Below are 922,746 nucleotides of genomic sequence, written 5' to 3'. Positions count from 1 at the left end.
GCAAGATGATCTTGACGGAAGAAAAATGTCTCCTAAATATACCTTCTATATCGGTGGAATGGCTGAGTACAAATTCAATGATAACTTTGCTGTTCAGGGAGAGGTTTTGTATTCACCGCTTGGAGCTAAAGAAAAGATTGACGGAGTAAACGCTGGAGGAATGTATTTTGGGGAGTCTACTAAAGTAACTTTCGGGACTCTTTTAGTTCCTGTTTCTGCAAAATACTTTATTACAGAAGGTTTCTCTGTAGCTGCAGGTGTTAATGTAGGGATCATTCTTACCGCTAAACAAAAGACTGTCATCGGTTCAGATTTCCTTGATGTAGAAATGGAAGGTGAAGGCGGTGATGTAGATATTAAAAAAGATATCAAATCATTGAACCTTGCTCCGTTCTTAGGTGTTGAATATATGCTGGAAAACGGACTTTTCTTTGATGCAAGATACAGTTTAGGAGTATCCAACCTATCCAATGACAACAGCGGAGGATCTGTAAAAAACAGCTTTGCTCAGGTGGGTGTAGGTTTCAAATTCGGAGGAAACTAATTCTGAAATTTTAGAACCAATTAATAATATAAAGCAGGACAAATTTTGTTCTGCTTTTCCTGTTATAGGGCAGTTTATTCTGATGATAAAAATAATTAGTACTTTTGCACAGTAATTCAAAGCTACTAAAAAAATGAAAAAACTATTATTACTAGGTGCTTTTGCACTTTTAGGAGGTGCTGCTCAGGCGCAGGAAGGTTTTAAAATCGGTGGACATATTGGTGTTCCTGTATCAGATGCAAGTGATGTATCTTCGTTTACATTAGGAGTAGATGCAGCTTATATGTGGAATATTGCTAAAGGTCTTGACCTTGGGGTAACCACAGGATATTCTCATTTCTTCGGAAAAGATCACTTTGATGATTTCGGATTTGTTCCTGTAGCTGTTTCCGGGAAATATAGATTTAAAGGAGCTCCAATCTTTGTAGGGTTAGATCTTGGATATGGTATTTCTACAAAGGATGGAGTAGATGGCGGTTTCTATGCACAGCCTAAATTTGGATATCAAATGTCTAAAGGGGAGTTGTACATCGGTTACCAATCTATCAGCAATAAGCGTGACCTACCGGGATGGGGAAGCTATAGCTGGAATGTAGGAGCTGTTAACATTGGTTATAATTTCTTCTTGAAATAAGAAAAAGCAATTGCATATGAAAACTCCGGCCTTTGGCCGGAGTTTTTTGATTACTTATATATAGACTATACGGATTTCTGATCAGAAATTTTTAATAGAGTGGATGTATAACGATTAGAAATATGTGAAAATAGTCTTAAATAATAAACGATTGTTTAAATTTTAAGAGTTAATAACTTTAAAATTAGTAATTTAGGTTAATTAATTTTATCATTTTTCCAGGATTCATGAGGTTTTAGAAAAAATCAGAAAATTTAAAAAAGTAAATATATTTGAGTGTTGTTGAAAAAAAATAATTTTTTTATTCATAATATTGTGAAAAACTCAATAACATCTCTTAACTAGGATTTATTTTTACAAAACCCTAAATTTTAACAATGATATTAATCACATTAACAAATTTTAATATTAGTGGTGACCACTGTAAATTTGCCCTCAGAAAGTATTAAAATTTTTTAAAATGAAAAAAATATTATTAGCGGGTGCTGTTGCACTTTTCGGTTTGTCAAACGCTCAGATTGCTAAAGGAACTACATATTTATCAGGATCTGTTGGTTATTCTCAAGTAGAAACTAACAACGGTAACCTTAAAACTGAAAACTTCAACGTATTACCTACAGTTGGATATTTCGTTAACACTAACTTAGCAATCGGATTAAGTGTAGGATACCAAACTGAAAAAACTACAACTACTACGACTACAACTATCGGAAACGCTACAACTGTAAGCGAAAATGTAATTAAGCAACCAGCTTTCGTTGTTGCTCCATTCGTAAGAAAATACTGGACTTTGTCTGACAAGTTGTATATCTTCGGACAATTAGCTGTTCCAATGCAGTTTGGAAAAACTGAAAATGAAAACAGCTCTGTAACTACAGCTGGAAACACTACAATTTCTAACTCTACTTCTACTGAAGCTAAATACACTCAAATCGGTGTAACTGTTAAGCCAGGTTTAGATTATTTCTTAAACAAAAACTGGTCTATCGAAGCTACTATCGGTGAGTTCGGTTATAGCAACTACAAGCCAAAAGATGGTGATGCTACAAACAACTACAACTTCGGATTGAATTTATCTTCTGTAACTTTCGGAGTTAAATATGTATTTGCAAAATAATAAACAAAGCATATAACAATAGGGCCCTGAGATTTTCTCGGGGTTTTTTTGTATTTTTGGAAACATTTTTTTTATATAATAACCATGAAAAAACTATTATTAGCAGGTGCAGTGGCACTTTTCGGGCTTTCTAATGCTCAAATGACTAAAGGGGACTGGGTGATCAGTGGGAACACTGGGATGGGTTTTAACAACACTACAACTACGGTAAAAGTAGGAGGAAACTCTGTTGACGGACCTAAAGTAAACTCATTTTCAATTACACCTTCTGTAGGGTATTTTGTTATTGATAAATTAGCAGTTGGTATCAACTTAGGGTACTTTAATACTACTACTAAATATCAAGGTGTTAAATCTACAAATTCTACGTTCTCTGTAATGCCTACAGCTACTTATTATTTTACCAATTCCAGCAAGCTTGTGCCGTTTTTAGGGGCAGGTATTGGATATGCATCCAATAAGACGAAATATTCTTTTTATAATAGTAATATCAATAATGAAGGGGTTGATCCTTTATTAATGCAGGATACAGAGAATACTACGGACGGTTTGGCGTGGGGAGTAAAAGGAGGGGTAACTTATATGGCGACTCAGTCTTTAGGAATCAATTTGGGTATTTCCTATGATCAGTTTTCAAATAAAGAAACTATTATGAATACTGATGTTAAAACGAATATTAAAACTTTCGGGGTTAACGTTGGTTTCTCTTATTTTATCAAAGGAAAGGCTCAGAAATCTGATAAATAATCAGCTTATTTAAAGATAAGAAAAACAAAAATCCGACTCTAATTTTGAGTCGGATTTTATATTTTGAATATGTTCTTTTGTTATTTTCCAAACATTCCACCCATTCCAGGCATATTCGGCATTTTGCTCATCATCTGCATCATTTGCTTTCCTTGAGGTCCCTGCATCATCTTCATCATTTTACCCATCTGATCGAACTGTTTCATCAATTGGTTCACATCTTCGATTTTTCTTCCGGAACCTTTAGCAATTCTTCCTTTTCTCTGTGTATTGATGATAGAAGGTCTTCTTCTTTCTTCAGGAGTCATAGAGTAGATGATGGCTTCAATATGCTTGAATGCATCATCACTGATTTCTACGTCTTTAATCGCTTTTCCAACTCCAGGAATCATTCCCATCAAATCCTTCATGTTACCCATTTTCTTGATTTGATTGATCTGCTTAAGGAAATCGTCAAAACCGAACTCGTTTTTAGCAATTTTTTTATGAAGTTTTTTAGCTTCTTCTTCGTCAAACTGCTCCTGAGCTCTTTCTACTAAGGAAACAACGTCTCCCATTCCCAGGATTCTGTCCGCCATTCTTTCCGGATAGAAAAGATCCAAAGCTTCCATTTTTTCTCCTGTAGAGATAAACTTGATTGGTTTTTCAACAACAGAACGGATCGTTAAAGCCGCTCCACCACGAGTATCACCATCTAGTTTCGTTAAAACAACTCCGTCAAAGTTCAAAGCATCGTTGAATGCCTTTGCTGTATTCACAGCATCCTGACCTGTCATGGAGTCTACTACGAAAAGAGTCTCCTGAGGTTTGATGAAATAATGTACGGATTTGATCTCGTTCATCATCTGCTCATCAATAGCTAAACGACCTGCTGTATCCACGATCACAACATCATGACCGTTTGATTTTGCGAAATTGATCGCGTTTTCAGCAATAGTAGATGGATTGGTAGCGCCTTCTTCGGTATAAACAGGAACTTTGATCTGTCCACCCAATACTTTCAGCTGGTCAATTGCTGCAGGACGATATACGTCACATGCTACCAATAATGGTTTTTTATTTCTTTTTGTCTGTAAATAATTAGCAAGCTTTCCTGAGAAAGTCGTCTTACCAGATCCCTGAAGACCGGCAATAAGGATTACAGTAGGTTTTCCTGAAAGATTGATTCCTTCCTGAGAACCTCCCATTAGGTCTACCAGTTCATCATGAACAATTTTCGTCATCAGCTGTCCCGGAGTGAGGGAAGTAAGAACGTTTTCTCCTAATGCTTTATCCTGAACTCTCTTTGTAAGATCTTTCGCAACTTTATAGTTAACGTCGGCATCTACCAATGCTCTACGGATCTCCTTTACGGTTTCCGCCACATTGATTTCAGTAATTTTTCCTCTTCCGGAAATATTGTGTAATGCCTTGTCTAATTTATCCTGTAAACTATTAAACATATTTATTGTAAATTATAGGTTTGCAAAAATAAGGAATTTTTAGGATATCCAAAGTGTTTGAACACGTAATATTATATATATACGTAATATTATTACAAAGAAGAAAAAATGATAAATATCAAATCATAGTATAATACGATAGAAAAAGTCTATTTTTGCGATCAATTAAAATATAGAATGAAAATTAATCCCAATATTCTTGTTGTCGTTTTATTCTTTCTGACCTTCCTGGTGCATTTTTCCCTATGGAAATTTGTTTTTCACCTGGATGAGATAGTGATCATTAAATTTTACCTTTTTTTAAGTGTCATGTTTATGATGATGATCACCCTTATTATCTTAATCAATAGAGTAGCACCGGAATTTTTAGGATTGTCTGTTATTGGTTTGATCCTTTTAAAATTCGGTTTGATGTACTTAATCAGAAAAAAACTGAACTTTGAAGTGATTCCCGGCTACAAATTCCATTTTATCATGCCTTATTTTATCCTGACAGCACTGCTTACGTACTATGCCATCAAGCTGATTAATCATGATAAAAAACAGTAAAATTATTTATTGAAACTAGAAAAAATATCATATTTTTGCACAACGAAAAAAACCTATCAATGTTTAAGAAATTCGCAGTTTTATTCTACAGTATTTTTGTATTAAACTTAGTGTCTGCACAGCATGGTGAAGCTACTGCTGGGGCAGCTCCTGCTCAAGAGCTTTCAGAGAAAGACAAAGTAAGCAAAGAAAACAAGGAGTTCATCGATCATCACTTATTAGATGCACATGATTTCACATTGATGGTTGATAAAGATGGTCACCACATCGGTTTCCCTCTTCCTGTTATTATCTATGATAACGGTTTTCACTCTTTCATGAGTAACAAAGAAGGGTTTATGCATGGTGAGCCTACTGAAGTGGATGGTTCTTTTTATGTGTTGCACCATGAGAAAATCTATAAGACTGATGCAGCTGGAACTTTAACACTTGGTGAAGACGGTCATCCAACTAACGTGAAACCTTTAGATCTTTCTATTACAAAAAGTGTATTGATTATTTTATTAGTGTCAATCTTTATGTTTGTGTTATTTGTTGGAATGGCTAAATCTTATAAGAAGTCAGCAGTTCCTACAGGCGCAGCAAGATTCTTAGAACCATTAATTATCTTTGTAAGAGACGAAGTTGCTATTCCTAATATCGGACATAAGTATAAGAGATTCATGGGGTATTTATTAACAGTGTTTTTCTTTATTCTTTTCCTTAACGTTCTTGGATTAATGCCTTTCGGAATTAATGTTACAGGTAATATTACAATGACATTCTTCCTGGCTATTCTTACGTATTTGATTACGACATTCTCAGCGAACAAAGATTACTGGAAACATATCTTCTGGATGCCAGGAGTACCGGTTCCGATGAAGTTGATCATGCTTCCAATCGAATTATTAGGAACAATCACTAAGCCATTCGCATTGATGATCCGACTTTTCGCCAACATGACAGCAGGACACATCGTAGTAATGAGTTTGATCGGATTGATTTACGTATTCAAGAATTTTATCGCAGGTGTTGCATTCCCATTCTTAACATTAGTAATTTATTTACTGGAAGTATTGGTAGCATTCCTACAGGCTTATATCTTTACTATGTTATCTGCGCTGTTCATTGGAATGGCAGTAGAAGAGCACGAGCACGAACATCATGCAGCTCACTAATTGAAATTATAAATTAAAGTAAAACAAATTTTTTAAAATTATATATTATGGAAATCCCTAAAATTGTAGGTGCTGGTATCGTAGTACTAGGTGTAGGTATCGGTCTTGGTAAAATCGGAGCTGCTGCTCTTGAAGCTATCGCTAGACAACCTGAGCAATCTGGAAAAATCCAAACAGCTATGCTTATCGCAGCTGCACTTGTAGAAGGTGTTGCGTTTGCTGCTCTATTTGCAGTAAACTAATTAAAATCAGACCATTATCTGTGACGGTTGGTTACAGGTAATGGTTCTTTAAAAAAAGTAATAATTATTTATACATTTATATAATGGAATTAATTCATCAGTTTTCATCAGGATTATTTATTATCCAGTCTGTTATTTTTCTAGCATTATTATTTTTGTTAGGTAAATTCGCTTGGAAACCTATTTTAAAGTCTATCAATGACAGAGAAACATCTATTGTTGACGCTCTTAATCAAGCTAAATTAGCTAGAAAAGAAATGGAAACTTTAAAAGAGGATAACGAAAGAATCATTCGTGAAGCTAAAATCGAAAGAGATGCGATCCTTAAAGAAGCCAGAGAGATTAAAGACAGAATCGTAGGGGAAGCTAAAGATGTTGCTAAAGCTGAAGGAGACAAAATGATCGAAGCTGCTAAACAGACTATCAACGCTGAGAAAAATGCTGCAATGGCAGACATCAAAACTCAAATCGGTACTTTATCTGTAAACATTGCTGAGTCTATCTTGAAGCAAAAGCTGGACAATAGCGAAGCTCAAAACGAATTAGTTCAAAATTATTTAAACAAATCAAACCTTAACTAAGAATGCTTACATCTAAAGTAGCTAAAAGATACGCACAAGGTTTACTTGACTTCACCAACGAATCAGGTCAAACGGCTACTGTATTTTCTGAAATGAAAGATGTAGTAAAGATCATGAAAGAGTCTGCGGACTTAAATAAATTTTTCATGACTCCTTATATCGATTCTAAAAAGAAAATAGAAGTAGCAAACGAAATTTTCAAAGGTTTATCTGTTTCTTCTCAGAACCTGATCAGATTGGTTATTAAGCACGGACGTGAAAACCAATTGAAAAATATCGCTCAGGAATTCATCAACAAAGTTGAAGACCTTAGTGGTATACAGAGAGTGACACTTACAACAGCAACTCCGCTTTCAAAAGAAAACCTTGACCAGATTTTAAGATCTACCCATCTTGTAAATGCTGATTCAAACTTTGATCTGAAAGTAAATGTGAAGCCTGAAATTCTTGGAGGATATGTTCTGAGAGTAGGTGACCAGCAGATAGATGCATCTGTGAAGACAAAATTGAACCAAGTTAAAAAAGATTTCCAATTAAATTAAGAAAAACAACCATACAATGGCAGAAATAAATCCGGCAGAAGTATCTGCGATCTTAAAACAGCAATTGGCCAACTTCGATACTCAATCCAACGTTGAGGAAGTAGGTACAGTTTTAACCATCGGTGATGGTATTGCTCGTGTATACGGGTTAGAAAACGTACAATACGGAGAGTTGGTGAAATTTTCTAGTGATGTAGAAGGTATTGTACTTAACCTTGAAGAAGACAACGTGGGAGTTGCTCTACTTGGTGAAAGTAAATTAGTAAAAGAAGGTGATACAGTAAGAAGAACAAACAGAATCTCTTCTATCAAAGTAGGAGAAGGTATGTTAGGAAGAGTAGTAGATACTCTTGGTAACCCAATCGATGGTAAAGGTCCTATTACTGGGGATTTATACGAAATGCCATTGGAAAGAAAGGCTCCTGGAGTTATCTTCAGACAGCCGGTAACTGAGCCTTTACAGTCTGGTATCGTGGCAATTGATGCGATGATTCCTGTAGGAAGAGGTCAGAGAGAGCTTATCATTGGTGACAGACAAACAGGTAAAACTACTGTTGCTATCGATACGATCATCAACCAAAAAGAATTCTTTGATGCTGGTAAACCAGTATATTGTATATATGTTGCTATCGGTCAGAAAGCTTCTACTGTAGCACAAATCGTTAAAACACTTTCTGATAAAGGAGCTTTAGCTTATACGGTAATCGTTGCAGCTAACGCATCAGATCCGGTTCCAATGCAGGTATACTCTGCAATGGCAGGAGCTTCTATCGGTGAGTTCTTCAGAGACACTGGTAGACCGGCACTTATCGTTTATGATGATTTATCTAAACAAGCTGTTGCTTACCGTGAGCTTTCTCTACTATTGAGAAGACCACCGGGCCGTGAAGCTTACCCTGGAGACGTTTTCTACCTTCACTCAAGACTATTGGAAAGAGCTGCAAAAGTAATCGCTGATGACGAAATTGCTAAGCAAATGAACGATTTGCCAGAATCTCTTAAGCCAATTGTAAAAGGTGGTGGTTCATTAACAGCCCTTCCAATTATCGAAACTCAGGCTGGTGACGTTTCTGCATATATCCCTACAAACGTAATCTCTATTACTGACGGACAGATCTTCTTGGAGTCTGATCTATTCAACTCAGGGGTTCGTCCTGCAATCAACGTAGGTATCTCTGTATCAAGGGTAGGAGGTAATGCTCAGATTAAATCAATGAAGAAAGTATCTGGTACACTGAAGCTTGACCAGGCTCAATATAAAGAACTAGAAGCGTTTGCTAAATTCGGTTCTGACCTTGATGCTTCTACTTTAGCAGTAATCTCTAAAGGAGAAAGAAACGTAGAAATCCTTAAGCAACCGGTAAACGCACCACTTCCTGTAGAAAGTCAGGTAGCGATCGTATACGCCGGAACAGAAAACTTAATGAGAAACGTTCCATTGAACAAGATTAAAGAATTCCAACACGAATATATCGAGTTCCTTAAGTCTAAGCACCCAGATACGATGGCTGCGCTTAAGGCTGGAAAAATCGATAACGATATTACAGGTGTTCTTAAGCAGGCGGCTAACGATTTAGCTTCTAAATACAACTAAAAAATTCAATGTTTAAGGTTTGAAATATAGTGTTTTAAACCTTAAACTTTAGACCTTAAACTTTGAACCCAAATTAATGGCAAACTTAAAAGAAATACGAGGCAGAATTACGTCAATTTCATCTACGATGCAGATTACACGTGCTATGAAGATGGTTTCCGCAGCGAAACTTAAAAAAGCACAGGACGCAATCGTAATGTTAAGACCTTATTCTGAAAAATTACAGGAGCTTATCCAGAATGTAAATTCTAGCTCTGATCCTGATCAGATTTCTGTATATGCTCAGAAAAGAGAGGTTAAAAGAGTATTATTCATCGCTGTTACTTCAAACAGAGGTCTTGCGGGAGCTTTTAACTCTTCTATCGTAAAAGAGCTTAACCTTCAGTTTCAGAACAACGCCCAGTACGAGGTTGAAGTTCTTCCTGTAGGTAAAAAAGTATATGATGCTGTAAGAAAAAGCCGTACGGTATATACTAACGGAAGTACTGTATATGATAATCTGAACTTTGATGCTGTTGCTCATATCACTGAAGGAGTAATGACAAGCTTCAAAGAAGGTAAATTTGACGAAGTTTATGTTATCTATAACAAATTCGTGAATGCAGCTACTCAGGAAGTAACTACAGAACAGCTTCTTCCAATCTCAATGCCGGAAAACACTGAGCAACAGGTTGAAACAGATTATATCTTTGAACCTAACAGAGCTGAAATCCTGGACAATTTGATTCCAAAGTCTATCAAAACTCAGGTTTTCAAAGCCATCTTAGATTCAGTAGCATCTGAGCACGGAGCGAGAATGACGGCAATGCACAAAGCAACAGACAACGCTCAGGCTTTAAAGAATGATCTAGTGATCTTCTACAACAAAGCAAGACAGGCTGCAATTACCAACGAAATCCTGGAAATTGTTTCCGGAGCAGAAGCTTTGAAAAATTCATAAAGAATTATTTTATCATACAATTAAAAGCACCGATCATTTCGGTGCTTTTGTGTTTATAAAGGGCTGAAACAGCCATTGACTATTCAAAAATCCCATTTTTATCAGAAAATGAGTAGATGTTCCAATTATTTTTTTTATTTAAAAATAGCTATATTATATCAAGCCATATTTTCTTAAGAAAATTCCTTCATCGAAATAATCAATCCCAGATTCAGGCAGGTTATTTTTATTTTACATATCTTTGTAGCTAATAAAATTTATACAACCTCTAAATGGACTCGGACATAGTCAGGCTTTTGCTGGCCTTATTTCTTGTTTTACTAAATGGCTTCTTCGTAGCCGCAGAATTTTCAATTGTTAAAGTTCGTTATTCACAAATTCAGTTAAAAGCTGCAGAAGGAAACTCTATGGCTAAGCAGGCAGAACATATCATCAAGCATCTTGATGAATATCTTTCCGCTACACAATTAGGAATTACATTGGCATCCCTTGCCCTTGGTTGGGTAGGAGAAAGTGCCCTGCATCATATTGTCGAAAATATTTTCACGTCTTTAAGCATTAATCTTACTCAGACAACCATTACTACCATTTCGGTAGTGACAAGTTTTGTATTGATTACCATCATGCATATTGTGTTTGGTGAGCTTATACCAAAATCAATCGCTATCAGAAAATCTGAATCAACGACAATGGCAACAGCAGTTCCGTTGAGAGTTTTCTATACGATTTTTAAACCGTTTATCTGGTTAATGAACTCCATGTCAAATGGTTTCTTAAGACTCGTAAAAATTCATCCCGCTTCCGAACAGGAAATTCACTCTACGGAAGAACTTCAGCTTCTGGTAAAACAAAGTGCAGACAGTGGTGAGATTGAAGAAGAGAACTATGAGATCATTAAAAATGCATTTGATTTTACAGATCACTCTGCCAAGCAGATCATGGTTCCAAGACAGAATATTACTTCCATAGACTTTGAGGAAGATGTCAATGATATTATCAACAAAATAATGGACAGCGGTTACTCACGAATTCCCGTTTATATTGATTCCATTGACAATGTGATCGGAATTTTCTACACAAAAGAAATTATAAGAGAATTTGTGAAGAGAAAAGGGGATCTGGATCATGAAGACCTTAAAGATTTAATGCGTGATGCTTTCTTCGTGGTGGAAAGTAAAAAAGTTTCAGACTTACTGAAGACTTTCCAGCTTAAAAAACAACATATTGCTATTGTTATCGACGAATTTGGTGGAACAGAAGGAATTATTACACTCGAAGATATTCTGGAAGAACTTGTGGGAGAAATTCAGGATGAAGAAGATGATGAAGAAAAAATTGTTGATAAAATAGCGGACAATACCTATTGGGTACAGGCTACTCAGCCTTTGGACGAAATCAACGAATTCCTTCCTAAAAAACTTCCTCTTTCCGAAGAAAGCGAGTATAACTCACTAGCAGGATTTATTCTTTATGAGCTTGAAGAAATTCCTGAAGAAAACCAGGAGTTTGATCTTGAAGATTATCACTTCAAAATTCTTAAAATGAATAACAAGAGTGTGGAACTTGTGGAACTGATTTATCAGGAACCTAATGCTATAGATAATCTGGCAGACAAAATAGGAGAAGTTTAAAAGAATGAGAATGAATTTTTATAACAGCATAAAAGATTACGAAAACCCGAAACGTCAGTACGAAGAAGAAGTTCTCGTTTTAGATGATACGGATGAAGTTTATAAACTGGTACTGCATAACGATGATATTCATACTTTTGATTATGTAATAGACTGTCTGATCGAAATATGCAAACATACCCTGGAACAGGCTGAACAATGTACAATCCTTGTTCATTATAAAGGCAAGTGTACCGTAAAAACCGGCTCAATGGACGTTTTGAAGCCTATGCACGAAAAATTAATTTCGCGTGAATTAACAAGCGAAATCGTATAAAATAAAATCCGACAATTACTTTGTCGGATTTTTTTATTAAATCAAGAGCGTAAATTTGAGTAATAACAATAAATCATAAAGACTGACAGCTTTCCCGAAAATATTTTAATATTTAAATGCTTTAATCTTTTAATTTCTCAATACTCTTACATTGTCACATTTTATCTAAAATAGTATATTTGTACCAACTATAAAGAAACAAAAAAACAATGCTTGTAATAGGAATTGCCGGTGGTACAGGATCCGGCAAAACTACAGTTGTTGATAAGATACTTCAGCAGCTTGATATTGAGGGAATGAATATCCTCTCTCAGGATAATTATTATCACGACAACCAAGGTCTTACATTGACGGAAAGAGAAGCTCTTAACTATGACCATCCAAAATCAATAGACTTTGACTTACTGATAAAACATGTAAAAGCTTTAAAAAACAATGAGCCGATTGAACAGCCGATTTACAGCTTTGTTACACATTCCAGAACAGGAGATCATGTCACTGTAGAACCTAAAAACGTATTGGTAGTAGAAGGAATTCTTGTTTTGACCAACAAAGAATTACTGAAAGAATTTGATCTGAAGGTATTTGTTCATGCAGATTCTGACGAAAGACTGATCAGGAGGATCAGGAGAGATACCCAGGAAAGGGGAAGAGATCTGAGCGAAGTATTGCACCGTTATCAGACCACATTGAAACCAATGCACCAGGAATTCATCGAGCCGTCTAAAAATGAGGCCGATCTTATTATCCCCAATATGAAACAGAATTCCGTAGCCATTGATTTTTTAACTACTGTTATTAAAAACTCGTTGAAAAAACATTAAAAAATGGAAGAAAACAACCTTATCAAAGACATTCAGCCGAAATCTGAAACATTCAAACTTATCCAGAAATATGTTTTGAACAAGTATACCATTACGATCTGTCTGTTTTTGGTATGGATGATTTTTTTCGATAAAACTTCATTTCTTGTTATTAATGAACTGAATGGTGAGATTCATAAATATGAAGATCAGCTGGATTATTACAAAAAAGAATACGAGAAAAACGATGCTTTTTATAAAAAACTGATGAATAACAAGTCAGAAAAAGAAAAGTATGCGAGAGAAAATTATTTTATGAAAAAACCGAATGAAGAGATCTTTATTCTGGTAGTAGACAGCACAAAAGTAGCTAAAAAGTAATAAAAGTTGAATAGAATGACGTTAATGATGAAAAGAATTTTTAAAATTAAAATTCACTTGAGAAGCAGAATTCACCATTGACCATTCACAAATAAAAAACTAATGTCAAATACAGATATACTTTCAAACTGGGAAAATCTAGTTAAAAAACAGCTTAAAACAGAGGATATTTACCTTGTTCTAGAGAAACAAAATCTGGAAGGAATAGAGGTGAAGCCTTTTTACACAGAGGTTCAGAAACCTCTGGTCAACCTGCCAAGAGTTGAAGAAAGCACCCATTTGGTAGCGAGATATCATGAAAGTCTGGAAGAAGAAGTATTTGCATTTATTTTAGATCAGAATGTAGAAAACCTTGATCAGAAAACTCTTTTTGTAAATAATAAAGATCTTGCAGGGCATATCAGCCCTAAAGAAGAAGATCAGTATTTTTCGCTGATTGATGTCTTTAATGAAAAAGAAGGAACTATTGATGATCAGCTGGTAAAAGAATTGCTGGCCAAAGAATTTAAAAGAAATATTTGTGTAGATATTTCCTTCCATCAGAATGCAGGGGCTGCTATCTATCAACAGCTTGGAATTGCCCTTGCAAAAGCTAAGGAATTAGCAGAAGTTTATGGAGCTGAAATTTTAAATAAACTGATTTTCAGAATAGCTGTTGGAGGAAGTTATTTCTTTGAAATGGCTAAGCTGAGAGCTTTTAAGATTATTTTTAACCAGCTTTCAAAAGAATACGGACTGGATGAAGTTCCTTATATCTTTGCTGAAACTTCGTTACGAAATAAAGCCGTTTCAGATAATGAAAATAACCTGATCCGTTCTACGTTGGAGCTTGCTTCTGCCATGATTGGCGGAGCAGACGCTGTTTTCTCAAACAATTATCTTGTAGACAGAAGTACGGATAACTCGGAAGAAATTTCTTTCAAACAACAGATAGTTCTGGCGTATGAAAGTATCATCAATGTATTTGAAGATGCTTCTAACGGAAGTTATTATATTGAAGATATCACCCGGCAGTTCGCAGAAAAAGCATGGACTTTATTTGTTGAGATTGAAGAAGCAGGAGGATATCTTGAGCTGTTGAAACAGGGAGTTATTCAGAAAAAAATCTATGATCATGCGATTGAAGAGCAGCAATGGATTGAAGAAGGGAAAATAAAGCTGATCGGAGTGAATTTGTACCCTAAATTAGACGTTAAAAAGTCTATTGGAGATCTTTACAATGAAAAAGAAATAAAAGCCGTTCGTTGGGCTGAAATGTTTGAATAGAACATCCATAACACCATGAAAAAAAGTTTCTTAATTTTCCTTTTATTGTTTTTCGGATTATGTTTTTCTCAAACTGAGAAAGATTTGTATGGAAGATGGGTAGGAACAGATGCGGGGAGCGCTGGCTCATTTACATTTTTTCAGACGGTTTTGTAAAAGTAGAACTTGATGGATTGAATATTGACGGTAGAAATCATATAATTCCTGACGGACCCAATAAAGGTAAAGTTGCACAGGTAAAATATGCTGCGGATTTTTCAAAAAAAATTATAAAATTTAGTTTAATTGCATCGTACAATGATTTTAATAATAAACTTGAAGAAAGTAAATTTTTAAACGGACTTATTAAATTTGTTAATGTGAATGAATTTCTAATATTTTTCGACTTTGAAAATAAAAACCCTACAGATATTGATATTACATCTCCAAATGTGTTGACGCTATATAAAGAAAAAAGCTTATAGTTTTTAGTAATGAAAGAAAAACTGATAGATTTATTTGAATATACCTATCATTTCAACGCTGAGATGATTAAAGCTATTTCTGAAAACAGAGAGCTTATTGACGATAAAACGATCAGTTTGATCAATCATACCCTTAATGCGCAACAGATCTGGAATGCCCGGATATTAGGAGAGGAAACCTTTGAAGTATGGCAGATCAATCCCTTTGAATCTTTGGTAGAAACCAATCAAAAGAACTTTCTTAAAAGCATTGATATTATTAACAATTTTGATGTGGACACAAAGATAGAATATCAGAATTCAAGAGGAACAAAGTTTGAAAATACCATTTTTGAAATGCTTTTTCATGCAGTAAATCATTCTACCTATCATAGAGGGCAAATCAATTCTTTGCTTAAACAGAAAGGTATAACACCGGTATTGACTGACTATATTTTTTATAAAAGATAATTTTAAGATAGTAATACTTTGACTCCGCTTAGTATGACACGGTTAATTATACTGTCTTAATCTCTCAATAGTAAATTAGGCATTTAGCATTAGCATTGTCATGCTGAGCGGAGTCGAAGTATTTTAAACACATGAATATAAGAAGTGGCAGAATCTGTGGGAAATAAACTGTTAAACAAAGACGTTCAAAACTATATCAATGCAAATCTAAAAACAGATCTGCACTCATTATTACTAAAAAAATCCCCTTTTCCTGAGGTTTCCATGCATGAAATTGTACAACAGATCAAAGGAAAACAGGTGGCAGAGAGAAAATTTCCGTTTCTCTTAAAAGAGGGTATTCTCTTCCCACCACAGCTTAATCTTGAACAGTCTTCATCAGAAAAAACAGCGCTTTATAAATCTGAAATACTAAAAGGGAAAACATTTATTGACCTTACAAGCGGTTTTGGGATTGATGCCTTTTATCTGTCTCAAAATTTTGAGAATGTCACTTTAATAGAGCAGAATACAGAGCTTTTAGAGATTGTTGAAAATAACTGGGGCATTTTACATCGTAAGGCGAAATTTATCAATCTTAAGCTTGAAGATTTTCTGAATGAGAATCAGGAACACTTTGATGTCATTTATCTTGACCCAGCCAGAAGGGATGAGAAAAAAAACAAAGTTTTTCTTTTGGAAGATCTGTCTCCTGATATTCTTGAAATTCAGGAAAAGTTATGTTCAATATCCGATCTTGTGGTGATAAAGCTTTCCCCGTTGATTGATCTTAAATACCTTGTTTCAGTATTGTCGGATATTTCAAGAATGGATATTATTGCTCTGAAAAATGACGTGAAAGAGGTTGTCGTATTTCTTTCCAACGAAAATAGGGATAAGATCATCTGTAATTGTGTGAACCTTGAAAGCAATGACTCTGTCTTTAGCTTTACATTTGGGGAAGAAGAAACTGCGCAATCCGAATATTCTGAACCAGAAAGATACATTTACATCCCCAATCATTCCATTCTGAAGGCTGGAGTCTTTAATCTGATCTCTCAGAAATTCGGGTTAAAAAAGCTTCATCCCAATAGCCATATTTACACTTCCAGCGAAAGAATTGAAAACTTCCCAGGAAGAATTTTAGAAATGGAATCTGTTGATTCTAAAAGCATTAAAAAGAAAGAACAGTTCAATATTATTACAAAAAATTATCCTCAAAAACCTGAAGAAATCAAAAAGAAATATGGTTTAAAAGACGGAGGGGACCGGTATCTTATTTTTACCCAATCCAAAAAAGGGAAAATAATATTAAAATCAGTATAAAAATGTTGCCGAAAAAAGCAGGATTTCTTACTTTTGGGCAATCAAAAATTAAAGCATGAAATCGTTTGCTGTTTGGAGATCAAATAAGTTAAAATAGTGCGGTTTCATTTTACCTTTTAAAAAAAATAATTTTACATATGAAAAAATTAGTTATATGTTTAGCGATTGCAACGGTAGCGGTAAGCTGTAAGAAAGTTCCACAAGGAGGAAACAGAGGTACTTTGAAACTTGAAGAAGGAGTAGAAAGATATTCTGACGACCCTCAGGGAGAAGCTCACGGACATGAAGCCGGAGCTGCAGAACATAAAGAAGAGGCTCATGCAACACCAGAAGCAGCTGCTCCAAAAGCTGACAGTACTGCGGCTGCAAAACCTGCTGAAGCTGATAAAGCGCCAAAAGCTGAACACTAATTAGAAGTACAAAATATATAAGTGCCCTGTTTCTGCAGGGCATTTTTTTATTAAAAAAGAGGACTATAAGGTTCATTAACACGAGGTTGGGAAAATCCTTTCTTTTTGTTTGTTCCTGCCGGGCATTTTTTTTAATTTTAACAAAATAAATTTTTACAATGCAAGAGACATTAAATTACATTAACGAAAACAAACAGCGTTTCGTGGATGAATTATTTGAGTTATTGAGAATTCCTTCTATTTCTGCAGATCCGGCGTATAAAGATGACGTTTTGAAATGTGCAGATGTAGTGGCAGCACACCTTAAAAATGCAGGCGCTGATAATGTGGAAGTTTGCAACACAAAAGGATATCCAATTGTTTTCGGGGAAAAGATTTTAGATAAAAATTTACCTACAGTTTTGGTATACGGACACTATGATGTTCAGCCGGCAGATCCATTGGAATTATGGACAAAGCCACCTTTTGAACCTTATATTGAAAAAACTGAATTACACCCTGAAGGAGCTATCTTCGCAAGAGGTTCTGCTGATGATAAAGGACAGTTCTTCATGCATTTGAAAGCTTTTGAAGCGATGATGAAGACCAATGCTCTTCCTTGCAATGTTAAATTTATCTTAGAAGGAGAAGAAGAAGTAGGATCAGTAAGCTTAGGCGACTGGGTCAATGAAAATAAAGAGAAATTAGCTTGTGACTGTATCTTAATTTCCGATACTCACATTTATAGTAACGAACAGCCGACTGTAACAACAGGTTTAAGAGGTTTAAGCTACGTAGAAGTAGAAGTGGAAGGCCCGAACAGAGACTTACACTCAGGCCTTTACGGCGGAGCAGTTCCGAACCCTATCCACGTTCTTTCAAGAATGATCGCGAATCTGATTGATGAAAACGGGCATATCACCATTGACGGATTCTACGACAATGTTGAAACTGTTTCAGATGCGGAAAGAGCTGAAATGAACAAATTGAAAGACAATCCGGAAGAATTCAAAAAATCAATCGGATTGGGTAATATCGAAGGGGAAAAAGGATATACAACTTTAGAAAGAACATCTATTCGTCCTACTTTAGACTGCAACGGAATCTGGGGCGGCTATACAGGAGAAGGAGCAAAAACAGTAATTCCTTCAAAAGCTTTTGCTAAAATTTCAATGCGTTTGGTACCTTATCAGACACCACAGGAAATTACGGAGAAGTTTACAAAATATTTTGAAAAGATTGCTCCGGATACAGTAAAAGTTAAAGTTACTCCTCACCACGGAGGTATGCCTTACGTTTTACCAACAGATACCAAAGAATTTGTGGCAGCAAAACAGGCTATGGAATCAGCATTCGGAAAAGAAGTTCTTCCTTACAGAGGAGGAGGAAGTATTCCGATTACAGCAATGTTTGAGCAGGTTTTAGGAGCTAAGTCTGTATTGATGGGCTTTGGGTTGGATTCTGATGCGATTCACTCTCCAAACGAACATTATGGATTATTCAATTTCTATAAAGGGATTGAAAGTATTCCGTTGTTCTTTGAGAATTATTCAAAATAATTAATCGAAAACACGATATGATAAGGTATTTCTGCAAAGAAATACCTTATTTTTTTGTTCTTTTATCAATTTTTAGCGAAGTATTTTCAAGGTTTTGAAAATTAAATTCACTGAAAATAAATGGGTTAATTTTTTATTTGCAATAAGTTATTTCACTATTCATTGAAAGTTTATATTTTTAATACAAAACTTGATTTGCTATGAAAAAATACTACTCAATTGCATTTTTGCTATCATCATTCTGTGTTTTAGCCCAACAAGCCATATCCTTTGAACCTATTGAGGGGTTCAACGTTGGAGATGTCAATGGACAGGCAGGCTGGATCAGTACTCCCACAGGAGGTGTACCGGAAAATGTTACCCATCAAACTATCAGTTTAGATAAAGCAAGTGATGGAAGCCGTTCTCTGAGAATTGTTAAAGAAAATACGTATGGAACGCAGGCTGAGCCAATCATCGGAGGTTTTTATAATCTGTCCGTTCCCCTTGCTCACAATAATTTTTCTGTATCATTCGATATCAATATGTCACAACTCAACGGTTCTGATTTTGGTTTTCAGGCTGTAAACAGTATTGATGACCAGTTTGTCGTAAGGGTGGATTTTGGAAAAACCGGGTCAGTAAAGATCCTGGATATGTTATCTGGTATACAGAACCTTATTGTTGCACCTTCCATCTGGCTGTCAAATACCTGGTATCGGTTAAAAGTAGTGGGAAGCGCTACGGATGTCCGGTATTATCTTAATGATTTGCTGATCTATACGGGTGCAGCAGCAAGTTCATTGAATATAAACCAGCTTCGCTTTGTTCATAATAATTCTTTGGGGTCAGCTTATATTGATCATATTAAAATTAATAGCGAGCTGGGAACAATGGGTGTTCAGGATTCCAATGCAAATATTAAAAAAATATCTCTTTATCCTAATCCTGCAACGGATTTCATCCATATTAATGCTGCTGCCAAAGTAAAAAGTATAGAACTCTACGACGAAACTGGTAAGCTGATAAAGACTGAAATAAACCATAATAAAATAGAGGTAAAAGGTTTACCCAAAGGAATATATATGGTTAATATAAAAACTGAAGAAAGAAATTTTACTGAAAAAGTGATCATCAGATAAATTATTTCAACCTCTGAAAACATGTGCTCTTTTTAGCGTTTTGGTGTATTTGTGGATGATTTTTCGGAATTATTGTTTCTTCTTGGATTTAATATCTTTATTATTTTTAGTTAAAAATATTATGTTAATTTTATAATATACGTAAAATATTCATATATTTTGCTTTTTAGATTTAAAACGTATATATTTGCTTGAAACTAAAAAAATATCATGAAGAAACTTTACATTTTCGCAATTTCGTTGATCTCGATATCATCTTTTGCTCAACAAACTATTTCTTTTGAAGCCAGTGAGGGATATACTGCAGGAAACATTAACGGGCAGCAGGGCTGGGTTACTACTAATAATGGAGCTACACCGCCAGTATATCTGACAAGTCAATTGGTATCCGCTGAAATGGCAAGCCAGGGGTCAAACAGTTTTAAAATAACAACAGACGCAGCTTACGGACCACAGCAGAGCCCTGTAATGGGTGGTTTCTATACCTTCACTACACCATTAACATACAATAGCTTTACCCAATCATTTGATGTGAGACTTACCCAAAAAAGTACATCAAGTTCAGATTTCGTTTTTAGAACAGTAAATACCGTAGGAACAGGAGGAATTGTTACTTATATTGATTTTTCTTATGATGGAAGCATTCTGATCGCAACAGCGGGTTCAAATAATTTAGTAGATACCAATCAAACCTGGAATGCCAATACATGGTACAGGGTAAAAATAGTTTCTACGGCTACAGGAATCCAATATTACCTGAATGATGCTCTAATTTATACAGGACAACCATTCAGCAATAACAATATTAACAGAATGGATTTTGTACATGATAATTATGGAGGTTCTGCCTATATCGATAATATCAAAATTAATAATGAAGCAGCCTTGTCTACAAAAGACGCCGTTAAAAATGACGTAAAACTTTCTATTTATCCAAACCCGGCTACGGATGTTATAAAAATCACAACGCCTAACAAAATCAAACATGTTGAAGCATATGATATGTCTGGCAAGAGAGTAGATGTAACATTGAACGGAGATCAGGTAAATGTTAGAAATCTGTCTGCCGGAGCTTATTTGCTGAATATAGAAACAGAAGGAAGAAACTTCACAGAGAAGTTCATCAAAAAATAATTACTGATAAATCTTAGGATCAGCAAAACGCTCCAATTGGAGCGTTTTTGTTATTTTAGAGAATTAAAATTTCAACCATATGTCAGATCATAAAACAGCTTATATAACAGGAGGAACCAAAGGAATAGGTTTCGGGATTGCAAAAATTTTACTGGAAAATGGCATTTCTGTGGCATTTTCAGGAAGAAAAAGAGAAGATGTAATGAGGGCAGAAGAAGAACTTAAGCAATATTCAGAAAATGTTTTGGGGATTGTTTCTGATGTAAGAAGTCTGGAAAGCGAACGGGAAGCTGTAAAATATACCGTTGAAAAGTTCGGTAGACTGGATTATATTATTGCCAATGCAGGATTGGGTATTTTTAAGCCCGTAGATGAACTGACGGCAGAGGAGTGGAATGATATGATAGAAACGAATCTTACAGGTGTTTTTTATACCTTAAAGGCCTCTGTGGAAGAACTTAAAAAGACAGAAGGGTACTATATTACCATTTCCAGTCTTGCCGGAGCGAATTTCTTTGAAAATGGTACAGGATACAACGCTTCAAAATTTGGAGTGGTAGGTTTCACACAGGCTGCAATGATCGATTTAAGAAAATACAATATTAAATCTACGGTGATCATGCCAGGGTCTGTGGCCACTCATTTTAACGGAAATATTCCGTCTGAAAAGGACAGTTGGAAGATCCAGCCCGAAGATATGGGGAATCTTATATTGGATATTTTAAAGATGAATCCAAGAGTTTTGCCAAGTAAAATAGAGTTTAGGGCAACGAAACCAGCTAAGTAACTACATCTAATGTATTGAATAATAATTTAATAAGTATTATGCATGCATAATATATTTTTTATTTATATTAGCAAAAATTAATTCAAACAAAATCTCTGCATAAACTGTCATGATTTTATGCGCCAAAAGGGAAAAAATAAAATAGTACACATGAAAATATTAGTTTGTATTAGTAGTGTTCCGGATACTACTTCCAAAATTAACTTTACAGCAGACAAATCTGCTTTCGACAAAAACGGAATTCAGTGGGTAATTAATCCTCTAGACGAATTTGCGTTGACAAAAGCGGTTAAACTTCAGGAATCTCAGGGAGCAACAGTAACCGTAATCAACGTAGGTGATGCTGCTACAGAACCTGTAATCAGAAAAGCTTTGGCAATTGGTGCTAACGATGCAGTAAGAGTAAATCTTGATCCAAAAGACAGCTATTCTACAGCAAAAGAAATTGCAGCTGTAGCTCAAAACGGAGGATATGATCTTATCCTTTGCGGAAAAGAATCTATCGATTATAACGGAGGTTCGGTTCCTGGAATGGTAGCTCAGCTATTAAACCAACCTTTCGTAAACGCTTCAGTAGGATTAGACGTTAACGGAAGCGAAGCTACTGCAGTAAGAGAAATTGAAGGAGGAAAAGAAACTATTTCTGTAAAATTACCGGCAATTATTGCAGGTCAGAAAGGATTAGTAGATGAGAAAGATCTTATCATCCCGAATATGAGAGGAATTATGTCTGCAAGAACAAAACCTTTGCAGGTAGTAGAACCTTCTTCTTCAGAAGTAAAAGTCCAGGGAGTATCTTATGACAGCGTTCCGCCAAGAGCTGCTGTGAAAATGGTTTCTCCGGATAACCTTGATGAATTGGTAAGATTACTTCACGAAGAAGCTAAAGTAATCTAATCTTTAAATTTTTCAATCTTTAAATTTTAAATGTAAAACAATGGCAGTATTCGTATACGCAGAAAATATAAACGGAGTTTACAAAAAAGCAGCTTTTGAAGCAGTTTCTTATGCTAAAGCTATCGCTGATAAAGCAGGAGATACCGTTACGGCAATCTCTGTAAACCCAACAGATTCTTCAGATTTATTGTACAAATATGGAGCATCAAACGTAATCAATATCAAAGACGAAGGTCTTAAAAATTTCTCAGCAAAAGCTTTTGCACAGGCTGTAAGTGAAGTAGCAAACGGAAATATTATAGTTTTCCCTCACACTACTGACGCTTCTTCCATTGCTCCTATGCTTGCGGTAATGAAGAACTATTCTTTAATTACCAATGCATTGGAAGCTCCTGAAAGCCTTTCTCCTTTCCAGGTAAAAAGAAGAGCATTCTCAGGAAAAGGTTTCATGCATGCAAAAGCAGAAGGGAACGGAGTAATCGTTACTGTTTCTCAAAACGCTTTCGGTGTTAAAGAAAACGCAGTATCAGGTTCAGAAGAAGTGAAAAACTTATCGGTAGCGAATGAAGATACTAAAGTGATCTCTCACGAGCAGAGCTCAGGTAAATTAGACCTTAAAGAAGCTGAAATTGTTGTTTCTGCAGGTAGAGGGATGAAAGGACCTGAAAACTGGGGAATGATCGAAGATTTGGCAAACGTTTTAGGAGCAGCTACAGCATGTTCTAAACCAGTTTCTGATATCGGATGGAGACCTCACACAGAACACGTAGGACAAACAGGTAAAGCAATTTCTCCGAATCTTTACATTGCTGTAGGGATTTCAGGAGCGATTCAGCACCTTGCAGGGGTTAACTCTTCAAAAACTATCGTAGTAATTAACAGTGATCCTGAAGCACCGTTCTTCAAGTCTGCTGACTACGGAGTAGTAGGAGATGCTTTCCAGATTATTCCTGCACTGACAGAGAAAATTAAAGCAATTAAAGGATAAGAAAGTGAATTGTGAATAGTCAATTCTCGCTTTGCTCGTCGATTTTTAATTAAATAAATCACTTGCGAAACAAAATTCACTATTGACGTTTGACAATCATCAACTATACAGATAAAAGCTCGGCTTTCCGGGCTTTTATTTTTGCGTAAAAAAGTGAAAACACAATAAAAAATTAATCTATATTTGTAGCTATGGATTATAAGCAGCTAATTATTCGCGGAATATCGTACAGCCAGACCCAGTCGGGGGCTTATGCATTGTTATTGGAACATGAAGAAACACACATAAAATTACCTGTTGTTATAGGAAATTTCGAAGCCCAGTCTATCTCTCTCGGATTGGAAAAAGATATTCATCCACCGCGTCCTCTTACTCATGATTTATTTACAAAATTTATAGTTTCTGCCAATTATGAGTTAATTTCTGTCATCATCTATCAGATTGTAGACGGAGTTTTCTTTTCAAATATTAACTTTAAAAATAAAGTAACAGAAGAAGAACTGATCCTAGATGCCAGAACTTCAGATGCTGTTGCCATGGCCGTAAGATTTGATGCACCTATATTTACAACGCAGCAGGTTTTAAACGAAGCAGGAATTCTACTGGAACTGGAAGACGTTTCAAAAGAAGAACAATCATTCTCAGAAACTGTACAGACAGAAGATAACTTAAAATCTCTTTCTATGGAAGAACTTCAGAAACTATTGGATGAAGCCGTTAAAGAAGAAGACTATGATACCGCTCTTGAAATCCAGGAAGAAATCAAGAGGAGGAAAAAGAAAATTGACTAAAGAGATACTTTTTATATAAACTATGAATTTAAAATTACGACTGACCATCCTCAGTTTTCTCCAATTTTTCGTTTGGGGAGCGTGGCTGATTACGATGGCAAACTTCTGGTTTGGCACAAAACATTGGGATGGAACTCAGTTTGGAGCTGTGTTCGGAACAATGGGAATTGCTTCTATCTTTATGCCAACCATTACTGGAATTATCGCTGACCGCTGGGTAAATGCGGAGCGTATATTTTCAGTATTACACATTCTTTATGGGGTTATTCTTTTTATACTGCCTCATTCTGCAGATCCGAATTCCTTCTTTTCGGTAATGCTTGTGGCCATGTGTTTCTACATGCCTACCATCGCATTGGCCAATTCAATTTCTTATACAATCCTGAAAAATAACAATCTGGATGTAGTGAAAGACTTTCCACCGATTCGTGTGTGGGGAACTATTGGTTTTATTGTTGCCATGTGGATCACCAACCTTAGTGGAAATAAAGCAACAGAAGGTCAGTTTTATATCGGAGGTGTTGTAGCCATTTTCTTAGGAATTTATGCCCTTACACTTCCAAAATGTCCACCTCAAAAACTGATTGACAAAAATTCGCCGTTATCCGAGCAATTAGGCTTAAATGCATTTAAGCTTTTTGGAAACTACAAAATGGCATTATTCTTTATGTTTTCAATGCTTTTGGGAGCTGCTCTTCAGCTTACCAATGCCTATGGTGACGTATTTTTAAGTGAATTTGCTAATTTCCCTAAATATGCAGACTCATTCGTAGTACAGAGATCTACCATTATCATGTCAATTTCTCAGGTTTCAGAAACACTGTTTATTTTGGCAATTCCTTTCTTCCTGAAGAAATTTGGAATTAAAAAAGTAATGCTGATGTCTATGCTGGCCTGGGTGTTAAGATTCGGATTCTTTGCTTATGGTGTTCCGGACGGATTTGGACTTTCATTAATCATTCTTTCATGTATTGTGTACGGAATGGCTTTCGATTTCTTTAATATCTCAGGATCCCTTTTCGTGGAAACAACTACTGATAAAAAGATACGTTCTTCGGCTCAGGGATTATTTATGATGATGACCAACGGTTTTGGAGCGGTTTTCGGAAGTTATGCCGCAGGATGGGCTATTGATAAGTTCTTTACCCACAAGTTTTCTACGGCTTCAGATCTTTCTGCTTACCTGCAGACAACCGCTGATAATCCTACTTTCCTGAACATTTTAAAGAAAAGCTTCAATGCAGCTGTCAATTCAGATGGAACACTTTCCTGTGTGGTGATGGTAAAAGACTGGCAGCAGATATGGCTTTCTTTTGCAATTTATGCGTTAATACTGGCGGTTTTCTTTGCCGTACTGTTTAAACATAAACATAACCCGGAAGATGTTTCATCAGTGAAACACTAATTGAAACTTATATTTATTAAGATATTAAATTGCATTTTTGAAAAAAAATGCAATTTTTTTATTTTCAGATATCCTTTTATGCGATAAAGCTTTGCAGAAGAAAAATATGGAGTTCTATCGTGATATAAACTGCAAGTGATTATTTTTAATTTGATAATAAATTTTGTTTTTATTTGTAAAATAGTTAAAAATACTGAATCTTTTTTGTAGCTAACAAGTGTTCGGGTACGGAATTTCTATTTTTAAAACACACTCTTTAAAAGTGTGTTTTTTTTTTGTATTTTGGCACTTTAGTAAATATGAAAAATATTCAGTTATTAGGATTACTGTTAGTAATTATAGGTAGTTTTCTACCCTTGGTACATGTGCCTGTAATAGGGAACTGGAACTATTGGAAGCTTGATCATTATCTGGCTATAGCATGCTGGATTTTTTCTGCTTGTGCCGTTTTTGGAATTGTAAATAACAGTTCCAAAATCGTAAGGTTTTTTGGTATTCTGCTTATTCTTTTATTCGGATTTACCTTGGTTGCTGTAAAAATGCAGTCGCTGCAATATTTTAGTTTTTTACCATTCAAATCCTGGCAGGAAACTTTTGCCGGAATTGTTAAACTGAAATGGGGTTGGGCTGTAGAATTTTTAGGCGCTTTTCTGATGGTTTTTGCAGGAGGAAATAAAAAAGTTAACAACAGAACACAAATATAAACATGAACTTCTTAACACTTTTTTCAGCAGGAATTTTGTTGACAGCAGCTACACAGATTCAAGCTCAGGCAACGGGACAGAAAAAACCGGATAATCCGCCTAAATGTACAAATATAAAAGAAGGAACGTTTGTAAGGCCCAATTACCCGGAAGCAATATGGTATATGACCATTAAAGATAATGTTCAAACCGAATATTTCAATAATGGAAAAGACTTTATCAAATCGACATTGGTTTTTGTGGATGACTGCAATTATAAAGCAATCGTATTGGAGAAATCCGATAAAAATGACCCCGCACAGATAGGAGATGTCTTCAATAATAAAATAGTAGCTACTCAGGATAATATTCTGAAAGTGAATACCAAAATTGAAGGAACTCAATTTGATATAGTATACGTAAAAGTAAAATAAATTCTAACTATAAAAACGGAATCTTTATTCCGTTTCAGCTAAATAAAAATTATATACATGAAAGAAGTATTCATTGTTTCCGCAGTAAGAACGCCTATGGGGAGTTTTATGGGAAGCTTATCAACAGTTCCGGCTACAAAACTGGGAGCAACTGCTGTAAAAGGAGCATTAGATAAAATCGGTTTAGATCCTAATCAAGTTCAGGAAATCTATATGGGAAATGTTCTTCAGGCAGGGGAAGGCCAGGCGCCGGCTCGTCAGGTTGCTTTAGGAGCAGGTCTTTCAATCAATACACCTTCTACTACAGTCAATAAAGTTTGTGCTTCAGGAATGAAGGCTGTAACAATGGCGGCTCAGGCTATTAAAGCTGGTGATGCAGAAGTAATTGTTGCAGGAGGTATGGAAAACATGTCTTTAGTTCCTCATTATTACAATGCAAGAGTTGCTACAAAATTAGGCGATATCAAAATGCTTGACGGAATGGTACTTGACGGACTTACAGACGTGTACAACAAAGTACATATGGGAGTATGCGCAGAAAAATGTGCTACAGACTATAATATTACAAGAGAAGATCAGGATAACTTCGCTGTAGAATCTTACAAAAGGTCCGCAAAAGCTTGGAGCGAAGGTAAATTCAACGAAGAAATTGTACCGGTTTCTATTCCTCAGAGAAAAGGAGAGCCAGTAATCTTTGCGGAAGATGAAGAATACAAAGCAGTAAACTTTGATAGAATTTCAACACTTCCTACGGTATTCAAAAAAGAAGAAGGAACTGTAACAGCAGCAAACGCATCTACTCTGAACGATGGTGCTTCTGCGTTGATCCTTGTTTCCAAAGAAAAAATGGAAGAACTTGGATTGAAGCCTCTAGCAAAAATCGTTTCTTATGCTGATGCAGCACAGGAGCCTGAAAACTTTACAACAGCTCCGGCAAAAGCTCTACCTATTGCTCTTAAAAAAGCAGGATTAGAAGTTTCAGATATCGATTTCTTCGAATTCAACGAAGCTTTCTCAGTAGTAGGATTAGCTAACAACAAAATCTTAGGATTAGATGCTGCTAAAGTAAACGTAAACGGAGGTGCTGTAGCATTAGGACACCCACTGGGAAGTTCAGGTTCAAGAATCATCGTTACATTGATCAATGTATTGAAGCAAAATAATGCGAAATACGGAGCTGCTGCTATCTGTAATGGTGGTGGTGGTGCTTCTGCTATCGTGATTGAAAACTTATAATTGAGACATACAAACACATGTTGTGTTTAAGATATAAAAATCGGGGTCTCTATACCCCGATTTTTTCGTTACAAAATAGACTGATACTATCTTTCGATCATTATTCAGACTCATCAATACATCATTTTTCAATATAGACGGAGGAGTTTCGGACCCCATAAAGTATACAGTAAGATTAAAACTTTGCTGAATGATTTCAATACCCTACAATTATTATTATCAAAATAATAGTAAAAACCGTAGAATATTCAGTAGTTTTTCTATTTTTGTGCTACTAATATATATTTGAAATGTCTGAAACTGAGAATCGACAGCCTAAAAACATAAAGAATAATCCGAAAATTATGAAAGCCTGGGCTGTATATGACTGGGCAAATTCTGTTTATTCCCTGGTGATTACCTCTACCATTTTCCCCATTTATTACTCTATCCTAACCACCGCTTACGAGAAAAAAGAATATGTAGCGGAAACAAAAACATGGATTGATGTTCCGGTGAGGCATATGATCAAAATTTTTGGCGAAGAATATCAGCCGGATGCGGTGTATGGGTATTCCCTTACCATATCATTCTTTATCGTAGTATTGCTGTCTCCATTTTTATCTTCATTAGCGGATACCATAGGAAACAAAAAGTCTTTCCTGCAGTTTTTCTGCTATCTTGGTGCAACATCTTGTATGGGATTGGCCATGTTTACGGGAATGCATAATGTATTTCTGGGACTTTTATTCAGCATTACAGCCAGTGTCGGTTTCTGGGGAAGTTTAGTTTTTTATAACTCTTTCCTCCCGGATATTGCAACACCGGACAGACAGGACGCGCTTTCTGCAAGAGGGTATGTTTACGGATATATCGGCTCGGTAGTTTTAGTAGTCATCTGTTTGGTATTGATTCAGGTTTTTGCCAAAGGAGCAGCCCAGCAGCTACTGTTTACAAGAATCAGTTTCCTTTTAACAGGAGCATGGTGGTTCGGGTTTTCTCAATATACATTCAAACATCTTCCTCAATTTGGGGATGTGAAAGATAAACTTCCTAAAGATTTAGTACTCCTGAACTATAAGAATATCTTCAAAAAACATGAAGAGCAGGGTGGTTTCTTTGAGGTATTTAAAGATAACCTGAGCTTCTATAAAGATATTGCAAAAGAAAGTTTTCACGAACTGTTTAAAGTAGGCGGAGAGCTTTTCAAAGATCGAAATCTGAAATTCTTCCTTTCGAGTTTCTTCTTTTACAGTGTAGGAATGCAGACTATTTTCCTTATGGCTACATTATTTGGAAAGAGTGAAATTAACCTTGCTCAGGATAAACTGATCGGAACTCTTTTGGTGATTCAGATTGAAGCAATCATTGGAGCGGTTATTTTCTCACGGTTATCAAAGAGAATTGGTAACAGAAATGTTATTTCAATTGCGATCATCCTTTGGATTGTAGCTTGTCTCTGGGCTTATTTCCTGAACAAAGAAAATCCTACAGTGGAATATCAGTTTTATGGAGTAGCCGCAGTAGTAGGGTTGGTAATGGGTGGCCTTCAGGCAATGTCCAGATCCACCTATTCAAAATTACTTCCTGAAAACTCGATGGAAAACACTACGTATTTCAGTTTCTATGATGTTTTGGAGAAAATTGCCATCATTATCGGAACATTTATCTTTGCAACATTGATTGAACATTTCAATAATATGCGTATTGCAGCCTTATCAATGACCATATTTTTTGGAGCAGGATTAATTTTAATACGATTCCTGAACGTTAAAATGAGAAAAGACAGAGAAACATTATAATTTTAAAAGACGTTATTTTTAACGTCTTTTTTTTGTCAAGGTAATTCCTTGAATTTTATCTATGAAATTATATTTTTTTACCATATTTTTTTCGTATTTTTAATAGAAGAACTGAAGAAAGTAAAATAGGAGACAATTCGGCCTGAATTTTGCTTATATTCAGCGGAATAATTTTTAACTTTGCAAAAGATTTATTGTCAATATGACCAACCCTTTATTTTATGCAAAAATAATCCTGTTTGGAGAATATGGAATGATTGAAGATTCCCAGGGGCTTGTAGTACCCTACAGCTTCTATAAAGGAACTTTGAAATTTTCAGATTTGAGTTCTGAATTTGAACTTAATTCCAACAGACATCTGCAGAAATATTCTGAATTTCTTACAGCACTCGATCTTTCTGACGATTTTAAGTTGGATATTGAGAGCTTCAAAAATGATATTTCAAACGGACTTTTCTTTGATTCCAATATTCCTCAGGGATATGGAGTGGGAAGTTCCGGGGCTTTGGTAGCTGCTATTTTTGAAAAATATTCAGCCAGCAAACTGAACCCTGAAAACATTTCAAAAGATAATCTTAAAAAATTAAAAGCTGTTTTCGGTGAAATGGAAAGCTATTTCCATGGAAAAAGTTCAGGAATGGATCCACTGATCTGTTATATGAATCTGCCGATCCTTATCGAAAATAAAGAAAATTTAGACAGGGTAGATATTCCGGAAGGTGAAGAAGGAAAGGGAGCCATTTTCCTGATTGATTCCGGAATGACAGGAGAAACAGGTCCTATGATCCAGATTTTCTTCGAAAAAATGAAAACAGAAGGTTTCCGTAAAACCCTGAAAGAAGAGTTTATCCGTTATAACAACGCATGTATCGAATCTTTCCTTAAAAAAGACATGAACCCTTTCTTCAGAAATCTTAAAAAGCTTTCTCACTGGGCTTATGAACATTTCCGTCCTATGATCCCTGAAAGTATTTTTAATATCTGGAAAAAAGGTCTGGATTCTAACGCTTATTATCTGAAACTGTGCGGTAGCGGTGGAGGCGGCTATATCTTAGGATTTACCAAAGATTATGCAAAAGCAGAAAAAATGCTTGATGGCTTCCAAAAAGAAGTGATTTACAGATTTTAAATAGATTGGAATGAATTCTGAAAAAGAACCTTTCCAATCTAAAAATTATCTCTCAAAATCTCTATTTTACAGATTTTCACAATTCGTGGGCTTTCTCCTCGGAGCACGTTTTTTTGTAGCCGCTCTTTTGACGTTTGCGCTTTATGTTTCTACTTTTTTCCTGTTCAATCAGGATGAATCTTTCAGAAAATTTGTCTTTGATTTTAAAGTTCACGGTATTATTTTTTGTACCGTCCTTACGATTCTGGCAGGCGGTATTATCAATCAATTCTATGACCTGGAGAAAGATCATTTGGTAAAACCTTTCAGAACAAGGTTACAGAGGTTCATCAAACAGAAATATTTTCTCTATGCATACCTGGCTCTCAGTGCTATTTCTTTAGGGGTAGCCTGGATGATTTCTCATAATGTATTTGCCTTTTTTGTGGTATATCAGTTCTTTATGTGGTTTTACAGTCATAAACTGAGCAGAATACTGATACTGAACAATCTCACTTTTGTCAGTCTCACCCTGTATCCGTTCTTTGGAATGATGGTGTATTACGAAACCTTTTCCAAAAAGGTTTTCCTGATGGCTGTCTTTCTGTTTCTTATCCTTCTCTGTATTGATATTGTGAAAGATACTCTTACCAGAAGTGTGGATAAAACATTCGGATACACTACCATTCCCAATTATTTTAAAAGCAGAAATACAAAAATTATTCTGACTTCCTTACTCATTATTACCATGGTAGTTTCAATGAAGATTATTACAAAAACCGGTATTACCGGGTTTATGGCCTATTATTTTGCCGGAGGGCTTTTTGTTATGATCGTATGCATTTATCTCCTGTTAAATGCTTCCCGAAGAAGTAACTTATTTACATTGAATATATTACGTTTCTGGGTTTTTATTGGAATCATCGCCATGCTTTTAAATGGAATAGAGCATAAATTGTAAAAAAATTCTTTAAATAAACTGAGGTTATTATTACCTTTGCATAACTAAATTTAATAAATAGGAATGCCCATTTTTAATGATACTAAAATTGCATTTGCAGACAAGTCTGATGCACAATTGAGAAAGGCTTACTGGATGTTTAAAATGATTGAACAGCCCGCTCTTACAAGCCTTGGAACATCTGTTCTGAATTTCACAGTACACAATAACTTTCCTTTCGTAACCGGAATTGTAAAAAATACCTTATTTGCACAGTTCTGTGGTGGTGAAACCCGTGAAGAAAGTATGAAAGTGGTGAAGCAGCTGTTCAAAAGAGGAGTTGGAAGTATTTTTGATTATTCCATTGAAGGGAAAGAAGATGAGGAAACCTTTGATGCGGTTTGCAAAGAAATTAAGGACATTGTAAGATTCTCAGTAGGAAATCCGGCGATTCCTTTTATTGTATTTAAACCTACCGCATTCGGAAGAATTGATCTTTATGAAGCTGTTGGAAAAGGCGCTGAGCTTACTACCAGCCAGAAAGAAGAATGGGAAAGAGTGGTAAAAAGATTTGATGAAGTATGCAGTCTTTGCCATGAACATGATAAAAAAGTAATGGTGGATGCTGAAGAAACCTGGATGCAGGATGCAGCAGACCATCTTTGCGAAGAGATGATGGAGAAATATAACCAGCAGAAGCCTATCGTTTGGAATACCATCCAGATGTACAGAACCGGAAGACTGGAGTATATGGAAGCCAACCTTCAAAGAGCAAGAGAGAAAAATTACTTCATTGGCTACAAGATCGTACGTGGCGCTTATATGGAAAAAGAAAGAGCCAGAGCAGCAGAAAAAGGGTATGCAGATCCGATTCAACCAACTAAAGAGGCTTCAGATAAAAATTATAATGCAGGAATTGACTTCGTGATGGATCATCTGGATAAGGTTTCAGCGTTCTTTGGAACCCATAACGAAATCTCTTCTGAGCTGATTATGGATAAAATGAAAGCAAAATCTCTGGAAAACGGTAATCCACACGTTTATTTCGGACAGCTTTATGGAATGAGTGATAATATTACCTTCTATTTGTCTGATAAAGGCTATAATGTGGCTAAATATCTTCCATACGGACCTGTAAAGGATGTTGTGCCATATTTGACGAGAAGAGCCCAGGAAAATACGTCTGTAGCCGGACAAACAGGAAGAGAGCTTGGACTGATCAAAAAAGAATTGGAAAGAAGAAAGAAATAATAATATTGTCCACAATATATATTAGGCCTGCAGTTTTGTGGGTCTTTTTTATTGAAATTAAGCGACTGGGAAAATATAGAAATTAATAATAATCGAAAAAATTGTCTGTTGTTATGATTATATAGTAAAATAATTTTATTTTTATTGCTGATTTGATTTTAAATAATTATATTTGATAGAGCCATAAAACGAATGCAAAAAAAATAATTTCAATTACTGTTATAATTCTGTTTTAGAATAGAATGTCAACCATATAATAATCCAATACTATTACCCTTTTAAATAGCCCAAATTGTAAAAACTATAATTATAGGAACAGATGATCATAAAAAAGAAAAACCCTATCAACTGTATCCTGTAAAAATTTTAAAATAAAATAAAGCAATAGCTTTAGTTTTCTTCTTCAAATATTTTTTAACCTGATCATCTTCTTTGATCAGGTTTTTTAAGGCTCAAAACTTTCGAATTTTCCGTTTTCGTAGAAGAGAACGATACGTTTTATTTTACTTTGCTGATTACCAAATAGTTGACCTAAAATATGATTGTCGGAATTTTCTAATCGCTGAGAATCCGATATTTTTTCCGCAGCTTTATCCTGGGCTGGTATAAACGATTCTCCAGGACTTGACGCTGGAGCTTCTGCTTCCGTTTCATCACTTCCAAATTCATCATCGTCATTCATCATGGTGAAAAGGTCGGGTAGTGGAGTTGTTTTTATTTTTTCCTCTTCAGTATTTCCTTCGCTAGTTTCTGATTCGGGAAGTTGAGATTTCAGCATCTCACCTTCACCGGTAACAAGCCAGTCCCAAAGAAGTTCCGGGAAACGGGATTTTATTTTTATGATAAATTCAAGAGACGGTTTGTTTCTTCCTGATGTGATATGAGAAATAGACGAACGCTGTACATCAATCTCATCTGCAAACTCAGAAGGAGTAAGACGAGAATACTCTATAATTTTGGAAATTCTTTCATTTAAACTCATAAAAATAAGCTATTAATTATTTTACAAATGTAACGCATAAAATTTACAAATGCAAAATACAAATGTAAATAAAGTAAAATTTTTTATATACATTTGTAACATGATTTTAATTATTTTAAAATCAGATAATTATACATAAATTACAAATGTATTTACTTATTATCCAATCTATTATTACAACGCTCTACAGGTTATTTATATCTATTAAAAGACTGATATTTTTCCAAAATACTGGTTTAAAAATGTAATTTTTATCCATTGATGGAGTTATTTTGTCTATTAAATATCCTTAAAATAGAATATACATTATTAAACTACTTAAATCATTTCCGGAAACAGAATTATAGATAAATACCCTTTGTAAAGCATATAAAAGTACTTTTGGTATAATTACATTAGTAAATTACTGATGTAAACATACTATTTTAAGTTTATATTAGGCGAAGTTGAAAGAAAAACAATAGTCCTGTTAAACAACAAATTTTAAAGCTCTTAAAAAAAGTGTTATTTGAGTCATTTTCAGAAATCTGTTTGGTTGTTTACTGATTTTACATATGTATACAACGATAAACAACAAGGTTATCCACAATTTAAATGTTTAATAAAATAACTCTTAAATGATGAATTAAAGCCTTTTAACCACTTAAAGTGATGTTATAAAAACAATTGAGATAGATTTTATAAATGACTGATTTTTAATATTTTAAATATATTGAATTAAATTATTCGCAATCCACAATTTTATCCACAGACAATTTGTCTTTCGCTGTTGTTTAATAAGGTTACAATTGTTAACCTGTATTCATAACTCAAAAAATGTCTAATTTAAACCTTGTAAACAATTTTAAAACCAGATGGCAAATGTAAATTTGTAAATTTTACTATCATTTACAAATGTTAATTTAAGTTTTTGACTAAAAATGGCTAAATTTGATTCTTGTAAACTATTCCTACAATGAATTTTGAACAGATCTATTCACAAAACCCCGATTTCTCAAATCGCTATATTTCCCCTGAAAAATTATTTTCTTATCTACAGGACAATCTCAGTGATTATATTCAGGAAATCGGAACATCCTATTTAGATAAACCTATTTATCAGTTAAGCATCGGAACCGGAAACATTCAGGTATTGGCCTGGTCACAAATGCACGGAAATGAATCCAATGCAACCCATGCTATGCTTGACCTTTTGATAAGTCTTGATAAAGCTCCCGAAATGAAAGAAGATTTGTTCAGTAAAATAAAACTTGATTTTATATTCATGCTGAATCCGGACGGATCTGAAAGATGGACCAGATTAAATGCAGCCGATATTGATCTGAACAGAGATTTTCATAATGAAGCAAGTAAAGAGATTAAATTCCTGAAGAAAGCAGCTGCTTCCAAAAAATACGATTATGCTTTAAACCTTCATGAGCAGAGAACCATTTTTACTACTGATGGAATTCATCCTGCTACGCTTTCATTTTTGGCTCCTTCTGAAAATGTAGAACGGACGGTTACCGAAAACAGAAAAAAATGTATGGCAGTCATTGGAAGCGTGTACAATCATTTAAAAGAAATGATTCCCAACCAGATCGGAAGATATTCTGATGAATTTTATCCGACTTCTACCGGAGATAACTTTATCAAAGCAGGAATGCCAACCATCTTATTTGAAGGCGGGCACTTTGTTGAAGATTATACCCGGAAAGGAACAAGAAAATACTATACAATTGCTCTTTATTATGCATTAAAAGCAATCAGTGAACTGAACTCTGATACTACAGGCTGGGAAACTTACCTTGAAATTCCCGAGAACCAGGAAACGCATTATGATGTTATTTACAGAAATGTAAAGCTGAATACAGAGCATGAATGTATTTTGGATATTGCCGTTCAGTACAGGGAGATCAAAGAAGAAGGAAAGAATGAAATTTCTTTTATTCCTTTTGTAATGGAAGCAGGTGATGTAAAACAAAAGAAGGGCTGGCTGGAAATAGACTGTACCGGAAAGAAATTTATTTCTGCAACTAAATATCCTAAACTGGATGCTGTGGTAGAATTTAAAATTGAAGATTAAAACAATGGTATAAAGATAATCTCCGTTACTAAATTAATTAATAAGGATTATTATGATGAAAAATTTTCTGACCTTAATTTTATTGATAAGTATGGGATTGCCTTTGATGGCACAAAATCAATCTGCCATTCCCTATAAAGCAAATGATAGTGTAATGGTGACCGTAATCCTCCGCCACATGCAGGAAAATCCTGTGGACTCAATCCAGGCAAGAGTGATGAAGCAAAAATTTTATCAGAAGCTCAATAAAAGTCACACCCGTATTGTATCCTGGAATGTTGTGATGGGAATAGGACAGATTATTACTTTAAGATTTAAACCTGAATACACAAGAGAAGTGAATCAGGTTTTTGAAAGCGGAGCTTGGGGTGGATTCAAGACAGAGTTTTATCCATCGTATGATTTTCTACCTGTTTATCCGGTAATGTTAGAAAAAGAAAAGAAACTGAGTAAATAATAAGATCAGTTAATATCATCTTATAAAAAATTCGGCAGGCCTTTAGGCCTGCCGAATTTGTATTTTTATATCTGATTTCAGAATTTGACTAGTAAATAAAATTTATATTCAATAGAAATGGGCTTTATCCTATAGAATGTTAAAAAATATTCATCCGGTTTTAGCCAAAATCTAATTTTATAAATTTTATTCAATAATTAAACTTACTTAACCACTTTAATTCCATTCGCCACAAATCTGATCTCTTCTTTAGGTTGAGTAATGGCATCAATTTCAGACTGTGGCTGTTTAGCATCTTCTGCATAATGTTTCTGCTCATTTACAGAAATTACTTTTCTTTCTGCATTACCATCCAATACTACATTTTTTCCTTTTAAAGCTGTAGGTACGAAGAAAGCATAGTCTTTCATTTTTACAAAAAACTTAGAATTATCTTCTGTCTGGATTGTAAGCCAGCAACCTTTTTTGTCACATACGTCAGTTACTTTTCCTTTAATAGATACATTCTCAACTTTTTTGTTGTCTTTTTTAAGCTGCTTATTCAATTTATCTACGCTGATCGCTTTGGATACAGCAGATGAAGTTACCTGGCTTCCATAAGTATCACCTACCAAAGCTTTCCCTTCTGGTGGTCCGGATTGAGCAAATGCTAATGAAGAGCCTGTAAAAGCGGCAGCAAATAATAAAACTTTAAATTTCATGTTTAATATTTTTTTCAAAAATACTAATTAAAATTGAATCATAAAGGAATAAAAAATGACAAAAAACAGGTGTTTTGATGAATTTTCAACAAAATTGAAAATCAAAGACAGATTTGATTATATTTGACTCCTATACTTGACTATGCAAAAAAAACTGAAACTATGGGATGCCATCATGCTTGTGATGGGATCTATGATCGGAAGCGGGATCTTTATTGTAAGTGCTGATATGATGCGAAACCTGGGATCAGGATATTGGCTCATTGTGGTGTGGGTGATCACAGGAATAATGACAGTAGCCGCAGCCATAAGTTATGGAGAACTGTCCGCACTGTTTCCGAAAGCCGGAGGGCAATATACTTACCTGAAAGAAATCTTTGGTAAAAGAATGGGATTCCTTTACGGATGGGGATTGTTTACCGTAATACAGACCGGAACAATTGCAGCCGTAGCAATGGCTTTTGGTAAATTTACAGCGTATTTGATTCCTTCATTAAACGATGCTGCCCCTATTTTCCAGAGTGGTGAATTTAAAATTACCTGGATACAGATTCTGGCAATTGCTGTGATTCTGTTGCTTACGTACATCAATACCAGAGGTGTAGAAAGTGGGAAAATTCTTCAGAATATCTTTACCGGTTCCAAAATTATTGCATTACTGGGACTGATTGCCGCCGGTTTTATATTGGTAGACATTTCTCATTTAGCAGAAAACTTCAGCTGGGGAACAGATTCTTTTAATAACCTTAAAAAAGATTTGAGCGGAAATTTCCTTAAAGAAGGCTGGGAACCGATTGGAGGAATGACTCTTTTAGGAGGAATTGCTGCTGCCATGGTAGGATCTGTTTTCAGTTCCGTTGCGTGGGAAAGTGTAACATTTGTTTCCGGAGAAATTGAAAACCCTAAAAAAAATGTAGTAAAATCAATGATTTATGGTACTTCTGCTGTAATGATCCTTTACATCGCGGTGAACTATGTCTACTTAAATGCTCTGGACAGAGATGGAATTGCATTTGCTGCCAATGATAGAGTAGCGGTAGCGGCATCCCAGAATATTTTCGGAAGTGCAGGAACGATCATCATTGCTTTATTAGTTATGATTTCTACATTTGGATGTAATAACGGATTGATTCTGGCGGGAGCAAGAGTTTTCCAGACGATGGCAAAAGACGGAATGTTCTTTAAATCGGCAGAAAAAAATAATAAAAATGAAGTTCCTGAAAATGCCTTATGGATGCAGGGAATCTGGGCATCAATTCTATGTCTGAGCGGGCAGTACGGAAATTTATTGGATATGATTTCTTTCGTGATCGTTCTGTTTTACATGATTACAGTTTTTGGGGTTATTTATTTAAGAATGAAACAGCCGGAACTGGAAAGACCTTATAAGACATGGCTGTATCCTGTAACCCCTGTTATTTACCTTGTCATCGGAACTTGTTTCTGTATCCTGTTGCTTATTTATAAGCAGCAATATACATGGCCTGGTTTTGTTTTGGTATTGCTGGGACTTCCTGTGTACTATTTTATCAACCGAAAAAAAGCAAATGCTTAAAATAAAATAAAAATGTAACAGATTAAAGGGCTTTCAATTCAATTTGAAGGCCCTTATTTTTGAATAATATTTAAAGTATTGTCATCATTATTTGCCGAAAATGTGTAATTTGGTATTTCGTTTTTAAAAACAGGACCATGAAGTAAAAACAATAAGTTATGGATACACCAAATTACAGAATGCCTTTCGTACCGTCTACTTTAATGACCGAAGGCGGAAGTATCGATACCTGCGATATGGGGGAAAGTATTGCCCACAATATTATGCTGCTGATCACCACTAAAAAAGGGGAGAACAGATACGATGAAAACTATGGAAATGATGTTTGGAAACTTGAATTCGATAATGGAGTTACAAGTGCCATCTGGGAAAGCGTTTTTATCAAAAGCTTAAGGAGACAGATTCAGGAATATGAGCCAAGAATTGTCAACCCGCAGATTGATGCTCACATACAGTTTGTAGAGCACAGCTACGATACTAAAGAACACACCGAAATTAAAAAGAAAGTAAGAATTGCCATCAATGCAAAAATGGAGGAAACAGGAGAACGTTTCAGCTTCTCAACAGAGTTGTTTCTAAGCCCGATGTCTATTGATTAATATTTTTAACAGCGAAAGAAAATTATGAATTTAGATCAGAATATTTATTCCAAAGAATCTGTAAAAGCAAGAATGCTGCAGAATGCAACAAAGGTATGGGGATTGAGAAGTCCACAGTCTTTAGATCCTTTTGTGAAACTGTTGATAGATGCATTCAGTACAGAAATTTTCAAAGCGAATAATGAAATACAGACGGTGAATGCCCGTATATTGGAAAAACTGGCAAAACTTCTTACTCCGTCCATCTATACACATCCTATTCCGGCTCATTCTGTAGCTTTTACACAACCTTACGAGTCTTCTGAGATTTTATTGGAACACACGGAATTCTTCTTCCGTAAACAGATGACTTCCACGGTGAAATCAGAATCAGACAAGCAGCTGAACATTCCTTTTACGCCGGTAGGAAATGTAAGAATCAATAAAGTTCACACTTCCATCATGTTTGTAGGAAATACCTGCTACAGCATCGATGACAGATTCAATAAAATTCCTATTGCAAGATTTCAGGGAAGACCTGAAGATTACAGAAAAATTACAATTGGAGTAGATGTAAGCAAATATGTAAGTGAAAACTTTCCGAAATATCTGAGCATATTCTGCTCCAATCCTGCTTTTGAACACCTTGATTTTGTATACAAATTATTGCCATATATCACGGTTTCAAGCAATGGTAACCCTCTGTTTGTAAGAGAAGGACTAAGCTATCTTACAGAAAGTCAGAATGATGGTTACGAGCAGATGTTCAAAGAGCAATCCATTAGAAATAAATTGATTGAGGATATAAAAAGTATCTACCGCCATAAATTTATTGAAGTAACAGGAATTTCTCAAAGTCTGTTTTCAGAACCTGGACAGCTTCCACAGAACCTTGATTTCCTGACTGGAAAAGAAGAAATTACTAAATTTCTGGATAATAAAAGTTATCTGTGGCTTACGTTTGAGTTTCCACCACAGTTTTCAGCAGAAATCCTGGATAATTTCTCATTTGTACTGAATGCTTTTCCTATCTACAACAGAGGTTGGAAAAAAACAGAATACAGCCTTGATATCATGGGAAATAATATTCCTTTGGTAACAGACGAAGGCGAGCATTTTCTTTATGTGGATGAGGTACAGGATGGTGACGGCAGAAGATATACCGAAATTCCTTTCACCCCGGCCGATGATCTTAAAAAAGGGTTGTATACCGTAAGAAAAGGAGGAATGGAGCGTTTTACCAGCCGAAATGCAGTAGATATGATTGCCAATGTTCTGGAACTGACAAGAGATGAAATTGCTGCATTTTCCCTTTTGAACAGAGATAATGTAAAAGGAGTCTTAAGTGAAATGTCTGACAAAATGAAATCCATGGTGCAGAAAGTAAATAATGCCAAAAGGAATATCAGACAGGAGCTGAATTACGTAATCATGGAACCGGTGGAAAAAACCGATCATACCTATGCTTCTTTTTGGGTAACACACTGTACGCTGGCCAATCATATGCGTCCGGGAACTGAACTTTCCAACCAGTTGAAATCCCAGACTGTGGTACTGCTTACCGAAACATTAGGTGGAGCTGAGGAACAAAAAGGAACGGATAGTATTCAGGCGTATAAATATGCCCTGACAACCAGAGATAAGATCATTTCTTTGGAAGACGTTAAAAACTATTGCCGTATGATTCTGAAAGATGAAGTAAGAGAAGTAAGGGTAAGAAGAGGAACGATGATCAGCAACAAGCCAAAAGAAGGTTTTGTAAGAACTGTTGAGGTAGAAATCATTCCGCAGAACTATTCTTTCTACGGAAGAGCCTATTGGGAAAATATGGCCAATATTATAAGAAATCAGATTATTGCCAAAGCCATTGATGGAATCGAATATATCGTAAGGATTACCAATGAAGATGTTGATTTTCAGGATATGTAGTTCTTATAAAATAAGTTGAAAAAATAAATGCCGTACCCGCTACGGCATTTTTAATGTAATGTTCAGAATAAGATCAGAATTCAATGAAAAAAATATCACTTTTAATACTTCTCCTCCTCTTTGGTGCTCATTTAAAAAGCCAGACTATTAAAGATCTGAAAAATAAAATTAATCAGATAATCTCTACAAAAAATGCAACTGTTGGAATATCTTTAAAAGGAATAGAAGATAAAGATACACTGAGCATCAACGGAAATAAAGAAACTCCAATGTTGAGTGTTTTCAAATTTCACATTGCCTTAGCTGTTTTAAACCGGGTTGACGAAGGTATATTAAAACTGGATCAAAAGTTTTTCATCAAAAAAGAAGATCTGCTACCCGAAACCTGGAGTCCGATCCGGGAAGAATATCCTCAGGGGAATATGTATCTTACCTTAGATCAGTTATTAAGATATACCGTTTCCCACAGTGATAATAATGGTTGTGATATTTTATTGAACATCATTGGCGGAACGGAGACAGTACAGAAATTTATTAATAAGCAGGGGATTAAAGATTTTACCATAAAAGTAAATGAGAAGGAAATGTCCTCGTTTGAAAAATGTTATCTGAATACAACAACGCCTTTGGCAACCACAGAACTTTTAGAAAAATTCTATAAAGGAAAAGTGTTGAAAAAAGAAACTACAAAATACCTGTATCAGGTGATGGTAGAAACTTCAAGAGGGCTTACCTGGATGAAAGCGGGACTGCCTGTAGGTACAGAATTGGCCCACCGAACAGGAATTTCCGGAAGAAATGAAAATAATCTACGCGCTGCAATGAATGATGTAGGAATTATAAAACTTCCAAATGGAAAACATGTGATTTTATCCATTTATCTTAAAAATATTAAAGAAGAAATGGCAGATACGGAAAAAATCATCTCAGATATCAGTCACGCTGTCTGGGAATACTATACGTGCAAATGAAAATTTGTAATTATGATTATACCTTTTTTAATCTCAATATATTTTATCATATCAATAGGAACGGGCTTTAGCCCGTTTTTTAATAAATGAGCTTCCATTGGCTTCAGCCCAAAGATAATGATCTGAAAAATATAAAATCATTCCGGAAAAATTCAATAACATCGGGTTCAGTGTCTTAACAAAACCTAAGAATTTTTTATGAAACTTTTATCCCATTTATATTCAAAAAAAGTCTATAAAATTTCGTATTTTTGCACGTTGTGATTTTCAGGCAAAGTCACTCCAAATTATGAGCAAATCAACAGAATATATAGAAGTTTACGGAGCACGTGAACACAACCTGAAAAATATTAATGTAAAAATTCCACGCAACGAATTGGTCGTGATTACCGGCCTTTCCGGAAGTGGAAAATCGTCATTGGCTTTCGATACTATTTTTGCGGAAGGCCAGCGTCGTTATATCGAAACATTCTCTGCCTATGCTCGTCAGTTTTTAGGTGGATTGGAGCGTCCGGATGTAGATAAAATTGAAGGACTTTCTCCGGTTATTGCTATCGAGCAGAAAACAACCAATAAAAATCCGCGTTCTACTGTCGGAACCGTTACTGAACTGTATGACTTTCTACGTCTTTTGTATGCAAGAGTTTCAGATGCGTACTCTTTGTCTACAGGGCAGAAGTTGGTAAGCTATACCGAAGATCAGATCCTTGAAACCATCAAAGAAAATTATAAAAAAGAGAAAATCATGCTTTTGGCGCCAGTGGTACGTTCCAGAAAAGGACATTATCATGAGCTCTTTGTTCAGATGGCCAAAAAAGGTTACGGGCAGGCAAGAATTGATGGTGAACTGCAGGATATTGAATATGATTTAAAACTTGACCGTTATAAAACCCACGACATCGACATTGTGATCGACCGTTGGATTATCGGGGAGAATGCTTCAGAAGGAAGAATGGAGAAATCATTGCGTACAGCAATGGAAATGGGAGAAGGAATTATCGGAATTCAGAAATTGGGAAGTACAGATATCGAATATTTTTCCAAAAACCTGATGGATGCTGAAACCGGACATTCTCTGGCGCTGCCGGAACCCAATACCTTCTCATTCAACTCTCCAAAAGGAAGCTGCCCGAATTGTAAAGGCTTGGGAACCATTAAAAAGATCAATACCGATTACTTTATAGACAATCCGAAACTATCTATCAATCAGGGAGGATTACTGCCGTTGGAAGATATCAAGTCCAACAAATGGATTCTGTCACAGATCAAAAACATTCTTGAGATCTTTGGATTAGGATTAACAACGCCATTGCAGGATATTCCTGAAGAAGCATTGGATTATATCTATAACGGATGTCATAAAGAGTTTAATAAAGACCTGAAATACGCCGGAATTACTAAAAAAATAAAAATTGGTTTCGATGGTCTGATTGCTTTCATGGAGGAGATTATTGATGATAGAGACTCATATGAAGCTGTTTTATTGGAAAGACATTTTACTACAGAAGAAATATGCCCTGAATGTCATGGTACCCGCCTTCAGCCTTCAAGCTTAAGTTTTAAAATTGATGGAAAGAACATTGCCGAGGTTAATGGATTAAGCTTAGCAGATTTAAAAGACTGGTTAGCTGATGTTAAAGATAAATTCTCCGAAAAAAATAAAATCATTGCACACGAGATCTTAAAAGAAATTGAAACCAGACTTCAGTTTTTGCTGGATGTAGGATTGGATTATTTAAGTTTGAGCAGAAGTTCAAAAACACTTTCCGGAGGAGAATCGCAGAGAATCCGCCTGGCAACACAGATCGGATCTCAGTTGGTAAATGTGCTGTATATTCTTGATGAACCAAGTATCGGGCTTCACCAGAGAGATAATGAAAGACTCATCCATTCCCTGAAAAACCTGAGAGATATTGGAAACTCCGTATTGGTGGTAGAACATGATAAAGACATGATTCTTGAAGCTGATGAGGTGCTGGATATTGGTCCGAGAGCAGGAAAATTCGGTGGAGAAATTCTTTGGCAGGGGAAACCAAAAGATTTATTGAAAGCCGATACCATCACTGCTCAATACATCAATGGAAAAAGAAAAATAGAAATTCCGGCAGACAGAAGAGCTGGAAGCGGTAAAAATATTGTTTTAAAAGGCGCTACAGGGAACAATCTTAAAAACGTAACCCTGGATATTCCTCTTGGTAAACTGGTTGTAGTAACCGGAATTTCAGGTAGCGGAAAATCTTCTCTGATTAACGGAACATTGTATCCGATCCTTAACAAGCACTTCTACAGAGCGGTTCAGGAACCGTTACCATACAAGAAAATTGAAGGGTTAGAAAATATTGATAAAATTGTAGACGTAGACCAGACACCAATCGGAAGAACGCCACGTTCGAATCCTGCAACCTACACCGGAATGTTTACCGATATCAGAAACCTTTTTGCAGAGCTGCCAGAAAGCAAAATTCGTGGGTATAAGCCTGGAAGATTCTCTTTCAACGTAAAAGGCGGAAGATGCGAAACCTGTCAGGGTGGAGGATTAAAAGTGATCGAAATGAATTTCCTTCCGGATGTATACGTACACTGCGAAACCTGCAACGGAAAACGTTTCAACAGAGAAACCTTAGAAGTTCGTTACAAAGGAAAATCAATCTCTGACGTATTGGATATGACGATTGATGAAGCGGTAGATTTCTTCCAGCCGATTCCTAAGATTTTTGCAAAAGTAAAAACATTACAGGATGTAGGTTTAGGGTATATTACCCTTGGACAGCAGTCAACAACCCTTTCAGGAGGTGAAGCACAACGTATCAAGCTTGCTACTGAATTGGCAAAAAGACAAACCGGAAATACCCTTTATATTCTTGATGAACCAACTACAGGACTTCATTTTGAAGACGTAAAAATCCTGATGGATGCCATCAACCAATTGGTAGAACTTGGAAACTCATTCATCATCATCGAACATAATATGGATGTCATCAAATTAGCAGACCATATTATTGACGTAGGACCAGAAGGAGGAAAACATGGCGGACAGATCGTTGCACAGGGAACTCCTGAAGAAATTGTAAAGTCTAAGAAGAGCTTGACTGGAAAGTTCCTGAAGAGGGAACTGGAGTAAGTATTCATAAAATTTATAGAGCATTTTTAAAATAAGAAAATCGAGATAATAATTGGCTAAACTCATAAGGTTTAGCCTTTTTTATGCTTAAAATACCTTTCCAATATTAAATTTTCAATTATTTTTAAAATTTATCACACTGATAATCAATTAATTAATCTTTAATGTTAACTCAATATTAACTCAATGTAAAATTAATATGAATTATTTTTAATAACTTTGGTTAAGAGATACAAAAATAGGTTAGTATAACATTTAAAACCAGTTAGTTATGAAAAATAGAATTCAAATAGTAATGGCTTCACTTTTCGTTTGCGGATTTGCTGCTGTTTTGAACACTGCTAAAGCTCAGACTACAGATCATAATACCATTCAGGAAATTCAGTTGAACAGGAGTGAAACATTTAATGATATTAGAAATAAACTAGAAGCTAATTTTGACCTTACGAATCCTGATTACAAACAGGGAACCGTAAACTCTGTGGTGAAATTTGATATCGCAAAAAACGGAAAAATTGTAAACGTTCACTCCAGTGGAGACTGTAAAACCGTAAGTAAAGAAATTGAAACCGTGTTAAGTGATCTCGACTACAGGGTAGATCGCAAAAAACTAACTGATAATATGGTTGCCTATACTTACGTAATGCCAGTGACAGTAGAGATCCACAGCAGATAGTATTCATAGCATATTATTCAATAATATGTGAATAATGAAAACTTATCAGATTAAGTTGTAATAAACAAAATAGTATAAGATTTTAATTTTGGGCTACCATAAAATTAAAACTATATGAAAAATTTAAAAAAGCTGACAAAATCAGAGTTGAAGTCAGTGAACGGAGGAGAGCCTGTAAAATACTGTACGTTTTGCGAGTGGGCAAATAAAGTAATCTGCAGCGATATTCCAATCGTTCAATGTCCGTAAAAAATAAAGCCGCTTTTTGTAAGCGGCTTTTCTATTGTTGTGTACTCTGAACAAACTGTTTTAATCTTGCTTTAAGATCTTTAGAATTCCCTATTGTATCAAAAGTAACATTATCTATTCTCCATCCTTTCTCTGTCTTGATCAGATGCACGGTGTCCATCCAGGTTTCTTTGGGGGAAGCTGCATTATATTCGAAGGCTACCAATGCTTCAGCAGTCTTATCCTGTATCTTAACAGACTTGATTTTATAATCTGTAAATCCTTCATACAGACTGGAAAAAATAGCCCCTTCGAATATTAAAGGTTTCTCATCAGGATGATCACTATTTTTTACCTTTTCAATATCAGCCTTTGATGCATTGATGGCCTCGTCTAAAACTTTTTTTAAGTCCTGAGAAAATAAAGTATCCGTAATCGGCTGGTTGTAAATAGCCTCGTTGGATTTACCGTATTGAGTATACAGTTCATTAACTTTTTCAATAATGACTGTTTCTGAAGACTGAGTAGGTTGAGACTCATTCTTTTTGCAGGATACAAAAAACAGGAATATTCCTAAACAGAGAAGTAATTTTTTCATTGGTATTATTTTGTAGTATTATTTGAATTTCAGGCTCAAAATGTATACCAAAATCTGCCTATAAAATATTTCTTAAGAATCACAAAAATCAATACATTTGAGTAGATAAAAAAAAATTGTGGATCCAATTCTTAATGTTGCTGTCCGTTCCCTCTGCGTTTACCTTTTCATGGTAATTGCTATCCGTTTATTCGGCAAAAATCAGCTTTCCCAGCTCAATGCAGGAGATGTTGTATTATTGTTGTTAATTTCAAATGCTGTTCAGAATGCCATGGTAGGTCCTGATACCTCTCTTCAGGGAGGAATCGTGGCGGCATTGGTTTTGTTTGTTGCTAATTTCATTCTGAAGAGACTCATGTTTTCCAGCCGTTCCTTTCAGACTTTTATGGAAGATGAACCGGTTATTCTGATCAGGGATGGAATTGCCGATCAGGCAGCCCTGAATCGGGTAAAGATTACAGAAAGCGAATTGGAAGAAGCGATAAGAGAACACGGAATTGAAAACATAAACAATGTAAAGCTTTCCGTTCTGGAAGTGGATGGAAATATCAGTGTTGTTTCTCAGGATGAAAAAAGCAAGCAGACACACTATTCAAGAATTAAAAGAAAAATCAAAAGAAAATACCATTAAATACGATGAATTACGAATTAAGAGAAATGCTTCCCAGTGACGAAGCCAGGGTTCTTGAAATTTTCCGCCAGGGAATAGACGGTGGGATTTCCACTTTTGAAACAGAAGTTCCAACTGCTGAAGCCTGGAGCATGGGCTATTTTAACGACTGCCGCTGGGTACTGGAAAATGAAAAAAATGAAGTAGTAGGATGGTGTGCCTTAAAACCGGTCAGCAAAAGAGAATGCTATAAAGGAGTTGCAGAGGTAAGCATTTATTTTGATAACGAATATCAGGGAAAGGGATTGGGTTCCGTATTGCTTAAAAAATTGATTTTGGATAGCGAGGATCACGGATTCTGGACATTACAGACCAATATCTTCTCCGAAAATGAAACTTCTATCAAATTTCATCAGAAAAACGGTTTCAGAATCGTAGGCGTCCGTAAAAAAATCGGAAAACTCAACGGAGAGTGGAAAGATATTATCCTGATGGAAAAAAGAAGTGAAATCGTCTAGAGAGCTATAATTTATAATTGATAATTGATGATTGATGATTGATGATTGATGATTGATGATTGATGATTGATGATTGATGATTGATGATTGATGATTGATGATTGATGATTGATGATTGATGATTGATGATTGATGATTGATGATTGATGATTTTGTTTGGTAAGCATATGATTCTCCATAACAAAATTCACCATTGACCTGCGAAGCAAAATTGACCATTGACAATAATCATTGAAATTCAACCTTAATCCTTGAACCTTAAACATTAATCCTCTAACTTTAACTTTTTTAACCTTTGGCACTACCATTGTTATATTACATAAAGTTGAAAAATAGAAATAATGAAAAATTTGATTAAAATCACAGGAGTTCTTATCGTAGCGTTAATGTTATCATCATGTGTGGTGCATGACAATGGACGCCGGGTGAAAACAGTTCCGCCAGGACAGGCTAAAAAAGTGTTTGGAGGAAGTGCAAAAGACTATGCTCCTGGGCAGGTAAAAAAAAGAAGCGGCTACTAGGAAGTACAGAAAATAAAAATTAGCAGTAAGTTTTAACATATATTAGCTTAATTTCAATTTCTTTTGGCATTAACCTTGATATATTTCGCTATCGAAATTGAAAAAGTGAAAATAATGAAAAGTATGTTGAAAATTGCTGGGGTAGCAGTGGTTGTTTTAATGCTGTCCTCTTGCGTGGTACATGAGCATCATGGAAGAAGAATGCCACCCGGGCATGCCAAAAGGTATTATGGCGGAAGTGCAAGGTACTATGCACCCGGCCAGGTAAAGAAAGTATATATTTATGACGATCGTGGTCATCATCACAAAGGCCGCGGTCATGGACATCACAGATAAAAAAGAAAAGCACTGAATTTTTTCAGTGCTTTTTTATGATCTATTATAATCTCGATTTTTTCGGATTAAGGAAAGTGTTGAAAACCATTACTTCCTGTCCGAACTTTTTCTCAATTCTTTCAGAAATATTTAAAAGTTCACTTTTAATAAAATCTTCCCTCAGTTCATCATTATCAAAAATTAACAGGAGATTATAATTTTTGCCTTCCTCGATAAAGTCACTGTGTACCTCAGAAAGAATATATTTGTTGACATCCATCAGGTTTTCAGTCATTAAAACCAGTGTTTCATCAATATAATTTTCCCATTCTTCCAGGTTATCTTTTGTGCAGTGGAAAGTTATACTTAATACGCTCATATTTTTATGAATTTTTAAGATTTTTTTGGATAAATTCTACAGCAAAAATCGGCATTTTTTTCGTAAATTAGCCCGTTAATAAAAATTGGAAATAAATAATTTTCAGACTTACAGCTAAGAGTTTGAATATCATTACAATAAAATTTGTTTATGCAAAAAGAAGGAGAAAGACTGATTCCTATCAACATTGTTGATGAAATGAAGTCGTCTTATATCGATTATTCGATGTCCGTTATCGTTTCAAGAGCGTTACCGGATGTAAGAGACGGCTTGAAACCCGTTCATAGAAGAGTACTTTATGGTATGTATGGATTAGGGGTATTTTCTAACAGAAAATATTTAAAATCTGCGAGAATTGTTGGGGATGTATTAGGTAAATATCACCCACATGGAGATTCCTCTGTATACGACGCTATGGTAAGAATGGCACAGGATTGGAGCTTACGTTATCCTCAGGTAGACGGACAGGGTAACTTCGGTTCTATGGATGGTGACCCGCCTGCAGCAATGCGTTATACCGAGGCAAGATTGAAAAAAATCTCTGATGAGGTTCTTTCAGACCTGGACAAAGAAACAGTTGATTTTCAGAATAACTTCGACGACAGTTTACAGGAACCGACCGTAATGCCTACTAAAATTCCGAATCTTTTGGTAAATGGTACTTCAGGTATCGCCGTAGGTATGGCAACGAATATGGCGCCTCATAACCTTTCAGAATCTGTAGATGCAATCTGTGCTTATATCGATAATAAAGAAATTACGATTGACGAACTGATGCAGCACATCATTGCGCCGGATTTCCCTACAGGTGGTATCATCTATGGATATGACGGAGTAAGAGATGCTTTCCATACAGGAAGAGGTAGAGTAGTTTTAAGAGCTAAAGTGAACTTTGATGAAATCGGAAACAGAAACGCGATTATTGTTACCGAAATCCCTTATCAGGTAAACAAAGCGGAAATGATCGCCAGAACAGCAGAGCTTGTTAAAGACGAAAAAATCCCGGGAATCCACGAAATCAGAGATGAGTCGGATAGAAAAGGACTTCGTATTGTATATGAATTGAAAAACGATGCAATACCGAATGTCGTTCTTAACCTATTATATAAATATACAGCACTTCAGACATCTTTCAGTGTAAACAATATTGCATTGGTACACGGAAGACCAGAGCAGCTGAACCTTAAAGATATCATCCATCACTTTGTAGAGCACAGACATGAAGTAATCGTAAGAAGGACTCAGTTTGAGCTTAAAAAAGCAAAGGAAAGAGCTCATATCCTTGAAGGATTCATGAAAGTGATCGGAACCCAGGATGCTTTAGACAGAGCAATTTCTATTATCCGTCACAGTGCCAACCCTCAGGCTGCGAAAGAAGGCTTGATTGAGGCGTTTGAACTTTCAGACATTCAGGCTCAGGCAATTCTGGATCTTAGATTGGCTCGTCTTACAGGAATGGAGCTTGATAAGATCCGTGATGAATACGATGCGATCATGAAAGAAATTGCTAATTTGGAAGACATCTTAGCTAATGAGCCAAGAAGATTCCAGATCATCAAAGATGAGCTGATCGAAATCAAAGAAAAATACGGAGACGAAAGAAGAACTGAAATTGATTATTCGGGAGGAGAAATGTCTATCGAAGATATTATCCCGAATGAATCTGTAGTTCTTACGATCTCTCATGCAGGATACATCAAGAGAACTTCGCTTTCAGAATATAAAATTCAAAGTAGAGGTGGTGTAGGTAATAAAGCAGCAACGACAAGAGATTCTGACTTCCTTGAGTATATTGTTTCTGCAACTAACCACCAGTACATGTTATTCTTTACAGAAAAAGGAAGATGTTATTGGCTAAGAGTATTTGAAATTCCTGAAGGTTCCAAAACAGCAAAAGGAAGAGCTGTACAAAACCTTATCAACATTGAACCGGATGATAAGATTAAAGCCTATATCAGAACGAACAACCTTAAGGATTCTGAATATGTAAATCAAATGAGTGTTGTGATGGTAACCAAAAACGGTACAATCAAGAAAACATCATTGGAAGCGTATTCAAGACCAAGAGTAAATGGAGTAAATGCTATCGAGATCAGAGATAACGACCAGTTATTAGGAGCTTATCTTACCAATGGAACATCTCAGATTATGATTGCTACTAAGAATGGTAAATGTATCCGTTTCCCTGAGGAGAAAGTAAGAGAAGTAGGTAGAGGGTCTATCGGAGTAAGAGGTATCTTGCTTGAAGATGGTGACGAAGCTATTGGTATGATTGTTGTGAACGATGTAGAGAATGAAACAGTACTTGTAGTATCTGAGAAAGGATACGGAAAGAGAACTGCAGTAGAAGACTACCGAATTACCAACAGAGGAGGAAAAGGAGTTATTACCCTTAACATTACTGAAAAAACAGGAAACCTTATCGCTATTCAAAATGTAACGGACGAAGACGGATTGATGATTATTAACAAATCCGGTGTTGCGATTAGAATGGGAATGGATGAAATGAGAGTAATGGGTAGAAATACTCAGGGAGTAAAACTGATCAACCTTAAGAAAAATGACGAAATTGCAGCCATTGCAAAAGTAGAAATGGATAAAGATGTAGAAGAAGATTCTGAAGAATTTGGAGAAACAGAAGAAGGAGTTGTAGGATCGCTATTTGATAACCAGGAAAATGACAATGTAACACCTCAGGCTGGAGATGAAAACCCGGCAGAGGAGAATGAGAATTCTGATTCTAAAGAATAAATTGTACAATTAAATATAGAATAGTTATTATGAAGAAACTAATTTTAGGAATGGCTATCGTAGCATCTGCTTTTGCTTTTGGGCAGAAAAAAGATGCGGCAGCTTTAAATGCTCAGCTTCAGGAAGCTAATAAAGTGGCTATGGATGCATATAATGCAAAAAACTATGCTGCTGCAGCGCCTAAGTTTATAGAAGTCTACGACTTGTTAAAGGCTAACGGGCAGGATAATAAAATATATATGTATTATGCCGGATTGAGCCACGCGTTAGCTAATAACACTGATCAGTCTATCAAAATATATACAGACCTTATCAATTCCGGATTTACAGGAGTAGAAACTACATACACTGCAAAAGAGAAGAAGACAGGTCAGGTTGTAAATCTTGATAAAGCGACGTGGGAACTGATGAAAAAGAACCCTGATTACAGTGATTTCAAAACAGAACAGACTAAAAGTATAGAGTCTGATTTGTATGAAACTTTGTCTTCATTGCTTTTGAATGCTAAAAAACCAACTGAGGCTCTTACGATTGTCGAAAAAGGTTTGGTTAAATTCCCAAACAATGCTAAGCTTAAAGAAGCTCAGACTACAGCATACCTTCAGTCTGGAAATACAGACAAATTCGTTTCAGGATTGAAAGAACAATTGGCTAAAAACCCTAACGATGCTACAAACTGGTATAACCTTGGGGTAATGCAGGCTAAAAACCCGGCTACTGTTAACGATGCTTTGGAAGCGTTCAAAAAAGCTGTTGAGCTGAAGCCTGATTTCTCTGATGCATATCAGAATTTAGTATATACGACTATTGGTGATGATGCTAAAGTAGTAGGAGAGATCAATGCCTTAAGAAAAGACAAGCCGGATGAAGCTTCTAAGCTGATTGATGCAAGAAGAGAAAGATTTGGAAAAGCACTACCATTTGCAGAAGGATGGTATAAAGCAAATCCAAAGAGTATTGATGCAGTTACTGCCCTAAAAGAAATTTATGTCGTAACTAAAAATATTGAAAAAGTTAAAGAAATGAAAGCTAAAGAAGCTGAGCTAAGCGCAGCTGCAAAGTAATCATTTTTTACAATAACAGATATGAAAACCGGAACAGAAATGTTCCGGTTTTTTCTATTGTAAGCAGAAAGTGTTGACTGAGCTTCTTATCGTGATTTTTTTTTTGCAGGAGTTTTTAGATCTGTTATGACTTATAAGCCTAACAGGTTTAATTTATTCGATCCCGCTGTGTAGTTTCTGTTGAAAATTCTTCATGCCGAATTCATGCATTCAAAATTTCTGGTTTTTATACTGATGAACCTTAAATTTCAACCTGAGAATTTCTCTGTAATTCCGTATCTTTGAGAAAAATTTTTATAAGATGATCGAGTGGAAAACCGCCAAGGAATACGAAGATATTACCTATAAAAAATCTAACGGAGTAGCAAGAATTGCTTTCAACAGACCTGAGGTGCGTAATGCCTTCAGACCTAAAACAACTTCAGAATTATACGATGCTTTTTATGATGCCTATGAAGATCCTTCCATAGGGGTTGTATTGCTTTCAGGAGAAGGACCTAGCCCTAAAGATGGTGGCTGGGCATTTTGTAGTGGAGGTGATCAAAAAGCCAGAGGACATCAGGGATATGTAGGAGAAGATGGAAGACACCGTCTGAATATTCTTGAGGTTCAGCGTCTGATCCGTTTCATGCCGAAAGTAGTGATCGCGGTGGTTCCGGGATGGGCAGTTGGTGGAGGACACTCTCTTCACGTAGTATGTGACCTTACTTTAGCAAGTGAAGAACATGCTATTTTTAAGCAGACAGATGCTGATGTTACCAGTTTTGATGGTGGCTACGGTTCTGCTTATCTTGCTAAAATGGTAGGACAGAAAAAAGCCCGTGAAATTTTCTTTTTAGGAAGAAATTATTCCGCTCAGGAAGCTTTCGAAATGGGAATGGTCAATAAAGTAGTTCCTCATGCAGAATTAGAAGATACTGCTTATGAATGGGCTCAGGAAATATTGGCTAAATCTCCAACTTCTATCAGAATGCTGAAATTTGCCATGAACCTTACAGACGATGGGATGGTAGGGCAGCAGGTTTTTGCAGGAGAAGCAACCCGTCTTGCGTATATGACAGAAGAAGCTCAGGAAGGAAGAAATGCCTTTCTTGAAAAAAGAAAACCTAACTTCGGAGAAGATCAATGGATATCCTAAAAATATAACTGATAATTGATAGATGATGATTCATGTATCATTTATCAATTATCGCTTATCAATTATAATTATATGACTGATTGGATAAAAGCCGCAAGGCTAAGAACTTTACCGCTTTCTCTAAGCGGGATTATTATGGGGGCTTTCATTGCAAAATGGAGACTTTACGGAGAAGGAGGAATCTGGGACTGGAAAATCCTTGCGCTTGCTCTTTTGGTTACACTTTTATACCAGATTTTATCAAATTATGCCAATGATTATGGGGATGGAGTAAAAGGAACCGACGCTAAAAGAATCAATGAAGCAGAAGCAAGAGCTGTCGCATCGGGGAAAATTACTGCAAAACAAATGAAGAATGCGGTAATCCTTTTCGCAGCATTATCTTTCATTGCCACTATTGCTTTGCTATACGTAGCCTTCATTCCAAACTATATGAATGAATTCTATATCTTCATAGGATTGGGAGTAGCATGTATTCTTGCAGCAATTGGATATACAGTAGGTAAAAAACCATATGGTTATATGGGCTTGGGAGATATCTTCGTGTTTATCTTTTTTGGATTGGTTTCTGTATGTGGAAGCTATTTCTTATTCACAAAAACTTTCAGCTGGGATATATTATTACCCGGAACAGCGGTTGGAATGATGAGTATGGCTGTTCTTAACCTGAATAATATGAGAGATATAGAAAGTGACAGATTATCTGGAAAAAATAGCTTTGCATTGAGAATCGGATTCAAAAATGCAATGATCTATGAAATGATCCTGTTACAGTTACCATTGGTGCTTATCCTTATCTTTTTAGGGGTAAACGGGTTTATACAGCAGCAAAACTACTATGTGTTTATTGTAATGATCCTGTTATTCCCATTAGCCAAGCTGAGAAGAAACATCATGTCGGTGAAAGAACCAAAAGAATTAGACCAGTACTTAAAACAGGTAGGAATCATGACTTTTGTAATGGCTATTCTTACAGCAGCTGGACTTAATTTATTTAACTAATCCAAAATAGTATATCATGAGTTCTAATGTCTATGTTGAAGCTCAAATGCTTATCAGAAAACCGATTGAAGATGTTTTTGAAGCATTCATCAATCCGGAACTAACCACTCATTTCTGGTTTACCAAATCCACCGGAAAATTGGAAGAAGGTAAAACCATTATCTGGGAGTGGGAAATGTATGGCGTGAAATCCGAAGTGAAGGTTCTTCAGATCATTCCAAACCAGCTCATCAGAACAGAGTGGGGAGAGCCTTCAGCGAACGTAGATTATGAATTCAAAACCATGGAAAAAGGAACCTTAGTGATCATTAAAAGCTATGGATTCAGCCAAACGGATGAAGATCTGCTAAAAGTAATTAATGACAATACAGGAGGTTTTACGACAGTTTTAGATGGATGTAAAGCTTATCTGGAACATGGGATTAATTTAAGATTGATTGAGGATAAATTCCCATCAAAATAACAAATTAAAGAAAACACAGATGGCACGAATGCTTTCACAAATGTCACTAATCTCATGGTGTTCTTTGTGAAATGATTTGAGTCATTTGTGTTTAATAATAATTGAAATTAAATTTAAAATGAAAATACAATTCTTAGGACAAAATTGTTTCCTGTTCACCTACAAGGACAAAACAATTCTGAGTGACCCTTTTTACAACTACAAAAAAGCAGAATCAGGTTTTGATATTGCTGCTCAAAAAATCGACTACATCCTGCTGACCCATGCACATGGTGATCATATTGCTGATGTGGCAGAAGTGTTACAGCATTATCCGGAAGCTACCATCATTGGGGTTCCAGAAGTATGCGGTTACTTCCAGCAAGCAAAAAATAAAGACGATGTGAACTTAGGAGGATCGGCAAAAATCGACGATCTTAAAATTTCCATGGTTCCGGCTCATCATACAAGTTCTTTCCCGGATGGAAGCTATGGAGGCGTTCCTGTAGGGTATATTTTCAGGCTTCCTGAAGGTAAGAACATCTATCTGGCAGGTGATACAGGAGTAATGGCTGATATGGAGCTGTTCCCGAGATTATACGGAAACATCGACCTTTCTATCCTTCCGATCGGAAGCCACTACACTATGTGCCCTAGAAAAGCTTCTTTTGCAGCAGCAGAGCTATTAAAAACACCGAAAGTAATCGGATGTCACTTTGATACTTTTCCTGCCATCGAAATCAATCATGAAAGTGCATTAAAGCATTTCGAAGATAAAAATGTAGAATTGGTTTTACCAAAATTAGGTGAGACTTTCGAATTTTAATCAATAACCGAACCGGAGGTAATCTGAAAATTGGAAAAATGAAAATGATGCGTAAGGTATTAAAAACAAAAAAAGATAATTATCAAATTACCTCTCTTCTTACTTTAAATCAAAAAAAAATGGCAAGCTACCTAAATCACACCGCTACGACCGATTACCTTTGCTGCGTTCCCACCCTGGAGGATTCTCAGGAGCTGGTTGTTTAGGACTTGCCGTTGCAAAGGTAGGAATATTTTATAAACTTCAAAAATTTATCAAAGAAAATTAGTTGAAAAAATGCAGTGGTAAAGCTAAACGCCTGACATTTAGAGGGAAAAATTTTCAACTTTTTTTAAAAATTTAAATATGACTAAAAGTCCATCAACACTAGGAATTATACTTTTTATCGCTACAATGATCGTTTTTTTTGTAGTATATACTTTTTTCTCAGGAATCAATTATTTTGATATCTCTTTGAAAGCCAATGCTTTTGTTTTGCCTCTTTTATATGCCGGAGCTGCTTTCTGGTCTGTAAAATCTTACTGGAACAACCATAGAGTGGTGAAATTTAAAGATGCTTTCAAAAGAGCATTCGTTCCGATGTTCATCGGAGGAATTCTTTCTATTTTTAGTATTTATGCTTTTTTAACTTTTGTAGATCCTGCAGCTAAAAGCCTGTTGAACTATCAATATGTTCAAAGACAAAAATCAGAACTGGATACAGAATATACTTCAGCAAGAAAAATTCTGAAGCATCAGAAAGATATTGATGAGCTGGATCAGAAATACAAAGAAAGATTGCAAAGCTTCACGCCAGAGGCCGTTAAAGGAAAAGATATGCTTACCGCAAGTCATTTTTCAGGATATTTTGCGGCAATTCTTATATTTTACGTAGTTTTGTCGGTATTTTTCGGAGCGTTTTTCAGAACAAGAACGATACATCAACCCGAAGAAACAAATCAAGCCTAATTCTTATTAAAATTTAAATGAATTTATCTATAGTTATTCCGTTACTGAACGAAGAAGACTCTCTGGAAGAGCTTTTTTCAAGAATCGACAAAGTATGCACAACCAGCAATTTATCTTATGAGATCTGGTTTGTAGACGATGGAAGTACGGATTTGTCGTGGAGTATTATTGAGAATATGAAAGTTCAGTATCCTCAGATTCACGCTATTAAATTTTCCAGAAATTATGGAAAATCACAAGCGCTTCATGCCGCTTTTGAAAGAACAAACGGTGATGTAGTGATTACCATGGATGCTGATTTACAGGATTTTCCAGAAGAAATTCCGGAATTGTATAATATGGTGATTCATGATAATTATGATATCGTTTCCGGTTGGAAAAAGAAGCGTTTTGATAATGTGATGACGAAAAATATTCCGTCAAAATTATTCAATGCAGCGGCTAGAAAAGTTTCAGGAGTTTATCTTCACGACTTCAACTGTGGTTTGAAAGCATACAAAAAACAGGTGGTAAAATCTGTGGATGTTTACGGAGATATGCATCGTTATATTCCGGTATTGGCTGCCAATGCAGGTTTCAGAAGAATCACGGAAAAAGAAGTACAGCATCAGGCAAGACCTTACGGAACTTCAAAATTCGGAACTGAGAGATTTATCAGAGGATTTCTGGATTTGATAACGCTTTGGTTTGTAAGCCGTTTCGGAGGAAGACCAATGCATTTCTTCGGAGCTGTGGGTACTTTAATGTTTATTGTTGGTTTTCTTTCAGCACTTTGGTTAGGAATTTCTAAACTGATTGATGTAGCAAGAGGAATCTACGGACACTTAATCACCAATAATCCATGGTTCTTTATCGCATTAACCATGATGATTATGGGAAGCTTGCTGTTTGTGGCAGGATTCTTAGGAGAAATGATCATCAGAACCAACCGTGAGCATAAGAATTATAATATTGATGAAGTGATATAATGGAAGAAAAGCTGCCGAAAATTTATTCTAAGAAAGCCATTTTAGGATTTTCTATTTTTCTTTCCGCACTTTTCGGAGGTGTTTTGTTATACCAGAATTTAATAGAGGTCAACAAAAAGAAAGAAGCATACACTGTACTGGCAATTTCGGTTCTTTTAACAATTATCACAGGAGTTATTGTCAATATTCCGGAAGAGCCTAAAAGTTCACTTGCTTATATTTGCGGCCTTGGAGGGGGAAGTTTGCTTTCCTATTATTTTATGCCGAAATATTTTCCAGATGAAGAAAAGTATCCGAAAAAAGCAATATGGAAACCCTTAATTATTGGGGTCGCGATTGTTGCAATTCTTTTGACTTTAATCATTTATGGTGCTTCTGTTGAAAATAGTTAAACATAGAAGAGCTGTAATAAATTATCAATTCTTACAGATTTAAGAATAAATATAACGAAAAGCACTCTGTCAGCAGGGTGCTTTTTGTAATTTTATAAAAACTTTTAATCCGGATGTTTAAAATCAAATCTATTCTTTTTTACTTTCTTTTACTTTTCGCAGTCTCATGTTCATCAAATAAACTTTCCGGTTCTTGGGAGTTTATTGATATTTATGATGGAGAAATTTCTAATACGGATACGTTGAAAAATAAAACAAACAATTCCAGATATGGAACAGGAGTTCTGACCTTTTATCAGGATAAAACTTTCAGTTCAATGGGAAACAATGGAATTTATCAGATAGAAAATAATCTATTGAAAATGAAGTATAATGACGATGAAAATATAACCACAATGAAAATCTCCAGTGTAAGTAAAAATTATCTTCTTTTATTTTCAATGGCTGGCAGTCCTAAAACATGGTTTTATAAAAAAGTAAAAAGAATTGAGAATAAGAAATAGGCTCTTCTGAAAAGCAAAAAATTGAAAACTATCAGGTATTTTATTGTCAAAAGACAAAGTTTTTTAGAAATTTTAATCCTATTTTTGTTCAAAATAATATTGAAAGTCCCGTGAGGCCTGAGAAAAGCTTTCAGAGATTTTCAGTAAAGATCGTTGCGATTATAATATAGAATATTTAAAATTAAATATGAAAAAAGTTGTATACACATTGATGCTGATGGCAGTAGTTTCCTGCGGAAAAGTTTCTCCAAAAGGGAATATTGAAAAGAAAGATGTGGATGTTTCGGAATTCGTCAACCTTGATCTGGAAGGTAAATTCCGTGTATTTTATGCCAGAGGTCCGAAAAATTTTGTAGAAATAGAAACCTATCCAAATGTAGCAAGCAATCTGGATGTGGATGTAAAAGATAAAACCCTTTTCATTAAAGAAAAAAGAGGTACAAAAGGAGTCGATTTTTATAATGTAACGATATATTCCAAATATAATCTTGAAAAAGTAGCTGTTTCAGATTCTGTGGAAGTGAATATTTCAAGCGAAATCAAAACAGATAATTTCAGACTTAACATGAAAAATAATGCAAGTTTCATGGGATCTGTCAACACAAGAAGAGCAGAAGTGGAAATGCATAACAGAAGCCGCGCCAACTTTTTGGGATTATCTAAAGATGCAGTGATAAAGATTTCAGATACAGCAAGTTTAATTGCACCTTACTGGAAAATCACTAATCTGAATATTGATTCTAAAAACGGTAATTATGCAGAAGTAAATGTAAAAGATTCTTTAAAAGGACATATTCAGAACACTGCAAAATTTATCTATTATAACGATCCTATCAGAGCGTTTAAAATTGATAAAACAACGAAAGTCGAAAACAAAAAGCTGGATTAAAAAACAGCATTATTTAAACTAGAAACTAGGAACTTTACAAATTATAAAAGAACAACATTACAAATATGAATACACTAGAAAAAGCGAAACTTTGGTTAAGTGATACCTTCGATAAAGAAACAAGAGATGCTGTACAGACGTTGATCGACAGCAATTCCCCTGATCTGGAAGATTCTTTCTACAGAGAACTGGAATTCGGAACAGGAGGTATGCGTGGGATAATGGGAGTAGGAACCAATCGCTTGAATAAATATACATTAGGACAAGCGACTCAAGGATTGGCTAATTATATGCTTCAGCAGTTCAAAGGAGAAGAGATTAAAGTGGCTATCGCTTATGATGTTCGTAATAACTCAAAAGAATTCGGAAAACTGGTAGCAGATGTTTTAACAGCCAACGGAATTAAAGTTTTACTTTTCAAAGATCACAGACCGACTCCTGAATTGTCTTTCACGGTACGTGATAAAAAATGTAACGGAGGAATCGTATTAACGGCTTCTCACAACCCACCAGAATACAACGGTTACAAAGTATACTGGAATGACGGCGCACAGATTGTTCCGCCTAATGATGAAGCCATTATTAATGAAGTGTATTCTGTGAAATTTGAAGAAATTAAATTCAACGGAAATGATGATCTGATCGAATGGATCGGAGAGGAGCAGGACGATGTGTATATCGATGCATGTATTGAAAACTCTACATATCAGAACGTTGGAAAAGAAAATTTAAATATTGTTTTCACCTCTATCCATGGAACAACCTATACAACTGTTCCCAAAGCCCTTGAAAAAGCAGGCTTCAAAAAAGTAGATCTTGTAAGAGAACAGATGATCCCAAGCGGAAATTTCCCAACAGTAGAGTCTCCAAACCCGGAAGAGCCTGCAGCATTGGAAATGGCAATGGATCTGGCAAGAATTACCAATGCAGATATCGTGATCGGAACAGACCCGGATGGGGACAGATTAGGAATCGCCGTAAGAAATCTTGATGGTGAAATGCAATTATTGAACGGAAACCAAACCAATACCATCCTTACGTATTACATTCTGAATGAGTGGAGAAAACAAGGGAAAATTACCGGAAAAGAGTTCATTGGTTCTACCATCGTAACTTCCGATATCTTCTTTGATATTGCACAGAAATTCGGTGTAGAATGCAAAGTAGGTCTTACTGGATTCAAATGGATTGGAAAAATGATCCGTGAAGCAGAAGGAACTCAGAAATTTGTATGTGGTGGTGAGGAAAGTTTCGGATTTATGACCGGAGACTTCGTTCGTGATAAAGACTCTTGCGGAAGTATTCTTCTAGCCTGCGAAATTGCAGCTTGGTGCAAAGCCAACGGAAAAACAATGTATCAGTACATGATTGAGATCTATGAGGATCTTGGAATGTATTATGAAGGATTAATCAATATCGTTAGAAAAGGGAAAGAAGGAGCTGAAGAAATTCAGAATATGATGAAAGATTTCCGTGAAAATCCTCCAAAGGAACTGGCTGGTTCATTAGTGGAAGAAGTGAAAGACTTTAAAGAGCAGACAAGTCTTACCATTTCTACGAATGAGAAAAAAGTGATGAATGATATTCCGAAGTCTAACGTTTTGATCTATTACACACAGGATGGAACAAAAGTATGTGTAAGACCTTCAGGAACAGAGCCAAAAATCAAGTTCTATGTTTCAGTGAAGGATTCCATTACTTCAGAAGCAGATTTCAGAGACAAATTAAAATCATTGGAAGCTAAAATAGGAGCCGTTAAAACAGATCTTAAACTGGATTAATGCGCTGAAAACAGCAGATGATAAAAAGAATTATAGCAATATACATACTTTCTGCAGCCGTAGTTTCCTGTAAAAAGGAAACTGCAGTTTCAGAAGTAAAACAGGTAAACGATTCGATTACCAAAACTGAATCCAAAGAAGATCAGTATAAACCCATAGACACAGCTTGTTCATCGGCTAACAAAACGGAAGATTATATCACATCTCTTCAGTGGTATCGCACCAAAATTGAAAAAGAGATGGCTGGAAACAGGCCGGAACAGAATGACCAAGTATACGAAGATTATTTAAAAATAAGAGGAAAGTATACCGAATGTCTGATGAGTCTTCATACTGGTGTTCTGGATAAATATGTGAATTATTATAACTATGAGAAGGATCAGTACAATTTTCCGGATAACGTTAAAAAAATAGCTTCAGAACTGAATAAAGCAGGTCTTGAATTCAGAGAAGTAGGAGAAGGAATGACCGAAATATGGACCATTCCGGGATATTATTCTTCTCTTTTTAAAAATAAACTGACTCCGGATTATGAAGCTTATGTTTCACAAACAGATAAAGAAAGTGAAACCAATTATGCCGCAGATGCTGGATTAATAATCAGCTGGGAGCAACTAGGCAACAGATTGATTTTCTGGGAGAATTTCATGAATAAATATCCTGAAAGCAAGCTGATAAAGACAGTAAAACAAGACTATAATTACTATTTGTCCGATTATCTTTTAGGAATGGATAATACGCCCACCTACGAAAGAGACCAGGATAAAGGAACCGGAAAACTAAACGATGAAAACAGAGCGGAATTCAACAGGATGATCAAAAAATATCCGAATTCCCATACGGCCAAAAAAGTAAAAGAGATTATGATTCTTTTTGATACACAAACACCGGTAGATCAAATAGATGAGAAGATTCATGGAGAACGATAATATAAATTTAAAATAAGAAAAAGTGAAAGTTTCAAAATTAGCAGCGAACCTGATCGGTTCTGAAATTGTAAAAATTGGTAACGAAGTAAATGATCTAAAAGCAAAAGGAGCGGAAATTGCCAATCTTACTATTGGTGATCTGAATTCTAATATCTATCCTATTCCGGCATTGCTGAAGGAAGAGATTCAGAAAGCATATCAGAATAATCTGACAAACTATCCGCCTGCCAACGGACTTTTATCTTTAAGAAAAGAAGTTTCCAAAGACCTGAAAAAAAGATGGAATCTTGATTATTCTCCAGAAGACATCCTGATTACTGCAGGATCAAGACCATTGATCTATGCCGTTTACAAAACAATCGTAGACGAAGGAGATAAAGTAGTTTATCCTACACCATCATGGAACAACAATCACTATGCTTATCTTACTTCAGCCAACGCTGTAGAAGTGAAAACAAAACCTGAAACCAATTTCCTTCCGACTGCTGATGATTTAAGACCTCACTTAGATGGAGCCGTTTTATTAGCTTTGTGTTCTCCATTGAACCCTACAGGAACCATGTTTACAAAAGAACAACTTTCTGAGATCTGTGAACTGGTCATTGCTGAAAACAAAAAAAGAGGTGAAGATCAGAAACCGTTATACTTAATGTATGACCAGATCTACTCTTGCCTTACATTCGGTGCTGAGCACGTAGATCCTGTTTCTCTTTTCCCGGAAATGAGAGATTACACCATCTATATCGACGGTATTTCAAAATGCCTTGCAGCAACCGGAGTACGTGTAGGATGGGGATTCGGACCTGCTCATATTCTTGATAAAATGAAGGCACTTCTTACTCACGTTGGAGCATGGGCTCCAAAACCAGAGCAGGAAGCAACGGCTAAATTCTATGAAAATTCAGAGAATGTAGATACTTTCGTGAATGATTTTAAAGCTAAACTTGAAAACAGCTTAAAAGTACTTCACAACGGAGTTCAGGATTTAAAAGGAAAAGGACTGGCTGTTGACAGTATTGAACCAATGGGAGCTCTTTATCTTACTATTAAATTAGATTATATAGGGAAAACAAAACCAGACGGAACTGTACTTGAAAATTCTTCAGACCTGGTATTCTACCTAATTAATGAAGCAGGAGTGGCTTTAGTACCATTCTCAGCTTTCGGAGAAGAAAAATCAGAACCTTGGTTCCGTGCTTCTGTAGGAGGATTAGCTGTAGATGAGATCAAGGTAATGCTTCCCAAACTGGAAAACGCTTTGAACAAATTAAAGTAATTTTCTAATAAAATTATAAGCTTCGACTCTGCCCGGCATGACATCGTTAAAATATATCTTTTAGGATTAGCAATGTCACGCTGAGCGGAGTCGAAGCGTTTTTTACACATTCTATAAAACCATGAAACTTCCGCAGAAATCCTTTCTTGAAACAAAATATGTGTTTTTTTCAACGCTGGTGATCATTACAGTAGTACTCTTAAGTGTTTGGCTTTCAGGAAAAACAGATCATCGTTCTCTGTTTCAGAATTCAATCTTATCAACCTCTGTTTTAGCTGGAGCATTTTTTCTGTTTATCAGTATAGGACTCTATTCTGGTTTAAAATTAAAAGATAATGTAGGAAATATTTTAAACAAAGAAAGAATACAAAGATATGCAGATAAAACACCAAAATTTGATGGTTTTGAGTTTGATCCACCAGCAATTGGTGATGGAATAGGAGGTGTTATTTTATCAGTTCTTTTATGGATTGTAATTTCAATTCTACTTATTTTTCTTTCGTATTTTTTCGGTCTTTTCTTTTGGTCTGCTGTATTATTATTAGGAGCTATTCTGTATTGGATTTTTTTCAGAGCTTTGAGATTGGTTTTCAAAAACTCCGGAAAATGTAAGGGGGATTTGCTAAAAAGTTTCGGATTCGGATTTTTCTATTCTTTTCTCTACATCTCCTGGATGTATGGAATTATTTTTTTGATCAAATATTTGAATTGAAATCTGTATTTTTTGATCAAAAAATTAAATAAATATTAAAAGTTAAACAACAACTTTGCACGATACTCAACAAGGGATTATCTTTGAAACTTTTACACACCCGAATATAAAAGTTGAAAATTACACGATGAAAAAACTGAGATTTCTACTCTTACCAGTTTCAATATTGGTATGCTCACAAGAGGTTGATACACTGAAGGTAAAAGAGCTTCCCAAGGAAACCGAATTGCCCAAAGTACAAACCTACACTTTAAAAGACGGATCTGTCCGCACTTATCCGAAACCTAAATTATTGGATTTTGTAACCAAATTACCCAGAAACTTTATCAATACCAATAAAGATTTCGTAGCCAAAGATCATGCTTATTATCTGGGAGGAGCTGTTGCCGCTACGTTAATACTCCTGCCGTTTGACCAGAAACTGATTGATAATTCAAGAGAACTGGCTGAACAATGGGGAATGGATAAAGATAATAACTACCATAAAGTGGGAGGTGTATTTAAAATTCCGAAAGATGTCGGATCTGCACTGTACCTTATAGGAAATGGCTCTACATTAGTATTATTAGGAATTGGTTTCGGAACCTATGGATTGATAAAAAATGACTACAGAGCCCAGGCTACCGCCAGTGGTTTAATGGAAAGTTTAATTCTTTCCGGAGTTTTCACCCAAACCCTTAAAAGAATTACAGGAAGAGAAAGCCCGTTTATTGCCGAAGAATACGGACACAAAGGAGGCGCATGGAATCCGTTTCCCAGTTTCTCCGCATTCAGTAAAAATACCTCGAATTACGATGCCATGCCGTCGGGACATTTAACCACCTTCATGGCTGGAATCACTGTGATTGCAGATAACTATCCGGATGCCAAATGGATCAAGCCTGTAGGGTATACACTGGCAGGAGCATTATGCTTTCAAATGATGCAAAGTAAAGTTCACTGGGCCTCAGACTATCCATTAGCCCTATTAATGGGATATTTTATAGGAAAAACCATATCAAAAAGCAGATACACTTCTTCAGAAGGAACAATCGGAAAGACAAAATATAGTCTCAACTTCACTGCATCCCGCCAATGGGAATACAATATGGTAGGCGTAAAACTCTCTTTTTAAACTCTGAAATCTTTGTTTTGTTTAGGAAATAAGATACTTTTCACTACATTTGGTCTCAGGATAAAAGGTGTATCCGGACTTTTATAAGTGTTGGGATGAAACCTCCTGATTTAAAAAGAATTACTTAATATTGTATTGAATGAAAATAATCGCTGTTATCCCTGCACGTTACGAAGCAAGCCGTTTTCCAGGGAAATTAATGCAGATTTTAGGAGAAAAAACCGTGATTACTACAACCTATCAGAATGTAGTGGAAACCGGACTGTTTGATGAAGTATTTGTCGCCACAGACTCTGAAATTATTCTTGATGAAATCGTAAAAAACGGAGGAAAAGCCGTCATGACGGGACAACATGAGACTGGAAGCGACCGTATTGCTGAAGCAGTACAGAATATAGAGTGTGATATTGTCATCAATGTTCAGGGAGATGAGCCTTTCCTTAAGTTAGAACCTTTACGTCAGCTGATTGAAGTTTTCAGAAATGATAATCAACAGGAAATATCTTTAGCTTCTTTAAAAATACAGCTGCGCGAAAAAGAAGAAATTGAAAATCCGAATAACGTAAAAGTAATTACTGATAACAATGGTTTTGCTTTATATTTCAGTCGTTCTGTAATTCCTTTTCACAGAGAAGTTTCCTTTGATGTAAGCTATTTTAAACATATTGGAGTATATGCTTTCAGAAAAGAAGCGCTGTTGCAGTTTTCAAAACTGGCTATGAAACCATTGGAAATATCAGAAAAGATTGAATGCATCCGTTATCTTGAATACGGAATGAAAATCAAAATGATAGAAACCAATTTCGTTGGAGTAGGCATTGATACGCCGGAAGATCTGGAAAAAGCCCGAAAATTAATTTAAAATCAGAAGAATCAGCAAAACAAATCGGCTTTTTAGTTGTTTTGCGTTTTTGCAATTTTACATAAATCCCCCTATATTTGAATTTATAAATAAAATTAATGAAGAAGTTATTATTAGTATTTGGACTGATATTTTCGCATGTGATATTCGGACAGACCGCAAAGGAAATTATTGACAAAAACATTGAATTATCCGGAGGGTTAACCAATTGGAAATTATTAAACTCGGTATTGCTTCAGGGAAAAGTAATCCTGGGAATTAAAGATGAATATCCGATAAGAATTTTTCAGCAACGTCCAAATCTTACTAAAACATTGATTACGACCGGAGGAAAAGAAACTGCAATTGAAGGTTTTGATGGTACCAAAGGGTATGCAATGAATTATGCTGCCAATAAACTTCAGGAATATCCTGAATATGTGCCGGAAAGTTTCGATAATGATTTCATTGATTGGGAAAATAAAGGATTTGATGCCAAATACCTTGGAAAAGAAAAAGTAGGAGAGATCTATTGTCATAAGGTAGAACTTACCAAGAATGTGAATAAGAATATGTATTATTTTGATACAAAAACTTATATGCTGATCAAAGAAGTGAAAAAAGATGAAACATTGATCTATTCTGATTTTAAAAAAGTTGGAAACCTAATCATGCCTTTCAGAATTGAATCTTCAAGTGCTAAAAAAGACGGAGATTATGTGATGTTATTAAACAGAATAGACATCAATAAAGTTTTTCCGGCTAATATTTTTAAATTTTAATTCAATTGCAGTTCTCTGCATAAAATTATAAGACATGAAAAAGATTTTCTTACTGCTGCTTTCTTTCATGGCATTTCTGCAAAGCTGCACCAACCAAAAAAGTGAAATTTCTAAAGCTAAAACCACAGAACTTATGGGAAAAACAATATATGACTTCAAAGTAGAAGGTCTTGATGGCAAAGAAATCAATTTTGCAGATTTTAAAGGAAAAAAAATCCTGATTGTCAATACGGCTTCAGAATGTGGATTTACTCCACAGTACGCAGATCTTGAAAAGGTATATGAACAATATAAAGATAAATTGGTAGTGATAGGGTTTCCTGCTAATAATTTTGGAGGACAGGAACCTGGAACCAACACTGAAATTGGGGCTTTCTGCCAGAAAAATTACGGAGTAACATTCCCGATGGCTGCTAAAGTTTCTGTAAAAGGCGATGATACAGCACCTATCTTTAAATTTTTAACAGAGAAGGAACTTAACGGAGTAAAGAATACAAGCATCCTTTGGAATTTCACGAAATTTCTTGTAGATGAAAACGGAAAATTGATTGACACCTTTGTAAGCACTACAAATCCCACGGATGTGGCTATTACAAAGTATCTGAAATAATAAATTACTATATGGATTTTCCGGATCGGTTTGAAGCTTGCATTGTTAGTGGAGCAATTGGAGATGCGTGGGGAAGCAGCTATGAAAATGAAGTTGAAACCGATGATTCACAGATTTATTATTTAGGAAAAAAGAATATAAAGCAAAGAGTTTGGAGTATTACGGATGATACACAAATGACTTTGGCAACTTGTGAAGCTTTGTCTGAAGGTAATTTTACTCCTGAAAATCTTATCAATAAATTTGTAGAATATTACAGAAGCCGTAAATTAACAGGAATTGGCGCTTCTACACTTAAGGCAATTTTAGATACAGAAGCCGGTATTCATTGGAGTCAGGCTGGCAGAATTGGAGAGTTTGCCGCAGGAAACGGAGGAGCGATGAGAATTGCTCCTTTTGCTTTTTTCTCAGATATTACAAGGCAAAACATTCACGATGCTTGTAAGGTAACACACAGAAATGATGAAGCCTTTTCTGGAGCTTTGGCTGTTTTCCTTTCTATAAAAGCAATCCTCAATTCTGATTGGAATGGAAAAAATAATCTTTTTGATATTATTATTCCAGAAATTCCTGATACCAATGTAAGAGATAGATTAATTGAAATTAATTCAACAGGAAATAATTTTTCAATTTCAGAAATATCAAAATTGGGCAATAATGGCTATGTTGTTAATTCAGTTCCTTTCGCTATTTACTGTTCAACCAAAATTATTGAGTTAGGTCTGGAAGAAATGTTGAAACAAATTATCAGTTCGGGAGGAGATACAGATACCAATGCTTCAATTGCCGGACAGATTGCCGGAGCATTGATCGGAACTGAAAATATTCCCCATGAATTAATTTTGAAACTTAAAAAACTACCGGATTATAAATGGATCAAGCCAATTATTGATGCAACAAAACAAAAAATAAGTTAAAGCATTATCCATTGCTTTTCTCCGCAAAACAGAAAATATTTCCCAGCTTGATACTGGAATAGCCGTTACTTTTTATTTTCGAAGAATTAATCATAGCTTTTGCCAGAATATCGGTTGGCAGGGGCTTCTGACTTTCTAATAGCCCTAATTTATTAGCAAATTTAATGATGCGGCTTCCCAATACTTCTCCGGTTCTTTCAGAATCTTTGCGTTCCAGCATTCCCGGTTTAAAAATAGTGATCTTATTGAAATGCAGTTGTTTTACAGCTTCTTCCAGTTCCCCCTTCATTTTAGAATAGAAAATTTTAGACTGTGGGTTCGCTCCGTAAGCCGATACCAGAATATAATCTTCCACTTCATTCTCTTTTGCAGCTTTCGCAAATTCATACTGATAATCAAAGTCTACTTTCTTCTGGGCTTCTTTGCTTCCGGCATCTTTTAAAGTAGTTCCCAGACATGAAAACGCCACATCTCCCTTCACCATCTCTTTCCATTCCTCCGGTTTTTCAAAATTCACCACATGAACTTTCAGCTTATCATTCTGAATATCGACAGGTTTTCTAACGAAAATATCCACTTCATCAAACTCTTTGTCATTCAATAACTGATTGACAAGATCTTTTCCTGTGGCACCTGTAGCACCTATTACAAGAGCTTTCATAATAATTGCGGTTTTGTAAGATTATTTCTTTCTTAAATTTACTAAATTTGAATTAAAGATTAAAGAATTAATTTGATCATTACCTATTACTTATCACTTATTACTTATATTGAACATGGATGCCAACGAAATTTTAGATTACTGCCTGGCCAAAAAAGGAGTTACAGAAAGCTTTCCGTTTGATAACGAAACTCTCGTGATGAAAGTAGACACCAAAATGTTTTTACTAATGGGGCTTGAGAGACAGCCGTTGGCCATTAATGTAAAAACAGATCCTGAATGGAGCGCAGAGCTTCGTGAGCAATATCCGCAGATCACGGGGGCCTATCACATGAACAAAACCCACTGGAATTCCGTAGCAGTAGATGGATTGAAAAGAGATCTGATCTTTAAACTCATTGATCAATCCTACGAGCTGGTTTTCAAATCCCTGACTAAAAAAGCGCAGAATGAAGTCAATTCATTATAGTACATCAAATAAATTGAGGTACGGGATTTGTTATCTATTACTGGTGAAATAATATATTTGACATTAATAAAATAAATTACAAATGAGAAATCACCTTTTATTATTCGCAGCAGCCGGAACATTGATGCTGTCAGGCTGCACCAAGCCGGTAAATAAGAACACTACCGAAAAAAACACTTCTGCTGTATCAGCCTCTGAAAAATATCCCGAAACTCTTAAATTAGAATTTTCAGGAACAGACGCATTTACCATTAAAAATGCAAGGCTCAAAGTGAGTTTATATGGAATGGACGAAAAACTGGCTGATGCTCCAGCTACTTTAATTGCAGAACAGGAATATGAACAGAAATCAATACCCTTCACCATCAATCTGCCAATACCTGAAGATGCCGGAAGCAAGATCAATCCAAAACCTGCCGGTCCTGCAAAATATTATGTAACCATAAGCTGGGATTCTGATGGAAACGGAAAAGCAGATCAAAAAGGAGATATCTTTATTGATTACGACAAACAGTTCCCGAATGTGAAACTGAATAATGAAACCCAGAAAATCTACTTAAAAGTATTAAAATAAACAAAAAGGCTATTCCCACCGAATAGCCTTTCTCTATATTTAAAAATCAAATTTTTCTGTTATTCTTTTATCCTCATCCAGTCTTTCAATCAATTTGTCCAGACCTTCAAATTTGATTTCATCATGAAGAAAATCCCTGAAACTTACCATAATCTTTTCATCATAAATGTCATCATCAAAATCAAGGATATAAACTTCCACAGTTAGTTTTTCTCCATTTACCGTCGGATTGGTTCCGATGCTCAGCATTCCTTTGTACTGATTACCCTTTACGAATACTTCCACAATATAAGCTCCTTTTTTAGGTAACAACTTGATTGATTCAGTATCAATATTTGCTGTCGGATATCCGATTGTTCTTCCAATCTTTTTCCCATGAACTACAGTTCCGGAAACAGAGTAGGAGTATCCCAGCATTTCGTTAGCTTCCTTAACATTACCTGTTAATAGAGCATTACGTACTTTAGTGGAACTGATATTATTTTCATGAATATTAATTGCTTCCATCTGTTCTACCTCAAAATCAAGTTCTTTTGATAATTTCTGGAGAAGCTCAAAATTTCCGCTTTTATTTTTTCCGAAGGAATGATCGTATCCTATAATAAGGTACTTTACATTAAGTTTGTCAATTAAAATCTGACGTACAAACTCTTCTCCGGTCAGATTTCTGAATTCTTCATCAAATTCTTTTAGGAACAAATTATCAATGCCATATTTTTCAACCAGCTGTTTCTTTTCTTCCAGTGTATTGAGAAGCTTTAAATCTTCATTAGGATTAAAAACAAATCTTGGATGAGGCCAGAACGTAAGAATTGCTGTTTCCAGATTATTTTCTGTACCTATTTTAGTCAGCTCATCGATAATACTCTTGTGCCCTAGATGTACCCCGTCAAACATTCCTAAAGACAATGCTAAAGGCTTCTGTGAGGAGTAATCTGTAAAATTCTTGAAAACTTTCAAAACGGAAAAATTTTGATTGCAAATATAAAACCTTTATTTTTAATGTAACGGAGGGAATCTGAAAATTTGAAAATGAAAAATTTTGAAAAAAATCCTACATTATATAATACTATAATAATAACAATTTAGTGAATTGCCAATTTGCTGTTAAATATAATGATAAATATTGAATTTTACATAGTAAATGACAAACTCATCCATCTCTTCAAAAGCATGATAAAAATCTTTTTTTTACCAATTGCGGGTTTATGAAGAATCACTATATTTGCACCAAGAAAAAATTTAGCAATGGCAAACCAAATTAAAGGTAAAATTTCTCAAATTATTGGTCCGGTAATCGACGTTGTCTTCACAGATGTGGAAGCTGTTCCAGCAATCTATGACGCGTTAGAAATTACAAAAGAAAACGGTGAAAAAGTAGTTTTAGAGGTAGAACAACATATTGGCGAAGATACAGTAAGATGTATCGCAATGGACGCTACTGACGGTCTTAAAAGAGGGCAAGACGTAATTGGATACGGAAATCCTATTATGATGCCTATCGGAGAGGCAGTAAACGGAAGACTATTCAACGTTGTTGGTGATGCTATCGATGGACTTCAAGATATTTCTAAGGATGGTGGTCTTCCAATTCACAGACCAGCTCCAAAATTTGATCAATTATCAACTTCAGCAGAAGTTTTATTTACAGGTATTAAAGTAATCGACCTAGTTGAGCCTTATGCAAAAGGAGGTAAAATTGGATTGTTCGGTGGTGCCGGTGTAGGTAAAACAGTATTGATTCAGGAGTTGATTAACAATATTGCAAAAGGACACGGAGGTCTTTCTGTTTTCGCCGGAGTAGGTGAAAGAACGAGAGAAGGAAATGACCTTTTGAGAGAGATGTTGGAATCAGGTATTATCAAGTATGGTGATGATTTCATGCACTCTATGGAAAACGGAGGTTGGGATCTTTCTAAAGTAGACTTAGAAGCTATGAAAGATTCAAAAGCAGCATTCGTTTTCGGACAGATGAACGAGCCGCCAGGTGCAAGAGCGAGAGTAGCACTTTCTGGTCTTACATTGGCTGAGTACTACAGAGACGGTGGAGAAAGCGGACAAGGTAGAGACGTACTTTTCTTCGTAGACAACATCTTCCGTTTTACACAGGCTGGTTCTGAGGTATCTGCACTTCTTGGTCGTATGCCATCAGCAGTAGGTTACCAACCAACGCTAGCTTCTGAAATGGGTGCGATGCAGGAAAGAATTACTTCAACGAAAAATGGTTCAATTACTTCAGTACAAGCGGTATACGTACCTGCGGATGACTTAACTGACCCGGCTCCTGCAACTACGTTTGCTCACTTGGATGCAACTACGGTACTTGACAGAAAGATTGCTTCATTAGGTATCTATCCGGCGGTAGATCCACTTGCTTCTACTTCAAGAATCCTTGCTCCTGAAGTTATCGGTCACGATCACTACAACTGTGCTCAAAGAGTAAAAGAAATCCTTCAAAGATATAAAGCACTTCAGGATATCATCGCGATCCTTGGTATGGAAGAACTTTCTGAAGAAGATAAAGCTGTTGTATACCGTGCAAGAAAAGTTCAGAGATTCTTATCTCAACCTTTCCACGTAGCAGAGCAGTTTACAGGTATCCCAGGATCATTGGTAGACATCAAAGATACGATCAAAGGATTCAACATGATTATGGATGGTGAGTTAGATCACTTACCAGAAGCAGCTTTCAACTTGAAAGGAACCATCGAAGAAGCTATCGAAGCAGGACAAAAAATGTTAGCTGAAAACGCTTAATAATTAGACATAAAGATTACAGATACAAGACATGAGACTTTAAGGTTGTCTGAAATCTGAAATCTGAAATCTTCAAATCTAAATTAAAATGAATATAAAAATTTTAACACCAGAATACGTAGTTTTTGAAGGAGAAGTAGACTCAGTATTGTTGCCTGGAAAAAATGGTGAATTTCACATCATGAAAAACCACGCAGGAATTGTTTCTTCTTTAATCGGAGGTGATGTAAAGCTTTTTGCTAATTCTATTGATGAGGCTTATGCTAAAAATTTCACTAAAGAAGCCGGAAAAGACTCTGTTTTTGCTTATGCTATCAAAAGCGGTGTTGTAGAATTTAATCATAATAAAGGAATTATCCTTTGTGAATAATTAAATGAAAAGCTAAATATATTTTCAAGAAAGTGTAACTTTGTGTTACACTTTTTTTATTTGTAAAAGTCTGATTGTATGAAGAGAGGCATAATCATATTATTTACAGTTCTGGGTATTTTCCTCCATGCCCAGAATATCAAAACCAAAAGAGGAATTATTAATCTTGACGGTATTCCGGTAGCTAAGCTCTCCAACAAATCCAGCGAATATACGTTTATGGATCTTAAAGAGACCCCGATGTATACGATTAAATTCATTGATAAAAGCATCGTGGATTCTGTTCGCGACAGTTATATCATTGTCAACAGAGTATATAACAGGGACAAAACCATCGAAATTGATTACTCGTCACCTTCTGCATTTTCCGGAGAAGAAAAATCTGCAGTCTTTACATCGGTCAAAGATCTTAAAATCATTGATAACAAAGGGATCAATGTTAAAAATCTTGATGAGCTTTTTTCAAATGTCCCGAAAAGGAAGCTGGACGCTAAAACAAAAGATGCTTATGCGATCAGAAAGAAAATAGACAAGATGAATATTGAGGTCAATAAAGTGGGAGAGATCCTTAGTAATGGTGTTCCGGTGGGGTATTTTACCAATCTGCCGGTAAGTTTTGGTTCGGAAGATACCATTATGGACAAAACACCTATTGATATTGAAATTTATGATGCTAAAAGTAAACTTATCGGAAGGTATATCACCACAACAAAACAGCTGAAAACAGCGGGAGGAAAGTCTTTTACGATCTATAGAGAAATGTCCGGAAGGGCTTCAATCCTGAAATTTCCGACCTATAAAGCACTGGCTGAGCGCATGGCAATTATGGATCCCAATTTTATCAAAATACAGGAAAAAGTAAACGTAGGTACTGTTTCAAAAGAGACTCCTAATTAATTGATGTGATACAGATTTTATCAATAGGAACGGGCTTTAGCCCGTTTTTTTATTATGGATCAAATTCATCCGGCTTTAGCTAAAACTTTAAACCACCCCGTCAAAAATTCTTTGAATGTTTTGCCACCCCTCCGGAGGAGGGGAATATTTTGCCGGTTTATTTATGGCAGCTAGAAATTTGGATTAATCTCTTCTGAATGTGAAAATGGAATGTCTTATCCTTTCAAATCCAAATCAGCGAGAGATGATCATTCAATAGAAAAAGGTTTTATTCATATAGAAAATTAACAATTCATAGAAAATTGTGTCTTTTTAAAAAATCCCTGACAAAAAAGTGGAAATTTTTATAAACTTAAAATCACCCCATTTTCCTTCAATTGTTGTATCGGTTTTGAGAACCAGAATAACTCAAAATCATCAAAATTTTCTTCAAATTGATTTTTAAGTTGTTGAATTGTAGGTTTTTTAGAATTTTCAATAGCATTCTCTTCCAATACATTCATCAGCCATTTTGCTTTTTCCTGTTCCAGTTCAACCTTCACAATATTGGTTTTTAAATGGAATGTAAGAAGCGTATACGTACCAGAATATTTCTTTTTATTTTTTACGCGATTCTCAGCGATTACATTTTTGGTCAAAAAGACAACTTTTGAATTTGCTTTCAGACTGAACTGCCCATCTTCCAAAAGACAGTCATGAATATAATCCGGGTGAATGGTAGTCCTTGGAATTTTAAAATCAAACCAATCCTGAAGCGGCAGTTCGAAATTGACTCCATGCATATAATTGAACAGAGACTTTTTTAATCCGAAGCTGAACTTATTGTGATCGATTCCGGTTTTATCTTTAAAGTCAATATCATTATTAGCAAACAAAATTTCCTGTTTTACCGGAACTACTCCAAAATCTTCCGGGCTCATTCCAACGGGTGAGTGAGCAGTCATTGCGAACTGATGCCAGAATCCACTTTGAAGAATTCCCATCTCAAACATCTGCCGAATCATTTCCAGAGAATCTACCGTTTCCTGAACTGTTTGGGTAGGATAGCCATACATCAGATATGCATGAACCATAATTCCTGCTTCTGTAAAATTTCTTGTTACATTAGCAACCTGTTCTACAGAAACTCCTTTATCAATTAATTTCAATAATCGGTCGCTGGCTACTTCAAGCCCACCGGAAACAGCCACGCATCCTGAAAGTTTCAGAAGATAGCAGAGATCCCGGGTAAAGCTTTTTTCAAAACGGATATTGGTCCACCAGGTAACTACCAGATTTCTTCTGAGGATTTCCAGAGCTACTTCTCTCATTAAGGCAGGCGGTGCGGCTTCATCCACAAAATGGAATCCTGTCTCACCGGTTGTACGGATCAGTTCTTCAATCCGGTCTACCAGAATTTTAGCAGAAATAGGTTCGTAGATTTTAATATAGTCTAAAGAAATATCACAGAATGTACATTTTCCCCAGTAGCATCCGTGTGCCATCGTCAGTTTGTTCCATCGTCCGTCGCTCCATAAACTGTGCATCGGATTGGCGATTTCGATAACGGAAATATATTGATCCAGTTTTAAATCTGTATAATCAGGAGTACCTATTTCAGACTGTTTGAAGTCGTGTCTTCTAGAATTATTCTTGTAAACAACTTCATTATTTTCTAGAAGAAAAGTTCTTTTAAATTCACCTTCCCCGGCGGTAATTTCTAAATTTTGGTGAAGAAGTTCCAATGGAAGCTCACCATCATCTAAAGTAATAAAATCAAAAAATTCGAATACTCTCTGATCTTTGACTTCTCTTAATTCCGTATTGGGAAATCCTCCTCCCATAGCAATTTTAATGTGAGGATAATGCTTTTTGATCCATTGGGCACATTTGAATGCTGAATACAAATTACCAGGAAACGGAATGGAAAAACAAACAAGCTTTGGCTGAACAGTTTCAATTTTTTCCTTAAGAATTTTTAAAGTAAACTCATCGATAAATGTAGGTTCACCAGATAATTTCGAATATAATTCATCAAAAGAATTGGCACTTTTTCCAAGGCGTTCTGCATATCTGCTGAAACCAAAATCGGAATCGATATTTTCCACAATATAGTCGGAAATATCTTCCAGGTATAGAGTTGCCAGATGTTTGGCCTTATCCTGAAGTCCCATATTTCCAAAAGCAAATTCCATATCATCCAGCTGGTTGAAACGGGAAGCTTCGGGAAGAAAGTTCATGCTACAGATCTGTCTTGCTAATGTAGGAGTTTTATCCTGTAAAAAAGTAATGACCTGATCTATTGTTTTTAAATATTCTTCTCTTAAGGCATAGATTCTCTGAGAATTTTCAGAGGTGCTATGAAGGTCAATTTCTTTACTGAAAACCTTCTGAATTCCATCCTTTGAAAATAATTCCAAAATAACATCAATCCCCAAATCTACCTGATAGCTTGAAATATTCTTGGTATTTAAAAACCCTTTTATATAAGCTGTTGCAGGATAAGGAGTATTAAGTTGGGTAAACGGCGGAGTAATAAGAAGCAGGTCTTTCAACAGAAATTTTTTGCAAAGTTATTCCAAAGTTATTTTAGAAAAAAATTTTTTCCCCTGATTATAAACAGTGACGAAAAGTCTTTAGAGATATTGTATTTATTACTATTCGATTTTCTTGATTCTTCTTATTTCCAATCCATGGAAGCAGCAAAGCATTTTAGAATAAATTAGAAGGTTTATTAAACAAAGCATCCGGAGAATTGCTGTCAATAAATGTTAAGAAAGCATCTTCGTCAAAATATCCGTCTACATCAAGAATTTCAGCTTTCAGCAATCCGATTTCGCCAGGTTTTTCAAGGCTTATATTTTCAATAAACTTTCCGGTCTTGCCTGTTATTTCATTATGGAAACTGATTAAGTATCTGGAATAAATATTACCTTCAGCCACCGTGTAATGTCCGTTTTCTGCAATGAGAGAAGTCATAATGCTTCCTCCGATGTATGTTTCATTATCATTCCCCGAAGCACCAAACAATACTTTTGAGGTCACATTTCCGGAGCAATATAATGAACCGTTGATGATAATATTTTCCGCCTGTATATTACCGGTAACAATAAGGACAATATAATCCTCCACAAAAAGTTTCTCCGACAAGTGAAGATCACTATCGATAAGAATGATTTTATACCCTTCATCTTCTGAAGTAATCAGTTCCAGAGAAGTGTTGCTTTCATTTTGTATAAGAACAATTTCAGGAGCATCGTTTTCATTATTGATGTACAGGGAAGCGTCCTTTAACTTTTCTGCTGTTTCATCGTCCAGCATTTCGAAAAATTCAGTAAGGCTTTCTTCATCTATGCCACTTTCATTGAAGAAATTGTTTTCCAGGGCTTCGTGAGCAATGCTGTATAGGTTTTCTGATTTTTCTTTGAGTTGTTTGTATAATTGGTCTTTGGTAAGTTTTTGCAATTCTTTCATCGGTTTTTAAAAGTATATACATTATCTATTCGGTGGGGGAAACACCTGTTAATAGACTGATGCAATATAGTCAGATAAATTATGTTACGCCAGAAAGAGATGTATTTTTTCAAATATTTTTTTATCGATGATTTCCTGAGCTGATAGATCAGATTATTTCATACAAAAACCGAACTCATAAAGAAGTCCGGCTTTTGTATAATAATTTATGAGGGTTAAACATGGCCTATTTTCTTTTGATCCCCAATTACATTCAAGGTAACTCCGAAAAGAATTAGAGTAATCCCGATGAGTAAATTAGGAGTAAATTTTTCATGAAATATCAGGACACTGATCAATACAGCGACTACAGGTTCCAAAGCTCCTAAAATAGCAACCGGAGTAGAACCTATATATTTAATAGCAAATACCAAACATAAGCTGGAAATAACTGTAGTCAAAAATGCAAAAATAAGAAAGTTAATAAAAATTTCTGTTGAAGGAATAGCAAAAGATTCATTAGCCATCAAAGCTTTGGTCATAAAGAACATTGAGGTGAAAAGCATAGAATAAAACGTAAGCTTAAATCCTGAAACCTTGATATTCGATTTGTTGACAATGACCATATATAATGCATAGAATAGTGAGCTGAGCATTACAATTCCCAATCCTGCAAAATTAATTTCCAGTCCGTTTCCTTTTAAACATAAAACAATGACTCCAGCGAAAGCAAGAAGTAATGATGCTCCCGATAGTCTGGTTAATCTCTCTTTGTAAAAGAAAAGCATGATGAGTGCTACAATAATCGGGTAAATAAATAAAACGGTAGAGGCAATTCCTGGCGTGAGGAAATCATATCCTAAAAACAGAAACTCCGAAGAAAGGGCATAGCAGATTCCAAGGATGGCCAGAATTAGGGCTTCTTTTTTATTGATTTTAAAACTTTCTTTGGAATACAGCAAATATCCTCCCACCATTAAAGCTGAAAAGAAAAATCTGTAAAACAGCGTGATATCCATTGAAAAGTGTGCCTGCTTAACAGGCAGGATAAAAATAGGAATCATACCATATGAAACGGCTGATAAAATTCCCAGCGTGTAACCTCTAAGTTTCATTTGCTTTTATAGTGTAACGTCCTGAAAAACTGATACAGGATTAAACAAATAAAAAATATTTATTGAGCAGTGCAGATACTTTTATTTGCACTGCTTTTCTTTTTATAAGATTTTGGTATTAGAACCTGCTGCTGATGCATCTGTGTAGGTGTTAAATAATGATTTGATAAGTGAGGTCTTAGCTCATTATAAATTTTAACTACCTGTTCAACCAAAATCTTTTGGGTATTCAAATCTACATTAAATTTATCAATATCATACTCTTGTTTTAAAATTCCGTTGACCCTTTCCGCTATGGCATTCTCATAAGGGTCAGATTCCTGGGTCATGCTGCAAAGGATCTTACTTTTGTTCAGTATCTTTTGATAATCATTAGAGCAATACTGTAAACCTCTGTCTGAATGATGGATAAGCTTTGTTGGTTTTTCTTTTCTTAAAGCCGTTTTCAAGGCTCTCAAAGCAGATTCTGTTGCCAGAGAATCTGATACATCATAACCGACAATTTTTCTGGAATAAGCATCGGTTATCAGACTTAAATACGATGGGTTTTCCCTATTTCCCAGGTAAGTAATGTCTGATACCCATACCTCATTTGGCTTTTGAATGCTGTATTCTTTGATCAGATTTTTGTGCTTTTTAAAACGGTGATACGAATTGGTAGTCTTATGATAACTTCTTTTAGGAATGACCAACAAATGATTGGCCCTTAATATATCAAAGAATTTATCTCTGCCTATTCTCAGATTCTCAAGCTTGTTTCTTAAAAGAAAATACAGTTTTTTGCCACCCATTTTGGGGTGAATCATTCGTAATTGCTCTACCCAAAAGACAATGTCCTGTGCCATTTGCCTTCGGCTGTTTTTGCGTTTAACATTGCGGTAATAAACCTGTCGGTCCACCCCGAACAACTGACAGGCGAAACTTATGGTTTCTTTTTGTTGTTTCCGGAAAGATTCGATAGTTCGGGTGGTGAGTTTTTTCTTATGTCAATATGGTATTCCTGCTCGGCAAGTTCAATCATCATATCGAAGATGATGGCCTTCTTATCGGCTATATAAGATTGTTTCTCAAGTAGTGTTTTCTGTTTTTCCAAAAGCTTTACTTTCGCTTCCAGCTCCATGACTTTTTGTTCCGGTGATTTTGGCATATTCGATGGTGTTTGGTTTTCCCAATCAAAGTTACCAAATTTTCTGAGCCAGTTTACAACCGTGCTCCTTGACTGAATGCCATATTTGCGACAGACCATAACAGTCGAAACTTCACCTGACTCAATTTCCCTTACAACGCCAAGCTTAAATGACATACTGTAATCGCATTGAGTACGTTTTACATAATTTGGTTTTTCTTCCATAATAACGATTCTTTTTTTTGTATCGCTATTTCAGGACATGACATAGTTATTAAACAAAAAAGCCACTGAATCAATCAGTGGCTTTTTTTATTTTTATGAATTAAATCGGTTTAAAACTTAATCCTTGTTCCTGCAGTAATTTTTGTTCCTGCTCTTTGTAGTAGCCACCTACTAACTTATCATGAATTGCTTCAAACGCTGCCAGAGTTTCATTGATCTCTGCATCGGTATGAGAAGCGGTAGGAATAAGCCTTAAAAGAATCATTCCCTTCGGAATGACCGGATATACCACCACAGAGGTGAAGATACCATAATTCTCTCTTAAATCTTTTACCAATAAAGTAGCCTCTACAGGAGTTCCCTGCATCATTACCGGAGTTACACAAGTATTCGTGTCTCCAATATTGAATCCTCTTTCTGTAAGTCCGTTCTGTAGTTTGTAAACATTCTCCCAAAGTTTAGCTTTGATTTCAGGTCTTGATCTCAATAGCTCCAGTCTTTTTAATCCTCCGATTACCATTGGCATCGTAAGAGATTTTGCAAAGATTTGTGATCTTAAGTTGAATTTCAGATATCTGATGATTTCTTTGTCACCCGCAAGGAATGCTCCGAAACCAGCCATTGATTTTGCAAATGTAGAGAAATAGACATCGATCTGATCGTTACAGTCCTGCTCTTCACCTACACCGGCACCTGTTTTACCAAGAGTTCCGAAACCGTGGGCATCATCTACTAAAAGTCTGAACTGGTATTTAGATTTAAGATCACAGATCTCTTTGATTTTACCTTGTTGTCCTCTCATCCCGAAAACACCTTCTGTAATCACAAGAATACCTCCTCCTGTTTCTTCAGCTACCTTGGTTGCTCTTTGAAGGTTTTTCTCAAGACTTACCATATCATTATGCTTGTAGGTAAATCTTTTACCGGAATGAAGTCTTACTCCATCCACGATGCAGGCATGAGAATCCATATCATAAACAATCACATCATTTCTGCTTACCAAAGCATCAATGGTAGAAACCATTCCCTGGTAACCGAAATTCAATAAATATGCTGATTCTTTTTTTACGAAGTCTGCCAATTCTCTTTCCAGCTGAAGGTGCTGGTCTGTTTCTCCGGACATTGCTCTTGCTCCCATTGGATAGAACATTCCATATTCTGCAGCCGCTTTCGCATCCGCTTCTATTACTTCAGGGTGATTACACAGCCCTAAATAGTCATTGGCACTCCAGAAAATTACTTCTCTCCCCTGAAATTGCATTCTCGGGCCGATAGGTCCCTCTAATCTTGGGAAAATAAAATACCCTTCACCATAATCTGCAAATTGTCCAAGTGGTCCTGGATTTTCTTTTATTCTTTCAAAAATATCCAACATTGTATCGTAATTTTTAAGTAATAAAGCCTTTTTTGTCTGAATACGCAAAAGGCTTTATTTATTTGTATCGTGATTTTATTCGTTCTTATTTGATAAACTCGGTTTTGAAAACTTCGTCATAGTTGTGAACACAGTTGTTAACAAATCCTTGTTCTGCCATCCATTTGTCACTGTATACTTTAGTGATGTATCGGGAACCGTGGTCAGGATAAATCAAAACAACTACGTCATTTTCTGTAAGTTCATGAGACTGGGCATACTGCATCAATCCCTGGGTTACAGCTCCGGTAGTATAACCTCCCATAATAGCTTCTTTCAAAGCAATTTCACGGGTTCTGTACGCCGACATTTCATCATTTACCCTTACAAACTCATCTACCTTGTCAAAAAGCAGGGCAGAAGGGATCAGGTTTTTACCCATTCCTTCAATCTGATAAGGATGTACATCTTCTTTGTGGATTTCTCCTGTCTCGTGATAGCTCTTTAGAATAGAACCATCAGCATCAACACCAATAATTTTGATATCAGGATTTTTTTCCTTCAAGAATTTGGCAGAGCCGGATAGCGTACCACCAGTTCCTGTACAAGCGAAAAGGTGAGTGATCTTACCTTCTGTCTGTTCCCAAATCTCGGGACCTGTTGTCTGATAGTGTGCATCAATATTAAGTTCGTTAAAATATTGATTGATGTAAATAGAATTAGGAGTTTCCTGAGCGATTCTTTTAGCTACTTCATAATATGATCTCGGATCATCTGCCGGTACATTGGCCGGGCATATATATACCGTGGCTCCCAATGCTTTCAGATAAGCAATTTTTTCAGGTTTTGTTTTATCACTTACTGCAAGAATACATTTATATCCCTTAATGATACACACCATCGCAATAGAAAACCCGGTGTTACCGGAAGTAGTTTCAACAACTACAGAATCTTCCTTTAAAAGGCCTTTTTTCTCTGCGTTTTCTATAATATGAAGTGCGATTCGGTCTTTGGTGGAATGTCCAGGATTATATGATTCTAACTTGGCATAAATGGTTGCTGGAATATCTTTTGTCACAGTATTTAGCTTCACCATCGGAGTGTGTCCTATCAGGCCAAGAATATTATCGTAAACATTACTCATTATTTGTTATTTTCAATAAAAATCTGACTGCAAAAATACAAAAAAATAAATAATTACTAAACTTTTGTTTGATTTCTAGGGCATAGTTTGTAAAAAAATATTTTAGTATTTTCAGTTTTGACACGAGTATAATCGCAAATACTGCGCCAAAATTTTTAAATTTTGTTAAAACCCGCATAAAATAAGATAAAAGCCTTATTTTCGCATAATTGATTTAATACTATGAAAAATTGGACTTTTAGGCAATGGAACACCGTTTCAGGATGGGTGATTTTCGTTATTGCTTTCTTCACGTACTTGTCCACCATAGAACCCAATTTCAGTTTTTGGGATTGTGGCGAGTACATTTCTTCTGCAGTAAAACTTGAAGTAACGCACGCTCCCGGAGCGGCTTTATTCCAGATAGTGGGTGCCGTGGCAGCCATTTTTGCATTAGGGAAAGGCGAAAACTATTCTATCGTGATCAACGCGATGTCTGCATTGTTCAGTGCGCTGACTATTTTATTTTTGTTTTGGACGATTACTCATTTTGTGAGAAGACTTTTAAACAAAGATTTTGAAGAAATTACAAAACATCAGGAAATCTCTATTTTATTTGCCGGAGCGGTAGGAGCACTTTGCTTTACGTTCTCAGATACATTCTGGTTTTCGGCAGTCGAGGGAGAGGTTTACTCTATGGCTTCTATGTTCATTGCGCTTTTGGTCTGGTTAATTACCAAATGGGAGAATGAGTATCAGGCGGGAGACAGTGAAAGATGGATTGTTCTTATTTTCTTCGTTCTAGGACTTTCTGTGGGAGTACACATGATGTGTATGCTTGCAATTCCTGCCGTATGTCTGGTATACTATGCAAGAAATTACAAGTTTACCTGGAAAAACTTTATCTGGGCAAACCTAATTACACTGGGAATTTTGATTATCGTTTTCAAAATTATCTTCCCTTTAATTATGACAATGTTCGGAAGACTTGAGATTTTCTTTGTGAATGGTCTTGGACTTCCTTTCCACTCCGGAACAATTGCAGCATTTGTTTTAATGGTAGCGATCTGCTATTTCTTAATCAAATATGCAAAAAAAGCAAAAAGAAATATCTATCAGACGGCTGCATTATCTGTAGTTTTCATGATGATCGGATTCTCCTGCTGGATGGTTATTCCTATCAGAGCTAATGCGAATCCGCCAATGAACCTTAATGATCCGGATACGGCAATCGGGATGTTGGATTATTATAACAGAGAGCAGTATGGTGACTGGCCAACAATCTACGGACAAAACTATACAGCATTTCTGGATGCTAACGGAATTGAGAAAAACGAAGACGGAAGCTTTAAGACACAAAAAACCGGGGAAATCTACGAAAAAGACGAAAAAACCGGAACCTACAGAAAAACCGGAGACCGTTTCAATTATGTATTCAACAAGTCTCAGGTGAGCTTAATGCCAAGAATGTTTAATGAGGATAAGGATGTAATGGCCAACTATATTTCTATGTATGGTGCTCCTGATTTTACATTCAACTATGCGAATGAAGATGTGGCAGACAATCCACAGGCAAAACAGATTTTTGATGAACTGAGAGCGAAATATGAAGACAAATCCATTACTGCTTCAGATTATCTGAAAGTAAAACCTTATAACCTGATCAATGTTCAGAAGCCTTCATTCCTTCAGAATATGGATTATTTTATTACGTTCCAGAACGGATATTATTTTGTAAGATACCTAATGTGGAACTTTGTAGGAAGACAAAATGATCTTGAAGGAAACATGGAAAGCACAAAAGGAAACTGGATTTCCGGTATTCCTTTCATTGATAATGCTACTGTAGGAAATCAGGATAAAATGCCTGCTAAATTCAAGAATGAAAGTACAGTAAAATTCTTCTTCCTTCCATTAATTCTAGGATTGATTGGGTTCTTTTTCCAGTTGAACAGAGACTTTGGAAGATTCTATGCACTGTTATCTTTATTTATTTTAACAAGTGTAGGGATTGTTTTCTATACAGGGGTAAAACCTTTTGAACCGAGAGAAAGAGATTATGCGATGGTAGGTTCTTTCTATGCATTTGCGATCTGGATCGGTTTGGGTGCCGGAGCTATTCTTTGGTTCTTACAATCTAAAATAAAATCAAACGGGGCTAATGTTGCTCTGGGAGTGATTTTATTAGGAGTACCATTCATGATGGGCTTCCAGAACTATAATGTTCATGACAGAAGCAACAGATATACTGCATACGACTATGCGTATTCAGTGTTGAAATCATTACCGAAAAACGATATCCTTTTCGTTTACGGAGATAACGATACTTACCCGGTTTGGGCTATTCAGGAGACGGAACAGTTCAGGGATGATGTGAAGGTAGTTAACTTTACCCTTGCTTCAACTCCATGGAATCTGGATCAGATCAAAAGAAGAACGTACAATGCAATGGGAATCCCTAGCCAGCTGACACACGACGACTATAGAGATGGGGTAAACGACCAGATCTATATGATGAAGAAGGAAGATTGGGAAGGTGTTTTCTCTATGTTGAAAGAACAGGGAGCTCCGGAAACAGAATTCCAGTCTTTCAGAAAATATCTTACTCAGGATTCTTTAACTTTGAAACAGGCGATTGAATTCATTAAATTCAAATCTCCTGAAAAAGACGAATTGTTGAAAATGTATTTCGGGGAAGAGAAATTTGAAAAATACAATATCCTTCCGGTAAACAAATTCATCCTTCCTGTGAATAAAGAAAATGCTTTAAAAGCAGGCATCATCAACAAAGAAGATCTTCCAAACGTAGCCAATCAGATTATGATTACTTACAAAGGAAATACGCTTTATAAGAACAACCTGATTTTGATGGATCTTTTAGCGAACTTCAACTGGAAGCGTCCGATCAACTTCTCGTCAGGAGGTATTTACGACAGTGAGAATATTTTCTATCTGAACGATTATCTTCAGTTTGACGGATTCAGCTACAGATTAATTCCTATCCAGACACCTCCGAGCGCTGATGGAGATATGGGACGAGTAGATGCCAATTCTCTTTATAATGTAGTGAAAAGCTTCAGATGGGGGAACTTCAAAAACTTAAATGCTCACTTTGATGAAACGGCAACTTCAAATATCATCAGCTACAGAATGTCAGCAAGCAGAGCGGCGGCAGCCCTTGCGTTAAGCGGACAGAAAGCTAAAGCATTAGAAATTCTCGATCTTGCAGCGAAAGAAATTCCAGCAGAGAAATATAATGATCCTCGTTCTTTAAGTTCAATTGTTTCAGGATACATCATTGCAGGTCAGGAGCAGAAAGGTCTTCAGCTTGCTGAGGTACTTAAGAAAGGAATCTTTGAAGAGTATGATTATTATTTAAGTCTTTCCAAAGCAGATCAAAGCTATTTGAGAAGACAGATGAGAACAAAACCCATGGAATATTCTCTTGTGGTTTCTGCGGTAACAGATGCTTATACCAAGATCGGACAGAAGGAAAAAGCATATGCTTATCTGGTAAAATCCATAGAGCCGATTGACAAGAAGTTCAATGTATTTATCAAAGATCTTCAGGAAATGGGAAGAGATAAGGCGATGAAAGAGTCTGAAAATGTTCAGCAGATCACACCATTCTATCAGTACTTATTTGATGTCATGGAACCTTATGATTCTACGTATTCAAAAGAAAAGGAAAGCCAGATTACCAACGCGATTATCAAAGCGACAAAATAAAAATACTTTAAAACGGAACTTCGGTTCCGTTTTTTTATTATTGGCAATCATGAATATTAAGGTTATATTTGTGAAAGTAAAAATACATAATGTCCGAAACACAAAATAGCAAATTCCCAATCTATGCCGTCATTGCTACGGTTCTTTTTAAGCTTCTTTTTTTATTAACGCACTATATTCAGGAAGATGCATTTATTACCTGGAGGGTTGCCCAGAATCTGTTGGATTACGGAGTCATTGGCTTCAATGGAGATACCAGGATTTCTGCTTCTACCACACATCTGTATGTATTTGTATCCTATATTTTCAATCTTATTTTTGGAAAAGAAAATTTTATTGAGCCCCTTTTGATTTTTAATTCTCTACTGTTTACTGTAGGAACGTTATGGCTGTCTCATTTGGTTTTAAAAAATCCATGGCATAAGGCAATCTTTATATTTCTGATCGGGATTTTGCCGCCATCCATTAAAATTTCAATCCTTGGAATGGAGTATGGAATCCTGTTTTTTCTGGAGATGGCATTGCTGTATTATGGTTTCCATAAAGGGAAAAAATGGGTGGTGACCCTTCTTCCTGTTTTAATTATGTTTACAAGAATTGATACAGTAATCTTCCTGGGAATTATATTTCTTGTGGATCTGTTCTGGAACAGAAAAATCAGGTGGAATTATATTTTTGGAGGAGCTTTTGGAGTTTTATCAACCGTTGCTTTCAACTGGTTTTACTTTGGCGAACTGGTGAACAATACCATTACTGCAAAAAAATTACTTTACAGTGAAAATTTTACGATTCAGCAGCATATCGGATATTTCTTTAAAAGTTTCGGAAACTTCTGGGGAATGCTGAAAGTTCCGGGAGATTTCAATCCTTTGACTATCGTAGTTTTGATTTTTGAATTGCTTTGCTTTATTTATCTGATCAGACAAAGGGAAAAAAGAAACTACTTTTTGTGGATGATTTTTCTTTTCGGATGGGCAAAACAAATCATTTTCATTTCTCAAAAGAGCTTGTTTGACTGGTATTATTGGGTGCCACAACTTTTGCTTTTCGTTCCCGTTCTTATTTTTGTACTGGAACAGAAAGAGAGGAGAAACCTTTGGCTGTCATTGCTTGTTATATTCTATATCTTCCCAATGCTTGTCTTCCAGACGGTTCATTGTATTGCGACAGGAAACGGGGAATGGAATTACCGCAGAACAATTGGTACATTTTTAAATCAATATGAGAAGGATAAAAACCAGTGGATCTTATTGGAACCCGCAGGTTATGTACCTTATTTCTCAGGATTAAAAACGATTGATGAGGTTGGATTGGTTGATAAACAGATTCAGGAGGAAATTAAAAAAGATAAGGTCAATTACTGGATCAACACGGTAAAAAACAGAAAACCGAAATATCTTCTTTCTTATCAGAATTTATACGAAGAAAAGAATGCCAATTCAGAGTACTATAAAACTCATTATAAGCTTCTGAAAGAATTCCGTGTGAAAGATCATCTGAAAAGTGATCATAAAATTCTGGAAAAAATTTACCATCTGAAACCTTCCGGAACAGACTATAATTTGTACATTAGGGTTGATTAAAAGATTGAAATATTTAAAAATTGAAAGAATTCAGAAAAAAGTTTTATAATAACTCTTTCACACTAATACTCTCAAAACCTCCGACCCAACAATCACTGCAACCTAATATCTAAAACCTAAAACCTGAAAAAAATGAAATACTGTGCTTTTCTTCGTGGCGTCAACGTAAAAGGAACCAATATGAAAATGGCGGATGTATGCCAGGTTTTTAAAGATGCAGGAATGAAGGAGGTAAGTTCCATACTGGCTTCCGGAAATATTGTTTTTTCGTCAGATAAAAATACGACAGAATTAAAAACTATTCTGGAAAAAGCGATGTCGCAACATTTTTCTTATGAAGCTTTTTTGTTTGTGAAATCTCAGAAAGAAACTGAGGTTTTCTGGAACAGTATTCCTTTTGAAAAAAAAGACGAGCTTCATATTTATGGGTTTGTCGGAATTCCCGGAGTGGAAAAGATTTTAATGGAAGAGTTTCAGAAAGCAGGTCAGGTAGAAAATGAAAAGGCAGCAATCGTTAATGATATATTTTACTGGCAGGTTCCGAAAGGAAATACCTTAGATTCTACCTTCGGGAAAGTATTAGGTAAAAAGAGCCTTAAAGATCAGTTTACCAGCAGAAATGTGAATACGTTTGAGAAGATTTTGAAAAAATTCTAAATATATCATTGCAGATGCTTCGACAAGCTCAGCATGACACCGCTAAAAAATAACGTTAATATGATGTGGCTTCGACTTAGGTTTTTGTACATTGATTGTTTATACTTTGTATTATAATTTTCACATTAATAAAACAGCTAGTATTAGGGTTGTCATGCTGAGCTTGTCGAAGCATCCATCAATTATAACTTATCCAGTGCCGATTAACAGTTAGTATTAGAGCTGTCATGCTGAGCTTGTCGAAGCATTTATCACTTATCAATTATCCAGTGCCGATTAAAAGCTAGTATCAGAGCTGTCATGCTGAGCCTGTCGAAGCATCTATCAATAAATAATAAGAAATCCAAAAGCCAAAAACTATTGCAGCCATAGCCTGTTAAAGCAATCAAATAATTTCCATTTGTGAAACTTTCTCAGTATTTTTACTGAACTTTTTAATTACAACAAAATGATTCAGTATTTAGATAATATTTCGCACAAAGATTCAAAAAACTTTTTCCTTATTGCCGGACCTTGTATTATTGAAGGGGAAGATATGGCATTAAGAATTGCTGAAAAAGTAATCAGCATCACTGATAAATACAATATTCCTTATATTTTCAAAGGAAGTTTCAAAAAGGCTAACAGAAGCCGTGTAGATTCGTTCACAACCATTGGTGAAGAGAAATCTCTTGAAATCCTTAAAAAAGTAGGAGAGACTTTCAATATTCCTACCACAACAGATATCCATGAAAATGAGCATGCAGCATTAGCCGCACAGTATGTAGATGTTTTACAGATTCCTGCGTTCCTGGTGCGCCAGACTGATTTATTGGTGGCTGCTGCTAAAACAGGAAAATGTGTTACCCTTAAAAAAGGTCAGTTCCTTTCTCCGGAAGCGATGAAGTTTGCGGTTCAGAAAATTACAGATTCCAATAACGAGAAAGTAGCCATTATTGAAAGAGGAAATTCTTTCGGATATACAGATCTGATTGTAGATTACAGAGGAATTCCTACGATGAGAGAATACGCTCCAGTGATTTTGGATGTTACTCACTCTTTACAACAACCTAATCAAAGCTCAGGCGTTACAGGAGGAAGACCGGATCTTATTGAAACCGTTGCCAAGGCAGGAATTGCAGTAGGAGCAGACGGAATTTTCATCGAAACGCATCCTACACCGGAAACCGCATTATCTGATGGTGCTAACATGTTAAGATTAGATTTATTAGAAGATTTGTTACAAAAATTGTCAAGAATTAGAGAATCGATTTTGTAATTGTTAAAAAAACATTAATTTTAGAAATTCTAAAACATTTCTTTTGAAAAAACTAGTTTTACCGCTAAGCCTTATGGTCCCTGTACTGTTTTTCTCCCAACAAAGGAAAAAAGATACAGCGACTACTAAAGTAACCGATATAGAGGAAGTTGTCTTCCAGAAAAAAGCAACAGGAAGAACCAATGACCTTACCAATGTAAGAATTTCAGCGAAAGAAGCGAAATCAGTAGCTTCGATTAATGGAGGAATTGAAGGATTGCTTAAAACATTACCTTCCGTAAACTCCAACACAGAGCTGTCTTCACAATATATGGTTCGTGGTGGAAACTATGATGAAAACCTTATCTACATTAATGATATTGAAATCTACAGACCTTTCCTGATCAGAAACTCTCAGCAGGAAGGGATGAGTATCATTAACCCGGATATGGTTTCCACAGTGAATTTCTCTGCAGGAGGATTTGAAGCCAAATATGGTGATAAAATGTCTTCCGCTTTAAATATCTACTACCGAGAGCCAGAAAAATTTGAAGTTTCAGGTGAGGCCAGTTTAATTGGAGGAAGGCTGACAACTGGTTTGGCTTCCAAAAATAAAAAATTTACCGCCTTATTTTCCGGAAGATACAGAAATACTAATCTTGTTCTTAATACCTTAAAAGAAGATACCGATTTTAATCCAACATATTGGGATTTCCAGTCTTATCTGAATTATCATGTCAGTGATAAATTTACGATGTCATTCATCGGATATTATTCCAAGAATGATTATGAGATGATCCCAAGGGCAAAAAGTGTTACTTTCGGAAGTCTTCAGCAGCCTATTACCGTTAATATTGGATATGGAGGTCAGGAAAATGACCAGTATAAAAACATGATGGGAACATTCTCTATGAACTATAAGCCGGCAGATAAGTGGAAGCTTACTCTGGATGCCTTTGCTTATCAGAACAGAGAAAGAGAATATTACACGATACAGTCAGCATACGAGCTTCAGACCTTTGATCCTGTGACGCAGCAGCCTGTCACATCTTTCGATGTTGGAGGGCAGATAGAACATGCAAGAAATGATTTGTTTGTAAGAACATACGGAACACAGTTCAGAGCAAAATTCTCTCCCAATGTCAATACAGACTTTGAGGTCGGATTTAAATATGAAAAAGAAAATCTGAAAGATCTTACCAATGAATGGAAATTGGTAGATTCTGCAGGATACAGTATTCCAAGACCGGAAGTCATTGATCCTAGAACCGGAACTACAGGAGATCTCAAGCTTGCTTATTATATTGCCGGACAAAATAATATCGAACCGACAAGACTTTCTGCCTATGCACAGTATTCTCAGAAATTCTATTGGGGAGCCAGTAAAGTATTTGTGAATGCAGGAGTACGTGTGGCCAACTGGAGTTTCAATAAAGAAACCATATTCTCACCAAGAGCTCAGTTTGCGATCAAACCGGATTGGGACAGTGATATGTTGTTTAAAATTTCAGGAGGAATCTACTATCAGGCTCCTTTCTATAAAGAAATCAAGGATTTAGATGGTAATTTTAACTCTAATATAAAATCACAACGCTCTATTCAGGTCATTCTTGCCAATGATTACGAGTTCGAGATGTACGACAGACCATTCAAACTGACAACGGAACTTTATTATAAAAAGATGGATAACCTGATTCCTTATTATATGGATAATGTAAGGATTCGTTATTCCGGGCAAAATAATTCAAAAGGATATGCTTATGGTATCGATACCAGACTATTCGGAGAATTTGTTCCGGGTGTGGATTCATGGTTGTCTGCAAGTTATGCCAGAGTGTATGAAAATATTGATGGAAGAGGAGATATTCCAAGACCTACAGATCAGAGGCTGAGGTTTGCGATGTTCTATCAAGATTATATGCCAAGCTTCCCGTCTATGCGTGTGAACCTTACTTTAGTATATGCTATGGGATTACCTACGGGAGCTCCCGTAATGTTTAACAGCAACGGACAACCGGATTTTGGTTCAGCTTATAATTATCAGCAGACGCTGCCTTCTTATAAAAGAGTAGACTTAGGATTGACAAAGGTATTTATTGATCCGAAAGAAAAAAATAAGAGATCGGGTTTCTGGGGTAATTTTGAGGAACTTACATTAGGTGTTCAGGTTTTCAATGCATTTAACATTAACAATACTGTTGCGAACCAATGGATCACAGACTATAACAGTAATTATATGTATCCTGTTCCGGTACGTCTTACGGTACGTTTCTTTAATGTGAAGCTGGAGTTCAAACTATAGAATTACTATCAAAAATAAAAATAGCAGAAAGCTTCCGAAAATCCGGAAGCTTTTTTGTTTACCCGAATTTTATAACAACATTACCAAATTCTATAACAACGGTTTCAGAGATATTTTTATCTTTGTCTTACCAATGAAAAAGATTCTTGCCATATTGTTTTCTATTTTCTACTTCGGGTTTTCTTCCGGAGCAGCTTTTAGCATTCATTATTGTATGAAAGAATTGGTTTCTGTAAGTCAGAAAGCGGATGATATCTGTGCAAAATGTGGTGTTAAGGAAAAAAAAGGATGCTGTAAAACAGAGATCAAAATCGTAAAAGTAGACGATTCCCAGAAATCTGATTATCTGAACGTTGATTTCTTAAGTGCAGTTTCAGAGATACCGGTGAAACATCAGTTTTCCGCTATTGATAAGTCTTTTTCTGCCACCAAATTTACTCAGATCCAGATCAATGCACCGCCTGAAAGCCGGCCGGTACCTATTTACATCAATCATTGTAATTTTAGAATTTAGAATTTGTCAGTCGTTTCTGGTATAATATATACTGTTATGAGCGACATGCTCTGACGCATTTACTGATGCGTAATCCATTATTCTTTATTAAAAATTAATTCTAAAATTTAAAACAATGAAAAAATATATCATCACAGCAGCTTTATCATTATTCTCAATCGTTTCATTATCTGCACAATCTAAAAAGGATGCTCAGGTTTCTAAGCTCTACCAAAATTATATTGCTATCAAATCAGCGTTAGCTTCAGATGATGTGGACAAAACTTCAAAAGCTGCAACAGAATTTATTAAAACAGCTTCTGTTATTGATTATAAAGTAGTTTCAGAAGGAAACCTTAATATTCTCAGAAAAGATGCTTCTGCCATTTCGGATGCAAGAACTATTGCTACACAAAGAGAAACTTTTTTAAACCTTTCAGACAATATGATTGCTCTGACCAAGGAGTTTAAACTTTCTGAAAAACCAGTTTACGTTCAATATTGCCCAATGGCAGACGGAAGCTGGCTAAGCGATGAAAAACAGATCGTTAACCCATACTATGGGAAATCTATGCTTTCTTGTGGTAGCGTAAAGTCGGAAATTAACTAATTGTTGTATTGTTGTTAAAAACAATAAGTTGCATGGCTTAAATTAGAATTAACTTTAATCCATGCAGCTTCTAAAAAGTTCGAAATATTATGAAAAAACTGATAATGTTTCTGATGCTTTTATTCTCTGTGTTTACTTTCGCACAAACTACAAAAACGTATTATACCTGTCCCATGCACCCGGAAGTGGTGTCATCAAAACCCGGAGACTGCCCGAAATGCGGAATGACTCTCATGAAAAAAACAGTGGTTATAAAACCCAAAGTAGCAGCAAAACCGGAAGTAAAGCCTACCCCTAAAACAGAGGCTAAAGCAAAACCTGCAGAAACTAAAATAAATAAAGCAAAAGTTGCTGATAAAACGAATGTCATAAAATCTTCTGTTCAACCAGAGAATAAAGTCTTAACTCAAGCTCAAACAACTTATACATGCCCTATGCATCCGGAAGTAGTTTCAGACAAGCCTGGAAAATGTCCTAAATGCGGGATGGAACTGGTAGAAAAAGAAGATCATTCCCATACACAGGCTGAAAATCCTAAAGAAGAAAAATCTGTTTTAAAACGTAATTCAGAAAATGGAAAGATTACTTTTGGAGGAAAAACAGTTCGTTACGATCTCTATGTAAAAGATACGATTGTCAATTTTACAGGAAAAAACAGAAGAGCAATTGCAATCAATGGTAAACTTCAGGCTCCGACTTTATATTTTACAGAAGGAGATACTGCAGAGATCTACCTGCACAATATGCTTAAGGAAAATACAGGGCTGCATTGGCACGGCGTGATTCTTCCCAATGAACATGATGGTGTTCCATACCTTACCACAAAACCTGTAAAACCTGGGGAAACTCATTTATACAAATTCAGAATTTCTCAGAACGGAACGTACTGGTATCATTCGCATGAAGCCCTTCAGGAACAGATTGGGATGAATGGTATTCTGGTATTTAAAAAAAGAGAAGGTGAGCCAAAAACAACATACAATGCTGAAATTCCGGTATTACTTGGAGATTGGAGTGATGATGATCCGATGCAGATTGCAAGAAGGCTTCATATGGCCAATACAGACTGGTATGCGGTAAAGAAAAATGCCGTACAGAGTTACTGGGAAGCTATCAAATCGGGAAATTTTGGGACAAAAGTACTGAATGAGTGGAAAAGAATGGAAGCCATGGATGTAAGTGATGTTTATTACGATAAATTCTTAATCAATGGCGCACCAAGTTCAGATTATTCTAATGTAAAAGCGGGTGATAAAGTAAGACTGAGAGTTGCCAATGGAGGTTCCTCTACCTATTTCTGGTTAAATTATGGCGGAGGAAAGATAAAAGTAGTGGGAAATGACGGGAATGACGTGGTACCTGTAGAGGTTGACCGTCTGATTGTAGGAGTGTCGGAAACCTATGATATTGAAGTGACCATTCCTGAAAACAAAAGCTTTGAATTCAGAGCGACTTCTGAAGACAGAATAGGACACGCTTCTCTTTGGCTGGGTGCAGGAGAAAAGGTTGAAGCTCCCAATCTTCCAAGGCTGATGCTTTTTGAAGGCATGAAAATGATGAACGGCATGATGGAGATGAGCGGAAATATGAAACCGATGAATATGACGATGGGAAATCAGATGATGGATATGAACGAAGTGATGTACCCTGAATTATCCGAAAGCCAGAGAAAGACTACAGCGAAGCACATCAATGAAATGATGGGTGTGAAGACGAAGGAAGATCAGAAAGAGGATCATTCTCAACATGCCGGAATGGATATGAAGGAAGAGAAAACAATCAAAAGACTGTCTTACAATATTTTGAAATCTCCTGAGAAAACCATTCTTCCCTCAGACAGCATTCGTGAAATGAAATTTACGCTGGAAGGGAATATGAATCATTATCTGTGGACACTGGATAATAAAACCGTAACAGAGACAGATAAAATTCTGATCAAAAAAGGAGAGGTTCTTAGAATCAAGATGTATAATAATTCTATGATGCGTCACCCGATGCACCTTCACGGTCATGATTTCAGATTGATCAATTCAAAAGGAGAATATTCTCCACTGAAAAATGTTGTAGATATCATGCCAATGGAAACCGTAACGATAGAATTTGCTGCGAATCAGGATGGAAACTGGTTTTTCCACTGTCACATTTTATACCATATGATGGCAGGAATGGGAAGAATCTTCAGTTATGAAAACTCAAAGCCGAATCCACAGCTTCCCAACAGAAAATTAGCCTGGAAAAATTTTATACAGGATAATAAAATGACAAGCTCTATGGCGATGCTGGATGTAGCTAGCAATAGAATCCATGCAGAAACGATGACGATGTTCGGGCCTAGATGGGCTAACCTGAATGAGTTTCATTCCAACTGGAACTTTGATCATTTCGAAGGAAGTGCGAAAGTGGGACGTTTTTTAGGTAAATTCCAGTGGGCGCTTCCTTATGCCGGAATCAGAGTTCAAAAGAATCATGAGATCATGGAAAGACAGATGGCAGAAGATATGGGAACGGATTTTCACGGTAAAAAGACCTGGTTCGGGCAGCAGAAAGCCTCTAAGAATAAGTTTACATTCATGGTGGGTATGCAGTATGTGCTGCCAATGCTCATCACTGCTGACGCAAGTGTTGATCAAAACGGAAAAGTGTTATTGGAACTTAGCCGTGAAGATATACCGCTTTCCAGAAGGCTGAGAGGAAATTTTAGCATCAATTCAGATGGAGAATTTTCTACAGGACTTCGGTACATTGTTCAGAAATGGTTATCCCTTTCCGGAAACTATGATAAAGAAATAGGCTGGGGTGCAGGTGTTACTTTAACTTATTAAATTTAACTAAATTATATTAAAAAAAGCTGTCTCATTGAGGCAGTTTTTTTGGTTAGGTAAATGCTTGTATAAAGAATTTTTTTGTAAAGAATATATGATTCTACAAATGATATGAGTTTATGTAAAGACAAAAGCCACCTCATTTTCACGAGATGGCTTTATATAATGTATAAGATGCTTTTATTTAGAAGCTCCTACTGCTTTTTCAGTCTTTGCTGGTGTATAAGTAACTTTTGAAATATCAACCGTCATTTCCTTCAGACGTTTTGCCACATTTTCAGGCATTTCTTTCTGATATCTTCCTCCGATAACTTCAGCAAGGAATTTTTCGGTTTCAGCATACATCGCCATGCTGTTTACAGGTTTACGGAATCCATGACCTTCATCATCAGCAAGAATGTAGTTTACCTTTTTACCTTTATCACGAAGAGCAATGACAATCTGATCTGCTTCAGCCTGCTTTACTCTTGGATCATTAGCTCCCTGAACAATCAATAATGGTTTATTGATTTTATCTACACTGAATAGTGGGCTTGCATCATGCATACGTTTTTTACCTTCCTCCGTTTTTGGATCACCTACCATCCCATAAAGGAATGCACGGGCAGATTCCCAATAAGCAGGAACAGAATCCAGTAATGTAAATAAGTTACTTGGTCCTACGATATCTACTCCCGCAGCATATACATCCGGAGTGAAAGCCAGCCCGGCCAGCGTTGCATAGCCACCGTAGCTTCCTCCCATGATCACCACTTTGTTTTTATCTGCAATTCCCTGATCGATCAGATATTTTACGCCCCAGGTAATGTCATCCTGCATCAGCTTTCCCCACTGAAGATCTCCGCCATTCTGGAACTTTTTACCATATCCGCCACTTGCTCTGAAGTTAGGCTGAAGCACAGCATATCCTCTGTTGGCTAAAAACTGTACCGTTGAGTTATATCCCCAATAATCTCTTGGACCTTTCGGGCCTCCGTGTACTAAAACCACAACAGGAACATTCTTTCCAGAAGAACCTACAGGTAAAGTCAGGTAAGCCGGAATTTCAAGTCCGTCACTGCTTTTATAGCTGATAGGAGTCATGGCAGCCAGGTATTTTTCAACTTTTTTCAGTTCTGTTCTTGGCGTATACTGGAATATCAGCTGTTTTGTCTTGGCATCGAAGAAATAGGCTTCTGAAGCATATTTATCTCCTCCTACGGAAACAAGGAACTTAGAATAATCATTGGTAGAACTTGCAAAACCAACTTCTCTTCCAGGGAATTTACTTTGCAGGAATTTGTAGTTAGCTTCCCAGGCTTTATCTTTCCAGTAATATTCTGTTTTATCTCCGGTATAAGAAGTGTAGATCATTTTTCTTGTATTTCTGTCTAAAAACAGTCCTCCGAAGTCCACCTTATCTTTAGGATCACTTTCTATTTTTGTAATCTGTTTTGTTTTAGGATCCATCAGGAATAGTGCAGATTTATCGAGATCTCCTTTATTGGTTACCAGATAAAACTTAGAATTGTCTTCGTTCCAGTTGGAGATATAAGCACTTTCTGTAACCAGTGTTTCGTAAATAGGAGTCAGTTTATCACCTTCTTTATAAAAAAACTGTGTCGTTCCTTTATCATCCGTTTTGGAAAGAACCCTTAATTTTTCATCCCAGTCAAATTCATAGCTGGTGATGCGGTCTTTATTTTCGTAAATCTTTTTCAGTTCTCCTGTAGAAATTTTCACCGAATACAGATCATGCCATGCTTTATCGCGGTTATTCAATCCAATCATCAGCAAATCGGGATCTTTTCTGCTTGCCATGTAGATACTTGCAGTAACGTCTTTAAGCGGTGTAATATTTCTTGATTCCGGAACTCCTTTTGTTACTTTTGCCATAGGATCTACTGCAAAAATATTCATGTTTTCATCCCCGTTATTATCTTTTACATACAGAATATATTTTCCGTCTTCTGTCCAGAAATATCCATTCAACGGGCGTTTGCTGTTTGTTAAAGGACGTGCTTTTTCAAAAGGCTCATCAATTTTTTTTACCCAGATATTCATAATCCCTTCATATTCTTTTGTAAAGGAAATCCATTTCCCATCGGGACTCAGTTGTCCTCCGGAAATTTCCGGGTTACCAAAGAATAAAGCTCTGTCCAGTACCGGGACTTCCTGAGCTTGTGCCGTATGAACTCCTATGAGCAGGAGCAATACATAAAAAAAATTTTTCATGTTGTTAATTTTTAGTTGTTATTAATAAATTGTTGATGATTTTTTAATTTTTTCCTTTAAACCTAATTTATCGAATATCTGCATTGCATTGACGGCCATCATAATTCCTGCTCCTACCGGTTTTATTTCAGGCGCAGATTCATAGATCGTGAAATCATACTGATGCTGTTTCAGTACATTTCCGAGGATAAGTCCTCCGATTCCGGCTCCGATAATAGAAATGGTGCTCATAAGTTAGGACCTGAATTTTAATTTATAAACTTAAAATATAACTCTCCGACACTTTTTTGAAACCGTACTTACTGAAAAAGTTGTGAGCGCCATGATTGTTGACTCCACTTTCTAATAAGATAAAACTGATATTCCAGCTTTTAGATTCATGAATAGCTTTCTCCAGCAGTTTACTTCCAAGAGACTGGCCTCTCACTGACTGATCCAGAAGCATATCCTCCAGAATGGCATACTTTTTAAATGGACTGTTGATGAGGTTGAAAACCATCATACCGACAATTTCTCCATTTTCATTTTCTGCAACCAGAATATTCAGTTTGGAACTGCCATCGGAATTAAAATCGGTGATCAGCTGTTCTGTCAGGATCAGTTCAAGATCAGGATTCCAGTGGTGTGAGTCTATGGCTCTGCCGGACATCATTTCGCCATGAGAAATATAAGCATCTGTTTTATGCGTAATGAAAAAGTCTACAAGTTCTTTCACGCGGCTTTTATCGGTAAGCCATTGGGTCGTATATTTCATAAGGTGTTATAATTTTATTTCAGATTTTTCAGCTCTTCCAGCAGTTTATTCTGTTTATTGATGAATTGATTGAGACTGTCTGTTTTCAGAGGATGGGCCTTTTGATATTTTTCAATTTCAGGAAGTGTTTTTCTGATTTTGAATACAAGGTATTGATCATGAAGTGTGGTCCTGTTTGCTTTTATTTTGGCGATGAGGTCTCTGATCGTCTGTGTTTTTACATCATATTTTTCAGCGCTTGCTTTTATCTCTTTTTCAATTTGTTTCTTGGTAATGGAATCTGTAATGGAACCGGATAATACAGTCGCATCATTATAGTATGTTTCCGATTTTTGAATAACATCATCATATTCCGAAATGGAGGTTTCCGTTTCCTTTTGAATATTTTCTATTCTTAAGTCAAGATCCTGTAAATTTTTATCATTTTTTATCAGCTCCTGATAAATTTCATGAACAAGGTTTCCTTCACGTGAGGAGTATCTGGTATTTTTTTTAATAGCTCCTGAAACTGAAGATTCAGCATTGTCAACTGCGTTTTCTACCACAGGAGCCTGCTTCGATTGGTTTTCTCTGCAGGAAAGTAGAGATAAAGCCAGAATAGAGGCGAAAAGTATTTTTTTCATAGTATGTTTTGTTTTGGTTGAAATCAACATCATATCCAAAGCAACTAAAATTAATCATTTCAATGGTAACACAAGGGACTAAAGGATATGATTTTAATTAGTTGAACAAACCCTGAAAAATGTTACATGAATAAAAAAACGGAGCCTGAAAACAGACTCCGCCTATAAAATTTTTTACGCTAAAATTATTTACCCAGATAAGATTTAAGAATCTTGCTTCTGGTATTGTGTTTTAGTCTCTTAATTGCTTTTTCTTTGATCTGACGAACTCTCTCTCTTGTAAGATCGAAAGTTTCACCAATTTCCTCTAAAGTCATTGGGTGTTTTCCGTTCAGTCCGAAGTACAATCTTACCAGATCAGCCTCTCTTGGCGTCAAAGTATTCAATGCTCTTTCAATCTCGATTTGCAGAGATTCAAGCATCAGATCTTTATCAGGACTTGGAGATTCTCCTGAACGTAATACATCATAAAGATTAGAATCTTCACCTTCTACTAAAGGCGCATCCATAGACAGGTGTCTTCCGGAGTTTTTCATAGATTCTTTGATATCTTCCTCGCTCATGTCAAGAACTTCAGCCAATTCTTCCGGAGAAGGTGGTCTTTCATTTTCCTGCTCAAGGTGAGCGTATGCTTTATTGATTTTGTTGATAGACCCAATCTTGTTCAATGGTAGTCTTACAATTCTTGACTGTTCAGCCAATGCCTGTAAAATTGATTGACGAATCCACCATACTGCATAAGAGATAAATTTGAAACCTCTAGTTTCATCGTACCTTTTTGCCGCTTTCATTAATCCTAAGTTACCTTCATTGATCAAATCGGGTAAAGAAAGACCTTGATTTTGGTATTGTTTAGATACAGATACTACGAAACGAAGGTTGGCTTTGATTAATTTCTCAAGTGCGGCTCTGTCGCCTGCACGTATTCTTTGTGCCAATTCTACTTCCTCGTCCGCAGTGATCAGTTCCACTTTACCAATTTCCTGCAAATACTTGTCTAATGAAGCAGTTTCCCTGTTGGTAACCTGCTTAGTGATTTTTAATTGTCTCATTTATTTTATCCTCAAAAAAGAGTTACTATAATATATACGTATGAAAAGGTAAAAAGGTTACACAGGATTTAATATTTTTGTGCAAAGTATACTATAAAATGTATTAATGATTTTTTAATAACAGATTAAATAACTGATAACTAAATTGTTGTGTGTTTTGGTTTATCATTTAAAAAAATAAATATAAATTCTAAAAGAGGTAAGTTCATTTACAAACTTTATAATTTCCCCAAATCCTAAATCCTAAATCCTAAACCCTAAACCTTAAACCTTAAACAAAAAAAACGAAACCGAAGTCCCGTTTTTATCTCTAAGAGTTATATTTTAAATTGTTTTGGGTTAAATAACCCGAGCTTGCAACCCGAAATTCTACTTAGAAAAGTTCATTCAATACTTTTGCCAGTCTCAATCCTCCGTACAACAATTGTCTTTCCATCGTTTCATTGAACTTGTACTGATAGTCGTAAGATAGCTTAGAATCGTTTGGAGTCTGTGCATAGATCTTGTTGGCGATTTTATGAGAATCATACAACCAGTCTTCCAGTGTTCCGGATTGAATCTGTGCTACTTCTTCTTTAGATTTGATATCTAAAAGCTTGGAATATTCAGTGTAGCTGTATTTTTGAGAATCTACTAATTTCCCATCCCATACAGAGTGTAAATTGGTTTTTTCCCCGAAATAGGTAACGTTGATTTTGTTTCCTCCTAAATCTTCCGCTCTACCTACGTGAAGTGGCTGTGCAAGATCTCCCATAATGTGGATGAGGAAGATTAAAGCAATTTTTCTGTCTTTTTCAGAAGTGTTTTTGTCTTTGATCTGGCTTGACAATGTATTTACCTGAGTGTAAAGACTTGGTCCTGCCTGTGCTTTTAAATTTTGTTCAAAAGCTTTAAAATCAGTCATCGGATCAATGTTTACATAATGCCATGATGAAGCCTGCTTCCATGCACCTGTAGTATCAGATTTAATGAAATCCGGCCAGTTTGCCCAGTAAGCCAGACGCTCTTTTCCCATGATCTTTTTAATCTCTCTTCTTGCTTTGCGGGAAAGGTGGTTTTGTGCAATATCTGCAATCACTCTGTGTCCCGTTAATCCCCACGCATAAGAATAAAGTGAAGAGGCCATGAATGCTAAAATCAGAATTTTAGAATAAATACTTTTCATTTTTTAATAACAATTTTCAGTCTGCAAAGATACGGCCCACTTTCGGAATGAGCATGCTTTATCCTGAATTTATTCCATATGATGATGTTAATAAAATTTAATTTAAATAAAAGAAGCAATTACAGTAGGTTTGACGCTTGGATTTTTCCGGTAATAAAGGTAACAGGATAGAACAATACGGATTACAGTTTAAAATCTGAATCACAATCTTACACTTTAAATTTTAAACCTTGAACTTTAAACTATAAATTAAAACCCTTTAATCGATTGATTCTGAATAGTTAATTTTAAATAATAAAAAACAAATAAATAGGGTATTTACCGTATTTTCACGGAATTTGTAGAAAATTATTCCTATTACTGTCAATAAATTACTACTTTTAGAATAAAATTGTTGTAAAAATATTTTTTCAAACTTATGAGATATATTATCTTTACAAGTCATAATCAGAGGAAACACTATGTATGAGAATAATATTGTAGATATGCATTACAATAAGCTGCAGACAGACTTTAAGGCTGAAGCTGTAGCTGTAAACCTCTTGAAATACCACCGTGCGGTAAGTAATATATTCATTGAGCGTGTCGGTGTGAACGACCGTGCTTACCTAAAAGACATCAAAAGTATTTCAAGCAGTTATTTAGGATTTGATGAGGAAGTTTTTACGATAGAGAGCTACAGAGAAGGTATTTACGACTATCTTCCGGAAGGCTTATTCCATCCACCGTCTCTGGGAGCTTCCAGAAAGAATGTAGATACGGTGGTAAGGGAAATCAGGAAGCAGAAAAGGGTAGAAGATGATGCCCGTAAGTTTTTCCGGCCTTTTGAGCTGGAAGTATTCTTTACGGAAATCAGTGCTTTGCTTAAAGAATCAGAATTTGATATTACAAGCAGCACCGATTCTTTACTGGACACAGTAAGTGAACTTTGGCCCATGATCAAAATGCTGGATAAGCAGAGTGCCTATATTTTTATGCACATTTTACCTTTTTTCCATCAGATCAGAGGAGATAAAAGATGGTTTGAAAGATGTTTGACTGCTTTTCTGCAGGTACCGGTACAGGTTACTTTTTCACCTAATATTATTGACGGAATCGAGAAAAATGATGATTCCATGTTACTGGGAAATTCAAGATTGGGAGTCACCTATATTCCAAGCGGACCTCATATGGACGGGCAACGAAACTGGGTGGTGAACATTGGACCAATTCCTTATGGGGATATGAAGAAGTATATTCCGGGAAGTCCGTTCAGAAATGTACTTCAGTCATTGTATGACTATTTTCTTCCTGTAACAGTGGATGTGGAAGAGAATTTTGTCACAGAAAAAGAGGAATATTCATTCAGTCTTGAAGACGATGAAAGAAATGCCAGCCGCCTTGGATACTCTACATTCCTCTAAATTATTTTATTATATTTACAGCTACCAACAAAGTATAAATTCGAAAAGAAACAAATGGAAATTTCTTCAGTAAAAGGTATTTTTTTAAGGTATATCTTAATGCCTTTAATCGCAATTATTATGATGGTTATACTCGGTGTAATCAGGAGAAATAAACCTGCGATCAAAATTAAGGTGATCATTATATATGTACTCCTTTGCAGTTTGTGTCTGGCTATCCCGGGCGTTTTTGGATTTGCAGGGAACCTTTTTAATCCGTACTGGTATCTTATTGCACAGGTGATCTATCTTATTTTTGGGATTATTCACGTGAACTTACTGCATAAATATTTCAAAAAGTACATCGATTCTCTGGCAATGAGTATTCTGTTTGAGTCTATCCTTTCATTAACGTGTATCGCTTTGGGCGGATATCTTTTCACCCTGATCTTCAACTGGATGAGTAAAGGTACAGGATATGCTGTGATGGCAGCAACAAGTATGGTGATCTTTGTGGTTCCGATGGTGTTTTATTACTGCTATATTCAGTTTATCAGTATTCCTTTTGATATTTATAAAACATGGAGATATTCACCGGAGCAGAAGCTTCCTGATTTTGAAGGGGCAGATTTTGACAGATTAATGGTCCTGAATGTTGAACTGAGCAAAAAACTGGAAGATACCAACCGTTTCAGAATTAAAGCGAAAACACTTCCTACAGGGGTTACTTTCGGAGATTGGTTCTATAGAGTAGTAGATGATTACAACCACAAAAATCCAGGTTCCATTATTCATCTTTCAGACGAAGGAAATGAACCTTATTACTGGATCTTCTACACTAAAAAATCGTTTTTCAGCTTTAGAAAATATATAGATTTCGACCACGACATTACGACAAACAACATTTCTGAAAATGAAGTGGTGATTTGTAAGCGAGTTATTCAGCATGAAGAGGAGGGAGTCAAAAGAAAATCATAAACACAAAAAATTAAAAAGTATTAAACATGATACAGCCTATTAAACATTTTGCAATCAATTGGGTGGACGGGATGAAGGTTTCCCAGAGACACCTTAATGATCAGGATAATTTCTTAATTGATACCATCAGAGATTCCAATTCCCTTGGAATTACTACATATAACTACGGGCTTTTACCTATTTCGAACGAATTTACAGACCGTACCATTTTTGACGTTCACAACACGGCAACCAATGATGTACAGCTTGTAATTAAGCGTTGCAGCGCTGTGACAATGGCAGGATACCGTATTGAACTCACAGACAGAAGGATCAGCGTGAAATCATTGGCGAAATCAATGAATGAAGAACAGGCTGATGGTGAATATTATATTCTGATCTCTGTAAATCCTTTTGATAAAGTACCTTTTGGAGATATTGATCCTGAGGAAATTCCGCCACGCCACCCGAATGCACAGCCGAATCACCATATTGAACTGCTTCCCGTAACGTCTTTGAACAGCAGCTATTCTGGAGGAAATTATCTTATCATCGGTAAGGTAGATTTAAAAGGAAATATTGCTCAGGTGGATTCTAACTTTATTCCGCCTTGTACTTCTGTACAGAGTCACCCGGCTTTGGTGGATTATTACAGCAGCTATGCTAAGTCTATCGGAAATCTTCAGCAGTATGCTTTTAAAATTATTCAGAAAGCATCCCATAAAAATCAGAATACAGCATTGGCACAAAACGTTAAGTTCTTGTGTACTACCATGGTGAATACTTTTGGAGATATGTATTTCCAGTTCAGAAATGTTACCCCTTGGCAGCCGCCTGTATTTTTAATTGAGTCTTTTGCAAGACTGGCGCTTCATTTATACAATTCAACCCAGCTTCTTGTTCCTGCAGAACTGGAGGAAATGCTGAACTACAGTTTGGAATGGAGTGAGATTGCCCCTCATACCTTATTGAACCAGCTTTCTATTGTAGCAGAAACGAATTACGATCACCATAATTGTGGTGAACCATTGCTTTACATTCAACAGATGTTGAGAAGCCTTGAAATTATCTTCTCTAAACTGAGCGAGCTTGATTATATCGGTCAGAGAAAAGAAAATATCATTGTTAATGAGCAGGAAGTTTCCACAAACACGAATCCAAAAAGAGGTTGGAGTGTTTTAGATTAAAATTATTGAGTAAAAATAGAGTCCCGGATGAAAATTCGGGATTTTTTATAGGCCTATTTAGAAAAAATTAAAAGTAAATTTGTTGTAAGGATTGATAAAAATGAATTTAGAGGTTATAAGACAGGATACTCCGGGATGTTCGGATAAGATATTTTTAAACAGTGCAGGGGCTTCATTAATGCCTAAATCTGTTGTGGAGACTACCATTAAGTTTTTATATGAGGAACAGGAATCGGGAGGGTATGCAGCAGCGGTACGAAACCCGGGTATCATCAATCAGTTTTACGAAGAGACTGCAAAATTGATTAATACAAAACCTTCCCATATTGCATTTGTAAGCAGTTCTACAGATGGATATGCAAAAGCTTTATCCAGTATTGATTTTAAAGAAGGAGATTGTATCATTACTACTAATGATGATTATATATCCAATCAGATTGCTTTTATTTCTTTACAGAAAAGGTATCATATTGAAATTGTAAGGGTTGCCAATCTTCCTGACCATGAATTGGATCTTGAAGATTTTGAAAATCTGATCAAAAAGCATAATCCCAAATTAATTGCTGTTACTCACATTCCTACCAATTCCGGTTTAATTCAGAATGTGGAAGGAGTGGGGAAGTTATGTAAACAGTATGATGTCCTGTATCTTGTGGACGCCTGCCAGTCTGTAGGGCAGATCGTGGTGGATGTAGAAAAAATCCATTGTGATTTTCTGACGGCAACCGGAAGGAAATTTATGCGAGGGCCCAGGGGAACTGGATTTTTATACGTTTCAGATAAAGTATTAAACCAGAAAATGTATCCTCTGTTTTTAGATAGTTTTGGTGCTCAATGGACAGCATTTGATGATTTTCAGCTCCATGACACTGCTAAAAGATTTGAACTTTTTGAAAGACCTTATGCTGCTTTAGCTGGATTTGCAGAGGCTTTACGTTATGCCAATGCAATAGGAATGGATCAAATTGAGAATTATAACCGGAAGTTGACCGATACTTTAAGAATTAATCTGCAGAATAATGGTTTCAGAGTTCTGGATAAAGGGAACAGATTAAGCAGTATTGTGACTTTTTGCCAGGCAGATGGAAAGGTTGAAAAGATTCATAAAGCTTTGAGTGATCATAATGTGTTTTTTAAGGAAAACCGCAGACAGGATGCATTAATTGATTTTACGTTTAAAAATATAGACCATGCGATCAGATTATCCCCTCATTACTTCAATACCATGGAAGAAATTGAAAAAGTATCGCAACTTTTAGAAAATAGTAATCATTAATATGATGGTTTAAAAATCGAAGCGCCCTGGCATTAGCCAGGGCGCTTCAAATTTATTTTTTATTCAGAAGATCAAGTGTATGTTCTACGTGCCCGCCTCCTTTCCATTCATCGTGTCCGGGGATAATCAAAGTTGCCTGTGAGTATTTGTTTTTCAGTTTTGTCATGGTTTGAGGCCATTGGGCAACATTGGCTTCTCCCGTATACCCAAGATCAACAGCTGCTTTGCTCTTGACAAGACATCCTCCGTCCAGTATTTTATATTTGGGAAACCATACCACTACATTATCGGCAGTATGTCCTTCCCCAAGAAAGTCTACTATAAATTCTTCTCCACCAATACGATAAGGTTTTCCTGTTTTAATAAGTTCAGTAGAAGTTGCTTTTCCATCCTTCTTCAAAAGCTCATTGGTTTTAGCTGTAGCGTAGGTTTTGATGCCTTTCTTATTATAAAAGCTTAAATCTCCGGCTCTGTCTTCATGTGAATGAGTAGCAAATACCGCAATAACAGGAAGGTTATGTCTTTTCTGAATAGTATCCAAAAGACTTTGATACTGTGTTTTCTGCCAAGGGACATCGAATAAGACAATCCCTTTTTTGGTCACCAGATAAACAGCATTGGTAGAATATTCTTTTCCTCCGAATACTCCGAAAGTTTTATAAATATAAAAATTGGGCTGAATCTGTGGTTCAATGACAAAATCTCTTACCTGAGTGGTTTGAGCCGTTGCCAATGGACTGAATAACATCGAAATAATAAAAAACGGAATGCTTTTTTTCATAATTTTTTTAAGTAATAATTAAAGGTTGGGTATTTGTCGGAAAGACAAAGTCTATAGAAAGTTTTGCAAACCTAGGTAAAAATAAATTTTCGGGTATTTAGGAAAGGAGAGTTTAACCGTTTTTTAACAGTTTGAGGAATAGAGTAAAAGTAGATTTATATGAATATCAAACCTAACAGGTTTTTAAAACCTGTTAGGTTTATTTGGGATATAACATTAAGTAAAGTTTCGCTGTAAGCTTAAAATCAGAATGATACGTCTTAACTATACTTTTCTCCTTAAATTTCTTAATCGTTTAAATTTTTAAAAGCCTAATTTTTTTAATGAAGATCTGTTCAGTTTATTTTTTCAGGGGTAATGGTTTATTTCTTAACAAGTATTTTCTCAGTAGCTTTTTTGCTTAGAATTTCTGTTTTGCCCTCAATTTCTATCGTCATGGATTTATCAAAACTTTCTATTTTTATAATTTTCACTTTTGTATCGAGCAGCAATTTTCTGTCGTTCAGATATGTCAGAAAAGCATCATCAGAAAGGGTAACAGAAGCAAAAGTTACATTTTCTCCTGGTTCACAACTGCTTAATTTTTGTAAATCCTGAGCGATAATATTACCATCTTTATCAGGAATAGGTTCTCCATGAGGATCGAATTTAGGATGATCCAGAATTTCGTCCATTTTATCAAAGAAGATTTGAGAATGCACATGCTCAAGCTGTTCTGCTATCTCATGAACGTTTTCCCAGCCGAAATTCATTTTCTTAACCAGGAACATTTCGGTAAGCCGGTGTTTACGAACCACCAGGGCAGCTTCACGTCTTCCACTTTCTGTAACGATTAAGGGTTTGTAGGTTTCATAAATGACCCACTTTTTTTCCGCAAATTTCTTCATCATATTATTGACACTCGGCATTTTTACATTTAAAAATTTGCTGAGCTCATTAATCGTAACCTTTCCTTCATTGTCAACTAAATGAAACAAAGCTTTCAGGTAATTCTCCTCTGTTAGGGTTGTTTTCAAAATGTTAGATGATTTTCAGTACAAATCTAACAAAATAAAATGAAAAGTTGACTCTTGTTATTTTAACTTTTTTTACTTTTACTCTATGAAATTTTCATTCAAAAACGATTATTCTGAAGGCTGCCATCCTAATATTTTACAGGCCCTTTCGCAGTATAATCTTGTACAGCAGGCTGGCTATGGAGAAGATGAGTATTCATTAAAAGCGAAAGCATTAATTAAAAAAAAAATCAGCAATCCGGATTCAGAAGTTTTTTTAGTTTCTGGAGGAACGCAGGCTAACTTAATTGTTATTTCTGCAATTCTAAAACCTTATCAGTGTGTAATATCTGCTGCTCCCGGGCATATCCTGAATAATGAAACAGGAGCTATTGAAGCTACAGGTCATAAAGTACTTAGCATTGAAACGGCAGATGGAAAAATAAAACCTTCAGATATTGTTCCAATTTTAGAAGGACACAGTAATGTGCCACATCAGGTGATGCCTAAACTGGTTTATATTTCCAATTCTACAGAGCTGGGAACAATCTATCAGGCAAAAGAACTGGAAGAACTTTCTGCATTTTGTAAGGAAAATAAATTATACCTGTTTATGGATGGGGCAAGGCTTGGTCATGGACTGACAGCAGAAATCAGTGATCTTACCCTGGAAAAAGTAGCTGCTCTTACCGATATTTTCTATCTTGGAGGAACTAAAAATGGAGCTTTGATAGGAGAGGCAATTGTGATAAATAATCCTGTGCTACAGGAAGATTTTGCTTTTAATATCAAACAAAAAGGAGCGTTATTGGCAAAAGGAAGACTGTTGGGAATTCAATTTATGGAACTCATGAAAGACAATCTGTATTTTGAGCTGGCACAACATGCCAATCAGCAGGCGATGAAAATTAAAAAAGCGTTGCAGGAAAAAGGAACGGCTTTTCTTTCCGATACCTATACCAACCAGATTTTTCCTATTCTCAGTAACCAACTTATAGAGGTATTATCTGAAAAATTTGAATTCTATGTCTGGAAGAAAGTAGATGAAAATTTTTCAGCCATTCGTCTTATTACTTCATGGAGCACAGAAGATGAAGCTGTGAACCGTTTTATTGAAATTATTGAACAGAATTAAGATAGAATGAAAAGGCTGTCTCAAAAGTCCACTAGTGGATTTTTGTCATTCTGACGAAGGAAGAATCTCTATGACAAACAACTACATGAGATTCTTCACTACATTTTATTTCGTTCAGAATGACACTTTTGAGACAGCCTTTTTTTATTTTATAATGAATTATTTTTTCAAAGCTTCGTTGACTATTTTACAGTCTGCAGGTGTTAGCTTCTGTCCGTCTTTATAACTTATCTTTTTCTCATCAGCATATTTAGATTGTCCGTCTTCTTCTTTATGATCACCAATACCTTCCGTCAAAACATTATCCTTTTGAAGGAAGTAGATATCTCTTTTACTCTTTTTACCTTCAGAGCTGAATTCATAAGTTAGTTTCAGGGTATCTCCGGATTTGAAACCCGTTAGATCTCCTTTTGAACTATCTTTTTCACTGTTTTTATAAGATAATTTTCCGGTGATTGTTCCTAAATTGTCATCAATAGAAGCAAAAACACTGTCTTTCCCTGTTGTTCCGATATAACAGAACGATTTTGGTCCAAGAGTATCTATTACAGGTTCTTCCACAGCAATGGTATCTGCTTCTACTTTGGGAGCCGGAACTTCAGTTTTCTTATTACAATTGATTAAAAAAGCTGATACAGCGCCCAATAAGATTAATTTTTTCATATCCTTAATTGTTAAAAATCAAATTTCTATTCTGCTAAAATAATAATAGTATTTGTATATTAAAAATAGGATATGAAGAGATAATGATTTTTTGGTGAAAATTAATATTTAATAAAATGGATTTTAAGGAAAAATATTAATTAAAAAAATACATTGAAATTACTAATACTTACGGCATGTTAATTATGCTTTATCTAAGTGCACAAAAATGTTTAAAAATATTGCTCATCATGAAATACTATTTTAATGCTCCTAAAAATGTCTGATGTTTTTAGGCATGAAAAATGATTTACTCTTTAAAATTGATTGTAATGAAAAAGAGTGCTAAAGTGCTGGGCTTAGGATTATTTATTTTAGGTGTATGTTTTGTCGGGGGACAGACTCCTCAGAATTATATTTATACCTCCTCGGGAGATCTGCATGGAATTGAAAAACTGATTACCCGTAAAGATATCGGCGGAGTACAGATTGTCTATAACTGGAAAGCTTTGGAAACATCAAAAGATGTATATGATTTTTCTGTTATTGAGAAAGATCTGAATTATCTGACAAGTCTTAACAAAAAGCTATTTATCCAGCTTCAGGACAGATTTTTTGAACCACAGGCAAAATATATTCCGGAGTATGTGTTGAAAGATAAAGAGTATACAGGAGGATTGATTCCTCAGTATGATAATCCGGGTGAAAATAAACCAGTTGGAAACGGTTGGGCTACCCAGCAATGAAATCCAGCGGTCCGAATGAGATTTCAGAAGCTGATAGGTGAGCTGGCAAAGCAATTTGACGGAAAAATACAGGGGATTAATCTTCCGGAAACAGCGATAGATATTGATATGAAAAAAGATAAAACAGGATTTAGCTGCGACCGTTATTTTCAGGCTGAATTGGAAAATTTACAATTTGCAAGAACCGCTTTCCATCAGTCTTACGTATTGCAATATGTTAATTTCTTTCCGTGTGAATGGGAAAATGATCACCAATATATGTCCAGACTGTTCGATTTTGCGTATAAAAATAATATCGGATTGGGTGGACCAGATATTGTTCCTGATAAAAAAGCACAAATGAAAAACTCTTATCCTTTTTTTAATCAGTATAAAGGAAAGCTTTCTCTTGTAGCCATGGCCGTTCAGGAGCCGACGCTGACGTATAAAAACCCGAAAACGAAAAAACCTTTTACCAAAGAAGAATTTACAGAATATGCTGAAAACTATCTTGGCGTTAATATTATTTTCTGGAGTGTGGAATCTCCCTGGTTGAGAGATCCCAGCTAAGAATTCTCCTTTACACTTTTAATAAACCTCGAAATCCTCTTGCGGCATAATAAGAATCTGCACCGTTGTGATAAGTAAATACAGTATTGTACCGTCTGTCACAGAAAATAGCACCTCCAAGTTCACGGATCTGTGGTGGTGTTTTGATCCAGCTTGAAGTCTTTTGGTCAAATTTTCCCAATTCCTGAAGTTGACGATATTTTTCCTCTGTCAAAAGTTCAATGCCCATTTCAGAAGCGGTATCAATGACATTGCTTTCCGGTTTGTTGGCTTTTCTGGCATCCCAGGCAGGATAATCATAGCATAAGCTTCGGCGTTTTGGACTTTCGGGGGAGCAGTCAACGAAAGAGTATTCATCTGTTTTTTTATTATAATCTACCACGTCGGGTTCACCTTCTGTAGTTTCCATTTCGTATAAAGAACGGACCTTTTCGGGATGGGCTTCTAGTTTTTGTTGGATTTTTTCCCATTTCAGATCTTTATGACGGTTCATATTTTTTTCAAAACGGGCTTTTAGTGTTTTCAAAAGCTCGTTGATTTGTTCCTGGGTTAGTTTCTTTTTCATGTCAAATTTTATTTTGTTATGTTGATTGGTGTTGTTGGAAATCGCGAAGACGCAAATTTTATTAATAATGGTTTGTTTAAAGACGAAAGGATTTTACCTGTGATAAAATTTCTGAATCTCTAAAATTATTAATCAGTAATCGTAATTTTTCTTTCTGCAGGTCTGAAGTACCAGGAAATAATGACCAGTACCAATAATAATACCGCAGGAAAAGTTCTGCCGGCCGTATCACCAACGATAAGATGGGAAATTACAGCGCCTGACATGACAAAGAAAAATCCTGCATAGGCCCATTCTTTTAAAAGCAGGCGCTTAGGAATTAAGATGGCCATAACGCCCAGAATTTTCCAGACTCCGATGATGGTCATCAGATAAGAAGGATAGCCGAGATTAGTAAAATTGGCCAGTTCATCTTTGTTTTTCATCAGTTGGACAATGGCTGTTGAAACCATTCCCAAAGCCATCCAAAGGGTGAATATCCAATAGATGATTTTTGTTCTTTTTTGTGAGGGTTGTGGTGTGTTCATGATTGTTTTTTTATATAATTAGTCGTTTAATCCTATTCCGTCCATGATTTGCGGGATGCATTTTTCAATGCGGGCTTCACGGGTTTTAGATTGCTTTGCAGAGGAGAAGTGGAGAAGATAAGCTCTTTGTCTTCCGGGAGTTAATGCTTTAAAAGCTTCCTGTAATGCAGGATCTTGATCCAGCTTCTCCTGAAATTCTTCAGCCATTTCAAACTCTTTTGTTTTCTTCATTTCTACTTTAGCACCCGATTCTTCTATTTCAACGGCTTGAAACATATAAGAGCGAAGAACTTCCTCCAAATCATTAATTTGTGCTACTTCGGTAAAACGAATCTGCCTTGCGGCCTGTACATTTTTAGACTGCTGAATCAAAATATGATCAGGATCTTTCATCAAAGCTCCCTTAAAGAAGAGAAGCGCACAATATTCTTTAAAACCATGGATCAGGAAAATATTTTTCCCTTCATAGGTATAACAGGGACAGCCCCATTTTAAATCTTCTACAAGCTCAGTACTAAGGGCAATAGCTCTTAATTTTTCAAATTCTTCCTGCCATTGTCCGGCATTTTCGAAGAAAAAATTAACTTTTGGATTCATGAGTTCTGGGTTTATGGGTTTGAGGGTTTGAGAGTGGGAGAGTTTTGGGTTACTGGATGTGGGATTCGGGTTATTTTGGGGTGTGATTTGAGTTATTCAGGTTTGAGGGTATTAGAGTGGGAGAGTTTCGGGTTTCGGGATTCGAGTTATTCAGGGTAGTTTATAAACCTCGCACCCCGCACCTCGAAACCCGTATCCCATATCGTCTATTATCTCTTCCTCTCACCACCCAACAATTCCTGCAGACGATTATGCGCCATATTAATACCCTGTGCAAAAGGCATTTTCAGGTGCTGGTCTCTAAAGTCTACAGATTTATAAATGGTTTGGATCGTGATTTTGCTGGTGGTGTCCGTTAACTTTTCAAATTCTAAAAATTCCATCTGAGCCGGAAATGGGGTGTTTTCCATCTGGAAAGTTCTTATAATTTTTTCATTCTGAACAATGTCATGAATAGTTCCATTGGCACTGAAAACCACATCGCCCTGAGGATTTGATGTTTCAAAGCGGTAACTTCCATGTTGTTTGTTTTCGAAATGGGTTACTTTCGTTCCCATCCATTGTTCGAACAATTCAGTTTCTGTATACGCCTTGAAAAGAAGTTCTACGGGAAGGTCAAATTCTCTGATGATGAAGATTTCCTGTTTGCCGCCTTCTGCCTGGATTTTTGTTTTAAGTTCCATATTTTGGGTTTTGGTTTTGAGTTTCGGGATGCGAGATCCGGGTTATTTTGCATTAGAATAGGAGAGTTCAAGGGTTCGGGATGCGACATCCGGGGTTTTGTGTTTACGAGGTTCGAGGTATTTTAAATTGCAATTCATTTATCCAATCAATCTTGAAACTTTGTAACCCGAAACACGTATCTCGCACCTCGCATCACGCTTCTTTATTCTGATACGCTTTCATCACACTTTCCAACTTGTTGAATTTCTCGTCCCACATGTTGCGGAAGGGTTCTATAAAATCGGCTATTTCTTTCATTTTATTGGGATTTAGGTGATAGATAATTTCTCTGCCGTTTTGTTCAGATCGCAGCAGTTCACATTCTGTAAGGATCTGGAGATGTTTTGAAACAGTGGGCCTTGCCGTATCAAAATTGGAGGCAATGGCTCCTGCTGTCATCGAGTGTGTCGCTACTAACATCAATATAGATCGTCTTGTAGGATCTGCTATCGCCTGAAATACATCTCTTCTTAAATTCATCGTGTAGTTATTTGACTACAAATATATGTGTAGTTATTTAGCTACGCAAATATTTTGTAATAAATTTTTGATTATAATGAAAAAAGCTCAACAATATAAGGTAATACATTGTTGAGCTTTGAATTTTTATATGAGAATAGGGAAGTATGCTTAAGATCTTACTTCCAGATCTTCAACGATATTTATGGCTTCCTGCAGGTAGAGGTCTTTTTGCAGATTTTTAATCCATACCTCCGATTTATTTTTGAATGCGGCGTCATTTTTCTCTCTTTCAATATCTTTTGGATACATGGTAAATGTAAGACCACTTTCTAATGTTTTTAATACTTTGAACTTATCATCCTGAGTTTTTCTCTGCTTCATCAGGTCGCTGTATTTTTGTATGCTCAAAGGCACTGTTTTTTCCTTACCCAGATTTTCTTTCCATTGAGCGTATTCAAGTAATAGCTTATAATTATCGTTTTTAGCAATTCTCTCTGCACTTACTTTCTGCAAAGCCTGAATATTGAGAAAGTTTTGTTTATTGAAGCTAGTCCCCTGTATTTTATCCCAGGCTAATGCATAGTCATCATATTTTTCACCGATGTCTGCATAAGAAAAGATATCTTTCATCTGGATATCTGAGCTTACACCTTTTCTCTGGGTAGACTCTCCGGTGATTCTGTAATATTTCTGAATGGTTAGTTTTATGGAACCAAAATCTTCCTCCGTATTTAAAAACCTGTTCAAATCTACAAATACCTGTACCGTTCCTTTTCCATACGAAACAGGAGAACCCATGATAACTGCTCTTCCGTAATCCTGCATCACACCGGCTAAAATTTCTGCTGCGGAAGCAGACAATTCATTCTGCAGAATCACCAGTGGGCCGTTCCAGATGGGAACTTCATTTTTATTTTTTAATGTGGTAATCTTTCCATTTCCATCTTTTACCTGTACATAAGGGCCTGCATCCATGAAAAGTCCCATAATATCACCAACTTCCGTTAAAGAACCGCCAGAGTTCCCTCTAAGATCCAAAACAATTCCCTGGATATTTTGTTCTTTAAGTTTGAGGATTTCTTTTTTAATATCATCAGAAGCATTTCTGCCGTCTTTATCTTCAAAATCCGCATTGAACTTAGGTAGATTAATAAGCCCGTATTTTTTATCGGATGCATTGATGATAATACTTTTAGCAAAAGTATCTTCAATCGATATTTCTTCACGGATAATGGTCACATCCTGAATCGTTCCGTCCTTTTTCTGTACGGTTAAAGTGATTGGCGTTCCTTTTTCACCTCTGATTAATTTAATGGCTTCGCTGGAAAGCATATCCACAACGTTTACAGGATCAGTATCGGGAGTAGATTTTATTTTTAAGATCTTATCACCTTCAGTCAGCTGCTTGGTCTTCCATGCCGGAGCTCCAATGGATAATGTACCGATATACAGGTTTCCTTTCTTTTCCTGAATTACGGCTCCTATCCCGATGATCTTTCCTTTGAAGTCCATATCAAAATCTTTCTTTCCCTGCGGCGAATAATAATTGGTATGCGGATCAAAAATATGGGTATACGCATTGATGTATACGGTAAACCAATCCATTTTTTGCCTTTTCCTGAATCTGATAAATTTCTCTTCCAGAAGATCTTTCACATTTTCTGTCGCTTTTTTTATCTTTTCATCCTGGCTTAGTACTTCGGGCTTACTGTTGTTTCCTTTATTGTTAGAATCTTCCTTCTTCTTTTCTTCGCTTTTCCTATTCATGGATTCTATCTCCTGCAGAATATTGTATTTCACATACTTCCTCCATTCATTGTACTGCTGCTGATTATTGACAGGTGCATTTTTCAGTTTAGGTTCCAAAGTCAGTATTTCATCTTCTTCCAGATTGATGGGTTTACTGAAGATATCCTTCGTCATTTTATCAATTTCATCAATCCTTTGATACAATTTATCGACTGTCAGTTTATAAAAAGTCAAATCTCCCGTGTTTAGATAATCATCCAGTTTGGTTTCATATTTACGAAACTCATCCATATCAGATTGCAGGAAATAGGTTTTTGTAGGATCTATAGATTCAAAATACTGTTTATACACTTCTTTTGAATACGCATCATTAATAGGTTTGGGGCTGTAATGCAGATAAGACAAAATATTCTTTGTATTGACCATAATGATCTGCATCTTTTCTTCTTCATTGAGAGGAGGACGGAAACCGAACACGAAAAATGTAAGCGGAAGAAGAAGTAATAAACGAACGGCTCTAAAATTTTTCAACATATCTATGATTGTGCTTTTAATTGAAAACCATGCTTTTTTATTGCTATTAATTGATGTATTTTCCAATTTAATGATTGAAAATAGTAGTAAATAAGAGTTTTCAATATACTTTTATAAAATCACGTGAATGTATGAAAAATATTTATAATAAGTAGTTGTGGAGTGGGATTTTAAGATAAGTTTAAGGTTTCGGTGATTAGACTTCTTAAAATATTGTATAGCTATTATTTATATAATTTATCTGAAGAAATATTAAATAATTAGTCTCGTGTAAGAACATTAGGCTGATTATTTAAATTATTATAGAATTAAATGAGATCTGTATTTCCTTTTTCTTGTAAGAAATGCACCTTTACCTCCTTCAACTATTTCTGCAATATGCGATATCTGCGTGATCTGCGGGAGATTTTTAGATTGTTTATTTTATAAAAATACCGATATACTTTCCATTGTATTCTACTACAGTCGTTTCGATGTTTTTTTTAATACAAAAATCCTGATAAGCGGAATTGTCGCCAATATCATCGCTAATAAAGACTGCGCCAGGCTTCAATCTTTTATAAATCTGATGGTAAGCCCACATTCTTCCGTGGTAACTTTTGTCAGAATCATAGTGGAAAACATCAAAAGAAGAAACCTTTTTAAAAATTTTAGGTAATGATTCTCTGTCTGCAAAACGGAATAACTGCCAATACTTTTTAAGGTTTTCAGGAACAACATATCCTACATATTGATCACCATCCTGAGCAAGATAAGGCATATCTGAGCTGTAGAGTGTACCATTTCTTTGTTGAAGGGAAAGCAATATGGCCAAAGAAGACCATCCATACGCCACACCTGTTTCCAGAACGTTTTGTGCTTTGGTAAATTCACAGGCGTAATAAATAAGCTCCAGAGCACCAGGTCCACCCATGGTAATAGGACATTCTTGTTCTTTTAAACTGGCTTTTTCCAGAATATCAGCAAAGGTAGATCTGAATTGATCAGTATTCATAGAGAAAAGTCGGGAAACCGCTTCTTTTTGGGAAACTGCTATGGAGGCAGCCCAGGAATTTGTTTTTGCTTTTCCTTTGAACGGACTTCTTCTGCTTACCGTATTTTTAATGATTTTTCTGCCCAGTTCAGGATAAAGAGCAGGTCTTTTAAGATAAGCTACAAATGTTTTGAGAACTGTTGACATTTCATTGATTGTATTAAAGTTACAAGACAAATGTATCCTATTAAAAACCATATTGCATTGAGGCAATATTAATTTTGAGAGTAAATCTGTTTAAGATTTTTTAATAAACAGAGTCCGGTAATCAATCAGTGAAAGATCTTATTTTGATGTGAATGTTAAGCTTTAAAGCATTGATTTTCTTTGTTTTAAAAAAAACAAGGATGATTACTAAACGTGCTGGGAGCTTCGTTAGCAGATTTTGGTGATTAGGCAGATGTTTATACAATAATTTGCGGGATCTGTTTGATTCGCAAAAGATCATATTCTTTGATTTCAGCTGTTTAAAGGAGAAATCATTTCTTTATACTTTGGGAAGAGTTTTTGTTTTTTTCTTTACAAAAATGTCTGTCCAAAAATATATGGAGTACGGTCATAAAAATGGCGATACTATTCTGCTTTTTCACTTGGTAGGTATTTGGTTTTCGTTAACACACTAAAAAGTGTGTTGTTTGCAAATGTATAAAATAATTGGATAAACAGAAAGAAAAATGAGACGAAATTATTCTGATCATTTTTAATAGTCTAATGCTGTGGAAAATGATACTCAGGAAATTGCCTTATCTTTGAGGTTTCTATGCCTTCCGGCATTAATCAATAGTATTCGAAAATGAAATTTTTATTAGACCTTTTATTCCGTGTTGTTCAGCTTTTTACAGAACCTTATTTCTTAGTATTTCTTGCGGTAGTCATCATTGCTCTGCTCAAAAGAAAAAACAAACGCAAAAATCTGAGAATAGGAGTTGGCTTTTTTGCCGTTTTAATGATCATTTTCATAGGAAATGGCTTTCTGGGAAAACTGACTTCCGGATATCTGCAGAAAAATTATGTGGGTACAATTGTGACTAAAAATAAACCTCCTCAAAACCCTGTTATTGTTGTATTGGGAGGTGGAATTGTAGATTTTGAACACACAGAAAAGCTGCATACCATGTCTTATTCCAGAATGGTAACGGCTTATCAGTTGTATCATGAATACAAGACCAATAATCTGCCTTGTAAAATACTGATTTCCGGAAAGGGAAGAGGGCACAAAAGTGAAGCAGAATTATTCAGTGAAAATTTTAAAAAGATGGGAGTATCAGATGCTGATATCATAAAAGAAGATAAAAGCATGAACACATATGAAAATGCAAAATATTCCAGCAAGATCTTACAGCAGATGGCTCCTTCTGATGTATACCTGGTTACTTCCGGGTTTCATATGAAAAGGTCTATGGCTTTGTTTCAGACATTTGGATTAAACCCGGTTCCTCAAGCTTCAGATTTTATAGATACTGAAATTACTGTATTTCCTAACAGTTATAATGCAGCATTTACTTTTGTGATGCTCAAAGAAGTGTTGGGAATATGGCAGGTGCAGCTGTATAACAGCCTGGGATTGAATGGATAGTTATTTAAAACTATGATATAAAAACCGGACACTTAAACTAACTTAGGTGTCCGGTTTTGGTTTAAAAAGCTTTGATTTTTATTTTGTTTTCTTAATAGAAATTACCGTCTGCAAAACCACAGAAGCAATAATAAAGACCAATCCTATATAAAACGAAAGATTCACTTCTTTGCTTTCTCCGAAAAATAAGAACGCCATAATAATAGCATACACAGGCTCCAGATTGTATGTTAAGTTAACGGTAAATGCCGGAATTTTCTTCAAAACCTCTGCAAACATTACATATAAGCCAACAGTACAAAAAAGCGATAAAACGCCCAAATAAGCCGTGTTTTTTAAGTCAGGAACTATGCTATCTGACTGAAAATAGAGGAGATATACGGGCAAAAACGCTCCCCAGCATAAAGTACCGGCAATCATCTGATAATAGTTGATAATTTTGGTATCAAAATGACTCACCAGACGTTTGTTATAAATCGTATACAAAGCCCCGAATGCCGATGAAAAGACGCCTAATATAATCCCAAGGTGATAGGAAGTATCAAAGTGAAATATTAAACTGATTCCTACAATCGTTAACGTACTGAGAAGTAATTCTGAAAGCTTGAATTTCTCCCTATCAAGAACAGGTTTGAATAAAGCTGTGAAAAAACTTGTCAGGCAGTAGCACACCACACCAATGGATATATTGGCATATTTTATACTGGCATAGAAAAGAAGCCAATGGAGCGTAAGCAGTAAGCCGGCTTTTGAAATCTGAATTTTTCCCCGGAAAGGAATATCCGTTGGAATTTTCAAGAGCTTTACAATAAAGAACAAAATAATAGAGGAGAAGAGGAGTCTGTACCAGACCAGTAAACCTTCGTTAAGAGTGATCAATTTCCCGAATACACCTGTAAATCCGGCCAGAATTACGGCCAGATGTAATAATAAATATGATTTTTTCATTTGAGAATGAACTGTAAAATTGGAATTAATATTTTTGTTAGAATGTGAAGCATGATAAAACCGATCGTTAATACGTTAACGACATGAGTATGCTTCAAATTAAATTGAAAATATTAAGGTGCCGGAGGAGGCAGACAGTTCGAGCGGTTCATATTGATCTGTTGAATGTCAAATATAGGGAAAAATATTTTGAAAGTTTACATAAAAAATACATTGAACTTGTGTCCATCCGGATCGGCAAATACAAAACCGTAGTAATTTTCTCCAAATCTCTCAGGCTCTGAAACAATGGTTCCACCAGCATTTTTTACTTCTTCAGCCCATTCATCCACCTGACTTTTGCTTTCTGCAGAAAGGGTGAATATAATTTCGTTGGAGCTTTGAGGATCTCCAAATTTCATGCTTTTCAGGTTGTTTTCTATGATATTTTTTAAGAAAAAGTGAACAACCAATTCATTTCCAGCCATAAAAAAACTTACCAGCTCATTGGAACTGTGTGGGCTATTAGGTCTGAATCCCAGTTCAGTATAGAATTTCTGTGTGCGTTCGAGGTCGGTTACAGCCAGATTGGCCCAGATCATTTTAGGTTTCATACTATTTTATTTTTTGGTTAGGATAAAGGTATTCTGTTTTTACAGAAGAAAACCTGCCATGTGGCAAGATTTTGTATTTTTAAGATCAGTATGAGACTTTGAATGGTTTCAATTTAACATAATGTAATAATGAATTATAGTGCATGAATAAGAGTATTGTAGATAAAATTAAGCAGTTAGGAGGAAATACAGAGGGTTTGCGTGCTGATAAAAGTTTTGTTGAAAACTGGAAGAGTATTAGTTTCAGTCATCATCTTTATGACAAAGATTGGGATGTTTATGGGATCGATCAGTATTATGAGCAGTACAAAGATTTGTATATAGAGGATCAGAAAATTTTTTATAAGAACTTACTGGAACATTATTTTTCTAACCATGAATTGCCGTACGGTCAATATTTTTTCAAAGATTGGATTTTCACGCCCTTTAAAGAAAATATAGAGGATTATGAAGAACTGGATGGACTTGTAGATGAATATGAATTAAAAAAAATCGTACAAGGCAAAGAGATGGATTTTATCTGTATATTTTATTCTTATGGATATCCTGATCATTTTTTTGTTTGTGCAACAGATCCTGACCAGAATAATCCAACAGTCTACGGAACGGATCATGAAATGTATTTTCAGGAAATTGAGAATGAAGGAAAACTGGAAGAGTTTCTGGATCGTTTTATGACCCAGAAAGAGTTCTTAGAAACGGTTAAAGAATATTTGGCCAGGAAAATGACAGAATAAGAGATTCTCAGGCGGTTAGTTACTCTACTTCTAGGTTGTAATAAAAATCCTATAATTTATATTATGTTAAATTGTGTATTGTTTGGCTTTCAAAGATTCACAGAACATGTTATTATATTTCATGATTTTATACTTTCGGCCATTGCATCAGATTTTCAAGTATAATAAACTCTATCTTCCGCAACTGCTTATATTTTCAGATAAATCATCTTAAATCCAGAAAGTTTTTAATCCCTTACGTTTCTTATAAAATAAATGGCAGATTAAGGAATCTTTTAATTGAGCCTTAATCCGCCACTTGTGCCAACTGCTGTAATCAGATGGTTTTCTATTTATTTAATTTTTCTAATTCGGGTAATTCTCTTTTATATTTTTCAACGTCCCAAACCAAATTCCAATTTTTAACATAGTTAGAGATTGGATCTAAGCCAACTTCTGTTCTTCTTTTATCTACATTGTCAGGATCAGTTAAAGGTAAAATATAGTAAGTATTATTACTTTGATTGATTCCTATTTGGCTTCCGTAGATTTGTTTTCTGCCTTCGCGAATTTCTATTCTGTCAATTAACAAAGCTAAAGAACCTGGACTTGCATTTCCTTTTTTTACCGCTTCTTTCATCATGGGTAAATATTTTTTTTGCGTTTCCAGATCTGAATGTTGAATGACAAGAAATAATGCACTATTGGCTTGCGCGCCTACTTTGTCTTTACCCACCCAGCCTTTTTCATCTAATATTTTTTTTACTTTTATTAAGTTAATGGAGTCTTTCTGATTGGTTATTTTCCAAAGGTCATTTATTTCTTTAGAATTTGGGCCAAATTTTTTTTGAGTTTCACTCATTTGTACTCTATATTTCTGGTCTTCATCAAGAATTGCCAATAACTCAGCCTGCAGGGGTTTGTCATAATTTGCTTCTATGGCTGCTAATTTTTTTTCTAACTTTTCAATGGTTTTCCCCCACTCTTTTTTTGAATGCAAATTTTCTAAATCAGTATCAGAATTTAAGTGCTTTAGGTTGGTCCAGCCTTTTTCTATTGATAAGTTCAGCCATTTAAATGCTTGTTTTGTATTTCCCGCTAAAGAAGATGAACATGCACCATTATATAAGTGACTTGGATTTTCGCTTTCGATTTTAAAAGCTTTATCATATAAATCTGCAGACATTTTATACTCTTTTGATTCATATAATTGATTAGCTTCACTTATTAATTTTGAATATTCCTGAGCATTAACGCCTGAGAATAAAAATAGTAATAACAAAGTATAAATAGTATTTCTCATGTTTTCTGTATTTAATTCTTAAATCTTAGATGGTTATTATTCTACTAATATAAAATTTATTTTGATTATTGAATTGTTAAGAGATCATAAAAAAGAATTTATACTAGGTTTTCGTAGGATTGATGAATTTTTTGTTTTTTAATTAAATAATCATATTGAATACCTATTTGTAAGAATTTTCTTCATGAATAAAACGATCTCTTCAAGTTCTTTCTCATTCTTTGAAGCAAAACCTAATCGAAAAGCATTCTCTTCTTCATCTATTCGTTTGATTTGCAATTGTAAAGGAGTTTTCAATGTATTAACGCTGTAGGGATGTTTGAGCTGTATCCAAACCGACAGGCCGCCGTCTGGTAAGGTAAAAGAGATATAAGGGCTCAGATGCTGCTGCAAAAGTATATTCAGATAATCTCTGCGTTGATGGTAAGACTTTTTGGCTTTCTTCAGATACCTTCCCAAATCACCACTTTTAATCAATTCTGCTAATGCATTCTGCATATATCCATCCCCTCCTACATCAATTGCTTTTCGTAAAACAACAGCTTCCTGAATGAAATTTTTAGGAGCTACCATAAAACCAATACGAATGGAAGAACCCAATATTTTTGAAAATGAACCAATGTAAATGACATTCCCCTTATGAGCTCCACTTGCCAAAGGTAAATATGGTGAGGAGGAATAATGATAATCATAATCGTAATCATCCTCAATAATAGCAAACGAATATTGATTGGAAAGCTCCAACAGTTTCATTCTCCTTTCAACGCTCAAAGTGACTGTTGTAGGATAATGATGATGAGGAATGAGGTATACAGCGGTTATTTTTTTCTTTTTACACATTTTTTCGAGAGCATTAATGTCCAGTCCGTTTTCGTCTACAGGAACCTCTATTACAGATGCTTTTGTTTTCTCAAATGCACTGTTCGCAATAGGATATCCTGGTTTTCCGGAAACAATAATGTCTCCATCCTGTAAAAGCAACTGAGCCGCCAGATAAATGCTCATTTGTGCGCCATGGGTAATCAATAGGTTATCAGCGGAAATATTCAGCCCTCTTGTTGCAGATAGATATCTCGATAGCTCTTCTCTTAGTTTTAATGTACCTTGAGTTGTCCCAACAACTGCTTTTTTAATGCTAAAGCTTCTTGATGTATAGCTGCGGTAAATTTTCAACAGTTCATCTATAGGAGAAAGGCGAATATCGGGATGCCCATCATCAATGAAAATCTCAGGAAGAACAGTCAGCTCCTGCTGTGACGGATCTTTCTTTGATAGATGAATCGGAAGGTCGAAATTATTTTCATAGGATAAAGATGAATTTTGAGCGTTCCACTTTTGAGGTTGTAGAGTTGGAATACGCTCAGATACTCTGACCTGTTTCCGGGGAATAATCAGGATCCAATCCTGGGCATTGAGCTCTTCATATGCAGCGATTACCGTCTTACGGTGCACACCCAGTGTTTTTGCAAGTTCTCTGGTACCGGGAAGAGCCATTCCGGCCTTTACATTACCGTTTCTTATTGCATTAATAATAGAGATGGCTATCTGTCTGTAAACAGGAAGCTTTTTTTCTTTATCAATAGTGATGATATGTTCAAACGGAAACATTCTGGACTGCTCTATATGTTTAATCTGGTATACAAATGTAGTCCAAATTACCTATAATTTTGTCCTGTAAATCAAATAATTTTTAATTAAAAGTATGATAGCTGTAATATTTGAAGTCGCTCCTGAAGAAGGAAAAAAAGATGAATATCTGGATATAGCGAGATCCCTAAAGTCAGAACTGGAAGTGATTCCTGGATTTATTTCGATTGAACGGTTTCAAAGTCTCGTAGATTCCCGAAAAATCCTTTCCCTGTCCTTTTGGAAAGATGAAGATGGTATAAAAGAATGGCGCAACAGAACCACTCACAGGAAAGCACAACAGGCAGGACGGAATTCTGTGTTTGAAGATTACAGATTGCGTGTAGCTTCCGTGATACGCGATTATGGGATGTCTGAAAGACAGGAAGCCCCTGCGGATAATATCTTTTGAAATAACAGTAAAAAAATAAAAATGATTACGTATCAAATTGAAGAAAAAATTGGAATAGAAGAATTTACCCAGGTGCTCGTAAACTCTACATTAGGAGAAAGACGTCCGGTAAACGAACCGGAAAGAATAACAGAGATGCTGCAGCATGCCAATCTTATTGCAACTGCCCGGGATAATGGTAAATTGATTGGAATATCAAGATCATTAACTGATTTTGCATTCTGCACTTATCTTTCAGATCTGGCGGTTGATGAGAATTATCAAAAGAAAGGCATTGGAAAAGAATTAATCCGATTGACAAAAGAACATACTCCAAAAGCTACATTGATTCTATTGGCCGCACCCAAAGCTGTGGGCTACTACCCTAAAATCGGGATGAAACAGTGGGAACAGTGCTATATACTGAACAATGTGGAGGATTTGAAATAATGAAATACCCCGGAAAATAAGAAGACATGTACTAAAACTACATGTCTTCTTTAAGTAAAATCACTTATTTATATTGTTTCCCGCTAAGCTATATATCTGTTACCTGTTAAACGGATACTCATTAATCCAATGAAAACTCCTCTTGTTTAAAAGATAATCTTCTTTTTTCTTTCTTATTGTTTTTATTTTTACAGAATCACGACCCTTATTTCCTGTAAAAATGATACTATCTTTTTGACTGTTGTAATGCAGGTAAGCATATAGGTCCTGATGATCTATTTTACGAAGCATAAGTGTTTTATTTTCAGTATCTAAAACGCTCTGGAATGTTTTAGTACTGTCATTGTTCAGGATTACTTTTGTCCGGCTTGGAGAAGTTATCAATATTTTTTTCCAGCCAATGGAATCGTTGCATGATATTTCCTGGTTGTTTATGATAAATTTATCTACAATATATGCACCCTCCATCGGAGCGGCCGGAGGTGTATAGAATAGTGCTGATGAAGAGCTTAATATGAAAAAAGCTATTACAAGCCATTTGAATACAATAACTGTAATACTCTTCCACTTTTTGTCGAATGTTCTTTTTTGAAAACGTAACTGCGATGGCTGATGCAAGATAAAAAAACGATATAATGCCATTGCATCACCGCTTACAATAAAAATACAGAACAAAACAATATGACTGGAAAATATTTTAACCGGCACATCATAGAAAAAATTCAACAGAGCTACATTGATCATCACCGTCATGGAAAAAAGTGCACCAAAGGTTTTGGTTCTCCTGAAAAGAAGCAAAAGTCCACCAATAACTTCCAACAATCCGGAAACAAATGTATAACCAGTGGAAGCTCCCATCATAGCCCATACCATCCCCATTGGTGACATGTCTCCAACTTTTTCTTCCAACCTGCCAATTGAATTAGGAGGAAACTGCCCGTCGTGTAGTTTTGCAAAACCGTATGAAAGCATTATCATAGCTACATAATAGCGTGCCACTACTACCGTAAACCAATGAAGATCTTTAAATGTCCGCTGTTTTTTATCTGCAAGAAGTATAACGAGTGCAGCCACTACCGCTAAGCCAATATTTACAAGCACTACCCAATAATCTAATGTGGTATCGCCGCTGCCAGTCATTGTAATATATTCTACCTGCGTTTGCTGAAAAACATTTTTACACAACCACAAGACTCCACTCTTATGTATTCCTGCTAAAGGCGAAAACTGAGAGGTAAAAATAAAAAGATACACATAAGAAATAACAAACAAATGCAGAAAACGTAGTACAGCATTATGCTTTCTCTGATTGGGAAAAGTGATGGGTTTTGTATTCATATTAACAATATTTATTTAAGATAAGAAAGCTTGTATTCATCATATAAATTTTTAGATATAGTTTGAGTGAAATTTAAAAGTTCTATTATTTATTTCTCTGCATCAAATCCAAGTTTCTTTCTAAATTCAAGAGTAAGCTTGTAACTTTCTTCAATTTGAACTTTCTTTTTTGATCCTTTACTCATATCCTTACCTTGTTCTGTCCATAAGTAAGGAAAAAAACTGAATACCTGGTCGCCTTTAAGTTTTGCTACATCTTTTTTCCAATTTACCCATCTGTATTCTTTATAAAATTCATCAAGATTTTTATTAAAGCAAAAATTCAGAAATTCAGTGTAAGTAATGTCAAGAGGTTCATATTCCAAATTATCAGGTGCCAAATAATATACTTTTCCTAAATCGTTTCCAAGTCCGCCACCATTAAGAATGAAAATACCTCCTATTGCATCGTCAGCAATTAAAAGATATGGAATTGGCTGTCCATAATCCTCAAATGTTTTTCCTCTATTCCATTCCGGCAATGACCTGCTTAGCTTATCACTACCTGAGCCAAGAATTCTTATCCAGCCATTATCAACCAAAAGGCCCCCTGTCATGTATACAATTGAACCCATTGGAGATTTGGTTGTAACTTGGGTTTTGTATAAAGCATCCCTTGCTTGGTTGCTATCTACGGGTAATATTTCCACTTTATTTTTTGCGGTGTCTATCCATTCTTTTACAAAAATCCAACCTTGATCTTTATCGTTTATTAATTCATCAATAGAGCGCATTTTTGTTTGTCCATAAGTTGTTAATGAGAAGAAGGATAATATAATAATTGTCAAACATTTTATCATGCTGATTAGTTTTCTAAAATGATAATTAATTGTATACATTTTTCTGTCATTATTTTACCTCAATTTTATGATAAGCAATCCATCGTTTGAGATTGCCCACCATTCTTTTTAAATGATCTTCATTCAGGAAAATATTGGTCCAATATTCAAATCTGTCGCACTGAACACTTATATAATAGGTCATAATAGCCAGACATGCGTAAGGTAAAAACTTTTTTTCTTCATCATTAATTTTAGTGACAGTTTCATAGCCTCTTATGAAATTATCTGCTTTTGCCTCATACTCCTCTTCGTTTAAATGGGTTGTAAATAGCTGAAATAGAAAATAAGAAATATCAAAGCATAAATAACCGTTGCCACAAAAATCAAAGTCAAAAAATGTGATTTCTTTTTCGTTATCAATATGTAAATTATCAAACCAAACGTCAAGATGAACCGCTCCATATCTCATTTTCTGCAGGTCTGTATTTTCCATTTTTAGCGTTAAAAAACCGGAAAGACTTTCTAAAAATTGAATTTCGGTCGTGTTTTTACTATAGAAATTTTTTGTCCTTACAACAGGGTTCTTGAGCAGGTTTTGAGCATTGTAAGACATTCTCATCAGTTCTACATGTTCTGTTGATTGATGAACTTTAGCTAATGCCTGCCCAATCAGAAAGCTGGTTTCCGGTGAGAATTTTGCTGTTTTTATACCCTTAGCATATGAAAATAAAACACCGAATCTTGTTCCTTCCGGAGCTTCAATTTTCTGAATAAAATTGTTTGATTGATCTGCTATGGGAAAAGCAACTTGTCGGTCTCCTTCTTTCAGGTGATTGAGAAGTCTTAATTCTTCTTGAATTTCTAATTCGGTTCGCCAATCATGAGTGTACACTCTAAAAACGTATTTGTTTTCGCCATCATGAACGATGTATAAATGGTTCATTGCAAGCCGGAAGATCCTGCATTCTGTGTTTTCGGTTAGTCCATATTTTTCTTGAATAAGTTGACCAAGTCTATCAGGTGAAAGGGTGCTGTTTATTGTCGGAAATTTCTCTGTCATGTAATTCTCGTGCATAGCTGGTTATATAGTTTGCGCAATTTCGTTAACATTTTTCGATTTTACACCTATTACATTTATTTATTTAACTATTTCATGCAATTCAATTTCTAAATCCTTCTTTTCCTTTTCTTTATAAAATTCAGAATTTGCTAATGAAATATTGAATTCTTTAACAGTTGCAGAGTAATCCTGTTTTAGTAAGATTTTAGCCTTTATAATATTTAAATAAGCCTCTGAAAAATTTGGATAAGAATCTATAAGGATTTTCCAGGCCTGAATAGCTTTATCATATTGCTTTTCATTATAAAATGCCCACCCTTTTCCATTTAAAATACCCAATGAAAAATTTAGATTAACACCGTAATTGGAGCGTATTTCTTTATCCAATGATGATTTAATGCTCAAGTCTGTTTGCTTATTTGATATATACTTTGACTGAATGGCAGACCAATCTTCAAATATCTCGTAAAGAGCTGTATTAATAAGTAAGCCTGGCGTTGCATTATGATCTGCTTTTTTAAACTCATATCCTTTCATATCCAGAAAGGGATTGTTAATTTTCTTAATGATGGAATCCATTTTCAGGAAATCTTCGGGATAGTCGTTTCCGATTCCATAGCGATAATATTTTTTTGTATGAAAAGAGCACTTACTGAATTGATTTATAGAATCTGTTAGGTCAACATTTTTCTGAGTAAAAAATGGGCTCATAGAAATAATTGCATTCAAGTCATTTATTCTGGAATTCAATAATGATGTTGTAAAATATCCATATCTGGAATGACCAATTAACACTCTAAAAGAAGAGGCTTTGTACTCTCTCTCAGCTAATGGGATGAGTTGTTCAAAAATAAATTTTTCATTCTCCTGTGCAAGGCCATTGGGATCTGAAATTTTATACTGTGTTTCCAGATAGCGGTATCTTTGTTCTGATTCAACGCTTATTACGATAGAGGAAGGGATCTGTTCATTACTCGTTAAATAGTCAATAGTATTGAGAATATAATGATTACTTCTTTTATTTTGCCGATCAAATACAATAATTAATGGGAATTTGTTCCCGGACTTCTTTTGCCATTCTATGGGAACTATTACAGAAATCTTTTTCTCAAATCCCAGACTTGTTGATTGTAATATTGTGTCTTTTAGTATTTTATATCTTTCATAGTTCTGGGCAAGCAGTGAAGACGTTGCTGAAGTGAAAACTAAAAGAAAGAGTAAGTACTTTTTTATCATGGATATCAGTTATGACTCAAATTTACGGATTGTGTTCATATAAAATTTGCAATGATGGTAATGTTGTTCGATTTTTTCCATAAAAAGCTCCAAAATCTAAGATTTTGGAGCTGACTTTAAACAGACAGCCTTTCAGCTGATTAATTATTGCTTGGTGATTTTATTAAAAAAATTATCACCTTTAAAGATATAGTCTCCTGAAGGATACTCAGTAAGATCGATGGTGTTTTTCCCTTTTCTAAACAATATATTTTTAATGAGGTTACCGTTATTATCATATAAATAAACATTTTCATCTACTGAGGATTCCACGTTGATCACTCCTGTCGTTGGATTAGGATACACGGAAGTTTTCGTTTTTGGGGAAACTTCTCTTGATGACAGATAACAACCGGAAATATAGGAATCTCCACTAATATTAAAGCCTTTGTTGATGAGTTGGGCTCTGGCAAGCATCGCTTGCGGTGTAGAATAAACCAATCCTGTTGCATCTATAACTCCGGACGTTATTGTCGAATTCGCCCAGGTAGGATTATTATTCAAAGCGATGAGAAAATTGCTGTAATTTGTACATGATAAGCCGACATTTTTAAATCCAAAATAGATTGAATTCCAGCTGAAGTTCTGAAGCTTGATATTCCATGAAGAAATATCCTGGTCAAAATGTGAAGCACCTGCAAACATATTAAATCCAGCAAAATAATCAATCTTACTTACATCCCAGTTTCCGATGGGCTGATTGAATGATACAGCATTTTCAAACATATGCTCAAAATCTGTCACTTTACCTGTAATCCAGTTATCAAGTGGCTGATTAAATGCTGCTGCATTATAGAATGTATAGCGGAAATTAGTCGCATTTTCTGTATTCCATGAATTTAATGGCTGGTTGAAAGCTGTGGCATCTGCAAACATGGAGGAAAAATCAGTTCCGGATATCGTATTCCAGGCAGAAATATCCTGATTGAAAGAAGATGCAGAAGAAAACATGCTGCTGAAATTGGTTACTTTTGCCGTATCCCAGTTTCCGATATTCTGATTAAACAGCGTCGCTCCGCTGAACATACCGCTCATGTCCGTAATACGGAATGGATTCCAGTAAGAAAATGAAGTATGGCCTGTCAAAGATGAACAGTTAAGGAACATTTGTGATAAACTGGTTATCTGTGTCAAATCAGGAGTATCTGCAGCCGTTACGTTAAGATTGGGACAGTTGGCGAATGCTCTGTCGAATTGCTGAAGCCATGTCGTATTTCCCCACTGGCTAAGTTCTATAAGTTCCTGATTTCCACCCGGAGGTATGATTTCGGTATTGGCCCTGAATCCGTAAAATGATCCGTTACCGCTTGATACTTTTAATTCGTAAGTGGCCTGCAGAGGATCTGGATGGAATGATGGCCCAAAATATATGAGTAAAGGCTCATTGCTGCTGGAGTTTACATAATCAAACATCCCGTTATGCTCAGGATATCCTACCTCTTCCCAGTGAATGGTGTAATCGGTTCCTGTGCCGCCGAATCTTATGGAATGATCAATGACGCCGTTGGCATTGGGTTTCCAGATGGTGGTAAATTCATTCTGCGCATAGGAAATGCAAAATAAAAGGAGAAAAATGATTATTAGTTGTTTTTTACACATAAATTAAAAGAGGTTTTTGTTAGGTTAAAAATTGGGTTTAGTAAGACAATTAATTTCCCGGGATTCTTTATCTTATCTCTAATACAAAGGTACTTACGCGCAGCGACAGAACTCGTCGTATTAAAAGTTATAACCTCTTTTTTTTAGTTTTTTTTGATTAATTTTTGTATAAATAAACAGAGTAAAAACAGCCAGAAATTGTTTGCATTCTAAGAAGGATTTTGAATGGACAACAAAAAAATCTGCAGCTATTAATTCATAATAACTGCAGAAATGAGATTGATTTATATTGTTATTTTTACACCGGCTGAAATATTAATTCCGGGAAGCGGGCTGAGAAACTTTAACTGAGAGTTCTGAAGCCTGGCCTCAATGTTCAACAGATTATTTCCTATAATATAATACTCCAGATCACCTATGCCTAAACTGTTGTCTTTATAGGCTAAACGTACATTTAGCAATGAAAATGCTGGCATAGGAAGCTCAGGATTGATATTCTTTCCTAAATATTTTTGTTTTAAATAATGGTCTAAACTTACATTTATACTAAAGTTCTGTACATTTCCTTCAAGAGAGAATCCGAAACGGCTTGTTGGCATATTGGGCATATAATCACCATCACTCCACTTTCTTATGGAGCTGTCCGCAACGCTTATATTTCTTACCAAATCATAATAACCGCCTATCTCCCACTTTCCTATTTTTCCAAGATCTGTTTTATAAGTAGCTTCAGCTTCAATTCCATTGATTTCTGTGTCATCAGAACGCCATTCTTTTACAATAAAAGTATTTCTGGAAATTCCGGTATGGGCAAGGTAAATATAATTTTTAAAAGAAGTATTGTACCAGCTGGCGGAGACTCTTAGGTTTTTCAGATTAACTCCAGCCCCGATTTCAATGGTGTTGGCTGTTTCCTTATCCAGCTTGTCATCACCATTTTCTTCTGTCAGGATCGCAAAATGATTGTTTCCTGAATACAGTTCATTCACTTCGGGAGCTCTTTCTGAATGGTTGTACTGTACTTTCAGATATCCTTTTTTAAAAATATTCCATTGTGCGGAACTATGAAATTGGTGAAGCGTGAAATCTCTGTCGCTGAGTTTTCCGCCCGAAAGCCCTCGGCTTCTGACATACTTATTATCTGCTTCCGCTCTACGTTGCACATGATCATTTCTATACCCAAGATCAAACTGAATGATATTAAAATCAAGATGCTGCATCGTAAAGATCCCAATTTCACGGCTTACAGTATTAGGCAGATATCTTTGGCCTCCGGTTCCTTTCATATCTCTGTATTGTACCTCCAGACCTGTACTTCCTGTGAGAAATTTCAATTTCTGCTGTGTGATTTCCAGACGTCCATTGTGTTGGTTTACAGCAAACTGATTGGCACGGTAACGATCCAGAAGTTCTGCGTTTTTCGAAAATACGCCCATATAATTCAGTTTGATACTTGAAATCGGAGAATGGGTAAACTTGTAACCGGATTCAAACATAGCTTTATGAGATAAGCTTCTGATATTGATGGGACTATATTCTATTTTGGGTTGTGGTTTTCCATGGCTATGTTGGGGAATTTTAGGGATGGCATACCCGGGAACTCCAAAATAGGAATAAGAATTCTGATAAGCTCCTCCGACATACAATGATTTTCCAATATAACTGGTTCCTACATAAAATGAATTGCTTTCCGAATGACTGTTGGGTATCACTCCATCTTTTGTTTCCACATAATCCTTGATTCCGTTTACTTCACTTTTATAACGGTCTTTCACGGCATCCTGACCAGGAACATACAGATCATTCTTTGGATTGGGATAATGTTTACCATCAGCAGGATTGTAATACGTAGAACTGAAGGTGTAAAGATCATCTTCAGAGAGTTCATATTCGATCATGTGATCCTTGGCAAACTGGCTGATGTAAGGAAAAAGACTTTTATTGAGTACGCGTCTTGAATTTACATCGATCTGGCACAACGACTGTAAGATACTGTTGAAACCGACAAGATCCGGATCATAGCATCTGCTGTCTTTTGATTTTCCGGGAATTCTGACCATTTCCTGCTTCTGATTGGATGCTCCTACCGTCCAGACCCAGTTTTTAGCAATAACTCCTTTCGCTGAAAAAGCTTGTCTTTGTCCACTGTTGCTTCCGCCTTCAAGAAGACCTTTTATATTGATCTTTTTAGCCGGCAATTGTCTTGCGATATAATCCGTTTCAATATCTATGGCTCCTCCAATAGCCTTTCCTCCATATAAAACTGATGCAGAGTTTTTATAAACAGTGATACTCTGAACATTGTTCATCTCTATATCCGTATTAAAATCAGGGCTTATCCCGGAAAGATCATTCACTGCTGTTCCGTTTTCCAGTATTTTTACCCGGTTTCCGCTTAGGCTTCGGATCACGGGAGCACCGGAATTCGGTCCGTATCCCGAATTTTGAATTCCTGGAATTTTACTCAATGTTTCTCCCAGGGTATTGGATTGAATAAAATCCAGTTTTTTTCTTGAAATATTTACGGTGTTATAATTAGATTTTCCCTGTACTTGTACAGACTCTATGTCTTTTACAATTTTTTTTTCAGGGGTACTTTTCTGAGCTTTCAGAATGGATGGTGAATACATAAGTGTGCCACCCACCAAAAAATAAACAGTCCTTTTCATGTGCATATACTTTAATGATCCGGCAAAGCTAGAACATTAAATTCATTAATGCAACAATGTTGCTTTATTGGTTTTTATTGAAAGCGCTGAAAATAAATTTAATTATTTGATAATAAATGTGTTATGAGATATTTTGCGGTCTATAAGGATATAGAAAAACCGCTCTGAAAAGAGCGGTCTGATTTTTTACTGTGAATTTGCTTACTGATTAGCAAGTAGAACCGCACTCAAGTAATTTGATGTGGACTACACCATTAACAACACATTGTGTTTGGCATAAAGCGTTAGTTACAACAGTGCTTACACCGCCTACTACTCCACCTACTGTAGATCCTACGCCAGATACAACACCTCCAACGATAGTACCTACACCGCCTACTACTCCACCAACTACACCTCCTAGTCCACCTAGAAGACCGCCGATTGGATCTAGTAATCCGTTACCTGAAATAGCTTTTAATTCGTTTCTGTCCAATTTTTTTAAGTTTTTCATAACTATAATTTTATATGATTATTACATCACGAATATATGAATAATAACTTTACAATTGCAAATTATTTTGAATAAATTAATTATAAGTTTTTATTATTTAATATTTCATTAATATAAGTGTATTTTAATAAGGATATAATTTTCACTTATATGTGATTGATTTTCTAAAAGTTAAAAATGATAACTCAATTTGTGGAATTTAGAGTTATTATTTTTGCATTAAATGCTCTTTATTGGTATTTATTTTTCAATGGCTATAAAGCCTCTGTAATTTGCCTATAAACAGGCTTCAGATAAGGTGAAAGTTGATCGTTTGAAGTCTTCAGATAGAGTAATTTTTTTAAAAAAGATAAAAGGAAGATAAAATTTGTGTTCTTCTTGTGGTAAAAACCATTCTGTTCATTGATAACGGAATCAAATTTTGTATTTTTGCTGACATACTTATATCAATGTCAGTTTTTTCAAATAATATACGCTTTTTAAGAGCCAGGAGAAAGCTCTCCCAACAGAATGTAGCCGATGAATTATTGATTTCAAGAGTCCGGTATTCAAAATATGAAAACGGAATTTCTGAACCTCCTATCGAGTTGTTGGTAAAAATCTCAAAATATTTCCACGTAAGTATTGACCTTATGCTGTCTGTAGATATTGAGAAGCATCCGATAGATGAAATGCTAAAGCTTCCGGATAACAGAATTGTTCTTCCGGTTGCGGTAGATAATCATGGAAATGATACGATAGAAATTATTCCTCAGAAAGCTTCAATGGGATATCTGGAAGGTTATAGCGATATAGACTACATCGAAAGTCTTCAGCGTATTGCTCTTCCTTTTCTTACCAATGGAAAATACAGAGCTTTTCCTGCAGATGGGGATTCTATGCCCCCGTTCAGAAATGGGTCTTATATTGTAGGAAAATATGTAGAGGGAATCAATGAGTTGAAACAAGGCAAAACCTATGTTTTCGTTACCTTAAATGACGGAATTACCTATAAGCGTTTTAAAGAAAGAAAAGAAAATGCCATCTGTGTAAGTGCTGACAATTCGTTTTATGAACCTTATGATATTCCTTTTGAAGAAGTAGTGGAAATATGGCAGTATGCTTCAGGAATTTTCCCTGAAGATTTTGAACCGGGAGATTATGAAAGCTACAATTTTAAAGAAATGTTCCGTGAACTGAGACAGGATATCAGGAATCTTGACAAAAAGGTTTCTGGCCGTCGTCGTAAACAATCTTAATACTTATAATATTTATTAATATACTCCCGGTTTTTACTCCGGGAGTACATTATATATGAACTTCTCTAATTACAAACGATCTGATAGTTCAACCCACACGGGAGCATGATCACTGCTTTTTTCCCACCCCCGTACATGACTGTCTACTCCACCGGAAGTCAGTCTAGGCTGAAGATATGGACTTAATAGAATGTGATCTAATCTCATTCCTGCATTGCGGTCGTAGGCTTTATACAAATAATCCCAGAAGGTATAGACTTTTTCGTCGGGGTAAAGACTTCGTACAGAATCAAGCCACCCTTTTTTCTGAAGATCTTTAAATGCTTTTCTCACTTCCGTTCTGTATAGCGCATCATTTTCCCAACGTTCAGGTTTATAAACATCCATAGGTTCGGGAATGATATTAAAATCGCCGATAAGGATAGCAGGAAGTTCCATTTTGATGAGCTGGTTGGTTCGTCGCTTAAAACGTTTAATCCAGGATAATTTATAATCAAATTTAGGTCCGGGATAAGGATTTCCATTGGGAAGATACAAACAGCAGATGACCATTTGATCAATAATAGCTTCTATATAACGGCTTTGTACATCGTCTGTGTCACCCGGTAAAGCTCTTTGTACCTCGGTGATTTCTTTGTTTTTTGCCAGTATGGCTACTCCGTTCCAGCTTTTCTGCCCTTTCCATATCGCCTGATATCCGGCTTTATTGATTTCCTGTACAGGGAAACGTTCCTGTGGGGCCTTTAGCTCCTGAAGGCAGACGATGTCTGGTGAAGCTTCCTTCAGCCATTTGAGTAAAACAGGAAGCCTGCCGTTGATTCCGTTTACGTTATACGTTGCTATTTTCATGATGAAGCTTTTTTAAAAAATCAATTCTTTTTTAATTACGACAATAATTATTCCATCATAAATATCTATTATTTGATGTTTTGTGGAATAATAATCTCAAAAAAGTAAGTTTTAATAAATAATCTCTGGGTTGAGAGATAAAAGTTCAATATATTTGTAATAAAGATGTAGCTCATTAATAATAAACCTCGATGAAAAGATATCCGACCTTTTTATTAGCTTTACTTTTTCCAATTACGCTATACAGCCAGCAGAATCTTACTGCTGATGAATTATTTGTTAAAGCCCGTACCACTGCTTTTGAGCAGAAAGACTATGCTACATCTATTGCCCTGGCAAAAGAGGCTTTGGAAAAAGCTCCCAATTATACTGATATTTCGGTTTTTTTGGGAAGGCTATATACCTGGAACAAAGATCTGGCTGCAGCAAGAGCTGTGTTTGAAGATCTCGGAAAAAGAGAGGTCCGGGATGAAGACTATTTTCTGGCGTATGCTTCATTGGAATATTGGAATGATCAGAATACAAAGGCTATCGAAATTATAGATAAAGGACTTTCTTATCATTCAAAATCTGAGGCATTACTGTTGTTGAAAGCAAAAATATATTTTGGAATGGATCATTATGAGGAAGCTGATAAAGCGATAACCACTCTATTATCTATCAATCCAAAAAATACAGAGGCAAGGGCTCTTGCAGTAAGAATCAAGGATCTGTCTTCTAAAAATGCTGTCGGAATTATTTACAACTATTCCCATTTTGACAAGCAGTTTGATGACGACTGGCATATCGTGGGCGTAAGTTACAAAAGAATTACACCTATTGGTTCTGTGATCCTTCGTGGAAATTATGCGAACAAATTTGCACAAGGCGGTACACAGATTGAGTTGGAAGCCTATCCGAGACTTTCCAAAATGTTCTACCTTTATGTAGGCGGAGGATATTCTGATGATGTAGGTCTGTTTCCGAAATACCGTACCGGAGTTTCCTTGAATGCCAATCTTCCTCACAGTTTTGAGGCGGAACTGGGCTACCGCCAGCTTCATTTCAGCAACAGCATCTGGATGTATACTGCGGCTGTAGGAAAATACTATAAAAATTTCTGGTTCAATCTTCGTACTTATATAACGCCTGACAGCAAAAACATTTCCCATTCTTATACAGGAACGGTACGTTATTATACCAAAGGAGCTCAGGACTATTTTGCTTTTCAGATCGGAACAGGAATAAGTCCGGAAGAATACCGAAATAACCTTTTGGAAAATGAGACCTTTAAGCTTAAAACCTTTAAAATAGGTGCAGAGTATAATTTCTCTTACCGCTCCGTCAATCTTTTTTCTGTAGGAACGATGTATTATAACCAGGAATTCCGTCCGGGTGAGAAAGGGAATCAGTTTGATATTACTTTAGGCTATACCCGAAAGTTTTAAAACTTTGACTTTGTTTTTTTCTTAAAGTTGACCATTACCGAATCCGGCATCAGTTTTTTCGTGGAATAAAACTGAGCATTCATGCTTTTATACTGATTGAACCTGCCGTTGATTTTACCCATGGCTGCAGCGTCATTGGAAGCATCTTCTTCCATATCCTTAAGTGTGAAAAGCTGTCCGTCATGGATATAATATTTTTCAGAAACAAAATCTATAAGCTGGTTTTTACTCTGCATCATAGGAACTCCGGCCTTGCTGATTTCAGAATCTGCAGAAAAGCCACGTCCTACCCATGTAACTGTAGAAGGGGTATTGATTTGATAATTATTTCTGTAGTACGCCAGAATGGAAGGCGCGATATCAAAATGACTTACTGTTTTATAGAATCGCTTTGATTCTTTTAATAAGGGTGAATAGATTAATAAAGGCACATGGAATCTGTCAATTTTAGATTCTAAGGTTATTTCAGGCATACTATGATCTCCTGTAATGACAAAAATTGTGTTTTTGAAATCAGGGCGTTTGCTGTAATTTTCAAAGAAACCTTTCATCGCATCATCAGCATTCAATACGGAGATGAGCTGATTTTTGTGAGCGGCTGCCCATTTTTTCTGTTCTTTGGTTAAAATCCCTGAGTTAAGTCTTTGGTTGTACAACTTTTCATAATAATCCTTATTGTTGATTAAAAAAGGATTATGGGTTGAAAGCGTAAGTATCATATTGAAATACGGTTGATTCTGTGGTTTCTGCTGCTGTTGCATTTTACTTAAAACAGCCTGATCTTCATATCCCCAGCTCTCCCCGTTGTTGGCAGGAAGTTTACGGTAAGGACTGCTGAATGAGGCTTCATCTACGATATGATCTACTCCACTGTACTCCAGAAATTCACGGTAGCGGTCAAATGATATATGGCCTCCGTAATAGAATCCTGTTTCGAATCCGTTCGCTTTAAGGATATTATAAAGATTGAAATTCTCTGGTGTTTTTTCTATTTCAAGGAACCCGTTTTTTCCAAAAGGAAGAGACCCCGTCAATGATGGTAATGCTCCGAATGTTCTTCCTGCTGAGCTTAAACTGTTTTCCCAATACAACCCTTTACTGGATAAAGAATCAAGATAAGGGGTGAAGTTACCGATATATCCCTTCGGCGATGTATACGCATGTCCGAAGCCTTCCATCACAAGAAAAACAAGATTAGGAACTTTCTCGGATTTGTGCATATAGGATCCTAAGAAATCCGGGGTGTTTTCTTTTCTCCAGAACGGAAAGTTTTTGTCGATCATTTCTGCATTGGCAGTAAAATCTTCATTATCGCTCAACAATTCTGTGAGTTCCGGATGATCGCTGATGAAATTATCTTGGTTGGATTTAAAGAAATAAGCCCATTTACTTTTTGCTGCATTTTGGTTAAACTCAGTATCAGAATTCAAAACTTTTGCTCCTGCTAGATTGGAGGGAATAAAGAATGCTGCTAACCCGAAAACCAATAGTATCATTCCCGGATAGATTGATTTTAAAGCGGTTTTACCTGCAATCCATAAAGGAACAAGGGAAGCTGTTATCAAAATTCCCAGTAATGCAAAGTTTTTGAAGTTGAGCATTCCGCTTGCCTGTAAAATCTGCTTCATCTCTTCTTTGCTGTAGTATAAAAGGTCTGCACCCAATACATTACGGCTTTCAGAAAAATATAGGAATAAGATATATTGTGTAACGGTTACAACAACCAGGGTTAGTACCCCAAGGATTCTTGCCCAGCCTTCTTTGATAAAATTAATAATCAGATATATAACTCCGACACAGAATGTCAGTTGCAGTGCAAATAAAATATTTTCAAAGAAAAGAGGCCCAATAATGGCTGATGTTTCAAATTTGGGAAAGGTATATTTGTACCATAGAGATTCTGCGGTTACTCCTATTAAAAATAATGCAAAGAAAACCAACGCCAGCATTCTCCATTTTTTGAGTCCTGCCTGAAGAATAGCATATATCCTTTCTTTCAGAGGTAAATGCTGTGTGCTTTGGTTGAAACCTTGTCTTGTCATTTCGCCCCATCCATGAGATTTTTTGAAATAATCTATAAATCCGTTAACTCCTGCTTTTACTACAATGGGATGAAAATAAAAAGGTTCGGAAAAAGCAGTGAAAATTAATCTAAAGAAGTCTTTTCTTTTGGTGTAAACCTGATGGCTTACGAGATCTACCAGTATCGCATAGATGGAATATAAAAATCCCATTGAAATCACAAGGGCGAACAGAACGATAAAGAACGGCCAGTTGATAATTCCCAGCAATAAAAAGATGATAAAGATAATATAACCTGAAAATTCGATGAGCGGACCGAGAAATTCAAAGAAGAACCAATAAGGAAGGCTGATCATCCCCAGCTTTTTATACTTTGGATTGAACATCATTTTTCGGTGTTTCCACAGGGTTTCCATGGTGCCGCGCATCCATCTGTTTCTTTGTTTTCTAAGAATATCTTTGGATTCAGGAACTTCTGTCCAGCATAGTGGATCCGGAATAGTAAGTACTTCGTAAGGCTCATTTTTTTCCTCCATGTACTTTCTCATTCTTACCACCAGCTCCATGTCCTCTCCCACTGTATTTTTGTCATAACCACCGCACGCCAGTACAATTTTTCGGTCAAAGACCCCAAAAGCACCGGAGATCAAAATCAGTCCTGATGCTCTGGACCATGCCATACGTCCAAGTACAAAAGCTCGAATGTACTCCAATGCCTGTGTTCTTCCCAGAAGAGATTTCGGCATATTGACACTTACTACTTTTCCGTTTTCAATAACGCAGTTGTTGGCCAGGCGAATCACTCCACCGCAGGCAATGAACTTTTTATCAGTTTGCTCCAGCATTGGTTTTGCGAGCTTTAAAATCGAATCCTGCTCCAGAATACAGTCAACATCAATGCAGACCAGATATTCACCGGAGGAAATATTGACGCCAACATTTAAAGCATCCGCTTTTCCTCCGTTTTCTTTATCAACAACAATCAGTTTTTTGAAGGCCGGATTTTTACTTTTATACACTCCTGTTACCGCATTGGTTTCTATTTTTCCCTGAATAAAATAAGCTACAGACTCAAGTTCGTAAGCTTCGATCAGCTTTTGAATGGAATCATCCTTACTTCCGTCATTTACAATGATAATTTCAAGATTATGATAGTAAAGAGATAAGAGGGAACGTACATTTTCCACAATGGTCATCCCTTCATTATATGCCGGAGCAATAACGCTGAATACCGGAGCGTTGGGATTGGCCGCAATAATACTGTAATCTGTGAATGTATTTTCTTTTTTATAACGCAATACAGCACCAAGCGCATAAATTCCTATCCAGCCATAGATAAGGGTTACTGCTGTTCCGTAAATCAAAAACAGCCAAATAACAACTTCATAGATGATGTGTGAGAATTCTAACATACTTTTTCCTGTAATGCGTATTTAATAATTTGAATGAGTTCTTCTGAAGAGGTTTCTTTTTGGGATATTTCTGCCAGGTATTCCTGTTGCTCCAAAGCACATAAAGCTTCTGCTGCATGCACTTTTATTCCTGAGTCTTGGTTATTTAATAATTGATCTTTCAGAAAATCTGTACTGTATTGGTCTTTCGACTTTTTCATGACTTTCAGAATCTCTTTCTGTACTTCAACCGGCTGATCGGGATATATTTCCATAAGATGAGCTATGGTGGAAGAATTTTCCAGTGACAATAAAGTTTGTACGGTCTGTATTCGTACATCAACAGAAGAATGATCCAGGAGATCAATTACTGTAGAATAGAGTGATAATATCTGAAATTTCCTTAAGACTTTAAGGGTGAAAATGACTACGGATTCATTAGAACTTTTCATCCAGTTTTTAATATCATCCCCTGAGTTCTCGGGAATGTTGTTGATCGAAATAAGCAAACGAAGCTGCTGCCATTCTGATATTATGGAGGAAATGCTGTTCAGGAAATGAAGACCTTCGAATCCTTTAAGGTTAACCATCGCATATTGAGCCTCCTGATACACCTGAGTTGAAGGATGGGTTAAAAATGTAGAAATTTTTGGCAATGCTTCTTCCACGTGCATCGCTGTAAGTTCCTGTATTCCTCCTGCAATGATATGTTCTTTCTTTTGATTCAGCTTTTTCAATGCTTCTTCCTGAAGTCCATATTCACGGAATAAGTCTTTGATTTTATTTTGTGCTGCTCCGGAAAATTTTTTCTCAGATTCTGCCAGTTTCTGAAGGAACAGATTTCTGAATGAAGGACTGCCGGAAGTTACTGAAAAGGTAGTGTCTGCAGGCATTTCCTCTTCACCATATACAATCACTTCTGAGATTTTTTTATTGATCACTTCAGACCATCTGAATGACTGAACAGATTCTCTGTACTGATAAAAGCTGTAAATCAGTACAACGATGATCAGTAAGAGTACTAAAGACAGCATTCCCAGAAAAACAAGAAAAAGAAAATGCACAGAAGTGGTGAGAAACATGGTTGTAGTTTATTTTAAAGAAAATCTTTTTATTCTTAATGTTAATTCATTGGGACTGAATGGTTTCACAATAAAATCAACAGCTCCGAGGTCAAAGGCATTCAGTACTACTTCTTCCTGCCCCATACTGGAAAGCATGATCACCGGTATCTGCTTGCCCATTGTTTTAATAGCCGAAAGTATTTCAATTCCTGAGGCAAACGGCATCATAATATCTGTGATGGCCAGATCTACATCTTTGGTTTTAAAGGTTTCAATAGCGTCTTTCCCGTTTCTGGTCAGGATCACTTCATGTCCTTCTTTTAGTAATTTGTGTTCAATCGTTTTTAGAATCAGTTCGTCGTCTTCGGCGATTAGAATCAGCATAATTTTAGTTTTTTTATTGTATTAGATTTTTAATTAATTGTAATCCTGTTGTTATCTCCCGGATAATTTCTTCTTCCATGGAGATAAAATCCATGTCAGGATCTGCTTTATTTTCCCAGCTGGCAGTACGTTCTGTAAGTTTTATCAATCCTGCTGTTCCTGCTGTTCCTTTAAGCTTGTGAAGAATCAGTTTCAGATTGGCACTGTCTTTTTCTGCTGTGCTTTTTTTGATATTCTCTTCAGCCTGAGTAAGCTGATCTACTACAAGATCTAGGAATATTTTTCTGAAATCCTCATCATCATCGCCTATCTGTTCATTCAGGATATTTATATCGAGGTAATTTTCCTGATGGGAAGAATCTTCAGCAGGGCTATTATTTTCGTTAATGATATACTTTTTAAGCATTTCCAGCAGATCTGCCTGTCTTAAAGGTTTAGGTAAGAAGTCATTCATCCCGGAATCCAGACATTTTTCTTTCTCTCCCAGCACATTCCCTGCTGTTACTCCAATAATCGGAACATTGGAATATTCCGGGAGTAAGCGGATTTGTTTGGTAGCTTCAATGCCATCCATTACCGGCATCTGAACATCCATTAAAATGATATTGAATACCTTTTCTTTACACTGCAAAACCGCCTGAAGTCCATCCGTAGCTTCTGTAAGCTCTGCATCCGGAATCAATGAACGCATCATTTTGTGGTTAAGAACCATATTGACAGGGTTGTCATCTACCAGTAAAACCTGCGGTGCCTGCATCAGTATGGAGGTTTCTGTTTCCGGTTGTGGAATGCTGGTTACCTCTTTTTCAGTATTTTTTACAGCTCGTCTCAATGTTTTATAGAGTTCTTCAGACTTGATAGGCTTCAGCAGGAAGAATGAATTGTTTTCCTGACGGAAAGAATTGATCACATCATGTTCCTCGGAAGACGTGTGGAGAATAATCAAAGGAGAAGATTCATTTTGTTTGCTGAACAGTTCTTTGATTTTTTCTATCGTTTCCAGTCCGGAAATAATAGGCATATGGTAGTCCATCAGAATAACATCAAAACGCTCTCCTGCAAGTAATATCTGAAGAGCTTCCATTCCATTGGCTGCAAGCTTCGAATCTATATTTTTATAAGCAAGCATGTGCTGAATGATAATTCTGTTGGCTTCATTATCATCTACAATAAGTACTTTGTTTATTTTCAGATCTTCGTCTTCATGACGATCAGATATCTCATAAGGAACTTCTAAGTCAAAATAGAAAACAGATCCTTTTTGGGGTTCACTCACCAATGATAGTTTACTTCCCATATATTTCAGAATATTATTGGAAATGGTCAATCCGAGACCCGTTCCTCCATACGTTTTACTGATAGAGCTGTTTTCCTGCGTAAAGGCATTGAAAATATGGTGTTGCTTTTCCTTAGGAATACCAATTCCGGTATCTCTTACAGAAAATCTAAGTTTGATATTCTTGCTGTCCAGATTTAGTTTTTCTACTTTAAGCTCTATTTCTCCCTGTGCTGTAAATTTCACGGCATTTCCAAGAAGGTTGATCAAAATTTGTTTCAACCTTGATTCATCCAGCCAGATGGTCTCAGGAAGTCCCTGTTCTATATTGAGGAGTAATTCTATATTTTTTTTCTGTGACTGGTAAAGGATTACATTGATCACTTGGCTTACCATGTCATAAATATTGGATTTTTCAATGATAAGATCCATTTTTCCGGATTCTACCTTGGAGAAATCAAGAATATCGTTGATGATATTCAATAAATTCTCTCCTGATTCATTGATGTAATTGAGGTATTGAGTCTGTATATCGTTCAACGGTGTTTTTAAAAGAAGGTCGGAAAAGCCAATAACACCATTCAGCGGAGTCCGGATTTCATGGCTCATATTGGCTAAGAATTCAGACTTTGCTTTGCTGGCAATATCTGCCATTTTCTTGGCATTTTTCAGTTCACTATTGATTCTTACGGAGGGTGTAATATTCTGTGCAGAAACAATAATTCCTCCTATAACATTATTGGAAAGATACCATGGTGTCACTTCTACACTGTAATGCTGAATGATTCCTTTACCCGGAACTTCTATGGCCATGTCTTCATTTTTATAGGCCTTTCCTGCCAGTGCATCCAGATATATTTTTAATCTCTCATCCGGTACATTGGGTGAGATTTTAAACATGTTCTCTCCAATAAGTCTGATGTCATTCATCTGAAACTCATCTTTCCAGCTTCTGCTTACGGAAACATAATTGAGATCTTTATCAAACATGGCTACTGTAGAAGGTACGTATTTTACAAAAGACTGCAGCATAGCTTCTTTTCTGGCCAGTTCAAGGTAGATATTTTTGAAGGTATCAATATTCTGAATGATTCCGTAGACTCTCGTACATACTCCATCTTCAAATTCCGGTATACCTTTTACCCTTACCCAGATCATCACGCCGTCATTTTGTATAAGCTGTAATTCTTCATCGTAGGGAACGCCTTCTTTTACAGCCTTTTCGAATAAGGATTCCAGCTTTTCGCGGCTTTTTTCACTGTAAAAACCCAGTGCATTTTCAAAATCAGGCTGAAAATTTTTATCTATTTTATGAATTTCCCGGGTGGACTGCGACCAAAAAACCGTGTTGTTTTTCAGGTTGACTTCCCATCCTCCCACCTGGGCAACAGCACTGGTTTGTTCCAACATCTTTTTGGTATGAACAAGATCTTTTTCCAAACTTACTCTTTCCGTAACATTCAGTGCAGTGCTCACCACATAAGGTTTTCCTTCTTTGTTGATTTCCACAAGATTATGGTACATCCAGATCATTTCCTCACCTTCTTTTGCTTTCAGGATCATAGTCCCGAAATCTTCATGGTTCTTATTAATTCTTTCGAGATATTGCTCCAGAAGAGGCCAGTTTTTTTTAGGAACAAGATCTTTTAAATTTAACATTTCTACCTCTTCAGCAGAATATTGAAGGGTTTCTCTTCCTTTTTCGTTGACCGCAATGATATTTCCTTCCATATCATGCATACTCATCAAGCCTATAGCGTTTTCAAAGAAGCTTCTGAAGCGGCGTTCAGAGCTTTCAAGTTTAAGCTTTTCTTCGATGCGTTGGGTGATATTAATTCCAAAACAAAAAATCTCTGAATGATTTTGATTGAGCTTTAAAGACCATTCAATAATGATCGTTTGGGTATCATCTATTTTTGTTGAAGTTGTAAATGTTACTTCTTCATCCGTATTGGGAAGGTTTTTGGAAAGTAATTGGAGCTGAGAATTATGATTCCCTATCAGATCAAGAAAATTCTGGCCGAGAATCTGACCTTTATCCATTTGAAAAGTCTTTTCAAAAGCCGGATTACTCTCTTTCAGTGAAAAGTCTTTATCCAGAACACAGATCAGGTTATTGGAAATGGTAAAAGTCTGTTGAAAATATTCAGCCTGAATATTTTTCCTTTTACCCGTCAGAATTTTTGTGATTGCGTCTCCTATTTTTTTCAGAGTAGATATCTGGTCTTTTGTGATGGTTTTAGGTTTATAGTCGATAACGCAGATTGTCCCCAATACAAAACCTTCATCGTCAATCAACGGAACTCCTGCATAAAACCGGATTCCACCCGCCAGAATAAGTGGATTTTCTGATGATCTTTCATCCAATAATGTATCATTGATGACCAGAATTTCTCCACTTGCTATTGAATATTGGCAGACCGTATTTTTTCTGTCTACAAAATCAAGAGCCATTCCCACGCAACTCTGAATGGTCTGGGTTTCGCTTTCCATCATAGCAATAAGCGCTGCAGGACAGTCTGTCACCAGACATGCTGTTTCTGCAAAAATGTCTAACTGGGGATCTTTTTCAAGGTTCAAAAGATCAAAATACTCCAGTTTCTTCATTCTCCCTTCTTCATTCGCAGGAATTGGATATTTCTTCATATATTATGTCAACAATTAGAGACTTTTCTTTTTTGATTATTAAAAAATGATAATCAAGGCATTAAAGTTTATATTTTAAATATTTTTAAGTACTTTAAATTATTATTTTAATAAGTAAACCAAATTACGAAATTATTTCGTATTCCGTTACAGTAAATTTGATAATAAAGCTATATGTGTATTTATTTAAAATTTGCCGGCAAAAGTTTTAAGTAAAGAAGTACCATCTATTATGAAGATAAAAGTACCTTGTCTGATCGTAAAATCTGTTGTATAATACACTTTAAATGTGAATATTTTTGAAGGGAGAACATTCATTATTACAAAAAAAGTCCATTCCCGGAAAATTCGGAAATGGACTCACCACTTATCATCATCCAAATCACAACTAAACTATGAACAATGAAGCAATAGCCTGTGCATCGCTGCCACTTAAAATTTCATCATAAGCTGCAGAACCTGCCGCAGCCCCAAATAGAGTTGCTGTATTGTAGCCTGCCTGATTGGTATTGTCTTCTCCTGCATACACAGGATTGGTGGCTGAAGGCATACTTCCACCGTTAGCAAGCTCAATCCACCCTTTGTTAGCTCTCATTCTTCTTACTTGTGAAGCATGTCTTGCTTCAACGGAATGAATCTGTAATGCTGCCTGAAGCACTACTTTGTTGGACATCACATTTCCTGCCTGTCCTTTATAAGCTCTTACTCCGGTATCTTCAAAGGCCTGAGCAAGGATAAGAAATTGGTTATAATCTGTAAAAGGCATGAAATTTCCGCCTGCTGTAAAATCAAACGTAGGCTTATTTCCGGGAGTTGTTCCTAAAGAAGTCAGTGTGCTTTTCAGGAAGCTTACATGGGCGGATTCATGTTTTGAAATCTGCATGAAAACGGTTCTGTCTCCATTAGGGATTAATCCTGGTGTTGATAATCCTATGCTGTAGTACTCATTTTCCAGATATTCCAGTACCAATGCCAGTTGTAAAGCATCTGTGAGTGTACTTTTTAAAGCCATACCTGTTAACCCTGTTTTTGGAGCTTCTGCTTTGGCTGGAGTAGCCATCATCGCTCCTAATCCAAGAGGCACAGCTGCTGTAGCTGCTTTTTTTCCGAATAAAGAAATATTCGTGATGGTTTCCAGTCTTGAAGCTTCTGAAGTGAAAAATTTATCATCAGAAAGCTTATCCAGTAATCTAAGAATATTCATAATGTGAGTTTTTAAGGTGAATGATTAGTTGATTCCTCTTTCTTTCCAGGTAAAAGGTGTTTTGATAAATGTTCCGGCAGCCATTACAATGTCTTTTGGCTCTTTGGCGAGATCAAGTCCATTGGCATCTATCACATCGTCTCCCGAAAAATCTGCTGAGCCGGGATTGATTAGATTTCTGATGGCAGAGGCATGTCTGGCTTCCACAGAAACTATTTTACCTGCAATCACAAGATAGGCAGGATTGGAAATGTATTTTCCTGCTCCATTGTAAGCTGCTACGCCGGTATCTTCCAATGCTTTTGCGGTAGCCAATACTGAATTTCTGTCATTAAAATTCACATTAGGATACTGGAATTCAAGCTTAGGTAGCACATGATCTGTAGCACCGCTAATCGCAACTTTGAAGAAATCACGGTGAATCACCTCGTGATGATAGAGATCTGTAAAAACCTCTTTTTCAATACTGGAAATCCCCGTATAAAAATTGTTGACCACTTTCGTGTAAAAATCGGCTTCAAGCTGTTCTAAAGCATAGGCATAATTGAGTACACCTACATCTCCTGTTCCAAGATCATACTTGGATTCTTCTATAATCTGGAAGTCATCATCGTCATTACATCCGATAATGGTAAGGCCTGCGATGGCTAATCCTACTCCACCTAATTTTAAAAAGTTTCTTCTGCTGGTATTAAGGGTGGCACCCTGATTAGAAACCTGAATTACTTTTTTCATACTATTAATTTTTTTAGTGTTAGATATAAAAGAAACAAAAACAGCATATTGGATATGCTGTCTGAAATCTTAGAATTTATTATGGCATCAATACAGTATCTATTACATGAATCACTCCATTAGATTGGTTCACATCAGCAATTGTTACTTTGGCACTGTTTCCTTTTGCATCTTTTATGTAAAGATCTTTACCTTTTGTCCAGAAAGTAAGGTTTTCACCCTGTACAGTTTTCATCATACTTTTTCCGTTTCCTGCTTTTACGGCTGCCCAAATTTCTTTAGCACTGTATCTTCCTGGAAGAACATGATAGGTTAAGATCGAAGTAAGTGTGGCTTTATTTTCAGGTTTTACAAGATTTTCTACTGTTCCTTTTGGTAGTTTTGCAAAGGCAGCATCTGTAGGTGCCAATACGGTAAAAGGTCCTGCTCCCTGTAATGTTTCTACCAGACCAGCAGCTTTTACGGCAGCTACAAGAGTTTTATGATCCTTGGAGTTGACCGCATTTTCAATAATGTTTTTGGAAGGATACATAGGAGCACCTCCTACCATTACTGTTTTTTCTTTCATCGTTTGTGCAGTTACCTTTCCGCTGAAAGCAAATGATAAAACTACCATTGCTAAAACTGTGATTTTTGAATGTGTGTTCATTGCGTTGATTTTTAGTTAATTATATTGAATGTGTTTTTAAAGTCATTTACGAGGCTGGTTTTGTTTTAGATTGAAAAAAAAACAAATAAATTATAACTGTCTGATTTGTAGTATATTATTTTTAAAGAAAAATAAAATCAACTCATGAAATACGATTTTTGTATTGAATATTTTTTAATAATTTTCAGGAAAACATGTACGAAATAAAAGATGTGTTGAATTTTGTTGCCCATATGTTTTATTTTATTACATTTGAACAGAAAAATAAATATTATTAAAACAACCTATTCTGAAGAGGAACTTATCGTTTTATTAAGAGAAAAAAACGAAAACGGTTTTCATTATCTGTATGACCACTATTCGGGTGCGTTGTACGGGATCATTCTTCGAATCGTTCAGTCTAAAGAATATACCGAAGAAGTTAGTCAGGATGTTTTTGTCAAAATATGGAACTCCATTCATCAGTACGACTCCTCCAAAGGACGGTTTTATACATGGATGATCAATATAGCCCGGAATACGGCTATCGACTATCTAAAGTCTAAAGGATTCCAGAATGAGCTTAAAAACCAATCACTTCCTGATTTCGTATATAATACTGCAGAGCTTTCAACTACCAATAATTCTTCTGATTATATCGGATTTAATAACGTGCTGGAAGGTCTGGAAGCAGACAAGCAGGAGCTTATAAATCTTGCTTATTATCAGGGATATACCCAACATGAAATATCTGAAAAACTGAAGATACCGCTGGGAACGGTAAAAACGAAAATGCGGAATGCACTGATGAAATTAAAAGATTTGCTAAAAGATTACCAATAAATTGAACACTAAAGAATACATATCATCCGGAATTATAGAATCTTATATTCTAGGTCATGCTTCTCCCGAGGAAGCAGGGATTTTGGAGTGTGTGATGAAGAATAATGCTGAAGTGAAAGCGGCTTTTGAAGAAGCACAGAAAATTTTGGAACAACTTGCTACAGCTCAGGCTGTAACACCTCCAGGTGATTTGAAATCTAAGATCTGGAATAAAATTCAGCAGGAACAGATTGTTGAAGAAGTAACTCCTACTCTTTCAACAGATATCTCTGAAGTAAAAACTCACAGGGAAATCACTCAACAGGAGAGAACTCAAACTACGACTCCCTGGAAAACTTATGCAGTGGCGGCTTCGGCATTGTTTCTTGTAAGTGTTGCCGGAAATTTATTCTGGATGAACAGCCAATCTGCCAGTAAGAAAGAAATATCATTACTGATAGCAGATAAAAAACGTCAGGATAAGACGATGGAGAAGATGAATCAGAAGCTTGATATGTTCTCTAATCCCGATATGCAGATGGTTATGCTGAAAGGTGTAGAAAAACACACAGAAGCCAAAGCAATGGTTTTCTGGGATAAGAAAACAAAAGAAGTTTACCTGAATGCTGAAAAACTTCCTAAAGCTCCCGAAGGAATGCAATATCAGCTTTGGGCTATAGAAGATGGAAAACCGGTAAATGCAGGTATGTACACTGAAGATAAAGACAGTAGGATTGCCTTGGCCAATATACCAAAAGCCCAGGCTTTTGCGATTACTCTTGAAAAAGAAGGCGGAAGCAAAGTCCCTACAATGGAAAATATGTTTGTAATGGGTGGAATTTAAGTTTCACCCATTTCATTTATATAAAACAGGATCATTTGACAGAATACTTAATGTGAAATAAGTGAAAAACTTATCCTTTAATTTTTATGGAAGTCTTTTTTGCATAAAAAAACAAGGCGGACACAATCAATCCGCCTCGTATCTCCCAAATAATTAAATATGAAAAAATATGAATGTCTATACCAGACAGGCCTTCAGCATTAGATCATGAAGGTCTGTATTTTTAATAAACGGCTGTAAAAGCTCGTTTCCAGGACCATAAGCCGCTACTTCCACATAATCTCCGGAATGATCCATGCTGATCCACCCCACAGAATTCCTGCTTTTCTGAATTTCTGAATACAATTTAAAAGGCAGTTTCTTATAATTATAAAGCCCTTCTTCTTTTTCAAGTCCGTTGTAAAAACTTAGCAGATGCTTGGCTTCATCATCGGTCAATGTGATTTTGTTACCTTCATAAATCCAGTCTCTAATATCTTTTACCGAATAATCTTTGTGAATCCTATTGAGAATGTATTCATTGGTGTATTTGTAATCGGAAATGCTGTTAAATTGCCTGGTTGCATCCGCTCCGTAAATAGTGCCCGGATTAGCGTTTCCATGGTCTGTAGTGATGATGACTAAAGTATTTCCGTCTTTTTCGGCAAAATCCATTACCGTTTTCACCGCTTCATCAAATGCCAGCTGATCATGGATGAGTGCCGCTACGTCATTGGCATGGGCAGACCAGTCTACTTTTCCGGCCTCGATCTGAAGGACAAAACCTTCAGGATGATCTTTCATCTGATGAATAGCAGTATTGGCCATTTCAGCAAGAGTCGGTGTATTTTTGTACTCAGTAAGGTGCGTTTTGTCAATGGTATACGGTAATGCTCCTGTACTGAAGATTCCTAATAATTTTTCTCCTCTTTTGATTTCTTTCAGATCGCTTTGTGTTTTTAGAATCCGGTACCCTTTTTTACTGTAAACAGAATAGAGGTCTTTTTTGTCTTCTCTTTTGGAGGGATTGAAAAACTCGTCTCCGCCTCCTAACAGCACATCGAATTCCAGCTCTGCATACATTTCTGCAATTTGAGGTTCAGCATTTCTTTTGGAAGAATTTATACAGAATCCGGCTGGAGTCGCATGAGTAATGGTTACCGTAGTCACGCAGCCTGCTTTTTTTCCTGCTTTTTTATATTGCTGCCATATCGGAAGATGTTTCTCTCCGTTAGCTCCGATGTTTAAAACTCCGTTTTTCACTCTGATCCCTCCTCCAAAGGCTGAACTTGCGGCAGCAGAAGCGGTGACAACAGAACTTGCAGAAGCGGTGTCCATCAAAGCACGGGTCACCTTTTTATCATGATACAGATTAAGCCAGTTACTTCCTTTTCCTAAAATGTTCCGTGAATACAAGTCTGCCATTGAAAGTGTTCCCAGGCTCATCCCGTCACTTACCATGAAAATGATATTCTTCGCTTTTCCTTTCTGGTGCAGTTCCGTATTTTTCCCGAAGCTCCATAAATCAGATGGTGATAAGGTCAATAACCCTGAAAGTAATGCAGATCCTTTTAGAAATTTTCTTCTGTCCATATTGTTTTTGAAATAATGCTGTAAGTTATTGTATTTAAATTTTTATCGTAACATTGTTGCATTAATTAAAAGTTAATTTTAAATGTTCTTTGGAAACGGATCTTCAAAACTTTGTTTTTTGTCAAATAGTTCCTTTTCCCTTTCATTAATAAGACAATGTTGAAGGTCTGATAACATTTGATCTTTATCCAGATTCTGCCCGATAAATACCAATTCATTAATCCTGTCCCCCCAGTTTTTATCCCATCTGTTTTCTATAAATGTTTGGTTTTCTACAAATGAAGAATACTGAACCCTATGATTCATAGGCATACTACTCCACCAAACTCCTGCTTTTTCAAGCCTGAATGAACCTCCTGCCTGAGAAAAATTCAATGCATCATCAGGTCTTGAAGCTAACCAGAACAACCCTTTAGCTCTTATGGTTCCTTCCGGATAATGATGATTCAGATATTCCCAAAGCCTTATGGGATGAAAGGGCTTTCTATCTCTAAAAACAAGTGAACTTATCCCGTATTCTTCAGTTTCCGGGGTATGATGATCAGATTGTAGCTCTTTTTGCCAGCCTGCGGATGACTGTGCCTTATCAAAATCGAAAAGCTTAGTATGTAAAATCTTTTGGGGATCAATTTTTCCAAACTCAGCGTGTAAAAGATCTGCGTCGGGATTCAGTTTTCGGATTGCTGCTTTTAAAAAGCCAAGTGTTTCAGTATTGATAAGATCTGTTTTGTTTAAAATAATCACATTGGCAAATTCAATCTGGTCGGTCAGAAGATTAACAATCGTTCTGTAGTCGCCCTCCATATCAGTAAGATCGCGGTCCAGCAACATTTCATTAGAGCCAAAATCTTTCATGAAATTAAAACAATCTACCACCGTTACCATTGTATCAACATAACTGAAACGGGACAGATCTATTCCACTCTCTTCATCAATATAAGTAAAGGTTTGAGCAACAGGAATAGGTTCACTGATACCTGTACTTTCAATAAGGAGATAATCAAAACGGTTTTCATTCGCCAAACGTTCTACCTCTACCATAAGATCTTCACGAAGTGTACAGCAAATGCACCCATTACTCATTTCAACAAGCTTTTCTTCTGTTCTTGAAAGGGTATTTTGATTTTCAACCAGGCGGGCATCAATATTAATTTCGCTCATATCGTTCACTATTACAGCTACTTTTAATCCTTGTTTATTGTGAAGAATATGATTCAGTAGTGTCGTTTTTCCAGCTCCCAGAAAGCCGCTGAGTACCGTTACAGGAAGTTTTTTAGTCATGATTTAATGTTTATGATTTTTAAAATTGATGATATGACATGTAATCAAACCGATAGCTCCGATATAGATCAGAGGAAGATGAACTTCAAACAGAAAATCTGTCAATATAGAAATGAAAATAAGGCTTAATGATATCCAGAACAGAAACTTCAGCCACCGGTTTTCCATTTTTTTTGTTATTCTGAATACCACAACGGCTCCTATGAAAAGGAAAACCAGATCAATATAAGGATCATGGGAGATTCCCAATGGAACAATTAATAGCAGTGGAAAGACAATACAATGAATCAGGCATAAAACAGCAGCGGAGATTCCTACAGCATCAAGAATTTTTGATTTCATAATAGTATGGATTAATTTTCTTATCGTAACTTTGTTGCAAAAGTAGAAATAAAAATTTAAATAACGCAACTTTGTTGCATTAAAATATGAAACAGGTCAGAAATACGCATGCCAAAACGGAAATTTTAAACCTTATTAATAGTTCGGATGTAGCCCTTACCCACTCTGATATTCAGAAGAAACTGGGAGATCTGTGCAACAGAGTAACCATTTACAGGGTTTTGGAAAGGCTTGAAAACGAAGGTGCGATACACAAGATTGTCAATATTGATGGTGTGGTGAATTTTGCAAAGTGCAGTGGAAAATGTACCCATGAACAGCATTTTCATAATCATGTACATTTTAACTGTAAGGAATGTCATTCCGTTACGTGCATTGAAAATGCTATTCCGGAAATCAGTTTACCGGAACATTTCATCGCACACGAATATAATTTTATCATCAGCGGGATATGCCCGAAATGTGCTCATTTACAGGGTTTTGGAAAGGCTTGAAAACGAAGGTGCGATACACAAGATTGTCAATATTGATGGTGTGGTGAATTTTGCAAAGTGCAGTGGAAAATGTACCCATGAACAGCATTTTCATAATCATGTACATTTTAACTGTAAGGAATGTCATTCCGTTACGTGCATTGAAAATGCTATTCCGGAAATCAGTTTACCGGAACATTTCATCGCACACGAATATAATTTTATCATCAGCGGGATATGCCCGAAATGTGCTGATGCTTAAAAAATAAAAAGGCAGAAAAGCGAATATGCTGATCTGCCTTTTGTTGTACTGAAATATAAATTCTGTTATAAAGAAGAAATATAGACTTCTATCTTGGTACCATCATAATTGAAGGTTCCGTCAGAATTCTTTTTGCCCAATACCCATTTCATATCCACAGGTACTGTCCATGCCGATCCTAATGAAAATCCGTTCACAGATCTGATTTCATTTCCGTTTCCTGTAGTAATTGCTGAGTGAAAGAATGTTTTATCAATAAGCCTGTAAAAACCAATGGCCTTCCCTGCCGGAATGGGTGTGTATCCGTCCCATTTTTCTCCAGCAGGATAATTGAATAAGGTTAACCATTTTTGTCCTGCAGATTCGGCAAGCTGAGTAGGACTTATCCTGGCACCACGCATATACAATGCATAGGCAACTACATCATGACATACTCCACTGTTGTATTTCGAAATATTCTCTTCCCCAGAGAGAATGGAATGAGCAACGGGTGCCCTTTCAGATAGGGATAGCTGAGCCTTCCTGGCTCCTTCAGGTGTTATAAATGACATATTGTAATATTTTGTTTGGTGACGTAAAGATACGGCTTTAAAATTTAATCACTTATGTTAGAAAATATTTTAAGTTTCGGCTAAAGCCAATGGAAGAATACTTTATAAAATAGGCGTGCTAAAGCCCACCTCTATTGATATATAAATGTGGTATTATAGCAGAAACAAATGTAAATATTCAATAGGAACAGGCTTTAGCCCGTTTTAACAATTAAAAACAGATATATTGGCTTCAGCCAAAACTTAATATTGGCTAAGTTCAGGCTGAAACCTTTGAAAAATAAATAATAAAATGTGCGGGTTAAAACCCGCCTCTATTGATCAATATAATTAACAATTCATTTAACAATAATACATGCATTCATAGCTGAAAAGCTTCCCCTCTTTAAAAGTAAAAATAAAGAGCCCGGCATCTCCATTCTGAATGTAATATTCGTGCGGAGAAGAAATCCAGCGTGTTGAGAGCAGATCTCCAAAACGGCTAACAAAATCCTTTTCATTATAATTAGAATCCATACGTTCCTTTCCCAGAATCACAGCTTCACCGCTATTAAAAGACATTTTGTAGATACTTCCGGAAACTTTTCCTTTATATTCTTCAAAGGCTACAATCATATCAGATGTTCTGTAAAAATATTGAGGTTCCCAGCCGCATTCAGGGGTATTGGGAATGTCTTTTACCTTCTGCATCTCCAGCTGTTTCACCTGTGTTTCTGTAATTTTTCCGTCAAAAAGCTGGGTCTCTTTCCACACAAAATGCATATTTAAGGCTTTCAACTTTTTTTCATAAGCTTCAGTTTCTGGTTTTTTTGCCAGTTGATCCGCCAGAAGAAGTTCAAAATCGATATCTATCTTTGGATTTTCTATGCCTGAATAAGATTCTTGCCAATAAAGTAATGCTTGTTTAAGATTTTTATCTTCCAGCCATGCAATTTCGCGCAATCTACCAACCTGAGTCAGTTCTTTTTCCTTGTTCTTTCCTTTTGCAGCCAGATAATCTTTCAAAATTTTGTCGTATGTAAGTTCTGTTCCCAGGTATTTCATCTGGATATATTCCGGATTTTCGTGGAAATGGTCGCCAATATATACCCAGCCATCCTGATACAGGGGTACATAATCAATGCAAATCAGTTCGTTTAAAGCCAATTTTCGTGTTGCCGTACTTTCCGTTGTAGGGCCTTTTCGTACACGTAATTCTGATCCCTGCACATAAAAATGGGGACATTGATATCCCTCTTTTCCTCTATAGAAATATTGTAGTGGTTCACCCGCTGATTTTTTCCCACGCATAGACTTTTGGAGTGGCTGGCGGTCTATAAAACCAATATCACCGTTGCTTACCTGTACTTTGTATTGCGTTTGGGTAGAATCCAGGAGGTAAACTGGTGCTTCAGTAGAAAAGATTCCCAAAACGTCCTTATTTTTTCCATTTTCACGATAAAGGTGACCCCATTCGGAGGTATAGGCCGGGCGTGCTCCGGCACTCTGAGCCTGGATATTGTAAAAGCAGCATTGAATGATTCCGGCTGCCAATAGTATCTTATTCAATATATTGTAATTTATATCTGCAAAAGTTTCCACGTCTTTTACAGAGGTGTTCATAATGGTTTCTATGGTTATTGTTTCAAAAATAATGAAAAATAAGAGTTTGTCCCAAAGTTATTGTTATTCAGAATGGGTATAAATTCCATCCTATTCATCTGTTTCCATTGGGTAGCGTAAATAAAAATACTATTTTTATCGCCCAAAAAAGTAAAGACTAAATATGCCGACTGATGCTTCTCTTAAGCTGATTCCGATGACAACTTTCGTGCTGGAGTATTATTCCCACGAAGGATATGCTGATCTTCAGATTTTGAATCTGATGAATAATTATGCCAATTTCTTAAAGAAGCGTTTGACTCTTGGAATGTTTGTTCCTGTAGACCGTAAAGGAAATATTCTAAAAGAACCGAAAAATTATACCGCATGGAAATCTTTGGATCATAACGATGGAAGAAGAACGGATATTGTAGGTTTCGAAGAATATGCAGAGTATCAGAAGGCCGAGCAGAACTGCATGTTTGAAGGATTTAAAGTAGATTATAATGGATACTCAAAAGTGAGAATCATTGCTTCATACGACCCTTCTATCGAATTGTCTTTTAATAAAAATGATCTGATCCCTACAGGCTTCAATGATGTAGAATCACTGACGGTATTTGATGATATCTTTTTAACATCCAGTGCATTAAAAGCAATTGGGATAAAACGATAAATAATAGTTGTACTATATAAAAAACCTTTATCAGCACTGATAAAGGTTTTTTGTTTTCTTGTTCTATCTGACACATTCTCCCGAATGGCAGTGGTAGCCTGATGGACAAAGCCCGTTGATGCAGGGGCCTGCAGCATCAGGATAGCACCTTTCATCTGCACGGCAATGAGAGTGAGGAGGACAAAGGGAAAGCAGATTGCCAAGGCAAACGCCTACAGGAAGCGGAAGATTCAGCTCTATTCCAATGGCTCCGATCATGTTTTTTAATGTTTTTCTGTTTAATTTTTTCATGGCTTTTGTTGTTAGGTGTTAGTAATTTTTTAATATACTTTCAAGTTCTGTGATGAGATCTTTCTGTGCCGGATTGATCCGTTTTTGTGCTTCTTCTGAAGCAAACCATTCCCATTGGTCCACTTCGGGAATTTCAATTATTTTGCCGGATTTGGGTGGCCATTCTAATGGAAAGCTATTGCTGTAAAGACCTGAAGTATCAATATCTCCTTCCAGGGCCCATGCATAAACTGTTTTTCCTCCTTTTTGTCTGATGGGTGATAATTCTATGAATTGGCCTTCTGCTGCTTTACCTGTTTCTTCTTTAAATTCCGTTAATGCCCTCACCAATGGGTCTTCATCGGGAAGAATTTCTCCTTTGGGGATAGACCATGCGCCAGAATCTTTATTTCTCCAGAAAGGGCCGCCGGGATGAACCAGAAAGTAATACAGACTGTCCTTTTCTTTTTTAAAGAGCAGAATCCCGGAACTTGTTTTCATGGGTTTAAAGATTTGATTATTAAAGATATAAAAAAATATAATCAGATGATCAATAAGATCAGCCTTTCTTTTTAAACTGAGAGGGTGGCATTTGTTTGTACGTTTTGAATATTTTATTAAAGTGGCTGGCATCATTGAAACCCAGCCTGTCGGCAATTTCACTGATATTATAATGGCTTTGCAGTAAAAGCTTTTCAGCAGTCTTCAGCTTATGCTGTATGATATGCTGTTGTATGGAGAAACCTGTCTGTTTTTTAATATAAATGCTGATGTAATTGGGAGAAAGCATAAATTCTTCAGCCAGGTTTTCAATTTTCATTTTATCAGCATCCAGAGCATTGACATTGATATAATACAGTATCTTTTCAATTCTGTTTAGATTTTGAGTGAGCCGGTTTTTTGCAGTAGCATTTTGCATCGTATTCCGGATAAGAATAGTCATGATACCCGAAAACAGATCAGTAGTTATCTCTTTGTTATAGGTGTTTTTATGGCTGAATTCATACAGAAGAATCCGGGCAAGCTGTAAAAGATGTTCCCTGTCTGTTTTGCTCTTAATCGCTGATTCATATACAAAGGAATGATCTTCCATCAGGAGCTGTACAGCCTTTTTAAGTTCATTGTTTTTGTTGGGCAGTAAGTTTTCCCAGATATACTGTTCTGTGAATTTTATATAAATGAATTTCGTTTTGTTTTTAATTGAAAATTCGTGGCCGTCACTTGGTCTGAGTAGAAATACATCCCCTTTTTTATACGGGAAAGTAATGCTGTTGAGGTGATGAAATCCTTTTCCGTTTTCTATAATGATCAGTTCATAAAAATTATGATTGTGATATTCAACATCCCAGTTTTCCTTTTCAATACTGAAAACATTGAAAGAGCTGAAATTAACGATTCGTTTCATAGAAGAATGGATTTTTACAAATTTACCATTAATTTTTACAATATATGCCAATGGATTATTGATGAATTTTGCCTTATCAATACATTCAAAATGAAATATATAAAACAATCAGTATTGCTGCTTGCCTCTGCAATTGTTCTGATGTCCTTTTCTGATCATGAAAAGGGTAAAACAGAAAAAAAGCAGCAGTATGAAAAACAGGCCCGAACAAAAAAATACTGGCCCAATGGTGCTCAATTGGTTATTTCTGTCTCCATGCAGTTTGAAACAGGTGGACAACCGGAAGGCGCTGAAAGTCCTTTCAGTGGAACGCCTCTTCCCAAGGGACAGCCGGATCTTCCCGCAGAAAGCTGGTACCGCTACGGAGGAAATGAAGGAATTTACCGTATGCTGGATTTATGGAAAAAATATGATATTAAAGTTACCTCTCATGTAGTAGGAAGTGCTGCTGAAAAGTATCCAGAAGTCGCTAAAGCTATTGCAAACGGAGGTCATGAAATTGCAGCTCATGGTTTTACCTGGGATAATCAGTGGAATAAAAATTATGCTGACGAACTGAATTTCGTAAAGAAAGGTGTGGATGTTGTTGAAAAAATTACAGGGCAGAAAGCTGTTGGTTATAATGCCAACTGGTTGAGAAGAAGCCCGAATACACTTAAAGTATTACAGGAACTGGGTTTTCTGTATCATATTGATGATCTAAGCCATGATGAACCTTTTATAACTAAAGTAAAAGGAAAAAGATTTGTAGTCGTTCCTTATACGCTTCGTAACAATGATATTGTCAATATTGAAGAGAAACACTGGAGCCCGGAGCAGTTTTTGGCCCAGCTGAAATTTGAATTTGACCGGTTGTATGAAGAAGGAGCTTCCAAAAGGAGAATGATGAGTATCAGTTTTCATGACAGAATAGGTGGAACTCCTGCAATGGTACATGCCATGGAGGAATTTATAAAATATGCCAAAGAAAAGCATGGCGTAGTCTTTATGAGAAAAGATGATATTGCCAAAATGGTGATGAACGATCCGTATACTCCGGTTGATAATAGTGAAGAAAAGTTTAATAAGTAAGGAAGCTGGAAGCTGGAGGAAGGAAGTTATCGAAGTCTGTAAAAACAAATTAGAGATAATTGAAATGATGATAAACACATTGAAAGTGAATCCCAACAGATTTATATCTTCCAGCATTCCGCTTCCATGCTAAAAAAATACCTTTATGAACAATACAAAAACAGCCTATTTTTTCCTTCGTGTATCGATGGGAATCAACTTTTTGGGACACGGATTGGTTCGTCTCGTGAAATTGCAGGACTTTGCATCAGGAATGGTGAAGGGTTTTGAAACAAGCTGGCTTCCGCAGCCATTGGTGCACCTGTTTGGTGTCACTCTCCCCTTTCTCGAATTTACAATCGGCCTTCTGCTGATCATTGGTTTTAAAACCCGAATTGCGGCGATGGCCGGAGCTTCTCTCATAATCCTGCTCCTTTTTGGAAGCAGTACTGTTGAAAACTGGGAAGCAATGGGAATTCAGATGATTTATGCAGGTTTGTTCTACATTCTGATTAGCAGAATTGAGGATAATTACCTGGCATTGGACAGGAAATGATAAAAGCAAAAGCTGGTACAACTGGGAAAATTAAGGAAGTAAAAGGATAAAGAAGAAAGAGATTATTCGGAAACTTTTGCCTTTACTTTCCCGGTTTTTTTCATGATCTGAGATTATGTTACAACTTCCTTAGATTCAGTTACTCTGTTGTTATAGTTAAAGCTCGCCTTTTCAATCGGATCTTTATTCAATAAAAATGCAAAAGAATTACAGGAATTGCTTTCCAGATATCAATATGATAACCTGTTTGATGATTCAAAATTCAGAAAGAAATTTTCGGAGTTTCCTGTAACGACCTACAGACAGGTAATCGAACAAATTAAAAAAGAACAGCAATCTGTAAAATAAAAAGTGCTTATAAAAAACGCAAAGTTTTAATGGTTTCAGATTTTTACTAAAAATGAGTAATGGTAGTGTCAATACACTGCATCATTAATTTTCCCCCTGATGCCTCAAAATAAAGTAAACATTAAAATCTCTGCGTTTAATACTTTCTGATTTATATTTGTTCTTATGAGAAGATCGATTTTGTTATCGTAATAAGGCTCATGGCAATAACCACCATTCCTACCACCACAAACATTTTCTTTGTGGGAAGTTTTGCCGTAAGCATCGCAGAAAACGGAGCCGTAAAAACACCTCCCAGCAAAAGCCCCAAAACAATATTCCAGTGGTGGATACCTATTGTAAAAATAAAGGTAATGGCACTGGTAATGGTTAGTAAAAACTTTGCAACAGTGGAACTTCCCACTACATAGCGGGGAATTCTTCCCTCTTTAATTAATGTTCCGGTAACCAATGGTCCCCAGCCACCTCCTGCAAAGGAATCAATAAAACCACCTACAAGTCCCAAAACTCTAAGATTGGTTCTTCGTTTGGTTTTAACTTGTCCTGATTTTTTATCTTTGAATGCATTTCTTAAGATATTGATTCCAAGATAGAGCGTGTAGCAGGCAATAATTGGTTTTACGATGTGAGCATAATGTTCACCATAATGAGACAGTGTTAAAGCACCGATAACAGAACCCACAATAGCCAATGGAAACAGCACCCATACCATTTTTTTATTGACATTTCCCAGTTTATAATGGCTGAAACTCCCGGCTGCTGTGGTAAAAGATTCCGCAGAGTGAATGCTTGCACTTACAACCGGCGGTGGAACATTCAGTAATAAAAGAATCGTAGTACATATCACTCCATAGCCCATTCCCATAGATCCGGCGACAATTTCTGCCATAAAGCCAGCAAACAGCATCCAGTAAAAAATATGGCCATCTTTATTCAGAAAATGCTGAATATCATCAGATAAATTAAACTGATACACGACAAGCCCAAATAACCCGAAAAGAAGTAAAACTCCTATGATGCCCAGATAAATATTGGCTTTTCTCTGGGCTGTTTTGGTGATACTGATCAGCTTTTGAATTTCCATATCCGGTTTTGCAGCAACTTTTCCTTCGGACAGATATTCTGTTGTAATCTTATTAAGTTCTTTTAGTTTATAATCGAAATCGCCTGTCAGTTGATTACGGATATACTGCATATTGTCCAATACATGATCCATTTCGTCAGGAATCACTTCGGTAAAGGTTTCTCTTAATCTTTTAGCGATGGTTGGAGATTTTCCGTTGGTGGAAATAGCTATTTTAAGACTTCCCTTTTTAACAATAGATCCTAAATAAAAATCACACAAATCAGGTTTATCCGCAATATTGACCAGTACACTTTTTTGCTGGGCTTTTTCTTTGATTTCCCCGGCCAGTTCAACATCATTTACCGCAATAATGGCCAGATCAGTATCGTTAAAATCATGATCGTCATATGCTCTCTCATGAAGTGTTATATTGGAAAACTGGTTTTGTAAAGTTCTGACCTCCGGAATGATTTCTTTGGCTACCAGTTTGATGGATGTTTCCGGTGAATTGCCCAGAACAGATTCCAGTTTTTCAAGGGCAACCTTGCCGCCGCCAATGATCAGAAGCGACAGGTTTTCAAGTTTTAAAAATATGGGATATAAAGAATTGCTCATCCTGATTACAGTTTTAAGTCATACGTAAAAGCGAGATAATACAGTCCTCCGATTTCAGGACCTGCTGCATACTGGAAGTAACGGCGGTTCAGCAGATTGGTAGCACCTATTTTAATATTTGCACGGATTTCAGGAAGCTTCCATGTTGCCTGTGCATCAATGGTGTAATAAGCGGGAATTTCTCCGGATGCTAAAGGACTTTCCCACATAAAACCGCTCTGCCATCTGGCTACAAGAGTAAATCCTATATTTTTAACAATCTCTCTGTTTCCCACGCTTACATTTACCATCCACTTCGGAGTGTTGAAAGCTGTAATAAACAGATCTGAGTTATTATTGGAAGCCAGATCATTATAGGAAACATTGGTGTTGATATTGTAATTTCCTGTGATATTATATCGGATTCCTAAAGATGTTCCGTAGCTTTTGTAGGTACTGTTGCTGTTGGTATAAACCCTGTATCGGTCCTGTTTACTTCTGTCGAGCATGGCAAGAACAGCGGTATTGCTTCCTACCTGGCTGTTTTTAGGAACAGCCACTTCTACCTGACCAAGGAATCCTTCGTAGATATTGTAATAAAAATCCCAGTCCAGCACCAGTTTATTATTGAAAAAAGTAGACTTATACCCTACTTCAAACGAATTGATTTTCTCCGGCTGTAATTTCTGAAGATTCGCTACCGTTAAAAGCTGTTTGTTATCCTGAGCTGCCTGAGCCTGGGTTTTTCCTGCGTCAACATCAGCGTTTACTGCTGAGGTAAATTTATCGATGGATGCCAGCGTATAAGAGTTTTCCAGATAGCCTAATCCATCATTCACTTTTGAAAGTCCGCCTACTCTTCTTACATTTCCGTTATTCACGAATGAAAGGGCTTCAAATAAAGATGGAAAACGATAGCCGTTTTGAAAAGAGGCCCGGAAATTATGCTGTTTTACTGGGGAATACACTACACTTATTCTTGGATTTAGTTTGGCTTCAAATTCCGGGTTTCTGTCGATCCGTAAAGCGGCATTAATTTTTACTTTATCATCGAAGAAAAGCTTGGTAATCTGTGCAAAAGCCCCATATTTCTGATAGATAACATCTTTCCCGAAAGTACCATTGGCTAAAGGAATGTTTCTTTCATTGACCGGACGGTTGAAATCAACAAAGTTATTTCCATCCGGAGTAATGCTGTACAAACGGTAATCTACTCCTGCAAGAAGGTTGAATATCTTCACAAACCTGCTGAAATCATAGGTCAGTTCCCCCTGATAAAAGCGGGATTTCTGTTCAAGCTTGGCTCCTCCTGTTGCCGGAGCTCCTGCTACGCCTCCATTGGCCGAATCCCAGTTATTAATTCCGATAATGGTATTTTTTAGCTGTTCAAAGGCTGCGGTTCCCGGTACAACCCTGTTTTTATCAGCTTCCTGACGGGCGAGAGTAAATGCTTCATTAAGATTGGTTCCGGCATTCAGGCTGTTCTGAAGTGCGGTCTGGAATATATTTTTCCAGTTGGTATTGGAAAGATTAGTCAGATCAAGATTATCTGCCAAAGGTTTGAGATTATAAGAATCTCCTGTATTTTCTATGGAAACATAAGCTCTGAAGGTTAATTCTTTTCCTGTGAGTTCTACTTTATGATTCTGAACTGTGGCATTCTGCAAACGGATTTTATTCCCTCTCTGGAAAGTTCCGTCCAGCAAACCATAACGATACACATAAGATGTTCTCCACTGATCTCCGAAACGATAATATAAACCTGCATCGAACTTAATATTTTTCACGTCAGGGCTTACCAGATCTTTTTCCAGATATCCGGTTCTCGAAACGTTGAATGTGGTTGGTTTTCCGTTGTAATCTACTTTTACAGCTACACGGTTGTTTCTTTCATCACCGTATTTATTCCAAAGATCTTCAGCCGGATTGTTAGCCAAAGCAAAGTTAGGATTGGCTGTTACCAATGAACCTGGATTCTGATCTGTCAGATTATTGGAAATCCAGTCGGTTCCACTGAAGTAAGAGGCATTAACTTTAACAGCAAAGTTCTTATTGATCACCTTTGCAAAACGAATGGCACTTTCTCCCAGAGAACTTATTTTATGATTGACATTGTCTACATGATTTACTCCGCCACGGAAATAAACACTTATCCCTTCAGAGGTAAACGGATCTTTGGTCTGTAAACTTGCCAGTCCGTTGATGGCATTCATTCCGTACAATGCAGAAGCCGCTCCCGGAGTCACTTCCATAGATTGAATATCCAGTTCTGTAGGTCCTATCGCATTTCCCAGCGGCACTCCCAAGGTTGCCGACTGTACATCTACTCCATCTACCAGCTGCATGAACCGGAAATTATTGGGCGAATTAAAACCTCTTGAATTAGGAATTTTCAACGTAAGGCTTGAGGTTAAAAGCTGTAGTCCTTTTACATTTTCCAGGGTTTCATAAAACGAAGCAGCCGGACTTTCCCTGATGGTTTTGATATCAATTTTTTCAATAGCGATCGGAGATCTTAATATTTTTTCCGGAACTCTGGAGGCAGAAATTACCACATCATCAATAATGGTATTCTGAGGGTTTAAGCCTATCGTTATTTTGTTGGAAGGCGAAAGGATTTCAACAGTTTGACTGCTAAAACCATCTTTCTGAACAACCACCCGAAATGGAATGGTAACTCTTGTTCTGATTTTGAAGTTACCCAACTGATCCGTGAATGCGTTATCCTGTGTATTTTCGATCTGTACTTTTACGGAGTCAAGACCTTTTCGTGTATCTGTATTTTTGATGCTTCCGCTAAGCTCTATAAGCTGCTGCTGAGCTTCTGCCAGGTTAAAAAATAGAAATGTAAATGCAATAATGCCTGCTTTTGGTAGAAAATTTCCCTGCTTTTTGTTTTTCATTTTTGCTTCATTTTTTAGGTTGAGAATGAAGCTGCCTGAAATTTTTAAATAAAACATAAAGTTTTTAAACCATTAAGAGTTGATAAGATTTTAAGGTATTTAAGAATGCTTCGCACTAAAGAACAGGTCTTAAAAAATCATATGATTTTACCTTAACTTTACTAAATAACTTTAATTCCTTAATGGTTTGATTTATTAAGTGGTGAACTAAGATGCCTTACTATTTCAAACAGCTTTGTTTGTATTGTTATTTGAGAATCAACAACACATACACATTCGTCCGCTTAAATGAAGAGGTTGAGTTTTTTTGTTTTTTTTCAGATCATAATGAAAATTAGTCATATAATTAATTTAAGGTATGTAAGTAACGGTATGAAAAATCACCAAATGTTTCCTCTGCAAGTCTTTTCTGTACGTAAATCGCGAAAAGTTCATCCAGAGTGGTCAGAATTTCTTCTTCACCAATATTTTCTTTAAATTTTGTATTCAGTCGCATTCCTAAGCGGTCTCCCCCAATGTGAAGATTATATTTCCCATAAGCTGTACCTACAAATCCGATTTCAGCATTGGGAGATCTTCCACAGCCATTGGGACAACCTGTCATACGGATCGTGATATCTTCTTCCAACAAACCATATTTTTCAAGGATAGGTTCTATTTTGGTGACCAGGGAAGGCAGATAACGTTGGGCCTCCGCCAGAGCCAGTGAACAGGTGTTCAAGGCTACGCATGCAACAGAGTTTTTACGTAAAGCACTTGCTCTGTCGGTATATTCTGAAATTCCGTGCTCTTTTAAAATACCTTCGATTTCAGGCTTATCTTCTTCATCAATATCAGCAAGAATAAGGTTTTGGTTGCAGGTAAAACGGAAATTGGCTTTCCCTGTCTGTGCAATTTTTAATAGTCCCGATTTTAAAGGATATCCTTCAATATCAAGGATTCTTCCATGCTCTACAAATACGGTGTAAAACCACTTTCCTTCATGATTCTGTATCCAGCCGTAACGGTCTTTTCTTTGTGTAAACTTAAATTCGCGGGCCGGCTCAAAACTGAAGCCTACTCTCTTTTCTACTTCAGCTCTGTATTGATCGATACCTAATTTATCAATAGTGTATTTTAATCTTGATAATTTCCGGTCGCTTCTGTTACCAAAGTCTCTTTGTACCGTGATAATTTCGTACACGGCTTTCAATACTTTTTCCTCGGTATCCACAAATCCAAGGATAGAAGCAAGACGGGCATACGTGGCTTCATTTCCGTGGGTGGCACCTAATCCCCCTCCGGCAGCAATATTGTAACCTACGATTTTATTATTTTCGATAATCGCGATTAAAGCAATATCATTGATGAATACATCCACATCGTTATTGGGAGGAACGGCTATTCCAATTTTCAGTTTTCTTGGAAGATATCTGTCCTGATACAAAGGATCTTCCTCTGCTTTACGGTCTACCAGAAGTTCATCATCAATCCAGATATCATAATAAGCTTTGGTTTTCGGAAGACACATTTCGCTGATTTTTCCTGCCAGTTCGTAAGCTTCCTGCTGTAAAGGGGATTCCGAAGGATTGGCTGTACAGGTTACGTTTCTGTTGACATCTCCACAAGCGGCAATTGAATCCAGATGCTGAAGATTGAAACTTTGAATGGTAGGTCTTAAATGAGATTTTAAAATACCATGCAGCTGAATAGTTTGCCTGGTAGTCACTTTTATCGTTCCCGTAGAATGATCTTCAGCCGTTTCATTCAATCCTATCCATTGCTCCGGAGTTAAAAAACCACCGGGAAGTCTTAACCTGATCATATAAGAATACAGCCATTCCAGTTTTTTGGAGACACGCTCTTCCCTGCGGTCTCTGTCATCCTGCTGGTACATTCCATGAAATTTGATCACAGTCTGGTCATCTTCTCTGATGGCTCCGGTGAAGTTATCTGCAAGACTTTCCTTTAAAGTTCCTCTGAGTCCGTTACTGCCGGTTTTAATTTTTTCTACCGGTGAAAGGTTCTCTTTATTGTTGTTCATAATTGTTTCCTTTAATTTTTACGACTACTTTTTAATACACATCTTTAGCATATCTGCCGCTCAGTTCCATTTCTTCCAGGTAGGTTACAGCATCTTCTTTGCTGCGTTTTCCTTCAGTCTGGATAATGGTGAGAAGCGTTTGTTCTACATCACGGGCCATTGGTTCTTTAGCACCGCATACATACACCGATGCTCCGCCTTCAAGCCAGTAAAAAACTTCCTGGGCTTTTTGTTCCAACCTGTGCTGAACATATACTTTTTCAGCTGTATCTCTTGAAAAAGCGAGGTCTAAATGGGTCAGACTGCCTGTTTTGAGAAAATCCTGCAGCTCTGCCTGGTAAAGGAAATCGGATACAAAATTCCTGTCTCCGAAAAACAGCCAGTTTCTTCCTTCTGCACCTGTGGCATCACGCTCCCAAAGGAATGACCTGAAGGGCGCAATCCCTGTTCCCGGACCAATCATGATGATATCTTTATCCGCTTCCGGTAATTTGAAATGACCTGCTTCCTGAATATAAAATTCCAACTCTTCTCCTTCTTTAAATTCACTCAGAAAGCCACTGCATAACCCATTATGTTTCTGATGGTCAATAAAGAATTCTGATTTAGCAACCGTAATATGAATTTCCGTATCACCATGAGCTTCCACAGAGGAAGAAATGGAATACAGACGTGGTGCCTGAGCGGTTAATATCTGTAAGATTTCTTCAAATTCGTCTGCATTTTTTACAGGATAAATTCTAAGAAGATCAAGAAGACTTAATCTGACTTCCGGAATGGAATGCCCTGTTATTTTTGCATATTGAGCCACTACAGATTTAAGTAAATAGCTGATGTTAAGATGCTTGAGTAGAAGTTCTTCCACAGTGTCTGTAACTTTTGCTGTTTCAACCTGTTTTTTAGGATTAATTCCTGTGAGTGTAATAATCTCATCTACAACCTCTTTTGAATTGAAAGGGATCACTCCCAAAGCTGCACCTGGTTGATAACTAAGCGCTTCTTCTGTTTCAATTTCAATATGATAGGTTTCTTTTTCTGAGGTAATATCGTTCAGATTGATAATGGCTGAAACTTTCCCCTGATATCTTTTTCTTCCGGCGGAAACTTTTGGGGCTGAAATATTTTTTGTACTCTGCCCCGCATTTTTATTAACTGTTTCAAATACATGCTCTATCCAGTGGGAAGCTTCCTGTTCGTAATCAATGTCACACTTTTTCAATGGAATAATACGCTGGGCACCTAATATTTCAAAGCGTGAATCCACATCTTCTCCAGTCTGGCAGAACAGAGGGTAACTACTGTCTCCCAATGCCAGAACTCCGTATTTAAGTCCGTTGAGATCAATTTCATTTTCATAGATATAATCGTAGAATTTTTTAGCAAGAGCAGGCGGTTCACCTTCTCCCTGAGTACTGATGACGACAAAAAAGAACTCTTCTTTGGCAAGATCTTTAGGCTTGTATTGGGAAAGGTCAGCCAGCTTTACCTGAAGCCCTTTTTTCTTTACGATGCCTGCCAGTGCAGTGGCCAGTTTTTTGCTGTTTCCGGTTTCTGTACCGTAAGCCAGCGTTATTTTCTTTACAGGATTCTGTGTAGTAGTATTCGTTTCCAGTGGTGGCAGAACGGCTGTAATTGATGACCCTCCGGCAATACCCGCAAGATATCCGCTTGCCCAGATGGCTTCGTCTCTGGATAAGTCTCCGGAGATTTGTTTTAATACATTTAATTTAGATTCAGACAGCATATTCAAAGAAATTTTGAGTAGTAGGGATTAGACTTCCGTTTTCTACTGATTTAAAATAAAGACCTTCCTGCTCGGCATTTTCAAGCCATGAAAATTCTTCATGCAGATTGACGATTTTGCCAACCACAACCAAAGAAGGGGAAGCAAAGTTTTTGTCTCCGAATTTTTTGTTAAAATCATCAAATGATGACGTGTACACCTTCTGAAAAGGCGTTGTTGCCTGTTCAATGACTGCAATTTTTTTATCACCTGAAATCTGAAGTGCTTTCAGCTTTTCCACAAGAGGAGTAAGATTTCCTTTAGACATATAGAAAACAAGGGTATCATTGGTGAGAGCAAGTTCTTTCCAATACTCTTCACTTACAATCTCTGATTTATAGTATGTCAGAAAACGAACGGATGTGGAATATCCTCTGGCCGTTAAAGGCATCCCTGCAAATGCTACCGCACCTAAAGCGGCTGTAATTCCCGGAATGATTTCGTAAGGAATATGATTTTCTTTTAAAGCCTGTAACTCATCAAGAATATTCGAGAATATGGAAACATCCCCTCCTTTTAGTCTTGCGATGGTTTTATTCTGGCGGGCATATTCCACCATTAAAGTATTGATATGAGACTGAGGGGTGGAAGCATTTTTGCTGCATTCTTTCCCTACATAAATAATTTCTGTGTCTTTATTGACGTAGGTTTCCAGAATCTCAGGACTTACAAGACGATCGCATAAAACAACGTCTGCTTCTGCGATTGCTTTTACAGCTTTTACAGTGATCAGTTCAGGGTTGCCGGGCCCTGCACCGATAAGGAAGACCTTTGGTGATTTTATATTTGTTTTCATTGAAGTAGTTGTTAATTAAGGAATTAGAAAAGTCCTTCTACCGACAGATATCTCTCTCCGGTATCGTAATTAATTGTCAGGATTTTAGCGTTAGGTGGTATTTCCGGTAAATGTTTGGCGATGGCTGCTAAAGCGGCTCCTGTGGAAACTCCGACAAAAAGACCTTCTTTTTTAGCTGCGTTAAGGGCATATTCATAAGCTTCTTCTTTGCCTACTGTAATCACTCCATCTAAAAGGGTAATATCCAGAATGGAAGGAACAAAACCTGCTCCCAATCCCTGCAATGGATGTGGTGCCGGGTTTCCTCCGCTTAAAACAGGAGATAATTCCGGTTCTACGGCGAAAACTTTTACGTTTGGATATTTTTTTTTGACCACTTTTGCAATTCCGGTGATATGACCTCCGGTTCCTACTCCGGTAATGATATAGTCCAGACCATCCGGGAAATCTTTTAAAATTTCCTGAGCAGTCGTCTCAACATGAACTTTTACATTGGCAGGATTGTCAAACTGTCTGGGAATCCATGAGTTGGGCGTTTCTTCAGCAAGCTCATTTGCTTTTTCGATAGCCCCTTTCATTCCCTTTTCTCTTGGGGTAAGCACAAATTCTGCTCCGTACGCTTCCATGATTTTACGGCGTTCTATACTCATGCTTTCAGGCATAACAAGGATTAGTTTGTATCCTTTCACGGCAGCAGCCAAAGCGAGTCCTATCCCTGTATTTCCGCTGGTAGGCTCTATGATAACGCTGTCTTTATTTAAAAATCCTTTGGCTTCTGCATCTTCAATCATCGCCAGTCCGATTCTGTCTTTAATGCTTCCGCCAGGATTGTTTTTTTCAAGTTTGATCCAGACTTCATGATCTGAACCGAAGAGTTTGTTGATTTTCACGACGGGTGTATTCCCAATCGTTTCTAATGCATTCTGAAATTTCATATCAATGTACTTTTTATTTTTGTTTTTTTAGATCACAAAGGTTAATGATTCCGGTAATGAAGAATTATCCTTTATTTTTATTTCACTTTTGTGGTAGACCAGAGAGTTGGCAGGAACATCCTGTGTAACCCAGACATTTCCTCCGATAATACTTTCTCTGCCTATTGTAGTTTCGCCTCCCAGAATAGTAGCTCCCGAATAGATAATCACATCATCTTCAATATTGGGGTGTCTTTTCTGATGGGCTTTTTCTTTGGAAACATTCAAAGCTCCGAGGGTTACTCCCTGATAGATTTTGACATTATTTCCGATAACCGTTGTTTCTCCGATCACAATTCCCGTTCCGTGATCAATAAAAAAAGACTTTCCAATGGTAGCTCCCGGATGAATATCAATTCCGGTTTTGCTGTGGGCATATTCTGAGATGACCCTTGGTAAAATTTTCACTTTCTGACTCCAGAGCTGATGCGAGATACGATAGACATACGTGGCAAAAAAGCCGGGATATGCCAGGTATACTTCTTCCAGTGAGTCAGCAGCAGGATCAAATTCCAGAATGGATTTTGCATCCAGCACCAGCTGATCATAAATTTCTGGTAAAGCTTCAAAAAACCGATTAACCTGTTTTTCAGTAAGGGTTTTATCTCCTGTTACCGTATTGATAAGTTCTGAAAGTGTTTCCTGCAGTGCCTCAAAATTTCTTTTCAGCTCATCTTCAGTATTGTCATGCTGAGGAAGGAAAAGTGTTTCATGCAAATCCTTCACCCACTTTTTAGTCTTTATTTTATCAAAGAATCCATGAATACTGTTTTGCTTAGTCTGATGAATTCTCTCTGTTAATTGATCGGAAATTGCCATTTTTTCTATTGAATTATACAGGCTGCTACCGTTGAATTGGACGTTTCATCCACCAGAATGGCAGAGCCCGTTGTTTTGTTATTGGTAAAGCTGTCATAGACCAAAGGCTGTGCCGTTCGCAGGGTAACTTTCACAATTTCATTCAGTTTAATCTCTCCATCGGCCTGTTCCCTGATAAGAGTATTCACATTGATCTTGTAATCAACCTCTTTTACTACTGCTTTTATCAGTCTGCTGTTTTGCTGCAAAAGGTATTTGTTTCCTGGCTGCAGCGGTTTCTGATCCAGCCAGCATAAAAGAATTTCAAGATCTTTTTCAACGGCCGGAATATGTTCTTCCGTGGCAAAAATATCTCCACGGCTGATATCAACGTCATGAGCAAGATGAATAACGGCTGGCTGGCCTTCAAAGGCTTCTTCTTTTTCAATGCCATTGATCTCAATTTTGGTGATTTCAGTGGCCAGGCTTGCAGGAAGTATATGGATTTTGTCTCCTTTGGTGAACTTTCCGCTTAATATTTGTCCGGCATATCCTCTGTAATCATGCAATTCTTCAGTCTGAGGACGAATCACGTACTGAACCTGAAAACGGCTTCCGTTATTTTTTTCTTCATTGATCGTTACTTCTTCAAGATATTCCAGTAAAGAATTTCCTTCATACCAGTCTGTTCTGGAAGATTTTGAAACAATATTATCTCCTTTTAATGCAGAGATCGGGAAATAACTTACATCATTCAGTCCAAGATTTTCAGCAATTTTCGAATATTCTGATTTTATGTTTTCAAAAACTTCTTCGGAATAATCCACCATATCCATTTTATTGATGGCTACAGCAACTTTCTTTAATTGTAATAAAGAGGCGATGATGGAATGCCTTCTGGTTTGTTCAATCACGCCTTTTCGTGCATCAATCAGAATAACCATCAGATCTGAGTTGGATGCTCCGGTGATCATATTCCGGGTATATTGTACATGACCGGGAGCATCGGCGATGATAAATTTTCTTTTTGCCGTTGAAAAATAGCGGTAGGCAACATCAATGGTGATTCCCTGTTCTCTTTCTGCACGCAGACCATCTGTTAAAAGAGCAAGGTCTACTCCGTCTTCATTTTTGTTTTTAGAATGTTTTTCAAGGACTTCCAACTGGTCCTGCAAAATACTTTTGCTATCGTAAAGCAGTCTGCCGATAAGGGTACTTTTACCGTCATCCACGCTTCCTGCTGTTATAAATCTTAATATATCCATCCGATTGTAATTATAAATGATAAGTGATAAATTATGAATGATAATTGATGAAAATACTTTGTGTAATCATTAATCAATTATCTTTTATCATTGACTAAAAATAGCCTCCTTTTTTTCTGTCCTCCATAGCGGCTTCTGTTACCCTGTCATCAATTCTGGTTTCGCCACGCTCTGAGATTCTTGTAGCTACGATTTCTTCGATAACGGCATCTATCGTAACAGCATTAGATTCCACAGCTGCAGTACAGGTCATATCTCCTACGGTGCGGTAACGGATTTTCTTAGTAGTAATGACGTCTTCCGGTTCTAAAACCACATGGGAAGAATTGGCCAGCCACTGTCCGTTGAAATCGATTACTTCTCTTTCATGCGAAAAATAGATGGAAGGAAGTGCAATTTTTTCTCTTCGGATATAATTCCAGATGTCAAGCTCTGTCCAGTTGCTGATAGGGAAAACCCTTACATTTTCTCCTTTGTGAATCTTTCCGTTAAAAATGTTCCAAAGTTCAGGACGCTGAAGTTTAGGATCCCACTGCCCAAATTCATCACGAACGGAGAAGATCCTTTCTTTGGCCCGGGCTTTTTCCTCATCTCTTCTGGCTCCTCCTATGCAGGCATCGAATTCAAATTCTTCAATAGTATCAAGAAGAGTGTAGGTTTGCAGCCAGTTTCTGCTCGGGAATTTACCTTTAGCCTCAGTCAGTTTTTTACTTTTTATCGTGTCTTCCACTTTCCTAACGACCAGATTCACATCTAGCTGTTCCACCAGCTGATCACGGAAATCCAAAACCTCCTGAAAGTTGTGCCCCGTATCTACATGAACAAATGTAAACGGAATTTTTCCGTGGAAGAAGGCCTTTCTTGCCAGATGCGCCAGTACGATACTGTCTTTTCCTCCACTGAATAACAACGCCGGACGTTCAAACTGGCCTGCGACTTCTCTTAATATATAAATAGATTCGGCTTCTAACTGATCTAAATAATTTAAACGATGTATTGACATTTTTTTCTTTTTTTATTGATGAATATGCAGACCGCATTCTTTTTTGTTGGCATCTTCCCACCACCAACGGCCTGCTCTGAAATCTTCTCCTTCTTTGATCGCTCTGGTACAGGGCTCACATCCTATGCTCACAAATCCTTTTTTATGAAGATGATTGTAAGGTAAATGATGATCTTTTACATACGTTGTCACCTGTTCTGTCGTCCAGTGAAGGATGGGATGAAATTTTATGATTCTGTTATCCGGATCCCATTCCAGCTGAGGCATATTCTGTCTGTTGGGAGAATGTTCGGATCTCAGACCTGTGATCCAGACTTCGTAGCCTTCCAGTGCTTTTCTTAAAGGATGAACCTTTCGGATGGTACAGCATGCTTTCCTTTTTTCTACAGATTGATAGAAGGAATCAGGGCCGTTTTCTGTGACAAATTCTCTGAGCTCTTCCGTATCCGGATAATAAGCTTTGATGTTCTTTTTAAAGAAAGCCTTGGTGGAAGTCCAGGTTTCATAAGTCTGTTCAAAAAGTCTTCCCGTATCCAGGGTGAAAATTTCAATATTTAAATCTTTAATCAGATGAGTGATGACCTGATCCTCGTAACTGAAACTGGTTGAAAAGATCACTTTACCCGGGAATCTTTCAGTCAGTATTTGCAGTGCATTAGTTTGAAAAGAAGCTTCATCAGCCTCTTTCACAAGATTTTCGAATTCATTTTTTAGACTGTTTTCCATTTTGAATTGAGATTTAAGTCTTGCAAATATATATAAAATTATATAACTCCTATCAAGATAGTAGAATTTAAATAAAAAAAATTTTATTCTTTATTGATGAACTTGGTTAAGGTAGCTTCCATCATGCTTTTTCTGGTCTTTTCACGAACGATCATAAGTTCTTTCCTCAGATAGCATACTGCTTCGTCTACACAATCATCACATGCTTCGTAAAAATTTAAAGAAACGCATGGTGTAAGAGCGATCGGGCCGTCAAAGATTCGGTAAATGTCTGCTAATGAGACCTCATCGGGTGATTTTAAAAGATAATACCCGCCTACTTTGCCTTGCTTGCTGTTAACGAGTTTGGCTCTTTTTAGTTCGAGAAGAATCTGTTCCAGAAATTTCTTGGGAATGTTTTCGTCCTGTGCAATAACGGAAGTTGGCAGAAAGCCCTGGTTATAATTCCTTGCTAATCTGACCATTGCTTTAAGCGCATATTTGCAACGTTTCGACATCATAATTTCTGCAAGTTATGATAAATTATCTGATAAATGAAATGTTTTTATAGCTGAAAACTTTGTATTTTAGCCACAAAAGATAAAAACACTTAAGTTGATTTTAAGTACAGATAAACTGCTGAGAAGTTCACTTAAGTTTAAAAATCGAAGATTTCATAATACACAAACATCTGTGTAAATCCGTGAAATCTGTGGGAAAAGCTAACCACCCCGTCAAAAATTCTTTGAGTTTTTGCCACCCCTCCACAAGAAGGGAATTCTAAGCCCTCCGTTTGTAATATGAGCCATAAGTTTACTCTTTCTGTAAAACAAAGTACGCCAGTTCCCTATCCTCCCGTTTTAGATTTTCAACTCTTTTAAAGCCGCTTTTCAAAAGTACTTTTTGGGACCCGATATTATCAAGATCAGTTACTGCTACGATATCTTTCTGATGATTTATTGATAAACAGTGGTCAACAAGTGTTTTACAGACTTCCGTTCCGAGACCTTTATCCCAGTATTTTTCATCTAAAGTATAGCCTATTTCCATCTGATCTGGATTGTCGAGAAAGATTCTGGCAAGGCACATTCCAACAAAATCATTGTTCTGGGCTTGGAAAATTCCCCATCTGCTGAATGGTCCCTTTTCATAATCTGCCAATGCTTTGTCAAACATTTCTTTATATTCTTCCGGGGTTTTGTAGGGCAGATATCGGGTTACATTTTCATTTTCAAAAAGAGTGGAAAATAATGAAAATTCTTCAGGGGTAAATTCACGGATAATGATCCTGTCGTTTTTATAATGCATTGAATATTGTTATCAAAGAATAAAATTACATAAATAAATGAAGAACTGCTCATAAACAGGATAAAAAATTGGGCTTACAATGAAGCCCAATCAACTGTATATGAATAGTAATACTATTTTTTAATGAATTTCTGAGAAGTTTTCCCTAAAGAGGTTTCAATATCAATCAAATAAGTTCCGCTTAGGAAGTGTTTAACGTCAACCTTATCACCAATAACTTTAGCATTCATTTTTCTTCCAAACATGTCGTAGACAGAAATTGATTTGATTTCCCCCTTTGTTTTAATTGTCAAAACATCAGAAACCGGATTTGGATAGATAGATGTTTCTGTGTTTGTTGTATCAACATCTGCAGTGGATAATAGTGTACAAGGTGTTGTAATACTTCCATTTGGTTGTGTATTATATGCAAACTCAGTGACAGAATAATTTGAACCATTTGCCCCCACAATCACTTTGAAATAACCGTTAATGCTGTAGCCATCGAATTGATTTCTAAAACCAACATAAGCTGTTTTTCCGGACCAGGTAGTATAGGTAGGAGTATACACATCCAGTTGTCCGGGAGTCCAAGTTGGATACCCTATATTATTTGCATTCGTTATGGTGGTGCAAGCCGGAATTAAACTGATATTTCGTGTTCCTGTTTCACAAACCAATCCTTTCCAATAGGTTTCCAACTTTAATTGATTGGCAGCATAGTACCAAGCGCCATATCCCGCATCATCACTAAGTTCCGGGTTAATGATAAAATATTTCCAAGGTGCTCCGGGGTTGGTTGTTACTGTTGTTGCTGTTGGGTTGGCATAGCTTTCTAATGGAGTCCCGGTAACTATTTTATAAGGATCTTTATAAGAAAAAGTTAATGCTAAAGCTGTGGTTGATCCTAGTGAAGTTGTGCCTCCTGTTATAGCTGGATTCAGGAATGTAATTGAAGAATTCAGGACCTGACTTTTGGGATGACTGGTTGCAGCACCATTTATGGTAAGTGCAGCAGTTGTTGGGCTTGTAACTACTATAGTTGCTGCTAGTCCTGCTGGTAATGAAGAAGTGAAATGTGTTCCTGCTGTAAGAGTTGTTCCATTTGGTACGGCAAATGTTGCTGAATTTAATGTAATTGTTGATGTAGGAGCAGAGGCTACTGTTCCATCTAATGATACCCTACCGTTATTGTCTAAGTTCTCTGTAAATGTACTGTTGCTAAGGGTCAGCCTAGGTGGCGTATTAGCAACTCCGGTTGCAGCTAAGTTGGCAGGCTGCCATAAATTTATTCTTGAAGGATGGTTTAATGCTGCCAGCATTCTGTTAACCTGTCCATTGGTAAACATTTTATAACAGCCGGCAGAACCATTGTATCCCATATAGTTTTCAACGTTTACTTTTTGTCCAAGACAATTGTTACCAGAGTTACATCCCAATCCGGAAGAAGTATTTTCTACAGGGGTGTCTGCAACTCCATCCCCATCATTACCTGGATTTGCAGTTGAACACAGAACATTGAAGGTGTGCTGAAGATTTAGCCAATGCCCGAATTCATGAGTGAATGTATCAGAAAACTCGTTTGAAGCTACTGTTCCTGCAGCATTAAATATATAACGTCCATTATAAACAACTCTGGCTGTATTTACTGAAGTCATGTATGAATCCGGATACCAGGCAACTCCTGATTGATATAAATCCTTATTGGCATATAGGTCATTTTGGATATACACATTCATATACTTTGTATTATCCCAAGCATCGGAGCCAATTTCTGCATCATATCCGCCTCCATTGCCATATCCGCCTTTGAAAGGGTGAAACACCACTCCACTTGTTGCTTTTCCGGTTGGATCAATTTTAGCTAATCGAAATTCAATACTTAATGCTCCTCTGATAGATTGGAAATCAGGATCAACGGTATTTGAATCCGTGTTGATTCCATTGAAATTTAAGTTGATTTGTTGCAGTAAGTCAACTACTTTTTGGTAATTTACTTTTACATTACTTTGAGATTCTCCATACACATGAAAAACCACAGGGATGATGTAGGTTGGATTGCTGGCCCTATTATTCAATGAATTTTTGTCTGATCCCATTTTTTTTACGAAATCTTGAGTGTATTTCTCAAAATTTTCATATTCAGCCTTAGATTCAGGGTGCAGTTCAAAATGTTTTTTCATCATTTCATCTGCTTTACACTCACGAGGTCTGTTTTCCTGAGCAAAACCTATTACTGGAAATAGGGAAACAATTAGTAGTAATTTAAATTTTTTCATAAATTTTGGATTTGGTTGTTAATAAATTATTTAAGTAATCAAATTGTTTTAGCTTTAATTTGGTGTGTTATGTGATGTTTTTTAACTAAATCTATCAGGGTTGAATATTTCTATATCAACCGTTGGCTTTTCGTCATTGGCAAGTTCTGAAACTGTTTTTCCAAAAATGGGTCCTAGGCTTAGTCCCATCATACCGCCGCCGCCTGCGATAATCAGGTTCTTCAATTGGGAAGACTGTCCTAAATACGGAAGGCCATCCGGGGCGCAGGGTCTGTATCCAAACCAGATTTCGGATTCTTTAGGGGATTCAACCTTAAAATCGGGTAAATATTTGGGGATGGATTGGATGATTCCTTCTACCCTTTTCATATTAATTTTATCCTGATGGGAAGCCAGCTCCATCGTTCCGCCGAAACGGATCTGTCCATTCATTGGAGTCACTGCTACTCTAGCTTCGAGTAATAAAGCGGCATGCTCTAATGTATTATGCGGATTTTCCGGTTGATGCATCAACGAATAACCTTTCCCGGGCATTAATTGTATTTTAATACCTGCTTTTTGTGCAAGTTCAGGTAAAAATGAACCTCCTGTCATGATAAACTGGTCAGCTGTAAATTCTTTACCATTGGCAATGACCGTTTTAATCGTATTTCCAAAAGTTTTAAAGCCCGTTACTTGATGATGAGTATGAAAAACGACACCTTTATTTTTAAGATAAGAGATCATTTGTTTCATCAGTTTCATGGGATTCATATGGCCGTCGCACTTATAATTAACCCCACCGGTTACATCCAGCCGGACATTGGGCTCCAGCTCCTGAATTTCTGATTGATCCAGAATATCAACAGATAATCCCATATTGATAGCTTTGTAAGCCAACTCTGTCTCTTCTTCTGCCACTTTCTCTGTTTTATAGAGCATTAGAATACCATTTTGATTCAGTTCAAAATCAAATCCGTCTTTTTGGGCAATTTCATCATACAATTTGCTGCTTGCCAGATTAAGATCCCGGATTGCAGCAGCAGAGTAATCAACATGTTTCTGGTTGGAATGTTTCAAAAACTTCAATCCCCAGGAAACCAGCCTGGAATTGAGTGAAGGTTTTACATAAAACGGACTTTTACTGTCAAACATCCAGCGTATTCCCTGAGCAACTACACCCGGTGCGGCCAACGGGGTAAAATGACTGGGCACAATCATTCCTGCATTTCCATAAGAACAGTTGTTGGTAAGGTCATTCTGTTCCAGAATTTCCACCTGCCATCCTTTCTGTAAAAGATAGTACGCTGAGCTTAATCCTGCTATTCCTGCACCGATAATCAGTGCTTTTCCTTTATTCTGTGTCATATGCTAGTTTACATCACCTGAAAACCCTGCCAATAAGGATCTTCATCATCAATAATAATATGATTATATCCGGTAATTCTTGCCCAGCCTTCTACTGACGGAATAATGGCTGGTCTCCCATCTAAAGTAGCAGTCTCTTCAATTCTCCCGATAAACTGGGAACCGATATAGCTTTCATGAATAAATTCTTCCCCTTGCTTCAGTTTTCCCTTAGCATACCATTGGGCCATTCTTGCTGAAGTTCCCGTACCACATGGCGAACGGTCTAAAGCATTTTCACCCACCAATACTGCATTTCTTCCGCTGGCTTTAGGATCTTTAGGTTTCCCCGTCCACTGAATGTGGCTTAATCCTGTAATATGTTCAATTTCCGGATGGATGAATTCATATTTTTCATTGAGCAATTTTCTGATAATTTTTCCATAATGGATGAGCTGACTGGCCGTAAAATCAGAGATATCTCTGAAATTTTCCTGAGGATCTATAATAGCATAAAAGTTTCCGCCATAAGCGACATCAGCACTTATTAAGCCAAGATCCGGACATTCTACTTCCAGGTTTTCAGCGTAGAGGAAAGATTTTATATTCGTCAGCTTTACAGACTTTACTTTTTTCCCTTCCTGCATATAATCGATGAGAATAAGCCCTGCAGGGGTTTCAAGACGTAATTTTCCCGGAATTTTAGGTACAACAAGTCCTTCCTCAATAGCAATGGTAACTGTTCCAATGGTACCGTGTCCGCACATGGGAAGACATCCGCTGGTTTCAATATATAAAACTCCGATATCGTTATTTTCATCGACAGGAGGATACAGCATACTTCCGCTCATCATATCATGACCACGGGGTTCAAACATCAATCCTTTTCTTATCCAGTCATATTCTTTCATGAAGTGAAGCCTGCGTTCCATCATGGAATTTCCTTTTAAAATAGGTGCACCTCCTGCAACAAGACGTACAGGACATCCACAGGTGTGAGAATCTATACAAAAAAAAGTTCTGTTCATGTGGTCTGTAATTTTAAAGATTCTGAATTCATTACTCCATCCACCATTCTGCTGATTTGTAATGGATTGCCATTTTTAAGCTCATCGGGTAGAAATTCATCCGGCCAGTTCTGGAAAGAAACAGGACGAACGAACCGCTTTACAGCATCCGGCCCCACAGAGGTAAAACGGGAATCAGTAGTAGATGGAAACGGACCACCATGCTGCATGGCATATACAACTTCTACTCCTGTAGGCATTCCATTGAATAGTAGCCTTCCACATTTATCTTTGAGAATATTGATCAGTATTGGATTACTACGTACATCTTCATCGGTGGCTGCAATGGTAATGGTTAACTGTCCTTTTAGCTGCTGGGCAATCTTCATGATCTCTTCATCTGTTTCACACGCTACAACAATACCAAACGGGCCAAAGACTTCTTCACTCAAGACGGGATTATTCAGGAATGTTTTAGCATTTGTCTTTATCACTGAAGCACTTCCCTGATCATTTTCTGCGTCTGTATTTGATGAAGCAATTATTTCAATATCTGTCTGCTCTGTTGCAATATTTCTATTTTTTTCAAAACTTTCCAATATCCCCTTGTGAAGCATTGTAGCGGGAGCCACATTTTGAATTTCCTCTTTTAGAGCATTGATAAAGCGGTCAAGTGCCTTTCCTTTCAAAGCAATAAATACTCCAGGATTGGTGCAAAACTGTCCTGCTCCTAACGTTAAAGAAGTACTATATTCTTTTGCCAATGATTCTGCTTTGTTTTCAAGCAAGTTTTGAAAAGCAAATACAGGATTGATGCTTCCCATTTCTGCAAATACAGGAATAGGATTTTCACGGCTGTTAGCAATATCAAACAAAGCCTTCCCTCCATTGAAGGAACCGGTAAACGCAACTGCCCTGATGTCTTTATGCTGAGTTAAATAACCTCCGATCTCATAGGATGTTCCGGTAATATGACTAAAAACTCCTTCAGGCCATCCAAAGGCTTTAACAACGGCTGTTATAGCATCAGCCATCATTTGTGAAGTCTGAGGATGTGCCGGATGTGCTTTTATAATGACAGGACAACCCGCACCAATAGCACTGGCAGTATCTCCTCCTGCAGTAGAAAATGCAAAAGGAAAATTACTGGCTCCGAAAACAACGACAGGTCCGATGCCTACATTATATTTTCTGAGATCTCCTTTTTGTTTTTCAGGCTGGGCAAGATCAATTCGGGCTTCTGTATATATCCCGGAAGCAACAGCTTTTGCATAGCTTCTCCATTGTCCTACTGTTCTGGCTTTTTCGCCAATAAGTCTGGCTAATGGCAATGAAGTTTCCTGATGAGTAACTTCCAGAAGCTCAACTCCTAATACTTCGATTTGATCAGCGACAGCATTCATAAATTCAGCCCGTTCTATGACTGTAGTGTTTTTAAGAAACTGAAAGGCTTCAGCAGCCTTTTGGATTCTTCTATCAATATTTTGTGTTGATGTTTCTTCCATCATATTTGTTGTTCTGGAATTAATAATACGGGACGATTCGCTCTGCCTTCTTCAATGATTTTTTGAATTCTTTCAGCTTCCTCTCCATGAAGTTCAAGACGTGGGGCTCTCACATAAGGATTGCTTATCCCTTCTGCTGTTGCAGCCAGTTTAATATACTGAATAAGTTTAGGGTGAATATCGAGCTCCAGCAATGGCATAAACCATCTGTAAATTGCTACAGCTTTATCATATTCATTGGCTTTCACATAGTTGTACATTGCCATGGTTTCATTAGGAAACGCATCTACAAGACCTGCCACAAGACCGTCTGCTCCAAGCATCAGGGTTTCCAGACAAATCGTATCTACCCCGCCAAGAATTTTGATCCTTTTTCCAAAACGGTTGATCATTCTGGTTACGTTCGCCAGATCTCTTGTCGATTCTTTTACAGCCTGAATGGTCGGATATTCAATAAGCTCTTCAAACATTTCAAGGGTTACATATATACCATAATCAACAGGATTGTTATAAATAAGAATAGGAAGATCTGTAGCGGAAGCCACTGCTTTAAAGTATTCAACAACTTCATGGTTATCGGCTTTGTAGCGCATAGGTGGAAGCAACATAAGACCGTCTGCTCCTAGTTCTTTTGCTTTCTTGGCGAAGTTGATTGCATTTCTGGTAGTATTTTCGGAAAGATTAAGAATAACAGGAATTCTTCCCTGAGTTATCTTTTTGGCATATTTCAGCAGTTCAAATTTTTCTTCTGTTTCCAAAGCACTGGCTTCTCCTAATGTTCCTGCAAGGATAATCCCGTGAACTCCTGCTTCAATCTGGGCTTCTGTATTGGTGGCAAACATGTCAAAGTCTATCTCACCTTCTTTTGTAAAAGGCGTTAATACAGCGGGATAAATACCTTCCCAGTTTAGTTTTGTACTCATATCAAATAATATTTATCCAAAACTAGCAGAATTTTAAAACGGTAAATGTTAATATTTTAATAGGTTCTCACCGTATTTTAACATGTTGTTTTTTATTGCTCTATGGTGGCTTCTTTGTAGTGCTTCAGGTATTCTTTAGGAGAATATTTCATAATGGATTTGAAAACCCTGTTAAAATTGGTAAGGCTATTGAATCCACTATTAAATGCAACGGAAGAAATACTATACATATTACTGGCTGTCAATAGTCTGCAGGCCCGTTGTACACGAAGTTCATTTAGGTATTCAACATAAGTGATGCGGGTACGTTTTTTAAAAGACCGGCAAAATGCCTGAGGTGTCATACAGGCTTCTTTGGCAATAAGATCAAGGGTTAGTTTATGTTGGGCAAAATTTTTCTTGATAAAAGTCTGTGCATTTATAATTCTTTGATCTGTATCAGAAACAGGATTAGGCAGATTTTTTTCTGAGGATAAAGGAATATGCAAATGCCTGTTTTGCATAAGGTGGTTTAAAATCCTTATAAAATCAATAATTTGATCTACACCATTTGTTTTTTGCAGTGCAGCAATATCTCCTGCGATATTTTCTTTAAGTTTGGCTGCTACCTGGAAACCCACTTCTGAATGATTGATGAAGTTTTTAAGTTCTTCAAATTCCGGTAAGTCAAAAAATGCAGCAATCTTTTTATGAGGATCAAAGAAAATAGAAATAGCATGAACTTTCTGCTTTTCGTTTTTCTCAAAACTACCCCTGAAAACATGGGATTGATTAGCTCCGAGATAGAAAATATCACCCGCCTCGAAATTAAAGAGATTCTGTTCTATGGCCAGTGTTCCATGCCCTCTAAGAATCCACATGATCTGTGTTTCTGTATGACGATGGAAATAAGGATAGAAATTAGGCATTATATCTTCCTGAATGCGGATACTTTTATTGGTATCGGCAGGAACAGAAAACTGGAGACTCTTCATCATAATATGAAAGCTTTATCGGGTTATTAGATTAGCAAGGTTAAAATATTGCTGAAGTTAAGCAAAATATGAACATTAAATATCATATTAAAATCCAAATTTTACATATTCTTATTTTTAATGAATAAAGTACTATAAATAGTACAAAATCGTAACTTTAAACTTTTAAAATAAAAAGTATTCATAATATATGTTTTCAGCACAAACTTATCAAGACAGAAGGTCAGTATTACAAAGAAGTGTCTCTAACGGAATCTTATTATTTCTTGGAAATATAGAGAATCCTGTGAACTTTGAACATAATCCTTATTATTTCCGTCAGGACAGTACCTATTTATACTATTTTGGAATTCAGGAACCCCGCATTGCGGCTATTATCGATATTGATGAAAATAAGACCATTGTTTTCGGAGATGAACTAAGTATCGATGATATTGTATGGATGGGCAGGCAGGAAACCTTGAAAGAAAAAAGCCTGAAGTCCGGAGTACAGGAAACTTTACCTTATGCAGATCTTTTTCAATATATTGTAAAAGCAAAAGCTTCAGGAAGAAAAGTACATTATCTTCCTCCCTATCAGTCTTCCAATAAAATTGTACTGGGAGACCTTCTTGGGATTAAAATTGCAGAACTGCAACCATCTGTGGAAATGATTAAAGCCATTGTAAAACAGCGTTCCATCAAAGAGCCTCAGGAAATTATACAGATTGAACAGGCCGTGAATGTATCCAATGAAATGCATTTGCTGGCAATGCTTGCAACGAAGCCGGGAATGAAAGAATATGAAATTGCCAACGCGATCCAGTATCTTGCAGCGAATAAAGAATGTCAGATGTCTTATCCTCCTATTGTGACCATCAACGGAGGAATTCTGCATAACCATTATCGTCTTAATACCATGAAAGAAGGCGATCTTTTCCTGAATGATTCCGGAGCAGAAACCGCAATGGGATATGCGGGTGATCTTACCAGAACCTTTCCTGTAGGGAAAACTTTTACAACGAAGCAAAAGGAAATGTACGAAGTGGTTTTGAACGCTTTTAATCATGCTCAAAACCTTTTGAAACCGGGAATACGATTTAAAGATATTCACCTCAAAGCGGCACAACACCTGGTAGAAGGGCTTATCGATCTTGGATTGATGAAAGGAAACCCTGAAGATGCTGTAAAGAATCATGCTCATACCCTATTCTTTCAGTGTGGACTCGGGCATATGATGGGACTTGATGTACATGATATGGAAGATCTTGGAGAACAGTATATCGGTTATACAGAAGAAGAACCAAAAGATACCAAAACATTCGGACTGAAATCTTTACGCTTAGGGAAAGCTTTGGAATCCGGTTTTGTTGTAACTGTTGAACCAGGTATTTATATGATTCCGGAACTGATTGACATTTGGCAGGCTGAAAATAAAAACGTAGACTTTATTAATTATGATAAAGTAAATGAATACCGGAATTTCGGAGGAATCCGTGTGGAAGATGATTTCCTGATTACAGATAACGGATACAGACTTTTAGGTAACGGATTAATTAAAACCGTTGAAGAAATTGAAAATTACAGAGCTGAACATTGAGTTTAATTCAAATACGATCTATGAAGAATATAAAAAAACTAACAGCTATTGCCTTGTATTTCCTGTGCTTGTCACCATTCGCGGCACAGAAGACACAATGGACTCCAGATGGCAACGCTTATTATTCATTTACTAAAAAAGGAGTGGAAATTGTTGATCTATTGCATCCCGGAAAAGATCAGACGCTTTTAAACAGTAGTGAACTGATTCCTGCCGGAAGTTCTGAAGCCTTACAGGTACAGAGTTTTCAGGTATCTCCTGATGATAAAAGTTTATTGCTTTTTGCCAATACAAAGAAAGTATGGAGAGATAATACCCGAGGAGATTACTGGATTTTCGACAAAAATACCAAAAAGCTTACCCAATTGGGAAAAGGATTACCTGCTTCCTCACTGATGTTTGCAAAGTATTCTCCTGATGGCAAAAAAGTAGCTTATGTATCTAAGCATAATATTTATGTGGAAGATCTTGCCAGCAATAAGCAGACTAAAATCACTACAGATGGTACAGACGGAATGATCAATGGAACTTTTGACTGGGTATATGAAGAGGAATTCGGAACCCAGGATGGTTTCAGATGGTCCCCGGACGGCAGAAAAATTGCTTACTGGAAGCTGGATGCACGTGGTACGAAAAACTTTCTGATGATCAATAATACAGACAGTCTGTATTCTTTTACCGTTCCGGTAGAATATCCAAAGGTGGGAGAAGATCCTTCCGGATGCAGTATCTGGTTTTATGATCTTGCTTCCCAATCTTCAAAGAAAGCCGATATTGCAGGGGATGAGAAGCAAAACTATATTCCAAGAATGGAATGGGTGCTGGATTCTAAATCCATTATTCTGCAGCAACTGAACAGAAAGCAGAATCAAAGTAAAATTATCGTAGCAGATGCCAATTCCGGAAGCTGTAAGGTCATTCACACAGAAACCGATGCGGCATGGATTGATATAAAAACCCGATGGAATGACAACGATCCAAAAGGTTGGGACTGGATTGATAATGGTAAAGAATTTTTATGGCTTTCTGAGAAGGACGGATGGAGACATATTTATAAAATAGATATGAACGGTAAAGAGACCTTAATTACAAAAGATGCTTACGATGTAATTAAGCCAGAATTCTTTGATGTTAAGAACAACCAGATTTACTTTTTAGCTTCCCCGAATAATGCCACTCAGAAATACCTGTACAAAGTAACTATGAAAGGAGGAAAAGCCCAAAAAGTAACCCCTGAATCCTATACAGGCTCTAATACTTATACGATATCACCCAATGGAAAAATTGCCATGTTTACCAATAACAGTATCAATGCATTTTCCGCAGATGCAGTGATATCACTTCCGGAACATAAAGAATTGGTTGCTGCCAAGAGGTCTGCAAAAGCAGATCCTGCAAAATCTAAAACTGAATTTTTCCAGATTACTACCCAGGACGGTATTACATTAGATGGTTGGGTAGTAAAGCCTAAAAACTTTAATCCTAATAAAAAATACCCAATCGTTTTCTATGTATATGGGGAGCCTGCTCTGCAAACAGTCACAGATGATTTTTATACCGGCTGGAATTGGTTATATGCAGGAGATATGGCTGAAGACGGTTATTTATATGTTTCTCTTGAAAATCGGGGAACACCTTCTCCGAGAGGACGTGAGTGGAGAAAATCTGTCTATCGTAAAATAGGTCAGATGAATATCCGTGATCAGGCGATGGGAGCAAAAGCTTTATTTGCAAAATGGCCTTATATTGACACTTCAAGAGTTGCCGTATGGGGCTGGAGCGGCGGAGGCTCTTCTACCCTGAACCTTTTGGGGCAGTATCCTGACATTTACCAAACTGGAATCGCTATTGCACCGGTTGCCAACCAGTTATTCTATGACAATATCTATCAGGAACGTTATATGGGACTTCCACAGGAAAACAGAGAAGACTTTGTGAAAGGCTCACCATTGTTTTATGCTAAAAACTTAAAAGGAAATCTTCTGTTGGTTCATGGAACAGGTGATGACAATGTACATTACCAAAATACGGAAGTTTATATTAACGAACTGGTAAAATACAACAAACAATTTCAGCTGATGTCTTATCCTAACCGTAGCCACGCTATTAATGAAGGTGAAGGAACCTTGCTGCATCTGACAACTATGTTTACCAAGTATTTAAAAGAACACTGCCCTCCGGGAGCAAGATAAAAATATACAAAAACCTGCAATATTGCAGGTTTTTGTATTTAAAGAGTATTTGTTATTAAACCTGGTATTGTAAACTACGATTTAGTAATGATGATATAGTAACTTGTGTCACCACCAGTTGGTATATTGAGAAAACATTCATCGTGGGTTAACTGATTGGGTTCTCCACTGACATATTGAAGGAAAAGTGCCACTTTCTGATTGGGTACTATTGTTTGTAATGTATGCATTAAGATCTGAGCATTTGAAAATGAATAAGCTGTATTTGTTGCATTTCCAGAATCATCCCTGCCTGCGGTAATAATTCCTCTTGAAACAGAATTAGAAGTATAAGTACTGCCGGATGCTGTGGCAAAAACGGTATTTATATTGATCTGTCCGGAGAAACTATAATTTTGAGTGTTATTATATCTGTTGCAACGTACTGATCCCCAGGATTCAAAAGAATATACGCCAGGCTCAGGAATTACAATATATTTAACATTACTTACCGACTGACCATTCACTGTTGCTGAAGTATCTGTACCAAAAGTAAATCCTGCGCTATTGCCTTTTAGTCCGGCATCATTAATAATAGGAATATTGATATATTGATTGGGGTCATATAGCGAAAATCCTCCGGTGTTGTTAGAAAGTGAATAGGTGGCAGGATATTTAGAAAGTTGCTGATAATACAAATATTTAACAGTAACTGGCATTATTGCACTATTTCCGGAGGCATCCACGCCTAATTTATTGAAAGGAGGAGTATAAGCCGGTGATGAAAGTCCAGGTAAATTTTCATGCCTTATATTAAGTACTCCGGCAGAGTTTACATGTAATAGGGCTGTGGGCGTGGATGTCCCTATATTAATTCCCACATTTCCGGTATTGATTACTTTCATAAGTTCTGAAGATGAGGAGTCATTAATTTCCAAAGCTTTAGTTGTGCTAGTATTGTTTTTAGATACAACATCAAGAGTGGCGCTCGGTGTAGCTGTATTGAATCCTATATTTCTGCTTTGAGCAAATAAAAAGAAGGAAACAAATGTAAAGGGTATAAAGAATATTTTGTTCATTACCGTTTTATTTGCAGTTATAACTTAGAAATAATGAATGTTACTTTTTTATCAGCAGCCCCTGAAAGAGAACATGCATTTGTGTTGAACTGATCACCTGTTCCCCAGTTAGTAAATAAAGCAACTTTCTGATTGGCTGTTGTAGTTGCTATAATAGAAAATATGCTATTTTGTGAGGGATAATCATATTGCCCTGGGCTGCTTAAATTACCTGTACTGTCACGTAGAGGAAATAGATTGGAGCGTATACTGGTCTGTTCGTTATAAGTAGTACTTCCTGCAGATGCCAGATAAATGCTGCTGGCTACACCTATAAAATTGTTCCCTCCACTACTACCGGAAATAGCACCTGTACAATTTATATAATACTTTAAATTTAGCTTGTACACGCCAGGATCAGGAATGGTAATGTAAATTACATTGGTTGCCGGATTACTTCCTCCGGAGATCCTGTTTAGCGTTGCAGATGTATCAGTCCCCAATGTTACATTTAGTGAATTACTGGCAATACCGGTAGCCTGGAAAGGTAGACTATAGAAAATACTATTATTGTAAAGAGAAAATGCTGAAGTAGTCTGAGAGTTATCGATAGTAATGTATGAATAAAGTACAGCAGGTACATAGGTACCTACATATCCATTGGCATCTACTGCAATAGGGGTTACACCGGATGCTAATTGGGGAAGATTTTCGTAGCGGATACTTCCTTTGGTATGCAGCTTTGCAGTAGGAATAGGTGCGTTTATTCCCACATTTCCATTATCAAGAACTGTCATCATTTCCGTTCCTGTGGAATTGCTTATTTCTAATGCTTTTGTAGTATTGGTATTGCCTTTTGAGACAATATCCAGTGCTGCAGATGGGGATGGCTGATTAATGCCTACCTGGGAATGGCTTAATGCAAAAGTAAGCACAAAAGCCTGTAATAATATTTTTTTCATCGTGTGTTATTTGATGACAAATCTGCATCAAAAATCAAAATATATCAAATAAATATATACAACATAAATACATCACGTATACAGCGCAAATTTCGCATTTAAATTTAAACAATTCATTTTCAGTTATTTAATTATTTTATTGCTACATCAAAATAGATTTGTTTACTTTTATTTAGATATTGAAAACGTGAGCTTTAAAAATTATTATCATACATATTACGTATGAATACTCTTCTTTTAACAATATAAATATTAAAAACAAAAGCGTATTGAAAAATTACTGCGCTTTACATATTTATTATTTATTAAAATAAACTCATCTTCCTGAATTTCATTTAAGATAAATTATCATTATTTTTGAATTGATAATTCTAATATCACGGATTTGAAACTACCACGCTCCTATTACTCCAATCAAGATGTTCTTTTTCTGGCTCAGGATCTTTTGGGAAAAGTACTTTTTACCAAAATCAATGGTTAAACAACAGCCGGAATTATTGTAGAAACAGAAGCCTACTTTGGCGTTAAGGATAAAGCTTCCCATGCCTATGGAGGCAGACGTACAGACCGTACAGAAACATTATACAGTCATGGCGGTGTATCTTATGTGTATCTATGTTATGGGATTCATCATCTTTTCAATGTGGTGACTTCAGTGCAGGATGATCCTCATGCCGTTCTTGTGAGGGCTATAGAACCTTTAATTGGAAAAGAAATTATGGAACTCAGAAGGAATATGTCAGCTTCTAAACCTTCTATTTCTGCAGGTCCGGGATCAGCAGCGAAAGCATTAGGAATTGACCGGACATTCAATAAAAAAGATCTGGATGGACATGAGATCTGGATTGAAGACCATGGGATTTCATATCCTCAGTCTGAAATCATTGCAGGTCCTCGTATTGGTGTTGCCTATGCACAGGAAGATGCGCTTTTACCCTGGCGTTTTTTTGTGAAAGGAAATAAATATGTGAGCAAACCCAATAAAGTATAAATATCAGGATTCATGAACCGAATGATAAAACTCTTTATAATACATCACCAGACTGTCAAGAGAGAACCCCCGGTTCAGCCCACTTGTATTGGGCAAAACCCAGACTTTTGCCCCACAAAAATCTTCTGACTGCTCTCCCCAAAGAATTTCTTTTTTCTTAGAAAATGCCTTGTAAGCTGCTTTACCGAGAAAAGCAATATATTTCGGCTGGTACTTTGTTATTTTCAGTTTAAAACTTTCAAGAGATTCATCAAATTCCTCCTTTGAAAGTTCATCTGCACGAGAGGTTGCTCTGGCCACAGCTGTGGTTAGTCCATATCCAAAATCAAGAAGAGAAGTATCATTCACCGCTTCTATTTCATAGGATGTAAACCCTGCCTGATGCAGTACTTTCCAAAAACGATTACTCCTTCCTGAAAAATGGTGACCGTCATTGGATGATTTTAAGCCAGGATTAATTCCACAAAAAATAATGTTGAGATGCGTTGAAATAATGTCTGTCAGCATAATGATATTAAGTTACTTCGAGGTATAAAGGTATCACTTATTTGTGTTATCCAATTCCATTATATTATATGAAACGGTTCATCTTCGGTAAAATACATTCTATCTCTGTTTTTTACCGGATCACATAGTTTGTAGGGCTGACTATAAATTGGTAATGATAATTTTGTACCATAAAAGCAATGAATTTTCTTTAAAAGATTTTCATTCTCAATATCATTTCATTAAAACAGAAATAGTATGAACTGGATTGCATTAATTATCGCAGGAATTTTTGAAATCGGATGGCCATTAGGGCTTAAACTATCCCAACAGCCGGAAAATAATAAATGGAGCTGGATCATTTTTTCGATTCTATGTATGACTGTCAGTGGTGGATTTCTTTGGTATGCTCAAAAAAGTATTCCTATAGGAACGGCATATGCAGTCTGGACAGGAATTGGTGCAGTAGGAACTTTATTGGTGGGTATTCTTTTTTTTCAGGATTCAGCCAGTATCTTAAGGTTATTGTCTGCATTACTGATTGTTGTAGGGATTATTGGTCTTAAGTTATTTTAAACAAAAAATTGGCTTAGGATGATTAAACATCTTAAGCCAAAGCAGTATTCAACATTCAAATCATAAACTATCTCTATTTATATTGGTCGCCCTTTGAATTGAAAGACTTAAAATTTTCCTCCCTTTGACGGGGTGGTTTTGAACAGGATTTCACTTCTCAATCCTAAAGCTCTATCAATGGCTTATACGTTCTTCCCACGGGAAGTTGTTTTCCATTGATCTGAATAATATTGGCAGATTTTACTTCTATTTTTGATCTTGATATGATATAAGATTTATGAATGCGGGCAAACATTTTGGGATTTAGAATTTCCTCCATTTTACTAATGGGCATTTTAAAAGTGAAAGTCTCTGTCTTTGTATGAATATGAATGTATTCTCTTAAACTTTCAATATAAAAAATATCCTGGAGAATAATTTTAACCTTCTTTTTACCACTGTTCATGAAAATAAAATCACGTTCGTAAACTTCGAGTAAAGCATCATCTGCTTCCATCAAATGCTTGAATTTTCCAATAGCAGTCAAAAAACGCTGATAAGGGATGGGTTTCATCAGATAATCTGCAATATCAAGCTCATAGCCTTCTACCGCATACTGATGATAAGCAGTTGTAACAATCACAAAAGGAGGATTTTTTACATTTCTGAGAAAATCAAAGCCCTTTACTACCGGAAGATGGAGATCAAGAAACATTAAATCTACATCATGAATACTTAAAAGACTGCTGGCATATACTGCATCTGCACATTTTCCTACGAGATTCAGTTCCGGATCTCTGGAAATGAAATTTTCCAGGATATCTGCAGCAATAGGTTCATCTTCTACAATAATACAGTTGTATCTTTTAGTGGCTGGTTGTATCATAGAAATCAATGGTTAAAGTTACACTATAACGGTTATTCTTATCTTCTACAGAAAGCGAATGGTTGGGATAAAGCAATTCTAGCTGTCTGCGTATATTTTTCAGACCTATTTTTGTAGAATGCTCATGGGGCTGTTTCTGCTTGGAGTTTTCTATGAAATAAGTAAGGATTCCGTTTTTTAATCGGATATCTACGGTAATGAATGCTTCTCCCAGACTTTCGGAAACACCATGTTTAAAGGCATTTTCTACAAACTGTATCAATATCAGAGGTGAAATTTTCTGAAAAGGATTATCAATATCTTCTATAAAACTAACGGTAAGCTGATGGTAACGAATCTTCTGAATCTGGATGAAATCTTTAATATTTTCAATATCCTTGGTTAGAGAAATCGTTTTTTCTGCAGCTTCATAAATATTATACCGCATTACTTTGGAAAGCTGAAGAATAACATCTGGAGTTTCATCTGCTTTTTTCAGAGCCATTCCGTAAATGTTATTAAGCGTATTGAAAAGAAAATGAGGGTTGATCTGTGCCTTCAGCATGGTAAGCTCCTGATCCAGTTTTTCAGCTTTTAATTGAGAGATCTGTTCTTTAAGTACATTCTTTTGCCGTGTAATTTCAACCCCAAAAATAAGGCCTATCATAAAAATCAGATCCATAAAAGAATTAAAAACCACATAGCCATTGATAAATCCTGAAGTATGCTTTCCGTCCAATGTCTCTGTAACGCCATAGATATACGGATATATGATATAATGGGTTAAAAACCGGTGACCCAAAACAGATGCTGTTACAATGAAAATACAGAAAATATATTTAAAAATAAGTTTAAGATCCACCTTTTCATATACATACAGCAAAGCATACGCTAATGGAATTTTCACAAAAAGATATCCGAGCTCCAGCATAAATGTATTCTGAAGTCTTATCTGCCATTTGAAATCCGGAAACTGATATCTGGACCAATAAAAGTCAAGGTAAACCTCCAGAATATAATACAATATCCAAAAAAACAAATGAATCCGCCATTTGGATTGACTGTCTGATTTCAAGCTTATTATGATTTAAAAGTACAAAGTACTATTTGTTCTCTCAAATATAAAAAATAAGTCTATCAAATGGACGTAACCATCTATAAACTATCAGTTTTGATTATGAGCGGTAATAATGTTGGAGGAAAAACAGATGATTTATGAAGGTCTAACTCTTCTTTTTACTCATAAAATGCAAAGAAACTTTGGGGTACATAAGATTCAAAAAGCAGAAGATCAGTAATACATTGAATTCAATACCATTCGTTCCTCCACCTACCACAAACCATCCATTTTGCCAATGGACATAATAGATTCCCAAAATGAAAATCAGAATATTACAAACAGCTATTGGTTTGATGTATCTATCAATCCAGATTAATGGTACTGATAAAAGATGAATCAGTTTTACTATCCATGCTATATAAATTCCTACAGGATTGAAACCTAATCCATTCAGGTAGATCTGTCCAAAATCATTCACATCCCCACTGAAAATGGAAATCACACTATGCATAAGTAAGATCACTGAAAGCGCAAAACGAAGGTAGAAACTCTTTTTCACAGAAACAAAATTAGAATACAAAAACAAGGATTCAATATTTTGTATATCAACAACTTTGAAATCAGTATAAAAGTTTTGTTTCGTAGTAATAATAACCTTTATTATTGAACGCTATTTTAATGAGATATTAAATTTTACACATATTTCAATATAAAGTGATTTAATTGGTAAATTTTATTATATTTACGTCCAGATACAATGATGAGTTCCCTCATGATCATTACTATATCTTTACAGATATTTTAAATGATTAAGGCAAGATTCTAATACACAAATACTTCTATCTTTTTCAATTAAAAAAGAGTGGTAAAATAACTTACCACTCTTTGTCTTATATCCGGAAAAAAACTTTCTTAATTCTATGTCAGGCTTTTCTTAATGAAATCTTCAAGTTCTTTACCATGAAGGTTTTTAGCTACAATAGTTCCCTGCCCGTCAATAATGACATTAAAAGGCAGTTCTTCGATTTCATAAAGCTTTGCTACAGGGCTTTTCCAGAATTTTAAATCACTGATCTGTATCCACGTAATCTGAAATCTGTCAATGGCTTTCTGCCAGCTTTCTTTATTCTTGTCCAAAGAAACACCTACTATTTCAAACTGATTATTTTTTATCTGTTCGGAGTAGGTATTGTACATTGTTTTCAACTGAGGTTGTTCCTCTACACATGGAGCACACCATGTTGCCCAGAAGTCGATCAGAACCAGTTTTCCTTTTAATGCTGAAAGAGAAAATGAAGTTCCATCTGCATTTGTCATTGTTATTTCAGGAGCTTTCTTCCCTACTTCTATGGTGTTCTGGGCAGAAATATATCCTGAAAACAGTATGAAAAATAATATTGTTAAAGAGTTCTTCATATTAATCATTTGTAGGATAATTTTTATCCAGCCAATCTGTTTTGATGTTTTTCGGAAGATTTAAAAGCTTTGCATTTGTGAAGCCCAATTCCATTAACAATGCAAATGCAGGACGGATATTAGGACATTTTACAAAAGGACAGCAACCGCAATAGATCACAATTTCTCTGTTCTTAGGAATATCTTTAAGATAATTTCTCAGTTTTTCCAGATTTTCAGGTTCATGAGTCGGTCCGATGTCTACAGAACCTTTCACAATAGCTTCAGGTCCTACCGAAATGATGACCAGATCTTTTGTTTTTTGATTTTCAATTCTGGAAGCCAGTAATGCCGGATCCATCAGCTGGCTGTCTTTCCATGGATCCTGTTTTTGCTGTGCCTGACTGAATATTGAACAAACCAGGCAGGCAATGATAAACAAATACTTCATTCTTCTATTTTTCACAAAGATAAGTTGAAAAGTTCAGAGTTCAGGGCTGATTACTCAAAGCAGGTTTATTTAAATTTTTAATATTAAATCCGATTCCGAATAATTTTATACATTTATCTAACATATTGTTGAATCAAAACACGCTTAACAATGGAAGAAAAATTCCAGCCCGATGCAATTATTATCGGAACCGGACTGGCAGGGCTTACCGCGGCGATGGAAATTACCAATGCCGGAAAAAAAGTATTGCTTCTGGATCAGGAAACAGAGCAGAATATCGGCGGACAGGCATTCTGGTCATTTGGAGGATTATTTTTGATTAATTCTCCCCAGCAAAGAAGAATGGGAATCAAAGATTCTTATGAGCTGGCATTGCAGGACTGGAAAGGTACCGCTGGTTTTGACCGTCCGGAAGATTACTGGCCCCGCCAGTGGGCTGAAGCTTATCTGAAATTTGCTGCCGGTGAAAAGTACGATTATATTTCCAAACTGGGAATCAGGCTGATGTTTATGGTGGGCTGGGCAGAGCGTGGTGATGGATCGGCAACGGGTCATGGAAATTCCGTACCCCGTTTTCATGTGAGTTGGGGAACAGGCACAGGCGTGGTAAAACCCTTTGTAGAAAAAGCTTACAAAGCTCAGGAAAAAGGACTGCTTCAGATGAAATTCAGACATCGGGTAACTGAATTGATAGAGGAAAACGGCAAAATGAAAGGCCTTAAAGGAGATATTCTGGAAAATGATACCCAGGAAAGAGGTGCTGCAACGAACAGGAATGTCATCTCTGTATTTGAGTATACAGCTCCAAATATTATTATTGCTTCAGGAGGAATTGGTGCCAATCATGAGCTGGTAAGAAAAAACTGGCCGGAAAGATTGGGAAAAGCACCTGAAAATATGGTTTGTGGTGTTCCGGCCTATGTGGATGGTAAAATGATAGGCATTGCAGAAAATGCAGGTGCTCATATTATCAATCCGGACAGAATGTGGCATTACACCGAAGGCTTACAAAACTGGAATCCAATCTGGCCCAACCACGGAATCCGCATATTGCCGGGGCCATCATCGCTATGGTTTGATGCTAAAGGAGAACGTCTCCCCGCTCCTTTTCTTCCGGGATTTGATACGCTGGGGACTTTACAGTATATCCAGAAAACAGGGTTTTCCTATTCATGGTTTATCCTTACACAGAAAATTATCAAAAAAGAATTTGCTCTTTCAGGTTCGGAGCAGAATCCGGATATCACCAATAAAGATTATGCTCTTTTTCTGAAAAGGATTTTTGGGAAAAAGGCACCCTCACCTGTAGAAGCTTTTAAAGAACACGGTAAAGACTTTATTGTTTCAGATAACCTGGAAGATCTGGTTAAAAGAATGAATCAACTGGCAGGAAATAACCTGTTGAAATATGAAAAGATAAAATCACAGATTGAAGCCAGAGACCGCGAACTCAACAATAAATTTTCAAAAGACACCCAGATAAATTATATCCGGAACACCCGAAATTATTTAGGAGATAAACTGGGACGTGTAGCGGCACCACACAAAATTTTAGATCCGGAAAACGGACCTTTGATTGCAGTACGTCTTAATATTTTAACCCGAAAAACGTTGGGCGGAATAAAAACCAATCTGAATGGTCAGGTATTGAGAGAGGATGAAAGCATCATTGAAGGATTGTATGCTGCAGGAGAAGCTGCGGGCTTTGGCGGTGGCGGAATGCATGGTTACAGAGCTCTGGAAGGAACATTTTTGGGAGGTTGCATCTTTTCAGGAATGAAAGCCGGACAATATATTGCCCGACTTTAAAATTAAATACTAATGAATATGAGTAATTATTTTAATCATAAAGTCATTTGGATTACAGGTGCATCATCAGGCATTGGAGAAGCTTTAGTGAAAGAGCTTTGCAGGAACAGCAATGCAAAAATTATTCTTTCTTCCAGAAAAGAAGAACAGCTTCATTCCGTTGCTGAGAAAGCTTGTTTGAGCAGAGACAGATATGCGGTCATCCCTTTAGATCTTAAAAATTATAAAGAAATGCCTTCCATTGTAGCAAAAGCAAAAGAAAAATTTGGAAGGATTGATATTCTGATCAATAATGCCGGAATGTCACAGAGGTCGTTAGCCATGGAAACCGATATTGAAGTAGATAAACAGCTTATCGATATTGATTATATAGGAACAGTAGCTCTTACAAAGGCTGTTTTGCCTTATATGATCCGAAATAAAGGAGGACAGATTGCCGTTGTATCAAGTCTAATGGGAATTTTCGGTGCTCCTATGCGAAGCGGATATGCCGGTGCAAAACATGCTTTACATGGATTTTTTGATGCCTTGAGGGCAGAATTATTCAGCCAGAATATTAAGATTACGGTGATCTGTCCGGGTTTTATTCAGACTGATATTTCTATTAATGCTGTTACCGGGGACGGTTCATTACAGGGCACGATGGATGATGCTACGAAGAATGGCATGCCCGTAGATATCTTCGCAAAAAAAATGCTTTATGCCATAGAGAAACAGAAAAGACAACAAGCGATAGGCGGTAAAGAAGTGATGGCTGTTTACCTGAAACGATTTTTTCCAGGCTTATTAGCGAAAATAATCCGTAAAGCTAAGGTGGTGTAAAGAAAAAGCATCATTCAAGAAGAAATGATGCTTTTAATAAATATAATGAAGAATTTGTTTTAAAAGGTCTTTACCAGGCCTATACCCACTATTTTATTCTGATAAAATGGCATTACCATGGTGGATGAAAACGAAGTCTTAACTTTATTTTTTCCTCGTAATAAATTATCAATTTTTGGAAACAGCCAATATGCCAGTTCTGTAGAAAGAATTCCAAATCCGGCTCCTGCTATGACATCTCCCAGCCAATGTTTATCATTCAGCATTCTGTAAACTCCGGTGAAAATTGCAAACGGATATCCTGAGATACTGAGCCAGAAATTGGTGTCTTTATATTCCCGGAACATAAATTGTGCTGAAGAAAATGCGGTGGCAGCATGCCCTGAAGGAAAAGACAACGTATTAGAACCGTCCGGTCTTTCCTCTTTGACCAGATACTTTAAAGGCATAGTAAAGGCAGCCGCAATCAGTTGTGACGAAGCGTAAATAATGGTTCGGTCTCTCAGATTATGTTTTCCTTTTATCCCGATTGCATTAAGTCCATATACCATTACTGCCGGAGCATATTGGGTATAATTATCCAGTTGTATCTGTTTAGGCTGATGTTCGTTGATTTCAACCTTTGTGGATAGATTAAGCTGCTTCAGATTCTTGATGGAAAGACCTGCTACTCCGTAGGTAATAAATGCGCCAGGAATGATCAGGCTTTTATAGTTAAGTGTGTTTTTTTGAACTTCTTTTGTGCCAATGCTATCGTCTACATATTGTTGAACACGTATCGTGTCATTGGTGTTCTGAGCATTGATCCGGCTTACCACTGAGCTCAAAATCATTACGTAAACCAGCGTTTTTTGAAACTGTTTTTTCATTTTAAATTCCATTTAAAATTATCCGATTCTTTGTTAAAATTTATAGCTGTATCCCAAACGAACCACCTGGGTTTCGTAGTAATCATTGCTGGTATAAGCAAATCCGTTGCCTTGTACAGACTTCTTGATCACCATTGTATTAAGCAGATCTGAAGCATTTAAAAAGAGTTCCCCTTTCCCTTTCTGAATGGCTTTTTTCACGCCTGCATCCACTGAGAATCTTGATTGTATTCTTCCCTGAGGAATAATATCCGGAGCCAGATACACCAACGTAAACTGCATATCTAACCCTTTTGAGCAGTGAAAAACATTGTTCATCTTAACATTCCCCGAGATAGCGGTTTGCTGGTCTGCGGAGAATGTATTAGGCTGGGGATACAGATTTTGTACAGTAAATGCATTAATCTGATTACGGTATATATTTCCGTTGACATTCAGGGAATAAACATCCGATACTTTTTGGTTCCAAATTGTTTCAAACCCTGTATTATAGCTCTTTCCTGCATTTTGAAAGATGGCATAAATAAGGGTGCTGCCCGGAACAATACTGGAAATCCTGGTGATCGTTCCGTTGGCAAAACGGTGGTATAGTGCAGAATATAAATATCCGCTATTCCAATTGTGCTTATATCCGAGTTCAACAGAATTCGTAAACTGAGGACGTAACGCCGGATTTCCAACCTTAATGATCTCCGCATCATCATATTTTGGAAAAATTCTGATATCTACTTCATTGGGACGGTCTACCCTTCTGTTATAGAAAACAGAAAACTTATTACGGTCATCAAGCTTATATGCCAGCCTGAAATTCGGGAATGGTTGGGTGTAGTTGTATCCGTCACTTTTATAGGTAGGATGATTAGGATTTACATCATACTGAATTTTCACATATTCTAATCTAAGTCCCAATTCTGCTTCCCATTTTTCATTTTCAAAAATATAATTTCCATAGACGGCAGGAATAAATTCTTTATAATCAGCCTTTCCACCCGCAGAAACATCCAGAACAGAATTGGTTCCCGGAATAAAATTCATATTGGTAGGAATGCTTCTGTTTCTCAACTTAATTCCTGTTTCTATTCGCCCATATTTCAATGGTTTTACATAATCTATATTGAAATCGTATACCTGTTCATCTGATAATAGTTTAAACGCATCAGTTCCTGTAGAAGACGGCAGATAATTATCATAGAAATATTTTTCATCCTCTCTATGGAACGTATAGTTGAATCCCACGTTCAACATATGTCCGGCTTCTTTGAATTTATGCTGATAAGAAGCTGTTCCCATCACGGTTGTTTTCAGCTCATCCTCCAAAAACTGCCACAGACGCAGGCGTTGAGACTTATCTCCATTGAAAAATGGCTGATCTCCTCTGTCGATAATTTTTTCACTTCCGTACATTCCTGAAATGGTTAAGGTATTTTGAGAATCAATATTCCAGTCTATTCCGGCCTTAGTGGTGAAGAAATTGGTGTTTCTGTTTCTTTTCAGCTGGGAATTAATAATTGTTCCGTCATCATAAGTACGGGTTACAAATTCATTCTTGTTAAGGGTTTCTGTATAAAGATTATCTGCCTGTAAGAATATATTGACCTTGTTTTTTCTGTAATTCACAGACAGTGATGGATTAATTTTAGGCGTAAGAGTATATTGTGGTCTTATAGTGGGAAGATTTTCCATTCTCACCCAAAGTGAGCCTAAACCTGCGGTGAATCCTACTTTTCCGTTCCATCCGTTCTGTTTATTTTTTTTCATGATAATATTGATGATTCCGGCATTTCCATTCGCATCGTATTTCGAGGAAGGATTGTTGATGATTTCAATTTTATCAATCGCAGAAGCAGGAATATTATCCAATCCGGTCTGGCTTCCAAAACCGGTGAGAGCTGTCTGTTTGCCATCAATCAGAACGGTTATTTTATCATTACCTCTAAGCTGTACTTTGCCATCCTGTACTGTAATTCCGGGAAGATTCTGCATGCTTTGTAATACAGAACCACCACTTTGGCTGATGTTATCTGCTACAGAATAGGTTTTCTTATCCAGACGGCTGTCTATTTCATTCTTTTTGGAAGCTGTAATGGCAATCGCCTCTATTTTGTTTTCTGTTTCCTGTTGCGGAACTAGCTCAATGGCAGGAATTTCCAGAAACTCAGAAAGACTTCCTATAAAAACGGGCTGTACTTGCGTATGATATCCTGTGAGTGAGGTTTCCAGAAGATAATGATCTGGTTTTATTCCGGTAAGAGAAAATCTTCCTTCTTCATTGGTAATTGTTCCGGCTGTAAAAGTGCTGTCTTTTTCTTTCTTTAAAATAATATGAGCATAGGGTAATGCCGTTTTGTCGATACCTGTGATCCTTCCTGAAGCGGTTACAGAAGCGGTCTGGGCAGAAACAAGAGAAGAAACCATCATACAGGTTGGAAAAAATAACAGGGCTGTCTTATTCATTCTTCTAGTTTTATTTTCTTTAAAATATTTTTTATTATAACAGGTGTTGGATTATTCGTTTTGAAGGGGTAATTCCCGGCTGTGTTTTCTTTGTGAAATGATGATCATCAATACCATCAGAGCAAGAGATATGAGAGATGCATTGAGAGTTCCCATATCCAGTCCTCCCTTCGCTAAAGGTTTGGTTAAAAGATCTCCGAAAGTAGCACCAAATGGTCTGGTAAAAACAAAAGCAATCCAGAACAGCAACACATGATTGATCTTCGTGAAATAATGAATCAATACGACTATTAAAATAATGAGTCCTGTAATCAAAGCTCCGGTCATATATCCCAGTCCTAAATTATCACTCAGAAAATCTCCGAAAGCAGTTCCCAGGCTGTTGGAAAATAAAATGGCAGTCCAGTAATACAGTTCTTTATTCTTTTCAAAAATGGGATAAACCTCAAGATTTCCATATTTTTTGTACCATAAAAACAAAGAAAGCAAGAGCCCCGAAAGTAGAATTAAACTACCAGTCAGATAGCCGGTTTTCAGAGTTCTGTCGATGCAGTCAGAGATTTCCGTTCCTAAAGTGGTTGTTCCTATAATCACCATCCAATAGACGGCTGGTATATATTTTTTCACACCAAGCTGCACGGATAAAATGATGACAAAGAACACCAAGGTAATCAGACTACCTGCTACGTAGCCCAGATGAAGCGTCATAGAAATAAAATCTCCTAAAGTCTCTCCTAATGTGGTGGCAACAATTTTCATGAGCCAGAATAGAAGGGTTACGGATGCAACTTTGTTTACAGTTTTCATTTTCTAAATACAATTTATACCTCAGTATGTTTTCAATACAAAGGTGCAAACCGATTTAGAAGAAATTTAGAATTATGGGAAACCGGGATTTTTTTAACTATAATTTAACAGAGAAAATATGGTGTTGATTTTCAAACCTGTAATTAACAGACCTCTTATGAAACCTGCAGATTTCCTGAATGATAGATAAGCCTAGCCCGCTTCCGCTATTATCTGTTGAAAGTTTTGAAAATCTTTTGAATAAGAAATCTGTATTCAGTTTCTCAGTCCCTGAATTGGAAACCTCAAAAACAGAATGGGTAAGCTGTACGGAAATGCTGCCTCCTACAGCTGTATGACGAATGGCATTGATTAAAAGATTGTTGATTAATATTTCTGCCAGAATATTGTTTCCTCTTACCTGTACCTCATTTGTGATGTGTTCTGTAACTGAAATATTTTTTTGCTCAAAATGTTCTCTGAGAATATCAATGCTTTGGTGAAGCAAAAGATCCAGCGAAATAATTTCCGAGCTGTCGAACTGGTTATTATCAATTTTAGCAAGCAGCAAAAGGTTTTTATTGATACGGGAACTTCTTGTAAGCGCCCTGTTCATATCTTCTGCAATGCGGTATTGCTTTTCAGTAAGGTTTTGATCCTGAAGCAAAATGTCCAGTTTGTTTTTAATAATAGCTAGTGGAGTCTGCAGTTCATGGGAAGCATTTTCGGTGAATTCTTTCTGGGTTTTGTAAGTAGAAACATTTCGTTCTATGAGTTTGTAAAGAGACTGATTGAGTTCTTCAAATTCAGCAGTATCAGAAGCTGGAAATTCTATCGTACTCTGGCTGTTAAGATTGAAAGTTTTCAGCTGATCCAGTGTACTTCTGAACGGCTTCCAGACAGACGATGAAAGTTTTCTGTTAAGATATAAAAGTCCAAGAACAATCACTACGAAAAAAAAGATGGTAATTAGGGCAATAACGGCTATGGTTTCATGAGATTCCTCAATATTGGTTTGTATAGTAAAAAGATAAGGTTTGCCATGAATATAAATTACTTTTTTAAGACATCTGTAACGCTCTTTTTTCTGTTCCGAAATAAAAGGCAGATGCTTTTCGTAAGTATAAATACTGTCCTGTTTTACCTGACTGGGAGAAATTCTTTCAATACTGGTTTCGGGCTGAATATGATTCCATAATTCAAGGCTTTTGTTCAATGCTTCTTCAGAAAGTTGTAACTGATTGAATTCATAAGCCGTTTTCTCTACAATAATCTGATTATGCTCATCCAGCTCATTTTTCCAGATCGTATCCACCACAAAATAATAGACAGGAATACTGATCATCAGTACAATAAGTACGTAGATCAAAAAGGGTTTGGTAGTTTTGGTGAGTAGAGGCTTCACAATAATGATGAATTATAAATTATGAGTTATGATTTATTTTTTGTTGTAATGATGATGCTTCGGATTATTTTTAATATTTCTGTAGTTTCATTATTGATGCTTTCATATTCTGTGGATGATAAATAATCTGTCTGAAACAAAAGCTCAATCCAGTAAATAGATTCATCACATTCTTTTTGAGCAACAGCCAGTTTATGAATAAAATCTGCTTTACTTTCAGCATTTTGTGATTCTCTTACTAAGGCTCCTACTGCTGTTCCGCTTCTTAAGAGCTGTTTACTCAGAACATATTCATTCTTAGTGGCTGTAAGATATTTATAAAGATTAATAATCCTTATAGCAAAACCAAAACTTTTATCTTTCAGCACATTTTTCTTTTCACTCATAATAATTCATCATTTATAACTCATCATTCATAATTACTCTAGCTTTCCCACTTATACCCCGTTCCATACACCGTTTTAAGATAATGCCCGCATCCTGCATCATAGAGCTTTTTCTTAAGATTTTTTACATGAGCATAAACAAAATCATGATTGTCCAGCATATCTGCGAAATCCCCGGAAAGATGTTCCGCAAGGGTACTTTTGGAGATGACTTTATTTTTGTTACCAATAAAATAAATTAAAAGATCAAATTCTTTCTTTGTCAGAGAAATCACTTCATCATTCACTGCCACAGTTTTGGCCCATAAATCGATTTGAAGCTCATTTTGTTTTACCACATTGGAACTACTGAACTGTTTTCGACGGATAATAGAATATACTCTGGCCATAAGTTCAGAAAGATGAAATGGCTTAGTAAGATAATCGTCAGCGCCCAGTTTTAGTCCTTCAATTTTATCATCAAGGGCATTTTTAGCGGAAATAATAATTACTCCGTCCTGTTTCTGTTGCTTTTTTAATTCTTCCAAAATGACAAGTCCATTTCCGTCCGGCAGCATAATGTCCAGTAAAATACAGTCATAGTCGAATGTTTCTATTTTGCTCATAGCTTCACCAAATGTGCTTGCAGATTCACAGAGGTAATTTTCTCCGGACATATATTCGGAAATACTTTGAGCAAGTGCTGCTTCGTCTTCAATGATAAGAATTTTCATGCGATAAAACTATCATTAAATTTAGAAGAAATTTTGAATTTAAATCATTTAAAGAATAAAAAATGAAAATATGTTATCTCTCCGGAATCTGCGCCTTCTCATAGATCAGTCCTTCATTTTTCAATTCTTTCCAGAATTCAGAAGGAATAGTAGTGTTAAGAGCCTGCAGATTGTCTTTCACCTGCTCAGGCCGGCTGGCTCCAGGAATAATAGAAGCAAATTCGTCGGCTGCCAGTACAAAATGAAGGGCGGCATCAATAAGGCTTATATTGTATTTTTCAGCAAGAGAACTCATTTTTTTCCGCTTTTCATACATTCCTTTTGGAATTACATCTTTATAATTATAACGTTCTTTTCCTGCTATATATCCTGAATTATACCCTGCTCCCGAAACCAGTTTTACCCCAGCATTTTTAACAGTCGGAAGAAGGCGGTCCACAGCATCTTCATGTTCAAGAATAGAATATTGTGTGGCCGAAAGACAGATATCCGGATCAGCAGATTCGATACAGTCTAAAATAGGTTCTATCTTATTAACACCCATTCCCCAGGCTTTTATTACTCCTTGATCACGAAGCTCAGAAAGTATCTTAAAAGCACCGTTTCTCGCCTGCTTCAGAAAATAAGGATAACGATCTCCTACCTGATCTTCAGAAAGGTCATGGACATAAACAATATCAATATGACTCAATCCGGTTCTTTGAAGGCTGTCTTCAATAGATTTCTGTACGGCGTCGGCTGTATAATCATGCAAGAAGTCGTAATCAAGAGGTTTTTTCCACATGGTTGGAGGAACATCAGATTCAGGAACCTGATGAAAAAGCCTTCCTACTTTGGTTGAGAAAATAAAGTCATCCCTGTCTTTATCTTTAAGGAAATTTCCAAATCTCCGTTCACTTTTGGTCAATCCGTACCATGGAGAAGTATCATAATACCGGATTCCGATATCCCAGGCTGCCTGCAGTATTTCATGAGCCTGTTCATCTGTAATATTTTCAAAAGCTGTTCCTATTGCTACACCCCCTATTCCCAGTTGGTGCTTTTCTGTTAAAATGTGTGATTTCATATATGAAATATTTAAAGTGTTGGATGATCAGTAAAGTACAAACATCGTGCTGGCAGTGAATGAAACGTTAAAAAGAAAATACCTGTTGAAACCTGAAATTCTTAATGAGAGCTGATATTAAGGCTGTTTTGGCAATTTATAGATTATGTTAAATATTTGTTTTGTCGTTCTTTTGGTCTTGTTATTGAATGAAATTCAGTACACCATTTGAAATAATCACATACTATGAAAAAGCACATTCTAATCGTAGGAGGAGGATTTGCGGGTATTAATCTTATCAAGTCTCTTCAGAATGATAAAAGGTTCAGAATAACGCTGGTTGATAAAAACAATTATCATTTTTTTCCTCCGCTTATCTATCAGGTAGCTACTTCGTTTATAGAAGCTTCCAATATCAGTTATCCTTTCAGAAAACTGTTTTCAAATAATAAAAATGTGAAATTTCACATGGGAAGCCTGATGAGAGTACATCCGGAAAATAACACAATAGAAACAGATACCGGAAATCTCAGCTATGATTATCTGGTGCTGGCATTGGGCACAGAGTCTAATTTTTTCGGAATGGAAAATGTAAAAAAGTGTGCTCTTCCGATGAAAAATATAGAAGAAGCACTCTATTTGAGGAATCATATTCTGCTGACTCTGGAAGAAGCGGCCAGAAATAAAAATATTAAAGAAGCCGAAAAACTTCAGAATATCGTGATTGCCGGAGGCGGACCTACTGGAGTAGAACTGGCAGGTATGCTTGCGGAGATGGGAAAATATATTGCCCAGAAAGAATATCCGGAAATCAAGCTCGGACTTTCTAATCTCTATCTTATTGATGCCTTACCTACTTTACTTTCGCCCATGAGCCAGCTGGCTCAGAAAACGGCTTATGATAAGTTGAAAGAATTAGGAGTGAAAATCCTTTTGAATGTCTCTGTAAAGGATTATACGGATAATAAAGTCATCTTAAGTGACGGAAGCTCTATTGAAACGGAAACCCTGATCTGGACTTCAGGAGTTATTGGAAAAGAAATCCCAGGATTACCGGAAGAAACTATTGGAAAAGGCAGAAGAATACTGGTGGACGACTATAATAAAGTAACCGGAACTACCAATATTTATGCGTTGGGAGATATTTGTCTGATGCTTTCAGAAGAAAAATATCCTAAAGGACATCCTCAACTTGCTCAGGTCGCCATTCAGCAAAGTAAAAACCTCGCTGCCAATTTTAAACGGATAGAAGATGGAAAAGTGCTGGAGCAATTCAGGTATAATGACAAAGGCAGTATGGCCATTATTTCTAAATACAATGCGGTAGTAGATCTTCCGAAAAATTCCTTTAACGGTTTTATAGCATGGCTTACCTGGCTTTTCATCCACATCATTCCGCTGGTAGGGTTTAAAAATAAACTTCAACTTGCGATGGACTGGTTCAGGTTATTTATTACCAATAATCCATCCATCAGGCTTATACTTTTTCCAAAAAGAAATACAGAAAACGGATCATGATAAAAAAATAAGAACACTTAAATCCATCATATTATGAAAAATCAAAGAAGACCACCATTTTTTGGAGAAACAGTCGTTATCACAGGTGCTTCAAGCGGAATTGGTAAGGCTACGGCAGAGGCATTTGCAGAACAAGGAGCTGATCTCGTGCTGGCAGCAAGAGGAGAAAAAGCGCTTACAGAGACTGCAGAATTATGCAGAAAACTGGGAGCAACAGTGCTTGCTGTTCCTACAGATACTTCTGTTGCAGAAGATGTTCAGAACCTTGTCAAGGAAACCCTTGAATTCACCGGAAAAATTGATTATTGGGTCAATAATGCGGGAGTGTTGGCATTTGGTAAATTTGAGGAAATTCCAGTTGATGTCAGTGATCAGATTGTTAAAACAAACCTTTTGGGATATATGCATTCGGCACATGCAGTGCTTCCAGTTTTCAAAAAACAGAAAAAAGGAGTCTTACTGAATAATATTTCTATTGGCGGATGGATGCCGGCACCTTATGGAACAGCATATACAGCCTCGAAATTTGGTGTGCGCGGAATGGTAGAAACTTTGCAGGGTGAAGTTTCAGACTTTCCTGATATACATATCTGTGCGCTTTATCCCGGTTTTCAGAAATCATCAGGAATAGAACATGCTGCCAATTATTCAGGGATAAAACTCAGCACACCACCTCCATCGTTTGATCCTCGTAAACTGGCAGCTTCAATTGTAAAAACAGCCAAAAATCCAATTGAAGCTTCTTATCCGGACTGGTCTGCTGTTGTGTTTAAAAATTTATATGAAATGTTTCCGGGAATCATCCGTTATGTATCTTCTGCAGGAATGAGAATGATAATGAAGAAAGCCAATAAGACAGAAAATACAGGTGGAAATGTCCGCCAATCTTCCTCAGGAAATATGGGAATTGATGGGAAAACACTATTATCTGTTTCTAAAAAACCTTTGATCTTGGCAGGTGCAGGAATCATTGGAGCATTGGCTGTTGGGCTTATTTTTTCAGGAAAAACGAAAGAAATAAGGGAAGATTAATAGAAATAAACAGTCATCGCTATAGTTTGAAAAAGGCTCATTACTATATTTTTTGTGATATATTTCATAAATTTACAGAACTGTATCAATCTGATGATAGTGTAAAATATTTCGACGGTGAAAATTCACAACAAAAAAAAGTACCTCAGTTTCCTTAAATTTAAAAGAGATTTCCAGAAATACGGACTGGAAAAAGCACGAAGTTATGAGCTTATCCTGCATTGGCTGAACAACAGGCTGAGCAGAAATCAGTTTCTTGTTCTTTCCGGAATTCTGGTGGGCTGCACGGCTGGTCTTGCGGGAGTTATCCTGAAAACACTGGTGCACAATATCCATTATTTCATTACCAATAAAGTTCATTTTGAATATCAGATTTTATTCTATATTGTTTTTCCTTTCTTAGGAATCGTTCTGACAACGATGATTGTTCTTACCTTGTTTAAAGGTCAGGATCGTAAAGGTATTGGAGCTATTTTATACGAAATTGCACAGAATTCCAGTATCGTAGCTTCCGTTAAAATGTATTCCCAGGTGATACAAAGTGCTGTTACCGTAGGATTGGGAGGTTCTGCAGGATTGGAAAGTCCTATTGCCGTTACCGGAGCCGCTATTGGTTCAAACTATGCCCAAACGTACAGACTGAGCTATAAAGAACGTACTTTATTGCTTGCTGCAGGAGCTACTGCCGGGATTGCGTCTGCTTTCAATGCTCCTATTGCGGGGATTATGTTTGCCTTTGAAATTCTTTTAACCGGAGTGGTTTTTACCGATTTCATTCCGTTGGTCGTTGCTGCGGTCTGCGGAAGTCTTTTATCAAGGATTTTGCTTCAGGAAGATGTTCTTTTCAGATTTTATACCAGAGACCCTTTCAACTATAAAAATGTTCCGTATTATCTTATTTTAGGGATTGTTACAGGATTGTATGCCCGCTATTTTGTGATTATTTCTCAGAAAGTAGAACATTTTATAAAAGGTCTTCAGCTTTCAAGAATGCGTAAGGCGATGTTCGGAGGAGCTGTACTTTCCCTGTTATGCGTACTTTTTCCTCCTTTGTTCGGGGAAGGATATGAAACGGTAAAAGCTTTCACCAATGGAAATACCTACTCTATTATTGAAAATAGTTTTTTCAGGTATTTTGAGATCGGAGACTGGACCATTATCATATTTTTGGTTCTGGTATTGCTTTTAAAGGCCTTTGCCACCTCATTTACGATATTCAGTGGTGGAAATGGAGGTAACTTTGCTCCTTCTCTTTTTGCAGGAGGAACTTTAGGCTACTTATTTGCATTAATTTGTCAGCATATTGGTTTTACAGATGTTCCGATGACTAATCTTGTCCTCGTGGGTATGGCTGGTGCTATGAGTGGAGTTCTGTATGCTCCTCTTACCGCTATTTTTCTGATCGCAGAATCAAGTTTCGGATATGATTTGTTTATTCCTCTGATGATAGTTTCCATCATATCCTATCTCATTGCAAAATGGTTTTCCCCGATTTCTCCTGAACTGAAATCATTGGCAGATGAAGGAAAAATATTCACAAATAAACATGACAAAAACCTTCTTTTTGCTTTAAGAACTGAAGACTTTATTGATAAATATTCGCAAACAATCAATCAGAATGCCTCTGTTACAGAACTGTTTGAAATGGTAAAGAACGGTAATAAAAATATTTTCGCTGTAGTGGATGAGAACAGAAAGCTCAAAGGAGTTTTGACGCTGGATGACATAAGACCTTATCTTTTTAACAAAGACATTGAAACTTCCCAGACGGTTACCCAGATCATGAAAGCGCCGCCTGCCGTTCTTCACCGTGAAAATAAACCCCTGGATATTCTTCAGACCTTTGATGATACAGGTGTATGGAATCTCCCTGTAGTAAGTGATACCAATGATTTCATCGGTTTTATCTCAAAATCCTCAATATTAATGAGCTACAGACAGCTTCTGAAGGAATATTCCGATTAATATTGAGAGAAGAATATCACAACTGAAGAACTCCATTCCCCTCCTCCGGAAGGGTGGCGAAAATTCAAAGATTTTTTGACGGGGTGGTTTTCGCCATTGAATCATAAAAAATCCGTTCAGCAATGAACGGATTTAATTTTTAATCTGTAATGAAAGTTGAAAAATTTAGTTGCTCGCCTTATTCAGCAGCTCAATATCTTCCTGATCCAGAACAAGTTTTGGTGCATTGAAGACCGTTTCAAGCTGGGAAGCACTGGTAGCACTTACAATGGGTGCTGTAATCAGAGGATTAGATAACAGCCATGCCAGAGAAACGGTTCCCTGCGTTGTATTATGCTTTGCACTTACCTGATCCAGCGCTTTTAATACTTCAAGTCCTTTCGGATTTAAATACTTTCTTACGCCCTCTCCTCTAGCACTTTTTGCCAGATCTGCTTCATCACGGTATTTACCCGTTAAAAAACCTGCTGCCAAAGACCAATAAGGGAATACACTTAAATCAAACTGCTCTGCCAGAGGAGCATAATTTTGCTCAAATCCTTCTCTTTCCATTAAATTGTAATGAGGCTGTAACGCAACATATTTAGGAAGGCTATTCTTTTCTGCAGCTTCAAATGATGCTTTCAAACGTTCCGGAGATAGGTTGGAAGCCGCAATATAACGTACTTTTCCAGCCTTAATGATCTCATCATAAGCAGAAAGAGTTTCTTCTACAGGAGTAGTATTGTCATCAAAGTGTGTATAATAGAGATCAATATGATCCGTCTGAAGTCTTTGCAGAGACTCATCTACAGATTTAAGAATATGTTTTTTGCTGATATCATAGCCATGTTCTTTCGTTTCTGAGCCTACTTTCGTAGCTAAAACGATATCATTACGGTTAGATCTGCTCTTCATCCATTTTCCGATGATCTCTTCAGACTGTCCGCCTTTTCCATTCACCCACCATGAATAGGTATCTGCAGTATCTATAAAATTGAATCCTGCTTCAGCAAAGCGGTCCAGTATATCAAAAGACTGTTTCTCGTCCAATGTCCATCCAAAAACATTTCCTCCGAAGTTGATGGGTGCAATCGTTAAATCGGTGTTTTTGATTTTTCTTTTTTCCATAAAAATAATTTTACTAAGTGACCTCTAAGGTAGGGAATATTAAGCCCGGAAAATATTCAAAATGACCATTCCAGCCATAGTTATTATAAATGGGAATGCTTATGTTTCCTAAGTTTTTTTATTACTTGAATGTGTTGGAAAAGCGCAAAAGCGCAAATAATTTAAAAGCTAACTGCTTTAAGATACAAAGATTTTATCTCCGATACAATTGAATACTATTTATTTTTATATCTCTTTCTGAAAATCTTATATTGATTAAAGTTGAAATGTTCTTAGACCTTTGCCGCTTCTAACAGAAATACATGTGATTTCATTAGTAACAGAAAAAATAAAAACAGCCATGTAAAAGCTGTTTTTATTATCTATCAATTAAAAATACGGTTATTTTTCAACCTGAGGAATTTCAATAGCGATAAGCTGAAGTTTATATTCCTGTAACTGATGATTAATGGTTGACAAACCGTTGCTGAAGAATGGTGATGCTTTAAAAAGCTCATGATAATATTCGATACCCTCAAGAACATTTTTCCTGAAAGCATTCCATTTTTTTGTGTGCGAATGGGTAATTTGTGCAGTAGATTCGGTGATTTCCTTTCTCAGATAATCCACATACATTTTCAATTCATTGATGAACATATTCGGACGTTGGTTATCTGAAAGGATATTGGTATTTCCGTAGATATGTTTTACCATTTCCGAAAGAGAAACTTCCTTATCAAAAAAGGCAATATTAGGTCCCGGACATATCACAACGCCTTGCTTTTCACCTTTGATTTCAAGGTTCTGTTCCATGTATGCCGCATTCACAAGTCCTACACAAAGGCAGGCTTTATCGGTAATTTCGGATTTTCTTTTATTGAATTCTTTTTCAGTGAATGCATCTTTATTTTCGTAAAGCTCTTTCAGTTTGATATCCTGAAACTTTCTGGAAGCGGTACAGGTTCCTTCCGGAGAAAATTCTTTGCTTAGTGCGAGAAGTTTTTTAGGACAAGAACTTCCATATTTCCCTTTTGCTTCTTTTTCAAACTTCAATACTTCATTAGATGTACCTTTTACAGTATTGAAAGGTACTCCCAATGGCGAAATATTACTCAGATAGAAATCCTGCTCTTTTGATTGTACAAGTAAATTTCTGGTTTCTGTATCTACAGATGTGGCTTCGGGTACCAGTAAAAACGGTGAACCCCATCCAACACTGTCTACGCTATAATTAGCCAATAAAAACTCATGTTCTTCAGAAGTTCCTACTCCACCCTGAACGGTAATTTTCATTTCTAAAGGTTCGGAAACTACATGCTTTCCTTTTTGTTCCAAAGCAGCTGTCATTAATGCGTGAGCTGATTGGATCAGATCGTTTTTTTTCTGTTTGAATTCCTCCATGATAGGCCCGAGAAGCATTCCTTCAGTAGCAAATGCATGGCCTCCACAATTCAGTCCGGATTCTATTCTGTATTCTGAAACCCATAATCCTTTTTTAGCCAGAAAATTTCCCTGAATCATAGCCGAACGGAAATCGCTTACTTTAAGGATAATTTTCTTTTTGATGTTTCCGTTTTCGTCCGGGAAAAAATCTTCAAACTCTTCCATGTAGCTGTACAAACGGGGATTCATGCCTGCAGAAAGAACCATTGATGATGATAGCTTACTTTTGGCAAATCCACGCAGTGAAGCATGCGCATCGTTATACATTACAGGAAGCTGTTCATTATTCTGATAGTTGTCTTTATCTACTTTCGTCATGATATTGACATCAATACTTCCCGGTTTTAAATTCGATTCGATGAAGTTTTTGATATTGGAACTCCAGTTATCTTTTTGATTGACAAGGTTTTGAAGGCTGTTTTTTAGATCTGAAGTATTCGGAAGCATAGCCATGAATTCCTTCAAAGCTTCCTTGTTTTTGCTGATTTCCTGTTTGAAAGATTCAAATTTTTCATTCACGATATCATCTACCATATCCAGATAAGCGGTAACTCTTTTTGCTCTGTAATCTTCTGTTTTTGCTGAGATCCCGAAATAGTTGAGATTGAACTTTTTATTGTAAAAGTTCTTCATTTTTTCCAGGATTTCATCATCAATAATAGAGATGACGGAAGAAATTCCATACTGGGCAACACGAATCGGGCTGTCTATGGTGTAAGCCAGTCCCATTACCGGAATATGGAAATTGTGCAAAGGTTTTTGTGTCATAAAGTTTTGATAAAAGTTTTTTATTGTTCATCTAAAAATCTTTACAACTATTCACTTCTTAAAAATATTATTTTAAAATGAATTATGCGTCAAATAGTATTTTAATTATTGAAAACATGTCAAATGTCATTTTTTTGAATTGTTTAAAATAAAAAAAGATCAGCTGAATAACTGATCTTTTCTTCTTGTCTGTTTTATTCTAACCGCAAAAGTCACAAAAGCTTTTGTGACTTTTATGATTTCACTTTAATTATTCTGCTTTGTTTTTAAGCATCATCAGAAGGCTGTAGGCTCCTTTCTGTACAATTTTCTTATCCTTTAAAGCATCTGCTTTTACAATCTCCGTAAACTGATCGTCAGCAATTCCGGTGACCACTGGAATCATTTTGTAATTGGATTTTCCAAGATCTTCAAAAACATAATTTTTATTTTCAAAAGACACTACAGCCTCGTTAGGAAGTCCCATTGTATAACGACTGCTGATATTCACTTTGGCATTCATGTACATTCCTTTTACAAATTCATTATTCACAGAAGATAATCTGGCAATTGCCGTTGCAGAACCTCCGTTTTCAATACTGGGAACTACGCTGACAATTTTAGCATTGGATTTCACATCCGGATTCTGATTGTTGTACACGAGAATTTCCTGCCCCACCTTTACATCATTCACATCATTTTCAAAAACCTTTAATTCTAAAAGTAATCCAGCTGGATTAATCAGCTCAAATAATGTATCTGCCGGGTTGATATACTGCCCGTTATTCACAAGAATTTTACTTACAAAACCTGTAAAAGGAGCATAAATGTTGATTTTACTTCTGATATTTCCGGTAGTCAGACCTTTGGCATTAATTCCGATGATTCTCAGTTTTTCCTCAAGTCCTTTTAAAGTAGCATTCAAAGTAGAATAATCTGCCTGAGCAGTCTGTAGGGTTTTGTCACTGCTGGCTTTGCTTGTATTCAGATCTTTCTGACGGTTGAAATTCAGTCTTGCCGCTTCGAGCTGAGCTTTGGTCACCAGATAATCCTGCTGCAATTGTATAAACTGAGGGTCTTCCACTACTGCAAGCACTTGTCCTTTGCTGAAATGACTTCCATTAATGATATTGATCGATTTAATATGTCCACCCATAATACTGGAAACTAAACTGATATGCGATGGTGCAATTTCTGCCCTTCCGTTTAATCTCACCAGTTTTTCCATATTCCTGTTCTGAATACTGGTTGTAGTTAATCCTACAGACTGAATCTGTTTTTCTGTAAGATGAACAGAATTTTTGTCATTCTTGGAAAATTTGGTGTTTTCGTAAACCGTTTTTTCTTCTTCTTTTTTACCGGAACATGAAGATAAAGTAAGGATGAAAGCCACGCTGTATAGGGATATATTCTTGAAATGCATGTTGATATTATTTTGAAATTAAGAATTGAAGTTCAGCTCCGATCTGATTCAGTTTTTCAAGCTGATCAATATAATCTGCTTTGGTTTTTACGGCCTGATTCACCAGGATTACCCAGTCCAGATAATCTATTTCTCCTACCTCCATCTGTTTCTGAGCCGTTTTTAGAATAGTTTCGGATTTTGGAAGCTGTTTTTGTTCATAATTTTCAATGATCTGCTGTTGGTTCATATAGGTAGTCAACTGTTGTTTCAATCTGTTTTTAAGTTCAATTTCTTTTCTCTGGTACTGATTTTCGGAGATGGCTATTTTTGCCTGTGCTGCCTTTGCCAAAGCTCTCTGTCCTTTGGTGAACAGTGGAATTCCTACTCCTACCTGAACCGAATTGAACCGATTATTATTGATGTTTTTCATACTTTGATTGGTGTATCCTATAAGAAGATCCGGAAGCAGCCTGCTTTTTTCAAGCTGTACTTCTGCCTCTCCTACTTTGATCTGCTGCTGCAGATATTGAAGCTCAGGGTGCTGTTGTACCATTTCTTCTGAAATCTGTAGACCAATATTCATCGTGGGCTGATCAGCAATAGGTTGATAAGGTGTTGTAGATTGTAGCAATAATTGGAGTTGAAGCTTTGCGATATTCAGATCATTTTCAAGGGTATTCAGTTGTACTTTTATCTGTTCTTTCTGAATTTCAGCGGTGGATTCCTCCAGAATATTGGCTTCCCCTTTTTTTAATCTTAATCCGGCTTTATCTGCAAAATTATTATAAAGCTGGCTGATGTATTCCAGCACTTTTTTCTTCTCCTGAAGCACCAGTATCCTGTAGAAAACACTTGTTACTTCTTTGGTAAGCTGTGCCCTGGTCAGATTCTGATTGATGACACTGGCAGACCATTCGGCATCCAGCATTTGTTTTCTTTTTGAATACACCGTTGGAAAACTGAATCTTTGAGTGATTCCGAATGAATTATCCGTTTCCTCGCCCTGAATCTGGCCAAATCCTCCGGTAATTTCCGTCTGGGGAATATCCAGATAACTGGCTTTCAGTTTTTCCTGATAATCTGAGAGTAATTTTGAATTTTTAAGAGTACCATTCTGCTGGTATGCTTTTTCCAAAGCCTGATCATAGGTAATATTTTCCTGAGCCTGATAGCTTCCAAAGGAGATCATCAGTAAGAAAACAGACAGTTTTTTATAGTTGGTTTTTTTTGAGAATTTCATTTTATCTTTATTAATATGTTCAAAGAGGACGTATAAAATTGGAAGGACAAACAAGGTTAAAAGAGTGGCAAGCATTAATCCTCCGATCACCACCGTTGCCAGAGGTCTCTGTACTTCTGCTCCTGCACCGTTGCTAATGGCCATGGGAAGAAACCCCAGAGAAGCTACAAACGCAGTCATTAGAACCGGGCGAAGCCTGATTTTTGTTCCTATCAGTACAATTCTGCTGGTATTGGTTATTCCATTCTTTTTCAATCGGTTAAATTCTGATATCAAAACAATTCCATTAAGTACGGCAACTCCAAATAATGCAATGAATCCTACACCTGCACTGATGCTGAAAGGCATTCCTCTCAATGCCAGAAAATACACCCCTCCTATCGCAGATAATGGAATAGCAGTATAGATTAACAAGCTGTGTTTTACAGAACCGAAAGCAAAGAATAAGAGCAGGAAAATCATTACTAACGAAATAGGAACTGCGATTCCCAGTCTGGCTTTGGCTTCATTTAAGTTTTCAAAAGCACCTCCATAAGAAACAGTGTATCCTGGTGATAGTTTCAGGTTTTTATCTGCTTTTTGCTGAAGTTCTTCAACAATACTCTGGACATCTCTTCCTCTCACATTAAAACCTACAATAATCCTTCTTTTAGTATCTTCCCGCTGAATCTGGTTCGGACTGTTTTTAAGCTCTACTTTAGCCAATTGTGACAAAGGAATCTGTTCTCCTGAAGAAGTTGGAACCAAAAGATTCTGAATGCTGGTAATATCTTTTTTATGTTCATTATCCATGCGGACAACGATATCAAACTTTTTCTCGCCTTCATACAAAGCACCTGCGGTCTGCCCTGCAAAAGCCATATTAATTACCCTGTTGATGTCCGCCACTGAAATATTGTATCGGGAAAGTTCCGAACGGTTATAATCAATCACAACCTGCGGAGCACCTACTACTGGTTCGATATATAGATCCTGAGCACCTTTTACGGTGTTGATGATGCTTCCCATCTTTTTTGCATAGGCGGCAAGGCTGTCCAGGTCTTCACCATAAATCTTGCAGACTACATCCTGCCTTGCTCCGGTCATCAGCTCATTGAAACGCATCTGTACAGGAAATTGAAAACTGGTTGTCAGCCCCGGAATAATGCTTAAAGCTTTGCTCATTTTGTCAGAAAGCTCAGAAAATGTCGTTGCAGAGGTCCATTCCTTTTTAGGCTTTAAAACGACGATCATATCTCCGGAATCCATTGCCATTGGTTCCGTGGGAATTTCTGCACTTCCAATTTTCATGACTACTTTTTCTACTTCAGGAAACTGTGTTAAAAGAATATGCGCCGCCTGTGTAGTGGCTTTCTTGGTTTCATTGATATTACTTCCCTGAAGAATTCTCATTTCGACAGCAAAGTCGCCTTCCTCCAAAGATGGTATAAATTCTCCACCCATTCTGGAAAGGATAAAAACAGCACCTGCAAACAGGATTAGCACACCAATAATGATAGTTTTTCTGAATTTAAGAGCTTTCATCAGTAATTGCTGATGTCCGGTTTCCACTTTACCCATGACGCGGTCCGAGATGTTCTCTTTTTCTTTTTTCTTTCTGCTTAATACCAGAGAACTCATCATCGGAATATAAGTCAGGGAAAGAATAAATGCTCCGATCAGGGCAAAGGCAACAGTTTGAGCCATAGGCTTAAACATTTTTCCTTCAATTCCCTGCAGGGTAAAAATCGGAAGATATACAATTAAGATAATAATCTGTCCGAAAACTGCACTGTTAACCATTTTGGTCGCAGAGCCTGAAACCTGATCATCCATTTCTTTTTTGGTGAGCATATTGTCTTTCCCAAAGTACTTTTTATGAGCAAGCTGATGCAGCACGGCTTCCACAATAATGACAGCACCATCTACAATAAGACCGAAATCCAGCGCTCCAAGACTCATCAGATTTCCTCCAACCCCGAAAATATTCATCATGATAATGGCGAAAAGCATGGCCAAAGGAATAACGGAAGCCACCAGTAATCCTGCTCTGAAATTTCCTAAAAATAATACCAGAATGAAAACAACGATCAAAGCCCCTTCCATCAGGTTTGTTTTTACAGTACTGATGGTATTGTTCACCATTTTAGCGCGATCAAGGAAAGGCTCAATCACCACTCCTTCCGGTAAGGACTCCTGAATTTTTTCCAGTCTTTGTTTGATATTTCCAATCACGACATTGGCATTTTCTCCTTTCAGCATCAGAACAATTGCTCCGGATACTTCTCCGGTGTCATTATAGGTCATCGCGCCATACCTTGTCGCATAACCGATCTTGACAGACGCTACATCTTTAATATGCACAGGAATTCCTTCTTTAGTTTCCGCTACCTGAATGCTTCCAATATCTTCCGTACTTCCCACAAGTCCTTCGCTGCGGATAAACAGAACGGTTTCTTTCTTTTCAATATATGCACCTCCGGTATTCTGGTTATTCTTTTCCAGTGCTGCAAAAACATCATTGATGTTGATGTTAAATGCCTGTAATTTATTAGGATTAATGGCAATTTCATACTGTTTCAGTTTTCCTCCGAAACTGCTTACATCTGCCACACCTTTTGTTCCCAAAAGCTGTCTTCTGACCACCCAATCCTGAATGGTTCTCAGTTCTGTTTCGTCATATACATTTTCGTATCCTTTTTTGGCTCTTACCACATATTGGAAAATCTCTCCCAACCCTGTTGAAATAGGCCCTAATTCCGGCTTACCGATTCCTGCCGGTATATTGTCCTGAACAAGCTGCAGCCGTTCCTGAACCTGTTGACGCGCCCAATACACATCCGTCTTATCATCAAAAACTACCGTCACTAATGAAAGTCCGAAACGGGAGAAACTTCTCAGCTCTGTAATTCCGCTGATATTGCTGGTAGCCTGTTCGATAGGAAACGTAACAAGACGTTCTATATCTGCTGCACCATATGAAGGAGCAGTAGTAATGATCTGAACCTGATTATTGGTGATGTCCGGCTGGGCATCAATAGGAAGTTTAGTGGTTTCATAGACTCCAAAGAGGATGAGAGCCACAGTAAACAGAGCAATGATGAGTTTATTCTTTACAGAAAACTCAATAATTTTATTTAACATGGAAAAAAGATTAATGGTAATCCGGAATGCTTTATAAAAGCTGAAATGCTCCCAAAACTTAAAGTATCAAAACATGCATTTGTAACTTCTTTGGTTAAGGCTTAAGCATCAATACAATGCATTACGAATTAATTGATATGTAACAAAAATTCACTGCTTTAGATAAGAATATAAAGCATTAATTTTCAATGTGAAGTCGATTAAGAAAGCCGCGGTGGCTGGAAAATCTGAGAAAGGTATTGGTTGGAAAAGTCTTTTTCCTTGTAAATACTGCTTTTCTTTGAAACAGTAATTTCCTTAGGTTTTTTTATTTCAAATGAAAGTTCCGGAAGCTGTGCGTGTACGGTAAGTACGATAGGAGGATTGATAAAAGGCAGTTTCTGATCGGTATCCCAGTCTGAATCCTCTTTGTGGTTATCATAGTGCTCCATTACAAATTCTGAAAAGCTTCCATGGTATTCCATGAAATGTTCCACAAACATAGGCACTTTCAGTACTTCCCCCGCATTGGTGGTAGCCAGCACATACATCATTGAACATAATATGGAGAACCATTTTAACATGAGTGCAAATATAGGGCTTAAATTTTTTCTGAATGGGCTTTAGTATTAATTTTTTGAGAATTTTAGCCAGTTTAAAAGCAGTTTAAATAAATAATAACTCTTCGTAAAAATGTTAGGTTTATCAAACAAAAAATCAAAGCCTTGACTTCAGTCTGCTCAGTGTCTCCTGTGAGATATTAAGATAGGAAGCCACCAGTTTGTTGGAAAGCCGGCGTACAATAATCGGATTTTCTTCCAGTAACTGTTTGTATTTTTCAAGAGCATCCTGCACCATAAAAGACATCAGCCTTTTAGTGTTGGCAATACAGGCAATTTCAATATAAATTCTGTAAAATTTTTCCCATTGAGGAATAATGTCCAATAAATGATAAAAATCCTGATGGGTAATATAATAGACCTCTGAATCTTCTACTGCCTGAAGAAGTTCATCAGAAGGTTCCGAAGTAATAAAGGTATGAAGTGCTGTAGCGAACTGATTTTCAAAAGCAAAATATCTTGTAGAATCCTGCCCTTCCTTATTAATGTAAAATATCCGTAAACAGCCTTTTACAACAAAGAATGTTTTTTTGGGAGAATGAACATTGGTAACGAGAAGCTCGTTCTTTTTTAATTTGACAGGTTTGAAATAAGAAAGAATAACTTTCAATTCTTCATCTGTTATTGATATTTTGCTTTTAATATATGAAACTAATAAGTCTTCCATTTATTTAAATCAGTCACCGCAAATGTAGCAATAAATATGTTAAAAACTTATTGCTGTTCCTGCTTCTTAAGTGCTTTCAGAAGTTTTTCCTTCCGGTTGCCCTGCTCTCCAATAGGAACAGGCGTATAGGGCTTGGGTGTCCCATTTCAGGTTTGTTTTAAAATAGGTGCGAAGCTCATGTACAGTAGTATATTCTGCAGCGATGTAAACATATTCTTTCAATACACCTGATGGAAACTGAACAGATTTCACCACTTCGGCAAGCATGCTTCCCTGCTCAGGATGAAGATTGTACAGCCATTCAATTGAAATATCTGCTGCAGAACAAAGCATAAGTTCATCCTCTTTACCTGCCACTTCCAATATTATTTTTGCTCTTACGTAGGAAGGAAACTGTTCTGCGATGGCACAAATCACAGGCAGAGCCGTTGCGTCTCCTGCCATCAGATAAAAATCAGCATCCGGAATTAAAGGCTTTGTGCTTTCTTTCATTCCTATTTCCAATACATCACCTGGATTGGCCTTCAATGCCCATGCAGAAGCCGGACCGTTATCACCATGAGCTACAAAATCAATGCTCAGTTCCTTTTCTTCAAGGTCAATTTTTCTGTTGGTATACGTTCTGATGAGAGCTATGTTTTCTTCTTCAGCGGGTATAAATATTTTATTATTAGATCCTGACTTAACGTTAGCCAATAGTTCAGTCTGGTTTTCATCAATATTAAATATGACACGGATTAAATGCGGTGTAATAAAGAGTTTCTTTTTAACGGTAAATACAGAACGTATTTTTTTTGTTTCTTTTACTTGAGATATTAGGGAATGTTCCATTTTTATTTTTTGTTAAATAGTAAAATAATCATTGCAATCACACAGCTGGTGCCTCCGAACAGGTATACAGTCTGATAATCAAACCACCCGGCAATTAATCCTGCTATAGGACCTGCCAATCCTAATGAAAGGTCAACAAATGCGACATAGGCTCCTAGTGCTGTTCCTCTCATCTGTGGCTTTACTTGTTGAATGGCAAGAACTCCCAATGCAGGAAAGACCAATGAAAATCCTACTCCCGTCAATCCACATCCGATAATAGTCAATGTTTTGGAGGCAGAGGTCCAGATCAGCATTTGTCCTGCCACTTCGATAATCAGAGAGATCAAGGCTATTGTAAATCCTCCGTATTTATCCGGAAAAGAAGCAAATAAAATTCTGGTCAGCACATAACATGCTCCGAAGATTATAAAGGCAAGAGAAGCATCACCCCAATTTTTTTGAGAGAAAAACAAGGCAATAAAAGAAGCAATACATCCAAAAGCCATTGATGAAAAAGCAAGGCTCAGACCCTGACCCAATATGGTACCAATTACTTTGTAGAAAGGCATTCTTACATGATCTTTATCTACGGGAATAGAAGGAAGTTTTGTCGTGGAAAGCCAGCTTACCAGCGGAAATAAGGCAATAAGAAGAAAAGCAGGAAAAATATTGTATTCTTTACTTAACCAGATACTGATGGGAGCTCCGATTGCAATTCCCGCATACATGGCAATACCATTCCAGGTCATTACTTTTCCCGAACTGGAATGTCCTGCAAGACCTATTCCCCACGTTAATGCTCCTGTAACGAGAAAACTTTCACCAATCCCATGAATAATTCTTGCCAATAAGAGAAAAGCAAGTGCCAGAATCGGTTGAGTCTGAAATGATACCGCCAGGACATAAGCAATTCCTGCAATAACAGCCAGTATTACGCCGGACATTTTACTTTTCTTAGCACCTCTGGTATCTGTGATTTTTCCGGAATAGGCAAGGGTTAAAAGTGTTGACAATGATTGCAGACCAATCACAAGTCCTACAATAATGCTGTCAAAACCCAACGTGTTCTGAACAAACCTGGGAAGTACTCCCAACGCAATTCCTATGGTAAGGTAAACTGCAAATACCGAAATGATAATAGGAGCCGTTGCCTGATAGAAATTAATAGTCTGTCCTTTTTCTAATGTTGTACTCATAAATTTTGTTTAAAATATTCGGGTGCAAAGGTCCCGGTACAACAGATAAAAAACTTTGACTTAGATCAAAAAAGGAAGAATGGCATTAATCAAAATCCAGAAAACTATCCGTAAGTTGTTTCCACTGTATTTTTGCAATTCCCAGCATTCCGCCTAAAGCAGTAGCAAGATTTCTGATGACATCCGGAAGCTTTGCGTTCCAGTTGGGTCTTTCATTTCGTCCGTATACGGCTGCTTTTAAATAAGCTATATTGCGGGATATCATAAAAGTTGAGCTGGCTGCAGAACTATAAAAATGGGCAATATGACGACTTTTTTTATTTTGAGGATTTATCGAAGGTCTGCATGTGATTGATATACTTTCAGAAAAACTGTCCTGATAGAAGCAGATATCTGTTATTTTTACCCAATCGTACCCTTTAGCCTCAGGTTCTCCCGGACCAGGAATATCAATCCTGATAAAATCTCCTTTTTGAGGTTCTCGGTCTGCAGGATTCCCATCAAAATCATATAATTTAAATGCAGCGAAAGCTTTTCCGGTATAATTTTCCCAATTATTAACTGAAAAGAATCTTTCTTTTAATAGGTTAAACTTTTCTGGAATCAGATCCTGGTCAAATACTTTTCTGCTTTCCGTATCATGGAAGCCACCGAACTTTTGTGCAGGAACTCCTTTAAATATCTTTGGACTCATATGACAGGTTTTTATCCAAAGTAGTACAAAAAACTTTCAGAATTTATGAGTAGGATCACAAAAGAGTTAAGCGTGTGTTTAATTATTATCTTTATAAAGTCGTATTCTGATAATAATTCACTTTTTGAGATTTCTTTATTTTGCTTAAAAAACATGCGTACAATTCTTCAAATGGCGAATTATATTTATCAGGAGAGGTTTTTACATTGCTTATTTCGGAATCTCAAAGAAAACAAGGAAGATTTAGGAAATAATTACTTTTAGGAAAAATCAATAATTTTTAAAAAAAATAAACTTATACTGTTTTGCATAACATGATTTTTGTTTATATTTGTGAATCGAAATAATTTTTTTTCATCATTTGTGTTTTTTTAAGGTCTCCATCCGTGGAGACCTTTTTATTTTCAATAATATCATAATTGAATATTGACTAATGAAGTGGAAAAACGGGCGAAATGTGAAATATTTTCTTATTTAATTCAGTTGATTGCTTTTCTTTAAAGGAATGTACGAAGTTTTATAATGTTAATAACTCCCCTTTTTTAATAATTTCAAACTGTTTTCATAAAGATTAAAAAAACTATTGAATGGTTTTAATAAAATCAGTGGGCCTGAATTTCATCACAGAATAAAAACTTCTGGTATAAGCCTGAACACTCTTGTACCCTACTTCATAAGCTGTTTCTGAAATGGTAAGATTTCCGGAACTCAAATATTCCAGACTCTTGATGATACGAAGCATTTGCTGATATTTGCTTAAAGTAAGACCTGTTTCTTTTTTGAAAATACGCTCCAGAGTACGGAAAGATAAAAGCGCTGTATCACTCAGGTCTTCCATTCTGATCTCATTTCGGTAATGACTGTGGAGATACTCTATGACTTTAGCAAGGCGTTTATCTTTGGGAAGACTGATATGAAGAGTCAGGGAATGTTCTACAAACCGTGGAAGTTCGTTGAACAATGCTTTCAGAAACAAGCTTTCATGATGATCCGGAGTCATCAGCTTAGACCATTTCTCTGCATATTTTATCATTTCCTTTAAAACCGGAGGAACAGAAAATACCTTCACTTCTTGATAAAAAGATTCTTGGATACTGATCTCCGCAAACATGATCATCAGTTTGATCTTTTCAGAATGGGAATTGGTTTTATGGACTGCATTTGGTGGGATCCATACGGCATGATTTTGAGGGAGGAGATAGATTTTTTCTTCGATAGTAATATACTGGAAACCACTCTCTACATACACGAGCTGCCCTTTCTGATGGTGATGCAGAACATTATCATGCACCCAGTTTTCTTCAAACCATACAAAATAAGGCTTTTTCAGTTCATCTATTTTTATACTGTCATTAGCATTCATGTCGTTTTAGGTTAAAACTTTGGCAAAATTAAACAAAATTACTGTGCTAATTTTGTACAAAAGTTTTTATTATGATGAAGAATGAAGTAAAAAAGAATGCTTCGTATGTTTTATTAATTATTAATGTTCTGGTAGTTATACTTATTTCCAGCAATCTCCGTTCACCGATTGTGGCGGTTGCTCCTGTACTTGGAGAAGTAAGGGAGGCTTTGAAACTGGATAATTTTCAGGTGAGTCTGCTTACTTCTATTCCCCTGTTTATGTTTGCCGCCTGTTCTGTACTGGTGAGCAGATTTTCCAATAAGTTTGGAATCAGTAAACTGCTTATGTATTCTCTGATTATTCTAAGTTTTGGATTATTCTTGCGAATCAGTGGATCTCTATGGCTTTTGTTTTTAGGATCTCTATTCATTGGTTTAGGAATATGCATTGGAAATGTAGTCACTCCGGGATATGTTAAGAATAATTTTCCGAAGCAGATAGGTCTTATGACAGGAATTTTTGCTGTATCGATGAATCTTACCGCAGCTTTAGCTTCAGGATTCAGCGTGAAAATAGGAGAACTGACAGGTTTTGGATGGAAAGGCTCTCTGGGAATATGGCTGGTGATTGCCGCATTGGGTTTCCTTGTTTTATCATTGGAATTTATATTTAACAAAAGAAATCCGGCTCCACCTAAAACGGCACTTAGTACTTCAGATTTTAATATGTTCAAATCTTCCCAGGCATGGAATATCAGTATTTTTATGGGACTGCAGTCTTTATTTTATTATTGCCTGGTAGCATGGCTTCCTTCATTTCTTGCTGACTTTCATATGCAGGGAGAAAGTTCGGGCTGGGTATTTTTTGTCATTCAGATTACCATGATTCCTGTGACGTTTTGCTGTCCGATTATTGCCAGTAAAATGAAAGACCAAAGACTTATGATCCTTTTTATATGTACCCTGATGTTTGGAAGTACTCTGATGTTTGTCTTCCTGAAATCTCAGTGGATTTATGGGAATGCGGTGATAATTGGTATTTCTAATGGGTTATCTTTCAGTTTGTCAATTCTTTTCTTTTCTACAAGAACGAAAAGCAGTATCAATGCCGTTAAGATATCAGGAATGGCTCAGTCTGTAGGATATCTGATTGCAGCGTTCGGGCCTCCATTGTTTGGAAAACTGCATGATTGGGATACTTCCTGGAACAGTTCATTCTATCTGTTAAGCTGTGCTGTACTGCTGATGCTGTATTTTGGATTGAAAGCAGCGAGAAATAAATATGTTGAGGATTAGGATAGTCAAAGGTCAGGTGACACGTCTTTTATTGCTGGATGCTACCCATTCTTCTTTTTGGCATTTCGGGCAGCGTCCGGCATTACCCTCTCTTTTATGTTCAGTATACCCACAGAATATACAAGAGTAATGTCTTTCCTCACGAATATATCGTAACGGATTATGTAATGAGCCTGGCATAATAGGAAGTCCATACCTTACAAATTCATCTTCTAAAAAAAATACACTGATTTCTCCTGATATTTCTTCTATAGCCATTTCAATTTGGCCAAGTTGCGAAATTCCCTTTAGTCTCAGCTCTGCAAAGAATTCGTCACTCCCAAGGTTTTCTTTTTGAAAGTTTTTAATGGAGAATTCTCCATTTTCTACCAGGCAGATGGATTTTCCTTCCACCAGATTTTCAAAACTTTTACTTTTTCCGATAAAATGCGTCACAATAGAATATAGAAGAATAATAACAATAAAAACAATAAGGGACGAAATAATTCCAACATCTTTATTAAACATAGGATCTCCTGCTGCCGATCCCAGGCCAATAATGACTACCAATTCAAAGATTGAGAGTTGTTTTACCCCTCTTTTTCCTAAAATTCTAAGTCCGATGATGATGGCAAGGAACATAATCATGGTACGAAGAATGATCTCCAAAAGAAAAGACCATTCTTCGTGTCCCAATAATAATTCTTTCCAATCAAGATTTAAGAGAAAAACTGACAGCATATAAATTATTTATCAGGAAATATTCAAAAAATAAGCCATAACTCCTGTTATTTATTCACATCTGTTTCAAACTCACCTCTTCTCCGTCTTTCAATATGAAACATTGATTTTCGAGTCCTTTTTCTGTTATTTTTCCCTGAATAAATTTCCGGTCTTCTCTGCAATGGCTTACCGCTTCCAGATGGGTTACCCAAACAGTAGAATCCGGTGCATATTCACAGACCTTTACAATGTCTTCACTGGTCATAATAATAGGATCTCCCACAGAGAAAGTGGCGGCTCCTCCGGCAACAATAATGTGCTGTGGTTGGTGTTTGTCAATTTCTGATGCAATTTCATCATACCAAATCGTGTCTCCTGCTATGTAAACGGATTCATTTTCTTTTTTAAAAACAAAACCATTTACGACACCCATTTTTTCTCCTATTTCTCCGGTTCCATGTTGTCCTTTCGTGGCAGATATCTCAATATTTTTCCACTGAATCTTATTATTCACAGCAATAATATTGGTAAATCCCTGTGCAGCAATGTGGTCTGCAATAATATCCGAACAGATGATCGGAATATTTTTATCAAGAAGTCCGACGGCTGCAGGATCCCAATGATCAGGATGAAGATGGGTGACGACAACAGCATCAATTTCTTTTAATCTTTTATTTAATTCTTCTTTATTAAAAGGCAGATCTGTAAGTGGGTTCAGTAATTCACTGTCCGTCATAGGCATTTTCCCCATAGAGTCTTTTTCACCCAGCATAGGATCTACAAGGACGGAAATTCCATCAATATTTAATAGCAATGTTGCATTGCGCCATAATTGTAATTTCATTTTGAGTATGTTTGTAGAACAAAGCTATTACCCGATGAGGGTAAAACAATCGAAGGTTACCAAAAGGTTAACCACAAATATTCAACTGTGTTATGAATTTCGAAGAATTTAAAAACTGTGGATTAAGAAGAAGCCTGAATATTCTTTCAGGGAAATGGAAGCCTCTGATCCTGCACAATCTTTTTGAAGAAGATCGGGTACGTTTTGTAGAACTTTGGCGGAATATGCCCCGGGTTTCCAAGAAAGTATTGGCAGAACAGCTGAAACAGTTGGAAGAAGACCTTATTATTGAAAGGATTGAAGTTTATAATTTTCCACCGGAAGTCTATTATAAATTAACAGAGAAAGGACAAAAACTGGGACCTATTCTTTCCGAACTTCATTCATGGGGAAATGAATTGGGATAAAATTATTTTTAAATATTTTATATATTGTTGAAAAAAAACTAATAACAATTTTTACAAATGAAAAGAATCATTATTTTGATCTCCTGCGCAATAGGCACAGGGGTAACTGCACAGATAGTGCCACCACCAACGATTCAAAGATCCAACACAACATCCCGCGGCCTAACTGTCAATTCAAGAAAAGGAACATTAATTGAAAAGAAAATCATCAATTTAGGTAAATTTAAAAACCTGAATATTCAAAAAATTGTAACGAAAGATATTTCTGACAATTCATCAGATACTTTTCTTGGAATTATGTATGAATATGAAACCTTTGATGAAATCTTCAAAAAGACACTCACTATTGACAAAAATGAATTGGGAAAACTGATTCAGGCTCTTCAGATGGTAGAACAGAAAGAAAATGAAAAGGCTGGCCAGGAAACCAGATATAAGTTTGTAACGATGAGTAATATTGAATTCGGAAGTGTTTATCGTGAAAAACTTTCTTCATGGGTGAATTATATCAAAATTCCATCCAATCATTTTAATCAGAACTTGCTGGAATTCAATAAAGATGAATTAAAAGAATTGATTGCTATTTTGAAGAAATCAGAACAGGATATTTAAAAAATACCGGCACTGGCATTCAACATAAAAACCTTATAGGTCCTGGAAACCTATAAGGTATATTAAAAAAATTAAAAATAATTATTACCGGACCGGATCTTTTATTCTCTAAACTGATCCAGTACCTCCGTAATATTCTGATAGACAAAATCCAATTCTTCCGATGTAATACAATAAGGAGGAACCAGATAGATTACATTTCCCAACGGCCTCATAATAATCCCTCTCTGTAAGAATTCATTGTAAAGCTTCTTCCCTATTTCATTGAAATAAGAAGTATCATTCCCGGTTTTAAAATCGAACGCTAAAATAGTTCCGATCTGACGAACCTTTTCTACATGAGGATGCAAAGCAAGTACTTTCACAAACTCTGAATGTTGATGAGTGATGCGGTTAATATTCATTTGAGTTTCATTTGTCAATAGTAATTCCATACTGGCAAGAGCCGCGGTACAGGCTAGAGGATTAGCTGTAAACGAATGCCCGTGAAATAAGGTTTTATAACGGTCTTCAGAAAGGAAAGCCTCATAAATTTCATTGGAGCAGGTTGTAATTCCCATAGGCATCGTTCCTCCTGTCAATCCTTTTGAAAAACACATAATATCCGGCTTTTCGGTAAGATAATCTGCTGCGAAAAGTTTACCTGTTCTTCCAAACCCTGTAAAAACTTCATCCTGGATCATGAGAACGCCTTCTTCTCTACAGAATTTCATTAGCTGGCTAAGATCTTCTGCTTTATACATCAGCATTCCGGCAGCACCCTGAACTAATGGCTCATAGATAAAGCAGGCTACTTCAGCAGCAAGTTCTTTAATCTGCAACCGCAGGCTTTCTATATTTTCTGCATTAGGTGTGTCTATAAAAACAACTTCAAACAGCATGCTTTCAAAAGGTCTTGTCCAAAAGCTTTTTCCACTTACAGACATAGCCCCGAAAGTATCTCCGTGATACGCATTTTTAAAAGCTAAAATCTTTGTCTTCTTTTTCTCTTTATTGTATGCATATTGAATACACATTTTTAAAGCAACTTCTACTGCGGTAGAGCCATTATCCGAATAAAAGACCTTTTCCTGGCTATCAGGCAGAAGTCTCAGTAAATTTTCTGAAAGCTGTACTGCCGGCTCATGGGTAAATCCTGCGAAAATCACCTGTTCCAGTGTATTCAACTGTTCAAAAACACGTTGGGCAATATATGGATGAGAATGGCCGTGCAATGTTACCCACCATGATGAAACGACATCCAGATATTTTTTTCCTTCGGTATCATAAAGATAAATTCCTTTTCCTTTTACAATAGGAATGGCATCATCAGCTGTTTTCATCTGCGTGTACGGATGCCAGTTCACCGCTTTATCTCTCTCCTGCAGACTGATTTCTTTGGTTAATGTATTCATATATTGATCTAAAAAGTAATAAGTGATGGAGATGGATTTAACAATAATTTAGTTGAATATGTTGGCGTAAATGTTGTATTAATCGCAAAGACGCAAAGTTTTATCATAGATTGCGTGGGATATTTAAGGACGCAAGAAAATATTGCTTACTAAGCTTTTGCGCCTTTGCGTTTTCCAACTTGTAGAGCAGTTTATAAAAGTTCAAAAACCAGTTTTATAATAAGCACTATAATACCAATAATCCAGCTCATCACTCATTATTTATCGTTTATAATTTACTAGCAGCATGTTTCTTTTTTCATCATAGGTTTCAATCCTAAGGTCTGCAGCATCTGCATATCTTCAGAAACTCCTGGATTAGGCGTTACCAATAAGGTTTCTCTTTCTCCCGTGAAAATGGAATTGGCTCCTGCCATAAAGCACCATGCCTGTTCTGTTTCAGACATTTCTATACGACCTGCACTCAATCTTACCATAGAAGATGGCATTACGATTCTTGCTGTGGCAATCATTCTTACCATTTCCCACGTATCTACTTTTTCATTATCTGCTAATGGTGTTCCCGCTACCCTTGCTAATGCATTAATTGGAACGGATTCCGGATGTTTTGGCATTGTTGCCAATGTTAAAAGCATTGAAATTCTGTCTCTATGCGTTTCACCAAGTCCGATAATTCCTCCGGAACATACTGTGATTCCAGCTTTTCTTACATTGTTGATCGTATTGATTCTGTTGTCAAAAGTTCTGGTAGAGATGATCTCCTCATAATACTGTTCAGAAGTATCAAGGTTGTGGTTGTACGCATATAATCCGGCTTCCTGAAGTCTGATCGCCTGTTCTTCGGTAAGCATTCCCAATGTACAGCAAACTTCAAGGCCAAGATCATTGACTCCTTTTACCATATCAATCACCCTGTCAAAATCACGGTTATTACGAACTTCACGCCATGCTGCTGCCATACAGAATCTTGAAGATCCTGAATCTTTCGCTTTTTGGGCGTGAGCAATTACAGTTTCTGTAGGTAATAAAGCCTGTACTTTGATATCCGTGTGATAACGGGCTGCCTGCCCACAATAGGAGCAGTCTTCAGGACATCCGCCGGTTTTGATAGATAATAATGTTGAAATCTGTACTTCGGAAGGATCATGCCATTCGCGGTGTACTGTGGCTGCTTTATAGATCAGTTCCATTAGAGGAAGGTGATAAATTTCCTCGATCTCTTCTTTAGTCCAGTTATTTCTCAATGTTGTTTTTGTATCCATTATCCTATTTTTGTTATTGTTAATTGCTTTGCAGCATGTTGTATAGATTCCTTATCCGTACTGTTGATTTCGGGAATCTTTATAATTTTTGTTTCTTTTTCAATAAAACTGCAGATCACTCTTTCTGTATCTTCGGGGAAATCTCCGTTAAGAATTAAATATTCCAACTTAATTCCTCTCTGTTGTAAAGCTAAAATTGAGAGCAGGCTATGATTGATGCAGCCTAAATAATTTCTGACTACCAATGCTGTCGGAATGTTTAATTCTTCAATAAGATCTATCATGAAAGTAGTATCTGATATGGGTACCATAAGCCCTCCTGCTCCTTCTACAATCAGAGGATTTGCTGTATTGGGGAGTTGAAAATCATTCAGATTGATGGTTATATTTTCTTCTCTTGCAGATTGATGTGGTGATGCAGCCAGTTGTAAACGGTAAGTTTCCGGATGGCAAAAGTTGGTGTCTGTCCATTCTTCAATTTTATGACTGTCTGTATAGTCCAGATCTCCTGATTGTATGGGTTTCCAGTATTCTGTTTTAAAATGCTGAACCAAAACAGCTGAACATACTGTTTTTCCTATTTCGGTTCCTATTCCTGTTATAAATAATTTCATGTTTTGAGATTCGGGGTTCGGGATTCGTGTTACGGGTTTTGAATCTTTTTTGCTTTAAATAAACTCTTTAATAATTCCCGTCAGTTTCATAATTTCTTCTTCTGTATTAAAGCTATGAAGGCATATTCTCAACCTTTCGCTTCCTTCTTTTACTGTAGGACTGTATATAGCATAGGTTAAAAATCCTTCTTCAGATAAAATGTACTGTAATTCTTTCAGTTTGTGATTATCCGGAATTAGAATAGCCTGAACCGGACTGGTTTCTGCTGACGGAGACTGTAAATTTCTACCTCGGAAAACTTTGATGTTATTATGAAGTTTTTCAGCCAGTTCATGATGTTGATCTAAAAATTCATATCCTGTTTTGATGCTCATCCATTGAAAATCCTGTGCTGATGTGGTATAGATGAACGGACTTGCAAAATTAATCAGATAAGATTTCACTGTTTCATTACAAAGAATTGCTGCTCCATGGCTTCCAAGAGCTTTACCGTAGGTGATAACCGCTGCCGAAACATGATTATGTAAGCGGTATTTTTCAATCAATCCATATCCAAAAACGCCAAAGGCGTGGGCTTCATCAACAATCAAAGAAGATTTATACTTACTGGCAAGGGCAGCGATTTCCTGAACAGGAGCAAAATCTCCCTCCATCGAGTACAAGCTTTCTATGGCAATATAGCAATGACCTTCCTGCCTTTTCAATGTATTTTCAAGATTTTCAGGATCATTATGTCTGAATTTCAGTTTTTTAGCATTCGAAAGTTGACAGGCATCATGTACTGACCGATGAATCTGTTCGTCCACAATAATGACATCATGACGGCTGGGAAGCGTTGAAAACAAAGCAAGGTTGGCATTATATCCGGATGGGAAGAGCAATGCCGATTCAAAATGATGTTTCTGCGCAATCTCATTTTCCACGGAAACTGCGATATCACTGTTTCCGCTAATTAACCTTGAACCTGTGCTTCCCGAAAGCAGTTGAGGGTTATCCATAATCTTTTGCAGCAGTAATTGTTGAAGGTCTTTACTTTTTGCAAACCCCAGATAATCATTGGAATAAAAATCAATTCCATCGGATAGAAGCCTTAAACTTCTTAAGGTTCCTTTGTCTCTTCGTTTATCAAGGGATTCCTGAAAACGTAAAGTATTGCTAAGCATAATTTAATTGAGCTACTTCTTCTGTAATCGCATTAATCCACTCTTTATGCAGTTCTTTTTCTATGTCCAGAATATGATCTGCATGGTGTTTCCAGTCTGGTGAGAATTCATTGAGCTGATGAATCATTTCTTCCAGATGTCCTTCTTCTTCAAGGATAATAGATTTTACCATAATTTTAGAAGAAGCTTCGGTAAGTGCCTGCTGATAAACAGGGTAAAGTTCATCCGCCCGAACCTCAATAGCATAGGTTACGAAAAGATAGGCAGCATATTTGATATCTGTTTTATTAAGTTGGAAAGCTTCCTGAAGATAACGACAGGCTTTAATATCTAATGAGTGAAGATATTGGCTTGTTGCGATAGGAGCCAGAAGTTCTATGCTTTCATAGGTTTTGCATAATTCAGGGTTTATTTTCCCAATCTGCTTTTTTAAATAATAGGCGTGGCGGTGCTCTTCAGCAGCATGTTTCAGCTGGATTTGAGAAACTAATGTTGGATGTTCACATTTTGATATTTTTCTTGCACCGGCATTTTCCATAAATGAAAGCGTGTTCAGCCATTTGGCGTGAATACTTCCTTCCTGTACAATTTTTTTTAACAGATGATGAAATTCCATAGATTTTTATTTTGATGTCAAAAGTAGTATATTGCCGGATGGTTATACTGTGCCAGTTTTGATATTATGGATAGTCCGGTTAAGATTCCTTACGAAAGTTTTATAAAAATTGATAGAAAATCAGAAACATCTATCTATATGCAGATTGCCAACCAGCTGATCAATGCAATTCAGCGGGGATTTTTGCCTTTCGGAACCAAGCTTCCGGGGACAAGAACTTTCAGTGAAATGCTGGAAATCCATAGAAATACGGCCGTTGCAGTATATGATGAATTATCAGCCCAGGGCTGGACAGAGAGTTTTCCCAACAAAGGAACTTTTGTTATTGGAAAAGATCAGGAAAAACCCGTTAAATTGAATGATTTTAAGCAAAATAACCTTCAGAACTACCCTGTTTCGACTGGTTTTTCATTTAAAACGTCCAATATTTTAGATAATCCTTTCGAGCATTCCAATTGTGAATATGTCTTTAACGATGGGGTTCCGGATATTCGTTTGACGCAGATAGGGCAGCATTCAAGATTTTACAGTTCTATTTTAAAGCGCAAATCTAACCAAAAAACGTTGGGACATTATAATCATGACGGAAGTGAATTTTTTAAAGAACATTTATCCCAATACCTGAATCTTTCCCGTGGACTTCCTATTTCTAAGAACAATCTTCTCATTACCAGAAGCACGGAAATGAGTATTTATATTGTTTCTGAGATTCTTCTTTCCAAAGGTGACACAGTATTGGTGGGAGCTTTGAGCTACTTTTCAGTCAATATGATATTTATGAAAGCTGGTGTTGACATTGTTTCAATTCCGATTGATGAAGAAGGAATTATAGTAGAAAGCGTACGGGAAGCCTGTAAAAAGCAGAAAATCCGGATGCTTTATCTGACACCGCACCACCACTATCCTACTACGGTTGCTTTGAGCGCTCAAAGACGTTTCGAGTTGCTGGAACTAGCCAATGAGTATGGATTTATTATTCTTGAAGATGATTACGATTATGAATTTCATTACGATAAAAGTCCTATTCTTCCTCTTGCCAGTGCTGATACCAACGGAATGGTGATCTATATCGGTTCTTTCGGGAAATCTCTGGCACCGGGATTCAGGACAGGATTTATTGTGGCTCCTGAGAATCTGATGACAGAAATGCGTAAATACCTGGGAATTATAGACCGTCAAGGCGATATTCTGATGGAAAGAGCACTTGGAGAAATGATTGCAGAAGGAGAAATCAACCGTTATCTGAAGAAATCTTTGAAAGTTTATCAGGAAAGGCGTGATTATTTTTCCGGATTGCTGGAAGAGAATCTGGGTGAGTTTATCTCTTTTGAAAAACCCTCCGGTGGACTGGCTATATGGCTGGAATGGAATATTCCGCTGAACCTGATGCAGCTGAGTAGAAATTGTGCGAAGGACAATCTTTTTATTCCTAAAACATTGTTATATCAGAATAAAGGGCTTACGGCTATTCGTTTAGGTTTCGGAGATCTGAATGTTGAAGAGATGAATAAAGGAATTGAGGTGTTTTCAAAAAATGTGAAGGGATTGATTGGGTGATGAGATCTCTCGCCGATTGAATAAATTACGGCTTCACTTACTGAAAATCTTTGATTTTCTTGCGTCTTAAAAATGCATTAATATTAAAAAACTTGCGCCTTTGCGACTTTCCAAAAAAAAGATTATCTTATTTTTGAACGCGAAGGCGCAAATAATGACCAAAACAATGTGTTTTAAGGCGCGAGGATTTTATCTGCGATAAAATTGATTGAGAATATTTAAAATAGAAATTGTATAATCTTCTATATTAATTGTTTTTAACCACAAAAGGCACAAAAGTTTTGATCACTTACGTTTTAAGTGCCTGCTTTACGTTTAATAAGTACACCTGAGTTTTAGAAAATCTTTGATTTTCATCTTATGTGAGCTTTTCTGTAACATCATTATTAAACTTACTTAAGTGAACTCATGTGTTTTTTAAATAAAAGCTTTTGTGACTTTTGTGGTTTAAAAAAGAGTAAAAGCCCCTTTCCATAGGCTTTTATTAATGGTGAGAAGGAAAAACTACTTTGTTTTTCTTATGTTTGGGTTTCTTCTTTTTCTTATTCAAATAGATGATAAAACCGGTAATCGGGAGTGATAGCGCGATAAAAGCTGCCAGAAAATAAATAATTCTGGTGGCCAATCCCAGGATGCTTCCGGTGTGAAGATCGTAATTTCTTTCCCTTAATGCGGTTCCATATCCGGTATTTTTGTTTTTATACGATTGAGATTTTAAAACTTCTCCTGAATACTGATCAAAATTAAACTGTTCATTCCTGTATTGTCTTGCGTCATAGGTCAACTCTGCATAATAAGTTCCTTCTTCCGATCTCGGAAAATTGACAAGTGCTGATTTTTTGTCTTTCATCCCTTTTTCCATGGTATTTCCAATGAGATTGAGAATGTTTTTTCGGTTTGAAAATTCTTCGGAAGGAATTGTACTTTTGGCTTTCTTTTCTGTTGGAATGTTTCCGTTCAGTGTATTCTTTACCCATTTATCTACATCTTCAAAGCTCCATATCAATGCAGAATAAGATATTAAAAGTAAAGGAATGATGGCATAGAATCCTAAGACATTATGAGCGTCATAATTGATTCTTTTCCAGTTGGCCGATATTTTAATGAAAAACATTCCTTTCAGCATGGCTTTACTCATTTTTCGGGGATACCATATCACAAGCCCTGATAGAAGTATCACAGCAAATATCAATGTGGAATAACCGGTAATTGCTTTTCCGATTTTCTCACCTAGAAGAAGTCTTCGGTGAAGATCCAGCACAATTTCAAAGAAGTCCTTTTTGGCATTTTCTACTTCCTGTACTTTTCCGGTATAAGGATCCACATAAATCCGGTAATAATAAAGATAGGTTCCCCAATACGTCCATGCTTCATTGTCCATTTTTAAGGTACGAAATACATACGTTCGTGAGGGATCGGAAGGCATGACTACTCTTTTGACCTTCAACCCTTCGGGAAGTACTTTTTCTGCTTTTTCCGTAAGTTCAGCCAATGAAAGTTTGTTTCTTCCAATGTTTTCAACATAATATCGGTTGGGGTGAACAATATGTTTTAATTCTTCTTCAAAAGCCAGGATACATCCTGTAGCAGCCATGATAACAACTATAAGCCCGGACGTTAGTCCGAGCCATAGATGTAACTGATAGGCAATTTTTCTGAATTTCAGCTTCATTCTTAAAATTTAAAGCTTACCTCAGCAACAAAATTCCGAGGCATCTGAGCGACTACCACTCCCTGCCCTGCAAAATATTGTGCATTCCCCAGGTTGTTCATTTTAAATCCTAATCTGTATCTTTCTTTTTCAAGAGAAATGGAAGCATTCACTAAAGTATAGGCAGGAAATACAAATTGTCCGGTAACCACTTTATTTCCGGTAATCTGTTTTCCAACACGGTTTACTCCAAAACCTATTCCTAGTCCCTGAAGTCCTTTGATCGGAAGAATATAACTGATCCATGAATTGAATACATTGGCAGGACCTGCAGATTCCGGACGGCGCCTATCTACAGCGGGATCAGCCTTTTCATATCTGCTGTGATTGTAGCTATATCCGGCCATGATATTTAATCCCTGAACAGGGTTCATGATGGTTTCGATTTCAATCCCTTTGCTTCTTTGCTTTCCATCCTGAACAACAATATTGTATTCTTTTCCGTCACGGATCACTCCGGTTCCTCTCTGGATATTATCAACAAGGATATCATAGTATCCAACCGTGAAATTCACTTTATTCCTCCAAAGATTTCCCTTGATTCCTACTTCCCACTGATTCGCCATCTGAGGTTTCATCTCACCGCTAATGTCCGGAAGCTGCTGGGCAACAGGGGCTGTATAGCTGAAACCATTCATATAGTTACCATAGGCAGATAACTGGTCTTTAACGATCTGATATACAATTCCTACTTTTGGAGACCATGCAGTCTGACTGAAATCACCGGTACGTTTGTTATCATTCAGATTAAGCTGTCCTTTACTTTCGTAATGATCCATACGCAAGCTTAAAAGCGTAATCAAACGGTCCGTAATATAAGTGACGTTTGAAATATAGGCTCCATAAAGGTTGGATGCGGAATTATTTCTCACTAAAGGTGTTTTGCCTGCCTGAATGGCTGCCTGTGTAAATGCCTGGATTTTTTGAAGGGCAAGATCTTTAGAAATATTCGGGTATCCTTCTAAGCTTTGTCCGTTGACATTATCAAAGACTACAATTGGAGAATGGTTATTATTGATTGTCTGATTCAGATAATCCAATCCGATCAATACTTTATTTTTAATTTTCCCGATATTAAATTGTCCATTGAAGTTCTGCTGAACACTTGTAGAAGAAGCTTCAGAGTTCTGCCACTGTACATTACGTTCCAGCAGGGCATCACTGGTTGTCCCTCTGATAAACTGGTATTGATATAATCCTTCCGTTTTTCTGAAGTTTCTTGAAAGCAAGGTTTGCGAAGTCCAGTGATCCGAAATTTTGTAATTAGCCTCTGCTTTTACATTAATAGACGGAGCTTTTAAGGTCATATCATTGTTGGAATATGATCTTTTCCAGTCAAAGCCTAGTTCATCAGGATTATGGGCAAAATATTGCCTTGTTCTCGGAAGGAAAATAATCGGAGTATTAGTTCCTTCATAATTATAAATCTGAGCTCCCAGGTTAAATTTCAATCTTTCATTAACCTGGTAGCTTACAGTTGGGGCTACAAAGAATGATTTTCTGAATTCGGAATCTCTGAAACCATTCTGATACTGATAGGCTGCATTCAAACGAAATAACATATTTCTGGATTCTGTAATCGGGCCGTAAACATCAGCGGTAACACGGTTCAGATTGTAGCTTCCCATCAGATAAGAAGCTTCTCCTCCGAAATAATCTTTCGGTTTTTTGGTTACTGCGTTAATCAAACCTCCAAAGGAAGTTACAGAACCTCCATACAACGTTCCTGAAGGTCCTTTGATGACTTCAAGACGTTCAATATCGGAAGGATCAATCTCACCATTGGTATTGGCTGGTACACCATCTACCATCGATACTTTGGTAGGAAAACCTCTGAGGCTGTAGTAAAAACTTCCGTCTCCGGAACCTCTTCCCGGGCTTCCCTGCATTTTTACCATACCCGGAACATTTTTCAATACTTCCGAAATATCGTAAGTAAGCTGTTCTTTCATGATCTGCTGGTTGATGCTTGTATAAGCCTGTGGATTTTCAAGAACTTTCAAAGGCATTTTGGCCACTGAAGTACTGTCTTTATCCAGAAATTTATTTCTGCTTACTGCATATACGGTAATTCCCTCAATTACATTATTGTGTAACGAGGCATAGATTGCAGGGATTTCATAGACATCTTTCTGGATGTGGATGGGTTCCCTCATCAGTTCAATGTCATTTAAAACCACCTGAAGCGTATATTCTCCAGGTGGCACATTTTCAAAGTAATATTCTCCTAAATTATTGGTTTTTGCCTGATAAGACGTATTGACAAGTCTTAAAACAGCATTTTTTACCGGTGCTTTTTCAGACAGCATGATTTTGCCATGAACTCTGTCGCCCTGCTGTGCAGAAAGCGAATTGGAAGATAAAGCAAGACCAAGAAGTAATATAAGGGTTTTAGATGTTTTCATGCTGTAATTTTTGTAACAGGGGATAGTTTATTTTACCGTTTTGTGATAAAGGGAATGATTCTATACGTTCTGTGCGTACATATTGTGGATTAATACGCAGTTTATTTTTAATGGTTTCGGTGATGATCTGAGGATCTATTTCCGGATTGTCATACAATACCACAATTTTTTTATCATTGGCATTCAGACATACGAAAGTATTGCCCTGCATTTCATTTTTAAGGATAAATTCTACCTCATCCAGATTAAGACGTATTCCGAAAAGCTTCATGATACGTTTTATTCTTCCTGTGATATAATACATCCCGTTTTCACCTTTTCTGGCGGTATCTCCGGTATGCAGTACAGAAGGCTGCTCGTACGTTGTCAAATCGTCCAGCTTATTGGCGTAGCCTCCGAAAATACTGATGTGTGAAAAGAGAAGTTCATCGGTTTCAGGATCAATTCTGAAACTTCCGTTGTGTACGGGCGTTCCGATAGAGGTTTCTCCCTCCAGCAATCCTTCTGTAGTAAGATAAGCCATTCTTCCTCCAGCCTCAGTCTGGCCATATTGTGCAAAGAATTCTTTTTTAAATTCATGACAATAAGAGAAAATGGTTTTTCTCAATTCAGCGTTAATTACTCCGCCGGTATGGGTAAAATACCTCAGACCTGGAGAATCTTTTCTGAAGAATCCTATTCTGTTTAGATTTTCATAAAGAAAGGGAACTCCACCCAAAGTACTGTAACCGTACTCCTCCATTTCATCCCAGAATGCTTTCTGCATAATGTCTTTATCGGTACAGACAATTCTTTCGGCACGCGTGCAGTTGGTGGTGAAAATAGAGAATCCGTACACAAAGTTGATCGGAACGTTTAAAGGAACTACATCCGTTTTCTGAATCGGCATATACTGAAGGATGCTTAATGCGTTCTGATAAAGACTTTCATCAGATAATTTAACCAGTTTTGGAACACCTGTTGTCCCTGAAGTACTCAAAAGGATTTTGATGTCAGGGTGAATGGTAACTTCACTCTTATAATCATCCTTTGCGAAGATGCTGATGTTGTCTGAGAATGCTTTCAGAGTATATCCTTCAATAGCTTCTCTTTGTGGATCAAAGATGTATTTCGGACGGTATTCTGCCTCAATACGTTCTTTGAATTCTTCATGCAGTTTCTGTCCCAGTACCGCAATCGTGTGCGCTGTTCCATAAAAATTGAGAAGCACCTCAATGCTTGGCAGCTGATTGTCGTTGTACAAAAAGAGCAGTCCTTTTTCTACGGGGTTTAAGCCTAAAGACCGGTACAGTGTTCCCACCGGTATTGTTGTACCGGTGGAAGCATCTGTAAACGCCAGGTTCTTATTGGCAATTACATTTTCTAAAATTTTCATAGGCTTAGTTTTCTACGAATACATCGTATTTTTTCATTTTTTCACGAATCTTGCCGACGGTTCCCATCTCCAGAATATCGTTAAAATCAAACTTGATCTGATAAAACTGTTCAAGGGCTTCTACGATCAGAAGATGAGACATAGAATCCCATTCCGGGATTTCCTGATACGTAAGCTTTTCATCTACCAGTTCTTTTTTTATAGCGATGGCAGAGGCGATAATTTCATAAAATTCTTCTGTAGTGTTCATTTTAAATTTTTATAGTTTTCCATTTTCCATTTTTAAAAATCATTAGGAATAGCACAGCTAAAACAATCTCCGAAGAAACGATAGCGGTAAATATTCCTCTCAGTTCCCACTGAAATCTTACGCCTAAGAGATAAGCCAGCGGAAGCTGAATGACATAAAACATGACGAGGTACAACAATGTTACCTGTAATATGTTTCCGGCCGCATTCAGTGCGCGGCTGATCACCATGGTGAATCCTAACAGCAGATAAGCCATTGATACCACGTGGATGTACTGTACCGCATATCCTGCAACTTCAGGTTCTGTAGTGAAAAATTTCACCACATATTCCGCAGCAATCTGCCAGAATAAGGCTACAAGTACCAAATAAGTCATGTTGATGGTTCCGGCTCTCCATACTGTTTTTTCAGCACGTTCCGGTTCTCCGGCACCGAGATTCTGTCCTGTAAGCACTCCTGCTGCGTTTCCTATTCCCCAGGCAGGCATTGTTGCCACCGAAGCAATACGCTGGGCAATAATATATCCTGCAAGCGCTGTAGTTCCGAAAGTGGAGATGATCTTCACCATGATCAGCCAGCTGGATGTTGGGATAATATACTGAACCAATCCTCCAAAGGCGAGTTTCAGAATCTTCTGCAGCAATGGAATATCAAGCTGTAAAGGAACTCTGATGCTGATGCTGGTTTTTCCTGTGGCAAATACAAAAGCCTGGTATAAAACGCCTAAAAGCCTTGATAAAACTGTAGCATATGCCAATCCCATCAATCCGAAAGCAGGAATAAATCCTAATCCGAAAACAAGGATCACTGCAAAAATGATATTGGAAATATGGCAAATCCAAAGTGATTTCATCGCAATATCGGCATCACCGGCACCTCTGAAGAGGCCATTCACAGACAAGCGGAGAATCACCAGTCCGATACTCAGGAAGACCAGTCTCGAGAAAGAAACTCCTTCGGTTACCGTACTGGCATTGATTCCCAGAAAATCAACAATTTCTGATGCAAAAAAGCAGGAAACACCACCAATAAGCACTGCAAAAAACAGGGCCAGCAAGATGATGTATTGGGCTGTTCTGCCCATTCCTTCTTTATCTTTTTCACCCGCTCTTCTGGCGGTAAGGGTTGCTGCTGCAATTCCCAAACCTACTGCAATGGCATAGGCGAAGTTGATGTAGTTATCAGTAATTCCCACAAGCCCAAGAACCTTGTCGCCTAATTTTGCAATAATCAATAGATTGACACTCACAAAAACAGATTCCATGACAAGTTCCATCACCATGGGAATGGCAAGACTAAAGATGGAACGGTTGATACTTCCGGAAGTCAATTCAACTTTCTTTCCGGCTATGGCTCCATACGTAAAAACCGCTCCTTCTTTTAGTATATGCAGGAATTTCCTCATACTGCTGCTACTGAATTTTTATTGGCAATCTGATACAGCGGATTAGGCAGCGCTCCGTCTTTTCTCGGAATGGCAAATGCCTTGTTTTCACTGTAACCGTTATTTTTCAGACGCAGACTGTTAATATAGAATCTTTTGAATACCGGCACATACAGGTCATATTTTTCGTATCGTTCCTGAAGGTGGGTATTCTCAGCTTTATAATTTTCTACACAGTTGTGAACCAGTTCCCAGAATGTTTCTTCATTAAAGTTGGAATACGTATGCAATGCATTCGACAGATATCTGAAGAAAGCATCAAAAACGCCAAGCAAAATAAACAACGGGATATTTTCTTTGTTGGAAGACTGGATCAAACCATCTGCAAGGTGTGCAGGAAGTTTTTCTCTGGCTTCTGTAGTAAGTACAATATCATCCACAAAGTCTTTGATGACGATTCTCTTCGGAACTCCGTTCTTCAGAACCACCATAATATTTTCCCCGTGTGGCGTTACACATAATGAATGCGTGTAATAGATATGTAGCAAAGGAGTAAGATAGGCATCAAGGTAGCTTTCAATCCATTCTTTGATACTCACTCCTGCTTTTTCTGCAAATGCCTGGACCAATGGAACTCCACTTTCGTCTACGTACAGTAAAGAAGTCATGGTTACCATTTGTTCATCCTCTTTCAGATAGTTCTCAGCACTTTCTCTCCATAATGCGCCAAGGAATTCATTATACTGGTAGGGTACGCTGGCAATAGATCCGTATTGAGGGTGCAGATAAGTAATAGCAGCCTCTTCTCCCAGGAAAATAGTTTCTTTATTTTCCAGATAGGCGTCATCTTTTATTAAACCTTTTACCCAATCTGTAATGGCTGGAGCAATTTTCATCTGCTTGGGTGATAATCCTCTGATATTCCCTGTGCTCAGAATAGAAACCGCCGTTTTAAGGTATCTCTTTTTAGGATGATCTACATTGAATAAAGTACGGATACTCTGCTGCGGACTGTAGGTGTCACTACCCTCACCCAATTGTATTAAAAGTCCGGAAGCAATATCTCCAGCAAAATGTATCTGAAGCTTATGCTCCCACTGCCATGGATGTACAGGGATAAAGTGATAATCTTCAACAATTTTTCCTTCGCTGATCAGTTGCTGCTGAAAATCATTATACAGCATGTCTCCTATTTCAGAACGATAAAACTCATCTCTGTTGATATGTTCCAAAGCCTGGAATGAAGATCTGCTTTTATGGGAAGCCAGCCAGATCACTTTTAGATTCTCATCGGCTTCAGGGGTAAATGTTTTAAGATCTCTTGGAGAAAAACCCAATCGGCTTTTGTTCACAATTACCCATGGATGTCCGGTCATATTGTGCTCTACGGTCTGATAATCTGCATCCGCAAGATCTTTTGAAGACATCACTCCTCTTGATAAGATTAAAGCATCACAATACAAAGTATGCAGTAATTCTTCTGTATATCTTGCAATGGTATAAGGGTCTAAGTCAAAAACTGATTGCATTTCCAGAAAGAAGGCCGCTACATCCACAGAAGACAAATCTTCACCGTTTTCTGTTTTTGTAATGCTGTGTTTATCAATATGCCAGTAATCCATCATTCTTTCCTGTCCGCGGAAGCTGTATGAAATATTTTCAAATCCTGTTTCGAGCTTGAAAACTGTATATCCGTCCTGATCTTCAAAGGTCACGACAGGTTTCAGAAGCTCTTCGTGCATCAGTTCTGAGATGGTTTTGGCCATTAGGTTTCTGTTGGCCTGATTCCAGTTTTCCTGGCTTATTGTATTTTTTAAGTTGGTGTTCATCTTTAATTAAATTTTGGCAGTTGGTAAGTCAGCATATTTTTCGACATCAAAATCCTGGAAAGCAATTTTCTTTTCAATTTTATAATATTCTCTTCCCAGAATATCATTGATGATGTAGGAATTACGGTAAGCAGCCATTCCCAGATCGGTAGAAATATAGCTGTGGGTATGAACTTCGGCATGAAGAACATAAATTTCGCCCCCGTTATGGTCTATTGAATAATTCCTGTTGACATCAAACAATCCACTGGAATCTCTCTTAATTCTATCCTGAATATTCTTTATGAATGCAGGTTCGTTATAACGGTATCCTGTTCCCAGAATCAGATAATCAGCTTCCTGATCATAAGGTACTTCCTGTTCCAGTTGGGTAAACTCAAGATTGATGAAATCCGGATTGCTGTTGTCTACTCTGTTCAGCTGGCTGTTAGGAATAATTGTAAGATTAGGATCCGCATTATCGATATTCAGATCATAGATGAAATCGTAGATATCATTGATCAGATCGTAATTGATTCCTTTAAACTGAGCCTGCTGCTTGCTTAAAATGGTTTTTCTTGCAGATTCGCTTCTGTTGTAGAAATAGTCTACATAATCAGGTGAAGTAAGCTCCAGTGTCAGCTTAGAATATTCCATAGGGAAAAATCTGTCCGGACGGGAATACCAACCCAGATGTGTTTCTTCGTTCCTGTTTTGAAGCAGGTCATAAAAAACTTCTGCTGAACTCTGTCCGGATCCGATAATGGCAATTTTCTTTCCTTGAGATAACAATTCCTCTTTTCTATACAGATAAGAACTGGTATGAATAACACGGGAATCATCCTTCGGAATGAAAGAAGGAATATGAGGTTGTGTTCCTGTTCCTAAAAACAATCTTTCCGTTTTAAAAATAGTCGTTTCTTTGGTTTTGGTATGAATAGTCGTTACATGATATAAACCGTCTTCATACGTAATATCCACTACCTGAGTAGAAAAACGGCATTGCGGAAGCTGTTCAATCACCCATTGGCAGTAACGGTTGTACTCTTTTCTCGGAATGAAAAAATCTTCTCTGATAAAAAACTTATACAGTCTTCCGGTTTCCTTCAGATAGTTCAAAAGGCTTAAAGGATTCGTAGGATCCGCCATGGATACGCAGTCGCATAAAAATGGAGTCTGCAGGGTTACATGGTCGATCATTAATCCCGGATGCCAGTCGAAACCATCTCTCTGGTCCAGGAAAAGGGTTTTCAGTTCCGGAATCGGATTGGATAATGCGGCAAGTCCCAGATTGAAAGGGCCAATCCCGATGCCTATTACATTGTATACGGCTTCGTTAGTCATTTTTTGTGATGTTTGTGGTGATTTGTACCTCTTTATTCTGTGGAAATTTTTCCCAGTACCATTCTCTGTAGCAGAAGTTCAGATTGGCTTTTTTATGAGGCATTTCAATTACTTTTTCTACTTTGAAGCCTACGTGGGCTTTGTTCATCATAGAAGCAAGCGAGTCTACAGATCCTTCGCCTACCATTTTTCCTACCTGTGGCTGTGCAAAAACATAGTCAACCATAGATTGTGTAGATGGAGAAACGAATTTTTTCTTTGGATCAGTCGGTGCAATAAACTGGTGCGTTCCGTAATCTGTTGGTAATACTTCGTAATAATCGCCTACCATATCTCTGCATGCCCAATAGATCTCGATATTACAGGAAGGCTCATCGTTTCCGGCAATAATATAGCTATGGGCTTCATCACCTGGAAGCATCAGTCTGTAATAGGTTTCCAATTCGTCAATGGGCCAGTTCATCTGCCAGATTTTAACGGCGTGTTCACGGTTGAACCACTCGTGAAGCATTTCAAGGTCATTTTCAAGATCAATAGGACGCATACTCATCGTCACATCCTCTTTCTGGAAGTACCTTTTAAAGAAAGCCTCTGTTCCCTGCGGATGGATAAGCTGGTCTGAGAAAAAATGTTTGTGAAGAAGGTTAGGAACCTTCGCATAAGCAATTGAAGAAGCATTCACGCCTCCATCTACATCAGCAACCGCCGACTGAAGATTTGATTTTACAGCCCAATATCTTTGATTCAAAGCATAATCCGTTAAAGATGATGGCTCAGACTCATGAAGATTTTCAAATTCCCTGTACAGAATATGGATTAATCTTCTTTCTTTAACAAGTCCCGTCTTACCTATTGAAGCAATCAGTGCACTCAGGTTGCTTACCAAAAGATGGTGAGAAACAATATCCAGCAGACGCTCATCTCTGATGAAAAGATCTTCCACTTCAGGATAGTCTTTGATCAGAGATTCATACTTTCCTTTGAAGGTTTCTTTGATTAAATAACCTTGTCCGTCTCTCACATAAATAGATTGAGGAAGCAATTGATTATCCAGCTGAACAAGGAGATTCTGCTGATGAACTTCAGGAGCCATGCCTAATTGATTGTACAATCTGTTTAAAGGAGAAAGCAAAAGATTTACATATTTTTCAAACCAGATAATAGCTGCTTTTTCTGCATCTACACCTAATTGATTGGCAGCATTCTTAAAGAAATGCGCCGTAAAATTGAAACCATCTGTAGATTCATCCTGACATAGCCTTGCCAATAGAATCACTTTATCTTCATTGGAAAAAGGATTTTCACGGAGCAGTATATTCAGACTGTCCATATTTTTTCCCTCATAATGAACGCTTAACGTGGATGGTTCCAGTAATAATTTAAAATTTGGGAAGCTTTGTTCAAATGAAGCTTTTTGATGCTGCCACCATATTGCGGAAGCATAACCTCTGTTGAGATCTTTTAAACTGTTTGTTCTCACAGAGCCTGTCATTAAAACATGCAGAGAAAATTTCAACATCCAGCTGAAATCAGGATTATACACCGTTCTTATGGAAGATGTTGCATAAAAATCCTCACCCAATGGCCCAATGTGAATGATTTTCCCGGAACCGAGCATTTCAGGATATTCTTCTGTAGATAAAAGATATTGTGCCTCCCATGGATGGCATGGAACGATGTAAAAATCATTGATGTTTTCAAAATCGTAGCTTTCCGGTAAAGAAGTCCATTTTTCGAAGATTTCTTTTGCTGAAATCCCCGGAAGAGATTTTTCTGTAATACAGTCTTTATGGATCAGGAAGTAATCCAGCTGAAATCCTTTCCCGAATTCAGGGCCGTATAACAACTGTTCTTCCTCAGAAAATCCCATTCTTGATTTGGTGAAAGGATGCAGATTGTGGCCTGCGGGAAGCATTTGCTCAGATTCAAGGAAAGAATAGGTCAACAACTGATCATCCTGCAGGCAGGCTTCTGTTGTCAGTTCCAGATTTCTTAAGCTGCTTTGAATTCTTTCCATAAAGTTTCTAAAACTCGTTTCGTTGGTAGTTTCAGAAAGTTCTTTGTAAACCAGTTCAGTAAGCTTTTGATCATTCACTTCAAAAACTTCTTGGTTTTGATGATCTACCGCCCACAAAACAGGTCCGTATTCATGAAAAAGAGTTTCGGAACGATAGGAAACCGGAGCAAATAAAAACAGTCCGCTTTTTTTCATTTCAAATCTCATAAACAATGAATAATCACTGTTCTGAAGAGCCTTTGCTGTAAGAAGATCATATTTCGGAACGCCCTGATAGAATTTTCCGTTTCCCAGTTCTCTCAGCATTCCGTTCAACAGAATTCTGAAAGTAATTTCCCGGGCTTTTTCTCCTGTTCTATTTTTCTGAATTAAAGTCTTTTCCATGATTTTTGATTGTGGTGAGAATTTGATGAATGTCCTCCGTAGTCGTAATCGGGTTCAGGAAGGTAAACTTCAGATAGAAGTTCCCATCCACTTTTGTACTGGCTACAAGGATTTCTCCGCTATAGAACAATTTCATCTTGATGTATTGATTCAAGGCATTCAGATCACTGATTTCCGGATTTACATACCTGAAAACAAGAACACTCAAGTCGGAATCTGAAAGGAGTTCAAAATCAGCATCTTCAGAGATCATCGCTGCAGCATCTTTGGTAAGATCGATCACGGTATCTGTATATTCTGCCAATTGTTCTTTCCCCATCATTCTTAGGGTAAACCAAAGTTTTAACGCATCAAATCTTCTTGTACTCTGGGTAATGGATTTATTGATCTGTGCCGGAATTTCTTCTTCATCCATTTCCTTAGGATTCAGATAATCTGCGTGGTGTTTAAGAATCAACAGTTCTTTTTTGTTTTTCACAATAAAAGCACTGCTGCTGATAGGCTGGAAGAATGATTTGTGATAATCAATCGTTACAGAGTCGGCTCTTTCAATGCCATTGATAAGATCACGGTATTTTTCGCTTAATAATAAAGCACAACCGTAAGCGGCATCTACATGCATCCAGATGTTATAGTGTTCTGCAATATTGGCAATATCTTCGAGTGGATCAATATTTCCAAAGTCTGTAGTTCCGGCTGTCGCTACGATTCCGATAGGAATATTTCCTAATTGCTCTTCCCTCTTAATGTATTTCTTTAAAAGAGAAATATCCATACGGAAACGGTCATCGGTCGGAACTTTAACAATACTTTTCTCACCCAATCCCATAATGGATGCATTTTTCAGATTGCTGAAGTGAGATTTATCGGAAACAAATATCCTGAAACGGCTTGCCTCCGCTGGCAGACCATCCATTTTAATATTGTGGTTATATTTTTTCTGAGAAAAACAGTCACGCATCATCACCAATCCCATTAGGTTGCTCTGTGAGCCTCCTGCTGTGAAAACGCCATCGCTTTCGTTCGGATTATATCCGATCTGACCGGCAGTCCAGTCGATCAGTTTTCTTTCCATAAAGGTTCCTCCCGCACTCTGATCATAAGTATCCTGAGAAGAATTGATAGCACTTACAAGGATTTCTCCTGCCAATGCCGGAATGACTACAGGGCAGTTAAGATGCGCTACATATTGTGGTAAGTGAAAAGCGGTGGCATGTTTCACATAGATTTCATCTACTTCAGCCAGCAGCTCATTATAGTTGGATAGTTTTTGGTTAAGATCAATCTGTTGTACCATTCCTTTCATTGTTCTGGCTTCGATACCACTGAAAGGTTTGTTGTTTCTGTGAAGAAATTCCTGAACCAGGTCTAAAGTACTGTTGACAGCATTACGATAATGCTCATAATTGTCAGGATGAAAAATATTCCCAAAATTCCCCGAAATGTGGGGTGAAGTTGTGCTTGTGAGCGCTTCAAGGGATATTAAATTGTTGTTCATAAAAGTTTTGTAATGTGATTTTTTTAATCTGTGAGTTGTTGTGGTTTTTTCGATATATGGTTATATATATCTAATAGTCAGGTTTTTAAATTTTACATTTTTTATTATATTTTATTTGGTGATTACATAATTATTACTAAATTTGACTTAGCTATTGTTATTTAGAATAATTAAAAACAAAGATAAAAATTATTACTTAACACCAAATTTTTTTTAATGAATTCTACAGAAATTTTAGATAAAGACTGTTTAACAGCTGTAAAACTGCTTCCTATGGTCATAGAAGTCACCTCTCAGGAAAGAAGAATGATAAAAGATGCGGCATTGCATCTTCAGAAAAAGTATGACACTTATGAAAACCGTGATTTTATAAAACATGTACATCAACTGGCCTCTTATTTTCTTCCGGAAAGGATTCTAAATATAGCAGCTGATTTTGCGAGTGACTTTTCTGAAAATCAGTATGGCGCGCTGGTTTTTACAGGATTGATGGATATAGATCAGGAGGAAATAGGTTCTACTCCACCCAACTGGCAATCGGCAGATTATTCAAAGTTTAATTTATATGGTTTTGCGTGTGCGCTTATTCATGGGGCACTTCCCTCAAAGCCTGTACAATATTATTCACAGCGTAAAGGCGGCGGATTGATCCATGCCATCATTCCTGATGAAAAAATGAAGGAAACGCAAACCGGATCAGGATCTTCTACAGATTTATATGTCCATACGGAAGACGCTTTTCTGAAACATCAGGCTGATTTTTTAAGCTTTATGTATGTGAGAAACGAAGAGCAGGTTCCTTCAACGCTATATTCCATCCGTTCTCATGAGTCTATCGGGGAAAAGTACAGAGCACTTTTTGATCCTATTTATAAAATTCCGAAAGACGCCAACCTGGAAACTGGAAACAGTGAAGAAGATACCCTGGATTCTGTGTTGTATGGGAATTATAGCCTTCCTTTCATGAGATTCGATGCTGCTGAACAGCTTTTCAATTCCAGCATCAGACAGTCTGATGAAGCGCAGCATACACTGCATGAATTCTGGGAAGAAGCCCGACATTTGATTTATTCAGGATTTACTCCTCAGGCTGGTGATGTTATTCTTGTTAATAATCACTTATGTGCTCATGGAAGATCGGCCTTCCGTGCGGGAATAAGAAATATTGATGGTGTAGAACAGCCATGTGAAAGAAGGATTATGCTTCGTATGATGAGCAAAGTAAGTCTTATTGATATGAGAGCACACACTCTTACGGAAGATCCGTTCTTTGTGATTGAGGAACATCTGGGGAAAAATTTTCAACATTTTTAATAGAATGCCTGGTTAGTTGGTATTTTTGAACATTCAATCAGTCGAAAACCTTTTTGGGCATTGCCCGAAAAGGTTTTTTTTCTGGTTAGCCCTTTTAAAAGGTTAATAAAGTAAGTTTTGGCTAAAGCCAATGGATTTATTATCTATTTATTTAAACGGGCTAAAGCCCGTTCCTATTGAATATTGATTAGTTTTTATATCAATAGAAGCGGATTTTAGTCGAAACTTAAAAAAGGGTTCATTGTTTAAAAAACCTGTCAAACAAAGACAACTGTTCAGATAATGATCTGCTCCAGTATTCCGGAACGTGCCCGCCTAAAGATTCTGTGTAGAGATGCTGGATCTTCATTTCAGTCAGCTTTTTATGAAAATTCCTGTTCATATTAATCATTTGGGTATCATCCGTTCCACAGTCGAAAATATATTGCTGATCTGCTGCGGCCATCAGTTTTATTCTGTTGTCCGTAAGGAAATTCGGATTGATAGACTCCAATGGTCCCAGCACTTTATTCACCATATATTTCTGATATCCTTCCCCGAACGAATTGAAGTCCAGTGCTCCACATGAACTTCCAACGATTCCAAATGTCTTGTTATACGTAACCCCGATGTTGGTAGCTCCATAGCCTCCCATACTCCATCCTAAAATCCCGCGGAATTTCTTCTCAGCTTTCACAGGATAGTTTTTATCAATAAATTCTACCAGTTCTTTTCCAATAAAAGTCTGATATTGCGAATCCTTAACAACCGGGCTGTCTACATACCAGGAACTGTAATTCCCATCCGGAAGCACATAGATTGTTTTCAATTGCTGAGCTTTTTTAACCAGATCAGGAATATCCTGCTTGATAATCCTGTCCGGATTACCGCTGAAGCCGTGAAGAATATAAACGGACGGATATTTCGTATTACGCTGAAGATTGGGGGTAATAATTACTGTTTTGATTTTCTTATTCATTTTCGGACTGAAAACTTCCTGATGAATAATTTTTTGTGCGGATGACTGTACAAAGGCAGTCATTACAAATACAATGTTGATAAGCTTCTTCATGCTGAAATAAATTTTAATTAATGATAATCACTGGTATAGTATTTTTTAAAACATATTGTGTACCAATGCATCTTTGACAGAGCAAAATTGTAGCATAAAAAAGATAAAAGCTTCAACATATGTTGAGGCTTTTATCTTTTTATTTTGTTTTAATACCGTGGGATCCATGCAAAATGGTGATCATCAGTATTTCCAAAGCATTAATCCTGCCTGATAACCTGTTCCCAAGGTCCATATAAGAATATAATCTCCTTTTTTCAATGATTTTACTTCTTTTTGATATTGGTCTAAAGCTAAAAATGGACTGGATGCTCCGGTATACCCAAGCTCTTTAGAGTAAAAAGGAATTTTTTCCTCCGGCAGCTGAAAGTAATCGCGGATCATATTGATATTCCTGATAGAAAACTGTGAAAATAAAAACAAATCAATCTGCTCAAGGCTTATCTGATTGCGCTTTAAGAACAGAGGAATATTTTCCAGTGCAAAATTAACACTTCCCATGCCGTCAAAAATACGATCCCAGGTTGTCAGATCGCCATGATCATGACGTGAATTTCCTTTAGGTGGGTAGAGTACGGTATTACAAAAACTGCTGTCTGTATGATATAATACATCTAATAACCCTGAGGTGTTGTCCCCATCATTTTCTACGATGAAAGCAAAAGCAGAATCTGAAAGACAAAAAGCGGTAATCGGATTGTCAGGATCTAATATCCTTGAAAATTTTTCGGCACAAACTACCAAGGCTTTTGTTCCGGACCGGGTTCCTTTTAAATATTTTGATACCTGATCCAGCGCTATAAACGCTCCAATACAGTTGGCGTTCATATCATAACATAGGGTATTCGGTTTTCCGTTAAGCGCATGATGGATCTGGATGGCGTCACAGGGAATATGATGTTCGGGAGAACTGCTTACAAAAATAATAATATCTATATCGAGGATAGAAATATTACTTTCTTTAAGAACTCCTCTTGCAGCTTCAATTCCCATAGAAAGTGTAGTTTCAAAAGAATTCTCGGGAACAATAAAACGTTCTGCCCTGCCTAAAGCATTCTGGATTTTTTGCATTGAAATTTCCTGCCTTTCAAAGTGTTCAATAACGGCTGTATTATTTTCTACAAAATCAGGATGATAGAAATACGTGTGGTGTAACTTCATGTCTGGTTAATATTTTAATTATATCTCTTATTTGTGATATAATGTAAATTTAACATAATATTGAGATATATCCCAGAAACATGAAATAAATCATTAATACTGATTATTATAAATACGGGTAAAATTTAATGGTATTTATCTCCCTGAACTTCTTTTTTGATCCGGCTGAGCTGTGTAGGTGTAATTCCCAGATAAGAAGCAATGTGATGCTGTTTTAATCTGTTATAAAGAGTGGTGTTTTCAAGCAACTGCAAATACCGTTTTTTAGCTGTTTCGTATTTGAGGGAAACTTCCAAAGGTTCTTTTTTAACTACCCAGTTTTTTTCCAGATAATACATATGAAAAAGAGCAAGGTCATGATGTTTTTCAAGCAATCCCCGATAGGCTTTTGCAGGATATTGTATTACAGCACAATCTTCAAGTGCAACGATATTAAAATCGCTGGGTTCATTTTTTATAATAGCAGCTGTAGAAGCAACAAAGCTGTTTTCTTCAAAAAAGATTTTGTAAATGTTATTCCCCTGTTCATCTACTGTGTAATATCCTATCAGTCCTGACTTTAAAAAGTAATAATATCTGGCCATAGAACCGGATTCCTGCAGAAGATTGTTTTTGCGGTAGTACTCTTCTGTACAGATATCCAATAATCTTTAATGGTTTCCTCAGATAAAGGATAATAGTGATTAATATGTTTTACAAATTCTAAATGCTTCATTTTGGTATTTGGAAAGTATAAAGGATTGTATTACACAATCATCTGTGAAACCCTGTGTAATCAGTGGTTACATACAATCTTTCTGTTTTGCAGAAAATTAATCCAATACTTTTTTCATCATCAGATCGGTCTGTTCTTCTTCCCCAAGCCTGAAAATATGCTTATCAAACTCAACGAATCCATTTTTTCTGTAAAATTGTAAAGCTCTCAGGTTTTTTTCCCAAACCCCAAGCCATAAGTATGATTTACCAAGCTGCTCAGCTGTTTCCAAAGCCTGGTTATAAAGAAGCTGGCCCACTTTTTTACCGTGATGGCTTTTCTTTACATAGATTCTTTCAATTTCAAGGGCGGTATCATCCTGAAGTTCGGTCTGTGCCTCTCCGGAATTGACTTTCAGATAGCCTACAGGATTGTCTTCTTCCCAGGCAATATAGAAAAATGAATCAGGATTATTCAACTCTGATTTTATTTTTTCTGTATTAAAACTTTCTTCCAGATACTTTTTCATGGCCTCTTCCGTATTATCTTCTGCAAAAGTTTCAGAAAACGTCTGTATTCCTAAACTTTGTACAATTTCTACGTTTTCAGCCGAGGCTTTATAAATGATAATTGAACTCATAATGATAAGAATAAATGTTATGAAAAAAGGATTTTCTTAAATGCTTCGGAAGCCAGATGTACCTGTACACTCCAGTCATCAGCGGCATCGCTTCCTGCATCGTCAGAAATATATTTCAGACATAAAAACGGAATGTTTTCCTGTTGGGCAATCAATGCCAGCGGATAGGCTTCCATGTCTACAATATTGTAATCTGTCTCAGAGTGGTTCATTTCAAAACTGTCTCCGCTTCCACAGATTCCCTCTTTCAAAGTATCCATTTTAAGACCGTATTCCAATACAGGTGGTACTCCGGATAATGGTGTTTCATACAATTGAAACCCTAATCCTCTTACGTCCATGTCTCTCTGGATGAACTTTGTACAGCATACCACTTCTCCTTTGTGAAATCCTTTACTTCCTGCAGAACCTAAATTCACGATCAGTTTAGGTTTTCTTGTATGAATTTCTTTGGTTAATTCAATCGCTGCATTTACTTTTCCGATGCCGGTAATTAATTTGTTTTTATCGTCAAAAACGGTTCCTGCTTCGGAATCTAATGCAAAAACAAAAAGGGTATCATCTATTGAATAATGACTTTCGTTGTTAATTTTTATCATTGAGAAATCAGATTTATACAGCTATTGACACTGTATTACAAAGATACAACAGGTTTTCCTTTTTTTGCATTAAGAACGATAAATATTAAATAACATACAATAAACAGAAACAAAGGAATCTTGAATGCAAAATAATTAAACTTTTCTATGGGAGTTTGCACTATCCTGCCCATAATGGGTGAAAGCATCATCATAAAACTTAAAATTGTTATGAGTACTTTATTTTTCCATCTTGTAACATTAAGTATAGCACCTAAAAGCCCTAATATAGCAAAAATTTGCTCTATATTCCAGAAATCAAAAGCAGTAAATAGAAGCCAAAAAATAAATGGTAATCCTATCATTTGTCCCATTAAGATAATGAACAGGTAAGAAATAATTGAGGTATATCTAAAAATGTTAATGTTCATTTTCTTAAATCTTAGCGGATTTCATTGAAGTCTTTCAAATATATAAATATTCAATTATATACCTAATTAAAAACCCCAAAATAAAACTATTTTGGGGTTCTCATATCTTAGATGCTGCATCCGTCTGCATCACAGGAAGCTCCGTTTTCACCGGAAAGATCCTTAAACGGGCTCACGGTTTCTTTATACGTCTGCTGAAGGGCATTTTCAAATACCTCTGCAGGCTGCGCGCCGGAAACGGCATATTTACCATTCAAAACGAAGAAAGGAACTCCGGAAATTCCATTGTTTCTCGCCTCCTGAATATCCTGGTTGACTTCATAATCCAGTTGATCTGTAGTAACGGCCTGTCTTGCTTCTTCTTTATCAATTCCTAAACTTTCAGCAAGATCAACCAGAACTTCTATATCTCCCACGTTTTTACCATCAATAAAATGGGCGATAAATAATGCTTCTTCCATTTCATTGGATTTATTGTGTTTTTTAGCCAAATGAAGCAGTTTGTGGGCACTGAAGGTATTGGTGATCAAAGTTTTCCCAAAATTAAAATCAATTCCGGCTCCTTTTCCCATTTGAGTAACCTGCCCCAGCATCTGAGCAGCCTGAGGCTCAGCAACTCCTTTTTTCTCCCTGAAATATTGTATTGTATCCTGAGTTTTATTGGGGTCTAGAGTTGGATCCAGTTGAAAACTCTTCCACTCTACTTCTACTTCATCTTTAAAAGGAAGCTTATTCAAAGCATGTTCAAAATTATTTTTTCCGATATAACAAAACGGACACATCACGTCCGACCAGATTTCTATTTTCATTGTCTTTAATTTTAAATCAAGAAACTGTTTAAACTTATCAAAAAATATTCAATCTCTATTAAAACCGTTAAGAAGCATTTAAAAGATAAAGCGTAGTTAGATGAGTCATTCAGATTTTTAATCGTAAAGCGAAGCCCATCTTAATACTCTTAAACTCTTATTAAATCTTAATGGTTCAAAAATAAAAGCTTAATCAATTTCAAATTAATAGTACAAAGATACTGTATTTTATTTAATGTAACAAAAATTATTACAGTTTAATTCTGACAGGCGGAAAGTACCTGTCTGCGCTTCCCTACGATTACTTTTAGAATCATCATTGCAAAGGCAAGAAGTCCAAAAACAAGACCTATCCAGGGAATATACTCTACTCCTTTAGTAACGATTACCCATCCACCGATGGTAGTTCCCACCGTCACCCCCAGATTTCCGAATGAGGTAGCAAGGCTGTTGGCAAACTCCAGTGACTCCGGTGCTGAAGAGATCATATAAGTGGATGCATTCAAAAAGCTCGGTGAATAAAGGAATCCCCAGATTCCAATAACAGCAATCGTTGCCCATAGGTTTCCGTCAGAAAAATAGAGAAAAACAGGCACTACAATCGTTCCGGAAAGAAAAATAGCGGTGGTACCTGCGACATTTTTATTAAGCATTTTTCCGGCTACTCCATTGGCGAATACTCCGATAATTCCAAACAACAGGAGCATATAGCTTACCATTGAAGTATCCATTCCTTTGGCTTTGTTCAGATAATCTGCAAAATAACTGTAAGTAGAAAACCACGCAGTAATCATGAAAAAATTAGTCAGTGTACTCAGTACAAATGGAGGTTGCTTCAATATTCTGATCTGATTTCCATAAGATTTTTTCTCTTTCACAGGCATTGAAGGAAGCATAAAATAAACGACCATCAGAGCAATCAGACTCACCACAGTCTGTATCATAAATGAATATTGAAAGGCCCAAAGCCCGGCAATCCAGGTGGCAAACGGTACTGTTGTTACCATGGCAATGGCTACTCCATTAAAAACAATTCCCATTAATCCATTCTTTTTCCGGTCATCTGCCTGAGATACCGCCACAGATAATGCAGTCGCGATATATACCGGCTGAAGGAATGCAGGTAAAATTCTCACCAACATCAGCAGCCAGAAAGGAGGTGAAAAAGAAGATACAAATCCTGTAATCAGAAACATGAAAATCGCAGTAAGCATTATTTTCTTACGGTCAAAACCTGATGTCAGTAAAGTCATAAAAGGTCCTGTAAGCGCAATAATTAAAGCAAAAGCACTCAAGAGATACCCAGCCTTGTCTATGCTGATCTTATAATGTTCTGCAATCTGTGGAAGAATTCCGATCACCCCAAATTCTGTTGTAATAACCGCTATAAATCCCAGACATCCAATGTATGCATATTTCTTCATGATACTTATTCGCCGGATTTTAAGTTTTGATGGGCAAACTCAGCCATTTCATTCACTGCTGACTGTACTTCTTCCAGTAGTTCTCCCATATGCATAAATCCATGGACCATATCTTTGTAGAGGCTTGTTTTAAGCTTAATTCCCGCATTTTCCATATTGGCAGAAAGCTGTTTTCCATCATCCAGTAAAGGATCATGTTCTGCCAGAATAATTAAGGTAGGTGGTGTCTCTTTAAAATCTCTGATTAAAACAGGAATTGCCAGAGGATTATCTTTCTCATCTTCCGGAAGATATCCTGCCCATGCTTCTATCCCACCCTGTTTATTGAGAACCGGACCGTTTTCATAGGTTTCCCAGGTTTTTGAATTCAACTGATTATCTACTGCAGGATAAATCAATACCTGAAATTTCAGATGTTTTCCCAGCTGGGTAGAAACTGCCGTTGATAAAGCCGCTCCGGCACTGTCCCCTATGATTCCTACTTTATCAGTATCGATTCCTAAAGATTCTGCATTTTCAAATACCCATTTTACACCATCGATACAATCATTTAGACCAGCCGGAAAAGGATGTTCGGGAGCAAGACGGTAATCTATAAAAATAACTACAGCTCCTGTTTTATTAGCCAACTTGCGGACTACAGCATCATGGGTCTCATACCCACCGGCAATAAACCATCCTCCATGAATATAAATAATAGCTGGTGATTGTTGAACATCTCTTCCTTTAGGACGGTAAATACGGATAGGAATCTGATGAGTTTCCTGTAGAATATGCAGCTCTTCAATCATGGTTACTGATTCTTTCTTCCCGCTAAGCTGAAGAGACATGGTTTCAAGAAATTTTCTTGCTCCGTCTAAAGAATCCTGAGGATTGAAGGGTTGCATACTTTCTAAATGATTTAAAATCTGTTTTATCTTAGGCGTTAATTGCATTTTTATTTTGATTTAAGTTGTTGCTACTGCGGAAAACATGAGCGCTATTGTCCTTCCTCTTGCAGTTATTTTCTGTTTTGATGAACAAAATTAAATCTCAAACCTTACATTTGCATTGTATACAGCTAAATGTATGGTACTAACAAATTTGTAAGTAATGGGCAAAATAAAAGAAAACTCAACGAATAATATCAACAAAAAGTATATCCAGGGATGTGATCTGAGCTATGCAGTATGCAAAATCGGAGGACGTTGGAAACTGATTATTTTAAATAAGTTAAAAGACGGAAAATTACGTTTCAGTGAACTTAGAAACTCTATTTCAGGAATAACGGAAAGAATGCTAACCCTTCAGCTGAGAGAACTTGAAAAAGAAAGTCTGGTAAAAAGAACTGTCCATGCTGAAGTTCCGCCAAGAGTAGATTATGAACTTACAGCTATTGCCAGAGAGTTGATTCCGATCTGGAAACAGCTTGATGAATGGGGAGGAAAACATAGGGAAATGATGCAGACCCAGGAAACAATTGAAGAGTAAAGATTAGAATCTGCAGATTTGAAAATAAAAGAAGCGTGATTTTATCTTAATAAAATCACGCTTCTTCAGCAAGTCAAAATATAAAAAATCACATCTCTGTGTTTGCTTTATTTACTCTTTTTGAAAACAATATATGAGCGATCAGAGCCAATACACCAAATACAGTTCCTACAAAGCATACACCTGTCCATTGAGCCTTTTGCCAGGCGATAGAAGCCAGCCAGGTTCCCAGTGATCCTCCGATAAAATAAGATACCATGTACACCGTATTCAGTCGGTTCACTGCATTGGATTTAATCAGGAAATAATTGGTCTGGTTCATAATATGGCTCGACTGTACTCCCAGATCAACAAGAATCACCCCTACAATTAATCCCCAATAGGTTTCTCCTGCAAAATAGGTAAAGCCCCAGCTTCCTATCACAATCAATAAAGAGTACAATATAATCCGGTTAATATCCAGATACTTTTGAAGTTTCCCCACCTTAGCTGCAGCTAAAGCTCCTACAGCTCCTGCTAATCCAAAGCTTCCCACTACAGACGATCCGGCATTAAAAGGAGGTTTCTCCATGTGAAAAACCAATGTGGTAAACAAAGCACACATCGACCCGAATGCCATAGCTCCACGGAATGATGCCAGTTGAAGAATCGGTTGTGTTTTGGCAAGTTGGACAACAGAACGCATCAGTTCTTTATAACTTCCTTTAAAATTAGGAGACAGCTCCGGAAGCATTTTATAGACAGCTAACCAGACAAGAATCATTAATCCTGCTGCAATTCCAAACATGGCTCTCCACCCCCAGACTTCTCCTACAATTCCACCCACAAAACGGGACAGAAGAATTCCGAGCAATAACCCGGACATAACCAACCCTATATTGGAGGATTTTTCTTTATCAGATGAAAGCTCAGCTGCAATAGGGACAAATAATTGCGGAATTACTGATGTAGCTCCAATCAGTAAACTGGCTGCATACAGCATCCACAACTGAGTAGCAAAAGTCATCCATAAAAGTGAACCAAAAACCAGACACAAATCAATTAAAATTAATTTCTTGCGGAAAAACTTATCTCCCAAAGGAACAATCAGCAGCAATCCTAATGCATAGCCAATCTGTGTAAGGACAGAAATTTTACTCGCAGCACTTTCAGAAACCTGAAGTTCTTCAGAGATGAGTGCCAATAAAGGCTGATTATAATAATTGTTGGCGACTACAAGCCCGGAAATAACGGCCATAAGCCAGATGACAGTCCGGGAAATACCCTGGGAAGAACTCTCCTGCATTGCGTATAAAGTTTTTATTTGAATTGAAAGTCATCTGACAGCAGATCGTCAGATTTTTAAGAGATCAAAGATAATCATAAAAAAAAGAAATTTTACGGTCTCATCTTTTACATCTTTATGAATAATCCGTAATGTTGCGATAAGTAGAATAATCTCAGCATTCTGTATCTATGATTGTTTTTATTGATCATATATATCGATGAAAAACCTTTTGAATATTAGAAATATTAAGGAAATTTGCAACATGAGAATAATTCCACTTAAAGAAGGCAATTTTTCAGCGAGCAAAACCAAAGATTTTACGCTTTTAACAGAAGAAAATTTTGATACCATCGGAGGAATCAAAATGTCTGTGCAGCCTTTTCTTATTATTACTGAAAATGATTATATCCTTTTGGATGCAGGAATTGGCTGGAAAAATGAGTCCGGAACAACGGTGGCTTCAGAAATTCTTAAAAAAGAAAATATTCGTCCTGAACAGATCACAAAGTTATTGCTTTCCCATCTCCATAAAGATCATATTGAAGGAGCTGTAAAGCTTACGGAAAACGGTTTTGAAGCTGCTTTTCCAAATGCTCAGATGTATATCCAGAAACGCGAACTGGATTTTGCAATGGAAAAGAAAGGAAATCCTTCTTTTGACTTTGATATCCTGGAAAAATTGATTCAACTTCCGAACATTATCTGGATGAATGAAAACCAGGGACAGATCACAGACGAAATTACATATGAAGTAGTCGGCGGACATACTCCTTTTATGCAGGTTTTCTGGATCAGGGAAAATGATGAAACGGCTTTCTACGGAGCCGATGATCTTCCTCAGGCTTCTTATTTAAAATACCATTTGGCCTATAAAAGCGATTTCGATGGCAGAAAAGCAATGGAGCTAAGGCTTAAATGGGAAAAAGAAGCAAGAGAAAATAACTGGAAAATTCTTTTATATCATGATCTGGATAAAGCCATAGTAGAAGTATAAATGCAGAAAAAATGGTTTAAATTTCATTAAACCATTTATAAATATCAAATTCAGAAGGAATATTCAATTTTTTTCTGATTCTGTTTTTCCTGTTCTGTATTGCTTTTGGAGTCACAAAAATACAGGTTGCAATTTCTTTGGTGGTCATATTGAGCTTAAGGTAAATACAAAAGATCAGTTCAGAATTTTTAAGGGAAGGCTGTATATCAGATAACTTTTTAAAAAAATCGGGATAAACCAATCTGAATTTATTCAAGAGACGAGGAGAATTTGCTTTAGCCAATGCCATTATTTCGTCTTGTACAAGAATCTTTTGGGTTAAATCCTCTAAGTTAGTTTCAGGTTTTCTATTTTTCATAATACTTTTTCATCTCTTATTTCAGATACCACATCTCTTGTGTATCTGTACAAAGTCTTTTTTCACTGTTCAATTTGTGTTTTACAGAATCAATACCGGGAATAAAATAATTTTTACATATTCAAAATCCTATAAGTTTTAATTAATATTATGCAATATTTCATGGTTTATAGCTTGCAATTATTGAAATATTTTGTTAAAAAAAATAACACCTATGAATTTCTTTCCATTTTTACACAGGCAAAGAAAGAAAAAAATGATTAAAATTTTATTAAATACGTGTACCACATACATACCACGTTATATTTTGAGTCAAAATATCATAACTGCTTTTATCAGCCTGTTTCCCATTATTTGCGTCTTATTTTAACAGGAAGTAAATGTAGTGGGTTATTGCATTAACTTTTTATGATCTCGATCAATGTTTTCAGCGTATTTACCACAGAAGTGAATAATGATGTATCCATAAAAAGCCGGATTTATTGTAAATCCGGCTTTCTTATAAATTATGTATTATTTTTAGTCTTGATCCAACCCTTTCTGAAACGCTTCCAGATATCTAGAAAGATGAATTCCATCTGCCAATCCGTGATGAGCTTCAATAGAAACCGGAAGGTATTTTCTTCCTTCACGAATATTGAACCGTCCAAAGGCGATTTTAGGAACCGATTCTGTGGTATTAAAATCAGTAGGATGTAATATCGCACTGAACGAGTTCCACGGGATGGTGGTGTGTCTGATGTGGTCCTTCCCCAGCCTTTCATTACTTAACCTAATGCCTGTACTTGTATGAACACCTTTTATCTCCTCCTGCAAAGCGGCATTGAATGTTTCGAAATCTTCTGAAAAAGGAGTGAATGAAAAACCGAAAGTACCATCCGGTCTGCCAATCGTACTGCCAGCGTGAACGGTATCAAACTGTATCACCTGATCATCGATGATTCTGAGCTTTAGCTCATCCACAGTATTAATTGCCACCATAGATTTGTGGAAATAATAGGCAAAAAATGAATAGCCTTTTTCTTTTGCAATATCATATGCTTTTGTACAATCTACCTCGGTTGTAAATCCAAAATAAGGGCTTGCCATACCAGAAAAAAATTCAAAATGTTCTTTTCTGTTCCAGTTCTCTATATCTACGATCTTCATTGATTCTTATTTGCTGCAAATTTCTGAAAGTTTATCCGGTTTTAAAAGTTTATGCTGAAAAATATAATTAAAACTTAATTTTGTAAAGTACCCATTTGGTCGATATTTTGCTGCAAAACAATTATATTTTATACTTTCATTGATTTACTTTTCAACTAACTCCTTTTCATCCAGGAGATTGAAAACATACAACCTTAATTAATAACAAAATAAAAGATAGGATAATGGAAAAAATCGGATTTATCGGATTAGGAAATATGGGCCACCCTATGGCAAAGAATATTGAAAAAGCAGGTTTTCCACTTTCGGTTTACAACAGATCATTGGAAAAAACCAAAGGTTTTCAGGAAAAATCTACCGTTTATACCGAAATTAAAGACCTTGTACAAAACAGTGATATTATATTCACCATGCTGACCAACGACAGTGCTGTAAAAGCAGTATATAAAGAGATTCTTCCTTTAGATATTCAGGAAAAACTCTTTGTGGATATGAGTACTATTTCTTCGGAAACGTCCACAGAAACCGCTGCCGCTCTCAAAATAAAAGAAGCATCTTTTATCGATGCTCCTGTAGCAGGAAGTACTTTACCGGCAAAAGAAGGAACACTGATCATTATGGCAGGAGGTGAGGAAAACGATATCCAGCGCGCTATGCCTTATCTTTTGAAAATGGGAAAATCTGTAAAACATTTGGGTGAAAACGGAAAAGGAATCGCAGGGAAACTATCGATCAATTATTTTTTGTCCACTATCTATCAGGGACTGGCGGAAACTGTTTTACTCTCAGAAAAATTAGGAATTGAACGATCAGATATGCTGGAAATTATTAACGAAAGTGCCAGCGGAAGCGGTGCAACCAAAGTAAAAACACCATTGTTGATTGAAGATCAGTACGCTCCGGCATTTGCCCTTGATCTGATGCTGAAAGACATTCTTCTCGCTAAAAATGCAGGAGCAGATTATCCTCTTTCCGAAGCTTTGATTCAAACCTATCAAAATGCGCATGACAAAGGTTTTGGTGAAGATGATGTGATTGGAATCATCAATTATTTGAAAACAATAAGATAAATACAGAGATTATGAATTACAAAGGAAACCGTTGGTCTGCCAGAAAAACAGATCAGATTTACCTCTTGAGTCTTGATAATCATTCCTATATTATAGAAACTTTAACGGATTTTATTCAGGATCAAAATATCCAGGCAGGAGAAGTAACCGGAATTGGAGCTGTAAGTGAAGCTACCCTTCGCTTCTTTAATCCCGCAACCAAAAAATATGTGGACAAGACTTTCAAAGAACAGATGGAAGTCACCAATATTTCCGGAAATGTGTCTGAAATAGAAGGGAAACTGACACTTCACCTTCATATAACGCTGGGAAGAGAAGATTATACCGCTTTGGCTGGGCATCTTCTGGAGGCAAAAATTCAGGGAGCGGCAGAATTTATTTTCTATCCATTGAATACAAGGGCTGTCAAAATCAAAAATGAAGAAATAGGCATCAACCTCTATGATTTCGAAAAATAGGGTTTCAATTGCTGTTGAAAAATAGTAATTTTAATGAAATATTTATTGGATGTTTGAAGTACTGCTTTCCCATATCGAAAACAAGGTTGATATCACGGACGAACAGAAGAACCTGATTCAGTCCTATTTTACCCTTAAAAAACTTCGCAGAAAACAGTATCTTCTTATGGAAGGAAATGTCTGCAAATCGTTGTCTTTTGTAAGCAAGGGGCTGCTGAAGTCTTATTTTCTGGATGAAAAAGGAAATGAGCACATCAATATGTTCGCCTTTGAGGGCTGGTGGATTTCAGATTTCAACAGTTTTATCAATCAGGAAAAATCTGTCCTGAATATTGATGCTATTGAAGAAACAGAAGTCCTGATGATTACCCTGGAAAACTATGAAAAAATGATGCTGGAAATTCCTGTGATGGACCGCTATTTCAGAATTTTATATCAAAACAGCCTTGTGACAAAAGATTACAGACTCATTGTTTCCAATAGCTATACGGCTGAAGAAAAATATCTTCAACTGGTACAAAAGAATCCTGAAATGATCAAAAGAGTGCCACACAACCTTATTGCTTCTTATCTTGGTCTTGCTCCTGAAACCGTAAGCAGAATCCGTAAAAAGAATTTTATGAATAATCCTTGATCCAGATCAACCCAAATGCATGATCCACATCAAGGGTAAAAGCCTTCTGTCAGCCATAATTTTGTACAGGAAATTTTACAATACTTATGGAAAATATTGCATTGGTAGTTGGCGCTACCGGAATTACAGGAAGTAACCTTGCTGAAGAATTGATTGCACAAGGCTGGACAACATACGGATTATCCAGAAACCCGAACACTCCTATTGATGGTCTTCGTCCTATTAAAGCAGACCTGATGAATGAGCAGAACCTTGCAGAAGCACTGAAAGAGATCTCTCCCACTCATATCTACTTTACCACATGGATGCGCTGCGACACAGAAGAAGAAAATATCCGTGTCAACAGCCTATTGGTGAGAAATCTGCTAAACGTTTTATCCCATAAAAAATCGGTTCAGCATGTGGCTTTGGTTACAGGGCTTAAACATTATCTGGGGCCATTTGAAGCTTATGCTAAAGAAAGAGTTTTACCGGAAACACCTGTCAGAGAAGAACATCCAAGACTTCCCCTTCCCAACTTTTATTACGCGCAGGAAGACGAAGTATATAAAGCTTCTGAAAGAGATGGTTTTACCTGGAGCATTCACAGGCCTCACACCGTAGTTGGATATGCCATAGGAAATCTTATGAATATCGGAACTACATTGGCTGTATACGCCAGCATCTGCAAAGAAACCGGAAGAAAGTTCATCTGGCCGGGTTCAGAGGCTCAATGGAACGGTGTTTCAGATGTGACTGATGCCAAAATACTGGCTAAACAATTGGTTTGGGCATCATCTACAGAATCTGCAAAAAACCAGTCTTTTAATATTGTTAACGGAGATGTTTTCCGATGGAAATGGCTTTGGAAAAAACTGGCGGTCTGGTTTGGTGTAGAAGCTGAAGTTTTCAACGGAACTATAAGACCTCTTGAAAAAGAACTTGAAAACGATCACGAAACCTGGACAGCCATTGCAGAAAAATATAACCTCAAAGAAAGCAATCTTAACCGGCTTTCGTCTGCATGGCATACTGATCTGGATCTGGGAAGACCATTGGAAGTGATGTGTGACATGTCTAACAGCAGAAAACTCGGCTTTACTGCTTATACAACTACAGAAGATTCTTTTATTAATGTCTTTGAAAGACTGAGAGCAGAAAATATGATCCCTTAATAACAGTAGGAAAACGCAAAGACGCAATAATATAATATTTTGAAATATTCAGAATTAAATTTGATTAGAGATAAAATCCTTGCGACTTTGCGTTTTTCCAACAGTTAAATTATAGTGTAATTATGTTTTTTAGTAGTTAAAAGTTAGATCTCCGTAGTCGTTACCCCGAATTTCTTTTTGAAGGAAGAATAAAAGTGAGATAAATTCTCAAAACCCAGATCAAGATAAATATCTGAAGGCTTTTTATCTCTGTTCTTAATTAAATAGTACGCTTCTTTTAATCTTTTCTCTTTCAGCCATTGCTTGGGTGTCATTTCAAAAGTTTTGCTGAAATCTCTTTTAAATCCCGAAAGACTGCGTCCTGTAAGTCTTGCAAAAGCATCTACAGATACATTGAACATAAAGTTTTTGTTCATAAATTCTTTAAGATCAATCTTATGAGGTTCAGAAAAATCAAAAAGAAGATTTTTAACATCCGGATTACTCAGCAAAAGTAATTCAATAGCTTCCTTCACCTTTAATGCTGCTAACTTTGAGGGAATTTTCTTTGTTTTATTAATGTAAGGAATAAGAGAAGCAAAATAGCTCTTAAAAAAATCATCAGGTTCAAAAAATAACCGCTCATTACCACTAAAACCTGTATTTACGGTTATTTTATTTTCTGTAGCATACTGTCTCAGCGTTTCATCATCCAATGTAATGGAAACAAACTGATACTTTTCATGGCTCGAAGGATATTTGATCGTTCTGATCAGTTGGTTTTTTCTCACCAGAACTACGGTATCTTCTTTAATCACCGTTTTACCATGCTCATGAAAAGCATGAGTCTCTCCGGATATCTGAAATCCCAGAAAATGATCCGGAATAAACTCTTCATGGCCTCTGTAAGATTCAAAGGCGCATGAATAAACCAGTTTGTCAAATATGATCTCAGAAGTATTTTCCATCATGCAAATATCTGAAATTTAAGCAATAGCCTGTGCTCCAGCTTCTGCAATTTCCTTATCCTGCTCCGGGCTTCCTCCTGAAGAACCTATAGCACCAATAATTTTTCCTTCTGCATTTTGAAGAACAACACCACCTGCAATAGTCAAAAGTCCTTCATTTGAATTCAGCATACCATATCCATGGATGCCTGTTTCTGAGATAATACTTCCCATCATTTCAGTATTTACACCAAACATAGCGGCAGTTCTTGCTTTTTTAACGGCAAAATCAATCACTCCATAAACACTATCCAGTCTTGCTAATGCGATAAGGTGTCCGCCCATATCTACCACAGCAATAGTTACAGGAATATTTAGAGATAATGCTTTTTCCTTGGCTGTTTGCAAAGCCTTTTCGGCTGTTTTATAATTCAACTCCATGATATTAGCTTTTTGCGGTCCATGCCTCTGCCTGAAGCTGTTTTACAAACTCTTCGGTTTCCTTCGGATGAACATTTCTGAAGTTGCTGTTGTCATCTAAAGCTACATTTACAATCACTTCGGCCATAGACTGAGGATCAAGCTGATGTGCTAAAGATTCTGCTGCTCCGTCAAACGCTGATTCAGGAGTAAAGTTGCTTTTCGGATCATACCAATGGAAAATAGAATCTACGCCTCTATCATTGAAACCTGTTCCAAATACACCTGGATTACAAGTTGCAATTTTGATATTGAACGGAGCTAACTCAGTTCTCAATCCTTCTGCAATAGACTCCAAAGCATGTTTTGAAGAGCAATAAGCAGCAACATAAGGAACGGTCCATAAACCTCCCATCGAAGACGTGAAAATAATCTTTCCACTTTTCTTTTCTACAAACCTTTTGATAAAACCTTGTGCAAGGTTCAATGCACCAAATACATTCACTTCAAACATAGAACGGATAATGTCTACGGGCTGTTCAGCAATCGGACCGCCTTCCATAATTCCGGCATTGCTGATGAGAATGTCAATATCACCATATTTCTTTACAATATAGTCTACATCTCTTTGGCTTGTTACATCCAGTTTGTCGACAGTCAGATCAACTCCCTGTTCTTTAGCTTCACGGATTAAATCACTCATTTGAGGATAGACCTGAGCTGTAGCGATTATTTTGTGTCCTTTTTTAGCAAGATCAAAAGCTACTATCTTTCCAAATCCACTTGCTGCCCCTGTAATTAAAATTGTTTTACTCATTGTATTCTTTTTTAATGATGTACAAATTTCAAAGATTTTAAGAAGGTCAATATTGCCTGAAAGTTCATTTTCATATTGCTGAAAAGCTCAAAAAGTGCATCGTAAAGATTTTTTTTAGAAAAATTCTCTTTTTTGCATCATAAAAAATTAGGATTATCGTTAGGTTTGTAAGCTTTACAACACAACTAATAACTAATATATGCTTAAAATTAAAACACTTTTTTTAATTTTTATCACATCTACTTCTTTTAGCTTTGCTCAAAACTGCAATTGTGAAAGTAATTATCAGTGGGTAAAAAAGACTTTTGAAGAAAATGATGCCGGATATCAGTATGTGATTGATAAAAAAGGTCTTCCCGCTTATCAGGCTCATAATGATAACTTTCTGAAAAGAATCAAAAATGCAAAATCCAATACAGAATGTTATCAGACAATATATGACTGGCTTAAATTCTTCAGATCCGGTCATTTTTCAGTTTCAAAAATAGAAAATAAAGCTACCGAAGCCCCGCCAGCAGCTAGTGAAAATACCAAAACAGAATTGGTGAAAATAGATCTTGAAAAGTTCAAAAAAGAAGCTGCATCTAAAAATGATTCAGATATTGAAGGAATCTGGGAAGTTGAGCCCTATACAATAGGTATTAAAAAGTTTGGGGAAGTCTATAAAGGTTTTATCATACAATCCGGAGCCGAAAACTGGAAACCTAATGAATTAAAGCTGACTTTCAACAACGATAAAACCAAAGGAACCTATTATCTGAGAAATAAAACCGGACAGGAAATTCACGATATGAGACTTGTAGGAAAAAACTATCTTGAAATCAATGACTTTACCCTGAAAAGAGTTTTCCCGAAATTTGAAAAAGAAGAAGGAATTGAAACGTATTATGAGGCTATTATGGCACAAGAACCGTTCCTGAAGCAGCTTAATAAGACTACACTGCTTTTGAGAATCCCTTCATTTAATGGTGCTTTGAAAAAAGATATTGACAGCGTTATTACAGCCAATAAATCAAAAATTGAAAGTACAGAAAACCTAATTATTGATATCAGATATAATGGTGGTGGAAGTGATAACAGTTTTGCCAAAATTATTCCTTATCTCTACACAAACCCTATCCGAAGTGTAAGAACACAGCTTTATTCTACAAAACTGAATAATCAGAGAATGCTTGATTTCTATGACAACTATGAGAAATATGGTATGCAGGCAGATGAAAGAGAATATCTGAAGAAAGCTTATGACAAGCTCAGCAAGAACTTAGGCAAATTTGTAAGCCTTCAGGATGATGGAAAAATTGTAGGAATCACCAAAATGGATAAAATTTCACCATATCCAAAGAATGTAGGAATCATCATTAACAACGGAAACGGAAGCACTGCGGAAGAATTTTTACTGGCTGCTAAACAAAGTAAAAAAGTAAAGCTTTTCGGAACCACTACTGCCGGAGTTCTGGATATCTCCAATATGTATTTTGTAAATTCACCTTGTAACGAGTTTAAACTGGGTTATGCACTCTCCAAAAGCTTTCGTATTCCTGATATGGCCATTGACGAAAAAGGTATTCAACCCGATTATTTCATAGACAAAACTATTCCGGATTATCAATGGATTGACTTCGTAAATGACGTGTTGAATGAAAAATAATCGATAGAAGCTGTTTCAATTGGGAACAGCTTTTTTTATGCTTTTAATCTTTCCTGTATCATTTTCCATCAATAGAAATGGACCATTATCCTGGGCGTAGTCGGAGAAAGCCTGTTTAATAAAAGAAATTTCATTACCGGCTTTGGCCTGAATTTATTATGAATGATCATTCAAACATAATAGATCCTGTTATGAGATTTTATACCACAAAAATTAAAAAATAAACACTTTATTGTAAATTGGTTAAGTTTTTGAAGCTAATTGTATAAACCAATTACACCATTGAAATTAATCACATTTACAAAAAAAGGCATTTACTGTCCTCAGGGAAAATTTTATATAGATCCCTGGAGACCCGTCGAGATGGCTGTTATCACCCATGGTCATGCTGATCATGCCCGCTGGGGAATGAAAAAATACCTTTGTCACCATTTTACCAAACCTATTCTGTACCAGAGAATTGGACCAGATATCGAATGCCAGAGCGTAGAATATGGAGAAGTGATTACCATCAATGGAGTAAAACTTTCACTTCACCCTGCCGGACATATCATTGGTTCTGCTCAGATAAAGCTTGAATATAAAGGCTATGTAACTGTCATTTCAGGAGATTATAAAGTTCAGGATGATGGGTTAAGTACTCCTTTCGAACTGGTAAAATGCAATGAATTTGTGACAGAAAGCACCTTTGGACTGCCTATTTACAACTGGCTGGAAGTTCCGGACTTAAATAAAAAACTCCAGAACTGGGTTCTGAAAAATAAAGAAAACAATAAAACTTCTGTATTCATAGGGTATTCTTTAGGAAAAGCCCAGCGTATCATGAAAGCAGTGGAAGATTTAGGGAAAATATATGTTCATTATTCTATCGGAAAGCTTAATGAAGCCTTTGAAACAGTAGGAATTGAACTTCCTGAATATACCATTGCGGATTTCAGAGAACGTCCGAAAGAAATGGAGCACGAAATTGTGATTGTACCACCTGCTTTGCTCGACAGTAATATCATCAAAAAGATTCCAGATCCGGCCACGGCCATATGTTCCGGCTGGATGCAGGTACGTGGTGCCAGAAGATGGCGAAGCGCGGACGCAGGATTTGCGATGAGTGATCATGCAGACTGGAAAGGGCTGTTACAAACGGTAAAAGCAACTGAAGCAGAGCTGGTTCATGTTACTCATGGACAGACAGAAGTTTTTTCAAAATATCTTAATGAAACAGAAATTAAAGCAGATGTTGTAGAAACACTTTACGGTGAAGATGAAGAAGAATCTGAAAAAGAAATCTCACAAAATCCGGAATCATGAGACATTTTGCAGACCTTATCAACGCGTTGGAAACAACCAATAAAACCAATGCTAAAATTGATGCTATCATTGACTATCTTGAGCGTGCTCCTGATGAAGATAAAGTATGGTTTATCGCTTTATTTACCGGCAAAAGACCTAAGAGAAATGTCAATACCAATTACATGAAAGAATGGGCCCTGGAAATCACAAAACTTCCTTATTGGCTGTTTCAGGAATCCTATTCTTCGGTAGGAGATCTTGGAGAAACTCTATCATTAATTCTTCCGCCTCCAGAGGAAAAAATTGAACGTTCATTATCAGAATGGATGAATGATATCGTGAGTCTGAAAGGCAAAACAGATGCAGAAAAAAAAGAATTTGTACTGCAGTCCTGGAATGGGCTGGATTATACCGAGCGATTGATTTTCAATAAATTAATTGGTGGAAGCTTCCGGATTGGAGTTTCAGATAAAACATTAATCAATGCACTGACAAAATTTTCAGGGCAGGAACCGAGTGCTTTGATGCACAGTTTAATGGGAAAATGGCAGCCGGAAAAAGTTTCCTTCAAAGAACTTATTGATGCCGAAAATGTAAACCCTGACAACTCAAAACCATACCCTTTCTGCCTTGCCTATCCTTTGGAAAAAGAGACTAAAGAACTGGGAAGTCCTGATGAATGGCTGGTAGAATACAAATGGGACGGAATACGCGGGCAAATCATCAGGAGAAACGATGAAGTGTTCATCTGGTCAAGAGGTGAAGAACTCGTCACAGAACAATTTCCGGAAATTACAGATGCCATAAAAGCCATGAAAGGTAACTTTGTACTGGATGGAGAAATACTTGCAGTAAACGATGGTAAAGTTTTAAATTTTAATGAATTACAAAAGAGATTAAACAGGAAAACTTTAACTAAAAAAATGCTCTCAGAAATACCTATAGAAGTCTTTGTCTATGACTTACTGGAACTGGAAGACAACGATCTGAGAGAAAAACCCATCTCCGCAAGAAGAGCTTTACTTGAAGAATTATTACTGAATGAGAACCCTGAACGCATCAGCATTTCCAAAAGTCTGGATTTTGAAAAATGGGAAGAACTGAATTTGCTTCGTGAAAATTCAAGAGATGTAAACAGTGAAGGTTTGATGTTAAAACAAAAAAATTCACCTTACCATTCCGGACGGAAAAAAGGTGACTGGTGGAAGTGGAAAATCAATCCTTTTACCATTGATGCCGTTCTGATCTATGCCCAGAAAGGAAGCGGCAGGCGAAGTGCTTATTACACAGATTATAGTTTTGCTGTGAAAAACGGAGATAGCCTGGTGACCATTGCCAAAGCCTACTCAGGATTAACAGATAAAGAAATCATGGAGGTGAGCCGATTTGTTACCAAAAATGCCATCGAGAAATTCGGTCCTGTAAGAACGGTAAAAGCAGAACTGGTCTTTGAAATTGCTTTTGAAGGTATAGGTTTCAGCAATCGTCATAAAAGTGGTGTAGCTCTACGATTTCCAAGAATTGTAAGATGGAGGAAAGACAAAACCGTAGACGAAATTGATGATTTGGAAGAAATAAAAAAATTAATACAATAGATTTTAAAACAATGTCGCAAGATATTTTTATTAATACTATTTTCGTTCGCAAAGACAACTACGTTCAGCGATAGTAAGAATTGTCTTTACTGAGTGAAACGTCCTTGCGATCGAAAATTAAACAATATCACATAAATTCTTAGCCCCTTTTGCGTTAAAACAAAATAAAAAATAAAATTGGCAGCTTTCGAACATACCAACGGACTAAAGATCATTCAGCAATGGATGACGGATAAAGGTATTGCCCCTTTCAGATTTCAGCTGGAAACCTGGAAAAAATTTGGAAACGGATACAGCGGAATGGTGGTTGCTCCTACGGGTTTTGGAAAAACTTTTTCTGTTTTTTTAGCCTTAATTTCAGATTTTCTGAATCATCCTGAACAATATAAAAAAGGATTAAAAATGATCTGGATCACGCCACTCCGATCTTTGTCCAAAGATATTGCAAAAGCGATGCAGGAAGCCATTGATGAAATCGGGCTTGATTGGGCTGTAGGCGTAAGAAACGGAGATACGGATCCGAAAGTTAGACAACAGCAGGTAAAAAAGATGCCTGAAATTCTTGTTGTAACTCCTGAAAGCCTTCATCTGCTTCTGGCACAAAAAAATAATGAAACATTTTTCCGGGATATGAAATGTGTAGCAGTGGATGAATGGCATGAATTATTGGGTTCAAAGCGTGGTGTCATGGTAGAACTTGGTATCTCTCAGCTTAAAAAATATGTTCCGAAGATCAAAATATGGGGAATCACTGCAACCATCGGAAATCTGGATGAAGCCATGGAAGTGCTTATTCCGTATGATATTAAAAAGACAAAAATTACAGCCAAAGAACATAAGAAAATAGATATTCTGCCGGTGTTCCCGGATGAAATCGAGATATTGCCATGGGCAGGACATCTGGGAAACAAACTTGCAGATAAAGTTGTTCCTATTATTCTGGAATCAAAATCTACCATTGTATTTACGAATACCAGAAGTCAGAGTGAAATGTGGTACCAGCTTTTACTCGATGCTTATCCTGATTTTGCAGGTCAGATCGCTATCCATCACAGTTCCATTGATGCTCATTTAAGAATCTGGATTGAAGAAAATTTAAGTTCAGGAAAATTAAAAGCTGTGGTTTCCACATCATCTTTAGACCTCGGAATTGATTTTAAACCTGTAGACACAGTTATTCAAATTGGTTCTGCCAAAGGCGTTGCACGCTTTCTTCAAAGAGCCGGACGTAGTGGCCACTCTCCTTTTGAAACTTCAAAAATCTATTGTGTTCCCACCCATTCTTTGGAACTGATCGAGGTTTCAGCTCTAAAAGAAGCTGTAAAACAGAAAGTGGTTGAGCCCAGAGAGCCACAGGTTTTATGTTTCGATGTGCTGGTTCAGTTTCTGATGACATTGGCGGTTGGAGACGGCTTTTATCCTGATGAACTGTACCCAAGAATTAAAAAAGTATATGCCTTTCAGGAAATGCTGGATGAAGAATGGAAAAGCATCCTGGAATTTCTTACGATTGGCGGCAGTGTGTTGAAAAGCTATGAAGAGTTTCATAAAATCGTCATTATGGAAGATGGTCTTTATAAAGTAACTTCAAGAAAAATCGCTATGCTCCACCGGATGAATATGGGTGTGATTGTGAGTGATGCCATGTTGAAGGTAAAATTTATTTCCGGTGGCTATATCGGAATGATTGAAGAATATTTTATTTCAAAATTAAAAAAAGAAGAAAAATTTATTCTGGCCGGACGTACACTGGAAGTTGTTATCATTAAAGATATGACGGTATATGTAAGAGCAGCTAAAGGAAGAGCCCTGGTTCCGAGCTATCTTGGCGGAAGGCTCCCTTTGAGCTCCAATCTGGGGCATTTTCTTAGAGAAAAACTGTCACATGCCTTAAATCCGAAAGCTTGGGAAAAAGAGCTTAAATTTTTACACCCACTTTTAAAGAACCAGGAAAAAAACTCCCATATTCCCAAAGAAGATGAGTTTCTGGTGGAATTGATCAAAAACCGTGAAGGATATCATTTGTTTATGTATCCTTTTGAAGGACGTCTGGTTCATGAAGTAATGGCAGCTCTGATTGCCTATCGGATCTCGAAACTGGCTCCAATATCCTTTTCTATGGCGATGAATGATTATGGATTTGAACTGTTCAGTGATAAAGAAATTCCTTTAAATGAAGACAATCTTCAACAGATTTTAAGCAGAGAGAATCTGATGAATGATGTGATCGCAAGTATCAATTCTGCGGAAATGGCAAGGAGAAAATTTCGTGATATTGCAGTGATTTCAGGAATGGTAATTCAAAATTATGCCGGGCAACAACGTTCTAACAAATCATTACAGAGTTCTGCCGGACTGATTTTTAAAGTATTGGAAGACCATGATTCCAATCATTTTTTAATAAAACAGGCGTATACAGAAGTTTTTAATATGCAACTTCAGGAACAGCGGCTTGTAGAAGCTTTTAAAAGAATTGAAAAATCTGAAATTATTTTAAAATATTCCCGATCATTTACTCCGTTAAGTTTTCCTATTAAAGTGGACAGTTTACGACAAACGCTTTCAAGTGAAGGACTGGATGCGAGAATTAAAAGAATGCTGAAACTGTCTGATATAAGTGATATTTGATGATTAATTCAATATTTTTCTCAAGAAATCCACGCTATTTTAAATCTTATTCATTACCTAATATTCTACGTTAATTTTCTTGATAAGTTTAAATAATCATCGTAACTTAGAGTATACCTTCTTAGAAGTTGAAATAAAATTTAAAAATGGAAAAATTGTTCTTAGTCCGTCACGGACAGTCACTCTGGAATCTGGAAAACAGATTTACAGGGTGGAAAGATATCGATATAACTGAAACCGGTATTGAAGAAGCAAAAAAAGCAGGTATTGCGCTGAGAGGAGAAAGAATAGATATAGCATTCACTTCTGCCCTGATCAGAGCCCAGCATACCCTCTCTGTCATTCTGGATGAAATAGGAAATCCGGATATTCCTGTCGTTAAAGATAAAGCATTAAATGAACGTTCTTACGGAAATCTGGAAGGGCTCAACAAAGCAGAAACGGCTCTGAAATATGGTGATGAACAGGTTCATACCTGGCGCAGATCATTTGATGTAGTTCCACCAGGTGGAGAAAGCCTTAAAGATACTTACAACAGAGTAATCCCTTATTTTGAAAGCCAGATAAGGCCGTTGCTGAAACAGGGGGAAAATGTATTAATTGTAGCGCATGGCAACAGTCTACGAGCGCTTATCATGTATCTGGAACATCTTTCTCCTGAAGAAATTTTAGAAAGAGAAATTGCTACTGGTTTTCCACTGACTTATATTTTTGATGAGAAATTTCATGTAAGCAGGAAAGTTAGCTGATCTGGTTTAAATAGATTAACTTTAAACCTTCAATTTTCAATTTATTAAGTGTTGATAGCAACTAAAAATATTTCCATCCAAAACGAAAGTTTCATTCTCACCAACCAGCGGGCAGCATTCTGGCAAAAAGAAAAAGCCTTGATTCTATCTGATCTGCATATTGGAAAAACAGCTCATTTTCGTAAAAACGGCATTGCACTGGCCAATCATATTATGAAAAGTGATATGGAAAGATTGTCAGCGCTGATTGCATATTTTCAGCCTGAAAAATTTATTGTAGTCGGAGATCTACTTCATGCCGGAGACAATTCTGATGTAGATGAATTCTGCAGGTGGAAAAATCAGTATCCAGATATAAAGTTTTATCTTATTGAGGGAAATCATGACCGGATCTCAAAACCTCTGGAAGAAAAGTTATGCTTTAATTATAAATCTGAATTACTTGAAATAGAAGGCATCACTTTTATTCATGATTTTGATGCAACAGCATCCGGATTCCAGATTACCGGACATATCCACCCAGGAATTGTGCTGAATTCTGCTGTTAAAAACATCAGACTTCCATGTTTTGCTCTCAGCAACAATCAATTATTATTACCTGCTTTCAGCGAATTCACAGGACTAGATACAAAAAACCTGCCTAAGAAAAGTACATTTTTTGTATTTACAGATGAAGAAATTTATGAAATATGATCACTTAAGGTGTTAACTCCAGTGGATTTTCATATTTCTTATTCTCTTTTCTTTCTTTTTCTCTTTTCTTCAGTATTTCCTGTCCTTTTATAATGGTAGTTCCATAACTAGCAAGTACACCTGCTGCATTCGTTTCAGCATTACTTTGTGCCTGTTTTAATTTTGTCTGTGTGGTTTCTGCAGCTCCGGTGTATCTGCTTTTCTTCATATTGATTCGTTTATTTTTTAATTGAGAGTTAGACATGGATTTTACCAATTCAAAATCATAATCTCCTTTTTCATCGGTGATTTTTATGATTAAACCAGGTAATCCACTGAATTTCATTGGCCCGTACGGAAACGGAATTTCAGGAGCATACCATGCAATCCAGTTTCTTCCTTTAAAGGTAACTTCCGCTTTTTTACAATTAATCGTATTGATTACTTTAGTTTCATTTATAAGCTTCCAGTTCTTTATCACGGGTTCTTTATAGGTGAACAATGACATGAAAACTGAATCAAAATATTGTATGTTTTCATGAGTTTGTATAATGGTAAAGTTAAAGTCTGTTTTTGGAATTACCGTTCCTTTTTTCCAACCCAGTGTTATACTTCCATCTGGATTATTTGTTGTTGTTCCTGAGTTTGCCATTACTGAATCTCCTTTAAGTGATACTGCATTTGCAAAAAATGCACAATTATCACCTATTTGTAACAAAAATTGGTCTTCATATTTGTTATCTGTTCGCGTATCAAATTTGGCTCTTAACATATATGTGAACTCACCACGTAAAGTATCTTGTTTGTATGATTGGGTATAGGATAAAACACTATACAACAGAATGAATAGTTGAAGTAACTTTTTATGGCAATCCATAGGCGAGGTTTTCATTTTTAAATAGCACTTATAATCAAATATCTTCTACTATAAGTGCTTCAATTTACATTAATTAAGGCTAGCTGCAAGATGTTTAGGATCAGAGCCGGAAAAGATAGGTGTTTTACAGTTAATAGCTTCAACCCTTTCACGCCATTCTGCTTGTTGTGGTGTCCAGTCCTGAGTCGTCGTAGCTGTTATACCGCAAGAAGTTTCGGCAATCCAAACTTGACCTGCTTTTACCGCTTTAAGTTCGTTTCGGGATAATTTTTTAAAATTTTTCATTATTTGTGTTTTTAAATTTGAATATAAATGTACACAATAATTCATCTCAGAAACGAATTATTATTTTATGTTAAACAATTGATTTTCAATAATTTCAATTAATACAATTTAAATAACGAAGTCTATTCTATAATCAGAAAATTGTAATTTTATACATGCTACATAATCAGAATTAAAGAGATTTTTTTAAACTGAAAATATTTTAAAAAAAAATAAAAGGCAGATAAAAACCTGCCTTTATAAAACCATCATTTACATGCCTCTAACATCCTGGTTTGTAGTTTTCGCTATGAAGCATAGCTTAGAAATTATTATAAAAACGATTCGTGAAATCTTAATTTTTCTTGCTTAAACGAATACTGTAGACTGTAATCAATACCGTAACCAACAGAAATAAAGCACCTATCCATGGCGTACTTGCCAAACCTAAGGAAGAGGTAACAATCATTCCTCCAGCATAAGATCCGATTGCAATACCGATATTAAAAGCCGCAATATTGATCCCTGAAGCTACATCCTCAGTTCCCGGGACTTCTTTTTCAGCAATCTGTACCACCAATAACTGAAGTCCGGGAACAGAAGCAAATGATAAAGCTCCTAAAAGAAAAAGGGTAATGACGCTTAAAACCGGACTGCTTACTGTAAAATAAAACGCAAGCAATACCAATCCCTGTGCCGCAAACATCCATAAAAGAGCTTTCAGAGGATTTTTATTCGCAACTTTCCCACCAATGAGGTTTCCTAAAGCAATGGCAATTCCATAAATCAAAAGGATAAAAGTGACCGTAGATTCCTGAAATCCCGTAATTTTCTGTAAAATAGGTGACAGATAGGTAAATACTACAAACGTACCTCCATACCCCATCGCAGTCATTAAAAAAGCAAAAATCAAACGTCTGTTTCCTAATACTTTAAACTGACTCTTTAAAGATGCGGTTTTCCCATTTTTAAGGTTATTTGGAACTAATAGCAAACTGGCTACCAACCCTATAATTCCAAGGATTGAAACCCCTATGAAAGTTGCTCTCCATCCGAAATGCTGTCCTATAAATGTTCCCAGTGGAACTCCTGTTACAATCGCAAGAGTAAGTCCGGCAAACATAATAGAAATGGCTGTGGCTCTCTTCTCTTCAGAGACGAGCGAAGCTGCAATGGTAGAACCTATGGAAAAATAAACTCCATGGGCCAACCCCGTAAGTATTCTTGCCAGAATTAATGTTATAAAGCTGGGAGCTATAGACGCCAGTCCGTTTCCAATAACAAATAGCATCATAATGGAAACCAGAAGCATTTTGCGTGGTACTTTCCCTGTTAATGCCGTTAATATCGGTGCTCCGATAGCTACTCCTATCGCGTAAAGACTTACCAGTAGCCCTGCAGAAGGAATAGTAATTCCAAGGTCAGAAGCTACTGTGGGAAGCAGGCCTACAATAACAAATTCTGTAGTCCCAATTCCAAAGGCACTTATCGTTAATGCCCAAAGCGCTGCAGGAAGACCTTTTTTAACAGTCTTTGATGCGGTATTGATCTGTATTTCTTTTTGAAAGTTCATTGTCTTGTAATTTGTTGAGATTGACAAGGCAAAGTTCCGACGAATATCTATATTATAAAAATTATTTAAATTGTATCAAAGTATCAGAATAATGATAGTTTTATTTTACATTTAAAATGTGTTCCTTTGTAAAATATTATCATCAGTTTTAATGAAGAAATCAGAAGCAACCCGTCTTACTATTCTCCAGAAAGCGTTCGAATTGATCTATGTGAAAGGTTTTCAGACTACAAGCATTGATGAAATTATCGCAACGACTCAGGTGACGAAGGGTGCTTTTTATTATCATTTTAAAACCAAGGATGATATGGGACTCGCTATTATTACGGATCTGATGAAGCCCAATTTCAGAAAGATTTTCATAAACTCTCTTCAAAACAGTCAGAATCCTTTAGACAGTATTTATGATATCATGTTCCATTTACTGATTGAAAACGACTTTTTAAAAGTGGAATATGGCTGCCCTACTTCAAATTTCGTACAGCAAATGGCACCATGGCATCATGCTTTTACACAGGCTTTGCATGAACTTTCAAAAGAATGGGAACAGGCTCTTGCAGAAAGTATTGAGAAAGGTAAAGAAGCAGGAATCATCAACAAAGAAGTAAATGCAAAAGAAGTAAGTGTTTTTGTTATTTCAGGCTATTGGGGAATAAGAAATCTGGGTAAGTTAGAAAATTCAAAAGAAGTATATCTTATTTATTTAAAAGGACTTAGATCTTATTTCAACACGCTTCAATAATTTTTTCTCAAAAAACATACTAATTAGTATGTTTTTATTTTACCTTTGTTGTGTTCAAAAAAAAACGATGTATCAAACCCTTACTTTTTTACATTCCCTCACCCGATGGTTGGTCTTAATAAGCTTGATTTATGCAATTTATCGTTCTTTCAAAGGATATTCTTCCAACAGAAAATTTACAGGAGCAGATAACAAGGTAAGGCACTGGTCTGCAACGATAGCTCATATTCAGCTGGCCATAGGAATGATATTTTATTTTAAAAGCCCGGTGATCCAATACTTCTGGAAAAATTTTAACGAAGCCAAAGACTCTTTGGAACATGTATTTTTCGGACTAATCCATATTTCGCTGATGATTACAGCCATTATTATCATCACGATCGGCTCTGCATTAGCCAAAAGAAAATTGTCGGATAAAGAACAATTCAAGACAATGGGACTCTGGTTTTCTATCGCATTGATTATTATTTTGATTGCCATTCCGTGGCCTTTTTCTCCTTTTGCAAACAGACCTTATTTCAGATAATTATGATCAATTTATTTAAAACAAAAATCGGCCGGCTTAGGATTCTGGCTATTTTGGAAGGAATTTCCTTACTGATTCTGATATTTATTGCAGTCCCTATGAAATACTGGATGGACAATCCTTTATGGGTAAGACTCATTGGCCCTGTGCACGGAACATTATTCCTACTCTTCCTGTTCAATACACTGAGCGTGGGCGTAGAGCAGAACTGGAAATTTGAAGAAATAACATGGAAGGTAATTTTGGCCTGCTTTATTCCGTTTGGTACTTTTTATATTGACAAAAAAATTCTGAGCAAGCTATGAAAATTCTTTTTATATTCTGTGGAATAGCTCTTATTTTGTATGTTGTCTACAAAGTATACAGATTCCAGACTTTAGATAACGGTTTGCCGGAACTCCTTAAAAAAGGAGTTGTTATTTTGGATGTAAGAACGGAAAAGGAATATGAAACAGGGCATATACAAGGCTCTGTGAATATTTCTTTAGGAACAATCAGAGAACGCTATACTGAATTAGATCCCCAAAAAACATATATCACAGTGTGTTCTCACGGACTCAGAAGTGTAAAAGCGGAGAATATCCTGAAAGAAAGAGGCTTTAAACATATCTACAACGGAGGTGCCTGGACCGATCTCCAGCAAACGATTCATCCATAAGCAATGAATCTCTTCCGCACATTATTGACAGAAGAGATTCAATTTTTTAAAGAGTTTTATCAGTAAGCCAAACTACTTTTTGTTCTGACGAATGTTCCTGCCCAATGATATCCCTGTATAATTCTGGTCTTCTTGCTTTGGTGTAACGATATCCTCCCGCCTGAGTAAGTTTTTCAGGAGTAATGACAGCTGATTCAAAACCGTCTTCCCATGAACGGCATTCTGCAATCACATCCCCGAAGGGATCTATAATCATGGAACATCCGTTTTTAAGCTGGTCATCATCCATACCAATCGGGTTTGAAAAAACAATATAAGCTCCGTTATCATAAGCTCTGGACGGAAGCCATTTAATCAGCCAGTCCCTGCCCTTCATTCCATTAAATTCCAGACGTAAAGAGGTAGGATCTGCTACCCTGTTTTTCCAAAGCTGAGGATCCACAAAACCTGCTCCGGGCCTTGTAGAGGGCGTACACATCGTAACATGTGGCATAAAAATAATCTTTGCACCCAAAAGTCTTGTAGCTCTTACATTTTCAATAATGTTGTTATCATAACAGATGAGAATTCCACATTTCCATCCCATAATATCAAAAACACAATATTCATTGCCTGGTGTAAGATGCGGATTGATGAAAGGATGCAGTTTCCGGTATTTAGCCTTCAGTCCTGTTTTATCTACACAAACATAAGCCTTGAAGAGTTTATCATGTTCATCTTTCTCAAACAATCCGGCCAATATGGTGATATTATATTGAGTAGAAATCTCCTGTAGTCTTTTAATACTCTCACCGTCCGGAATAAGTTCTGCAATATCAAGAAGCTGTTCTCTCGAAAGCTTTCGGGCAAAAGTATAGCCTGTAATCGAACATTCATGGAAGGCAATTACATGAGAACCTTTGGATGCTGCCTCTCCAGCTAATTTTTCTATAACGGATAGATTATAAGTTTTATCACCACTTTTGTTTTCAAATTGTGCCGTCGAAATTTTAATATTCATATTTTTTTAAGCAAAACTAGGTTGTGTTACTTATTAAAAATTGTATAAAACCGTCATACCGGCTTAAAGCTCAATAAAATTAACCGCCATTTTATTTTCTGTATTCAGATATTGCTTGGGAGTAAGCCCGATATTTCTTTTAAACTCCCTGATCAGATGAGACTGATCAGAATATCCCGCTTCGTAAGAAAGTGTGGTCATATTGTTATCATCAATCCCATTATTCATAAGGCTTAAAAAGTAATGAAGACGGATAATATTTCCGTATTTTTTGGGAGACATTCCCATATGATATTCAAACTTTCGCTCTAAATGACGCTCTGAATAACCGGTAAAATGCTGCAAATCTTTGGAAGATACTGAACCTTTATTGTGAAGAAGATATTGCTGTGTAGCTGTTATTAAATGATAATCTGTACTCATTCGTTCGGATAGAAAACGGGTAAAAAAGATATTCAGATCATTGATTGTGGCTAAAGGATTCTCTTTATTAAACAATTTCTCCTGAAACATTTCAAGCTTATTTTTCAAAACATCTTCCACGGAAATTATCTGATTGCGAATTTCTTTGGCGGAAGTTTTGAAAAGAATATTCAAAAAATATGGTTGAAATACTATGGCCATAAGAGAGAATTTACCTTTTGAAAAGAAATCCCTGTAACCGTTTAATGTACCATAGAAAAAGGAAAGTGGCATCCGGTCCTCAGAAATACCGGAATACAGATTCATGTCTCCGGATAGTATCAATCCGGAACTTCCGTCTGTAAAGAGCCTTAAACTTTTTATATCCTCCCGGGAATTTTCCAAAAAGATATAATGTCTGATATAAGAAGCCAGGTGTTTGGGAGGCGAAATCTGCATTCATCAAATTTACAGAAAACTTATGGGCAGAAAAAGACAATATCTGAATTCAAGAGATGTAAAATCAAACATTTAATTCTCTTGCAGATTTTAATTATGCAGATATATACAATCATCTGCGAAATCTGTATGATCTGCAAAAGATAGAAATTGATGAAATGCTTGCATCTTATATAGTATTAAAAATTATTCTGCTTCTTTGCGATTTCAAAAAAAACTAAAAGAAATCCATGTAAGATACCACATTTTATACTCTTTTGGTCAGGTATTTGAATCTTATACTACTTACCAATCACTAAAATATAAGAATATGTCAACAGAAAACCTTACCCATCTGGAAGCGATCAAAAAGATCAAAGAATTGTCAGAAAATGCAAGAATATGTATGTTCTGTACAGAACTGGAAACCACTCCCATCAATTCAAGACCCATGACCCTGCAGGAAACAGACGACAGCGGAAATCTATGGTTCATAAGCAGTGGTACCAGTAACAAAAATTTTGAGATAAAAGAAGACCGTAGAGTACAACTGTTTTTTATGAACAACAGCGATTCCCAATATCTTTCCGTTTACGGAAAAGCTTCTGTTTATAAAGATAAAGCAACGATCGAAGATAAATGGTCTCCTCTGGCTAAAGCCTGGTTTGACGGAAAAGATGACCCCAATGTAACCATCATCCGCGTAGAAACTAAAGAAACCTATTATTGGGATACCAAAGCAGGAAAACTGGTAAGCCTTTTTAGTTTTGTAGCTTCTGCCATAACCGGAAACAAAACCAATAATTCTGACGGTGTTGAGGGAAATGCAACGATTTAAAAAGTCCGGACTAAAAAAATCTCTCGCAGATGTTGCAAATTAAGCAGATTTCTATGTAATTATCTGCGTAATCTGTATAATCTGCGAGATAAAAAACGGCTCAAGAAATTGAGCCGTTTATACCAGATTAATGAAATTCTAATTTTTCACATCCTCCAGAGACGCTCCAAAATTAATATGAAGAACATTCTCGTTGGGAGTTACTAAAGCTGGTACAGATTTTACACCCGCTTTTTCAGCATCTTCAATTTTGCTTTTGTCATCACCTAAATGGATAATCTCAACATTTTCCGAACCTATAAGGCTAACAATATCATGTTCTGCACTGATACATACAGGGCATCCTGCATGATAAAAAATGGACTTTTTCATAGGATTGTACTAATTAATAAGCGTTGCAATAATATTTTTTAATTCTTCGGTTTCTTTTTCGTGTAAAGGTTTTAAAGGACTTCTCAAATTTCCGCCATCTTCACCCAGAATATTGAGACCCGATTTCACCGCTCTTGGCAATCCTTTGTTCACAATAAATTTTAAAAGATCAAACTGCTGATAGAAAATTATTTTTGCTTTCTCAAGATCACCTTCCTCCACTGCATTATAAAGACTGATATTCAATTCAGGAATGAGATTGGGAGCTGCAGTGCACCAGCCTCTCGCTCCCGCAGAAAATGCAGCCAGAGCCAAAGGATTTGAACCGTTATAGAATGCAACCTCTTCTCCAAGTTCCCGCCTTAGATAATGCATTCTCTGGATGTCTCCCGTACTTTCTTTGATCATCGTTACATTGGGAATTTCAAGCAGCCTTTTCAGCAAAGCCGGAGACATGTCTACTCCACTTGTTGCCGGATTATTGTACGCCATAATCGGAATGGAAATCTTACGGGCTACGGCATCATAATGCGCTACAATTTCATCATCCGTCAGCTTCCAGTAACTCATCGGGATAATCATTACCGCATCTGCTCCAGCTTTTTCTGCGAACTGGGCATGGCGAATTGTTTTTTCTGTTGTAAGATTAGAAACCCCTACCAATGTCGGAATTCTACCTTTTACCTGCTGTAAAGTAGCTTCAGTAACTTCTTCTTTTTCTTCGTCAGACAGATAAGGCATGACTCCTGTACTTCCCAATGGAGCAATACCATGGCTTCCGGAAGTGATCAGCCTTTCTACCAAATGCTTGAAAAGCGGAATATCTACTTTTTCGTTTTTATCAAAAGGGGTTATAGGATAGGCTATAATCCCTTTGAACGGTACATTTTTCATGTTTTTTGTTTAAAAGTTTAAAATATTGATATTAGAGGTCTCTTCCTTCTTCCTCTCTCAAAGCGACTCCTAAGTTCTGCAGCTGAGGAGCATTTTCACAGGCGATATATTTAGCAGGTTCGGTATCGCTCAGATTCTGGTGTTTATGCCAGGCCCAGGTAGGAATATATACAGCATCGCCAGCTTCCCAATATACTCTCTCATCCTCTACTTCTGTCCAACCTTTTCCTTCAATTACAAATAATACGGTTTCATAAGTATGGCGGTGTCTGTTGGTTTGCTGCCCGGGAGTTAAACCTCCAATCGTCATACTGACATTCTTACTCGGAAGATCTACAAAGAAAACAGGATGCTTTCTTTCTGTTGAAAACTGATTATGCTCTCCAGCATTTTCTACATTTTTATGAATCAAATGGCTTGGTTTTACATACTTAGGTCTTGCAAAAGTTTCGTGGAAATCTTTAGAACTGAATTGTTTCTTATCCATGATTTTAAAATTATTATGGTTTTGTGCTTTATTGCATGACAAAATTATTCTATATTTGGACTGTTTAAATGATTCAGTTTTTACATAAATAGATAGTCCAGATGTTACGGCCTTGGAAATTGGAATTAGAAATTGATAAAAAGCTTGATAAAGCAGTTTATCTACAGATTGCGGATACTATTATCACTGATATTCGTACAGGAAGATTAAAAGCAGGGGATGCCCTTCCCGGAAGCCGAAACCTTGCCCAAACGTTAAAAATAAACAGAAACACTGTTGTAGAAGCCTATCAGGTGTTGATCAATGAAGAATGGGTAATTTCAAAGGAAAGAAAAGGTATTTTCGTGTCAGAAAAGCTTCCTGTCTTACATGAAAAAAATGCAAATGCATTGCAGGATTCTAAAAATCTACAGGTCTTGCCTAATGGAATTTTAATTAATTTCGATGACGGGCATCCCGATAGTAAAATTGCACCTGTAACAGAATTGGCAAGAGCTTATAGGCAAATTTTCAGTATTAAAGCCAAATGGCAGATGATGGGTTACGGAGATGAACATGGAGATTTGGATTTTAGAAAAATGATCTCTCAGATGCTTAATCATCAGCGCGGAATGCATATTCTTGAAAACGAAATTTCTATCACCCGAGGCAGTCAGATGGGTATGTTCCTTACTGCTCAGAGTCTTTTAAGTCCTGGTGATATGGTTGTTGTGGAAGATCCCGGCTATCAGCCTGCATGGCAAGCGTTTCAGTATGCGGGAGCACAGCTTTTGTCTGTACCTGTAGATCATGAAGGAATCAGTGTCGAGGCTGTTGAAAAGCTTTTAAAACAACATCGAAATATAAAAGCATTATACATTACTCCTCACAGGCAATATCCTACTACCGTTACGCTAAGCCTTTCAAGAAGATTAAAACTGATTGAGTTATCAAATCAGTACAATATGACCATCATTGAAGATGATTATGATAATGAGTTTCACTTCGGATATCGTCCTATTCTCCCGATTTCAAGTTTTCCCGAACTGCACAATTATGTGTATATCGGAACTTTAAGTAAGGTGGTAGCTCCCGCTTTGAGGATTGGTTATCTGACCACTAAAAATCAGGAACTGCTGAAAAGAATTGGTGATCTGAGAAAGATTATTGATGTGCATGGAGATGTGATCATGGAACAGGCAGTTCTTCAGCTCATTAAAGAAGGTGCTATAAAAAAGCACATCAGAAAAGCAACCGTTCATTATAAGAACAAAAGAGATTTTGTTTTTGAATTGTTGAAGAAAAACATGAAAGATATTGCTGATTTTACACTACCCGAAGGTGGTCTGGCTTTTTGGATAGTTCCTAAAGTACAATTGGATTGGGATGTGGTAACAACTTTATTACTGGAAAAAAATATTAAGATTATTCATCCTAAACAATATAGTCAAAATAATGTAAATGGATTCAGATTAAGCTATGGAGCGCTTTCCGAAGAACAGCTGAAACAAAGTATTCCTTTGATTGCTGAGATTTTTTCAAGGTTTATGATCAAAGATAACGTTGAATTATAATGGAAAATAATTATACCCCGGTTTTTATCCCTCGCAGATTTTACAGATTACACAGATTTTTATGCTCGGTGTAATCTGTCAGATCTGTCAGATTTTTATGCAAAAAACATTAAATGATTATGAAAACCTACTCTACTTCAAAAACTGCCTGAATCTCTACTGAAGAACCTACAGGGATAGAAGAAGCCCCTAAAGTTGCTCTTGCATGTTTTCCTTTTTCCCCGAAGACTTCAACCGCAAGATCGGAAGCAATATTCATCAGATCTGCATGTTTTGTATAATCATCCTTGGTATTGAAGATTCCTGTAAGCTGAACACATTGTTTTACTTTGCTCAAATCTCCTCCAACCGCTTCATTTAACACTGAGATCACGTTCAGCATGGTTACTTTTGTAGCATCTTTCACCTGTTGCTCATTTACTTCAACACCTAATTTTCCCGGATTGAAAATTTTCCCGTCTTTTAAAGCAACCTGATTGATAAATACCAGATTTCCGGAACGTACAAACGGCTGATAATTTCCTGCCGGTTTTGGAACCTGTGGAAGTGTAATATTTTTCTGCTTCAATATTTCATTGAAATTCTGGTGATTTTCAGCAGCAGCTATTGTTTTCTTAGGATGAGTATCCTTTAACGCCAGTGCTATTTTTGCGAAATTTCTTCCCTGAAGTTCAGCAATATTTCGTTCTCCTTTCGTTGGTCTTTCCACATCTTTTAATGAAGCCATGCTGGTAACTCCCAAAACCGTATTCCCCTGTGGAATAGATTTGTTCAGCTCTTCTGTTCCACGAATTCCATTAGATACCAATACCATCCCGTGCACAGCAAGACTGTTCCAAAAGGCCTGAAGAGCAAGCTCTTTTCCTGCTCCGCTTCCCGCTGACATAAAAACAGTGGCAGGAACTCCTTCCAAAGCGTGATTAGTCCACAACGGAACGGTTTTCGATAAAAACTCACTCATCCCCGTACTGATATTCCCGAAATAAACCGGTGAACCAAAAGCAATTCCATCATACGAGGTTAGTTCATCTACAGTTGCTACAGGAAGATTTTTCAGGGTTGGATTTTGTGAGGCTTTGACTAATTTGATATACGGAACTGCATTATTTTCAATTTCCATTCCTTTGGCTATTTCTTTAGCCAGTTCGTAAGTTCCACCATTATCGGAATGGATAAGAACCAATATTTTAGCTTTATTTTGTGCCATGATGTAAGTGTTATTAGATAATAAAATTAAAATAAATAAAAGACATAGTTTTTTCATTCTGAATAAGATATAAATTATATTTTGGATTAATTATGTAGCTATTACATTGATAATACAAAATTACTACTGTCGTTTTTATTAAATTTGCCAAAATATACATACAAAACGACATATGAAATGTGGACTGATTGAAAAAACGGAAAGCCAGTTTGTAGATTCTATAGAAAAAGAAGCTTATGTGTGGTGCGAAAAAAACTGGAAACATGATGATTATGAACACAGGCATACCCGTGCCCAGCTTACATTTGTGGAAGAAGGTTATCAGTATTTTCATATTGACAGGAAAATTTATCTTGTCCCACAATATCATGTCATCTGGATTCCTTCAGGAAGGGCCCACAAAATTACCTCAGAGGCACAAACCGTTAATCTGATGGTATTTCTTTTCAAATCTGTTTTTGAAGATGAATTTTATCAGAATGTTCAGGTATTTGCTGTTCCACCTGTTTTGAAAGAAATGCTTTTGTATGCCTCAAAATGGAACCAATCTCTGAATGAAAATGAAGAACAGGATATCTTCTTTAGAGCTATTTTAAAAAGTCTTCCTAATTTCTGCAGGGAAAGCAGCGGTCTAGAAATCCCTGTACCAACTGACACCAGACTGATTCCCGTGTGCAATGATATTAATTCCAATTTTAAATATAATCTGGATATTGTTTCTTTAGCCGAAAAAGCACAAATGTCTGTGAGAAGTCTCCAGAGAATTTTTAAAAATGAAACAGGAATTACGTTACAGAAATACCTCCAGCTAACCCGAATTTTAAAAAGCATTGAGTTAATTGATACCCAACAATATACTTTGAGTGAAGTAGCTTATAAAGTAGGTTACCAAAGCCTGTCAGCATTCACAGCATCATATTTTGCGATTATGCAGACAAAGCCAAAGATGAATAAAAATCAAGGGGTTTCATCATGAGCCATATCAACGGGTTTTGATTCCGGAGAACCTTTTTCGCGGAGCCATATAGAGAGAAGAACAAGAGAAGCTACTGCCAGGAATTCACTCTGCCAGTTTTGAAAAGATTCAAACCAGAATCTTGATTCTGAAATATATTGAATGGCCGTTATAGCAGCATTTCCTTTTATCATCTGTTCATCATTGAAATCCTTAAGACTTCCATAAAAATGTAAAATAAAACTTGCCAGAAAGAGAATGGCAAAAGCGAGTGATAAAGAGTGTTTGTAGAGTTTCAGCCATATGCCTCCTTTTTTAACAGGCCACGGTGCTTTTGGGTGTGGTACGGGTTCTTTATCAACATCTTCGTCCTCTGTCATAGATTTTGATTCACTAGAGCCTTTTTGCCTCAGGGAAATCGTTAATAAAACATACAGCATCATCTGTAGGAATTCGCTTTCCCAATTTTCAAAAGTTGCCTGTATAAAATGCCCGCTATGGATGTATTCACCAATCTTTAAAGCAGGCTGTCCGTTTTCAATAAGTTCTTTATTTTCTGTTTTCCAGCCCATAAATAACTGTCCTGCAAGAAAAATAATCATCAGGATAATGAGAACAATACTTAAGCTGTTGCGATACAGGAAGCTGTTGCGTGACATATTTCGGAGTTTAAAGGTTAGAGTTCAGGGTTCAAAGTTTAAGGTTTAACGTTTATAAATCACGTTTTTGGTAAGGAAATACCTTTGGCAGGTTCTTTGTGGTAGGCCCGGTAAGGATTTTTCCGTTAACATTAAACTGAGATCCGTGACATGGGCAGTCCCAGCTCAGTTCAGCACTATTCCACCGCACTTCACATCCTGCATGTGGACAGGTACTTCTCAGAAGATGCAACGTGCCATCATTTTCTTTGTACAGTGCATAAGATTCGGATTTGTATTTGATCACTTTTGCTTCACCTTCTCCAACTTCTGAAAAGGATTCAATTTTATCCTTGAAAATTTTATCTTTCACAAAATCAAATGCCACAGTTGCTGCTTCCTTCACAAAATCAGAAAATCCGGCAATAGGTTTGATTCTTGAAGGATTAAATAAGTCTCCATATTTACTTTTTCCGGTAATGATTAAATCATGTATTATTTGTGAGGAAAGTGTCCCGAATATCATTCCGTTACCTCTGAAGCCTGTTGCCACAAAAATTCTTTCCTTAGTTCCTGGTAATTTCCCAATGTATGGAAGCCCATCTACTGGTTCGTAATATTGGCTGGACCAGCTGTAGAATACGGTTTCCACATCAAAGTATTTCCGTACATAATTTTCAAGCCTTGAGAAGCATGCTCCGGTGTCATCAGCATGTCCTGTTTTGTGGTCTTCACCGCCTGCAATCAATAAGTTTTCACCATCGATATTCTGAATACGGTAATAATGATAAGGTTCACAGAGATCATAACCTAACTCCCGCGGATATTTATCATTTTTCAGAGTAAATGCCATCACATAGCTTCTATAAGGCGCGTTAGTAAAATGAAGCAGATTCACTCCCGGCGGAATATGAGTCGCATATACTACATGTTTTGCTTGTATTTCTCCCTGGGAGGTTTTTAAAATAACATTGTCTTTCTGCTCATCATGTTCTTCAACAAGACAATTTTCCAGAATAGAACCGCCCAGTTTTATAAAAGCCCCGCAAAGTCCTTTAATATATTTTATCGGATGAAAATGCCCCTGACCAGGAATAAGCACCGCTTCTCTGAACGGGATAGGAAAAGGAATTTCATTTACATAACTCATTTCGTGGCCTACTTTAGCTGCTCCTTCTACAATGTCTTTTAACTGCTCTTCCTGTTTTTCATCCAGGGCAAAAAGGTAAGCTGATTTTCTTGTGAAATCACAGCTGATCTGATATTTCTGAATATTATCTTCAATAATACTGATGGCATCAGTTCCGGACTGTGCATACAGTTGTGCATTGTCCAGTCCAAAATCACGGATAGCCTGATTAAAGGTTGTATCAAAAAAATCGTTTAAATGGGCCGTTGTACCGCCGGTAGTTCCGAATCCTATATTGGCTGCTTCCAGAATAATACATTTTTTTCCGGATTCCTGAAGTTTCAGTGCTGTTGAAACTCCTGTAATTCCACCTCCTACAATGGCAACGTCAAATAATAAGCTGAGATCCGTTTCTGTAGAAAATTTTCTGATCTCTTCCTGCCAAATACTTTTTCTTGCACCGTCTCTGTACATCATCAGAATTTTTTATAGTTAATTTATCTGATACTCAGGGTATCACTTTCGGGCAGACCGGATTTATCGGTATTGGACGAACTGCTTTTCTGATCCCTTTTCTTGTTTTCGTCTTCATCAATATTACATCGGCAGGAAGTAAAAGCAAACAGGCTGATAACGCCTAAAATAAGTGCTGTAGTTTTCATATTTTAAATATTTTGATGTTTTATACTTTAATATACTTTATCCGTTTACTATCAGTCCTCCATTGGGATGAAGTACCTGTCCTGTCATTTGTGAGGCATCCGGGCTTGCCAGAAAAAGAAAGCTGAAGGCTATTTCTTCAGGCGTTGCATTTCTTTCCAACGGTGGTTTGTTGGGATTTTCTTCTTTTTCATTAAAAGTTTCTTCAGTAAGCGGTGTAGCCACAGGTCCGGGAGCAACAGCATTGATGCGTATTCCTTTTGGTTTGGCCTGCAGTGCCAATGAGCGGGTGAAAGAAACAATAGCGCCTTTTGTTGCAGAATAGTCAAGGAGCTCAGGATGTCCCTGATAAGCGGAAACGGAAGTGGTATTGATTACGCAGCTTCCTTGTTTCAGGTAAGGAAATACGACTTTCGTTAATAAAATCATTCCTACAATATTGGAATCAAAGGTCTGTCTGATGTTTTTCTCTTCAAGCTGTTCAATACTGTCAGCAGGAAATTGAACTCCGGCATTATTAATGACGATATCAATTTTTCCGAATGATGAATTAACTTCTTTTACTGTTTTTTCACAAAATTCATAATCATTGATATCTCCTTGAAAAATGATGCATTTTCTATTCAGGTTTTCAATTTCTCTTTTTGTTTTTTCAGCATCACTATCACTTGAATGATAAATAATAGCAATGTCTGCTCCTTCGAAAGCAAAAAGAAGAGCCACTGCCTTACCGATTCCGCTGTCGGCTCCGGTAATCAAAACAGATTTGTTATCTAATTTTCCCATTTCATAATCTTTTTATTTCTGCTCTATTCTATTGGTTTCTGCATTTCTGCCATTCTATGCGCGGCCATACTATCACTTGTAAGATTCGCCATCGCTACGGACAGTTTATTTTTCAAACCCGAAATTATTTTATCTTCATTATTCATCAGAGCGTTATAGCCGTCAATTGCCACTTCTTCCGGAGAGGCCAGACTATCTTTATCTTCCAGTATTTTACTGCGGTTCATATCTGCTTTATTAAAAAAGTCAGTATCTGTAGGGCCGGGTAAAAGAGCCGTCACTGTAATTCCGGAGTCTTTCAGCTCTTCACGAATGGCTTCAGACCACGACAAAACAAATGCTTTGGTAGCATGGTATACCGAATGCCATGGGCCAGGAGCTTTACTGGCCACAGAAGCCAGATTCAGAATTTTTCCTGATCCTTTTGGAAGCCTGTCCTTAATAAAAAGCTTTGTAAGGATGAGAACTGAAATAATATTTAAATGAACAATATCTATTTCCCTATGAATATCCGTATCCTGAAATTTCCCATACACTCCCTGTCCTGCGGCATTAACTAATATTTCAGGACTTATTGCATTCATTTTCAATTCAGAATAAAGAGAATACGCTTCTTCTTCTAAAAACAGATTTTTAGAGATACTGATCACGTTTACTCCATGGTTTTTAAATTCTTCGGCTTTTCTTACCAGTTCTTCATGGTCTCTGGCTACAATGACAAGATCGTAGCCGTTCATGGCAAACTGTTTCGCGAGTTCATAACCAATACCACTGGTAGCACCTGTAATAAGTACAAATTGATTCTTGCGTTGCATAAATTTTATTTTAAGATTAAAAGCCTGTTAAGCTCACTTTTAAAACAGCCCAGAATAAATTCCGTGTAATACAGCTGGGCATTTAGAGCTTGTGTTTTCGGATGTAATTCCAGTTTTTTAGTCAGGACAATCTCACCTTTGTAAGAGAATGAGAAATAGGCAAAAATTTTATATCCTGAATTCCGGATTGGCGTACAGTAGCCGGTAGTGGCAATAGACCAGTCGGATTCGTAAAGTCTTGCTACATTTAAAGCCATCGTCTCTGCAATATTCTCTGAAACGCAGTCACATTCTTCGGCTTCCTGTCTGTCAACCTTTAGTAATTTTACTTTTTCTGACAAAGAATAGGCTGTCATTCCTCCTTTGTAGAACATTGACGCATTAGGCATCTGTGAAAAAGCCAGTTGCAAGCATCCTGACGTAACACTTTCTGCAATTGAAATGGTTTCATCGGTGGTCATCAGTGACTGACTTATATATTCTAAAAGATTTTTCTGAAAATCCATAATAATATAATTTTTAATGAGGTTAAAAAAAAGAAAGCTAAAAAAAGCTGCTGAATAAATAGACAGCAGCTTTGCTTTCACATAAAAATATTCAAGTTGCTTGGTGTGGTGTGAAGGGTGTTTATCATTTAAGCGTTTCTCTCCTTTTCAAGATCCCAGACTCTGTGCTGAGCAACAGCCTGGATGAATTTATCTGATGGATCACTGTCTTCCCATGTAATGATTGCAGGATCCTCATGTTGTTTAGCGGCTACATTGGAATTGTGGTAAAGCACCTCCGTATCTTTTCCAAAGTAAATTGCTTTACAGTGTTTATAAGCTTCATTGATGAAATGCAGAACCAGATGTTTGTTTTCAGCAATCATCAATTCTTTTACGGAATCTTCTCCCGGACAGATGGTAAGAGCATCAAAACAGACACTTGCCGTACTGGTAAGAGAATGTTTGGGAGTCAGTTCGGAACCGTCATTGAGTTTTACCGGAGCAACACTTGTTGCAATCAGTTCCACTCTGGCACCTTCTGCTTCAAGTTTTGTTTTAAGATCATTGACAGCTCCTCCATCTGCACCGTTAGCCAGAATAAAGCCTATTTTTCGGCTTTTAATCGTGTTTTTAACGGTATTCATCATGCTTAAAGCATCAGAAAACTGTGTATGTGGTTCTCTTTCTTCGCTTTGAAGTTCTATAATGTTACTATCCGCAGGCAGACTTTGATTGGGCCATTCCAGTTTTTTAACTTCCACTCCTAATTTTTCTGCTACTTTCCATGCAAGATCTGTATCGATATAGGCAAGTTGCCCTACCAGTCTTTCTCTGATCTCAGGACGGGTTACCTTTGACAATTCAAAGATCAACGCATTCTGAAGGTGTGTTTTCTCCGGTGCAGACTGGCTGTTATAGAATAATTTCGCCTGTGAATAATGATCTACAAAGCTTTTACTCCTTTCTCTGATCTTCACTCCTGAAACTCTTTCCTGCTGGGAGGTAAAGCCGCCTTCAGACATCATGGCCTGAAAAGGACATCCACCGCCTATGGAATTCGGTTCATAGCTGCTTTTTCCTTTCACGATCTGCTGTCTCATATGGCCATCTCTTTGGTTGTTATGAACCGTATTGATGGATCTGTTGATCGGTATTTCATGGAAATTAGGCGACCCCAGTCTTGAAAGCTGTGTATCGGTATATGAAAATAATCTTCCCTGCAGCAGCGGATCATTGGTGAAATCAATCCCAGGAATAATATGTCCCGGGTGAAAAGCAATCTGCTCGGTTTCTGCAAAGAAATTATCCGGATTTCTGTTAAGCGTTAAAGTTCCAACAATTTCTACAGGAACTTCTTCTTCGGGAACTATTTTTGTAGGGTCAAGAAGATCAAAATCAAATTTATGTTCATCTTCTTCAGGAATAAGCTGTACCCCGAAATCCCATTCCGGATAATCACCATTTTCAATGGCTTCCCATAGATCGCGTTTATGGAAGTCAGAATCTACTCCGGAAATCATCTGAGCTTCACTCCAGGCTACGGAATGCACGCCTAATCTGGGCTTAAAGTGGAATTTTACAAAATGTACTTTTCCTGCCTCATTGATGAATTTAAAAGAATGTACGCCAAAGCCCTCCATCATTCTCAGACTTCTCGGGATCGCTCTATCGCTCATTAGCCACATAATCATGTGCATACTTTCGGGCATTAGTGAAATAAAATCCCAAAATGTATCATGAGCAGATGCAGCCTGCGGAATTTCATTGTCTGGTTCCGGTTTTACGGCATGCACAAGATCAGGAAACTTGATCGCATCCTGAATAAAAAATACCGGCATATTATTGGCCACCAGGTCATAATTTCCTTCTTCAGTATAGAATTTCACCGCAAATCCACGGACATCCCTTGCAAGATCTGTACTTCCTTTACTCCCTGCTACAGTTGAAAACCGTACAAATACAGGTGTTTCTTTTCCCAGTTCTGTTAAAAATTTTGCTTTGGTATACTCTGCAAGGCTTTTAGTAAGTTTAAAAATGCCATGCGCGCCGGAACCTCTGGCGTGAACTACTCTTTCAGGGATTCTTTCATGATCAAAATGGGTAATCTTTTCCCTCAGAATGAAATCTTCCAGTAATGAAGGGCCGCGCTCTCCGGCTTTTAAAGAATCCTGATTGTTATTGATCTTTAAGCCCTGATTGGTAGTCAGTTTTTCATTATCATTGGAAGTACTGTGTACATCCAGTTGTTCTGCTTTCTTGTTGTGTTCGTTGGTGTTCATATTCATAATCTTTTTGTGGTTGGTGTATTTTCTTTCAAAAGCAGTAGATCATGGGACACAGAAATTAATCTGTCTTATTTCCCAGAATTTCAAGAATCCTGTTGATATATTCTTCTTCCTTTAGAACTTTATAATAAGCTGTTTTGGCATATAAAGTAAATGCGGGAGATTCATATCTTATTTCAGCATCCATATCCGTAGTTTTCGTTGTGTTATTAGAGTGGAACTCCTGGATATTGAGGATATATTCTTCGAGATAAGTATCTATAACTCCTTTCAGAACTTCACAGGTAGCATTGTTCTTAATCTTTTCCAGAGACTTGATCAGAAAAGCTGTCACTCCGTAAGAATTCATAACAGACGGAAATAAAGACTCATTCTCTATTGCATTATTTTTGTTGTTCAATTCGGACTGTTGCAAAGTGTCGTTTTCAAATGTCATATTCAAAAAATGGTATTAGTTATTGGAAACTTTCAAATACTGTTCAAAATAATGAAGGTCATTTTTATCTTTTATGGATAAATAAAACATGATCTGCTCCGGTTCTTTTAAGCCTATACTGCCTAAACAGTCGAAATGAGCAATTAACGCCTGGATATTTTCAATATCAATATCTTTCAGAATGATAAATAGCAGGAAGATATTTTCTCTGATCTCTTTAGCATAAATTGCAGCTCCATCTTCGAAACACGTCCCTGTATGGGAGACTTTTACAAAATCTTTGTGTTTCAGTGTTTTTATGATTTTCTGACAGTCCATATATTTTGATTTCATGATTAAAATAAGCCATATGGAACAAGCTATATGGCTTATTGCATAGTTTAGTCTTCTTGTTCTGCATCGAAATTGATGGATGTCTCCGCAATATCTGTAAGATACGAATCCGTATCTTCTTCTTCCTGAAGGGTTCTTTCAAGAAGGTCTGCAGCCTTATCATGTCCCATGGTTATGGCTAGCTGGGCCAGCCCGCCGTAAGTGGCAATTTCGTAATGTTCTACTTTCTGTGCAGCAATAATTAGTGCTACATCTCTTGTTGCAGAACCATCTTCTGTGGATTTGATGACTTCTTCGCCTTCTTCGATGATTCCTTTAATAGCTTTACATTCTTTTTTTTCGGGCTTTTCTTCAATAAGCTGGAATACTTTTTCCAGTCGCTTAACGTGTTTTTGGGTCTGAAGATGATGATCTTCAAACGCATCCTTCAGTTCTTCCGTTGTTGCGGCTTCCTGCATCTTTTCCAGCGCTTCAAGAATGGCATTTTCAGCAAAATAAATATCTTTAAGAGCACTTACAAAAAACTTATGCAGCGGAGAACTTTTCATTTCATCCTTGTTGACTGTTTCTTTATCTGCCGTATCTTTCTTGGTAGCAGGAACTGCACTTTCAGTTTCTAATATTTTATTGGGCATGGTGTAAATGGTGTTTGTTATTAAAGGATTACCTCTTTATATAAGTCTAAAGAGGCAATCCTGGAAAAAGAATTATGAATTACGTCTGCCTCCGAATCCGGAACGACCTGAAGATCTTCCGCCTCCGTGGGATGCCTGGCCTCCCATTCTGGCTATTCTTGTACGCTCAGATTTACTCATCGCAGCAAATCCTCTTCTTGAATTTCCTGAGTTTGAGTTTGAGTTTGAGTTTGAACCTCCTCTTCCTGAGCTATTACTATTGTTTCCTGATCTCGATGAACCTCCTCTTCCTGAGCCGGAACCTGAGTTCGAAGATCTGCCTCCACCATGTGAAGCCTGACCTCCCATTCTGGCTATTCTCGTACGTTCAGCTTTGCTCATGGAAGCGAAACCTCTTCTTGAAGTACCATCTCCCGATGATGACCTGCCTCTGCCTCCTGATCGGGAGCCGGAACCAGAATTCGAACGTCCTCGGGAACTACCACCGGAGTTTCCTCCACGAGAACCGCCTCTACCGGAAGTAAATCTTCCTTGGCTGTCTCTCTGCTGGTTGCCGTTTCCGCCTCTGGAACTGCTTCTTCCTCCTCTACGACCCCTCTGATCATCATCGTCTTCTTCGTCATCATCATAATCGTCGTCGTATTCATCATAATCATCTTCATCGTAATCATCATCATCATAATCGTCATTTTCATTATCAAAATAATTTTCATATTCTGAAAAATCATCGTCATAATCTTCATCTCTTGTTGCATCATTAAAACCATGATCATATCCTAATTGATATACTTCTTCAAGGTTTTCTGGCGAATGCGAACGCCCTCTTGTGCTGCTGCTTCTCGAATTTATAGTGTTCATAACTGAATTTTTTTATTAATATTTAGTGATGTCTATTGCAGTCCGTGACTAGTATTAGACGGCAACAATTGGGTGTCGGTAATTTTAAATAATAATAAAAGCGAAATGCTTTTTGCTTGCCTTTTACTAAGGGCTTAAGAATAGTGTTGAAGAACTATGCCAAATGTACAATAGAATAACTCACGTTTTTATGATCTGAGTCATTAAAATCATATTTAATATAAAATTTTACGATCTTTTAAAGAAAGTATACCTTCTTTTTCCATCTTTTTTAGGTTTCTAATCACTGTTTCTACACGCAGACCTGTAAGATTGGCGATCTGTTGGCGTGTAAATGCGATGTGAAAACACTGATGACAATCTTCATGATGAAAGCTTTTAAGATAATCCATTAATCCTTTTAGTCTATGCATGGGATTTAGTGAAGCCAGGCTCTGCATCATTTTTAGTTTATAATAAATTTCCTGGGAAAAACAGGCATTCATTTCAAGAGAAAGATGGGGGTGCTGATCGATCATTTCCAGAAAATTATTTTTGGGAAGTCTTATAATTCTGGATGCCTCAAGACAAACTGCATTCACCGGATAATCCTGACTAAGAAAAAGCATGGCTTCCCCAAAGCTTTGATTTTTACCTAAAATATTATGAATAAACTCTTTTCCCTCTTCACTATAATTATTAAGCTTCACCTTTCCGCTACCTATCTGAAAATAATAAAGCGCATGATCTTCTTCTTTAAAAACAACTTCTTTTTTTTTATATATCCTGTCTTCTGCGCCATAGGAGTACAAAAGATTTTCATCAATATTCATACAGCTTATTGTTTTCATAATTTCAATGGATTTTTTTAATGAAAAACAAATAATATGCCTGAAATAAGGTTAGTATAGAATTTTACGATTTTCAATTCTCACAATTTTATCTCTTTCCATATGTTTAATCGTTCTTATTGCAGTTTCCACGCAAAGCCCTGTAAGACTCGCCATTTGCTGCCTGGTTAAGGGAACTAAAAAAGAATAGGGACTCAGGTCTTTTTGAGAACTTTTAAGATAGTCCATTAATCCTCTAAGCCGTATAGAAGGGTTTTGAGAAGAGAGACTCTGCATCATAATGAATTTATAATAAAGGCGTTCAGAAAGAAAACTGTTTACCTCCATATATAATTCAGGAGATTGACTCAACAGATTGAAAAAAGCAGATTTATGAAGTCTCAGAATACTGCATTCTGTAATAGCTTCCGCATTCACAGGATATGGCTTTTCTATAAAAAGAATAGATTCTCCACAACTTTCCCCGTCGGATAAAATATTTTGAATAAACTCTTTGCCTTCCTCATTATAATTGTTGAGTTTTACTTCTCCTTTTACAATCTGGTAATAATAATTAGGAATGTCTCCTTCAAAGAATATCATTTCTGAAGGGGTATAACGTCTCGTTTCTGCTCCCGCTGAAATCAAAATGTTTTCGTCGATAACCATAATAGTTTTTTTTGGAATTGTTTTCTTCTTCCTATCCTCCTAGTCTTAGTAAAAATATTATTGATAATCGATACTGAAATGAATGCAAAAACCACACCTTACCTATTGTCATTAAAGTTAAAAAATGTTAAAAATTTCAACAACTTTAAGTCTTTTTGTATTTATTGATTGAATATCATTACTAAAAATGCAATTAAATTACTTTTTTGATATTGTATTTTTAAAAACATAGTTTCATCAATATGTAAAAACGCCAAACAATAAACCCCGATTCTCTTGATTAGAACGGGGTTTTCAATGTAATAACAGGAAAATTTGTTATTTTTTTTGTATTCTATTGTTACGGCTTCTTGTAATATATGTACATTTTTTTGAAAAAACCGTAGATCCTATATTGTACCGGAAGGGATTGGATTTGTATTGGAAAACCTGTAAGATTCTTGTGTTAATAAAGTCAAAATAAGATTATGATTGGTTAATTCTTTTATAAGTCATGAATGCTTTATATTTAATTATTTCGCAAACTTCTTAGTTCCTGCAACACATAAGATCACCCCTACTATCACCCCTAGCATTCCTACACTTACCTGCTCATGAAGAAGCCATGCAGCCAATGCCAGCCCAAAGAAAGGTTGAAGTAACTGCAGCTGGCCAACAGTAGCTATTCCTCCCTGTGCTAATCCTTTATACCAGAATATAAATCCAATAAACATACTGAAAAGAGAAATATAAGCCATTCCAAACCATCCCTGAAAACTGACATTTTGAATATCAGCCGGAAAATAAATAAAAAATAAAGGAATCATTACAGGCAGCGCCAATACCAAAGCCCACGAAATCACCTGCCATCCGCCTAATGTCTTGGATAATTTAGCTCCTTCAGCATAACCCATACCACATAAAATAACGGCAAGCAGCATCAGAATATCTCCAATAGGTGATGCAGATATTCCTTGTGAAACAGCATAGCCAATCACCAAAAGGCTTCCTACAATCGAAAAAAGCCAAAATATTGGATGAGGTCTTTCACCACCACGCATCACACCAAATACAGCAGTAGCCAAAGGTAACATTCCCAGAAATACAATAGAATGCGCTGAAGTAAGATATTGAAGCGCTAATGCTGAAAGAAGAGGAAATCCTACCACACAGCCAAGAGAAACCAATAATAATGGAATCAAATCTTTTTTGACAGGACGTTTTTCTTTCCCAAACCATAATACGGTAAGCGCCAGGACTCCGGCAACAGCTGCACGAACAATCGTTACAAAAGTAGGACTCATTTCCATTACAGCTAATTTAGTGGCCGGCAACCCCCCGCTAAATAAAACTACACCTATAAATCCATTGATCCAGCCACTTATATTTTCATCTTTTGATAGTCGCTTTGTCATCATTTTATTCAAGCTTTTAATTAATATTCAAAATTAGAAAGGATAATTAAATAAACACAGTATCAGTTTTTTATATTTGCATGAGCACAGTTTAACAATATGAGTAAAGAATTTTTATATACGGAAATTGCAGACGGAATTGCAGGACAGATCAGAAATGGGATTCTAAAGACAGGAGACAAGCTTCCTTCTGTAAGAATGCTATGCCAGGAACATCAGGTGAGTATGAATACTGCCAAGCGTGTTTTTCTGGAACTGGAATCACAGTCTTTAGTAGAATCTAAACCACAGTCTGGGTATTTTGTAAGCCAGCTGCTCTCTGTAAAACTTCCTTTACCTGAGGTAAGTCGCCCATCATTGATCGCCAATAATGATGAACCGGATGAGCTGATCAGTAAGGTATATGAAAATATGGGTAAAAAGGATCTTACCTTTTTCTCTATAGGAATTCCATCAGGAGCTCTCTTACCTCAGGCTAAACTTAAGAAAGAAATTGTAAACGCCACAAGGGAATTAAAAGACGGTGGTACAGAATATGAAGAACTTCAGGGAAATCTGAAATTAAGAAGAATGATTGCTGTACGTTCTTTGCAATGGGGAGGAAATCTGAGCGAAAATGACCTGATTACCACCAATGGCGGAATGAATGCTCTTTCTTTTTGTTTAATGGCTTTAGGAAAACCAGGAGACACCGTTGCTATTGAAAGCCCTTGTTATCCCGGAATTCTTCAGCTTGCCAATGGTTTGGGTTTAAAAGTCTTGGAACTTCCTACCCATCCCACTACCGGAATAGAAATTGAGGCTTTAAAAAAATTAATGCCTAAAATAGATCTGTGCTTGTTGATTCCCAATTTTAATTCACCTTTGGGAAGCTGTATGCCTGATGAAAATAAAAAGGAAATTGTAAAAATACTTTCTGAAAATAATATTCCGTTGATAGAAGATGACGTCTATGGAGACCTTTATTTTGGTTCCAGCCGTCCAAAATGTTGTAAATCTTTCGATAAGGACGGAAACGTACTGTATTGCAGCTCTATTTCAAAAACTTTGGCTCCCGGATATCGTGTAGGCTGGATTGCTCCGGGGAAATATAAAGATAAAATTCTTAAGCTTAAACTGCTGCATTCTACATCTTCTATTTCCATTGTGAATGAAGCTGTTGCCAATTTTCTGAAATCCGGAAAATACGAAAAGCACCTTCAGCAGCTTCGCAGAACATTACAGTTCAATTATCAGAACTATGTACAGACCATTGCGGAATCTTTTCCTGAAGGCACAAAAACCAGTCGTCCACAGGGAGGCTTGTCTTTATGGGTAGAATTTGATCAAAAGATTCGAACAACAGAATTATACGATCTGGCCATTAAACAGAATATCAGTATCGCTCCCGGAAGAATGTTTACCTTTCAGGAACAGTTTGAAAACTGCATGAGGCTCTGCATAGGGCTTCCATGGTCGGAAGATACACAGACAAAACTCAGACAGGTTGGACAGCTTGCCAAAAAGATTTATTTAAAGTAAGGAAGATGGAGGCTAAAATAGTTTTAAAAATAATTTACCTCAATTCTTATTGATAATGTAAAGGAAATCTTATAACTCTTGAAGTTTTTTTATATTTACCAGAACTTCAAGCCTCCATCTCCCAGCCTTTCTTATTTGTTATCCGGGATGAAATTTTTTCTCGCCAGCTCCTTTCTTACACGGCTCAGGCTCTCAGGAGTAATTCCGAGGTAAGAAGCAATCATCCATTGTGGAACTCTCAGGAGTAAATCCGGATACATTTTGATGAATTTCATATACCTTTCTTCTGCAGTCTCTCCCAATAAAGAATTGATCCTGTTTTGAAGACTTCTGATATGTTTCTGAAGAAGAAAATCACTTCTTTCGATGCTGTTCGGAAATTGTTCTACCAGTTTGTTGAAGAAATCTGGATGAAGAAACAAAACTTCAGAATCTTCCACTGCTTCTATATAATAAATGGATTTTTCATTGAAATAAAGGCTGCTTCGGTCAGAAATCAGCCAGCTTTCCGGAGCAAACTGTATAATATGTTCCTTTCCGTTTTTATCAATGGAATACATCTTTATCAGGCCTTTTTCTACAAAGAAAATATGTCGGCAGATTTCACCATACTGAAGAAGGAACTGGTTTTTAGGAATTTTCTTTACTTCATAGTGAAGACTACACGTATTCACATTCTGAAGCGGAACATTTAAAACTTTGGCTAAATAATTATTTATATTCTTCATGATACAATCTGGCTTAAAGAAATATCCTGGTGTGAAGCACTGTTAACAGGTTTTCCGTTCTCTATGACAATCAGCTGCGGACTTTCATGTCTGATCTCAAAATCTGCTGCTATTTTGTTAGAAACAGGCCGGTGTGCCAATAAATCCAGATAGTATACACTCACCGGTTGGTCTGAATTTTCTATTTCTTTTTCAAAGTTTTTCAAAACTGTCCTGCTTATGAAACAGCTTGTAGAATGTTTAAATATCGCTATCCTATTCTGAAAAGAGTCTTCCATTGCTTTGGCAAGGTCTTCTTCAGATTCTATCTTTTTCCAGAATGTTTTTTGGTCAGGGGTTTCGTTTTTACCACCGAATATTTTATCAAAAAAACTCATACATTAAATTGTTTTAGATGATGATCAAGATGTTTGTATTCTAAAAATGTCCAGTCTTTTTCAGTCATTGTACCGAATAATCTGTGGCGGTCCGGCAGGTTGTTTTTTTCACAAACTTCCCGGAATTCTTCCAGCGTTTTCAGCAGATTGGTTTTTGAAACATCGAAATCACACTCAAAATTAACGATTAGTTTTTGAAAAGTAGGCATGTTTCTGGGAATTCCATTATTGAAAATATGCATTTCTATTTTAGTAAAAATCCCTACTGCCTCAAAAATGACATTAATACGGGGAAGTTCGAACTTTCCCAAAGCCACCTGAAGAACTAAATCACAATGCTTTAGCATTTGACACACGTTCATCTTCCCCCATTTTCCAATAGAGTTTTTAGATAACATAGAAATCCTGTTAACGATTTCCTGATAATATATAGGATTATTAAGACGTTTTCTTACCAACCTTTTTCTATCTTCAGATTTTCAATATGAGCAAAATGATGATTGCAATGCCACACATATAAAGCAAGGCTTTCTCTTAAATTATAATTTTTATTGTGCTCAGGATGATGGAAGGTTCTTTCAAACTGTTTATTGGTAAGACTTTTAAGAAGAGCTACCCATCTTTGGTGTGTTCCCTTCAACATTCTCATTGCCGGTTTTACGGGCATATGAAAACTGTCCTGAAGCTCTGCCCATTTCGCTTCATCATAAGGCTTTATAGTAGGATTTTCTTCTGTCAGTGCCAGTTTGAAACGGATAAAACTGTTCATATGACTGTCAGAAAGATGATTCACAAGTTGCCTTACTGTCCAGCCTCCTTCTCTGTAAGGAGTATCCAATTGATCGTCTGTAAAATGTTCAATAAGATTCTTTAGCCTTCCAGGAAAATCTTTGATTACTTTGATATAAGTATCCAATGTAATATCACAAATATTTTCAGGCACTTCAAACGGGCCTATTGGAAACTTTTTTTTCTCTAAATCAATCATTGTTCAGGTTTTAATTTTTTAATTATTGCCGATTGGTATTACTATTATTGATGAGAATAATTGACAAATACCAGCTTGCGCGAATTTATCAAAAATTCAAGAATATAAAGTGAATAAAGCATTAATTATACCGATAATGTTTTTTGTGGTACCGATTTTTTATTAAAAAAGGCTTCAATTGTATAAACTGAAACCTTTCTTGATTATAATAAAGTATTAATATCCGTGTAAATCAATACCTTCTGTTCTTTGCAGGGTTACTTTTCGACCCATTTTCTTTTGAATTACTCTGAAATGCTGCAATTCATCATCCGTCAAAATGCTGATTGCAGTTCCTTTTTCATTGGCACGCCCTGTTCTACCAATACGGTGAATATAATCCAGCGGTGAACGCGGCAACTCGTAATTGATAACACATGGCAGGGATTCAATATGGATTCCTCGCCCAATTAAGTCTGTAGCCACCAAAATCTGAGCACCGTTTACTTTAAATTCTTCCAGATTATTTCTTCTCGCTCCCTGTGACTTCTGGCTATGAATGGCCATAGCTTTTATTTTATTCTTTTTAAGTTTCTCTACCAGATTATCTGCAGATCTTGTAGACGAAACAAAAATCAAAGCCTTTTCAACTTTTTTTTCTTTGATCAGATATCGTAAAAAAGGTCCTTTATTTTCCGGAGCAACATGATAAGCAAGCTGTTCGATATTATCAATTTCAACTTCTTCTTTTTTAATCTCAATAATTGTAGGATTGATAGAAAGACGTTCTTTCATTTCAGCAACTTTATCATTCAAGGTAGCTGAAAATAAAGTAGTTTGTTTCGCTACAGGCATCATGGCAAAAAGCTTATTCATTTCTTCACCAAACCCTAGCTGAAACATTTTATCTGCTTCATCAATCACCAAATGTTTAATTCCTGAAATACTTAATGCATTATGATCAATTAAATCCAGCAGACGTCCCGGAGTAGCAATCAAAACTTCCACTCCAAACATTCCCTTCATCTGTGGATTGATAGAAACACCTCCATAAACAGCCATCGTACGGACTTCTCTCTTTAGATTTTCTGTGAATGCCCTGAAAACTTCATCGATCTGAATAGCTAATTCCCTGGTAGGAACCAATATCAAAACCTGAACATTACGGTTTTTTTTAACTTCCGCATTCTGTAATTTTTCTAGAATCGGCATCACAAAACACGCTGTTTTACCAGAACCTGTCTGAGCAATTCCCATCAGATCTTTCCCTTCCAAAATAACAGGAACAGCCTGCTCTTGTATAGGGAACGGTTTTAAATATCCTAATTTTTTGACAGAACGAATAATATTGTGTGATAATCCTAACGATTCAAATGACATAAAAATACTTATTTCCTGCAAAGATACGCTATTGATATTTGGTGTAAGCCTCAAAATACAATAGGCTGCAGATAAACTTCAATTATTTAAAATTTTATGCCTTTCATTCAAAAACATTGAAAATTTATATTGCCGATTTGTCCTAAAATTCAGGTTTGGACAAATTTTTGAAGATTAGTTTTGTAAATTTATCAAAAATTCGAGAAATCAAAATATGAAAAAAGCGTTAATAATAGTCGATGTACAGAATGATTTTTGTGAAGGCGGAGCACTTGCAGTTCCTGGAGCGAGCGAAATTATTCCATACATCAATCTCCTGATGGAGGAAAATGAATATGATCAGGTGGTTCTTACACAAGACTGGCATCCTGCAGGTCATAAAAGTTTTGCAAGCAGCAATGGAAGAAAGGTAGGAGAAAGTATTATTTTAAATGGTGTTCCACAGTTTATGTGGCCGGATCACTGTATTCAGGGAACTTTTGGGGCAGAATTTCACAAAGATCTGAACAGAGATAAAGTAACCCACATTGTACAGAAAGGTAAAAATATTGAAATTGACAGCTACAGCGGTTTCCAGGATAACAACCATTTTATGAAAACAGGTTTGGATGATTTCCTGAAATACCATGATATCCAACTGGTAGAAATTGTAGGTCTGGCATTAGACTATTGTGTTAAATTTACAGCACAGGATGCAGTAGCTAACGGATATGTAACGTGCCTTCATTTCAATGGAACACGTGCAGTAAACGTAAAACCTGACAACGGCAGAGATGCCATCTATGAAATGATTGAAAAAGGAGTAACGGTGTTGGGTTAATTCTTTTAAGTGATGAATGATGAGTTATAAATTTTGCAATTCACCACTTACAACAATAAAAAAGCGCAGAAAATAATTCTGCGCTTTTTGTTTTTTATCCTAAAGATACTTTTGAGAGAATGAAGTAAATTACAAATCTGAATCTGTTATTCATCATTTATAACTCATCATTTATCATTGTTTTAAAGCATTTTAAGGTTGTTCACTTCCAGTTCTGTAAGGATTCTCCAGTGTCCTCTCTTGATATTCTTCTTCGTTAATCCTGCAAACATTACTCTGTCTAAAGATTCTACCTCGTATCCTAATCTCTGGAAAATTCTTCTGATCACACGGTTCCATCCGATGTGGATCTCAATTCCAATTTCATTCTTAGGTTTCCCTTCAATATATGAAATCTGATCAACCACAGCTAATCCTTCATCAAGACGGATTCCTTCTGCAATAAGACGTAAATCTTCACCAGTAAGTTTTTTATCCAATGTTACATGATAAATCTTCTTAGCATCAAAAGATGGATGCGTCAGTTTTTTGGTCATGTGTCCGTCATTGGTCAGTAAGATAACTCCTGTTGTAGAACGATCCAGTCTTCCCACCGGGAAAAGTCTGTACGGAGAAGCATTCGCTACAAGATCCATTACAGTTTTTCTTGCTTTATCGTCTTTTGTAGTAGAAATATAACCTTTTGGCTTATTCAAAAGTACATATACAGGTTTTTCAGGAGTAATGCTTTGTCCGTCAAAAACTACTCTGTCTGTTTTCTGTACCTGATATCCCATTTCAGTTACCACCTTTCCGTTGACTTCTACCAATCCCTGAGTAATCAGTTCATCAGCTTCTCTTCTGCTGCAGATTCCGGAATTAGCGATATACTTGTTAAGACGGATGCTGTCTTTATGAACATCTTTTTCAATTTTATTCAACCTTCTTTTCTGTACAAAAGATCTTGTTTTGTCATCATTTCTGTCTTCACCATTAGATGGTCTTCTTCCGTATTTCAGGCTGCCTCTTTCATACTTATCTCTTGTATCGAAATTCTTTCCTCCTCTCTTCGGTTTTCCAAAAGATTTTTTCTCATAGCTCTCACTTTTGTTCGTGATATAAGGTTTTCTTTCAGATTTTGAACCTGAATCTTCGTTAGAATTTTCGAAACTGTCGGTATTTCTTTTAAAAGGTTTCTTTTCAAATCTTGAGTTGGATCCCTGATGTTCTGGTCCTTTTCTTCCTCCGTCTTTAGAAAACGGTTTCTTGAAAGGTTTTGATCCTGAAGAATTTCCAGATCTGGAAGCACGAGAATCATCAGAACTTTTCTTGGTTGAAATTCTTGGTCTCTTTGGTCTATCTGAATTATTATTATCTCTGCTCATTCTAAAAATTTATGCAAAGATAGTAATTTAGTTACGAGTTAAAAATTAAGAATCATAACTTTGCACTATAGTTTACATTTTAACTTTACATAAAATAGAAGATGATAACAATATTAAACGATAATTTTTCACAGCTCAACGAGTTTCTTCACGAAAAAACTTTCAGTAAAATTTTCATTCTTGTAGATGAAAATACCCATGAATACTGCCTTCCTGTTCTTTTAGGAAATATGGAAACGGATCTTGGCTTTGAAATTTTAGAGATTGAAGCGGGAGAAGAAATGAAAAATATCCAGACAGCCAATCAACTTTGGGAAATTCTTACAGAAATGCAGGCGGACAGAAAAGCGCTGGTTATCAACCTTGGCGGTGGTGTAATAACCGATATGGGCGGATTTGTGGCATCTACTTATAAAAGAGGAATACAGTTTATCAATATTCCTACTACCCTTCTATCGATGTGTGATGCTTCCATAGGGGGAAAAACCGGGATTGATCTGATGCACTATAAAAATATGGTGGGAACTTTTGCTTTCCCTGAGCAAATCTTTATTTTTCCCAAATTCTTAGAAACACTACCTTTTAAAGAATTAAGAAGCGGATTTGCTGAAATGCTGAAACATGGGTTAATTGCTGATAAAAATCATTGGGACCAGCTAACACAGATCCGTAAACTGGAAGTAGAAACGGTAATCCCACATATTCAAACGTCTATGAATATTAAACAGAATGTTGTAGATCAGGATTTCCATGAGCAGAACATTAGAAAAACACTTAATTTCGGGCATACCATAGGACATGCGGTAGAAAGTTTATGTCTGCAGCAGGAAAACCCGATCCTTCACGGTGAAGCTGTGGCTATGGGAATGATTGCTGAAGCTCATCTGGCTTATCTTGAAAACCTTATTTCTGAAGAAGATTCAAAAATAATCATTGAAAACATTCAGAGATATTATCCATACCTTGATATCAGCGATTTTAAAGATGAAGATATTACTGCTTTACTACTGAATGACAAGAAGAATACCGACAGCAAAATCAATTTCTCTCTGCTTTCTGGAATAGGTTGTTGCATCTATGATCATCAGTGCAGCAAGGAAAATATCCTTGAATCTTTATCTTTTTATAGAAAATTGAACGATGCTTAACGTGTTTTTCAAAAATAAATTTATTTTAAAACGTGTTTTTGACAAAATTGTCAATTTAGACCACGTCTAAACAAACATTTATTTAAAATTACAAATAATTAACAATCAATACTTTATTTAAAAAATCACTTAAACACTAAGTGATTTTTTTTATTGATTTTACTCATAAAAAAAATTTTGGCAAGCAATTTGAAAGATACTCTCCGTTCAACTGAAAAGCTGGACAAGTAGTAAAATTTAAAATTAAGAAAGAGTAAAATTAAAAAAATTAAAGTTATGAAAAAGTTAATTTTAGGATTAGCGTTAACTGCAGGAACATTCGCATTCGCTCAACAGACAGGAAACACATCTTCTAATCCGGTAACATTTGGGGTAAAAGGAGGTATGAACGTTTCGTCCCTTTCAAAAGATAGTGGTCTTGATGATCAAAAATCTAAAATAGGATTCAACGCAGGTGTATTTGCCAACATTCCATTAGCCGCTTCATTCAGCGTTCAGCCAGAGGTTCAGTATTCACAATATGGTAATAAATCAGATTATACGTTAGCAGGAACTAAATATTCAGCTTCTACTAAACTAGATTATATTACAGTACCGGTAATGTTCCAGTACAACCTGATTCCAAATCTTTATGTGGAAGCAGGACCTGAATTTGGTTTTATGGTAAGTGCTAAAAACAAGTTCAAAAATGAATCAAACGGGCAGTCAAGTACTACAGACAACTACAAAGACAATTTAAATACATTTAACTTTGGTATTGGTCTTGGAGCTGGATATTATTTCACTCCGAACTTAGGACTTACCGCAAGATATGTTGCAGGTTTAACAGATGTAGCGAAAAACAGACCTAGTGGATCTGATGCTACAAGAAACAACCTATTCCAGGTAGGATTAGCTTATAAATTTAAGTAAGCTACATATTCACTAACAAATTTTATATTCAATAAAAAAGAACAGATTAATTTTTTAATCTGTTCTTTTTTTATGTTAAAATAACAAAGTGTCGACAAAATAACAAAAATATATCCCAATTTGATGATTTATGGATTTGTTAAAAACCCATAAAGTCTTTATACAAGGGGTTTACCGGCATATTGTTTGTTGCTTCTCGGACGTTAAACAACGTAAAAATTAAACTAATCTATGAAAAAGATTTTTCTGGGCCTGGCGCTTATCGCAGGTACTTTTGCTTTTGCTCAAAGCACTTCAACTTCTACAGAGGCTACTACTCCATCCACATCTTCACCCAAAATCAAATTCGGTTTGAAGGCGGGATTAAATGTTTCCAACTTTCTAATATGGATATGAATTCAAAAGCCGGATTCTATGGTGGTGTTTTTGTGAATATTCCTGTCGCTAAGGATTTTTCTGTTCAGCCGGAAGTATTATATAATGCTGTGGGAGCTAAAGAGAAAGGAGGCAGCAATGCAAAACTTAATTTAGAATATCTTTCCGTACCTGTAATGTTCCAATATAAAGCACTTCCCAATCTATATGTGGAAGCAGGACCACAATTTAGCTTTTTAATTGATGCAAGATTAAAGAAAAGCGCTTCTACTGGTGCTTTAAAAAATGCAACTCAATCGTTCGACTTTGGAATCGGGTTGGGAGCCGGTTACAATTTAACCAAAAACATTGGCGTGAATGTAAGATACACTGCAGGATTATCTGATATTGTAAAAACAAAATACCAATACGGATATGACAGAGAAGGATCTGTTAGAAATGGTGTATTCCAGGTAGGAGTAAACTACAAATTCTAAAGCTTTATTAAGCTTTTTTCATTAAATTTTTATAATTAAAGTGGAGTCGGATTAAAATTAATCCGACTTTTTTAATGCGATAGAAAAATTATTCTTCAAAAACCACAATAAATGGTACATTCACAGTACATTTACACTTTGGCATACAGTTTGTTTCTTAATGAAAAGTTAAATAAAACTTAAAAACTATTAAAATAAAAAACTTATGAAAAAGATTTTTTTAGGCCTTGCCCTAGTAGCAGGTACTTTTGCTTTCTCTCAGAAAACTTCAACAGCTTCCGCTTCGCCAGTTAGATTTGGTGTAAAAGCAGGTCTTAATATCTCTACTCTTTCTGATAATGACTTCAACTCTAAAGCCGGATTTTACGGAGGAGTATTCGCTAATATTCCTGTAGCTCAGGACTTCTCTTTCCAACCGGAAGTAATGTACAGCGGAATGGGAGCAAAATTTAAAGCAGACAGCGATGCTAAAGCAAACCTAGATTACATCTCTGTTCCTTTAATGCTTCAGTACAATGCTCTTCCTAATCTATACCTGGAGGCTGGACCACAGTTTAGTTTCCTTGTGAATTCAAAATTAAAATATAAATCAAACTCTGCAGATGCCAAAGATATTTTCAAATCATTTGATTTCGGAATTGGTCTTGGAGCAGGATACTATTTCACACAAAATATCGGAGTTACTGCAAGATATGTTGCAGGTTTAACAGATGTAGCGAAAAACAGACCTGATTTATCTGAAGATAAAGCGAAAAACGGAGTATTCCAATTTGGTTTAGCTTACAAATTCTAAAAACAAACTTTCTATTCAATACAAAGCCGGATTATAGTAAATCCGGCTTTTTTATTGTTTGAATATTTTTTGGCAAGAAATTTGCGTACAGAATAGTAATTGTACTCTATTCCGGAATTTCCAATTTTACAGTTCCTGTTTTACAATGAATAGGTATTGATTCAATTGTGTATTCAATTGAAATTCAAAACTAACTCTAACTATTACCATTAATTTTTAACGAGAACTGCAAGAGATAGCTGGACATTAGAGTGCACAACAGAATACTGAAAAGTGTTTTGTTTTATTTAAAATACATTTTGATTTCAATAGAAAAAGTCAGGTTTATTAGTTTAATCCTGACTTTTTCGCATACCATATGATTTTTATCACTTCTTATCTTTATGGCAGATATTTTGCCACAAAAAAAACAGAAAATAAAACTTATAATCATGAAAAAAATTTTTCTAGGACTTACACTTGTTGGCTCTTTTTTAATGAATGCTCAGGAAAAAGAAAAGTCTCCTACCCAACCATCTTCAGTAAAATTTGGGATTAAAGCTGGTTTCAATGGTTCTACTTTCAGCAGAGGGGAAAGAAACGAAGTTGATAATAACGAAAAAATCAAAGCCGGTTCACATATCGGAATATTTGCCAATATTCCTGTTGCTGAAAAATTCAGTATACAACCCGAGCTTCTTTTCAGCCAGCTAGGATCAAAAACGGAAGATCTCTTTATTCATGATTCCGGAGATTATTTTACGAAGCAGGAATATGAGTACAAAACTAATCTAAACTACCTTACTCTTCCTATTATGGTTCAATACAATATTCTTCCTCAATTGTATGTGGAAGCAGGACCTGAATTCGGATTACTTCTGGGAGGAAAAATAGAAGGAGACGGAAGAAACGAAATAAGATACGATAATACAACGACTGTTAATTCTGAGAATTTCTCTAATAAAATTTCAATGAAATTATATAATAAATTCAATTTTGGAATTGGAATTGGCGCAGGATATTATTTTACACAAAATTTTGGAGTGACTGCAAGATTCACAGCAGGTATAACAGGAATTTTCAAGAATGATTACGGTAGTAAAGTCAAAAACAATGCGCTTCAGCTTGGAGTGGCTTATCGCTTTAAATAGAGATATTTATTATTTTCAAAACGGATGCCGGGCTTTTAAGAGTCCGGTATTTTTATTTTTTATTCTTAAAAAGAGTCCGGAAGAGTTATTAATCCCTGAAAAAGTCAATTCCAGTTTAAAATTTCTCATGATTTCAATTATCAATAATAAAGCGTATTGAGCATTCAACTATTTTCACAAAACATTCAGTTTACAAAACATTTATTCATCAAAAAGGGATAAATGGTTTAAATTAAACTTTTCAAAAACCATTTGAAAAGCCCTTTAAACAGGCATTTTTCGACTTTGGCAAGCAATTTGCAAAATACTTGGAGTCTGATTGAGAGATATCCGACACACAAATAGTAAAATTAAAAAATAAAATTATGAAGAAGTTATTTTTAGGATTAGCATTAACTGCTGGTACACTAGCTTTCGCTCAGGAGACAGAAACAAAGACGGAAACGAAAACAGTCAATGCATCACCACTAAAAAAAGATGTTCAGCCTATTAGATTCGGGATCAAAGCAGGGGGAAACTCAGCGTATTTCAGCCAGCAGAAATTTGGAATCAACACACAACAACTAGGTTTCCACGCAGGTGCATTCGTTAATATTCCACTTTCAAAACATTTCAGCTTACAGCCAGAGGTATTATACAACCAAATGGGGGCAAAAGATGTAATGTATTCTACAGAAACTGACAATGGAGTAACGAATGTAAAAACTAAAGTACAGAGCAGAGTAAAAATGGATTACATTTCAGTTCCATTAATGGTTCAGATGAGACCTACTGACAAATTTTATATTGAAGCAGGACCTGAATTCAGTTATTTCATTAACGGGAAAAATAAAGGAGAATCTACTGTAGCAAGTACTACTGGAGGTGTTACAACAACTACTTCAAGTTCTCACTCTACAGATATCGACAAAGATATGATCAACAAATTCAACTTTGGTTTAGGCCTTGGTTTAGGATATGATATCACTTCCAATATCGGTATCAATGCAAGATATGTAAACAGCTTAACAAAGATTGATAAGAGCATGTCTGCCGCTGAAAACAACAACAGAGTATTTCAGTTAGGTCTTAACTACAAATTCTAATTAAGAACCAATTTTTTAACCGAAGTGCATTAACCTTGCACGCATAAAATAGCCGGAAGATTTTCTTCCGGCTATTTATATCAAAAGTTTTATTCAAATATTCTCGGATCATCACTGATCGCCCCATCTATTCCCATTTCTTTTAATTCCTTTAATCTTTCTCTGGTATTCACAGTCCATGGGATTACTTTCATGCCTAATGAGTGGCATTCCTGTACTAATTGAGACGTTACAAGATTGTGTTCCGGACTGTAAATCGTAGGAGTGAAACTCAGGAACTTCATATCTCCGGCTACTCCACTCAGATGATCTGGATACATTTTGAACTTTTCCACAGGAATATTTTTAAAATAAGCCTGCTGCTGGGCCAGTTTTTTATCATCTACCTTTTCCACAAGTAAAGCGGTCATGATTTTAGGATATTCTTTATGAAGAATTTCCAGTGTCCGTGGATCAAAAGATTGAATGATTACCCTGTCCTGAATATTTTTTTCTACAATAATCTTCATCATCAGATCTACAAATTCTTTCGGTTCAGGATGAAATATGTTATCAGAAAAGGGACGTGTTTTCGTTTCTATATTGTAAAAAGGCAGTGGTCTTTTCAATTCTCTGGCATAAGCCTCAGATGCATCAATGACGTCTGAAAAGAGCGGTTTCTGAGCCTTCATTTTCTTTTGATCAGGATAATTATTCAGTTTTTTTAATCCTACGTCAAATGTTTTGATCTTTGCGTAAGGCATTTCATATATTTTGTAATAAAAGCCTGAATCTTTGGGAATGTAAGTTCCATCCGGTTTTGTAACCAGTTCCGGTGAAAGAAAAGCATCATGCGAAAGAATCACTTTTTTATCCCTGGTGATGGCCAAATCCATTTCCAGAGTTGTCACATTCATTTTAAGGGCATTCTTCATTGCCGGGATCGTATTTTCGGGGTAAAGAGATTTTCCTCCGCGGTGTGCCTGCTTGTCAAAAGACTGCGAAGAATACAATTGGGTAAATACCAGAAAAATACCCGTAAAAAGTGCGTTTTTCATATCCTGAAGTTTTAATCTGACAAAATTAAAACTCCATTATATACTCTATAATACAGGAATATTAAGCTTTTGCTACATTTAAACAACAAAAGAGCCGGATTACAAATCCAGCTCTTCTATTTTGATATATTTCAGATAAAGAGATTAATTGAATAAATCTATCTCTTCTCCTTTTCCAACAGGATATTCTTCTGTAAAGCATCCGAAACAGTGATTAGCTGATCCTAAAATGTCTTTCAGGTTGTCTATACTTAAAAACTCTAAGGAATCTACTCCCAGATAATTTTTAAGTTCTTCCGTAGTCATATTCGCTGAGATAAGATCATCTTTAGACGGAGTATCAATTCCCAGATAACAAGGAGCAATAATGGGTGGAGAAACACTTCTGAAGTGAATCTCTTTTACACCTGCATCTTTTAAAATTTTAACCAGTCTTTTAGATGTTGTTCCACGAACAATAGAATCGTCAATAATGACTACTCTCTTGTCTTTCATCTCAGAGATGATCGGGTTCAGCTTAAGGTTTACTACCCTTTCTCTCATTTCCTGTGTAGGAACGATGAAACTTCTTCCGATATATCTGTTTTTGATCAAAACCGGACGGAAAGGTATTCCTGAAGCTTTAGAGAAACCAATAGCAGCCGGAACTCCGGAATCCGGAACTCCAATTACCAAATCAGCTTCTATAGGAGCCTGTTCCCAGATTTTCTCTCCGGATTTTTCTCTGATCTCGTAAACATTGATATTTTCTAAAGTAGAGTCAGGTCTTGCGAAATAAATATATTCGAAAGAACAGATTCTCTGCTTACCCTTCGCTTCATCCATCATATAAGAATGAAGTTTTCCAGGTTCGTTTTCGTTGGTATAAATGATCTCACCAGGAAGGATATCACGTACATACTGAGCACCCACAGCATCCAATGCTACAGATTCTGAAGCTACTACATAAGATTTTTCATCAATAGCCCCCAATACTAACGGACGGATACCGTTGAAGTCTCTGAATGCAAAGAATTTGTTTCGGGTCATCCCTACTACAGAATAAGCTCCTTCAATCTTTTCCATGGTTGCTTTAATCGCTCCACGAAGACCTAAATCAAGGTTTTTCTGAATCAGTCTCAGGATAACTTCAGAATCGGAAGTCGCTCTGAAAACTACGCCTTCAGCTTCTAATTCTGCTTTTAATTCTTTGGCATTGGTAAGGTTACCATTGTGTGCTATAGAAAGTATAATCTGGTCATATTCGTTTTTCGCGAAAAATGGCTGAAAATTATATTTCTTCTTATCTCCTGCAGTGGTATAACGGGTATGCCCAATTGCAGAATTTCCCATAAAAGTTTCAGGTTCCTGAATTTCTTTATAAACATCCAAAACCAGTCCTTCGTCTTTCATGTTTGTGATTCTTCCATCCTTTAAAACGGAAATACCACAAGCCTCCTGACCTCTGTGCTGTAATGCAAAAAGGCCAAACTGTGAAAGAGAGAAAGTATCCAGATCATTATCTGAATACATTCCGAAGATCCCACATTCTTCATTAGGGGCATCCAGTCTTTCCTCTTCCTGAGTTCTGAAAAGATTCCTTCCGTAAGTCTGGGTTTCAAACTGTTTTAAATATTCACTTTTATGAATGTCTAAACTTTTCATTTCTATTTTTTCTAAATTAAAAGATTAAAAAATTTAATGATTAAAAAGATTACAGCCTGTTTAATTTTTAAATGGTTTAATCTTCAAATAAATTAAATCTTATTTCTGTAAAAGATTTTTAAGACGGTTGTAGATTTCAACATAAGCCTCAGTAACTTCTCCTAAGTCTCTTCTGAATCTGTCTTTGTCTAATTTCTTCATGGTATCTTTATCCCAAAGTCTGCAAGTATCAGGAGAGATTTCGTCTGCTAAGATGATTTCACCGTCTGAAGTTTTACCTAATTCGATTTTGAAATCTACCAGGATGATATTGATTTTGTCAAACAGGTCGATAAGGATATCATTGATATCTGAAGATAACTCATACATTTCGTCAAGTTCTTCGTAAGTAGCTGCTCCTAAGAAAACGGCATGGTGATCATTGATAAGCGGATCTCCCAATTCATCTTTTTTATAACAGATATCGAAGATCGTTACCGGAGATTTAATTCCTTCTTCCACTCCTAATCTTTGCGCCATGCTTCCTGCAGAGTAGTTTCTTACTACCATTTCCAAAGGAATGATAGATACTTTTCTTACCAGCTGCTCTCTTTCGTCTAATTTTTGGATGAAATGAGTTTTGATCCCTTTTTCATTTAAATATTCAAAAATAAGAGTTGTGATGGCGTTGTTCATTTCTCCTTTAAGGTCTACCTGACCTCTTTTTTGAGCATTAAATGCTGTAGCATCGTCTTTGAAACGTACTACTACTTCATCAGGATTATCGGTTGCAAATACTTGTTTTGCTTTCCCCTCGTACAACATTTCTTTCTTTTGACTCATAATTTTACTTTCTAAATTGTAGTTAGATTTATTAATTTATTTTATTATTATTCCTGTTAAGACAGCCAGTCCAAAACTCAGCAGTGTACCAATTAATACATATTCTGTAAGCTTTCTCTGTTTTGCCTGTGCAAGGTCGCTGAATCTGAAAACAGATTTGGCAGCCACCATGAAACCTACGCCTTCCCAGTGATTCACCATAATAAAAGTGAAAACCAGCAGGCGTTCTAAAATTCCGATATATTTTCCGGCACTTGATAAAGATTCGGTTTGAATAGTATTGGGGCCATCCGGAGCGGGCGTCCATGATGACAATAAGATTTTTATAAAAATAGAAGCCGGTGTTGTTAAAAACAGTGCCACCATAATTACCTTTAAAAATTCCTGATTCTGTAAAAATCCAAAGCTGAATTCCTGGAAATAAAAAGAAACTCCGCCAATCACCAGAATATGCAGCAGCTGATCTATGAAAAACCATCTTTTCTTAGTCTTTACATTCTGGAAACTAAGCTTGGCTGCATCAATAATAAAGTGAGTTATTCCCACTAATACAGCAACCCACCAAAGCTGAAGATCCCAAATAAAAATCAGACTTAAAACAATGTGAATCAGAACATGAATGTATAAAAACTTACTTTTCAGTTTATAGTTTTCCTTATCTGCAACCCATGAATTTGGCTGAAGTATAAAATCTCCGAGTAGATGTGCCAATATGAGTTTGATGAAGATCATGCCTATAATTCTGAGATTTTCTTTCTGAAATACTGATTGGTTTCCACGATGAGCTCATAGTTGGCTCGTTTCAGTCTCTGGCTTACCGAAGACTGTGAAATAGCAAATCTCTTAGCAAGATCCTCCTGTGTGATATCCTGATTCATGATCATTTCATGAATAATCTCTGCCGTAGCCATCGTCCAGTTATCAAAATCCTTGGACGACCATTTCAACAGGATATTAAGATCCCTGTCCACCGGATCACTGGAGGTTTTAATAGCAACCGTATGACCGTCACTTTTAAGATCATTAAGCAGTCTTCCTGAATTAACATAAGCTGTACCATTAGATTCAGTGATCTTCTCAGAAGAGAAACTTTCCTCACCAATACCTATGGCCATTCTTACATCCAGATTTTCGACACTTTTAATAAGAGATTTTATGGCTAGAAAACGCCAGAAAACGTCATCAATTTTGCACTTGAACTGAAACTCATCTCCCCTGTAGATTTCCCATGTGTGAGGAGCGCTTCCCCATTTTTCGAGAAGATGTTTAAGTCTGGTAATCCAAACTTCAGTGTCCGCATGCTGTGAATTTATAATATCACCGGTAATGACCGCTATCATACTGCAAATATAAGCATAATTACTTATATATAAAAAATATAAGCAGAAACACTTATAGATATTCATTATTAGCGAATCAGCTTATATCAATGATGTAGTAAACATAAGGTTTTTAAGGCTTTATGCCAACCATAAAATTACGGAAAAGCAAAAAAACATTCAATCATCCTGTTGTTATATTTACTTTAACTCTACTTTTTTATACTTTTTTTATAATAAGAAGCTGTTCCTGCTATCCGCTCATACTCCTCGCGCCTTCGTATTCCAACTCCCTAACCCTACAACTCTCCCACTTCTACTGCGGGGTAACCGCTGCTATCAGGGCTAGGACAGTCAGTGCGAGCAAGGCGAAGCAATCTCCTGAATTATTTCTACACCATATAAAAATAGAACTAACAGGTTTTAAAAACCTGTTAGGTTTAGCTGATAGTATTTAAATCTGATGTTATTTACTTTTTAATAAACTGATGTACCTTTTCATCAAGCTTCAGGAAATAAGTTCCCGTTGGAACATCTTGTACAGAAATATGTTTCTTATATCTGAAAGGATCTTTTTCGGTATAAATCACTTTTCCCGAAAGATCTATGATTTGGGCTATTTTTACTTTGTCAACCGCTCCTTTCACATAAAGATAATCATCAGCCGGATTGGGATAGATAATAAATTCATTATTGTCAGCAATCAATTCTGCTGTAGACAATGTGCCACCAAGGTTCTGACAGTAATTGGACGGATAAGAATCCCATTCACTGATAGTAAAAGTATTATTAGGCTGATTGATGGTGTTCTTTCTGTATAAAGATACGTTCCCGTTATTATTGGTCGTGTATTTTACCCCGATAGCATCTACTGTAACCGTTTTATTATAAGCAAGTTCCACATAATTTCCTCCCGCAAACATCATAGGATCAGAAGCTGTTACAAATCTCGCCTGGCCAGCGATATAACATGACAGAGTACCTTTGGGGTTCAGAATAACAAAAGTTTCGTTATTCCCTACTTTACCTTCCAGTTCATAAGTATCTCCATTATATATAGCTCCTGAGGAATTATTTTTAAACTGAATATTAATCCTGTAATTATTTAAATTAACTTCATGGCCTGTTTTATTAACGATTTCCAGAGCATTATTCTTTATAAATTCCGTATTCGTTCCCGATATATATTTCGTAATCATAAGATCCTGAGCATATGAATCAGCAGCAATCGTTGAAGCTGTCAATGTATTACTGAACGGAGACTCCAGATATGCTTTATCAAAAGCTTTCACCGTAAAAGTATAGATGGTTGACGGGCTCAGATGATCGATGCTGATGGAAGTCCCTTTTGTAACCGCAACAGGTGTCGCTGATCCATTCATATAAACTCTGTAGCCTAAAACATCATTATCAGGAGAAGCCGTCCAGCTCAGATTCACAAAATAAGCATTCTGCTGGGTTGAAACCAGTGATCCGGGAGCTGCGGGAGCAATATTATCAGGCGTTTCGGACCAGATCATATCAATCCACTCAGGATGATCTATAAATGGATTTCTATTTTTTTGTATAGTATAAACAGCATTGTTCCGGTCAATTTCTCTTTGTGAAACAGGATCTGCTGCACTCCATTGTTTCAGCATTGCAATATAAGCAAGATCAACCGCTCTTTCTTCCGTTCCATCCAATGGACACTGATCAGTAGCCGGAGTAAGATTGGCCGAAGTAGTATAAGCTGTATTAAATGAACCTAATTTTCCTTCATACCGTACTGCAAAATACAACAAACTCCTGGCAATATCACCTTTGAATTCATTAATAGGTTCATACACTCTTCCGGTATAAGGATAATTGGGAATAGCTGCATTGGATATTCTCGAAGTGTTGGAAAAAATATAATGGTTGGTATTATTTCCTATTCCATAAGGATAATTGCTCCTGCGCTGGTTGATCCATCCATCAACAGGAATTATAAAATTCAGATCCGAATACATAGGATAATCACTGATAGATGAGCTTGTACTGAATGTACTCTGCGGCATCATGTGTTCTCTGTTATATCCCTGGCCTTCCATGCCGACACCTGCTACCAGCTGATCCGCAGTATATTCATAAGAATCAGGTCCTGAAGGAATTTCAGAATAGATATCCAGCAGATACTGAGTATTGGAAGCATCATGATCATAATATTTATCCAGATCAGTCTGTCCATACAACACCTTAAGATCGTCATAATGCCAGTTGACCATCTTTTCAGAAATAATATCATGAAGTTTTGATTTCAGAGCATATCCCGTCAATCCGGCAGTTCCGTCGTAATATCCGGCAGGAACCTGCGCAGAAATATAAGAGGAAATTAAAATGATAGGAAGTAGAAATTTTTTCATGCTTTAAAAATTGGGGAACTAAAATAGTGAAATAAAAAACGGAAAGGACTGAATATTTTATTAATAAAGTATTAATTCTGAAAATATAAAAATTTGAAAACTAAAGGGATTACCCTTTAGATATTACGATTGAAATAATTTATTTTAGCATTCCATCAATTTGGTTATCTTTGGGAACTAACTATTATTATATGAATACAGAGACTATTGACAACATCAAAATGATAGCGGAAACCGCTAGAGAATTCGCAGAAAAGAACATCAGACCGAATATTATGGAATGGGATGAAAGCCAAACGTTTCCAAAAGAGTTATTCCACCAATTGGGTGAGATGGGTTTTATGGGAATTGTAGTTCCTGAACAATATGGAGGTTCCGGCTTAGGTTATCATGAGTATGTTACTATTCTGGACGAAATTTCTCAGGTTGACCCATCTATTGGTCTTTCTGTAGCAGCACACAACTCACTTTGCACCAATCATATTTATGAATTTGGAAATGAAGAACAAAGACACAAATGGCTTCCTCAGCTGGCTTCCGGAAAAGTAATCGGAGCTTGGGGACTTACAGAGCACAACACAGGTTCTGATTCAGGAGGCATGTCTACTACAGCTGTAAAAGATGGTGATGAATGGATCATCAACGGAGCTAAAAATTTCATTACTCACGCTATTTCAGGAGATATTGCCGTAGTAATGACAAGAACAGGAGAAATAGGTGCTAAGAACAACTCTACTGCTTTTGTTTTAGAAAAAGGAATGCCTGGTTTTACTTCCGGAAAAAAAGAAAATAAACTGGGAATGCGTGCTTCTGAAACAGCAGAATTAATTTTTGATAACGTACGTGTACCGGATTCTCACCGTTTAGGAGAGGTAGGTGAAGGCTTCAAGCAGGCTATGAAAGTTTTGGACGGAGGTAGAATTTCTATTGCTGCATTAAGTTTAGGTACTGCAAGAGGAGCTTACAAAGCTGCTTTGAAATATGCAAAAGAAAGACATCAGTTCGGAAAACCTATTGCAGATTTCCAGGCAATCAACTTCATGTTAGCAGATATGGCTACAGAAATTGATGCCGCTGAACTTCTTATCCAAAGAGCTTCTACACTTAAAAATGCAAAACAAAAAATGACAAAAGAAGGAGCTATGGCTAAATTATATGCTTCTGAGGCTTGTGTAAGAATCTCAAACAATGCAGTTCAGATCTTCGGTGGATACGGATATACAAAGGACTTCCCTGCTGAAAAGTTCTATAGAGACTCTAAGCTTTGTACGATTGGAGAAGGAACTTCTGAAATCCAGAGACTGGTCATCGGAAGAGATATCACGAAATAACATTTTAAAATCCCAATACAAATGATTAAACAGGCACTTTTAGGTGAATTTCTGCATGAAGCTGAAAACACCAAAAAAATTTTACAGGCAATCCCCGACAGCGCACTAGACTGGAAACCGTCCGAAAAAAACTGGACAACCGGTCAGCTTGCCTCTCACATTGCTGAAGTATACAATTGGTACGAATCCACTTTCAATAAGGATATTTTTGATATGGGTACGTATAAGTATGACAAAGGAGATATTTCCAAAGCGGAGAATATCCTTGCAAAATTCGAAGAAAATGTTGCCAACGCACAGAAAGCTCTTGAAAACTCGGATGAGAACACTTATTTCAATGAATGGAAAATGGAAATGGATGGAAATGTACTTTTCCCTCCTATGCCAAAGGTTCAGGTGGTAAGAGCTTTTCTTTATAATCATTTGTACCATCACAGAGGTGAGCTTGTGGTTTACCTAAGATCAACCGGAAATAAAGTTCCGGGACTTTATGGCCCCACTGCTGATGATAAAATGTAATTAAGGATTACATGCATTAAATATAGTAAGCTGTTTCATTCTGGAACAGCTTTTTTTGTCTACTGAATACGGAATAGCATAATAATTTTAATAAATTCAATTTACTAACATTGTTCACGTATCTTTAAATAATTATCAATTTATATTGTCTCATTTTAATTAAATAACAAACAAAATATCAATATATTATTTTTTTTTCAAAATCAACGCATTCTTCATTACTTTCACTTTTCTGTATTAATGAGCCTTTTCAATTATATATAATGTATTGCATAATATATTATGTATAAACTCCAAATGTTCCTTAAAAAATTTTGTTTTTCGTAATATATTTTTTATTAGATTTGACATTCCACAATCAAATTTAATATTTAATATGAAAAAACAATTAACGCTGATTGGAATGCTCCTTATTTCGGGTATTTCTTTCGCACAGACTGACCGTCTTTGGTCTGAAGGTTCAAAAAGAACTTCATCAGAAATCTTTGCAAACAAAACCGGCATCAGCAATCCTAAGGTATACAACCTGGATATCAACGGATTGAAAAACATGCTGGCAAAAGCTCCCAAGAGACTGGCTGCAGGCGAAAAATCAGAACTCATCATCTCTTTTCCGAATTCTGAAGGCAGAATGGAAAATTTTAAAGTGAGGGAGAATTCCAATTTTGCCCCTGAGTTGGCAGCAAAATATCCGGATATCAAATCCTATGTAGGACAAGGTCTGGATGATCCTAATTCCACAGTCTATTTCAGTGTTTCTCCACTAGGACTGTCATCTATGGAAATTTATGGTGACAAATCGGCTGTTTTCATCGAGCCTTACACCAAAGATCTTTCTTCGTATGTAGTGTACAGAAAATCTGACAAAAAAGATGATCTTAACAAATTTGAATGTACCGTGGTGGATGCCGCACAGAAAGGAGTTTCCAATTCTGCTCTTGCAGCAAGACCTAACGCTGACGATGCCAAACTGAGAACATTCAGACTGGCATTATCGTGCACAGGAGAATACACCACTTATTTCGGAGGTACAAAAGCTCAGGCTTTAGCAGCAATGAACACCACAATGACCCGTGTAAACGGTGTTTTTGAAAAAGATTTCGCTGCAAGAATGGTTCTGATTGCCAACAATGATGCTGTCATCTACACCAATGCGTCTACAGACCCCTATTCTGCTGCTTCAGGAATGAGCAACTGGAATTCACAACTGCAAAGCACTTTAACATCTGTAATTGGCGAAGCTAATTATGACATCGGACACTTGTTCGGAGCTTCAGGAGGTGGAGGAAATGCAGGATGTATCGGCTGTATCTGTACAAACGGATCAAAAGGAAGTGGTTATACTTCTCCGGCAGATGCCATTCCTTCAGGAGATAATTTCGATATCGACTATGTAGCTCATGAAATGGGACATCAGTTCGGTGGAAACCACACCTTCTCCATGAATAATGAAGGAACAGGTGCCAATATGGAACCAGGTTCAGGATCAACCATTATGGGATATGCAGGAATTACCAGCCAGGATATCCAGCCGCATTCTGACGCGTTTTTCCATGCAATCAGTATCCAACAAATCACCAATAATATTAAAGCTAAAACCTGCTCTGTTAATACCAATACAGGAAATTCAATTCCTACAGCCAATGCAGGATTAGATTATACTATTCCAAAAGGAACTCCATTCGTACTGACAGGAACAGGAACGGATGCTGACGGAGATTCTTTAACCTACATCTGGGAACAAATGGACAACGCTTCTTCTTCTCAGACAGGAGCAAGTTCCGCCGCAAGTGCTACAAAAGCCTCAGGACCTAATTTCAGATCATGGACTCCTACTACTGCACCTGTAAGATATTTTCCAAGAATGGCTTCGATTTTAACCGGAGCAACTACTACAGCTGGTTCTGAAATCACAGTTGAGGCTCTTTCTTCAGTTGCCAGAACATTAAACTTCAGATTTACCGTTCGCGACAACAAGGCGGGAGGTTCTGGAAATAATTCTGACGATGCAGTAATCACAGTAAATTCAACAGCAGGACCATTCCTGGTAACTTCGCAAAACTCTGCAACGACTTATGCTGGAGGAAGTTCTCAAACCATTACATGGGATGTAGCAGGAACTACAGCAAATAATGTGAATACTGCCAATGTAGATATCCTTTGGTCTACAGACAGTGGAAATACATGGACAACTCTATTAGCAGGAACACCTAATGATGGTTCACAATCTGTAACCATTCCTAATGCTACGACAACTACAGGAAGAATTATGGTAAAAGGATCAAACCACATTTTCTTTGATGTCAACAATGCCAACATCTCTGTCAATGCTGGTTCAGTAACTCCTGACACCGTTGCTCCTACCGCGCCTACCCTTGCAGCTTCAGGAACTACAGCTACAACCACTAACCTTTCATGGTCTGGAGCTACAGATAATGTTGGCGTTACCGGATACGATGTATACCAAGGAGCTTCATTAATTGGTTCTACAGCATCTACTACATACACAGTAACGGGGCTTTCACCTGCAACTACGTATTCTTTCTCTGTGAAAGCAAAAGATGCAGCTGGGAATGCTTCAGTATCTAGCAACACCGTAAGCGTTACGACTCTTTCTGGAGGAACAGTTACTTATTGTTCTTCTTCGGCCTCAAACACAGCAGATGAAAGAATAGGAAATGTAACCTTTGGATCTATCAATAATACGTCTACAGGAACTGCAGGATATGAAAACTTCACTTCAGTTTCCACGAATGTTACAAGAGGAAGCGCTTACACAATTTCCATTACTCCGGTTTGGACTTCCACAAAATACAGCGAAGCTTACGCGGTTTATATTGATTACAACGGAGACGGAGACTTTACAGACAGCGGAGAACTGGCATGGACAAAAGCAGGTTCTACAACAAGTCCGGTTACAGGATCTATTACAATCCCGGCTACTGCTACTGTTGGTTCTACAAGAATGAGAGTAATGATGAAATACAGTTCAATCCCTACTTCTTCGTGTGAAGCTTTCACTTACGGACAGGTAGAAGATTATACCCTTAATATTGTTTCTTCCGGAAAAGGAGATCTTCATAGTACGAAAGATCTGATCACCGATGTGAAACTTTATCCAAACCCTGCAAGAGATATACTTTATATTTCAAATACAACTTCTGAAGATTATAAAATCTTCGATATGGGTGGAAAACTAATAGACTCAGGAAAACTACAAAGAGGATCCGTGAACGTAAGTAACCTTATCAAAGGTGCTTATATGATTCAAATCGGAGAATCTTCTAAGAGATTTGTTAAAAACTAATCCTTTACAATTAAACGATGTAAAAACTGCTCCTTATGGGGCAGTTTTATTTTTTTAAAGTAAAATATCATCACGATAAACAATTATAAATGAAATTAATTACATAAAAACATTTTATTTAAAACAAAATAACTATAATTTGAGTTTTTTAATTTAAATTTATCGCATAACAATATTTTATTGTGCCGTTTACCCAGATTGTATTTAAGGGAGCTCCAAAGCCGTTTTTGATGTCTCATGCAGCTGCTGTTTTTGACTCTATTTTGGAGTAAATTGATATTTCTACACTTTACTGTCAGAAAAGTGTATTATTAAAACAAATTCCAGCCTCAAAAATTTCTCTTACTGAACAGAAAATCATTACTAATCCTCATTTCAGTAATTCATTTAAAATCTTTGTAAATAATATGATGTTTCAAAAAGGTAATTCCCTCTAATACCACATTATTTTAAGATAATTTAAATTTTTTTTATATGAAACATTTATTTAAGTACATCTTTTTTTTAGCCATCACTTCTTTCTCGGTTGCCTGTAGTTCTGATGATGATGAAGTAATAGACATCTATCCGGATGTGACCACTGTATTCTACAAAAATGCGGATGAATTGGCAGTAACCTATGATCCCGGTAATTCGGTAAGTCAAGCCATAAAAAATCAAGCTTATGACCTATACAAAAGGGGAAAATGGAGTGAATTGGAATCACTTTTTAAAGCTAATAATTTAAATGGTGGATGGCCGCCTGCCAACGGAGGTTATAATATTGTTGATGATGTTCCTTTACAGGTTGGACAAAAATTCGACAGATACAGCGGAGCAGTGGGCAACTATACCGGTACCGGAGTTCCTACATTAGGAGGAAGTTTTACAAGTCCTATTATCAATGGTTACACTTATACTTTTACCCAAAGAGCATTAAATCAACCTGAAGACAAGTATGATTTTTACTATGAAATCGATGTTTTGAATAGTTCCATGCAGTTTAAAACCCAAACCGCAGACATCATTCCTTGGTTTAACCAGGCAGGGAAAGGAAAACAAACCATGTGGAAAATCCCTAGCGACATCAACACGGGTTACCAGAAAACATGGAATAAGCTGGCTGAAGAAGGTTATATAAAAGTTACCATTAAGAAAAGCCCAAGCGGAAAATACACTAATTTAGTAGGCACAGTTATTCAGCCATAAATCAACCCAGATGTATTCAATATCAGAAAAAATAAACCTAACCGAAAAAGCTACTGTTGAAAAAAGCACCTTCATCAACGATGAAGCTCTTCCATCAGCAATAACCACTTTCACCTGCTGTCATTGCGGCAACAAAAATACTGTTGCAATAGTACCTTATGAATCAGGATTTCCTGTTCTGCAGCTGTATCATGAAGATAAAGTAGTATCTAAAGATGAATTGTTAAAGCACAAAATTGTCAACGGAACTTCTCAAAGAATGTTGCATTTCGGAGAATTAACAGTTAATGATTTACCTACTTTATATTTTGGTATCGATTGCACTTCCTGTCATTCAAAATATATAGGCGTTTTCAGCTATGGGGAAAAGCAGCCAGGATTGATGATATTGACTATCTCCGGAATCTGGAAATATGAGTAATTGAAATCTTATCTATATCCTATTAAAAGTCCACAAGTTTCAGATTGTGGACTTTTTCTTACTTTAGTGAAGAAATTAATAACATTATTGATAACCAGGAAAACACATTAATTCATGAAAAAGATTACTTTACTTCTTTTCATGCTGTTCTTTGAGCCAGCATATTCACAAAAAACACTTGCCCAGTATCCTGATAACCAGTTTCCATACCAAGGAGGTTCTATCCAATTGTTCTCAGATGTGCAGGACTATTTCCTGAAAAGCGGCTCAAAACCATGTGATCAAAATGAGATGTATTTTGTAAGCCTAAAGATTGATGAGAATGGTAAACCTGCTTTAGTAAAGAAAAAGAGCGATGATCCTATTATAGAAAAGAACAAATGTGCTTTTACTCTTGCTGTCAAATCCTTAGGGAGCTTAAAAAACTGGCAGCCTGCAGAACAAAACGGACAGAAAGTTGCCGCTTATTTCGATTTTCTATTTCAACCCAAAGATTTTTTTGAAAATTACAAACCCGATTACGATATTGTTAAATCATATCAATCCGCTGCCATGCCCGGAGGGATGAAAGCATTTAGAAAAGAAGTTGTTGAAAGCTTAAATAATTATTTGGATTGGGAAACTTACAACCCAAAAGGAACATTTCTTATATCCTTTTCAATAGATGAAAATGGAGACATCACCAATGTAGATATTGAGCCCAAAGTAGAAAACAATAAAATTCTTCTTGAGGATGTAAAATTTGCTCTGAAAAAAATAAAAGGGAAGTGGAGTCCGGCAAAAAAGAATGGAACACCAGTAAAATCATGGTTTAGAATGCCTATTAACTTTAATTCGCGGGAATAAAATAAAAACAATAGACAGCCTGCGCTTTTGAGTCTCATATTTTACTCGTGTACATTTCACATTTTACAAATCCTTTTCTATCTTTGTGGGAAATAAAAAAATTCATGGATAAAATTGATAGTCTGAACCAAGTAGCAGAATTCCATACTACTTTCAAAGCCCCTATTTTAGATACCCCACAAATTCCTTCTCCGGAAAGATGCAATCTGAGAGTAGAACTTTTACAGGAAGAATTAAACGAACTGAAGCAGGCAATTGCTGACAATAATATTGTAGAAATTGCTGATGCATTGTGTGATCTTCAGTATGTTTTGAGTGGTGCTGTACTGGAATTCGGACTTGGCAACAAATTTGTAGAGCTATTCAACGAAGTTCAGCGCTCCAATATGTCGAAAGCATGTGATAATGAAGAACAGGCGAAGGAAACTGTTGAATTTTACAAAGAGAAGGAAGTAGAATCTTTTTATGAAAAGTCCGGAGAAAAATTCAATGTTTACAGACAGGCAGATCATAAAGTATTGAAAAACAAATACTACTCTCCTGCTGATTTAAAATCAATTATCGAAAAATAAAATATGAAAAAATTTATTACCAATATTGTTGCCTTTTCAACCTTGTTTTTGGCTTCACAACAGCTTACTGCACAAAAAGTAGTGGTAAACCGTGAAGTTGAAACCCAGAATGACGGCAAAATGCTTTTGGGAAACCAGTTGAAAGAGCAGTTTTTAAAAGCTCCTTATGCAGATTGGTATGTGAAAGAACATGATGAGTATGTTCTTGATCAAAAAGCAGTCAGTGAATTAAAAAAAGAGAGAATCGGAACCTATGATATTATTGTTTTCATGGGAACCTGGTGTGAAGACAGCCACAGAGATTTTCCAAGACTGATGAAAATATTGGAAGCCGTAGGTTATCCGGAAAATAAATTGAATATTATTGCTGTTAACCGTAAGAAAGAATCTCCTACCGGAGACGAAAGTCTTTACAATCTTCAGAAAGTTCCTACCATTATTCTGAAAAGATATGGAAAAGAAGTAGGTAGAATTATAGAAATGCCTACTACAGGATATATTGAAAGGGATTTGGTTCAAATTCTTAAAAAGAACGATTCATCTGTCATCAAAGAAATTTTTAAATAGATTTTGAGAAATTATAGAACAATATTATCCTTTGTAGCCGGTGCCGGTGCGATGGTGCTGCTGTTTTTTGGTCTGAAATCCTGCCTGAACCCTGGAAATAAAACTGAAAAATCGGATTATTATATCCTGACCAATCAGATTTCCAAGATGAATAAGATGGTGGTCATGGAGCAAAATACTTCCAGTATGCAGAAAACCAAAATGGGTTATGAAGTTTTTGGGAAAGAAATTTCCAGCAACAGCATTATTACGTATACCAAAACCAATGCACAGGTTTCTTATGATCTTAACAAAATGAAGATCGAAGTAGATTCCATCAATAAAAAGCTTATTATTACCGAGCTTCCTGATGCTGAGATCAGAATAACTCCAAGTGTTGAAATTCAATCTTTAGACGATTCTTTTATTAACAGGATCTCGGAAAAAGACATTAAAAATGTTACAGCTAAAGCTAAAGAAACGGCAGAAAAATCAATTGATCAGAATCAGTTGAGAACCGAAGGCCGTAAGCAGCTCATGGAAAACCTGAATAATATTTTTGTACTGGCTAAGGCTTTGAATTATGAAATAGAAGACAAGACCGGAAAAATTGGTATTCTGGGACTTTAGAAAAAAAAATTCTGTTTGGCAAACCCTTTGAATGATAATATCCATATTGTTTACATTTAAAATTCAAACTCATGGATACAAAAGGAAAAACCACCAGGAAAGAATCTGCCAATACCGCAGAAACCCAAAAGCAAAATCAGGATTTCCAGAATATTCCTGCAGCATCAAAAAAGACCAATCCACCTGATATTGACAAAGAAGATGTTCAGAAGTCTTCCAAAAACAAATCAGGAAAAATGGATAACACAAAAAAATAAAAGAGCTTTTAAGGCTTTATATAAGGAAAAACGAAAAGTTCCGTCTCATACGAGGCGGAACTTTTCTTTCTAACTATCTAACTGAACTTTTGTTTCTATACAATGGTCGATTTTCCGATCTTAATATTTTCAAAATTGTAATAAGACTTTTCAGAATATCTGATATGATCGGCAATAAAGCTTCCCACTTCACTTGTGGAGTAATACTGTTTGCTATTAAGATCGATTGTGACATACTTATTCTCAATAGCATGCTCTACCGACTGTCTTAATTTTTCGGCTGCGGTCTTTAAACCAAGATGATCCAGCATCATCGCCACACTTAAAATAGAAGCAACAGGATTGGCAATTCCTTTCCCTTTCGCCTGTGGATAAGATCCGTGAATAGGCTCAAACAAAGCATTCTTCTCTCCTACTGAAGCAGATGGTAATAATCCGATGGATCCTCCGATCACACTTGCTTCATCGGAAATAATATCACCAAACATATTTTCCGTTACAATGACATCAAAATGCTTAGGATTAAGGATCAGCTGCATGGCTGCGTTGTCCACAAACATATAATCAAGCTCTACATCCGGATATTCCGGTGCAATTTCCTGACACGTCTTTCTCCACAATCTTGACGTATCCAAAACATTGGCTTTATCGATAAGCGTAAGCTTTTTCTTTCTTTTCTGTGCTTCCTGAAACGCCATGTGCGCAATCGGAATAATATCTTCACGGCTGTATTTGCAGACATCATAAGCGTAAGCACCTTCCGGATCTGTAAATTTTTCACCAAAATAGATTCCGCTTACCAGTTCTCTGAAAATCTGAATATCAGCACCTTCAATAATTTCTCTTTTCAATGGGCTTTTATCAATCAGAGAGGCATAGGTTTTTAAAGGACGGATATTGGCAAACAATCCTAACTCCTTGCGAAGTTTCAATAATCCCTGTTCAGGTCTTACTTTCGCTTCCGGATTGTTATCAAAAATCGGATCACCAATAGCTCCGAACAGTACAGCATCAGACTCTTTACAGATTTTCAGCGTTTCTTCGGGCAAAGGATTTCCAGTTTTAAAAATAGCCTCTGCACCGATTAATCCATATTCAAAATGGAATTTACATTGAAAAGCTTCAGCAATAGCATCTAATATTTTAATGCTTTCACCGATGATTTCCGGGCCAATCCCATCTCCGGGAAGAACCGCGATTTTAAAATAATTGTCGCTCATTTGCTTTTTGTGTTTTTAATTCAAATTCTGTGATCGTCTGCTTTCTGCTGATTAAAAAATCAATATCGTCATAGCCATTCAGCAGGCATATTTTTTTATAGGAATCAAGCTCAAAGGTTTCTGTGGTATCTTTAAAGCTGATGGACTGTAGTTCTACATCAATAGCGATTTCATTATCAGGATTTTCATTGATACCCTCTAAAATTTCTTTTAAAAATTCTTCGGAAACTTTTACAGGAAGAAGGCCGTTATTCAAAGCATTTCCTTTAAAGATATCCGCGAAATAACTTGAAACAATGACCTTGAATCCATAATCCGTTAAAGACCAGGCAGCATGTTCACGACTGCTCCCACAACCGAAATTATTTCCTGCAACAAGAATCTCACCACCGAATTTGGGATTGTTTAAAACAAAGTCCGGATTAGGTTCCCCAGTATGAATATTGAACCTCCAGTCTCTGAACAGATTCTCTCCGAACCCTTTTCTGTCTATACTTTTCAGGAATCTTGCCGGAATAATCTGGTCTGTATCTATATTTTCTGCCGGCAGTGGAACTGCACGGGATTTTAAAACAACTAATTTTTGCATTTACTTTTAATCTGTTTAGTTTAAACTTTCAAAAGCTGATATTTTACCTTCTATGGCTGCTTTTGCTGCAGTAAGCGGGCTGGCAAGAATTGTCCTTGAGCCTTGTCCCTGTCTGCCCTCAAAGTTTCTGTTGGAAGTGGAAACACAATATTCTCCTTCCGGGATTTTATCGTCATTCATCGCCAGACATGCCGAACACCCCGGCTGACGAATCTGAAATCCTGCATCACTGAATATTTTATCCAAACCTTCCTCATAAATCTGTTTAACCACCTGCTGAGATCCGGGAACAATCAGTGCTTTTACAGCCTCAGATTTGCTTTTCCCTTTAATATACTGGGCTGCAGAACGGAAATCTTCTATTCTTGCATTGGTACAGCTTCCTATGAACACATAATTAACTTTGATACTGTTAACTGCCTGTCCGGCTTCCAGTCCCATATATTGTAAAGCTTTCTCTTCAGATTCATTTTGCGGTGCCGGAATCACTTCGCGGATTGAAATCCCCATTCCCGGATTAGTACCGTAGGTAATCATAGGATAAATATCCGAAGCATCAAAGCTGAGTTCCTGATCAAAAACAGCGCCTTCATCTGTTTTCAAGGTTCTCCAATAGGCTACTTTTTCATTCCAGTCTTCTCCTTCCGGGGCGAATTTTCTTCCCTTTACGTATTCAAAAGTAGTTTCATCCGGAGCAATCATTCCGCCTCTCGCACCCATTTCAATACTCATGTTGCAGACCGTCATTCTTCCTTCCATTGACATTTCTTCGAAGACATTACCTGCATATTCGCAGAAATATCCTGTTCCGCCGTCTGTTCCTATTTTTGAAATGATATAAAGAATCACATCTTTAGGCTGAACATTTTCGTTTAATTTGCCATTGACGGTAATTCTCATTGATTTCGGCTTGTTCAGCAATAAACACTGGCTGGCAAATACCTGAGCTACCTGGCTGGTCCCAATCCCAAAGGCAATTGATCCAAATGCCCCATGGGTAGAGGTATGGCTGTCACCACACACAATACTCATGCCCGGCTGGGTAATCCCTAATTCCGGAGCGATGATATGAACAATCCCCTGATATTGATGTCCCAATCCGAAAAGTTCAATATTATTTTTTTTACAGTTTTCTGTAAGCTGTTCTACCTGATTTCTTGAAAGATCATCTTTAATAGGCTGATCCTGATGCAAGGTAGGTACATTGTGATCCGCAGTCGCAACAATCTGTTCAGGTCTGAAGATTTCCAGATTTCTGGATTCAAGTTCTGCGAAAGCCTGAGGGCTTGTTACCTCATGAATAAGATGTTTGTCTATATAAATGATCTGAGGTCCGTCAGGAATGGTTTCTACCACATGAGCGTCCCATACTTTATCAAAAAGTGTCTTTTTACTGTTGTTCATTGTTTACTTTATCTTGATTTAAATCAAACCTATCCTATTTTTCTGGCGAAAGAATCCATCATAACACTCAGATCATCGTTGTCTATTTCTTTTTTAAGGTCAGCGATTTTCAAAAATTCCTGATACAGATAATCAAGTTCATTTTTGGTAACCTCATAACCGATATGCTTGAAACGGTAAGCCAATGCTGAACGTCCGCTTCTGGCAGTAAGAATGATTGAAGAGGCATTCACGCCTACTTCTGCAGGATCTATGATTTCATATGTTTCCCTGTTTTTAATGACTCCGTCCTGATGAATTCCTGAGCTGTGAGCAAAGGCATTAGCTCCTACAATAGCTTTGTTGGGTTGTACAGACATTCCCATCAGATCAGATACCATTGCGCTCATTTCATTCAGCATTCTGGAATTCACATCAGTATGCAGATTCAGATTTTTATGCTGTTTTAAAATCATGACGACTTCTTCCAGCGCTGTATTACCCGCTCTTTCTCCCAATCCGTTGATCGTACATTCAATCTGGCGGGCTCCATTAATTGCTCCGGCAATAGAATTAGCAGTAGCCAGTCCCAGATCGTTATGGCAATGACATGAAAGCACTGCTTTTTCAATTCCCTTTACGTTTTCTTTCAGATATTTTATTTTCTGACCATACTCTTCCGGCAGGCAATATCCCGTGGTATCAGGAATATTCAGGACAGTTGCTCCTGCTTTGATCACGGCTTCACACACTCGCGCCAGATATTCATTATCCGTTCTTCCTGCATCTTCAGCATAAAATTCAACGTCTTCAACATATGTTTTCGCGTATCTTACTGCATCAGCTGCTCTTTCAATAATATCCTCTCTCGTTGAGTTGAATTTGTATTTAATATGAGAATCTGAAGTCCCGATTCCTGTGTGGATTCTTGGTTTCTTTGCCAACTTCAGCGCTTCTGCTGCTACATCAATATCTTTTTTGTTCGCTCTTGTGAGTCCGCATACCTTTGCATTTTTCACCAGTTTTGAAATTTCTGAAACTGATTCAAAATCTCCCGGGCTGGAAATCGGGAATCCTGCTTCAATGATATCAATTCCTAATTCGTCAAGCCTTTCAGCAATAATCAGCTTCTGTTCCGTATTCAGTTTACATCCCGGAACCTGCTCTCCATCTCTCAGTGTCGTATCAAATATTTCGATTTTTTCGGAATTCATAAGTGAAGTTTTTTACTTAATTTTGGCTCAAAACTACAGCTTGCGATATTTTTTTATTTTCACTTTTCCTGAAAATTACAATATTCAACAGCTCAAAAAACAATTGTATTTATTTATTAATCAATAATTTAATTCCTTAAAATTTACAATGGCAGAATTGCAGAAAGATTTTTTGTTTGTATTGGTAAAGTCATTGACGACCTCTGAAAAAAGACAGTTTAAGCTCTACGTAAACCGACTCGGAATTAACGTAGATGCCAAATTCCTATTGTTATTTTCTGAGATGGACAAGATGAAAGAATATGACGAAAGTATTATTATTGAGAAAAAAATATCTACAAAACAACAGCTTTCTAACCTTAAAGCCCATCTTTACAAACAAATCCTGGTGAGTCTCCGCATGAACCCGAGTCATCAGAACTATAGAATCCAGCTTCGTGAACAGTTGGATTTTGCCAATATCCTGTATCAGAAAGGACTTTATAAACAGGCTTTAAAGATATTGGACAAGACCAAACAGACAGCTTTGGAACTGGATGAAAAAAGTATTGCCTCAGAAATCATAGACCTTGAAAAAGTAATTGAATCACAATTCATTACACGAAGTATTGAAGGTCGTGCCGAAGAGCTTATCAAGCAGTCTCAGGAGATCAGTAAACAAAACCGTTATACAACAAAATTATCCAATCTTTCGTTGAAATTATATAGCGAAATGCTGACCCATGGTTATGTTAAAAACGATGCAGACCGGCAGGAAGTCATGGACGTTTTTAACTCCGAGATTGAAAACATTAATCCTGAGAAATTGAATTTCACAGAGAAATTATGGTATTACAAAGCCCATGTCTGGAAAAACCAGCTTTTACAGGACTATAAATATACCTTGAAATATGCTTATCAATGGGTCGATCTTTTTCACAAGAAACCTGAAATGATCTATAGCCATCCTGTCTGGTATATCAAAGGGAATACGTATTTGCTGAAAATTTTGTTTTTATACGGAAATATTGATATTCTGGAGGAACATTTCCAGAACTTCAATACAATGGTTCATTCGGAGAATTTTGTTCAGAATGAGAACCTTCAGTCTCTTATTTTTCTTACTCAGTACAATACGCTGATGAATATTCACTTTGTAAAAGGAGAATTCTTCACAGGAACCAAACTTATTCCTGAAGTGGAATTAAAAATGGAAAAGCTCAGAGAGAGGATTGATGAGCACCATTTTATGATTCTTTACCTTAAAATGGCCGCCATGTTCTTCGGAAGTAAAATGTTTGAAAAGTCCATTGAATATTCTATGAGGGTTATAGAATCCAAAGGAAATGTACAGGAAGACCTCTTGTTCCATACAAGAATTCTGATCTTAATGGCAAAATATGAGTCTGGCAATGATGAAGATTATGATGAATTTATTGCTTCTACTTTGAAATTTGCGAAGAAAATGAAAAAACCGGAAGAATTCCATTTTGAAAGCATTCAGTTTTTTAAGAACCTGAATAATCAAATCCCGGATCAGAGACAAAAAGCTTTTGAAAGCTTTGATAAAAAGCTGGAAGAATATTCCAATAATGAATATTATAGACGTTCATTATTCTATATTGATATTCATGGATGGATTAAATCCAAAGTTCAGAATGTGGATGTTATTGAGATTATCAAGCAGAAAGTAAAGTATAAAAGAAAGCATTAAATAAGAATATATAAAAATATATTTTTCAATAATTTACAATGTTTTATTTCATGTAAAATAAAACATCAAAAAACATTTTTTAATATAATCTTTTATAGATTTAGGTATTAAGAGGTCGCTCCTCCGGAGCTCTAGTTTTAAATCCCCATACATCCTATTAACTGTTAGCTCCTATGGAGCTGGTTTTGATGAAGTCCCATAAAAATAAAGCTCCAGAGGAGCGACCTGTTAATTATACCTTAATTTAATTCGATAAGAATGATTTTATTTATACATATTCTCTATGAAATCCAATGCATTTTTGTGACTAATCTTTTCTAACAATTCGGAAGAAAAACGTTTTTCAATTTCTTTATTGATTGCATTAAAAGCAGATGCATCGTCATAGCCCTCAAAGAAAATAGGATATCGGGATTTATCCGGATGGTTTTTCCAAAAGAAAAAATCTGCTCCATAGGCAATTGCATCTTCTGCTCCTAAATCAAGGCCGTACTGAATATGTTCATATAACATTTCCGGATTTGTATCATCGACACAATTGCGGATAAAATTGAGTCCGATCAGCCCTTTTCTTTTAATCACTTCTTTCGCCAGTTCATCGGGAAGATTTCTCTTTTTATCATGTACCTGTCTGTAGTTGGAATGGCTTGCGATAATAGGAATTTTGTAGTTTCTCTGATCAATATAATTAAGAATTCCATAGGCAAGCTGATCACTGGTGTGGGCAAGATCAATAGCAATGTTTTTTTCTGAGAAATAGTCAAGCAAGACTTTTCCGTCATCTTTCAACCCTACATCGGAATTATTCCCTCCTCCAAAGCGGTTTTCAGTATGATGGGTTATTCCAAGGTAAAGAATTCGTTGTGTTTTTTCAATAATCGCTTCCAGATTTTTAAAACCCGTTTCCAAAGTGTCATCTTCGCCACAGAAGCCGGATGCATTTTCAATAGAAGCGATAACTCCTACTTTGCCTATATTTTCAGGATTTTTATAATTGTTACCATCGAATAAGAAAAAACTTTCATTTTGCAGGAGATCTGAAAATATTTCGCTCTGTTTTACTCCGTAAGCAGTACTATTTTGCCCTGTCGCGGAGTATATAGCCATCACCTGAAGCTTTACATTTCCTTCTTTTAAATAAGGAAGTGAGCATCCAAGTTCTTTGTCGTTAATTAATGAACCCGGCTCCAGCAAATAGCATAATAAATCGCAGTGAAGGTCAACATTTATAGCATTCATATTAATTGTAATTAATTTGTTTTTAAAGACTTACAAATAGACTAAGTATCTTAATATTGGTGTTATCTTGAATAAAAAATCAAAGGTATTTTTCTATGAAAAACGAAATATGGAATTCAGTGAGACTAAAACCATCTGCATCTTTTACATTTTTAATATTAATTCTCATTCTAAATATATGCTAATATAGTATTTTATCTAAAAATTCCGTATTTTTGCATCTTAAAATTTCTTAGTAAACAATGATAAAAATTACACTTCCAGACAATAGTGTCAAAGAATTCGAGGGAGCAGTGACTCCCCTTGATGTGGCAAAATCTATAAGCGAGGGATTGGCTAGAAACACCATTTCCGCAATTGTTAATGACAAACAAGTAGAAACGACCACACCTATAACCACGGATTCTACGGTACAGCTTTTGACCTGGAATGATGATCTTGGAAAGAAGGCTTTCTGGCACTCTTCTGCCCACCTTCTGGCGCAGGCAATCCTTGAGTTTTATCCTGATGCTAAGTTGACCATCGGTCCTGCTATCGAAAGCGGATTCTACTATGATGTAGATTTCGGGGATGAAAGTCTATCTGAAAAAGATTTTGAGAAGATTGAGAAAAAGATCCTGGAAAATGCAAAGAAAGGTTCTACTTTCTCTTTATATCCGGTTTCTAAAGAAGAAGCTTTGAAGACGTATGCAGATAACCCTTACAAAGTGGAATTGATCTCTAATCTTAATGATGGGGAAATCACTTTTGTAACCCACGATAACTTCACAGATTTATGTCGTGGTGGTCACATTCCGAATACAGGAATCGTAAAAGCGGTTAAAATATTAAATGCAGCAGGAGCTTACTGGAGAGGTAATGAAAAGAACCCACAATTAACAAGAGTATATGGTATTTCTTTCCCTAAGCAGAAAGATCTGACAGAATATCTAGAAAGATTGGAAGAAGCTAAAAGAAGAGATCACAGAAAATTAGGTAAAGAACTTGGAATCTTCGCATTCTCTGAAAAAGTAGGTGCAGGTTTACCACTTTGGCTGCCAAAAGGTACTGCTTTAAGAAGAAAACTGGAGAATTTCCTTTCTGATGCTCAGAAAAAAGGAGGTTATGAATTCGTTATGTCTCCACATATTGGAGCCAAAGAATTGTATGTAACTTCAGGACACTGGGATAAATATGGTGAAGACAGCTTCCAGCCGATTAAAACGCCGAACGAAGGAGAAGAATTTTTGCTGAAGCCGATGAACTGTCCTCACCACTGTGAAATTTACAAAACTTCACAATGGAGCTACAGAGATTTACCAAAAAGATATGCAGAATTCGGTACGGTATACAGATATGAGCAAAGTGGAGAGCTTCACGGTTTAACGAGAGTTCGTGGATTTACTCAGGATGATGCTCACTTATTCTGTACTCCGGATCAGCTTTCTGAAGAATTTGAAAAAGTAATTGATCTTACGTTGTATGTATTCAAATCTTTAGGGTTTGAAGATTTTGTAACTCAGGTTTCATTAAGAGATCCTGAAAACAAACAAAAGTATATCGGTTCTGATGAAAACTGGGAGAAAGCAGAAAGTGCGATCATCAATGCAGCTCAAAAGAAAGGTTTAAAAACAGTTGTAGAATACGGCGAAGCGGCATTCTACGGTCCGAAGCTTGACTTCATGGTGAAAGATGCTTTAGGAAGAAAATGGCAGCTTGGAACGATTCAGGTAGACTATAACTTACCGGAAAGATTTGATCTTCACTATATCGGAAATGATAATGAAAAGCACAGACCGGTGATGATCCACAGAGCACCTTTCGGTTCTATGGAGCGTTTTATCGCTATTCTGCTGGAAAACACTGCAGGTGATTTCCCGTTATGGCTAAGCCCGGATCAGTTTATTATTCTACCAATCAGTGAAAAATATGTAGATTATTCAAAAAAAGTTTCACAATTTTTGGAAAATCACGATATTAGCGGTCAGATTGATGAAAGAAATGAGAAGACAGGTAAAAAGATCCGTGATGCTGAATTGAAGAAAATTCCTTTCATGCTTGTTGTAGGAGAAAATGAAGAGAAAGAAGGCACGATTTCTGTAAGAAGACGTGGAGAAGGTGATCTTGGAGTGATGAAGCTGGAGGATTTCGTTGCTTACTTCAAAAAAGAAGCAGCCATATAACTTTTAAATTAAAAGATTGAAGGATTCAAAAATTTAAATAATTAACTGGAATCTTTCAATTTTAAATATTTAAATCAATTAAATTAAGTAATTAACCAATAAAATTATAATACAATAGCACAAAGATTTAACAACAGGGGCCCACAGAGACGTCCGGTACAAGAGGACGCTCACTTGATCAACGATAAAATTCGTGTGAGAGAGCTTCGTTTAGTGGGCGATAACGTAGAGCCAGGAATTTACCCAATTGACAAAGCAAGACAAATTGCGGCGGAACAAGAATTGGATTTAGTAGTAATTTCTGACAAGGCAGAACCATTTATTGCAAGAGTATTGGAATACAAGAAATTCTTATACGAGCAAAAGAAAAAACAGAAGGAACTTAAAGCCAAGCAGGTAAAAGTGGTAGTAAAAGAGATCCGTTTCGGACCTCAGACTGATGATCACGATTACGAATTCAAAAAGAAGCATGCTGAAAAATTCCTTGAAGAAGGTTCTAAATTAAAAACCTACGTATTTTTTAAAGGACGTTCGATTATCTTTAAGGACCAGGGAGAAATTTTGCTTTTAAAACTTGCTCAGGAACTTGAGCATGTGGGTAAAGTAGACCAACTTCCTAAACTTGAAGGAAAAAGGATGATTATGATGATGAGTCCTAAAAAACCAGCAAAATAATTAAGTCATTATTTTATATAAAGAAACCTCAAATTACTTTGAGGTTTTTTTATGCTTATATTTTAAAACAAGACTTTCCCGGGCTACTCTACGGCTTATCCCTCAAAATCTCCACAGTCATGTTCTGTGAAAAGCGGCAAAGCTTTTTTGGTGGTAAAATATTTTGATATTCTTTTGTTCTTTAACTCCAGTTTTTTGCCTTCTATCACAAGTTCGTAAACGGGTGCTTTATCTATTTGAGTTAAAATATAGGTTCTTTCCGGTGTTTTAAAGATCGTTTTGTTTTCTTCAGTAGTGTATGAAAAATCATCAATTTCAAAAGTGTCTTTTTCATCACAGACGTTGGTCCATCTGATCTGCTTCTTCGTTATAGAAAGACTGGCCAAATCGCATGAGTAACAGTTCCCGGAGAATTCTATACCATATTTATCATGCACATTGGGGCTTTTACTATTCAATACGTCAATAGGAACCAATGTTGAAAAATCAGCTGGAATTTCTACTGGTTCCGGATCATTCTTCACTGGTTCCGGTTGAGATGATGCCACTTCTTTTTGAGTATCCGGAGATGTATTTGTTTCTGTTTTTTTGTCTGAAGAAGGTGAACAGGACGCCAATAAAGCAGTCACCATTGAAAGGCTGATTATTAAGTTTTTCATTTTTAAAAAGTAAATTACAATATTGAGGTTTTCATTTTGTAAAATTCTCCAAAATCCATCGTTCAAAATATCCCTGTTTTCGGCCATTTATTCCCTATATCAGGTGGTTTTGTTGGCTGCTGGTCTTAATACTGATACATTTGCGCAAAAATATAAAAATGAAAGTCATCAATCAATTCTTTATATCATCCATGGTGATTCTTGCAGGATGTAACCAAAAGGATAAAACATCAGAAACACATAATGTAAAAACTGAAGTAAAGCAGAAAACGGTAACATTTGCCGATTTCAAAAAAATACAAGGCGTGGACAATGTTCAGGAGGTACCGTTTCAATTATTTACTAAACTGGATTCTGTACAGTTTTTTACCGCGCCGAATACAGATGCTCCCTATTTGAAAATGCCTTACAATAAACTCGATAATTATTATGGATTTGAAGAGTTTGAGGACTTCTATTCTATTCATTACAGCATTAATAATAACATTTCGAACAGTATTGAAGCGTTGGTCCTGAAGTCGGAATTCACACCGGCATACGAACTTACGTTAAAAGGGGTTGACCTTTATGAGATCAGAAGCAGCACTTTTAGAGAATCTAGTGATTCTAAGAATAAATCTTTTAAGAAGTTCGGGACCATTGTGGAGATTTCTGAACAGGAATTTAAAGCCAGTTCAAAAAAACAAATTGGTGAAAAGCTGGTAAAAAATCCCAATATACAACTGCAGGCAGATAACTGGGTTTACAAAGAAAACGGCAGAGAAGACGTCATTACACAACATGAAAGTATCTCTACCGAGACCGGACCGCTTGCCAATGAATATGTAGGAAGGTCACCCTATTTAAACCTGGAAGTATTCAAAGAAAATTCTGATGAAGCTGCAGATTCCTACTATTCTTTTTACAGTTTAAAAAATGCAGTTATGTTTGAACTGAGTACAGAAGGTTATCCGCAAATCCTTCCAACTAAAGGCTGGGTTACCTTCGTTTCATCCAATCATGATGTGGGGAGTAATTTTGTTATTTCTAAATACTTTCCTCAAACTAAGAAACAGGACAACCTTTTATATGTGAATTTCACCAACTTTAAAATAGCAGATGATAAAAAGGCTTTCTGGACCGATAATGACACTTTCTATGCAGAAGTCTACCCTCTTAACTCTGCTTCGGCTAATGGTAAAAAACATAAAACGGCTTATATAAAAATCCAGCTGAAGACTGACCTGCTTTAATTTGATGAAATAAAAACCCCTGAAATCAGCGAGTGCACAGGGAAATAAAGTCTAATATCTTTGCTGCAATTATTTAAAGAGATACAATGAAAAAATTAAGTTTGACCCTTCTTTTTTGTTTATTAAGCTTTATGACTTTTGCACAATCGTTAAAAGTCGTTATTAAACAGGATGGAAAAGTAATTGAACCCGTGAATGATGTTTATGAACTGAAAAAATCTCCTTTTTTATTTGAAATCACGTCTTCCAATCTGGAAGGATTTTTAGTGGGTGCCACAACAAATAAAGATATCTATGCAGGAGCTTTGGGCGTTTTGAATACTGAAGTTCCATGGTTCCAGAATACAGGTATGGCCGAAGAGCTCTATAACAAGGATAAAGAAATGTTTCTGATGGATTCCGCGCCTTCATACTGGTATTATACAGATGCAAAAGATCACAGATTTGATAAAAACCCAAAAGGCAATGCAAAGCAATGGACTGCTACCCGTACAATTACAAGATTTTATGATATCATGGTAGATCAGCCCATCAGTTTAAAAGATTTTGACGGCAGCGTTTTCATCCTGATGTACCAGCCGGTTTACAATGACGAATACGATTTAGTAGACAAAAAGAATCTGTTTCAGGCTGCGTTGAAATTTAAAGATTAACCGTACACACCCAAATTATTTGATTATATAAGAAAAAGGCTGCTCACATGATGTGAGCAGCCTTTTTTCGGGATGATTATTTTATTCGATAATCAAGCCGTATTCTATAGCTAATTTTATAGCTGAACTCAGGTTGGAGGTCTGAAATTTTTCGATAAGATTTTTGCGGTGGCTTTCTACTGTGTGCGGACTTATAAAAAGCTTTTCCGCCATTTGATTGGTAGTAAGCCCTTTTGCTGCTTCACCCAGAATTTCTTTTTCTCTTCTGGTTAGTTTCGGAACCTGACTTAATCCGTCTGTTGATTTTTTCTCCAGAACAGCTTTGGTTTGAGAGCATAAAAACCTGTTACCGCTATATACAGCATTAATTCCTTCGATAATTTCGGAAACTGAAGCATTTTTTTGAATATATCCTAAAGCACCTTCCGCCAGAGTACTGTTGATGACGGGCAGTTCGTTATGAACACTAAGGATAATAATCTGAAGGCTGCTGTACTTTTTCTTTAAAGGTTTGATGAGTTCAATGCTGTTGGTATCATCCAGATTAATGTCGAGCAGCAGAATGTCAACCGCCTGTTTTGCAAGGCCTGCATTCATTTCGGAGACACTTTTGAAACATTCTACGACATCTATTGTTCCGCTGTTGCCTAAAATATTTTTCAGACCTTCCAATAGAAGCGGATGATCGTCTGTTATGGCTACTTTTATCATGTTTAATGAATAGGGATTTGAAGTTCTATACTGGTGCCAATATTTAATTCGGAGGTGATATTCATGGTTCCTTTTAAAAACTGGACTCTCAATTCTATATTGTGAAAACCTGCCGTTTTTCTAACGTCTAAATTGGTATGATCGAAACCTTTACCGTTATCCTCTACTGTAAGATTTATTAGGTTTTCTTCTTCGCTTATCTGAACAATAATTTCGGAAGTATCGGCATGTTTTATCGCATTATTGACCAGTTCCTGAATAATCCTGTAAATGATCAATTGCTTTTCTTTCGATATGGAATTGCTGTAATTGATAAACTCTGTATGGATTTCCAGAGCATGATTGGAAATTCGTGAAGCAAACTCCTGAATAGCCACTTCCAGACCGTATTTTGTTAATAAATCAGGCATTAGATTATGTGCCACCCTTCTCAGTTCTTCCACAGCACCATCGATCTGTTCAATTGATTTTGAAATTCCTTCTTCAATATTTTCGGATTGATGAGGATTTAAATAAGAAAGTTGATGCTTAGTTCCGGACAGCAAACCTCCCAGTCCGTCATGGAGATCACGGGCCAGACGGCCACGCTCCTGCTCCTGCCCTTCAAGCAATGCAGTAAGGGTAGATATTTTCGAGTTTTGCTTTTCCTGTTCCATGGCTAAAGCATGCAGTTCGTCTCTTCGTTTAATAGACCTGGCACGCTGCTTATAGGCATACAGCAACAAGAGGATCAAAATGATGAAAAAAATAATAAAAAAAATGTAGTACGTATTGATCTTTTCCTTGAACGCCAGGAGTTTTTTAAAGGTATTAATATCGTTATTCTTCTGTTGGGTTTCCAGTTTTGCCAAACGAAGCTGCTGTTCTTTTTTCTCGGATTCAAGTTCTGAGAATTTCAGTCTTTCACGCTGGTTTTCTTCTACCAATTTTAGGTTGTTATAAACCTGTTCACGCTGTGCACGCAAAATATTAATAAGTTTGATTTCCTGTGCTTTCTTGTCGCTTTCGAGCTGTAGCTTGATGTACTTTTGCTCCTGTCGCTCTTTATCAAACTGTGATTCTAATCTTTTGGTGATATCCAGTTTTTCCTGATCGTAAATGCTCTTGTATTGATCAACATAGCTTTTATAATAAGTCAGTGCTTCTTTATAATTGCCCTGCTCTTCACTAATTCTGGATAGAGATTCAAGGATAGACAATTCTATCATATGATTTCTTACCGGGCTTTTCCCAATTTCCATGGAGGCTTTCAGAAAATAAGATTTGGCTAAATCATAATTTTTATCCTGCAATGCCAATTCTGCCAGAATTCCAAAGGAAGAAGCAATGTGAATAGCATCACCAATCTCCAGGCTCACTTTATTGGCTAACTGTGCATACTGCATAGCTTTATTACTGTCAAACCCAGTATATAAATTAGCTAAATTGATGGCAGCATATGAGAGGCTGTTTCTGCTAAGCATCGCATCTTTATTTTTATTAAAAGTCGCAATAGCCTGTAAATAATACTGTTCCGTTTTATTTCGAAACATTGTATTGGATGGCTCCTGTGTATATTTTTGTTCATATACGTACCCCATCCGCATGTAAGCATCAAAGATAAGATTGGGGTCATTTTGCTTGGAAGCTAACAATAGAAATTGTTTGCTGTATTTTTCTTCCAGCTGATATTCATTCAGGTCAGAATAAATGGCAGATAATTCCTTGGCTGCATTACCCAATCTTCCATATAGTGTGGAAGTAGTTGGTGAGTTTTCATAATATTCGATCGCTTTCAGGTAAGCAGCGACAGCATCGGTCGTTTTATTATTGCGTACCAGAATCCAGCCTTTTGCATATTGTACATAACCCTTTGCTTCATTACTATTCGTTTTTAAGCTGTAGGCCTTTGCCATATCGAGGCTTTTTGAAGACTCCGCGGCTTTATTATCCAGCCGGTAATTCATGGCCTGTACCGCATATAAAATTGTGGCATACTTTCCATCCGCCTCTTTTGCAGCAAGGGAAATATTAGTATCTAAAATCTGGTAAGATTTGGGCTTAAGATTATGAAAGAATAATGCTGTAGCGTACCTGGGAGCCAGGTTAAGCTGTTCTGCCGTATTGTTTGAGGCATGGCTGTATTCTCTTTCTAATTTGCTTAAAACATCCTGTGCCTGAGCAAAAAACGGACAAGTAAGTAAAGTAAATATAAATAATAACCTGTGCATCAAACCCTTATCTTTATTAAATTGCATTCCATTAAGGAAAGTAAATATAGGCAAATCCCTGCTAATCTGTTTCGAAACCATGCTTTTCAGCAAAAGCACTCCACTTCAGGTATTTCTTTTCATTTTTAAAGGCCGGATCTTCACCATAATAATACATCAAACGTTGTGTTGCATATTCGTAGGCACTGTAAGTATTGGCCTGTTCATAATACTTAATGGCTTTCTTCAGATCCGTTTTTACTCCCATACCGTGTTCGTAGATAATACCATAATAAACCCCGGAATAAGATTGATCATAGTCTTTTTTTAAGTATACCAAGAGGTTTTTATAGTCTCTTAACTGGTAATAGATTTCTGAGATTTTATCGTAATTGTAGGTATATTTTTTCTCAGCTTTCTGATAAAAATCCAAAGCTTTACTGTAATCCTGCTTCACGTGTTGTCCAAAATAATACAGATCACCCAGGTTGACAAGTGCCATTTCGTCACCAAGCTCGGCACTCTTTTCATAGGCCTCAATTGCTTTTTTGATATTAAAAGAATACCCTATTCCGTTGTGGTATAAAGCCCCGATATTATTCCAGGCTATAGGATGGTTTCGTTGTGCTGCTTTTTCGTAATATGCAATGCCTCTTTGCGGATCAAATAATGATTCTATTTCAGGGTCGGTAAGCAGTAATCCTATTTCTACCAGGCTATCCATGTCACCCTTTTGGGCAGATAAATCAAAAAGACGAAGTGATTCGTGGTAATTCTGGTTTTCCTTTTCGTCAAAAGCCATTTTTTTAATCGTTCCAACCTCCATGAATTGTTCGGCGTTCTTACCCGTCTGGCTTTTCCAACGGTTATAAAAGGAAGTAAAGTATTCCAGATCTTTTCCCCGGAATGAATACCGGTCCAGATAAACGGCACCATATTCGGAAGCCTCTACCCGGTGAATGCTTTTGTCTTCATGCATGCTCAACATATTTTCACCCTGATACAGAAACAACAAACCTTCTTCTGTTCTGTAATTCAAAGGATTGGAAATATAATCATACAATTGGGCTGACAGACCATTCTCAAAATCGAACAATTGATACCCTTCATTTTTTTGAACCGATAAAAATCCATTTTCCAGATAGTGAATCTGCTTAATTTCCGGTTGGGGAGTGATTAACCAATTTCCATTACCTGCATCAAAAAGTCCTGATCCTGCATTGGTTTCCAGGATAAAGATATTTTTATATCCGGCATTGGACTGTGCTTTTATTTTACTAACAGATTCATTTTCCAGCAGAAACTGATGTTTTAAAGCATGATAAACCTTCCAGCTTTTGTCTTTACGAACAGCAAGAGTTTCATAATTATCAATTAAGATCATCTGATCTGCTTCGTCTATAATGAGGCGGCCTCTTTCATCAATCAATCTGCCCTTCTTGTCAAATTTGTTCGGTTTGATCCAGAAACAGGTACTTGCTTTTGAGATGCTGCCTTCTAAAAAGTCTCCGAGATAGTTTCCTTCTTTTGTATAATATTTTCGTTTTCCGGTACCTTTTTGTCTGGTGAAAAATAATTCAGGGAAATAATCATATTCATATGGATTTTCGCTTTCAATAGGGATAATCAGTATGTTTTCATCGTTGTAAACTCCGAATTTTCCATCTTTTTCTACCAAAAGAAATCCATAGGCTGCTCTTTCAATGGCATCGTATTCCGCAGGAATCATCCAGGTGTTTGAATAGATTTTTAAAATCCCTGATTTGCCATTCACCTTTACTTCACCTAAAGGTTCCTGTCCAAAATCGAATACGTCAAAAGCATCTTCATATACCGGAGAAACCCATTCTTTTCCATCACTTTGCAGGTAACCGAAAAAAGCCCCTTTTTGAATTACCGATATATTGTAGCAATCATCTGCTTCAAAAATATCATCATAAACTGCCGGAGCTAAAATACCCCCTTTTGCATCTTTGAGGCCAAACTTTCCGTTCTCTTCAAATACAGAAGATGCCGCTTTTTTATAGGCAAGCTCTTCAAAATATCCCAATCCGTAATTAATCCAGTCGGTTTGTAAAATTTCAAGAAATGAGGAATATCCTGTCAGTGAAAACAAGGGATCCAGTAGCGAAAGGTTACGGGCTTTAACAGCCTTTTTATACAGCTTGCTTTTCTGCTGAATTTCTACCAGCCATTCCTTTGCCTGTACCGTATGTTCTTCTTCGTTCATATTGAAAACATCTGTTGCATTCAATACAAAAGTGTCGTAAGGTAAAGCTTCCAGAAACTCGAACATTTTATTAACGGGTTCGTAATAAGCCTTCTTGTAATGCAGCTGATAAGAATCTGCCAGCAGATTAAAAAAATAACGCAACTGAACAATTCCCTGATTTTTATCTGAGAAAAATTCAACGCCTTCCACTTTGATGTCTTCTGCGAACAGAGGATACAGCAGTAATGGAATTTCATAGTTCCACTCGCCAAGATAGGTATCGAATGTCTGATTTAATTTCTGATCGTAGTTGTATAAATAAATCCGGTGAGCCATTCGTCAAATTTTATAATGTCGGAAAGCATTACAGCATTCCCTGTTACCTGAAGTTACCTCCAGAGTAGCTGCATAATTCCAAGATACGCATCAATATTACTTTTACAGCTTCTTCCTCACTCCATTGTATTTGGCTAGTGTTTTTACCCATAGTTTTTTAGTGTTTATTCGAAATAAGAATTTATCGTTGAATCGGGTGTGAAAAAGAAAGCTATAAAAGTTATAAATTATTGTTTATTCGGGAGAGATTTTAACCGTTTTATCTTTATTAGATTTTTAGGTCAAAGATAAAAATAGAGACAGTATAAAAACATCCCTGATATCAGTGGTTTTTAGTTTAGTCTGTTTCATAATATAATGCATCACATCTTCTTACGGCCTATAGGTTTCGGCCTGTTCAAACAGGATCATGTAACAATAAAATGCAGTTAAAACTACTCCGATAAGGCCGGAAATAAGAAATATAAGAAGGTAATACACCACTTTTTTATCTTTCTTTTGTATAAAATTGATAATGAAAGTAATCAGCGTACACAGGAATCCTGCTCCAAAAAATATAATTAAGACAGCAAAAAATAAAGCTCTTTCCAGGTGTAGGTCTGCGGATGAAAGCATAACAGTTTAAATTTACAGGTTAACAATAAGTTCAGCAGGTTTGACTGAAAATAGTAATGATCAAGCCTACCTGAATTGTATGTTTCATATTCATCGTCAATATTAGAGAGAACCGTCAAATACTGCAATCCCGATTATCAGGTATATTTTGTGCTGCCTTACTTTTTTGAGTATTTTCTTCGTAACAAAAACATTTTCAATCTATTTACTCTTTAAAGAGTATTACCTATACATTATTATTGTTAACAAATTTTTAAACAATTATTATCTTAGATCAAGATATTCTAAAGATTTTCTATCTAAATTTGTGATATAAAAAATCAAACACACTATTTATTAATATTAAAAAAAGAAACAATGAGCACACTTACATTAAAAGACGGAACAGAAATTTATTACAAAGATTGGGGGAAAGGACAGCCGGTTTTCTTTCACCACGGATGGCCATTATCGAGTGATGACTGGGATGCCCAAATGTTCTTCTTTCTGGAACAGGGTTATAGAGTAATTGCTCATGACAGAAGAGGACACGGAAGATCTGAACAGACACCTTACGGACATGATATGGATACTTATGCATCTGACGTAGCAGAAATTGTTAAAGCTTTGGATTTGAAGGATGTAATCCACGTAGGACATTCTACAGGCGGTGGTGAAGTAATCCGATATGTAGCAAAGCATGGTAACGGAAGAGTGGCAAAAGCCGTTCTGGTAAGTGCAGTGACACCTATTATGGTTCAGAATGAGAATAACCCGAATGGAGTTCCTATTTCCGTTTTTGATGATATCCGAAACAATACCGCAAAACACAGACAGCAATTCTTCATCGATATTACCTTCCCTTTTTATGGGTACAACAGAGAAGGAGCCAAAGTTTCAGAAGGAATCCAGAGAAACTGGTGGAGACAAGGTATGAATGGTTCTATCAAAGCACATTATGACTGTGTGAAAGCATTCTCTGAGACAGATTTCACCGAGGATCTTAAAAGTGTAGATGTTCCTGTATTGGTAATGCACGGTGAAGATGATCAGATTGTACCTTTTGAAACAACAGGTAAGATTGCTGCTACTCTACTTAAAAACGGAAAACTGATTTCTTATCCTGGATTCCCGCACGGAATGCCAACTACAGAGGCTGAAACCATTAACAGAGATCTTCTGGAGTTTTTTAAATCCTAAATTTTTATAGATACCATATCAATTCTGGTAAAAAAATCATTAATAAAAGGCAGACCTGTTGTTATGCAGGTTTGCCTTTAAAATTTAAGGTATCCTGCTTTCTATGATGTAGATTAAAAAAACTTTCACGGATCACTTTTTTTTCGTAATTTTGCACACTATTATTCCTAATGTCTTAGGAGTAGCCAAAACAGATATTGATAACAAAAACAATAAAAAAGCAAAACAATGCCAAAATTAAAAACGAAATCAGGTGCTAAGAAACGTTTTGCTCTTACCGGAACAGGTAAGATCAAAAGAAAAAACGCTTACAAAAGCCACATCTTAACTAAGAAAGAAACTAAGCAGAAGAGAAATCTTACGTCTACTTCTTACGTAGCTAAAGTGGATGAGAAAAGCGTTCAACGTCAATTAGCAATTAAGTAGTTTTTATAAATCTATATTCGGTTTATAAGAATTCAAACAAATTCACAATTTTAACCCTGAAACGGTGCAAATAAGAGCAATAACACTGCCGCCCTTTTCAAAAAAACAATTTAAATTATGCCAAGATCAGTAAATGCCGTAGCTTCAAGAGCTCGCAGAAAGAAAATTTTTAAGCACGCTAAAGGTTATTTCGGAAGAAGAAAGAACGTTTGGACTGTAGCTAAAAACGCGGTAGAAAAAGCAATGCAATATGCTTACCGTGGTAGAAAAGAGAAAAAGAGAAATTTCAGAGCACTTTGGATCACTCGTATCAACGCGGGAACTAGAGAGCACGGAATGTCTTACTCTCAATTTATGGGAGCTCTTAAAAAGAACAACATCGAACTTAACAGAAAAGTTTTAGCAGATTTAGCAATGAATCACCCTGAAGCTTTCAAAGCTGTTGTAGATCAAGTAAAATAATGTAGAATAGATTTTGTTATCAATATAAGTCCCGGGTTTTCCCGGGATTTTTTTGTTATATACTTTTCAATTTCTTATATGGTAAATTCCATTCTAATTGCTATAACAACAGTAAACTTTATGAGTTAGAATTCACAAAAGATGAATTTATCATTAAACATATTCAAGAATAAAGAAAAATTTACCTAAATTTTATTTATTTAGCGAATTTTAACCTAACACAATAATAAATTTAATAAAAAGATAAATTATTATTGATAAATCAAACAAATCAACACTATTCCAGTTAATAATCAACAATAAATGATGATTTATTGCTATATTAGCAATCTCTAAAGAAAGTATCAAAAATGAAAAAAGTTGCAGCTTTTTTGCTCACATCCATTGCACTGCAGAATATAAGTGCACAAAGTTTTATTCAAGCTTATAAGGACAGAGCAGATATGGTTACCCAAACCAATATTAGTACAAACCTTCAGGAATTTGCAGGTTTTGGAATTAAAAAAACTGGCACAACAGCCAATAACAATGCTTTTGACTGGCTTAAAAACAAATATCTGTCCTACGGATATACAGCAACTAACATGTCCGAAGATTCTTTTACTTACGGAAGCAACACTTCAAAAAATTTAATTATTACCAAAACGGGAACAGTCTACCCTAACAAATATGTTATTATCTGTGGACATTATGATACAATTGTAGGCCCTGGAGTAAGTGACAACGGAAGCGGAACTTCCATTATTCTTGAAGCAGCAAGAATATTGAAAAATGTTCCAACAGAATACTCTATCAAGTTTATTCATTTTTCCGGGGAAGAACAGGGGCTTGTGGGAAGTAACCATTATGTAAATAATGTAGCTTATCAGAATGGCAGTCAGGTTTTGGATATAAAACTGGTTTTAAATATTGACCAGGTAGGTGGGCTTATTGGAAATAATAACAATACGATTACCTGCGAAAGAGATACTGGTGGAGTGTCTTCCAACAATGCAGCCTCTACTGCTGTAACACAGGAACTGATGAACTGTACTACCCTTTACTCTCCTCTTCAGACGAATCTTTCGTATGCTTACAGCTCCGATTATATGCCTTTTGAGGCGAAAGGATACACCATTACCGGGTTCTACGAATATCTGAGAAGTGAAAACGAACATACGGTAAGTGATACTTTTGCCAACCTGGATCCTGTATATGTCTTCAATGTAGGAAAAGCAGCTGTGGGAGCTTTACAGCACTTTGCCGTTGCCTCTACAACCAGCAATCTTTTAAGCACTAAAGATACAGCACAACACTCAACAGAAGCCATCAGGTTTTATCCTAATCCGGCTAAAGATCTTGTGACTGTGGAATTTCAGGAAAAAGTAAAACAATTCAAAGTTGAAGTCAACGACATGTCAGGAAATACTGTGTTATCGCTTGAAAACCAGGACAAAATAAATACTTCAGGATTAACAAACGGAGTCTACACCTTTACCATTAAAACCGATAAAGGAAATACTACAAAAAAAATAATCATTAATAAATAATGTCAGGTGGAATATTCTGAATCTGTTTTACATTTAGGAATATTCAGCATTACTTTCATAGAATGAAGAAAATCACTACTTTTTTATTGGCTTCTGTTGCTTTTCAAAGTATTGGAGCCCAAAGTTTTATTCAGGCTTACCAAGACAGGGCGGATATGGTAACCCAAACCAATATTACCACTTACCTTCAGGAATTTGCTAATTTAGGTGTAAAGACTACAGGCTCAGCAGCTAATGCCAATGCGCTGACATGGCTCAAAAACAAATATCTTTCTTACGGATATACAGCCAGCCAGATAGCAGAAGATCCTTTCACTGCAGGAAGTTATAATTCTAAAAACCTGGTTATTACCAAAACAGGTACGGTATATCCCAATAAATATGTAATCATCTGCGGACATTTCGACAGTATTACCGGCCTGGGAATCAATGATAACGGAAGCGGAACGTCTATCATTCTTGAAGCAGCAAGGATTCTGAAAGATGTTCCGACTGAATATTCTATAAAATTCATTCATTTTTCCGGGGAAGAGCAAGGACTTCTGGGAAGTAAGCATTATGTCAACAATGTGGCTTACCAAAGTGGTGTTCGTGTCCTGGATATTAAACTTGTTTTTAATCTGGATCAGGTAGGCGGTGTGATGGGAAATAACAACAATACTGTTTACTGTGATGAAGATCAAGGCGGACTTTCTTCCAATAATGCAGCTTGGGCTGCTGTAACTCAGGAACTGAGAAACTGCACAGCACTCTACTCTCCTCTTCTGACTGCTGTAGATCCCGCTGCTGATACGGATTACATCCCTTTTGAACAGAAAGGCGAAGTGATTACAGGTTTCTTTGAAAGAATAAGAAGCACCTATCCGCATACAGTGAATGATACTTTTGCCAATACAGATCCTGTATACATTTACAAGATAGGAAAAGCGTCTGTGGGAGCACTGCAGCATTTCGCCGTTGCTACCGGAACATTGGGAACGCATGAAACCGCTGTAAAAAACACACTGGAAAGTGTAAAAATCTATCCAAATCCTGCCAAAGATGTCATCAATATTGAACTTCCGGATTCCAGGGTTAAAAACTTCACTTTTGAAATCACTGATTTCCAAGGACGTTCTATTTTCAAGAGAAACAATGAAACCAAAATTAACGCGTCCTCACTTGAAAACGGAGCTTATATCGGAATTTTAAAAATTGGGGATCAAAAGGTTGTCAGAAAAGTGATGATTGAAAGATAATACAATATGCAAGCCTCTATTTGTAAATAAAACCTTTGAATAGTTTCAAAGGTTTTTATTTTTATACCAGATCCACATTACAGTATTTACAAAACATTCGCAATAATCAATATGATATTCATAGTAAATATTCTTTTATTTTAAAATATTAAACACTTTATTGTGATTTATTTACTACATTCGTGTTACCAAAATAATATTATTTATATGAAAAAAATCACAACACTTTTATGCTCTGCATTGATGATGCAGAGTGTTGCGGCTCAAACTTTTATTCAGGCTTACAAAGACAGAGCTGACCTGGTAACACAAACCAACATCACCAACAATCTCCAGGAATTCAGTAATTTAGGTGTAAAAACCACAGGTTCAGTAGCGAATACGAATACCCTGAACTGGATTAAAAACAAGTATCTTTCTTACGGCTATACTGCGAGCCAGATAGAAGAAAGTCCTTTTACCTTTGGAAGTACCAGTTCCAAAAATTTAATCATCACCAAAACAGGAACGCTGTATCCTAACAAGTATGTCATTATATGTGGGCATTTCGATACCATTTATGGCCCTGGAGTGAATGATAACGGCAGCGGAACGTCTATTATTCTTGAAGCAGCAAGGATTCTGAAAAACGTTCCTACTGAATATTCTATAAAGTTCATCCATTTTTCAGGTGAAGAACAGGGATTAAAAGGAAGCAGCCATTATGTGAACAACGTAGTATATCAGGGAGGTGTCCGCAAATTGGATATCAAACTGGTCTTCAATCTGGATCAGGTAGGCGGAGTGAAAGGAAATAACAATACAACCGTATATTGTGATGAAGACCAGGGAGGTGTTTCCAGTAACAATGCAGCTTCTGCTGCTGTCACTCAACAACTAAGAAATTGTACAGCACTCTACTCTCCTCTTCTGACTGCTGTAGATCCGGCAGCTGATACGGATTATATTCCTTTCGAACAGAAAGGTGAAGTGATTACCGGATTTTTTGAAAGGATAAGAAGCACTTACCCTCACAGCTCTAAGGATACTTTCACCAATATGGATCCTGTTTATGTATACAAGATCGGAAAAGCAACCGTGGGTGCCTTACAGCATTTTGCAGCAGCATCAACTACCATGAGCAAACCTGCTTCAAAAAATTCACTGGAAGCTGTAAAGATCTACCCTAATCCAGCCAATAATATGATTAATATTGACTTACCGGATTCTAAGGGAGTGGATTTCAGCTTTGAAATCAGCAATTCTTTGGGAAGGTCACTTTTGAAAGTCAATAACGAAAGAAAGGTTAATGTTTCATCTCTTCAGAACGGAGTCTATATTGGAGTTTTGAAAGTGGGCGAAGAAACCCTTGTTAAGAATATTATGATTGAAAGATAAAAAATCAATTCATTGATAATAAAAAAACAGCAGGGGTATTCTATTCCTGCTGTTTTGTTTTAGAAGAGCGTGTTTAAATATTTTTATTTCAAACAGTTATTTTTTAATGCGAGTCCTTTTATTTTAGAAATAATAGCTTGTTCATTAATAAAACCATTTTTGATATCTGCTAATAATTCTTCCAGGGTTATTTTATATACATCCGCTTCATTAAATGACAAAAACCGTATAATTTCTTCTAAGGCTTTATCAAAATCTTTAAGTCCACAATAGGACAGATATTTTATCTGAGATGCTAATTCATTGTGCTTGTCTCTTTGTAATAAATTATCCGCAATATCAATAGCCCATTGATATTCTCCTAGTTTATACCAGCAGTTTGACATGAATAATAGTCTGTAGCTTTCAGATTTTGTAGATAACTTGCTGATATTCTGTAAAATTTCTACAGCGGGCATATATTGCCCGTTATCCATTAAATTCTTAGCTTTCTGTAACCCATCAATCATATCTGAAAGTTTATTTTCTATGATCTTAAAATAACGCTTTTCATTTACCGAAAGAATTCTTGTCTCACAATCAAAAAGCGAGTCAATTTTATTGATCTCTGCCTTTAAGAATCTCTTCAATCTCCTCCATTGAAAATCCTTTGGCTTTCAATAAAATTAAAAAGTGATACAACAGATCTGCAGCTTCATTTTTAAAGAGATCATCATTACTGTCTTTTGCTTCTATAACTAGTTCTACGGCTTCCTCGCCTACTTTTTGAGCCATTTTATTGATTCCTCTCTGATATAATGAGTAAGTATATGAGTCTTCAGCCTTCGTATCTATTCTCTGAGATATTTTTTCTTCCAGTTCATACAGAAATCCTTTAGTACTCTTTTCCCCGAAACAACTAAAACTGCCTGTATGGCAAACCACATTTTTCGGAACGGCTTTAATTAAAATGGTGTCCTGATCGCAGTCGATATCAATACTTTTTACAGTTAAAAAATTACCCGATTCCTCACCTTTTGTCCAGAGTCTGTTTTTGGAACGGCTGAAAAAAGTAACAATTCCTTCTTTTTTTGTTTTCTCAAAAGCTTCCTCATTCATGTAGCCCAACATCAAAACCTGCAGCGTTCTGTTATCCTGAATCACTACTGGAACAAGCCCGTTATCTTTACTAAAATCTATTTTCATCGTACTTCAATTTTTTGAGTTTTTAACTGTTGTTTCAAATCCTGAATTCCTATTTCATTAAAGTGGAAAATACTGGCTGCCAATCCTCCTGTAGCTTTTGTTTCATTAAATACTTTAACAAAATGATCTACAGCACCAGCTCCTCCAGAAGCAATCACGGGAATGGTAATACTATCTGAAACCAGTTTTGTAATGCGAAGATCAAAGCCATTTTTTGTACCATCTCCATCCATTGAAGTTAGCAGAATTTCTCCTGCTCCAAGGGATTCTGCTTGTTTTGCCCATTCCAGTGTAGAAAGTTCAGTAGCTTCTCTTCCTCCTTTGATATGCACCAGATCTTTATCGCCTACTTGCCTTGTATCAATAGCAACCACTATACACTGGCTCCCAAATTCTTTAGCCAGATCAGAGATAAGGGACGGATTTTTAACCGCGGAAGAATTGATACTGATTTTGTCTGCCCCGGCTTCCAAAAGCTTTCTTACATCTTCCACAGACGAAATTCCGCCTCCCACCGTAAACGGAATACTGAGCTCTTTGGCAATTTCTTTTACAAGTTCTACAAAAGTCTTCCTGTTTTCAATAGTTGCCGTAATATCCAGGAAAACAAGCTCATCAGCTCCTTCCTGCTCATATTTTTTGGCAAGTTTTACAGGATCCCCTGCATTTTTAAGATCTTCAAAGTTGACTCCCTTTACAGTTGCTCCATCTTTGATATCCAGACATGGAATAATTCTTTTCTTAAGCATTTTCAATAAAATTTTGAAGTTGTTGTAAACTTATTTTTCCTTCATAAATTGCTTTTCCAATGATTGTTCCCGAACAGCCGACATCCTTCATCTTATAGACATCAGCAATACTTGAAATACCGCCGCTTGCTACCAGCTGAACAGATGTTTTATATAAAATTTCAATATAAAGACCTGTTGAAGGACCTTCCAGCATACCGTCTTTTGCAATATCAGTACAAATAGTGGTCTGTATTCCTTTTTCCTGGTACTGAAGGATGAAATCGATGATATCATTGTCACTTTCTTCGAGCCATCCCGAGGTTTTAATCTTTCTGTTATCACAGTCTGCTCCCAGAATAATTTTCTCACCATACTTTTGAATCATTTCATAGCAGAATTCAGGATTTTGCACTGCAATACTTCCTAAAGTGATCTGTTTTGCACCGGAATTAAAGGCTGTTTCAATATCCTCCTGAGTCTTTAATCCTCCTCCAAAGTCGATATGCAACGAAGTGGCATGAGCAATATTTTCCAGAACCTTCTGATTCACGATATGCTTTGATTTTGCCCCGTCAAGATCTACCAGGTGAAGAAACTGAATACCAAAACTTTCAAACTCTTTGGCCACTTCTACAGGGTCTTCATTGTATATTTTCTTTGTATTGTAATCTCCTTTTGATAAACGGACACATTTACCGTCGATAATATCAATAGCCGGAATTATCTTCATCATTATAAATTTATAAAGTTCTTAACGATCTGATTCCCTACCATTCCCGATTTTTCCGGGTGAAACTGTACTGCATAGAAATTGTCTTTCTGCAATGAAGCACTGAATGGCAGGATATAATCACAAACCGATGTTGTATAGTCTGACAGTTCACAATAATAGCTGTGAACAAAATACACATCACTACTCTTTTCTATTCCTGAAAACAGTGGCGAAGTCTGCCCGGAAACGGTATTCCAGCCCATATGCGGAACAATATCCTTTGCTGGAAACTTTCTGACATTGATATCAAAAATCCCCATTCCTTCGGTATGTCCTTCTTCATTTCCTTTACACATCAGCTGCATTCCAAGACATATTCCTAAAACCGGCTGTATAAGACCAGGAATCAACAGATCAAGCTCTTTTTCCTTCAGCAGTTTCATGGTTGATGAAGCTTCTCCCACGCCCGGAAAGATCACTTTGTCAGCTTTTAAAATCTGTTCGGGATCATCGGTGACCACGGAATCAACATTCAGTCTGTTGAGGGCATTCTGAACGGAATTTACATTTCCTCCGTTGTATTTTATTATAGCGATCATATTTATAAACTTCCTTTTGTAGAAGGTAAACTGTAGTTAGCATCCGATTGGTTCACTGCCATTTTAACGGCTTTTGCAAATGCTTTAAAAATGGATTCAATTTTGTGGTGTTCGTTATCTCCTTCTGCTTTGATATTCAGATTGGACTTTGAAGCATCGGTGAAGGATTTAAAGAAGTGAAAAAACATTTCCGTAGGCATGTCTCCAATTTTTTCTCTTTTAAACGGAGCATCCCATACCAGCCACGGTCTTCCGCCGAAATCGATAGCCACCTGAGAAAGACAGTCATCCATCGGAAGCAGAAAACCATATCGCTCAATACCTTTTTTCTTTCCTAAGGCTTTTAAAATAGCTTCTCCCAGCACAATTCCGGTATCTTCTATCGTGTGGTGTTCATCTACGGCAAGATCACCGTTCACTTTAATCGTAAGATCCATATTTCCGTGTCTGGCAATCTGGTCCAGCATGTGATCAAAAAATTTAAGCCCGGTTGAAATATCTGATTTTCCGTTTCCATCAAGATTGACCGTAATTTCTATGTCTGTTTCATTGGTTTTTCTGGATACTTTAGCCTTTCTCATTCCTGATTTTAAGAACTGATAGATCTCCGACCATTTTAAAGTAGATAGCTCCGCTTCGCTATTTAAGTTTTTGTTAAGATAAATAGCTTTAGTACCTAGATTTTTAGCAAGTTGAACATCGGTATTTCGATCACCAATTACATAGGAATTTTCAAGGTCGTAATTCCCATAAATATATTTTCCGAGCATTCCAACTCCGGGTTTTCTGGTGGGAAGATTTTGGGATTCAAAGCTCCTGTCAATCAAAATATCACTGAAAGTTATCCCTTCATTTTCAAATGCCTGCAACATTTTCTCATGAGGTTTTATGAAATCGTCTTCAGGAAAACTCTCAGTTCCCAATCCATCCTGATTGGTGACCATTACCAATTCATAATCTAATTCATTGACAATTTTTGCAAGATTTTGAAAAACTCCCGGATAAAACTCAAGCTTTTCCAGAGAATCAACCTGAAAATCTGCAGGCGGTTCGATAATAAGCGTTCCGTCGCGGTCTATAAAGAGTACTTTTTTCATTGTTAGATACTTTTTAAAAGATTAATTAATTTTTCATTTTCGGCACGGTTTCCCACATTAATCCTGATACATCCCGGAATGGCCGGATCTCTTCTGCTGGTTAAAACTTCCTCTTCCAGCATTTTTGCATAGACATTATCAACATTTTCCATTCTGATCAGAAAGAAATTGGCATCTGTTGAAAAGACTTCGGAAATACATTGAATTCCTTCAAACTGCTGTTTCAGCCATGTTCTTTCTTCCAGAATACGACTTACGTTCTCCTGAAGTCTGTTTTCTTCCGCCAGAGTCTTTAAAATCAATTCCTGGCTCAAAACATTCACATTATAAGGTGCTTTTACCATATTAATAAGACTGATAATTTCTTCAGATGCATATGCCATACCTACTCTTGCTCCGGCAATTCCCCATGCTTTAGAGAAGGTTTGCAGCACAATCAGGTTAGAATATTTTTCCAACAACTCAAGACTTGATTTTTTACCAGAGAATTCGATATACGCTTCATCTACCACTACAATTCCGCTGAAATTCTGAATATAAAATTCAATATCATCCACACTGTTTCCGGTAGGGTTATTAGGAGAACATAAAAAGAAAATTTTCAGTGAAGAATCATCTACCACCTTTAAGAAATTATCTTTTACGATTTCAAAGTTTTCATCCAGATCCAGTTTCAGAATTTCATTTTCATTGATGGCTGCATAGAAACCGTACATCGCAAAGGACGGATTCATCATCAGAATGGCATCTTTTTTAGGCTCGCAAAAAATTTTAATGATAAGATCTATCAGCTCATCACTTCCGTTTCCTATGGCAATCTGTGAAGGTGCAACTTTTTTAATCCCTGCAAGCTTGCTTTTAAGCTTTTTCTGGGTAGAATCAGGGTAACGATTGCATTCTCCAAAAGGGCTTTCATTCGCATCCAGCATTACCGGAGTATTAAATTCATTGTGATCCCTGAAACTGATGTATGGCTGTAATTGTAATATATTTTCTCTTACGAGTGTCTTGATACTGTTATTTTTCATTGTATTTTATCTAAATCTATTTTAAACCGTTAAGTCCAGGACTTTTATTTTCAAATGGTTTTATGGTTTTGGATTTTTCAACATTTATCATTTTAATCTTATTGATACTGCATTTTTGTGAGCAAACAAACCTTCTGCTTCTGCCATGAGTTCTATGGTTTTTCCCAAATTCTGAAGTCCTTCTTTTGAAAGTTGCTGGAATGTTATTTTCTTCAAAAAGCTATCCAGGGATACTCCGCTGTAGTTTTTTGCATAACCATTGGTAGGAAGCGTGTGGTTGGTTCCACTGGCGTAGTCGCCCGCGCTCTCGCAAGAGTAGTTTCCAAGAAAAACCGAACCTGCATTCTCAATCAGCGGAATGTATTTTTCAAAATCAACGATAGCCAAAATAAGGTGTTCAGGAGCATAAAGGTTGCTGAACTCAAGAGCCTCTTTCAGCGTATTGATCAAAATAAAAGAGCTGTTTTCCAAAGCCTGAGCCGCAAATTCATTTCTCGGCAAGTCTATGATCTGCTGCCCAATAGCCTTAACCGTCTCTTCAAATACTTTAAGATCTGTAGAGATAAAAACCACCTGACTGTCACTGCCGTGTTCTGCCTGTGAAAGAAGATCGGCAGCGCAAAAATCAGGAACAGCCTGCTCATCAGCTATGACAAGAACTTCACTCGGACCGGCTGGCATATCAATGGCAACTCCATACCGTTGTGCATATTCTTTTGCCGCTACCACGAACTGATTTCCAGGACCAAAAATTTTATTAACTGCAGGAATAGTCTCTGTCCCAAAAGTCATCGCTGCAACAGCCTGCGCCCCACCTGTTTTAAAGATTTTCGAAACTCCGCAAAGTTTTGCGGCATACAAAATTGCGGGATTGATATTTCCGTTTTTATCCGGTGGTGTGCAAAGAACAATCTCTTTACAACCTGCAAGATTGGCAGGAACCGCAAGCATCAATACGGTAGAAAATAACGGAGCTGTTCCTCCCGGAATATAAATCCCTACTTTTTCTACTGCACGATTTTCACGCCAGCAAACCACTCCTTTCACTGTCTCAACTTTCTGAATTTCCTGCTTTTGAGAAGCGTGAAATTTAGAAATATTTTCTTTAGCCTGTTGGATAGCCTGTTTCAGTTCATTACTAATCTGTTTTTCTGCGTTTTCAATTTCTTCTTCGGTCACAGAAATGCTTTGAGTGTCTGCTTTATCAAATTTTTTATTGAATTCTCTTAAAGCTTTATCTCCGTTTTTTTCAACTTCTGCAAAAATGTCTGTGATAAGTCCTGAGATTTCTTTCTGTTCCAAAACAGGACGTTTTACTAAGTCTTTCCAGCTGTCTTTTATGGGATATCTATATATTTTCATTGTATTATTTTTAATTGTTTTTTACGCAAAGGCGCAAAGTTTTTAATTCATATATCTTTTTTAAGACGCAAGAAAATCTTAGATTTTCAGCAAGTATGTGAGTATTAAATAGTATTCAATTTTATCGCAGATAAAATCTTTGCGTCTTAAAACAGTCCTAATTTTTATTCTATTGCGTCTTTGCGTCGGCCAACATTAACCATTCTTATTTTTTTAAATAACCATTTTATCAATTGGAATGATTAAGATATCCTGAGCACCATTTTCTTTCAGTTCATCAATCACTTCCCAGAAACGCTCTTCATCAATCACAGAATGAATACTGCTCCAGCCTTCTTCTGCAAGCGGAATCACCGTAGGACTTTTCAATACGGGAAGAACGCCGGCAACTTTCTGTATTTTTTCGTTGGGAACATTCAACAGAATGTATTTTGAATTTTTTGCTTTTAAAACTGCTTTGATTCTGAATACAAATTTTTCAAGAATGGCTTCTTTTTCAGCTGATAATTGAGGCGTTTGAGCCAAAACTGCCTCCGATTTCAGCAAAGTAACCGTTTCTCTTAATCCGTTTTTGAATAAGGTGCTTCCTGAGCTTACAATATCGCATATTCCGTCTGCCAGACCGATATTAGGTGCTATTTCTACAGAACCGGAAATCACGTGAATATCTGATACAATTCCCTGGTTTTCTAAAAAGTTTTTCAGAGTGTTAGGATAAGAGGTAGCAATTTTTTTACCCTGGAAATAAGAGATTTCATCGCTTTCTACTTCTTTGGGAACAGCTAATGAAACACGGCATTTTGAAAAGCCAAGTTGCTGGATCGTTTTAATGTTTTTACCTTTTTCAACCAGAAGATTTTCGCCAAGAATGGCTACATCCACCACTCCGTCTTCGAGGTATTGCGGGATGTCTGAGTTCCGGAGATACATGATTTCCATCGGAAAGTTATCTACTGAAACTTTGAGTTGGTCTTTACCGTTGTTGACGAAGATTCCGCAGTCTTTGAGAAGCTGAAGAGATTCTTCGTAAAGCCGGCCGCTTTTTTGGATTGCAATTTTTAATTTACTCATTTTGCCTTTTTTGGGTCCGAGCAAATAAAAACTGATCTGTTGAAATTTCTGATGAGAATTCAGGAAACAAAAAAACCGTCTATTTACTCAGACGGTTTTAATTATTTTTGATTTTAGCACATACTTATATCAATCAATTCCGTCTAGCAGAGATGATGATGATAATGATGTAATGCTGAAAATGTTGGTTTCATTGTATTGAATTATGATGCAAATGTAGGATTTATTTTTAAAATGCAAAGTTTTTTCAAATAATTTTTTGATAAAAACTCATCAACTCTTTTGCAATGGATTCGTCATTAAACTTCTGAACAAACTCGAAACCCTTTTCCTCACGGCGTTTTCGCTCGGATTCATTTTCCCAGAGAAATTTTAATTTGGCTCGGATATCAAGATCGTTCTCAGGATTCACATACACAGAGTCTTTTCCACCTGCTTCAGGCAGACAACTGGTATTGCTGGTAACAACAACAGTTTTCGAGAAAAGTGCCTCAATGACAGGGATTCCAAAGCCTTCAAAGAAGCTAGGATAAACAAAAATATCTGCCAGTTTATAGAGACAGGCCAGCTCATCCATAGAAACGCCTTCAAGGAAAAGCACCTGTTTTTCCATTTTGTTTCTTTTCAGAAAGCGTTCTATTTTCTGATAGTATCCGGTTTTTCGTCCCACCACAACCAATGGAATTTCTGTACCGCTGATCGCTTTTACAACATTCAAAAGGTTTTTACGGTCTTCGATAGTGCCTACATTCAGTACAAATCTTTCGGGAAGCTTAAATTTTTCTTTGACAGCCTTCATTAATTCCGGAGACTGCTGTTCTTTAAAAGCATGATGACATCCCTGATAAATAACTTCAATCTTAGTCTCAGGAACTTTTAAATACTGAATAATATCTTTTTTGGTCTGTTCTGAAATCGCAATGATTTTGTCAGCCGTATCAGCGGCTTTTTTGAATTTCCAGAAATGAATTTTCCTGTCAAAAAAAGAATAATACTGCGGATATCTTACAAAAATCAGATCATGGATGGTAACCACCTTTTTAATAGGCTTTGGATCCCATTTGAGTGGAAGTTCGCCTGATAATCCATGAAAAATATCTGCGCCCTGCTTCTGGGCATCTTTACCCATTTTCAGCTGACGTGAAAAGTTTCCTTTTGAGGTTTCAATAAAGTGAACATTCGGGCGTTCCAGAATATCTTTCCCTCTCTCGGACTTATTTTTGTTCAATAACAGATATTCATTCTCCGGTTCATATTCGGAAAGGATTCTTACAAGATCTCTCGAATAGTTTCCCAGGCCGGATGTATTGTGGAAAAACCGTTTGGCATCAAAGGCAATCTTCATCGTTGGATCTGTTTTTGAAATTCCTGAAATGTTCCGAATGTATGTCCTTTTTCTTTCAACCATCCTACAAACGAGTCAAATCTTTCCACCATATCTTTTCCTGAGTTTTTTACCGTAAATCCAGGAAGTTTAAAGGTATCATCTTTAATTTCTGCAAATTCCCAAGGATGGAAATAAATATTCAGATAATTATCCTTTTTCAAGGTGTCCGAAGCCAGTTTTTTGTAGAAAAACAAAGGGAAATTGTGAAAGCTTAGCCAAAACAAAGGAATTCTGAAGTTAGGAGAAACCGAAGCCGGAATCTGCGTTACATTTCCTTCTTTGAAATACGTTCTTGATACTTTTAAATTATTATATCTTCCCGGCAAAAATGTAGGGTTGATGGAGGAATTGTATGCATATCCTGCTTCTTCCACTGCTTTTTCATCTACCGGCATCATTCTCGGCATTCTTAATCCGGTCACTTTTGTGGAAAATAATTCTTCCAGTTTCTCTCTAGATTCCTTCAGGTGCTTGTCTTCAAATTCCGAATGAAACCAGGTGTGAGAAGCCAGTTCATGCCCCTCATTCAATAACCTTTCGATAAGGTGTTTGCTATTTTCTGCAAAAACTACTGTGGAAAAAAAAGTAGCTTTAGCATTATGTTTTTTAAGAATATCGAGAATTCTCTCTAATCCTGTCTGTGAAATTGAAATCTGCTTTTCAAAGGGAATTTCACCCTTATATTCTAATGGCATATCAAATTCTTCAATGTCAAAACTCAATAAAACCATTCTAAAAATTTTTGTTTTTAATAATATAATTTGGTCTGTCTTTCACCTGTTTGAATATTTTACCTAAATAAATTCCCATGATTCCGAGGATGATCAACTGAAGTCCTCCAAAGAAAACAATGGTCATAATCAAAGATGCCCAACCGGAAATCTCTGTTTTGGCAATAAATGAATGAATTACGTAGGCTCCATATCCGATTACTGAAAGCGCTGAGAATAAAAAGCCCAGATATGCTGCCAGATAAAGGGGTTTTACACTGAAAGCAGTGATTCCCGTAAAGGCAAAAGTAAACATCTTTTTAAGATTGTAACTGCTTTTCCCTGATAGTCTTTCTGCTGCAGTAAAGTCGATTCCTGTTTGCTTGAAACCCATCCAACTTGTTAATCCTCTAAGGAAGAGATCGTCTTCATTAAAGTTTCTCATGACTTCAACAGCACTCGCATCCAACAATCTGAAATCTGAGCCTCCGCCTTTTGTTAAGTTAACATCTGATAAACTTGATAAAAGCTTGTAAAATAGGTCTGATGTTTTTCTTTTAAAAAATGAAATCTCTTTGGGATAAGTTCTAAAGGTAAAAACGACGTCATAACCTTCTTCCCATTTCTGAATCATTTCAGGAATAAGAGCCGGAGGATGCTGAAGATCCCCATCCATAGAAATGACTGCATTTCCGTGGGCATTGTCCATACCTGCCTTTACAGCGGGCTGGTGTCCAAAATTACGGGAAAATTCGATAAATTTTACTTCATCATACTGACTGGAAAGTTCTTCTAATTTTTGTTGAGTATTGTCCCTGCTGCCATCATTCACAAATATGATTTCAAAGTCATAATTGTTCAAACCATCAAAAACTTCTTTAATTTTCTGATGGATCATGGCCACGTTTCCTTCTTCGTTATAAGCGGGAATTACAATTGAAATTTTCTTCATATGTATTAATTCAGGCTGTAATTTGTCTCAAAATCTTTAGTCAGAAGTTCATAAGTCACTCTCAACCAGATTACAATACAAGGTACGGCTTTTAACGAATATTTGATAATATAATTCTCTTTTACAAATTTCGGGAAAAGATCCGAAGTTGAGAAACAGGTAAAAATAATAACAAAAACCAACAATCCAATGATCAATGGTGTTCTTTCTTTCTGAAGGAAAAACCAGATCAGTACTCCTACCACCGCAATAATATACGTAGGAGATTCTGAACTTGAACTGAATAATACCAAAAATAGTAATGTTGAAGCCAGAATCATCAATTGAAAAGCATAATGCTTATATTGCTTTATTCTGATGTAAGGTAAAGCAAAGAGAGGCAATCCGCCTGCTAAAAACACAAGGTTTGAAATGGATGCATCTCCTAAAATTCTTCTCACAAAGCCCATTAAAGAGATATCCTGCATATTTCCAAGAACCTGATTTTCGCTATTCTTTTCTACAATAGACTGAAACCAGTCCGAGTAACACTGAATGACAAACTGCGGACTTGAATAGGCCATCGGAAGTACGAAAAATAATATAGCAATGCCAATTCCTGAAAGTATAAATTTAGTTTTGCTTTTAATAAAGAAAAACTGAGTTAATCCTACAATTCCGTAGATTTTTACAAATATTCCTATTAAAATTGCAGTTACGGATTTTACTTCTTTTCTTTCGTAAATATACACTGCAGACAACAACAAAAGACCGGTCAGCGCCACATTGAACTGCAGACTTAAAGCTGCTGTGATGTATTCCTGAAGGCAAAGCAATCCGAAAATGGCTTTCTTACTGTCTGAAAAAGGCAGTTTATAAATTCCGTAGATAAAGATGAAAGTATTGGCAATATTCCAAAGTGAGATTCCCAGCCAATCCGGCATCATGGCAAACGGCGCAATCAAAGCACTGAAAAATACACCATAATGGTTCAGATCAAAATAGAGATCGGGATAATGGATAAATAAGTTTTTCTGATGAATGGTATTAAAGAATACGTTTTTAAAAATCAGATAGTTATTGATCGCATAATCTCCTCTTAGATATTTGGAAATTGCAGTAACAACGGATATAATAAGATAAACCCCAAATATATATTTAGGGTTTAATAGTATTTTAAGAAATTTTTCTTTCAAGATTGTGGTATTAGATTAAAATATTAATCTTAAACGGCTACATTATTCTCTCTCAATGCATCATTCAGAGATGTTTTCTTGTCTGTAGATTCTTTTCTCTGACCGATGATCAGTGCACATGGAACCTGATATTCTCCTGCAGGATACTGTTTTGTATAGCTTCCAGGGATTACTACTGAACGTGCAGGAACTCTTCCTTTGATTTCAATAGGTGTATCTCCAGTAACATCGATAATTTTTGTAGAAGCAGTCAATACCACGTTAGCACCCAGTACAGCTTCTTTTTCTACGTGAACTCCTTCTACAACGATACATCTTGAACCGATAAAGCAGTCATCTTCAATGATTACGGGAGCAGCTTGTAATGGTTCCAATACCCCACCGATACCAACGCCACCGCTCAAGTGAACGTTTTTACCAATCTGTGCACAACTTCCTACTGTTGCCCAGGTATCTACCATTGTTCCGGAATCTACATAAGCACCAATGTTAACGTAAGATGGCATCATAATAACTCCTGGAGCAATGTAAGCTCCTTCTCTCGCTACTGCATGTGGAACAACTCTCACCCCTTTTTCAGCATAACCTTTCTTCAAAGGCATTTTGTCATGAAATTCAAACGGGCCTACTTCAATAGTTTCCATTTTCTGGATCGGAAAATACATTACTACAGCTTTTTTCACCCATTCATTTACCTGCCATCCGTTTTCTGTAGGTTCTGCAGTACGAAGTTCCCCTTTATCAACTAAAGAAATGACTTCTCTGATCGCCTTCTGGCTGTCTTCATTCTGCAATAATTCTCTGTTGTCCCAGATATTTTCAATAGTTTGTTGTAACGACATGTTTCTTATTTAAAATTATACCGCCCAAAGATACAAAAAAGTTCAGCAAAACAGGTTGTAACATCATGCATTTAATAAAGACTCAACATGCGCCTCACCTTCTTTTTGTAGGCGATGTAAATTTCTCCATGTTCTTTTAAGAGATACTCTTCTTCAAGCCTGATCTGGATCTGCATCAACATACTTCCCGTCAGTAGAAGAGCAAAAGTAATTACGGTAGGGAAAGCAAGGAAAAATCCAATAAGGCTTATGGTCATTCCCAGAAATATAGGATTTCTTGAAAACCTGAATAATCCGTGAGTTATCAGTTCTGTTTTTGCTGAGTTATCAATTCCAATCCTCCATGAGTTTTTCATTTGTAACTGGGCAATAACAACCCAAATCAATGCCATCATCATTAAACCCAACCCTGTGTATTGAATGAGATCATATTCCAGCACATTGATTTTAAAAGCAAGGAAAATGTCTTTCGGAAAAAATAAAAGAAGTATTGTATAGATAAACAAAGCAAATAAAACCAGCTTAAAATACAATCCCACAAGTCCATATGCAGAATCATCTTTGGGAAGAACATTAGGATTTTTGCCAATCTGTCTGGCTACTTTATAACTAATTCCAACAAAGGAAATGATAAAGAAGAGTATGAAATATAAAGGAATAAAGAATCTGATGAAATCTGCCATATGATAATAGTTTTGGACAAATTTCATAGGTTTTGGGATGCAATGCTATTGCAATGAAAAGAATATTATTGATTTGCAGAAATGCGCAATTGTAAAACCTGGCAATTCCCCTCCACCGGAGGGGTGGCAAAAATTCAGAGAATTTTTGACGGGGTGGTTAAAGAAGAAGATTATGTAAGTTTTGGCTAAAGCCCATTTCTATTGATAGAATATTTACAACACTCTTTGAGCATGAAGATAGGCCTTATTCCAGTATTTTTCATTCAGGGATGAAATGATTACGCCTTTTGAGGTAGAAGCATGAATGAATTTCACTTCTCCATCAGGGCCAATATCATGAACAATTCCCACATGGGATACTCTGCTTCCTCCGGCTGTCGCAAAAAACAACAGATCACCCGGTTTTACGTCTTTGATATCAATATTCTTTCCGGCATCGGCCTGATCAGAAGATCTTCTGGGAAGATTAAAATTATTTTCTTCAAATACTTTTACCGTAAATCCCGAACAGTCAAATCCTGAAGAAGTATTTCCTCCAAATTTATATGGTGTTCCGATATACTTTTCTGCATCTTTCAAAATATCATTGATGGACCTGGAAACACTGCCATTAAATTTTGAATCCAGTTTTCTGAGATTTTCAGCCTTCGCTACGGCTTTTGTATTTGACTTTTTGCTCGCAGAAGCACTTTTCGAGGATCCACAGGAAACCATAAAAACAGCAGCTGCCAGGGTAACCACCAACTGCTTTACTTTTATTTTTTGTTGAAATAATTCCGCTCCCATATTCTTCTGATTTATAATTAATTAACAAAATTTACCACAAATATACATTTTATAATTTAATTGTAGTATAACTATACTACAACTATATTATAAATATATGTTAAAATTTTGATTTTCATTATTTATTTGTATATTTGATTTCTATTTTAAAGATATGGCAACCTATGAAAGTGTAATCAAGATCACAGGAGCAGTGGGCGATTTGGTATTTTATACTCTGAATGGCAAAAATGTGGTTCGGAAGAAAAGCGGGTTCAATAAATCTGCATTTAAAAAAAATCCATCCTATGAGAAAGTAAGACAGAACAGTTCTGAATTCGGACACTGTTCCAAAATGGGGAAAATGATCCGGAAAAGTCTGGAAGTATATGTTAAAGAAACAGGTGATCCTCTACTCTACCAGAAATTTGCAAAGGTGATGACTGCTATCAAAGATTTAGATAACACTTCTGAAAGAGGAAAAAGAACGGTTGAAAACGGCTTAAAGACTGAAGAAGGAAGAAAACTCCTGAGAGATTTTCAATGGGGAACGGTCAGGAAGGTTTCAGATTGTGTAAGAATGGAAGATCAGGTTCTGTATAAAAATGACCATTGTACATCAGAATATACCGTGATTATGACGATGAAATTAGATTCTGAAAATTATAATATAGAAAGCAATGAAGAAATAATCAGCTGGAACACACAACAGAATCCATCTTTTAAAAAGTATTTTTCTGAGGATGGTCTTCTCTATTTTATAGCATTAAAGGATGAAAACGATAAAATTACCCATATGGGATTTGTTTAAATAAAAAAGTCTGCAGTATATTCTGCAGACTTCTTGTTTTATTTCTTTTCTCCTTTCCAGCTTCCTGATACGGCAGGTGTTGGAAGTGAGTTGGACCAGTTTCCGTTTCCTTTTTTTTCTGTGGTTAACGTTCCTTTGAAATCTCCTTGTGAAGGAAGCCCCACTCTGGCGTTAAGATCTCCTGTCTCACTTAAATTTCCGGTAATGCTGTAGTTTTCATTATTAACATCAGAATGCATTGTTCCTACCACTTTACCACTTTCATCTACCACAAAGTTCCAAACTCCTTTGTCTGCTCCTTCATAAGAACCAGACCATGTTCCTACATAATCATAAATAGTATCATCATCAGAGCTGCAACCGATAAATAAAAACGCCGTTAATAAAAGTAAAAAAAGTTTCTTCATAGTTTCAGTAGTTTTATAACCTAAAATCCTGTTATTCTTCTGTACTTTCCTTCTAGAGACCCAGTCAGAGAGAATATTGCTTAATATTTATTATTTTTTTGTTTCGTGCAAATCTACTAATTTTTTCATTCAAATTATCTGAATTTTAATTAGCACCCAATATGTTTATTAAAAAACGACATATTTCGGCTAAAATACAAATATTTTTCAAACAAATAGAGTGTCTATAAATTTTGAGTTATTTTAAAATTTATACGTTAAACTTAATATTAATATGTTTAATATCCATTTACAATTAGTTTATATTAGATTTCATGTCGTTTGCATTCTATTTTAAAGATATTTCTTACCTTAGTGAAAAATTTAACCTTTTTCAAAAAATAACATGAAAACAAAAACATTATTTTTGGCAGCACTTGCTATTTGTGGAAGTTCAACAGCGCAGGTTGGGATCAATACCGCCACTCCAAGTCATACTTTGGATGTGAATGGTCTGGTAAGAGTAAGAGGACTTTCAAATGCTGAAAAAAAGATTGTTGCGGCAGATGCACAAGGAGTTTTAACGCTTATTTCTCCAGAAGAAATTTTTGCGCCAAAGGCTATACTGAACACATCTACCTCTTCCAGTGAACAAAGATCGACTGTATACGAAGGAAAATGCTTCCAACCTGGCGACAATGCTTCTTCCTGTACCGTTTCTGTAAACCATTACTCTTCTTGTGCGGGATTCAGTAATCCTGTTGACACTCAAATTATTGTAGGACAGGGAATTAATACAGGAAACGGACAATTTCTAGGAACATGGACAGCCCGATATGTTGATAATAAAGGGTTTGCCAATGCAACTGCTGTGGCTAATCAGACAGCACCTGACTATCCCAGAATCTCTTATCCAAGTACCAATACAGTGAACTATTTAGGAAGTGGAAATTTTGCGGGTCAATGTAATACAGATTTGGTTACTACCATCAATCAGGCCACCGGAGATATAAAAGTAGAGTCTGTAAAGCGAAGCATGTACGCACACCTTGTGTACCTTATTAATATTGCCCGCTCCAGATCTTTATAATAGTTGATATTTGATTTCAAAAAGGCAGCCACAATATTTTCATTGTGGCTGTTTTTGTTAAATGAAAAACCCTCTGAAAAGAGGGCTTTGATTTATCTTGGAAAAGGAAGCGTTACCGGATAGCAACCACAAAGACAGTCCCATTGATCAAAATCTTCTGAACAAACACCAATGGCTTCACATCTCCATAAAGCACCTGAAGGACATTGTGGAACATTAGGTCCTGCTCCTTTAACTGTTTTTAATTCTTCTCTCGAGATTTTCTTTAAATTTTTCATGGTTTAAAATGTTTTAGTTCATTTAAAATATAAGAATATTCATTAAACGGTAATTTAATTTGTGAAAAATTTAACTTTTCAAACAAAAAGCCTCTAAAAAGAGGCTAAAAACTATTATTGAATGAATGAAAAACTTATCCCAAATGTATGAAATATCCATCCCGGCTTTTATGAGTACAGTCATAAATCAGCTGTTTTCCATAATTCCTAATTAATAATTTCTTCTTGACTGTTGTCCAGTTTTTCACGGAATTTCTGAAGATCTTCCGGACTGGGCCTACTCCACTCTGTAATTTCTCCGATAATTTTCAAAGGCATTTCGGAGCGATAAGATCGGGTTGGATTTCCCGGAAACTTCTTATCTGTTACATTGGGATCATTTTCGAAATTCCCTGTGGGTTCTACAATATAAACACGCTCTGCTCCATTGCCTTTTGCCAGTGCAGCAGCAAGCCCTGCTCCATTGATTAAAGCAGTGAAATAAATATGATTCATTTTGAATTCTGATTTGTAATTAGAATTTCCTCCCGCTGTCAACAGTTCTCCGATCTGTAAGTCGGCTTTTGTTCCGTGGTAAAAAGGACCTTTATCAGACGGATGATTTTGAAGTAACTCTGACAATTCAGCATTGTTTTTTGATTTTTCATGATCTCCTAACTCATTATAGCATCTGGAAATATTCAGGTAAAGAGAAGGTAGTGCACTTTTAACAGTATCATCATTTATTTTTAAGGCAAACTTTAAGGAAGTTTCAAACCATTTCAACTGATCAGCGGTGGTTTTCTGGTGATGTGACAGATAATAAGCTGCCAGAAACTTTTCATGATCGTCTGCTGCATCTTCCCAGGCTTTTAAAAATAATTGAGCTGCTTCTTCAGGCATTCCCTTGTCTTCAAAGCTCATCCCTTGCAGACAAACCTTGATCACAGGATTAAAAGGAGAAAATTCCATGTTTTATTTTTTTTTTCCAAATCTAGTTTATTCTATTGGAATTCTTTATTTAAAAATGTATAGTTGGAAAATTGAGAAAATAAAAGATCCTTTTTGCAGTTTAAACACATGCCTAAGAACAGGAATAATTTGAGAATGCCTAGTATAAGTTTACCTAGAATCTTTGAGATGGATATGACTAGAAGTTTCCTGCAAATATAACAAAAAAGCCCTCTCAAAGAGAAGGCTTCTACTATATAAAAGTTTTTATTAAGATCCTATTGGAACGCAAGAGCAAACACAATCATAAATACCCTAGTCTGGATCACAAACATAGATCGATTCGCATTTAAGATAGTATTTTGCAGGACATGTAATTGGAGTCCCTGCTCCCTGAACATTTTTCATTTGATCTCTTATAATTTTCTTTAGATTTTTCATAGTTATTTATTAATGTATTAGTTTTTAGTACCTTCAAATATAACTAAATAAAATTAATCACAAAACAATTGAAAATTTTTCTTTACGATTCTTTATCAATAAGAAATAGGCCTTGCTGATCCAAAGTTAAAATCTTTCTTCTGTGTTAACCGTTATTGTTTTTGATAAAGATTAATACAATTACCAAAAAGGCTGAATATATAAAAAACCTTTATAAAAAGGGCTTTATTGTCGTGGATAATACCGGATTAGAACTCCCTATTGTAAACCTGCATTTAAAAGATTTTAATTAACCCGAAATACAAATCGCCACGATTTCTTGAGAAACAGGAAATCTAAATTATATAGCCGGAAATTACTTTCACATCCTATTAAATATTTTTAATTTTAAGTCTTAACTGGCCAGGCAGAAATGAAAAATTATATACAATTTTTGAAATTCATAGAATAAACGTTTAACCAAAATTAATAATTACCATAAGATAATTTAACAAATGGTTAATATTACAATAGTCAACAAAATGTAAACAATTGTAAATCAATGTTTTAATCAGAATGATAAAATTTGCAAAATTACACTATTTTTTTTAACTACCAAATAAATTACACTATTGTTTTTTTACTATTTTATGAAATATTTTTGCCTATTAAAAAAATAAAATGAAAAGGTCTTCTATAAAAGATATTGCTAAACTGGCAGGAGTTTCCGTAGCCACAGTATCTTATGTTCTCAACAGAAAGGAAGGGCAACGTATCAGCGAGGAGACCCGTAAAAAAATTTTTGAAATTGCTGAAACGATTAACTATACTCCCAATAAGATTGCAAAAAGTCTTAAAACGAATAAGACCAAGCTGCTGGGGCTCATCGTTGCAGACATTTCCAATGACTTCTATTCTCATATAGCAAGGAATCTGGAAGATAAAGCTTTACAATTAGGTTATACCCTGATTATTGGTAGTTCTGACGAAAATGCAGAAAAATTTGAAAAACTTACCCAGCTTTTTTCACAACAGCAGGTAGATGGAATGATCGTTGCTCCTGTAGCAGGATCAGAAAAGACGCTTGAAAATCTTATTCAGCTTAAATATCCTGTTGTAACGATCGACAGGTATCTTAAAGGTGTTTCTGTTCCGGGAATTACCATTGATAATCAGGAGATAGCCGAGAGAACAACCAGCCTGCTTCTTAATAAGGGTTTTGATAAAATGATCTACATTGGTTACGAAACTGAACTTCCGCATCTGCTGGACCGACAGCATGGTTTTGAAAAGGCAATAAGCTCTTCCAGCAAAACAGCTGATATACAATATCTTCTGGTGGGATTAGAAAATATAGCACAAGAGGTACGTGCTCAGCTTGAAAATAGCCTGGGAAAACAACCTGAAAATACCGCGTTATATTTTTCCAGTAATAAACTTGCGGTAGCAGGACTTTCCTATCTCGTTAAAAACGATATAAAAGTTCCGGAACAGGTCTCTGTAATCGCATTTGATGAAACCGATGCTTATGACCTCTTCCCTACCGAAATCACCTACATCCAACAGCCGATTGAAGAAATGGCAGAAGAAGCAATTAAGCTTCTGGACGGGCAAATCAATGATTATACAGCTACCGGAAAGAGAATAACCTTATCCGCAAAGCTGGTTGCTAAAGCCTCTTTAAAATAATTAATCTGATATAAAACATTTTTTTTAAACAATAACTTAAACGTTTAACCTAATATGATAACAAATAAATTCAACGATGTCGTTTGCTTTGGAGAAGTTCTGTGGGACATCTTTCCTACAGGGTCCAGAGCTGGTGGTGCACCATTTAATGTTGCTTATAATCTTTTCAAAATGGGAATCGATACCAAGATGCTAAGCCGTATAGGAAATGATGAATTAGGACACCGTCTTCTTAATCAGATTCAGGATTGGGGAATAACCACAGATTTTATACAGGTAGACCAGGAAAAAGCCACAGGAACGGTCATTGCTGATTTTGATGAGCATGGAGAGGCTGCATATGATATTGTACAGGATGTTGCCTGGGATTACATCCAGCCTTTTCCGGAGCATAAAGAACTGATACAAAACTCAGAAGCATTTGTTTTTGGAAGTCTGATCACAAGAAATGAAACATCCCGGAATACTCTGCTGGAACTTTTGGAATATTCAAAATTCAAAGTTTTTGATGTTAACTTCCGACCTCCTTTTATTGATTTTGAATTCATTAAAAAATTATTGCATAAAGCTGATCTTGTTAAAATGAATAAGGCAGAACTCAGAACCATTCTTGAATATCTAGGTGAAGAGTATATTGACGAAGATACAAGCATCAGACATCTACAGGCTTATTTTAATTTAAATGAAATTGTCCTTACCAAAGGAAGTAAGGGTGCCAGATACTTTGTGGGGAATATTGCGTATGATTTCCCGGCAGTTCATATTGAAATTGCAGATACTGTGGGCAGTGGAGATTCTTTTCTGGCCGGGTTCCTGTCTAAAAGAATTCAGCGAAGATCTCCGGAAGAGATCATGAAACAGGCCACATCACTGGGTGCTTTTATCACTTCGAAATCGGGGGCATGCCCTGATTACACCTATGAAGAATTCAAGGCATTCAGAGAAAAAAACAGCTGTAAAACCTCTTAAAAACATACGATATGAATACTCCAAAATTTACAGATAAGAAATATTACATCATCCTGTCATTTGTTACGTCCTTATTCTTCTTCTGGGCCATTGCGCTTACCATGGGTGATGTACTGAATAAGCATTTTCAGAATGTCCTCCATATTTCGAAATCCAAATCTCGCTTGGTACAGCTTTCCATCTTCGGGGCTTATGCACTCATGGGAATTCCGGCGGGTCTTTTTATGCATTCTCGCGATTACCATAATTTTCAGCTTTATAAGAGTACCGGACCTTAAAGACCCTCATGCTGAAGATATCATCACTTCAGACAATGAAAAAGGAGAAGACCAGTCTGTATCAGATCCGCACGCACCGCTCTACAAGCAGAGACATTTTATATTTGCCGTTATTGCCCAGTTCTTTAATATTGCCGCACAGGGCGGGACATGGGCCTATTTTATCAATTACGGGGTAGAAAAAATGCACCTTCCGGAGATACAGGCTTCCTATTATTTTTCTTTAAGTATGGCGATGATGATGATCGGAAGATTTATCGGGACTTTCCTGATGAGATTCATTGCACCCAACAAACTGTTGGCTATTTTTACCGCATGTAACATCATTCTGTGCCTTATTATTTCCCAAAGTTTCGGATGGGTATCATTTATAAGCCTTATTTTGCTCAACCTGTTCCTGAGTGTAATGTATCCTACTATTTTCAGTCTTGGACTTAAAAGATTAGGGTCAAAAGTTCAGCAGGCTTCCTCATTTCTGGTTATGGCGATGTTTGGAGGTGCTGTTTTCCCTCCGATTATGGGTAGAATTGCAGAAAAAGACATTGCCCATGCCTATCTCCTTCCTATTCTCTGCTATGTCGTTATTTTATTATTTGCATTAAAATTCTACAAGCCCAAAACACTTAAATAATCCCTATGAAAACAAAGCTTTTATTAGCCTGGGGCATTTTACTTATATGCGCCGGAAGGGGAATTAATGCCCAGATCACAATAACCAACAAAAAATTTTCCTTTGGGACAACAGGAAGAATCGGAGCTGGTTATTCTCCAAATGCTGATGGCAAAACCGTGAGACAACTGAATCTGAACAATCAGGGATCTTTAGGAGGCAGAATGGATCAGGGAGATTACGTAGATTTCTTACCAGCCTTCCATTTTAGCCCTGTGGTGAACGGTGACAGTACAAAAAGTACAAAGATCGATATGCAGGCAAGACTGAGCTTTTATTCAGGAGGAACTTTTCTGGGAAATGTAGACTCAAAATCCAATCAGGGGATGATTATTGCCTTGCCGGAAGCCTTTGTAGAAGCCAGAAATATTATGGGAAGTGACTGGGATGTCTGGGCAGGATCAAGATGGCTGAGATATGATGATATTCATATTGTAGATTATTTTTATTTTGATGACCATTCGGCAACCGGTTGGGGTGTAAGGCACAAAAACACACGATTTTCCATGTTTTTCCCGGCGGCTATTGATACCGCGGCCAGCAACTCCACTCCTTATTCTTACACCAATGTGATCAGCGGATCAAAAAACCTGATCTACAGACAAAGAGAAGTTTTTGTCCTTGAGCAGACGCTGCCATTTAAAAATACAAAACACAAGCTGAAACTGATGGCGGAATTTCATCATGTAGAAAAATCAGGAGAAAATTCTGTAGAGCAATACCCATCGGATCAGGGCTGGGTTTTTGGAGCTAAATTAAATACAGATATTGCAACGACAATTCCGGGTTCATTCAATCAGTTTTCTGTAAGATACGGGACCGGAATTGCCAATGGAGGTGATAATGGTAATACACAGACCTGGCGAACCTACGGAGCTCCTAATGAGGTCGCAAAAACGTATAAAGGAGCTTACTCTTTTACGGTTGTTGAACATTTCCTCTGGAATATCTCAAACCGCTGGTCACTTAATCCCTATGCAGTTTTCACCAAAAGTAAAGGAGGATCAACCAGTACTGATAAAGCGATGGACTATTATAACCGTGAAATTTTCAACAAAAAAACAGAGTTTAATACCGGTATAAGAGCGACCTATTATTTCAACAACTGGTTTCATATCCTTTCTGAGTTCCATTATGCCACCCGAAAAAACGGAACGCAGGATGCTGCATCAATGATGAAACTGGTTTTGGCTCCTACTATTGTCCCTACCGCTGAAAGAAGTGTCTGGGCAAGACCGCACATCCGGTTGATTGCAGAAGTTTCAAGATACAATAACCAGGCAATGAGTACGCTATACTCACCATTTTTACAACAGTCCGGGGCAAAAAGATTCGGGACTTATTTCGGAATACGGACAGAATGGTGGATTTTTTAAATTAAATAAAAAAAAATAATGAATATAAAATTAGGGGCTTCCCTACTCTCCTGGATTACTCCGTTATGGAATGCAGAATCAGGAAAATATGCAATAGAAAAAACCGCTCAGGCCGGGTTTGATCTGATTGAAATACTGTTGCCGAATTCAATGGACTTTGATGCCGGTACAGTAAAAAAACAATTGAAAGACAATCATCTGGAAGCAGTATGTTCGCTGAATCTTCCCAAAGATGCTCATATTGCGTTTGAGCCTGAAGCTGCGGAAAAGCTTATCAAAAAAGCCATCGATAAAGTATATGAGTTGGAAACCCATCTTCTGGCTGGTGTCCTGCATGGCGGAATCGGTGTTTTTACCGGAAAACCACTCACAGAAAACGAAAAAGAAATCATTGCTGATGTGTGGTGCAATGTGGCGGATTACGCCCAGGCCAAAAGTATAGATATCGCCATAGAACCTATTAACCGCTATGAATCCTATGTCTGCAATACAGCAGAAAATGTACTTGAACTTATTAAGAAAACGGGCCGAAATAATCTCTTCCTTCACCTTGATACCTTCCATATGAATATCGAAGAAAATAATTTTTATGACCCGATTATCAAATCCGGAAAAATACTGAAGCACATTCATGTTACAGAGTCTCACCGGGGAATGCTTGGAGAGGGAACCATCAATTGGGAAGAATTTTTCTCTGCATTGAAAAAAATCAATTTTGAAGGGAATCTGGTTCTTGAAAATTTCAGTTCCTCAATTCCGGAAATGCAGGAAAAGGTTTCATTATGGCAGAAATCACCTTATGATGCTCAAACATTGGCAGAAGGAAGTCTTGCCTTTTTAAAGAAGCATCTCAGCTGATAAAATTATCTGTTATATTATTCTGAAACTTATGGAAAGCGGAGATTGTCCGCTTTTCACCGATTGATTCTGCCCGTTCGCCGAAAATACCGATCGTTTTATAGGATTATGACTGACCTTTACATCAGAAAAAGGCAATAATGCTCAACTAAAATCTTATTATTATGAAAACAAAAATCGGAATTACAGAAAAAAACACAGAAGCTGTTGCAGAACAATTAGCAAAACTATTAGCAGATGAAACACTGCTTTACATCAAAACAAGAAATGCCCACTGGAACGTAACCGGAGATAACTTCCATGCCAATCACATTTTCTTTGAAGAACAATACAAACAACTGGATGAACTTATTGACAGCGTTGCAGAACGCATGCGTAAAATCGGCCATTATGCACCGGCCACGATGAAAATCTATCTGGAACTGACTCATTTAACAGAATACAGTGAAAGAACAAACGATGGTCTGGGATACATGAAGGATTTATTGAGTGATCATGAAAGCATTATCTAATTTCTCCGCGGAAACATCACCCCATTTGCAGAAAAGTATAAAGATTACGGTACCAGCGATTTTATTACAGGTCTGATGGAAACCCATGAAGAAATGGCATGGATGATCCGTTCCTATTTCAGATAACACAAAATAAAAAAGTTATAATTATCTTTGTGTAAACCATAAATAACTATACCTATGAAAGCCTTAATCGTGGATGATAATGATATTGCAAGAACAACATTAGCACACCTCGCCAAACAGGTTCCGGATCTTTCCATCGTCAGCGAGTTTTCCAATGCTATAGAAGCTTATCATTATCTTCAGTCCAATTCCGTCGATCTGATATTTCTCGATATAGAAATGCCGGAAATGACAGGGATTGAGCTCACGAAAACGCTTTCGGGTAAAGAAACCATCATTATTTTCACGACCTCAAAAAAAGAATATGCACTGGAAGCGTTTGAACTTAATATTGCAGATTACCTTCTGAAACCTATTATGCCGGTAAGATTTCTGCAGGCTGTAAGCAAGGCACAGACGATTCTTGAAAGCAGAAAAGAAAATGTGGAAATCACAAGGGATGAGTTTCTTTTTGTAAGGGATTCCAATATTACAAGGCGCCTAAAGCTGGATGATATTTTCTATGCAGAAGCTATGGGTGATTATGTAAAATTTTACACCAAGGAAAAGATGTTTGCCATTCACGGCAAAATGAAAACAGCTGAAGAACGTCTTCCCAAGGATCATTTTATAAGAGTTCACCGTTCCTATATTGTTTCAGTAGGCAAAATTGACACCCTGCAGGACGGTGGTATTATGATCAATGGCAAATTCATTCCTGTGGCAGACGCATACAGAAAAGCTCTCAATACACGAATGAATGTCTTTTAGCCGTTACAGGCAATCAAACATTTAAATTCGGCTTGATTTAAGCCCGTGAACAGTTCCGGGTCCATCTTGACTTTTTACCGGTATTTTATCTTAAAATCAGACCGTTAATTATGAAAAACATATCTTCAGTAATGGATAACAAACGATTCAGCTATTTTATTATCCTGACATTTATTGCGGGCTCACTCCTATTGATAGCTGTTCAGCTCAATTCTGCAGGAAATACCAAAGCGCTGATTCAGAATAACAATACCTTGCTGAGCGAATTGCGTTCAAGCAATCATTTACGGGAGATTGACCGTGATATTCTTGGAGTGGAAAGCAGAATCAGGGCGTCTATTGCAACGAATGATACCACCCATCTTGAAGGCATTGACCAAAAAATCAGTCAGATTGAAAATTTCCTGGATTCTCTTTCCAAGGACAATGTAAATGCTGAGGAAGAAAAGCTGATTCACAGATTAAGCGTTCTTGCCATGGAAAAGAAAACAACCAAAGATAAACTCCTGCACCGTTATCTTTCTGTTGGAAACATGGACGATAATACCTCCATTGCCAATCCGCGTGCAAGAAAAATTTCTAATGAAATCACCAGCATCACGGCTAAAATATATGAAAGCAGAAAGCTGAATATGGTTGAACTCAGCCAGAAAAGTGAAGAAATGGGGCGAAAAGCAAGATTCTATGATATTTCTTTACTGATCTTACTGATTTTGAGCGGTTCTGTCGTTGGATATCACATTCTCAGACAGTTCAAACGCCAGAGGTTACTTATAAGCGAACTTGATATTGCCGAGAAAAAAGCGTTGGTAGCAGCACAGACCAAAGAAAATTTCCTTGCCAATATGAGCCACGAAATCAGAACTCCTTTAAGCGGAATTCTCGGGTTTACCAATCTGCTGCAAAAACGTCCGCTGGATGAAACTTCAGCAGAATTTGTCTCTTCAATACAGCGTTCCGGAGAAAACTTGATGGCCATCATCAATGACATCCTTGATTTATCCAAAATAGAAGCAGGAATGATGCGCATTACCCCTGGAATTTTCAGCATTAACGGTCTCGTTAATTCCGTAGAAACATTTTTTACAGAACGGGCCAAAGAAAAAGGACTTACCATTTCAAGTACGATTGATCCTTCAATTCCTGACACATTGGTGGGAGATGCCACAAGACTGACGCAGATTTTAGTGAACCTGATCGGAAATGCCATAAAATTTACTCATCAGGGAAATATTTCTGTTGAAATCTACAGTAAACAGCAAACAGAGAACGAAGCTGTTCTGGGAGTTAAAATTTCAGATACGGGAATAGGAATTGACAAAGAAAAGCTTACTGAAATATTCGAAAGATTCAATCAGGGAGAAGATTCAACGACAAGAAATTACGGTGGAACAGGATTAGGTTTATCCATAGTGAAAAGCCTAATTGTACTGCAAAACGGAAACATCGAAGTAAGCAGTGAACAGGGCAAAGGAACTACATTTCATTTCTATATTCCTTACGGAATTGCTGAGGAACAGCTTACTGTCATTCCAGCTGTTGATCCCCACTATTTTAAAGATAAGTCCAATACGCCCCTTAAAGTATTGGTGGTTGATGATAATGTGATCAATCAAAGCCTGATGAAACACCTGCTCTCCCAGTGGAATATTGATTTTCATATTGCATCGAATGGTCTTGAAGGAGTAAGCTATCTCAAAAGCAATGCATGCGATCTGGTTTTAATGGATATACAGATGCCGCAGATGGACGGCTATGCTGCCACCCAGAAAATACGGGAAGAACTCAGACTGGATATTCCGATCATCGCAATGACCGCCCATGCGCTGGCAGGAGAAAGAGAAAGATGCCTGAGCCGTGGGATGAACGAATATATTCCTAAGCCTGTCAATGAAGAAGAGTTGTTTATGCTTATTTCGAAACTCGGGTTTAAAGAAAATAATAAAAACGAAAAGAAAACCGAAAATCCATCATCTGACTATCAGTATATTGATCTCACTTATATGCACACGGTGAGCGGCGGCGATAAAAGCTTCGAACAAATGGTCACTCAACAGTTTATTGAGAATATTCCCAATCATCTACAGAAATTGACAACAGCTTATGAAAACCGGGATTTTTCAGGGATGAAACTGTGGGCTCATGATCTGAAATCCAGCATTGCCATCATGGGATTACATCCTCTGTTAAAGGAAAGACTTGATATTCTTGAAACAGCATCAGCAGAAAATACTGATCAGCAAAAAATACTGGCAGAAGTACAGAAGGTTTTGTTGAAAGCTGTTTCTGAAGCTGAAGCATTTTCAAAAACAATTTAAAAATAAGAAAAAATGAATTTATTTTCACCCATACACATTCGCAGTCTTACCTTAAAGAACAGGATTGCACTATCTCCTATGCAGCAATACAGCGCTAAAAACGGAGTTCCCGGCAACTGGCATCTCGTTCACCTTGGAAGCAGGGCTGTTGGCGGTGCAGGATTGATTCTTACCGAATGTACAGCCGTTTCAGAAGAAGGTCTGGCTACACTATCCGATGTAGGGATCTGGAACGATGAACAGAAAAATGCCTGGAAAAACATCGTAAATTTTGTGCATGAACAGAATGCCAAAATAGGAATTCAACTATGGCATGCAGGAGGAAAAGGCAGCCTGAAACATCCCAATGAAAGAATGAAACCTCTCACTCCGGAAGAAGGAGGCTGGAGGGTAAAATCATCTTCTGCCCAGGAATTCAACGGAGTTTTTGCTGAAGAACTCACCATTGATGAGATTCAGGAACTGAAGACTAAATTTGTTAAAGCAGCCCTTCATGCTCTTGAAGCAGGCTTTGATACCATTGAACTGCATGCAGCGCATGGTTACCTGTTCCATCAGTTTTATTCCGCAGTGATCAACAAAAGAAAGGATGAATATGGCGGAAGTTTTGAAAACAGGATCCGTTTCCTTGTAGAAACCGTTCAGGAAATCAGAAAAGCTATTCCTGCTGAGATGCCTCTTTTCGTAAGAATTTCTTCAGTTGACTATATAGAATCGGAGGAAGCCTGGACTCTGGAAGACAGCATTAAACTTTCAGAGATCCTTAAAGAAAATGGTGTAGATTTCATTACTGCTTCCGGCGGTGGATTTACCAATGTAAGCAAGGATAAGGTATTTCCCGGATATCAGGTTCCTTTTGCAAAAGCGATTAAAGAACAGACCGGGATTTTAACAGGAGCTGTTGGAATGATTACGGAAGCAGAACAGGCTAATGATATTATTGTCAATGGAGATGCAGATCTGGTAATCATTGCCCGGGAACATCTGAGAGATCCTTATTTTGCTATTCATTCTGCCAAGATATTAGGTATTGAAACAGAAATTCCGTGGCAGTATAAAAGAGCGTATTAAATTAACCCATAAAAAATCAGTTATGGAAAATCAGGGTGCTTCAGTAGTCATTACCCATCATATTCTGGATGGAAAACAATCACAGTATGAAAAATGGCTACACGAAATTGTGCCTGTCACCAAACATTCTGAAGGCTTTATTGATCTGCAGATTATTCGTCCTATTCCTGATCTGACTTTTGTGTATACCGTCATTATCCGTTTTGATACGATTAATCATCTTAAAAGCTGGATGGAGTCGGATAACCGGAAAAAACTCATTGAGAAAGCCAATCCGCTGTTCAGGAAAAACGACCATTACCAGATCAGATCCGGGCTGGATTTTCTTTTTACGACAGAAAATGAAGGGAATAAAGTTCCGGTACGCTGGAAACAGTTTCTGGCAACCTGGTCCGCCATTTATCCGCTGTCTGTTCTTATTCCTGCTTTGATCATTCCTTTTTTAAGATTTTTATATATTCCACCCAATCATTATTCTGATGGATTCATCAATTCGGGTATCATTGTTTTTCTGATGGTATTTGTCGTCATGCCCAATTATACGAGACTGATCAAAAAATGGCTGTATAAATAACCACATTTAAAAACTATCCTTTATCAATCACTGTAACCTACAGTGATTTTTTTGTTTCAGGAGCGTTCCCTGTTATCGTTTGAACATCATCAGCTTATTCAACGATTGTTTTCGCCTGTTGAGCGAACAGCCGGCAAAATTAAAACAACCGGTTTGTAGCTTTACATCATCAATAACATAACAATCAAAATCAACAACTATGGAAATCTTACAAACTCCCGAAAACGCACTATCTCATTCAAGCGTAAGTGCCATCATTAATGCCCCCATTGAAAAAGTGAATATCGCAGACTGGCTGCTTAATCTGCCGGACGCCGAATACCAACGCTGCTCTACCCAGCATATCGGAGCTGCTATTTCAGTTACCTTTGATGGTAAGCCGGTATCTTTAAATGTAGAAACCATTGGGGATGCTCTGATGGTTCAGCATTATGTTGCAGATGTTCACCGTCCTGACTATTGCCGCATGCTTTCAATCTCTGATTCAATTACAAAAAACGGACGTACAAAAGTTCAGGTCTTATGGGAACTGAAAGTGACAAAGATTGATGAAAACACCTGTCTTTATACCAACGAAATTCATGCGACAGCCACACCCGAAATGTTTGAATATCTGAAAGAACACGGGATCAACCTTGCAGATGCCGCCGCATCCAGACAGGCTGCTTCTGACGCCCACAATCATGAAGAAACACCAAACTTTGCAAAAAGCATTGAAAATAAAGCACTGACAGGTCAATATAACCAGCCTTTTTAAAAAAGTAGCAACCCTCTATATCCTCAACGACTCATTTTGCCTTTTCACCGAATGACATCAAGAAAAAGTAAAATTCAGAAGTAGCTTTACAATAGCAAAAACAAAGAGCATTAATCACAAAAAAATAATACTATGAATCCATCATCATTAAGTTTCAGATACGAATTAGAAAAAAAGGAACCGCGTACCAGTGACGGTGGTACAACAAGAGGTGCTTCCGTAAAAGAATTCCCTGCTTCTGTAGGTATTGCCGGAGTTTCCATGAGATTACAGCCCGGAAGCATGAGAGAGCTTCACTGGCATGCCAATGCTGCAGAATGGGCGTATGTAATTTCAGGAACGGTACGTACAACAATTATACATCCGGACGGACGAAGTTATACTGATAATTTTGAACCCGGTGACGTATGGTATTTCCCGAAAGGCTACGGACATTCCATCCAGGCTACCGGAACAGAGGAATGTCATTTCATTCTGATTTTTGACAACGGTAATTTTTCCGAAGACCATACCTTCAGCGTTACAGATTTTCTGTCAAGTGTGCCACCTGAAATCGTTGCACAGAATTTAGGACTAAGCCTTGAAGAAGTAGCAGAACTTCCACAGAAAGAGGTTTACTTCGCAGCGGGAGTCGTTCCGGATGAACTGTCCGTGAATGCCACAGCCCGTCCTGAGGAATCAGACATTGAACTGACAAGCCTGCACCGATATCCTCTACATTCCCAGCAGCCAAGAATCATTCCCGGCGGTGGTCTCCAAAGATTGGTTACGAGTAAGGAATTTCCGATCAGCACCACAATGGCCGGTTCTGTACTGGAGCTGCAGCCCGGTGCTTTAAGAGAAATGCACTGGCATCCTAATGCAGATGAGTGGCAGTATTTTATATCCGGACAGGCAGAAATGTCGGTATTCCTGGCGGAAGGAGTTTCTGTCACAGAACAGTTCAATGCCGGTGATGTAGGCTATGTACCTATGGGAGCCGGGCACTATATCAAAAATACCGGAGATACCGTCTGTAAGGTATTGATCGGATTTAATAGCGGCACCTATGAATCCATTGATATCAGCGAATGGCTGGCAGGAAACCCTAAAGATGTGGTCATCACCAATTTCGGACTGAAGGAAGGAGAAATAGAGAAATTTCCGGAAAAGAAAGTATTCATCAAACCTGGAAAATAGCGCCTGTGCTTCCGGAAACAAAAATCCTGCTCCCTGACAAGACCGTCAGAACGCAGGAGAAACTGGCAGTATTCCTGGCTTTTATCGCAGGATATACAGATGCCACAGGACTGATACAATGGAAAACCTACGTTTCTTTTATGAGCGGCAATACGACCCAGTTAGGTGCAGCAGTTTTCAGTGAAAAATATGGTGTTATCATCAGTTCTGTTATAGTGATCAGCTTTTTTCTGGCAGGAATTTACACAGGAACGTGTCTATCATTATCAAAGAAGTTCAGAAGCACAAAGATGATCTTCTACACAGTTTCCGGAATCATGATCCTTTACAGTATCACTGATTATTATGAGCATATTGCCAATGAAGTGTCTATAGCTGTTATCGGTTTCTCAATGGGTCTTATGAATACCATTGTCACATCGGTAGGTAACCAAAAGATCAACACCGATTTTGTGACAGGAACTTTAAACAGTCTGGCAAAAACAGCTGCTCTTTTTGTCATGAGTAATCAGGCAGAGGAGCGGAAGGAATACAGAGTGAATATTTTTCATTTGTTATTCTTATGGGTGGGTTTCCTCTCGGGTGCTTTAGTTGCTCCTTTCCTGCTCTCCTGTTTAGGAAACTGGACACTGATTTTTCCCGCGGCCTTACTGCTCATCTGCGCGTTAACAATACCAATTCCAACGATTAAAAACTAATCCTATGCTAGAAAAAAATACAGTTGCCCCTGATTTTACATTATTTGCAACCCCGGATCAGAAGATTACCTTATCCGAATTCAGAGGACGAAATGTCATTATTGCATTTTACCCGGCAGACTGGAGCCCGGTGTGCAGTGACCAGATGGCATTATACAACGAAATGCTGAAGTATTTCAAAAAATATGATGCGGAGATTTTCGGAATTTCCGTAGACAGCAAATGGTGCCACCTGGCATTTTCACAATCCAGAAACCTGCACTTTCCACTGCTTGCAGACTTTGAAGCCAAGGGAGAAACAGCCAGGAAATATGGTGTTTACAATGACGAAGAAGGAGAATGCAACAGAGCCCTTTTTGTCATCAATAAAGACGGCATCATCGAATGGAGCTACCTCTCTCCCACCACCATCAATCCTGGGGCAGACGGAATTTTAGAAGCATTAGAAAACCTTAACACAAAATAATTATGTCACTTAAACCATCAGTCAGCAATGCTGACCACACGCAGGGCAGCTCAGATGCCAGCTTAGTCATTGTAGAATACGGGGATTATCAGTGTCCTTACTGCGGAGCAGCCTATCCGGTTCTTAAAGAGTTAATGAAAGAATTTGGAGATCAGATCAGATTTGTATTCAGAAATTTTCCTCTGTCAGAAATGCATCAGTATGCAAGAACGGCAGCGCTGGCAGCAGAAGCGGCAGCTTTGCAGGGAAAATTCTGGGAAATGCATGATGCTATTTATGAAAACCAGGAATATCTGAATGCTGATCTTCCGTTAAAGCTTGCAGAAAAACTGGGATTAAATATTCCCCAATTCAAAGCTGATATTCATAAGAAGGAATTGGCAGAAAAGGTAGATACAGACTTTGAAAGCGGCATCATCAGCGGAGTGAACGGAACTCCTTCTTTTTTCATTAACGGAAATAAATTCAATGGCGGTGCAGAAGATCTTTTCCAGTTGGTACGTGAAAACACAGCCTATTAATCAGAAAATATTTAAACAAAATCAATTCATAACATTAAAAATAAACAACATGAGCACATTAACATTAAAAGACGGAACAGAAATTTTTTACAAAGATCAGGGAGAAGGACCTGTACTGATGTTTCACCACGGTTGGCCTTTATCATCTGATGACTGGGATGCACAGGTAATTTTCTTTTTACAGAGAGGATACAGGGTGGTTACCCACGACAGAAGAGGTCACGGGCGTTCCAGCCAGAATATCTATAATCACACTATTGAACAATACGCTTCTGATGCCGCTGAGCTGGTTGAATTTTTAGATCTGAAAGATGTTGTACACATCGGGCACTCAACTGGTGGTGGTGAAGTAATCCGCTATGTGAATAAATACTCGAATGGAAGAGCTAAGAAAGCGGTTCTGATCAGTGCCATTCCACCGGTAATGGTGAAGAGTGAGAATAATCCTGACGGCGTTCCGATGGAAGTCTTCGACAACATTAGAGAACAGACGATGAATAACAGAAACCAGTTTTATTATGATCTGACTTTTCCTTTCTACGGCTATAACAGAGAAGGTGCCAATATAAAAGACGGTGTTCAGAGAAACTGGTGGAGACAGGGATTAATGGGTGGAATTGTAGCCCATTATGACGGAATTAAAGCCTTTTCGGAAACAGATTTAACCGAAGATTTAAAAGCAGTGGATATTCCTGTTTTGGTAATGCATGGCGAAGATGACCAGATCGTTCCTATTGCCAATGCTGCATTAAAATCAATTAAATTGTTAAAGAACGGAAAACTGATCACGTATCCGGGATTCCCTCACGGAATGCCGACTACGGAACATCAAACCATTAATAAAGACCTTTTGGAATTTATCAGATCATAAGTACCAATACTTTTCTAAACAACAAAGATGAACCTTTCAAGGGTTCATCTTTTTATTATTCAAGACAATAGAACACATTGAAACGCAAAACTTTATAGTTTCACTATTTTTTACTTTTTATTCACCCTTTATTTTTGAAAGGTCAATCCCGAGTTTTGTAAATTCTTCTGTTCCTTTATCTGTAATGTAATATTGCCGTTCGGCAGGATTATCCTTGGCAATCCAGCCCTTCTCTACAAATTGTTCCAGCAGAAGCTGCCCTAATTTTCCTCCAATATGCTCATAGCAGGGTTTGGCGGGTTTTCTTGCGCTTGGTTTGTTCATATCCTTATATTTAATAATGTTTCTGGTAGTATAGTTTTAGGAAATATCAATTCACATGCAGATAATCTTTAATTGTTTTCAGAACCCCGAAGCTGTCATTGGTACATGCTTCAAAATTAGCGATCTGCTTTACATTGGGATGCGCATTTTTCATGGCGTAAGAGTATTTGGCATTCTTCAGCATTTCTATATCGTTCATATAATCCCCGAAAGCCATTGTATTTTCAGGAGAAATACCCAAAGATTTCTGTAAGATTTTCAGAGCATTCCCTTTATTGATATCCTTATTCATAACATCCAGCCAATGCGCTCCTGAAATAACTACCTCAAGACCGAATTCTTCAAATTTTTTAAGAGCCGGATACAGGTGTTTTTCTGAACCATCAGGATGATAGACTGCTATTTTAAAAGCTGTATCATCAATTTTTTCCGTAAGATCATCCGTTTTCATATTTTCGGTATAATACTTTGAGAAAAAATCTACAAACTGCTGATCTTCGGTCTCATAATAAGCCATTTTTTTAGCAGACAATACAGCTTTGGCGCCTGGTATTTCACGAACAGCTTTGATGATCTCAACAATATATTTGTATTCCAGTGTATCGGCAAAAAGCTCCTGATCTTTATAGATAACATACCCTCCGTTCTCAGCAATAAAACCAATCTCACTTTCTATTTCTACGAAGTAATGGGTAATTCCCGGCATCTGTCTTCCGCTTGCGGGTACAAATACAATATTTCTTTTTTTCAGTTCTTTATAAACTTCTGCAAACTCAGGGCTCATTTCATGGCTGGAATTGAGAAACGTCCCATCCATGTCCGTCACAATTAATTTAATCTGTTCCATAATTTTATTTAAAAACAATATTCTGTTTGCAACAGAATCGTCATTTGCTTATTCTTTTCAAAGATATTGATTTATTATTTTTTCTTGCAATGAATGGTGGGAAGGTTTCTTAATATAGCTGCACTTTGTTCCGAAGTAATGTCCCGCTGAGACTTTGCCAGCATTTTCGTATAAAACTATTGGATAAAGTAATTAAATTCTTTCCGGTATTGAGAAGGGCTTTTTTGGATGTAATCTTTAAAAGTCCTGTTAAAATAGCTGAAGTTATTAAACCCTGATTCAAAGCAAACTTCTGTGATACTCAATGGCTGTTCCGCCAGAAGCTTAAGGGCATGGGTAATTCTGTATTCGTTAACAAACTGCGTAAAGGTTTTATTGGTAATTTTTTTAAAATAACGGCAGAAAGACGGCACTTTCATATTGGCAAGATCAGCCATTTCTTCGAGGGTTATAGCTTCTTTAAAATGATCTTTAACGTAATTGAAAATAAGATTGATTCTTTCATTGTCTTCAACCTGCGTCTGAAGGTAATATTTTCCTGCATTTAAAATCCTGTAATCCTGAGTCACAGACAGTTCATCCAAAATTTTCAGAAACCTGCACAGCTTGTCCAGTGAAGAAGTTTCATGCATCTCCGTAATCTCTTTCCCGATTGTTTTCTTCACCTCTTCCCCGAATACGATTCCTGCCTTTGACTTTTCCAGCAGAGCCGAAATCCTTTGCATCTCCGGTATATCCCAAACAGGTTCTCCCAGAAAGTCAGGCTTAAACTGGATGACCATTTCATACTCATTATGCGTACTTTCATTGGTCAGTCCACAATGTGGAAGATTGCTTCCGATCAATACAAGATCTCCTTCTGAAAAATAAGTGATACTGCTTCCGATCTGTCTCTTCCCGGAGCCTTTGCATACAAAAATAAGCTCAACCTCAGGATGGTAATGCCAGACATGAGATTTTATATTCTCATTAGTCAGAAATTTAAGACTGGTAAAACTGCTTCCTATAGTAGGTCTTACGGCCTCAAAAGAAGGATTTACATGTTTCATAAGACAAATACAAATAATTTCATATGCAAAATTAACAAATAATACATTAATATCATTAAACAAGGTTAATATAGTACATCAATATGAAAATTTAATTATAGCGTGAGAATTATTGCTGCAATAGCTTTGCAGTATTAATCCTAAAAGCCTTAACCCATGAGCACATTATTAAAAGCCGTATTTTTTGCAGGAGCCTTATTGTTCTCAGCAAACGTAATGAGTAAGGATAGAGATTTTTCCCTTTCCTTTGGAAATGTACAAGACAAAACCCTGAACTTTGAGCTTTCAAATGCTAAAAGTGTTTCTGTTTTTGTTTATAACACTGCACATGATGAACTATTTTCCGAAAATCTTAAAGATGGAGATCATGTGATGAAGACTTATGATTTTCAAAACTTTACACCGGGAACATATTATCTGGTAGCAGAATCAGAAGCCAAGATAGAGAAATACAAGATAAAAATTAATGCTGATAATGTAATGGAGGTGGAAAAAACACCTGTAAGCGCTGTGAATAAGCCTGAATATACAATTTCCGGGCATATGGCCAAGCTTCACATGTCTGATGTAAAAGGTACTGTAAGCATTTCAGTATATGACCTTTCCAATACAACGTACTATACTTCGAATAAAAAATATGCTGACGGCAAGGTGGATATCACTTTTGATCTTGATCCTAAAACTGCTGATCAGTATATCATCCAGGTAGAAGAAAACGGAAATGTTTTTAATAAAATAATTTCTCTCCGATAAAACGGAATATACAGATAGATTGACCTATCGATCATTCCAATTATTTTGGATTAAAATTTTACTTACAGTTTATTGTTTTGAGGCAGCTCCATTTCCTAACAGAAAAAGAGCTGCCTCATTTTTTAATTGTGATGGCCCATGTTCAGTTTAATCTTTTTCAGATCTTCCAGTTCATGAACAGGACGTTCTGTGTCGTAAGGAATCGGCTTTTTGGAAAAAGTCTGGAAATACAGCAGGCAGGCATCTTTCCACCATACCGCATCCTTAGATTGAATTTTAAGCTTTGACTGAACATCAGCAAATCTCTGTTTATCAATATAAGGTTCCATTCTATCCCAGGTTTTCTGATAATCCCTTACCTTCTTCACCCCGGAATCATAGGTATAGCACAGCTCATCCCACAAAGATTTTCCATCTTTCATTGTATAATCCCACGGAACATGATGAAACCACAGGATAAGATTTTCCGGGCAGGTTGAGATATTTCCGTATCTTTCATTCAGTGGTGTAAAATACTGTGAAACCGCATTACTTCCTGTTTTTGTTCTGTCAAAACCTAACCCTTTAGCATCAGCCTGATGGTAATAGACAGGTGACCAGTCCGGTCTTCCGCCTTTATAATCTCCCCACGGTTCAGGGCCGTAGTGATGGCCTCCTGCAAAGATATGGTGTAATCCTAACGGCATCATATAATCCACAGCAGTTTCTCTTGAAGAAAGCATCATTTCTTTTACCGGATTCAGAAAGTTCTGATCATCTGTGAAGGTCATTTTAATCCATTCCTCCGCAATCTGCTCTGAAGTCAGCTGATGATTCCATGCTAATCTGCCGAATGCATACCAGTTGGCCTGTGCAAAATGATGTCCGGTCCAGTTCGTGTCTTCCCCAATATTGGCAACGGCTGAAATGGCTGTCAATTTTGCAGGTCTTAATGTGCCGTCTGTAATTTTTGCAATCGTGGATCCCTGTCCGTCAGAATAAGTATCGCTGTCCAATGTTTCCTTGAATAATGGAGCCAGGAAAACGAGATGGTTTGAAAAGCCCAGATATTCCTGGGTAATCTGAAATTCTACCATTTCAGAAGTTTTTCTTAAAGCTCCGAAGAGTGGATTGAACGCTTCGCGAGGCTGGAAATCAATCGGTCCGTTTTTGATCTGAATAATCACATTATCCCTGAATTTACCGTCCAGAGGTACAAATTCCAGATAAGCTTGTTTGGCTCTGTCGTCTTTGCTTGGACTGTATACAAAGGCTCTCCACATTACGATTCCATTGTAAGGTTTTAAGGCATCAGCCATCATATTGGCTCCGTCTGCATGGGTTCTTCCGTAATCCTGAGGACCAGGCTGGCCTTCGGAATTGGCTTTCACCAAAAATCCGCCGAAATCGGGAATCAACTTGTAAATTTCAGCCGCTTTATCTTTCCACCATTTCTGTACGTCTTTATTCAATGGATCTGAGTTCTGTAATCCGCCCAGCGCTTTAGGTGAAGAAAAATTGACGGAAAGATATACCTTGATGCCATAAGGCCTGAAAATATCAGCCAGAACCCTTACTTTTTTAAGATAATCTTCCCTAAGCATATTGGGCGATGCATTCACATTATTCAAAACAACGGAATTGATTCCTACGGAAGCATTTGCTCTTGCATATTCTTCGTAGCGCGGAGAAATTTTATCCGGTAAATCTTCCCATTTCCAGAGTGATCTTCCGGCATATCCTCTTTCAATGCTTCCGTCCAGATTATCCCAATGATTCAGAATCCTTACGTCATATGAAGGTTTTTCAATCGTATTTAAATGGGACAGATCGGCTTTTATCTGCTGTAATCGCAAAATATGATAGACTCCGTACAACAATCCTATTTCTTTTCCTGCAGAAATAACAATTTTTTCAGGCGTGGAAACAATTTTGTAGCCGTCTTTCAGGTTTTTCTCTTTGTTTTCTGTACGAAGTTCCACCACCTGTCCCTGCCAGTGGCCGCTCAGCTCTTTTCTGGCAATGTTCAGCGTGGGACTGTTCCCTTTGGAAATAATTTTATCTGCCGATATTCCGTTTTTTGCAGGAAACCGAAGCCAGAGCTGACTTCCGTCCTCCGCAGAAACCAGTAACGGAAATATCAGAAAAAATAGAATGTTGAGTCTCAGATATCGCATTGAAAAATTTTAAATTATTAAAGATGACTATGACTGGTCTTCCAGACCTTCAATCGTCTTGATTTTACCTTCCTGATCGTATTCCAGCTCAATTACTTTCATACTTCTCAGCCATGTTTTACCGCCACTCGGAACAGAATCATGGAAAAACAGGTACCATTTTCCTTTAAACTCAACGATGCTGTGATGGGTTGTCCAACCTACTACCGGAGTAAGAATTTCACCCTGAAAAGTAAACGGTCCATAAGGAGTATCCCCGGTTGCATAGCAAATCAGGTGAGTGTCTCCTGTAGAATAAGAGAAATAATATGTATCATTGTACTGATGCATCCATGACGCTTCAAAAAAGCGGTGCTTATCACCATGAAGCAGTGGTTTTCCGTTTTCATCGATGATAACGACGTCTTTAGGAGCTTCCGCAAATTCAAGCATATCATCACTTAACAAAGCTACCTTTGAGTGGATTGCAGGTTCATTATTTTCGGGAATTACAGCAGATTCAAGTGCTTTATTATCTCTGTAGCGCTGCAATTGTCCGCCCCAGATTCCTCCGAAATACATATAATATTTTCCTTTATCTTCAAAAATGCAGGGATCGATGCTGTAACTGCCCATCATCGGATGTTTTTCAGGAATGAAAGGACCGTAAGGTTTGTCGCTCACGGCAACACCGATTCTGAAGATATCATTCTGATCTTTCAGGGGAAAGTACATATAATACTTCCCGTCTTTGAAGGCTACATCGCAATCCCAAAGCTGTCTTCCCGCCCATGGAATATCTTTTACCGAAAGGACTACGCCATGGTCTTTAATTTCTCCGCTGTCTACATCATCCATTGAGAAAACATGGTAATCATTCATGTCAAAATGATCTCCGTTATCATTTTCTTCAATTCCGCTTTCGCGGTCGTGAGAAGGATAGATATAAATTTTATCTTCAAAAACATGAACGGAAGGATCTGCCATATAATCTTCCGGGAATAAATATTTTGATTTTTTCATTAAGTAAAAATTCTATTGATTTTAATTTTTCTCTGCCAATTTTATTATTTTTTGTACTACAGGTTTTTCCTGATCTTTCCTGTCAAACAGTAGTGGGTAATCTGTTCTTCCTTTCACAGGAAAATCGTTTTTCCAGGACTGCTTATCAGTAACTCCCCATAAGGTCACCCTTCTTATTTTATCTTTATGTTTCAAAAACAAACCAAAGAAATCAAGGTAACGCTTTTCCCATTTCGTTTCTACTTCCCTGGGAAGTCCTTTGGTGTAAGGATTCATTTCTTTCTGATAGGCAACGGTATCTGAAACATTGGCGGAGCTTCCCCACGGAGAAGGCAGCGCACTGATTTCAAGTTCTGTGATATTTACCTTAACTCCAGCATTGGAATAATCTACAATTGCTTTTTCATACTCATCCATAGAAGGGTTATCCATTCCGACGTGGGACTGCATTCCTACTCCATCAATACGGATTCCTCTTGATTTAAGCTTTTCAACCATTGCAATGACTGTTTTTACCTTTTCAGGATACCATTCATTATAATCGTTGTAATATAATTCTGCATTGGGATCAGCCTCCTGTGCATACTGAAATGCCAAAGGAATAAAATCTTCACCCAGGATTTCGTAAAATTTACTTTTTCTGTAGGTTCCGTCTTCAAGAATGGCTTCATTCACCACATCCCATCCTTTTACTTTTCCTTTGTAACGGGAAACTACGGTTGTAATGTGGTTTTTCATGCGTTGTTTCAACACTTCCGGAGAAACATCTTTTCCGTTACTGTCTAAAAAGAACCATTTTGGAAGCTGTGAATGCCAGATTAATGTATGCCCGATGATGAACATATTGTTTTTCAGTCCGAAATCAACAAATTTATCGGCATCATCAAAGAAGAACTTTCCTTCCTGAGGCTGCAGGAACATAGATTTCATACAGTTTTCCGCAACAACAGAGCTGAATTGTTTTTTGATAATCGCTGCGGCCTTCTGATCTGTCCCGTCAATCTGGGGAAGGCTCATGGCAGTTCCGATATAGAATTTATCCTGAAATGCTTTTTTTAAAGTACCGTCAGACTTCTGCGCCGACAGCCCGGAAGCGGTAAGAGCCGCCAAACCAATTAAAATACGTTTCATAGTAATTTTTTTATTTTCTTCTTTCAGCCAGATCTTTTTCAATCTGAACTTCCATTTTTTTATTGATTTTGTAAAATAAAAGCAGTCCGCAGGCAATGAAAAACGGAATGGACGGGAATATGCTCACAAGCATCTTCGCTCCTGCGGCCACTGTTTCAGGCTGAATCACCTGCTCGCTCCCGTGTACTGAAATGTATCCGTATTTTCCAATAATCAAAGCTACCAGAGAGCTTCCGATGCTTAGACCTACTTTCAATCCTACCATCATGGCAGAAAAGATAATAGCCGTTGCCCTGCGGTTGTTTTTCCATTCCGAATAATCTGCCACATCAGCAATCATTGCCCACAAAAGCGGTGTGCTGATTCCATAAAAGAATCCGTGTAAAATCTGTGACAGGAACATCATTCCCACTGCTTTCGGAGGATAAAATATAAAAGCGAGGATGAATAATGTAGAAATGAATAATGAAGCAATAAAAGTATCTCTTTTTCCAAACCGGTCTGCCAATTTTTTAGAGAAGGTAATGCCGACGATCATCATCAAAATTCCTCCTGCATTAAATAATCCGAACCCTGCAGATTTCGGGTCTTCCCCAAAGAAATTCATCCCTGCAGAATTAAAAAATGCTGTAATGGGTGAGATAAAACTTTTGAGAGCATTTTCATCCACATAGTTGTTAAAATAATAGACATAAGATCCTCCTTTCATGGCCAATGTGATAAATATAAATGCAGTCACGGTAAGCATAATAATCCATGGCCTGTTCTGGAACAAATCTTTTAAATCCTCTTTCAGGCTTGATTTCTGCTCCGGCTTGGGAATGATTCTTTCTTTGGTCGTAAAGAAGGTAATCAAAAGCATGATGGATCCGATCACTGCCAGCCAAGTCATAACGGTCTCAATTCCCTGCGCTTTATCTCCGTGTCCTACATATAAAATGATAGGAAGCATAAATACCTGTACAAAGAACTGGGCAAACATTACAGCTACAAAACGGTATGAAGAAATACTGTTCCTTTCCCCCATATCTCCTGTGATAACGCCACTCAGAGCGGCATATGGCAAATTATTGGAAGCATATAATAACAATAATAATGAATAGGTAATCGCAGCATAGATCATTTTACCCTGATAGGAAAAGTGAGGTGTACTGAAGGCTAACAGAGCTGCAATACCGAGCGGTACAGCGGTAAATAAAATCCATGGACGGAATTTCCCCCATCGTGAGCTTGTACGGTCTGCCAGCGCTCCGATAAGCGGGTTAAAACCAAATCCGGCAATTAAACCTACCGTAAGGGTGATAACAGAAGCATCTTCTGCTTTGAGTCCGTAAATATCTGTATAAAAATAGGTCAGGTAGGTGACTAAGGTCTGAAAAACAAGGTTGGCTGCCAGATCTCCCAGGCTATACCCTACTTTTTCTATTACCGATATTTTTTGTGGTTGATGATCCATTGATTGTAATAAGGTTTTCTATGTTAAATTAATTTTTTTCTGTTGTAAAAGGTGAAGCCGGAAGTCCGCTTTTATTTTTAAGATTGCCGTCCGGGTTATCTGCCCAGTCGTAACGTACATTAACAGGACTGGTGACCTGATCATTCCATACCCTAACTTTATTTCCTTTTGCTTCTGCTTTTGCCCATTGATAGCGGCCGTCTTTCTGCTGTATGGCAAAACCTTTAAGGCTTCCCTGTACCAGATCATCTGTTCCGGTTTTAAAGGATAAAATAATGGTATTGCCTTCTGTTTTCATCGACTGATAAACAGGTCCGTCAGCTATGATTTTTTTGCCCTCCCCGATTTTCAGGGCCTGCAAAGCCAACCTGTCACCTACTGCTTTTTTATTGAGCGGATGAATATCGTTCCATTCTCCCACATCAATAGTTACCGCAAGTCCTGAATACGGAACATTCAGAGAAACCTGTCTCTGCTGTTCTCTCAGCTCAGCCCAGTTGCTTTCAATCGGTTCATCTTTGTTCTCCATGAAATTGGCCAGCTGCACAATGAAGAACGGCAGATCAGTCTTGTTCCATTTTGAACGCCAATCTAAAATCATTGTTGATAGCAAATCTTCATATTCTTTTGGTTTTCCCGTATTGCTTTCACCCTGGTACCAGACAAATCCTTTGATTTTATAATTGATCAGCGGATTAATCATAGCATTGTAAAGTCCTACCGGTTTCCAGCGGATAAATGTCTGTCCGGGAGCCATTTTTTCCATTTTTGCTCCTATTTTATATTTCCACTCGCCTTTAAGATCTGTTTTTTGTCCGTCGATTTCTAAGTAATAGGGTTTATCAGCAATAAACTGTCCTTTTCCGCTGCCATTGATAACTCTAACCGTAATGATATTCTTTCCTTCTTTTAAAACACCTTTCGGAATGTCATACCAGCGTGGCGGATATTCATAGGTTACATTGCCTACTTTCATTCCGTTGATGTAAGTAATATCGGCATCTTTTATCCTTCCCAGATTGAGAAATGCCGTTTTCTGATCCACTCCTTTGGGCAGAATAATTTCTTTACGGAACCATACCGAACCTTCAAACGGACCTTCCTGATCTTCCCATGATCCCGGTACCATCATGGTTTTCCATCCGGAATCATTGGCGTTATCTTTTTCCCAGTGCTGGTTGAAACCGATATCACTCTGATCCAGCTCTGCATACCAGGCTTTGCTTAATGATCTTTCCTGGGATTCTGTAGATTGTATCAGGTCATCGTTTTTCCATTTTTCTGCTTCAGCGAGATATTCCGGATATTTTTTCAGTGATTTTTCATCCATCCAGGCCTGAACCGGAGAACCTCCCAGACTGGTATGAATGATTCCTACAGGAACTTTGTTTTTGTCATTCAGTTCTTTCGCAAAAAAATAAGCAACTCCCGAAAAATCAAGAATAGTCTGAGGATTGGTACTTTCCCATTTCCCTCCGTCAAGATCATTTTGCGGAGCTTTAAAATTATATTTCTGCGGAACAGTGAAGAATCTTATATTCTGATTATGGGCGTTTTTAATTTCATTTTCATACAAAGGGGTCAGCCTGCGAATCGGAAGTTCCATATTGGATTGTCCTGAGGCTACCCACACATCACCAATAAGAATATCTTTAAGGGTGATCTCATTAATCATCATGGTATATGGACCTCCGGCATTAAGCTTTGGAAGCATAAGAGACCAGTTTCCCCTTTGGTCTGCTGTGGCATTATACGTTTTATTGATAAACTTAATTGTAATTTTTTCTCCTGCATCGGCATATCCCCAGATTTTAAGATCCTGATTTCTCTGAAGGATCATTCCGTCTGAAACCAATGCGGGAAGCCTTACCTTTGCATGAAAACTGCAAATAGCTGCAAGAAAAAATAATAAATATAGAGTTCTGTTCTTCATGGAAAAAATCTGTTTTTAATGTTGGTTCAGCTTTATTTCTTTTCGTAATTTTCTGTCAGTAACCGGACTTCAATGACTTTAGCGGTCATGAGTTTTTCATCTGCAAGGAATTTTACACTAAGATTTTCTTTATTCTTTTCTGAATCCGGAATCGGAACAATCAGATATTGAGGTAAACTTCCGGACTTTCCTTCCAGATTTTGGGTAATGATTTTTTTACCGTTGATCTCAATATTCAGCGTACGGCTGGTATTCGCATCAAAGTACAGCAGGTAAAGGTTTGAAGCATTTTTTCCGGTATTTTTCATCCGATAACTGAACCAGCCTTTGGCATCACGGAAATGGCGGTCTTCCATATATCCTGTACCAGAGTCTTTGCTTTCTATAAAATGATCTGATTCCGGCTGCTGTTCGCCCAGCTGGATCTTATCTGCGGTGATCATATCCAGCTTTCTGGTTTCTGCTTCTTCTTTTGCTCTTTGCTTCAGTATATTTTCTATTCCATTTTTGTCAGCCTGAGGCCAGTACAAAATATATCTTTCTGCCTGAATACTGTAAAACGGTACAAGTTTTAAACCTTTCCCGAATTTTTCAGACGGATAAAGACCTGTAACGGTAAAGTTGAGCGGTTTATTGTTCGAAGGCGCAACATGACTGACAACTTCTGAAGAATTTCCGAGGATAACGGGAATTTCGTTTAAAGGGATCTGCGGACCATGAGCAATATGGCCGCCTCTGCTATCGTCCGCAAGAAGTCCCTGTTGATTTTCGGTACCGTATGTTGCTGCAAGCACCACAGGACCGTATTTAAATGCATAATAACTGGAGCGGTCAGGCAGCTGTTCTGCGGAAAGATGCATTGGCAAAATCATTTTCATGACATCTCCTTTTTTCCATTTTTTGGTCAGTGTAAAATAGCCGTCAGAACCACGCTGTGCTTTTTCCTGTTTTCCGTTGATCAGAATTTTCACTTCCGAAGGTGTCGTCCATTCCGGGCATCTCAGTTTTACATCAAATTCTGATTTTCCTGCAGCATCGAAAATCAATGCTGTTTCGGGAACTTCCGGAAAGTTATTGACCTGGCGGAGCACTACATTTTGCTCTTTCCATGTCAATGTGGAAGGGATAAACAGGTTCACATATAAATCCTTATCTGACCGGGCATAAATCATTTCCCCATATTTGGCATGGTTTTCCATTCCGGATCCCACACAGCACCAGAAGCTGGTCTGAGGCTGCGAATACACACGGTAATGTCCGGGACGCATTGGCGTAAAGTAAACAAAGCCTCCTTTGTCATGATTTTCTGTGGAAAGGATATGATTGTATAGTGCTTTTTCGTAATAATCGATATAGTAAGATTCAGGCAACGTTGCATAAAGCTCTTTGGTCAGCTTCAGCATATTATAGGTATTGCAGGTTTCGGGACCTTCAATACTTTTGATCATGCTGCTGAAATCATTGACAGGGTTAAAGTGCTCACTGACACTGTTTCCTCCAATAACCGATGATCTTTTTTCGGTAACGTTATGCCAGAAAAAATCAGCGGCATTACTCCAGGACGTATTATTCTCAAGATCGGCAATACGTTTATAGCCGATTACTTTTGGAATCTGTGTATTGGCATGCAGTCCCGTAAGTTTATCTTCTCCTGATAAAAGCGGTGTAAGAATAGCCTGATGGGAAAAACGGTGAGCCAGTTTGAGATATTTCCGGTCATGAGTGATATCATAAACATCTGCAAAAACTTCGTTGAGCCCTCCATGTTCACTGCGCAGCATATCCTGTATCTGCTCATCAGAAAGATCTGAAACTTCATTTGCCATCCAATCTGTAAGCTTTATAAGCATTGCCTTTGCTTTTTCATTTTTGGCATACCAATACGCATCGCGCAGCCCTGAGTACAGTTTGTGAATATTATATAAAGGTACCCACCTGTCGTTCAAACCGAAGCCTGAAGCGCGAATATTTCCCTGTTTTATTTCTTTCCATATCTTTTTCCCGTCGGGAATCCCTGAAATGTATCCGTCCGGAGAGGCTTTCTGGCAACGTTCCAGCTCACTGATCATATAATCAATTCTCTGTTGTATTGCGGTATCTCCTGTAGAAGCATACATCAAGGATAATGCGGAAATATAATGTCCTCCTATGTGACCGTCCAGTCCTGTATTTTCCCAATTAGGATAATTATCTGCACTGGGTTTCAGCCCCGCTTCTTTAAAATAAGGAGCCAGCAGCCTGTCAGGTTCCATTGCCATGAGATATTGACGGTCTGCCATCATAGCTTTATTGAAAACACTCTCTGATAACTTTACAGTTTCCAAAGGGAAATAATGAATTTTCTTATTCATCTGCGCTGAGGCAAATGAAGCAAAACACAATAAAATAACCGAAAGTTTTGGGGTCATGGATAAATGTTAATTCAACATTTCTAAAATAATAGAAAGAATCTATATACGAAACATATCTGGAGTCTGAATCCATTATTTTTTCATTTAAAACTTCCGGTAAAGCCCTAAAAATAACAGAAAACACATTACCTTATCATAAAAAATAAGATAATCAGATCACAAAAAAACAAAGCGCTGAAGTTATGCGATTCCCTATGAAAATGACTTCAGGATATGTTTTGGCAGAAATTTCAACAATATAGCAAATACCTTATCGTATTTTTAACGTTAAGTCCTGTTTATTAATTATTATCAACATAAATTTATATTTTAACACAATTTTAACATTCAATTCATGTATAATTAACCTCATTTCAGTGATAATTTTAAGTTTTGCTGACTGATCAGGCTCCCAAAATATGCTTTAAGAATAATTTTAATGAAATAAATCATCCGGATTAAAAAAGTGTATGAATCACATTTATATAATATCATATCCATAAAAGATTTACCTTTGTAGTAAAATATAAAAGATGACTGAGGATTACTCCCAATATCCCAAACACCTTGTTGCTGTTGACTGTATCATTTTCGGTTTTGACGGCGAAAATCTTAAAATCCTTTTGGTAAAAAGAAATTTTGAACCTCAAATGGGCGAATGGTCATTGATGGGTGGCTTCGTTGGCAGTGAGGAAACCTCTGATGAAGCGGCTAACAGAGTTCTGTGTACATTGACCGGTCTTGAAAACATTTATCTTGAACAGCTGAAATGTTATACGGAAATTAACCGTGAGCCGACAGCCAGAATCATGTCTATCTCCTATTATGCACTGATCAATATTGAGAAAAACATCCAGATCAATGAGCAGTACAGTGCAAAATGGGTGGAACTGCAGAAAGCTCCTGATCTTATCTTCGATCATAACGAAATGGTAAAGGATGCTGTAGCCAGGCTGAGGAGAAGAGCTTCCACAGGACCTATAGGATTTGAGCTTCTTCCTGAAAAGTTCACAATGAAAGATCTTCAGAATCTTTATGAAGCTATTTTTGATGAAAAATTTGACAAGCGAAATTTTACCAGCAAGATCAACAGTATGGATATCCTTGTGAATACGAATAAAAAGGATATGACTTCATCCAGAAAAGGGTCTTTTCTTTATCGGTTTGACGAAAAAAAATACAATAAAAAAATCTCACAGGGATTTATGTTTAAAATCTGATAGACCAACCTGTTTAATTTTGGAAAAAGTATTCCAGAAAATTAACAATTTAGAATGATAAAAAATTCAGCATACTCTTATTAAAATCTCACTTTTGTGAGATTTTTTTTGTGTTCCTGGCGGAAATTTCAAGCAAGCCAAACAGTTATTTGGTCTTTTTTCAGAATGATCGTAATAAAAATTTATGATAAGGTTTTTTCTTTTCTCCTACCACACAATGCATTATAATTATATGACTTATAATCTTATTTATGATATGTAATTTTTTGTTAATTTTTAATAAAACATTGATTTATGTTTAATATAATATGTATTTTTATACAAAACTAATAACCATATTTAACAACAACTCAAATTTTCACAAACTCCGAACTTAACTTCGTGGGAACCAGAAAAAAGAGAGAAAAAGATTTTCCAATTGCAAACTGAATAGAAATGATTCCAGTATTCCACCTGAAATCAGTATTGAAAAATTAGGTAAGGAAATATGGGGTCAAACAGGTTAAACGGTTTAGTAATCTGAAATCAATCCTTATTCAAATCCACCGTTAATAAAAATTAAGAAGTTTTACTTATCTGCGCAATAATCCTGCGCAGTATAAAGAATCAGAATATTGACGGCTAAAAAATAAGACCAAACTTTAAATATATCAAATTATGAGAACAAACAAAATGTGGCTTTTTCTGGCCTTTCTGTTAATCATTCTTTCCAGCTGTTCTACGATGGATGAAAAAAATTTACTAGAAGACCCTGACTCCAACTTAAGTGCCAGCACTAGTGCAAGAGCGTTGGCAGCAACACCAATGCTGCATGTCGGAGGCAGATACCTTAAAGATCCCTGTGACAATAATGTTGTCTTACATGGTGTCGCCATAACTCCAAGCCCCTGGTTCAATGGCTGTCAGTATGGCGCCAATTCCGGCTACTGTACCTGGGATAATTACAATGTACAGGGCGCACTGAACTATAATAAGGCTGTCATGAACAAGCTCACCAGTGCTGCTGATGGCTGGTATCTCAATTACATCCGCCTCCATATTGATCCGTATTGGACCAATGATCCCGGACCGGCTATCCCAGAGAACGATATCTCAAGATTCAATTATAACCGCCTGGTAACTTATACAGATCAGGTGATAATCCCACTGATCAACCATGCCCGCAGCCTGGGAATGTATGTCATCCTACGTCCGCCAGGCGTATGTCCAAATCGTATTGCTGTGAACGATGCCTATCATAGCTATCTTAAAACCGTATGGACCTTTTTGTCGCAACATCCGGGGCTAAAGAACGCTGACAATGTGATGTTCGAATTAGCCAACGAACCTGTTGAGATTCTGGGTACAAATGGCACATGGGGATCGACAGGAAACGAGCACTTTGCAGCACTTAAAAACTTCTTCCAGCCATTGGTTAACATTATTCGCAACAATGGAGCCAATAATGTTTGCTGGATACCGGGCACAGGATGGCAATCCCATTACCAAGGCTATGTCAATAACCAGATTACAGGTGGTAATATTGGTTATGCTGTTCATATCTATCCAGCTTACTGGGGCGGTCTCAGCAACTATCAAGCCTTTCAGAATGCATGGAATATCAATGTTAAACCAATCGCAGACATTGCACCAATTGCCATTACCGAGACCGACTGGGCACCTCAGGGATATGGTACCTTCGGCATCGGTACAACAGGTATCGCAGGCGGAAGCGGATTTGGCGCCAATTTAAAATATATCGTGGATCAGTCAGGCAATGTAAGCTGGAATGTTCTTGCCCCGGATAATCTCCTCCACAAAGGCGATCCTAATGCAGGAACAGCCTACAACAACGATTGGGAAGCCTGCGCCGCACCAGTTAAACAGTGGTTCCAGCAATATGCATCCTCCAATTATCCTGTTGGAAACTGTAATACAACCAGCAGCCTGGTTAATAATGGCATTTACGAGATCGAGTTTCAAACCGATGCCAATAAAGTAGTTGATCTAAAATCCGGAGAGGATGCCAATGGCGCAGTGTTAAGACCATGGACAAGGAATGGTGCTGCTGCACAGCGCTGGATTGCCATTGACGCCGGCAATGGTTACTGGCGTTTTGTATCCAAAGCGAGTGCAACCAATCGCTGCATTGACTTAGCCAGTAACAGCAATACACTGGGAACTTCGATCAGACTTTGGCAGAACTATGGTAATGATGCACAAGCCTGGCAGGTAGTTGCTGTCTCCAATGGTTATTATAAAATCCTGTCCAAGGTGGACGCTACACGTGGCTGGGATATTCCCAACTGTACCATGGATGGCAATTCAAACTTACACCTTTGGGATTATTATGGTACATCCTGTCAGTTGTTCAAGTTCAAATATATTGGGATGAACTGATATCAATAAAAAAACAGGGTGCTTTTTAAGCATCCTGTTTTTTTATTGTATGTGAAAAGTCAATTTTGCTTCGCAAGTCAATGGTGAATTTTTAAAAATTGACAATAAAGCGAATTCACTATTGCCCTTTCACTTTTTCCATATAATCAACGTTTACAAAAACTTACGTATAGAATAGTCTTAAAAACAATATCAAACGATTAAACTAAGTGCCATACAGATGCATAAAGTGCATATAATTAATTCTGAAATAAAAAATAGGATGCTTTTTCCAGCATCCTATTTTTTATGTGAAAAGTCAATTTGCTTCGCAGTCAATGATGAATTTCTAAAATTGACAGTGAAACGAATTCACTATCGACCATTCACTTTTAAAAAGTCAATTTTGATTCGCAGTCAATGATGAATTTAAAATTGACAAGTGAAACGAATTCACTATTGACCATTCACTTTTAAAAAGTCAATTTTGATTCCCAGTCAATGATGAATTTCTAAAATTGACAGTGAAACGAATTCACTATTGACCATTCACTTTTAAAAAGTCAATTTTGATTCCCAGTCAATGATGAATTTAAAATTGACAAGTGAAACGAATTCACTATTGACCATTCACTTTTAAAAAGTCAATTTTGATTCGCAGTCAATGATGAATTTCTAAAATTGACAGTGAAACGAATTCACTATTGATCATTCACTTTTAAAAAGTCAATTTTGCTTCGCAGTCAATGATGAATTTAAAATTGACAAGTGAAACGAATTCACTATTGACCATTCACTTTTAAAAAGTCAATTTTGATTCCCAGTCAATGATGAATTTCTAAAATTGACAGTGAAACGAATTCACTATTGACCATTCACTTTTAAAAAGTCAATTTTGCTTCGCAGTCAATGATGAATTTAAAATTGACAAGTGAAACGAATTCACTATTGACCATTCACTTTTAAAAAGTCAATTTTGATTCCCAGTCAATGATGAATTTCTAAAATTGACAGTGAAACGAATTCACTATCGACCATTCACTTTTAAAAAGTCAATTTTGATTCCCAGTCAATGATGAATTTCTAAAATTGACAGTGAAACGAATTCACTATTGACCATTCACTTTTAAAAAGTCAATTTTGATTCGCAGTCAATGATGAATTTAAAATTGACAAGTGAAACGAATTCACTATTGACCATTCACTTACCAAAACCTTACATACAAGGCGGTCAGTAAAAGCAGTGTCATCACAATCAAAACTAATGTCCTGTTGTCTACTTTAAACATTGCTACATCAATGGCAAAGGCTTTAGGATTAATTTTCGGACCTGCAAGACTGATCAGGATCATGGCGATTATGGTGATAAAAAACGACCATCCCATATTGATCAGGAAAGGAATTTCGGTAATGGTATGAACCATCCCATTTTCCAGCTTTTCATAAGTGAATGCTGTATACATCCACGTCTCTTTCCCGAAAATTTCAACGGCAAAGCTGTTGAAGAAAATGGCCAGGACAAACCCTAAAATCACTCCTACCAAAGCGGCTGTACCAGTCGTTCTTTTCCAGAACATTCCCAAAAGGAACATGGCAAAAACTCCAGGACTGATAAAGCCTGTGTATTTCTGGATAAATGTAAAACCTCCTTCACCACCAATTCCTAAAACATCTGTCCAGGTAAAGGCCAGTGCTGCCATCATGGCGATAATAATTACCCAGCGGCCTGTTCTCACCATCTGAATTTCGGTGGCATCTGTTTTAAGGTATTTTTTATAGATATCCAACGTAAAAATGGTTGAAATACTGTTTACTTTTCCTGCCAGTGAAGCTACAATCGCTGCTGTCAAAGCGGCAATGGCCAATCCTTTCAATCCTACTGGTAAGAATCCCAATATTGCAGAATATGCCCCATCTTTCACTCCATTGAATCCCGGAAGGTGTCCTTTGGAATATAAAACATAAGCAGCAATTCCCGGAAGCATAACAATTACAGGCATGAATAATTTCAGAAAACCTGCAAACAGAATTCCTGTTCTTGCTGTTTTCAGATCTGCTCCCAAAGCTCTTTGGGTGATGTACTGATTACAGCCCCAATAGTTCAGGTTAACAATCCACTGACCGGCAAAATACATGGCCAAACCTGGTAGCACAACATATTTCTGCACCTCAAGGTTCTGAGGCATTGCCAAAGTAGTGGTTGTAGTTGTTGGTTTTTGAAGAATCAGCTTAAAGTGCTGCGGAGCCTCATTGATCAGGGTATTGAATCCTGCCAACGCATTTCCTACAGCGGCTCCGTTGATTCTCTGGTCCACAATCTGCAACGCCATATAAACTGTTGCAAAACCTCCGATAATAAGGACTGCCACCTGTATAACGTCTGTATATCCAATTACTTTCATTCCTCCAAGACCGATCAGAAGAGCCATAAGCAAAAGACCTATCATAATGCCGTGAAGATGTTCTCCTCCCAGCAAAGTATCGATGGCAAGAGCACCAAGATAAAGGATGGAAGTAAGATTCACAATAACATATAGAAACAGCCAGAATACTGCCATGATGAGCGAAACAGATTTGTTATACCTTCTTTCCAGAAACTGGGGCATGGTATAGATCTTATTTTTAAGATAGATCGGAATAAACCAGACCGCAATGATGATCAGCGCAACAGCAGCAATCCATTCGTAAGCGGCAACAGCGATTCCGACAAAGAAACCTTCACCGCTCATTCCGATAAACTGCTCAGCAGAGATATTGGAGGCAATTAAGCTGGCTCCGATCGCCCACCAGGTCAAAGATCCTTCCGCAAGAAAATAATCCTTACTTCCTGTAGATTCAGACTTTTTCTTTTTATAGATCCATAATCCGTAAGAAGCTACCACTACAAAATAGATCAGGAATATGATGATATCAATAGTTGCTAATTTTCCCATAGTTTACTTTTTTACGGAGAATTTATAGATGGTTTTCGACTGGTATTTCTGTCCGGGCTTCAATTCTGTAGAAGGAAAAGAAGGCTGGTTCGGTGAATCCGGGAAGTGTTGTGTCTCTAAGCAGAATCCTGTTCTGAATTCATTTTTACCTCCGGTTTTGGTATCAAACTTTCCGTCAAGAAAATTTCCGGAATAAAACTGCACACCGGGTTCATCTGTGAAGACTTCCATTGATCTTCCTGTTCCCTGGTGATACACTTTGGCGATACTTCTCAAACCTTTTCCATTCAAAATCCAGTTATGGTCATATCCTTTTCCTTTTTTCAGCTGATCATCGTCTGCACTGATATCTTTTCCAATCGGTTTTGAAACCGTGAAATCAAAAGGAGTTCCTTTTACAGCTTTCTGCTCACCCGTAGGAATTAAGGTTTCGTTCACTGGAAGAAAATGATCTGCATTAATCTGTAGTTCATGATCGGTAATCGTTTTAGTAAAATTTCCTGACAGGTTAAAATAGGAATGCTGGGTAAGATTCACTACAGTAGGCTTATCTGTTTCAGCTTCATACGAAATTTCCAATGCATTATCGTCTGTAAGCGTGTAAAAAACGGTTGTTGTTAATTTCCCCGGATATCCTTCTTCACCGTCTGCACTGGTGTAAGATAATTTCAATGTTGGAAATTTTGCATCCTTTACCACTTCAATATTCCAGAATCTGGTGTGGAACCCTTCTTTTCCTCCGTGAAGGCTGTTGGGACCATCATTTTTGTTGATTTCATAGGTTTTGCCATCTAGTGTAAATTTTGCATTGGCAATTCTGTTGCCGTATCTTCCGATCAAAGCCCCGAAATAATAAGGATTACCATCGAAATATCCTTCAGGTTTTGTAAAGCCAAGGACTACATCCTCATATTTCCCGTTTCTGTCCGGAGCGGTTAAGGAAGTGATAATTCCGCCGAAGTTGATAACCTCAACTTTCATCCCGTTTTTATTGCTTAATGTGTATTTTTTAATAGAATCGCCCTTAGGCGTAACTCCATAGTCTGAAGTATGAACATTCTCCATTTTCCCTGAAATATCCTGTTTGTTATTTTCTTTTCCGCAGCCGAAAATAATTAAAAATAATAAAATAAAAATGCCATTATGTGTTGCTTTTTTCATAATTATTTACATATTTTTTACAATTAATTAACGATAATACATTTCATTCCAACGAAGTGTATTTTTGAAATCACGCATTCTGGTATCTTCATCAATAACTAATGATTCAATTCCTGCTATCTCAGCAAAATCTTCCAGCTGTTCTGCCGAAATATTTTCACTGTAACATGTATGGTGTGCCCCTCCTGCCAGTATCCAGGCTTCTGCAGCCGTATATAAATCAGGCAGAGGTTTCCATAAAACCCTTGCTACCGGAAGTTTTGGCAGCTCTTCTGTAATTTCCAATGCTCTGGTCTTGTTGATCAGCAGTCTGAAATGGTTTCCAAAGTCCATCAGGGCAGCATTAAGAGAATCAATATTTCCTCTGGAGTTAAAAACAAGACGAACGGGATCTGCTTTTCCTCCGATTCCCAGCGGATGGATCTCACATGAAGGTTTCCCGGCTGCCAGCACAGGATCTACTTCCAGCATATGGGAGCCTAAAATAGAAGGATTGGAAGGGTCTAAATGATAGGTATAATCTTCCATAAAGGCATTTCCACCTTCAAGGCCCTGCCCCATTGTTTTCATGGCACGTACGAGCGCTGCGGTTTTCCAGTCTCCTTCGCCTGCAAATCCGTATCCTTTCTGCATCAGTCTCTGTACGGCAATTCCCGGCAGCTGCTCCAGCCCGTGAAGGTCTTCAAAAGTATCAGAGAATCCTTTAAATCCACCGTCTTTTAAAAACTTCTCAAGTCCTAATTCAATTTTTGCGGCAATGTGCAGTGAATTTCTGTTGGCACCTCCTTCCAAGAGGGAGGCTGCCATGTGATAAGAAGATTCATATTCTTCCATAAGGCTTTTTATTTCTCCTTCGCTTACAGAATTGATAACGCCTACAAGATCACCGATTCCCCAGGTATTGACTGAAAAACCGAACCGGGTTTCAGCTTCCACTTTGTCACCGTCTGTAACGGCTACAAATCTCATATTATCTCCAAAGCGTGCAAATTTAGCTCCCTGCCAGTCGTCCCAGCCTGCAGCAACGCGGCTCCAGTCACCAATTTGCTTCTGAACTCTTTCTTCTGACCAGTGCCCTACCACTACTTTTCTGTTTTTTCTGAGTCTGCTCACCATAAAACCAAATTCACGGTCTCCGTGAGCTGCCTGGTTGAGATTCATAAAATCCATATCCATCGTGGACCATGGAATATCTCTGTTGAATTGGGTATGCAGATGCAGAAGAGGCTTCTGTAAAATTTTTAGCCCTCTGATCCACATTTTAGCAGGTGAAAAAGTATGCATCCACGTAATTACTCCTATACAGTTTTCTGCATGATTGGCTGCTGCAATGGTTTCAAATATCTCTTCGGTAGTTTTTACCGTTGGCTTTACAATAACTTTTACCGGGATGAAAGAAGATTTTTCAAGTTCTGCCACAATTTTCTGTGAGTGTTCTGCTACCTGTGCCAGTGTTTCTGGTCCGTATAAATGCTGACTTCCTGTGATGAACCAGACTTCTTTGGTATTGAGAGGTGTTAACATAGTTTTGTTGATCGTTAATAGTTGTTTATCTTGAAATGTTTAGTGTTTAAATTCCTGTCCGTAATAAGCATTCTTGCCGTGTTTACGTTCATAATGTTTTTTGATGAGTGAGTCTTTCAGACGTTCTGCATCAGGATTGATCTGCCTGGTGAGGTACGCCATTTCGGCAATGGTTTCCAGTACTTTGCTGTTGTAGACCGCTTTCTCAGCATTCTTACCCCAGGTAAACGGACCGTGATTGCCGATCAGAACCATTTCTACTTCTTCCGGGAAGAGCTGTTTTTCTTTAAAGCATTCCAGAATCTGTATTCCTGTATTGTATTCGTAGTTTCCTTCGATCAGCTCATCCCGCATCGGTGGGGCGCAGGGAATATCCGTCGTAAGATGATCTGCATGGGTTGTCCCGAAAACAGGGATATCCAATTGTGCCTGTGCCCACGCCACGGAATAGATGGCATGCGTGTGGGAAATTCCACCGATATTTTCCCAGTTTTTATACAGATAAGCATGGGTTTTGGTATCGGAAGAAGGTCTGAGCCTGCCTTCAATGACATTGGCGTCAAAGTCTAAAATCACCATATCTTCCGGCTTTAAAATGTCATAAGGGACACCGCTTGGTTTAATGGCAAAAATGCCTTTATCACGGTCTACAGCACTTACATTCCCGAAAGTATAGACCACCAGCTTCAGGGCATCCAGCTGCATATTCGCTTCATAACATTCTCTTTGGAGTTCTTTATAGGTATTCATTTTGAGTATCATTCAAAAGGTTAAAATGGGAGAATCAGGAGTTCTGAAGTTCCTTCCTGTTGTTTTTCAGTTTGGTATTGTATTCTACAAAATCAGCGAGCTTCTGGTATTGCTGCATTAATTCTCTGTAGTGCTGTACTTCTTCCGCTTTCGGCTGATATTCCGCTTCAAATGCGGAGCCCATTTTCATGCTTGCTTCCTGTACGGTTGGATAAATTCCTGCTGATACAGCTGCATAAACAGCAGCCCCTAACGCGGGAGTCTGGTCCGAAGCGGCAACCACAATTGGCATATCCAGAACATTAGCGAGTGTCTGCATGATAAACGGTGATTTCCTTGCTACTCCTCCGATTCCGATCACTTTATTGATTTTCACACCTTCCTCTTCAAAACGGTCAACGATCTTCTTAGCTCCGAAGCAAATGGCATTCACCAAAGCTTTGAAAATATGGGGAGCTTTTGTTCCCAGAGAAAGCTGGCTGATCGCTGCTTTAAGTTCCTGGTCTGCATCCGGTGTTCTTCTTCCGTTTACCCAGTCCAATGCAATCGGAACACTATCTGAGAGAGGAATTTTTTCTGCTTCAAGAGTCAATTCTCTGATAAGTCCGTCCTCCATTTCTTCAGCGAGCTTTGTTTTATGCTCCTCTGAAATATTTTCGGAATGTATCATCACCTGGTGAACCGGCCACATCAGGATATCTTTATACCATGCCAGCACATCTCCAAAGGCTGACTGTCCTGCTTCAAGCCCTATCAGTCCCGGAATTACGGAGCCGTCAACCTGTCCGCAGATTCCTTTTACGGTTGTATCTCCGATAGCTTCCTGTGAGGCCACCATAATATCGCAGGTAGAAGTTCCCATGATCCTGATCAGGGTATTTTCTTCCACCCTGGCTCCTACAGCTCCTGAATGGGCGTCAAAAGTTCCTACAGTAATAATGGTTTTGGTGGTAAGACCGGTTTTTGCGGCCCATTCTTCATTCAGGTAGCCGGCAATTTCATCTGAAGTATAGGTTTCCTTGTATAATCTTCCTCTGAGCGCTCCCAGAGAAGGATCTAGCCTGTTGAGAAACTCTTCGGAAGGCAGACCGCCCCACGACTCATGCCACATGGCTTTGTGGCCGGCAGCACAACGGCTTCTTTTGAATGTTGCCAGGTCTTTATGATCTGATAAAAGATAGGTCAGATAATCACAGTGCTCCATCCAGGTGTACGCAGCATTTTTTACCTCTGCATCTGCTCTGCTGATGTGCAGTATTTTAGCCCAGAACCATTCTGAAGAGTAAATACCGCCTTCATATCTTGTATAATCTTCACCACCCCAGGTTCTTGCAAGGGTATTGATTTCTTCGGCTTCACGAATGGCAGTATGGTCTTTCCATAAAACCATCATGGCGTTGGGATTCTCTTCAAATCCCGGAACCAGTGCTAAGGCTACTCCATCACTTGTTACTGGTAACGGTGAAGAGCCTGTAGTGTCAATACAAATACTAACGATCTGCTCTGGTGCTACCCCGCTTTCTCTTACAACTTGCGAAATGGTTTTTTCCAGACCTTCAATATGATCTGAAGGATGCTGTCTGAAACTGTTGGCTGATGGATTACAAAATCGGCCTTCCTTCCATCTCTGGTAGTAGCTGACTGAAGAAGTTATTTCGGAACCGTTTTCAGTATCAATAAGGACGGCCCGTACGGAATCTGTACCGTAGTCCAGCCCGATAACATATTTTTTCATGGCGGTGAAACGTTTTTGATTATTGAGATTTTAAATTCTCCTGATGAGATAAAAACAAATATAAGATTCTATTTTAAATAAATGTAAAAAACACACTTATTTTTTATAACATACTATAAAACAGTTTGTTAAATTGTTTTCACCTTTAAAACAACCAAAGAATTGGCCGGAATTTCTGTTGAAATTTCACCTTTTTTAGCTTCTGAATTCTCCTCTTTGGGTTTCACAGGTTCAGCATCGAAGTTATTTTCACTAGAAAGCTGCGGGGCAGACAGAAGAATTTTGGTTACTTTTTTACCGATTTTCAGAGTTTCTGGTTTGATATTTACCTTTTTAGCCTGAGTATCAGTATTGACAATTTTTATAATGATCTCATGAGTTTTTGTGTCCTTCACTGCTGTAGCGTATAATTTTTCCTCGCCAGATACTGCTTTTCCGTTATGTTCTATTTTTAATACATCCGTTCCTTTATTGTTGGAGAATAATTTCTGAACATAATAATTCGGGGTTGCATAAGATTTCAGATTATTGAACCAGATGAGATCGGGTGTCCACTGCCAGCCATCTGCATGGGCAAAAAGTGGTGCGTAGGAAGTCATATAGACCACATCTGCGTTTCTTTCAAGACCGGTCATAAAAGCAGCTTCTGAAAGAGCGGTTAGCCAGTTATTTTTATTATCAGGCTTTACCACACCTACAGACTGGGCTGCATATTCCCCGGCAAAAACTTTTGGTCCGGAACGGTCATACTGGTCGTATCTGCCTGCATTTTTCATAAACCATTCGGGGGAATTGTAATAGTGCTCATCAACAATCTGTGCATTAAGCTGCTTCAACTCTTTCCATCCATATTCGAAGAACTCGCCGTCGGGTGACGGTCCGCTTCCGGAAATGATCTTTATGTCAGGATATTTTGTATGAATGGCTTTTTCAAAAACTTTATAGCGTTCAATATAATCCGCTCCCCACTGTTCATTTCCCACTCCGATAAATTTTAAATTAAAAGGTTTTGGGTGTCCCATTTCAGTACGGACTTTACCCCATTTTGTTCCGGAATCTCCGTTGGCAAATTCAATCAGGTCAAGGGCATCCTGAACGTAGGGATCAAGGTCTTCCATTTTCACCAGTTCTGCTGTGTTGAACTGGCAAGCCATTCCGCAGCTCAGAATAGGAGCAGGTTCTGCGCCCAGATCTTCGGAAAGCTGGAAATATTCATAAAATCCCAGCCCGAAAGACTGTCCGTAATCCGGTGTAAGCCTGTGCGGAAATCCTGTACTCCATTTATTGATAAGGTATTCACGGTCTGCTATATTTCCTATTGTTTTTTTCCACTGATAGCGTTCTGCCAAGGTTCTTCCTTCTACGATACAACCTCCCGGAAATCTCAAAAATCCGGGCTGCAGATCATATAATTTCTGAACTAGGTCTTTTCGCAAACCTCCTTTTCTGCCTTTCCAGGTGTCTTGTGGGAAAAGTGAGATCATATCCATATTCACAATGCCGTTTCCGGTAAATGTAATCCGCAGTTTTGCTTTTTCTACAGTTTGTGGTGCTTTGAAAACTGTTGTATACTTCTGCCATCCGTTTCTTTTTATAAGTGTGGAAACTGAAGAAATTTCCTTCCCATTTTCATCAACAAGACTTGCATTGACCGCAGCAATATTTCCCGAAACATTCTCCAGATCAAAGCTGAAATCATAATTTTCACCTTGATGAAGCCCTATTCCCCTGAATCCTTCATTTTCCAGAATATAATTTTTATCATTCAGAACGGTAATTCTCGCATAATTTTTATTGTTTTTTTTAGGGTCGGAATAAATGGTCAGAAATCCGGAATCCAGATTAGGAGAAAGTGTTTTTGTGTTGGGCTGTTTCCATCCTGTAAATGGTTCGTCAAATTCAAAACTGCGGTTTTTAATCAGTTCAGCATACAATCCGCCATCTGCTGCAAAATTGATGTCTTCAAAAAAAATCCCGTACATGGTGGGCTGTATTTTAATAGGTGTAGAGGTTTCTTTCAGATCCAGGTTAAAGGTACGGACCGTATTATTCTGAGCCGAAAAAAAAGCAGCACTGAGGGAAATCGCGATGGAAAATATTTTATTTTTGGTTGTCATAGATCGTTATTTTGAAAACTAAAGCATGTCTCAATTTGTCTTGAATCAATTTTTATTTTACTGTTAATGGAATGCTTTTCAACACGGCATCATCAGAAGTTCCGCCATAAAAAATGGTATAATCGCCGGGTTTTGAAACCAGATCATCTGCTTTTTCATCATAGAAGGCAAATGAATCTTTGGAGAGGGTCAGCTGAATATTTTTTGTTTCTTTAGATTTGATTAAAGTCCTCTCAAAAGCCCTTAACGTTTTTACCGGTGCCTGGGTATCATTATTTCTTTTGATATAGACCTGAGCGACTTCTTCGCCATCCCTTTCTGAAACATTGGTTACCGGAATTGTGATCGTCACATTTTCGTTGGTATTGATAGTATTTTTGCTGAGTTTTGAATCTCCATAAACAAATTTTGAATAACTCAGCCCATGTCCGAACGGATAAAGAGGTTTTTCCGTCATATAACGGTAGGTTCTTCCCTGCATATCATAATTCTCAAATCCCTGGTGTTTGCTTGTCTTTGAAAGAGCGTTATCCAGCTGCTCAAGGTTTTTGTAAAAGGTAATGGGTAATTTTCCGGAAGGGTTATAATCCCCTGCCAAAACATCTGCTACGGCCGTTCCTCCTGATTGTCCGCCATACCAGGCATTCAACAGGGCATCATAATTTTTCTCATCCTGTTCCAATCCCAGAGCACTTCCGGTACAAAGAACAAAAACAACAGGTTTTCCGGTTTTTCTAAGCTCCGCTAACAGTTCCCGTTGCACTTTAGGAAGGGCAATCGAAGTTTTGTCACCTCCTCTGAAGCCTTCTGCATTTACCATCATCTCTTCACCTTCCAGACTTGGAGAAAGTCCGCCTGCAAAGACAATGACGTCTGCACTTTTCACCTTTTCCCTCACCGAAACAAAATTAACAGGGTCTTTTCTGTACACTTCAAAAGTGATACTCACATATTTTCCTTTTTGTGTATGACGCAGTTCTATCTTGTATTCTTTTCCTTTTTCCATTTTTACAGGAAACTCTGAAGGATGTCTTGCATCAGGTCCTTTTCTTGTGGCAATTTCTTTTCCGTCCACGAAAAGGGTATAGACATCGGAAGTGGAAGCAGAAAACACAACCTCTCCTGTATAGGTACTTTTAAAAATCCCTGAAATGATGGCTGAGGTATTTTCTCTTCCTACATTGGGTGCAAGCTGGGTTCCTCCAAAACTGTTGTAGCTGATGGCGGTGGGATTTACGGAAACATTGGCCGGCTGCCCTTTGAATTCATTGTTATTAAAAAACGTTACTTTCATTCCTTTCACGCCGTTTTTCTGACTGATGAAATTCTGATAGAGTGACGTTCTGGACGAAGGATCTGTTACTTCGCTTCCTTTTTCGTAGATAATCTCAGTATTTGGAAATTTGGTTTTGATTCCTTCTAAAATCGTTACAATGGATGAAGGAGTTCCATTATAATTTCCCAGCTGCATCAATCCGTCATCAGCATTCGGACCTACAACGGCAATTTTTTTAATGTTTCTACTGAGAGGCAGAACATTGTTTTCATTTTTCATCAGCACAATTGACTTTTGTGCCATTTTCAGTGCCTGCTTTTTATGTTCTTCAGAATCGACTACAGAATACGGAATGGTATTCCAGTGAACGGAAGATTTCGGATCAAGCATTCCCAGCTCAAACCAGCCTTTCAGGATTCTGCGCATTGATGCATCGATATCTTTTTCGGTAATCAGTCCGCTTGCCAGAGATTTATTCAGATTGTTATAGGTATCTCCGCATTCCAGATCGGTAGAATGTTTCAGGGCATCTGCTGCGGTTGTTTTTTCGTCAGGATGGGTGCCGTGGTATTTTTTCTGAAAGAAATCGGCCAGTGCCCAGCAGTCTGAGACCACCATTCCGTCATACTTCCATTTTCCACGGAGGATTTCAGTAAGTAAGGTATTGTTTGCACAACATGGCTGCCCGTCAAAAGCATTGTAGGCGCACATTACTTCTCTTACATTTCCTTCCTGAACCAATGCTTTGAAAGCGGGAAGATACGTCTCATACAGATCTCTTTTAGAAATTTCTGCGTTATAGGAATGACGGTTCCATTCCGGTCCGCTGTGTACCGCAAAATGTTTGGCACAGGCATGGGTTTTAAAATATTTCGGGTCGTTTCCCTGTAAACCTTTTACTGCTGCAACGCCCAGAACAGAGGTCAGATAAGGGTCTTCACCATAGGTTTCCTGGCCTCTTCCCCATCTTGGGTCACGGAAAATATTGATATTGGGTGTCCAGAAGGTCAGTCCTTCGTACCGCCCTGTTTTCAGAGCTTCATCAAAAGATCTGTTGTATTTTGCCCGTGCTTCATCAGAAATCATTTCAAAAGTTTTCAAATGCTCCGGAACATCCCATGTGGCCGCCATCCCGATTGCCTGAGGAAAAACTGTGGCTGTTCCTGCTCTTGCCACTCCGTGAAGTGCTTCATTCCACCATCCGTAGGCAGGAATTTCCAGACGGGGAACTGCCTGGGAATTATCCATCATCATTCCTATCTTTTCTTCTGTTGTCAATAAGGAAAGAAGGTTTTCTATTCTCTCATTAACCGGAAGATCCGGGTTTCTGAATGGGTATTTATAATGGCTCTGGGCAATAAATAAAGGTGCTGCCAGTGTTGCACATAGGACTAATACAATTCTTTTCATAGGTAGTATGGTTTCAATAAAGTCCGAAAAAAGGCTGTTGATTTTGTGATTAATCATTTTCAACCCACTGATTTCACAGATTTTTACGGATAATTATATTTTCATTCTTATTTTATACAAATTGCCAGTATTATTCAGCAACAATGCAATGGAAAACAAATATAACGTTCTATTTTAAATAAATTTAAATAATACACTTAAATTAAGAATAAATCCTACTTACTTTTGCTTTTCATCTACCAAATTGTGGAAATAAAGCCACCATAAGCAGGCTCATGATGGCTTTGGAATCAGTTTACTCTTTGATAAATTTTTGTTTTACTATTGTATTATTTTTTTGAGTAACCTCAATAAAGTAAATACCGGCCGGGAAATCTCCCACATTAATTTGGTTTTTCCCCGTATTTATTTTCAACCCGGATCTGATGACACTTCCCCTTCCGTCAAAAATGGTGGCAGCTGCTTCTGATAAATCAGAATCAATGAAAAGGTCTGCTTTTACCGGATTAGGATATATTTTTACATCCTCTTTTTTAGCTTCAGCAGAAATATTTCTGGTGCTTAACGATCCGAAGTTTAAAGGAAGAACGTTGGCAGAATAGCCATTTTCTTCTGTAAGATATGCTTTGAAAGATCCTATTGCAGGTTCACTTCCGGCAGCTACTTTATAGAAGCCCGTTACTCCGTTCTCGGTTTTCAACACATAGGCATTCGCCGGAACTTTGATACTCTGATATACTCCGTTCATCTGGTTGACCGTGATAGCTTTCGGAGTAGAAACATTTCCTGAACCATTGAAAGTAATATTTCCTGTCGCATTGATGATTACCGGAGTATTTGCGGGTATAATTCCGTTGGAAATTGGGGTACAGCCGATATTGCTTGCTCCAGGTGACATCGTATAAGCAGTAACTCCGGAAGGTATATTAGCCTGGAATGGTAAGATCAGGACGTCATAACCATTAAATATACGGCTGTAAGAAGCTGTATTGGCTGTGAAGTTAAACGGCACCTGAAAATCCATACTCTGACCGGAAAGGACAAGATTTGAACAAGCTGTACCTGAAATCACATTATTGGCAGATGAACTTATGTTTGAATTCACATAATAAATGCTGTTAGAGTTAGCACTCATAGGCTGCCAGTTATTGGAGGAAGTAACTCCTGCTGCATTTCTGAAGTCTACAGAAGTGTAGTAGCCATTTTCCAGGGCATCCATCAGATAGCTGTCGCTTGCAGAATAAGTTCCTCCGAATTTAGAAGCAATTTCATTACCTACATTGAAATAAACATCTCCCAGATTAATCGTAAGTACAGAGCTGTAATTGGAATTTCTCAATCCTAAAATTCCTTTGCAACCGTCTGTAAGAACCTGTCTTGAAATATCTAAGGTGATATCGAAGTTTCCTCCCTGCGGAAAATTAATCTTGCCATAATTATATGATTTCGTTACGCCCTGGCTGTTGATATAGTATAAAGTTGTATTGTCCGAATAGCTTTGTCCCGCCGTCGTATAGCTGTTTACATGCAGGATCAGTTTATTGTATCGGTCATTAAGCTGAAGATATCCGTTAGCCGCAGTCATATTATTACTGATAAGAGGACTTGGATTGGAGAACGTCACCGTTGTATTGCTGATATTGAATCCTGTCCCAAAAGCTGTACTGGTAGCCGTTTGTGTTTCGATTTTATTATAATGAATATCACCGCCTGTCATGAGAGAAGCAGGTCTGTCGCCGCTTTTATTAAAAACAAATGTCATGACACTGGAAGGGCTGATATCAGCAGTAGGCCGGAATGTTGCTGTACTCAAAGAAATAGGTGTGGTAACCATATTGGATTGTGTATTGGTCAATACTTTTGTTCCTGAAGTTGTGTAAAAAGGCAAGTCAACCTTCAAGCTATACGTGTTCTGAGAAGGATTGATGACCATAAGAACAACCTGATTTCCATCCTGGGAAATATAAGAAGAGCCTTGTAAAACTCCGGTTTTGTCATCCCATTTAGCTTCTATTCTCGTCTTTCCTGTTGTGTACTTGGCATAATGTGAAAGAATATAGCCTCTTTTGGTCATTACACCTGCGGGAGTTCCGTAAGTTCCGTCACCCATTAAGCCATAATAGCGTTTGGCAGAGTAATGGATCCATGCATTGATATTACCCAATAAAGCATTGTTGACGCTGCTGGCAAAGGTAAATGCATCGGTATTCCAGCTGAAATCTCTTGCCGGCTGGGTAGATGATGAGTTCCAGTTGATCAGATATTCTGTCTGCCAGATTTCTTTGTTATAATTCTGAAATTGTTTGTAAGTAGACTGCATAAGCCCATATTGATGCCCGCCATACACTTCAAAATTAGCCATTGCTGTAGGATCCAGCAAAGCACTGGCAAAATTATCCGTAAATCCCACACTTTCCGGGGCAATCACTTTACAGTTGATAAGCTGTCCGTAATTTTTGATAAAATTAGTAATCTGTGCAGGAGTCCAGATGCATCCTTGATACTGTGCCATCTCATCCGGTTCATTTTGAATGGAGATATAATCAAGCTCTACTCCGTTGTTCTGGAGATAGGTAACAAAGCTGTTAAGATAAAGGGCATAATCCTGATAATTTTCCGGCTTTAAATATCCGATCTGTTGTACTCCGTTAGCATCAGTATACACTGCATTGACATGGTTATTGGTTTTCCAGGCTGCGGGCATAGTCCAAGGCGAAGCAAAAATGGTAAGTCCCATAGATTTGGCCAACTGTGCTGTAGCCAGTACGGAACTCCAGTTGCTGCTATTTTCAGGGATATATAATCTCATAATATTATATCCACCTTCACTGGAAGCGCCCCAAAGCGTCTGAATTTCTGAGGTAGACATATGGTTATACGCAAACTGGGGACTGCAGACAAATCCCCGAACCCTTTTATTTTCTGATAAGATGTGTTCTTATCAATTTTTACAGTTGTAAGCTGCCCATACGCCAGACAGCTGAAAAACAAACATATAGAATGAATACTGAGAAGATTTAAAAATTTTTTCATAATGGTTTAGTTTTAGATATTTGTGATTTTGATCGTAAACAATTAAAGTAAGGGCAATAGATTCCCCATCAAGACGGTTGGTTTTCAAAAACTGTCAGGAAAATACCCTGAATGATATCAGGCAGCGATCTGTTAAATAAAGTTGCTTACAAAATCATTCGCTGTTCTTTCTCTTCATTCTCTGTGAGGGAACTGTATTTCAGATTGGAATGTGAATTAAGATTAATGTTTCATAATTAAAGTGTTGTTTGTGATAAGTATTGGGCCACTCAGTAAAGCATTTCGCTTTCGGGAGCGCCCAGGTAAGAGGGTTTTAATCCTCCGGTGTTGATCAGTATCTTTTCAAGGATAATACCGGGTTCCAGCACTCTGAAACGTAACATGTGCTTTCCAGCCTGCTGAACCGAATGCTTTGTAATAGATTTAATAATATGTTCGGACTGCCATCTTCCCAATTCTCCTTTGTAATGGCCATTGAAGTTGACAATTTGCGGAGTTTCGTTGTCAAAAGAAATTTCGTAACGCAATCCTTTATTATGATTAAAATTTAAAGTCGGGGCTAATAATAGCTGGACTTCAAACTCACCTTTTGATTCAAAATTGATATCATATTCAAGCCAGATATTTTCATCGCTTTTAGGATATGCATTCTGCGGAAAGGTTGTCACTCCCGACTTTGTTTTTCCAAAATCAGGAATCACTTCCCAATGAATTCGTTCAGAATTGCTCATTCTTGCAAAATTTTCTGCTTCAATGGAAACATAGCCGTTTTTCTCCTTAAATACCTTTTCTTTGGGAACCTCAGCTTCAGAAATATAGGTCACTTCAGGCATTATATTTTCTTTTCCGTCTGCCCAGCTTTTATATCCTATCCTCATCTGATCCATCATATGCTTCCATTTTCCTCCGGCAATCACATTATTGTATTGATTATCCAGATAAGCGTTTCTTTCAAAACATGTCTTCACTTTATCTGCGTAGAAATTTGCTTCAGGATCTTTTTTTGCTGCCAGTTCCCTGTTTTTTACCACCGCATAGTACATTTCGTATAAATTACTGCATGCATCAATCGGATACAGAACCAACTGATAATACGCATCCTGATAATCGGCAGGAATCTGTTCTTTTAACCGTAAAGCTTCTACGGCCAATGCTCTGTAATCATTTAAAACCGTTTCAAATTCATGATAATTTTCAAGGCTGTACGTTTTGCTGTCAAGGGTTTCAGGCGTTACTCTTCTGTTGTATTTGGAATATAGGTTAATCATCCGGGCAATTTCCCCGGCATGTTTTTCACCAAACTGCTGAGCGGTCCATTTCTCAGTATATTCAAAAAGATTTTTAGCATTAAACTGCTTTGGATTCCAGGCCATTTCCAGGAAAAAACTGATCGGAAACTCCATAGGTTTTAAATCTCCTACATTGACGATCCAAAGCTTATCCACCTTATGTTCATAGGAAAGGTTCATCTGTTCCCAGACTCTCTGGATGGGGCTTATGTTGATCCATTTGGAGTTTCTCGGGCCACCTACATAATCGAAGTGGTAATAGATTCCATAGCCTCCTTTATGCAAAGGCTTTGAAAGGTCCGGAAGCTTTCTTACATTTCCCCAGTTATCATCACAGAACAGCAGGATCACATCATCCGGAACCCGCATTCCTTTATCATAATAGTCCTGAACTTCTTTATACAATGCCCAGACTTGAGGTGTTTTCTCCACTTTCTTTCCGGTAACATCTGCGATGATTTTACGCTGATCTTTTACAATTTTCTCGAGCAGGGCAATATTGGTTCCCTCTCCCATTGCTTCGTCACCATCACCCCGCATTCCTACTGTTACGAGTTTTTCCCAGTTTTTGCTTCTCTCGAGTCCGGATTTCCAGAATTTTTGTAAAACTTCCGCATTTTTAGCATAATCCCAGACATTAGGGAGGTTATTTTTTTTGATATACCTGTGCCAGTCGGTTTGTGCCAAAGCCATAGGTTCATGGTGGGAAGTTCCCATGACAATACCCATTTCATTTGCTAAAGGGCCACTCAGAGGATCGTCGTCATAAAATGCTTTTCCCCACATTGCCGGCCAGATATAGTTTCCCTTAAGGCGCAGGATCAGCTCAAAAACTTTTTCGTAAAATTTAGAATTAACTCCGCCAAAAGTTGCTCTTGCCCAGCCTCCCAATGAAGGTTCTTCATCGTTAAGGAAAATACCGCGATACTCTACAGCAGGCTCACCATCGGTATAGATTCCTTTTTTAAAGTATACATTTTCTTTTTTCTCAACCGGAACGTCAGCCCAATAATACCATGGTGAAACACCTATCTGCTGAGACATTTCATAAATCCCGTAAATCGTTCCTCTTTTATCACTTCCTGCAATCACAATGGCTTCAGAAACGCCCGGAAATGGATCACTGACATTCTGAATGATATATTTTTCTCTTTTCCCTGTTAATGCTTTTCCATCCAGCTTTTTTTGCCGAATTAAATCATCAATGGTTTTGCTTTTACCTGCTTCACCAATAATGATGATCATCCCGTTTACTACGGAGTTTTGGGAAACCAGATTAGGCTGAACACCGGTTACTTTTTGAAAATCAGATTGAAGATTCGCAACGGCCCGCAGAATTCCTTTATCAGAATCACTATCTGAAAAAAGCATCAAACCTGAATTACGCTCTTTCAATACCATCGAATTTTCTGTCTTAGCAAAAGAAATAAATGGTTCGGTTGCTTTTACAAAAAATATAAACAACAACGTAAGAAACAGCGAAATGTTTTTTGTAAAATTCATACTCTATCTTTTTGATTTTAATTTTTAAATAAGTTCAGATCCACAAATTCTCCCATTCTCCTGTAGCCAGATTCATTGGGATGAAGAAAATCATGATCGTGCATATCATTTAAGATGACTTCCGGATTTTCACTTTGCATTTGTTTTGCAAAATCGATGACGGCATCAAATTTTCCGCTGTTTCTTATCCAGTCATTTACTTTTTTCCATGCCTCGATACGGAAAGGTTTGTCATAGAATGACTTTCCGAAAGGAAGAATCGTTGCTCCGTATACTTTAATTCCGTTAGCATGTGCCTTATTGATCATCACCTGGTAAGCGGCAATCAGTTCTTCTATTCTTTTGGAGGCATCATCAGCATCTCTTGTTCCTCCCAGATCATTCACTCCTTCCAGAATGATCAGCCATTTTACGCCCTGCTGATTGAGGATGTTATAATCGAAACGGTCTAATGCTGTAGGACCCAAACCGCCACGCACCACACAATTCCCACCAATCCCGAAATTAAGGACACTTACATTCCTGGTTGAAGGATTCGCCAGTAACCGCTGCGAAAAAATATCCGGCCAGCGATTCTGTTTATTGGTTCCCGATCCTCTTCCGTCGGTAATGGAATTTCCCATAATAGCCACCGCATACGAAGGTTCACCTGTCTTTACATCGATGTTAAAAAGCGAATACCAATGATCTGTTTTTACAGGATTTTTAAATATAGCAGCACTCGCTTGCACACCTTTAACAATAAAAGAGGTTGTTCTTGAACCCGGATGCCCGGTGACAGATTGGGTTACTTTTCCATAGGAAATTGTAATGGCCAGCAACGAATTAGACTTCAGGTTAAAGTTCACCTCATCAGAATAAATATCAGATCCGGGAGCAATTTTAAAATTATTTTTCTTCTCAAACGTTAATGATCTGATGGTGGCTGTATCCACATTGCTGCTATCGGATGGCACGGCAATAGAAACGGCTTTTACCGACAGACTATCCATGGAATATTTATTGGAAAAACGTAACCGCAGTTTTTTCCCACCCACAGATACACGGACAATCTGACGCAGAGTGTTTCCCGAAAGCCCCGGTTCCGGCGCAAGGTTTTTAGGTTCTACCAATTGGGGAGCCGTTGCCCAAGTGGTAAGCCGTTGACTTTTGGATGACTGCTTTTCCAGACTTCGTGAGGTAGAGCAGGAAATCAAAAATCCCGAAATGATAAAGATGTATAAGTTTTTGAAGTGCATTTTTTCTGTTTTTTGTTTTATCAAGCCTTTAATTTCTTACTACAAATCCTCCGTTCGGCTGAATTTCAATTGTAAAGTCGCCTTTTGCATTCACTTTCACTTCTTTTTCTGATGTATTCCCCTGAGCATCATCATTAATGAATCTAACTGTTTTCCCCGCAAACATCGGAAGCTTTATTTTCAGTTTCTGAGATTGTTTTTCAGCATTTACACCAGCAACATACCATTGATCCGCATGTCTTCTCGCAACCACGGCATATTTTCCGGGATAGCCGTCTATAAAAACGGTTTCATCCCAAAGTGTCGGAACTTCTTTCATGAAGCTGAGCTGAAATTCCGGAGCATCAGTCAGGTTATTCGGCATGATGCCAAACATCTGAACGGGATTCTGAAACAGGATTGCTGTAGCCAGCTGAAAGCCGTCCGTAGTATGTCTTTTATTTTTATCCCTGTTGGATTTTGTTAAATATTTATTGAGGAAAGTCCCGCCAAACTCCATACTTCCCACCGTATTCCTGATAAAAGGATGAAGCGTGGCAAAAAAAGCTTCCTGTTTCCGTACATCTTCTGAGAAATAAAGCATTTCTGAAGCAAGAACGGCTTCGCTTCCTGCATAATTCGGGTACATTACTTCCCAGCCTCTCGGTAAAGTAGCTCCATGGAAAATAATGGTTAGTCCAAAATCATTGGCATCTGACAGAATATCTTCGTAAAGACGCATGGTTTCCTGTTTGTCTCCTCCGAAGAAATCCACTTTGAGCCCTTTTACGCCTGCTTCTTTCAACCATTTCATTTCTTTTTTCCGTTCAATGGATGAGCTCATTTTATTTCTAGGTCCCATCGGAGCATCATTCGCCGCACCGTTGGAATTGTACCAAAGTAATACCCCGACATTTTTCGATTTTGCATATTGAATAAGCTCTTTCATGCGGTCTTTACCTATATTTTTATCCCAAAGCGCATCCATAAGAATAAACTGATATTTCAGCGTAGCAGCAAGGTCTATGAATTTCACCTGATCATCATAGTTCATACTGTTATCCTGCCAAAGAATCCAGCTCCAGGTAGATTTCCCGAACTGATACTCCTGTGAAGGCTCATACATCGGATCTACGACATCAAAAGGAATGGTAGTTTCTACGATGGGTTTCAGGGAGCTGCCTACTGTAATTGTTCTCCACGGCGTATTTCCGGGAAGAGAAATGGCTGCTCCGGTACTTCCGAAACCGTTATTTTCAGCAATATCCGGATAGGCTACTTTATAAAGGCTTTTTTCTGTTGTGGTTTCAAGGTGTGAAGCACAATACGTACTGTTCACTCCTGTCTCGGAAAGCAGTACCCAACCCTCATTTCCAATATGGAAAAGACCAGGGAAAACGTATCCGTAATCGGATGGCATTCCCAGCTCAGCATCAGCTTTATAGCCACTTTCATAACTTGGTGCCGTGCGTGCAAAACCTGTCATAGGCTTCATCATAGGTGAAAGAAAAGTAGTGGACTGTGATGGGAATCTGTACCCTGTGGATTCTGACTGTACCACAACACTCAGCCGTTCTTTCATCGGTGGAATATTGTAACGGAAAGCAATATTGTTGTTGCTCACCTGAAATTCAATACTGATCTGATGCTGGTCTACATTGGTGAAATTAACGGTTAAAGTATTGGCATTGTAATGAACCTCAGATTTTTTGATTTTTCCGTTCGTATATTTCTTAGAAATGATATCTTTATTGCTGTCGGTAAATTTCATATTCTTTGAAAAATCGGACTCATTGGTTACCAAACCCAGCGGGGATTTTTCAAGCATTGTTTTTCCCTGAAGGATAACATCATAGAAGGCTTTTCCCTCTTCTGAAAAAACCTGAAGCTTCAGATGTCCATCAAGACTAGAAATTTCTGCTACCTGCGCAAAGCTTTTGCTGATCAGAAACAGGCTGAATACGATATATAAAACTTTTTTTCTCATAATTAATTATTTTCAAGAAAGGTCCAGTAATCGAAATACATAATATCTGTTGAGGCTTTTCCATTGAATACAAAGTACAGATCATGAATGCCGATAATCTTTTCAGTTAGCTGAACTTTTACCGTTTCCCAGCGGTCATCCCCACCTGTAAGCGGAACCTTTACCGTAGCAGCAACCGGGCCGTTCACAGCATCCAGATGAACGGTCATTGTGACGTCACTGTTGTGAGTAGTTCCTACTCTTGCAGAGAAGGCAGCGGCTCCTTTTTTCCGGAAATCAACATTCTTTACACTGGTATAAGCCCCATTTTTCTTTGCTTTGATGAAAACACCAGTCTCTTTATTCTGATAGGATTTTACATTTTCCGACCAGGCAATCATTTCCGCCTGATTGAACGAATAAGGATTAACTGTTGCGATAGCTTTTGTAATTCCATTGGTCATTTTAAACGGCGAAATGGAACCGTTTTTATTGAAGGTAAGTTCTTCCAGACTTACCGATCTTGTAAATCCGCTTCCGCCCGGCAATGCACCATTGTGATAAAAGAAATAGGTCTTCCCCCGGAAATCAATAACAACGGGATGACTGGTGAATGACTTCCCTTCAGTAGGCATTACAATTCCTCCATATTTCCATGGCCCCTGTGCTGTTTTACCTGTAGAATATCCTATGAATTCAGGAAGCGGACCTCCCGGCCAGAAAAGATAATACAGGTTTTTCCTTTTGTACAGCCACGGGCCTTCCTCGTATTTTGTGGGTCTTTCCGGGTTAGGCTTTCCGTCTCTTTTGCCAAATGATTCTTCGGTCATCGGAACTTCTACAATATTTCCGGAATAGGAGATCATATCTTCATTCAGTTTTACGTATTTAAGCTTAGGATTTCCCCAGTACATGTGTGCCTGACCGTCATCATCTACAAAAACGGTGGGATCAATATCTCCCCATTCGCTCTGAACAAGAGGTTTTCCCAGCGGATCATGAAAAGGCCCCAACGGGCTGTCACCAACGGCAACCCCTATAGCGCCTTTGTTATTGGTTTTGGACCACATCGGAACGTACATAAAAAACGTTCCGTTTCTTTCTACACATTGTGCAGCCCAGGCATCCCGTTTTGCCCAGTCGAAATCTTTATACGAAAGAATTGTCCCATGGTCTGTCCAGTTCACCATATCGTTGGTGGAATACACTTTCCAGTCGTTCATGGTAAACCAGGTGGAGTCATCCTCATCATGGGTAGTGTACACATACAGCCTGTCATTGTACACCATTGGTGCCGGGTCTGCAGTGTAATTGGTTTGAATAATAGGGTTCTGCGCAGTTCCCATTGAAAATAAACCTATCAGCGAAATGAAACTTATATGTATTGTACGGATATTCATAGAAATTTGGATTTAAAAGCTTAATCCTGTATTTATTGTGACTTCAGAATACGATTGACTTCTTCCTGATTGACAGGTTTGAAAAGCAACTGTGAGAACAGATACAGATCATTTTTCCACACTTTGAAATCGTGACCGCCCGGTTCTATATAAAAAATATGGGGAATTTTATTGCCTGTAAGATAGTCACTCGTTCTTTTACTGAAAGGCATTAGCCTGTCCTGGTCTCCGCATGAGATCCAGAGAAGTTGTAAATCTTTAGCTTTGGATGGATCCGGGAGAAGAACTTGAGGTTCTTTTGTATTTGGAGCTGCGGAAAAGGCTCCCACCCATGCGAACTTATCGATATTTCCCAGTCCGAAATTCAGGGTCTGTCCACCACCCATGGAAAGTCCGGCAATCGCTCTGTCAGTTCTGTTTTTTTTAATAGGATATTTTTTTTCTACAAAGGGAATCAGATCATTCAGCAGGTCTTTTTCAAAGGTTGCAAAAGCTTCTACTTTATCCTTTGCCATGATGTCTCCGGTTGCCCTGTCATCCTTCATCGCCCGGCCGTTGGGAAGTACAACGATCATGGGAGAAAGTTTTCCTTTGGCATAGAGATTATCTAAAATAATTTGCGGAGTTCCATTTTTAAACCACTCTTTTTCATCTCCTCCAATACCGTGTAGCAGATATAGAACGGGATATTGAGCACCTTTTTTATATCCGGGAGGCGTATATACCAAAGCTTTACGTGTAGTTCCAACCGTTGCCGAAGAATACTGTATAGTATCAATTTTTCCGTGTGGAATTTCCTTTTTTTCTGTATCGAAATCCTGTGGTACTTTTTTATCAAAAACCTGTGCAGAAATAAAAACTCCTGACAGCATGAAACCTAATGCTAATACAACTGACTTATTCATGATTTTTATTTGTAGTTTTAACACTTATTATTTCAGTTAAAAAAATAATAGCGTACTATTTCTTTGCTTATTTATCACACATTTTCTGTGCTTCTGCTTATTATTTTCCAGTTTCATTGATCCTAAAAAAATCAACATCTACGAAACCTCCGGTATTTTTAGTGGCATAATTGAAAACTGCGAATTTTGATCCCATAAAAAATCTACGGTAATCAAAGATCATTTTGTAATCTTTTGCCATTTCCGTCCAGTTCTTCTGATCAGTACTGTAATAAAAGTCTGCAAGATCTTTCCCGAGGTTAAAATCAGCATCGATACGGAGGAAAATCTTATCAGAATTAAGAGGAATCCGTTTTTTTTCTTCTTTTTTAACTCCAGTAATGGCTTTTGTTTTATTGTCCAGGCTCACTTCGTTGGTTGAAAAAACAATGAATTTTTCTTCACCTTCCTTCACTACTGACAAAATCCCGGAATCCCCGTTGAAGGCACTAAAACCTGCTACATCTCCATCTTTCATTCCTTTAAGATCCATTGCGACAACTGCTGAAGAAGTTGGGCCTTCCATTCTCTGGGTCAAGGTATTGGGTGCCGCGTATAGATTGTCTACCACCCTGCTGGTTTTCAGCCTCAGAAAGCCTTTTCTTTCAGATAAAGACCAGGCTTCATTCACCGGATTATGATTCCATTGCCACTGGATTTTCATTGTTTTATCAGAGAACTCATCGCTTTCCACCAAATGATTTTTTGCTTTGAATAGCGGAAGCGGAACTTCTCCTTTCAAAGGAACTTTTCCGTTATCTCCCAATACCGGCCAGTCGTTTTCCCATTGTACGGGAAGCAGCAGCGGAACACGTCCTACTCCATTTCTGTCCTGAAAAATAAGAGAATACCAGTTTCCGTTTTTATCATCAATCAAAGCGCCCTGACCTGCGTAAGAGAACCCTAAAAAATTGTCTTCCAAAACGACTTTTTTCTCGTAAGGGCCTATCACTTTATCTGCTCTGTAGACGACCTGGCGGCGTTTTCCGTTTTTGGGCCAGGATATCATCATCATATAATATTTCCCGTTTCTTTTGATGATCTGATTGCCTTCCAGAAGTCCGGTTTCCGAAGCATCTTTCTGAAATACCTCAGTTCCATCAGGATTTCCGATCACTTCTTTAAAATCGGGGCTCAGTTCAAAAACTTTGTTGGAAGTGAAAACATATATTCTGTTATCGTCATCAAAAAACAGTGAAGCATCATGAAAATGCCGTGTTCTGGTGATCAGCTTCCATTTTCCTTTTTCAGGATCATCAGTCACATAGAAATAAGATTTGAAAGGTTCATCATTCGGAGAGAATAAAACGTAATATTTTCCTTTATGATAACGGATTGAAGAAGCCCATTGACCTCTGCCGTAAACGGTTCCGTTCAATAAATCATATTTCGAGTTGTCATTCAAAGTATCGAAAACATAACCAGACATTTCCCAATGTACCAAATCCCTGGAATGCATTACCGGAGCTCCCGGCATCAGATGCATGGTGGTACTGATCAGGTAAAAATCGTTTCCGTTTCTGGTAATGGATAAATCCGGTGCATCTGCCCAGATGATGGGATTGGTAAATGCAGTACTCTGTTTTCCGGAAGGATTTACCTGGGCTGAAAGAAGATTCAGCCCGATAAATCCCAATAAAGAAACTATATAAGATTTTTTGATTTTCAAGGTTTTGATATTTTGGTTCGATTTAATTCTTTACAATCTTAAAAGGAACACTTCGACAAGCTCAGTGTGACATTGCTAATACTAACTTAATTCGGTACAATATCATTGGAAGATGTACTGTAAAGCCCGATAAGGCTTCCTGTAAAGCCTCCCGCTATATCAGTAGAAAGAATATCTCCTGAAACCGGTCCTCCCAAATTTTTATAATTCGTGCCATCCAGTGAATAATTAAAGCTATGTTCATCTTTATCGGCAACAACCTGCAGTTTAACCGGTTTGGATAATGAAATCTTCTCGCTGGCGATCAGCTTTGATTGTCCTTTTTCTGTTCTTTCCAATACGATGTAGAAATCTTTATCTTTTTTCGTGATTCCAAAAACATAATTGAATGTTTCGCTTTGGTAGAGGGTAATTCCAGCCAATTCTTTTTGCGATTTTGGTTTATAATCCAGGGTTACGGAAGTTTCGAAGTCTTCGTGCTGTAATCTGTGGAACAAAGATGAAATCGGAGCCAACGCTTTGATGTTCGTTTCCATTGGATTCACTTTTACACCATTTTTTGTTGCAGTAATGAAGTTTTCACGAGGACCACGCATGGCAATCCAACGGAAATCGAGGTTTTTATCGGTTAGTTTATCGTTGTATGTAAAGTTGCCGTTCGGGAAAAATCCGGTTTGTCCGGTTTGATTCTGAACACCTTGTGGCATTTTCAATTTTGGTTTCATCGGAACCAGGCCATTTTGAAACACAGGATACGTTCCGCTCCAGTCTACAGGAAGAATAAAAGTTTCACGGCCTTTGTTAACACGGTTGCTGACATTCGGACGAATTGCTAAAAATACTCCATAATATTGGCCTTCCGGTGTTTCTACCAGATCTGCATGACCTGCCCAGTCTACTTTTTCTTTTCGGTCTTTTGGGAAATAGCGCTGCGTCAGAATCGGATTATTATCAGCTGGAACGTAAGGTCCTTTGGGAGAATCGGACATAAAAATAACTTCACTGTGATTACCACCGGTTCCTCCTTCTGCACACATCAGGTAATATTTGCCATTCTTTTTGTAAATATGAGGCCCTTCAATCCAGATGGGTTTTTGGGAAAGGTCTACCCCTCCGTTTACAATAATTTTATCCGAACCCGGAACTACCTGGTCTTTTTCGAGATCATAATCCCACATCTTAATCACACGGTGGCCGTTGTACTGCTCGGTACCTTGTGGTGGAGCATCATTATGAACGATATATGCTTTTCCATCATCATCAAAGAAAATAGCAGGATCAATACCTTCAAAATTGAGTTTCTGAACTTCGCTCCATCCTTTTGCCGGATCTTTGGTTTTTACGACCATATTTCCAATACCACCTGCAAACTGGGTAGTGATCATATAAAAAGTATCGTTGTGCTTATTGTATTTGATGTCCGGGGCATAAATTCCATGGGAAACGCCTGATTTTTCAACCTTAAGCTGTGAAGGTCTGTCCAGAACGTGCCCTACCTGTTTCCAGTTCACAAGATCTTTAGAAGTAAAAATAGGAACTCCCGGAAACATTGAAAATGAAGAGTTTACGAGATAGTAATCTTCGCCTTTTCTGGTAATACTGGGATCGGGATAACAGCCCTGAAGAATCGGGGAATAAAATTCGTCTGGTTTAAGAGGGTTATCATTGTATATTTTATCGTTTCCACGGTAATTGAAGTCTGAGAAAGTCTGGGCAGAAATAGTAGTCACCGAGAGCAAAGCTGCTGCTGCAAGGATATTCGTTTTATTCCTGAAAAAAGCTAAATTCATTATATTCTGTTTCATTGTTATTCTTTTTTTATAGTTTTTAAAATGTATATTTTTGAATAGGTGTTGTTCTTTTTAACGCTAAGTCCGCAAATTTTTTAACGACTATCTTTTTAAGGTTCGCCAAGGCGTTATACTCAGCAAATGGCATTTATATTTATCATTATAATCGTTTACCGATCGTTATATATTTTAAGCGGTTTTCTTCCGGTTGACTATTTTAATTAATCCCCAGGCTGTAACATAGGATATTCCGGCTATGAAAAATATAATATTGTAACCTCCGTTGATATTTCCTGATTTTTTAAAGGCATCGAGAACAATTCCGATAAAAAGGGGAAAAATGATTCCTGCCGCTGAGCCCAGCATTCCGCCAAAACCAATGACAGAACTGACATAATTGTTGGGTAACTGATCTCCGACCGTAGTCATAAGATTCGCTCCCCATCCTTGATGTGCAGCTGTTGCAAAGGCAATGATGATTGTGATCATCCACATATTATCTACATATTTTGAGAACATGACCGGAACTACCATCAAAGCAAACAATAACATGGTAATGCTTCTGGCTCTTCCGATGGCCCAGCCTTTTTTGATCAGAAATGATGAGAGATATCCTCCACCAATACTTCCGATCGTGGTTCCGCTGTAAATAATAATTAACGGAAGAGATGGTTTGGTTAAATCCATTTTAAATACATCCGAGAAATAGGCCGGCAGCCAGAACATGAAGAAATACCAGATAGGATCGGTTAATATCTTACCGATGGCAAATGACCATGTTACTTTATATTTCAGTAATTCCGATAAAGGAATTTTGGTTTTCTCTTCTGCTTTTTCAGCCTGATCACTTTTAATGTACTGCAGTTCTTCCTTGCTGAGATTTTTTGTTTTTTCCGGTACGGCATAAAATTTCCACCAAAGGATAATCCAAATCATGCCCAAAGCTCCAATCCACACAAAAGTCTGCCTCCAGCCGTAATGCCCAAGAATGAACGGAACCAATAGCGGCGCCAAAATAGCTCCCACCGTTGCTCCTGAGTTAAAAATTCCCGTTGCCAGTGCTCTTTCTTTTTTGGGAAACCATTCAGCCACTGATTTGATGGCAGCAGGAAAGTTTCCTGCTTCACTGATTCCCAACGTGCTTCTCGCAATGATAAACCCGATGGTACTTTTGACAAGACCATGTCCTATCGAGGCCAAACTCCATACAATAAGGGAAACCGCATACCCGATTTTGGTTCCGACCTTGTCTATAAACCTCCCCATCGCCATATAACCGATGGCATATGTCGTGGTAAAGGCCATGACGATATAGCTGTAATCTTTTTCATCCCAGCTGAATTCTTTTTCCAGTACAGGTTTCAGCAAACCCATTACCTGACGGTCAAGATAATTGATCGTAGTGGCGAGAAAGACAAGAGACAGCATCCACCATCTTATATTGCGGTTTTGAGGAGCCTGCATTGAGTTATTGATTAAGTTGTTGTAATAATTTTTTTGTTTTCAGAGTCAGTTCTTCTTCATTATTATCTTTTCCAATGAGAGAGCTTCCCAGCCCTGCTGCTATGGCACCTCCATTGAGCCATTCACTGATATCTTCAGTTTCAGCATGGATTCCTCCGGTGGGCATGAAATTCATTCCCGGAAAAACAGGTTGTATCGATTTGATGTAGTTCTTCCCTAAAGAATCAGCCGGGAATATTTTAACCAGTTTTAAACCGTTCTGATAGGCAATATTGATATCGGAAGGGGTAAAACAGCCCGGAATCAGAAGTATATTTTTTTCAAAGGCATGTTTTACCAATGCTTCACTGATCACTGGTGTAATGATAAAATCTGCTTTTGCATGAGCATAATCATCCATTTCTTTTATGTTTTTCACCGTTCCGATTCCTAACAGAAGACCAGGAAATTCTGTATGGGAAATTTCTTTCAGCTTAGTGAAATTTTCCAATGCCTGATGGCCGCGGTTGGTATATTCTATCACACGGATTCCTGCTTCGTATAAAGCTTTTACGATATTTTTTGAGACCTCAAACGATTCGTTATAGAATAACGGAACTATTTTCTGGTCTTTTATTTTTTGTAGTATTTCACTCATAATTTCTCGATATTTATGCTTTCATCAATGGTATCTCCCTTTACAAAAAGTTTTTTAAAAGCAACTTTTGTCGCATCCTCAAGGATCTGCTCATCAGAATTTCCTTTTAAAATTCCATGAATCAAGGCCGCCATGAAAGAATCACCGCTTCCTACCCTTTCCTCGATTTTATCTGAATTATATTTTTCTGAAATCAAAAGTTTCTCATCAGCAAATAAGGTGGCAAAGTAATTCACCTGTTCTCCGTTTGTAAAGCGGAAAGTATTTGCAATTTTTTCCACAGCCGGGAACTGTTTCCGGATTTCCAACGCTGTTTTTTCAGCCTGTTTCAGAAGATTTTCATCATCGAATTTTCCGTTAAGCTCATATTTAACCGGAATATCAAGGACCTGCCCAACAGACCAGATATTTCCCATAAGGACATTCACAAAAGGCATCAGCTCTTTAATTTTGTGAGGATTCTGGTTTTGCCAAAGCAATGCTCTGTAATTCAGATCAAGAGAAACCGTAATATTTCTTGTTCTGGCTTCTTTCATGATCTGTAAACATTTGCGGAATGCATTGTCACTCAAAGCCGGTGTGATGGTACTGATATGCAGCCATTTTACTCCTGAAAATAGTTCATCATTACTGAAAGTTTCAAAATCCGACTGGGTAAAAACAGACGGAAATCGGTCGTAAACCACTGAAGCGTTCTGCATATCTCCATCAGAAGAAAGGTAAAATGTTCCTATTCTCCCTTGAGTTTTTTCTGCAAGGACTTCTATTCCTTTATTGTTAAGCTGAAATTCTAAGTGATTTCCAACAAAATTCTCAGGTAAAGCTGATAATAATTTCACAGAATTTTTCCATTGGGAAAGTGCTGCTGCTACATTGTATTCTGCTCCGCCTATATACATCTTAAGAGACTGCTCATTCAGCCAGTTTCCTTCGGAATCCGGGGCAAAGTGGAGAAGCAGTTCCCCGAAACATAGTATTTTCGTCGAGTCCTGCATGGTATTAGATTTCAAAATAATTTTTTGTATTGTGATAACAGATATCCTGAATGATCTTTCCTACCCATTTTTCATCATCGGGAAGAAGACCTCTTTCCATTTCACTTCCGAACAGATTGCACAAAAGCCTTCTGAAATAATCATGTCTTGAGAATGACAGCAGGCTTCGGGAATCGGTCAACATGCCGACAAAAGTGCTTATCAAACCGATATTGGAAAGTGTGTTCATCTGTTTGGTCATCCCGTCGAGCTGATCAAGAAACCACCAGGCTGCTCCAAACTGTACTTTGGATTTAATACCTCCTTCATTGAAGTTTCCGGCAAGGGATGCCAGAACTTCATTAAATGCAGGATTCAGATTGTATATAATGGTTTTGGCCAGTTTTTCTTCTGAATTCAATGCATCCAGCAAAACGCTCAATCGCTGTGCATAAAATGGTTCTCCAATGGCATCATATCCTGCATTAGCTCCCATTTTTCTGAACATTTCTGAATTGTTGTTTCGGGTTGCCCCTACATGAAACTGCTGTACCCAGCCTTTTTCTGCATACATTTTGCAAAGCTCTTTCAGCATATAGCCGCATAAGGCATCCGGATCGGAAAATGTTGAAATATTCCCTTTCAGGAATCCGGAAAATTCTTTTTCAAGGTTTTGATTCCACTTTGTGGTATCCGGGAAATATTCAAAGCCGTGATCAGCTACTTTTGCTCCTGCTTCCACAAAATAATTGATTCTGGACTGAAGTGCATTCAACAGATCAGAAGCTGACCCGATGGAAAATCCACATACTTTTTCAAGCTTTTTAATTCCTGAAAGATACTGTTCAGGATTAATCATATTGATATAGGCATCAGGGCGGAAAGCCGGAAGAACAGCTGTGTTAAATCCACTGTTTTTTAAAGCCTTGTGATGAACCAGATCATCAGCAGGATCATCTGTAGTGCACAACGCTTCTACCTTAAAATTATGAATGATGGATTGTGGTAAAAAGCTGTCTGTCTGCAGACTTTCATTCATCTGATGATACACCGTATCTGCATTATTGGGTGATAAATACTCGTTGATACCAAAAGGATTTTTGAGCTCCAGATGCGTCCAGTGAAACAAAGGATTACGAAGAGTATACGGTAACACTTCTGCCCATTTCATGAATTTTTCCTGATCTGAAGCATTTCCTGAAATAAACTGTTCATCAATACCAAAATTTCTCATGGCTCTCCATTTGTAATGGTCACCATCCAGCCAGATAGCTGCTGGAGAACGGAAGTTTTGATTGGCAGCAATAACATCCGGCTCAAGATGATTGTGATAATCAATAACCGGCATATCTTTAGCATAACCGAAATACAGATTTTCTGCTTTTGCTGATTCAAGCAAAAACAATTCTCCGAAAACGTTTTTATTTTTAGTGGAATTACTCATTATTTGTTGTTACAATCCTGGATTTTAATTGTCGTTTATTTCTGACTTCATGAAAGCCGGCATTTTAAAAACAGAACCCTTAATGAAACCATTAAGGTCCTGTTTGATGATATGAAGAAATTAGCTTTTTATACTCCGCTGAATGCGCTGAAACCTCCGTCAACAGGAATCAGTGCTCCTGTGATGAAATTTGCAGCATCTGAACACAGAAACTGTACAACCCCATTCAGTTCTTCTACTTCTCCAAATCTCTGCATGGGTGTTTTGGCCATTACTTTTTTACTTCTTTCGGTTAAGCTTCCGTCCGGATTCAACAGAATAGCACGGTTCTGATCACCAATGAAAAATCCTGGTGCTACAGCATTAACGCGTATTTTATCTCCGAATTTCAATGCCAGATCAGAGGCCAGCCATTGGGTAAAATTGGTGATTGCGGATTTGGCGGCAGAATATCCGGCTACTCTTGTAATTGCTGAATAGGCGGCCATGGAAGAAATATTAATAATGTTTCCGCTTCCCTGCTCCGCCATTACTTTTCCGAAAACATAGCTGGGGTAAACTGTCCCGTTGATATTGAGATCGGTAACCTCAGCCCATCCTTTCATATCCATATCAAAAAATGACTGTTCGGGTGATAAGGTTGCTGACGGAATGTTTCCACCTGCTATATTGAGCAGAATATCAATGCTGCCATACTTTTCTTTTATTTTCAAGGAAGCGGCTTCAAGGCTTTCAATATCCATCACATTGGCTTCTACAGCAAGTGCATCCCCGCCCAAATCTGTCAGTTCTTTTACCCGGGCATCCAGTGTTTCCTGGTTTCTTCCCAGTGCGACAACTTTTGCTCCGGCCTCTATAAAACTTTTGGCAAGGCTGCCTCCCAAAACGCCTGAAGCCCCTGTGATGACTGCTACTTTGTTTTTAATACTAAACAGGTCTTTCATTTTACTTTTTACTATTTTATTACAAACGCAGATTAATTTTTCTGTAATTCTGACTGAACGGCAGCCATTACTCCTTCTATCTGGCCCAATGCCAGCATTCTTCCTAAAAATGAGTAACCGGGATTATATCCTTTGTCAATATCTTCCGTTAAAAGTCTACCATGGTCAATCCTCATAGGAAGATCAGGATTTTCTTTTTCGAATACACGGATCACTTCAATGAGCTTTCCTCTTCCTCCCAGATGATAAGCCTCGATGAAATCGCCGTTTTCAAAGACATTTGTACTTCTCAGGTGAACGAATTTGGTACGGTGAGCAAATTTTTGCGCAAGCTTTGGAACATCATTCTGAAGGTTGGCACTGAGAGATCCGGCACAGAAGGTTACTCCGTTGTGAGGGTTATCAACAGCCTGCAGCAGCCAGTCAATATCTTCTTCATTGGTCACTATTCTTGGTAATCCCAGTAATGAAAAAGGCGGATCATCAGGATGTACACACATCTGGATACTCCATTTTTCACAGACAGGCATTATTTTTTCAAGGAAATATTTCATGTTCTGACGAAGCTGATGCTTATCTATACCATCGTACAAAGCCAGCAGACTTTTGAACTTTTCTACAGGATTCAATTCACCTTCTTTGATATTTCCGTTCACGAATCCCTGTGTTTTTACAATGACTGAGTCTATCAGGTCATGATTATCTTTTTCTGTTAATGTATTTTTTAATTCTTCTACTTTTTGAAGGGTTTCCGGACTGTAATCGTTTTCTGCACCTTCCCTTTTAAGGATATGAATTTCGAAGTATGCAAACTTGGCTTTGTCAAAATAAAGTGAGGATGAACCATCTTCCCATTCGTGAAAAAGATCCGTCCTTGCCCAGTCGAGAACAGGCATAAAGTTGTAGCAAACTGTTTTAACTCCTGCTTTACCCAGATTTTCAAGGCTTGTGATATAATTTTCTATTAAAGAGTCACGGTCTTCACCTCCGTATTTGATGGCTTCGCTTACGGGAAGACTTTCCACAACAGACCAGCGAAGTCCGTGGCTTTCTATATAGTTTTTATAATCATTGATGGACTCTGAATTCCAGATTTCTCCGTTTGGGATATCGTGCAGGGCAGAAACAATTCCTTCTACTCCTATTTGACGAAGTGTACTGAGTGCTATTTTGTCTTTTTTGCCAAACCAACGCCAGGTTTTTTCCATAGTTTTAAAATTTAATTCAGATAAACAAAGCAGGTGCTTTTCACACCTACTCTGTTACTGATATGAATGTAGAATGAAATTAATTGTATCCCGGATTCTGATATTTTGCTTTAATATCTGCCGATACTTCCATGGCATCGATCTGGTTCTGAGGAATCGGTCTCAGATAATGAAATGGTTTTATCGTTCTAGTAACCGTTTGCGGAGCATGATCTCCATAAGAAGCTCCTCCAATCTGATAACTTGCCGCATAATCTCCCCACTTCTGTGTACGTACCAGATCATACCATCTGTAGAATTCTCCGTAATATTCACGGGATCTTTCTGCAAGGATATAATCAATGGTAATTACAGATGGCGTAGCAGCAGTCATTGCGGCACTGTTATCTGCTACATAAGCGGTATTCTGTGCATTATTGAACTTCCATTTTCCGGCACGGGCACGGATGACGTTGATAAGATCTCTGGCTGTCATAGCTCCTGAAGCCCCTTTTACAGCTGCTTCTGCGGCAATAAAATAGAATTCTGAGAATTTGGCAACGCTGAAAGGACGTGTTAATCCTGCATTCGGATATCCTAAGCCGTTTGGATCATCGGTACGGTAAGTTCCTATTTTCCAAAGACCAGGATATACAATTCTGCTGATTCCGTTCGGTGCAATGACCCAGTCTGCTCTTCCTGACAGAGTTCCTGCTCCCACACCACTTTGCCCTGCTCCCGTAGGATAAGAAGGAGTCTGGCTGTCATCATTAAGGAAGCTTAAAATAGCACCTCCTGGCTGTACAGGCAGATTATTGGCATTATAAAGTACGGGAACTGTAGTTAATCCCGTTCCATTCTTGTTCCAGTTTCCTCTGTAAGTGGTTACAAAAGTTCCGTCATAACGGGAATCGTTGGTTTTATCTGCAAAAGTATTTTTAATAACTCCCAAGGTAGGACACATACGAACCCAAGGACGTCCCAAAGGCTGTGATGCTTCTCTCTGTACGGGGCTAACAATGTCTGCCCCTAACCATGCTGTTGTTTTACTACTTTTGATGGCAGTATAGTTCCAGGTCTGCATCCATGCTGCAAAATTGTCCGGAGCCCAGCCTGATCCGAATCCTACAGGATCACTTTCGTTATAGTATGTGCTCGACTGAGTATGATCTGCATACAACATCGATTCGGTATTTCTGTCATTTGAACCTACATTCACATCATAGAAGGTAGGCTGAAGCGCATAAGGACCGGGATTGTTGATTCCTTCCAAGGCAATATCATAAGCCTGCTGGAAATACCATTGGGCATTGTGTCCGTCCGGGTCAGTTCTTGCTGCTTCAGGATACGTTGGAATTCCGTTTGGATTCTGCAGCCACCATCCGTAAGTAAGATAGGCTTTGGCAAGCATTAGTCTTGCTACATTTTTAGTGACACCTCCGGTTACCCTTGGTGATGCCGGCAGATTTTCTATTGCTTTTTTAAGGTCAGCAAAAACAGTTTTTGTGTATACTTCCGGTACGGTATTTCTTACGGAAGAGGTGGAAGGTAAAGTGTTATATTTCAGTTCTCCTGTTCCTAAATCCAGTGGAACTCCTCCATACGTTTGTACAAGCATGAAATAGTAAAAACCGCGGAAGAAACGGGCTTCAGAGATCATAGATTCTGCGATTCCGAATCCTGGTCCTTTTTCAATAATTCCGTTGGCAGTATTGATATACGGGAATACAGAGTTCCAGACCATACTTGTAGGAAAGGTATTGGAATTGATAATCCCGTTTCCGGACATATCTAATTCCTTAAAGTTACCGTCCGCACTCTGTGCCCAGGTAGATTCGTCAGTTCCGTTCTGACAATTGCTCATAAAGTAGCCATTGCCGTACAGTAATCTCATCTGCCTGTATAAAGCCGTAAATCCCTGATTAACACCATCCGGTGTATTAAAATAATCAGCGGTATATATTGATCTTGGCTGTTCATCAAGAATTTCATTACAACCTGTAAATGTTAAGGATAAAAAGATTGCTCCTAATAACAGTTTTTTATTAAAATTTATCATGACAATACAGTTTTAAAAGGTTAAGTTAAGTCCCATTAAGTAATTTCTTGTGGAAGGGTTATTGGTTCCTATAACAAGCTGGCGGCTCTGATATCCGCTTACCGCCTGATTTTCATTTCCGAAAGAGTTCGGTTCCGGATCCATCCCTGAGAACTTATGATACGGTGAGAATAGTACAACAGGATTGGTTACGGTGAAGTAAATTCTTAAGCTGGTAATTTTCAGGTCCTTTAAAAAATCTTTGTTAACATTATATCCTAAGGTAATGGTACGAAGCTTAAGATAAGAAGCATCAAACATAGCTAAAGTAGAAGAATACTTCGGATTATCACCACTCAGATGGCGCCCCGGACGTGGAAAATAAGCTCCTGTATTGTCTTCTGTCCAGTAGTCTACATCTACGTTATTTCCTCTTCCCGTTAATCGGTTAAGATAACTTGCAGATCCATAAATGGTACTTACCAAAATTCCCCCATGCTGGAAAGCTCCGACTGTGCTCAGTTCAAAATTTTTGTAAGCAAAGCGCATATTAAATCCTCCCTGGAATTTCGGAGCCGTATCAAAAATCTGTCTGTCATCCGGTCCAATTGCTCTTACCGGTGTTCCGTCAGCATTATAACCTCCGGTGTAAAGAACTTTGATAGATCCTACAACATCTGCAGCAGTACCCGGTTCCAGAATATTCTGGTAAGGATCGCCTGCCTGCCAAAGGCCGATGTACTGATAATCGTATAATGAATTGATATTATGCCCTACAAACCATGAGTTATTGATGTCACGTTCTGTTCCTGATGCAAGCGATAAAATTTTGTTTTTATTAGTATAGAAATTAACTCCTGCTTCCCAGGTAAATCCATCCGGATTATCGAAAATAACCCCGTTTAAAGAAACTTCAACTCCTTTATTTTCTGTTTCTGCTACATTCGAAACAATGGAAGACCATCCGCTTGATGCCGGAAGGCTTTTCTGTGTTAACAGGTCATAGGTATGGGTTTTGTAATACTCCACACTCCCCGTAAGGCGGTTGTTCAAAATCCCGAAATCTACTCCGTAGTTTTGTGTTTTTGAATATTCCCATCCCAGGCTTGGGTTAGGCGGCTGATTTCCATAGATTCCTGTACTTCCTGCACTTCCGTAATTATAAGGAGCAACGTTAAATCTTCCCATCGTAGAATATGGATCTACTGCCTGATTGGAAGTCTGTCCCCATCCGGCTCTGAATTTAAGGAGATTAATCACTTTGATATTCTGCATGAAAGATTCATTGGTAACATTCCATCCTAGTGATAATGCGGGATAGGTGTGCCACTTGTTTCCCGGAGCAAGCCTTGAAGACCCGTCAGCACGAAGTGTCGCTGTAAGCATATACCTGTTATCATACGTATACATGATTCTTCCCATCGCTGAAAGCAGGCCTGTTTTACAGTACACCTGGTCTTCAGGTCTTACGGTAATATCAGCCTGAGGCGACTGTCCTAAGTTATAATACTGGAAAAAGTCTGCCGGAACATTCTTTGCACTCATGTATGAGCTTGTATACTTATTCTGTTCTGCTGAATAAAGTGCTACAGCATTTACTTTATGCTTACCAAATGTACGGTCATACGTTAAAAGGTTTTCCAACACCCAGTGGTAGGTCTGGTTATTCCCTCTTCCGGCTGCGGAAGGACCTAGAGGATTCGTATTAAAGACTCCTACACCGGAGTAATTTCCGCTGTTTGAAGTACGGTAATCCAACCCTACATTTAATCTGTACTTTAATCCTTTGATCGGAAGGCTGGCTTCCCCGTAAAGATTATTATAGGATGCGAAGGCCTTGGTCTCATCGATATATTTATCTCCCAGATTCCCCAGGCTTCCTCTTGTATAAATCCATGTCTGATCGATACCGCCAGCTGTACTCATTACTCTTTTCGGAGTTCCGTCCGCATTGTAAGGATTAGCAATAGGAGAATATCCTAAAACAGCTCCCGGGTTTACCCCATTTCCTTCAGAAACGGAATAGTTTGTATTGGTAGTGAAACCGAACTTAAAGATAGATCCCACCTGCTGATCAATCGCCATACGAAGAGCAAATCTTTCATAACTTTGAATAGGGATTAATGCATTTTGCTTGAAGTATGACAAGCCTACATTATAATTTCCACCTTCTGTTCCTCCAGATACGCCAATATCATGACTGGTCATCATGGCAGGTTTATAATACAAACTTTGCCAGTCTGTATTAACACTGCTATTTTCATCCGCCCCGTTGGAATACAAAGGTGTTGTATTTCCTGCTGGAATGGCATAAGCACGCAACTGCGCAAATTTAGGGCCATCCATCATCGGATATTTTGAAAATAAGGTCTGAACTCCTGTAAAGGTGTTATAACTGAATTTAGGTCTCTGTCCTTTTGCCCCTCTGTTGGTGGTAACAAGGATAACACCGTTTGCTCCTCTTGATCCATAAATGGCTGTAGCAGAAGCATCTTTGAGGATATCAATACTTTTGATGTCACTAGAGCTTATATCTCCCAGTGATCCTACGAAAGGAATACCATCCAATACAATCAGCGGGTTATTATCTCCTGTAAGAGATCGTGTTCCCCTGATACGAATCTGCATGGCAGCACCCGGTTTTGTAGATGTTTGCGAGATATCTACCCCAGCTGTCCTTCCCTGTAATGCCTGGGTAATGTTGGCAGAAGGTACTTCACGCAAGGCATCTCCTTTTACAGTGGCTACAGAACCTGTCACAGCTTCTTTTCTCTGGGTTCCATATCCTATCACAACAACTTCATCTATTTTATTTTCTTTAGCTACTGTATCTTTCTTAACCTGTGAATATGCTATGCCGCAAGGCAACAGAGTCATTGCAAAAAACAGTGCTGCTCTATTGCTTTTATTGAAATAAAATCGGTTCATAATTATTATTTTAATATTAGTTGTTGAATAAAAGGCTCTTTAATAATTATTGTGTATAAAAATCCTTAGTGTTTATAAGCCTTTTATTTTTAATTATATATACATATTCACGATGGCTTCAAACAATTCCTGTTTTCCGCTTTTTGGCTGTGGTTCGCCGATTTCGTGAGCTATTCTCTGCAGATCTTCCAGTGTAAGTGTGCCTTCTTCAAATGCTTTTCCGTTTCCGTTATCAAAAGAAGCATAACGGTCTGTTCTCAGCTTTTTGTAATCTGAATTTTCAAGGATATCAGCCGCTGCCAGAAGACCTTTAGCAAATACATCCATTCCTGAAATGTGAGAAATGAATAAATCTTCAGCATCAATAGAATTCCTTCTTATTTTAGCATCAAAGTTCACTCCTCCTGTTCCCAGACCTCCTGCCGGAAGCAGAACAAGCCATGCCTGAACCATATCATAATAATCGATCGGGAATTGGTCTGTATCCCATCCGTTCTGATAATCTCCCCTGTTGGCATCAATACTTCCTAAAAGTCCTGCATCAACTGCAACCTGAAGCTCATGTTCGAATGTATGGCCTGCCAATGTAGCGTGATTCACTTCGATATTCAATTTGAAATCTTTGTCTAATCCGTAATGTCTAAGGAATCCGATTACTGTTTCAGAATCATAATCGTACTGATGTTTGGTAGGCTCCATCGGTTTTGGCTCAATCAGGAAAGTTCCTTTAAAGCCCTGCTGGCGGGCATAGTCTCTTGACATGGAAAGGAAACGCGCAAGGTGATCTTTTTCACGCTTCATGTCTGTGTTCAAAAGGCTCATATATCCTTCTCTTCCACCCCAAAAGACATAATTTTCACCACCAAGCGCTATCGTTGCATCTATTGAGTTTTTCACCTGAGTTCCTGCACAGGCTACTACATCAAAATTTGGATTGGTAGAAGCACCGTTCATGTATCTTTCATGAGTGAAAACATTGGCTGTCCCCCATAAAAGCTTAATTCCTGTTTCCTGCTGCTTTTGTTTGGCGTATTCCACGATAGTCTGCATATTTTTCTCGTAGTCCTTCCAGTTGCTGGCAGGGTCTACAAGATCGATATCATGGAAGCAGTAATAATTGAATCCCATTTTAGACATGAATTCGAAACCTGCATCCATTTTGTGCATTGCTCTGGTTAACGGATCGTTTCCGATATCCCATGGGTGGTGAATGGTAGGACCTCCGAAAGGATCACTTCCGTTTGCACATAAGGTATGCCACCATGCCATCGCAAATCTTGTCCAGTCTTTCATTGGTTTTCCCATCACGATCTTTTCCGCATCATAATAGCGGAATGCCAAAGGGTTCTTACTTTCTTTCCCTTCAAACTTAATTTTTTCAATACCTGTAAAAAACTCTTTTGTACCTGTTAAAGTGTTCATATTTATTTGATTATTTTTATTTCTGTTTTTAATTTTTTGCGTAGAAATTCCCTTCTCACTGATTCTGAAAAGTCAGTAAGAGGATGAAAAATACTGTGTAATGGTCCTAGATTATTTCGTTAAGATGATGTTTCCATCTGGCATAGGCTTCTAAATATTGTTCCTGTTTTTCGTGTTCGGGCTCTATCACCGCTATTTTTTCGAGTGAAGAGAATGCTTCTCTGGAATCTGAATAAAATCCTATTCCCATTCCGGCAGCTCTTGCTGCTCCTACCGCTCCATCGGTATCATAAAGTTCAATAACCGCGTTGCTGACACTGGATAGCGACTGGCGAAAAATCGAACTTAAAAACATATTGGCATTTCCAGCACGGATCACCTGGATATCCATGCCTATATTTCTCATGATATCCATTCCATATTCGTAAGAGAATACAATACCTTCCTGTGCTGCCCGAAGAATATCGCCTTTTGAATGGATATTAAAGTTTATTCCGTGAATTGAACAGCTTGTATCCTTATTTTCCAGCACTCTTTCAGCTCCGTTTCCAAAAGGAATAATGCTTAATCCTTTAGATCCGATGGGTGAAAGTGAAGCCATATCATTCATATCACCATACGAAGAAAGCGAAGTTGCAAAATTGTGCTTCAGCCAGGAATTTAAAATTCCGGTTCCGTTGATACACAGCAAAACCCCAAGCCTGATCTGTTCCGGTGTATAATTGACATGGGCAAATGTATTAACCCTTGATAATTTATCATATTCCAGCTGGTCTAGCACTCCATAAACCACTCCTGAAGTTCCTGCTGTAGAGGCAATTTCTCCAGGATTAAAGACATTCAGGGAAAGCGCATTGTTGGGCTGGTCTCCTGCTCTGTAAGAAATAGGTGTACCTTCCTTTAAGCCTAATTCTTCTGATGCTGCCTTTGAAACTGTTGCCTGAATACCAAATGTAGGTACAATTTCCGGGAAGAAACTTTCAGGAATTCCATAGTGGTTAATAATATCTTCTGAAATGCAGTTATTCTTAAAATCCCAGAATATTCCTTCTGATAAACCTTCAATGGTCATTCCTATCTGCCCTGAAAGTCTCATGGCAATATAGTCTCCGGGAAGCATTATTTTATCTATCTTTTCAAAGATCTCAGGTTCGTTTTCTTTTACCCAGGCAAGCTTTGATGCTGTAAAGTTTCCCGGTGAATTCAACAGATGTGAAAGACATTTTTCTTCTCCTATGGTTTTGAAAGCCTTTTCACCATAAGGTACAGCACGGCTGTCGCACCAGATAATGGATGGTCTTAAAAGGTTCTGATCTTTGTCTACAAGAATCAGCCCATGCATCTGCCAGGTAATCCCGATTCCTTTAATATCTTCTGCATGTACTCCGGATTCATGCATGACAGCTTCGTGTGCCAACTTCAGATTGATCCACCAGTCTACCGGATTTTGCTCTGCCCATCCGGGATTTATAGCAGTGATTTTCATCTCTTTTTTGGGAGAAAATTCAGAAGCAATCACTTTTCCGCTGGACGCCTCAATGAGACACACTTTCACAGAAGAACTGCCAATGTCATAGCCTAGTAAGTACATAATTTTTTAAAGGAATTATTTTATAAGTTTTGTATTGTTTTTCTTGTAAATCTTTGCATCAAACCTGTAATATCTTGCTGCACGGTGTGATACATCTTTTTGAATTTCATCCAAGGGAACAATATAGGGGAATGAAGATATTTTTTTATGGAAATTTTTGATATCAATATTCTTTTCATTTAAAGCGCTATAGAGCTGATAGAGCTGTCTTATGGTGAATCTTTTTGGCAGCAGTTCGAAAATAATGGAGAAGTCAGATTCAATCCATTTTCTGATCTCCATTAAAGATTCATTGATAATCTTGTTATGATCAAAAGGCAGTAAAGGAACCTCATCAACAGGATACCAGTCTACGGTTTCATATTTTGTACTGTTGATCTTGTGATCTATTTTACAAAGAGAAAGGTAAGCAACTGTAATAATCCTGTCTATATGATGTTTATATTCCTGATCCATCCATTTGATATCATGCGCATTACTTGCTCTCATAGGATCGGCAAAGCATTTAAACTGCTTGAGAACCATTTTTTTTATCCCTGTAAGTTCATGAAGTACTCTTTGTGCAGCATCGTCTACATCTTCATCACTGAAAATTAAGCTTCCTGGAAGTTTGATCTGTTTTTCCAACGGTACATCATCAACATGGCGTTGTACTAGTAATATATTCAACCGGTTTTCATGGTCAAATCCAAATACAACACAATCTACAGAGACATAGGTATGGATAAAGTTCTGATTCATTAGTTCGTTAACATTTTGGTAACATTACAAATATAAAAATTCATCTGAATAAAAAAAATAAATCCGCTATTATCTACTGCTTATCAATGGTTTACATATCGAATTTTTATGATATGAATTGTATAAAAAATATGATAAGGTTATCATTATTTTTACACTTACTTATTTCATAAGATATGAATTCACAATCAATTGCAATTTTACAATACTCTTAAAAAGATTATTTTTTTCCGAATAAATATTATGATAAGAAGAGTTAATTTTTTTTTCATTTTGCACGAAAAAAAAATGTAAAAAGCACACTTTTCATTATTAAAAAAGAGGTAAATCTTCATTTTGGATTACCATTTTTTACACTCTAACTACAAATAATTACGAAACAATTAACTTAAACAACAATTTAATATCATAATGCAAACATGAAAAAGTGGTATATAAGCAACGTGTTTATTTGAAAATTTCATGAATAAAGGTAAAAAAACTGTACATGTTTAACTTGTCCAGTTTTCTTACGAAAGGCTTCCTTCAATGTTTTTCCAGGGTTTTAAGGATAAATTCCAAGCTCATTTCTGGATCAGATAAACCAAAGATCTGTTGTAATCCTGAAAACATGGCAATGTCTCTATCCAACCATATAAGCAATTTCTTTCATATGATAGCAGATAAAAAGGTTAGAAGTCTTGGATATTCTTATAATATAAAAAAACCTCCCGTGTCAATAGGGAGGTTAAAGTTCAAAATGAATTATAAGTAAAGTGATGTGGTGTTAAACAAGTTTTCTCTTCAAAACTTCTTTTAGTATTAACAATGCCTGTGCCATATACATCACCGTTTAAAGAAATCTCTATTTTTGTGGTACATTTTGATATCGTTAACTTGAATCAAATTTTATATCATTTTTCTTCAGTACTTATCTATTTTTCTAAAACAGTCTGTTATGCAGTGATCTCAAAGCTTCTACCTTAAAAGCTGAAGGAACTAATAATGAAATATTATTTTCACTTCCTCCGTAGGAGATCATTCTTATTGGAATATGTTTTACTGCTTCAGAGACAATAGTTGCATATCCGTGATTATTTTTCCTGAAATCCCCCACAATACATATAATAGATTGCTCACTGTCAATTTCAACAGCTGAAAAGGTGTTTAGTTCTCTTATAATTTCAGAAAGATTTTCCGTTTGGTCAATGGTTAGAGAAACAGCTACTTCAGAAGTTGTAATCATATCTATAGGTGTTTTGTATCGTTCAAAAATTTCAAAAACCTTTCTCAAAAAACCATAGGCCATCAGCATACGTGAAGATTGAATACGGATAGCCGTGATTCCATCTTTAGCAGCTATTGCCACAATTTGATTTTGATTGGTAGCCTCTCCAGAAATCAATGTTCCGACGGCAGATGGATTCATGGTATCTAATAACCTTACAGGAACATTATATTTTCTGGCAGGAAACACACTTTGTGGATGAAGGATTTTAGCGCCAAAATACGAAAGTTCGGCTGCTTCATCAAAACTAAGTCTCGCTATAGATTTTGTATTTTGTACATATCTCGGGTCATTATTATGAAAACCATCAATATCTGTCCAGATTTGAATTTCTTCTGTCTGTAATGCTGCTCCCAGCAAGGAAGCGGTATAATCAGAACCTCCCCTTTGCAGATTATCAATTTCGCCCTGAGCATTTCTGCATATATACCCTTGGGTAATGAATAAAGTATCTTCCGGATATTTTGCAATTTCAACAGCTGCCTGTTTTCTTATTTCATCAATATTAGGTTCTTTGTCTTCATCAATTACCATAAAATCTAATGCTGATAATAATACAGAAGAAACTTCTTTTTCTTTTAAGTATAAATGAAAAAGGGTCGTTGAAATAATCTCACCTTGCGCAAGAATAATACGTTCTGCCGTAGAAGAAAAATTTTTATGTTTGAACTGATAAAAAAGATCAAAAATCTTGTCAATAAAAGCTAAAGCTTCCAAAATTCCTTTTTCAGTTTTAAATAATTCATTTACAAATTTTATATATTTCTGCTGTAGTCCATCAATATGCTTGTAGGCCGCTTCAATATCTTTGTTTTCATAGAGCTCAGATAATTTCACCAAATCATTTGTTGTACCTGAAACAGCTGACAAAACCACCAAATGTTTATCTGATTGCTGAGATCTGATTATTGGTAATAACTGTTCGATACGTTCCGGACTTCCTACTGACGTCCCTCCAAATTTCAATACTTTCATAATAAGATTAATTGTTAATTTTTATCAATAAAAAAAAGGAGCCTGTCGTGATGACAAGCTCCTTTTTTATTTAATTTCTAACCAATAGGAAAATGACTCACGACGTTGGACGTAAGTACTGTTTCTTTCCTTTTTTTAAGTTAGATAATATCATTTTCTTTTTTTTGCTGGGCAAATATACACTTTTTTGTTAATCTTTATAAAAAAAGTATGAGTTAAATTTAAAATTCTTATCATGAGTTTTCAGATAGGAACAATAAAACGCAAGCAATTTCATTGTATTCTATTTTTAACCAGAAACGCTGCAATTCTCTACAAATTTTTCAAACTTCCGATCGGTATTTCTCATTACGGGGCCATGACCAAAACAGATGATAGCAGGGTTAAGTGTTGCCAATTTCTTGAGCGATTGGACATTTCGCCTTTGATCTGATGTAAATATATTGGGTGGGAGCCTCAAACCAACTGCTGTGGTAAGCAAATTCATATTTGTGGCCACATCTCCGATGATCAATACTCCATCCCGCTCACGGAATAAAGAAATATGACCTGCAGAATGGCCAGGGGTCTCTATTACCCGAAAATCTCCAATGATATCATTTTCAACAATTGTCTGCTTTACTTTATGTCCCTGACCTGCCCAGTACTTTTGCTGTAGCTTTGCTATCCAATGCTGTGGAGTTGGATAGTCGTTGGTTACCATACCTGTTTCAGTTCTAAAAACTTCGTTAGGATGACAGAGTAATGGTATTTCAAACTCAGCACAAATCTGATCACTACAACCCTGATGATCTGCATGGGCGTGAGTCAGTATATGCTGATAAACGGGAATTTTCTGGACAGCTTTCTTTACAGAGCGATATGAACTCCGTATTCCGGAATCTACCAATACACCCTCAATAATATAGCAATTGATGCTATTTCGTGGCATTAATGAAATCTGAAATACTTCGGGAGCAATTTGACGTAGCATATTTTTTTTGTACAAATCTATAGTGCTACCTAAGATAATATAAGGACATTTGTCCTATAATATATTGGGTCTGTGTATTTGTCCCTTCGCCCGTGTAAGCGATCTCTGGGTGATGCCCAGGTAAGATGCCAGATCCTGGGTTGCAACTCGTTTTACGAGTATAGGTTCGTTAGTGAGAATATAACTATATTTATCCAAAGCCGACCTATTATTATAATTAATCATATAGCTTTCTTTTTGGCTATACTCACTTTCCATCACTGATTTTATAACTTCGTTCCAAGCAGTCACGTGGGTAAGCAACTGTTGATAATCCGGGAAATTAATTCTATAAATTATACTATCTTCTATAGCCCTGATGCTCCTTATTGATTTCTTCTGTTGTACAAACTCCTGAAAAGAGGTAACAAACTCATTCTCAAATTTGAAACAGGTTACATTTTCTTTACCATCCTTATCAAGAGCATATGCTTTTACTGCACCACAAACAATAAATCCAATATAACGGCATGATTCGTCCTCACGAATAAAAAAGTCTCCTTTTTTTAAACGAATCGGTTTAAAAAACTGTAAAGAAAAGTTGATTTCCTCAGTTGATAATTGTCCTGTTGACCATAAGTAATTTTCCAATACATTACTCATTTCTATTATTTATATTTACTATTGTTATTAAAATTCTATAAATTACATGTCCAATCCATTGGGCAAGTATTATGTCCGGTATTATTAAAATTGGCTTTTATACCTTCATGAAATTTAGTAGTCATGGAAAATAAATGAAAGCTAAAGTGTTAACTCATAAAAATACTAATCCGGTAATTGAACTCACCATTAGATGCCATGTGCATTTCCATTGCTGATATCTATGATTTTTTTGAGATTTTTCTCTCCTCTCGTTCCAATCGTACAGAAATCTCAGTTTATTTTATAAAGATACACTTCTTTTAATTTAAAAAAACAGACCATAGACGTCCGTCCTAATGTTAAAATATCATTATAACGATAATGGTAAGTCAGTAATTAATAAGGAAATAATACTTAAACTATCGAAGTGAGTCTGAACCTATTTCTTGTTTCTGCATTAAAGTGTTTGAGTACTCGTTTTGGTCACAAAAAACCAAATTGCGCCAACTAAAGACAGCTGGCGCAGTTTTTTTAATAAATAGATCTTAATTGAATGTTAATCTTCAAAATTCTAACTAAAAAAAGAATTTTACTTAAATCTCAAATTCAGAGAGATGATATCAGATTTCATTCCTACGGATTTTGTATAATGTCCGTATCTGATTTCTAACATATTCAGCCTTTCAACACCAAATAAACCATTCTTCGGACTGATTCTTATTCCCGCTCCGTAAAAATTACTGCTGAATTTTGACATATCATAATTACTGGTATAAAAGTCATCAAAAGCCGTGTGTTGCTGATATGGTGCAAAATATTTGGCTGCAGTCTGAGAATAATACCTGTAAAATGGAGTTACCGAAACAAAAGGTGAAATTTTCACAGGCGTTTCTAAACTGAATGTATTTGATTTCAAGCCCCAATCATCAGTGTAATAACGATAATAAGTTCTCAAAATGACTTTGTCGCCGAGGAAATAATTTGCTCTTACTCCCAAAGGAATTTTAAACCGTCTATCCGGCAAAGTTTCCTGATGGACGGAATTATCATTGAAATAAACCCTATGGAAAGGTAAACTCAAATATCCTGTCTGCTGAACACCATCCGCCAACAATTCAACCTGAAAGTTCTGATTGATAATTTGTGAATATGATAGTGACAAAGCATAAGTATTTCTTCCGCTTGTCCCATAGTTATCGTGTTCTCCTCCTGTACTTCCATTGGTTCTCAGTTCAATCGGCGCAATCAGTTTTACCTGATCCAGATAAGCCTGGAATTTCGCCGTAAACTCTCCCATTCTGTTCTTTGTCTTTTGTGAAAACCCAATGTTTGCTCCGTACGATGTGTAATCAAACTCGAAGGAAGTAGAAATACCAGCCATTAAAGTGGTTCCTTTATCCGTATTTTCACGGCTCCAACTCAATGCAGGATAAATTCTGTTGTCTGCGTGGGAAGCGGATGAATTGGCTTTCAAATCTATCATATCCGACGAAGCAGAAGTATAATGATCGATCCCGACACTGAGATCGAATTTATTTTTTCTGTCCTTCTTGTCATATTTTACCATGGTTACATCGATGGTATTGGAAATATCGGTCAGTTTTTCTGTACCAATTCCTCCCGTAACAGCAGAGTTATTCCCGTTTTGTTTATAATAGCTTGAAACTAAATTAACTTCATCAAAAGTCAGCTTTTTAGGCTGCTCATTGTTTGTATTTTCCTGTGCTTTTGCATTGAAAATTCCGAAAAGAGCAATAACACTTACGATTATTTTTTTCATTCTTGAATCACAATTAAATTTTACGATTACTCTTTTTAATTACATCCGCAACCGCCACCTACTTTTCCTGCATTCGCACCTGAAGATCCTTCTCTGTACGATTGAAAGCTCAGTTCGGTTTTTTCAATTTTTCTGTTTCCAAGAGCCATTTCGGCATCGTTTAATTTGTTTTTCTCGTACTCTTTTACCGTTGTACAAGACTGTACTGAAGCAACTGTGATTAGTAAGAAGCCGAATATTTTTATAGGGTTTTTCATTTTAGATTAATGTTTTGAGATGAATAAATTTTGTCCTGATCATCAATAATGATGCATTCCAGATGGTTGATCTGGTTGATCATATGGAGGGCCGCATCAATTCCCATAATACTTACCGGAGTTGCCATTGCATCTGCAATTTCTGCGTTAGGACAAAAGATCGTAACACTTTTTACGCCCGAAACAGGCATTCCCGTTTTGGGATTGATGGTATGAGAATATTTTTTACCGTTGATAACGACGAATTTTTCATAATTTCCCGAAGTTGCAACCGCCATATCTGTAATATTCATATAAGAAAACGGCTGTTTTGCGTTATCAGGATCGGCAATTCCCACAGTCCAGGGCTTTCCATCTGCCTGATTTCCCCAGGTCGTTAAATCTCCTGAAGCATTTACAATTCCGGAAGTGACACCTCTGTTTTGAAGCATCTGTTTTGCCATTTCAGCAGCATACCCCTTACCGATTCCTCCAAAGCCAATCCGCATGCCTTTTTCTTTTAGCAGAACAGTTTGCTCTTCGCGGTTAAGAATAATATTCCGATAATTTACTAGTTTCAGATGATCTTTAATCTGTTCAGGATTCGGAAGCTCTCTCATTTCCTTATCGAAATTCCAGAAACTTTTATCAATTCCACCATAGGAAATATCGAAATATCCGTCTGTTATTCTGCTGATTCTAAGGCTTCTTTCAATCAGGTCAAAAATCTCCCAATCCACTTTTACAGGCTTGATTCCGGCATTTCTATTGATGAGATTGGTCTGGCTTTCCTCACTGAATGTCGTCAAGAGCTTTTCAATTCTCCGAATCTCGTTAATCGCTGCATCGATATGCTGATTTGCCAACTTTTCATCATCGCTTACAACAGTAATTTCAAAAGCGTTCCCCATTAGTTTCTGAGGTCTTTTGAATTCTCTTACCATACTTTTTATTTTTGATTTTCTTTTATACTTTTTATCTCTTTGCTGAAAGCCAGCGCATCTTCCGAAGGCAGTCCTTCCCAGCTTTTCAGGACTTTTCCTTCAGAATTCAATAACAATGTATAAGGAAATAATCCTTTTTGATTGTATTGATCGGCAAGCGAAGCATTTTCTTTTTTCAGTTCAGAGGAAAGCTGATTCTTTTTATTTCTTGGAAAATCTGCATTGATATAAACGATGAAATTTTCCGACTCCAACTTTTTAAATTCATCAGTTTCTATGATATTTTTGTGAAGTTTGATGCACGGAATACACCAGTCTGAACCTGAAAAATTCAATAAGATAAGTTCTTTATTTTGGGAAGCTTGTTTTTTGGCATTTTCCAAACGGCTTTGCGCATGAATGCCAATAGCGAATACAACCATTAATATGGCTGAAAATAGTGTTTTCATTATTATAAAATTAATGATATAAAATAATTGATGATGTTGGTCTGTGAGCACAAACCAAATTGAGACTGAATTATATAAAAGAAACCCTTGGTGGTTCCCATACGGAATTCAGAAATCCTTTATAACAAAGATCTTCATCTTTTGATGGGATTTTATGACATTCTAAAGAACTAAAATGATATGGTCCCGTTTCAAAACTGAATCCCTGATTAATCGTAAAAACCAATGACAAAGGCGCAGAATGTATGATAAACGGAAGTTTCTGATCTTTACCGTAATCTCCATCTTTCACAGGATGATCATAATGTGTTTTTAGAAATGCGGTAAGTGTCATATCCGGATTCAATTCTTTATGTTCGAAATAATGCTCGACCAATTCCGGGATTTTCAAAAGCTGATACAATTCGGTTGTGGAAACCAAATATAAAAATAACAACAATATGGAAATCAACTTTTTCACTATTCAAAATTATGAAATATTTTATTACAAATATTTTTTATCTTCTTCCCAAATATCTTTTCATCAACTTATAAAGCTCAAACCACAAAACTGAAATAGCAGCAACAATCAATGTCATTCCCAATTCTTTTGCTTCAAGCGGAGTTACACTAAAGAATGCTGATACCGGCTTTACGTAAAGAATAAAAAGCAATAATACAAGAACCAACACGGAAATTCCTGTCAATAAAAAGTTACGATTTTTAAAACTTTCAAAAATACTATAATAGAAAGACCTGTTTACCAGACTGAGTAATATATTAGAAAATATTAAAGTACTGAAAACCAATGACCTAGTTTTAGGTTCATCATTCCCCAGACCAAGAGAATACTGATATATCCACAGTATTCCTGCCGTAATGATGATCCCCTGAATAATGCTTATTGTGAGCTCTCTCCAGTTCAGAAAAGTATCTGTCAATGCCCTCGGAGGCCTTTGCATCGCATTTTTTTCCATTGGTTCATTCTCATAAACAATGGAACACGTCGGCCCCATAACCAGTTCCAGAAAAATCACATGCACCGGAGTAAAAATATGGGGAAATACCCAGCCCAGAAATAAAGGTAAAGAAACAGTGAGTATAATAGGAATATGAATAGAAATAATATACTGGACCGCTTTTTTTATATTGGCATAAATTCTTCTTCCTGCAGCAACCCCAATTACGAGTTTATCCAGATCATCATTCGTGATAACCAGTGCTGCGGCTGATTTGGCAATTTCAGTCCCTTTATTTCCCATGGCCACTCCAATATGAGCCGCTTTTAAAGCCGGGCCGTCATTCACTCCGTCACCCAGCATGGCCACTACATGGCCCTGCGCTTTCAAGGCAGAAACCACTTCGAGCTTTGCTTCGGGAAACATTCTTGTAAACAAAGTGGTATCTTCAGAAAGTTTTATAAGGTCCAATTCTGAACATGCTGCTATTTCACTTCCATTAACTGGCGGAGTATTGTTTTCTATTCCTGCCTGCAATGCAATGGCTTTGGTAGTATCCGCATTATCTCCTGTAATGACTTTTACTTTAATACCGGCATCGTAGATATGTTTAAATACTTCTTTTATTCCTTTTTTGGGAGGATCATAAAATACGGTCAATCCTAAAAAATCAAATTTAAAATCCTGCTGTTTATCCGGAAAATCATTTCCTTCAAAATGAGATCTGGCAACACCGAGAACTCTGTATCCCTGTTCTCCGAAATTCTTTATTAACGTTCTTATTTTATTTTTTTCTTCTTCTGAAAGACTGGAAACACTTATAATGGCTTCCGGAGCTCCTTTAGCTGCTATAATTCTGTCTTTTTGCTCATTTTCAAAAAGATGGGTCATCATCGGCGGTTTACCTTCCAACGGGTACTCATGAAACAGCTGATAGTCTTTTCTTTGATCAGGCTTACGATTCTGTTCATAGACCTTATGTAGTGTTATTTCCATGGGGTCAAAAGGTACAGGTTCACTACTCCACATCGCATAATCAATGAGTTCATGCAGCACTGTTGTCTCAAACTCTGTTTCTTCATAAGTTCTGTCAGAACGGTAATCATATAGATGTTTCAATTGCATGGAGTTTTCCGTAATCGTTCCTGTCTTATCAGTACAGATTACAGAAACGCTTCCCAGCGTTTCTACAATACTGCTTCGTTTAATAATAATTCCTTCCCGCATCAGTTTCCATGCGCCCAAGGCCATAAAGGTCGTAAAGGCTACAGGAATTTCTTCAGGAAGAACAGACATTGCTAATGTAAGCCCACTCAATAAACTGGTCACAAAATCTCCTGTTTTGACAAAGCTGAAGATGCATACTGCCAGGAAGATGATGAGCCCGATAACAGCCATCCCCTTTACAAAGTTCCTGATCTGAAGCTGTAAAGGAGATATTTCTGTTTTTATATTGAGTATGGACTGTCCTATTTTTCCTACTCTTGTTTCCTTTCCAATATTTTCAACCTCAAAAACCGCAAGTCCGGAAACTGTAATTGTTCCGCTATAGACTTTATTATCTTCAGATTTGCTGTCCTTGAAAACAGAAAAGCTCTCTCCGGTAAGGGAAGATTCATTGACAGAAAAATCGTTGCTATGAACAATTCTTCCGTCCGCATTGATGAGGTTTCCTTCTTCGGTAATACACAGATCACCAACTGCTATTTCAAAAGTGGGAATATCTATAATCTTTGAATTCCTGATTACCTTACTTAAGGGTTCATTCAATTTTTCAAGTTCTTCCAGTGCCTTTTTGCTCCGGTTATCCTGATAAAAAGAAATTGCGGTGACTCCAACAATAGCAGCAAACATAAATAAAGCCTCTCCATAATCTCCTGTAAGCACATAAATGAAGGAAACACAGATAAGAAGAATCAGCATCGGTTCTTTAAGGATGTTGAGAAGAAGATCTGCCCATGATTCTTTCTTAACCGCTTCGAGACGGTTATATCCGTATTTTTTTCTGGAAGCGGCTACTTCAGATTCTGTAAGCCCTTTCAAATTTTCCGGTATATTGTAATTCATACGAAATGGATATGATATTAAATTTACTGATTGTTTTGTTATATCAGGGTACTATTTCTGTTTTTTTACAGCCTCCTATTCAATCTGCTTTTTCACCTCATTTACCCATTGTTCAATTTCTGACTTTTGGGTATCAGTCAGCTTTGCATTCTGATGAACAACGGTATAGGATGTAAGGGGCATTTCGCCCTCTCTGATTGTTTCTGCAACCTCGTCAAGTTTCTTTATTTTTTTCTCTTTTGAATAACTGTTAAATTCATCAAAATTGAGATGCCGTTTTCCTGAGTTCACATGATCTGCCAGCCACCATTTTACAGGCTGTATGTTATTGTACCATGGATAAGCCGTGGTGTTGGAATGGCAGTCATAACAGCTTGTTTTTAATAATCCCAGTACATGAACCGGAACCTGATAATGTTTTTCAATGGCATTATCCGAAGGAACTGTTGCAATATTTTTATCAGTATCAAAAAACTGAATCACAATCAGAAACAAGGCTATAAAACCTGCTCCTGTTTTTATTAAAGATGATGTTTTCATAATTTGTATTTATTTATAAGTTCTTTTATTTTACTATAATTTTTATTCATCTGCAGTGTTCTTAAGTTTCATAAGAAGTGTATATGCATTTTTGATGACTATTTTTTTATTCTTAAAATCGTCAGTATTCATAATCTGTACGAATCCGTTTTCTGTTTCACCTAATGTTACAGCAGTCAATCGGTAGGTCTGTTTTTTTTCTTCAACGAAGACAAAGTCTTTTCCTTCAAAATTGACAATACTCTGCTCGGGAACAGCATTGGAAAAAGAAGTACTAGTTTCGATCTCGGCATTCATATACATTCCCGGTACAAGACTCTGGTCATATTTTTCAAAATGACAGTGTACTTCAGCCCATCCGCCCGGGTTTACATCTTTGCTGATCAGCAGAATTTCACCATAGTATTTTTTATCAGGTTCGGCATTGGTATAGGCAGCAAACCTCTGCCCTTTCTTCAGATTTACCAGATCTTTTTCATATACTTTGAGATTTAGACGAATATCATCCGGATTAATAAGTTCAAAAAGGACATCGGAGGGATTCACATATTTACCAATATTCACGTTGACCTTGCTTACAAAGCCATTGATACTGCTGTAAACAGGTACACTTTTTTGAATACTTCCCGAATTGAGAGATTCAGGATTGATATTGATAAGGCGGAGCTGCTGAGCCAGGGAGTTCATCAGGATTTTCTGACTGTTCATTTCAGACTGAGCCTGCTGCATTACCTTATCGCTGGTGGCCTGACTTTGGTTAAGGGTTTTCTGGCGGTTATAATCCAATTGGGCAAAATGATTTTTAGATTTTGCCATTAAATAATCCTGCTGAAGCTGAATAAACTGTGGATTTTCTATCACTGCAATCACCTGCCCTTTTGATACCGGCTTTCCCGGAAGCAGGCTGCTCGATTTCAGGTATCCGCCTAAAGGAATACTGACAGAAACCAGATTTTGCGGTGGTACATCTATCATTCCGTTAAGTTTTAAAACAGAGGAAATCTTCTGTAAAGAAAGTACCGTTGTTACGACAGGTGCATTTTTCAGTTGAGCATCCGTAAGCGTTACAACATTTTCATCTTTAGAAGATACTGCGGCTGGTGCCGGCTTGGCTTTTCCATGGTCTCGACACTCATAAAACATGAGCAATCCTATTATTGACAGGGAATATGATATAATTTTAAATGTACGTTTCATTGTTATGGATTTAAAGTGAGATATTCCAGCTCTATAGCACTCTGATTCAGTTTCCAGACTGCATCGGTATAGCTGTTTTTTAAAGTAACCGCCTGATTGATCAGGATGACAAATTCCAGATAATTGATCTCGCCGGCAAGAAACTGTTTTTTAGCTGTTTCAGTGATGATATCGGCATTTTTCAGTTCCGAGTTTTCGTATTGCGAAACAATATCAAGGTTAGCCTGATAAATTCCGGATGCCTTTCTGTATTGATTCTGCAGGTTGAATTCCATGTTGGCAATATCACTGTCCACAACAGATTCAGCAATTTTTGCGGCCTGAATTCTGGCTTTCTGTCCGCCTGAAAAAACAGGAACCGAAACCCCAAGCTGTACAGAATGAAACTGTGGTGCACCGTTGTAGACTTTTTCATCAGCACCCGTCCCTCTAAAGCTGTTGAGGTTGTAGGCCAGCTGAAGTCCGGGAAGCATTTTTGCTTTTTCAAGGGCAATCTGCTGTTCAGAAATATTTTTCTGTTGCTGTAATACTTTAATAGCCGGATGCAAGCTAAGCTCCTCTTTAAGACCTCCATGGTAAATTTTCTGATCTTCAGGAAGGAAATCTGTTTCTGTATTTAAAAGCCACTGAAGCTGATATCCCAACACAGTAAGCTCCTGTCGCAATTGCTTCAGCTGAATTTCAATAGAAGATTTCTGATTGGAAGCCGTAGTTTTTTCCAGAATATTGCTTTCTCCTGCTTTCAGACGGATATTTGCCTTATCGAGAAAATCAGTGTACAGCTTTAATGTTTCCTGAAGCAGCCTTTCTTTTTGTTTCGCATACAGGATATTATAAAAAGTAAGACTCACCGCTTTCTTCAGTTCATATTCCTTAAGAGAAACATTCAGCAGAGACTTTTTCCATTCTTCCGTGTATACATTCTTCTGCTTTTTATACACAGTCGGAAATGCGATATTCTGTGAAATTCCGAATTTCATATCCGTCAGTGCACTGTTGATCTGACCATAATCTACTGTTACTCCCGTTTGAGGAATATCAGATGATGACCTGATAAGGGCTTTTGTATATTCTGATTTTAATTTTTCATTTTTAAGATTTCTGTTATTTTTCAAAGCAATATCAACAGCATCCTGCAATGTAACGGAAGTCTGGGAGTTTACCTGCCCCGCAAAACCGAAACATATAATAAAGACCAGAACGGAAATCTTTTTTTTATTTTTTATTTTTTTCATTTTTAAATCCTTTTTCAATAGTTACATACAATAATGGTAAGACGAACAGAGTAAGAAAAGTTGCGACCATCAGTCCTCCAATGACCACTGTGGCCAAAGGTCTTTGTACTTCTGCTCCTGCTCCGTTGCTGACAGCCATCGGAATAAACCCCAGTGAAGCAACGAATGCTGTCATCAGCACCGGTCGAAGCCTCGACTCTCCACCATCTGTAATGATTCTTACAATATTTTTAATTCCTCTCTTTTGAAGACGGTTAAACTCTGAGATCAGCACAATTCCATTGAGTACTGCCACTCCGAATAGAGCAATAAATCCCACACCCGCACTAATGCTGAAAGGCATTCCTCTAAGTGCCATCAGAAATACACCACCAATAATAGAAAGTGGAATCGCGGTGTAAATTAACAAGCTTTCTTTAACGGAATTAAAGGCAAGGAAAAGCATTACGAAAATAAGAGCCAGAGCAATGGGAACTGCTATCATGAGACGCTGTTTGGCATTATTGAGGTTTTCAAACGAACCTCCATACGTCATATAATATCCTGTAGGAAGTTTCATTTTCTGATCTACCTTCTGCTGAAGTTCTTCTACAATACTCTGAACATCCCTGCCTTTGATATTAAAACCTACTACAATTCTTCGTTGGGCATTTTCCCTCTGAATCTGATTGGGACCATTCTTCACTTCCACTTTAGCAAGCTGGGACAGCGGAATCTGATTTCCAAATGGTGTAGGAACCAAAAGATTTTTAATATCGGTAACATTTTTCCGGTCTTTGTTATCCAGACGTACGACCATATCAAAGCGTTTTTCACCTTCAAAAACCAATCCGGTACTTTGCCCCGCAAATGCGGTATTAACCACACGGTTGATATCTGAAACAGATAAATGGTACTGAGCGATCAGAGGACGGTTGTATTCAATGATTACCTGCGGCATTCCCGAAACAGGTTCTATATATAGATTCTGGGTTCCTTCCACTGTTTCTATAATCTTCCCGAGCTTCTGGGCATTTTGGGAAAGTACATCAAGGTCTTCCCCAAAAATTTTGATCACGACGTCTTGTCTTGCCCCGGTCATCAGTTCATTAAAACGCATCTGAACAGGATATTGGAAGCTGGCAGTAATTCCTGGTACATCCTGCAGTTGTTTCCCCATTTTATCAGCCAGCTCCGGAAAAGTGGACGCTGAAGTCCATTCTTTTTTATCTTTTAGAATAACCATCATATCAGAAGCATCCATCGGCATCGGGTCTGTAGGAACTTCTCCGCTTCCAATTTTTGTGACCACTTTTTCCACTTCGGGAAATCTGGATTTGAGAATGTGTGCTGCTTTCTGGGTACTTTCGATAGTTGTCGTCAGATTACTTCCAGGTAAAACCCTGGTATCAACGGCAAAATCACCTTCTTCAAGGGAAGGAATAAATTCACCACCCATTTTGGACAAAATGAAAACAGCAGTTATAAATAAGACTGCCACTATCCCAAAAACTATTTTGGGCACTCTGAGAAGTTTGAGCAAAACTGCCAGATATACCTTCTCTACCTTTTTCATCATTCTGTCTGATAATGTAGGCTTACCGCTTCTTTTTCTAAGCAATAACGCGCTCATCATTGGAATATAGGTCAGTGAGAGCAAAAATGCTCCCAGCAGTGCAAAAGCTACGGTCTGGGCCATAGGCTTAAACATTTTGCCTTCAATTCCCTGCAGGGTAAGGATCGGGAGATAGACAATCAGAATGATAATCTGTCCGAAAACGGCGCTGTTCATCATTTTTCCTGCAGATTCTATAACGACGGTATCCATTTCTGATTTTCCGACAGAGAAAATCTTTTTAAACTTTGAATTATGACTGAACTGATGTAAAACAGATTCCACAATAATCACTGCTCCATCAATAATCAGCCCGAAATCCAAGGCCCCAAGACTCATCAGATTTCCGCTGACTCCAAAGAGGTTCATCATACATATTGCAAAAAGCATCGCCAAAGGAATAACAGAGGCAACCAGCAAACCTGCTCTTATATTCCCAAGAAATAAAACGAGTACGAAGACTACAATCAATGCTCCTTCCGTAAGGTTTTTTTCTACTGTTCCAATGGCATTGTTCACCATTTTGGTTCTGTCCAGAAATGGCTCTATCACCACTCCCTTCGGAAGCGATTTCTGAACCTGGGCAATTTTTTCCTTTACATTTTTTATGACCTGATTACTATTCTCGCCTTTGAGCATCATTACTACAGCTCCAGAGACTTCTCCCTCATCATTAAAGGTCATGGCCCCATAACGGGTTGCAAACCCCTTCTTTACCTCAGCAATATCCCGTATAAACAACGGAACATCATTTGTTTTTGTCGCAATAGAAATATTGTTGATTTCTTCAATACTTCCTACTAACCCTTCACTCCTGATATATAGAACAGTAGGTCCTTTCTCAATATAGGCACCTCCTGTATTCTGATTGTTGGCCTGCAATGCATCAAATACGTCATTGATTGTTATTCCATAGGCATTAAGCCTGTCTGGATTTACAGCAATTTCATATTGTTTCAGCTTGCCTCCGAAGCTGCTCACCTCTGCCACTCCTTTTACTCCCAAAAGCTGTCTTCTTACAATCCAGTCCTGAATGGTGCGGAGTTCTGTGATATTGTATTTTTTTTCATATCCTTTTTCAGGCCTCACTACATACTGGAAAATTTCGCCAAGTCCTGTCGAAATAGGTCCAAGCTGCGGATTTCCTATTCCCTGTGGAATAACGGACTGTATCTGTTGGAGCCTTTCGGCGACCTGCTGCCTTGCCCAATAGATGTCTACATCATCTTCAAAGACAATGGTAACCAGAGAAAGTCCAAACCTGGAGAAACTCCTGATCTCCTTTAATCCTGAAATATTATTGTTGGCCTGTTCTATAGGAAAGGTAATAAGCCGTTCTATATCTGTTGCACCAAAAGAGGGTGCCATCGTAATGACCTGTACCTGATTATTGGTGATATCCGGAACAGCATCTATTGGCAATTTGGTAACCTGATAGGTGCCTACACCAATAAGTCCCAATACCAACAATGCAATAATGAGTTTATTCTTTACAGAAAACTCAATGATTTTTGTAAGCATAAAAATGATTGATTATCTTAATTATTGTAATGAAATTCTGGTATCCTGAAACGTAGCCCCAAGCATCTACATATCATGCAAACACCTATAAGGAACAGAATACCTTCCCAATCAAAAAATGACTGAGAAAAACAGATTAAGATTGACGAAATCTTGGCGGCTGCCAGATAGAATTAAGAATTTCCTTATTGTAAAGCGCACTTTTGTAAAAGGTCTTCTTGATTTCAATAGGAGTAAACACCTTCTCTACACAATGAAAATCTAAGGAAGGATTAATAGTGAAAACCACAGACAACAGGTTTGCATGTGATACAAAAGGTAATCTCTGGTCCTGATCATGGTCACTGTCTTTCACAGGATGGTCGTAATGGGTTTTCAGAAATGCAGCAAGTGACATTTCAGGATTGAGATTTTTATGCGTTATATAATGCTCTATAAGGAGCGGTATTTTCAAAAACTGATACAGTTCAGTTGTAGAAACTAAAAACAATGATAGCAACAATATGGAAATCAACTTTCTCACGCTATCAAAATTATCAAATTTTTAGTTAAGAATAATTTTAAATAAGCTAATCATTACATATTTATATTTAGTTTTACTAAAAACTACTCCATAATTTTTTTGTTGATAGCGTATTCGTCATAGACAATATTAATGAGTTCATCAGAGTTAATATTTCGCGAAAAAATAGGATAATGGAAAGCATCAAGCTTGTTAAGAATACGAATGAGATCCATCTTTTCTTTATAGGTAAGATTTCCGGCAACAATATTCGTTGCCTGACGAATTTTTTCCATTTGTCTTTCGAGAACAATCAATCCTTTTTCTGAAATACGGATGAGCTTGCTTCGTTTGTCCATATCAGACTCTGTCTGCTCCACAAGTTTCTGACGAAGCAGCCTTGCAATAACAAGCATGCCAACTGGCTTATCATGTATATTTTTTTTGATAAGTGCCATTTTGGTCATTTCGCCAAAAGCTTTTAAGTTGATAAGGTAAATAAAGTCTTCCTGAGTAGAAAATTCAGAATTAATAATAGCTGACTTTGAATAGGTTTTAGCGTATCGGTTTATATGGACCAGTAAGGTACTAATTGCACTTTCAGCACTCCTGCCATTCTCTTTTCCTTCCCAATACGGCTCATCAACAAGGTTCTCTCCACCGGAAATCCATGATTTAAAGCCTTCAATAGTAGGTGGATAAGAATGTGAAGATGTTTTATTCTCTGACTCAAATTGCTCAAGAAGAGTCATAAATTCTTTGATAAGGGTAAAATTCATTTCAATTAAATACTATGCAAATATACCTGCTTTTAATTTAATATCAATTCTTTGCTCACTGCATATCGTGTCTATTCAAGGAATAATAAAAAGAGGAACCAATTACTATTTTTGAAACATTTATGTAAATCTCTCAACAAGCAAAAAAGAATATAAATAAACCAAATTAAAAATTAAGAAAGCTGTCCGAAACTGATAAAGTTTCGGACAGCTTGTCGTATGAGGTCTTTGAATTAATTTGTTCTTTTTCTCCATTCAGCCTTCACATCTTCAGCGGCATCTTTTGTACTTTCCCAAGCTTCATCGGCTTTATCTTTAATATCTTCCCATGCCTCGGACACATTTGATTTTACCTTATCTAACCAGTCTTCCTGCGTCGCTTCCTGATCATTATCTCTTTTTTCATTGATATAATCTTTTGCTTTATCCGCTAATTCACTGATCTTCCATTTTGCATTATCAGCCGCATTTTTTAAAGAGTTTTCTGTTTCATTAACTGCATTTTCCGCTTTGTTATAATCTGAATTATTCATAATATAATATTTTAGTAATTGGTATATAAATAAACAATGTCCATGCCTAAAACGTCCGTTAATATGTTAAAAATATCTTAAAATATTAAATCATCATTTTAAAAACCACAATTCATTTAATTATGCGTCTCATAACCAATGACATAATCTTTCATGCATCCTACAATATTCTCTGCAGCAGTATATCACTTTATGTCCTTATGCTACTATGACACTGATCATTCTTTTGCCAATTTATCCGGTATCACCGGTTAGCAGAATTTTTCCTATGACATTTGAATTTAAATGTATCCTAAAACATTATCCCCAAAAAGCATTAAATCTTCTCTAAAAGATGGCCAAAGTATTTTTTCTTTTTCACAAGATAACTTTCATTCACTTCATTGGAATCAATTTCCAAAGGAATTCTGTTGTTGAGAATAATCCCACTGTTCTCTATTGATCTGATCTTATCCGGATTGTTGGTCAACAGATTAATATTCCCGACCTCTAAAATATTCAACATTTCAACGGCTATGTCAAAGTTTCTTCCGTCTGCCGGGAACCCTAGTTTCAAATTGGCTTCAACAGTATCCAATCCTTTCTCCTGAAGTTCATATGCCCTGAGTTTATTAATGATTCCGATATTTCTTCCTTCCTGACGAAGGTAAATGATCACTCCTCCATTTTCCGACATATATTTCATAGCAGCATCAAGTTGTTGTCCACATTCACATTTTTTGGAATGAAAAACTTCTCCTGTAATACATTCTGAATGAAAACGAACATTGACAGTTGTATTAAAATCTGTATTGTCTGCCACCCAAACCAGATGAGGACTCCAGTCTTCTTCATTCTCCGAAAATGCATACACCATGAACATCCCATATTCTGTAGGTATTTTTGATCGAGCTTGTATTTTGAGCATTTTTTCTGATTTTAAGTTAATATAATCTATTTTTCAAACGGACTTTTTCTGTCTTGTTTTACCCATATCAATTTTGAAGTATCATAACCGATCTCCTGAGCTTTACTTATAAAATTTTGTTTTATGTTTTCGGGAACGGTCTTTTCACGGGATAGAATCCACAAATAATCTAAGTTTTTTCCAGCAATCAAGGCGTATTTGTAATCTTCCAGGGCTACGACGTTATATCCGCTGTAAAAAGGGCCGAAAAAGCTCACTTTCAGAGCTGCAGTGTTCTTGTCTCCTCTAAATTTAGCTGTTCCATTAACAGACACCCATTTATTCTTTTTAAAATTATATCCGCTGTTGACTACTTTTACATTTCCTTCCTCATTAAGACTGTACTGAGCGATTGCATTATCAAGATCTTTTTCAAAGCGATAATCGAATCGGGCTATCTCATACCATGTTCCTAAATATCTATTGACATCAAATCGATCAATAGGCTGCGCTTTTTCGGGCATAGAAGAACAAGAAAACAAAATGATTAACAACGTGAAACTTGATAATAATGTAAGAATGAATTTATTTTTCATTTTTAGTTACTTTTTTAAAGAAATAAATATTAAGTAAAAACTGACTGTAACCATAAACGGCATCTTCTACAGGGATAGTTCCCATTCTAATCCCTAAAAAGTCATCGGGATTATAATTAACAACCGGCGAAGGAATAAAAGAACCTGTCAGGATTCCATTCACTGCAAAAAAACCGGGCATCAATATCAGATATACGAGACTAACCTTTCCTATCCATTCTTTTTGAACAATAAAATGAAGATAAAATAGGGTAAGCAGTGTTACAATTACGGTAAGAAGCGTGTATATTCTCTCATAATAAAGAAAACCAACCACACCAAGGATAATAAATGACGTGAATACGATGAGATTATTAAAAGCACCAGCCCAATCAAGACGATAGAATTTCTCAATGCAATAATAAGTGAAAACGCATGCAAAAGGAATACAGTAAAAAAACAGCCATTCTTCAACAGGAAGTCCTGCTATTTTAAATCCTAAGGTATAATTGAGATTAAACCACCATACTCCATTTGCGGTAAACCATATATCCCAGACAATAAAAGGAACTCCCACAATGGTCGATGACAGAAGAAACTTTCCAAAAAATCTGCTAAACTGTATTCTTCTGTCAAAAGATGCAATAAAGCAAATAATGATCGTGAAAAAATTAATCAGTATGTAAGTATAAGGCATCATTTTTTATTGAAATACATTTTAAAATATTTAACAGGAACCCACAAAAAGCCAAAACATTCTCCTTTTTCTTTACCCAAATGTTTGTGATGTTGCTTATGGGCCCGTCTTATGGCAAGGAAGTAAGGGTTTTTTGCTTTTGTAAAAATTTTTGCTCTCTGGTGAATAAAAATATCATGCACAAAGAAATAGGCCATTCCGTAGAGGCTTATTCCCAGACCGATAAAAAACCAATAACTGAAATTCTGCTGTACTCCCAGATATAATAAAGCAATAGCCGGGCTTGCAAAAATGAAAAAGAACCAATCATTCCTTTCAAGCTTGCCATCATGACTATGATCATGATGATCCCGGTGCAGGAACCACAAAAAGCCATGCATAATATACCGATGTATCAGCCATGTAGCTCCTTCCATTGAAATAAATACTCCCAAAACGATCAGAATATTCATTTTAATTATGTTTATCGTTAAAAAGATCATCCAGAACTCTGTATCTGAAATCGAAAATACTTCTGAGTTTTTCTTTTACAAATAACTGATGGGCTATTTTACCTAAAATTCCCATCGGCAGTTCATAATCTACTGTGTCTTTCATGAGTACTCCATTCTCATTAGGGATAAATTCATGAAAATGATTCCAGTACTTGTATGGACCTTCTTTCTGAAAGTCTGTAAAACTTTCATGATCTTTTACCTGGCTTATAACGGTTTTCCATTTCATCGGAATTCCCAGCACTGGAGAAACTGTGTAATCTATTTCCATTCCTTTAAAAATAGGCTTATCCTTAACATCGGAAAGAACAACAAAGCCCATGCTCTCAGGGGTTATTTCTGATAAATTATGAGGCGATGAAAAAAAACTCCATGCCGTTTCAATGCTGCAACTCAGCTGTTGCTCTCTGTATAATCTGTACATCATTTATTTTTTATCAATTGTTAAACACTTCAACAATCATTTTAATCCTGTATTCTACGGTCAGAAATAAGCAGATTTGTAACGGATATAACTTTTGAACGCAACCAGCAACTTTTGTGAATTGGCAATTCTGATTCTTTGTTGCAACATATTCTGGGAGCTTGTTCTTTTTATTTTCTCAAACAGGGAAAGATAGTATCTGTAGGCAAGGTATACTCCGAAAATGGATGATCCTGGCAGTTTCTTAATTCCCTGCAATGCTTCTTTGAATTCTTCTTCAATTTCATTTTCAATCTGCGTTTTTACTATATTATCAAAGACTGACATATTCAGAGATGGGAAATAAGTTCTTCCTAAAAGCTGATAATCATCTTTAAGATCCCGTAAAAAATTTACTTTCTGAAAAGCAGATCCTAATTTCATTGCAAAGGGTTTAAGCTTATCATATTGCTGCTTATCACCTTCTGTAAATATCTGCAGACACATTAATCCTACAACTTCTGCAGATCCGTATATATACTCTTTATACAGGTCAGAATTATAATCAATTTTATGAAGATCCATTTCCATACTATGTAAAAACTGATTGATCAGCTTTATATCAATATCATACTTCCGAACCGTTTCCTGAAATGAATGCAAAATAGGATTGAGTGATATTCTATCTTCAAGCGCTTCATAGGTTTCCGCTTTTAATCTCTTCAGAAGCTTTTCTTTATCATAGCCATGAAAACTATCTACAATTTCATCTGCAAGGCGCACGTAACCATAAATAGCATAAATAGCAGGCCTGATAGCAGGCTTGAGGGCAAGTATTCCCAACGAAAAACTGGTACTGTATTTTTGTGTAGTGTACTTACTTACTTCGTAAGACAATTCATCAAACAGCTTTTTCATATTATTTTATTTTTAGTTTACTAACTTCAGCCGCCACAATTTTCCCTGAAATTACCGAGGGAGGAACTCCGGGACCGGGAACCGTCAACTGTCCTGTATAGAACAGATTCCCGATCTTTCTGTTCCTTATCTTGGGTTTTAAAACTGCCGTCTGTGATAAAGTATTAGATAACCCGTAGGCATTACCCTGATAAGCATTATAATCCGAAATAAAATCGCTTACACAATAGCTTCTTTTATATTCAATTCTGGAAATAAGATCGGTTTCACCGGTATGTTTTTCAATTCTTTCAAGCATTTCCATCAAATATTTTTCCCTAACAGGTTCCTCATCATGTATGCCAGGGGCAAGGGGTAGCAGTAAAAAAAGATTCTCACAACCTTCAGGAGCTACATCCGGATCTGTCTTGGAAGGGCAACATGTATAAAAGAGAGGCTTTTTGGGCCATTTTTTATTTTTATAAATACAATCTATATGATTATCAAGTTCATTTTCAAAAAACAAAGTATGATGTTTTAAATGGGGTATTCTTCCTCTTATTCCCAAATAATAAATAAGACAAGAGGGGGCGAAGGTTCTCGTCTTCCAATATTCATCTTTATAGTTTCTGAGCGATTTGGGAAGCAGTCTTTCTGTATGATGATAATCTGATGAAGCAATGACCGCATCAAATTCATATGTTTTACCATCCACTATTATGGAAGATACCTTTCCTTTTTCCGTATTTATTTTTTGTACTTCATGATTAAAATGAAACGTTACACCCTGTTTTTCTCCTACCTCTTTCATAGCAAGAACAAGTTGATAAAAGCCTCCCATAGGATATTTTGTGCCCAAAACATAGCCTCCGTAATTCATAAGGCTGTACAGGGCAGGAATCTGCTGGGGAGAAGCTCCGAGGAATATAACCGGAAACTCCATCAGAGATTTTAATTTTTCATCAGAAAAGTATCCTGATACATACTTTCGGAAATTACTGAGAAGATCAAGCTTGAGAGCACTGTTTGCTATTTTTAAAGAAGCAAATTCACGCCAGCTGTAGCAGGGCTTGGTAACAAATTCCTTCATTCCGATTTCATACTTAAATCTAGCAGACTCCATAAATCTGTCATACTGATTACCTGCTCCACTTTCTGTTGCTTCAAAAAGTTCTCTTATAGCATCATTATCTCCAGGAACAGAAACTTTTTCTCCTGAGAAAACCATTTCAAACTGTGGGTCTAAGGAAACAAGTGTAAAAAAATCAGACACTTTGCAATCAAAATCATTGAAAAATCTCTCAATAATATCAGGCATCCAGTACCAGCTAGGGCCCATATCAAAAACATAGCCTTTATCTGTTTTAAACTGCCTTGCACGGCCACCAGGTTGGTTATGCTTTTCAAATACATGCACTTCATTGCCGGATTTTGCGGCATAAGCAGCTGCTGAGAGTCCTGAAAATCCAGAACCTATCACTGCAATTCTCTTTCTTAAGTTTCCAGTATTCATTGGTATTTATCTAATAGTTTTAACAGATAATCTTATATCGTATCAATTGAGTTCCTTATTCACCATATCCAGTAAACTGGCAGTTGTTAAATTCATTTTGTAAAAAGAATCATGGAATTTGTCCAATTTAGAAAGTATGGTAATGAGTAACATTTGTTCAGAACGGGTCAAATTCCCCACCACTATCTTTGAAACTTTACGAATCTCCTGCATATGCTCCTCAAGCACCGAAATTCCTTTTTCTGTTATCTGAATATATTTTTTTCTTTTATCTTCCTGAGATTTTGTCTGTTCAGCCCAACCATTATGAATCAAACGGTTAATAATTAGTATCCCTGAAGATTTTTCACTTACATTATGGCCGATAAGTTCCATTTTAGACATTGCTCCCCTTGTCCTTAAACTGATCAGATAAATAAAATTATCCTGGCTTGAAAAAACAGAATTCCCAATTGATCGGGAATACATTTTCGCAAACCGTCCTATTCTTATAAGTAAGGTATTAATAATACTCTCGGAACCTCTTCCTAATTCCTTCCCTACCCACCAAGGATTTTCTGATTCAGAAGGATTTTTATGGCAATCATTAATCCAATGTATAAACCCTTGAAGATCATTATTATATAATGCCTTATTTTCATTTTGCTGAATGAATTGATGAACAAGTTCCAAAACTGATTTTAAAAGATCAAAATTCATATCAATCAAATTAGTATACAAATATACTAAAATATGTATATAAATATACTTTAAATTGTTTTATTTAAAAATTATTAATTAAAGAAATACAAAGATTGGGTTTTAAACAAAAGGAAATAAAACAATAAAACACTAATAAACAATATTTTACATATCACCAATTAGATTAAAAAAAATGAAATCATAAGAAAGAAATTAAAAACATATAGTATATTTATAAACTTAATATTTATAAATATCAAACGCTTTAATAAGATTACCCTGTTGATTTGGTCGCTATTTTACAATATAAATCCCGGGCTTTTTTAATTATTAATGTATGTATTGCAATATATTATGTATAATGGAATTGAAAAAACATATTGATTATTAGTCATTTTAATAGTATCTTGTAGAAAACAAATCTTTATTACGATATGTCTGCCAAACGTTACGTTCAAACCCACACCAGGAGGATAAGAAAATTCTTTGGGTTATTAGGTCCGGGATTAACGACTGGTGCTGCCGATGATGATCCGTCTGGAATTGCAACATACTCTCAGACAGGAGCTCAATTTGGTTATGGACAGCTATGGACAGCACTTTATATGCTTCCCTTTATGATTGCGGTACAGGAAGCTTGTGCAAGAATAGGAATGGTTACCGGTAAGGGGCTTACGGGAGTAATCAAAATGCATTACAGTAAGAGAATATTGTACAGTTCAGTAGGGCTTGTGGTAATTGCCAATACGATTAATATCGGGGCGGATATTGGAGCAATGGCCGCTGCCGCACAATTAATTATCCCTGTTGATATTATCATACTGATGCTTGTTTTTACTATCAGTATATTGGTCTTGGAGATATTCGCCAGCTACCAGGTGTATTCAAAATTTCTAAAGTGGCTGGCATTATCTCTTCTTGCCTACCCTCTTACTGTATTCATCATTGATCAACCCTGGAAAGAAATACTAAAAGCCTCTGTTATTCCTCATTTTGAATTTTCATTTAATTTTCTTTTCATAATAACCGGAGTGTTTGGAACAACTATTACTCCTTATATGTTCTTTTGGCAGGCTTCACAGGAAGTGGAAGAAGAAAATAAAAAGGGGTTAATACAAGATGGGAAACCCCAAATCGGATGGCGTCATATTCATGCGATGAGAAAAGATAATAATATAGGCATGATCATTTCCGAATTTACCACATGGTGTATTATTTTGGTCGGAGGAACCGTCTTGCACAGCGCTAATATAACAGATATTAATACCGCAGCTGATGCGGCAAAAGCTCTGGAACCTTTAGTGCAGTCATTTCCAAATTCTGGATTGATATCCAAAATTATATTTGCCATCGGCATCATCGGCCTGGGTTTGCTTGCTGTCCCCGTTCTCTCAGGATCAGCATCTTATGCCGTTTCAGAAGCTCTTAACTGGAAAGCCAGTTTAGATATGAAATTTACAAAAGCAAAAGGATTTTATATGGTTATTATTATTTCTACCCTTATTGGCCTTTGTATGAATTTTATTGGTATAAACCCAGTAAAAGCTCTTGTTTATACCGCAGTTCTCAATGGCATAGCAGCTGTACCTCTTTTGTTTCTGATTATCCGGATATCAGCAAGTGAAAGTATTATGGGAGAATTTAAAAGCAGATGGCTTTCAAAAAGCTTATTATGGGCGACATTTTTCTTTATGGCCACCGCTTCTGTGGCAATGTTGTTTACTATTTAAATAATAATTCCCTATTCCACTTGTGTTAAAATAATTTCTTCATCTTTTTTAAGAATTTTAACCGGAAACTGAAGATCTGTTTGAATTTTCACCCTAAGTGCCTCCAATGCAGAAGATTCTCCGTGAACAAGCATAATCTGCTTGGGAGGAATTTCATATTTTTTAACCCACTCTATTAATTCAGACTGGTCTGCATGAGCAGATAGTCCCGTGATTTCTGCAATATGGGCTCTGACCTCATAGAATTTCCCGTGCATTTTCAGCTCGTGAGACCGGTTGAGCAGTGCTCTCCCCCTTGTACCTTCAGCCTGAAATCCAACAATGAGGACCGTATTTCTACTGTCCCCAATATAGTGTTTCAGATATTCCAGCACTCTTCCGCCAGTAATCATACCACTTCCCGCAATGATAATTTTTGATTTTTTTTCTGCGATGATTTCCTGAGTTTCAGTATAATCTTTTGTGATATAAATCTTTTCAATAATATCATTCCATTTCTGGGTATCAACCAAAGTGTAACCAGAGTACCTGACCATAATTTCGGTGGCTGAAGCTGCCATAGGGCTATCCAGAACCACTGGAATACTGACTGGGATTTTATTTTTGTTTTTAAGTTCCTGAAGGATATACATGATTTCCTGTGCCCGTCCAACCGCAAAGCAGGGAATAATTATATTTCCCCGGTCTTTTAGGGTCTTATTAATCCAATACTCCAACTGATCAGACAAGTCTTTATTTTCGTGAAGTCTGTCCCCATAAGTTGATTCCATAACCAAAAAATCAGCTTGGGAAAAAAAATCGGGAGGAGCTAAAACTGCACTGTGATTTCTTCCAATATCTCCAGAAAAAACTATTATTTTCCCAAAGCAGGTAATTTTTACAGAGCACGCTCCTATAATATGTCCACAGGGTTTAAACATACAGCTTATATGATCGCTTAGTCTAATTTCCTCATTTTCATCAATCACATAAAACTGTTTAAAAGATCTTTCTGCATCATTTATCGTATACAAAGGTTTTGCCGGATTATGTCTTGTATAATGATGACGGTTGGCTTTTTCAGCATCTTCTTCCTGCAGTTTGGCGCTATCAAGTAATATTAGCTTTGTAAGTTCCTTAGTAGGGCCACTCATGTAAATTTTACCTTTAAATCCATTCTTTACGATAAGTGGAATATATCCGCAATGATCAAGGTGAGCATGGGTAAGAATAATGGCATCTATTTCCGAAACATCGGTATTCAATGGCATCCAGTTTTGCTCTCTAAGGTATTTTACTCCCTGAAACAAGCCACAATCAATTAAGATTGTAAGTTCAGGAGTTTTTAATAAATGCTTCGATCCGGTAACAGTTTCTGCGCCGCCGAGTGATGTTAGAGTTATAGCGTTCATGGTAATACAATTTTATTGGACTTTTACTTTTTTATTCATTTGCTTTACAGTATTTGCTTTGCCCATTTTGATGTATAGGCGGCCATTTCTATAGTGGGCTTTAATATTACTGACATCAATACCTTCCGGAAGTCTGAAACTCCTTGCAAGAGAAGAGGTTAAAAATTCTTTCCTAACATAATTTTTCTTAACTTCCTCTTTTTTACCTGATGTATAAGCCTGAATATTCAAAATGCCGTTTTCCACCCTTACCTTAAAATCGGCTTTCTTAAAACCGGGAGCATTGACCAATATCTTATAATTCCCGTTTTTATCAATAATATTGACTGAATGTTCTATTTTAACAGGCTGGTTAAGAATCTTATTTGTACTCCAGAACTCTTCTGTTAATAGTTTTGCTGCAGATTGTTTTTGGGCTAAAGTTTTCATAATAATCGTATTTGATTAGAGATCAAAGGTACCATAAGACATATTCAGAAACAGTGACAGTCATTGCATTTAATTGTGACCGTCATCATCCTTCTGCCACCTATTAATAATATCGATAACTTCATAGGCATCGGACGGATCTGCATTTCTGACAGACGCCCATCGTAATCTATCATTTCTTATTTCGGGTACATCATCTTTAAATGGATCTTTAAACCATGCTATAATATATCTGACTCCTAAAGAAATAAGAATTTTAAGAATAACGGATGAAACAGAACAGTCGTTACCGTTAATGATAACAACATCTTTTGCCTCGGCAAAATATACTGTTGCCTCATCCAACGGAACGCTGATGATGGTAATTTTATGCCTTTTATGATTGGCTAAAGCAAGAAATTGTTTGTCAATCTGACTTGTATTGTACGCGATCACTTTCATAGCTTTTTTTCATTCATCAAATGTATTGAAGAATAAAAAAGCCAACCGTGTTCAAAATCATTATTAAAAATGATCTGTATTTCAATTTTTCATTTTCTGTAATCGTGTAATGTCCAAAATTGTAATTCTACCTGCATTTCTGTCAATAAGACCTTCTTCTTTAAAATCTCCAAGTATCCTGCTCACTGTTTCGATAGCCATACCGGCCATAGAAGCAAGATTCTCTCTGGAAATTTCAAAATTTCCTGTCTCTGAATGGGCCTGGTATAATTTGCTGAGGATTTCCGCCATTCTTTTTCTTACTGAAAAATAAGCAAGGTGTAAAAGCTGCTGTTCATGGTTAACAACACTTTGCGCCAGAATTTTAATAAACTTTTCTGCCACATCAGGATATTTACATACCAACTGATCCAGCTCCTCTCTGGGAATAGAGCGCAAGGCAGCATCTTCAAGTACTTCGGCCGTTTCTTTATACTCTCTTCCTGTAAACAATGAGGTAATTCCAAAATATTCGTCAGGGTAATATACACAGGTCATCAGCTCTTTTCCATCTTCTGTCATTTTTGTAGTTTTCACCGACCCGGAAAGTATAAGGTATACTGTATTTGCTGTATCACCTTCCGCGTATATAATCTGTTTCTTTTTAAGGATTTTGATTTTGCGATCATCAAAAGATTTTTTCAGCTCATCCAGACCATTTACAGGTTGAAACAGATGATCCATCTGTTCAGAGTTACTGCTATAAAACTTTTTCTGATGTTCTTTTTTCTTAAGTCTGCCCTCAATTGCATTTAAAAGCTCAATATCATCAAACGGTTTTGTCAGATAATCATCTGCTCCCATTTCAATTCCTCTGCGTATTTCTGCCCTATCCGCTTTAGCAGTAATAAAGATAAAGGGAATCAGTGAAGTTTCTTCTCTCTTGCTTAAGAGATACAGTACCCCATACCCATCGAGTTCCGGCATCATAATATCACACAATATGATGTCAGGTATATATTTGATGGCCAGCTCTACTCCCTGTTTACCATTTTTTGCCTGCAAAACTTCATATCCAGCCAGCATCAGAATTTCGGAAGTGCTTTCCCGGATGTCATCATTATCTTCAATGATCAATATCTTTATTTTTTCCATGAAATAATAAAACTGTTATTTTCTATTAAAAGACAACGTAAACTGAGTTCCATTACCAGGTCCGCTGTTAAAATCAATTTTTCCATTCATCAGATTAACATACCGTAGAACAATATTTAATCCCAGGCCGGTTCCCGGAATATTACCAATATTATGAGCTCTGAAAAAAGGCTGAAAAAGCCCTGCCTGGTCATCTTCAGGTATTCCAATTCCGTTATCTTTTACCGTCATCTGATAATATTCTTTATTTATTTCTGTACAAAACTCAATAAGCGTATCTTCTCCGGAGTATTTGATCGCATTGCTGATGAGGTTCATAAGACAGTTCCTTAATAAATTCTGATCCAGATTTACAATATTTTCTACTCCGGTATGTTGATAAATTACAATTTGATTGTCTTTGGTTATCAACTGCATTTCTTCTACAAGTTCTTCCGAGAATTTTATTATATCAAACTCGTGATAATCCGGGGTTACAATACCAGCTTCCAACTTCTCCAGAGAAAGAAAATCGTTAAGAATTCCATTGAGACCAGTGATTGCATTTTTTATTTTATGAAGGTGTTTTAGGATCTGAGAATGATCAGCAAGCTGAAGATACTTTTCAATGAGAACTACAGAAAGTTGCATCGAGCTTAAAGGGGTACGAAATTCATGCGAAGCCATAGATACAAAACGACTTTTCATGCGGTTAAGCTCTTTTTCTTTCTCAAGAGAAAGATTTGCTTCTTCTTTTGCCTTTTCCAAGGCACTTAACATTTGTTGAAGAGATTTTGTTCTCTTCTCAACCAGCTCTTCCAGCTCAGTTGTATATTTTTTAAGAAATTCCTCAGCTTCTTTCTCCTTAGAGAGATCGTGTATAAACCCAGTATAAATAACCCTGTTTTGAAGCTGGACTTCGCTTACAGCAAGTCTGAACGGAAATTGGGAGCCATCCTTTCTAAGACCTTTTACCTCTCTGCCTTTACCAATTATTTTTTTTTCTCCTGTCTGCTGATAGCGCAACAGATACCCGTCATGTCTGCTGTGATGGGGTTCCGGCATTAATACAGAAATATTTTTACCGATTAATTCTTCTTCTGTATACCCAAATATCTTTAATGCAGAGGGATTTAAATTTTCAATCCTCCCCTGACTGTCAATAGTAATAATTCCGTCTATTGCTGTTTCTATAATTGCTTGCAAGAGCCTGGCGCTTTCCATAAAAAAATAAATACTTACCCCTATTAAAGATAAGTATTTTAAATCAATTTCCTGTAAAACACTTTAATATGTCAACAAAATACATATTTCTTAATTATTATTTTCGTCCATATTTTTAGAATCTAAAAATAGATATGACCTCCTTCCGGAATAATCAATAAAGGAATCTGTAAATCCTGAGCTTGTCTGGCTGCATGGCTACCGGCAATAAGCCTTCTTATAAAACCTTTTTGTTGATGTCCCATAACCAGCATATCTATATTTTTATCTTTTAAAATATTCAATCCTGTATCAATACTGTCGCTTTCAATATAGTTATAACAGATTTTTCCCTCAAGATCTTTAAAAAAAGTATCTTTCTTCTGCTGATAGGAGATATTTTCTATGAGATCAACAGCGGTGTCTGTAATATGGGTAATAAGAAGCTCAGCATTGAAATAGTCCGCAAATTTGATGAGTGCATGTGATATTTTTATATCCTGTACATTCAGATCTGTTGCAAATGCAATTTTTTTCAGATCTTTATACTGATATCCTGATGGGATGAGAAGTAGCGGATATTCCGTATGTTCAATCATTTTGATACTGTTACTTCCCAGAAGGAATCGTGCAAGATTACTCGCTCCCTTCATTCCCATTACCACCAGTAATGTTCTGTTTCTCGCCGCTGTGTCATTAATCAGTCGGATCGGATCTCCTGTTTCACATGTATAATAGATAGAAGGATGAAAGGGAAAAGCATCCTCACCCCAGATTTTTTTTTCTTCGGATTCAATGTTTTTAACTTCTTTCTTTAGTTCGTCCTCATATTCTTTCTTTAATACAGGATATTCATACAAGGCCCATGCGGTCTGTCCGAACATTGGTTCCTCAATAGGAATATTGAAGGCGTGACATAGTTCTAGATTACTTTTTAATGCATGTGCCAGATGAAGAGCATATTCTGCGGCAGTTCTGGCGGGCTCCGAAAAATCAGTGGGTACTACAATTGTTCTCATTATTTCAGTTATTTAAATTGAAGTTTACTTTCCAAAATAGGATCAAGATTATAAATGTCATTATAAAACACAAGCTGTCCATTTTTTATACGGCAGGTAAGGTATGTGATCATGATTGGAACGGGCTGCCTTAAAACGAAATCTTTTCTTTCATAACGATCCATCAAAGATTTCATAAGCGGAATTTCATTTGCAGCACCATCATATTTCAGCAGCTCACCAGCCAGCTCGCCAGCCTTTTCTACACGGATGCAACCATGGCTTAAAGCCCGTTGGCTTTTGCCAAATAATTGTTTCTGAGAGGTATCGTGAAGATACACTCCATAGGAATTTGAAAATCTGAAAACGACTGCTCCAAGTGCATTATCACAGCCTGAAGACTGCCTTATACTGTATTGATATGGATTTTTATAAACTTGTTTCAAATTCGATGATGTAACGGGTATTGCTTTTCCTGATCTGTTATACAGTGAATAATGATGTTCTTCCAGATACTGACTGTTCTTTACTATTTTAGGAAGCATCTCTTTTATGAATATATTTTGAGGAACTTTCCAATCAGGGCCTGTTGTAAAATAATCAACTGTGCTTTTTAAAACAGGACTAGGAGTAGAAGGCTTTCCTACAATCACATTATACGTGAGTATCTTATCTTTTTGAACAAAATCCAGAGAATAAGAAGGAATATTTACCAACAGATAGACATCTCTACTAACAACCATCCAGCGTAAACGCTCCATATTAATGGCTATCTTTTTAATTTCTGATTCCTGGTTGGAGACACTATTACCTTTAAAGATCATATTCAGGTAATTCTGAAGATCAATATATTCCTTAATTTTAGGTTCAACATCAAGAACTGCTTTTGACAAATCACCTTTCTTAACTGCCTGATACAATATCTCTCCAGCTTGAAAGCCCTCTATATCATCATTACTATCAATAAAAGACGAACTAAAAAAAGGATTATATTTTCCAAAATGCAGATCGTTGATAAAGGTAATTAGTGCATCTGTCATTAAAATATCCGTTACTTCATTGTCCTTAGTATTTGTCTGTTCAGGTTGATTTCTTAAAGTATTCAATCTTTCACTAGTAAGATTCTCCTGATGGTAGTCTTTTGCCGACAATCCCTTCTTACCTGCATCCTTAAGTAAAAGAATCGCGTCCTGAAGCAGGTCTTGTTTTATAGTTGAATGAGTCCACACATATTCAAACTGGTGCTGTTTATAAAACTGATTAACAGATTTTGGAAAGTTCAATTCTGAAAGTTCAGTTTTATTACTCAATACAAGTTCTATTTGATTTACAGAGCTGACATCTTGTCCAGAGAAAAATGTAATACCGAAAATGACCGCTATCCAATTCAATAAATTTTTCATAATCCCGAATTTAATCATGTAAAATTCCAAATTCAAAACATTATGAATAATGACCCTTATCACATAAAAAAATGATATTGCCCTTTACTGCATCTTTCTTTTATAAATGTGATCATAAGTTGTCTTTGAAAGATCAGCTTAAAAACCGAAACATTAGTTTCACTATGATGAACATCATTTTTCAGAATGACTGCCATCATTCCTTTTACAGTAAGTCTTTCTGAACTTTGAGGCATAAAATTAACTACAAATGAAAACAAATGAACAATTACAACAGGATGTTCAGGAAGCCATCAAATGGGAACCTATGCTGCATCCGGCAGAAATAGGAGTTACTGCATCAGATGGTGTTGTCTCATTAACAGGTACTGTTGATAGTATCGTGAAAAAAAAACAGGCTAAGAATGCAGCCAGAAATGTAAGCGGAGTAAAAGTACTGGTCGAAAACATCCAGGTAAAACTTCCAGATTCAAAAGTAAAAACTGATATCGAAATTGGCGCTGAAATCATCAGTGCTTTTACTTCCAATGTTATTATTCCCCAGGATAAGATAAAGGTTAAGGTAGAAAACGGATGGGTAGATCTGGATGGTGAGCTTCCCTGGGATTATCAGAGAGAGATTACTGAAAATGCAATACAATTCCTCCCTGGAATAAAAGGTATCTTTAATAATATCACCATCAATCCTGATACTAAAGATGCCGTCAGCAAGAAAAAAGTAGAGGAAGCATTGAAAAGAAGTGCTGTTGATGAAAGAGAAATAACGGTCTCTGTATCTGGTACAACAGTAACCCTGACAGGAACTGTCCATTCATGGCAGCAAAAGGAAGAAGCAGGCCGGATTGCCTGGAAAACGCCTGGTATTAAACATTTAAAAAACAAACTGGAAGTCGATTATGAATACAATGTATAAGTAAACGATTCCGGTTATCAGAAATTAAACATAATATTGTGAAATCTTTTCTTACAAAAAGCTTTGCTCTTGCAGGCAATATTGCCTCCTTTTCTGCTCGGTTTTTCAGAGAGATGTTGAAACCCGGTTTTGAATATAAAGAGTTTACCAGACAATGTTTTGTTGTGGGATATCAGTCATTGCCTCTGGTAACCGTAACCGCTTTTATCATGGGGTTGGTACTTACCATTCAATCCCGTCCGGCGATGTCAAAATTTGGGGCTGAATCCTGGATACCTGGGATGGTTTCACTTTCATTAATAAGAGAAATTGCCCCGGTTATTACTGCTTTAATCTGTGCAGGAAGAGTATCCTCCGGAATAGGTGCCGAGCTTGGCTCAATGAAGGTTACCGAACAGATTGATGCTATGGAGGTTTCTGCCATTAATCCTTACCGCTATCTTGTGGTAACAAGAACTCTCGCCACAACATTAATGATACCCATCTTAGTTGTTTTTGCAGATTTGGTAGGAATCATAGGAGGTTTTATAGGGATCAATATTCACGGAGATAATAGTATCAGCCATTATTTTTCCCATGTTTTTGACTCTCTGGAATATGCCGATCTTCTTCCCGCAACCCTAAAAACATTTTTTTTCGGTTTTTTTATCGGAATTATCGGCTGTTATCATGGGTTTACTGCTGAAGGAGGAACAAAAAGTGTAGGAAAAGCGGCCAACACAGCCGTAGTTTCAGCTTCCCTGATGATCTTTATTATTGATCTGATAGCAGTACAGATTGCGGATTTATTTTTTGAACTGTAATGGAAACATATGTAAAAATGAATGCTGAATTTACCATGCTTGTAGCTAACGGACCTCTTATCGAGTTTAAAAATGTATATAAATCCTATGGTAATAATAAGGTTTTGGACGGGATAAGTTTTCAGGTAAAAAAAGGAGAAAATCTGGTGATACTAGGTAGATTAGGTTCAGGAAAGTCCGTTACGGTAAAATGCCTTGTAGGTCTTACCAAAATTGATGAAGGAGACATCTATATTGACGGAAAAGCCATAACCAACCTTAATGAAGAAGAGCTTAACAAGGTGAGAAAAAAAATTGGTTTTCTGTTTCAAAACGGAGCTTTATATGATTCTATGACAGTGAGACAAAATTTAGCGTTCACTTTACAGCATCATAATAAAAAACTAAGTGAAGAAGAGATAAATAAGGCTATTACTGAAGCATTATACAATGTTGGGCTTGAAGAAGCGATTGATAAAATGCCTTCAGAGCTTTCAGGAGGGATGCGAAAAAGAATAGGCCTTGCAAGAGCTCTGATTATAAAGCCTGAAATTATGATCTATGATGAACCTACCGGAGGATTGGATACAATTACTGCCAAAGAAATTATAGAGCTTATCTGCAGCATTAAGCAAAAGTTTAATACAACCTCTATTATCATCACCCATGATCTGCTATGTGCAAAGTATACCAGTGACCGAATTATTGTACTGAAAGATGGGAAAGTCAATATTGAAGGAACCTATCAATTGATTGAGCACAGTAAAGACGCTTGGGTAAAGTCATTTTTTGAAAAATAAAGATAACACGTCATGAAAAATGAATCATCAAACAATCTGAAATTAGGAGTCTTCGTTATAGCTGGAATTATTCTTTTTATATTGACCATTTATTTTATTGGCCTTAACAGAAATATATTCGGTACAAACTTTATTTTGCGTTCAGAATTCGAAAATGTAAGCGGATTAAAACAAGGCAGCAATGTACGCCTTTCAGGAATTAACATCGGAACTGTCAGTAAAATAGACTTTATTTCTGATTCATTGGTAATGGTAAAAATGAGCATCAAAAAGAATGTTCAGCGATATATCAAAACAGATGCGGTGGCAAGCATTGCTTCAGACGGTTTGGTTGGTGATAAAGTACTAGTTATTTCTCCGGGAACAGGTTCTTCCAAAGTGGTTGGTAATAACGCAGTAATTGCTTCATATAAAACTACAGAAATTGAAGATGTACTTTTCAGTATCAAGAAAAGTGCAGACAATATCCAGACCGTTACCACCGGCTTGGTTGATTTCACAGCCAAAATGAATAATAAGGATGGTTTATTGGTAAAAGTAATGACCAGTAAAGATTTTGCCAATCGGATAGATAAAACAGTACAAAATATTCAGACGAGCGTGAATGATTTCGCATCATTTACTCCTACCCTTCGCAACAAAGATGGAATCATTAATAAAATATTTACTGATAAAAATTGGAGCGATAATGTAGAAAGCAGTGTTCTTGACTTAAAAAACAGCTCAAGGCAGATCAGTATTTTTGCCGAAAAGCTCAATGATAAAAACAATATACTTTCCAAAATCACTACAAACGATACTTTGGCTGCTTCATTGGAAAAAACACTGGATAATCTGGAGAAATCTTCTGATGATCTAAAAAAATTCACCTCAAAAATCAACAATGAAGAAAACGTTGTTTCCAAATTGGTTGATAACCCCAGATTAGGCAGATCAGTAGATTCCACAATTAATAATATCGGTAAAGGAGTCGATGAACTCAGAGAATTGGAGGCGGCAGCAAGAAATAATTTCTTATTAAAAGGATATTTCAAAAAAAAAGCGGCAAATAAATAAAAGCCTACCCAGTGAAAATTTAAACCCACACGTACTTAATCCTGTAATTAATATAGAGATTTTGCTTACACGACTCCACATCAGATATTCAACAATAATTAATTATTACTTCAAATTATTAATCTTTACAACAAAATAATTCATTAGATAATGAAAATTCATTATTTTAGTAGTAAACTTAAAAACTAAAACCAACGCAAATGTGTAAAATTTTTATTGTTGATGATGACATTTTTTTTGGAGAAATGCTAAAATATCATCTCCAGCTAAATCCTGATTATGAAGTTCTGTTATTCAACAATGCAAAGGACTGCCTTTCCAATCTTTATCTTAATCCAGATATCATTTGTATTGATTTTGGGCTACCAGACATTCAGGGCGATGAACTTTTTATACAGATTAAAAACATATATCCTGATCTCCCGATTATTGTTATCAGTGGACAGGAAAATATTGAAGTTGCCATCAATTTTCTAAAGCTGGGAGCCAAGGATTATATTGTAAAGAATGACCATACAAAAGAACTTTTGTGGAATTCTATCATGAGATTGAAAGAAAACATCAGTTTAAAACAAGAGGTCGAAGATCTTAAAGACGAGCTCGAAAAAAAATATACGTTTGAAAAAACAATCATTGGACAAAGCCATCCCATAAAAAGTATATTTTCTAAAATTAATAAAGCACTTACTTCCAATATCAATGTTTCCATTACCGGAGAAACCGGCACCGGAAAAGAAGTTGTTGCGAAGGCCATCCATTATAATTCATCAAGAAAGAACAAGCCTTTTATCGCTGTCAATATGGCTGCGATTCCTAAAGAACTTGTAGAAAGTGAGTTTTTTGGTCACGAAAAAGGAGCTTTTACAGGTGCAACAGAAAGAGCCAGCGGAAAATTTGAACAGGCCAATGAAGGAACTATTTTTTTAGATGAAATTGCAGAACTTGATCTTAACATTCAAAGCAAACTTCTTCGTGCCTTACAGGAACGAGAGATCACAAGAGTAGGTGGAAAACAGAAAATTGAACTGAACGTAAGGATCATCACAGCTACACATAAGAATCTGGCACAAGAAGTTAAAAAAGGAAATTTTCGTGAGGATCTCTATTACCGGATTATTGGCCTTCCCATTGAACTTCCTCCTTTACGTGAAAGAGATCAGGATGTTTTGATTTTGGCCAAACACTTTATAGATCTTTTCGCAAAGGAAAATAAGAGCAAACCTTTAAGCTTATCTTCAGATGCAAGGAAGAAGCTTCTGGATTATCATTTCCCGGGAAATGTAAGAGAGCTAAAATCCGTTGTTGATTTGGCCTGTGTGATGTGTGACCATCACGAAATTACAGCAGAAGACATTAATTTCTACAATCTGGAAAAAGACTCAGAATCTTTTCTCAATGAACAAAAAACGCTAAAACAATATACCACCGATATTATTTTGCATTTTCTAAAAAAAAATAATAATGATGTCATTAAAACTGCAAAATTATTAGATATAGGCAAATCAACTATATATAATCTTATTAATAACCTTGAAATCGAAAATAACTAGATGAAAGTTGCTAAATTACTTTTTACGGACGGAGAATTCAAATATGAAAGAAATGATGAAAAGCTTAACTATCATGAAGCTCAAATCATTATAGGATATGGAGCCAGAAGTATTATTGAAGAGGATAACTTTTATCTTCTTTTAAAGGAAAAGTTTCCTAATGCCGAGATAGCCCTGTCTTCTTCTTCGGGAGAAATTTTCTGTAATGAAGTCTATGATGATACGGTAGCTTTAACCATAATCAGCTTTTCAACAGCTTACATAAAAACATCACAGATTGATATTGAAGACTTTTCATGCAGCTATGATGCAGGAAAAAAATTAATTGAAAACCTTCCTTCTCAGGATCTTAAATGGGTTTTTATTTTGTCCGATGGCAGTAAGGTTAATGGCAGTCAATTGGTTCGCGGACTTAATGCCAGCCGCCCCGAGGAAGTTTTGATTTCTGGTGGGCTGGCCGGGGATGGAGATAAATTTGAAAAAACTGTAGTTGGACTCAATCAGGTTCCTGAACCCAATAAGATTCTGGCCATTGGATTTTATGGCGCAAACCTGGAATTATCTCATTCTTCAATTGGGGGCTGGGAAAGCTTTGGGCTTGAAAGAGTGGTGACCAAGTCACATGATAATGTTCTTTATGAAATTGATAATAAAAATGCATTAGATCTTTATAAAAAATATTTGGGGAAATACGCCGAAGACCTTCCCGCCTCTGCTCTTCTTTTTCCATTGTCTCTTACAATGCACCAAGATTCTTTATCAGTAGTGAGAACAATTCTTTCCATTAAAGATAACACGATGATTTTTGCCGGAGATTTGCCGGAAGGAAGTAAAGTAAGGTTTATGAAAGCCAACATGGACAGACTTATTGATGCAGCCAATGATGCAGCCAATCAATGTCTTAAAATGAATACACATACTCCTAAACTGGGAATTATTATAAGCTGTGTAGGAAGAAAAATAGTATTGGGAGACAGAGTCTATGAAGAAGTGGACATCGTACGTGATGTTTTTAAATCAAGTACTGTACTAACCGGATTTTACTCCTACGGAGAGTTATCTCCTTTAAGCCCGTTCGGCAACTGTGCTCTGCACAATCAGACTATTACCATCACCACAGTTAATGAAATTGAATAGCTATGGAAACCAAATTTCACAATTTACTCGAAAGACAGATCAATAAATATCTTACGGAAGATTGCAAAAATCATCCGCAATTTAAAAATTTCATTCATGCAGTTAATGAATCTTACAAATCCTTTGAAAGAGATAAAGAGCTGATGGACTATGCTTTCAAACAAAGTGAAGAAGAATATCAGGAGCTATATCAAAGTCTTAAAAATGAAAATACACTCAAACATGAGTCTATCAGTAACCTCTATGAATCATTAAAAATTATTGATTCTGATATTGAAATAAAAAAATCAGAAGATCTTAAAGAACTTTCACTGTATCTCTCTGAACAGCTTAGAAAAAGAAAAAGAGCAGAAGATTATATCAAGCAGCAAGAGGAAAAATACCGGAATATTATTGCAAATATGAACTTAGGACTCATTGAAGTAGATAATGATGAAATTATTCGCTATGCTAACCAATGCTTTTGTAATGTGTCAGGGTTTGAACTGGATGAAGTAATGGGTAAAAATCCAAGTACACTCTTTTTGTACGGAGAAAATAACGTCCGGTTTTTACAAGAACAGATAGAACTGAGAAAAAAGGGAATTTCCAGTGTATATCAGCTTCCTGTAAGAAACAAGAGAGGAGAAATAAGATGGTGGGCAGTAAGCGGTGCTCCTAATTATGATGATCAGGGAAATCTGTTAGGCTCCATTGGAATCCACCTTGATATTACTGACCAAAAAAAATTGGAAGAAGAGTTAAAACTTGAAAAAGCAAAAGCACTGGAAGCGTCCAAGGCTAAAGAGGTTTTTCTTGCCAATATGAGCCATGAAATCCGAACACCCCTTAACGGTATCATTGGTTTTCTGAGAGAACTCAAAAGAAGCAACCTTGCTGATGAACCGAAACAATTTGTAGAAAACAGCTATAACGCTTCACAGCACTTATTATCCATTATTAATAACATACTCGATATTTCTAAAATTGAATCCGGAGAAATGTCTTTGGAAATTAAAAGCTTTTCTTTAAAAGACAGTATTCAAAAAGTCACTTCCGTTCTCAAGCCAAAAGCAGAAGAAAAAAAGCTTAAACTTATTACAGATTTCTCTTCAGATATTTTCCCGGTTTTAAAAGGAGATTCTTTAAGACTTGAACAGGTGCTCTATAATATCATTGGTAATTCTTTGAAATTCACCAACGAAGGGTATATCAAAGTTGAAGCTAATGTGCTGAAAAGTTTTTTAAACCAACAGACCATTTCGATCAGCATTACGGATACTGGTATTGGAATGAGTGAAGAATATGTACGCAATATATTCAAAAAATTTAATCAGGAAGACAGTTCAATTTCAAGAAAGTATGGAGGTACAGGTCTGGGAATGTCTATTACCCGGGAACTTGTTCACCTTATGAAAGGAGAAATTAATGTAAAAAGCGAAAAAAACTCAGGAACATGTATTACAATAGTTCTGATTTTAGACAAGGGTGATGAAAAAGCTTTAAAAGAAAGTAATTGGAAAAATCAAAATATTTCTATTGCGGGTACAAAAGTGCTCCTGGTAGAAGATAATCCGCTCAATCAGCTGGTTGCAGAAAGATCTCTGAAACATTTTGAATGTTTCGTAGTCAAAGCTGAAAATGGTAAAATAGCATTAGAAATATTAAGCAAGGAACAATTTGACATTATTCTGATGGATTTACAAATGCCAGAATTGGATGGTATTGAAACAACTAAAATACTGCGAAACGAACTTGGGATTAAAGTCCCTGTGATAGCACTAAGTGCTAATGCTTTTAAAACAGAAATAGACACCTGTATTAATGCAGGAATGAATGACTATATCACAAAACCATTTAATGAAGAAAATTTACTTAAAGTAATTTACAAGTACGTTAAAATCCCTGAAAATACTATAAAGACAGTGCCGGAGGCAGGCGAAAATTTCTACAACCTTAAAAACATACAGATACTCAGCAGAGGAGATAAAGATTTTATGCGGAAAATGCTGTCAATATTTATTGGACAGACTGAAACAACAATTCCATTAATTCAAAAGGCGTTTGATGAGAAAGACTATGCTGAAATTGCAAAGCTGATCCATAAAATCAAACCTAGTATACAAGCTATAGGAATCACTTCTATTGAAAGTGAAGTAAAGCAGCTTGAACTAATTACTATGGAACAAAATAAAGAATTGCCTGATTTATATTCCTTGTTCGAGAAAATAAAACAGACCCTTGAAATTGTGGTCACTCAATTGAAAGATGAAATAAACCAATCTATTTAATCCAAAATCTAGACATCATTCCATATTATGGAAAAAAACACAAATGTAAACAACTAACAAACAACCACTTAACAAAAGGCATGGAAGTAGAAATATTGTTTTTAAATTAAACAAAATGGAAACAAATAATCAAAATTTAAAACTCTTTATTGTGGATGATGACAGTTTTTGTTCAAATGTTTATCAGCAGTATCTGAAAAACCATCATTATGAAGACATTACCTCTTTTAGCTGCGGCGAAGATTGTCTGGACGAACTTTATCAGAAACCGGACATTATTTTTCTGGACCATAATATGGAAGACCTGAATGGATTTGAAGTTCTAAAAAAAATAAAACGTTTTGATCCTAATATTTACGTCATCATGGTTTCCGGGCAGGAAAATATAGATACAGCAGTAAATGCACTTAAATATGGAGCATTTGATTATTTAACGAAAAATATAAATGTCTGTGAGAAAATGGTAAAAACGATAGAAAAAATTTTAAAAATTAAAGAAGAAATGTCTCAAGGCAAACTTAAAGGTTTTCGCAAATTTTTTTCAATGATATTCTAATAATCTATGGTAAAAAAACTCATCATATCAGTTATTTTTCTCTTTCTTCTCAGCTCTTGTAAGACCTATAATGTTCTGGAAGAAGAGCAGGCAGCCAGAAATATGCAGGATTTCAGTTTTGATCCGGATTATGAATACAAAATCCGAAAAGATGATAAAATTACGCTTTCTGTATGGGGCCAGGATGATCTAAGTGTAGGTTCTGTATATGGAATTTATAATTCTAACGAGGTTTATGGCAAATGGCTTCTGGTTGATAAACATGGAAATATTGAAATTCCCAGACTGGGAACCACCTTTGTTGTTGGAAAATCGGTTCCTGAATTGAAAGAAGAAATTAAAACCAAGCTAAAAAAATGGCTGGTAAACCCCGTGATTGATGTCAAAGTCCTGAATAAAGAAATAACGGTAATGGGGGAAGTAAGAAATCCAGCTGTTATCCAGGTAGATAAAGATCAGAATACATTACTGGAATTGGTTTCAAAAGCAGGAGGTTTTGAAATGTACGCCAATCTCAGGTTAATAAAAATTTTAAGACAGGAGGGCGAAAATGTGAGGATTACCAATATTGATCTTAGTAAAATGAAAGATGTTCCCAATCAGAATATTATACTTCATCCGGGAGACTATGTAATTGTACCCTCTAAGAAAAGTAAAGATTTTGATAAACGAATCTCCACAATTATTCCATTTGCAACCGTAACCTCTGCTGCTGCAATTTTAATAGGTCTGTTATAAAACTTACACCATGAATAACGAAAATGTTCGGTTTCTCAAACCTCTGTTAAGAGGGCTGCCCATAGTAGTTCTTGCAATGATATTTTCTGTTTTGGCCGTAAAAAAATATCTGAATTACGTTACACCCATGTTTGAAAGCACGGCAAAACTAAAACTTGCCGATACCCAGCAAGGTGTACCCAGTGCAAATCTTTTTAAAGATTTTGATGTATTCGCATCTTCCAACAAAATCAGTACAGAAATTGAAGTTCTCAAGTCTTCTTCACTCATTGAAAAAACTTTAAAAAAATTAACCTTTTCCACAGAAATATACCGTAAAGGAAAAATGCACTCTGTAGAGCTGTTTACAGACTCTCCAATAAAAATAGAAGCTACATTAAGTGATAAAAAAAACTATGATACGACATTTTCTTTACATATCATATCATCAAAGAACTATCTGCTGTTTACTTCAGATTCCACAAAGGAGTTAAAAGGTACCTTCGGAATTCCTGTTAGCATTCCAGGAGGCAGGATACTGATCACAAAAAATGATGATTATCTTCTGTCCAAACCTAATGCACAAATTATTGATTTTTACGAATTTGTATTTTTAAGCAGAGAGAAACTTTTAGAAAAGATTAATAAAAGTCTCGACATTGTTGCCGTTGACAAAGATGTTCCCGTTATCAGAATCAACTTTAAAAGTAATGTCCCTGCCAAAGCAAGTCTTTTTGTAAATACACTGGCTGAAACATATATTGAAGATTATATTGAAAATAAATACCGGGCAGCCAATACTACTGTTGATTTTCTAAAAGGAGAAATCGGACAGGCTAACAATAAATTATCTGAAACAGAAAACCGTATTGAAAATTATAGAAACAAAGAAAATATTATCAATATCCCACAGGAGACTGAAACGGATTTGAGAAAAATAGCCCAGCTAAAAATTCAACAGAGTAATCTCAAAATGAATCTTGACGCCATCAAAAGTCTTAACAGCTATATTACGGAAGGAAAAGATAACTACCTTGATCTGGCCACAAACTTTGAGGCATTCAATGATCTTCTTTCTACCGAAATGGTAAAAAACATGAAACAGCTACAGGCTGAAAAAAAGGAATTATTACTTACCTACACTCCTGAACATGAAAAAGTAAAGATCATTGACACAAAAATTAAAGACCTCACTGATTATCAAACTGAAAGCATACAAAATACCCAGAAAAATTTACAGATAAAATACAATGATATAGAACATGATATTCAGACTGCAGAAAGAGCTTTCATAGGTCTTCCTGAAAAGGAAAAACTATTGAATATCATGAATAGAGAATTTAATCTCTATGAAAAAAACTATAATTTTCTCAATGAAAAAAGAATAGATGCCGAGATCGCAAAAGCTGCAAAGATCTCATTTCATAAAATTATTTCCCGGGGAGAACTGCCACAGGAGCCTGTTTCACCTATGCGTTCTATCATTATTATCGTTGCTGCTATTATGAGTATGGTTGCTTCTATTTTCCTGATTTATGCAGTACATTTTGCCAAAGCCAAGGTGAATGATATTTTCACTATTGAAAAAAACAGTTCCATACCCATAGCATTCACTACTCCATTTATCAAAAAGAAAGAAAAAATAATGCATCATTTTCTGGAAAATGTTTTGGAAATGGAGCTTAAAGAAATAATAAAAGATAAAAGTCAGATTTGTATTACTTCATATGATAAAGCACAGCAGCATACATTTCATGCAAAAAATATCATCAAAGCATTACAACTGCAATCCAGAATAGTTCTGTTAGTAGATGCAGCCGGAACCTTAAGCAATTCAGAAGCAGATCATTACATCAATTTATCAGCCGAGGAAAACCTTAAGCTTACAGCTCAGGATATCAGGAATCTTATTCGTGAAAAAATGAAGGAAAGCAATATCTGCATTATCAATAATCAGTCTATAAAACAAGGCAAGCTACCTTTACTTTTTATGAATATTGCAGATCAGAACCTGTTCATACTTGACAGCAGAAAAACCGCAGCCAAAAACATAACAAACATTGAACTTTTAAAAGACGAATACAAACTTTCCAATCTTTGGTTCGTTTTGAATAAAGAAGGATACAACCCTAGTCTGATAACGACTATTAAACGTATTATAAACAAATATAAATCGTGAAAAGAATCCATGAAATATTTAAAAGCGCCTCTGTGTTGGTTTTTACAGATCAGCTCATATTCAGCGGGAGCAATTTTCTTCTGACTTTTTTACTGGTGAGAAAACTAAGTATTTCTGAATTTGGAATATTTTCATCCATCCTTTTAATAACCTATTTTCTGGTAGGCATTTCTAATGCCTTTATTGTTCAGCCTTTTCAGATTTTATCAGCAAAGAATTTCAGTAAAAAATCACTGGGCTTTGCATTTATGGCTTCATTGGTTTTGATTTCCATGTTCAGCCTGCTTGTTTTTTTTATTACTCTTCTTCCTGTTCCGGCAATAGCATTTGTGAAAAACAATCTTTCTGCCTTAATAGTTTTTGTTTCAGCCTATATTTTACAGGACTTTCTCAGAAAAATATTACTGACCATAGATCATATTAAAATTGTCCTTTTTATCGATACTATCTTTATTATTATTTTCCCTCTACTTGGATTTGAGGCGTCCCTTACTTTATGGAAAAGCTTATATATTATCGGTATTGTAAACATTACAGCATCTGTTCCCGGCATAGGATACCTTATAAAAAATGCAGATTTCAATCTAAAAAACACCTCACTTTTGCGCTATTACTTTACAGAGGGTAAGTGGCTTTTAAGCGCTTCTGTTCTTCAATGGCTTTCAGGTAATTTCTTCACCCTTGCGGCAGGTGTATACCTAGGAATCAATGCTTTGGGAGCATTAAGGCTTGTTCAATCCTTCTTCGGAATTATCAATATTATCTTACAAACCATTGAAAATTATTACCTTCCTAAAACAGCTCAGCTTTATTATCAAAATAAAAATCAGGAAAAAAAAGAGCTTCTTCTCAAGATAAGGAAGGCTATAGCGCTTTTAGCTATTATAATCGTTTGCTTTTTCACCTTTTCAGATTCGTTGATTATTATTCTCGGAGGTGAAAAATACCATCAATATGGATTTGTCATTAAGCTGATCTCAGCTTTATATATTGTAATCCTGTACAGTTATCCAACCCGGATTTCTATCAGAATTTTAGAGCAAAATAAGGCGTTCTTTATCGGATATTGTATATCCTTTGTTTTTTCGGTTCTGAGTTTCCATTTTTTATTAAAATACGGGCAGCTCTATGGCGCTGTAGCCGGATTAGCAGTTAATCAGATTGTAATGATTGTTTACTGGAAAATAATTCTAAACAAAAAACAAATTTCGGTATGGGCATAGTACATTTAATATTAGGAAAAGCGAACCCCGAAAAAATGAACGGCGTTAATAAAGTGGTATATAATATCGCTACAAAACAGGCCGAAAACAAAGGGAATGTAGAAGTATGGGGTGTTTCTGAAAACACAGAAATCAACTATCCAGAAAGGACATTCATAACAAAGATTTTTAAGAAAAAAAGAAATCCTTTTTCTATTCCCGAAGATCTTAAAAAAGAAATTCTGGCCGCTGATCAGGCAACAGTTTTTCATTTTCATGGAGGATGGATTCCCATATTTGCTTCTTTAAGTAAATTTTTAAAGAAAAATAACTACCGATATGTAATAACTCCTCATGGTGCATATAATAGTATTGCCATGAAGAAAAGCAAATATGTAAAAAAAATTTACTTTAAAATATTTGAAAAAAAAGTCATTGAAAACGCTTCTAAAATCCATTGTATAGGAGAAAGTGAAATAGAAGGTCTCAATTCTGTTTTTCCAACCTCAAAAGGTGTTCTGATCACCTATGGCTATGATAGAATAAATACCAGCAATTATTGCAGTAATCTCAAAGAACCTATTATTTTCGGGTTTGTTGGCAGACTGGATATTCATACAAAAGGTCTGGACATTCTCATTGAAAGTTTCGCTGCTTTTTCCAGAAAAAAGCCTAATTCCAAACTTTGGATTGTAGGAGACGGGGCTGAAAAAAATGATCTTATCCATACCATAAAATCATATAATATAAGTGACAAAGTAGAATTGCTGGGAAGTAAGTTCGGAGAAGAAAAAAATAATCTAATCAAAAGAATGCATATTTTCGTGCATCCTTCCAGAAATGAAGGCCTGCCTGTCTCAGTTATTGAAGCCGCCGACTTTGGAAAGCCCTGTATTGTAACCAGAAATACGAACATCGGCCACCTTGTAGAAAAATATGACGCCGGCATTTGTATTCCAACCCCTGATCCTACTCTACTTACGCACTCTTTTATAACAATTTCTGAAGTATGGGAACATCAGAAAAAGTATATCGCCATGTCGGAAAATGCTATACAAATGGTGGAAGAAGCTTTTGACTGGAAAAAAATTCTTGACGATATTGCCGGAAAAATAAAAGGCTGCAAAGTAATCTATCATATCCACGAAACTTCAATCAAGCCTGCTATTTTTAAGAATTTGCTTTTTGGAATAGCAAAATTTACAGCCCATAAGATTGTTTTTGTTTCAGAATTTCTTTTGAGGCAGGAATCTCTTATCAACAACCAGGTTCTTCTTTACAATGTATTGGAACATGATTTTGTTGAAAAAGCAGACCAATTTCAAAATCATAAAAATACAGTTCCGGTGGTTTTAATGATATGCTCTTTAAAAATATACAAAGGGGTAAACGAGTTTTTGCAGCTGGCACAACAAAATTCACAATATATTTTCAAACTGGTAGTCAATGCTTCAGAGCAGGAAATTTTAGATTATTTCAGGATGAAAGAAATTCCAAAAAATCTGAAAATCTATCCTACTCAGGTTGACACTCATATTTTTTACCATGAGGCTGATTTAGTGGTCAATCTATCTCATCACGATCTTTGGGTTGAAACATTTGGATTAACTATTCTGGAAGGAATGCGATATCGTCTTCCTGCCATTGTTCCGCCAATTGGCGGCGTTACGGAGCTTGTGAAAAATGGTGAAAATGGTTTTTGGGTTAATTCTAAAAATATAAATGAGCTATCTGAAAAAATAAACTATATATTAAAAGATAGAATTATTTATCAATCTTTCAGTGATGCAGCTTATGCTAAAAGTCTGATGTTCTCGGAGGAGTATTTTGAGAAAGAATCAATCCATATTATTTCCAGTTTATAACAGATTTTCCATTTTTTGGAATTATGCGCAAGTATTTATAAAAATAAAATACTGATTATCAATAAATTACAACCCAGTTTACTTTTGGAACATGAATAGTTATACTCTTTTTAAATATAACTAATTATGAAAACAAAAGTAGCAATTATCGGAACCGTTGGCTTACCTGCCAATTATGGAGGATTTGAAACTTTAGCTGCTCATCTTGTAGAAGAGCTCTCAGATACCTATGATTTTACAGTATACTGTTCCTCAAAAAAATACCCAGAAAAAGAAAGGAGCGAAAGCTGGAAAGGAGCCAGACTAAAATATATTCCTCTAGACGCCAATGGAGTTCAGAGTATTGCATATGATACATGGTCTATTATTCATTCATTATTTTACTGTGATGTTTTACTGATTTTAGGGGTAGCCGGAGCCTGGCTTCTTCCATTTGTAAAAATGTTTACCAGTAAAAAAATCATTATTTCCATAGATGGTATCGAATGGAAGAGAGATAAATGGTCATTAGCAGCCAAATTATATTTATGGTGGGCAGAAAAACTGGCAGTACAGTTTTCTGATATTGATATTTCTGATAATGAATCTATTCAGGATTATACTTCTTTAAGATATAAAACAATCAGCAGGGTAATAGAATATGGGGCAGACCACACAAAAGTAAATTTGGTTCCCACATCAAAAAATATTGAAGAATATCCTTTTTTACTGGGTGAGTACGCCGTAAAAGTGTGCAGAATAGAACCAGAGAATCACGTTCACACTATTTTAAAAGTATTCAGCGAATTTCCTGGCCGCAAGCTCGTAATGGTTGGTAACTGGAAGAATAGTCAATATGGTGTGGAATTGAAACAGCAATATTCAGATTTCGAAAATATTCATCTTTTAGATCCAATTTATGAGCAAGAGACAATAGATCTTATTCGTGGAAATGCTTCGCTTTATATTCACGGTCATTCTGCAGGAGGCACCAATCCTTCTTTAGTGGAAGCCATGTTTTTAGGACTACCGGTTATCAGCAATGGTGTTTCTTACAACAGAACAACTACAGAAAATCAGGCATTCTATTTTTCAAATGCAGAAGAATTGAAAAATATTTTGGCTCAACTGAAAAATGAAGATCTTCAAAATTGTGCAACCAGGATGAAGCAGATAGCGGAAAGAAGATATATCTGGAAAAAAATCGCAAAAAAATACCATAATCTTATTGAAGAAACATTTACTGCAAAAAACAAAGCAAAAGTATATCCTGTAATTTGTAACCTGGAGAAAAAAATCCTTGAAAAGTACAACTTAGAGCATCTGAAAAACATACAGTTATTCAATAATCCCAGTGAACCCATTTAAAACAAAGTACCATGAAAGATTTTATAGAACTATTAATATCGGGAACCCTTGCCTTCATTTTATCAATCTGTATAATCCCCGTAATGAGAATCATTGCCCAAAAATTTAGATTAGTAGACGTTCCCAATACAAGAAAAATACATTACACTCCTACTCCATTAATTGGAGGTCTGGCTATTGGAATGATTATTTTACTATTAATTGAAATTTCCGCAGATAAAAGCTGGAGAATAATACTTCCAATTATTGTAACCTCTTATATTTTACTTCTGGTGGGAACTCTAGATGATAAAACTGATATTAAAGCTATTTATAAACTAATCATTCAAGTTTGTGTAAGTATCATTATAGCGACTTCCGGAATAAGAATTTCATCTTTATACGGATTGTTCGGAATCTATGAAATTAATACATACTTCCAGTATCTGCTCACTGTTTTGGTTATCGTAACAGCAGTTAATGCTTTTAATCTTATAGATGGTGTGGATGGGCTTGCAGGTAGTGTAGCAGGAATAGGATTTGTTTTGTTCTTTATTATCATGTTAATAGAAGGCAACTTAGGGCTGGCAAGAGTAGCTATACTTTTTGTTGGAAGTATTATAGCTTTTCTAAAATATAATCTTTCTCAGAAAAATAAAATTTTCTTAGGAAATTCAGGCTCGCTATTTTTAGGATATTTATTGATATGTCTGGGAATTTTCATCACAAAGTTTGATAACAATACAACAACTTTTCCTTATGGAGTATTTTTTATACTTTTTGTATTTACTATTCCCGTAATTGATTCTATACGAGTGTATACTGATAGAATATTAAGAGGAAAATCACCTTTCAAAGCAGATAAAACCCATATCCATCATCTTCTTCTTTTATTAGGTTTTTCTCATAAAAAAATAAGTATTACTTTTATTTTGATTAATGTTCTGACATTTCTCGTTCAATATGTTTTTTTTAAAAGCTACTCTATTTATTCTTCATTAATCTCCTTTTTTATATTTATAGCTGTTTTCAAAATCATTAAAAGTATTAATCATTTCCTGAGCTGGAAAAAAAGGATAAAAGAATTAGAGTACAACTAAGATTGTTTCATTTATTCACTGTCATTTTTTGGAATCTCTTGTATAAACTCCTCTATCACTAATTATAAAACAAGATGCTGCGAGCACTTTAGTAGAAAACCTTCCTGAGAATAACTAAGGGCAAGTAATAAACAAAGAAAGCAAGGATGCTCTGTTTCTCCGGATGAGCAAAAAGTAATTGGCTTCATCATGATTTATAAAACTTCTAACATCTTTTAAAAGCAGTAAAAGCTAAAAAGTCAATTGAAAACTAACTGTTGTTATACATATTTAAAATCTTACAATAAAATTGCGCAAAATTTTACTGTAGAGAATTACTTATAAAAATGAGCTTTTTAGAGCCCAATCATCAATAAAGTGATTGGATATTATGTAGTTCTACATTGCTTTTGTCTTATAATAAGAGTAGAATACTTTTAAAGACCTTATAAATTTAGAATAAAAAACAATACAAATCCCATCAAATCACTATTTTTTCCTTTGTAGGGAAAAAGTAGTGATTTTAATCCATAAAAAAACTACAAAGAAATAATCCTTGTAGTTTTTTCTGTGTTTTTAGAATCGCTGAACCTTAGCATAAAAGCCGCTATTTAATTTTGGAATTTTACAAAATCCAGATAAAAAGAAGGGTTTCCAGCATTGAATGAGGCCGGAACTACTCCATTTGTTTTACCAGCTAACACAGTGTAGGTTCCTGGTGTAGCAAAATATAATACACGGTTCTGATCTCTTGGAAACATGAATGCAGCAGTGTTTGAGCCACAGTAGCTTCTCCAGACATCTCCAATACCGTTAATATAAAAAAAGTAATCATTACAATCAGAATTGATCGCAACTCCACATCGGAAAAAATACCATCCTTTTGCAGGGATAGTTACCTGAACTCCCGTATTTAATCCTGCAGCTCCAGTTCCGCCTGTATAAGGATTTATTAATGTCCCGGTATATGGTGTCCAATTATTGGCGAACGCTGTAGTAACAGTGGATGACCATGTTGCCAAACCATTGGCATCACTTGTGAGGACATACCCCAACTGCTGAGTGCCATCTTTAATTTGAAGAGCACCGTTGGTAGTCCCATTATCAATAATAACTTTTGCATTTGATGCACCCGCGGGCACTGTATTGGTCCCCATCAGGACTTTTCCTGTACCATTAATACTTAAATTGTTTCCCGCCATTGCTATATCTGTAGCTTGTGAGAGGGTTCCTCCCAGTTTTACATCTGTACCTGATAATGTAAGACCATTGCTTGCGGTAATATTGTTATTAATAATCGTTGTTCCTCCGTTTCCATTCCCTCCAGCAAGCTCTGTAACAGCCATAAATCCTATCTGAGGATTCAACTGAGCTGTTCCTGCTCCTCCTAATCGTACTTTTACAGAGGTATCCACTGTAGGTCTGTAAATAGCATAGGCTTCTGGCTGGCCTCCTATTGAAGTGGCAGGATAATTATTTATTGCATCAACAACACCGGTGGTACTGGAGGGAAGAACAGAATTATTTGAAGCATCAACCCATTCATAGACAAAGAAACCTCCAGCTAGTGAGAACTCTGTAGCATGCAGTTGGCAACGGAGAACATAGGTTTTCCCGGCTTTCAAATTAAAAACACCGGCATTATAAGTAATATTATTGGCTGCAATTACAGACCCAAATGTAACGTCCGACCCTGTAGATACTGTTTGAATAGCGTTTGGTTTTACAATAATATAATCTCCTGTAGAAGAACTTCCTTTTGAAAGGATTTCCCATGTAGAAGAAGCTCCTGTAAGCCCGGTATTGATTAATTCTACACTTTGATTTGCTGGTACAAGAACATTGGGATTTCCATTAATAGTCTCGGGAGATGCAGAATTTACTGTAATACTAAAGTTTGTATTATTTTTAATCCTATAAATACGCCCTTTATAATTCCCAGCCCCACTGACTGCGGAAGGGAGATTAAAAACAGCATTGGAAACACCATTATAAGAAACATGGAAATCTGATGAGTTCAAATTATAAGAATTTGTAATAACAGCATTATAATTTGCTGCTAATGATCCATTAATATCCATAGTGGAACCTGGATTTGCAGTATTAATACCAACATTTCCTGCCTGGGCAAAAGCAAAAGTAGAGCTTAAAGCTAATACTGCTATAAATAATTTTGTATAAATTTTAACCATTCATTATTGTTTTACATATCATAATTGATATTATTACGGGGTAAAGGTATGTTAATAGAGATGTAAAAATTCTTCGAATGCCGTGGAAATACATGTACAGGCTTGTGGAAAAATATCCACAAATATTAATATTAAAGAATAGGCTGTATCATATAACAAATCATACAACCTTAAAAACTAAAGTCCGTTATTCTGGACTTTTAAGAGATCTATTTCAGATCAAAATATTTTAAATACAATTTTGGAGAAAAAGAATAAAAATTTATGGGTATTGAGATTATTTGGTATTTCGTATATATCTGCGATTTCTTTTAATTAAAAAAAATTCAATAACCTTCGGTAACAGAGAAATATCCATTTGTGAATTAGATTTATGTCTACTGTTCATAATCCATAGACCTCCATCATTACATTCCTTTATATCTTTCCACTTTAATTGATAAGCATCTCTATAGAAAAGAGTCCATAACTTTGCTCTAACACAATGCAACATTTAAAGGTTATTAAAAGTGGAACTAAAAATCTTTGAAAACTATACCATCCCTTTTTACAAAAAAAACCTACAAAAATCAATTTTTGTAGGTTTTATCATATTTTCGTACATTATATACATTTTATAATTGCACTAAGTGGAGAATACGGGATTCGAACCCGTGACCTTTTGACTGCCAGTCAAACGCGCTAGCCAACTGCGCCAATCCCCCGTTTTTTTGTAAGGCGATACAAAAGTAAGTATTTAAATGATATTTGCAACTATTTTATAATTTTTATTGAATTAAAATTAATGGAAATAGGCTCAATGACCATAAAAATCCATCATTATCCCTAGAATAAATTCCTAATTAACCTATTTTTGTCTGAAATTATAATACAATTATGCAACTCTATACAAAAAGATTAGTTCTTCGGGATATTACGATTGATGACAAACAGGATATTTTCGATTACCGCTCAGATGCCGAAGCCAATAAATTTCAAGGCTAGATTCCTGAAACCCTGGAAGAAGTGGAAAGTTTTATCCAAAGAAACACAACTGAATTCAACCAACCTGAAAGCTGGTATCAGCTGTTGATTACTGATCAAGAAACAAAAGCAGTCATTGGAGATATCGGAATTCATTTTATTGGAGATGAAAATGTACAGGTAGAACTTGGAATTACCTTAAACACCTCATTTCAGGGTAAAGGGTATGCTTCTGAGGCTTTAAAAGGTACCATTGATTTTCTTTTTAATGATTTACAAAAACACAGAATTACAGCTTCCGTAGATCCTGACAACACTGCTTCTCTTCAACTGATGCAACGAATTGGTTTAAGAAAAGAAGGGCATTTTGTGAAAAGTCTGTTCTGGAAAAATAAATGGGTTGATGATATTATTTATGCAGTTCTTCGTGAAGAATGGGTTACAGAATAGATGCCTTTCAGATATCATTGTTTTGCTGTACTACGCAAAATGAATTTCCTTCGGGATCAAGAAGAACTACATAGTCAGCATCATCTTCGTAATTCCAGCCTGGCATCTTTCCAGCCCCAATACTAAGAAGCCGCTCTACTTCCTGCCGCTGATTATCAGTTATCAGGTCTATATGATGTCTCTTTGGCTGTTCCGAACTGGTTAATTTTAATGATAACTGCATTCCATCTCCTTCCTTTGGTATCAGAATGGCAAAGTCAACATCAGGCTCATTCTTTATTTTGTAGTGCAAAGCTTCACACCAAAATGCAATTGCTCTGTTCAAATCCGCAACGCTCCAAACGATGGATAATATTTTTAATTTCATTTCAGTGTTGCTTTAAATAATAAAGAATTTAAGATCTTATAACTCTATTCTCAAAAAGAAATAATTACAAAACGGTATATTTTTCGTAAAATGGAGTGAATTTTGTTCTTACAATCGTTAAAGTAACTAAACCATTGCAAATCAAATAGGATACGATCATTGTATGAAAACACTTTTTAACCGTAACTGTAATCCAGTTATCATTTTCGATCAATGAATACATCTCTTTTTTTAAGTGCGTAATCACATGATCCTTTTTCTTTCCGTTTAATGAAAATAAGTCTTTCATAATCTTTAATCATTTTTAGTTTAACAAGTCTTTATGTTGGCTTATTTCATGGGGTTAGTTTTATTATTCCAAACATAGTGAAATAATAAAAATTACTTTATGACGCCAGTCATAAAAGAATACCAGCATTAGATAAAAAGTTTATTAACAAAGAATTTTCTACTCAAAAAGAAAAGTCCAAATCATCAGCAGAAGGTCTGAAATTAGAATGCATCGCAGCTGTAAAATAATCACAGAACACCTGATACACTTCAGAATTAATATCCGTAGCCCGGATTCCCAGCTGTGTATAAATAGTAAGAATCTGATGGGATAATCTTTGAACCAGCTCTACTCCATATTGGTGGATTTCGTTTTGATATCCTTCAGAAATATCTTTGTGATCACCTAGGATATTTTCTATTTCTCCGGCAATTTGCAATACTTTTTCCAAATGCTTTTCAACAGACTCTGTGAAACTTTTGAAATGGATCTCAGGACGAATATATTCTGCTTCTTCAATAAAATGAGAAGCCATTCCCAAATAGTTGACCAACAGTGTTAAGTCTGCAAAAATCCGAAAAGGAATAGTGTCGAGAATATCATTGGTGAAAAAAGTATCGTAAACAAAACTATAGTCTTCATTAACGAGCACATTTTCAACAGTGAATGAATAGGTGCCACTGGCCTCCATTCCCATAGATTTCCAGTTGGGAATAACCTCAGCGTGTTCTTTCGAAATAATAAATGATCGAATTATTCCATTGCCATGACCATCCATTAAAGGTTTTCCATTTTCTGTAATTTTGGCATTCAATGTAAAATGGGTAAGATGAGGTGCACCTGTTGCAAAATTCCATGAACCGTTGATCAGATAGTGGCTGTTGTCTATTTTTTCTGCAGTTCCTCCCACCATTCCGCTGCCACCAAAGCAGGTTTCAGAATGGGTGAACAGTAATTGAGCAATTTCAGGCTTGATATTTCTGGAAAAATAATTGGCTCCGGCACAAAGTGTCAGCATCCAGCCAAAGCTTCCATCGGTTTCTGCACAGCTAAATAAGGTGTTAAGTCCTTCTTCAAAACGATAGCCGAGTCCTCCATATTTTTTGGGAACCCATATTTTAAGCAGTTTTTCTTCATGAATATGCTGCATTACTTTATCAGAAATTACAGGGGCTCCATGAAGTTCCCGTCTAATCTCTTTAGTACTCAGCATTAGCTTTCGATTTAATAATTTTTTGCCACTCTATATATCCGGAAATGGCTACTAAAAATAAGAATGACGTCAAAACAGCATAGAGATACAATTCTTTATGAATCATTAAAGGGATAGAAATGATATTACTGACATTGAGCATCACCCAGTTTTCAATTTTCCGTCTCGCCATCAGCCACATTCCCGCCCAGGCAAAAGCACTCACCAGAGAATCCCAGATAGGAACATCCGAGTCTGTAAAATGGGTCAGAAAAGACCAGAATAAGATAAAAGTTCCCAGAACAATTCCTCCCGTAATCCATTTTTCTGTGGTGGTGGTAACAGAGATTTCCATTTCTGATTTCTGCTTTCCGAATTTCCAATATAACCATCCATAGATGCTCATGATCAGATAATAAAGATTTAAGGTAAATTCAGCGTACAGCTTGGAAGTAAGCATCACATACAGCGTAAGCAGAATCCCCGCAATTCCGAAAAGATAGTTGTTGACATTGTTTTTACGGGCCAGTAAAACCTGAATGACTGAAAATAAGACTCCGAACCATTCCGGTAAGGTAATTTGTTTTAAAATGTCCTGCATCATATTAATTATTAGAAATCAAATGATGAGATGATCAGTAAGCAATCCCTACACCGGCATTATCCGGATCAGGTGTGGAAATACATTCCTGGGTATCATCTCAGCCACTGTTTTGTAGCACCCCATTGTTCGGCAAAGGTGCAGCTTTTTGTTGAAAAAAGAAAGGACTTTGGTTTTTTATTTACAGGATATGATCACGATTATAAAGAGTCGATGAGGGAAATTATAATTTTATGGATAACTAAAAATTTATATTATGGACAATCAAGAAATATCAGTACTTAATGACTTACTTCACATTACCAACGACAGAAAGGAAGGCTTTGAAAAAGTTGAGGGAAAAGTATGGGAAATGTATCCGGATGTAAAAGATGAGTACGAACATATGATTTCGCAGTCGAAAATCATGAAAAATGAACTAATCAACCTCATCACAGAAAAGCAAGGCACTCCGGAGGACTCAACGTCCATGGCAGGAGCTGTTCACAGAACTTGGATTGACATTAAAAATTCTTTTACCATGGGAAATCTCATAGAATCTACATTAGAAAATGTGGTATTTGGCGAAAAAGCAGCTATTGAAGCTTATCAAAATGCCCTGGACACAGGTGAGCTCAGCCCAAAAAGTACTGAGATTGTGTCTGAACAGCTTCGTATCCTTAAAGATTCTTACAGACAATTCAAGAAAATTGAAGAATATAAAAAGAAAGAATAATCAAAAAACTCCTCTTAAAAAGAGGAGCTTACTATAATCAAGAACAAAATAATATTTAATCAATTCAAAATTATTAAATATTGTATGCTCATACTTATGATGCCGGTCATAAAAACTCAATATTATTTGACCGCATTTTTAGCTTTTTCCGATTCCTGCAAATGATGTTCAAGTGTCGGAAGGGTTTTAGCTGCGAAAGATTTTAATGAGACTTCTGTTCCTTCTGACGCCTCTTTTTTGAATGCTTCTACATCTTCCTTGTGGTCACTGACCATTAGATCTGTATATTTTTTGTCAAAGTCTTTACCTTTCTTAGCTTTCAGGTCATCATACATCTTCTGCTTTTCGGCATCCAGACTTGTGGGTAAGGTATACCCTATTCCTGAAGCCCAATTCTTGAGCTCGTCATTCGCTTTGGAATGATCGGTTACCATCATTGCTCCCAAAGATTTTACCACGGAGTTTTCAGCGTTTGTTGCGGCCAGTTTTCCCATCATTACTTCCATCAGTCCTCCTATGGCTGCAGCATCTGCAAACTTTTTGTCCTGATCACTGAGAGTACTTTTCTGATCTTTGATGTCTGACATTTTGGTGGAGTCGCTTACCGTCATCCCGGATTCTGCAGGGGCAGACATTGTGGTACTTTCCTCAGATTGGCTCGTGGTTGTCGGTTCGTTTTTTTTGCAGGCCGTTAAAGCAGCTAATGCAAAAATTGTTACTACAAGATTTTTCATAATAATAAATTTTAAGTGGTGATATTAATGAAGTCAAACAATGACTTTGTTTATAAATGCAACAATTTATCTGCCAAAAACCTATTACAACACTTCTAACCTAATCATAAAACATTATGAATAAATACCTTACAACTTATTAACCAACCGGAATGTAAGATTAATACGCTCCTTCATAGCGGTTAGAGACTTGGCAATACGATGTTCCCAGTTTTCCTGAAGGTCTCCTTTCATAATCAATAATGATCCGTGAGGAAGAGGCAGGCTGTATTTACTCTGATGATGGTCTTTTTTCCTGAAATCAAAATTTCTGGTCTGCCCCAGACTTACTGATGCAATCACCGGACGTTTCCCATATCTGCTTTCCTTATCCCGATGCCAGGCAACAGAATCGTTATGATCTCTGTAAAGGTTCAACAATACGGAATTGAACTGATAGCCAAATGTTTCTTCTATTCTTTGTTTTAAAGAAAACAGTTCCGGTGTCCAATGATGGGCATCCAGTTCATTGTCTGAAGGATAGGCATTTTTCTCATCTCCATACCAGGCGGTTAAGCGAGGTGTGAGAACCATCTTATCATACATTTTCTGGGTACGTTGTTTCCAGGGAGCTGTTTCAAGCAGATGAATTTTAAGGCGGTCAGCTTCTTCCTGATTCAGGAAATGTTCTCTGTATTCCAGAAGGTCTTTTGGAAATTCGTACAGATCTGCTGAGTCGAACAGGCTAAGTTGGGTCATTTTTAAACTTTATAAATGGTACAATACAGTTTTCTTTTACAGTATAAGAGTTTTGTTATTCAATTACAGTTCATTTTAAAAAAACTAAATTGATAAAAATTATATCCACAAATATACTACAACTGATACAAAATCAACCAAGATAAAAATGTTGCATTTTAAACCTTTCCGGATTTCAATAAAAAGGAGACCTGATTTTTTCAGGTCTCCTTTTTAAAGATTGTATTTACATGGCTTTGCTGTTAAGATTGGTATCAGCAACTTTTGTAAGCAGTTCATCACATTTTTTTTCTTCTTCCAATGTGCTTAAAAAGTTTTTAAGACACTCTTCTTCCTTCAATACTTTTGCGAATGCTGCCAGTGTTCCATAAGTAGCAATTTCATAATGTTCAACTTTTTGCGCTGCTGCAATAATGCCCGCATCTCTTACTGCTCCCGGTTCTGTCTCTTCCATAATGCTCTTTCCTTCATCCAGCAATCCCTGCATAGCATCACATTTTTTTGCCTGGGCTTTTTTTCCTAATGCTTTAAAACATTCTTCCAATCTTTCCACATGGCCTTCTGTTTCCGTGATGTGCTTATCAATGCCTTGTTTAAGCTTTTCACTGGTTGCATTTTTCATCATTGCCGGCAGCGCTTTCAGCAGTGCTTTTTCAGCCCAGTAAATATCTTTCAGCGCATCTTCAAAAAGATCTTCCAAACTTTTGGCTGCATTTTTTTTAGCCGGAGTTTTTGCTTTTGCTGTTGTTGCTTTTTTGGCTGGTGTTTTTTTGGTTGCCGTTTTAGTTTCCATATTATAATAATTTAGTGATTGATTGGTGGTAAATCTGCAACTATAAGACCATTTTTGTCCAAAATACTGAGATGTGGTATCTAAAATTACAAGAGCTTATATCGTAAGTTAAAATTAGAATAGCTGTTCGCAGAGAATAAAAGGCCTGAAAATTTGCCAATCATTACGGTGTTTGTTTTTTTACCCATATACTTACCGAACCCGAATTTACAGTAAACACCGCTTTCCCGTCTTTATCCGTATAAATTTCTTCATGACGGTTCTTTAAAAAATCGGTATAAACCGAATCCGCATGTTCTTTTCCCAATTCTATTTCTTTATAACCTTCTTCGCTATTAGACATGATTACAATGCAGCCCGCATGCTTTTCATCTCCTTTCCGTACAAAAGCTACACAGTTGGGATGATCAAAATAATCGGTCTGTTTACCATATGCAAAAAGCTTTCTCGCTTCAAGCAGACCGGGAAGTTCTTCAACCTTCGGCATGATGATATGCACTTCCTGCTCATCCTTTATATCGATATAATCTGCACCAAAAAGATCGGGATAAAATATGCAGGGATAAGCTTCATCGGTAAGAAGAATAATAGCATAAGCCAAGGATTTGAACCAGTCTTTCACCGCAGATTCAAGAGCCTGAAGCTGCTGTGTATCGTGGTTTTCAACAAAAGAAACTGAGAATACCGGTTTCTTCTCCAAGAAGCTTCCTTTTAAAATCCGGCTCATATCATAATCTTTACCATCCTGTGATGCTTTAAAGAAATTATAATGCAGCGGAGCATCAAAACAAGAGATAAGATCAGACATTTTATCGGAAAAATACTCAATTTTTTCTGCCTCGTCTTTCCAGAATTCGCCCAAAACAAAACATTCAGGATTTACTTCTGTTTTAATATAGGAGACCCAGTCTTTCAAAAAGTTGGAGGAGATATGTTTTAAGGCATCCAATCTGATTCCGTCTACTTTCGTTGTTTCCATATACCATCTGATCCAGTTTTTCATTTCCTCCACAACATAAGGATTACGGTACTCTATGTCAGCTCCCATCAGATAATCATAATTACCGAACTGATGACTTACGGCATCTGTCCACTCCTCACCATATTCATTATGGATTTTAAAAACACCCTTCATCTCCTCTCCTTCTCTGATCACATAATCAATACCGCTGAAACAGTGATGATCCCATATAAAGTTCGAATACACTCCTTTTCTTCCCGGAAAAGTAAATTTCGTATAGGCTGAAACCTCCATATTTTCAGAGATTCTTTCATTACGGTTTTCTTCATTCAGCTGATGCACCATAATCTTTTCTTCTTCATCTCCTCCCATCCTATGGTTTAAAACAATATCTGCATATACAGACATTCCCGCTTCATGCGCTTTCTCTATTGCCATTAAATATTCGGCTTTTGTCCCGTACCGGGTTGGTATACTGCCTTTCTGATCAAATTCTCCCAAATCATAAAGATCATATACATCATAGCCACGCCCTTCCATATTGAGACTGCATTTATTGGCAGGAGGAAACCAGACGGCAGTAAACCCCAAATCTCTTAAATATTCTGCTTTTTCAGCAAACTCATTCCATAGGTTCCCGGGATGGTACCAATGGAAAAACTGAATAATAACTCCATTCATATCCGTTAAGATTAACCGTTAACAATTAAACCTCCATTAGGATGAAGAACCTGTCCCGTTATCTGTGATGAAGCATCTGTGGCAAGAAATAGAAAACTTGCTGCCACTTCTTCGGTAGAAGCATTACGTTCTAGCGGCGGTTTATTCTGATCTTCATCTTCTTCCCCAAATGTTTTTTCCGTAAGCGGCGTGGCTACCGGTCCGGGTGCAACAGCATTCACCCGTATTCCTTTAGGTTTAGCCTGCAGTGCCAGTGAACGGGTGAACGAAACAATAGCGCCTTTGGTTGCTGAATAATCCAGTAATTCTTCATGTCCAAGATAGGCAGTAGCTGAAGTAGTATTGATAATAGAATCCCCTTGTTTTAAATAAGGAAATACAATCTTTGTCAGCAAGATCATTCCGATAATGTTGGAATCGAAAGTTTTGCGGATATCCTCTTCTTTAAGATTTTCTATACTTTCACAAGGAACCTGGGTTCCTGCATTATTAATCAGTATATCTATTCCTCCGAATTTAGAAACTACCTCATTAACAACAGATTTACAAAATTCACTATCATTAATATCACCTTCAAACGAAAGGACTTTTCTTCCTGTTTTTTTTAATTCCTCCACTGTTTTCATGGCATCTTTGGCATCATGATAGTGGATGAAGGCAATATCTGCTCCTTCCTTAGCAAATAAAAGGGCGATTGCCTTACCAATTCCGCTGTCTGCTCCTGTAATAAGGACAGATTTATTCTGCAATTGTAATTTTTCCATAATTGATTGTATTAACAGCTTATTATTGTGATGATTTTTACTCCTTATTTTCACGGTGTTTATCCAGTTCCAGCTTAAAGCATCCAAGTATGAATTCACTGTAATAGAGCTGGGCATTAACAGGCTTGGTTCTGGAGTGCAGATCTAATTTCTCTGAAAGAACCACCTTTCCTTTGTGGGCAATGGCAAAGTAAGCGAAGAGCTTCCCTTCTGATTCTTCCACCGGAGTGGCATATCCTGTTACTCCAATAGACCAGTCGGTTTTGTAGAGTTTACCTACCTGCAACGCCATTGTTTCAGCAATATGAGGAGATACAGAGTTATATTGTCTGGCTTCCAGAGCATCTACATCAAGAAGATTTACCTTTTCTTCTAAAGTATACGCTGTCATGCCGCCTTTAAAAAATTGGGAGGCATCCTTCATCTGGGAAAACGAAAACTGTAAAAATCCGGCTGTAACACTTTCAGCTGTTGAAACGGTTTCATCTCCTGAAAGAAGATACTCTCCGATACGCTTAAACAGTTTCTCGAGTTCTATGACGAAATGCACCAGGGATTTTACTGACAATGAATCAGCGTGGGCAATTTGAGAAGATTTTAAAATCATGCTGTATATATTATAATAGTATTAAGACTATTTTTGCACGGGATCCTGTGAATGTTCTTTTTCTTGGGATAGTTGTCCAAGTTTCTCATAATATTTGTGAAGCTTGTCCAGTTCTTCTTCCGTCAGATCTTCAATATCCACCAGTCTGTTACTGGCTTTTTCATAGGAGGCTATCAATTCGTTGAGTTTTATCTGAATAGCCTTAGAGTCTTTATTCTGAGTTTTCTGAATCAGAAATACCATTAGAAAAGTTACAATTGTGGTTCCCGTATTGATAACAAGCTGCCAGGTTTCAGAATAATTGAAAAGAGGTCCACATACAGCCCAGACAATAACCAGTAAACTTGCTGTAATAAAAGCACCCGGACTTCCGGTTATACAGACAACACGATCTGAAAACCTTTCAAAAAATTTTTTTTTCATAAATAACACGATTTTGAATAAAATGGTAATACAAGTTATCAAAACAACAGTATAAAAATTATGACTCAAGTCACCTATGCCTTTTATGACTTAGCTATTATTATAGTATATTTTCCAACAATATTGAGTTTTGTTTAAAAATGTGGAGAACCGCATAATTATTTTTACCCGTTAAAAACAAGCCATTTTTTTGATCAATCTCTTTTATAACAAATTGTAAACGAAGGATGTGGAATAGTTAACATATTCAAAAAAGAGAGAAATAAAGCATATTCCAAAAACTGAATAAAATCACTTCGTTAAGATTTAATACTTAATTAAAAAATAATTATCCATCTTTGCAGCCTTAAAAATCAAACACGCTAGTTTATTTCATGAGCATTACTTTTAAAAAGCGACTAATTATAGCGCTTGTATTACCTACGGCCGCCATCTATTATGGGCAGAGTACGAAGGATTCTTTAGAGAAATCCAAATCTATTGATGAGGTTATGTTGGTGGGTAGAAACCTTTCCCAAACAGCCAAAGAGAGAAAAACACCTGTTGCGGTTTCCAACATTAAGGCTGCAGAAATTCAGGAGAAACTGGGAAACAGAGAATTCCCTGAAATTATGAAGTCTACTCCATCCGTTTACGTGACCAAAGTAGGTGGTGGTTTCGGAGACAGCAGAATCAACATGAGAGGTTTTGACGGAGCTAACATTGCTGTGATCATCAACGGACAGCCTGTGAATGATATGCAGGGAGGTACCGTTTACTGGTCCAACTGGACCGGTTTGGCTGACATTGCGAGCAATATTCAGATTCAAAGAGGTTTGGGAGCATCTAAATTTGTTGTTCCTTCCGTGGGAGGAACCATCAATATTGTTACCAAAGCTACCGATTCTGAACAGAAAGCAATGGTGAAAGGAGAAGTTGGAAATGACAACTACTCCAGAATATCTGCTATGTATTCTTCCGGATTAAAAAACAAATGGGGAACAACTGTATTGCTTTCCCGTTGGCAAGGTGACGGATACATCAATGGAACAAAAGGAGAAGGTTACTCATGGTTTTTCTCTACAGGATTTAAACCTAATGAAAAGCATGCTTTCAATTTAATTGCTACCGGAGCTCCTCAGGTACACGATACTAGAAGATCTTCTGCAACCGGAGCCAATGTGGCAACATTGCAACAGTTTGAAACTTACGGAAGAAGATACAACCCACAGACAGGAATGTTGAATGGTTCTCAATTCAACCTTGCTCCTAACTTCTATCACAAGCCTATCGCATCATTGAACTGGGACTGGACAATGAATGACAATCTTAAATTATCCACAGTTCTTTATGGTTCATGGGGACGCGGTGGCGGTGGTACCGGACTTAACGGTTCTATCAAAAACGCAGCCGGACAAACTATGAACTTCATGAATTATGGAGCAGGTGGTGACGGTACAATCAACTGGGATATGATTTATCGTTATAACAGAGGCGGTATGGTAACGGATTATAATGGAAATAGCTTCCAGAAATCTACTTTTACGGCTCCTGCAGGCTCTCCTGGTGATTATAACGGACAATATGTATCTACTCTGAACGGAACCACTGGTATTGTGAGAAAGCAAAGTATCAATGCTCACGACTGGTATGGAGTAATCGCAGACCTTAATTACAAAAAAAATAACTGGACTTTCAACGGAGGGATTGATCTTAAAACTTACAAAGGAGCTCTATATGATATTGTAACGGATATGTTGGGATCTGATGCTGTATTTGTTCCTGGTACAGCAAATGCTCCAAAAGGATATTATATCAATCAAACGGTAAAACCGGAACCTCTTACAAAGCTTAAAGATGCTCAGAAAGTATCTATCCATAATGAAGGTTTGGTAAAATGGGCTGGTATTTATGGAATGGTGGAGTACAGTTCTGAGAAGCTAAGTGCATCTGTCCAGGGATCTGTTTCCGAGCAATATTACAAGAGAAGAGACTATATGCTATATACTCCTGGAAATCAGGAGACAAAATGGTATCATAAAACAGGTTATATTGTAAAAGGAGGTGCCAACTATAATATTGACGACCACCACAATGTATTTTTCAATACAGGAGTTATCTCAAGACAGCCTTTATTCAATGCATTATTCCCGTCCAACCAGAATATCTATAATGATGCTAAGAATGAAAGAATCTTCTCTGTGGAATTAGGATATGGTTTAAAATCGCGTTATATAGATGTGAACATCAATGCTTACAGAACGCAGTGGGATGACAGATTTATCTCAAGAACATTCAATGCTACAGCGGCAGATGTTGCTAAATTCCCTCAGCTTAACCTTGGAAGTGCATATTTCTACAATGCTCTGAACGTAGGTCAGCTCCACCAGGGAATCGAATTGGAAGCAAAAGCCAGACCTTTTACGAATCTAAGATTAAGAGGAATGGTATCAATGGGTAACTGGAAATATAAAGGAAATGCTAACTTCAACATCCTTGATGTTCAGAACAACCAGGAAATAGCTGGTGCAACCGGAACCATCAATATCAAAGACCTGAAGGTTGGAGATGCTGCTCAAACAACTGCAAGCTTCGGTGCAGATTATAATATCACCAAAGCATTCAGTATTGATGCCAACTGGGAATATTATGACAAGCTTTATGCTCAGTTCAACCCGATCAACTTCCTTACGGAAGCCGCAAGAGAAAAAGGAATTGTAAAATTGCCAAGCTATCATTTATTTGATGTAGGGGCTTCTTACAAGTTTACATTGGATGCGAAAAAGTCTTTAACATTGAGAGCGAACGTTTACAACTTATTCAACAAATATTATATTTCTGAATTAAGCTCCAATATCTTCGCAGGTGATAAAATTGCGAATGGTCCGGATGCAGGAAAAACGTATCAGGAAGCTGGAAGAGTGTATCAGGGTGTTGCAGACGGTAATACAGGATTCCTTGGTTTTGGAAGAACCTGGTCTGTTGCAGCCACTTTGAGATTCTAAGTAATATATTTCAATAATGAATCAATTGAATAGGCTGTCCCAAAAATGGGACAGCCTATTTTCATCATAAGCATTAAAAATAAGGTTCTATCTTTTACAGCTTAAAAATTTTTAGGTTTCTTATGTTGAGCAGCTTGTTTTGCGATTTCGTCAATACGTTTTTTTCTGGTTTCGGGTCTTTTGGCCAACACAATCCATTGCAGCAGCATTTTTTTCATGGATTTGCTTAAACTTAGAAAATAGGTTTCGGAACCTTCATGTAGTTTAAATGTTTCATTCAGATCTTCAGGAATAGTAAGATCTTCTACAGAATCCAAAATATTCCAGGAACCATTCTCTTTTGCAATTCGGATAGTTTCAAATCCTGCTTTTGTCATCAGCTTATTTTCGATCAGTTTCTGAACCTTATCCTTATTAATTTTTGACCAGGTACTTTTCGGTTTCCGTCTGCTGAATAACTGCATAAACGAACCTTTATCAATCGTCTTCCTTGTACTGTCAATCCAGCCAAAACAAAGGGCTTCATCCACCAGATCCATCCAGTGAACAATGGGCAAATTTGATTTTGTGGTATTGCAAATAAGCCATACAGACTGTTCTATATGATGATTCTCTTCAAGCCATTGCCGCCATTCTGTCTTTGTCCTGACATGAAAGGTCTGTTTCTCTGCAGTTTTACCCATAGCTTTTCTTTTATTACTGTAAAATTAAAATACTTTAGTGACAATAGTTTGTCAGCATTAAATATTTAATTTCATAATACGCAAACTATCTTCAAGAAATAAATGATAAATTAGTAAAAAACAAGCAGTTAAAAAGGTTTTACTTTTTTACTTATATATGGATAGAAAACGGCAGATTATATCAGGTTCTTCAATAATTAATGATCATCAAATCTATACTTTATGATGATCATTAATTATTGAAGAACTACATCATCTAGCAAATAAATCCTTAAATTGATAAAGTAATCTTTCTAATAAACGTAAATCATCTGTAACTATATCAGCTCTGCCATTCATTTCTTGCTGGAATGCAATTCTTTTTTTATAAGTTGTTTGTAGTCCTTTTGGTAAAGTGACATCAAGCAGTAAATTACCATCTTTGTCAGGAGTCAGAGAAATATTATTGATAACACCCTCTAAGATTCCAAACTCTTGATCGGGATAATTGGCTAATTTAATATTAACAGTTTGACCTACTTTAACCTTTCCAAAATTTTGTGCAGGAGCTTTTACTTTTCCTATATACTGATTCCCTCCCATAGGAATGATTGAAAATACATTATCACCAGTATTAATGCTTTGATTAACTGACCATAATTGTAAAAAGTTAACTCTGCCATTTATTGATGAGCGAAGAACATAACTTAATTCCCAATCTTTTATAGATTTTTTTAATTGATAAAAAGATTGAAGCACATTTCTTTCTAAGTTTATATATTCCTTACTTTCATTTATAATTGTGACTTTATTATTTTTATTAAGCTCGTTTATGGATGATCGTAATTGTGAGATATTACTTAATACATTTTTATAGTTTTTTTGATCTTGAAGAAATAAAACTCTTTGCTTTTCAATTTCTTGTGTTGAAATCACTCCTTCTTTATATAATAATTCACTTCTGGTAAGATCATTATGCTTTAATTTTAACTCAGACTCGTTAATACTTTTCTGAGATTCCAATAAACTTAACCTTTCTTTGAGTTGAATAGCTTCATAGCTTTGTGCATTATTTTCTACTTTATAAGGTGTAAAATTAATATTGAGCTGATTAGCAATATACTCTTTTTGAAATGATGAAAATGTACTTTCAACATCTCCAAGCTGTGAAGATTTTAACTTTTCAAAAGGAAAATTTGATTTATCTAAATTAATTGTATCTACAATACTTTTTAATAAAAAAACATCTTTATAATTAGCAGAATTTTCAAGGACAGCCAAAGGAGTATTTTTTGAAATAGTTTCTTTATCCCTTACAAGTATAGCATCTATTTTCCCTGAGTTTTTAGCAACTAATTTTTGAGGCGGAGTCTCTGTTGTTATTATAATTTGGGAAGTTATAATATCTGGATATTTAACAAACCAAGAGATAAGAAGTAAAATACTTATAAAACTTAATAATATTGTATTCCCCCACTTCAAAATAGTTTTTGGAGGGTCTGTCAAGATATCTCTGACTTCCTCACTATAAATTTTTAGACCATCATTTATTTCGTCCATATTAATTGCCTAATTCTAATTGGTTTTTTACTAACTCATAATATTTACCACGCATTGAAACTAAATCTTCATGATTTCCCTGTTCTACAATTTCTCCTTTTTCAAGAACAATAATCTGATCTGCATTTTTTACTGTACTCAGTCTATGAGCTACTATAACTGATGTTCTTCCTTTAATGAACTGCTTGAGATTTTCCATTATTACTTTTTCATTATTGGCATCTAAAGCAGATGTTGCCTCGTCAAAAAAAACATAGGATGGGTTTTTATATACTGCTCGTGCAATCATCATTCTTTGTTCCTGTCCTCCACTCAGTCGAATACCTGATGTTCCTAATTCAGTATTATATTTGTTAGGTAAATTTTGTATAAACTCATCAATATTGGCAACAAAAGCAGAATGATATAGTTTTTCTCTATCAATAATTTCATTTTGTTCAGATTCAGATATATTACCAGCAATAGTGTCATTAAACATAAAAGTATCTTGCATTACCGCTCCACAGTTCATTCTCCAAAAATCATTATTTATACCCTTCAAATCAACATTACCTATATCAATATTTCCTTGTGTAGCATCATAAAATTTTAACAAAAGCTTCATTAAAGTTGTCTTTCCACTTCCACTAGCACCTACAATAGCTGTGATTTTTCCTTCGGGAATTTTACAATTGATATTTTTTAAAACAAATGGTGTAGATTTACCTCCATATCTATAAGATATATCTCGAAGGATAATACTTTTATCTTTAGGCAACTCCCTTAGTTTATTTTCAGATACTACATCTTCATCTTCCTTTGTGTGTACCTGAGAAAGCCTCTCCAAACTGATTTTAGCATCTTGCCAATTCTGGATGAAAGTTATTGAGTTAGTAAGCGGAACATTCAGTTGTCCTACTATATATTGTATCGAAGTCATCATCCCTAATGTAAGATCTCCATCTATTACTGCCTTTGCAGAAAGAAAAGTGATGAAAATATTTTTAAATTCATTAATCGTACTTGCTCCAACACTTTGATATTGCGCTAATTTTAAGGCACTTAAGGAGGTTTTAAACAATGTAATTTGTGTAAATTCCCATTTCCATCGATTTTTACGTTGTGAATTATTTAGTTTAATCTCTTTTATCCCAGTAATTATTTGTAATAAATTGTTTTGGTTTTGTGAAGTTTGATCAAAACGCTTAAAGTCTAATTCCGCCCTTTTCTTTAAGAAAAAAAAAGTCCAACCTGTATATAAAATAGCAGAAACTAGAAAAACCAAGAATATTTTAAGACTATAATATGCTAAAATACCATTGAAAACAATAAAAGTTACCATGGAAAACAACATATTAAGCGTTGACGAAGAAACAAAGTTTTGAATACGAGTGTGATCACTTATTCTTTGTAAATGTTCTCCTGCATTTCGGGTATCAAAATAATTAACGGGGAGTTTAAGCATTTTATACAAAAAATCAGAAATCATTTTGATGTTAAACCTACTTGTAATGTGTATCACCACCCATTCTCTAAAAATGCTGACCAACGTTTGTGTTGATATAAGAATGAACTGTGATGCTAAAATCAAATATATAAATGGAATATCCTTGTTATTTACCCCAACATCTACAACTGTCTGCATTAGAAATGGTAAAATAAACTGAATTGCTGTAGCAACTAATAAACCAATAAAAAGCTGATTGATAAGCTTTTTATAAGGTTTAAAATAAGGATATAAAAATGAGAAACCTTTAGCTTGGACTTTCTCACCTTCCTGACTATCGAAATTTATATTAGGTTCTAATAAAAGGCAAAATCCAGTTTCATCCACAGCATTAGTCCAAGCTAATCTAAAATCTTTATGAGAGTAACTTAACAAACCTTGAGCTGGATCTGCTACATAAATTTTATTTTCATCAGTTTTGTATACTACTACAAAGTGCTTTTGTCTCCAAGGAGCAATAAAGGGAGTCGGCGCTTCATTAACTAAACTTTCAAGGGATATTCTTACCCCGAGAGCCCTCATTTCAATAGCTTCTGCAGCTTCAGCTATACCCGCCATTGTTACACCTGTAGTTGTTATACTTGCTCTTTCTCGTAAAAATTCTCTAGAAAATGTTTTGCCGTAAAATTTAGCAATCATTCGTAAACAAGTAGGTCCACAATCTCTACTGTCCAATTGTTTATAAAATGGGAATTTATTTTTTATCACCATATTATTTGATAAGGGTATTTTTCATAAATAGCATTGCTTTCACCAATAGTATAACCCTCTTCTGCATCCTTTTTTCCTTCTGCTAACAGGAGATTAGCTTTAATATTATCATTTAAATGTTTCAGACATATAGCTTTATAGAATTTGGTATCTGAAAATCTAGGATAGAGCTTTAGAGCTTTATCAAATTCTACAATTGCTTCTTTCCATTTTTGCTGTTCATATTTTGCAATTCCATAATAAAATAAAGTAACAGGATTCACCCATTCTTCACCATTTTTACTAATTGTTGCCTTAATATCATCAAATAATAATTCTTCAGCTTTATTAAATTGGTTTAACTGAAGATAACACAATGCAATATAAAAGTTATAAGTATGGTCCATTTCATATTGATTTCCATACTTTTTAATACATTCTTTAAAATCATCTATAGCTTTAGAATAATTTTTAACGAAAATGCACATAATAAAAGCACGATATGGTAGATAAGTTTGTTCATCATAATATACTGCTTTATCAATAAAAGGTATTCCCAATTCATATTTTCTTTGCTTAAACAAAGGCATAGCTTTTTGTTGCCATAAATAAGCAATGGTACTATCTTTTTTCAGGCCAATATCAATATTGTCTTGCCACTCTTTAGAAAAAAGCATATGATTCCATGCACCATTTTCTAAATGTTCTTTTATAATTTCCTGTTGTAAATTTTTTCTTGCATCTTTTTCTTGAGAAGAAAATAAAGAAAAGACTAAAAGACTAAAAAAAAACGCTACCTTCATTAAGCCTTTTTTATTATGTTAATGGATTAAGCTCTGTAAACTTAGAATAGGTAAAATTATAAGGTTGATTACTAAAATTAAAAGCTTTAATTTCATCCAACCATTTTTTTGATATTTTTAATAATGTATTTTTAATTTCTTTATATATAGTTAAACCTTCTTCTGTAAAATATTTCGCTGCATTTTCTTCTGATTTAAATGGTTCTTCATCAATTAGAGTTAAGTCTTTGTAACATTTGTTGATATAGAAAGCAATTCTTCCTTTAGCCTCATGAATTTGTCTTTTGTCAAAATCTCCTGCATCTAGACAGGCATCTAGACATGTAAGGCTCGTATAATAAGTATAAAAAGCATGAAATAATACATATAAATCCCTTTTCTCTATAAAAGTTCCATCAGACAATTCAAGAGTTTCTAAAATTGTTTCTTTAGGAACTTTGAAAAAATCTTCAACATTGGAAAGTAAAGTATAAAAAATGACATGACCTGTTTGGTGTGCAATATCATCTACAAAAAAAACTTCATCATAATCTTCTTGATAAGCATTATAAAAACCTATGCCGGCTGCTTTCATAGTAGCAAAAGAATTTCTTTCATAGGTATCTACATTAAAAATCATACACTTATTAGCATATTTTTCAAGCAATTGAAATTGTGTTGGTATAATTTTTTTAATGAGTTGATAAGCTTTAGTAAGATGCAGCAGATGTTTTTCCGTTATCTCCTTTATTTCTACCTCTATTAATTTCTTATCAACATTAAAAAAACATTGTTCCAAAAGAGGAATAGGATACTTTAATATTTCTATTGAAGTGTTTTCTATTAAAGAGAAAGACTCTAAAGTAAAGTCTACTTTTATACCATCCTTTTCTAAAAGCATTTCTTTCTTATAAAATACTAAGCCTGTATTATTTTTATTAGTAATAAACCAACCTATATTGGGTATATATAGTCTTCCAAAGTCATCAGTTTGTACTAAAAATTTATTGTCACAAGAAAATCCAGCTAGTATTTGTTCTAATTGTACAATACTACTATCACTTTTATTAAAATAAGAGAAAAATAAAGGTTCTTGATAAATTGTTTCACTTTCAAAATCTAAATAATCAAAAATATCTGAATTTAGTTTATAAAGTAAAAGTTTAATATTTTGATTTTGTGTTTCCAATCCTTGCTCTAGAAAAGGTAACAATATGGGTTGTAAAGGGTTGTTCATATTATTTTAGAAATAATAAATGGAATAAAATTGTTTACGGAATGAGCAACAAAGCCAGCCTCAAACCCCAGTCTTACTCGCAGATAACACAGTATAAATCCAGAAAAAATCTGGGGAGCGAATGTTATAAAAGAATACATGATTAGGTTAGAAGTGACCGCATAGTTTCCTATGTGAAGAGCCCCAAATAAAAAACAGGATATGATAATAAATATCTTTTGATTTTTCCTCCAGAAATTGATTAATTTTTCACCTTCATATTTTTTTAAAAGAAAAAAGAATAATGTGAAAAGAAAAATAAACAATAAAATAAAATATATAACCAGTTTAGTAGTATAAAACCAATGTATATGAAAAATTAATCCATTTATCCATAATATTAAATATGCAATAGTTATTGACACATTAATCTTATTGTATACCAGCCACAGTCTAAAAAGAACCTCTTCTAATAAAGGACCTAAAAGTACAAAAAAATAGAAAGATTTTGTTAACGCTTCCATTTTGTTATCATAACTTAAAGGTGGGACAATATTTTTCAGCACTAATACACATCTAATACCTGCAAATAGAAACACAAAAAAATATTCTACTAATAAAGAATATAATATACTAATAGCTTTTTTACGAAACGATAAAATTAAAGTGATTTCTTTGGAAGGAATAAAATAAAAATAGAATAAATTTTTAATATAAATCATTAGTTTGTATAATTAATTTATTTACAAAAATTCAAGGAAGAACTTCTGCTCTTCCTTGAGTTATTACGTTTTTACTGCCTATTAAAAAACATTTTTTATAAAATTTGAGACAGCTTTAACAAGTAAGCCACTAGTACCATGGCAATCTAACAAATTTCCTCCCTCAACTTTTTGCATTACTTCTTCTTTTTGTACTTTTTCTGCCATCTTTTTAAAGGCGTCAAGACTTAATTTTTTTGTTTGTTTTTCCATCTTTGTTTTTTTTTTAGATGATTAATAATTTTTTCGAAGTTTCCATACATTGAAAACATTGATTCAAAAATAATACTTTTCCTAAATAAAAAAAGAAAAAAAATATTATATTAACAACTGATTATCAACAATTTAAAAGTAAAATATTTTATCAAAACAACAAAATAAGGTTGTTTTTTTAATATATAAAAGATGTTTATATAATAGTATTCAACAAAAATTGAATAAAACTACAAAAACATATAATAACATTTTTTTTAACCTCTTAAAAATGTTCTAAACAAAATGAATTAAAGTGTAAATTTTAGAGCAAGTAATGTTTTATGAGTAATATATAAGGCTTAAAAGATTAAATAATATGCAGAATAATACGTTACTTCTCATTCCTCACCTGCAGTGCTCTCTGATAAAAGGACTGATTGGCAATTTTCTCTTCGGCTTCATCAATGGCAGTCAGCAGATTATTTTTATTGTCTGCAATATCACCTAAAATCTGGGACATCAGTTCCCAAACGGGTTTCATTTTTTCAATGAGCTCCTGCCCTTTTGAAGTGAGTTTAAAAAGCCTTTTGCGCTTGTCCTGTTTATCTTTTTCCCATTGGATCAACTCCTGCTTTTCAAGTTCTTTGAGCAGTGTTATGGTGGATGGATGGGTATATCCTATTTCATTGGCTATTTCAACAACACTTGCCATTTCTTTTTTATAAATGGTGAAAATAACCGGAAACCACTTCAGTTCAAAATCAATTCCGAATGCTTTATAGATGAGCGCTCCGTCTTTCCTCAGTTGTTCGCTTAGGCGGTGCAGTCTGGTTGATATGGCAAGAATTCCTGCTTCGTTGATTACATTCATATTCAGTCAAGATTTAAGTGGTAAAAAACATCATCGGCACTCATTAGAGGAAACTTCACGGGAAGATCGCTTTTTTCAATCTTTACAAAAAGATTCCTTTCATAGAAACGCTGGGCTGCTTTCAGTACCGTTATGGTTCCCAAATATAAATCATCAATTCTGTTTTCGCGGCAGAAAGAAATTAAAACTTCCAGTAATTCTTGCGCAATATTCAGTTCTTTTCCTCTGAATTCCTTCTTAACAAACATTTTTCTGATGGCTCCTGCCTTTTCATCAAATTTAACCAATGCTATAGAACCTACCAGATGATTATCTACAAAAGCACCCCAAAAGTTACCTCCGGCTTCCATGTAAAAACTTTCTATCTGCAAAAGATCAGGCTGATCTTCTATAGTAATCGGAATATTAAACTCTTTTTGCTGGATCGTCAAAATCAGATCAATAGCCTGTTCTGAATAGGAATTCCCTATGGATTGTATCTCTAATTTCATAGTGGTCACATTTTAAAGTACAAAACTACGTAGTTGAATACATATATGCAAATCAATTCTACTTTTTAAAAGATTTTAACACTGAATTTCAAAAAAGGGAATTTATATATAACGATATTTATGTAATTTTCTTTGCCCAAAAATTAATAACCCACACCAAAATGAAAATAGAAAACCTGAAGCCTTTTAGCGGACAACATTGTGAAACTACTGCCACAGGAACATTATTACAACACATTGGAATTGAACTTTCCGAACCCATGCTTTTCGGGTTGGGTGAAGGTCTCGGTTTTATTTATTGGAATATGAAAACGATGGACTTTCCTTTCATAGGAGGACGGATAAAACCTGATCTGCTCACTCAAAATTTAGCCAGAAATCTGAATCTGGAATTAACTGTAAAGGAAACTTCTTCACAACAAAAGGCCTGGGATAAGGTTAAAGAACTTCTCAATGACGGACAGGCAGTAGGATTGAAAATGGATTGCTATCATCTTGAATATTTCTCAAATCCTTTCCATTTTGCCGGACATTATGCTGCTATTTATGGTTATAATGATGAAAATGCTTTCCTGATTGATACCAGACAACAAGGCGGACAAGTACAAACATCTTTAAAAAGTCTGGCTATGGCCCGTTCTGAAAAAGGTCCGATGGCTTCCAAAAATCTGTATTATACCCTCAGGAATACAGACAGAAAATTTGATCTGAAAAAAGTCATCATTACTGCGATCAAAAATAATGCAGCTGAATATCTGAATCCACCCATTACCAATATTTCTTACAAAGGGATTTTAAAAACAAGTGCTGAAATTATCAAATGGTTCAATACAAGTAAAGATATTGAAGGAGAATTTAAGCAAGAGGCTTTACTAATGGAAAAAGCAGGAACCGGAGGTGCACTGTTCAGGAATTTATACCGTGATTTTTTGAAAGAAAGTTATGAACTGATTCAACTTGATCCGCTGAACACAGGCTATGAAGCCTTCACTGAAATTGCCGGACTCTGGACAAATGTATCTCAGCTGTTTGAAAAAGTGAGCCAGACAAAGGAAATAAAATATATTCAACAGGCTTCGGATATTTTAAAAACGATATCTGAAAAAGAGAAAAAAGCGATGGAAATATTGGCGACACTCTAGCTATTTTTTGCAAACTCTTTAAGTTTGAAATAAAAAACGTATGCCATTCCTGACATACGTTTTTATGATATTACATTGCTGAAAACAGTTATTTCCAGCCTCCGCCTAAAGCCTGATAAAGCTCTACGGCTGCTTTCATTTTACTGTATCTTGCATTGGAAATGTTAAGTTCTGCATTCAATGAATTCACACTTGCATTCAATACTTCAAGATAGTTCGCCATACCATAGTTCACTAATTCCTGGGAATAGTCAACCGATTTTTTGTAGGCATCCAGCTCTTTTTGTTTCAATTCAATGAATGAATCCTGAACAGAGAAAACCCTGATAGCATCCGAAACTTCTTTTCCGGCAGTCAAAACTGTTTTTCTGAAGTTTAAATAGGCAGTTTCTTTATTGGCAAGACTTACGTCATAGTTGGTCTGAATCTGTCTCTTATTTAAAATCGGCTGAGCCAGTCCTGCAACTACATTGGCAAATAAAGAGTTCACACTAAACAGGTGATCAATATCTACTGACTGTACACCTCCGCTTCCTGTCAGTTTTAAAGTTGGATAAAACTGAGCTTTGGCAGCATTGGTCAACTCAAAAGCATTCATTAAATTATATTCTGCTCTCATAACATCCGGACGGTTGGCAAGAAGTTGAGTAGGATAACCTAATTTCAAATCGATGGGAAGCTTTTGCCCTTCCAATGTAGATCTTTCGATAGCGTGAGAAGGTTCTCCCATCAAAAGACTCATGGTATTTTCCAGCAACTGTATCTGTGTATCAATATCAATCAGTAATGATTTGGCATTGAAAACCAGAGCCTCACTTTGCTGTACTGCTACTTCAGTAACTGTTCCGGAAGTTTTTAAAGCCTTAGTAGCTTCAAGGTTTTTCTCTCTTACTGCAATGGTTTCCGTAATAATTCTCTTCTGTGCATCAAATGTCAACAATTGATAATATGCAGAAGCAATGGAAGACACCAAACTACTTTTAACCGCTTTATGTGCTGCAACAGTTCCTAAATAAGTGGCCAGCTGTGCTTTCTCCTGTGCCTTCAATTTACCCCAGATATCAGCTTCCCATCCGATACTTGCCGTAATGTCAAACTGGTTCACATAACGTCTTGATCCGATGATCTGTCCAAACTGTGTATTGATAGACTGAGTTTGAAAGGTATAGTTGGGTCCGATAGAAAGTGTCGGCTGATACGCTGCTTTACTCTGTTTAAGATACGCTTCCGCAGAATTAATACTTTCCAAAGCAATTCTGATATCAAGATTGTTCTCCAGTGCCTTAGAAATATGCCCCTGCAATATCGGATCAGTAAATATCTCTTTCCAGGAAATATCTGCAATATTCGTACTGTCCGAAGGAAGCATATCAGTACGGAACAGCTTTTCGTCTACAACATTCTTCGGTCTTTCATATTCTTTTCTTGCCATACAGGATGAAATGGCTCCGAGTATGAAAACTGAAAAAGTGATTCCTTTTATGATGTTTAATAAACTCTTCATTATTTTTAATTAGAAGTTAGAGTTTAGAAGTTAGAAGTTAGTTTTTAGACTTATCTCTAATTGCTAACTTCTAATTTCTTAAATCTTAATTTTATTCTGCTAAATTGATATCTTCTTTTTTGATAGGTTTAATTTTTTCCTGTAGTGTTTCAAAAATCACATACAGAACCGGAATTACAAATAATCCCAAAACAGTTCCTATCAATAGTCCTATGGCCGCACCCGTAGCGATAGATCTGTTACCTACTGCTCCAATTCCACTTGCCAGCACTAACGGCAATAAACCGAAAATAAAGGCGAATGATGTCATCAGAATAGGTCTCACTCTGGCTTTCGCTGCATTGATGGCTGACATTACAATGGTTTCTCCATGATGCCTTCTCTGAACCGCGAATTCAACAATAAGGATTGCATTCTTCGCGAGCAATCCCACGAGCATGATCAGGGCAATCTGGAAGTAAATATTATTTTCAAGTCCCATGATCTTCTGGCCGAAATAAGCTCCCATTACCCCAAGAGGAAGAGAAATAATGACGATCAGCGGAAGGATATAACTTTCATACTGTGCAGAAAGGATAAAGTAAACGAAGATCAAACTCAGTCCGAAAATCAAAAGCGTTTGAGATCCTGAATTTAATTCTTCTCTCGTTAATCCGGTAAATTCTACGGCATAGTTTTGATTCAGGGTTTCATCCGCTACCTGCTGTACTGCGGCAATTGCATCCCCGGAACTGTATCCGTCAGAGTTCGCTCCCGTTACCTTCACTGAAGTAAAGAGGTTGTAACGGCTTACGGATTGTGGTCCATAGGCTTTTGTTAATGTTACAAACTGTGAAATCGGCGTCATAATCCCTGATCCTGTTCTCACATAAAGCTGATTCAGATTTTCAATATTTTTTCTGTTTTCAGGAAGAGCCTGAACCATCACTCTGAACTGCTTTCCATACTTGGTAAAGTCTGCAGTATAAATACCTCCGATATACCCCTGCATCGTAGCCAGAATCTCGTTTACAGAAACTCCAAGCTGTTTGCTCAGAGGAACATTAATTTCCATCTGATACTGAGGATATTTGGTATTGAATGAAGTCTGTGCAAACTGAATTTCCGGTCTCTGCATCAGCTTACCGATGAATTCATTGGTTTTAGCATCCAGATCAGCATATTCTCCGCCTGATTTATCAAGCAATACCATTTCAAAGCCTGCACTGTTACCAAATCCCGGTACACTTGGCGGCTGGAAGAATACGACTTTAGCATCAGGAACAGATCCTACGATTCCAAATAATTTTTTAGTGATATCTTCAGAAGTCTGTCCGTCTTTTTTTCTTTCTTCGAATGGTTTCAGTTTCACAAAGGCAAGACCGTTGTTACTTCCGTTCCCGGATAAGAATCCTCTACCTGTTGAGATCGTTACGTTCTGTACGCCCGGAACTTTCAATGCCTTAGCCTGAAGAGTTTTCAATGCGTTGTAAGTTCTTTCCATAGAAGCTCCCGGAGGAAGCTGAACATCGGTAAAGATAATCCCTCTGTCTTCTGTAGGTACAAACCCTTTCTTCATGCTGCTGCTTGCCCAGAACAGAATACCTCCGGTAACAGCGAAAATTATCAGGGTTACCCATTTATGTCTCAACAGGAATACAAATCCTCTTCCGTAACGCTCAGTAGTTGTTTTAAAAGCAATATTAAACTTATAGAAAAACTTTTGTAACAGGTTCAGATTTTTATATTCTGAATGATGCGCTTCGTGAGGTTTTAAGAATAATGAACATAAAACCGGACTCAACGTTAATGCGTTAATCGCAGAAATGATGATGGCTATAATCAGCGTAATACCAAACTGTTGGTAGAATACCCCAGTAGGACCTGTAATGAACGTCACTGGAATAAATACCGCTGCCATTACCAAAGTAATCGAAATAATAGCCCCTGTGATCTCATCCATTGCCTCTACGGTCGCTTTTTTAGCATCAGAAATACCATGTTCCATCTTGGCATGAACGGCCTCGACGACGACGATGGCATCATCCACTACAATACCAATAGCCAGTACCAAGGCAAATAGGGTCAAGAGGTTCAATGAATATCCGAAGAGATTCAGGAAGAAGAATGCCCCCACAATAGATACCGGAACCGCGATAGCCGGGATCAGCGTAGACCTGAAGTCCTGAAGGAAAATATATACTACAATAAATACCAGAATGAAGGCTTCGATAAGGGTATGAACTACCTTTTCAATAGAAGCTTCCAGGAATTCATTGGTATCGAAGTTGAAAGTATACTTGATTCCCTGCGGGAAAGTTCCTTCAGCCGATTTCAGATAAGCTTTAATATTTTTAATAATCTCCTGTGCGTTGGATCCCGGAGTCTGGAAGATTCCCATACTGATGGAAGGATTGTTCCCGTTCTCCCCGATTCCTGTATAAGACTGTCCTGCCAGTTCCACTTTGGCAACGTCTTTCAGCATCAGATTTTGTCCGTTTGCCAAAGATTTGATGATGATATTATCGTACTGTTCCTTATCGTTGAATTTCCCTACGTATTTGATGATATACTCAAAAGAACTACCGCTGTTCTGGCCGATAGAACCCGCTGCTGCTTCTCTACTCTGCTCATTGATGGCATTGGTAACGTCGGTAGGAGTTACACTGTAGGCAGCCATTTTTGCAGGATCAAGCCAGATTCTCATCGAGTAGTTTTTACCACCGAAAACGTTCGCATCTCCAACACCATTTACCCTTTTCAGGTTAGGAATAATATTGATATTCAAAAAGTTCTGAAGGTATACGTCATCCAGGTCTTTATTTTCAGAATAGAAGGACATATACATCAGGGCACTGGTCTGCTGCTTCTGGGTTACTACCCCTGAACGCGTTACTTCGGCAGGTAAAAGCGGCGTAGCTCTCGCTACACGGTTCTGTACGTTTACCGCTGCAATATCCGGATCTATTCCCTGTTTGAAGAAAACCTGGATCTGGGCAGAACCGTCGTTTCCGGCACTGGAAGTGATATAATCCATACCTTCCACCCCATTGATCTGCTCTTCCAAAGGTACTACTACACTTTTCATTACCGTCTCGGCATTGGCTCCCGTATAGTTTGCGGAAACACTCACCGTAGGCGGTGCAATGTCCGGATACTGTGTAACCGGTAACGAGATCAGTCCCAGCACACCGAGAATCACAATCAGGATTGAGATTACGGTGGATAAAACCGGTCTGTTAATAAAGTTTTTTATCATTAGAATTTCGGTTTTATTGATTGAACAAGACTATCCATTTTAATTGGCTGCGGTTTCACGGCTGTTCCCGGTTTCAGACCTCCGATACCAGCTGCAATAACTCTTTCACCTTTATTAACTCCTGATTTGATAAGAGCCATATTGTCGATTCTGTCGATAACATTCACAACAACGTTTCTGGCAGTATCTCCTTTTTCTACTTTGTATACGTAAACGATACCTTGTTGCTCATAAGTAGCACTTTCAGGGACAACAAGAACATTATCATAATGCTGAGGGAATCTTATGGTTCCACTGTTCCCATTACTTAATAATTTCTGAGCATTCGAGAAAGCAACTCTAAACTGGATAGTTCCGGTTGTAGGATCAATCTGACCGGTAATGGCTTCAATTCTCCCTTTTTCAGGATAAAGACTTCCATTGGCCAACTGAAGTTCCACCATAGGTAAGTTTTTAATTTTTTCAGGCATCGATGCGCCCGGAGATTTTTCAAGGAAATCAAAATATTCCTTTTCATTCATCGCAAAGTAAGCGTAGATCTCAGAGGTATCAGAAATCGTTGTCAGAGGTGTCTGGTCAGACGGCCCTACCAAACTTCCTACTTTCAATGGCAGTCTTCCGATCACCCCAGAAATAGGAGCACGAATGATAGAATATTCGATGTTGGCTTCCACCCCTTTATAATTGGCTTCAGCCTGTCTTTTGGCTGCATTGGCCTGCTGTAACTGTGCCTGAGCCTGAGCCAACTGAGCCTGGGCTGTCTGTAACTGTACGTTGCTGATGATATTTTTCTGAACAAGAGGTTTTAGTTTGTTTACTTCAACCTGAGCTGCATTTACAGAAGCCTGAGCCGCCGCAACACTGGATGCCGCTGCACCAATTCCTGCTTTGGAAGCTGCTGCATTTTCGTTCAGGATATTGGTTTCCAGACGGAACAAAGGCTGTCCTTTGGTAACATATTGTCCTTCATCTACCAATACCTGGGTAATATACCCTTGTATCTTTGCACGTACATCATTGTTTACCCTACCCTGGATGGTAGCCGGAAACGTCTGATAACCCACTATATTTTTTGACTCCACTGAGATAACAGGATATGGCTTGGCACCATCCTGTTTCGGAGCTTCTTTTTTGCAGGCAGTCAGTGAAAGCGCTGCAATGGAAAGTATAACTAGCTTATTATTCATTTTATAGTTTATTAAGAGATTCCTGAATATTTTCTATGTTTTTATTTAAGAGTGCTTTGTAAACTTCTATTCTTTCGTTGTATCCATCGTCTTTACTTTTTTTAAAATTGTTTAAATCATCTAATAGTCTTAGTTCGTCCTGCATTTTCTGGACAATTTTTTCGAATCGTATTTTCTTGTATTCATCATTGATGAAAAAATACCGTTTCCGCTCATCCATTTTGTTATGATCTACGATAAGCTGGGCATTGAGCAGTAATGAAATACTGGTAGAAACAGAGCTTTTACTCGCAGAGAGCACTTCAACAAACTCGTCAAAAGTAATTCCTACTTTCTCATAGTCGAAAAGAAGGTAGGAATAAATTTTTGAAGCTAAAGGGGGTAAGCTAAACACGGTGCCATAGAATTTTACGGCATCTTGAAAAATTTTTTCATCAATTTCTATACTTTGGTGCATAATATAAAAATTTGAACAAAAGTAGAAATTAGTTCAGAACCAAACGAACAAACCTGATAGAGTTTATAAATACAGGGCGTTTTAAAAATTCAATGAAAGTTGATTTAACTTTTTGATTAAATTATAATCTTCTCAAAAGCTTTTCTCATTCCGTCTTTCAAAAGAACTTCTCCGCAATAAGAATAACCTCTGCCTTCAAGGATTTTCAACATGGCAATATTGTCATGATTGGTATCAACTTTAATACTCTGAATTCCATGGGATTTAGTAAATTCTTCGATCTGATCAAAAAGCTTCTTTACCATTCCCTGTCCTGCAAATTTTTCATCTACAGCCACTCTGTGAACTACAACAAATTCACCATCACTTAACCACGCTCCTTCAATGGTGCTGTAAGCAGGTTCATCATTCAGAATAAGTGCTGCATATACTGCAATCTCTCCATCCACTGTCATAACGTGACCAAATCCTTTCGCAATATCGCTTTCCACTGTCCCGAGATTAGGGTACCCGTTCTGCCATTGGGTACTTCCATCCTGTCTTCTTCTTTCGATGGATTGCTGAATGATTTCCCAAATAATGTTTCTGTCTTCAATTTCCGCTTGTCTTAGTTTAATCTCTGGATTCATGTTATAAAAATTTGATTAAAAGATTGAATGATTTAAGAATTTAAAATCAGAGTTATTGCTTTTCGTTCAATCTTTGAAATATTTATTTTTTGATGGTTTGCAATTAAAAAACCGAAAATTAATTAAAATTAATTTTCGGTTCGAAGTAGTAAAATTTAAAATTATGAAATTGTTTATTGATTTTCACTTTGTTGAAGGTAAGCATCAATAATTTCAAATGCTCTTTTTTCTTCTTCCAGATCTACCATTACCTTCAGCGAGGTGGCTGTTGGCGTAGTGGTAAACGTAAGATAATTATTTTCAACGGTATTTGCAATTTGCGCGTCATCCAATTTAGACTTAACCAACTGAATTTCTGAAGGGTTATCACTTTCATAAACTGATACTCTCGTACTTCTTTCCATATTCTAATTGTTTGAGTATCTAAATATACAATGTTTTTTTTAAAATTACAAATTCCGGATTTTAAATTTTATTAATATTGTTTTCAATTTTGTCTAAAGCAAGCTGGATTTCTTCTTTAGTAACATTCAAGTGAGGTCTGAAACGAAGAGACTGATCCCCGCAAGGAAGAATAATCAATCCGTCATTGAAAAGCTCGTTCATCAGGTGGTTTCTCTGCTCTGCAGTAGGAAGATCAATAGCACACATCAAGCCTCTTCCTCTTGCATTGGAAATTTTTTCAGGATATTTTTCAGCAAGAGCTTTTAAGTTTTCCAGTAAGAAATCTCCAACTACTCTTGCGTTCTCAACAAGATTTTCTTTCTCAATCACTTCCATTACCAACTGGAAACGAAGCATATCGATAAAGTTCCCTCCGAATGTTGAGTTGATTCTTGAACTTTCCCTGAAAACATTGTTCGGAACCTGATCAAATTTTTCCTTATTAGCCAGCACACCACAAACCTGAGCTTTTTTCCCGAAAGAAATAATGTCCGGTTTTGCTGTGAAATGCTGGAAAGCCCACATTTTCCCTGTAATGGCAATCCCTGTCTGAACTTCATCAAAAATAAGTAAGATTTCGTTATCATCACAGATTCTTCTTAATCCTAATAAGAATTCGTCTCTGAAATGATTGTCACCTCCTTCAGCCTGAATAGGTTCAATGATAATACAAGCCACTTTATCAGGGTGCATCAAAATAGCCTCTTCAATCTGAAGTAAAGCAAGATTTTCGTTTTTGATAGTTTCTTCAAGGTTCTCTTCTGTGATGGGAAACTTTAATTTTGGATTTAAAATTCTCGGCCAGTTAAACATTGGAAAATATTGATACTTTCTTGGGTCAGAAGTATTGGTTAGGCTCAAAGTATAACCACTTCTTCCATGGAAAGCCTGTTTGAAGTGGATACAGATTCCAGCTTCAGTGTCTAATCCTTTTTCAAAGTTTTTGCGGGTTTTCCAATCGAAGCATGCTTTCATTGCATTTTCAACCCCCATTGTTCCGCCTTCAATAAAGAAAGCATATTGTAATTCTTCAGGGATAACCACTCTTTCGAATACCTCAAGGAAATGAGCGTATTCTTCCGAGTAAACGTCAGCCAAAGTAGGTTTATTAACAGCCATTCTTCCTAACCATTCTGATCTTTCAACAAGATAAGGGTGGTTGTATCCGATGGATGCAGATGCAAACATAGAGAACATATCCAGGTATTCTCTGTCTGTCAGTTTATCATAAAGCCATGATCCGTGTGACTTTTCAATATCCATCACAAAATCGAAACCGTCTGCCAACACATGTTTTCCTACTGTTTCTTTTACTTTATTTGCTTTTATATCTAATGTGTGTTCCATAATAAATTGTAGTGTGATTTAATAAATGAACGATTAAATGATCCAAAAATGAAGTTTTTAATCATTCAGGTTATTAAGTTTTATGTTTTTTGAGTGCTTTAAGTAAAGCTTTTATAAATCAAATTTAATTCCCTGTGCCAAAGGAAGTTGTGCGGTGTAATTGATAGTATTGGTTTGTCTTCTCATATAATACTTCCAGGCATCAGATCCTGACTCTCTTCCACCACCGGTTTCTTTTTCACCACCGAAAGCTCCACCAATTTCAGCACCGGATGTTCCGATATTGACGTTGGCAATACCACAGTCTGAACCAGCATGAGAAAGGAACAATTCTGCCTCTCTTAGATTCTGGGTCATGATCGCAGAAGATAATCCCTGAGGAACATCATTCTGAATAGCGATCGCTTCTTCTAATGTTTTGTATTTGATCAGATATAGGATTGGTGCAAAAGTTTCGTGCTGAACAATTTCATAAGAATTTTTCACTTCCGCTACGCAAGGTTTCACATAGCATCCGGATTCGTAATCTTTACCAGATAAAACTCCGCCTTCAACAACGAATTTTCCACCTTCTTTTTTACATTTTTTGATGGCTTCTTCGTATTGGTTTACAGCATCAGTATCAATAAGCGGTCCTACATGGTTTTTCTCATCCAATGGGTTTCCGATTTTCAGCTGACCATAAGCTTTTGCCAATCTTGTTTTCACTTCATCATACACACTTTCGTGGATAATCAGTCTTCTTGTCGAAGTACATCTTTGGCCCGCAGTTCCTACAGCTCCGAAAACAGCTCCGATAATTGACATATCAATATCAGCTTCTTTTGTAATAATGATCGCATTGTTTCCACCCAATTCAAGGATAGACTTCCCGAATCTTTCAGCTACTTTAGAAGAAACCATTCTTCCAATTCTTGTAGATCCAGTGAAAGATACCAGCGCTACTCTTTTATCATCTACCAGTTTCTGCCCGATTTCGTGGTCCGATACCAATACACTTGAAATTCCTTCAGGAAGATTATTTTCCTTCAAAACTTCCATCATGATATTCTGGCATGCAATAGCACAAAGCGGTGTTTTCTCAGATGGCTTCCAAATGGTAACGTTACCACAGATCCATGCTAATGCAGTGTTCCAGGACCATACGGCTACCGGGAAGTTGAATGCGGTGATAATCCCAACAACTCCCAGCGGATGGTATTGCTCATACATTCTGTGTCCAGGTCTTTCAGAGTGCATAGTGTACCCCTGAAGCTGTCTTGAAAGTCCAACTGCAAAGTCACAGATATCGATCATCTCCTGAACTTCACCAAGACCTTCCTGTAATGATTTCCCCATTTCATAAGAAACAAGTTTACCAAGGTCGTCTTTATATTCTCTTAATTTTAAGCCCAGCTGTCTTACCATCTCTCCTCTTTTGGGAGCCGGAATCAGCCTGAATTCCTGAAATGCCTTTTGAGCAGTTTCAATTACTTTGTCATAATCACTTTCTCCGGAAGTTTTTACTTTAGCGATCAACTTTCCGTCTACAGGAGAAATGCTTTCTATCACCTTTCCTGAAGCGAAATATTTTCCGCCCACTGAAGTCCCTTTGTTCTCTTCTTTGATACCAAGATTTCTAAGTGTTTTTTCAATTCCGAAATCCTTTACTTTTTTTGACATAAAATCTTACTTTTCGTTCTCTCTAAAGATAAAAATATTATGTGAACCTCAAAACTTTAATTTTTAACAGGCTTTTTATTTGGACTAATTACAAACATGCTTATCTTTGTAGGGTAATCTTTTTGATAATCACCAATGGAAAATTCACAAGAAAACAACTCAAAGCTTAAAAAGTGGTTCAAGCGTGTGGGATGGGCTGGATTAGCTTTCTTTACCATAAAAGGCTTGATTTGGCTGGTCATATTCTACGTTGGAGCAGATAGTCTCCAGAGTTGTATACAATAAAAAAGCAGAGAAATTTTCTCTGCTTTCTTTTTGACATAAGCTTAATCAAATTATTATTTCTTTATTGTAAAGCCAAAAAAAGAGGTCTTTTTTATATTTTCTGTAATTTAAAAAAAGGAGGTTATCATAATTTTCTATGGATCTGCCTCCCAAAAAGATTACTCTTCTTCCTCAATTCTTTCCTTTCATTTACTCTTTCTTCTTCCTCCCTGCGTTGACCAGGCTCTGATGCAGCAGGTATTCTATCTGTCCGTTCACACTTCTGAATTCATCATTGGCCCACTTTTCAAGAAGTTTATAAGTAGACTCATCTATCCTTATCACAAAGGATTTTTTGCCTTTGCTTTCCGAAGAGTTTTGAGCTTTTTCTGATTTCATTTTCTAAATTCTCTAACATTATTTCTGACTATTTTAGTGTGAAAGCTATCTGCACTAAAATCTAACTATTAATTGTTCACTTCTTAATTGTAAAGTGTTCCCGCATTTAATATGGGAGTTGCTGCTTTTTCACCGCAAAGAACCACCATTAAATTGCTTACCATTGCCGCTTTTCTTTCATCATCAAGATCTACAATATTTTCTTCCGAAAGCTTTTTCAATGCAAGGTCTACCATTCCTACAGCTCCTTCCACAATCTTTGTTCTTGCAGCAACAATAGCCGTTGCCTGCTGTCTCTGAAGCATTGCTCCCGCAATTTCCGAAGCATAAGCCAGGTGAGAAATCCTTGCCTCCTGAATCACGATTCCTGCCTTTGAAAGACGGTCTGTAAGTTCCTGCTCCAAAATAGAATTGATTTTATCTCCTCCTTCTCTTAATGTAATCGGAGCATGATCATCTTCTAAATTATCATAAGGAAAGCTCATCGCCAAATGTCTTACGGCAGCCTCACTCTGCATTTTTACAAAGTCTGAATAACGCTCCACATCAAAAGCCGCTTTATAAGTATCTCCTACTTTCCATACAATTACAACTGCAATTTCAATAGGGTTACCCATTTTATCATTGACCTTCAAAGTCTGACCTTGCAGATTTTCGGAACGTAAAGAAATTTTTTGTGATGAATATAAAGGATTGATAAAGAATAATCCGTTCTCTTTTACACTTCCTACATATTTTCCAAAGAAGTTTAATACTCTCGAATGGTTAGGCTGAATAATCATTAACCCTTTTAAGAAAAAGCACGAAAGAAGAAAGCAAAGCATAGAGATAACCACATAGGCTATACTTTGATCTACTCCACTCACAAAGAAGTATACTGCTGCAACAAACAAGGCCAGGCAAATGACCAATGTAAGATAACCCGACATGGGTTTTAATGTTTTTTCCATGATTGAATTTTAATTTGATATTATTTTGATATCATAAAGATAGTGATGAATTATGAATTATGAATGATAAATTTTGATTTTTTTGAGTTGCGAGTTTCGGGATCCGGGAATTTTTAACTAATGCAAAGTTCGGAAGGTTGATTTATTAGGATGTATAATACTTTTGTTCGCAAAGCCAATTCGTTTAGCTAAGACCGCTAGTTCTTTGCTGAGTGAAACGCCTTTTCGAACGATATTTTATCCCAAAATCATTGCGAACCTTAGGTTAACACAACTCATCCCAAATCCAGCAACAATAGAAATAAAAAAATCCCGGAAAGTGAATTCCGGGATTTAAATTTATATGTTCAGATCGTTATTTCTTTGTTAAAGCTTTAAACTTTATATAAGAAACAGCTGATAAAATAATCATTGTTGAGATTCCGATGTATACCCAGGCTGGTACAGGTACCGGATCTCCCGCTGCGTATGAGTGAAGTCCGCTCAGGTAATAGTTTACTCCAAAATAAGTCATTACCATTGAGCAGAATGCAAACATTGTTGCTACGTGGAATGCCCATCTGCTTCTCAATCCCGGTACTAATCGCATGTGCAGTACAAATGCATATACCATGATGGAGATGAAAGCCCATGTTTCTTTCGGATCCCAGCTCCAGTATCTTCCCCATGATTCGTTCGCCCAGATTCCTCCTAAGAAGTTTCCTACCGTTAAAGCAAACAATCCGATCGTTAATGACATTTCAGAAACAATTACGAGTTCCTTCAATGTCGTATCGTGGTGAATTTTATACGTTTCTTTATTGGAGATAATATAGAATACTAATGAGATCACCGCAATAATCATCGAGAGTGCGAAGAATCCGTAACTTGATGTAATAATAGCTACGTGAACAATTAACCAGTAAGATTTCAATACCGGAACAAGTGGTGTAATCTGCGGATCAAGTGCTGAACCTCCGTGGGCAAATCCCATCATGATAACAGCTACCATAAATCCTGCTGCAGGAATCAATGCATTGGCATTTCTGTACAGGATTAAACCTGCCGTAATACCTACCCAGGAGATAAAGATAATTGCTTCGTATCCGTTACTCCAAGGAGCGTGTCCTGAGATATACCATCTTGCAACAAGTCCTAAGAAATGACACAGATATCCAATTAAACCAATCGCAATGATTACTTTAATTGCTTTATTTAATACTTTATTTGATTTGAATAATTCAACAAAACCTAATATAAGAAGAAGACCGCCGATAAGCGTGTAGAAGATCAATAATTTGAAGTTAATATCTACTTTATTCATAAATACTTCAAGATCTACTTTGGATTTAGCAGGAACAACTGCTTTACCCCATTTCTGCTGATAGTCTGAAAGCTTTTTCAATTCTGCATCTGCTTTGCTCCAGTCACCGGTTTTTTGTGCCGTAAGCGCTTCTGCAAAATAAGGTCCCATTACCTGCTGAGATTCCATATCCGGTTCGAATTTCTGATCCAACCATGAATGCCATGTATGGTTGGCATCATTTTTCACAGGAACAATTCTCATAAACTGACCGCTGAAAAACTCATTGAAGATCTGTACTCTTTCGTTTACAGCAATTACTTCTTTATCATAATTTGTTTGTTCAGCCGGTTTTTTACGGAATGCGGTGTTGTAATCATGCTCAAGAATATAAGTAAGATTACCGTTTGCATCTGCAGGGAAAAGGTTCATCAATGAAGTATAACCATCTTCATCTGCTTTTGTTTTATTCTTCAGTTCATCACCTCCTTTAGTTCCTACTTTAATAATTGGAACCATTGTCCAGCTCGGAGTATCTGTATTGATAGAAAGGAACCATTGGTTGGCTGTAAGAGATTTTCCGTCTGTTCCTTTAAATTCGTCTTTCTTGTATAATTTTCTTAAAATATCGATTGCCTCTGTATTGATAGGAACAATTCTTCCTTCAAAGTTCTGAACCAAAAGATATCCGAATTTATCAGCATGTTCTTTGCTGATTTTGTTTCTTGCAATGATTTCATCGGGAGAAATAGATCTCATTTTCCCCATTGGAGTTGCCAGAGAGTTCTGCTTTGGAGCAGCACCGTCAAGCGGCTGGGCAGACGGTGCCGGAGCATGAGAATGATTGTCTCCTTCCACATGAATATGTTCTCTGCTTCCGTCGGTAGTTCCGTGAGTTTCGATTTTTTGTGCATGTAAACCTAAACTTAAGAACAATAAAAGTATACCTGCTGCTTTCTTTTTATTCACGTCAGCCAGCATTTTATTTAATTTCCAGAAATGAGTTCCTTTCCAGAAGAAAATGACAAACATTCCAAGGAATAAAAGTCCGTATCCGATGTAAGAAATCAATGTTCCCCAGTAATCGTGATTTACGGAAAGAACGGTTCCCATTCTGTCCGGATCAAAACTCGACTGGAAGAAACGGTATCCTTTATGGTTAAGAACGTGGTTCATATAGATTTTATAAGGAGTTTCTTTACCTTCGTCAATGATTTTTACGTGGCTTTCATAAGCACTCGGAGATGAACTTCCAGGATATGTTTCCATCACGAAATCATCCAGTTTCAATGCAAAAGGGGTATTATATACTTTAGGACCGAAACCTACCATGATGTTTAAACCGTCCATGGTAACCTGCTTGTAAGCATTCGGGTTTCCTTTTTCAACAGAAAGATCTACAATTTGTTTTGTTTTTGGACCCTGAAGCTCAATCTGAAGCATATCAGGAACGTTAGCATCTTTCTTTCTGTCGCCTTCAATAGCCATCAGTCTTCCTTTTTTAAGACCTTCAGGTACTACCAGCTTCAGTTCGTTAATGGTATATAAACTCCTTAATGCCAAAGGTTGGAATTCATCTTTCACTGTAGTTCCTGTTGCCTGAGTAGCCATGGTCATATAGCTTGCATCTACAGGAGTTTTGATGAATAATTTTCCGCCTTCATTTTTGAATTCAACAGCACCTTCAATAGCTCTGTTGAATGTCACCAAAGTACCGTTGATGGATTTTGTTTCTCCCAGTTTGATGTAAATGTTCTGTCTTCCGGTATTTCCGGTAGAAACCAAATGAAGATACTCAGCACCATTTGGCTCAGCTACAAGGCTGTCTTTTTTTCTTTGGATGTATTCCTTGGCAAACACTTTCACTTCTTTTCCGTGGAAGTCATAAGTTGCTTTGAAATCTTTGTGTAACGGAGACATCAGATAAGGAACATCCTGATAATTCAGTACATCACCCTTTTCTTCGATCTGAATTTTAAAGAAATTTTTATCGGTTACGATTTCGTTGGATGTCTCACCTTCTCTGATGTGCATTTGTCCTTCGAAACTGATGTATCTGGTGATGGCACCACCGATAAAAATAAAAACAAAGGCAAGGTGGAAAACAAGAACCGGCCACTTATCTTTTTTCCACAGTCTGTATCTTCCGATATTTCCTATGAAATTGAGAATCAGTAAGACCATGATCAGTTCGAACCATTTAGCCTCATAAATTAATGCTTTTGCTGTAGGAGTTCCGTAGTCGTTTTCTAAGAACGTTGCATAAGCCATCGCGAATGCGTACACCAGCAACAATACAGCCATTGTCCTGGTTGAGATAAGAATATCTTGGAGCTTCTTCATGATTTATTGTACTTGACATGCAAAAATAAGCATGATAAACCACAAAGAGCTTAAAAAAAGCTGTTTTTTATCACTTTGGCCTTGGTTTTGCTTATTTTGAAACGTTCTTAATAAGCGCGAAAACATTAGGAAAAATTCAATTTTTAAAAATGTAAATATCTGGATTTATATTGCCTATCCGACTGATTGAGAAACTCTATAACCGATTCCATATTCTCAACATAATCACCTCATATAAAACATTTTACGTATCCAAAGTATGATTCACCTCCATTTTTAATTTCAGCTTATTGATTAAAGTATCAATTCCGGTGAGTGATCCATCCATTTTCTTAGCTTTTAAAAACAAATCCATTGCTTCCTGATACTCCATTTTTTTCATATGGTAAATTCCTAAATTTTTATAGGCATCAGCATTTTGCGAATCAAGCTTTAATGAATCTTCAATATCTTTGCGTCCTTCTTCACAAAGGTTTAATTTAATTTTTGCCAGTCCGCGGTTATTATAGGAATATGAAAATTTTTTATCCACTGAAATAGCTTTGTTTAATAAAGGGATAGACTCTTCATATTTTTCGAGGAGAATTAGTGTATACCCTTTATTATTTAAAGCAAATTTGTTGTCCGGATTTATTTTTAAGGCTTTATCATAATATTCAAGAGATTCTTCCAACGATCCTGTTTCAGTAAAGGTCAATGCAAAATTCGTCCAGTCATCCGTAGTCATGGAAGAATTATTTTCTTTGAATGTAATGGCTGTCTCTTTTGCTTTTTCAAAGTTCTTAGCATTAATATGAGATACTATTGCCATCCTGTAGATATCAAGATCTTTTGATTCCTGCAGTAAACTGTCAAAGATTGATGCCGCTTCACAATACTTCTTTTCGTTAAATTTATAGATTCCTTCTGTATATTCTTTAGGCAGTTTTTTCTGACGGATAAGATTGACAATAGCTTTTCCATCGTTAAATATTAATCTTCCATCACTCATATAAATAGGTTTGTGGCTCGGAAAAATATTGATCAAAAAATCAATGGCTGAAGAAACCATTAAGATGATGAAAAACAAAGTAAGAAATTGAGTATTTGAAATGATTAAATAAGAGAGTAAAGCCAGTAATAATGATGCAGCCGGCCCTCCAAATACATATAAAATATGCTTATTGACAGAAAATCTTTTTTCTTCACTTTCACAGAGTCCTCTTCCCCATTTAAGGGGATTTTTAAAAATATAAAAAGAAAAATCTTTGAAATTGATGAGAAAACTGTTATCCTTATCTCCGTAAGAACCCATAAAGACATGTACTTTCTTTCTTGTCACCAGCCAGGCGGTAACGGCATGCCCCATTTCATGAAAAAAGACTGTTAAAGGTCTGATCAATATTAAAAAGATGAAAATAAAAATTCCGGGGACACCAAAAAATTCCATTAAAAAGTCTTCAATCGGTTATTAATTATCATTCTTTATCCTATCGGATACAAATCCTGATATGATAAAGAAAACTGTTGCAATATACTTATTTTTCCAATGACATTTTCCTCCTGATTTTGCTTAAAAACTCATGGGTAATTCCCAGATAGGATGCTACCTGCTGCTGGGTAATCCGTTGTTCCAATCCAGGATACTTTTCAAGGAATTCAAGATATCGTTTGTCCGCTGTTTTGCCCGTTAAGGAAAGAATTCTTCTCTGCAACGCTACCGAAGATTTCTGGTTCATGATTCTGAAAAGCTTTTCTATCTGTGGCATTGTTTTATACAGATTTTCTTTATCTTTTCTAGAAATCATCAAAACTTCACTGTCTTCAAGGGCTTCAATATTGAGAATACTGGGAACGGTATTGATAAGACTGTCAATATCGGTGATCCACCATCCTTCTACCGCAAAATAAAGGGTTTGTTCCAATCCATTTTCATTCAGGTAATAGACCTTGAAACAGCCAGTCAAAACAAATCCTTCAAAATTACAATAGTCGCCTTCTTTGAGAACGATTTCTTTCTTTTTGAACTTTCTGTATTCAAAAGGTTTTGTAAACTGGTTGAAATCCTCCTGGGAAAGATTTACATAGTTACTGATATTTTTATAGAGCAGATCGGGCATTCTGTAATTTAAACAAAATAAAGTTATCAAAATTATTGACACCTTTATTGAATTAAGTGATGTTAAGTCGTTTTTATATATAAGCAATAGAACTTCAATTTTTGTTGGGTAAACGTAAAGACGCAAAGTTTTACCATACATATTGTTTATTTTAAGACGCAAGAAAATTGAAGATTTTCAGCAAGATAACCTGTTTTAGATTTTTATCGGAGATAAACAATTTTTACTATCATTTTGTGCCCTTGCGTATCCAAAGAAGCCTACTTGCTTAAAAATTCATTTGTATTCATTACGAGGGCATACAGGTTTCCAAGAGCAGAAATCCCCGCCAAAAAGGATCTTTGAACTTCTTCAGCCTTTATCACTTCCCCATTCAGTTCACGGTTTCCGGTGGCTGTGGCATCACCGATAATGATATTGGTAAACCCGAAATCGAAAGCAGCTCTGGTGGTAGATTCCACGCAGACATCTGTCATCATTCCTGTAATCACCAGATTTTTAATGGTCTTTGACTGAAGATAATTCAGAAGATCAGTCTCTCTGAAGCTGTTGGGAAAGTGCTTGACAATCACTTTTTCATCTTTCTCCGGCAAAACCAGATGATTGATTTTAGCTCCATCTGTACCAGGAATAAAAAATACTGCACCATCATTGGTAGAAATATGCTGGATGTGAATAACAGGAAGATGATTGTTTCTGAAATATTCTAAAATCCTTCTGGTGTTTTCAGCGGCCTGTACACTTTTTTCCAGCGTCATTTTTCCGCCCGGGAAATAATCATTTTGTACGTCGATAATTAATAGTGCCGTGTGTTCCGTTTTTTGTTGTTGTGCATTCATTGTAATCATTGAAATTAATATCAGACAAGAGGTCAGTATAGTTTTAAATTTATTTTTCATGAGTAAAATTGTATAGGTCAAAATTACAGAGGTCTCATGGCCTGGCCTTTGAACTAGTTCAAAAAACACTATTGACATCTAAAAACTTAATATTGTTAATTTTTTTCGTACTCATCGGTTTAGAACGAAAATTTTATTATCTTTTTAAAGAAAAACTATTGACAAACAGTTAATATAATTTAACGGTATCAGATTTGGATAAGCAAAAAAAATAGCCTTATTTTATTCTGTCATAAAAGAAAATATTTTTAAAGTAAAAATTTTAAATAACCTTTATAAAAGCGGGATTACCAAAATGTTTTTTGGATAAAAAAGATTCATTTAGTGTTGAATAAAACATTAAATTTGCGACATTGATATTATGGATAAAAAGACACAAAAAAAACCGACTGAATCGCCTGAAAAAGGCAGAATCTTATCTAAGCCACGTATTTTTTTCGGGCTTACTTTTATACTTTTATCGGCTGTTCTTGCATTCTCATTCGTCTCTTATCTGATGAACTGGAAAGCAGATCAAAGCCAGGCCGGAACCATGCTGGACAAAAGCATAAAATCTTCCAATATCTTTGGCAAGGTAGGTGACTGGCTTGGAAATATTTTCATTTTTGAAAGTATTGGTATTGCTTCATTTATCATTGCATTTTTGTTCCTTGTAGTGGGAACACTGATCCTTAAGAAGAAAATCTTCAAACCGTGGAAAACGATCGGCCACTCTTTATTTTTCATCTGCTGGCTTCCTATTTTTATGGGGGCACTTACAAAAGGCCAGGGTGTTTTAGGCGGTGTTTATGGATATCAGATCATGGACTATCTTAACTCCATCATCGGAGCAGTAGGTCTGTGGACGGTATTAGCAGCAAGCATTCTTCTCTATTTTATTCTTGAATTCAATCTTCGTCCAAGTTCTATCAAAGCGAAACTGGATAAAATCAATGAAAATACGATTGGAAAAGTAAAATCTATGATGCCGGACTCCAATGATGATTTCGAAGCTGATGAGGAATTGAAAGAGGAAGCAGAGGAAGCGGAAGAAGAGACGCTTTCCAGAGTTACGGTGAGTGATGTTGCCAACAAGACCGTTACAACTCCTGTCAATACAATGAAAGAACCAGAACCTGTAAGTGCTCCGAAAGGATTCCCTGAAGTTCCGGTTTCAAACGAGATAGAAACTATTACAACACCCAACCATACTTCTTTTGAAGCAGAGCCAAGAGATGTTTCTCAACAGGTAAGCTTAAACCTTTCTACCAAGCCCATTGTTCCGGTTTCCAGCCCGGAGGAAGCATTTGATATCAGACCTTCTGCTCCGTCTCCGGCAGTAACAACAGCTCCGGCACAGGAAAATATTAAATTCAATGTAGAAGTGGCACAGGTGGTTGATGTTTTGGATGATTCTGATAAAAAGTCTCAGGAACTGGTAGAAAAGCATGGTTTATATGACCACAAGCTAGATCTTGCCAACTTCCAGATGCCGCCTGTAGACCTACTGAAAGATTACGGAAATGAAGAAATTTCTATCAATAAAGAAGAATTAGAAGAAAATAAAAATAAGATTGTTGGACTTCTGAAGAATTTCAACGTTGGAATCGCAGAAATTAAAGCAACAATCGGGCCTACAGTTACGCTGTATGAAATTGTTCCTGAAGCAGGAATCAGAGTAGCAGCGATTAAAAAACTGCAGGATGATATTGCGCTGAACCTTTCCGCATTAGGAATCAGAATTATCGCGCCAATGCCAGGAAAAGGAACCATTGGTATTGAAGTACCAAGAAAAAATCCTACGATGGTTTCTATGCGTTCTGTCATTGCTTCTCAGAAATTCCAGAATACAGATATGGACCTTCCGGTAGTTTTTGGAAAGACCATTTCCAACGAAATCTTCATGGCTGACCTTTCAAAAATGCCTCACTTATTGATGGCAGGAGCAACAGGTCAGGGTAAATCTGTTGGTATTAACGCTATCCTTACTTCCCTTCTTTATAAAAAACATCCGAGCGAACTGAAATTCGTCATGGTAGACCCTAAAAAAGTGGAACTTTCATTATATTCTAAAATTGAAAGACATTACCTGGCAAAACTACCGGATGCAGAAGAAGCCATCATCACAGACACCAATAAAGTAATCAATACACTGAACTCTCTTTGTATTGAAATGGATACCCGTTATGATCTTCTGAAAAATGCTTTCTGTAAAAACTTAAAAGAATATAATAAGAAGTTTACGGAAAGAAAATTAAATCCTGAAAACGGGCACCGTTATTTACCGTATATCGTATTGGTAGTAGATGAGTTTGCAGATTTGATCATGACCGCAGGAAAAGAGGTTGAATTACCGATTGCCAGACTTGCACAGCTTGCCAGAGCCGTAGGAATCCACCTTATTGTAGCTACACAGAGACCATCCGTAAACGTAATTACAGGGATGATCAAAGCCAACTTCCCTGCAAGAGCTGCCTTCAGAGTAATTTCCAGTGTTGACTCCAGAACCATCCTTGATTCTCCGGGAGCAGATCAGCTGATTGGTAAAGGAGATATGCTTTATTTCAATGGAAATGAAATTTTAAGACTTCAGTGTGCTTTTGTAGATACTCCGGAAGTGGAAAGACTGGCAGAGTTTATCGGAGAACAGAAAGGATATTCTTCAGCATTATTACTTCCTGAATACGTATCTGAAGATTCAACAAGTACAGTAGGTGCTTTTGACCCGAACGAAAAAGATGCTTTATTTGAAGAAGCAGCAAGAATCATTGTTTCTACGCAACAGGGATCTACCTCAATGCTTCAGAGACAATTGAAACTGGGTTATAACAGAGCCGGAAGAATTATGGATCAGCTGGAAGCAAGTGGTATCGTTGGAGGCTTTAACGGAGCAAAAGCAAGAGAGGTTCTGATCAGTGACCTTCATTCTTTGGAACAGTTTTTGGAAGATCTGCGTAGTTAAAGGAAAAACACATCGTTTTAACCTTAAGAATTAAAGAAAATCTAACGATTATTAAATTAAGAAAATGAAAAATATTATTTCAAAAGTTATATTGGGAAGTTTTGTTGTAGGTGCAGTAGGTATGGCCAACGCTCAAAAGATTGATGCTAAAGCTAAAAAGATATTGGATGATATTACAGCCAACTACAATTCTAAAAAGAATTCTTACTTCAAATTTTCTTTTGGAAGCGGTCTTAACGGGCAGGTAACAAAAACAGAACCTGGTATTTATTACGTAGCAGGAGAAAAATACAAACTGAAGATCATGGATACAGAACAGATCTTCGACGGGAATAAAATTTACAACATCAACGCCGATGATATGGAAGTAACTATTGCTAAACCTAACGGAAGCAGTACCATGTTCTCCCCTATCAACTACCTTACAACCTATAGAAACGATTATAACGTAACATACAACGGTAAGAAAGTGGTCAATGGCGTGAATGCTGACTTTATTAAACTGACCCCGGTAAAAGCGAACGGAATAAAATACGTATACCTTTTTGTAGATTCAGCGAAAAAACAAATGGTAAAACTGGAACAACATGGAAACAATAAAGATGTTGCTGTAATTGCTATTAAAGAGTATAAAGAAAACCAGGAGCTGGATCCTAATATGTTTGTTTTTGACAAAAATAAGTTTAAAAACTACATCGTTACAGAACTTTAAAAAGCTGAAAGTGAATTCGCAACTATGTAAATTTACTTTTAACGTTAAAAAAATAACAAAATATAAAAAGCCACAAGTAAACTTTGTGGCTTTTTGATTAATTTTGGCGCATGTTAAAAATACTAGACCGATACATTATAAAAACCTTCTTTGGACCGTTTTTCTTTATATTCAGCGTATTGTTTTTCATTTTTATTGTAAACATTATCTGGGTACAGTTGGGACAGTTTATGGGAAAAGGATTAAGCTACTGGCAAATCCTTAAACTTCTTTTTTATCTTGGGGTGAACGTCATCAGTATGGTTCTCCCGCTTACGATCCTTCTGGCGAGCATTATGTCGTTTGGTGAATTTGGAGAACGTTACGAACTTGCAGCAATGAAAGCGGCAGGAATTCCTTTGACTCGAGTAATGACTCCTCTTCTTGGGATTTCCACGGCACTTGCCATCATGCTGTTTTTCTTCTCTAATAATATTATTCCGGACTTTCAGAAGAAAGCCAAGAACATGCTTTTCAATATTGCCCAAACCAAACCGGCTATCAACTTTACTCCAGGACAGTTTATTGATCAGATTCCAGGTTATATGGTAAAGTTTGACAAGATCTATGGGGAAAACGGTGAAAATATTGAAGGCGTTTTTGTTCATAAAAAAGCCAATGCTTATGAAAACCAACAATCTGTAGTGGCTGAAAAAGGAAAATTTGTTCCGGCTGTTAACAAGAATTTTCTAAAGCTTGTCCTTTATAACGGCTATGTATTTGAAGATGCTTTTGCCGGAAAAGGTGATAACGTAAGGCTGAAACAACCGGACCAGGCTATTAAATTTGATACATTGGTATCCCACTTTGACATTAGTGAAATCATCAATAAAGCGATCGAAAAAGAACAGATTACGGACGACTACCGTTTCCAGACCTATAACCAGCTTGACGGAACGATTACAAAAACCAAAAAAGACAATAAACAGTTCTTTGATAACATCGGTTCTGAGGTTCTTAACCAGACCAATTCTGTGATTACCTACATGGATAAAGGGAATAAACATAAAGTAGCTCCGAAGACCCAGATTAAACTGGACACCGTAAAAGGTGAAAAAAAACTGGAAATCATTTACAATTCCTATAACAGATTAGACAACCTGAAATCAACACTGGAATCTAAAAAGAATGAATACAGTTCTAACGTAAAATACTTCAGTAAAGTCGTTATTTACCAGCAGAGAATTGTTGCCTATTCTGTGACCTGTATCATCTTCTTTTTGATCGGATCCAGCTTAGGTTCTATCATCAGAAAAGGTGGAATGGGGCTTCCGGTCATCATCGCTATCGTTATTTTCATCATCTTTTATGTCATGAATGTCGGGGTGGAAAATATGTCATGGAGTGGGAAAATGAATCCTTATCTGGCAGCATGGCTTCCCAACCTGATCCTTCTTCCTTTTGGAGTCTGGATGACGTATAAAGCACTTACAGATTCGCAACTGTTTGATGCAGAAAAATACAAAGCATTGTTCAAACCTATCACCAAAAGGTTTACCAAAAGTAAGGAACATCAGAGATACCAATAATTCTGATTTAAAATAAAATTAAAAGCTTCGGAGAAATTCCGGAGCTTTTTTGTTGATTATTATTACAATATTTAATTGATAATGATTTTGAATTTAAAAATTTATATTTGTGGGAATTTAAAACAAAACCATGAAGAAATTACTACTTATTGGCCTGTTCGGTCTTGTATCGCTCAATGCCCATGCTCAGTATCAGGATGAAACCGGAACCTACAACGGTGAAAAATACGGCTACATCATTGACAAATCCGGAAAGAAAATTGAAGGTGTTGTACATCTGCACGGCGGCTATTCAAGTCCGTGGCAAAATCAGTTAAAAGTAAAATTTGCAGCCATTGCTGATATTGACAAAGTAAAGAATAAGATAAAATTCAAAACCTACGACACAGACGATATCAAAGAATACATGTTATACGAAGGTGACACCCCAAGGGTTTTCAAGTCGGTAAAATACTCAAACATGAGAGAGGCTCTGAACAGCTCTGAAAGTTCAACGGGATTATCAGCCGGCTTTAAGGCGCTCAACAACCTATCCAGAACGGAACAGTTTGCTGAAGTAGTAGCAGAAGGTAAAATTACAGTTTATAAGCTTTATGGCTATCCTACGGCTCTTTCTGCAAACAGTACTCAGGCCATCACACAGAGAGAAACAGACCGGTTAAGAGAGAATCCCAATTATATCTTTTCAAAGAAAGGAGGAAAAGCTGAAGAATTAACGCCCGCAAAAGCCAAAATTATCTTGGCAGACTGCCCTTACGTAAAAGCAAAAATAACAAAGGGAGAATATGGTTCCCTGAAAAACGAAGAGAAGAAAAGAAGCGGTCTTGGAAAATTCATCCGGGATGAAATCAACAATTCAACGGTGGATAAACTTTCAATTATCAATGAAGTGATCTATGATTACAATGAGAACTGTAAATAGAATATACAAAAAGAGGTTTCCAACCGGAAACCTCTTTTTATTTTTGGTAGTGTCTCACTAACTGTGTAAGTTAAAAAGTTATTCTGAAAAATTTTTGAGCCCTCTAAAGCTCAAAAATAATTTTCGGAAATAACTTTTTATTAATTTTAACCTATATAGTTATGATCGACAAAGAAGAATTATTAAACAACAAGGATTTCTATAAGTCCTTTAAAAATGGAGAAGATTTAACCTTTTTCTTCAAACAGATGCACAAACGTGCCGTTGAACATATGCTGGAAGCAGAACTTGATGCTCATCTGGACAATGAAAAACATGAAAAAACCAAAGAAGGGAACTATCGCAATGGACATGGAACCAAGAAAATAAAATCCTCTTTTGGAGAGAGTGAAATCAAAGTTCCCAGAGACAGGGCAAGCAGTTTTGAACCTGCATTAGTTCCAAAAAGGCATAACATCATCGAAGGTTTGGAGAATATTATTATCTCCTTCTACGCCAAAGGGATGAGTGTGAGCGATATCGAAGAGCAGGTTAAAGAACTATACGATTTTGAAATATCTTCCTCTGCCATTTCCAGGATTACCAATGCCGTTGCCACCGAAGTGGTGAGCTGGCAAAACCGCCCCTTAGAAGATTTGTATTTAATTGTCTGGATGGATGGGATCGTATTCAAGGTTCGTGAAAACTCCAAGGTCATTAACAAAACCATCTATTTGGCAGTAGGATTAAATCGTGAAGGGAAAAAAGAAGTTCTTGGAATGTGGCTCGGTAAGAATGAAAGTTCGAGCTTCTGGATGGGTGTTTTAACGGATCTCAAAGCTCGCGGCGTGGAAGATATCCTCATTACGGCAACAGATAATCTGAACGGATTTACTGGGACTATTCGCTCAGTTTTCCCACAATCTCAAACCCAAATCTGTGTCGTTCATCAGATCAGAAATGCCTGCAAATATGTGGTTTGGAAGGATAGAAAAGAATTTTCTGCAGATATGAAACATATTTACACCGCCCCAACAAAACAAGCGGCTGAAGCAGCTCTCAATGATTTTGCAGGAAAATGGGAAAGCAAATATTCTTATGCTATCGCCTCCTGGCGGAATAATTGGGATGAGCTTACTGTATTTTTTGAATTTCCTTTAGAGATCCGTAAGATCATTTATACCACAAATTTAATTGAAAATCTCAACGGAAAAATAAGAAAATACACCAAAAATAAAATGTCTTTCCCTACTGATGAGGCCGTAATGAAATCAGTGTATCTGGCATTAAAAGAAGCCACTAAGAAATGGACAATGCCTATCCAAAATTGGGGCATTGTTCTCAACCAATTTATGCTTATTTTTGAAGAAAGGCTCAGATTATAAAATCCAAGCCATAACTTTTTAACTTACACACTTTATGGGAGAGTGTCTTATTTTTAAAACTGATACACAAAAGCATTGATATTCATCCCTGCTCCTACTGAAGCAAATAACACAATATCATTTTTTTTGATTTTATGATGTTCCAGTTCATCCTGCAAAATCATCGTCAGCAAAGAAGGAATCGTAGCCACACTGCTGTTACCTAATTTATGAATAACCATAGGCATGATATTTTCCGGAACCGGTTTTCCATACAGCTGATAAAACCTGTTAACGATGGCTTCATCCATTTTTTCATTCGCCTGATGAATGATAATTTTATTGAGCTGATCAATAGAATATCCACTGTTGTCCAGACATTTTTTCATCGCATCCGGAACATTCACGAGAGCAAATTCATATATTTTACGACCATCCATCTTAATGTATCGGGTATCCGGGCATCTTTCGTTGTTGTAAGATTTTCCAAAATACAGATAGTCTTTTTCTTCAAGGGTATAAGAAGCTGACAAATGGGATTTGATCCCGGCATCATCATCCTGATTTACTTCCAGAACCGCTGCTCCTGCTCCATCCGCATAGATCATACTGTCTCTGTCGTGGATATCTACCACACGGGAAAGTGTTTCTGCTCCAATAACCAGGCATCGCTTCGCTATACCGGATTTGATAAACGCGTGAGCCTGAATTACCCCTTCAATCCATCCCGGACATCCAAAAAGAACATCATAGGCCACACAGAAATTATTTCTGATTCCCAATACATGCTTCACCCTTGCAGCAAGACTTGGCACCGTATCAGACTGAACCGTTCCGAAGCGAACATCCCCAAAATTATGGGCAAATATAATATAGTCCAATGTTTCAGGATCGATTCCTGCATTTTCTATGGCTGCACGCGCCGCAATGACACCCAGATCTGAAGTGACCTGTGTACTGTGTGCATATCTCCTTTCTTCAATACCTGTAATCTTTTTAAGCTTATCCGTAATGGAAGCGTTATTCTCCTTTAATAAAATCCCTTCTTCATTAAGAAAAATATGTTTATCAAAAAATAAATTGGTTATTGTTTCCGATGGGATATAATTTCCTACCCCGATTATTTTTGTCATCATTATAGTATCTGTTTCCTGTTTTTTAATTGAACGTCAGGAATAATTCATTAAATATAATGAATGAACGGAAATACTTCACAATATAGTATGGAATAAGAATGCATTGCATTATAAAAAGTTAAATAAAACAGCAAAAAAACAAAAAAAAGAGATCTCCTATAGGAAATCTCTTTATTATTTTTCAAAACTGAAAATTATACTTTCATAATTTCAGCTTCTTTTGTCTTAAGATGCTCATCGCAAAGTTTAACGTATTTATCAGTATAAGCCTGGATTTCTTCTTCCACGCCTTTTACTACATCTTCAGAAACTCCTTCCAGCTTTTTAAGTTCTTTCAAACCGTCCTGTCTTGCATTTCTTACCGTTACTTTAGTGTTCTCAGTTTCCACTTTAGCCTGTTTTGCAAGCTCTTTTCTTCTTTCCTCTGTTAAAGGCGGAACATTAAGGATAATGTTTTCTCCGTTGTTAGAAGGTGCAAAACCTAAGTTGGAATTGATGATTGCTTTTTCAATCGCATTGATTGCCGTTCTGTCCCAAGGTTGAATAGAGATTGTCATTGCATCCGGAACAGAAACATTCGCAACCTGGTTGATAGGAGTCATTGCTCCGTAGTATTCTACCATTACATCCTGAACCATTGTCGTAGAAGCACGTCCTGCTCTAATTCTTTGAAATGCGTGATCCAGGTGCTTTACAGCTGCATCCATGTCTTGTTTTACAGATTCTAATATAAGATCTAATTCTTCCATTATTATAGTATAGTTTGATAAATTACACATCTATTAATCCATCTGAATATCAATCAATTAAACTAAAAACGCTGTCAAAATCAGTGTTTTCTTACTATTTTAAATTCCTTTTTGCTATTCAGTGCTGCAAAAATAATGATTATTTCCATATTCTGGTAAGACTGCATTCTGTATTTTGTGAAAACGTTGATATTTTTAAATAGGACACTGTGCAAAATTGTTTTATTGCCAGTCGTTATTTGTTGCTTGTTTTGCTTTGGCGGATTTAAGTTGAGCAATTAGTGAGGTTGTTTTTTTATAAGTTTTTTCTTTTGTATCCTGCTAAGCATAATCATCTATTATAAATTCTCTTCAATCAATTCCAAAACCTTTTCTTCGCACTTAAAGGAAAAGAAATCAAACTTATCGAATGATGCTACGGTTTCCCGTAATTACTTTATTAGTAATTGTTTTAGGTTTGTTTTTGAATTAAAAATACAATCACAATGGAAAAGAGATTTATACCAGGAGATGTGGTAAAGTTAAAATCGGGAGGTCCCCAAATGACTGTTAAATACTATAACAATAGAGGGGAAATCACAGTTAGTTGGTTTGTAGAATCTGAACTAAAAGAAGCATCACTTTCCGATGGGCAACTTGAAAAAGTTGTTAAATAAAATGAAAAGCCCCCAAATTAAGGGGCTGTTTTACTTTTATTGCTATTATTTTCAAAAATTACTTTGTAATATTTAAGATTATCTTCTAACATATATTTCCAGGGCTCTTCTTGATTAGAAAATATTTGACACGTATATATTACAAACCTTAATATTATTGTCGCATTTCCTAAATAAAACATTAATTTAGGAATACTTACATTCAATAATGTAGACTTTTTCTTAATTGATTCATATTTATTGTATTTAGCAATATCTCTACTATGTTCACTAACTGACATCTCAAAATCGTTTCTAAATTCGAATAATTCCAGATCAATTTGATTATTTTCATTTAGAAGTTTTTCAAATTCACCATCATCAAGTCCCCCTTCATTAATTTTTTTAGCTATTTCTTCTTTTCGTGAAGCTTTTGATTTAAATTTTTCATTAACCGCTTTAACTAGTAAATCTGAATCTTTTAGTAGAGTTAATAATTCAGTTGAATATTCCTCATGTTGATCTAAACTGGAATGAAGTAAGAATTGTTGATAATAGTAAATATTAACAAGCAATAAAACAAATGTTATTATTACTACATTAACAGAAAATGATACGCCTTCAATCTCAATTCCCGTAATGACAATAAAATTTAGAGATAATAAAATGATGAAAGCCGAAGAAATAACTGTTTTGTTTCCGAAACTTATTGATTGCTCGCTTAAAAAGGAAATTGCTTTTCTTAAATCTAAATCTTTTAATTTTTGAGTGTATCCCATCTAATTAGCTTTTCCACAAATATAACAAAAAGCCCTCTCAAAGAGAAGGCTGGTAACTAGTTAATTTTAGTAAAAAATATACAATCTTTAGTAATTTTGGGCCTTAATTTATAAAGCCATGATTCACCTTTTACCAACTCCATGAAATCCTCACTATTAATTGCGAATTTTTCATTAATTTCTTCATAAGAAATTCCCATACACTCATTTTGATTGATTACTTTTAAAATGTAATCAAAAACTATCTGCTTCATTTTGTTCCTTGAGCATTAGAGCTCTCTATCTCTAATATAATAATTATAAATTAAATATCAAACTATTACACGATATTTTTACAGTTTCTTTTTCCAGAGCATGTATTTATTTATTAATCTGCGCTTACATATTAGTCTATGTGCTTGATACTTGTTTTCTTCATTATATTGTGTACTTAGTTCTCTTTCAAACAAGAAACTTGTTTTTTACCTAAAAATCCAACTGCAAGCAAAAAACTTCAGGTACAAATACCTACCGAATATTTTGGTTATTTCTACTTAGTGTGATATTATTTTTAATTACGTCCTTTACTCTATTCTTTTAAACGAAACGTCGGCAGGTATTTCAAACGGAAAACTTGCCGTAACAAATGGAAAGTCTTGGAGAAGACATTTTGCAGAAATGAACAATTATAAACTAATTTAAACCAATCACATCATGACAAATCCATCTTTAGATGCCTATCAACAAGTTTTTGGTATGGCAGGTCTTGCCAACCGTGCCGGAGGCTACAACGGTCTTGGTATCCAACTGCAGCAACAGCTTCAGTATGATTTATCTTATTATTTTAACAATGTTCCTCCGGTTAAAATAATGGATCAGAAAACACCTTCCATAGCTAATCCTTCAGCCGTATCGGAATTAGGAAACTGGGATCTGGTCTGGGGACCTGCCCTGATCGAAGAAAAAAATGAAAAAGGAGTTCCTACCGGAGTTGCAGATAATGCATTATATGTCGTTAAATCTGATGCTGTCGCATTTCCGGGAGGTCCTACGTTGCCTACCTACGTTGTGGCTATTGCTGCCACTAATCCTTCCTCTCTTTACGATTGGGAAACAGAAGATTTCTCAGTAGCAGAAGTAGTAAACTGGACCACTTACAATCCTTCCAATTTCGCTCCATCAGCCTTTAACGGCATTGACCCTTATATTTCAAAAGGAACGGCTACCGGAGTCGGTATACTTCTGGGACTTATAAGTCCGGGTGATGCAGCCGCACCCAATACCACGCTTCAACAGTTTCTTGCCAGCTTAAGTCCGGATCCGGATACTGCCATCATATTCTGTGGACATAGCCTTGCCGGAGCCTTATCTCCTACCCTGGCCCTTTACCTGAAAGAGAATAAAGATCTGGATGCTTTTGGGGTAACACTTGTATATCCTACTGCCGGACCAACGCCGGGTGAGGCTGCATTTGCCAACCTGTTCAACAGTAAATTCCCGCCATTACCTCCGGGATGGCAGCAGCAGACAGGTACTTATCAAAGCTGGAACACCATGCACTGGAATGATCTGGACGTTGTTCCTCATGCATGGCCGGTATCGGAACTGGGAAAAATAGCAACTATTTATGGTCAGGCTCCTACCTATATGACGGCAGCCTTATTAAACGCTTTACAAAAGATGGCGATTGCTGATTCTTCAAATTCAGGAGCCAGTTATACAAGAATACAGAACCAATCGCTCCCAGGTCAACTCCAACACTCAAGCGCCTCCTCGGTGAGCATCAAGACACCTCCTGAGTCTTTGCAAGACTACATGCTTCAGTTATCAGTACAGCATGTGGGGATGTATAATGGTATTCCTGCGGAAGGGTCTAATCCACAGGTAGAAGGACTTATTTTATCACAGCCATTACCAAAACCCGATCTGAAGCTGGTACCGGGAGTAACTGCTGTCACGGAATTAGAGATGATTCTAAAAATAATCGATCAGATCATCGGATGGATTTCTTCCCGTTATGTTTTGGTTGAAAAGGAAAATGCCAAACAGAATGTTGAAGCAGACAAATAAATACTTAAAACAATCATTAATAAAAAACACCTGTCACAATTACTGTAACAGGTGTTTTTATATTTTTTAGAGCTTATATTGATTATAAATTAACCAAAGTACCTACATTTTCTCCGTCTACGATTTTTTCTAAATTTCCATCTTTGTTCATATCGAATACAATGATTGGCAATTTATTCTCGTGGCTCAAAGTAAAAGCAGTCATATCCATTACTTTAAGGTTTTTCTCAAATACTTCATCAAAAGATAATGAATTGTATTTTACAGCATTTGCATTCTTTTCAGGATCGCTGTCATAGATTCCGTCTACTCTTGTTCCTTTTAAGATTACATCAGCCCCGATTTCGATCGCTCTTAAGGTAGCCGCTGTATCTGTTGTAAAATAAGGATTTCCTGTTCCAGCTCCGAAGATCACTACTCTTCCTTTCTCAAGGTGTCTTACTGCTCTTCTTTTGATGAAAGGTTCAGCTACTTTATCCATTTCGATAGCCGACTGAAGTCTTGTTTTGATTCCTGCATCTTCTAATGCGCCCTGTAAAGCCATACCATTGATAACAGTAGCAAGCATTCCCATATAATCTCCCTGCACTCTGTCCATACCTTTTGCAGCTCCTGCTACCCCACGGAAGATATTTCCTCCTCCAATCACGATCGCTACTTCACAGCCTTTTTCAACTACCTTTTTGATCTCAGATGCATATTCCTGCAGTCTTTCGTTGTCAATACCGTATTGTCTGTTTCCCATTAAGGCCTCACCGCTCAGTTTCAGAAGGATTCTTTTATATTTCATCTTTTATTTTTAAGTAACTTTTTATTAGTACGGGTTTCCCCGGAATTTGATTTTGCAAATATAATCATTAATGATATTGATAAAAGAAAAATATTTAAATAGAAATAATGTAAGAAATATTTTGAAAAGTACGAAAAAGGATTATTTTTGCATTAATTATAAATTGAGTTGAAGAAAATTATCATTTTTTCATTATTTCTATCAGGAATTGTTTCTTATGCGCAAACGGGAACAAATGTCTATCCGTTCTTAAATGTACCTGTATCTGCAAGACAGGCTGCTCTGGGCGGAGATGCAATTTCGGTAAGAGATTATGATGTTTCCTTTGCTATTGCAAACCCTGCCCTGTTAAATAAAGATTCTGACAAACAGCTTTCTGTAAACGCAACGGCTTACCTTGCCGACTCGAAATACGGAACGATTGCTTATGCCAAAGACTTTGAGAATGGCCATATGGCTACCATCAATGCAAGGTATATGAGCTATGGAAGTATTCCGAGGACAGATGAAAGCGGTTTTGAAAACGGAGAATTTAAAGCTTCAGATGTAGCGATTGGCGCAGGCTATGCCTACCAGTTTGAGGAAGACTGGACGATTGGTGGAGGGCTTAATTTCATTACCTCAAAAATTGACAACTATACTTCTTCCGCCATCTCAGGAACAGCGGGAATTACCTATCATAATAAAAAGAATAAAGAAGTACTATCACTTGTGATGAGAAATTTTGGTTTCCAGCTGAAATCCTTTAACGGAACAAGAGAGAATCTTCCGTTCAGGGTTGATCTGGGATATACCAAAATCATCAAGAATTTTCCTCTTGCCATCACCATTACCGCACATGATCTTCAGAAGTTTGATATTTCTTCAGAAGAAAACCTGGACGGGCAAAAAGTGGGTGCCGGCAGAAAGATCGCAGACCACTTTTCTTTGGGAGCAGAATTGTTTCCGGAAAAGAATTTCAATATCAGACTGGGATATAATGTAAAAAGAGGAAATGAACTGGCTGTTGCAGATCAAAGAAACTTCTCGGGACTTTCTGCTGGATTTGGAGTTAAAGTTTCCAGATTCCGTATTGATTATGCCCACGTGAGATATCACAACTCTTCGAACGTCAATCAGATAGGAATTTCCATGGACCTTTCCAGCCACAGAGGAGAATAATCTTCCTGGCCGGAAATTTCTTAATTATTCTGAAATTTTCTTACTTCTTCTTGATTTTCTAAAAAAAATCTTGAAATTTGCAGTATGAAAAAACCTGTAATTGCTATCGATGGGTACTCGTCTACCGGAAAAAGTTCTATCTCAAAAATCATTGCTGATCAACTGGGACTTATTCATATGGATACAGGAGCACTTTACAGAGGAGTTACCTGGTATGCTTTGCAGCATTGTCTGAACGAAAACGGTGAGATTGATCTGAATACGCTGTTCTCTTCTTTTGACCAGATTAAACTTGAATTTAAAAACAGCGACGGCACGCTTATTCTTTTCCTGAATGACACAGATATCTCTACGGAAATCCGTACCAATATCGTATCTGATAATGTGAGCCTTGTTGCCAAGCAAAAAGAGGTGAGAGATTTCCTCCTGCAGTCACAGCGCACTTTGGCAGAAAAAGGTGGCGTTATTATGGACGGACGTGACATCGGGACAGTAGTTCTGCCAAATGCAGACTATAAATTCTTTCTTACTGCCAGTATTGATGAAAGAACCAACAGAAGGTTTCTGGAACTGAAAGGACTGGGTATAGAAGCAGATAAAGAACAGGTAAAACAAAACCTGATAGAACGTGACAAGATCGATAGTGAGCGTGAAATAGCCCCATTGAAGCAGGCTGACGATGCTATTGTTATTGATAATTCGACACTCACCAAAGAAGAAACCATACAGCTTATTTTATCTCACATCAAAAAGATTTAACAATTTTTAATAGGCTTCAGGCCTCCTTTGGTATACAAATTGTAAGTTTTATTACTGTAAAAACTAATCTATTATTAATTATTAAAAAACTTAAAATGTCTAGAAAAGGAAATAATACAGCAGGTATATTGGCAGGACTTCTTGCAGGTGCTGCGGCAGGTGTAATCTTAGGAATGTTATACGCACCGGAAGAAGGTAAAGAAACCAGAAAAAAAATTAAAACGAAGGCAAATGATCTTAAAGATCAGGCAAAGAACAAATACGGTGAGGTTTCTGAAAAGGTGAAAGACCAGTACAGCAATATTTCTTCTACTTTCAAGGAAACAGCTAACAGCGTAGCACATACAGTGAAAGACGGATATGACAAATACAAAGATCAGATTGTTTCTAAAACTGCAGATTTGGCAAAAGATGTAGAAGCGGAACTGAATGATCTGAAAAAATAAGTAATTTATCTTTTTTAAGTAAATTACAGAAAGGAACTTTTGTGCGAAAGTTCCTTTTTTTGTAACTTTAAAAAAAAACAATGATAGAAACTATTAAAGAATACGCCTCCAAGAGAATAGATCTTCTGAAAATTGAAGCGACTGAAAAGTCGTCACTTTCTGCCGGGCTCATTACTTACTTTGTAGTACTGCTTGTTGCTTTTGCTTTTTTTATTATCCTTTTCAACTTTGGAATCGCTTTCCTTATCGGAAAAGCACTGGATAATTATTCCTATGGATTCTTAATTGTGGCTGCATTTTATGCGCTGGTAATGGCGTTTGTAGTTGCCTTCAAAACTAAAATTGTGAATACTGTTGCAGATCAGGTTATTAAATTTTTAAATCATTAAACTATGGGCAGAAAATACGAGAGCATAGAAGAATTAAGAAGAAAGAAAAAACTGCTTCAGGGTGAAATAAGTGATCTGGAAAATCTTCTTACCTTCAAAAATACAAAAGAAAGCTTAAGTGCATTTACCAATGGTTTAAGTGATCAGTATCTTCAGGAAAAGATTGATGAAGACGGTGATGAAAAAGTAGTTTTAAGAAAAGATGTCATTGCCAAACAGCTTACTTCAGAAGTAAAAGATCTTCTAATCAGCAAAAATACAGCTGTAGGTATTGCGAGCTCTGCTTTCAAAGGAGGAAATCTTACAGACGGGCTTGTAAAACTAGGGGTTACTGCTATCGTAGGGAACTATGCCAAAAAGAATATGAAAAGTTCCAACTGGAAGAAAAAACTGATTGGTGCAGCATTGATTTACCTTGCTCCTATTGCTCTGAAATATGTCAGAAAAAAGATGGAGGTTTATCAGAAAAATAAAAGTGTTTCAAGTATGGAGCAATTGATATAAAAATCAGATATCAGAAACCAGGCGCCGGATATTATTCAGTAATATTTTACAATAATTTTTAACCTCTGGTTTCTGATTTTCTATTTTGAAAATAACTGTCCTAAAATAATCCCGGCAGCCATTGACACATTGAGGCTTTCTGTAGACTGGGATTTTCCAAATCTAGGAATACTGATGCTTTTTTGTACCAGTTTTTCCGTCTCCGGTCTCATTCCGTTTCCTTCATTTCCTAAAATAAGGTTTAGCTTTTCGGGTTTCTGGAAAGTATAGATATTCTCTCCTTCCATATCTGTTCCGATATTTACATTCTCTGTTTTGGAAAGATATTCCACCAGATCAGTATACACCACATTCACTCTGGTAAAAGATCCCATGGTTGCCTGAATGACTTTCGGATTGTACACATCTACGGTATCTTCACTACAGATGATCTGTTCAATACCAAACCAGTCTGCAAGACGTATAATGGTTCCCAGGTTTCCGGGATCCTGTATTCCATCCAAAACCAATTGTATATTCTTATCTTCCCATTTTTCTTCCTCGGCAAGATAACATACCGCCACGGAATCTTTTGGAGTTTTAAGAAAACTTATTTTTTTTAATTCATTTTCAGAGATATGGGTAACAGGGATATCACTACGGTCCAATTTTTGTGGATCGGTTGACAATATTTCTTTAACTTTAAAGTTAGAATTAGAAAGTTCACAAATGATTTTATTACCTTCAACCAAAAACAAATTGTATTTTTGTCTGAACTTCTTTTTATCTAAAGATTGTAAAACTTTTATTGTATGAGCTGTAAGCATTATAAGAATTCTCCTCAAAAATATTATAAAATTATCTCATTTGCAACATTTGTTGGTCTCCTTTATGCTTGTAGTACGACAAAAAAAGTTCCTGAGGGCGAATATCTGCTTACCAAGAACAGTTTAGAGTTCGAGGATAAGAAAGTATTTTTCGATGAGGAACTTAAAGATTATATTCAGCAGAAGCCCAATAAAAAGCAGTTTCTTTTCATGCCATTAAGTCTCCTTCTGTACAATATGGCGGATCCGAAATACGACACCATACTTAATGAATATATGACCTATCCCGGTGAGATGAGAAATCAGAAGCTGAGAGATTCTTTATTCCTTAAATATAATATGAAAAGCAGTGTCGGAAAAAGTCTTCTTTTCGACCGTTTACTGCACAACTGGGGAACACCGCCGGTTATTCTTGATCAGACAAGAAGTGAAAAAAGTGCTGAATCTATCAAGAAAAGACTTACCTACAGGGGATATTGGGATGCTGATGTCAATTTTAAACATACACTGGATTCCGCTTCCAAAAAAGCATCGGTTAATTATTCCATCAAACATAATGATCCTACACGTATCAAGGATTACTTCTATAATATTCCGGATCAGGGGATCAAAGGGTATTACAACTATAATCTGAACAGAAGTCTTGTAAGATCCGGACAGATCCTTGACCAGACCGTTCTGGAAAGAGAGGTGACCAGAATTACGGATCTGATGAGAGAGTTTGGTTTCTACAGGTTCAATGCTTCCAATGATGAAGTTTATTTCGTTGCAGATTCCCTTAAAAGCAGAAAACAGGTTCCTTTAACCCTGGAAATTCATAAAGATTCCCTGGATACCCCTTATAAAATAGCCACTTTTGGAAATATTGATGTTGCCATTGTGGATGAACCCGGTGATTATCCTAAAAACACCAAAAAAGATAGCTTAAGGAGAATAAGATTCCATACGATGAATGATAAATATAAACTTTCATCGGTGTGGAGAGCTATTATTCCGGACAGTAAAAAGGTTTTTGACCAAACGAAACTGGACGTAACCAAGAGAAATCTTTTATCGATGAATAACTTTAGCATCGTTAAAGCAAGAGACTCTCTGAGACAAGGCGGAATGACCTCTCCAAACGACAGTATTGTTGATGTTTTATATGTACTGAAACCACTTCCGAAATACGAACTTAAAGTGGGAACAGATATTAACTATTCTCAGGTTTTAAACCTGGGGATCTCTCCTTCTGTGGACCTTACCACCCGAAATGTTTTTAGAGGAGCGGAAAACCTTTCTACCAGTCTTTCAGGAACATTTGGTTCTATCAGAAGTACAAAAGATATCAGTAAAAGAGTTGCAGCCTACGAAATATCGGCTCAGGCATCCCTGAACTTCCCAAGACTGCTGCTTCCTTTTAATTATTATAAATTCATTCCAAAACGATACACGCCTACATCATCTATTTTGCTGGGGGCATCCATACAGAACAACATCGGTTTGGGAAGGTTGATTTTCAATACGGGACTGAACTATCAGGCAAGTGTTAATGATCAGGTGTATCACAAGCTTACTTTATTCAATACTCAGGTCAGTCTGACAAAAAATAAAGATGCGTACTATGACTACTTTGTGAATGACGGAAGGGTAAAAGATGAAGTATTCGGAAATTATTTTATGTTTAACCCGGAAACTGCGCAGACCGGACAAGATTATAAAGATGGAAAACTCAGTGTAGATGAAGTTTCCAAAATGATTATTGAGAACGATGCTTACCGTGGAAGCCTTAATCAGCAGGGAAGAGATCTTTTAACAGCCTTTACCGGAACATTGGTGAACAAAGACAGACAAACTCAGGATGTCCTTATTTCTTCCATGATCTACAATTTTGTCTATAGTGAAATTGGAAAGAAAGAATATCCAAATGCCTTTTATTTTAACGGAAAAGTGGAGCTTGCGGGAAATATATTAAGTATATTCAATAAAAAAGATAACGGCGGAGGTATTGTTACCGGCCCCCAAGGAACTATTTTCGGACTGCCTTACGCACAGTTTGTAAAATTTGATATTGATACAAGAAAATATTTTAAGTTTAACGGAAACCAGACATTGGTACTGCGCCAGTTTATCGGAGTTGGAATACCTTATGGAAACTCTCAGGATATGCCCATCATCAAGTCTTATTTCAACGGAGGTTCCAACGATATCAGAGCCTGGGTAGCCTTTGGAGGATTAGGTCCTGCAGATTCTCAGGTGGATGAAAGAGTTCGTACCTATATGACAGACAATCTAAAACTTACCACTAATATTGAATATCGAATTCCTTTCAATAAAACTTATGAAGGCGCTTTATTTACCGATATCGGAAATACATGGAGTCTTCGTAACTATAACGATGGATATGGAGATGAATTTAAGTTCGGTAAGTTCTGGAAACAGGTGGGTATCGGAAGTGGATTCGGATTAAGATTAAATATTGCCTACGTAACAGCGAGAATTGACCTTGCGTATAAGATCTATGACCCGAATAAACCTGAAGGCGACCGATGGAGATTCAAATTCATCCAACCTTTCAAACCAACAGTTAATATCGCGTTCGGATATCCTTTCTAATCTGGAGAAACGCCTAAAATAAAATAGACTACAGCAATCACACGGGCGAGGATTTCCCTCGTCTGGTTTCTGTAGAAACTCTCGGGTTTTGTGACATCCTGCGCATCAAATCCCAAAGCATTCATATCATTATTTCTTGCAAAAAACAATGCTCTCAGGTTGTGATATCCCTGAGATACAATGATGACATTCTTCTTCTTATAAACATCCTTACAACGAAGAATACTTTTATAGGTATTAAAACCTTTAGGATCTTCCACAATAATATCTTCAGGCACACCTTCCTGATTGATCAGATAGTTTTTCATTGCTCCCGGTTCGTTATAACCTTTGCTTTTTTCCCCGCTTACTATAATTTTCTTGATTTTCCCATGATGGTAAAGAAGGGCTGTGGCATCCATTCTTTTGGTGAAATAAGGATTGGATTTTCCGGATCTCATTTTTGGAGATGTTCCCAGAACCAAAGCAATTTCACGAGGTGGAATTTTTGAGATTTTGGTATAAGTTCTCCCATTGGTAAGCCCGAAAACCCACACATTACAGAAGCATATCATCAGAACTCCCAATTCCAGTGATATAAACCCAAGGTTAAATATGTTCCTAATAACTCTCAACTAAGATCAAAGTTAAGCTTTATTTTTTTACTTTTCACAATAGACATACAGGCTAAAATATGTCCCTGCTCTTCCTCTTTTTCGGTAAGATACTCATTTTCTAATAGTTCCACTTCTCCTTCATCTAAAGAACATTCACAACTTCCGCAGATTCCGGATTTGCAGGAATAAGGGACAGGAAACTTTTTCATCAGAAGCTGCTGAAGGATTTTATCCTTGTTATCAGGAAGCTGGGTCGTATATTTTTTCCCTAGCATGGTAAATTCGACCTCAATATTTTCAATCAGAGGAAATTCTTTTTCTACAGGATAAATATCATCATTAAATTCTTCAAAAAGTTCAAAATGAATATTCTTTTTCGGAATTCCGTGATGATAACATGCATTGGCCAATGTCTTGATCATTTCTCCTTTTCCGCATATCAATACTTCATCCACGGCATCCCAAATGGTGGATTCTTCATCTGTATCATCCAAATGAAGGATCTGATTGATGATCAAATGTAACTTCTTCTCATCCAGTCTGCCATAGAAAAACTGATCTGCTGTTTTCTCCTGAGAAAAGAAATAAAATATCTGAAGCCTGTCACCATATGTTCTGGCAAGGTTGTCCAACTGTTCGCGATAGACTAAATCTTCTGAACTTTTATTTCCAAAAAATAAAAACAACCGCGTTCTGGGTTCATTGTGAAGAATATTTTTGAAATGACTTAAAATAGGGGTAATTCCAATGCCTGCTGCAAAAGCAACAATAGTTCTGAATTCACTGGGTTTGGATACAATGGTAAATCTCCCGGAAGGTTCACTTACCCAAAGTTCATCACCAGCATTATAATTTTGAAATAACTGCGAAGTAGCTCCTTCAGAGGAATTCACCTTTATCCCCAGACATATTTTCTCTTCATAAGGAGCTGAAGTCATTGAATAATCATTAATAACTTCTTTCCCATGTGATTGAAATCTTATACTGACGAACTGCCCGGCTTCAAACCTGAAATTTTCTTTTAAATTCTCAGGAATATCAAACTCCAGAGAAAAAGTATTTTTGGTCAGCTCTTCCTTTTTCGCTATTTTTAACGGATGAAACTGTATCAGTTTCCCCTTATAGATTTGTTGTTCCATAACTTCAATTCAAAAATAGATAAAAAATAATTTATGAAGAAGATAATTTTATCCACGTTACTTCTTACTGCACTGTACAGCTGTAAAAAAGAAGGTCAGAAAACTGAAGACACAGCTGGCGCAGACCCTGTTTCTGTATCTCAAACTACAGAACCTGAAGGAAGTACAGCTATCCCCCAAGAACTTTCCCCTGACAATGTAAGCCAGCATTTGGCAAAAAATAATGATACTTTATATGTAACCAATTTTTTTGCAACCTGGTGCGGCCCATGTATCAGAGAAATTCCAAGTTTTAAAAGTAAAATGGAGGAATTGAAAGGCAAACCTGTAAAATTCACTTTCGTGAACCTTGATGATAAGGCAGATTGGGCTGGTGCTGTTAAAAATTTTGCTGCAGAAAATAAATTGGGAGGCAGCATTATCCTACTGGATGGACAAAAATTAGATCCAAACTTCTTTCACAACAACTTCAAACAATGGGACGGAGGTTCTATTCCCTTTACTTTCATGAGAAAAGGTGATAAAACCGACGAATATCTGGGAATGATGACGGAAGATGTTTTGAATTCTAAAATCGATTCTTTCCTAAAATAAATAGACTGAACTCTTTCTGAATCATGTCAAAAAGATTTAAAATCCTGTGTTTATTATTCGTGATTGCCATTATTGCAAGCGCAATTATTAATCTGAACACAGGATTTTTAAGTTTAAGCTTCCAGGACTTCTTTCAGGATTCTGCGCACAGCCAGATTGCTGAAATCCGTATCAACCGTGTCCTAGTAATGATGCTGGCTGGGATTTCTATTCCTACTTCTGGTTTCCTGATGCAGGAATATTTTCAAAATCCACTGGCAGGACCTGATATATTGGGGATAACATCAGTCGCCAGTTTATCAGTTGCTTTTTATATTTTCTTTTCCCATACTATTTCCCTTCCTGAATTTTTACAGAATAGTTTTCTCAGTTTATCAGCTATTGTAGGAAGCTTACTGTTGATGTTGGTACTCCTCTCTATGTCCAATAGATTTCAGGACAAATCATATCTTATTATTTTCGGGTTTTTGGTATCTGCTTTTGCCGGAGCTATTGTTTCTCTGCTTCAGTTTTATGCAGAAAATCAGAGTCTTAAAAACTATATTTTATGGTCTTTCGGAGCGAATAATATGGTAACGAGGAATCAGATCTATGTACTTTCCGTTCTGGTTTTAATCGGAATGTTGATCTGCTTCAGAGCGATAAAACCACTCATTGGAAATTCTCTGGGTAATTCCTATGCACAAAGTTTAGGGGTCAATCTGAAACAGCTGAAACTCTTAATCATAGTAGCATCTTCTCTCCTATCTGCTTCTGTTACTGCATTTTTAGGACCTATTCTGTTTATTGGAATCATTGTGCCACACTTTTGCAGACTTGTTTATAATCCATCCAGATTATGGCAGCAATGGATTCTTAATATGTTTCTGGGAATGCTGATTATGTTATTTTTCTCTGTCATTGCCGAAAAAACACAGATTCCTTTGAATGTAATAAGCTCTGTATTCGGGATTCCTGTGATTCTGATGATGCTGTTGAAACAGAATAAAGTGTGATCGTGATATACACAAACCGGACAACCAGTTTCAAAATTAATACGGGGTCAGGAAAATAACCCATAGAATTTGAGAATAATTTTATAACTTACTTCAGTGGATAAAAAAGGAAATCAATCATACTGTGTCATTCCGAAGGAATCTAAATTACTTTGTCGAGATGCTTTCAACATGATTTATTAAGTAAAACTTATATAGTTATAAACGAAACAATGAAAATTGAAAAAACACAAAAACAACTAATTTCTGCACACATCATTTTGTTTGTAGTAAATTTTGTATTTCTGGAGTATTCAAAAATGTTTCGGATGAATCAGAAATTACATTGGATTTATTCTTGGGGTCATAATTGGTGGATTATGTTTGCGTTACCTACAGCATTCTGGGGCTCTCTTATTTTAGGTGGTTATACCTTATGGAAAGTTAAAAAAAATAAATTCTTATATCTATTTTTAAGTTTTCTCCCTATCTTTTTATTTCTAATACTATTCTTCTTTTAAACATGCACCTACAGATCAAACAGGCAAATATCGGATACAATACCACATTAATCTCCAATGCCAATGCAGATTTAAGGCTTGGTGATGTATGCCTGCTGATTGGTAATAACGGTGTAGGGAAAACAACATTAATCAAATCTATCCTGCATCAGCTCCCTTTACTGAATGGGGAAATTTCTATTAATGGAAAAAATGTAAAAAAACTTTCGGTAAAAGAGATTGCGGAGAATATTGCCATTGTCTTTTCAAAGTCAGTTATTCCACAGCATTATACCGTTGAAGATCTTATTTCTCTGGGAAAGTATATCTACTACCCTTTTTATTTTGAACTTAAAAAAGAGGATCGTGAAGAGGTTGGCCATATTATTGAAGAACTGCAACTTAATCAGTACCGATATACTCTTTTGAAAAACCTATCAGATGGAAATCTTCAGAAAGCGTTTATTGGCCGTGCTATTACCCAAAATTCGCCTATTATCATTCTGGATGAGCCTACTACCCATTTGGATGAAAAAAATAAAATCATCATTCTAAAAACCCTAAGAAAGCTGGCTAAAGAACAGAACAAGCTTATCCTTTTTTCTTCCCATGACTGGCGACTGGCCAAAGAATTCGCAGACAAAATATGGTATGTAAAGGAAAATCATTTGTATTCCGGAATTGTTGAGGACATTTTGCTTCAGCATAATGAACTTACGAATGCTTCCTTATTTCAAATCAATGAGACCTTTATTCCGCCTGTGATCTCTGCACCACAGTTTCACAAGGAAATGCTGTATTCTCTGCTTCAAAAAAACTTCCAAAAAGACCTGTCTGACCTGAATTTCGAATTTCAGAACCCATTTTGGGTAATTACTAAAGATTCCGCTACCTATCAATGTGAATATTTTGAAGAAATTATCATTTTAGTCTCAAACATTCATTAATACTTGATTTTCTTTGATTTATCCACATACTATGCATGCATAGTATTATGCTAATCATACAATTTAATCCATTTATTTACAGCCTATTAACAAAATTTAACGTTAATAAATATTATGCATGCATAATATTTATTAAATTTGGGTAAAACCATTGGCGCAAAAATGATGGATCATAATAAGGAAAAAATAGAAAACGTAGATTTAATTTTAAAGCAGACCTGGCTGGCTGTTTCTAAAATGTACACAGAATTAGCCCAGGAACATGATTCCACAGCGGTACAAGCACTCACACTTTTAAAAATAGATCCTAAAGAAGGAACTCGAAGTACCAATCTTGGACCGAAGATGGCTATTGAACCCACTTCATTAACGAGAATCATCAAACTTCTTGAAGATAATGGATACATCTATAAGGAGAAGACCACCACTGATAAAAGAGAGGTGATCATCAAACTTACAGATAAAGGATTAAACTCCAGAAATATGTCTAAGGAAGTCGTTGTGAATTTCAACAAGAAGGTGATGGAAAAAATTTCTCCGGAAAAACTGGAGGCTTTCAAAGATGTGATGGGTGAAATCATGAAAATAGCCAACGAATTATTAAATAACCGAAAATAAATTATGATGAAGCCTTCGGGTTCATATCATCTTATACAAATAAAAATTTACATATGAAAAGAAGAATCAAACATGTAACGGTTCTTGGTTCAGGAATTATGGGAAGCGGAATCGCTGCTCACTTCGCCAACATCGGCGTTGAAGTATCACTTTTGGATATTGTTCCTTTTGAACTTACTGAAGCTGAACAGAAAAAAGGTTTGACCAAAGATGACAAAGCAGTAAGAAACAGAATTGCTTCCGAAAACTTTGAAAAACTTAAAAAAGCAAGTCCTGCACTTCTTTATTCACCAAAGTTTGCAGACAGAATCAAAATCGGAAATTTCGATGATGATTTGCCGAAAATAAAAAATACCGACTGGATCATTGAAGTAGTCGTTGAAAGAATTGATATCAAGAAGTCTGTGTACGAAAAAATTGAACAGTTCAGAAAACCGGGAACATTAATTTCTTCCAATACATCCGGTATTCCTATTCATCTCCTTACAGAAGGGAGAAGCGAGGATTTCAAGAAGTACTTTGCCGGAACACACTTCTTCAACCCGGTAAGATATCTTCCTCTTTTAGAGATTATCCCAACTACCGATACAGCTCCTGAAATCATCGATTTCTATATGAATTACGGAGCGAAATTCCTGGGTAAGACGACTGTCTTAGCCAAAGATACACCAGCTTTCATTGCCAACAGAATCGGGGTGTTCTCCATGATGGATCTTCTTCACAATGTACAGAAATTAGGACTTACCGTTTCTGATGTTGATAAATTAACAGGTCCCGTAATCGGACGTCCAAAATCTGCTACATTCAGAACAGCTGACGTTGTAGGTCTTGATACTTTGGTAATGGTAGCCAACGGAGTTCGTCAAAGCGGTGCTGAAGCGAATGACTTCAATGATGTATTTGCCCTTCCTCCTTATATCCAGAAGATGATGGATAATAAATGGCTAGGTTCAAAAACAGAACAAGGTTTCTATAAAAAAGTGAAAAATGCAGAAGGAAAATCTGAAATTCACGGATTAAACCTTGATACTTTGGAGTATGAACTTCAAGGAAAATCATCCTTCCCTACTCTGGAATTAACAAAATCTATAGATAAACCGATTGACAGATTTAAAGTATTAATTGGTGGTAAAGATAAAGCTGGTGAATTGTACAGAAAGTCTTTAGGAGCATTATTTGCTTACGTTTCGCATAAAGTACCTGAAATCTCTGACGAGGTCTATAAAATTGACGATGCGATGAGAGCCGGTTTCGGATGGGAAAACGGTCCATTTGAAATCTGGGATGCCGTAGGTGTTCAGAAAGGTATTGAACTGGCAAAAGATGCAGGATACGAAGTTTCTGACTGGGTGAAAAATGTAGAAACTTTCTATAAAGTTAATGACGAGGGTCAAAGCATTTACGTTGATAAAAATTCAGGAGAATACAACAAGATCCCTGGTCAGGATGCATTCATCATCTTAGATAATATCAGAAAAAATAAAACGCTTTGGAGCAATTCAGGGGCTGCTATCCAAGATTTGGGAGACGGAATTATCAACTTTGAGATCCGTTCAAAAATGAACTCTCTTGGAGGTGAAGTTCTTGACGGATTAAACAGAGCGATTGATTTGGCAGAAAAAGAATATGATGGATTGGTTGTAGGAAATCAGGGAGCTAACTTCTCTGTAGGAGCCAACCTTGCGATGATTCTTATGATGGCTATTGAGCAGGATTGGGATGATTTGAATATGGCAATTGCTTACTTCCAGAAATCAATGATGAGAGTACGCTACTCTTCTATTCCTGTAGTAGTTGCTCCTCACGGAATGACCTTAGGTGGAGGATGCGAAATGACCATGCATGCAGACCGAGTGGTTGCAGCGGCAGAAACGTATATAGGACTTGTAGAAACCGGAGTTGGAGTCATTCCTGGTGGTGGTGGTACTAAAGAATTGACTTTAAGAACTTCCAGAGAATTCCACAATGATGATGTTAAAAATAACAGACTTCGTGATGCTTTCATGAACATCGCTATGGGTAAAGTAGCTACTTCTGCTTACGAAGCTTACGATATGGGAATCCTTGAAAAAGGAAAAGACATCGTTTCCGTAAGCAAAAACAGACAGATTGCTGAAGCGAAAAAAGTAGCGAAACTATTAGCAGAGCAAGGCTATACCCAGCCCATCGAACAGAAAGTAAAAGTTTTGGGTAAAGACGCATTAGGAATGTTCTACGTAGGAACTGACCAGATGTTAACCGGAAACTTTATTTCTGCACACGATAAGAAAATTGCTGATAAACTAGCCAACGTGATGGTAGGTGGAAATCTATCAGAGCCAACAGTTGTAACGGAACAGTATCTATTGAACCTTGAAAGGGAAACTTTCCTTCAGCTTTGTGGAGAAAGAAAAACTCTGGAGAGAATCCAGTACATGTTACAGAACGGAAAACCATTAAGAAACTAATTTGTACAATGTCGGATGTAAAATGTAAAAAGTATTGGCATGCATAATTTTAGAGATTTAGAAGTTTGGAAGAAATCAATTCTGCTTTGCAAGCATTATTATATTGTTTCTAAAAATTTCCCTAAAGATGAGTTATTTGGTTTAACCTCACAATCAAGGAGAAGTTTATATTCTATTCCATCTAATATTGCTGAAGGAGCTGGAAGAGATACCAATCCTCAGTTTTGTCAATTCTTAAACATTGCATTAGGTTCTTCATTTGAATTTGAAACTCAAATCATCATTGCTAATGATTTGGAATTTATAAAGAAAAATGATTTTGATTTACTAATGACTGAAATCAGGCATATTCAAAATATGATAATTAAATTAAAACAAAATTATTCAAAATAGAATTGTACAAGGTATTATGCAGCCATACTGAATATAGTACAACTGACATTTTACATTATACATTTTACAAAAATTTACAAACAAAATGAAAACAGCATACATAGTAAAAGGTTTCAGAACTGCCGTTGGAAAAGCTCCAAAAGGAAGTTTAAGATTTACAAGACCTGATGTCATGGCGGCTACCGTTATTGAAAAATTAATGGCTGAGCTACCACAATTAGATAAAAACAGAATTGATGACCTTATCGTAGGAAACGCAATGCCGGAAGCTGAACAAGGGCTTAATGTGGCGCGTCTGATCTCTTTGATGGGGTTAAATACCGATAAAGTTCCGGGAGTAACCGTGAACAGATATTGTGCATCAGGAAGTGAGGCAATTGCTATTGCTTCTGCGAAAATTCAGGCTGGTATGGCAGATTGTATCATCGCGGGTGGTACAGAATCTATGTCATATATTCCTATGGGAGGTTATAAGCCGGTTCCTGAAACGGATATCGCAAAAACAAACCCTGATTATTACTGGGGAATGGGTTACACAGCGGAAGAAGTTGCAAAACAATATAATATTACAAGAGAAGAACAGGATCAGTTTGCTTTTGAATCTCATATGAAGGCTTTAAAAGCTAATCAGGAAGGTAAATTTGCCAACCAGATTGTTCCGATTCCTGTAGAATATAATTTCCTGGACGAAAATCAGAAACTGCAGACTAAAAAGTTTGATTTCTCTGTAGATGAAGGGCCTAGAGCTGATACTTCTTTAGCTGGATTAGCAAAACTAAGACCTGTATTTGCCAACGGAGGAAGCGTAACTGCCGGAAACTCTTCTCAAATGAGTGACGGAGCCGCTTTCGTAATGGTAATGAGTGAGGAAATGGTAAAAGAATTAGGACTGGAGCCTGAGGCAAGATTAGTGGCTTATGCTGCAGCCGGATTAGAACCAAGAATCATGGGAATGGGGCCAATTTATGCTATTCCAAAAGCATTGAAACAGGCTGGTTTAGAATTAAAAGATATCGATTTGATCGAGCTTAACGAAGCTTTCGCCTCTCAATCTGTTGCTATTAAAAAAGAATTAGGTTTAAATCCTGATATCTTAAACGTAAACGGAGGAGCAATCGCCCTTGGACACCCGCTTGGATGTACAGGAACAAAACTGACAGTACAACTTCTTGACGAAATGAGAAGAAGAGGCAACAAGTACGGAATGGTTTCTATGTGTGTAGGAACCGGTCAAGGAGCAGCTTCTATTTTTGAACTTCTTTAATAGACGGATAGATAATAGACTTAAAGACACCAAAAATGAATGAATGATTTTTTAAGAGGCACAATTTTAAAAAGCTTAAAATTTGGCAAATGAGTATGGAATTATCAAGATTAACTTTAGATCTTACAGATACTTTTCCGATTTATGAAAAGTATGGTTTGAAAAATCAAATGGACAGATGTGCAATTTCAATTCCATCAAATATAGCTGAAGGTTCAAGCAGGACAAATAAGTCTTTTAGTCATTTTTTGGATATTTCTTTAGGTTCTTCATTTGAATTGCAAACATAAATATTGTTAGCAAATCATAGAAAATATTTATCTGATGAAAAAACTGAAATCTTTGAAATTAAGATTGAAGAATTTCAAAAAGCAACAATGGTATTTCAGAATACTTTAAACAGGGACTAAGAAAACAAAAGACTAGGAGATAATGGACCGAAAGAAAATAGACAGTATAAAAGTCTATCATCTATCCGTCTATTATCTGAAGGTCTCAAAAAATTTAAAAAACAAAATAATATATGGCTACATTAAAAGGCGGGGAATTCCTGATCAAAAAGATTCCTGCAAATGAAATTTTCAGTATTGAAGAACTGAATGAAGAACAAAAGATGCTTCGTGATTCTGCGAAGGAATTTATAGATAGAGAAGTAGTTCCTCAAAGAGAACGTTTTGAGAAGAAAGATTACGCATTTACTGAAGAGACCATGCGTAAACTGGGAGAAATGGGGATGTTGGGAATCGCTGTTCCTGAAGAATACGGAGGTCTTGGAATGGGCTTTGTGACTACAATGCTTGCCTGTGATTATCTATCAGGAACTACAGGTTCATTGGCTACAGCTTATGGTGCACACACCGGAATTGGAACCCTGCCAATCGTTCTTTACGGAACTGAAGAGCAGAAGAAAAAATACCTTCCGGATTTAGCAACGGGAACAAAATTCGGAGCTTACTGTCTGACAGAGCCAGATGCTGGTTCTGATGCCAATTCAGGAAAAACAAAAGCAAAACTTTCCGAAGACGGAAAACATTATATCATCAACGGTCAGAAAATGTGGATCTCCAATGCAGGATTTGCAGATACATTTACATTATTTGCTAAAATTGATGATGATAAAAATATCACAGGATTTGTCATCAACAGATCGGAACTTGAAAACCCTGAAAGCTTAACTTTCGGAGAAGAAGAACATAAATTAGGTATCCGTGCTTCTTCTACCCGTCAGGTCTTCTTCAATGATATGAAAATTCCTGTGGAAAATCTTTTAGGAGAAAGAAACAATGGTTTCAAGATCGCTTTGAATGCATTGAACGTAGGCCGTATCAAATTGGCTGCAGCATGTCTTGATGCACAGAGAAGAATTTTAAACCACTCTATCCAGTACTCTAACGAAAGAAAACAGTTTGGTGTTTCAATCGCTACTTTCGGAGCGATCAGAAAGAAAATTGCTGAAATGGCAACCGGAGTTTTCGTAAGTGAAGCAGGTTCTTACAGAGCAGCTAAAAACGTTCAGGATAAAATTGACGAATTAGTAGCAGGTGGATTAAGCCATCAGGAAGCAGAACTGAAAGGTGTTGAAGAATTCGCGGTAGAATGCTCAATCCTTAAAGTATTCGTTTCTGACCTTGCCCAGCACACAGCAGACGAAGGAATCCAGGTGTACGGAGGGATGGGATTCTCTGAAGACACTCCTATGGAAGCTGCATGGAGAGATTCAAGAATTTCAAGAATCTATGAAGGTACCAACGAAATCAACAGATTATTAGCCGTAGGAATGCTTATTAAAAGAGCGATGAAAGGTGAATTGGATCTTTTATCACCTGCTATGGCCATCAGCAAAGAATTGATGGGTATCCCTTCATTTGAAGTTCCTGATTATTCAGAATTCATGAGCGAAGAAAAAGCAATTATCGCAAACCTTAAGAAAGTATTCCTAATGGTTTCCGGAGCAGCTCTTCAGAAATATATGATGGATATTGAAAAACAACAGCATTTATTATTGAATGCATCTGAAATCCTTAACCAGATCTACATGGCAGAATCTGCAGTACTAAGAGCAGAGAAACACTTCTCTCCTGAATCTGTAGAAGCAGCTATGGCTCAGTTAAATCTTTACAAAGCTGTTGAGAAAATCATCACTGCAGCTAAAGAAGGAATTGTTTCTTTTGCTGAAGGAGATGAGCAGAGAATGATGCTTTCTGGATTAAGAAGATTCACTAAATATACCAACCATCCGAATGTAGTAGCGCTTACTGAAAAAGTAGCCGCTCACTATATCGAGAAAGGATCTTATTAGTCTTTAATAACATAAATTTGATTCAGCGTCTCAATTTTTGAGGCGCTTTTTTGATCTTTATCAGTTATGACATCCATTGAAATTAATGGTATTTAGCAAGGTTATTCAAAAAAAATTATTATTTTTATTTTAAAATAACTAACACATGAAAATTTTATTATTTCCAATACTCCTTATTTCCGTTACTTTTTCAGCACAAAAAAAAGACAATTTACTTCCTGTTCCCAAGATGGATACCACAAAAATTGTTGCTAAAGGGAAATTCCCGGGATATTTTGCTCTGAAACCCGATCAACCTCAAAAAGAACTTTACAAAATATTAACGGTTAAGCCCAATGATACAATTCTTTATCTGGCTTTAAAAGAATCTTCAAAGGATTATTCACAATATAAAATTTTAAATTCGATTACTCCAGATAAGCTTCAGGTCAATCGGAAAAAAATACTACCGTCCAAATAACATAACACAAACTAAAAACTATTACCATGGGAAAATTTATTATCTCTAAAAGAACAAACGGAGACTTTCAGTTCAACCTCAAAGCTGGAAACGGGCAGGTTATTTTAACCAGCCAGGGATACAGTACCAAACCTTCCTGTGAAAGCGGAATCGGATCCGTAAAACTCAATGCACAGGAAGATGCAAAATTTGAAAGAAATACAGCCAATGACGGCAGATGTTATTTTAATCTAAAAGCCGGAAACGGACAGATCATCGGAACCAGCCAGATGTATGAATCTGACAATGGTATGGAAAACGGAATAGAATCTGTAAAAAACAATGCTCCTCATGCTCATATAGAGGACGAAACAGACTTTTAAAATCATATAAAATATTCTTCATAAAATGTCTTATTTTTTTAAGGCATTTTTTATTTTTGTACTCTATTTTTCATTAGAAATGACAAAAGAAGAATTACTGAATAAAGCAATCAAAATCGCCGATAAGGCTCATAAAGGACAAACCGATAAATACCATGCTCCCTACATTGCCCACGTAATGCGGGTGATGAACTATGGTAAAACACTGGATGAAAAAATCGTTGGAGTACTTCACGATGTTGTAGAAGACCATCCACAGGAGTTTAGTCTGGACTATTTAAGGTCGGAAGGATTTCCTGAATATATTATTTTTGCCATCAGCTGCCTTACAAAGCTTGATCCGGAAGAAGACTATGATGAATTCATTAAAAGAACGGAACGATCTCTCCTTTCTGTAGCTGTAAAACTAAATGATCTTCGTGATAATATGGATCTCAGAAGAGTAAACAGAGAGCTTACTCCTAAGGATATCAAAAGATTCAATAAATACCTGAAAGCCTATCGCTATCTGATAGAGAAATATTAATCCGCACCCGGGAAATCGTAACTCTTCGTGTGATGATCTGTTCCATCGATATTGATATTTAACGCAAGGTAAACGAAATGTAAATTTTTGTTTCCTTTTGCTTCAAATTCACGCTGCCACAGATATCCGCTCACGATTCCGAAATAATCATCGATCTGATAGCCGAAACCGCCATAGACTCTGTTTCTGGCGAAAGTAGGCTTCATCGGAGAGACAAAGAAAACCTCGTCATAAGCATTAGCGAAAACAGTTCCTTTCTTAATGGTTTTAGCGTTCAAAGGAACACTAACGTTCAGACGGTATCTGTAACGCATTCTCTGGGAAGTCTGATCTGTTTTTGGCTCGTAAAACCAGCTCTTTTCAGCACGGAAACGGTTTTCAAACTTTACGATACCTTTCTTGATATCAATAACGTCCTGAAGCCATACCCTGAACTCCTCTCTGCTCAGGCTATGTTCTTTATAGTTAACATATCTTCCCAGTCCTACAAAAGGTTTGTGGTTTTTGGTAAGATTATACCCTAGCCCCCCTTTTATTTCATAATAATCAGGGTAGGTATAATCTTCGTTACCACGCATCTGCCCTTCAGCATAAAGGAAAAATTTCGGATGAAACTTATAGGTCAGAGTCACTGCATTGAAGCTGGAAATGTGTTCCTGCGCTTTAAAAAAAGATATTCCAAGTAATAAACCTAAGCCTATAAGACGTTTCATAAAAAATTTTTGCAAATGTATATTTTTTAACAATTTGTTAATATTAACTTTCATTAATATTAAATTAACACCTACTTAATATTAATTATATAAGAAAACCCAATGTGGAACCACCTTTGCGGCATTCCCACCCCAAATGCTTCGGTATATTTTGTGTTGGTCAAATTGTTAATCAACACATACACTGAATAATCTTTCTTAACAAAACTCAGCTTCTCATCTACAAGATTATAGGTTCCCAGATTGACTCTTTCATTGTAACGGTAAACAAGCTCATTGGTAAAGTTTTTCAGGAATTTCACCTCTAACTTAGACACAAACTGATGCTTCAGATTGTCCAGAATATATCTTGAAATCACACCAGCTTTTTCTTCATATTTACTATCAATATAAGTATATCCTACTGTATATTTTAACCAGTCTGTCGGTCTGTGGCTCCACTCGGCTTCGACTCCTTTTGTTTTGATATCTCCTACATTCTGGGCATACCATACTTTATCACTAAGGTCTTTTTTTACCCAGTCAATAGAGTTGCTGGAATTCCTAAGAAATCCACTTATTTTTGCTAAAATTCTGTTATTTTGATATTGATAACCTATCTCTGATGACAAAGCATTTTCAGGCTGTAAATCCGGATTTCCCTGTTCCGTTTTACTCAAATAATAAAGTTCGGTAAAAGTGGGTACACGGTGTACTTTTGCGATATTTCCGTAGATTTTAGAATTAGTATTAAAGTTATAGCCTACGTCAAGCCCCGGATAAAAGAAATTTCCTTCTTTAGAATAATTAGCCCATGAAATTCCCGGACTGATGTTCAGTTTTTTATCCAGTAATGAAAAATGATGTTCAAAGAAAACCTGAGATACAAAACGGTTTCGGTCACCCAAATTACTGCTTATTAAAAATTCTTTTCTAATTTCAACACCAATTCCGGTTATTCCCAACCCCCACTGATAGCTGGAATTCACTTCTCCACCTACGTTATTTCCGATGTGCATATTTCGGTAAAAATCCGGATTCCATCTGTCATAAAGATACATATCCTGCCCTCTTCTCCAATACACATTAGAGTTAAGCTTCAGCTTTCCAAAAGTCTGCTGATGAGCTACACTTACAATAGAGGCCTGTGTTTCCTCATACTGTTTGGTAGCAGCACTGGAAGCATAAAAACCATTGGCTCCGAATTTCTTTTCCGAAAACCCGGCCTGTACTCTTACATCTCCGTTTTTGATATTCAGCTTTCCCTGATAAAATACATTCCTGATTTCATAATCTGTATTGAACATATATCCTTCTGATGAAGCTGAATTCGCCTGCAGGGAGTTCGTGAATTTTTCATTTCCGATCTGCGCGTTAAATCCCAGACCATAGCTGCCGTAATCTCCACCCTCTGCACTGATTTTTACTTTTTTCCCTGGGGTAGTTTTGGTAACGATATTGATAACACCGGCATAAGCATTCTGCCCGAAACGTCTTGCAGCCGGACCTTTTATGATTTCTATCTTTTCTACCTCATCCAGATCTACCGGAATATTCATATTATTATGTCCGGTCTGGGAATCATTCATCCTGATTCCGTTCAACAACAGAAGAACCTGCTCAAAAGAACTACCACGAAAACCGATATCGCTCTGCACACCATTAGCTCCTCTCCTTCTGATATCCATTCCTGGCACCTGTTGAAGGATTTCGTCTATACTTTTAGCCGGAGAATTTACAATGTCTTCTCTGGTGATAACACTGATGTTCTGATTGGCACTTTTATAAGGTGTAGAGATAAATTTTCCCTGAAATTCGATGCTTTCAATATCTGTTGTCTTTTCCTGTGCATTTACCCAAAGTAAAGATCCCAGAAAAAAAGCACTTCCTATCTTTTTGATCATAATCGTTTCCGTAGTTTTTTAACAGAGTCCAAAAGTAAGAGAGTTCACCAAGACAGGCAAATGATAGTTGTCATAAAAAAAGATGCAACGTAATGCTGCATCTGTGTGAGGGAGTAATTCTATCTTTTTCTCATTAAATGTGTAACTAGATCTCTGAATAATTTTCTCATTTCTATATTACATATTTACGGCTACAATTTTAAATAATTTTACAACATAAAACAATAGTTAAACAAAAAAACACAATATATTTTTAAAAATTATAAAAAACACTGTAAAATAAACCGTAAAACAACATTAAGTCCACAAAAAATATTCATTTTTATCATTCATCAACAGATTTATTTCCTTTTTCGCCTTCTTATTTCATGTTGATAATAACAATTTTTAACAATAAGATAAGCGTAAATTTTTCGCTAAAATTTCGTAATTTTGTGGGTCTTAATTTTACGATGAAAGCATTCTTTTTCAACGGTAATTCTATCGGCAATCTAAAAAATTACAGCTGCAGAATATCAGATGAATTTGGGAATACCGGCAAAAGTTCAATTGATGACAGCCTGGGAAAATTCTAAGGCAAAACACCATTATACTGAAAGTTTTAATGCTTTACAGTTACTTTTATGAATAAACAAAATATGGCTAACACAACAGAAATAGACATAAAGAAACAGATTTTCGTTAAGAATGCACATCTTAACAATCTGAAACATATAGACGTCCTGATTCCGAAAAATAAACTTATTGTTATTACAGGTGTTTCAGGAAGTGGAAAATCCTCTTTGGCCTTTGATACTATTTATGCAGAAGGACAGAGAAGATATGTAGAAAGTTTAAGCTCTTATGCCCGTCAGTTTTTGGGAAAATTAGAAAAACCAAAAGTGGACGATATCAAAGGACTTGCACCTTCTATTGCCATCCAGCAGAAAGTAATTTCTTCCAATCCGCGTTCTACTGTGGGAACTTCTACAGAGATTTACGATTATATGAAGCTTTTATTTGCAAGGATCGGGAAAACCTTTTCACCGGTTTCCGGAGAAGAAGTGAAGAAAGATTCGGTTTCTGATGTAGTAGACTTCATCAAGGCTTCAAAAAAAGATACTTCCTTTCTATTAACTGCTCCTTTGGAATATGATGTTGACAATTTCAAAGAAACCTTAAATATTTTAAAACTGGCAGGTTTCACAAGGCTTGAAATCAATGGAAATGTTGCAGGAATTGAAGACCTTGAAAGTTTTGGTTTTACTCCTGAAAAAGGAATGACTATTAATCTTGTCATCGACCGTTTCTCATACGAAGAAGACGAAAGTTTTTTACAGAGACTTGCAGACTCTATACAAATGGCGTTCTATGAGGGACGCGGATATTGTTCACTAAAGAACATCGATACAGAAAAAGTAAAAGAATTTTCCAATAAATTTGAGTTGGACGGCATGGAGTTCCTTGAACCCAACGTTCATTTTTTCAGCTTTAATAATCCATACGGAGCATGTCCGGCGTGTGAAGGGTATGGAAAAGTAATTGGAATTGATGAGGATCTTGTAGTTCCTAATAAAACATTATCCATCTACGAAGATGCTGTTGTCTGCTGGAGAGGAGAAACGATGAGCGAATGGAAAAAAGATTTCATCAAAAAAGCAGGTGATTTCCCTATCCACAAACCTTATCATCAATTAACAAAAGAACAGAAAAACTTCCTTTGGAAAGGTGACGGAAGGAGCAGTTTCCCTTGCATCAATAATTTCTTCAAGATGCTTGAAGAAAACCTTTATAAAATCCAGTACAGAGTAATGCTTTCCCGTTACAGAGGAAAAACCCTTTGCCCGACATGTGAAGGGTTGAGACTTCGTGAAGAAACAAGCTGGGTAAAAGTAGACGGACACAATATTCAATCGATGATTGAGCTTCCTTTGGATGAGCTGGCTCCTGTCATTAATGGATTGAAGCTTTCTGATCATGACAAAGAAGTAGCCAAAAGACTGATCTATGAAATCACCACCCGACTGGAATTTTTATTAAAGGTAGGATTAGGATATTTAACCTTAAACAGAACGTCCAATACCCTTTCAGGAGGAGAAAGCCAGAGAATTAACTTAGCAACCAGTTTAGGAAGTTCTCTGGTCGGTTCTATTTACATATTGGATGAACCTTCTATCGGACTGCACTCTAAAGACACCGAAAACCTGATCGAAGTATTGAAAAATCTTCGTGACCTTGGAAATACCGTTATTGTAGTAGAACACGACGAGGATGTGATGAGAGCGGCAGACTATATTATTGATATTGGTCCGGAAGCAGGTTATCTTGGTGGCGAACTGGTATTTGCCGGTGATTATAAAGATTTGAAAAAAGCCAATACCCTTACTTCAGAATATCTTACGGGAAGACTTGAAATTGAAGTTCCGAAAAAAAGAAGAAAAGGAAAAGAATGGATTCATATTAAAGGTGCGCGTCAGAATAACCTTAAAAATATAGATGTAGACGTTCCTTTGGAAAGCCTGGTAGTCATTTCCGGAGTTTCAGGAAGTGGAAAGTCTACTTTGATGAAAGAGATCCTTACCAATGACATCCAGATCCAACTTGGAATGGGTGGTAAAAAAGGAGACTATGATTCTGTAGAATTCCCGAAAAAACTGATCAAAAATATTGAATTGATTGATCAGAACCCGATTGGAAAATCATCCCGTTCAAACCCTGTCACCTATCTAAAGGCTTACGATGATATCCGTGATCTTTTTGCCAAGCAGAAAGTGGCCAAAATGATGGGTTACAAGCCTAAGCATTTCTCTTTCAACGTGGATGGAGGTAGATGTGATGAATGTAAAGGAGAAGGAGTAATCAATGTGTCTATGCAGTTTATGGCAGACATCGAGCTTGAATGCGAAGTTTGTAAAGGAACCCGATTCAAAAATGAAATCCTTGAAGTAAGATTTGATGAAAAAAACATCTCTGATATTCTTCATATGACCGTAGATGAAGCATTAGAATTCTTTAAAGATAATAATGAAGAAAAGATTGTAACAAAGCTGAGACCTTTGCAGGAAGTAGGATTAGGCTACCTGCAGCTGGGACAAAGCTCTTCTACCCTTTCAGGTGGTGAGGCACAACGTGTGAAACTGGCTTCTTTCCTTGTAAAAGGAGTAACCACAGATAAAACATTATTCATCTTTGACGAACCTTCTACAGGGCTTCACTTCCATGATATTCAGAAATTACTGAAGTCATTACAGGCTTTGATTGATCTTGGACATTCAGTGATTGTTATTGAGCATCAGCCTGATATCATCAAATGTGCCGATTATATTATCGATATCGGTCCGGAAGCCGGAAAACATGGTGGCGAAGTTGTATTTGCAGGAACACCTGAAGATCTGACTAAAAATAAAAAGTCCTATACGGCAAAATACATCAAAGAAAAATTGGAACAATAAATACAATCGGCTGTTTTAAAAACAGCCGATTTTTATTTAGATTCTTTATCTTTATTCAACTTATTAACCCATTACAAAATTATTCTTTATGCCTTGGAATCCCGAATTATACGATCAATACAAAGATGTACGTTACAAACCCTTTTATGATTTAGCAGCATTAATTAAGCCTGAAAATAATATAAAAGCTATTGATTTAGGCTGTGGAACCGGAGAACAAACCTCTATTCTAACGGAAAAACTCACAGGTTCTACATTCTTAGGAATTGATTCATCAGCAGAAATGCTTGAAAAATCAAAGAAATTTGAAAACGATCATTTACATTTTAAGCTTCAGAGCATTGAAGAAGCAGCACTGTCTGATCAGAAATGGGATCTTGTCTTCAGTAATGCCGCTTTACAGTGGGCTGATGATCACGAAACTTTATTTCCTAAAATCATTGGATTACTTTCAGAGAATGGACAGTTAGCCATACAAATGCCCGTCCAGAAAGAAAATATTCTGAACCAGATTCTAACGGAAATGGCAGATGAGGAGCCTTATGCATCCCAATTAAATCATTTTAACCGCGATTCTCCGGTGCTTTCAATGGATGATTATGCCCAGATATTATTTGATAACGGAATTCAGGATATTGAAATATTTCAGAAAGTATATCCCATCATTGCGAATGATCACGAGGCTTTATACACCTTTATTTCAGGAACAGCATTGTTACCTTATGTAGAACGTCTGGAAGGAGAACAGAAAGAACAATTCATCTCCGAATTTAAATCTCGTATAGCAAAAAGGTTTACGAAATATCCGGCTATCTATGCATTCAAGCGCATCCTGATGTACGGCCGTAAGAAATAGAAAATCTTGATCCCCCATAAAAGAAAGCTGCCACAAAAGCCAAATAATTTGGCTTTTGTGGCAGCTTCGTCTTTATAGATTCTTTACTATTTCATATTATACAAGAACGGACTTTCCCTGATATACTCAGAATTTTCAATCTGAGAAGCTAAAAAATCAGCAAGATCTGCAGCACTGATACTTTCTCCTTTGCAGTCTGTAAGGCTTATTTCCGTTGGAAAACGGTCCTCTGTAAGATGAATCAGAGGTAGTCTTACCAAGGTCCAATCCAGGTTGCTCTCCAGAAGAAGTTCATATTCTTTTTGTTTATCAGTTGTAGTCTCAGGGTAATTCTGATACATCCAGTCTGTCGCCATTTTTACCTTTTCATTTTTATGATCGGACGGTGTATTTACACTCAAGCCTGTAGTTACAATATAACGACCGATTCCATGATGACTCATTGCAGAAATGATATTTTTTGTAGCATCACTAAAAATAGACTTCTCTCCTTTTGGCTGCCCTAAAGTACTCATGACAAGATCAGTTCCTAGAACCAATTTATCGATCGCTGTTGTATCCCTTGCATCTCCTTTTACCACTTCAATTAATGGATTTTGAAGGGTGAAATTCTTGGGATGCCTTAATAAAAGTTTAAGATGATATCCTTTCTCAAGAAGGTTTTGTACCAGATATTGTCCGGATTTTCCGGTTCCGCCGATAACGGCAATTTTATGGATTTTCATAATGATTTTTTTAATATTAAATATCAATAATCAGCAGCTGATTCACCGCTAATGACCATTAGTATTATAAAAGATGAATTGTCTTTTCTTTAGATAAGAATAATAGGTATATAGGGTTCAGAAAATTGAACCTAAGATGTTCAGGCTTAAAAGTAACACCTGACTCATAGTAATATGTATTACGAGATTTTAATGAATTAAAGTTACTTATTTTCCTTATTAAAAAAATCAAAAAATTATGATTTTGACAACATATATTAAAAGAGAAAGTTTTTAACTTTGATAATAGGCTTACTACCAGCACATTCCATCAAAAACATCTACACTAATAAAATATAATAATATGGAACCCTTTACAGTAAACATCCCTGAATCGGTGATCACCGATCTTAAAAATCGCCTGCAAAATACCCGCTGGCCCGGAGAACCTGAAGGCTCAGGCTGGAACTACGGAACCAACGAAACTTACCTAAAAGAACTTACCCATTACTGGATCAATGATTATAACTGGAGAATGCGCGAACAGCAATTGAATCAGCATCCTCAGTATATCGTATTGATAGACGGAGTTCGAATTCATTTTCAATACATACGGGGAAAAGGTCCTAACCCAAAACCATTGATTCTTACTCATGGTTGGCCGGATAGCTATTACCGTTTTCATAAAATTATCCCATTGCTTACAGAGGGCGAAAAGAGTTTTGATCTGGTTATCCCTTCCATTCCGGGATTTGGTTTTTCTGATAAAACAGCAGTCAGCAGCGAAAGAGTCGCTGATCTTTGGAAAAAATTAATGACAGAAGTACTTGGCTACAAAAAATTTTATGCTGCAGGAGGAGATATCGGCATGGGCGTAGTAAAAGCACTGACTTCAAAATACCCTGAAGTCCTGGAAGCTGTTCATCTTACCGATGTGGGATACCCTACCGGTCAGGAAGATTTCACCACAATGAGTAAAGAAGAACAGGAATTCGCGCAGTTTGTTCAGCAGTGGTGGTACAGCGAAGGAGCTTATGCCATGGTACAGTCTACCAAACCTCAATCTCTCGCTCGCCTATGGTCTCAATGATTCTCCTGTCGGATTGGCAGCCTGGATCATTAGCTTTACCAATGCAGGAGCTTCTCCGGAGCTGATTGAAGCAGCATTTGGGGGCAGAGACGAATTACTTACTAATATTATGATTTATTGGGTCACACAAACCATTGGTTCTTCTGCCAGAATGTATAAGGAAGATGCAGCGGCTTTATGGAGCGGAACACAGGTTCATCAAAAAAGCAGCGTTCCTGCAGGAGTACTTGTATTTCCACGCGAAGCCCAGTTTCCAAAAGAATGGGCAGAACGTTTTGTGAATGTCACCAGCTTTAAAAAGATGAATGAAGGTGGCCATTTTGCCGCCCTAGAATTACCTCATCTATTTGCAGATGAGCTAAGGTCATTCTTTTATTCTGTATAATGAAATAGTTTTTCATGAAGAAATATTATATGACTATTGATGGAAATATGAATAAAAAAGTGACATATGAAGAGGAAAGAATACTTAATGATTTTGCTTAAAATATCTTTCTGAACAGTAATTTCAAAAAGCTCCACAAGTTATCCACAAAAAAATGTGGATAACTTGTGAATTTTAACATTTAATTCATATTTCGTATTAAAATAATTGCTACATTTACTATGTAATAAACATCGAAGTGGAAACTTTATTTGCTTTTCTTACTACTCTTGAAATTGCAATTAAATTTGAAATAAAAATTTAAGCACAGCATTGTCGGCTGTGCTTTTTATTGTTGTCTAATTAAAAAAATGAGATGTATTTATCTACTGGATCTACCCCTAAAGGGTAGATTCTTTTATCCATATATCCTTTCAAATAAAGATTTTTAGAGTTTTTGAATCCCAGAACATCTATTTATTCCAAACTGTATTAAAGAGCCGGTCAGAAAACCTATCATCAATGCAAAATTCATTTTAATCAGATTGCTCTTTATAATGTTATAATCTCCTCATATTGTTCCCCAGTACGGTATAACATTTGTATTTTACAGTTTAATTATCAACAATATGGACGAAACGAAAATAGAATCTTTAGACCTGATTAATGATAAGTATTTAATAGATGAATATTTTAAACTTAAGGTGAATAAGGAATTAAATATTGACATTGATCTTAGCTCTGAATATATCACTGCACATAATATAGTTTCAAAAAAATTAATTCTTGTGCAGACATTTTCTCATACCATTATGGAAAACCCGCAGCTCTATCTTTTATTACGCTCTTTAATTCATAACGTCAACAGTTATCACGTAACAAAAAGTCAAATGATTTCTGCTCTGAATAATACATAAAAAAAATCTCTCAAAATTTGAGAGATTTTTTATTTGGAAAATCGAAAGATTTACACCTGCTCTTTTATATGCTTTGCCACCATTTCTTCAAGATCATCCAGATTAAAAGGTTTTGAAACATAATCATCTGCCTTTGCTTCGGAAGCTAAAGCAGCAATATCATTGTTTGCCGTAACATAAATGACAGGAATGTGATTGAATTCTTCACTGTTTTTCAGAAGTTTTGTGGCTTCCACTCCTCCAATTTTCGGAATCCAGTTATCCATCAGAATAACATCGGGATGATATTCGGCTACTTTCTCCAGAATATCATGTGAAGTTTCTGAGATTCTGACCTCGTAGCCATTCTCTTCAAATATGATGGTAATCACTTCCAAAATAGCAGCGTCATCATCAAAAATTAAAATTTTCTTTTTGCTCATATTATTTAGGTTATTCTATTACAACTGATTGATATAATCTGCCAGATTATCCGGTTTGATAATTTGGTCATAATCTATTTCTTCTACGGCATGTTTGGGCATATATTCCACCTCTGCCGTTTCAGGATCCTGGATCCATACCTGTCCGTTATTTTTTTTAATATAACAAAGCCCTTCTACTCCATCAGCATTGGCTCCAGACAGAAGAACTCCAATCATATTCTCTCCATAAATTTCTGCTGCAGACCTGAAGGTAACATCTATTGAAGGACGGGAATAATTCATTTTTTCTGAGCTGTCCAATGACATATTTTTCTTATTCTCAAACAGCAAATGATAATCTGCCGGAACAATATAAATCGCATTATTGTCTATTTCAGTTTTATCTTCTACTTCTATCACCGGTATTTTCGTGAACTGCTGTAATAAGGTTCTCAGAATGTCTCCGGATTGGGCTTTACGGTGAACCACCACTACGATTGGGATTTTCAGAATATCATTCAGGTTTTTGATCATTTCAATAATGACCTGTAAACTGCCTGCTGATCCTCCTATAACAATTAATTCAATGTTTTTCTGTGATTCCATAGCATTGGTTATTAATGATGATCAAGCTTTTTCCAGATTTTCTGGTCTTCAATCTGATGGTAATTCTTTTCAATAGTGGAAAACCTGAGTGTTTCTTTTGCTCCCAAAGCCAGAAAACCTAAATTTTCCAGACTATTATCGAAAAGTTTAAAAACTCTTTCCTGCAGTTCTCTATCAAAATAGATCAGAACATTTCTGCATATAATCAGCTGAAAGCTATTGAAAGAACTGTCTGAAACCAGGTTGTGCGTAGATAAAATAAGTTTTTCCTGTAAGCTTTTATCAAATTTTACACTATCATAATTGGCCGTATAGTAATCTGAAAAATCACGTTTCCCTCCTGAAAGCATATAATTTTCAGAATATAATTTCATCTGATATAACGGGAAAACACCGGCTCTGGCTGTTTCAAGAACTGCGGGATTTAAATCTGTACCATAAATCAGGGATTTATCATACAACCCTGCCTCTTTCAATAAAATAGCAATAGAATAGGCTTCTTCTCCCGTAGAGCAACCAGCAATCCAGATCCTAATCAGCGGATAAGTGCCTAATTGGGGCAGAACTTTCTCACGTAATGCTTTGAAAAAAGAAGGATCCCGAAACATTTCTGTAACATTTACTGTAACTTCTTCTACAAAACGTTTTAGATATTCCACATCATTCATAAGGGTATACCTAAGTTCCGCGAAGCTGGTAAACCTATCCAAAAGACATATCCTGTTTACCCTTCTTTTAAACGAAGCCCTGCTATAACCTGAAAAGTCATAGCCATACATCTCATAGACATCGTTGATCAGATATTCTATTTCTCCATCTTTTACGATACTTGGTTCCAGCATCTATGAAAGTTTTTCTATTGCCATTAGTAAAAGGTCTACATCAATAGGCTTTGAAACATAATCATCAGCGCCTACCTCAATACATTTCTCACGGTCTTCAGGCATAGCCTGTGCGGTTACTGCAATAACTGGTATATCTTTAATTTCAGGCGTATTTCTTATGATTCTTACGGCTTCATATCCGTCTATTCCCGGCATCATCATATCCATAAGCACCATTGAAAAATCAGGATCAGCTTTTAGCATATCTAAAGCTTGCTGAGCCATCGTACTGGTTTCTACTGCATATCCGCGGGCCTTAAGGGTGAGTTTCAATGCGAATATATTACGTGGATCATCATCCACAATTAAAATTTTCTTTTTCATCAGAATTTTATCTGTTTAACTTTCATACAACCAAACGCGAAGCAGCGATAACAGCTGATCAATATCTACTGGTTTTGAGATATAATCCGAAGCACCTGCTGTAATGCATTTCTCACGGTCTCCAATCATTGATTTTGCGGTTACCGCTATAATAGGCAGTTTTTTAAATGCCGGCATTTTTCTGATCTGCTTTATGGTTTCATAACCATCCATTTCCGGCATCATCATATCCATTAGGATCACGTCTATATCAGGATTGTGGTGAATTTGCTCCAGAGCATGCTTTCCGTCCATGGCTACAATAACCTCTACTTTATATTTTTCCAGTGCTTTGGTTAAAGAAAAAATATTGCGGACATCATCATCGGTAATCAGAACCTTTTTACCACTCAGAACCTCTGTTAGGGATCCCAGCATTCTGCCTGCAGTACTTTCTACGGAATTATTTTTTTCTTCCACCAGATGCAGGAACAATCCTACTTCATCCAAAATCCTTTGGTACGAATGCGCTGTTTTTACAACAATTGAATCTGCGTATTGCTTTATTTTAAGCTCTTCTTCTTTAGATAAATGGTGTTCTGTAAAGATGATAATGGGAAGGTTTTCCAGTCCTTCATGGCTTTTGATAGATTCTATGACGTGATAATCATTTCCTTTTGCGCTCGCAATATCCAGAATAACGCAGTCTACAAGATCAGAAGTCAGAGCTTTTACGCTATCTTCTACCGTATGTTCTACAGATAAAGAGATATTAAAATTGCTCAGGAAATAAGACAATGCACTGGCATGTTTGGCATTTTCTTCAACAATCAGCACTTTTTGAGATCCTTTTTTTAAGGCTTCTTCAATCTTTCTGAAAACGTCAGTCATTTTATCCAGTGCTACCGGTTTGTTAATAAAGTCAACGGCACCTTTCATCAGACTTTCTTTTTTAAGATGAAGAACAGACATCATATGAACCGGAATATGTTTGATATAAGGATCAGATTTCAGTTCATCCATGACCTCCCAGCCATCTTTCACAGGAAGCTGAACGTCCAGTAAAATAGCATGCGGATGGTACTTCTGAGCCGCTGAAAGAGCATAATCTCCTCTTACCACAACCACTCCTTTATAGCTCTGCAGATGGGCATATTTCAATAAAGCTTTTGCAAAATTGATATCATCTTCAATAATCAGAATGACTTTATCTCCTTCCTGAATATTTTCTCTGTCGTCTGCTACATCTTCAGGAATTTCAAGGGTATTTACCGGAATTACTTTTGGTTCTCCTTCATCAAGAATATTCTGAATTTCTTCCACATCTTCACGAATCACCTCTACAAGATCCTGATCTGTCTCAGAATGTATAATCTCTGTCACCGCGTGTGCAGGAATAATAAAGCTGAATTCACTTCCTTTATCTATCTCACTTTTCAGAACCAATTCACCTCCAAGAAGTCTTGCTATTTCACGGCTTATGGACAGACCTAAACCTGTTCCTCCGAACTTTCTTTTGGTAGATCCATCAGCCTGCTGGAATGCTTCAAAGATAATTTTTTGCTTATCTTCTGCTATTCCAACGCCTGTATCTTTCACTGAGAATATGATAAAATCAGGTTTTTCAGAATGTTTCTTGATGTGTAAACCGATGCTTCCTTTTGTGGTAAATTTTAGGGCATTCGACAATAAATTTCTCAATACCTGGTCAATTCTCAGACGGTCACTTTCGATCACTTTCTGTACATTTGCATCGATTTCGATATTAAACGGGAGTGCTTTCTCCTGAAATACAGGATTGAAAAGACTCTTAAGGTCTTTTACCACTTCTTCAAGGTTTACGTCCTGATATTCAAGCGTCATTTTACCAGATTCTATTTTGGCAAGATCCAGAATTTCATCAATAAGGGTTAATAAGCTTGTGCCTGAACTATGAATTACTTTGGCAGATTCCATTTGATCTTCGTTAAGATTTTCGTCAGGATTTTCCGTCATTAATCGGGATAAAAGAAGAATAGAATTCAGCGGAGTACGCAATTCATGAGACATGTTGGCTAAAAACTCAGATTTGTATTTAGTACTTAATGCCAGCTCTTCTACTTTTTTCTGAATTTCATTATTACGTTCAGCAATTAAATGATTTTTTTCTTCCAGCAATCTGGAGCGCTCTTCCAGTTCTGCATTAGCCTGCATCAGCTCTTCCTGCTGTACTTTAAGCTCTTCTTCAGATGCCTGAAGCTTCTGGGTTTGTGCTTCCAGCTCCGTATTCAGATTTTCAAGCTCAGAGTGCTGAACCTGTAATTCCTCAGATTGAGCCTGCGTTTCTTCCAATAATTGCTGCTCTTTTTCTCTGCTTTTTGCAGCACTCAGGGCGATTCCTATATTGGTACAGCATTCTTCAAAATAGTGTATTCTGTCTTCCTCAAAATTAGAAGTAGAACCAAGCTCTAATACTCCTATTATATGGCCGTCTGCAAATAGCGGCAACAATATAATTCCGTAAATTTTAATCGTACTGCTGGCAAAAGTAACCACAAAATCTTCTTCATGAAGGTTATTATAAACCTGTGTCTTAGCATTAACAAAAGCCTGTCCCACCATTCCTTCTCCGGGTTCAAAAGCTTTTTTCATATTGGATTCCAGTCCAAATGCTTTATTAAGTTTTAAAATTCCTTCATCATATAAATACACAGAACCATTAATACATTTTCCGTATTCAATCAACTGCATTAAAGATTTATTGGAAACTTCCTGTACAGTCTTATTCCCTACCAGGGATTCATTCAGTAGCGCAAGCCCTTTCTGACGCCAGTCGCTCTTATTAATCTTATCAAAAGAGGTTTTGAGAGACTCCGTCATGTGATTAAGAGATTCTACCAGATCTCCAAGATCATCCTGAGCATTATCCACCGCTTTTTCACTGTAATCCCCATTCGCTACTCTGTTGGCAATCTTTTGAATAGCACTTACACGGCGCGTCATTTCTTCATCTTTTGCCTTAAGCATTTTCTCAAGCTTATCTCTTCGGATAAGATCTGCGCGCATTTTTATATAGAAAAATACAGTGACAACCACTGCAGCAACGGCGGAAAAAAGGATAAAAAGGACAGTTGTACCGGACGAACGGTTGAGATCATTATTTTTAATTTCAACCTGGTTTTCTTCATATTGTACAAAATCATTGACAATTTTCCGGCACTGATCCATATAGATTTTACCCTCAGTAATTTCCTGTTGCGTCATGATAATGCCTCTTCGTCTGTTCTCAACCAAATGTTTCAGGTTCTGCATTACCTGATCAACTGCTGCTTTTAAGCCTGCAAGTCTTTGAATTTGATTCTGATCATCGATATCCAAAGATTCAGCGCGTACCAAAGCTTTAGGATATTCTCTTAATCCCCGTTTATAAGGTTCAAGAAAATCTTCCCTTCCGGTAAGCTGATACCCTCTGTTTCCTGTTTCTGCATCCAGTAAAGCAACGAGAACGTCTTTCACCGCTGTTACAGAACGTCTGCTTTTGGAAAGATTTTCACGGTGGTTCATCTGATTTTGGATACTCCAATAAGAAGCCAACGAGCTGGCTATTAAAATCAAAAGTGAAAGACCTACTCCGAACTGAAGATTTCTTATTATTTTTTTCGGCATTAAAATTAGTTTAGTGGTAATGTGAAATAAAAAGTAGAGCCTTCATCTACTATACTGGAAACCCCAACACTTCCATGGTGCTGTTTGATGATCTCGGAACAGATAAACAACCCGATTCCCATTCCCTGAAACTGCAGTGAGGATTCTTCTACACGATAGAATTTTTTGAAAACCGCATCCTGTTTAAAATCCGGGATACCAATTCCAAAGTCTGTTACGTTCACTCTTACTTCTTCAGCTTCTTCATCTACAAAAGTGGTAACAATCACCTGATTATTATCTGGTGAATATTTTATAGCATTGGTCAGAAAGTTGATGAGCACCTGTTCTATACGGATTTCGTCTAAAGGAATTAAAATATCCGGTTTTGTTCCGTGACGCTCAATTTTCACTTCACGCTGATCATGAGTTTGTATGATTGTTTCAATGGCATTATTGATCAAATTTTCCAGATTAACGGGTTTTTTATTAATTTTCAGCTTGCCATTTTCTATTTTAGAAACATCCAGCAGATCAGTGATCAAGGTATTCAGCTTTTCAATCTGTCCCTGAACTTTAGCTACAAATCCTGCTTCAGAACTTTCTTTATCGAGTTTTAATTTTCTTTCCAACAACTGAACATAGGCTTTAATACTCGTTAAAGGAGTCTTTAGCTCATGGCTGGCGATGCTTAAAAATTCATCTTTTTCTTTTTCAACTTTCTTCTGATCATCAATATCGGTAAAAGTTCCCACCCAGTTTTTAATACGGCCTTCATCAAATACCGGCGTTACTCTAAGCAAATGATAACGGTAATTACCAGAAACCACATTTTTAATTCTGACCTCCAGCTCAAGAGCTTTTCCTTTTTTTCTGCATCTCTCAAATTCTTCTGTTATATCAGGATCATCCGGATATATTTCAGGAAAATTCTGTTCAGAATCTGAATATTCATACCATTTACCGTTCACGAAATCCACAGTTCCGGCTTCATTAAGGGTAAATGCAATTTGTGGAAGTGACTCCAGCATTAAGTGAAAATGGTCAATCTGAGACTTCATTGTCACTTGTGATTCACGTCTTCCTTTAACCTCCAGCTCAAGATTCTGCTGGGCCTTCTTCATTGCTATATTCTGCTCCTGAAGATTATAGAATGTTTTTACTTTCAGTAAAAGAATTTCAGGATCTACAGGTTTCGTGACATAGTCTTTAGCACCGGAAGCATAGCCTTTCGTTATAAATTTCTTATCTGTATTAACAGCAGATAAAAATATAATGGGAACTTCTTTTGTTTTACTGTAATCTGCCAATGTTTCTGCTACTTCAAAACCGTCCATATCAGGCATCTGAACATCCAGAATAATGAGGGCATAGTCGTTTTTAAGGGCTTTAGCAAGCGCCTCTTCACCGGAATTGGCTGTTTCCACCTGAAAATCTTTGGACTCTAGTAATTTTTGCAGTGAATAAAGATTACTTTGATTGTCATCAACAATTAAAATCATAGAAGTTAAAATCAATAATTAGTTACAGATATTTAAACCTCAAAAATACTTACAATATTTCAAAACGTAGCAATTTTTAAAGTATTATGAATAACTAATTCATACCACATTTTATGCTTTAAATAGGAATAAAATGAGATTAAGGGAGCTCATCCCATCTAAAAAAAATTTCTATCATTTCAGAGAAAACCAGATTATAAAACTCCTAAAACCTACTTGAGCATTTGTTGTTAATGTTTTTCTCTTGAATCAACATCTTGATCATTACGCTACTAAGGCAAATAATTTGTAATTTTATGATCTTAGCCAGGCCTCATAGTTCAATGGATAGAATAGAAGTTTCCTAAACTTTAGATCCAGGTTCGATCCCTGGTGAGGCTACTTAGCGAGAACTCATCATACTAAACCTCACGATATTGCTGTCTTAAAACCTGAGCTAAAGGTCTGACAAAGTCATCTTTATCCTCACTTGCGTGGCAAATGAGTGAAAATTTCATAGGTAGAATACAGGAAAATAATAATATTGATGAGACATTTTCATATGTTTTAAATAATATTTACAAAAAAGGTCCCATTGATGTTACCGATTTTGAAATTCTTACCTATGTCCTATTTTAATAAAATACGTGTTTCTACGGTACTTAAAGTTTTACAATTTGCATAACTTAGTCATAGTAACCTAAAAACCAATATTATGCAAAAAGTTAAATTCAAATTTAAGTTAGTGTCGGAAGGCAGACTTGAGAAAGTTCGCTTTTACCCTGAAAATGAAATGATGTCAATACATCTTGATAAATCAGAAGATAGAAAAACTTGGTCTAATAATGAAATTGAACTTTTGATTGAGAACCCTTTTGATTACACATTGAAAGTATTTGGCGTAAGTGATACTGAATGGACAGCCGATTTGAAAATTATCCTTAGCGATGGTGATGAAGTAAATTTTCTTGAATGGAAAGGCACTACAGGAGATACTGCAAGAAATCTTTCAGTAAGAGAAAAGCCAGTAAAAGATTTACCGAAAAAAGCTCAAATATGAAAAAGACAATATCTATATTAGTTGTAGTTTTACTAACGCTTAAACTGAATGCGCAAAGTAGTGTACTGCAAGACGGAGCCGGCGAAACATCTTTTCAATTATTTACATCAAGTACACTATCTCTCAATTTTAAAGAATCATCAATAGGTTTTTCTATAAATCCCGAATCATCCAAAATTGACAACAATGAAAATTACAATTATTGGATAATCACAGGAGTTGGCAATTCAAAAGATGGAACCTCTAATATATTTAAAGGAGGTAAACTGCAATTCAGTGGTAAATTAGGTGTAAACTATTTAATGGATAAAACAAATTATGGTGATCGTAATTCAAAAGATGCTATTAACTTCAGGTACAGTTTTATTTCCGCTGAATTAATTTATTCTCGATATAATGTATTTAATTCTATGGCAACTTTCTCTGAACAAATTAATGATCAGGCTAATTTAGGTGCTAGAATTAATTATGGATGGAATTTCTTAAATTTCGGCTTTGAGAACTCATTTTTAAAGCATCTTGGTAGCTTTTCTTCAGGAATTTCAGGGTCTATAGGAATTAAAGATAATACAGATTTATTAGACATATCTGAAATTATAACATCCACACAAACTATTAATGAGGGAAATTCGCAAAGAACAGTTTCAGAAACTACTTCAGCTTATTTATCATCAGATATTAAAAGATATAACAAATTTGCTAGAGTAAATTTTGATCTGGGAAAATATCTTTATAAAAGTAGAATATTTGCAAATTTACATTTGAACTACAATATGGATGAAAAATTTGAACCCACTTTTAATCCTTCGATTGGAATATTTGCAACTAAAAAAGGGGCTCCATTAGAAGCAATTGTTGGTATCCAATTACAGACAAATGATTGGTTTAATAGCAGAAATTCAAAAAAAGATCGATGGGAACGTACCGCTTTGGTACTAACAGCAGGTTTCCCATTTAATTAAAAAAACTTATTCAATTAACTTTTAAGCTCTTGAATTAATATAGATAATGATATATAATATTAAAAGAGGCTACCTTTTTAAGATAGCCTCTGTTTTTATAGATTGTTTAAAATCTTTTTTGTAAAAATATTTCTAAGTAAAAAGTAACTTAGTAGAAGAAATCGAGCACCATTTTTTTTAAAATTCTAAACACTAATATATTTTTTGAGCACCTCAAGAAGATCTGCCTTTCTTACAGGTTTAGGAAGGAAATCATTCATTCCGGCTTCAAGGCACTTTTCTTTTTCGCCCAGCACATTTCCGGCTGTAACGCCTATGATAGGTATGTGTTCATATCCCGGCAGCATTCTGATATTTTGTGTTGCCTCAATACCGCTCATTATTGGCATCTGTACATCCATCAGGATAATGGAAAACTGCTTTTTCCTGCATTCCTCCAGAGCCTGCAGCCCATTGACTGCTTCCGTTAGATGTATACTGGGAGCAAGAGATTTCATCATTCTATTATTCAGGACCATATTCACAACATTATCATCAACCAAAAGCACATCTAATTCCGGGGCAAATAAATGGGAAACTTTTTCAGACTGGTCCTTCCCGGTTTCCACTGTATAACTTCGATCTACTTTTTTTAAGGTTTTGTATAGTTCATGTGATTTGATAGGCTTCAACAATAAATGTGCATTTTGTATTTTCCTAACCGAGGTAAATATGCTCAATTCTTCTGAAGAAGAAGAAAGTATTATAAATGGGGAAGTCTCTTTTCGCTGGTTGAACAGCCCTGTCATTTTATCAATCGTTTCCAATCCGGACATAAGAGGCATATGATAATCCATCAGGATCACATCGAACCGCTCACCTTTCAACAAGATATCTAATGCTTCCATCCCATTAGAAGCCAGGGTAGATTTGATATTCTTATAGCTAAGCATGTGCTCAAGAATGATCCTGTTGGTTTCATTATCATCAACCACCAGGGCCGTTTTGATCGTTATTTCATCCTCCTCTCTCAATTGAGAGATCTCGTAAGGAATCTCAATGTCAAAGAAAAATACAGAACCGCTTTCCTTTGCGCTTCTAAGCGACAAATGGCTTCCCATATATCCCAGGATATTGTTCGAAATAGTAAGCCCTAGACCCGTGCCACCATATTGTTTACTGATGGAACTGTTTTCCTGAGTAAAGGCATCAAAAATGTATTTCTGTTTTTCAACAGGGATGCCGATTCCCGTATCTCTAACCGAGAAACGCAAAGCAATAGTACGATCATCCATACGTAATTTCTCTACTTTTAGCTCGATCTCTCCTTTTTCTGTGAATTTCACGGCATTCCCAAGAAGATTGATCAAGATCTGCTTTAACCTTGCTTCATCCATAAAAAGTATTTTTGGAAGACCCGGTTCAATATTGAGAAGAAGTTCGATATTTTTTTTCTGGGATTGATAAATAATAACATTGATAACCTGGCTCAACATGTCATAAACATCACATTTTTCAATCAAAAGCTCCATTTTTCCGGATTCTATTTTAGAAAAATCCAATATATCATTGATAATGCTAAGCAGGTTTTCCCCTGACTCATTGATGTAATTCAGATATTGCATCTGTGTTTCATTCAGCGGTGTTGTGAGGAGAAGGTCTGAAAAGCCAATAACTCCGTTTAAAGGAGTTCTGATCTCATGACTCATATTGGCAAGAAATTCGGATTTTGCTTTGCTGGCAATATCTGCTGTTTCCTTGGCATTTTTTAGTTCTTCATTTATCTTTACAGCATTTGTAATATTCTGTATGGAAATAATTACCCCTCCTACTTCATCTTTTGTAAGATACCAAGGTCCGACTTTAAGGTCGTAATGCTGAATTTGTTCTTTTCCTTCTACCTTTAGTGTATAGTCACTGTTGATGTAGGTTTTTCCCAACAGCGCATTGTCATAAATCTCTTTTCTTTCTTTGGGTATACTAGGTGATATAGTGAAAAGATTATTACCAATAAGATCTATATTATTCATACTAAATTCCTCCTTCCATCTGTTGCTTACGGCAACATAATTAAGGTCTTTATCAAACATGGCCAAAGGAACAGGAACATCAGTGGCAAAAGACTGCATTATAGCCTCCTTGCGGGTAACCTCCAGAAACATCTTTTTGAAGGCATCAATGTCCTGAATGATTCCGAAAACCCTTTTGCAGCTATTACCTTCAAATTCGGGAATCCCTTTTACTCTTACCCATATCGTAACTCCATCATTACGCAAAAGCTGAAACTCCTCATCAAAAGTAATTCCTTGTTGTATTGCTCTGTTAAAAAGGTATTTTATTCTCTCCTTACTTTTTCCTTTGTAAAAATCAAAGGCAGTTTCGAAAGTAGGCTGGAGATCATCTTTCAGTTTGTGAATTTCTCTTGTACTTTGAGACCAAAAGAGCTTTCCGGTCTTCATATTGGCTTCCCAACCTCCCACTTGGGCTACTAAGCTTGTTTCCTCAAGCATTTCCTTAGTGTTAAACAGATCTTTTTCCAACTTCCCGCGTCGGATAAGGTCAGATTTTAGTTGTATATAAACAAAAATAGTTACCCCAATGGCTGCCATGGCAGAAAAAACGATGAACAAAACGGTCCACTGGGAAGACTTGTTCAGATCTTCATTTTTTATAGCAAGTTGAACTTCCTCCTTTTTTACAAATTTCTGAACGAGCATGCGGCATCTGTCCATAGCCTCCTTGTTTTGTACAAGTTCGTCCGGACTCATTAATATTCCTTTTTTACGATTCTCAATAAGCAATACATATTCTTTCATCATCATCTCTGAAGTATGCAGCAATTCATTTAGGATATTAATCTGATCTTTATCTCTCAGATGAAGTCTACCTTTGTTAGAAACAAGCAACGGATATTCACTCTTACTTTTATTGAAAGGTTCAAGAAAACTTTCCCTTCCGGTAAGCTGATATCCTCGATTTCCTGTTTCGGCATTTAAAAGAGTATTTAAGATATCTTTTGCTAAGCTTATAGATTCCTTATTTTTTAATAAGTCTTTCCTATTCTCCATCTGCTTATGTATGCTTATATAAGATGCTATGGAACTAGCAATCAGAAGTATCAAAGAAATCACTACTCCAATTTGAAGATTTCTTATAATTTTTTTTGGCATTAAATAGTATTTTTGTAATAAAATACTAAAAATAGATCATTTTATAATATTAACAAATTAATTTAGAAATTTGTCAGCAGATATTGGAACATGAGTATAATTTAAGCCGTTTAAAGATAGAGTTGCCCAATTTAAAAGTTTATTTTGTATGTTTTCCTGATTGCTAGTTGTTATCTAATTTGCTTATTTAAAAAAGGAACTGTTTTTTTATAACAAATTGACAATAAAAACCTTACGTGAGACATCGATGGTTGTTTAGAATTGTATTAAAAATATAGAGAAATCATCTGCTGGGTGACATGTAACCTATAAATCAATAGTTCTAATTGTATATTGAAATTTCTCCACAAAAAAACCTCCCGAATCACTGAGAGGTTATACTGTAATTTGTCAGAAATATGAAATTTTCAATGCTCAAATATAATTAAGTGTTTACACGATCGAATATGATCTGAATCATACCGTTCCAAAAAACCTTTTGACACCTATTTTAATGTAATAATTTACAAGCACATCACCATAGAATTTTCTCCATAATTTACTGACATATATTAGTTTAATATCAATTAAATCACCCGTTATTCAAAATCAATTTTCGTACATTTAAGGTATAAGTTTTAAAATATTAAGTTATGAAAGCAGTACGTTTTTTCGGGCACAAAGATGTCCGTGTTGTCAATGATATGAAAAAACCCACTCCTAAAGGAGATGAAGTCTTGCTAAAAATTGGAGGAGCAGGTGTATGCCACTCTGATCTTCATATTATTGACGAGGGAACTGTAGGAGGTTCAGTATTCACATTAGGCCATGAAAATGCCGGCTGGATTGAAGAAGTAGGGCCTGACGTGAAGGGCTATAAAAAAGGAGATGCCGTTCTGGTCTATGGTCCATGGGGATGTGGCCATTGTAAACCCTGTCAGCAATCCAAAGAAAATTATTGTGACCATCAGTCCGAAATGGCTTATGGAGGTGGTTTGGGACTAGATGGAGGGATGGCTGAGTATATGCTTGTTCCTTCTTCAAGATTATTAGTTCCTATCTATGATCTGGATCCTGTGATTGCCGCTCCGCTTACTGATGCAGCTTTGACTCCTTATTCCGCGATTAAAAGATCATTGTCTAAACTAACACCCGATGAGTATGTTGTAGTGATTGGCGTTGGAGGACTTGGGCACGTTGCTCTGCAGATCCTTAGAGAAGTTAGCGGCAGTACAATCATTGCCTGTGATGTAACGGACGAAAAACTAGCCTTCGCCAAAGAACTGGGTGCGACATTTACTGTGAACTCAAAAGATGCCGATGCAGCAGAACAGATTCAGAAAATTACAGGAATCAAAAAAGCTAAGGTGGTCATTGATTTTGTTGGGGCAACATCCACCATTGAGCTCGGAACTAAAATTGTGAGTCTGGATGGTGATCTTACCATTGTCGGATTGGGCGGAGGTCATTATCAGTACAGCATGTCCAGACTGCCATTTGGGGTGAGCATGACGAATCCTTATTGGGGATCAAGAGTTGAGCTTATGGAAGTGGTAGGATTGGCAAGACAGAAAAAAATTCATATTGAAATTGAAAAATATAAACTGGATGAGGCCAATGAAGTTTATGATCGGATGAGAAATGGAAAGATCAGAGGTAGAGCTGTTTTGATTCCATAACAAAATGAAATAGAATATAAAGCCGGAAGTAGTTTTGCTTTCGGCTTTTTATTATCTATACACCATGAAATGTTCAGAATAACCTTTGTATTGATATACCCGGCTTGTTAATTTAACATCATTCACCTTTATCCGTTCAGCTTTCATAGATTTTAAAATGGCAACACAATTATTATAAGGATCTCCACAAGTGCCATCGCAGTCATGTGCTATTCCTTCAATATCATTACGATCAGGAACCACAGAAGTCAGTCTTAAGTTTTTAAGATTAAATTCATATGAACAACCTTACTCCATAAAGTAAATTCAAATCTATTAATTCCAAGTAAAAGCTAAAAATATCTGCTACTTTTTATTCATCATTCAATTTTTATCAAATTAAATTGTACATTTGTTTTTCTATTATGCAAAAATTTCTCAGAGTCTTTTTTGTTTTTTCTTTACTTCTGATATTTGTTTCAAATGTCAGCGGGGTTACAACATGTCTTGACCATGCCAGGCACTCCAAAGGTAAAGTGACTTATAAAAAAGGTTCAAAAGAAGAGAAAATTCCTACTTTTTCTCAGGACGACGAATGTCAGTGTGCACTTCATTTACACATGAGTAGTGTTCTTCTCCCTGAACCTTTGAATTTGGATTTTGCTATCGACACTACCAATGATAACGAGATGCCACAACCAAAAGCCATTTCTTATCGTTGTCTTCTGGACTTTTCAGTTCCAGAGCTCCTCCATATCTATTTTCTGCAGTAGCTTAATCTATGCTGCCCTAATATTTTCGTTTACAGATTTTTTAGTCTGTACTGTAATTCCGTGGATACCTGTGTCTTCACACCTATAAGGATATCCTTTTATTAATGGGCAAATTCAATGCCCGTACACCCCTGTTCATGACTACCAGTAATTTTAATTATTCGGGAATAATTCATTGTATTTCCCCAAATTCTGTGAAACTTTTCAGTCTAAGTTTCATCACCGCATCATCATTTCTGTATGCTCAATCCCGTTCTGAAGATTCACTATCTACTGTGGTTCAAACCGTAGAGGTCATCGGAAGAAAGTCTAAAGATTATACTTCCGACTATTCTTTTGCCGCCACCAAGGTTGCGATGAAAAACAAAGATCTACCCTTAGCACTCAATACCGTTACCAAAGAACTGATCACCGACCGTCAGGCTTTCCAGCTTGGAGATGTGATGAAAAATGTGAACGGAGTTTCTCCTTCCAGCTATTATAACCAATACAACATCCGTGGCATCAGCCAGAATGAAGAAGGCCAGATCATCAATGGAATGAGGACAAGACAGTATTATTTTTTACAACCGATGACTTCCAATATAGAACGTGTGGAGGTTTTCAAAGGGCCGGCAAGTATTACCATGTCCAGTGTAGATCCCGGAGGGACCATCAATATGGTTACTAAAAAACCATTATCAAATTCTCGCCACGAAATCAGTTTATCAGGTGGAAGCTTTGAAACTTACCGTGTCACTACAGATCTTACAGGTCCTTTAAATAAGAGCAAAACTTTATTATTCCGTTTTAACGGAGCGTATCAAAATGCTCATTCATTCAGGGAGCATGTTAAAAACAGTGGTATTCTGATGTCTCCTTCTATCACCTTTGTTCCGAATGAAAAAACATCCGTGAATATAGAAATGATTTTCAATGATCTCTATGGAAACCTTGACAGAGGGCAGCCGATTTTCGGAGCCGTAGCAGGAAAAACAGATTTATACAGCACTCCTAGAAATCTGAATTTAGGAGCTCCGGATGATTTTTTTAAAACCAGAGAACTCATAGTAATGGGAACGGTTGCCCATCATTTTAACCAATCCATCAGTTTTAATGCTTCCTATATGAAGCAATATTGGAGAGAAAACCTGCAGGAGCATAGAACAACCAACTCTTTTGTGCCTGATATGGATAACAAATCGGTTTCCAGCCTTGCCATGATGCAGTTTGTACAAAGAAAGCAAAACTGGGCAACAGATAACATTAATGCTTATTTTAATTTTAAATTCAAAACCGGGGCTGTTCAGCACCAGGCTTTGATAGGCTATGACAGTCAAATTTGGGAGAAACGTAAAGGCGGACAACAGAATGCAGCAAGAGGTTTTCTGCTGAAGAACGGTTCGGTAGCTTCTTCTTACAATCCTGCAAAAGCTTCGGATTATCAGACCGTTAATTATAATGGAACAATCATTCCTAAGCCTAATGTCACGCCATTTGATCTGAATCCGGAAGCTGTAAATTATCAGGGTGCGGATTTTAATACGCTTAATGTGATCACGCCCTTACCTTCTGCTCTTACCACAACGCATGCAGCTTATATCCAGCATCTTTTTACCTGGAAAAAGTTTAAAATATTAACGGGAATTCGCCAGGAATGGTTTCAGGATATTACCAACTTCAAAGAAGCTAATGAGACCTTTTTTAACAATAATAAACTGTTGTACAGATTCGGTATTACCTATAGCATAACGGATCATATCAATATATATGGAACTTATTTAACTGGCTATCAACCTCAGTCCAATACGGTAACGTTGATGCCCAATACCTCGAGTCTTACAGGATCTGCAGCAAGATTCAAACCTTTGACTTCTGATCTTAAAGAGCTGGGAATCAAAGCACAGCTTTTTGGAAGAATTTCTCTGAATCTTGCAGTGTATGAAATCAACCAGAAAAATATTTTAATCAATGCCAATAATCCTTCAGAACCTGACGAACTTGTGCAGCGTGGTGCAGACCGAAGCCGGGGATTTGAAGCTGAGTTTTCCGGTCATATTCTTCCACAATGGCATATTTACGGAGGCTACAGCTATATTGATGCTAAAATAATGGATGACAGTAACCCCGATGTCATAGGTAAAAGAAAGGAAAACACGTCTAAGAATTCGGTGAATATCTGGACACGCTACAATTTTTCAACTATTGAATTCCTCAAAGACTTTGGGATTGGTGCCGGAATACTTTATCAGAGTTCTAAAGTTCCGTGGTTTACAAGGAGTTTTGAGCTTCCCGCCTATACAACAATAGATGCAGCATTGTATTATACTCCTGCAAAGACTGTCCAGCTCTCTTTTAATCTGAATAATATCACCAACAAAGTCTACTGGATAGGAGCTCAGAACTATTTAAGACTGTTTCCGGGAACTCCAAGAAATTATTTACTAACTGCTACTTATAAATTTTAAATTATGGCCATTTCAAACTTACAACTGATGGTGAGAAAAACCTGGCAGGATTTGTTTAAAGGAAAACAAAATCTGCTCACCACGATTGCCGTACTCCTGTTCTGTATGCTGAGTATTGGTATAGGATATACAAAATACACGGATTCTTTTTCGAAAATAAAAGAATACCGGAAAGAAGTCCGGGAAAACTGGGAGCACAGACCAGACAAACATCCGCACCGTATGGCTCATTATGGTTATCTGGTTTTCAGAATCGGGCATCCACTAAATATTTTTGACAACGGACTGGATGATTACCTTGGAAATGTCATATTTCTGGAGGCGCATAAACAAAATACTGCCAACCTTTCGGAAGCCGGAAGTTCCGGAACTTTAGTCAGATTTGGGGCATTTAGCAGTGCATTTATTCTGCAGAGCATTGTTCCATTGATTATTCTTTTTCTAGGATTTGGATTAATTGTTCAGGAGCGTGAGAATGCTACTTTAAAGATCATCAGTGTGCAGGGAACTTCCGGAAGAGATATTATCTGGGGTAAAATCCTGGGACTCTGGCTGTTTTCTTTATGTTTCCTGATTCCGGTCATTCCCATTGTTTTCATGGCTGCATTCATGTCGGAGGCTACCAATACAGCGGATATTGCATTACGCTTATCATTTCTGTTACCTGCTTATATGATCTATTACTTTTTTATCTGCACGTTGACCGTAGTGGTTTCTGCAAATAGTAAAAGTACCTCATCTGCGTTGATCAGCCTTATTGGTTTCTGGCTTCTTTTCATCATTGTTTTGCCTAAAGGAATTCAGTTTGCAGCGCAGAATTTATATCCTGCCCCTTCCCGGATTGCTTTTGAAACGAGCCTGGAAAAGGATATTTTAAAGTCTGGAGACAGCCATAATCCTGATGATCCGCATTTCAAAAAAATCAAAGACTCTCTACTGGCGAAGTATCAGGTAAAAACAACCAATGAACTTCCTTTCAACTATGGCGGATTCGTTATGAAGGAAGGGGAAAAAATAAGTTCACATATCTATATCAGACATCAGAAAGAACTGCAGAACATTTACAGTAAACAGCAAAATCTGACTGATATTTCAGGACTGATTAATCCTGCCATTGCGATCAAAAATTTTTCAATGATTGCAACGGGCACAGATTTCTTCTCTTATAACCAGTTTCAAAAACAGGCAGAAGAATATCGTTATCAGATGGCTCAACATTTAAATGATTTGCAGATTGAGAAGATCAGTAATATTAAACCGGAAAATGGCGGACCGCCTGCCGTCATCGACAAACACAACTGGGAAAAGTTCCCGGATTTCCAATATCGGTATACTTCTGTTCCGGACAGCATGAAACAACAGCCAATACCTGCTGCTGCATTAATTCTCTGGATGGCTATCTGCATTATTGCGATCGAAATAAGTGGAAGAAAATTAAAATTAATCTAAATGAATCGTTATTTATACACCCAATTTTACCGTAACAAAGCCTATATCATTGCTCTGCTGTTTTTATTGATAGCCGGGCTGATGGCTATTTATACAGGGAAAAAATTTTTAGACAGAAACGAAGACATCATCTCCCGAAGCGGAGCATTTCAAAAAGAAAGTATAGAAAGAAATACAAAATTTCACAAAGATGATCTGGGGCTGGTTCTTTATTATATTAAATTCAATCTGGTGAATGAAACACCCAGACTTGCCGCTTTAAATATCGGAATGCGTGACCTGAATCCTTCTATTCAGGGAGTAACCATCCGAAATCTGGAGGAACAGCGCTACAATGCTGATTTTTATAATCCAGCTAATGCCGCAGTTGGAAATTTTGACTTTAGTTTCGTTGTTGTTTTCCTGTTTCCATTGGTGATTGTTGCATTCTGCTATAATCTGATTTCTGAGGAAGAAGAAAGAGGAACCTGGAAGCTGCTGTCGGTTCAGAGCGGTAATTTACAAAAGCTTCTGGATCATAAGATGTTCATCCGTCTTTTGGCTGTTACAGTTGTATATTTTGTATTAATTATCATCGCTTCGGTCTGGATAAAAATACCTTTAGACTCGTACTATATTGCTTTTATGGTCAGTGGTTGGTTGTATATTCTGATCTGGTTTTCCCTGTGCAGATGGATTGTGTCTTTCCGGAAATCATCGGCTCAAAACGCATTAATTCTTCTGATTGTATGGGTGGGAATCAATTTTATTATCCCGATGAGCAGTAATATTCTGATACAGAAGCTTTATCCGGTTCATGAGTCCCTTAAAGCTGTGATGGAACAGAGAGAAGGCTATCACAACAAATGGGATGAAGCCAAACGTCCTACCATGGAAAAGTTTTACAAAGCCTATCCACAATACAGCAATTTCACTGTAGAAGAAAATGATGCATTCACCTGGACCTGGTATTATGCCATGCAGCATATGGGAGATCTTGAATCTGCAAAATCATCCGAACTGTATACGGAAAAAATGCAGAAACGAAATCAGGCAGCAACCTATTTAGGTTATTTCCTTCCCAATCTACATACTCAGCTTGTAGAAAGTCATCTGGCAAAATCTGATCTGCAGAATCATTTGCAGTATGCTGAATCACTCAAAAAATTCCATGAGAAAAAAAGATTGTTCTTCTACCCTCTTATTTTCTCAGGTAAGAGTGCGGAATCTGTCAACTGGGCACAACAAACGATAGAGGTTTTCAAATTCTCTTCCTCTATAAAATGGATACAGATACTTCTTCCCTACCTCATTTTCATTGCTTTATTCATCATTCTTTCACAATACAAATACAGAAAACTATGTTAAAAACAGTCAACCTGCATAAAAAATACAACGATTTCACCGCTCTTCATTCTCTTAATCTGGAAGTAAAAAAAGGAGAAATTTTTGCGCTGCTCGGACAAAACGGAGCAGGAAAAAGTACAACCATCAATATTCTTCTGGGACTCATTAAAGCAACTTCCGGAGATGCTTTTATTAATGACATTTCTGTAAAAGAAGAACCGCAAAAGATAAAAAAACACCTGGCTTACATTCCTGAAACCGTTCTTTTATATCCTAACCTTACAGGAATAGAAAACCTTGATTTTTTCTCCAAAATCGCAGGTTTTGATTACCAGAAAGATGAACTGTCTGCGCTCCTTAAACGTACCGGTTTGCAGGAAACCGCCCATCATAAAGCATTGGGCGGTTATTCCAAAGGGATGCGCCAGAAAGTTGGAATTGCCATTGCTCTGGCCAAAGATGCAAAAGTACTGCTACTGGATGAGCCTACCAGCGGGCTGGATCCGATTGCTACTGCAGAATTTACAGAAATTGTAAGACAGCTGGGTAAAGAAGGCAGAACGGTTTTAATGGCAACTCATGATATTTTCAATGCGGTAAGTGTTGCTACCAATATCGGTATTATGAAACAGGGAGAACTTGTCCAGAATTTACCTTCCAAAGCATTTACAGCGCAGGAATTACAGGAGCTGTATCTGAAAACAATCTGATGATCCTGTTACTTTAGCAAGTAACTTTTCATATTAAATATCAATTGGTTGATGCCCGGTGACATTTTGTTACCGGGCATTTTTCATATCACATTATTTATGTTAATGCTTTCTTATATTCTGACAAAGCTCTTTCGCGGGCAAAGGTGTGTTCTACAATGGGTGATGGATATGCTGGTGTATTCCATTCAGGGAGCCACTTTTTGATGTACACTAAGTCTTTATCAAATTTTTCTGTCTGAGCCGTTGGATTAAAAACCCTGAAATAAGGTGCTGCATCACATCCCGAGCCTGCAGCCCACTGCCAGTTTCCATTGTTGGCAGACAGGTCATAATCATTCAGTTTTAATGCAAAATACGCTTCCCCCCAACGCCAGTCGATCAACAGATGTTTGCATAAAAAGCTCGCTACAATCATTCTTACCCGGTTATGCATATAGCCTGTCTCATTCAGTTCCCTCATTCCGGCATCTACAATCGGATACCCTGTGGTTCCTTCACACCAGTGCTTAAACTCTTTTTCATTATTCCGCCAGTGGATATTATCATACTGCTTTTTAAAAGACTGATGAACTACCTGTGGGAAATGATATAAAATCTGCATAAAAAATTCACGCCAGATCAGCTCGGACAGCCATACCGAATTATGCTTCAATGCAAAAGCCACACACTTTCTGATGCTGATGATTCCAAAGCGTAAAGCAATTCCGAGTTGTGTGGTATGCTGTAATGCCGGAAAATCACGGTACTTATCGTAATCATCAATAATGGACGCCTCCAGAACCGGTTTTTTAAAATCAAAATCTGTTTTTTTGAAACCTATTTCCTTTAATGCCACAATCTCAGAATATTTCTGTTGAAAGAGGTTCTTAAAATCCAATTCAACAGATTGATAATGCTCAGGAGTTAAGGCTTCCCGCCACTTTTTGGCAAAAGGAGTGTAAACCGTGTAAGGCGAACCGTCTTTTTTAACAATCTGATCCTTATCAAAAATCACCTGATCTTTACTGGCCTTAAAAGGAATATTCTTTTCTTTGAAAAAATAATAGATTTCCTTATCTCTTTCAATCGCCTGAGGTTCATAATCTCTGTTGCAGAAAACACTTCTGATAGTGTATTCTTCAGACAATTTCCTGAATATTTCGATAGGCTTACCATGATAGGTATTGATTTTTGAATGATACTTTTTTAATGAAACATTGAGATCCGCCAAAGCCTGATGGATATAATCAACCCTGCGGTCTTCTTTATCTTCCAGCTTGCCGAGAATATCAGTATCAAATATAAAAATGGGTAGTACCGGTGCATCAGACTGCAGAGCGTGGTGAAGTCCGATATTGTCTTCCAATCTCAGGTCACGCCTGAACCAGAAAATGGTGATTGTATCTTTCATAATTGCTTAATTCAAATTCATTGATCATTCCTGCTTGGGAATGACTCCATAACTAAGGATAAATATACAGATTTACTCCATTAATATTTTTAATAATTTGCATGATCTGGCTTTATCATTACAGTTTATATGATGATATGAATTAAAATTTTCCGACATTTGCTCCAATTATAATAGAAGCTTACGCATGGAAGAATTTGAAGTACCGGTAACTTATAAGGGCAAAGAACTGCTTTTCAATGGAAAGCTGGCTACATTCTCTTACGGATATAAACTGTATGTAGACGTAGATGGAACTGAAGTCGTTATCGAGCGTGATGATCACGGTGACTTAAGAGCTCTTCTCCCCGATGCTGCTTCCGAAAAAAATGTAGATAAAGGACTTATTGAAGCCATTATAGAAGTATTTAAAGAGCTTCAGGTTTTATAATTTGTTCTGCATAAAAAAAGAGACTTTTCGGAAGTCTCTTTTCATTCCCATATATTGAGTTTCATTTATTCGAAAACTACATAATTGACCTTATCCACGCCTGTATTTCCTGTTTTTTCATGATAGGCATACAGAACAAGCTCATAGTTTCCCGGCGAACTGATGATATGATCTCCTTCAAACAGATTGGTTGAAACTAAAGACATCTCTACATTTTTCACAAATTTTCCGTCTTTCTTCAGGATTCCTTTCACTTCTATTTCATCGGAATTCCACACGCCTCCTTTATCAATAACACATCCGCACATCATCACAATATTGGCCTGAAACAGGAAAGGTTTATCTTTAATACTTTTCAGTGCAATATACTGATGGGTTCTGGGTTTCAGAATATCAATAATATACCCCGGAATCTCAAGGATAATTCCCTCTCCCAGAATATGTTTCCCGGGAATCAGCCATAGCTCTGTACTTACTACCGCCTGAGCCTGCTTGCTGTTCAAAGGAGAGATTACTTCTATATTCACAAATGTAGGTTCATCAATATCTATGGCAGCCATAAAACCTCCTGTCTGTTCATCTGCAATGGAGTTTCCTCTTACTTTGGGCGTTTTCATAATCAGATCTGTGTTTCCCGTGCTTCCGGTAGTGTTTCCTTCTGCCAGAATCCTTTGATTAAGCTTGTTTCTGATGATAATATGAGCGCCGCCCAATGAAGTTCCGATAAACTTTGCATCTCTTGCTTTGGCTCTGATCATGATTTTCGTTTCTGTTGCCGAAATCAAATTCGTGGAAAAAAGAAATGCTGTAATGAGAAGTAATGCTTTCATGATTGAATTGATTTTAAATATTCCTGTTTAAATCTGTGATGAAAAGATTCATTTTTTAATTCCTGATCAATATCATCCAGATACGTTAAAATCGACAGATCTTCTGATAATACCTTCAGAATTGCTTTTTCACAACTGTCCCAGATCTGCTTCAGCTGAGGAAGCATATCAATGGCTTTGGGAGATAATGAAATGATCTGCTTTCGCTTATCTGCACTATCTTTTTTGATGATGAGATAACCGCTTTCGCTCATTTTTTTGACGATAGCCACAACGGATGGATGTGAATAGCCCAAAGGCTCAGCGATATCGGTAATAGAAATTTCGCCTTTTTTTTGCAGCAACATAAAAACCAGATACCAATTGGGTTCCACATCAATTCCGAATTCTTTATAAAACTTCCGCACATCATGAGACATGCGGTCACTGATCCTCTTCAGTCTGCTATCCAACGCTTTATACCCTAATTCTTTAATAAAGTCAAAATCCATCTGAAATATATTTGCAGTAAATATATAAAAATATAAAGTCAACTATATAGTTAACTTTATATTTTTTAAAATCAAATCTTAACCTAATAAAAAAAGCCTTCTTATAAAAAGATATTTACTTGAAACTTTTCCTGTATTCTCCGGGAGTTACTCCTCTGTATTTCTTGAACAGTTTGGAAAGGTGGCTTTCATCGCTGAACTGGAGCTCGTAGGCAATCTCACTTAGTCTGACACTGCTGTATTTTAAATAGGTTTCCACCAGTTTTAATCTATAGTCCAGCAGATAATCCTGATAAGAAATCCCGGTTTGCTGTTTAAAATATTCTCCGAAATAATTCCCGGAAATCCCAAAATGACCGGCAATAGTCTGAATTCCGGTTTTCTCACGGTCTTTTATATGTTGCTGAATATATGCAATGATTTTCATGATGGAGAAAGCTTTCCGGTTTTCCTGCAGATCTGAAGTTTCACTCTGAATGATATTTCGGGCAATCAGATTCAGAAGGATCGACATGCAGTTGCGGATAATTAGATAATCTTCCGCCTTATTTTTGAATTCATTTGCAATTTGCAGAATAAGGGTTTCTGCAAAGTGCTCATCATTTTTATCTCTGAAGACACAGCCTGCTCTTGCATGATAATTATGGCTGATGTATTGTAGTTTATGTAAATTCTCACAGCTTTCAATACGGTCCGCTTCCAAACGGATTTTATCAATAAACTCCACCGGGCATTGAATTGTAATAAGCTGGGCAGACTCACTTTCAAAACGATAGACCTCCTTTTGTGGAATAATAAAGAGCTTGCCCTGCGAAAAATTAATGTTTCGCCCATCATAAGTAAGCGATCCTTTTCCCTTCACAATATAAACGAATGAGAGAAAAGTGTTTGTTTTAAGTACAATCTCTTCTTTCAGTTCTAATTTTCTCACATCAATCTCTTCAAGAGGCAATCCTTTCATGACACACTGTATTTTCCTCCAAAAGTACAATTTTAACAGAACACAAAGGAGGTAATTTTGCTTAAAAAAATATGAACGTACATCCGAAACGGTGGCAGGCACTCAACTTTCTGATTGCAGGTGCTTTTCTATCACCACTGGATTATTTTATTGTTAATATGGCTCTGCCTTCCATCAAAAAATCACTGAACGCCAGTGATCATCAGCTTCAGATGGTTATCGCCATTTATGGACTCACCTATGCCGCACTTGTCGTGTGTGGCGGACGCCTGGGTGATATTTACGGACGTAAAAAGATATTTATAGCAGGATTGTATACTTTTCTGTTTTCCTCTCTTGCCTGCGCTTTTTCTCCGGATGTTACATGGTTAATTATTTTCAGATTGTTTCAGGGTGTTGGTGCATCATTGCTTGCTCCACAGGTACTGGCTTCTATAAAAGACCTTTTCAACAGTCAGGAACAGCCTAAGGCCGTTAGTATTTTCAGCTCGGTATTTGGTCTTGCTTCGGTGATCGGACAGTTATTTGGCGGAATTCTTTTAAGCATGCATTGGGGAAATTTTTCCTGGGAAATGGTGTTTCTTGTCAATGTGCCAATTACCATTATCTGTATTCTGGGCATTCATTTTACTATGGGCAATAGTAACCCGAAAGAACAAACAGGTATTGATTTTGTGGGAGCTTTATTATTAGTTATTGCCTTACTTTTTATCATCTGCCCTCTTATTTTCGGCCAGAAATTCGAATGGGCATGGTGGATTTTCGGAATATTTGTCACCGGAATCGTATTAATAATTTTATTTTTAAAACACGAGAAGAAACAGCTCAAAGATAATCGCCCCATACTTATCGAGCCGCCTTTATTGCAGCAGAAACCTTTCGCATTAAGTCTTCTGATTATTTTCTTTTATAATTTCACAGCTGGTTTATTTATTTGCTATCCTTATTATCTTCAGCAGTTTCTTCATCAAAATTCAATGCAGGCAGGATTTGCCATCATTCCTTATGGTCTCGCTTTTTTTCTGGCACCTTTGGTTACTTCCAGAGTACAATTAAACGCATCCAAAATGATCTATATAGGATTAGGATTGTTAATGACAGGATTTCTGATAAGTGCAGCTGTTTTTTATTTTCAGCACAAACCCTCATTTGTGACTCATCTGACATTGTTTATTGCCGGATTTGGACATGGTACGATTATGCCGGTCATGATGCGGACGGCCATTTCCCTGGTTTCAAAAGATAAAGCCGGGCAGGCTTCAGGCTTGGTAAGTATTGGTATTCAGATTGGGAGCGTCACCGGAGGAGCTGTTATTGGTACGCTGTTCTTTAATCTGATCCCAATTCTGGGGTTTACAGAAGCCTTTGCAGCCGCTGTAGGAATGATAGGTATTTTTCAGCTGGCTGGGCTCTGGGCACGAAACAGATTAAGCAAAATTATTAATTAAAAGATAAGTTTAAATCAAAAGATATAATACATTTAATTATGAATAATACAGAAAAGATCATTTGCGAAATAGAAGAATTCCACGGGAATATCGAAAAATGGTTTCAGGGGAAAGCCGAAAATCAGGAAAGTCTTTATCAAGAATTATTAGCCGGATTTTCACAAGATTTTAAAATGATTAATGGAAACGGAGATACTGTTACCCTATCTATGCTTGAAGAATGGCTTCCGACTGTATTTGGAAAGTTCCCTGGGCGAAGTCTTCAGGTTGAAAATATTGAAGTGAATCATTCTGCGCATCACGGACTTGCTACCTATATTGAAACACAGGTCACTGGAGAAGTCCTGACTAAGAGAAAATCATCTGCGGTATTTCTGCTTGATAAAGAAAAAGCACTCTGGCTTCATCTTATAGAAAACTGGATATAAACCATAACAGCCCTTATCATCTAAGAATGTCCGGGGCTGTTTATTTTTTGAAAGAGCTATTTTCCTATTCAGACCATGGAGAATGTAAAATACAGTCGCAGAAGTTTTTCCTTTCAAAATTTGGGATCATGAAGGCACATACATCTGCTTTTATATTTCCGAAAGTAGTTTCGGTTTTATGTTCAAAACCACCGAAAAATGTAGGAATGATCTTCTTTTTGAAATCATTTCTCGGAAAAGCTCTGATAATCTCTTCCCGATGTTCCGCACTCAGGTTTTCATAGCCTTCGCCCATCACATCCAATCCCACTCCTGAATACATTAAAGCAACCTCATTTTCTTTATGTTCCGCAATTCCAATGGTAGTGTGAAGGGCAATGGTGTCCCAAACGAGCTGAAGTTTATCCTGAGCAATACCATGACCCTTCAAAAAGTCTCTGGCTGCATTGGCTCCGTCTACTTCAAATCTCAGATCCGGGCTGCTGTAATGAGAAACAAGCCCCAGATCGTGAAATACGGATGCTACATACAATAGTTCCGAGTCATGCGTTTTGTTTTCACGTTTTGCATTTAAGGAAGAAAATAGAAAAACACGCATAGAGTGATTGTAGATAAATTCTGTTCCGTGTTCCAATAGAAGTTCTGTGGCTTCTGTTGCAATTTTACTGTCCGGGATGATGATTCCCGCAACTTCTTTCATACGATGTACTGACATATCTTTATATAATTTTATCCAAAGATATCCTGATTAGAAATGCTTCGGAATATCAATAAATGCCGATAAGATGTCAAAATTTCCGTCGAAATTATATTCCGATATGAATGAACTTACTGCGATAGTTTGCCGGAGATATTTCCGTATTTTTTTTAAAGAAGTGGCTGAACTGTTCCGATGTACCGAAATGAAGCTGATAAGCAATCTCTTTTATAGAATGGGAACTGAACTGAAGAAGTCTTTTTGCCTCTGCTATAATCTGTCCGTTGATAATTTCTTTAGCACTTTTATCAGAACACCGTTTACACAATTCACTTAACCTTCTTGGCGTAATATTCAATCTTTCCGAATAATCATTCACGGCGTGAAGGCTATGATACTGACTGCTCAGCAATTCCATAAACTTGCGGTAAATGATATAATCCTGGCTGTCAAAAGTATCCTCTTTTACCATTTTTACATTCGCCAGCTTGATCATCATGATTTTTAAATAGGCCGCCAGTACATCCATTTGATTGGTATAAGATGTTGCTTTGTATTCCGTCAATAAGTTTTTACATAAGTTTAAAAATTCATCTGTTTCAACTTGGTCCGGTATCAGTTTTTGATTCGCAGCAGCATTATTAAACAGAACAGCCTTGCAATTGCTGGCACTGGAAGGAACTCTTTCCCAGAAACAATCGCCAAAGGAAATATGATAGCCACAGACTTCAGCATCATTTTCAAATCTGCAGATCTGACCTTTTGAGAGTAAAAAAATTTCCTGATCTGTGATATCAAAAGAGTGCTCATCTATCACCAGTACTCCTTTACCTTTTTCAATCATTACAATGTGATGATAATTAAGCCTCACAAAATCCACGAAATATGGGAGATCATCTTCCAATCGTTTTACGGAAAAAGAATGGTCAATAACAGATTCTGATACAATTCCTGAGACCGGCTTCATAAAAGGAAATTTTTAATAAAGATAAAAAGTATTTTACAATGCAAGATTAAATAACAACCATGAGCCGGAACATGTCAAAAAACGCTTAAAAGATGTCAAAAATCCCTTAAAAAGAAATTAATTATGATTTCCTGAAGACTTTCATCTGACCCGCCATAATCGCCAGTAAAATCCCAAAGCAGGCAAAAAGACCATATGAGTACCTGAGATCAAAACTTTCTGCAATATATCCGATAAGAGGCGGCCCCATCAGAAATCCTAAAAATGATATACTGGAAACAAATGATAAAGCAATACTCGGAGCTACTGTACTCACTTTTCCTACTGTACTGTAAACGGAAGGCACACTCAGGGAACTTCCGAGGCCAATGATCATAAAAGCAATGATGCAGATCCACAGTTCCGGAAAGAAAACACTTAGAAAAAGCCCGCTGCTCATCAGCAGTCCACAACACTGCAGAACGATCTTTTTCCCATACTTTTCAATGATTTTATTCCCGATAAAACGACCTAAAGTCATCATTAAGATAAAACTCGTATACCCCAGTATGACAAGGTTTTCAGGTGCTTTAACTATAGTTTGAAAATAAACCCCGCTCCAGTCGAACATCGCTCCTTCAATCGCCATACTCAGAAAGCCTATAATTCCCAAACCAATCAGTGTAGGATTCACTGCTTTGAAAATTGAACGGGTCTGCGGTTCTGCTTTATGAATAATATTGGTCAGATTTTTTGTACTGTAAAACCAAAGTATTCCTACCAGAATGAAAATAACAGCAAAATGGTAAAAAGTTCCTACATGGAGATTAATCATCAGCAAACCTATGACTGCCCCCGTAAGCCCTGCAAAACACCATGCTCCGTGATAGGAAGAAAGAAGAGTTCTTTTCGTGATAGATTCTATCTCAATTGCCTGTGTATTGATGGCAATATTGCACATATTCCCGGACACACCGAAAAAGAACAGAACGGCCCCTAAAGTCCAGTAAGAAGGTGATAAACCAATTAAGAGAAGAAAAAAAGGATACAACATAAAGCATCTTTTAATAATTCCGCTGCTTCCGTAAATACTGATCAGTTTTCCGGCCAGAACCATCGTCGACAGCTGTCCTATCGGCATCAGAAGCAAAAGTGTTCCCAATTGGGCTTCAGTAATGGAAAGAGCAGTTTTAATGATAGGAATCCGGCTCGCCCAGGAAGAAAAAACAAGCCCGTGGGCAAAGAATAGTAAAAAACAGGCGGTCGGCATTTTTGCATTAAAAGATTGAGTCTCGTTCATTATAACAGGGTAATAAAAATCCTTTTTGCAAATTTAGACACGCTGCGCTATTAAAATGTAGTTCATTTTTGTCATTTTTATGTTCCATTTTAACCAATAATGGAAATGTGGATCTCCTTATGATGGAAAATCACTTTGTTTTTTGAATACAGATTTTCATTTTTTATTAATTTCGTTGTATAAAAAATGAGCCATGAAAGAAAAATGGATCGCCTATCCAACTATTTTGGAAGGAGAAACTGTTGAATTAATTCCCCTTGAAAAAGAGCATTTTGAAGAATTATATGCTGCTGCTTCAGATAAAGAACTCTGGGAACTGATTCCTACCGATTGTTCTGAAGAAACCCAGTTTTATAAAACGTATGAATTCGCCTTATCAGAAAGAGAAACCGGAAATCAGTATCCATTTGTAATACGACATAAAGAAACCGGAAAACTGATTGGTTCCACACGCTTTTTTGAAATATATCCGGCAGAAGAAAACTGGAAATCGGATGGACATGGATCACCAAAGAGTTCTGGGGAACAGCCATCAATCTTGAATGCAAATTACTGCTCCTCACCTTCTGCTTTAATGTACTGAAAACAAACAGGGTACAGTTGAAAACGAAAGACGATAATTTCAGATCACGAAAAGCGATCGAAAAAATCGGTGGTGTATTTGAAGGTATTTTACGTAAAGACAAAGTTCTCAGCGATGGTACTACAAGAAATGCGGCTTATTACAGTATTTTGAATGATGAATGGGCAGCTGCAAAAAGCAAAATTGAAGCTTTGATCAAAGAAAAGCAACGTGTTGACTAAAAAGTATACAATAAAAAAACACCTGATATTTGAACCAGGTGTTTTTTATTTATTTAGTTGAAAGACTGTCTGTAACTCAGAGGTGTTTTATCGGTTTTCTTTTTAAACAGCTTATTGAAAGACTGCGGATGTTCAAATCCAAGAGCATACGCTACTTCAGATACAGAAAAACCTGTGGTAGTAAGATATTCTTTCGCCTTTTCAATCAGTTTTTCATGAATATGCTGCTGGGCATTTAATCCGGTAAGGTTACGAAGCATATCACTCAGATAATGGGGTGACAGATTGAGTGTGGAGGCCAGAAATTCTACCGTAGGAAGCCCCTTATTTAAGGTTTCCTGCTCGTTAAAATACTTTTCCAGCACTATATCCATTTTAGCCAGTACATCATTATTAACCGCCTTTCTGGTGATAAACTGTCTTTTATAAAAACGGTTGCTGTAATTGAGAAGCACATCAATATAAGAAACAATAACGTCCTGACTCACTTCATCAATAGCTGTATTTAATTCATTTCCAATATTATCCAACAAGCCTGTTATCGTTGTCTTTTCCTGATCAGACAAGTGCAGTGCTTCATTCGTATCATAAGAAAAGAAACCGAAGTTTTTGATATTCTTTGCCAAAGGATAACTTCTGATGAAATCCGGATGTACCAGCAAAGTATACCCGCAGTATTCTGCATTCTCATCAGTAGAAAGAACCTGACCGGGAGCCGTAAACATCATTCCTCCCTCATTGAAGTCATAATATCCCTGTCCGTAACCCATTTTCCCGACCGTGGAATATTTATATGAGATCTTATAAAAATTCAGGATAAAACTTCGCTTCAGCATATCTTTTCTGATGCTCATTTTCGTATTATCCACAAGGCTTACCAACGGATGAAGCGGCTTGGGCAGCTGCAACATATCGTGTAATTCTGATATGGATGAGATCTTCAGTGGAATATTATCTTTCTTTTCCATGATATAAAATTATAAATTATTGGAGTAAAAAGACAGTACAATGTAATTTACTTTATACTGTCTTTCAAAAATCTGATTACATAAACTGTTTTCCGAACTGCTCTCTGAATGCTTCATCACCTAGTTCAAGACGCTGTGCATAGATGGCTTTAGCATCTTCTCCGGCCACATATCTCAGTTGTTTTTTACCATCTGTTGCAGCCTCATAGACTACTGCTGCAATCTGTTCCGGTGTAGAAGCCGCTTCCATCATCCCTTCCATTTTAGAAAACAGAGAATTCGTCATGTCTTCATAAGCAGGACTGGATGCTGAGTCCAGAGAACGGCTTACAAAATCCGTCTTGATTCCTCCGGGAGACACCGTTTTAATATCAATTCCCAAAGTATTAAGCTCAAAAGCTAAGCTTTCACTCCACCCTTCAAGCGCCCACTTGGTCGCGTGATAAGTAGAACCCAATGGGAATGCTACCAGTCCTCCTATAGACGTTGTAGAAATGAACATTCCTCTTTTCTGTTCTCTGAAGTAAGGAATAAATGCCTGTGTAACGCGTATAACCCCTAATAAATTCGTGTCAAGCTGTTTGACGATCTGATCATCAGAAAGCGCTTCCAAAGGTCCTATAAGGCCATATCCTGCGTTATTATACACCACATCGATGTCTCCAAGTTCAAGAGCCTGCTTTACAGTAGACTTAATCTGTTCCGGATTGGTAACATCCAGCGGAAGTACAGTTACATTCTCCAAAGCCGCAAGATCAGCTGCTGCTTCAGGGTTTCTCATAGTCGCGATTACTTTCCATCCGTTGTTTTGAAATAATTGGGCAGCTGCTTTTCCTAATCCTGTAGAAGCACCTGTTATAAAAATTGTTTTCATTTTTCTTGGTTTAAAATTACAGGACAAAGTTCTGCATTACAACAAACGCCGGAGTTGCCAAAATGGGGTAAGGTGTAGCCAAAACGGATTCTTTAATATATTTGTTTTTTGTAAGTTTGTCCCGATCTATTTTTATGGCAGAATATATTCTTGACAACATCAATATCAGTACACTTTCCGTATATGACCTGCTGAAACATACCTCAGACAGTGCATTTATCGGGATCAGGGATTTTCGTGAAATCTATCCTGTTGCTATTGAAAACAATACAGGAATATTTACAAAACAATCTTCACTGCAGGATTTTCCGGTGGTCAGTATCAGCAAAATCAACAGTTCATTACTCTGTTCCTGCACCTGTGACCATGAAAAAAAACAGCTTTGTACTCATCAGGCAGAGATTATTCACTGCATTATTGAAGATAAAAATTATCGATTGTTTTTTGATGAAACGCTACGCAAGAAAATATTTCTCCCTAAAGCCAGAGGATATGGTCTGGAAAACGAACCGGATCTGGATCAGTATTTTGAATTGGAATACAAAGATGGCCAAATTCAGATATTGCCCAAAATCAAGGAAATACTTCCTGTAGATGATGTAATGCTGACAGGAGATCTACTTCCTCAGCTTCCTTCTAAACTGGATGAGCTGGCAGTATTGGAATCGGGTAAAAAGCAAATAATGGTTATCGGTAAACACCGTTATTACAATCACATGACCTTCTCTCTTATGGAGGCAGAGATAACGCAATCAGGAAAAATCAAAAATCCGGTCACTCCCGTAGATGCCATGCAGCTCATATGGAAAGCGGAGAAACCTGCAGATATTAAATTTTACACTGCTATCACTTCTTTTCAGAATAATTACAATGAAGATTATAATCCTTCAGAACTAGAAGCTTTAAAGCTCATTGTAAAGAATCCTCTGGAGCTGGAAGTCTATTATCATGACCGGGAAATCGCAGAAACCGTTTCCGCAAAGTCACTTTCCCATATTGAATTAAACACTTTAGATGCAGAGGTTCAATTATCTGTCTTTAAGAAAGATCCGTTTTTTGAAATCACCGGAGAGCTGTTGTTTAATGACATTGCTCTTCCATTTAAAAATATAGTTCTCAGAAATGAGTATTTCGTGTATAACCAAAGCGTTTTCAGCTTTGTAGACGATCCTGACATGCTCAGAATCATACGGTTCTTTAAGGCTCATAATGAAATTTTACTGGTTCATTCTTCAAAATATGAAGCATTTATGCAGGACATTCTCTCTTCTTTAGAAGAACGTATTCATATCAATTACAATTATATACGACCTGCAACAAAAGTACAACTTGAAGACAAGAATTATCAGATTGAAAAAGTCATTTATCTCCGTCAGCAGGAAAATTATATAGGAATTACTCCCGTTATGAAATATGGTGATGTGGAGGTCCCGGTCTATTCCAGGAAGCAGATTTTTGATACCGATCAGAATGGAAATCCATTTAAAATAGAAAGAAATGAATCAGCCGAAGCCCACTTTACTTCTTTGGTGATGCAGCAGCACCCTGATTTTGAAGACCAGATGGACGGCTATCAGTATTTTTATCTCCACAGGGATAAGTTCCTGGATAACAACTGGTTTCTTGAAGCATTTGAGATCTGGAGAAATGAAGGAATCATCATACTTGGTTTTAACGAATTAAAAAACAATAAATTAAATCCGCATCGGGCAAAAATCAATATTCAGATTACCAGCGGACTGGATTGGTTTAACGCTAAACTGAAAGTAGGATTTGGTCCCAAAGAAGCTTCTCTGAAACAGCTTCACCGGGCTATCCGGAATAAGAGTAAATTCGTCCAGCTGGATGATGGCAGCATGGGAATTCTTCCCGAAGAATGGATGGAAAAGATAGCTGCTTATTTCAGAGCAGGAGAAATTGATGAAGAGCTTTTAAAGATTCCGAAAATCAATTTTTCGGAGGTAACGTCATTGTTTGAAAAAGAAATTCTGAGCAAGGAGATTCAGGAAGAACTTACTTCCTATTCCACTAGGTTTTCAAAAGTAAAGAACATTCCGGAAGTAGCTGTTCCCGCTGAGCTGAATGCTGAGCTGAGAGATTATCAGCATGACGGACTCAACTGGCTTAATTTTCTTGACAGTTTCAACTTCGGAGGATGTCTGGCAGATGATATGGGGCTTGGAAAAACCATTCAGATCATTGCTTTTATCCTTTCGCAGAGGGAAAAACGGGGACACTCCACGAATCTTATTGTCGTTCCTACTTCCCTGCTTTTCAACTGGCAGGAAGAGATCAGCAGATTTGCACCTTCCATAAAAGTTTTGCTTCATTATGGTGCAGACCGTCCAAAAACAACAGCTCATATGCCTGATTACGAAGTAGTTCTTACCACCTACGGAATGCTGCTTTCGGACATTCAATTTTTGAAAAAGCTTAATTTCAATTATGTGTTTCTGGATGAATCACAGGTGATTAAAAATCCTAATTCAGAAAGGTATAAAGCGGCACGTCTGCTTCAATCAAGAAACAGAATTGTACTGACGGGGACGCCCGTTGAAAACAGCACTTTTGATCTTTACAGCCAGCTTTCTTTTGCCTGTCCCGGATTGTTGGGAAGTAAACAGTATTTTAAAGACATTTATGCTATTCCTATTGATAAATTTGAGTACAGCAAACGTGCCATAGAGCTTCAGCAAAAGATAAAGCCATTTATCCTCAGAAGAACTAAGAAACAGGTTGCCAAAGAACTTCCGGAGAAAACTGAAACAGTAATCTACTGTGAAATGAATACGGAACAGCGCAAAATTTATGATGCTTATGAAAAGGAACTTCGAGAATTTATTGCCGCCAATGATGACGATGATCTGAACAAGAACAGCATGCATGTTCTTACAGGCCTTACGAGGCTCAGACAGATCTGTAATTCCCCTGTTCTGATGAAAGAGGGATACTCCGGTGAAAATGCCGTTAAAATCGAAATTCTGATGGAACAGATCCTCGGAAAATCCAAAGATCATAAAATCCTTGTTTTCTCACAGTTTGTGGGTATGCTGGACCTCATAAAGACAGAACTGGAACGCCACAATATTCAGTTTGAATATTTAACAGGTCAAACGAAAGACAGAGGTGAAAAAGTAGCTCATTTTCAGAACAATGAAGATATCCGTGTATTTTTGATTAGCTTAAAAGCTGGAGGCGTGGGCCTCAATCTTACGAAGGCAGATTATATTTACCTTGTAGATCCCTGGTGGAATCCTGCAGCTGAAAACCAGGCTATTGACCGAAGTTACCGTATAGGACAGACCAAAAATGTAATTGCAGTAAGGATGATCTGCTCCAATACTGTGGAGGAAAAAATACTTACCCTTCAGAAGAAGAAAAAAGAACTGGCTCAGAATCTGCTTGCCACTGACGGAAAAAAACTTCAGGGATTGTCTAAGCAGGATTTGATGGATTTACTGGGATCTGAATCGTAATATAAAAGCTTAAAAACAGCAAATAAAAAACCGACAGGTAAAAGACCTGTCGATTAAAAAACAAAAATTGATATGGATATGATTTAGATATGATTTGTCTATTTCTTAATAATCTTTTCTGTAGCTGTTTTCTGATTTTTTGTATGAATTTTGATCAAGTAAGTTCCTGGAACAAACCGGTCCATTGAAATCGTCATCGAATTACCTTCCAGCATCTTTTGTCCGGACATGTTATAAATTTCATATTTCTCCAATCCTTCCTTCATCTTGATTGTTACAGAATTTGCGGTAGGATTTGGATATATCGTAACAAGGGTCGATGCCTCTTTAGAAACTTCAAGGGTTGAAAGACTCTCAGGCTGAATATTTATAGTATAATCTTCTGCTTGACCGATAAACCAATCCGAAGGACACGGAAGATTCTTCAAAGCTCCCATCCAGGAATTGGATTCATAGGCTTTTACCAGTCTGAAACGGGTTTCTCCCAATTGCGCTCCTGCCGGAATGGTAATATTAGCTGTTGTAATCCCGGACTCATGACCGGAAACCGGATTGGAATTATCCAGATAGCCCAGATTAAATTGTTCATCAGCATCAAACTGACTATTATGGTTAAAATCAATATAAGCATAGGCAGATACGGTATTCTGGCCATGGGTACCACCTGTCACACTTATAGGATAGGTATTTCCACGGTTCACATTAAACACTGTTGCTGTAAAGTTTTCAAGAACATCAGAATTGCCGTCAAGTGCACTGTTTCTAACAACTCCGGCAAATTCTACTGTACTTATCTCACTCACGGTCAAGCTTGTAATATTTTCAGTACCACAGTAAGGAGCCGGGAAACTGGCCGTATTTCCTATGATATTAACCGTATAATCTTCCGTCTGGCCTGCTCTTAAGCTACTGTCACAAGCTGAACTGATAGAGTTCGGAGCAGCAGGATTTGAATAGGCCTGAACATTGGTATTTTTAAGAACTCTCATTCTTGTACTTCCGATGGCAGCATTGACCGGGATTGCTATGGTATTATTGACTGTAAAAGCATTGGCCGGATTAGCGGCATCAAGTCTTCCGATATAAAAGCTCTCTCCTGCATCATCAAAATTTCCGTTCTGGTTAAAGTCTATAAAAACAACTACATCGCTGGGAAATGTACTGGATGGACCTTGCACGGATATCGGATAAGAATTTCCCAGCTGCAGATCTGTAGATATTGCTGTAAAGTTCTCATAAATTTGTGCATTGGAGGATTGAATGGATGAGGAATTATTAATCGTTCCGAAAGTTACATTACTGATCATGTTGCTGTCAGCTCCATACTGAAAGGTTGGCATACAATATTGCAGCTGCGCATTCATCAGCGATGCAAGTACGATACCAGAAAGAGTAGTTATTTTTTTCATTTTCTTTGTTCAATTTCTTGGGACAAATTTATATTTATTTAGAATGAATAAAAATAACAATGCAATGATATTTATCAGTTTAATAAAAATAGGGCTTTAACCTTTCATCTGTAATCATTGAATATTCTGTTTTACCAATGGATAATCAATCTTTTACAACGCAAAAGATCCTTCTCAAATTTAACTTTAAGAAAGATCTTTTTTATATAATAATTGAAATCTAAGGTAATTTATCCCTTTTAGTCTATACTTTCAATAAGAACGGCGGAAGCGCCTCCTCCTCCATTACAGATGGCGGCAATTCCATACTTTCCTTTTTCCTGGCGTAAAACATTCACTAAAGTGGTCATAATCCTTGCTCCTGAAGCACCAATCGGATGTCCCAATGCAACTGCTCCTCCGTATACATTTACCTTGCTGATATCATAATCCAGAATTTTTTGATTGGATAGAATTACTGAAGAATACGCTTCATTAATCTCGAAAAAGTCGATATCAGATAGACTAAGACCGGTTTGTTTCAACAGTTTCTGAATAGCGATGGAAGGTGAAGTAGTAAACCATTCCGGTGCCTGTGCGGCATCTGCATAGGCTATTATTTTTGCCAGTGGTTTTAAATTATGTTGCTCTATTGCTTCAGAAGACGCTAGTAAAAGGGCTGCAGCACCATCATTCAGATTGCTGGAATTGGCTGCTGTAAGTGTTCCGTCGGCTTCAAATGCAGGTTTCAAAAGGGAAATTTTCTCTGGGATCAGTTTATCAATATCTTCGTCTTTACTAACGATTGTAGTTCCTTTTTTACTTTCAATCGATATTGGGATCAATTCGTTGCCAATCTTGTCGTTTTTTGCCGCTTCCTGAGCTCTCTGGTATGAGAGAAGGGCATAATCATCAAGTTCCTGTCTGGTAAGTCCATATTTTTTCACGCCTAATTCCGCTGCACTTCCCATGTGGAAATCATTGTAGACATCCCATAGCCCGTCTTTAATCAATCCATCAGTAAGATTCGTATCTCCCAGTTTTGTCCCCTGACGGATTTTGACATAATGCGGAACGTTGCTCATGCTTTCCATTCCTCCCGTCATAACAATATGCTCCATTCCAAGCTGGATCTGCTGTGCACCCATCATCGCCGATTTCATTCCGGAAGCACAAACTTTGTTGATTGTTGTGGCGTCTTTATCTATAGGAATTCCGGCAAAGATAGCCGCCTGCCTTGCTGGTGATTGTCCCAATCCGGCACTCAGCACATTTCCCATATATACACCGTCTATATGTTCCGGAGCCAGTCCGATACTTTCATAAGCATTCTGAATGGCCAAGGCCCCCAGCTGAGTCGCTGTAAATCCTGACAGACTTCCCATAAAACCACCAAGCGGGGTTCGTTTTGCTGCTACTATAAATACTTCTTTCATAGAATTTATTTTTTACAATATACCGATCAGTATATTTTTGATTAAAAAAAATCCTTTTTATATTGACAAAGGAATATAACAAAGATAATTAAAATATACCAATCGGTATATTCATAGACGAAAAAATCTTACTTTTTGTAAGACTTTATTATTTATGCTCTGCTTAGTTGGTCTAATCTTTTCAACAGCGTAGGCATTCTGTAATCGCCATGCATCTGTTGTACTTTTAATTGAACTTCATCTACATCTATTCCTTTCGCTGTTACAAAAAGTGGGGTTTTACTTTCTCCACGAACTGCATTTCTTCGTTGGGAATCAGGAGTTCTAAATTCATTTTTTGCAATCCCAACAATAGGATACTTTTCTTCCAGTTCTTCATAAAGATGGCCGCCTAAGCCAATTTTCCCATTATTATCCAAAGTGACATATCCATCAACAATGATAATGTCTTCTGGTCTTAATGTTATTTTTTTTAGCAGACTCAAAATACAGGGCAACTCTCTTTTGTAAAAAGCCCCGCTTTCATATTCTGAACTTACGGGAATCTGTTCTATAAAGACTTCCACTTCTTTTTCAGAGGTCCAGTCTTCAAATGCAATACACACGGTATTGGCATAATCCTCATAATAATAGGTATCAAATGCGTAAATCATATTTATTTCTTAAAAAACTCACCGAAGTGCCACAATATTCCTGAAGGATCATGTACAAAGCACTCTTTCCCCCAATCCATTGTTCTTACAGGAGTAAGCCTCACATTTTCATATTTTTCTGTAAGCTCCAGAGACAAAAGTTCTTTCCAGAATTCATCAGTATTGGCAACTTCCATAAAGATCATGGTATTATCCACCCAGTCTTTTGCATAATAATCCTGGAGATAAAATCCGATTTCTTCTCTTGTAAATAAAGACAATTTAGATTCCAGAACCACTTCTTGAAATCCCATATCTCTGTAAAAATTTCTGCTGATCTCAAAGTTTTGCGCTCCGATAAAAGGTCTGATGGATTTCAGTTTTGGTATCATAATTTTTTATTTTTCCAGTTTTCAGAAATCATTTGAAACTTGATTTCTCCTTTTCCATGGGGTCCAGCTTCCTTCCATCCAGATTTTCTGTAAAAGATTTCAGCCCTTGTTCCAGGTGAAGTACCCAGCCATACGGAATCTTTATTTTGTTCAAAATACCAGTCCAGCATAATATCATGGAGTTTCCTGCCTATTCCAAGGTTTTCAAAATCCGGATGTACAAAGAGTGCCCAGATATTGTTTTCTTTCAGATCTGCAATGGAAAAACCAACGATCTGATCTTTCATCTCACAAACCCAACCTTTTCCTCTTTGGAATAGAAATTCCTCACAATCTTTATCGGTAACCAATCCAGGATCTGACAGCGTGTTTTCTTTCACGGAGTTTCTCACAATCTGTATTTGTGGGATATCTTCTGGCTTTGCTTCCCGGATTATTGTTTTCATGGTAATGTTTTTGCTGGCAGTTTACAGGAATGATATTTTTTTAACCTTATCAAGGTTTAAAAAAATATCATTCCAATTAAAATTAATAATTATTTTCTGTCAACCACAATTCTTTCTTCTCTGTTGGCAATATCCCATGCAGTGGTAAAAATAAGCTGGGTTCTTTTCTCCAGCAACTGATAATCAATTTTTTCAGGATCATCACCTGGTTTGTGATAATCTTCATGAATACCATCAAAGAAAAATGCTACAGGAATATTATGCTTGGCAAAATTATAGTGGTCCGAACGGTAATACAATTGTTCAGGGTCATTCAAGTCATCGTATTTGTAATTCAGTTCCAGGTTGTTGGTTCTTTTGTTCGCCGCTTCGTTGATTACTTTAAGTTGGGAGCTCAACATTTCAGAACCAATCACATAGACATATTGTTTTCCTCTGTTGGCAGGATCATCACGTCCGATCATATCAATATTAAGATCAACCACGGTATTGGCTAACGGGAAAACAGGATTTTCGGAATAATATTCTGAACCGAAAAGTCCATGTTCCTCTCCTGTAACATGAAGAAACAGAATAGATCTTTTAGGCCCTTTTCCTGCTTTTTTAGCCTGTTGGAATGCTTTTGCAATTTCCATTACAGCTACAGTTCCACTTCCGTCATCGTCTGCTCCATTGTACACAACTCCATTTTTGGTTCCTACGTGATCATAATGAGCAGAAACCACCACAATCTCGTCCGGTTTTTCACTTCCTTCAATAAAAGCTAAAATATTTTCAGAATCCGGAAGGTTACCTCCTCCTCTTTTCTTCATGAATTCAGACGGTACTTTCTGATAGTAAGAGCCTAGTGCTTTAGGAGCTGAAATACCCAGATTCTTATAGTAATTAATCATATACTCACCCGCTTTTTTCTGTCCTTTGCTTCCGGTATCCCGCCCTTCCATATCGTCTGCTGCAATGACGTAAAGGTTTTTCTTTAAATCCTCTGCATTAATCTCTTTATAGGCATTATTAAACGCTTTGTTATGTTTTGTTGAAACAGGATGTGAAGCATTCCCGTCAGATATTTTTGCCGTTCCACAACTGGTTACTACAGCCATTGCCAACAACGGAATAAGTATTTTTCTCATAAAAGATAAATTTCTTAAAAATAACAATTTTTATTGAATCCCAGTATTAATAATCAATATGACAAAATAATATGCAGTTCATTACAAATCTACCAACACATAGGCCTAAGTATAATTTTGATATTAAAATTTTATTATATTTGATAAAAATACAAAATAAGTGAAAGAAATTTACGGATTTACTCATTATTCCTTTTTTACGGAAATGTCCGAGCTGGCAGCCAGGCACGGAAGCTTTGATCTTTCTCTGGGACTTCCCGATTTTGATATTGATGAACGCCTGAAAGTATTTTTAAAGGAAGCTGCTGAGCACAACACGCATCACTATGAACCTCTTGCAGGCAATCCTCTGCTGATGGAGAGCATTATCAGATTCAATGCAAAACGAGCTCATCAAATAACGGTTACCACAAAGGAAATCACGATTGTACCCTGTGCAACCTTTGCTTTATATACTGCACTTAAATCAATTCTGAATCAAGGTAATGAAGTTATCATTATTCAACCTTCATACTACACTTATGGGCCAGCTGTTGTTATGAATGGAGGAATTCCTGTTTATTATGATCTTGATGGTGATTTTACCATAGATTGGAATCTGTTTAAAGACTGTATTACTGAAAAGACAAGAGCAGTCATTGTCAACTCTCCCCAGAATCCAACGGGAAAAGTATGGAAAAAAGAAGACTGGGACATGCTTTATGAACTGATTAAAAACCGTGATATTTATTTAATTTCCGAAGAAATATATGATACTTACTGTTATGATGAGACAGAACATTACAGTTCTTTTGTTCATCCTGAACTTAGGGAAAAGACTTTCTGTATTTTTTCTTTTGGTAAAATGTTTCATACTTCGGGATGGAAAGTGAGTTATATGCTTGCTTCAGAAGTTTTAACAACAAGATTTCAATGTCATCAGCAGTATATTTCTTACAGTGCCAATGCTCCTGCACAATATGCTATCGCAAAATATCTCGACGTATTTGATCCGGATCTCAATAAAAAACACATGCAGAAAAAAAGAGATATTTTTAATGAAATGATTAAAGAAACACCGCTTCAGATCGAACAACAAGCGGAAGGAAGTGTTTTTCAGGTTGTTAATTTCAGGACTATTTCTAAAAGCATGACAGATGTAGAGTTTTCAAAATGGCTTACCATTGATAAGAGGGTTTCCTGCCTTCCACTTTCTGCTTTTTACAATTCCAGAGATAATTCTGATTATATCAGGTTTAGTTTTGCTAAAAAAGATGAATTGATTATTCAGGCTTTGGAGCATTTGAAAAGAAGTCTTTGATTTTTCTGGATTTGCTTTTCCCAAAGATCACACAAATTTTCACAGATGATGGCTGATATTTTTTGCCTGGATTTTTTATGACGTGGATAGACGTGAAAAAGCACCGCCATAGCGATGCTTTTGTACTATTTTCACATTGATTTTAAAGAGCCAATACTCTTACATCAATTCTTCTGTTTTTTGCTTTGCATTCATCAGTGTCATTAGCTTCACAAACAGGATGCTGTGAACCATATCCTTCTGCTTCTATTCTGTCTCCGGAAATACCTAGTTCGAGCAGTTTAAGTTTGGCTGTCTGTGCTCTCAGATTGGATAATTTGATGTTACTATCTTCATTACCGCTGTTATCTGTATATCCGCCCAGTTTTATTTTCAGATCCGGATAAGCATTTAAAATTTCTGACAAAGTATTCAATTGAAGCACGGATTCTGCTTTCAGATCACTTGAACCTGTTTCAAAATAAAGGTTTTCAATGGTATACCACTTATTTGGATCTAATGCAGACTTATCTTTTTGTTTCACCACATTGTAAAGTTGGTAAAGCTGGCTTCCGTCACCAATAGCAATTGTTTTTCCTCCGTCCAGTTTTATTTTCTGAATATTACCTGTTTCATATACAAAGTCTCCGTTTTCATTAAGGTGTCCTTTAATTTCTCCCGGAATGACCGTAATTATTTTAGAATCTCCATTTACAGTTACTGCACTACTGGAAATTCCTGTAAGGCTTTCAATTTTTGCTTTTCTGTTAGCTTCAATTTTATCTTTATGCAAAACAGCCAAAGTAGGTGCAATCACCAAAGAAACGATTGACATTAATTTGATCAGGATGTTCATCGAAGGTCCTGATGTATCTTTAAACGGATCTCCCACCGTATCACCTGTTACAGATGCTTTGTGTGGTTCTGAACCTTTATAATACGTCTGTCCATTAATATCAACTCCTTTTTCGAAGGATTTTTTGGCATTGTCCCACGCGCCTCCTGCGTTATTCTGAAACATTCCCATTAACACACCACATACTGTAGCTCCAGCTAGGAATCCTCCTAATACTTCAGGTCCGAAAATAAAACCGATTAATAAAGGAGAAACGATAGCAATCGCACCAGGCAGCATCATTTTTCTGATGGATGCATCTGTAGAAATGGCTACACATTTTTCATATTCCGGTTGCGCTTTCCCTTCCAGAATTCCCGGAATTTCACGGAATTGTCTTCTTACTTCTTCTACCATTGCCATAGCAGCCTGTCCTACTGCGGTAATCGCCAATGAGGAGAAGATAAACGGAATCATCCCACCTACAAAAAGTCCGGCAAGAACATCTGCTCTGTAAATATCAATACCATCAATTCCTGCAATTCCTACAAAAGCAGCAAATAAGGCCAATGCTGTTAAAGCAGCTGAAGCAATGGCAAATCCTTTTCCTGTAGCAGCCGTTGTATTTCCTACGGCATCCAGAATATCTGTTTTTTCACGTACTTCTTTGGGAAGTTCACTCATCTCAGCAATACCTCCGGCATTATCTGCGATAGGTCCAAAAGCATCAATAGCAAGCTGCATGGCTGTGGTAGCCATCATTCCAGCTGCGGCAATTGCCACTCCATAAAGCCCGGCACACAGATAAGAACCATAAATTCCTCCCGCCAATACAATAATAGGAAGCAAAGTAGATTCCATTCCCACGGAAAGCCCACCGATAATATTGGTTGCATGCCCTGTAGAAGATTGTCTCACAATACTGGAAACGGGTCTTTTCCCCATGGCAGTGTAATATTCTGTAATAATGCTCATTAAAGTTCCCACTACCAGACCTACCATGATAGCTCCGAATACACCCATTTTAGTAAACTCATGACCTCTGAGAACCATTTTTTCAGGAAGGATATACGTTACCAGGAAATAGGAAGCAATAGCCGTAATCACAATACTTCCCCAGTTTCCAAGATTTAATGCATTTTGTACGCTGGAAGTGGATGCCCCTTCATTGTCATTAATTTTCACAAATAAAGTTCCGATCATTGAAAATATAATTCCTGTTCCTGCAATCAGCATCGGCAAAAGAATCGGGGCAAAACCTCCGAAAGCATCATCAGAAACAGTTTCTCTACCTAATACCATTGTGGCAAGAACTGTCGCCACATAGGATCCGAAAAGGTCGGCTCCCATTCCGGCAACGTCTCCTACGTTATCTCCTACATTATCTGCAATGGTAGCAGGATTTCGGGGATCATCTTCAGGAATTCCGGCTTCCACTTTTCCTACAAGGTCGGCACCTACGTCTGCAGCCTTAGTATAAATACCACCTCCTACTCTTGCAAAAAGCGCAATAGACTCAGCTCCAAGAGAAAATCCGGTAAGAATTTCGATGGTTTTTTCCATTTCATGAGAATCTACTGTAGCTTCAGGGGCAAAAATCTGTTTAATAATCAGAAATAAAGCTCCTAAACCTAAGACAGCAAGCCCGGCAACTCCCATTCCCATTACAGAACCTCCTGTAAAAGAGACTTTAAGAGCTTTTGAGAGTGAAGTTCTTGCAGCTTCTGCCGTTCTCACATTCGCTTTGGTAGCGATTTTCATCCCGATAAACCCTGCTGATGCAGAGAATACAGCTCCTACGGCAAAAGCAATTCCGATACTCCAATGTGAGTTGGCATTACTTGACCCCATTACTGCCAATAGAATGGCGACAACAACAACAAAGTACGTTAAGATTTTGTATTCAGCCTTTAGAAAAGCCATTGCACCGTCTGCAATATGGCCGCTGATTGTTTTCATTTTTTCATTTCCAGCATTCTGTTTATTGACCCAGTTGCTCTGAAGAAATGTATAAAGCAAAGCTATGACACCAAAAATTGGCACTAACACAAATAGATCCATAGTTTATTATTTTATATTAAAAAATTGAGATTAGTCTTATAAATATAATGAAATTATAAACACATAATAAAATTCACTAATAATAATATATTATTTTGTAAATTTGTTTATCACTATGATTTGAATTAATTATTTATGAAAAGGATATTGTACACTATTTTTTTATCTGCAAGCATAAGCAGCTGTCAAAATAAGATTCCACAACAAAACGCTGAAATGCTTTATTTCGGTGGTCCTATTATAACAATGGAAGACACCCCTCTTCAGGTTGAAGCTGTAGCAATAAAAGACGGGAAAATACTTTTTGCGGGAACAAAATCAGATGCAGAACGTTTTTCAGAGCCAGCAACCAAAATGATTAATCTTAATGGAAAAACTCTACTTCCTGGTTTTATAGATGTTCATGGGCATCTTACTTCAAGAGCCGGGATGATGGATGTTGTAGATTTATCTCCTGAACCCTATGGCACTGTAAATTCAATTGAAGATTTACAGATTACCATTAAAAACTACATCAAAGAAAAAAAAATTACAGATCAACAGCCGATTATCGGAAATGGTTATGATGATGCAATTATGACAGAGCATCGTCATCCTACAAAAGCTGAACTGGATGTTATCAGTAAGACCAATCCTATCATTGTTATTCATGCTTCAGGCCATGCCAGTGTAGCTAACAGTGCCATGCTAAAGCTTTTGGGAATAACGGAATCATCAAAAGATCCTGAAGGAGGGCACATTGGCAGGGATAAAAAAACAGGAAAACTGAACGGAAAATTAGAAGAAAATGCAAGTTTCAACGCGTTACTGGTCATCACAGAAAAAATGGGTAAAGGCAAAAACACAGAGGCTCATGCAATGGAAAATCTGATGAAAGCCCAGAATGAATGGCTCAGCTATGGACAGACTACTATTTGTGATGGGAGAACGATGGGAGAAAGTGTTGCGCTGTTAGAAAAAGCAGCATCCCAACATCTTCTTAAAGCTGATGTTGTTTACTTTCCGGATTATGAATATTTCAAAAAGGATTTCAACAGTTTCAAACCAAAGTATATGAAGTATGAAAATCACCTGAAATTAGCCGGATTCAAATTTTCTGACGACGGTTCTCCACAAGGTAAAACAGCCTGGCTTACCCAGCCTTATTTAGTTCCTCCTGAAGGTCAGTCTAAGGATTATAAAGGATTCCCTATTTTTACGGATGAAACCTTATACAACGATCTGAAAGTCCTTTTTCAAAATCACATCACTGCCCAGCTTCATGTAAATGGAGATGCTGCAATTGATCAGGCCATCCGTGTTATTCAAAGATTAAAAGATGAAAACATTTACAAGCCGGAATTGCGGGCAACATTAATTCATGTACAGAACAGCAGACCTGATCATATTCAAAAAATAAAAGAATTAGGAGTAATCCCTTCTTACTTTTCTACGCATGCTTATTTATGGGGAGATTGGCATTATTCGAGTGTTTTCGGCCCTGAAAGAGCTTCTTTTATAAGCCCGGCAAATTCAGCATTAAAAGCAGGAATTATTTTTACCATTCATCATGATGCTCCGGTTACACCACCCGATCTGATTACAGCCGTATACGCAGCAGTGAATAGAAAGACACGGTCTGGAATGATTTTAGGTCCTAATGAAAAAATCTCCACCCTTGAAGCGTTAAAAGCGATTACCATTAACGGAGCTTATCAATTGCAGGAAGAAAACAGAAAAGGGTCTATTAAACCTGGTAAACTAGCTGATTTTGTTATTCTTGATCAGAATCCTTTAACCACAACTCCTGAAAATCTCAGAAACATTAAGGTTCTGGAAACGATAAAAGAAGGAAATTCTGTATACAAAAGAAATTAATCCTATTGATACATAATAAAATATTCACAAAAAAAGCAGATGAAAAATCATCTGCTTTTTTTATTCTAGGGAAAAAATCTTATCCTCCGAATTTATCTGCATAGTCTGTTTGAGAAGCTTTGATCACTTTTCTTGCGTGTTCAGCTCCGTAAACTTCCTGGATTCTGCATTTTGCAGGCTCATCCGGTAAGTTTTTATAAGTAAGGAAGTAGTGCATCAATCTTTTTACTTCAGCTTCCGGTAATTCAGAAATATCTCTGAAGTGTCCGAAAGCGTGATCATTGATCATTACTGCAACAATTTTATCATCTGCTTCACCTCCGTCGATCATTTTGAAACCTCCGATTGGAATAGCTTCCATCAATAAACCTCCGGCATGGATATTGTGAGAACTTAAAACACAGATATCAAGTGGGTCATGATCACCCATAGTAACGTCAGTAGCACCTGATTCTACAGCAAGTTTCATCACCTCTTTATCACAGTATGTTCTTGGTACAAAACCATATAAAGCCGGGATAATGTTAGAGAATTTCTGTGGCCTGTCTACCTTTAAGTATCCTGTTTCTTTATCTACTTCATATTTAATAGTATCTGAAGGAACAATTTCCACAAATACGTTGACAACATTTGGCGCATCTTCTCCTGCAGAAATTCCGTGCCATGGATGTGCTTTAAAATTTGGAATCATTATTTATCTGTTATTTTTTAAGTTATTATTAAAATTTCTTTTCTTAAATCTTCTATAGTTTCAGCAATATAATCGTTGCTTTCCATATAATTCATGATGAAAATCGTTTTGAATTCATCCAGCTGAACTTCTCCTTTTAATCCATCATAGGTTTTGTGAAGCAGTTCTATAATCGCATTCTTTGAGTCAACAATATTCTTCCATGAATTTTTCGTAATGTACAACTGTTGTGAAGAGTTATACTCAAATTCTTCGTTGATTGCTTTTTCTGTCAGGAAAATAAACTCATGAACCGCCAGTCCTCTATCAAACCTCTGGATAAGGTTGGATGGTTTCATTCTGTCCAGAAACAATGTCATTCTTTCGTAGGAATGTGCTTTGTTCTCTGAATTTGATTTCACGGTAAGCAGTTTGATTTCCTGGTTCTTAAGAGTAATGTATGAGTGTACAAATTGTCTGAGCAAAACCAGAAAAGGAATTGCAATAATCAATGCAAATGCATAGGGTAAATATCCTGATAGACTCGTCATAATTTTAGACTGCAAAATTACTAATTATTTTCCGTCTTCTAAAGAGTTTTTAAAGATATCCACTTTAGAAATTTGTATATAGACCAATGCAAGGATAATTATAAGATAAAAGCCAAGCATCATCCTGTTTACCAGAGACGGAAAAACCAAAAATCTCAGCATAACAGTTGTGTAAATAACAACGAAAAACAAGAGCTGAGCCTGATTCTTTTTATTATAAAACGAGAAACGGTTAGCAAGAATAACCACAATAAAAATCAATAAAATCGGAAAGTAGGAAGAATTGAAATCCAACATTACATTACTTTTAATAAAGTGAATATAATCTGCAAAGGAAAATGGATCAGGCTGCGACACAGGATAAATCTGAACTTTCGTAAACTGATTCATAAAAAGTGTAGACCAAGAAACCTGATTGAAAACCTGTATTAAAAAGAAGGAAAGAAATATATATCCGTATGATACCAGTAATAAACCTGTTTTAATCTGAAAGCTATTTCTATAAAAATAAATAAGGGAATACAGGAATGAATAAAAAATAAAATATTCAGGTCTTGTAAGCACACAAAGCATAGCCCATATGCCTGCAAAAAAGAAATTTTTTCTCACTAAAAACACATAAAAGCTCAAAAGAAGCAGAAAGCATGATAAGGAATCTGCTGATACATGCCGGGCCGATTCCGGCAATGGCTTGAACAGTGAAATCAAAACAGTAAGGATGAAGGCAAGAGGATAATTTCTCAGAATTTTTATCAAAAAGCTGAAAATCAGAACCAGAATCAATGCATAAGAGATAACTGAAATCAGGGAGATTGAAGCAGAAGCACTGAAACCAAGCTTAAACAATGACCAGCCGATAAAATTATAAAAAGGTTTTACCACAAAAAGCTGTAACTCTTCTTCGTAGGCTTTGGGATTTTGTGAGATTATTTTATAGTAAGTACTCTCTCCTTTTGCCACTTCCTCAACCATGGGATTAACAGGCCCAAGTCCTGCAAAGTCGGGATTCTTTTCCCTCAGTTCGTCATATACCTTCTGATGAATTTCTTCAATTTTCATTTCAGGATATTCCGTTTTATAAATAAGCCCCATATAGGCCTCCATATCAGTGTTGTAATAATGATGGGTATACAGGTAGTATGACATCATGCATACATAGATTGAAAATATAAAAACAAGAATATTCTTCTTTTTTTCCATACACTGATATTAAGAATACAAATGTAAAAAAACTATCTTTTTAAACCCGTATTCCTATAAAAAGCTTTACGAAGAGGATTTTTCTGTATTAAAGTTCAAACAGTGCCGGCCTCTGTGTCACTTCATGATAACAGACACTATTTTCATCAAAGAAATGGTAAACAAGACTTTTTCTCGTTCTGTTTTTATCCGTGTGAGGTTCTCCGCCGTGAAGAATATTGGCATGCCAGATTAATAAATCTCCTTTTTTGGCTTTAAAGATTTCTTTCTTCAAGCCTAATTCTTTTACTTTATCCTCCAGGAAAGTTTCATAAGCTCTGTAGCTTTTCTTACCAATTTTCAAAGCTGTCCCTTCATTATCATAATCAGAATTCAGGAAATAAGGGAGTTTATGGCTTTTAGGAATATAATGAAGCGCTCCGTTATTCTCATCTACATCTTCCAGGGCAATCCATACACCTAATAAACCACCTAATGGATAAGTGGTCATGTGAATACTGTCAGAATGGGTTTTCTGCTGGCTGCCGTTGATAAAATTGATACTTTGGAAAAGTTTGGATTTTCCGTCAAGCAAAACAGATAAAAATTCTAACAGTTCTTTATCACTTCCAATATTTTTAATGATTTCTGAATGGTGGATCGCAAACATCAGTTTTCCTCCGTATATAAATTTCAAAGTCCCATCCTTCATTAGTTTATCAATTTCAGCATTGATCTGATCGGCCGTTTCAGGAGTAAGGAAATTTCTCAGAATCATATAGCCATTTTCATCATACTGAAGAGCACTTTCTTTATTTTCGTCGGAAAGTTTCTTAAAAAAAGGAGTTTCCCTAAGTTTTGAATCATCCAGTCTTCGTTCGCTAGCCGGAAGATGTGCAAAATCTTTACTTGAAATACTTGAAAAATAGTTCTTATTGATTCCGTATTTTTTATATAATGGAATATTATGCTTTAATTTATTCTTTTTAAATATGTTATAAAGCATGTATGATAATTTGTACTGACGAATCTGTTGTAACATAACTGTTTTACTAAGGATTTTATAAAGTTACGGAATATTACCTAATTAGAACCAATCTAAACAATGCTTTTCATCATAAAAAAGACTTTCCTCTTAATACAAGATATCCTAATTTTTTAAAAAGGTTCTTTTTTGAATTCTCAATAATTCCGTACGGTCTTAATTCGGGACGAAACCCTCTGAAAAACTCTTCAATATTAGGTAGTTCTCCCCCTTCAAAATCAAAAATATGAGTTTCTATATTTTCTTTAATGAGATGATCAATCAATACGGATGCTCCTGATAATTTGACATAATCTTTATCATTAAAATTTCCTAAAAGCGCTACCATATTACTATCGGAATACGTAGCAATCATATTAACAATCTTATCCTTATAGTAAAAAGCTGTGAATTTCAGATATCCGGACTTATAAAAGCTTTCAAAAATCCTCATGAATTCAAACAAATCATGGTCTTTATTCAATCCTATTGTATTGGATTCAATAAAAGCTTTTGCTTTCTCATAAGGGATCGTTTTAATTTCTGATTCTTGTAAAACAGCTTCATCTAACCGAAGTTTTCTTTTTCTTTTGGGTGAATATTTCGAATATACTTTCTCATAAGCCTCAGGATATAATAAAAAGTTTTTCTTGATTCTGATCTTTGTGCGAAGCTGATTGACATCATTAAAAGGATACGCCCTTATCATGTAATTTTTTTCCAGGTATTCTAAAAATGTCTCATTCAGATCCACATCATCTTTGCTGGAAAAAACCCCAAGCTGCTGGCAAAGCTTAGGATTATGCACTATTTTCAGCCCATATTTTCTTACAAAAGGTATGGGCATTACAGCTTCATAATCTTTATAAACAAGAATTTCCCATGGCATTGTAGAAGTTGTATCTAAAAAAACTTTTGTTGCAGAATATTTTCTTTGTTCGGAATTTTCTAAACATTGAGCATATTTTACAAAATCAATTTCATGGTATTTCAATCTTCTAATCATAATAATCCTGCGTCTGAGAAGCTAAAATAAGAGTCCTGCGTGACAATAATATGGTCTAAAAGCTGAATGCTTAATGTATTTCCCGCTTCTTTTATTTTCTGTGTGATATTGATATCTTCCCGGCTTGGTTTTAAACTTCCGGAAGGATGATTGTGCGCAATGATAATACCTGTTGAAAAATGATCCAAAGCTGACTTATAAAGTGTTCTTACATCTACAATAGACTGACTGATCCCTCCCTGTGTGAGTTGAGAAACATGAATTACTTTATTGCTGTTATTAAGGAAAATTGTCCAGAACTCTTCTGTTCTCAGATCGGAGAGCTGGTTTCTGAGAATCGCATAAGCATCATGACTGTTTCCAATAATTGTTTTTTCAGGAATATCCTGTACTGCTCTTCTTCTGCCGATTTCCAAAGCTGAAATAATTGAAATGGCTTTTGATTCTCCAATACCTTTAAATTTCATCAGATCTTTGGCAGAAAGTAAGCTCAATTCATTCCAACTGTTATTGACAGAGGCTAAAATTTTCCTTGCTAATTCCAAAGCATCTTCCTCTCTATTTCCACTTCCCATAATAATTGCCAGAAGCTCAGAATCAGAAAGTGAGCTTTTGCCTTTCTGCAAAAACTTTTCTCTGGGTCTGTCATCTTCGGCAAGGAGTTTTATGGCCATGGAAAAAAAATTATAGATGAATATTATCAATTAATAGAAAGCATATAAAATAACAGGTTTTGGAGACCTATCAATATATTTTGCTGTTTCTTTAAGTGCATTGACGGAAAGCATCGGGCATCCTAAACTCAGACATGCAGGAGTCTGAGATTCTGTGTCAGGAATGCATCCGTAAGAATGAAGAACAATAGCTCTTTGCATGGCATTGCTATTGGTAGCATCCAGTCCTGCCAGACGATAAGCTTTCCCAAACTTCCCTATATAGCTTTCTCCAATGACATATTTTCCAAGTGATGACTGATAAGAGCCTTCAACATTACTGAATTTCAAAGCATCTGATTTTGGAATGACAGAGCCTGATCCATGAGAAACTACAGCCTGCTGTAGAATCGTATTATTTTTCAGGTTATAAATAAAATAACGATACTTCCCGGATGGGATTTTAAAGTTGATAAAAACAGCCAGTTCCTGATTGTACTCTTTTCCTTTTATATAATTTTTAATCTCCAAAATTCTTGTTTGAGGAATACCTGATGGGTTCAACTGCTGGGATTCAGCTTTTGAACAGGAAATTACAATTAAAAAAAGAAAAATAAAGTGTTTCATCATTCGGTTTTATATACTACTCTATGATCATACCGTCTTTCATAACGAGCTTGCGATCTGTGATTTCTGCCAGATTCGGGTTATGCGTTACAATGACAAAAGTTTGGTTGTATTTGTCTCTAAGATCAAAAAACAATCTATGAAGATCATCGGCGTTCTTGGAATCAAGGTTACCTGTAGGCTCATCTGCAAAAATAATTTTCGGGGAATTGATTAAAGCTCTTGCTACAGCTACCCTTTGCGCCTCTCCACCTGAAAGCTGGTTGGGTTTATGATTCAGTCTTTGCTCTATCTTTAGATCTTCAAATAAAGCATAAGCTTTTTCGATAGCTTCTCTTTCGTTAGCTCCAGCTATTTTTGTCGGAAGCAATACATTTTCCAATGCGGTAAACTCCGGAAGAAGCTGATGAAACTGAAATACGAAACCGATATTCTGATTTCTGAATTTTGACAGCTGCTTATCATTCATATTAATAAATGATTCTCCTGCTATTTCTATTTCAGTATCATATTTACCGGATTGGGTTGGATGATCCAGCGTTCCTAAAATCTGCAGCAGTGTAGATTTACCTGCCCCTGATTCTCCTACAATAGAAACCACCTCTCCTGTTTTGATGTGAATATCAACTCCTTTCAGTACTTCTAAATTCCCATAAGATTTATGGATATTTCTTGCTTTAATCATGATTCAAAAATAGTGAATTGCCTGCAAATAAAAAACCGCTTTTTGAAGCGGTTTATATTTTATTTTACTTTTAGGATGTTTAGATTTCGGCAATCCATTCATATACGTCTTTTCTATTAATTTTTTTAATTATTTTCATCTTATTCTTTGTGTTAAAACTTATAGAAAAAGTATCATGTCCTTTTCCAGGAATTTATTTTTCTAAACCCATAAGGTTTTTGAAACCTTATGGGTTTTGTAAGGCACCTCCATTTCTATTTACAAAAAAACCTCCCGATTTGGGAGGTTTTAACTATTTTCAATTCAGAAAATTACAGTAACAATGTTAATGGACTTTCTAAATATATACATAATTAGTGTTTATTGTTTTGTAAGAATGATCTCTTTTGGAAGTACCTCTGGAATTCCAGTATTATAATACTGGCAATCTGTTGTGATCATATTGCTGTCAAAAATAAGTTTCCAGTTAAGTTTTGTTTTTGTAGTATCTGTAAAGTTTATAGAAATATTACCTGAAGTATTACATAAATTAGTATCAATGTAATTTAAAAGATATCTAACATTAGGAATTGAAAGAAATCTAGCTCCATTAATTTTAACATTTTCATCAGCAAGGTTAGTGCTATCAAAAAGGATGGTTCCATTTGAATCTAGAATTTTATATTTACCTATTAAAATATCATTATAATAGGGTTTATTTTCTAAATGTGTAAAATACTTTTTTATTTTTTTTAAGTAAATAAAAACAGTTTTACCATTCCAGACCCCTTTCCAGGTTCCCTCATACGGAAGGAGTTCATTATTTGTATCCTGTATATATGCATTAACTGGAACTTCAGTGTAGGTTCTTAATGGATATGTTTGCGCTTTGCAAGAAACTAAAGCACAAAAAAATATAAATAAAAATAGATTTTTCATAATATTAAAAAACTTCTTATAATTCAGTTTGAAGTTATTGCCTAGTTAAATGTATAATCTGATTATCAGGTAATGTGGTTTTGAAATTACTACAATCTTGTTTAACTATATCATTGTCTGGATGGAAATTAACACTCATATTATTTGGTGTCTCTGGTTTTATTCTTAAATAGACATATCCATAGTCTATACATCCTAATTTTCCTCCAGCAAAACGTATCATATATGCTTTTAAATTTGGTTGAAAATTGTCTCCGAAAAAATCCGTTTCACTATCTTGTTTATTGAAACTGTCATATTCTACGGCACCATTAGAATTAGTGATTTTTAATGTGCCTATGAGTCTATCTGCTTTCAAATTGTTTTCAAAACCGAAATTTTCTTTTTTAACAAATTTAAATTCATAATTTTTTCCATTAAGAGCTCCCTTCCAAGTTCCAACATATTTATTCAATAAGTTATTAATATCTTTCACATATGTTGCTGTTGGGCAGCTTCCAGGCTGGCATTGCGCCATTGTTTCAAGTGAAATAGTTTGTCCTATACAAGACGAAAAAATTGCAAAGCAAATAATACTTAATATATTTTTCATAATTTTTTATTTTTTAATTATTAACCTGGACATCCAGTAGTTACTTTAGCTTTTTCAGGAGTTAATTTTATTTCATAATTTGTGCCATTGGAATCCATCTTGTAAAGATTCGTTGCTTTAACATTCATTTTTTCACTTAAGAAATTCAAAAAACCAGTCTCTAAATCATTATTATATTTAGCCATAAATGTTGGAAACTCTTTTGTAAAGTTTTCAATTTGTTGTTTTGTGAAGCTTTTAATCTGATATTGATTTCCTGTAAACCGAATCTGATAATTTCCAGAACTCGTTACCATTACTGCATACACATCTGATAAAGGTCTGCCTGCTTCCTGAGCGTTTCTAAGCATATCCATAAAATAATCAATATCGGCAGGAGAAAACATTTTTATTCCTTTTCTTGTTTCTTCATCTCCATCAGCATTTGTATATGTATAATCATTAACATGGGTATGGAGATATGCCATTATACTTTTATTTTCAGACAAATCAGGATTTGGAAGAGATAAAGTATTTGAAGTTTCACTTTGTCCTGCTGTATCTTTGTAAGTATAACTTCCATCAGCTCTTTGGATATAGCCAGTTTCTCCTTTTAGACCAGTTTTTCCTTCTAAATTGATGACATTATTTTTAAATGTTGTATTATTTCTTAAAGCCTTTACTTTTGCACAATTATCTGTAAATTCTTTAAATTCAGGAGTATAAGGATATCCACTACCACCTCCAGAACCACTTCCAGGAGGACCTCCTGCGGTAGAACCACCACAATCGCCATTTACTTCTACACTTTGGCAAGGTAAATAAGGACCTGAGCTTTTGCATACTGTTTTATTGTAGGTAAAAGTTTCTCCTGCACTTCCATCATCATTAGTCCATGTCCATGTGACTTCTACAGTATAACATAATAGCCCTTTGTTATTTTGAGAAGCATTGTCTATGATTTTTCCTTTTAACTGATTTCTGTCTTTAAAGACCAATATATTAAAAAATTCGTTTGATTCTCTTTCATCTTTTCTTTTAAAAAAGACTCTGTCACCTTCTCTATATGCGACAAGAACAAAGTTCAGTTTCCCGTTTTTAATAACCGGAGCTTCTAAGTAGCTTTCATCAAAATTACCCATCGTGAGTGCATAATCCCAGTTTACAGCACCAAAGTTTGCTGTAAAGTAACTTTTATCTGCATACTCATCAAAAACAGCTTTTACATTTTTAATGTACTTTTCATCTTCTTTCCAAAGACTTTTGTTGGTATACTCTTTAGAATTAGAAGCCGGATCATAAGAGGCAAGCGTTTCTTCGTGCATACAGGCATGAAGCAGGGTAGAAAGAATCATCAGCTGGAAAAGCCGGAAGATTAAATTTTTCTTCATAATCATTTGTTTTTTAGTAGTTAAATATATAATTTTTTCATAACTCTACAAAGGTGTGAAAAAAAATAATATTACAATGCCCTGTTTTTGATGCAGTTTTATTTTAAGAAAAAAATTATATTTGCTCTATTCAAAAAATATTTCGGGCTATGAACACTACCATCGGGAAAAGAATAAGAAAATACAGGGAAGAGAAAGGGGTTTCTCAGGAAGAACTGGCAGAGAAGCTTCATATCTCCCGGTCTACTTACCAGAGAATAGAAAACGGGGAAACTAATTCATGGGTAAATCATATCCAAAATATCTGTACTTCTTTGGAGGTAAGTGTAGAAGATATTCTAAAACCAGAAGAAGGGTATGTACAACTTAACAACAATAATGATTCTTCAAATGATAATGGTAGTGGTGTAATTCAAAACCAAACCATTAACTACAATGCTTCAGACAAACTGATAGAACAGTATGAAGAAAGAATAGAAGAACTGAAATTACAGGTAAAAGAACTTAAGGAAGAAATAAAAATCCTGAAAAAGTAATTTTTCAAATATATTAAAAACCAAAAAACCTCCCGATTTGGGAGGTTTTAACTATTTTCAATTCAGAAAATTACAGTAACAATGTTAATGGACTTTCTAAATAGGTTCTTAATGTCTGTAAGAATTGAGCACCTGTAGCCCCATCTACCACTCTGTGGTCACACGCCAATGAAAGTTTCATGGTGTTTCCAACTACGATCTGACCATCTTTAACGATTGGTTTCTCAATAATTGCTCCTACTGAAAGGATTGCAGAGTTTGGTTGGTTAATGATACTTGTAAACGTTTCGATTCCGAACATTCCTAAGTTTGAAATAGAGAATGTAGATCCTTCCATTTCGTTAGCTTTAAGACCTTTACTCTTAGCTCTTGAAGCCATATCTTTTACGGATGCAGAAATCTGAGTGTACGTCATCTGATCTGTATTTTTCAATACAGGAACTACCAATCCGTCTGGAATAGCTACCGCTACACCGATATTGATATTTCCTCTGTGGATGATCTTATCACCCGCCCAGCTTGAATTTACCTGAGGGTGTTTTCTTAAAGCAATTGCAGTGGCTTTAATGATCATATCATTGAAAGAGATCTTAGTATCTGGTAAAGAATTGATTTCTTTTCTTGCTTCAATTGCCTTATCCATATTGATCTCAACCATTAGGTAATAGTGAGGTGCAGAGAATTTACTTTCAGAAAGACGTTTTGCAATGATATTTCTTACCTGAGAGTTTGGAGTCTCTGTATCTTCACCTTGTACAAAGTTTACTGCAGCAGGAGCAGCGCTTGCTGCCGGAGCTGAAGCAGCCGGTTTTGCAGCTGGCTGATAATTTTCAATATCTTTTTTAACGATTCTTCCGTTTTCACCAGAACCTTGAACACTGTTGATATCCACTCCTTTATCCTGAGCCATTTTCTTAGCCAGTGGAGAGATTGCTACCCTGTCAGAAGATGAAGAGTTGGCAGCCGGAGCAGCTTTTTCTTCTGTTTTAACTTCCGCTTTTTGTTCTGCTGGTTTTTCAATTGACTGACCCGCAGCTTTTGGAGCTCCTACAGCGGAAACATCAGTTCCTGCAGGGCCAATGATTGCTAATACGGAATCAACCGGAGCAGCACCTCCTTCTTCTACACCTTGCTTCAATAATACTCCATTGAATTCAGATTCGAAATCCTGTACCGCTTTATCTGTTTCGATCTCAGCAAGAAGATCACCTTCTTTTACTGTATCACCTACGTTTTTGTGCCATTTAGCTACCTTACCTTCTGTCATGGTATCAGAAAGTCTTGGCATTGTAATAATTTCTACTCCTGCCGGAACTTCTGCAGCAGCAGGCGCAGCAGTTTCTGCTTTAGGCTGTTCTTCTGATTTTTTTTCTTCAGTTCCTGCACTGGGAGCAGCAGCTCCACCTGTTAAACCTGAAATATCTTCTCCTTCATTCCCGATAATAGCCAAAACAGAGTCTACAGCAGCAGCAGCACCTTCTTCTACACCTACGTATAAAAGGGTACCTTCTATTTCAGATTCGAAATCCTGAACTGCCTTGTCAGTTTCAATTTCAGCTAAAATATCTCCTTCTTTTACTTTATCTCCTACTTTTTTATGCCATTTGGCCACCTTACCTTCCGTCATCGTGTCGGACAGGCGGGGCATCGTAATTACTTCTGCCATAATCTATATTGATTTGAGATTCGAGATTTGAGATTTGAGATTTCAGAAATTTCAAACTTCAAATTTCAAATTAATTTTTTATTTTTTAGTTTTCTAATTTGTCTAGGAATGGATAATCTTCCTGAGCATATACATACTCATAGATTTTTTCTGCATCCGGATACGGAGAGTTTTCCATAAATTCGATACACTCTTCAACAAAGTCTCTGGACTTGTTATCCATAGCTTCCAATTCTGCTTCTGTAGCCCATCCGTTTTCTAAAATTCTATGTTTTATCAATTCGATTGGGTCATCATTTTTATGAAGAGCTACTTCTTCTTTAGATCTGTATGGCTCAGCATCAGACATAGAGTGTCCTCTGTAACGGTAAGTTCTTGCTTCAATGAATGTAGGTCCGTCTCCTCTTCTTGCTCTTTCAATAGCTTCGTAAGCAGCTTCAGCTACTTTTTCAGGATCCATTGCATCTACAGCAAGGCAAGGCATTTCGTATCCTAATCCTAATTTATAGATATCTTCGTGGTTGGCAGTTCTTTTTACAGAAGTTCCCATTGCATATTGGTTGTTTTCTACAACAAATACTACAGGTAGTTTCCAGTTCATTGCCATATTGAAGGTCTCATGTAAAGAACCTTGTCTTGCAGCACCGTCCCCAAAGAAACAGATGTTCACTGCTTTTCTGTCGAAATATTTATCTGCAAAAGCAATCCCTGCACCTAATGGAATTTGTCCTCCAACGATACCATGTCCTCCGTAAAAACGGTGTTCTTTACTGAAAATGTGCATAGATCCACCCATACCTCCGGATGTTCCGGTAGCTTTACCACAAAGTTCTGCCATGATTCTTTTAGGATCTACTCCCATCGCCATTGGATGGATGTGACATCTGTAAGCAGTAATCATACTATCCTTTGTAAGATCCATTGCATGTGTAAATCCGGCAGGGATAGCTTCCTGACCGTTATACAAATGTAAAAATCCTCTGATCTTTTGTTTTAGGTAAAGAGAACGGCATTTGTCTTCAAACCTTCTCCACATTGTCATATCTTCATACCACTTCAGGTATACCTCTTTAGAAAATTCTTTCATGTGTTAGCTCTTGCTTTTTTATGATGAAATAGTTGAGCAAAATTATGAAAAAAACTTTGTTTTTATTCTATACATAGATAACTTTTCGATTTTTCTGCAAAATCTATTTGCGGGCTGTATGGATTATTCTTAATTTCCGACCCCTTGCAAGAATGATAAAGCTGCGTTTTATCCGTTACATTCTTTTCATCAGATTTCAGGAATCATCCTATCCATAGGGTTTTTCTGAAACAATACATGATTCCGAGATATTAGAATTCATTATATTTTGCTCTCCTATTTTATTCCTCTTTAATTATTGTTAATATATATTTTGGTTATTTCAACAGCTTCTTTTCCGGGGAAAAATCTGTAATTTTCAGAGTTCTGTCTTCAATTTCATTAACGAAATTACCCTATTGTTTTACCGTTCTGGCTTTAATTTCCTTCCAATCTTTGTCTGCTATAAATCCTTCCCTGCCATTTTCATTGTATACTCACCTTTTCACTCAAGCAGGTAAACAACCTCTGTTTTTCATTGAATCCCGATTTCAGGATTGACACAATTGATGGATAGGTTGTAGTGTAACAATATTTTCCCGGGAAACTTTTTGAATAAAGGCTAAACAACCTGAAAATATAAATAATATGAATACAGGTTACATGATAATGCTGAGTAAGACTGATCAATTAATATTAAGCATTTCCTGCAAAATTCAGTATTCATTTAAAGAAGCAAAAAAACATTTCACTTCATCAAAACATTTAGTAATCAGATAACTTACCCATTAAACCACCTATTCCGTCTCATGGTTTCCATTTGATTTTTGAGGTTATAATAGTATATTTGGTTTTTAATCTCAACTATGGAAGAAAAACAATCTTCATTATTACATAAAATTTCAAAAGTCATCTCTGATTTTTTTAATCCTTTGGTCTCTCTGATCATTTTCTTTATCTACATGAGCATCAGAGAATATTCCCTTAAATATTCTATGCTTTATTTCCTTCCTGTATTATTAATGATCATTATTCCGGTTGTGATATGGCTGGTGTGGAATGTAAAGACTGGAAGGTACACCAATATGGATGTTTCCAACCGTGTCCAAAGGAAAACCTTATATATATTTATTGCAGTTTGTGTGATCGCCTATCTTCTTTTTAATTATATCAGAAACGGATACATTGATTTTGTCATGCTATTTATTCTGGTACTACTTTTCGCTCTTCAGATCAGCAATCTTTTTATCAAAAGCTCGATGCATACAGCATTCAATGTATTTGTGGCAGCACTCTTTTTCTCACTGAACTGGAAAATGGGTTTTGCATGGCTGGGAATCGCTATTTTAGTCGGAATCACACGTATCATTTTAAAAAGACATACCGTAAAAGAAGTATTTATGGGGGCTGGAATAGCTTTTCTGGTATCTTTTATCTATCTTTATTGCAATATTCAATTTCAACATTAGAATACTCTATGAAAATAAATCATCTTACTGCCGCAGAAGAAAACTTTATGAAGCTGTTTTGGAAAATGGAATCTTTTTATCTGAAGGACGTTATGGAGCAGCATCCGGAACCGAAACCACACCAGAACACGGTTTCCACTTATTTGAAAATATTAGTTGAAAAAGGCTATCTATCTACTGTAAAAGAAGGAAGAATCTTTAAATACAGCGTACTTGTTCCTTTAGATGGGTATAAAAAATTTCTATTAAAAGAACTTTCACACAACTTTTTTAATCATTCAGGGAAGGAAATCCTGGAGCTTTTATTAAGTGAAAAATTAATTTCCCAGGAAGATATGAAGGGTTATTTTGATCTAAAAATCGAAATAAAGCCAGCAAAGGTCGAAGAACCTAAGTTCGAAGTAGCTGAAGAAATCCTGAATCCAAAAAAAGAAAAGAAAACCAAAGGAAAAGAAAAAGACAAGGATAAGGATAAAAAGAAAAAAAAGAAAAAAGATTAATCTAAACCTTAAAAACACCAAATCATGAAAACAAAATTCCAGGAAACTCTAAGCCGGGCCAATGAAGTCATTTTCCGATATCCAATGATTTTGGTAATGGCTTTATTAGCTGCTATTGGTGCCATATACATTGTGGAAACGGAACGTAGTGAAATTACTTCTTATATTAAGTTCACCATTTGTTCCTGTCTCGGAATTTCTCTGATGTTTGCATTAAAAATGTTGTCACAGAGAATCGGGAAAGAATTACTACTACAAGTATGCGGTATAGTTTTCCTTATAGGTTTCTATTATATCCTGCCTGATAAAAAAAACAGTTTTACAGAAGTATACGCTTATATCATTGCTGTTACGGCTCTTCTCTCTCACTTATTGGTATCATTTGTTCCGTTTCTGGAGAAAGACAGAGAGCTCAGATTCTGGCAGTATAACAAAAACCTTTTTATCAATATCTTTCTCACTGCCGTATTTACAGGAGTTCTGACAGGCGGTGTGGAATTAGCCATCTTAGCGGTTGATAAACTTTTTGACTTTAATTTTCATGACAGAATTTACAGAGATACATTCTTTGTTCTCGCTATTTTGGGAAGCAGTTTTATTTTCCTTTTATTTAATGACAAAGGCTTAAATAACCTTGAAAAAGACGGAACTTATCCCGTTGTTCTGAAGTTTTTTACTCAGTTTATATTAATTCCGTTACTCCTTATCTATGTAACAATTCTTTATTTTTATTCTGTTAAAATATTAATCAACTGGCAGCTTCCAAGAGGCTGGGTTTCTTACCTTGTTTTAGCCTATAGCATTGTTGGCATCCTTGCATTACTTCTGGTTCATCCGTTGAAAGAAGAAAACGCAAAATCCTGGGTCAGAATATTTTCAAGAGCATTTTATTATACCATTGTTCCTTTGATCGTTCTGCTTTTCACTGCTATTTTTACCAGAATTTTAGAATATGGTTATACAGAACCAAGGTATTTCGTTCTGCTGCTTGCTCTATGGTTGTTAAGCATTGTTGTCTACTTTATTTTCAACAAAAAAGCTACAATAAAGTTCATTCCTGTCAGCTTATTTTTATTTGGTGCTTTTGCATTGGTTTTCCCTTACCTTAATGCATTTAGTGTGGCTAAGAGAAGTCAGAAAACAGAATTGATGAATATTTTAAACCAGCATCAGCTAATGAGTGCAGGCAAGATTAATTTTCAGAAAAAAGTTACTGATACTGTCCGTAATGAAATTGCTGATAAATTTGAATTTCTGGCTGAAAGAAAGCAAAGTGAATTTCTATCAACGCTACTGAATGAAAAAGATCAGGCTGAATTAACCGACAATATTAAAAATGGTACATTTTATAGTATCAATTACGATATTCAGAATAAGTTCTCGGATGTGAATATAACAGTAAAAAACAGAGCATACGAAATGAAGAGACTCGTTCTTATTCGTAAAGAACAGGCTGTAGAAATCGGGAATTATCAATATTTATTTTTTTTCCATCGGTATAGCAGGGATCCCCAACAACTGAATAATGATCAGTTTGAGCTTACGGACCAACTGACAGAAAAATCCTCATTAAAACTCAGTTTAAATTCTCAGGAAGAAATAGATTTCGGGCCACAGATTATTAAACTATTTGAGAAAAATAAAAACAAGAAAGGAAATGTATTAATCCCAGAAATTGCTATGGAATCTGATTTAGGAAAGTATCACGTTAAGCTTATTTTCAGTGAAATTACAAGAGAAAAGTACTCTGAAAATGACAATGCCAGTATTTATTACGAAAACATTTATATCCTTATAAAATTAAAATAAATAAAAAGAGACTACCATATGGATAGTCTCTTTTTTATTTTATCTAAATAGTCTGTTATCTATTAGTTCCAGAACTCCACAATGGAGTATAATCGTTATAAACGACTAAGTTTCCGTCATTTTGTACAGAAAGCTTGTTCGCTCCTCTGCGAGAAGTATTTGAACTCCATACTGCTTTATTATAAGAATCATAAACAACTAGGTTTCCATCTGACTGGAACTCCGCTCTGCTTCCTTTATTATCTGTTCCGGATGCCCAGATTGCATCTCCGTTATCGTATGATAAAACAAGATTTCCGTCATTTTGGAAAGTCAGATAATAACTGCCATTAGGAGAGAAAACTTTTCCTCCTTTACGGAATTTGTATCCAGTACTTATGTTTCCATTTCCGCGGCCAAAGCCATTATCTCTTCCACTATTTTTTAAATCGCTTTTTGAAGCCCATAACGGGTTTGAGCCATTATAAATAACAAGATTTCCGTCATCCTGAATAGTTAATCTTTCCGCTCTTCTACCATTAGTATTAGAACTAAAAGCCACCCCATTTCCAGGAGTATAAACCACTAAGTTCCCATCATCCTGAAAAACAGCTCTTACTCCCTTGTTATTAGTTCCTGCATCCCACATGGCAACTCCGGCTCTGTTATACAAAACAAGGTTACCATCATTCTGAAAAATCAAATAGTATCGGTTGTTACTTGCCCAGTATTTTCTATTTTGCTCTAAGTTCTGCCCTGTGTAAATGTTCTGTGCATTAATTAATAATCCACCAAACACCATCATTAATGCTAATAAATGTTTTTTCATTATAATTATTTTTTGATTGATTGATAATTTCTAAAATTATGCCAAAACATCATCATTTTCCAACCCAAGTTATAATTAAATGATTTACTGGAAATTAAATTCCATAAAAAAAGCGGCTTAAAAGCCGCTTCATATTTTTACCAACGATTTCCGCCTCCGCCACGGTTGTTACCATAGCCTCCGCCTCTATTATTGTTGTTACCATAACCTCCACCTCTGTTGTTATCGAAGCTTCTTCTTGGCTTCTCTTCTCTTGGCTTAGCCTCAGATACATTTAGAGTTTTTCCGTTAAATTCTTTTTGGTTAAGAGCTTCAATAGCTTGCTTTCCTTCTTCATCACCCATTTCTACAAAACCGAAACCTCTGGAACGACCAGTTTCTCTGTCTGTAACGATTTTAGCTGATGATACATCACCAAATTCTGCGAATAGATCGTGCAACTCATACTCTTTAGTTGCGTAATTGATGTTTGAAACAAAAATGTTCATTTTAAATAAATTAAAAAATTAATAAAAATTTGGTATATAAAAGAAAAACAACATAAATTAATGAACAAATATTGATTCCAAATATAAACGTATGCAAGATACAATTAAAAATTTCAAATCAAAGCTTTTTTTAAATATTTCTCACATTATGTTGAATCTAAAAACAAAAAAAAAGCATAAAAACAGTTTAAAAACCTGATTACTAAATAGTTAATTAGAAATACATTTTGTTATAAAATTAGTTAAAGATTTAAAAACAAATGCCAACGCTGAGACCTCAAAATCAAGTTGATATAGCACACAACATTTCATTTATCAACTTCCTTACTGCCCTGTTCTTCATAAAATTTTAAATACTGCACCAGAATATGAAATCTTACACCACAAATTATACCAACACACTCATTGAAGCCGCTGAAGATTGTCCTGTTTTCCGTTCACGGGTTCCTCCTGAAAAAAAGGAAAAAACACTCGCCAATCTCCAATATGAAAAACTTATAAAAAGCCCTTATCAATATTCTTCCGATGATCTAATTTTTGAATGCTATGCCATTAAAAATGAAATTTCAAAAAATGAGAAAGAGAATGAAAGAGAAAAATTCTTTTCCAAAGGCCAGCCTTGTCTACGGTGTTCTCCTTTAGCAAAAAAATATGGGTTTGGATTCCATCATAATACAGAAGGGAAAGTAGCTCTGATTGCCATAGAAAGCGAAGAATATCAAACATTACTGAATGATCCTGCTATAGCAAAAACGAAAGCCATGCGTTCCAAAAGAAAATGATTGAGAAAATGATTGAGAAAATGAATGATTCTTTTCAGATCAATAAATACTATTCTTTTGAAAAGATCAGCTTTTAACACTAAATTTGTACTACAAATTATTACAAGATATGAACTACCATACCAGAAAATGGGTGAAACCCGAAGACTTAAACCCCAATCATTCACTTTTTGGAGGAAGACTCCTTCAATGGATTGATGAAGAAGCTGCACTTTATGCTATCATTCAGTTGGAAAACACAAAAGTAGTAACCAAATTTATTTCTGAAATCAACTTTGTCAGCTCAGCCAAACAGGGAGATATTATAGAAATTGGAATTGAAGCTACCCATTTCGGGTCTTCTTCTATTACTTTGAGATGTGATGTAAGAAACAAAATGACTCATCAAACCATTATTACGGTAGAAAGAATTGTCATGGTAAACCTTAACGAAGAAGGCAATCCTGTTCCTCATGGCAAAACCCAGATAGAATTCGTAAAAGACAGGTTAAACAACAGCCTATGAAGATTTTCATAAAGAATATGGTCTGCAACAGATGCATTTCGGCAGTAGAAAATATCTTCCGTAATGCAGATGTAAAGACAGCTAATATCTTACTGGGAGAAGTAGAAACGGAAGCTGATCTTTCTCCTGAAAAAATGCAGATCATAGAAAAAGAACTGCTTGATACAGGTTTTGAAAGAATTATGGATTCAGCTCATCAGACTGTAGAAAAAATCAAAAACCTGATCATTGTAAAAATAAGCGAGCTCGATATCTCGGAAGATTTTCTGCTTTCCGAATTTTTAAGTTCAAAACTTCACAAGGATTACAGTGCTCTTTCCAAAACATTTTCTCAAAACGAAAATATCACATTAGAGCAATTCTTCATTCTTCAGAAAATAGAAAAGGTAAAAGAGCTTCTTTTGTACAACGAATTCAACCTTACTGAAATTGCAGGAAAACTTGGGTATAAAAGTGTACAGCATCTTTCTTCCCAGTTCAGGAATACAACAGGATTCACTCCTACTGAATTCAAAAAACTCAAAGAACACAATCGCAAAGCACTCGACAATCTATAAGTTTAAGTGTTTGAGCGCTTAGGGTGAAGGAGTTAAATATTCCTATTCACACTTACAAACTCTCAAACACTCTTACTCTTATACTCTCCTACCCTTAAACTCTCCCACTCCACCTAATTTTATAACTATTATCCTTAAATTTATAACAACCTTAGTTTTCCATTTTGGAAATTTGTACTATAAATTTAAGAATCATGGAACAACAGTATAAAATACTCGGAATGACCTGTTCCGGCTGCCAGAAAAAAATTTCAAATCAACTGAACAGTGTTGATGGTGTTAAAGCCGATGTAAATCTGGAAACCCATACCGCCACCATCACTTCTGATCATGGAGTGAAACTTTCGGTATTAAATGATGCCCTGGCAGAAATAGGGAAATACAGACTTGAAGATCCCAATCATCCCGAGACAGCCTTTGTAAAACCTCAGGACCGTGTATCTCCGTCTTCGGTATACTATTGTCCAATGGAATGTGAAGGAGATAAAGTATATTTCAAACAAGGGGAAAGATGTCCTGTCTGCAAAATGTATCTGGTTCCTATTGAAGAAAAGCTTGCCAAAGATCCTAATTATAAACCAACTTATTCATCAACCAACCTTCCTGAAAATTTTAAAGATAGTATCGGGAAGCATTACTGTCCGATGTTTTGTGAAGGGGATAAAGTATATGATGAAAAAGGCAGCTGCCCTGTTTGTCATATGGATTTAGAGCCAATTACTGAAGAACTCGCCCAAAAAGCAACCTCACATCAGCATCACGCTCATTCCCATTCTCATTCTCACCATCATCATAATAATGACCATCATCATGAGGCTCCTAAAGTGACTGATGAAATGGCAGGCAGGTACTACTGCCCAATGTATTGTGAAGGCGACAAAACCTATGATTCTAATGTGGGATGTCCGGTTTGCGGAATGGATCTTGTAAAATATCCGGAAAAGAAAACCGCAAAATACACCTGTCCTATGCATCCGGAAATCATTCGTGACGAACCGGGAGACTGCCCGATCTGCGGAATGGATCTTGTGAGAATGCCGGACAGCGGTGATGATGACGAAGATGAAACCTATACTATATTAAAAAGAAAGTTCATTATTTCACTCGCGTTTACGATTCCGGTTTTCATTCTTTCTATGGGAGGAATGTTGATCAATTTCCCTTTTTCTCATCAGGTTCAGGGATTTATTGAGCTTGCATTGACTCTTCCTGTAATGTTTTATTCAGGATGGTTTCTGTTGAAAAGAGGCTGGGTTTCCTTCAAAACATGGAACCTCAATATGTTCAGTCTGATTGCTCTGGGAGTTGCTGCTGCATTTATTTTCAGTATTGTTGCTCTGATATTTCCAGACATTATTCCACATGAAATTCGTGGACACAATCATGAAATCCCATTGTACTTTGAGGCTGTCTGTGTGATTTTAACCCTTGTTATTTTAGGTCAGCTGATGGAAGCAGCAGCTCATAAAAAAACAGGAAATGCCATTAAAGAATTAATGAACCTTTCACCTGATGAAGCCAATCTTATGATAAACGGTGAAGAAAAAAAAGTACTGCTTTCCCAGGTAAAAATAGGAGATTTATTAAAGGTAAAACCTGGTGAAAAAATTCCCGTAGACGGAAAAATCATTGAGGGAAATTCTATTGTGGACGAAAGCATGATTACCGGAGAACCTGTTCCTGTTGAAAAAAATGTTGACGATAAAGTATCTTCCGGAACCATCAACGGTAACCAGGTATTCATTATGAAGGCAGAAAAAGTAGGTGATGAAACACTGCTTTCCCAGATCATCAAAATGGTGAATGAAGCCAGCCGCAGCAAAGCACCTATCCAGAAGCTTACGGATAAAGTTTCAAAAGTATTTGTCCCTGTAGTCATTCTTATTGCAGTACTTACTTTTGTTCTTTGGCAGTTTTTCGGCCCGGAAGGAAAAAGGACTCTATTTGCCTTTGTGAATGCTGTTGCCGTTTTGATTGTGGCTTGTCCCTGTGCCCTTGGTCTGGCCACTCCCATGTCTTTAATGGTAGGAATAGGGAAAGGTGCTAAAAACGGAATCCTTATCAAAAATGCAGAAGCTCTGGAACAGATGAATAAAGTAAATGTTTTGATTACTGATAAAACAGGAACTTTAACAGAAGGGAAACCCTCCGTAGAACATATTGAAACAGTAAACGGAGATCAGAATCAGATTTTAAAACTGGCTTTTTCTTTGAATCAAAATTCTGAACACCCACTTTCCAATGCCATAATAAAAAGAGCAAAAGAAGAAAATCTGACTGTGGAAAAAGTAGATCAGTTTGAGAATATCTCAGGAAAAGGAGTGAAAGGAAATATCAACGGAAAGATTGCTTATCTTGGAAATGAAAGTCTCCTGACCTCCCATCAGATTATGATTCCGGAGAGCTTAAAACAGAAAGCAGTAGAAGTTCAGTCTAAAGCTCATACTATTTCTTATATCGCACAGGAACAGCAGGTGCTGGGATTCGTAAGCTTTACAGATAAAATCAAAGAAAGCTCTAAGAAAGCCGTAAAACAGCTGATGAGTGAAGGTATAGACGTCATTATGATGACCGGAGACAACGAACATACTGCCAAAGCTGTTGCTGATGAATTAGGAATCAAACATTTCAAAGCCAACTGTCTTCCTGAAGACAAACTGAATGAGGTAAAAAAACTACAGCAGCAGGGCAAAATTGTAGCGATGACGGGAGACGGAATCAACGACTCTCCTGCCCTTGCCCAGTCTGATGTGGGCATTGCTATGGGAACAGGAACAGATGTTGCGATTGAAAGTGCTGAAATTACTTTATTGAAAGGAGATATCTTAGGCGTTGCAAAAGCTAAATTACTTAGTGAAAAACTTCTCAAAAACATTAAAGAGAATCTGTTCTTCGCATTCATCTATAATGTACTGGGCGTTCCGGTTGCGGCAGGATTATTGTATCCATTCTTTGGAATTCTTTTATCACCAATGATTGCAGCTGCAGCCATGAGCTTCAGTTCCCTGTCTGTGATACTGAATTCATTAAGATTAAACTCTGTAGATCTGGATATAAAATAATAACATGACAAAAGAAAATCTTTACATAGGGTGCTCGGGATTTTACAATAACGACTGGAAAGGGTCTTTATATCCCGAAAATGCCCAAAGTAAAGATTTTCTTTCTTTATACTCAAAAACATTCAATGCCGTAGAAATCAATTCTACTTTTTATAGAAAACCGACCTCAAAAACATTATTGAAGTGGCATGCTGAAACACCTGGTAATTTCAGATTCTTCATTAAAATTCCAAAAGCCATCACCCATCAAAACCGGCTTGAAAATTCCAAAGACGAGATTGCTCAATTTTGCAATCATATTCAAAACAGCCTGAAGGATAAACTTTCCGGATTTCTATATCAGCTTCCTCCTTCCTTTAAAAACACGGTAGAGAACACAGAACGGATTATCAACAATCTCGATTCCAGATTTCTGAACGTCATTGAATTCCGGCACAGCTCATGGTGGCAAAAAGAGATATTTGATCTTTTAAAACAATACGATATTGTCTTCTCAGGCGTAAGTTTTCCAGGCAATCTTCCTGAAGACCTTATTATTAATCATCCGGAAATACTCTATTACAGGCTTCATGGAAAACCTGTTCTTTACAAATCAGAATATAGTAAAGATTTCATGGATGCATTAGCTGAAAAGATTAAAAATGCCTCTCAAACCTCATTTATTTTCTTCAATAATACCTGGGGAACGGCAGCTATTAAAAATTCGCTGTATCTAAAACATATTTTGGAATAACACTCCGGCAGAATGATTTGATTTTGTTAAAATAAAATAATTCTCCGTCAATTGAGAATATTGAAATCTTAACAAATATAGAAAAAATACTATCGTTTTCACATTTATAAATGTTAAATTTTAAAGAAAAGAAAATCATAAATTTACAACTTGTCAGGTAATGGAAATCTCCCTTAAAACAAAGTTCTTAAAATAAACTTAAAAAGAAAAACAACTGCACAGCTTGGCATATAATTTGTTAATTTTCACCTGTTATTTTTAACGATTTTTAACAATTTAAATTCCATTATTTTTATGAGAAAAATTTTTGCGGGAAAGTCAAAAAATATGACTTTTCTCGGGATGGTTGTATTGATGAGTACAACTTCGGCTTTATTGAACAGCTGTAATTTCAAGAATGAAGTGAATAATGACCCCGTCGTCAGTTCACAGGAACATCCTTCCGCAGAAATAGTATCCAGTAATATGGATGACGAAAGCGTAGACCCAGATAAAAGAGTGATCTACCTTACCTTTGATGACGGACCCAATCAGGGGACAGAAAATCTTTTAAAAATCCTGGACAAGAGAAATGTCTGCGCCACTGCCTTTCTGGTGGGGAAGCATGCTTATGGAAGCAAAAAACAGAAGGATGATCTGCTATTGCTTAAGCAAAACCCTTTGGTAGAGCTGGCCAATCACAGTTTTTCTCATGCTCACAACAAATACACAGATTTTTATAAAAATGCTGATGCTGTAGTTCACGATTTTGACATCGCCAAAGACAGTCTGAAGCTTACCGATAAAATAGCAAGAACTCCCGGAAGAAATATCTGGAGGCTCAACAATATTAATGTAACAGATATTAAAAGTTCCACTTTAGCAGCAGATGGCCTTAAAAAAGCAGGTTATAAAGTAATTGGCTGGGATCTTGAATGGAGACCTTCTCAGAAAATGACTTTAAAAGGAAGTCATGAAGCCATGATTAAGAAAGTAGACAGTATTTTCATGAACGACCTTGAGAAAACATCCAGACACCTTGTATTCCTTACTCACGACCAGTATCTGAGAGATACAGACTCTATCAATGAACTGGATATGTTTATTGAAAAATTGCAGAAAAGCAACAGGTTTGTGTTCAGAAAAATATCTCAATATCCTAAAATCAATGAGGTTTTGAATTAATAACCGCTGCATACCTGATATCACTAAGCTTTGAATATTCAGAGAATTTTCGGACATTTGTATTATGAGTATTAAAGAGAACTACAACACTATAAAAAACCAGCTGCCATCCACTGTGCAGCTGGTTGCTGTTTCTAAAACCCATACGGTTTCTGCAGTACAGGAAGTCTATGATCTCGGACAAAAGGTTTTTGGAGAAAATAAAGTCCAGGAGCTGATGGAAAAAGCTCCTCTTCTTCCTCAGGATATCCAATGGCATTTGATTGGTCACTTACAGACCAACAAAGTGAAGTACATTGCTCCTTTCATAGATACCATACAAAGTGTGGATTCTGAAAAATTATTAACAGAAATCAATAAAGAAGCAGGAAAACACAACAGGAAGATTAAAGTTCTTCTGCAGGTAAAAATTGCAGCAGAAGAAAGTAAGTTCGGACTTGAAATTTCTGAAGCGAAAGCTCTTTTTCAACAATCTATTGAAGGCAATTTTCCCAATGTGGAAATAACTGGTTTAATGGGAATGGCAACATTCACCGATGATGAGCAGCAGGTTAGAAATGAATTTTTAACACTGAAGAAGCTTTTTGATGAATTAAATCAATCAAAAGCATTAAATACTTTATCAATGGGAATGAGTGATGATTTCCCGATAGCAATCGAGTGTGGGGCTAACTCTGTGAGGGTTGGATCTGCTATTTTTGGAAGAAGAGACTACTCCAAATAGAATATTTAGGTACAGTTTTTGCTAATAATTGAAACAAAAAATTTAAATTTGCAACTATGCAAAAAATCCTTATAGTAGAAGACGAAAAAGCAATCTCGGGAGTACTTCATAGTATTCTTTCGGATGAACTCACCGATTATGAATTTGTTATCGCCGAAGATGGCCTTGAAGGTTACAAGCAGGTAGAAAAAGAAGATTTCGCCCTAGTGATTTCTGATATTAAAATGCCTAAGCTTTCAGGAACCGAGCTTTTGAAACAAAGTCTTGCCTTAAAACCAGAAACTACTTTTATCATGATCTCAGGACACGCAGACATTGATTCCGCTGTTTCCTGTTTGAAAGAGGGCGCATATGATTTTATTTCCAAACCCATTGATATCAACAGACTTATTACAAGTGTGAAAAATGCATTGGTGAAAGAAACCCTGAAGAAAGAAAACAAAAATCTCCAGACTGAAAATAAAACTCTAAAAAGAAAAGTAAGTAAGAAATACCAGATGATTGGTACTTCTCCTGCTCTTCAAAAGATTCAGGATATGATTGAAAAGGTAGCTGCTTCTGATGCCAGAGTTCTGATCACAGGACCTAACGGTGCAGGAAAAGAGCTGGTAGCTCATGCAATCCACAATCAAAGTGAGCGTGCAAGAGGCCCTATGGTAGAGGTAAACTGTGCTGCTATCCCATCTGAACTTATTGAATCTGAACTTTTCGGACACGTAAAAGGATCTTTTACAGGTGCTATTAAAGATAAGCAGGGAAAATTTGAACAGGCCAATGGGGGAACGATCTTCCTTGACGAGATTGGAGATATGAGCCTTATTGCTCAGGCTAAGGTATTGAGAGCACTTCAGGAAAGCAAAGTTTCTCCTGTAGGAAGTGATAAAGAAATCAAAGTTGACGTAAGAGTAATTGCGGCAACCAATAAAAATATGCAGAAAGAAATTGAGGAAGGAAAATTCAGAGAAGACCTTTACCACAGACTTTCTGTTATTGAAATCTATGTTCCGCCATTGGATGAAAGAAAAGAAGATATCAAATTATTGGTTGAGCACTTTTCAGGAATGATTGCTGATGAGCATGGTACTGCTGCGAAAAAGTTTGATGATAAAGCTATTGATGCTTTAAAAGCGCTTTCGTGGACTGGAAATATCCGAGAATTAAGGAATGTTGTTGAAAGATTGATTATTCTTGGTGGAAACACTGTTTCCGAAGGTGACGTTGCAAGTTTTGTAAGGAAATAATAAGCTATTATTTACCATATTATAAAAATTTGCAGTGTTACCACTGCAAATTTTTTTTTGACCTAATTTGAATGATAAACTATATGAATCTTAAAATATTATGAACTTTTTAAACAAAAACTATACAAAAGAATGCCTGACTTTGGCTCTGCCTGTAATGCTTACTCAGGTGGGGCAAGTTTCAGTAAACTTATTCGATAATATTATTGTCGGAAAATTATTGGGTGCCGATGCTCTGGCATCTGTTTCATTGGGGAATGCTGTGTTTTTCTCCATATTTGTGTTAGCCCTGGGCTTTTCATTTGCCATTCCACCATTGGTTTCGGAAGCGCACTCCAAACAGGATCACGCTACGATCAATTCTGTATTCAGCCACGGCTTTATTATCAATATGTCGGTCGGAATTATCCTGATGGTCATTCTCCTTTTGGGAATGCCACTCCTCTATCATTCCGGACAGCCCGCCAAGATCATTCCTGATACGGTAAGCTTTTTAAGTATCATGGTGATCAGTATGATACCATTCATGGCCTTTCAGACCCTTCGTGAAGTTTCTGAAGGTTTATCCTATACCATTGGAGTTACCAAAGCGACCATTATTGCCAACATCATCAATATTGCCTTAAACTATGTCTTTATCAAAGGACTTTGGGGAATTCCGGCAATGGGTGTACAGGGATCTGCACTGGCTACTCTGATTTCCAGAATTTTTATGGTGGTTTTTCTTTATTTTGTTTTGGTAAAAGAAGAAAGAACAAGACGCTATATCAAAGATTTCTCTTTAAAAATTCAGGTTTTTTCAAAGCAGATGTTTGATAAAATGGTGAGACTTGGATTACCTACAGCTTTACAGATGTTCTTTGAAGTAACTGCTTTTGCCGGAGCTGCATTTATTTGCGGGCTGATCTCAGCACACGATATTGCTTCTCACCAGATCGCATTAAGCATGGCTTCATTTACCTTCAACTTATGTGTTGGATTCAGTGTTGCCTCTACGGTAATGATTGGGAGAAAACTGGGTGAACAGAATTTTGTGGAACTGAGAAAGGTAGGAATCAACAACCTGAAAATCGCCTTTATTTTCATGTGCATCTGCGGATTGGTGTTTATTTTAGGCAGAAATATCCTTCCTACCTTCTTCACGAAAAAAGAAGAAGTGGAAGTCATTACCCTGGCTGCAAAACTGATGATCATCGCTGCTTTATTCCAGCTTTCTGATGGAATTCAGGTGACCGCTTTGGGAATGCTGAGAGGTTTGCAGGATGTGAAAATTCCTTCTATTTATACCTTTATTGCATACTGGGTGATTACCATTCCTTTGGGATATTTCTTCTGTGTTACTTTGGAAATGGGCGCATTCGGAATGTGGATCGCACTTGGACTGGGATTAACGGTTTCCGCTGTTTTCCTGGTGAAACGATTCCTGAATATGTCTGCGAAAAGAATTAAGCAGAATTCATAAAAACAAAAAGGCTGTTTCAATGTGAGACAGCCTTTTTTATATTCGTTAATTTACAACAGAACAGTGCGCTATATCCTTTCTATATCTATATAATTATGCATATTTTCTAAACACAAACAGTATAAATTAAATTCACAAATAGACACTAGCTTATCCGCCTTTCTGCTCAGTTTAATCTATCCTCTTCCCTAAGATCTTCAAACTTCTTTCCACACCATCCAGAATCGCTACATTAGGAAGACTTCCCCAATCTTCAAATCCAAAGTGTCTGAATAACTTCAAACTTGGTTCATTATGAAGGAAAATAAGCGCTACAAGGTTTTTTACTCCAAATTTTCCGGCGTTATCAATGCAATATTGAAGAATGGCTTTTCCGTATCCTTTTCCTCTGCAGGATTCATCCAGATAAATACTTACTTCTACCGTACCGTTATATGCTGCCCTTTCATGGAATGAACTGAAACTGACCCAACCAACGGTTTGATTCTGGTCATCTTCAACTACCCAAAGCGGCCTTGTCTGGGGATTATGCTCTTCAAACCATTTTAGCTTACTTTCCACAGAAACTTCTTCCATGTCTGCAGTGACCATTCTTGAAGCAATTGTTGAGTTGTAGATGGCTACGATTTTATTCAAATCGGCTAATTCAGCATTTCTGAACTTTAGTTTTTCCATGAATATTGAAGTCAAATTATTGTAGCGCAAAAATACTACATTTTAAAATCACCCCTGTAAAAACACACTCAATTTATTTTATTTTTAATAATTAAAGCAAATACACCCCTAACAATACAATCATTTTTTACACAAAGACGTAATAAATTTAAACTTTGAATATTTTTAAGGAGCAAGGAAAATTATTTTAAATCTTTTAAAATTCTATTTAAACTTCTTACTGTAATTCCTAAATAAGCCGCCATATCTTCTTTGGAGATATGAATATTCTGCTTAGCCTGCATTTGTAACAATTGTTTTAAAGTATGTTCTATCGTATATAACTGTTGGTAGGATGCTCTGCTGGAAGTATTGATAATTCGCTCTGCAAAAGACTCTAAAAGAAGGTGGTTCAGGGCAAGATCATTTTTAATCAAAGCTTTAAAAAACGGAATCTTTACTGCATATACTGTCACTTCATTGAGGGCTTCAATACTGCACAGACAGTTTATATTTTTGATTAATTCCACTTCCCCGATGATTTCACCGCTTCCCAGAAACTCAACAATATATTCTTTTCCGTTTTCTTCAGCCAGAAAGCATTTGACAATCCCTTCTTTAATCATCATGACATGAGAAAGCTGATGATCCTGTACCAGTATTTGATCCCCTGTAGAAAAAGATTTTACTAGAATATCGTCACTCGTGTTCTGCTTTTTGTGCAGTTCATCAAGATAGTTTAAAAATGTCTGATTCGTCCTTAACATATTCTCCCGGGACAAATGTCCTTTTCTTATTGAGTTTTTATACTGAATTTTACGGACAGAAAATTACAAAACAAAAATGAATAATCATATTACAACCATTGCTTTTGATGCGGATGATACACTTTGGATCAACGAACCTTATTTTCAGGAAGCAGAAAAAAAATTCTGTGTACTTCTTGAAGATTATCTTCCACAACATTCGGTATCACAGGAATTGTTTACAACAGAAATGCAGAATCTCCATCTGTATGGCTATGGAGTAAAAGGATTTATGCTGTGTATGATTGAAACCATCACTAGAGTTTCTAATAATACAGCTTCATTAGAATTAGTTAATAAAGCTATTATTCTGGGTCAGGAGCTTCTTCAGAAACCTATAGAATTATTGGATGGAGTTACCGAAACCCTTGAAAGTTTAAAAGGAAAATACAGACTGGTTGTTGCCACAAAAGGCGATTTGCTGGATCAGGAGCGTAAACTGAAAAATTCGGGATTACAGGATTATTTTCATCACATTGAAATCATGAGTGACAAAAAAGAACGCGATTATAAAAAGCTTTTGAAACATCTGGACTGCCAACCTGAAAACTTTCTGATGCTTGGAAATTCTATCAAATCAGATATTCTGCCGGTACTAGAAATCGGTGGTTATGCCGCTCATATTCCTTATCACGTCACCTGGAGTCATGAACAGCATGATGTAAATCTTGAGCATCCTAATTTTATAGAGCTTAAGAGTATTGATGAGATTTTGAAGCGCTTTTAAATACGATATAACAACGCCCCAACTTCCTTAATATATTTTTAATCAAAAAAGAGACTGTTTTTGATAAACAGTCTCTTTCTTTATTTATTTCTTCAAGCACTTTTCAAGGAACTGATCCTGTTCCCATAAAACGTGTAAGATATTTTCTTTCGCTTGGTAACTGTGGGCTTCTTTTGGAAGAAGAACCATTTTCACTGGAGCACCTAAATTTTTCAGTGCCTGGAAGTATCTTTCCGTCTGCAATGTAAATGTACCCGGATTATTATCTGCATCTCCGTGAATCAGAAGAAGTGGGGTCTTCATTTTGTCCGCATGCATAAACGGAGACATCGTGTTGTAGATTTCCGGAACATCCCAATAGTTTCTCTGCTCACTCTGGAACCCGAATGGTGTCAAAGTCCTGTTATAGGCACCACTTCTTGCAATTCCACAGGCAAAAAGGTTAGAATGGGTCAGAAGGTTTGCCGTCATAAATGCACCGTAAGAATGTCCTCCTACAGCCACTTTCTTTCTGTCGATATATCCTAAATGATCTACTGCATCAATGGCAGCAGCAGCATTGGCTACCAACTGAGGAATAAAGGTATCATTAGGTTCTGTTTTCCCTTCCCCAACAATTGGGAAAGCAGCATTATCTAAAACAGCATACCCTTTAGCTGTCCAATATACAAAAGAGCCATACGTTGGGAATGTAAAGTCATTATCATTTTGAGTACTCTGTCCTGCAGTATCCTTATCTTTATATTCTCTAGGGTAAGCCCAGATTAATAAAGGTAATTTTTCTTTCTTTGTCTTTCTATCATAGTTTGCAGGTAAATAAAGGGTCCCTGTCAGGGTAACACCATCATTTCTCTTGTAAGTAATCACTTCTTTGTAAACGTCTTTGATACTTTCAAAAGGATTTGCAAAATTGGTTACGGCTTCTGCTTTATTAGATTTAATATTCTTTTTAAAATAATTCGGATATTGGCTTGGTGACTGCTGAGTGGTCAGAATTTCTCCTTTTGAAGGATTTAAAATATCTACAATCCCTTCTTTAGCGTTTTTAAGATTAGAGGTATAAAGTCTTTTCTTTTTCAAAGATTTAATATCCATTTCGTCGATAAACGGATGCTGTCCATCTTTGGTAAATCCATCTCCGATAAGATAGGCTTTTCCACCTTTCATATCGACTACAGATCTTCCGTATTGGTTTTTCGTTGTATTAAAATGTCCGGGATCGCTGTAAACATCCTGGTAATTTCTGTCATCGAAAACTTTTGATTCTCCACTGTTAAGATCCAACAGGTAAGATTTTGTATTTCTTGTATCATACCAGCCTTCAGAAACAATAGCATAATGATCATTAGTCCACACCACGTCCTTATATCTCTGCTTTGTTTTGAAGAAAGATTTCGGAGCCGCTGTAAACGGAGCTTCCCAGGTAAATATCTCGTCTCTGTACTCTGCTGTTTTAAACTGATCTCCTCCATCCAGAGCTTCCGCATAGGTAAGAGTAGCCGGAGTGTCGCTTCTCCATGCCATTTCTCTTTTTCCGGTTCTTACGGATGAAAATCCTTTTGGCATGATTTCATTCAAAGGAACGTCATTTACTGTTTTTACAGTATTTCCTTTCATATCATACACCACCGTTGTTGATGGAAATCTGCTCAGTGGCACAATATAAGAGAATGGTTTTTTAATAATAGTAGCCAGCAGATAGTTTCCGTCCGGAGAAAAACTTAAGCCGGTATACATATCCTGATCTTTCAGTTTCTTAAGATTTCCTGTAAGATCTACATTATAAATTTCAGAAGCAGTAAGGGTCTCAAAGTTTTTTTCGTCCTGAGGGTTCTTCAAAAGATCCTGATAAGTCCTGTTCTGGGAAACCTTACCATCCGCTGTTGAAACAATCGGGCCTGTCGGAAGATCTTCGTCTGCATTTAAAAGAGCAGCTCTGTTTTGTGGAAGCGTTCTGATCAGGAAGCTTTGAGAGTCATTATACCATATATAAGGCATTCCTAAATTAGCATTCAGATTATCTGCTGTAATCTTTTTGGCAGATGCTGTTTCCATATCCACTATCCAAAGTTCTACTCCTTTAGCGGTTGTATTGGTAAAAGCCAGCTTCTTTTCATCCGGTGAAAACGAAACGTAGGCAATTTTTGAATGGGAAGGTAAATTTTTTACCTGAATTTCATTTTTATCATTGAGCTTTCTGATCTTCAGATTATTGGAGTAGATCATGCTGCTTGAAATATTGGTAACAGGATTGATTCTAAGTCCGCCAAGCTTCATTTCATTCTGACTGAGGTCTTCCAATGTTTTATATGTAGGGCGATACGTAAACACTACCCAGTCCTTTTTGCTGTTCATCAGAACACTCGGAGGTCTTTCATAATCTGCAAGTTTTAAAATCTCGGCAGAGGGTTTCTGATAGCTAATATTTTCCTGTGCATCATAAAAATTGAGAAATGCCAAGAGGCAAATAGTCAGTTTTATCTTCATTATAAATTCATTTTCTACGAATGTAGTGAATTTTAAAAGAATTTTAACATTTAAAATAAGACTCCTTTTAGTGTCATATTTATTTTTTTTACATTTATCTTACAAATTAAAATAATATGAAAAATTAGAAAAAATTATCAAAAGGAAATTTAAAATTGATTAAGGGAGGAAATACTCCACTATGTGATGCAGGCTTTATGGCTTGCAGAGTAAGAGATGAAAACGGAGCCCTGATCTGGGAATGCTTACCTAACTGTAATTATTAATAACAGAAAAGGCACTTCATTTTCTGAAGTGCCTTCCTTATTTTGTATGGTTGTAAGATTACCAGTCTGAAGCTCTTTTTCTTCTTTCAATCATATGATCTACTGAAACTTTTCCAGCTCCAATTACCATAAGCAAAAGATAAACAGAAAGATAAATAAGGCTCATTTCTCTTTTTTCGAATGGATCTGCTCCATGTACCACAAAACCTGCAATGATCATTGTAAAGATTAAAAATCCCAGAGCAACTCTTGTAAAAAGCCCTAATATCAGGAGTATTGAACATACAAATTCAGCAAAAACCGTAAGAATCAATGACACCTGTGGTCCCAATCCCATAAAATCAAAAAATTCGATTTTACCACCAGTCAATAGCATCTGAAGCTTTGGAAAACCATGAGAAAGCATGGCAAAACCAACAAACACTCTTACTGCCAGTAAAATAATATCTTTAGGTATTGAGCTGAAATTTGAATTATTATAGTTCATGTACTAAAAAATTTATACTAAGGTAGTAAAAAATCTTTTAATACAACGGGATTACAGGCTATTTTAGTCTATCTGTAACCGAAATTTTTAAGATCCCTGTCGTTCTTTCTCCAGTCTTTTTTCACCTTTACAAAAAGGTTTAAATGAATTTTTTTGGTGAAAAACTTCTCAAGGTCCAATCTGGCTTCAGTTCCAACTTTTTTAATCGCTTCTCCTTTATGCCCGATTATAATTCCTTTTTGAGTATCTCTTTCTACATAAATAATAGAGTCTATAAAGATAATTCCTTCTTTCTCTTTGAACTGTTCAGTCACTACCTCTACAGAGTATGGAATTTCTTTATCGTAGTTCAAAAGGATTTTCTCACGAATAGCCTCATTAACAAAGAACCTTTCAGGTTTATCTGTGTACTGGTCTTTATCATAGTAAGGCGGATTCTCAGGAAGCAAAGATTTTATTTTAGGTAAAATAACTTCTGTATTGAAGGCATTCAATGCAGAGATAGGTAAAATCTCAGCCTTTGGAATTCTTGCATGCCAATCTTCTACCAATTTTTCAAGACCTGCCTGGTCCGTCTGATCTACCTTATTTAAGAGAAGAAGTACAGGAACAGGAATTTTATTCAGTTTATCAATTAAAAATTCTGATGGTTCTGCTTTATCGGTAACATCTACAATAAACAGGAAAACGTCAGCATCCTGCAAAGAGTCCTTTACAAAATCCATCATTTTCTCCTGCAGTCCGTATTTTGGATCCAATACTCCCGGAGTATCAGAAAATACAATCTGAAGATCATCTTCATTATAAATACCAAAAATTCTGTGGCGGGTTGTCTGAGCTTTCTGCGTTACAATCGCCAACTTCTCTCCCATCAATTGGTTAAGCAAGGTCGATTTTCCCGCATTGGGCTTTCCAACTATATTTACAAATCCAGCTTTGTGCATAAAAATAATATTACGAACTGCAAAGTTAGTAAAACAAAATTGGTCTTTACCGTTAATCTTAACAATTAAAAGAAAAAAGAGAGTTATATGCCTAAATACAGTGTGAGAAAAGGAAATTTACTCTGGATCACAATTGCTGGGCTAACCAAGCCATCAAAAATTCTTTGAATTTTTGACACCTCTCCAATGGAGGAAAATTTTGCTCTTTTCCTTTGTAGTATTGACAATAAATAAATTGAAATCAGAAAAATTTTTGATTATACGTATTGCAATATTTCTGATAAAAAATATCTGATAATTTTGTATTGCATTACTTAAAACTGATATTTTTGACTATTAGAATTCATCTTTATGAATATAGACCAGATTCTTGATAAGGTTTACCTCCTTCCTGAGACCTCAAAAAACAGTTTAAAAGAGTATATCACCGAAGTTTCCCATCCTAAAGGCTTTTGTCTGATGGAAGCTGATAAAGTGATTCCTTATCTTTATTTTATAAGAAAGGGGATCGCACGTGCTTATTCTTCAACAGCTGACAATGATATTACTTTCTGGTTCGGAAGCGAGGGACAATGTATTCTCTCTATGAAAAGCTATGTGGAGGACAAACCCGGCTATGAAAGTATTGAACTTCTGGAAGACTGTGATCTGTACAGAATGGAAACAGAAAACCTAAGAAAACTGTTCAATGAAGATATCCATATTGCCAACTGGGGACGAAAGCTGGCAGAAGCAGAAATGATAAGGTCTGAAGAACTGATTATTTCCAGACAGTTCAAAACTTCTCTGGAACGTTATAAAGATATTATGGCGTATCAACCTGAACTGTTAAAAAGGGTTCAGCTGGGGTATATTGCGTCGTATCTTGGGATTACTCAGGTAAGTTTGAGTAGAATACGGGCCGAAATCAAGTAGATTAAAAAATTCTTTGATCCTTAATTTATGTTTGGGCTAAAGCCAACGGAATGATCTTTTATATTATAAGCGGACTAAAGTCCGCTCCTATTGATATGACAACTCTTTCATTTACATCTTCATTCTTCCAGCTCCCCATCTTTCTTTAATTTCATTTTTTAACAATTGTAAAATTTTTTCTCCTGTCAAATTCTGAAATTTGCAGTAGTAAAATTTTAAAAAATGAATTGGTTAATATTAGTTATCGCAGGATTATTTGAAGTTGCCTTCGCATCATGTCTGGGAAAGGCAAAAGAAACATCAGGAACTGAAATGTACCTGTGGTACGCGGGTTTCCTGGTAACAATGACAATCAGTATGCTTTTACTCATCAAGGCTACTCAAACCTTGCCTATCGGTACTGCTTATGCGGTATGGACGGGAATTGGAGCAGTAGGAACTGCCTTAATGGGAATCATATTCTTTAAGGATCCTGTAAGTTTCTGGAGAGTATTTTTTATTGTAACACTTATAGGTTCTGTGGTAGGATTAAAGGCTGTATCCTCATCACATTAAAAAGCGCATAAATTTCTATCTATATTTAAAAGTGGGAACCGTTTTCGTATTGAAGGCGGTTTTTTTTAATCATTTTCAGGTTTTAATTTATTTGACAAGAAAAAGAAATTCTTTTATATCTTTATCGGAAACTTTTAACCTATGAAAAAAATTCTATTCCTTTTAGCAGGTGGCTTACTAACTGCCCAGCAAACCTCTGAATTAATTTCTAATAACTGGTATATTTCCAAAATGGTAACAAGCAGTGGCCAGACTACCAATACACCTTTAATAGATAATGGAGTTCCCGCAACTACATTTAATTCCGCGGGAGGAACGAGCTATGTTATCAATTCTAGATATTATAACACCTCTATGATGGGCTTTGGGATTATGCCCGGAAGCAACAATCTGATCAAAACATCAAGTGCATGTACTCTTTTATTTTATAATGGCGGAAATGCAGCACCTGTTCGTGCTTATGATCAGAAAAACTGTGATATTTATGGTTTAGGAGCATATGCATCAATTTACAGTTACCAAATAACAACCAACGGAATTGTAAAAACTTTGGTGATTACAGATCCTTCAGGAAACAAAATTTACTATAACAATACTGACCAATTGAGCACTAAAGAGACTGCTGCAGTAACGAAAACGTTTAAAGCATATCCAAATCCTGTAAAAGAAGTTTTGCATCTCGAAAATATTGAGAAAAACCTTCCTCTTAAGATCTACGATTTGTCAGGAAAACTGGTATTTGAGACTACAACCAACAGCAACAAAACATCAGTTGATACAAGCAATTTACAGAAAGGGCAATATATTGTAACGATAGAAAATTATAAGTCCTACCCTTTTGTCAAAGAATAAAAACAGAACGTTTCATGTAAATAAAAAAACCGTTTCACTGGCTGAAACGGTTTTTATTTTATTTCTTATAAACTACAGGTAAGATTTCATTATGTCTTAATCCGAATTTTTTTATTTCTTCTTCAGAGAATGTCTGTGAATAGAAGTTCTGTTCTACTTCGAAGCCTGCCTTTCTTAAACGGTCAAAATAATCCATTCCGTACCAACGAACATGATCGTACTGTCCGAAATGTTTCTGACGTTCTTTTGGATCTTTAATCGTGAAGTCTTCATAGGTTTTCTCTAATGAATTTTTCATCGGAACCTGAAGAATTCCCCACCCGCCGGGTTTCATTACCCTGTATAGCTCGCTCATTGCTTTTGCATCGTCTTCAATATGTTCCAGAACGTGGTTACAGAAAATGATATCAAAACTGTCATTTTCAAAAGGTAAATCCAGAATATCAGCCTTCACATCTACAATAGGAGAATAAAGGTCTGCAGAGATATAATTCAGGTTGCTCATTCTCTTGAATTTCCTTAAAAATTCCTGTTCGGGCGCAATATGGAGGACTTTATAATTCTTAATGAAAAAATCGGTTTCATTCTGAAGATACAGCCACATCTGGCGATGTCTTTCCAAACTTAACGTTCCGGGGGAAAGAGCGTTTTCTCTTTGTTTTCCATATCCATACGGAAGGAATTTTCTATAAGATCTTCCATCAATAGGATCAAAGAACTGATCTCCTTTGAAAAACTGATAAATAAGCGGTCTAGCCCAGATGCTCATTTTAATAAGCATAGGGCGTGGAATTTTATTCAGTAAAAGCTTAGTTACCTTTTTCATTAAAAATCCAGTTGGAACTGCTTTTCTTCATCACTTACAATCCCTAAAGCTTCGTATACATAATCAAATGTAGAAAGCAATACCGGCTTACCATTGATCACAGCTACATCATGCTCGAAGTGAGCAGAAGGCAAATTATCTAAAGTAGTTACTGTCCAACCGTCATTATGGAATTTTACTTTTTCAGTTCCCATATTAACCATCGGCTCGATTGCAATGGCTAAACCGTCTTTAATTACTTTTCCGCTTCCTTGTCTTCCATAGTTAGGAACTTGCGGATCTTCGTGCATTTTTCTTCCCAATCCGTGTCCTACAAGCTCTCTTACTACTCCATACCCTTCCTTTTCACAATGTGTCTGGATGGCATGGGAGATATCTCCTATTCTTTTTCCTCTGACAACCTGCTCAATTCCTTTGTATAAAGATTCCTTGGTAACCTGCAATAATTTTTTAACCTCAGGTTTCACTTCCCCGATTTCAAAAGTATAAGCATGATCTCCTACGAAACCATTCAAAATAACGCCACAATCTACAGAAAGAACATCTCCTTCTTTTACTACATCATTGTTTGGGAAACCGTGAACAACCTGCTCATTCGGAGAGATACATAAAGAGTTTGGAAATCCTCCGTAGCCTAAGAATGCGGGTTCAGCACCATGATCTTTAATAAAATCATGAGCCAGTTTATCTAAATATAAGGTAGTAATCCCCGGTTTAATTTCTTTTGCCAACATTCCCAATGTTTTAGAAACCAGTCGGGCACTCTCCTTCATCAGACGTAATTCGTCTATTGTTTTTAATTGAATCATTGTATTAATTTACCAATGTATTAATAGATCAGTGTAACAATATGGATTGGTAAATTGGTACACTGTTAAATTTAAATTGTTTTATTCTACCAAAAAAGTCCTTTTTTCTTTTCTTTTTTAAGTTTTGAATAGGCAAGAACTTCTTTTCCTTCAACGCGGAATTCTATTCTTTCCTGAATAATATTGTAGATCTCACCCCATCCCGGAAATCCACCTAAATTTCTGTCATCGATAAACCAATCTGCATCTAATTTTCTGGACTGATTTTCAGGATCAAAAACTTCTCCTTCAAAGCTTGAGTTCACAGCATAAAATTCTATTCCGTTTTTTTTACAGAATTCTACCGCTTCATCTAATGTTTTTCCGTGTCTGTATGTCCAAAGTATCAATCTGAATCCTTCAGACTGAAGTCTTTTCAAAGTTTCGAATGCAAAAGTTTTCGGTTTTCCAATTGCCGGGTAAGCATCGTCAACAATAGTCCCGTCAAAGTCAACAGCAATCTTTTTATTATTTAACATTTTGTTCTTTTTTTAGCTTTGCAAAGATAAGAAATAAAAAGAGTGCCAAAAAGAAAGGCACTCAATACTTTTATATTTTAAATAATAATAGATCTAATTAGCTTTTTACCCAGCTAAACTGGAACTGAAGATCAGGAGTAGAAACTCTGTCTGTAATCTTCTGTAGCCTTGCAGGAAGTTTCATCAGGTATTCCTGAGCTTTTTCTGCCTTTTCTGTAAGTCCTTTTACATGCTCAATTTTCCATTCATCTAAAAGGTCTTTCATAATATTGATATAATCCTGACCTGTGTAGACCATACATCTTTGTGCAGCATCTGAGAAATGTCCCCAAAGTTCACCAGCTTTTTGTCCGGACTGTCTCATTAAGTGAGCAGGCATTACAATTTTCTTACGCATCATATCTTCAAATGCCAGAATCATTTCTGAAGGGTCTACTTCAAGGATTTTTGCTACGAAATGTTTGTATGCTTTAGCGTGCCTTGCTTCGTCTGCAGCAATTACACCACACATTTTTGCTAATTTTCCGTTTCCTGATTGTTTAGCCAATGTACCAACTCTTCTGTGAGAAATATTGGTAGCTGTTTCCTGGAAGCTTGTATAAATAAAGTTTCTGTATGGATCCATGCTGGTTCCTAAATCGAAGCCATCATTAATCAGGTATTGAGTGGTAATTTCCACTTCTCTCATGTTTACTCTTCCACACAGATAAAGATATTTGTTTAATAAATCTCCGTGTCTGTTTTCTTCAGCAGTCCATGCTCTTACCCAATTGGCCCAGCCTAATTTTTCTTCCTGATTGATTCCATCAACTCCCATTAACCAAGACTCATAGGAAGGAAGAGCTTCTTCTGTGATACAGTCCCCAATCAATGTTACAAAAAGATCATAAGGCATTTCACGGGCAAAAGTCTGAATTTCTTCTAAATCGTGTTTAAATTCTTCACTTGAAGGATCTGGTAAATAATCGGAAGGCTGCCATATTTTTTCAATTGGCGTTAAAAATTTATCAAGAAAAGAACCTACTTCCTTTTCCAATAATCCCATTACTTCTTTCCTAACAAGCTTTTGATACATTTTACTATTCAGTTTTAATTTACAAAGATATGATTTATTTATTATTTAACGCATAATAAAGTATGACTTGCATACTTTATCTGACATAAATCATAAAAAAAACACCGCTACTAAAGCATAACGGCATTTTTTTAACAATATTATTGAATATTAATTAACCAAAACTTCTCCAGTCATTGCATCTGGTATTTCAACACCCATTACTTTAAGGATTGTAGGGGCTACATCGCCCAGTTTTCCAGGCTTCAGGTTCCATGTATGGTCTTTATCCATCACGATAAAAGGAACCAGGTTTGTAGAGTGCTGAGTATTTGGAGTTCCGTCCGGATTGATCATTACATCTGAATTTCCGTGATCGGCAAGAATAAAAACAGCATATCCGTTTTCATAGGCTGCTTTAGCCACTTTTTCTATACATTGATCTACCACTTCTGCTGCCTTCACTGCTGCTTCAAAAACACCTGTATGGCCTACCATATCTGTATTGGCGAAATTTAAGCAGACAAAATCAGCAGTTCCCTGCTCCAGTTCCGGCACGATAGCATTGGTGATATCATATGCCGACATTTCCGGTTTCAGATCGTAGGTAGGAACATCTTTCGGGCTTGGGCAAAGCAGTCTTCTCTCCCCTTTAAATTCCTCTTCCCTTCCTCCTGAGAAGAAGAAAGTAACGTGAGGATATTTTTCTGTTTCTGCAATTCTGATCTGGGTTTTTCCATTTTTCTCAAGAATTTCACCCATGGTTTCCGTCAGAACATTTTCATCAAAAACAACCTGCACATTCTGGAATGTTTTATCATAGTTTGTCAATGTGATATAATACAGGTTCAGCTTCTTCATTCCAAATTCCGGGAAATCTTTCTGGGAAAGAACTTCTGTAATCTCTCGTCCTCTGTCTGTACGGAAATTGAAGCAGATCACCACATCATCTTCAATGATTCTTGCTACCGGCACTACATTTCCTGTAGCAGTGGTATTCATTAAAATAATAGGCTTCAGGAACTCATCGGTTACATTATTATCATAATACATCTTGATTGTTGCCAAAGCATCCGTTGTCTGTTCTCCTATTCCTTCCACAAGGGCACCGTAAGCTAATTTTACACGCTCCCATCTTTTATCTCTGTCCATGGCATAGTATCTTCCTACCACTGTTGCCAGCTTTCCGGTAGTTGCTTCCATATGTTTCTGAAGTTCATCGATAAACCCTAATCCGGAATGCGGATCACAGTCTCTGCCATCGGTAAATGCGTGAACAAAAACATTCTCATTTAAACCGAACTCTTTTGCAGCGGTCAGTAATCCTTTTAAGTGATTGATATGTGAGTGTACTCCTCCATTGGAAACCAGTCCGATGAAATGTACTTTTTTATTTTCTTTTTTGGCGTATTCAAAGGCGTCCTGAATCACTTTTTCCTGGCCCAGTGTTCCGTTTTCAACGGCCATGTTCAGCTTCACCAGGTTTTGGTATACTACTCTTCCGGCTCCCAGGTTCATGTGTCCTACTTCAGAATTTCCCATCTGTCCGGCTGGTAAGCCTACCGCCAGCCCACTCGCTTCAAGCGTTGTATGTGGAAATTTCTGGTAACAGCTGTCTATGAATGGTGTATTTGCTTTATCTATTGCAGAAACGTTTGGGTTTGTTCCCAATCCCCATCCGTCAAGAATGGCCAGTATTGCTTTTTTCGACATTTTGTAAAACTTTTGTTAGACAAATTTACCTAATTTCCTATGAATAGAAGAATTTGAAGTCTTGAATTTTATGGATTGCTAATGATCAGTCTCCTAACCGTGTCAAGGTTTAAAACTTGGACATGGTTAGAAAAATTGAAATCTCGTTAATTATTACCCTTCATTAATCCGTAAATCTTTTTAATTTTGCGGTATGGATTTACGAGATCAATTGAAGAATCTTTTTCCTGATCATGAAGAGCAGGATTTTGAGATGCCTGAAGAAAAATTCAAGCAGAAAGAGCCACTGGTATGCAAATTTGAGAAAAAAGGAAGAAACGGTAAGCCTGTAACGATTGTTGAAGGCTGGGAAGGCAGCGAGGAAGACCTGAAAAAAATCTCAAAGAAAATAAAAACCACCTTGGGTATAGGCGGCTCTGAGAAGGATGGAACGATTATCATTCAAGGAGATAACCGTGATAAAATAATGAATATCCTTAAAGAAATGGGATATAAAACCAAACGTGTTGGCGGATAGTTCTAGAAATAGATCTGGGTTTCCGGCAGTAAGGTTTTTAAGTTTTCAATTTTAGATTTTTCTATAGGATTTCCTGTAAGGATCAATGTTTTCAGATTTTTAAGCTGTTTGATTTCTACAGGAATGTCTTTCAGATCATTATTGGCCAGATTCATGCTGACGATATTTTTCAGCCCTTTTACTTTGGGCGATATTTCTGTGATATGATTTCCGCTTACATTCAGAAATTCAAGCTTCTTTGCTTTAAAAAGGTTTTCCGGAAGCCTGATAATAGCATTCTGCTGCAGTTCAAGATATTTTAAATTTTCCGGAAAAGACAGATTTCCAAGATCATTGATCTGGTTATCTGAAAGGTTCAGGAATCTCAGATTTTTGATCTGATCCAGTTTGTCTGCAATAAAGCTTATCTGGTTTCCCTGAAGGTTGATTTCTTCCAACGCGGGAATTTCCATAAGGGCTTCGGGAAATGTATTTAGATTATTAGCATCAAAATGTACCACTTTTAAGTTCTGAAGCTTTGCAAGATTAGGATTAATGCTTGTCAAGCTGTTCAGATTCATAGAAAAAGTAGTCAGTTTCTTCAGATTGCTTACCTCATCAGGAATAAATTTAATGCTGTTTTCATTCACATTTAAAATTTCCAGTTCTTTTAAAGCAAAAAGTTCCTGATCCATTTTCTCAAGCTTATTCGCCATGATATTCAAAAAGAATAATGAATCCAGTTTTACAATCTGAGGAGGAATATTGAAAAGACCTTTTTCTCTGAAACTTATACTGTAAACCGCTTTTTTACTTTTTAAAGCATCTTCAATATTGGTAAATGTAGGATATTTCACCGGATCAATCTGTGCTTTGATCTGAGAAAGTGAGATGATGGAAATCAATAAGAAAAGCTTTTTCATAAAAATAAAAGGTCTGCCAGCAACCAAAGCTGCCGACAGACAAGAATTATAAATAATTTATTTCTTTACAAGTTTAACTGTTTTCTGGAATCCTCCTTCAGCTTCAATATTTAAAACTAAAACTCGTGATCCTTCTAACTGTTGTGTGAAATCAAGATCCAATACTTTATTGGTTCCGTTGAATTTCTTCGTGTAAACGATTTTCCCGTCCATGCTGTAAGCTGTTACAGAAATATCTTTCAATCCTTTTGCTGAATTGATTTTTACCACTCCTGAAGTTGGGTTCGGTGCTACCGTTACTGTATTCTCTTCAATTTTAGTATCAATAGTTCCTAAAGTTCCTTCAGTTCCAAGATTATTTTTAAGGGCAATAACAATTGTTGCTGATTTCCCTCTGTAATCAATTGTATTTCCTGTAGCATCTACATCTGTAGAAATTGTTGAATCCGGGTGTTGAATAGAGAAGAAACCAAATTTATGATCAGGTGTAAATGTCAATCCTGTAGGTTCCGAACCAGCCGGCATAAAAGCAAATAGTCTTACTTTCGGATTGGCCTGTGTATGATCCGGAGCAATGACCCAGATATAGTTTTTACCACCATCCTGAAGTACCCAAAGGTTTCCAAGTTCATCGAAAGTAAGGTTGTCATTTCCGTCTCCCCAGGCTTCAGATTTCATTCCCTGAGCTGTATTGAAAGAATATACAGAAGAACTTCCACCTACAAATGTTTCTACCTGAGAAGCCGTAGTTCCGTTATCCTGTAAACGGTATACTCTGTCTAATCCTTTGGCTGTAAAATAGATTTTACCATCCAGCGGGCTGATATCAACATCTTCTACCCCGTTGAATTTTGTTCCACCTAATGACAGGGCGTTGGTATTGGTATTATTCTGATCTACTTTTTCTTTATTCGGAACCTGAATCCATGTCGCTGTAGTTCCTACCGGATCTCCTGCAGCCGTTAATCCCTGATCCAGTTTTAATACATAAAGGTTTCCAGAAGAGAAATCATTAGGAGTATCCATTACATATTTGTACACCAAGTGAGTTCCACCGTCTTCTCCATAATACGCTATAGTTCCCGCATTATTGATCACCACATTCTCGTGGTTCATGATTCCCATCTGCCAAAGCTTACCTTTTGTCCCGTTAGGGTTTTTAGATATAACCTGAGCAGTAGCAGGATCAATCTCTACCAACCAGCCATAATCTTTATAACCGTCATTGTTCACATCATTGGAAGTTACAGATTCTTCTGCAGTGACTATAGTTCCCCACGGCGTAATTCCTCCGGAACAGTTCCTGATCGTCTGTACCAAACTTGGATCTGAGAAACTTACCGCTCTTGATTTTGTCAGCTGCCAAAGTTTTGAAGTCGCGTTATAGTTGATTTCTGCCATGGTAACTCCTCCGGGATTCGTTTCATGGTTGACAGAAAGATATCCGTTCGTACTGCTTCCTGTTTTTGGGACATAACCGGTAAAGTCATTCTGACCTCCTACCAATCCTCCGCCTTCGGTATAGCTGTCTCCTTCTTTTAAAATAAGCTGGTATTTGTGTTCAGCCGGAATAATTAACTTATTGGTTTGTGCTGTAGGAACAATTGAAGTAAAACAGCTGATATGCGTTCCGTTACAAGCTACAGGAATAGTTGTATTGGTAGTCGTTTTCAGATAAGCATCAATTCTTAAGTCTGAACTGGTTGTACTTCTGTTATGTAATTCAATAGAAAATCTGTTAACACCGTTTACAAATTTTGATTTTGGAATTGAAAAAATGTTATAAACACTCTCTGCTGCCCCATCAATAGTAGTACTGGAGAAAGTATTGAATGTAACAGCACCTGCAGGCATATTATCTCTTACAACTTCTTCTCCGTTAAGGTATACAATAATACCATCGTCTCTCATCACACCAAACTCCATAGTATCGGAAAGCGTTGAAAGATCTACCGTAAAATCTTTAGCAAAATAGGCTGTAGTAAGCCCTGAATTGATTGTGGTAGTTACAGGATCTCCATATCCTAACGGGCCGTTTCCTACTGCCCATGTTGAAATATCATAGGTTTGGGCATTCCAACCGGCTGGCTGCGCCTGGTTGTTATCTTTATAGCTCCATGACGCATTCTTATTGAATATCAAGGTCTGCGCCTGAAGACCAGAACTGGCCAGTATAGCCAAAGCTCCCACTGCTAGTAGTTTTTTCTTCATTTTTTATTTGATTTATTAGACCTTGCAAAACTATTTTTTTAGAGCTTTTTCTCTGTTAATAGGATTTTAAATATAAATCGTCGAATATTAACTTATCAAAAACCTAATGTTAAGTGGATTAATTTTTTGTTACAAAAGCATAAGGTTCCAACCTTCTTTTCGGAACACAAGTATCTGAAATCCTTATTAAGGTTATAAAATTTTAGAAACAGGACAATCAAAAAATAAGGTATGTCAACTGACATACCTTATAAATCAAATATTGTTTTTTAAATTTATTTAATGATGAATTTTTCCTGAGATGTATTGGTTTTAGATATGTAGGATGCGATATATGCTCCTTTTGGAAGGTTCAGTATAATGTTTTCTTCAGATTTTAAACTGAATATTTCTGCTACTTTTTTACCGGACATATCATAAATAATTAATTGTGAGCCCACCCAAGATTTTGGCACGCGGACTGAGATTGGAGTGCCCTGAGCAGACGGGTTGGGAACAATTCTTGGCAACTGATTTTTCGCAACCTCGGAATTAACTCTGGATAATGCAGAAGATGAATTGGTAAGGAAAAACTGACTGAAAGAATTTACATTTAAATTTGTGTTAAAAGTAACCCTTGTATTAAGACCTGTACCGGAAACCTGATCTGCATTATCGACGCTTGTTCCCCAGGTGCTTCCAAAGTCATTACTCCCTCTTTTGAAGAGACTGTAAGAAGATGGATTCAGATAATTGCCAAATCCTGCATTTTTATAAAATGATAACGATGTAAGCGGTGAAAATGTAAGATTTGTCCCATAATTGTTTATAATCGTATAGAACTCAAAATTAGTATCCGTATTTGGTAATTGGTCAGGATTAATTGTACCTCTTGATATCCATACATCTCCATTCGGATAAGTACCTGAATTAAACTCCATAGCAACTCCGGCAGTTGTAAAGTCTTTCACACCAGAAGACGTAACATTCATTTTTTCACTTACTCCTTCAAAAACCGGGGCATTTGAAGTTAATCTTGTATATCCTGTTCCCTGATAGGATGCAAAAGTTCCTGAGTTGTTTTTATTAACCGTAATATTCCCGGTCGATTCATTGAACTGAAGATAATACACCAATCCATTTAAAATAGGATCTCCGGCAATACTTTTTGTCAAATGTCTCCATTGTCTGATTTCATCAATAGATAATGGTCTGTTCCAGATTGCAACTTCATCCATTTCCAATTGGGTAAATCTGTTCGTATATCCTCTTCCATAGCTTCCTAAAAACAAGAGGTTGAAAACTTCAGACGGTAATGCTGTATTATTTATACTTTCTTTTCCGTTAACATATATTTTTACATTCGTTCCGTTGCTTACCAATGCGATGTGTGACCATTGCCCTACAGGAGCCTGCAAACCGGATGACCAGCTCCAGCCCGGGTGAAAGCCGATTGTGTTGTTGCCTTCTCTGAAATTCATTCCAAATGGATTGCTGCCATCCTGAGACATAAAAACACCACTGTAATCGGTCTGGATACCGTTGGGTTTTATCCAGCAAGAGAATGTAAAAGAATTTTTATTAAGGTTAGCGTTATCTATTTTAATATAATCACCTGTGGTTTGACCTGTAAGTTTTATACTGTTTCCAGGAACTTTGTCAGGCTGGCTTGTTCCACACTGATTATTGATTTCAATAAAATTATTGAGTGTCTGCGTGCTTGTTCCATATTGATCTGTCACCGTTAAAGTTACGGGATAGGTTCCGTTCGCGGCTCCCGCATAAGAAACCAATGGGTTTTCTAATGTGGAAGTAGAAGGTGTTCCTCCCGGAAAGCTCCATTGCCATGTAGCACTGGCATTACGTACAACGGAATAATCTTTAAACTGGACTTTTTCTGCAACCGGACAGCCAATTTTATTATTTCCAACTGATATTAAAGCACTGGGAGGACTTATCTCATATAATGCATGCTCAAATGCACCTCTGGATGTTCCTATTTTTAATTTATTTTCATTGTAATTGATGAACATAAAACGTACATCACACATGGGCAAGCCATTACCCAGCATTACCCAATTCTGCATCACATTATTTCTGTAAAATATTCCTGCTTTATTGCCTACATACACACCGCCGTTTGATCCTCTCTGGAAAATAATTTTCGTAATCGGAGAAGTCGTGAGTACAGAAGAACTGAGATTAGTCCAGGTTGCTCCTCCGTCACCTGACTTTAATACTTTGCATACTGACTGAACGCCGCTGTAAGTTATCCATATTTTGTTAGGATCATCATCTCCTATGGCAATATCCGATATATTGGTTTGCCCGGAAGTTACCGTCGTATTAGGGGTAATATCAGTCCATGTAACGCCGGCATCTGTCGTTTTCCAAAGTTTATTATTGGTTAAACCTTCAACAACAATCATTACATTGGGATTTTTAGCAGAAATCTTTTCTCTGAATACCTGATTGCCAAAGGTTTTTACAATAGATATACTATTTCCGTTGTCTTCGGTTTTAATAAGAGAATTTTTCCATGTTGCCAAATTCGGATTACCTGTCGGATATTGACCTGCATGATGGGTAATCATGGTATAGTATTTATTGGGATGGAATTCTATGGAATTAAAATAAGCATAAATTCCTCCTAAATCCAGGAAATTAGGTTCATTAATCAGTGTATTCACGCCGGTCCTGAAATACCGGTAATTACTATATCCCTGGCTGTAAATATACCGGTCATCCAAGGGATTAACGTCTGTATTCCCCTGATCTGCCCCTGTTCCGTTATACCAATCAAAACCATTGGCACTTTCCTTAATCATTACCGGGCCGTGATTATTCCCCGATGCAACCAGATTGGTTTTGAAAGCACTTCCGAAACCCCAAAGCTCATGATTACCAATACTATTGGTTAAAGTAGTCATTGTGACTCCCAAATTGCCGGATGCTGCCATTTCCCCATCACTTCCTGTTACAAATTTTCCGTTCACGAAATCCATGGATCTGATATCAGAATGGGTGTATGACGCAGGAGTAGTAAAGGTTACTCCATTATCTGTGGAAATCCTGATTTGACCCACTCCATAAGTTCCATATACAATCTTATTTTCATCATTACGGTCCATTTGTATGTCGCCATGATGCAGACTGTTAATTCCTCCGGAACCAGGAACCATATTGATTCTTGAATTTTCAACGGCTCCGGTAGCTTTATTAAATTTATAAAGGTTAACCGCCTGATGCCCATAAGCGTTAGCACCACTCCCTGCCGCTACATAGAACGAAGAAGTATTATTTGTGGGTAAAAAGACTTTAACCCAGCCAACAATTTGCCCATTGGCAGTAGTATCCAAGGTAGTAGAATTTAATTGGGTAAAGCTAGCTCCCTGATTAGTTGACTTATAAACCTTAAAAATATTATTGTTTGATGAGCTGGCAAAATAAACCGAATTCCCATCATTCGGATCCCATTCCAAAGATTCACTCTGCGTTGAAGAATCTCCAATCTGATAATCTGCAGAAAGACCGGTTTGAACGGCACTCCAGGTATTTCCGCCATCACTCGTTCTGTACAATGAGGTTCCCCAGTGAACAACAGCAATATTAGCATTTGAAGGAGAAACTGCAATATCATAAGCTTTTCCGGAATAGTTTGCGGAAGTCATCGTGGTGGCAGTCCAGTTAAGTCCACCATCTATAGATTTAATGAGCTGGGTATTGCTTAATGCATACACTGTTTGCGGGTTGGCAATACATACGTCAATGTCATTATACTTAGAATCAGGAAAACCGTTGTCTACCAGATTCCAGGACGTTCCTCCATCTATAGTACGCCATAGCCCTCCGGTTACGAAGGATACAAACATCTTTTGAGCATTGGTAGGATCTATCCTGGTTAAAAACACATACCCTCCATGATTATATTTATTGGAATAATTTGTACTTGCACTATTTACCGGTCCTATTATTGTCCAGTCACCAACTTGTGTTTGTGTAGATAATAAGGCTACATTTTTTACTTTAGGTTGATTGAACAATAAAGGTTCAGGGGTAACTTTCCCCTGATTATCCAGATAAAACAACTTTGTTCTTAACCGGTCTTCGCCAATACTTCTTGGCTTGCTTTTTTCCCACCTGTGACTGCCAAAATACTTGTCGAAACTGGCTTTTACTTTGAAGTAATCGACATTGTCCTTCATTTCAGAAAACCAGGGTTGGGACTTGTGCCTTAATTCGTATTCGATGTCTTCATCCTCCTCAGTTTCATTTCTTGCTGCCGGAAGAGTTTGAGCATGATAAATTGCTGAGATCAGCAAAGTAGGTAAAAGAAGTCGCTTTATTTTCATCATTATTATTATTTAATTATTAAATCATTATCAATGAAGTAAATTTAAACAATACCAATAATACTTAAACAACATGCGAATATTTTACTAATATTTTACATTTTTAATTAATTTAATAAAATTATAGTGATTCAGTGTTTATCATACACCTACACAAACTTCAATAGATTTAATGTACTGAAAAGCCTGAAAACATTTTATGTAAAACAAAACAATTAAAGAAAAAAATTTTTGATCGTGGTAAGGAAAATGAACAAATACTCTGGCTTTAAGAGTACGGATATGTGATGTAAGACCATTTTTTTATTGCCCTGAATACTTGCCTTTGCCCAATAGGTTAATGGTTCAAAGCAAAACCATACCTTGCAACTCCCACTCCGAATTACTACCAAGAAAACCGTCTATTTTGATTTACTCACATCCGTAAGAGCATTCAGAAAGGCGATGATCTGCTTTATTTCTGTTTCGGTGAGGTTCAGTTTATCGGATGCCAGCGTCTGGTTTTTCATTTTTAATCCTAAACCTTCTCCTCCACCTTCGTTATAAAAATCCAGGACTTCTTCCAAGGTATTGAAAGCTCCGTTATGGAAATAAGGTTTGGTAAGGGCAATATTTCTCACCGTTACTGTTTTGAATGAATAATCATAAATCCATGATTTTTCCTTTTTCACAGGGCTGTTTCCTCGTCCCAAATCCTTATCAATCTCTACCGGAAGCTGTTTGATCGGTCTGGTTGTTATTCCCAAGACTTCAGATTCATTTTCATTAAAAAATGGAGGTACCAATCCTGAAAAGGTGGGGGTAAAATGGCAGGTTGCACAATTGGCTTTTCCCATAAAGAGGTTGAATCCTTTTTTCACATCATTGGAAACCTCTTTTTCATTCCTCATAAAACGGTCAAAATCGCTGTCAAATGAGTACAATGAAGCCACATAAGAACTTAATGCTTTTGAAAAATTTTCTTTACTGATTTTCCCGTCCTTGAAGGCATTTCTGAATGCTTTTTTATACTCAGGTTTTGTTTTTAATTTCTGGATAATGCTTTCATAGCTGGTATTAAATTCCTGCTCATTATAAATAACGTGCTCTGCCTGCTGTTCAAGATAGAAAGCACGAAGATCATAGAAAAACCTCTTGGCAAAAACAGCATTATATAAAGATGGGGAATTCCTCAAAACCGTTTTCCCTTCCACATTACTTTGTGATTTTGCCTTCAGATCTGTAAAAGCATTTTCCTGAAGATGGCAAGTCGCACAGCTCATTTTTCCGTTACCACTTAAATTCTGATCGTAGAAAATGGATTTTCCAAGGTTACGGAGTTCCGGACTATCTTCTGAAGATTTTAATAAAGTATAAAAATAAGGATCCAAAAAATCACTGCTGAAAAAGTTTTTGTTTCCCACATTCCATCCGGAAAACTCTTTAAGATCATCAGGTCTTCCGTCCCATTTTCCCAGCTCTTCATACAAAGGCTGAACGTCTTTTTTATAAAATTCAATACGATCAAAAGTTTTAAAGTCGGTATTTTTTGAAAGATAGCCAATAGCTTCTGTTAATATCAGATTAGCTTTCTGAGTATTATAGTTTTTAAAATAAGGATCATCATTGATGTACTGCTGTATTCCTGCAAAAGCATGTCTGGTTTCTTCAGAAATATTCAAAGATCCCGGTGTATCAAAACCTGAAACACCCAGTGAATAGATCCTGATCAACTCTATTCGCAAAGGCAGTGTTTTGTTATTTCCTTTGCTCAACCCATTTTTTAAAGCACTTAAATAAAACCCGGAATAGCTGTTATACAAAAAGGTAGTGATGGTTTTGATCTTTTCTTTTTCATGTATTGCTTCGTCGGAAAATATCAGTTCATCCAGTACCTGCAATCCTTCGGGAGGAAGTGTATAGGCTGAAGTTCCTGCAGCTTCGATATGAAACAAAGGTGCTGCATTAAGATGGGTTTTGGTAAATTCAGGATAATGATAAGCGATATAGAATTCAATTTCTTTGAATGAATTTCTTGTTCTGCTTAGTGATTTTTGCAGCTCTTCCAGGGAAATACGGTCTTCAGAGAACTTATCAACATCTGATTTCAGCTGTTCAAGATTGGTTTTAAAGTCGGACAACCCTTTATTGACAAATGTATTTTCGCTTTCTTTTCCTTTATAAACAGGATTAAAAGACATTACTGCAAATCCTATCAGAAGGACGATTACAAGCAGTGGATAAGATCTCATGAATTTTTAGCGGCAAAAGTATTCATCTGATGTTATCTCAGTTTTAATAACAGATTAAATAATGTTTATATTTCCGGTACAATATTTTTCACTAATTTTAAACCCCGAAATCAAATTCATTATTCTAAAGAGAACGGTTCTTCGAAATACCGGAAAATAATGGCGGGAGATTATTGGGAGAGGATTTTTTAAATTAAATTCAACACATCAAAAAAACTAAATAGGAGTATGAAAACAAAACTATGGTTTGCTGTTATGGCAAGTTTCCTTTCTATGACGGCATTTTCCCAGAAAAAAAAGCAACCGGAAAAGATATCCGGAAAGCCACAGGAAATGGCTGTATATGCAGAGAAAAGAGGGGCTGATTATTATTTGGTCCGCCTGGAAAAAGATAAAAACATTCCCAATGTATATGTACATTCCAATGGTATAACCAAGCCTTATAAAAATTATTCTGACCTGAAAGATATTGTTACAGAGTTCCCCGGAATGATGACTTCCAACAACTCAACAAAGGAAGAACTGATTTCTATTCTTAAAAAAGATGATCACTTCTACGAAATCACTTCACAGAGGAAAGATCCTAAAAACATTGAAAAGACGATCATTACTGTATATGAGGTTATGAACGGACAGAAAAGGATTGTAGAAGAATACAATGACATCTACGAGGTTATGGCATCTCCTTATAAAGAAGCCATTATGATTAATTAAAAAAACAAAAAATATACATATTATGCTAAACAAACTTGCTGCCTCAGAACTTGTTCTGAATGAAGACGGAAGTGTATACCACCTGAATCTTTTACCTGAAGATATTGCTGACAAAATCATCCTTGTAGGTGATCCTGACAGAGTGGCAAAAGTTTCAAAATACTTCGATACCGTAGAAATCAAAAAAAATAAAAGAGAATTCTATACGCATACAGGAAAGCTTCGTGGAGAAAGAATCACCGTAATGTCTACAGGGATCGGAACTGAAAACATCGATATCGTGATGAACGAACTGGATGCTTTGGTAAACATTGATCTTCAAAACAAAGAATTCAAGACTGAGCACAAGGCTCTTGAATTATTCCGTATGGGAACTTGCGGAAGTGTAAACCCTGATGTACAGGTAGACAATATGCTGGTAACGCAGAACGTTGTAGGTTTGGACGGATTGATGCACTTCTATCAGGATTACAACTTCGAAAATGAGTTTTCTAAAAGCTTCTTAGAAAAATTCCCTTACGAAAGAATCAAGCCAATGCTTTATTTCTCAGACTGGGCAGAAGAAATGGGAGCATACTACAAAGATGCCAAATACCACGGAAATACAGCAACATTCCCGGGATTCTATGCTCCACAGGGAAGACAGCTTCGTTTGAAAGCGGTAGATGATCAATTCCTGGAAACATTGAATGATCTTGGAATTACCAATTTTGAGATGGAGACCTCTGCGATCTATGCTCTTTCAAAATTATTAGGCCACAAAGCCATTACCGTAAATAACGTTATTGCCAACAGAAGACGTGGAGAATTCTCCGCAGACCACCATGCCTCTGAAAAAAACCTTATTGAATGGGTATTGGAAAGAATTATTAAGTAATTATTTTATTGATAAAATTAAAACCTCCGGAAAAAGATTCCGGAGGTTTTTTTATTAGGTTTTGGCTAAAGCCAATGGAATTTTTATCTATTTTTTAACGGGCTAAAGCCCGTTCCTAATGAATTGTATCTTGCTGAAAATATTGATTCTTTTATGATGAACAAAGCTTACCACTCACCTTATCATTCCCTAGGAATCTAAATACAAAACTTTAAAAACAGCGTAGAGATTCCTGCGGAATTACAGAGTTGTCAATAGAAATCTTGTAAGTAAAATAGTTAAAGGCCGATAATCATTAATACAAATGCCATGATTACAAATGAAAAGTCCTGGGATCCGGATATTGAAATGTATAATTCAGCTCTGAAACCAGCTTTGATGACAGAACCTTCTTCCCTTTCACTTCAAACTCTTCTTCATCAAGTAGATTTTTCTGTGCGTTAATCACCTGACTTTTCGCAGGATGTACAGGAGCCGTAACATTATAAAGTTTTGATTCACTTTTCTGTTTAATCATTTCTGAGATAATCCTGCTGATATCAGCATAATGAATATGATTTACCGCATGGTCCAGATTACCTACATTATAATTTTTTAAAAGTCTGTTATCCCCCATCAAACCACCAAGTCTTAGAATATTAAGTTGGGGATATTTATTTCTCAACATTCTTTCGCCTGATATTTTCTCCAAAGGGACATCTTCTTCTGTAAATTCTTTAGCAATATCGGGATAAACACCTGTAGAACTCATCAGAAACATCTGTCCTTTAAAGTCTCCTATAAAAGCTGACAAATTCTGAATCCTGTTATACAAAGAGCTTACACAACAGCTTTTTTCAGAAACAGGAATTGTAATAATCAAAACTTCCATATTTTTAACTTCTCCCCATTGGGAAAGAGGTTCTGTCAGCTGATAATCCGGGAAAGAAGCCATTACAGCATGAATTCCTTTATTATTGAGTAAATTTACTTTGCTTTCTGTTGTAGTTGTAGTTGCCAGTGTATATTTTCCGGATAAGGAAGATGCGAGTCTTTCTCCCAGCCAGCCATAGCCTATAATTCCTATTTTCTTCATTGTTCGGACACGGTTTGAATGGATAATATTTCGTCTAAAGAAGCCATCAGTTGAGTTTTTACTTCATCATTCAGATGCATACAATTCTGAACAGCTTCAGGAATATATTTTGCTTTTTCTTCGAGTTTTGCTCCCTGCTCTGTAAGGTTGATCAATACAACTCTTTCATCTTCTGAGCTACGGGTTCTGATGATCAGTCCGTTTTTTTCCATACGTTTCAAAAGCGGGGTAAGCGTTCCGTTGTCCAGATGAAGATGTTCACCAATCTTTCCTATATTCATTCCGCCATATTCCCATAAAACGGTCATGACAAGATATTGTGGATATGTAAGTGAAACTTCCTCCAGGTAAGGCTTATATAAACCCGTAATATATCTGGAAACGGCATATGTTTTAAAACATAAATGTTCTGATAAAGGCATCATCGTTCTATTTTAAGAAACAAAGATAACCTATTTACTTTGTGCACAATATTTTTGTTTAAAATATTTATTAATTAAAATCTTTTATAACCCGAATTCTATTTTTGCAGAAAATTTTCTTTTAGCCTCTTCTTATTTATTATTTTAGCAAAAACTAATTACTGATTGAACATGAAAACACACACATCAGACAGAAAACAATAAGCTTTCAGAACTCTCTACAGAAGAACTCACAAAGGAAGAAAAAAAACGCTCTGCAGCTCATATTTCCTTTTGTATAATTATGGGAATGCTGGTAGGCGTCTGCATTTATGTTACCGCTAAGAAAGGGTTCAACGGTATCACTCCGCTTCCTCTGGCTTTTTTCCCTTTATATCTTATTATTAGAAAAAGCTGGCAAAATGCCCGCAAGGAACTTCAATCCCGCAAGCTAAATAAAAATTGACAATCCATAAAAAGGACTTCCAGTCCGGAAGTCCTTCACACCATATCAACTATAATAAAAAAACCTATTATTTAAAATTCATTGATCATCACGTAAAAATGTCCGGAATACAAACTGTTAGCTGTTCCTGAAATATTAGTGAGATTAATTGTAATAGAGGAAGCAGAAGTCATTCTTGGATTCGAGATGGAAAATGAAGAATTTCCTACAAAATCTCCTGCCGGAGAAACTACCACTACAGCTCTTGTGGAACCAGGCTGATATTCTGCCGGAACAGGAATATCGATGGTTGTAGATTTTCCCGGAGGCAAATTATTAATTGAAATTCCAGGCCATGCTTCAAAACTGATCTGACTTTTCTGAACACTGCCTTTTTCTCCCAATTTAAACTGTCCGCTTACATCCAGTTTTGCAGAGATATTCGGAGTATTTGTACCAATACCTACATTTGCATTGTTATTCCCCAGAACAATAGCATTGGCCTGTGAAGTAGCAGCTCCATATCCTACAGCGGTTGAAAATTGTCCTGACGCATTGGCTCCCGAGCCTAAAGCAGTAGAATTCTGACTATTTGTTACTGCATTATATCCTAAGGCAGTTTCACTATTGCTATTTGTTTTGGCATTATATCCTAATGCAATGGACTGAAATCCATCTGCTGATGAGTTATTTCCAACAGCTACAGATTCATTGCTGCCGGTTTGGGCATGAAAACCTATTGCTGTAGATCTGAATCCTGCTGCAGTCGTTTTATTTCCTACAGCTAAAGCTTCATTACCAGAAACTGAAGTGGCACTCCCAATAGCAATTCCCATAAATGCTGAGCTTGCGCTTCCCAAAGCAATACCATTCTGACCTGCATTTGAACCTATCCCGAGGCTTACAGAATTGTCAACTCCAAGTCTTCCTGCTGTTAATGCATTTACTTTAAAGATCAGATCATCATATGTTTTTGTTCCTAAAGCAAGCGTTGTACTCGCTCCTCCATAATTTCCTACATTCGTGCCTGTAAGGTTCCAGTTGTTTCCATCCTCTGTTTTAGTGGTATTCCCACCGTTTGCTAAAATTTTATTCCATTTTGATTCGAACCAGTAATAGAAACCAATTTCTTTCAGAGTAGAATTTCCGTTATTCCATATGATAAGACCTTCTGCCGGAGAAGGTATGGTAATATTGTCCGTTGTCGTGGTAAGCGCAACACTTGGAAGGAGTACTCCTTTATTATTGGCATTAATCTGAAGCATCGCTGACGAATCCGGATTCGGTAATCCAATCCCAACTTGCGCATATGTAAAAATACTTATTAAGAATAAGAGAAGTGTATACAGAAGTTTATAGTCTTTTTGCATTACTTGCATTTTTTTGCAGGCGCAAATATATAAATTTTTAATAAAATCATAATTAAATTAAAAATATCATAATTAAAAACACATTAAAGTGATTAATATAAAATTTAATCACAAAATAATGAAAAATGTTTAATATCAAGCAATTAACCAATACAGCATTCATTAGGCCTTTCTGATATATCCCATTCTGCGTTTAATTTTTTAAATTACAAAATCAACAATAAATTTCACTAAATATTGAATAAAAATCAACGGCTATTTTCTAAGAAAACATTTTTTTAAATGATCATTGACCATTCCGGTAGCTTGCATATGAGCATAAATGACTGTAGAACCTACGAATTTGAATCCTCTCTTTTTAAGTTCTTTGGAAATAAGATCTGAAACCTCTGTTGTGGCAGGAATGTCGGATAATGTTTCGGGACAGTTGTCGATTGGTTTTCCATCAATAAAATCCCAGATATAGTGGGAAAAGCTTCCAAATTCCTTCTGAACTTCTATAAATTTCTGTGCATTGTTGACAGCTGACAGAATTTTAAGCCTATTTCTGATAATTCCGGGGTTATTCATCAGTTCCTCAACCTTTTTGTCAGAATAAGCTGCTACTTTTTTATAATCAAAATCATCAAAAGCTCTTCTGAAATTTTCCCTTTTAGACAAAATGGTATACCAGCTCAAGCCAGCCTGAAAACTCTCAAGAATCAGGAATTCAAATATTGTTTCATCATCATACACAGGCCTTCCCCACTCTTCATCATGGTATTTTCTGTAGAGATCATCTTTTTCACACCAGCCACAACGTATTTTTTCCATAATTATCAATTTTATACTTTAAATTTACTATTGATTTAGTAAAATATAACAAAATATTATGAAAAGTTTAACAGAGAGGTTCTATTTTAGGAATGGTTATTGTTTAATTACTCATACCAAATTAAAATTTATACTATTATGAACAATTCAGAGTACAATAAAGCGGAAAATGCAGTAAACAATGTAGAAAATTCTTTACAGAATGCAACGGACAAAGCCAAGTGGAAAATCAATGAATTGGCAGACAAGGCTAAAGATTATATCAATGAAAAGAGGAATAATGATCAGGAAGCCAGCCAGGAAGACTGGCTAGACAGGGTAAAAGCTAATGTATCCGATGCATGGGAAGATATCAAGGATAAGGCAGATGAGGCATGGGAAAAAACCAAAGATGCGGCAGAGGATGTAAAGGCAGAATGGAATAAGAAAACCAATTAGTATTTCAGTCATATAAATATTTTCAATAAAATGGAGTCTTAAATTGATAAGGCTCCATTTTTTATTATGCCATAAGCACAATTATTGTTACATTTGTATTATAATAAACATTAAAAAATTATGTCATACGGTTTACTTAAAGGCAAAAAGGGAATTATTTTTGGAGCCCTTAATGAACAATCTATCGCATGGAAAGTTGCTGAAAGATGCCATGAGGAAGGTGCTGAATTCATTTTATCAAACGCTCCTATTGCTTTGAGAATGGGAGAACTTAATGGTTTAGCAGAAAAAACAGGTTCTGAAGTAATAGGTGCTGATGCTACTTCTATAGAAGATCTTGAAAAACTTTTTGATGCCGCTGTTGCAAAATTTGGAAAAATCGACTTTATCCTTCACTCTATCGGAATGTCTATCAACGTAAGAAAAGGAAAACATTATACAGAAATGAATTACGACTGGTTGGAAAAAGGCTGGGATATTTCCGCTGTTTCTTTCCATAAAGTAATGCGTGTAGCTTGGGAAAAAGACTGTATGAACGAATGGGGAAGTATTTTGGCTCTTACTTATATTGCAGCTCAGAGAACATTCCCTGATTATAATGATATGTCTGATAACAAAGCGTATCTGGAAAGCATCGCAAGAACTTTCGGAAACTATTGGGGAGAAAGAAAAGTACGTGTCAATACGGTTTCTCAGTCTCCAACAATGACTACTGCCGGTAGCGGTGTGAAAGGTTTCGGAGGATTCCTTGGATATGCAGAAGATATGTCTCCGCTAGGAAATGCTACAGCTCTTGAATGTGCAGATTATTGTGTAACTTTATTCTCTGATCTTACTAAAAAAGTAACCATGCAGAATCTTTTCCATGATGGAGGTTTCAGCAGCTCAGGAGTTACTCAGAGAGTAATCAGTAAATATGACGCTGAATAATCATTCATAAAACAATAGCGGACTAATAAAGTTCCGTTCAAAATAAGTAAAGCCCATGAAAATTTTTTCATGGGTTTTCTGTTTGTATCATCCGGATACTCCTCATTTGGCGAATTCTTCCAGGCCACTATTACCGACAGTCAAAAGTGTTGCATTCTGCTACATTATCCAAAATAAATAAAGATATCTGTTCATCATTAAAATACATACCATCTATAATATATATCGGATATGTGAAATAATTATTAGTTAAGAAAGTCAACAACAACTCTATTTTAAGAAAAAGAAAAAGCAAAAACCCAACATTAAAATATTATTATTTCCTTAAAAATATCTTTTTTAATTAACAATAATAATATTAATTTACCATAAAAAAATATTAATTTTCTATAATATAAATCATAAAACAAAATAATTTATAATTTAACATCATCAACTAAAAACAAGTTTTATGAAAAAACATTTAATTTTTTTTGCCTCAATACACTTTATTGCCGCAATTTCATTTTTTAATCCTATAAAGGCTCAGACCTGCCCAAGCTGGGGGCCTTATATAGAAGGATTTGATATGGCTAATACCGGGGAACTTTGGTACTCGGAAGTAATGGTAGACAATACCTGTAAAAAAATCAACACCTATTATTCAACGCTGAACTTTTCTTTAGGTCCGCGAGGAGGATATGGAGGAATTCAATACAAACCGAATGAAGTGTATAATAACATCTTCTCTATGTGGGACATACAGGACTCCAGCCTTCCACAGTGTAAAACGGAATATGCAGCGCCCAATACTTTGGTAGATGGTTTCGGAGGAGAAGGAACAGGTCTTCATACAGATAATCCCATGCCATGGGTACCGGGAGTATGGTATGCAACAGTTGCCAGAAGGTGGTCTACCGGTGATGGAAAGACAAGAATAGGGTTCTTTATGTATGATTACGGTGTAGGAAAATGGAAACATTATGTGACTATTATAACGCCGGAAAATAATGCTTCATTTACCGGAACAAAACTGGGAGGTTTCGTAGAGAACTGGAATTCTAGCTTGAATAAAGATTCCCGTTGTGGATATTACAGAAATTTCTGGAGTATGAATGCACAGGGAAACTGGTCAAAACCATTAAGATATACCGCTTCAGCAGGAACCGGATCCTGGGGAGCACAAACAGCATTTAACAATACTGCCATTAAAATAACATCGTGTGGAACAACACCTGCTCCAGCAGGTGGTTCAGTAACTTTTAACAGTATTACTCAGGAAGGTACAAAACCTGCCTCAACTATTCCTATTAATGTCACTACCGTTACCCCTACATATAATTCATCCACTAATTCGGTCAATGTAACTTGGGCAAGTTCAGAAACAACAAGTCCGCAGCTTTCTTATAAAGTAGCTTTGTATACTGAAGCCAGCTGGGGGAATAATTATACTCCGGTTGCAGTAGTTTCCGGTATCCGTCCTGATCTCCGAAATGTAAGTATTCCTCTTCCTGCTAATTCTCAATCCGGAAAATATTATGTAAGTGTAGTATTGGAGGATATATTTAAGCAAACTTCTAATTTCGGATATAACAATATTAATATCATAGCACCTCCGGTCATTGACCCGAATACCTATTACAGAATAAAAAATGCAGGAAGTAACCTTTATATAAGCCCGGCAAATTATAGTTCTGCATCAAATGTTAAGATGGTACAATATCCGTTTAGTACTAATCCTGCACAGCAATGGAAGCTTGAAAAAACAGGAAAAAACTACATTATTATTAACCATGCTTCCGGATTGGCAATTGATGTTCCCGGTTCTAATATTACTAACGGAACTACATTGATACAGTATTCCAAAACCGGGAATAACAATCAGCAATGGGTACTAAAATCCTATACACCCAATACCATACTTATAGGCACCGCTTTATCAAATATGAAATCGATGGATAATCCTGCCAATTCCCAAACAACAGGCACTAATATTAACATTTGGGATCAGGATATGAATGGTACGGCAGGAATAAATCATCAGTGGATACTTGAACAGGTAACAACCACAACGTCAAGCATGTCTGCAAAACAGGAAATAACTTCTGCCGTTTATCCTAATCCTGTAAAACAAGGGGAAAACCTTACGATAAATCTTCCTGAAAATGGAAATTATGAATTACAAATTGTAAACACAGATGGACTAACAATACAACACCAGACAGTAAAAGGGGGAAAAACTACAATTTCAACCTCAAATATAAAAAACGGTGTATATTTCTATATGGCTAAAAGCATAAATGGTACTATTTCAGGAAAATTCTCTGTACAATGATAGTATAAGATTGTAATAACATGATATAATCTAAACGGGCGACCTCAATAAAGGCCGCCCGTTCTGTCAAAAATAATATTAAATTAATATGAAATTATAAAATTACGGTTTGTATAGAATGTGCAGGAGCATTCAGCTTAGCAGCCATTCCTTCTATCCATAGATTGGTTTCAATATCATTGTCCGAATCATTCATGATAACGGTTACCAGCTGTCCGTTTTCATTCATAAAAGCAGAAGATGTAAGGGCTGCTCTGTTGGAAGAACTTCCTATTCTCTGCGCATTCGGTCTGATATATTTTGAAACATGCCCTATATAATAGTATTCATACGTATAGAATACCTCTCCTGTTTTGGTATCAGCAATAATCGGGGCAAAGCAGAAGTTTCCTTTATGATTAGGTCCTCCGGTTTCATCCAATAAAATATTCCAGTCAGTCCATAAAGCATTTCCTTTGTTGAAATCGTTCAGCATATTTTTGCTGTACAGCTCTCCCAGGCTTACATCATAGATTTTATCCATATTGAACTGTTCTTTACATCCTTCCGTAAAAGCCAGGAATTTATCAGGAAAAGCTCTGTGTGTTTCTGCTAAATTGTCAAAAAGCTGAGTTTTGTTGTTCCACGTTTCATACCAATGATAACCGATACCATGGGCATATTTTGAGGTTTCCGGATCACTTAAAGTAGTTGATGCTCTTTGATAGATAAGGTCTCTGTTGTGGTCCCAGATCATTACTTTTTTGTCTTTATATCCGTTTTTCCAAAGCGTTGGTCCAAGGTTCTTTTTCAGGAATTCTCCTTCTTCTTCAGCGGTATAAATACATGATTCCCAGCTTTGGGTAGCCATGGGTTCGTTCTGAACAGTTAATCCCCAGATATTAATTCCTCTCTTTTCATACTCTTTGATGAATTTGATATAATAATCTGCCCATGTCTGATAGTATTGATTTTCCAATCTGCCGCCTTTATACAAGCTTTGGTTTGATTTCATCCATGCTGGTGGGCTCCATGGTGAGAAATAAAATGTAAAATTATTACCAATAGCTTTCTGAGCTTCTTTAATCATTGGGATTTTATACTTTTCATCATGAGCCACATTAAAGGTCTTTAACGAAGTATCATTATCTTCTACATATGTATAAGAATCACTGGAAAAGTCACAGGAATTCATATTGGTACGAACAACAGTGTATCCCAATCCATTTTTTCCGAAATAAGCATCCAGAATTTCTTTTTGCTTATTCTTTGGCATTTTATAAAAAGTCTCTGCTGAGGCATCTGTAATGGCACCTCCAATTCCTATCAGTTTCTGATATTTAAAATGGGGAGCTACAAAAATACAGGCATCCGTTTCTTTAGGCTGCCCGAACTGCTCAAATGTAACTACTCCCTTATCCACCATCTTCTCATTTGCTTTTGAGTTGGTAAGAACCACTTTAGCTGTTTTTCCTGCATTTTTTTTCCAATAATTCTGAGCATTGACATTCATGACAACGCCTACTACAAAACAACTTACAATTAGTTTTCTCATGATTTTTTCTGTTTCCGGACCCATCCGGTCCTCATTTTCATTATTTATTTTGATAAACTCTTACGTAATCTATATAATACTTCTGTGGAAAAATGGTATCATCAATACCTTCCTTTCCACCCCAAAATCCTCCTAAAGCGAGATTTAGAATGATAAAGTAAGGTCTGTTAAAAGGCCATGCTTCATTGTTTTTCTCTTTATTTTCGTAGGTGAAAAATTTCTTATCATCTATATAGACATCAATCTTTTCCGGTGTCCAGTCTGCTTTATAGACATGGAACTTTTCGCTTGCATCCTTTACAAACAAAGTATCTGTTTTCTGTGTTCCCTGGATATGATTGTATTTTTTGGTATGAACGGAAGCATGGATATACCCTTGGTTATAGCCCACATGTTCCATGATATCCAGCTCACCATCATCAGGCCATTTCTTCATATTTTCACTCATCATCCAGATAGCAGGCCAGGTTCCACGGCCTTTAGGAAGTTTCGCCCTAACTTCTACTGTACCATATTGAAAAGCAAATTTTCCTTTGGTTAAAAGTCTTGCAGAAGTATACTTACTGTTTTCACGATTTTCTTTTCTGGCTTCAATGATGAGATTTCCTTTTTCCATTCTGGCATTCTCAAGCCTGTTTTTGGTATAAAACTGAGCTTCTTCATTTCCAAAACCGCTTCCTCCGGTATCATAATTCCATTTTAATGAATCCGGAAGGCCTTTGCCGTTAAACTCATCACTCCAAATCAGTTTTCTTCCAGTATCTGGTTTGTTTGAAGCACAATTGAATACAGAAAGGGCGAGTGCTCCTGCTGCACAAATTCTGATGAGATTTTTAACTTTGAGATTCATATGTATGTAGGTTTTAAGTTTTGGCTAAAGCCGTTTTAACGAGCAGGTTTTAATCCGCTCCTCTTGAATTGAATTTATTTCGTCCAGGTGATTCTTTTGGCCTGAACATTTTGAGAATCCGTACCTATCATAATGTCAAATTCTCCGCTTTCCCAATCAAAATTCAGGTTATCATCAAAGAATTTCAAATCTTCTGGTGTCAATTTAAAATCTACTTTTTTACTTTCTCCTTTTTTGATGAATACTTTCTGAAAGCCTTTCAGTTCTTTTACGGGTCTTACAACTTTCCCGAAAAGATCTCTGATATAAAGCTGTACCACTTCTTCTCCGTCATATTTTCCTATATTGGAAACAGTCACACTGATATTCAGTATTTGATTTCCCGTAAGTTTTGTGGAACTCAGAACCATATCAGAATATTTGAAATCGGTATAGCTTAAACCGTATCCAAACGGATATTTCGGGTCATTATCCAGGTCTATATAGGCTGAAACATAGTTTCTGTCTGTATTATTTTTTGCCGGCCTTCCTGTATTATAATGATTGTAATACACAGGAATCTGACCAACAGTTCTTGGAAAAGTCATTGGTAGTTTGCCACCTGGATTTACAGTTCCGAACATAACATCAGCAATTGAATTTCCTGCTTCTGTTCCCAGCCACCATGTGTACATAATGGCAGGAATATTGTCTGATGCCCAGTTGAAAATCAGAGGTCGCCCGGCATTGATCATCAGAATGATAGGTTTACCTGTTTTGGCAATTTCTTTTAACAAATCTTCCTGAACACCTGTAAATCCTATATTACTTCTGCTTTTGGCTTCTCCGCTCATCGCATGGCCTTCTCCCAGCGTCATGATGACAACCTCTGCTTTTTTTGCAGTTTCTATGGCTTCAGCAAACTGACTTTTATCCTGATCATCGATATTGCAGCCTTTTGCATATAATAAAGTAGAGTTTTTATCCAGCTGGTTTTTAATTCCGTCAAATTGTGAAACGATTCTTTGATTATCATCTTTGAACGCAACAGACCAGAAACCATGATTAGCTACTGTTTCTTTACCGAAAGGGCCAATCAGAGCAACAGTTTTTGTACTTTTTGAAAGCGGAAGAATATTTCCCTGATTTTTAAGAAGAACGATACTTTTTGAACCGAATTCTCTTCCGAATTTTCTGTTTTCCTGATTATCAGTCTGCTCTTTTTGTCTTTTCTCATTACTGAACCTGTAAGGTTCATCGAAAAGCCCCATTTCGAATTTCTTGGTTAAAATTCTTCCCGTTGCATCATCTACCAGTTTTGCATCTACTTTTCCTTCTTTCACCAGTTTTGGAAGCTCTGCCATATAGACACGGCTTTCCATATCCATATCGCTTCCGCCTTGTATTGCTTTTTCGGCTGCCTCAGCACCATCTTTAGCATAACCATGAGGAACCATTTCTCCGATGCTTCCCCAGTCTGACACTACAAAACCTTTATAATTCCATTTTCCTTTTAAAAGGTTTCTCTGTATATATTGGTTGGCTGTTGCAGGAATTCCGTTAATATCATTGAAAGAGTTCATGAAAGTGGCCACTCCTGCTTCTGCTGCCGCTTTGAATGGTGGAAGATAAGTTTCATTCAATTGTCTGAGACTCATGTCTACAGAATTGTAATCTCTTCCGCCTACAGCGGCTCCGTAGGCTGCAAAGTGTTTTGCACATGCCATTATGGCATCAAGACTTCCCAAGCCTCTACCCTGAAATCCTTTAATTCTTGCTAATCCTATTTTTGTTCCAAGATAGGTATCTTCTCCTGAACCTTCCATTACTCTTCCCCATCTCGGATCTCTGGCAATATCCACCATTGGCGCAAACGTCCAGTGAATACCATAAGCGGCAGCTTCTGTTGCGGCAATTCTTTCTGATTTTTCAATCATGGCCAGATCCCAGCTTGCAGCCTGTCCAAGATTGACAGGGAATGTGGTACGATAGCCATGGATAACGTCCTGCCCGAACAATAAAGGAATTTTCAGCCTGGACTGCATGGCCAGTTTCTGAAATGCTCTGGTTTCTTCAGAACCTGCTACATTCAACATGGAACCTACTTTTCCTTTTTTAATTTCTTCTAAAACAGCAGCTGAATTGGAATGCTGCGGTCCTGTGGCATATTCAAAACCACTGTACTGAACCATCTGCCCTACTTTTTCTTCCAAAGTCATTTTAGACAATAGCTCTGCTACTTTCTGATCAATGGTCTTTTGTCCGTAAGCATTCAATCCAAATGCAGAAAATGCCAGTAAGAAATAAACTCTTTTCATAGTATCAAATTAAAAAATATAGGTTGCTGTAGAACGTCCTGAAATTGTTACTGCAGCGGTTTTCCCGGCAAATTTAATATTAAAATTCTCATCTGCCTGATTATCGTTCTGTACAATTAAAACTATTTTCCCAAATTGAGTCTTAAAAGCAGCCGTTGAAAGTTTATCCGTCTGTGTGGAAGCGATGCGCTGAGAGCCTGCAGGAATAAATTTTGAAGCATGTGCAATAATATAATAGGAAACATTTCTGGTGAAATTTTCACTGTCGGAAACGGTTATAGCTCCTTTACATTCTGTACATCCGCCATCTGTATGAGGGGCAAATTTCGGATCGTTGGCAAGATTCCATTCCAGCGCAATTTTACTCCAGTTTCTCATAGATCCGATGATCACGTTTTTTGTATGCCAGTTCAGATCTTCGGTAAAAGTGCCTTTTGAACCTGTCCATTGTTCAGTAAAGTATAAATTCTTATCCGGAAAAGCATTATGTACCGTACTTAATGCAGAAATATCGCCTTCGTAAAGGTGAAAAGCAGATCCGTCTATATATTTGCCAGCTTCAGAATCTTTTAAAATATCAATCGCGTATTCGGGTTTGTTACAATTGTGATCATACACAACAATTTTAGTAGTAATGCTATTTGTTTTAAAAACAGGCCCCAGATGGTTCTTAATAAAATCTCTCTGTTGTTCAGACGGCATATACAAACTTGGATTATTTCCAGGATGCAGGGGTTCATTTTGCGGAGTTACAGCATCAATGGTAATCCCTTCTTTTTTCATTCCCTGAATATATTTTACAAAATATTGAGCATACGTTCCATAGAATTCAGGTTTTAAACTTCCTCCTTTTGATTTTCCGTTGTCTTTCATCCAAACCGGAGGAGACCATGGAGCAGCAATAATTTTAATAGAAGGATTGATTGTCAGAATCTCTTTCAGCATACTAATCAAAGCGTCGTCTTTTGCCAGACTGAATTTTGAAAGCGAATGATCAGTTTGTCCCTCTGGAAGATCATCATATGAAAAGACTTCACCATCAAGATCAGATGCACCTATGCTCAGTCTTAAATAGCTGACGGATATTGAATTTTTATCATTTCCAAAAAGTTCGTTAAGCAGTGCTTTTCTTTTGGAAGGCGACAACCGGTTGATTACCTCAACACTTCCTCCTGTTAATGTATAGCCAAAGCCATCAACATATTGAAATTTTTGAGTGTCATCAATTTCAATATTCTGAAAGCGGTTGGTGTTATTTACAAATTTAAGGGGAGTCTGCTGCTGTAATTTTACACTTTCATCTCCTTTTGTAAGCCAGTACTGCACTTCGTTTCCTTTATTGGATGCCACTGAGGTACATGATAAAGGAAAAAGGGCCACACCACTAAGTAGTGCGGCACCTCTAAAGAAACTATATAAGTTGTGAAACTTCATATTTTAGTAACCAGGATTTTGTTTGATCTTCGTATTAAGAAGTTCATTATAAGGAATAGGTAAAAGTTCATTCTTATTGGGTTTAAATCCTCTAGATGCTAATTTGGAAGGTGCTTCTCCCCATCTTACGAGGTCAAACCATCGGTGCCCTTCACCAGCCAGTTCACGTCTGCGTTCATCTTTAACAGCTTGCAGTGTTACTGGTACTGAAGGCAGTCCAACTCTGGCTCTTACTGCATCCAATAAAGCCTGGGCTCTTGCACCTGAGCCGTTTAATGCTTCGGCTTCCATTAAGTAAGTATCTGCCAGCCTGATTACGATATAATTCCTGCTGTAGTTTAGCTCCGGAGCTCCGGGAAGATTGGATACCTCATCTCTTCTGGGAAGATATTTATTCAAAAAATAACCGGTATCATTATGAGCGGGTGAATATTTGATCTCTCCGCTTGCAGTCAGTTGTTTTGCGTTCAGGATCGTGGCATTCACTCTCGGATCGTCCTTCAGGAAATTATAAAGATCTTCTGTTGCAGTATTAAATGCCCATCCTGAAACAATATCAGGTGCTGTAGTCTTTAATCTATCGTATCCTCTCGGTCCTATCATTATACAGATAGAGTTTCCTTCATCCTTTCCTTGACCCCAGAAGCCCCAGTCTGAATTTCCTTTATTGGTATGCATCACTTCCAGAATAGATTCTGTGGTGAATTTGTTGTCCTGTCTCCACAGGTCATTATAATTAGCAATTAATTTATATCCGTACTGGCTGACTTGTCCCGGTGTTCCGTTCACTTCTGCAAATTGGGCTGCAGCAAGATCTTTCTTATTGTTATACAGATAAATTTTTCCCAGGATAGCTCTGGCTGTCCCCTGGCTTATCCTTCCTACCTCTGCTTTGTTAGTAGGTGCAATAGATAATGGAAGATCATTGATGGATGCTACAATATCTGATTCAATCTGCTCATACACTTTCTGAGGCTCTGTCTGAGGGATATTATAATAATCATCGGTTGCTGTAATAGGCTGTAAGATAAGAGGAATATTTCCAAACATTTTCAGCAGCTCAAAATAGTAAAGTGCTCTCAGCGTTTTAGCTTCAGCAATAAATCTTTTGCGTACCTGATCATTCATTTTAGCACCCGGAATTCTCTGAATAAGGAGATTTGCTCTGGCAATTCCCTGATAGAAATCATTCCAGTAGGTTTTGGGAACAGTGATCTGATCAATAGAATAGTTGGAAAAACTTTGTATTCCGGTACCATCTGTAGGACTTCCGCCACCGGAATAGAAATCATCGGAAGCTGCGTTAAAGAAAGTGACCGTATTTTCAAACCCGCCAGAATATTTTCTTAGCAGGTCATACACTGATACCAGCGCACTAAAAGACTGCTCTTCATTCTGGAAGTAGTTATTGGAGTCAAAAGCTCCTTTATTCTGTACATCTTCAATGAACTCATCACCACAAGATACGGAACTGAATCCAATACCTGATGTAAGTGCGATCAGTACTATTGCTTTATAGAATCTATTTTTCATGTCTGTTTTTTAAAATTGAATGTTAGCACCAAATATGAATGTTCTGGCCTGTGGATAATATGCCCTATCTATACCATAGGAATCATTAACTGCAATTTCAGGATCATATCCTGTATATTTTGTAAAAGTGAAAAGATTCTCTCCTGTTACATAGAACCTTACTTTACTGGCACCAAAGCGTTTGGAAATTTCTACCGGCAGTGTATATCCAAGCTGAACCAGTTTAATTCTCATAAAATCTCCTTTTTGAAGATAATAGTCGGACATTTTGGTGTAATTTTCATTTTTATCATCGGCATCCAATCTTGCCACCGTATTTGAAGTGCCTGGCCCTGTCCATCGATCAAGAATTGTAGTTTGGTAATTACTGTAGAACAGATCAAGTCTTCTGAGACCCTGGAAAATCTTATTTCCGCCCTGACCTTGTAAAAACACCATCAGATCTACGTTCTTATAATTAAGATTTAATGTTAAACCATAGGTAAACTTAGGGACAGAACTTCCCAGATATGCATAATCATCCTGATTGATTTTACCATCGCCATTTACATCAAGTCTTTTGAAATCACCAGGCTTGGCATTAGGCTGTATCAGGCCACCACTGGCATTTCTATAGGCATCAATTTCTGCCTGTGTCTGGAAGATACCCAGATTCTGATATCCATAAAAAGCTCCATAAGGTGAGCCCACCTGGAATCTTGTTACTGGTCCCATAGACTGGAAAGATGCAAAGTTTTCGTAGATTTTATCATCTTCAAGTCTTGTTACTTCATTCTTTAAATAGGAGAAGTTACCATTTACTGAAATTCCGAAATCAGACCAGGTCTTTTTATATCCCAGATTAACTTCAACTCCAGTATTGTTCATATCCCCCACATTTCTCCAAGGTCTGTCCGGAGCACCTACATATCCAGGAATATCTACCTGGCGAAGAATATCCGTTGTTTTCTTCTTAAACCAATCCACTGTCAAAGTAAAATCATTTAAGAATTTCAAATCGGCAGCAATATTCAACTGAGAAGTCTCTTCCCAGCGAAGATCCGGGTTTTCAAGAGTAGTTGGAGCGTATCCGATAATGATATTATTATCACCATAGGTATAATTGCTTCCTGATTTAAGGAAGTTGGCAAACCTGAAGTTTTCAATAGCATCATTACCTAAAACACCATATCCTCCCCTGAACTTCAAGGTATTAACGATCTTATTCTCCGGCCAGAAATTTTCGTTGGAGATATTCCATCCCAAAGAGAAAGCAGGAAAGTTCCCCCAATGTCTGTTTTTTGCAAATTTAGAAGAACCATCTCTACGGATAGTACCGGTAAACAGGTATTTATCTTCATAATCGTAAATCACTCTGGCAAAATAAGAGGCCTTATGGGTTTCAACCCCGTCATAAGCTGACGTTGAACGATTTTCCTGAGGAACATCAAAATTAAAGGACGCGTCCTCCCAGTTATTAACCGGCAGGTTGATATAGGTGGTATTATTTCCGGAACCTATATTATAAAAGTAAGCTCCCTGTCCAATTAATACACTCAAATTATGATTTCCCCATTTATTCTGATACGTTAATGTATTTTCCGTATTCCATTCAAGCTTTCTATTGCTTTCCCTTAAGAAGCTATTAAATACTGTGTTTCTTGAATTGGTATTAAGATAATATTTGGGTGTAAACTGTTCTTTTCCCCAATAAGACAGCTTTCCGTTAAGAGTAGTTTTGAAAGTAAAATGTTGTAAAAACTTTAACTCTGCAAATATATTCGCCACAAAATCATCAGACCAGTTGTATCTTCCAAGCTGAGTTTGTCTGAATGCCAATGGATTTGTCATCTCATTCTCTACAATAGTTGATACACCATACGGATTTCCGAAAGCGTCTCTAATCAGATAAGGAGAAATACCTGCATTATTATATGGGCTTGTATTCAATAAGGCAGGATCTGTAACCACTACCTGTGTTATAGGATCTAAATTGATCGCTGAACTTAAAGGACCTCCGAATTCGTCATTGGCATTAACTCCTTTCGTCTTTTGGTGGGTATAGGAGAATGTTTGTCCAATGGTAAGGAAATCAAAAACTTTATGGGTAGAATTCAGCCTTACATTCATCCTTTTGTAATTTGAAATATCCTTCAGGACAATTCCGTCCTGTTCATAATATCCAAAAGAAGAATAAAAAGTAGATCTGTCATTTCCTACACTCAGACTGAATTCATGAGACTTTCTTTCAGCAGTATTGAAAACTACATCCTGCCAGTCTGTACCGGCTCCAAAAGATTGAGGATTAGTAAAACGCGGGGCCTTTCCAGCATTAGTCAGAGCTTCATTAATAATAGTTCCATACTGGCTGGCATTCAAAAGATCCAATTTTTTTGACGCCGATCCCACCCCGTAAAAACCATTATAGGTTAAATTCATCTTTCCCTTTCTCCCTTTCTTTGTCGTTACAAGAATAACACCTTTAGCTGCAGAAACCCCATAGATCGCTGCGGAGGCACCATCTTTCAGAATTTCCATATTTTCTATATCAGACTGGTTGAGCCATGCGATATTATCCACAACAATTCCATCCACAACCCACAAAGGATCATTACTTCCTGCACCAAAACTTGTTACACCACGAACCCTTACTGTAGCTGCAGACCCAGGTTGTCCGGAATTGGTCACCACAGAAACACCTGCCGCCCTTCCCTGAAGGACCTGTTCAGGCTTTCCTGAAGGAATATCCTCAATATCCTTCGCCCTTACACTGGAAATAGCTCCTGTTACGTTACTCTTTTTCTGGGTACCGTAACCGATGACTACCACTTCGTCTATTTTGTTTTCTTTCGCAAGTGTGTCCTTCACCTTGGTGGTCTGGGCACTGAAGTTGGCCGTAAAATAGAGGACGGCAACCACTCCTACGCTTCTTGATATTCTTACATTCATATACAGTTATTGTTTAATTCTCAAATTGAGACAATAAAAATATATTTTTTTTTAATTAATTAACATTCTATTCATAAATATTTTAATTTTTCTTTTATTTTTCAGGGTTAGAAGCCCTATCTTAGCATCAATATTTCATAAAAAATTAATAAAGTTATCTCCCAAAATGATCGTCAAGCCTTCAAAAATTTCTCTTCCGTTAAAACTTACCTTTCTTATTTTTTCAATGGTTCTAAACTGTATGGGACTGGTGATTCTGCAGTTGTCAGAAGAGAAAATCACCTATGGAGAACTGGGACTTTTAGAATCTTTTAAAGATCTACCTATTGCTTTTATTTCGCTTTTTGCAGTGAGCTTTATCAACAAGACAGGACCTAAAAAGGCATTGATCCTTGCCCTGGCCATTGTTGGATTCTGTTCCTGCCTTCTTCCTTTTGTAAAGGTTTTCTGGTTTTATAAATTGTGGTTTGCGATTATAGGAGCCTGCTTCGCTATTGGTAAAATCTGTGTTTTTGGGATTATAAGGAATAATATTTCGGATGAAAAATCCCTTGCAAAGACCATGAATAGCGTAGAAGCTTCTTTTATGATCGGGATTTTCGTTGTGAATACGGGTTTTGGATGGGTGATTTCCAGCCAGTATTCTGAATTCTGGAAGTTTGGTTTCTTGCTGATTGCTTTATTATCTGTGTTGACTATTTTTCTGCTTTCGAAGATAGAAATAGTAGAGTCAAAACCTATGGAAAGTAAAAGTATTCTCTCAGAATTATCAGGGTTTACTACCCCTGCAGTAGCTTTGTTTTTAGGAGTGGTCTTTTTTATCGTCTTTGTAGAACAAGGATTCAATTCATGGCTTCCTTCTTTTTACAAAAACCATTTGAAGGTCAATTCTTTTTTTGCGCTTCAGGCCACTTCTTTTCTATCCGTCTTTTCTTATGCCGGACGAACGGTTACTGCCAATATCATCAAAAGGTTTTCACTGCCCAGATATTATATTACATGTATGGCTCTTATTATCACCTTACTGATCATTATACTGGGAATACAGTATTTTGATTCCGAAGATTCGAGATTCTTACTTTTTTTATTTCCGGTTATTGGCTTGTTTCTTTCACCCCTCTACCCTGTGATCAATTCAAGAATGATTGCGCAGGTGGATAAAAATAAGATTAATCTTTTCACCTCTCTTATTGTTATTTTCTCCTCTCTTGGCAGCTCTGTAAGCTCTATTATTATGGCTGTTTTGTTTGAAAAACAATTGTTGAATTATTATCCATTATACATCTTATCTTCTGTAATTCTGCTTTTTGTGATTAGTTTTATATATTTTACTGTCACAAATAGAAAATAGTTTTATTTTTACTGCCATGAAAATTAAAGACACAAAAAGTAAAGAAACGCTACAGGAACTCATTGACACGAAAGATTTCGTAGCGCATATTTCCGTTGACTGCACCATATTCGGCTTTCATAATAACATTCTGAAAGTTTTGCTTTTAAAATATCATGATCTGGATCTATGGTCACTTCCGGGTGGTTTTGTTTTTAATGATGAAGACCTGAGAGAAGCTGCTGAAAGGGTTTTGTTTGAAAGAACACATCTTAAAGGGTTATTTCTGAAACAGTTTCACACCTTCGGAAGAATAGACCGTACAGAGAACAATGTACATCAGATTCTCCTTAAAAATAAAGGAATAACCGTTCCTGAAGATCACTGGATCTTCCAGCGTTTTATCACAGTAGGTTACTGCAGCCTTATTGATTTTTCTCTGGCTGATACTTTCCCTGACGCTTTCAATGAAAGCTGTGAATGGTTTGAAGTCAACAACCTTCCTAAAATGGCATTCGACCATGACAGAATTATTGAGACAGGTCTTGAATACCTGAGAATGAATATCAATACAGAGGTTGCAGCAAGTAACCTGCTTCCTGAAAAATTTACAATGAAAGACCTTCAGGCTCTTTATGAAACTATTTTAGGACAGAAATTCAGAAGAAATAATTTTCAGCGGAAAATTTTAAGTTTAAATATTCTGGACAGAATGGAAAAACTCTATGACGGCTCGGCCAATAAAGCTCCTTATCTGTATAAATTTAAAACTAAAGTTCATAATTCTACCAATCAGTATCCTATCTCTAATGATGAGGAGTCATAAAAATATAAATTTAACTAAAATCATAAACAAAGTAACAGTAGCCCTCTGAGAATCAATAGTAAAACAAGTTTTTAAAAAAATTTTCTAGACATCACGAAAAATGTTACTTTTAACCAAATCAAAAAATCATGTCATATTATCCTCTTACAAGCATCCCTGATTATTATGGAATTGATGCTTTACTTACTGAAGAACATAAACTCATCCGCCAATCCGTAAGAGACTGGGTTGAAAGTTTTGTAATGCCGCAGATAGATCAGGCCGCTCAAAATCATACAGATATTCCTAATCTTATGAGAGAATTGGGTAAAATCGGAGCGCTGGGACCTTATATCCCTGTTGAGTATGGCGGTTCAGGATTAGACCAGATTTCTTATGGTCTGATTATGCAGGAGTTGGAAAGAGGAGATTCTGCAGTACGTTCTGCTGCTTCGGTACAGAGTTCATTGGTGATGTTCCCTATTAACGAATTCGGTTCTGAAGAACAGAAAAAGAAATACCTTCCAAAGCTTGCTGCGGGAGAAATGATTGGTTCTTTTGGATTGACTGAGCCTAACCATGGTTCTGATCCGGGTTCAATGGAAACTTATTTTAAAGACATGGGTGATCATTATCTTTTAAATGGGGCAAAAATGTGGATCACGAACTCTCCTTTATGCGACATCGCTGTAGTATGGGCAAAAAATGAGGAAGGAAAAGTACAGGGATTAATTGTGGAAAGAGGAATGGAAGGTTTTACTACTCCTGAAACTCACAATAAATGGAGCTTAAGAGCTTCCAAAACCGGAGAACTGGTATTTAACAACGTAAAAGTTCCGAAAGAAAACCTGCTTCCGGGAGTAACAGGACTGAAAGGACCTTTATCTTGTCTGAACTCTGCAAGATATGGAATTTCCTGGGGAGTAATAGGTGCTGCGATTGACTGTTACTGTACTGCAGTTCAGTATTCCAAAGAAAGAAAACAGTTTGGAAAACCAATCGGTTCTTATCAGCTTCAGCAGAAAAAATTAGCTGAATTCTTAACAGAGATTACAAAAGCTCAGTTATTATGTCTTCAGTTAGGAAATCTTAAAAATGCTCACAAAGCAACTCCTGCTCAGATCTCTATGGCTAAACGTAACAATGTACATATGGCTATTGAAATAGCCAGAGAATCCAGACAGATCCTTGGAGGTATGGGAATCATGGGTGAATTCCCAATGATGAGACATGCTGCAAATCTTGAGTCTGTAATTACTTACGAAGGAACGCATGATGTTCATTTACTGATCACCGGATTGGATATTACAGGAATCAACGCTTTCTAAAAAAGATAAAAATATAAATAGAGAGTCTGGCCAATGGTCAGACTCTTTTGTTTACTCACTTTGCAGAGATCTTATATTCAATGAATAATTATTGATATCATAAAGTTTTTGTGATTTTATTAAAATTATTACTTTAATACCACACAAAAACAAACAATATGAGAAAAATTACAACTTTTTTATTAAGTCTTACCGCATCATTTTACTTTGCACAGCAGGCTGGTGATGTTGTAAGTGCCGAGCAGAAACTGGATTTAACACCACAAGGAGTTATCAATTTTATCGCCAATAATCTTGGTGATCAGAATGCTCCGGAATTTGCCAACTATCTGAACAGTTTCAATCTTGGACTGAAAGGTTACAAAATTACCTATTACACCAAAAATGAAAACAATGTTCTTGTAAAAGCTACAGGACTATTGATGTACCCTAACGTACCTTTCAAACTCTCAACAGTAGTATCCGATCACGGAACAACAGACAGCAGAAATAATGTTCCGTCTAATTTCAAAGGGGCTTTAACAGCAGGATTTGTTGTTGAATTATCCTATGTACTCAACGGATATATTTTGATGGCGCCCGACTACGTAGGGATGGGAACTGGAGATGGTACTCACCCTTATGTAGATTATGTCACAGAAGCGGGTGCTACCATAGATTTTATAACCGCAGCGAATAAAGTACTGGCACAACTCAATATTAAACGTTATGACGAATATTTCTTAGCCGGATATTCTCAGGGCGCCCATGCTGCGATGTCTACATTAAAAAGATTAAGCATTTCAAATCCCAATAATATAAAATTCAAATATGCCTACATGGGTGACGGACCGTATGATTTCTCAGGAGTAACTTTAAATAAGGGAGTCCTTGAAAAAGATATTTATCCGTTCACCTCATTCCTGGCGAATGTACTTCATACCTGTAACAATACAGGTTATAAAACCTATAATAATGACATTTCAGAAGTTATTTCTGCAGAATACCTCGATAAATACAACTATCATGTTGTTCAGGATAACGGCGGACTTTTGTGGGGGCCTGTTATATGGAGAAAGCTCTTTACCACCAGTTTCGTCAATGATGTTACCAACAATCCCAATAACAAGCTAAGGCTATGCATGAAACCTAAGGATGTATACAACTGGTATAATAAAACGCCCATGACATTGGGGCATTCAACTGTCGATCTAGCGATTCCGCCTGAAAATACTTCTAAAACTATTGATGTTCAGCGTGGCTATTATCCATGGTGGGATCTTAATAAGTATAAACTGGATTCTTTTTACTGGGGACCACTGGGACATGTGGGAGGAATTCTTCCTTTTACACTAGCTTCCAATGCGAAATTCAATACCCTGAGAAGCGGCGGCCTTCTTAATGAATGGGCGATTGCAGGATCAATTTTCGGTAAACAATCAGCAGAAAAAACATCTGAAAAACCTTCCCTTCTGTCTTCACAGATCAAACCGGATCTGGGCAATATGCAACTGGTAGAAATTACAGATTTCAATAAAGAAAAAGTCCAGAGCAGGACAGCCAGCAACCAAAATTTATCAACTTTAAAAGATGGAGTTTATTTATTGAAAGTATCAGAAAACAATGAAAATAAAATAATTCCATACATCAAAAACACACCTCAGGAAGTTACCGAAAACGAAATTGTACAATCTGTGAATGCATCCCTTTTGCAATTAAAAGTAGATCAGGAGGAACTTACTGCTGTACATATTTTTGATGAAAATAAAACCATGATCAAAAGTATTTCCCAAAAACAGTATCGGGAAACCGGAGGAATCAATATTCATGATCTGGAAAGCAAAAACTATACGTTTGAAGTTGTTACTCCTTACTACAATCTTCAGTTCAGTAAAGCGGTGGGAGGAACAATATCATCAGAAAATAACACTGATATCTATACGCAGAGACAACAAATTGTAGCTAAATCCGGCAATGATATTAAAAACATCAGCGTTTATAACATTTCCGGCGCTCTGATTATTCAGCAGGAAGTAAACAAACCGTTGTTTGAATCCCGAAATCTTGAACCGGGTGTATATCTAGTACAAATCACCCTTTCTAATGGAAAAACCATTAATAAGAAAGTAAAACTGTAAAAACAATCACTCTTCATATCTCATTTCAAGTTAATTTTGGCACTTCAGCAATGAAGTGCTTTTTGCTTCGATCATTTAAAAGCATTATAAAGGAGTATATCCTTAAAACTTAAATCCGACACTAAAATAGATCCTTGAAAAATCAAGCTGACTGTTTCTGGAAATATTCATGCTGATAGGACCGATAAGGGATTCGTAGCCCAGGTTCAATCCGTACCCAAACATATCAAAACTGTCATTAAAAGGAGAAAACTCTTCACTCACCTTTCCATAGCTGAATGAAGGAGTAAGATAGAGTTTTTTCATAATTCTGTACTGGAATGACACAGCAGCCTTAGCCACAGAAGTCATCGGAAGTTCTTTTTGACGAAGCCCGTTGAATTCAGGGCTTAGCAGATCATAATTATATTCACTCCCACCCAGGTTATACTTTTGATTCAAAAACAAATACGGAACTTTATCTTCTTTCTTGGAACCGAAACTCGTTCCTAGAAACACATTCGCTTTTACTGTCAGTCTTCTTGTGATGGGATAGAAAAAGTTCTCATTCAATGTAAATGAAACAAGGTTTTTAGGCTCAGAATAGTAAGATTCTTTCGGGTTAAGGATCAGATACAGGAGAGGCTGCACAGTGTTCAGATCATAAAGCTCATACCGATCTCCGTAATAAAATCTCGTACTCACCTGCAGATGATTCCCTTTTGTAGTGAAATATCTTTTATTGAGATTATTCTGTTCAAATTTCAGGAAAGTATTGAAATTGCTGTGATTATAGAGCTTTTTACTGTAATTATCTACTTTCGACTGATCCACCTTATCCAGTAAACTGTACATTCTTTCCGTACTGAATTCCGTTCCCAGAGATAGATAAGCATTAGGATTGATGTTATAATTCAGTGCAATTTTTCCGGTTATATTACGGTACATATGGTTAGGAAAACGGTCACCGCCATCTTCACTGATATCATACAGTCTGAAGTTCAGATCATTACTTTTCAGGTGAACCATCTTGGCTTCCAGATCCAACCATAAACGTTCTCCACTATCCAGGAACTGCTGGTAAGCAAGTTTAGCTTTGAAACGTTCCGAAATATCCACTGTTGCCAGAAATCTTGATCGGTTGAGAAGAATATTTCTGTATGTATAATTGACAATAATTCCTACGGACTGTTCCGTATCATAGTGCAGCGCGAGTTTAAATGCCCCTTTTTTCGCTCTTTTCACAAATACATTCATCACAAGACCATCATTTACATTCGTGTAGGTATAGTACACTTTAACGTACTGGCGCATTCCAAATACACGGTCTATGGCTTCATTAACCGTTTTTGCATCGTAATACTTCCCTTCCGTAAGTCCCATCTGCTTTTTCAGTACTTCAATTTCAGCCGCATCTGTAATGGGTGTTCCGTCTTCTTCGTTAAAAGTAAATTTAGTGGTAGGCAGTTTCACTTCTTCAATCATCGTATGTTCATACGTAATTCCGGCTTTTCGCTGAGCTTCTGCCAGAGCTACAAACTCAGGAAGATGTTTTCTCGCTTCAGTCTCTCCTATTTTTATGATCCTTCTGAATTTGGCAAAATCTTTCGTTGTAATTTCTCCCAGTGGATCTACAAAGTCGACCAGAATATCTGATAATTCTTTCTGATGTTTAAAATCTTCTACAGAGCGGATCGCATGAGTCTGATAGATCATCTTCATCGGATTTTCAATCTCTTTTTTCGTAAAAAGTCTGAATCCGGTGTAGCCTCCGATCACAAAACCGGCACCCATCTCACGAACTTCATTGGCCGGATAATTACGATCCAGACCGCCATCAACCAAAAGCTTTCCATCAATATAAACAGGAGCAAAGGCGGCAGGAATAGCCAGCGTAGATCGAATAGCCAGTGGTAATGATCCTTCTTTCTGCATCACCAGACCTCCGTTTTCAATATCGGAAGATGTAAGCTGCACAGGAATCCTCAGTTTACTGAAATCGTTGATATGCTTTGCGTTGAAAGTAAGCGTATTAAGAACTTCTCCCATGTACTGCCCTTCAATATAAGAACTTGGAAGTGTGGGAAATCCTTTGACTACCGGAAATTCAAGGATATACTTATCATATTCGTCTTTTTCACTGATATTGACTTTATTGTAAGGAATTTTATTACTCAGAATTCTGTTCCAGTCCATTTTATAAATGGTATGCTTCAACTGGTCAGCATTATATCCCATTGCATATAAGCCTCCCAGAATCCCTCCCATACTGGTTCCTGTGATATAATCGACTTTGATTCCCAATGAATCGATCATTTTTAAAATCCCGATATGGGCAAATCCTTTTGCACCGCCGCCACTGAGCGCAAGGCCAAACTTAGTATCTTTGGTTACATTCTGAAGCGCAATATTCAGGGAATCATTCTTTTGCTGAGATTTGATAATGAGAGAAAAAGCAATGGCTAAAAATATCAGGATCTTTTTCATTGGTACTGCTTAATGTATCTGATTTAAACTTTATAAGTTTTTAATAAGTAGTAAAGATACACAAAAAGTTACCTGCTTTATCACAACATTTCGTGAAGTAAACGATTCTAAGCCAGCTTATTTATTAAGAATAAACAGAGAGAAAAAATATACTAAGACTAAAATTTTTAATATGTTTTTATCGTTTCCACGAAATTGATATCCGGATTCAGGATTTCCAGGATAAGGCTTTTTACAGATTTCATGGCATCATCAATATTTCCTTTATCAAACTGCAGGGCAACCATTCCCTTTTTAGCATCTGCAAAACTCCAGATTCCGGTTTCAATCGGGAAACCCCAAAACTCAGGAAGGTGCTGTACTACGTAATGGTAAATACAAAGCTGAAGGGCCTGTTTCCTGTCGCTGTTATGGAAATATTCATCTACGTTATCCTGATCAATCTTTACAGTAAGATTTTTAGTCCTGGCGGTTTTATAATCAATAATTCTCAGAGTACCGTTCAGTTTATCAATCCTGTCAATGAATCCGAAGAAAGAAATTTTATCATTTCCATCAAGAGGAAAATCGATGTTTTCAAACCTTCTTTCGATATCAATAATCTCCAGTTTATTACCTTGCTTTATGAGTTCAAGATCATGATTCAGCACATTTTCAATGACCTTTTTAGCAATGGCCTTATGGATATAATTCATCCCTTTTTCATAAAATTCCGGCTGGTGCTTCAGTTTTTCAATAGCAATATTTATATATTCATCTACTGCTTTAACTGAATTCTTTAAATCACTTTCTTTTAAAACCTTACCCTTTAACACCTCATACACTTCTTGAAGTGAATAATGAACCAGATTTCCGTAATTTTTTATCGATAGTTCTTCTTCAATTTCATCCGTTTCCGAAGTATTTAAAATCTTGGAAAGGTAGAAATCAATCGGATTGTAAAGATAACTCGTCAGGTGGGAAGCAGATACTTTTTCCTTCCATTTTTGAAGACGTTCCTGTACAATTTGTGTCTTGGAAATTTCTATCGGTTTGGTGGCAATAGGTTCAGAGGAATTTTCAATAATGAGATGTTCGATCTCATGAGAACTTTCCATTTCGATCTGTGTAATGAAACGGCTCTTCTCTCCGGTATTGATTCCGGAACTTAAAGCATTGTATAGTAAATGTACATTCTTCGCATCCTGAATCAGTCTGTAAAAGTGATAGGCATAAATGCTGTCATTTTCAAGAAAAGTATGAAGATCGAAGAACCTTCGGATATCAAAAGGAATATAGGTATTCTGAGAGTTTCCAAGGGGAAGTTTTCCTTCGTTGACGGAAAGCAGAATAACGTTTTCAAAGTTCAGGAGACGCGTTTCCAGTAATCCCATGATCTGAAGTCCTCTCAGAGGTTCTCCCTGAAAATCGATACTTTCAGAATTGATATGCTGGTTGATCAGGATTTCCAGTGTTTCCATTTTGATCTCAATATTGTAAGGAGTCAGCTGGTTTTTGATGATTCTGAATGCATTTTCAAAGTGAGAGACATTTTCATACTGAATATCGTCTATTTCAAGCCATTTTACCTGCTGGCAGAACTCAATAAGCATATCCAGATAACCGTTGGTTCCTGTTGCTTTTTGAAGAAGTCCATAATAAGACAGCCCGCTTAGCAGTTCATGTAAAAGTTTCCTGGAAATATAAACAATATTCCGTTCTTCTACTTTGGCTTTAAAATCATTGATAATCTGTTCATCTTCTACAGATTTTGGCAGTTCCTCCAAAATGGGGAAAACATCTCTGTAATAATAAGACAGTTTATTTTTTTCCAATTGTTTCTGCAGATAGAAAAGACGTTTCACGGCATTGGAGAAAGATAAGTTTTTCAACGGGAATCCCATTGTAATATTCAAATTATCAACACCATGCATTACATCAAGACTGGCCGGAAGAAGATTTTCATCCAGTAGTACTACTGCTGTATTGGAGTAGGTTTTATTATTGATCTCTTTAAAGATTTCAGGCAATACTTTGGTCTGGGTTACATTCCCGGACACTTCGTATACCTTAATTTTTTTAGGTTGGTTAAAATCGTCTTCTATCCACTGAAAAGATCTGTTATCATCAAATTCTTTCCAGGTTTTATGATTTCTCAGAAATTTTCCTGCTTCCTGTCTCTCGTCATCGAAATAATAACGGTCAGCCTGAAAGAAACACTGCGCTTTATTCCATTGCAAAAGGCTTCTTACAAGCTTTTCTTCTACCGGAGTAAAGGCATTGAAGCCGCAAAAAACAAATTCTTCTTTGGTATTTTTTGCAAAGTCGGCAATCCTGGCTTTAGCCGCCTCATGAATCATTCCGGAAGTAGCCCAGTTTCTCTCCTGTAGTCTCTCCTTTAAAACAGGGAGAAAAACGTTCATATTCTGCCAGAAATTAAGAAACTTCTTTCTTGGGACATCATCATCCTCTCCAAGATCCTGAGCCCATTCTTTAATCCTTTCCTCATCAAACATATACTGCAGAACTGCCTGATCGCTATCTGAGAATTTGAGAATATCATCCCAATCCTTCTGTAAGGTGGGAAACCATTTCAGAAAATCGGAAAAATCATCTCTGGGGATAAGATTCAGGCTTCGGTACACATCAAAAGAGAAAAGCCACAACGGAATCCCCTGAATAGTTTGATGATCTGCTATTTTATTGATGAGTTCCTCAATCGTAAAAAAATTGGGAAGAAACCCTGAATAGTTATTTTCCTCCAGAATTTGTCTGATAAACACAATGGGACGTTTTCCGGGCAGAATGATATTAAACGCAGAAAGGTCAGTGTTTTGTGCCAGCAGTTCGTGGATGATCTTATTGAGGAATTTCAAAGGGTTTTATAGCTTTTTAAGTTATCTAGTTGTTCAGAAATCAACTGATTATATTCGGTTTGTTTTTCTTTATCAATTCCATGACGGGTTTCGCCGTCATAGGACATCTGGAAGTTTTTATAATCAATAGCGATTCCGTCATAAATGGCTTTGAAATATTTATTATAATCTCCAGAATTTTTAATTTTTTCAGCAACAGCCTTTCTGAATTTTCTCACAAATAATTCTGCAATATCAAAATGCTTTTGCTCATGAAGAAGAATATAATCATCCATTCTTTTGACATCTTTCCAGGATTTATCTTCATGAAAAAGGGTTTTGATGGTAATCGTAACCGGAGCCTTCGGATCAGAAGATTTTTCAGAATAAAACTCCCAGCCACAATGGGTATATGCTGCTACATCAGGATTCTTTTTCTTGCTAACCGGGCTTTTAAAGTTATCCCATGTTAATTTTTTACCTTCTTCCCAGATAATTTTCTGTCCGGTTACAGCTTGCGCTGCTAATAAACATAGTACAAAAGTCAATCTCATTATTCCACTACAATTGTTTTTGTGATCCAGTTATTTCCTCCATTCCAGAATTTAAAAGTATAATTACCTTTTCTTTGAGGACTGAAATTGATTTGATTCGCTCCAACGTAATTCCCTTGTGTACAAGGTCCGTTGGTAATATATTTATAGGAAGTAACCGTTCTTTCCAGATTGGTATTGTAAACATAATCATATCCATAAAAACCCTCACAATGAGATGGATAAGTGGAATATGTTTTGATGCTCTGTATTGCAAAAACATCCATGGTATCATTGACAATTTTTACGCTGTCTATTTTAATTTTACCAATAGATTCAATGGTTTGATAATTATCATCATCACACGAAACCAGAAGCACGCCTAAAACGAATACTGAAAATCCAATATTTAAAAGTTTTTTCATAACCTTTACTTTTCTGATTATTAACAAATGTTAGCAAAAATTATTCCTTATTCACATCAAAATCAGGAATTAAAATTACCTTTTGATACATAAACTACTTTTTTAGTATCAAAAAATTCTTCATCAAAATAGTGTTTAAGATTGAAAATTTCACATTTAAGTCCGGCAAGCTCTTCAGCAAGATCACCGCCTTTCAAATATAAAATTCCGTTATGTTTAGGGTTAAACTGTTCTTTTTCAAATTTCCCCTTCAGCCATCTTAAAAATTCCGGCATCTGGGTTACTGCTCTGCTGACTACAAAATGGAATTTTTCTTTCAGCTTCTCTGCTCTTCCATGAATAGCGGTAACATTAGTTAATCCAACTCCGTCTGCCACAGCCTGTACTACACTGATTTTCTTTCCAATAGAATCGATCAGGGTAAATTCTACTTCAGGAAAAAGAATCGCCAAAGGAATTCCTGGAAAACCACCTCCGGTTCCGATATCCAAAACTTTTGTTCCCGGTGCAAATTCCATCACTTTTGCAATTCCCAACGAGTGCAGAATGTGCTTTTCATATAGGGATTCCATATCTTTTCTGGAAATTACATTGATCTTTTCATTCCATTCATTGTACAGATTTTCCAGTTTTGAGAACTGTTCTTTCTGTTTTTCAGTAAGATCCGGGAAATATTTTAATAGTAACGATGCAGACATGTGAATTATTATAAACCGCAAAAATAAGTTTTATTTCTCTTGTATTCAAATCTACTTTTCCTGGTCCTGCTGCAAACTCAGCTTTTCAGCAAAATTCATCACTTTGCAATTCCTGGTATAACAGGAACACTCAGGTTTCCTGACGAGCTCACGCTCTGTACCGCAAAAATATAATTGTCTTTCGAAAGTGGAATCTTCATAGAAAGTTCAGTGGTGAATATTTTTTTCTGCCATACCGGACTGTGTGTTTCTCTTGCCAGCACATAATATCCTGTGGGGATTCCAAATTTTGGTTTTTCCCAATGTAAAGTTGTTGAATTTGTCAGCTCTTTCACATCCATTTCAACTTTCTCCGGTTTCGAGGTAGACTTTGCAAGGCTTGCCAATACGGCAACATTGGCTGCGACATTCTTTTTCAGATATTTGAAATCTATAAACTCTGGAAGATCACCATACTGCTTATTGTTTTCAATTCTTATGTCCTGATGCTGATGATCATAGTTTTCGTAATATTCCGTCAGTCTTACAGAGGGGAATCCGTTATTCACAAAGCTGGTATGATCTCCTCCACGCAAAAATCTGTCATTCCTATAGATCAGTTTAATTTCCAATCCTTTCACATATTGTTCTGTAATTTCTTTGATATAACGAGCCAGCTGCCTGGATTCACTATCGTTTTCAAAACCCAGATTTCTGATTGCCATTGCTTTTTTATCCAGATCTTTGTAAGGCAGACCTTCGCTAAATACACGAAGTATACGGGTATTGATCTCTCCTGTTTCTCCTGCTTTGGGATTACCGATCATATCATTATTCAAAACAGCTTCCAGTTGCCCATTTTCTCTTTTAATTTTCTCAGCTAATTGCTTTGAACCTAACAAAGATTGTTCTTCTCCCGAAAAAGCCACAAAAATGATAGATGCCGGAAATGAAGATTTGCTCAGTATTCTTGCGGATTCTATCACAGCACTTACCCCGCTGCCGTCATCATTAGCCCCCGGTGCTGCGGAAGTTCTGTTCATCACATCAGTTACTCTTGAGTCAAGATGTCCTCCGATCAGGAAAATTCTTTTGTCATTTGGATCTGTTCCTTTCAAAAAGGCAACAGCATTTCCAAGGTTTACTATTTTATCAATTCGCTTTCCATCCGGCTGAATATCTTCCTGCTGTAGATACATCTCCATTCTTCCATCTGAATTTTTAGCATAATCATTGAATTTCCTGATCACCCAGTTCCTTGCCGCACCTATTCCCTTCTTTGGATCATCGATCGAACTCAAGGTATGCCGGGTTTCAAAGCTTACCAACTTTCCGATATATGATTTTAATGAATCTTCATTCACCTGCGAGACATATTTTTTCACTTCATCATCTTTTGAATATCTCTGCGAGAAAACACTACAGGAAATCAGTAATAAAAAAACGGAATATTTCATAGGACAGATCTTAGGTTGTTAAAGATACAAAACCCTACGCTGCAAAATCATTCCTTATGAGAATTTATTTTAATCTCTTTCAATAGGACTAGTACCCAGTTTTAGCATTTTCCCACTTTGAATATCTTCTTCCTGGAATTAAGTTTTTTTACTAAAATTAAGATTAAAATCAGTCTCACACATCAAAAGAATATATTTTTATAACCTAACAGAAGATTTGACTAAAACCTGACAAAAATCTTTAAAGTACCCTTACTTTTATTACCGCCACAACACGTTTTTATTATATATTTGTTAAAATTCAAAAAAATACAATGGATAAACTTTCAGATAGAGTAAAAAGATTAGGATACTCCCAGACATTTGTCATGTCAAACAAAGCCAGAGAAATGAAAGCCAGCGGAATAGATGTGATCAGTTTAACTCTTGGTGAGCCGGATTTCGATGTTCCGGACAATATCAAACAGGCAGCATTCGATGCCATCAATCAAAATTACAGCCACTATTCTCCTGTTCCGGGATTTCTGGAATTGCGTGAGGCTATTGCATATAAATTAAAAAGAGATAATAATCTGGAATACAAACCTACCCAGATTTGTGTTTCCAATGGAGCTAAGCAGGCTATTATCAATGTTTTGGCTGCTATCATCAATGATGGTGATGAAGTTCTGCTTCCTGCACCTTACTGGGTAAGCTATGATGAAATGGTAAAAATGATGGGCGGAAATTCCGTAATACTTCCTACATCTTATGTTACCGATTTCAAAGTGACTGCAGAACAACTTGAAGAAGCTATCACAGAGAAAACCAAAGCTGTACTTTTCAGTTCGCCATGTAATCCGTCAGGTGGATATTACACTTATGACGAATTAAAATCGATTGCCAAAGTAATTGCCAAATATCCTCAGATAACGATAATTTCTGACGAGATTTACGAATATATCAATTATGAAACGAATACCACTTCAATTGCTCAGTTTCCGGAAGTATATGAACAGACAGCTGTAATCAATGGGATGTCAAAAGCATTTGCTATGACCGGATGGAGAATCGGGTATTCTGCATGTCCGGAATGGCTGGCAAAAGCTTGTGAAAAAGTACAGGGACAGATGACCAGCGGTGCTAATACGGTAGCACAAAGAGCTTCTATTGTTGCGCTGAAAGCAGATCCTTCCGAATACAGATACATGATTGACGCTTTCAAAAAAAGAAGAGATCTTGTCTATGAACTGATCAAAGAAATCCCGGGATTCAAAGTGGTGCTTCCAAAGGCAGCATTCTATTTCTTCCCTGATATTTCGTACTATATCGGAAAAACCCTTGATGGAACAGAAATTAAAAACTCGGACGACTTTGCCATGTTCCTTCTGGAAAATGCACATGTTGGATGTGTAGGCGGATTCTCTTTCGGAAGTCCTGAATGTATCAGATTCTCTTATGCTGCTTCTGAGGAGGAATTAAGAGAGGCTATGAAACGTATTAAAAACTTATTGGAAAAATTCAATTAACAAATTAATAACCCAAAATAAAACACGACAGCAATGAATCTGTTAAAAAAACTAACCATCGCTACAAGTATTGCCGCTGCAAGTTTCGCAGGATATGCTTTTGGCCAGGATTTCCAATGGAAAGAAGCGACTTCCAATGGCTACAAGTACAAATACGTGACCAACGACCCTACTTCTGCAAGGTATTACACTTTGAAAAACGGATTAACGGTTATTTTGAGTCCCACCAATAAGGATCCGAGAATACAAACGTATATTGCAACAAAAGCCGGAAGCAAAACCGATCCTGCAGACCACACAGGTCTTGCTCATTATCTTGAGCATATGCTTTTCAAAGGGACAAATCAGTTTGGATCTAAAGACTGGGCAAAAGAAAAACCTCTTTTAGATCAGATTGACGCTCTTTACGAAAAGTACAACCAGACCAAGGATGAAGCCAAAAGAAAAGAAATCTACAAAGAAATTGACAGGGTTTCCGGAGAGGCTGCAAAATTTGCAATCGCAAATGAATACGATAAAATGATGGCTGGTATGGGAGCTGACGGCACCAATGCCTTCACTTCTTTTGAACAAACGGTGTACACGGAAGATGTACCTGCGAATGTTCTTGACAAATTCCTTGCAGTACAGGCTGAACGATTCAGGGAACCGGTTCTAAGACTTTTCCATACTGAGCTTGAAGCAGTATATGAAGAAAAAAACAGATCTCTTGATGATGACGGAGATAAAGTTTTTGATACGATGTTTGCCAACCTTTTCCCTAACAACAATTACGGAAAGCAAACCACCATCGGAACCATTGAACACCTGAAAAACCCTTCTCTGCATGCGATCAGAGAATATTATAACAATTATTATGTCCCTAATAACATGGGAATCATCATGTCCGGAGATTTTAATCCGGATGAGGTGATTGCAAAAATTGACAAGGCTTTCTCTTATATGAAGCCTAAAGCGATCCCTGAATATAAGGTAGGACAGGAAAAACCGATCACTGCTCCGATTGTAAAAGAAGTGGTAGGACCGAATCCTGAAAACGTAATGCTTGGTTTCAGATTTCCTGGAGCTTCTACCAAAGATGCCAGAATGCTGAATCTTGTTGGAAACATGCTTACTAATGGACAAGCAGGATTGATCGATCTTGATCTGGTAAAAAAACAGAAACTACTGGGAGCTTATGCCGGAGCCTATGCTTTGAAAGATTATTCCGTTTTACTTTTACAGGGAAAACCTACTGAAGGACAGTCTCTGGATGAAGTAAAGAATCTTCTTCTTCAGGAAATTGATAAACTGAGAAAGGGCGAGTTTTCTGACGACCTTATCCAGTCTATCGTCAACAACGAGAAGAAAGGTATTATTCAGAAGGATGAAAAATATTCTTCAAGAGCCAGCATCCTGATGGATGAATTCACTTCTGAGGTTGATCACAAAGCATCGCTTGAGTATGTTGATGAGATTTCAAAACTGACGAAAAAAGATATCATGGATTTTGTGTCCAAATATCTTCAGAACAATAACTACGTTGCTGTTTACAAAAGAAAAGGTGAAGACAAGAGTATTGTAAAAGTTGACAAACCAACCATTACACCGGTTTCCGTTAACAGAGAAGACCAGTCTCCTTTCCTTAAGAAGATTGATGAAATGCCTGAAAACCCTATCGCTCCGGTATGGTTGAATTATGACAAAGACATCGCTAAAAACAAATTAGCTGATGTAGAGGTACTTTCTGTAAAAAATACTGATAATGCTTTATTCAGAATGTATTATCACTTTGATTCAGGAAAATGGAACAACAAAATCCTTCCATTGGCCGCGGAATATCTTCAGTATTTAGGAACGAAAGACAAGTCTTCTGAAGTCATCAGTAAAGAATTCTACAAACTTGCCTCAAGCTTCAATGTGAGTGCAGGAAACGAGGAAACTTATGTATCACTGGAAGGTTTAAATGAAAACTTTGACAAAACCATTTCTTTATTTGAAGATTTAATCAAAAACTGTCAGGCAGATCAGGCTGCTCTTGATGCTTACAAAGTTAGGTTGAAGAAAGCCAGAGCGAACGCAAAACAGAATAAAGGAGTAATTATGGCCGGATTAAGAAGCTATGCACAATACGGACCTCAAAACCCTTTCAACAATGTATTAAGCGATGCTGAACTTGATGCATTAAAAGCAGAAGACTTAATTAATGTTCTTCATGAACTGTTCAATTTCAAGCACAAAGTACTGTATTACGGTCCAAAATCAGGAAATGATGTGGTAGCAGCTTTGAAACCTGTCCACAAACTTCCTGCCACCCTGAAAGATCTTCCTAAGTCTAAAACTTTTGCGCAGATCCCGACAGACAAGAACAAAGTATTGTTTGCTCATTATGATATGGTACAGGCAGAAGTATTCTGGGTAAGAAATTCTGACCCATACAATGCATCCACTACTCCAACGGTAAGCTTATTCAACAACTATTTCGGAGGCGGAATGGGATCTATTGTATTCCAGACGATCAGAGAATCAAAAGCTCTTGCTTATTCTACCTATTCTTATTTTGCACTTCCAAGTAAGAAGACAGACAAAGATATGGTGATGGCGTATGTAGGAACGCAGGCAGACAAATTCAATGAGTCTACAACGGCTATGAATGAGCTTCTGACTACCCTTCCAAAGTCTGAGCAGTTATTCGAAACAGCGAAAAGTGGATTGAAAAAATCAATCGCTTCTGAAAGAATTACTCAGGATGGAATCATCTTCTCTTATCTGAAATCTCAAAAGCTTGGAAACAACTTTGATATGAGAAAAAATGTTTACGAACAGGCACCCAAACTGTCTTTCACAGACATCAACTCATTCCATGATAAGGAAATGAAAAATAAGAACTACACCTACTGCCTTGTCGCTTCCCAAGACAAAGTGAATGAGGCCGATATGCAGAAATTAGGCGAAGTAAAAAAACTTAATTTAACTGAAATATTTGGTTATTAAAATAAACAAAAAGCCCTGATATCAGGGCTTTTTTATTTAACAACACACCAAAAACAATTATAGATTTTATTTATCAACTTTAGTTTGTTCGATAGATGAATCTTTCATATATTTGCATTAGAAATTTAAATATAAAAACAGAAAAATTATGTCTTTAGTAGGAAAAAAATTCCCAAACTTAACAATTGACGCAATGTCTGAAATGGGTGACGATTTAAGAATCAACATCCTTGATGAAGCAGTAAACAACCAGCAAAAAGTTCTTTTATTCTGGTATCCTAAAGATTTCACTTTCGTATGCCCTACTGAACTTCACGCTTTCCAGGAGGCGTTAGGTGAATTCGAAAAAAGAAACACTAAAGTAATCGGTGCATCTTGTGATACTAACGAAGTACACTTCGCTTGGTTGAACACACCAAAAGATAACGGAGGAATTGAAGGAGTAACTTACCCACTTTTAGCTGATACTCACAGACAATTGGCTAACACTTTGGGAATTGTTGATCAGGACTTCGAATATGATGAAGATGGAAATGAAGTTTTCACAGGTTCTAACGTAACTTACAGAGCAACTTACCTTATCGACGAAACCGGAAAAATTTTCCACGAAGCGGTAAACGATATGCCTTTGGGAAGAAACGTAAAAGAATTCTTAAGATTAATCGACGCTTACACTCACGTACAGAAACATGGCGAAGTATGCCCTGCAAACTGGGAAGAAGGAAAAGAAGCTATGAAAGCTGACAGAACTTCTACAGCAGAATACTTAGCAAAAAATTAATATCTTAATTTAAATATAACAATGTAACAATCTAACAGTATAACAATTTGAAAAGTCATTTCTTGAATTGTTAGATTGGTCAATTTTTCAGATTGTTACATTGTTTATTTTTTAAAAATAAACTTATGTACACAGAATTAACCGAAGATACATTACAGAATATAGTTAACGAAAACGAAAAAGTAGTGGTTCAATATGGCGCAACATGGTGCGGAAACTGCAGAATCATGAAGCCGAAATTCAAAAAATTAGCATCTGAAAATGACTCTATTCCATTTTTATATGTAGATGCTGAAAAGCTTCCTGAAAGCAGAAAATTAGCAAAAGTAGACAACTTACCTACTTTCGCCATCTTTAAAAACGGAGAACTGGTGAACCAGGTTCAGTCTAACCAGGCAGAAAGTTTAATTAATCTTTTTAATGAATTAGCATAATGAAATTACCCGTAATCAGACAGTTTTATCAGAATCAGACTCCTGAAAACCTTGAAAAAACATTAGAAGTACTGGAAAGTTTCTGCGAGTTCAGAGGAACAAGTGAAGAAGATCTGAATGTTGCAGGAGAATTGATTACCAACATCTGCGGAGCGCTGGAAGTTCACGCTAATGTACAAAACGGAATGAGCGAGAAAGATGCTTTAAACTCTTTTGCTCAGAAGGTTTTAGGATCAATTGACAAATAACTTCTTTCGATTATTTTTAATCTAAAGACTGTAAAAACACAAACTATACAATACCTGAGGTTCTCCTCATTACTATACTTTTTTCTATTCTTTAGAATTTTTTTTCAACTGTAAAATGTACTTCAGAGGACTTTAACCGGTCACATGAGGCTGAAAGTTGCATCAATATTGTAAAGAATAACCAATTAAAATCCCGGTGATATTTTTCATCAGGATTTTTTGGGTTTTAGTTTAAAACACGAATAACACGAGCGGTTTCACAAATAACACAAATAAATATACGCAAGCATCCATGTTAATCTGTGGAATCTGTGGGCAAAAATATATTTAAATATTATTATAAGTTTCGGCTGAAGCCGTTGGAAAAGATTTATTTAAAGTAAAACGGGCTAAAGCCCATTCCTATTGATATTATTAAATTGTGTTTATTCGTGAAAACATTTGTGAACTTTGTGTTTAAATTTTGTGTTTAAATAAAAAAAGAAATCCCGATGAAAAATCACCGGGACTATATTTTTAAAGCTAGGACAACTTATCAATTAGTTTCTTCTGCTCATCAGAATGCTTAGGATATACCAGAATAAAAGCATAATCGAAGCAAAAAGCTGCAATGCTGCACCTACATACTGATTCGTTCCATAGGAATCTTTTAATTTGCTTGTCTGATATAGAATGGTAGCTGACGCTAAAATCACCATTCCAACAGAAAACCACAACCCAAGGTTAAATCCGAAGATCATCCCTCCTACAATTAATCCAATGGAAATAAATCCACCGATTATAATGATATTTCTTAAGAAAGAAAAATCTCTTTTAGAAGTGAATGCTACTGCAGAAATACCTGCAAACATAGCAACAGTTAACGTCGCAGCCTGGAAGATCACATTCGCTCCACCTTCAATATTAGTAGCAATAAATAGCAGAGGCATAAAGATAATGGCTTCCAGCAGAATGTAAAATCCTAACCCTAAATATTGGGTAGATTTACTTTGTGAAAGGGACCATTTGGAAGCCAAAACAGAAGCCAACCAGAAAACTCCGATAATCAGCAGCCAGATATATCTCTGACTGAACATCATGGCAATCAATTCTACCGGAACAGTTTTTAATAATATCGTTTCAACTCCAATAAATGCAAGAATCGATAAAGCAACATGCAAATAGGTCTTCTTGTAAAAATTCGCCTTCTCCACATCCGAAGAATGAGCGACTAAAACATCTGTCATCATAGTTAATATTTTTTTGTTAATCGAAAATAAATTAAGTCTTATTTTGAAGGCAATACTCCAAGAATTTTTCCGTCATCCTCAAATACAGCGGTAATAACTTCCCTGGAAGATTCTCCTGCATATTTGTATTTAATACTCGGGTGATTGATTCCGTCCATTGTTTTATAATATCCGGCCTTTAAGACTTCAAGTTTTTTGTTGGGATCAATACCGTCTTTGACTTTCTTAAGCACATCATCCGTCACAATTTCCTTTACCTTCTCAGAAATCAATCCATCAATAGCCGTACGGTCTGAAGCCTGTAAAGCAACAATGAACTTCTGGAAGTTATCATTATACAAACTGACCTTTTCCTTACTTATAGTGGCCTGCACTTCCTTTTCAGGACTGTTTCCAACCTTTGCACCTGTTACTTTCTGTGCAAAAACCAGCTGTCCGCCCACAAGAGCAAGTCCCAGCAATAATTTTTTCATAGTATTCATTTTTGTTCTGGTGAAATAAGTGATGGAAGATACGAAAATCAGACCAGTTCTAAAAATTTCATTGTATCTACGTTATCTGCATAGGTATCCAGACCCGGATTTTGAGCTTCACCAAACGGAATAGCATTCAGTTCCAGCTCTCCTTTCGCCACTACACACTGAATATTTTCTTCATTTTCTGCAATAAAGCTTTTCACATCATCCAAGGATTCATATCTGCTGAAGTTGATTACAGAAAGCGGACTGAAAAGCTTATCATCCTCTTTCAGCATTACAAAATTATTATCCCAGAATTTATCCTGATTTAAAAGATAAACCGCTCTGTTATAATCATAATTGTTGGCATATTTATTATGATTGATAATATCCTGGAATCCTAAGAAGTTCTCAAACAGCCTGTCAATCACAAAATCCTGCGGAATAAAAATTCTCGTTACATTTCTGCATCCCAATCCAAAATACTGGAAAATATCTTTCGCCAGAAGCTGCAGTTCTTCATCCGTTTCATCTCCCTTCAACACCGCCACAGAAGTTCTGTTCTTACGGATAATATTTAAGTGATTTTTAAAATAATATTCCAGATATCTTGCTGTATTATTACTTCCGGTAGCAATAACGGCATCAAAATTCTCTAATTTTTCGACAAATTCAAAAACTACATTTTCATTGGAAAATTCATTCCACTTCTTTAATAAAAACGGAATCATATACTTATCCTTTGAAGACAGCTTAATGACAGGGATGTGATTGATTAAAACAACAGACATTACATCATGAAACCCTACCAAAGGGATATTTCCGGCTAAAATGAGTCCAACTCTTTTAGATATTTTAGAGATTGAATAATTTCCAAGCCAGTTTTTGATATTTTCTTCAGTCAGAAGATCTGTCCATTGCTGTAAAGCAAATTTCTGATTATCAATGGTAAACCACGGATTCTCTATTTCAGATCTTTTTAACAATAATTCGATATCAGCATCATCTTCATTGTGATCTTCCTGTTTCTTAGCTAAAAACGCTTTTATATAACTACTTAATTTAATAAGTCCTAAAACTTGATTTTCGGTATTCATAATTACTTTAAAATTGGGTAAAATTTTGTAATTTTGTGCAAATTTAAAAAAAATTAGCGATGGCTATTAAAATAACTGATGAATGCATTAACTGCGGGGCTTGCGAACCGGAATGTCCAAATAATGCAATATATGAAGGAGCTGTAGATTGGAAAGCTTCTGACGGTACGGCTCTTCAAGGTACGATTACGATGCCGTCGGGACTTACTGTAGATGCCAATTCACCGCAGGAACCTGTAAGTGATGATGTATACTTTATTGTAACAGACAAATGTACAGAGTGTAAAGGATTCCATGAAGAACCTCAGTGTGCAGCGGTATGCCCTGTAGACTGCTGTGTGCCTGATGAAGATCATGTAGAGTCTGAAGAAGCTCTTCTTAATAAAAAAGCATTCTTACACGGCGAATAAAAAATTCCGTCTCATCATCTGTGAGGCGGTTTTTTTAACCCAAAATCCAATTAAATCAAAATAAAGCAGAAGGATATCCAAGTCCCGAAGCACCCAAATAATAAAAATATGAACAAAAAGCACAACTTCAGCGCAGGACCATGTATTTTACCACAAGAGGTATTTGAAAAATCAGCACAGGCTATCCTTGACTTTAACGGTATTGGATTGTCTCTCCTTGAAATTTCGCACAGAAGCAAGGATTTCGTTGCGGTAATGGACGAAGCGCGTGCCATTGTAAAAAGATTGATGAATCTTGGTGATGATTATGAAGTACTTTATTTAGGAGGTGGTGCCAGCCTGCAGTTTGCAATGGTTCCTTACAACCTGATGAAAGTAGGAGGAAAAGCAGCTTACCTGGATACAGGAACATGGGCAGCCGGAGCTATTAAAGAAGCAAAAAAAGTAGGAACAGTGGATGTAGTAGGTTCTTCAAAAGAAGAAAACTATTCTTTTATTCCTAAAGGTTATACGGTAGGTGCAGAATACGATTATTTCCACTGTACTTCCAACAATACCATTTATGGAACTCAAATGAAATCTTTCCCTCAAGTGGATACACTGATGGTATGTGATATGAGTTCTGATATTTTCTCAAGACAACTGGATTTCTCTAAATTTGACCTTATCTATGCCGGAGCTCAGAAAAATATGGGGCCTGCCGGAGTTACTCTGGTGGTTATCAAAAAAGAAATTCTTGGTAAAACAGGAAGAGAAAACATGTTCTCTATCCTGGATTATTCTCAGCACATTGCTAAAGAATCTATGTACAATACTCCACCGGTATTCCCTGTATACGCTTCTTTACTTACCCTTCAGTACCTTGAAAGAAACGGAGGAATTGCTGCTGCAGAACAAAGAAACGAAGCTAAAGCCAAACTTTTATATGATGAAATCGACAACAATCCGTTATTCGAAACTTTCTGCGTAAAAGAAGACCGTTCACTCATGAATGCTTCCTTCAAAATTACAGACGAAAGCAAGAAAGAAGAATTTGACAATGCATGGAAAGCAGCAGGGATCAGCGGGTTAAACGGACACAGAAGCCTGGGCGGATACAGAGCTAGTTTATACAATGCCTTACCTATCGAAAGTGTACAGGTTTTGGTGGATGTAATGAAGTCAATAAAATAGCTTATATTAGGCGACCGAAAAATAGAAGGATATCAGACAAAGGATGTCAGATAACAGACCTCAAAATCTAACTTCTGACATCTTCAATCTAACATCATAAATAACTCATGAAAGTTTTAGCAAACGACGGAATTTCAAAAGCAGGAGAAAATACTCTAAAAGAAGCCGGAATTGAAATTCTGGACAATAGAGTGGCTCAGGATCACGTTATTAATTTTATCAACGATAATAATGTGGATGTTCTTCTGGTAAGAAGTGCAACGAAAGTAAGACAAGATCTGATTGATGCATGCCCGGGCCTTAAGATTATCGGAAGAGGCGGTATCGGAATGGACAATATTGATGTAGAATATGCCAAAAGTAAAGGCATCAAAGTAATCAATACACCTACAGCATCTTCAAAATCAGTGGCAGAACTGGTTTTTGGCCACTTTATTTCACTGGCGAGATTCCTTCACGAGTCCAACAGACTGATGCCATTGGAAGGAGAAACTCATTTCAACGCCATGAAAAAGTCATTCAGTAATGCGTATGAACTTTCAGGAAAAACATTAGGAGTAATCGGCTTTGGAAGCATTGGCCAGGAAGTTATAAAAATAGGAATTGCTTTAGGAATGAAAGTAACCGTTCTGACAAGAAGCCCGAAAACAGAAGTTCTTACACTGAACTTCTTCAACGGACAGTCTGTGAACTTTGAAATCACTTCCACCAATGATATGGATGCATTCCTTAAAGATGCAGATTTCATCAGTATCAATACGCCGAAAACGAATGAGTATATTATAGACACCCCTCAGTTTGAAAAAATGAAAGATGGAGTATATATTGTAAATACTGCAAGAGGAGGTGTCATCAACGAAGTGACCCTTATCGATTTTATCGAGTCAGGAAAAGTAGCCGGAGCGGCACTGGATGTTTTTGAAAACGAACCCAACCCGGAACTGCCTTTACTGATGAACCCCGCATTATCACTTTCCCCTCACGTAGGCGGCAGTACGGTGGATGCGCAAGAGAAAATCGGTATCGAACTTGCAGAACAAATTATTAAGCTACAAAAAGAAACTATAAGATAAATATGCCTGTTTTTAAACCTTTCCGTGGAATAAGACCTCATAGAGACTTTGAGAGTACTTTCCCTACCCATCCACTGGATAATTTCACCCAGGAAGAGATTGCGGAGAAAGCTCAAGTTGAAAATACTTACATCAATATGATTAAACCCTATGTTGTAAGTAAATCTAAAGATATTGACCGGAACCTGCGAAAGATCCGTTCCACCTTTGAAGAACTTCTGGAAGAAAAGAAATTGGTCCAGGACAATTCATCCTACTATCTTTATGAGCAGATCTATCCCAACAAACAGATGTTCAGAGGACTTCTGGGATTGGCAAGTATCGAAGATTTCTGGAATGGAAAAATCAAAAGACATGAAAGTACCATCCCGCAGAAAAAAGAAAAACTGGCTCACTACCTTGAAAAAGTAAACCTGCAGGCTGAACCTGTGCTTCTTACCTACCCTGCCAATTCAAAAATTGAATTGCTGATGAATCATGAGGAAAAAAATGTTCCTATCTTCAATCATGTAGATTCAATGGGTATCAGACATAAAATCTGGAGAATAGATAACCGTCTGAAGCTACAGCAATTTAAAGAAGTGATTGATCAGATTGATTCGTTTTATATTGCCGACGGACACCACAGAATTGGTTCCACAGCAATCAATGCAAAATACCATAAGGAGAAAAACAAGAAACATAATGGTACAGAGCATTACAACTTTGTATACAGTTTCATTGTTTCCAACCAGTCAATAAAGATTCATGATTACAATAGAATCTTACATGACCTGAATGGTATTTCTCCGGCAGATTTCCTCAAAGAACTTGAGAAATATTTCCTGATTCACGAAAAAGGAGAAGCATCATACTACCCTTCTCAAAAATTCCATATTTCAATGTATATGGATGGGAAGTTCTATTCTCTTCACGTGAAGCATGATCTTCGTTCCAAAGAAATGTCTCTGGATAATCTGGATCACCATCTTTTAGATAAGTATATTTTCAAAAACATTCTGAAAATTGAAGATCCGGACAGTTCTGAGCTTATTTCTTATGTGAAAGGAACATCCAATATCAATGGAATCAATCTTTTAAAAGAAAAGGTAGACAATGGTGAAGGTAAAGTTGGTTTTGGAATTTATCCTGTAAGTTTTAATGACATGATTAAAATTTCAGACTTAAAATTAAGTATGCCTCCGAAATGTACATTTATTGAGCCAAAATTAATTACTGCTTTATTAATGTACGACATGAAACCTTAATAAATTACTATTTTTTCCCTACTTTTATCAACGGAAAAGATAAGTAAATAAAAAATGAAAAAAATATTCATTATACTTCCACTCTTTTTGAGTGGATTTTTATTTTCTCAGAAAAAACCACTTAAAAACCCGACAAAAAAAGGTACTGTTGCCAAATTCAACTATCATGATGAATTCAGAAAAATTTCAGATGAAATTATGACTAACGGTACTGCTTATGATAATCTTGGAGAGCTCACCAAAAGAATTGGTCCACGTTTCAGTGCAACTCCAGGTTATACCAAAGCCGTAGAATGGGCAGAAAAAAAATTCAAGGAAATCGGGATTAATATGATCTGGAGACAGGAAGCTAAAGCACCAGTCTGGATCAGAGGAAAAGAATCTTTACAAATCAAAGCCGGAAATGGAGACTGGAAAAACATCAGAATGCTTTCTTTCGGAAATTCTGAAGGAACAGGCGGAAAAGATCTGGTGGGCGAAGTTGTTTTAATCAATTCCACATCAGAACTTAATGCCATGTCGCTAGGACAGTTAAAAGACAAAATAGTTTTTGTAAATGTTCCTATGGACCCGAGAGTTATCAATACAAGCGATTCTTATTTACAGGCTGCAAAATCAAAATTAATTTCTGCATCGGTAATTGCTAAAACAGGTGCAAAAGCATTAATTATAAGGTCACTGACCACCGCCAATGATGATACTCCTCATGCCAAAATGATCTATTACGAACCAGATGATAAAGTTAAAATTCCAGCTTTATCAATTGGTGTAAGATCTGCAGACGAATTGGAGAAAACCTTAAAGAAACAAAAAGTCACAGCTAAAATCAATATGACCGCCGAATCAAAAGGTGACACTACAAATCCCAATATCATTGCTGAAATTGGAGGTAAAAAAGATTCTAAAGTAATTGTTTTAGGTGCTCAGCTGGATTCGTGGGATATTGGTGAAGGTGCAGTAGATGATGGAACTGGCGTTGTGCAGTGCATCGAAGTGTTAAGAACACTCAAAGCACTTGGATATGAAAACAACCACACCATCCGTGTAGTTTTGTATGCCAACAGTGAAAACGGAGGGCAAGGTCGTGAGATGTATGCAGCATATGTAAAAAAGAAAGACGAAAAACACGTATTTGCCTTAGGAACTGATGCCGGAGGATATTCTCCCGTGGGTTTTCATTAGATATGTCCCCGCAGAGAAGAAGACTGGTTTATCCCTGGAAAGAATATTTTCTGCCTTATGGAGTCTATGATTTTGACCAGACAGAAGCCATTCAGGATATTTCGCCTTTGAAAAAACTGGATATTCCTTTAGCAGAGCTTGTGGTAGACACCCAGAGATATTTTGATTATCACCACTCCGAACAGGATACTTTTGACAAAGTAAATAAAAGAGAGCTTCTTCTTGGAGCTGTCGCCATAACACAGATGATTTTTATGGTTGATAAAAACTGGTAACAATGAAAAAGATAGCAGGAACTTTATTACTTCTTTTTGGAATGGCCGCATTTGGTCAGTCTAAAGAAGATTCTGTCCAGTTCAGAAAAATCTCCACAGAAATTCTGAACAACGGAAAAGGATACAATGAACTGAGAGAACTTACCAAAAACATAGGAAACCGTCTCAGCGGGTCAGAAGCGTATGAAAAATCAGTTCAGTGGGCGGCACAGAAACTTCGTGATGCCGGAGCTGACAAAGTATGGCTTCAGGAAGTGATGATTCCGGTTTGGGTAAGAGGAAAAGAATCATTACAGATTAAAACTTCTAATGGAAAATGGAAAAGTGTAAAAATGCTTTCCCTTGGAAATTCTGAAGGAACCGGAGGTAAAGATCTTTCCGGAGAAATCATCATGGTAAAATCACTGGAAGAATATGACAGACTTCCTGCTGAAAAAGTGAAAGATAAAATTGTGTTTTTCAACTATCCTTTTAGTCAGGAAAATGTACAGACATTCATTTCTTATCGTGATGCAAACCCCTACAGAAGAACTGCCGCTTCATTAACGGCTAAAAAAGGAGGGAAATTTGCCATCGTCAGGTCTCTTTCCTCTGCTTTTGATGATGTTCCGCACACAGGTAACATGCGCTATGACGAAGGTATTTCCAAAATACCAGCCATAACAATCGGAAATACATCAGCTGATGAACTTGAGGCATTATTAAAGAATCATCAGGTTACTGCTAAACTCAATTCCAGCTGTGGCATGAAAGGAGAAAAGCTTTCCCACTCAGTTATTGGTGAAATTACAGGTAAAAAAGACCAAAATATTATTGTTGTCGGCGGACATCTTGATTCCTGGGATGTAGGCGAAGGAGCCCATGATGACGGAGCCGGAATTGTGCAGAGCATTGAGGTATTAAGAACCTTTAAAAAATTAGGGATTCAGAATAATCATACGATCCGCACAGTTTGTTTTGCCAACGAAGAAAATGGAACAAAAGGCGGAAAACAATATGGTAAAGCCGCCAAAGAGAAGAACGAGAAACATATTTTCGCTATTGAATCCGATGCCGGAGGTTTTTCGCCACGCGGAATTTCCCTCGAAATGGATGAACCCCAAAGAAACCAGATCAAAAGCTGGGTACATCTGTTTTTGCCTTATGGCGTTTACAACTTTGAAGGAAAATATTCAGGGTCGGATATCGCCCCGCTTCACGAAATGGGAGTTCCCACAGCTGAACTGGTACCGGATCCGCAACGCTATTTTGATATTCACCATACCGAAGAAGACACATTTGAAAAAATCAACCGCAGAGAATTATTATTGGGTTCTACGGTAATGACACAACTTATTTATATGATTGACAAAAATTGGTAAACAATGAAAAAGATATTAGGAACTTCATTATTACTTTTTGGAATGGCTGCATTTGGCCAGTCTAAAGAAGATTCTGTACAGTTCAGAAAAATCTCTACAGAAATCCTGAACAACGGAAAAGGATATACAGAGCTTAGAGAGCTTACAAAAAATATAGGCCACCGCTTAAGCGGATCCGAAGCCTATGAAAAGTCTGTAAAATGGGCAGAACAGAAACTTCGTGATGCCGGAGCTGATAAAGTATGGCTTCAGGAAGTGATGATTCCTGTCTGGGAAAGAGGAAAAGAATCTCTGAACATCCAGACTCCCAACGGAAAATGGAAAACCCTTAAAATGCTTTCCCTTGGGAATTCTGAAGGAACAGGAGGAAAAGATGTTTCGGGAGAAATCATCATGGTAAAATCTATGGAAGAATATGACAGACTTCCTCCTGAAAAAGTGAAAGATAAAATCGTGTTCTTCAACTACCCTTTCAGCCAGTCATTTGTAGAGACTTTCAAAGCCTATGGTGATGCTGCAAAATACAGAACAACTGCTGCTTCTTTAACCGCTAAAAAAGGAGGCAAATTTGCCATCGTAAGATCACTGTCCTCTGCTTTTGATGATGTACCTCACACCGGAGCAATGCGTTATGAAGACAAAGTTTCCAAAATCCCTGCGGTAGCCATCGGAAGCACGACTGCAGATGAACTGGAAGCTTTACTGAAAAAACAGAAAGTTAATGCAAAACTAAACTCCAACTGCGGAATGAAAGGAGAAAAGCTCTCGCACTCTGTTATTGGAGAAATCACAGGTAAAAAAGACCAGAGTGTAATTGTTGTCGGTGGACACCTTGATTCCTGGGATGTAGGTGAAGGAGCCCACGATGACGGAGCCGGAATTGTACAAAGCATTGAGGTTTTAAGAACCTTTAAAAAGCTGGGTATTCAGAATAACCACACCATCAGGGTTGTTTGTTTCGCCAATGAAGAAAACGGAGTAAAAGGAGGAATCCAGTACGGTAAAACGGTAAAAGAGAAAAACGAAAAACATCTTTTTGCTATTGAAACAGATGCCGGAGGCTTTGCCCCGAGAGGTATTGCCCTGGATATGGATGATGCGAAAAGAAATCAGATTAAAAGCTGGTCGAATTTATTCCTTCCTTACGGAGTTTATAATTTTGAAGAGCGGTTTTCAGGAACAGACCTTTATCCGCTTCACGACATGGGAATTCCCGCTGCAGAGCTGATGCCGGATTCGCAGCGATATTTCAATATTCACCACACAGAAGAAGATACTTTTGAAAAGGTGAACCGAAGAGAGCTTTTATTGGGAGCCACCGCTTTGACTCAGATTATTTATATGATTGATAAAAACTGGTAAAATATGAAACCGTCTTTCTAAAGGCGGTTTTTTTATTTTAATAGTAGTGCATAATAAATTTCACAGTATTCCATTAGTGAAATTTGTGTGATTCTTAAAATTAAACACAAATTACACGAATGATTTCACGAATAACACGAATTCACTAATATCAATAGGAATGGGCAGTAATCCAGAGCGTAGACGAAGGAAGCTTGTTTTATACTTTATGGATACCTTTAAAACGGCTTTAGCCGAAAATTATAAGTATCCCACTGATTCCACAGATTGACACGGATCTTACCTATATTTATCTGTGTTATTTGTGAAAGAATATTTGTGTTACTTGCGGTTTTTAAAATTGAACACAAATTACACGAATGATTTCACCAATAACACGAATTGAATAGTTGATATTATGGGATGCGAATGATCTTAGCCACATTTTTTTTTAACTGTCTGTTGTATTTGCGAAATTTGTGCAGGAACATTTGAGTTATTCGTGATTTATTTTAAATACATAAAAATACTTCTCGTCCGTAATATTTTCTTCGTTCATTAGCATTAGCTTAAAAAAACAGAAAATTTTTCTATGTTTAAGGAAATAACAGAAGAAAAAACGCTTCACCACTGCCCTCATCAATCCCGTGAAACAAAGTGTTGATCGCAAAAACAGAACTTTGGCATGATATTAGCATGTAAAATATTGAGAAAAAATTAAAAAAACACTAAGGATGAGAAAAAAGGTTTTCTGTGGATTTTCAGTTTTTCCACTGATTCAAGTTCATATCTAGTATATGAATCCTTTTTTTTCTACGATGCCGTAAAAGATACGGGCTCGTGATCAATTAACCCCCGTTAGTTTTTCACTGCAGTTTTGCACCCGTATCTGACTGGTATCACAATAACCAGGAATCATTGATTGATTCAAAAAAAACAAAAATATCCCGGACTTTCAGCCCGGTATTGCGATATAAATAAATGGCAAAGTCATCGTGAACCTTAGCCCAGTAAAAGAATATATTCTTTTTACCGTGATGAGTGCGCCTTTATGCTATAAATTAATGTATAACCCTTAAAATGTTAGTAATGATGAGAGCCTTTTTTGAAATGATTTTTAAGAGAAATGAAGATGCTGCAAAATTGCATATATGGAGCCTAATGCTGGTGTTAAGTTTTGCTGCATTTTCTGTGTTGGTATACGCCTTAGAACCAAGCTTTAACAGCTTAATTATATACCTGACGGCATTTGCCGCTTATATCGGGTTTGGCCTTGTATTCATCAGTTCCTTAGCCGGAACGAGTATGAAGAAAAGATAACAGAACATATAACTTTCAATTTATTTTTACTGAAAAAACCGCCCCGTTTGGGGCGGTTTTTTGTTACCGTCTTACACCATATTATATCTTTCAGTATTTCCAAAAAAAGCCACTCCTTCCGGAGCAGCTTCCGATAACAAAGTTATCTTAACATCGTAAAAACTTATTCTTTAAACAGATCCTTCATCATTTCTTCAAGGATCTTCTTTGTTTCTTCTTCAATCATTTTCCCTGACTTTTCAACCAGTTCTTCTTTGAAAGGTTCACAGCAGGCTTTTATTCCAAAACCTTCATCTGTTTTTACAAATTCCGGATGCCTACTGTGTTCTTTGCATACTTCAGATTCTATTTCCTTCTTTATCTGGTCGTAATTCAGGTCAAACATATTTTTTTATTTTGTTCTTTTAAGTGCTTGATAAAGATAGAAGTAATAAATTCATACCGAAATCCGTATTTCTACGGTATTTTCAGGAAACAAAAAACCGTCTTTTTCGGGACGGTACGATTCAATGTAAAAATTATTGTTTATTCTTTAGAACTTATCCAGAATTTTCTTCGGTAAGATCTTCACCAGTTCTTTCTTATATTCCTTTTCAAGAATAACAAATTTCCATGCCTTTTTATCTTTTGAAATCGCACAGGCTTTCATAGCAGCGTTGATGAGATATGAACCTTCGCTGGCGACATATTTCACATTATTTGCTCCGTATTTGGCTGTCAAAGCACCGTTCATTTTCTTTTTCATATCATCATTTAATGAACTGACATTGCATTTCAGTTTCAAAAAATAAGGGGTAATAGAAAAATATTCCCCGGTTATGAGTTCAGGCTTTTCAATATTTCCAAACTTCAGATCTTCTACTTCAATTTTCATAAATGGATTATTGTAAGTCATATTCAAAATCTGGGTCATTTGCTCTTTTGACACTATGGTGAAGAATTTTGGATATATGCCGCTTACCGCCTGATCTATCTGTTTGGATTAAATGCTGTTGACAAAATAAGTAAGTGATTTTTTTATCGCTGGATCGTCAGGATTAGTCTTAGTCTGTGAAAAAGTCTTCATTGCCAGCAGAACGAACAGAAACAGAAGTGATTGGGTTTTCATGGCTGAATGGTTATTATAAAGTTTAAAATTACTTTTACTGGAAAACGGTTAATCTTTCCATATCGTAAAATGTGTCGTAACCTGTATGCCAATCGTTACAGAATGTATTTGAGGCCAATAAAAAAGCCATCCTTTCGGACAGCTTTTGATACTATTTTGAAGATTCAATTATTTTACTTTTACAAGCTCAACATCGAAAACCAACCATGAGTTTGGCGGGATCACTCCTCCTGCTCCTCTTTCTCCGTAAGCCATTGCAGGCGGGATCAATAATGTAGCAGTTTCACCTTCTTTCAATAACAGGATACCTTCATCCCATCCTTTGATTACTCTTCCCATTCCGATTGGAATTTCGATAGGTTCGTTTCTCTTGAATGAAGAATCAAACTCAGTTCCGTCTACCAGTTTACCTGCATAGTGTACAGATACATTGTCACCAGCTTTTGGCGCTTTACCGTCAGCTGTTTTTGTAATTTTATAGTAAAGGCCTGATTCAGTTTTTTGCATACCAGCTTTCAGGTTTTCAACCAATTTCTCCTGGTTAGCTTTGAATTCTTCTTCTCTTTTTTTCTTTTCAGCTTCTTCTTTAGCGATGAAAGCTTTATTGTTTTCTGCGATTTTAGCTTTTCCTTCATTGAAAGTTTTAGCTGCATCGTAATGCTTGTATTCGTCACCTTTGCTGAAAACAGAAACTTTTTCTAAAACGATATCTGTTTTAGGTTTGTCCTGAGCTCCTTTTTCAACGTTCGCAATCGCATCAATTACCTCATTTCCTTTTACCACTTTTCCGAAGATTGTATGTCTTCCATCTAACCAAGGTGTAGCTACTTCAGTAATAAAGAATTGAGAACCGTTGGTATTTGGTCCTGAATTCGCCATAGAAAGAATACCTTTCCCTGTGTGTTTAAGGTCGTTTCTTTCGTCTTCGAATTTATACCCAGGATCTCCCATTCCTGTTCCCTGAGGATCACCTCCCTGGATCATGAAATCTTTGATTACTCTGTGGAAAATAGTTCCGTCATAGTAAGGAACTCCTTTAGCCTTAGCTTTGTTATCGATTTTCCCTTCTGCAAGACCGATAAAGTTGGCTACAGTTACTGGTGCTTTCTTGTCCTCAAACTTCACAATCAGGTTACCTTTTGTGGTTTGAAGATTGGCATAAAGTCCGTCATTAAGACCTTCGTAAGTTTCTTTGTCTACGTTCATTTTTTTATAAATTGGGGTACAACTCATCAGCGAAATACTTGCCGCTGCCAGAATTATATTCTTGTTAAACAATTTCATGTATTTATAAAGCTTTTAATTTTATGATTAATGGAATGTCGTTGTCTATTTTCTTTTCGTCTCCGTATGTTCCGTAGGCCAAAGAAGACGGTACCAAAAGTGTTACTTCCTCTCCATCATGTATAAAACGCAAAGCGTTCTCCACTGCTCTCAGTTCATCAAAGTGTCCGAATCTGGCATCTCTTCTCTCAAAAGGCTGATCGTAGATTTTCGTCTGATCAAAATCATACAGATCATAAGAATAGGAAATTGTTGTTTCATCCTTCCTTCTTTCTCTTTGATCATAGCCTTCTACCGTTACCCAATAATTAAGCTGCGTTGGATAATACTTCACAGACTGACTGCTGATCCAATCCTGAATCTGCCCTCTTTCTATGACATTTAGATTTTTCATCCTGTTCTTAGAAACATCCAGATCTTTCTGGCTTAAAACCCCACCTACAGGGGGATGTGCCGTCTGTGCGTTTCTGTTACAGCTCAACAGGCTTATGGCTGATATGAAGAGTATTTTTTTCATAAACTTTTGCGAAAATACAAATTTCGGGAATCAATTACAAAACTTGACACAGAAATATGTGAATGTTGTAACGCATTGATCTTAGCCAAAAACTCTTCGTCCATTTTACGTGAATAGGCATATATGAAAAAGCCGGGAAAAACCCGGCTTTCATATCGTTATATCAATAGTATTATACTGTTTCCAATACGTGATCTACCATTACTCTCCATCCGAACGGATCTTCAGACAAGTTGGTTTGTAAATCTACCAAATCTTTTTTAAGGATAGCCGCATAGCTTTCTTCATCAGATAATCTCGGAAGCGAAAGTTTTTCTCCCTGATATCCTAAAGCCTGGAATTGAGTGGTTACTACTGCTGTACCTACTCCCCATACTTCTTTAAGTTCACCGTTCTTTAAAGCTTCGATTACAGTTTTTACCGCAATCGGTTCAATTTTCACTTCGATACCTCTTTTCTTCGCTAACTGGATGAAGCTGTCTCTTGTTACTCCGTCAAGGATTTTCTCAGATGTTGGCGGTGTATAGATCGTATCGTTGATTCTGACAAACACGTTCATTGTACCACTCTCTTCGAAATATTCGTGTGTAGCATCATCCGTCCAGATGATTTGCTCATACCCTTCTTCAATGGCCAACTGCGTAGGATAGAAAGAAGCCGCATAGTTACCTGCAGCCTTTGCAGAACCTACCCCTCCGTTTGCCGCTCTTGAATAGTGATCAGAGATCTTTACAGATACCGGTTCTGAATAATAACTCTGTGCCGGTGTTGCAACGATGGCAAACATATATTTATTAGCAACTCTTGCTTTCAAAGCTTCCTCTGTAGCAAAAATCAAAGGTCTGATATAAAGCGACATTCCTTCCCCCTGTGGAATCCACTCTCTGTCAATATCTACCAAAGCTTTCAATCCGTCTAAAAACATTTCTTCAGTCACTTCCGGCATAGCAAGACGTTTCGCTGACTTGTTGATACGTTCAAAATTCTTTTCAGGCCTGAAAAGGAAAACCTGCCCGTCTTTGTCTTTATAGGCTTTCATACCTTCAAAACAAGCTTGTCCGTAGTTTACTCCCATCATAGCAGGCGTAAATGGAATCGGACCGTAAGGAACTAATTTTACATCACCCCATTTTCCGTTTTCATACTCACAAATGATCATATGATCGATGAAAGTACTACCAAATGAAAAATTGTTAGGGTCAAATGTAGAAATTCTGGAGTTTTCAGTTTTTTGAATTATCATTTTTTAAAATTTTTACGATGTTCTACAAATTTAACATAATTTTCTAAATATAAAAATTTTAGAGTAAATTTGACAAAAAATTAGCTTGAAAAGAGAGATTAAGACCACAAACGACGGAAGTAAAACATTGTTTATCAATGATTTAAACGAGAACTACCATTCTCATCACGGAGCCCTGCAGGAAGCCGAACACGTGTTTATCAAAAATGGACTGAATTTAATAAATGATTGCGAAATTAATATTTTAGAACTCGGTTTTGGAACAGGTTTGAATGTTTTGGTAACAATTAATGAATATTTAAAAACTGACAAAAATCATGTCATCAATTATTTTTCGCTCGAAAAATACCCCATAAATGAATCCGAAGTTAAGGATTTGGCTTACTTTGAACTTTTTGATAACCCAGAGTTTAAAAAAATTTATCAGAAAATTCATCTGGCAGATTGGGAAAAATCAGTAGAAATCATTAGTGGATTCAATTTAAAAAAGATAGAATGTGACTTTTTCGACCTGAAAGACATTGATCTGCCTAAAATTAATCTTGTTTACTTTGACTGTTTTGGAGCCAGAGTACAGCCAGACCTTTGGGAAAAGCCATTATTTGAACTCGTAGCTGACAAAATGGCCATTAACGGATTATTAACCACCTACTCTTCTAAAGGCAGTGTAAGAAGAATCCTTCAGGAACTGAATTTCAAGGTGGAGAAAAAACAGGGACCTCCGGGAAAAAGAGAGATGATTAATGCAATTAAATTGTAGAATGGAAGCTTGAGGAAGGAAGTTGAACGTTTACAGCCGAATGTTTGATTTTTTACTTTAAAATAATAATCAATATATAAAATACGTTGATTCAATATTATTGGAAATAGATAGTATTAAACTTCCAGCTTCACGCTTCCAACTTCCGGCTTTTTCCAACAAAATTCCTTACATTAGCTATAAAATATTATACATTATATATATGATAGACAAGATCAACATTAGAGTGTATGCGTGTGCGGTAAAAGATAAAAAAGTTCTGACTTTATTTGAAGAATATGCCGGCGAACCTTTAATGAAATTTCCGGGTGGTGGATTGGAATACGGTGAAGGAGTTCTTGAATGTCTGCACCGTGAGTTTGATGAAGAACTGAATGTGAAAATCAATGTGCTGGAACATTTCTATACTCAGGAAAATTTTCTGGTATCGCGTTTCAGAGAAAACGAACAGCTTCTTACCATATATTATATAGTAGATATCGTTAACGAGGAAGACTTTATTATTCTGGATCCCTGTATTGAAAAAACAGAATGGATTGATATCGACACACCGGACAATCCTTTTCCTCTTCCAATAGATAAAATTGTATTTGACAAATTAAAAGAAAAATTCCTGTAAGCATTCTTACAGGAATTTATATTATTTCTTTACTTTAAAATCATTAGCTCCGGGATAAGGCTGCAGATAACCTGAGTTCCAGTTGGACTGCAGTAATGACTCTATAAATTCATCACTTCTGTTGGTGTGAGGATCATAACGCTCTTTCAAATCAATATCAGCCATTTTTCCTTTTACATTCCACCAGAAAGCACTCCATCCACCTCTTAATTCTTTGATAATCTCAAATACATTTTTTCCGGTTGCCCTGTTCATCAGTTTTGCAAAAACCTGTCCTTCGGTAGTCGTAAGATCTCTCAATTGTTTTTCATATTGGTCAGCCAGTATATTCTGTCTTTCTCTTACAAACTTTCTTTTGGCTTTGCTGTCCAGATCATTCATATCTTTCTGGATATCTCTGTACTGCTGCAATGCAGTCACAAATAACGGATATACCCTGTACAGCTTTTTGTTGAGAAAATAATAGTAATTCTTATCCAGCTGGTTATTAAATCTCGGTTTATTCACTAAAACCAACTCATCCAATACGACTACAGGCTCTCCATTGATTTCATACACCTTAATCTTCTGCTGTTCATCATAATAATATTTATTACCAAATTCATCCACTTTCAGAGATTCAGGCGGGTACTGATTGAGTGGTTTCGCCACTATCCCATCCTTCTGACCGAAAACACTTACTCCAAAAAAGAGAATAAAAAGGCAGATAATCTTACTAAAATTCATTATTTTTACACTTATAAGAAGAAAAATTAAACGCAAAAATCATTCCTTTTTATGAAATTTGAAAAGAAATCTTTGAAATTTTTAGAGAAATATTTAAACACATCATCTCCAACAGGTTACGAACATAAAGGTCAGGAAGTCTGGATGGACTACATCAGACCTTACGTAGATAAAATTGAAGTAGACCATTACGGAACCTGCTATGGGATCATCAATCCGGAAGCTGAATTCAAAGTAGTGATTGAAGCACACGCTGATGAGATATCATGGTATGTCAATTATATTACAGATGACGGATTGATCTACGTCATCCGAAACGGAGGTTCTGATCAGACGATTGCTCCTTCAAAAGTTGTCCATATTCATGGTGAAAACGGAATTGTAAAAGGGGTATTCGGATGGCCGGCTATTCATACAAGAACCAATCAGAATGAGCCTACGCCTAAAATTGAAAATATCTTCATCGACTGTGGTGCGACTTCTAAAAAAGAAGTGGAAGAAATGGGAATTTTTGTAGGTTGTATGATCACCTACCCGGATGAATTCTTTGAAATGAATGACAGATATTTTGTCTGCAGAGCCCTGGATAACAGAATCGGCGGTTTCATGATTGCTGAAGTAGCCAGACTTTTAAAAGAAAATAAGAAATCAATTCCATTTGGACTTTATATTACCAATTCTGTACAGGAAGAAGTAGGTTTATACGGAGCAGACATGATTGCTGATACCATCAAACCGAATATTGCTATCGTTACTGACGTTACCCATGATACTACCACTCCAATGATTGAAAAGAAAAAAGAAGGAGATCAGAAATGTGGTGCCGGGCCGGTAGTATTCTTCGCACCAAGTGTTCACCACACCATCAGAGAATTAATTATTGACACCGCAAAGACCAAGAAAATACCATTCCAGAGAGCTGCAGCCAGCAGAGCAACCGGAACTGATACAGACGCTTTTGCCCACTCTAACGGCGGCGTACCAAGTGCTTTAATTTCCTTACCTTTGCGTTATATGCATACTACAGTAGAAATGGTATCTAAGGAGGATGTAGGTAATGTCATCAAACTTATCTATGAAACAGTTCTTAAGATCAAGCCGGAAATGAAACTGAAGTATCATTAATATAAATGAAAAACGTCTTTTATCATCTGATCCGGAAACCAACTTTTATATCGGTTTTAACAGCTGTCTTTTTTAGTTACATCATCTTTTTAACTGTATATAAAATATTTGATCCTCCCAAAATAGGGTCGGCATACAATATGATTCTTGAGATGTTGTTAATTGTGAGCGTTGTACCTTTAGGATTATTTATAATTGACAGGTTATTGGTTATTAAAATTAATCATATCAAATTAACAATCATAGAAACTATTATATTCGGGTGTTTTTCCCTGTATTATTTTTTAGTTGTTAATCCATTTTAAAGAAAGAAATCTAAGTAAAAGTATAAAAAGTAAAAATGAAAACGAAGCTTATTGCTCCATCCCTATTATCGGCAGACTTTGGGAATCTGCAAAGAGACATTGAAATGCTGAATAATTCTCAGGCCGACTGGTTCCACATTGATGTCATGGACGGAAGATTTGTGCCTAACATTTCTTTTGGTTTCCCGGTAATGAAAACCGTTCAGCAGCATGCTAAAAAATTTGTGGATGTTCACCTGATGATCGTGGAACCTGAAAAATATGTTGATGAATTCATCAATCATGGTGCTGATCTTGTTTCTGTTCATTATGAAGCATGTACCCACCTTCACAGAACCATTCACCATATTCAAAGCAAAGGAGCAAAAGCAGGTGTTGTTTTAAATCCTTCTACTCCGGTATTAATGCTTGAAGATATTATTGCAGATGTAGATCTTGTATTGTTAATGAGCGTAAATCCGGGATTCGGAGGGCAGAAGTTCATCGAAAATACTTACAAAAAGATTGCAGAAACCAAGGATCTAATCTTAAGTAACAACTCTACAGCACTTATCGAGGTAGACGGAGGAGTAAATCTTGACAACGCTTCTAAATTATTTGAAGCCGGAGCTGATGTTCTTGTGGCAGGAAATGCTGTTTTCTCAGCGGAAAGTCCGGAAAGAACCATTGAACTTTTAAAGATATAAAAGAATCAAAATAATAAACAAAAGGCAGCCATTGGCTGCCTTTTCTCTTGTTTGGAAATTTAAGTCGTCTTGGTTATAATCTTTTTTTCAACTTATTTGAAAATGTTTAAAACTATCTTGCTAACAACACAAAGATCTGAATAAAACCAGACGTACACATCGGTAGAAATACGTAATTTAATAGTAGGTATTTTCACTTAATCCATTATAATTCTTTATTCCAGACACAGGCACAGACCACAAAAATGATCGAAATAACTGAAAAGACCGTTCTGATATTATTCAGAAAATTCCATCTGTTTTCAAAATTTTCCCGCATCTGCCTGATCGTTTCTGCTGTAGAATTAGAGATATCAAACTTATCTAAGGCATCATTCATAGGAACATTTCCGGCAACAGTGACTCCGAAAACGCCAATCAGATAGGCAAGTGTGGCCAACAGAAGACAAATAAAAACATTCTGCTGCCCTCGGAGCAAAAATGTAGATAGGGGAAGAAGAACCACCGTTCCCATAAAACTCATAAAGAATACAGGGTTAAGAATTTCGCGGTTAATGCTCTGCATCGCCTTTAGGTATTCGGTGTCGGAAAGCTTTCCTAATCCAAGCACAACTGAGCACGAATAAGCATAGAAAAGTCCTCCTATCAGAGCAGTGAGGACAGCGGTAATGATCAATACTAATGTTGTCATTTTCATATATTTTGATTTTGGTTATCAGAGAATAGAATTAGTAAGGATTCCATTTTTTAATGATATTCTGAGCGGTAAGGATCATTTCAGCGTCCCAGTTTTCAGTTTTAAAATAGTGAAAATCCAGATCTTTAATGTTTTCAACATTTGCATTCTCATAAAGAAGTCGGGTAAGCCTTGATTGCTCTTCATATAAAAGCAAATCTTCCAGAGGTTTAGCGGGAAGTTTAATTTCTTCTTTACACCAACCGTTTTGTTGCTTTAATTTCAGGTCTGAAGTTTCAATGATTGTTCTGACTTTAGTAAAATCTTCCATAAAACTATTCCTTTTCTCTTCCGTTTTTAAAGTGTGCCCAAGTCTTTCAATGACAATATATTCAAGATTTGGACATTTTTTCATCACAGAGGGCAACACAGAAAGGATATCTTTAGGAATAACATCATCATGGGTATCCCTTCTCACCTGCTTTTTTCTATAAACACTATCCTGCCAGCTTCCTCCGGAAAGATGAATTTCTTTTACCTTATCCAGGGGATACAAATCAATGATCTGCTGCATCTCTAATTCGAAATTACAGGATTGGCAGTAAATATTATGAAGATCAAGAATCAGAAAACCATTAGTATCTTCCGTGAGTTTGTCAAGAAAAACGCCTTGTTCTTTAACATCTTCAATAGAAAATGAAAATGCCAGATTTTCTATCCCTACAGGAATATTTACAGCATCCTGAAGTCTGTATAATCTGTCTTTTCCTATTTGTAAAATTTTGGAATGTAAAGATACCGGTAATGGTACTCCCTGATGAAAATTCTCAGTATTCATGAAACCAAAATGTTCCGTGATATGATTGTATTTGCGCAGGCTGACTTCTTCTTTTAATTTCTTCAGCCATTCTTCCTGCCTTGCCGTCCATCTCGCATCAAATAAAGAATAATATACTCCATGCCCTATTAAACGGTTATTTTCCGCGTAAAAATTCAACAGATCCCGAAGCCAGTCCGGCTCATTGGTATGATAAAGAGTATCAAAAGACCATTCCATCACTTCAATGGAATTGTTGTGCAACAATGGCAAAATAGCAGAAACAAAATCCGGTTCCGCCATCATGGATACTCCTACTATTGGCTTTCTCATTTTCTATCCCATTCCACAAGCCGGACAGCCATGTCCACGAAGTACAAGTGTATCTTTTTTAACAACCGGTTTGGGTGTTCCCGGTTTTTTCTTTTCAACCGTATCCGTAGAAGTCGCTTTCTTTACTTTTTTAACAGGCTTTTTTGTTTTAGCTTCAGGTTTAGTCGTCTGTGCAGATACTCCTACCGCTAATAAACTCGCCATCAATAATGCTGGAATTTTCATAATTTCTTTTTTTCAGATAAATTTTACAATAAACGTTCCATTTATAAAAATACAATAATAAGAAACGTTTTGACAACAATTATCAGTAAATATCAGAAACTATGCTATACTATAATGTTTTCTTTATCTATATTTAATGTTAAAATAAATCTATATATGAAAAGCAGTCTGATTAAAGCTGTTTTCCTTGGATTGATACTATCTGCACATAGTATCGATGCACAGGTTCAGACAGTTGATAACAGCAAAAAAATGGAATGGTTCAGCAATGCAAAACTGGGTATTTTTATTCATTGGGGAATTTATTCTGTCAACGGAATCTCAGAGTCCTGGTCATTCTTCAATAATTATATTAACCATGAAAATTATATGAAACAGCTGAATGGTTTTTCAGCTTCAAAATACCAGCCCGAGCAATGGGTAAACCTCATTAAGGAATCCGGGGCAAAATATGCGATCATTACCACAAAACATCATGACGGAGTTTCACTATGGAATTCAGGAGCGGAAAAGGCAACAACTATCCCTCAAAATTCTTTGGCTAAAAAAGATGTTCTAAGTCCTTTTGTTTCTGCTCTGAAAAAATCAGGATTAAAAACAGGACTCTATTTTTCGTTACCGGATTGGAGCCATCCGTATTATGATATCAATACCCGGACAAAAAAACGCTACGAACTCAAAAATGATCCAAAGCGCTGGCAGAATTTTATCAGCTATTACCAAGGTCAGCTCAATGAGCTTTCTACCCTATATTTACCGGATCTTCTTTGGTTCGATGGAGACTGGGAACATACTTCCGAAGAATGGGAAGCCGCTCAGACCCTGGATTTACTTAAAAAATACAATTCTAATATTATCATTAATTCAAGGCTTAATCATCACGGAGACTATGATACTCCTGAGCAAGGCATTCCTGTTATTCCACCCCAAAATCCATACTGGGAGCTTTGTTACACCATGAATGATTCATGGGGATATCAGCCTTTTGATAAAAATTATAAAACCTCCAATATGATTGTCAGAACCCTGGCAGATGTGATCAGCATGGGCGGAAATCTTCTGCTTGACATTGGTCCGAGATCAGATGGTACAATTCCTGAGGAACAAATTGAGATTCTTAAAAATCTTGGTCGATGGACTTCCAAAAATCAACATGCCATTTATGAAACAACCCGCGGAATTCCGTTTGAAAACTATAAAGGAAAATCTTCACTGTCTACATCAAAGAAGTCTTTATTCCTCTATCTTGAAGAGGCTAAAAACCTGACAAAAATTTATGGAGTGCTAACAAAACCTCTTTCAGTAAAGATCATCGGAGATCTATCCGCTGTTGTTACAATGGATTATAACGCTGAAAAAACACTGACACTGAATTTCTCCAAAGTAAAATTTGACAAGGATGTCACTGTGGCAGAACTTACTTTTGAAACTCCTCCAGCATTTTTGAACGATTTTAAGAAGGAAAAACATTCTCTTCCCGAAATACTGGAAAACAAAAATACCCAGGAAGCCGTCTATGATATCGCCAATGCTTTAAACTATGATCAGAATTTAGTTACCCATGAAGGCCTTACTCAAGATGGCCTTGACATGAAGATAAAAAAAACGTCTAAAACAAATCCGGAAACCATAGAATGGATAAGCAAGCATGCTGAAGCTTTGTTTGAAACAGGCAAAGGCCTTCCGGCTGGCCATTACCCGGGAATGAGCGCTTTATCAAAAGACAGGCAGACACTATATCTTTTTGTGGAAGGAGTTCCTACGGGATCTATTGCTCTGAAAGGAATAAAAAATGAGATTGCCAGAATAAGAGTTGTGGGTGAAGGCACTATTCTTCCTCATACGATCTATAATAAACTGTACTGGAGTGACAGACCGGGAATTATTTATATTGACGTTCCAAAGGAAAAACTTGACAAGCAAATGACCGTCATTGCTGTTTTGCTGAATAAACCTCTGGAACTCTATAGAGAAAATGTGGGAGCAATTGAAAACAATCTTTAGTACCTGAAAGATCGATTTATATAAAAACAAAATCCGGAGAAATTCTCCGGATTTTTTATTTTGTAAGATGATTTTCTTAGAAAATCTCTCTTCCTGAAAAATGGAACTGAGCTTCGATTAATGCATTCTCGTCAGAATCTGAACCGTGAACAGCATTTTCTCCGATGCTTCTTGCAAACATTTTTCTGATTGTACCTTCTGCAGCTTCTGCAGGGTTAGTAGCACCGATTAATGTTCTGAAGTCTTCAACTGCATTGTCTTTTTCTAAAACTGCTGCAACGATAGGACCAGAGCTCATGAATTCTACTAATTCTCCATAAAATGGTCTCTCAGCATGTACTTCATAGAATTTTTTTGCATCAGCAACTGTAAGCTGAGTTAATTTTAAAGCTTTGATCTTAAAACCTCCTTCAGCAATCTTACCCAATATAGCACCGATATGTCCGTCAGCAACTGCATCAGGCTTAATCATAGTGAATGTAATGTTAGACATAAATGTATATTTTTTTAATGGCGCAAAATTACAAAAAATATCTTTGATTTTTATTTTAATTTTTTTTTAACATAAAAATAACTTTTATTAAGAAATTGTAACACAAACTTTGGCACAGTAATTGTTTATTCTATTGCGATTCTCATGTTTAATTTGAGTTTTCATGGTTATTAGTTTTTACCCAGCTTCGGCTGGGTTTTTTATTTGCAAAAAATGAAGGTATTTTTTATTAATTATGTAATTTTTTAATTAATATTTAATCATATTTAACGATTTTCTTCTTTTAAGTGCAATTGGTGAAATAATTTTATTTTTTGAAAATCCAATCTCATGGTGGTCAGAAATATGACAAAAGTGGAGTTATCTGCCAAAATTGTAAAATTGAAAAGTAGAGTTATTTAAAAACGAATATTTTTTTCATTTAAAAATCAAAAAAATAAATTACAAAAAATAAAATCCATCAAATACATTAAACTAATCTTAAAAAAAATAATATCAGTAAATATTCTTCTTTAACAGCATAAGCAAGTGTTCCCCTTGTCAAGGTTTCAAACCTTAACAAGGGTGTCATTTCGACAAAATAGTTTAAAGCAGAAAAAGAGCCCCTCTAATGATAGCCTCTATATTAATTTGTAACAAAATTTGTTCTGTTAAATAAAGATTGTATTGATTATTTCTGAGAAGCTTCTTCTGCCTCGTCCATCAATTTAATGTAAGTAGCATAGCGCGAATGCTGAATTTCTCCTGTTTCAAGAGCATCGATAACAGCACATTTAGGTTCATTGATGTGAAGGCAGTTGTGAAATTTACATTCTTCTCTCTTTTTGAAAATTTCAGGAAAGTAATGCTGTACTTCTTCTTTTTCAATATCAATCATTGCAAATTCACGAACTCCGGGAGTATCGATAACGTTTCCTCCAAAATCCCAGAAATGCATCTGGGCGAAAGTTGTGGTGTGCTTACCTTTCAGGTGGGTATCTGAAATTTCAGAAGTTTTTAAATTCAATCCCGGCTGTAAAGCATTCACTAAGGTAGATTTTCCACAACCTGAGTGGCCAAAGAATACGGAAGTTTTATCTTTAAGAATCTCCTGAAGCTGGTCCAGATTCAATTTAGAATAGGAAGAAATTTCCAGGGTATCATATCCAATCTCCTGATATAGGAATTCAATATCTTTTACAATTTCAATTTCTTCTTCGTGCAATACATCAATCTTATTAAAAAGAATCAATGGGGTAATATTATAGGCTTCACAGCATGCCAGAAACCTGTCCAGAAATCCTAATGAGGTTTCAGGATGTTTCAGGGTAAAGATAAAGCATGCCAAATCAATATTGGAAGCTATAATATGGGCTTCTTTTGAAAGATTTACCGATTTTCTGATCAGATAATTGGAGCGAGGTTCAATTTTTGTGATCCAGGCTATATCATCCTGTTCCAGCTGAAACTCAACAAAATCTCCTACAGCAAGTGGATTAGTAAGTCTGGTTTTTATTAATTTGAATTTCCCCCGGATTCGGGCCTCGAAAATTTTATTTGTTTCCAATTCCAAAACCTGGTACCAACTGCCTGTAGATTTAATGATTTTTCCTTTCATAGATAATACTGGTACAAATATACGCAATTAGGGCTTAGTATTCAGGAAATAGGTTTAAAAACACATGTTTCAATTGCCCTAAATACTGATGACTAAGCCCTGATTTATTTTTTTACTGAATATATAGTAAAAATTATACTTCTCTTCCTATTATCCTTAATTTATCTTTCAATCATAATATTATTCTGAACTTCAATAGACTCTTCGTGAATCGCTTTGAATACTTTTTCAATAAACTCCTGAGACATTCCAGTTTCTTTTGCTTTTTGAGTAGCGTATTCTGTAATGACTTTCCAACGTTCAGGCTGGAAGATTGCAATGTCATTTTCCTTTTTAAGTTTACCGATCTTTTCAGAAATTTTCATTCTTTGAGAAAGAAGTTCAATTAACTGGAAGTCAAGATCAGAGATCAAAGTTCTGTGTCTTCCCATCTCTCCTTCAAAACCAGCAAGATTAGAACTTCTCACTTTCAGATTTCCGATAAGGTCTGCAAGAACTTCCGGAGTAATCTGCTGAGAAGCATCACTCCACGCCTCATCAGGATTGCAGTGTGATTCAATGATCGCTCCCTGGTATCCTACGTTAAGTGCTTCCTGAGTAATATCAGCAAGACCAGTTCTGTTTCCGCAGATGTGAGAAGGGTCAATTAACATTGGAATATTTGGAAACTGGCTCTTGAAATCAAGGGCAATCTGCCAGTTCGGGTTGTTTCTGTATTTAGTTTTCTGGTATGTTGAAAACCCTCTGTGAATAACTCCAAGGTTTTTAATGTCCTGTCCTAAAAGTCTTTCCAAAGCTCCGATCCATAAAGCAAGATCCGGATTTACAGGGTTTTTCACAAATACCGGCTTATCAGTTCCTCTTAATGCCATTGCAATTTCCTGTACCGTAAACGGGTTCACTGTAGAACGTGCTCCAATCCAAAGAACATCTACATCTGCTTCAAGGGCTGCGAAAACGTGGTGTGCGTTGGCTACTTCAGTCGCTGTTTTAAAACCATACTCTTCTTTTACTTTTTTCAGCCAGTTCAAACCGATCACTCCTACTCCTTCAAAACCGTTTGGTTTGGTACGGGGTTTCCAGATTCCTGCACGGAAAACTGACACATTGGCATTAGATTCTTTAATTCTCCTTGCCGTTTCAAGCATTTGAGCTTCACTTTCTGCGCTACATGGTCCTGCAATCATTAGAGGCTGTGTAAGCCCATCGATCCATTCATTTTTTAAATCATTTAAATTCATTCTTCTAAATTTTATTGTTTTTTTATATAATTTTTTCGTTAACAGCAATAGCCCTTTGGATTATAAAATTTAATTTATAATTCTTTTCAAAAAATGCCGTTCAAAATTGTTTAAAGGAATCAGGAAAATAATAGGGCTCTACTTCTCCTGTATTTTTTGGAAAGAAATTCAGTTACCAGTACCAATAAAATCGGTAATACGTTCTGAAATTTCTATAATAAGAAGCAGAAAAACTAAAATAACCGCTAAAAAAGTAATTAGCGGGAGCAAAAAAAGACTGATATGTGTTAGTCAAATTTTCCATTTTATTCTGGAAATGTCTTTATTTAGCGTTTCTGGTTGTAATTTGCTTTTGTCAAAAAATTATTTTCGACAGAAATATTTGACAAATATATAAAAATTATGTCAAATCAAACTTCATTAAATCATCAAGATCTTTCAAAAGTGGATTTTTTTCTATAAATTTTTCAAACATTTTTCTTTTCGTCACCACTTCAATCTTCAGATTTTCAACGTCTCTGACGTATTCTACCTCAATAATATGATTCTGAATTTTTCTTTTAAAATGGTTAAAAAATTCTCCACTTATTTTATCAAATTCTACTTTTGCAGAATCTGAAGGGAACAAAACTTTGATTTTATGCTCATCTGCTTTTACCAGTTTGAAGGTCTTGACAGCATTAAATACAAAATTATTTTTTACCTGAAGCTGTTTAAGCATAATTTTCCATTCCATCTGCAGATCTGTATCTGTAAAATGGTTCTGAGGAAGATTATCCGATTTTATCACAACATCTTCTGTTGTTTCGACTTTATCTTCTTTATTCAAAAAGGAATTGATGCTGAAACCGGAAGAGATTCCAGGTCTTGATAATGGTCTGGTGGTTTTTGTTACTGAAACTTCCTGAACTGCCTGAGAAGCTGCAGGTAGCTGTTCTGCTTTAACTTCTTTTTTCTCCTGGGCATTTTCCGGCATCTTCACTTCCTGCTTCTCACTGAGAAACGGAGCCAGTATCAGGAACTTTTTTTTTTAGTATCACCCAAATTAGCTGTCAGTGAAGCCAGCTGCATTAAAGCAATTTCAACCGTAAGTCTTGGGTTTTTGGAATTCTTATAATTAATATCTGCATGGTTACAGATCTCAATACCATCAATAAGCTGCTGGGCGGCCCATTTCTGTCCTTGTTCTACAAATTTAGCCTTGGTTTTCTCTCCTACTTCAATGAGTTCCATGGTGGAAGCATTCTGTGCCATCATCAGATCTCTGAAATGATTTCCTAATCCGGCAATGAAAATATGGGGATCAAAACCTTTCTTGACAATCTCATTGAATGCAAAAAGCACTTCAGGAATTTTGTTTTCCTTGGCGAGATCCACAATATTCAGATATTGATCATAATCCAGAATGTTAAGTACTTCGGCGGCTTTTGCCAGGGTAATATTTTTCTGGGAGAAGGTAGAAAGTCTGTCGAAGATAGAAAGTGCATCTCTTAATGCACCATCCGCTTTCTGAGCAATCAGGTACAGAGCGTCATCTTCATACTGGATATTTTCTTTTTGGGCAATATTTTTCAGATGACTTTGAATGTCTTCAATGGTAATTCTCTTGAAGTCATAAATCTGACAACGGGATAAAATTGTTGGAATAATTTTATGTTTCTCCGTTGTAGCCAAAATAAAAATAGCATGAGCAGGCGGCTCTTCCAGCGTTTTAAGGAAAGCATTGAAAGCGGCAGAAGACAGCATATGAACCTCATCAATGATATATACTTTGTATTTACCAACCTGAGGTGCAAAACGTACCTGATCTATAAGTTCTCTGATATCATCTACAGAGTTATTGGATGCAGCATCCAATTCATAGATATTGTAAGCAAAGCCATCTTCTGAAACCGAGCCATCTTTCTCATTGATTTTTCTTGCAAGAATTCTGGCACAGGTAGTTTTACCCACACCACGAGGACCGCAAAAAAGTAATGCCTGAGCTAATTGACTTTCTTCAATTGCATGTTCTAAAGTATCCGTAATATGGGATTGCCCTACAACCGTATCAAACTCCTGAGGACGATATTTTCTTGCAGATACTATAAAATTTTCCATTGGCCAAAAGTAAGAAATATAGTTTTAATTTGAAAATTAAAAGTTTTCAAATTATTAACAAAAACGTATTTCTGCTCAAATCGGAAAACTTTCAATTTCTACTTCTTTTTGCTGTATGCAAAGTCGATCAACTCAACAATAGCGGCTTCAACCTCTTTTCTTCCTTCTTCAGTTTTCAGATCGATACCACAAAACTTATTGGCGTTGTACCCTGTATAGAGGTTGAGATAGTAAGCTCCGGAAACAATCAAAGCCATAATTGCTCTGTGTCTTGTTGCTACTCCTTCACCAAAGTAAGGATCTGAGATGTTTCCAAATAAAACTTCTCCAACTTCTTCACGTTGTTCAACCAATTTCTTAAGGATAGGTTTACTTTCTGAAAGTTCCCAAAGGATGATCTTCTGAAGTTCTTTATTTTTCTTCAGGTTTTCGAACTGGTTCAATACAACCATTTTAGTAAGTTCGTGACCACCGTCTGAGAAATCCATATCAACATCCTGGTTGACCTGGCTCCAGTAATCCTGAGATTTGATATATTCATCGATCAGCTTATCAGTACTTCCAAAATACTCATAGATCAATTTTTTATCAAATCCGGCAACAGCAGCTATCTTGCTTACTTTTAATCCGGAATATCCTTTTACTCTTAAAATTTTACCAACTGCAGCAAGCAGTTTCTGCTTTGTTTTTTCTTTGTCCCTAATGGGGCCCTGCACTACTTTTCTAGGCATAATTATTATTTTTTCGCAATATGCAATTTTTTATTAATATCATCAAACGCATTAAGCGTTTTGTCGAGATGTTCTTTTTCGTGTCTTGCCGTAACACTCATCCTGATACGTGCGTCCTTTCTTGGTACAGCCGGATAAAGAATCGGGTTGGTATAGATTCCCATTTCTATTAGTAGTTTTCCAACATCTCCTGTTACATAAGGATCTCCAATTTTTACGGGAACGATCGCAGAGCAGGTTACTCCTGTATCTAATCCTAAATCGTCAAGTCCTTTTTTGAAATAATTGATGTTATCCCAGAGTTTTTCTCTCCAGATAGGTTCTTCGTCAATTAAATCAATGGCTTTAACAATTCCTGCGGATGATGGTGGAGCTGTAGCTGAGAAGATCTGCTGGCGTGAATGGAATCTGATGAATGCAGCTATTTTTTTATCTGCAATGACATAACCTCCCAGATTTCCAAATGTTTTGCTGAATGTACCTGTAATGATGTCTACTTTATCCAATAACCCAGCCTGTTCCAAAGTACCTCTTCCGGTTTCCCCAAGGATGCCGACACCATGCACGTCGTCTACCATTAGAAAGGCATTGTACTTTTTCACAAGGTCATAGATCTCATTAATTCGGGAGGTATCACCATCTTGGGAATATACTCCGTCCACAATAACGAGTTTCGTACGGTACAGATTTTCAGATACCTTCAAAATGTGTTCCAAAGATTCCAAATTATTGTGCGGAAATGTTTTTTTATTGGTAAAAGCACATCCTTCATGTACACTGGCATGCACTGCCATGTCTAAAATAGCAAGATCTTCTTTCTGCATTAAGCACTGTAAACTAGCGCTGTTAGCAGTATATCCGGTAGTAAACACTACGGCTTCATCTTCTGTTCTTTTAAAAAAACTTGAAATTCTTTTTTCTAAAGCATTGTGATAATCAAAGTAGCCACCGATAAGAGGTGTAGCTCCTGTTCCCGTTCCATATTTCTCTATTCCTTCGATAGCGGCCTGCTTTACTTTCGGGTGTTGTGTAAATCCTAAATAATCACTTGATACAAAACTAACAAATTCTCTGTTTTGGTCTGCAATATTTACATTTAGTATTGCATTGGTTCCTGAAGTGTTCTTCAGTCTGTAGTTCATGTGTCCGTTAGACTTTACAAAGTCTAAATATTCATAAAAAATCTCAGCCCTTTGAGCCATATCATTATCTGGTATATTCTCAAAGTCTTTAATAGTTGCTGTTGTGAAATTGATGCTCATCCTTAATCTTGTTTGTTGTGGTTTAAAAGAAACAAATATATAACTATTTAAAAGGCTTAAGCGCCTCTGTTAAGATTAAATATTATTAAAGACACAATATTTTTATCTTATTATCTGGAAACCAAAGTATTTAAATAGACATCTATCTTTTTTAACGTTTTTCGCTTTTGAATTAATTAGTTTTTTCTTACCTAAATTTAATAAAAAAATCAAACAATAAAGAAATATTAATATATAAATAATAAAAAAATGCAATTATTTTTTACAAACAGCTCATTTATAAAAGATTATTTTTCTATTATTTTAACATTTTAATTCACTAAACAGCATTAAAAATACAACAATTCGATCGTTCAAATCCCTATCCTGAGACAAAAAACAGCGCAAATCTCTTGCAATAGCAATATTAAACAAAAAAAGTAGTCAATTTAAACTTTTTGGGAATTTCTGAAATTTCCGGGAGTAAAGCCGGTCATTTTTTTGAAAAATTTTGAAAAATTTTGAAAAATTGGAAGGATCATAAGTAAAGATACGGGCAATTTCTGCCACAGATCGATCGGATCCCACGAGCATTTGCTTGATCTGAAGAATAATTTTTTCATCATAAAAGAAACAAGGGTGCTGTCCGGTTTCTTTTTTAACGGTATCGGTAAGGTGCTTATGGGAAACCGCAAGCTCTCTGGCGATCTCATTCAGCTCCATAAATTCAGAAGCAGCACCGGAAATAACGTCCTGGATATGCTTGTCTAAAAAAGTAAAATACTGCCTGGTAATTTCTTCGCTTCTTTTCATCGTATATGTTTCTTGCTAATGTGTATTCAAGATATAAATTTAATCATTAAGATACAAAGTAAAAAGGTAAGCTTTTCGGATATTTCAAGCTGGATATTTAAGAAAAACTGTCTTTAAAAGCTTGTATAGAATTTTTTACTTTCAGCTTTTCCAGGATATTCTGACGGTGTCTGTTTACCGTATTGACGCTTATAGAAAGCAGGCCTGCAATTTCTTTGCTTGCATATCCCTCTCCTACACATTTTAAAACTTCTAATTCTCTGGGGCTTAAAATATTTTTATAATCGAGCTTATCTTTTACAACCACTTCCCCTTTGATTATATTGACAATCATAAAATCAGGAGCACCGGATGAAGTCAATGCAATATTATAAAGACAAAGAGCGAGCCTAAGTCTGCCGTTATCGGGCGAATAAATATAAAACATACGGTGTTTCACCCATCTGTAGTCTTCATTTTTATCCTTCATCCTTATTTTTGAAACCACACTATATGCCGTACGTTCTTCTATTTCCATGGTCTCCAGCAATTTGAAAAAACGGAGTTCATGGATGTATTTTTTCAGGCGGTCATCAGGGTGTATCTTTTTCAGCATATCTTCTTCCCAGATGGAGTCTATTTCCGCAGGGTTTTCCTCCATCTTTAGCCCAAGTTCATCTGCTGCCGCAGATTTATAAATAAAACTTTTATTCTCCTGCATATCGCTCAGTACACATATTGCACCTTCCATCTGAGAGTATGCCAACGCTCTCTGTTTATAGATCTCTAGATCAAGCTGGCATTTTTTCAAGGCGCTATCCAGTAATTGATCACTAAGCTGTTCACGGATTTCCATAATGGTTATTTATCAGTATTGACGCAAATGAAGTTTAATAATACTTTTGCTAAAATAATAATTTACCCTTAGAACTTATCCCAAAGAGAATGAAGAAACTGATTTTCTGCTTTTGCGCCTTATCCCTGATTCAAAAGTTTTCCGCCCAGAGTCTTGAGAAAATGACCTGGTTTAATGAACCTGAAAAATGGGAAATCAAAAACAACAGCCTTTCTATGTTTGTAACACCACAGAGCGATTACTGGAGGGTTTCACATTATGGATTCACGGTAGATGACGCTCCTTTCTACTACACCACATATGGCGGCGAATTTGAGGCAAAAGTAAAAATAACCGGCAGTTATAAAGCAAGATTTGACCAGATGGGTCTTATGCTGAGGACAGATCAGGAACATTATATCAAAGCCGGAGTAGAATTTGTAGATGGCAATTACAATCTCAGCACTGTAGTCACCCACAATAAAAGTGACTGGAGTGTCATTACATTAGAAAAAGCACCTCCTGCCATATGGATAAAAGCGGTGAGAAGACTGGATGCTGTTGAAATATTTTATTCTTTTGATGATAAAAATTATATCATGATGCGGAATGCACCTTTTCAGGATAACATTCCTGTAATGGTTGGATTAATGGCAGCCTGTCCTGACGGAGAAGGATTCAATGCTGTTTTTGAAAACTTCAGAGTAAAACACCTGCCGGATCAGCGCAGACTCAAGTGGCTTGAAACCCATCAATAACGATTGAATTACACTTCAATATACAGTCAATTTTATTTACCTCCCACCATTTCCGGGAGGTTTTTTGATTTAAAAAGGGATTCTGAATATTAAAAAATAAAAAAGAGACCGTACTAAAAGTAAACAGTCTCTTTTGTTGTTGAGATAAAAACCGTTTGTGTTCTTAGAATCATTATTTAGACAATAAAGCTTCTTAATTGTTGTGAGAATATTTTTGCAAAAATATGAATATCCATAAGCCCTGACAAAGTTATCATGTAGAATAAACCATCTTTTTTTTGTCGAAGTTTTACTACAAAACAAATTAAATTAAACTTTTACCATTCATATAAAAATTAATAAAATTATTCAGACATGATAATATTTCTCATTTATAAAATTCTAAAACAATTCAGAAATCCAGCACAATACAGAGGTCTATAAAAGATAATTTAAAATGAATGTGATATAAATTTATCACTTATTATTGAAATACAACAATGTGTCAAAAAAAATTGAATGGCTTATTGTCTGCAATACATGATAAAACTTATAGAAAACAAAATATGCAATACTAATTTATCGCCATAATTTCACTATTTTTACACGATCAAAAAATATAAAACACAAAAGACCAGAAAACTTCAATGATAAAAATTTATTCTCAATCGTTCCTGCCTTTTAAAAAAACTTTGACTTGTACAAATACTATTATTAACCGTCTATTGCATTAGCAGCAGATATATATCAGTTTTGCACATATATGAGAGTTTGGGCATTAATTTTTGCTTGTATCTATCTAAACATTTTCGGGCAGCACTATACATCTACGTGGTATAACATAGATAACGGGCTTCCCCAAAGCAGTGCAAAGGCCATTGTCAAAGACAAATATGGCTTCATCTGGATTTCTACTGAAAACGGACTGGTAAGGTATGACGGGAGTTCTTTTATTACCTTTAATAATTTCAGGGTAAATAATCTTCATTTTGGCGAATTTATAGGAGATCCGTGCCTTGACAGCATCACCGTTCTTAATAATTTCCAGGAAAATAAAATTATTATCAGAAACAGATTTCCTAAACTGGCAAGCCTTACTAAGGGTGATAAAATGACCTATTGCAATGGTACCGATATCCTGCACCGTATTGCCAATAATATCATTACATCGGATTTCTATAATGACGTCCAGTATTTTATTCAGCTTAGAAATTCTGTTTATCATTTTACAGAAAAGAATGCCATCATCTATAAGGAAGGAAAAAAGGAAATAAAAATTGCTTTCCCTTTTACCAATAAAGACCTGAATTACATCTTTGTACTGAATAATCACCTTTTCGTCAATGATCTGAAAAAAAGAAAGACCTACTCCATCTACAAGGGGCAGCTTTCTGTTTCTGATCAACCTACACTTTTTAACCACCCTGATACGAAAATATACTGGCAGCAGATTACCAATCAGACTTTTATTATCAACCACGACAACATTTATCTTTTAGAAGGTAACGAAAAGGATCTCCGTTTAAAATTTCTTGTCAATTTTGAAGAAATCGGAAATCATTCCTACTGCTCGATGTTCTATGATAAAGCGTTCAACAAATTGTACCTGGGAACGCTTAATAATGGTCTGAATGTTCTTCAGCTTTCCAATTTCTATGTATCGAGAAAAGAAGCTGATTTTTCCAGCAATGTATATTTCGCATCTCTTCCTTTCAGCCAAAGTACAATTATTGCTGAGGACGGAACAGAATTCGGAAGAAACGGAATTGTAAACAGCCATCTTTTCGGAAACAATGACAATTATCTGATGATGTATGACGATTCCGGAAATATTCTGATCAAAAAGAGAAACCATATCGTCAGGTTTTATAAAAATTCGGGATATAAAAAAAAGGATTCCACTTTTGTTAAAAAGGGACTTGAAACATTTATGAAAAGCGGAAGCCTTTACGGCACTACCTTCACAGATCTTTCAGGCACTCAACTCCATCTGTACAAAAAGGATATATTCAGCCAGCCGGATTACACCTATACTTTTAAAAGTTTTGTCAATATTTTTCATCAATATAATGAGAATGAAATTCTGACCGGAAACAGCGACGGCCTTTATTCCATAGCACTACGAAGCAATACCATAACTCCTTTGATCAAAAATATTCATGTCAAAAGTATTATCAGGACAAAAGATAATCTGATATGGATTACAACAGAGAAAAACGGCTTCTATCTATTCAGAAATCATAAGCTGATCAAGATGCCAAACGATGTGAACAATTATCTCCAGTCGGCTCATTATATTCTTGAAGACCAGAAGGGATATTATTGGATTTCGTCGAATAACGGGATGTTTAAGGTCGCTAAAAAACAATTACTGCAGTATGCGGAAGGCAAAAAAACTTCTGTTTTTTATTATCGTTTCACCAAAAAAGACGGTTTCCTGACCAATGAATTTAATGGAAGCTCGGAGCCTAACGCCTACGCTCTTCCGAACGGAGATTTTGTATTTCCTTCAATGGACGGCTTTGTATTCTTCAATCCGGAAAGTATTCAGACTTATTATCCGGGAAGAAATAACATTTATATTGAACGGGTAAAAATCGGAAATTCTGAGCCTCAGTATTTTCATCAGATCCTTGATTTGAAAAATGATTACAAAACAGCGGATGTCTTTATTGATATTCCTTATTTTTCCAATCCTGAAAACCTTTACATTGAAGCAAAAATATCAGGAAAAGAAAATACCGAATGGGAAAAGATTGCCACAGGAAAAGAATTAAAATACACCATCAGCAACCTTTCTCCCGGAGATTACACCCTGAGGGTAAGAGTATTGATTTCTGCTGACGGGAAATATGAAGAAAAGGTAATACATTTTAAAATTCAGCCTCTTTTTTATCAGACCTTGCTTTTCAGAGTGTCTGCGTCCATTATTATCCTTATTATCATCATCATTATCGTTCAGTTAACCACTAATTTTCTCAGGATAAAAAATAAAGCTTTAAAACAGATTGTTCATAATAAAAACTCTGAACTGAAGGAAACCTCTCTTCACCTGGAGCTCGTAAAAAACAACCTGCAGAAAGAAACAGAATATCAGAAGAAACTGGTGGAAACTATCAGTCATGACATTACCACTCCCATCAGATTTATTGCTATGCTTTCTCAGAAATTACATGAATCTGATGATGTAGAACTTCAGAAAAAATACTTTGACAGTATTTATAAATCTTCCGAACAGCTGTATCAGTTTACCCTGAATTTGAAAGAATACACTGAGCTCTATAAAGCTGAAAATATTTTCGAAGAAAAGGAATATCCCATCAACAGAATCCTGGAGACCAAGAATAAACTGTTCTGTGAAATTGCCAAAGAAAAAGGAACTACGATCACCAATCTTACTGAGGGCGTCATCTATTCCAGGGTAAATGAAAGTATTTTAACAGCCATTATTCATAACCTCCTTGATAATGCTGTTAAGAATACCTCTCAGGGAAACATTACCCTTAGGATTACCGAAAATCTACAAAAATCCACAATAATAATTAGTGACACAGGAACAGGAATGTCTGAGGAACAGATTGCTATCTATATGAATCTGTTCAGAAATCCAAAACTGGAAACCCCCAGTTTTAAAGGAAAAGGATTGGGTCTGCATATGGTTATCCATCTGGTAAAAAAGATCAATGCTGAAATGAATTTCAGGCAAAACCATCCTAAGGGAACTGTTGTGGAAGTAACGCTCAAAAAAAACTAATCTTTATGAATGAAAAAATTTTAATTGCTGATGATCATTATGTAGTAAGAGCAGGAACCTGTTTGGTTCTTGAAACTGCTTATCCGGGTCTGAATATAGATTTTGCTGAAAATTATGACCAGGTGAAAAAGAAACTTGAAGATCAGCGGTATGACCTAATTATTTTAGACATTGATATGCCAGGAACCCAATATAAAAAAATGGTTCCGGAGCTTAAAGATATACAGAATGACCTTAAAATTCTCATATTCTCAGGATATGATAAAGATGTAGCCATCCAATATATCAGGGAAGGGGCTGAAGGCTATCTGAATAAACAAAGCAGTGAAGAGGAAATTAAAAATGCGGTGAAAACGGTCATTGAAAAGGGATATTTCTACCCTGCAGAGCTGATTGGTCTTATTATTCAAAACAAAAGAAATAATCCCGTAGAGAAGTTATCATCCAGGGAATACGAAATCTTCAAACTTCTGGCGGACGGTAATGGCAATCTGGAAATCGCCAACAGGCTCAATATTCAAATGTCTACAGTAAGCACTTATAAAAAAAGAATTTTTCAAAAGCTTAATGTTGGAAATATTGCTGAACTGATCAAAGTCTATGAAATGATGCATTAAAACGGGGCCGGAAATCCATAGTATTCCAACCCCAGAAAAAACACAAATCTCATGAGATTTTAACAGCTAACCCATTGATTTTTTATGCGTTATTTTTTATCATTGTATTTTTAGAATCATCTGTCGGTGTACTAGTACAGTCTCTGTACAGAGAGAAATAACTCCCTTGTATTATCAGAAGTATTGGAATCTGTGGTTGTAGCATCGCTGCTTCCTGTTGTAGATTTATTATCTACACGGAATGCATAATACACTCTGTACCATCTTGGCTCCGGTTCCTGTACTGTAATATCAAATGTTACCGTCTCATTATGGGTTTGAGTAAGATAAACACCATCATCAAATTGTCTGTAAGCTCCCGGTGATAATTTAATATTTCCATTATCAGAATCACCGGTATGGGTAGACATTTCCGAAACCCAGATTTTCACATCTGAAGTTCCTACATTGTAAAGTCTCGGATTAAAAGTGGTAGCCGCTCCCGTACCTGCTGAACTGCTGTTAAACTGGGCATCAAGTCTTAGAAAACCTCCCAAAACCGGAAGATCAGTAAGATAGGTACTGGCCAATGTATTGGCTCCCGAAGTACCTGCAGGAATGCTTCCGTGATAATAGATTAAATCTCCAATGGGAATATCATTATCTTGTCCCCCAAAAGCAAATTTCCAGGTAGTTCCGTTGAACATATAATAGCCGGCTTTATCTACTTTTGCTGTTTTTACAGAAGGAACAGTTACAGCCTGTGTTACATACACCAAAGCTCCAGTCTGAGCTGCCAGATAAACATTATCTTTAGCTCTTAACTGATCTCCTGTCATTCGGGGAGCCATCACTCCATCAGCCGCAGTAGCCACATCGGGCTTTCCTTCTACATGCAAAGTTACTTTAGGGGAATCTGTATTGATCCCAACCTGGGAAAATGCCGCTATTGAAAAACACATCATAATGCTGGCAAGAGGTAATTTTATTTTTTTCATTTTAGTATATTTGTTTAAAAATTATTTGATTTATTTAAAAATTGAATAAATCGTTTAGGGTTAATTGAAAGATCATCAATCAGCCTTTGTTGAGCTAGCTGGTGCAAAGTTATTCGGACTGACAAATCAAATCCATGAATAATCAATGAAAAACAGGAAACAGCTCATAAAACACAAGTTTCTAATAACCAGAAAGTTAAACCAGTCATTTTCTGAAATCTGACTGTTAAGAGAAAATATTGGAATGATTTAAAATTACCTTCTGCCACAAATGACCACCGAAAAAGACATAAAAATTGAACAGTACAAAAGACAGCTGGTGTATTATTATAATATTCTGATGTCGGTTATTCTTGCCCTATTTGGTTTAATATTTACTTTTATTATTCCCGATAAAATAATGGCCTGGTATCTTTTCGGAGGACTTTTTTTAATGGTCTATACATATCTGATTGTACGCAAATCCTACTCGGTGAATGTCATGGTGCATTCCTACATTATTATTGCGACACTTTATAATTTTTACATTATGCTGGCTTTCTGGAACAATTCTATAGCGAGTTTTGTCTGGCTTATTCCGATTCCGCTGGCAGCCTATGTTTTCTTTCAAAGAAAGTATGTTTTTATTTACAGCATGTATGTTTTGCTGAATATTATAGCGGGATACCTTATTTCTAAATCTTTCAGATTTAAATTCCCGATACACCAACCAGAAGATGTAAGAATTACCGATACCATCCTTATGATTTCCAATGTAGCAGTCATTGCACTCCTGCTCTATTTTAAGGATAAAATAAAACGGGTTGAAATTTACCATGAAATTGAGGAGAAAGCCCAGAGTACAGCAATACAGCCGGTTCCTACAGCAGACAAAGCTCCTTTTGCGGATGAGCTGTTTGAAAAAATTGAATCAGTGATGAGAGAGAAACAGCTGTATAAAGATGTTAATTTTAATATTTCAAAGCTTTCTACAGAAATGGATATTAACAGCAGTTATATCTCAAAATCAATTCGTACAAAAGGATATCCCAACTTCAATAATTACCTGAATATGCACAGAATTGAGTGTGTAAAAAGATTACTTCATGAAAATGACATTGAAAAAGTAACCCTTATGTATATTTACACAGAAGCAGGATTTTCTAATCAGTCTACCTTCAACAGAGTTTTCAAACAGATGGAAAATATTACTCCTTCAGAGTACATCAACAGTCTGCAGCTTCATTGATTTGTTTCGCCAATCAATATCATTGAGATAATGATTTTTAAATTCGGAAAATAATCAGGAAATTTACATCACTTAATTTTTCCATCAAACCACTGCATTTTAATGCAAAAAAATCATGAATTCATCTGAAAAAGCACTTCAGGGAAGCTCACGTTTCCGATATATAAAACTTTGTATTTTCTTTTCAGGACTTTCGGTTTTTGCACAGCTTTATCTTTTCCAGCCGATGCTGCCTATGGTTGCAGAGCAGTTCGGAGTGTCTGTAGGTGATACTTCCCTGCTGGTTTCATCATCCACAATAGGTATGGCATTGGGATTACTGTTTTTTGCTTTTAAAGCAGACAGCTATTCCAGAAAAAGTCTTATGGTTTTTTCGCTGATTTCATCTGCCATTCTGACTATTATTTCTACCTGGATTCCAAGTTTAAGTCTGCTCATTGCTATCGGAGTATTGAAAGGATTTGTTGTTTCAGGCGTCTCAGCAGTTGCCCTTGCCTACCTTACAGAAGAAGTGGATGCTCTGGCAGTACCTGCAGCCATCAGTATGTATCTTAGCGGAAATACAATCGGTGGAATGAGCGGAAGGATAATGGCGACTCTTTTTGCAGGGGAATTCGGATGGCGTAATGCCGTTCTTCTGATCGGTATAGAAAGTTTTATTCTTGGTGCTGTATTCTGGAAACTGTTTCCGGAATCAAAATTTTTCAATTCTCAGAAAACAGATTATCATCTTAAGGTAAAACAGATGAAATTTTTCCTTACCAATCCTTACATGCTCCGTTTATATTGTACTGCAGCATTATTAATGGGTGTTTTCGTGAGTGTTTATAATTACCTGACATTCAGACTAGAGGCCAAACCATTTTCATTAAGCCACTTTATCATTGCTTTTATCTTTCTGATGTATATTTTTGGCGTCTTTGGAACGATGATCGTAGGCCGTCTTTCAAGGAGGTTTCCCATGAATAATATCCTTAAAGCATCCATTCTGACTATGATTATCGGAGCTGCTTTATTGCTGTCTGAAAACATTTATATGCTTATTTTCGGACTCGGGCTTTTCACCCTTTCATTCTTCGCTGCTCATACTATGGCCAGCCAGATGACCGCACTGTATGCCAAACGAGGAAAATCTTCTGCCACTTCTATTTACTGGCTTTTTTATTATTTTGGTTCAAGTATTCTGGGAAGTGGTACCGGCTACCTGCTTCATGTTTATTCCTGGAATGTTTTTATAGGAGTTCTTATGATAAGTGTTATAACCGCTCTTCTTCTTACCACTATTAATACCAATCCAAAAGCGGGAATAAAAAACTAATACCACATAGATACCACATCCAATATTTCATGATTATGGGACAATTCACGTATAATGTACTATTTTAACGTATTATTAATTTTTTATATCAAAAATTTAACCTAATATCCTTCAAAACAAGATTTAACAATGCAATGTCGGGCATACTATTTGCTATTTTACTAAAGACCATATCACCATTTAAAATCAAAATATTATGAACGTAGCAGATCTAAAAATCAAGAACTTGGTTGAGTATAAAAATCAGATTTATACCATTGCTGAGATCTTTCAAAATGTCGAACAGGCTTATTTTGTTAAAATTGAAAATGATATTCAAAGTATTTCGGTCCCGGCAGCATCCATTAAACCGATTAAAATAACGGAAGAATGGCTTGAAAAGCTCGGCTTTTCACGAACAGACAGTTCAGATCAGAGTATACGGTATGAAAGACCGGAAGCTTTTATAAAATATGATATAGACCTGAGTTCCAGAAAAATACTGGAAGGGCTGAAAATATACGGGAACGCCATAAAGTGTAAATATATCCATGAGTTTCAGAATATTTTTTCAAGCTTATTCGGAAAGGAAACTGTTTTACATTATGGTTATTTGAAAACAGAATCGTAGTTAAATATTTCTTAGTTGAGGAAGACCACAATTTACATGATAAATTGTGGTCTTCTTATGTATAATCGTTTCATCTTACTTCCGTAATTTAATATTTGCGTAAATTTGTGCCTATACGTACAAAATCTAATGATAGATACAGATACAATAGTTTCACAACTCATAGAACACTTTAGAGAAATTGTCTCTTTAAAAGACAATGATATTGACTGTATTAGTTCCAAATTAGAAATTATACAACTTAAAAAGAAAGATTATCTGCTTCGCGAAGGACAGGTTTCCAGACATATGCGTTTCATTGCACAAGGAAGTCTCTATGCGTACCACATTGATGAAAAAGGAAAAGAAAATACCACTCAGCTGGGCATTGAAAACTGGTGGGTGAATGATCTTTACAGCTATCTGAGTGAGCTACCTTCAAGAATGTTTATTCAGGCTAATGAAGATACCACCATCATCCAGATCAGTAAAAATAATCTGGAATTATTGTACAAAGAAGTTCCGGCTGTCTCAGAATTCTGGCGCCTGAAAATGCAATCTGCCTATGTTACTTTACAGGAAAGAACCTTTGAACATTCCCGCGTTGATGCTTATACCAAATACCGCACATTTGTCACTACTTACCGTAATATCGAACAGCGTTTTCCTCAATACATGATCGCTTCCTACCTCGGAATCACCGTTGAATACCTCAGCTATCTGAGAAAAAAACACCTGTCTGACGTTTCTTAAGATTTCTTAAGTTTATTCCGTTCCGGCCTGAATAATTTTGCTCACAGAAATTTAATGAGTGAAATATGAAGGCAAAAATTATCGCTATAACAGCTCTTGCATCAGCTTCCCTGAGCCTGAATGCACAGCAGCTTTCCTATACCCCGGATCTTGTTTTAGGACATCGCTCCTATACTTATATGCACAATATCAATTATCAGCTGAATGAACGGTTGAAACTGAACAATCTTACCCTATTTGATACAGAATATACCAAAGATAAAGAAAACATATTCTTCATCAGAAATACCCTCTCGTATAATCTTACCAAAAGACTAAGTGCCAATGCGGCATTGGGAATGAAAAATCCCGGCGCATTTTTCAGTATTTACCTGCAATATAAAATCATCCAGTCCTCCTATTCACTTTCCTACTCTATAGGAACTACGTATCAGAAAGGATTTTCTCTTGAACAGTCTGTATCATTTGAATACACCCCATATCTTACAGAAAATTTCAAAGGATACTTCAGTGTACTCGCTATTGGGAATCTTGATGACAGCGGATACCCCAGAGGGTTACAGTTTGTCAGATTAGGAGTAAAACAGAATAAAATGATGTACGGGCTGGCTTCCAATTTCGACCAGTTTAATAACGGAAAAAAGACCCTGGAAAATATCGGGGCATTTGTAAAATATAACTTTTAAATAATGATAAGAAATGAAAAAGAACATTGATTTAGGATTACTGATCACCAGAATAGCAATCGGATTTCCCATGTCTGTTTATGGAATCAGTAAGTTGATTCACGGAATTGGGTTTATTGAGGACATGATGATCATGTACGGCTTACCATCATTCTTTGCCTATGGTGTATTTGTGGGAGAAATTATAGCTCCTGTACTGTTGATCTTAGGATTCCGGGCCCGTCTGGCAGGATTAATCTTTGCTGCCAATTGCTTCACGGCTACCCTACTGGCGCAAACAGCCAATATTTTCAAGCTTAATGACTTTGGAGGCTGGGCGTTGGAACTGCTTGTCATCTATATGCTTGTAAGCTTAAGCTTTTTCTTTACCGGCGCAGGAAAATATGCAGTTTCAACCCAAAATAAATGGGATTAATCCCAATGAAATACATAAAGTGAACTCAATAAAAAGCCTCCCGATCAACAACCGGAAGGCTTTTATAATGATTGATCATTTACTGTGTTGAGAAAAAATTTTCTTTTCCGATAAGATAAATATTGATCAGCTCCTGCCTGTTGATATCAACAATATCTCCATTCTTGAACTTATATTTCTTTTGAAGAGGCTTCTCATTAAAGTAAACCTTACCTGAAGCAAGCAAGAGGTTCAGTTTAGATGATGAAAGCCCTAAACAGATTCGCATGACTGTTGAGACTCTCATATTAAAATCAAAAGAAGACTGTATTTGAAAAGAAATGAACTCATCTTCCCTATTCATAAGATCTTCTACGGGAAGATTGGGGTACAGAATTTCATATTCCACACTGTCCCAGTCGGCTTCCAGATTATTTTTTCTTCTCATTTCCTGTGAGAAAGCGTATTGCCAGGCAGTTTCCACATTGTTTTCTGAGAATTTACGGAATATTTCTTTACTGATTGATTCTGTTCTGATTCTTGAAAATACGGTCATATTATAGGTATTGCTGCATTTTACACACCGGTAAATCAGCCATATATCAATATTCTTTTTCTGGGCATTCAGTCTGAATTTATCACTGCATTGAAATCTGTCGCTGTTACATTGATTGCATTTCTTTTTGAGTAAGGGAGTATTTTTCGCTTTTACCTCCCAGATATATTGGGTATTCATTACTTATAATCGTGCTTAATATTCTTTTTGGATTTTTTCCATATTATTCACGCATTACAGAAAGGTATACCTCTGTAGTATAATTCAAAGATGAGGTAAGCTATAGTTTCTCTATGTAGTAAAGTTTTGATCAATAGCATTGGTCAAAGCCGGAATAGCAGAGATAAAGTCACCTTTAACAGTGAATACGATAAATAATATGATGAAATAAAAACCTGTTCGGGCAGAATTACCCAAACGAAAGAACGATCAGCCTGTGGTTACTGAGACTGATACTAAGCGAAAATAAGTTTAAGAGTTGTTCTCAAAACGTTTTATTTACTTGGTTATGATAAAAGTAGTCAATTTTATCGAAGAACAGAGCATTTTTCACAGGTAAATTCAAAAAACCAAATGGACAATCTCTAAAATGGACCATACAACAAAGAAAAATTGAACTTTACAACAAACCCGTCTTTTCCGTTTCTGCCGAACTTTGTGGTATTAAAATCATCAAAAATGAATCAGATTAATAAAATTTACATCAATGGCGAATTTGTTACGCCACGAGGAACAGAAACTTTTGATCTTATCAATCCCGTTACCAACCAAAAAACCGGAGAAGTGGTTCTTGGAAATGAAGAAGATACCAGAATGGCCATTGCAGCAGCAAAGAAAGCTTTTTCAACTTTTTCAAAAACAACAAAGGAAGAAAGGATTCATTTTCTCAGAAAACTGCATGAAGCTGTAAGCAAAAGAGAAGATGAGTTGGTTGCTGTTATGGTGAATGAATATGGAGGAACTTTACAGTTCAGCAGAATGAGTGTCCAAAATGCAATCTCTGCCTTTACAGCTACGATCAATACTTTAGAATCTTATGATTTCGAAAGAACGGTAGGACATTCCAAAGTACGTTTTGAATCTTTAGGTGTAGTTGGAATCATTACCCCATGGAATGCCAGCAACAGCTTTATCTGTAATAAACTGGCCACTGCCATCGCTGCAGGATGTACAGCTGTGATCAAACCCAGTGAAATGAGTGCGGCACAAACCCAGCTGCTTACCGAATGTTTTCATGAAGCAGGTTTACCGGAAGGAGTTTTCAACATCGTTAACGGATTAGGAAATGTAGTGGGAAATGAAATTACCCAGCATCCTGATATCGCTAAAATATCTTTCACAGGATCTACATTAACGGGAAAAGCGATTGCTAAAGGAGCTGTAGATACGATGAAAAGAGTAACCTTAGAACTTGGAGGGAAGTCTCCTAATATTATCCTGGAAGATGCCGATTTTGAAAAAGCAATTCCTACGGCCGTTTTCGGGGCTTATATGAACAATGGCCAGGCTTGCATCGCCCCTACCCGATTGCTGGTTCCTCAAAACAGGCTGGAGGAGGTAAATGAACTTGCTAAAAAAGCCGCAGGACAAGTAAAAGTAGGAAATCCTGACGAAGAAGACACTCTTGTAGGCCCAATGGTGAGTGTAAAACAATTTGAAAGAGTACAAAGTTATATCCGTCTGGGACAGGAAGAAGGAGCCGTTCTGCTTGCAGGTGGTGAAGGAAAACCGAAAGGTCTTGAAAGCGGTAATTTTGTAAAAGCGACCATCTTTACCAATGTCCGTAATGATATGCGTATTGCGCAAGAGGAAATTTTCGGACCTGTACTGTCTATTATTCCTTATGCCAATGAAGAGGAAGCCATTGCTATTGCCAATGATACTACATATGGTCTTGCAGCTTATATCAGTTCTGCCAACCAAGAACATGCAGAACGTGTAGCCGTACAGATTGATGCCGGAAGAATCTGCATTAATGGGTTTGCCCACGATCCTTATGCACCTTTCGGAGGTTTCAAACAAAGCGGTATCGGACGTGAGTTTGGTGTATTCGGACTGGAAGCTTACCTGGAACCCAAAACGATTCTGGCTTAATATGATCTTCTTCATAGCAAAATATCTCGGGATTACTTTGCTGTGGAGATTCTATGATCCTGAAAAGTTTTGTAAGTTTGAATAAGAATTGATCAAGAAATAACTTTTTGAGCTATGAGCGAAAATAATATTCCTTTTCCCATCAATTACTCCTGTCATTTTTCAGAATTCAGGGAAGGAGAACAGTTTGCACGGATTCACAGCCTCGGCCTGGTGCTCTCCGGGGAAATGGAACTTAATGATGGCATCACAAAAACGACATTTAAAGAAGGAGAACTCTATTCTGCAAGGAAAAACAGTTTATTGAAATTCGCAAAATATCCACCCAAAAACGGGGAAATCAGAACCATATCCATCTATTTTGACGATGCCATGCTTCATGACTTCAGCCGTGAGTATGGATATCAGGCAGAAAAAAAGGACAATGTCCAGGCCTATATAAAACCGGAGCAAAAGGCATTACATTCTTTTATGTACTCATTATTACCGTATGAAGATCTTCCTGCTTCTGAAGAAATACTGAAGCTTAAACAAAAAGAAGCTCTCCTCTTACTGTTGAATTACGATCCCGGCCTTAAGGATATTTTGTTTGATTTTTCCGAACCCTATAAAATAGATATTGAATCTTTTATGAATAAAAACTTTCATTTCAATGTCAATGTAGAGCGTTTTGCTTATTTAACAGGGAGAAGTCTGTCTGCATTTAAAAGGGATTTTCAAAAGATATTCGGAATTCCGCCAAGACAGTGGCTGCAGCTTCGGAGATTAAAGGAAGCCCATTTTCTGCTTACCCAAAAAGGAAGATCAGTTTCTGATATTTATCTGGATCTTGGGTTTGAAAATCTATCGCATTTCTCGTTTGCGTTTAAAAAACAGTTTGGCTATCCGCCAAGTGCTTTACAGGCAAAATAGTTCAGAAACACATGTTTATTATAAAACACAATAGTAAAACTTTACTTCAACAACATTTCACCGGATTACCATAATAAATCGTGCCATGAATATCATGGCACGATCTGAATAATTGAATCTAATTATTTCTAAAGTTTTTTAAAGTGCATATTCTATTGAAGCTTCTTTAGCAGCGGCAACCATTGCAATTAAAGCTTTTTCAGTTTCTTACCAATGTCTTGTCTTCAGTCCACAATCAGGGTTTACCCAAAGTTGGTTGGCAGGAATGACATTCTGAGCCTTTCTCAGCAATTCAATCATTTCTTCTTTTGAAGGAACTCTTGGTGAGTGAATATCGTATACTCCAGGACCAATTTCATTCGGATATTTGAAATCGGCGAAAGCATTCAGCAGTTCCATCTGAGAACGTGAACATTCTATGGTAATGACATCTGCATCCATATCGGCAATGTTTTCAATAATATCATTGAACTCAGAATAACACATGTGAGTGTGAATTTGGGTAGCATCTTCCACTCCGCTTGCTGAAATTCTGAAAGCTTCCACTGCCCATTTCAGATAATTCTGCCAGTCTGTTTTTCTTAATGGTAGTCCTTCTCTGATGGCAGGTTCATCAATCTGAATAATTCTGATTCCTGCTTTTTCCAGGTCCACTACCTCATCACGAATTGCCAAAGCAATCTGCTTACAAGTTTCTGAACGAGGCTGATCATCACGTACAAAAGACCACTGTAAAATCGTAACCGGACCTGTCAACATACCTTTTACCCATTTTTCAGTCTGAGATTGGGCATATTGAGACCAATACACCGTCATCGGAGTCGGGCGGGAAACATCACCGAAAATCACAGGAGGTTTCACACAACGGCTTCCGTAGCTTTGTACCCAACCGTTTTTAGTGAATACAAATCCTTCCAACTGTTCCCCGAAATATTCCACCATGTCGTTTCGTTCAAATTCTCCATGAACCAATACATCAATTCCGATGTCTTCCTGCCAGCGGATTGTTCTCTGCGTTTCCTGTTTCAATAAGGTATCATATTGTTCTGCAGTAAGCTCTCCTTTTTTAAATTTTGCTCTCCAGCTTCTTACTTCTGTGGTTTGAGGGAATGATCCGATTGTAGTGGTTGGAAATAATGGTAGCTGCAATACTTCCTGCTGTTCTTCTTTACGGATTTTGAAAGTATTTATTCTCTGAGCATCTTTTTCAGTAACTGAATTCACTCTCTGTTTTACCTGATCATTATGGATAAGAGAAGAAGTTCTTCTGCTTTCAATGGCTCTTTTATTTTCTTCAAATGCTTCAAGAACCTGTTCATTTTCCGTTCCGGATGCCAGTTGTTTAAGCGTTACGACTTCCTTTACTTTTTGTTTAGCAAAAGCCAGCCAGTTTTTAATTTCAGGATTAAGACTGGTTTCAAAATCAAGGTCACAAGGTGAATGAAGCAATGAACATGATGGTGCAATCAGAATTCTTTCAGATCCTAATTTCTCAACAGCTTTTCTGATGAAAGACAATGATTTTTCGTAATCATTTTTCCAGATATTTCTACCGTCGGTTACTCCTAATGAAAGGCCTAAGCTTTCCGGAATAACATTCAGAATATCATCTAACTGTTCAGGATTTCTCACCAGATCAATATGCAATGTATTCACCGGAAGGGAAACAGCAATTGATGCATTATCTTTTAATCCGTCAAAATAAGTGGCAACGATAAATTTCAGTTTCGGAAAACGTTTTCTGATTTCGGCATACACAGAAAGATACGTTTCTTTGGCTTTTTCTGTTAAATCCAACGCCAGAAAAGGTTCATCAAACTGAATCCATTCCGCACCCTGGTCTTGAAGTTTGGTTAAAATCTCTGTATAGACTGGAAGAAGATTTCCAGCCAGATCCAATTTATCGAAGCCTTCTTCTTTTTCTTTTCCTAATAACAGATAAGAAACCAGTCCGATAATCACCGGTTTTGCATTGATTCCCGCTTGTTTTGCTCCGGCAAATTCATTGAAAATCTTATCTGAGCTCAGTTTAAACTGTTGATTTTTATAAAATTCCGGAACGATATAGTGATAGTTGGTATCGAACCACTTGGTCATTTCCATGGCAGTGATATCCAATCCGTCTTTCTGATATCCTCTTGCCATTGCAAAATAAAGATCCAATTCAGTATTATTCTTTTTAAGCACCACTTCATGGTAACGTGTTGGAATGGCTCCTACTACAAGGCTCATATCCAACACCTGATCATAGTATGAAAAATCATTACACGGGATAAGGTCTATCCCTGCTTCTTTCTGGATATTCCAGTTTTGGTTACAGATAGTTCTTCCGGTATTCAGAAGTTCTTCCAAAAGGATTTTACCTGACCAATACTGTTCGCAGGCTTTTTTGAGTTCTCTTTTGCTACCAATACGCGGATAGCCAAGGATGTGAGTTTGCATTTTTTAAAACTTTTTAATTAAACTTATTGGGAAAGTTCTTTAAAAGGCTTCGTAATGTTTTATCGGAAGAAGTTTCAGGAAAGTCATGACATAGCAGACAGCGTAATTTCCTTTACAAAAGAAAATACCCGAATCCGATATATTATCTGTATGACCCCAAAGCTTCAGACCGCGAAAGCATTGTCAATTCAGTAAAGGCAGGTCTCCTGACTTGTAACAGTTTCCGTCATCCTTCCCGCTTTTGGCAGTGGATCTGCAAGGACAGAAACCTTTGGTGTGTTACTTACAGTTGCGCGACAGCTCGTGATTTGCACACGATTCCCTATTAATCTACGTTAAGTAAAACCTTTTCTGTTTGATGAAGTATCTGTAAAGAACTGTACTTTTACCTTTAACTATGGTCATCAGTAAAAGTTTTTAATTTTGTGTAAAATTAGCAATACAGAATAAAAATACAATTATTATCAAATAATTAAGCAAATTAAACTTTTAAAAACAAAAATAAAAGCATAAAATTCTGTACATTTGAATGTTTTAATCATTTAAAAGAATAATATTCTGTGGAACAATTCGATGATAAGGACTTACAGCTGCTAAGGCTGCTCCAGAAAAATGCTAAACTCACCGTTAAGGAACTTGCGAAAGAGGTAAATCTTTCTACCTCACCTGTTTTTGAAAGGGTAAAAAGGCTTGAACAGGAAGGTTTTGTTAAAAGATATGCGGCCGTTCTTGATGCCGAAAAACTGAATCGCGGATTTACGGTTTTCTGCCAGATCAAGCTCAAAATTCACGACAGATCGATAGGTTATGATTTTGTAAAGGAGATTTTAGAAATCGAAGAAGTTGCCGAATGTTACAATATTTCCGGGGATTTTGATTTCCTTCTGAAAGTTCAGGTACGGGATATGAAGCATTATCAGGATTTTGTATTCAATAAGCTTGGATCTGTGGATTCCATAGGGAGTACCCACAGTACGTTTGTGATGGCTGAGGTAAAAAATAACCATGGACTGACTATTTAATGGAATAAAACCGGAAAACCTATTTATTCTTCAATCCATTTTCTGAACGAGGAAGTATTGCTTTGGCTTGTGACAAGATGATCTTTCTGCCCTTTTATCTGAACGGAAAGTGTATTTTTATTGTATCGCTCTATTCTTTCAATATGATGTTTCTGAACAAGCTCACTACGGTTGATCCTGAAAAAATCAGAAGGATTTAACTGCATTTCAATTTCTTTTAAAGTAGATTCATTCAACAGATGTTTTTTTCCTGCTGTATCAAAAGCAAAAACAACTCCTTCTTCTGCTCCAAAGAAAGAGATCTCTTCCGTATTGATAAAATAAAGCCCCTGATGTGAACTGACAGTGAATCTTTTCTTATAATTTTTCTGTGTATTGTTGTTGTTCAGCATTTGCTGAAGTTTTGCCAAAACATCTTGTGGTTCTGAATGAGTTTTTCCTAATAAAAGAAATTTATCCCATGCTTTTTGGAAACGGCTCTGTGAAAAAGGTTTTAATAAATATTCAATTCCGTTGCTTTCAAAGGCATTCATCCAGAACTGATCATACGCTGTGGTGAAAATAACCGGACATGATATATTCACCTGATCATAGATTTCAAAAGCATTCCCATCCAATAATTCAATATCGGAAAAGATCAGATCAACAGATGAATTTTTTAAGAAAACAACAGCCTTTTCTACGGTATCAATTTCAGCAACAATTTCAATAGGAGTTTCCAGTCCGCTGATGAAACGTTTTAATTTGTTTCTTGCAGGAATTTCGTCTTCGATGATTACTACTTTTATCATATTTTATGCTGGAATTATAGGAATGGTAACTGAAAATTGAGTTTCTGTTTTTAAAATATTTACCTGCTGATCTGTTAAAAGTTGATATTGTTCCTTAAGATTATTTAATCCTCTTCCTGATGTCTTTTTACGGTTTCTTTTAGGGATTACATTACTCGAAACGGTTATTGTCTTGTCTGTTTTTAGTGTGATCTGGACAGGTTTATCAATAGTACCAAGGTTATGTTGAACCGCATTCTCAAGTAACAATTGTAATGAAAGCGGGATGATATAGCCTGATAATTTAACAGAATTGATTGTTAATAAATAAGCATTTCCGTATTTGTATTGTATCAGGTTAAAATATTTCTGTGCAAAAGCCAGTTCTTCTTCCACGGACACTATTTTTTTATCGGAAACATCTAAAACATACCGATATATTTCTGCAAATTCATTCAGAAAATCTGAAGCCTTGTGCTTGTCTTCTTCTATTAACTGATCCAGAATATTGAGATTATTAAATAAAAAATGAGGATTAAGCTGGGTTTTCAGTTGATTAATTTTACTTTCAGACAGGGCATGATCATATAGAGCCAATTGTTTCTGATTTTCTGTATTTTTTTTGTAGTAACGGTACGCCAGAAAAAAACTTCCATAGATAAAGCCTCCTATCAAATCTGAAAAAGTAGAAAGAATAACAACTTGCTGATTAAAATTTTTCTCAACTTTCCCAAAAATAAGAGCAATCACAAAGCCTATTATTTTCATCACCAAAAGATAGGTTAGCAATGAAAAACTGAATATTTTCAGGATTTCGGCTATACTGAACGTTGATGATTTCTGCCAGTTTTTAATAAAAAAATCAATGACAAAAAACAGAATACAGGAACTGATGAGTGTAACAACAGCCGCTTCCGGAGTGAAAATATACCAATCCAGTGTTCGTCTTATTCCTATACGGGTATGGATAGACTGTACATAGGCAAACAAAAGGATAAACAGCAGGAAGTATCTGTTTTGATTAATCTTTTTTAAAAGGGTTTTCATTGGTTTTATGAAGGATCACTTTTTTACAAAAATAGCCCTATATTTTTACAGGGCTGTTTTTTACAATATTATTTTTTCTTTTCAGGAAATGATGCGGTAACATTTCCGTTATCATCTAAAAAATCCAGTTTGGCTTCATTATTTTTATCTACACAGAATCTGGCTCTTGGTTTTCCTTTGCTGTCAAATAAAAACAGTCCGTTATGTTCATCTTTGGTTTTCCCAAGCATCATTCTTGGTGCTCCTCCGATAAGTCCCTGCTGTTGATATTCTTTGTATTTTTTCTGTGCAGCTTCAGGATCTTTCATCTGATCCAGCTCCGCAAAGATTTCTCCTGTTTTTATTTGTGATTCTTTTGAAGGACGATCATTGAAATAAAGCCCGCTGGACACTACTCTTTTGTCACCTTTCTTATAATCCTGGGTCAAAAGCTGCATGACCTGATCACCATCATACTGGTCGTAAGTTAGAGATAACCCTGAACTGTGGCCGTTCTGATTTTTCTGTCCGTCATAGATAAAACCTCCGCATTCGATTCCTTCTTCATTGAAAAAGAGCATACCGGAACGTTTCTTTCTTGTTTTATTGGTGGGCCTGCTGTTTATTTTTTCTTCTCCTGTAGGAAATTTTCCGACATTGGTAATGATCATTTTTACCGTACCGTCTTTTTCGACGATATTGATTCTTTCCACATCTATTTCAGTAAACTTCTGATTTCCGGATATTTTAAAGGCTGAAGCAGTTAAAAATACAATTCCAATGGCTGCTGTAAAGGCAAATGTTCTTAAAAAAATGAGTTCTCTGTTCATACTGTTATCTTGTTAATTGTTTTTGTTTTGACAGGTCAAAGCTATGATAACCCTGTCTGCCATTCAATCAGAAAACAATGAACTAAGGAAATAAAGAAATGAATGAAGCACTTTCATCATTGAGTATTTTATATCCTTCTTTTTTCGTAACTGATCCGGTAAATAAAAACACCCATCAAAAAATGACGGGTGTGATATGATTGTAATTTTCAGCAATTAATTAGCTGCCGGATCAATAAGCGTTGGTGTTAAACCTAATGATTTCAACAGGTTTTTATTGTCAAAAAACAATGTTGCATAATGTTTTCCTTTTTTAAAAACAAGTTTTGATCCACCTGGAAATTCACTGTCAGCTCCTAATTTTTGCGTTTTAGCATTGTATTTAGTGAACCTGGTTTTACTATCCTGTAAGGTACTTTTATTCAGCACAAGGCCAAAAGGAAGCCCTTCCACCACTAAAGATTTATTGTCTGAAGCTGCGAAAAACATCTCATTGACAGCATTATCTTTTCCAAGACCACAATAAAGCTCCAGCCCTGTTTTCATTGGCCATTTTGCATATTTTTCTTCGTTGGCATCTTCATAAAAAACGGTTTTTACATTCAGTGCTTTTGATATTTTATCAGGTGTCTGTGGGAATATAAATTCTGAATTTTTGTCCAGTAAAGAATTCAAAGCTGCTGTTTTCTGTGAAAATACAGTCATACTTAATACCAGAAAAAAGAGGGTTACAATGAAATTGAATGGTTTCGTCTGCATGAGAATGTTTTAAAATTTTAATGGTTTGATGGTTAAAGGTATTAAAATTTTCTACATTGTTCTGTCTTTTGTTATTTTCTTTCCTGTACATTGAACACAGTACCTGCAGGATCAGTAATCCAGTGCATGTTGTCAGGAAGTTCTTCAATCTCGTCACAGGTTTCCACACCGTTTGACCGTAAGTATTCTGTGGCCGCTTCTACATCCGGAACCGTGAGCTGCAGCCAGGTTTCGGAATGGGTATAATTGTCGACACAATCCAGCCAAATAATATTATTTCCGAATTTTACCTCGTGAGTTCTGGAAACCGTATCGTTATTAATGGGTCTTTCCTTCACTTCTAATTTCAAAATTTCTCTGTAGAAGGCAACTGTTTTTTCATATTTATTTTTTGGAATTTTTATAGCGATATTAATTCCTGCTTCAAATTTTGGATTCATACTCAAACTATTTTAAAAAATTATTCAGATAGTTCAGAATCATTGCTGTCTGCATCATCAGACTCACATGGGTTTGTCCCGGAGCAATAGCCAATTGCGATTTGGGCATTTCTCCCATGTCCGCAAAGACATCACCTCCCAATAATTTATAGGTTTTTGAAAGTTCTGTTTTGTCCAATCCATCATTATCACCAGCTATGATTAAAACCGGTACCCGAATTTTAGAAATGTTATTATCGCCAAGATCAAAAGGTTGTCCCGCAGAAGCTATCATCTGCTGCAGAAATGGAGTCCATTTTGTTTTATCTGGTGCTACAGCATTATAGGCAGTATGCATAGGACTGTTTGTAAAGAGGTCGGGTTTCATTCCTTCAAGCGCTTTATTTACTTCGGGCAGCCAGCCATTAGTTTTATATGTTGATGAAATAATAACCAATTTGTTCAGTCTTTCCGGACTCTGTATCGCTAATTGATAAGCCACTTCACCTCCAAAACTGTATCCTGCAACATCAGCTTTATCAATTTTCAGATAGTCCATTACCTTTGTAACATCACTGGCCAAAGTAGCGTGTGATAATTTCCTTTCCGAAAACGGAGTATGTCCATGTCCCTGTAATTCAAGTGCTATTACTTTTCTGTTTTTTGACAGTTCCGGGATCAGCTCGCCCCAATTCAGGTCAATCGTCATAAAGGCTCCATGTAACAGCACAACAGGCTTTCCTTTACCATAAACTTCATAATACACTTTGATTCCGTTGGCAGGCGCATAGCCGCTTTCAGAAGGTTTTATTTTTTGTCCATATAATTTTGATACTGTAAGAAAAACAGTTACGACCACTAATGCAGAGAATTTGAATAAATTTTTCATAATATTATCAGATTTGGTGGATTAAACTTTTAATCAAAATTACCAAGTCAATCTGAAAACGGACTTGTCAAAGGACAAGATTTTATTAAGATGTAATGAATTTTAAAACTGAATCTCAAAACCCACCCCATTAAATTATTTTACACAATTCTATACAACATTATATAATTAATCAATTAAAAATAAATATTTTTATAATAATTCTACAATAGTTGATAAAATTTGATTAATTTCGAATAGAACTAAACTTAAAAATTATTATGAAAAATTTAAAGAAAATCGAAAGACAGGAATTGAAAACAATTAAGGGCGGAATTGATTGCAGAGGTGGTCAGCTATGTTTAATCGGTGGTAAGTGGCAATGTATGCCTTACGACGGATGTGGTGGGGGAAACCAGCCTTAATTTACGTTTAACACAATTACTTGACTATGAAAAATTCTAAAAAAATTTCAAGAGACCAATTAAAGAGTATTAATGGCGGAGCGGTAAGCTGTTCTGAAGCATGCTGTCCACCTCCGGGAATCAAAAGATGTCCGTGGGTGATCTGTATAGCACCATGTGAGATTTTAAGCTAAAGAAGACCCTATTCTCAACAATAAACCCTGTGATTTTGAATTGCAGGGCTTTTTATTTAAACTATATAATGTATTCTTATTTATACTGATTTCAATCTAAGATATACTCTAAAAATAAAAAACCTTAAATCAATTGATTTAAGGTTTTCTTTGCGGAGAGTGAGGGATTCGAACTTGGCAACAAAAACTATCTGAATATGGGATAATTCAAATAAAATCCAGACAACTGCCACGAATTTGCCACTACTCTATATTTATAATCTGCAAAATCTTGGGATCTTGACTAAAGTACTCTTTAGTTTCCAATTACAAATATAAAAATTCTATCAATAATGCATAATTTAAAATATAATCTTTCCAAATGCTCTCACCGTATTACAAAATAAAAAAACAAAATTGTCTACAGTATTTTAGTTCATCTATGACCTTTTACACAAGAGTAATTTTCTTACTTTAATTTAAAATCAAATAGTTCCTGTGGATGCACATCCAGTCCTTTGGCTAACTCTTGAATTGTAGAGATTCTAAGATCTACTTCTCCTTTTTCTATTTTGCTAATATTGCTATGATCTACATCACATTTTTGAGCCAACTCTCTATAACTCAAATTCATCTTTTTCCTGAACATCTCAACTCTTTTGCCAAATGCTATTCTAAATTCTAATTTATCCATCTCGGTCAACTTTGAATACACAAAATGATGAGATTTAAATAAATTATTGTAGTTGAATTAACCTACACAAAGAAAAATGTTTTATATTTGCTAAATAGTTACAATAAAGGTAACTTTGCAATACTTCAATATTAATAATCGAAGCTATTGCTTAGATTCTCGACTAGAAAACTGGTAATTTTATGTGTACGGGAAGATAAGTAAATTAGCTCACGACCGCGGCGTGGGTTTCTATGTTTTATGCAAGTAAAATTTGATGTTTTTTTTCAAATAATCTATTGTCTCTTACGCAAGCAAAAATTCTTAATATTAATTTGTTTCTAATAGCATTTAGAACAGACATGGTATGTTTGCCTTCAGCTTTTTTTCTCTCATAGTAATCCCTGAACTCTCCGTTTTTTCTAATTCCGGTAAGAGTTGCAAGATGAATCATTTTTTTTACCGTTTTATTTGCTAAATGTGACACTCTTGGCCGTTTTTTAATTGAGCTACCCGAGCTGTGTTCAAAAGGAACAACTCCAGAATAACAGGCAAACTTTTTTGCACACGAAAAGTTTTTAAATTCGTTTGTTGTTACTATTATTGTTGTAGCTATCATTAATCCTATACCATCTACAGAAGTAATTATTTTTAGCAGATTGTTCAGGTATGTGTCGCTTTGAATCAGATCCTTTATTTGTTTTTCAATGGCTTTAACATCTTTTTTCATTGCCTTTATAGAACAATCGCAGCATTTTCTTGACAATTTTAGATCACCTTTTGCAAAAAATATCTCTGCGTCTTTGCCGATGGGAGTGCTAAGTTGCTTAATAGCTTCAACGACTCTTGAGCGAATAGCTAATAGTTGTTTTATTTGTATAATAACTTCCCTTGGAGGGTTCCAAGGAATGTAATTTTCTTGATATCTGTAAGCATACATTGCAATCCTGCCGGAATCAACTTTATCATTTTTGCCTCTCATCATTCCTTGAGATTGCTTAATCTGTAAGGCGGATTCTACCCATATATTTGTTTTTAGCTTTTTTAAAAATGACAGAAGTATATTATTGTATATACCATTGTGCTCCATGCAAAAAATAGTAAAAGAAAGATCAACATTAAAGTTCTCTTTTATTTCTTTAATAAAAGATACAATTCCTGTATTACTATTTGGAACTCTAAGATGATAAACAACTTTGCCCAATTGAGCTAAAGAAAAGTCCAAAGTTCCTTTGGATACATCTACTCCAATAAAATGATTGATTTCCATTTTTATAGTTATTATAGCTAACAATCTTTGAATATACTCATGCCCTTATAATAGGTCTTATATCCTAATTTTCTATATGAAACTTATTCAAAGAACCAGTAAAGGATTAAACCCACGCTTAAATCGTTAATTTATTCTCACGTTATAATGCGCCTTTACTGGTTTGTTAACTTGATTAAACAATCGTTTATATTATATTTATTACAATCATTAAAAGAATAGATCTTGCCTTGTTTAAGACCTCTAATCATTAAATCCTTCAGAAAAAAATTCTTCTAGGCTCATATCAAAAGCTTCAATTATTCTAACTAAGGTGCTAAATCTTAAATCTTCTCCTCTTTCATATCGACCAAATTGAGCACGAGATATGTTGTGCTCGTAAGCAAAATATTCATAGCTGGAATATCCTTTACTGATTCTTATCTCTTTTATTCTTTTACCTAATTTCTTTAATACTTTTTCCTTAGAAAATTCACTTGCCATATCTATAAGTTTTATAATGAATTAATTATTACAAAGCTTATAAATAACCATCACTTATGTTACCACTAAAAAGATACACCTTATTAGTGTCTTTTTAAAAATAATTTTATATATTTGAAACAAATAATGAAGCGCTTAGTTATGAGAAGAAAAAGGATACTGCAAAACTAAAGGGTTTGTTAACTTGATTAAACAATCGTTTATATTATATTTATTACAATCATTAAAAGAATAGATCTTGCCTTGTTTAAGACCTCTAATCATTAAATCCTTCAGAAAAAAATTCTTCTAGGCTCATATCAAAAGCTTCAATTATTCTAACTAAGGTGCTAAATCTTAAATCTTCTCCTCTTTCATATCGACCAAATTGAGCACGAGATATGTTGTGCTCGTAAGCAAAATATTCATAGCTGGAATATCCTTTACTGATTCTTATCTCTTTTATTCTTTTACCTAATTTCTTTAATACTTTTTCCTTAGAAAATTCACTTGCCATATCTATAAGTTTTATAATGAATTAATTATTACAAAGCTTATAAATAACCATCACTTATGTTACCACTAAAAAGATACATCTTATTAGTATCTTTTTAAAAATAATTTTATATATTTGAAACAAATAATGAAGCGCTTAGTTATGAGAAGAAAAAGGATACTGCAAAACTAAAGGGCTCTCTTATCGTACACGGGTATACCAGTACCTCTAGTCAATAAGTTGAGTTCCACGCCTTTTCTTTTGGACAATATGTAGTTGAGTTAGCGTTTTGATGCAAAGAATTCATCTTATTGATCGAAGCAGTTCCTTCCAGCAATAATTTTACTGCTTATGAAAAACTCTTTGCACCGAATCCCCTCCGATCAACAGCTATATGAACTGCTAAAAAAAGGCAATCCCACCTCTTTAGAGCATATCCATTCACGTTACAAAAGACTTCTTTTGTGGCTTGGTAGACAAATGCTTGAGGACGATTTTGTAGTGGAAACACTTGTACAGGACACCTTTCTCAAACTTTGGTTACACCGTGATTCGATTGAAACTCCTAATCACATCCTGGGCTTTTTACGGTTTGTCTTGAAAAGAGATTGTATATCGTATTTCAATGCTCCCAAAAATAAATTCGCCCGTTTAACCACCTCCCTTGAACGTTTTGAGAATTATCAGGATTATTTCGCCGGTTACGATCCCTTGCAAGATCAAGAGCATCTCCTCCGTCAGCAGTCCGATCAAAAAGATTTTGATGAAGTTAACAGGGTTTTAAATGTAATAAGCTCCAAAAGAAGAAACTTAATTGAACTTTGTCTTGAATATGGCTTTCAGTATAAACTCATTGCAGACGCAATGGGAAGTAGTGTAACAGCTATAAGCAATGAAGTGAGACGAGCCATAGATGATCTTCGGAAGATTATTAAAGGAGGTTCTTTTGAGCTGCCACAGAAAAAAGCTTCCCATAATCAAGAGCAACCAGATAAACTCAGTAACCGGCAATTAGATATTTTAAAAAGAAGGTTTGAGCAAAAATCTTCTTTCATAGCAATTGCCAAGGAACTGAAACTTTCTGAAAAGGAAGTTCACCGAGAGTTTCTATATGCTTATGGGTATTTGCAACAGAACAATGGATCATTAAACGTTCACTGAAATGGAAAAATCAACGATTACTCTTACCCGAAAAATTCAGTTACTGATCAATGTTCCTCCCATTGAGAAAAAGAACATGTGGGAAAAGCTATACCGATATCAGAACCGATGCTTCCGTGCGGCTAATTTTATTGTTTCCCATCTATATGTTCAGGAAATGATTAAGGATTTCTTTTACTTTACCGAAGAAGTCCAATACAAGTTGGCCGATGCAAATAAAGATGAAATGGGAATATTCACACGTTCAAAAACTAGCACAACCGCACGCATGGTTTTTGACCGTTTCAAAGGAGAGATCCCTACCGATATTCTTGGAAGTTTGAACAATACGATTCAATCTACTTTTTCTAAAAACAAAACCGACTACTGGCAGGGTATAAAATCTTTGAGAAATTTTAAAAGAGATATTCCCATTCCTCTTCCGGTTAAATGCATCACTAAATTGAAGTATGATCCTGAAAAAAAAGCGTTTTGCTTTAATATGTTTGCTATACCTGTTAAAACGTATTTAGGGAGAGACTTTTCTGATAAACGTCTTATAATGGAACAGCTTTTAAAGGGAGAAATAAAGCTTTGTACATCACAGATTCAGCTTAAAGCAGGGAAAATCTATTGGCTGGCAGTGTTTGAATTTGAAAAAGAAAAGCACCTTTTAAAACCTGAAATTATCGCAGAAGCTTCTCTGTCTCTGGAACATCCTATAGTAGCAAAAGCTAATAATGTCCGAATCAATATTGGCTCAAAAGAGGAATTCTTATATCGCAGACTTGCTATTCAGGCAAGTCAAAAGAGGATTCAGGCTAGCATTGTCTATATGCGCTCTGGGAAAGGAACCAAACGCAAACAAAAGGCACTTTATAAAACAGAAAATTTGGAGAGTCGGTATGTAAGTCATCGGCTTCATGTGTACAGCAGGAAACTTATCGATTTCTGTATTCAGCAGCAGGCAGGCACACTTATCCTTAAAAATCAGGAAGATAAAATAAGCATTGCAAAAGAACAGGAATTTGTGCTCCGCAACTGGAGTTATTATCAATTGCAGACTAAGATAAAATATAAAGCAGAAAAAGCTGGCATCGAATTAATCATTGGATAGCTGAAAAAATAATGAGGGTGCTTGTACACCCGTAGGGTGAGGTCAAAGTACACTCACTAAATACTTAATGATAATAAAAGTATATACAACGGCGTGGACTCTTTTTTTATATGTATAATATGGAATAGAAATACATCAGGGAAAAAGCATAAACGCTTTAGAGAAATTTTGGAAACAAAGAAGGAAATTTTAGTTTTTGACTTAGGTGATAATTTTAATCAGAAACAATTTTCTTTACTTGAACAAAAGGAAGAGTTTGATGAAGATCTCTGCAAAACAACTGTTTACAATTTTTCAAAAGAAAAAAGAAAAAAAAAGAAAGCCAAAAATTCATTATGGAAGATTTTAAAAAGCAAGTTTATGATGAAAAATACGACCTGCAAGGTGGAGATTTTTTGTCATATCCTTTGGACCTGAGCTTGTCTTTTTAAAAATCTGGAACAATACCTTTGTTTTCTTTTATGAATTTTTGCAGTCCTTCTTATGACCTCTTTATCTTTTTTCTTTTTTGCTGAACCGGGATATCTTCAGTAATATATTCTATTCTATGATCACCAATGTTCAGTAATGAAAAGATTTCCAAGCTGCTGTCAGGATTTTTACAAATCTCCTCCAGTGATGAAAAAGGAATATTATTTTCTTCAGAAACTTTTTTACAAATACGATCAACTATTGCTATGAGCTTATCTTTGGTAGTATCAAATAATTTCGGCTGTTTGAACTTTTCAAATTGGATTGCTTTTATGATCGTACCCTTAACAGAATTAAGATAAGTTTCCTTTTCATTACTATATACTGTAATATTAGACAGTATCCTGGAAAGCTTGTTTTTTAATAGGAAAACTTCTTTGCTTAAATCTATATTCTTTTGCTGAAGCTCAGTAATAATTTTAGTTTTGGATTGAAGAATTTCTTTATTTTTAAGCAGTTCTGTATTATATGCTTTAAAAACTCTCTCGTAGTTTTCAATAGTCTTATCAGTTTTGATCCTGCTAAAACCTAAAAAGTCATTTTCTCTGACAATTAGATCTGTAAATTTTTTAGATTTGAGCTCTGCCTTCATTTGAGCTATCTTATAATCGTGTAACATAAGCTCATTTTCCTTTTTTTGGATTTTAAACTCAATGGCTTCCAGCCGTCCTTTAGAACCTGAAACACCTCTCTCCATTTCCAAGCATTCAGCAGTAATATCCTGCATTTTTGAATAATGAAAGGATTGGTGTTTCAACGTTTTTCCTGTTTCCAAATCTTGCCAGTCTGCCACTAAATGAGCATGATAATTAGGTTTCCATTCTTTAGAATCCTTATCATAATGACCTTCATCTTTATGAATAGCAATTTGGAAAATTCTTATTCTTAGTTCTTTTTCAAGTCTTTTAGAGAGGTTATGCAGATCCTGCATCGTTGTATTTTCTTTAATAACAACTACAGCTTCACGAATAGGCATTGCATTTTTCTGTAATTTCCTTCCTGATTTTTCCTTACAGTATGCTTCTATTGATTTTAGCCTATCTGAAATCTTACTTTCTACCCAATATTCATTTTTTTCTGTAAAATCTTTCCTTATATAATCGAAGGTTTTTCTTCTGAAATTGTGCGCTTCAGAATCTGTTTTAATTGCCTTAAAATTGATAGACGTTTTCATAAGACAGCAAAATAATTCACATAATCATTAACTATAGATAATAGGACTTATTTGGCGCGAGTTTTCACTCACTTACAGATCTAGACAATGATGTGTAGCATAAAACATTAGTATCGTCTTTTCTTTTTTGTAGTTTAATTGTTACCATTGTTTTTGATTTTTGAGTTATATAAAGTACCCGGAACAAAATGATCGCGAGCAATAGTAAATCAGCGATATTTTCTATTCCGTAAGAATCTGTGGGGTATTTAGCAGAGGGCTAGCTCTTGAATGATTTTTTTCAATTTTTTTTCAAGAAAAAACTGTAAATTAGCAATAAACATAACTAATAGCGAAAATTATCACGACCAACATATCACAGGAGAAAAAGGCGTTTTTAAATTTGCTTCTTTTTGTTTCAATCATTTCCCTTACCTCATTTTTAGGAAAGAATCAAAAAATGATTTTCATATTGATGTGAAGTGAAATTAAGTTTACTAAATAATGATAATAAATTGAAGCAACAGAACAAATTCTAAAGGTTAAAATCTACAGTAAATGGTGGAAGCTACATAACAGATGACAACTCAGATTCTTTTAAATTTATAGCAAGTTCCAATGATATTGAATATAGGAATAAGCATTTGCTACCTGTAATTTTAGTTGTATAAATGCTTATGACAAAGCAGAGACACAAAGTTGGGCATGAATGTTTTTAGATAAATCAGTTTTTGAAAAAGTTGCATCAGACGATAATATATCATCAAAATGTATAGAATATAATGTTTCTTCTATCGAGTTTCTTAAATACTTAATAGACAAGTAATTCATATTTAAAAATAAAACTACCACCATGAGTATTTTCAAAAAAATTAATGAGCAACAAAAAACACAAGTTAAGCTCCCAACTAATCCACTAGAACTATATTCTAGATTAAAAAAAAATGACAGATATTCATACCTTAGGGGTATTTAAGAAGAAGCTCTTACTGATTGGAACAACAGAAGAGAGGATGAATATACGTTAACTAAAATGAATACTGGTGCAGGCAAAACACTTGTTGGCTTGCTGATGCTGCATTCAAAAATGATAGAAACTCGAGAAAGGTCTCTTTACCTATGCCCAGATAAACAATTAGTTAGCCAAGTAATTGAACAATCAAGACATTATAATATTCCAACTTGTTTTATGGCAGATGGAGATTCTGATTTTCCCGAAGATTTTTTAAATAAAAAATCGATCTTAATTACTACAGTTCAAAAATTATTTAATGGGAAAAATATTTTTGATAAAGATAGAATTGCAGTTGGAAGTATATTATTTGATGATGCTCACAAATGTGTTGAAAAAGTTTTTGATCAATATACTATAAGAATAAACAAAAATTTAGCTGCATATTCAGAGTTGTTAACTCTTTTTGAAGAAGAAATAAAAAAACAAGAATCTGGATCTTATGAAGGGATTTTAAGTGGAGTGTCAGATTACTTTATAAAACTACCTTTTTGGAGCTGGAATAATAAAAGAGATGAAGTAATAAATATATTAAAATCATATATTGCAAATCCTGATGTATTATTATTCAAATGGGACTTGTTTATAAATGATTATAGTAAATATGAACTTTACTTTGATAGTTACCATATTGAAATATCGCCGATAAAATGTAATACTAAAAGAATCCAAACATATTACAAAGCATAATATAAATTTGCGATGTCAGCAACATTTGAAAATGATATTTCTTTGCTTTACAATTTAGACTTCTCTTTAGAGTCTGTTTTGAATCCTATTGAACCTAAAAATAGAAATGATTTTGGGCAAAGGCTAATCTTAACTCCCAAAAGATACTTTAATGATTTTGATGATGATTCCTTAAAAAACATAATAAATCATCATATAGAAAATGAACAAAATATTTTAGTTATAATACCGAATTATAAGGACGCTGAATTATGGGAACATCATGGAGCTAAAAAAATTACACATAATATTGAAGAAGAATTAGAAAATTTTAAAAAATCTAAAGGGAACTTTATTGTTATAACAAATAGATATGATGGCATTGATTTAAGTGGTAATATTTGTAATGTTCTTATATTACATAACCATCCTAATCATAAATTTTTAACTGACAAATACAGTGAAACCATGCTTTATACAAAACATAGCAATATAATAGCTCAAACCATAGAGCAAGGTATGGGTAGAACAGTCCGATCTGGAAATGATTTTAGTGTTGTTTATTTGTTGGGAAGAAATATTTTAAAGTTTTTGAGACAAAGGGAAAATTTTAAATATCTAAATAAACATACCAGAAAACAAATAGAAATAGGTATTGATTTATTAAATAGTGATGAGGAAATAGAGAAAGAAAACATTCCGAAAATCATTTGTGAAACTGCTAATTCTTGTTTGGAACAGGATCAAGATTGGCTTGATTTTTATCAGACACAAATGGATTCTATTAATGAATCAGAAGATGATGAAAATAAAGAGAATAGATATAAAATAAAGAACATTGAAAAGCTTGCAATGATTGAATTTTTAGAAGATGATTATGAAAAGGCAAGTTCAATTATTGAAGAAATTCTAAAAGAAGATATATCTGATAATGAAAAAACAACATATTATCTTTTATTAGCTAATATTACCTTTTTTATAGAAAAAAACACATCCAATGATTTACTAGTAAAGGCAAGGAAAATTTCACACTTATCTTTTCAACCTTTCTTATCAAAAGATTATTTAAAATCTAGTATAAATAGTAAAGAGCAAATTATAGGAGCTTTGGAATATTTAAATTCCTTTACAACTCTTAATGATGCAATTAACTCAATCAGAGAAACTATAAATAATTTACAATATTCTCCACATAATAAAGCTGATAAGTTTGAAGAGGCAGTAAAAGAATTAGGCCTCGTTCTGGGATATTCTTCTACAAGACCTGAAAAGGATAAAAAAGAAGGACCTGATAATTTATGGATAATGGATAATAACTGCAAATGAAAGATTAAAGGTTATTGACAATGAAAGCTTAGATAGTATTAAGGCTTCATTAAATAAATTAATAGATTATCTTTCCAGAAAAAAAGACATAAAAAATATAAATCTAAAAGATTTAAATATTGTATTCAAAAATTGTAATTTATTGACGAATGAATTAGGCAGATATTTGAAAGTTATAAAGTAAAAAAGAGGCTGTCTAAAAAGTCCAAAAAAATATCCCCGTTACTTAAAAAAGTTTCGGGGATTTTTTTGTTGTTTGTCCTTTAAGATTTATCTTTAAGGTGCACCCAAACAAACATTGATATGAAAGTACGGTTTAAATCTTTACCCACCAATACTCCCAGCTTATTTCCTGAAGATATTTTTGATAAGATAGGTGCTAATCATCCGGTACGTCTTATCAATGAATTAGTGGATAACTTGAATATCGATCATATTATAAGTGAATATAAAGGCGGTGGAACGACAAGTTTTCACCCCCGGATGATGATCAAAGTTTTATTCTATGCCTATTTCAACAATATTTATTCATGTTGTAAAATAGAAAAGGCACTTGGAGAAAATATTCATTTCATGTGGCTTTCCGGCAACAGTAAGCCTGATTACAGAACCATCAATTACTTTAGGAGCAAACGGCTTAAAAACCATATTCACCGTCTTTTTGCAGATGTTACCGTTGTTTTGCAGAATTTGGGTTACGTAAGTTTAAATGTTCAATATATAGATGGTACAAAAATAGAATCATCTGCCAACCGATACAGCTTTGTATGGAAAAAATCTGTAGAAAAGAATAAATTAAAACTGGAAGCTCAAATTCATTCCGTACTTGAAGATATTGAATCCCAAATCAAAGAAGAGCGTTATGAATCCCATGAAAAGCACCTTCCAAAATCTATTGACAGCAGAGAGCTTCAGGATAAAATAGCAGAACTTAATCACTCTGTGGCACAGGACAATAAAACCGGTAAGAAGCTCATTAAAAAGCTTCAGCATCAGGACCTACCCAGATTACAGAAGTATGAAGATCAATTAAAAATACTCTCAGGCCGCAACAGTTATAGTAAGACTGATCCCGACGCCTGCTTCATGCGGCTCAAAGACGACCATATGAAAAATGGGCAGCTTAAGCTAGCCTATAATGCACAGATCAGTACTGAAAACCAGTTTATCACCCATTACAGCATTCATCAGACTCCTGGAGATACCACTACATTGAAGGATCATCTTAACGGCTTTGAAGATCAGTACCACAAACAAAGTAAAGAGGTAGTAGCAGATGCCGGATATGGAAGTGAAGAGAATTACGAAATGATGGCAGAAAAAGCTATAGAGGGCTATGTAAAATATAATAATTTTCATAAAGAACAGAAGCGCAGTGAGAAGAACAATGCGTTTGCTGTACAGAACTTATATTATAATGAGGAAAATAACTTCTATGTATGTCCCTGCGGACAGCAAATGAACTTTATCGGTAAAGGCAAAAGGATCAGCAGTAACGGATATGAATCTCAGGTACATTATTATCAGGCTTTCAGATGTCAGGGTTGTCCTCTCAGAGAAAGCTGCCATCAAAGCCAGGATAATCGATTAATCGAAGTGAATTATAATCTGAACCATCACAGAATGAAAGCCAGGCAAAGGCTGATATCTGAAAAAGGGCATTACCACAGAAGTAAACGGCCTATAGAAGTAGAAGCTGTATTCGGGCAATTAAAAAGCAATAATAAATTTTCAAGATTTACTCTAAAAGGACTTGAAAAAGTAAATATTGAATTTGGATTAATGGCATTGGCACATAATCTTAGAAAATAGTGAAAAACAGAAAACTTAACCGTAAAAATTGGCTAAATACACTTAAATGCAAACAACATATGCATCTTTTCCATAAGTATATGGAAATCCAAAAGTATAAAATTGCTGCATAACTATACGCAGTCTCAAAACAAAAAAAAGAGGCTGACCTTTTTGGACAGCCTCTTCAATTTTTAACCCTACCTATCAGATAAAGTCGTAGCTATTACAATTTAGATTGCCAGTGTTTTATAAAATTACTTTAATTTGCGGCTTTGTTTAAGTAAAACCAGCAAATCTTAAATTTAATTTTAAAGTTAGAACTATTCCTCCTCATCCTGTCGTATCTCTATCTTTCCTTCTTTCATAAGAAATCTGTATCCGAACGGTATTGCTAGATATTTTAAAATATCAGGACGAGCAAAAGCAACATGATAAAAGTGAACCATTTTCAATGATTTAATATCATCATTATAATCATCAGTGATAAGATACCATCCAGTCTCATCCTGAGGTGACTCATATCTGATACCTTCAATATCCTTTCCTTCATAAACACCATCTAATATAACCACTGACTGGTTGAAGTTTGGAAAAAGAGGAATAAGATTTTGTTGCCAGCATATTTCCCTTTGCTGTCTAACAACTGAAATTGCCGTATCACAACCTTTATTAAAACCACTACCATCAGAGTTCGCTTCATATAAATCATAGCAGTTATAATCATCCAACCTAAATTGTAAAAGCCATGAATAATAACCAATATTTTGGTTTTCAGAAATAATTGGCTTACTATCTACACAATAGTCTATAAGATATTTGATAACTTCTAAATAATCTGCGTTATTCTGACTCCCTTATGCAACTTCACTTTCTTCCCAATAATTACAGACAAACCATCGGTAAATAAATTCTTTCTATCAGCTCTTATTGAAATGTCCTTATATAGTTTATTATCAAAATCATCATGCATACTTTCTATTTTTCATATTTAATCGGTTTTCTTAAAAGATAAGCCACAAAATTTGTGGCTTATCTTTTTTTGATCTATTCCATTTACCTCACAGCCAATTGTATAAAAACTAATGATAAATATGCGACTAAACCAGTTAATATTAGATTTATTAAAATAAAAATAATTTCAAGTAAAGATATTTTTCTCTCTACATATGCTATGTTGATGGCTAAAAGTAAACCTACCGCTATACCAGAATATAGTAAAAGTTCTCCATTTCCACCATTGATATGAGTATAACATATAACTATAACATAAACCCATATTAATATATTTGTTAAAATTACCGTATTTTTTTTCATGGCTTTTTTTCTTCCGATTTGTTTAATTCTTTAACTACCGCATTGTATGCATTATAACGATATTTATTATCAATTTCTGTATGTGAAGCATTAACAGGAACGTTTAATATTTTAGTCTTTAACGGATCTTTTGCTTCAATATCTTCACCTCCAATTGAACTTCCCATAAATCCATCATTCTTGTTATAATAATTAACAGCAGTCTTAACATTTGAAGGAATATTATCACTATCCCAACCAGCAGCAATGTCAAGAGTAAAAAGTAAATCTACTTTAACTTCCGTATGCTCATTAACATCTATTTGACTATGAAAAGGAATAATATACAATACTGGTTTGATTTCCTTGATGAAATTCAAAGTGATCCAAAATTGAATGTTTGGCATATTGCTTTGTTAACTGCAATTGCCCTCCTTGCTTGCAAGCAAAATGAAAAATGGATTATCAGAGTGAGCAGGAGAAAGCTTATGGAGTTTTCGCATATCACTACAATAACCAGTTATCATAAATATTTTAAGCAACTTCAGCAGTTTGGATACATTAAGTACATTCCATCTTATCATCCAGATTATCGCAGTACTGTAGAAATTCTGTCTATACAGAAAAGCTGAGTCAGAAAAACAATTCCCTCAAAACTTTATGCATTGAGGGGATTGCTTCTATTAAATAATATCCTTTGCTCTAATGAGCATATTTTCAAAAGCATTACATCTCTCGGCATGAAAAAGCTCTAAAGGAACGTTCTGAGTGTTTTTTAAATCATGGAATTCTTTTTCGAGCTGTTCGAGAAGTTTAACCAGATCCCTATTGAAATTATTGTTATCTCTTAGCTTGGCTTCAAGATCTTTCATTTCTCGGGCAATTGATTCCTGTTCAGTGATTGCATAATCCTCTGTCTGTTTCACTGAATGATGACCCAGCATTTCTTTAACAACATGTATTGATACACCGTTGTTTAAAGTAACCGTACTGGCAAAGGTACGTCGTGCTTTATGAGTATTAAGTATTACATTAACATTACATAAAACCGCTATCTCCTTCAGATATTCATTCATTTTCTGATTTGAGCGACCCGGCAATACGGTGCCTCTTTTTATGCATAATGGATTATCTTTATATTTCGATATAATTTCCAACGCTTTAGGCAAGAGTGGGATATCAGTGTCAGATTTTGATTTTTGCCTGCTGGACATAATCCAGGCACCTCCATCATTAGCTTCTTTAATATCTTCCCATTTGAGTTGGAAAGCATCTATATAGGACAGTCCTGTGTAACACTGAAAAACAAAAATGTCCCGTACTACCGACAATCTTTCTGAGCTAAATTCTTTTTCTTCAATTCGTTTTAGTTCAGCTTTTGTCAGCGGCTTCTTTTTGACCTTGGTTTTCTTTCCAATAAATAGCTTAAACGGATCTTTAGGAATAATTTCTTTTGCAACAGCTCTCAGTACTATTTTCTTAAAATTGCTAATATACTTCAATGAAGTATTGTTAGAACATTTCCTTACTGTTTTTAAGTACAAATCATAATCCTTTACAAATTCGTAATTCAGTGCTCTGAACTCTATGTCTTCTTTATTATATTGATACTTGATAAATTCTTGAACATGGGACCTTGCGGTGATATAACGGTCATGTGTTCCTTTGGCATATTCTCCGGTCTCTACCAATTTACCCATCTCATCATTATGTTCCTGAAATTCTTCAAGAACCTTATTTCTTGGTTTATATTTTCCGTTTATGAAGTTTATAAGATCAATAGAGGTAATGGGAATACCATTATTCATAAGCTCAGTTCTATGGCTGTTAATCTTAGTCATTAAAGATTCCAGGAAAAGGTTAATAATCTTTGCATCTTCTTTCGTACCCACAGCTTTGCCTTCTTTCTGATCCCATCGGTTGGGATACCATTTTCTTTTCGTAGAGGTTTCTTTTGGAATACCATCTACAGTTATCCGCACATAAATATGGCGGACCTTTTCATTTTTTGAGCTCTTTAAAAAGAAAGTGAGCCCATAGCTTTGTTCTACTAACATAATTCAACATTTTTTAAGGTTATAAATGTCAAACTAAAAGTTCCTCGAATCAAGATGTTTAGATTTGCAACGTGTTCATTACACATTGTTTAAATGCATTTTTACAGCTTTTTAAGTCTGCTTTCTATGGCAATTTTCAATCAATTTAAAAATTGCCACACAATTGCCAAAAACTTTTGGAGTATTTTTGAAAATTACAGCAATTGCAATAAATAAAAAATCCTGCAAATCATTGATTTTGCAGGATTTAAATATTTTTTGATGCTTTTTGAAAACTTACGTTTTTGCATCTTGCGGAGAGTGAGGGATTCGAACCCCCGGACCTGTTACAGTCAACAGTTTTCAAGACTGCCGCAATCGACCACTCTGCCAACTCTCCTTTAACTCCGGCAGTACCGTTGTTTTCAGTGGTGCAAATATAGAAAGTTTTTTATTACTGACAAAATATTTTTACAATAAAATTCGTATTTCTGGTGTTTTAAAGAGACAGCAATGTCCTTAGCCAAATAAAATTTGAATATTAAGATCTCAACATCAGATATTTAAACTCAGGGATGAAATATTTACGTTTCAATATTTTTTCACTAATTTTTTAACCATAGTAATACTCGGTAGTCACGTCTCCGCTGAAAGCCGGGTATGCATCCTGTTTTTCCATGTGCAACTCAAATAGTCTTTCGCCATTTTGACTTCCTCCCCGTATTTTCAAAGTATGCCATCCGTTTTCCAAGGATAACGTAATACTGTTTTCCTCATTAATGGTAGTAATATCTTTTAAATAGCCAATTCCTACAATTTTTACTTCATTATTAGCCGTCTGAAAAACCCAGCCTCTTGACTCTACCTCTACTTCACTATCATTCAGGATTTTTTCCTCATTTACAGAAACCCGGAATGCATAATAGTCTTCCTCTACCCCTATAATTGGAATAGCGATTCCTGATTTTGTTATTTCATCCCCATGTTCGTTTTCTACAAAATATTTTAAAATATTATTACCGGAAAGGTGATTTTCCTCCAGATATTTTGCTAAAAGTTCTGGACTAAACACCACAAAACCTTTAAGTTCTGAGAATATTTTTTTCATAATATATTTGAATTGGATTTGGATTAAATATTTAAACTCTATTGCTATGCTTTTGACTTACTGTCCATTTCACATCAGTACAGCACTCAGGTTTTTCTTGAAATTTCAGATAAATAATTGTCTTGTTCTATGAGAAAATCATTAATTATGACAACAACTTCATCTATATTTTTTAAAAATAATTCCTGGTATTCTCTTGCCGGTTTATCCAAACTGTAAACAATTTGGGAATATTCATATTTTGATAATCCGATATAGATATAATAAGGTTTTTCGGAATTCCGATTGTAGGTAATGTCTATAAAAAGTTTTCCTCTTACTGCTGAAAAAATCAATTCTATATCATCATACAAAGCTTCATTTCTTATCAGATTATTATAAACAATGGTCCAGCTTGAAATTTTTAAAGGGATAAGCTCTTTTTTTGAAGGATTCAGGTATTCTGATAATGTATTGTATAATTTATCAATTTGATGACCTGTCTCTATTGTTTTATAAATAGCTGCACCATCATGATGCCATTCCCCTAACCTTCTGGATAGCATGCAGAAATCAAAAGAATATCCTACGTTACTGTTTTCATAGGTAACTGAAATATTTTTTCCTGTAATGTGATTTACAGCACTAAACAATAAGGTATCATCAAAAGGGATAGCCTCTATATTATAATTTTTGTCTATAAAAACGTTTGCATCAATACTCCATCCGCCTTCAACCTGAATTCCAGTGTTTAGTATTCCTTTATCTTTCATCGTTATGGATAATTTGCTTTTTTTATATAATTATTGGCATCTGCCTCTGATATCGGATGGCTGTGTATGGTACCGGAAGCCACTTCCACTCTCATAAATCTTGTTTTTTCTCCCATATTATATCCAATATCGGTAGGATGTTCATAAATATAGTACGTAACTCCACCATTAGGTACTACATTACCCTTTCTCATGGCATCAAATGCGGCTTTTTTCTCAAAATTTTTGAAATTATCTTTTACTACATCCGGGAAATATGATCCTTCGGGTTTACCGCCTACTCCTTTAATACTTCTGGCTTTAGCATCTTCCATAGAAGTGGCCTGAATATGTTTGGTAGCATGTATAGAAGGAGGTGTAGGTCTTTTTGCTTTTATAATTGAACCTCGTTCTGCTTTTCTTCGTGACCATCCCCCGTCAACCTCTATTAATCCCAGCGGATCAATTTCCGAATTACTATCATGGGTATATGCATACAGATTGGGATTATCTCCAAGCGGACCCATTGGATCCTGAGAAAGATAAGTCCCGCTTTTTCCATCATAATAACGGAATCTATTATAACAAAGTCCCGTCTCTTCATCTTCATACTGCCCTTGCTGTCGGAAAGGAATAAATGATTCATCACCATTTACATTTTCAATTCTTCCGAAAATATCATAATCGGCACTCCAGACCAGATTTCCATCCTCATTATAAGCCTGCGCAGGTCTCCCTATATAATCTGAAATAATTGATGTCCTTCTGTTTCCTTCAATCTTTGCAGACGGCACATGGCTCCCTGTTTCATAAACCCATGTTATTAAATTCTCTACAGGCTCTTGCTTATTTATAATATTTCCTTCATCATCAATTTCATTGGCAGGTCTTGCCTCAATATTATAATTCCATTCATGTAAAAGAACATTACCATCCCAAATATAACGAGTTATTTTCTGCCAGCCAATTTTAGAAATTCTTCTTCCCAGTGCATCATACTCAAAACTCACTTCTTTACCATCAGGACGCTTTACTTTAGCCAGCATTCCATTAGCCCTCCAGGAATAAGCCCAGTCACCGGATTCCCATTCAGTTTTTTGAATTTCTGCTGAGGAATTATCGTTCACATCAGGTAAAATAACACCTTCCGGCATTTTCGGGCGGCTAAGCCAATCCGAGGCAATGGCTTTGTAATAAGGATGAGCGCTGTTTGATTTTTCCTGATGTTCTGGCCTCGCATTATTGATCACCCTTTTACTCTTTAATAACAAATTTCCTTCTTCATCATAATGATAAAACCAGTTTTTGTCACGCATCAGCTTTCCACCTTTATCATAAATACGGTCGGTACGTTTTATACTTTCATATAAGCAGCCCGTTTCATCAGGGTTTTTATGCTGAACTTTTCCGTTGGAATATTCTGCAGCAGCAAGACTTCCAAATGCATCATAATCAAATCTTGTTCTACCACCTTTTACTTTGTCAAGTATAGTCAACAACCGGTTTCCTTCTCCCCATATATAGTCTTTATGAAAAGTAGTATTTGCTTTATGAGTAATTACTTTCTGGCTTATAGGCATTCCGGTATGATCGAATTCAAAAGTACTTTCCACATTCCCGGTCATTTTACGGGAAAGGATTTGCTCATTTCTACGGGTTTCAACATTCATCTGCCAGGGTAAAATTACCTCTGTAGTGCTGGCGGAAATATTTCTAAGCTGTCCCAGATCAGTATAGGAATAATCAATTTTCGCTCCTAAGCTGCTTTCCAGACCGATAAGATTAGCTTGCTGATCATATTTATATTGAACTAAATGTTCCCCTTGTTTTTCATTGATAATCTGCCCCAGTTGGTTTCTCTGAAAGCTAAGACTGCTATCTTCGTTATCTGCTTTGATAAGCAAGCCTGAAGTATCATATTGATATGCCTCCCAGGTTCCGTCCGGATAATCCACCTGCATTATTCTTCCTGCCAGATCATATTCATAAAAGATTGTATTTCCATGAGGGTTTCTTCTTTGGGTTATCAAACCATCCTTATCACGGATAAAGATTGTTTTGCGTCCCTCAAAGCCGGTTTCACCAATAATTTTGTTATTATTATCTCTTTCAAAAATATAGACCTCTCCTTTTTCATTGGTCATACTTACTAAATTTTCGTAAGCATCATAGCCAAAGGCTAGTGTTTCTTCTTTCTTACTGGTGAGTGCATTCCTTCGAACCTGCCGCTTTAAGCTTCCCATTGGAGTATAACTCATCAACCATTCTGCATGGCCATCTGTAGCATACACCGGAAGATCATACGCATCGTAGCGAAGTTTCAATGGTAATTGACCCTGTTCATTCACTTCAACCACTCTTCCCATTTTATCTCTGTTCCAAACAGTTCTGCTTAAAGGTTTCGGACTAAAAATCAACAGCCTTCCATAGTCATCAAATTTCCAAAATTGCTCAGTTCCGATAGTATTGGTAAGTTGAGTAAGCTGTCCTCTTTCATTATACTCGTAAAATGCCGTAACTTTTTCTCTTATGCATCTTTCCGGAAGCCTTTTTCCATCAGCATATTCATAATAAACATTTTCTTCTGCCGCATCTGTATGACTGATTAATCTTCCATGCTCATCATAATTCCATGTTTCAGAAGCTCCCGAAGGTGAAAAACGGGCAATAACCTGTCCAAACTCATTATACTGATAATGATATTCTTCTCCATCAGGACTGTGAAAAGTCTTGATATTTCCCATTTCATCATACGTATACCCCTGAACACGTCCTTCCGGGCTTCCTATCATTTTCAGTTCATTGTATGCTGTAAAGTCATACCAGGTTTCCCCACCTTCTCCATCTACTTTTTTATATACAAGAAAATGATCATCATAATAATAACGTTCTGTTTTATTATCTTGTTTAGGGTATATTACTTCTGTGAAGCCTTCTTCTTCATCATAATGAAAACTTCCTTCCATATATCCATCCAAACCTTTAGTATATACTACCCTACCTTTTTTATCATATTTCCAGATATAGCTCATCCCATTTCGGTTGACTCTTCTTACAATTTGATTTTTCCCATTATATTCAAAGACGATCGCTTTTTTGTGAATATCCCAGACATGGGTAAGATTTCCACGCTCATCATAACTATAACGGACCAACAGATCTTTTTGGTTTTTATAGCAATAACAGACTTCTGTTATCTTTTTATATTCAGGGTGAATAGTGGTTTCTATACTTGTTTCTGTATTAACATCTTTTATCCTTTTTAGAACAATATTGCGGCCTTCATACTCATATTCACGAACAGTTCCGTCACCATATTCGATCCTTGCAATTTTATATATCACTCCTTCTGTAACATGATGAAAGCGGGTATAAGTGTAGATGTCTGTACCTTTGCGAACAACCCAAATACTGTTATTTGGTCTGTATTGCCAGATTTTCTGATCTCTGAAATAGGTCATTTCTTCTCCGATTTCAGGTACGGGAACAAGCATGGCTATATTTTCTTCAGGATGCATCCATCCGGCAAATTTGTTATTCTCTTCAGGAAGGATAAACAGATCGTGATTATTAAAAACGCCATTTCCTAAAGGCCCAAAATCATAAGGTCTATCGCTGTGCCATTTATTTTTCCAGGTTAAAGGAGTATTCCCCAGAATTTCGAAATCCTCCCATTCAAAAAACATAGCACCCGTTGCAAAATTAACAGGTTCCAGCCCCCAATGACATAATTTCTTAGAAAGAGCATTTGAAAATTTAAACTTATTGAAAGGAGCTTTTTTAAGAACACTGTTATTAAGCTTTTTTAAACCATTCGCTCCCAGTTTTCCTATTTTCTTTGTTAAACTTCTCATTAAGAACATCCCTGCAAGACGCATCAGCATTTCTCCGGGTGTATAAGTATGAGGAACAAAGGCTCCTCCCACCAATACAGGGCCTCCCGTATTGATCTGGATATACATGCTTGAAAAGTTATTGTAGAAAGCAAAATAAGCCAATGGATTTTTCTTGGGTTTATCCGGCATTGCAGGCAGCATGGTCATTCCGAAAGGAAATCCCATACACGTTAATACCTGTTGAGGCTGATTTCCGCTCATTTTACTTCCCTGTGCCAGAACGGTCTGTGAGCCGTAATACACTTCTCCTTCATGGGGAGCTTCCTGAGGAAAAGGAATGAGATACACCGGAATAAGCGATGTAACATGTCTGAATGGAATCACCACTCCCATCACACTGGTTGTAGTGGTAGCTTTATGCCTTCCGTGAACATATATTGAGCCTCCCATCGGAATACTTTCCGGAAGAGAAGGCATCAGATTTCTTGCAAATTGCGGAACCGGAATCTTGATGGTAATATAATCCATAATATCAAAAACAATCCCGATAAACGGATGAGGCAATGGCAAAGGAATAAACATAAATGAAGGTGGCGGCGGAATGAGCGTCCAGTGAATATCAATGGCCAGTACGATATCAAAATGCTTACTTGTATGCTGAATAGCTGTGGAAGGCATTGCAGGATTATTGACCTTAATCAGTTTCACTTTGCTTTCCGGTGCTGCTCTTTCTGTTGTCACAGCACTGTCGCCACCTCCGCCTCCACTGCTTTTCTCCGGCTGGCCGGCATCTCCTCCCAATAAGGATTTAGCCATAGAAACAGGATTCAGGGAATCGAAATTATTTTTCATTCCGTTTTTCCAGCCCTGTGTCGTTTTATCCCAACTTACCGAAGTAACGTCTGCTTTGACCTTCCAGGAGCGGTCCGGGTTCATATCCGGCTTTGCTACCTTGATGGGTTTTACTGTTTTTTTATTCAGATCTGCCATGATTTCTTTTAATTTGAGATTACCCTGCTTTTGGTTTTTCTACACTCACCTTCCAGTCATCACCAAAATAAGTCTTCATTTCACTATCCAGTTTTGTTTTTTTATCGGTATCACCTTCATATTTGAGAATAAGCATTGAGGCTACAAACCTAAGGCTGCTCTGTTCTCTGGCTGAAGAATCCATCAATTTTGCTATATCCAGACATTTTTCAAAATATCTGATCATTTTATCTTTTGTCAGAACCGTGTCATTCAATGTAGCGATGATTCTGTAACACTCAATCGCCATTGCATATTCTCCTATTTTCTGAGCAGTTTCTGCAGCTTTTTCAAATATTATTTCTGCTTTGGATTTTTTAGAGTTTCCCAGCAGAAAACTACCATAATTCATATACATCTGAACTGCTAAAGAGCTATCCGGTTCTACTTCTTCTAATATGGTGCGGTAGGTATCTTCTGCCTTTTCTTTCTTCCTGTCTGCAGTATAAGCCTGGGTAAGCATAAAATAAGCAGAAATCTCTCCCTGTTTATTCTTTTGTTCTTTGGCAAGTTTCACAGCTGTTTTCAATGCATGCTCTGCTTCTTTGAATCTTTCTTTGCTTAAGTGATTGCTTGCGATAAGAATCTGTTGTTGAAAATCCGTATCCGGACTGTTCTTCTTGCGGTTAGTGTGAGCCGCAGTATTCTGCATTAACTGATGAATGTCTACTTCCACTCTGAAGCTATGCGCAGAAGAGATATTGGGCAAAGTTCTGTAGGTATGATGTTCTGCCCATACCAGTTTAATATCTTTATTCTCTGACATTTCACAGATCCTGCACCACTCTTTCACCCATAAAGAAAGTTCCCCGGTATCACTGATCCTGAGTGGAGCAATGTAGATGTAAATTTTAGAATCCTGAATATTAGGGAAGTTCTTCTTTAATTCCATCAAAGGATAAAATGCCTTATATGCATCTGTTTTAAAGTTTTCTTCCGGGTTTTTCAAATCCCATTGAGGAATATTCTCTTCGCTTTTTTTCAACATCTCATAGAACTCAGTCCATTCATCCAATAAGGTTTGCCCGAAAGAGTTCATTCCGTTAAATTCCTGATAATGGAGTAAAAAAACATCATCACTTTCTTCATCTTCAGAAAGTTTCGATTTGATAAATCCGTCAAAAAGATCCGTTTCATGTTTTTCGCCTATACAGATCAGCATAGGTTTTTCTTCGTTTTTTGAAACAACTTTCTGCCATTGTCTTTTTAACTTCACCAACTCCAAATCTACAGGATTCATTAATTCAGTTTTACAGTTCCACTTACAATATTTGTTTCACTTCCGCCGCCAACATTAATTTTTCCTCCACTGCTAAGATTGGCTTCAGTATCACCTCTCATGGAAAGCGTATTGGTTCCGATATGAAGGGTATCAGATTTGATTCCAACACCGGAAGTAGGTTCACCATTTTCAGGTCCTACTCCAACTCCGATACTCGTTGTTCCACCAACTCCAATATTGACTCCCTGTACAAATATTTCTTTTCCTTTAATCTGAATATTGCCATCTTTATCCATATAGATTGAGCTGCTTCCGCAATTCAGCGTAATGGAAATTTTGCTGTCTATGCTTATATTTCCTGCTCCGTCCAGAAAAACAGAATTTTGATCTTTATCTTTTACGGTAATCCCACCAGCATCATCCAGGCTCATTGTATGCCCGCTTTTACTGCTTAAGCTTTTAATATTATTTCCGGCACCACCGCCGCCGCCAACGCCTCCATGGAACATTCCTCCCATCACGAACGGACGGTCAGGATGCTGGTGCGCGAAATTAACCACCACCTGGTCACCTTCTTCCGGAATCGCCATGAAACCACGATTTTTACTCACTTTTTCGCTTCCTCCACCATCTGGAGTCATTACCCTGATATATTCTGTTGTGGTAGAACCATTTTGCCAGTCGAACTGTACTTTAACTCTACCCTGATTCAAAGGATCTACATTGGAAATTACTTTGGCAAATTGTGCATCTGCTTTTGGGGTATGAAACTCCGGACGTGGAATAAATCCCGTATCAGAAGCTATTGCTTCAAAAGTTCCGGTATAATATCCTCTGGCATCTACCTCATGGTACATATCAGTAATCATCAGTTTGGTAAAATAGGTCGTTTCACTGCTTTCAGCTTTTCTCATTTCTATATCCGCGATACAGCCGGGATAAAGAAATGGCACTGTGGTAATTCCTGAAATAACAAAGACTTCAACAGCCTTACTACCAGCAGTTCCTTTCTGGGAAGTTTCCACGTCCATGAAAGACACCGCTTTTATGGGAGCCACTCTTAATGAAGGAGTCGTAAAAGTTTTTTCTGAAATTTCATACGCTCTTTTGGCAATATCTGAAGTATGATTAATTTTTGAACTTCCTGCTGTTAATTTTTCATTTTTACTACTGTTATATCCATAAAATGAAGGATTCACATGCTGAGCTTTCATTTTTATCTTGATATCACTCACACTGCTTCCATACGTAAGCTTCACAGGTTTTTCCTGAGGCGGAAGTTTTCCGAAATGCAATACTTCACCATCGTAATAGAACTGTTCACCGTAGGCTTCTGCAATTCTGGCCAGATAGTTATAATGGGTCTCCTCATATTGTGAGCTGTAAGAAACATTTCCATGGGCAGCATCCACCCTGAAATCAAAACTGCTTTGCCCAAGCCCTTCTTTGATTATCTGATCTGCAATACTGTTCAGACTAATTTCCTGTGCTCCGCCAAAACTTTGAATATGAGGAGCTGCATCCAAAAGAACCGTAGGGCTTGATCCTGTAAGAAAAATATTTCCCAGGCTTCCTTTTTCCTGGCTGAAACCTACTTCTGTGATCACTCCTACAAAGTTTCTTTCGGGGCCGTCTTCAACATCTTTATATCTGAAAATTACGGTAATTCTTTTTCCAAGAAAGTTTTGAGCTTCTTCAAGATTGTGGTTTTCTGAACTCCCTAACGTATCGTGGGCCAGCATCAGATCGAATTCATGATGTTTTACAGCACTTTGTTTTAACTGAAAATGCTTGAAATGTTTTATCACTTTTCCGTCAATTACAATTTCAAGTTTTACTACACGATTGATCCCAGCAACTTGATTTCCGGGTATTGTACTGGCATTATAAATCCCTGAAGTAGGCTGTTTAGCCCATACTTTATCTTCTACCAGTGTGGGAGGGTTCGGTTGTTTAACCTGATTCATAAACATTTGAGAACCGTTTTGAACCACACCTGTATACGCCTGAACCTGAGCCATTTTTTCTGTAGCTTTCTTAATTGTTCCGCTCGATTTCTCCTGTATTTCCTGAGCAGCTTTGTTGACTGCCTGATCTGTCAATGTCTCTTTAATATTCTTTACAGCTGAAATTTTATCTTTGGAAACAGGCATTTTGGGTGAATGATCGTCCTGAAACATAATTGTAATATTTTGATTGATTGGGTGTCAGTTTTTTTAAGCCTGAAATCGATCTGAACAACAAAGTTCAGATACATTTTTCGTTATCCGTACTCCATGGTAATGGTGAAATCCGGATATTGATATCAGAACAGGGTCTTAAAAAGGAAAAGTATAAGTGTAAGTTTACTTTATAACCCTGTTGAATTTCAAGATTTCTCTTGATCTTATTCTTATAATATGTGGGTTTTAATCATTATTAATTTTTTTGTAATTGGATTGGTGGTATTACAAAGATAAAACGGTAATCGTTATTCAGAAAATTTTCATCATGTAATCTGAAATTTTGTCGTAGTTCTACGACTTTTTATAAATAATTCTAAAGTAAATGATTAAAAAAAAGGAATAAACACCTATATATCAAATAAATATTTAACAATTTTTAATAAACGAAAACAAATAATTTTTCACTTAAAATAGAAATAAATCAAAATACAAGATCTTTTAACAAAAAAACCAGCGGTACATTGGCAGCTGGTTTTTGTTGTTAATAGTGTGACGATCCCTTATAATTTTACACTGATCTCCTGTACTTCCTCTGCAGAAAGCCCATAAATTTGAGGTGTTTTTACATCCAGAAGGTTCAGGTAGATGTATAATTCTGCCCTGTGGTGGATTTCATGTTCTATCATGGCGCGAAGCCATTTCCATACGGAAATTTCACTATTGGCAGGAGTAAGACATTTCTTGGTAAGATCTTCGTCTGATAATCCTTCAATGATTTCAAGAGTCTGCCTGTGCATTTCATTGAAAAACTGAACTGTATTTTCATGGCCGTCAGCAAGGTCTTTACCACATCCAGGATAAGCACTTCTCCTTCCTGCAATGGTTTCTCCATACATATAGCGTTCAATGGCAGCAATGTGCCTTATCTGATCACCAATGGTAAATTTCCTGGTTTGTAGGAAAAATCAATATGCTCAGGAGGAACAACTTCAATAATACGGTTTGTTCTTTCTCTTATTTTCCCGTAATACTCAAGGAATGACTGCACAGTTTTTATTTCCATATCTTTTGCTTTTTCCGTACAGTGAATATAAGAAATCTAATGATATTGAGGTTAAGGTTTTGTTGTAAATCATTCATAAGATTAAAAAAATCCCCAATAAGTGAGTCCAAAATTTGGAAGCTCAATAAATATCTAATATTTTAGTTAAAAAATAACCATGATGAAAAGAGGAATTTGCCTGTGTATTATTCTATTAAGCTTTAAAAATCTTACTGCCCAGTCTGCAAAAATTGATACTGAAAAACTTCTTGAGTATTATGAAACACAACGTTATGCTGATGCAGCTACTTATCTTCAGAGCATATATCCCGGAGATACACAGGATATAAAAGCCCTTTCACAAATTGCTTACTGTAATATGATGGCTGGAAAACTGCCTGATGCAGAGAAAAGTTATCTGAAAATCAACACTATTCAACCCAACAACCTGCCTACTCTATTCAGTTTAGCAAGTATTAACTCCAGACGTGGAAATGTTTCTAATGCCAAAACCTTTCTTCAACAGATCATTCAGCTTGACAGTCTTAATTTCAGTGCTTATAAACAACTTGCTGCTTATGCAGAAACACCGGAATCCAGACTTAATTATCTTAAAAAAGCCAATACACTGAATGCTACCGATCCTGATGTGGCTTATGATCTTTCGATAACTTATAACGGTCTCAAACAATATGAACCCGCTTATGATGTATTGAAAACAGCGATCGCGGCTGATACTGAAAACTTTACTTTACAACAAGCTCTATTGCCGGTTGCCAATCAGCTCACCAAATATCCAGAAGTGATTGAAACTGGTGAAAAACTTCTGAAAAACCATGCTGATGTCAATGTAATGAACGATGTGGGGCAGGCTTATTTTTATGTAAAGGATTATCAAAAATGCATTATGCTTTACAAAATGCTGGAAGACATGGGAGTACAAAATGAAGGCACATTATATTTTATGGCACTGAGCTATCGTGAACTGAAAGATTATAACAATGCTGCCCTCTATGCTCAAAAGACTATTGATGAAGCTATTTCAGACCACACCAACCTTTATTATGCTGCACTGGCAGGCATTTATGAAGCTCAAAATCAGTATAACGAGGCGGTGACCGCTTACAAAAGAGGATTGACTTTTGGGACCAGCAATATTATTTATTACCGTTTGGGACTTCTTTATGATCTCAATCTGAAGCAGCCTAAGAATGCAGTAACCTACTATCAGCTGTATCTTAAAAACAATCCTGATCAGAAGAAAGAAAAAGAACAGATTGCTTATGCAAAAGGAAGAATTCCTGTTTTAAAATAAGTTCAAAAAGAGATAAAAGCATTTTGTGATTATAGTCACAAGGGAATGGTCAGTGAACCTTTAATTTTGTATTCAACAATAAAAACAATCTATATGAGTAATACCATTCAAAACGTTGCAGAACAGTTTATCCACTATTTAAATGAAGAAAATTTTGACAAGGCGGAAAGCTGTCTCGATCCTGATTTTAAATTTATAGGGGTAATGGGAAAAAGAGAAGGCGCATCTGTTTACATCAAGGATATGAAGCAGATGAAGTTTAAGTATGAAATTCTTAAAACTTTTACTTCCGGTGAAGATGTTTGTTTCTGGTACAATATTGATATGGGAGAAAAAACAATAGAATCTTCGGGATGGTATCATATAAAGGATGGAAAGATCCGTACTTTAAAGGTTCTGTTTGATCCGAGACCTTTATTAAAAGAGTCTTAAATCCATCCTGCTTTTTTCCTCCAGATGGTATATTCAGCGTCTTTGCTATCAATTTCCGGAATGTCTTCAGCATCCGGAATTTTATTGATATCTGATTCGGAAAGAGCCCGCAGATTTACCTTTTCGCGTTCTGTATTTAGGTTTTCTTTATTTTCTACGGGATAAATTACTCCTTCAGGGGTCAACTGTGTCCCATACTTTTGAGGTTTACTCTGAAAAACCTGAATCCGGTCGTATAAATAGGCTTTATGCAAAGGGTTAATATCATTGGAATGTTCTTCCATCATAGCATAACATGTTTTCATAAATTCAGGTTCCCCGATGGCATGCTGGATAATCAGCCAGCTTGCATCATTAGCTTTCCCGCCGACTTTTGAGATTGTGGGATAGCCTATTTCTGCTATAATTTCCCGCAGCCGTTTGGCATTGGCTCTATGAATATTTTCCATTTCAGGATGATAACCTCCGGATAATTCTCCAGCCAGCAATAGTTTTTCTCTGACGGACAGATCCTGGTCAGCCATTTCGATCAGTTCTTTTTCAAAAGGAAAATGGTTCATAATTGATGAGTGATAAAATTCCTTATATGAGCCTGTCAAGGATAAAACGGGCTCTATTTTCTACTGAAATTTTCGGGACTTCTATGATATTGTAACCATATTCCTGATAAATTTCGTTCATACATTCAAAGGTAAGCATAGATTTCTCGAAGGTTTGTTTTCTTTCAGGGTCATTTTCGTAAATATCTTTCCATGGCGGCAGAATGAAAACATTGTTATGATAAATCATTTCTCTTGCTTTAACCTCCATAGATTCCGGAACAGGAATATTTTCAAGTTTCATATAACCAAGTGTATCCAGTATTCCACGGTCAAAGAAAACAGGTTTTGCAGAAGTTGTCTGACTTATTCTCAGGTAGGTTTTTACAGATTCTTCGAACATCATCTCTGCAAAAAGTTCTTTGTTAAGCCATGGAAGCCCTTCACCACCGGAATCCATCTGTTCTTTAATGATTCTTCTTCCTTCTTCAGGTACAGTTACCAGTTCATGGCGGCTTAATTCATGCAGCAACGTTGTTTTTCCTGCTCCCGGGCCTCCTGTAATGATATATAATGTTGATATATTCTGTTTCATGGATTTGAATTATAATATAAATAAAGCTCCATAGCACAACAGAAATTTTATACTGTGGAGTTTATCTATTATTTTTAATGATACTTTTATAAGTGTTTATACGATCTTCTTCCCGGTACATATTACACAGGATCAGAAGATCATCTGTATGGTACTTTTGGGAAATCTCATCTAATCTCTGATCTACAGATTGCGGGGTTTCTATAATAATTCTGTTTAATGTAGTAAAGAATTCTTCTTCCTCCTTTGTTCCCAAAATTTTCTGTTCTACTGCTTCCGGAGAAAAAACCGCATTGGGACTTGCCAATTGTCTGGATTGCAAAAACTGATAGGCCATTCCATAAGCATTGCGTCTGGCATCTTCAATTTTGTCCGCTACTGATACTGCCACAGCAACCTGTAATGAGGGCCGGGGAAAATATTGTGTGCTATCAAATTCTTTGAGGTAAGTATCTGTATTTTCCTTTCCATTTTCACTATTCATAAAAGCGGCGAACGAATATCCGACTCCGTGTCTGGCTGCTTCTCTGGCAGAAGTCATTCCTGAACCCAGCCACATAATTTCCGGAATATGCTGTACATGAGTCGGCTGTGCTATAAGTCCATCATATATCCCTTCTTTATCTTTTATGAATTGAATAATCTCTTCCAGTTTGGTTTCCATATTGGATAAAATAACTGGTTTATGATTGTTCAGTGCCATGACAGCATCTTTTAATCCTCCGGGAGCTTTTCCCAGACCGAGAATAAAACGCTCAGGATATAAGGTTGACAACATTTTGGTCCATTCTGCAATCTTATAGGCAGAATAGTTTCTCATCATGATTCCTGCAGTTCCTATTTTGATCCGGTTTGTTTTACTGAGAACAATAGCAGCTAAAAGTTCAGGGCTGGAACTGGCATACGCTTCTACACCATGATGTTCGGAATACATGATACTGTGAAACCCTGTTTCTTCAGCCATTAAAGCAAGATTAAGACTGTTTTTCAATGCAGATGCCGCACTGCCGCCCATGGTGGCGGGTGACTGATCTAATATCCCTAATTTCAGCTTCATGCTATAGAATCAATTTTATGGTGAAGGTATGAAAAAAGCGTTATGTAATGGGAAATATAACCTTATTATTCTTTGGGAGGGAAAACAATTCCTTCACCTTTCATGAAGTCGTAGCCCAATGTCATAATGATTTCAATAACCGGAATGGCTTTCTTTCCTTTTTCTGTAAGACTGTACTCCACTTTCGGTGGAACTACAGGGAAAACTTCTCTGTGAATCATCTCTTTGGCTTCCAGTTCACGCAACTGGCTCGTCAACATCTTATCTGTAATATGAGGAATATCCTTTTTAAGCTCACTAAAGCGAAGAGGTTTCTCCTGTAACCTCCACAAAATAGGCATTTTCCAGGTTCCTCCAATATGACTTAACGCAAATTCAATAGGAGTATAATACAGTCTTTTATCATGGAAAAATTCAGGCATAATAACGTTTTTTAGATTAGCACTTTCAAAAAGGTAAGTATAGAACTAAAAGGTAAGTATATAGTTTTCTGATAGTCTATTCTGCAAATTTGCAAAAAAATAATGAATATGAACAGAAATCTTTATGTACTGGCGCTAGGTGTTTTCGGAATTACAACCACAGAATTCGGAGTGATTGGCGTATTGCCGGAAATTGCTTCTACATTCCGGATCTCCATTGAAAAAGCAGGATGGTTACTCAGTATATTTGCAATGATTGTGGCTGTCTTTGGCCCTTTAATGCTTCTCTTATTATCTTCATTCAAAAGAAAAAATCTATTGGTATTTTCCTTGCTTATTTTTGTTGCCACCAATATTCTGTCAGCCTATATCTCAAATTTCCATTTGCTTCTTATTATCAGAATGCTTCCTGCGTTTTTCCATCCGGTATACTGGTCTATTGCCTTATCTGTTGCCGGTCAAACCTCAGATCCTAAAGAAAAGTCAAAGGCTGTGAGCATTATTTTTTCAGGGCTTACATTGGCAACTGTTTTAGGAGTTCCGTTGGCAACTTTTATGTCTGACCTTTTCTCTTGGCAGGCTTCTTTTTTACTTACTGCTTTTATTAACGGAGTCGCTCTGTTAGCTGTATGGATCTATTTACCATCGATTCAAAATACAGGAATATCATCAAATAAATTCTCCATGGAAATATTTCGGAATAAACATTTGTGGATCGGAATTTTCCTTGCATTTTTTATCATTACAGCCATGTATTCAACTTATGGTTATATGGCCGAATTTTTAAGGAGTGTTACCCGAATGAACGGCCTACAAATCAGCATCATGCTCCTCCTGTTTGGAACAGTAGGAATTGCAGGAAATAAAATTGCGGGACGATATATGAGCCAATTTCCGTTTCAAACGACTCTGGTGTTTTTAATCTTATTATCAGGCATTCATCTCCTGATTGGATATTATGGAAGTTATTTTAAACCCATGATCTGGATAATAGGATGCTGGGGATTAGTTCATTCCGGAGGATTTCTAATCAGTAATGTGAATGTGACCTTATCTGTTTCCGATTCTTCAGAGTTCATCAACAGTATTTTTACTTCCTGTGGAAACTTTGCCGTTACAGCCGGAACTCTGCTTGGAGGGAGCTGGATTGCCCATTATGGTATTGAAAATATAATATGGTCGAGCATTATAGGCTTTATCCTTGCACTTATTATGCTAATCATTAATGGCAAAAAACAGTAAAACACCTATAGCACAGACTGTTAAATAATAATAAATTTTCGATTTTATTTTAAATGTAAAATAAAGAATCTCCCCTTACTTGTGCAAGAGGAGATTCTTTATAACTGTAATATTTTAGTGCCGGATGCTATTCGTGCATGATCTTTTGAACTTCATTGAATTCGCTTTCAATGACAGGATCAGGCTTATATGTTGATAATGAAACAATCACGTTAGTCAACAGGGAAAGCGTAAACCCAGGAATGATTTCGTACCAGTCTTTCAGCGGATGTTGTAGATAAACCCAGGCTAAAACTGTGATTCCCCCTACCATCATCCCGGCAAAGCCTCCCTGCCATGTTGCCTTTTTCCATAAAAGCGACAGCAGGATCAGGGGCCCGAATGCAGAACCAAAACCTGCCCATGCATTTCCCACCAGATTGAGAATACTATCCTTTGGATCCAGGGATAAAAGTACCGCAATGACAGCTACCAGTAAAACAGAAAGTCTGCTTGCTATTAATAATTGCTTAGAAGTTGCTTTTTTATTCAGAAAAGCTTTGTAAATATCTTCTGTTAATGAACTAGAAGTCACCAATAACTGAGAGGAAATCGTACTCATTACCGCTGCCAGAATAGCTGTAAGTAAAAATCCTGCAATGAACGGATGGAATAATATACGGGAGAAATAAATGAAAATAGTTTCTGCTTCCGTCTTTGATCCGTCAAACTTCATCATGGTATTCATATCGAACTTTTGCAGATAAGCGATTCCTACCAATCCTATGGCCAGAGCTCCGGCAACAGTAAAGATCATCCATGTAATCCCGATGCGTCTCGCTTTGATCAGATCTTTAGGTTTGTCAATGGCCATAAAACGTACCAGAATATGAGGCTGACCGCAATATCCTAATCCCCATGCCAATAAAGACACAATACTTACGGTTGTGGTTCCTCTGAACAGATCCAGATATTTTGGATTTTTTGCTTCAATCAGAGAAAACGTCTCTCCCACACTTCCGATTTGGGAAATCGCTACAATCGGAACAATCACCAATGCTAATACCATGATGGTGCCCTGTACAAAATCAGTAAGACTTACAGCCAGAAAACCACCTAAAAATGTATACAGCACTACCACCAGACTTGTCAGGAGTAAGCCAGCAGTATAGTCCATTCCGAAAGCAGATTCGAATAATTTTCCTCCTGATACCATTCCTGCAGAAGTGTACAGGGTAAAAAATACCAGAATGAAAACAGACGACGTGATCTTCAGAAGCTGATTTTTATTTTTGAACCTATTTTCAAAAAATACAGGTAACGTAATGGCATTCTGTGCCACTTCTGTATAAATTCTGAGCCTTGGGGCTACAATAATATAATTGAGATAAGCACCAATGGTTAATCCTATGGCAATCCAGGAGCTTGAAATTCCGGAAAGATACATTGCTCCCGGAACCCCCATCAAAAGCCATCCGCTCATATCGGCTGCTCCTGCAGACAATGCTGTTACGGCAGCTCCCATTTTCCGGCCGCCAATTAAAAATTCTTCTGAATTACTTGTTGATTTTCTATAAGAATATATGCCTATACCTATCATTAATAACAGGTACAACCCCACAGAAATCCCTTCATATACTTGCATATCATTATTTTTACGAAGCCGAATATAATGATTTTCTAATGAATGGAATTACGCAAAGCAAACTAAGCTTTTACTATTGCAGCTTTTTTCGAACTCTGCCAAACAACAAGTGATAATATAAAACCGAGCCCCATAAACAGAACAGGAATATATTTACCCCAAACTTTCTATTATACTGAAAGATCCAATAAAAATCAAAAAGCAAACTATTGAAACTGTATATAAAAGTTGGTTATCAATCGTTTGTAATCAAACTATTTTTCCCTCGTTTTAAATTTTATAACCAAGTTTTCATCTTTCAGAGGGTACCCTTCTTTAGACCTGAAACTTTTATTGGTAAGTATAAATTCATACTCTTTGCCGGGCTTTACATCTACTCCCAAGACCAACGTTTTATCATTATTTTCCATTCCTTTCACTTTGGTCATCGGCATATATTCTTTTCCTTTATCAGAAAGATTGAAAGAATAGTATCCGGGAACCATTTCCTGTGAAAAAGTAATTCTGAGCTCTTTGGTATCAGCATTTACATCCACGGAACCATTGGCTGGTTCTGTTTTCACTACATACGGTAATTGATTTTGATATTCTTTAACAAGCATACTGGCTTTTTCTTTGAAAAACTTTGATTTGTCCAGAAAGTCTTCCACTGCTTTATTATCACTATAGTTCAGTTCAATAATATCTTTTATAGCCTGTTTTTTATCTTTGGCATTCTGGTAATACATTTTACTGATCACATAGCCTACATAATATCCTAAATCCGCACCCTGTCCTTTTTGTCTTCCATTATAAAACCATTCAGCAAGATTACCGGTAAACATTTCTTTTTTAAACCTGGCTTTAATTTCAGCTTCATGAACCATTCCGTAAGAAATATATTTTCTTTGCGGAGATTCATTCATCACAAGTCCGGCAATCAGATCGCATGATCCTTCCTTTATGGCCTGATTTAAAACCCTGTTTTGATACCCGGTCTGCTGGGTATGGATATACTCGTGAATATTCAGGGAAACGATATTATCCAGAGACTGATTGGCAAACATACCCTTCAACCATTCATCTTTAAATTCTGAAACATCTGTAGACCCAATTCCGGTGGCAAGTTCTGCTCCTACCAATACCATATTTCCGCTCACAGTTCCTCCGGCGTTAAGCCCACCGATGGTAAAATACATCTCAGCGTCTTTAAGTTCAGGATACAATTGCTTCAGCCTGACAACACCAGCTTCCAGCTCTTTGGTCTTGGTTTTTATCGTTAAGGTATTCGGCCTTACTGAATTCCAGAATTTAGGGTATTTTTCTATGACTTTTACATATACACTATCGTTATAATCTCTGGCATTCATAAAAGCTTTTAAGCCTTTTGTTGCTTTATCAGTATATAGTCTTTTGATGAGATTCAGCTTTCCGGAATAATCACTTGTTTTTTGAATGCTGTCATATGCCACCCAAAAGTTATCAATATCTGAAGTGAAAATTCTGGTTGATTTCTGTGAAAAAGCAGTGGCAAATACAAGTGAAAAAATAAGAGTAGTAAAACGTTTCATGGTCATTTTTAATACGGCAATTATACATACAATTATTGTATTTCACAACTATCTTTTACCGTATAAACACTATAAATTTTAAAAGAACAGCAGGTAACATCATATTATAATAACTCCAAAAAAAGCAAAGCAAAAACAGGTGCTTTATTATTTATTTATATTAATTCCAAATAATTTTAATTCTTTCCATTTTATTGTCACAAATATTTAATACTTTAGCTTAATAATTTGAACAAATGGGAATAATCCTTAAACCAATTGATATTGTAGATGACATTTCACAGGAAGATTTCCGTGAAAAATATCTAAAGCCATGTAAGCCAGTGGTAATCAGAAATATGGCAAGAAAGTGGCCCGCCTATCAAAAATGGACGATGGATTACATGAAGGAAGTAGTAGGCGACGTTGAAGTTCCCCTTTATGACAGTTCCAAAGCAGATCCTGCCGCTCCTATCAATACACCGACTACGAAAATGCCTTTTCGTGATTATGTGGATCTTATTCAGAGAGAGCCTACAGATTTGAGAATTTTCTTCTTTGACCCTATAAAATTTGCGCCCAAACTGTTGGACGACTATGTTCCGCCAAAGAATCTTATGGGTGGATTTTTAGATAAATATCCAAGTATGTTTTTCGGAGGTAAAGGTTCTGTGACTTTCCTTCATTATGATATCGACATGCCGCATATTTTCCATACTCACTTCAATGGAAGAAAACATGTCCTTCTGTTTGAGTACAAATGGAAAACACGTCTGTATAAGCTTCCTTATGCTACCTATGCACTGGAAGATTATGATATTGCCAATCCTGATTTTGAAAAATTTCCGGCTTTGGATGGTATTGAAGGAATTGAGTGTTTCCTGGAACATGGAGATACATTATTTATGCCTACAGGTTGGTGGCACTGGATGAAATATCTGGACGGATCTTTCTCTATTTCACTGCGTGCATGGGATAAAAGCTGGGCTGTAAAAGCACATTCCCTATGGAATCTTGCTGTGCAGCGTAATTTTGATAATTTCATGAAAGGCCGATACAAAAAAAGGTATATGGACTGGAAAGAAAGAAAAGCAGTAGAAAAAGCCCATATCGCTTTGAAAAAAGGGCTGCCAAAATAAAAACCTTTTAGATAAAAAAGTGGATGATTCGCTCAGAATCATCCACTTTTTTTATTCACTTTTGAGATGTATTGCAAAAAATAATTAAATTGCAAACGTTCCCTAAATACAAAAATACACATACATGTTTGAAAAATTAATCGATAGCTTTGAAAAGCTGTGCCTGCAGATTATTATTGAAATTTTACTGGTTCCTGTAACGATCTTCAAATTGTTTCAGGATCCGCGACGCTGTTGTGATCTGTCTGTTCATGAGATGGAAAAAGAAGAGGCTGAACGTTTTCACGACTACCTCTCCCCTATCAAACTATCTGTATATACCTCCGTGATTGTCTCTGTAATTTTAATGGATTATGGTGGTGAGCATAATATTATTTCAAAGATCAAAGGGCTCAGTATGGTAGAAAAAGCGCTCTTTATATTTTTGATGAATAATATTACTGCGGTAGTATTCACCGTTGCGATATTATGGTACAAAAAAGAAAAAGTGAATACCGTCACCTTCCGGACCTTATTATTTTCTTTTATTTATACAACCGTATACACCTCTACTCCTTTTTTTATATTAATCAGCTCGGCTATGTTTCTTGGAGAAACTTTGAATGTAGATGCTTATATAGAAAGCCTGGGAAAGATAAGCAACTATGGTACAAGAGAATACCTGTTCTTTCTGGTCTTTCTGGTTTTTATTATCATTGGAATTATCGGAATTTTCAAGCTTTTCAAAGCGTTGCATTATATTCTGAAGAATAACTTCACTTATCATCCTTATATCGTATGGTTTTTTACCTTACTTTTCTTTGTTATTCAGCTATATTATACAAAAGGATTTATTTAAAAACCAACACCTACCAGTCTGTTCATATTTTATTTACATTTGTAAAAATTTTACATTATGCCCAAACCTCGCGAAAGAATAATAAGCACTGCAATGGTTCTCTTCCATCGGCAAGGTTACAACAATACGGGCATCAATCAAATCATTGATGAAGCTAATGTATCTAAAGCAAGCTTTTACCAGCATTTTAAGTCTAAAGATGATCTTTGCATAGAATTTCTTAATAAAAGATATGATTACTGGGTGTCTGAACTTGAAAAATTCACAGCAGAAGCAGAAACACTACAAGAAAAGTTCCGGAAATCCTTCGATTTCCTGATCGACATGAATGAAAGAGAAGATTTCAGAGGATGCAGTTTTCTGAATATTCTGTCGGAAATTCCTGCAGATAAGGAAGAAATTCATAAAGTAATCCGTGATCATAAAATAAAGTTGAGAGAATCCTTCAATGAAGATATTCAAAACGATATGATTTCAGCCCATATCTATCTTCTTTTTGAAAGTTCAATACTGACCAGCCAGCTTTACAGATCCAATGAACTGATTGAAAAATCTAAAGTGATCGTACAGGATATACTGAACGCCTCCCATTAATCCTTCAGATATGCACATTCCTGATCTTCATTCTTTTTTGAAAACAGACCTTCATTTATCAACTGAAATTACTTATCCTGCTAAAACTATCCTGCTTGAGGAAGGAAAGATTTCAGATAAGATGTTCCTTGTAAAAAAAGGAGCCTTAAGAATATTCTTCTATCAGGACGGAAAAGAACTTACCCTGGATTTTATAACAGAAAATCAGGCAGTTTCATCTTTTGACAGCTTCCTGAATGGCAATCCCAGCGATTTTGTTATTGAAACTCTGGAATCAACTACCGTTTATGAATTACAGGCTGAAACTTTTCACAGGCTCATGGAAAATGAGGAATTCCAGCATATTTTCCTGCCACTTTTTTACAAACGTTTCAGTGAAATTAATAAACGGCTGATTTCTTTTATCAGAGATTCACCTCAGGAAAGGTATCAGCAGCTTCTCAAAAACAGACCTGAACTTCTTCTGCGCTTTCCGCAGCATTATATTGCCTCTTATCTTGGGATTACCAGTGTTTCGTTAAGCAGAATACGCAGCCGAAGGTAATTTCTTTACAATTGTTATCGTCCGGTCAATAAGCTGGCGAGTAATTTTGCTTCAAAATAATAAAGTTATGAAGCATTTTATCCGGCAGGTATTCAACGATATACTGGAAAATACGGCATTTGACGAATTATTAATTGAGAAATATTTTTCAAAAGAATACATTCAGATTGTAGATCATTCTCAGCTTACTTATGATGAATTTGTTCTTCACATCAGAAAACTGAAAGAAAAAGTGGCTGAACAAAAGCTTGACATCATCAGTTACGCTGAAAATGGTAATATCATATTTACCCACCACATAGTAAAATCCACCCTAAAAGATGGAAGTAAGGTGGTACATAAAGTATTGGCAGAATTTACCATCCAGAATCATCAGATTATACGATGTAATGAATTGACTTTGCTTCTAGAGGGGAATACTGTTGAAAAGAATTTAGGATCTGAAAGGTAGACAATCACTGCGTATTTCCTTTCAACAAACAGTTTCTATATTAACAATTCTTAAGAAAACCTTAATTTTCTCTTCAACTCCTTTGCCAAACAGACGTTTAATTTTGCTGTTATTTTTATCTAAAATATTAAAAGTGAACAAAATTTTTACGTCTGTTTTATTTTGTGCCTCTATTTTTTTCTATGCACAAACCGGTTCTTTGTCCGGAAATATCAATGATGATTCAAAAATAGCCCTGCCTGGAGCCAAGATCTCTTTAAGCCCGGGAAATATATATACCACTTCGGATGAGCACGGAAACTTTGTATTTCTGAATGTTCCTCCGGGAAGCTATACCATGAAAATTGACTACCTCGGTTATGGTGTGCATGAGTATACTGTAACGGTAGAACCTGAAAAAAATACCCGTCAGAATATTATTTTCGACAAGAAAGAGACATCCATTGCAGCCATTGTAGTTTCGGGAGCGACTCTGAAAAATCAGGCAAGAGCCTTGAATAAACAAAGAAATAACGCCAATATTACCAATGTGATTTCTTCTGATCAGATCGGACGTTTTCCGGATGCCAATATCGGAGATGCTTTGAAACGTGTTCCGGGAATTACGATACAAAATGACCAAGGTGAAGCCAGAAACCTTATCATCAGAGGGCTTGCTCCCAATCTGAACTCCGTTACGCTGAATGGCGACCGGATTCCGTCTGCTGAAGGAGATAACCGTAATGTACAGATGGACCTGATCCCTTCCGATATGATTTCTACTATAGAAGTTAATAAAACCCTCACTCCGGATATGGACGCCGATGCCATCGGAGGTTCCGTAAACCTTATTACCAGGGCTTCCCCGAACGGACAGAGGATTTCCGCAACCGTTGCCGGAGGATACAATCCCATCCGTGAAAAAGGAAATTACACTGCCGGATTTGTGTACGGAAACCGTTTTCTGGATAAAAAATTAGGCGCGGTATTCAGTTTTTCCTATAACAACAACAATTTTGGTTCGGACAATATAGAACCCGTATGGAGCCAGGCCAATGATCTTGCCCAAACGGTTTATGTAAGCAAAATGGGAGTTCGCTATTATAATGAACACCGTATCAGACATAGTTTTGATCTCAACATGGATTATGAGTTCAATTCCAAAAATAAGATCTATGCTTCTGCGATGTACAACTTCAGGAATGATAAGGAAACCAGATTTGCTTTAGGATATAAAATAAAACCTGTTTATAATGCTGATGAAACTGAGATTACAGACTGGAAAGGAAGTATCACAAGACAAAACAAAGGAGGTGATGCCGATAATGACAATACCCGTCTGGAAAAACAAAAAGTTCAGAACTATGCTTTACGAGGAGAACATTTATTAGGATCTAAAGTTGACCTCGACTGGGCTGTCAATTACGCCATCGCAAGTGAAGATAAGCCTCATCAGCGTTATATAGAGTTTGAAAACAGCAAAATGAACTTCGCTCCTGACCTTAGCAATCCTGAAAAACCAATGTTCAATCTTCTCGCAGCAGACAATCTGGGAAGCTATAAACTGAGTGATCTTTCGGATGCCAATAACTTTACTCAGGAAAAAGAATTAGGCGCAAAAGTAAATGTACGTTTTCCGTTTTCCGTGATTGATGGTCAGAAAGGAAGACTTCGTACCGGTTTCCGGATGCGTTTGAAGAAAAAGGAAAGAGAGAATGATTTCTACGCTTTTACACCTGTTAACAATATGGGAAGTCTTTTATCGGTGCCAACCATACACCTTAATGGTGAAAACTTCCAGCCGGGAAATTATGTTCCGGGAACATTTGTTGATCCTTCTTTCCTTGGCGGATTGGATTTATTCAATCCAACTTTATTTAACGGTAAGCTGAAACCTGAAAAGTATCTTTCCAGCAATTACAATGCAAAAGAGCAGATCTATGCAGGTTATATCCGCTGGGATCAGGATTTTAATGATAAACTATCGATGATCGTTGGAGCCCGTATTGAAACAACCCAGATTGATTACACCGGAAATTATGTCATGAATGAGAAGGATTTGGTAGGGCAAATCAATAATACCAATACATATACCAATGTCCTTCCGAATATTTCCTTCAAATATGTTCCGGTGCAAGATCTTGTACTTCGTGCAGCATTTACTACCGCTCTTGCCCGCCCTAACTATTATTCTTTAGTTCCTTATCTGAATGTTATTTCAGAAGATGAAATTGTTGCAGCAGGAAATCCGAATCTGAAGGCAACCTATGCCTACAATTTTGATTTCATGGCAGAGAAATATTTCAAGTCTGTAGGGATTCTTTCCGGAGGTGTTTTCTATAAAAATCTTAACGATTTCATTTATACGTATTCCAAAAGAAATTATACCGCGAACGACTTTGCCAATGATTTTGCGGGACAAACCAACCCAATTCCGGCCGGAGAAAGCAACTGGAAATTTACCCAGCAGCGTAATGGTGACAATGTAGATATTTATGGGTTTGAAGTTGCTTTGCAAAGACAGCTTGATTTCATTCCCGGAGCTTTCTGGAAAGGACTTGGAGTGTATGTCAACTATACTTATACTAAATCCAAAGCAAAAGGAATTACCAATGAAGAAGGCATTGAAAGAACAGATGTAGGGTTTCCGGGAGCTGCTCCTCATATGTTCAACGGATCTCTTTCATGGGAAAACAAACGTTTTTCAGCAAGAGTTTCCATGAACTATGCTTCTCATTATATTGATGAGCTTGGTGGCAAGGCATTTGATGACCGTTATTACGACAAACAGTTTTTCCTTGATGCTAATGCTTCCTACAAGATTACGACTCAGCTCAGAGTTTTTGCAGAAGCCAATAATCTGACGAACCAGCCGTTAAGATACTACCAGGGAATCCCAAGCAGAACCGCACAGGCTGAATATTACAGACCAAGGTTTACAATGGGAGTGAAATTTGATTTTTAAAATAAACATGAAAAACCTACATTATATACTGGCTCTTTCAGTTCTTCCTTTTGTGGTCAGCTGTACAGGACAGAAAGAAGTTATAGAAAAATTAAAACCTACCGTTATTACAGAAACAGTGGTTCATGATACAGATGATCCTGCCATATGGATCAATTCTCAGGATCCTTCAAAAAGTATTATCATCGGAACAGATAAAGATACGGATGGAGGTTTGTACGCCTTTGATCTTAACGGAAAAATCATCCATAAAGTATTAGGATTGAAGCGCCCCAACAATGTTGATCTTGAATATGGTTTTATTTTAAATGGAAAGAAAACAGACATCGCTGCCGTAACGGAAAGGGAAACGAACAAAGTAAAATTATATTCGCTTCCTGAACTGAAAGAAGTGGGAGAAATCTCAGTATTTGAAGGAGAAACAGAACGTGGTCCGATGGGAGTTTCCATGTATAAAAATCCGCAGACAGAAGAAATATTTGTCATTGTAGGAAGAAAATCTGGTCCTGCTGACGGCTACCTATGGCAATATAAGCTTACGGAGAAAAATGGCTCTATCACCGGAGAAGTTGTCCGTAAATTCGGAAAATACAGTGGCCTGAAAGAGATTGAAAGCATTGCTGTAGATGACGAAATGGGCTATATCTACTATTCTGATGAGCAGTTTGGAGTTCATAAATACTATGCTGATCCGGAAAAAGGTAATGAGGAATTAGCTGTTTTCGGAAAAGGTGATTTTAAATCTGATGTGGAAGGAATTTCCATCTATCCTACTGATAAAGGGAAAGGTTATATTCTGGTTTCGAATCAGCAGAATGATACCTTCAATGTCTACTTAAGAGAAGACCAATCAAAGGGGAGAATTGCAGAAATTCCGGTTTCTACATTAGAAAGTGATGGTTCTGAAGTGACCCATGTTAACTTGGGTCCAAAATTCCCGAAAGGCGTTTTTGTTGCGATGAGCAATGGCAGAGTATTTCATTATTATGACTGGAGAGTGATTGAAAAAGCCATTAAATCTGCGGTAAAGGCTGGAAAATAAAAGAATCTTGAACCATTAAGGCTGATAAGGTTTTAGGAGCATTAAGTTGAACTGTACTGTCATTGCGAACCATAGGTGAAGCAATCTCATGGTTCAGTTCAACTTAATGCTTTTGTTTTATTGGATATGTTTTCTCAAAAACTCTGCAGTGAATGATTTTTTATTTTTCAAAAGATCCACCGGAGTTCCTTCAAACAATACTTCACCTCCAAATTTCCCTGCGCCCGGTCCCATATCAATAATCCAGTCTGCCTGTGAAATAATATCAAGATTGTGTTCGATAACAATCAGCGTATTATTCTGATCTGCAAGTCCATTAAAAAACGTAAGCAGTTTTTGGGTATCGCTTGGATGCAGCCCTGTGCTCGGTTCATCAAGAATAATGATCTGATTGGTATTTTTCAGTTCTCTTGTCAGCTTCAGGCGCTGTCTTTCGCCTCCGGAAAAGCTGTCCAGTCTTTGCCCTAATGTCAGATAATCAAGTCCTAATTGTATCAGCAGATCAAAATTTCTGAGCACTAATTCTTCCTTAAAAAAGTCAGCGGCCTCAGAAACCGTCATGCTCATGACTTCTGCAATTGTTTTTCCGCTGTAGGTATATTGCATTACATCAGGATCAAATCCTGAACCTCCGCAAACCTCGCATGGCTGCTCAATATCATCCATAAAAGCCAGGTCAATCTTTTCTATTCCCAAACCTTTACAGTTTTTGCAGGCTCCGTCACTGTTTCTGCTGAAGAGTTTATCTGAAACATGGTTAGATTGTGCAAAAAGCTTACGTACAATATCTGATATTCCGAGATAAGTAAGCAAATTGGAGCGGGCACTTGCAGCAAACAAAGATTGATCAATAATAGTTACATCCGGATAGAGTTCCGGGAGAATACGATTTATCAGGGTACTTTTGCCGGATCCTGCCACTCCGGTAACGACTGTAATTACTCCTGTCGGAATATTTACCGTCACATTTTTAAGATTATATCTGTTGGCATTTTTAATTTCCAGATAGCCATCAGGTTTTCTGAATTCTTGTTTGATGGAAGGTTTTGTTGCGAAATAAGAACCTGTTTTACCTACCGATTTTTTTAAATCTTTAAACGCCCCGTCATAGATCACTTCTCCTCCGTTTCTTCCTGAACCGGGGCCAATATCAATCACCCTGTCCGCCATTTTGATTAGATCCGGATCATGCTCAACGATTAAAACAGAGTTTCCTTTGTCTCTGATCTGCTGAATGATAGTGATGATATTCTGCAGATCCTTCGGATGAAGTCCAATACTGGGTTCATCAAAAATATACAACAGATCTACCAGGCTGTTTCCCAAACTCCTCACCATTTTTATACGCTGAGATTCTCCTCCGGAAAGCGTGTTGGTACTTCTGTCAAGAGTCAGATACTGCAATCCTATCGTAATGATATTCTGTAGCTTTGCGGAAAGCTCTTTGATGACGACTTCATATGCTTTTGAATCCAGTGAGGTAATAAACTCAAGCAGTTCATCCACTGAAAGGGTCATACAATCTGCAATACTTTTACCTTCGATTTTACAGGACAGTATTTTTTCGTTCAGACGTTTTCCCTGGCAAGACGGACAGGATTTGGTAATCACAATATTCTTCAGAGCGTCTTTTCTTGTAATGTTTTCTTTAGAATCTTTTTTTAAAAATGCTTTTTCAATCCTTGGAACAATTCCTTCATATTTTACCGTTTTTCCCCATTCTTTATCAGGACGTTTCGGTTTGTGTTCCTGTGCATACAACAGGGTTTCCCATTCTTTATCGGTGAAATCCTTCAACTTTTTATCATTATTGAAATAACCGGACAAAGTATATCTTGTTAAACGCCATCCTCCAGGCTGAAATGTCGGGAAACGAATGGCTCCTTCATGTAAGGATTTTTCACGATCAATCAAGGTATTCACATTCAAAGTTTGCACAAATCCTAATCCCTCACATTCACGACACATGCCCTGAGGATGATTAAATGAAAAAACATTAGAATACCCTACAAACGGCTCTCCCATTCTGGAAAACAAAAGTCTCAGAGAAGCAGACACGTCCGCTGCCGTTCCCACTGTAGATCTGGCATTTCCACCCAACCGTTTTTGATTGATAATGATTGGAACATTAAGGTTTTCAATTTTATCTACATCCGGAAGGCCATAATGCTGCAGGCGGTTTCTGATAAAGCTGTTCTGGGTCTCATTAATCTGTCTTTGTGCTTCAGCTCCAATCGTTTCAAAGACCAAAGATGATTTTCCGGATCCCGATACTCCCGTAAAAACCACGATCCTGTACTTTGGAATTTTTATGGAAATATTTTTGAGATTATTCTGACGAGCGTTCGTAATTTCTATATTTTCCATGATAAAAATGTTTAACTTTGTTAATATTTAACTAAGTTAAGCATATTTGTAATGAAACTCATTGAAAAAGAATTTTTTAACACATTTACTGATTTCCAATGCCTTATTCTGGCTCACATGAACCGGGGTGACATTAACGGAGTAACTGCTGCTCATTATAATATTATTGAATTTATTATGAGGAAAGGAACAGCAACAGGAAGGGAAATATCGCTGGCTTTCAACATTAGCCAGGCAGCCATTTCAAAACAGCTGAAATTTCTGATCGGTCAAGATTTGATTGTCCGGGAACAAGAGAAAGCAGACCACAGGAAATTCAATCTTTCAGTAACGGATAAAGGAAGGTTTATTGTAGATAATTCTGAAACTTTCCGTAAGGCTATCACTCATCAGACGGCTTCCATACTTACCTCTGAAGAATTAAAAAATTTTAATTATCTGCTGGGTAAAGTTTTGAATAATATAAAACTGTAGTACCCATAGTTACTTATGCGTCCCGAATAACCTGTCCCAGATTGAAGTATAAAATCCAAAGTTTTTACTTTCATCCAAATGGTGCTGGTTATGAAACCTCGTTGTTCCTACAAAAAAGCGGTCAAAAGACGCCGGAAAAAATTCTCTGTTCAGATGCCCTATTGTTCCCCATATCAGATTAAGCAAAAGATAGATGGAAATCGAAATGACAGAGAAATCATATCCTATGAGTATAACCAGAATCATCAGTCCGAACCCTATGGTTTCCAAAGGATGCAGAACAAAAAGACTTAAAAAGTTGGTACTGATATGTTCATGGTGTTTTCCGTGTAGAACTTTATAGACCAAGGGTAAATGTGCTGCAAAATGAAATAAATACATCAGAAAATCCATTAAGAGGAGTAAAACAGCTACTTCCGCTATTATTCCAATTACTGATTCTGTCTGTCCCGGCATAATCCATCCTTTTTTCCATAAAAAAGCCCCCAAAAGCATAACAAAACTGTTACATCCTATGGTAAGCAGACTAAGATAAAAGTCAGATCGGGTAACAGGATGATTTTTTTCCTGCAACTGACTTTTACGGCAAGTCTTTTCGATAAAAATATACAACCCTATCGAAAACAGATATAGGAAAATATTAACGATCAGACTGAATATCAACCATTGCGGCCAGGAAAACTGCCAGAATACCTGTAAATAACCGGAAAGTTCTGTTGGGTTAAAATTCATAAGTTTTTCATCCTTCAGCTTAATGGTCATAAAGGTATGAATTTCACCGTAAAACCAACCGATAAAGTACATTCCGGGCTTTATTTCTGTCTAGCCTTTCTTCTGAGCTCCCTAAGTCTTGACGTGAGCTTTTTTCTCAAATCGTTATGATAGGCACGGTAGTTTTTGATGCTGTTTTCCAGATTTTTCTTGTTAAGCAGATACTCTTCGTACAGATGTCCCAGTTCTGAAATCTGGGTCATCACCTCCGAAGGCTGGCTTTCAGGATCTTCCGCAGCTTCTATCAGCAGACGGTAATATTCAATTCGGCTGGTCAGGTTCATGTGAAGTTTTGGTTCTATTCCCTGCATGATTTTATCATTTTAGTTATTTTGTGAATGGGTAAAGGATAAAGATATTTTTTATATTATTTTTTGTTTTTTGAATCCAGCTTATTTCTCCATCATAACCGGAGGCACGTCACTCTGAAATAAAATTTTGATATTTCCATTCTTTTCGTGGTCTGCTGATTTGAAATAACCTCCGTTAAGTGCAAAAGAAATAAGGGTTTCATTGGGATCTCCCAAAGGTAATAATGGCAGTCCGGCAAATTCATTGACATTGCTCTGCGGGGAAATTCCACTACTGTATTCTCCGGCTCCGCTGGCATTAAAGACTTTATAAATCACCGGATGAATCTGCCAGGAAATTTTTCTGGGTTTACGTTTGTCTTCCACAACAAATCCTGCCATATCTTTCCCCAGCGTAGTATCTCCTATCTGAATCACCTGCATATAAGGTTTCAGGTTATTCACCACAATTTCAGCCGCAGATGCTGTACTGTTCGATGTGAGGATAAAAACTTTCTGCAATCCCAATGCATTAGTACGCAACGCTGAAAAGTCCAACGCTTTGGGATCATAGGCAATTTGCTGGGCAAATGTTCTTTTTACTTCACCTCCGTTTTTATTTCCTTTAAAAATGATGAACGGTGAACCGGATGATAATCCTGAAGGAATCAGGGAGCAAAGAGCTGCAGCAGATGACACCGAACCTCCATAATTGTATCGAAGATCCAGAATTAATTCCTTTACTCCGGCGGCCTTCAATTCCCCAAACTTTTGATATAGCGTTTGAGTCATTCCGTCAGGGAAATCATAGATGTACATATAACCTACTTTTTTACCATTTTTTTCAAAAACTTTGGATAAAACAGGCTGTTCAAAAGAGAAACCATAGTAAACGGTGATGTTTTTTTCATCCGTAACGCTTCCGTTTTGCCACTTTCCAACGGTAAGCTCTACAACCGTCTGGTCTTTAATGGATGAAGCCATTGCTTCGGCATTCGCGGCTGTCATTACTTTTCCATTGACTTTGGTAATGATCATTCCTCTCTCCAGTCCTGCATTGAAAGCCGGGGAGTTTTGCAGCACCAGCTTCACTACAGTAACCACTTCATTATTAGCAAGCTGAACAATGGTATAGTCAAAACCGTACATATTCCTTATCGAACGTGGATAAGAAGAAGAATCTTCCGTATTCACCATGAAAGAAAACCGGTCCTTTGAAGACAGCAGACTTTTAAAAAAATCTTTTACAGGAAGCTGATAATCCGGCTTTGCAGGCATCTCATCTGCCCAGTAATAGTATCTTTTCATACTGTCCTGAACCCACAGATTCACGGATTCTGTACTTCCTTCCGGAAATACGGGTGCGCTTTCGTCGTTATTATTGGTACACGAAATAAGAAAGACTGCGGCCGCAATACATTGAAGTTTTAAAAAGCTTTTCATACGCAAATCACAGATACTCTGCTATATCGATATCTCCTTTTACCCCCCATTCTCCATTTTCCATTTTTTCCTGAAGTACAATCATATTGGCTCCCGTGTGCTGTTTCAATTTCACCTGAATCATTTTAGATCCCGCATAAGGCTCTGTAGTTCCCGGTTTGTATAATTCAAGATATATGGGAGCTGTCGAGCTGAAGAAGCTATAGATTTTCACTGCGGTAAAGTTGTCTTTTCCTATATTATCAAACTCGGCAAGCACGACTCCGTTTTCTCTTTTCAAAATGCCTTTCACTTCTTTGAGAGAGCTTCCGGAAAATTCTCCCAGATTAGGAAAAATAAATTCAAAACCTACTTTCCCGAGGTTCACCTGAGGTTTTACCGCATAGGTCTGCAGATAAATTCCGGGAAGATTAAAAAAGTAGAGGTTTTTATAATCATTTATATTGTCATATGTAATATTGTATTTTGCAATTTCAGCGCCTGTTTCATTATTGTAGACAGACAATTTATTAGTTTCTCCCTGATCCAGAACAAACTGAAGCTGGGTTTCAATTTTATTGGTATAGGACGTTTTTCCTTCAATGGATACAGGCTGTCCGTTCAACCTCAGCTGAAGGACATCAGGTTTGGAAAATCCTTTGATATTAACGTCTCCGGGTTTCTGCACTTTATCATACAGCTCCATGGTATTATTGTCTGTACATGAAAACAGTACAGTGAATAACAGTAGTAATGCGAAGATTTTGTTCATCTTTCTTCAATTATTTCTTGTAAAACTTAAAAATATTGTCCGGCCCATGGGCCGGGCAATATAATTATAAAAAAACTAGTTGGATATATTCTGGATACTCTTCTTACAAAGATTATCCATTATTGTATATAAAATTTCATGGTGTTTCTAAAAATCAGATTCTAAGGGGACAGAATGATTATTTTTTAATAAACTTCAGCCTTTCCGTAGTTTTTCCATCCGTAATTTCAGCAATATACGCTCCGGATATAAGCTCTGCTGTGCTGATCGCTTTAGAATACTGAGTGGTAAGAACTTTCTGTCCTGCTGCATTGTAAATACTAACCATAGTTATATTTTCTTTCAACGCCGGATTAAGCTGCAGCTGTAAAGATTCTCTTACCGGATTTTCTGCTATTTGTGTTACAATTTTGTTTCTTTTTACATCCTTAGTTCCCAAAAATGAAGTAGCATAAATTCCGATTTCATCAATATTAATGTTCTGGACATTATTTCCGCTTGTTTTTCTGTTTGACCACATTCCGATATAGATCTTTTTCCCGGCAAAAGCAGAAAGATCTACAAGGGATTCCACAAACTGAGTAAGATCAGCCGGAAAAGGATTGGCTGAGTCACCTACCTGTATTTTATACATACTCTGAACATCATTTCCGTCTGCATCTACGGTCATTGCCTGAAAGTCCGATAACGTTGGAACTTCTTTCTGCGGTGTGCTTACATAGATAAAAAGTTCTCTGGCAACAATCGTGTGAGTAGATCTCTGTCTCCCGATATAGGCGGCCAGTGTAATGGTTCCTGCAGTATTGGTAAGGTCAATCTGAGGAGAAATAATCCAGTCATTTTCTGTGGTGAATCCGTTAGCATTTCCAGTTGGAACCAAATTGATAGAATGGCGTAGAACACCTGCAGTTCCATAGGCCAAGGTAGTTCCGTTGTGATAGATGTTTTCTCCCTGTACCCATCCGTTTCCATTGCTATTAAGGTCATGAAAAGTCCAGCCCTGAAGATCGGCAGGAGTATCAAACGAATTTCCCCATACCAGAGACTGTGCTGCAGCCAGGTGGGATAAAAACAGAACAGATGATAAAATTATTTTTTTCATAATGCTGATGATTAAAATTTTTGAAGTAAAAGCAAGGAATCAGCATGTGCTGTTCCCTGCTTTTTAAAGTTTTTATTATTCTACAATGGAGAAGTTGTATTTTGTCCAAAGTCCCTGGAAGTTTCCACAGTTTCTTGGAGAAACATTCCAACCACCTTCGTTGAAGAAAGGCTGGCTCATACCCCATAGAGTTGCAGGAGTACCAGTCGCCAGGTTAGCTGCAGGGATTCCTGCTGTACCTGTACCTGTAACTGAAGTAGTAAATCCGTGAACCTGGATGGTGCTGTATGCTGAAGCTGAAGAAAGCTCAGAACCTGTACCTTCTACTTTGATACCCACAGGATAACCTGTAACGACAGCGTTATTTAATGTTAATCTTCCGTGTCTTCTGATGTGGATACCGTTTTCATATAAAGCACCTTTAGTAGAGTTCTTAGAACCAACGATAGTAAGGTTGTTGATCACCGGATGAGTCAACAATGTTGTAGAAGAACCTTCTGCGTTGTTATCAAGCTCGATACCGTTAGAATCCGGGCTTGATCCGCTAAGACTGTGTGTAGAGTTGTAATCTGCCAAAGCTAATGCACAAGTGATTGTTCCTGTATATCCGTTATCGAAGTCGAAGTTATCATCATCTGCAGCAAAAGAAACAAGGTTTGAAGCGTTTACAGTACCTCCGAAGAATTCAAAAGAGTCATCTTTCCCGAAAGAAACCTGAATATGATCCAAAGTAGTTCCGTTTCCAACCCCTCCTAAAGTAAGACCGTTGATTTCGTTTCCTGAGTTTGGCGCTAAAAGATCATATCCTGCAAATTCGATACGTACATACTTCAATGTTCCCCCGTTATGAGAAGCATTGGTACCTCCATAATAGAAATCAGGACCAGATAATCCTTCAATTGTTTTTGTGAAAGGCGTGTTGGTAGGAGCATCTCCTAAGATAATAACCCCTCCGAAGTCACCAGGAGCAGCAGTTGTATCTTCGTTTCCATCTAACAATTTGTAGCTTGTAAAAATGATTGGCTGAGCTTCTGTACCTGCTGCATTGATTTTTCCTGTTTTAGAAATTACCAAAACTCCTGTAGCTGTATTGTTTGTGTTTGGCTTAGCTTTAATAAATGTACCCGGCTGGATTGTTAATGTAGCCCCATTTTTTACAGTTACAATTCCATTTAGTTCAACTACACCACTCCATGTAGTATTTGAAGTAATATCACCACTTACACTGGTTACCGGAAGCGCAGAAGCTGTAAGGTACTCAGCAGAAGTAGATTTCATTTCGAATGGAGAAGATGAATCTGCCAGTTGATCATTTTGACAAGCTGTAAGAGATAATGCTGCCACTGCAATTAGAGTTAGTCTTTTCATTGTTATAATTTTTAATAAATCCGGTCGTGTTATTTTTATACCAGATCAGTTTTTTATTCAGGAATATCCTCCTCTCTATTCCTTCGATTTGTTTTTTGGTGTTCATCCCATCGCTGCAGGAGGAGCTGCATTGCGGGCGTTCCCATGAAAATCGTTAATGCCTGGGAAAAGCTGTTAACGTCCGGTTTTTTCAGAACTGTACTGCTGTGCGCATCATCAGTATTATTTCAGTTTTTGATCAGGTTCCCGAAACCTGTACGCTGCTATAATTAAGATATCTTTTTAATCTAAGTGCCTATTTTCTTACTCATAGATTTCGTCTCCTTATTCTAAAATGGAGAAATTATACTTAGTCCAAAGTCCTTGAAAATTGCCACAATTCCTTGGTGAGATATTCCATCCTCCTTCGTTAAAAAATGGCTGATTCATTCCCCAAACGGAAGCAGAAAGTCCAGTAGATAAGTTCAACATAGGAATTCCCGCTGTTCCGGCACCTATTACAGAAGTTATAAATCCGTGGACCTGAATGGTATTATAGTTAGACCCCGAAGAAAGCACTGAGCCTGTACCTTCTACCTTAATTCCTATAGGGTATCCGGTAACAACAGCATTATTTAATGTTAGCCTTCCATTTCTTCTAACATAAATTCCATTTCCATACTTTTCTCCCATTGTAGATTTCCATACTCCAATTATTGTAAGATTGTTAATTACAGGATGTGTTACTAATGCTGTGGATGTTCCATCAATATTATTATCGAGTTCAATACCATGAGAGTCATTGACTGTCCCACTGAGACTATGAGTAGAATTATAATCTGCTAAAGCCAGTGCACAGGTGATAGTTCCTGTATACCCGTTATTAAAATCAAAATTATCATCATCGGGTGCAAAAGAAATAAGGTTGGATGCATTTACATTTCCTCCATAAAATTCAAAGGAATCATCTTTACCATAAGATACCTGAATATGGTCGATAGTTGTACCACTCCCCACTCCGGCTAATGTAAGACCGTTTATTTCATGAATGGTATTTGGATAGATCTCTGCTCCTCCAAATTCAATGCGAACATACTTCAATATTCCCGCGTTATGATTTTGGTTAGTCCCACCATAATAATAATCTGGTCCGAAAAGTCCCTCAATGGTTGTTGTAGAAGGCGTGTTTGTTAAAGCATCACCCAATATAATCAATCCGCCAAAGTCACCAGCAGCTCCAATAGTATCTTCACTTCCATCTAATAATTTATAGCTTGTAAAAATAATAGGTTGGTTTTCTGTTCCTACGGCATTAATTTTTCCTGTTTTATTAATGATCAGCATTCCTGATGGCTCTGCTATTCCTTTGGGTTTTGCCTTAATATAAGTTCCGGGAAGGATTGTCAGTGTTGCTCCCTCTTTTACCGTTACTATACCATCAATTTCAATAACTCCACTCCAGGTTGTATTCGTGGTAATGTTACCACTTACAGTAACTACTGGAAGTGCAGAAGCAGTAAGATATTCTGAGGAAGTTGCCTTCAGTTCGAACGAAGATTGCTTATCTTCAAGCCTCTCCTGCTGACAAGCTGTAAGGAAGGATAATATTATAATTGGAATTAACTTTTTCATTGTACCGTCTTAATTATTATGTTATATTTTTCTATTTTTATTAAACCATGTATGTCTTAAGTTTTGTTTTTAAAACATATAATTCACACTTAGGCTGAACATTCTTCCGCTGTAGGCCCGAAACATAATCTTATCAATGTTCTTATCATATCTGTCTGTTGCACCAGGTAAAAGTCCCCACGCTTCCCGCTCAGTTCCAATGGCACTCCCCAATCCTAGAGGGATCACATAGGAATTATAATTATTATAGTATTCCTTTACCCTGTTGAATAAGTTTCTGGCATTTAATTTTAATTCAAGGTTTTTATTCCGAAGAAATTTATAGGAGATCTGTGCGTCTGCCACAGCATAAGGGCGCTGTATTTCTTCTCCTTTGTAAGCATACCCAACAGTGATATACTGATCTCCTTTAGCATTGTATAAAAAACTCAGTCCCAAACGATCACCATCATACGTCAATCCAAGATTGTAAGCATAAGGAGTCTGTCCGTAAAGCGGGCGTTTCACTTCATAGGTTTCATCATTATCACCTGTTTTGTACAGATCTTTAAAAGCCACTACTTTGGTATGGTTATACGTAAAATTTCCGCTTATGAAAAGCTTTTCCAGAAAGGTTCCGTCTGCAATAAATCCTAAATTCTTTCTTACTTCAGCTTCCACTCCCAATAATTTTGCATTTTTCGAATTACCATTATAGAGATATAAATTTCCTTCGCTGGAAATATGTCCCTCACGTTCTATGGGTCTGTCTATATTTTTATAATACAGTCCTGCAGAAAATATTTCTCCCAACCCGGGAAACCATTCAAATTTGAAATCATAATTATTAATAACAGAGGATGTCATTTCTGTATTATAAATTAAACCATTAGCTATCGGATCGAAATATGGAAGTCCTGTTCTTTCATTGAACTGAGGACGGATCACAGATCTGTTGTAAGCAAGCCTTAGATTAATTTTATTGGTAGGACTGTAGGTAAAGTTCGCTGAGGGCATCCATTGCCACGGTTTATCTTCAACGGCTGCTCTTTCAACATTCTTTGTATCAGTTGGGTCCAATTGCTGTGAGATAAGATCATATTTAAAGTATTCTGCACGAAGTCCCCAAACTAATCTTAATTTCTTCCAACGGTTATCAAACATCACAAAAACCGCATGCTGTTTTACTTCTCCTTCATATTGATCATTTTTATACAATGCCTTGGTTTCCCAGCCAATACCACCCGGAACATATTGAGATCCATTGAACCAATCCGCAAGGGTACCATACATCGTCAGGTAATTTTTTTCGCTATTCGGAACATCCCGGTTCTCATCGACCCTTAAGAAGAATTTCTGCTGTTGGTTGGTGTTATTCTTTAATGTTCCTGCATATCCTGTCATCACCGTATTTTTAAAATTTCCTGTATCCAGATCCCATTTTACTGAAGCTCCGTAATTGTAATCGGTTTCTTTGTTGGCGATATATCCTCTGTAGAAATTTCCGCCGGTATTATAAATTTTATGATAGGTCAGAATTTCACTTCCAATAAAATCATAGAGGGTCAGATATTGGGTATAATCTTTCGTATCAGACGTTATGCCGGTTCTTGCTGCAAACCAGCTGACTTCAGTGTTTCCTATTTTGTGATTCCCTTCCAGTTTATTCTGCAAAAGGGTCTGAAAAATGGGATAGTTGGTATTATCAGTATAAGGTCTGTCTAAGTTTTTGATCTGAGCCGGATCATTATTGGGGATGACACCGTTGTAAAAATAATTATAGGCTAATTCTGCATTGGATGCCATGGCACTACCAGTGGTATATTCATTCCAACCTGTAACTCTTGTTAATGTATTATCAAAAATATGAGTGTATGAATTACGGAATGAAATTCTGTTTTTTCCCAGCTGAAGTCCAAAATTGAGCATCCCTGCCAACGTAGAGTTATAATTATAGGAAGCCCCTTTGTTTTTGAAATTATAAAATGGTATTGGAGCAACTCCCTTTGTTTCCCAATCGGCAACATAAGGTCCGGTGGTATCCAGCCAGTTTCCTCTTCCCGTATGGTCAATATCCAGTTTATTCTGTTCATTTCTGATGACAAATGCTCCGGCAAATCCCCATTTATTATTGTTTTTAAGAGCATATGTTCTTCCTAATGCCAGCTGTATATTAGATCCCATATCACCTCTGGTTGTATAGGTGCTGAAATTGTCATTGGTAAACTGCCTGGACTGTTCAAAAAACCTTGGATCTGTCCAGTTCATCGGCTCCAGTCCTTTGGGAAAATCTCTTGTTCCGTCATCATATCCGAAATAATCGTACTTTCCTCGCTTACGGGTCAGAAATTCTTTGAAAGCCGACTGGTCATTATACGAAGTTCCTAACGTAACGGTTGTAAAGTTTTCATTGGGAATATCTTTCGTTCTCACTTCTACGTAACCTGCTGCAAAGCTGGCATTCATATCAGGAGTGGCTGATTTGCTTACCACCACACTTTCTACCATTGCTGTAGGAATTATATCAAATGAGAAGTTCTGGTTATACGCTTCCGTGCTTGGCAGGTTGATTCCGTCCATGGCCGCGGTGTTCCAACGTTCTCCCATGGATCTTACCACTACATATTTATTATCAATGGTGGTAATTCCTGTTACCCTTTTCAAAGTTCCTCCCACATCGCTGTCCGGTGTCTTGGAAATTTGTTCCGCTGAAATACCATCACTCATCTGGGCTGCTTTCTTCTGCTGGGCAAGAAGTCCCGCCTGAGTATCTGCTTTACGGGCTGCCGTAATCACAACTTCTTTGATGTCTGTAATTTTATCTGAGGCCTTGTTTAAAGCAAATGAAACAGCATTCGTTTCTTTGTTCGTAACAGACAGTTTTTCAACTCTCAGCGTATTATATTTAGGTGCTTTTATCGTCAGATTATAAGTTCCCGAGGGAAGATCTATGGTAAAGTCACCGTTATTATCAGTGACCACTGTTTTCTGAGCTACAGTGACTTCTGCTCCGGTAATGGGATTTCCTACTTCATCCATTATTTTACCGGAAATTCGTCCGTTTCCCAATGCGGAAATATTTGAACTTTCATATTTTATCGAAATAAGATCACCATGCAGTCGGTAAATAATAGGAAGTCCGTTGGTAATATCCTTCAGACAGTTGTTGACAGAAGTATTTTCACATTTCACTCCTTTTACCTTCAGCTCTTTAATGTCTACCTTGGAATATGCCAGTCTCATTCCCGTTTTTCCGGCAAATTCTTCCAAAACTTCAATCAACGGTCTGTTGGCAGGTACAGAAAATGTTACTTTCTGCACCAGCTCCTGAGCTTCTGCGGCTACAGTTAAAAATAAGGCTGCTATGGTAATCCCACATTTCAAACTTTTCATACTTAATAGTGTTCTCTTGATTATGATTATTTATTTTTTATAATGATTTATTTCTTAAGGATATAGGTATTTTCTTTTTTCTGTACTTCCAGTCCCAGGATGAAAGCCAGTGATTCAATATTTTCTCCGACCGTTCCTCCCGTAAAATCCGCAGTAATTTTTTTATCTTCAGCTTCCTTAGGATATTGAACCTTTGTATGATAATTGCTTTCCAGGACTACTACTACTTCTTTTAAAGGAACATCGTTAAAACTCAGAGACAATATTGCAGCAATTCTGTCTGCTGAATTTTTTACAGGTTTCAGTGAAATAACTGCCGTAGTATGAGCAATTCCGAAGTTGGTCCACTTCTGATTAGGCTTAAGGAAAGAAACAGGAACCCCGGGAGTGGATACAGCCACCTTTCCTTCATAAAGATCAACCGCTTTTCTCTTCCCGGACTGTGAGATTTTAAATACCGTTCCTAATACTTTGGTACTGAAACCATCAGCACGAACGATGAATGGATGTGTTTTAGATTTTGCCACAGAGAAGATTGCATCTCCTTTTAAATCCACGACTCTGGTGGACGCAGGAAAAGATTTCTCTACAGTCAGTACAGCGCCTTGTAAAAGAGTAACCACAGATCCGTCTTCAAGACGAACAATACGATTTCCGGATTTTGCAATATATACGTCAGGCTTAATGAACATGGTGTAGGTAAATATTCCGCCCAATGATAAAAGCAGAATAATAACTGCAGCCATTTTATAGAGATGTGTTGTAAAGCTTTTTACAGATGAAATAGAAATACTATCTGTTTGAGGAAAATAATACTCCAATCCGGATAATACTCTTTCTTTGGATTCTTTCATATGAATAGCATCCAGATTTTTTTCTGTCTGAGTTCTCCATAGTCTTAAAAGTTTATTTTCTTTTTCAGAGATTGAGTCTTCCGAAACTTCCCGTTCCCAAAGTTTGAAAACAAAGGCTTCAATATTTTTATATGGTAAAAGTTTTTTCATAAGGTCTTTCATGTATTCACAGATACTTCTATCTATAAGACAGAGAAAATGAAAAACTTCCCCAGGGTATTCTTAACGTTATATTCACATTACAACCAAATTGTTAATAATTTTCATCCTTTTTCACATTTACTCAACATTAACGTCATATTTGAGTCCTGTTTTTCAGAAATATTTAATCTTATCACACCCAAAGTTCACAAAAAGTTAATTTTCCTTTAGGTAATTTTGTATCACAATATGAGCCCAACAGACTATATATTATTAAAGAAAATAAAATCAGGCGACCGTCCTGCATTTATGCTGCTGTATGACCGATACTGGGATAGTCTATATCGCTTTGTTTTTGTACGGACACGGGATAAAGAAGTCTCTGAAGAAATTCTTCAGAATCTATGGATGAAGATTCTTGAAAATACAGATGTGATACAAACCGATGAAACAGAAAGTGCCAAAGGCTACCTTCTCCGTCATCTTCATTACCGGATTATTGATTTTTATAACAGCTACAAAAAAGCTCCTCCTACTCTGAGTATTGACGAGTTTGATATTCCGAATGAAATTGAAATGGCAGATTCAGATTATTTTGAAATTCTTGAGGAAAATGAAATTTCTGCTTTGTTATCCATGATTGATGAGGTGGTTTCTCAGCTTCCCTCAACAGAGCAACAGGTGTACGATATGAGAATCAGGAAAAATATGTCGGTCAATGAAACATCAGAAGCACTGGGAATCAGCAACAAGACCGTGAGCAATAAGCTAAGCAAAGCTTTGGGAGAAATCCGTGAACAACTGAATCCGGAGTATAAGTCTTCTAAAAAGCTGGTTTCTATTTTGTTGTTGATGGAGGTGTTGACGAAGTATTGATTTTGGGGTTCGGGATGCGAGATGCGAGGATATGTCAATGGTCAATTTGCTGCGCAGTCAATAGTCAATTTTTACAACATCATTTAACATTCACAGCGAAGCGGATTCACCTTTCACCTTTCACTTTAATGTCAATAGTCAATTTGCTACGCAGTCAATAGTCGATTTTTATAACACCTGTTAAAATTCACAGCGGAGCGGATTCACCCTTAACCTTTCACTTTAATTTCAATAGTCAATTTGCTACGCAGTCAATAGTCAATTTTTATAACACCTGTTAAAATTCACAGCGAAGCGGATTCACCTTTCACCTTTCACTTTTAAAGTCAATAGTCAATTTGCTTCGCAGTCAATAGTCGATTTTTATAACACCTGTTAAAATTCACAGCGAAGCGGATTCACCTTTCACCTTTCACTTTAATGTCAATAGTCAATTTGCTAAGCAGTCAATAGTCAATTTTTATAACACCTGTTAAATTCACAGCGGAGCGGATTCACTATTCACTATTCACTATTCACCAAATACCGGCAGAAAAATGGTATTAAAATCCATGATTTTAAAATCGGCAAGATTTGAATCTAAATTTTCGTCATTATTGGTGAAAATGATAGTCTGCATTCCTGCTTCTTTTGCTGCCTTAAGCCCTGACTGACTGTCTTCAATAGCAATACAGTGTTCCGGAGAAACTCCCAAATTTTTTGCAGAAGTAAGATATACGGCAGGATGAGGTTTTCCCTGATTTTCAAACTCTGATGAGTGAATGGTATCAAACAGGTCATGAATCTGAAGCTTTTCAAGCACCGCATGTGCTACACGTAAAGGAGCATTGGTAGCCAGCCCTATTTTGTAGTCCTTGTTCTTAAGATTTTTAATAAACTTCTCTACACCAGACATGGTACAGTTTTCGGTCTGTATCATTTCGATTACTCTTGTAACCACTTTATTTTCCAGATCAGAGGCATCAAAATTTTCCCAGGGAAATCTTTTATACCAGAATTCGGTAACTTCCTGAGTGGTCATATACTTTGTTTGTGCCGCAAGATCATCCGTAACCTGCACTCCATAAGATGAAAATACATCCAGTTCTGCCTGGGTCCAGAATTTTTCTGAGTCTACCAGAACACCATCCATGTCAAATATTACTGCTTTTACAACCATTTTTTTAATGATAAATGATAAGTTATTGGCTGATTTTATACACGCAGCGCTGTCCACCGGAAATAATGTGATCTACTCTTTCCACTGTATACTCCTTCCCTATCAAAGATTGGAAATTGGATAATTCTGCCCGACAGAAGCCCTGACATTCGGTTGCAGCCGCACATATCGGACAATGGTTTTCAATCAGAAAATAGTCTGTGCCTTCTTTTTTCCATTCTGCCATATAGCCTTCATCACTACGGACTTTTGCAAGAGATTCAAGACGCTGCTCCAGAGATTTTGTCTTGGAAAGTACTTTTTCATACCGTTTATGGGTGTTTTTTTCCCGGTCACTGATCAATAATTCCAAAGCATTTTCCCCTAAAAGATTTTTCACTGATTTCAAAATCTGAACGGTCACATCTGCGTGCGTATCCGGGAATTGAGACAGTCCTTTCTCTGTAAGCGTATAATAAGTAGAAGGACGGCCAACTCCTTCACTCTTCACCGAAGACCGGATCAATCCTTCCTGAGCAAGGTTGAGCAAGTGTTTTCTTGCGCCTTCTTTAGTGATTGACAATTCTTCAGCAATAAGAAGGGAGGTAGCTTCACCCCTCATCTTTAAAAACATCAGAATACGATCTGCTGCCGGCTTCTTCATTTGACAATATTTAGGTTGTTTTATTTTTCAACAACAAATATAGTCATTTTCTATAATTTCAAAAAAACAAAGCTAAAATAAAGATTTACAATATCTTATTGATTCAAATCACAAAAGCAATAAAACAACCTAAAAGTTGTTTTATTAAAATATATTTCTACCTTTGTGGCACAATAATCAAAAAAATAAATACGATGAACCCATTTACATTACCACAATTGCCTTATGCTTATGATGTTCTGGCTCCTTTTATAGATAAAGAGACAATGACAATTCACCATCAGAAACATCATCAGGCTTATGTAGATAATCTGAATGCAGCACTGGCACAAACCAACGAAACGAATCCTGATCTGGATTCCTTATTGCAAAGAATCAGCGAATACAGTCCTGCTGTAAGAAATAATGGTGGCGGCCACTATAACCATTCTTTATTCTGGGAAATTCTTTCCCCTCAACCTAAGCTTATTCCTCAAGGGATGCTTCATGATGATATTACAGCCACTTTCGGAAGTCTTGACAATCTAAAAGCAGAAATGAAAAAAACAGGTTTGTCGCAGTTTGGTTCCGGATGGGTATGGTTATTTGTAAAATTCAACGGATCACTGGCCATCAGCTCTACTCCTAATCAGGATAATCCGATGATGGATATTCTTTCCACCAACAGAGGGTTTCCGATTCTGGGAATAGATGTCTGGGAGCATGCCTATTACTTGAATTATCAGAATAAACGTGCAGATTACCTTGATGCTTTCTGGTCTGTACTAGATTGGTCTGCTGTAGAAAGAAAATATGAAGAAGCTTTATCAAAAGTGAGATAAGTAACACTAAAAGTAAACTAACTATGACTGAGGAAAATTTTATCAATAAAGCAAAGGCTTCAGGCATTATTGCCCTTGACCTTTCAGAATACAAACCCACTACGGAAATTGTAGAACTGGATATCAAAGATCATCTTTTCATGGGAATGATTGTCAAGGAGAAAGAATTTAAGGAATCAATTGCTGTGGTGGATTTTTCTATATACAACGAAAAAGCAGTAGGAATTATCTGTTCTACGGATGCCATTATTCCTCCCTGGGCTTATATGCTGATTATGGAAAAATTATTTCCTTATGCTTCTTATGTAGATTTAAATAACGCAGAAACAATACTGCTCGATCTCTGGAAACGACGTCTCATTTATGCTGATCTTAAACGGTATAAAAATCAGAAAGTGGTGGTCCGGGCAAGTACCAGTCATGATCCTGCTTTGTATTTATTAGCAGCAGGATTATTAAAACCTCTGGTAAAAACATTGATGTACGGCGAGATAGGGTTACCTAAAGTAATTTTTAAACAATAAAAAAATGAAAGCTATCATATTCAACGGATCACTGGAAAGAAGAACTTTATCTACTTCCGGACTGATTTCAGATTATTTTTCAGAACGTCTGAAAACGCTGGGAATTCACACGAATATTTTTACCCTTGCTGATTCTGGAATCCCTTTATTCGATGTTACTCTCAACAAAACTCCTTTGGCTGTAGAACGTATGACTCAGATGTTCACTGATGCTGATTTGCATATCTGGCTGGCTCCTCTTTACCACGGAAGTATTCCTGGAGTGATGAAAAACTGTCTGGACTGGCTTGAAGTAACTGCCAACAGAAACGAACCTTATCTTACGGATAAAACTGTGGGGCTGGTATGCTGGGCAGATGGTCTGCAGGCCATGCAGGGAATCAATGCCATGGATTCTATTGCCAAATCATTGCGTGCGTGGCCATTGCCATTTAGCGTTCCCATTGTCAGGTCATCATTATTTACGGATGAGCAATCCACTCAAATTTCGGATCTGTATTCCGATAAGTTTGACAAACTTATCAGCATTGCAGCTTCTAAAAAAATTGCCATTATTGACTAAGTACCGGCAGAAATTGCTGCATATTAATGATTTAAATAAAAAATAGCACACTTTATGCTGCTTATTTTCAAAGAACAGTGTTAAACTGCTGTCATTTAAGTTAAGCAGGGATTTCAGAATCGTTCAACGTTGACGGAATCCCTTTTTTAAACCCTTTAAATTCAAACAATATGGCTATAAAAATAACAGATGCCTGTATCAACTGTGGAGCCTGTGAACCTGAATGCCCCAACTCAGCCATTTACGAAGGTGCTATCGACTGGCGCTGGAAAGACAAAACCAAGCTTTCAGGACATATTACATTCCCCGACGGCACAAAAGATGATGCTGACGCTTACCATCCTGCTGTCTCAGATGAAGTGTACTATATCGTATCCGGAAAATGTACGGAATGTAAAGGCTTTCATGAAGAGCCTCAATGTAAGGCTGTATGCCCTGTAGACTGCTGTGTGGATGATCCTGATCACAGGGAAACGGAAGAAGTACTATTGGACAGACAAAAATTCATGCACAGTGCTTAATCAGCTTCTATCTTTTATATTTAATTTCAATAAAGGCGGGTTTTTAACCCGCCTTCTTTATCATTTTTTTATCTGGTATTAGCACAAAGTTATTTTGCTTTAATCTCGGTATAAATTTTTTGAGTAAAAGGAGTTTCTACCTCTGTTTCAGTACCATATTTCAATACAGCACCTGCAAACAATTCCAGTTCGTTATCCTTCTTTCCTGAATTGATATCAAGCTGTAAGGAAGTTGGAGTTTCAAAAGGAAATGTAGAAGCTTTCTTAAAAGTAGCTTCAACAATATCTTCCTGAAGATTTATTCCTTTCTTAGCAGCAATCTGTTGTATTTCTTTCATAATTCCGGTGGCTTCATTCTTTTGCTGCTCATCGGTACATACCGCTCCCATGGACGAGTTATGTTTAGCTGTTACCAATCCAAAGCTTGCTATAAATATGAATTTTGTCCAGATATCTTTTAATGAATTATCTTTAAAATCAAAGTCAATTTTACTTTCACTCAATAGCTCTGTAATCCATTCTATAGGTGCAGAAAAATGCTCAGGATCTCTTCCCACAATGATTTTACCTGCATTACCTTTATGTTCTACAGTTCCTCTTTCCTTAATATGAGAAGCTACATATACACAAGTTGGTAGAACAGTATGATCAGGAATAATGGTGCGTATTCTGTCATAGATATCTGCTCCGTTCATCATCGGAAGAAGGACAGTATCTTTATGAATGACTGGCAGTAATTGTTTACAGACATTTTCAAGATCATACTCTTTTACACAAATCAGTACCAGATCAGGATTTTTGATCTCACTGATGTTCTGCACGATATCATTAGGATAAGTCTGTGAATTGGAATGCTCCGGAGACAGCAATGTCAATCCGTTTTCTTTTACTTTATCATAAGTTTCTCCGCGGGCAACAAACGAAACGGTATATTTTCCTGTAGTTTCATTAATCTGATTGATTTTAAAACCAAAATAACCGCCTACACCACCCAATCCTACTACTACAACATGTTTTTTGTTCATGAAATTATTTTTAAGCAAAGATCAGCGATGACATTTAAAATATCACTTGACAAATGAAAAGAAATTACAGTTTATGAATATCTCTTCTGATCCTGCTCAGTGAGCTGTCTTTAATTCCAAGGTAAGAAGCAATCACTTTCAAAGGAACATGTTGAAAAATATCAGGATCTTTCTTCATCAGGTTAAAATATCTTGTGGAAGCCTTCTGACTCGCCATTTCGATCAGCCTGTCATGAATATTATAATAATTAAGAACAAAAAGAAGCCTGCTGAACTCTCTGAACTCGGGAATATTATGGAAATTATGCTGTACATTTTCCAATCCTGTTTCCCAGAAAACGCAATCGGTTACGGTCTGGTATATTTCTTTGGCAGGCTGCTGTCTGAAAAAGGACAGAAAATCATTTACAAAACAGGGAGCCGTATAAATATTTGTTGTGATTTCCTCATTATCTTCATTCAATATAAATGAACGGACATATCCTTTTTCCAGAAAATAGGTTTTGGTACTGATTGCATTTTTATCCAGTAAAACAGTATTCGCTTTTAAATTAAAATGGTTGAATTTTTCTGTAATTTTTTCCACCACCTCAGCTTGGATACTGAATAAGGAATGAAAGTAGGTATTAAGTGATGATTTGTCCATTAGGTATTGTCCTAAATCTATTTTAAGGTCTAAAAATAGCAATAATTTGTGGAAGTTTGGTTAATCAGAAATTGTAAAACCACTCGTCAAAAATTCTCTGAATTTTCGCCTCCCCTCCGGAGAAGGGGAATTTTTCACATCATAAGAAATGATATCTATAAAATACAAAACCCTTTAAACATTGGGCTTAAAGGGTTTTTATTTTTGTAGAAAAGTTATTCTTCTGAGAGAACTTCATCATAAGTAACAGGATCTGTAACTTCCTGATATTGTTCCCATTCTGCTTCAAGCTGTTTATTCGTTTTCATATCTTCTTCAAGCTTCAAAGTTTCACGGTACTGTTTTGCTTCTGCTGCAAGTGTCCATTTGCAAGCAATTCCAATAGAATCAATATAGTTTCTAACATCATGAATATTCAACTTAAAAAACTCTTTTCTAGGATTAATTTTATTAAGCTGACTTTTCAAAAATTTCTTGTGAAGCTGTTTTTCCAATGCGGGAGCATCTTCAGCATATATCATGGCATGAACATCGAACTCAAAAGGGACACTTGCATCCCCAAGCTCACGAACACGGTCTAAAGGATCCAAACGTCTTGTCATACCAATTTTATAAACATCTTCTCCAAATGAACCGATATTTGAAATAATATATACATTTCCGGTTCTGGTCTGCTGTGCCATTGAGATTGCTCTTTGATTTTTCTCTTCAGCCTGGGTAAGCTTTTGCTGTAATTCTTCAAGCTGCTGCTGAAAAAGTATTTTTTGCTCCTCATTAGCTCTAGCTACCTGAGATTCAGCTTTCTCAATCAGCCTTTTTAAAGTCTGTTCTTCTTTTTCTGCCTCTTTGATTGCTTTTTCATAATCTTTACGTGCTCTTTCTTCTTCTCGAATCTGCTCACGAATTTGTCTTTGCTCTTCCTGTTCCTGCCATTTTAACTCCTGGGCAACTACAGCCCAACGTAATTCTTCAACTCTCGCACTATGGTATATTTCGGATATTCTCGCATTTCTAAAAGCCTGTCCATTAAAATTAACTAATTGGAATGCATCATCCATCTTTTGTTTCAGAATACCAAAATTATCTTTCTTTACAGACGCCAAAATAGAATCTACTTTGCCGTTATAGGCATCAATAACAAAATCAATAGCTGTATTTCTTCTTGATTCATCCATATAATCACAGATACCAGCTTGTCTGCTTATAATCATAAGTTTATTATTTTGTCTGAGTTTTTTAAGATTATCACCCGCTTCTTTGTGGCCAAAATCTTCTGCCAATTCATCCAATAAAGTATATGTTGGTATCAGATATTCATTACCATAACCTTGAATCACATTTTTCATTGCTTTTATTCTATCAGCAATCTGATCTGCTTCTTTTAAACTTCGATAGGCATCTCCACCTATTGATTCTGCCTTTAATTCTGCATTTTCCACAATACGCTTAGCTTCATTCACAGCATTTTCATACAGTAATTCTATTTCTCTGGTTTTCTTTTCAGTGATTTCCTTTACATTTCTACGAATTTCCCGTGCCTGGCTCTGTGCTTCTGAAAACTCCTGCCCAGCTTTTTCTTTCAATCTAAGACTATCTCTTTCAGCTTTTTTAAGAAGATAATCACATTCAACCTTTACATCAATAATATCTTGATATTTTCGTAATGCATCATTATGTTGTAATAATTCTGCTATCTTTTTGCTCAGAGTAACCTTATCAAGGTGAAGTTTAGAAATTTCTACTTTCAATAGACTATTTTCTTGGTTCAGATTTGTAATTTGAGTATTTTTTTGAAGGAGTTCTTTTTTTAATTTTCCTGAAGTACTGAAGGCATATATTATCAGTACAAATAAAATAATGATCAATAAAATTTCCATGGTCGACATCTTTTTTCCGGCAATATTAAATAAAAAGAATGGCTACAACTTACGGAAAACCATAATTTAAAGGGTTTTATATTTTAAATGTTCGAATTTGATTCCCTAGGACTTTTAATCAGAAAGATTCATTAATAATTATCACGATGAATTTCACATGACTTGGTGATCTATAGCAAATTTTGTAATTTTCTTCATTAAAAATAAGTATTAAACGGACCAACATTATGGATATTGATTTCACTTATAACTTTATCGAACCTGATAAGGAGATTGCAGATTTCGTTGAAAATCTGGGTACTTTTCAGAACCTTTCGGATGAAGCAAAAGAGGTGGTGATCATTCCTGATGGAAGAATTGATTTATTTTTTTCAGAGTCCGTTTCAGAGCCTTTTCATATTACCCTTCTCGGGCTGGAAACTTATCCTGAGCAAAGATATATCGCTCCTCATACCCTTGCTTTTGTTATCAGCTTTAAACCTATAGCAGTTGAATATATTTTACATACCTCTATTGCCGATTTATTAAACCTAGGAAAGGAACTCTCTCCTGATTTCTGGAATTTTAAAGCTGACGATATAAAGGATTTTAATCATTGCTGTACAAAAGCCACTCAAAAAATAAAAGAACTTCTTCCTCAGAAAATAGATGAGAGAAAACGCCGACTTTTTGAATTGGTGTATACTTCAAAAGGGGAAATGAGCGTACAGGAACTTTCCGAAAAAACAGGCTGGAGCAGCAGACAGATCAATCGTTATTTTACCAAACAGCTTGGCTTGTCATTAAAAGCCTACACTACTATTTTACGTTTCAGAACATCATTGGAACATATTGCCCAGGGAAGACTTTTCCCGGAACTCAATTATACCGATCAGAATCATTTCATCAAAGAAGTGAAGAAATTTTCAGGAGTTGTTCCTAAAGAATTATCCAAAAATAAAAACGACCGATTTGTACTATTATCGGTATTGAAAGGAAAATAAATTTGCATTGTAAAATTTAAATCAACAATGCTTATAGACAATAAATCAATAACAATCGTTGGTGGCGGTCCTGCAGGACTTACACTGGCAAGACTTTTACAACTGAAAGGTGCAAATGTAAAAGTATACGAAAGAGATTTTAATAAAAATGCCCGTGTACAGGGTTCTCCTCTTGATATGCATGAAGATTCTGGGCTGGCTGCCATACGCAAAGCAGAACTTCTGGAAGAGTTTAAAAAGGCTTTCCGTCCGGGTGCAGACAGAACTCTGATCATGAATGAAAAGGCCGAAATATTTTTTAACGATCATGAAACAAAGCCTGAAGAAGATTTCGGCCATGAAAATTTTCGCCCTGAAATAGATCGCGGTCCATTAAGAAATATGCTGCTGGAATCTCTAGATCCTGAAACCGTTGGCTGGGACAGTCATTTTCTCTCTATGGAGCGTAAGGGTGAAGGCTGGCTGCTGCATTTTAAAAATGGAAATTCTGTGTATGCTGATCTTGTCGTTGCTTCAGATGGTGCCAATTCTAAAATCCGCCCTTATCTCACTGATAGTAAACCTATTTATTCCGGAATCATTATGCTGGAAGGAAATGTTTCAAAAGAAAATGCTCCTCAGATTAATGCTTTGATCAAAGGGGGAAAAATTATGGCATTTGGAAATTCTCAAAATATCTTAATGGGTCAAAAAGGCAATGGAGATCTCGGATTTTATGCAAGCTTTAAAGCAGATGAGCATTGGCCTGCCACTTGCGGTCTTGATTTTTCTGATACTGCACAGATGCTAAAATGGTTCAAAACAGAATACCCGGAATGGAGCCCAATCTGGGAGGAACTTTTTGAAAATGCAAAAACTCCTTTTATTCCACGTTTGATCTACTCTATGCCTTTAGATCAAACGTGGGAAACTCTTCCCAACCTCACACTGATTGGGGATGCAGCCCACGTAATGCCTCCATTTGCTGGAGAAGGTGCTAATATGGCTATGCTGGACGCCCTTGAACTGAGTGAATATTTAACAGATGAGAATTGTAAAACCTTACAGGAAGCCATTTCCGTCTACGAACATCATATGCGTAAGAGAGCTGCTACAGCTACGCAGGAATCCCTTGAAAATGGAGAACGAATGCACTCTGAAACCTCATTAGCCACTATGCTTGATTTTTTTAATAGCCATTTGGATTAATGATCATCAAAAGGCTGCCTTCAGTTGAAGACAGCCTTTTTTCCCTCTTGAAATAATTCTTTTTCTCTCCGCCTTTAGATCCTGATACGGAGATTCATTCGTGTTGTTTATTTTTTGATTAATTTGTTATTGTAAGTGTTTTTCTCATCTTTTATGGTGATCACATACATTCCTTTTACAAGAGAAGCTACATTGATTTTTCCATCAATCTTACCTTCCTGAACAAGTCTTCCATCCGCACTGTAAATTTTGTAGTCACCTTTACCTTTAAGATTTTTCACTTCTACAAATGTATCTGCAGGATTAGGATAAATAGATACCTCTGATGATTTTGTATCTACCGTTTCTCTCACAGCAAGGGTACTCGCAGTAATTTTCACAGGAAGATCCATAATACCTCCCGCCTGGCTTGCCAGCTCACCACATACGCTATTCAAAGCACTCGTTGAAAATTTACCAACCACTCTCATTCTTAACACCTTATCTCCAGAATAAGAGGTAGCAGGAACCGTGAAGTTAAAACTTGGCAGCCCTATATTACCTGCATTTGTTGTTGCTGAAGTCTGTCCTACCCTTTCTGTAGCTTCAAATACTCCGTTTCTGTTGTAATCAATCCAGGCAGATAGATTTACCGGTATTCCGTTTTGCAACAGATTCCCTATTCTAGGCGTAAGCGTATAGGTACTACCTTGTGTCAAATTAACTACCTTAGTAAGATCTTCGCTTAAATCTTTATAAGATCTTGCTGTAAGATCACTATAATCAAGATTTGCAACAGTAACTTTTAAGATGGATCCTACATAAGGTGAACCTGAATTTAAAAGGCAGTAATCAACTCCGCTCTTTAATCCTTTTGTTTTGAATGTATAATTATTAGAGAAAGTTCCGGAAACAGAATTAACTACAGCCGCTACCTGTACTTCATAATTGGTTTCATCTTCTAAATTATTCAGAACTACAGAATTTGCCTGGCTTACAGCATTAGACCAGTTTGCCGTTCCTGCTTTTCTGTAATTAACAGAGTAAGTAGCTCCCGGAACGCTATTCCAGGATACCCTTGCCGTTGTTTTAAAGATCTCCGTATCTATAGTGGAAATACCTGTAGGTGCGGACGTAGAAGATGTAGGTGCAGCCCCCACAGTAATAGCAGGAGACACGGCATAAAAGATATTTCCTACAGCTGAAACTCTTAGTTTTATAGCTCCATTTATATTTCCTGGCATTTGTGCGCTATAACTCCCGGTGTTTGGTGTTGCAGCAACCAGATTTGTCCAGGTTGTTCCATTATCTGTAGTGTAATCAATTTTTACACTCGCTGTATTATAAGGTGCAGCATTTGTATTGGCAACATCCCAATAGATTGTATTTACTGCATCATTATACAATACTGAAGATGCAGTAAGCCCATTGAATTTGAACGGTCCGTCATTCCCTACAGTCACTGTAGTTGTTGAACTTGAAACCATAGGACGCTGAGCGTTTTGATCTCTTACTGTTACAGCATAATTCAATGTTCGGGGGATATAAGATACCGTTTCCCATGCTTGCTTGTCTGTTAGAATTCCATTCATAACGCTCGCCAACTTTGGAAAATATCTTCTTCCGTTTGCCGTACCAGGAACTGATCTTGATAAAGCTCCTTTTGGATTGTATCCCCATCCGCTATCCCCTGAAATTGTAGAAAATTCATCTGTACTGTCATTCTGTTCCCAGGTATAGTTTACAGGATCATTTTCTGCATCAATGGCTAAAGCTTCAAGATAATAAGCGGTTCCTTTAGGAATACTATAAGCCACCAAAGGATTAATAGCTGGCGCTGTATTATTGTTTATATTTTGAGAGGCTCCACAATTAAGTTTATTTTCTAAATTAGTTAATACCTGATCGATGGATTTATAATGGAAGTATCCATCAGCGTTAGCCTGCACATTATCATAGGTAATTCCGGCATAGCCCATAATAGTAGTACCTCCTCCAGGCTCTACATTGGCTCCCTGATTGGCATCTGTGACAGAAGTATTTGAAAATGTGTGATTAGCTCCCAATTGATGTCCCATTTCATGAGCTGCAGTAAAGTCAAAAACTTCACCTACAGGAACAGGTCCCTGGGTATAAGCTGAACCTTTTTTTATTTCAGTATTAGTGGCCGGATCTACACAGACAATTCCGATTCCCCCTGCATTTCCGCTTCTTTCTGCATTTTGATTAAGAACATGCCCGATATCATAGTTGGCATTTCCTACTACAGAAGTAAGGGTCTGTTGCAACTGTAAATTTAAATTATTAGAATAAGGATCTGTAGCCGGATCAAGATAGATGATATCCGGAAGATTCTGAACGGTCAGATGAGCTCCGAAATCTCGTTCAAAAACTCCATTTATGCGGGTCATCGTATTATTCATGGCAGCCAGCACTACTCCTTTCTTTACGTCGTCGGTTGCATTGGCCGGAGTTCCTGCTGCAGTTAATTGATATTGGCTGTATTCTCCTGTAACGGACAATGCCATTCTAAAATCTCGGTATTTTGTATTGGTAGGTCTGCTGGCGATTCCAACTCCGGAAAGCATTTTTTTACCATTCTCTACCAGCTTATTAATATCCTTAAAATCACGTTCTCCGGTATCACATTTAAAGCCATGCTCTCCTTCATTCTTTGTTTTATAGAATACTCCATACGTCTGTTTATCAGCACTTATTGGCTCTATAAACTGGAATATACCATTTTTAATGATCATAGACTGCATATCATTAGGAGATGTACTGAATCTTAAATACTTAGATGGATCATCCACACCTACTCCCGTATAAGATCCCAGTTGATATTTATCGGCCAGGGATTTATCAAGTACAGGATTGCTATAGACAGCAAACTTTTCAATCTTTCCGTCCACAGTTGGTAGAGAAATAATAACCGGCGTTGCACCCTTCCCGGTTTCTTCAGCATTTCTTAGCATTTCGCGAAGAGATTTCAGATCCACTCTATAAGAATGTTGTACTTCTACTCCTTCTCTTATCTGTGAAGTTTTCTGAGAGACAGATTCCCATCTCTGAGCATTGAAAACCGTAAAACAAGATGCTAATGCACAAACGAATAAAATTCTTTTTTTCATAGATTTATTTAAAATTACTTTGGTTGTATGATTATAGGTAGCTCATTTTTATCAAAAGATCATTTTGGATTCTGATCAGTCCACTTAAGTATTATCATAAGTTCAACAAAATAAAATCCATGATGCAAAATTCACAACAAATCACTCCACAAAACTTGCATATTCCAAATAAAAAACAAAAATAAATGATACTACACATATACAACAGCAATTACAAATGTTTAATTATCAACCACTTAGATTTAACACCTAATTTTGTCTTAAATAGTTGTGTTTTTATACGTAGATATTATTAAAAATTTCCATCTAAGGACGGATGAAAAAACAATACTGAAAATCAGATGAAAAAAAGATGAATTAAAACAAGAATAATCAAAATACACGGTGCAAAAAAGGAACACATTCGAAGAACACCGGCTCTTTTTTAAAAATAAGTTAGCAAATCGACTACAAATCACAATCATTTAAATACCAGCAATTTAAACAATCGAATACACCATGTAGTACCCATGTAGTATAGTCTTTTTTCTTGTTTCCATTAAAAATTTTCATATTTGACCGTTGAGACCACTTAAAAAACCGGGTGGTGAAAAGAGAATATTTCGAGTACTGTCTGACCTGATAAATCAGACAGTTTTTTTTGGGTTTATTTTAAGGTATCGAAGAAATGATAAATATCTGTTTCTCCCGGAATATTTAATTTTTTTCTGATCCTGTATTTTTTCTGCTGAATACTCCTGTGCTGAACCATGGTATAGTTTGCTATTTCTTTAGAAGTAAAATGAAGTTTAAGCATTGCACAAAAAATCAATTCAGAATTTTCAAGATTGGGGTTAATTGTTAAAAGCTGAACTATAAATTCGGGGTAACTTTCTTTAAAACGATCCAGAAATTCAGGGTCATTTTTTTTACCCAGTTCTATAACTTTTTCCTGTTTATTGTCACTCATTCTTATTTTCAGATTCTCAGCTTCTATGGCAAGAACTTTTTTCCGTTTCCTCAACGCAATAATAATTCTCCAGGCATATAATCCCAGCAGACAAAGACCAATAAACGACAGTGACACAATCCAATAGATTTTACTTTTATGATGATTAGCATCCTGCTGAGTTACTGCAATAAAAGATTCCATATCCTGATTGATAGTAGCCAGTAAAGATGTATTTGTTCTGTAAAAAGCATCTGTATAAGCTTTCAAATAAAGATAAGCCTTTTCTTTATCTCCGGTACGTTCATATAAAACTCTGAGATCATTATAAATATACTTAGCATAATAAGCATAAATACGTTTCGTTTTTTCATTGATTTTCAAAGCTTTATTAAGAGCTATTTCAGCTTTATCATACTGTTTATAATTAAGAAAATACTCTCCCATAATGGTATTGGCATAGAGGGCTATTCCGTCTTCTTTACCATTGATATTAGCTTTGTTGTAAGCCATCGTTATATATTTATATGCAGAATCTTTGTCTTTATGCATATACACATAATCACTTATCGCACAATCTGCAAGGCCGGTATCATCTATTTTTTTTGCTTTATGGAAGTATTCCAGTGCTTTTTCGTATTCTTTTTTTTGCATGAGATAAATAGCCTGCCTCAAATAAATACTGAAAAGAATATCATTTTTAAGTTCATAATTCTCACTTTTCTTTATAAAACTCATTGCTTCATTATTATATTGAAAAGCTTTATCAAGCCTTCGAAGCTCTACATTGAAACGGCCATAAACATTATAAAACCTGGCTTTGTGTAAGTTATCCTCAGAATCATCCAGAATCTCTTTGGCATTATCAAAGAGAATTTGTGATTTCTGAAAATTTTCCAGGGAAATATTGAGTTCTGCAAGATTGATATAGCAGAGCGCCTTCCCATCTGCATAATTCATTTCATCGGCCTTTTTGTAATATCTTTTATTAAGATTAATCAATGAATCATATGCTCCGGCAATTCTGAACTTTTCATTCTGTTTCAGCAAGGCAACGTCAAATTTCTTTTCAGCCTCTTTCTTTGAATGAGAATGGCACGAAACTAAAACAAACAGTAAGACAGAAAGAAAAATACGCATCATAGGTTTCTCTAATTAAGCTAAAATTCCTGTATAAATAATGATCTTTTTAGAATAACAATCCTGTTTAATTTTAAAATTCTCAATGGTTATTTCTGATAAGATCAATAATAAAATCTTTTCATAAAACAGAATCCTGCGGCTTTTATTGTGATATATTTCTTTATTCTGCTAAGTTTTCAAAAAAGTCATAAATATCTGTTTCTCCGGGAATATTCAGTCTTTTTCTGATCCTGTATTTCTTCTGTTGAACAGATTTATGCTGTACAAAAGTATAGTCTGCAATCTCTTTGGATGAAAAGCGTAATTTCAGCATTGCACAGAAAGCCAGCTCTGAATTTTCAAGATCGGGATTGATCTCCAGAAGCGACTTAATAAATTCAGGATAGAATTCTTTAAATTTCAACAAGAAAGAAGAATCATTCCTTTTAGCAAGCTCAATCACTTCCTGTCGCTGCTTGGTCTGGACATGGTTTTTCAACGTATCGGTTTGCTCTTTTAAAGTATTTTTCTTCTTTTGTAACCTGTTAATTATTTTCCGGACATATACCCCTGAAACGGTAAGTACTGTGATAGACAATGCAATAAATAACGGAAGATCATTTTTATGCCAGTCTGATTCCTGTTTCATTTCTGAAATAAAATCTTCGGTAGCTTTATTCATAACGACAAATCGTTCTGAATCAAACCTTCCTTCCTCTTCCATATATTTCTTCAGATAAAAATAGGCCTTACCGCCATCATTTTTTTTCTTATATAATTCTGCAAGTGCTTTGTAGACTTCTTTGATATGGGAAGAATAGGTTCGTCTTGTCTTAATGTTGATCTCCAGGGCTTTTTTAAGGGCTTTTTCAGCTTGTTCACTATTATCAATTTCATTATAATAATATCCCATTGTATAATAAACCCAAAGAGATTCCACATCCGTTGTTTTCTGGCTGATCATTTTTTCATCTGCTCTGGCAATGTATATACCCGCAGGATCAGGTTTATGGGTAAATAAATAATATTGTGCCACCATACAATTGGTATAGGCTGAATTTTCCAACATATTTGCTTTTCTAAAACATTTTAAGGAGGTTCCAAACCATCCTTTCCATGCATAGTAAATTCCTTTGTTTACATAAAGTCTGGGCAGAAGTTTCTGGGTAAGTTTCGTTTTTTTTGCCTGTTTTAAGTAATAAAATGCTTTGTTATTACATTCTATAGCCCTATCGTTGAGTTTAAGGTGAGAATAATACAGACTGTAATCATCATAGAAGACTGCTTTATGGTAAGTATTTTCAGAATTGAACAGGCCTTTTTCTGCTTTATTGAAAAAGTACCGGGCTTTTTCATAATTCCCTGCAGAAACATTTACCCCTGCCATATTCAGATAGCAGAGTCCTTTTCCTCCTGTGTACCTCATTTTGGCGGCTTTTCTCAGATATTCTTTATTAAGCCTGACAAAAGCTTCATATTGACCGGACAACTGAAGTTCTGAACTTTCAGTCAACAGAGATATATCAAAGTTTTCTCTCACTTTATTTTGAGGTTCACTATGACATGAAAATATAACCCAAAATATTCCCATGCAGATTGGAAAGGCTATTATTTTCTTTATACCTTCTGAGTTTGTCTTTATATTTTTAAAAATGATTAAATCAATTTTTCTCATCACCACCACTTTTCCCTATATATCTACATATCTACCTATTCACTTATTTACAAATAAGTTGATAATTTCCTACCGTTATTTCAATATTATTCCCCAATTAGTGTTATAAATATACATAATTTATCATGTTCCTTATGAAATAAACGAGTTATTTCGCAAAAATGTAACATTCAAATAAAGTAATGTAATATTCCCCCTTAAACAAGCACTTTTTAAAATTGACAGACTGCATTTATATGCTTTTCTGATCAAAAAGTATATGTTTTGTTTATAATAAGACTATCTGAAATGAAAATTGTTACAGATAGATGAGATCGTTTTAAAATTTTAATAAATTATTTAAAACTCTGTTGCTAAAAAATTATCTCCATCTTTGTATACTCATGTAAATAAAAACCTGATCAGCATGAATATTATTAGCTATCGAAAACTTCTTCCCGAAGAAAGCAAAACATACCGCGTAATCCGTCTGGAAAGTCTGGAAAAGTTCCCGGAATCATTTGGAGCCAACTATCATGAAGCCCTGAAAATTGAAAAGTTCCAAATAGAAAGTGATATTGAAGAACAGACTTTTGGAAGATTTGTTTTGGGTGCCTACGCAAATGATCTGCTTATAGGCATATGTACTTTTGTTAAAAGTGACAAAAACTCTGGTACAATTTACCAAATGTATGTAAAGAAGGAGTTTCAAGGAAAGAATATAGGTCAGGGATTGATTGAAGCTGTTATTCATGAAGCAGGCAGACAATTTAATGAAATTGAAATTCTTTTAGAAGTTGCCCCTGGAAATGATAAGGCTTATAATTTATACAGAAAGACAGGATTTTTGGAGGTAGAAAAAACTTCTGCCCAAGATAGCAGCCATTGTATCATGATGAAATATATGCCTAAAAAAATTGAATAACATCAGAATCCTGATCCAGAAACCAAGTTCTGCATAGTTAAATATTGTAATGGAATTAGGGTATTTACTAAATTTAACAAAGAAAAGGGATACAGCTATAAGCAATACAATGTATCATTATTTTTTTAAGTTAAATTAAAGCATGAAAACGGAAAACTTTGAAACAATATGTGATGATGGTGTAAAGCTTAAAGGTATACTTCTTATTCCGGATCATCCTAAAGCAGTAATTCAATTTAACTGTGGTACGGGAACAAAAAAAGAATTCTATTTGTCTTTTCTCACCTATCTTGCTGAAAATGATTTTCTGTGCTGTCTTTGGGATTACAGAGGAAGCGGAGATTCTTATTCCGGAAATCTGAAAACCTGTGAATTTACCTTTTCAGATTATGGAATAAAAGATATGCCCGCCATCAAAGTTTTTTTAAATAAAAAGTTTCCCGATCTTCCGTTTATGATTATAGGGCACAGTGCCGGAGGCCAGCAAATCGGATTTATGAAAAATCTGGATAATGTAAAGGGAATGATCAATTTTGCCGTATCTGCAGGTTATTATATGAATATGCCGTTTTCATACAGAATGAAGGCTTATTTTTATTTTTATATTTTTACTCCCATAAGTGTTCTGATGACAGGATATGTAAAAGCCAAAACCTTTGGAATAATGGAAAACCTGCCCAAAAATGTTGTATATGAGTGGCGAAACTGGCTTGAAAAAAAAGATTACTTTTTCGATGCTCAATTTTATGGTACTACTGTTCCTATAGGACATTTCAAGAATTATACATTCCCCATTCATCTATTCTGGACCACTGATGATACGATATCCAGCCAGAAAAACACTGAAACATATTGGCAGCACATTGACAGTAAAGAAGATATCACTTTCACAAAACTGGTTCCTTCTGAATTAGGATTAAAAAAAATTGACCACTTTGGTTTTTTCAAAAAAAATATGAAAGACAGGCTTTGGATACATGTCGTAGATAAATTAAATCATTTTATTTAACCATGTAATTCCGAATGTATTCATCTTAACTTATATTAATATCACAAAATTAAAATCTCAGTATAAAGAAAAACGGACAAACCATTATAAAATAGTTTGTCCGTTTATTGTGACCCGGCTGGGATTCGAACCCAGGACCCATACATTAAAAGTGTATTGCTCTACCAGCTGAGCTACCGAGTCGGCCATTTACTTTTTCAAGCAAATCCCTATGTTTAAGGGACTGCAAAGATAGAAACTTTTTCTTTATTTACAATACTTTCCCGGACATTTTATGCCTTTGATTCCGCTAACTTTTACAATATCAGAGACAAAAATTTTAATGCTTCTGACACAGATATACATTTTAAATTCCAAATCTTGTAAAACGCATGAAAAATAAACTTAAATTAACATTTGTTTATTTTGATAGAATAAAGTTACGATGAGCTACTGCTCAGTTATGTAGGCAAATTACTCTAAAACGGAGACTTTTACAGTCTGTGATTTTCTTAAACAAAAAAGCTTCAACGTATGTTGAAGCTTTATCAAGTGACCCGGCTGGGATTCGAACCCAGGACCCATACATTAAAAGTGTATTGCTCTACCAGCTGAGCTACCGAGTCGGCCACTTACTTTTTTAAGTAAATCCCTTTATTTAAGGGACTGCAAAGATAGAAACTTTTTCTTTATTTACAATACTTCCCGGACATTTTATGCCTGTGATTCCGCTAACTTTTACAATATCAGACTTAAAAATTTCACACGTCTTAGGAGGTTCTTAATATAAATTTCAAAAATGCACCCAAAAGTCTTCCGATGAAATTGAAAACTGCAGTGAATCCCTTTGCTACTCGCGGACGATCAGTAAATCAATTTTATTTTCTTAAAATTTGAAACAACCTTACTATCAATAATTTGTTTTTTTCAAATAAATTCACTATATTGATGTATGAAAAAAAATGAACGTCAGGACAATATAACACACGCTGGCAAAATTAACGAACGAACAAAAGCATTGGAAGTGCTTGAAAAAGCAAAAAAAGTACAAGGAAAAATTACATTTCTCCGTCAGGGAGTCGGGAGAAACTTTAAGCCCAAAAATGAAGAGTAAAGCTATTACTGAACTTCGATTGCAAAGTGCGAGTACAATCAACTGGTCCATTAATTTAAATAACCGGCCATTTTAAAACATTATAGCGAACACTATAAATAAAAAACCTGCAAATTATTTTTTGCAGGTTTTTTTGTGTTTTTCTGATGCTTTGATTTTTGCATCTTTAAGATTGTGACCCGGCTGGGATTCGAACCCAGGACCCATACATTAAAAGTGTATTGCTCTACCAGCTGAGCTACCGAGTCGGCCACTTACTTTTTTAAGTAAATCCCTTTATTTAAGGGACTGCAAAGATAGAAAAACACTGCTTAAATCCAAATTATTTAAAACTTTTTTATCATAAATTTTACATTAAAAAAGTCAAACACTTGTTTATAAATTAATTACGCGGTTACTTTTTTAATTTAAATTCTCAGCAAAAATAGGAGCTGGCGGATAATATTGTTTTTTGAGTAAAAAATTTATTTTGGTAAATCAAAAAACAATACTATCTTAGCAACTAAGATAATTAGCAAATAATTTAATTAATGACTAAAAACAATATACAAAATTTTCGTGAAGCCAGCAGAGCATACTCTGACGCCTCAATCTTTATGCATGAAGCCATTGCGAGGAAAGCCGGGCTTTCCAGCACTGATCATAAATATCTGGGACTTATTCTGCAGTACGAATCCATAACAGCAGGTGAAATATCTAAGCTGACAGGTCTTACAACCGGAGCTGTTACCGGATTGATAGACCGTCTGGAGAAAAAGAATCTTCTTAAAAGAGAGTTCACCAAAGAAGACCGCAGAAAAGTAATAATCATACCAAATGCAGAAAACAGCATGAAATTACTCGGTCCTATTTTTGAAGAGCTGCAGCAAAAAACCATGAAACTCGTTTCCACTTTTTCTAAAAAGGAAATAGAAACTATTGAACGTTATTAACAAACACTACACTGAAAATTTCACGTTAACAGTAATAAAATTCGTTCAACAAGCGTTAATAATTTGTTTTTCAACAAAATCAACAGAAAAACAACAATAAATCAATATACAATGCATAATAGTATTATTTATGTAACCATCTTATTTTATCGTTGCTATTAAATTTTTACAAAACCCAATTTCCAATGGATTTATTTCATAATTAAATTGTTACGTGTAACAAATCCCCTATTCATCTAACTAATCATACATCAATTAAACATTAATTCCTATACAAGAGATCTACTACTTTAAAATAAACTAATGCAAACATCCTTTTTAAAAATCACTGCAGCCACCGCTGCGCTCTGTTTCAGTACCCTGGCAATAGCCCAGCAAACGTATTCCGTAAGTGGAACCGTGAAAGACAAAAAAAACGGTGAATTGCTCATCGGAGTTTCTGTAAAAGTAAGTGAAGATCCTACCATCAATGTTGTAGCCAATGAGTATGGATTTTACTCACTTTCCTTACCTGAAGGAAATTATACCCTGATTATTTCCTACCCTGGATATCAGGATTTTGAACAGCAGATCAAAGTAGATCAGAATATAAAAGTTGATCTTCCCCTCCTTCCTGCAGAAACTGCAGCAAAAGCAATTGATGAGGTGGTGATAACCGGCATTAAAAAGGATAAAAACCTGACTTCGGCTCAAATGGGAGCAGAAACATTAAGCATTAAAAATATAGAAAAACTTCCTGTTCTGTTTGGAGAAAAGGATGTAATGAAAACCATACAGCTTTTACCCGGCATTAAAAGCAACGGTGAAGGAAGCAGTGGATTCAGTGTACGTGGTGGTGCTACCGACCAGAACCTGATTTTACTGGATGAAGCTCCGGTTTATAATGCCTCTCACCTTCTTGGATTTTTCAGTACATTCAACAGTGATGCTCTGAAAGATGCCAGCATCATTAAAGGAAACAGCCCCGCACAATACGGAGGCCGCCTTTCTTCTGTATTAGATGTTAAAATGAAAGACGGAAACAACAAAGATTATAACATCAATGGAGGAATCGGACTTATCAGCAGCAGATTGAGTGTGGAAGGTCCCATTCAAAAAGAAAAGTCTTCATTCATTGTTTCAGGGAGAAGAACGTATGCGGATTTGTTTCTTAAAACCAATAAAGATTATAAAGACAACAAATTATATTTTTATGATCTGAATCTTAAAGCGAATTATCAGATCAATGAAAACAACCGTATTTACCTGTCAGGATATTTTGGAAGAGATGTTCTGGGATTGGGAGATACTTTCAATACCGACTGGGGAAATACTACGGCAACTTTGAGATGGAACAGCATTATCAGCAGTAAACTATTCTCCAATACGTCATTCATCTACAGTAATTATGATTATAAAATCAGTCTGAAAAATGATGATACTGTATTTGATTTAAATTCAAAAATCCGTGACTGGAATCTTAAGCAGGACTTTACCTGGTTTGCAGGAAACAAACATTCTGTACGTTTTGGTCTGCAGTCTATTTATCATACCCTTACTCCGAGCAGTGCTTCCGGCACTACAGTGAGCAGCTTTGCAAGAAATCCGAGATATTCATGGGAAAATGCCGTTTATATTAATGATGATTATAAAGCAACGGAAAAGCTAACGATTAATTATGGAGCAAGGCTCTCCATGTTCAGCATATTGGGAGGTGATACATTCAATACGTATGAGAATGGTGTGCTCACCGACAGTAAATTCTTAGAAAAAGGAAAATTCGGAAAAACCTATGTGAATATTGAGCCACGTATTAGCGCCAACTACCGCATCAATGAATTTAGTAGTGTAAAAGGAGGTTATTCCAGAAATACCCAGAATCTTCACCTCTTAAGCAACAGCAACAGTGGAAACCCTACCGACCAGTGGATAGGAAGCAGTTACACGGTAAAACCGGAAATTGCAGATCAGATCAGCCTTGGTTACAGCAGAAATTTCAACAACAATAATTATGAACTGAACGCTGAAATCTACTATAAAGACATGAAAAACCAAATCGACTTCAAAAATGGAGCTCAAATTGGTTTTGACACTGGAGCGGATGTAGAAAGTGAACTGCTATTCGGAAAAGGAAGAGCTTACGGTCTCGAACTTATTGCCAAAAAGAAAAGCGGAAAACTGACAGGATGGATTTCCTATACCCTTTCCAAAACAGAAAGAAAGATTAACGGAATCAATAATAACGAATGGTACAATGCCAGAATGGATAAAACCCATGACCTTTCTATCGTTGCGACCTATCAGCTTAATCCAAAGTGGAGTTTTTCGGGACTTTTCGTATATAGCACAGGAAATGCGGTTACCTTCCCTACCGGAAAATATGAACTCAACGGACAAACCATATTCCAGTATAGTAACAGAAATGCAGACAGAATGCCGGCCTATCACAGAATGGATCTGAGTGCGACTTATGAACCAAGTTCCAATAAACGATTCCGTGGTTCATGGACATTCGGTATTTACAACCTATATGGTAGAGAAAATGCCTACACCATCAACTTTGAAGACAATCCTGACCGTCCCGGAACAACCCGTGCGATGCAGACTTCTTTATTCCGTTGGGTACCCAACATCACTTATAATTTCAAATTCTAAATCATGAAAAACACATTATATATCATAGTATCTCTTCTTGCATTAACTTCTTGTGAAAAAGAGATCGATCTGGACCTGAATGATCAAAGCGGAAACATTGTCATTGAAGGAAATGTAACCAATCAATCAGGACCTTACACAGTGAAAATCACCAAGTCAGTAAGCTTTTCATCACCTAATCAATATCCGGCTGTCACTGGCGCTCAGGTTATTTTAAGTGATAATACAGGTCAAACAGAAACCCTTCATTATGTAGGAAACGGAGTCTATCAAACGACTACTTTTGCCGGAGAACCTGGTAGAACCTATACTTTGAAAGTAGAGTCCGAAGGAAAGCAGTATAGCGCTCAGAGCAAAATGCCTGAAGTGGTCAATTTCGATGGATTACAGCAGAGTTCTTTCAAATTTGGAGATAAAACCACGTATACCCTCTTACCATTATTTACAGATCCATTACCATTAGGAAACCGCTACCTTTTTAGCTTTACCATCAATGATCTTACTAAAAAGTACATGAATACTTTTTCAGATAATGTGAATAACGGATTACCCAATCAACAGCCTCTGATTCTTCCTAACGACGATAATAAAGGCAGAGATCATGAAGTGATAGTAGGAGATAAAATTCATGTAGAGATGCAATCTATAGATACCAACATATTTACTTATTACAGTGCTTTACTTCAGATTTCAGGGGGCAATGGCGGAACTGCTACTCCTACGAATCCTCCAAGTAATATCAGTAATGGAGCATTGGGATATTTTTCAGCCCATACTACAGATACACAAACTTTTGTTATCGAGCAGATGACCACTCCATAAATTTAAAAAAAGGATATTCCAATGATGGGAATATCCTTTTTTATTCTCTGTTCTATCTTAATCTCCTTTTTAAAGCATAATATCTGTACAGAAGCTTATCATACCGGATCACACAAAACAGAAATCCTGCTGTAATCATCAATGTTTTGAGACCGATCATGCTATACCCAAAACCGCCAATAATGCATCCTGAAAAAAAGAAGGCGATAATCACCAGTTTAAGAGTGATGTTCTTTGTAAGCTGTTTCTTTTCATTTTCCCGTTCTTTAAAGAAAAGTTTTGAAAGTTCTATTCCCAGATCAGTAAATAATCCCGTAAGATGAGTCGTTCTCACCACAGACTGGGATACTCTTGTTACTAATGAATTCTGAACTCCCATTGCAAAAAGCAAAAGACCGGCAATGGTATAAGGAGATATTGATAGTTTCAGTAGCCTATCATCTGATAGTCCCACAAAACCTAATATCAGAATTTCAGTAATCAAAGGAATAAGATGCGGGCGAAACATGCTACGTCCGGAAGAAAATTCAACCATAAAGCTTGAGCAGAATGCTCCTCCCAGAAAGCACATAATAAAGACAAGATAAGTAAGAGCTTCACTATAATGACTGAGTAGAATTTCTTCGGAAAAGAAGGCAAAGTGCCCCGTTATGTTAGTGGTAAGTATTTTAACAGATAATACTCCCACAATATTCACTATTCCGGCAACAAAAGAAAGTGCTGATGCCAGCTTAAGATTATGAAAATAGGTTCTGTTTCTCCCTCTGTGCCTGAACATTTTAAATTTCTATAAGGGTTGTATATTGTGTTTTTTTAAAATTTTACTCAAAAAACAGCTGGATAAAATAAATAAGCAAAAAAAATAAATTAGAAATGTCAGCATAAAGCCGTGAAAAACATATCCGCTTAACTATTTATCCAGTGTTCTTTATAGAATTACGGAATCCCCTTTAACGTAAAATTCTACTTTTTCCGTAACAAATAACAGATCAGTCTATGACATGAAAATGCCTTTAAAACCTCTCTGAAATGTTCTGTTTCTTATTTCAGTACCAATTTTATTACTTTTGTAAAAGTAATTCGTTCAGAAAAAAAACCATGTGATATAGATGGGTTTAAAATGTGATTTAAGTTAAAAACTGAGCGTAAATTCAACAGCCGTATAAAAAATTATGATCTCAAAATTTATTTTCAATAATCAGTATCTTTTTGATGAACTCCCCGAGTATGACAAAAATCTGCTTACAGGAGCAATGAAAACCAAAAACTACCGTAAAAATGAGCCCATATTTACGGACGGGACAAAACCTAACGGCGTTTACTACCTGAATGAGGGTAAAATAAAGAAATACAAGGTTGATAATGACGGAAGGGAACAGATTATTTACATTTACAGTTCCGGAGAATTTTTCGGCTATTCTGCGATCCTGAGCAACGAATCTTATGGAGATACGACCTCAACACTGGAGAATTCAGTTATTTCTTTTATTTCGAAAGACAGCTTTCTGGATATTCTAAGCCAATCATCAGTACTTTCAAGGTTGTTACTGAAATCTTTGAGTCATGAATTCAGTGTGATGGCCAACCTTATTGCTGTTTTATCTCATCGTACCGTAAGAGAAAGAGCCGCTCTCAGCCTGCTGATTCTTCATGATAAATATAAATCAAGTGATGCTCCTGATGAAGAAGTATTTATTACACTTTCTCGTGTGGATCTTGCCAATATGGTAGGAACGGCCAGAGAAACTTTAGCGCGTATCATCAATGATTTCAAACAGGAAAAACTCATCAGATCCGAAGGACGGAAAATACAGATCATCAACGTTAAACAGTTAATTCATATTGCTAATTTTTATTAGTAAAATTATTCAAATTAAAAATCGTTTATTTCTACTGACAGTCTGTTGTCATAAATACCTGTTACCTTTGCTTATAATTAGTTTAAACAAATAAGTATCCTTATGAAACTTACCTCATTAAGAATGATCAGCAAAGACATTAAAGCAACAGTAGCATTTTATGAACAGATCTTGGGTATAACTGCCACATGGTATACGGAAGATTTTGCAGAACTTTCTACAGATTCTATTACGATCGCTGTCGGAAGTACACGAACAATGAAAATGTTCTCGGAAGGTCTTACCGATTTTGCAGGAACAAAATCAACCATCATTGAGTTTTTGGTTAAAAATGTTGACGAAGAATATGAAAGAATCAAAAGTATAGCTTCCGAAATTATTCAAGAGCCCACAACAATGCCCTGGGGAAACAGATCTCTCCTGTTCTGTGATCCGGATGGCAATATGATTAACTTTTTTACTCCAGTGAGTGAAGAGGCTGTGAAGAAATTCAATTAATTTTTTTATCCATCAACACAAAACTCGCTGAGGACTTCAGCGAGTTTTTCATGAATATATTGATATTATTTTAATTTATTCTCCAAGGAATTCAATGGCTTTTCCAACAAATGCATCATGATATTGATAGAAAGAAGCGTGTCCTGAATCCGGGAAAATTACCAGTTCTGCATGGTCTAAATGCTGAGCCATATTTTTCGCATTCTGAACAGATACCGGAAGGTCGTTTTCACCATGAACAATGAGTACCGGATTTTTGATTTTTTGTATTTCTGTAAGGGCATCAGGATTAGGTTGAGCCCAACTCAATACAGCGGTAAACTGCGAGTTTGAAGTGGCATCACTTAAAGAAAGATCCCTATCCGTAGTACGAAGCTGAACCCTTGCGAAAGATGCTTTTCCTTCTGCAATACTTTGAGCAGATTCTGTAAAACCGAATTTCAGAAATGAAGCTTCCGGGCTTAATCCGGCTGTTCCTGCAATAATATTGGGAAGATTAGATAACCCGATTGCTCCCTGTGGGCCTGTACCTGTTAAAATCACTTTATTGATCAGTGAAGGGTTAGTCAGTACTATTCTCTGTGCAATAAATCCACCCATTGAAAATCCCATGATATTCACTTTGGTATAATGTAGAGCTTTAATAAAATCTACAGCATCATCAGCCATCGCCTGAACCGTATTGGGCGTTGTTCCTTTTGAAGAAGCGACACCTTTATTGTCAAAGATAATTACCTTATACTTCTTGGCCAGTCCATCAGTCACTGCAGGATCCCAGTCATCCATTGAACCTCCCAATCCCGGAAGAAGAACCAGAGGAACTCCGTCTTCTTTTCCTAAAACACGGTAGGCAATGGCATTTCCTTTAACAGTTATGAATTGAGTTTTGGCAGTTTGGTGGCTGTTATTTTGTATCTCCTGTGTCGTGGGAGGTTCATTTTCTTCAGTACAGGATACGGTCACTACCGTAAAAAGAGTTAAACATAATAAGCTTACGGCTGAGATTTTTCTGATTGTTTTCATTGTCGTTTATTTTTGTATGATTATGGTGCAAACATAAAACACAAAAACAGGAAGAACACTTATAAGCTTTATCAACAGGACATTTTAGCCGCCCAATTAGACATTTTACAAGGTGAAAATAAAAAGTAAAAACTCAAAACAATGTTTAAAGCTTCTGAGCTGATCTCAATGCATCAAGGGCATCCATTGATTTTTCAGCGTCTTTTACTGCTACAAAAATATGATCATGAAAATAAGCTGCCACTACGTTACAACTAATATTCTCCTTTCTCAAAGCATTGGCAAAAGCTGCAGTAAGTCCTACCGCTTCCAGAGAAGAGTGAATATTCAAGGTAATCCAGGAAGAAATATAACTGTAGTCTAAAGACCATTCATCTGCAATATTTTTTTCTAAAACAATAGTGACCGCTTCAGTTTCCCGAAAGAAAAACAGAATTCTATCGATATCCTGTATTCCACCTAAAGTTTCAACAGTACAAAATACATATTCTCCTCTATTCAATACGGGTTCCATATTCTGAATCAGTACCGCTAAGTCTTTTTCTCCTGACATCTTTTTTTGATGCAAAACTAAAGCATCGATGGCAGCATTTGTTTATCATTTGATAAAAAACGCAAAAAGGAGGCTGTATGCCTCCTTTTTGTGTTTGTAATGTAACCTATCACTGAACCTCACTATATGTGTTTGTGTTTTTTTTGATCATTTGGCTTTTTTAAGAAGTCCGGTTAAGGTTATTCATACACTTCTAATTTCATCAGTGTTTATTAATTTTTCATCATTTGTGTTTCTATAACTACAGTTTTATTATTTGTATAGTTATAATCATTTGTTGTTTTTGTGTTTGAAACTTCAGAAGTTAAAAAGCATTTCTCAGTTGCTTTTTCATTACTTAAATTTCATAGTACAAAGGAACAACATTCTCAAATAAAATTCCCTATAAACCCCATCGATACATATCGATCGACTTATAGATATTTATCGATGAAATATAATATCCTGACTCATTGAAGTGGTGATTATCCTGAAATACTATAGTTTATGATGGGTTTTGACAAGCTCTACCAGCTCAACTATATTTTCGATCTTTAGTTTTTCAAAAATATTCTTTTTGATTGTGCTTACTGTATTTTGTTTGATATTCAGACTGTTTGAAATTTCCAGGTTTCCATACCCTTCAGCATAAAGTTCTGCAATCTCCATTTCTCTTTTGGTTAAAATGTTGAGGGGACTTATCAGATCCGGGTTGTAAACAAACTGTACCAATAGATTTCGTAAAAGAGCAGAGAAATATTCACCCTTCTCGATAAAGGCCGTGATCGCTTCCCTTACCTCTTCCTCTTCACTCAGTTTACTCAGATAACCATCAGCACCGGCTTTGATGAATTTAAGACCATGCAACTCTTCTTCAAGTCCTGTAAAAATCAAAATTTTAATATCAGGATTTACACTTTTCATCTGAGGTAAAATATGAAGACTGTTTCCGTCCGGGAAATGGGCATCAATGATAGCCATCTCTATTCCTTTTGATTCTATGAGCTCCAAGACCTGATGTAGGGATGAAGTCTGATACACTTTAGCGTTAGGAACAATATCACTGATCACAATTTCCATTCCCTGACGTACAATACTGTGGTCGTCTGCCAGAAGGAATATAATCTCTTTATTTTGAATTGGTGTTTCCATTATTATTACTATTTAAATTGATCCTGAATGTCACTTTAGTTCCTTTATGCAATTTGCTTTCCACAGATATATCGCCATCGAAAAGTTCTACAATTTCTTTTACCAGATTAAGCCCAAGTCCCGCTCCCAGATTATCCACTTCATCAGAAACCATTCCCTGATAATAAGGATCAAAAATTTTACCGAGATCAGCTTCTGATATTCCTACTCCGGTATCTGCTACTGTTGTGATCAGGGTAATTTTATTGTCTCCAAGGGATTCTGTAGCCAATACAAGATCAATCTGTCCGTTTTCTGTAAACTTGTTGGCATTTCCCAGAATATTCATAAAAATCTGATTGATTCTGATATTATCCGAATACACTACTAGATTTTCAGGGATTCTGTCTGTGACCGCAAACCTGTTGTTTCTCGTTTCCAGATAAGGAGTAATGACCTTTACAATAGAACTGATCTCATCTTTAAGGTTAAAAACAGATTTTATAAGTTCTTTTTCTGCATTTTCATTTTTAGTGTATTCCAGAATCTGGTTAGATTGCAGAAGCAAAGTGCTGTTGGTAAACTTGATGGATTTAAGATAATCCTTTATCGTCTCATCTTCAGTAGATCTGTGAATTTTATCTATGAAAATATTGATGATTTTCAAAGGAGATCTCAAGTCATGACTTAACATTCCCAAAATCCTGTTTTTGAAATTAAGGTTCTTTTTAATTTCCTTATTGGCTGCATCCAGTTTTTGTTCATAAACAAAAGCCATTCTTGTAAAATACATGATCAGAATAGAAACAATAAACATCAGAATCATCAGTCCCAATACGAGATAAGTCCTTATCTTGTTATTATTCGAACTCTGCTCGTTGTATTCTCTTTCCAGTTCAGATTTAAAATCTTTGATAGCATTTTCGTATACTTCTATTAAGTTATTACTGTACACCAACAGTTTACTGAAATTGCTGTAAAACTGTAAGTTATTTTTCTGACTAATGGCTGCAAGGAGCTGAACCTTTTTTACTTCAGCTGCATAATGCTTGTCTATAGATTTTATCGTATTGTCCATTTTGGATTTTACCTGAGAAAGATCTATAGTTTTATTATTGGTCATCGTAATCACCGTACTCTCCTTCTGAACATCTACTTTCCCTGTTACCGCATCTTTTAAACGCCCGAAAAAGCCTTTCTTTTTAACCGTATCCGCATACGTACGGGTTTGAATCTTGAAATCTTCAAAATCATTTTTATACTTGGCAGGCTCATACTGCTTATCCTCAATTTTTGCCGGTGGATTCAGAGAAGTCTGGTACACTGAATCTATCAATGTCTTCAATTTTGCAGTCTTTAAGGTATCCTTGCTACGAAGCGCCAGATTTTTTTTCAGTCTCGGACTTGTATTTTCATATTCACCAATTTTATCAAAATTAGTCTTAAGCTTTCTCAATGACTGGAAATAGAGCTGCAGATCATTATTATCCTGAGTCGCCATATATTTTTGAAGATGATCCTGTGCATCCATGAAATCTTTCCTGGAATTATCAGTCAATCCTCCCAATGCACGGCTTTCCTCAAGCTGATCTTTAATAAACTTCAGCTTCTTCCCATTGACAAATTCATTGTAGAAAAATGTGGCAATAATGACCTGTATCAGTAAAATACAAAGGATCAAAGAGTAATGAACAAGTTTTCTCAATTTAAAATTTAAGAATTTATTTTTCATATTTGTTTATCAGTTAAATTAATTTCCTGATGACATAAGTCCATTAGATATTAGCCTTTAACAATATAGCATTATTTTCAATAATTTCATAATATGCATACATCATTCAATTGGCAAAGTTAAAGTAATTTTTGTCTTCTTATAATAATGAATATTTGATTAAACTCACAGAATTTATTTTTTTTTACTATTAAAATGCTTTGTAAACATTCAGTTTTATGTATGTAAATCTATTTTTTTAGATCAATTGCAAAAAGTTGAGGCTCAGTAAAATATTATTTTTCTGTTCATTTTATTACAAATAGTAAACAATAAGTCAAAAAAATGAGCATATAACTCATAGACCACTTATTCCATATCCACCTTGTAATTATTGAAACAGCCTTCTGGATATGGATTTCCTGGCATTCCGTATTTCTACTCAATACCACATTTGGTAATTAACACTCTAAGAAGATATATGCTCTTCTTTGTTACTTTGAAAGGCTTATTAACCGTGACACTATTCAATGGAAAACCAGAATATTCACATGTACCGGAAGATTGGTCTCAACACTTAAACTATCGTAGTAAATAAGATTCAGAGAGTATTAAAAATTAGTAATGAGGGTTCATTCCTTCATATGGATGTCTTTACTTTTCTGTATTTCTTCTTACGATTATAAAACATAAAACAAAATAACCTATGATTACAGAAAACTACGACGTAATCGTCATTGGCGGAGGAGCAATAGGACTGGCTACAGCTTATCATCTCGGTCAGCGTCAGGCTAAGACTTTAGTACTGGAACAATATACTTTTGTGAATCAATTAGGCAGCTCTGCAGGAGTATCACGCCAGTTCCGGATTCCTTATCCGGATGAATATATGGTACAAATGGCTTTAGAGGCACAGCCTTATTGGGATGAATTGCAGAAAAAGACAGACGCCCAATTGCTGGATAAAGTTGGAACACTTTGGTTTGGAGACCCTGAAGTACACTCCACTGAAGGAAATATTGCGGAGGCAGAAAAAGCATTACAGGCTTTAGGAGTTCCTTATACGACTTTAACATCAAAGGAAATTGAAGAGCAGTATCATTTCAAAAATTTACCGGATAATTATACAGGCCTGTTCCAACCTGATGGTGCCAGCATCAATTTTAAAGCAACTATTGAAACACTTTTAGCTCTTTGTCAGAAGGAAGAAACCGTAGAACTCAGAGAAGATTCTCCGGTGCTTGAAATTAAACAAAACGGTGATCTTTTTGAGCTTACTACACCCAACGGAATTTATATCGCTAAAAAACTGGCCATCATTCCCGGACCTTATATCAACAGTGTGATCAATCTGCTTGATTTTAAAATAGAAGCCACTTACTGGAATATGTCTTCTGCTTATTTTAAAAAGACCGACCCTACGATACAATATCCAACATGGTTTGTATTTCAGAATGCAAGCGGAGAAAACGGCAATCAATTCTACGGCTTTCCTTCCGTGGAATGGGATCATCCCGAATACATTCGTGTAGCACCGGATTTTGTAATCAAACCTTTGGAAGAACCGAGTGACAGAACACTAATTCCCAACCCTCAGGAACTGGCTTATACTTCAGAATGGATTAAGAATCATATGAGCGGACTCAGCATCGTTCCGGAATATACTTCAACATGCCTTATCGCTTTGAGTACAATTCCTAATAAAGAACTACTGATTGATTTTGCTCCGTCTTATGTTCCCAACCATAAAAACATTGTGGTGTACGCTACCGGATGGGCAGCCAAATTCACTCCTTTCTTAGGAAAAATCATGTCGGATCTTGCCTTGGATGGACATACAGATTTCGATATTACCCCCTTCCGATTAGGATATAAATATTTCTTAGCCCTTTAAAAATTATAAAACCATGAATCAAGAAAACGTCAACAAAAATACACCGCTGTATCCAGGAATGCAGCGCGATCTGAAAGTAGAAGTAGCCATTATCGGTGCCGGAACTTCCGGATTATATACAGCCTTTCGCTTGGTAGCAGACCAAAAATACAAAGGTCATGAAGTCCAGATCTTCGATATGAGTGACAAATTAGGAGGAAGACTGGAATCTGTCATGATGCCGGGAATGAATTTCTGGGGTGAACTCGGAGGAATGCGTTATCTGACTTCTCAGGAAATTGTAACAACTCTGATTGAAGGTTACCCATTGAAAGAAACAGATCTGAGCAAAAGAACCCCTGTTCTGAAAGATAAAATGACTCCTATTCCTTTCCATATGGGAGACCCTGACAAACTGTTGATGTACATCAGAAAAGAGCGTTTCAAACAGAATGCATGGACAGAAGAACAGAAACAAGGCAATAAACTGATTACACGCTACTATCTGAATGAAAATGATGAAGGTTTCAGCTCTGATCAGTTATTCAACAAAATTATATATAATGTTTTAATGGCAGACCCATGGGTAGCTGCAACCTATAAAGATCTGATTACTGCTGATCCTAATGGTTATGATTACACTTTCAAACTGACCAGCCGAGACTGGGATGCTATAAAACCAAGAATGGTTTACAATTTCCCGGGTTCTCCTTATGACAAACGCCTGGTAAACGATATCGGTTTCTGGAACTTAATCAAAGACCAGGTTTCTCAGGAAGGATATGAGTTCTTAGCAAATGCCGGAGGATATTATTCCAATACCATCAACTGGAATTCTGCAGAAGCGTTTCCGTATATTGTAGGAGATTTCTCTGCTGATACTACCTACAAAACCATTGAGGAAGGCTATGACAGTATTGCCTATGAAGTAGCCAACACTTATATGGAATATGAAGGAGCACGCATCTGGTCTGAAAACAAGCTGATTACTTTCACCAAAGATCATCATTTGACCGCTACCCATAAATACGAATTAACTTTCCTGAATATACAAAGCAACGAAACATGGAAAGTGTATGCCAATTCAATCGTATTGGGTATGCCAAGAAAATCACTTGAACTTCTGGATCAGAATAACTTCTTTTTTGATGCCAACAGACACCAGAAACTGAACGAAAATATCCGTTCCATCATCATGGAGCCCGCATTTAAAATCCTTATGGGTTTTGAAGGTCCGTGGTGGAGAGATCTGGGGATTGATTCCGGGCATTCTATTACAGACTTACCTATGAGACAATGTTATTATTTCGGTACCGATACTGAAACTAAAAACTCAATGTTATTGGGAAGCTATGGTGATATGGAAACAGAAACATTCTGGAAAGCACTTTCTGATGACAAAGTGCTGTTTAAAGTAAGAGCTGCAAGATCTGCTTCATTGGAAGAATTGCATAAGTTTGACGATGTTCAGGCTACAGAATTCATGGTGAATGAATTGATAAATCAGCTGAAAGAATTACACGGAGTAGATATTCCTCAACCGTATGTAACCTATTTCAGAGACTGGACAGATGATCCTTACGGTGCTGGATATCATGCATGGAAAGCAGGTTTCTCCGTAAAAGATGTGATGCCTTATATGAGAAAACCGTTGATGGATGAACAGATTCATATTATCGGGGAAGCGTATTCTGATCAGCAAGGCTGGGTGGAAGGTGCTTTCTGTGAAGCAGAAAAAATGCTTCAGACTCATTTTAAATTAGACTGGCCCTAATGGTTAGATCCTGAATATTATTTAGGATGGTAACCATGTATTAATAGTAAGATGATGTGTAATAAGCTCCGGAATAATCCGGAGCTTTATTATTTCCATTTTGACAGTAACTCACTACCGCAGTTAATTTTAGATTCTTTTTAAGCTCTATCAAACAACAAGCTGTTATATTCTTATTCCATATCACCATCATTAGTATTTTCTATTTTTCTACGGAAATCTTGCGATGATATTTTCATAACTTTTCAGTTTGAAACGAAATAAAGAATACTTCAGACAATTCATTACATTTTCTGAAATATTCAAAAGCAAATAACTGCAAAACCTCTTTATCATCTTATGACAGATAAAAATTTTAATCCAGGAAAAGGATTTATATTCAGTAAACATGTGCCGGAGGAATTATCACATTTTGACCGCATCTTTGATGTTTTCAAAGATTTGCTTACCCACACCTCCGGAGATATTGAAGAAGCTTTCGAGTGGCTGGACATGCTTGATCAGGAATATGATATTTTCAGTGATGAATACACCCTTCAGGATTTTGAAGAAGATCTGAAAAAACGAGGCTACATTAGGGAAGAAGATCCTGAAGAAAGCAACACAGGAAGTGGAAAAGGTAAAAATATATTAACTCCGAAACTTGAAGCCGCTCTTCGTGAATATGCATTGGATCAGATTTTTGGAAAACTGAAGAAAAACGGAGCCGGAAATCACAGGACCAACAAAACAGGAATCGGGGATGAAAGAGATGGCGAAAACCGTTCCTTCCAATACGGAGATGATCTTGCCGCCGTGAATATGACGGAAAGTTTAAAAAATGCACAGATCAACAACGGAATCTCAGACCTTCGCCTGACAGAAGAAGACCTCATCGTAGAGGAAACAAAACACAAGGCACAAATGAGTACCGTCCTGATGATCGACATCAGCCACTCTATGATTTTATATGGTGAGGACCGAATTACACCAGCCAAAAAAGTAGCTATGGCACTCGTGGAATTGATCAAGCGTAAATATCCGAAAGATTCCATTGATATTATTGTTTTTGGTAACGAAGCCTGGCCCATTAAGATCAAAGACCTTCCCTATCTGAAGGTAGGCCCTTATCATACCAATACCGTAGCCGGACTTGAGCTGGCCATGGATATTCTGCGCAGAAAAAGAAATACCAACAAACAGATTTTTATGATCACCGATGGGAAACCTAGTTGTATTCAGCTTCCTAGTGGTGAATTTTATATGAACAGCTTTGGTCTGGATGAAAAAATTGTAAACCAATGTTTCAACAGAGCAGCGCAGGCAAGAAAACTGAAAATTCCTATCACCACCTTCATGATTGCTCAGGATCCTTATCTGCGTCAGTTTGTGGAGGAATTCACAGCTCAAAACAAAGGAAAAGCATTCCTCACAGGGCTATCAGGCTTAGGACAGATGATTTTTGAAGATTACGAGAAAAACAGAATAAGAAGAATATAAAGATCAGATTTAAATGATTTAAAATAAAAACCTGATCTGATAAATAGTATTACAAGACAATGAAAAACGATATTACATTCAAAGAATTAAAAAAATCCGGCTATACTCATAAAACAATTAATGAGGAAATCCAAGCCAATTTAATTGCAAGAATTAAAGCTAAAGAACCCGTATTTAAAGGACTTTGGGGGTATGAAGACACGGTAGTTCCGCAATTGAAAAAAGCAATACTCGCCGGCCACCACATCAATTTATTGGGACTACGCGGCCAGGCAAAAACAAGAATTGCAAGAAGCATGGTTGATCTGCTTGATGAATATATGCCTATCGTAAAGGGATCAGAAATTAATGACAGTCCTTTTCATCCCATTTCAAAGTTTGCCAAAGATCTGCTTGCTGAATTAGGAGATGAAACTCCAATTTCGTGGGTACACCGTTCTCATCGTTTCTACGAAAAACTGGCTACTCCCGATGTGAATGTTGCAGATTTAATTGGTGATATAGACCCTATTAAAGCAGCTACCTTGAAACTACCCTATTCCGATGAACGTGTTTTACATTACGGAATGATTCCACGTGCCAACCGCTCTATTTTTGTTTTAAATGAATTGCCGGATCTGCAGGCCAGAATCCAGGTTTCCCTGTTTAATATTTTACAGGAAGGAGATATTCAGATCCGTGGATTCCAGCTGAGAATGCCGCTTGATATTCAGTTTGTTTTCACAGCCAATCCGGAAGACTATACCAACAGAGGAAGTATTGTAACCCCGCTGAAAGACAGGATCGGGTCTCAGATTTTCACCCATTATCCAAAAACTATCGCTCTTGCAAGACAAATTACAGAACAGGAAGCATTGATTTCTGCTGAAGATAAAGCACAGATCCAGATTCCTGATCTGGCGAAAGATCTCCTGGAAGAAGTTGCTTTTGCAGCCCGTATCAGCGAATATGTGGATGCGAAAAGTGGTGTCAGTGCCCGTCTTACCATCAGTGCTATGGAAAATTTAATGGCAGCAGCCAAATTACGTTTAATTGAATCCGGAGCAGAGAGAACTACTGTACGTCTGCTTGACTTCATGTCGATCATTCCATCAATCACAGGGAAAATCGAACTGGTGTATGAAGGTGAACAGGAAGGTGCTGATTACGTAGCCAAAATCTTAATTGATAAAGCCGTAATGACCCAATTTGAAAGCCTGTTCCCACGTATTTCAAAACTGGAAAAAGAAGGGATCAAAACACCGTACACTGACCTGATCAGGTGGTTCAACAAAAATCATTTAGAACTTAATTACAATGATACGGATGAAGAATTCTATGCTAAACTTGATAAGATAGAACCTCTGACAACTGTAGTGGAAGAAAATGCTTCCGAATTGAGCAAAGAAGATCAGAACTTCTGCAAAGAACTGGTGCTTTGGGCATTAACGATCAGCAATAAAATTGACAAATCTGAAAATCAGAATGCATTCACTTTCGATTCTCCCGGGATTGGCCAATTCTTACGTAACTAAAAATCAGTAAAATACTATAAAAGTAAAACCTTCAGTTCAGCTGAAGGTTTTTTATTTGTTTCTGAAAGACTTTATACCAGATTGTCATTTTTAAGCACAGCAGAACCGAAAGGATTGTCAACCAACCATAGCCACTCTCCTTCTTCATTTCTTTTCATGATACAGGAAGTATTGCCTGTCATATGAATAGAATGCCCATCAGGAGCAGTTCCCGTTATTTCCCACTGATCCTGCCACATCGCCAGATCATTTACAACAGTGATATGCGGAGTTTCACCCTGAATATCCAGTTTTAAGCGACAAATCTCATTCATTGCCCTTTCTATCTGCTCAGGTCCTCTCCATTCTCTTCCATCGCGGTCTATGTAGACTGCTTCAGGATGAAAACAGCTTAATGCTCCTTTTACATCTCCATTTCTGATGCAATACCGAAAATAGGCTACAGCACCAATTTCTGTTTTTCTGTTAAACTCCTGCATTACTTCACATTTCTGGAGTCCATTTCCCTTTTCAAGCCTTTCTTTCCTTTATTCCAGCTGTTGGCCACAAAAAAAGCAAGAAGTATCGGTAAGAAAGTAGTGAAACTGATCCCTTTGGTTATGGTACTATAAATAGAAATTCCAGCCAATACTCCCAGGATGATAGCATTCACAACATTTCTGGCTTCGATAGTTCTTTTTTTCTCTATCAGCTCCTGATCGGTTAATTCTGACAAATCTTTTTCCATATTGAATGTATTTTTTGGTTTTTTGTTTTAAAGCGGTAAAATTCATTTTTTTTAAAAGCTATTTTTGCCGAAAGCTAAAATACGATATTGTCAAGATATTTTTTTTATTTCTTTTATTTGTAATTTATTTCATACCACCAGTTTCGGACAATTTCAATGCTTATGGAAGACAACCTGAATTGTATTTACAGAGTTATCAATTTCATGGAAAAGAATTATGATCAGCCTGTTTCTGTAAAGGAACTGGAAGACATTTCTCATTATTCTTACCGGAATATCCAGCGCATTTTCAAGTACAGCTGTGGGGAAACAATAGGTGCGTTCCAACAGAGGCTGAAAGTAGAAAATGCCTATAAACGGATTCTTTATACTCAGGAAAATCTCACCTCCATTGCCATTGAAGTGGGTTTTGCCAATATCGCTTCCTTTTCAAAAGCCTTTAAACAACATTTTGGGATTTCTCCTAAAGCTGCAAAACAAAGTAAGGAACAACTTCTTTGTGGAGATGCCATCATCCCTGTTATCTCAGAAGTCTTACTGGAACCCGAAATTGTATATCTGAAGCCTGTGCAGGTATTTTATCAGAGCATGAACACCTATTATAACAATGAAGAGATTGAAGTGCTGTGGGAAAAGTTCATGGAAAATGATTTCCCTGACTCCGGGATAGAATATTTTGGAGTTATAGCCGATGAACCATTAATAAAAACAGAAATCAACTGCCGCTATGATGCATGCTCATCCGTTCAGTCCGGAAATAAAAAGCTACCTTCAAAAGTGATATTCGGAGGTAAATATGCCCGCTTTACCCATCATGGAAGCTACGAAACAATAGACGACACGTATACGAAGATCTATTCACGCTGGATTTTCAATTCAGGTCTTGAGTTTTCACACACTCCTATCATTGAAAAGTATGAAAATCATGCTGAAAACGAAGATGATCAGGAAAAACAACTGACCTATATTTTATTACCTTTGAAGTAAGTTGTCAATTTGGGACAACTTTAAGAAAAACAATCGATCTAATTTTGCCCTGTTAAAAATAGATCAGTTATGCAAAAAAAGAAAATCATGTTCCCATTATTACCTCTTCTTCTATTATCCTGCTCATCAGCGGACTTAACAGAATTACCGGGTACGGTAAATCCGGAAACCATTGTTTACAAAATGCCTGAAGAATCAGCTCCCCATGAAGGAACCTGGCTTCAGTGGCCACATCAGTATCAATATGGAACTACCTACAGAAACCGTCTGGACGCCACCTGGGTAGCCATGACCAAAGAACTTGTACAAAGTGAAAAAGTTCACATTATTGCTTATGACGGTGCAGAAAAGAATCGTATTATAGGCCTGCTCAACAATGCTGGAGTTTCTCTCACCAATATCAACTTCAAAATTTATCCAACGGATGATTTCTGGGTAAGGGATAACGGTCCTATTTATGTAAAAGATCAGAACGGACAGTTATTCATTCAGGACTGGGGATTTAACGGCTGGGGAAACAAAGCCGATTACAGCAAATGTAACGTAATACCTTCAAAAATAGCAGCCGATACCAATATACCAAAAATCAATCTTAATTCAGTCATGATCAATGAAGGAGGAAGTGTGGAAATTGACGGAAACGGAGTGTTGATGGCTTGTAAAAGTTCTATTCTGAATAATAACAGAAATCCGGGAATGACGCAACAACAGGCAGAAGCCATATTTACTAAAAACCTCGGAGTAACCAAATTTATCTGGCTGAATGGAAAAGCCGGTCTGGATATCACAGACATGCACATCGATGGGTTTGCCCGATTTGCTAATTCATCTACCATTATCACAATGAATCCGGACGATCTTAACTACTGGCAGGTTCCCAATGGAGATATTGATAAACTGTATGATGCAACCACAAAAACCGGAGCTGCCTATCAGTTTGTAAAAGTACCTTTAACAAGAAATGATGTGATCACTACTTACGGGAAAAATGTGGGCCGCGCTTCATACATCAATTATTATATTGCCAATAACCGTGTATTGGTTCCTAATTATAATGACCCGAATGATGCGGTTGCCAACAACATCATCCAACAGCTCTATCCTGGTAAACAGGTAGTTGGAATCGATTGCCGTAATTTATTCGCCAATGGAGGAATGGTGCATTGTGTCACCCAGCAACAACCTCAATAAAATAATCGTAAGAGTAAAGCCTGCTCATTTCAGCAGGCTTTACTGATAGACGGCTTCAGTCGTCAAAAAATAGCGTAAATTTGCTCTGTCCATCCCGAAAAAGATGGTTTTCTATTATACGTATTATGAAAAAAACAGCACTTTCGTTATTGGTTCTTCTGAATATTGTTTGCCAGGCACAAAATTTTGATGTAATTCCCTTAGGAATATATGGTGGTGAGCAGGAAGACAATTTATCAGCCTATCTGGTAGGCGCTCCAAAAGACAATGCATTTCTCTGCCTGGATGCCGGTACCGTAAATGCCGGAATACGAAAAGCGATTGAACTGAAAAGTCTTGAAGGATCAGCAGAAACGGTTTTAAAAGATCAGATCAAAGGGTATTTTGTATCCCACGGTCATCTCGATCATTTGTCAGGGCTTATCATCAATTCTCCGGCTGATTCCAAGAAAGATATTTTCGCCATAGCTCCTGTGATTCAGATTTTACAGAATCATTACTTTATTACAGATACCTGGATCAATTTTGCAGATCAGGGACAAAAACCAATCCTTGGAAAATACCATTATAATGAACTCAAGGAAGGAACTGAGATTCCAGCGCCTAAAACACCTTTTTTTATAACAGGCTATGAACTGAGCCACGTAAATCCATATAAAAGCAGTGCCGCATTGGTAAGAAGAGAAAATCATTATCTGCTTTATCTTGGAGATACCGGTGCAGACCGTATAGAAAAATCTGACCGTCTGGATCAACTTTGGAATAGGACAGCTCCACTTGTTAAAAAAAGACAGCTCAACACGATATTAATTGAAGTTTCTTTCCCCAACAGTCAGCCAGAACATCTGCTGTTCGGGCACCTTACTCCGAATCTGCTGATTGAGGAATTGAGCAAACTCAAAGAAAAGACAGGACAAAGCAGCCTTGAAGGCCTTAATATAGTAGTTACGCATAGAAAACCGACAGGTGATAATCCAGAACTTATCAAAAAAGAGCTACTGAAAAACAATCCTCTAAAGGTAAATTATATCTTCCCGGAACAAGGTAAAAAGATTAGTTTACCGTAACAACAAATCAAAAGATGAAGCGGAAACAAGCTTCATCTTTTTTGATTTACAACTGTATCATTCATAACAAAACAATTTTAATATACTGAAATTCAATAATTTAATTTTATTTATCTGAAATTAATAAGTTTTTTCATGGTTATATTAATTTATCATCGTAATATTGCAATATAAAATTACAACAATGGGAGTTACTAAAACAGAAATTTATACTGACGAGCAAAATAAGCTGGCTTCTCTGCTTAAAGTTTTGGGACATCCGGCAAGAATCGCTATTTTACAGTATATCATTAATCAAAAAGCATGTATCTGTAATGATCTTGTTGAAGAACTTGGATTGGCTCAGGCTACCATTTCCCAACATTTAAAAGAGCTGAAGAATATTGGAATTATCAAAGGTTCCATTGAAGGAAAATCTGTATGCTACTGCATTAATGAAAGCAACTGGAAACAGTTTCAAAATGAATTCAACCTGTTTTTTAATCAGGATGTTAGTATAAAACAATGCTGTTAAGGCATTTTTTTGAACAAAAACATCGTAATATTGCAATATAACACTAGAAAATTATAACACTAAATTTTAATCTACTATGAGACTATCAGAAATTAAAGAAATTCTTTCTACCCTGGAAAATGTAGAATTTCAATTGGAAAACGGACATTTTGTTCCTGAACATTTCCATGTAACGGAAGTCGGACAGATTATTAAAAACTTCATCGATTGCGGCGGCGTAATCAGAAATGAAAAAGTGGTCAACTTCCAGCTCTGGGATGCCGATGATTATGAGCATCGTTTAAAACCTGGAAAACTGCTTCATATCATTCAGCTTTCTGAAGAAAGACTCGGGATAGAAGATAGCGAAATTGAAGTTGAATATCAGGGAGAAACCATTGGAAAATATGACCTTGAATTTAACGGGAAAAACTTCATCCTGAAAAACAAAACAACAGCCTGTCTTGCTCAGGAAGCCTGCGGAATTCCTTCCGAAAAACAAAAGAAAAACCTGTCTGAACTATCTGTAAACCCAACATCAGCCTGTACTCCGGGATCAGGATGCTGCTAATTAATTTTATTAAAATCTTATGTATAAGGAATTATTAAACACGATTCAATCTCTGAAATGGGAAAATACAGATAGCGATAGAAAAGAGGTTCTTGAACCATTGATCAGCTTTATCCAGCAAAAAGTGGATGATAAACAGGAAATCAACTTGAATTTTATCTGCACTCACAATTCAAGACGAAGCCATCTGGCACAGATATGGGCACAGGCAGCGGCTTCTTTCTTTACAATTCCGGAAGTCAGTTGCTATTCCGGAGGAACAGAAACAACGGCATTGTTTCCTAAGATCGCAGAAGTTTTAGCAGAACAAGGTTTTTCAGTTTTCAGCATTGCCGATACTACCAATCCTGTATATGCTGTAAAATATGATGATAACAGCCTTCCGATCATTGGCTTTTCTAAAAAATATGATAGCCCGTTCAATCCTGTATCCGGTTTTGCAGCGATTATGACCTGCTCGCAGGCAGACGGCGGATGTCCTTTTATTCCCGGTGCGGAAAAGAGAATTCCGATCACGTTTGAAGATCCTAAGGTTTCAGATCACACCCCGGAACAAACAGCTGTATACGCTGAAAGAAGCTTACAAATTGCAGCAGAAATGTTTTATGTTTTTTCTAAAATAAAAAGATAATCATGCAGCCCAGATTAAAATTTCTTGACCGTTATCTTACCTTATGGATCTTTATGGCTATGGGGATAGGGATTGCTTTGGGACATTTTTTCCCTGCTATTCCTGGTTTCATCAATTCTCAGTCTGTAGGAACTACCAATATTCCTCTGGCCATCGGACTCATTTTGATGATGTATCCGCCATTGGCCAAGGTTGACTATACTCTTCTGCCATTGGTTTTTAAAGATAAAAAAGTAATCAGCATTTCTTTATTGCTAAACTGGATTATTGGCCCGGTTTTGATGTTTGGTCTTGCGATCCTTTTTTTAAGGCATGAACCGGATTATATGTCAGGCTTAATACTCATTGGGCTGGCCAGATGTATCGCTATGGTTATTGTCTGGAATGATCTTGCCAAAGGCAACAGAGAATATGCAGCATTATTGGTGGCTTTAAACAGCATCTTTCAGGTGTTCACTTACAGTTTTCTGGTTTGGCTGTTTATCAATGTACTTCCTACTCAACTTGGTCTGGCAAGTTTTAATGTGAATGTTTCTATGAAAGACATTACAGAAAGTGTGCTCATCTACCTGGGAATTCCTTTTCTGGCAGGTTTTCTCACCCGATACTTTCTGATTCAATCAAAAGGTGCAGACTGGTACAACAGGAAATTTGTTCCTAAAGTATCTCCTGTAACATTGTATGCTTTATTATTTACCATCGTACTGATGTTTAGCTTAAAAGGGTCTAAAATACTGGAGTTACCAATGGATGTCATTAAGGTAGCAATCCCATTGGTGATCTATTTTGTCCTGATGTTTTTTGTAAGTTTTATCATCAATAAAACATTAAAAATCCCTTATGATAAAAATGCATCTATAGCCTTTACCGCCACCGGAAATAATTTTGAACTGGCTATTGCTGTGGCCATCTCGGTCTTTGGCATTCATTCGCCGCAGGCATTTGTAGGGGTGATTGGTCCATTGGTAGAGGTTCCTGTGTTAATACTCTTGGTAAAAGCCAGTTTATTCTTGAAAAAGAAATGGTATCATTAATTTCATTACAAAATAAGAAGCATCACCTAAATAGTGATGTTTTTTTATGGATATCAGTTCTTAATCAATTTATAATTTCCATTGTTTTCATCTTTAGCTATGGTATAGCCGTCTGTCAGTTCGAGAATCCACCCATCTCCTGATACTTTTTTATTTTCAGTTTTCACTGGATTTGATATTGAAATTTTATCCCAGTTGGGGCTCATCAATGCTCCGGTTTCAACCGTAAGAATACCCCACAAATCAGTAATCCGGATATTGGGATATACTGTCCCTAGATCTTCTACAGGCATAATATTTCTCGGATCAAAGGAAACATTCATTTTTTCAAATTTGATTTCAAAGTGAGGCTGCTGAATAAATTTCAGTTTGTATTCGGCAATACGCTTTTTTGTTTGTTCTTCTCTATCGGTTTCCTGCTTTATAATTGATGTACCATTATAATTGTCAGAAAGCTTTTCAACTGCTTTTTGCAGGTCAGTCTGAATCCGTATATCGAATGCTTTAATGAAATAACCGGTCAGGTCTGTTTTTGAATCAATTTTTTTGTTCCAGTCCGGATCTTTATGATACAGCAGATACCCATAAACAGGTGTGGTGTAATAAGCAAATGAACGTACAAATGTGGGATTTTTCATAAAACCTTCTATGCCATTTAAAAAATATGATCTTGTCTGATCTTTATTTCTGCCACTCACAATGAGCCCTGTAAACTCAGCAATTCCCTCATTCAGTTCCAGCAGGTTTTCTGTAGTTTCTGAACCTTTGTAAAGTGTATTCCTGTATTTCCTAAAGATCAATGCATTGGTGAGATGCCGCTTTATTTCTTTTTCTGAATTTGAGCGGACTGCCTGCTTTAGCGCTTCCAATTCGAGACGAAGGTAAATTCTGCCCTCTTTCTGATCCAGATGGTTATTTTCTGCATTGTTAAGACTAAACCCCAATGAAGGCTGAATGCGGTGAAAAGACTCATGAGCCAAAAGATTAATCCTGTTTTCTTTATTTTGAGAAAGCGGGAGCATGATCATTGCCCATCTTTTTCCGCCCCAATTGATAGCGGTATTTGCAATGTTGACTGTGGCAGGTAAAACTCCAGAATAGAGAGTACCATTACGTTTCAGTATTCCCTCCGAATCCGGCTCGCTGGCAAAAAACTCTCTGGTTTTCGGATCGATTAAAATCATAGGACCATATAAATCTTTGTTCCAAAGTCCGATATTCTTTTTCGAAGCTGTCTTCAGCTCATCGTAATAAACAGAAATTGTATCAGGGGGGATAGATTGTTTTTGTGCTTTTGCACCTAATACAAACAAGAGAAAGAATGCTGTAAGAACAGTCTGCTTCATGATTAAATTCTTTGTGGTTAATGTTTTTCTGTGAAAATACATCGCTGCACCTTAGAGTTATATATCCTTAGTGCAAATTATATACTTTAAGAAGCTAATATAATGAATTACAGTAATGAAGAACAATGACAACCATCAAAAATAATCTCCCATGAGCGAACCTTTCGGGACAGTGAATGAGCAATTATCCGATCCCTATGCCAATCACATGGCAGAAAGTGGACTTATTATACTGGCCTTTTGATCTATCCTATACCGGGAAAATTAGTGAGAATACGAAAGAGTTAATAATCAGTACTGACGCTGTACACAGATCTTTACTGCAAAACAGACATTGTTCCTTTCGATAAGCTGGATGTTTTTTTAAGAAACCTGAAATAAGATTATTTGTAAAACTAGATTCATTAATACAAAAGCCTGCTATCTGCAGGCTTTTGCGACGTATGGGAAAATAAAAAATTTGGGAATTTCAAACCCTAAATCGCGGAATATTTTAATAAAAGCCGAGGGAATGCTTTATTAAAATAGTTTTCCAAAAGGATAAGGTATTTTCTTTTTACTGTGTGTGTTCTTAGAATCGGAAATGCAATAACTTTAAGTCCAAAATATTGTACCTGTTTATTACAATCCCAGTTTCTTTTTGATGGCTTCCATTTCTGTTTCCATCTTTTTGATCTTAGTTTTCTGCTCTTCTATTTCAGCCTGCTGATCCTGAATAGCTTTTGTAAGGGCAGGAACAAGTGAAGCATAGTCAACAGCCCAGGCCTCTCTGGTATCATCTTTTGGTTTAAAGACGGCTTCAGGAATTAGTTTATAAAGATCCTGTGCCAGAAATCCTATTTTATGCTGAGTCTTCTGTGCCGGATTCACAGCCGGTTTACCTTCTTTAATCTGATTATTGGCAGACAGCTCGTATTGTTTCGGCTGCAATGCCATAATGGTACTAAGACCATATCCTATTTCTTTAACCTGAGTTTTTAAACGCATATCCGAAGTATTGACAAAACCACCTGCAGCACTCACCAACCCGTTACCGTCAATCGTCACTTTTGTGCTTCCGTTATAACTATATTTGAACCCTTCCGCCCCAAGATAAATCTGGGTTACAGATCCATTCAGTGTGTTGTATCCGCTTAAATCAAGGTGTCCTTTGGTGGCCGCCACTTTATTTCCTCCAATACCGCTAACTTCGGGTCTGTTCATATTGATATCTCCATTACCATCAATATCAAGCATACTGTTAGCGCTGTTACCATAATAGTATCTAAGACCTGTAGTACCAACCGTTACCTGGGCAAATGCAGGATTATTGCTGTTTCCCTTTAAGGTAAGAAGACCATTGAAAGCATTCACAGAATTACCGGCAGCCCCAAAAGCTGTAATATCACCGTTTCCATTGAAGTTAAGCTTTCTGTCCCCATTAAAAAGATAATCGCCTCCATTGGCCTGGCTGAGTTTCAACTGGGCAACATTATTATTTCCCGCGATCGTCAGCGCTCCTCCTATATTGTTTATGACTCCTGCATTAGCTCCACCTTCTATTGTTTTCGTGGAAGAGTTCAGGAACATATCCATAGAACTTCCCACATCATTAGTGAGCCTTAGAAGAGCGGAAGCATTAGTCCCGGAATTCGTGTTGCTGATGGATGTAAGTCCTGCACCATCTACATTGCTCCTGAAATACAAGGCTTTATCTAAATAATCAATCGCTGTATTCTGTAAAAGTGTACCGCCAAGCCTCACATCCTGCCCTATGGCTGTAAGCCCGTTGCTTGCCGTTACATTTGCACTTCCTGAAATATCCCATGTAGAAGCAGCTCCCGTAAGACCTGTACTGATCAGCTGAAGGCTCTGGTTAGGACCTATTGCCACACTTGCATTACCATTAATTGTTTCTGAAGCTGAAGGAGTTATTGTAATGGTAAAAGCGGTATTATTTCTGATCGTATACATACGGCCTTTGAAATTACCTGCACCGGATATTGCTGTCGGTAAGGTAAAAACAGCATTGCCCGTTCCGTTATACGAGATATGAAAATCCGCAGAAGACAGTGTATACGCTGCGGCAGTAACAGTGCTGTATTTTGCAGCTAATGATCCGTTCACGTCCAGTGTTGAACCTGGTTGAGCTGTATTGATTCCGACACTTTGAGCAGACACAATACCGTAAGAGAGCAAAGCCACTGCTACTGATAATGTAGTAAAGTTTTTAAACATTATTATTTGATTATGAGTTATTAATGAAGTGAAGAAATCTTAGGAAAACAATTGCAGATTCAGAGTCTTTTCAAAAGATTGAAGACTTCAGCCATGGGTATTCCCGAAAGACTTGAATGAAGAAAATTATGATTATATTTTTTCACTGTTTCCCGTTTTTATTTAGTACAAAACTAAATTTTCCGAAAGCTTTTCCTGAAAAACACCTGTAAGAAAATTGCCACCCGGATGTGGAAAAATTATTACAAAACAGGACCATAAAAACTCATTATTTATTTGTATAAAAATAGAATCTGAAATAATTTTTTCAGGAATATCGGAGAACTTCCTGATGAAAATGGATTATCTTTATAGTTTACAAAATTTTTACAACCTATGAAGTTAGAATTATATCAGATAGATGCTTTTACAGAATCTGTTTTCCATGGAAATCCGGCATGTGTTGTTCCATTAAAAACCTGGTTACCCGATGAAATCCTTTTAAAAATAGCCCGTGAAAATGCAGTAGCAGAAACCGCTTTCTTTATTGACAATGGAGATCGTGTTCATCTGAGATGGTTTACCCCTGAAATAGAGATGGATTTATGTGGACATGCTACCCTAGCTACCGCTCATTGTCTTGTTTCCATCCTCAATTATCAGCATGATAGAATCATTTTTGAAACAAAAAGTGGTGACCTGACAGTAGATGTAAAAGATGGAGTTTATTATATGGATTTTCCTTCCAGAATGCCCGAAGCCTCTACTCTTCCGGAAATCATATCCAGATCACTTAATATACAGCCTAAGGAAGTTTTCAAAGCAAGAGATTATGTTCTGGTATACGATTCTGAAGAAGATGTAAAAAATATCAACATTGAAAGATCCGTTTTTGACCTTATCAACCTGGACCCGGGCGGTGTTATCGTGACATCAGCAGGCACTGACAGTGATTTTGTATCAAGATACTTTACCCCGCAGTCTTCTATTCTTGAAGATCCTGTTACAGGCTCTGCACACTGTTCACTGATTCCCTTCTGGTCATCAAGATTAGGGAAGGATAAGCTTTTTGCCCGCCAGATCTCTGAAAGAGGCGGCCAGCTCTATTGTGAAAATAAAAATGAAAGAGTAATTGTGGCAGGGAAAGCCCAAACGTATTCTGCAGGGCATTTTTGGATAGAATAGATTTTCTGGCAGTCACAGGATATGCTACAATTAAAGACCGTGAATCATTCGATTCAAAGATTTAAGTTAATCTGCCCTTTTAAAAATTATAAAAAAATTGGCTACTAAAAAGTAGCCAATTTTTTTATAATTTTTCTATGATATTTCAATCATTCTTGGAGGTTTCTGCTTCGCATCTTCTTTTTTCGGGATGGTTAACATTAAAAGGCCATTTTCATATTTTGCATTAATATTATCCTGATCCACCACATCTTTTGGAAGCTCAAAACTTCTCTGGAAGGATTGGTAACTGAACTCTCTTCGTGTGAAATTGTCATCTTTTGACTCTTTACGATCTTCCTTCGTTGATGAAATGGTAAGCAGGTTACCATCCAGCCTGATCTGAAAATCATTTTTATTCATACCTGGTGCTGCGACCTGAACTTCGTAAGCATCTCCATTCTCCTTTATATTTACCGATGGTACGGTTGTACTGGTAGATGAGTAATTGTTATTGCCCCAGTTAAAAAGTTCACGACCAAAAAAATCGTCAAAGACATTTGAAAAGCCCAGGTTGCTGTTTCCGTTTCTTCTTAGATTATTCATTGTAATCATTTTAATTAAGTTTAACAATCATTAAAAACACGTCAGCTGGCCAGCTGTACATCAAAAATTACAAAAAAAATACCATTTGATTAAGTGTGAAATTTTTTCCGGTTTTCTGTCATTTTTTCAGCACCACTGACACAAAATCATGGTACTGAGAACATTCGCCATCCGTATGTTTTTTTATTCTTTATTCTAAATACAATTTTTTTTACGAAACCTGAAAAATGTACCGCAACTTATCCATATTGTGGACAATAAAAGGGATAAGCAGGTAATACCCAGCCCGGCTTTATAGAGATCGTACTCTACCATACCGGTTTTGTAAGCAATCGAAATAGCCAGTATTCCAAATTCACCTGTTTGAGAAAGTAAAGCACCTCCATAAAAACTATCCTGCCATTTAAAATTCAGCATTCTGAAAAAGAGAGCCGACATAATACTGTTGCTTATCAGTACAATTAAAGTTCCTATCGTGATAAGCTTATAATTGGATAACAGATAATTGATGTCCAGCCGTAAACCAATGGATACAAAAAACAGTGCCACAAAGAAAACCTTAAATGGAAGAAGAGAATGTTCCAGCCATCGAAATGCCTGAATTTTTCCGACTAAGACCCCCGCAATAAAACTTCCCAGTGCCGCACTCATTCCGACCGTTTCTGCTATAAGACCAAAGCCGAGACAGATCAGTAAGCCGGAAAATACCTGAAGCTCATGGTCATTTTCAAGGAATGTACTTGACAATTTGATTTCCTTCAGATGTCTGATTTTCCGGAATATAAAAAAAATGCCGAGACATATGGCAATGGGAAGCATCATATTCCATATACTGAAATCTTTGCTATTCCAGAATTTCAACACCGTGAGCACCGGAGCCAGAAGAAGATCCTGTAGTAACAAAATATTGAGGATAATAATTCCAAAGGCAGTATGCAGGGTTCCATGCTTCTTCAGAAACTCAACTACAACTGCAGTACTATTGAACATAAACAGAATGGCGATGAGGAGCACACTTTCAAGATTCAGATGGAGTAACTCACCCACAAAATACGCAAATATAAAACTTAAGAGTATTTTCATCCCCTGAGCCAATAAGGGCTTAATGATAAGGCTCTTTTTATTGGGAATATTAATTTCCACTCCGATAAAAAACATCAGCAGTAATATTCCTATTTCGCCAATCGTTTCTATTTCTTCCGGTTTGTTAAATAGCTTTAGTACATAAGGACCTAATAACACCCCGGCAATAATATAAGCAATAAGATAAGGCTGATTAAATTTTTTCAACACAAACATCAGTCCTAAGATAGTCATACACAAAATACATACAGTCCAAAGCATATTGATAACGTTTTAGATTGAGATAATTTCGTTTTTTAATATGAGTTATGATCTGTTGTCTTATTATTGAATGTGACGTTGGATTTCTTCAGCTTTCCTATTGCAAGGCTATTGAACCCAATATCACCCTTCTGGAAAACCATTAATCCAACTCTACTGTTTTTAATTTGGAAAAAATAAAGACGGGCGCCATCTTTATTGTATATGGCTTCTTTAGAAAAAAAGCTACCATATTCTACATCGAACTCCAGTAAAAAATTTTCATTGATTATCATAACAAATTCATAATAATAAACTCTAACTTATTACATGTTCTGGTTATTAGTTATTTTCAAACCTGAATACAAAATCCAGACCAAGCTACCCGGAGATATAGCTGACTGGAAATCTAACAATAATTTTTAATTTCTGAATCCTTTCTTGAGATCATTGCTTTTGATAGTCGTCATACAATCCTAAAGTTCAAGGATAAAGAATTTTCCAAAAAATTCGAAAATTACTTTGGAAAAGATGTAATTAAACTGCATAAACTTAAATAATACTTCTAATAATAGTCGATTTCTAAAATATAAAATAAACTAAAGTGTGATGCATTGTATTTTTATATATCAAAGGTATTTTATCTTCATTTTATTTGTAATTTAACAATCTTAGCTAAGTATCACATATAGAATAACTTGGTACAAACCTGAGATATATCCATGTTGTAACAAGTAAAAAGATAATTAAAGAATTGCAATAAAATAATACCATGATAAAATCTTTCAATATCAAATTGTTATTAGTCCTTCTTTCCATTGTTTTTGCATTTGATTTAGTATTTATTGCTATGGATCATAGTTCCTGGCGGTTTTTTACCAAGCCACTGTTGTTACCTGTTATTATCTGGTTTTATTTTACTTATTCTAAGCAAAACGTATGTCGGATCAACCAATGGTTTTTATCTGGATTAATTTTAAGCTTTTTGGGTGATGTGTTTTTGCTATTTGGATGGGGATTTATGCCCGGTTTGGGAAGCTTTTTGTTGGCTCATATTTGTTACATAGCTTATTTTTTTAAGATTGAAAAGAAAAATGCATGGAGTTGGCTTCCCTTTGTTTTGCTTTATTTAGGCTCATTTATTTACTACATATTTCCTTATTTAAACGAAATGAAGATACCCGTGGTGATTTACGGAATTACCATTGCTACGATGCTGTATTTTAGTATCAGAACTTATTCTTTATTATTAATCCTGGGAGCTGTTTTGTTTGTAATATCAGATTCCGTATTGGCCATTAATATGTTTGTACAGCGCAGTATTGGGAAAGAACTTGTTGTGATGATTACTTATGTTTTAGCCCAATTGATGTTGGTGCTGGGAGTGGTTGGTCTTGAAAAAAAGAACAGAATTATCCGATAAAATCAAGACTTATGAAAAGAAAAGATAACCGGTTTTTTCATAATATTGCTCTATTCTGTCCATTGGATTTTACTGATCCTGTTACTTATTTTATTCCTGTGTTTATCTTGTTGATAGTAGGGGAAATATTTTTGTATCAGATTCCTCAAAAAGTATTCACCAAAAAACTCATCAAAGATAATGTATCGAGTATCGGATTGGGGATAGGGGCAGTAATGTTAGACTTTGGGATGAAAGCTATTTCAATATCCTACTTTTTTTGGATTTACAATCATTTTAGACTTACTGATATTTTCGGGATCAAAGATTTCAATAAATTCCTCACTTTACAATGGCATGCAGATCACTGGTGGCTTTGGTTATTGGTTATGATTGTTCAGGATTTTGGCTTTTACTGGCATCATCGGTTAAGTCATAAAATCAGATTATTCTGGACAGGTCATGTCAATCATCATTCGGCTACTCATTTGAGTCTTGCTATTGCATTGCGTCAGGGATGGTTTGAAATTATATATCGGGACATTTGGTATATCCCTTTTATCATTATTGGTTTTCATCCTATTATGATGGCTATGATGCATCAGTTTAACCTGATTTTTCAATTTTGGCCGCATACCAATGCTATTGGAAAATTAGGGTGGTTCGATAAGGTATTCAATTCTCCTTCCAATCATCGGGTACATCATTCCCGAAAAATTGAGGATTTAGATAATAACTATGGAGGCATTTTGATGATTTGGGATCATCTTTTCGGCACGTACAAAACGGAAGAAAAGAAAACGACGGATTACGGAATCTATCATAATATTCATACTTATAATGTTTTTCATATCGTCTTTGATGAGTTTGGAAATATGATAAAGGATGTCCGGAATGCACCTTCATGGAAAGCGAAGCTGGGGTATATATTCAATGCTCCGGGCTGGCATCATCATGATAAAGATGAACGGATTTCTACTTTGAAGCGGGAATTAGAAGAAAAAATGAATTGATGGTTGTCTTACATGAAAAGTGTAAATTACTGATAAAAACTCTTTATTAATTCAGAAACAGACATCAACCTTCTACGACTTGTTAGACAAAGTAATTCCCTCAACAATTAAGTTCCAGACACTTTTTTAGCAGCTTTTAAATGCTTAAAATATACTTGAATTTATGTACAATGCTTTCCTGGTTAAAAAAAGTGTTAAGAAAATAAATTTTCATTACTCTAATTCAATAGGGTTATAACCTTTTTTCTCTGTTTCACTTATTTTTTGTCTGCTTTGCCCCTCTGAAAATACAGTTCCCATTTTTTCTAATTCATATTTAATATTGTCTCTGTAATTTGTTGTTGCTTGAATTAACTCTTTTTTTGTGACTAACTTAGCATTTTGATAATGTCTTTTATTTATTGTTATTATTCTTCCCTTCAACTTAGCACTTGATACCGATTTTACAAGTTCAAAATCATAATCCCCTGTCTTATCTGTTATTTTAACAATTAAGCCTGGAAGACCACTAAATTTGTATGGTCCATAAGGAAAAGGAATTTCCATTGAATACCAAGCTGTCCAATCTCTTCCTTTATAATGAACCTCTGCTTTTTTACAATGAAAAGAATTAATTACTTTGGTTTCATCAATCAATTTCCAGTCACGAATTACAGGGGTATTATAAGATAGAAGAGCAGTTCCAACTGACTCATAAAATTCAGAATTATCAGTTGTTTGGATAATTAAAAACTTAAATTTTGATGAAGGCAACCCTCTCATATCAATATTAAAATTACTCCTATTTTTATTATACTGCTCCATGAAAAGAGAGTCAAATTTCAACCTGTTTTCACTAATAAAAAAAGCACGTTTATCACTTATTTGCATGGTAAAAAGTTCTTTGTAAACGTTATCTTGATTTAGAGTATTAGGTTTATATTGAAGTAAATAGGTAAATTCTCCTCTTAATGAATCACCAGTAGCTGTTTGAGAAAACAAAAAAGAGAAAAAAAATAAAAATAAAATTGTTAAGGTTTGTTTCTTTGTGAAATTCATTGCTGTTTTTTGTGAAAATAATAACCGTTCAAACAAGGTTTATTATTTGAACGATTATTTTGATTAATAGTCAACACTTCTTTCCTATTGAGCTCAAAGAAATGACTAACTTGTGACTGATAAATTATAGTTGACAATAATTATCCTGAATTTTTTCTGCCCACTCTATCCATTGATCAGCACTCCAATCCTGACAAGTATAAGCAGATGTACAGCTTGCCTGAAATGTTCCACATTGCATTTGAAGTTTTTTCTTAGATTTTTTAGTGCTTTTAGCAACCCTAACTTCTTTTGTTTTAGAATTTACTTTCTCCACGTTTCCTTTTGCACTTACAAAACCTGCTATACCAATCATAGCAATAAATAATAGTTTTTTCATGATTGTGATAATTTTTAAAATTACAAATCAAATATATGGATTTAAGTCAATGAAAATAGAAATATCTTATTATGTTAAACACTTGTTAATAAGGTATTTAAGCCAACTTGAGCATCGTAAATTATTTCATTTAAAATTGAAATATTTATACATAAATTCAGTTTTAGAATTTATTTTTAGAATATCCAATTTAGATAAATCAAATAGCAAAGAAAGAACTTTGGTTTTATCAAGAATGTGAAAACCCTTTTTAAAAGTTGTACCAGCTTTTTGAATGTAGTTTAACTACCAATATGAATAAGAAGTCTCTCCCTTTGCCGACCGGAAATCAAGCCATTTAGGATATAAAAAAAGGAGACGTTTATTTTTAAACGTCTCCCTAAGCGGAGAGTGAGGGATTCGAACCCCCGGACCTGTTACAGTCAACAGTTTTCAAGACTGCCGCAATCGACCACTCTGCCAACTCTCCCTAAACTCCGGCTATACCGTTGTTTTCAGTGGTGCAAATATAGAACGATTTTTAATTTCTGCAAAACTTTTCCCCCACAAATTTTAACAAAACTTAATAATAGACTAGGAATCAGGGGAATTATTTTTTATTAAAGATTGCTAATACTTATAAATAAACAATAATTAAAGTTTAAGGAAAAAAGAATACTTTTAAATTTATATTTTTACATACTTATCAGTTTTGGATAATGAAATAAAAACTACTCATGAAAAGTGAAAAAAATAGACTAATTGCATTAGAAAGAATAGCTGATGCACGTCTCAATAAATCTTTTTTTTTAGATTTAAGTTCTTTAAATTTGGAAGAACTTCCAGATGATATTTCAGATTTAAATCATCTAATTGAAATTGATTTAAGCTATAACTTTTTATCGGAAATGCCAAAATCAATCTCAAGTCTTTTAAATCTAAAAATACTTAATCTTTCAAATAATTATATCTCTACAATTAATTTCACGAATGGTATTCACTATCTCTTAAAGAAATTAGATATTTCCAATAATTTACTTTATGAAATTCCTGATAGTTTAGAAGTCCTTATGAATTGTGATGAAATTATTTTTAAAAATAATCCTTTTTTAAATGCAATACCACAGTCCTTACGAAGTTATGATATATGGTATATTCTAGAATATTTAAATTTAACTAAATATAAAGAAACACAAAGACACTATGAAACAAAGTTAATTTTTGTTGGTCGCGGTGAAGTTGGAAAAACAACCTTAATAAAGGTACTTAAAGACAATTCTGTAACAATAACCCCAGGTGCTGAAGAAACAACTCATGGAATTAATATTGATCATATAGATATTGATGTTTTTTTCCCAGCTAGACCACCACATTATAACCATTATTTTGAATTACAAGATTTATATCAAACCTTTACATACGAAGAAGTTAATGAATATGAGATTGACTATGATTATCATTTTGGAGATAATTATTTAGCTCGCTTTTACGAAACTTTTTTAGAAATGGATGAAGATGAAAAAGTAGGTTTTATTACCACTACAGATCTTGGAAAACAATACAAAATAAAGAAAGAAATAAAAACAAATTTATGGGATTTTGGAGGACAAGAAATATATCATTCTACTCATCAGTTTTTTCTTACTAAAAGATCCATATATATTTTCGTTTGGGAACCAAGAAAAGATGGTGTTGAAGAAGAATTTGAATATTGGCTAAATATTATAAAATTATTAGGACAAAACAGTCCTGTTATTGTCGTTATGAATAAGTCAGAGGTAAGACATTATCCAATTGACAAAAAAGGCTATAATAGTACTTTCCCTAATATAGCAGCATTTCTTGAGGTCTCATGTATTAAAAAGTCTGGCATAAGAAATTTGAAGTTTCAAATTTCAAATTGTATTGCTAACCTTCCACATCTGGGTGATGAGCTACCGAAAAGTTGGATTCAGATTAGAGATAAACTTAATAAAATTGAGAAAGATTATATTAATATTTCAGAATTCAAAAATTTATGTAGCAATTATATTACAGACTTTAATAATAGACATTTAGAACATATAAGTGATTACCTGCATGACGTTGGTGACATTATTCATTTTAAGAACTCTCCTCTTTTAAAAAATATACTTATAATAAACCCGCAATGGGCAACTAAAGCTGTCTATTCTTTAATTGATACTATACCTATTCAGAAAAAAAATGGAGTATTTGAATATGATGATATGGAAAAATATTTGAATTTAGAAAAATATCCCGTTGAAACTCATATACAACTTCTTGAATTAATGGAGAAGTTTGAAATCTGCTTCAAGGCAGTAGGTTCACCAAGTATTTACATCATACCAGAACTCTTAAGTAATGAAATTCCTAATATAAAAATAGTCGAAAAAATAAAAGAGAGCAAAGATATATTTAAGTTTAGGTTCACATTCAATTTTATGCCTACAGGTATTTTAAGTCGTTTAATTTGCAAATTATTCTATCTGTTAAATTCTGAAAATTATTGGAAAAATGGAGTGATATTTAAATATGACTCCTCTATAGCTTTAATTATATCGGATAAATTAGATAAAAAACTTGACATTTACATTACTGGCCAAAATAAAAGAGATCTATATGGATTAATTAAAAATGAATTGATTCAAATATTTAGTATCTTTAATATGATCGAAAGTAAAGATTTTTATGAAGAAATACCTTGCAATTGTGACGTTTGCAGCATAGACCAAGAGCCTCATTATTTTCGTAACTCTACTTTAAAAATTTTTATAGATAAAAGTAAAAATTCAATTGATTGTCTTAAATCAGCAATATCGGTAAATATTAGTGACCTCCTTTTTTTATATAGAAATTCCAATCCGAATAAAAGTATTATTTATAATATTTTATCTGCTCTTTCTCGTTTGCAAGGACTAAGCAGATCTATCGAAACTTCGGAAGATTCCCGTAACTCATATATAAGTGATGCACTTTCTCAATCAGGAATAATTAGTAAAGATCAATCGAGATGGGGAATATCATCTTCTGGCCACAGTATAGGAGAACCAGATATAATCTTTGAAGAAACAACTGGTAAATTCCTAACCTTTTACGAAGGAATAAATCTACAGTATCTAAATAAAACAACTATTATAAGTCATATAGAAAAAATTATAAATAAATATGATGCGCTAGGTGTAGCGGAGAAGTTCTTAGGTTGTTATTGTAAAACTGCTAACTTTTCTAACTTGTCAAATAGTTATTATGAATTTTTACAGACATTCACTCACGAAAGCATTAAATTTACTGATGTGCAGGATATCACTAGTGAGTTTACAAACTATACAGAATTAAAAATTTTCAAAACATATTATTATAAATCAGAACGTAAAATTTCCTTAACTCATATTTTAGTTAATCTTCAATAAGTCTAACTTAAGCAATGTGTAAAATTGAATATATCATAACAAATATTTTTTTTTCACTACATTTGTAAAAACACAGGTATCCTATGACAATGGAAAAACTAAGAACTTTAAGAAAGCAGAAAGGCTATACTCAGCAGCAGATTGCTGATCTTCTTGCTACCGATGTCTCCAACTACAGCAGAAAAGAAAATGGAGACGTAAGAATATTTGATGACGAATGGGAGAAACTGGCTAAAGCTTTGGAGGTTTCTGTAGAAGATATTAAAGAAGAGAAAGAACCGAATGTTGTACAGAAAAATGAAAACATAACATTTAATGATACTAGTTCATTTCATCAGTCTGGCATCTATAATTGTAACGTTCCCAATTACTTATTAGAAAATCAACAGGAATACATTAATCTTCTGAAAGAGCAGATTAAAGCTTTAAAAGAAGAAAATGAAAAACTGAAAAAGGGATAATCACCACCACATAAAGAACAAAAACGGCTTCCATTGGAAGTCGTTTTTATTTTATACCTGTTAAAGCTACCTATTCCCTATCAACAATGGAAATAAAACTGTTTTTTAAAAAATCAGACGGATATACAAACTGATCTCCATCCTCTCCTTTTACTACAATCGCGCCCTGTTCATCATTAAGGCATTTGTCCAGCTGGGTTTTCATGTCATTAAGGGCTCCATTGGGAACTTCAATGATGTAAGTTCCGGTAACGTGTGTAACTTTTATGATTTTTGTTTCCATTTTGTTTTTGATTATGGGCTAATTTAGGGATTTTACTTTACGCAAAACAAGATGATCATAATAACTTATCTATCACTTTTACTCAATTGTATAGTTTTAACCACCCCGTCAAAAATTCAAAGAATTTTTGCCACCCCTCCAAAGGAGGGGAATGTGTACGTCTTCAGTTGTTACATAGATGGTCATGAGGATTTTGGAAATATTTCTGGAAAATAAAGCTATTTATCTAATTTCTTATCGAATATTGGGTATGGAGAGATGTTGAATGTTGTAAGCGCAAAGGCGCAAGTAATATTAAAAAAAGACTGTTATAAGGTGCAAAGATTTTATCTCCGATAAAATTGATAACGTATATTCTTTACTGAAAATCTCATATTGAGCGAAGTCGAAATGTTCTTACACCTTAAAATCATACATAAAGTGAAAAAAACCTTTGCGACATTGCGATTACCCAACAAAGCTCAGGTATATAGGAACAAAAAAGCGCACCCATAGGGCACGCTTTGTATGTATAAACTGAATAGTATTAGTGTAATTCAGCAAGGTATTTCTCTGCATCCATTGCCGCCATACATCCGCTTCCCGCAGCTGTAATAGCCTGTCTGTAGATATGATCCTGAACATCTCCGGCCGCAAATACACCCGGAAGATTGGTTCTTGAAGACCCTTTTTCAGTCACGATATATCCGTTTTCATCAAGATCTACCTGACCCACAAAGATATCTGTATTCGGTTTGTGACCAATGGCAATAAAGATTCCTTCAACATCTACTGTAGATTTCTCCTGAGTCTGATTGTTGATGATTACCGCTCTTTCTACAAGGCTGTTTTCTCCTTCAATTCCAATTAATTCATGGTGGAATTTCACTTCGATATTCGGCGTATTTTCCACTCTGTGAACCATTGCTTTTGAAGCTCTGAAAACATCTTTTCTCACCAACAGTGTTACTTTTTTACAAAGCTTTGCAAGGTATGTAGCCTCTTCAGCAGCTGTATCTCCCGCTCCTACTACTACTACATCTTTTCCTCTGTAGAAGAAACCATCACACGTAGCACAAGCTGATACACCGCCTCCTGCATATTTTTTCTCATCTTCAAGACCTAAATATTTTGCAGTAGCTCCTGTAGAGATAATAACTGTTTTGGCAAGGATCTCCTTCTTTCCTGCATATAATTTGTGAACACCGCCTGCTTCCTTAGAGAATTCAGCTTTGGTGATCATTTCGTAATGAACTTTGGTATCAAATCTTTCTGCCTGTTTTTGCAGATCCATCATCATTTCAGGACCTGTAATCCCGGCTGGATACCCTGGGAAGTTATCCACTTCAGTAGTGGTTGTTAATTGTCCGCCCGGCTCCAAACCTGTATACAATTCAGGTTTTAAGTCTGCTCTTGCTGCGTAGATAGCAGCTGTGAAACCAGAAGGCCCAGATCCAACGATCACACAATCTAAAATGTTTTGCTCCATAATTTGCTTTGTTCGAAAAGATTTAATTTGAATTAGACCGCTAATTTCGGAATTTTTAATTTCTTTTTAAAGTTATTTTAATGATACTTGTCAATATCTGATATGTTGAATTTCGATGGTAACTGTTGTGGGGTGAATTCCGGGGTTCGGGATTCGAGATTCGGGGTGCGGGATTCTGGTTATTGTGTTACGGAATTTAGATTGGCAGGAAATTAAAACTTTTTTAATGTCCTTTATCCATCATATCCCGAATCTCACTATCTCGCAACACGCATCACGTTACCTCGCATCTCGCAACACGTATCACACCTTCATTTTAATCTTATCTACATTGATGATCTTATACACAAGTTCCCGAATCAGCTCAGCTTCTCCCATATTCACCGCTCCGAGCCCTTTACCTTTCATATCGAATTCACGTAAAATAGAAATGACTCTTGTAGCATGTTTCAAAGGGTAAAGTCTGGCACTTTCCGCGTAGTCTTTGATAAAATAAGGATTCACTCCCATCTGTGAAGCAATGGTCTGTGGAGACTGCCCTGCCATGGTCTGATAAATAATAACATTTGAAAAATAATTGTAAAGGCTTGCAAGCATCATGACAAAAGGATTATTCTTCGGGTTTTTACCCATAAAATGGGCAATTTTAAAAGCTGCATTGGCATTTTTAGTTCCTAAAGCCTTCTGGAGCTCAAAAATATTATATTCTTTGCTGATCCCGATATGATTTTCAACGATGGTTCCATCAAGGATTTCTCCTTCTTTAAGGATCATCTTCAGCTTGTTCAGCTCGTTGGCAATTCTGGACAGGTCATTTCCCAGATATTCTGCCAGCAGATGGGAAATATTGGGAGCTGTATTGATTTTAAGCTTTACACACTCATCTGAAATCCATTTCGGCAGATTGCTTTCCTTTACAGATTCGCTAAGGAAAAGCGCTTTGGCTTTATCCAATGCTTTGGCCGCTTTTTTTCTGCTATCCAGTTTCTTATGCTTATGAGCAAAAACCAAAACTGTAGAAGGAACAGGATTGTCTACGTAAGATTCCAGAATTCTGTTTTCCTCTTCATTGAATCGTAAATCCTGAGCTTCTTTCACAATAATCACCTGTTTGTCTCCCATCATCGGAAATTGTCTTGCAAGGGAAAGAACTTCCTGATAAGAGGTATCTTTTCCATAGGTAACGGTTTGATTGAAAGCTTTTTCATCTTCTTCCAAAAAGTTATGCTCAAGGGCTTTTACAGCAACATCAATGAAGTAAGCTTCTTCTCCATGGAAAAAATAAATAGGTAAAACTTCTTTATTTTTAATATTTTTGAGGATTAAATCTAATTCTTTCATCTTATTAATGGAACTTCCAAAACTGAATTTTCAGGAAACTTTTGATTTTAAATTCAAGAAAGACAAAGATAAGTTTTTTATTTATGATTTGGTTCGCAAAACTTATCTTCTGCTCACTCCTGAGGAATGGGTCAGACAGCATTGGGTACATTATTATCTTACTGTAAAATCCTACTCCACATCGGCTCTGATTACCGAAAAAAAAATTATCTTGAATGGTCTTACCAAAAGGATTGACCTTCTGGTTACTGAAAAGACCGAACCTATAATTCTGATTGAATGTAAAGCTCCGCAGATCAAATTAACGGAAAAAACTTTTGAACAGACTGCCCGATACAATTCTATTATCGGTGCCAGGGAAATTATTTTAACAAACGGTTTGCAGCACATTAATGCCTATTATGAAAATGAGCAATACCAGTTTTACAAACCTGAGTAAGGCTTATAACATTAGATAATTTCTGAAAAGTATTAAATAATATTCTATTAATATTCTTTCTGAGTTATTTTTATTAATTTCGATAAGATTTCTTTTCAACACTAATCACAAATTTTTACACGAATTGCACAATTGTTATTGGTTGTATTTGTGAAAAGGATTAGTGTAATCTGTATTAAAATTAAATTACAAAATATGATACGTTCCATCTTATTAACTGCAATGATTATGGCTTCAGGAAATCTTTTCAGTCAGAAACTTAAATCTGTTTCCTACCAGGACGGTTCCCAGAAACTTAATGGTCTCATCACTTCCAATGCCGGAAAAAAACTTCCCGGAGTACTGATTCTTCCAGCCTGGAAAGGTATTGACGAAGAAGCTAAAACAGCGGCTGTTGAGCTTGAAAAGCAAGGGTATATTGCTTTTATCGCTGATATTTATGGTGAAGGAAAAATTCCTACGGATAACGAATCTGCTGCAAAAAGCTCAGGGTATTACAAACAGAATTATCAGGAATACCAGAAAAGAATTTCGCTGGCATTGGAGCAGTTGAAGAAAAACGGAGCAATTTCTGATAAGGTAGCGGTTATCGGCTATTGTTTCGGAGGCACAGGAGCACTGGAATCAGCAAGAGGTCATCTTCCAGTAGCGGGTGTTGTTTCCATCCACGGAAGTCTGGGCAGAGATCAGAGCAGAAAAAATGAGGCTTTAACAGCTAAAATTCTGGTTGAAAATCCGGCTGATGATAAAAGTGTAACTCCTGAGGATTATAATAACCTCATCAAAGAAATGAATGAAGGAAATGCCGACTGGCAGATCATCACATATGCCCATTCTAAACATACATTTACAGATCCGAAATCACCGGATTACAATGCAACAATGGCCAAAAGAGCATGGAATCATACGTTGCTGTTCCTGAAAGAAATTTTGAAATAAACATAAAAAAGGCAAATTCGTGAATCAATGAATTTGCCTTTTTACTTTTATAGTGTTAGCTTAATTACGGTTTAGCCTGAAGCTCAACATCATATTTCTTTGGAGAATATTTGGTTAGAGAACCTGTTGCAGCATCAATTCCCACTCCTATTGCTCCTCCAAGAATAATATTCAGTAAAGTCACGGCATTAAAAGTTTTTGTCAGTTTTACTTCTTTCTTCTCGAATCCTTCTTTTTCAAATGTAACCATCTGCTTACCCAAACCTCTTGGAATTTTGGTTGTACAAGGTGTTGTACATTTTTCAATTCCCTTGTGAAATACTTTTGCTCCTTCAGGGCTTGAAGAAAAAGCGATTGAATCCTGAGTTCCTGTAAAAATGGTTGCACATGAAGTGGTAGAAAGCGCGATTGCCAGCATGAATACAATCGATAATTTGTTTTTCATAGATTTTAGTTCATTTTTTTAAGTCCGCGAACTTACAAAATAAATTGAAACTATCAGGCATGAAAAAGAAAAAACTATTGCGAAACCTTTTATTGAAGGGCATTCTTAATAAAAACACATTGAAAATCAACTTCAAAGAAATCAGCAATTCATGATTATTTTTTCATGATGGTGTAATTACACAAAAAAAGCAAATCCACTATTCTCAGATTTGCTTTTTTATATTTTTTAATTCTTTTCTTAGTCTACGCCTTCCTCTTCCCTATGCACCAATTCCATAGAAAATGCAGGAAGACAGATCGCAAGATATTCACATGGTTCTGAAAACGGATTACTATAACGGATTCTCGCTCCTTTTTCAATAAGAATACTCTGTCCTTTTTCCAACGTAACAATTTCTCCATCTATTTCAAATTGCTTTTTTCCTGAAATAATGTAGGTAAATTCATCAAACTCAGGAGTCTGGTGAGGCTCACTCCAATCCGGAGGTGCTACCATATGAGCAATGGAAACATTGGAATTCCCTGTTGAGTTTCCCCAATGTTCTTCAATCAGTTTTCCGTCTGTAGTAGGCACTACAAATGGGGACTGCTGTATTTTATATTTTTTCATACCCAGTTTTCTTTTTTAATTTCATATACGAAATTGGTTCTTGTAGGTTCTGCAAAATAAGCCACTTCTTCTTCAGCTATTTTTTGTCCTCCCAGTCTTTCCAAAGCGGTCTGTGAACGAAAATTCTCTTTTCCGATATGAAAATGAACTTTGTCTACAAACTGGAAAATATAATCCAGCATCAGCTTTTTAACCTTAGGATTAATGCCTTTTCCCCATGATTTTGTTCCGTAGAAAGTATATCCGATGAAAATATGATTGTTCTCTTCATCAAAATCATAATAACGGCTGCTTCCCAATACATCTCCGGTAGCTTTCTCCATAATTTTGAAAGCACCTTTACTCTCCATAGCTCCTGTGAAAAAGTTTTCAAAAACTTCTCTCTTATAACGGTCTTTGTTAGGATGCTGTTTCCAGACTTTAGGATCGGAAGCCACTTCATATAAAGATTCAAAATCCCCTTGCTGTAAGGGGATTAATTGAAATTCTTCATTCTCTAAAACAGGCTGAACAGAAAAATTCATTGCTTAGCCTTTTTTAGTAGAATCTGATTCTATTTTCTTGATTTCTTTCAACTTGTCGGAAATCTTGATAACAGTGTCTAATTTGGACGGTTTCAAAGGAACTTCTGCCTGAGCCATATCCCATTTGATAACCAGGTTTCCTGAGTTTTCATCTGTAGGATTTAAAGTGATTTCAAACCATTCCTGTTTGTCTGTCAGTTTGTTAACCGGTACCGTAACGTCTACTACATCCTGTTTTGGATCGTAAGTATAAGCTCCCCATTGCTGGAAATCTTTATTAAGGATAACTTTCCATTCTTTTTCTGTAGGAACGATGAACAATCCGTATGTTCCTGCAGGCACTGTTTTCCCACCGAAGTTAACGGCCTGTCCGAAAGTAATTTTTGTAGAAGAGTTCGCTCCCGCTCTCCAAACCTGGCCATAAGGAACCAGTTCTCCGAAAATTTTACGTCCCTTCACTCCCGGTCTTCCATAATCAATGGTAATTTTAGACATTGAAAACTGCTGCTCAACCTTCTGGCGCGGACTTGCTGCCGGCACAGAATAATCCTGAGCAAAACTGAATGCTGAAACTGAAATGCAAACTGCTGCTAGTAACTTTTTCACGTGTAAATTTTTGTTTAAAATTACAAAATTCAGAGCGAAATAGCTTTCATAAACTTCGTTAAAATTTGTTTTACCGATATTTTTCTATGACGGTATTTTTTAGCCAAATCTTTTTTAAAAGTAAATAATCAACTATTGAACAATTTATTTTTCTTAATCGTTTTCCCTTTTCTTAGTTGAATGGAATGAAAAACAGAAGGAACATCATTCGTCCAGGTTTTCAATATAAAAAGAATAGCAATAATCTCTGCCCTTGTAAGCAGGCCAACCCAAAAACAAAGGTTGAACAGAATGACAGACTGACATTGTAAAATAACCTGAATTAATGTTCCAAAAAGTAATAAAGTCCAGATCTTGGCACCAATAGAGTGTGTTGCTACTTCCTTTCTGAATCTTAAAAAGCTTACCAGATAAATAAGAGCTTCAGATCCTGCAAGAATAATTATTTTGGAAGCGTTTGTTTTGAAAAATTCAGGGCATTGTATATATGCTGCAAGTCCTACCGAGATAAAGAAAATCTGATCAACAGTAGAATCCATACGTCTGAGTTTCTGAGTTGAAATCTGAAGATGCCTTGCTATAATTCCATCAAAAATATCAGTGAACAACCCTATAGATAAAAGGACGACAGTAATTGCCTGATAATTTTCTATTGTAATGAGACTTAAAGCAATGATGAGAAAGCCAATAATCAATCTGGAAAAGATTAAAATAACCGGAATTTTTGATTTCATAAAAGGTAGCAGAACTTGTGATAAATGCCGGAATATAGGGATATTTTTAATATATTTCTAAAATAAGATAGCCTTTTCCAGCTCCAATAGTTTTTGTTTTCTCCAGATACCTCCGGCATACCCTACCAACTCGCCGTTGGAACCTATCACACGATGGCAGGGAATTAAAATGGCAATTTTATTGATCCCGTTGGCTGTTCCTACGGCACGTATCGCCTTGGGGTTTCCCAGTATTTCTGACTGTTGTTTATAAGTCCTTATTTCTCCCATTGGGATTTCGCGAAGAAGCTGCCATACTTTTTCCTGAAACGCAGTTCCGGTAGTGAACAATGGAACTTCAAAATGACTTCTTTTTCCTTCAAAATATTCTTTCAGTTCCTCTTCCAGCTGTTTGAAATGAGGATGTTCTTTTTCTAAAATTTCTGCTTTCAAAATCTTTGACAAAGCCTTCAACTGTTTTTCAATATTTTTCCGGTCTGTAAATTCCAGCAGACAGATTCCCTGATCTATGGCACAGGCAATCATTTCTCCCAAAGGGGTTGATATATGTTTTTGGTGTATCATTTCCATTCGTTTAAAATTAAGCTTTTTGGAAATCATAACTTGTTTTTAATCCGTTAAAATTCTTTTTATCTGTTCAACATGCCTTGCATTATGATAAATAACAAAACGAAAGGTATCTCCCAACTTCAGTTTGATCAGCTTTGAAATACTAATACTTGTTTTTGTTTTTTCTAAGTCAATAAATTGAGCCTCTTCCAGTAATTCAAGCATTTTTTTCTGCTGTTTTATGAATGTATCCACTACGCTTTTATCCAGATTACTGTGGATAGGATTCATGGCCTTAAGCGTTTTCATCGTATTCAGTTTCTCTTTGGGAAGCATACTTTTAGCAAAATAATTCCCAAGAATTCCGGGCTTAAAATAGAGTTGAGAAGGTTTTCCGGCAGAAGAAATAGTATGGCTTATTTCGGGAATATAAAAATCTCCGTAGCGGTTAAGATGCTCCAGACATTCCAATGTACTCCAGCTTTCTGTTGAAGTTCTGAAATTCAGATCATGTTCCGTCTTTAAAGACAACATTTCAGCGAATTGTAAATGTTCTGCAGTTCTATTTCTTAATTCATTCAGGAATTCTGAGGTTGAAATTTTCATTACGTTTTTTATGCAAATATGCTGATCAGAATGTTCTTAAATCTTGACTGAGCTCAAGATTTTTTTAGTCTGGACAAAGTTTCCGGTGACATCCTCAGATAATTGGCAATGTATTTATTGGGAACTTCCTGAAATAGTTTTGGACTTCGTTTTAAAACCCTTTCAAAACGTTCTCCGGGAGCATTGATGAGCAGATCTTTTTCTCTTTCAAGCTGCTGTAATACGAGATCTTCAAGGACATTCATCCAGAATTTCATATGTTCTTCGTCCGATTGTACGAACGCATAGAAATCCTGTTTTGAAGCTATTCTTACCGTTGTTTTCTTAATCGCCTGAATATAAAGATCCGAAGGCTTTCCCGATAAAAAAGAATCCAGGCTGACAATAATATTTCCTGTGTATCCGAAACGAATGATCCTTTCTTCATTTTCATCCATCATAAAAATCCGGACACTTCCGTTTTCAATACAATAAATAGAGGTATCTGTACTGCCTGAAATCTTCAGGAACTCATTCCGTTTGAATGCTTTCTTTTCCCAATGGATTCCGCTCTGAAGCAATTTTTCAACCATTTTATTTTATTATTTGCTTTTCCAAAGATAATAGGTAATTTTAAAGTTTTAAAACACTAATCACTGATAATGCTCAAAAGAACAGTATTTTTCATACTGCTTTCTGCCGGATTGTATGGTATGAAAGCACAGCAGACCATCCCCTTCCGGATCACAAAACACAATAATATCATTGTAAAGACCCTTGTCAACAAAAAAGATTCGCTCAATCTCATGTTCCAGATTGCCATGAAAGATTATGCTATTTCTCCTGATGGCAAACAGAAAGCAGCACATATTATTTTCAACAAAGAAGAACTCAGCGACGACAATACAGTACAAATCGGAAAAATTATTCAGAAAAATGTACATTTTTTTGACAATCAGCTGACAGGTCATGAAGCAGACGGAAAAATCGGAACCGGAATTTTTGAAGGGAATGCCTTTAAAATTGATTATGACAACAACCAGTTTGTGATCTACGACAAAATGCCGGATCTGAAAGACTACCAACCCATCAATATCATTCTGGATCATGAAGGATTTTATCTAGCCGCAGACAATATCCTTGAAGGCGATCAGCAGCAGGAAACCTATTTTGTTTTGCAATCCGGGTTTTCAGGAGCTATACTCTATAGCAATGAATTCGCTGAAGAACAACATCTGGAGAAAAAACTAAAGGTAACAGGAGAAAAAACACTAAAGAATTCTCAAGGTAAAACGTTAACGACCAAACAAGCTGTTCTACCCTATTTTAAATTGGGAAACAGTGTTTTTAAAGATGTTTCCGTAGGATTTTTCTCCGGGGAACTGAAGACACAAAATGTAAGTTATCTCGGTGCTGATATGCTTCGCAGATTCATCTGGATCTTTGATGCAGAAAGGAAAATGGCTTACATTAAACCCAGCAAATATTTTTCAGAACCTTATTACAAAATGAATTAGAATATGATAAACACTTTAATGCTAAAAAAGATTATAAAACCCCAAACCGTCGCTGCGCTTTTATTTTTGCCATTGGCTATTGTAAGCTGTAAGAAAGAAGAAAAAAAAACTGTTACCACAGAAACACATCTGACGAATGATTCTGTAAAAACAGCAAAAACTGAGGAGAAAATAGATTATACTGATTTTAATATTTTCAGTCTGTCCGTTATTTCATCCGCAGAAAAAGATTCTGATATGAATATTTTCATTTCTGTTTCGGATGTCTATAAAGGGGAACAACCGATTCCTGCAGCTATTATGAAAAATCAGAAGCAGATGACTTATGAGGAACGTCAGCATTTTGAACTGGATGCACCCAGCAGAAAAAAATTGCTGGATGGGATTCACCTTACTGAAAATGATTCTCTCTACATCTATGAGTATGGCTCTAACCAACTTCAAAAAATGCCTGTCAGCCAATTAAAAGCCGTGGCCTACTTAAGTCCTTATTCAGATGATCAGGATTTAGACCCGGATTCTTATATGATGGGTTTCCAGGTGGCAACTCATCAAAAAACAACAGAATACGACCGTTATACTAATGCCATTGCCTATTTTGGAAATCAAAATCCGTTTGTAGACAATAAAATGAAAGCTGTGAAATGGCAAAAAGCCGGCGCTGATGTTTCAAAAAAATACTTTTCTCACTCAAAACTGGCTTTGGGAAAAACTTATCAGTCCCAATATGAAAATCTGACCTATTATCTGCAGGATTATCTTGAAGAAGGAAATATTGTAGAGCGTAAACTGGCAGTCATCAATGATCGTAAGGAAAAAATTGCAGAGAAGATATTCAGCCTTGCAGGCAGTGATGGCGGAGAGTTTCTTCCTCTTTATGGAATAGATGCTGATGAATCTAATATTTTCCAATATACAGGCCATCTTTTCAAAGGAAAACCTCCGGTTATTTTTGGGTTCATTGCCCAGTCTTTTGGCTGTCCTTCCATTAATTTTTTAGATCAAAAGGAGAAGGATTTCCCGATTAATTGTGATAACAGGCATTAATTCCCGGAAAGAATTTATTCCGATTTCTAGCGGAATGTCGAATTCTCTGGATACATAAAACGTATGGTTAGAAGTAAGATATAAAAAACCAAATCTGTTGATAAACGGATTTGGTTTTTATTTTCAGTTCATTATTTCTTAGGATAATAGTTGTCTTTCAGATTCATAAAATAGGTTTCGGATTCTTTAAAACCATTACTTTTCATAAATTTGATTACCACATTCAGATAGGCTTCTGAAGGAATAAAATTTATTCCCATTTTTTCAGAAAACTTTTGATACTCTTCTTCAAGCAGTTTGGGATTTTTGGCCAACTGTTTTATATCAGTTCTATACCCTTTGAATATAAATTTCAAAGCTTCATAATTTCCGGGATAAGAAACGGTCCCATGGGTTTCGCCTTCAAAAAAGTGATGTTTATAGTTCAAAGATCCGTTTTTTTCTATCATTCCTTTAAAATCTTCAATCGCCTGGGTCATATCAGAATTCCAGTTTTTCTGCTGCTCTTCATTATCTGCCTGAGAAACATACAACGATTTTTTTGCAGGAAACTTTTTATTTTTTTCCAAATAGTTTCTCGTTCTTGAAATGGTCAATTTATGATCCCACCATAAACTAGGATCATTAGCAACATAAGCATTAAAATAATCCGGATGTGAAAGAAAGGTATTAATGGCAAATAATCCGCCGAAAGAATGGCCTACCAACACTGAATAATCCTGTGTTCTATAGTTTTTATTAACGAATGGTTTCAATTCTTCCTGTATAAATTTTACAAAATTTTCACTTCCGCCACTGTCTGCAAAAAGAGTGATATTAGGGTTTACAGGACTTTTCTTCTGAGCTTTCGTTGGGGTAAGATCTCTTGTTCTTTCTGTATTTTTAATTCCGACAACAATACATTCCGGAATGTCGGCATAGGGTGTCCTGGCAATGAAATCTGTTAATCCTGTATAATAATCAAAATTAATTTCTCCGTCTAAAAGATAGATGACAGGATATTTTGCAGGATTGATGGTATTGTCGTTATACGTTTTGGGCAGATGAACCCAGATTTCTCTGTTTTCATTTAGTACTTTTGAAAATACATTTTGCTTCTCTCCTATCGTTAGTTTTTCCTGGGATTTTCCAAATGTAAACAGTAAAAATACAGGAAGGTATATAATTTTAAACCAATTGTTCATGGTGCGAATCTTTTCTGTGTTGATGAATATTTTTAATTTCTTTATTCTTTTTGGGTGATTTGTTTCTGCGTCCCCACCAGATCAGAAATCCGGTAATCGGGAGACTGGTACAGATCATTCCGATAATGAATGTGAATATTTTACCGAACATTCCGCCCCAATACCCTACATGAAGGTCAAAGTTCATGTGCTCTATCACTTCGTGCTTCTGTACTTCTTCAGGATAATCAATCTCCTTTCCGGTGTATTTATTGGTTTCCATACTTTTCCCGTTGATAAGGCTTTTCAACCCGATAAACTGAGCGACTCCCACATGATACACCGTTGCAGAATCATTTCTCGGAATACTCATTCTGAACTGTTTTGCATCAGGAAACTCTTTAAACTTTCTGTCTATAAAGTCAGTATAAGTCAAAGCTTTTTTCTCCGGATCAAACTTAGGTTCATATTTTTCTGCAATAGTATGGGCATCCACTGCTCCGCCGAAAGCCTGCTGGGTAAGATCGGTTAAGACCTTGTATGCCATAATCAGTCCGGTAATGGTAATAAACACTGCGGGAAGCAATGAATAAAATCCAAAAACATTATGAAAATCGTAGTTTTTCCTGCGCCATTTCGTTCCGGATTTAATTTTAAAAGCTGTTGTTCTTGTTGTTTTGTTCCATTTTTTTGGCCACCAGAGAATCAGTCCGCCGATAAGCTGGATAAAAAAGATGATGGAAGCAATTCCAACCACCGTTTTCCCAAACTTTCCTGCCAATAGCTGCGCATGAATATGGGCTACAACATAGAAAAACTCATAGCTTTTGGTAGAACCGATTACTTTTCCGGTGTAAGGGTTAAGATAATGATAGGCAAATACACCTCGTGGACCACGGCCTTTTTTCTTTGGTTTGTCTGCCTTGTCCGCACTTTTATCTTTAGGAGGCTTCGTTGCTGAAGCTACTCTGAAACTTCTGTCAGCATCTTTGTAGGTATCAAAATAGAACGCTTTTCTGTCCGGAACCTGCTGGTGAAAGTGGGTAAGCAACTCTTCAGGGGTCATTTTTTCTGCATTAGCCGGAGCCTGGACATATTTTGCGCTTCCGCCGCACAGATCAATGATTTCGTCACAGAAGACAAATACAGTTCCCGAAAGAGTAACAGTAAGCACAATGATTCCGGAAACCAGGCCGAGCCATAGATGCAGCCAGCCGGTGATCCTTTTGGTAAGGGATTTACCCTGCTTTTTTTTAGGATTCGTTTTATTATTTTTCATATCTGTTTTCATCCAATCAACAATGTAAGTGTAGAAAATGCAAAGGCGCAATTGTATTTATAATGGCGTGTTTGTAAAGTGAAAAGAGTTATTTCTGCTGCCGTTTACTTTAGCATATTTGAAGGCTTCAGAAATAGATATATTATAAATCAAAGCTTTGCACCTTTGCGGTTTTCATCCTTATATTTTCGTTGAGATTATTTTTGTTTTTTTAGATTTAAAATTTGAATGCAAAATTGGCAAGAATTTCTCTTGGCTTCTGTGGCTGTCCGTAGAAGTTCCAGTAGTTTTCATTCAGCGCATTATTCATTTTCAGACCGATTCTGTATTTTTTCCTGTCATAAAAAACTGTTGCACCTACCGTAGTATAAGAAGGAGCAAGAAAATGATTGGTGATGTTGATATAGGTCTGGTCTACAAAATTAAATCCGGCTCCGAAACCAAGTCCTTCATATGCACCATCCATGATTTTGTAGCTTGTCCATAGATTGGCAACATGTTTTGGAGTCCAGGCAATTCTTTTTCCGCTGTCTTTGCTACGGTCATCATATTTGTTATCGTTATAACCATATCCGGCAACGATATTCCATCCTTTGAAAGGGTTGGCAATGATGCCTATTTCCAGTCCCTGACTTTTGATATTCCCATCCTGAATACTTCCTATTCCGCCTGGATCTGCAACCAGTCTGTTTTTAACATTAATATTATAGTAACTCACGGTCGTCAGTAGTTTTTTATGGAACAGATCCACTTTAAAACCTGTTTCAATCTGATTTCCCTGTTCAGGATCCCACTTTGTCAGGATACCCACTTCATTCAGTGATGGAGCATAGTTTTTAAATCCATTCACATAATTGGCAAAGAATGAAATCTGATCTTTTACAATTTCATACACCAATCCGAACTTTGGTGAAAACTGGGTCTGGCTGTAACCGGAAACTTTATTTTCAGGATATCCGTTTTTGGTAGAGATCTCTACACCATTTACCACCATATCATCATTTTTATAGCTGTCTACTCTCAAACTGGCCATTACCAGCAAATTATCTGTGATATTTAAAACATTGGAAATATAACCGCTGATGGTTCTGAATCTTGTAATATCCGATTCTGTGGATTTTCTTTCCTTATTCATGAATTTGTTTCTTGAGATAGGATCCCATGCGGAAGAGCTGTCGAGATTCACTTTATCATAAGGCATGAAAACATTACTGTATCCGTTGGCCTCATAGTAAGGGAACTGATATTTTGTTGTTTGCTGGAAGTAATCTATTCCCACTACCAGACGGTTTCTTAAGCCTGCTATTTTAAAATCTCCTGTAAAATTCTGCTGGATATTGTCTGTGGTCACTTTAAAGCTGTCAAAAGGACGGATCATTCTTTCTACCTGATTATTATTCAGATATCTGAGTACTAAAAAGATAGATTCGTTTTCATTGGCTTCTCCTCTTTGGTAAGATGTCCTTGACGTCCACTGGTCATTGAATTTATGGGTAACCTCAGCCATCGTTACAAAGTTGGTTCTTTTCGAGCCGATATCATTACTAGTAAACGCTCTTTTGTAGGCTACTTCCAGGTCTTTCATGGAGTGTAAGGTCAGCTTTTCTGAGTTTCTTACATAAGCATTCAATGTTTTATCCGGAGCATGGAACTCCGTATCAAGTGTCACTGTGGTTTTGTCGCTTACTTTGTACAAAACACTTCCTGAGAAAAATAATCCTTTGTTGTAGCCTGCATCCTGGAAAGAATCCTGAGAATAGGCTGCGACATTGAATCTTGCCAATGCAGTTTTTTCTTTATTTAAAGGGGTATTTACATCGGCTGTAATCCTGTTCATTCCCCAGCTTCCGGTGGTATAATTGATAATTCCCCCGAAGTTTTCCTGTGGTTTTTTCGTAACGATATTCACCACACCGCCATAATTGGCTAATGTTCCACCGAATAAGGTTCCGGATGGACCTTTTATTACTTCTACTCTCTCGATATTAGCGATCTCAGATTGTACTCTTGGATTTTGAGTCAGTCCATTTCTGAAACTGGCATTGGAACTGAAACCTCTCATAAAAATATCATTTCCACTGTCGTTTACACTATTGCTTACGACCACTCCTGGAGCAGAAGCCATCGCTGTGTTGAAATCCATGGCTCCCATTTCACTGATGATTTCTTTGGGAACAAGATTATAAACAGTAGGGTTTTCAAGATTTTCCAGAGGAAGCCTTGCGATAGATTCAGATTTTTTTGTTCTGTAATTGTGAGTTCCCTGGAGCGATACGGATTGAATTTCAGCCACTTTAATGGTATCTGTTTCCTGGGCACTCAGCATCGTTACGGCTAATAGAGCTGCAGAAATAATAGTTTTTTTCATGTTTATAATTAAGTTAGTTCTACAAAATTATTTTATTTTTATTAATTCTAAATAAAAACATGATACAAATCATAAAACTTCTACCATAGAATAGCCTATAAATAAAGGGTTTTCGAAAATTCCGAAAACCCTTTATTCAATATATAAGTTTTTTTATTTATTTTTCCAATTATTAATCATTTTCATATAGCGATCAATATTAATTTTTTCCTCCCGTAAAACATTACCTTCTATTTCTTTTGCGTTTGTATTATCCGCATACACAATTGTTTTGCCCAATACGGGATATATAATGAATAATGAGTCAAAAGTTTTACCACAGCTTTCATTATAATAATTTTTCTCAATAACAATCTTCTTTATTTTTTCATTTTCAGAAAAAAAATATCTTTGGATATAATCTCCACATTCTGGATGATTATTAAACTCAAGACCTTTTAATTTTCCATCTTTAAGATAGGCATAAGCAGGATGTAAAATATCACCATTGGATAAAACCTGATCAGCATCAAAAACAAATTTTTCAAATTCTTTTTTGTAATTTTTGCTAACAGGATTACATTGAAATAGTAATAGCAGTCCAAAAACACTCAGGACACAATTCTTTTTTACCATAAGGCTAATAAAAATAAAGGTAACTATATTGCTAAAGTTTTACTTTACCTGTTTTATATAACAGCAGCGGCCATCATCGACATATAATAATTGGCGCAATGCAGTGCATTAATTAAAACGATTTCTTTTTCCGGAAGGGTTTCATAGGCATCAGAGGTGGTGATCTGGTATTCGTAATTCATAGAAGTCCATTTCAAATGGGGTTTTATAATCATCAGCTCGACGCCGTCCTGATCTGTAAGGACAAATGATTCTTTAAAAATGCCTCTGTGTTTAAAAAGGTAGCCATTCTTCACGCCGTCAAAATAGGTTTGCACTACAATTTCCCCGTTCCAGTTCATTCTGAATTTCAGAAGCACTCTTTCGTGATCTTTCAGTTCAATTGTAGTTCCCCAAAAACCCTTTGGCTCCACCTGATAGGTCTGCCCATGAGCAATTTCAATAACAGCATTAAATTTAAACCAGCTTGTATAGATAAGTTTTCCAATTAATCTTTCTTCTCTTGTAACTTCAAAAGATAAAGAATTGCTTGATTTTGCGTAATATTCTGCCATGGTTATATTTTGATTTGGTGGAATTGTATTAGTTTTTAAATAATAATAACAGCTTGAATTTTAACGCTCTAATTTATAAATAATTCGGTAAACATAAATGCATTTTTAAGCGGGTGTGATAAAAATGATTGAGAAAGAGTTGAGAATTATATTTTTTCAATCAAGTTTTTCATAATAATGGTTTGAATCTGCATTTAGACTAATCTTAGGCTTTTCAAAAATCCCATTTAAAAAATAGGTTTTGTAAGCAGCTGGCTGACCAAAATCTGTATAATGAAGTTCTATTTCAGGATTTAATCCATTATATAATTTATATGTACCCCTTCCATAAAATTTACTTCTAAATGTATTGTCTTCATATAAAACTAAAGTATCAGCAGTGTGAGGAGCTTCCACACAGCAAATTGGCTTATCAAAATTCATGTTAATATATTTTCCATAGATATCCTGCTTTTTTAATGGAAAATTGATATTGAGAATACATATAACTCCTAATACAAAAGTGAGTGTAAGAAGTGTTTTTTTCATAGAATAATTGATAATACCACAATATTCTTTTTAATCGAAATATTGACTAACCTAAATTATAGAATTTATATAGAAAAACCTCATAAATTGCTGAAATGTATGAGGTTTAAACTGTTTTTCAGATCAATTTCATTCAATCTTTGTAAGTGTCATTGTTTCATCATGATCTATACTTTCAGGCCGCTTCCCATTCATGTTGATCAGCATAAGGAATTTTGAATCGTTAATAGGAACAATAATTCCTAGCAGTCTTCCTTTTTCCTGATTATCTTTTAGTGCAATAAAATCAATATGAATTGGTGTCTTTTCCATATCAATTTTATATTTGAGTTCACCCTTTTGCCCATTATTAGGACCTCCGTGAATGATAAAATTCTTACCGTCAATTTCTTCCCCGTTAATTGTAATAGATACATATCCATCTTTAGTAAAGCCTGCTTTGCCTTTACTCTTCCAGTAATCAATGGATTCCCAGTTTCCAACAATATTAAACTGGGATTTTTGAGCTTTGGCCTGAAAACCAATAATAAGTATAAACGCTATTACGCTTTTTAGAAAAGTCCGTTTTATTTTCAAATAAAAATTCATAGTAAACTTTTAATTAATTTTATAAACATAACCTTTACTGATATATCTGCTTTTATTTATTAATTCTGAAGGATAAAAAATGGTTCCATTAATCTCAACACTTTTAATCCTATATCTCCAGCTTCCATTATGGCTTGTGTAAATTTTTGTTGTTGAATTTGGATAAAGTTCAAGGACAATGGAAGAATCTTTTATTTCTATTTTTTCAAGAGACTTTGGATTTTTGATTTTATAAAAAGATCGAGGGGACAATATTCTATTTTCATAATTAAATGCAAAGCTCTCAGCCTCATTATCAATTGCTTTTGAGATGGGATAACTGTAATTGATCTTAATTATTTTTTTAGATCCGGTCAGGTTTTGAATATAGAAATCAGTTATCCAGGAACATCCTGAAAGCACTGTTACGAAAATACAACATAGAAATCCTATCGTAATTGATTTTATACTCATTGTACTGGAATTTAGATGATTTTTGTAAAAATAGTCAGATAAATTTAATTTATTAGTTTTTCCGATAAAAAATCCCGTAAGAAAAACATATGGGAATTAAGATTCATTTTTCCAAACAATAGTATTTTTTTAATCCATGTTCTATCATTTAAAAAAACAGGATAGACTGTACTACAGTAACAATTTTGATCGCTTTTGTTATAACATACCAAAAGTACTCTGTATGAAATCGTATGTCAATTACCCTTTTGTGGTATTATTTTAGTAGGTTTGGGCATAAAAAAACCTCATAGGTTTTTAAAATCTATGAGGTTTAGAATATTTATTTTTCGAAATTACATTGTCTCCATTTTGAAGCTCATGCTTTCGATTACTTTTAGAATTGCTTCTACCGTATCCATTGAAGTTAAACAAGGAACACCGTTTTCCACACTCATTCTTCTGATCTGGAATCCGTCTCTTTCTGCCTGCTTACCTTTTGTAGTGGTATTTACAACATACTGAACTTTTCCTTTCTGGATCAGGTCGATAAGATTTACACTTTCTTCTCCGATTTTGTATCCGATTTTGCAAGGGATTCCTTTTTCTTCGAAGAACTTCGCAGTACCTTCCGTAGCCCAGATTCTGAATCCGACTTCATGGAATCTTGCTGCAAGAGCTGCTGCTTCATCTTTATGCTTATCAGCTACTGTGAACAGGATAGATCCGTGCATAGGAACTTTTCTTCCCGCTGCTACCAATCCTTTGTAAAGTGCTTTTTCAAGGGTTGTATCTTTCCCCATAACTTCTCCTGTAGACTTCATTTCAGGGCCTAAAGAGATATCAACTTTCGTTAGTTTTGAGAAAGAGAATACCGGCACTTTTACAAATACTCCTTCTTTGTTTGGAACTAATCCGTTTTCGTAGCCTAAATCTTTCAGTTTTTGTCCCAGAATTGCCTTTGTAGCAAGATTCGCCATTGGAACTTCTGTGATTTTAGATAAGAAAGGAACTGTTCTTGAAGAACGAGGGTTTACTTCGATTACATATACATTTCCTTCGAAAAGAACGTACTGGATATTCATTAATCCGATAACGTTTAATCCTTTTGCCAGTCTTTGTGTGTAGTCTACCAAAGTATCAATCTCGCTCTGAGATATATTTTGTGGAGGATATACCGCGATTGAATCTCCGGAGTGAACCCCTGCTCTTTCGATGTGCTCCATAATTCCAGGAATCACTACCGTTTCACCGTCGCAGATGGCATCTACTTCAATTTCCTTTCCTACCATGTATTTGTCTACCAATACAGGGTGCTCAGGGCTTGCTTCTACTGCATTTTCCATGTAGTGAGCCAGTTCTGCTTCTGCGTATACAATTTCCATTGCTCTACCTCCAAGAACGTAGCTTGGACGTACCAATACCGGATATCCGATTTCGTTGGCAATTTTTATTGCTTCTTCTTTCGAAGTTGAAGTTCTTCCTTTTGGCTGAGGAATTCCAAGCTCCTGAAGTGCTTTTTCAAACTTATCTCTGTTTTCAGCTCTGTCAAGATCTTCCAGTGAAGTTCCTAAGATCTGTACTCCGTGAGCGGCTAGTTTATCGGCAAGGTTAATCGCTGTCTGCCCTCCGAACTGTACCACTACTCCTTTTGGTTTTTCAAGCTCGATGATGTTCATTACATCTTCTTCTGTAAGCGGCTCGAAGTAAAGTTTATCTGAAATTGAGAAGTCTGTAGAAACTGTCTCAGGGTTGTTGTTGATGATAATCGCTTCGTAACCCATTTCTTTGATTGCCCATACCGAGTGAACCGTTGCATAGTCAAATTCTACTCCCTGTCCGATTCTGATAGGCCCGGAACCTAGTACGATAATTTTTTCTTTATCTGAAACAACGCTTTCATTCTCTTCTTCGTAAGTTCCGTAGAAGTAAGGCGTTTCACTTTCAAATTCAGCGGCGCAGGTATCTACCATTTTGTACACCGGCATGATTCCGTTTTCTTTTCTGAAGTTGAAAACCTCACGCTCTTTTACATCCCAAAGAACTGCGATATTGATGTCTGCAAAGCCTAATCTCTTCGCTTCAATCAGGGTTTCTTTATCGAATTTGTTTTCAGCGATTACTTTTTCGAAGTCAACTAATTTTTTCAGTTTCCAGATGAAGAATTTATCGATTTTACTCCATTCTACAATCTGTTCCCAGTCGTATCCTCTTCTTAAAGCATCTCCGATAATGAACAATCTCTCATCATCACACACTCTGATTCTTCTTTCGATTTCTTCAGCAGTAAGAGCCTGAGCCTGCTTTGTTTTTAATCCTAAATGCTTGATTCCTGTTTCTAATGAGCGGATGGCTTTCTGTAAAGATTCTTCAAGGTTTCTTCCGATTGCCATTACTTCTCCGGTAGCTTTCATTTGAGTGGAAAGTCTTCTGTCTGCCGTTTCGAATTTATCGAATGGGAATCTTGGGAATTTTGTTACCACATAGTCAAGAGCCGGCTCGAAACATGCGTATGTTTTTCCTGTAACCGGGTTCATGATTTCGTCCAGAGTCAATCCTACAGCGATCTTTGCAGCAATCTTTGCAATCGGATAACCTGTTGCTTTACTTGCTAATGCTGATGAACGGGAAACTCTAGGGTTTACTTCGATGATATAGTAATCGAATGAATGCGGATCTAAAGCTAACTGTACATTACATCCTCCTTCAATTCCTAATGCTCTGATGATTTTCAG

Annotated in this window: 840 protein-coding genes, 7 tRNA genes, 1 other RNA gene, 2 pseudogenes and 2 riboswitches (2 of these 852 running past the window's edge); of the genes and pseudogenes, 364 read left to right on the top strand and 486 right to left on the bottom strand. The window is 36.5% G+C overall.

What is annotated here, in order from left to right:
* The 4 genes from RHP76_RS04725 to RHP76_RS04710 all read left to right on the top strand — a co-directional run.
* Positions 1-544, top strand: the 3' portion of a protein-coding gene (locus RHP76_RS04725; protein ID WP_120231366.1) for a porin family protein. It extends 119 nt beyond the left edge of the window; only the last 544 of its 663 coding nucleotides appear in the window; the start codon falls outside the window, past its left edge; the stop codon is at positions 542-544.
* A gap of 133 nt (positions 545-677) precedes the next feature.
* Positions 678-1,178 carry a hypothetical protein gene (locus RHP76_RS04720; RefSeq protein ID WP_079241869.1) on the top strand — a complete coding sequence of 167 codons (501 nt, stop codon included), beginning with the start codon at positions 678-680 and terminating at the stop codon, positions 1,176-1,178.
* 460 nt (positions 1,179-1,638) lie between these two features.
* On the top strand, positions 1,639-2,295 hold the full coding sequence (locus tag RHP76_RS04715) for an outer membrane protein (RefSeq protein ID WP_311229599.1): 657 nt from the start codon (positions 1,639-1,641) through the stop codon (positions 2,293-2,295).
* An 84-nt stretch (positions 2,296-2,379) separates the two neighbouring features.
* Positions 2,380-3,042: an OmpW family outer membrane protein gene (locus RHP76_RS04710; RefSeq protein WP_311229598.1), complete on the top strand. Its 663-nt coding sequence runs from the start codon at positions 2,380-2,382 to the stop codon at positions 3,040-3,042.
* A gap of 80 nt (positions 3,043-3,122) precedes the next feature.
* On the opposite strand, the gene ffh is transcribed toward RHP76_RS04710, so the two are convergent.
* Positions 3,123-4,484 carry a signal recognition particle protein gene (ffh, locus tag RHP76_RS04705; RefSeq protein WP_062675013.1) on the bottom strand — a complete coding sequence of 454 codons (1,362 nt, stop codon included), beginning with the start codon at positions 4,482-4,484 and terminating at the stop codon, positions 3,123-3,125.
* 177 nt (positions 4,485-4,661) lie between these two features.
* Between ffh and RHP76_RS04700 the strand changes: the two genes are divergently transcribed.
* The 31 genes from RHP76_RS04700 to RHP76_RS04550 all read left to right on the top strand — a co-directional run bounded on the left by RHP76_RS04700 (position 4,662) and on the right by RHP76_RS04550 (position 33,209).
* Complete coding sequence (locus RHP76_RS04700) at positions 4,662-5,033, top strand: hypothetical protein (protein WP_311229597.1); 372 nt, start codon at positions 4,662-4,664, stop codon at positions 5,031-5,033.
* A 59-nt stretch (positions 5,034-5,092) separates the two neighbouring features.
* Positions 5,093-6,190 carry a F0F1 ATP synthase subunit A gene (gene atpB / locus RHP76_RS04695; protein ID WP_123279856.1) on the top strand — a complete coding sequence of 366 codons (1,098 nt, stop codon included), beginning with the start codon at positions 5,093-5,095 and terminating at the stop codon, positions 6,188-6,190.
* A gap of 47 nt (positions 6,191-6,237) precedes the next feature.
* Positions 6,238-6,432, top strand: a complete 195-nt coding sequence (gene atpE, locus RHP76_RS04690) for an ATP synthase F0 subunit C (protein WP_002979108.1) — start codon at positions 6,238-6,240, stop codon at positions 6,430-6,432.
* A gap of 83 nt (positions 6,433-6,515) precedes the next feature.
* Positions 6,516-7,013, top strand: coding sequence for a F0F1 ATP synthase subunit B (locus RHP76_RS04685; protein WP_002979110.1), 498 nt, complete (start codon positions 6,516-6,518; stop codon positions 7,011-7,013).
* Between the two features lie 2 nt (positions 7,014-7,015).
* Complete coding sequence (atpH, locus tag RHP76_RS04680) at positions 7,016-7,555, top strand: ATP synthase F1 subunit delta (protein ID WP_062675009.1); 540 nt, start codon at positions 7,016-7,018, stop codon at positions 7,553-7,555.
* A 16-nt stretch (positions 7,556-7,571) separates the two neighbouring features.
* A complete protein-coding gene (gene atpA, locus RHP76_RS04675; RefSeq protein ID WP_062675006.1) occupies positions 7,572-9,149 on the top strand; it encodes a F0F1 ATP synthase subunit alpha in 1,578 nt (525 codons plus the stop codon).
* Positions 9,150-9,225: 76 nt separating this feature from the next.
* On the top strand, positions 9,226-10,089 hold the full coding sequence (atpG, locus tag RHP76_RS04670; RefSeq protein ID WP_311229596.1) for an ATP synthase F1 subunit gamma: 864 nt from the start codon (positions 9,226-9,228) through the stop codon (positions 10,087-10,089).
* A 272-nt stretch (positions 10,090-10,361) separates the two neighbouring features.
* On the top strand, positions 10,362-11,720 hold the full coding sequence (locus tag RHP76_RS04665; RefSeq protein ID WP_062675002.1) for a hemolysin family protein: 1,359 nt from the start codon (positions 10,362-10,364) through the stop codon (positions 11,718-11,720).
* Positions 11,721-11,730: 10 nt separating this feature from the next.
* Positions 11,731-12,036 (top strand): ATP-dependent Clp protease adaptor ClpS, encoded by a 306-nt coding sequence (locus tag RHP76_RS04660; RefSeq protein ID WP_099049883.1) that lies wholly within the window; start codon positions 11,731-11,733, stop codon positions 12,034-12,036.
* Between the two features lie 209 nt (positions 12,037-12,245).
* The gene (udk, locus tag RHP76_RS04655) at positions 12,246-12,860 is read left to right on the top strand and encodes a uridine kinase (protein WP_002979122.1); all 615 of its coding nucleotides are present in this window, start codon (positions 12,246-12,248) and stop codon (positions 12,858-12,860) included.
* Between the two features lie 3 nt (positions 12,861-12,863).
* Positions 12,864-13,220: an FtsB family cell division protein gene (locus RHP76_RS04650; RefSeq protein WP_034697620.1), complete on the top strand. Its 357-nt coding sequence runs from the start codon at positions 12,864-12,866 to the stop codon at positions 13,218-13,220.
* A gap of 102 nt (positions 13,221-13,322) precedes the next feature.
* Positions 13,323-14,486, top strand: coding sequence for a methylmalonyl-CoA mutase family protein (locus tag RHP76_RS04645; protein WP_311229595.1), 1,164 nt, complete (start codon positions 13,323-13,325; stop codon positions 14,484-14,486).
* A 95-nt stretch (positions 14,487-14,581) separates the two neighbouring features.
* Entirely contained in the window at positions 14,582-14,950 is a 369-nt protein-coding gene (locus RHP76_RS04640) for a hypothetical protein (protein WP_311229594.1), read from the top strand.
* Between the two features lie 9 nt (positions 14,951-14,959).
* Entirely contained in the window at positions 14,960-15,400 is a 441-nt protein-coding gene (locus tag RHP76_RS04635; RefSeq protein WP_311229593.1) for a DinB family protein, read from the top strand.
* Between the two features lie 144 nt (positions 15,401-15,544).
* Positions 15,545-16,705 carry a class I SAM-dependent methyltransferase gene (locus RHP76_RS04630; RefSeq protein WP_311229592.1) on the top strand — a complete coding sequence of 387 codons (1,161 nt, stop codon included), beginning with the start codon at positions 15,545-15,547 and terminating at the stop codon, positions 16,703-16,705.
* Between the two features lie 137 nt (positions 16,706-16,842).
* A complete protein-coding gene (locus RHP76_RS04625; RefSeq protein ID WP_062674994.1) occupies positions 16,843-17,115 on the top strand; it encodes a hypothetical protein in 273 nt (90 codons plus the stop codon).
* Between the two features lie 158 nt (positions 17,116-17,273).
* The gene (locus RHP76_RS04620) at positions 17,274-18,653 is read left to right on the top strand and encodes a dipeptidase (RefSeq protein ID WP_311229591.1); all 1,380 of its coding nucleotides are present in this window, start codon (positions 17,274-17,276) and stop codon (positions 18,651-18,653) included.
* A 200-nt stretch (positions 18,654-18,853) separates the two neighbouring features.
* Complete coding sequence (locus RHP76_RS04615) at positions 18,854-19,774, top strand: T9SS type A sorting domain-containing protein (protein WP_311229590.1); 921 nt, start codon at positions 18,854-18,856, stop codon at positions 19,772-19,774.
* A gap of 210 nt (positions 19,775-19,984) precedes the next feature.
* Positions 19,985-20,908 (top strand): T9SS type A sorting domain-containing protein, encoded by a 924-nt coding sequence (locus tag RHP76_RS04610; protein ID WP_062674989.1) that lies wholly within the window; start codon positions 19,985-19,987, stop codon positions 20,906-20,908.
* Between the two features lie 79 nt (positions 20,909-20,987).
* The gene (locus tag RHP76_RS04605) at positions 20,988-21,695 is read left to right on the top strand and encodes an SDR family oxidoreductase (protein ID WP_277694908.1); all 708 of its coding nucleotides are present in this window, start codon (positions 20,988-20,990) and stop codon (positions 21,693-21,695) included.
* Between the two features lie 150 nt (positions 21,696-21,845).
* Entirely contained in the window at positions 21,846-22,592 is a 747-nt protein-coding gene (locus RHP76_RS04600) for an electron transfer flavoprotein subunit beta/FixA family protein (protein WP_034697635.1), read from the top strand.
* Between the two features lie 40 nt (positions 22,593-22,632).
* Entirely contained in the window at positions 22,633-23,580 is a 948-nt protein-coding gene (locus tag RHP76_RS04595; protein ID WP_311229589.1) for an electron transfer flavoprotein subunit alpha/FixB family protein, read from the top strand.
* Positions 23,581-23,771: 191 nt separating this feature from the next.
* Entirely contained in the window at positions 23,772-24,371 is a 600-nt protein-coding gene (locus RHP76_RS04590) for a bifunctional nuclease family protein (protein ID WP_062674981.1), read from the top strand.
* A gap of 22 nt (positions 24,372-24,393) precedes the next feature.
* On the top strand, positions 24,394-25,776 hold the full coding sequence (locus RHP76_RS04585) for a nucleoside permease (protein ID WP_311229588.1): 1,383 nt from the start codon (positions 24,394-24,396) through the stop codon (positions 25,774-25,776).
* 299 nt (positions 25,777-26,075) lie between these two features.
* Complete coding sequence (locus RHP76_RS04580) at positions 26,076-26,480, top strand: hypothetical protein (RefSeq protein WP_062674976.1); 405 nt, start codon at positions 26,076-26,078, stop codon at positions 26,478-26,480.
* Positions 26,481-26,482: 2 nt separating this feature from the next.
* Positions 26,483-26,893 (top strand): hypothetical protein, encoded by a 411-nt coding sequence (locus tag RHP76_RS04575; RefSeq protein ID WP_062674975.1) that lies wholly within the window; start codon positions 26,483-26,485, stop codon positions 26,891-26,893.
* 57 nt (positions 26,894-26,950) lie between these two features.
* A complete protein-coding gene (locus RHP76_RS04570) occupies positions 26,951-28,129 on the top strand; it encodes an acetyl-CoA C-acyltransferase (RefSeq protein ID WP_062674974.1) in 1,179 nt (392 codons plus the stop codon).
* 290 nt (positions 28,130-28,419) lie between these two features.
* Positions 28,420-29,910: an MFS transporter gene (locus RHP76_RS04565; RefSeq protein ID WP_062674972.1), complete on the top strand. Its 1,491-nt coding sequence runs from the start codon at positions 28,420-28,422 to the stop codon at positions 29,908-29,910.
* A gap of 202 nt (positions 29,911-30,112) precedes the next feature.
* Complete coding sequence (locus RHP76_RS04560; RefSeq protein ID WP_311229587.1) at positions 30,113-31,039, top strand: mevalonate kinase family protein; 927 nt, start codon at positions 30,113-30,115, stop codon at positions 31,037-31,039.
* Positions 31,040-31,049: 10 nt separating this feature from the next.
* Positions 31,050-31,979 (top strand): UbiA family prenyltransferase, encoded by a 930-nt coding sequence (locus tag RHP76_RS04555; protein WP_120231352.1) that lies wholly within the window; start codon positions 31,050-31,052, stop codon positions 31,977-31,979.
* Positions 31,980-32,042: 63 nt separating this feature from the next.
* Positions 32,043-33,209, top strand: a complete 1,167-nt coding sequence (locus tag RHP76_RS04550) for a proline dehydrogenase family protein (RefSeq protein ID WP_062674965.1) — start codon at positions 32,043-32,045, stop codon at positions 33,207-33,209.
* Positions 33,210-33,654: 445 nt separating this feature from the next.
* Here RHP76_RS04550 and RHP76_RS04545 read toward each other — a convergent pair whose 3' ends face one another.
* The gene (locus RHP76_RS04545; RefSeq protein WP_123279846.1) at positions 33,655-34,191 is read right to left on the bottom strand and encodes a helix-turn-helix domain-containing protein; all 537 of its coding nucleotides are present in this window, start codon (positions 34,189-34,191) and stop codon (positions 33,655-33,657) included.
* 955 nt (positions 34,192-35,146) lie between these two features.
* Here RHP76_RS04545 and RHP76_RS04540 point away from each other — a divergent pair.
* Positions 35,147-36,256 (top strand): M14 family zinc carboxypeptidase, encoded by a 1,110-nt coding sequence (locus RHP76_RS04540; protein ID WP_062674961.1) that lies wholly within the window; start codon positions 35,147-35,149, stop codon positions 36,254-36,256.
* Positions 36,257-36,308: 52 nt separating this feature from the next.
* Positions 36,309-36,713 carry a hypothetical protein gene (locus RHP76_RS04535; RefSeq protein ID WP_288441791.1) on the top strand — a complete coding sequence of 135 codons (405 nt, stop codon included), beginning with the start codon at positions 36,309-36,311 and terminating at the stop codon, positions 36,711-36,713.
* Between the two features lie 203 nt (positions 36,714-36,916).
* Here the strand turns inward: RHP76_RS04535 and RHP76_RS04530 are convergent, their stop codons facing one another.
* Positions 36,917-37,414 carry a DUF4920 domain-containing protein gene (locus RHP76_RS04530; RefSeq protein WP_062674957.1) on the bottom strand — a complete coding sequence of 166 codons (498 nt, stop codon included), beginning with the start codon at positions 37,412-37,414 and terminating at the stop codon, positions 36,917-36,919.
* Between the two features lie 142 nt (positions 37,415-37,556).
* Between RHP76_RS04530 and RHP76_RS04525 the strand changes: the two genes are divergently transcribed.
* The 7 genes from RHP76_RS04525 to RHP76_RS04495 all read left to right on the top strand — a co-directional run bounded on the left by RHP76_RS04525 (position 37,557) and on the right by RHP76_RS04495 (position 46,493).
* Positions 37,557-38,969, top strand: coding sequence for an APC family permease (locus RHP76_RS04525; RefSeq protein ID WP_311229586.1), 1,413 nt, complete (start codon positions 37,557-37,559; stop codon positions 38,967-38,969).
* 158 nt (positions 38,970-39,127) lie between these two features.
* Positions 39,128-39,568 carry a GPW/gp25 family protein gene (locus RHP76_RS04520; RefSeq protein ID WP_311229585.1) on the top strand — a complete coding sequence of 147 codons (441 nt, stop codon included), beginning with the start codon at positions 39,128-39,130 and terminating at the stop codon, positions 39,566-39,568.
* A 24-nt stretch (positions 39,569-39,592) separates the two neighbouring features.
* The gene (locus RHP76_RS04515) at positions 39,593-41,476 is read left to right on the top strand and encodes a type VI secretion system baseplate subunit TssF (protein WP_311229584.1); all 1,884 of its coding nucleotides are present in this window, start codon (positions 39,593-39,595) and stop codon (positions 41,474-41,476) included.
* Between the two features lie 83 nt (positions 41,477-41,559).
* Positions 41,560-42,447, top strand: a complete 888-nt coding sequence (gene bla, locus RHP76_RS04510; protein ID WP_120231347.1) for a class A beta-lactamase, subclass A2 — start codon at positions 41,560-41,562, stop codon at positions 42,445-42,447.
* A 289-nt stretch (positions 42,448-42,736) separates the two neighbouring features.
* Complete coding sequence (uvrA, locus tag RHP76_RS04505; RefSeq protein ID WP_311229583.1) at positions 42,737-45,568, top strand: excinuclease ABC subunit UvrA; 2,832 nt, start codon at positions 42,737-42,739, stop codon at positions 45,566-45,568.
* A gap of 271 nt (positions 45,569-45,839) precedes the next feature.
* Positions 45,840-46,244 (top strand): hypothetical protein, encoded by a 405-nt coding sequence (locus tag RHP76_RS04500; RefSeq protein ID WP_311229582.1) that lies wholly within the window; start codon positions 45,840-45,842, stop codon positions 46,242-46,244.
* Between the two features lie 114 nt (positions 46,245-46,358).
* Positions 46,359-46,493: a bacteriocin-like protein gene (locus RHP76_RS04495; RefSeq protein WP_082798797.1), complete on the top strand. Its 135-nt coding sequence runs from the start codon at positions 46,359-46,361 to the stop codon at positions 46,491-46,493.
* Between the two features lie 31 nt (positions 46,494-46,524).
* Here the strand turns inward: RHP76_RS04495 and RHP76_RS04490 are convergent, their stop codons facing one another.
* On the bottom strand, positions 46,525-47,070 hold the full coding sequence (locus RHP76_RS04490; RefSeq protein WP_311229581.1) for a DUF3828 domain-containing protein: 546 nt from the start codon (positions 47,068-47,070) through the stop codon (positions 46,525-46,527).
* Between the two features lie 118 nt (positions 47,071-47,188).
* Here RHP76_RS04490 and RHP76_RS04485 point away from each other — a divergent pair, with 118 nt between their 5' ends.
* From RHP76_RS04485 to RHP76_RS04470, 4 genes are all read left to right on the top strand, one after another.
* Positions 47,189-47,701, top strand: coding sequence for a DUF421 domain-containing protein (locus RHP76_RS04485; RefSeq protein WP_062674938.1), 513 nt, complete (start codon positions 47,189-47,191; stop codon positions 47,699-47,701).
* A 5-nt stretch (positions 47,702-47,706) separates the two neighbouring features.
* Positions 47,707-48,198, top strand: coding sequence for a GNAT family N-acetyltransferase (locus RHP76_RS04480; RefSeq protein WP_311229580.1), 492 nt, complete (start codon positions 47,707-47,709; stop codon positions 48,196-48,198).
* 386 nt (positions 48,199-48,584) lie between these two features.
* Positions 48,585-48,719: a quinol oxidase subunit 4 gene (locus RHP76_RS04475; protein WP_394361450.1), complete on the top strand. Its 135-nt coding sequence runs from the start codon at positions 48,585-48,587 to the stop codon at positions 48,717-48,719.
* 114 nt (positions 48,720-48,833) lie between these two features.
* Positions 48,834-49,055: a hypothetical protein gene (locus RHP76_RS04470; protein WP_034698313.1), complete on the top strand. Its 222-nt coding sequence runs from the start codon at positions 48,834-48,836 to the stop codon at positions 49,053-49,055.
* Positions 49,056-49,098: 43 nt separating this feature from the next.
* Here RHP76_RS04470 and RHP76_RS04465 read toward each other — a convergent pair whose 3' ends face one another.
* Entirely contained in the window at positions 49,099-49,413 is a 315-nt protein-coding gene (locus RHP76_RS04465; RefSeq protein ID WP_062674931.1) for a DUF4286 family protein, read from the bottom strand.
* A gap of 150 nt (positions 49,414-49,563) precedes the next feature.
* On the opposite strand from RHP76_RS04465, the gene gyrA reads away from it, so the two are divergent.
* From gyrA to RHP76_RS04435, 6 genes are all read left to right on the top strand, one after another.
* Complete coding sequence (gene gyrA / locus RHP76_RS04460) at positions 49,564-52,164, top strand: DNA gyrase subunit A (RefSeq protein ID WP_288441801.1); 2,601 nt, start codon at positions 49,564-49,566, stop codon at positions 52,162-52,164.
* 29 nt (positions 52,165-52,193) lie between these two features.
* Complete coding sequence (locus RHP76_RS04455; RefSeq protein ID WP_311229579.1) at positions 52,194-53,228, top strand: tetratricopeptide repeat protein; 1,035 nt, start codon at positions 52,194-52,196, stop codon at positions 53,226-53,228.
* A 301-nt stretch (positions 53,229-53,529) separates the two neighbouring features.
* The gene (locus RHP76_RS04450) at positions 53,530-54,366 is read left to right on the top strand and encodes a 1,4-dihydroxy-2-naphthoyl-CoA synthase (protein ID WP_034697698.1); all 837 of its coding nucleotides are present in this window, start codon (positions 53,530-53,532) and stop codon (positions 54,364-54,366) included.
* A gap of 72 nt (positions 54,367-54,438) precedes the next feature.
* Positions 54,439-55,368: a 1,4-dihydroxy-2-naphthoate octaprenyltransferase gene (menA, locus tag RHP76_RS04445; RefSeq protein ID WP_062674924.1), complete on the top strand. Its 930-nt coding sequence runs from the start codon at positions 54,439-54,441 to the stop codon at positions 55,366-55,368.
* Between the two features lie 16 nt (positions 55,369-55,384).
* The gene (locus RHP76_RS04440; protein ID WP_311229578.1) at positions 55,385-55,831 is read left to right on the top strand and encodes an SRPBCC family protein; all 447 of its coding nucleotides are present in this window, start codon (positions 55,385-55,387) and stop codon (positions 55,829-55,831) included.
* A gap of 118 nt (positions 55,832-55,949) precedes the next feature.
* A complete protein-coding gene (locus RHP76_RS04435) occupies positions 55,950-56,636 on the top strand; it encodes a metal-dependent hydrolase (RefSeq protein ID WP_062674920.1) in 687 nt (228 codons plus the stop codon).
* Between the two features lie 117 nt (positions 56,637-56,753).
* Here the strand turns inward: RHP76_RS04435 and ffs are convergent.
* An RNA gene (ffs, locus tag RHP76_RS04430) (signal recognition particle sRNA small type) lies at positions 56,754-56,851 on the bottom strand.
* Between the two features lie 130 nt (positions 56,852-56,981).
* On the opposite strand from ffs, the gene RHP76_RS04425 reads away from it, so the two are divergent.
* The 14 genes from RHP76_RS04425 (at position 56,982) to RHP76_RS04360 (ending at position 69,298) form a co-directional block, all read left to right on the top strand.
* Positions 56,982-57,584, top strand: coding sequence for a DUF4199 domain-containing protein (locus RHP76_RS04425; RefSeq protein WP_062674918.1), 603 nt, complete (start codon positions 56,982-56,984; stop codon positions 57,582-57,584).
* A 17-nt stretch (positions 57,585-57,601) separates the two neighbouring features.
* Positions 57,602-58,552, top strand: a complete 951-nt coding sequence (locus RHP76_RS04420; RefSeq protein ID WP_062674916.1) for a glycosyltransferase family 2 protein — start codon at positions 57,602-57,604, stop codon at positions 58,550-58,552.
* Positions 58,552-58,944, top strand: a complete 393-nt coding sequence (locus tag RHP76_RS04415; RefSeq protein WP_120231335.1) for a hypothetical protein — start codon at positions 58,552-58,554, stop codon at positions 58,942-58,944. The genes RHP76_RS04420 and RHP76_RS04415 overlap by 1 nt, the downstream gene beginning before the upstream one ends.
* Positions 58,945-59,057: 113 nt before the next feature.
* Positions 59,058-59,447 (top strand): hypothetical protein, encoded by a 390-nt coding sequence (locus tag RHP76_RS04410; RefSeq protein ID WP_120231334.1) that lies wholly within the window; start codon positions 59,058-59,060, stop codon positions 59,445-59,447.
* Between the two features lie 187 nt (positions 59,448-59,634).
* On the top strand, positions 59,635-60,336 hold the full coding sequence (locus tag RHP76_RS04405; RefSeq protein ID WP_120231333.1) for a GIN domain-containing protein: 702 nt from the start codon (positions 59,635-59,637) through the stop codon (positions 60,334-60,336).
* Positions 60,337-60,401: 65 nt separating this feature from the next.
* Positions 60,402-62,117 (top strand): phospho-sugar mutase, encoded by a 1,716-nt coding sequence (locus RHP76_RS04400; RefSeq protein WP_123279832.1) that lies wholly within the window; start codon positions 60,402-60,404, stop codon positions 62,115-62,117.
* 17 nt (positions 62,118-62,134) lie between these two features.
* The gene (locus RHP76_RS04395) at positions 62,135-63,046 is read left to right on the top strand and encodes a hypothetical protein (RefSeq protein ID WP_120231331.1); all 912 of its coding nucleotides are present in this window, start codon (positions 62,135-62,137) and stop codon (positions 63,044-63,046) included.
* Between the two features lie 22 nt (positions 63,047-63,068).
* Complete coding sequence (locus RHP76_RS04390) at positions 63,069-64,322, top strand: pyridoxal phosphate-dependent aminotransferase (RefSeq protein WP_062674905.1); 1,254 nt, start codon at positions 63,069-63,071, stop codon at positions 64,320-64,322.
* A gap of 121 nt (positions 64,323-64,443) precedes the next feature.
* Positions 64,444-65,034: a hypothetical protein gene (locus tag RHP76_RS04385; RefSeq protein WP_120231330.1), complete on the top strand. Its 591-nt coding sequence runs from the start codon at positions 64,444-64,446 to the stop codon at positions 65,032-65,034.
* 127 nt (positions 65,035-65,161) lie between these two features.
* Positions 65,162-66,148 carry a phosphatase PAP2 family protein gene (locus RHP76_RS04380; RefSeq protein ID WP_062674903.1) on the top strand — a complete coding sequence of 329 codons (987 nt, stop codon included), beginning with the start codon at positions 65,162-65,164 and terminating at the stop codon, positions 66,146-66,148.
* 139 nt (positions 66,149-66,287) lie between these two features.
* On the top strand, positions 66,288-67,010 hold the full coding sequence (kdsB, locus tag RHP76_RS04375) for a 3-deoxy-manno-octulosonate cytidylyltransferase (RefSeq protein ID WP_062674902.1): 723 nt from the start codon (positions 66,288-66,290) through the stop codon (positions 67,008-67,010).
* 98 nt (positions 67,011-67,108) lie between these two features.
* A complete protein-coding gene (locus RHP76_RS04370) occupies positions 67,109-67,771 on the top strand; it encodes a hypothetical protein (RefSeq protein WP_062674900.1) in 663 nt (220 codons plus the stop codon).
* A gap of 34 nt (positions 67,772-67,805) precedes the next feature.
* On the top strand, positions 67,806-68,381 hold the full coding sequence (locus RHP76_RS04365; RefSeq protein ID WP_062674898.1) for a glutathione peroxidase: 576 nt from the start codon (positions 67,806-67,808) through the stop codon (positions 68,379-68,381).
* Positions 68,382-68,392: 11 nt separating this feature from the next.
* Positions 68,393-69,298 (top strand): ADP-ribosylglycohydrolase family protein, encoded by a 906-nt coding sequence (locus RHP76_RS04360; protein WP_311229577.1) that lies wholly within the window; start codon positions 68,393-68,395, stop codon positions 69,296-69,298.
* Positions 69,299-69,302: 4 nt separating this feature from the next.
* Here RHP76_RS04360 and RHP76_RS04355 read toward each other — a convergent pair whose 3' ends face one another.
* On the bottom strand, positions 69,303-69,959 hold the full coding sequence (locus tag RHP76_RS04355) for an NAD(P)H-binding protein (RefSeq protein ID WP_288441817.1): 657 nt from the start codon (positions 69,957-69,959) through the stop codon (positions 69,303-69,305).
* A 115-nt stretch (positions 69,960-70,074) separates the two neighbouring features.
* Here RHP76_RS04355 and RHP76_RS04350 point away from each other — a divergent pair, with 115 nt between their 5' ends.
* A complete protein-coding gene (locus RHP76_RS04350) occupies positions 70,075-70,428 on the top strand; it encodes an MmcQ/YjbR family DNA-binding protein (protein ID WP_110010219.1) in 354 nt (117 codons plus the stop codon).
* Between the two features lie 82 nt (positions 70,429-70,510).
* Positions 70,511-71,002, top strand: coding sequence for a hypothetical protein (locus tag RHP76_RS04345; RefSeq protein ID WP_228432513.1), 492 nt, complete (start codon positions 70,511-70,513; stop codon positions 71,000-71,002).
* A 39-nt stretch (positions 71,003-71,041) separates the two neighbouring features.
* Here the strand turns inward: RHP76_RS04345 and RHP76_RS04340 are convergent, their stop codons facing one another.
* Positions 71,042-71,962 carry a bifunctional riboflavin kinase/FAD synthetase gene (locus RHP76_RS04340; RefSeq protein WP_311229576.1) on the bottom strand — a complete coding sequence of 307 codons (921 nt, stop codon included), beginning with the start codon at positions 71,960-71,962 and terminating at the stop codon, positions 71,042-71,044.
* Positions 71,963-72,250: 288 nt separating this feature from the next.
* Between RHP76_RS04340 and atpD the strand changes: the two genes are divergently transcribed.
* The 3 genes from atpD to RHP76_RS04325 all read left to right on the top strand — a co-directional run bounded on the left by atpD (position 72,251) and on the right by RHP76_RS04325 (position 75,026).
* Entirely contained in the window at positions 72,251-73,759 is a 1,509-nt protein-coding gene (atpD, locus tag RHP76_RS04335; protein WP_062674887.1) for a F0F1 ATP synthase subunit beta, read from the top strand.
* 88 nt (positions 73,760-73,847) lie between these two features.
* Positions 73,848-74,129, top strand: a complete 282-nt coding sequence (locus RHP76_RS04330) for a FoF1 ATP synthase subunit delta/epsilon (RefSeq protein ID WP_062674884.1) — start codon at positions 73,848-73,850, stop codon at positions 74,127-74,129.
* A gap of 78 nt (positions 74,130-74,207) precedes the next feature.
* Positions 74,208-75,026: a hypothetical protein gene (locus RHP76_RS04325; RefSeq protein WP_288441821.1), complete on the top strand. Its 819-nt coding sequence runs from the start codon at positions 74,208-74,210 to the stop codon at positions 75,024-75,026.
* 344 nt (positions 75,027-75,370) lie between these two features.
* Here RHP76_RS04325 and RHP76_RS04320 read toward each other — a convergent pair whose 3' ends face one another.
* The 7 genes from RHP76_RS04320 to RHP76_RS04290 form a co-directional block, all read right to left on the bottom strand.
* The gene (locus RHP76_RS04320) at positions 75,371-77,560 is read right to left on the bottom strand and encodes a B12-binding domain-containing radical SAM protein (protein WP_288441822.1); all 2,190 of its coding nucleotides are present in this window, start codon (positions 77,558-77,560) and stop codon (positions 75,371-75,373) included.
* Between the two features lie 157 nt (positions 77,561-77,717).
* A complete protein-coding gene (locus RHP76_RS04315) occupies positions 77,718-78,479 on the bottom strand; it encodes a hypothetical protein (protein WP_062674878.1) in 762 nt (253 codons plus the stop codon).
* A gap of 215 nt (positions 78,480-78,694) precedes the next feature.
* The gene (locus tag RHP76_RS04310) at positions 78,695-79,573 is read right to left on the bottom strand and encodes a DMT family transporter (RefSeq protein WP_120231324.1); all 879 of its coding nucleotides are present in this window, start codon (positions 79,571-79,573) and stop codon (positions 78,695-78,697) included.
* Positions 79,574-79,632: 59 nt separating this feature from the next.
* A complete protein-coding gene (locus RHP76_RS04305; RefSeq protein ID WP_311228301.1) occupies positions 79,633-80,472 on the bottom strand; it encodes an IS3 family transposase in 840 nt (279 codons plus the stop codon).
* A gap of 23 nt (positions 80,473-80,495) precedes the next feature.
* Positions 80,496-80,924 (bottom strand): transposase, encoded by a 429-nt coding sequence (locus RHP76_RS04300; RefSeq protein WP_311228300.1) that lies wholly within the window; start codon positions 80,922-80,924, stop codon positions 80,496-80,498.
* A 100-nt stretch (positions 80,925-81,024) separates the two neighbouring features.
* Positions 81,025-82,296, bottom strand: a complete 1,272-nt coding sequence (locus RHP76_RS04295; RefSeq protein WP_288442005.1) for an aminotransferase class I/II-fold pyridoxal phosphate-dependent enzyme — start codon at positions 82,294-82,296, stop codon at positions 81,025-81,027.
* Between the two features lie 88 nt (positions 82,297-82,384).
* Entirely contained in the window at positions 82,385-83,422 is a 1,038-nt protein-coding gene (locus RHP76_RS04290; RefSeq protein WP_062674872.1) for a PLP-dependent cysteine synthase family protein, read from the bottom strand.
* A 222-nt stretch (positions 83,423-83,644) separates the two neighbouring features.
* On the opposite strand from RHP76_RS04290, the gene RHP76_RS04285 reads away from it, so the two are divergent.
* The 8 genes from RHP76_RS04285 to RHP76_RS04250 all read left to right on the top strand — a co-directional run bounded on the left by RHP76_RS04285 (position 83,645) and on the right by RHP76_RS04250 (position 96,834).
* Entirely contained in the window at positions 83,645-87,130 is a 3,486-nt protein-coding gene (locus tag RHP76_RS04285; protein ID WP_311229575.1) for a glycosyltransferase family 117 protein, read from the top strand.
* A gap of 89 nt (positions 87,131-87,219) precedes the next feature.
* Positions 87,220-88,713, top strand: coding sequence for a DUF8728 domain-containing protein (locus tag RHP76_RS04280; protein ID WP_280210963.1), 1,494 nt, complete (start codon positions 87,220-87,222; stop codon positions 88,711-88,713).
* Positions 88,714-88,845: 132 nt separating this feature from the next.
* Entirely contained in the window at positions 88,846-89,370 is a 525-nt protein-coding gene (locus RHP76_RS04275; protein ID WP_120231322.1) for a DUF1697 domain-containing protein, read from the top strand.
* Positions 89,371-89,818: 448 nt separating this feature from the next.
* Entirely contained in the window at positions 89,819-90,628 is an 810-nt protein-coding gene (gene kdsA / locus RHP76_RS04270) for a 3-deoxy-8-phosphooctulonate synthase (RefSeq protein WP_062674863.1), read from the top strand.
* 43 nt (positions 90,629-90,671) lie between these two features.
* A complete protein-coding gene (locus tag RHP76_RS04265; RefSeq protein ID WP_311229574.1) occupies positions 90,672-92,909 on the top strand; it encodes a TonB-dependent receptor plug domain-containing protein in 2,238 nt (745 codons plus the stop codon).
* A gap of 133 nt (positions 92,910-93,042) precedes the next feature.
* Positions 93,043-93,423, top strand: coding sequence for an HYC_CC_PP family protein (locus RHP76_RS04260; protein ID WP_228436673.1), 381 nt, complete (start codon positions 93,043-93,045; stop codon positions 93,421-93,423).
* A 115-nt stretch (positions 93,424-93,538) separates the two neighbouring features.
* Positions 93,539-94,012, top strand: a complete 474-nt coding sequence (locus RHP76_RS04255) for a DUF3347 domain-containing protein (RefSeq protein ID WP_311229573.1) — start codon at positions 93,539-93,541, stop codon at positions 94,010-94,012.
* 104 nt (positions 94,013-94,116) lie between these two features.
* Positions 94,117-96,834 (top strand): multicopper oxidase domain-containing protein, encoded by a 2,718-nt coding sequence (locus RHP76_RS04250; RefSeq protein WP_409193531.1) that lies wholly within the window; start codon positions 94,117-94,119, stop codon positions 96,832-96,834.
* 180 nt (positions 96,835-97,014) lie between these two features.
* Here the strand turns inward: RHP76_RS04250 and RHP76_RS04245 are convergent, their stop codons facing one another.
* From RHP76_RS04245 to RHP76_RS04220, 6 genes are all read right to left on the bottom strand, one after another.
* Positions 97,015-99,048 carry a S9 family peptidase gene (locus RHP76_RS04245; protein ID WP_311229571.1) on the bottom strand — a complete coding sequence of 678 codons (2,034 nt, stop codon included), beginning with the start codon at positions 99,046-99,048 and terminating at the stop codon, positions 97,015-97,017.
* Positions 99,049-99,069: 21 nt separating this feature from the next.
* Entirely contained in the window at positions 99,070-99,279 is a 210-nt protein-coding gene (locus tag RHP76_RS04240; protein ID WP_228436669.1) for an NAD(P)-binding protein, read from the bottom strand.
* A 22-nt stretch (positions 99,280-99,301) separates the two neighbouring features.
* Complete coding sequence (locus tag RHP76_RS04235; protein WP_120231318.1) at positions 99,302-99,802, bottom strand: GNAT family N-acetyltransferase; 501 nt, start codon at positions 99,800-99,802, stop codon at positions 99,302-99,304.
* A gap of 14 nt (positions 99,803-99,816) precedes the next feature.
* Positions 99,817-100,425 carry a hypothetical protein gene (locus RHP76_RS04230; RefSeq protein ID WP_311229570.1) on the bottom strand — a complete coding sequence of 203 codons (609 nt, stop codon included), beginning with the start codon at positions 100,423-100,425 and terminating at the stop codon, positions 99,817-99,819.
* A 185-nt stretch (positions 100,426-100,610) separates the two neighbouring features.
* Positions 100,611-101,477, bottom strand: coding sequence for a sigma-70 family RNA polymerase sigma factor (locus RHP76_RS04225; RefSeq protein ID WP_002979276.1), 867 nt, complete (start codon positions 101,475-101,477; stop codon positions 100,611-100,613).
* A gap of 373 nt (positions 101,478-101,850) precedes the next feature.
* A complete protein-coding gene (locus RHP76_RS04220; RefSeq protein ID WP_047374592.1) occupies positions 101,851-102,642 on the bottom strand; it encodes a S1/P1 nuclease in 792 nt (263 codons plus the stop codon).
* Between the two features lie 485 nt (positions 102,643-103,127).
* On the opposite strand from RHP76_RS04220, the gene RHP76_RS04215 reads away from it, so the two are divergent.
* The 4 genes from RHP76_RS04215 to RHP76_RS04200 all read left to right on the top strand — a co-directional run bounded on the left by RHP76_RS04215 (position 103,128) and on the right by RHP76_RS04200 (position 107,444).
* A complete protein-coding gene (locus RHP76_RS04215) occupies positions 103,128-104,045 on the top strand; it encodes a type VI secretion system baseplate subunit TssG (RefSeq protein ID WP_238590626.1) in 918 nt (305 codons plus the stop codon).
* 120 nt (positions 104,046-104,165) lie between these two features.
* Positions 104,166-105,002, top strand: coding sequence for a TssN family type VI secretion system protein (locus RHP76_RS04210; RefSeq protein ID WP_311229569.1), 837 nt, complete (start codon positions 104,166-104,168; stop codon positions 105,000-105,002).
* A gap of 26 nt (positions 105,003-105,028) precedes the next feature.
* A complete protein-coding gene (locus RHP76_RS04205) occupies positions 105,029-106,168 on the top strand; it encodes a hypothetical protein (protein WP_062674847.1) in 1,140 nt (379 codons plus the stop codon).
* Positions 106,169-106,268: 100 nt separating this feature from the next.
* On the top strand, positions 106,269-107,444 hold the full coding sequence (locus RHP76_RS04200; protein WP_288441836.1) for an aminotransferase class V-fold PLP-dependent enzyme: 1,176 nt from the start codon (positions 106,269-106,271) through the stop codon (positions 107,442-107,444).
* Positions 107,445-107,496: 52 nt separating this feature from the next.
* On the opposite strand, the gene blaIND is transcribed toward RHP76_RS04200, so the two are convergent.
* Both blaIND and RHP76_RS04190 read right to left on the bottom strand, forming a co-directional pair.
* The gene (blaIND, locus tag RHP76_RS04195) at positions 107,497-108,225 is read right to left on the bottom strand and encodes an IND family subclass B1 metallo-beta-lactamase (RefSeq protein WP_311229568.1); all 729 of its coding nucleotides are present in this window, start codon (positions 108,223-108,225) and stop codon (positions 107,497-107,499) included.
* Between the two features lie 362 nt (positions 108,226-108,587).
* The gene (locus tag RHP76_RS04190) at positions 108,588-109,241 is read right to left on the bottom strand and encodes a metal-dependent transcriptional regulator (protein WP_311229567.1); all 654 of its coding nucleotides are present in this window, start codon (positions 109,239-109,241) and stop codon (positions 108,588-108,590) included.
* 85 nt (positions 109,242-109,326) lie between these two features.
* On the opposite strand from RHP76_RS04190, the gene RHP76_RS04185 reads away from it, so the two are divergent.
* Complete coding sequence (locus RHP76_RS04185) at positions 109,327-110,355, top strand: threonine aldolase family protein (protein WP_277694886.1); 1,029 nt, start codon at positions 109,327-109,329, stop codon at positions 110,353-110,355.
* 159 nt (positions 110,356-110,514) lie between these two features.
* On the opposite strand, the gene RHP76_RS04180 is transcribed toward RHP76_RS04185, so the two are convergent.
* Positions 110,515-111,018, bottom strand: coding sequence for a hypothetical protein (locus RHP76_RS04180; protein ID WP_120231313.1), 504 nt, complete (start codon positions 111,016-111,018; stop codon positions 110,515-110,517).
* Between the two features lie 311 nt (positions 111,019-111,329).
* Between RHP76_RS04180 and RHP76_RS04175 the strand changes: the two genes are divergently transcribed.
* On the top strand, positions 111,330-111,743 hold the full coding sequence (locus tag RHP76_RS04175; RefSeq protein ID WP_311229566.1) for a hypothetical protein: 414 nt from the start codon (positions 111,330-111,332) through the stop codon (positions 111,741-111,743).
* A 15-nt stretch (positions 111,744-111,758) separates the two neighbouring features.
* The gene (locus RHP76_RS04170) at positions 111,759-112,292 is read left to right on the top strand and encodes a hypothetical protein (protein ID WP_311229565.1); all 534 of its coding nucleotides are present in this window, start codon (positions 111,759-111,761) and stop codon (positions 112,290-112,292) included.
* A gap of 10 nt (positions 112,293-112,302) precedes the next feature.
* Here the strand turns inward: RHP76_RS04170 and RHP76_RS04165 are convergent, their stop codons facing one another.
* The 7 genes from RHP76_RS04165 to RHP76_RS04135 form a co-directional block, all read right to left on the bottom strand.
* A complete protein-coding gene (locus RHP76_RS04165; RefSeq protein WP_311229564.1) occupies positions 112,303-112,857 on the bottom strand; it encodes a DUF4256 domain-containing protein in 555 nt (184 codons plus the stop codon).
* A 128-nt stretch (positions 112,858-112,985) separates the two neighbouring features.
* A complete protein-coding gene (locus RHP76_RS04160; RefSeq protein WP_311229563.1) occupies positions 112,986-113,384 on the bottom strand; it encodes a DoxX family protein in 399 nt (132 codons plus the stop codon).
* Positions 113,385-113,402: 18 nt separating this feature from the next.
* A complete protein-coding gene (locus tag RHP76_RS04155) occupies positions 113,403-113,981 on the bottom strand; it encodes a YdeI/OmpD-associated family protein (protein WP_288441844.1) in 579 nt (192 codons plus the stop codon).
* A gap of 209 nt (positions 113,982-114,190) precedes the next feature.
* Positions 114,191-114,664: an SRPBCC domain-containing protein gene (locus RHP76_RS04150; protein ID WP_062669349.1), complete on the bottom strand. Its 474-nt coding sequence runs from the start codon at positions 114,662-114,664 to the stop codon at positions 114,191-114,193.
* 193 nt (positions 114,665-114,857) lie between these two features.
* Entirely contained in the window at positions 114,858-115,184 is a 327-nt protein-coding gene (locus RHP76_RS04145) for an ArsR/SmtB family transcription factor (protein ID WP_062669351.1), read from the bottom strand.
* Between the two features lie 150 nt (positions 115,185-115,334).
* Positions 115,335-117,449, bottom strand: a complete 2,115-nt coding sequence (locus tag RHP76_RS04140) for a carboxy terminal-processing peptidase (protein ID WP_311229562.1) — start codon at positions 117,447-117,449, stop codon at positions 115,335-115,337.
* A 418-nt stretch (positions 117,450-117,867) separates the two neighbouring features.
* Positions 117,868-118,629 (bottom strand): O-methyltransferase, encoded by a 762-nt coding sequence (locus RHP76_RS04135; RefSeq protein WP_062669355.1) that lies wholly within the window; start codon positions 118,627-118,629, stop codon positions 117,868-117,870.
* 646 nt (positions 118,630-119,275) lie between these two features.
* On the opposite strand from RHP76_RS04135, the gene RHP76_RS04130 reads away from it, so the two are divergent.
* The gene (locus RHP76_RS04130; protein WP_288441852.1) at positions 119,276-120,058 is read left to right on the top strand and encodes a YdcF family protein; all 783 of its coding nucleotides are present in this window, start codon (positions 119,276-119,278) and stop codon (positions 120,056-120,058) included.
* A gap of 78 nt (positions 120,059-120,136) precedes the next feature.
* Here the strand turns inward: RHP76_RS04130 and RHP76_RS04125 are convergent, their stop codons facing one another.
* Both RHP76_RS04125 and RHP76_RS04120 read right to left on the bottom strand, forming a co-directional pair.
* A complete protein-coding gene (locus RHP76_RS04125; RefSeq protein ID WP_288441853.1) occupies positions 120,137-121,006 on the bottom strand; it encodes a DMT family transporter in 870 nt (289 codons plus the stop codon).
* 197 nt (positions 121,007-121,203) lie between these two features.
* A complete protein-coding gene (locus RHP76_RS04120) occupies positions 121,204-121,599 on the bottom strand; it encodes a VOC family protein (RefSeq protein ID WP_311229561.1) in 396 nt (131 codons plus the stop codon).
* Between the two features lie 143 nt (positions 121,600-121,742).
* Between RHP76_RS04120 and RHP76_RS04115 the strand changes: the two genes are divergently transcribed.
* Positions 121,743-122,336, top strand: coding sequence for a hypothetical protein (locus RHP76_RS04115; RefSeq protein WP_120231200.1), 594 nt, complete (start codon positions 121,743-121,745; stop codon positions 122,334-122,336).
* A gap of 328 nt (positions 122,337-122,664) precedes the next feature.
* On the opposite strand, the gene RHP76_RS04110 is transcribed toward RHP76_RS04115, so the two are convergent.
* Positions 122,665-123,618: a DUF6624 domain-containing protein gene (locus RHP76_RS04110; protein ID WP_120231199.1), complete on the bottom strand. Its 954-nt coding sequence runs from the start codon at positions 123,616-123,618 to the stop codon at positions 122,665-122,667.
* Between the two features lie 150 nt (positions 123,619-123,768).
* The gene (locus RHP76_RS04105) at positions 123,769-125,226 is read right to left on the bottom strand and encodes a MocR-like pyridoxine biosynthesis transcription factor PdxR (RefSeq protein WP_311229560.1); all 1,458 of its coding nucleotides are present in this window, start codon (positions 125,224-125,226) and stop codon (positions 123,769-123,771) included.
* Between the two features lie 94 nt (positions 125,227-125,320).
* On the opposite strand from RHP76_RS04105, the gene RHP76_RS04100 reads away from it, so the two are divergent.
* A complete protein-coding gene (locus RHP76_RS04100) occupies positions 125,321-125,656 on the top strand; it encodes an antibiotic biosynthesis monooxygenase family protein (RefSeq protein WP_288441861.1) in 336 nt (111 codons plus the stop codon).
* Positions 125,657-125,677: 21 nt separating this feature from the next.
* On the top strand, positions 125,678-126,085 hold the full coding sequence (locus RHP76_RS04095; RefSeq protein WP_120231196.1) for a GNAT family N-acetyltransferase: 408 nt from the start codon (positions 125,678-125,680) through the stop codon (positions 126,083-126,085).
* Between the two features lie 99 nt (positions 126,086-126,184).
* Here the strand turns inward: RHP76_RS04095 and RHP76_RS04090 are convergent, their stop codons facing one another.
* The 7 genes from RHP76_RS04090 to RHP76_RS04060 all read right to left on the bottom strand — a co-directional run bounded on the left by RHP76_RS04090 (position 126,185) and on the right by RHP76_RS04060 (position 135,340).
* Complete coding sequence (locus tag RHP76_RS04090) at positions 126,185-127,423, bottom strand: DoxX family protein (protein WP_311229559.1); 1,239 nt, start codon at positions 127,421-127,423, stop codon at positions 126,185-126,187.
* Positions 127,424-127,512: 89 nt separating this feature from the next.
* Entirely contained in the window at positions 127,513-128,301 is a 789-nt protein-coding gene (locus RHP76_RS04085) for a DUF2625 domain-containing protein (RefSeq protein WP_311229558.1), read from the bottom strand.
* A 10-nt stretch (positions 128,302-128,311) separates the two neighbouring features.
* Positions 128,312-129,319, bottom strand: a complete 1,008-nt coding sequence (locus RHP76_RS04080) for a phosphotransferase (protein WP_311229557.1) — start codon at positions 129,317-129,319, stop codon at positions 128,312-128,314.
* 63 nt (positions 129,320-129,382) lie between these two features.
* Entirely contained in the window at positions 129,383-130,540 is a 1,158-nt protein-coding gene (locus tag RHP76_RS04075) for an alpha/beta hydrolase-fold protein (RefSeq protein WP_288441869.1), read from the bottom strand.
* A gap of 144 nt (positions 130,541-130,684) precedes the next feature.
* Positions 130,685-132,178, bottom strand: coding sequence for a BspA family leucine-rich repeat surface protein (locus RHP76_RS04070; RefSeq protein ID WP_280211071.1), 1,494 nt, complete (start codon positions 132,176-132,178; stop codon positions 130,685-130,687).
* Positions 132,179-132,462: 284 nt separating this feature from the next.
* Positions 132,463-134,847 (bottom strand): TonB-dependent receptor, encoded by a 2,385-nt coding sequence (locus RHP76_RS04065; RefSeq protein ID WP_311229556.1) that lies wholly within the window; start codon positions 134,845-134,847, stop codon positions 132,463-132,465.
* A 208-nt stretch (positions 134,848-135,055) separates the two neighbouring features.
* A complete protein-coding gene (locus RHP76_RS04060; RefSeq protein ID WP_062669384.1) occupies positions 135,056-135,340 on the bottom strand; it encodes a bacteriocin-like protein in 285 nt (94 codons plus the stop codon).
* A 449-nt stretch (positions 135,341-135,789) separates the two neighbouring features.
* Here RHP76_RS04060 and RHP76_RS04055 point away from each other — a divergent pair, with 449 nt between their 5' ends.
* On the top strand, positions 135,790-136,578 hold the full coding sequence (locus RHP76_RS04055; protein WP_062669386.1) for an XRE family transcriptional regulator: 789 nt from the start codon (positions 135,790-135,792) through the stop codon (positions 136,576-136,578).
* A gap of 69 nt (positions 136,579-136,647) precedes the next feature.
* Here the strand turns inward: RHP76_RS04055 and xth are convergent, their stop codons facing one another.
* Positions 136,648-137,427 carry an exodeoxyribonuclease III gene (gene xth / locus RHP76_RS04050; RefSeq protein ID WP_120231191.1) on the bottom strand — a complete coding sequence of 260 codons (780 nt, stop codon included), beginning with the start codon at positions 137,425-137,427 and terminating at the stop codon, positions 136,648-136,650.
* A 191-nt stretch (positions 137,428-137,618) separates the two neighbouring features.
* Here xth and RHP76_RS04045 point away from each other — a divergent pair, with 191 nt between their 5' ends.
* Positions 137,619-138,854 carry a YaiO family outer membrane beta-barrel protein gene (locus RHP76_RS04045; RefSeq protein ID WP_311229555.1) on the top strand — a complete coding sequence of 412 codons (1,236 nt, stop codon included), beginning with the start codon at positions 137,619-137,621 and terminating at the stop codon, positions 138,852-138,854.
* Here the strand turns inward: RHP76_RS04045 and RHP76_RS04040 are convergent.
* The 7 genes from RHP76_RS04040 to RHP76_RS04010 form a co-directional block, all read right to left on the bottom strand.
* Positions 138,851-142,288: a sulfatase-like hydrolase/transferase gene (locus tag RHP76_RS04040; protein ID WP_311229554.1), complete on the bottom strand. Its 3,438-nt coding sequence runs from the start codon at positions 142,286-142,288 to the stop codon at positions 138,851-138,853. The two genes, RHP76_RS04045 and RHP76_RS04040, sit on opposite strands and share 4 nt — an antisense overlap.
* On the bottom strand, positions 142,282-143,349 hold the full coding sequence (locus RHP76_RS04035; protein ID WP_288441878.1) for a HEAT repeat domain-containing protein: 1,068 nt from the start codon (positions 143,347-143,349) through the stop codon (positions 142,282-142,284). Before RHP76_RS04035 ends, RHP76_RS04040 begins: the two co-directional genes overlap by 7 nt.
* A 9-nt stretch (positions 143,350-143,358) precedes the next feature.
* A complete protein-coding gene (locus RHP76_RS04030; protein WP_311229553.1) occupies positions 143,359-143,715 on the bottom strand; it encodes a response regulator transcription factor in 357 nt (118 codons plus the stop codon).
* A 13-nt stretch (positions 143,716-143,728) separates the two neighbouring features.
* Entirely contained in the window at positions 143,729-147,637 is a 3,909-nt protein-coding gene (locus RHP76_RS04025) for a response regulator (RefSeq protein WP_311229552.1), read from the bottom strand.
* Positions 147,638-148,025: 388 nt separating this feature from the next.
* A complete protein-coding gene (locus RHP76_RS04020) occupies positions 148,026-148,841 on the bottom strand; it encodes a ferritin-like domain-containing protein (RefSeq protein WP_062669400.1) in 816 nt (271 codons plus the stop codon).
* 24 nt (positions 148,842-148,865) lie between these two features.
* Positions 148,866-149,576, bottom strand: coding sequence for a ferritin-like domain-containing protein (locus RHP76_RS04015; protein WP_062669402.1), 711 nt, complete (start codon positions 149,574-149,576; stop codon positions 148,866-148,868).
* A gap of 79 nt (positions 149,577-149,655) precedes the next feature.
* Entirely contained in the window at positions 149,656-150,225 is a 570-nt protein-coding gene (locus tag RHP76_RS04010; protein ID WP_062669404.1) for a fasciclin domain-containing protein, read from the bottom strand.
* A 252-nt stretch (positions 150,226-150,477) separates the two neighbouring features.
* Between RHP76_RS04010 and RHP76_RS04005 the strand changes: the two genes are divergently transcribed.
* The gene (locus RHP76_RS04005) at positions 150,478-151,047 is read left to right on the top strand and encodes an RNA polymerase sigma factor (protein WP_311229551.1); all 570 of its coding nucleotides are present in this window, start codon (positions 150,478-150,480) and stop codon (positions 151,045-151,047) included.
* A gap of 1 nt (position 151,048) precedes the next feature.
* A complete protein-coding gene (locus RHP76_RS04000) occupies positions 151,049-151,870 on the top strand; it encodes an anti-sigma factor (protein WP_120231186.1) in 822 nt (273 codons plus the stop codon).
* A 177-nt stretch (positions 151,871-152,047) separates the two neighbouring features.
* On the opposite strand, the gene RHP76_RS03995 is transcribed toward RHP76_RS04000, so the two are convergent.
* The 3 genes from RHP76_RS03995 to RHP76_RS03985 form a co-directional block, all read right to left on the bottom strand.
* On the bottom strand, positions 152,048-153,442 hold the full coding sequence (locus RHP76_RS03995) for an alkaline phosphatase (protein ID WP_311229550.1): 1,395 nt from the start codon (positions 153,440-153,442) through the stop codon (positions 152,048-152,050).
* A 78-nt stretch (positions 153,443-153,520) separates the two neighbouring features.
* Complete coding sequence (locus RHP76_RS03990; RefSeq protein ID WP_311229549.1) at positions 153,521-154,723, bottom strand: GTP-binding protein; 1,203 nt, start codon at positions 154,721-154,723, stop codon at positions 153,521-153,523.
* 3 nt (positions 154,724-154,726) lie between these two features.
* On the bottom strand, positions 154,727-155,065 hold the full coding sequence (locus tag RHP76_RS03985; RefSeq protein ID WP_311229548.1) for a MerC domain-containing protein: 339 nt from the start codon (positions 155,063-155,065) through the stop codon (positions 154,727-154,729).
* 86 nt (positions 155,066-155,151) lie between these two features.
* On the opposite strand from RHP76_RS03985, the gene RHP76_RS03980 reads away from it, so the two are divergent.
* Positions 155,152-155,559 carry a Fur family transcriptional regulator gene (locus RHP76_RS03980; protein WP_311229547.1) on the top strand — a complete coding sequence of 136 codons (408 nt, stop codon included), beginning with the start codon at positions 155,152-155,154 and terminating at the stop codon, positions 155,557-155,559.
* On the top strand, positions 155,546-155,800 hold the full coding sequence (locus tag RHP76_RS03975) for a hypothetical protein (protein WP_311229546.1): 255 nt from the start codon (positions 155,546-155,548) through the stop codon (positions 155,798-155,800). The genes RHP76_RS03980 and RHP76_RS03975 overlap by 14 nt, the downstream gene beginning before the upstream one ends.
* A gap of 65 nt (positions 155,801-155,865) precedes the next feature.
* Here the strand turns inward: RHP76_RS03975 and RHP76_RS03970 are convergent, their stop codons facing one another.
* Together RHP76_RS03970 and RHP76_RS03965 are read right to left on the bottom strand one after the other, a co-directional pair.
* Positions 155,866-156,351: a hypothetical protein gene (locus RHP76_RS03970; RefSeq protein ID WP_034697952.1), complete on the bottom strand. Its 486-nt coding sequence runs from the start codon at positions 156,349-156,351 to the stop codon at positions 155,866-155,868.
* Between the two features lie 342 nt (positions 156,352-156,693).
* A complete protein-coding gene (locus RHP76_RS03965) occupies positions 156,694-157,953 on the bottom strand; it encodes an SH3 domain-containing protein (protein WP_311229545.1) in 1,260 nt (419 codons plus the stop codon).
* Between the two features lie 163 nt (positions 157,954-158,116).
* Between RHP76_RS03965 and RHP76_RS03960 the strand changes: the two genes are divergently transcribed.
* Positions 158,117-158,608 (top strand): hypothetical protein, encoded by a 492-nt coding sequence (locus RHP76_RS03960; RefSeq protein WP_062669418.1) that lies wholly within the window; start codon positions 158,117-158,119, stop codon positions 158,606-158,608.
* Positions 158,609-158,671: 63 nt separating this feature from the next.
* Here the strand turns inward: RHP76_RS03960 and RHP76_RS03955 are convergent, their stop codons facing one another.
* The 3 genes from RHP76_RS03955 to RHP76_RS03945 are packed head-to-tail and all read right to left on the bottom strand — an operon-like array spanning position 158,672 to position 160,283.
* Positions 158,672-158,899 (bottom strand): hypothetical protein, encoded by a 228-nt coding sequence (locus tag RHP76_RS03955; RefSeq protein WP_062669420.1) that lies wholly within the window; start codon positions 158,897-158,899, stop codon positions 158,672-158,674.
* Between the two features lie 18 nt (positions 158,900-158,917).
* Positions 158,918-159,379 carry an NUDIX hydrolase gene (locus tag RHP76_RS03950; RefSeq protein WP_062669422.1) on the bottom strand — a complete coding sequence of 154 codons (462 nt, stop codon included), beginning with the start codon at positions 159,377-159,379 and terminating at the stop codon, positions 158,918-158,920.
* 58 nt (positions 159,380-159,437) lie between these two features.
* Positions 159,438-160,283, bottom strand: coding sequence for an AraC family transcriptional regulator (locus RHP76_RS03945; protein WP_311229544.1), 846 nt, complete (start codon positions 160,281-160,283; stop codon positions 159,438-159,440).
* A 90-nt stretch (positions 160,284-160,373) separates the two neighbouring features.
* Between RHP76_RS03945 and RHP76_RS03940 the strand changes: the two genes are divergently transcribed.
* Positions 160,374-161,354: a polysaccharide deacetylase family protein gene (locus tag RHP76_RS03940; protein WP_311229543.1), complete on the top strand. Its 981-nt coding sequence runs from the start codon at positions 160,374-160,376 to the stop codon at positions 161,352-161,354.
* Positions 161,355-161,499: 145 nt separating this feature from the next.
* Positions 161,500-161,889 carry a DoxX family protein gene (locus tag RHP76_RS03935; RefSeq protein WP_288441893.1) on the top strand — a complete coding sequence of 130 codons (390 nt, stop codon included), beginning with the start codon at positions 161,500-161,502 and terminating at the stop codon, positions 161,887-161,889.
* A 511-nt stretch (positions 161,890-162,400) separates the two neighbouring features.
* Here the strand turns inward: RHP76_RS03935 and RHP76_RS03930 are convergent.
* The 18 genes from RHP76_RS03930 to RHP76_RS03845 all read right to left on the bottom strand — a co-directional run bounded on the left by RHP76_RS03930 (position 162,401) and on the right by RHP76_RS03845 (position 185,451).
* Complete coding sequence (locus RHP76_RS03930) at positions 162,401-163,918, bottom strand: TSUP family transporter (protein WP_311229542.1); 1,518 nt, start codon at positions 163,916-163,918, stop codon at positions 162,401-162,403.
* 5 nt (positions 163,919-163,923) lie between these two features.
* The gene (locus tag RHP76_RS03925) at positions 163,924-166,800 is read right to left on the bottom strand and encodes a TonB-dependent receptor (RefSeq protein ID WP_311229541.1); all 2,877 of its coding nucleotides are present in this window, start codon (positions 166,798-166,800) and stop codon (positions 163,924-163,926) included.
* 346 nt (positions 166,801-167,146) lie between these two features.
* On the bottom strand, positions 167,147-168,823 hold the full coding sequence (locus RHP76_RS03920) for an NADPH-dependent assimilatory sulfite reductase hemoprotein subunit (RefSeq protein WP_311229540.1): 1,677 nt from the start codon (positions 168,821-168,823) through the stop codon (positions 167,147-167,149).
* A gap of 31 nt (positions 168,824-168,854) precedes the next feature.
* Positions 168,855-170,567, bottom strand: coding sequence for a diflavin oxidoreductase (locus RHP76_RS03915; protein WP_311229539.1), 1,713 nt, complete (start codon positions 170,565-170,567; stop codon positions 168,855-168,857).
* The gene (cobA, locus tag RHP76_RS03910; RefSeq protein WP_311229538.1) at positions 170,557-171,402 is read right to left on the bottom strand and encodes a uroporphyrinogen-III C-methyltransferase; all 846 of its coding nucleotides are present in this window, start codon (positions 171,400-171,402) and stop codon (positions 170,557-170,559) included. The genes RHP76_RS03915 and cobA overlap by 11 nt, the downstream gene beginning before the upstream one ends.
* A 23-nt stretch (positions 171,403-171,425) precedes the next feature.
* Complete coding sequence (gene cysK / locus RHP76_RS03905; RefSeq protein WP_311229537.1) at positions 171,426-172,337, bottom strand: cysteine synthase A; 912 nt, start codon at positions 172,335-172,337, stop codon at positions 171,426-171,428.
* 27 nt (positions 172,338-172,364) lie between these two features.
* Positions 172,365-173,195: a serine O-acetyltransferase EpsC gene (gene epsC / locus RHP76_RS03900; protein ID WP_288441900.1), complete on the bottom strand. Its 831-nt coding sequence runs from the start codon at positions 173,193-173,195 to the stop codon at positions 172,365-172,367.
* 5 nt (positions 173,196-173,200) lie between these two features.
* Positions 173,201-174,439, bottom strand: coding sequence for a sulfate adenylyltransferase subunit CysN (locus tag RHP76_RS03895; RefSeq protein WP_311229536.1), 1,239 nt, complete (start codon positions 174,437-174,439; stop codon positions 173,201-173,203).
* Between the two features lie 94 nt (positions 174,440-174,533).
* Complete coding sequence (gene cysD / locus RHP76_RS03890; protein ID WP_311229535.1) at positions 174,534-175,442, bottom strand: sulfate adenylyltransferase subunit CysD; 909 nt, start codon at positions 175,440-175,442, stop codon at positions 174,534-174,536.
* Between the two features lie 12 nt (positions 175,443-175,454).
* The gene (locus RHP76_RS03885) at positions 175,455-176,168 is read right to left on the bottom strand and encodes a phosphoadenylyl-sulfate reductase (RefSeq protein ID WP_216444566.1); all 714 of its coding nucleotides are present in this window, start codon (positions 176,166-176,168) and stop codon (positions 175,455-175,457) included.
* A gap of 83 nt (positions 176,169-176,251) precedes the next feature.
* Positions 176,252-176,668 (bottom strand): RrF2 family transcriptional regulator, encoded by a 417-nt coding sequence (locus RHP76_RS03880; protein WP_062669451.1) that lies wholly within the window; start codon positions 176,666-176,668, stop codon positions 176,252-176,254.
* Positions 176,669-176,960: 292 nt separating this feature from the next.
* Positions 176,961-177,455, bottom strand: a complete 495-nt coding sequence (locus RHP76_RS03875) for a GNAT family N-acetyltransferase (RefSeq protein ID WP_311229534.1) — start codon at positions 177,453-177,455, stop codon at positions 176,961-176,963.
* Between the two features lie 113 nt (positions 177,456-177,568).
* Positions 177,569-179,713 carry a zinc-dependent metalloprotease gene (locus RHP76_RS03870; RefSeq protein ID WP_311229533.1) on the bottom strand — a complete coding sequence of 715 codons (2,145 nt, stop codon included), beginning with the start codon at positions 179,711-179,713 and terminating at the stop codon, positions 177,569-177,571.
* Positions 179,714-179,794: 81 nt separating this feature from the next.
* Positions 179,795-181,060, bottom strand: a complete 1,266-nt coding sequence (locus RHP76_RS03865; protein WP_120231164.1) for an NAD(P)/FAD-dependent oxidoreductase — start codon at positions 181,058-181,060, stop codon at positions 179,795-179,797.
* Between the two features lie 8 nt (positions 181,061-181,068).
* Positions 181,069-182,067, bottom strand: coding sequence for a 4-hydroxyproline epimerase (locus tag RHP76_RS03860; RefSeq protein WP_062669459.1), 999 nt, complete (start codon positions 182,065-182,067; stop codon positions 181,069-181,071).
* Positions 182,064-183,554, bottom strand: coding sequence for an aldehyde dehydrogenase (NADP(+)) (locus tag RHP76_RS03855; RefSeq protein WP_311229532.1), 1,491 nt, complete (start codon positions 183,552-183,554; stop codon positions 182,064-182,066). Before RHP76_RS03855 ends, RHP76_RS03860 begins: the two co-directional genes overlap by 4 nt.
* Positions 183,551-184,474 (bottom strand): dihydrodipicolinate synthase family protein, encoded by a 924-nt coding sequence (locus tag RHP76_RS03850; protein ID WP_216444572.1) that lies wholly within the window; start codon positions 184,472-184,474, stop codon positions 183,551-183,553. Before RHP76_RS03850 ends, RHP76_RS03855 begins: the two co-directional genes overlap by 4 nt.
* Before the next feature lie 92 nt (positions 184,475-184,566).
* Entirely contained in the window at positions 184,567-185,451 is an 885-nt protein-coding gene (locus tag RHP76_RS03845; RefSeq protein WP_228432499.1) for an AraC family transcriptional regulator, read from the bottom strand.
* Between the two features lie 187 nt (positions 185,452-185,638).
* Between RHP76_RS03845 and RHP76_RS03840 the strand changes: the two genes are divergently transcribed.
* Both RHP76_RS03840 and RHP76_RS03835 read left to right on the top strand, forming a co-directional pair.
* Positions 185,639-187,027, top strand: a complete 1,389-nt coding sequence (locus RHP76_RS03840; RefSeq protein ID WP_123279769.1) for an aminopeptidase P family protein — start codon at positions 185,639-185,641, stop codon at positions 187,025-187,027.
* A 20-nt stretch (positions 187,028-187,047) separates the two neighbouring features.
* On the top strand, positions 187,048-189,219 hold the full coding sequence (locus RHP76_RS03835) for a S9 family peptidase (protein WP_311229531.1): 2,172 nt from the start codon (positions 187,048-187,050) through the stop codon (positions 189,217-189,219).
* Positions 189,220-189,293: 74 nt separating this feature from the next.
* On the opposite strand, the gene RHP76_RS03830 is transcribed toward RHP76_RS03835, so the two are convergent.
* Entirely contained in the window at positions 189,294-190,277 is a 984-nt protein-coding gene (locus RHP76_RS03830) for a hypothetical protein (protein ID WP_311229530.1), read from the bottom strand.
* Positions 190,278-190,294: 17 nt separating this feature from the next.
* A complete protein-coding gene (locus RHP76_RS03825; RefSeq protein ID WP_288441916.1) occupies positions 190,295-191,218 on the bottom strand; it encodes a hypothetical protein in 924 nt (307 codons plus the stop codon).
* Between the two features lie 493 nt (positions 191,219-191,711).
* Between RHP76_RS03825 and RHP76_RS03820 the strand changes: the two genes are divergently transcribed.
* The gene (locus RHP76_RS03820; protein ID WP_311230252.1) at positions 191,712-192,209 is read left to right on the top strand and encodes a DNA-3-methyladenine glycosylase; all 498 of its coding nucleotides are present in this window, start codon (positions 191,712-191,714) and stop codon (positions 192,207-192,209) included.
* A gap of 3 nt (positions 192,210-192,212) precedes the next feature.
* Here the strand turns inward: RHP76_RS03820 and mug are convergent, their stop codons facing one another.
* The gene (gene mug, locus RHP76_RS03815; RefSeq protein WP_062669477.1) at positions 192,213-192,716 is read right to left on the bottom strand and encodes a G/U mismatch-specific DNA glycosylase; all 504 of its coding nucleotides are present in this window, start codon (positions 192,714-192,716) and stop codon (positions 192,213-192,215) included.
* A 237-nt stretch (positions 192,717-192,953) separates the two neighbouring features.
* On the opposite strand from mug, the gene RHP76_RS03810 reads away from it, so the two are divergent.
* The gene (locus RHP76_RS03810; protein ID WP_062669479.1) at positions 192,954-193,271 is read left to right on the top strand and encodes a DMT family transporter; all 318 of its coding nucleotides are present in this window, start codon (positions 192,954-192,956) and stop codon (positions 193,269-193,271) included.
* A 163-nt stretch (positions 193,272-193,434) separates the two neighbouring features.
* Here the strand turns inward: RHP76_RS03810 and RHP76_RS03805 are convergent, their stop codons facing one another.
* The 5 genes from RHP76_RS03805 to RHP76_RS03785 form a co-directional block, all read right to left on the bottom strand.
* A complete protein-coding gene (locus RHP76_RS03805; protein ID WP_120231155.1) occupies positions 193,435-194,136 on the bottom strand; it encodes a LytR/AlgR family response regulator transcription factor in 702 nt (233 codons plus the stop codon).
* Positions 194,117-195,190, bottom strand: a complete 1,074-nt coding sequence (locus RHP76_RS03800) for a sensor histidine kinase (RefSeq protein ID WP_120231154.1) — start codon at positions 195,188-195,190, stop codon at positions 194,117-194,119. The genes RHP76_RS03805 and RHP76_RS03800 overlap by 20 nt, the downstream gene beginning before the upstream one ends.
* Positions 195,191-195,338: 148 nt before the next feature.
* Positions 195,339-195,734: a DoxX family protein gene (locus RHP76_RS03795; protein ID WP_120231153.1), complete on the bottom strand. Its 396-nt coding sequence runs from the start codon at positions 195,732-195,734 to the stop codon at positions 195,339-195,341.
* A gap of 359 nt (positions 195,735-196,093) precedes the next feature.
* Positions 196,094-196,591: a TlpA family protein disulfide reductase gene (locus RHP76_RS03790; protein ID WP_311229529.1), complete on the bottom strand. Its 498-nt coding sequence runs from the start codon at positions 196,589-196,591 to the stop codon at positions 196,094-196,096.
* A 1-nt stretch (position 196,592) separates the two neighbouring features.
* The gene (locus tag RHP76_RS03785; protein ID WP_120231152.1) at positions 196,593-197,021 is read right to left on the bottom strand and encodes a rhodanese-like domain-containing protein; all 429 of its coding nucleotides are present in this window, start codon (positions 197,019-197,021) and stop codon (positions 196,593-196,595) included.
* 150 nt (positions 197,022-197,171) lie between these two features.
* Here RHP76_RS03785 and RHP76_RS03780 point away from each other — a divergent pair, with 150 nt between their 5' ends.
* Both RHP76_RS03780 and RHP76_RS03775 read left to right on the top strand, forming a co-directional pair.
* Entirely contained in the window at positions 197,172-198,830 is a 1,659-nt protein-coding gene (locus RHP76_RS03780; RefSeq protein ID WP_311229528.1) for an FAD-binding dehydrogenase, read from the top strand.
* A gap of 18 nt (positions 198,831-198,848) precedes the next feature.
* Complete coding sequence (locus tag RHP76_RS03775) at positions 198,849-199,652, top strand: SDR family oxidoreductase (RefSeq protein WP_311229527.1); 804 nt, start codon at positions 198,849-198,851, stop codon at positions 199,650-199,652.
* A 59-nt stretch (positions 199,653-199,711) separates the two neighbouring features.
* Here the strand turns inward: RHP76_RS03775 and RHP76_RS03770 are convergent, their stop codons facing one another.
* From RHP76_RS03770 to RHP76_RS03740, 7 genes are all read right to left on the bottom strand, one after another.
* Entirely contained in the window at positions 199,712-200,521 is an 810-nt protein-coding gene (locus RHP76_RS03770; RefSeq protein WP_120232196.1) for a phosphatase PAP2 family protein, read from the bottom strand.
* A 33-nt stretch (positions 200,522-200,554) separates the two neighbouring features.
* The gene (locus RHP76_RS03765; protein ID WP_311229526.1) at positions 200,555-202,975 is read right to left on the bottom strand and encodes a TonB-dependent receptor domain-containing protein; all 2,421 of its coding nucleotides are present in this window, start codon (positions 202,973-202,975) and stop codon (positions 200,555-200,557) included.
* A gap of 51 nt (positions 202,976-203,026) precedes the next feature.
* Positions 203,027-203,782 (bottom strand): COG4705 family protein, encoded by a 756-nt coding sequence (locus RHP76_RS03760; protein WP_062669497.1) that lies wholly within the window; start codon positions 203,780-203,782, stop codon positions 203,027-203,029.
* Positions 203,783-203,879: 97 nt separating this feature from the next.
* Positions 203,880-205,130, bottom strand: coding sequence for a sensor histidine kinase (locus RHP76_RS03755; protein ID WP_277694830.1), 1,251 nt, complete (start codon positions 205,128-205,130; stop codon positions 203,880-203,882).
* Between the two features lie 62 nt (positions 205,131-205,192).
* Complete coding sequence (locus tag RHP76_RS03750) at positions 205,193-205,552, bottom strand: four helix bundle protein (RefSeq protein ID WP_311229525.1); 360 nt, start codon at positions 205,550-205,552, stop codon at positions 205,193-205,195.
* Positions 205,553-205,590: 38 nt separating this feature from the next.
* Positions 205,591-206,265, bottom strand: a complete 675-nt coding sequence (locus RHP76_RS03745; RefSeq protein ID WP_062669504.1) for a response regulator transcription factor — start codon at positions 206,263-206,265, stop codon at positions 205,591-205,593.
* 73 nt (positions 206,266-206,338) lie between these two features.
* A complete protein-coding gene (locus RHP76_RS03740; RefSeq protein ID WP_120231146.1) occupies positions 206,339-207,331 on the bottom strand; it encodes an aldo/keto reductase in 993 nt (330 codons plus the stop codon).
* Positions 207,332-207,556: 225 nt separating this feature from the next.
* Here RHP76_RS03740 and RHP76_RS03735 point away from each other — a divergent pair, with 225 nt between their 5' ends.
* The 3 genes from RHP76_RS03735 (at position 207,557) to RHP76_RS03725 (ending at position 211,825) form a co-directional block, all read left to right on the top strand.
* A complete protein-coding gene (locus RHP76_RS03735) occupies positions 207,557-208,828 on the top strand; it encodes an NAD(P)/FAD-dependent oxidoreductase (RefSeq protein WP_311229524.1) in 1,272 nt (423 codons plus the stop codon).
* 33 nt (positions 208,829-208,861) lie between these two features.
* Positions 208,862-209,860, top strand: coding sequence for an SDR family oxidoreductase (locus tag RHP76_RS03730; RefSeq protein ID WP_311229523.1), 999 nt, complete (start codon positions 208,862-208,864; stop codon positions 209,858-209,860).
* 117 nt (positions 209,861-209,977) lie between these two features.
* On the top strand, positions 209,978-211,825 hold the full coding sequence (locus RHP76_RS03725) for a chloride channel protein (protein ID WP_123279755.1): 1,848 nt from the start codon (positions 209,978-209,980) through the stop codon (positions 211,823-211,825).
* 165 nt (positions 211,826-211,990) lie between these two features.
* Here RHP76_RS03725 and RHP76_RS03720 read toward each other — a convergent pair whose 3' ends face one another.
* From RHP76_RS03720 to RHP76_RS03675, 10 genes are all read right to left on the bottom strand, one after another.
* Complete coding sequence (locus RHP76_RS03720; RefSeq protein ID WP_288441936.1) at positions 211,991-212,935, bottom strand: aldo/keto reductase; 945 nt, start codon at positions 212,933-212,935, stop codon at positions 211,991-211,993.
* Positions 212,936-213,316: 381 nt separating this feature from the next.
* Positions 213,317-215,125 carry a hypothetical protein gene (locus RHP76_RS03715; RefSeq protein WP_311229522.1) on the bottom strand — a complete coding sequence of 603 codons (1,809 nt, stop codon included), beginning with the start codon at positions 215,123-215,125 and terminating at the stop codon, positions 213,317-213,319.
* Between the two features lie 250 nt (positions 215,126-215,375).
* Positions 215,376-216,527 (bottom strand): efflux RND transporter periplasmic adaptor subunit, encoded by a 1,152-nt coding sequence (locus tag RHP76_RS03710; protein ID WP_311229521.1) that lies wholly within the window; start codon positions 216,525-216,527, stop codon positions 215,376-215,378.
* Between the two features lie 7 nt (positions 216,528-216,534).
* On the bottom strand, positions 216,535-220,872 hold the full coding sequence (locus RHP76_RS03705) for a CusA/CzcA family heavy metal efflux RND transporter (RefSeq protein WP_311229520.1): 4,338 nt from the start codon (positions 220,870-220,872) through the stop codon (positions 216,535-216,537).
* A gap of 200 nt (positions 220,873-221,072) precedes the next feature.
* On the bottom strand, positions 221,073-221,435 hold the full coding sequence (locus RHP76_RS03700) for a hypothetical protein (RefSeq protein WP_131797460.1): 363 nt from the start codon (positions 221,433-221,435) through the stop codon (positions 221,073-221,075).
* 133 nt (positions 221,436-221,568) lie between these two features.
* On the bottom strand, positions 221,569-222,138 hold the full coding sequence (locus RHP76_RS03695) for a Crp/Fnr family transcriptional regulator (RefSeq protein ID WP_311229519.1): 570 nt from the start codon (positions 222,136-222,138) through the stop codon (positions 221,569-221,571).
* Between the two features lie 66 nt (positions 222,139-222,204).
* Entirely contained in the window at positions 222,205-222,969 is a 765-nt protein-coding gene (locus tag RHP76_RS03690) for a siderophore-interacting protein (protein WP_311229518.1), read from the bottom strand.
* Positions 222,970-222,971: 2 nt separating this feature from the next.
* A complete protein-coding gene (locus RHP76_RS03685; protein WP_311229517.1) occupies positions 222,972-224,147 on the bottom strand; it encodes an MFS transporter in 1,176 nt (391 codons plus the stop codon).
* An 85-nt stretch (positions 224,148-224,232) separates the two neighbouring features.
* Positions 224,233-224,841, bottom strand: coding sequence for a hypothetical protein (locus RHP76_RS03680; protein ID WP_120231137.1), 609 nt, complete (start codon positions 224,839-224,841; stop codon positions 224,233-224,235).
* A gap of 580 nt (positions 224,842-225,421) precedes the next feature.
* On the bottom strand, positions 225,422-226,204 hold the full coding sequence (locus tag RHP76_RS03675) for a helix-turn-helix domain-containing protein (protein ID WP_311229516.1): 783 nt from the start codon (positions 226,202-226,204) through the stop codon (positions 225,422-225,424).
* A gap of 71 nt (positions 226,205-226,275) precedes the next feature.
* Between RHP76_RS03675 and RHP76_RS03670 the strand changes: the two genes are divergently transcribed.
* Complete coding sequence (locus tag RHP76_RS03670; protein WP_311229515.1) at positions 226,276-227,481, top strand: CynX/NimT family MFS transporter; 1,206 nt, start codon at positions 226,276-226,278, stop codon at positions 227,479-227,481.
* 12 nt (positions 227,482-227,493) lie between these two features.
* Here RHP76_RS03670 and RHP76_RS03665 read toward each other — a convergent pair whose 3' ends face one another.
* Together RHP76_RS03665 and RHP76_RS03660 are read right to left on the bottom strand one after the other, a co-directional pair.
* Positions 227,494-228,201 carry a DUF421 domain-containing protein gene (locus RHP76_RS03665; RefSeq protein WP_311229514.1) on the bottom strand — a complete coding sequence of 236 codons (708 nt, stop codon included), beginning with the start codon at positions 228,199-228,201 and terminating at the stop codon, positions 227,494-227,496.
* Positions 228,202-228,256: 55 nt separating this feature from the next.
* Entirely contained in the window at positions 228,257-229,027 is a 771-nt protein-coding gene (locus tag RHP76_RS03660; RefSeq protein ID WP_311229513.1) for an MBL fold metallo-hydrolase, read from the bottom strand.
* A gap of 92 nt (positions 229,028-229,119) precedes the next feature.
* Here RHP76_RS03660 and RHP76_RS03655 point away from each other — a divergent pair, with 92 nt between their 5' ends.
* The gene (locus RHP76_RS03655; protein WP_280211180.1) at positions 229,120-229,434 is read left to right on the top strand and encodes a winged helix-turn-helix transcriptional regulator; all 315 of its coding nucleotides are present in this window, start codon (positions 229,120-229,122) and stop codon (positions 229,432-229,434) included.
* 57 nt (positions 229,435-229,491) lie between these two features.
* Positions 229,492-230,046, top strand: coding sequence for a hypothetical protein (locus RHP76_RS03650; RefSeq protein WP_288441950.1), 555 nt, complete (start codon positions 229,492-229,494; stop codon positions 230,044-230,046).
* A 101-nt stretch (positions 230,047-230,147) separates the two neighbouring features.
* On the opposite strand, the gene bioA is transcribed toward RHP76_RS03650, so the two are convergent.
* From bioA to RHP76_RS03625, 5 genes are all read right to left on the bottom strand, one after another.
* Entirely contained in the window at positions 230,148-231,440 is a 1,293-nt protein-coding gene (gene bioA, locus RHP76_RS03645) for an adenosylmethionine--8-amino-7-oxononanoate transaminase (RefSeq protein ID WP_311229512.1), read from the bottom strand.
* A 278-nt stretch (positions 231,441-231,718) separates the two neighbouring features.
* Complete coding sequence (gene bioB, locus RHP76_RS03640) at positions 231,719-232,702, bottom strand: biotin synthase BioB (protein ID WP_311229511.1); 984 nt, start codon at positions 232,700-232,702, stop codon at positions 231,719-231,721.
* Positions 232,702-233,316, bottom strand: a complete 615-nt coding sequence (gene bioD, locus RHP76_RS03635; RefSeq protein WP_311229510.1) for a dethiobiotin synthase — start codon at positions 233,314-233,316, stop codon at positions 232,702-232,704. Before bioD ends, bioB begins: the two co-directional genes overlap by 1 nt.
* A 54-nt stretch (positions 233,317-233,370) precedes the next feature.
* Entirely contained in the window at positions 233,371-234,480 is a 1,110-nt protein-coding gene (locus RHP76_RS03630; protein WP_311229509.1) for an aminotransferase class I/II-fold pyridoxal phosphate-dependent enzyme, read from the bottom strand.
* Positions 234,473-235,096, bottom strand: coding sequence for a hypothetical protein (locus RHP76_RS03625; protein WP_311229508.1), 624 nt, complete (start codon positions 235,094-235,096; stop codon positions 234,473-234,475). Before RHP76_RS03625 ends, RHP76_RS03630 begins: the two co-directional genes overlap by 8 nt.
* A 66-nt stretch (positions 235,097-235,162) precedes the next feature.
* On the opposite strand from RHP76_RS03625, the gene RHP76_RS03620 reads away from it, so the two are divergent.
* Complete coding sequence (locus RHP76_RS03620) at positions 235,163-236,653, top strand: aminotransferase-like domain-containing protein (protein WP_311229507.1); 1,491 nt, start codon at positions 235,163-235,165, stop codon at positions 236,651-236,653.
* 484 nt (positions 236,654-237,137) lie between these two features.
* Here the strand turns inward: RHP76_RS03620 and RHP76_RS03615 are convergent, their stop codons facing one another.
* Genes RHP76_RS03615 through RHP76_RS03575 form a run of 9 tightly spaced genes read right to left on the bottom strand, consistent with a single transcriptional unit; the run spans position 237,138 to position 250,829 of the window.
* Complete coding sequence (locus tag RHP76_RS03615; RefSeq protein WP_311229506.1) at positions 237,138-238,325, bottom strand: PepSY-associated TM helix domain-containing protein; 1,188 nt, start codon at positions 238,323-238,325, stop codon at positions 237,138-237,140.
* 2 nt (positions 238,326-238,327) lie between these two features.
* On the bottom strand, positions 238,328-240,769 hold the full coding sequence (locus tag RHP76_RS03610) for a TonB-dependent siderophore receptor (RefSeq protein ID WP_311229505.1): 2,442 nt from the start codon (positions 240,767-240,769) through the stop codon (positions 238,328-238,330).
* Complete coding sequence (locus RHP76_RS03605) at positions 240,756-242,144, bottom strand: AMP-binding protein (protein ID WP_311229504.1); 1,389 nt, start codon at positions 242,142-242,144, stop codon at positions 240,756-240,758. Before RHP76_RS03605 ends, RHP76_RS03610 begins: the two co-directional genes overlap by 14 nt.
* Positions 242,145-242,148: 4 nt before the next feature.
* Complete coding sequence (locus RHP76_RS03600; RefSeq protein ID WP_002979498.1) at positions 242,149-242,394, bottom strand: acyl carrier protein; 246 nt, start codon at positions 242,392-242,394, stop codon at positions 242,149-242,151.
* 1 nt (position 242,395) lies between these two features.
* Entirely contained in the window at positions 242,396-243,799 is a 1,404-nt protein-coding gene (locus tag RHP76_RS03595; protein ID WP_311229503.1) for an MATE family efflux transporter, read from the bottom strand.
* Positions 243,796-245,607: an IucA/IucC family protein gene (locus RHP76_RS03590; RefSeq protein WP_311229502.1), complete on the bottom strand. Its 1,812-nt coding sequence runs from the start codon at positions 245,605-245,607 to the stop codon at positions 243,796-243,798. Before RHP76_RS03590 ends, RHP76_RS03595 begins: the two co-directional genes overlap by 4 nt.
* A gap of 6 nt (positions 245,608-245,613) precedes the next feature.
* Positions 245,614-246,930: a lysine N(6)-hydroxylase/L-ornithine N(5)-oxygenase family protein gene (locus tag RHP76_RS03585; protein ID WP_311229501.1), complete on the bottom strand. Its 1,317-nt coding sequence runs from the start codon at positions 246,928-246,930 to the stop codon at positions 245,614-245,616.
* Positions 246,923-249,331 carry a GNAT family N-acetyltransferase gene (locus RHP76_RS03580; RefSeq protein ID WP_311229500.1) on the bottom strand — a complete coding sequence of 803 codons (2,409 nt, stop codon included), beginning with the start codon at positions 249,329-249,331 and terminating at the stop codon, positions 246,923-246,925. Before RHP76_RS03580 ends, RHP76_RS03585 begins: the two co-directional genes overlap by 8 nt.
* The gene (locus RHP76_RS03575; RefSeq protein ID WP_311229499.1) at positions 249,303-250,829 is read right to left on the bottom strand and encodes a pyridoxal phosphate-dependent decarboxylase family protein; all 1,527 of its coding nucleotides are present in this window, start codon (positions 250,827-250,829) and stop codon (positions 249,303-249,305) included. The genes RHP76_RS03580 and RHP76_RS03575 overlap by 29 nt, the downstream gene beginning before the upstream one ends.
* A gap of 216 nt (positions 250,830-251,045) precedes the next feature.
* On the opposite strand from RHP76_RS03575, the gene RHP76_RS03570 reads away from it, so the two are divergent.
* A complete protein-coding gene (locus RHP76_RS03570) occupies positions 251,046-252,143 on the top strand; it encodes a TauD/TfdA family dioxygenase (RefSeq protein WP_311229498.1) in 1,098 nt (365 codons plus the stop codon).
* A 238-nt stretch (positions 252,144-252,381) separates the two neighbouring features.
* Here the strand turns inward: RHP76_RS03570 and RHP76_RS03565 are convergent, their stop codons facing one another.
* The 9 genes from RHP76_RS03565 to RHP76_RS03525 all read right to left on the bottom strand — a co-directional run bounded on the left by RHP76_RS03565 (position 252,382) and on the right by RHP76_RS03525 (position 259,866).
* A complete protein-coding gene (locus RHP76_RS03565) occupies positions 252,382-253,194 on the bottom strand; it encodes an alpha/beta hydrolase (RefSeq protein ID WP_216444605.1) in 813 nt (270 codons plus the stop codon).
* Positions 253,195-253,377: 183 nt separating this feature from the next.
* Positions 253,378-254,355: a 3-oxoacyl-ACP synthase III family protein gene (locus tag RHP76_RS03560; RefSeq protein ID WP_062669574.1), complete on the bottom strand. Its 978-nt coding sequence runs from the start codon at positions 254,353-254,355 to the stop codon at positions 253,378-253,380.
* Between the two features lie 125 nt (positions 254,356-254,480).
* Positions 254,481-254,999 (bottom strand): Crp/Fnr family transcriptional regulator, encoded by a 519-nt coding sequence (locus tag RHP76_RS03555; RefSeq protein ID WP_311229497.1) that lies wholly within the window; start codon positions 254,997-254,999, stop codon positions 254,481-254,483.
* A gap of 168 nt (positions 255,000-255,167) precedes the next feature.
* The gene (locus RHP76_RS03550) at positions 255,168-255,689 is read right to left on the bottom strand and encodes a GNAT family N-acetyltransferase (RefSeq protein ID WP_311229496.1); all 522 of its coding nucleotides are present in this window, start codon (positions 255,687-255,689) and stop codon (positions 255,168-255,170) included.
* Between the two features lie 17 nt (positions 255,690-255,706).
* Entirely contained in the window at positions 255,707-256,288 is a 582-nt protein-coding gene (locus tag RHP76_RS03545) for a 5'-methylthioadenosine/S-adenosylhomocysteine nucleosidase family protein (RefSeq protein ID WP_120231116.1), read from the bottom strand.
* A gap of 35 nt (positions 256,289-256,323) precedes the next feature.
* Complete coding sequence (locus tag RHP76_RS03540; RefSeq protein ID WP_311229495.1) at positions 256,324-256,632, bottom strand: hypothetical protein; 309 nt, start codon at positions 256,630-256,632, stop codon at positions 256,324-256,326.
* Between the two features lie 173 nt (positions 256,633-256,805).
* Positions 256,806-257,507 carry a DsbA family oxidoreductase gene (locus RHP76_RS03535; protein WP_311229494.1) on the bottom strand — a complete coding sequence of 234 codons (702 nt, stop codon included), beginning with the start codon at positions 257,505-257,507 and terminating at the stop codon, positions 256,806-256,808.
* A 257-nt stretch (positions 257,508-257,764) separates the two neighbouring features.
* Complete coding sequence (locus tag RHP76_RS03530; RefSeq protein WP_311229493.1) at positions 257,765-258,931, bottom strand: MFS transporter; 1,167 nt, start codon at positions 258,929-258,931, stop codon at positions 257,765-257,767.
* A gap of 5 nt (positions 258,932-258,936) precedes the next feature.
* Positions 258,937-259,866 (bottom strand): alpha/beta hydrolase, encoded by a 930-nt coding sequence (locus tag RHP76_RS03525; protein WP_311229492.1) that lies wholly within the window; start codon positions 259,864-259,866, stop codon positions 258,937-258,939.
* 157 nt (positions 259,867-260,023) lie between these two features.
* On the opposite strand from RHP76_RS03525, the gene RHP76_RS03520 reads away from it, so the two are divergent.
* Entirely contained in the window at positions 260,024-260,401 is a 378-nt protein-coding gene (locus tag RHP76_RS03520; protein ID WP_120231112.1) for a winged helix-turn-helix transcriptional regulator, read from the top strand.
* Positions 260,402-260,489: 88 nt separating this feature from the next.
* Here RHP76_RS03520 and RHP76_RS03515 read toward each other — a convergent pair whose 3' ends face one another.
* Positions 260,490-261,686: an MFS transporter gene (locus RHP76_RS03515; RefSeq protein ID WP_120231111.1), complete on the bottom strand. Its 1,197-nt coding sequence runs from the start codon at positions 261,684-261,686 to the stop codon at positions 260,490-260,492.
* Between the two features lie 244 nt (positions 261,687-261,930).
* Between RHP76_RS03515 and RHP76_RS03510 the strand changes: the two genes are divergently transcribed.
* Entirely contained in the window at positions 261,931-262,662 is a 732-nt protein-coding gene (locus tag RHP76_RS03510) for an MBL fold metallo-hydrolase (protein WP_062669592.1), read from the top strand.
* Between the two features lie 16 nt (positions 262,663-262,678).
* On the opposite strand, the gene RHP76_RS03505 is transcribed toward RHP76_RS03510, so the two are convergent.
* A complete protein-coding gene (locus RHP76_RS03505) occupies positions 262,679-263,020 on the bottom strand; it encodes a helix-turn-helix transcriptional regulator (protein WP_062669594.1) in 342 nt (113 codons plus the stop codon).
* Between the two features lie 519 nt (positions 263,021-263,539).
* A complete protein-coding gene (locus RHP76_RS03500) occupies positions 263,540-264,169 on the bottom strand; it encodes a CatA-like O-acetyltransferase (RefSeq protein ID WP_288441986.1) in 630 nt (209 codons plus the stop codon).
* A gap of 224 nt (positions 264,170-264,393) precedes the next feature.
* Between RHP76_RS03500 and RHP76_RS03495 the strand changes: the two genes are divergently transcribed.
* The 4 genes from RHP76_RS03495 to RHP76_RS03480 all read left to right on the top strand — a co-directional run bounded on the left by RHP76_RS03495 (position 264,394) and on the right by RHP76_RS03480 (position 267,485).
* The gene (locus RHP76_RS03495) at positions 264,394-265,239 is read left to right on the top strand and encodes an NAD(P)-dependent oxidoreductase (protein WP_120231109.1); all 846 of its coding nucleotides are present in this window, start codon (positions 264,394-264,396) and stop codon (positions 265,237-265,239) included.
* An 11-nt stretch (positions 265,240-265,250) separates the two neighbouring features.
* Entirely contained in the window at positions 265,251-265,697 is a 447-nt protein-coding gene (locus RHP76_RS03490) for a PPC domain-containing DNA-binding protein (protein WP_062669601.1), read from the top strand.
* Between the two features lie 49 nt (positions 265,698-265,746).
* Entirely contained in the window at positions 265,747-266,331 is a 585-nt protein-coding gene (locus RHP76_RS03485) for a Crp/Fnr family transcriptional regulator (protein ID WP_311229491.1), read from the top strand.
* Between the two features lie 86 nt (positions 266,332-266,417).
* Positions 266,418-267,485, top strand: a complete 1,068-nt coding sequence (locus tag RHP76_RS03480) for an SDR family oxidoreductase (RefSeq protein ID WP_311229490.1) — start codon at positions 266,418-266,420, stop codon at positions 267,483-267,485.
* 143 nt (positions 267,486-267,628) lie between these two features.
* On the opposite strand, the gene RHP76_RS03475 is transcribed toward RHP76_RS03480, so the two are convergent.
* Genes RHP76_RS03475 through RHP76_RS03465 form a run of 3 tightly spaced genes read right to left on the bottom strand, consistent with a single transcriptional unit; the run spans position 267,629 to position 269,648 of the window.
* Positions 267,629-268,435 (bottom strand): helix-turn-helix domain-containing protein, encoded by an 807-nt coding sequence (locus RHP76_RS03475; protein ID WP_311229489.1) that lies wholly within the window; start codon positions 268,433-268,435, stop codon positions 267,629-267,631.
* Between the two features lie 15 nt (positions 268,436-268,450).
* Complete coding sequence (locus RHP76_RS03470) at positions 268,451-268,852, bottom strand: GlcG/HbpS family heme-binding protein (RefSeq protein ID WP_120231104.1); 402 nt, start codon at positions 268,850-268,852, stop codon at positions 268,451-268,453.
* A gap of 4 nt (positions 268,853-268,856) precedes the next feature.
* Positions 268,857-269,648: an SDR family oxidoreductase gene (locus RHP76_RS03465; protein WP_062669611.1), complete on the bottom strand. Its 792-nt coding sequence runs from the start codon at positions 269,646-269,648 to the stop codon at positions 268,857-268,859.
* Positions 269,649-269,847: 199 nt separating this feature from the next.
* On the opposite strand from RHP76_RS03465, the gene RHP76_RS03460 reads away from it, so the two are divergent.
* The 6 genes from RHP76_RS03460 to pdeM all read left to right on the top strand — a co-directional run bounded on the left by RHP76_RS03460 (position 269,848) and on the right by pdeM (position 278,248).
* Entirely contained in the window at positions 269,848-271,296 is a 1,449-nt protein-coding gene (locus tag RHP76_RS03460) for a S41 family peptidase (RefSeq protein WP_311229488.1), read from the top strand.
* Between the two features lie 282 nt (positions 271,297-271,578).
* Positions 271,579-272,601: a ligase-associated DNA damage response exonuclease gene (locus tag RHP76_RS03455; protein ID WP_311229487.1), complete on the top strand. Its 1,023-nt coding sequence runs from the start codon at positions 271,579-271,581 to the stop codon at positions 272,599-272,601.
* A complete protein-coding gene (locus tag RHP76_RS03450) occupies positions 272,598-274,178 on the top strand; it encodes an ATP-dependent DNA ligase (RefSeq protein WP_311229486.1) in 1,581 nt (526 codons plus the stop codon). Before RHP76_RS03455 ends, RHP76_RS03450 begins: the two co-directional genes overlap by 4 nt.
* Positions 274,179-274,403: 225 nt before the next feature.
* Positions 274,404-276,806, top strand: a complete 2,403-nt coding sequence (locus tag RHP76_RS03445; RefSeq protein WP_409193530.1) for a ligase-associated DNA damage response DEXH box helicase — start codon at positions 274,404-274,406, stop codon at positions 276,804-276,806.
* A 146-nt stretch (positions 276,807-276,952) separates the two neighbouring features.
* Positions 276,953-277,555, top strand: coding sequence for a 2,3-bisphosphoglycerate-dependent phosphoglycerate mutase (locus tag RHP76_RS03440; protein ID WP_062669619.1), 603 nt, complete (start codon positions 276,953-276,955; stop codon positions 277,553-277,555).
* Positions 277,556-277,606: 51 nt separating this feature from the next.
* The gene (gene pdeM / locus RHP76_RS03435; RefSeq protein WP_216444623.1) at positions 277,607-278,248 is read left to right on the top strand and encodes a ligase-associated DNA damage response endonuclease PdeM; all 642 of its coding nucleotides are present in this window, start codon (positions 277,607-277,609) and stop codon (positions 278,246-278,248) included.
* Positions 278,249-278,252: 4 nt separating this feature from the next.
* On the opposite strand, the gene RHP76_RS03430 is transcribed toward pdeM, so the two are convergent.
* The 3 genes from RHP76_RS03430 to RHP76_RS03420 form a co-directional block, all read right to left on the bottom strand.
* A complete protein-coding gene (locus RHP76_RS03430; protein WP_311229484.1) occupies positions 278,253-279,104 on the bottom strand; it encodes a GLPGLI family protein in 852 nt (283 codons plus the stop codon).
* Between the two features lie 69 nt (positions 279,105-279,173).
* On the bottom strand, positions 279,174-279,389 hold the full coding sequence (locus RHP76_RS03425; RefSeq protein WP_311229483.1) for a bacteriocin-like protein: 216 nt from the start codon (positions 279,387-279,389) through the stop codon (positions 279,174-279,176).
* 334 nt (positions 279,390-279,723) lie between these two features.
* Positions 279,724-280,941, bottom strand: a complete 1,218-nt coding sequence (locus RHP76_RS03420) for an MFS transporter (RefSeq protein ID WP_311229482.1) — start codon at positions 280,939-280,941, stop codon at positions 279,724-279,726.
* A 151-nt stretch (positions 280,942-281,092) separates the two neighbouring features.
* On the opposite strand from RHP76_RS03420, the gene RHP76_RS03415 reads away from it, so the two are divergent.
* From RHP76_RS03415 to RHP76_RS03400, 4 genes are all read left to right on the top strand, one after another.
* A complete protein-coding gene (locus RHP76_RS03415; protein ID WP_311229481.1) occupies positions 281,093-281,683 on the top strand; it encodes a TetR/AcrR family transcriptional regulator in 591 nt (196 codons plus the stop codon).
* A 124-nt stretch (positions 281,684-281,807) separates the two neighbouring features.
* Positions 281,808-282,209: a hypothetical protein gene (locus RHP76_RS03410; protein ID WP_311229480.1), complete on the top strand. Its 402-nt coding sequence runs from the start codon at positions 281,808-281,810 to the stop codon at positions 282,207-282,209.
* A gap of 2 nt (positions 282,210-282,211) precedes the next feature.
* Positions 282,212-282,514, top strand: a complete 303-nt coding sequence (locus RHP76_RS03405) for a DUF3817 domain-containing protein (protein WP_288444558.1) — start codon at positions 282,212-282,214, stop codon at positions 282,512-282,514.
* The gene (locus tag RHP76_RS03400) at positions 282,511-282,867 is read left to right on the top strand and encodes a rhodanese-like domain-containing protein (protein WP_288444561.1); all 357 of its coding nucleotides are present in this window, start codon (positions 282,511-282,513) and stop codon (positions 282,865-282,867) included. Before RHP76_RS03405 ends, RHP76_RS03400 begins: the two co-directional genes overlap by 4 nt.
* A gap of 46 nt (positions 282,868-282,913) precedes the next feature.
* Here RHP76_RS03400 and RHP76_RS03395 read toward each other — a convergent pair whose 3' ends face one another.
* Together RHP76_RS03395 and RHP76_RS03390 are read right to left on the bottom strand one after the other, a co-directional pair.
* Complete coding sequence (locus RHP76_RS03395; protein ID WP_311229479.1) at positions 282,914-283,867, bottom strand: nitrilase family protein; 954 nt, start codon at positions 283,865-283,867, stop codon at positions 282,914-282,916.
* A gap of 63 nt (positions 283,868-283,930) precedes the next feature.
* The gene (locus RHP76_RS03390; protein WP_288444565.1) at positions 283,931-284,728 is read right to left on the bottom strand and encodes a helix-turn-helix domain-containing protein; all 798 of its coding nucleotides are present in this window, start codon (positions 284,726-284,728) and stop codon (positions 283,931-283,933) included.
* A gap of 310 nt (positions 284,729-285,038) precedes the next feature.
* Between RHP76_RS03390 and RHP76_RS03385 the strand changes: the two genes are divergently transcribed.
* The gene (locus tag RHP76_RS03385; protein WP_311229478.1) at positions 285,039-285,545 is read left to right on the top strand and encodes a pyridoxamine 5'-phosphate oxidase family protein; all 507 of its coding nucleotides are present in this window, start codon (positions 285,039-285,041) and stop codon (positions 285,543-285,545) included.
* A gap of 138 nt (positions 285,546-285,683) precedes the next feature.
* Here RHP76_RS03385 and RHP76_RS03380 read toward each other — a convergent pair whose 3' ends face one another.
* Genes RHP76_RS03380 through RHP76_RS03370 form a run of 3 tightly spaced genes read right to left on the bottom strand, consistent with a single transcriptional unit; the run spans position 285,684 to position 287,298 of the window.
* Positions 285,684-285,917, bottom strand: coding sequence for a thioredoxin family protein (locus RHP76_RS03380; protein WP_311229477.1), 234 nt, complete (start codon positions 285,915-285,917; stop codon positions 285,684-285,686).
* A 9-nt stretch (positions 285,918-285,926) separates the two neighbouring features.
* Positions 285,927-286,811: a dihydrodipicolinate synthase family protein gene (locus RHP76_RS03375; protein WP_288444570.1), complete on the bottom strand. Its 885-nt coding sequence runs from the start codon at positions 286,809-286,811 to the stop codon at positions 285,927-285,929.
* Positions 286,812-286,842: 31 nt separating this feature from the next.
* Positions 286,843-287,298, bottom strand: a complete 456-nt coding sequence (locus tag RHP76_RS03370; protein ID WP_288444571.1) for a cupin domain-containing protein — start codon at positions 287,296-287,298, stop codon at positions 286,843-286,845.
* Positions 287,299-287,399: 101 nt separating this feature from the next.
* Between RHP76_RS03370 and RHP76_RS03365 the strand changes: the two genes are divergently transcribed.
* The gene (locus RHP76_RS03365) at positions 287,400-288,851 is read left to right on the top strand and encodes a MocR-like pyridoxine biosynthesis transcription factor PdxR (RefSeq protein ID WP_311229476.1); all 1,452 of its coding nucleotides are present in this window, start codon (positions 287,400-287,402) and stop codon (positions 288,849-288,851) included.
* Between the two features lie 127 nt (positions 288,852-288,978).
* On the opposite strand, the gene RHP76_RS03360 is transcribed toward RHP76_RS03365, so the two are convergent.
* Complete coding sequence (locus RHP76_RS03360) at positions 288,979-290,115, bottom strand: Atu1372/SO_1960 family protein (RefSeq protein ID WP_311229475.1); 1,137 nt, start codon at positions 290,113-290,115, stop codon at positions 288,979-288,981.
* A 115-nt stretch (positions 290,116-290,230) separates the two neighbouring features.
* Between RHP76_RS03360 and RHP76_RS03355 the strand changes: the two genes are divergently transcribed.
* Positions 290,231-291,034: an AraC family transcriptional regulator gene (locus RHP76_RS03355; RefSeq protein ID WP_062669654.1), complete on the top strand. Its 804-nt coding sequence runs from the start codon at positions 290,231-290,233 to the stop codon at positions 291,032-291,034.
* Here RHP76_RS03355 and RHP76_RS03350 read toward each other — a convergent pair.
* The 14 genes from RHP76_RS03350 to RHP76_RS03285 all read right to left on the bottom strand — a co-directional run bounded on the left by RHP76_RS03350 (position 291,016) and on the right by RHP76_RS03285 (position 302,951).
* Positions 291,016-291,672, bottom strand: a complete 657-nt coding sequence (locus RHP76_RS03350; protein ID WP_120231087.1) for a DUF6766 family protein — start codon at positions 291,670-291,672, stop codon at positions 291,016-291,018. The two genes, RHP76_RS03355 and RHP76_RS03350, sit on opposite strands and share 19 nt — an antisense overlap.
* A gap of 52 nt (positions 291,673-291,724) precedes the next feature.
* The gene (locus RHP76_RS03345; protein ID WP_311229474.1) at positions 291,725-293,257 is read right to left on the bottom strand and encodes an FAD-dependent oxidoreductase; all 1,533 of its coding nucleotides are present in this window, start codon (positions 293,255-293,257) and stop codon (positions 291,725-291,727) included.
* A 20-nt stretch (positions 293,258-293,277) separates the two neighbouring features.
* Positions 293,278-293,442 carry a hypothetical protein gene (locus tag RHP76_RS03340; protein WP_157885741.1) on the bottom strand — a complete coding sequence of 55 codons (165 nt, stop codon included), beginning with the start codon at positions 293,440-293,442 and terminating at the stop codon, positions 293,278-293,280.
* Between the two features lie 37 nt (positions 293,443-293,479).
* A complete protein-coding gene (locus RHP76_RS03335) occupies positions 293,480-294,226 on the bottom strand; it encodes an SDR family oxidoreductase (protein ID WP_311229473.1) in 747 nt (248 codons plus the stop codon).
* A gap of 23 nt (positions 294,227-294,249) precedes the next feature.
* Positions 294,250-295,041, bottom strand: coding sequence for an SDR family NAD(P)-dependent oxidoreductase (locus tag RHP76_RS03330; RefSeq protein ID WP_062669663.1), 792 nt, complete (start codon positions 295,039-295,041; stop codon positions 294,250-294,252).
* Between the two features lie 5 nt (positions 295,042-295,046).
* The gene (locus tag RHP76_RS03325) at positions 295,047-295,547 is read right to left on the bottom strand and encodes a CinA family protein (protein ID WP_047430617.1); all 501 of its coding nucleotides are present in this window, start codon (positions 295,545-295,547) and stop codon (positions 295,047-295,049) included.
* A 128-nt stretch (positions 295,548-295,675) separates the two neighbouring features.
* On the bottom strand, positions 295,676-297,814 hold the full coding sequence (locus RHP76_RS03320; protein WP_311229472.1) for a catalase: 2,139 nt from the start codon (positions 297,812-297,814) through the stop codon (positions 295,676-295,678).
* A gap of 58 nt (positions 297,815-297,872) precedes the next feature.
* Positions 297,873-298,250: a hypothetical protein gene (locus RHP76_RS03315; protein WP_062669667.1), complete on the bottom strand. Its 378-nt coding sequence runs from the start codon at positions 298,248-298,250 to the stop codon at positions 297,873-297,875.
* Positions 298,251-298,265: 15 nt separating this feature from the next.
* Positions 298,266-298,568 carry a hypothetical protein gene (locus tag RHP76_RS03310; RefSeq protein ID WP_131797461.1) on the bottom strand — a complete coding sequence of 101 codons (303 nt, stop codon included), beginning with the start codon at positions 298,566-298,568 and terminating at the stop codon, positions 298,266-298,268.
* Positions 298,569-298,630: 62 nt separating this feature from the next.
* The gene (locus RHP76_RS03305; protein ID WP_311229471.1) at positions 298,631-299,218 is read right to left on the bottom strand and encodes a ferritin-like domain-containing protein; all 588 of its coding nucleotides are present in this window, start codon (positions 299,216-299,218) and stop codon (positions 298,631-298,633) included.
* Between the two features lie 72 nt (positions 299,219-299,290).
* The gene (locus RHP76_RS03300) at positions 299,291-300,076 is read right to left on the bottom strand and encodes a KGG domain-containing protein (protein WP_311229470.1); all 786 of its coding nucleotides are present in this window, start codon (positions 300,074-300,076) and stop codon (positions 299,291-299,293) included.
* A 215-nt stretch (positions 300,077-300,291) separates the two neighbouring features.
* A complete protein-coding gene (locus RHP76_RS03295; RefSeq protein WP_228432485.1) occupies positions 300,292-300,906 on the bottom strand; it encodes a Crp/Fnr family transcriptional regulator in 615 nt (204 codons plus the stop codon).
* Positions 300,907-300,957: 51 nt separating this feature from the next.
* Positions 300,958-301,554, bottom strand: a complete 597-nt coding sequence (locus RHP76_RS03290) for a Crp/Fnr family transcriptional regulator (RefSeq protein ID WP_311229469.1) — start codon at positions 301,552-301,554, stop codon at positions 300,958-300,960.
* Positions 301,555-302,066: 512 nt separating this feature from the next.
* Positions 302,067-302,951, bottom strand: coding sequence for a DMT family transporter (locus tag RHP76_RS03285; protein ID WP_311229468.1), 885 nt, complete (start codon positions 302,949-302,951; stop codon positions 302,067-302,069).
* Positions 302,952-303,047: 96 nt separating this feature from the next.
* On the opposite strand from RHP76_RS03285, the gene RHP76_RS03280 reads away from it, so the two are divergent.
* The gene (locus tag RHP76_RS03280) at positions 303,048-304,469 is read left to right on the top strand and encodes an aminotransferase-like domain-containing protein (protein ID WP_277694774.1); all 1,422 of its coding nucleotides are present in this window, start codon (positions 303,048-303,050) and stop codon (positions 304,467-304,469) included.
* A gap of 131 nt (positions 304,470-304,600) precedes the next feature.
* Here the strand turns inward: RHP76_RS03280 and RHP76_RS03275 are convergent, their stop codons facing one another.
* The 5 genes from RHP76_RS03275 to RHP76_RS03255 form a co-directional block, all read right to left on the bottom strand.
* Positions 304,601-305,197, bottom strand: a complete 597-nt coding sequence (locus RHP76_RS03275) for a Crp/Fnr family transcriptional regulator (RefSeq protein WP_034698263.1) — start codon at positions 305,195-305,197, stop codon at positions 304,601-304,603.
* Positions 305,194-305,574: a bacillithiol system redox-active protein YtxJ gene (gene ytxJ / locus RHP76_RS03270; protein WP_216444634.1), complete on the bottom strand. Its 381-nt coding sequence runs from the start codon at positions 305,572-305,574 to the stop codon at positions 305,194-305,196. The genes RHP76_RS03275 and ytxJ overlap by 4 nt, the downstream gene beginning before the upstream one ends.
* Positions 305,571-305,972: a DUF1569 domain-containing protein gene (locus RHP76_RS03265; protein ID WP_123279917.1), complete on the bottom strand. Its 402-nt coding sequence runs from the start codon at positions 305,970-305,972 to the stop codon at positions 305,571-305,573. The genes ytxJ and RHP76_RS03265 overlap by 4 nt, the downstream gene beginning before the upstream one ends.
* A 53-nt stretch (positions 305,973-306,025) precedes the next feature.
* Positions 306,026-306,562, bottom strand: coding sequence for a YfiT family bacillithiol transferase (locus RHP76_RS03260; RefSeq protein ID WP_062669686.1), 537 nt, complete (start codon positions 306,560-306,562; stop codon positions 306,026-306,028).
* A 216-nt stretch (positions 306,563-306,778) separates the two neighbouring features.
* Positions 306,779-307,921 carry a DEAD/DEAH box helicase gene (locus RHP76_RS03255; protein ID WP_311229467.1) on the bottom strand — a complete coding sequence of 381 codons (1,143 nt, stop codon included), beginning with the start codon at positions 307,919-307,921 and terminating at the stop codon, positions 306,779-306,781.
* A 214-nt stretch (positions 307,922-308,135) separates the two neighbouring features.
* On the opposite strand from RHP76_RS03255, the gene pncA reads away from it, so the two are divergent.
* On the top strand, positions 308,136-308,741 hold the full coding sequence (gene pncA / locus RHP76_RS03250; protein ID WP_034698270.1) for a bifunctional nicotinamidase/pyrazinamidase: 606 nt from the start codon (positions 308,136-308,138) through the stop codon (positions 308,739-308,741).
* Between the two features lie 182 nt (positions 308,742-308,923).
* Here the strand turns inward: pncA and RHP76_RS03245 are convergent, their stop codons facing one another.
* Positions 308,924-310,105 (bottom strand): pseudouridine synthase, encoded by a 1,182-nt coding sequence (locus RHP76_RS03245; protein WP_228432286.1) that lies wholly within the window; start codon positions 310,103-310,105, stop codon positions 308,924-308,926.
* A gap of 101 nt (positions 310,106-310,206) precedes the next feature.
* On the opposite strand from RHP76_RS03245, the gene aroB reads away from it, so the two are divergent.
* The 7 genes from aroB (at position 310,207) to RHP76_RS03210 (ending at position 316,024) form a co-directional block, all read left to right on the top strand.
* Complete coding sequence (aroB, locus tag RHP76_RS03240) at positions 310,207-311,253, top strand: 3-dehydroquinate synthase (RefSeq protein WP_062669692.1); 1,047 nt, start codon at positions 310,207-310,209, stop codon at positions 311,251-311,253.
* A 276-nt stretch (positions 311,254-311,529) separates the two neighbouring features.
* A complete protein-coding gene (locus RHP76_RS03235) occupies positions 311,530-312,165 on the top strand; it encodes a porin family protein (protein ID WP_062669694.1) in 636 nt (211 codons plus the stop codon).
* A 231-nt stretch (positions 312,166-312,396) separates the two neighbouring features.
* On the top strand, positions 312,397-312,561 hold the full coding sequence (locus RHP76_RS03230) for a hypothetical protein (RefSeq protein WP_311229466.1): 165 nt from the start codon (positions 312,397-312,399) through the stop codon (positions 312,559-312,561).
* Positions 312,552-313,016, top strand: coding sequence for a porin family protein (locus RHP76_RS03225; RefSeq protein WP_311229465.1), 465 nt, complete (start codon positions 312,552-312,554; stop codon positions 313,014-313,016). The genes RHP76_RS03230 and RHP76_RS03225 overlap by 10 nt, the downstream gene beginning before the upstream one ends.
* Before the next feature lie 205 nt (positions 313,017-313,221).
* The gene (locus RHP76_RS03220) at positions 313,222-313,809 is read left to right on the top strand and encodes a porin family protein (protein ID WP_062669698.1); all 588 of its coding nucleotides are present in this window, start codon (positions 313,222-313,224) and stop codon (positions 313,807-313,809) included.
* Positions 313,810-314,240: 431 nt separating this feature from the next.
* The gene (locus RHP76_RS03215) at positions 314,241-314,939 is read left to right on the top strand and encodes a porin family protein (protein ID WP_065119536.1); all 699 of its coding nucleotides are present in this window, start codon (positions 314,241-314,243) and stop codon (positions 314,937-314,939) included.
* Between the two features lie 365 nt (positions 314,940-315,304).
* Entirely contained in the window at positions 315,305-316,024 is a 720-nt protein-coding gene (locus tag RHP76_RS03210; protein ID WP_062669702.1) for a porin family protein, read from the top strand.
* 89 nt (positions 316,025-316,113) lie between these two features.
* Here RHP76_RS03210 and RHP76_RS03205 read toward each other — a convergent pair whose 3' ends face one another.
* From RHP76_RS03205 to RHP76_RS03180, 6 genes are all read right to left on the bottom strand, one after another.
* Complete coding sequence (locus RHP76_RS03205; protein WP_288444604.1) at positions 316,114-317,061, bottom strand: glycerophosphodiester phosphodiesterase family protein; 948 nt, start codon at positions 317,059-317,061, stop codon at positions 316,114-316,116.
* A gap of 144 nt (positions 317,062-317,205) precedes the next feature.
* The gene (gene purF / locus RHP76_RS03200; RefSeq protein ID WP_288444606.1) at positions 317,206-318,705 is read right to left on the bottom strand and encodes an amidophosphoribosyltransferase; all 1,500 of its coding nucleotides are present in this window, start codon (positions 318,703-318,705) and stop codon (positions 317,206-317,208) included.
* Between the two features lie 99 nt (positions 318,706-318,804).
* Entirely contained in the window at positions 318,805-319,527 is a 723-nt protein-coding gene (gene purC / locus RHP76_RS03195; protein ID WP_047430685.1) for a phosphoribosylaminoimidazolesuccinocarboxamide synthase, read from the bottom strand.
* A 36-nt stretch (positions 319,528-319,563) separates the two neighbouring features.
* A complete protein-coding gene (locus tag RHP76_RS03190) occupies positions 319,564-320,259 on the bottom strand; it encodes a DUF3307 domain-containing protein (RefSeq protein WP_311229464.1) in 696 nt (231 codons plus the stop codon).
* 2 nt (positions 320,260-320,261) lie between these two features.
* The gene (locus tag RHP76_RS03185) at positions 320,262-320,867 is read right to left on the bottom strand and encodes a SatD family protein (protein ID WP_034698295.1); all 606 of its coding nucleotides are present in this window, start codon (positions 320,865-320,867) and stop codon (positions 320,262-320,264) included.
* 449 nt (positions 320,868-321,316) lie between these two features.
* The gene (locus RHP76_RS03180; protein WP_311229463.1) at positions 321,317-323,230 is read right to left on the bottom strand and encodes an endonuclease; all 1,914 of its coding nucleotides are present in this window, start codon (positions 323,228-323,230) and stop codon (positions 321,317-321,319) included.
* A 191-nt stretch (positions 323,231-323,421) separates the two neighbouring features.
* Between RHP76_RS03180 and RHP76_RS03175 the strand changes: the two genes are divergently transcribed.
* From RHP76_RS03175 to RHP76_RS03130, 10 genes are all read left to right on the top strand, one after another.
* A complete protein-coding gene (locus RHP76_RS03175) occupies positions 323,422-324,561 on the top strand; it encodes an acyl-CoA dehydrogenase family protein (RefSeq protein WP_120231072.1) in 1,140 nt (379 codons plus the stop codon).
* Positions 324,562-324,582: 21 nt separating this feature from the next.
* Complete coding sequence (locus RHP76_RS03170) at positions 324,583-325,080, top strand: DinB family protein (protein ID WP_311229462.1); 498 nt, start codon at positions 324,583-324,585, stop codon at positions 325,078-325,080.
* A 376-nt stretch (positions 325,081-325,456) separates the two neighbouring features.
* Positions 325,457-328,387, top strand: a complete 2,931-nt coding sequence (locus tag RHP76_RS03165) for a reprolysin-like metallopeptidase (protein WP_311229461.1) — start codon at positions 325,457-325,459, stop codon at positions 328,385-328,387.
* A 474-nt stretch (positions 328,388-328,861) separates the two neighbouring features.
* Positions 328,862-329,575 carry a glycohydrolase toxin TNT-related protein gene (locus RHP76_RS03160; RefSeq protein ID WP_311229460.1) on the top strand — a complete coding sequence of 238 codons (714 nt, stop codon included), beginning with the start codon at positions 328,862-328,864 and terminating at the stop codon, positions 329,573-329,575.
* A 10-nt stretch (positions 329,576-329,585) separates the two neighbouring features.
* Positions 329,586-329,996 carry a hypothetical protein gene (locus tag RHP76_RS03155; protein WP_311229459.1) on the top strand — a complete coding sequence of 137 codons (411 nt, stop codon included), beginning with the start codon at positions 329,586-329,588 and terminating at the stop codon, positions 329,994-329,996.
* A gap of 114 nt (positions 329,997-330,110) precedes the next feature.
* Positions 330,111-330,842, top strand: a complete 732-nt coding sequence (locus RHP76_RS03150) for an energy transducer TonB (protein ID WP_123278243.1) — start codon at positions 330,111-330,113, stop codon at positions 330,840-330,842.
* A 104-nt stretch (positions 330,843-330,946) separates the two neighbouring features.
* Complete coding sequence (locus tag RHP76_RS03145; protein WP_034694493.1) at positions 330,947-331,414, top strand: pyrophosphohydrolase domain-containing protein; 468 nt, start codon at positions 330,947-330,949, stop codon at positions 331,412-331,414.
* Positions 331,415-331,417: 3 nt separating this feature from the next.
* Positions 331,418-331,981, top strand: a complete 564-nt coding sequence (locus tag RHP76_RS03140; RefSeq protein WP_062669728.1) for a TlpA family protein disulfide reductase — start codon at positions 331,418-331,420, stop codon at positions 331,979-331,981.
* A 3-nt stretch (positions 331,982-331,984) separates the two neighbouring features.
* Positions 331,985-332,590: a DUF4230 domain-containing protein gene (locus RHP76_RS03135; RefSeq protein WP_062669730.1), complete on the top strand. Its 606-nt coding sequence runs from the start codon at positions 331,985-331,987 to the stop codon at positions 332,588-332,590.
* Between the two features lie 71 nt (positions 332,591-332,661).
* Positions 332,662-332,847, top strand: a complete 186-nt coding sequence (locus RHP76_RS03130; protein ID WP_120231068.1) for a hypothetical protein — start codon at positions 332,662-332,664, stop codon at positions 332,845-332,847.
* Between the two features lie 95 nt (positions 332,848-332,942).
* Here RHP76_RS03130 and leuB read toward each other — a convergent pair whose 3' ends face one another.
* From leuB to RHP76_RS03110, 4 genes are read right to left on the bottom strand one after another with little or no spacing between them, the layout of a single operon-like run.
* Complete coding sequence (leuB, locus tag RHP76_RS03125) at positions 332,943-334,067, bottom strand: 3-isopropylmalate dehydrogenase (RefSeq protein ID WP_120231067.1); 1,125 nt, start codon at positions 334,065-334,067, stop codon at positions 332,943-332,945.
* Positions 334,048-334,656 carry a 3-isopropylmalate dehydratase small subunit gene (gene leuD / locus RHP76_RS03120; RefSeq protein WP_062669734.1) on the bottom strand — a complete coding sequence of 203 codons (609 nt, stop codon included), beginning with the start codon at positions 334,654-334,656 and terminating at the stop codon, positions 334,048-334,050. The genes leuB and leuD overlap by 20 nt, the downstream gene beginning before the upstream one ends.
* Before the next feature lie 15 nt (positions 334,657-334,671).
* Positions 334,672-336,060 carry a 3-isopropylmalate dehydratase large subunit gene (gene leuC / locus RHP76_RS03115; protein ID WP_216444644.1) on the bottom strand — a complete coding sequence of 463 codons (1,389 nt, stop codon included), beginning with the start codon at positions 336,058-336,060 and terminating at the stop codon, positions 334,672-334,674.
* 29 nt (positions 336,061-336,089) lie between these two features.
* The gene (locus tag RHP76_RS03110; RefSeq protein WP_120231065.1) at positions 336,090-337,253 is read right to left on the bottom strand and encodes a 2-isopropylmalate synthase; all 1,164 of its coding nucleotides are present in this window, start codon (positions 337,251-337,253) and stop codon (positions 336,090-336,092) included.
* Between the two features lie 148 nt (positions 337,254-337,401).
* Here RHP76_RS03110 and RHP76_RS03105 point away from each other — a divergent pair, with 148 nt between their 5' ends.
* Entirely contained in the window at positions 337,402-338,946 is a 1,545-nt protein-coding gene (locus RHP76_RS03105; protein WP_311229458.1) for a hypothetical protein, read from the top strand.
* A 264-nt stretch (positions 338,947-339,210) separates the two neighbouring features.
* Here the strand turns inward: RHP76_RS03105 and RHP76_RS03100 are convergent, their stop codons facing one another.
* The gene (locus tag RHP76_RS03100) at positions 339,211-340,185 is read right to left on the bottom strand and encodes a dipeptidase (protein ID WP_311229457.1); all 975 of its coding nucleotides are present in this window, start codon (positions 340,183-340,185) and stop codon (positions 339,211-339,213) included.
* A gap of 242 nt (positions 340,186-340,427) precedes the next feature.
* On the opposite strand from RHP76_RS03100, the gene thrS reads away from it, so the two are divergent.
* Positions 340,428-342,347 (top strand): threonine--tRNA ligase, encoded by a 1,920-nt coding sequence (gene thrS, locus RHP76_RS03095; RefSeq protein WP_062669742.1) that lies wholly within the window; start codon positions 340,428-340,430, stop codon positions 342,345-342,347.
* A gap of 174 nt (positions 342,348-342,521) precedes the next feature.
* Positions 342,522-343,022, top strand: coding sequence for a translation initiation factor IF-3 (gene infC / locus RHP76_RS03090; RefSeq protein ID WP_027372223.1), 501 nt, complete (start codon positions 342,522-342,524; stop codon positions 343,020-343,022).
* A 95-nt stretch (positions 343,023-343,117) separates the two neighbouring features.
* Here the strand turns inward: infC and RHP76_RS03085 are convergent, their stop codons facing one another.
* Positions 343,118-343,681: a hypothetical protein gene (locus RHP76_RS03085; protein ID WP_288444627.1), complete on the bottom strand. Its 564-nt coding sequence runs from the start codon at positions 343,679-343,681 to the stop codon at positions 343,118-343,120.
* Between the two features lie 158 nt (positions 343,682-343,839).
* Here RHP76_RS03085 and RHP76_RS03080 point away from each other — a divergent pair, with 158 nt between their 5' ends.
* Both RHP76_RS03080 and RHP76_RS03075 read left to right on the top strand, forming a co-directional pair.
* Positions 343,840-344,913: a resolvase gene (locus tag RHP76_RS03080; protein ID WP_311229456.1), complete on the top strand. Its 1,074-nt coding sequence runs from the start codon at positions 343,840-343,842 to the stop codon at positions 344,911-344,913.
* Between the two features lie 86 nt (positions 344,914-344,999).
* Positions 345,000-345,566 carry a hypothetical protein gene (locus RHP76_RS03075; protein ID WP_120231060.1) on the top strand — a complete coding sequence of 189 codons (567 nt, stop codon included), beginning with the start codon at positions 345,000-345,002 and terminating at the stop codon, positions 345,564-345,566.
* Between the two features lie 81 nt (positions 345,567-345,647).
* On the opposite strand, the gene RHP76_RS03070 is transcribed toward RHP76_RS03075, so the two are convergent.
* The 4 genes from RHP76_RS03070 to RHP76_RS03055 all read right to left on the bottom strand — a co-directional run bounded on the left by RHP76_RS03070 (position 345,648) and on the right by RHP76_RS03055 (position 351,629).
* On the bottom strand, positions 345,648-346,277 hold the full coding sequence (locus RHP76_RS03070) for a response regulator transcription factor (protein ID WP_120231059.1): 630 nt from the start codon (positions 346,275-346,277) through the stop codon (positions 345,648-345,650).
* 2 nt (positions 346,278-346,279) lie between these two features.
* A complete protein-coding gene (locus RHP76_RS03065; protein WP_288444634.1) occupies positions 346,280-348,487 on the bottom strand; it encodes a tetratricopeptide repeat-containing sensor histidine kinase in 2,208 nt (735 codons plus the stop codon).
* A 61-nt stretch (positions 348,488-348,548) separates the two neighbouring features.
* Positions 348,549-351,014 carry a tetratricopeptide repeat protein gene (locus tag RHP76_RS03060; RefSeq protein WP_311229455.1) on the bottom strand — a complete coding sequence of 822 codons (2,466 nt, stop codon included), beginning with the start codon at positions 351,012-351,014 and terminating at the stop codon, positions 348,549-348,551.
* A gap of 372 nt (positions 351,015-351,386) precedes the next feature.
* Positions 351,387-351,629 carry a hypothetical protein gene (locus RHP76_RS03055; protein WP_062669754.1) on the bottom strand — a complete coding sequence of 81 codons (243 nt, stop codon included), beginning with the start codon at positions 351,627-351,629 and terminating at the stop codon, positions 351,387-351,389.
* A gap of 357 nt (positions 351,630-351,986) precedes the next feature.
* On the opposite strand from RHP76_RS03055, the gene RHP76_RS03050 reads away from it, so the two are divergent.
* The 6 genes from RHP76_RS03050 (at position 351,987) to RHP76_RS03025 (ending at position 357,840) form a co-directional block, all read left to right on the top strand.
* Positions 351,987-352,808 (top strand): alpha/beta fold hydrolase, encoded by an 822-nt coding sequence (locus tag RHP76_RS03050; protein ID WP_311229454.1) that lies wholly within the window; start codon positions 351,987-351,989, stop codon positions 352,806-352,808.
* A 228-nt stretch (positions 352,809-353,036) separates the two neighbouring features.
* Positions 353,037-353,234 (top strand): 50S ribosomal protein L35, encoded by a 198-nt coding sequence (gene rpmI, locus RHP76_RS03045; RefSeq protein ID WP_034694453.1) that lies wholly within the window; start codon positions 353,037-353,039, stop codon positions 353,232-353,234.
* A gap of 117 nt (positions 353,235-353,351) precedes the next feature.
* Positions 353,352-353,696, top strand: coding sequence for a 50S ribosomal protein L20 (gene rplT, locus RHP76_RS03040; RefSeq protein WP_002979659.1), 345 nt, complete (start codon positions 353,352-353,354; stop codon positions 353,694-353,696).
* 350 nt (positions 353,697-354,046) lie between these two features.
* The gene (locus RHP76_RS03035) at positions 354,047-355,225 is read left to right on the top strand and encodes a M28 family peptidase (RefSeq protein WP_062669758.1); all 1,179 of its coding nucleotides are present in this window, start codon (positions 354,047-354,049) and stop codon (positions 355,223-355,225) included.
* 62 nt (positions 355,226-355,287) lie between these two features.
* The gene (locus tag RHP76_RS03030) at positions 355,288-356,463 is read left to right on the top strand and encodes a M28 family peptidase (RefSeq protein ID WP_311229453.1); all 1,176 of its coding nucleotides are present in this window, start codon (positions 355,288-355,290) and stop codon (positions 356,461-356,463) included.
* 207 nt (positions 356,464-356,670) lie between these two features.
* Positions 356,671-357,840, top strand: coding sequence for a M20/M25/M40 family metallo-hydrolase (locus RHP76_RS03025; protein ID WP_062669762.1), 1,170 nt, complete (start codon positions 356,671-356,673; stop codon positions 357,838-357,840).
* 83 nt (positions 357,841-357,923) lie between these two features.
* Here RHP76_RS03025 and RHP76_RS03020 read toward each other — a convergent pair whose 3' ends face one another.
* The 16 genes from RHP76_RS03020 to RHP76_RS02945 form a co-directional block, all read right to left on the bottom strand.
* A complete protein-coding gene (locus RHP76_RS03020; protein ID WP_311229452.1) occupies positions 357,924-358,469 on the bottom strand; it encodes a tetratricopeptide repeat protein in 546 nt (181 codons plus the stop codon).
* Complete coding sequence (gene hisIE / locus RHP76_RS03015; protein WP_277694753.1) at positions 358,438-359,025, bottom strand: bifunctional phosphoribosyl-AMP cyclohydrolase/phosphoribosyl-ATP diphosphatase HisIE; 588 nt, start codon at positions 359,023-359,025, stop codon at positions 358,438-358,440. Before hisIE ends, RHP76_RS03020 begins: the two co-directional genes overlap by 32 nt.
* Complete coding sequence (gene hisF, locus RHP76_RS03010; protein ID WP_311229451.1) at positions 359,022-359,774, bottom strand: imidazole glycerol phosphate synthase subunit HisF; 753 nt, start codon at positions 359,772-359,774, stop codon at positions 359,022-359,024. Before hisF ends, hisIE begins: the two co-directional genes overlap by 4 nt.
* A complete protein-coding gene (gene hisA, locus RHP76_RS03005; RefSeq protein ID WP_311230251.1) occupies positions 359,767-360,486 on the bottom strand; it encodes a 1-(5-phosphoribosyl)-5-[(5-phosphoribosylamino)methylideneamino]imidazole-4-carboxamide isomerase in 720 nt (239 codons plus the stop codon). Before hisA ends, hisF begins: the two co-directional genes overlap by 8 nt.
* 2 nt (positions 360,487-360,488) lie before the next feature.
* Complete coding sequence (gene hisH, locus RHP76_RS03000) at positions 360,489-361,067, bottom strand: imidazole glycerol phosphate synthase subunit HisH (protein ID WP_288444651.1); 579 nt, start codon at positions 361,065-361,067, stop codon at positions 360,489-360,491.
* 2 nt (positions 361,068-361,069) lie between these two features.
* Positions 361,070-362,164, bottom strand: coding sequence for a bifunctional histidinol-phosphatase/imidazoleglycerol-phosphate dehydratase HisB (gene hisB, locus RHP76_RS02995; RefSeq protein ID WP_120231050.1), 1,095 nt, complete (start codon positions 362,162-362,164; stop codon positions 361,070-361,072).
* 2 nt (positions 362,165-362,166) lie between these two features.
* Positions 362,167-363,192 (bottom strand): histidinol-phosphate transaminase, encoded by a 1,026-nt coding sequence (hisC, locus tag RHP76_RS02990; protein ID WP_311229450.1) that lies wholly within the window; start codon positions 363,190-363,192, stop codon positions 362,167-362,169.
* Between the two features lie 87 nt (positions 363,193-363,279).
* Entirely contained in the window at positions 363,280-364,554 is a 1,275-nt protein-coding gene (gene hisD, locus RHP76_RS02985) for a histidinol dehydrogenase (protein WP_288444653.1), read from the bottom strand.
* Between the two features lie 213 nt (positions 364,555-364,767).
* On the bottom strand, positions 364,768-365,625 hold the full coding sequence (hisG, locus tag RHP76_RS02980; protein WP_123278265.1) for an ATP phosphoribosyltransferase: 858 nt from the start codon (positions 365,623-365,625) through the stop codon (positions 364,768-364,770).
* 247 nt (positions 365,626-365,872) lie between these two features.
* Positions 365,873-366,970, bottom strand: a complete 1,098-nt coding sequence (locus RHP76_RS02975) for a glycosyltransferase family 4 protein (RefSeq protein ID WP_311229449.1) — start codon at positions 366,968-366,970, stop codon at positions 365,873-365,875.
* Positions 366,967-367,743 (bottom strand): polysaccharide deacetylase family protein, encoded by a 777-nt coding sequence (locus RHP76_RS02970; RefSeq protein ID WP_216444660.1) that lies wholly within the window; start codon positions 367,741-367,743, stop codon positions 366,967-366,969. Before RHP76_RS02970 ends, RHP76_RS02975 begins: the two co-directional genes overlap by 4 nt.
* Before the next feature lies 1 nt (position 367,744).
* Positions 367,745-368,674, bottom strand: coding sequence for a glycosyltransferase family 2 protein (locus RHP76_RS02965; RefSeq protein WP_110008905.1), 930 nt, complete (start codon positions 368,672-368,674; stop codon positions 367,745-367,747).
* A 5-nt stretch (positions 368,675-368,679) separates the two neighbouring features.
* A complete protein-coding gene (locus tag RHP76_RS02960; RefSeq protein WP_311229448.1) occupies positions 368,680-369,849 on the bottom strand; it encodes a glycosyltransferase family 87 protein in 1,170 nt (389 codons plus the stop codon).
* A gap of 29 nt (positions 369,850-369,878) precedes the next feature.
* Entirely contained in the window at positions 369,879-370,691 is an 813-nt protein-coding gene (locus RHP76_RS02955; protein WP_062669791.1) for a 2,3,4,5-tetrahydropyridine-2,6-dicarboxylate N-succinyltransferase, read from the bottom strand.
* Positions 370,692-370,762: 71 nt separating this feature from the next.
* Positions 370,763-371,374: a methyltransferase family protein gene (locus RHP76_RS02950; RefSeq protein WP_311229447.1), complete on the bottom strand. Its 612-nt coding sequence runs from the start codon at positions 371,372-371,374 to the stop codon at positions 370,763-370,765.
* Positions 371,375-371,587: 213 nt separating this feature from the next.
* Positions 371,588-372,160: a C40 family peptidase gene (locus tag RHP76_RS02945; RefSeq protein ID WP_062669794.1), complete on the bottom strand. Its 573-nt coding sequence runs from the start codon at positions 372,158-372,160 to the stop codon at positions 371,588-371,590.
* A 154-nt stretch (positions 372,161-372,314) separates the two neighbouring features.
* On the opposite strand from RHP76_RS02945, the gene RHP76_RS02940 reads away from it, so the two are divergent.
* Positions 372,315-372,950, top strand: coding sequence for a hypothetical protein (locus tag RHP76_RS02940; protein ID WP_277694746.1), 636 nt, complete (start codon positions 372,315-372,317; stop codon positions 372,948-372,950).
* Positions 372,951-372,988: 38 nt separating this feature from the next.
* On the opposite strand, the gene RHP76_RS02935 is transcribed toward RHP76_RS02940, so the two are convergent.
* Positions 372,989-373,357 carry a hypothetical protein gene (locus RHP76_RS02935; protein WP_034694405.1) on the bottom strand — a complete coding sequence of 123 codons (369 nt, stop codon included), beginning with the start codon at positions 373,355-373,357 and terminating at the stop codon, positions 372,989-372,991.
* Between the two features lie 385 nt (positions 373,358-373,742).
* Between RHP76_RS02935 and RHP76_RS02930 the strand changes: the two genes are divergently transcribed.
* Complete coding sequence (locus RHP76_RS02930) at positions 373,743-374,426, top strand: hypothetical protein (RefSeq protein WP_062669796.1); 684 nt, start codon at positions 373,743-373,745, stop codon at positions 374,424-374,426.
* Positions 374,427-374,518: 92 nt separating this feature from the next.
* Here the strand turns inward: RHP76_RS02930 and RHP76_RS02925 are convergent, their stop codons facing one another.
* The 3 genes from RHP76_RS02925 to RHP76_RS23415 all read right to left on the bottom strand — a co-directional run bounded on the left by RHP76_RS02925 (position 374,519) and on the right by RHP76_RS23415 (position 376,075).
* Positions 374,519-374,704, bottom strand: a complete 186-nt coding sequence (locus tag RHP76_RS02925; RefSeq protein ID WP_311229446.1) for a bacteriocin-like protein — start codon at positions 374,702-374,704, stop codon at positions 374,519-374,521.
* Positions 374,705-374,911: 207 nt separating this feature from the next.
* The gene (gene arr / locus RHP76_RS23420; RefSeq protein ID WP_409193529.1) at positions 374,912-375,325 is read right to left on the bottom strand and encodes an NAD(+)--rifampin ADP-ribosyltransferase; all 414 of its coding nucleotides are present in this window, start codon (positions 375,323-375,325) and stop codon (positions 374,912-374,914) included.
* Between the two features lie 624 nt (positions 375,326-375,949).
* On the bottom strand, positions 375,950-376,075 hold the full coding sequence (locus RHP76_RS23415; protein ID WP_409193516.1) for a bacteriocin-like protein: 126 nt from the start codon (positions 376,073-376,075) through the stop codon (positions 375,950-375,952).
* Positions 376,076-376,735: 660 nt separating this feature from the next.
* Between RHP76_RS23415 and RHP76_RS02915 the strand changes: the two genes are divergently transcribed.
* The 17 genes from RHP76_RS02915 to RHP76_RS02835 all read left to right on the top strand — a co-directional run bounded on the left by RHP76_RS02915 (position 376,736) and on the right by RHP76_RS02835 (position 391,737).
* Entirely contained in the window at positions 376,736-377,743 is a 1,008-nt protein-coding gene (locus RHP76_RS02915) for a LacI family DNA-binding transcriptional regulator (RefSeq protein ID WP_311229444.1), read from the top strand.
* 54 nt (positions 377,744-377,797) lie between these two features.
* Positions 377,798-378,712 carry a carbohydrate kinase family protein gene (locus RHP76_RS02910; protein WP_311229443.1) on the top strand — a complete coding sequence of 305 codons (915 nt, stop codon included), beginning with the start codon at positions 377,798-377,800 and terminating at the stop codon, positions 378,710-378,712.
* A gap of 11 nt (positions 378,713-378,723) precedes the next feature.
* A complete protein-coding gene (locus RHP76_RS02905; RefSeq protein WP_311229442.1) occupies positions 378,724-378,990 on the top strand; it encodes a hypothetical protein in 267 nt (88 codons plus the stop codon).
* Positions 378,905-379,621, top strand: coding sequence for an MFS transporter (locus RHP76_RS02900; RefSeq protein ID WP_311229441.1), 717 nt, complete (start codon positions 378,905-378,907; stop codon positions 379,619-379,621). The genes RHP76_RS02905 and RHP76_RS02900 overlap by 86 nt, the downstream gene beginning before the upstream one ends.
* Positions 379,622-379,626: 5 nt before the next feature.
* Positions 379,627-381,036: a carbohydrate porin gene (locus RHP76_RS02895; protein ID WP_311229440.1), complete on the top strand. Its 1,410-nt coding sequence runs from the start codon at positions 379,627-379,629 to the stop codon at positions 381,034-381,036.
* An 18-nt stretch (positions 381,037-381,054) separates the two neighbouring features.
* A complete protein-coding gene (locus RHP76_RS02890; RefSeq protein WP_311229439.1) occupies positions 381,055-381,894 on the top strand; it encodes a sugar phosphate isomerase/epimerase family protein in 840 nt (279 codons plus the stop codon).
* 164 nt (positions 381,895-382,058) lie between these two features.
* On the top strand, positions 382,059-382,406 hold the full coding sequence (locus RHP76_RS02885) for a Dps family protein (protein ID WP_311229438.1): 348 nt from the start codon (positions 382,059-382,061) through the stop codon (positions 382,404-382,406).
* 180 nt (positions 382,407-382,586) lie between these two features.
* A complete protein-coding gene (locus tag RHP76_RS02880; protein WP_002978774.1) occupies positions 382,587-383,282 on the top strand; it encodes a LytR/AlgR family response regulator transcription factor in 696 nt (231 codons plus the stop codon).
* 110 nt (positions 383,283-383,392) lie between these two features.
* Positions 383,393-385,600, top strand: a complete 2,208-nt coding sequence (locus RHP76_RS02875; protein WP_311229437.1) for an ATP-binding protein — start codon at positions 383,393-383,395, stop codon at positions 385,598-385,600.
* A gap of 12 nt (positions 385,601-385,612) precedes the next feature.
* A complete protein-coding gene (locus RHP76_RS02870; protein ID WP_311229436.1) occupies positions 385,613-386,671 on the top strand; it encodes an NADH:flavin oxidoreductase/NADH oxidase in 1,059 nt (352 codons plus the stop codon).
* 22 nt (positions 386,672-386,693) lie between these two features.
* Positions 386,694-387,245 carry a putative antibiotic biosynthesis monooxygenase gene (locus RHP76_RS02865; RefSeq protein WP_311229435.1) on the top strand — a complete coding sequence of 184 codons (552 nt, stop codon included), beginning with the start codon at positions 386,694-386,696 and terminating at the stop codon, positions 387,243-387,245.
* 199 nt (positions 387,246-387,444) lie between these two features.
* Positions 387,445-388,002 (top strand): hypothetical protein, encoded by a 558-nt coding sequence (locus tag RHP76_RS02860; protein ID WP_040994577.1) that lies wholly within the window; start codon positions 387,445-387,447, stop codon positions 388,000-388,002.
* 132 nt (positions 388,003-388,134) lie between these two features.
* A complete protein-coding gene (locus tag RHP76_RS02855; RefSeq protein ID WP_216444670.1) occupies positions 388,135-389,181 on the top strand; it encodes a cupin domain-containing protein in 1,047 nt (348 codons plus the stop codon).
* A gap of 5 nt (positions 389,182-389,186) precedes the next feature.
* The gene (locus tag RHP76_RS02850) at positions 389,187-389,879 is read left to right on the top strand and encodes a YoaK family protein (protein ID WP_311229434.1); all 693 of its coding nucleotides are present in this window, start codon (positions 389,187-389,189) and stop codon (positions 389,877-389,879) included.
* A 4-nt stretch (positions 389,880-389,883) separates the two neighbouring features.
* Positions 389,884-390,345 (top strand): redoxin domain-containing protein, encoded by a 462-nt coding sequence (locus RHP76_RS02845; RefSeq protein WP_311229433.1) that lies wholly within the window; start codon positions 389,884-389,886, stop codon positions 390,343-390,345.
* A 2-nt stretch (positions 390,346-390,347) separates the two neighbouring features.
* Positions 390,348-390,866: a DsbA family protein gene (locus tag RHP76_RS02840; protein ID WP_288444689.1), complete on the top strand. Its 519-nt coding sequence runs from the start codon at positions 390,348-390,350 to the stop codon at positions 390,864-390,866.
* 49 nt (positions 390,867-390,915) lie between these two features.
* Entirely contained in the window at positions 390,916-391,737 is an 822-nt protein-coding gene (locus RHP76_RS02835) for an alpha/beta fold hydrolase (RefSeq protein WP_062669823.1), read from the top strand.
* 117 nt (positions 391,738-391,854) lie between these two features.
* On the opposite strand, the gene RHP76_RS02830 is transcribed toward RHP76_RS02835, so the two are convergent.
* The 3 genes from RHP76_RS02830 to RHP76_RS02820 form a co-directional block, all read right to left on the bottom strand.
* The gene (locus tag RHP76_RS02830; RefSeq protein WP_062669825.1) at positions 391,855-392,061 is read right to left on the bottom strand and encodes a hypothetical protein; all 207 of its coding nucleotides are present in this window, start codon (positions 392,059-392,061) and stop codon (positions 391,855-391,857) included.
* A 46-nt stretch (positions 392,062-392,107) separates the two neighbouring features.
* The gene (locus tag RHP76_RS02825; protein ID WP_062669826.1) at positions 392,108-392,908 is read right to left on the bottom strand and encodes an HAD family hydrolase; all 801 of its coding nucleotides are present in this window, start codon (positions 392,906-392,908) and stop codon (positions 392,108-392,110) included.
* Between the two features lie 176 nt (positions 392,909-393,084).
* Complete coding sequence (locus RHP76_RS02820; RefSeq protein WP_062669828.1) at positions 393,085-393,957, bottom strand: AraC family transcriptional regulator; 873 nt, start codon at positions 393,955-393,957, stop codon at positions 393,085-393,087.
* 156 nt (positions 393,958-394,113) lie between these two features.
* On the opposite strand from RHP76_RS02820, the gene RHP76_RS02815 reads away from it, so the two are divergent.
* Positions 394,114-394,710 carry a hypothetical protein gene (locus RHP76_RS02815; RefSeq protein ID WP_062669830.1) on the top strand — a complete coding sequence of 199 codons (597 nt, stop codon included), beginning with the start codon at positions 394,114-394,116 and terminating at the stop codon, positions 394,708-394,710.
* A 122-nt stretch (positions 394,711-394,832) separates the two neighbouring features.
* On the opposite strand, the gene RHP76_RS02810 is transcribed toward RHP76_RS02815, so the two are convergent.
* Genes RHP76_RS02810 through RHP76_RS02785 form a run of 6 tightly spaced genes read right to left on the bottom strand, consistent with a single transcriptional unit; the run spans position 394,833 to position 404,796 of the window.
* Complete coding sequence (locus tag RHP76_RS02810) at positions 394,833-396,866, bottom strand: alpha-glucuronidase (RefSeq protein ID WP_311229432.1); 2,034 nt, start codon at positions 396,864-396,866, stop codon at positions 394,833-394,835.
* A gap of 27 nt (positions 396,867-396,893) precedes the next feature.
* Entirely contained in the window at positions 396,894-397,868 is a 975-nt protein-coding gene (locus RHP76_RS02805; RefSeq protein ID WP_311229431.1) for a glycoside hydrolase family 43 protein, read from the bottom strand.
* A gap of 21 nt (positions 397,869-397,889) precedes the next feature.
* Positions 397,890-398,999 carry an endo-1,4-beta-xylanase gene (locus RHP76_RS02800; RefSeq protein ID WP_311229430.1) on the bottom strand — a complete coding sequence of 370 codons (1,110 nt, stop codon included), beginning with the start codon at positions 398,997-398,999 and terminating at the stop codon, positions 397,890-397,892.
* Positions 399,000-399,009: 10 nt separating this feature from the next.
* Positions 399,010-400,455, bottom strand: a complete 1,446-nt coding sequence (locus RHP76_RS02795; protein WP_120231025.1) for an MFS transporter — start codon at positions 400,453-400,455, stop codon at positions 399,010-399,012.
* A 28-nt stretch (positions 400,456-400,483) separates the two neighbouring features.
* Positions 400,484-402,388: a sialate O-acetylesterase gene (locus tag RHP76_RS02790; protein WP_311229429.1), complete on the bottom strand. Its 1,905-nt coding sequence runs from the start codon at positions 402,386-402,388 to the stop codon at positions 400,484-400,486.
* Positions 402,389-402,420: 32 nt separating this feature from the next.
* Positions 402,421-404,796 (bottom strand): beta-L-arabinofuranosidase domain-containing protein, encoded by a 2,376-nt coding sequence (locus RHP76_RS02785; protein WP_311229428.1) that lies wholly within the window; start codon positions 404,794-404,796, stop codon positions 402,421-402,423.
* 515 nt (positions 404,797-405,311) lie between these two features.
* Between RHP76_RS02785 and RHP76_RS02780 the strand changes: the two genes are divergently transcribed.
* On the top strand, positions 405,312-405,998 hold the full coding sequence (locus RHP76_RS02780; RefSeq protein WP_120231022.1) for an NUDIX hydrolase: 687 nt from the start codon (positions 405,312-405,314) through the stop codon (positions 405,996-405,998).
* Between the two features lie 657 nt (positions 405,999-406,655).
* Positions 406,656-408,377, top strand: coding sequence for an RICIN domain-containing protein (locus tag RHP76_RS02775; RefSeq protein ID WP_311229427.1), 1,722 nt, complete (start codon positions 406,656-406,658; stop codon positions 408,375-408,377).
* A 1,184-nt stretch (positions 408,378-409,561) separates the two neighbouring features.
* Here the strand turns inward: RHP76_RS02775 and RHP76_RS02770 are convergent.
* The 49 genes and pseudogenes from RHP76_RS02770 to RHP76_RS02530 form a co-directional block, all read right to left on the bottom strand.
* Positions 409,562-411,289 (bottom strand): sodium:solute symporter family transporter, encoded by a 1,728-nt coding sequence (locus RHP76_RS02770; protein WP_120231020.1) that lies wholly within the window; start codon positions 411,287-411,289, stop codon positions 409,562-409,564.
* 3 nt (positions 411,290-411,292) lie between these two features.
* The gene (locus RHP76_RS02765) at positions 411,293-412,450 is read right to left on the bottom strand and encodes an aldose epimerase family protein (RefSeq protein ID WP_311229426.1); all 1,158 of its coding nucleotides are present in this window, start codon (positions 412,448-412,450) and stop codon (positions 411,293-411,295) included.
* Positions 412,451-412,477: 27 nt separating this feature from the next.
* Positions 412,478-413,974, bottom strand: a complete 1,497-nt coding sequence (gene araA / locus RHP76_RS02760) for an L-arabinose isomerase (RefSeq protein ID WP_311229425.1) — start codon at positions 413,972-413,974, stop codon at positions 412,478-412,480.
* Positions 413,975-414,013: 39 nt separating this feature from the next.
* Positions 414,014-414,724, bottom strand: coding sequence for an L-ribulose-5-phosphate 4-epimerase (locus RHP76_RS02755; protein WP_311229424.1), 711 nt, complete (start codon positions 414,722-414,724; stop codon positions 414,014-414,016).
* A 34-nt stretch (positions 414,725-414,758) separates the two neighbouring features.
* Entirely contained in the window at positions 414,759-416,459 is a 1,701-nt protein-coding gene (locus RHP76_RS02750; RefSeq protein WP_311229423.1) for a ribulokinase, read from the bottom strand.
* A gap of 128 nt (positions 416,460-416,587) precedes the next feature.
* On the bottom strand, positions 416,588-418,576 hold the full coding sequence (locus RHP76_RS02745; RefSeq protein WP_311229422.1) for an alpha-L-arabinofuranosidase family protein: 1,989 nt from the start codon (positions 418,574-418,576) through the stop codon (positions 416,588-416,590).
* A 52-nt stretch (positions 418,577-418,628) separates the two neighbouring features.
* On the bottom strand, positions 418,629-421,262 hold the full coding sequence (locus tag RHP76_RS02740) for a beta-glucosidase (protein ID WP_311229421.1): 2,634 nt from the start codon (positions 421,260-421,262) through the stop codon (positions 418,629-418,631).
* Between the two features lie 295 nt (positions 421,263-421,557).
* Positions 421,558-424,131 carry a T9SS type A sorting domain-containing protein gene (locus tag RHP76_RS02735; RefSeq protein WP_311229420.1) on the bottom strand — a complete coding sequence of 858 codons (2,574 nt, stop codon included), beginning with the start codon at positions 424,129-424,131 and terminating at the stop codon, positions 421,558-421,560.
* A gap of 433 nt (positions 424,132-424,564) precedes the next feature.
* A complete protein-coding gene (locus RHP76_RS02730; protein WP_311229419.1) occupies positions 424,565-427,087 on the bottom strand; it encodes a glycosyl hydrolase 115 family protein in 2,523 nt (840 codons plus the stop codon).
* Between the two features lie 17 nt (positions 427,088-427,104).
* Positions 427,105-428,325: an SGNH/GDSL hydrolase family protein gene (locus RHP76_RS02725; protein ID WP_311229418.1), complete on the bottom strand. Its 1,221-nt coding sequence runs from the start codon at positions 428,323-428,325 to the stop codon at positions 427,105-427,107.
* A 28-nt stretch (positions 428,326-428,353) separates the two neighbouring features.
* Positions 428,354-430,291 (bottom strand): glycoside hydrolase family 97 protein, encoded by a 1,938-nt coding sequence (locus RHP76_RS02720; protein WP_311229417.1) that lies wholly within the window; start codon positions 430,289-430,291, stop codon positions 428,354-428,356.
* Positions 430,292-430,293: 2 nt separating this feature from the next.
* Positions 430,294-431,670 (bottom strand): glycoside hydrolase family 43 protein, encoded by a 1,377-nt coding sequence (locus RHP76_RS02715; RefSeq protein ID WP_311229416.1) that lies wholly within the window; start codon positions 431,668-431,670, stop codon positions 430,294-430,296.
* Positions 431,671-431,702: 32 nt separating this feature from the next.
* Positions 431,703-432,575, bottom strand: coding sequence for an alpha/beta hydrolase (locus RHP76_RS02710; RefSeq protein WP_288444742.1), 873 nt, complete (start codon positions 432,573-432,575; stop codon positions 431,703-431,705).
* Between the two features lie 100 nt (positions 432,576-432,675).
* Positions 432,676-434,283 (bottom strand): glycoside hydrolase family 43 protein, encoded by a 1,608-nt coding sequence (locus RHP76_RS02705; protein ID WP_311229415.1) that lies wholly within the window; start codon positions 434,281-434,283, stop codon positions 432,676-432,678.
* An 86-nt stretch (positions 434,284-434,369) separates the two neighbouring features.
* A complete protein-coding gene (locus tag RHP76_RS02700; RefSeq protein WP_311229414.1) occupies positions 434,370-436,088 on the bottom strand; it encodes a glycoside hydrolase family 43 protein in 1,719 nt (572 codons plus the stop codon).
* 174 nt (positions 436,089-436,262) lie between these two features.
* The gene (locus tag RHP76_RS02695; protein ID WP_120231007.1) at positions 436,263-437,537 is read right to left on the bottom strand and encodes an MFS transporter; all 1,275 of its coding nucleotides are present in this window, start codon (positions 437,535-437,537) and stop codon (positions 436,263-436,265) included.
* A gap of 4 nt (positions 437,538-437,541) precedes the next feature.
* Positions 437,542-438,174: a bifunctional 4-hydroxy-2-oxoglutarate aldolase/2-dehydro-3-deoxy-phosphogluconate aldolase gene (locus tag RHP76_RS02690; protein ID WP_311229413.1), complete on the bottom strand. Its 633-nt coding sequence runs from the start codon at positions 438,172-438,174 to the stop codon at positions 437,542-437,544.
* Complete coding sequence (locus RHP76_RS02685) at positions 438,171-439,169, bottom strand: sugar kinase (RefSeq protein ID WP_311229412.1); 999 nt, start codon at positions 439,167-439,169, stop codon at positions 438,171-438,173. The genes RHP76_RS02690 and RHP76_RS02685 overlap by 4 nt, the downstream gene beginning before the upstream one ends.
* Before the next feature lie 4 nt (positions 439,170-439,173).
* Positions 439,174-440,592, bottom strand: coding sequence for a glucuronate isomerase (uxaC, locus tag RHP76_RS02680; protein ID WP_311229411.1), 1,419 nt, complete (start codon positions 440,590-440,592; stop codon positions 439,174-439,176).
* 128 nt (positions 440,593-440,720) lie between these two features.
* Positions 440,721-441,536 carry an SDR family oxidoreductase gene (locus RHP76_RS02675; RefSeq protein WP_311229410.1) on the bottom strand — a complete coding sequence of 272 codons (816 nt, stop codon included), beginning with the start codon at positions 441,534-441,536 and terminating at the stop codon, positions 440,721-440,723.
* A gap of 32 nt (positions 441,537-441,568) precedes the next feature.
* Positions 441,569-442,744: a mannonate dehydratase gene (uxuA, locus tag RHP76_RS02670; RefSeq protein ID WP_311229409.1), complete on the bottom strand. Its 1,176-nt coding sequence runs from the start codon at positions 442,742-442,744 to the stop codon at positions 441,569-441,571.
* 79 nt (positions 442,745-442,823) lie between these two features.
* Positions 442,824-444,782 (bottom strand): RagB/SusD family nutrient uptake outer membrane protein, encoded by a 1,959-nt coding sequence (locus RHP76_RS02665; protein ID WP_120231001.1) that lies wholly within the window; start codon positions 444,780-444,782, stop codon positions 442,824-442,826.
* A 12-nt stretch (positions 444,783-444,794) separates the two neighbouring features.
* Positions 444,795-447,689, bottom strand: a complete 2,895-nt coding sequence (locus RHP76_RS02660) for a SusC/RagA family TonB-linked outer membrane protein (RefSeq protein ID WP_311229408.1) — start codon at positions 447,687-447,689, stop codon at positions 444,795-444,797.
* Positions 447,690-447,782: 93 nt separating this feature from the next.
* Complete coding sequence (gene xylA, locus RHP76_RS02655; RefSeq protein WP_288444769.1) at positions 447,783-449,111, bottom strand: xylose isomerase; 1,329 nt, start codon at positions 449,109-449,111, stop codon at positions 447,783-447,785.
* A gap of 106 nt (positions 449,112-449,217) precedes the next feature.
* On the bottom strand, positions 449,218-450,702 hold the full coding sequence (locus RHP76_RS02650) for a xylulokinase (RefSeq protein ID WP_110009769.1): 1,485 nt from the start codon (positions 450,700-450,702) through the stop codon (positions 449,218-449,220).
* Positions 450,703-450,717: 15 nt separating this feature from the next.
* Positions 450,718-451,443, bottom strand: coding sequence for an NUDIX hydrolase (locus RHP76_RS02645; RefSeq protein ID WP_062669895.1), 726 nt, complete (start codon positions 451,441-451,443; stop codon positions 450,718-450,720).
* A gap of 922 nt (positions 451,444-452,365) precedes the next feature.
* Positions 452,366-453,685, bottom strand: coding sequence for an aspartate kinase (locus RHP76_RS02640; protein ID WP_062669897.1), 1,320 nt, complete (start codon positions 453,683-453,685; stop codon positions 452,366-452,368).
* 289 nt (positions 453,686-453,974) lie between these two features.
* A complete protein-coding gene (locus tag RHP76_RS02635; protein ID WP_062669899.1) occupies positions 453,975-454,658 on the bottom strand; it encodes an MBL fold metallo-hydrolase in 684 nt (227 codons plus the stop codon).
* 54 nt (positions 454,659-454,712) lie between these two features.
* Complete coding sequence (locus RHP76_RS02630) at positions 454,713-455,300, bottom strand: Crp/Fnr family transcriptional regulator (protein ID WP_120230999.1); 588 nt, start codon at positions 455,298-455,300, stop codon at positions 454,713-454,715.
* Between the two features lie 571 nt (positions 455,301-455,871).
* The gene (locus tag RHP76_RS02625; RefSeq protein ID WP_216444702.1) at positions 455,872-457,062 is read right to left on the bottom strand and encodes a DUF3570 domain-containing protein; all 1,191 of its coding nucleotides are present in this window, start codon (positions 457,060-457,062) and stop codon (positions 455,872-455,874) included.
* A gap of 35 nt (positions 457,063-457,097) precedes the next feature.
* Positions 457,098-457,319 carry a DUF4266 domain-containing protein gene (locus tag RHP76_RS02620; protein ID WP_288444780.1) on the bottom strand — a complete coding sequence of 74 codons (222 nt, stop codon included), beginning with the start codon at positions 457,317-457,319 and terminating at the stop codon, positions 457,098-457,100.
* A complete protein-coding gene (locus RHP76_RS02615) occupies positions 457,316-458,242 on the bottom strand; it encodes an FAD:protein FMN transferase (RefSeq protein ID WP_311229407.1) in 927 nt (308 codons plus the stop codon). The genes RHP76_RS02620 and RHP76_RS02615 overlap by 4 nt, the downstream gene beginning before the upstream one ends.
* 5 nt (positions 458,243-458,247) lie before the next feature.
* Positions 458,248-458,691: a thioredoxin family protein gene (locus tag RHP76_RS02610; protein ID WP_120230997.1), complete on the bottom strand. Its 444-nt coding sequence runs from the start codon at positions 458,689-458,691 to the stop codon at positions 458,248-458,250.
* Positions 458,692-458,761: 70 nt separating this feature from the next.
* Entirely contained in the window at positions 458,762-459,151 is a 390-nt protein-coding gene (locus RHP76_RS02605; RefSeq protein WP_062669911.1) for a hypothetical protein, read from the bottom strand.
* A gap of 37 nt (positions 459,152-459,188) precedes the next feature.
* Positions 459,189-461,696 carry a cation-translocating P-type ATPase gene (locus RHP76_RS02600; protein WP_311229406.1) on the bottom strand — a complete coding sequence of 836 codons (2,508 nt, stop codon included), beginning with the start codon at positions 461,694-461,696 and terminating at the stop codon, positions 459,189-459,191.
* 75 nt (positions 461,697-461,771) lie between these two features.
* Complete coding sequence (locus RHP76_RS02595; RefSeq protein WP_120230995.1) at positions 461,772-462,236, bottom strand: heme-binding domain-containing protein; 465 nt, start codon at positions 462,234-462,236, stop codon at positions 461,772-461,774.
* 42 nt (positions 462,237-462,278) lie between these two features.
* Positions 462,279-463,433 carry an efflux RND transporter periplasmic adaptor subunit gene (locus RHP76_RS02590; protein WP_311229405.1) on the bottom strand — a complete coding sequence of 385 codons (1,155 nt, stop codon included), beginning with the start codon at positions 463,431-463,433 and terminating at the stop codon, positions 462,279-462,281.
* Between the two features lie 2 nt (positions 463,434-463,435).
* Positions 463,436-467,783 (bottom strand): annotated as a pseudogene (locus RHP76_RS02585) (CusA/CzcA family heavy metal efflux RND transporter).
* Positions 467,784-467,919: 136 nt separating this feature from the next.
* Positions 467,920-468,180: a hypothetical protein gene (locus RHP76_RS02580; RefSeq protein ID WP_238590563.1), complete on the bottom strand. Its 261-nt coding sequence runs from the start codon at positions 468,178-468,180 to the stop codon at positions 467,920-467,922.
* A 209-nt stretch (positions 468,181-468,389) separates the two neighbouring features.
* Positions 468,390-469,064, bottom strand: a complete 675-nt coding sequence (locus RHP76_RS02575) for a MarR family winged helix-turn-helix transcriptional regulator (protein ID WP_062669921.1) — start codon at positions 469,062-469,064, stop codon at positions 468,390-468,392.
* Positions 469,065-469,297: 233 nt separating this feature from the next.
* Positions 469,298-469,597: a DUF883 domain-containing protein gene (locus RHP76_RS02570; protein ID WP_062669922.1), complete on the bottom strand. Its 300-nt coding sequence runs from the start codon at positions 469,595-469,597 to the stop codon at positions 469,298-469,300.
* A 316-nt stretch (positions 469,598-469,913) separates the two neighbouring features.
* Entirely contained in the window at positions 469,914-470,504 is a 591-nt protein-coding gene (gene ribA, locus RHP76_RS02565) for a GTP cyclohydrolase II (RefSeq protein WP_311229404.1), read from the bottom strand.
* 26 nt (positions 470,505-470,530) lie between these two features.
* The gene (locus RHP76_RS02560) at positions 470,531-471,079 is read right to left on the bottom strand and encodes a lipocalin family protein (RefSeq protein WP_120230992.1); all 549 of its coding nucleotides are present in this window, start codon (positions 471,077-471,079) and stop codon (positions 470,531-470,533) included.
* On the bottom strand, positions 471,069-471,758 hold the full coding sequence (locus RHP76_RS02555) for a lycopene cyclase domain-containing protein (RefSeq protein WP_120230991.1): 690 nt from the start codon (positions 471,756-471,758) through the stop codon (positions 471,069-471,071). Before RHP76_RS02555 ends, RHP76_RS02560 begins: the two co-directional genes overlap by 11 nt.
* Entirely contained in the window at positions 471,755-472,207 is a 453-nt protein-coding gene (locus RHP76_RS02550) for a sterol desaturase family protein (protein ID WP_062669930.1), read from the bottom strand. Before RHP76_RS02550 ends, RHP76_RS02555 begins: the two co-directional genes overlap by 4 nt.
* Position 472,208: 1 nt before the next feature.
* Positions 472,209-472,676, bottom strand: coding sequence for an SRPBCC family protein (locus RHP76_RS02545; RefSeq protein ID WP_120230990.1), 468 nt, complete (start codon positions 472,674-472,676; stop codon positions 472,209-472,211).
* Between the two features lie 57 nt (positions 472,677-472,733).
* Positions 472,734-473,570: a phytoene/squalene synthase family protein gene (locus RHP76_RS02540; protein ID WP_062669934.1), complete on the bottom strand. Its 837-nt coding sequence runs from the start codon at positions 473,568-473,570 to the stop codon at positions 472,734-472,736.
* Between the two features lies 1 nt (position 473,571).
* Positions 473,572-475,062 carry a bifunctional phytoene desaturase/3,4-desaturase gene (locus RHP76_RS02535; RefSeq protein ID WP_311229403.1) on the bottom strand — a complete coding sequence of 497 codons (1,491 nt, stop codon included), beginning with the start codon at positions 475,060-475,062 and terminating at the stop codon, positions 473,572-473,574.
* Between the two features lie 42 nt (positions 475,063-475,104).
* Complete coding sequence (locus tag RHP76_RS02530; RefSeq protein ID WP_311229402.1) at positions 475,105-475,761, bottom strand: MarR family winged helix-turn-helix transcriptional regulator; 657 nt, start codon at positions 475,759-475,761, stop codon at positions 475,105-475,107.
* A 416-nt stretch (positions 475,762-476,177) separates the two neighbouring features.
* Between RHP76_RS02530 and RHP76_RS02525 the strand changes: the two genes are divergently transcribed.
* A complete protein-coding gene (locus RHP76_RS02525) occupies positions 476,178-477,473 on the top strand; it encodes an NRAMP family divalent metal transporter (protein WP_311229401.1) in 1,296 nt (431 codons plus the stop codon).
* Positions 477,474-477,484: 11 nt separating this feature from the next.
* Here RHP76_RS02525 and RHP76_RS02520 read toward each other — a convergent pair whose 3' ends face one another.
* The 7 genes from RHP76_RS02520 to RHP76_RS02490 form a co-directional block, all read right to left on the bottom strand.
* Positions 477,485-478,864 (bottom strand): MBL fold metallo-hydrolase RNA specificity domain-containing protein, encoded by a 1,380-nt coding sequence (locus RHP76_RS02520; protein ID WP_311229400.1) that lies wholly within the window; start codon positions 478,862-478,864, stop codon positions 477,485-477,487.
* A gap of 12 nt (positions 478,865-478,876) precedes the next feature.
* The gene (locus RHP76_RS02515; RefSeq protein WP_311229399.1) at positions 478,877-479,293 is read right to left on the bottom strand and encodes an Hsp20/alpha crystallin family protein; all 417 of its coding nucleotides are present in this window, start codon (positions 479,291-479,293) and stop codon (positions 478,877-478,879) included.
* 69 nt (positions 479,294-479,362) lie between these two features.
* Positions 479,363-479,734, bottom strand: a complete 372-nt coding sequence (locus tag RHP76_RS02510; protein ID WP_216444712.1) for a hypothetical protein — start codon at positions 479,732-479,734, stop codon at positions 479,363-479,365.
* A gap of 81 nt (positions 479,735-479,815) precedes the next feature.
* Positions 479,816-480,868, bottom strand: coding sequence for a response regulator (locus tag RHP76_RS02505; RefSeq protein WP_062669948.1), 1,053 nt, complete (start codon positions 480,866-480,868; stop codon positions 479,816-479,818).
* A gap of 15 nt (positions 480,869-480,883) precedes the next feature.
* Positions 480,884-482,053: a PAS domain-containing sensor histidine kinase gene (locus tag RHP76_RS02500; protein ID WP_253297196.1), complete on the bottom strand. Its 1,170-nt coding sequence runs from the start codon at positions 482,051-482,053 to the stop codon at positions 480,884-480,886.
* Positions 482,054-482,193: 140 nt separating this feature from the next.
* Positions 482,194-483,069: a universal stress protein gene (locus RHP76_RS02495; protein WP_280211521.1), complete on the bottom strand. Its 876-nt coding sequence runs from the start codon at positions 483,067-483,069 to the stop codon at positions 482,194-482,196.
* A gap of 8 nt (positions 483,070-483,077) precedes the next feature.
* Positions 483,078-484,451, bottom strand: a complete 1,374-nt coding sequence (locus tag RHP76_RS02490) for a L,D-transpeptidase scaffold domain-containing protein (RefSeq protein WP_311229398.1) — start codon at positions 484,449-484,451, stop codon at positions 483,078-483,080.
* 250 nt (positions 484,452-484,701) lie between these two features.
* Here RHP76_RS02490 and RHP76_RS02485 point away from each other — a divergent pair, with 250 nt between their 5' ends.
* From RHP76_RS02485 to RHP76_RS02420, 14 genes are all read left to right on the top strand, one after another.
* Positions 484,702-485,364: a BON domain-containing protein gene (locus RHP76_RS02485; RefSeq protein ID WP_311229397.1), complete on the top strand. Its 663-nt coding sequence runs from the start codon at positions 484,702-484,704 to the stop codon at positions 485,362-485,364.
* Between the two features lie 38 nt (positions 485,365-485,402).
* On the top strand, positions 485,403-486,167 hold the full coding sequence (locus RHP76_RS02480; protein ID WP_277694694.1) for an MlaE family ABC transporter permease: 765 nt from the start codon (positions 485,403-485,405) through the stop codon (positions 486,165-486,167).
* A complete protein-coding gene (locus RHP76_RS02475; RefSeq protein ID WP_311229396.1) occupies positions 486,167-486,946 on the top strand; it encodes an ABC transporter ATP-binding protein in 780 nt (259 codons plus the stop codon). The genes RHP76_RS02480 and RHP76_RS02475 overlap by 1 nt, the downstream gene beginning before the upstream one ends.
* 12 nt (positions 486,947-486,958) lie before the next feature.
* On the top strand, positions 486,959-488,002 hold the full coding sequence (locus RHP76_RS02470) for an MlaD family protein (RefSeq protein WP_311229395.1): 1,044 nt from the start codon (positions 486,959-486,961) through the stop codon (positions 488,000-488,002).
* A 200-nt stretch (positions 488,003-488,202) separates the two neighbouring features.
* Positions 488,203-489,552, top strand: a complete 1,350-nt coding sequence (locus RHP76_RS02465) for a sigma-54-dependent transcriptional regulator (protein WP_120230977.1) — start codon at positions 488,203-488,205, stop codon at positions 489,550-489,552.
* The gene (locus RHP76_RS02460; RefSeq protein ID WP_280211537.1) at positions 489,553-490,689 is read left to right on the top strand and encodes an FIST signal transduction protein; all 1,137 of its coding nucleotides are present in this window, start codon (positions 489,553-489,555) and stop codon (positions 490,687-490,689) included. It abuts the gene before it with no gap.
* A gap of 2 nt (positions 490,690-490,691) precedes the next feature.
* Entirely contained in the window at positions 490,692-492,959 is a 2,268-nt protein-coding gene (locus RHP76_RS02455; protein ID WP_311229394.1) for a PAS domain-containing hybrid sensor histidine kinase/response regulator, read from the top strand.
* Positions 492,960-493,074: 115 nt separating this feature from the next.
* Entirely contained in the window at positions 493,075-493,515 is a 441-nt protein-coding gene (locus RHP76_RS02450; RefSeq protein ID WP_062669968.1) for a response regulator, read from the top strand.
* Between the two features lie 6 nt (positions 493,516-493,521).
* Entirely contained in the window at positions 493,522-494,253 is a 732-nt protein-coding gene (locus RHP76_RS02445) for a polysaccharide biosynthesis/export family protein (protein ID WP_311229393.1), read from the top strand.
* 10 nt (positions 494,254-494,263) lie between these two features.
* Positions 494,264-496,411 (top strand): GumC family protein, encoded by a 2,148-nt coding sequence (locus RHP76_RS02440; RefSeq protein WP_311229392.1) that lies wholly within the window; start codon positions 494,264-494,266, stop codon positions 496,409-496,411.
* The gene (locus RHP76_RS02435) at positions 496,408-497,634 is read left to right on the top strand and encodes a lipopolysaccharide biosynthesis protein (protein WP_311229391.1); all 1,227 of its coding nucleotides are present in this window, start codon (positions 496,408-496,410) and stop codon (positions 497,632-497,634) included. The genes RHP76_RS02440 and RHP76_RS02435 overlap by 4 nt, the downstream gene beginning before the upstream one ends.
* Positions 497,625-499,478: a glycosyltransferase family 4 protein gene (locus tag RHP76_RS02430; protein ID WP_311229390.1), complete on the top strand. Its 1,854-nt coding sequence runs from the start codon at positions 497,625-497,627 to the stop codon at positions 499,476-499,478. The genes RHP76_RS02435 and RHP76_RS02430 overlap by 10 nt, the downstream gene beginning before the upstream one ends.
* A 126-nt stretch (positions 499,479-499,604) precedes the next feature.
* A complete protein-coding gene (locus RHP76_RS02425; protein WP_228436618.1) occupies positions 499,605-500,825 on the top strand; it encodes a DUF1972 domain-containing protein in 1,221 nt (406 codons plus the stop codon).
* Positions 500,826-500,836: 11 nt separating this feature from the next.
* Entirely contained in the window at positions 500,837-501,904 is a 1,068-nt protein-coding gene (locus RHP76_RS02420; RefSeq protein WP_311229389.1) for a glycosyltransferase family 4 protein, read from the top strand.
* Positions 501,905-502,494: 590 nt separating this feature from the next.
* Here RHP76_RS02420 and RHP76_RS02415 read toward each other — a convergent pair.
* Positions 502,495-504,075 (bottom strand): autotransporter outer membrane beta-barrel domain-containing protein, encoded by a 1,581-nt coding sequence (locus RHP76_RS02415; protein WP_311229388.1) that lies wholly within the window; start codon positions 504,073-504,075, stop codon positions 502,495-502,497.
* Positions 504,076-504,705: 630 nt separating this feature from the next.
* Positions 504,706-504,779, bottom strand: a tRNA-Ala gene (locus RHP76_RS02410).
* 172 nt (positions 504,780-504,951) lie between these two features.
* Between RHP76_RS02410 and RHP76_RS02405 the strand changes: the two genes are divergently transcribed.
* Both RHP76_RS02405 and RHP76_RS02400 read left to right on the top strand, forming a co-directional pair.
* Entirely contained in the window at positions 504,952-505,059 is a 108-nt protein-coding gene (locus tag RHP76_RS02405) for a GNAT family N-acetyltransferase (protein ID WP_228436616.1), read from the top strand.
* Positions 505,060-505,080: 21 nt separating this feature from the next.
* Positions 505,081-505,488: a GNAT family N-acetyltransferase gene (locus RHP76_RS02400; RefSeq protein WP_311229387.1), complete on the top strand. Its 408-nt coding sequence runs from the start codon at positions 505,081-505,083 to the stop codon at positions 505,486-505,488.
* A 7-nt stretch (positions 505,489-505,495) separates the two neighbouring features.
* On the opposite strand, the gene RHP76_RS02395 is transcribed toward RHP76_RS02400, so the two are convergent.
* The 4 genes from RHP76_RS02395 to pnuC all read right to left on the bottom strand — a co-directional run bounded on the left by RHP76_RS02395 (position 505,496) and on the right by pnuC (position 507,922).
* Entirely contained in the window at positions 505,496-505,780 is a 285-nt protein-coding gene (locus RHP76_RS02395) for a VOC family protein (protein WP_311229386.1), read from the bottom strand.
* 139 nt (positions 505,781-505,919) lie between these two features.
* Positions 505,920-506,144 (bottom strand): hypothetical protein, encoded by a 225-nt coding sequence (locus RHP76_RS02390; RefSeq protein WP_311229385.1) that lies wholly within the window; start codon positions 506,142-506,144, stop codon positions 505,920-505,922.
* 163 nt (positions 506,145-506,307) lie between these two features.
* Positions 506,308-507,339 carry an acyl-CoA dehydrogenase family protein gene (locus RHP76_RS02385; RefSeq protein ID WP_311229384.1) on the bottom strand — a complete coding sequence of 344 codons (1,032 nt, stop codon included), beginning with the start codon at positions 507,337-507,339 and terminating at the stop codon, positions 506,308-506,310.
* Positions 507,326-507,922, bottom strand: coding sequence for a nicotinamide riboside transporter PnuC (pnuC, locus tag RHP76_RS02380; RefSeq protein ID WP_311229383.1), 597 nt, complete (start codon positions 507,920-507,922; stop codon positions 507,326-507,328). The genes RHP76_RS02385 and pnuC overlap by 14 nt, the downstream gene beginning before the upstream one ends.
* Before the next feature lie 25 nt (positions 507,923-507,947).
* Positions 507,948-508,054, bottom strand: a riboswitch (TPP riboswitch).
* A gap of 121 nt (positions 508,055-508,175) precedes the next feature.
* On the opposite strand from pnuC, the gene RHP76_RS02375 reads away from it, so the two are divergent.
* Entirely contained in the window at positions 508,176-508,634 is a 459-nt protein-coding gene (locus RHP76_RS02375; RefSeq protein ID WP_062670008.1) for a PA2169 family four-helix-bundle protein, read from the top strand.
* Between the two features lie 122 nt (positions 508,635-508,756).
* On the opposite strand, the gene RHP76_RS02370 is transcribed toward RHP76_RS02375, so the two are convergent.
* From RHP76_RS02370 to RHP76_RS02340, 7 genes are all read right to left on the bottom strand, one after another.
* The gene (locus tag RHP76_RS02370; RefSeq protein WP_311229382.1) at positions 508,757-509,368 is read right to left on the bottom strand and encodes a DUF4142 domain-containing protein; all 612 of its coding nucleotides are present in this window, start codon (positions 509,366-509,368) and stop codon (positions 508,757-508,759) included.
* Positions 509,369-509,497: 129 nt separating this feature from the next.
* Positions 509,498-510,106: an alpha-ketoglutarate-dependent dioxygenase AlkB family protein gene (locus tag RHP76_RS02365; protein ID WP_062670013.1), complete on the bottom strand. Its 609-nt coding sequence runs from the start codon at positions 510,104-510,106 to the stop codon at positions 509,498-509,500.
* Between the two features lie 226 nt (positions 510,107-510,332).
* Positions 510,333-510,899 carry a YciE/YciF ferroxidase family protein gene (locus RHP76_RS02360; RefSeq protein ID WP_062670015.1) on the bottom strand — a complete coding sequence of 189 codons (567 nt, stop codon included), beginning with the start codon at positions 510,897-510,899 and terminating at the stop codon, positions 510,333-510,335.
* A gap of 163 nt (positions 510,900-511,062) precedes the next feature.
* A complete protein-coding gene (locus tag RHP76_RS02355) occupies positions 511,063-512,541 on the bottom strand; it encodes an alpha-amylase (RefSeq protein ID WP_311229381.1) in 1,479 nt (492 codons plus the stop codon).
* An 11-nt stretch (positions 512,542-512,552) separates the two neighbouring features.
* Positions 512,553-513,305, bottom strand: a complete 753-nt coding sequence (locus tag RHP76_RS02350) for an SDR family oxidoreductase (protein WP_277694677.1) — start codon at positions 513,303-513,305, stop codon at positions 512,553-512,555.
* A 37-nt stretch (positions 513,306-513,342) separates the two neighbouring features.
* Positions 513,343-513,912 carry a CinA family protein gene (locus tag RHP76_RS02345; protein ID WP_123278344.1) on the bottom strand — a complete coding sequence of 190 codons (570 nt, stop codon included), beginning with the start codon at positions 513,910-513,912 and terminating at the stop codon, positions 513,343-513,345.
* A gap of 27 nt (positions 513,913-513,939) precedes the next feature.
* Positions 513,940-514,335 (bottom strand): low affinity iron permease family protein, encoded by a 396-nt coding sequence (locus RHP76_RS02340; protein WP_288444844.1) that lies wholly within the window; start codon positions 514,333-514,335, stop codon positions 513,940-513,942.
* 374 nt (positions 514,336-514,709) lie between these two features.
* Here RHP76_RS02340 and RHP76_RS02335 point away from each other — a divergent pair, with 374 nt between their 5' ends.
* Positions 514,710-517,319 carry a TonB-dependent receptor gene (locus RHP76_RS02335; protein WP_311229380.1) on the top strand — a complete coding sequence of 870 codons (2,610 nt, stop codon included), beginning with the start codon at positions 514,710-514,712 and terminating at the stop codon, positions 517,317-517,319.
* Between the two features lie 101 nt (positions 517,320-517,420).
* Here RHP76_RS02335 and RHP76_RS02330 read toward each other — a convergent pair whose 3' ends face one another.
* The 9 genes from RHP76_RS02330 to RHP76_RS02295 form a co-directional block, all read right to left on the bottom strand.
* Complete coding sequence (locus RHP76_RS02330) at positions 517,421-518,002, bottom strand: YdeI/OmpD-associated family protein (protein WP_311229379.1); 582 nt, start codon at positions 518,000-518,002, stop codon at positions 517,421-517,423.
* 252 nt (positions 518,003-518,254) lie between these two features.
* Complete coding sequence (locus RHP76_RS02325; RefSeq protein WP_311229378.1) at positions 518,255-519,541, bottom strand: HlyD family secretion protein; 1,287 nt, start codon at positions 519,539-519,541, stop codon at positions 518,255-518,257.
* Position 519,542: 1 nt separating this feature from the next.
* On the bottom strand, positions 519,543-521,738 hold the full coding sequence (locus RHP76_RS02320; RefSeq protein WP_311229377.1) for a peptidase domain-containing ABC transporter: 2,196 nt from the start codon (positions 521,736-521,738) through the stop codon (positions 519,543-519,545).
* Entirely contained in the window at positions 521,732-522,520 is a 789-nt protein-coding gene (locus RHP76_RS02315) for a tetratricopeptide repeat protein (protein WP_311229376.1), read from the bottom strand. Before RHP76_RS02315 ends, RHP76_RS02320 begins: the two co-directional genes overlap by 7 nt.
* A gap of 13 nt (positions 522,521-522,533) precedes the next feature.
* A complete protein-coding gene (locus RHP76_RS02310) occupies positions 522,534-523,736 on the bottom strand; it encodes a hypothetical protein (protein WP_311229375.1) in 1,203 nt (400 codons plus the stop codon).
* Positions 523,733-524,239 carry a CPBP family glutamic-type intramembrane protease gene (locus RHP76_RS23410; protein WP_409193528.1) on the bottom strand — a complete coding sequence of 169 codons (507 nt, stop codon included), beginning with the start codon at positions 524,237-524,239 and terminating at the stop codon, positions 523,733-523,735. Before RHP76_RS23410 ends, RHP76_RS02310 begins: the two co-directional genes overlap by 4 nt.
* A 279-nt stretch (positions 524,240-524,518) precedes the next feature.
* The gene (locus RHP76_RS02305; protein ID WP_311229374.1) at positions 524,519-524,689 is read right to left on the bottom strand and encodes a hypothetical protein; all 171 of its coding nucleotides are present in this window, start codon (positions 524,687-524,689) and stop codon (positions 524,519-524,521) included.
* 373 nt (positions 524,690-525,062) lie between these two features.
* Positions 525,063-525,542 (bottom strand): MarR family winged helix-turn-helix transcriptional regulator, encoded by a 480-nt coding sequence (locus RHP76_RS02300; protein WP_311229373.1) that lies wholly within the window; start codon positions 525,540-525,542, stop codon positions 525,063-525,065.
* A gap of 2 nt (positions 525,543-525,544) precedes the next feature.
* A complete protein-coding gene (locus RHP76_RS02295) occupies positions 525,545-526,033 on the bottom strand; it encodes a GNAT family N-acetyltransferase (protein WP_311229372.1) in 489 nt (162 codons plus the stop codon).
* Between the two features lie 161 nt (positions 526,034-526,194).
* Between RHP76_RS02295 and RHP76_RS02290 the strand changes: the two genes are divergently transcribed.
* Positions 526,195-527,175 carry a BtrH N-terminal domain-containing protein gene (locus tag RHP76_RS02290; RefSeq protein WP_311229371.1) on the top strand — a complete coding sequence of 327 codons (981 nt, stop codon included), beginning with the start codon at positions 526,195-526,197 and terminating at the stop codon, positions 527,173-527,175.
* Positions 527,176-527,263: 88 nt separating this feature from the next.
* Here RHP76_RS02290 and RHP76_RS02285 read toward each other — a convergent pair whose 3' ends face one another.
* The 15 genes from RHP76_RS02285 to RHP76_RS02215 form a co-directional block, all read right to left on the bottom strand.
* Positions 527,264-528,679 carry an efflux transporter outer membrane subunit gene (locus RHP76_RS02285; protein ID WP_062670036.1) on the bottom strand — a complete coding sequence of 472 codons (1,416 nt, stop codon included), beginning with the start codon at positions 528,677-528,679 and terminating at the stop codon, positions 527,264-527,266.
* A gap of 91 nt (positions 528,680-528,770) precedes the next feature.
* The gene (locus tag RHP76_RS02280; protein ID WP_311229370.1) at positions 528,771-531,917 is read right to left on the bottom strand and encodes an efflux RND transporter permease subunit; all 3,147 of its coding nucleotides are present in this window, start codon (positions 531,915-531,917) and stop codon (positions 528,771-528,773) included.
* Positions 531,917-533,104 (bottom strand): efflux RND transporter periplasmic adaptor subunit, encoded by a 1,188-nt coding sequence (locus RHP76_RS02275; RefSeq protein ID WP_062670040.1) that lies wholly within the window; start codon positions 533,102-533,104, stop codon positions 531,917-531,919. The genes RHP76_RS02280 and RHP76_RS02275 overlap by 1 nt, the downstream gene beginning before the upstream one ends.
* A 1-nt stretch (position 533,105) precedes the next feature.
* Positions 533,106-533,561, bottom strand: coding sequence for a hypothetical protein (locus RHP76_RS02270; RefSeq protein WP_034694378.1), 456 nt, complete (start codon positions 533,559-533,561; stop codon positions 533,106-533,108).
* Positions 533,562-533,677: 116 nt separating this feature from the next.
* Positions 533,678-534,190: a GNAT family N-acetyltransferase gene (locus RHP76_RS02265; RefSeq protein ID WP_062670043.1), complete on the bottom strand. Its 513-nt coding sequence runs from the start codon at positions 534,188-534,190 to the stop codon at positions 533,678-533,680.
* Positions 534,191-534,363: 173 nt separating this feature from the next.
* Positions 534,364-534,594, bottom strand: a complete 231-nt coding sequence (locus RHP76_RS02260; RefSeq protein ID WP_062670045.1) for a DUF2007 domain-containing protein — start codon at positions 534,592-534,594, stop codon at positions 534,364-534,366.
* 61 nt (positions 534,595-534,655) lie between these two features.
* Positions 534,656-535,981 (bottom strand): L-lysine 6-transaminase, encoded by a 1,326-nt coding sequence (gene lat / locus RHP76_RS02255; protein ID WP_216444744.1) that lies wholly within the window; start codon positions 535,979-535,981, stop codon positions 534,656-534,658.
* A gap of 111 nt (positions 535,982-536,092) precedes the next feature.
* Positions 536,093-537,643 (bottom strand): L-piperidine-6-carboxylate dehydrogenase, encoded by a 1,551-nt coding sequence (locus RHP76_RS02250; protein ID WP_311229369.1) that lies wholly within the window; start codon positions 537,641-537,643, stop codon positions 536,093-536,095.
* Positions 537,644-537,699: 56 nt separating this feature from the next.
* Positions 537,700-537,885, bottom strand: a complete 186-nt coding sequence (locus RHP76_RS02245) for a hypothetical protein (protein WP_157885742.1) — start codon at positions 537,883-537,885, stop codon at positions 537,700-537,702.
* 232 nt (positions 537,886-538,117) lie between these two features.
* Positions 538,118-538,306, bottom strand: coding sequence for a type II toxin-antitoxin system antitoxin (locus tag RHP76_RS02240; protein WP_034694367.1), 189 nt, complete (start codon positions 538,304-538,306; stop codon positions 538,118-538,120).
* An 83-nt stretch (positions 538,307-538,389) separates the two neighbouring features.
* Positions 538,390-539,256: an SPFH domain-containing protein gene (locus tag RHP76_RS02235; RefSeq protein ID WP_079241549.1), complete on the bottom strand. Its 867-nt coding sequence runs from the start codon at positions 539,254-539,256 to the stop codon at positions 538,390-538,392.
* Between the two features lie 355 nt (positions 539,257-539,611).
* Positions 539,612-542,881: a cytochrome c biogenesis protein CcsA gene (gene ccsA / locus RHP76_RS02230; RefSeq protein ID WP_311229368.1), complete on the bottom strand. Its 3,270-nt coding sequence runs from the start codon at positions 542,879-542,881 to the stop codon at positions 539,612-539,614.
* 244 nt (positions 542,882-543,125) lie between these two features.
* Positions 543,126-544,310, bottom strand: coding sequence for a tetratricopeptide repeat protein (locus RHP76_RS02225; RefSeq protein WP_311229367.1), 1,185 nt, complete (start codon positions 544,308-544,310; stop codon positions 543,126-543,128).
* An 88-nt stretch (positions 544,311-544,398) separates the two neighbouring features.
* Positions 544,399-544,980, bottom strand: a complete 582-nt coding sequence (locus RHP76_RS02220) for a Crp/Fnr family transcriptional regulator (protein WP_120230949.1) — start codon at positions 544,978-544,980, stop codon at positions 544,399-544,401.
* Between the two features lie 260 nt (positions 544,981-545,240).
* Complete coding sequence (locus RHP76_RS02215; RefSeq protein ID WP_311229366.1) at positions 545,241-545,879, bottom strand: cysteine hydrolase family protein; 639 nt, start codon at positions 545,877-545,879, stop codon at positions 545,241-545,243.
* A 361-nt stretch (positions 545,880-546,240) separates the two neighbouring features.
* Here RHP76_RS02215 and RHP76_RS02210 point away from each other — a divergent pair, with 361 nt between their 5' ends.
* From RHP76_RS02210 to RHP76_RS02190, 5 genes are all read left to right on the top strand, one after another.
* The gene (locus RHP76_RS02210; RefSeq protein ID WP_311229365.1) at positions 546,241-548,820 is read left to right on the top strand and encodes an FtsK/SpoIIIE family DNA translocase; all 2,580 of its coding nucleotides are present in this window, start codon (positions 546,241-546,243) and stop codon (positions 548,818-548,820) included.
* A 64-nt stretch (positions 548,821-548,884) separates the two neighbouring features.
* Positions 548,885-549,532, top strand: coding sequence for an outer membrane lipoprotein periplasmic chaperone LolA1 (locus tag RHP76_RS02205; protein WP_047431065.1), 648 nt, complete (start codon positions 548,885-548,887; stop codon positions 549,530-549,532).
* A 110-nt stretch (positions 549,533-549,642) separates the two neighbouring features.
* Complete coding sequence (locus tag RHP76_RS02200; protein ID WP_120230946.1) at positions 549,643-551,100, top strand: LptF/LptG family permease; 1,458 nt, start codon at positions 549,643-549,645, stop codon at positions 551,098-551,100.
* 130 nt (positions 551,101-551,230) lie between these two features.
* Positions 551,231-552,022, top strand: a complete 792-nt coding sequence (locus RHP76_RS02195) for a hypothetical protein (RefSeq protein WP_311229364.1) — start codon at positions 551,231-551,233, stop codon at positions 552,020-552,022.
* Positions 552,023-552,183: 161 nt separating this feature from the next.
* A complete protein-coding gene (locus tag RHP76_RS02190; RefSeq protein ID WP_311228317.1) occupies positions 552,184-553,386 on the top strand; it encodes an IS256 family transposase in 1,203 nt (400 codons plus the stop codon).
* Between the two features lie 53 nt (positions 553,387-553,439).
* Here the strand turns inward: RHP76_RS02190 and RHP76_RS02185 are convergent, their stop codons facing one another.
* Positions 553,440-554,501, bottom strand: a complete 1,062-nt coding sequence (locus tag RHP76_RS02185) for a 3-oxoacyl-ACP synthase III family protein (protein WP_062670066.1) — start codon at positions 554,499-554,501, stop codon at positions 553,440-553,442.
* 194 nt (positions 554,502-554,695) lie between these two features.
* Positions 554,696-555,250: a ribosome recycling factor gene (gene frr, locus RHP76_RS02180; protein WP_034694343.1), complete on the bottom strand. Its 555-nt coding sequence runs from the start codon at positions 555,248-555,250 to the stop codon at positions 554,696-554,698.
* Positions 555,251-555,735: 485 nt separating this feature from the next.
* On the opposite strand from frr, the gene RHP76_RS02175 reads away from it, so the two are divergent.
* Positions 555,736-555,906, top strand: coding sequence for a YodC family protein (locus RHP76_RS02175; RefSeq protein WP_311229363.1), 171 nt, complete (start codon positions 555,736-555,738; stop codon positions 555,904-555,906).
* Positions 555,907-555,923: 17 nt separating this feature from the next.
* On the opposite strand, the gene RHP76_RS02170 is transcribed toward RHP76_RS02175, so the two are convergent.
* Positions 555,924-556,664 carry a hypothetical protein gene (locus RHP76_RS02170; RefSeq protein WP_311229362.1) on the bottom strand — a complete coding sequence of 247 codons (741 nt, stop codon included), beginning with the start codon at positions 556,662-556,664 and terminating at the stop codon, positions 555,924-555,926.
* 693 nt (positions 556,665-557,357) lie between these two features.
* Between RHP76_RS02170 and RHP76_RS02165 the strand changes: the two genes are divergently transcribed.
* Positions 557,358-558,713 carry a lipase family protein gene (locus tag RHP76_RS02165; protein ID WP_311229361.1) on the top strand — a complete coding sequence of 452 codons (1,356 nt, stop codon included), beginning with the start codon at positions 557,358-557,360 and terminating at the stop codon, positions 558,711-558,713.
* An 82-nt stretch (positions 558,714-558,795) separates the two neighbouring features.
* On the opposite strand, the gene pyrH is transcribed toward RHP76_RS02165, so the two are convergent.
* A complete protein-coding gene (gene pyrH, locus RHP76_RS02160; protein ID WP_062670071.1) occupies positions 558,796-559,503 on the bottom strand; it encodes a UMP kinase in 708 nt (235 codons plus the stop codon).
* Between the two features lie 168 nt (positions 559,504-559,671).
* Here pyrH and porQ point away from each other — a divergent pair, with 168 nt between their 5' ends.
* From porQ to RHP76_RS02135, 5 genes are all read left to right on the top strand, one after another.
* On the top strand, positions 559,672-560,664 hold the full coding sequence (gene porQ / locus RHP76_RS02155; RefSeq protein WP_062670073.1) for a type IX secretion system protein PorQ: 993 nt from the start codon (positions 559,672-559,674) through the stop codon (positions 560,662-560,664).
* 84 nt (positions 560,665-560,748) lie between these two features.
* Positions 560,749-561,423 carry a (d)CMP kinase gene (gene cmk, locus RHP76_RS02150; protein ID WP_120230942.1) on the top strand — a complete coding sequence of 225 codons (675 nt, stop codon included), beginning with the start codon at positions 560,749-560,751 and terminating at the stop codon, positions 561,421-561,423.
* A gap of 95 nt (positions 561,424-561,518) precedes the next feature.
* Positions 561,519-561,869, top strand: coding sequence for a YtxH domain-containing protein (locus RHP76_RS02145; RefSeq protein WP_047431084.1), 351 nt, complete (start codon positions 561,519-561,521; stop codon positions 561,867-561,869).
* Between the two features lie 80 nt (positions 561,870-561,949).
* On the top strand, positions 561,950-562,258 hold the full coding sequence (locus RHP76_RS02140) for a phage holin family protein (RefSeq protein ID WP_034694332.1): 309 nt from the start codon (positions 561,950-561,952) through the stop codon (positions 562,256-562,258).
* Between the two features lie 3 nt (positions 562,259-562,261).
* Positions 562,262-562,762, top strand: a complete 501-nt coding sequence (locus RHP76_RS02135) for a hypothetical protein (protein WP_062670076.1) — start codon at positions 562,262-562,264, stop codon at positions 562,760-562,762.
* An 80-nt stretch (positions 562,763-562,842) separates the two neighbouring features.
* On the opposite strand, the gene RHP76_RS02130 is transcribed toward RHP76_RS02135, so the two are convergent.
* Complete coding sequence (locus tag RHP76_RS02130; protein WP_062670077.1) at positions 562,843-563,568, bottom strand: TrmH family RNA methyltransferase; 726 nt, start codon at positions 563,566-563,568, stop codon at positions 562,843-562,845.
* Here RHP76_RS02130 and RHP76_RS02125 point away from each other — a divergent pair.
* On the top strand, positions 563,554-566,163 hold the full coding sequence (locus RHP76_RS02125) for a translocation and assembly module lipoprotein TamL (RefSeq protein WP_062670078.1): 2,610 nt from the start codon (positions 563,554-563,556) through the stop codon (positions 566,161-566,163). The two genes, RHP76_RS02130 and RHP76_RS02125, sit on opposite strands and share 15 nt — an antisense overlap.
* Here RHP76_RS02125 and RHP76_RS02120 read toward each other — a convergent pair.
* A complete protein-coding gene (locus tag RHP76_RS02120; RefSeq protein WP_373427997.1) occupies positions 566,160-566,717 on the bottom strand; it encodes a SanA/YdcF family protein in 558 nt (185 codons plus the stop codon). The two genes, RHP76_RS02125 and RHP76_RS02120, sit on opposite strands and share 4 nt — an antisense overlap.
* A 56-nt stretch (positions 566,718-566,773) precedes the next feature.
* On the bottom strand, positions 566,774-567,898 hold the full coding sequence (locus RHP76_RS02115) for a ferredoxin--NADP reductase (protein ID WP_120230940.1): 1,125 nt from the start codon (positions 567,896-567,898) through the stop codon (positions 566,774-566,776).
* Between the two features lie 33 nt (positions 567,899-567,931).
* Between RHP76_RS02115 and RHP76_RS02110 the strand changes: the two genes are divergently transcribed.
* The 12 genes from RHP76_RS02110 to RHP76_RS02055 all read left to right on the top strand — a co-directional run bounded on the left by RHP76_RS02110 (position 567,932) and on the right by RHP76_RS02055 (position 579,282).
* Positions 567,932-568,492, top strand: coding sequence for a TlpA family protein disulfide reductase (locus RHP76_RS02110; protein ID WP_311229360.1), 561 nt, complete (start codon positions 567,932-567,934; stop codon positions 568,490-568,492).
* Positions 568,493-568,515: 23 nt separating this feature from the next.
* Positions 568,516-569,487 (top strand): FecCD family ABC transporter permease, encoded by a 972-nt coding sequence (locus RHP76_RS02105; RefSeq protein WP_062670084.1) that lies wholly within the window; start codon positions 568,516-568,518, stop codon positions 569,485-569,487.
* A gap of 502 nt (positions 569,488-569,989) precedes the next feature.
* Complete coding sequence (locus tag RHP76_RS02100; RefSeq protein ID WP_311229359.1) at positions 569,990-570,913, top strand: ABC transporter ATP-binding protein; 924 nt, start codon at positions 569,990-569,992, stop codon at positions 570,911-570,913.
* A 165-nt stretch (positions 570,914-571,078) separates the two neighbouring features.
* Positions 571,079-571,531 (top strand): MarR family winged helix-turn-helix transcriptional regulator, encoded by a 453-nt coding sequence (locus RHP76_RS02095; RefSeq protein ID WP_062671553.1) that lies wholly within the window; start codon positions 571,079-571,081, stop codon positions 571,529-571,531.
* Between the two features lie 53 nt (positions 571,532-571,584).
* Positions 571,585-573,978, top strand: a complete 2,394-nt coding sequence (locus RHP76_RS02090; protein WP_311229358.1) for a 3-hydroxyacyl-CoA dehydrogenase/enoyl-CoA hydratase family protein — start codon at positions 571,585-571,587, stop codon at positions 573,976-573,978.
* Between the two features lie 39 nt (positions 573,979-574,017).
* Positions 574,018-574,371, top strand: coding sequence for a four helix bundle protein (locus RHP76_RS02085; protein WP_123278367.1), 354 nt, complete (start codon positions 574,018-574,020; stop codon positions 574,369-574,371).
* An 85-nt stretch (positions 574,372-574,456) separates the two neighbouring features.
* Entirely contained in the window at positions 574,457-575,635 is a 1,179-nt protein-coding gene (locus RHP76_RS02080) for a thiolase family protein (RefSeq protein WP_114822156.1), read from the top strand.
* Between the two features lie 89 nt (positions 575,636-575,724).
* Complete coding sequence (locus tag RHP76_RS02075) at positions 575,725-575,925, top strand: four helix bundle protein (protein ID WP_311229357.1); 201 nt, start codon at positions 575,725-575,727, stop codon at positions 575,923-575,925.
* Positions 575,926-576,158: 233 nt separating this feature from the next.
* Positions 576,159-577,934 (top strand): acyl-CoA dehydrogenase FadE, encoded by a 1,776-nt coding sequence (locus tag RHP76_RS02070; RefSeq protein ID WP_311229356.1) that lies wholly within the window; start codon positions 576,159-576,161, stop codon positions 577,932-577,934.
* A gap of 145 nt (positions 577,935-578,079) precedes the next feature.
* On the top strand, positions 578,080-578,394 hold the full coding sequence (locus RHP76_RS02065) for a hypothetical protein (RefSeq protein WP_120230934.1): 315 nt from the start codon (positions 578,080-578,082) through the stop codon (positions 578,392-578,394).
* A 26-nt stretch (positions 578,395-578,420) separates the two neighbouring features.
* Positions 578,421-578,756: a YegP family protein gene (locus RHP76_RS02060; protein ID WP_062670100.1), complete on the top strand. Its 336-nt coding sequence runs from the start codon at positions 578,421-578,423 to the stop codon at positions 578,754-578,756.
* A 79-nt stretch (positions 578,757-578,835) separates the two neighbouring features.
* Complete coding sequence (locus tag RHP76_RS02055) at positions 578,836-579,282, top strand: phosphohydrolase (protein WP_041461800.1); 447 nt, start codon at positions 578,836-578,838, stop codon at positions 579,280-579,282.
* Here the strand turns inward: RHP76_RS02055 and RHP76_RS02050 are convergent.
* Together RHP76_RS02050 and RHP76_RS02045 are read right to left on the bottom strand one after the other, a co-directional pair.
* Positions 579,279-579,995, bottom strand: coding sequence for a DUF2490 domain-containing protein (locus tag RHP76_RS02050; protein WP_062670101.1), 717 nt, complete (start codon positions 579,993-579,995; stop codon positions 579,279-579,281). The genes RHP76_RS02055 and RHP76_RS02050 overlap by 4 nt on opposite strands.
* Before the next feature lie 71 nt (positions 579,996-580,066).
* On the bottom strand, positions 580,067-581,878 hold the full coding sequence (locus RHP76_RS02045) for a TonB-dependent receptor plug domain-containing protein (protein WP_311229355.1): 1,812 nt from the start codon (positions 581,876-581,878) through the stop codon (positions 580,067-580,069).
* Positions 581,879-582,516: 638 nt separating this feature from the next.
* On the opposite strand from RHP76_RS02045, the gene uvrA (RHP76_RS02040) reads away from it, so the two are divergent.
* Complete coding sequence (gene uvrA, locus RHP76_RS02040) at positions 582,517-585,309, top strand: excinuclease ABC subunit UvrA (protein ID WP_062671555.1); 2,793 nt, start codon at positions 582,517-582,519, stop codon at positions 585,307-585,309.
* A gap of 88 nt (positions 585,310-585,397) precedes the next feature.
* Positions 585,398-586,165 carry a methyltransferase domain-containing protein gene (locus tag RHP76_RS02035; protein WP_123278371.1) on the top strand — a complete coding sequence of 256 codons (768 nt, stop codon included), beginning with the start codon at positions 585,398-585,400 and terminating at the stop codon, positions 586,163-586,165.
* An 86-nt stretch (positions 586,166-586,251) separates the two neighbouring features.
* On the opposite strand, the gene RHP76_RS02030 is transcribed toward RHP76_RS02035, so the two are convergent.
* Positions 586,252-586,890 carry an NAD(P)-dependent oxidoreductase gene (locus tag RHP76_RS02030; RefSeq protein WP_311229354.1) on the bottom strand — a complete coding sequence of 213 codons (639 nt, stop codon included), beginning with the start codon at positions 586,888-586,890 and terminating at the stop codon, positions 586,252-586,254.
* A 343-nt stretch (positions 586,891-587,233) separates the two neighbouring features.
* Between RHP76_RS02030 and RHP76_RS02025 the strand changes: the two genes are divergently transcribed.
* The 3 genes from RHP76_RS02025 to RHP76_RS02015 all read left to right on the top strand — a co-directional run bounded on the left by RHP76_RS02025 (position 587,234) and on the right by RHP76_RS02015 (position 589,240).
* Positions 587,234-587,959: an epoxide hydrolase family protein gene (locus RHP76_RS02025; protein ID WP_311229353.1), complete on the top strand. Its 726-nt coding sequence runs from the start codon at positions 587,234-587,236 to the stop codon at positions 587,957-587,959.
* On the top strand, positions 587,904-588,344 hold the full coding sequence (locus RHP76_RS02020; RefSeq protein WP_311229352.1) for a hypothetical protein: 441 nt from the start codon (positions 587,904-587,906) through the stop codon (positions 588,342-588,344). The genes RHP76_RS02025 and RHP76_RS02020 overlap by 56 nt, the downstream gene beginning before the upstream one ends.
* Before the next feature lie 608 nt (positions 588,345-588,952).
* A complete protein-coding gene (locus RHP76_RS02015; protein ID WP_062670113.1) occupies positions 588,953-589,240 on the top strand; it encodes a hypothetical protein in 288 nt (95 codons plus the stop codon).
* A gap of 50 nt (positions 589,241-589,290) precedes the next feature.
* On the opposite strand, the gene RHP76_RS02010 is transcribed toward RHP76_RS02015, so the two are convergent.
* From RHP76_RS02010 to RHP76_RS01985, 6 genes are read right to left on the bottom strand one after another with little or no spacing between them, the layout of a single operon-like run.
* Complete coding sequence (locus RHP76_RS02010; RefSeq protein WP_062670114.1) at positions 589,291-589,662, bottom strand: response regulator; 372 nt, start codon at positions 589,660-589,662, stop codon at positions 589,291-589,293.
* 18 nt (positions 589,663-589,680) lie between these two features.
* Entirely contained in the window at positions 589,681-590,250 is a 570-nt protein-coding gene (locus RHP76_RS02005; protein WP_120230927.1) for a chemotaxis protein CheB, read from the bottom strand.
* A gap of 11 nt (positions 590,251-590,261) precedes the next feature.
* On the bottom strand, positions 590,262-591,092 hold the full coding sequence (locus RHP76_RS02000; RefSeq protein WP_062670119.1) for a CheR family methyltransferase: 831 nt from the start codon (positions 591,090-591,092) through the stop codon (positions 590,262-590,264).
* Positions 591,093-591,458 carry a response regulator gene (locus RHP76_RS01995; RefSeq protein WP_062670121.1) on the bottom strand — a complete coding sequence of 122 codons (366 nt, stop codon included), beginning with the start codon at positions 591,456-591,458 and terminating at the stop codon, positions 591,093-591,095.
* Between the two features lie 15 nt (positions 591,459-591,473).
* Entirely contained in the window at positions 591,474-595,082 is a 3,609-nt protein-coding gene (locus tag RHP76_RS01990; RefSeq protein ID WP_311229351.1) for a response regulator, read from the bottom strand.
* A gap of 5 nt (positions 595,083-595,087) precedes the next feature.
* Entirely contained in the window at positions 595,088-596,563 is a 1,476-nt protein-coding gene (locus RHP76_RS01985) for a hybrid sensor histidine kinase/response regulator (protein ID WP_311229350.1), read from the bottom strand.
* 309 nt (positions 596,564-596,872) lie between these two features.
* Here RHP76_RS01985 and RHP76_RS01980 point away from each other — a divergent pair.
* From RHP76_RS01980 to RHP76_RS01970, 3 genes are all read left to right on the top strand, one after another.
* Positions 596,873-596,944 (top strand) — tRNA-Arg (locus tag RHP76_RS01980).
* Positions 596,945-597,257: 313 nt separating this feature from the next.
* Positions 597,258-597,602: a hypothetical protein gene (locus tag RHP76_RS01975; RefSeq protein WP_123278382.1), complete on the top strand. Its 345-nt coding sequence runs from the start codon at positions 597,258-597,260 to the stop codon at positions 597,600-597,602.
* A complete protein-coding gene (locus RHP76_RS01970) occupies positions 597,599-598,564 on the top strand; it encodes a hypothetical protein (protein ID WP_123278383.1) in 966 nt (321 codons plus the stop codon). Before RHP76_RS01975 ends, RHP76_RS01970 begins: the two co-directional genes overlap by 4 nt.
* 185 nt (positions 598,565-598,749) lie before the next feature.
* Here the strand turns inward: RHP76_RS01970 and RHP76_RS01965 are convergent, their stop codons facing one another.
* Positions 598,750-601,713: a response regulator gene (locus RHP76_RS01965; protein ID WP_311229349.1), complete on the bottom strand. Its 2,964-nt coding sequence runs from the start codon at positions 601,711-601,713 to the stop codon at positions 598,750-598,752.
* A 632-nt stretch (positions 601,714-602,345) separates the two neighbouring features.
* Between RHP76_RS01965 and RHP76_RS01960 the strand changes: the two genes are divergently transcribed.
* The 6 genes from RHP76_RS01960 to RHP76_RS01935 all read left to right on the top strand — a co-directional run bounded on the left by RHP76_RS01960 (position 602,346) and on the right by RHP76_RS01935 (position 610,055).
* Positions 602,346-603,371 (top strand): NAD(P)-dependent alcohol dehydrogenase, encoded by a 1,026-nt coding sequence (locus tag RHP76_RS01960; protein ID WP_311229348.1) that lies wholly within the window; start codon positions 602,346-602,348, stop codon positions 603,369-603,371.
* Between the two features lie 404 nt (positions 603,372-603,775).
* Entirely contained in the window at positions 603,776-604,123 is a 348-nt protein-coding gene (locus tag RHP76_RS01955; protein ID WP_311229347.1) for a hypothetical protein, read from the top strand.
* Positions 604,124-604,317: 194 nt separating this feature from the next.
* Entirely contained in the window at positions 604,318-606,570 is a 2,253-nt protein-coding gene (locus tag RHP76_RS01950; protein WP_311229346.1) for a TonB-dependent siderophore receptor, read from the top strand.
* Between the two features lie 3 nt (positions 606,571-606,573).
* The gene (locus tag RHP76_RS01945) at positions 606,574-608,019 is read left to right on the top strand and encodes an ABC transporter permease (RefSeq protein ID WP_216444773.1); all 1,446 of its coding nucleotides are present in this window, start codon (positions 606,574-606,576) and stop codon (positions 608,017-608,019) included.
* Positions 608,020-609,366: a DUF3526 domain-containing protein gene (locus tag RHP76_RS01940; protein WP_311229345.1), complete on the top strand. Its 1,347-nt coding sequence runs from the start codon at positions 608,020-608,022 to the stop codon at positions 609,364-609,366.
* The gene (locus RHP76_RS01935) at positions 609,360-610,055 is read left to right on the top strand and encodes an ABC transporter ATP-binding protein (RefSeq protein ID WP_062670135.1); all 696 of its coding nucleotides are present in this window, start codon (positions 609,360-609,362) and stop codon (positions 610,053-610,055) included. Before RHP76_RS01940 ends, RHP76_RS01935 begins: the two co-directional genes overlap by 7 nt.
* Before the next feature lie 97 nt (positions 610,056-610,152).
* Here RHP76_RS01935 and RHP76_RS01930 read toward each other — a convergent pair whose 3' ends face one another.
* Positions 610,153-611,448: a cryptochrome/photolyase family protein gene (locus RHP76_RS01930; protein ID WP_311229344.1), complete on the bottom strand. Its 1,296-nt coding sequence runs from the start codon at positions 611,446-611,448 to the stop codon at positions 610,153-610,155.
* A gap of 187 nt (positions 611,449-611,635) precedes the next feature.
* On the opposite strand from RHP76_RS01930, the gene RHP76_RS01925 reads away from it, so the two are divergent.
* On the top strand, positions 611,636-611,878 hold the full coding sequence (locus RHP76_RS01925) for a hypothetical protein (RefSeq protein ID WP_110008709.1): 243 nt from the start codon (positions 611,636-611,638) through the stop codon (positions 611,876-611,878).
* Positions 611,879-611,943: 65 nt separating this feature from the next.
* Here RHP76_RS01925 and RHP76_RS01920 read toward each other — a convergent pair whose 3' ends face one another.
* The 3 genes from RHP76_RS01920 to RHP76_RS01910 form a co-directional block, all read right to left on the bottom strand.
* Entirely contained in the window at positions 611,944-612,708 is a 765-nt protein-coding gene (locus tag RHP76_RS01920; protein ID WP_120230918.1) for a hypothetical protein, read from the bottom strand.
* Entirely contained in the window at positions 612,705-613,199 is a 495-nt protein-coding gene (locus RHP76_RS01915; protein ID WP_216444777.1) for a MarR family winged helix-turn-helix transcriptional regulator, read from the bottom strand. The genes RHP76_RS01920 and RHP76_RS01915 overlap by 4 nt, the downstream gene beginning before the upstream one ends.
* Before the next feature lie 115 nt (positions 613,200-613,314).
* Complete coding sequence (locus RHP76_RS01910; RefSeq protein ID WP_277694644.1) at positions 613,315-614,160, bottom strand: AraC family transcriptional regulator; 846 nt, start codon at positions 614,158-614,160, stop codon at positions 613,315-613,317.
* A gap of 71 nt (positions 614,161-614,231) precedes the next feature.
* Between RHP76_RS01910 and RHP76_RS01905 the strand changes: the two genes are divergently transcribed.
* Both RHP76_RS01905 and RHP76_RS01900 read left to right on the top strand, forming a co-directional pair.
* Positions 614,232-615,608: an MFS transporter gene (locus tag RHP76_RS01905; RefSeq protein WP_311229343.1), complete on the top strand. Its 1,377-nt coding sequence runs from the start codon at positions 614,232-614,234 to the stop codon at positions 615,606-615,608.
* Between the two features lie 38 nt (positions 615,609-615,646).
* Positions 615,647-616,036 carry a hypothetical protein gene (locus tag RHP76_RS01900; RefSeq protein WP_123278395.1) on the top strand — a complete coding sequence of 130 codons (390 nt, stop codon included), beginning with the start codon at positions 615,647-615,649 and terminating at the stop codon, positions 616,034-616,036.
* Between the two features lie 64 nt (positions 616,037-616,100).
* Here the strand turns inward: RHP76_RS01900 and RHP76_RS01895 are convergent, their stop codons facing one another.
* The 3 genes from RHP76_RS01895 to RHP76_RS01885 all read right to left on the bottom strand — a co-directional run bounded on the left by RHP76_RS01895 (position 616,101) and on the right by RHP76_RS01885 (position 618,979).
* Complete coding sequence (locus RHP76_RS01895; RefSeq protein ID WP_311229342.1) at positions 616,101-616,751, bottom strand: HD domain-containing protein; 651 nt, start codon at positions 616,749-616,751, stop codon at positions 616,101-616,103.
* 91 nt (positions 616,752-616,842) lie between these two features.
* Positions 616,843-617,700, bottom strand: coding sequence for an AraC family transcriptional regulator (locus tag RHP76_RS01890; RefSeq protein ID WP_311229341.1), 858 nt, complete (start codon positions 617,698-617,700; stop codon positions 616,843-616,845).
* 121 nt (positions 617,701-617,821) lie between these two features.
* The gene (locus tag RHP76_RS01885) at positions 617,822-618,979 is read right to left on the bottom strand and encodes an MFS transporter (RefSeq protein ID WP_120230912.1); all 1,158 of its coding nucleotides are present in this window, start codon (positions 618,977-618,979) and stop codon (positions 617,822-617,824) included.
* Between the two features lie 193 nt (positions 618,980-619,172).
* On the opposite strand from RHP76_RS01885, the gene RHP76_RS01880 reads away from it, so the two are divergent.
* Together RHP76_RS01880 and RHP76_RS01875 are read left to right on the top strand one after the other, a co-directional pair.
* Positions 619,173-619,562: a GNAT family N-acetyltransferase gene (locus RHP76_RS01880; RefSeq protein WP_311229340.1), complete on the top strand. Its 390-nt coding sequence runs from the start codon at positions 619,173-619,175 to the stop codon at positions 619,560-619,562.
* Positions 619,445-619,783, top strand: coding sequence for a GNAT family N-acetyltransferase (locus RHP76_RS01875; RefSeq protein ID WP_311230250.1), 339 nt, complete (start codon positions 619,445-619,447; stop codon positions 619,781-619,783). Before RHP76_RS01880 ends, RHP76_RS01875 begins: the two co-directional genes overlap by 118 nt.
* A 53-nt stretch (positions 619,784-619,836) precedes the next feature.
* Here the strand turns inward: RHP76_RS01875 and RHP76_RS01870 are convergent, their stop codons facing one another.
* Together RHP76_RS01870 and RHP76_RS01865 are read right to left on the bottom strand one after the other, a co-directional pair.
* Complete coding sequence (locus RHP76_RS01870) at positions 619,837-620,751, bottom strand: helix-turn-helix domain-containing protein (protein WP_120230910.1); 915 nt, start codon at positions 620,749-620,751, stop codon at positions 619,837-619,839.
* A gap of 76 nt (positions 620,752-620,827) precedes the next feature.
* Positions 620,828-621,625 (bottom strand): SDR family oxidoreductase, encoded by a 798-nt coding sequence (locus RHP76_RS01865; protein ID WP_311229339.1) that lies wholly within the window; start codon positions 621,623-621,625, stop codon positions 620,828-620,830.
* Between the two features lie 134 nt (positions 621,626-621,759).
* Between RHP76_RS01865 and RHP76_RS01860 the strand changes: the two genes are divergently transcribed.
* Entirely contained in the window at positions 621,760-625,101 is a 3,342-nt protein-coding gene (locus tag RHP76_RS01860) for a DEAD/DEAH box helicase (RefSeq protein ID WP_311229338.1), read from the top strand.
* Between the two features lie 98 nt (positions 625,102-625,199).
* Here the strand turns inward: RHP76_RS01860 and RHP76_RS01855 are convergent, their stop codons facing one another.
* The 6 genes from RHP76_RS01855 to RHP76_RS01830 all read right to left on the bottom strand — a co-directional run bounded on the left by RHP76_RS01855 (position 625,200) and on the right by RHP76_RS01830 (position 630,525).
* A complete protein-coding gene (locus tag RHP76_RS01855) occupies positions 625,200-626,510 on the bottom strand; it encodes a T9SS type A sorting domain-containing protein (protein ID WP_311229337.1) in 1,311 nt (436 codons plus the stop codon).
* A gap of 239 nt (positions 626,511-626,749) precedes the next feature.
* The gene (locus RHP76_RS01850; RefSeq protein WP_311229336.1) at positions 626,750-627,925 is read right to left on the bottom strand and encodes an acetyl-CoA C-acyltransferase; all 1,176 of its coding nucleotides are present in this window, start codon (positions 627,923-627,925) and stop codon (positions 626,750-626,752) included.
* Positions 627,926-628,077: 152 nt separating this feature from the next.
* On the bottom strand, positions 628,078-628,578 hold the full coding sequence (locus RHP76_RS01845; RefSeq protein ID WP_120230905.1) for an endonuclease V: 501 nt from the start codon (positions 628,576-628,578) through the stop codon (positions 628,078-628,080).
* Between the two features lie 2 nt (positions 628,579-628,580).
* On the bottom strand, positions 628,581-628,949 hold the full coding sequence (locus RHP76_RS01840; protein WP_120230904.1) for a VOC family protein: 369 nt from the start codon (positions 628,947-628,949) through the stop codon (positions 628,581-628,583).
* Positions 628,946-629,395 (bottom strand): GNAT family N-acetyltransferase, encoded by a 450-nt coding sequence (locus RHP76_RS01835; protein ID WP_280211680.1) that lies wholly within the window; start codon positions 629,393-629,395, stop codon positions 628,946-628,948. The genes RHP76_RS01840 and RHP76_RS01835 overlap by 4 nt, the downstream gene beginning before the upstream one ends.
* An 89-nt stretch (positions 629,396-629,484) precedes the next feature.
* Positions 629,485-630,525 (bottom strand): M28 family metallopeptidase, encoded by a 1,041-nt coding sequence (locus tag RHP76_RS01830; protein WP_062670175.1) that lies wholly within the window; start codon positions 630,523-630,525, stop codon positions 629,485-629,487.
* 160 nt (positions 630,526-630,685) lie between these two features.
* Between RHP76_RS01830 and RHP76_RS01825 the strand changes: the two genes are divergently transcribed.
* Positions 630,686-631,825 carry an aminotransferase class I/II-fold pyridoxal phosphate-dependent enzyme gene (locus RHP76_RS01825; protein ID WP_311229335.1) on the top strand — a complete coding sequence of 380 codons (1,140 nt, stop codon included), beginning with the start codon at positions 630,686-630,688 and terminating at the stop codon, positions 631,823-631,825.
* Between the two features lie 142 nt (positions 631,826-631,967).
* On the opposite strand, the gene RHP76_RS01820 is transcribed toward RHP76_RS01825, so the two are convergent.
* The gene (locus RHP76_RS01820; RefSeq protein WP_120230900.1) at positions 631,968-634,700 is read right to left on the bottom strand and encodes a sodium-translocating pyrophosphatase; all 2,733 of its coding nucleotides are present in this window, start codon (positions 634,698-634,700) and stop codon (positions 631,968-631,970) included.
* Between the two features lie 135 nt (positions 634,701-634,835).
* On the opposite strand from RHP76_RS01820, the gene RHP76_RS01815 reads away from it, so the two are divergent.
* On the top strand, positions 634,836-636,557 hold the full coding sequence (locus RHP76_RS01815; protein ID WP_311229334.1) for an amidohydrolase: 1,722 nt from the start codon (positions 634,836-634,838) through the stop codon (positions 636,555-636,557).
* A gap of 79 nt (positions 636,558-636,636) precedes the next feature.
* Here RHP76_RS01815 and RHP76_RS01810 read toward each other — a convergent pair whose 3' ends face one another.
* The 11 genes from RHP76_RS01810 to RHP76_RS01760 all read right to left on the bottom strand — a co-directional run bounded on the left by RHP76_RS01810 (position 636,637) and on the right by RHP76_RS01760 (position 645,832).
* On the bottom strand, positions 636,637-637,248 hold the full coding sequence (locus RHP76_RS01810; protein ID WP_062670183.1) for an inorganic pyrophosphatase: 612 nt from the start codon (positions 637,246-637,248) through the stop codon (positions 636,637-636,639).
* 17 nt (positions 637,249-637,265) lie between these two features.
* Positions 637,266-637,778: a DUF7935 family protein gene (locus RHP76_RS01805; RefSeq protein ID WP_062670185.1), complete on the bottom strand. Its 513-nt coding sequence runs from the start codon at positions 637,776-637,778 to the stop codon at positions 637,266-637,268.
* Between the two features lie 24 nt (positions 637,779-637,802).
* Positions 637,803-638,978 (bottom strand): hypothetical protein, encoded by a 1,176-nt coding sequence (locus RHP76_RS01800; protein ID WP_311229333.1) that lies wholly within the window; start codon positions 638,976-638,978, stop codon positions 637,803-637,805.
* A gap of 88 nt (positions 638,979-639,066) precedes the next feature.
* Complete coding sequence (locus tag RHP76_RS01795; protein ID WP_228432304.1) at positions 639,067-639,963, bottom strand: phytanoyl-CoA dioxygenase family protein; 897 nt, start codon at positions 639,961-639,963, stop codon at positions 639,067-639,069.
* Positions 639,964-640,072: 109 nt separating this feature from the next.
* Positions 640,073-640,987, bottom strand: coding sequence for a hypothetical protein (locus RHP76_RS01790; protein WP_311229332.1), 915 nt, complete (start codon positions 640,985-640,987; stop codon positions 640,073-640,075).
* Positions 640,984-641,661, bottom strand: coding sequence for a RadC family protein (gene radC, locus RHP76_RS01785; RefSeq protein WP_062670194.1), 678 nt, complete (start codon positions 641,659-641,661; stop codon positions 640,984-640,986). Before radC ends, RHP76_RS01790 begins: the two co-directional genes overlap by 4 nt.
* A 30-nt stretch (positions 641,662-641,691) precedes the next feature.
* Positions 641,692-642,270: a murein L,D-transpeptidase catalytic domain-containing protein gene (locus RHP76_RS01780; protein WP_062670195.1), complete on the bottom strand. Its 579-nt coding sequence runs from the start codon at positions 642,268-642,270 to the stop codon at positions 641,692-641,694.
* Between the two features lie 13 nt (positions 642,271-642,283).
* Complete coding sequence (locus tag RHP76_RS01775) at positions 642,284-642,952, bottom strand: ABC transporter ATP-binding protein (protein WP_002979895.1); 669 nt, start codon at positions 642,950-642,952, stop codon at positions 642,284-642,286.
* Positions 642,953-643,312: 360 nt separating this feature from the next.
* Positions 643,313-643,870 (bottom strand): DUF6705 family protein, encoded by a 558-nt coding sequence (locus RHP76_RS01770; protein ID WP_311229331.1) that lies wholly within the window; start codon positions 643,868-643,870, stop codon positions 643,313-643,315.
* 34 nt (positions 643,871-643,904) lie between these two features.
* The gene (locus tag RHP76_RS01765) at positions 643,905-644,462 is read right to left on the bottom strand and encodes a DUF6705 family protein (protein ID WP_311229330.1); all 558 of its coding nucleotides are present in this window, start codon (positions 644,460-644,462) and stop codon (positions 643,905-643,907) included.
* A 20-nt stretch (positions 644,463-644,482) separates the two neighbouring features.
* Complete coding sequence (locus RHP76_RS01760; protein WP_311229329.1) at positions 644,483-645,832, bottom strand: hypothetical protein; 1,350 nt, start codon at positions 645,830-645,832, stop codon at positions 644,483-644,485.
* A 149-nt stretch (positions 645,833-645,981) separates the two neighbouring features.
* Here RHP76_RS01760 and RHP76_RS01755 point away from each other — a divergent pair, with 149 nt between their 5' ends.
* Positions 645,982-646,368, top strand: a complete 387-nt coding sequence (locus RHP76_RS01755) for a type II toxin-antitoxin system RelB family anti-toxin (RefSeq protein ID WP_311229328.1) — start codon at positions 645,982-645,984, stop codon at positions 646,366-646,368.
* 70 nt (positions 646,369-646,438) lie between these two features.
* On the opposite strand, the gene RHP76_RS01750 is transcribed toward RHP76_RS01755, so the two are convergent.
* Both RHP76_RS01750 and pdhA read right to left on the bottom strand, forming a co-directional pair.
* Positions 646,439-648,034 carry a dihydrolipoyl dehydrogenase family protein gene (locus RHP76_RS01750; RefSeq protein ID WP_311229327.1) on the bottom strand — a complete coding sequence of 532 codons (1,596 nt, stop codon included), beginning with the start codon at positions 648,032-648,034 and terminating at the stop codon, positions 646,439-646,441.
* Between the two features lie 85 nt (positions 648,035-648,119).
* Complete coding sequence (pdhA, locus tag RHP76_RS01745; RefSeq protein WP_114821875.1) at positions 648,120-649,121, bottom strand: pyruvate dehydrogenase (acetyl-transferring) E1 component subunit alpha; 1,002 nt, start codon at positions 649,119-649,121, stop codon at positions 648,120-648,122.
* Positions 649,122-649,966: 845 nt separating this feature from the next.
* Between pdhA and RHP76_RS01740 the strand changes: the two genes are divergently transcribed.
* From RHP76_RS01740 to RHP76_RS01730, 3 genes are read left to right on the top strand one after another with little or no spacing between them, the layout of a single operon-like run.
* The gene (locus RHP76_RS01740) at positions 649,967-650,569 is read left to right on the top strand and encodes a phosphatase PAP2 family protein (protein WP_311229326.1); all 603 of its coding nucleotides are present in this window, start codon (positions 649,967-649,969) and stop codon (positions 650,567-650,569) included.
* 8 nt (positions 650,570-650,577) lie between these two features.
* Positions 650,578-651,069: a BlaI/MecI/CopY family transcriptional regulator gene (locus RHP76_RS01735; protein WP_120230890.1), complete on the top strand. Its 492-nt coding sequence runs from the start codon at positions 650,578-650,580 to the stop codon at positions 651,067-651,069.
* Positions 651,070-651,093: 24 nt separating this feature from the next.
* Positions 651,094-652,878, top strand: coding sequence for a DUF4153 domain-containing protein (locus tag RHP76_RS01730; RefSeq protein WP_311229325.1), 1,785 nt, complete (start codon positions 651,094-651,096; stop codon positions 652,876-652,878).
* A gap of 55 nt (positions 652,879-652,933) precedes the next feature.
* Here the strand turns inward: RHP76_RS01730 and RHP76_RS01725 are convergent, their stop codons facing one another.
* Positions 652,934-653,686, bottom strand: a complete 753-nt coding sequence (locus RHP76_RS01725) for a hypothetical protein (RefSeq protein ID WP_062670220.1) — start codon at positions 653,684-653,686, stop codon at positions 652,934-652,936.
* 137 nt (positions 653,687-653,823) lie between these two features.
* Entirely contained in the window at positions 653,824-654,174 is a 351-nt protein-coding gene (locus tag RHP76_RS01720; RefSeq protein ID WP_034696719.1) for an RNA-binding regulator, read from the bottom strand.
* A 368-nt stretch (positions 654,175-654,542) separates the two neighbouring features.
* Here RHP76_RS01720 and RHP76_RS01715 point away from each other — a divergent pair, with 368 nt between their 5' ends.
* The 9 genes from RHP76_RS01715 to RHP76_RS01675 all read left to right on the top strand — a co-directional run bounded on the left by RHP76_RS01715 (position 654,543) and on the right by RHP76_RS01675 (position 664,404).
* Positions 654,543-654,956: a DUF6157 family protein gene (locus RHP76_RS01715; RefSeq protein WP_311229324.1), complete on the top strand. Its 414-nt coding sequence runs from the start codon at positions 654,543-654,545 to the stop codon at positions 654,954-654,956.
* Between the two features lie 109 nt (positions 654,957-655,065).
* On the top strand, positions 655,066-655,461 hold the full coding sequence (locus tag RHP76_RS01710) for an acyl-CoA thioesterase (protein ID WP_062670225.1): 396 nt from the start codon (positions 655,066-655,068) through the stop codon (positions 655,459-655,461).
* A complete protein-coding gene (locus RHP76_RS01705) occupies positions 655,458-656,018 on the top strand; it encodes a helix-turn-helix domain-containing protein (RefSeq protein WP_062670227.1) in 561 nt (186 codons plus the stop codon). Before RHP76_RS01710 ends, RHP76_RS01705 begins: the two co-directional genes overlap by 4 nt.
* Before the next feature lie 194 nt (positions 656,019-656,212).
* The gene (locus RHP76_RS01700) at positions 656,213-659,080 is read left to right on the top strand and encodes a heavy metal translocating P-type ATPase (protein ID WP_311229323.1); all 2,868 of its coding nucleotides are present in this window, start codon (positions 656,213-656,215) and stop codon (positions 659,078-659,080) included.
* 4 nt (positions 659,081-659,084) lie between these two features.
* A complete protein-coding gene (locus tag RHP76_RS01695; protein WP_311229322.1) occupies positions 659,085-659,813 on the top strand; it encodes a DUF72 domain-containing protein in 729 nt (242 codons plus the stop codon).
* Between the two features lie 294 nt (positions 659,814-660,107).
* A complete protein-coding gene (locus RHP76_RS01690) occupies positions 660,108-660,977 on the top strand; it encodes a polysaccharide deacetylase family protein (RefSeq protein ID WP_120230885.1) in 870 nt (289 codons plus the stop codon).
* A gap of 64 nt (positions 660,978-661,041) precedes the next feature.
* Positions 661,042-661,701, top strand: a complete 660-nt coding sequence (locus RHP76_RS01685; RefSeq protein ID WP_120230884.1) for a YggS family pyridoxal phosphate-dependent enzyme — start codon at positions 661,042-661,044, stop codon at positions 661,699-661,701.
* A gap of 56 nt (positions 661,702-661,757) precedes the next feature.
* Positions 661,758-662,942 (top strand): sigma-54-dependent transcriptional regulator, encoded by a 1,185-nt coding sequence (locus tag RHP76_RS01680; protein WP_120230883.1) that lies wholly within the window; start codon positions 661,758-661,760, stop codon positions 662,940-662,942.
* A 100-nt stretch (positions 662,943-663,042) separates the two neighbouring features.
* Positions 663,043-664,404: an MATE family efflux transporter gene (locus RHP76_RS01675; RefSeq protein ID WP_062670239.1), complete on the top strand. Its 1,362-nt coding sequence runs from the start codon at positions 663,043-663,045 to the stop codon at positions 664,402-664,404.
* A 171-nt stretch (positions 664,405-664,575) separates the two neighbouring features.
* Here the strand turns inward: RHP76_RS01675 and RHP76_RS01670 are convergent, their stop codons facing one another.
* Together RHP76_RS01670 and RHP76_RS01665 are read right to left on the bottom strand one after the other, a co-directional pair.
* On the bottom strand, positions 664,576-665,079 hold the full coding sequence (locus tag RHP76_RS01670; RefSeq protein ID WP_123278421.1) for a GNAT family N-acetyltransferase: 504 nt from the start codon (positions 665,077-665,079) through the stop codon (positions 664,576-664,578).
* A 182-nt stretch (positions 665,080-665,261) separates the two neighbouring features.
* Complete coding sequence (locus RHP76_RS01665; protein ID WP_216444799.1) at positions 665,262-665,825, bottom strand: Crp/Fnr family transcriptional regulator; 564 nt, start codon at positions 665,823-665,825, stop codon at positions 665,262-665,264.
* Between the two features lie 76 nt (positions 665,826-665,901).
* Between RHP76_RS01665 and RHP76_RS01660 the strand changes: the two genes are divergently transcribed.
* Positions 665,902-666,591 carry an HAD family hydrolase gene (locus RHP76_RS01660; protein ID WP_311229321.1) on the top strand — a complete coding sequence of 230 codons (690 nt, stop codon included), beginning with the start codon at positions 665,902-665,904 and terminating at the stop codon, positions 666,589-666,591.
* A gap of 84 nt (positions 666,592-666,675) precedes the next feature.
* On the opposite strand, the gene RHP76_RS01655 is transcribed toward RHP76_RS01660, so the two are convergent.
* The 3 genes from RHP76_RS01655 to era form a co-directional block, all read right to left on the bottom strand.
* Positions 666,676-669,078 (bottom strand): alpha/beta hydrolase family protein, encoded by a 2,403-nt coding sequence (locus tag RHP76_RS01655; protein ID WP_311229320.1) that lies wholly within the window; start codon positions 669,076-669,078, stop codon positions 666,676-666,678.
* Between the two features lie 324 nt (positions 669,079-669,402).
* Positions 669,403-669,831: a DoxX family protein gene (locus RHP76_RS01650; RefSeq protein ID WP_120230878.1), complete on the bottom strand. Its 429-nt coding sequence runs from the start codon at positions 669,829-669,831 to the stop codon at positions 669,403-669,405.
* Positions 669,832-669,899: 68 nt separating this feature from the next.
* Complete coding sequence (gene era / locus RHP76_RS01645) at positions 669,900-670,775, bottom strand: GTPase Era (RefSeq protein ID WP_062670247.1); 876 nt, start codon at positions 670,773-670,775, stop codon at positions 669,900-669,902.
* A gap of 351 nt (positions 670,776-671,126) precedes the next feature.
* Between era and RHP76_RS01640 the strand changes: the two genes are divergently transcribed.
* The 3 genes from RHP76_RS01640 (at position 671,127) to RHP76_RS01630 (ending at position 673,097) form a co-directional block, all read left to right on the top strand.
* Positions 671,127-671,690, top strand: coding sequence for a Crp/Fnr family transcriptional regulator (locus RHP76_RS01640; protein ID WP_288442551.1), 564 nt, complete (start codon positions 671,127-671,129; stop codon positions 671,688-671,690).
* 222 nt (positions 671,691-671,912) lie between these two features.
* The gene (locus tag RHP76_RS01635) at positions 671,913-672,245 is read left to right on the top strand and encodes a DMT family transporter (protein ID WP_034696733.1); all 333 of its coding nucleotides are present in this window, start codon (positions 671,913-671,915) and stop codon (positions 672,243-672,245) included.
* Between the two features lie 141 nt (positions 672,246-672,386).
* Positions 672,387-673,097, top strand: coding sequence for a T9SS type A sorting domain-containing protein (locus RHP76_RS01630; RefSeq protein WP_120230876.1), 711 nt, complete (start codon positions 672,387-672,389; stop codon positions 673,095-673,097).
* 58 nt (positions 673,098-673,155) lie between these two features.
* Here RHP76_RS01630 and RHP76_RS01625 read toward each other — a convergent pair whose 3' ends face one another.
* From RHP76_RS01625 to gpmI, 5 genes are all read right to left on the bottom strand, one after another.
* Positions 673,156-673,923 (bottom strand): class I SAM-dependent methyltransferase, encoded by a 768-nt coding sequence (locus RHP76_RS01625; RefSeq protein WP_120230875.1) that lies wholly within the window; start codon positions 673,921-673,923, stop codon positions 673,156-673,158.
* Entirely contained in the window at positions 673,923-674,732 is an 810-nt protein-coding gene (map, locus tag RHP76_RS01620; RefSeq protein WP_062670256.1) for a type I methionyl aminopeptidase, read from the bottom strand. Before map ends, RHP76_RS01625 begins: the two co-directional genes overlap by 1 nt.
* 86 nt (positions 674,733-674,818) lie before the next feature.
* A complete protein-coding gene (locus RHP76_RS01615) occupies positions 674,819-675,250 on the bottom strand; it encodes a BT0820 family HAD-type phosphatase (RefSeq protein ID WP_062670258.1) in 432 nt (143 codons plus the stop codon).
* Positions 675,251-675,347: 97 nt separating this feature from the next.
* On the bottom strand, positions 675,348-676,325 hold the full coding sequence (locus RHP76_RS01610; protein WP_047431293.1) for an acyl-ACP desaturase: 978 nt from the start codon (positions 676,323-676,325) through the stop codon (positions 675,348-675,350).
* Between the two features lie 150 nt (positions 676,326-676,475).
* Positions 676,476-678,017 (bottom strand): 2,3-bisphosphoglycerate-independent phosphoglycerate mutase, encoded by a 1,542-nt coding sequence (gene gpmI, locus RHP76_RS01605; protein WP_311229319.1) that lies wholly within the window; start codon positions 678,015-678,017, stop codon positions 676,476-676,478.
* A 193-nt stretch (positions 678,018-678,210) separates the two neighbouring features.
* Between gpmI and RHP76_RS01600 the strand changes: the two genes are divergently transcribed.
* Positions 678,211-678,534 carry a translation initiation factor gene (locus RHP76_RS01600; RefSeq protein WP_101237871.1) on the top strand — a complete coding sequence of 108 codons (324 nt, stop codon included), beginning with the start codon at positions 678,211-678,213 and terminating at the stop codon, positions 678,532-678,534.
* Between the two features lie 2 nt (positions 678,535-678,536).
* Here the strand turns inward: RHP76_RS01600 and RHP76_RS01595 are convergent, their stop codons facing one another.
* From RHP76_RS01595 to RHP76_RS01580, 4 genes are all read right to left on the bottom strand, one after another.
* Positions 678,537-679,436: a leucine-rich repeat domain-containing protein gene (locus RHP76_RS01595; RefSeq protein WP_120230872.1), complete on the bottom strand. Its 900-nt coding sequence runs from the start codon at positions 679,434-679,436 to the stop codon at positions 678,537-678,539.
* A gap of 57 nt (positions 679,437-679,493) precedes the next feature.
* Positions 679,494-681,647 (bottom strand): alkaline phosphatase PhoX, encoded by a 2,154-nt coding sequence (locus RHP76_RS01590; protein ID WP_311229318.1) that lies wholly within the window; start codon positions 681,645-681,647, stop codon positions 679,494-679,496.
* Between the two features lie 275 nt (positions 681,648-681,922).
* Complete coding sequence (locus RHP76_RS01585; protein ID WP_311229317.1) at positions 681,923-685,981, bottom strand: LamG-like jellyroll fold domain-containing protein; 4,059 nt, start codon at positions 685,979-685,981, stop codon at positions 681,923-681,925.
* A 398-nt stretch (positions 685,982-686,379) separates the two neighbouring features.
* Positions 686,380-688,209 carry a cytochrome-c peroxidase gene (locus RHP76_RS01580; RefSeq protein ID WP_311229316.1) on the bottom strand — a complete coding sequence of 610 codons (1,830 nt, stop codon included), beginning with the start codon at positions 688,207-688,209 and terminating at the stop codon, positions 686,380-686,382.
* Between the two features lie 228 nt (positions 688,210-688,437).
* Here RHP76_RS01580 and RHP76_RS01575 point away from each other — a divergent pair, with 228 nt between their 5' ends.
* Entirely contained in the window at positions 688,438-688,923 is a 486-nt protein-coding gene (locus RHP76_RS01575) for a hypothetical protein (protein WP_120230868.1), read from the top strand.
* Positions 688,924-688,945: 22 nt separating this feature from the next.
* The gene (locus RHP76_RS01570; RefSeq protein WP_120230867.1) at positions 688,946-689,800 is read left to right on the top strand and encodes a nucleoside phosphorylase; all 855 of its coding nucleotides are present in this window, start codon (positions 688,946-688,948) and stop codon (positions 689,798-689,800) included.
* Between the two features lie 313 nt (positions 689,801-690,113).
* On the opposite strand, the gene RHP76_RS01565 is transcribed toward RHP76_RS01570, so the two are convergent.
* The 4 genes from RHP76_RS01565 to RHP76_RS01550 form a co-directional block, all read right to left on the bottom strand.
* Positions 690,114-690,875: a Rossmann-fold NAD(P)-binding domain-containing protein gene (locus RHP76_RS01565; RefSeq protein WP_311229315.1), complete on the bottom strand. Its 762-nt coding sequence runs from the start codon at positions 690,873-690,875 to the stop codon at positions 690,114-690,116.
* A complete protein-coding gene (locus tag RHP76_RS01560) occupies positions 690,872-691,300 on the bottom strand; it encodes a MarR family winged helix-turn-helix transcriptional regulator (RefSeq protein ID WP_311229314.1) in 429 nt (142 codons plus the stop codon). Before RHP76_RS01560 ends, RHP76_RS01565 begins: the two co-directional genes overlap by 4 nt.
* 513 nt (positions 691,301-691,813) lie before the next feature.
* Positions 691,814-693,091, bottom strand: coding sequence for a phage tail-like protein (locus RHP76_RS01555; protein ID WP_277694608.1), 1,278 nt, complete (start codon positions 693,089-693,091; stop codon positions 691,814-691,816).
* Positions 693,092-693,346: 255 nt separating this feature from the next.
* Complete coding sequence (locus tag RHP76_RS01550; protein WP_311229313.1) at positions 693,347-693,904, bottom strand: DNA-3-methyladenine glycosylase I; 558 nt, start codon at positions 693,902-693,904, stop codon at positions 693,347-693,349.
* A 138-nt stretch (positions 693,905-694,042) separates the two neighbouring features.
* Between RHP76_RS01550 and RHP76_RS01545 the strand changes: the two genes are divergently transcribed.
* The 3 genes from RHP76_RS01545 (at position 694,043) to RHP76_RS01535 (ending at position 697,586) form a co-directional block, all read left to right on the top strand.
* Positions 694,043-694,342: a DUF883 domain-containing protein gene (locus RHP76_RS01545; RefSeq protein ID WP_034697596.1), complete on the top strand. Its 300-nt coding sequence runs from the start codon at positions 694,043-694,045 to the stop codon at positions 694,340-694,342.
* A 120-nt stretch (positions 694,343-694,462) separates the two neighbouring features.
* Positions 694,463-695,272: an enoyl-ACP reductase FabI gene (locus RHP76_RS01540; protein ID WP_062670284.1), complete on the top strand. Its 810-nt coding sequence runs from the start codon at positions 694,463-694,465 to the stop codon at positions 695,270-695,272.
* Positions 695,273-695,723: 451 nt separating this feature from the next.
* Positions 695,724-697,586 carry a DUF3472 domain-containing protein gene (locus RHP76_RS01535; RefSeq protein WP_311229312.1) on the top strand — a complete coding sequence of 621 codons (1,863 nt, stop codon included), beginning with the start codon at positions 695,724-695,726 and terminating at the stop codon, positions 697,584-697,586.
* Positions 697,587-697,680: 94 nt separating this feature from the next.
* On the opposite strand, the gene RHP76_RS01530 is transcribed toward RHP76_RS01535, so the two are convergent.
* The 6 genes from RHP76_RS01530 to RHP76_RS01505 form a co-directional block, all read right to left on the bottom strand.
* Positions 697,681-699,120, bottom strand: coding sequence for a glycoside hydrolase family 30 protein (locus RHP76_RS01530; RefSeq protein WP_311229311.1), 1,440 nt, complete (start codon positions 699,118-699,120; stop codon positions 697,681-697,683).
* A gap of 40 nt (positions 699,121-699,160) precedes the next feature.
* Positions 699,161-699,970 (bottom strand): glycoside hydrolase family 16 protein, encoded by an 810-nt coding sequence (locus RHP76_RS01525; protein ID WP_311229310.1) that lies wholly within the window; start codon positions 699,968-699,970, stop codon positions 699,161-699,163.
* 74 nt (positions 699,971-700,044) lie between these two features.
* On the bottom strand, positions 700,045-702,267 hold the full coding sequence (gene bglX, locus RHP76_RS01520) for a beta-glucosidase BglX (RefSeq protein ID WP_311229309.1): 2,223 nt from the start codon (positions 702,265-702,267) through the stop codon (positions 700,045-700,047).
* A gap of 9 nt (positions 702,268-702,276) precedes the next feature.
* The gene (locus tag RHP76_RS01515; protein WP_311229308.1) at positions 702,277-703,701 is read right to left on the bottom strand and encodes a glycoside hydrolase family 30 protein; all 1,425 of its coding nucleotides are present in this window, start codon (positions 703,699-703,701) and stop codon (positions 702,277-702,279) included.
* Between the two features lie 3 nt (positions 703,702-703,704).
* Positions 703,705-705,234 (bottom strand): RagB/SusD family nutrient uptake outer membrane protein, encoded by a 1,530-nt coding sequence (locus tag RHP76_RS01510; RefSeq protein ID WP_062670293.1) that lies wholly within the window; start codon positions 705,232-705,234, stop codon positions 703,705-703,707.
* Between the two features lie 9 nt (positions 705,235-705,243).
* Complete coding sequence (locus tag RHP76_RS01505; protein WP_311229307.1) at positions 705,244-708,162, bottom strand: SusC/RagA family TonB-linked outer membrane protein; 2,919 nt, start codon at positions 708,160-708,162, stop codon at positions 705,244-705,246.
* A 166-nt stretch (positions 708,163-708,328) separates the two neighbouring features.
* Between RHP76_RS01505 and RHP76_RS01500 the strand changes: the two genes are divergently transcribed.
* The 4 genes from RHP76_RS01500 to RHP76_RS01485 all read left to right on the top strand — a co-directional run bounded on the left by RHP76_RS01500 (position 708,329) and on the right by RHP76_RS01485 (position 713,742).
* The gene (locus RHP76_RS01500) at positions 708,329-709,513 is read left to right on the top strand and encodes an MFS transporter (RefSeq protein WP_082798687.1); all 1,185 of its coding nucleotides are present in this window, start codon (positions 708,329-708,331) and stop codon (positions 709,511-709,513) included.
* Between the two features lie 16 nt (positions 709,514-709,529).
* Complete coding sequence (locus tag RHP76_RS01495; RefSeq protein WP_062670299.1) at positions 709,530-710,318, top strand: NUDIX hydrolase; 789 nt, start codon at positions 709,530-709,532, stop codon at positions 710,316-710,318.
* A gap of 128 nt (positions 710,319-710,446) precedes the next feature.
* On the top strand, positions 710,447-711,625 hold the full coding sequence (locus RHP76_RS01490) for an acyl-CoA dehydrogenase family protein (protein WP_076594486.1): 1,179 nt from the start codon (positions 710,447-710,449) through the stop codon (positions 711,623-711,625).
* A gap of 158 nt (positions 711,626-711,783) precedes the next feature.
* Positions 711,784-713,742 carry a T9SS type A sorting domain-containing protein gene (locus RHP76_RS01485; protein ID WP_311229306.1) on the top strand — a complete coding sequence of 653 codons (1,959 nt, stop codon included), beginning with the start codon at positions 711,784-711,786 and terminating at the stop codon, positions 713,740-713,742.
* Positions 713,743-713,844: 102 nt separating this feature from the next.
* Here the strand turns inward: RHP76_RS01485 and RHP76_RS01480 are convergent, their stop codons facing one another.
* The 6 genes from RHP76_RS01480 to RHP76_RS01455 all read right to left on the bottom strand — a co-directional run bounded on the left by RHP76_RS01480 (position 713,845) and on the right by RHP76_RS01455 (position 722,134).
* On the bottom strand, positions 713,845-716,208 hold the full coding sequence (locus tag RHP76_RS01480; RefSeq protein ID WP_062670305.1) for a patatin-like phospholipase family protein: 2,364 nt from the start codon (positions 716,206-716,208) through the stop codon (positions 713,845-713,847).
* 167 nt (positions 716,209-716,375) lie between these two features.
* Entirely contained in the window at positions 716,376-719,063 is a 2,688-nt protein-coding gene (locus tag RHP76_RS01475) for a PD-(D/E)XK nuclease family protein (protein WP_120230851.1), read from the bottom strand.
* Positions 719,060-719,596 (bottom strand): DUF922 domain-containing protein, encoded by a 537-nt coding sequence (locus tag RHP76_RS01470; RefSeq protein ID WP_062670309.1) that lies wholly within the window; start codon positions 719,594-719,596, stop codon positions 719,060-719,062. The genes RHP76_RS01475 and RHP76_RS01470 overlap by 4 nt, the downstream gene beginning before the upstream one ends.
* Positions 719,596-720,000, bottom strand: coding sequence for a hypothetical protein (locus RHP76_RS01465; RefSeq protein WP_120230850.1), 405 nt, complete (start codon positions 719,998-720,000; stop codon positions 719,596-719,598). Before RHP76_RS01465 ends, RHP76_RS01470 begins: the two co-directional genes overlap by 1 nt.
* 62 nt (positions 720,001-720,062) lie before the next feature.
* A complete protein-coding gene (gene rsmG / locus RHP76_RS01460) occupies positions 720,063-720,698 on the bottom strand; it encodes a 16S rRNA (guanine(527)-N(7))-methyltransferase RsmG (RefSeq protein WP_062670312.1) in 636 nt (211 codons plus the stop codon).
* Between the two features lie 98 nt (positions 720,699-720,796).
* Complete coding sequence (locus RHP76_RS01455; protein ID WP_311229305.1) at positions 720,797-722,134, bottom strand: M20/M25/M40 family metallo-hydrolase; 1,338 nt, start codon at positions 722,132-722,134, stop codon at positions 720,797-720,799.
* 314 nt (positions 722,135-722,448) lie between these two features.
* Between RHP76_RS01455 and RHP76_RS01450 the strand changes: the two genes are divergently transcribed.
* The 5 genes from RHP76_RS01450 to RHP76_RS01430 all read left to right on the top strand — a co-directional run bounded on the left by RHP76_RS01450 (position 722,449) and on the right by RHP76_RS01430 (position 728,078).
* Positions 722,449-723,642, top strand: a complete 1,194-nt coding sequence (locus RHP76_RS01450) for a pyridoxal phosphate-dependent aminotransferase (RefSeq protein WP_311229304.1) — start codon at positions 722,449-722,451, stop codon at positions 723,640-723,642.
* A gap of 33 nt (positions 723,643-723,675) precedes the next feature.
* The gene (locus RHP76_RS01445; protein WP_216444816.1) at positions 723,676-726,615 is read left to right on the top strand and encodes a M16 family metallopeptidase; all 2,940 of its coding nucleotides are present in this window, start codon (positions 723,676-723,678) and stop codon (positions 726,613-726,615) included.
* Positions 726,616-726,763: 148 nt separating this feature from the next.
* Positions 726,764-727,396, top strand: coding sequence for a peroxiredoxin (locus RHP76_RS01440; RefSeq protein WP_002980000.1), 633 nt, complete (start codon positions 726,764-726,766; stop codon positions 727,394-727,396).
* A gap of 125 nt (positions 727,397-727,521) precedes the next feature.
* Positions 727,522-727,830, top strand: a complete 309-nt coding sequence (locus tag RHP76_RS01435) for a thioredoxin family protein (protein ID WP_062670320.1) — start codon at positions 727,522-727,524, stop codon at positions 727,828-727,830.
* Positions 727,830-728,078, top strand: coding sequence for a DUF6952 family protein (locus RHP76_RS01430; protein ID WP_002980002.1), 249 nt, complete (start codon positions 727,830-727,832; stop codon positions 728,076-728,078). The genes RHP76_RS01435 and RHP76_RS01430 overlap by 1 nt, the downstream gene beginning before the upstream one ends.
* A gap of 539 nt (positions 728,079-728,617) precedes the next feature.
* On the opposite strand, the gene RHP76_RS01425 is transcribed toward RHP76_RS01430, so the two are convergent.
* The 3 genes from RHP76_RS01425 to RHP76_RS01415 are packed head-to-tail and all read right to left on the bottom strand — an operon-like array spanning position 728,618 to position 730,862.
* Entirely contained in the window at positions 728,618-729,307 is a 690-nt protein-coding gene (locus RHP76_RS01425; protein ID WP_311229303.1) for a Bax inhibitor-1/YccA family protein, read from the bottom strand.
* A gap of 38 nt (positions 729,308-729,345) precedes the next feature.
* Positions 729,346-729,780: a peptidylprolyl isomerase gene (locus RHP76_RS01420; protein WP_228432307.1), complete on the bottom strand. Its 435-nt coding sequence runs from the start codon at positions 729,778-729,780 to the stop codon at positions 729,346-729,348.
* Between the two features lie 47 nt (positions 729,781-729,827).
* Complete coding sequence (locus tag RHP76_RS01415; RefSeq protein WP_120230845.1) at positions 729,828-730,862, bottom strand: acyl-CoA reductase; 1,035 nt, start codon at positions 730,860-730,862, stop codon at positions 729,828-729,830.
* 59 nt (positions 730,863-730,921) lie between these two features.
* On the opposite strand from RHP76_RS01415, the gene RHP76_RS01410 reads away from it, so the two are divergent.
* The 9 genes from RHP76_RS01410 to RHP76_RS01370 all read left to right on the top strand — a co-directional run bounded on the left by RHP76_RS01410 (position 730,922) and on the right by RHP76_RS01370 (position 740,244).
* Positions 730,922-731,272, top strand: a complete 351-nt coding sequence (locus tag RHP76_RS01410) for a 4Fe-4S binding protein (RefSeq protein ID WP_034698512.1) — start codon at positions 730,922-730,924, stop codon at positions 731,270-731,272.
* A 108-nt stretch (positions 731,273-731,380) separates the two neighbouring features.
* On the top strand, positions 731,381-732,445 hold the full coding sequence (gene serC / locus RHP76_RS01405) for a 3-phosphoserine/phosphohydroxythreonine transaminase (RefSeq protein ID WP_311229302.1): 1,065 nt from the start codon (positions 731,381-731,383) through the stop codon (positions 732,443-732,445).
* Positions 732,446-732,552: 107 nt separating this feature from the next.
* Positions 732,553-733,518: a D-2-hydroxyacid dehydrogenase gene (locus RHP76_RS01400; protein ID WP_120230843.1), complete on the top strand. Its 966-nt coding sequence runs from the start codon at positions 732,553-732,555 to the stop codon at positions 733,516-733,518.
* A 2-nt stretch (positions 733,519-733,520) separates the two neighbouring features.
* Positions 733,521-734,765 carry a DUF1015 domain-containing protein gene (locus RHP76_RS01395; protein WP_123278449.1) on the top strand — a complete coding sequence of 415 codons (1,245 nt, stop codon included), beginning with the start codon at positions 733,521-733,523 and terminating at the stop codon, positions 734,763-734,765.
* Between the two features lie 54 nt (positions 734,766-734,819).
* On the top strand, positions 734,820-735,947 hold the full coding sequence (locus RHP76_RS01390; protein WP_311229301.1) for a M28 family peptidase: 1,128 nt from the start codon (positions 734,820-734,822) through the stop codon (positions 735,945-735,947).
* Between the two features lie 2 nt (positions 735,948-735,949).
* Entirely contained in the window at positions 735,950-736,222 is a 273-nt protein-coding gene (locus RHP76_RS01385) for a zinc-binding metallopeptidase family protein (protein ID WP_311229300.1), read from the top strand.
* A gap of 2 nt (positions 736,223-736,224) precedes the next feature.
* Positions 736,225-737,583: a M20/M25/M40 family metallo-hydrolase gene (locus RHP76_RS01380; RefSeq protein ID WP_311229299.1), complete on the top strand. Its 1,359-nt coding sequence runs from the start codon at positions 736,225-736,227 to the stop codon at positions 737,581-737,583.
* A gap of 3 nt (positions 737,584-737,586) precedes the next feature.
* Complete coding sequence (locus RHP76_RS01375) at positions 737,587-738,945, top strand: M20/M25/M40 family metallo-hydrolase (RefSeq protein ID WP_311229298.1); 1,359 nt, start codon at positions 737,587-737,589, stop codon at positions 738,943-738,945.
* Between the two features lie 1,068 nt (positions 738,946-740,013).
* Positions 740,014-740,244, top strand: a complete 231-nt coding sequence (locus RHP76_RS01370) for a hypothetical protein (RefSeq protein ID WP_147367550.1) — start codon at positions 740,014-740,016, stop codon at positions 740,242-740,244.
* A 163-nt stretch (positions 740,245-740,407) separates the two neighbouring features.
* Here RHP76_RS01370 and RHP76_RS01365 read toward each other — a convergent pair whose 3' ends face one another.
* From RHP76_RS01365 to RHP76_RS01340, 6 genes are all read right to left on the bottom strand, one after another.
* On the bottom strand, positions 740,408-740,629 hold the full coding sequence (locus RHP76_RS01365) for a hypothetical protein (protein WP_120230836.1): 222 nt from the start codon (positions 740,627-740,629) through the stop codon (positions 740,408-740,410).
* A gap of 147 nt (positions 740,630-740,776) precedes the next feature.
* On the bottom strand, positions 740,777-741,118 hold the full coding sequence (locus RHP76_RS01360; protein WP_311229297.1) for a hypothetical protein: 342 nt from the start codon (positions 741,116-741,118) through the stop codon (positions 740,777-740,779).
* 108 nt (positions 741,119-741,226) lie between these two features.
* Entirely contained in the window at positions 741,227-741,352 is a 126-nt protein-coding gene (locus tag RHP76_RS01355) for a hypothetical protein (protein WP_311229296.1), read from the bottom strand.
* Between the two features lie 168 nt (positions 741,353-741,520).
* The gene (locus RHP76_RS01350) at positions 741,521-742,558 is read right to left on the bottom strand and encodes a peptidylprolyl isomerase (RefSeq protein WP_228406592.1); all 1,038 of its coding nucleotides are present in this window, start codon (positions 742,556-742,558) and stop codon (positions 741,521-741,523) included.
* Between the two features lie 82 nt (positions 742,559-742,640).
* Positions 742,641-743,153 (bottom strand): FKBP-type peptidyl-prolyl cis-trans isomerase, encoded by a 513-nt coding sequence (locus tag RHP76_RS01345; protein ID WP_062670348.1) that lies wholly within the window; start codon positions 743,151-743,153, stop codon positions 742,641-742,643.
* Between the two features lie 172 nt (positions 743,154-743,325).
* Positions 743,326-744,396 carry a branched-chain amino acid aminotransferase gene (locus RHP76_RS01340; protein ID WP_062670350.1) on the bottom strand — a complete coding sequence of 357 codons (1,071 nt, stop codon included), beginning with the start codon at positions 744,394-744,396 and terminating at the stop codon, positions 743,326-743,328.
* Positions 744,397-744,481: 85 nt separating this feature from the next.
* Here RHP76_RS01340 and mnmD point away from each other — a divergent pair, with 85 nt between their 5' ends.
* Both mnmD and RHP76_RS01330 read left to right on the top strand, forming a co-directional pair.
* Positions 744,482-745,156: a tRNA (5-methylaminomethyl-2-thiouridine)(34)-methyltransferase MnmC2 gene (mnmD, locus tag RHP76_RS01335; RefSeq protein WP_311229295.1), complete on the top strand. Its 675-nt coding sequence runs from the start codon at positions 744,482-744,484 to the stop codon at positions 745,154-745,156.
* 202 nt (positions 745,157-745,358) lie between these two features.
* Positions 745,359-745,775, top strand: coding sequence for an NUDIX domain-containing protein (locus RHP76_RS01330; protein WP_311229294.1), 417 nt, complete (start codon positions 745,359-745,361; stop codon positions 745,773-745,775).
* 21 nt (positions 745,776-745,796) lie between these two features.
* Here RHP76_RS01330 and RHP76_RS01325 read toward each other — a convergent pair whose 3' ends face one another.
* Entirely contained in the window at positions 745,797-746,501 is a 705-nt protein-coding gene (locus RHP76_RS01325; RefSeq protein WP_062670356.1) for a DUF4294 domain-containing protein, read from the bottom strand.
* A gap of 51 nt (positions 746,502-746,552) precedes the next feature.
* On the opposite strand from RHP76_RS01325, the gene RHP76_RS01320 reads away from it, so the two are divergent.
* Both RHP76_RS01320 and rpe read left to right on the top strand, forming a co-directional pair.
* A complete protein-coding gene (locus RHP76_RS01320) occupies positions 746,553-747,626 on the top strand; it encodes a chryseobasin maturation metalloprotease ChrP (RefSeq protein WP_062670358.1) in 1,074 nt (357 codons plus the stop codon).
* A gap of 340 nt (positions 747,627-747,966) precedes the next feature.
* Positions 747,967-748,617, top strand: coding sequence for a ribulose-phosphate 3-epimerase (gene rpe / locus RHP76_RS01315; protein ID WP_034698534.1), 651 nt, complete (start codon positions 747,967-747,969; stop codon positions 748,615-748,617).
* A gap of 205 nt (positions 748,618-748,822) precedes the next feature.
* Here the strand turns inward: rpe and RHP76_RS01310 are convergent, their stop codons facing one another.
* The 3 genes from RHP76_RS01310 to RHP76_RS01300 are packed head-to-tail and all read right to left on the bottom strand — an operon-like array spanning position 748,823 to position 750,668.
* On the bottom strand, positions 748,823-749,308 hold the full coding sequence (locus tag RHP76_RS01310; RefSeq protein ID WP_311229293.1) for a chryseobasin maturation helper ChrI: 486 nt from the start codon (positions 749,306-749,308) through the stop codon (positions 748,823-748,825).
* A gap of 37 nt (positions 749,309-749,345) precedes the next feature.
* On the bottom strand, positions 749,346-750,443 hold the full coding sequence (locus tag RHP76_RS01305) for an MNIO family chryseobactin maturase (RefSeq protein ID WP_311229292.1): 1,098 nt from the start codon (positions 750,441-750,443) through the stop codon (positions 749,346-749,348).
* Positions 750,444-750,446: 3 nt separating this feature from the next.
* A complete protein-coding gene (locus tag RHP76_RS01300) occupies positions 750,447-750,668 on the bottom strand; it encodes an MNIO class RiPP chryseobasin precursor ChrA (protein ID WP_062670362.1) in 222 nt (73 codons plus the stop codon).
* Between the two features lie 156 nt (positions 750,669-750,824).
* Here RHP76_RS01300 and RHP76_RS01295 point away from each other — a divergent pair, with 156 nt between their 5' ends.
* Positions 750,825-752,672, top strand: a complete 1,848-nt coding sequence (locus RHP76_RS01295; RefSeq protein ID WP_311229291.1) for an alpha-L-fucosidase — start codon at positions 750,825-750,827, stop codon at positions 752,670-752,672.
* A 76-nt stretch (positions 752,673-752,748) separates the two neighbouring features.
* Here the strand turns inward: RHP76_RS01295 and RHP76_RS01290 are convergent, their stop codons facing one another.
* From RHP76_RS01290 to RHP76_RS01250, 9 genes are all read right to left on the bottom strand, one after another.
* Positions 752,749-753,165: a nucleoside-diphosphate kinase gene (locus tag RHP76_RS01290; protein WP_034687444.1), complete on the bottom strand. Its 417-nt coding sequence runs from the start codon at positions 753,163-753,165 to the stop codon at positions 752,749-752,751.
* A 670-nt stretch (positions 753,166-753,835) separates the two neighbouring features.
* A complete protein-coding gene (gene rsgA / locus RHP76_RS01285; protein WP_062670366.1) occupies positions 753,836-754,762 on the bottom strand; it encodes a ribosome small subunit-dependent GTPase A in 927 nt (308 codons plus the stop codon).
* Between the two features lie 161 nt (positions 754,763-754,923).
* Positions 754,924-756,003, bottom strand: a complete 1,080-nt coding sequence (locus tag RHP76_RS01280) for a chorismate mutase (protein ID WP_047431451.1) — start codon at positions 756,001-756,003, stop codon at positions 754,924-754,926.
* Between the two features lie 400 nt (positions 756,004-756,403).
* On the bottom strand, positions 756,404-756,979 hold the full coding sequence (locus tag RHP76_RS01275) for a DUF8439 domain-containing protein (protein WP_228432311.1): 576 nt from the start codon (positions 756,977-756,979) through the stop codon (positions 756,404-756,406).
* A gap of 38 nt (positions 756,980-757,017) precedes the next feature.
* Complete coding sequence (dnaX, locus tag RHP76_RS01270) at positions 757,018-758,103, bottom strand: DNA polymerase III subunit gamma/tau (RefSeq protein ID WP_120230828.1); 1,086 nt, start codon at positions 758,101-758,103, stop codon at positions 757,018-757,020.
* A 98-nt stretch (positions 758,104-758,201) separates the two neighbouring features.
* Positions 758,202-758,834, bottom strand: coding sequence for a TetR/AcrR family transcriptional regulator (locus RHP76_RS01265; protein WP_034698548.1), 633 nt, complete (start codon positions 758,832-758,834; stop codon positions 758,202-758,204).
* 5 nt (positions 758,835-758,839) lie between these two features.
* The gene (locus RHP76_RS01260) at positions 758,840-760,096 is read right to left on the bottom strand and encodes an aminotransferase class I/II-fold pyridoxal phosphate-dependent enzyme (RefSeq protein ID WP_062670368.1); all 1,257 of its coding nucleotides are present in this window, start codon (positions 760,094-760,096) and stop codon (positions 758,840-758,842) included.
* Positions 760,097-760,519: 423 nt separating this feature from the next.
* Positions 760,520-760,888 carry a helix-turn-helix domain-containing protein gene (locus RHP76_RS01255; protein ID WP_409193515.1) on the bottom strand — a complete coding sequence of 123 codons (369 nt, stop codon included), beginning with the start codon at positions 760,886-760,888 and terminating at the stop codon, positions 760,520-760,522.
* A gap of 97 nt (positions 760,889-760,985) precedes the next feature.
* Positions 760,986-761,723 (bottom strand): LuxR C-terminal-related transcriptional regulator, encoded by a 738-nt coding sequence (locus tag RHP76_RS01250; RefSeq protein WP_062670372.1) that lies wholly within the window; start codon positions 761,721-761,723, stop codon positions 760,986-760,988.
* Between the two features lie 89 nt (positions 761,724-761,812).
* On the opposite strand from RHP76_RS01250, the gene RHP76_RS01245 reads away from it, so the two are divergent.
* From RHP76_RS01245 to RHP76_RS01235, 3 genes are all read left to right on the top strand, one after another.
* Positions 761,813-762,460 carry a DUF1349 domain-containing protein gene (locus RHP76_RS01245; protein ID WP_311229290.1) on the top strand — a complete coding sequence of 216 codons (648 nt, stop codon included), beginning with the start codon at positions 761,813-761,815 and terminating at the stop codon, positions 762,458-762,460.
* A gap of 742 nt (positions 762,461-763,202) precedes the next feature.
* On the top strand, positions 763,203-766,193 hold the full coding sequence (locus RHP76_RS01240) for a sensor histidine kinase (protein WP_062670377.1): 2,991 nt from the start codon (positions 763,203-763,205) through the stop codon (positions 766,191-766,193).
* Positions 766,194-766,198: 5 nt separating this feature from the next.
* Complete coding sequence (locus RHP76_RS01235; protein ID WP_062670379.1) at positions 766,199-766,810, top strand: response regulator; 612 nt, start codon at positions 766,199-766,201, stop codon at positions 766,808-766,810.
* Positions 766,811-766,941: 131 nt separating this feature from the next.
* On the opposite strand, the gene RHP76_RS01230 is transcribed toward RHP76_RS01235, so the two are convergent.
* Positions 766,942-767,787: a phage tail-like protein gene (locus tag RHP76_RS01230; protein ID WP_062670381.1), complete on the bottom strand. Its 846-nt coding sequence runs from the start codon at positions 767,785-767,787 to the stop codon at positions 766,942-766,944.
* A gap of 271 nt (positions 767,788-768,058) precedes the next feature.
* Between RHP76_RS01230 and RHP76_RS01225 the strand changes: the two genes are divergently transcribed.
* From RHP76_RS01225 to RHP76_RS01200, 6 genes are all read left to right on the top strand, one after another.
* Positions 768,059-769,015, top strand: a complete 957-nt coding sequence (locus RHP76_RS01225; RefSeq protein WP_123278461.1) for a helix-turn-helix domain-containing protein — start codon at positions 768,059-768,061, stop codon at positions 769,013-769,015.
* Positions 769,016-769,130: 115 nt separating this feature from the next.
* A complete protein-coding gene (locus RHP76_RS01220; protein ID WP_311229289.1) occupies positions 769,131-770,333 on the top strand; it encodes an MFS transporter in 1,203 nt (400 codons plus the stop codon).
* A 196-nt stretch (positions 770,334-770,529) separates the two neighbouring features.
* The gene (locus tag RHP76_RS01215; protein WP_062670388.1) at positions 770,530-770,943 is read left to right on the top strand and encodes a hypothetical protein; all 414 of its coding nucleotides are present in this window, start codon (positions 770,530-770,532) and stop codon (positions 770,941-770,943) included.
* A 129-nt stretch (positions 770,944-771,072) separates the two neighbouring features.
* On the top strand, positions 771,073-771,675 hold the full coding sequence (locus RHP76_RS01210) for a Crp/Fnr family transcriptional regulator (RefSeq protein ID WP_120230822.1): 603 nt from the start codon (positions 771,073-771,075) through the stop codon (positions 771,673-771,675).
* Between the two features lie 65 nt (positions 771,676-771,740).
* Entirely contained in the window at positions 771,741-772,361 is a 621-nt protein-coding gene (locus tag RHP76_RS01205) for a hypothetical protein (RefSeq protein ID WP_120230821.1), read from the top strand.
* A 13-nt stretch (positions 772,362-772,374) separates the two neighbouring features.
* Complete coding sequence (locus RHP76_RS01200; RefSeq protein ID WP_120230820.1) at positions 772,375-772,776, top strand: DoxX family protein; 402 nt, start codon at positions 772,375-772,377, stop codon at positions 772,774-772,776.
* 79 nt (positions 772,777-772,855) lie between these two features.
* On the opposite strand, the gene RHP76_RS01195 is transcribed toward RHP76_RS01200, so the two are convergent.
* Complete coding sequence (locus tag RHP76_RS01195) at positions 772,856-773,491, bottom strand: DUF1062 domain-containing protein (RefSeq protein WP_120230819.1); 636 nt, start codon at positions 773,489-773,491, stop codon at positions 772,856-772,858.
* Between the two features lie 498 nt (positions 773,492-773,989).
* Here RHP76_RS01195 and RHP76_RS01190 point away from each other — a divergent pair, with 498 nt between their 5' ends.
* A complete protein-coding gene (locus tag RHP76_RS01190; RefSeq protein ID WP_120230818.1) occupies positions 773,990-775,405 on the top strand; it encodes an aldehyde dehydrogenase family protein in 1,416 nt (471 codons plus the stop codon).
* A 114-nt stretch (positions 775,406-775,519) separates the two neighbouring features.
* Positions 775,520-776,317 (top strand): helix-turn-helix domain-containing protein, encoded by a 798-nt coding sequence (locus RHP76_RS01185; RefSeq protein WP_120230817.1) that lies wholly within the window; start codon positions 775,520-775,522, stop codon positions 776,315-776,317.
* 210 nt (positions 776,318-776,527) lie between these two features.
* Here the strand turns inward: RHP76_RS01185 and metE are convergent.
* A pseudogene (metE, locus tag RHP76_RS01180) lies at positions 776,528-778,759 on the bottom strand (5-methyltetrahydropteroyltriglutamate--homocysteine S-methyltransferase); the annotation flags it as partial.
* 178 nt (positions 778,760-778,937) lie between these two features.
* Positions 778,938-779,124: riboswitch (cobalamin riboswitch) on the bottom strand.
* A 195-nt stretch (positions 779,125-779,319) separates the two neighbouring features.
* On the opposite strand from metE, the gene RHP76_RS01175 reads away from it, so the two are divergent.
* Positions 779,320-779,781: an Lrp/AsnC family transcriptional regulator gene (locus RHP76_RS01175; protein WP_311229288.1), complete on the top strand. Its 462-nt coding sequence runs from the start codon at positions 779,320-779,322 to the stop codon at positions 779,779-779,781.
* A 23-nt stretch (positions 779,782-779,804) separates the two neighbouring features.
* On the opposite strand, the gene RHP76_RS01170 is transcribed toward RHP76_RS01175, so the two are convergent.
* From RHP76_RS01170 to RHP76_RS01145, 6 genes are all read right to left on the bottom strand, one after another.
* Positions 779,805-780,572 carry a LytR/AlgR family response regulator transcription factor gene (locus RHP76_RS01170; RefSeq protein ID WP_311229287.1) on the bottom strand — a complete coding sequence of 256 codons (768 nt, stop codon included), beginning with the start codon at positions 780,570-780,572 and terminating at the stop codon, positions 779,805-779,807.
* Between the two features lie 3 nt (positions 780,573-780,575).
* The gene (locus tag RHP76_RS01165) at positions 780,576-781,598 is read right to left on the bottom strand and encodes a sensor histidine kinase (RefSeq protein WP_311229286.1); all 1,023 of its coding nucleotides are present in this window, start codon (positions 781,596-781,598) and stop codon (positions 780,576-780,578) included.
* A 68-nt stretch (positions 781,599-781,666) separates the two neighbouring features.
* Positions 781,667-782,407 carry a hypothetical protein gene (locus RHP76_RS01160; protein WP_120230812.1) on the bottom strand — a complete coding sequence of 247 codons (741 nt, stop codon included), beginning with the start codon at positions 782,405-782,407 and terminating at the stop codon, positions 781,667-781,669.
* A gap of 216 nt (positions 782,408-782,623) precedes the next feature.
* A complete protein-coding gene (locus RHP76_RS01155; protein ID WP_311229285.1) occupies positions 782,624-783,166 on the bottom strand; it encodes a hypothetical protein in 543 nt (180 codons plus the stop codon).
* 71 nt (positions 783,167-783,237) lie between these two features.
* Complete coding sequence (locus RHP76_RS01150; RefSeq protein WP_311229284.1) at positions 783,238-783,606, bottom strand: VOC family protein; 369 nt, start codon at positions 783,604-783,606, stop codon at positions 783,238-783,240.
* Positions 783,607-783,613: 7 nt separating this feature from the next.
* The gene (locus RHP76_RS01145; RefSeq protein WP_311229283.1) at positions 783,614-784,474 is read right to left on the bottom strand and encodes an alpha/beta fold hydrolase; all 861 of its coding nucleotides are present in this window, start codon (positions 784,472-784,474) and stop codon (positions 783,614-783,616) included.
* A gap of 260 nt (positions 784,475-784,734) precedes the next feature.
* On the opposite strand from RHP76_RS01145, the gene RHP76_RS23405 reads away from it, so the two are divergent.
* Together RHP76_RS23405 and RHP76_RS01140 are read left to right on the top strand one after the other, a co-directional pair.
* Entirely contained in the window at positions 784,735-784,878 is a 144-nt protein-coding gene (locus RHP76_RS23405; protein WP_002980068.1) for a bacteriocin-like protein, read from the top strand.
* 26 nt (positions 784,879-784,904) lie between these two features.
* Positions 784,905-785,051, top strand: a complete 147-nt coding sequence (locus RHP76_RS01140) for a bacteriocin-like protein (protein WP_165835290.1) — start codon at positions 784,905-784,907, stop codon at positions 785,049-785,051.
* A 448-nt stretch (positions 785,052-785,499) separates the two neighbouring features.
* On the opposite strand, the gene RHP76_RS01135 is transcribed toward RHP76_RS01140, so the two are convergent.
* The 4 genes from RHP76_RS01135 to RHP76_RS01120 all read right to left on the bottom strand — a co-directional run bounded on the left by RHP76_RS01135 (position 785,500) and on the right by RHP76_RS01120 (position 787,952).
* A complete protein-coding gene (locus RHP76_RS01135) occupies positions 785,500-785,724 on the bottom strand; it encodes a type II toxin-antitoxin system RelB family anti-toxin (protein WP_311229282.1) in 225 nt (74 codons plus the stop codon).
* 238 nt (positions 785,725-785,962) lie between these two features.
* Positions 785,963-786,973, bottom strand: a complete 1,011-nt coding sequence (locus RHP76_RS01130) for an IS110 family RNA-guided transposase (protein ID WP_311228259.1) — start codon at positions 786,971-786,973, stop codon at positions 785,963-785,965.
* A gap of 243 nt (positions 786,974-787,216) precedes the next feature.
* Positions 787,217-787,456 (bottom strand): helix-turn-helix domain-containing protein, encoded by a 240-nt coding sequence (locus RHP76_RS01125; protein ID WP_311228260.1) that lies wholly within the window; start codon positions 787,454-787,456, stop codon positions 787,217-787,219.
* 256 nt (positions 787,457-787,712) lie between these two features.
* A complete protein-coding gene (locus RHP76_RS01120) occupies positions 787,713-787,952 on the bottom strand; it encodes a helix-turn-helix domain-containing protein (RefSeq protein ID WP_311228260.1) in 240 nt (79 codons plus the stop codon).
* Between the two features lie 330 nt (positions 787,953-788,282).
* Here RHP76_RS01120 and RHP76_RS01115 point away from each other — a divergent pair, with 330 nt between their 5' ends.
* Together RHP76_RS01115 and RHP76_RS01110 are read left to right on the top strand one after the other, a co-directional pair.
* Positions 788,283-789,092: an RNA polymerase sigma factor gene (locus RHP76_RS01115; protein WP_311229281.1), complete on the top strand. Its 810-nt coding sequence runs from the start codon at positions 788,283-788,285 to the stop codon at positions 789,090-789,092.
* A 1-nt stretch (position 789,093) separates the two neighbouring features.
* Entirely contained in the window at positions 789,094-790,188 is a 1,095-nt protein-coding gene (locus RHP76_RS01110) for a hypothetical protein (RefSeq protein ID WP_311229280.1), read from the top strand.
* A 481-nt stretch (positions 790,189-790,669) separates the two neighbouring features.
* Here the strand turns inward: RHP76_RS01110 and RHP76_RS01105 are convergent, their stop codons facing one another.
* Complete coding sequence (locus RHP76_RS01105) at positions 790,670-791,635, bottom strand: hypothetical protein (protein ID WP_311229279.1); 966 nt, start codon at positions 791,633-791,635, stop codon at positions 790,670-790,672.
* A 1,210-nt stretch (positions 791,636-792,845) separates the two neighbouring features.
* Here RHP76_RS01105 and RHP76_RS01100 point away from each other — a divergent pair.
* From RHP76_RS01100 to RHP76_RS01090, 3 genes are all read left to right on the top strand, one after another.
* Positions 792,846-793,514 carry a DEAD/DEAH box helicase gene (locus RHP76_RS01100; RefSeq protein WP_311229278.1) on the top strand — a complete coding sequence of 223 codons (669 nt, stop codon included), beginning with the start codon at positions 792,846-792,848 and terminating at the stop codon, positions 793,512-793,514.
* A gap of 12 nt (positions 793,515-793,526) precedes the next feature.
* Positions 793,527-794,819 (top strand): helicase C-terminal domain-containing protein, encoded by a 1,293-nt coding sequence (locus RHP76_RS01095; RefSeq protein ID WP_311229277.1) that lies wholly within the window; start codon positions 793,527-793,529, stop codon positions 794,817-794,819.
* A gap of 303 nt (positions 794,820-795,122) precedes the next feature.
* Positions 795,123-796,631, top strand: a complete 1,509-nt coding sequence (locus tag RHP76_RS01090; RefSeq protein ID WP_311229276.1) for an IS1182 family transposase — start codon at positions 795,123-795,125, stop codon at positions 796,629-796,631.
* Positions 796,632-796,933: 302 nt separating this feature from the next.
* On the opposite strand, the gene RHP76_RS01085 is transcribed toward RHP76_RS01090, so the two are convergent.
* The 12 genes from RHP76_RS01085 to RHP76_RS01030 all read right to left on the bottom strand — a co-directional run bounded on the left by RHP76_RS01085 (position 796,934) and on the right by RHP76_RS01030 (position 811,096).
* Entirely contained in the window at positions 796,934-797,341 is a 408-nt protein-coding gene (locus RHP76_RS01085) for an immunity protein Imm33 domain-containing protein (protein ID WP_311229275.1), read from the bottom strand.
* 325 nt (positions 797,342-797,666) lie between these two features.
* On the bottom strand, positions 797,667-797,927 hold the full coding sequence (locus tag RHP76_RS01080; RefSeq protein WP_311229274.1) for a hypothetical protein: 261 nt from the start codon (positions 797,925-797,927) through the stop codon (positions 797,667-797,669).
* Positions 797,924-798,313 (bottom strand): hypothetical protein, encoded by a 390-nt coding sequence (locus tag RHP76_RS01075; RefSeq protein ID WP_311229273.1) that lies wholly within the window; start codon positions 798,311-798,313, stop codon positions 797,924-797,926. Before RHP76_RS01075 ends, RHP76_RS01080 begins: the two co-directional genes overlap by 4 nt.
* A gap of 276 nt (positions 798,314-798,589) precedes the next feature.
* On the bottom strand, positions 798,590-799,963 hold the full coding sequence (locus tag RHP76_RS01070; protein WP_311229272.1) for a site-specific integrase: 1,374 nt from the start codon (positions 799,961-799,963) through the stop codon (positions 798,590-798,592).
* A gap of 294 nt (positions 799,964-800,257) precedes the next feature.
* Positions 800,258-800,342 (bottom strand) — tRNA-Ser (locus RHP76_RS01065).
* 213 nt (positions 800,343-800,555) lie between these two features.
* Positions 800,556-801,050: a hypothetical protein gene (locus RHP76_RS01060; protein ID WP_241279397.1), complete on the bottom strand. Its 495-nt coding sequence runs from the start codon at positions 801,048-801,050 to the stop codon at positions 800,556-800,558.
* Positions 801,051-801,136: 86 nt separating this feature from the next.
* On the bottom strand, positions 801,137-801,802 hold the full coding sequence (locus RHP76_RS01055) for a hypothetical protein (protein ID WP_311229271.1): 666 nt from the start codon (positions 801,800-801,802) through the stop codon (positions 801,137-801,139).
* Between the two features lie 2 nt (positions 801,803-801,804).
* Positions 801,805-806,607, bottom strand: coding sequence for an RHS repeat-associated core domain-containing protein (locus tag RHP76_RS01050; RefSeq protein WP_311229270.1), 4,803 nt, complete (start codon positions 806,605-806,607; stop codon positions 801,805-801,807).
* A 19-nt stretch (positions 806,608-806,626) separates the two neighbouring features.
* Positions 806,627-807,886, bottom strand: coding sequence for a tetratricopeptide repeat protein (locus RHP76_RS01045; RefSeq protein ID WP_311229269.1), 1,260 nt, complete (start codon positions 807,884-807,886; stop codon positions 806,627-806,629).
* Positions 807,886-810,048 carry a type VI secretion system Vgr family protein gene (locus RHP76_RS01040; protein WP_311229268.1) on the bottom strand — a complete coding sequence of 721 codons (2,163 nt, stop codon included), beginning with the start codon at positions 810,046-810,048 and terminating at the stop codon, positions 807,886-807,888. The genes RHP76_RS01045 and RHP76_RS01040 overlap by 1 nt, the downstream gene beginning before the upstream one ends.
* A gap of 545 nt (positions 810,049-810,593) precedes the next feature.
* Complete coding sequence (locus tag RHP76_RS01035; protein ID WP_311229267.1) at positions 810,594-810,929, bottom strand: DinB family protein; 336 nt, start codon at positions 810,927-810,929, stop codon at positions 810,594-810,596.
* Positions 810,930-810,955: 26 nt separating this feature from the next.
* A complete protein-coding gene (locus RHP76_RS01030) occupies positions 810,956-811,096 on the bottom strand; it encodes a hypothetical protein (protein WP_311229266.1) in 141 nt (46 codons plus the stop codon).
* A gap of 157 nt (positions 811,097-811,253) precedes the next feature.
* On the opposite strand from RHP76_RS01030, the gene RHP76_RS01025 reads away from it, so the two are divergent.
* Together RHP76_RS01025 and RHP76_RS01020 are read left to right on the top strand one after the other, a co-directional pair.
* Complete coding sequence (locus tag RHP76_RS01025) at positions 811,254-812,390, top strand: tetratricopeptide repeat protein (protein ID WP_311229265.1); 1,137 nt, start codon at positions 811,254-811,256, stop codon at positions 812,388-812,390.
* 93 nt (positions 812,391-812,483) lie between these two features.
* A complete protein-coding gene (locus RHP76_RS01020; protein ID WP_062670411.1) occupies positions 812,484-812,822 on the top strand; it encodes a nuclear transport factor 2 family protein in 339 nt (112 codons plus the stop codon).
* On the opposite strand, the gene RHP76_RS01015 is transcribed toward RHP76_RS01020, so the two are convergent.
* From RHP76_RS01015 to RHP76_RS01000, 4 genes are all read right to left on the bottom strand, one after another.
* Positions 812,819-813,382: a DUF6624 domain-containing protein gene (locus tag RHP76_RS01015; RefSeq protein ID WP_216444860.1), complete on the bottom strand. Its 564-nt coding sequence runs from the start codon at positions 813,380-813,382 to the stop codon at positions 812,819-812,821. The genes RHP76_RS01020 and RHP76_RS01015 overlap by 4 nt on opposite strands.
* Before the next feature lie 22 nt (positions 813,383-813,404).
* Positions 813,405-813,956: an AAA family ATPase gene (locus RHP76_RS01010; protein ID WP_311229264.1), complete on the bottom strand. Its 552-nt coding sequence runs from the start codon at positions 813,954-813,956 to the stop codon at positions 813,405-813,407.
* Positions 813,957-814,017: 61 nt separating this feature from the next.
* Entirely contained in the window at positions 814,018-815,013 is a 996-nt protein-coding gene (locus RHP76_RS01005) for an MsnO8 family LLM class oxidoreductase (protein WP_120230799.1), read from the bottom strand.
* Positions 815,014-815,078: 65 nt separating this feature from the next.
* Positions 815,079-815,435 (bottom strand): winged helix-turn-helix transcriptional regulator, encoded by a 357-nt coding sequence (locus RHP76_RS01000; protein ID WP_216444862.1) that lies wholly within the window; start codon positions 815,433-815,435, stop codon positions 815,079-815,081.
* Positions 815,436-815,543: 108 nt separating this feature from the next.
* Between RHP76_RS01000 and RHP76_RS00995 the strand changes: the two genes are divergently transcribed.
* On the top strand, positions 815,544-816,677 hold the full coding sequence (locus RHP76_RS00995; protein ID WP_311229263.1) for an MFS transporter: 1,134 nt from the start codon (positions 815,544-815,546) through the stop codon (positions 816,675-816,677).
* A 127-nt stretch (positions 816,678-816,804) separates the two neighbouring features.
* On the opposite strand, the gene putP is transcribed toward RHP76_RS00995, so the two are convergent.
* Both putP and RHP76_RS00985 read right to left on the bottom strand, forming a co-directional pair.
* Positions 816,805-818,301, bottom strand: coding sequence for a sodium/proline symporter PutP (putP, locus tag RHP76_RS00990; protein WP_311229262.1), 1,497 nt, complete (start codon positions 818,299-818,301; stop codon positions 816,805-816,807).
* Positions 818,302-818,555: 254 nt separating this feature from the next.
* Positions 818,556-819,851, bottom strand: a complete 1,296-nt coding sequence (locus RHP76_RS00985) for an Ig-like domain-containing protein (protein ID WP_311229261.1) — start codon at positions 819,849-819,851, stop codon at positions 818,556-818,558.
* A 236-nt stretch (positions 819,852-820,087) separates the two neighbouring features.
* Here RHP76_RS00985 and RHP76_RS00980 point away from each other — a divergent pair, with 236 nt between their 5' ends.
* From RHP76_RS00980 to RHP76_RS00950, 7 genes are all read left to right on the top strand, one after another.
* Positions 820,088-820,969, top strand: coding sequence for a cupin-like domain-containing protein (locus RHP76_RS00980; protein ID WP_062670425.1), 882 nt, complete (start codon positions 820,088-820,090; stop codon positions 820,967-820,969).
* Between the two features lie 124 nt (positions 820,970-821,093).
* Positions 821,094-821,807 carry a hypothetical protein gene (locus RHP76_RS00975; RefSeq protein WP_311229260.1) on the top strand — a complete coding sequence of 238 codons (714 nt, stop codon included), beginning with the start codon at positions 821,094-821,096 and terminating at the stop codon, positions 821,805-821,807.
* A 57-nt stretch (positions 821,808-821,864) separates the two neighbouring features.
* Positions 821,865-822,401, top strand: coding sequence for a TetR/AcrR family transcriptional regulator (locus RHP76_RS00970; protein WP_062670429.1), 537 nt, complete (start codon positions 821,865-821,867; stop codon positions 822,399-822,401).
* A 10-nt stretch (positions 822,402-822,411) separates the two neighbouring features.
* Entirely contained in the window at positions 822,412-822,945 is a 534-nt protein-coding gene (locus tag RHP76_RS00965; RefSeq protein ID WP_311229259.1) for a Crp/Fnr family transcriptional regulator, read from the top strand.
* Positions 822,946-823,012: 67 nt separating this feature from the next.
* Positions 823,013-823,396, top strand: coding sequence for a hypothetical protein (locus RHP76_RS00960; RefSeq protein ID WP_120230793.1), 384 nt, complete (start codon positions 823,013-823,015; stop codon positions 823,394-823,396).
* A gap of 133 nt (positions 823,397-823,529) precedes the next feature.
* Entirely contained in the window at positions 823,530-826,340 is a 2,811-nt protein-coding gene (locus RHP76_RS00955; RefSeq protein WP_120230792.1) for a TonB-dependent receptor, read from the top strand.
* 7 nt (positions 826,341-826,347) lie between these two features.
* Entirely contained in the window at positions 826,348-827,382 is a 1,035-nt protein-coding gene (locus tag RHP76_RS00950; protein ID WP_120230791.1) for a phytase, read from the top strand.
* 117 nt (positions 827,383-827,499) lie between these two features.
* Here the strand turns inward: RHP76_RS00950 and RHP76_RS00945 are convergent, their stop codons facing one another.
* On the bottom strand, positions 827,500-829,749 hold the full coding sequence (locus tag RHP76_RS00945; protein ID WP_311229258.1) for an ATP-binding cassette domain-containing protein: 2,250 nt from the start codon (positions 829,747-829,749) through the stop codon (positions 827,500-827,502).
* 51 nt (positions 829,750-829,800) lie between these two features.
* Here RHP76_RS00945 and RHP76_RS00940 point away from each other — a divergent pair, with 51 nt between their 5' ends.
* Positions 829,801-830,223 carry a MarR family winged helix-turn-helix transcriptional regulator gene (locus RHP76_RS00940; protein ID WP_062670438.1) on the top strand — a complete coding sequence of 141 codons (423 nt, stop codon included), beginning with the start codon at positions 829,801-829,803 and terminating at the stop codon, positions 830,221-830,223.
* A 9-nt stretch (positions 830,224-830,232) separates the two neighbouring features.
* On the opposite strand, the gene RHP76_RS00935 is transcribed toward RHP76_RS00940, so the two are convergent.
* The 9 genes from RHP76_RS00935 to RHP76_RS00895 all read right to left on the bottom strand — a co-directional run bounded on the left by RHP76_RS00935 (position 830,233) and on the right by RHP76_RS00895 (position 841,935).
* Entirely contained in the window at positions 830,233-831,027 is a 795-nt protein-coding gene (locus RHP76_RS00935) for a sterol desaturase family protein (RefSeq protein ID WP_311229257.1), read from the bottom strand.
* 8 nt (positions 831,028-831,035) lie between these two features.
* Entirely contained in the window at positions 831,036-831,305 is a 270-nt protein-coding gene (locus tag RHP76_RS00930) for a hypothetical protein (RefSeq protein ID WP_120230788.1), read from the bottom strand.
* Between the two features lie 81 nt (positions 831,306-831,386).
* Positions 831,387-832,727, bottom strand: a complete 1,341-nt coding sequence (locus tag RHP76_RS00925; RefSeq protein WP_311229256.1) for a S41 family peptidase — start codon at positions 832,725-832,727, stop codon at positions 831,387-831,389.
* A gap of 7 nt (positions 832,728-832,734) precedes the next feature.
* Positions 832,735-833,478, bottom strand: a complete 744-nt coding sequence (locus RHP76_RS00920; protein ID WP_288442506.1) for a hypothetical protein — start codon at positions 833,476-833,478, stop codon at positions 832,735-832,737.
* Between the two features lie 178 nt (positions 833,479-833,656).
* The gene (locus tag RHP76_RS00915) at positions 833,657-834,580 is read right to left on the bottom strand and encodes a T9SS-dependent choice-of-anchor J family protein (protein ID WP_311229255.1); all 924 of its coding nucleotides are present in this window, start codon (positions 834,578-834,580) and stop codon (positions 833,657-833,659) included.
* Between the two features lie 75 nt (positions 834,581-834,655).
* A complete protein-coding gene (locus tag RHP76_RS00910) occupies positions 834,656-835,948 on the bottom strand; it encodes a beta-helix domain-containing protein (protein WP_120230784.1) in 1,293 nt (430 codons plus the stop codon).
* A 324-nt stretch (positions 835,949-836,272) separates the two neighbouring features.
* Entirely contained in the window at positions 836,273-837,559 is a 1,287-nt protein-coding gene (locus RHP76_RS00905; protein ID WP_311229254.1) for a beta-helix domain-containing protein, read from the bottom strand.
* Positions 837,560-837,628: 69 nt separating this feature from the next.
* Entirely contained in the window at positions 837,629-840,931 is a 3,303-nt protein-coding gene (locus tag RHP76_RS00900) for a TonB-dependent receptor (RefSeq protein WP_311229253.1), read from the bottom strand.
* Between the two features lie 47 nt (positions 840,932-840,978).
* Positions 840,979-841,935, bottom strand: a complete 957-nt coding sequence (locus tag RHP76_RS00895) for a FecR family protein (protein ID WP_311229252.1) — start codon at positions 841,933-841,935, stop codon at positions 840,979-840,981.
* Positions 841,936-842,175: 240 nt separating this feature from the next.
* Here RHP76_RS00895 and RHP76_RS00890 point away from each other — a divergent pair, with 240 nt between their 5' ends.
* Complete coding sequence (locus tag RHP76_RS00890; RefSeq protein WP_311229251.1) at positions 842,176-842,802, top strand: RNA polymerase sigma factor; 627 nt, start codon at positions 842,176-842,178, stop codon at positions 842,800-842,802.
* 511 nt (positions 842,803-843,313) lie between these two features.
* On the opposite strand, the gene hxpB is transcribed toward RHP76_RS00890, so the two are convergent.
* Both hxpB and RHP76_RS00880 read right to left on the bottom strand, forming a co-directional pair.
* Positions 843,314-843,961 (bottom strand): hexitol phosphatase HxpB, encoded by a 648-nt coding sequence (gene hxpB, locus RHP76_RS00885; RefSeq protein WP_062670453.1) that lies wholly within the window; start codon positions 843,959-843,961, stop codon positions 843,314-843,316.
* A gap of 22 nt (positions 843,962-843,983) precedes the next feature.
* Entirely contained in the window at positions 843,984-844,604 is a 621-nt protein-coding gene (locus tag RHP76_RS00880; protein ID WP_216444876.1) for a helix-turn-helix transcriptional regulator, read from the bottom strand.
* A gap of 194 nt (positions 844,605-844,798) precedes the next feature.
* Here RHP76_RS00880 and RHP76_RS00875 point away from each other — a divergent pair, with 194 nt between their 5' ends.
* The 4 genes from RHP76_RS00875 to RHP76_RS00860 all read left to right on the top strand — a co-directional run bounded on the left by RHP76_RS00875 (position 844,799) and on the right by RHP76_RS00860 (position 847,032).
* Positions 844,799-845,425 (top strand): superoxide dismutase, encoded by a 627-nt coding sequence (locus RHP76_RS00875; RefSeq protein WP_311229250.1) that lies wholly within the window; start codon positions 844,799-844,801, stop codon positions 845,423-845,425.
* A gap of 23 nt (positions 845,426-845,448) precedes the next feature.
* A complete protein-coding gene (locus RHP76_RS00870; protein WP_062670458.1) occupies positions 845,449-845,949 on the top strand; it encodes a DUF2480 family protein in 501 nt (166 codons plus the stop codon).
* 4 nt (positions 845,950-845,953) lie between these two features.
* Positions 845,954-846,511, top strand: coding sequence for an NADPH-dependent FMN reductase (locus tag RHP76_RS00865; RefSeq protein ID WP_311229249.1), 558 nt, complete (start codon positions 845,954-845,956; stop codon positions 846,509-846,511).
* A 170-nt stretch (positions 846,512-846,681) separates the two neighbouring features.
* Entirely contained in the window at positions 846,682-847,032 is a 351-nt protein-coding gene (locus RHP76_RS00860) for a 4Fe-4S dicluster domain-containing protein (protein WP_216444879.1), read from the top strand.
* Positions 847,033-847,121: 89 nt separating this feature from the next.
* On the opposite strand, the gene RHP76_RS00855 is transcribed toward RHP76_RS00860, so the two are convergent.
* From RHP76_RS00855 to RHP76_RS00845, 3 genes are all read right to left on the bottom strand, one after another.
* The gene (locus tag RHP76_RS00855) at positions 847,122-848,057 is read right to left on the bottom strand and encodes a ketopantoate reductase family protein (protein WP_311229248.1); all 936 of its coding nucleotides are present in this window, start codon (positions 848,055-848,057) and stop codon (positions 847,122-847,124) included.
* 64 nt (positions 848,058-848,121) lie between these two features.
* Positions 848,122-848,703, bottom strand: a complete 582-nt coding sequence (locus RHP76_RS00850; RefSeq protein WP_120230777.1) for a Crp/Fnr family transcriptional regulator — start codon at positions 848,701-848,703, stop codon at positions 848,122-848,124.
* Positions 848,704-848,918: 215 nt separating this feature from the next.
* Positions 848,919-850,580 (bottom strand): GIY-YIG nuclease family protein, encoded by a 1,662-nt coding sequence (locus RHP76_RS00845; RefSeq protein ID WP_183037366.1) that lies wholly within the window; start codon positions 850,578-850,580, stop codon positions 848,919-848,921.
* A gap of 227 nt (positions 850,581-850,807) precedes the next feature.
* Here RHP76_RS00845 and RHP76_RS00840 point away from each other — a divergent pair, with 227 nt between their 5' ends.
* Positions 850,808-851,563 (top strand): helix-turn-helix domain-containing protein, encoded by a 756-nt coding sequence (locus RHP76_RS00840; protein ID WP_062670466.1) that lies wholly within the window; start codon positions 850,808-850,810, stop codon positions 851,561-851,563.
* Positions 851,564-851,590: 27 nt separating this feature from the next.
* Complete coding sequence (locus RHP76_RS00835; protein ID WP_311229247.1) at positions 851,591-852,751, top strand: FAD-dependent oxidoreductase; 1,161 nt, start codon at positions 851,591-851,593, stop codon at positions 852,749-852,751.
* Between the two features lie 107 nt (positions 852,752-852,858).
* Here RHP76_RS00835 and RHP76_RS00830 read toward each other — a convergent pair whose 3' ends face one another.
* The 3 genes from RHP76_RS00830 to RHP76_RS00820 form a co-directional block, all read right to left on the bottom strand.
* Positions 852,859-855,861: a reprolysin-like metallopeptidase gene (locus RHP76_RS00830; protein WP_311229246.1), complete on the bottom strand. Its 3,003-nt coding sequence runs from the start codon at positions 855,859-855,861 to the stop codon at positions 852,859-852,861.
* Between the two features lie 646 nt (positions 855,862-856,507).
* Entirely contained in the window at positions 856,508-857,932 is a 1,425-nt protein-coding gene (locus RHP76_RS00825; protein ID WP_147367548.1) for a tetratricopeptide repeat protein, read from the bottom strand.
* Positions 857,933-858,092: 160 nt separating this feature from the next.
* The gene (locus RHP76_RS00820; protein ID WP_311229245.1) at positions 858,093-859,451 is read right to left on the bottom strand and encodes a tetratricopeptide repeat protein; all 1,359 of its coding nucleotides are present in this window, start codon (positions 859,449-859,451) and stop codon (positions 858,093-858,095) included.
* Positions 859,452-859,992: 541 nt separating this feature from the next.
* Here RHP76_RS00820 and RHP76_RS00815 point away from each other — a divergent pair.
* Both RHP76_RS00815 and RHP76_RS00810 read left to right on the top strand, forming a co-directional pair.
* On the top strand, positions 859,993-860,490 hold the full coding sequence (locus RHP76_RS00815) for a GNAT family N-acetyltransferase (protein ID WP_311229244.1): 498 nt from the start codon (positions 859,993-859,995) through the stop codon (positions 860,488-860,490).
* A 142-nt stretch (positions 860,491-860,632) separates the two neighbouring features.
* Entirely contained in the window at positions 860,633-861,499 is an 867-nt protein-coding gene (locus RHP76_RS00810; protein ID WP_216444888.1) for an alpha/beta hydrolase family protein, read from the top strand.
* Positions 861,500-861,609: 110 nt separating this feature from the next.
* On the opposite strand, the gene RHP76_RS00805 is transcribed toward RHP76_RS00810, so the two are convergent.
* Together RHP76_RS00805 and RHP76_RS00800 are read right to left on the bottom strand one after the other, a co-directional pair.
* Positions 861,610-861,682, bottom strand: a tRNA-Lys gene (locus tag RHP76_RS00805).
* Between the two features lie 349 nt (positions 861,683-862,031).
* A tRNA-Lys gene (locus tag RHP76_RS00800) sits at positions 862,032-862,104 on the bottom strand.
* Positions 862,105-862,430: 326 nt separating this feature from the next.
* Between RHP76_RS00800 and RHP76_RS00795 the strand changes: the two genes are divergently transcribed.
* Entirely contained in the window at positions 862,431-862,592 is a 162-nt protein-coding gene (locus RHP76_RS00795) for a hypothetical protein (protein ID WP_156106559.1), read from the top strand.
* A gap of 175 nt (positions 862,593-862,767) precedes the next feature.
* Here RHP76_RS00795 and RHP76_RS00790 read toward each other — a convergent pair.
* A tRNA-Lys gene (locus RHP76_RS00790) sits at positions 862,768-862,840 on the bottom strand.
* A 282-nt stretch (positions 862,841-863,122) separates the two neighbouring features.
* Between RHP76_RS00790 and RHP76_RS00785 the strand changes: the two genes are divergently transcribed.
* From RHP76_RS00785 to RHP76_RS00775, 3 genes are all read left to right on the top strand, one after another.
* Positions 863,123-863,524: a MarR family winged helix-turn-helix transcriptional regulator gene (locus RHP76_RS00785; protein ID WP_311229243.1), complete on the top strand. Its 402-nt coding sequence runs from the start codon at positions 863,123-863,125 to the stop codon at positions 863,522-863,524.
* A 303-nt stretch (positions 863,525-863,827) separates the two neighbouring features.
* Positions 863,828-866,158, top strand: coding sequence for a TonB-dependent receptor (locus RHP76_RS00780; RefSeq protein WP_062670509.1), 2,331 nt, complete (start codon positions 863,828-863,830; stop codon positions 866,156-866,158).
* Positions 866,159-866,161: 3 nt separating this feature from the next.
* Complete coding sequence (locus RHP76_RS00775; RefSeq protein ID WP_288442491.1) at positions 866,162-866,980, top strand: DUF4249 domain-containing protein; 819 nt, start codon at positions 866,162-866,164, stop codon at positions 866,978-866,980.
* 52 nt (positions 866,981-867,032) lie between these two features.
* On the opposite strand, the gene RHP76_RS00770 is transcribed toward RHP76_RS00775, so the two are convergent.
* A complete protein-coding gene (locus RHP76_RS00770; RefSeq protein WP_311229242.1) occupies positions 867,033-867,758 on the bottom strand; it encodes a YoaK family protein in 726 nt (241 codons plus the stop codon).
* Positions 867,759-868,152: 394 nt separating this feature from the next.
* On the opposite strand from RHP76_RS00770, the gene RHP76_RS00765 reads away from it, so the two are divergent.
* Both RHP76_RS00765 and RHP76_RS00760 read left to right on the top strand, forming a co-directional pair.
* On the top strand, positions 868,153-868,839 hold the full coding sequence (locus RHP76_RS00765; protein WP_062670516.1) for a Crp/Fnr family transcriptional regulator: 687 nt from the start codon (positions 868,153-868,155) through the stop codon (positions 868,837-868,839).
* A gap of 102 nt (positions 868,840-868,941) precedes the next feature.
* On the top strand, positions 868,942-869,337 hold the full coding sequence (locus RHP76_RS00760; protein ID WP_288442489.1) for a VOC family protein: 396 nt from the start codon (positions 868,942-868,944) through the stop codon (positions 869,335-869,337).
* 75 nt (positions 869,338-869,412) lie between these two features.
* On the opposite strand, the gene RHP76_RS00755 is transcribed toward RHP76_RS00760, so the two are convergent.
* The 4 genes from RHP76_RS00755 to RHP76_RS00740 all read right to left on the bottom strand — a co-directional run bounded on the left by RHP76_RS00755 (position 869,413) and on the right by RHP76_RS00740 (position 873,755).
* Positions 869,413-870,360 carry an alpha/beta fold hydrolase gene (locus RHP76_RS00755; RefSeq protein ID WP_120230753.1) on the bottom strand — a complete coding sequence of 316 codons (948 nt, stop codon included), beginning with the start codon at positions 870,358-870,360 and terminating at the stop codon, positions 869,413-869,415.
* A 145-nt stretch (positions 870,361-870,505) separates the two neighbouring features.
* Positions 870,506-870,913, bottom strand: a complete 408-nt coding sequence (locus RHP76_RS00750; protein WP_311229241.1) for an ACT domain-containing protein — start codon at positions 870,911-870,913, stop codon at positions 870,506-870,508.
* Between the two features lie 477 nt (positions 870,914-871,390).
* The gene (locus tag RHP76_RS00745) at positions 871,391-872,044 is read right to left on the bottom strand and encodes a response regulator transcription factor (RefSeq protein ID WP_062670524.1); all 654 of its coding nucleotides are present in this window, start codon (positions 872,042-872,044) and stop codon (positions 871,391-871,393) included.
* The gene (locus tag RHP76_RS00740; protein WP_120230751.1) at positions 872,022-873,755 is read right to left on the bottom strand and encodes a sensor histidine kinase; all 1,734 of its coding nucleotides are present in this window, start codon (positions 873,753-873,755) and stop codon (positions 872,022-872,024) included. The genes RHP76_RS00745 and RHP76_RS00740 overlap by 23 nt, the downstream gene beginning before the upstream one ends.
* A 685-nt stretch (positions 873,756-874,440) precedes the next feature.
* Here RHP76_RS00740 and RHP76_RS00735 point away from each other — a divergent pair.
* The 4 genes from RHP76_RS00735 (at position 874,441) to RHP76_RS00720 (ending at position 880,374) form a co-directional block, all read left to right on the top strand.
* On the top strand, positions 874,441-875,628 hold the full coding sequence (locus RHP76_RS00735; protein ID WP_062670528.1) for an FAD-dependent oxidoreductase: 1,188 nt from the start codon (positions 874,441-874,443) through the stop codon (positions 875,626-875,628).
* A gap of 13 nt (positions 875,629-875,641) precedes the next feature.
* Positions 875,642-877,381 (top strand): flavin monoamine oxidase family protein, encoded by a 1,740-nt coding sequence (locus RHP76_RS00730; protein WP_311229240.1) that lies wholly within the window; start codon positions 875,642-875,644, stop codon positions 877,379-877,381.
* Positions 877,382-877,720: 339 nt separating this feature from the next.
* Positions 877,721-878,860: a vWA domain-containing protein gene (locus RHP76_RS00725; RefSeq protein WP_120230749.1), complete on the top strand. Its 1,140-nt coding sequence runs from the start codon at positions 877,721-877,723 to the stop codon at positions 878,858-878,860.
* A gap of 59 nt (positions 878,861-878,919) precedes the next feature.
* Complete coding sequence (locus RHP76_RS00720; protein ID WP_311229239.1) at positions 878,920-880,374, top strand: sigma 54-interacting transcriptional regulator; 1,455 nt, start codon at positions 878,920-878,922, stop codon at positions 880,372-880,374.
* 71 nt (positions 880,375-880,445) lie between these two features.
* Here the strand turns inward: RHP76_RS00720 and RHP76_RS00715 are convergent, their stop codons facing one another.
* Both RHP76_RS00715 and RHP76_RS00710 read right to left on the bottom strand, forming a co-directional pair.
* Complete coding sequence (locus tag RHP76_RS00715) at positions 880,446-880,853, bottom strand: YybH family protein (RefSeq protein ID WP_062670536.1); 408 nt, start codon at positions 880,851-880,853, stop codon at positions 880,446-880,448.
* On the bottom strand, positions 880,853-881,101 hold the full coding sequence (locus RHP76_RS00710; protein ID WP_062670538.1) for a hypothetical protein: 249 nt from the start codon (positions 881,099-881,101) through the stop codon (positions 880,853-880,855). Before RHP76_RS00710 ends, RHP76_RS00715 begins: the two co-directional genes overlap by 1 nt.
* Positions 881,102-881,263: 162 nt before the next feature.
* Between RHP76_RS00710 and RHP76_RS00705 the strand changes: the two genes are divergently transcribed.
* The 7 genes from RHP76_RS00705 to arsB all read left to right on the top strand — a co-directional run bounded on the left by RHP76_RS00705 (position 881,264) and on the right by arsB (position 887,075).
* Positions 881,264-882,088 carry an AraC family transcriptional regulator gene (locus RHP76_RS00705; RefSeq protein ID WP_311229238.1) on the top strand — a complete coding sequence of 275 codons (825 nt, stop codon included), beginning with the start codon at positions 881,264-881,266 and terminating at the stop codon, positions 882,086-882,088.
* Between the two features lie 69 nt (positions 882,089-882,157).
* Positions 882,158-883,279, top strand: coding sequence for an agmatine deiminase family protein (locus RHP76_RS00700; RefSeq protein ID WP_216444905.1), 1,122 nt, complete (start codon positions 882,158-882,160; stop codon positions 883,277-883,279).
* Between the two features lie 125 nt (positions 883,280-883,404).
* Positions 883,405-884,346 carry a 3',5'-cyclic-nucleotide phosphodiesterase gene (locus tag RHP76_RS00695; RefSeq protein WP_120230746.1) on the top strand — a complete coding sequence of 314 codons (942 nt, stop codon included), beginning with the start codon at positions 883,405-883,407 and terminating at the stop codon, positions 884,344-884,346.
* 184 nt (positions 884,347-884,530) lie between these two features.
* A complete protein-coding gene (locus RHP76_RS00690) occupies positions 884,531-884,860 on the top strand; it encodes an ArsR/SmtB family transcription factor (protein ID WP_062670547.1) in 330 nt (109 codons plus the stop codon).
* A 76-nt stretch (positions 884,861-884,936) separates the two neighbouring features.
* Positions 884,937-885,410 (top strand): DUF6428 family protein, encoded by a 474-nt coding sequence (locus tag RHP76_RS00685; protein ID WP_120230745.1) that lies wholly within the window; start codon positions 884,937-884,939, stop codon positions 885,408-885,410.
* Between the two features lie 19 nt (positions 885,411-885,429).
* Entirely contained in the window at positions 885,430-886,041 is a 612-nt protein-coding gene (locus tag RHP76_RS00680) for an arsenate-mycothiol transferase ArsC (protein WP_288442481.1), read from the top strand.
* A 2-nt stretch (positions 886,042-886,043) separates the two neighbouring features.
* A complete protein-coding gene (gene arsB / locus RHP76_RS00675; RefSeq protein ID WP_311229237.1) occupies positions 886,044-887,075 on the top strand; it encodes an ACR3 family arsenite efflux transporter in 1,032 nt (343 codons plus the stop codon).
* A 53-nt stretch (positions 887,076-887,128) separates the two neighbouring features.
* Here the strand turns inward: arsB and RHP76_RS00670 are convergent, their stop codons facing one another.
* Together RHP76_RS00670 and RHP76_RS00665 are read right to left on the bottom strand one after the other, a co-directional pair.
* The gene (locus RHP76_RS00670) at positions 887,129-888,421 is read right to left on the bottom strand and encodes a hypothetical protein (protein ID WP_311229236.1); all 1,293 of its coding nucleotides are present in this window, start codon (positions 888,419-888,421) and stop codon (positions 887,129-887,131) included.
* A gap of 621 nt (positions 888,422-889,042) precedes the next feature.
* On the bottom strand, positions 889,043-890,638 hold the full coding sequence (locus tag RHP76_RS00665; RefSeq protein ID WP_311229235.1) for a tail fiber domain-containing protein: 1,596 nt from the start codon (positions 890,636-890,638) through the stop codon (positions 889,043-889,045).
* Between the two features lie 375 nt (positions 890,639-891,013).
* Between RHP76_RS00665 and RHP76_RS00660 the strand changes: the two genes are divergently transcribed.
* Positions 891,014-891,802, top strand: a complete 789-nt coding sequence (locus RHP76_RS00660; RefSeq protein ID WP_120230741.1) for a PhzF family protein — start codon at positions 891,014-891,016, stop codon at positions 891,800-891,802.
* A 135-nt stretch (positions 891,803-891,937) separates the two neighbouring features.
* On the opposite strand, the gene RHP76_RS00655 is transcribed toward RHP76_RS00660, so the two are convergent.
* Both RHP76_RS00655 and RHP76_RS00650 read right to left on the bottom strand, forming a co-directional pair.
* Positions 891,938-892,387: an Hsp20/alpha crystallin family protein gene (locus tag RHP76_RS00655; RefSeq protein WP_311229234.1), complete on the bottom strand. Its 450-nt coding sequence runs from the start codon at positions 892,385-892,387 to the stop codon at positions 891,938-891,940.
* 195 nt (positions 892,388-892,582) lie between these two features.
* On the bottom strand, positions 892,583-893,731 hold the full coding sequence (locus RHP76_RS00650; RefSeq protein ID WP_311229233.1) for a cation:proton antiporter domain-containing protein: 1,149 nt from the start codon (positions 893,729-893,731) through the stop codon (positions 892,583-892,585).
* 751 nt (positions 893,732-894,482) lie between these two features.
* On the opposite strand from RHP76_RS00650, the gene RHP76_RS00645 reads away from it, so the two are divergent.
* Both RHP76_RS00645 and RHP76_RS00640 read left to right on the top strand, forming a co-directional pair.
* Complete coding sequence (locus RHP76_RS00645) at positions 894,483-895,133, top strand: lysoplasmalogenase (protein ID WP_311229232.1); 651 nt, start codon at positions 894,483-894,485, stop codon at positions 895,131-895,133.
* A gap of 11 nt (positions 895,134-895,144) precedes the next feature.
* Entirely contained in the window at positions 895,145-896,125 is a 981-nt protein-coding gene (locus RHP76_RS00640) for a sterol desaturase family protein (protein WP_311229231.1), read from the top strand.
* Positions 896,126-896,338: 213 nt separating this feature from the next.
* Here RHP76_RS00640 and RHP76_RS00635 read toward each other — a convergent pair whose 3' ends face one another.
* From RHP76_RS00635 to RHP76_RS00625, 3 genes are all read right to left on the bottom strand, one after another.
* Complete coding sequence (locus RHP76_RS00635; protein WP_120230736.1) at positions 896,339-897,163, bottom strand: GLPGLI family protein; 825 nt, start codon at positions 897,161-897,163, stop codon at positions 896,339-896,341.
* 124 nt (positions 897,164-897,287) lie between these two features.
* Positions 897,288-897,542 (bottom strand): hypothetical protein, encoded by a 255-nt coding sequence (locus RHP76_RS00630; RefSeq protein WP_062670571.1) that lies wholly within the window; start codon positions 897,540-897,542, stop codon positions 897,288-897,290.
* Between the two features lie 384 nt (positions 897,543-897,926).
* Positions 897,927-898,011: transfer RNA gene (locus tag RHP76_RS00625), tRNA-Ser, on the bottom strand.
* A gap of 247 nt (positions 898,012-898,258) precedes the next feature.
* On the opposite strand from RHP76_RS00625, the gene RHP76_RS00620 reads away from it, so the two are divergent.
* Positions 898,259-900,934 carry a COR domain-containing protein gene (locus RHP76_RS00620; protein WP_311229230.1) on the top strand — a complete coding sequence of 892 codons (2,676 nt, stop codon included), beginning with the start codon at positions 898,259-898,261 and terminating at the stop codon, positions 900,932-900,934.
* Between the two features lie 89 nt (positions 900,935-901,023).
* A complete protein-coding gene (locus RHP76_RS00615; protein ID WP_306596099.1) occupies positions 901,024-901,395 on the top strand; it encodes a helix-turn-helix domain-containing protein in 372 nt (123 codons plus the stop codon).
* Between the two features lie 70 nt (positions 901,396-901,465).
* Here RHP76_RS00615 and RHP76_RS00610 read toward each other — a convergent pair whose 3' ends face one another.
* The 3 genes from RHP76_RS00610 to holA form a co-directional block, all read right to left on the bottom strand.
* Positions 901,466-901,678, bottom strand: a complete 213-nt coding sequence (locus tag RHP76_RS00610; RefSeq protein WP_062670628.1) for a hypothetical protein — start codon at positions 901,676-901,678, stop codon at positions 901,466-901,468.
* Positions 901,679-902,204: 526 nt separating this feature from the next.
* On the bottom strand, positions 902,205-903,146 hold the full coding sequence (gene trxB / locus RHP76_RS00605; RefSeq protein ID WP_311229229.1) for a thioredoxin-disulfide reductase: 942 nt from the start codon (positions 903,144-903,146) through the stop codon (positions 902,205-902,207).
* A gap of 303 nt (positions 903,147-903,449) precedes the next feature.
* The gene (holA, locus tag RHP76_RS00600; RefSeq protein WP_311229228.1) at positions 903,450-904,487 is read right to left on the bottom strand and encodes a DNA polymerase III subunit delta; all 1,038 of its coding nucleotides are present in this window, start codon (positions 904,485-904,487) and stop codon (positions 903,450-903,452) included.
* Positions 904,488-904,494: 7 nt separating this feature from the next.
* On the opposite strand from holA, the gene RHP76_RS00595 reads away from it, so the two are divergent.
* Positions 904,495-904,926, top strand: a complete 432-nt coding sequence (locus RHP76_RS00595) for a type I restriction enzyme HsdR N-terminal domain-containing protein (protein ID WP_062670636.1) — start codon at positions 904,495-904,497, stop codon at positions 904,924-904,926.
* Positions 904,927-905,121: 195 nt separating this feature from the next.
* Positions 905,122-905,865, top strand: coding sequence for a dienelactone hydrolase family protein (locus RHP76_RS00590; RefSeq protein ID WP_120230630.1), 744 nt, complete (start codon positions 905,122-905,124; stop codon positions 905,863-905,865).
* 64 nt (positions 905,866-905,929) lie between these two features.
* On the opposite strand, the gene RHP76_RS00585 is transcribed toward RHP76_RS00590, so the two are convergent.
* The 8 genes from RHP76_RS00585 to RHP76_RS00550 all read right to left on the bottom strand — a co-directional run bounded on the left by RHP76_RS00585 (position 905,930) and on the right by RHP76_RS00550 (position 910,513).
* Positions 905,930-906,310, bottom strand: a complete 381-nt coding sequence (locus tag RHP76_RS00585) for a PEGA domain-containing protein (RefSeq protein WP_062670641.1) — start codon at positions 906,308-906,310, stop codon at positions 905,930-905,932.
* A gap of 240 nt (positions 906,311-906,550) precedes the next feature.
* Positions 906,551-906,922, bottom strand: a complete 372-nt coding sequence (locus RHP76_RS00580) for a cupin domain-containing protein (protein WP_062670643.1) — start codon at positions 906,920-906,922, stop codon at positions 906,551-906,553.
* Positions 906,919-907,446, bottom strand: a complete 528-nt coding sequence (locus tag RHP76_RS00575) for a GNAT family N-acetyltransferase (protein WP_311229227.1) — start codon at positions 907,444-907,446, stop codon at positions 906,919-906,921. Before RHP76_RS00575 ends, RHP76_RS00580 begins: the two co-directional genes overlap by 4 nt.
* Before the next feature lie 3 nt (positions 907,447-907,449).
* Positions 907,450-908,052: a DUF2911 domain-containing protein gene (locus tag RHP76_RS00570; protein WP_062670647.1), complete on the bottom strand. Its 603-nt coding sequence runs from the start codon at positions 908,050-908,052 to the stop codon at positions 907,450-907,452.
* 128 nt (positions 908,053-908,180) lie between these two features.
* Positions 908,181-908,786, bottom strand: coding sequence for a CDP-alcohol phosphatidyltransferase family protein (locus tag RHP76_RS00565; protein ID WP_277694514.1), 606 nt, complete (start codon positions 908,784-908,786; stop codon positions 908,181-908,183).
* A gap of 57 nt (positions 908,787-908,843) precedes the next feature.
* Positions 908,844-909,350 carry a methylated-DNA--[protein]-cysteine S-methyltransferase gene (locus RHP76_RS00560; protein ID WP_311229226.1) on the bottom strand — a complete coding sequence of 169 codons (507 nt, stop codon included), beginning with the start codon at positions 909,348-909,350 and terminating at the stop codon, positions 908,844-908,846.
* 45 nt (positions 909,351-909,395) lie between these two features.
* Positions 909,396-909,941 (bottom strand): DinB family protein, encoded by a 546-nt coding sequence (locus RHP76_RS00555; RefSeq protein WP_311229225.1) that lies wholly within the window; start codon positions 909,939-909,941, stop codon positions 909,396-909,398.
* A 53-nt stretch (positions 909,942-909,994) separates the two neighbouring features.
* A complete protein-coding gene (locus tag RHP76_RS00550) occupies positions 909,995-910,513 on the bottom strand; it encodes a Crp/Fnr family transcriptional regulator (RefSeq protein WP_311229224.1) in 519 nt (172 codons plus the stop codon).
* Between the two features lie 69 nt (positions 910,514-910,582).
* On the opposite strand from RHP76_RS00550, the gene RHP76_RS00545 reads away from it, so the two are divergent.
* Entirely contained in the window at positions 910,583-911,437 is an 855-nt protein-coding gene (locus RHP76_RS00545; RefSeq protein WP_311229223.1) for a hypothetical protein, read from the top strand.
* A 3-nt stretch (positions 911,438-911,440) separates the two neighbouring features.
* Positions 911,441-912,484, top strand: coding sequence for a hypothetical protein (locus RHP76_RS00540; RefSeq protein ID WP_288442467.1), 1,044 nt, complete (start codon positions 911,441-911,443; stop codon positions 912,482-912,484).
* Between the two features lie 131 nt (positions 912,485-912,615).
* On the opposite strand, the gene RHP76_RS00535 is transcribed toward RHP76_RS00540, so the two are convergent.
* The 9 genes from RHP76_RS00535 to carB all read right to left on the bottom strand — a co-directional run.
* Complete coding sequence (locus RHP76_RS00535; RefSeq protein ID WP_123277942.1) at positions 912,616-913,668, bottom strand: alpha/beta hydrolase; 1,053 nt, start codon at positions 913,666-913,668, stop codon at positions 912,616-912,618.
* Complete coding sequence (locus RHP76_RS00530) at positions 913,652-914,926, bottom strand: PepSY-associated TM helix domain-containing protein (protein WP_311229222.1); 1,275 nt, start codon at positions 914,924-914,926, stop codon at positions 913,652-913,654. Before RHP76_RS00530 ends, RHP76_RS00535 begins: the two co-directional genes overlap by 17 nt.
* A 217-nt stretch (positions 914,927-915,143) precedes the next feature.
* Positions 915,144-917,294 carry a TonB-dependent siderophore receptor gene (locus RHP76_RS00525; protein ID WP_311229221.1) on the bottom strand — a complete coding sequence of 717 codons (2,151 nt, stop codon included), beginning with the start codon at positions 917,292-917,294 and terminating at the stop codon, positions 915,144-915,146.
* 153 nt (positions 917,295-917,447) lie between these two features.
* The gene (locus RHP76_RS00520; protein WP_311229220.1) at positions 917,448-917,909 is read right to left on the bottom strand and encodes a hypothetical protein; all 462 of its coding nucleotides are present in this window, start codon (positions 917,907-917,909) and stop codon (positions 917,448-917,450) included.
* A gap of 53 nt (positions 917,910-917,962) precedes the next feature.
* The gene (locus tag RHP76_RS00515) at positions 917,963-918,463 is read right to left on the bottom strand and encodes a hypothetical protein (protein ID WP_311229219.1); all 501 of its coding nucleotides are present in this window, start codon (positions 918,461-918,463) and stop codon (positions 917,963-917,965) included.
* 156 nt (positions 918,464-918,619) lie between these two features.
* Entirely contained in the window at positions 918,620-918,991 is a 372-nt protein-coding gene (locus RHP76_RS00510; RefSeq protein WP_120230618.1) for a hypothetical protein, read from the bottom strand.
* 129 nt (positions 918,992-919,120) lie between these two features.
* The gene (locus tag RHP76_RS00505) at positions 919,121-919,579 is read right to left on the bottom strand and encodes a hypothetical protein (RefSeq protein ID WP_120230617.1); all 459 of its coding nucleotides are present in this window, start codon (positions 919,577-919,579) and stop codon (positions 919,121-919,123) included.
* 9 nt (positions 919,580-919,588) lie between these two features.
* Positions 919,589-920,032 carry a hypothetical protein gene (locus RHP76_RS00500; RefSeq protein WP_120230616.1) on the bottom strand — a complete coding sequence of 148 codons (444 nt, stop codon included), beginning with the start codon at positions 920,030-920,032 and terminating at the stop codon, positions 919,589-919,591.
* Positions 920,033-920,367: 335 nt separating this feature from the next.
* Positions 920,368-922,746 carry the 3' portion of a carbamoyl-phosphate synthase large subunit gene (gene carB / locus RHP76_RS00495; protein WP_120230614.1) on the bottom strand. It continues 804 nt past the right edge of the window, so 2,379 of the gene's 3,183 nt are visible here — the last part of the coding sequence; the start codon falls outside the window, past its right edge; the stop codon is at positions 920,368-920,370.

This window comes from Chryseobacterium sp. SG20098 (assembly GCF_031844745.1).
Taxonomy (GTDB): domain Bacteria; phylum Bacteroidota; class Bacteroidia; order Flavobacteriales; family Weeksellaceae; genus Chryseobacterium; species Chryseobacterium cucumeris.
The sequence above is the reverse complement of the archived record's forward strand: the minus strand, read 5'-3'. Positions and strand labels throughout refer to the sequence as shown.

Bases quoted from the DNA above. Each gene is read 5' to 3' on its own strand.
- RHP76_RS04720 (WP_079241869.1), top strand. From the start codon at position 678: ATGAAAAAACTATTATTACTAGGTGCTTTTGCACTTTTAGGAGGTGCT.
- RHP76_RS04715 (WP_311229599.1), top strand. From the start codon at position 1,639: ATGAAAAAAATATTATTAGCGGGTGCTGTTGCACTTTTCGGTTTGTCA.
- RHP76_RS04710 (WP_311229598.1), top strand. From the start codon at position 2,380: ATGAAAAAACTATTATTAGCAGGTGCAGTGGCACTTTTCGGGCTTTCT.
- ffh (WP_062675013.1), bottom strand. From the start codon at position 4,484: ATGTTTAATAGTTTACAGGATAAATTAGACAAGGCATTACACAATATT.
- RHP76_RS04700 (WP_311229597.1), top strand. From the start codon at position 4,662: ATGAAAATTAATCCCAATATTCTTGTTGTCGTTTTATTCTTTCTGACC.
- atpB (WP_123279856.1), top strand. From the start codon at position 5,093: ATGTTTAAGAAATTCGCAGTTTTATTCTACAGTATTTTTGTATTAAAC.
- atpE (WP_002979108.1), top strand. From the start codon at position 6,238: ATGGAAATCCCTAAAATTGTAGGTGCTGGTATCGTAGTACTAGGTGTA.
- RHP76_RS04685 (WP_002979110.1), top strand. From the start codon at position 6,516: ATGGAATTAATTCATCAGTTTTCATCAGGATTATTTATTATCCAGTCT.
- atpH (WP_062675009.1), top strand. From the start codon at position 7,016: ATGCTTACATCTAAAGTAGCTAAAAGATACGCACAAGGTTTACTTGAC.
- atpA (WP_062675006.1), top strand. From the start codon at position 7,572: ATGGCAGAAATAAATCCGGCAGAAGTATCTGCGATCTTAAAACAGCAA.
- atpG (WP_311229596.1), top strand. From the start codon at position 9,226: ATGGCAAACTTAAAAGAAATACGAGGCAGAATTACGTCAATTTCATCT.
- RHP76_RS04665 (WP_062675002.1), top strand. From the start codon at position 10,362: ATGGACTCGGACATAGTCAGGCTTTTGCTGGCCTTATTTCTTGTTTTA.
- RHP76_RS04660 (WP_099049883.1), top strand. From the start codon at position 11,731: ATGAATTTTTATAACAGCATAAAAGATTACGAAAACCCGAAACGTCAG.
- udk (WP_002979122.1), top strand. From the start codon at position 12,246: ATGCTTGTAATAGGAATTGCCGGTGGTACAGGATCCGGCAAAACTACA.
- RHP76_RS04650 (WP_034697620.1), top strand. From the start codon at position 12,864: ATGGAAGAAAACAACCTTATCAAAGACATTCAGCCGAAATCTGAAACA.
- RHP76_RS04645 (WP_311229595.1), top strand. From the start codon at position 13,323: ATGTCAAATACAGATATACTTTCAAACTGGGAAAATCTAGTTAAAAAA.
- RHP76_RS04640 (WP_311229594.1), top strand. From the start codon at position 14,582: ATGGGTAGGAACAGATGCGGGGAGCGCTGGCTCATTTACATTTTTTCA.
- RHP76_RS04635 (WP_311229593.1), top strand. From the start codon at position 14,960: ATGAAAGAAAAACTGATAGATTTATTTGAATATACCTATCATTTCAAC.
- RHP76_RS04625 (WP_062674994.1), top strand. From the start codon at position 16,843: ATGAAAAAATTAGTTATATGTTTAGCGATTGCAACGGTAGCGGTAAGC.
- RHP76_RS04620 (WP_311229591.1), top strand. From the start codon at position 17,274: ATGCAAGAGACATTAAATTACATTAACGAAAACAAACAGCGTTTCGTG.
- RHP76_RS04615 (WP_311229590.1), top strand. From the start codon at position 18,854: ATGAAAAAATACTACTCAATTGCATTTTTGCTATCATCATTCTGTGTT.
- RHP76_RS04610 (WP_062674989.1), top strand. From the start codon at position 19,985: ATGAAGAAACTTTACATTTTCGCAATTTCGTTGATCTCGATATCATCT.
- RHP76_RS04605 (WP_277694908.1), top strand. From the start codon at position 20,988: ATGTCAGATCATAAAACAGCTTATATAACAGGAGGAACCAAAGGAATA.
- RHP76_RS04600 (WP_034697635.1), top strand. From the start codon at position 21,846: ATGAAAATATTAGTTTGTATTAGTAGTGTTCCGGATACTACTTCCAAA.
- RHP76_RS04595 (WP_311229589.1), top strand. From the start codon at position 22,633: ATGGCAGTATTCGTATACGCAGAAAATATAAACGGAGTTTACAAAAAA.
- RHP76_RS04590 (WP_062674981.1), top strand. From the start codon at position 23,772: ATGGATTATAAGCAGCTAATTATTCGCGGAATATCGTACAGCCAGACC.
- RHP76_RS04585 (WP_311229588.1), top strand. From the start codon at position 24,394: ATGAATTTAAAATTACGACTGACCATCCTCAGTTTTCTCCAATTTTTC.
- RHP76_RS04580 (WP_062674976.1), top strand. From the start codon at position 26,076: ATGAAAAATATTCAGTTATTAGGATTACTGTTAGTAATTATAGGTAGT.
- RHP76_RS04575 (WP_062674975.1), top strand. From the start codon at position 26,483: ATGAACTTCTTAACACTTTTTTCAGCAGGAATTTTGTTGACAGCAGCT.
- RHP76_RS04570 (WP_062674974.1), top strand. From the start codon at position 26,951: ATGAAAGAAGTATTCATTGTTTCCGCAGTAAGAACGCCTATGGGGAGT.
- RHP76_RS04565 (WP_062674972.1), top strand. From the start codon at position 28,420: ATGTCTGAAACTGAGAATCGACAGCCTAAAAACATAAAGAATAATCCG.
- RHP76_RS04560 (WP_311229587.1), top strand. From the start codon at position 30,113: ATGACCAACCCTTTATTTTATGCAAAAATAATCCTGTTTGGAGAATAT.
- RHP76_RS04555 (WP_120231352.1), top strand. From the start codon at position 31,050: ATGAATTCTGAAAAAGAACCTTTCCAATCTAAAAATTATCTCTCAAAA.
- RHP76_RS04550 (WP_062674965.1), top strand. From the start codon at position 32,043: ATGCCCATTTTTAATGATACTAAAATTGCATTTGCAGACAAGTCTGAT.
- RHP76_RS04545 (WP_123279846.1), bottom strand. From the start codon at position 34,191: ATGAGTTTAAATGAAAGAATTTCCAAAATTATAGAGTATTCTCGTCTT.
- RHP76_RS04540 (WP_062674961.1), top strand. From the start codon at position 35,147: ATGAATTTTGAACAGATCTATTCACAAAACCCCGATTTCTCAAATCGC.
- RHP76_RS04535 (WP_288441791.1), top strand. From the start codon at position 36,309: ATGATGAAAAATTTTCTGACCTTAATTTTATTGATAAGTATGGGATTG.
- RHP76_RS04530 (WP_062674957.1), bottom strand. From the start codon at position 37,414: ATGAAATTTAAAGTTTTATTATTTGCTGCCGCTTTTACAGGCTCTTCA.
- RHP76_RS04525 (WP_311229586.1), top strand. From the start codon at position 37,557: ATGCAAAAAAAACTGAAACTATGGGATGCCATCATGCTTGTGATGGGA.
- RHP76_RS04520 (WP_311229585.1), top strand. From the start codon at position 39,128: ATGGATACACCAAATTACAGAATGCCTTTCGTACCGTCTACTTTAATG.
- RHP76_RS04515 (WP_311229584.1), top strand. From the start codon at position 39,593: ATGAATTTAGATCAGAATATTTATTCCAAAGAATCTGTAAAAGCAAGA.
- bla (WP_120231347.1), top strand. From the start codon at position 41,560: ATGAAAAAAATATCACTTTTAATACTTCTCCTCCTCTTTGGTGCTCAT.
- uvrA (WP_311229583.1), top strand. From the start codon at position 42,737: ATGAGCAAATCAACAGAATATATAGAAGTTTACGGAGCACGTGAACAC.
- RHP76_RS04500 (WP_311229582.1), top strand. From the start codon at position 45,840: ATGAAAAATAGAATTCAAATAGTAATGGCTTCACTTTTCGTTTGCGGA.
- RHP76_RS04495 (WP_082798797.1), top strand. From the start codon at position 46,359: ATGAAAAATTTAAAAAAGCTGACAAAATCAGAGTTGAAGTCAGTGAAC.
- RHP76_RS04490 (WP_311229581.1), bottom strand. From the start codon at position 47,070: ATGAAAAAATTACTTCTCTGTTTAGGAATATTCCTGTTTTTTGTATCC.
- RHP76_RS04480 (WP_311229580.1), top strand. From the start codon at position 47,707: ATGAATTACGAATTAAGAGAAATGCTTCCCAGTGACGAAGCCAGGGTT.
- RHP76_RS04475 (WP_394361450.1), top strand. From the start codon at position 48,585: ATGTTATCATCATGTGTGGTGCATGACAATGGACGCCGGGTGAAAACA.
- RHP76_RS04470 (WP_034698313.1), top strand. From the start codon at position 48,834: ATGAAAAGTATGTTGAAAATTGCTGGGGTAGCAGTGGTTGTTTTAATG.
- RHP76_RS04465 (WP_062674931.1), bottom strand. From the start codon at position 49,413: ATGAGCGTATTAAGTATAACTTTCCACTGCACAAAAGATAACCTGGAA.
- gyrA (WP_288441801.1), top strand. From the start codon at position 49,564: ATGCAAAAAGAAGGAGAAAGACTGATTCCTATCAACATTGTTGATGAA.
- RHP76_RS04455 (WP_311229579.1), top strand. From the start codon at position 52,194: ATGAAGAAACTAATTTTAGGAATGGCTATCGTAGCATCTGCTTTTGCT.
- RHP76_RS04450 (WP_034697698.1), top strand. From the start codon at position 53,530: ATGATCGAGTGGAAAACCGCCAAGGAATACGAAGATATTACCTATAAA.
- menA (WP_062674924.1), top strand. From the start codon at position 54,439: ATGACTGATTGGATAAAAGCCGCAAGGCTAAGAACTTTACCGCTTTCT.
- RHP76_RS04440 (WP_311229578.1), top strand. From the start codon at position 55,385: ATGAGTTCTAATGTCTATGTTGAAGCTCAAATGCTTATCAGAAAACCG.
- RHP76_RS04435 (WP_062674920.1), top strand. From the start codon at position 55,950: ATGAAAATACAATTCTTAGGACAAAATTGTTTCCTGTTCACCTACAAG.
- RHP76_RS04425 (WP_062674918.1), top strand. From the start codon at position 56,982: ATGACTAAAAGTCCATCAACACTAGGAATTATACTTTTTATCGCTACA.
- RHP76_RS04420 (WP_062674916.1), top strand. From the start codon at position 57,602: ATGAATTTATCTATAGTTATTCCGTTACTGAACGAAGAAGACTCTCTG.
- RHP76_RS04415 (WP_120231335.1), top strand. From the start codon at position 58,552: ATGGAAGAAAAGCTGCCGAAAATTTATTCTAAGAAAGCCATTTTAGGA.
- RHP76_RS04410 (WP_120231334.1), top strand. From the start codon at position 59,058: ATGTTTAAAATCAAATCTATTCTTTTTTACTTTCTTTTACTTTTCGCA.
- RHP76_RS04405 (WP_120231333.1), top strand. From the start codon at position 59,635: ATGAAAAAAGTTGTATACACATTGATGCTGATGGCAGTAGTTTCCTGC.
- RHP76_RS04400 (WP_123279832.1), top strand. From the start codon at position 60,402: ATGAATACACTAGAAAAAGCGAAACTTTGGTTAAGTGATACCTTCGAT.
- RHP76_RS04395 (WP_120231331.1), top strand. From the start codon at position 62,135: ATGATAAAAAGAATTATAGCAATATACATACTTTCTGCAGCCGTAGTT.
- RHP76_RS04385 (WP_120231330.1), top strand. From the start codon at position 64,444: ATGAAACTTCCGCAGAAATCCTTTCTTGAAACAAAATATGTGTTTTTT.
- RHP76_RS04380 (WP_062674903.1), top strand. From the start codon at position 65,162: ATGAAAAAACTGAGATTTCTACTCTTACCAGTTTCAATATTGGTATGC.
- kdsB (WP_062674902.1), top strand. From the start codon at position 66,288: ATGAAAATAATCGCTGTTATCCCTGCACGTTACGAAGCAAGCCGTTTT.
- RHP76_RS04370 (WP_062674900.1), top strand. From the start codon at position 67,109: ATGAAGAAGTTATTATTAGTATTTGGACTGATATTTTCGCATGTGATA.
- RHP76_RS04365 (WP_062674898.1), top strand. From the start codon at position 67,806: ATGAAAAAGATTTTCTTACTGCTGCTTTCTTTCATGGCATTTCTGCAA.
- RHP76_RS04360 (WP_311229577.1), top strand. From the start codon at position 68,393: ATGGATTTTCCGGATCGGTTTGAAGCTTGCATTGTTAGTGGAGCAATT.
- RHP76_RS04355 (WP_288441817.1), bottom strand. From the start codon at position 69,959: ATGAAAGCTCTTGTAATAGGTGCTACAGGTGCCACAGGAAAAGATCTT.
- RHP76_RS04350 (WP_110010219.1), top strand. From the start codon at position 70,075: ATGGATGCCAACGAAATTTTAGATTACTGCCTGGCCAAAAAAGGAGTT.
- RHP76_RS04345 (WP_228432513.1), top strand. From the start codon at position 70,511: ATGAGAAATCACCTTTTATTATTCGCAGCAGCCGGAACATTGATGCTG.
- atpD (WP_062674887.1), top strand. From the start codon at position 72,251: ATGGCAAACCAAATTAAAGGTAAAATTTCTCAAATTATTGGTCCGGTA.
- RHP76_RS04330 (WP_062674884.1), top strand. From the start codon at position 73,848: ATGAATATAAAAATTTTAACACCAGAATACGTAGTTTTTGAAGGAGAA.
- RHP76_RS04325 (WP_288441821.1), top strand. From the start codon at position 74,208: ATGAAGAGAGGCATAATCATATTATTTACAGTTCTGGGTATTTTCCTC.
- RHP76_RS04315 (WP_062674878.1), bottom strand. From the start codon at position 78,479: ATGAAAGAATTGCAAAAACTTACCAAAGACCAATTATACAAACAACTC.
- RHP76_RS04310 (WP_120231324.1), bottom strand. From the start codon at position 79,573: ATGAAACTTAGAGGTTACACGCTGGGAATTTTATCAGCCGTTTCATAT.
- RHP76_RS04300 (WP_311228300.1), bottom strand. From the start codon at position 80,924: ATGGAAGAAAAACCAAATTATGTAAAACGTACTCAATGCGATTACAGT.
- RHP76_RS04290 (WP_062674872.1), bottom strand. From the start codon at position 83,422: ATGAGTAATGTTTACGATAATATTCTTGGCCTGATAGGACACACTCCG.
- RHP76_RS04285 (WP_311229575.1), top strand. From the start codon at position 83,645: ATGAAAAATTGGACTTTTAGGCAATGGAACACCGTTTCAGGATGGGTG.
- RHP76_RS04280 (WP_280210963.1), top strand. From the start codon at position 87,220: ATGTCCGAAACACAAAATAGCAAATTCCCAATCTATGCCGTCATTGCT.
- RHP76_RS04275 (WP_120231322.1), top strand. From the start codon at position 88,846: ATGAAATACTGTGCTTTTCTTCGTGGCGTCAACGTAAAAGGAACCAAT.
- kdsA (WP_062674863.1), top strand. From the start codon at position 89,819: ATGATTCAGTATTTAGATAATATTTCGCACAAAGATTCAAAAAACTTT.
- RHP76_RS04260 (WP_228436673.1), top strand. From the start codon at position 93,043: ATGAAAAAGATTCTTGCCATATTGTTTTCTATTTTCTACTTCGGGTTT.
- RHP76_RS04255 (WP_311229573.1), top strand. From the start codon at position 93,539: ATGAAAAAATATATCATCACAGCAGCTTTATCATTATTCTCAATCGTT.
- RHP76_RS04250 (WP_409193531.1), top strand. From the start codon at position 94,117: ATGTTTCTGATGCTTTTATTCTCTGTGTTTACTTTCGCACAAACTACA.
- RHP76_RS04245 (WP_311229571.1), bottom strand. From the start codon at position 99,048: ATGAAAAATTTTTTTTATGTATTGCTCCTGCTCATAGGAGTTCATACG.
- RHP76_RS04240 (WP_228436669.1), bottom strand. From the start codon at position 99,279: ATGAGCACCATTTCTATTATCGGAGCCGGAATCGGAGGACTTATCCTC.
- RHP76_RS04235 (WP_120231318.1), bottom strand. From the start codon at position 99,802: ATGAAATATACGACCCAATGGCTTACCGATAAAAGCCGCGTGAAAGAA.
- RHP76_RS04230 (WP_311229570.1), bottom strand. From the start codon at position 100,425: ATGAAAAAAATACTTTTCGCCTCTATTCTGGCTTTATCTCTACTTTCC.
- RHP76_RS04225 (WP_002979276.1), bottom strand. From the start codon at position 101,477: ATGAGACAATTAAAAATCACTAAGCAGGTTACCAACAGGGAAACTGCT.
- RHP76_RS04220 (WP_047374592.1), bottom strand. From the start codon at position 102,642: ATGAAAAGTATTTATTCTAAAATTCTGATTTTAGCATTCATGGCCTCT.
- RHP76_RS04215 (WP_238590626.1), top strand. From the start codon at position 103,128: ATGCATTACAATAAGCTGCAGACAGACTTTAAGGCTGAAGCTGTAGCT.
- RHP76_RS04210 (WP_311229569.1), top strand. From the start codon at position 104,166: ATGATGGTTATACTCGGTGTAATCAGGAGAAATAAACCTGCGATCAAA.
- RHP76_RS04205 (WP_062674847.1), top strand. From the start codon at position 105,029: ATGATACAGCCTATTAAACATTTTGCAATCAATTGGGTGGACGGGATG.
- RHP76_RS04200 (WP_288441836.1), top strand. From the start codon at position 106,269: ATGAATTTAGAGGTTATAAGACAGGATACTCCGGGATGTTCGGATAAG.
- blaIND (WP_311229568.1), bottom strand. From the start codon at position 108,225: ATGAAAAAAAGCATTCCGTTTTTTATTATTTCGATGTTATTCAGTCCA.
- RHP76_RS04185 (WP_277694886.1), top strand. From the start codon at position 109,327: ATGAAATTTTCATTCAAAAACGATTATTCTGAAGGCTGCCATCCTAAT.
- RHP76_RS04180 (WP_120231313.1), bottom strand. From the start codon at position 111,018: ATGAAAAAATTAATCTTATTGGGCGCTGTATCAGCTTTTTTAATCAAT.
- RHP76_RS04175 (WP_311229566.1), top strand. From the start codon at position 111,330: ATGAAAAAGAGTGCTAAAGTGCTGGGCTTAGGATTATTTATTTTAGGT.
- RHP76_RS04170 (WP_311229565.1), top strand. From the start codon at position 111,759: ATGAGATTTCAGAAGCTGATAGGTGAGCTGGCAAAGCAATTTGACGGA.
- RHP76_RS04165 (WP_311229564.1), bottom strand. From the start codon at position 112,857: ATGAAAAAGAAACTAACCCAGGAACAAATCAACGAGCTTTTGAAAACA.
- RHP76_RS04160 (WP_311229563.1), bottom strand. From the start codon at position 113,384: ATGAACACACCACAACCCTCACAAAAAAGAACAAAAATCATCTATTGG.
- RHP76_RS04155 (WP_288441844.1), bottom strand. From the start codon at position 113,981: ATGAATCCAAAAGTTAATTTTTTCTTCGAAAATGCCGGACAATGGCAG.
- RHP76_RS04150 (WP_062669349.1), bottom strand. From the start codon at position 114,664: ATGGAACTTAAAACAAAAATCCAGGCAGAAGGCGGCAAACAGGAAATC.
- RHP76_RS04145 (WP_062669351.1), bottom strand. From the start codon at position 115,184: ATGAATTTAAGAAGAGATGTATTTCAGGCGATAGCAGATCCTACAAGA.
- RHP76_RS04140 (WP_311229562.1), bottom strand. From the start codon at position 117,449: ATGTTGAAAAATTTTAGAGCCGTTCGTTTATTACTTCTTCTTCCGCTT.
- RHP76_RS04135 (WP_062669355.1), bottom strand. From the start codon at position 118,629: ATGTCAACAGTTCTCAAAACATTTGTAGCTTATCTTAAAAGACCTGCT.
- RHP76_RS04130 (WP_288441852.1), top strand. From the start codon at position 119,276: ATGAAATTTTTATTAGACCTTTTATTCCGTGTTGTTCAGCTTTTTACA.
- RHP76_RS04125 (WP_288441853.1), bottom strand. From the start codon at position 121,006: ATGAAAAAATCATATTTATTATTACATCTGGCCGTAATTCTGGCCGGA.
- RHP76_RS04120 (WP_311229561.1), bottom strand. From the start codon at position 121,599: ATGAAACCTAAAATGATCTGGGCCAATCTGGCTGTAACCGACCTCGAA.
- RHP76_RS04115 (WP_120231200.1), top strand. From the start codon at position 121,743: ATGAATAAGAGTATTGTAGATAAAATTAAGCAGTTAGGAGGAAATACA.
- RHP76_RS04110 (WP_120231199.1), bottom strand. From the start codon at position 123,618: ATGAGAAATACTATTTATACTTTGTTATTACTATTTTTATTCTCAGGC.
- RHP76_RS04105 (WP_311229560.1), bottom strand. From the start codon at position 125,226: ATGTTTCCGTTTGAACATATCATCACTATTGATAAAGAAAAAAAGCTT.
- RHP76_RS04100 (WP_288441861.1), top strand. From the start codon at position 125,321: ATGATAGCTGTAATATTTGAAGTCGCTCCTGAAGAAGGAAAAAAAGAT.
- RHP76_RS04095 (WP_120231196.1), top strand. From the start codon at position 125,678: ATGATTACGTATCAAATTGAAGAAAAAATTGGAATAGAAGAATTTACC.
- RHP76_RS04090 (WP_311229559.1), bottom strand. From the start codon at position 127,423: ATGAATACAAAACCCATCACTTTTCCCAATCAGAGAAAGCATAATGCT.
- RHP76_RS04085 (WP_311229558.1), bottom strand. From the start codon at position 128,301: ATGTATACAATTAATTATCATTTTAGAAAACTAATCAGCATGATAAAA.
- RHP76_RS04080 (WP_311229557.1), bottom strand. From the start codon at position 129,319: ATGCACGAGAATTACATGACAGAGAAATTTCCGACAATAAACAGCACC.
- RHP76_RS04075 (WP_288441869.1), bottom strand. From the start codon at position 130,540: ATGATAAAAAAGTACTTACTCTTTCTTTTAGTTTTCACTTCAGCAACG.
- RHP76_RS04070 (WP_280211071.1), bottom strand. From the start codon at position 132,178: ATGTGTAAAAAACAACTAATAATCATTTTTCTCCTTTTATTTTGCATT.
- RHP76_RS04065 (WP_311229556.1), bottom strand. From the start codon at position 134,847: ATGAAAAGGACTGTTTATTTTTTGGTGGGTGGCACACTTATGTATTCA.
- RHP76_RS04060 (WP_062669384.1), bottom strand. From the start codon at position 135,340: ATGAAAAACTTAAAAAAATTGGACAGAAACGAATTAAAAGCTATTTCA.
- RHP76_RS04055 (WP_062669386.1), top strand. From the start codon at position 135,790: ATGTCAGTTTTTTCAAATAATATACGCTTTTTAAGAGCCAGGAGAAAG.
- xth (WP_120231191.1), bottom strand. From the start codon at position 137,427: ATGAAAATAGCAACGTATAACGTAAACGGAATCAACGGCAGGCTTCCT.
- RHP76_RS04045 (WP_311229555.1), top strand. From the start codon at position 137,619: ATGAAAAGATATCCGACCTTTTTATTAGCTTTACTTTTTCCAATTACG.
- RHP76_RS04040 (WP_311229554.1), bottom strand. From the start codon at position 142,288: ATGTTAGAATTCTCACACATCATCTATGAAGTTGTTATTTGGCTGTTT.
- RHP76_RS04035 (WP_288441878.1), bottom strand. From the start codon at position 143,349: ATGTTTCTCACCACTTCTGTGCATTTTCTTTTTCTTGTTTTTCTGGGA.
- RHP76_RS04030 (WP_311229553.1), bottom strand. From the start codon at position 143,715: ATGCTGATTCTAATCGCCGAAGACGACGAACTGATTCTAAAAACGATT.
- RHP76_RS04025 (WP_311229552.1), bottom strand. From the start codon at position 147,637: ATGAAGAAATATCCAATTCCTGCGAATGAAGAAGGGAGAATGAAGAAA.
- RHP76_RS04020 (WP_062669400.1), bottom strand. From the start codon at position 148,841: ATGAATATTCTTAGATTACTGGATAAGCTTTCTGATGATAAATTTTTC.
- RHP76_RS04015 (WP_062669402.1), bottom strand. From the start codon at position 149,576: ATGAAAAAAGTAATTCAGGTTTCTAATCAGGGTGCCACCCTTAATACC.
- RHP76_RS04010 (WP_062669404.1), bottom strand. From the start codon at position 150,225: ATGAACACACATTCAAAAATCACAGTTTTAGCAATGGTAGTTTTATCA.
- RHP76_RS03995 (WP_311229550.1), bottom strand. From the start codon at position 153,442: ATGGACAGAAGAAAATTTCTAAAAGGATCTGCATTACTTTCAGGGTTA.
- RHP76_RS03990 (WP_311229549.1), bottom strand. From the start codon at position 154,723: ATGACTAAAAAACTTCCTGTAACGGTACTCAGCGGCTTTCTGGGAGCT.
- RHP76_RS03985 (WP_311229548.1), bottom strand. From the start codon at position 155,065: ATGAAATCAAAAATTCTTGATGCTGTAGGAATCTCCGCTGCTGTTTTA.
- RHP76_RS03980 (WP_311229547.1), top strand. From the start codon at position 155,152: ATGAAACAGGTCAGAAATACGCATGCCAAAACGGAAATTTTAAACCTT.
- RHP76_RS03970 (WP_034697952.1), bottom strand. From the start codon at position 156,351: ATGTCATTTATAACACCTGAAGGAGCCAGGAAGGCTCAGCTATCCCTA.
- RHP76_RS03965 (WP_311229545.1), bottom strand. From the start codon at position 157,953: ATGAACACCTCTGTAAAAGACGTGGAAACTTTTGCAGATATAAATTAC.
- RHP76_RS03960 (WP_062669418.1), top strand. From the start codon at position 158,117: ATGCCGACTGATGCTTCTCTTAAGCTGATTCCGATGACAACTTTCGTG.
- RHP76_RS03955 (WP_062669420.1), bottom strand. From the start codon at position 158,899: ATGAAAAAATTAAACAGAAAAACATTAAAAAACATGATCGGAGCCATT.
- RHP76_RS03950 (WP_062669422.1), bottom strand. From the start codon at position 159,379: ATGAAAACAAGTTCCGGGATTCTGCTCTTTAAAAAAGAAAAGGACAGT.
- RHP76_RS03945 (WP_311229544.1), bottom strand. From the start codon at position 160,283: ATGAAACGAATCGTTAATTTCAGCTCTTTCAATGTTTTCAGTATTGAA.
- RHP76_RS03940 (WP_311229543.1), top strand. From the start codon at position 160,374: ATGAAATATATAAAACAATCAGTATTGCTGCTTGCCTCTGCAATTGTT.
- RHP76_RS03935 (WP_288441893.1), top strand. From the start codon at position 161,500: ATGAACAATACAAAAACAGCCTATTTTTTCCTTCGTGTATCGATGGGA.
- RHP76_RS03930 (WP_311229542.1), bottom strand. From the start codon at position 163,918: ATGAGCAATTCTTTATATCCCATATTTTTAAAACTTGAAAACCTGTCG.
- RHP76_RS03925 (WP_311229541.1), bottom strand. From the start codon at position 166,800: ATGAAAAACAAAAAGCAGGGAAATTTTCTACCAAAAGCAGGCATTATT.
- RHP76_RS03920 (WP_311229540.1), bottom strand. From the start codon at position 168,823: ATGAACAACAATAAAGAGAACCTTTCACCGGTAGAAAAAATTAAAACC.
- RHP76_RS03915 (WP_311229539.1), bottom strand. From the start codon at position 170,567: ATGCTGTCTGAATCTAAATTAAATGTATTAAAACAAATCTCCGGAGAC.
- cobA (WP_311229538.1), bottom strand. From the start codon at position 171,402: ATGAAAACAAATATAAAATCACCAAAGGTCTTCCTTATCGGTGCAGGG.
- cysK (WP_311229537.1), bottom strand. From the start codon at position 172,337: ATGAAATTTCAGAATGCATTAGAAACGATTGGGAATACACCCGTCGTG.
- epsC (WP_288441900.1), bottom strand. From the start codon at position 173,195: ATGGCAATTTCCGATCAATTAACAGAGAGAATTCATCAGACTAAGCAA.
- RHP76_RS03895 (WP_311229536.1), bottom strand. From the start codon at position 174,439: ATGGATATATTAAGATTTATAACAGCAGGAAGCGTGGATGACGGTAAA.
- cysD (WP_311229535.1), bottom strand. From the start codon at position 175,442: ATGTCAATACATCGTTTAAATTATTTAGATCAGTTAGAAGCCGAATCT.
- RHP76_RS03885 (WP_216444566.1), bottom strand. From the start codon at position 176,168: ATGGAAAACAGTCTAAAAAATGAATTCGAAAATCTTGTGAAAGAGGCT.
- RHP76_RS03880 (WP_062669451.1), bottom strand. From the start codon at position 176,668: ATGATGTCGAAACGTTGCAAATATGCGCTTAAAGCAATGGTCAGATTA.
- RHP76_RS03875 (WP_311229534.1), bottom strand. From the start codon at position 177,455: ATGCATTATAAAAACGACAGGATCATTATCCGTGAATTTACCCCTGAA.
- RHP76_RS03870 (WP_311229533.1), bottom strand. From the start codon at position 179,713: ATGAAAAAATTTAAATTACTACTAATTGTTTCCCTATTTCCAGTAATA.
- RHP76_RS03865 (WP_120231164.1), bottom strand. From the start codon at position 181,060: ATGACACAGAATAAAGGAAAAGCACTGATTATCGGTGCAGGAATAGCA.
- RHP76_RS03860 (WP_062669459.1), bottom strand. From the start codon at position 182,067: ATGAACAGAACTTTTTTTTGTATAGATTCTCACACCTGTGGATGTCCT.
- RHP76_RS03855 (WP_311229532.1), bottom strand. From the start codon at position 183,554: ATGATGGAAGAAACATCAACACAAAATATTGATAGAAGAATCCAAAAG.
- RHP76_RS03850 (WP_216444572.1), bottom strand. From the start codon at position 184,474: ATGAGTACAAAACTAAACTGGGAAGGTATTTATCCCGCTGTATTAACG.
- RHP76_RS03845 (WP_228432499.1), bottom strand. From the start codon at position 185,451: ATGATGAAGAGTCTCCAGTTTTCTGTTCCTGCCGATACCAATAAAAGT.
- RHP76_RS03840 (WP_123279769.1), top strand. From the start codon at position 185,639: ATGTTTTCAGCACAAACTTATCAAGACAGAAGGTCAGTATTACAAAGA.
- RHP76_RS03835 (WP_311229531.1), top strand. From the start codon at position 187,048: ATGAAGAATATAAAAAAACTAACAGCTATTGCCTTGTATTTCCTGTGC.
- RHP76_RS03830 (WP_311229530.1), bottom strand. From the start codon at position 190,277: ATGAACAAAATATTCTTTATACCCTTTACATTTGTTTCCTTCTTTTTA.
- RHP76_RS03825 (WP_288441916.1), bottom strand. From the start codon at position 191,218: ATGAAAAAAATATTATTACAGGCTTTTGTGCTTACTTTTGCATTAAGC.
- mug (WP_062669477.1), bottom strand. From the start codon at position 192,716: ATGCTGACAGACATTATTTCAACGCATCTCAACATTATTTTTTGTGGA.
- RHP76_RS03810 (WP_062669479.1), top strand. From the start codon at position 192,954: ATGAACTGGATTGCATTAATTATCGCAGGAATTTTTGAAATCGGATGG.
- RHP76_RS03805 (WP_120231155.1), bottom strand. From the start codon at position 194,136: ATGATACAACCAGCCACTAAAAGATACAACTGTATTATTGTAGAAGAT.
- RHP76_RS03790 (WP_311229529.1), bottom strand. From the start codon at position 196,591: ATGAAGAACTCTTTAACAATATTATTTTTCATACTGTTTTCAGGATAT.
- RHP76_RS03785 (WP_120231152.1), bottom strand. From the start codon at position 197,021: ATGAAGTATTTGTTTATCATTGCCTGCCTGGTTTGTTCAATATTCAGT.
- RHP76_RS03780 (WP_311229528.1), top strand. From the start codon at position 197,172: ATGGAAGAAAAATTCCAGCCCGATGCAATTATTATCGGAACCGGACTG.
- RHP76_RS03775 (WP_311229527.1), top strand. From the start codon at position 198,849: ATGAGTAATTATTTTAATCATAAAGTCATTTGGATTACAGGTGCATCA.
- RHP76_RS03770 (WP_120232196.1), bottom strand. From the start codon at position 200,521: ATGAAAAAACAGTTTCAAAAAACGCTGGTTTACGTAATGATTTTGAGC.
- RHP76_RS03765 (WP_311229526.1), bottom strand. From the start codon at position 202,975: ATGAATAAGACAGCCCTGTTATTTTTTCCAACCTGTATGATGGTTTCT.
- RHP76_RS03760 (WP_062669497.1), bottom strand. From the start codon at position 203,782: ATGAAAACTGTAAACAAAGTTGCATCCGTAACCCTTCTATTCTGGCTC.
- RHP76_RS03750 (WP_311229525.1), bottom strand. From the start codon at position 205,552: ATGAGTGAAAAGAAAAATGTGCTGAAAGATAAAAGTTTTGGTTTTGCT.
- RHP76_RS03745 (WP_062669504.1), bottom strand. From the start codon at position 206,265: ATGAAAATTCTTATCATTGAAGACGAAGCAGCACTTGCTCAAAGTATT.
- RHP76_RS03740 (WP_120231146.1), bottom strand. From the start codon at position 207,331: ATGAAATCACACATTTTAACAGAAAAGCACCAACTGGGAATAGGGGGT.
- RHP76_RS03735 (WP_311229524.1), top strand. From the start codon at position 207,557: ATGAAAAAGCACATTCTAATCGTAGGAGGAGGATTTGCGGGTATTAAT.
- RHP76_RS03730 (WP_311229523.1), top strand. From the start codon at position 208,862: ATGAAAAATCAAAGAAGACCACCATTTTTTGGAGAAACAGTCGTTATC.
- RHP76_RS03720 (WP_288441936.1), bottom strand. From the start codon at position 212,935: ATGGAAAAAAGAAAAATCAAAAACACCGATTTAACGATTGCACCCATC.
- RHP76_RS03715 (WP_311229522.1), bottom strand. From the start codon at position 215,125: ATGACACAAAAACCTTTGCACAATTTCCATATTCCGGTAATGGGACTG.
- RHP76_RS03710 (WP_311229521.1), bottom strand. From the start codon at position 216,527: ATGCATTTCAAGAATATATCCCTATACAGCGTGGCTTTCATCCTTACT.
- RHP76_RS03705 (WP_311229520.1), bottom strand. From the start codon at position 220,872: ATGTTAAATAAAATTATTGAGTTTTCTGTAAAGAATAAACTCATCATT.
- RHP76_RS03700 (WP_131797460.1), bottom strand. From the start codon at position 221,435: ATGTTAAAATGGTTCTCCATATTATGTTCAATGATGTATGTGCTGGCT.
- RHP76_RS03695 (WP_311229519.1), bottom strand. From the start codon at position 222,138: ATGGAAGACTTATTAGTTTCATATATTAAAAGCAAAATATCAATAACA.
- RHP76_RS03690 (WP_311229518.1), bottom strand. From the start codon at position 222,969: ATGGAACATTCCCTAATATCTCAAGTAAAAGAAACAAAAAAAATACGT.
- RHP76_RS03685 (WP_311229517.1), bottom strand. From the start codon at position 224,147: ATGAGTACAACATTAGAAAAAGGACAGACTATTAATTTCTATCAGGCA.
- RHP76_RS03680 (WP_120231137.1), bottom strand. From the start codon at position 224,841: ATGAGTCCAAAGATATTTAAAGGAGTTCCTGCACAAAAGTTCGGTGGC.
- RHP76_RS03675 (WP_311229516.1), bottom strand. From the start codon at position 226,204: ATGAATGCTAATGACAGTATAAAAATAGATGAACTGAAAAAGCCTTAT.
- RHP76_RS03670 (WP_311229515.1), top strand. From the start codon at position 226,276: ATGATGAAGAATGAAGTAAAAAAGAATGCTTCGTATGTTTTATTAATT.
- RHP76_RS03665 (WP_311229514.1), bottom strand. From the start codon at position 228,201: ATGCTGTCAGTTTTTCTCTTAAATCTTGATTGGAAAGAATTATTATTG.
- RHP76_RS03660 (WP_311229513.1), bottom strand. From the start codon at position 229,027: ATGAAATTACAATTATGGCGCAATGCAACATTGCTATTAAATATTGAT.
- RHP76_RS03655 (WP_280211180.1), top strand. From the start codon at position 229,120: ATGAATTTCGAAGAATTTAAAAACTGTGGATTAAGAAGAAGCCTGAAT.
- RHP76_RS03650 (WP_288441950.1), top strand. From the start codon at position 229,492: ATGAAAAGAATCATTATTTTGATCTCCTGCGCAATAGGCACAGGGGTA.
- bioA (WP_311229512.1), bottom strand. From the start codon at position 231,440: ATGAATACATTAACCAAAGAAATCAGTCTGCAGGAGAGAGATAAAGCG.
- bioB (WP_311229511.1), bottom strand. From the start codon at position 232,702: ATGGATACAAAAACAACATTGAGAAATAACTGGACTAAAGAAGAGATC.
- bioD (WP_311229510.1), bottom strand. From the start codon at position 233,316: ATGAAATTATTTATAACAGGAATAGGAACCGAAATAGGAAAAACAGTA.
- RHP76_RS03630 (WP_311229509.1), bottom strand. From the start codon at position 234,480: ATGCTTAGCAATACTTTACGTTTTCAGGAATCCCTTGATAAACGAAGA.
- RHP76_RS03625 (WP_311229508.1), bottom strand. From the start codon at position 235,096: ATGGAATTTCATCATCTGTTAAAAAAAATTGTACAGGAAGGAAGTATT.
- RHP76_RS03620 (WP_311229507.1), top strand. From the start codon at position 235,163: ATGGATAGTCCGGTTAAGATTCCTTACGAAAGTTTTATAAAAATTGAT.
- RHP76_RS03615 (WP_311229506.1), bottom strand. From the start codon at position 238,325: ATGAAGCTGAAATTCAGAAAAATTGCCTATCAGTTACATCTATGGCTC.
- RHP76_RS03610 (WP_311229505.1), bottom strand. From the start codon at position 240,769: ATGAAAACATCTAAAACCCTTATATTACTTCTTGGTCTTGCTTTATCT.
- RHP76_RS03605 (WP_311229504.1), bottom strand. From the start codon at position 242,144: ATGAAAATTTTAGAAAATGTAATTGCCAATAAGAACCTGGCGTTTACA.
- RHP76_RS03600 (WP_002979498.1), bottom strand. From the start codon at position 242,394: ATGAACACTACAGAAGAATTTTATGAAATTATCGCCTCTGCCATCGCT.
- RHP76_RS03595 (WP_311229503.1), bottom strand. From the start codon at position 243,799: ATGAGGAAATTCCTGCATATACTAAAAGAAGGAGCGGTTTTTACGTAT.
- RHP76_RS03590 (WP_311229502.1), bottom strand. From the start codon at position 245,607: ATGAACACCAACTTAAAAAATACAATAAGCCAGGAAAACTGGAATCAG.
- RHP76_RS03585 (WP_311229501.1), bottom strand. From the start codon at position 246,930: ATGACTAACGAAGCCGTATACAATGTAATAGGCATCGGGATTGGCCCT.
- RHP76_RS03580 (WP_311229500.1), bottom strand. From the start codon at position 249,331: ATGGAAAAGACTTTAATTCAGAAAAATAGAACAGGAGAAAAAGCCCGG.
- RHP76_RS03575 (WP_311229499.1), bottom strand. From the start codon at position 250,829: ATGAACAACAATTTAATATCCCTTGAAGCGCTCACAAGCACAACTTCA.
- RHP76_RS03570 (WP_311229498.1), top strand. From the start codon at position 251,046: ATGAATTCTACAGAAATTTTAGATAAAGACTGTTTAACAGCTGTAAAA.
- RHP76_RS03565 (WP_216444605.1), bottom strand. From the start codon at position 253,194: ATGAAGAAGCTTATCAACATTGTATTTGTAATGACTGCCTTTGTACAG.
- RHP76_RS03560 (WP_062669574.1), bottom strand. From the start codon at position 254,355: ATGAAGTTACACCACACGTATTTCTATCATCCTGATTTTGTAGAAAAT.
- RHP76_RS03550 (WP_311229496.1), bottom strand. From the start codon at position 255,689: ATGAGTTCAATTATCATTTATAAAGCCTCGGCTGAAAACGTAGAAATT.
- RHP76_RS03545 (WP_120231116.1), bottom strand. From the start codon at position 256,288: ATGATAAAAATTAACAACGAAAGTCATTATTCAATAGATGATACCCTT.
- RHP76_RS03540 (WP_311229495.1), bottom strand. From the start codon at position 256,632: ATGATAGGATTACCATTTATTTTTTGGCTTCTATTTACTGCTTTTGAT.
- RHP76_RS03535 (WP_311229494.1), bottom strand. From the start codon at position 257,507: ATGAAAATAGAAATCTGGTCGGACGTGATGTGTCCGTTTTGTTATATC.
- RHP76_RS03530 (WP_311229493.1), bottom strand. From the start codon at position 258,931: ATGAAGAAATATGCATACATTGGATGTCTGGGATTTATAGCGGTTATT.
- RHP76_RS03525 (WP_311229492.1), bottom strand. From the start codon at position 259,866: ATGCAATTAACGCCTAAGATAAAACAGATTTTAAATCATTTAGAAAGT.
- RHP76_RS03520 (WP_120231112.1), top strand. From the start codon at position 260,024: ATGGGCAAAATAAAAGAAAACTCAACGAATAATATCAACAAAAAGTAT.
- RHP76_RS03515 (WP_120231111.1), bottom strand. From the start codon at position 261,686: ATGCAGGAGAGTTCTTCCCAGGGTATTTCCCGGACTGTCATCTGGCTT.
- RHP76_RS03510 (WP_062669592.1), top strand. From the start codon at position 261,931: ATGAGAATAATTCCACTTAAAGAAGGCAATTTTTCAGCGAGCAAAACC.
- RHP76_RS03505 (WP_062669594.1), bottom strand. From the start codon at position 263,020: ATGAAAAATAGAAAACCTGAAACTAACTTAGAGGATTTAACCCAAAAG.
- RHP76_RS03500 (WP_288441986.1), bottom strand. From the start codon at position 264,169: ATGAAGATCGTAGATATAGAGAACTGGAACAGAAAAGAACATTTTGAA.
- RHP76_RS03495 (WP_120231109.1), top strand. From the start codon at position 264,394: ATGGAAAAAATCGGATTTATCGGATTAGGAAATATGGGCCACCCTATG.
- RHP76_RS03490 (WP_062669601.1), top strand. From the start codon at position 265,251: ATGAATTACAAAGGAAACCGTTGGTCTGCCAGAAAAACAGATCAGATT.
- RHP76_RS03485 (WP_311229491.1), top strand. From the start codon at position 265,747: ATGTTTGAAGTACTGCTTTCCCATATCGAAAACAAGGTTGATATCACG.
- RHP76_RS03480 (WP_311229490.1), top strand. From the start codon at position 266,418: ATGGAAAATATTGCATTGGTAGTTGGCGCTACCGGAATTACAGGAAGT.
- RHP76_RS03475 (WP_311229489.1), bottom strand. From the start codon at position 268,435: ATGATGGAAAATACTTCTGAGATCATATTTGACAAACTGGTTTATTCA.
- RHP76_RS03470 (WP_120231104.1), bottom strand. From the start codon at position 268,852: ATGGAGTTGAATTATAAAACAGCCGAAAAGGCTTTGCAAACAGCCAAG.
- RHP76_RS03465 (WP_062669611.1), bottom strand. From the start codon at position 269,648: ATGAGTAAAACAATTTTAATTACAGGGGCAGCAAGTGGATTTGGAAAG.
- RHP76_RS03460 (WP_311229488.1), top strand. From the start codon at position 269,848: ATGCTTAAAATTAAAACACTTTTTTTAATTTTTATCACATCTACTTCT.
- RHP76_RS03450 (WP_311229486.1), top strand. From the start codon at position 272,598: ATGAGACATTTTGCAGACCTTATCAACGCGTTGGAAACAACCAATAAA.
- RHP76_RS03445 (WP_409193530.1), top strand. From the start codon at position 274,404: ATGACGGATAAAGGTATTGCCCCTTTCAGATTTCAGCTGGAAACCTGG.
- RHP76_RS03440 (WP_062669619.1), top strand. From the start codon at position 276,953: ATGGAAAAATTGTTCTTAGTCCGTCACGGACAGTCACTCTGGAATCTG.
- RHP76_RS03430 (WP_311229484.1), bottom strand. From the start codon at position 279,104: ATGGATTGCCATAAAAAGTTACTTCAACTATTCATTCTGTTGTATAGT.
- RHP76_RS03425 (WP_311229483.1), bottom strand. From the start codon at position 279,389: ATGAAAAATTTTAAAAAATTATCCCGAAACGAACTTAAAGCGGTAAAA.
- RHP76_RS03420 (WP_311229482.1), bottom strand. From the start codon at position 280,941: ATGAACTTTCAAAAAGAAATACAGATCAATACCGCATCAAAGACTGTT.
- RHP76_RS03415 (WP_311229481.1), top strand. From the start codon at position 281,093: ATGAAGAAATCAGAAGCAACCCGTCTTACTATTCTCCAGAAAGCGTTC.
- RHP76_RS03405 (WP_288444558.1), top strand. From the start codon at position 282,212: ATGATCAATTTATTTAAAACAAAAATCGGCCGGCTTAGGATTCTGGCT.
- RHP76_RS03400 (WP_288444561.1), top strand. From the start codon at position 282,511: ATGAAAATTCTTTTTATATTCTGTGGAATAGCTCTTATTTTGTATGTT.
- RHP76_RS03395 (WP_311229479.1), bottom strand. From the start codon at position 283,867: ATGAATATTAAAATTTCGACGGCACAATTTGAAAACAAAAGTGGTGAT.
- RHP76_RS03390 (WP_288444565.1), bottom strand. From the start codon at position 284,728: ATGCAGATTTCGCCTCCCAAACACCTGGCTTCTTATATCAGACATTAT.
- RHP76_RS03385 (WP_311229478.1), top strand. From the start codon at position 285,039: ATGTCAACAGAAAACCTTACCCATCTGGAAGCGATCAAAAAGATCAAA.
- RHP76_RS03380 (WP_311229477.1), bottom strand. From the start codon at position 285,917: ATGAAAAAGTCCATTTTTTATCATGCAGGATGCCCTGTATGTATCAGT.
- RHP76_RS03375 (WP_288444570.1), bottom strand. From the start codon at position 286,811: ATGAAAAATGTACCGTTCAAAGGGATTATAGCCTATCCTATAACCCCT.
- RHP76_RS03370 (WP_288444571.1), bottom strand. From the start codon at position 287,298: ATGGATAAGAAACAATTCAGTTCTAAAGATTTCCACGAAACTTTTGCA.
- RHP76_RS03365 (WP_311229476.1), top strand. From the start codon at position 287,400: ATGTTACGGCCTTGGAAATTGGAATTAGAAATTGATAAAAAGCTTGAT.
- RHP76_RS03360 (WP_311229475.1), bottom strand. From the start codon at position 290,115: ATGAAAAAACTATGTCTTTTATTTATTTTAATTTTATTATCTAATAAC.
- RHP76_RS03355 (WP_062669654.1), top strand. From the start codon at position 290,231: ATGAAATGTGGACTGATTGAAAAAACGGAAAGCCAGTTTGTAGATTCT.
- RHP76_RS03350 (WP_120231087.1), bottom strand. From the start codon at position 291,672: ATGTCACGCAACAGCTTCCTGTATCGCAACAGCTTAAGTATTGTTCTC.
- RHP76_RS03345 (WP_311229474.1), bottom strand. From the start codon at position 293,257: ATGATGTACAGAGACGGTGCAAGAAAAAGTATTTGGCAGGAAGAGATC.
- RHP76_RS03340 (WP_157885741.1), bottom strand. From the start codon at position 293,442: ATGAAAACTACAGCACTTATTTTAGGCGTTATCAGCCTGTTTGCTTTT.
- RHP76_RS03335 (WP_311229473.1), bottom strand. From the start codon at position 294,226: ATGGGAAAATTAGATAACAAATCTGTTTTGATTACCGGAGCCGACAGC.
- RHP76_RS03330 (WP_062669663.1), bottom strand. From the start codon at position 295,041: ATGCAACGCAAGAATCAATTTGTACTTATTACAGGTGCTACCAGTGGT.
- RHP76_RS03325 (WP_047430617.1), bottom strand. From the start codon at position 295,547: ATGGATTTTCAGAAAAATCTTTTAGAATATATAAGTCAGTCACTGATG.
- RHP76_RS03320 (WP_311229472.1), bottom strand. From the start codon at position 297,814: ATGAATATGAACACCAACGAACACAACAAGAAAGCAGAACAACTGGAT.
- RHP76_RS03315 (WP_062669667.1), bottom strand. From the start codon at position 298,250: ATGACATTTGAAAACGACACTTTGCAACAGTCCGAATTGAACAACAAA.
- RHP76_RS03310 (WP_131797461.1), bottom strand. From the start codon at position 298,568: ATGGACTGTCAGAAAATCATAAAAACACTGAAACACAAAGATTTTGTA.
- RHP76_RS03305 (WP_311229471.1), bottom strand. From the start codon at position 299,218: ATGCCCAATAAAATATTAGAAACTGAAAGTGCAGTTCCTGCTACCAAG.
- RHP76_RS03300 (WP_311229470.1), bottom strand. From the start codon at position 300,076: ATGAACACTATAAATTCGAGAAGCAGCAGCACAAGAGGGCGTTCGCAT.
- RHP76_RS03295 (WP_228432485.1), bottom strand. From the start codon at position 300,906: ATGAAAACAATAAGCTGTATGAATATTGATGAAAATCTTTTGTACTCC.
- RHP76_RS03290 (WP_311229469.1), bottom strand. From the start codon at position 301,554: ATGGTTATCGACGAAAACATTTTGATTTCAGCGGGAGCAGAAACGAGA.
- RHP76_RS03285 (WP_311229468.1), bottom strand. From the start codon at position 302,951: ATGATGACAAAGCGACTATCAAAAGATGAAAATATAAGTGGCTGGATC.
- RHP76_RS03280 (WP_277694774.1), top strand. From the start codon at position 303,048: ATGAGTAAAGAATTTTTATATACGGAAATTGCAGACGGAATTGCAGGA.
- RHP76_RS03275 (WP_034698263.1), bottom strand. From the start codon at position 305,197: ATGAAGAATATAAATAATTATTTAGCCAAAGTTTTAAATGTTCCGCTT.
- ytxJ (WP_216444634.1), bottom strand. From the start codon at position 305,574: ATGAGTTTTTTTGATAAAATATTCGGTGGTAAAAACGAAACCCCTGAC.
- RHP76_RS03265 (WP_123279917.1), bottom strand. From the start codon at position 305,972: ATGTTATCTAAAAACTCTATTGGAAAATGGGGGAAGATGAACGTGTGT.
- RHP76_RS03260 (WP_062669686.1), bottom strand. From the start codon at position 306,562: ATGATTGATTTAGAGAAAAAAAAGTTTCCAATAGGCCCGTTTGAAGTG.
- RHP76_RS03255 (WP_311229467.1), bottom strand. From the start codon at position 307,921: ATGTCATTTGAATCGTTAGGATTATCACACAATATTATTCGTTCTGTC.
- pncA (WP_034698270.1), top strand. From the start codon at position 308,136: ATGAAAAAAGCGTTAATAATAGTCGATGTACAGAATGATTTTTGTGAA.
- RHP76_RS03245 (WP_228432286.1), bottom strand. From the start codon at position 310,105: ATGAGCAGAGATAATAATAATTCAGATAGACCAAAGAGACCAAGAATT.
- aroB (WP_062669692.1), top strand. From the start codon at position 310,207: ATGATAACAATATTAAACGATAATTTTTCACAGCTCAACGAGTTTCTT.
- RHP76_RS03235 (WP_062669694.1), top strand. From the start codon at position 311,530: ATGAAAAAGTTAATTTTAGGATTAGCGTTAACTGCAGGAACATTCGCA.
- RHP76_RS03230 (WP_311229466.1), top strand. From the start codon at position 312,397: ATGAAAAAGATTTTTCTGGGCCTGGCGCTTATCGCAGGTACTTTTGCT.
- RHP76_RS03225 (WP_311229465.1), top strand. From the start codon at position 312,552: ATGGATATGAATTCAAAAGCCGGATTCTATGGTGGTGTTTTTGTGAAT.
- RHP76_RS03220 (WP_062669698.1), top strand. From the start codon at position 313,222: ATGAAAAAGATTTTTTTAGGCCTTGCCCTAGTAGCAGGTACTTTTGCT.
- RHP76_RS03215 (WP_065119536.1), top strand. From the start codon at position 314,241: ATGAAAAAAATTTTTCTAGGACTTACACTTGTTGGCTCTTTTTTAATG.
- RHP76_RS03210 (WP_062669702.1), top strand. From the start codon at position 315,305: ATGAAGAAGTTATTTTTAGGATTAGCATTAACTGCTGGTACACTAGCT.
- RHP76_RS03205 (WP_288444604.1), bottom strand. From the start codon at position 317,061: ATGAAAAACGCACTTTTTACGGGTATTTTTCTGGTATTTACCCAATTG.
- purF (WP_288444606.1), bottom strand. From the start codon at position 318,705: ATGAAAAGTTTAGACATTCATAAAAGTGAATATTTAAAACAGTTTGAA.
- purC (WP_047430685.1), bottom strand. From the start codon at position 319,527: ATGAGTCAAAAGAAAGAAATGTTGTACGAGGGGAAAGCAAAACAAGTA.
- RHP76_RS03190 (WP_311229464.1), bottom strand. From the start codon at position 320,259: ATGATCTTCATCAAACTCATATTGGCACATCTACTCGGAGATTTTATA.
- RHP76_RS03185 (WP_034698295.1), bottom strand. From the start codon at position 320,867: ATGATAGCGGTCATTACCGGTGATATTATAAATTCACAGCATGCGGAC.
- RHP76_RS03180 (WP_311229463.1), bottom strand. From the start codon at position 323,230: ATGAAAAAATTTCTACTTCCTATCATTTTAATTTCCTCTTATATTTCT.
- RHP76_RS03175 (WP_120231072.1), top strand. From the start codon at position 323,422: ATGAATACAGAGACTATTGACAACATCAAAATGATAGCGGAAACCGCT.
- RHP76_RS03170 (WP_311229462.1), top strand. From the start codon at position 324,583: ATGATTAAACAGGCACTTTTAGGTGAATTTCTGCATGAAGCTGAAAAC.
- RHP76_RS03165 (WP_311229461.1), top strand. From the start codon at position 325,457: ATGAAAAAACAATTAACGCTGATTGGAATGCTCCTTATTTCGGGTATT.
- RHP76_RS03160 (WP_311229460.1), top strand. From the start codon at position 328,862: ATGAAACATTTATTTAAGTACATCTTTTTTTTAGCCATCACTTCTTTC.
- RHP76_RS03155 (WP_311229459.1), top strand. From the start codon at position 329,586: ATGTATTCAATATCAGAAAAAATAAACCTAACCGAAAAAGCTACTGTT.
- RHP76_RS03150 (WP_123278243.1), top strand. From the start codon at position 330,111: ATGAAAAAGATTACTTTACTTCTTTTCATGCTGTTCTTTGAGCCAGCA.
- RHP76_RS03145 (WP_034694493.1), top strand. From the start codon at position 330,947: ATGGATAAAATTGATAGTCTGAACCAAGTAGCAGAATTCCATACTACT.
- RHP76_RS03140 (WP_062669728.1), top strand. From the start codon at position 331,418: ATGAAAAAATTTATTACCAATATTGTTGCCTTTTCAACCTTGTTTTTG.
- RHP76_RS03130 (WP_120231068.1), top strand. From the start codon at position 332,662: ATGGATACAAAAGGAAAAACCACCAGGAAAGAATCTGCCAATACCGCA.
- leuB (WP_120231067.1), bottom strand. From the start codon at position 334,067: ATGAGCGACAATTATTTTAAAATCGCGGTTCTTCCCGGAGATGGGATT.
- leuD (WP_062669734.1), bottom strand. From the start codon at position 334,656: ATGCAAAAATTAGTTGTTTTAAAATCCCGTGCAGTTCCACTGCCGGCA.
- leuC (WP_216444644.1), bottom strand. From the start codon at position 336,060: ATGAACAACAGTAAAAAGACACTTTTTGATAAAGTATGGGACGCTCAT.
- RHP76_RS03110 (WP_120231065.1), bottom strand. From the start codon at position 337,253: ATGAATTCCGAAAAAATCGAAATATTTGATACGACACTGAGAGATGGA.
- RHP76_RS03105 (WP_311229458.1), top strand. From the start codon at position 337,402: ATGGCAGAATTGCAGAAAGATTTTTTGTTTGTATTGGTAAAGTCATTG.
- RHP76_RS03100 (WP_311229457.1), bottom strand. From the start codon at position 340,185: ATGAATGCTATAAATGTTGACCTTCACTGCGATTTATTATGCTATTTG.
- thrS (WP_062669742.1), top strand. From the start codon at position 340,428: ATGATAAAAATTACACTTCCAGACAATAGTGTCAAAGAATTCGAGGGA.
- RHP76_RS03085 (WP_288444627.1), bottom strand. From the start codon at position 343,681: ATGAAAAACTTAATAATCAGCCTTTCAATGGTGACTGCTTTATTGGCG.
- RHP76_RS03080 (WP_311229456.1), top strand. From the start codon at position 343,840: ATGAAAGTCATCAATCAATTCTTTATATCATCCATGGTGATTCTTGCA.
- RHP76_RS03075 (WP_120231060.1), top strand. From the start codon at position 345,000: ATGAAAAAATTAAGTTTGACCCTTCTTTTTTGTTTATTAAGCTTTATG.
- RHP76_RS03070 (WP_120231059.1), bottom strand. From the start codon at position 346,277: ATGATAAAAGTAGCCATAACAGACGATCATCCGCTTCTATTGGAAGGT.
- RHP76_RS03065 (WP_288444634.1), bottom strand. From the start codon at position 348,487: ATGCACAGGTTATTATTTATATTTACTTTACTTACTTGTCCGTTTTTT.
- RHP76_RS03060 (WP_311229455.1), bottom strand. From the start codon at position 351,014: ATGGCTCACCGGATTTATTTATACAACTACGATCAGAAATTAAATCAG.
- RHP76_RS03055 (WP_062669754.1), bottom strand. From the start codon at position 351,629: ATGCTTTCATCCGCAGACCTACACCTGGAAAGAGCTTTATTTTTTGCT.
- RHP76_RS03050 (WP_311229454.1), top strand. From the start codon at position 351,987: ATGAGCACACTTACATTAAAAGACGGAACAGAAATTTATTACAAAGAT.
- rpmI (WP_034694453.1), top strand. From the start codon at position 353,037: ATGCCAAAATTAAAAACGAAATCAGGTGCTAAGAAACGTTTTGCTCTT.
- rplT (WP_002979659.1), top strand. From the start codon at position 353,352: ATGCCAAGATCAGTAAATGCCGTAGCTTCAAGAGCTCGCAGAAAGAAA.
- RHP76_RS03035 (WP_062669758.1), top strand. From the start codon at position 354,047: ATGAAAAAAGTTGCAGCTTTTTTGCTCACATCCATTGCACTGCAGAAT.
- RHP76_RS03030 (WP_311229453.1), top strand. From the start codon at position 355,288: ATGAAGAAAATCACTACTTTTTTATTGGCTTCTGTTGCTTTTCAAAGT.
- RHP76_RS03025 (WP_062669762.1), top strand. From the start codon at position 356,671: ATGAAAAAAATCACAACACTTTTATGCTCTGCATTGATGATGCAGAGT.
- hisIE (WP_277694753.1), bottom strand. From the start codon at position 359,025: ATGAAAATAGATTTTAGTAAAGATAACGGGCTTGTTCCAGTAGTGATT.
- hisF (WP_311229451.1), bottom strand. From the start codon at position 359,774: ATGCTTAAGAAAAGAATTATTCCATGTCTGGATATCAAAGATGGAGCA.
- hisA (WP_311230251.1), bottom strand. From the start codon at position 360,486: ATGAAGATAATTCCGGCTATTGATATTATCGACGGTAAATGTGTCCGT.
- hisH (WP_288444651.1), bottom strand. From the start codon at position 361,067: ATGATCGCTATAATAAAATACAACGGAGGAAATGTAAATTCCGTTCAG.
- hisB (WP_120231050.1), bottom strand. From the start codon at position 362,164: ATGAAAAAAGTACTCTTTATAGACCGCGACGGAACGCTTATTATCGAA.
- hisC (WP_311229450.1), bottom strand. From the start codon at position 363,192: ATGAAAAATAACAGTATCAAGACACTCGTAAGAGAAAATATATTACAA.
- hisD (WP_288444653.1), bottom strand. From the start codon at position 364,554: ATGAAAATATATAGATATCCCATAAAAGACAGCTGGAAAGACTTAGTA.
- hisG (WP_123278265.1), bottom strand. From the start codon at position 365,625: ATGAGTAAATTAAAAATTGCAATCCAAAAAAGCGGCCGGCTTTACGAA.
- RHP76_RS02975 (WP_311229449.1), bottom strand. From the start codon at position 366,970: ATGAAGATTGCCTTTGATGCCAAACGGTTTTTCCACAATACATCCGGC.
- RHP76_RS02970 (WP_216444660.1), bottom strand. From the start codon at position 367,743: ATGGTTTTATTGAGTTTTGACATTGAAGAATTTGATATGCCATTAGAA.
- RHP76_RS02965 (WP_110008905.1), bottom strand. From the start codon at position 368,674: ATGAAGAAAATTTCAATTGTAATTCCCGCTTATAACGAAGAAGGAAAC.
- RHP76_RS02955 (WP_062669791.1), bottom strand. From the start codon at position 370,691: ATGTCGTTACAACAAACTATTGAAAATATCTGGGACAACAGAGAATTA.
- RHP76_RS02950 (WP_311229447.1), bottom strand. From the start codon at position 371,374: ATGGCAGATTTCATCAGATTCTTTATTCCTTTATATTTCATACTCTTC.
- RHP76_RS02945 (WP_062669794.1), bottom strand. From the start codon at position 372,160: ATGGGAGCGGAATTATTTCAACAAAAAATAAAAGTAAAGCAGTTGGTG.
- RHP76_RS02940 (WP_277694746.1), top strand. From the start codon at position 372,315: ATGGCAACCTATGAAAGTGTAATCAAGATCACAGGAGCAGTGGGCGAT.
- RHP76_RS02935 (WP_034694405.1), bottom strand. From the start codon at position 373,357: ATGAAGAAACTTTTTTTACTTTTATTAACGGCGTTTTTATTTATCGGT.
- RHP76_RS02930 (WP_062669796.1), top strand. From the start codon at position 373,743: ATGAAAACAAAAACATTATTTTTGGCAGCACTTGCTATTTGTGGAAGT.
- RHP76_RS02925 (WP_311229446.1), bottom strand. From the start codon at position 374,704: ATGAAAAATTTAAAGAAAATCTCGAGAGAAGAATTAAAAACAGTTAAA.
- RHP76_RS23415 (WP_409193516.1), bottom strand. From the start codon at position 376,075: ATGAAAAATCTAAAGAAAATTATAAGAGATCAAATGAAAAATGTTCAG.
- RHP76_RS02915 (WP_311229444.1), top strand. From the start codon at position 376,736: ATGAAAAGGTCTTCTATAAAAGATATTGCTAAACTGGCAGGAGTTTCC.
- RHP76_RS02910 (WP_311229443.1), top strand. From the start codon at position 377,798: ATGATAACAAATAAATTCAACGATGTCGTTTGCTTTGGAGAAGTTCTG.
- RHP76_RS02905 (WP_311229442.1), top strand. From the start codon at position 378,724: ATGAATACTCCAAAATTTACAGATAAGAAATATTACATCATCCTGTCA.
- RHP76_RS02900 (WP_311229441.1), top strand. From the start codon at position 378,905: ATGCACTCATGGGAATTCCGGCGGGTCTTTTTATGCATTCTCGCGATT.
- RHP76_RS02895 (WP_311229440.1), top strand. From the start codon at position 379,627: ATGAAAACAAAGCTTTTATTAGCCTGGGGCATTTTACTTATATGCGCC.
- RHP76_RS02890 (WP_311229439.1), top strand. From the start codon at position 381,055: ATGAATATAAAATTAGGGGCTTCCCTACTCTCCTGGATTACTCCGTTA.
- RHP76_RS02885 (WP_311229438.1), top strand. From the start codon at position 382,059: ATGAAAACAAAAATCGGAATTACAGAAAAAAACACAGAAGCTGTTGCA.
- RHP76_RS02880 (WP_002978774.1), top strand. From the start codon at position 382,587: ATGAAAGCCTTAATCGTGGATGATAATGATATTGCAAGAACAACATTA.
- RHP76_RS02875 (WP_311229437.1), top strand. From the start codon at position 383,393: ATGAAAAACATATCTTCAGTAATGGATAACAAACGATTCAGCTATTTT.
- RHP76_RS02870 (WP_311229436.1), top strand. From the start codon at position 385,613: ATGAATTTATTTTCACCCATACACATTCGCAGTCTTACCTTAAAGAAC.
- RHP76_RS02865 (WP_311229435.1), top strand. From the start codon at position 386,694: ATGGAAAATCAGGGTGCTTCAGTAGTCATTACCCATCATATTCTGGAT.
- RHP76_RS02860 (WP_040994577.1), top strand. From the start codon at position 387,445: ATGGAAATCTTACAAACTCCCGAAAACGCACTATCTCATTCAAGCGTA.
- RHP76_RS02855 (WP_216444670.1), top strand. From the start codon at position 388,135: ATGAATCCATCATCATTAAGTTTCAGATACGAATTAGAAAAAAAGGAA.
- RHP76_RS02845 (WP_311229433.1), top strand. From the start codon at position 389,884: ATGCTAGAAAAAAATACAGTTGCCCCTGATTTTACATTATTTGCAACC.
- RHP76_RS02840 (WP_288444689.1), top strand. From the start codon at position 390,348: ATGTCACTTAAACCATCAGTCAGCAATGCTGACCACACGCAGGGCAGC.
- RHP76_RS02835 (WP_062669823.1), top strand. From the start codon at position 390,916: ATGAGCACATTAACATTAAAAGACGGAACAGAAATTTTTTACAAAGAT.
- RHP76_RS02830 (WP_062669825.1), bottom strand. From the start codon at position 392,061: ATGAACAAACCAAGCGCAAGAAAACCCGCCAAACCCTGCTATGAGCAT.
- RHP76_RS02825 (WP_062669826.1), bottom strand. From the start codon at position 392,908: ATGGAACAGATTAAATTAATTGTGACGGACATGGATGGGACGTTTCTC.
- RHP76_RS02820 (WP_062669828.1), bottom strand. From the start codon at position 393,957: ATGAAACATGTAAATCCTTCTTTTGAGGCCGTAAGACCTACTATAGGA.
- RHP76_RS02815 (WP_062669830.1), top strand. From the start codon at position 394,114: ATGAGCACATTATTAAAAGCCGTATTTTTTGCAGGAGCCTTATTGTTC.
- RHP76_RS02810 (WP_311229432.1), bottom strand. From the start codon at position 396,866: ATGCGATATCTGAGACTCAACATTCTATTTTTTCTGATATTTCCGTTA.
- RHP76_RS02805 (WP_311229431.1), bottom strand. From the start codon at position 397,868: ATGAAAAAATCAAAATATTTATTCCCGGAAGATTATATGGCAGATCCT.
- RHP76_RS02800 (WP_311229430.1), bottom strand. From the start codon at position 398,999: ATGAAACGTATTTTAATTGGTTTGGCGGCTCTTACCGCTTCCGGGCTG.
- RHP76_RS02795 (WP_120231025.1), bottom strand. From the start codon at position 400,455: ATGGATCATCAACCACAAAAAATATCGGTAATAGAAAAAGTAGGGTAT.
- RHP76_RS02790 (WP_311229429.1), bottom strand. From the start codon at position 402,388: ATGAAGAACAGAACTCTATATTTATTATTTTTTCTTGCAGCTATTTGC.
- RHP76_RS02785 (WP_311229428.1), bottom strand. From the start codon at position 404,796: ATGACCCCAAAACTTTCGGTTATTTTATTGTGTTTTGCTTCATTTGCC.
- RHP76_RS02780 (WP_120231022.1), top strand. From the start codon at position 405,312: ATGACTGAGGATTACTCCCAATATCCCAAACACCTTGTTGCTGTTGAC.
- RHP76_RS02775 (WP_311229427.1), top strand. From the start codon at position 406,656: ATGAGAACAAACAAAATGTGGCTTTTTCTGGCCTTTCTGTTAATCATT.
- RHP76_RS02770 (WP_120231020.1), bottom strand. From the start codon at position 411,289: ATGGGAAAATTAGCAACTATTGATATCATCATATTCCTGATCTATTTT.
- RHP76_RS02765 (WP_311229426.1), bottom strand. From the start codon at position 412,450: ATGAAAAAAGCAACACATAATGGCATTTTTATTTTATTATTTTTAATT.
- araA (WP_311229425.1), bottom strand. From the start codon at position 413,974: ATGTTAACACCTCTCAATACCAAAGAAGTCTGGTTCATCACAGGAAGT.
- RHP76_RS02755 (WP_311229424.1), bottom strand. From the start codon at position 414,724: ATGAATACCTATAAAGAACTCCAAAGAGAATGTTATGAAGCGAATATG.
- RHP76_RS02750 (WP_311229423.1), bottom strand. From the start codon at position 416,459: ATGAAAAAATATGTTATCGGGCTGGACTACGGTACAGATTCCGTACGG.
- RHP76_RS02745 (WP_311229422.1), bottom strand. From the start codon at position 418,576: ATGACAACCAAAAATAAAATATTTTCCATCGCGATTTCCCTCAGTGCT.
- RHP76_RS02740 (WP_311229421.1), bottom strand. From the start codon at position 421,262: ATGAAAAGAATTGTATTAGTCCTATGTGCAACACTGGCAGCACCTTTA.
- RHP76_RS02735 (WP_311229420.1), bottom strand. From the start codon at position 424,131: ATGTCTACCTCAGAAATTCAGACGCTTTGGGGCGCTTCCAGTGAAGGT.
- RHP76_RS02730 (WP_311229419.1), bottom strand. From the start codon at position 427,087: ATGAATTTTACAAAAAACATTTCGCTGTTTCTTACGTTGTTGTTTATA.
- RHP76_RS02725 (WP_311229418.1), bottom strand. From the start codon at position 428,325: ATGCACTTCAAAAACTTATACATCTTTATCATTTCGGGATTTTTGATT.
- RHP76_RS02720 (WP_311229417.1), bottom strand. From the start codon at position 430,291: ATGAGAAAAAAAGTTTTATATATCGTATTCAGCCTGTTTCTGATCAGC.
- RHP76_RS02715 (WP_311229416.1), bottom strand. From the start codon at position 431,670: ATGAATATCCGTACAATACATATAAGTTTCATTTCGCTGATAGGTTTA.
- RHP76_RS02710 (WP_288444742.1), bottom strand. From the start codon at position 432,575: ATGAATAAGTCAGTTGTATTAGCATTAGGTTTCATGCTGTCAGGAGTT.
- RHP76_RS02700 (WP_311229414.1), bottom strand. From the start codon at position 436,088: ATGAAACAGAATATAATGAATTTAGCTTTTTTCAGGAATAAAACGAAT.
- RHP76_RS02695 (WP_120231007.1), bottom strand. From the start codon at position 437,537: ATGCAGGCTCCTCAAAACCGCAATATAAGATGGTGGATGCTGTCTCTT.
- RHP76_RS02690 (WP_311229413.1), bottom strand. From the start codon at position 438,174: ATGAGTGAAATACTACAAAAAATAAAAGACCAGAAAATAGTTCCGTTA.
- RHP76_RS02685 (WP_311229412.1), bottom strand. From the start codon at position 439,169: ATGCAGGACTCGACGAAAATACTATGTTTCGGGGAACTGCTTCTCCAC.
- uxaC (WP_311229411.1), bottom strand. From the start codon at position 440,592: ATGAGTAATTCCACTAAAAATAAAAACGTTTTCGGAGAATTGTTTTTG.
- RHP76_RS02675 (WP_311229410.1), bottom strand. From the start codon at position 441,536: ATGAAAGACCTGTTTAGTATTAAAAACAAAGTAGCAGTCATCACAGGG.
- uxuA (WP_311229409.1), bottom strand. From the start codon at position 442,744: ATGGAAAAAACCTGGCGTTGGTTTGGCAAAAAAGACAAAATAGCACTC.
- RHP76_RS02665 (WP_120231001.1), bottom strand. From the start codon at position 444,782: ATGATAAATTTTAATAAAAAACTGTTATTAGGAGCAATCTTTTTATCC.
- RHP76_RS02660 (WP_311229408.1), bottom strand. From the start codon at position 447,689: ATGAACCGATTTTATTTCAATAAAAGCAATAGAGCAGCACTGTTTTTT.
- xylA (WP_288444769.1), bottom strand. From the start codon at position 449,111: ATGAACACTTTAACAGGTACAAAAGAGTTTTTTACAGGTATTGAAAAA.
- RHP76_RS02650 (WP_110009769.1), bottom strand. From the start codon at position 450,702: ATGTACTTACTAGGCTATGACATTGGCAGTTCTTCTGTGAAAGTGTGT.
- RHP76_RS02645 (WP_062669895.1), bottom strand. From the start codon at position 451,443: ATGAATCAGAACTTTATCCATACCTATGTCTCTGTAGATTGTGTTGTA.
- RHP76_RS02640 (WP_062669897.1), bottom strand. From the start codon at position 453,685: ATGAAAGTATTGAAATTTGGAGGGACGTCAGTAGGAAGTCCGGAACGT.
- RHP76_RS02635 (WP_062669899.1), bottom strand. From the start codon at position 454,658: ATGCTACGTCAAATTGCTCCCGAAGTATTTCAGATTTCATTAATGCCA.
- RHP76_RS02630 (WP_120230999.1), bottom strand. From the start codon at position 455,300: ATGAGTAATGTATTGGAAAATTACTTATGGTCAACAGGACAATTATCA.
- RHP76_RS02625 (WP_216444702.1), bottom strand. From the start codon at position 457,062: ATGAAAAAAATAATCGTAAGTGTTATTGCTCTTTTCGGAATTTTCAAT.
- RHP76_RS02620 (WP_288444780.1), bottom strand. From the start codon at position 457,319: ATGAAAAACCCTATAAAAATATTCGGCTTCTTACTAATCACAGTTGCT.
- RHP76_RS02615 (WP_311229407.1), bottom strand. From the start codon at position 458,242: ATGGTAAGAGAATTCAAAAGACCTCAGAAACTAATGGGGAACGCTTTT.
- RHP76_RS02610 (WP_120230997.1), bottom strand. From the start codon at position 458,691: ATGAAAACACTATTTTCAGCCATATTAATGGTTGTATTCGCTATTGGC.
- RHP76_RS02600 (WP_311229406.1), bottom strand. From the start codon at position 461,696: ATGAATTACAATATACCGGAAAATTTGAAAGGGCTTACAGAATCTGAA.
- RHP76_RS02595 (WP_120230995.1), bottom strand. From the start codon at position 462,236: ATGAAAACATCATCTTTAATAAAAACAGGAGCAGGTTTTATAGCCTTG.
- RHP76_RS02590 (WP_311229405.1), bottom strand. From the start codon at position 463,433: ATGAAACGTACATTTAAAATTATATCATATTCCCTGTCAATAATAGGA.
- RHP76_RS02580 (WP_238590563.1), bottom strand. From the start codon at position 468,180: ATGTCACTTGCTGCATTTCTGAAAACCCATTACGACCATCCTGTGAAA.
- RHP76_RS02575 (WP_062669921.1), bottom strand. From the start codon at position 469,064: ATGAATTTTACCCTTATCAAAGAATTTATGACTCTTCTTGAGCAATTT.
- RHP76_RS02570 (WP_062669922.1), bottom strand. From the start codon at position 469,597: ATGAATAATTCAGATTATAACAAAGCGGAAAATGCAGTTAATGAAACA.
- ribA (WP_311229404.1), bottom strand. From the start codon at position 470,504: ATGCTCAAAATACAAGCTCGATCAAAAATACCTACAGAATATGGGATG.
- RHP76_RS02560 (WP_120230992.1), bottom strand. From the start codon at position 471,079: ATGAAAAATAAATTCATTCTTACATTATTATCAAGTTTCACGTTGTTA.
- RHP76_RS02555 (WP_120230991.1), bottom strand. From the start codon at position 471,758: ATGATGCCTTATACTTACATACTGATTAATTTTTTCACGATCATTATT.
- RHP76_RS02550 (WP_062669930.1), bottom strand. From the start codon at position 472,207: ATGAATATTCTGATCGTTTTGGGAGTATTTATTTCAATGGAAGGAGCT.
- RHP76_RS02545 (WP_120230990.1), bottom strand. From the start codon at position 472,676: ATGATGTACAGATTATACAGAGAGCAACAGCTGAGTTGCAGCATTGAA.
- RHP76_RS02540 (WP_062669934.1), bottom strand. From the start codon at position 473,570: ATGAAAAAGCTGTTTGATGAATTGTCTTACGAAGTAAGTAAGTACACT.
- RHP76_RS02535 (WP_311229403.1), bottom strand. From the start codon at position 475,062: ATGAATACTGGAAACTTAAGAAAGAGAATTGCAGTGATAGGTTCTGGA.
- RHP76_RS02530 (WP_311229402.1), bottom strand. From the start codon at position 475,761: ATGAATTTTGATCTTTTAAAATCAGTTTTGGAACTTGTTCATCAATTC.
- RHP76_RS02525 (WP_311229401.1), top strand. From the start codon at position 476,178: ATGTCTGCCAAACGTTACGTTCAAACCCACACCAGGAGGATAAGAAAA.
- RHP76_RS02520 (WP_311229400.1), bottom strand. From the start codon at position 478,864: ATGAACGCTATAACTCTAACATCACTCGGCGGCGCAGAAACTGTTACC.
- RHP76_RS02515 (WP_311229399.1), bottom strand. From the start codon at position 479,293: ATGAAAACTTTAGCCCAAAAACAATCTGCAGCAAAACTATTAACAGAA.
- RHP76_RS02510 (WP_216444712.1), bottom strand. From the start codon at position 479,734: ATGAAAGTGATCGCGTACAATACAAGTCAGATTGACAAACAATTTCTT.
- RHP76_RS02505 (WP_062669948.1), bottom strand. From the start codon at position 480,868: ATGGAAAAAATAAAGATATTGATCATTGAAGATAATGATGACATCCGG.
- RHP76_RS02495 (WP_280211521.1), bottom strand. From the start codon at position 483,069: ATGAGAACAATTGTAGTACCCACTGATTTTTCGGAGCCCGCCAGAACT.
- RHP76_RS02490 (WP_311229398.1), bottom strand. From the start codon at position 484,451: ATGAAAAATTTATTGAATTGGATAGCGGTCATTTTCGGTATTACATTT.
- RHP76_RS02485 (WP_311229397.1), top strand. From the start codon at position 484,702: ATGAAAACAAATGAACAATTACAACAGGATGTTCAGGAAGCCATCAAA.
- RHP76_RS02475 (WP_311229396.1), top strand. From the start codon at position 486,167: ATGGAAACATATGTAAAAATGAATGCTGAATTTACCATGCTTGTAGCT.
- RHP76_RS02470 (WP_311229395.1), top strand. From the start codon at position 486,959: ATGAAAAATGAATCATCAAACAATCTGAAATTAGGAGTCTTCGTTATA.
- RHP76_RS02465 (WP_120230977.1), top strand. From the start codon at position 488,203: ATGTGTAAAATTTTTATTGTTGATGATGACATTTTTTTTGGAGAAATG.
- RHP76_RS02460 (WP_280211537.1), top strand. From the start codon at position 489,553: ATGAAAGTTGCTAAATTACTTTTTACGGACGGAGAATTCAAATATGAA.
- RHP76_RS02455 (WP_311229394.1), top strand. From the start codon at position 490,692: ATGGAAACCAAATTTCACAATTTACTCGAAAGACAGATCAATAAATAT.
- RHP76_RS02450 (WP_062669968.1), top strand. From the start codon at position 493,075: ATGGAAACAAATAATCAAAATTTAAAACTCTTTATTGTGGATGATGAC.
- RHP76_RS02445 (WP_311229393.1), top strand. From the start codon at position 493,522: ATGGTAAAAAAACTCATCATATCAGTTATTTTTCTCTTTCTTCTCAGC.
- RHP76_RS02440 (WP_311229392.1), top strand. From the start codon at position 494,264: ATGAATAACGAAAATGTTCGGTTTCTCAAACCTCTGTTAAGAGGGCTG.
- RHP76_RS02430 (WP_311229390.1), top strand. From the start codon at position 497,625: ATGGGCATAGTACATTTAATATTAGGAAAAGCGAACCCCGAAAAAATG.
- RHP76_RS02425 (WP_228436618.1), top strand. From the start codon at position 499,605: ATGAAAACAAAAGTAGCAATTATCGGAACCGTTGGCTTACCTGCCAAT.
- RHP76_RS02420 (WP_311229389.1), top strand. From the start codon at position 500,837: ATGAAAGATTTTATAGAACTATTAATATCGGGAACCCTTGCCTTCATT.
- RHP76_RS02415 (WP_311229388.1), bottom strand. From the start codon at position 504,075: ATGGTTAAAATTTATACAAAATTATTTATAGCAGTATTAGCTTTAAGC.
- RHP76_RS02405 (WP_228436616.1), top strand. From the start codon at position 504,952: ATGCAACTCTATACAAAAAGATTAGTTCTTCGGGATATTACGATTGAT.
- RHP76_RS02390 (WP_311229385.1), bottom strand. From the start codon at position 506,144: ATGAAAGACTTATTTTCATTAAACGGAAAGAAAAAGGATCATGTGATT.
- RHP76_RS02385 (WP_311229384.1), bottom strand. From the start codon at position 507,339: ATGCTGAGTACTAAAGAGATTAGACGGGAACTTCATGGAGCCCCTGTA.
- pnuC (WP_311229383.1), bottom strand. From the start codon at position 507,922: ATGATGCAGGACATTTTAAAACAAATTACCTTACCGGAATGGTTCGGA.
- RHP76_RS02375 (WP_062670008.1), top strand. From the start codon at position 508,176: ATGGACAATCAAGAAATATCAGTACTTAATGACTTACTTCACATTACC.
- RHP76_RS02370 (WP_311229382.1), bottom strand. From the start codon at position 509,368: ATGAAAAATCTTGTAGTAACAATTTTTGCATTAGCTGCTTTAACGGCC.
- RHP76_RS02365 (WP_062670013.1), bottom strand. From the start codon at position 510,106: ATGACCCAACTTAGCCTGTTCGACTCAGCAGATCTGTACGAATTTCCA.
- RHP76_RS02360 (WP_062670015.1), bottom strand. From the start codon at position 510,899: ATGGAAACTAAAACGGCAACCAAAAAAACACCAGCCAAAAAAGCAACA.
- RHP76_RS02355 (WP_311229381.1), bottom strand. From the start codon at position 512,541: ATGAATGGAGTTATTATTCAGTTTTTCCATTGGTACCATCCCGGGAAC.
- RHP76_RS02350 (WP_277694677.1), bottom strand. From the start codon at position 513,305: ATGGAAAAATTACAATTGCAGAATAAATCTGTCCTTATTACAGGAGCA.
- RHP76_RS02345 (WP_123278344.1), bottom strand. From the start codon at position 513,912: ATGATTTTAAAATCTTCTCAAATTGCCCACGCTGATTCATTGTCAGTA.
- RHP76_RS02340 (WP_288444844.1), bottom strand. From the start codon at position 514,335: ATGAAAAAAAAATTTTTTGAAAGGTTTTCAGATCGTGTTGTCTGTATA.
- RHP76_RS02335 (WP_311229380.1), top strand. From the start codon at position 514,710: ATGAGCATTACTTTTAAAAAGCGACTAATTATAGCGCTTGTATTACCT.
- RHP76_RS02330 (WP_311229379.1), bottom strand. From the start codon at position 518,002: ATGGGTAAAACTGCAGAGAAACAGACCTTTCATGTCAGGACAAAGACA.
- RHP76_RS02325 (WP_311229378.1), bottom strand. From the start codon at position 519,541: ATGGACGAAATAAATGATGGTCTAAAAATTTATAGTGAGGAAGTCAGA.
- RHP76_RS02320 (WP_311229377.1), bottom strand. From the start codon at position 521,738: ATGGTGATAAAAAATAAATTCCCATTTTATAAACAATTGGACAGTAGA.
- RHP76_RS02315 (WP_311229376.1), bottom strand. From the start codon at position 522,520: ATGAAGGTAGCGTTTTTTTTTAGTCTTTTAGTCTTTTCTTTATTTTCT.
- RHP76_RS02310 (WP_311229375.1), bottom strand. From the start codon at position 523,736: ATGAACAACCCTTTACAACCCATATTGTTACCTTTTCTAGAGCAAGGA.
- RHP76_RS23410 (WP_409193528.1), bottom strand. From the start codon at position 524,239: ATGGAAGCGTTAACAAAATCTTTCTATTTTTTTGTACTTTTAGGTCCT.
- RHP76_RS02305 (WP_311229374.1), bottom strand. From the start codon at position 524,689: ATGGAAAAACAAACAAAAAAATTAAGTCTTGACGCCTTTAAAAAGATG.
- RHP76_RS02300 (WP_311229373.1), bottom strand. From the start codon at position 525,542: ATGAATGTAATCAACGAAGCAGGAATTCTTGCCATATCAACCAGACTG.
- RHP76_RS02295 (WP_311229372.1), bottom strand. From the start codon at position 526,033: ATGAAATTAGAGATACAATCCATAGGGAATTCCTATTCAGAACAGGCT.
- RHP76_RS02290 (WP_311229371.1), top strand. From the start codon at position 526,195: ATGAAAATAGAAAACCTGAAGCCTTTTAGCGGACAACATTGTGAAACT.
- RHP76_RS02285 (WP_062670036.1), bottom strand. From the start codon at position 528,679: ATGAAGAGTTTATTAAACATCATAAAAGGAATCACTTTTTCAGTTTTC.
- RHP76_RS02280 (WP_311229370.1), bottom strand. From the start codon at position 531,917: ATGATAAAAAACTTTATTAACAGACCGGTTTTATCCACCGTAATCTCA.
- RHP76_RS02275 (WP_062670040.1), bottom strand. From the start codon at position 533,104: ATGAATAATAAGCTAGTTATACTTTCCATTGCAGCGCTTTCACTGACT.
- RHP76_RS02270 (WP_034694378.1), bottom strand. From the start codon at position 533,561: ATGCACCAAAGTATAGAAATTGATGAAAAAATTTTTCAAGATGCCGTA.
- RHP76_RS02265 (WP_062670043.1), bottom strand. From the start codon at position 534,190: ATGAATCCAGAGATTAAACTAAGACAAGCGGAAATTGAAGACAGAAAC.
- RHP76_RS02260 (WP_062670045.1), bottom strand. From the start codon at position 534,594: ATGGAAAGAAGTACGAGAGTATCAGTTTATGAAAGTGATAACCCTTCA.
- lat (WP_216444744.1), bottom strand. From the start codon at position 535,981: ATGGAACACACATTAGATATAAAAGCAAATAAAGTAAAAGAAACAGTA.
- RHP76_RS02250 (WP_311229369.1), bottom strand. From the start codon at position 537,643: ATGTCAAAAAAAGTAAAGGATTTCGGAATTGAAAAAACACTTAGAAAT.
- RHP76_RS02245 (WP_157885742.1), bottom strand. From the start codon at position 537,885: ATGACCAGCCAAATCAAGCCTTTTATGGTAAAGAAAGCTAATCCAGCC.
- RHP76_RS02240 (WP_034694367.1), bottom strand. From the start codon at position 538,306: ATGAAATCAGAAAAAGCTCAAAACTCTTCGGAAAGCAAAGGCAAAAAA.
- RHP76_RS02235 (WP_079241549.1), bottom strand. From the start codon at position 539,256: ATGGAAAAAACATTAAAACCCATGTCGGGTTATCTTACATTGGTCATT.
- ccsA (WP_311229368.1), bottom strand. From the start codon at position 542,881: ATGAAGAAGCTCCAAGATATTCTTATCTCAACCAGGACAATGGCTGTA.
- RHP76_RS02225 (WP_311229367.1), bottom strand. From the start codon at position 544,310: ATGGAATTTTTTGGTGTCCCCGGAATTTTTATTTTCATCTTTTTAATA.
- RHP76_RS02220 (WP_120230949.1), bottom strand. From the start codon at position 544,980: ATGCCCGATCTGCTCTATAAAAATATCAGTAACTATGTAAATCTTTCC.
- RHP76_RS02215 (WP_311229366.1), bottom strand. From the start codon at position 545,879: ATGAAAAATAAATTTAAAACTATACTGACCTCTTGTCTGATATTAATT.
- RHP76_RS02210 (WP_311229365.1), top strand. From the start codon at position 546,241: ATGGATAAAAAGACACAAAAAAAACCGACTGAATCGCCTGAAAAAGGC.
- RHP76_RS02205 (WP_047431065.1), top strand. From the start codon at position 548,885: ATGAAAAATATTATTTCAAAAGTTATATTGGGAAGTTTTGTTGTAGGT.
- RHP76_RS02200 (WP_120230946.1), top strand. From the start codon at position 549,643: ATGTTAAAAATACTAGACCGATACATTATAAAAACCTTCTTTGGACCG.
- RHP76_RS02195 (WP_311229364.1), top strand. From the start codon at position 551,231: ATGAAGAAATTACTACTTATTGGCCTGTTCGGTCTTGTATCGCTCAAT.
- RHP76_RS02190 (WP_311228317.1), top strand. From the start codon at position 552,184: ATGATCGACAAAGAAGAATTATTAAACAACAAGGATTTCTATAAGTCC.
- RHP76_RS02185 (WP_062670066.1), bottom strand. From the start codon at position 554,501: ATGATGACAAAAATAATCGGGGTAGGAAATTATATCCCATCGGAAACA.
- frr (WP_034694343.1), bottom strand. From the start codon at position 555,250: ATGGAAGAATTAGATCTTATATTAGAATCTGTAAAACAAGACATGGAT.
- RHP76_RS02175 (WP_311229363.1), top strand. From the start codon at position 555,736: ATGGAAAAGAGATTTATACCAGGAGATGTGGTAAAGTTAAAATCGGGA.
- RHP76_RS02170 (WP_311229362.1), bottom strand. From the start codon at position 556,664: ATGGGATACACTCAAAAATTAAAAGATTTAGATTTAAGAAAAGCAATT.
- RHP76_RS02165 (WP_311229361.1), top strand. From the start codon at position 557,358: ATGACAAATCCATCTTTAGATGCCTATCAACAAGTTTTTGGTATGGCA.
- pyrH (WP_062670071.1), bottom strand. From the start codon at position 559,503: ATGAAATATAAAAGAATCCTTCTGAAACTGAGCGGTGAGGCCTTAATG.
- cmk (WP_120230942.1), top strand. From the start codon at position 560,749: ATGAAAAAACCTGTAATTGCTATCGATGGGTACTCGTCTACCGGAAAA.
- RHP76_RS02145 (WP_047431084.1), top strand. From the start codon at position 561,519: ATGTCTAGAAAAGGAAATAATACAGCAGGTATATTGGCAGGACTTCTT.
- RHP76_RS02140 (WP_034694332.1), top strand. From the start codon at position 561,950: ATGATAGAAACTATTAAAGAATACGCCTCCAAGAGAATAGATCTTCTG.
- RHP76_RS02135 (WP_062670076.1), top strand. From the start codon at position 562,262: ATGGGCAGAAAATACGAGAGCATAGAAGAATTAAGAAGAAAGAAAAAA.
- RHP76_RS02125 (WP_062670078.1), top strand. From the start codon at position 563,554: ATGAGCTGTAAGCATTATAAGAATTCTCCTCAAAAATATTATAAAATT.
- RHP76_RS02130 (WP_062670077.1), bottom strand. From the start codon at position 563,568: ATGCTTACAGCTCATACAATAAAAGTTTTACAATCTTTAGATAAAAAG.
- RHP76_RS02120 (WP_373427997.1), bottom strand. From the start codon at position 566,717: ATGATATGCTTCTGTAATGTGTGGGTTTTCGGGCTTACCAATGGGAGA.
- RHP76_RS02115 (WP_120230940.1), bottom strand. From the start codon at position 567,898: ATGGAACAACAAATCTATAAGGGGAAACTGATACAGTTTCATCCGTTA.
- RHP76_RS02110 (WP_311229360.1), top strand. From the start codon at position 567,932: ATGAAGAAGATAATTTTATCCACGTTACTTCTTACTGCACTGTACAGC.
- RHP76_RS02105 (WP_062670084.1), top strand. From the start codon at position 568,516: ATGTCAAAAAGATTTAAAATCCTGTGTTTATTATTCGTGATTGCCATT.
- RHP76_RS02100 (WP_311229359.1), top strand. From the start codon at position 569,990: ATGCACCTACAGATCAAACAGGCAAATATCGGATACAATACCACATTA.
- RHP76_RS02095 (WP_062671553.1), top strand. From the start codon at position 571,079: ATGGATCATAATAAGGAAAAAATAGAAAACGTAGATTTAATTTTAAAG.
- RHP76_RS02090 (WP_311229358.1), top strand. From the start codon at position 571,585: ATGAAAAGAAGAATCAAACATGTAACGGTTCTTGGTTCAGGAATTATG.
- RHP76_RS02085 (WP_123278367.1), top strand. From the start codon at position 574,018: ATGCATAATTTTAGAGATTTAGAAGTTTGGAAGAAATCAATTCTGCTT.
- RHP76_RS02080 (WP_114822156.1), top strand. From the start codon at position 574,457: ATGAAAACAGCATACATAGTAAAAGGTTTCAGAACTGCCGTTGGAAAA.
- RHP76_RS02075 (WP_311229357.1), top strand. From the start codon at position 575,725: ATGAGTATGGAATTATCAAGATTAACTTTAGATCTTACAGATACTTTT.
- RHP76_RS02070 (WP_311229356.1), top strand. From the start codon at position 576,159: ATGGCTACATTAAAAGGCGGGGAATTCCTGATCAAAAAGATTCCTGCA.
- RHP76_RS02065 (WP_120230934.1), top strand. From the start codon at position 578,080: ATGAAAATTTTATTATTTCCAATACTCCTTATTTCCGTTACTTTTTCA.
- RHP76_RS02060 (WP_062670100.1), top strand. From the start codon at position 578,421: ATGGGAAAATTTATTATCTCTAAAAGAACAAACGGAGACTTTCAGTTC.
- RHP76_RS02055 (WP_041461800.1), top strand. From the start codon at position 578,836: ATGACAAAAGAAGAATTACTGAATAAAGCAATCAAAATCGCCGATAAG.
- RHP76_RS02050 (WP_062670101.1), bottom strand. From the start codon at position 579,995: ATGAAACGTCTTATAGGCTTAGGTTTATTACTTGGAATATCTTTTTTT.
- RHP76_RS02045 (WP_311229355.1), bottom strand. From the start codon at position 581,878: ATGATCAAAAAGATAGGAAGTGCTTTTTTTCTGGGATCTTTACTTTGG.
- uvrA (WP_062671555.1), top strand. From the start codon at position 582,517: ATGGCTAACACAACAGAAATAGACATAAAGAAACAGATTTTCGTTAAG.
- RHP76_RS02035 (WP_123278371.1), top strand. From the start codon at position 585,398: ATGCCTTGGAATCCCGAATTATACGATCAATACAAAGATGTACGTTAC.
- RHP76_RS02030 (WP_311229354.1), bottom strand. From the start codon at position 586,890: ATGAAAATCCATAAAATTGCCGTTATCGGCGGAACCGGAAAATCCGGA.
- RHP76_RS02025 (WP_311229353.1), top strand. From the start codon at position 587,234: ATGGAACCCTTTACAGTAAACATCCCTGAATCGGTGATCACCGATCTT.
- RHP76_RS02020 (WP_311229352.1), top strand. From the start codon at position 587,904: ATGCCATGGTACAGTCTACCAAACCTCAATCTCTCGCTCGCCTATGGT.
- RHP76_RS02015 (WP_062670113.1), top strand. From the start codon at position 588,953: ATGGACGAAACGAAAATAGAATCTTTAGACCTGATTAATGATAAGTAT.
- RHP76_RS02010 (WP_062670114.1), bottom strand. From the start codon at position 589,662: ATGAGCAAAAAGAAAATTTTAATTTTTGATGATGACGCTGCTATTTTG.
- RHP76_RS02005 (WP_120230927.1), bottom strand. From the start codon at position 590,250: ATGGAATCACAGAAAAACATTGAATTAATTGTTATAGGAGGATCAGCA.
- RHP76_RS02000 (WP_062670119.1), bottom strand. From the start codon at position 591,092: ATGCTGGAACCAAGTATCGTAAAAGATGGAGAAATAGAATATCTGATC.
- RHP76_RS01995 (WP_062670121.1), bottom strand. From the start codon at position 591,458: ATGAAAAAGAAAATTTTAATTGTGGATGATGATCCACGTAATATATTC.
- RHP76_RS01990 (WP_311229351.1), bottom strand. From the start codon at position 595,082: ATGCCGAAAAAAATAATAAGAAATCTTCAGTTCGGAGTAGGTCTTTCA.
- RHP76_RS01985 (WP_311229350.1), bottom strand. From the start codon at position 596,563: ATGATTTTAATTGTTGATGACAATCAAAGTAATCTTTATTCACTGCAA.
- RHP76_RS01975 (WP_123278382.1), top strand. From the start codon at position 597,258: ATGCAAAAAGTTAAATTCAAATTTAAGTTAGTGTCGGAAGGCAGACTT.
- RHP76_RS01970 (WP_123278383.1), top strand. From the start codon at position 597,599: ATGAAAAAGACAATATCTATATTAGTTGTAGTTTTACTAACGCTTAAA.
- RHP76_RS01965 (WP_311229349.1), bottom strand. From the start codon at position 601,713: ATGCCAAAAAAAATTATAAGAAATCTTCAAATTGGAGTAGTGATTTCT.
- RHP76_RS01960 (WP_311229348.1), top strand. From the start codon at position 602,346: ATGAAAGCAGTACGTTTTTTCGGGCACAAAGATGTCCGTGTTGTCAAT.
- RHP76_RS01955 (WP_311229347.1), top strand. From the start codon at position 603,776: ATGCAAAAATTTCTCAGAGTCTTTTTTGTTTTTTCTTTACTTCTGATA.
- RHP76_RS01945 (WP_216444773.1), top strand. From the start codon at position 606,574: ATGGCCATTTCAAACTTACAACTGATGGTGAGAAAAACCTGGCAGGAT.
- RHP76_RS01940 (WP_311229345.1), top strand. From the start codon at position 608,020: ATGAATCGTTATTTATACACCCAATTTTACCGTAACAAAGCCTATATC.
- RHP76_RS01935 (WP_062670135.1), top strand. From the start codon at position 609,360: ATGTTAAAAACAGTCAACCTGCATAAAAAATACAACGATTTCACCGCT.
- RHP76_RS01930 (WP_311229344.1), bottom strand. From the start codon at position 611,448: ATGAAAGATACAATCACCATTTTCTGGTTCAGGCGTGACCTGAGATTG.
- RHP76_RS01925 (WP_110008709.1), top strand. From the start codon at position 611,636: ATGGAAGAATTTGAAGTACCGGTAACTTATAAGGGCAAAGAACTGCTT.
- RHP76_RS01920 (WP_120230918.1), bottom strand. From the start codon at position 612,708: ATGAAAGCATTACTTCTCATTACAGCATTTCTTTTTTCCACGAATTTG.
- RHP76_RS01915 (WP_216444777.1), bottom strand. From the start codon at position 613,199: ATGGATTTTGACTTTATTAAAGAATTAGGGTATAAAGCGTTGGATAGC.
- RHP76_RS01910 (WP_277694644.1), bottom strand. From the start codon at position 614,160: ATGAAAGGATTGCCTCTTGAAGAGATTGATGTGAGAAAATTAGAACTG.
- RHP76_RS01905 (WP_311229343.1), top strand. From the start codon at position 614,232: ATGAACGTACATCCGAAACGGTGGCAGGCACTCAACTTTCTGATTGCA.
- RHP76_RS01900 (WP_123278395.1), top strand. From the start codon at position 615,647: ATGAATAATACAGAAAAGATCATTTGCGAAATAGAAGAATTCCACGGG.
- RHP76_RS01895 (WP_311229342.1), bottom strand. From the start codon at position 616,751: ATGTCAGTACATCGTATGAAAGAAGTTGCGGGAATCATCATCCCGGAC.
- RHP76_RS01890 (WP_311229341.1), bottom strand. From the start codon at position 617,700: ATGAAGCCGGTCTCAGGAATTGTATCAGAATCTGTTATTGACCATTCT.
- RHP76_RS01885 (WP_120230912.1), bottom strand. From the start codon at position 618,979: ATGAACGAGACTCAATCTTTTAATGCAAAAATGCCGACCGCCTGTTTT.
- RHP76_RS01880 (WP_311229340.1), top strand. From the start codon at position 619,173: ATGAAAGAAAAATGGATCGCCTATCCAACTATTTTGGAAGGAGAAACT.
- RHP76_RS01870 (WP_120230910.1), bottom strand. From the start codon at position 620,751: ATGGAAAAGAAAGATAATATTCCACTGAAGATCTCATCCATATCAGAA.
- RHP76_RS01865 (WP_311229339.1), bottom strand. From the start codon at position 621,625: ATGAAAACAATTTTTATAACAGGTGCTTCTACAGGATTAGGAAAAGCA.
- RHP76_RS01860 (WP_311229338.1), top strand. From the start codon at position 621,760: ATGGCAGAATATATTCTTGACAACATCAATATCAGTACACTTTCCGTA.
- RHP76_RS01855 (WP_311229337.1), bottom strand. From the start codon at position 626,510: ATGAAAAAAATAACTACTCTTTCTGGTATCGTACTTGCATCGCTGATG.
- RHP76_RS01850 (WP_311229336.1), bottom strand. From the start codon at position 627,925: ATGAAAGAAGTATTTATAGTAGCAGCAAAACGAACCCCGCTTGGTGGT.
- RHP76_RS01845 (WP_120230905.1), bottom strand. From the start codon at position 628,578: ATGATTTACGCATTTGATACCTATTATTATGAGGATTATGCCAATACC.
- RHP76_RS01840 (WP_120230904.1), bottom strand. From the start codon at position 628,949: ATGATACCAAAACTGAAATCCATCAGACCTTTTATCGGAGCGCAAAAC.
- RHP76_RS01835 (WP_280211680.1), bottom strand. From the start codon at position 629,395: ATGAAAACAATAATCCGGGAAGCAAAGCCAGAAGATATCCCACAAATA.
- RHP76_RS01830 (WP_062670175.1), bottom strand. From the start codon at position 630,525: ATGAGAAAAATACTTATTCCGTTGTTGGCAATGGCTGTAGTAACCAGT.
- RHP76_RS01820 (WP_120230900.1), bottom strand. From the start codon at position 634,700: ATGGATCTATTTGTGTTAGTGCCAATTTTTGGTGTCATAGCTTTGCTT.
- RHP76_RS01815 (WP_311229334.1), top strand. From the start codon at position 634,836: ATGAAAAGGATATTGTACACTATTTTTTTATCTGCAAGCATAAGCAGC.
- RHP76_RS01810 (WP_062670183.1), bottom strand. From the start codon at position 637,248: ATGATTCCAAATTTTAAAGCACATCCATGGCACGGAATTTCTGCAGGA.
- RHP76_RS01805 (WP_062670185.1), bottom strand. From the start codon at position 637,778: ATGACGAGTCTATCAGGATATTTACCCTATGCATTTGCATTGATTATT.
- RHP76_RS01800 (WP_311229333.1), bottom strand. From the start codon at position 638,978: ATGGAAAAAAAGAAGAATATTCTTGTTTTTATATTTTCAATCTATGTA.
- RHP76_RS01795 (WP_228432304.1), bottom strand. From the start codon at position 639,963: ATGCTTTATAACATATTTAAAAAGAATAAATTAAAGCATAATATTCCA.
- RHP76_RS01790 (WP_311229332.1), bottom strand. From the start codon at position 640,987: ATGATTAGAAGATTGAAATACCATGAAATTGATTTTGTAAAATATGCT.
- radC (WP_062670194.1), bottom strand. From the start codon at position 641,661: ATGGCCATAAAACTCCTTGCCGAAGATGACAGACCCAGAGAAAAGTTT.
- RHP76_RS01780 (WP_062670195.1), bottom strand. From the start codon at position 642,270: ATGATGAAACACTTTATTTTTCTTTTTTTAATTGTAATTTCCTGTTCA.
- RHP76_RS01775 (WP_002979895.1), bottom strand. From the start codon at position 642,952: ATGATTAAAGCAAGAAATATCCATAAATCTTATGGGAATTTAGAAGTA.
- RHP76_RS01770 (WP_311229331.1), bottom strand. From the start codon at position 643,870: ATGAAAAATCTATTTTTATTTATATTTTTTTGTGCTTTAGTTTCTTGC.
- RHP76_RS01765 (WP_311229330.1), bottom strand. From the start codon at position 644,462: ATGAAAAATATATTAAGTATTATTTGCTTTGCAATTTTTTCGTCTTGT.
- RHP76_RS01760 (WP_311229329.1), bottom strand. From the start codon at position 645,832: ATGAAGAAAAATTTAATCTTCCGGCTTTTCCAGCTGATGATTCTTTCT.
- RHP76_RS01755 (WP_311229328.1), top strand. From the start codon at position 645,982: ATGAACACTACCATCGGGAAAAGAATAAGAAAATACAGGGAAGAGAAA.
- RHP76_RS01750 (WP_311229327.1), bottom strand. From the start codon at position 648,034: ATGGCAGAAGTAATTACGATGCCCCGCCTGTCCGACACGATGACGGAA.
- pdhA (WP_114821875.1), bottom strand. From the start codon at position 649,121: ATGAAAGAATTTTCTAAAGAGGTATACCTGAAGTGGTATGAAGATATG.
- RHP76_RS01740 (WP_311229326.1), top strand. From the start codon at position 649,967: ATGGAAGAAAAACAATCTTCATTATTACATAAAATTTCAAAAGTCATC.
- RHP76_RS01735 (WP_120230890.1), top strand. From the start codon at position 650,578: ATGAAAATAAATCATCTTACTGCCGCAGAAGAAAACTTTATGAAGCTG.
- RHP76_RS01730 (WP_311229325.1), top strand. From the start codon at position 651,094: ATGAAAACAAAATTCCAGGAAACTCTAAGCCGGGCCAATGAAGTCATT.
- RHP76_RS01725 (WP_062670220.1), bottom strand. From the start codon at position 653,686: ATGAAAAAACATTTATTAGCATTAATGATGGTGTTTGGTGGATTATTA.
- RHP76_RS01720 (WP_034696719.1), bottom strand. From the start codon at position 654,174: ATGAACATTTTTGTTTCAAACATCAATTACGCAACTAAAGAGTATGAG.
- RHP76_RS01715 (WP_311229324.1), top strand. From the start codon at position 654,543: ATGAAATCTTACACCACAAATTATACCAACACACTCATTGAAGCCGCT.
- RHP76_RS01710 (WP_062670225.1), top strand. From the start codon at position 655,066: ATGAACTACCATACCAGAAAATGGGTGAAACCCGAAGACTTAAACCCC.
- RHP76_RS01705 (WP_062670227.1), top strand. From the start codon at position 655,458: ATGAAGATTTTCATAAAGAATATGGTCTGCAACAGATGCATTTCGGCA.
- RHP76_RS01700 (WP_311229323.1), top strand. From the start codon at position 656,213: ATGGAACAACAGTATAAAATACTCGGAATGACCTGTTCCGGCTGCCAG.
- RHP76_RS01695 (WP_311229322.1), top strand. From the start codon at position 659,085: ATGACAAAAGAAAATCTTTACATAGGGTGCTCGGGATTTTACAATAAC.
- RHP76_RS01690 (WP_120230885.1), top strand. From the start codon at position 660,108: ATGAGAAAAATTTTTGCGGGAAAGTCAAAAAATATGACTTTTCTCGGG.
- RHP76_RS01685 (WP_120230884.1), top strand. From the start codon at position 661,042: ATGAGTATTAAAGAGAACTACAACACTATAAAAAACCAGCTGCCATCC.
- RHP76_RS01680 (WP_120230883.1), top strand. From the start codon at position 661,758: ATGCAAAAAATCCTTATAGTAGAAGACGAAAAAGCAATCTCGGGAGTA.
- RHP76_RS01675 (WP_062670239.1), top strand. From the start codon at position 663,043: ATGAACTTTTTAAACAAAAACTATACAAAAGAATGCCTGACTTTGGCT.
- RHP76_RS01670 (WP_123278421.1), bottom strand. From the start codon at position 665,079: ATGGAAAAACTAAAGTTCAGAAATGCTGAATTAGCCGATTTGAATAAA.
- RHP76_RS01665 (WP_216444799.1), bottom strand. From the start codon at position 665,825: ATGTTAAGGACGAATCAGACATTTTTAAACTATCTTGATGAACTGCAC.
- RHP76_RS01660 (WP_311229321.1), top strand. From the start codon at position 665,902: ATGAATAATCATATTACAACCATTGCTTTTGATGCGGATGATACACTT.
- RHP76_RS01655 (WP_311229320.1), bottom strand. From the start codon at position 669,078: ATGAAGATAAAACTGACTATTTGCCTCTTGGCATTTCTCAATTTTTAT.
- RHP76_RS01650 (WP_120230878.1), bottom strand. From the start codon at position 669,831: ATGAACTATAATAATTCAAATTTCAGCTCAATACCTAAAGATATTATT.
- era (WP_062670247.1), bottom strand. From the start codon at position 670,775: ATGCACAAAGCTGGATTTGTAAATATAGTTGGAAAGCCCAATGCGGGA.
- RHP76_RS01640 (WP_288442551.1), top strand. From the start codon at position 671,127: ATGAATATAGACCAGATTCTTGATAAGGTTTACCTCCTTCCTGAGACC.
- RHP76_RS01635 (WP_034696733.1), top strand. From the start codon at position 671,913: ATGAATTGGTTAATATTAGTTATCGCAGGATTATTTGAAGTTGCCTTC.
- RHP76_RS01630 (WP_120230876.1), top strand. From the start codon at position 672,387: ATGAAAAAAATTCTATTCCTTTTAGCAGGTGGCTTACTAACTGCCCAG.
- RHP76_RS01625 (WP_120230875.1), bottom strand. From the start codon at position 673,923: ATGAAAAAGGTAACTAAGCTTTTACTGAATAAAATTCCACGCCCTATG.
- map (WP_062670256.1), bottom strand. From the start codon at position 674,732: ATGATTCAATTAAAAACAATAGACGAATTACGTCTGATGAAGGAGAGT.
- RHP76_RS01615 (WP_062670258.1), bottom strand. From the start codon at position 675,250: ATGTTAAATAATAAAAAGATTGCTGTTGACTTTGACGGGACTATTGTT.
- RHP76_RS01610 (WP_047431293.1), bottom strand. From the start codon at position 676,325: ATGTATCAAAAGCTTGTTAGGAAAGAAGTAATGGGATTATTGGAAAAG.
- gpmI (WP_311229319.1), bottom strand. From the start codon at position 678,017: ATGTCGAAAAAAGCAATACTGGCCATTCTTGACGGATGGGGATTGGGA.
- RHP76_RS01600 (WP_101237871.1), top strand. From the start codon at position 678,211: ATGGATTTACGAGATCAATTGAAGAATCTTTTTCCTGATCATGAAGAG.
- RHP76_RS01595 (WP_120230872.1), bottom strand. From the start codon at position 679,436: ATGAAAAAGCTTTTCTTATTGATTTCCATCATCTCACTTTCTCAGATC.
- RHP76_RS01590 (WP_311229318.1), bottom strand. From the start codon at position 681,647: ATGAAGAAAAAACTACTAGCAGTGGGAGCTTTGGCTATACTGGCCAGT.
- RHP76_RS01585 (WP_311229317.1), bottom strand. From the start codon at position 685,981: ATGATGAAAATAAAGCGACTTCTTTTACCTACTTTGCTGATCTCAGCA.
- RHP76_RS01580 (WP_311229316.1), bottom strand. From the start codon at position 688,209: ATGAGATCTTATCCACTGCTTGTAATCGTCCTTCTGATAGGATTTGCA.
- RHP76_RS01575 (WP_120230868.1), top strand. From the start codon at position 688,438: ATGAAAACAAAACTATGGTTTGCTGTTATGGCAAGTTTCCTTTCTATG.
- RHP76_RS01570 (WP_120230867.1), top strand. From the start codon at position 688,946: ATGCTAAACAAACTTGCTGCCTCAGAACTTGTTCTGAATGAAGACGGA.
- RHP76_RS01565 (WP_311229315.1), bottom strand. From the start codon at position 690,875: ATGAAGAAAATAGGAATTATAGGCTATGGCTGGCTGGGAGAAAGACTC.
- RHP76_RS01560 (WP_311229314.1), bottom strand. From the start codon at position 691,300: ATGATGCCTTTATCAGAACATTTATGTTTTAAAACATATGCCGTTTCC.
- RHP76_RS01555 (WP_277694608.1), bottom strand. From the start codon at position 693,091: ATGCAAAAAGACTATAAACTTCTGTATACACTTCTCTTATTCTTAATA.
- RHP76_RS01550 (WP_311229313.1), bottom strand. From the start codon at position 693,904: ATGGAAAAAATACGTTGTGGCTGGTGTGAAAAAGATGATCTCTACAGA.
- RHP76_RS01545 (WP_034697596.1), top strand. From the start codon at position 694,043: ATGAACAATTCAGAGTACAATAAAGCGGAAAATGCAGTAAACAATGTA.
- RHP76_RS01540 (WP_062670284.1), top strand. From the start codon at position 694,463: ATGTCATACGGTTTACTTAAAGGCAAAAAGGGAATTATTTTTGGAGCC.
- RHP76_RS01535 (WP_311229312.1), top strand. From the start codon at position 695,724: ATGAAAAAACATTTAATTTTTTTTGCCTCAATACACTTTATTGCCGCA.
- RHP76_RS01530 (WP_311229311.1), bottom strand. From the start codon at position 699,120: ATGAGAAAACTAATTGTAAGTTGTTTTGTAGTAGGCGTTGTCATGAAT.
- RHP76_RS01525 (WP_311229310.1), bottom strand. From the start codon at position 699,970: ATGAATCTCAAAGTTAAAAATCTCATCAGAATTTGTGCAGCAGGAGCA.
- bglX (WP_311229309.1), bottom strand. From the start codon at position 702,267: ATGAAAAGAGTTTATTTCTTACTGGCATTTTCTGCATTTGGATTGAAT.
- RHP76_RS01515 (WP_311229308.1), bottom strand. From the start codon at position 703,701: ATGAAGTTTCACAACTTATATAGTTTCTTTAGAGGTGCCGCACTACTT.
- RHP76_RS01510 (WP_062670293.1), bottom strand. From the start codon at position 705,234: ATGAAAAATAGATTCTATAAAGCAATAGTACTGATCGCACTTACATCA.
- RHP76_RS01505 (WP_311229307.1), bottom strand. From the start codon at position 708,162: ATGAATGTAAGAATATCAAGAAGCGTAGGAGTGGTTGCCGTCCTCTAT.
- RHP76_RS01500 (WP_082798687.1), top strand. From the start codon at position 708,329: ATGATCGTCAAGCCTTCAAAAATTTCTCTTCCGTTAAAACTTACCTTT.
- RHP76_RS01495 (WP_062670299.1), top strand. From the start codon at position 709,530: ATGAAAATTAAAGACACAAAAAGTAAAGAAACGCTACAGGAACTCATT.
- RHP76_RS01490 (WP_076594486.1), top strand. From the start codon at position 710,447: ATGTCATATTATCCTCTTACAAGCATCCCTGATTATTATGGAATTGAT.
- RHP76_RS01485 (WP_311229306.1), top strand. From the start codon at position 711,784: ATGAGAAAAATTACAACTTTTTTATTAAGTCTTACCGCATCATTTTAC.
- RHP76_RS01480 (WP_062670305.1), bottom strand. From the start codon at position 716,208: ATGAAAAAGATCCTGATATTTTTAGCCATTGCTTTTTCTCTCATTATC.
- RHP76_RS01470 (WP_062670309.1), bottom strand. From the start codon at position 719,596: ATGAGATTGACTTTTGTACTATGTTTATTAGCAGCGCAAGCTGTAACC.
- RHP76_RS01465 (WP_120230850.1), bottom strand. From the start codon at position 720,000: ATGAAAAAACTTTTAAATATTGGATTTTCAGTATTCGTTTTAGGCGTG.
- rsmG (WP_062670312.1), bottom strand. From the start codon at position 720,698: ATGTCTGCATCGTTACTATTAAAATATTTCCCGGATCTTACTGAAAAA.
- RHP76_RS01455 (WP_311229305.1), bottom strand. From the start codon at position 722,134: ATGAAATATTCCGTTTTTTTATTACTGATTTCCTGTAGTGTTTTCTCG.
- RHP76_RS01450 (WP_311229304.1), top strand. From the start codon at position 722,449: ATGGATAAACTTTCAGATAGAGTAAAAAGATTAGGATACTCCCAGACA.
- RHP76_RS01445 (WP_216444816.1), top strand. From the start codon at position 723,676: ATGAATCTGTTAAAAAAACTAACCATCGCTACAAGTATTGCCGCTGCA.
- RHP76_RS01440 (WP_002980000.1), top strand. From the start codon at position 726,764: ATGTCTTTAGTAGGAAAAAAATTCCCAAACTTAACAATTGACGCAATG.
- RHP76_RS01435 (WP_062670320.1), top strand. From the start codon at position 727,522: ATGTACACAGAATTAACCGAAGATACATTACAGAATATAGTTAACGAA.
- RHP76_RS01430 (WP_002980002.1), top strand. From the start codon at position 727,830: ATGAAATTACCCGTAATCAGACAGTTTTATCAGAATCAGACTCCTGAA.
- RHP76_RS01425 (WP_311229303.1), bottom strand. From the start codon at position 729,307: ATGATGACAGATGTTTTAGTCGCTCATTCTTCGGATGTGGAGAAGGCG.
- RHP76_RS01420 (WP_228432307.1), bottom strand. From the start codon at position 729,780: ATGAAAAAATTATTGCTGGGACTTGCTCTTGTGGGCGGACAGCTGGTT.
- RHP76_RS01415 (WP_120230845.1), bottom strand. From the start codon at position 730,862: ATGAATACCGAAAATCAAGTTTTAGGACTTATTAAATTAAGTAGTTAT.
- RHP76_RS01410 (WP_034698512.1), top strand. From the start codon at position 730,922: ATGGCTATTAAAATAACTGATGAATGCATTAACTGCGGGGCTTGCGAA.
- serC (WP_311229302.1), top strand. From the start codon at position 731,381: ATGAACAAAAAGCACAACTTCAGCGCAGGACCATGTATTTTACCACAA.
- RHP76_RS01400 (WP_120230843.1), top strand. From the start codon at position 732,553: ATGAAAGTTTTAGCAAACGACGGAATTTCAAAAGCAGGAGAAAATACT.
- RHP76_RS01395 (WP_123278449.1), top strand. From the start codon at position 733,521: ATGCCTGTTTTTAAACCTTTCCGTGGAATAAGACCTCATAGAGACTTT.
- RHP76_RS01390 (WP_311229301.1), top strand. From the start codon at position 734,820: ATGAAAAAAATATTCATTATACTTCCACTCTTTTTGAGTGGATTTTTA.
- RHP76_RS01385 (WP_311229300.1), top strand. From the start codon at position 735,950: ATGTCCCCGCAGAGAAGAAGACTGGTTTATCCCTGGAAAGAATATTTT.
- RHP76_RS01380 (WP_311229299.1), top strand. From the start codon at position 736,225: ATGAAAAAGATAGCAGGAACTTTATTACTTCTTTTTGGAATGGCCGCA.
- RHP76_RS01375 (WP_311229298.1), top strand. From the start codon at position 737,587: ATGAAAAAGATATTAGGAACTTCATTATTACTTTTTGGAATGGCTGCA.
- RHP76_RS01370 (WP_147367550.1), top strand. From the start codon at position 740,014: ATGATGAGAGCCTTTTTTGAAATGATTTTTAAGAGAAATGAAGATGCT.
- RHP76_RS01365 (WP_120230836.1), bottom strand. From the start codon at position 740,629: ATGTTTGACCTGAATTACGACCAGATAAAGAAGGAAATAGAATCTGAA.
- RHP76_RS01360 (WP_311229297.1), bottom strand. From the start codon at position 741,118: ATGAAAATTGAAGTAGAAGATCTGAAGTTTGGAAATATTGAAAAGCCT.
- RHP76_RS01355 (WP_311229296.1), bottom strand. From the start codon at position 741,352: ATGAAAACCCAATCACTTCTGTTTCTGTTCGTTCTGCTGGCAATGAAG.
- RHP76_RS01350 (WP_228406592.1), bottom strand. From the start codon at position 742,558: ATGAACGTAGACAAAGAAACTTACGAAGGTCTTAATGACGGACTTTAT.
- RHP76_RS01345 (WP_062670348.1), bottom strand. From the start codon at position 743,153: ATGAAAAAAATACTCTTCATATCAGCCATAAGCCTGTTGAGCTGTAAC.
- RHP76_RS01340 (WP_062670350.1), bottom strand. From the start codon at position 744,396: ATGATAATTCAAAAAACTGAAAACTCCAGAATTTCTACATTTGACCCT.
- RHP76_RS01330 (WP_311229294.1), top strand. From the start codon at position 745,359: ATGATAGACAAGATCAACATTAGAGTGTATGCGTGTGCGGTAAAAGAT.
- RHP76_RS01325 (WP_062670356.1), bottom strand. From the start codon at position 746,501: ATGAATTTTAGTAAGATTATCTGCCTTTTTATTCTCTTTTTTGGAGTA.
- RHP76_RS01320 (WP_062670358.1), top strand. From the start codon at position 746,553: ATGAAATTTGAAAAGAAATCTTTGAAATTTTTAGAGAAATATTTAAAC.
- rpe (WP_034698534.1), top strand. From the start codon at position 747,967: ATGAAAACGAAGCTTATTGCTCCATCCCTATTATCGGCAGACTTTGGG.
- RHP76_RS01310 (WP_311229293.1), bottom strand. From the start codon at position 749,308: ATGACAACATTAGTATTGATCATTACCGCTGTCCTCACTGCTCTGATA.
- RHP76_RS01305 (WP_311229292.1), bottom strand. From the start codon at position 750,443: ATGAGAAAGCCAATAGTAGGAGTATCCATGATGGCGGAACCGGATTTT.
- RHP76_RS01300 (WP_062670362.1), bottom strand. From the start codon at position 750,668: ATGAAAATTCCAGCATTATTGATGGCGAGTTTATTAGCGGTAGGAGTA.
- RHP76_RS01295 (WP_311229291.1), top strand. From the start codon at position 750,825: ATGAAAAGCAGTCTGATTAAAGCTGTTTTCCTTGGATTGATACTATCT.
- RHP76_RS01290 (WP_034687444.1), bottom strand. From the start codon at position 753,165: ATGTCTAACATTACATTCACTATGATTAAGCCTGATGCAGTTGCTGAC.
- rsgA (WP_062670366.1), bottom strand. From the start codon at position 754,762: ATGAAAGGAAAAATCATTAAATCTACAGGCAGTTGGTACCAGGTTTTG.
- RHP76_RS01280 (WP_047431451.1), bottom strand. From the start codon at position 756,003: ATGAATTTAAATGATTTAAAAAATGAATGGATCGATGGGCTTACACAG.
- RHP76_RS01275 (WP_228432311.1), bottom strand. From the start codon at position 756,979: ATGCCGGAAAATGCCCAGGAGAAAAAAGAAGTTAAAGCAGAACAGCTA.
- dnaX (WP_120230828.1), bottom strand. From the start codon at position 758,103: ATGGAAAATTTTATAGTATCTGCAAGAAAATATCGTCCTCAGGAGTTT.
- RHP76_RS01265 (WP_034698548.1), bottom strand. From the start codon at position 758,834: ATGCCTAGAAAAGTAGTGCAGGGCCCCATTAGGGACAAAGAAAAAACA.
- RHP76_RS01260 (WP_062670368.1), bottom strand. From the start codon at position 760,096: ATGAGCATCAATTTCACAACAGCAACTATTAAAGACTTTGAGAATATA.
- RHP76_RS01255 (WP_409193515.1), bottom strand. From the start codon at position 760,888: ATGAAAAGAAGCGAAGAAATTACCAGGCAGTATTTTACTTTTTTAGAC.
- RHP76_RS01250 (WP_062670372.1), bottom strand. From the start codon at position 761,723: ATGGAAATCCGTGAACAGCTTAGTGATCAATTACTGGATAGCGCCTTG.
- RHP76_RS01245 (WP_311229290.1), top strand. From the start codon at position 761,813: ATGAAGAAACTGATTTTCTGCTTTTGCGCCTTATCCCTGATTCAAAAG.
- RHP76_RS01240 (WP_062670377.1), top strand. From the start codon at position 763,203: ATGAGAGTTTGGGCATTAATTTTTGCTTGTATCTATCTAAACATTTTC.
- RHP76_RS01235 (WP_062670379.1), top strand. From the start codon at position 766,199: ATGAATGAAAAAATTTTAATTGCTGATGATCATTATGTAGTAAGAGCA.
- RHP76_RS01230 (WP_062670381.1), bottom strand. From the start codon at position 767,787: ATGAAAAAAATAAAATTACCTCTTGCCAGCATTATGATGTGTTTTTCA.
- RHP76_RS01225 (WP_123278461.1), top strand. From the start codon at position 768,059: ATGACCACCGAAAAAGACATAAAAATTGAACAGTACAAAAGACAGCTG.
- RHP76_RS01220 (WP_311229289.1), top strand. From the start codon at position 769,131: ATGAATTCATCTGAAAAAGCACTTCAGGGAAGCTCACGTTTCCGATAT.
- RHP76_RS01215 (WP_062670388.1), top strand. From the start codon at position 770,530: ATGAACGTAGCAGATCTAAAAATCAAGAACTTGGTTGAGTATAAAAAT.
- RHP76_RS01210 (WP_120230822.1), top strand. From the start codon at position 771,073: ATGATAGATACAGATACAATAGTTTCACAACTCATAGAACACTTTAGA.
- RHP76_RS01205 (WP_120230821.1), top strand. From the start codon at position 771,741: ATGAAGGCAAAAATTATCGCTATAACAGCTCTTGCATCAGCTTCCCTG.
- RHP76_RS01200 (WP_120230820.1), top strand. From the start codon at position 772,375: ATGAAAAAGAACATTGATTTAGGATTACTGATCACCAGAATAGCAATC.
- RHP76_RS01195 (WP_120230819.1), bottom strand. From the start codon at position 773,491: ATGAATACCCAATATATCTGGGAGGTAAAAGCGAAAAATACTCCCTTA.
- RHP76_RS01190 (WP_120230818.1), top strand. From the start codon at position 773,990: ATGAATCAGATTAATAAAATTTACATCAATGGCGAATTTGTTACGCCA.
- RHP76_RS01185 (WP_120230817.1), top strand. From the start codon at position 775,520: ATGAGCGAAAATAATATTCCTTTTCCCATCAATTACTCCTGTCATTTT.
- RHP76_RS01170 (WP_311229287.1), bottom strand. From the start codon at position 780,572: ATGATAAAAGTAGTAATCATCGAAGACGAAATTCCTGCAAGAAACAAA.
- RHP76_RS01165 (WP_311229286.1), bottom strand. From the start codon at position 781,598: ATGAAAACCCTTTTAAAAAAGATTAATCAAAACAGATACTTCCTGCTG.
- RHP76_RS01160 (WP_120230812.1), bottom strand. From the start codon at position 782,407: ATGAACAGAGAACTCATTTTTTTAAGAACATTTGCCTTTACAGCAGCC.
- RHP76_RS01155 (WP_311229285.1), bottom strand. From the start codon at position 783,166: ATGCAGACGAAACCATTCAATTTCATTGTAACCCTCTTTTTTCTGGTA.
- RHP76_RS01150 (WP_311229284.1), bottom strand. From the start codon at position 783,606: ATGAATCCAAAATTTGAAGCAGGAATTAATATCGCTATAAAAATTCCA.
- RHP76_RS01145 (WP_311229283.1), bottom strand. From the start codon at position 784,474: ATGAAAAATTTATTCAAATTCTCTGCATTAGTGGTCGTAACTGTTTTT.
- RHP76_RS23405 (WP_002980068.1), top strand. From the start codon at position 784,735: ATGAAAAATTTAAAGAAAATCGAAAGACAGGAATTGAAAACAATTAAG.
- RHP76_RS01140 (WP_165835290.1), top strand. From the start codon at position 784,905: ATGAAAAATTCTAAAAAAATTTCAAGAGACCAATTAAAGAGTATTAAT.
- RHP76_RS01135 (WP_311229282.1), bottom strand. From the start codon at position 785,724: ATGGATAAATTAGAATTTAGAATAGCATTTGGCAAAAGAGTTGAGATG.
- RHP76_RS01130 (WP_311228259.1), bottom strand. From the start codon at position 786,973: ATGGAAATCAATCATTTTATTGGAGTAGATGTATCCAAAGGAACTTTG.
- RHP76_RS01125 (WP_311228260.1), bottom strand. From the start codon at position 787,456: ATGGCAAGTGAATTTTCTAAGGAAAAAGTATTAAAGAAATTAGGTAAA.
- RHP76_RS01120 (WP_311228260.1), bottom strand. From the start codon at position 787,952: ATGGCAAGTGAATTTTCTAAGGAAAAAGTATTAAAGAAATTAGGTAAA.
- RHP76_RS01115 (WP_311229281.1), top strand. From the start codon at position 788,283: ATGAAAAACTCTTTGCACCGAATCCCCTCCGATCAACAGCTATATGAA.
- RHP76_RS01110 (WP_311229280.1), top strand. From the start codon at position 789,094: ATGGAAAAATCAACGATTACTCTTACCCGAAAAATTCAGTTACTGATC.
- RHP76_RS01105 (WP_311229279.1), bottom strand. From the start codon at position 791,635: ATGCCTATTCGTGAAGCTGTAGTTGTTATTAAAGAAAATACAACGATG.
- RHP76_RS01100 (WP_311229278.1), top strand. From the start codon at position 792,846: ATGAATACTGGTGCAGGCAAAACACTTGTTGGCTTGCTGATGCTGCAT.
- RHP76_RS01095 (WP_311229277.1), top strand. From the start codon at position 793,527: ATGTCAGCAACATTTGAAAATGATATTTCTTTGCTTTACAATTTAGAC.
- RHP76_RS01090 (WP_311229276.1), top strand. From the start codon at position 795,123: ATGAAAGTACGGTTTAAATCTTTACCCACCAATACTCCCAGCTTATTT.
- RHP76_RS01080 (WP_311229274.1), bottom strand. From the start codon at position 797,927: ATGAAAAAAAATACGGTAATTTTAACAAATATATTAATATGGGTTTAT.
- RHP76_RS01075 (WP_311229273.1), bottom strand. From the start codon at position 798,313: ATGCCAAACATTCAATTTTGGATCACTTTGAATTTCATCAAGGAAATC.
- RHP76_RS01070 (WP_311229272.1), bottom strand. From the start codon at position 799,963: ATGTTAGTAGAACAAAGCTATGGGCTCACTTTCTTTTTAAAGAGCTCA.
- RHP76_RS01060 (WP_241279397.1), bottom strand. From the start codon at position 801,050: ATGAAAAAAATATTCTCAGAACTTAAAGGTTTTGTGGTGTTTAGTCCA.
- RHP76_RS01055 (WP_311229271.1), bottom strand. From the start codon at position 801,802: ATGAAAGATAAAGGAATACTAAACACTGGAATTCAGGTTGAAGGCGGA.
- RHP76_RS01050 (WP_311229270.1), bottom strand. From the start codon at position 806,607: ATGGCAGATCTGAATAAAAAAACAGTAAAACCCATCAAGGTAGCAAAG.
- RHP76_RS01045 (WP_311229269.1), bottom strand. From the start codon at position 807,886: ATGAATCCTGTAGATTTGGAGTTGGTGAAGTTAAAAAGACAATGGCAG.
- RHP76_RS01040 (WP_311229268.1), bottom strand. From the start codon at position 810,048: ATGTTTCAGGACGATCATTCACCCAAAATGCCTGTTTCCAAAGATAAA.
- RHP76_RS01035 (WP_311229267.1), bottom strand. From the start codon at position 810,929: ATGTATGGAGAAACCATTGCAGGAAGGAGAAGTGCTTATCCTGGATGT.
- RHP76_RS01030 (WP_311229266.1), bottom strand. From the start codon at position 811,096: ATGGAAATAAAAACTGTGCAGTCATTCCTTGAGTATTACGGGAAAATA.
- RHP76_RS01025 (WP_311229265.1), top strand. From the start codon at position 811,254: ATGATGAAAAGAGGAATTTGCCTGTGTATTATTCTATTAAGCTTTAAA.
- RHP76_RS01020 (WP_062670411.1), top strand. From the start codon at position 812,484: ATGAGTAATACCATTCAAAACGTTGCAGAACAGTTTATCCACTATTTA.
- RHP76_RS01015 (WP_216444860.1), bottom strand. From the start codon at position 813,382: ATGAACCATTTTCCTTTTGAAAAAGAACTGATCGAAATGGCTGACCAG.
- RHP76_RS01010 (WP_311229264.1), bottom strand. From the start codon at position 813,956: ATGAAACAGAATATATCAACATTATATATCATTACAGGAGGCCCGGGA.
- RHP76_RS01005 (WP_120230799.1), bottom strand. From the start codon at position 815,013: ATGAAGCTGAAATTAGGGATATTAGATCAGTCACCCGCCACCATGGGC.
- RHP76_RS01000 (WP_216444862.1), bottom strand. From the start codon at position 815,435: ATGCCTGAATTTTTCCATGATAAAAGACTGTATTATACTCCTATTGAA.
- RHP76_RS00995 (WP_311229263.1), top strand. From the start codon at position 815,544: ATGAACAGAAATCTTTATGTACTGGCGCTAGGTGTTTTCGGAATTACA.
- putP (WP_311229262.1), bottom strand. From the start codon at position 818,301: ATGCAAGTATATGAAGGGATTTCTGTGGGGTTGTACCTGTTATTAATG.
- RHP76_RS00985 (WP_311229261.1), bottom strand. From the start codon at position 819,851: ATGAAACGTTTTACTACTCTTATTTTTTCACTTGTATTTGCCACTGCT.
- RHP76_RS00980 (WP_062670425.1), top strand. From the start codon at position 820,088: ATGGGAATAATCCTTAAACCAATTGATATTGTAGATGACATTTCACAG.
- RHP76_RS00975 (WP_311229260.1), top strand. From the start codon at position 821,094: ATGTTTGAAAAATTAATCGATAGCTTTGAAAAGCTGTGCCTGCAGATT.
- RHP76_RS00970 (WP_062670429.1), top strand. From the start codon at position 821,865: ATGCCCAAACCTCGCGAAAGAATAATAAGCACTGCAATGGTTCTCTTC.
- RHP76_RS00965 (WP_311229259.1), top strand. From the start codon at position 822,412: ATGCACATTCCTGATCTTCATTCTTTTTTGAAAACAGACCTTCATTTA.
- RHP76_RS00960 (WP_120230793.1), top strand. From the start codon at position 823,013: ATGAAGCATTTTATCCGGCAGGTATTCAACGATATACTGGAAAATACG.
- RHP76_RS00950 (WP_120230791.1), top strand. From the start codon at position 826,348: ATGAAAAACCTACATTATATACTGGCTCTTTCAGTTCTTCCTTTTGTG.
- RHP76_RS00945 (WP_311229258.1), bottom strand. From the start codon at position 829,749: ATGGAAAATATAGAAATTACGAACGCTCGTCAGAATAATCTCAAAAAT.
- RHP76_RS00940 (WP_062670438.1), top strand. From the start codon at position 829,801: ATGAAACTCATTGAAAAAGAATTTTTTAACACATTTACTGATTTCCAA.
- RHP76_RS00935 (WP_311229257.1), bottom strand. From the start codon at position 831,027: ATGTACTTTATCGGTTGGTTTTACGGTGAAATTCATACCTTTATGACC.
- RHP76_RS00930 (WP_120230788.1), bottom strand. From the start codon at position 831,305: ATGCAGGGAATAGAACCAAAACTTCACATGAACCTGACCAGCCGAATT.
- RHP76_RS00925 (WP_311229256.1), bottom strand. From the start codon at position 832,727: ATGAAAAGCTTTTTAAAACTTCAATGTATTGCGGCCGCAGTCTTTCTT.
- RHP76_RS00920 (WP_288442506.1), bottom strand. From the start codon at position 833,478: ATGAACAAAATCTTCGCATTACTACTGTTATTCACTGTACTGTTTTCA.
- RHP76_RS00915 (WP_311229255.1), bottom strand. From the start codon at position 834,580: ATGAAAAAAATAATTTTATCATCTGTTCTGTTTTTATCCCACCTGGCT.
- RHP76_RS00910 (WP_120230784.1), bottom strand. From the start codon at position 835,948: ATGAAAAGACTAACTCTAATTGCAGTGGCAGCATTATCTCTTACAGCT.
- RHP76_RS00905 (WP_311229254.1), bottom strand. From the start codon at position 837,559: ATGAAAAAGTTAATTCCAATTATAATATTATCCTTCCTTACAGCTTGT.
- RHP76_RS00900 (WP_311229253.1), bottom strand. From the start codon at position 840,931: ATGAAAAGTTTGAAATGTGGGATTACCATAGCAGCCTTATTTTTAACT.
- RHP76_RS00895 (WP_311229252.1), bottom strand. From the start codon at position 841,935: ATGAAAAAACTTTTACCATATAAAAATATTGAAGCCTTTGTTTTCAAA.
- RHP76_RS00890 (WP_311229251.1), top strand. From the start codon at position 842,176: ATGAGCCCAACAGACTATATATTATTAAAGAAAATAAAATCAGGCGAC.
- hxpB (WP_062670453.1), bottom strand. From the start codon at position 843,961: ATGGTTGTAAAAGCAGTAATATTTGACATGGATGGTGTTCTGGTAGAC.
- RHP76_RS00880 (WP_216444876.1), bottom strand. From the start codon at position 844,604: ATGAAGAAGCCGGCAGCAGATCGTATTCTGATGTTTTTAAAGATGAGG.
- RHP76_RS00875 (WP_311229250.1), top strand. From the start codon at position 844,799: ATGAACCCATTTACATTACCACAATTGCCTTATGCTTATGATGTTCTG.
- RHP76_RS00870 (WP_062670458.1), top strand. From the start codon at position 845,449: ATGACTGAGGAAAATTTTATCAATAAAGCAAAGGCTTCAGGCATTATT.
- RHP76_RS00865 (WP_311229249.1), top strand. From the start codon at position 845,954: ATGAAAGCTATCATATTCAACGGATCACTGGAAAGAAGAACTTTATCT.
- RHP76_RS00860 (WP_216444879.1), top strand. From the start codon at position 846,682: ATGGCTATAAAAATAACAGATGCCTGTATCAACTGTGGAGCCTGTGAA.
- RHP76_RS00855 (WP_311229248.1), bottom strand. From the start codon at position 848,057: ATGAACAAAAAACATGTTGTAGTAGTAGGATTGGGTGGTGTAGGCGGT.
- RHP76_RS00850 (WP_120230777.1), bottom strand. From the start codon at position 848,703: ATGGACAAATCATCACTTAATACCTACTTTCATTCCTTATTCAGTATC.
- RHP76_RS00845 (WP_183037366.1), bottom strand. From the start codon at position 850,580: ATGGAAATTTTATTGATCATTATTTTATTTGTACTGATAATATATGCC.
- RHP76_RS00840 (WP_062670466.1), top strand. From the start codon at position 850,808: ATGGATATTGATTTCACTTATAACTTTATCGAACCTGATAAGGAGATT.
- RHP76_RS00835 (WP_311229247.1), top strand. From the start codon at position 851,591: ATGCTTATAGACAATAAATCAATAACAATCGTTGGTGGCGGTCCTGCA.
- RHP76_RS00830 (WP_311229246.1), bottom strand. From the start codon at position 855,861: ATGAAAAAAAGAATTTTATTCGTTTGTGCATTAGCATCTTGTTTTACG.
- RHP76_RS00825 (WP_147367548.1), bottom strand. From the start codon at position 857,932: ATGATGCGTATTTTTCTTTCTGTCTTACTGTTTGTTTTAGTTTCGTGC.
- RHP76_RS00815 (WP_311229244.1), top strand. From the start codon at position 859,993: ATGAATATTATTAGCTATCGAAAACTTCTTCCCGAAGAAAGCAAAACA.
- RHP76_RS00810 (WP_216444888.1), top strand. From the start codon at position 860,633: ATGAAAACGGAAAACTTTGAAACAATATGTGATGATGGTGTAAAGCTT.
- RHP76_RS00795 (WP_156106559.1), top strand. From the start codon at position 862,431: ATGAAAAAAAATGAACGTCAGGACAATATAACACACGCTGGCAAAATT.
- RHP76_RS00785 (WP_311229243.1), top strand. From the start codon at position 863,123: ATGACTAAAAACAATATACAAAATTTTCGTGAAGCCAGCAGAGCATAC.
- RHP76_RS00780 (WP_062670509.1), top strand. From the start codon at position 863,828: ATGCAAACATCCTTTTTAAAAATCACTGCAGCCACCGCTGCGCTCTGT.
- RHP76_RS00775 (WP_288442491.1), top strand. From the start codon at position 866,162: ATGAAAAACACATTATATATCATAGTATCTCTTCTTGCATTAACTTCT.
- RHP76_RS00770 (WP_311229242.1), bottom strand. From the start codon at position 867,758: ATGTTCAGGCACAGAGGGAGAAACAGAACCTATTTTCATAATCTTAAG.
- RHP76_RS00765 (WP_062670516.1), top strand. From the start codon at position 868,153: ATGATCTCAAAATTTATTTTCAATAATCAGTATCTTTTTGATGAACTC.
- RHP76_RS00760 (WP_288442489.1), top strand. From the start codon at position 868,942: ATGAAACTTACCTCATTAAGAATGATCAGCAAAGACATTAAAGCAACA.
- RHP76_RS00755 (WP_120230753.1), bottom strand. From the start codon at position 870,360: ATGAAAACAATCAGAAAAATCTCAGCCGTAAGCTTATTATGTTTAACT.
- RHP76_RS00750 (WP_311229241.1), bottom strand. From the start codon at position 870,913: ATGTCAGGAGAAAAAGACTTAGCGGTACTGATTCAGAATATGGAACCC.
- RHP76_RS00745 (WP_062670524.1), bottom strand. From the start codon at position 872,044: ATGGAAACACCAATTCAAAATAAAGAGATTATATTCCTTCTGGCAGAC.
- RHP76_RS00740 (WP_120230751.1), bottom strand. From the start codon at position 873,755: ATGAAAAATAAATTCTTAAATTTTAAATTGAGAAAACTTGTTCATTAC.
- RHP76_RS00735 (WP_062670528.1), top strand. From the start codon at position 874,441: ATGATTACAGAAAACTACGACGTAATCGTCATTGGCGGAGGAGCAATA.
- RHP76_RS00730 (WP_311229240.1), top strand. From the start codon at position 875,642: ATGAATCAAGAAAACGTCAACAAAAATACACCGCTGTATCCAGGAATG.
- RHP76_RS00725 (WP_120230749.1), top strand. From the start codon at position 877,721: ATGACAGATAAAAATTTTAATCCAGGAAAAGGATTTATATTCAGTAAA.
- RHP76_RS00720 (WP_311229239.1), top strand. From the start codon at position 878,920: ATGAAAAACGATATTACATTCAAAGAATTAAAAAAATCCGGCTATACT.
- RHP76_RS00715 (WP_062670536.1), bottom strand. From the start codon at position 880,853: ATGCAGGAGTTTAACAGAAAAACAGAAATTGGTGCTGTAGCCTATTTT.
- RHP76_RS00710 (WP_062670538.1), bottom strand. From the start codon at position 881,101: ATGGAAAAAGATTTGTCAGAATTAACCGATCAGGAGCTGATAGAGAAA.
- RHP76_RS00705 (WP_311229238.1), top strand. From the start codon at position 881,264: ATGGAAGACAACCTGAATTGTATTTACAGAGTTATCAATTTCATGGAA.
- RHP76_RS00700 (WP_216444905.1), top strand. From the start codon at position 882,158: ATGCAAAAAAAGAAAATCATGTTCCCATTATTACCTCTTCTTCTATTA.
- RHP76_RS00695 (WP_120230746.1), top strand. From the start codon at position 883,405: ATGAAAAAAACAGCACTTTCGTTATTGGTTCTTCTGAATATTGTTTGC.
- RHP76_RS00690 (WP_062670547.1), top strand. From the start codon at position 884,531: ATGGGAGTTACTAAAACAGAAATTTATACTGACGAGCAAAATAAGCTG.
- RHP76_RS00685 (WP_120230745.1), top strand. From the start codon at position 884,937: ATGAGACTATCAGAAATTAAAGAAATTCTTTCTACCCTGGAAAATGTA.
- RHP76_RS00680 (WP_288442481.1), top strand. From the start codon at position 885,430: ATGTATAAGGAATTATTAAACACGATTCAATCTCTGAAATGGGAAAAT.
- arsB (WP_311229237.1), top strand. From the start codon at position 886,044: ATGCAGCCCAGATTAAAATTTCTTGACCGTTATCTTACCTTATGGATC.
- RHP76_RS00670 (WP_311229236.1), bottom strand. From the start codon at position 888,421: ATGAAGCAGACTGTTCTTACAGCATTCTTTCTCTTGTTTGTATTAGGT.
- RHP76_RS00665 (WP_311229235.1), bottom strand. From the start codon at position 890,638: ATGTTTAAAAACTTTACTACATTATCAGTAGCAGTGGCTTTGCTCTCT.
- RHP76_RS00660 (WP_120230741.1), top strand. From the start codon at position 891,014: ATGAAGTTAGAATTATATCAGATAGATGCTTTTACAGAATCTGTTTTC.
- RHP76_RS00655 (WP_311229234.1), bottom strand. From the start codon at position 892,387: ATGAATAATCTAAGAAGAAACGGAAACAGCAACCTGGGCTTTTCAAAT.
- RHP76_RS00650 (WP_311229233.1), bottom strand. From the start codon at position 893,731: ATGCTTTGGACTGTATGTATTTTGTGTATGACTATCTTAGGACTGATG.
- RHP76_RS00645 (WP_311229232.1), top strand. From the start codon at position 894,483: ATGATAAAATCTTTCAATATCAAATTGTTATTAGTCCTTCTTTCCATT.
- RHP76_RS00640 (WP_311229231.1), top strand. From the start codon at position 895,145: ATGAAAAGAAAAGATAACCGGTTTTTTCATAATATTGCTCTATTCTGT.
- RHP76_RS00635 (WP_120230736.1), bottom strand. From the start codon at position 897,163: ATGAATTTCACAAAGAAACAAACCTTAACAATTTTATTTTTATTTTTT.
- RHP76_RS00630 (WP_062670571.1), bottom strand. From the start codon at position 897,542: ATGAAAAAACTATTATTTATTGCTATGATTGGTATAGCAGGTTTTGTA.
- RHP76_RS00620 (WP_311229230.1), top strand. From the start codon at position 898,259: ATGAAAAGTGAAAAAAATAGACTAATTGCATTAGAAAGAATAGCTGAT.
- RHP76_RS00615 (WP_306596099.1), top strand. From the start codon at position 901,024: ATGGAAAAACTAAGAACTTTAAGAAAGCAGAAAGGCTATACTCAGCAG.
- RHP76_RS00610 (WP_062670628.1), bottom strand. From the start codon at position 901,678: ATGGAAACAAAAATCATAAAAGTTACACACGTTACCGGAACTTACATC.
- trxB (WP_311229229.1), bottom strand. From the start codon at position 903,146: ATGGAGCAAAACATTTTAGATTGTGTGATCGTTGGATCTGGGCCTTCT.
- holA (WP_311229228.1), bottom strand. From the start codon at position 904,487: ATGAAAGAATTAGATTTAATCCTCAAAAATATTAAAAATAAAGAAGTT.
- RHP76_RS00595 (WP_062670636.1), top strand. From the start codon at position 904,495: ATGGAACTTCCAAAACTGAATTTTCAGGAAACTTTTGATTTTAAATTC.
- RHP76_RS00590 (WP_120230630.1), top strand. From the start codon at position 905,122: ATGATACGTTCCATCTTATTAACTGCAATGATTATGGCTTCAGGAAAT.
- RHP76_RS00585 (WP_062670641.1), bottom strand. From the start codon at position 906,310: ATGAAAAACAAATTATCGATTGTATTCATGCTGGCAATCGCGCTTTCT.
- RHP76_RS00580 (WP_062670643.1), bottom strand. From the start codon at position 906,922: ATGAAAAAATATAAAATACAGCAGTCCCCATTTGTAGTGCCTACTACA.
- RHP76_RS00575 (WP_311229227.1), bottom strand. From the start codon at position 907,446: ATGAATTTTTCTGTTCAGCCTGTTTTAGAGAATGAAGAATTTCAATTA.
- RHP76_RS00565 (WP_277694514.1), bottom strand. From the start codon at position 908,786: ATGAAATCAAAAATTCCGGTTATTTTAATCTTTTCCAGATTGATTATT.
- RHP76_RS00560 (WP_311229226.1), bottom strand. From the start codon at position 909,350: ATGATACACCAAAAACATATATCAACCCCTTTGGGAGAAATGATTGCC.
- RHP76_RS00555 (WP_311229225.1), bottom strand. From the start codon at position 909,941: ATGAAAATTTCAACCTCAGAATTCCTGAATGAATTAAGAAATAGAACT.
- RHP76_RS00550 (WP_311229224.1), bottom strand. From the start codon at position 910,513: ATGGTTGAAAAATTGCTTCAGAGCGGAATCCATTGGGAAAAGAAAGCA.
- RHP76_RS00545 (WP_311229223.1), top strand. From the start codon at position 910,583: ATGCTCAAAAGAACAGTATTTTTCATACTGCTTTCTGCCGGATTGTAT.
- RHP76_RS00540 (WP_288442467.1), top strand. From the start codon at position 911,441: ATGATAAACACTTTAATGCTAAAAAAGATTATAAAACCCCAAACCGTC.
- RHP76_RS00535 (WP_123277942.1), bottom strand. From the start codon at position 913,668: ATGAACAATTGGTTTAAAATTATATACCTTCCTGTATTTTTACTGTTT.
- RHP76_RS00530 (WP_311229222.1), bottom strand. From the start codon at position 914,926: ATGAAAAATAATAAAACGAATCCTAAAAAAAAGCAGGGTAAATCCCTT.
- RHP76_RS00525 (WP_311229221.1), bottom strand. From the start codon at position 917,294: ATGAAAAAAACTATTATTTCTGCAGCTCTATTAGCCGTAACGATGCTG.
- RHP76_RS00520 (WP_311229220.1), bottom strand. From the start codon at position 917,909: ATGGTAAAAAAGAATTGTGTCCTGAGTGTTTTTGGACTGCTATTACTA.
- RHP76_RS00515 (WP_311229219.1), bottom strand. From the start codon at position 918,463: ATGGCAGAATATTACGCAAAATCAAGCAATTCTTTATCTTTTGAAGTT.
- RHP76_RS00510 (WP_120230618.1), bottom strand. From the start codon at position 918,991: ATGAAAAAAACACTTCTTACACTCACTTTTGTATTAGGAGTTATATGT.
- RHP76_RS00505 (WP_120230617.1), bottom strand. From the start codon at position 919,579: ATGAATTTTTATTTGAAAATAAAACGGACTTTTCTAAAAAGCGTAATA.
- RHP76_RS00500 (WP_120230616.1), bottom strand. From the start codon at position 920,032: ATGAGTATAAAATCAATTACGATAGGATTTCTATGTTGTATTTTCGTA.